835 protein-coding genes, 14 tRNA genes, 3 rRNA genes, 29 pseudogenes and 2 riboswitches (2 of these 883 only partly in view) are annotated in these 917,466 nt (G+C 58.4%); of the genes and pseudogenes, 381 read left to right on the forward strand and 500 right to left on the reverse strand.

The genetic code is table 11. The features are described 5' to 3' along the window. The 4 genes from ACA059_RS17750 to ACA059_RS17765 form a co-directional block, all read left to right on the forward strand. Window positions 1–2,197, forward strand: partial view of a 2Fe-2S iron-sulfur cluster-binding protein gene (locus tag ACA059_RS17750; RefSeq protein WP_497630328.1) — the 3' portion only. Its footprint begins 701 nt before the window's first position; the window shows 2,197 of its 2,898 coding nt (coding positions 702–2,898); its start codon lies off the left edge, out of view; the stop codon is at window positions 2,195–2,197. A 3-nt stretch (window positions 2,198–2,200) separates the two neighbouring features. After that, window positions 2,201–2,797 carry a sarcosine oxidase subunit gamma gene (locus ACA059_RS17755; protein ID WP_497630329.1) on the forward strand — a complete coding sequence of 199 codons (597 nt, stop codon included), beginning with the start codon at window positions 2,201–2,203 and terminating at the stop codon, window positions 2,795–2,797. 433 nt (window positions 2,798–3,230) lie between these two features. Further along, a complete protein-coding gene (locus ACA059_RS17760) occupies window positions 3,231–3,440 on the forward strand; it encodes a DUF7693 family protein (protein ID WP_497634693.1) in 210 nt (69 codons plus the stop codon). Window positions 3,441–3,542: 102 nt separating this feature from the next. Continuing rightward, a complete protein-coding gene (locus ACA059_RS17765; protein ID WP_497630330.1) occupies window positions 3,543–4,358 on the forward strand; it encodes a DUF1206 domain-containing protein in 816 nt (271 codons plus the stop codon). Window positions 4,359–4,707: 349 nt separating this feature from the next. Here the strand turns inward: ACA059_RS17765 and ACA059_RS17770 are convergent, their stop codons facing one another. The 6 genes from ACA059_RS17770 to ACA059_RS17795 form a co-directional block, all read right to left on the reverse strand. Beyond that, window positions 4,708–6,114, reverse strand: a complete 1,407-nt coding sequence (locus ACA059_RS17770) for an amidase (protein ID WP_497630331.1) — start codon at window positions 6,112–6,114, stop codon at window positions 4,708–4,710. Window positions 6,115–6,165: 51 nt separating this feature from the next. Continuing rightward, entirely contained in the window at window positions 6,166–7,098 is a 933-nt protein-coding gene (locus ACA059_RS17775) for an NAD(P)-dependent oxidoreductase (protein ID WP_497630332.1), read from the reverse strand. A 176-nt stretch (window positions 7,099–7,274) separates the two neighbouring features. Beyond that, window positions 7,275–7,559: a YciI family protein gene (locus ACA059_RS17780; protein ID WP_497630333.1), complete on the reverse strand. Its 285-nt coding sequence runs from the start codon at window positions 7,557–7,559 to the stop codon at window positions 7,275–7,277. Between the two features lie 191 nt (window positions 7,560–7,750). Continuing rightward, the gene (locus tag ACA059_RS17785; protein ID WP_497630334.1) at window positions 7,751–8,665 is read right to left on the reverse strand and encodes a LysR family transcriptional regulator; all 915 of its coding nucleotides are present in this window, start codon (window positions 8,663–8,665) and stop codon (window positions 7,751–7,753) included. 41 nt (window positions 8,666–8,706) lie between these two features. After that, window positions 8,707–9,636 (reverse strand): LysR family transcriptional regulator, encoded by a 930-nt coding sequence (locus ACA059_RS17790; protein WP_497630335.1) that lies wholly within the window; start codon window positions 9,634–9,636, stop codon window positions 8,707–8,709. 66 nt (window positions 9,637–9,702) lie between these two features. Continuing rightward, window positions 9,703–10,677: a quinone oxidoreductase family protein gene (locus ACA059_RS17795; protein ID WP_497630336.1), complete on the reverse strand. Its 975-nt coding sequence runs from the start codon at window positions 10,675–10,677 to the stop codon at window positions 9,703–9,705. Between ACA059_RS17795 and ACA059_RS17800 the strand changes: the two genes are divergently transcribed. The 3 genes and pseudogenes from ACA059_RS17800 (at window position 10,654) to ACA059_RS17810 (ending at window position 12,272) form a co-directional block, all read left to right on the forward strand. Further along, window positions 10,654–10,878: a hypothetical protein gene (locus tag ACA059_RS17800; protein ID WP_497634754.1), complete on the forward strand. Its 225-nt coding sequence runs from the start codon at window positions 10,654–10,656 to the stop codon at window positions 10,876–10,878. The two genes, ACA059_RS17795 and ACA059_RS17800, sit on opposite strands and share 24 nt — an antisense overlap. A 206-nt stretch (window positions 10,879–11,084) precedes the next feature. After that, window positions 11,085–12,045: pseudogene (locus ACA059_RS17805) on the forward strand (MFS transporter); the annotation flags it as partial. A 98-nt stretch (window positions 12,046–12,143) separates the two neighbouring features. After that, window positions 12,144–12,272, forward strand: coding sequence for a hypothetical protein (locus tag ACA059_RS17810; protein ID WP_497630337.1), 129 nt, complete (start codon window positions 12,144–12,146; stop codon window positions 12,270–12,272). A gap of 100 nt (window positions 12,273–12,372) precedes the next feature. On the opposite strand, the gene ACA059_RS17815 is transcribed toward ACA059_RS17810, so the two are convergent. Both ACA059_RS17815 and ACA059_RS17820 read right to left on the reverse strand, forming a co-directional pair. Beyond that, a complete protein-coding gene (locus tag ACA059_RS17815; RefSeq protein ID WP_497630338.1) occupies window positions 12,373–14,538 on the reverse strand; it encodes a methyl-accepting chemotaxis protein in 2,166 nt (721 codons plus the stop codon). 311 nt (window positions 14,539–14,849) lie between these two features. After that, window positions 14,850–16,253, reverse strand: a complete 1,404-nt coding sequence (locus ACA059_RS17820; RefSeq protein ID WP_497630339.1) for an MFS transporter — start codon at window positions 16,251–16,253, stop codon at window positions 14,850–14,852. Between the two features lie 39 nt (window positions 16,254–16,292). Here ACA059_RS17820 and ACA059_RS17825 point away from each other — a divergent pair. Both ACA059_RS17825 and ACA059_RS17830 read left to right on the forward strand, forming a co-directional pair. Continuing rightward, window positions 16,293–16,524: pseudogene (locus ACA059_RS17825) on the forward strand (Rid family hydrolase); the annotation flags it as partial. A gap of 158 nt (window positions 16,525–16,682) precedes the next feature. Then, window positions 16,683–17,194: pseudogene (locus ACA059_RS17830) on the forward strand (DJ-1/PfpI family protein); the annotation flags it as partial. Window positions 17,195–17,349: 155 nt separating this feature from the next. Here ACA059_RS17830 and ACA059_RS17835 read toward each other — a convergent pair. The 6 genes from ACA059_RS17835 to ACA059_RS17860 all read right to left on the reverse strand — a co-directional run bounded on the left by ACA059_RS17835 (window position 17,350) and on the right by ACA059_RS17860 (window position 21,876). Continuing rightward, window positions 17,350–17,425, reverse strand: a tRNA-Gly gene (locus ACA059_RS17835). Between the two features lie 62 nt (window positions 17,426–17,487). Continuing rightward, complete coding sequence (pgsA, locus tag ACA059_RS17840; protein ID WP_008150904.1) at window positions 17,488–18,048, reverse strand: CDP-diacylglycerol--glycerol-3-phosphate 3-phosphatidyltransferase; 561 nt, start codon at window positions 18,046–18,048, stop codon at window positions 17,488–17,490. 32 nt (window positions 18,049–18,080) lie between these two features. Then, window positions 18,081–19,904, reverse strand: coding sequence for an excinuclease ABC subunit UvrC (gene uvrC, locus ACA059_RS17845; protein ID WP_140682564.1), 1,824 nt, complete (start codon window positions 19,902–19,904; stop codon window positions 18,081–18,083). A gap of 2 nt (window positions 19,905–19,906) precedes the next feature. Continuing rightward, complete coding sequence (gacA, locus tag ACA059_RS17850; RefSeq protein WP_123368181.1) at window positions 19,907–20,548, reverse strand: response regulator transcription factor GacA; 642 nt, start codon at window positions 20,546–20,548, stop codon at window positions 19,907–19,909. Window positions 20,549–20,674: 126 nt separating this feature from the next. Beyond that, window positions 20,675–21,118, reverse strand: coding sequence for a GNAT family N-acetyltransferase (locus ACA059_RS17855; protein WP_497630340.1), 444 nt, complete (start codon window positions 21,116–21,118; stop codon window positions 20,675–20,677). Further along, a complete protein-coding gene (locus tag ACA059_RS17860; protein ID WP_497630341.1) occupies window positions 21,118–21,876 on the reverse strand; it encodes a carbon-nitrogen hydrolase family protein in 759 nt (252 codons plus the stop codon). The genes ACA059_RS17855 and ACA059_RS17860 overlap by 1 nt, the downstream gene beginning before the upstream one ends. Window positions 21,877–22,036: 160 nt before the next feature. On the opposite strand from ACA059_RS17860, the gene ACA059_RS17865 reads away from it, so the two are divergent. The 8 genes from ACA059_RS17865 to ACA059_RS17900 all read left to right on the forward strand — a co-directional run bounded on the left by ACA059_RS17865 (window position 22,037) and on the right by ACA059_RS17900 (window position 30,837). Then, the gene (locus ACA059_RS17865; RefSeq protein WP_497630342.1) at window positions 22,037–22,165 is read left to right on the forward strand and encodes a hypothetical protein; all 129 of its coding nucleotides are present in this window, start codon (window positions 22,037–22,039) and stop codon (window positions 22,163–22,165) included. 336 nt (window positions 22,166–22,501) lie between these two features. Then, a complete protein-coding gene (locus ACA059_RS17870; protein WP_497630343.1) occupies window positions 22,502–23,590 on the forward strand; it encodes a 3-deoxy-7-phosphoheptulonate synthase in 1,089 nt (362 codons plus the stop codon). 288 nt (window positions 23,591–23,878) lie between these two features. Continuing rightward, window positions 23,879–24,760 carry a lipase family alpha/beta hydrolase gene (locus ACA059_RS17875; protein WP_497630344.1) on the forward strand — a complete coding sequence of 294 codons (882 nt, stop codon included), beginning with the start codon at window positions 23,879–23,881 and terminating at the stop codon, window positions 24,758–24,760. A gap of 106 nt (window positions 24,761–24,866) precedes the next feature. After that, window positions 24,867–25,148 carry a peptidylprolyl isomerase gene (locus ACA059_RS17880; protein ID WP_046048458.1) on the forward strand — a complete coding sequence of 94 codons (282 nt, stop codon included), beginning with the start codon at window positions 24,867–24,869 and terminating at the stop codon, window positions 25,146–25,148. Between the two features lie 135 nt (window positions 25,149–25,283). Further along, on the forward strand, window positions 25,284–27,152 hold the full coding sequence (locus ACA059_RS17885; RefSeq protein WP_497630345.1) for an extracellular solute-binding protein: 1,869 nt from the start codon (window positions 25,284–25,286) through the stop codon (window positions 27,150–27,152). Next, entirely contained in the window at window positions 27,152–28,213 is a 1,062-nt protein-coding gene (locus tag ACA059_RS17890; protein WP_497630346.1) for a microcin C ABC transporter permease YejB, read from the forward strand. The genes ACA059_RS17885 and ACA059_RS17890 overlap by 1 nt, the downstream gene beginning before the upstream one ends. Further along, window positions 28,213–29,235 (forward strand): ABC transporter permease, encoded by a 1,023-nt coding sequence (locus tag ACA059_RS17895; RefSeq protein WP_497630347.1) that lies wholly within the window; start codon window positions 28,213–28,215, stop codon window positions 29,233–29,235. Before ACA059_RS17890 ends, ACA059_RS17895 begins: the two co-directional genes overlap by 1 nt. Window positions 29,236–29,262: 27 nt before the next feature. Continuing rightward, on the forward strand, window positions 29,263–30,837 hold the full coding sequence (locus ACA059_RS17900) for an ABC transporter ATP-binding protein (RefSeq protein WP_497630348.1): 1,575 nt from the start codon (window positions 29,263–29,265) through the stop codon (window positions 30,835–30,837). 2 nt (window positions 30,838–30,839) lie between these two features. Here the strand turns inward: ACA059_RS17900 and ACA059_RS17905 are convergent, their stop codons facing one another. The 4 genes from ACA059_RS17905 to ACA059_RS17920 form a co-directional block, all read right to left on the reverse strand. Then, the gene (locus ACA059_RS17905; RefSeq protein WP_497630349.1) at window positions 30,840–32,171 is read right to left on the reverse strand and encodes a hypothetical protein; all 1,332 of its coding nucleotides are present in this window, start codon (window positions 32,169–32,171) and stop codon (window positions 30,840–30,842) included. A gap of 45 nt (window positions 32,172–32,216) precedes the next feature. Beyond that, window positions 32,217–33,497 carry a hypothetical protein gene (locus ACA059_RS17910; protein ID WP_497630350.1) on the reverse strand — a complete coding sequence of 427 codons (1,281 nt, stop codon included), beginning with the start codon at window positions 33,495–33,497 and terminating at the stop codon, window positions 32,217–32,219. A 33-nt stretch (window positions 33,498–33,530) separates the two neighbouring features. Next, entirely contained in the window at window positions 33,531–34,472 is a 942-nt protein-coding gene (locus ACA059_RS17915; RefSeq protein WP_497630351.1) for an immunoglobulin-like domain-containing protein, read from the reverse strand. Between the two features lie 73 nt (window positions 34,473–34,545). Next, window positions 34,546–38,523, reverse strand: coding sequence for an RCC1 domain-containing protein (locus ACA059_RS17920; RefSeq protein ID WP_497630352.1), 3,978 nt, complete (start codon window positions 38,521–38,523; stop codon window positions 34,546–34,548). Window positions 38,524–38,793: 270 nt separating this feature from the next. On the opposite strand from ACA059_RS17920, the gene ACA059_RS17925 reads away from it, so the two are divergent. From ACA059_RS17925 to ACA059_RS17940, 4 genes are all read left to right on the forward strand, one after another. After that, window positions 38,794–40,209 (forward strand): sigma-54 interaction domain-containing protein, encoded by a 1,416-nt coding sequence (locus ACA059_RS17925; protein WP_497630353.1) that lies wholly within the window; start codon window positions 38,794–38,796, stop codon window positions 40,207–40,209. Between the two features lie 286 nt (window positions 40,210–40,495). Next, the gene (locus ACA059_RS17930) at window positions 40,496–41,887 is read left to right on the forward strand and encodes a GntP family permease (RefSeq protein WP_415769559.1); all 1,392 of its coding nucleotides are present in this window, start codon (window positions 40,496–40,498) and stop codon (window positions 41,885–41,887) included. A 7-nt stretch (window positions 41,888–41,894) separates the two neighbouring features. After that, the gene (hbdH, locus tag ACA059_RS17935) at window positions 41,895–42,668 is read left to right on the forward strand and encodes a 3-hydroxybutyrate dehydrogenase (RefSeq protein ID WP_415760407.1); all 774 of its coding nucleotides are present in this window, start codon (window positions 41,895–41,897) and stop codon (window positions 42,666–42,668) included. Window positions 42,669–42,848: 180 nt separating this feature from the next. Next, entirely contained in the window at window positions 42,849–44,804 is a 1,956-nt protein-coding gene (locus ACA059_RS17940; RefSeq protein WP_497630354.1) for an acetoacetate--CoA ligase, read from the forward strand. A gap of 106 nt (window positions 44,805–44,910) precedes the next feature. Here ACA059_RS17940 and ACA059_RS17945 read toward each other — a convergent pair whose 3' ends face one another. Further along, window positions 44,911–46,020 (reverse strand): PilT/PilU family type 4a pilus ATPase, encoded by a 1,110-nt coding sequence (locus ACA059_RS17945; RefSeq protein WP_497630355.1) that lies wholly within the window; start codon window positions 46,018–46,020, stop codon window positions 44,911–44,913. 120 nt (window positions 46,021–46,140) lie between these two features. Between ACA059_RS17945 and ACA059_RS17950 the strand changes: the two genes are divergently transcribed. Together ACA059_RS17950 and ACA059_RS17955 are read left to right on the forward strand one after the other, a co-directional pair. Continuing rightward, on the forward strand, window positions 46,141–48,678 hold the full coding sequence (locus ACA059_RS17950; protein WP_497630356.1) for a hybrid sensor histidine kinase/response regulator: 2,538 nt from the start codon (window positions 46,141–46,143) through the stop codon (window positions 48,676–48,678). Window positions 48,679–48,743: 65 nt separating this feature from the next. After that, the gene (locus ACA059_RS17955; protein ID WP_007898282.1) at window positions 48,744–49,019 is read left to right on the forward strand and encodes a peptidylprolyl isomerase; all 276 of its coding nucleotides are present in this window, start codon (window positions 48,744–48,746) and stop codon (window positions 49,017–49,019) included. A gap of 105 nt (window positions 49,020–49,124) precedes the next feature. On the opposite strand, the gene ACA059_RS17960 is transcribed toward ACA059_RS17955, so the two are convergent. The 8 genes from ACA059_RS17960 to ACA059_RS17995 form a co-directional block, all read right to left on the reverse strand. Next, window positions 49,125–50,060 carry a sugar kinase gene (locus ACA059_RS17960; RefSeq protein ID WP_497630357.1) on the reverse strand — a complete coding sequence of 312 codons (936 nt, stop codon included), beginning with the start codon at window positions 50,058–50,060 and terminating at the stop codon, window positions 49,125–49,127. A 130-nt stretch (window positions 50,061–50,190) separates the two neighbouring features. Further along, a complete protein-coding gene (locus tag ACA059_RS17965; RefSeq protein ID WP_497630358.1) occupies window positions 50,191–51,408 on the reverse strand; it encodes an amino acid deaminase in 1,218 nt (405 codons plus the stop codon). Between the two features lie 39 nt (window positions 51,409–51,447). Next, a complete protein-coding gene (locus ACA059_RS17970; protein WP_497630359.1) occupies window positions 51,448–52,212 on the reverse strand; it encodes an IclR family transcriptional regulator in 765 nt (254 codons plus the stop codon). 132 nt (window positions 52,213–52,344) lie between these two features. Continuing rightward, the gene (locus ACA059_RS17975; RefSeq protein ID WP_403098135.1) at window positions 52,345–52,734 is read right to left on the reverse strand and encodes a RidA family protein; all 390 of its coding nucleotides are present in this window, start codon (window positions 52,732–52,734) and stop codon (window positions 52,345–52,347) included. Between the two features lie 44 nt (window positions 52,735–52,778). Beyond that, window positions 52,779–53,570 carry an amino acid ABC transporter ATP-binding protein gene (locus tag ACA059_RS17980; RefSeq protein WP_497630360.1) on the reverse strand — a complete coding sequence of 264 codons (792 nt, stop codon included), beginning with the start codon at window positions 53,568–53,570 and terminating at the stop codon, window positions 52,779–52,781. Next, window positions 53,567–54,229, reverse strand: a complete 663-nt coding sequence (locus tag ACA059_RS17985; RefSeq protein ID WP_497630361.1) for an amino acid ABC transporter permease — start codon at window positions 54,227–54,229, stop codon at window positions 53,567–53,569. Before ACA059_RS17985 ends, ACA059_RS17980 begins: the two co-directional genes overlap by 4 nt. Before the next feature lie 8 nt (window positions 54,230–54,237). Then, window positions 54,238–54,900 (reverse strand): amino acid ABC transporter permease, encoded by a 663-nt coding sequence (locus ACA059_RS17990; RefSeq protein ID WP_008015908.1) that lies wholly within the window; start codon window positions 54,898–54,900, stop codon window positions 54,238–54,240. A gap of 52 nt (window positions 54,901–54,952) precedes the next feature. Continuing rightward, window positions 54,953–55,801 carry a transporter substrate-binding protein gene (locus ACA059_RS17995; RefSeq protein ID WP_140682619.1) on the reverse strand — a complete coding sequence of 283 codons (849 nt, stop codon included), beginning with the start codon at window positions 55,799–55,801 and terminating at the stop codon, window positions 54,953–54,955. 422 nt (window positions 55,802–56,223) lie between these two features. Here ACA059_RS17995 and ACA059_RS18000 point away from each other — a divergent pair, with 422 nt between their 5' ends. Then, a complete protein-coding gene (locus ACA059_RS18000) occupies window positions 56,224–56,628 on the forward strand; it encodes a hypothetical protein (protein WP_497630362.1) in 405 nt (134 codons plus the stop codon). A 103-nt stretch (window positions 56,629–56,731) separates the two neighbouring features. Further along, entirely contained in the window at window positions 56,732–57,163 is a 432-nt protein-coding gene (locus ACA059_RS18005) for a thioredoxin family protein (RefSeq protein WP_497630363.1), read from the forward strand. A 68-nt stretch (window positions 57,164–57,231) separates the two neighbouring features. Here ACA059_RS18005 and ACA059_RS18010 read toward each other — a convergent pair whose 3' ends face one another. Next, window positions 57,232–58,791 carry a TerC family protein gene (locus tag ACA059_RS18010; RefSeq protein ID WP_497630364.1) on the reverse strand — a complete coding sequence of 520 codons (1,560 nt, stop codon included), beginning with the start codon at window positions 58,789–58,791 and terminating at the stop codon, window positions 57,232–57,234. Window positions 58,792–59,058: 267 nt separating this feature from the next. Then, complete coding sequence (locus ACA059_RS18015) at window positions 59,059–59,925, reverse strand: LysR family transcriptional regulator (RefSeq protein ID WP_497630365.1); 867 nt, start codon at window positions 59,923–59,925, stop codon at window positions 59,059–59,061. A gap of 103 nt (window positions 59,926–60,028) precedes the next feature. Between ACA059_RS18015 and ACA059_RS18020 the strand changes: the two genes are divergently transcribed. Next, a complete protein-coding gene (locus ACA059_RS18020) occupies window positions 60,029–61,579 on the forward strand; it encodes an MFS transporter (RefSeq protein WP_497630366.1) in 1,551 nt (516 codons plus the stop codon). On the opposite strand, the gene ACA059_RS18025 is transcribed toward ACA059_RS18020, so the two are convergent. Continuing rightward, complete coding sequence (locus ACA059_RS18025; protein ID WP_111449822.1) at window positions 61,569–61,973, reverse strand: MerR family transcriptional regulator; 405 nt, start codon at window positions 61,971–61,973, stop codon at window positions 61,569–61,571. The genes ACA059_RS18020 and ACA059_RS18025 overlap by 11 nt on opposite strands. 77 nt (window positions 61,974–62,050) lie before the next feature. On the opposite strand from ACA059_RS18025, the gene ACA059_RS18030 reads away from it, so the two are divergent. Continuing rightward, the gene (locus ACA059_RS18030) at window positions 62,051–63,277 is read left to right on the forward strand and encodes an NADH:flavin oxidoreductase/NADH oxidase family protein (RefSeq protein WP_497630367.1); all 1,227 of its coding nucleotides are present in this window, start codon (window positions 62,051–62,053) and stop codon (window positions 63,275–63,277) included. Between the two features lie 3 nt (window positions 63,278–63,280). Here the strand turns inward: ACA059_RS18030 and ACA059_RS18035 are convergent, their stop codons facing one another. The 5 genes from ACA059_RS18035 to cobW form a co-directional block, all read right to left on the reverse strand. Then, complete coding sequence (locus ACA059_RS18035; protein WP_497630368.1) at window positions 63,281–64,927, reverse strand: phospholipase D-like domain-containing protein; 1,647 nt, start codon at window positions 64,925–64,927, stop codon at window positions 63,281–63,283. A 117-nt stretch (window positions 64,928–65,044) separates the two neighbouring features. Next, window positions 65,045–65,581: a vWA domain-containing protein gene (locus ACA059_RS18040; RefSeq protein ID WP_497630369.1), complete on the reverse strand. Its 537-nt coding sequence runs from the start codon at window positions 65,579–65,581 to the stop codon at window positions 65,045–65,047. Window positions 65,582–65,700: 119 nt separating this feature from the next. Then, window positions 65,701–66,699, reverse strand: a complete 999-nt coding sequence (locus ACA059_RS18045) for a magnesium chelatase ATPase subunit I (protein ID WP_497630370.1) — start codon at window positions 66,697–66,699, stop codon at window positions 65,701–65,703. A gap of 149 nt (window positions 66,700–66,848) precedes the next feature. Continuing rightward, window positions 66,849–70,715: a cobaltochelatase subunit CobN gene (gene cobN / locus ACA059_RS18050; RefSeq protein WP_497630371.1), complete on the reverse strand. Its 3,867-nt coding sequence runs from the start codon at window positions 70,713–70,715 to the stop codon at window positions 66,849–66,851. A gap of 3 nt (window positions 70,716–70,718) precedes the next feature. Then, complete coding sequence (gene cobW / locus ACA059_RS18055) at window positions 70,719–71,780, reverse strand: cobalamin biosynthesis protein CobW (protein WP_046048481.1); 1,062 nt, start codon at window positions 71,778–71,780, stop codon at window positions 70,719–70,721. 100 nt (window positions 71,781–71,880) lie between these two features. Further along, a riboswitch (cobalamin riboswitch) is annotated at window positions 71,881–72,095 on the reverse strand. A 268-nt stretch (window positions 72,096–72,363) separates the two neighbouring features. After that, a riboswitch (cobalamin riboswitch) is annotated at window positions 72,364–72,592 on the forward strand. Window positions 72,593–72,713: 121 nt separating this feature from the next. Here cobW and ACA059_RS18060 point away from each other — a divergent pair. The 4 genes from ACA059_RS18060 (at window position 72,714) to cobM (ending at window position 74,864) form a co-directional block, all read left to right on the forward strand. Beyond that, window positions 72,714–72,905, forward strand: coding sequence for a CbtB domain-containing protein (locus ACA059_RS18060; RefSeq protein WP_497630372.1), 192 nt, complete (start codon window positions 72,714–72,716; stop codon window positions 72,903–72,905). Between the two features lie 11 nt (window positions 72,906–72,916). Continuing rightward, window positions 72,917–73,624, forward strand: a complete 708-nt coding sequence (locus ACA059_RS18065; protein WP_497630373.1) for a CbtA family protein — start codon at window positions 72,917–72,919, stop codon at window positions 73,622–73,624. Next, window positions 73,621–74,034, forward strand: coding sequence for a cobalamin biosynthesis protein (locus ACA059_RS18070; protein ID WP_497630374.1), 414 nt, complete (start codon window positions 73,621–73,623; stop codon window positions 74,032–74,034). Before ACA059_RS18065 ends, ACA059_RS18070 begins: the two co-directional genes overlap by 4 nt. 83 nt (window positions 74,035–74,117) lie before the next feature. Further along, window positions 74,118–74,864, forward strand: a complete 747-nt coding sequence (cobM, locus tag ACA059_RS18075) for a precorrin-4 C(11)-methyltransferase (protein ID WP_497630375.1) — start codon at window positions 74,118–74,120, stop codon at window positions 74,862–74,864. Window positions 74,865–75,112: 248 nt separating this feature from the next. Here cobM and nfuA read toward each other — a convergent pair whose 3' ends face one another. Beyond that, complete coding sequence (gene nfuA / locus ACA059_RS18080; protein WP_008150988.1) at window positions 75,113–75,697, reverse strand: Fe-S biogenesis protein NfuA; 585 nt, start codon at window positions 75,695–75,697, stop codon at window positions 75,113–75,115. A 188-nt stretch (window positions 75,698–75,885) separates the two neighbouring features. Beyond that, window positions 75,886–78,180 (reverse strand): fatty acid cis/trans isomerase, encoded by a 2,295-nt coding sequence (locus ACA059_RS18085; protein ID WP_497630376.1) that lies wholly within the window; start codon window positions 78,178–78,180, stop codon window positions 75,886–75,888. 155 nt (window positions 78,181–78,335) lie between these two features. Between ACA059_RS18085 and metH the strand changes: the two genes are divergently transcribed. Next, window positions 78,336–82,046 (forward strand): methionine synthase, encoded by a 3,711-nt coding sequence (metH, locus tag ACA059_RS18090; RefSeq protein WP_497630377.1) that lies wholly within the window; start codon window positions 78,336–78,338, stop codon window positions 82,044–82,046. Window positions 82,047–82,109: 63 nt separating this feature from the next. Here the strand turns inward: metH and ACA059_RS18095 are convergent, their stop codons facing one another. Then, window positions 82,110–89,171 (reverse strand): NEL-type E3 ubiquitin ligase domain-containing protein, encoded by a 7,062-nt coding sequence (locus ACA059_RS18095; protein WP_497630378.1) that lies wholly within the window; start codon window positions 89,169–89,171, stop codon window positions 82,110–82,112. A gap of 152 nt (window positions 89,172–89,323) precedes the next feature. Between ACA059_RS18095 and ACA059_RS18100 the strand changes: the two genes are divergently transcribed. Next, on the forward strand, window positions 89,324–89,542 hold the full coding sequence (locus ACA059_RS18100; RefSeq protein WP_140682680.1) for a DUF2970 domain-containing protein: 219 nt from the start codon (window positions 89,324–89,326) through the stop codon (window positions 89,540–89,542). Here the strand turns inward: ACA059_RS18100 and ACA059_RS18105 are convergent. Next, window positions 89,539–90,612, reverse strand: a complete 1,074-nt coding sequence (locus ACA059_RS18105; protein WP_497630379.1) for an ABC transporter substrate-binding protein — start codon at window positions 90,610–90,612, stop codon at window positions 89,539–89,541. The two genes, ACA059_RS18100 and ACA059_RS18105, sit on opposite strands and share 4 nt — an antisense overlap. A 524-nt stretch (window positions 90,613–91,136) precedes the next feature. Here ACA059_RS18105 and ACA059_RS18110 point away from each other — a divergent pair. Next, complete coding sequence (locus tag ACA059_RS18110) at window positions 91,137–92,795, forward strand: nitrite/sulfite reductase (protein ID WP_497630380.1); 1,659 nt, start codon at window positions 91,137–91,139, stop codon at window positions 92,793–92,795. Next, a complete protein-coding gene (locus tag ACA059_RS18115; protein ID WP_123495036.1) occupies window positions 92,779–93,273 on the forward strand; it encodes a DUF934 domain-containing protein in 495 nt (164 codons plus the stop codon). Before ACA059_RS18110 ends, ACA059_RS18115 begins: the two co-directional genes overlap by 17 nt. 83 nt (window positions 93,274–93,356) lie before the next feature. Here ACA059_RS18115 and sohB read toward each other — a convergent pair whose 3' ends face one another. After that, a complete protein-coding gene (gene sohB / locus ACA059_RS18120; protein ID WP_497630381.1) occupies window positions 93,357–94,379 on the reverse strand; it encodes a protease SohB in 1,023 nt (340 codons plus the stop codon). A 203-nt stretch (window positions 94,380–94,582) separates the two neighbouring features. On the opposite strand from sohB, the gene ACA059_RS18125 reads away from it, so the two are divergent. The 6 genes from ACA059_RS18125 (at window position 94,583) to ACA059_RS18150 (ending at window position 101,207) form a co-directional block, all read left to right on the forward strand. After that, window positions 94,583–95,293, forward strand: coding sequence for a histidine phosphatase family protein (locus tag ACA059_RS18125; protein WP_497630382.1), 711 nt, complete (start codon window positions 94,583–94,585; stop codon window positions 95,291–95,293). 64 nt (window positions 95,294–95,357) lie between these two features. Further along, window positions 95,358–95,672, forward strand: coding sequence for an SCP2 sterol-binding domain-containing protein (locus ACA059_RS18130; RefSeq protein ID WP_008154977.1), 315 nt, complete (start codon window positions 95,358–95,360; stop codon window positions 95,670–95,672). A gap of 308 nt (window positions 95,673–95,980) precedes the next feature. Next, window positions 95,981–97,828, forward strand: a complete 1,848-nt coding sequence (locus tag ACA059_RS18135) for an amidohydrolase (protein ID WP_497634694.1) — start codon at window positions 95,981–95,983, stop codon at window positions 97,826–97,828. Window positions 97,829–98,003: 175 nt separating this feature from the next. Continuing rightward, window positions 98,004–98,867 carry a LysR family transcriptional regulator gene (locus ACA059_RS18140; RefSeq protein ID WP_134418225.1) on the forward strand — a complete coding sequence of 288 codons (864 nt, stop codon included), beginning with the start codon at window positions 98,004–98,006 and terminating at the stop codon, window positions 98,865–98,867. Between the two features lie 106 nt (window positions 98,868–98,973). Beyond that, window positions 98,974–100,119 (forward strand): SRPBCC family protein, encoded by a 1,146-nt coding sequence (locus ACA059_RS18145; RefSeq protein ID WP_497630383.1) that lies wholly within the window; start codon window positions 98,974–98,976, stop codon window positions 100,117–100,119. Then, the gene (locus ACA059_RS18150; RefSeq protein WP_497630384.1) at window positions 100,116–101,207 is read left to right on the forward strand and encodes an SMP-30/gluconolactonase/LRE family protein; all 1,092 of its coding nucleotides are present in this window, start codon (window positions 100,116–100,118) and stop codon (window positions 101,205–101,207) included. Before ACA059_RS18145 ends, ACA059_RS18150 begins: the two co-directional genes overlap by 4 nt. 161 nt (window positions 101,208–101,368) lie before the next feature. Here ACA059_RS18150 and ACA059_RS18155 read toward each other — a convergent pair whose 3' ends face one another. Together ACA059_RS18155 and ACA059_RS18160 are read right to left on the reverse strand one after the other, a co-directional pair. Continuing rightward, window positions 101,369–101,608 carry a hypothetical protein gene (locus ACA059_RS18155; protein WP_497630385.1) on the reverse strand — a complete coding sequence of 80 codons (240 nt, stop codon included), beginning with the start codon at window positions 101,606–101,608 and terminating at the stop codon, window positions 101,369–101,371. A 110-nt stretch (window positions 101,609–101,718) separates the two neighbouring features. Then, entirely contained in the window at window positions 101,719–101,961 is a 243-nt protein-coding gene (locus tag ACA059_RS18160) for a hypothetical protein (RefSeq protein ID WP_497630386.1), read from the reverse strand. 217 nt (window positions 101,962–102,178) lie between these two features. Here ACA059_RS18160 and ACA059_RS18165 point away from each other — a divergent pair, with 217 nt between their 5' ends. After that, window positions 102,179–102,700 carry a DUF4142 domain-containing protein gene (locus ACA059_RS18165; RefSeq protein WP_497630387.1) on the forward strand — a complete coding sequence of 174 codons (522 nt, stop codon included), beginning with the start codon at window positions 102,179–102,181 and terminating at the stop codon, window positions 102,698–102,700. Window positions 102,701–102,751: 51 nt separating this feature from the next. Here ACA059_RS18165 and ACA059_RS18170 read toward each other — a convergent pair whose 3' ends face one another. Beyond that, entirely contained in the window at window positions 102,752–102,940 is a 189-nt protein-coding gene (locus tag ACA059_RS18170) for a hypothetical protein (protein ID WP_497634755.1), read from the reverse strand. 319 nt (window positions 102,941–103,259) lie between these two features. Here ACA059_RS18170 and ACA059_RS18175 point away from each other — a divergent pair, with 319 nt between their 5' ends. Genes ACA059_RS18175 through ACA059_RS18200 form a run of 6 tightly spaced genes read left to right on the forward strand, consistent with a single transcriptional unit; the run spans window position 103,260 to window position 108,687 of the window. Next, a complete protein-coding gene (locus ACA059_RS18175; protein WP_497630388.1) occupies window positions 103,260–104,111 on the forward strand; it encodes an STAS domain-containing protein in 852 nt (283 codons plus the stop codon). A 4-nt stretch (window positions 104,112–104,115) separates the two neighbouring features. Then, entirely contained in the window at window positions 104,116–104,478 is a 363-nt protein-coding gene (locus ACA059_RS18180) for an STAS domain-containing protein (protein ID WP_497630389.1), read from the forward strand. Then, the gene (locus tag ACA059_RS18185) at window positions 104,475–104,879 is read left to right on the forward strand and encodes an anti-sigma regulatory factor (protein ID WP_497630390.1); all 405 of its coding nucleotides are present in this window, start codon (window positions 104,475–104,477) and stop codon (window positions 104,877–104,879) included. The genes ACA059_RS18180 and ACA059_RS18185 overlap by 4 nt, the downstream gene beginning before the upstream one ends. Before the next feature lie 2 nt (window positions 104,880–104,881). After that, window positions 104,882–105,886, forward strand: coding sequence for an ATP-binding protein (locus ACA059_RS18190; RefSeq protein WP_497630391.1), 1,005 nt, complete (start codon window positions 104,882–104,884; stop codon window positions 105,884–105,886). Then, window positions 105,879–106,754 (forward strand): sensor histidine kinase, encoded by an 876-nt coding sequence (locus ACA059_RS18195; RefSeq protein WP_497630392.1) that lies wholly within the window; start codon window positions 105,879–105,881, stop codon window positions 106,752–106,754. Before ACA059_RS18190 ends, ACA059_RS18195 begins: the two co-directional genes overlap by 8 nt. Then, entirely contained in the window at window positions 106,744–108,687 is a 1,944-nt protein-coding gene (locus tag ACA059_RS18200) for a PAS domain-containing hybrid sensor histidine kinase/response regulator (RefSeq protein WP_497630393.1), read from the forward strand. Before ACA059_RS18195 ends, ACA059_RS18200 begins: the two co-directional genes overlap by 11 nt. A 98-nt stretch (window positions 108,688–108,785) precedes the next feature. On the opposite strand, the gene uvrA is transcribed toward ACA059_RS18200, so the two are convergent. The 3 genes from uvrA to ACA059_RS18215 form a co-directional block, all read right to left on the reverse strand. Then, complete coding sequence (gene uvrA, locus ACA059_RS18205) at window positions 108,786–111,416, reverse strand: excinuclease ABC subunit UvrA (protein WP_497630394.1); 2,631 nt, start codon at window positions 111,414–111,416, stop codon at window positions 108,786–108,788. Between the two features lie 150 nt (window positions 111,417–111,566). Continuing rightward, the gene (locus ACA059_RS18210) at window positions 111,567–113,678 is read right to left on the reverse strand and encodes a hybrid sensor histidine kinase/response regulator (RefSeq protein WP_497630395.1); all 2,112 of its coding nucleotides are present in this window, start codon (window positions 113,676–113,678) and stop codon (window positions 111,567–111,569) included. Between the two features lie 297 nt (window positions 113,679–113,975). Beyond that, a complete protein-coding gene (locus ACA059_RS18215; protein ID WP_008154995.1) occupies window positions 113,976–114,665 on the reverse strand; it encodes a GntR family transcriptional regulator in 690 nt (229 codons plus the stop codon). Between the two features lie 140 nt (window positions 114,666–114,805). On the opposite strand from ACA059_RS18215, the gene ACA059_RS18220 reads away from it, so the two are divergent. From ACA059_RS18220 to ACA059_RS18250, 7 genes are all read left to right on the forward strand, one after another. Further along, entirely contained in the window at window positions 114,806–115,891 is a 1,086-nt protein-coding gene (locus ACA059_RS18220) for an ABC transporter ATP-binding protein (RefSeq protein ID WP_497630396.1), read from the forward strand. Window position 115,892: 1 nt separating this feature from the next. After that, a complete protein-coding gene (locus ACA059_RS18225) occupies window positions 115,893–116,810 on the forward strand; it encodes an ABC transporter permease (RefSeq protein WP_497630397.1) in 918 nt (305 codons plus the stop codon). Continuing rightward, window positions 116,807–117,595, forward strand: a complete 789-nt coding sequence (locus ACA059_RS18230; protein ID WP_497630398.1) for an ABC transporter permease — start codon at window positions 116,807–116,809, stop codon at window positions 117,593–117,595. The genes ACA059_RS18225 and ACA059_RS18230 overlap by 4 nt, the downstream gene beginning before the upstream one ends. Before the next feature lie 36 nt (window positions 117,596–117,631). Continuing rightward, complete coding sequence (locus tag ACA059_RS18235; RefSeq protein ID WP_497630399.1) at window positions 117,632–118,684, forward strand: extracellular solute-binding protein; 1,053 nt, start codon at window positions 117,632–117,634, stop codon at window positions 118,682–118,684. 156 nt (window positions 118,685–118,840) lie between these two features. Continuing rightward, the gene (locus tag ACA059_RS18240; RefSeq protein WP_497630400.1) at window positions 118,841–120,037 is read left to right on the forward strand and encodes an amidohydrolase family protein; all 1,197 of its coding nucleotides are present in this window, start codon (window positions 118,841–118,843) and stop codon (window positions 120,035–120,037) included. Then, window positions 120,034–121,521, forward strand: coding sequence for an amidohydrolase family protein (locus ACA059_RS18245; RefSeq protein WP_497630401.1), 1,488 nt, complete (start codon window positions 120,034–120,036; stop codon window positions 121,519–121,521). Before ACA059_RS18240 ends, ACA059_RS18245 begins: the two co-directional genes overlap by 4 nt. A gap of 12 nt (window positions 121,522–121,533) precedes the next feature. Further along, window positions 121,534–122,196: a flavin reductase family protein gene (locus tag ACA059_RS18250; protein WP_497630402.1), complete on the forward strand. Its 663-nt coding sequence runs from the start codon at window positions 121,534–121,536 to the stop codon at window positions 122,194–122,196. A 222-nt stretch (window positions 122,197–122,418) separates the two neighbouring features. Here the strand turns inward: ACA059_RS18250 and ACA059_RS18255 are convergent, their stop codons facing one another. The 14 genes from ACA059_RS18255 to ACA059_RS18320 form a co-directional block, all read right to left on the reverse strand. Continuing rightward, window positions 122,419–125,517, reverse strand: a complete 3,099-nt coding sequence (locus ACA059_RS18255; RefSeq protein ID WP_497630403.1) for an error-prone DNA polymerase — start codon at window positions 125,515–125,517, stop codon at window positions 122,419–122,421. After that, on the reverse strand, window positions 125,493–126,908 hold the full coding sequence (locus tag ACA059_RS18260) for a Y-family DNA polymerase (RefSeq protein ID WP_497630404.1): 1,416 nt from the start codon (window positions 126,906–126,908) through the stop codon (window positions 125,493–125,495). Before ACA059_RS18260 ends, ACA059_RS18255 begins: the two co-directional genes overlap by 25 nt. Window positions 126,909–126,915: 7 nt before the next feature. Further along, complete coding sequence (gene imuA, locus ACA059_RS18265) at window positions 126,916–127,533, reverse strand: translesion DNA synthesis-associated protein ImuA (protein WP_438659054.1); 618 nt, start codon at window positions 127,531–127,533, stop codon at window positions 126,916–126,918. Continuing rightward, a complete protein-coding gene (lexA, locus tag ACA059_RS18270) occupies window positions 127,533–128,150 on the reverse strand; it encodes a transcriptional repressor LexA (protein WP_497630405.1) in 618 nt (205 codons plus the stop codon). The genes imuA and lexA (ACA059_RS18270) overlap by 1 nt, the downstream gene beginning before the upstream one ends. Window positions 128,151–128,310: 160 nt before the next feature. Next, window positions 128,311–128,586 carry a DUF971 domain-containing protein gene (locus ACA059_RS18275; protein ID WP_497630406.1) on the reverse strand — a complete coding sequence of 92 codons (276 nt, stop codon included), beginning with the start codon at window positions 128,584–128,586 and terminating at the stop codon, window positions 128,311–128,313. After that, window positions 128,583–129,545, reverse strand: a complete 963-nt coding sequence (locus tag ACA059_RS18280; protein ID WP_497630407.1) for a HEAT repeat domain-containing protein — start codon at window positions 129,543–129,545, stop codon at window positions 128,583–128,585. The genes ACA059_RS18275 and ACA059_RS18280 overlap by 4 nt, the downstream gene beginning before the upstream one ends. Then, on the reverse strand, window positions 129,542–130,390 hold the full coding sequence (locus ACA059_RS18285) for an ABC transporter ATP-binding protein (protein ID WP_497630408.1): 849 nt from the start codon (window positions 130,388–130,390) through the stop codon (window positions 129,542–129,544). Before ACA059_RS18285 ends, ACA059_RS18280 begins: the two co-directional genes overlap by 4 nt. Continuing rightward, a complete protein-coding gene (locus ACA059_RS18290) occupies window positions 130,390–131,172 on the reverse strand; it encodes an ABC transporter permease (protein WP_497630409.1) in 783 nt (260 codons plus the stop codon). Before ACA059_RS18290 ends, ACA059_RS18285 begins: the two co-directional genes overlap by 1 nt. Before the next feature lie 165 nt (window positions 131,173–131,337). Next, the gene (locus ACA059_RS18295; RefSeq protein ID WP_497630410.1) at window positions 131,338–132,744 is read right to left on the reverse strand and encodes an ABC transporter substrate-binding protein; all 1,407 of its coding nucleotides are present in this window, start codon (window positions 132,742–132,744) and stop codon (window positions 131,338–131,340) included. Window positions 132,745–133,008: 264 nt separating this feature from the next. Continuing rightward, window positions 133,009–133,254, reverse strand: a complete 246-nt coding sequence (locus ACA059_RS18300; RefSeq protein WP_007946457.1) for a 4Fe-4S dicluster domain-containing protein — start codon at window positions 133,252–133,254, stop codon at window positions 133,009–133,011. 26 nt (window positions 133,255–133,280) lie between these two features. Then, window positions 133,281–135,011 (reverse strand): fumarate reductase/succinate dehydrogenase flavoprotein subunit, encoded by a 1,731-nt coding sequence (locus ACA059_RS18305; RefSeq protein ID WP_497630411.1) that lies wholly within the window; start codon window positions 135,009–135,011, stop codon window positions 133,281–133,283. Window positions 135,012–135,022: 11 nt separating this feature from the next. Further along, a complete protein-coding gene (locus ACA059_RS18310; RefSeq protein WP_497630412.1) occupies window positions 135,023–135,775 on the reverse strand; it encodes a GntR family transcriptional regulator in 753 nt (250 codons plus the stop codon). Between the two features lie 277 nt (window positions 135,776–136,052). After that, window positions 136,053–137,018, reverse strand: a complete 966-nt coding sequence (locus tag ACA059_RS18315) for a Gfo/Idh/MocA family protein (protein WP_497630413.1) — start codon at window positions 137,016–137,018, stop codon at window positions 136,053–136,055. A gap of 16 nt (window positions 137,019–137,034) precedes the next feature. Further along, window positions 137,035–137,922, reverse strand: coding sequence for a Dyp-type peroxidase (locus ACA059_RS18320; RefSeq protein WP_497630414.1), 888 nt, complete (start codon window positions 137,920–137,922; stop codon window positions 137,035–137,037). Window positions 137,923–138,107: 185 nt separating this feature from the next. On the opposite strand from ACA059_RS18320, the gene ACA059_RS18325 reads away from it, so the two are divergent. After that, window positions 138,108–139,733 (forward strand): NADP-dependent glyceraldehyde-3-phosphate dehydrogenase, encoded by a 1,626-nt coding sequence (locus tag ACA059_RS18325; RefSeq protein ID WP_497630415.1) that lies wholly within the window; start codon window positions 138,108–138,110, stop codon window positions 139,731–139,733. Between the two features lie 47 nt (window positions 139,734–139,780). Then, window positions 139,781–140,821, forward strand: coding sequence for an FUSC family protein (locus ACA059_RS18330; protein WP_497630416.1), 1,041 nt, complete (start codon window positions 139,781–139,783; stop codon window positions 140,819–140,821). Between the two features lie 14 nt (window positions 140,822–140,835). On the opposite strand, the gene ACA059_RS18335 is transcribed toward ACA059_RS18330, so the two are convergent. Then, window positions 140,836–141,732: a DMT family transporter gene (locus ACA059_RS18335; protein ID WP_497630417.1), complete on the reverse strand. Its 897-nt coding sequence runs from the start codon at window positions 141,730–141,732 to the stop codon at window positions 140,836–140,838. Between the two features lie 135 nt (window positions 141,733–141,867). Here ACA059_RS18335 and ACA059_RS18340 point away from each other — a divergent pair, with 135 nt between their 5' ends. Next, on the forward strand, window positions 141,868–142,305 hold the full coding sequence (locus ACA059_RS18340; protein ID WP_497630418.1) for an Lrp/AsnC family transcriptional regulator: 438 nt from the start codon (window positions 141,868–141,870) through the stop codon (window positions 142,303–142,305). Between the two features lie 65 nt (window positions 142,306–142,370). On the opposite strand, the gene ACA059_RS18345 is transcribed toward ACA059_RS18340, so the two are convergent. After that, window positions 142,371–143,042 carry a Bax inhibitor-1/YccA family protein gene (locus ACA059_RS18345; RefSeq protein ID WP_223432534.1) on the reverse strand — a complete coding sequence of 224 codons (672 nt, stop codon included), beginning with the start codon at window positions 143,040–143,042 and terminating at the stop codon, window positions 142,371–142,373. 123 nt (window positions 143,043–143,165) lie between these two features. On the opposite strand from ACA059_RS18345, the gene ACA059_RS18350 reads away from it, so the two are divergent. The 9 genes from ACA059_RS18350 to ACA059_RS18390 all read left to right on the forward strand — a co-directional run bounded on the left by ACA059_RS18350 (window position 143,166) and on the right by ACA059_RS18390 (window position 153,789). Then, a tRNA-Ser gene (locus ACA059_RS18350) sits at window positions 143,166–143,253 on the forward strand. Window positions 143,254–144,226: 973 nt separating this feature from the next. Then, window positions 144,227–145,510, forward strand: a complete 1,284-nt coding sequence (locus ACA059_RS18355) for an acyl-CoA dehydrogenase family protein (RefSeq protein ID WP_497630419.1) — start codon at window positions 144,227–144,229, stop codon at window positions 145,508–145,510. Window positions 145,511–145,558: 48 nt separating this feature from the next. Further along, window positions 145,559–146,692 carry a saccharopine dehydrogenase family protein gene (locus ACA059_RS18360; RefSeq protein WP_497630420.1) on the forward strand — a complete coding sequence of 378 codons (1,134 nt, stop codon included), beginning with the start codon at window positions 145,559–145,561 and terminating at the stop codon, window positions 146,690–146,692. 19 nt (window positions 146,693–146,711) lie between these two features. Then, window positions 146,712–148,268, forward strand: a complete 1,557-nt coding sequence (locus ACA059_RS18365; protein WP_497630421.1) for an AMP-binding protein — start codon at window positions 146,712–146,714, stop codon at window positions 148,266–148,268. 71 nt (window positions 148,269–148,339) lie between these two features. Further along, entirely contained in the window at window positions 148,340–149,578 is a 1,239-nt protein-coding gene (locus ACA059_RS18370; protein ID WP_497630422.1) for a thiolase family protein, read from the forward strand. Window positions 149,579–149,637: 59 nt separating this feature from the next. Continuing rightward, window positions 149,638–150,432, forward strand: a complete 795-nt coding sequence (locus tag ACA059_RS18375; protein WP_497630423.1) for an SDR family NAD(P)-dependent oxidoreductase — start codon at window positions 149,638–149,640, stop codon at window positions 150,430–150,432. A 13-nt stretch (window positions 150,433–150,445) separates the two neighbouring features. Next, window positions 150,446–150,844 (forward strand): hypothetical protein, encoded by a 399-nt coding sequence (locus tag ACA059_RS18380; RefSeq protein WP_497630424.1) that lies wholly within the window; start codon window positions 150,446–150,448, stop codon window positions 150,842–150,844. A gap of 26 nt (window positions 150,845–150,870) precedes the next feature. Then, window positions 150,871–151,347, forward strand: coding sequence for a 2,4'-dihydroxyacetophenone dioxygenase family protein (locus ACA059_RS18385; RefSeq protein WP_140894319.1), 477 nt, complete (start codon window positions 150,871–150,873; stop codon window positions 151,345–151,347). A 78-nt stretch (window positions 151,348–151,425) separates the two neighbouring features. Further along, entirely contained in the window at window positions 151,426–153,789 is a 2,364-nt protein-coding gene (locus ACA059_RS18390; protein ID WP_497630425.1) for an arylsulfatase, read from the forward strand. Window positions 153,790–153,863: 74 nt separating this feature from the next. Here the strand turns inward: ACA059_RS18390 and ACA059_RS18395 are convergent, their stop codons facing one another. Further along, window positions 153,864–154,415 carry a DUF2889 domain-containing protein gene (locus ACA059_RS18395; protein ID WP_497630426.1) on the reverse strand — a complete coding sequence of 184 codons (552 nt, stop codon included), beginning with the start codon at window positions 154,413–154,415 and terminating at the stop codon, window positions 153,864–153,866. 329 nt (window positions 154,416–154,744) lie between these two features. Here ACA059_RS18395 and ACA059_RS18400 point away from each other — a divergent pair, with 329 nt between their 5' ends. Then, window positions 154,745–156,013 (forward strand): anaerobic sulfatase maturase, encoded by a 1,269-nt coding sequence (locus ACA059_RS18400; protein ID WP_497630427.1) that lies wholly within the window; start codon window positions 154,745–154,747, stop codon window positions 156,011–156,013. A 69-nt stretch (window positions 156,014–156,082) separates the two neighbouring features. Here ACA059_RS18400 and ACA059_RS18405 read toward each other — a convergent pair whose 3' ends face one another. The 11 genes from ACA059_RS18405 to ACA059_RS18455 all read right to left on the reverse strand — a co-directional run bounded on the left by ACA059_RS18405 (window position 156,083) and on the right by ACA059_RS18455 (window position 171,396). Further along, window positions 156,083–157,483: a DUF1254 domain-containing protein gene (locus tag ACA059_RS18405; protein WP_497630428.1), complete on the reverse strand. Its 1,401-nt coding sequence runs from the start codon at window positions 157,481–157,483 to the stop codon at window positions 156,083–156,085. After that, entirely contained in the window at window positions 157,480–157,875 is a 396-nt protein-coding gene (locus ACA059_RS18410) for a cupin domain-containing protein (protein WP_497630429.1), read from the reverse strand. The genes ACA059_RS18405 and ACA059_RS18410 overlap by 4 nt, the downstream gene beginning before the upstream one ends. A 26-nt stretch (window positions 157,876–157,901) precedes the next feature. Beyond that, a complete protein-coding gene (locus ACA059_RS18415; protein ID WP_497630430.1) occupies window positions 157,902–158,384 on the reverse strand; it encodes a hypothetical protein in 483 nt (160 codons plus the stop codon). Window positions 158,385–158,411: 27 nt separating this feature from the next. Then, window positions 158,412–160,847: an efflux RND transporter permease subunit gene (locus ACA059_RS18420; protein WP_497630431.1), complete on the reverse strand. Its 2,436-nt coding sequence runs from the start codon at window positions 160,845–160,847 to the stop codon at window positions 158,412–158,414. 36 nt (window positions 160,848–160,883) lie between these two features. Beyond that, window positions 160,884–161,960, reverse strand: coding sequence for a YCF48-related protein (locus ACA059_RS18425; RefSeq protein WP_497630432.1), 1,077 nt, complete (start codon window positions 161,958–161,960; stop codon window positions 160,884–160,886). 80 nt (window positions 161,961–162,040) lie between these two features. Further along, window positions 162,041–163,402: a DUF1329 domain-containing protein gene (locus tag ACA059_RS18430; RefSeq protein ID WP_497630433.1), complete on the reverse strand. Its 1,362-nt coding sequence runs from the start codon at window positions 163,400–163,402 to the stop codon at window positions 162,041–162,043. Between the two features lie 31 nt (window positions 163,403–163,433). After that, entirely contained in the window at window positions 163,434–165,272 is a 1,839-nt protein-coding gene (locus ACA059_RS18435) for a DUF1302 domain-containing protein (protein WP_201181963.1), read from the reverse strand. A gap of 67 nt (window positions 165,273–165,339) precedes the next feature. Beyond that, complete coding sequence (locus tag ACA059_RS18440) at window positions 165,340–166,503, reverse strand: thiolase C-terminal domain-containing protein (protein ID WP_497630434.1); 1,164 nt, start codon at window positions 166,501–166,503, stop codon at window positions 165,340–165,342. 172 nt (window positions 166,504–166,675) lie between these two features. Further along, entirely contained in the window at window positions 166,676–169,342 is a 2,667-nt protein-coding gene (locus ACA059_RS18445; protein ID WP_497630435.1) for a helix-turn-helix transcriptional regulator, read from the reverse strand. 661 nt (window positions 169,343–170,003) lie between these two features. Next, window positions 170,004–170,312, reverse strand: coding sequence for a hypothetical protein (locus tag ACA059_RS18450; RefSeq protein ID WP_123366410.1), 309 nt, complete (start codon window positions 170,310–170,312; stop codon window positions 170,004–170,006). Between the two features lie 718 nt (window positions 170,313–171,030). Further along, on the reverse strand, window positions 171,031–171,396 hold the full coding sequence (locus tag ACA059_RS18455) for an avidin-fold protein (protein ID WP_497630436.1): 366 nt from the start codon (window positions 171,394–171,396) through the stop codon (window positions 171,031–171,033). A gap of 371 nt (window positions 171,397–171,767) precedes the next feature. Here ACA059_RS18455 and ACA059_RS18460 point away from each other — a divergent pair, with 371 nt between their 5' ends. From ACA059_RS18460 to ACA059_RS18475, 4 genes are all read left to right on the forward strand, one after another. Then, window positions 171,768–172,667: a LysR substrate-binding domain-containing protein gene (locus ACA059_RS18460; protein WP_497630437.1), complete on the forward strand. Its 900-nt coding sequence runs from the start codon at window positions 171,768–171,770 to the stop codon at window positions 172,665–172,667. Between the two features lie 163 nt (window positions 172,668–172,830). Beyond that, window positions 172,831–174,153: an MFS transporter gene (locus tag ACA059_RS18465; protein WP_497630438.1), complete on the forward strand. Its 1,323-nt coding sequence runs from the start codon at window positions 172,831–172,833 to the stop codon at window positions 174,151–174,153. Continuing rightward, entirely contained in the window at window positions 174,153–175,412 is a 1,260-nt protein-coding gene (locus ACA059_RS18470) for a metal-dependent hydrolase family protein (RefSeq protein ID WP_497630439.1), read from the forward strand. Before ACA059_RS18465 ends, ACA059_RS18470 begins: the two co-directional genes overlap by 1 nt. Window positions 175,413–175,511: 99 nt before the next feature. Then, entirely contained in the window at window positions 175,512–176,801 is a 1,290-nt protein-coding gene (locus ACA059_RS18475; RefSeq protein ID WP_497630440.1) for an OprD family porin, read from the forward strand. 881 nt (window positions 176,802–177,682) lie between these two features. On the opposite strand, the gene ACA059_RS18480 is transcribed toward ACA059_RS18475, so the two are convergent. The 3 genes from ACA059_RS18480 to ACA059_RS18490 are packed head-to-tail and all read right to left on the reverse strand — an operon-like array spanning window position 177,683 to window position 183,419. Beyond that, window positions 177,683–179,077 carry an efflux transporter outer membrane subunit gene (locus ACA059_RS18480; protein ID WP_497630441.1) on the reverse strand — a complete coding sequence of 465 codons (1,395 nt, stop codon included), beginning with the start codon at window positions 179,075–179,077 and terminating at the stop codon, window positions 177,683–177,685. Beyond that, a complete protein-coding gene (locus tag ACA059_RS18485) occupies window positions 179,074–182,220 on the reverse strand; it encodes an efflux RND transporter permease subunit (protein WP_497630442.1) in 3,147 nt (1,048 codons plus the stop codon). The genes ACA059_RS18480 and ACA059_RS18485 overlap by 4 nt, the downstream gene beginning before the upstream one ends. Before the next feature lie 2 nt (window positions 182,221–182,222). Continuing rightward, the gene (locus ACA059_RS18490) at window positions 182,223–183,419 is read right to left on the reverse strand and encodes an efflux RND transporter periplasmic adaptor subunit (RefSeq protein ID WP_497630443.1); all 1,197 of its coding nucleotides are present in this window, start codon (window positions 183,417–183,419) and stop codon (window positions 182,223–182,225) included. Between the two features lie 113 nt (window positions 183,420–183,532). Between ACA059_RS18490 and baeS the strand changes: the two genes are divergently transcribed. Next, the gene (baeS, locus tag ACA059_RS18495) at window positions 183,533–184,951 is read left to right on the forward strand and encodes a sensor histidine kinase efflux regulator BaeS (RefSeq protein WP_497630444.1); all 1,419 of its coding nucleotides are present in this window, start codon (window positions 183,533–183,535) and stop codon (window positions 184,949–184,951) included. A 2-nt stretch (window positions 184,952–184,953) separates the two neighbouring features. Beyond that, window positions 184,954–185,637 (forward strand): response regulator, encoded by a 684-nt coding sequence (locus ACA059_RS18500; protein ID WP_497630445.1) that lies wholly within the window; start codon window positions 184,954–184,956, stop codon window positions 185,635–185,637. A gap of 83 nt (window positions 185,638–185,720) precedes the next feature. On the opposite strand, the gene ACA059_RS18505 is transcribed toward ACA059_RS18500, so the two are convergent. The 4 genes from ACA059_RS18505 to ACA059_RS18520 all read right to left on the reverse strand — a co-directional run bounded on the left by ACA059_RS18505 (window position 185,721) and on the right by ACA059_RS18520 (window position 190,446). Further along, window positions 185,721–187,847, reverse strand: coding sequence for a TonB-dependent siderophore receptor (locus ACA059_RS18505; protein WP_497630446.1), 2,127 nt, complete (start codon window positions 187,845–187,847; stop codon window positions 185,721–185,723). A gap of 90 nt (window positions 187,848–187,937) precedes the next feature. Then, a complete protein-coding gene (locus tag ACA059_RS18510) occupies window positions 187,938–188,384 on the reverse strand; it encodes a hypothetical protein (protein ID WP_497630447.1) in 447 nt (148 codons plus the stop codon). Between the two features lie 119 nt (window positions 188,385–188,503). Further along, window positions 188,504–189,766: a HAMP domain-containing sensor histidine kinase gene (locus ACA059_RS18515; protein ID WP_497630448.1), complete on the reverse strand. Its 1,263-nt coding sequence runs from the start codon at window positions 189,764–189,766 to the stop codon at window positions 188,504–188,506. After that, window positions 189,763–190,446, reverse strand: a complete 684-nt coding sequence (locus ACA059_RS18520) for a response regulator (protein ID WP_497630449.1) — start codon at window positions 190,444–190,446, stop codon at window positions 189,763–189,765. Before ACA059_RS18520 ends, ACA059_RS18515 begins: the two co-directional genes overlap by 4 nt. Before the next feature lie 225 nt (window positions 190,447–190,671). Between ACA059_RS18520 and bamA the strand changes: the two genes are divergently transcribed. Beyond that, window positions 190,672–193,038 carry an outer membrane protein assembly factor BamA gene (gene bamA / locus ACA059_RS18525; RefSeq protein ID WP_497630450.1) on the forward strand — a complete coding sequence of 789 codons (2,367 nt, stop codon included), beginning with the start codon at window positions 190,672–190,674 and terminating at the stop codon, window positions 193,036–193,038. A gap of 54 nt (window positions 193,039–193,092) precedes the next feature. Here bamA and ACA059_RS18530 read toward each other — a convergent pair. From ACA059_RS18530 to ACA059_RS18560, 7 genes and pseudogenes are all read right to left on the reverse strand, one after another. Next, window positions 193,093–194,504, reverse strand: a pseudogene (locus ACA059_RS18530) (DASS family sodium-coupled anion symporter); the annotation flags it as partial. 46 nt (window positions 194,505–194,550) lie between these two features. After that, a complete protein-coding gene (locus tag ACA059_RS18535) occupies window positions 194,551–194,988 on the reverse strand; it encodes a heme-binding protein (RefSeq protein ID WP_497630451.1) in 438 nt (145 codons plus the stop codon). A 67-nt stretch (window positions 194,989–195,055) separates the two neighbouring features. Then, the gene (locus ACA059_RS18540; RefSeq protein ID WP_497630452.1) at window positions 195,056–195,838 is read right to left on the reverse strand and encodes an ABC transporter substrate-binding protein; all 783 of its coding nucleotides are present in this window, start codon (window positions 195,836–195,838) and stop codon (window positions 195,056–195,058) included. A gap of 160 nt (window positions 195,839–195,998) precedes the next feature. Continuing rightward, window positions 195,999–196,352, reverse strand: coding sequence for a RidA family protein (locus tag ACA059_RS18545; protein ID WP_462022506.1), 354 nt, complete (start codon window positions 196,350–196,352; stop codon window positions 195,999–196,001). After that, window positions 196,349–197,749, reverse strand: coding sequence for an FAD-dependent oxidoreductase (locus ACA059_RS18550; protein WP_497630453.1), 1,401 nt, complete (start codon window positions 197,747–197,749; stop codon window positions 196,349–196,351). Before ACA059_RS18550 ends, ACA059_RS18545 begins: the two co-directional genes overlap by 4 nt. Next, complete coding sequence (locus tag ACA059_RS18555) at window positions 197,742–198,080, reverse strand: (2Fe-2S)-binding protein (RefSeq protein ID WP_497630454.1); 339 nt, start codon at window positions 198,078–198,080, stop codon at window positions 197,742–197,744. The genes ACA059_RS18550 and ACA059_RS18555 overlap by 8 nt, the downstream gene beginning before the upstream one ends. Then, window positions 198,070–199,194: an NAD(P)/FAD-dependent oxidoreductase gene (locus ACA059_RS18560; RefSeq protein WP_497630455.1), complete on the reverse strand. Its 1,125-nt coding sequence runs from the start codon at window positions 199,192–199,194 to the stop codon at window positions 198,070–198,072. The genes ACA059_RS18555 and ACA059_RS18560 overlap by 11 nt, the downstream gene beginning before the upstream one ends. Before the next feature lie 167 nt (window positions 199,195–199,361). Between ACA059_RS18560 and ACA059_RS18565 the strand changes: the two genes are divergently transcribed. Next, a complete protein-coding gene (locus ACA059_RS18565) occupies window positions 199,362–200,267 on the forward strand; it encodes a LysR substrate-binding domain-containing protein (RefSeq protein ID WP_497630456.1) in 906 nt (301 codons plus the stop codon). Window positions 200,268–200,401: 134 nt separating this feature from the next. On the opposite strand, the gene ACA059_RS18570 is transcribed toward ACA059_RS18565, so the two are convergent. The 3 genes and pseudogenes from ACA059_RS18570 to ACA059_RS18580 all read right to left on the reverse strand — a co-directional run bounded on the left by ACA059_RS18570 (window position 200,402) and on the right by ACA059_RS18580 (window position 202,523). Continuing rightward, window positions 200,402–200,671 carry a hypothetical protein gene (locus ACA059_RS18570; protein ID WP_497630457.1) on the reverse strand — a complete coding sequence of 90 codons (270 nt, stop codon included), beginning with the start codon at window positions 200,669–200,671 and terminating at the stop codon, window positions 200,402–200,404. A 24-nt stretch (window positions 200,672–200,695) separates the two neighbouring features. Beyond that, window positions 200,696–201,595: pseudogene (locus ACA059_RS18575) on the reverse strand (sensor domain-containing diguanylate cyclase); the annotation flags it as partial. A gap of 136 nt (window positions 201,596–201,731) precedes the next feature. Continuing rightward, a complete protein-coding gene (locus ACA059_RS18580; protein WP_497630458.1) occupies window positions 201,732–202,523 on the reverse strand; it encodes a GntR family transcriptional regulator in 792 nt (263 codons plus the stop codon). A gap of 247 nt (window positions 202,524–202,770) precedes the next feature. On the opposite strand from ACA059_RS18580, the gene ACA059_RS18585 reads away from it, so the two are divergent. The 5 genes from ACA059_RS18585 (at window position 202,771) to hisM (ending at window position 206,891) form a co-directional block, all read left to right on the forward strand. Further along, on the forward strand, window positions 202,771–203,784 hold the full coding sequence (locus tag ACA059_RS18585) for an SIS domain-containing protein (protein ID WP_497630459.1): 1,014 nt from the start codon (window positions 202,771–202,773) through the stop codon (window positions 203,782–203,784). 2 nt (window positions 203,785–203,786) lie between these two features. Beyond that, the gene (locus ACA059_RS18590) at window positions 203,787–204,641 is read left to right on the forward strand and encodes a PfkB family carbohydrate kinase (protein ID WP_497630460.1); all 855 of its coding nucleotides are present in this window, start codon (window positions 203,787–203,789) and stop codon (window positions 204,639–204,641) included. A gap of 61 nt (window positions 204,642–204,702) precedes the next feature. Beyond that, window positions 204,703–205,473, forward strand: coding sequence for an ABC transporter substrate-binding protein (locus tag ACA059_RS18595; protein ID WP_497630461.1), 771 nt, complete (start codon window positions 204,703–204,705; stop codon window positions 205,471–205,473). Window positions 205,474–205,497: 24 nt separating this feature from the next. Beyond that, a complete protein-coding gene (locus ACA059_RS18600; protein ID WP_497630462.1) occupies window positions 205,498–206,187 on the forward strand; it encodes an ABC transporter permease in 690 nt (229 codons plus the stop codon). Continuing rightward, on the forward strand, window positions 206,184–206,891 hold the full coding sequence (hisM, locus tag ACA059_RS18605) for a histidine ABC transporter permease HisM (protein WP_497630463.1): 708 nt from the start codon (window positions 206,184–206,186) through the stop codon (window positions 206,889–206,891). The genes ACA059_RS18600 and hisM overlap by 4 nt, the downstream gene beginning before the upstream one ends. Before the next feature lie 48 nt (window positions 206,892–206,939). On the opposite strand, the pseudogene ACA059_RS18610 reads toward hisM, so the two are convergent. The 9 genes and pseudogenes from ACA059_RS18610 to ACA059_RS18650 form a co-directional block, all read right to left on the reverse strand. Then, window positions 206,940–207,143: pseudogene (locus ACA059_RS18610) on the reverse strand (MFS transporter); the annotation flags it as partial. A 980-nt stretch (window positions 207,144–208,123) separates the two neighbouring features. Then, window positions 208,124–208,924: an MFS transporter gene (locus tag ACA059_RS18615; RefSeq protein ID WP_497630464.1), complete on the reverse strand. Its 801-nt coding sequence runs from the start codon at window positions 208,922–208,924 to the stop codon at window positions 208,124–208,126. Between the two features lie 241 nt (window positions 208,925–209,165). Then, the gene (locus tag ACA059_RS18620) at window positions 209,166–210,347 is read right to left on the reverse strand and encodes an MFS transporter (protein ID WP_497630465.1); all 1,182 of its coding nucleotides are present in this window, start codon (window positions 210,345–210,347) and stop codon (window positions 209,166–209,168) included. A gap of 896 nt (window positions 210,348–211,243) precedes the next feature. After that, window positions 211,244–212,188, reverse strand: a complete 945-nt coding sequence (locus ACA059_RS18625) for a LysR family transcriptional regulator (protein WP_497630466.1) — start codon at window positions 212,186–212,188, stop codon at window positions 211,244–211,246. 25 nt (window positions 212,189–212,213) lie between these two features. After that, a complete protein-coding gene (locus ACA059_RS18630) occupies window positions 212,214–214,232 on the reverse strand; it encodes an FUSC family protein (protein ID WP_497630467.1) in 2,019 nt (672 codons plus the stop codon). Between the two features lie 61 nt (window positions 214,233–214,293). After that, window positions 214,294–215,199 (reverse strand): efflux RND transporter periplasmic adaptor subunit, encoded by a 906-nt coding sequence (locus ACA059_RS18635; protein WP_497630468.1) that lies wholly within the window; start codon window positions 215,197–215,199, stop codon window positions 214,294–214,296. 28 nt (window positions 215,200–215,227) lie between these two features. Further along, on the reverse strand, window positions 215,228–215,428 hold the full coding sequence (locus ACA059_RS18640) for a hypothetical protein (protein ID WP_321374973.1): 201 nt from the start codon (window positions 215,426–215,428) through the stop codon (window positions 215,228–215,230). A 359-nt stretch (window positions 215,429–215,787) separates the two neighbouring features. Then, window positions 215,788–216,579, reverse strand: a complete 792-nt coding sequence (locus ACA059_RS18645) for an IclR family transcriptional regulator (RefSeq protein WP_497340876.1) — start codon at window positions 216,577–216,579, stop codon at window positions 215,788–215,790. 77 nt (window positions 216,580–216,656) lie between these two features. After that, a complete protein-coding gene (locus ACA059_RS18650; protein WP_497630469.1) occupies window positions 216,657–217,301 on the reverse strand; it encodes a TetR/AcrR family transcriptional regulator in 645 nt (214 codons plus the stop codon). 144 nt (window positions 217,302–217,445) lie between these two features. On the opposite strand from ACA059_RS18650, the gene ACA059_RS18655 reads away from it, so the two are divergent. From ACA059_RS18655 to ACA059_RS18665, 3 genes are all read left to right on the forward strand, one after another. Continuing rightward, window positions 217,446–218,909 carry an efflux transporter outer membrane subunit gene (locus ACA059_RS18655; protein ID WP_497630470.1) on the forward strand — a complete coding sequence of 488 codons (1,464 nt, stop codon included), beginning with the start codon at window positions 217,446–217,448 and terminating at the stop codon, window positions 218,907–218,909. Between the two features lie 133 nt (window positions 218,910–219,042). Beyond that, on the forward strand, window positions 219,043–219,795 hold the full coding sequence (locus ACA059_RS18660; RefSeq protein ID WP_497630471.1) for an IclR family transcriptional regulator: 753 nt from the start codon (window positions 219,043–219,045) through the stop codon (window positions 219,793–219,795). A 53-nt stretch (window positions 219,796–219,848) separates the two neighbouring features. Beyond that, entirely contained in the window at window positions 219,849–220,127 is a 279-nt protein-coding gene (locus tag ACA059_RS18665) for a LysR family transcriptional regulator (protein ID WP_497630472.1), read from the forward strand. Window positions 220,128–220,214: 87 nt separating this feature from the next. Here ACA059_RS18665 and ACA059_RS18670 read toward each other — a convergent pair whose 3' ends face one another. After that, complete coding sequence (locus ACA059_RS18670) at window positions 220,215–220,979, reverse strand: glucose 1-dehydrogenase (RefSeq protein ID WP_497630473.1); 765 nt, start codon at window positions 220,977–220,979, stop codon at window positions 220,215–220,217. Between the two features lie 285 nt (window positions 220,980–221,264). On the opposite strand from ACA059_RS18670, the gene ACA059_RS18675 reads away from it, so the two are divergent. Continuing rightward, window positions 221,265–222,566 (forward strand): NAD(P)/FAD-dependent oxidoreductase, encoded by a 1,302-nt coding sequence (locus tag ACA059_RS18675; RefSeq protein ID WP_497630474.1) that lies wholly within the window; start codon window positions 221,265–221,267, stop codon window positions 222,564–222,566. A gap of 100 nt (window positions 222,567–222,666) precedes the next feature. Here ACA059_RS18675 and ACA059_RS18680 read toward each other — a convergent pair whose 3' ends face one another. The 10 genes from ACA059_RS18680 to ACA059_RS18725 all read right to left on the reverse strand — a co-directional run bounded on the left by ACA059_RS18680 (window position 222,667) and on the right by ACA059_RS18725 (window position 232,412). Beyond that, entirely contained in the window at window positions 222,667–223,599 is a 933-nt protein-coding gene (locus tag ACA059_RS18680; protein WP_497630475.1) for a LysR family transcriptional regulator, read from the reverse strand. Window positions 223,600–223,708: 109 nt separating this feature from the next. Further along, window positions 223,709–225,631: a flavin-containing monooxygenase gene (locus tag ACA059_RS18685; protein WP_497630476.1), complete on the reverse strand. Its 1,923-nt coding sequence runs from the start codon at window positions 225,629–225,631 to the stop codon at window positions 223,709–223,711. A gap of 52 nt (window positions 225,632–225,683) precedes the next feature. Next, window positions 225,684–226,601, reverse strand: a complete 918-nt coding sequence (locus ACA059_RS18690) for an alpha/beta hydrolase (protein WP_497630477.1) — start codon at window positions 226,599–226,601, stop codon at window positions 225,684–225,686. 15 nt (window positions 226,602–226,616) lie between these two features. Continuing rightward, a complete protein-coding gene (locus ACA059_RS18695) occupies window positions 226,617–226,982 on the reverse strand; it encodes a Rieske (2Fe-2S) protein (RefSeq protein WP_497340892.1) in 366 nt (121 codons plus the stop codon). 3 nt (window positions 226,983–226,985) lie between these two features. Then, window positions 226,986–227,297: a YciI family protein gene (locus tag ACA059_RS18700; protein ID WP_497340894.1), complete on the reverse strand. Its 312-nt coding sequence runs from the start codon at window positions 227,295–227,297 to the stop codon at window positions 226,986–226,988. Next, complete coding sequence (locus ACA059_RS18705; RefSeq protein WP_497630478.1) at window positions 227,294–228,169, reverse strand: dioxygenase family protein; 876 nt, start codon at window positions 228,167–228,169, stop codon at window positions 227,294–227,296. The genes ACA059_RS18700 and ACA059_RS18705 overlap by 4 nt, the downstream gene beginning before the upstream one ends. A gap of 43 nt (window positions 228,170–228,212) precedes the next feature. Then, window positions 228,213–229,280: a maleylacetate reductase gene (locus ACA059_RS18710; protein WP_497340898.1), complete on the reverse strand. Its 1,068-nt coding sequence runs from the start codon at window positions 229,278–229,280 to the stop codon at window positions 228,213–228,215. Window positions 229,281–229,289: 9 nt separating this feature from the next. Beyond that, window positions 229,290–230,753 carry an aldehyde dehydrogenase family protein gene (locus tag ACA059_RS18715; protein ID WP_497630479.1) on the reverse strand — a complete coding sequence of 488 codons (1,464 nt, stop codon included), beginning with the start codon at window positions 230,751–230,753 and terminating at the stop codon, window positions 229,290–229,292. Between the two features lie 91 nt (window positions 230,754–230,844). Continuing rightward, the gene (locus ACA059_RS18720; RefSeq protein ID WP_065836016.1) at window positions 230,845–231,867 is read right to left on the reverse strand and encodes a hydroxyquinol 1,2-dioxygenase; all 1,023 of its coding nucleotides are present in this window, start codon (window positions 231,865–231,867) and stop codon (window positions 230,845–230,847) included. Between the two features lie 47 nt (window positions 231,868–231,914). Next, window positions 231,915–232,412 (reverse strand): cupin domain-containing protein, encoded by a 498-nt coding sequence (locus ACA059_RS18725; RefSeq protein ID WP_497630480.1) that lies wholly within the window; start codon window positions 232,410–232,412, stop codon window positions 231,915–231,917. Between the two features lie 428 nt (window positions 232,413–232,840). Between ACA059_RS18725 and ACA059_RS18730 the strand changes: the two genes are divergently transcribed. Beyond that, window positions 232,841–234,100 carry an outer membrane beta-barrel protein gene (locus ACA059_RS18730; protein WP_497630481.1) on the forward strand — a complete coding sequence of 420 codons (1,260 nt, stop codon included), beginning with the start codon at window positions 232,841–232,843 and terminating at the stop codon, window positions 234,098–234,100. Window positions 234,101–234,732: 632 nt separating this feature from the next. Continuing rightward, complete coding sequence (locus ACA059_RS18735) at window positions 234,733–235,137, forward strand: VOC family protein (protein ID WP_497634695.1); 405 nt, start codon at window positions 234,733–234,735, stop codon at window positions 235,135–235,137. A 487-nt stretch (window positions 235,138–235,624) separates the two neighbouring features. On the opposite strand, the pseudogene ACA059_RS18740 reads toward ACA059_RS18735, so the two are convergent. Next, window positions 235,625–236,449 (reverse strand): annotated as a pseudogene (locus ACA059_RS18740) (LysR substrate-binding domain-containing protein); the annotation flags it as partial. Between ACA059_RS18740 and traD the strand changes: the two are divergent. Together traD and ACA059_RS18750 are read left to right on the forward strand one after the other, a co-directional pair. Next, window positions 236,448–238,034 (forward strand): annotated as a pseudogene (gene traD / locus ACA059_RS18745) (type IV conjugative transfer system coupling protein TraD); the annotation flags it as partial. The pseudogenes ACA059_RS18740 and traD sit on opposite strands and share 2 nt — an antisense overlap. A gap of 90 nt (window positions 238,035–238,124) precedes the next feature. After that, window positions 238,125–238,857 (forward strand): annotated as a pseudogene (locus tag ACA059_RS18750) (TIGR03747 family integrating conjugative element membrane protein). 315 nt (window positions 238,858–239,172) lie between these two features. Here ACA059_RS18750 and ACA059_RS18755 read toward each other — a convergent pair. The 12 genes from ACA059_RS18755 to nac all read right to left on the reverse strand — a co-directional run bounded on the left by ACA059_RS18755 (window position 239,173) and on the right by nac (window position 248,945). Beyond that, window positions 239,173–240,006 (reverse strand): ABC transporter substrate-binding protein, encoded by an 834-nt coding sequence (locus ACA059_RS18755; RefSeq protein ID WP_497630482.1) that lies wholly within the window; start codon window positions 240,004–240,006, stop codon window positions 239,173–239,175. Between the two features lie 56 nt (window positions 240,007–240,062). Next, the gene (locus tag ACA059_RS18760) at window positions 240,063–240,791 is read right to left on the reverse strand and encodes an amino acid ABC transporter ATP-binding protein (RefSeq protein ID WP_497634696.1); all 729 of its coding nucleotides are present in this window, start codon (window positions 240,789–240,791) and stop codon (window positions 240,063–240,065) included. A 22-nt stretch (window positions 240,792–240,813) separates the two neighbouring features. Then, the gene (locus tag ACA059_RS18765) at window positions 240,814–241,557 is read right to left on the reverse strand and encodes an amino acid ABC transporter permease (RefSeq protein ID WP_497630483.1); all 744 of its coding nucleotides are present in this window, start codon (window positions 241,555–241,557) and stop codon (window positions 240,814–240,816) included. Between the two features lie 6 nt (window positions 241,558–241,563). Next, entirely contained in the window at window positions 241,564–242,265 is a 702-nt protein-coding gene (locus ACA059_RS18770) for an amino acid ABC transporter permease (RefSeq protein ID WP_497630484.1), read from the reverse strand. Window positions 242,266–242,390: 125 nt separating this feature from the next. After that, window positions 242,391–243,143, reverse strand: coding sequence for an SDR family oxidoreductase (locus tag ACA059_RS18775; protein ID WP_497630485.1), 753 nt, complete (start codon window positions 243,141–243,143; stop codon window positions 242,391–242,393). Window positions 243,144–243,275: 132 nt separating this feature from the next. Further along, a complete protein-coding gene (locus tag ACA059_RS18780; RefSeq protein WP_497630486.1) occupies window positions 243,276–244,043 on the reverse strand; it encodes a LamB/YcsF family protein in 768 nt (255 codons plus the stop codon). A 16-nt stretch (window positions 244,044–244,059) separates the two neighbouring features. Next, complete coding sequence (locus tag ACA059_RS18785; RefSeq protein WP_497630487.1) at window positions 244,060–244,464, reverse strand: acetyl-CoA carboxylase biotin carboxyl carrier protein; 405 nt, start codon at window positions 244,462–244,464, stop codon at window positions 244,060–244,062. 12 nt (window positions 244,465–244,476) lie between these two features. Further along, complete coding sequence (locus ACA059_RS18790; RefSeq protein WP_497630488.1) at window positions 244,477–245,448, reverse strand: 5-oxoprolinase subunit C family protein; 972 nt, start codon at window positions 245,446–245,448, stop codon at window positions 244,477–244,479. Then, the gene (pxpB, locus tag ACA059_RS18795; protein WP_497630489.1) at window positions 245,445–246,116 is read right to left on the reverse strand and encodes a 5-oxoprolinase subunit PxpB; all 672 of its coding nucleotides are present in this window, start codon (window positions 246,114–246,116) and stop codon (window positions 245,445–245,447) included. Before pxpB ends, ACA059_RS18790 begins: the two co-directional genes overlap by 4 nt. Beyond that, window positions 246,113–247,465 carry an acetyl-CoA carboxylase biotin carboxylase subunit gene (accC, locus tag ACA059_RS18800; RefSeq protein ID WP_497630490.1) on the reverse strand — a complete coding sequence of 451 codons (1,353 nt, stop codon included), beginning with the start codon at window positions 247,463–247,465 and terminating at the stop codon, window positions 246,113–246,115. Before accC ends, pxpB begins: the two co-directional genes overlap by 4 nt. Before the next feature lie 31 nt (window positions 247,466–247,496). Then, complete coding sequence (locus tag ACA059_RS18805) at window positions 247,497–247,925, reverse strand: acetyl-CoA carboxylase biotin carboxyl carrier protein (RefSeq protein ID WP_497630491.1); 429 nt, start codon at window positions 247,923–247,925, stop codon at window positions 247,497–247,499. Window positions 247,926–248,039: 114 nt separating this feature from the next. Next, entirely contained in the window at window positions 248,040–248,945 is a 906-nt protein-coding gene (gene nac, locus ACA059_RS18810) for a nitrogen assimilation transcriptional regulator NAC (RefSeq protein WP_201187216.1), read from the reverse strand. A 389-nt stretch (window positions 248,946–249,334) separates the two neighbouring features. Between nac and ACA059_RS18815 the strand changes: the two genes are divergently transcribed. From ACA059_RS18815 to ACA059_RS18825, 3 genes are all read left to right on the forward strand, one after another. Further along, window positions 249,335–250,543 (forward strand): aspartate transaminase, encoded by a 1,209-nt coding sequence (locus tag ACA059_RS18815; protein WP_201187214.1) that lies wholly within the window; start codon window positions 249,335–249,337, stop codon window positions 250,541–250,543. 9 nt (window positions 250,544–250,552) lie between these two features. Further along, complete coding sequence (locus ACA059_RS18820; RefSeq protein ID WP_497630492.1) at window positions 250,553–252,097, forward strand: MFS transporter; 1,545 nt, start codon at window positions 250,553–250,555, stop codon at window positions 252,095–252,097. Between the two features lie 63 nt (window positions 252,098–252,160). Then, entirely contained in the window at window positions 252,161–253,492 is a 1,332-nt protein-coding gene (locus ACA059_RS18825) for an OprD family porin (RefSeq protein ID WP_497630493.1), read from the forward strand. 128 nt (window positions 253,493–253,620) lie between these two features. Here ACA059_RS18825 and ACA059_RS18830 read toward each other — a convergent pair whose 3' ends face one another. Further along, window positions 253,621–254,310, reverse strand: coding sequence for an SGNH/GDSL hydrolase family protein (locus tag ACA059_RS18830; protein WP_497630494.1), 690 nt, complete (start codon window positions 254,308–254,310; stop codon window positions 253,621–253,623). A 425-nt stretch (window positions 254,311–254,735) separates the two neighbouring features. Here ACA059_RS18830 and ACA059_RS18835 point away from each other — a divergent pair. Further along, window positions 254,736–256,177: pseudogene (locus tag ACA059_RS18835) on the forward strand (tyrosine-type recombinase/integrase). 325 nt (window positions 256,178–256,502) lie between these two features. Here ACA059_RS18835 and ACA059_RS18840 read toward each other — a convergent pair. Next, a complete protein-coding gene (locus ACA059_RS18840; protein WP_497630495.1) occupies window positions 256,503–257,594 on the reverse strand; it encodes an NADH:flavin oxidoreductase/NADH oxidase in 1,092 nt (363 codons plus the stop codon). A gap of 59 nt (window positions 257,595–257,653) precedes the next feature. Between ACA059_RS18840 and ACA059_RS18845 the strand changes: the two genes are divergently transcribed. The 6 genes from ACA059_RS18845 (at window position 257,654) to ACA059_RS18870 (ending at window position 263,886) form a co-directional block, all read left to right on the forward strand. Further along, window positions 257,654–257,989 (forward strand): ArsR/SmtB family transcription factor, encoded by a 336-nt coding sequence (locus tag ACA059_RS18845; RefSeq protein WP_248691463.1) that lies wholly within the window; start codon window positions 257,654–257,656, stop codon window positions 257,987–257,989. 153 nt (window positions 257,990–258,142) lie between these two features. Then, entirely contained in the window at window positions 258,143–258,751 is a 609-nt protein-coding gene (locus tag ACA059_RS18850; protein ID WP_497630496.1) for an alpha-ketoglutarate-dependent dioxygenase AlkB family protein, read from the forward strand. 159 nt (window positions 258,752–258,910) lie between these two features. Next, complete coding sequence (locus ACA059_RS18855) at window positions 258,911–259,531, forward strand: TetR/AcrR family transcriptional regulator (RefSeq protein WP_454866860.1); 621 nt, start codon at window positions 258,911–258,913, stop codon at window positions 259,529–259,531. A gap of 127 nt (window positions 259,532–259,658) precedes the next feature. Continuing rightward, on the forward strand, window positions 259,659–261,167 hold the full coding sequence (locus tag ACA059_RS18860) for an efflux transporter outer membrane subunit (RefSeq protein ID WP_497630497.1): 1,509 nt from the start codon (window positions 259,659–259,661) through the stop codon (window positions 261,165–261,167). Beyond that, window positions 261,164–262,354 (forward strand): HlyD family secretion protein, encoded by a 1,191-nt coding sequence (locus ACA059_RS18865; protein WP_497630498.1) that lies wholly within the window; start codon window positions 261,164–261,166, stop codon window positions 262,352–262,354. The genes ACA059_RS18860 and ACA059_RS18865 overlap by 4 nt, the downstream gene beginning before the upstream one ends. 11 nt (window positions 262,355–262,365) lie before the next feature. Next, complete coding sequence (locus ACA059_RS18870; protein WP_497630499.1) at window positions 262,366–263,886, forward strand: MFS transporter; 1,521 nt, start codon at window positions 262,366–262,368, stop codon at window positions 263,884–263,886. 26 nt (window positions 263,887–263,912) lie between these two features. Here ACA059_RS18870 and ACA059_RS18875 read toward each other — a convergent pair whose 3' ends face one another. The 6 genes from ACA059_RS18875 to salA form a co-directional block, all read right to left on the reverse strand. After that, a complete protein-coding gene (locus ACA059_RS18875) occupies window positions 263,913–264,467 on the reverse strand; it encodes a cytochrome b (protein WP_497340928.1) in 555 nt (184 codons plus the stop codon). A gap of 165 nt (window positions 264,468–264,632) precedes the next feature. Beyond that, entirely contained in the window at window positions 264,633–265,556 is a 924-nt protein-coding gene (locus ACA059_RS18880; RefSeq protein ID WP_497630500.1) for a SphA family protein, read from the reverse strand. Between the two features lie 118 nt (window positions 265,557–265,674). Continuing rightward, window positions 265,675–267,126 carry an aldehyde dehydrogenase gene (locus ACA059_RS18885; protein WP_497630501.1) on the reverse strand — a complete coding sequence of 484 codons (1,452 nt, stop codon included), beginning with the start codon at window positions 267,124–267,126 and terminating at the stop codon, window positions 265,675–265,677. 28 nt (window positions 267,127–267,154) lie between these two features. After that, window positions 267,155–268,303, reverse strand: a complete 1,149-nt coding sequence (locus ACA059_RS18890) for an NAD(P)-dependent alcohol dehydrogenase (protein ID WP_497630502.1) — start codon at window positions 268,301–268,303, stop codon at window positions 267,155–267,157. A 45-nt stretch (window positions 268,304–268,348) separates the two neighbouring features. Beyond that, window positions 268,349–269,287, reverse strand: a complete 939-nt coding sequence (gene catA, locus ACA059_RS18895) for a catechol 1,2-dioxygenase (protein ID WP_497630503.1) — start codon at window positions 269,285–269,287, stop codon at window positions 268,349–268,351. Window positions 269,288–269,359: 72 nt separating this feature from the next. After that, window positions 269,360–270,643, reverse strand: coding sequence for a salicylate 1-monooxygenase (gene salA / locus ACA059_RS18900; RefSeq protein WP_497630504.1), 1,284 nt, complete (start codon window positions 270,641–270,643; stop codon window positions 269,360–269,362). Between the two features lie 146 nt (window positions 270,644–270,789). Here salA and ACA059_RS18905 point away from each other — a divergent pair, with 146 nt between their 5' ends. Continuing rightward, the gene (locus ACA059_RS18905) at window positions 270,790–271,689 is read left to right on the forward strand and encodes a LysR family transcriptional regulator (RefSeq protein ID WP_134101548.1); all 900 of its coding nucleotides are present in this window, start codon (window positions 270,790–270,792) and stop codon (window positions 271,687–271,689) included. A gap of 53 nt (window positions 271,690–271,742) precedes the next feature. Here ACA059_RS18905 and ACA059_RS18910 read toward each other — a convergent pair whose 3' ends face one another. Next, a complete protein-coding gene (locus ACA059_RS18910; protein ID WP_497630505.1) occupies window positions 271,743–272,645 on the reverse strand; it encodes a LysR family transcriptional regulator in 903 nt (300 codons plus the stop codon). A gap of 151 nt (window positions 272,646–272,796) precedes the next feature. Between ACA059_RS18910 and ACA059_RS18915 the strand changes: the two genes are divergently transcribed. The 5 genes from ACA059_RS18915 to ACA059_RS18935 all read left to right on the forward strand — a co-directional run bounded on the left by ACA059_RS18915 (window position 272,797) and on the right by ACA059_RS18935 (window position 276,611). Then, window positions 272,797–272,994 carry a tautomerase family protein gene (locus tag ACA059_RS18915; RefSeq protein ID WP_166675881.1) on the forward strand — a complete coding sequence of 66 codons (198 nt, stop codon included), beginning with the start codon at window positions 272,797–272,799 and terminating at the stop codon, window positions 272,992–272,994. A gap of 85 nt (window positions 272,995–273,079) precedes the next feature. Next, window positions 273,080–273,433, forward strand: a complete 354-nt coding sequence (locus ACA059_RS18920; RefSeq protein ID WP_497630506.1) for a putative quinol monooxygenase — start codon at window positions 273,080–273,082, stop codon at window positions 273,431–273,433. 72 nt (window positions 273,434–273,505) lie between these two features. Next, complete coding sequence (locus tag ACA059_RS18925) at window positions 273,506–274,120, forward strand: nitroreductase family protein (RefSeq protein WP_497630507.1); 615 nt, start codon at window positions 273,506–273,508, stop codon at window positions 274,118–274,120. Window positions 274,121–274,211: 91 nt separating this feature from the next. Further along, window positions 274,212–275,579, forward strand: a complete 1,368-nt coding sequence (locus ACA059_RS18930; RefSeq protein WP_497630508.1) for an MFS transporter — start codon at window positions 274,212–274,214, stop codon at window positions 275,577–275,579. A gap of 78 nt (window positions 275,580–275,657) precedes the next feature. Then, window positions 275,658–276,611 carry an alpha/beta fold hydrolase gene (locus tag ACA059_RS18935; protein ID WP_497630509.1) on the forward strand — a complete coding sequence of 318 codons (954 nt, stop codon included), beginning with the start codon at window positions 275,658–275,660 and terminating at the stop codon, window positions 276,609–276,611. Window positions 276,612–276,638: 27 nt separating this feature from the next. Here ACA059_RS18935 and ACA059_RS18940 read toward each other — a convergent pair whose 3' ends face one another. Then, window positions 276,639–277,538, reverse strand: coding sequence for a LysR family transcriptional regulator (locus ACA059_RS18940; RefSeq protein ID WP_497630510.1), 900 nt, complete (start codon window positions 277,536–277,538; stop codon window positions 276,639–276,641). Window positions 277,539–277,647: 109 nt separating this feature from the next. On the opposite strand from ACA059_RS18940, the gene ACA059_RS18945 reads away from it, so the two are divergent. Genes ACA059_RS18945 through ACA059_RS18960 form a run of 4 tightly spaced genes read left to right on the forward strand, consistent with a single transcriptional unit; the run spans window position 277,648 to window position 280,224 of the window. After that, window positions 277,648–278,277 (forward strand): NADPH-dependent F420 reductase, encoded by a 630-nt coding sequence (locus tag ACA059_RS18945; protein WP_497630511.1) that lies wholly within the window; start codon window positions 277,648–277,650, stop codon window positions 278,275–278,277. Window positions 278,278–278,297: 20 nt separating this feature from the next. Then, window positions 278,298–279,140, forward strand: coding sequence for a DODA-type extradiol aromatic ring-opening family dioxygenase (locus ACA059_RS18950; RefSeq protein WP_497630512.1), 843 nt, complete (start codon window positions 278,298–278,300; stop codon window positions 279,138–279,140). After that, entirely contained in the window at window positions 279,133–279,804 is a 672-nt protein-coding gene (locus ACA059_RS18955) for an alpha/beta hydrolase (RefSeq protein ID WP_497630513.1), read from the forward strand. The genes ACA059_RS18950 and ACA059_RS18955 overlap by 8 nt, the downstream gene beginning before the upstream one ends. Before the next feature lie 18 nt (window positions 279,805–279,822). Further along, complete coding sequence (locus ACA059_RS18960; protein ID WP_497630514.1) at window positions 279,823–280,224, forward strand: DoxX family protein; 402 nt, start codon at window positions 279,823–279,825, stop codon at window positions 280,222–280,224. Between the two features lie 81 nt (window positions 280,225–280,305). Here ACA059_RS18960 and ACA059_RS18965 read toward each other — a convergent pair whose 3' ends face one another. Further along, window positions 280,306–281,187, reverse strand: coding sequence for a LysR family transcriptional regulator (locus ACA059_RS18965; protein ID WP_497630515.1), 882 nt, complete (start codon window positions 281,185–281,187; stop codon window positions 280,306–280,308). Window positions 281,188–281,345: 158 nt separating this feature from the next. Here ACA059_RS18965 and ACA059_RS18970 point away from each other — a divergent pair, with 158 nt between their 5' ends. The 5 genes from ACA059_RS18970 (at window position 281,346) to ACA059_RS18990 (ending at window position 285,464) form a co-directional block, all read left to right on the forward strand. Further along, window positions 281,346–282,362 carry an LLM class oxidoreductase gene (locus ACA059_RS18970; protein ID WP_497630516.1) on the forward strand — a complete coding sequence of 339 codons (1,017 nt, stop codon included), beginning with the start codon at window positions 281,346–281,348 and terminating at the stop codon, window positions 282,360–282,362. Next, window positions 282,359–283,159 (forward strand): sugar phosphate isomerase/epimerase family protein, encoded by an 801-nt coding sequence (locus tag ACA059_RS18975; RefSeq protein WP_497630517.1) that lies wholly within the window; start codon window positions 282,359–282,361, stop codon window positions 283,157–283,159. The genes ACA059_RS18970 and ACA059_RS18975 overlap by 4 nt, the downstream gene beginning before the upstream one ends. Before the next feature lie 15 nt (window positions 283,160–283,174). Then, window positions 283,175–283,981: a sugar phosphate isomerase/epimerase family protein gene (locus tag ACA059_RS18980; RefSeq protein WP_454866839.1), complete on the forward strand. Its 807-nt coding sequence runs from the start codon at window positions 283,175–283,177 to the stop codon at window positions 283,979–283,981. Between the two features lie 44 nt (window positions 283,982–284,025). Then, window positions 284,026–285,009, forward strand: coding sequence for an LLM class flavin-dependent oxidoreductase (locus tag ACA059_RS18985; protein ID WP_497630518.1), 984 nt, complete (start codon window positions 284,026–284,028; stop codon window positions 285,007–285,009). Between the two features lie 86 nt (window positions 285,010–285,095). After that, window positions 285,096–285,464 carry an ArsR/SmtB family transcription factor gene (locus tag ACA059_RS18990; protein ID WP_497630519.1) on the forward strand — a complete coding sequence of 123 codons (369 nt, stop codon included), beginning with the start codon at window positions 285,096–285,098 and terminating at the stop codon, window positions 285,462–285,464. A gap of 251 nt (window positions 285,465–285,715) precedes the next feature. Here the strand turns inward: ACA059_RS18990 and ACA059_RS18995 are convergent, their stop codons facing one another. The 6 genes from ACA059_RS18995 to ACA059_RS19020 form a co-directional block, all read right to left on the reverse strand. Next, window positions 285,716–286,840 (reverse strand): glycerol dehydrogenase, encoded by a 1,125-nt coding sequence (locus tag ACA059_RS18995; protein ID WP_497630520.1) that lies wholly within the window; start codon window positions 286,838–286,840, stop codon window positions 285,716–285,718. 75 nt (window positions 286,841–286,915) lie between these two features. Continuing rightward, a complete protein-coding gene (locus ACA059_RS19000) occupies window positions 286,916–287,698 on the reverse strand; it encodes a (S)-acetoin forming diacetyl reductase (protein WP_497630521.1) in 783 nt (260 codons plus the stop codon). Window positions 287,699–287,769: 71 nt separating this feature from the next. Beyond that, window positions 287,770–289,101 (reverse strand): carbohydrate porin, encoded by a 1,332-nt coding sequence (locus tag ACA059_RS19005; RefSeq protein WP_497630522.1) that lies wholly within the window; start codon window positions 289,099–289,101, stop codon window positions 287,770–287,772. A 117-nt stretch (window positions 289,102–289,218) separates the two neighbouring features. Continuing rightward, the gene (gene gabD, locus ACA059_RS19010; RefSeq protein ID WP_497630523.1) at window positions 289,219–290,667 is read right to left on the reverse strand and encodes an NADP-dependent succinate-semialdehyde dehydrogenase; all 1,449 of its coding nucleotides are present in this window, start codon (window positions 290,665–290,667) and stop codon (window positions 289,219–289,221) included. Continuing rightward, on the reverse strand, window positions 290,664–292,343 hold the full coding sequence (locus ACA059_RS19015) for a flavin-containing monooxygenase (protein WP_497630524.1): 1,680 nt from the start codon (window positions 292,341–292,343) through the stop codon (window positions 290,664–290,666). Before ACA059_RS19015 ends, gabD begins: the two co-directional genes overlap by 4 nt. A 141-nt stretch (window positions 292,344–292,484) precedes the next feature. Then, a complete protein-coding gene (locus ACA059_RS19020) occupies window positions 292,485–293,285 on the reverse strand; it encodes an SDR family NAD(P)-dependent oxidoreductase (protein ID WP_497630525.1) in 801 nt (266 codons plus the stop codon). A 313-nt stretch (window positions 293,286–293,598) separates the two neighbouring features. Here ACA059_RS19020 and ACA059_RS19025 point away from each other — a divergent pair, with 313 nt between their 5' ends. Further along, entirely contained in the window at window positions 293,599–295,467 is a 1,869-nt protein-coding gene (locus tag ACA059_RS19025; RefSeq protein ID WP_497630527.1) for a sigma-54-dependent Fis family transcriptional regulator, read from the forward strand. Window positions 295,468–295,505: 38 nt separating this feature from the next. Here ACA059_RS19025 and ACA059_RS19030 read toward each other — a convergent pair whose 3' ends face one another. Genes ACA059_RS19030 through ACA059_RS19055 form a run of 6 tightly spaced genes read right to left on the reverse strand, consistent with a single transcriptional unit; the run spans window position 295,506 to window position 302,069 of the window. Then, window positions 295,506–296,435 carry an electron transfer flavoprotein subunit alpha/FixB family protein gene (locus tag ACA059_RS19030; RefSeq protein WP_497630528.1) on the reverse strand — a complete coding sequence of 310 codons (930 nt, stop codon included), beginning with the start codon at window positions 296,433–296,435 and terminating at the stop codon, window positions 295,506–295,508. A 15-nt stretch (window positions 296,436–296,450) separates the two neighbouring features. After that, the gene (locus tag ACA059_RS19035; protein ID WP_497630529.1) at window positions 296,451–297,200 is read right to left on the reverse strand and encodes an electron transfer flavoprotein subunit beta/FixA family protein; all 750 of its coding nucleotides are present in this window, start codon (window positions 297,198–297,200) and stop codon (window positions 296,451–296,453) included. A gap of 60 nt (window positions 297,201–297,260) precedes the next feature. Beyond that, window positions 297,261–298,499, reverse strand: a complete 1,239-nt coding sequence (locus ACA059_RS19040; RefSeq protein ID WP_497630530.1) for a CaiB/BaiF CoA transferase family protein — start codon at window positions 298,497–298,499, stop codon at window positions 297,261–297,263. A 24-nt stretch (window positions 298,500–298,523) separates the two neighbouring features. Continuing rightward, window positions 298,524–299,726 carry a 3-oxoadipyl-CoA thiolase gene (locus tag ACA059_RS19045; protein WP_497630531.1) on the reverse strand — a complete coding sequence of 401 codons (1,203 nt, stop codon included), beginning with the start codon at window positions 299,724–299,726 and terminating at the stop codon, window positions 298,524–298,526. Window positions 299,727–299,750: 24 nt separating this feature from the next. After that, a complete protein-coding gene (locus ACA059_RS19050; RefSeq protein WP_497630533.1) occupies window positions 299,751–301,280 on the reverse strand; it encodes a 3-hydroxyacyl-CoA dehydrogenase in 1,530 nt (509 codons plus the stop codon). A 3-nt stretch (window positions 301,281–301,283) separates the two neighbouring features. After that, on the reverse strand, window positions 301,284–302,069 hold the full coding sequence (locus ACA059_RS19055) for an enoyl-CoA hydratase (RefSeq protein WP_497630534.1): 786 nt from the start codon (window positions 302,067–302,069) through the stop codon (window positions 301,284–301,286). 237 nt (window positions 302,070–302,306) lie between these two features. Here ACA059_RS19055 and ACA059_RS19060 point away from each other — a divergent pair, with 237 nt between their 5' ends. The 4 genes from ACA059_RS19060 (at window position 302,307) to ACA059_RS19075 (ending at window position 307,098) form a co-directional block, all read left to right on the forward strand. Then, window positions 302,307–303,173: an IclR family transcriptional regulator gene (locus ACA059_RS19060; RefSeq protein ID WP_497630535.1), complete on the forward strand. Its 867-nt coding sequence runs from the start codon at window positions 302,307–302,309 to the stop codon at window positions 303,171–303,173. Window positions 303,174–303,232: 59 nt separating this feature from the next. Beyond that, the gene (locus tag ACA059_RS19065; RefSeq protein ID WP_497630536.1) at window positions 303,233–304,387 is read left to right on the forward strand and encodes an acyl-CoA dehydrogenase family protein; all 1,155 of its coding nucleotides are present in this window, start codon (window positions 303,233–303,235) and stop codon (window positions 304,385–304,387) included. 64 nt (window positions 304,388–304,451) lie between these two features. After that, window positions 304,452–305,726, forward strand: a complete 1,275-nt coding sequence (locus ACA059_RS19070) for an MFS transporter (RefSeq protein ID WP_497630538.1) — start codon at window positions 304,452–304,454, stop codon at window positions 305,724–305,726. Window positions 305,727–306,066: 340 nt separating this feature from the next. Then, complete coding sequence (locus ACA059_RS19075) at window positions 306,067–307,098, forward strand: IS110 family RNA-guided transposase (RefSeq protein ID WP_497630539.1); 1,032 nt, start codon at window positions 306,067–306,069, stop codon at window positions 307,096–307,098. Between the two features lie 402 nt (window positions 307,099–307,500). Here the strand turns inward: ACA059_RS19075 and ACA059_RS19080 are convergent, their stop codons facing one another. Next, entirely contained in the window at window positions 307,501–308,202 is a 702-nt protein-coding gene (locus ACA059_RS19080; protein WP_497630541.1) for a GntR family transcriptional regulator, read from the reverse strand. 179 nt (window positions 308,203–308,381) lie between these two features. On the opposite strand from ACA059_RS19080, the gene ACA059_RS19085 reads away from it, so the two are divergent. The 8 genes and pseudogenes from ACA059_RS19085 (at window position 308,382) to ACA059_RS19120 (ending at window position 317,406) form a co-directional block, all read left to right on the forward strand. Beyond that, window positions 308,382–309,215 (forward strand): fumarylacetoacetate hydrolase family protein, encoded by an 834-nt coding sequence (locus ACA059_RS19085; RefSeq protein WP_497630542.1) that lies wholly within the window; start codon window positions 308,382–308,384, stop codon window positions 309,213–309,215. A gap of 80 nt (window positions 309,216–309,295) precedes the next feature. Further along, window positions 309,296–310,216 (forward strand): VOC family protein, encoded by a 921-nt coding sequence (locus ACA059_RS19090; RefSeq protein WP_497630543.1) that lies wholly within the window; start codon window positions 309,296–309,298, stop codon window positions 310,214–310,216. Window positions 310,217–310,335: 119 nt separating this feature from the next. Further along, window positions 310,336–311,952, forward strand: coding sequence for a bifunctional 3-(3-hydroxy-phenyl)propionate/3-hydroxycinnamic acid hydroxylase MhpA (mhpA, locus tag ACA059_RS19095; RefSeq protein ID WP_497630544.1), 1,617 nt, complete (start codon window positions 310,336–310,338; stop codon window positions 311,950–311,952). Between the two features lie 68 nt (window positions 311,953–312,020). Next, the gene (locus tag ACA059_RS19100) at window positions 312,021–313,382 is read left to right on the forward strand and encodes an outer membrane beta-barrel protein (protein ID WP_497630546.1); all 1,362 of its coding nucleotides are present in this window, start codon (window positions 312,021–312,023) and stop codon (window positions 313,380–313,382) included. Between the two features lie 60 nt (window positions 313,383–313,442). Further along, window positions 313,443–314,699 carry an MFS transporter gene (locus ACA059_RS19105; RefSeq protein WP_497630547.1) on the forward strand — a complete coding sequence of 419 codons (1,257 nt, stop codon included), beginning with the start codon at window positions 313,443–313,445 and terminating at the stop codon, window positions 314,697–314,699. A 285-nt stretch (window positions 314,700–314,984) separates the two neighbouring features. Then, window positions 314,985–315,740 (forward strand): annotated as a pseudogene (locus ACA059_RS19110) (MCP four helix bundle domain-containing protein); the annotation flags it as partial. After that, window positions 315,732–316,595: a methyl-accepting chemotaxis protein gene (locus ACA059_RS19115; RefSeq protein ID WP_497634697.1), complete on the forward strand. Its 864-nt coding sequence runs from the start codon at window positions 315,732–315,734 to the stop codon at window positions 316,593–316,595. The pseudogene ACA059_RS19110 and the gene ACA059_RS19115, both read left to right, overlap by 9 nt. A gap of 37 nt (window positions 316,596–316,632) precedes the next feature. Then, window positions 316,633–317,406, forward strand: coding sequence for an ABC transporter ATP-binding protein (locus tag ACA059_RS19120; RefSeq protein WP_497630548.1), 774 nt, complete (start codon window positions 316,633–316,635; stop codon window positions 317,404–317,406). A 160-nt stretch (window positions 317,407–317,566) separates the two neighbouring features. On the opposite strand, the gene ACA059_RS19125 is transcribed toward ACA059_RS19120, so the two are convergent. Then, window positions 317,567–318,253, reverse strand: coding sequence for a TetR/AcrR family transcriptional regulator (locus tag ACA059_RS19125; protein WP_497630549.1), 687 nt, complete (start codon window positions 318,251–318,253; stop codon window positions 317,567–317,569). 190 nt (window positions 318,254–318,443) lie between these two features. Between ACA059_RS19125 and ACA059_RS19130 the strand changes: the two genes are divergently transcribed. Further along, window positions 318,444–319,661 carry an acyl-CoA dehydrogenase family protein gene (locus tag ACA059_RS19130; protein WP_497630550.1) on the forward strand — a complete coding sequence of 406 codons (1,218 nt, stop codon included), beginning with the start codon at window positions 318,444–318,446 and terminating at the stop codon, window positions 319,659–319,661. Between the two features lie 61 nt (window positions 319,662–319,722). Further along, complete coding sequence (locus tag ACA059_RS19135) at window positions 319,723–320,205, forward strand: flavin reductase family protein (protein WP_497630552.1); 483 nt, start codon at window positions 319,723–319,725, stop codon at window positions 320,203–320,205. 36 nt (window positions 320,206–320,241) lie between these two features. Here ACA059_RS19135 and ACA059_RS19140 read toward each other — a convergent pair whose 3' ends face one another. The 3 genes from ACA059_RS19140 to ACA059_RS19150 all read right to left on the reverse strand — a co-directional run bounded on the left by ACA059_RS19140 (window position 320,242) and on the right by ACA059_RS19150 (window position 322,059). After that, window positions 320,242–320,844: a RidA family protein gene (locus ACA059_RS19140; protein WP_497630553.1), complete on the reverse strand. Its 603-nt coding sequence runs from the start codon at window positions 320,842–320,844 to the stop codon at window positions 320,242–320,244. Window positions 320,845–320,989: 145 nt separating this feature from the next. Next, the gene (locus ACA059_RS19145; RefSeq protein ID WP_497630554.1) at window positions 320,990–321,229 is read right to left on the reverse strand and encodes an Arm DNA-binding domain-containing protein; all 240 of its coding nucleotides are present in this window, start codon (window positions 321,227–321,229) and stop codon (window positions 320,990–320,992) included. 428 nt (window positions 321,230–321,657) lie between these two features. Continuing rightward, entirely contained in the window at window positions 321,658–322,059 is a 402-nt protein-coding gene (locus ACA059_RS19150; protein ID WP_497630556.1) for a YfeK family protein, read from the reverse strand. A 533-nt stretch (window positions 322,060–322,592) separates the two neighbouring features. Between ACA059_RS19150 and ACA059_RS19155 the strand changes: the two genes are divergently transcribed. Then, a complete protein-coding gene (locus tag ACA059_RS19155; protein ID WP_497630557.1) occupies window positions 322,593–322,796 on the forward strand; it encodes a hypothetical protein in 204 nt (67 codons plus the stop codon). 131 nt (window positions 322,797–322,927) lie between these two features. Continuing rightward, window positions 322,928–323,641, forward strand: coding sequence for a metallophosphoesterase (locus tag ACA059_RS19160; protein WP_497630558.1), 714 nt, complete (start codon window positions 322,928–322,930; stop codon window positions 323,639–323,641). A 99-nt stretch (window positions 323,642–323,740) separates the two neighbouring features. On the opposite strand, the gene ACA059_RS19165 is transcribed toward ACA059_RS19160, so the two are convergent. Next, window positions 323,741–323,938, reverse strand: a complete 198-nt coding sequence (locus tag ACA059_RS19165) for a YbdD/YjiX family protein (protein ID WP_007900300.1) — start codon at window positions 323,936–323,938, stop codon at window positions 323,741–323,743. Between the two features lie 14 nt (window positions 323,939–323,952). Continuing rightward, window positions 323,953–326,010, reverse strand: a complete 2,058-nt coding sequence (locus tag ACA059_RS19170; RefSeq protein ID WP_497630559.1) for a carbon starvation CstA family protein — start codon at window positions 326,008–326,010, stop codon at window positions 323,953–323,955. Window positions 326,011–326,757: 747 nt separating this feature from the next. Here ACA059_RS19170 and ACA059_RS19175 point away from each other — a divergent pair. From ACA059_RS19175 to ACA059_RS19220, 10 genes are all read left to right on the forward strand, one after another. Then, the gene (locus ACA059_RS19175; RefSeq protein WP_497630560.1) at window positions 326,758–328,125 is read left to right on the forward strand and encodes a cache domain-containing protein; all 1,368 of its coding nucleotides are present in this window, start codon (window positions 326,758–326,760) and stop codon (window positions 328,123–328,125) included. Between the two features lie 33 nt (window positions 328,126–328,158). Beyond that, window positions 328,159–328,791: a response regulator gene (locus ACA059_RS19180; protein WP_033057767.1), complete on the forward strand. Its 633-nt coding sequence runs from the start codon at window positions 328,159–328,161 to the stop codon at window positions 328,789–328,791. A gap of 188 nt (window positions 328,792–328,979) precedes the next feature. After that, window positions 328,980–329,570, forward strand: coding sequence for an amino acid synthesis family protein (locus tag ACA059_RS19185; protein WP_003182108.1), 591 nt, complete (start codon window positions 328,980–328,982; stop codon window positions 329,568–329,570). 43 nt (window positions 329,571–329,613) lie between these two features. Then, window positions 329,614–330,447 carry an alpha/beta fold hydrolase gene (locus tag ACA059_RS19190; RefSeq protein WP_497630561.1) on the forward strand — a complete coding sequence of 278 codons (834 nt, stop codon included), beginning with the start codon at window positions 329,614–329,616 and terminating at the stop codon, window positions 330,445–330,447. After that, window positions 330,444–331,925, forward strand: a complete 1,482-nt coding sequence (locus ACA059_RS19195) for an aldehyde dehydrogenase (protein ID WP_033057762.1) — start codon at window positions 330,444–330,446, stop codon at window positions 331,923–331,925. Before ACA059_RS19190 ends, ACA059_RS19195 begins: the two co-directional genes overlap by 4 nt. Before the next feature lie 12 nt (window positions 331,926–331,937). After that, window positions 331,938–332,423 carry a flavin reductase family protein gene (locus tag ACA059_RS19200; protein WP_497630562.1) on the forward strand — a complete coding sequence of 162 codons (486 nt, stop codon included), beginning with the start codon at window positions 331,938–331,940 and terminating at the stop codon, window positions 332,421–332,423. A 152-nt stretch (window positions 332,424–332,575) separates the two neighbouring features. After that, window positions 332,576–334,051 carry an NAD-dependent succinate-semialdehyde dehydrogenase gene (locus ACA059_RS19205; protein ID WP_497630563.1) on the forward strand — a complete coding sequence of 492 codons (1,476 nt, stop codon included), beginning with the start codon at window positions 332,576–332,578 and terminating at the stop codon, window positions 334,049–334,051. Then, window positions 334,048–334,437 carry a carboxymuconolactone decarboxylase family protein gene (locus tag ACA059_RS19210; protein WP_046049783.1) on the forward strand — a complete coding sequence of 130 codons (390 nt, stop codon included), beginning with the start codon at window positions 334,048–334,050 and terminating at the stop codon, window positions 334,435–334,437. Before ACA059_RS19205 ends, ACA059_RS19210 begins: the two co-directional genes overlap by 4 nt. Before the next feature lie 88 nt (window positions 334,438–334,525). Next, entirely contained in the window at window positions 334,526–335,278 is a 753-nt protein-coding gene (locus ACA059_RS19215) for a GntR family transcriptional regulator (RefSeq protein WP_497630565.1), read from the forward strand. A 2-nt stretch (window positions 335,279–335,280) separates the two neighbouring features. Further along, a complete protein-coding gene (locus tag ACA059_RS19220) occupies window positions 335,281–335,844 on the forward strand; it encodes an NUDIX hydrolase (protein ID WP_095152785.1) in 564 nt (187 codons plus the stop codon). Window positions 335,845–335,850: 6 nt separating this feature from the next. On the opposite strand, the gene ACA059_RS19225 is transcribed toward ACA059_RS19220, so the two are convergent. Further along, the gene (locus ACA059_RS19225; protein ID WP_033057753.1) at window positions 335,851–336,144 is read right to left on the reverse strand and encodes a DUF1330 domain-containing protein; all 294 of its coding nucleotides are present in this window, start codon (window positions 336,142–336,144) and stop codon (window positions 335,851–335,853) included. Between the two features lie 71 nt (window positions 336,145–336,215). Between ACA059_RS19225 and ribBA the strand changes: the two genes are divergently transcribed. The 6 genes and pseudogenes from ribBA (at window position 336,216) to ACA059_RS19255 (ending at window position 341,638) form a co-directional block, all read left to right on the forward strand. After that, window positions 336,216–337,325 (forward strand): bifunctional 3,4-dihydroxy-2-butanone-4-phosphate synthase/GTP cyclohydrolase II, encoded by a 1,110-nt coding sequence (ribBA, locus tag ACA059_RS19230; protein ID WP_497630566.1) that lies wholly within the window; start codon window positions 336,216–336,218, stop codon window positions 337,323–337,325. 14 nt (window positions 337,326–337,339) lie between these two features. Further along, a pseudogene (locus ACA059_RS19235) lies at window positions 337,340–337,435 on the forward strand (N-acetyltransferase); the annotation flags it as partial. 248 nt (window positions 337,436–337,683) lie between these two features. Continuing rightward, complete coding sequence (locus ACA059_RS19240) at window positions 337,684–338,709, forward strand: ABC transporter substrate-binding protein (protein WP_497630567.1); 1,026 nt, start codon at window positions 337,684–337,686, stop codon at window positions 338,707–338,709. Further along, window positions 338,706–339,650 carry an ABC transporter permease gene (locus ACA059_RS19245; RefSeq protein WP_497634698.1) on the forward strand — a complete coding sequence of 315 codons (945 nt, stop codon included), beginning with the start codon at window positions 338,706–338,708 and terminating at the stop codon, window positions 339,648–339,650. Before ACA059_RS19240 ends, ACA059_RS19245 begins: the two co-directional genes overlap by 4 nt. A gap of 6 nt (window positions 339,651–339,656) precedes the next feature. Beyond that, complete coding sequence (locus ACA059_RS19250; RefSeq protein ID WP_454247707.1) at window positions 339,657–340,466, forward strand: ABC transporter permease; 810 nt, start codon at window positions 339,657–339,659, stop codon at window positions 340,464–340,466. A 17-nt stretch (window positions 340,467–340,483) separates the two neighbouring features. Beyond that, window positions 340,484–341,638, forward strand: coding sequence for an ABC transporter ATP-binding protein (locus tag ACA059_RS19255; protein ID WP_497630568.1), 1,155 nt, complete (start codon window positions 340,484–340,486; stop codon window positions 341,636–341,638). Window positions 341,639–342,470: 832 nt separating this feature from the next. On the opposite strand, the gene ACA059_RS19260 is transcribed toward ACA059_RS19255, so the two are convergent. Continuing rightward, window positions 342,471–343,877 carry a purine-cytosine permease family protein gene (locus ACA059_RS19260; protein WP_497630569.1) on the reverse strand — a complete coding sequence of 469 codons (1,407 nt, stop codon included), beginning with the start codon at window positions 343,875–343,877 and terminating at the stop codon, window positions 342,471–342,473. A 325-nt stretch (window positions 343,878–344,202) separates the two neighbouring features. On the opposite strand from ACA059_RS19260, the gene ACA059_RS19265 reads away from it, so the two are divergent. From ACA059_RS19265 to ACA059_RS19285, 5 genes are all read left to right on the forward strand, one after another. Next, window positions 344,203–344,688 (forward strand): flavin reductase family protein, encoded by a 486-nt coding sequence (locus tag ACA059_RS19265; RefSeq protein ID WP_056740501.1) that lies wholly within the window; start codon window positions 344,203–344,205, stop codon window positions 344,686–344,688. Between the two features lie 165 nt (window positions 344,689–344,853). Further along, complete coding sequence (locus tag ACA059_RS19270) at window positions 344,854–345,897, forward strand: LLM class flavin-dependent oxidoreductase (protein WP_056740497.1); 1,044 nt, start codon at window positions 344,854–344,856, stop codon at window positions 345,895–345,897. 63 nt (window positions 345,898–345,960) lie between these two features. Then, entirely contained in the window at window positions 345,961–346,113 is a 153-nt protein-coding gene (locus ACA059_RS19275) for a hypothetical protein (RefSeq protein ID WP_497630571.1), read from the forward strand. Between the two features lie 91 nt (window positions 346,114–346,204). After that, window positions 346,205–346,882 (forward strand): cysteine hydrolase family protein, encoded by a 678-nt coding sequence (locus ACA059_RS19280; RefSeq protein ID WP_497630572.1) that lies wholly within the window; start codon window positions 346,205–346,207, stop codon window positions 346,880–346,882. Between the two features lie 5 nt (window positions 346,883–346,887). Continuing rightward, window positions 346,888–348,252, forward strand: coding sequence for a purine-cytosine permease family protein (locus ACA059_RS19285; RefSeq protein WP_497630574.1), 1,365 nt, complete (start codon window positions 346,888–346,890; stop codon window positions 348,250–348,252). Between the two features lie 262 nt (window positions 348,253–348,514). Here ACA059_RS19285 and ACA059_RS19290 read toward each other — a convergent pair whose 3' ends face one another. The 3 genes from ACA059_RS19290 to ACA059_RS19300 are packed head-to-tail and all read right to left on the reverse strand — an operon-like array spanning window position 348,515 to window position 351,755. Then, window positions 348,515–349,861 (reverse strand): glutamine synthetase family protein, encoded by a 1,347-nt coding sequence (locus tag ACA059_RS19290; RefSeq protein ID WP_140894581.1) that lies wholly within the window; start codon window positions 349,859–349,861, stop codon window positions 348,515–348,517. Between the two features lie 24 nt (window positions 349,862–349,885). Then, a complete protein-coding gene (locus tag ACA059_RS19295; protein WP_497630575.1) occupies window positions 349,886–350,440 on the reverse strand; it encodes a helix-turn-helix domain-containing protein in 555 nt (184 codons plus the stop codon). A 25-nt stretch (window positions 350,441–350,465) separates the two neighbouring features. Beyond that, window positions 350,466–351,755, reverse strand: coding sequence for an NAD(P)/FAD-dependent oxidoreductase (locus ACA059_RS19300; RefSeq protein WP_497630576.1), 1,290 nt, complete (start codon window positions 351,753–351,755; stop codon window positions 350,466–350,468). A gap of 9 nt (window positions 351,756–351,764) precedes the next feature. Here ACA059_RS19300 and ACA059_RS19305 point away from each other — a divergent pair, with 9 nt between their 5' ends. Next, on the forward strand, window positions 351,765–351,878 hold the full coding sequence (locus tag ACA059_RS19305) for a hypothetical protein (protein ID WP_497630577.1): 114 nt from the start codon (window positions 351,765–351,767) through the stop codon (window positions 351,876–351,878). Window positions 351,879–351,913: 35 nt separating this feature from the next. On the opposite strand, the gene ACA059_RS19310 is transcribed toward ACA059_RS19305, so the two are convergent. After that, the gene (locus ACA059_RS19310) at window positions 351,914–353,116 is read right to left on the reverse strand and encodes an NAD(P)/FAD-dependent oxidoreductase (protein ID WP_497630578.1); all 1,203 of its coding nucleotides are present in this window, start codon (window positions 353,114–353,116) and stop codon (window positions 351,914–351,916) included. 293 nt (window positions 353,117–353,409) lie between these two features. Between ACA059_RS19310 and ACA059_RS19315 the strand changes: the two genes are divergently transcribed. Then, window positions 353,410–353,979: an RrF2 family transcriptional regulator gene (locus tag ACA059_RS19315; protein ID WP_497630579.1), complete on the forward strand. Its 570-nt coding sequence runs from the start codon at window positions 353,410–353,412 to the stop codon at window positions 353,977–353,979. A gap of 3 nt (window positions 353,980–353,982) precedes the next feature. On the opposite strand, the gene ACA059_RS19320 is transcribed toward ACA059_RS19315, so the two are convergent. After that, window positions 353,983–354,318 carry a hypothetical protein gene (locus ACA059_RS19320; RefSeq protein WP_497630580.1) on the reverse strand — a complete coding sequence of 112 codons (336 nt, stop codon included), beginning with the start codon at window positions 354,316–354,318 and terminating at the stop codon, window positions 353,983–353,985. A 70-nt stretch (window positions 354,319–354,388) separates the two neighbouring features. Then, window positions 354,389–354,607 carry a hypothetical protein gene (locus ACA059_RS19325; RefSeq protein WP_129443501.1) on the reverse strand — a complete coding sequence of 73 codons (219 nt, stop codon included), beginning with the start codon at window positions 354,605–354,607 and terminating at the stop codon, window positions 354,389–354,391. Between the two features lie 170 nt (window positions 354,608–354,777). Here ACA059_RS19325 and ACA059_RS19330 point away from each other — a divergent pair, with 170 nt between their 5' ends. Together ACA059_RS19330 and osmE are read left to right on the forward strand one after the other, a co-directional pair. Beyond that, the gene (locus tag ACA059_RS19330; protein WP_095129729.1) at window positions 354,778–355,017 is read left to right on the forward strand and encodes a hypothetical protein; all 240 of its coding nucleotides are present in this window, start codon (window positions 354,778–354,780) and stop codon (window positions 355,015–355,017) included. 13 nt (window positions 355,018–355,030) lie between these two features. Next, complete coding sequence (osmE, locus tag ACA059_RS19335) at window positions 355,031–355,384, forward strand: osmotically-inducible lipoprotein OsmE (protein WP_497630581.1); 354 nt, start codon at window positions 355,031–355,033, stop codon at window positions 355,382–355,384. A gap of 57 nt (window positions 355,385–355,441) precedes the next feature. Here the strand turns inward: osmE and ACA059_RS19340 are convergent, their stop codons facing one another. Next, entirely contained in the window at window positions 355,442–355,645 is a 204-nt protein-coding gene (locus ACA059_RS19340) for a DUF2188 domain-containing protein (protein ID WP_497630582.1), read from the reverse strand. A 211-nt stretch (window positions 355,646–355,856) separates the two neighbouring features. Here ACA059_RS19340 and ACA059_RS19345 point away from each other — a divergent pair, with 211 nt between their 5' ends. Next, window positions 355,857–356,219: an NUDIX hydrolase gene (locus ACA059_RS19345; RefSeq protein ID WP_497630583.1), complete on the forward strand. Its 363-nt coding sequence runs from the start codon at window positions 355,857–355,859 to the stop codon at window positions 356,217–356,219. 5 nt (window positions 356,220–356,224) lie between these two features. On the opposite strand, the gene ACA059_RS19350 is transcribed toward ACA059_RS19345, so the two are convergent. The 8 genes from ACA059_RS19350 to ACA059_RS19385 all read right to left on the reverse strand — a co-directional run bounded on the left by ACA059_RS19350 (window position 356,225) and on the right by ACA059_RS19385 (window position 363,928). Next, on the reverse strand, window positions 356,225–356,998 hold the full coding sequence (locus tag ACA059_RS19350; protein ID WP_497630584.1) for a 1,6-dihydroxycyclohexa-2,4-diene-1-carboxylate dehydrogenase: 774 nt from the start codon (window positions 356,996–356,998) through the stop codon (window positions 356,225–356,227). Between the two features lie 139 nt (window positions 356,999–357,137). Next, window positions 357,138–358,151 carry a benzoate 1,2-dioxygenase electron transfer component BenC gene (benC, locus tag ACA059_RS19355; RefSeq protein WP_497630585.1) on the reverse strand — a complete coding sequence of 338 codons (1,014 nt, stop codon included), beginning with the start codon at window positions 358,149–358,151 and terminating at the stop codon, window positions 357,138–357,140. 10 nt (window positions 358,152–358,161) lie between these two features. Next, a complete protein-coding gene (benB, locus tag ACA059_RS19360) occupies window positions 358,162–358,650 on the reverse strand; it encodes a benzoate 1,2-dioxygenase small subunit (RefSeq protein ID WP_497266193.1) in 489 nt (162 codons plus the stop codon). Beyond that, the gene (benA, locus tag ACA059_RS19365) at window positions 358,647–360,011 is read right to left on the reverse strand and encodes a benzoate 1,2-dioxygenase large subunit (RefSeq protein WP_497630586.1); all 1,365 of its coding nucleotides are present in this window, start codon (window positions 360,009–360,011) and stop codon (window positions 358,647–358,649) included. Before benA ends, benB begins: the two co-directional genes overlap by 4 nt. Window positions 360,012–360,310: 299 nt before the next feature. Next, window positions 360,311–361,270 (reverse strand): AraC family transcriptional regulator, encoded by a 960-nt coding sequence (locus ACA059_RS19370; RefSeq protein WP_415769638.1) that lies wholly within the window; start codon window positions 361,268–361,270, stop codon window positions 360,311–360,313. A 223-nt stretch (window positions 361,271–361,493) separates the two neighbouring features. Beyond that, entirely contained in the window at window positions 361,494–362,423 is a 930-nt protein-coding gene (gene catA, locus ACA059_RS19375; protein WP_497630588.1) for a catechol 1,2-dioxygenase, read from the reverse strand. A gap of 55 nt (window positions 362,424–362,478) precedes the next feature. Beyond that, on the reverse strand, window positions 362,479–362,769 hold the full coding sequence (gene catC, locus ACA059_RS19380) for a muconolactone Delta-isomerase (protein ID WP_497630589.1): 291 nt from the start codon (window positions 362,767–362,769) through the stop codon (window positions 362,479–362,481). Window positions 362,770–362,779: 10 nt separating this feature from the next. Further along, window positions 362,780–363,928, reverse strand: coding sequence for a muconate cycloisomerase family protein (locus tag ACA059_RS19385; protein WP_497630590.1), 1,149 nt, complete (start codon window positions 363,926–363,928; stop codon window positions 362,780–362,782). 127 nt (window positions 363,929–364,055) lie between these two features. Between ACA059_RS19385 and ACA059_RS19390 the strand changes: the two genes are divergently transcribed. Beyond that, a complete protein-coding gene (locus ACA059_RS19390) occupies window positions 364,056–364,940 on the forward strand; it encodes a LysR family transcriptional regulator (protein WP_497630591.1) in 885 nt (294 codons plus the stop codon). 105 nt (window positions 364,941–365,045) lie between these two features. Here the strand turns inward: ACA059_RS19390 and ACA059_RS19395 are convergent, their stop codons facing one another. Together ACA059_RS19395 and ACA059_RS19400 are read right to left on the reverse strand one after the other, a co-directional pair. Further along, complete coding sequence (locus ACA059_RS19395) at window positions 365,046–365,945, reverse strand: polysaccharide deacetylase family protein (protein WP_497630592.1); 900 nt, start codon at window positions 365,943–365,945, stop codon at window positions 365,046–365,048. Window positions 365,946–366,044: 99 nt separating this feature from the next. Next, window positions 366,045–366,992, reverse strand: coding sequence for an ABC transporter substrate-binding protein (locus ACA059_RS19400; RefSeq protein WP_497630593.1), 948 nt, complete (start codon window positions 366,990–366,992; stop codon window positions 366,045–366,047). 296 nt (window positions 366,993–367,288) lie between these two features. Between ACA059_RS19400 and ACA059_RS19405 the strand changes: the two genes are divergently transcribed. The 6 genes from ACA059_RS19405 (at window position 367,289) to ACA059_RS19430 (ending at window position 371,592) form a co-directional block, all read left to right on the forward strand. Beyond that, on the forward strand, window positions 367,289–368,275 hold the full coding sequence (locus ACA059_RS19405) for an aliphatic sulfonate ABC transporter substrate-binding protein (protein ID WP_497630594.1): 987 nt from the start codon (window positions 367,289–367,291) through the stop codon (window positions 368,273–368,275). Window positions 368,276–368,423: 148 nt separating this feature from the next. Next, window positions 368,424–369,272, forward strand: a complete 849-nt coding sequence (locus tag ACA059_RS19410; RefSeq protein ID WP_497630595.1) for an ABC transporter permease — start codon at window positions 368,424–368,426, stop codon at window positions 369,270–369,272. Between the two features lie 3 nt (window positions 369,273–369,275). Further along, complete coding sequence (locus ACA059_RS19415) at window positions 369,276–369,989, forward strand: ABC transporter ATP-binding protein (RefSeq protein ID WP_497630596.1); 714 nt, start codon at window positions 369,276–369,278, stop codon at window positions 369,987–369,989. 65 nt (window positions 369,990–370,054) lie between these two features. Further along, complete coding sequence (locus tag ACA059_RS19420) at window positions 370,055–370,735, forward strand: SOS response-associated peptidase (protein WP_497630597.1); 681 nt, start codon at window positions 370,055–370,057, stop codon at window positions 370,733–370,735. A 265-nt stretch (window positions 370,736–371,000) separates the two neighbouring features. Beyond that, window positions 371,001–371,273: a hypothetical protein gene (locus ACA059_RS19425; RefSeq protein ID WP_497630598.1), complete on the forward strand. Its 273-nt coding sequence runs from the start codon at window positions 371,001–371,003 to the stop codon at window positions 371,271–371,273. A gap of 91 nt (window positions 371,274–371,364) precedes the next feature. After that, window positions 371,365–371,592, forward strand: a complete 228-nt coding sequence (locus tag ACA059_RS19430) for a DUF6555 family protein (RefSeq protein ID WP_497630599.1) — start codon at window positions 371,365–371,367, stop codon at window positions 371,590–371,592. Window positions 371,593–371,654: 62 nt separating this feature from the next. On the opposite strand, the gene ACA059_RS19435 is transcribed toward ACA059_RS19430, so the two are convergent. The 3 genes from ACA059_RS19435 to ACA059_RS19445 are packed head-to-tail and all read right to left on the reverse strand — an operon-like array spanning window position 371,655 to window position 372,886. Continuing rightward, window positions 371,655–371,816, reverse strand: coding sequence for a hypothetical protein (locus ACA059_RS19435; protein ID WP_497630600.1), 162 nt, complete (start codon window positions 371,814–371,816; stop codon window positions 371,655–371,657). Between the two features lie 60 nt (window positions 371,817–371,876). After that, window positions 371,877–372,188 carry an AzlD domain-containing protein gene (locus tag ACA059_RS19440; RefSeq protein WP_165934021.1) on the reverse strand — a complete coding sequence of 104 codons (312 nt, stop codon included), beginning with the start codon at window positions 372,186–372,188 and terminating at the stop codon, window positions 371,877–371,879. Beyond that, complete coding sequence (locus ACA059_RS19445) at window positions 372,188–372,886, reverse strand: AzlC family ABC transporter permease (protein ID WP_129443464.1); 699 nt, start codon at window positions 372,884–372,886, stop codon at window positions 372,188–372,190. Before ACA059_RS19445 ends, ACA059_RS19440 begins: the two co-directional genes overlap by 1 nt. A gap of 418 nt (window positions 372,887–373,304) precedes the next feature. On the opposite strand from ACA059_RS19445, the gene dapA reads away from it, so the two are divergent. The 3 genes from dapA (at window position 373,305) to ACA059_RS19460 (ending at window position 375,661) form a co-directional block, all read left to right on the forward strand. Beyond that, window positions 373,305–374,180, forward strand: coding sequence for a 4-hydroxy-tetrahydrodipicolinate synthase (gene dapA, locus ACA059_RS19450; protein ID WP_497630601.1), 876 nt, complete (start codon window positions 373,305–373,307; stop codon window positions 374,178–374,180). A gap of 60 nt (window positions 374,181–374,240) precedes the next feature. After that, window positions 374,241–374,615 carry a DUF2784 domain-containing protein gene (locus ACA059_RS19455; protein WP_497630602.1) on the forward strand — a complete coding sequence of 125 codons (375 nt, stop codon included), beginning with the start codon at window positions 374,241–374,243 and terminating at the stop codon, window positions 374,613–374,615. 128 nt (window positions 374,616–374,743) lie between these two features. Continuing rightward, window positions 374,744–375,661 carry a LysR family transcriptional regulator gene (locus tag ACA059_RS19460; RefSeq protein ID WP_497630603.1) on the forward strand — a complete coding sequence of 306 codons (918 nt, stop codon included), beginning with the start codon at window positions 374,744–374,746 and terminating at the stop codon, window positions 375,659–375,661. A 2-nt stretch (window positions 375,662–375,663) separates the two neighbouring features. Here ACA059_RS19460 and ACA059_RS19465 read toward each other — a convergent pair whose 3' ends face one another. The 6 genes from ACA059_RS19465 to ACA059_RS19490 form a co-directional block, all read right to left on the reverse strand. Next, window positions 375,664–377,241: a sensor domain-containing diguanylate cyclase gene (locus ACA059_RS19465; protein ID WP_497630604.1), complete on the reverse strand. Its 1,578-nt coding sequence runs from the start codon at window positions 377,239–377,241 to the stop codon at window positions 375,664–375,666. A 177-nt stretch (window positions 377,242–377,418) separates the two neighbouring features. Beyond that, window positions 377,419–378,186 carry an ABC transporter ATP-binding protein gene (locus tag ACA059_RS19470; protein WP_497630605.1) on the reverse strand — a complete coding sequence of 256 codons (768 nt, stop codon included), beginning with the start codon at window positions 378,184–378,186 and terminating at the stop codon, window positions 377,419–377,421. 21 nt (window positions 378,187–378,207) lie between these two features. Next, window positions 378,208–378,921 (reverse strand): ABC transporter permease, encoded by a 714-nt coding sequence (locus ACA059_RS19475; protein WP_497630606.1) that lies wholly within the window; start codon window positions 378,919–378,921, stop codon window positions 378,208–378,210. Continuing rightward, window positions 378,918–379,607, reverse strand: coding sequence for an ABC transporter permease (locus ACA059_RS19480; RefSeq protein ID WP_123367973.1), 690 nt, complete (start codon window positions 379,605–379,607; stop codon window positions 378,918–378,920). Before ACA059_RS19480 ends, ACA059_RS19475 begins: the two co-directional genes overlap by 4 nt. Window positions 379,608–379,701: 94 nt before the next feature. Then, window positions 379,702–380,490: an ABC transporter substrate-binding protein gene (locus ACA059_RS19485; RefSeq protein ID WP_497630607.1), complete on the reverse strand. Its 789-nt coding sequence runs from the start codon at window positions 380,488–380,490 to the stop codon at window positions 379,702–379,704. Between the two features lie 39 nt (window positions 380,491–380,529). Continuing rightward, on the reverse strand, window positions 380,530–381,699 hold the full coding sequence (locus ACA059_RS19490; RefSeq protein ID WP_497630608.1) for a M20 aminoacylase family protein: 1,170 nt from the start codon (window positions 381,697–381,699) through the stop codon (window positions 380,530–380,532). Window positions 381,700–381,784: 85 nt separating this feature from the next. Here ACA059_RS19490 and ACA059_RS19495 point away from each other — a divergent pair, with 85 nt between their 5' ends. Beyond that, on the forward strand, window positions 381,785–382,774 hold the full coding sequence (locus ACA059_RS19495; protein WP_185752768.1) for a LysR family transcriptional regulator: 990 nt from the start codon (window positions 381,785–381,787) through the stop codon (window positions 382,772–382,774). Between the two features lie 96 nt (window positions 382,775–382,870). Here ACA059_RS19495 and ACA059_RS19500 read toward each other — a convergent pair whose 3' ends face one another. Next, window positions 382,871–383,398: a DUF3087 domain-containing protein gene (locus ACA059_RS19500; protein WP_497630609.1), complete on the reverse strand. Its 528-nt coding sequence runs from the start codon at window positions 383,396–383,398 to the stop codon at window positions 382,871–382,873. 211 nt (window positions 383,399–383,609) lie between these two features. Here ACA059_RS19500 and ppnN point away from each other — a divergent pair, with 211 nt between their 5' ends. Then, window positions 383,610–384,983 (forward strand): nucleotide 5'-monophosphate nucleosidase PpnN, encoded by a 1,374-nt coding sequence (gene ppnN, locus ACA059_RS19505; protein ID WP_008151729.1) that lies wholly within the window; start codon window positions 383,610–383,612, stop codon window positions 384,981–384,983. Between the two features lie 116 nt (window positions 384,984–385,099). On the opposite strand, the gene ACA059_RS19510 is transcribed toward ppnN, so the two are convergent. After that, window positions 385,100–386,161, reverse strand: coding sequence for an alpha/beta fold hydrolase (locus tag ACA059_RS19510; protein WP_497630610.1), 1,062 nt, complete (start codon window positions 386,159–386,161; stop codon window positions 385,100–385,102). 117 nt (window positions 386,162–386,278) lie between these two features. After that, on the reverse strand, window positions 386,279–386,542 hold the full coding sequence (locus tag ACA059_RS19515; protein ID WP_497630611.1) for a DUF2790 domain-containing protein: 264 nt from the start codon (window positions 386,540–386,542) through the stop codon (window positions 386,279–386,281). Between the two features lie 184 nt (window positions 386,543–386,726). Here ACA059_RS19515 and ACA059_RS19520 point away from each other — a divergent pair, with 184 nt between their 5' ends. The 4 genes from ACA059_RS19520 to ACA059_RS19535 all read left to right on the forward strand — a co-directional run bounded on the left by ACA059_RS19520 (window position 386,727) and on the right by ACA059_RS19535 (window position 389,317). Beyond that, window positions 386,727–387,467, forward strand: a complete 741-nt coding sequence (locus ACA059_RS19520; protein WP_347804727.1) for a response regulator — start codon at window positions 386,727–386,729, stop codon at window positions 387,465–387,467. 197 nt (window positions 387,468–387,664) lie between these two features. Beyond that, on the forward strand, window positions 387,665–387,967 hold the full coding sequence (locus ACA059_RS19525) for a phage infection protein (RefSeq protein ID WP_415769667.1): 303 nt from the start codon (window positions 387,665–387,667) through the stop codon (window positions 387,965–387,967). Window positions 387,968–388,253: 286 nt separating this feature from the next. Then, on the forward strand, window positions 388,254–388,985 hold the full coding sequence (locus ACA059_RS19530; protein ID WP_497630612.1) for a substrate-binding periplasmic protein: 732 nt from the start codon (window positions 388,254–388,256) through the stop codon (window positions 388,983–388,985). A 107-nt stretch (window positions 388,986–389,092) separates the two neighbouring features. Further along, the gene (locus tag ACA059_RS19535) at window positions 389,093–389,317 is read left to right on the forward strand and encodes a hypothetical protein (RefSeq protein ID WP_497630613.1); all 225 of its coding nucleotides are present in this window, start codon (window positions 389,093–389,095) and stop codon (window positions 389,315–389,317) included. 177 nt (window positions 389,318–389,494) lie between these two features. On the opposite strand, the gene ACA059_RS19540 is transcribed toward ACA059_RS19535, so the two are convergent. The 8 genes and pseudogenes from ACA059_RS19540 to ACA059_RS19575 form a co-directional block, all read right to left on the reverse strand. After that, window positions 389,495–390,934 (reverse strand): FAD/NAD(P)-binding protein, encoded by a 1,440-nt coding sequence (locus tag ACA059_RS19540; protein ID WP_497630614.1) that lies wholly within the window; start codon window positions 390,932–390,934, stop codon window positions 389,495–389,497. Between the two features lie 23 nt (window positions 390,935–390,957). After that, window positions 390,958–391,044: pseudogene (locus tag ACA059_RS19545) on the reverse strand (ABC transporter ATP-binding protein); the annotation flags it as partial. A 27-nt stretch (window positions 391,045–391,071) separates the two neighbouring features. Beyond that, entirely contained in the window at window positions 391,072–391,977 is a 906-nt protein-coding gene (locus tag ACA059_RS19550; protein ID WP_497630615.1) for an AMP-binding protein, read from the reverse strand. Window positions 391,978–392,168: 191 nt separating this feature from the next. Continuing rightward, complete coding sequence (locus ACA059_RS19555) at window positions 392,169–393,572, reverse strand: LLM class flavin-dependent oxidoreductase (protein ID WP_497630616.1); 1,404 nt, start codon at window positions 393,570–393,572, stop codon at window positions 392,169–392,171. After that, a complete protein-coding gene (locus ACA059_RS19560) occupies window positions 393,572–394,009 on the reverse strand; it encodes an acyl-CoA dehydrogenase (RefSeq protein WP_497630617.1) in 438 nt (145 codons plus the stop codon). Before ACA059_RS19560 ends, ACA059_RS19555 begins: the two co-directional genes overlap by 1 nt. A gap of 10 nt (window positions 394,010–394,019) precedes the next feature. Continuing rightward, complete coding sequence (locus tag ACA059_RS19565; protein WP_497630618.1) at window positions 394,020–395,222, reverse strand: SfnB family sulfur acquisition oxidoreductase; 1,203 nt, start codon at window positions 395,220–395,222, stop codon at window positions 394,020–394,022. Between the two features lie 301 nt (window positions 395,223–395,523). Then, window positions 395,524–395,874 (reverse strand): hypothetical protein, encoded by a 351-nt coding sequence (locus tag ACA059_RS19570; RefSeq protein ID WP_497630619.1) that lies wholly within the window; start codon window positions 395,872–395,874, stop codon window positions 395,524–395,526. 156 nt (window positions 395,875–396,030) lie between these two features. Then, a complete protein-coding gene (locus tag ACA059_RS19575) occupies window positions 396,031–396,594 on the reverse strand; it encodes a helix-turn-helix domain-containing protein (protein WP_497630620.1) in 564 nt (187 codons plus the stop codon). Here ACA059_RS19575 and ACA059_RS19580 point away from each other — a divergent pair. After that, window positions 396,589–397,626: a DMT family transporter gene (locus ACA059_RS19580; protein ID WP_497630621.1), complete on the forward strand. Its 1,038-nt coding sequence runs from the start codon at window positions 396,589–396,591 to the stop codon at window positions 397,624–397,626. The two genes, ACA059_RS19575 and ACA059_RS19580, sit on opposite strands and share 6 nt — an antisense overlap. Window positions 397,627–397,681: 55 nt before the next feature. Here the strand turns inward: ACA059_RS19580 and ACA059_RS19585 are convergent, their stop codons facing one another. The 3 genes from ACA059_RS19585 to ACA059_RS19595 all read right to left on the reverse strand — a co-directional run bounded on the left by ACA059_RS19585 (window position 397,682) and on the right by ACA059_RS19595 (window position 399,337). Next, the gene (locus ACA059_RS19585) at window positions 397,682–398,041 is read right to left on the reverse strand and encodes a hypothetical protein (RefSeq protein WP_497630622.1); all 360 of its coding nucleotides are present in this window, start codon (window positions 398,039–398,041) and stop codon (window positions 397,682–397,684) included. Between the two features lie 91 nt (window positions 398,042–398,132). Next, on the reverse strand, window positions 398,133–398,831 hold the full coding sequence (locus ACA059_RS19590) for a hypothetical protein (RefSeq protein ID WP_497630623.1): 699 nt from the start codon (window positions 398,829–398,831) through the stop codon (window positions 398,133–398,135). Then, window positions 398,831–399,337 carry a PAAR domain-containing protein gene (locus tag ACA059_RS19595; RefSeq protein WP_134417153.1) on the reverse strand — a complete coding sequence of 169 codons (507 nt, stop codon included), beginning with the start codon at window positions 399,335–399,337 and terminating at the stop codon, window positions 398,831–398,833. Before ACA059_RS19595 ends, ACA059_RS19590 begins: the two co-directional genes overlap by 1 nt. 12 nt (window positions 399,338–399,349) lie before the next feature. On the opposite strand from ACA059_RS19595, the gene ACA059_RS19600 reads away from it, so the two are divergent. The 8 genes from ACA059_RS19600 to ACA059_RS19635 all read left to right on the forward strand — a co-directional run bounded on the left by ACA059_RS19600 (window position 399,350) and on the right by ACA059_RS19635 (window position 406,257). Further along, on the forward strand, window positions 399,350–399,703 hold the full coding sequence (locus ACA059_RS19600) for a DUF3077 domain-containing protein (RefSeq protein WP_497630624.1): 354 nt from the start codon (window positions 399,350–399,352) through the stop codon (window positions 399,701–399,703). After that, window positions 399,684–399,938, forward strand: a complete 255-nt coding sequence (locus tag ACA059_RS19605; RefSeq protein WP_497630625.1) for a short-chain dehydrogenase — start codon at window positions 399,684–399,686, stop codon at window positions 399,936–399,938. Before ACA059_RS19600 ends, ACA059_RS19605 begins: the two co-directional genes overlap by 20 nt. 258 nt (window positions 399,939–400,196) lie before the next feature. Then, window positions 400,197–403,115, forward strand: coding sequence for a monovalent cation/H+ antiporter subunit A (locus tag ACA059_RS19610; protein ID WP_497630626.1), 2,919 nt, complete (start codon window positions 400,197–400,199; stop codon window positions 403,113–403,115). Next, the gene (locus ACA059_RS19615; RefSeq protein WP_007986256.1) at window positions 403,115–403,459 is read left to right on the forward strand and encodes a Na+/H+ antiporter subunit C; all 345 of its coding nucleotides are present in this window, start codon (window positions 403,115–403,117) and stop codon (window positions 403,457–403,459) included. Before ACA059_RS19610 ends, ACA059_RS19615 begins: the two co-directional genes overlap by 1 nt. Then, window positions 403,456–405,138 carry a monovalent cation/H+ antiporter subunit D gene (locus ACA059_RS19620; protein ID WP_497630627.1) on the forward strand — a complete coding sequence of 561 codons (1,683 nt, stop codon included), beginning with the start codon at window positions 403,456–403,458 and terminating at the stop codon, window positions 405,136–405,138. Before ACA059_RS19615 ends, ACA059_RS19620 begins: the two co-directional genes overlap by 4 nt. Beyond that, window positions 405,135–405,623 carry a Na+/H+ antiporter subunit E gene (locus ACA059_RS19625; protein ID WP_403139653.1) on the forward strand — a complete coding sequence of 163 codons (489 nt, stop codon included), beginning with the start codon at window positions 405,135–405,137 and terminating at the stop codon, window positions 405,621–405,623. Before ACA059_RS19620 ends, ACA059_RS19625 begins: the two co-directional genes overlap by 4 nt. Continuing rightward, on the forward strand, window positions 405,620–405,898 hold the full coding sequence (locus ACA059_RS19630; protein ID WP_008151692.1) for a K+/H+ antiporter subunit F: 279 nt from the start codon (window positions 405,620–405,622) through the stop codon (window positions 405,896–405,898). The genes ACA059_RS19625 and ACA059_RS19630 overlap by 4 nt, the downstream gene beginning before the upstream one ends. Next, window positions 405,895–406,257 carry a Na+/H+ antiporter subunit G gene (locus ACA059_RS19635; protein WP_347804738.1) on the forward strand — a complete coding sequence of 121 codons (363 nt, stop codon included), beginning with the start codon at window positions 405,895–405,897 and terminating at the stop codon, window positions 406,255–406,257. The genes ACA059_RS19630 and ACA059_RS19635 overlap by 4 nt, the downstream gene beginning before the upstream one ends. Before the next feature lie 119 nt (window positions 406,258–406,376). Here the strand turns inward: ACA059_RS19635 and ACA059_RS19640 are convergent, their stop codons facing one another. After that, window positions 406,377–406,814, reverse strand: a complete 438-nt coding sequence (locus tag ACA059_RS19640) for a DUF3995 domain-containing protein (protein ID WP_497630628.1) — start codon at window positions 406,812–406,814, stop codon at window positions 406,377–406,379. 95 nt (window positions 406,815–406,909) lie between these two features. Between ACA059_RS19640 and ACA059_RS19645 the strand changes: the two genes are divergently transcribed. Then, a complete protein-coding gene (locus ACA059_RS19645) occupies window positions 406,910–407,296 on the forward strand; it encodes a DUF2946 domain-containing protein (RefSeq protein WP_129443417.1) in 387 nt (128 codons plus the stop codon). An 89-nt stretch (window positions 407,297–407,385) separates the two neighbouring features. Beyond that, a complete protein-coding gene (locus tag ACA059_RS19650) occupies window positions 407,386–409,518 on the forward strand; it encodes a TonB-dependent receptor (protein ID WP_497630629.1) in 2,133 nt (710 codons plus the stop codon). A 119-nt stretch (window positions 409,519–409,637) separates the two neighbouring features. Here the strand turns inward: ACA059_RS19650 and ACA059_RS19655 are convergent, their stop codons facing one another. The 3 genes from ACA059_RS19655 to ACA059_RS19665 all read right to left on the reverse strand — a co-directional run bounded on the left by ACA059_RS19655 (window position 409,638) and on the right by ACA059_RS19665 (window position 411,446). Next, a complete protein-coding gene (locus ACA059_RS19655) occupies window positions 409,638–410,654 on the reverse strand; it encodes an ABC transporter substrate-binding protein (protein WP_497630630.1) in 1,017 nt (338 codons plus the stop codon). 118 nt (window positions 410,655–410,772) lie between these two features. After that, window positions 410,773–410,976, reverse strand: a complete 204-nt coding sequence (locus ACA059_RS19660) for a hypothetical protein (protein ID WP_497630631.1) — start codon at window positions 410,974–410,976, stop codon at window positions 410,773–410,775. Then, window positions 410,976–411,446 carry a hypothetical protein gene (locus tag ACA059_RS19665; protein ID WP_054052821.1) on the reverse strand — a complete coding sequence of 157 codons (471 nt, stop codon included), beginning with the start codon at window positions 411,444–411,446 and terminating at the stop codon, window positions 410,976–410,978. Before ACA059_RS19665 ends, ACA059_RS19660 begins: the two co-directional genes overlap by 1 nt. A 414-nt stretch (window positions 411,447–411,860) precedes the next feature. On the opposite strand from ACA059_RS19665, the gene ACA059_RS19670 reads away from it, so the two are divergent. Together ACA059_RS19670 and ACA059_RS19675 are read left to right on the forward strand one after the other, a co-directional pair. After that, a complete protein-coding gene (locus ACA059_RS19670) occupies window positions 411,861–412,109 on the forward strand; it encodes a hypothetical protein (protein ID WP_497634699.1) in 249 nt (82 codons plus the stop codon). A 157-nt stretch (window positions 412,110–412,266) separates the two neighbouring features. After that, window positions 412,267–412,497, forward strand: a complete 231-nt coding sequence (locus ACA059_RS19675) for a hypothetical protein (protein ID WP_497630632.1) — start codon at window positions 412,267–412,269, stop codon at window positions 412,495–412,497. 172 nt (window positions 412,498–412,669) lie between these two features. Here the strand turns inward: ACA059_RS19675 and ACA059_RS19680 are convergent, their stop codons facing one another. Beyond that, entirely contained in the window at window positions 412,670–413,248 is a 579-nt protein-coding gene (locus ACA059_RS19680; RefSeq protein ID WP_095133450.1) for a hypothetical protein, read from the reverse strand. After that, entirely contained in the window at window positions 413,241–413,873 is a 633-nt protein-coding gene (locus tag ACA059_RS19685; protein WP_497630633.1) for a hypothetical protein, read from the reverse strand. Before ACA059_RS19685 ends, ACA059_RS19680 begins: the two co-directional genes overlap by 8 nt. A 341-nt stretch (window positions 413,874–414,214) precedes the next feature. Here ACA059_RS19685 and ACA059_RS19690 point away from each other — a divergent pair, with 341 nt between their 5' ends. Next, window positions 414,215–414,454: a DUF2789 domain-containing protein gene (locus ACA059_RS19690; protein ID WP_033057641.1), complete on the forward strand. Its 240-nt coding sequence runs from the start codon at window positions 414,215–414,217 to the stop codon at window positions 414,452–414,454. A 202-nt stretch (window positions 414,455–414,656) separates the two neighbouring features. Here the strand turns inward: ACA059_RS19690 and ACA059_RS19695 are convergent, their stop codons facing one another. The 14 genes from ACA059_RS19695 to ACA059_RS19760 form a co-directional block, all read right to left on the reverse strand. After that, on the reverse strand, window positions 414,657–416,261 hold the full coding sequence (locus ACA059_RS19695; protein ID WP_497630634.1) for a methyl-accepting chemotaxis protein: 1,605 nt from the start codon (window positions 416,259–416,261) through the stop codon (window positions 414,657–414,659). A gap of 201 nt (window positions 416,262–416,462) precedes the next feature. Next, window positions 416,463–416,867 carry a TraR/DksA family transcriptional regulator gene (locus ACA059_RS19700; protein ID WP_007907888.1) on the reverse strand — a complete coding sequence of 135 codons (405 nt, stop codon included), beginning with the start codon at window positions 416,865–416,867 and terminating at the stop codon, window positions 416,463–416,465. A gap of 329 nt (window positions 416,868–417,196) precedes the next feature. After that, on the reverse strand, window positions 417,197–418,219 hold the full coding sequence (locus tag ACA059_RS19705; protein WP_008153855.1) for an ABC transporter permease: 1,023 nt from the start codon (window positions 418,217–418,219) through the stop codon (window positions 417,197–417,199). Between the two features lie 208 nt (window positions 418,220–418,427). After that, entirely contained in the window at window positions 418,428–419,993 is a 1,566-nt protein-coding gene (locus ACA059_RS19710) for a sugar ABC transporter ATP-binding protein (RefSeq protein ID WP_283188239.1), read from the reverse strand. Between the two features lie 70 nt (window positions 419,994–420,063). Next, on the reverse strand, window positions 420,064–420,990 hold the full coding sequence (locus ACA059_RS19715; protein ID WP_497630635.1) for a sugar ABC transporter substrate-binding protein: 927 nt from the start codon (window positions 420,988–420,990) through the stop codon (window positions 420,064–420,066). A 156-nt stretch (window positions 420,991–421,146) separates the two neighbouring features. Further along, window positions 421,147–422,199, reverse strand: a complete 1,053-nt coding sequence (locus tag ACA059_RS19720; RefSeq protein WP_497630636.1) for a Gfo/Idh/MocA family protein — start codon at window positions 422,197–422,199, stop codon at window positions 421,147–421,149. 139 nt (window positions 422,200–422,338) lie between these two features. Next, entirely contained in the window at window positions 422,339–423,199 is an 861-nt protein-coding gene (locus ACA059_RS19725; RefSeq protein WP_140894555.1) for a sugar phosphate isomerase/epimerase family protein, read from the reverse strand. A gap of 146 nt (window positions 423,200–423,345) precedes the next feature. Continuing rightward, entirely contained in the window at window positions 423,346–424,371 is a 1,026-nt protein-coding gene (iolG, locus tag ACA059_RS19730) for a bifunctional inositol 2-dehydrogenase/D-chiro-inositol 1-dehydrogenase (protein WP_497630637.1), read from the reverse strand. A gap of 43 nt (window positions 424,372–424,414) precedes the next feature. Beyond that, window positions 424,415–426,346: a 3D-(3,5/4)-trihydroxycyclohexane-1,2-dione acylhydrolase (decyclizing) gene (gene iolD, locus ACA059_RS19735; RefSeq protein ID WP_497630638.1), complete on the reverse strand. Its 1,932-nt coding sequence runs from the start codon at window positions 426,344–426,346 to the stop codon at window positions 424,415–424,417. A gap of 128 nt (window positions 426,347–426,474) precedes the next feature. Further along, a complete protein-coding gene (locus ACA059_RS19740) occupies window positions 426,475–427,296 on the reverse strand; it encodes a TIM barrel protein (RefSeq protein ID WP_497630639.1) in 822 nt (273 codons plus the stop codon). Between the two features lie 25 nt (window positions 427,297–427,321). Beyond that, entirely contained in the window at window positions 427,322–428,824 is a 1,503-nt protein-coding gene (locus ACA059_RS19745) for a CoA-acylating methylmalonate-semialdehyde dehydrogenase (protein WP_497630640.1), read from the reverse strand. 44 nt (window positions 428,825–428,868) lie between these two features. Beyond that, window positions 428,869–429,711, reverse strand: a complete 843-nt coding sequence (gene iolB, locus ACA059_RS19750) for a 5-deoxy-glucuronate isomerase (protein WP_497630641.1) — start codon at window positions 429,709–429,711, stop codon at window positions 428,869–428,871. Beyond that, on the reverse strand, window positions 429,711–430,601 hold the full coding sequence (gene iolE / locus ACA059_RS19755; RefSeq protein WP_497630642.1) for a myo-inosose-2 dehydratase: 891 nt from the start codon (window positions 430,599–430,601) through the stop codon (window positions 429,711–429,713). The genes iolB and iolE overlap by 1 nt, the downstream gene beginning before the upstream one ends. A gap of 167 nt (window positions 430,602–430,768) precedes the next feature. Beyond that, the gene (locus ACA059_RS19760) at window positions 430,769–432,706 is read right to left on the reverse strand and encodes a bifunctional 5-dehydro-2-deoxygluconokinase/5-dehydro-2-deoxyphosphogluconate aldolase (RefSeq protein ID WP_497630643.1); all 1,938 of its coding nucleotides are present in this window, start codon (window positions 432,704–432,706) and stop codon (window positions 430,769–430,771) included. Between the two features lie 311 nt (window positions 432,707–433,017). Between ACA059_RS19760 and ACA059_RS19765 the strand changes: the two genes are divergently transcribed. Both ACA059_RS19765 and ACA059_RS19770 read left to right on the forward strand, forming a co-directional pair. Next, complete coding sequence (locus tag ACA059_RS19765; RefSeq protein WP_497630644.1) at window positions 433,018–433,938, forward strand: MurR/RpiR family transcriptional regulator; 921 nt, start codon at window positions 433,018–433,020, stop codon at window positions 433,936–433,938. Window positions 433,939–434,015: 77 nt separating this feature from the next. Next, window positions 434,016–434,627, forward strand: a complete 612-nt coding sequence (locus ACA059_RS19770; RefSeq protein ID WP_497630645.1) for a glutathione S-transferase — start codon at window positions 434,016–434,018, stop codon at window positions 434,625–434,627. 251 nt (window positions 434,628–434,878) lie between these two features. Here the strand turns inward: ACA059_RS19770 and ACA059_RS19775 are convergent, their stop codons facing one another. Next, the gene (locus ACA059_RS19775; protein ID WP_497630646.1) at window positions 434,879–435,817 is read right to left on the reverse strand and encodes a hypothetical protein; all 939 of its coding nucleotides are present in this window, start codon (window positions 435,815–435,817) and stop codon (window positions 434,879–434,881) included. Between the two features lie 376 nt (window positions 435,818–436,193). Between ACA059_RS19775 and ACA059_RS19780 the strand changes: the two genes are divergently transcribed. Beyond that, the gene (locus tag ACA059_RS19780; protein WP_223433656.1) at window positions 436,194–436,877 is read left to right on the forward strand and encodes a response regulator transcription factor; all 684 of its coding nucleotides are present in this window, start codon (window positions 436,194–436,196) and stop codon (window positions 436,875–436,877) included. After that, window positions 436,855–438,249, forward strand: a complete 1,395-nt coding sequence (locus ACA059_RS19785; protein WP_497630647.1) for a sensor histidine kinase — start codon at window positions 436,855–436,857, stop codon at window positions 438,247–438,249. Before ACA059_RS19780 ends, ACA059_RS19785 begins: the two co-directional genes overlap by 23 nt. A 166-nt stretch (window positions 438,250–438,415) precedes the next feature. On the opposite strand, the gene ACA059_RS19790 is transcribed toward ACA059_RS19785, so the two are convergent. The 3 genes from ACA059_RS19790 to ACA059_RS19800 all read right to left on the reverse strand — a co-directional run bounded on the left by ACA059_RS19790 (window position 438,416) and on the right by ACA059_RS19800 (window position 441,479). After that, window positions 438,416–439,168 (reverse strand): HvfC family RiPP maturation protein, encoded by a 753-nt coding sequence (locus ACA059_RS19790; protein WP_497630648.1) that lies wholly within the window; start codon window positions 439,166–439,168, stop codon window positions 438,416–438,418. After that, window positions 439,161–440,000 carry an HvfB family MNIO-type RiPP peptide maturase gene (locus tag ACA059_RS19795; protein WP_497630649.1) on the reverse strand — a complete coding sequence of 280 codons (840 nt, stop codon included), beginning with the start codon at window positions 439,998–440,000 and terminating at the stop codon, window positions 439,161–439,163. The genes ACA059_RS19790 and ACA059_RS19795 overlap by 8 nt, the downstream gene beginning before the upstream one ends. A 144-nt stretch (window positions 440,001–440,144) precedes the next feature. Beyond that, the gene (locus ACA059_RS19800) at window positions 440,145–441,479 is read right to left on the reverse strand and encodes an acetamidase/formamidase family protein (protein ID WP_497630650.1); all 1,335 of its coding nucleotides are present in this window, start codon (window positions 441,477–441,479) and stop codon (window positions 440,145–440,147) included. 425 nt (window positions 441,480–441,904) lie between these two features. On the opposite strand from ACA059_RS19800, the gene ACA059_RS19805 reads away from it, so the two are divergent. Together ACA059_RS19805 and ACA059_RS19810 are read left to right on the forward strand one after the other, a co-directional pair. Further along, on the forward strand, window positions 441,905–442,951 hold the full coding sequence (locus tag ACA059_RS19805; protein WP_497630651.1) for a class I SAM-dependent methyltransferase: 1,047 nt from the start codon (window positions 441,905–441,907) through the stop codon (window positions 442,949–442,951). 147 nt (window positions 442,952–443,098) lie between these two features. Then, complete coding sequence (locus tag ACA059_RS19810) at window positions 443,099–443,941, forward strand: NAD-dependent protein deacetylase (protein ID WP_497630652.1); 843 nt, start codon at window positions 443,099–443,101, stop codon at window positions 443,939–443,941. Between the two features lie 124 nt (window positions 443,942–444,065). Here ACA059_RS19810 and ACA059_RS19815 read toward each other — a convergent pair whose 3' ends face one another. Beyond that, on the reverse strand, window positions 444,066–444,968 hold the full coding sequence (locus ACA059_RS19815) for a LysR family transcriptional regulator (RefSeq protein ID WP_415764500.1): 903 nt from the start codon (window positions 444,966–444,968) through the stop codon (window positions 444,066–444,068). A gap of 209 nt (window positions 444,969–445,177) precedes the next feature. Here ACA059_RS19815 and ACA059_RS19820 point away from each other — a divergent pair, with 209 nt between their 5' ends. The 3 genes from ACA059_RS19820 to ACA059_RS19830 are packed head-to-tail and all read left to right on the forward strand — an operon-like array spanning window position 445,178 to window position 447,771. Continuing rightward, window positions 445,178–445,876, forward strand: coding sequence for a CoA transferase subunit A (locus tag ACA059_RS19820; RefSeq protein ID WP_074875602.1), 699 nt, complete (start codon window positions 445,178–445,180; stop codon window positions 445,874–445,876). Window positions 445,877–445,912: 36 nt separating this feature from the next. After that, entirely contained in the window at window positions 445,913–446,578 is a 666-nt protein-coding gene (locus tag ACA059_RS19825; RefSeq protein ID WP_282382231.1) for a CoA transferase subunit B, read from the forward strand. A gap of 11 nt (window positions 446,579–446,589) precedes the next feature. Continuing rightward, entirely contained in the window at window positions 446,590–447,771 is a 1,182-nt protein-coding gene (locus ACA059_RS19830) for an acetyl-CoA C-acetyltransferase (protein WP_497630653.1), read from the forward strand. 294 nt (window positions 447,772–448,065) lie between these two features. Here ACA059_RS19830 and ACA059_RS19835 read toward each other — a convergent pair whose 3' ends face one another. Next, a complete protein-coding gene (locus ACA059_RS19835) occupies window positions 448,066–448,668 on the reverse strand; it encodes an NADPH-dependent F420 reductase (protein ID WP_497630654.1) in 603 nt (200 codons plus the stop codon). Window positions 448,669–448,779: 111 nt separating this feature from the next. Here ACA059_RS19835 and ACA059_RS19840 point away from each other — a divergent pair, with 111 nt between their 5' ends. Then, window positions 448,780–449,676 carry a LysR family transcriptional regulator gene (locus ACA059_RS19840; RefSeq protein WP_497630655.1) on the forward strand — a complete coding sequence of 299 codons (897 nt, stop codon included), beginning with the start codon at window positions 448,780–448,782 and terminating at the stop codon, window positions 449,674–449,676. Window positions 449,677–449,763: 87 nt separating this feature from the next. Here the strand turns inward: ACA059_RS19840 and ACA059_RS19845 are convergent, their stop codons facing one another. Further along, the gene (locus ACA059_RS19845; protein ID WP_497630656.1) at window positions 449,764–451,083 is read right to left on the reverse strand and encodes an Nramp family divalent metal transporter; all 1,320 of its coding nucleotides are present in this window, start codon (window positions 451,081–451,083) and stop codon (window positions 449,764–449,766) included. Window positions 451,084–451,142: 59 nt separating this feature from the next. Between ACA059_RS19845 and ACA059_RS19850 the strand changes: the two genes are divergently transcribed. Together ACA059_RS19850 and ACA059_RS19855 are read left to right on the forward strand one after the other, a co-directional pair. Then, window positions 451,143–451,274, forward strand: coding sequence for a hypothetical protein (locus tag ACA059_RS19850; RefSeq protein WP_497630657.1), 132 nt, complete (start codon window positions 451,143–451,145; stop codon window positions 451,272–451,274). A gap of 107 nt (window positions 451,275–451,381) precedes the next feature. Continuing rightward, window positions 451,382–452,179, forward strand: a complete 798-nt coding sequence (locus tag ACA059_RS19855; RefSeq protein WP_497630658.1) for a hypothetical protein — start codon at window positions 451,382–451,384, stop codon at window positions 452,177–452,179. 84 nt (window positions 452,180–452,263) lie between these two features. Here the strand turns inward: ACA059_RS19855 and ACA059_RS19860 are convergent, their stop codons facing one another. Beyond that, window positions 452,264–452,533: a hypothetical protein gene (locus tag ACA059_RS19860; RefSeq protein ID WP_348130995.1), complete on the reverse strand. Its 270-nt coding sequence runs from the start codon at window positions 452,531–452,533 to the stop codon at window positions 452,264–452,266. Window positions 452,534–452,705: 172 nt separating this feature from the next. On the opposite strand from ACA059_RS19860, the gene yddG reads away from it, so the two are divergent. The 3 genes from yddG to ACA059_RS19875 all read left to right on the forward strand — a co-directional run bounded on the left by yddG (window position 452,706) and on the right by ACA059_RS19875 (window position 455,218). Further along, window positions 452,706–453,638 (forward strand): aromatic amino acid exporter YddG, encoded by a 933-nt coding sequence (gene yddG / locus ACA059_RS19865; RefSeq protein WP_497630659.1) that lies wholly within the window; start codon window positions 452,706–452,708, stop codon window positions 453,636–453,638. Window positions 453,639–453,722: 84 nt separating this feature from the next. Next, complete coding sequence (locus ACA059_RS19870) at window positions 453,723–454,394, forward strand: glutathione S-transferase family protein (RefSeq protein WP_497630660.1); 672 nt, start codon at window positions 453,723–453,725, stop codon at window positions 454,392–454,394. 236 nt (window positions 454,395–454,630) lie between these two features. Continuing rightward, the gene (locus tag ACA059_RS19875) at window positions 454,631–455,218 is read left to right on the forward strand and encodes a DcrB/PsbP domain-containing protein (protein ID WP_497630661.1); all 588 of its coding nucleotides are present in this window, start codon (window positions 454,631–454,633) and stop codon (window positions 455,216–455,218) included. Window positions 455,219–455,221: 3 nt separating this feature from the next. On the opposite strand, the gene ACA059_RS19880 is transcribed toward ACA059_RS19875, so the two are convergent. From ACA059_RS19880 to ACA059_RS19890, 3 genes are all read right to left on the reverse strand, one after another. Then, a complete protein-coding gene (locus ACA059_RS19880; RefSeq protein ID WP_497630662.1) occupies window positions 455,222–455,938 on the reverse strand; it encodes an alpha/beta hydrolase in 717 nt (238 codons plus the stop codon). Between the two features lie 182 nt (window positions 455,939–456,120). Continuing rightward, window positions 456,121–457,233 (reverse strand): succinylglutamate desuccinylase/aspartoacylase family protein, encoded by a 1,113-nt coding sequence (locus ACA059_RS19885; RefSeq protein WP_497630663.1) that lies wholly within the window; start codon window positions 457,231–457,233, stop codon window positions 456,121–456,123. A gap of 215 nt (window positions 457,234–457,448) precedes the next feature. Continuing rightward, window positions 457,449–458,228, reverse strand: a complete 780-nt coding sequence (locus tag ACA059_RS19890) for an ABC transporter substrate-binding protein (protein ID WP_056746669.1) — start codon at window positions 458,226–458,228, stop codon at window positions 457,449–457,451. A gap of 246 nt (window positions 458,229–458,474) precedes the next feature. Between ACA059_RS19890 and ACA059_RS19895 the strand changes: the two genes are divergently transcribed. Next, the gene (locus tag ACA059_RS19895) at window positions 458,475–459,107 is read left to right on the forward strand and encodes a type 1 glutamine amidotransferase (protein WP_497630664.1); all 633 of its coding nucleotides are present in this window, start codon (window positions 458,475–458,477) and stop codon (window positions 459,105–459,107) included. A 109-nt stretch (window positions 459,108–459,216) separates the two neighbouring features. On the opposite strand, the gene ACA059_RS19900 is transcribed toward ACA059_RS19895, so the two are convergent. After that, complete coding sequence (locus ACA059_RS19900) at window positions 459,217–459,651, reverse strand: rhodanese-like domain-containing protein (RefSeq protein WP_201182113.1); 435 nt, start codon at window positions 459,649–459,651, stop codon at window positions 459,217–459,219. Window positions 459,652–459,752: 101 nt separating this feature from the next. On the opposite strand from ACA059_RS19900, the gene ftrA reads away from it, so the two are divergent. After that, window positions 459,753–460,727, forward strand: a complete 975-nt coding sequence (ftrA, locus tag ACA059_RS19905) for a transcriptional regulator FtrA (RefSeq protein ID WP_497630665.1) — start codon at window positions 459,753–459,755, stop codon at window positions 460,725–460,727. A gap of 137 nt (window positions 460,728–460,864) precedes the next feature. On the opposite strand, the gene cobF is transcribed toward ftrA, so the two are convergent. Together cobF and ACA059_RS19915 are read right to left on the reverse strand one after the other, a co-directional pair. Next, the gene (gene cobF, locus ACA059_RS19910) at window positions 460,865–461,620 is read right to left on the reverse strand and encodes a precorrin-6A synthase (deacetylating) (RefSeq protein ID WP_497630666.1); all 756 of its coding nucleotides are present in this window, start codon (window positions 461,618–461,620) and stop codon (window positions 460,865–460,867) included. Further along, entirely contained in the window at window positions 461,620–462,192 is a 573-nt protein-coding gene (locus ACA059_RS19915; protein ID WP_497630667.1) for a histidine phosphatase family protein, read from the reverse strand. Before ACA059_RS19915 ends, cobF begins: the two co-directional genes overlap by 1 nt. A 341-nt stretch (window positions 462,193–462,533) precedes the next feature. Here ACA059_RS19915 and ACA059_RS19920 point away from each other — a divergent pair, with 341 nt between their 5' ends. The 8 genes from ACA059_RS19920 to ACA059_RS19955 all read left to right on the forward strand — a co-directional run bounded on the left by ACA059_RS19920 (window position 462,534) and on the right by ACA059_RS19955 (window position 470,738). Continuing rightward, window positions 462,534–463,388 carry a MurR/RpiR family transcriptional regulator gene (locus ACA059_RS19920; protein ID WP_497630668.1) on the forward strand — a complete coding sequence of 285 codons (855 nt, stop codon included), beginning with the start codon at window positions 462,534–462,536 and terminating at the stop codon, window positions 463,386–463,388. A 2-nt stretch (window positions 463,389–463,390) separates the two neighbouring features. Beyond that, entirely contained in the window at window positions 463,391–464,035 is a 645-nt protein-coding gene (locus tag ACA059_RS19925; protein ID WP_497630669.1) for a cysteine hydrolase family protein, read from the forward strand. After that, window positions 464,032–465,363 carry a glutamine synthetase family protein gene (locus tag ACA059_RS19930; protein WP_497630670.1) on the forward strand — a complete coding sequence of 444 codons (1,332 nt, stop codon included), beginning with the start codon at window positions 464,032–464,034 and terminating at the stop codon, window positions 465,361–465,363. Before ACA059_RS19925 ends, ACA059_RS19930 begins: the two co-directional genes overlap by 4 nt. After that, window positions 465,347–466,099 carry an N-formylglutamate amidohydrolase gene (locus ACA059_RS19935; protein WP_497630671.1) on the forward strand — a complete coding sequence of 251 codons (753 nt, stop codon included), beginning with the start codon at window positions 465,347–465,349 and terminating at the stop codon, window positions 466,097–466,099. The genes ACA059_RS19930 and ACA059_RS19935 overlap by 17 nt, the downstream gene beginning before the upstream one ends. Window positions 466,100–466,156: 57 nt before the next feature. Next, on the forward strand, window positions 466,157–467,506 hold the full coding sequence (locus tag ACA059_RS19940) for an APC family permease (protein ID WP_415760139.1): 1,350 nt from the start codon (window positions 466,157–466,159) through the stop codon (window positions 467,504–467,506). A gap of 119 nt (window positions 467,507–467,625) precedes the next feature. Further along, entirely contained in the window at window positions 467,626–468,642 is a 1,017-nt protein-coding gene (locus ACA059_RS19945) for an arginine N-succinyltransferase (RefSeq protein ID WP_497630672.1), read from the forward strand. A 61-nt stretch (window positions 468,643–468,703) separates the two neighbouring features. Beyond that, entirely contained in the window at window positions 468,704–469,738 is a 1,035-nt protein-coding gene (astA, locus tag ACA059_RS19950) for an arginine N-succinyltransferase (RefSeq protein ID WP_497630673.1), read from the forward strand. Between the two features lie 130 nt (window positions 469,739–469,868). Next, on the forward strand, window positions 469,869–470,738 hold the full coding sequence (locus ACA059_RS19955; RefSeq protein ID WP_497630674.1) for an isocitrate lyase/PEP mutase family protein: 870 nt from the start codon (window positions 469,869–469,871) through the stop codon (window positions 470,736–470,738). Between the two features lie 98 nt (window positions 470,739–470,836). Here ACA059_RS19955 and ACA059_RS19960 read toward each other — a convergent pair whose 3' ends face one another. From ACA059_RS19960 to ACA059_RS19970, 3 genes are all read right to left on the reverse strand, one after another. After that, entirely contained in the window at window positions 470,837–471,139 is a 303-nt protein-coding gene (locus tag ACA059_RS19960; protein ID WP_497630675.1) for a hypothetical protein, read from the reverse strand. A 577-nt stretch (window positions 471,140–471,716) separates the two neighbouring features. Further along, window positions 471,717–472,967: a M20/M25/M40 family metallo-hydrolase gene (locus ACA059_RS19965; protein ID WP_497630676.1), complete on the reverse strand. Its 1,251-nt coding sequence runs from the start codon at window positions 472,965–472,967 to the stop codon at window positions 471,717–471,719. 91 nt (window positions 472,968–473,058) lie between these two features. Beyond that, window positions 473,059–474,132 (reverse strand): diguanylate cyclase, encoded by a 1,074-nt coding sequence (locus tag ACA059_RS19970; RefSeq protein ID WP_497630677.1) that lies wholly within the window; start codon window positions 474,130–474,132, stop codon window positions 473,059–473,061. Between the two features lie 193 nt (window positions 474,133–474,325). Between ACA059_RS19970 and ACA059_RS19975 the strand changes: the two genes are divergently transcribed. The 3 genes from ACA059_RS19975 (at window position 474,326) to hglS (ending at window position 478,383) form a co-directional block, all read left to right on the forward strand. Continuing rightward, window positions 474,326–475,780 carry a flavin-containing monooxygenase gene (locus ACA059_RS19975; protein WP_497630678.1) on the forward strand — a complete coding sequence of 485 codons (1,455 nt, stop codon included), beginning with the start codon at window positions 474,326–474,328 and terminating at the stop codon, window positions 475,778–475,780. A gap of 22 nt (window positions 475,781–475,802) precedes the next feature. Beyond that, window positions 475,803–476,744 carry an alpha/beta fold hydrolase gene (locus ACA059_RS19980; protein ID WP_056746639.1) on the forward strand — a complete coding sequence of 314 codons (942 nt, stop codon included), beginning with the start codon at window positions 475,803–475,805 and terminating at the stop codon, window positions 476,742–476,744. A 259-nt stretch (window positions 476,745–477,003) separates the two neighbouring features. Continuing rightward, window positions 477,004–478,383: a 2-oxoadipate dioxygenase/decarboxylase HglS gene (gene hglS / locus ACA059_RS19985; RefSeq protein ID WP_497630679.1), complete on the forward strand. Its 1,380-nt coding sequence runs from the start codon at window positions 477,004–477,006 to the stop codon at window positions 478,381–478,383. An 87-nt stretch (window positions 478,384–478,470) separates the two neighbouring features. Here hglS and ACA059_RS19990 read toward each other — a convergent pair whose 3' ends face one another. Then, window positions 478,471–479,148, reverse strand: a complete 678-nt coding sequence (locus ACA059_RS19990) for a type 1 glutamine amidotransferase domain-containing protein (protein WP_134104120.1) — start codon at window positions 479,146–479,148, stop codon at window positions 478,471–478,473. A 444-nt stretch (window positions 479,149–479,592) separates the two neighbouring features. On the opposite strand from ACA059_RS19990, the gene ACA059_RS19995 reads away from it, so the two are divergent. The 11 genes from ACA059_RS19995 (at window position 479,593) to ACA059_RS20045 (ending at window position 493,951) form a co-directional block, all read left to right on the forward strand. Further along, window positions 479,593–480,108 carry an Hcp family type VI secretion system effector gene (locus tag ACA059_RS19995; protein WP_054051032.1) on the forward strand — a complete coding sequence of 172 codons (516 nt, stop codon included), beginning with the start codon at window positions 479,593–479,595 and terminating at the stop codon, window positions 480,106–480,108. Between the two features lie 132 nt (window positions 480,109–480,240). Further along, window positions 480,241–482,283: a type VI secretion system Vgr family protein gene (locus tag ACA059_RS20000; protein ID WP_497630680.1), complete on the forward strand. Its 2,043-nt coding sequence runs from the start codon at window positions 480,241–480,243 to the stop codon at window positions 482,281–482,283. After that, on the forward strand, window positions 482,276–483,154 hold the full coding sequence (locus tag ACA059_RS20005) for a DUF4123 domain-containing protein (protein ID WP_497630681.1): 879 nt from the start codon (window positions 482,276–482,278) through the stop codon (window positions 483,152–483,154). Before ACA059_RS20000 ends, ACA059_RS20005 begins: the two co-directional genes overlap by 8 nt. 174 nt (window positions 483,155–483,328) lie before the next feature. After that, window positions 483,329–486,769, forward strand: coding sequence for a toxin VasX (locus ACA059_RS20010; protein ID WP_497630682.1), 3,441 nt, complete (start codon window positions 483,329–483,331; stop codon window positions 486,767–486,769). Continuing rightward, window positions 486,762–487,814 carry a DUF6708 domain-containing protein gene (locus tag ACA059_RS20015; RefSeq protein ID WP_497630683.1) on the forward strand — a complete coding sequence of 351 codons (1,053 nt, stop codon included), beginning with the start codon at window positions 486,762–486,764 and terminating at the stop codon, window positions 487,812–487,814. The genes ACA059_RS20010 and ACA059_RS20015 overlap by 8 nt, the downstream gene beginning before the upstream one ends. A 135-nt stretch (window positions 487,815–487,949) precedes the next feature. Further along, window positions 487,950–488,879: a DUF6708 domain-containing protein gene (locus ACA059_RS20020; RefSeq protein WP_497630684.1), complete on the forward strand. Its 930-nt coding sequence runs from the start codon at window positions 487,950–487,952 to the stop codon at window positions 488,877–488,879. 27 nt (window positions 488,880–488,906) lie between these two features. Beyond that, a complete protein-coding gene (locus ACA059_RS20025) occupies window positions 488,907–489,617 on the forward strand; it encodes a hypothetical protein (RefSeq protein ID WP_497630685.1) in 711 nt (236 codons plus the stop codon). Window positions 489,618–489,781: 164 nt separating this feature from the next. Next, window positions 489,782–490,828 carry a DUF6708 domain-containing protein gene (locus ACA059_RS20030; protein WP_497630686.1) on the forward strand — a complete coding sequence of 349 codons (1,047 nt, stop codon included), beginning with the start codon at window positions 489,782–489,784 and terminating at the stop codon, window positions 490,826–490,828. A gap of 13 nt (window positions 490,829–490,841) precedes the next feature. Then, window positions 490,842–491,891 carry a DUF6708 domain-containing protein gene (locus ACA059_RS20035; RefSeq protein WP_497630687.1) on the forward strand — a complete coding sequence of 350 codons (1,050 nt, stop codon included), beginning with the start codon at window positions 490,842–490,844 and terminating at the stop codon, window positions 491,889–491,891. A 27-nt stretch (window positions 491,892–491,918) separates the two neighbouring features. After that, complete coding sequence (locus ACA059_RS20040; RefSeq protein WP_497630688.1) at window positions 491,919–492,977, forward strand: DUF6708 domain-containing protein; 1,059 nt, start codon at window positions 491,919–491,921, stop codon at window positions 492,975–492,977. Between the two features lie 20 nt (window positions 492,978–492,997). After that, window positions 492,998–493,951: a hypothetical protein gene (locus ACA059_RS20045; protein ID WP_497630689.1), complete on the forward strand. Its 954-nt coding sequence runs from the start codon at window positions 492,998–493,000 to the stop codon at window positions 493,949–493,951. Window positions 493,952–494,056: 105 nt separating this feature from the next. Here the strand turns inward: ACA059_RS20045 and ACA059_RS20050 are convergent, their stop codons facing one another. The 8 genes from ACA059_RS20050 to ACA059_RS20085 all read right to left on the reverse strand — a co-directional run bounded on the left by ACA059_RS20050 (window position 494,057) and on the right by ACA059_RS20085 (window position 501,561). Then, window positions 494,057–494,869, reverse strand: a complete 813-nt coding sequence (locus ACA059_RS20050; RefSeq protein ID WP_497634700.1) for a VanW family protein — start codon at window positions 494,867–494,869, stop codon at window positions 494,057–494,059. Window positions 494,870–495,222: 353 nt separating this feature from the next. Further along, window positions 495,223–495,801 carry a hypothetical protein gene (locus tag ACA059_RS20055; protein WP_497630690.1) on the reverse strand — a complete coding sequence of 193 codons (579 nt, stop codon included), beginning with the start codon at window positions 495,799–495,801 and terminating at the stop codon, window positions 495,223–495,225. An 86-nt stretch (window positions 495,802–495,887) separates the two neighbouring features. Next, window positions 495,888–496,055: a hypothetical protein gene (locus ACA059_RS20060; RefSeq protein WP_170206238.1), complete on the reverse strand. Its 168-nt coding sequence runs from the start codon at window positions 496,053–496,055 to the stop codon at window positions 495,888–495,890. A gap of 11 nt (window positions 496,056–496,066) precedes the next feature. Next, window positions 496,067–496,309: a hypothetical protein gene (locus ACA059_RS20065; RefSeq protein WP_497630691.1), complete on the reverse strand. Its 243-nt coding sequence runs from the start codon at window positions 496,307–496,309 to the stop codon at window positions 496,067–496,069. Window positions 496,310–496,371: 62 nt separating this feature from the next. Beyond that, the gene (locus ACA059_RS20070) at window positions 496,372–497,436 is read right to left on the reverse strand and encodes a lipocalin-like domain-containing protein (protein ID WP_497630692.1); all 1,065 of its coding nucleotides are present in this window, start codon (window positions 497,434–497,436) and stop codon (window positions 496,372–496,374) included. Then, window positions 497,426–499,897: an ABC transporter permease gene (locus ACA059_RS20075; protein ID WP_497634701.1), complete on the reverse strand. Its 2,472-nt coding sequence runs from the start codon at window positions 499,895–499,897 to the stop codon at window positions 497,426–497,428. Before ACA059_RS20075 ends, ACA059_RS20070 begins: the two co-directional genes overlap by 11 nt. Window position 499,898: 1 nt before the next feature. After that, window positions 499,899–500,567, reverse strand: coding sequence for an ABC transporter ATP-binding protein (locus ACA059_RS20080; protein ID WP_497630693.1), 669 nt, complete (start codon window positions 500,565–500,567; stop codon window positions 499,899–499,901). A gap of 187 nt (window positions 500,568–500,754) precedes the next feature. After that, on the reverse strand, window positions 500,755–501,561 hold the full coding sequence (locus ACA059_RS20085; protein ID WP_497630694.1) for a class I SAM-dependent methyltransferase: 807 nt from the start codon (window positions 501,559–501,561) through the stop codon (window positions 500,755–500,757). A 180-nt stretch (window positions 501,562–501,741) separates the two neighbouring features. Here ACA059_RS20085 and ACA059_RS20090 point away from each other — a divergent pair, with 180 nt between their 5' ends. Next, a complete protein-coding gene (locus ACA059_RS20090) occupies window positions 501,742–502,128 on the forward strand; it encodes a hypothetical protein (protein WP_497630695.1) in 387 nt (128 codons plus the stop codon). Window positions 502,129–502,131: 3 nt separating this feature from the next. Here the strand turns inward: ACA059_RS20090 and ACA059_RS20095 are convergent, their stop codons facing one another. The 5 genes from ACA059_RS20095 to ACA059_RS20115 all read right to left on the reverse strand — a co-directional run bounded on the left by ACA059_RS20095 (window position 502,132) and on the right by ACA059_RS20115 (window position 510,607). Next, window positions 502,132–503,562, reverse strand: a complete 1,431-nt coding sequence (locus ACA059_RS20095) for a sigma-54-dependent transcriptional regulator (protein ID WP_497630696.1) — start codon at window positions 503,560–503,562, stop codon at window positions 502,132–502,134. Continuing rightward, window positions 503,531–505,024 (reverse strand): sensor histidine kinase, encoded by a 1,494-nt coding sequence (locus ACA059_RS20100; protein WP_497630697.1) that lies wholly within the window; start codon window positions 505,022–505,024, stop codon window positions 503,531–503,533. Before ACA059_RS20100 ends, ACA059_RS20095 begins: the two co-directional genes overlap by 32 nt. 103 nt (window positions 505,025–505,127) lie before the next feature. Then, window positions 505,128–506,150 carry an SCO family protein gene (locus ACA059_RS20105; RefSeq protein ID WP_497630698.1) on the reverse strand — a complete coding sequence of 341 codons (1,023 nt, stop codon included), beginning with the start codon at window positions 506,148–506,150 and terminating at the stop codon, window positions 505,128–505,130. 17 nt (window positions 506,151–506,167) lie between these two features. Then, window positions 506,168–508,975, reverse strand: coding sequence for a multicopper oxidase domain-containing protein (locus ACA059_RS20110; RefSeq protein WP_497630699.1), 2,808 nt, complete (start codon window positions 508,973–508,975; stop codon window positions 506,168–506,170). A gap of 183 nt (window positions 508,976–509,158) precedes the next feature. Next, entirely contained in the window at window positions 509,159–510,607 is a 1,449-nt protein-coding gene (locus ACA059_RS20115) for a sensor histidine kinase (protein ID WP_497630700.1), read from the reverse strand. Window positions 510,608–510,886: 279 nt separating this feature from the next. Between ACA059_RS20115 and ACA059_RS20120 the strand changes: the two genes are divergently transcribed. Genes ACA059_RS20120 through ACA059_RS20135 form a run of 4 tightly spaced genes read left to right on the forward strand, consistent with a single transcriptional unit; the run spans window position 510,887 to window position 516,444 of the window. Then, window positions 510,887–512,233: a hypothetical protein gene (locus ACA059_RS20120; protein WP_497630701.1), complete on the forward strand. Its 1,347-nt coding sequence runs from the start codon at window positions 510,887–510,889 to the stop codon at window positions 512,231–512,233. A gap of 35 nt (window positions 512,234–512,268) precedes the next feature. After that, window positions 512,269–514,515: an Ig-like domain-containing protein gene (locus ACA059_RS20125; RefSeq protein ID WP_497630702.1), complete on the forward strand. Its 2,247-nt coding sequence runs from the start codon at window positions 512,269–512,271 to the stop codon at window positions 514,513–514,515. A 60-nt stretch (window positions 514,516–514,575) separates the two neighbouring features. After that, complete coding sequence (locus ACA059_RS20130) at window positions 514,576–515,037, forward strand: curlin (RefSeq protein WP_497630703.1); 462 nt, start codon at window positions 514,576–514,578, stop codon at window positions 515,035–515,037. Window positions 515,038–515,064: 27 nt separating this feature from the next. Then, complete coding sequence (locus tag ACA059_RS20135; RefSeq protein WP_497630704.1) at window positions 515,065–516,444, forward strand: curlin; 1,380 nt, start codon at window positions 515,065–515,067, stop codon at window positions 516,442–516,444. Window positions 516,445–516,719: 275 nt separating this feature from the next. On the opposite strand, the gene ACA059_RS20140 is transcribed toward ACA059_RS20135, so the two are convergent. The 21 genes from ACA059_RS20140 to ACA059_RS20240 form a co-directional block, all read right to left on the reverse strand. Further along, window positions 516,720–517,076, reverse strand: coding sequence for a DUF6124 family protein (locus ACA059_RS20140; RefSeq protein WP_497630705.1), 357 nt, complete (start codon window positions 517,074–517,076; stop codon window positions 516,720–516,722). Window positions 517,077–518,051: 975 nt separating this feature from the next. After that, entirely contained in the window at window positions 518,052–518,918 is an 867-nt protein-coding gene (locus ACA059_RS20145; protein WP_123367321.1) for a CsgG/HfaB family protein, read from the reverse strand. Between the two features lie 31 nt (window positions 518,919–518,949). Next, a complete protein-coding gene (locus ACA059_RS20150; protein ID WP_497266644.1) occupies window positions 518,950–519,384 on the reverse strand; it encodes a curli assembly protein CsgF in 435 nt (144 codons plus the stop codon). Continuing rightward, window positions 519,381–519,773: a curli production assembly/transport protein CsgE gene (csgE, locus tag ACA059_RS20155; protein ID WP_123367323.1), complete on the reverse strand. Its 393-nt coding sequence runs from the start codon at window positions 519,771–519,773 to the stop codon at window positions 519,381–519,383. Before csgE ends, ACA059_RS20150 begins: the two co-directional genes overlap by 4 nt. Beyond that, complete coding sequence (locus ACA059_RS20160; RefSeq protein ID WP_497630706.1) at window positions 519,770–520,315, reverse strand: type II secretion system protein; 546 nt, start codon at window positions 520,313–520,315, stop codon at window positions 519,770–519,772. The genes csgE and ACA059_RS20160 overlap by 4 nt, the downstream gene beginning before the upstream one ends. Further along, on the reverse strand, window positions 520,290–520,664 hold the full coding sequence (locus tag ACA059_RS20165) for a type II secretion system protein (RefSeq protein ID WP_497630707.1): 375 nt from the start codon (window positions 520,662–520,664) through the stop codon (window positions 520,290–520,292). Before ACA059_RS20165 ends, ACA059_RS20160 begins: the two co-directional genes overlap by 26 nt. 4 nt (window positions 520,665–520,668) lie before the next feature. Further along, on the reverse strand, window positions 520,669–521,142 hold the full coding sequence (locus tag ACA059_RS20170; protein ID WP_497630708.1) for a type II secretion system protein: 474 nt from the start codon (window positions 521,140–521,142) through the stop codon (window positions 520,669–520,671). Window positions 521,143–521,144: 2 nt separating this feature from the next. After that, window positions 521,145–522,974, reverse strand: coding sequence for a secretin GspD/PilQ domain-containing protein (locus ACA059_RS20175; protein ID WP_497630709.1), 1,830 nt, complete (start codon window positions 522,972–522,974; stop codon window positions 521,145–521,147). Then, window positions 522,971–523,489: a hypothetical protein gene (locus ACA059_RS20180; protein WP_497630710.1), complete on the reverse strand. Its 519-nt coding sequence runs from the start codon at window positions 523,487–523,489 to the stop codon at window positions 522,971–522,973. Before ACA059_RS20180 ends, ACA059_RS20175 begins: the two co-directional genes overlap by 4 nt. After that, a complete protein-coding gene (locus ACA059_RS20185) occupies window positions 523,489–524,037 on the reverse strand; it encodes a GspMb/PilO family protein (protein WP_129443230.1) in 549 nt (182 codons plus the stop codon). Before ACA059_RS20185 ends, ACA059_RS20180 begins: the two co-directional genes overlap by 1 nt. After that, the gene (locus ACA059_RS20190) at window positions 524,024–524,569 is read right to left on the reverse strand and encodes a PilN domain-containing protein (protein ID WP_497630711.1); all 546 of its coding nucleotides are present in this window, start codon (window positions 524,567–524,569) and stop codon (window positions 524,024–524,026) included. The genes ACA059_RS20185 and ACA059_RS20190 overlap by 14 nt, the downstream gene beginning before the upstream one ends. Before the next feature lies 1 nt (window position 524,570). After that, a complete protein-coding gene (locus ACA059_RS20195) occupies window positions 524,571–525,374 on the reverse strand; it encodes a hypothetical protein (RefSeq protein ID WP_497630712.1) in 804 nt (267 codons plus the stop codon). Continuing rightward, complete coding sequence (locus ACA059_RS20200) at window positions 525,355–527,061, reverse strand: GspE/PulE family protein (RefSeq protein WP_497630713.1); 1,707 nt, start codon at window positions 527,059–527,061, stop codon at window positions 525,355–525,357. The genes ACA059_RS20195 and ACA059_RS20200 overlap by 20 nt, the downstream gene beginning before the upstream one ends. Window positions 527,062–527,145: 84 nt before the next feature. Further along, a complete protein-coding gene (locus ACA059_RS20205; RefSeq protein WP_497630714.1) occupies window positions 527,146–527,679 on the reverse strand; it encodes a response regulator in 534 nt (177 codons plus the stop codon). Between the two features lie 222 nt (window positions 527,680–527,901). Further along, the gene (locus ACA059_RS20210) at window positions 527,902–528,855 is read right to left on the reverse strand and encodes a peptidylprolyl isomerase (RefSeq protein ID WP_497630715.1); all 954 of its coding nucleotides are present in this window, start codon (window positions 528,853–528,855) and stop codon (window positions 527,902–527,904) included. 15 nt (window positions 528,856–528,870) lie between these two features. Next, window positions 528,871–530,421, reverse strand: a complete 1,551-nt coding sequence (locus tag ACA059_RS20215; protein ID WP_497630716.1) for a cytochrome c/ABC transporter substrate-binding protein — start codon at window positions 530,419–530,421, stop codon at window positions 528,871–528,873. Window positions 530,422–530,430: 9 nt separating this feature from the next. Next, window positions 530,431–531,057 carry an SCO family protein gene (locus ACA059_RS20220; RefSeq protein ID WP_497630717.1) on the reverse strand — a complete coding sequence of 209 codons (627 nt, stop codon included), beginning with the start codon at window positions 531,055–531,057 and terminating at the stop codon, window positions 530,431–530,433. Then, a complete protein-coding gene (locus tag ACA059_RS20225) occupies window positions 531,054–531,710 on the reverse strand; it encodes an SCO family protein (RefSeq protein WP_497630718.1) in 657 nt (218 codons plus the stop codon). The genes ACA059_RS20220 and ACA059_RS20225 overlap by 4 nt, the downstream gene beginning before the upstream one ends. Before the next feature lie 13 nt (window positions 531,711–531,723). Further along, window positions 531,724–533,676, reverse strand: coding sequence for a YncE family protein (locus tag ACA059_RS20230; RefSeq protein ID WP_497630719.1), 1,953 nt, complete (start codon window positions 533,674–533,676; stop codon window positions 531,724–531,726). Window positions 533,677–533,916: 240 nt separating this feature from the next. After that, window positions 533,917–539,754: a manganese-oxidizing multicopper oxidase MnxG gene (mnxG, locus tag ACA059_RS20235; RefSeq protein ID WP_497630720.1), complete on the reverse strand. Its 5,838-nt coding sequence runs from the start codon at window positions 539,752–539,754 to the stop codon at window positions 533,917–533,919. 208 nt (window positions 539,755–539,962) lie between these two features. After that, window positions 539,963–540,571 (reverse strand): lytic transglycosylase domain-containing protein, encoded by a 609-nt coding sequence (locus ACA059_RS20240; RefSeq protein WP_497630721.1) that lies wholly within the window; start codon window positions 540,569–540,571, stop codon window positions 539,963–539,965. Between the two features lie 195 nt (window positions 540,572–540,766). Between ACA059_RS20240 and gspG the strand changes: the two genes are divergently transcribed. The 3 genes from gspG to ACA059_RS20255 all read left to right on the forward strand — a co-directional run bounded on the left by gspG (window position 540,767) and on the right by ACA059_RS20255 (window position 543,219). Further along, on the forward strand, window positions 540,767–541,201 hold the full coding sequence (gspG, locus tag ACA059_RS20245) for a type II secretion system major pseudopilin GspG (protein ID WP_497630722.1): 435 nt from the start codon (window positions 540,767–540,769) through the stop codon (window positions 541,199–541,201). 12 nt (window positions 541,202–541,213) lie between these two features. Next, window positions 541,214–542,401: a type II secretion system F family protein gene (locus ACA059_RS20250; RefSeq protein WP_497630723.1), complete on the forward strand. Its 1,188-nt coding sequence runs from the start codon at window positions 541,214–541,216 to the stop codon at window positions 542,399–542,401. Window positions 542,402–542,547: 146 nt separating this feature from the next. Next, complete coding sequence (locus ACA059_RS20255; protein ID WP_497630724.1) at window positions 542,548–543,219, forward strand: hypothetical protein; 672 nt, start codon at window positions 542,548–542,550, stop codon at window positions 543,217–543,219. A 77-nt stretch (window positions 543,220–543,296) separates the two neighbouring features. On the opposite strand, the gene ACA059_RS20260 is transcribed toward ACA059_RS20255, so the two are convergent. Next, a complete protein-coding gene (locus tag ACA059_RS20260; protein WP_497630725.1) occupies window positions 543,297–544,193 on the reverse strand; it encodes a LysR family transcriptional regulator in 897 nt (298 codons plus the stop codon). Between the two features lie 159 nt (window positions 544,194–544,352). Between ACA059_RS20260 and ACA059_RS20265 the strand changes: the two genes are divergently transcribed. Both ACA059_RS20265 and ACA059_RS20270 read left to right on the forward strand, forming a co-directional pair. Beyond that, window positions 544,353–545,372 carry an alpha/beta hydrolase gene (locus ACA059_RS20265; RefSeq protein ID WP_497630726.1) on the forward strand — a complete coding sequence of 340 codons (1,020 nt, stop codon included), beginning with the start codon at window positions 544,353–544,355 and terminating at the stop codon, window positions 545,370–545,372. Window positions 545,373–545,489: 117 nt separating this feature from the next. Next, the gene (locus ACA059_RS20270) at window positions 545,490–546,923 is read left to right on the forward strand and encodes a mechanosensitive ion channel domain-containing protein (RefSeq protein WP_497630727.1); all 1,434 of its coding nucleotides are present in this window, start codon (window positions 545,490–545,492) and stop codon (window positions 546,921–546,923) included. A gap of 176 nt (window positions 546,924–547,099) precedes the next feature. Here the strand turns inward: ACA059_RS20270 and ycaC are convergent, their stop codons facing one another. The 6 genes from ycaC to ACA059_RS20300 form a co-directional block, all read right to left on the reverse strand. Further along, on the reverse strand, window positions 547,100–547,726 hold the full coding sequence (gene ycaC / locus ACA059_RS20275; protein WP_497630728.1) for an isochorismate family cysteine hydrolase YcaC: 627 nt from the start codon (window positions 547,724–547,726) through the stop codon (window positions 547,100–547,102). 68 nt (window positions 547,727–547,794) lie between these two features. Beyond that, window positions 547,795–549,633 carry an amidohydrolase gene (locus tag ACA059_RS20280; RefSeq protein WP_497630729.1) on the reverse strand — a complete coding sequence of 613 codons (1,839 nt, stop codon included), beginning with the start codon at window positions 549,631–549,633 and terminating at the stop codon, window positions 547,795–547,797. Beyond that, a complete protein-coding gene (locus ACA059_RS20285; RefSeq protein WP_497630730.1) occupies window positions 549,630–550,223 on the reverse strand; it encodes an antibiotic biosynthesis monooxygenase in 594 nt (197 codons plus the stop codon). Before ACA059_RS20285 ends, ACA059_RS20280 begins: the two co-directional genes overlap by 4 nt. Beyond that, complete coding sequence (locus tag ACA059_RS20290; RefSeq protein WP_497630731.1) at window positions 550,216–550,632, reverse strand: DoxX family protein; 417 nt, start codon at window positions 550,630–550,632, stop codon at window positions 550,216–550,218. The genes ACA059_RS20285 and ACA059_RS20290 overlap by 8 nt, the downstream gene beginning before the upstream one ends. Before the next feature lie 633 nt (window positions 550,633–551,265). Continuing rightward, complete coding sequence (locus tag ACA059_RS20295) at window positions 551,266–552,186, reverse strand: LysR family transcriptional regulator (protein ID WP_497630732.1); 921 nt, start codon at window positions 552,184–552,186, stop codon at window positions 551,266–551,268. A 34-nt stretch (window positions 552,187–552,220) separates the two neighbouring features. Continuing rightward, window positions 552,221–553,207 carry an MBL fold metallo-hydrolase gene (locus ACA059_RS20300; RefSeq protein ID WP_497630733.1) on the reverse strand — a complete coding sequence of 329 codons (987 nt, stop codon included), beginning with the start codon at window positions 553,205–553,207 and terminating at the stop codon, window positions 552,221–552,223. A gap of 208 nt (window positions 553,208–553,415) precedes the next feature. Here ACA059_RS20300 and ACA059_RS20305 point away from each other — a divergent pair, with 208 nt between their 5' ends. Further along, complete coding sequence (locus tag ACA059_RS20305; RefSeq protein ID WP_497630734.1) at window positions 553,416–553,832, forward strand: helix-turn-helix domain-containing protein; 417 nt, start codon at window positions 553,416–553,418, stop codon at window positions 553,830–553,832. Window positions 553,833–553,873: 41 nt separating this feature from the next. On the opposite strand, the gene ACA059_RS20310 is transcribed toward ACA059_RS20305, so the two are convergent. Beyond that, window positions 553,874–554,698 carry an alpha/beta fold hydrolase gene (locus tag ACA059_RS20310; protein WP_497630735.1) on the reverse strand — a complete coding sequence of 275 codons (825 nt, stop codon included), beginning with the start codon at window positions 554,696–554,698 and terminating at the stop codon, window positions 553,874–553,876. Window positions 554,699–554,729: 31 nt separating this feature from the next. Next, window positions 554,730–555,305: a flavodoxin family protein gene (locus ACA059_RS20315; protein ID WP_497630736.1), complete on the reverse strand. Its 576-nt coding sequence runs from the start codon at window positions 555,303–555,305 to the stop codon at window positions 554,730–554,732. 481 nt (window positions 555,306–555,786) lie between these two features. Between ACA059_RS20315 and ACA059_RS20320 the strand changes: the two genes are divergently transcribed. Next, window positions 555,787–558,591 carry an ATP-binding protein gene (locus tag ACA059_RS20320; RefSeq protein WP_497630737.1) on the forward strand — a complete coding sequence of 935 codons (2,805 nt, stop codon included), beginning with the start codon at window positions 555,787–555,789 and terminating at the stop codon, window positions 558,589–558,591. Here ACA059_RS20320 and ACA059_RS20325 read toward each other — a convergent pair. After that, on the reverse strand, window positions 558,556–560,040 hold the full coding sequence (locus ACA059_RS20325) for an ATP-binding protein (protein ID WP_497630738.1): 1,485 nt from the start codon (window positions 560,038–560,040) through the stop codon (window positions 558,556–558,558). The two genes, ACA059_RS20320 and ACA059_RS20325, sit on opposite strands and share 36 nt — an antisense overlap. A gap of 185 nt (window positions 560,041–560,225) precedes the next feature. Then, the gene (locus tag ACA059_RS20330) at window positions 560,226–561,176 is read right to left on the reverse strand and encodes a GlxA family transcriptional regulator (RefSeq protein WP_497630739.1); all 951 of its coding nucleotides are present in this window, start codon (window positions 561,174–561,176) and stop codon (window positions 560,226–560,228) included. Window positions 561,177–561,522: 346 nt separating this feature from the next. Here ACA059_RS20330 and ACA059_RS20335 point away from each other — a divergent pair, with 346 nt between their 5' ends. Beyond that, window positions 561,523–562,245, forward strand: coding sequence for a pirin family protein (locus ACA059_RS20335; protein WP_497630740.1), 723 nt, complete (start codon window positions 561,523–561,525; stop codon window positions 562,243–562,245). Window positions 562,246–562,345: 100 nt separating this feature from the next. Here ACA059_RS20335 and ACA059_RS20340 read toward each other — a convergent pair whose 3' ends face one another. Continuing rightward, entirely contained in the window at window positions 562,346–563,221 is an 876-nt protein-coding gene (locus tag ACA059_RS20340; RefSeq protein ID WP_497630741.1) for a LysR family transcriptional regulator, read from the reverse strand. A gap of 113 nt (window positions 563,222–563,334) precedes the next feature. On the opposite strand from ACA059_RS20340, the gene ACA059_RS20345 reads away from it, so the two are divergent. Continuing rightward, window positions 563,335–564,549: a YbfB/YjiJ family MFS transporter gene (locus ACA059_RS20345; RefSeq protein ID WP_497630742.1), complete on the forward strand. Its 1,215-nt coding sequence runs from the start codon at window positions 563,335–563,337 to the stop codon at window positions 564,547–564,549. A gap of 151 nt (window positions 564,550–564,700) precedes the next feature. Next, window positions 564,701–565,699, forward strand: coding sequence for an NAD(P)H-quinone oxidoreductase (locus tag ACA059_RS20350; protein WP_497630743.1), 999 nt, complete (start codon window positions 564,701–564,703; stop codon window positions 565,697–565,699). Here ACA059_RS20350 and deoC read toward each other — a convergent pair whose 3' ends face one another. Further along, window positions 565,700–566,383, reverse strand: coding sequence for a deoxyribose-phosphate aldolase (gene deoC / locus ACA059_RS20355; protein ID WP_497630744.1), 684 nt, complete (start codon window positions 566,381–566,383; stop codon window positions 565,700–565,702). A gap of 121 nt (window positions 566,384–566,504) precedes the next feature. Here deoC and deoR point away from each other — a divergent pair, with 121 nt between their 5' ends. After that, window positions 566,505–567,275 (forward strand): DNA-binding transcriptional repressor DeoR, encoded by a 771-nt coding sequence (deoR, locus tag ACA059_RS20360; protein WP_497630745.1) that lies wholly within the window; start codon window positions 566,505–566,507, stop codon window positions 567,273–567,275. Here the strand turns inward: deoR and ACA059_RS20365 are convergent. Genes ACA059_RS20365 through rbsK (ACA059_RS20375) form a run of 3 tightly spaced genes read right to left on the reverse strand, consistent with a single transcriptional unit; the run spans window position 567,268 to window position 570,636 of the window. Continuing rightward, window positions 567,268–568,326, reverse strand: coding sequence for an aldose 1-epimerase family protein (locus ACA059_RS20365; RefSeq protein WP_497630746.1), 1,059 nt, complete (start codon window positions 568,324–568,326; stop codon window positions 567,268–567,270). The two genes, deoR and ACA059_RS20365, sit on opposite strands and share 8 nt — an antisense overlap. Beyond that, window positions 568,323–569,654, reverse strand: coding sequence for an L-fucose:H+ symporter permease (gene fucP / locus ACA059_RS20370; RefSeq protein ID WP_497630747.1), 1,332 nt, complete (start codon window positions 569,652–569,654; stop codon window positions 568,323–568,325). Before fucP ends, ACA059_RS20365 begins: the two co-directional genes overlap by 4 nt. Before the next feature lie 55 nt (window positions 569,655–569,709). Further along, the gene (rbsK, locus tag ACA059_RS20375; protein ID WP_497630748.1) at window positions 569,710–570,636 is read right to left on the reverse strand and encodes a ribokinase; all 927 of its coding nucleotides are present in this window, start codon (window positions 570,634–570,636) and stop codon (window positions 569,710–569,712) included. Window positions 570,637–571,190: 554 nt separating this feature from the next. On the opposite strand from rbsK (ACA059_RS20375), the gene ACA059_RS20380 reads away from it, so the two are divergent. After that, complete coding sequence (locus ACA059_RS20380; RefSeq protein WP_497630749.1) at window positions 571,191–572,147, forward strand: alpha/beta hydrolase; 957 nt, start codon at window positions 571,191–571,193, stop codon at window positions 572,145–572,147. Between the two features lie 3 nt (window positions 572,148–572,150). Here the strand turns inward: ACA059_RS20380 and ACA059_RS20385 are convergent, their stop codons facing one another. After that, entirely contained in the window at window positions 572,151–573,965 is a 1,815-nt protein-coding gene (locus ACA059_RS20385) for an ABC transporter ATP-binding protein (protein WP_497630750.1), read from the reverse strand. Further along, window positions 573,962–574,981, reverse strand: coding sequence for an AraC family transcriptional regulator (locus tag ACA059_RS20390; protein WP_497630751.1), 1,020 nt, complete (start codon window positions 574,979–574,981; stop codon window positions 573,962–573,964). Before ACA059_RS20390 ends, ACA059_RS20385 begins: the two co-directional genes overlap by 4 nt. Before the next feature lie 165 nt (window positions 574,982–575,146). Between ACA059_RS20390 and ACA059_RS20395 the strand changes: the two genes are divergently transcribed. From ACA059_RS20395 to ACA059_RS20410, 4 genes are all read left to right on the forward strand, one after another. Beyond that, entirely contained in the window at window positions 575,147–575,998 is an 852-nt protein-coding gene (locus ACA059_RS20395) for a 3-hydroxybutyryl-CoA dehydrogenase (RefSeq protein WP_497630752.1), read from the forward strand. Continuing rightward, entirely contained in the window at window positions 575,985–576,587 is a 603-nt protein-coding gene (locus ACA059_RS20400; protein ID WP_497630753.1) for a TetR/AcrR family transcriptional regulator, read from the forward strand. The genes ACA059_RS20395 and ACA059_RS20400 overlap by 14 nt, the downstream gene beginning before the upstream one ends. 199 nt (window positions 576,588–576,786) lie before the next feature. Further along, window positions 576,787–577,200 (forward strand): VOC family protein, encoded by a 414-nt coding sequence (locus tag ACA059_RS20405; RefSeq protein ID WP_497630754.1) that lies wholly within the window; start codon window positions 576,787–576,789, stop codon window positions 577,198–577,200. 127 nt (window positions 577,201–577,327) lie between these two features. Beyond that, window positions 577,328–577,756: a YajG family lipoprotein gene (locus tag ACA059_RS20410; protein WP_497630755.1), complete on the forward strand. Its 429-nt coding sequence runs from the start codon at window positions 577,328–577,330 to the stop codon at window positions 577,754–577,756. A 73-nt stretch (window positions 577,757–577,829) separates the two neighbouring features. Here the strand turns inward: ACA059_RS20410 and rrf are convergent. The 17 genes from rrf to ACA059_RS20495 all read right to left on the reverse strand — a co-directional run bounded on the left by rrf (window position 577,830) and on the right by ACA059_RS20495 (window position 596,137). Then, window positions 577,830–577,945: ribosomal RNA gene (gene rrf, locus ACA059_RS20415) — 5S ribosomal RNA — on the reverse strand. A gap of 157 nt (window positions 577,946–578,102) precedes the next feature. After that, a 23S ribosomal RNA gene (locus ACA059_RS20420) occupies window positions 578,103–580,994 on the reverse strand. 249 nt (window positions 580,995–581,243) lie between these two features. Further along, window positions 581,244–581,319: transfer RNA gene (locus ACA059_RS20425), tRNA-Ala, on the reverse strand. 27 nt (window positions 581,320–581,346) lie between these two features. Further along, window positions 581,347–581,423, reverse strand: a tRNA-Ile gene (locus ACA059_RS20430). An 82-nt stretch (window positions 581,424–581,505) separates the two neighbouring features. Beyond that, window positions 581,506–583,044: ribosomal RNA gene (locus ACA059_RS20435) — 16S ribosomal RNA — on the reverse strand. Together the 16S, 23S and 5S rRNA genes with 2 tRNA genes alongside form the textbook arrangement of a ribosomal RNA operon. Before the next feature lie 731 nt (window positions 583,045–583,775). Continuing rightward, a complete protein-coding gene (locus ACA059_RS20440) occupies window positions 583,776–584,651 on the reverse strand; it encodes an SDR family oxidoreductase (RefSeq protein ID WP_497630756.1) in 876 nt (291 codons plus the stop codon). Window positions 584,652–584,677: 26 nt separating this feature from the next. Continuing rightward, complete coding sequence (locus tag ACA059_RS20445; RefSeq protein WP_497630757.1) at window positions 584,678–585,826, reverse strand: acetyl-CoA C-acetyltransferase; 1,149 nt, start codon at window positions 585,824–585,826, stop codon at window positions 584,678–584,680. Between the two features lie 42 nt (window positions 585,827–585,868). Further along, window positions 585,869–586,924, reverse strand: a complete 1,056-nt coding sequence (locus ACA059_RS20450) for an acyl-CoA dehydrogenase family protein (protein ID WP_497630758.1) — start codon at window positions 586,922–586,924, stop codon at window positions 585,869–585,871. A 10-nt stretch (window positions 586,925–586,934) separates the two neighbouring features. Further along, window positions 586,935–588,101: an acyl-CoA dehydrogenase family protein gene (locus tag ACA059_RS20455; protein WP_497634702.1), complete on the reverse strand. Its 1,167-nt coding sequence runs from the start codon at window positions 588,099–588,101 to the stop codon at window positions 586,935–586,937. Window positions 588,102–588,111: 10 nt separating this feature from the next. Next, window positions 588,112–588,867, reverse strand: coding sequence for an enoyl-CoA hydratase family protein (locus ACA059_RS20460; RefSeq protein ID WP_046049769.1), 756 nt, complete (start codon window positions 588,865–588,867; stop codon window positions 588,112–588,114). Between the two features lie 11 nt (window positions 588,868–588,878). Then, window positions 588,879–589,946 carry an NAD(P)H-dependent flavin oxidoreductase gene (locus ACA059_RS20465; protein ID WP_497630759.1) on the reverse strand — a complete coding sequence of 356 codons (1,068 nt, stop codon included), beginning with the start codon at window positions 589,944–589,946 and terminating at the stop codon, window positions 588,879–588,881. 2 nt (window positions 589,947–589,948) lie between these two features. Beyond that, the gene (locus ACA059_RS20470) at window positions 589,949–590,821 is read right to left on the reverse strand and encodes an enoyl-CoA hydratase (RefSeq protein WP_497630760.1); all 873 of its coding nucleotides are present in this window, start codon (window positions 590,819–590,821) and stop codon (window positions 589,949–589,951) included. A 25-nt stretch (window positions 590,822–590,846) separates the two neighbouring features. Beyond that, complete coding sequence (locus ACA059_RS20475) at window positions 590,847–591,635, reverse strand: CoA-transferase subunit beta (RefSeq protein ID WP_497630761.1); 789 nt, start codon at window positions 591,633–591,635, stop codon at window positions 590,847–590,849. 12 nt (window positions 591,636–591,647) lie between these two features. Then, window positions 591,648–592,529 carry a CoA transferase subunit A gene (locus ACA059_RS20480; RefSeq protein ID WP_497630762.1) on the reverse strand — a complete coding sequence of 294 codons (882 nt, stop codon included), beginning with the start codon at window positions 592,527–592,529 and terminating at the stop codon, window positions 591,648–591,650. A gap of 11 nt (window positions 592,530–592,540) precedes the next feature. Next, window positions 592,541–593,437, reverse strand: a complete 897-nt coding sequence (locus ACA059_RS20485; protein ID WP_497630763.1) for a VOC family protein — start codon at window positions 593,435–593,437, stop codon at window positions 592,541–592,543. A gap of 271 nt (window positions 593,438–593,708) precedes the next feature. Next, complete coding sequence (locus tag ACA059_RS20490; RefSeq protein ID WP_497630764.1) at window positions 593,709–594,830, reverse strand: LLM class flavin-dependent oxidoreductase; 1,122 nt, start codon at window positions 594,828–594,830, stop codon at window positions 593,709–593,711. A 122-nt stretch (window positions 594,831–594,952) separates the two neighbouring features. Then, entirely contained in the window at window positions 594,953–596,137 is a 1,185-nt protein-coding gene (locus tag ACA059_RS20495) for an acyl-CoA dehydrogenase family protein (RefSeq protein WP_497630765.1), read from the reverse strand. Between the two features lie 801 nt (window positions 596,138–596,938). On the opposite strand from ACA059_RS20495, the gene ACA059_RS20500 reads away from it, so the two are divergent. The 6 genes from ACA059_RS20500 to ACA059_RS20525 all read left to right on the forward strand — a co-directional run bounded on the left by ACA059_RS20500 (window position 596,939) and on the right by ACA059_RS20525 (window position 603,481). After that, complete coding sequence (locus ACA059_RS20500) at window positions 596,939–597,454, forward strand: flavin reductase family protein (protein WP_046049829.1); 516 nt, start codon at window positions 596,939–596,941, stop codon at window positions 597,452–597,454. A gap of 11 nt (window positions 597,455–597,465) precedes the next feature. Further along, entirely contained in the window at window positions 597,466–599,145 is a 1,680-nt protein-coding gene (locus tag ACA059_RS20505) for an FAD-binding protein (protein WP_497630766.1), read from the forward strand. Continuing rightward, on the forward strand, window positions 599,133–599,888 hold the full coding sequence (locus tag ACA059_RS20510) for a glucose 1-dehydrogenase (RefSeq protein ID WP_497630767.1): 756 nt from the start codon (window positions 599,133–599,135) through the stop codon (window positions 599,886–599,888). Before ACA059_RS20505 ends, ACA059_RS20510 begins: the two co-directional genes overlap by 13 nt. 13 nt (window positions 599,889–599,901) lie before the next feature. After that, entirely contained in the window at window positions 599,902–600,984 is a 1,083-nt protein-coding gene (locus tag ACA059_RS20515) for a 2Fe-2S iron-sulfur cluster-binding protein (protein WP_497630768.1), read from the forward strand. A 99-nt stretch (window positions 600,985–601,083) separates the two neighbouring features. Next, window positions 601,084–601,830, forward strand: a complete 747-nt coding sequence (locus tag ACA059_RS20520) for an SDR family NAD(P)-dependent oxidoreductase (protein WP_497630769.1) — start codon at window positions 601,084–601,086, stop codon at window positions 601,828–601,830. A 70-nt stretch (window positions 601,831–601,900) separates the two neighbouring features. Next, window positions 601,901–603,481, forward strand: coding sequence for a FadD3 family acyl-CoA ligase (locus ACA059_RS20525; RefSeq protein WP_497630770.1), 1,581 nt, complete (start codon window positions 601,901–601,903; stop codon window positions 603,479–603,481). Window positions 603,482–603,607: 126 nt separating this feature from the next. Here the strand turns inward: ACA059_RS20525 and ACA059_RS20530 are convergent, their stop codons facing one another. Continuing rightward, window positions 603,608–604,486, reverse strand: coding sequence for an SDR family NAD(P)-dependent oxidoreductase (locus tag ACA059_RS20530; protein WP_497630771.1), 879 nt, complete (start codon window positions 604,484–604,486; stop codon window positions 603,608–603,610). Beyond that, a complete protein-coding gene (locus tag ACA059_RS20535; RefSeq protein ID WP_497630772.1) occupies window positions 604,483–606,225 on the reverse strand; it encodes an FAD-dependent oxidoreductase in 1,743 nt (580 codons plus the stop codon). The genes ACA059_RS20530 and ACA059_RS20535 overlap by 4 nt, the downstream gene beginning before the upstream one ends. A 381-nt stretch (window positions 606,226–606,606) precedes the next feature. Between ACA059_RS20535 and ACA059_RS20540 the strand changes: the two genes are divergently transcribed. The 3 genes from ACA059_RS20540 (at window position 606,607) to ACA059_RS20550 (ending at window position 610,643) form a co-directional block, all read left to right on the forward strand. Then, window positions 606,607–608,184 (forward strand): DUF1302 domain-containing protein, encoded by a 1,578-nt coding sequence (locus ACA059_RS20540; RefSeq protein ID WP_497630773.1) that lies wholly within the window; start codon window positions 606,607–606,609, stop codon window positions 608,182–608,184. A gap of 23 nt (window positions 608,185–608,207) precedes the next feature. Beyond that, window positions 608,208–609,587 carry a DUF1329 domain-containing protein gene (locus ACA059_RS20545; RefSeq protein WP_497630774.1) on the forward strand — a complete coding sequence of 460 codons (1,380 nt, stop codon included), beginning with the start codon at window positions 608,208–608,210 and terminating at the stop codon, window positions 609,585–609,587. 78 nt (window positions 609,588–609,665) lie between these two features. Next, window positions 609,666–610,643, forward strand: a complete 978-nt coding sequence (locus tag ACA059_RS20550; RefSeq protein WP_497630775.1) for a 5'/3'-nucleotidase SurE — start codon at window positions 609,666–609,668, stop codon at window positions 610,641–610,643. A gap of 47 nt (window positions 610,644–610,690) precedes the next feature. Here ACA059_RS20550 and ACA059_RS20555 read toward each other — a convergent pair whose 3' ends face one another. From ACA059_RS20555 to ACA059_RS20565, 3 genes are all read right to left on the reverse strand, one after another. Next, window positions 610,691–611,149, reverse strand: a complete 459-nt coding sequence (locus ACA059_RS20555; RefSeq protein ID WP_497630776.1) for an REP-associated tyrosine transposase — start codon at window positions 611,147–611,149, stop codon at window positions 610,691–610,693. A gap of 237 nt (window positions 611,150–611,386) precedes the next feature. After that, complete coding sequence (lipP1, locus tag ACA059_RS20560; RefSeq protein ID WP_497630777.1) at window positions 611,387–612,331, reverse strand: LipP1 family hormone-sensitive lipase; 945 nt, start codon at window positions 612,329–612,331, stop codon at window positions 611,387–611,389. After that, window positions 612,318–613,157, reverse strand: coding sequence for an SDR family NAD(P)-dependent oxidoreductase (locus ACA059_RS20565; RefSeq protein ID WP_497630778.1), 840 nt, complete (start codon window positions 613,155–613,157; stop codon window positions 612,318–612,320). Before ACA059_RS20565 ends, lipP1 begins: the two co-directional genes overlap by 14 nt. A gap of 145 nt (window positions 613,158–613,302) precedes the next feature. Here ACA059_RS20565 and ACA059_RS20570 point away from each other — a divergent pair, with 145 nt between their 5' ends. The 4 genes from ACA059_RS20570 (at window position 613,303) to ACA059_RS20585 (ending at window position 616,772) form a co-directional block, all read left to right on the forward strand. Then, window positions 613,303–614,346 carry a 3-ketosteroid-9-alpha-monooxygenase, oxygenase component gene (locus ACA059_RS20570; protein WP_497630779.1) on the forward strand — a complete coding sequence of 348 codons (1,044 nt, stop codon included), beginning with the start codon at window positions 613,303–613,305 and terminating at the stop codon, window positions 614,344–614,346. A 135-nt stretch (window positions 614,347–614,481) separates the two neighbouring features. Then, window positions 614,482–615,612, forward strand: coding sequence for a helix-turn-helix transcriptional regulator (locus ACA059_RS20575; RefSeq protein WP_497630780.1), 1,131 nt, complete (start codon window positions 614,482–614,484; stop codon window positions 615,610–615,612). 87 nt (window positions 615,613–615,699) lie between these two features. Beyond that, on the forward strand, window positions 615,700–616,248 hold the full coding sequence (gene nudE / locus ACA059_RS20580) for an ADP compounds hydrolase NudE (RefSeq protein WP_497630781.1): 549 nt from the start codon (window positions 615,700–615,702) through the stop codon (window positions 616,246–616,248). Between the two features lie 356 nt (window positions 616,249–616,604). After that, window positions 616,605–616,772 carry a hypothetical protein gene (locus tag ACA059_RS20585; protein ID WP_497630782.1) on the forward strand — a complete coding sequence of 56 codons (168 nt, stop codon included), beginning with the start codon at window positions 616,605–616,607 and terminating at the stop codon, window positions 616,770–616,772. A gap of 54 nt (window positions 616,773–616,826) precedes the next feature. Here the strand turns inward: ACA059_RS20585 and dmpG are convergent, their stop codons facing one another. The 4 genes from dmpG to ACA059_RS20605 are packed head-to-tail and all read right to left on the reverse strand — an operon-like array spanning window position 616,827 to window position 620,432. Further along, window positions 616,827–617,861 (reverse strand): 4-hydroxy-2-oxovalerate aldolase, encoded by a 1,035-nt coding sequence (gene dmpG / locus ACA059_RS20590; RefSeq protein ID WP_461997767.1) that lies wholly within the window; start codon window positions 617,859–617,861, stop codon window positions 616,827–616,829. A gap of 13 nt (window positions 617,862–617,874) precedes the next feature. Beyond that, window positions 617,875–618,783: an acetaldehyde dehydrogenase (acetylating) gene (locus ACA059_RS20595; protein WP_095128530.1), complete on the reverse strand. Its 909-nt coding sequence runs from the start codon at window positions 618,781–618,783 to the stop codon at window positions 617,875–617,877. 18 nt (window positions 618,784–618,801) lie between these two features. Continuing rightward, window positions 618,802–619,593: a fumarylacetoacetate hydrolase family protein gene (locus tag ACA059_RS20600; RefSeq protein WP_497630783.1), complete on the reverse strand. Its 792-nt coding sequence runs from the start codon at window positions 619,591–619,593 to the stop codon at window positions 618,802–618,804. Continuing rightward, complete coding sequence (locus tag ACA059_RS20605) at window positions 619,590–620,432, reverse strand: alpha/beta fold hydrolase (RefSeq protein WP_497630784.1); 843 nt, start codon at window positions 620,430–620,432, stop codon at window positions 619,590–619,592. The genes ACA059_RS20600 and ACA059_RS20605 overlap by 4 nt, the downstream gene beginning before the upstream one ends. A gap of 163 nt (window positions 620,433–620,595) precedes the next feature. Between ACA059_RS20605 and ACA059_RS20610 the strand changes: the two genes are divergently transcribed. Then, window positions 620,596–621,366 carry an SDR family oxidoreductase gene (locus ACA059_RS20610; RefSeq protein ID WP_497630785.1) on the forward strand — a complete coding sequence of 257 codons (771 nt, stop codon included), beginning with the start codon at window positions 620,596–620,598 and terminating at the stop codon, window positions 621,364–621,366. Window positions 621,367–621,489: 123 nt separating this feature from the next. After that, window positions 621,490–621,987, forward strand: a complete 498-nt coding sequence (locus tag ACA059_RS20615; RefSeq protein ID WP_497630786.1) for an SRPBCC family protein — start codon at window positions 621,490–621,492, stop codon at window positions 621,985–621,987. A gap of 108 nt (window positions 621,988–622,095) precedes the next feature. Here the strand turns inward: ACA059_RS20615 and ACA059_RS20620 are convergent, their stop codons facing one another. From ACA059_RS20620 to ACA059_RS20700, 17 genes are all read right to left on the reverse strand, one after another. Further along, window positions 622,096–622,479: a steroid Delta-isomerase gene (locus ACA059_RS20620; RefSeq protein WP_497630787.1), complete on the reverse strand. Its 384-nt coding sequence runs from the start codon at window positions 622,477–622,479 to the stop codon at window positions 622,096–622,098. Next, window positions 622,480–623,682, reverse strand: a complete 1,203-nt coding sequence (locus ACA059_RS20625) for an acetyl-CoA C-acyltransferase (protein WP_497630788.1) — start codon at window positions 623,680–623,682, stop codon at window positions 622,480–622,482. A gap of 31 nt (window positions 623,683–623,713) precedes the next feature. Then, window positions 623,714–624,172 carry a MaoC family dehydratase gene (locus tag ACA059_RS20630; protein WP_497630789.1) on the reverse strand — a complete coding sequence of 153 codons (459 nt, stop codon included), beginning with the start codon at window positions 624,170–624,172 and terminating at the stop codon, window positions 623,714–623,716. Between the two features lie 2 nt (window positions 624,173–624,174). Next, complete coding sequence (locus ACA059_RS20635; RefSeq protein ID WP_497630790.1) at window positions 624,175–624,957, reverse strand: SDR family oxidoreductase; 783 nt, start codon at window positions 624,955–624,957, stop codon at window positions 624,175–624,177. Between the two features lie 14 nt (window positions 624,958–624,971). Next, entirely contained in the window at window positions 624,972–626,165 is a 1,194-nt protein-coding gene (locus ACA059_RS20640) for an acyl-CoA dehydrogenase family protein (RefSeq protein ID WP_497630791.1), read from the reverse strand. After that, window positions 626,162–627,334 carry an acyl-CoA dehydrogenase family protein gene (locus tag ACA059_RS20645; RefSeq protein ID WP_497630792.1) on the reverse strand — a complete coding sequence of 391 codons (1,173 nt, stop codon included), beginning with the start codon at window positions 627,332–627,334 and terminating at the stop codon, window positions 626,162–626,164. The genes ACA059_RS20640 and ACA059_RS20645 overlap by 4 nt, the downstream gene beginning before the upstream one ends. A gap of 100 nt (window positions 627,335–627,434) precedes the next feature. Beyond that, window positions 627,435–628,934: an aldehyde dehydrogenase family protein gene (locus ACA059_RS20650; RefSeq protein WP_497630793.1), complete on the reverse strand. Its 1,500-nt coding sequence runs from the start codon at window positions 628,932–628,934 to the stop codon at window positions 627,435–627,437. Then, window positions 628,927–629,892, reverse strand: coding sequence for an NTP transferase domain-containing protein (locus ACA059_RS20655; protein WP_497630794.1), 966 nt, complete (start codon window positions 629,890–629,892; stop codon window positions 628,927–628,929). The genes ACA059_RS20650 and ACA059_RS20655 overlap by 8 nt, the downstream gene beginning before the upstream one ends. 25 nt (window positions 629,893–629,917) lie before the next feature. Beyond that, window positions 629,918–631,426, reverse strand: a complete 1,509-nt coding sequence (locus tag ACA059_RS20660) for an aldehyde dehydrogenase family protein (RefSeq protein WP_497630795.1) — start codon at window positions 631,424–631,426, stop codon at window positions 629,918–629,920. Next, window positions 631,413–632,480 (reverse strand): aminoglycoside phosphotransferase family protein, encoded by a 1,068-nt coding sequence (locus ACA059_RS20665; protein WP_497630796.1) that lies wholly within the window; start codon window positions 632,478–632,480, stop codon window positions 631,413–631,415. Before ACA059_RS20665 ends, ACA059_RS20660 begins: the two co-directional genes overlap by 14 nt. A gap of 5 nt (window positions 632,481–632,485) precedes the next feature. Next, window positions 632,486–632,830, reverse strand: coding sequence for a cupin domain-containing protein (locus ACA059_RS20670; protein ID WP_008145703.1), 345 nt, complete (start codon window positions 632,828–632,830; stop codon window positions 632,486–632,488). A 28-nt stretch (window positions 632,831–632,858) separates the two neighbouring features. Then, window positions 632,859–633,227, reverse strand: coding sequence for a cupin domain-containing protein (locus tag ACA059_RS20675; protein WP_497630797.1), 369 nt, complete (start codon window positions 633,225–633,227; stop codon window positions 632,859–632,861). Then, window positions 633,220–634,503 (reverse strand): nucleotide disphospho-sugar-binding domain-containing protein, encoded by a 1,284-nt coding sequence (locus tag ACA059_RS20680; protein WP_497630798.1) that lies wholly within the window; start codon window positions 634,501–634,503, stop codon window positions 633,220–633,222. The genes ACA059_RS20675 and ACA059_RS20680 overlap by 8 nt, the downstream gene beginning before the upstream one ends. Before the next feature lie 34 nt (window positions 634,504–634,537). Next, on the reverse strand, window positions 634,538–635,617 hold the full coding sequence (locus ACA059_RS20685) for an ABC transporter ATP-binding protein (RefSeq protein ID WP_497630799.1): 1,080 nt from the start codon (window positions 635,615–635,617) through the stop codon (window positions 634,538–634,540). After that, the gene (locus ACA059_RS20690) at window positions 635,610–636,416 is read right to left on the reverse strand and encodes an ABC transporter permease (RefSeq protein ID WP_497630800.1); all 807 of its coding nucleotides are present in this window, start codon (window positions 636,414–636,416) and stop codon (window positions 635,610–635,612) included. The genes ACA059_RS20685 and ACA059_RS20690 overlap by 8 nt, the downstream gene beginning before the upstream one ends. After that, window positions 636,413–637,273 (reverse strand): ABC transporter permease, encoded by an 861-nt coding sequence (locus ACA059_RS20695; RefSeq protein ID WP_497630801.1) that lies wholly within the window; start codon window positions 637,271–637,273, stop codon window positions 636,413–636,415. The genes ACA059_RS20690 and ACA059_RS20695 overlap by 4 nt, the downstream gene beginning before the upstream one ends. 81 nt (window positions 637,274–637,354) lie before the next feature. Next, on the reverse strand, window positions 637,355–638,329 hold the full coding sequence (locus ACA059_RS20700; protein WP_497630802.1) for a polyamine ABC transporter substrate-binding protein: 975 nt from the start codon (window positions 638,327–638,329) through the stop codon (window positions 637,355–637,357). A 275-nt stretch (window positions 638,330–638,604) separates the two neighbouring features. On the opposite strand from ACA059_RS20700, the gene ACA059_RS20705 reads away from it, so the two are divergent. Further along, a complete protein-coding gene (locus ACA059_RS20705) occupies window positions 638,605–639,537 on the forward strand; it encodes a GntR family transcriptional regulator (protein ID WP_497630803.1) in 933 nt (310 codons plus the stop codon). Window positions 639,538–639,633: 96 nt separating this feature from the next. Further along, window positions 639,634–640,917 (forward strand): nucleotide disphospho-sugar-binding domain-containing protein, encoded by a 1,284-nt coding sequence (locus ACA059_RS20710; RefSeq protein WP_497630804.1) that lies wholly within the window; start codon window positions 639,634–639,636, stop codon window positions 640,915–640,917. On the opposite strand, the gene ACA059_RS20715 is transcribed toward ACA059_RS20710, so the two are convergent. Beyond that, window positions 640,895–641,287 (reverse strand): cupin domain-containing protein, encoded by a 393-nt coding sequence (locus ACA059_RS20715; RefSeq protein WP_497630805.1) that lies wholly within the window; start codon window positions 641,285–641,287, stop codon window positions 640,895–640,897. The two genes, ACA059_RS20710 and ACA059_RS20715, sit on opposite strands and share 23 nt — an antisense overlap. An 18-nt stretch (window positions 641,288–641,305) precedes the next feature. Continuing rightward, window positions 641,306–642,703, reverse strand: a complete 1,398-nt coding sequence (locus ACA059_RS20720; protein ID WP_497630806.1) for an NAD(P)/FAD-dependent oxidoreductase — start codon at window positions 642,701–642,703, stop codon at window positions 641,306–641,308. A 146-nt stretch (window positions 642,704–642,849) separates the two neighbouring features. Here ACA059_RS20720 and ACA059_RS20725 point away from each other — a divergent pair, with 146 nt between their 5' ends. The 3 genes from ACA059_RS20725 (at window position 642,850) to ACA059_RS20735 (ending at window position 644,816) form a co-directional block, all read left to right on the forward strand. Then, entirely contained in the window at window positions 642,850–643,680 is an 831-nt protein-coding gene (locus ACA059_RS20725) for a helix-turn-helix domain-containing protein (protein ID WP_497630807.1), read from the forward strand. An 81-nt stretch (window positions 643,681–643,761) separates the two neighbouring features. Continuing rightward, window positions 643,762–644,298: an AAA family ATPase gene (locus ACA059_RS20730; protein WP_497630808.1), complete on the forward strand. Its 537-nt coding sequence runs from the start codon at window positions 643,762–643,764 to the stop codon at window positions 644,296–644,298. A gap of 233 nt (window positions 644,299–644,531) precedes the next feature. Further along, the gene (locus ACA059_RS20735) at window positions 644,532–644,816 is read left to right on the forward strand and encodes a hypothetical protein (RefSeq protein WP_497630809.1); all 285 of its coding nucleotides are present in this window, start codon (window positions 644,532–644,534) and stop codon (window positions 644,814–644,816) included. 156 nt (window positions 644,817–644,972) lie between these two features. Here the strand turns inward: ACA059_RS20735 and ACA059_RS20740 are convergent, their stop codons facing one another. Beyond that, window positions 644,973–645,536, reverse strand: coding sequence for a TetR/AcrR family transcriptional regulator (locus ACA059_RS20740; RefSeq protein ID WP_497630810.1), 564 nt, complete (start codon window positions 645,534–645,536; stop codon window positions 644,973–644,975). Window positions 645,537–645,686: 150 nt separating this feature from the next. Between ACA059_RS20740 and ACA059_RS20745 the strand changes: the two genes are divergently transcribed. After that, window positions 645,687–646,388 carry a glutathione S-transferase gene (locus ACA059_RS20745; RefSeq protein ID WP_497630811.1) on the forward strand — a complete coding sequence of 234 codons (702 nt, stop codon included), beginning with the start codon at window positions 645,687–645,689 and terminating at the stop codon, window positions 646,386–646,388. 228 nt (window positions 646,389–646,616) lie between these two features. On the opposite strand, the gene ACA059_RS20750 is transcribed toward ACA059_RS20745, so the two are convergent. Next, on the reverse strand, window positions 646,617–646,832 hold the full coding sequence (locus tag ACA059_RS20750) for a hypothetical protein (protein WP_033061728.1): 216 nt from the start codon (window positions 646,830–646,832) through the stop codon (window positions 646,617–646,619). A 368-nt stretch (window positions 646,833–647,200) separates the two neighbouring features. Further along, on the reverse strand, window positions 647,201–647,890 hold the full coding sequence (locus tag ACA059_RS20755) for an SGNH/GDSL hydrolase family protein (RefSeq protein WP_497630812.1): 690 nt from the start codon (window positions 647,888–647,890) through the stop codon (window positions 647,201–647,203). Window positions 647,891–648,017: 127 nt separating this feature from the next. On the opposite strand from ACA059_RS20755, the pseudogene ACA059_RS20760 reads away from it, so the two are divergent. Next, window positions 648,018–648,146: pseudogene (locus ACA059_RS20760) on the forward strand (integrase); the annotation flags it as partial. Between the two features lie 75 nt (window positions 648,147–648,221). On the opposite strand, the gene ACA059_RS20765 reads toward ACA059_RS20760, so the two are convergent. The 9 genes from ACA059_RS20765 to thrS form a co-directional block, all read right to left on the reverse strand. Further along, a tRNA-Pro gene (locus ACA059_RS20765) sits at window positions 648,222–648,298 on the reverse strand. A gap of 89 nt (window positions 648,299–648,387) precedes the next feature. After that, window positions 648,388–648,744: a MerR family transcriptional regulator gene (locus tag ACA059_RS20770; protein WP_003179985.1), complete on the reverse strand. Its 357-nt coding sequence runs from the start codon at window positions 648,742–648,744 to the stop codon at window positions 648,388–648,390. Further along, window positions 648,725–649,027, reverse strand: a complete 303-nt coding sequence (gene ihfA, locus ACA059_RS20775) for an integration host factor subunit alpha (protein ID WP_002553164.1) — start codon at window positions 649,025–649,027, stop codon at window positions 648,725–648,727. The genes ACA059_RS20770 and ihfA overlap by 20 nt, the downstream gene beginning before the upstream one ends. Window positions 649,028–649,030: 3 nt before the next feature. Further along, the gene (gene pheT, locus ACA059_RS20780) at window positions 649,031–651,412 is read right to left on the reverse strand and encodes a phenylalanine--tRNA ligase subunit beta (RefSeq protein WP_497630813.1); all 2,382 of its coding nucleotides are present in this window, start codon (window positions 651,410–651,412) and stop codon (window positions 649,031–649,033) included. A 26-nt stretch (window positions 651,413–651,438) separates the two neighbouring features. Continuing rightward, on the reverse strand, window positions 651,439–652,455 hold the full coding sequence (gene pheS / locus ACA059_RS20785; protein ID WP_007905876.1) for a phenylalanine--tRNA ligase subunit alpha: 1,017 nt from the start codon (window positions 652,453–652,455) through the stop codon (window positions 651,439–651,441). Between the two features lie 109 nt (window positions 652,456–652,564). Next, complete coding sequence (rplT, locus tag ACA059_RS20790) at window positions 652,565–652,921, reverse strand: 50S ribosomal protein L20 (RefSeq protein ID WP_007905879.1); 357 nt, start codon at window positions 652,919–652,921, stop codon at window positions 652,565–652,567. A gap of 27 nt (window positions 652,922–652,948) precedes the next feature. Then, entirely contained in the window at window positions 652,949–653,143 is a 195-nt protein-coding gene (gene rpmI / locus ACA059_RS20795; protein ID WP_008145659.1) for a 50S ribosomal protein L35, read from the reverse strand. Window positions 653,144–653,203: 60 nt separating this feature from the next. Beyond that, window positions 653,204–653,755, reverse strand: coding sequence for a translation initiation factor IF-3 (infC, locus tag ACA059_RS20800; protein ID WP_176469887.1), 552 nt, complete (start codon window positions 653,753–653,755; stop codon window positions 653,204–653,206). Then, a complete protein-coding gene (gene thrS, locus ACA059_RS20805; protein WP_497630814.1) occupies window positions 653,755–655,677 on the reverse strand; it encodes a threonine--tRNA ligase in 1,923 nt (640 codons plus the stop codon). The genes infC and thrS overlap by 1 nt, the downstream gene beginning before the upstream one ends. A 374-nt stretch (window positions 655,678–656,051) precedes the next feature. Between thrS and ACA059_RS20810 the strand changes: the two genes are divergently transcribed. Both ACA059_RS20810 and ACA059_RS20815 read left to right on the forward strand, forming a co-directional pair. Next, window positions 656,052–656,354 carry a hypothetical protein gene (locus tag ACA059_RS20810; RefSeq protein WP_497630815.1) on the forward strand — a complete coding sequence of 101 codons (303 nt, stop codon included), beginning with the start codon at window positions 656,052–656,054 and terminating at the stop codon, window positions 656,352–656,354. Between the two features lie 292 nt (window positions 656,355–656,646). Beyond that, window positions 656,647–656,859 carry a cold-shock protein gene (locus tag ACA059_RS20815; protein WP_007905882.1) on the forward strand — a complete coding sequence of 71 codons (213 nt, stop codon included), beginning with the start codon at window positions 656,647–656,649 and terminating at the stop codon, window positions 656,857–656,859. Between the two features lie 72 nt (window positions 656,860–656,931). Here the strand turns inward: ACA059_RS20815 and ACA059_RS20820 are convergent, their stop codons facing one another. Together ACA059_RS20820 and ACA059_RS20825 are read right to left on the reverse strand one after the other, a co-directional pair. Then, a complete protein-coding gene (locus ACA059_RS20820) occupies window positions 656,932–657,252 on the reverse strand; it encodes an I78 family peptidase inhibitor (protein WP_415759996.1) in 321 nt (106 codons plus the stop codon). A gap of 165 nt (window positions 657,253–657,417) precedes the next feature. Further along, window positions 657,418–657,723: a hypothetical protein gene (locus ACA059_RS20825; RefSeq protein WP_497630816.1), complete on the reverse strand. Its 306-nt coding sequence runs from the start codon at window positions 657,721–657,723 to the stop codon at window positions 657,418–657,420. A gap of 132 nt (window positions 657,724–657,855) precedes the next feature. Here ACA059_RS20825 and ACA059_RS20830 point away from each other — a divergent pair, with 132 nt between their 5' ends. After that, entirely contained in the window at window positions 657,856–658,062 is a 207-nt protein-coding gene (locus tag ACA059_RS20830) for a hypothetical protein (RefSeq protein ID WP_282483146.1), read from the forward strand. Window positions 658,063–658,100: 38 nt separating this feature from the next. On the opposite strand, the gene ACA059_RS20835 is transcribed toward ACA059_RS20830, so the two are convergent. From ACA059_RS20835 to ACA059_RS20870, 8 genes are all read right to left on the reverse strand, one after another. Beyond that, entirely contained in the window at window positions 658,101–659,129 is a 1,029-nt protein-coding gene (locus ACA059_RS20835; RefSeq protein WP_095128565.1) for a nucleoside hydrolase, read from the reverse strand. 43 nt (window positions 659,130–659,172) lie between these two features. Beyond that, complete coding sequence (gene rbsD / locus ACA059_RS20840; protein WP_497630817.1) at window positions 659,173–659,577, reverse strand: D-ribose pyranase; 405 nt, start codon at window positions 659,575–659,577, stop codon at window positions 659,173–659,175. After that, window positions 659,574–660,491, reverse strand: coding sequence for a ribokinase (gene rbsK, locus ACA059_RS20845; protein ID WP_497630818.1), 918 nt, complete (start codon window positions 660,489–660,491; stop codon window positions 659,574–659,576). The genes rbsD and rbsK (ACA059_RS20845) overlap by 4 nt, the downstream gene beginning before the upstream one ends. Window positions 660,492–660,547: 56 nt before the next feature. Continuing rightward, entirely contained in the window at window positions 660,548–661,567 is a 1,020-nt protein-coding gene (locus ACA059_RS20850; protein WP_497630819.1) for a LacI family DNA-binding transcriptional regulator, read from the reverse strand. A gap of 3 nt (window positions 661,568–661,570) precedes the next feature. Then, on the reverse strand, window positions 661,571–662,548 hold the full coding sequence (locus tag ACA059_RS20855; protein ID WP_008145645.1) for an ABC transporter permease: 978 nt from the start codon (window positions 662,546–662,548) through the stop codon (window positions 661,571–661,573). Further along, window positions 662,545–664,098: a sugar ABC transporter ATP-binding protein gene (locus ACA059_RS20860; protein WP_046047710.1), complete on the reverse strand. Its 1,554-nt coding sequence runs from the start codon at window positions 664,096–664,098 to the stop codon at window positions 662,545–662,547. Before ACA059_RS20860 ends, ACA059_RS20855 begins: the two co-directional genes overlap by 4 nt. Window positions 664,099–664,154: 56 nt before the next feature. Next, window positions 664,155–665,111, reverse strand: coding sequence for a sugar ABC transporter substrate-binding protein (locus ACA059_RS20865; protein WP_497630820.1), 957 nt, complete (start codon window positions 665,109–665,111; stop codon window positions 664,155–664,157). A 196-nt stretch (window positions 665,112–665,307) separates the two neighbouring features. Then, window positions 665,308–665,769 carry a hypothetical protein gene (locus tag ACA059_RS20870; RefSeq protein ID WP_095128570.1) on the reverse strand — a complete coding sequence of 154 codons (462 nt, stop codon included), beginning with the start codon at window positions 665,767–665,769 and terminating at the stop codon, window positions 665,308–665,310. Between the two features lie 349 nt (window positions 665,770–666,118). Between ACA059_RS20870 and ACA059_RS20875 the strand changes: the two genes are divergently transcribed. The 3 genes from ACA059_RS20875 (at window position 666,119) to ACA059_RS20885 (ending at window position 668,368) form a co-directional block, all read left to right on the forward strand. Beyond that, the gene (locus ACA059_RS20875) at window positions 666,119–667,207 is read left to right on the forward strand and encodes an asparaginase (RefSeq protein ID WP_046047713.1); all 1,089 of its coding nucleotides are present in this window, start codon (window positions 666,119–666,121) and stop codon (window positions 667,205–667,207) included. 176 nt (window positions 667,208–667,383) lie between these two features. Beyond that, on the forward strand, window positions 667,384–667,674 hold the full coding sequence (locus ACA059_RS20880) for a DUF1654 domain-containing protein (RefSeq protein WP_497630821.1): 291 nt from the start codon (window positions 667,384–667,386) through the stop codon (window positions 667,672–667,674). A 4-nt stretch (window positions 667,675–667,678) separates the two neighbouring features. Continuing rightward, the gene (locus ACA059_RS20885) at window positions 667,679–668,368 is read left to right on the forward strand and encodes an endonuclease (protein ID WP_497630822.1); all 690 of its coding nucleotides are present in this window, start codon (window positions 667,679–667,681) and stop codon (window positions 668,366–668,368) included. A 56-nt stretch (window positions 668,369–668,424) separates the two neighbouring features. Here the strand turns inward: ACA059_RS20885 and ACA059_RS20890 are convergent, their stop codons facing one another. Then, window positions 668,425–669,336, reverse strand: a complete 912-nt coding sequence (locus ACA059_RS20890; RefSeq protein ID WP_497630823.1) for a siderophore-interacting protein — start codon at window positions 669,334–669,336, stop codon at window positions 668,425–668,427. A gap of 102 nt (window positions 669,337–669,438) precedes the next feature. Next, the gene (locus ACA059_RS20895; RefSeq protein WP_497630824.1) at window positions 669,439–669,804 is read right to left on the reverse strand and encodes an SPOR domain-containing protein; all 366 of its coding nucleotides are present in this window, start codon (window positions 669,802–669,804) and stop codon (window positions 669,439–669,441) included. Window positions 669,805–670,054: 250 nt separating this feature from the next. Here ACA059_RS20895 and csrA point away from each other — a divergent pair, with 250 nt between their 5' ends. Then, on the forward strand, window positions 670,055–670,249 hold the full coding sequence (gene csrA / locus ACA059_RS20900) for a carbon storage regulator CsrA (protein WP_007938114.1): 195 nt from the start codon (window positions 670,055–670,057) through the stop codon (window positions 670,247–670,249). A 180-nt stretch (window positions 670,250–670,429) separates the two neighbouring features. Here csrA and ACA059_RS20905 read toward each other — a convergent pair whose 3' ends face one another. After that, a complete protein-coding gene (locus ACA059_RS20905) occupies window positions 670,430–670,885 on the reverse strand; it encodes a DUF2214 family protein (protein WP_497630825.1) in 456 nt (151 codons plus the stop codon). Between the two features lie 172 nt (window positions 670,886–671,057). On the opposite strand from ACA059_RS20905, the gene ACA059_RS20910 reads away from it, so the two are divergent. After that, window positions 671,058–671,270 (forward strand): hypothetical protein, encoded by a 213-nt coding sequence (locus ACA059_RS20910; RefSeq protein ID WP_033061943.1) that lies wholly within the window; start codon window positions 671,058–671,060, stop codon window positions 671,268–671,270. Window positions 671,271–671,528: 258 nt separating this feature from the next. Further along, window positions 671,529–672,236: an alpha/beta fold hydrolase gene (locus tag ACA059_RS20915; RefSeq protein ID WP_497630826.1), complete on the forward strand. Its 708-nt coding sequence runs from the start codon at window positions 671,529–671,531 to the stop codon at window positions 672,234–672,236. Between the two features lie 102 nt (window positions 672,237–672,338). On the opposite strand, the gene ACA059_RS20920 is transcribed toward ACA059_RS20915, so the two are convergent. Both ACA059_RS20920 and ACA059_RS20925 read right to left on the reverse strand, forming a co-directional pair. Continuing rightward, window positions 672,339–672,533 carry a hypothetical protein gene (locus ACA059_RS20920; protein ID WP_129443068.1) on the reverse strand — a complete coding sequence of 65 codons (195 nt, stop codon included), beginning with the start codon at window positions 672,531–672,533 and terminating at the stop codon, window positions 672,339–672,341. 81 nt (window positions 672,534–672,614) lie between these two features. After that, window positions 672,615–672,857, reverse strand: a complete 243-nt coding sequence (locus ACA059_RS20925) for a hypothetical protein (protein ID WP_497630827.1) — start codon at window positions 672,855–672,857, stop codon at window positions 672,615–672,617. A 260-nt stretch (window positions 672,858–673,117) separates the two neighbouring features. Here ACA059_RS20925 and ACA059_RS20930 point away from each other — a divergent pair, with 260 nt between their 5' ends. Beyond that, window positions 673,118–673,429 carry a hypothetical protein gene (locus tag ACA059_RS20930; RefSeq protein WP_497630828.1) on the forward strand — a complete coding sequence of 104 codons (312 nt, stop codon included), beginning with the start codon at window positions 673,118–673,120 and terminating at the stop codon, window positions 673,427–673,429. On the opposite strand, the gene ACA059_RS20935 is transcribed toward ACA059_RS20930, so the two are convergent. Then, the gene (locus tag ACA059_RS20935) at window positions 673,426–673,644 is read right to left on the reverse strand and encodes a hypothetical protein (protein ID WP_497630829.1); all 219 of its coding nucleotides are present in this window, start codon (window positions 673,642–673,644) and stop codon (window positions 673,426–673,428) included. The genes ACA059_RS20930 and ACA059_RS20935 overlap by 4 nt on opposite strands. A 101-nt stretch (window positions 673,645–673,745) precedes the next feature. Between ACA059_RS20935 and ACA059_RS20940 the strand changes: the two genes are divergently transcribed. The 3 genes and pseudogenes from ACA059_RS20940 to ACA059_RS20950 form a co-directional block, all read left to right on the forward strand. After that, window positions 673,746–674,135 carry a hypothetical protein gene (locus ACA059_RS20940; protein ID WP_497630830.1) on the forward strand — a complete coding sequence of 130 codons (390 nt, stop codon included), beginning with the start codon at window positions 673,746–673,748 and terminating at the stop codon, window positions 674,133–674,135. Between the two features lie 313 nt (window positions 674,136–674,448). Continuing rightward, window positions 674,449–674,610 (forward strand): hypothetical protein, encoded by a 162-nt coding sequence (locus ACA059_RS20945; RefSeq protein ID WP_497630831.1) that lies wholly within the window; start codon window positions 674,449–674,451, stop codon window positions 674,608–674,610. A 59-nt stretch (window positions 674,611–674,669) separates the two neighbouring features. Next, a pseudogene (locus ACA059_RS20950) lies at window positions 674,670–674,774 on the forward strand (site-specific DNA-methyltransferase); the annotation flags it as partial. A 32-nt stretch (window positions 674,775–674,806) separates the two neighbouring features. Here the strand turns inward: ACA059_RS20950 and ACA059_RS20955 are convergent. Both ACA059_RS20955 and ACA059_RS20960 read right to left on the reverse strand, forming a co-directional pair. Continuing rightward, complete coding sequence (locus ACA059_RS20955; protein ID WP_056744446.1) at window positions 674,807–675,061, reverse strand: hypothetical protein; 255 nt, start codon at window positions 675,059–675,061, stop codon at window positions 674,807–674,809. A gap of 255 nt (window positions 675,062–675,316) precedes the next feature. After that, window positions 675,317–675,607: a hypothetical protein gene (locus ACA059_RS20960; protein ID WP_497630832.1), complete on the reverse strand. Its 291-nt coding sequence runs from the start codon at window positions 675,605–675,607 to the stop codon at window positions 675,317–675,319. A gap of 86 nt (window positions 675,608–675,693) precedes the next feature. On the opposite strand from ACA059_RS20960, the gene ACA059_RS20965 reads away from it, so the two are divergent. Together ACA059_RS20965 and ACA059_RS20970 are read left to right on the forward strand one after the other, a co-directional pair. Beyond that, window positions 675,694–676,053, forward strand: coding sequence for a DUF7768 domain-containing protein (locus ACA059_RS20965; protein ID WP_497630833.1), 360 nt, complete (start codon window positions 675,694–675,696; stop codon window positions 676,051–676,053). Between the two features lie 80 nt (window positions 676,054–676,133). Then, complete coding sequence (locus tag ACA059_RS20970; RefSeq protein ID WP_497630834.1) at window positions 676,134–676,922, forward strand: tyrosine-type recombinase/integrase; 789 nt, start codon at window positions 676,134–676,136, stop codon at window positions 676,920–676,922. Window positions 676,923–677,001: 79 nt separating this feature from the next. Here ACA059_RS20970 and ACA059_RS20975 read toward each other — a convergent pair. Then, window positions 677,002–678,274: pseudogene (locus ACA059_RS20975) on the reverse strand (IS3 family transposase). Between the two features lie 121 nt (window positions 678,275–678,395). Continuing rightward, window positions 678,396–678,472 (reverse strand) — tRNA-Val (locus ACA059_RS20980). Window positions 678,473–678,655: 183 nt separating this feature from the next. Here ACA059_RS20980 and ACA059_RS20985 point away from each other — a divergent pair. Beyond that, window positions 678,656–679,939 carry an NAD(P)/FAD-dependent oxidoreductase gene (locus tag ACA059_RS20985; protein WP_347802679.1) on the forward strand — a complete coding sequence of 428 codons (1,284 nt, stop codon included), beginning with the start codon at window positions 678,656–678,658 and terminating at the stop codon, window positions 679,937–679,939. 48 nt (window positions 679,940–679,987) lie between these two features. Here the strand turns inward: ACA059_RS20985 and ACA059_RS20990 are convergent, their stop codons facing one another. From ACA059_RS20990 to leuC, 35 genes are all read right to left on the reverse strand, one after another. Then, window positions 679,988–680,632, reverse strand: coding sequence for an RraA family protein (locus ACA059_RS20990; RefSeq protein WP_497634703.1), 645 nt, complete (start codon window positions 680,630–680,632; stop codon window positions 679,988–679,990). Then, complete coding sequence (locus ACA059_RS20995) at window positions 680,623–681,405, reverse strand: IucA/IucC family C-terminal-domain containing protein (protein WP_497630835.1); 783 nt, start codon at window positions 681,403–681,405, stop codon at window positions 680,623–680,625. The genes ACA059_RS20990 and ACA059_RS20995 overlap by 10 nt, the downstream gene beginning before the upstream one ends. Next, window positions 681,402–682,193, reverse strand: coding sequence for an ABC transporter ATP-binding protein (locus ACA059_RS21000; RefSeq protein WP_056744436.1), 792 nt, complete (start codon window positions 682,191–682,193; stop codon window positions 681,402–681,404). Before ACA059_RS21000 ends, ACA059_RS20995 begins: the two co-directional genes overlap by 4 nt. Window positions 682,194–682,205: 12 nt before the next feature. Then, entirely contained in the window at window positions 682,206–683,237 is a 1,032-nt protein-coding gene (locus ACA059_RS21005; protein WP_497630836.1) for a FecCD family ABC transporter permease, read from the reverse strand. Then, window positions 683,230–684,219, reverse strand: coding sequence for a FecCD family ABC transporter permease (locus ACA059_RS21010; RefSeq protein ID WP_497630837.1), 990 nt, complete (start codon window positions 684,217–684,219; stop codon window positions 683,230–683,232). The genes ACA059_RS21005 and ACA059_RS21010 overlap by 8 nt, the downstream gene beginning before the upstream one ends. Continuing rightward, a complete protein-coding gene (locus ACA059_RS21015) occupies window positions 684,216–685,136 on the reverse strand; it encodes an ABC transporter substrate-binding protein (protein WP_497630838.1) in 921 nt (306 codons plus the stop codon). The genes ACA059_RS21010 and ACA059_RS21015 overlap by 4 nt, the downstream gene beginning before the upstream one ends. Continuing rightward, the gene (locus ACA059_RS21020; protein WP_497630839.1) at window positions 685,129–686,970 is read right to left on the reverse strand and encodes an IucA/IucC family protein; all 1,842 of its coding nucleotides are present in this window, start codon (window positions 686,968–686,970) and stop codon (window positions 685,129–685,131) included. Before ACA059_RS21020 ends, ACA059_RS21015 begins: the two co-directional genes overlap by 8 nt. A 4-nt stretch (window positions 686,971–686,974) precedes the next feature. After that, window positions 686,975–687,748 (reverse strand): HpcH/HpaI aldolase family protein, encoded by a 774-nt coding sequence (locus tag ACA059_RS21025; RefSeq protein ID WP_497630840.1) that lies wholly within the window; start codon window positions 687,746–687,748, stop codon window positions 686,975–686,977. Next, the gene (locus ACA059_RS21030; RefSeq protein WP_497630841.1) at window positions 687,742–689,613 is read right to left on the reverse strand and encodes an IucA/IucC family protein; all 1,872 of its coding nucleotides are present in this window, start codon (window positions 689,611–689,613) and stop codon (window positions 687,742–687,744) included. The genes ACA059_RS21025 and ACA059_RS21030 overlap by 7 nt, the downstream gene beginning before the upstream one ends. 19 nt (window positions 689,614–689,632) lie before the next feature. Further along, window positions 689,633–691,060, reverse strand: coding sequence for a DHA2 family efflux MFS transporter permease subunit (locus ACA059_RS21035; protein ID WP_497634704.1), 1,428 nt, complete (start codon window positions 691,058–691,060; stop codon window positions 689,633–689,635). Next, window positions 691,057–692,268, reverse strand: a complete 1,212-nt coding sequence (locus tag ACA059_RS21040) for a type III PLP-dependent enzyme (protein ID WP_497630842.1) — start codon at window positions 692,266–692,268, stop codon at window positions 691,057–691,059. The genes ACA059_RS21035 and ACA059_RS21040 overlap by 4 nt, the downstream gene beginning before the upstream one ends. Next, a complete protein-coding gene (locus ACA059_RS21045; protein WP_497630843.1) occupies window positions 692,261–694,045 on the reverse strand; it encodes an IucA/IucC family protein in 1,785 nt (594 codons plus the stop codon). The genes ACA059_RS21040 and ACA059_RS21045 overlap by 8 nt, the downstream gene beginning before the upstream one ends. Window positions 694,046–694,258: 213 nt before the next feature. After that, on the reverse strand, window positions 694,259–695,635 hold the full coding sequence (locus tag ACA059_RS21050) for a diaminobutyrate--2-oxoglutarate transaminase (protein WP_497634705.1): 1,377 nt from the start codon (window positions 695,633–695,635) through the stop codon (window positions 694,259–694,261). A gap of 355 nt (window positions 695,636–695,990) precedes the next feature. Continuing rightward, window positions 695,991–698,414 (reverse strand): TonB-dependent siderophore receptor, encoded by a 2,424-nt coding sequence (locus ACA059_RS21055; RefSeq protein ID WP_497630844.1) that lies wholly within the window; start codon window positions 698,412–698,414, stop codon window positions 695,991–695,993. A gap of 67 nt (window positions 698,415–698,481) precedes the next feature. Then, window positions 698,482–699,432 carry a FecR domain-containing protein gene (locus tag ACA059_RS21060; RefSeq protein WP_497630845.1) on the reverse strand — a complete coding sequence of 317 codons (951 nt, stop codon included), beginning with the start codon at window positions 699,430–699,432 and terminating at the stop codon, window positions 698,482–698,484. Beyond that, window positions 699,429–699,938 (reverse strand): sigma-70 family RNA polymerase sigma factor, encoded by a 510-nt coding sequence (locus tag ACA059_RS21065; RefSeq protein ID WP_497630846.1) that lies wholly within the window; start codon window positions 699,936–699,938, stop codon window positions 699,429–699,431. Before ACA059_RS21065 ends, ACA059_RS21060 begins: the two co-directional genes overlap by 4 nt. A gap of 380 nt (window positions 699,939–700,318) precedes the next feature. Further along, a tRNA-Asp gene (locus ACA059_RS21070) sits at window positions 700,319–700,395 on the reverse strand. Window positions 700,396–700,488: 93 nt separating this feature from the next. After that, window positions 700,489–700,565: transfer RNA gene (locus ACA059_RS21075), tRNA-Asp, on the reverse strand. Window positions 700,566–700,620: 55 nt separating this feature from the next. Beyond that, window positions 700,621–700,696: transfer RNA gene (locus ACA059_RS21080), tRNA-Val, on the reverse strand. 159 nt (window positions 700,697–700,855) lie between these two features. After that, window positions 700,856–701,632 (reverse strand): SDR family oxidoreductase, encoded by a 777-nt coding sequence (locus ACA059_RS21085; protein WP_415770108.1) that lies wholly within the window; start codon window positions 701,630–701,632, stop codon window positions 700,856–700,858. Continuing rightward, the gene (locus ACA059_RS21090) at window positions 701,629–702,840 is read right to left on the reverse strand and encodes an O-succinylhomoserine sulfhydrylase (protein WP_149630907.1); all 1,212 of its coding nucleotides are present in this window, start codon (window positions 702,838–702,840) and stop codon (window positions 701,629–701,631) included. Before ACA059_RS21090 ends, ACA059_RS21085 begins: the two co-directional genes overlap by 4 nt. Before the next feature lie 64 nt (window positions 702,841–702,904). Beyond that, window positions 702,905–704,410 carry an amidophosphoribosyltransferase gene (gene purF, locus ACA059_RS21095; RefSeq protein ID WP_010456022.1) on the reverse strand — a complete coding sequence of 502 codons (1,506 nt, stop codon included), beginning with the start codon at window positions 704,408–704,410 and terminating at the stop codon, window positions 702,905–702,907. Between the two features lie 41 nt (window positions 704,411–704,451). Next, a complete protein-coding gene (locus ACA059_RS21100) occupies window positions 704,452–705,012 on the reverse strand; it encodes a CvpA family protein (RefSeq protein WP_074875247.1) in 561 nt (186 codons plus the stop codon). 287 nt (window positions 705,013–705,299) lie between these two features. Then, entirely contained in the window at window positions 705,300–705,971 is a 672-nt protein-coding gene (locus tag ACA059_RS21105) for an SPOR domain-containing protein (protein WP_497630847.1), read from the reverse strand. Beyond that, window positions 705,955–707,262 (reverse strand): bifunctional tetrahydrofolate synthase/dihydrofolate synthase, encoded by a 1,308-nt coding sequence (folC, locus tag ACA059_RS21110; protein WP_497630848.1) that lies wholly within the window; start codon window positions 707,260–707,262, stop codon window positions 705,955–705,957. The genes ACA059_RS21105 and folC overlap by 17 nt, the downstream gene beginning before the upstream one ends. Then, the gene (gene accD / locus ACA059_RS21115) at window positions 707,259–708,179 is read right to left on the reverse strand and encodes an acetyl-CoA carboxylase, carboxyltransferase subunit beta (RefSeq protein WP_033061847.1); all 921 of its coding nucleotides are present in this window, start codon (window positions 708,177–708,179) and stop codon (window positions 707,259–707,261) included. The genes folC and accD overlap by 4 nt, the downstream gene beginning before the upstream one ends. Before the next feature lie 182 nt (window positions 708,180–708,361). Beyond that, window positions 708,362–708,982, reverse strand: coding sequence for a phosphoribosylanthranilate isomerase (locus tag ACA059_RS21120; protein ID WP_497630849.1), 621 nt, complete (start codon window positions 708,980–708,982; stop codon window positions 708,362–708,364). A gap of 63 nt (window positions 708,983–709,045) precedes the next feature. Continuing rightward, a complete protein-coding gene (gene truA, locus ACA059_RS21125) occupies window positions 709,046–709,870 on the reverse strand; it encodes a tRNA pseudouridine(38-40) synthase TruA (protein WP_046047735.1) in 825 nt (274 codons plus the stop codon). 189 nt (window positions 709,871–710,059) lie between these two features. Continuing rightward, entirely contained in the window at window positions 710,060–712,909 is a 2,850-nt protein-coding gene (locus tag ACA059_RS21130) for a FimV/HubP family polar landmark protein (protein ID WP_497630850.1), read from the reverse strand. 207 nt (window positions 712,910–713,116) lie between these two features. Continuing rightward, window positions 713,117–714,127 (reverse strand): aspartate-semialdehyde dehydrogenase, encoded by a 1,011-nt coding sequence (locus ACA059_RS21135; RefSeq protein ID WP_497630851.1) that lies wholly within the window; start codon window positions 714,125–714,127, stop codon window positions 713,117–713,119. Window positions 714,128–714,354: 227 nt separating this feature from the next. Then, a complete protein-coding gene (asd, locus tag ACA059_RS21140) occupies window positions 714,355–715,467 on the reverse strand; it encodes an aspartate-semialdehyde dehydrogenase (RefSeq protein ID WP_033061853.1) in 1,113 nt (370 codons plus the stop codon). A gap of 69 nt (window positions 715,468–715,536) precedes the next feature. Next, the gene (gene leuB / locus ACA059_RS21145; RefSeq protein ID WP_046047738.1) at window positions 715,537–716,619 is read right to left on the reverse strand and encodes a 3-isopropylmalate dehydrogenase; all 1,083 of its coding nucleotides are present in this window, start codon (window positions 716,617–716,619) and stop codon (window positions 715,537–715,539) included. A gap of 51 nt (window positions 716,620–716,670) precedes the next feature. Then, entirely contained in the window at window positions 716,671–717,438 is a 768-nt protein-coding gene (locus ACA059_RS21150) for a class I SAM-dependent methyltransferase (RefSeq protein ID WP_497630852.1), read from the reverse strand. A gap of 122 nt (window positions 717,439–717,560) precedes the next feature. Continuing rightward, a complete protein-coding gene (gene leuD / locus ACA059_RS21155) occupies window positions 717,561–718,205 on the reverse strand; it encodes a 3-isopropylmalate dehydratase small subunit (RefSeq protein WP_497630853.1) in 645 nt (214 codons plus the stop codon). Between the two features lie 10 nt (window positions 718,206–718,215). Then, the gene (gene leuC / locus ACA059_RS21160) at window positions 718,216–719,634 is read right to left on the reverse strand and encodes a 3-isopropylmalate dehydratase large subunit (protein WP_008151269.1); all 1,419 of its coding nucleotides are present in this window, start codon (window positions 719,632–719,634) and stop codon (window positions 718,216–718,218) included. Window positions 719,635–719,787: 153 nt separating this feature from the next. On the opposite strand from leuC, the gene ACA059_RS21165 reads away from it, so the two are divergent. Together ACA059_RS21165 and ACA059_RS21170 are read left to right on the forward strand one after the other, a co-directional pair. Continuing rightward, window positions 719,788–720,678, forward strand: coding sequence for a LysR family transcriptional regulator (locus ACA059_RS21165; RefSeq protein ID WP_497630854.1), 891 nt, complete (start codon window positions 719,788–719,790; stop codon window positions 720,676–720,678). 65 nt (window positions 720,679–720,743) lie between these two features. Beyond that, complete coding sequence (locus ACA059_RS21170; protein WP_497630855.1) at window positions 720,744–724,022, forward strand: EAL domain-containing protein; 3,279 nt, start codon at window positions 720,744–720,746, stop codon at window positions 724,020–724,022. 265 nt (window positions 724,023–724,287) lie between these two features. Here ACA059_RS21170 and ACA059_RS21175 read toward each other — a convergent pair whose 3' ends face one another. The 10 genes from ACA059_RS21175 to gltX all read right to left on the reverse strand — a co-directional run bounded on the left by ACA059_RS21175 (window position 724,288) and on the right by gltX (window position 730,330). Next, window positions 724,288–724,737, reverse strand: coding sequence for an Hsp20 family protein (locus ACA059_RS21175; RefSeq protein WP_497630856.1), 450 nt, complete (start codon window positions 724,735–724,737; stop codon window positions 724,288–724,290). Between the two features lie 121 nt (window positions 724,738–724,858). Then, complete coding sequence (locus tag ACA059_RS21180) at window positions 724,859–725,818, reverse strand: tRNA dihydrouridine synthase (RefSeq protein WP_095128599.1); 960 nt, start codon at window positions 725,816–725,818, stop codon at window positions 724,859–724,861. Window positions 725,819–725,976: 158 nt separating this feature from the next. Further along, the gene (locus tag ACA059_RS21185) at window positions 725,977–726,414 is read right to left on the reverse strand and encodes an acyl-CoA thioesterase (protein WP_046047743.1); all 438 of its coding nucleotides are present in this window, start codon (window positions 726,412–726,414) and stop codon (window positions 725,977–725,979) included. A gap of 48 nt (window positions 726,415–726,462) precedes the next feature. Next, entirely contained in the window at window positions 726,463–727,296 is an 834-nt protein-coding gene (locus ACA059_RS21190; RefSeq protein ID WP_497630857.1) for an alpha/beta fold hydrolase, read from the reverse strand. A gap of 31 nt (window positions 727,297–727,327) precedes the next feature. Further along, window positions 727,328–727,867, reverse strand: coding sequence for a TetR/AcrR family transcriptional regulator (locus ACA059_RS21195; RefSeq protein ID WP_008151286.1), 540 nt, complete (start codon window positions 727,865–727,867; stop codon window positions 727,328–727,330). Between the two features lie 183 nt (window positions 727,868–728,050). Beyond that, window positions 728,051–728,126 (reverse strand) — tRNA-Glu (locus ACA059_RS21200). 80 nt (window positions 728,127–728,206) lie between these two features. Continuing rightward, window positions 728,207–728,282, reverse strand: a tRNA-Ala gene (locus tag ACA059_RS21205). Window positions 728,283–728,335: 53 nt separating this feature from the next. Then, window positions 728,336–728,411, reverse strand: a tRNA-Glu gene (locus tag ACA059_RS21210). 79 nt (window positions 728,412–728,490) lie between these two features. Then, a tRNA-Ala gene (locus tag ACA059_RS21215) sits at window positions 728,491–728,566 on the reverse strand. 282 nt (window positions 728,567–728,848) lie between these two features. After that, on the reverse strand, window positions 728,849–730,330 hold the full coding sequence (gltX, locus tag ACA059_RS21220) for a glutamate--tRNA ligase (RefSeq protein ID WP_140679650.1): 1,482 nt from the start codon (window positions 730,328–730,330) through the stop codon (window positions 728,849–728,851). Window positions 730,331–730,549: 219 nt separating this feature from the next. Between gltX and ACA059_RS21225 the strand changes: the two genes are divergently transcribed. Then, window positions 730,550–731,599, forward strand: coding sequence for an HlyD family secretion protein (locus tag ACA059_RS21225; protein WP_497630858.1), 1,050 nt, complete (start codon window positions 730,550–730,552; stop codon window positions 731,597–731,599). Continuing rightward, complete coding sequence (locus ACA059_RS21230) at window positions 731,589–733,139, forward strand: MDR family MFS transporter (protein WP_033061865.1); 1,551 nt, start codon at window positions 731,589–731,591, stop codon at window positions 733,137–733,139. Before ACA059_RS21225 ends, ACA059_RS21230 begins: the two co-directional genes overlap by 11 nt. Window positions 733,140–733,255: 116 nt before the next feature. Here ACA059_RS21230 and uvrB read toward each other — a convergent pair whose 3' ends face one another. Beyond that, on the reverse strand, window positions 733,256–735,271 hold the full coding sequence (uvrB, locus tag ACA059_RS21235; protein WP_497630859.1) for an excinuclease ABC subunit UvrB: 2,016 nt from the start codon (window positions 735,269–735,271) through the stop codon (window positions 733,256–733,258). Between the two features lie 337 nt (window positions 735,272–735,608). Between uvrB and ACA059_RS21240 the strand changes: the two genes are divergently transcribed. Further along, the gene (locus ACA059_RS21240; protein ID WP_497630860.1) at window positions 735,609–736,805 is read left to right on the forward strand and encodes an amino acid aminotransferase; all 1,197 of its coding nucleotides are present in this window, start codon (window positions 735,609–735,611) and stop codon (window positions 736,803–736,805) included. Window positions 736,806–737,040: 235 nt separating this feature from the next. Beyond that, on the forward strand, window positions 737,041–737,241 hold the full coding sequence (locus ACA059_RS21245) for a hypothetical protein (RefSeq protein ID WP_497630861.1): 201 nt from the start codon (window positions 737,041–737,043) through the stop codon (window positions 737,239–737,241). On the opposite strand, the gene ACA059_RS21250 is transcribed toward ACA059_RS21245, so the two are convergent. Further along, window positions 737,238–737,468 carry a hypothetical protein gene (locus ACA059_RS21250; RefSeq protein WP_033061947.1) on the reverse strand — a complete coding sequence of 77 codons (231 nt, stop codon included), beginning with the start codon at window positions 737,466–737,468 and terminating at the stop codon, window positions 737,238–737,240. The genes ACA059_RS21245 and ACA059_RS21250 overlap by 4 nt on opposite strands. Window positions 737,469–737,695: 227 nt before the next feature. On the opposite strand from ACA059_RS21250, the gene ACA059_RS21255 reads away from it, so the two are divergent. The 3 genes from ACA059_RS21255 to ACA059_RS21265 all read left to right on the forward strand — a co-directional run bounded on the left by ACA059_RS21255 (window position 737,696) and on the right by ACA059_RS21265 (window position 740,605). Next, a tRNA-Asn gene (locus tag ACA059_RS21255) sits at window positions 737,696–737,771 on the forward strand. 479 nt (window positions 737,772–738,250) lie between these two features. Further along, complete coding sequence (locus ACA059_RS21260; RefSeq protein ID WP_497630862.1) at window positions 738,251–740,422, forward strand: TonB-dependent siderophore receptor; 2,172 nt, start codon at window positions 738,251–738,253, stop codon at window positions 740,420–740,422. Window positions 740,423–740,452: 30 nt separating this feature from the next. Next, window positions 740,453–740,605, forward strand: coding sequence for a hypothetical protein (locus ACA059_RS21265; RefSeq protein WP_497630863.1), 153 nt, complete (start codon window positions 740,453–740,455; stop codon window positions 740,603–740,605). A 45-nt stretch (window positions 740,606–740,650) separates the two neighbouring features. Here ACA059_RS21265 and ACA059_RS21270 read toward each other — a convergent pair whose 3' ends face one another. The 3 genes from ACA059_RS21270 to ACA059_RS21280 all read right to left on the reverse strand — a co-directional run bounded on the left by ACA059_RS21270 (window position 740,651) and on the right by ACA059_RS21280 (window position 743,325). Further along, window positions 740,651–741,232 (reverse strand): hypothetical protein, encoded by a 582-nt coding sequence (locus ACA059_RS21270; protein WP_497630864.1) that lies wholly within the window; start codon window positions 741,230–741,232, stop codon window positions 740,651–740,653. Window positions 741,233–741,413: 181 nt separating this feature from the next. Then, entirely contained in the window at window positions 741,414–742,931 is a 1,518-nt protein-coding gene (locus ACA059_RS21275) for a nucleobase:cation symporter-2 family protein (protein WP_497630865.1), read from the reverse strand. Window positions 742,932–743,142: 211 nt separating this feature from the next. After that, window positions 743,143–743,325: a hypothetical protein gene (locus tag ACA059_RS21280; protein WP_497630866.1), complete on the reverse strand. Its 183-nt coding sequence runs from the start codon at window positions 743,323–743,325 to the stop codon at window positions 743,143–743,145. On the opposite strand from ACA059_RS21280, the gene ACA059_RS21285 reads away from it, so the two are divergent. Together ACA059_RS21285 and ACA059_RS21290 are read left to right on the forward strand one after the other, a co-directional pair. Then, window positions 743,324–743,575 (forward strand): hypothetical protein, encoded by a 252-nt coding sequence (locus ACA059_RS21285; RefSeq protein WP_497630867.1) that lies wholly within the window; start codon window positions 743,324–743,326, stop codon window positions 743,573–743,575. The genes ACA059_RS21280 and ACA059_RS21285 overlap by 2 nt on opposite strands. A gap of 134 nt (window positions 743,576–743,709) precedes the next feature. Beyond that, complete coding sequence (locus tag ACA059_RS21290; RefSeq protein ID WP_497630868.1) at window positions 743,710–744,189, forward strand: hypothetical protein; 480 nt, start codon at window positions 743,710–743,712, stop codon at window positions 744,187–744,189. Between the two features lie 21 nt (window positions 744,190–744,210). Here the strand turns inward: ACA059_RS21290 and ACA059_RS21295 are convergent, their stop codons facing one another. The 3 genes from ACA059_RS21295 to ACA059_RS21305 form a co-directional block, all read right to left on the reverse strand. Continuing rightward, the gene (locus ACA059_RS21295; protein ID WP_497630869.1) at window positions 744,211–745,038 is read right to left on the reverse strand and encodes an arylamine N-acetyltransferase family protein; all 828 of its coding nucleotides are present in this window, start codon (window positions 745,036–745,038) and stop codon (window positions 744,211–744,213) included. A gap of 112 nt (window positions 745,039–745,150) precedes the next feature. Continuing rightward, on the reverse strand, window positions 745,151–745,945 hold the full coding sequence (locus ACA059_RS21300; protein WP_497630870.1) for an exodeoxyribonuclease III: 795 nt from the start codon (window positions 745,943–745,945) through the stop codon (window positions 745,151–745,153). Window positions 745,946–746,044: 99 nt separating this feature from the next. Next, entirely contained in the window at window positions 746,045–748,615 is a 2,571-nt protein-coding gene (locus ACA059_RS21305) for a bifunctional diguanylate cyclase/phosphodiesterase (RefSeq protein WP_497630871.1), read from the reverse strand. On the opposite strand from ACA059_RS21305, the gene ACA059_RS21310 reads away from it, so the two are divergent. From ACA059_RS21310 to ACA059_RS21325, 4 genes are all read left to right on the forward strand, one after another. After that, entirely contained in the window at window positions 748,614–748,853 is a 240-nt protein-coding gene (locus tag ACA059_RS21310) for a hypothetical protein (protein ID WP_497630872.1), read from the forward strand. The genes ACA059_RS21305 and ACA059_RS21310 overlap by 2 nt on opposite strands. Continuing rightward, window positions 748,853–749,425 (forward strand): GNAT family N-acetyltransferase, encoded by a 573-nt coding sequence (locus ACA059_RS21315; RefSeq protein ID WP_497630873.1) that lies wholly within the window; start codon window positions 748,853–748,855, stop codon window positions 749,423–749,425. Before ACA059_RS21310 ends, ACA059_RS21315 begins: the two co-directional genes overlap by 1 nt. Window positions 749,426–749,495: 70 nt before the next feature. After that, on the forward strand, window positions 749,496–749,978 hold the full coding sequence (locus tag ACA059_RS21320; protein WP_497630874.1) for an HIT family protein: 483 nt from the start codon (window positions 749,496–749,498) through the stop codon (window positions 749,976–749,978). 91 nt (window positions 749,979–750,069) lie between these two features. Continuing rightward, window positions 750,070–750,384, forward strand: coding sequence for a hypothetical protein (locus ACA059_RS21325; protein ID WP_497630875.1), 315 nt, complete (start codon window positions 750,070–750,072; stop codon window positions 750,382–750,384). Window positions 750,385–750,454: 70 nt separating this feature from the next. On the opposite strand, the pseudogene ACA059_RS21330 reads toward ACA059_RS21325, so the two are convergent. The 3 genes and pseudogenes from ACA059_RS21330 to ACA059_RS21340 all read right to left on the reverse strand — a co-directional run. After that, a pseudogene (locus ACA059_RS21330) lies at window positions 750,455–751,428 on the reverse strand (DUF1254 domain-containing protein); the annotation flags it as partial. 143 nt (window positions 751,429–751,571) lie between these two features. Continuing rightward, on the reverse strand, window positions 751,572–753,143 hold the full coding sequence (locus ACA059_RS21335; protein WP_497630876.1) for a sensor domain-containing diguanylate cyclase: 1,572 nt from the start codon (window positions 753,141–753,143) through the stop codon (window positions 751,572–751,574). Between the two features lie 65 nt (window positions 753,144–753,208). Continuing rightward, window positions 753,209–753,737, reverse strand: a pseudogene (locus tag ACA059_RS21340) (aldolase); the annotation flags it as partial. Here ACA059_RS21340 and ACA059_RS21345 point away from each other — a divergent pair. Beyond that, a pseudogene (locus ACA059_RS21345) lies at window positions 753,721–753,915 on the forward strand (LysR substrate-binding domain-containing protein); the annotation flags it as partial. The pseudogenes ACA059_RS21340 and ACA059_RS21345 sit on opposite strands and share 17 nt — an antisense overlap. A 41-nt stretch (window positions 753,916–753,956) precedes the next feature. Here ACA059_RS21345 and ACA059_RS21350 read toward each other — a convergent pair. The 3 genes from ACA059_RS21350 to ACA059_RS21360 all read right to left on the reverse strand — a co-directional run bounded on the left by ACA059_RS21350 (window position 753,957) and on the right by ACA059_RS21360 (window position 757,263). Continuing rightward, on the reverse strand, window positions 753,957–754,352 hold the full coding sequence (locus ACA059_RS21350; RefSeq protein ID WP_497630877.1) for a hypothetical protein: 396 nt from the start codon (window positions 754,350–754,352) through the stop codon (window positions 753,957–753,959). Window positions 754,353–754,518: 166 nt separating this feature from the next. Further along, window positions 754,519–755,310, reverse strand: a complete 792-nt coding sequence (locus ACA059_RS21355) for a WaaZ-like lipopolysaccharide core biosynthesis protein (protein WP_497630878.1) — start codon at window positions 755,308–755,310, stop codon at window positions 754,519–754,521. A 195-nt stretch (window positions 755,311–755,505) separates the two neighbouring features. After that, the gene (locus tag ACA059_RS21360; RefSeq protein ID WP_497630879.1) at window positions 755,506–757,263 is read right to left on the reverse strand and encodes a L,D-transpeptidase family protein; all 1,758 of its coding nucleotides are present in this window, start codon (window positions 757,261–757,263) and stop codon (window positions 755,506–755,508) included. 80 nt (window positions 757,264–757,343) lie between these two features. Here ACA059_RS21360 and ACA059_RS21365 point away from each other — a divergent pair, with 80 nt between their 5' ends. The 3 genes from ACA059_RS21365 (at window position 757,344) to ACA059_RS21375 (ending at window position 759,600) form a co-directional block, all read left to right on the forward strand. Beyond that, window positions 757,344–758,048, forward strand: coding sequence for a murein L,D-transpeptidase catalytic domain family protein (locus tag ACA059_RS21365; RefSeq protein WP_497630880.1), 705 nt, complete (start codon window positions 757,344–757,346; stop codon window positions 758,046–758,048). 211 nt (window positions 758,049–758,259) lie between these two features. Beyond that, window positions 758,260–758,604 (forward strand): DUF7079 family protein, encoded by a 345-nt coding sequence (locus ACA059_RS21370; RefSeq protein WP_497630881.1) that lies wholly within the window; start codon window positions 758,260–758,262, stop codon window positions 758,602–758,604. Window positions 758,605–758,814: 210 nt separating this feature from the next. Then, window positions 758,815–759,600 (forward strand): transporter substrate-binding domain-containing protein, encoded by a 786-nt coding sequence (locus ACA059_RS21375; protein ID WP_497630882.1) that lies wholly within the window; start codon window positions 758,815–758,817, stop codon window positions 759,598–759,600. Between the two features lie 120 nt (window positions 759,601–759,720). Here ACA059_RS21375 and ACA059_RS21380 read toward each other — a convergent pair whose 3' ends face one another. Next, complete coding sequence (locus tag ACA059_RS21380) at window positions 759,721–759,939, reverse strand: hypothetical protein (protein ID WP_497630883.1); 219 nt, start codon at window positions 759,937–759,939, stop codon at window positions 759,721–759,723. Between the two features lie 473 nt (window positions 759,940–760,412). Here ACA059_RS21380 and ACA059_RS21385 point away from each other — a divergent pair, with 473 nt between their 5' ends. Together ACA059_RS21385 and ACA059_RS21390 are read left to right on the forward strand one after the other, a co-directional pair. Next, a complete protein-coding gene (locus ACA059_RS21385; protein ID WP_150655358.1) occupies window positions 760,413–760,682 on the forward strand; it encodes a short-chain dehydrogenase in 270 nt (89 codons plus the stop codon). A gap of 598 nt (window positions 760,683–761,280) precedes the next feature. After that, window positions 761,281–762,156, forward strand: coding sequence for a hypothetical protein (locus ACA059_RS21390; protein ID WP_497630884.1), 876 nt, complete (start codon window positions 761,281–761,283; stop codon window positions 762,154–762,156). 781 nt (window positions 762,157–762,937) lie between these two features. Here ACA059_RS21390 and ACA059_RS21395 read toward each other — a convergent pair. After that, window positions 762,938–763,336, reverse strand: coding sequence for a hypothetical protein (locus ACA059_RS21395; RefSeq protein WP_497630885.1), 399 nt, complete (start codon window positions 763,334–763,336; stop codon window positions 762,938–762,940). Then, a complete protein-coding gene (locus tag ACA059_RS21400) occupies window positions 763,317–764,459 on the reverse strand; it encodes a polymorphic toxin type 44 domain-containing protein (protein WP_497630886.1) in 1,143 nt (380 codons plus the stop codon). Before ACA059_RS21400 ends, ACA059_RS21395 begins: the two co-directional genes overlap by 20 nt. A 724-nt stretch (window positions 764,460–765,183) precedes the next feature. Between ACA059_RS21400 and ACA059_RS21405 the strand changes: the two genes are divergently transcribed. The 4 genes from ACA059_RS21405 to ACA059_RS21420 all read left to right on the forward strand — a co-directional run bounded on the left by ACA059_RS21405 (window position 765,184) and on the right by ACA059_RS21420 (window position 770,505). Continuing rightward, a complete protein-coding gene (locus tag ACA059_RS21405) occupies window positions 765,184–767,049 on the forward strand; it encodes a DUF7380 domain-containing protein (RefSeq protein WP_497630887.1) in 1,866 nt (621 codons plus the stop codon). A gap of 363 nt (window positions 767,050–767,412) precedes the next feature. After that, window positions 767,413–767,700, forward strand: coding sequence for a plasmid mobilization protein (locus ACA059_RS21410; RefSeq protein ID WP_497630888.1), 288 nt, complete (start codon window positions 767,413–767,415; stop codon window positions 767,698–767,700). Further along, window positions 767,697–768,839: a relaxase/mobilization nuclease domain-containing protein gene (locus ACA059_RS21415; protein WP_497630889.1), complete on the forward strand. Its 1,143-nt coding sequence runs from the start codon at window positions 767,697–767,699 to the stop codon at window positions 768,837–768,839. Before ACA059_RS21410 ends, ACA059_RS21415 begins: the two co-directional genes overlap by 4 nt. 1,369 nt (window positions 768,840–770,208) lie before the next feature. Then, window positions 770,209–770,505, forward strand: a complete 297-nt coding sequence (locus tag ACA059_RS21420; RefSeq protein WP_497630890.1) for a DUF7693 family protein — start codon at window positions 770,209–770,211, stop codon at window positions 770,503–770,505. 90 nt (window positions 770,506–770,595) lie between these two features. Here ACA059_RS21420 and ACA059_RS21425 read toward each other — a convergent pair whose 3' ends face one another. The 4 genes from ACA059_RS21425 to ACA059_RS21440 form a co-directional block, all read right to left on the reverse strand. After that, window positions 770,596–771,204, reverse strand: coding sequence for a hypothetical protein (locus tag ACA059_RS21425; RefSeq protein WP_497630891.1), 609 nt, complete (start codon window positions 771,202–771,204; stop codon window positions 770,596–770,598). 400 nt (window positions 771,205–771,604) lie between these two features. Next, a complete protein-coding gene (locus ACA059_RS21430; RefSeq protein ID WP_497630892.1) occupies window positions 771,605–772,177 on the reverse strand; it encodes a hypothetical protein in 573 nt (190 codons plus the stop codon). A gap of 598 nt (window positions 772,178–772,775) precedes the next feature. After that, window positions 772,776–773,036, reverse strand: coding sequence for an antitoxin Xre/MbcA/ParS toxin-binding domain-containing protein (locus ACA059_RS21435; protein WP_497630893.1), 261 nt, complete (start codon window positions 773,034–773,036; stop codon window positions 772,776–772,778). 240 nt (window positions 773,037–773,276) lie between these two features. Further along, window positions 773,277–773,543, reverse strand: coding sequence for an AbrB/MazE/SpoVT family DNA-binding domain-containing protein (locus ACA059_RS21440; protein ID WP_497630894.1), 267 nt, complete (start codon window positions 773,541–773,543; stop codon window positions 773,277–773,279). A gap of 148 nt (window positions 773,544–773,691) precedes the next feature. Here ACA059_RS21440 and ACA059_RS21445 point away from each other — a divergent pair, with 148 nt between their 5' ends. From ACA059_RS21445 to ACA059_RS21460, 4 genes are all read left to right on the forward strand, one after another. After that, a complete protein-coding gene (locus tag ACA059_RS21445; RefSeq protein WP_497630895.1) occupies window positions 773,692–775,509 on the forward strand; it encodes a hypothetical protein in 1,818 nt (605 codons plus the stop codon). Between the two features lie 410 nt (window positions 775,510–775,919). After that, window positions 775,920–777,551, forward strand: a complete 1,632-nt coding sequence (locus ACA059_RS21450) for a HamA C-terminal domain-containing protein (RefSeq protein WP_497630896.1) — start codon at window positions 775,920–775,922, stop codon at window positions 777,549–777,551. Window positions 777,552–777,652: 101 nt separating this feature from the next. Further along, complete coding sequence (locus ACA059_RS21455; protein WP_497630897.1) at window positions 777,653–779,794, forward strand: DEAD/DEAH box helicase; 2,142 nt, start codon at window positions 777,653–777,655, stop codon at window positions 779,792–779,794. Between the two features lie 88 nt (window positions 779,795–779,882). Beyond that, entirely contained in the window at window positions 779,883–780,218 is a 336-nt protein-coding gene (locus ACA059_RS21460) for a hypothetical protein (RefSeq protein WP_497630898.1), read from the forward strand. 308 nt (window positions 780,219–780,526) lie between these two features. Here the strand turns inward: ACA059_RS21460 and ACA059_RS21465 are convergent, their stop codons facing one another. After that, entirely contained in the window at window positions 780,527–780,742 is a 216-nt protein-coding gene (locus ACA059_RS21465; RefSeq protein WP_497630899.1) for a hypothetical protein, read from the reverse strand. A 600-nt stretch (window positions 780,743–781,342) separates the two neighbouring features. Between ACA059_RS21465 and ACA059_RS21470 the strand changes: the two genes are divergently transcribed. Both ACA059_RS21470 and ACA059_RS21475 read left to right on the forward strand, forming a co-directional pair. Continuing rightward, window positions 781,343–781,513 (forward strand): hypothetical protein, encoded by a 171-nt coding sequence (locus tag ACA059_RS21470; protein WP_497630900.1) that lies wholly within the window; start codon window positions 781,343–781,345, stop codon window positions 781,511–781,513. Between the two features lie 56 nt (window positions 781,514–781,569). Next, window positions 781,570–783,801: a hypothetical protein gene (locus ACA059_RS21475; protein ID WP_497630901.1), complete on the forward strand. Its 2,232-nt coding sequence runs from the start codon at window positions 781,570–781,572 to the stop codon at window positions 783,799–783,801. A 112-nt stretch (window positions 783,802–783,913) separates the two neighbouring features. Here ACA059_RS21475 and ACA059_RS21480 read toward each other — a convergent pair whose 3' ends face one another. Both ACA059_RS21480 and ACA059_RS21485 read right to left on the reverse strand, forming a co-directional pair. Further along, window positions 783,914–785,584: a UvrD-helicase domain-containing protein gene (locus ACA059_RS21480; RefSeq protein ID WP_497630902.1), complete on the reverse strand. Its 1,671-nt coding sequence runs from the start codon at window positions 785,582–785,584 to the stop codon at window positions 783,914–783,916. After that, on the reverse strand, window positions 785,581–787,536 hold the full coding sequence (locus ACA059_RS21485; RefSeq protein ID WP_497630903.1) for an ATP-dependent nuclease: 1,956 nt from the start codon (window positions 787,534–787,536) through the stop codon (window positions 785,581–785,583). Before ACA059_RS21485 ends, ACA059_RS21480 begins: the two co-directional genes overlap by 4 nt. A gap of 1,087 nt (window positions 787,537–788,623) precedes the next feature. Between ACA059_RS21485 and ACA059_RS21490 the strand changes: the two genes are divergently transcribed. Beyond that, on the forward strand, window positions 788,624–788,833 hold the full coding sequence (locus ACA059_RS21490) for a hypothetical protein (protein ID WP_497630904.1): 210 nt from the start codon (window positions 788,624–788,626) through the stop codon (window positions 788,831–788,833). Window positions 788,834–789,004: 171 nt separating this feature from the next. After that, window positions 789,005–789,724 (forward strand): hypothetical protein, encoded by a 720-nt coding sequence (locus ACA059_RS21495; protein ID WP_497630905.1) that lies wholly within the window; start codon window positions 789,005–789,007, stop codon window positions 789,722–789,724. Window positions 789,725–789,754: 30 nt separating this feature from the next. On the opposite strand, the pseudogene ACA059_RS21500 reads toward ACA059_RS21495, so the two are convergent. Further along, window positions 789,755–790,150: pseudogene (locus ACA059_RS21500) on the reverse strand (GGDEF domain-containing protein); the annotation flags it as partial. 147 nt (window positions 790,151–790,297) lie between these two features. On the opposite strand from ACA059_RS21500, the gene ACA059_RS21505 reads away from it, so the two are divergent. Both ACA059_RS21505 and ACA059_RS21510 read left to right on the forward strand, forming a co-directional pair. Continuing rightward, complete coding sequence (locus ACA059_RS21505; protein ID WP_497630907.1) at window positions 790,298–791,113, forward strand: DUF1206 domain-containing protein; 816 nt, start codon at window positions 790,298–790,300, stop codon at window positions 791,111–791,113. A 200-nt stretch (window positions 791,114–791,313) separates the two neighbouring features. After that, the gene (locus tag ACA059_RS21510; protein ID WP_497630908.1) at window positions 791,314–791,595 is read left to right on the forward strand and encodes a hypothetical protein; all 282 of its coding nucleotides are present in this window, start codon (window positions 791,314–791,316) and stop codon (window positions 791,593–791,595) included. A gap of 89 nt (window positions 791,596–791,684) precedes the next feature. Here ACA059_RS21510 and ACA059_RS21515 read toward each other — a convergent pair whose 3' ends face one another. Then, a complete protein-coding gene (locus ACA059_RS21515) occupies window positions 791,685–792,113 on the reverse strand; it encodes an HhH-GDP family DNA glycosylase (protein WP_497630910.1) in 429 nt (142 codons plus the stop codon). 182 nt (window positions 792,114–792,295) lie between these two features. After that, entirely contained in the window at window positions 792,296–792,730 is a 435-nt protein-coding gene (locus ACA059_RS21520) for a hypothetical protein (protein ID WP_497630911.1), read from the reverse strand. A 135-nt stretch (window positions 792,731–792,865) separates the two neighbouring features. On the opposite strand from ACA059_RS21520, the gene ACA059_RS21525 reads away from it, so the two are divergent. Further along, on the forward strand, window positions 792,866–793,399 hold the full coding sequence (locus tag ACA059_RS21525; protein ID WP_497630912.1) for an SH3 domain-containing protein: 534 nt from the start codon (window positions 792,866–792,868) through the stop codon (window positions 793,397–793,399). 49 nt (window positions 793,400–793,448) lie between these two features. Here the strand turns inward: ACA059_RS21525 and ACA059_RS21530 are convergent, their stop codons facing one another. Then, window positions 793,449–794,273 (reverse strand): alpha/beta fold hydrolase, encoded by an 825-nt coding sequence (locus ACA059_RS21530; protein WP_497630913.1) that lies wholly within the window; start codon window positions 794,271–794,273, stop codon window positions 793,449–793,451. Between the two features lie 459 nt (window positions 794,274–794,732). Between ACA059_RS21530 and ACA059_RS21535 the strand changes: the two genes are divergently transcribed. From ACA059_RS21535 to ACA059_RS21550, 4 genes are all read left to right on the forward strand, one after another. Then, entirely contained in the window at window positions 794,733–794,945 is a 213-nt protein-coding gene (locus tag ACA059_RS21535) for a hypothetical protein (RefSeq protein WP_497634706.1), read from the forward strand. A 190-nt stretch (window positions 794,946–795,135) separates the two neighbouring features. Further along, the gene (locus tag ACA059_RS21540; protein WP_497630914.1) at window positions 795,136–795,996 is read left to right on the forward strand and encodes an alpha/beta fold hydrolase; all 861 of its coding nucleotides are present in this window, start codon (window positions 795,136–795,138) and stop codon (window positions 795,994–795,996) included. A 412-nt stretch (window positions 795,997–796,408) separates the two neighbouring features. After that, window positions 796,409–796,591 (forward strand): DUF2934 domain-containing protein, encoded by a 183-nt coding sequence (locus ACA059_RS21545; protein ID WP_497630915.1) that lies wholly within the window; start codon window positions 796,409–796,411, stop codon window positions 796,589–796,591. Window positions 796,592–796,978: 387 nt separating this feature from the next. Then, entirely contained in the window at window positions 796,979–797,389 is a 411-nt protein-coding gene (locus tag ACA059_RS21550; RefSeq protein WP_497630916.1) for a response regulator, read from the forward strand. A gap of 55 nt (window positions 797,390–797,444) precedes the next feature. On the opposite strand, the gene ACA059_RS21555 is transcribed toward ACA059_RS21550, so the two are convergent. After that, complete coding sequence (locus ACA059_RS21555) at window positions 797,445–797,684, reverse strand: DUF1652 domain-containing protein (protein ID WP_497630917.1); 240 nt, start codon at window positions 797,682–797,684, stop codon at window positions 797,445–797,447. 175 nt (window positions 797,685–797,859) lie between these two features. Between ACA059_RS21555 and ACA059_RS21560 the strand changes: the two genes are divergently transcribed. Then, a complete protein-coding gene (locus ACA059_RS21560; protein ID WP_497630918.1) occupies window positions 797,860–798,069 on the forward strand; it encodes a hypothetical protein in 210 nt (69 codons plus the stop codon). Window positions 798,070–798,150: 81 nt separating this feature from the next. Here ACA059_RS21560 and ACA059_RS21565 read toward each other — a convergent pair whose 3' ends face one another. Further along, window positions 798,151–799,179, reverse strand: a complete 1,029-nt coding sequence (locus ACA059_RS21565; protein ID WP_497630919.1) for a chemotaxis protein CheB — start codon at window positions 799,177–799,179, stop codon at window positions 798,151–798,153. Between the two features lie 565 nt (window positions 799,180–799,744). Between ACA059_RS21565 and ACA059_RS21570 the strand changes: the two genes are divergently transcribed. From ACA059_RS21570 to ACA059_RS21580, 3 genes are all read left to right on the forward strand, one after another. Further along, entirely contained in the window at window positions 799,745–799,993 is a 249-nt protein-coding gene (locus tag ACA059_RS21570) for a hypothetical protein (RefSeq protein WP_497630920.1), read from the forward strand. Between the two features lie 375 nt (window positions 799,994–800,368). Next, window positions 800,369–800,815 carry a GNAT family N-acetyltransferase gene (locus ACA059_RS21575; protein WP_497630921.1) on the forward strand — a complete coding sequence of 149 codons (447 nt, stop codon included), beginning with the start codon at window positions 800,369–800,371 and terminating at the stop codon, window positions 800,813–800,815. 528 nt (window positions 800,816–801,343) lie between these two features. Next, entirely contained in the window at window positions 801,344–801,787 is a 444-nt protein-coding gene (locus ACA059_RS21580; protein WP_201181788.1) for a PRC-barrel domain-containing protein, read from the forward strand. Window positions 801,788–802,076: 289 nt separating this feature from the next. Here ACA059_RS21580 and ACA059_RS21585 read toward each other — a convergent pair whose 3' ends face one another. Further along, complete coding sequence (locus tag ACA059_RS21585; protein WP_497630922.1) at window positions 802,077–802,388, reverse strand: hypothetical protein; 312 nt, start codon at window positions 802,386–802,388, stop codon at window positions 802,077–802,079. Between the two features lie 358 nt (window positions 802,389–802,746). Here ACA059_RS21585 and ACA059_RS21590 point away from each other — a divergent pair, with 358 nt between their 5' ends. Further along, window positions 802,747–804,075 carry an SDR family oxidoreductase gene (locus tag ACA059_RS21590; protein WP_497630923.1) on the forward strand — a complete coding sequence of 443 codons (1,329 nt, stop codon included), beginning with the start codon at window positions 802,747–802,749 and terminating at the stop codon, window positions 804,073–804,075. 104 nt (window positions 804,076–804,179) lie between these two features. Here the strand turns inward: ACA059_RS21590 and ACA059_RS21595 are convergent, their stop codons facing one another. Both ACA059_RS21595 and ACA059_RS21600 read right to left on the reverse strand, forming a co-directional pair. After that, on the reverse strand, window positions 804,180–805,973 hold the full coding sequence (locus ACA059_RS21595) for a thiamine pyrophosphate-requiring protein (protein WP_497630924.1): 1,794 nt from the start codon (window positions 805,971–805,973) through the stop codon (window positions 804,180–804,182). Then, window positions 805,942–806,283 carry a hypothetical protein gene (locus ACA059_RS21600; RefSeq protein WP_497630925.1) on the reverse strand — a complete coding sequence of 114 codons (342 nt, stop codon included), beginning with the start codon at window positions 806,281–806,283 and terminating at the stop codon, window positions 805,942–805,944. The genes ACA059_RS21595 and ACA059_RS21600 overlap by 32 nt, the downstream gene beginning before the upstream one ends. 334 nt (window positions 806,284–806,617) lie before the next feature. Between ACA059_RS21600 and ACA059_RS21605 the strand changes: the two genes are divergently transcribed. Beyond that, window positions 806,618–806,893 (forward strand): DUF1652 domain-containing protein, encoded by a 276-nt coding sequence (locus ACA059_RS21605; RefSeq protein ID WP_497630926.1) that lies wholly within the window; start codon window positions 806,618–806,620, stop codon window positions 806,891–806,893. A gap of 590 nt (window positions 806,894–807,483) precedes the next feature. Here the strand turns inward: ACA059_RS21605 and ACA059_RS21610 are convergent. The 9 genes and pseudogenes from ACA059_RS21610 to ACA059_RS21650 form a co-directional block, all read right to left on the reverse strand. Further along, entirely contained in the window at window positions 807,484–808,515 is a 1,032-nt protein-coding gene (locus ACA059_RS21610; RefSeq protein ID WP_497630927.1) for a sensor histidine kinase, read from the reverse strand. Continuing rightward, on the reverse strand, window positions 808,512–809,999 hold the full coding sequence (locus ACA059_RS21615; RefSeq protein WP_497630928.1) for an ATPase domain-containing protein: 1,488 nt from the start codon (window positions 809,997–809,999) through the stop codon (window positions 808,512–808,514). Before ACA059_RS21615 ends, ACA059_RS21610 begins: the two co-directional genes overlap by 4 nt. Beyond that, entirely contained in the window at window positions 809,996–810,430 is a 435-nt protein-coding gene (locus ACA059_RS21620; RefSeq protein WP_497630929.1) for a hypothetical protein, read from the reverse strand. The genes ACA059_RS21615 and ACA059_RS21620 overlap by 4 nt, the downstream gene beginning before the upstream one ends. 155 nt (window positions 810,431–810,585) lie before the next feature. Beyond that, window positions 810,586–811,122: a hypothetical protein gene (locus tag ACA059_RS21625; RefSeq protein WP_497630930.1), complete on the reverse strand. Its 537-nt coding sequence runs from the start codon at window positions 811,120–811,122 to the stop codon at window positions 810,586–810,588. 187 nt (window positions 811,123–811,309) lie between these two features. Next, window positions 811,310–811,447, reverse strand: a pseudogene (locus ACA059_RS21630) (transcriptional regulator); the annotation flags it as partial. 172 nt (window positions 811,448–811,619) lie between these two features. Continuing rightward, window positions 811,620–811,814, reverse strand: a complete 195-nt coding sequence (locus tag ACA059_RS21635) for a hypothetical protein (RefSeq protein WP_497630931.1) — start codon at window positions 811,812–811,814, stop codon at window positions 811,620–811,622. A 109-nt stretch (window positions 811,815–811,923) separates the two neighbouring features. After that, window positions 811,924–812,040: pseudogene (locus tag ACA059_RS21640) on the reverse strand (transposase); the annotation flags it as partial. A gap of 375 nt (window positions 812,041–812,415) precedes the next feature. Further along, window positions 812,416–813,111: a VIT1/CCC1 transporter family protein gene (locus tag ACA059_RS21645; RefSeq protein ID WP_497630932.1), complete on the reverse strand. Its 696-nt coding sequence runs from the start codon at window positions 813,109–813,111 to the stop codon at window positions 812,416–812,418. A 120-nt stretch (window positions 813,112–813,231) separates the two neighbouring features. Beyond that, entirely contained in the window at window positions 813,232–814,014 is a 783-nt protein-coding gene (locus ACA059_RS21650) for a GAF domain-containing protein (protein WP_497630933.1), read from the reverse strand. Between the two features lie 511 nt (window positions 814,015–814,525). Between ACA059_RS21650 and ACA059_RS21655 the strand changes: the two genes are divergently transcribed. From ACA059_RS21655 to ACA059_RS21665, 3 genes are all read left to right on the forward strand, one after another. Next, a complete protein-coding gene (locus ACA059_RS21655) occupies window positions 814,526–815,218 on the forward strand; it encodes a DUF421 domain-containing protein (protein WP_497266493.1) in 693 nt (230 codons plus the stop codon). A 68-nt stretch (window positions 815,219–815,286) separates the two neighbouring features. Next, window positions 815,287–815,535 carry a DUF4062 domain-containing protein gene (locus ACA059_RS21660; RefSeq protein ID WP_497630934.1) on the forward strand — a complete coding sequence of 83 codons (249 nt, stop codon included), beginning with the start codon at window positions 815,287–815,289 and terminating at the stop codon, window positions 815,533–815,535. A gap of 20 nt (window positions 815,536–815,555) precedes the next feature. Then, the gene (locus tag ACA059_RS21665) at window positions 815,556–816,050 is read left to right on the forward strand and encodes an MFS transporter (protein ID WP_497630935.1); all 495 of its coding nucleotides are present in this window, start codon (window positions 815,556–815,558) and stop codon (window positions 816,048–816,050) included. 14 nt (window positions 816,051–816,064) lie between these two features. Here the strand turns inward: ACA059_RS21665 and ACA059_RS21670 are convergent, their stop codons facing one another. Next, entirely contained in the window at window positions 816,065–817,093 is a 1,029-nt protein-coding gene (locus ACA059_RS21670; RefSeq protein WP_497630936.1) for a GlxA family transcriptional regulator, read from the reverse strand. Window positions 817,094–817,328: 235 nt separating this feature from the next. Here ACA059_RS21670 and ACA059_RS21675 point away from each other — a divergent pair, with 235 nt between their 5' ends. Both ACA059_RS21675 and ACA059_RS21680 read left to right on the forward strand, forming a co-directional pair. Further along, the gene (locus ACA059_RS21675) at window positions 817,329–818,219 is read left to right on the forward strand and encodes an MBL fold metallo-hydrolase (RefSeq protein WP_497630937.1); all 891 of its coding nucleotides are present in this window, start codon (window positions 817,329–817,331) and stop codon (window positions 818,217–818,219) included. A gap of 166 nt (window positions 818,220–818,385) precedes the next feature. Next, the gene (locus ACA059_RS21680) at window positions 818,386–818,931 is read left to right on the forward strand and encodes a cysteine hydrolase family protein (protein ID WP_415767597.1); all 546 of its coding nucleotides are present in this window, start codon (window positions 818,386–818,388) and stop codon (window positions 818,929–818,931) included. Window positions 818,932–819,286: 355 nt separating this feature from the next. Here ACA059_RS21680 and ACA059_RS21685 read toward each other — a convergent pair whose 3' ends face one another. From ACA059_RS21685 to ACA059_RS21695, 3 genes are all read right to left on the reverse strand, one after another. Beyond that, window positions 819,287–819,715, reverse strand: a complete 429-nt coding sequence (locus tag ACA059_RS21685; RefSeq protein WP_497630939.1) for a cyclodeaminase/cyclohydrolase family protein — start codon at window positions 819,713–819,715, stop codon at window positions 819,287–819,289. A gap of 103 nt (window positions 819,716–819,818) precedes the next feature. Further along, complete coding sequence (locus ACA059_RS21690) at window positions 819,819–819,983, reverse strand: general stress protein (protein ID WP_129444056.1); 165 nt, start codon at window positions 819,981–819,983, stop codon at window positions 819,819–819,821. A 140-nt stretch (window positions 819,984–820,123) separates the two neighbouring features. Next, window positions 820,124–820,426: a hypothetical protein gene (locus ACA059_RS21695; RefSeq protein WP_497630940.1), complete on the reverse strand. Its 303-nt coding sequence runs from the start codon at window positions 820,424–820,426 to the stop codon at window positions 820,124–820,126. 229 nt (window positions 820,427–820,655) lie between these two features. On the opposite strand from ACA059_RS21695, the gene ACA059_RS21700 reads away from it, so the two are divergent. Beyond that, complete coding sequence (locus ACA059_RS21700) at window positions 820,656–821,633, forward strand: ribonuclease Z (protein ID WP_497630941.1); 978 nt, start codon at window positions 820,656–820,658, stop codon at window positions 821,631–821,633. 831 nt (window positions 821,634–822,464) lie between these two features. Here ACA059_RS21700 and ACA059_RS21705 read toward each other — a convergent pair. Continuing rightward, the gene (locus tag ACA059_RS21705; protein ID WP_497630943.1) at window positions 822,465–822,830 is read right to left on the reverse strand and encodes a histone-like nucleoid-structuring protein, MvaT/MvaU family; all 366 of its coding nucleotides are present in this window, start codon (window positions 822,828–822,830) and stop codon (window positions 822,465–822,467) included. A 1,130-nt stretch (window positions 822,831–823,960) separates the two neighbouring features. On the opposite strand from ACA059_RS21705, the gene rimA reads away from it, so the two are divergent. From rimA to ACA059_RS21720, 3 genes are all read left to right on the forward strand, one after another. Continuing rightward, a complete protein-coding gene (gene rimA / locus ACA059_RS21710) occupies window positions 823,961–824,734 on the forward strand; it encodes a S6 modification regulatory phosphodiesterase RimA (protein WP_497630945.1) in 774 nt (257 codons plus the stop codon). A gap of 230 nt (window positions 824,735–824,964) precedes the next feature. Continuing rightward, a complete protein-coding gene (locus ACA059_RS21715) occupies window positions 824,965–825,324 on the forward strand; it encodes a hypothetical protein (protein WP_497630947.1) in 360 nt (119 codons plus the stop codon). Between the two features lie 2 nt (window positions 825,325–825,326). Continuing rightward, window positions 825,327–826,619 carry a sensor domain-containing diguanylate cyclase gene (locus ACA059_RS21720; RefSeq protein WP_497630948.1) on the forward strand — a complete coding sequence of 431 codons (1,293 nt, stop codon included), beginning with the start codon at window positions 825,327–825,329 and terminating at the stop codon, window positions 826,617–826,619. Between the two features lie 504 nt (window positions 826,620–827,123). On the opposite strand, the pseudogene ACA059_RS21725 reads toward ACA059_RS21720, so the two are convergent. Continuing rightward, window positions 827,124–828,073, reverse strand: a pseudogene (locus ACA059_RS21725) (MFS transporter). A 218-nt stretch (window positions 828,074–828,291) separates the two neighbouring features. Here ACA059_RS21725 and ACA059_RS21730 point away from each other — a divergent pair. Beyond that, window positions 828,292–828,597 (forward strand): hypothetical protein, encoded by a 306-nt coding sequence (locus tag ACA059_RS21730; RefSeq protein WP_497630949.1) that lies wholly within the window; start codon window positions 828,292–828,294, stop codon window positions 828,595–828,597. A 208-nt stretch (window positions 828,598–828,805) separates the two neighbouring features. Here the strand turns inward: ACA059_RS21730 and ACA059_RS21735 are convergent, their stop codons facing one another. Then, entirely contained in the window at window positions 828,806–829,042 is a 237-nt protein-coding gene (locus ACA059_RS21735; protein WP_497630951.1) for a hypothetical protein, read from the reverse strand. 183 nt (window positions 829,043–829,225) lie between these two features. Here ACA059_RS21735 and ACA059_RS21740 point away from each other — a divergent pair. Together ACA059_RS21740 and ACA059_RS21745 are read left to right on the forward strand one after the other, a co-directional pair. Further along, a pseudogene (locus ACA059_RS21740) lies at window positions 829,226–829,519 on the forward strand (short chain dehydrogenase); the annotation flags it as partial. Window positions 829,520–829,777: 258 nt separating this feature from the next. Further along, complete coding sequence (locus ACA059_RS21745) at window positions 829,778–830,098, forward strand: hypothetical protein (protein WP_497630952.1); 321 nt, start codon at window positions 829,778–829,780, stop codon at window positions 830,096–830,098. Window positions 830,099–830,181: 83 nt separating this feature from the next. On the opposite strand, the pseudogene ACA059_RS21750 reads toward ACA059_RS21745, so the two are convergent. The 4 genes and pseudogenes from ACA059_RS21750 to ACA059_RS21765 all read right to left on the reverse strand — a co-directional run. Continuing rightward, window positions 830,182–830,376: pseudogene (locus tag ACA059_RS21750) on the reverse strand (histone-like nucleoid-structuring protein, MvaT/MvaU family); the annotation flags it as partial. 50 nt (window positions 830,377–830,426) lie between these two features. Further along, a pseudogene (locus ACA059_RS21755) lies at window positions 830,427–830,792 on the reverse strand (restriction endonuclease); the annotation flags it as partial. 61 nt (window positions 830,793–830,853) lie between these two features. Beyond that, window positions 830,854–831,006, reverse strand: a pseudogene (locus ACA059_RS21760) (amidohydrolase family protein); the annotation flags it as partial. Further along, window positions 830,952–832,190 (reverse strand): LysR family transcriptional regulator, encoded by a 1,239-nt coding sequence (locus tag ACA059_RS21765; protein ID WP_497630953.1) that lies wholly within the window; start codon window positions 832,188–832,190, stop codon window positions 830,952–830,954. The pseudogene ACA059_RS21760 and the gene ACA059_RS21765, both read right to left, overlap by 55 nt. 155 nt (window positions 832,191–832,345) lie before the next feature. On the opposite strand from ACA059_RS21765, the gene galB reads away from it, so the two are divergent. The 8 genes from galB to ACA059_RS21805 all read left to right on the forward strand — a co-directional run bounded on the left by galB (window position 832,346) and on the right by ACA059_RS21805 (window position 840,388). Continuing rightward, window positions 832,346–833,080, forward strand: coding sequence for a 4-oxalmesaconate hydratase (gene galB, locus ACA059_RS21770; RefSeq protein WP_201181830.1), 735 nt, complete (start codon window positions 832,346–832,348; stop codon window positions 833,078–833,080). Further along, complete coding sequence (locus tag ACA059_RS21775) at window positions 833,077–833,793, forward strand: 4-carboxy-4-hydroxy-2-oxoadipate aldolase/oxaloacetate decarboxylase (RefSeq protein ID WP_497630954.1); 717 nt, start codon at window positions 833,077–833,079, stop codon at window positions 833,791–833,793. Before galB ends, ACA059_RS21775 begins: the two co-directional genes overlap by 4 nt. 5 nt (window positions 833,794–833,798) lie before the next feature. Further along, complete coding sequence (locus ACA059_RS21780) at window positions 833,799–834,887, forward strand: 4-oxalomesaconate tautomerase (protein WP_497630955.1); 1,089 nt, start codon at window positions 833,799–833,801, stop codon at window positions 834,885–834,887. After that, window positions 834,887–835,810, forward strand: a complete 924-nt coding sequence (locus ACA059_RS21785) for an NAD(P)-dependent oxidoreductase (protein ID WP_497630956.1) — start codon at window positions 834,887–834,889, stop codon at window positions 835,808–835,810. The genes ACA059_RS21780 and ACA059_RS21785 overlap by 1 nt, the downstream gene beginning before the upstream one ends. Before the next feature lie 26 nt (window positions 835,811–835,836). Next, entirely contained in the window at window positions 835,837–836,721 is an 885-nt protein-coding gene (locus tag ACA059_RS21790; RefSeq protein WP_201181833.1) for a LysR family transcriptional regulator, read from the forward strand. Window positions 836,722–836,834: 113 nt separating this feature from the next. Continuing rightward, window positions 836,835–837,698, forward strand: a complete 864-nt coding sequence (locus ACA059_RS21795; protein ID WP_497630957.1) for an amidohydrolase family protein — start codon at window positions 836,835–836,837, stop codon at window positions 837,696–837,698. A gap of 54 nt (window positions 837,699–837,752) precedes the next feature. Next, the gene (locus ACA059_RS21800) at window positions 837,753–839,066 is read left to right on the forward strand and encodes a dicarboxylate/amino acid:cation symporter (RefSeq protein WP_497634707.1); all 1,314 of its coding nucleotides are present in this window, start codon (window positions 837,753–837,755) and stop codon (window positions 839,064–839,066) included. A 92-nt stretch (window positions 839,067–839,158) separates the two neighbouring features. Beyond that, window positions 839,159–840,388, forward strand: coding sequence for an OprD family porin (locus ACA059_RS21805; protein WP_497630958.1), 1,230 nt, complete (start codon window positions 839,159–839,161; stop codon window positions 840,386–840,388). A gap of 213 nt (window positions 840,389–840,601) precedes the next feature. On the opposite strand, the gene ACA059_RS21810 is transcribed toward ACA059_RS21805, so the two are convergent. After that, on the reverse strand, window positions 840,602–840,967 hold the full coding sequence (locus ACA059_RS21810; RefSeq protein ID WP_497630959.1) for a histone-like nucleoid-structuring protein, MvaT/MvaU family: 366 nt from the start codon (window positions 840,965–840,967) through the stop codon (window positions 840,602–840,604). 455 nt (window positions 840,968–841,422) lie between these two features. On the opposite strand from ACA059_RS21810, the gene ACA059_RS21815 reads away from it, so the two are divergent. The 3 genes and pseudogenes from ACA059_RS21815 (at window position 841,423) to phaZ (ending at window position 843,370) form a co-directional block, all read left to right on the forward strand. Next, on the forward strand, window positions 841,423–841,770 hold the full coding sequence (locus tag ACA059_RS21815) for a hypothetical protein (protein WP_497630960.1): 348 nt from the start codon (window positions 841,423–841,425) through the stop codon (window positions 841,768–841,770). Window positions 841,771–842,110: 340 nt separating this feature from the next. Continuing rightward, a pseudogene (locus ACA059_RS21820) lies at window positions 842,111–842,484 on the forward strand (manganese catalase family protein); the annotation flags it as partial. 79 nt (window positions 842,485–842,563) lie between these two features. After that, window positions 842,564–843,370: a poly(3-hydroxyalkanoate) depolymerase gene (gene phaZ / locus ACA059_RS21825; protein ID WP_497630961.1), complete on the forward strand. Its 807-nt coding sequence runs from the start codon at window positions 842,564–842,566 to the stop codon at window positions 843,368–843,370. Between the two features lie 184 nt (window positions 843,371–843,554). On the opposite strand, the pseudogene ACA059_RS21830 reads toward phaZ, so the two are convergent. The 6 genes and pseudogenes from ACA059_RS21830 to ACA059_RS21855 all read right to left on the reverse strand — a co-directional run. Further along, a pseudogene (locus ACA059_RS21830) lies at window positions 843,555–843,755 on the reverse strand (S24 family peptidase); the annotation flags it as partial. A gap of 136 nt (window positions 843,756–843,891) precedes the next feature. After that, a complete protein-coding gene (locus ACA059_RS21835; protein WP_497630962.1) occupies window positions 843,892–844,620 on the reverse strand; it encodes a metallophosphoesterase family protein in 729 nt (242 codons plus the stop codon). A 362-nt stretch (window positions 844,621–844,982) separates the two neighbouring features. Continuing rightward, entirely contained in the window at window positions 844,983–845,198 is a 216-nt protein-coding gene (locus ACA059_RS21840; protein WP_497630963.1) for a hypothetical protein, read from the reverse strand. A gap of 24 nt (window positions 845,199–845,222) precedes the next feature. Then, a complete protein-coding gene (locus ACA059_RS21845) occupies window positions 845,223–845,705 on the reverse strand; it encodes a 3'-5' exonuclease family protein (RefSeq protein ID WP_497630964.1) in 483 nt (160 codons plus the stop codon). Window positions 845,706–846,469: 764 nt separating this feature from the next. Next, window positions 846,470–846,934, reverse strand: coding sequence for a hypothetical protein (locus tag ACA059_RS21850; RefSeq protein ID WP_497630965.1), 465 nt, complete (start codon window positions 846,932–846,934; stop codon window positions 846,470–846,472). Between the two features lie 38 nt (window positions 846,935–846,972). Continuing rightward, on the reverse strand, window positions 846,973–847,437 hold the full coding sequence (locus ACA059_RS21855; RefSeq protein ID WP_497630966.1) for a DUF6957 family protein: 465 nt from the start codon (window positions 847,435–847,437) through the stop codon (window positions 846,973–846,975). Window positions 847,438–848,387: 950 nt separating this feature from the next. Between ACA059_RS21855 and ACA059_RS21860 the strand changes: the two genes are divergently transcribed. After that, on the forward strand, window positions 848,388–848,597 hold the full coding sequence (locus tag ACA059_RS21860; protein WP_497630967.1) for a hypothetical protein: 210 nt from the start codon (window positions 848,388–848,390) through the stop codon (window positions 848,595–848,597). Then, entirely contained in the window at window positions 848,594–848,836 is a 243-nt protein-coding gene (locus ACA059_RS21865; protein ID WP_497630968.1) for a hypothetical protein, read from the forward strand. The genes ACA059_RS21860 and ACA059_RS21865 overlap by 4 nt, the downstream gene beginning before the upstream one ends. A gap of 25 nt (window positions 848,837–848,861) precedes the next feature. Here the strand turns inward: ACA059_RS21865 and ACA059_RS21870 are convergent, their stop codons facing one another. Next, window positions 848,862–849,995, reverse strand: coding sequence for a tyrosine-type recombinase/integrase (locus tag ACA059_RS21870; RefSeq protein ID WP_497630969.1), 1,134 nt, complete (start codon window positions 849,993–849,995; stop codon window positions 848,862–848,864). A gap of 154 nt (window positions 849,996–850,149) precedes the next feature. Here ACA059_RS21870 and dusA point away from each other — a divergent pair, with 154 nt between their 5' ends. Next, on the forward strand, window positions 850,150–851,115 hold the full coding sequence (dusA, locus tag ACA059_RS21875) for a tRNA dihydrouridine(20/20a) synthase DusA (RefSeq protein WP_497630970.1): 966 nt from the start codon (window positions 850,150–850,152) through the stop codon (window positions 851,113–851,115). 178 nt (window positions 851,116–851,293) lie between these two features. Further along, window positions 851,294–852,220: a transaldolase gene (tal, locus tag ACA059_RS21880; RefSeq protein WP_129442948.1), complete on the forward strand. Its 927-nt coding sequence runs from the start codon at window positions 851,294–851,296 to the stop codon at window positions 852,218–852,220. Window positions 852,221–852,293: 73 nt separating this feature from the next. Here the strand turns inward: tal and rssC are convergent, their stop codons facing one another. The 3 genes from rssC to ACA059_RS21895 form a co-directional block, all read right to left on the reverse strand. Next, a complete protein-coding gene (gene rssC / locus ACA059_RS21885) occupies window positions 852,294–852,776 on the reverse strand; it encodes an anti-sigma factor antagonist RssC (RefSeq protein ID WP_007935262.1) in 483 nt (160 codons plus the stop codon). Further along, the gene (gene rssB / locus ACA059_RS21890) at window positions 852,776–853,957 is read right to left on the reverse strand and encodes a two-component system response regulator RssB (RefSeq protein WP_010456296.1); all 1,182 of its coding nucleotides are present in this window, start codon (window positions 853,955–853,957) and stop codon (window positions 852,776–852,778) included. The genes rssC and rssB overlap by 1 nt, the downstream gene beginning before the upstream one ends. A 352-nt stretch (window positions 853,958–854,309) precedes the next feature. After that, window positions 854,310–854,999, reverse strand: a complete 690-nt coding sequence (locus ACA059_RS21895) for an MlaA family lipoprotein (RefSeq protein WP_497630971.1) — start codon at window positions 854,997–854,999, stop codon at window positions 854,310–854,312. A gap of 200 nt (window positions 855,000–855,199) precedes the next feature. Here ACA059_RS21895 and pcrP point away from each other — a divergent pair, with 200 nt between their 5' ends. Together pcrP and ACA059_RS21905 are read left to right on the forward strand one after the other, a co-directional pair. Continuing rightward, window positions 855,200–855,820: an HAD superfamily inactivated hydrolase PcrP gene (pcrP, locus tag ACA059_RS21900; RefSeq protein ID WP_497630972.1), complete on the forward strand. Its 621-nt coding sequence runs from the start codon at window positions 855,200–855,202 to the stop codon at window positions 855,818–855,820. 110 nt (window positions 855,821–855,930) lie between these two features. Beyond that, window positions 855,931–856,194 carry a DUF4404 family protein gene (locus ACA059_RS21905; RefSeq protein ID WP_008151367.1) on the forward strand — a complete coding sequence of 88 codons (264 nt, stop codon included), beginning with the start codon at window positions 855,931–855,933 and terminating at the stop codon, window positions 856,192–856,194. Window positions 856,195–856,366: 172 nt separating this feature from the next. Here ACA059_RS21905 and queF read toward each other — a convergent pair whose 3' ends face one another. Further along, complete coding sequence (gene queF / locus ACA059_RS21910; RefSeq protein ID WP_497630973.1) at window positions 856,367–857,197, reverse strand: NADPH-dependent 7-cyano-7-deazaguanine reductase QueF; 831 nt, start codon at window positions 857,195–857,197, stop codon at window positions 856,367–856,369. A gap of 61 nt (window positions 857,198–857,258) precedes the next feature. After that, window positions 857,259–857,780, reverse strand: a complete 522-nt coding sequence (gene copI / locus ACA059_RS21915) for a copper-resistant cuproprotein CopI (RefSeq protein WP_497630974.1) — start codon at window positions 857,778–857,780, stop codon at window positions 857,259–857,261. A 155-nt stretch (window positions 857,781–857,935) separates the two neighbouring features. Between copI and ACA059_RS21920 the strand changes: the two genes are divergently transcribed. Both ACA059_RS21920 and ACA059_RS21925 read left to right on the forward strand, forming a co-directional pair. Next, complete coding sequence (locus tag ACA059_RS21920) at window positions 857,936–858,616, forward strand: heavy metal response regulator transcription factor (protein ID WP_497630975.1); 681 nt, start codon at window positions 857,936–857,938, stop codon at window positions 858,614–858,616. Next, window positions 858,616–859,965, forward strand: coding sequence for a heavy metal sensor histidine kinase (locus tag ACA059_RS21925; protein ID WP_497630976.1), 1,350 nt, complete (start codon window positions 858,616–858,618; stop codon window positions 859,963–859,965). Before ACA059_RS21920 ends, ACA059_RS21925 begins: the two co-directional genes overlap by 1 nt. Before the next feature lie 106 nt (window positions 859,966–860,071). Here ACA059_RS21925 and ACA059_RS21930 read toward each other — a convergent pair whose 3' ends face one another. The 3 genes from ACA059_RS21930 to ACA059_RS21940 all read right to left on the reverse strand — a co-directional run bounded on the left by ACA059_RS21930 (window position 860,072) and on the right by ACA059_RS21940 (window position 863,322). After that, window positions 860,072–861,316: a lipoprotein-releasing ABC transporter permease subunit gene (locus ACA059_RS21930; protein WP_497630978.1), complete on the reverse strand. Its 1,245-nt coding sequence runs from the start codon at window positions 861,314–861,316 to the stop codon at window positions 860,072–860,074. Between the two features lie 64 nt (window positions 861,317–861,380). Then, window positions 861,381–862,064 carry a lipoprotein-releasing ABC transporter ATP-binding protein LolD gene (lolD, locus tag ACA059_RS21935; RefSeq protein WP_170206211.1) on the reverse strand — a complete coding sequence of 228 codons (684 nt, stop codon included), beginning with the start codon at window positions 862,062–862,064 and terminating at the stop codon, window positions 861,381–861,383. 7 nt (window positions 862,065–862,071) lie between these two features. Further along, on the reverse strand, window positions 862,072–863,322 hold the full coding sequence (locus tag ACA059_RS21940; RefSeq protein WP_008151382.1) for a lipoprotein-releasing ABC transporter permease subunit: 1,251 nt from the start codon (window positions 863,320–863,322) through the stop codon (window positions 862,072–862,074). A gap of 94 nt (window positions 863,323–863,416) precedes the next feature. Between ACA059_RS21940 and ACA059_RS21945 the strand changes: the two genes are divergently transcribed. Next, a complete protein-coding gene (locus ACA059_RS21945) occupies window positions 863,417–863,998 on the forward strand; it encodes a PilZ domain-containing protein (protein ID WP_497630979.1) in 582 nt (193 codons plus the stop codon). A 14-nt stretch (window positions 863,999–864,012) separates the two neighbouring features. Then, window positions 864,013–864,735 carry a glycerophosphodiester phosphodiesterase gene (locus tag ACA059_RS21950; protein WP_497630980.1) on the forward strand — a complete coding sequence of 241 codons (723 nt, stop codon included), beginning with the start codon at window positions 864,013–864,015 and terminating at the stop codon, window positions 864,733–864,735. 42 nt (window positions 864,736–864,777) lie between these two features. Here the strand turns inward: ACA059_RS21950 and sthA are convergent, their stop codons facing one another. Both sthA and ACA059_RS21960 read right to left on the reverse strand, forming a co-directional pair. Beyond that, window positions 864,778–866,172 (reverse strand): Si-specific NAD(P)(+) transhydrogenase, encoded by a 1,395-nt coding sequence (sthA, locus tag ACA059_RS21955; RefSeq protein WP_497630981.1) that lies wholly within the window; start codon window positions 866,170–866,172, stop codon window positions 864,778–864,780. A 207-nt stretch (window positions 866,173–866,379) separates the two neighbouring features. After that, window positions 866,380–867,429 (reverse strand): FAD:protein FMN transferase, encoded by a 1,050-nt coding sequence (locus tag ACA059_RS21960; RefSeq protein WP_497630982.1) that lies wholly within the window; start codon window positions 867,427–867,429, stop codon window positions 866,380–866,382. Between the two features lie 205 nt (window positions 867,430–867,634). Between ACA059_RS21960 and ACA059_RS21965 the strand changes: the two genes are divergently transcribed. Further along, the gene (locus ACA059_RS21965; protein WP_497630983.1) at window positions 867,635–868,933 is read left to right on the forward strand and encodes an MFS transporter; all 1,299 of its coding nucleotides are present in this window, start codon (window positions 867,635–867,637) and stop codon (window positions 868,931–868,933) included. A gap of 113 nt (window positions 868,934–869,046) precedes the next feature. Here ACA059_RS21965 and ACA059_RS21970 read toward each other — a convergent pair whose 3' ends face one another. The 5 genes from ACA059_RS21970 to ACA059_RS21990 all read right to left on the reverse strand — a co-directional run bounded on the left by ACA059_RS21970 (window position 869,047) and on the right by ACA059_RS21990 (window position 877,085). Then, window positions 869,047–870,486 carry an efflux transporter outer membrane subunit gene (locus ACA059_RS21970; RefSeq protein ID WP_497630984.1) on the reverse strand — a complete coding sequence of 480 codons (1,440 nt, stop codon included), beginning with the start codon at window positions 870,484–870,486 and terminating at the stop codon, window positions 869,047–869,049. A 9-nt stretch (window positions 870,487–870,495) separates the two neighbouring features. Continuing rightward, a complete protein-coding gene (locus ACA059_RS21975; RefSeq protein WP_497630985.1) occupies window positions 870,496–872,646 on the reverse strand; it encodes a glycosyltransferase family 2 protein in 2,151 nt (716 codons plus the stop codon). Window position 872,647: 1 nt separating this feature from the next. Further along, window positions 872,648–873,832, reverse strand: a complete 1,185-nt coding sequence (locus ACA059_RS21980; protein WP_497630986.1) for a hypothetical protein — start codon at window positions 873,830–873,832, stop codon at window positions 872,648–872,650. Between the two features lie 56 nt (window positions 873,833–873,888). After that, entirely contained in the window at window positions 873,889–875,094 is a 1,206-nt protein-coding gene (locus ACA059_RS21985; RefSeq protein ID WP_497630987.1) for an HlyD family secretion protein, read from the reverse strand. Window positions 875,095–875,621: 527 nt separating this feature from the next. Then, the gene (locus tag ACA059_RS21990; protein WP_458509372.1) at window positions 875,622–877,085 is read right to left on the reverse strand and encodes a glyceraldehyde-3-phosphate dehydrogenase; all 1,464 of its coding nucleotides are present in this window, start codon (window positions 877,083–877,085) and stop codon (window positions 875,622–875,624) included. 363 nt (window positions 877,086–877,448) lie between these two features. Between ACA059_RS21990 and mfd the strand changes: the two genes are divergently transcribed. Genes mfd through ACA059_RS22005 form a run of 3 tightly spaced genes read left to right on the forward strand, consistent with a single transcriptional unit; the run spans window position 877,449 to window position 884,188 of the window. Beyond that, window positions 877,449–880,898, forward strand: a complete 3,450-nt coding sequence (gene mfd, locus ACA059_RS21995) for a transcription-repair coupling factor (protein WP_497630989.1) — start codon at window positions 877,449–877,451, stop codon at window positions 880,896–880,898. Window positions 880,899–880,908: 10 nt separating this feature from the next. Beyond that, window positions 880,909–881,487 (forward strand): CsiV family protein, encoded by a 579-nt coding sequence (locus ACA059_RS22000; protein WP_497630991.1) that lies wholly within the window; start codon window positions 880,909–880,911, stop codon window positions 881,485–881,487. 10 nt (window positions 881,488–881,497) lie between these two features. Then, a complete protein-coding gene (locus ACA059_RS22005; RefSeq protein WP_497630992.1) occupies window positions 881,498–884,188 on the forward strand; it encodes a DEAD/DEAH box helicase in 2,691 nt (896 codons plus the stop codon). Between the two features lie 143 nt (window positions 884,189–884,331). Here the strand turns inward: ACA059_RS22005 and ACA059_RS22010 are convergent, their stop codons facing one another. The 3 genes from ACA059_RS22010 to ACA059_RS22020 all read right to left on the reverse strand — a co-directional run bounded on the left by ACA059_RS22010 (window position 884,332) and on the right by ACA059_RS22020 (window position 886,958). Continuing rightward, a complete protein-coding gene (locus tag ACA059_RS22010) occupies window positions 884,332–885,069 on the reverse strand; it encodes an S-methyl-5'-thioinosine phosphorylase (RefSeq protein WP_497630993.1) in 738 nt (245 codons plus the stop codon). A 12-nt stretch (window positions 885,070–885,081) separates the two neighbouring features. Further along, window positions 885,082–886,080, reverse strand: coding sequence for a beta-N-acetylhexosaminidase (gene nagZ / locus ACA059_RS22015; protein ID WP_497634708.1), 999 nt, complete (start codon window positions 886,078–886,080; stop codon window positions 885,082–885,084). A 170-nt stretch (window positions 886,081–886,250) separates the two neighbouring features. After that, a complete protein-coding gene (locus ACA059_RS22020; protein ID WP_497630995.1) occupies window positions 886,251–886,958 on the reverse strand; it encodes a TetR/AcrR family transcriptional regulator in 708 nt (235 codons plus the stop codon). Window positions 886,959–887,187: 229 nt separating this feature from the next. Here ACA059_RS22020 and lexA (ACA059_RS22025) point away from each other — a divergent pair, with 229 nt between their 5' ends. Then, window positions 887,188–887,796: a transcriptional repressor LexA gene (gene lexA, locus ACA059_RS22025; RefSeq protein WP_007933171.1), complete on the forward strand. Its 609-nt coding sequence runs from the start codon at window positions 887,188–887,190 to the stop codon at window positions 887,794–887,796. 10 nt (window positions 887,797–887,806) lie between these two features. Beyond that, a complete protein-coding gene (sulA, locus tag ACA059_RS22030) occupies window positions 887,807–888,280 on the forward strand; it encodes an SOS-induced cell division inhibitor SulA (protein ID WP_497630996.1) in 474 nt (157 codons plus the stop codon). Between the two features lie 93 nt (window positions 888,281–888,373). Here the strand turns inward: sulA and ACA059_RS22035 are convergent, their stop codons facing one another. The 7 genes from ACA059_RS22035 to ACA059_RS22065 form a co-directional block, all read right to left on the reverse strand. Continuing rightward, the gene (locus ACA059_RS22035) at window positions 888,374–888,607 is read right to left on the reverse strand and encodes a hypothetical protein (RefSeq protein WP_010456352.1); all 234 of its coding nucleotides are present in this window, start codon (window positions 888,605–888,607) and stop codon (window positions 888,374–888,376) included. Window positions 888,608–888,746: 139 nt separating this feature from the next. Then, a complete protein-coding gene (locus tag ACA059_RS22040; RefSeq protein WP_497630997.1) occupies window positions 888,747–889,271 on the reverse strand; it encodes a DUF6586 family protein in 525 nt (174 codons plus the stop codon). 141 nt (window positions 889,272–889,412) lie between these two features. Beyond that, on the reverse strand, window positions 889,413–892,046 hold the full coding sequence (gene topA, locus ACA059_RS22045) for a type I DNA topoisomerase (RefSeq protein ID WP_497630998.1): 2,634 nt from the start codon (window positions 892,044–892,046) through the stop codon (window positions 889,413–889,415). A 114-nt stretch (window positions 892,047–892,160) separates the two neighbouring features. Next, entirely contained in the window at window positions 892,161–892,397 is a 237-nt protein-coding gene (locus ACA059_RS22050; protein WP_046047845.1) for a DUF1653 domain-containing protein, read from the reverse strand. 99 nt (window positions 892,398–892,496) lie between these two features. Continuing rightward, a complete protein-coding gene (fadA, locus tag ACA059_RS22055) occupies window positions 892,497–893,672 on the reverse strand; it encodes an acetyl-CoA C-acyltransferase FadA (RefSeq protein ID WP_007944141.1) in 1,176 nt (391 codons plus the stop codon). Window positions 893,673–893,701: 29 nt separating this feature from the next. Further along, window positions 893,702–895,849: a fatty acid oxidation complex subunit alpha FadB gene (fadB, locus tag ACA059_RS22060; RefSeq protein WP_497630999.1), complete on the reverse strand. Its 2,148-nt coding sequence runs from the start codon at window positions 895,847–895,849 to the stop codon at window positions 893,702–893,704. A 540-nt stretch (window positions 895,850–896,389) separates the two neighbouring features. Next, window positions 896,390–896,827 (reverse strand): hypothetical protein, encoded by a 438-nt coding sequence (locus ACA059_RS22065; RefSeq protein ID WP_497631000.1) that lies wholly within the window; start codon window positions 896,825–896,827, stop codon window positions 896,390–896,392. A gap of 104 nt (window positions 896,828–896,931) precedes the next feature. Here ACA059_RS22065 and ACA059_RS22070 point away from each other — a divergent pair, with 104 nt between their 5' ends. Further along, entirely contained in the window at window positions 896,932–897,369 is a 438-nt protein-coding gene (locus tag ACA059_RS22070; RefSeq protein ID WP_008151425.1) for a universal stress protein, read from the forward strand. 66 nt (window positions 897,370–897,435) lie between these two features. Here ACA059_RS22070 and ACA059_RS22075 read toward each other — a convergent pair whose 3' ends face one another. Beyond that, window positions 897,436–899,355: an ATP-binding cassette domain-containing protein gene (locus ACA059_RS22075; RefSeq protein WP_497631002.1), complete on the reverse strand. Its 1,920-nt coding sequence runs from the start codon at window positions 899,353–899,355 to the stop codon at window positions 897,436–897,438. Between the two features lie 213 nt (window positions 899,356–899,568). Here ACA059_RS22075 and ACA059_RS22080 point away from each other — a divergent pair, with 213 nt between their 5' ends. Beyond that, on the forward strand, window positions 899,569–901,497 hold the full coding sequence (locus ACA059_RS22080) for a transglycosylase SLT domain-containing protein (protein ID WP_497631003.1): 1,929 nt from the start codon (window positions 899,569–899,571) through the stop codon (window positions 901,495–901,497). A 129-nt stretch (window positions 901,498–901,626) separates the two neighbouring features. Here the strand turns inward: ACA059_RS22080 and ACA059_RS22085 are convergent, their stop codons facing one another. Further along, a complete protein-coding gene (locus tag ACA059_RS22085; protein WP_497631005.1) occupies window positions 901,627–903,414 on the reverse strand; it encodes an ABC transporter transmembrane domain-containing protein in 1,788 nt (595 codons plus the stop codon). Window positions 903,415–903,674: 260 nt separating this feature from the next. On the opposite strand from ACA059_RS22085, the gene ACA059_RS22090 reads away from it, so the two are divergent. Beyond that, entirely contained in the window at window positions 903,675–903,854 is a 180-nt protein-coding gene (locus ACA059_RS22090) for a PA1571 family protein (protein WP_033061931.1), read from the forward strand. Window positions 903,855–904,040: 186 nt separating this feature from the next. Here the strand turns inward: ACA059_RS22090 and pdxB are convergent, their stop codons facing one another. After that, window positions 904,041–905,183 carry a 4-phosphoerythronate dehydrogenase PdxB gene (gene pdxB, locus ACA059_RS22095; protein WP_497631006.1) on the reverse strand — a complete coding sequence of 381 codons (1,143 nt, stop codon included), beginning with the start codon at window positions 905,181–905,183 and terminating at the stop codon, window positions 904,041–904,043. A gap of 267 nt (window positions 905,184–905,450) precedes the next feature. Here pdxB and ACA059_RS22100 point away from each other — a divergent pair, with 267 nt between their 5' ends. Then, window positions 905,451–906,860 carry an MATE family efflux transporter gene (locus ACA059_RS22100; RefSeq protein WP_497631007.1) on the forward strand — a complete coding sequence of 470 codons (1,410 nt, stop codon included), beginning with the start codon at window positions 905,451–905,453 and terminating at the stop codon, window positions 906,858–906,860. Here ACA059_RS22100 and tusA read toward each other — a convergent pair. Both tusA and rlmM read right to left on the reverse strand, forming a co-directional pair. After that, entirely contained in the window at window positions 906,857–907,108 is a 252-nt protein-coding gene (gene tusA, locus ACA059_RS22105) for a sulfurtransferase TusA (protein ID WP_007907805.1), read from the reverse strand. The genes ACA059_RS22100 and tusA overlap by 4 nt on opposite strands. A 207-nt stretch (window positions 907,109–907,315) precedes the next feature. Further along, window positions 907,316–908,389, reverse strand: a complete 1,074-nt coding sequence (gene rlmM, locus ACA059_RS22110; protein ID WP_129442892.1) for a 23S rRNA (cytidine(2498)-2'-O)-methyltransferase RlmM — start codon at window positions 908,387–908,389, stop codon at window positions 907,316–907,318. 222 nt (window positions 908,390–908,611) lie between these two features. Between rlmM and acnA the strand changes: the two genes are divergently transcribed. From acnA to ACA059_RS22125, 3 genes are all read left to right on the forward strand, one after another. After that, entirely contained in the window at window positions 908,612–911,353 is a 2,742-nt protein-coding gene (acnA, locus tag ACA059_RS22115) for an aconitate hydratase AcnA (RefSeq protein ID WP_497631010.1), read from the forward strand. A gap of 243 nt (window positions 911,354–911,596) precedes the next feature. Beyond that, the gene (locus ACA059_RS22120; RefSeq protein ID WP_497634709.1) at window positions 911,597–912,388 is read left to right on the forward strand and encodes a CPBP family intramembrane glutamic endopeptidase; all 792 of its coding nucleotides are present in this window, start codon (window positions 911,597–911,599) and stop codon (window positions 912,386–912,388) included. Between the two features lie 103 nt (window positions 912,389–912,491). Then, on the forward strand, window positions 912,492–914,057 hold the full coding sequence (locus tag ACA059_RS22125) for a methyl-accepting chemotaxis protein (protein WP_497631011.1): 1,566 nt from the start codon (window positions 912,492–912,494) through the stop codon (window positions 914,055–914,057). 96 nt (window positions 914,058–914,153) lie between these two features. Here ACA059_RS22125 and ACA059_RS22130 read toward each other — a convergent pair whose 3' ends face one another. Beyond that, the gene (locus ACA059_RS22130; RefSeq protein WP_497631013.1) at window positions 914,154–914,828 is read right to left on the reverse strand and encodes an alpha/beta family hydrolase; all 675 of its coding nucleotides are present in this window, start codon (window positions 914,826–914,828) and stop codon (window positions 914,154–914,156) included. Window positions 914,829–914,937: 109 nt separating this feature from the next. Between ACA059_RS22130 and ccoN the strand changes: the two genes are divergently transcribed. The 4 genes in view from ccoN to ccoP are tightly spaced (at most 21 nt apart) and all read left to right on the forward strand, a layout consistent with a single transcriptional unit that may run on beyond the window. Continuing rightward, on the forward strand, window positions 914,938–916,362 hold the full coding sequence (gene ccoN, locus ACA059_RS22135) for a cytochrome-c oxidase, cbb3-type subunit I (RefSeq protein WP_403138573.1): 1,425 nt from the start codon (window positions 914,938–914,940) through the stop codon (window positions 916,360–916,362). A 10-nt stretch (window positions 916,363–916,372) separates the two neighbouring features. Continuing rightward, window positions 916,373–916,981, forward strand: a complete 609-nt coding sequence (ccoO, locus tag ACA059_RS22140; protein WP_497631014.1) for a cytochrome-c oxidase, cbb3-type subunit II — start codon at window positions 916,373–916,375, stop codon at window positions 916,979–916,981. Window positions 916,982–917,002: 21 nt separating this feature from the next. Next, on the forward strand, window positions 917,003–917,203 hold the full coding sequence (locus ACA059_RS22145; protein WP_283190897.1) for a cbb3-type cytochrome oxidase subunit 3: 201 nt from the start codon (window positions 917,003–917,005) through the stop codon (window positions 917,201–917,203). Continuing rightward, window positions 917,200–917,466: the 5' end (the start) of a cytochrome-c oxidase, cbb3-type subunit III gene (ccoP, locus tag ACA059_RS22150; protein WP_497631015.1), read on the forward strand. 687 nt of this gene lie beyond the right edge of the window; only the first 267 of its 954 coding nucleotides appear in the window; it begins with the start codon at window positions 917,200–917,202; the stop codon falls past the right edge of the window. The genes ACA059_RS22145 and ccoP overlap by 4 nt, the downstream gene beginning before the upstream one ends.

A 917,466-nucleotide genomic window follows, 5' to 3' on the forward strand; every position in this document is an offset into this window, starting at 1 on the left:
GACCGAAGCCACTTGCAACGCCTGGTTCACCGACAACTACCTGCCGGTGATTCAGGGCAAACGCATGTACAAGGTCCGCGCCCGCCAGTGCCTGGTGTGCAGCGGGGCCTTCGATCAACCGGTGATCTTTCGCAACAACGACCTACCGGGCGTGATGCTGACCAGCGCCGCGCAACGACTGATGAAACTGTATGCGGTCAAACCCGGTAAACGCGCCGTGGTGCTGACAGGCAACGATGACGGTTACCTCGCCGCGCTGGATCTGCATGACCAGGGCGTGGAGGTCGTCGCTGTGGTGGACCTGCGCCATGGTCCTTCGGACGAATCCTTGCTGCGCGCACTGGCGCAACGCAAGATCTACCATCAGAGCAACAGCACCGTCTATGAAGCCCGGCACGAGAAAGGCATGCGCCATATCAACGGCGTCGACGTGCGCAAGATCACCGCACAAGGCCAGGTCGCCGAGAGCGGGCAACACCTGCATTGCGATTTACTGTGCATGTCCGCCGGTTACATGCCGGTCTATCAACTGCTGTGCCAGGCCGGCGGCAAACTGGCCTACGACGATCAGCGTGCCGAGTTCACTCTCAGCGGCCTGCCAAAGAATCTGAATGTCGCCGGCTCGGTCAACGGTCGTCACCAGCTGGATAACGTGATTGCCGATGGTGTGAATGCCGGTGCCGAAGCCGCCCTCGCGCTGGGTCTGACAGTCGGCACGCAACGCGCGCCATTCAGCGGCGAGGCTCGGGTCAACTTTAATTGGCCAATCTTCCCGCACCCCAAAGGCAAGGACTTCGTCGACTTCGACGAAGACCTGCAAGTCGCCGATATCGTCAACGCCACCCGGATCGGCTATCGCGACGTGCAACTGGTCAAGCGCTACTCCACCGTCGGCATGGGCCCGTCTCAAGGTCGTCACTCGGCGCTGCCGACCGCGCGGTTGGTGGCCTGGGCCACTCAACGCAACATCAGTGAAACAGGTGTGACCACCGCGCGGCCGCCGTTTGTGGCCGAGAAGCTGGCGCATGTCGCCGGCCGCGCGTTCGATCCCTACCGACAAACGCCGATGCATGCCCGACACCTGCAAGCCGGGGCGAAAATGATGCCCGCCGGAATCTGGCAACGCCCGGCCTATTACGGCAACACCAAGGATCGCGAGGCGTGCATGCAGGCAGAGGCCCTGCATGTGCGCAACAAGGTCGGCCTGATCGATGTCTCGACCCTGGGCGGTCTGGACGTGCGCGGCCCGGACGCCGCCGAGTTGCTCAATCGGATGTACACGTTCGCTTTTCTCAAGCAGCCGATCGGCCGCTCCCGTTATGCGCTGATGACCAATGAGCACGGCGTGGTAATCGACGACGGCGTCTGTGCGCGGTTTGCCGAAAACCATTTCTACGTCACTGCCACCACCAGCGGTGTCGACCGGATCTATCAGCAAATGCTTAAGTGGAACGCGCAATGGCGGCTGGACGTGGACGTCGCCAACGTCACCGCGGCCATTTGCGCGGTGAACCTTGCCGGGCCGGATTCGCGCAAGGTGCTGGAACAGGTCTGCACCGACCTCGATCTGAGTGCCGAAGCCTTCCCTTATCTGGGCGTGCGTCAGGGCACGGTCGCAGGCATCAGGGCGCGGCTGCTGCGGGTAGGTTTTGTCGGTGAACTGGGGTATGAAATCCACGTCCCGGCGCGCCACGGGCTGGCGCTCTGGGATGCGCTGATGAAGGCCGGAAAGGCCCAGGACATCCGCCCCTTCGGCGTCGAAACACAGCGCCTGCTGCGTCTGGAAAAAGGCCATGTGATCATCAGTCAGGACACCGACGGCATGACCCACCCGGCGGAAATCGACATGGGCTGGGCAGTCAGTCGCACCAAGCCGTTCTTCGTCGGTCGGCGCTCGGTAGACATCCTCGAAGCCCAGCCACTGAAACGCAAACTGGTGGGTTTCAGCCTGCCCAAAGGCAGCCTGCAACCGCTGGAAGGCCATCTGGTGCTTAACGGCCCGGACATCAGCGGCAACGTCACCTCCTGCGAGTATTCCACCACCCTTGGCAAGATCATCGGCCTGGCCTACGCCGGCATCGACCAGAGCACGCCAGGGCAACGGATTCCGATCCGCGTCGAAGGCGGCATCGTGGTCGAGGCCGAGGTGGTGCAGTTGCCCTTCTTCGATCCCGACAACCAACGCCAGGAGCTTTGAGTCATGACCAGTCTGAGAGAACAACACAGCATCGCCCGGCAAACCCTAACGCCGTTGCCGGGGTGCTGCCTGGCGGACCTGACCGACCTTCCGCGAGTCGGTTTTCGTGGCGCCCACAGTGCCGAGTACCTGCGCAGCCGCGGCTTCGTCCTGCCGGATGCGCCCAACCGTGCGGTGATTCAAGCCGACGGCAGCCAGGTGGCGCGGTTGTCGCAGACCGAATACCTGCTGCTCGGCAGCCCAGAGGATCAAGGCCAACGAATGGCGGTTGAAGAGGCCCGCTGGGAACTCGGTCATCACGCCAACTATTTGCTGCCTCGTCAGGACAGTCATGCCTGTTTTCAGCTGACGGGAGATCATCTGAGCGAAGTGTTGGCCAAGCTCTGCGGGGTTGATCTGAGCCCGCAGGCGTTCGGCCCGGGAGCGGTGGCCCAGACGTCGGCGGCACGCATTAATGTGATCGTGATCAATTCCGGCACCGCGCAGCAGGCGAGCTTGCACATCCTTTGTGACCGGGCATCGCAGGAGTATTTTCGGGGGGCGTTGGAGGATGCAATGCAGGAGTATTCAGGTCTGGCTACGGCTGTGACAACGCGCTGACTCTGCCGCCCGACTGGTCATGCATGCTGAGACGAAATTCCGTTCCAAGCATGCATGGGCAGATGCCGACAGTGACGACAATGCCGCTTGTAAATGTCACGCACAAAAAAACGCCACTCATTGAGTGGCGTTTTTTGTGAATCCTGGAGCGGGAAACGAGACTGGAACCCACGCTCTTTCTCCTTTTTCTTCTATGAGCAATGCCTTCGATGTACTGGATGATGTACATTTTTTTTAGAGATTGGGAAGTGGTCACTTTTTACAAATTGCTTTCGCAACTGTCTACACGAATAAAGAAGTCAGAGCGTTCCAACAATTTGGAAAAGACAATCAACTCTGTCTGCCTGCCCCAAGCCTCGCCGTCTAATCGCAGTCTATGTTGCTCGGCGTATGATCGATAAAGTCGAGCCCTGCAAAGGGTCAATGACGTGAGATCTATCACAACCTCATGCCTGTTGAGACTGATAGCTGGCATCTCACGCTTTTCAATGATTGCGACAATCTGGACTACGGCGAGGACTCCAGCTCGCCTGACGGTCGTGTCGGGCCTCTTGAAACGTGGCAGCGATATGGCACTGATCCAGTCGAGCTGTTGGGTGGCTGGGAACGAGCACAGCTTGGGCGCCTGCTGAATGAGCTTTGATACCGCAATTGAAATCCCGGACTGATCAAGCCCGACCTTTAATCGAACCCCTACCGACTTCGATAGGTCTGTTTCTGTATTACTTCTCGGGATTTCCATCCAATGTCCGCACAAAACAGCCTTGTCGTACTCGCACGTGGCGGATATGCCGCTCGGGGCGTTCTTTATCTGATCATTGGGATCTTCGCTCTGCTGGCAGCACTGGATTCGACAAAATCGAAGGACAGTCACAGGAGCCTCGAGGCATTGTTAAGCCAGCCATTCGGGCATGTTCTAGTCGGGCTAGTGGTGGCTGGTCTGCTCGCCTTCGCCGGTTGGCGAGTGTTGCAGGCAACGCGCGATGTTGATCATCACGGTAAGAAATTCAAGGGATTGATTATTCGTGCAGGTTTGTTGGCGGGAGGCGTAGTCAACGGCGCGCTGGCGTTTTTTGCGTTGGGCCTACTGATCAGCAGCCTCAAAAGCTCAGACAATTCCGGAAGTGGACAAACGAAGGATATGCTGGCGCATCTACTGTCTTGGGAACACTCAAATTTATTGGTGTACCTCGTCGCAATCGTCCCACTCGGCGTAGGCATTGCTCACATCATCAAGGGATGGAAGGCGTCGTTCGAAAAGTACTTTGAAGCCGACGAAGACGTTATGCGGTACGTCCGCCCGGTGTCTCAGATCGGTCTTATAGCCCGTGGAGTCGTTTTCATAGAGATAGCCCTGCTACTGACAATTAGCGGTTCCAGTTATCAAACCGTGAATCCACCTGGCATGAAGGAAGCCCTCGATGCTCTCCAGAATTTGCCGGCAGGTGGTTTGATTTTGGTGGTGATGGCCCTGGGGCTGATCGCATTTTCGGTCTACAGCTTTTCAGAAGCCTTTTGGCGCAAGATAAACATGGATGTGCCTGGAGTATCGAGAGCATAGTCGCGCAGCGAGGATATTTATGGCTGTCCTTCCACGCCCGTGACAACGTGAGGACCATCTGAACATCCGTCTTGGGCGGATAGCACAGCATCCAAAGGAGCAGAAGACATGTCGATATACATTATCTGCGGGCTGACGATCGAAGAGTGGGATCCTCTCTTTGGCATGCTGGTTGATCAATCCAGCGGGCAATCGCCGGCGGAGTAGGCATCGCCTCTCCGCTGCTTGGCAAAAGCGTCAACGCTACGAAGTCAGGGCGGCGCCCCCTGCTCCCTACCACTTGCGCACGAACCTCGGAATACTAAAGCACCTCCTAGGTGCAGCGCTCGCCATGACGATGACTCCCCTTCTAAATGTCCGGGTGAAGGTCGCGAACCGGACTGACCGTTTCCAGCAACGACGCGAGGTGCAGTATCGTGGATTCAGCCAACCATTTAGACACCAACTGCACTCCGATCGGCAGTCCATCCCGACTGGTGCCGAATCTGATCGACAGAGCCGGAAGGCCCGTCACGTTGAACGGCACGGTAGCGCCCTGGATCTGCACCGCAGACACTGACTTGCCGTTGATGACGATCTCCGACAGCCCATGCGCGTGTGCGGGGATAGGCAGTACGGGGCAGAGCAAAGCATCGTAGCTCTGGAAATACTCCGCGAAGCCATCTCGCAGTCGATCCGTTGCTTGCTCCGCCTGGAGAAAGTCGGCCATGGACGTATCCTGCGTCGCAAGCATGCCCTTGGATATCTTGAACATCTCGTTTTCGTGGCCGGCAGTCGCTTCCCTGAAAGCGGGTTTCATTTCCATCACGTGCAGGGCATTGAACACCTCGAGAGCATTGTCCCGCTCGAGTGCCGGAATTCGTACAGGTTCCACAATGACGCCGGCACCGTGAAGCGCTTCGGCCGCCGCCTGCACGGTCACCGCAACCTCGGCATCGATAGGCCCAAAGCCAGGTTCGACCAGCCAGCCAACACGAAGCGGCCGATCGGGATTGGCCCCCACCCCGGCATCGAACCCGAGTGGGCTCGTGGAGAAGCTGTCCAGACCATCCGGACCCGCGAGCACCGAATAGGCCAACGCGATATCGCGAACGCTGCGCGCCATCGGACCGACATGCCAAAAGCGACGTGGCGCCCGCGACCATACGCCTGTCATCGGTATGCGTCCGTGTGTGGCCTTCAAGCCGATGATGCCCGTCTGCGCGGCCGGGCCACGTATGGAGATGGCGAGATCGCTGCCCAGACCGAACGGCGAAAAACCTGCCGCAATGGTCGCCGACTCCCCACCGCTCGACCCACCGGGGGTGCGATCGAGATTCCATGGGTTGTTTGACCTTCCGGTCAGCAGGTTGTCGGTTTCGGTCGAGTAGGAAAATTCCGGAAGGTTGGTTTTCGCAAGCAGGATTGCACCGGCGTTCTTCAAGCGCGCGATGCTTGTTGCGTCAGTATTGGGGACGCGGCCCCTGAAGATCGGCGAGCCGCGTTGAGTTAGCACCGATGCGCTATCGATCGAATCCTTCGCCGTGAAGGGCACCCCATACAGAGGGCCGAGCTGACCACCCGCCATGATCGCTGCTTCCGCCACCCTCGCGGCTTCGAGCGCGCCATCCGCGACCGTGACGATCGCGTTGATCTTAGGGTTGACGGCTTCGATGCGATCGAGGTGCGCTTGCACGACCTCAACCGGTGAGACTTGACGGGTACGGATCAGTTCAGCCAGCTTGGTTGCGTCAAAATAGATGATGTCAGCATTCATTGCACACCTCTGCTTGTCTTCCAGTTGGTAGAAAAAGTGCTCCTCCCCGGTTTACGCAGTCGCCTTCACTTTACGCCCGGTCTCCCCTAAAGACTCTTCATATTGCCGCTCCAGCGATAACACCAGTGAAGTGGCATCCAGATCTGCCCCGCCGTTGTCGATATGGTTCTTCAACAACGCGTAGGCGGCCTCGGCAGTGGCCATCGTAGTACCCACCTCACGGCCGGCGTCCATCGCCAGGGTCAGGTCCTTAGCCAGCAGCCAGGTTTTGAAACCGGCCTTGTAACCCTTGGATGCAGGGGAAGCAGGCACGACGCCAGCGCCCGGGTTCCAGACACGGAAGGTCCAGTTATCAGCGGTTGAGCGTGTGGCAATTTCAAAGAACTCTTTCAGATCCAGTCCCAGGCGCATTGCGAGTGCAGTGGCTTCGCAGTTGACCGCGACGCACACGCCCATGATCAGATTGTTGACGACTTTTGCCGCCTGCCCTGCTTCCGGGCCGCCGGCATGAGCGACATAGCCGGCCATTGGCTGCAGAAGCTCTTTCACTCGTAGTACGTGCGCAGGCTCGCAGCCGATCATGAAGGTCAAGGTGCCATCGATCGCGCCCTCGGTACCGCCGGATACCGGAGCTTCAGCGAAGGCAACACCTGCCTTTTTCGCCACAGCGTGGATGGCCCTGGCGTAATCGATGCCGATGGTCGAGCAGTCGATAACCACCGTATTAGGTCCGACATGGGTAAAAACACCGTCCGGCCCCGTCAGTACCTCTACATCAGCACCGGTCGGAAGCATGGTGAAAACCGCGTCAACACCTAGACAGGCTTCTGCAAGGGTCTTGCATACTTGAACACCATTTTCAGAAGCCAGCTGGCGGGCATCGGCATCGATATCAACACCGCGGACGGTGTAGCCGGCGTTCATCATATGTTTCGACATGGGAATACCCATGAACCCAAGACCCACCCAAGCGATAGTCGTCATTATTATTCTCCATTGCTCAATTTTGAGGTTTTTCTAATACTGCGAGAAAATGCATACATCATTAATCAGTGTTTCTTTTGCTTGTAATGGCATGGCTAATCTTATTGATGATCAACCTGCAGAAACAGACCAAAAAGTGCCCGACCGCTGTGCAAATTTAACCAATGCCAGTAACGCTAGCGCCGATCAATGGCCATGACATAGGGATTGATGAAAACGTTCTTCCATATCGCATTGATAGCAAAAGGATCGTTACGCTGAAATTCACGAACTTCACCTATGGACTCAGCTTCGACCAACAGCATGCTACCGATGCGTGCCTGACCATCTGCGTCCAGGAAAGGCCCTGCCATTACGATATTGGCAGTTGCCTCTTTTAAATAGGCCCGATGGGCATCGTAGTATTGATCACGTTTATTGGGTGTTTCAGGGTTATCTTGGCAATAGACAACATAGAACATCACAGCACCTCTTACTTATTGTTATGGCGAACTGAGCGAGAATGTAGTGCAAGAACGCGCGACCTATTGATACACATGCCAAAGTTCTTTGACGACATCACAGGAACTACTCTAGCCATGCATGCTTGGAGGTACAATGCAAAATATGCTCAGCTGCTGTGCAAAAATAGGCAGCGAGAGAGAAAAAGAAACTAACTTATTGAAGCAATAAACATTTCCCGATTGCTATCGACTTGCTCGGCAATAAACCGTGCAACCTCTCTCACATGCGCCGCTCTGCGATGGTCCTCGTGTACATGCATGTAAAAAGATCGATTGAAAAAGACCTCCTCGGGCAAAACCGGGACCAGGGAAGGAAAAGTAGCTGCGATATAGGCTGGAATAATGCCTAACGTATGCCCACCGAGGATGGCGTGCACTTGAGTTAAAAGCGCGGTGCTCCTAAGTTGCGAGACAATTTTGACGCCTGTGCCCTCGGCGAAATTCAGTTCGGGTGCGAACAGCAATTCCTCTACATAACCTACGAATGGATGCTTCTTCAGGTCGGTTTTTTTCAGAATCGGCGCAGCTTTCTCCAAGTACTCTCTAGAGGCGTAAATCTGCAATCGGTAGTCTGTCAGACGTCTGGATGCGACACGCATGTGCTCCGCACCTGCCAACCCTATGCCGATATCCGCCTCCCGTTTCGACAGACTGAACACCCTGGCCGCTGCAAAAATTTCCACCTCAAGCTTGGGGTGGCGTTCCATCAATTGATGCATTCGCGGAGCGAGAAACACACTGCCAAAACCATCTGGTGCGCCAATACGAACAACGCCCGAAATCTGCCCTGGATCGCTTTCCTTGCTCTTGTAGGCCATCAATACACTTTCAATGCTTTCGACGGTGGCCAGCACTCGTTCACCTGCCGGCGTGAGCTCATAGCCCACGTTGCTCTTATGGAAGAGCCGGCTTTTCAAGCCTTCCTCAAGTGAATGAATGTGACGAGCAACTGTCGTGTGCTCGGTACCCAGACGCTCGGCGGCTGCGGAGAGCGTTCCTGAACGCGCCACGGCCAGAAAATATCGATAGTCATCCCAGTTTTCGTTGTTGTTTTTTTTGGTCACTCGGGCGTTCCTTTCGAGACTATTAGCATTTGTTTGCGGGTCTACACTGCCACTCTTTCCCAAGGTGCCCCTTGTGAGAAATACAACTCCATCCAGTTTTTGAACGCGGTGGTTTTGGCAGGGCTGAACTTGGAAGAGGGGCGCACAAGATAAATCCCGGCATTCACGTCCAGCGTCCACTCCGGTAGCACCCTGACCAGGCGCCCCGCGGCGAGATCATGCGACATCAGCCAATCCCCGCCGGCTATGACTCCGATCCCCAGTCGTGCAGCACAAAGCAGCGCTTCATTGTCATTGCTTTTCAGACTGCTATTGGTGACCACCGCTTCGGTCGAACCTCGCTTGGTCAGACGCCATTGCGGATAAGAGGAAAACCCGGTGAACCCAAGGCAATTGTGCACCTCGAGATCTTTAGGTTTTAGAGGCACTCCTCGTTGCGCGAGGTATGAAGGCGAAGCACACAAAATGCGCCGGTGATCACACAGCTTCCTGGCCAGTAACCTGCTGTCGGGAAGCTCACCAATACGAATGGCGACGTCAAATCCCTCGGCGACGATGTCCACGAAGCGATCGCTGAATTCCATTTCAATTGAAATGTCTGGGTAGGCAACCATGAACTCCGCGATCAATGGGCTTAACCACATACGCCCCATCGCACCCGGAAGCGAGACACGCAAGGTGCCATTGAGCTCCTCTGCACCGAGCGCGGCTTCGTGCTCGGCTTCGATGAACAGTTTCGTGGCAAAGCGCAGCTTTTCCACGAACCGGGTGCCGACCTCAGTCAACCGCACATGCCTTGTCGTTCGCTCGACCAGGCGCACCCCCAGACGCGATTCCAGTGCGGATATACGCTTGGAAAGCACTGAGGGATGCCGCTGCAAAACCTTGCCCGCCGCAGCAAATGAGCCCTGCTCTGCCAATGCTAACAGCGCACCGATTTCATCGGCTTGTCGACTATCAATTGGGTCCATGCTGTAGGGTAATCCTGCCTTGGCAATCTGTTATGACTCTCAATTATCCAAGGACAGCAAGTCGCCTCACGGAGTCAGAACAATAGCGCCTTGGCTACGCCCACCTTCAAGGTCAGCGTGAGCCTTGCTGACATCCGCCAGAGAATAACGTCCCCAGACATTGGGTTTGATAATGCCTTTGGAAACGGCATCGAGAACGTCTTTGGCACGGTCCTGATACTCGCTCACATCAGCAGTGTGGGCAACAATCGAAGGCCGGGTCAGAAACAACGACCCTTTGGCATTGAGCGTACTGATTTCAATGGCAGGAGGCGCGCCACTGGTCATGCCGAAGGACACGAGTAATCCCCGTGGCTTGAGACTGTTCAGTGACGCTTCAAAAGACACACGACCGATCGGGTCATAAACCACATCCGCTTTCTTGCCTTGGGTCACTTGCAAGACCTGCTCGGCGAACGTTTGTGCATCGAAGATGAACACCTCATCACAGCCGGCATTTTTCGCACGGCCGACACTGGACTCTTTCGAGACGACGCCAATGACGAACGCCCCCAAGTGTTTTGCCCAAGGCACCATGATCTGCCCTACCGCACCAGACGCGCCGTAGATCACAACAATCGAGCCGGCAGCAACAGGATAGGTGGACTTGAGCAGGTACTGGGCAGTGATGCCTTTGAAAAGTACAGCGGCGGCATCCTCAAAGCTCAGCGAGTCTGGAATTTTGACCACCCGGTTGGCCGGATATATCCGCCCGCTGGCGTAAGCACCCAGCGGCCCGGTGGCGTACGCCACTCGATCACTGATCGCAAGACCTGACACATCCGGGCCTATTGCGCCAATGGTGCCGGCCCCTTCCAGTCCCAGGCCATTCGGCAAGGGAACCTTCACATCGCCTTTACGCTGACTGACATCCAGCGGATTAACGCCAATGGCAGCTTGCTCGATCCAGACCTCGCCAGCACCCGGTACTGGCTGTTTGGTGGATTGGACTTTCATGACGTCGGGAGCACCTGGCTCATGGATTCTGACAACGGTGACCATTTAGATTCCTCTCTCGCGCTTGCGGATGGATCACCAACAATAGTCCTGCATGAACGCCAGGAACAAGGGCCTATCGTGCAGCTAACTCGTGCACCAAATGCAGCAATGAGCTTTGTATTGATTGTTCAAAAAAGGTGGATCCAGTGTGCGTTTTTTCGCGATCTCTGGTTTTTCTGCGGTGCGATTTTGCACAACCGTTGAGCGCTTTCTGCACTGTCCCCTCCTGCATTGCGTTACTAGAATCGAGTTGACCGACCTATCCAACAACACAGGAAGTTTTCGACAACACACTGCACGGGGCAACCCAGACGTGAGTGCTGCGATCGAGATTGCGAGGCTGTTCACCCGCAACCGGCAGTGGAAAAAAAACAACAATAATCATTGCGCCCTTAGGGGCGTCTGAATACATCGAGAAACAATCGATCATCCTGGCGCCCTCAAAAGCCAGTGAAGAACGCAAAATCATTTTCGCGTCGTCCCTCGGCACCATCTTTGAGTGGTACGACTTTTTTTTGTATGGCGCTTTGGCGGCGATTATCGGCAAGCAGTTTTGTTGCCGGTGTTAACGACACCACCGCCTTCATCTTTGCCTTGATGACCTTTGCCGCCGGGTTTGTTGTCCGTCCTTTCGGAGCGCTGCTTTTCGGCCGTCTCGGCGACATGATTGGCCGCAAATATACGTTTCTGATGACAATCGTTCTGATGGGGATGTCGACGTTTCTGGTCGGGCTATTACCTAACTACGCCAGTTGGGGCATTGCCGCACCGATCCTACTAGTCTCGCTACGTATGCTTCAGGGGCTGGCACTGGGGGGCGAGTACGGTGCTGCTGCCACCTATGTTGCGGAGCATGCTCCCAAGGGTAAGCGCGGCCTGCATACCGGCTGGATTCAATCCACTGCCACCATCGGTCTGCTTCTGTACCTGCTGGTGATCCTGGCCTGCCGGTACATCAGCGGTGACCAGTTCGAGACCTGGGGTTGGCGCCTGCCGTTCCTGGTGTCCATCATCATGGTCGCTGTGTCGACCTGGATTCGTCTGAGCATGCATGAGTCGCCTTCATTCGTGAAAATGAAAGCAGAAGGCAAAACCAGCAAATCACCGATCCGTGAATCCTTTGGTAATTGGTGGAACCTGAAAATCGTCCTGACTTCATTGTTTAGTATCAACGCCGGACAGGCAGTGACGTGGTACACCGCGCAATTCTATGTGCTGTTCTTTTTGACGCAGTTCCTGAAAATGGATCCGGCACAAGCGAACACCTTACTCATAATCAGCGTAGTGATTGGCTCGCCTTTCTACATCCTGTTTGGCGCTCTGTCGGACAAGATTGGTCGCAAGCCCATCCTGATGGTTGGCCTGCTGCTTCCCAATTAATGTCGCCTAAAGGACATCCCGATGTTAGAGGTCAGAGTTCCTCGGGCGTTTAGAGCTCACCTATCCCGGCATAAGGACCCAGCGGGTGTATGGCAAACATTGAATCGACCATGCTCCTGCAGACACATTTCCAATCTTTGCGGCAGCCGATTGCCGCCGGTCTGACGGTCCGCGATAGATCGATTTCGGCCAGTCTTGAACTGGCAGAAATCGGTTGAATCCACAGTCCGAAAGCAGTCAAGCAGTCAAGCAGTCGAAAGGGAATGTCGAAACGGCTAACCGCCGCATCTGAGCTAGATATGTCCCCCTCGTACAGATTCACGCGGCCGCACCTCGTTCGTTGTTGCTACTCACCTCAAACTGCCCCACTAATTTTTGCAGCTTGTTGGCATTGAGCCTCACGGTTTCCGCACTGCTTTGCAGCACCACCACCGTCAGGCGCATTTCTGTAGAGGATTGGTCGACCTTCTTGATCGTCTTGCCGTAGTCGAGGCTTCGCTTATTGAGTTGCTGAATGATCGCAAACATACTTTCCACGGCTTGATGCAACTGCACGTTTTCTGACGATGCATCTTCGGCCAGGCGCAGGCTGTTATCGACGTCTTTGACACCCTCCTCCATGAAGCTGACGGCTTTTTGCGTTTCATTCTGCAGGCCTTCGACCATCTGGCGAATGTCGTCGGCAGCGCGTGACGTGCGTGAGGCGAGACTACGGACCTCATCGGCGACCACCGCAAAACCTCGCCCATGTTCACCCGCGCGTGCGGCTTCAATGGCGGCATTGAGTGCCAGTAGATTGGTTTGATTGGTGATGCCGCTGATCAGGCCGGTGATGTTGCCGATCTGGGTCATCCGACTGTCGAGCAACTGCACGCTCGAAGAAGAACGCTCGACCACATTCCGAATAGACTGCGTGCCTGCCTGCACGGCGAGAAATTGCTCGCGGGCACGCGTGACCACGTCATCCATTGCCTGCTTCATTTGTTCAGCACTGGCGGAAGCTTGCTGGATCTCGCCCAATTGATCTTCGACGATAATCATCATGCGATGCACCGCTTCGGCCACCTCAACAGAAGTGACACCAGCTGCCTGGCTGCGACCCAGCATCATCTGATTGGTGGTACCGACGTTGCGACTGGCCTTCACCACTTGCCCGACAACCGAGTCCAGGTGGTCGATGAAACTATTGATCCAACGCCCCATGTCACCGGTCTCATCATTGGCCATTCGCGTGGTATCCAGACGCTGACGAAGGTTGCCCTCGCCCTCGGCGATGGTCCTGATCACACTCGTCATCTCGTTCAACCTGGCCGCAAGACGTTTGGGCCCCAACAGGCTGAACAGGACAGTGGCACACACCATGCTCGAGACTTCGATGGTATCAATCAGGTTCTGCGCTAGACCGCTGTAATGCTGGACCATGAAATTGCAGGCAAAGAGGCCCGTCATGGTCGCGAGATAAGGCTTCATCAAACCGTAGCTAAGTGAGCGCCGGCGGTATACCTCCTCCAGATCGGCCTCACACATCATGCCCCAGCGGTCAGGTGACCCCGGCAATTGGAAAGTAACGCCCTTGCCGACGACCGGAATGTGCCGGTAGTCCGAGTAACCGGGATAGGTCACGAACAAGTTGGAGCCCGTGCGGATGGTTTCGCGCACACCCGGGTGCAGTTGCTGTGTCGCCGGATCGGTAAAGCGCAATTCCAGTTCGGTGTGTCGTTGGATCTGCACCGTCTTCCAGGACGTATGTACGCCGCTTTTCAGATTTTCACCGTGGGTGAATGTGCCGTCTTCGAAACGTGAGCGTGACAATGCGGTTCCCGGCGCAATAGCGGGATCAAAGCGTGATTGCGCCATGAATAAATAGTTGTCACCCGACTCGGCAAAAATGTGCCCGGCCTCGCGCTGAATAAGGTCGCCCAACACATCGTTTGGTACGCGACCGCAGAGACAGCCAAGGACTTTTCCATCGGCCTTCAAGGGCTGATAAAACATCAACGTGACTTCATCGTGGAAGCGCGAAGACGATGGACCGATTCGCAAGGTCAGTGGATCGCTGTAAGGGCCATGAAGAAACGGCGCCTTCAATCCTTCTGCCAATGCACGAGTGTTCTCAAGCTGATTTTTACCGCGATCTTTCCAGGTCGAGACGATGACGGTGCCACGGGCATCAACAACAAACAACTCCGAAAAATCTTCAGCCTGACTGAGCTTGTCCATCAGCGAAGTGCTGTCGAGATGAGCGAAATCACGGCCGAGGTTTTCCGCCAGTTCCGCCAGGTGTTCCCACTGCTCACGCGTCCAGTTGTGCAGCAACTGCGCTCGCGTTTCAGCGATTGCTTCGAATGTTTGTTCGATCACCGGGTAAGCCGATTGATTGAGTCGGCAGGACCAGTTCATCGCAATTTTTCCGGTTTTGCCGAACCAGGGTAACCAGTGCTTCTCGCTGGAGGACAACTGCATGGAATTATTTGATAGCGACATTCACTTCCCCAACTACGACATTCCGATGGGAAATCAATAGCAAATACCAGGCCACTTCGTAAGCACGCTAACCATTGTTAAGGTGAAGTGGAATTATCGAGATGGATTTTACTGTCTGCTAGGGCGCTGGGTTGCAGAACGCGAACAGCCGATGCTTCAACTCCGTGCACCCACTGCGACACGCTCCAAAAAGAGCCGTTTTCAGACAGCATCACAGCCTACCGAAGTTATGCATTTCGACAGTTTCGCCATTCCCCACCGACTTTTCCTTCAACTAATCGCTGAGCGCCAAGCACTTTGGCAGGCATTTGCTAACCCTTGGCTCGCTTACGCTGCAACACCGACTCACCTGCCTGTGGTGGCAGTCGCAGGTTGTCCAGCAGTGCGATTGCCGCTATTACCGCCACACACAGGAACGTCAGCTGGAAGTCGACAGTCTGGGCGGGGCCTGTAGTGCCATGGATGTTCATCGCGAGACGAAGCAACAACGCGCCGATGGCAACCCCCATCGCCATGCTCAATTGGAAGAACATGCTGAACAGGGTTGAAGCGTCGCTCATCTGCTCCTTGGGAATTTCGGCAAAGGCCAGTGTGTTGAACACCGTGAACTGCATGGAGCGTGACAAGCCACCGACGAACAGGATGAACACAATCAGCGCCGGACTCATGTGCTCATCCAACAACGCACATGTCGCGATCGCCAGGACGCCAAGGATGCCGTTGACCATCAGCACCGGACGGAATCCCCAGCGCTGCATCACCCATGTGGTGAAGGGTTTCATGGCCAGATTGCCGGCAAATACCGCCAGTACCAGCAGCCCCGCATCAAACGCAGAAAGTCCGAAGGCTAGCTGAAACATCAGCGGCAGGAGAAACGGCAAGGTGCTGATAGCAATCCGGAAAATCGACCCACCGCACAGGCAGACGCTAAAGGTACGAACGTCTGTTACACCCAGCGCCAATAATGGTTGCGCATGACGACGCATATGTCGCCAGGCAAAGACACCGAGAACCACTCCGGTACCACTCAGCGCCAGCCCCTGCAACAAATCGGCACGGTTTTGCCCGAGCATCTCTACGCCGTACAACAAGGCAGCGCTAGCGAAGCCGACCAGCAAAAAGCCACTGAAATCGAAAGTCCTGGAACTGACTTCGTCCTGTTTGGGAACCAGGACCCATGCGGCAATCAGGGCCAGCACGCCCAAAGGCAGATTGAGGTAGAAAATCCACGGCCAGGAAGCGTGGGTGACGATGAAACCGCCCACGGGAGGCCCGAGTACCGGAGCGACCAGACCGGGCCAGGTGATGAATGATATCGCCCGTACCAGGTCTTTCTTCTCGGTGGTGCGAAGCACCGCCAAACGCCCCACCGGTACCATCATCGCTCCGCTGATACCCTGCAACACACGTGCAGCGACAAAGATTTCCAGGCTGTCACTCAACCCGCACATCAACGAAGACAGGCTGAACAGCACGATTGCCGAACTGAACACCAGGCGTGAACCCAAGCGATCAGCCAACCAGCCACTGATGGGGATGAACACCGCAACTGCGAGCATGTAGGCGCTCATACCAATGTTCAGGTCCACCGCCGCGACGCCAAACGTCTTGGCCATGTCTGGCAACGCGGTAGCGATCACTGTGGCATCGAGGTTCTCCATAAAGAACGTGACGGCTACCAACAGAGCAATCCATGTTGAACGGCGTTGAGACATCGGTCAGTCCTGTTCGACTTTGTCGTAGCTCGACACTGTAACCTGGGCAGCGTGCTGAACGCTGGAGGCTGCAGCTTCGAGGATGTGGTCGACATGACCACTTATCACGTAGGTATGTCGCAGCATATGGCGTTGTTTCGCGAGGTAAAGAATCGCATGTTTCCCCGAAGACCTGTGCGCCTGGACTTGCATAGGTGTCAGCGAATTGGCTCACCCGGGACTTCTGGTGGAAATCAAGTGCGTAGCGGTGAGGCGAACCTGTAATGAGTGAAGCATCTCCTTCACCATCGACATGACTCGAAGCCTTCTCTGTTGCTGCCACCTTGCGGAAAGCCATAAACCCGCGCTCTGGAGCAATGAACAAACTGACCATCAACAAAACCTGCCAGCGCCTTGATGATGACAACTGAAAATCATCTATGTGGGTGATCGCCGATCATCAGCCTCGCGCACGTCGAACAGATCGGCTACGAGCGTTTCGATGCTGTCTACATACCCGGCGGCCATGTACCGATGCAGGATCTACTGCACAGCGCCGAAGCGGGAAACTGCTGAATAATTTACATGAACACGGCAAGACAACCGCCCTCGTTTGCCATGGAACGATTGCCCTGCTGTCGACGCTGTCCGATCCGGTTGCTTTCACCCGGCGACCCGAAACCGGCGGCGAGGCTTCGGCACAAGACTGGACATACGCCGGCTACAAATTCATGGTCATCAGCAATCAGGAAGAAGAACTGGCCAAGGGATTATTGAATGGCGGGGCGATGAAGTTCTATCCGCAAACGGTCTTTGAAAAAGCCGGAGGCGTATACAGCAGCAACACCGCACCGTGGAGCCCGAATGTCGTCATCGACCGCGAACTGGTGACCGGTCAAAACCCGGGTTCAGCGCTGGACGTGGGCAAGGCCATACTCGAACGCCTCAAAGCGAAAGGCTGATCGATTCAACGTCCCGTTTCGGTCGGTTGCCAATAATGGTTTTCAGTCGAATTCACTGGAATGAAAAAAGAGGCCGAAGCCTCTCTTTTCAACGCTTAACGTAAATATCGCGCACAAAAAAACGCCACTCATTGAGTGGCGTTTTTTATGAATCTTGGAGCGGGAAACGAGACTCGAACTCGCGACCCCGACCTTGGCAAGGTCGTGCTCTACCAACTGAGCTATTCCCGCGTCTTGGTGAGGCGCATTCTATAGAATCCAGATGCCCCGTCAACCCCTTGATTCAAAAAAGTTTATTTCTTTTCTACATCGGTCTTCAGATGCGGCCAGGCAGCCCGCAAATACTGGACCATGGACCACAACGTCAGGCCCGCGGATATCAGCAGCAAGGCGTAACCCAGCAGCACCCAGAACGTGAAATCCGACGGATTGGCCAGCAGGATCACCAGCGCCAGCATTTGCGCGGCGGTCTTCCATTTGCCCAGGTTCGACACCGCGACGTGAGCGCGGGCGCCGAGTTCGGCCATCCATTCGCGAAGTGCCGAGACGACAATCTCGCGACCGATGATCACGGCGGCCGGCAGCGTGAGCCAAAGGTTGCCATGTTCTTGCACCAGCAATACCAGCGCAACAGCGACCATCAGCTTGTCAGCCACGGGATCGAGGAAAGCCCCGAACGGTGTGCTTTGTTCCAGTCGGCGGGCCAGATACCCATCCAGCCAGTCTGTGGCGGCGGCAAATGCGAACACCGAGGCGGATGCCAGGTAGCTCCATTGATACGGCAGGTAGAACAGTAAAATGAAGATCGGAATGAGCAGGACGCGTAGTACGGTAATCAGATTAGGGATATTCATCGGCACAACTGGCTACGAGGTGAGGGGGCATTCTACTCGCTGTGCAGATTGGCATAAATCAACTCTGCGAGCTTTTTACTGATCCCGGGTGCTTTGGCGATCTCTTCGATGCTGGCACGAGACAGCTCCTGCAATCCACCAAAATGTTTCAACAAATCGCGGCGACGGGTCGGTCCGACACCTGCAACGCCCTCCAGTGTAGACGTGCGGCGAGTTTTCCCACGACGGGCGCGGTGCCCGGTAATCGCGAAACGGTGAGCTTCGTCGCGTATCTGCTGGATCAAATGCAGCGCGGGGGAATCACCACGCAAGGTGAATTCGTGGGCAGCATCGTTCAGGTACAGGGTTTCGAAACCGGCCTTGCGCGTGGCGCCCTTGGCTACGCCCAGCAGAATCAGATCAGGCACGGCCAATTCATTGAGCACGTCGCGGGCCATGGACAGCTGCCCCTTGCCACCGTCCACCAGCAAAATGTCCGGTAGCTTGCCCTCCCCGTCCTTCAGTTTGCTGAAGCGTCGGGTCAGAGCCTGATGCATCGCGGCGTAGTCATCGCCCGGGGTGACGCCTTCAATGTTGTAGCGACGGTAGTCGGACTTGATCGGACCTTCGGGGCCGAACACCACGCAGGATGCCACGGTCGCTTCGCCGCTGGAGTGACTGATGTCGTAACACTCCAGGCGCTGTGGCGGTTCGTCCAGGTTCAGCACTTCTGCCAGCGCATCGAATCGCGCAGCAACGTGTTGACGATTGGCCAGGCGCGCTCCCAGCGCCTGCTCGGCATTGGTGACCGCCAACTGTTGCCAGCGTGCTCGCGTACCACGAACCCGATGACTGATGGTCAATTCGCGACCGCGCAGTTCATCGATGGCCGCGATCAGTGTCGGGAAGTCTTCGTGAACCACGTTGACGATCAGTTCGCTCGGCAAGTCGCGCTCGGGACTGCTGATGAAGTACTGGCCGAGAAACGCCGCCATGACTTCAGAAACGTCCTCTTCAATACCCACCTGCGGAAAGAAGTTCTTGCTCCCCAGCACCCGCCCGCCGCGCACACTGATCAAATGAACGCAGGCTCCACCCGGATTGACAAACGCTGCGATCACGTCGATATCGCCCGTCCCGCCTTCCATGCTTTGCTGGTCCTGGACCCGGCGCAGTAATGAGATCTGATCCCGCAACTCGGCTGCACGCTCGAATTCGAGGTTGATCGCCGCCTCTTCCATTCCTGCGGACAACTCGTCCGTCAACGCATTGCTGCGCCCCTCAAGGAACATCACCGAGTGTCGTACGTCTTCGGCATACACCTCGGGCTCCACCAGCCCGACACAGGGCGCCTTGCAGCGTTTGATCTGGTACTGCAGGCAAGGGCGCGTGCGGTTTTTGTAATAGCTGTCTTCGCACTGACGAACAAAAAACGTCTTCTGCAGCAGGCTCAGGCTTTCGCGAATCGCGCCGGCGCTGGGATAAGGGCCGAAATATTTGCCCTTGGCCTTTTTTGCACCGCGATGGATGCTCAAGCGTGGAAACTGACCATCCGAGAGAAAGACGTAGGGGTAGGATTTATCGTCGCGCAGCAGGATGTTGTAGGGCGGACGCCACTCCTTGATCAGCGTCTGTTCAAGCAACAAGGCTTCGGTTTCATTGGCCGTAATCGTCGTTTCGACCTGAGCGATACGCGCAACAAGCGCCGCGGTCTTGGGCGCGAGACCGGATTTTCGGAAGTAACTCGACAGACGATTCTTGAGGTTCTTCGCCTTGCCGACGTAGAGCAGGCGTGCCTCGCTGTCGAACATGCGATACACACCGGGACGCCCACTGACCGTCGACAGAAAGGCGCTTGGATCGAAGACTTCAGTCATTTTCAGAGGCTGGCATCGACCATGCCGTGACGAACCGCCAACAGCGTCAACTCGACATCGCTGCTGATCGAAAGCTTTTCGAAAATGCGGTAACGGTAAGTGTTCACGGTTTTTGGCGACAGACACAGTTTGTCGGAAATGATCTGGACCTTCTGACAGCCGACAATCATCAGCGCGATCTGGATTTCCCGCTCCGACAAGGTGTCGAAAGGCGAATCATTGGTCGGCTGGAAGGACTTGATCGCCAGTTGCTGTGCAATTTGCGGGCTGATATAGCGCTGCCCGGCAAACACCAGGCGGATGGCCTGGACCATTTCCGGCAATCCGGCGCCCTTGGTCAGATAGCCCGCGGCCCCTGCCTGCAACAACCGAGTCGGAAACGGATCCTCTTCGCACACGGTGACCGCGACGACTTTGATATCCGGATGACTGCGCAATAATTTGCGTGTGGCTTCAAGACCGCCGATGCCAGGCATCTTGACGTCCATCAGTACCACATCGGGTTTCAACTCACGCGCCTTGAGCAGGGATTCTTCGCCTGACTCAGCCTGGCCGACTACTTGCAGGCCATCGATGTCAGCCAGCATTCGTGTAATGCCTGTACGAACGAGATCATGATCATCGACTACTAGCACCCTAATCAAGCAGACACCTCGCGATATGGTCTTATTGGGTTGCCGACACCTTAGCAAAAAGCGACTGGCAGACCTAGCGGCAAGCGTCATATAAAAAGTTTCAATACATCTTGAAAGGCTTGTCGTATGCGTGTTTCAGCCAGGCGAGGCATCGATATCGCGCTGCATTCTCAGGAAACACTCGTCCGTGCCGACCACCTTCAGCCCCTTTCTCTCATACAACGCTTGCGCGGGATTATTTTCAAAAACCGTCAAACGCAATGCCGGACGCCGTTCCTTGCACGCCATGGCGAATACCTGATCAATCGTCCAGGAACCGGCGCCCTGTCCTCGAAACGCTTCGATGACGTGCAACTCGCGAATGTACAGGGCTTTGGCATCACGACTCAGACTGACGTAGCCCACCAATGCCTCACCGCGCACAATCAACCAGTTCTCGCGCCCTGCCCAGCCCACATCGAAACCTTCGTCCTGCCACAGCAGATCGTGCTGAATGTAATAGTGCAGCATGTTTTCGCGAGTCAGTTCACGAGCGAAGTCGAGGTCCCGGAGCGTCGCCGGACGTAATTCAAATGCCATCAAGCCTCCGCGACAGCCACTATTTTCCCCTTCCAGCCATCAGTATCGCGGCGAGCCACGACCATCAGGTTGCCTGTACCCGGTGCGGCCGCAATCAGCGAGCCGTCCGAGGCCCAGATCGCACTGCGTCCCGCCGACTCCCAGCCACCCGTTGCACCACCATGGTTGGCCATCAGAACCGCCATCGAATGCGTGCGGGCGTAGCCTTGCAACAACGCGGTGTCCGGGGCGTAGCCGTTTTCGGTGATCAGTACGCCTGCCGCATAGAGATCGGCGCCTTGCTGCGCCGCCGCGGCGGCATGACTGGCGTGAGAGAAATCCGCACACACCGCCAACGCGACCGTATCGGCCCCTATGGTCAGGGTCGAACCGCCGGTTCCCGGTGCAAATGCCACTTCCTCGCCTGGATGCAGATGTTGCTTGCTGTAGATCTCGAGCGATCCATCAGCGCCCAACACCAGCGCCCCGATCAATACGGGCGAATCCTCCGACAGCTGAATCGGCATCCCGACGACTGTCGTCACACCGACTTCCTGCGCGAAATCCCGTAGCGGTTGCAGAGCCTCGGTGTCTGGCGCAATGGCCAATTCAGCCGCAAGTCCACGCTCGTACCCGGTCAGCGATAGCTCCGGGAACACCAGCAACTGCACGCCCTGCTCAGCGGCAAGTTGCATGAAGCGCTGATGCCACACCATGTTTGCGGCAAGGTCTCCGGCGATGGAGATCGATTGAGCAGCGGCGATGATCAGTGGCGTCATGCTTCGTCCTTGTGACGTTGTACGTAAGCGGAACACAAAGTGTGTCACAACCGGCAACGCACTCAAGCGATAGAAAATGCCGTCGGTGATCGATAGCATTTTCTGATTGAATCCACGTACCGGCCTCGAGTAAGCTCGGTGCACTCATCGGAGACAAATCATGTTCAACGCCCTCTCACAGCTTCGTACCGCCAGCGCCCTGCGCTCGGTGGCGGCTGCCCGGGTGAATGACGCTTGTGCTCCGGTCAGCTTTTATTTTGGGTATTGGTTTAGCCACTGGCGCGCCTGATACCCACACGGCGCCCACTTTAAACGGGTCGCCACCAGAGAATTCTCAACCCCCGGTCGGCTTCCCGACCGGGGGTTTTGTTTTTTCAGCCCCGCACATTTTTAGCGACACACCAGACAACCAGAGGATTCAACAATGAACTACGACACTTATTACCGTTACGACAGTTTTACCGCCTGGCGATTTAGCAGCCTCCGCTCGGGACAGCCTGCCGCCTCCGATCGGTCACCCACAGGTGGCAAGCACACACACGCAGCCAATCCGGCCAATTGTCGAACACCCCAGTAGGGCCGAGCGCGCGGGAACGAACCCGCCGCCAGCCCAGGAAGCCCGAATATGAACTCGTCCGTCTCTGCTCTGCCGCTATCCACGTTGAGCCCTGCCAATGAAGCGCTGACCCTGCGTCTGCCCAGTTCATTGCAACTCAAACAGCAATTGCCACTCAGCAACGTCCTGAGCCAGCAAGTCGCCGCCCACCGCCAGGCGGTTCGCGCGATCCTCAACGGTGAAGACTCCCGTCTGCTGGTCATCGTCGGTCCCTGCTCGATTCACGATCCTCAGGCCGCCCTCGAATACGCCGGCAACCTCGCCCGCCTCGCCGCCGAGGTCAGCGATGAAATGCTGCTGGTGATGCGCGCCTACGTCGAAAAACCCCGCACCACGGTCGGCTGGAAAGGCCTGGCCTACGATCCCCACCTCGATGGCAGCGATGACATGGCCGGCGGCTTGACGCTGTCCCGCGAGTTGATGCGCGAAATGCTCCGCCTGGGACTGCCGATTGCCACCGAACTGCTGCAACCGATGGCTGCCGGCTACTTCGACGATCTGCTGAGCTGGGTCGCCATTGGCGCTCGCACCACCGAGTCGCAGATCCACCGTGAAATGGCCAGCGGCCTGAGCATGCCGGTCGGCTTCAAGAACGGCACCGATGGTGGTGTCGGTGTGGCCAGCGACGCCATGCGCTCTGCCGCCCATCCGCATCGCCATTTCGGTGTCGACAGCCAGGGTCATCCGGCAATCATTCAAACGCCGGGCAATCCCGACACCCACCTGGTGCTGCGTGGCGGACACCTTGGGCCGAACTACGACCGCGACAGCGTCGCCCGGGTGAACAGCGATTTGACCAAACTGAAGATCCCGACCCGGATCATGGTCGACTGCAGCCATGCCAACAGCGGCAAAGACCCATTGCGTCAGCCAGTGGTGTTTAACGATGTGCTTGAACAGCGCCTGCAAGGTGATCGTTCACTGATCGGCATGATGATCGAGAGTCACCTGTTCGAAGGCTGCCAACCGCTGAGCCCGTCCATGCGTTACGGCGTGTCAGTCACGGACGGCTGCCTTGGCTGGAGCGGGACGGAATCATTGTTGCGCCAAGCCGCCGACCAGCTCAGAGCGCAGAACAGCGATCAACAATCGGCGTGAGGCACACCGGCTTCCAGTCCTCCCATCGAGGACTGGACGTCGGAATCGAGACACGATTAACAGGCAAAGGGTGTTCCCGAAGTAGGCCATCGCAGTAAAACGCCCTGTTACAGATAAAAAGATGTCCAAATATTCCGACCAAGACCTCATGTACTTTCGAACCTTCGTACATTTTCTATTCCGTTTTCATCAGGTTACAGCGGCTTTTTCATACAACGCCGAACAGCGGGTGTGCTTTAGAGTGAGCCCATCAACACACCTCTGAACGACTGCGAAAAAGGAAAGAACATGCTACGGAATGCAACTACTCAGTATCCGATCCTGCTGGTCCACGGGCTCTTCGGCTTCGATCGCATCGGCAAGGTCGAACTCTTTCATGACGTCAAGCAGGCCCTCAGGAGTGCAGGCGCAAGAGTGTTTATCCCGCACTTGTCGGCTACCCATAGCAATGAAGTTCGAGGCGACCAACTTCTGGCGCAGATCGAACGAGTACTGGAAGGAACCGGTGCAAACAAAGTCAACCTGATCGGCCACAGCCAAGGCGCACTCGCTGCACGCTACGCGGCAGCAACAGCGCCGGAGGCAATCGCATCGGTGACTTCCGTCAGCGGACCGAATCACGGATCGGAACTGGCCGACTTCTTGCGCAAGGCGCTCACGCCCGGGCGCTTGCCGGAACATGTCGCCGCGACGGTTGCAACGTTGTTTGCAGACTTTCTATCGTTGCTCAGCGGCCACCGTCACCTGCCGCAGAACGCCATCGCCGCACTGAATGCCCTGACCACCGAAGGCGTAGGCGCGTTCAACGACAAGTACCCCCAGGGTTTGCCGAAAACCTGGGGTGGCAAGGGTCGCGAACTGGTCGACGGCGTACGTTATTACTCATGGAGCGGCACCCTGCAGGGCGACCTCCTCGACAAAGGGCTTGATGCACTGAGTCCGCTGCACGGGTTTCTCCGTGCCTTTTCCCGATACTTCACCACCGAACCCGAGCAGAACGACGGCCTGGTTGGCCGCTACAGCTCCCATTTGGGAAAAGTCATCCGGTCCGACTATCCGTTGGATCATCTGGACAGCCTCAGCCAGACCGCCAGTCCGTTGCGCAAGGGCATCGACCCGATTGCCCTGTATGTGCAGCATGCGGAGCGCCTGAGAAATGCCGGTCTATAAAGGAATGCCCGCGATCTGTGCGGACTGGAGGGAACTTTGAGAAGAAATAGACCACTGAATCCGGTAGGCTCCGCACTTTACTGAACATTGAAAGGAGTATTTCACCATGGCTAAAGCCACTGCCCGTCACATCCTCGTTGCCAGCGAAGCCAAGTGCAACGAATTGAAAGCCCAAATCGAAGGCGGCGCTGATTTCGCCGAAGTCGCCAAAGCCAACTCCACTTGCCCTTCCAGCCGCCAGGGCGGTGATCTGGGTTCGTTCGGTCCAGGCCAGATGGTCAAGGAATTCGACGCCGTGGTCTTCAGCGCACCGATCAACGTGGTGCAAGGCCCGGTCAAGACCCAGTTCGGTTACCACCTGCTGGAAGTGACCAGCCGTCAGGACTGATCAACCCTTGAGTTTTCTGCACAACGGCCCACCTTTTGGTGGGCCGTTGTGTTTGGGATACGTGATACGGGTGGCGAGGGACGCGCCGCTAGCGTACAAATTGTGGTTATTGACCACCCGGCTCTAAGGCTGACAATGCGACTGGCTTTCCCTACTTTGTTGTTCACTGCCGTGACCCTGTTGCTGGACGTCACCGGTGTGAATGCTGCACCGCAGCATGCGTTGACCGTGTACGGTGAACCGGCGAAGTATCCTGCCGGCTTTAGTCATTTTGCCTACACAAACCCGCAAGCCCCCAAGGGTGGCACGATGCGCCGCTCGGCCGTCGAAATCGGTCATTTTGATCATATGTTGCCCTACATCGATAAAGGCATTGGTGTCACACAGATCGACGGCCTGCTTTACTCGCCCCTCGCCCAGCGCTCGCTGGACGAGCCTTACACCGTGTACGGCCTGGTGGCGCAGCAGATGGAGCGCTCGGACGACGGTTTGTTCCTGCGCTTTTACCTGAACCCCAAGGCCCGTTTCGCGGATGGCAAACCGATCACGGCCGAAGACGTGCGCTACACCTTCAACCTGTTGATGACCCAGGGTAGCCTGCGTTATCGCACCCAATTTGCCGACGTCAAAGGCGTCGAAGTGGAATCACCTCTGACGGTTCGGTTCGACTTGAAAAGCAATGAAAACCGTACCCTGCCCCTCGATATCGCGACCCTGCCGGTGTTTCCCGAGCATTGGTGGAAGACTCGCGACTTCGCCAATGGTGGCGGTTATGAGCCACCTTTGGGCAGTGGCCCCTACCGAGTGAGCAAAGTCGACTCCGGTCGCAGCATCACCTTCACGCGCAATGCCGATTGGTGGGGCAAGGATCTACCGGTCAGCCGCGGTCTCTACAACTTCGATCTTTTCAGCATCGAGTACTTCGGCGATACCGACGTCGCCCGCCAGGTCCTGCGCGGCGGTGCCTACGACTACAACCGAGAATTCTCCGCCACCGCTTACTCCATCGGCTACGACAGCCCGGCCCTGAGTGACGGGCGCCTGCAAAAGGCGCACCTGGCAACGCAAGCGCCCCAAACGGCTCAGGGCTTTGTGTTCAACCTGCAAAACCCGCTGTTCCAGGACCGTCGAGTGCGTCAGGCACTGGCCATGCTTTGGGATTTCGAGTGGAGCAATCGGCAGATGATGCGCAACCTGTACATCCGCCAGCAAAGCTTCTTTTCCAACACAGACCTCGCCGCCCGACAACTGCCGGACGCCGGCGAACTGGCGATTCTCGAACCGCTGCGCGGGCAGATCCCCGACGAAGTTTTCACCCAGGTTTTCCAAGCACCGAAAACCGATGGCAGTGGCGTGATACGCGACAAACAGTTGCAGGCACTCGATTTGCTCGAACAGGCCGGCTGGAAACCTGATGGCGATCAACTGGTCAATGCCGAAGGCAAGTCATTGAGTTTCACTTTCCTGGTCAGCCAGAACGGCATGGACCGATTGCTGCTGCCTTATAAGCGCACCCTGAAACAGATCGGCATCGACCTGAACATCCGCCGCATCGACTCGTCCCAATACGTGAATCGCCTGATGAGCCGCGATTACGACATGATCGTCACCGGCTACCCGGTCACGACTTCGCCCGGGGGTGAACTGCTCAATTACTTCGGCTCGGTCTCGTCCAACGACCCCGGGGCCAACAACTACATGGTGTTGAAAAATCCGGCGGTCGACACACTGATCTCCGGGCTGGTTCGCGCCACCACCCAACCCGAAATGTTGCACTACGCTCACGCGCTGGACCGGGTGCTGCAATGGAACTACTACTGGATTCCCAACTATTACCCGCCGGGCAGCTCGACCGTGTGGTGGAATCGTTTCGGCAGGCCCAACGAGCAAGCGAGCAATGACGAAGCCATCGAGAGCTGGTGGGAAATCAGCACCACGCCGCTGACCAACCAGCAGATGACCGCTGAGCAAATCAGCCGTGGCAAACCCGGAGGGCCGCACTGATGTGGGCTTACATACTGCGGCGTCTGCTGCTGATCATTCCGACGCTGGTGATCATTCTTCTGGTCAACTTCATCATCGTCCAGGCCGCTCCGGGCGGCCCGGTGGAACAAGCCATCGCGCACTTGCAAGGCATTGGCGGCGCGAGTGTCGGCGGCGGTTCCGGCGAACGCATGTCCGGCACCTCCCGATCCAGTCGCGGCCTCGACCCGCAACTGATCAAGGACATCGAAAAGCAATACGGCTTCGACAAACCAGCGCACGAACGCCTGTGGCTGATGCTCACCAGTTATGCGCGCCTGGACTTCGGCAAGAGCTTTTTCCGCGGCGCGACCGTCACCGACCTGATCCTGGAAAAAATGCCGGTGACCATATCCCTTGGGCTCTGGGCGACGCTGATCACCTACCTGGTGTCGATTCCCTTGGGCATCCGCAAGGCCGTGCACCACGGCAGCCATTTCGATATCTGGAGCAGCACCGCGATCGTCATCGGCTACGCCATGCCGGCGTTCCTGTTCGCGATGTTCCTGATCGTGGTCTTCGCCGGCGGTACCTCGCTGAACTGGTTCCCGGTGCGCGGGCTGGTCTCGGACAACTTCGAATCGCTGTCGACCGTGGGCAAAATCGCCGATTACTTCTGGCACCTGGTATTGCCGGTGACAGCGCTGGTGATTGGCGGGTTCGCCACACTGACCATTCTGACCAAGAACTCCTTCCTCAATGAAATCACGCGCCAGTACGTGGTCACCGCCCGCGCCAAGGGTCTGAGCGAACGCCGAGTGCTCTACGGTCACGTGTTTCGCAATGCCATGTTGCTGGTGGTTTCGGGGATTCCCCAGGCGTTCATCAGCGTATTTTTCGCCGGCTCCCTGTTGATCGAAGTGATCTTCTCCCTCGACGGACTGGGTCGCATGAGTTACGAAGCCGCGGTTTCACGGGACTATCCGGTGGTATTCGGTTCGCTGTTCATCTTCACGCTGTTCGGTCTCTTGATAAAACTCGTCGGCGACCTCTGCTACACCCTCGTGGACCCGCGCATCGACTTCGCATCGAGGAACGCCTGATGTTCAAGCTCTCGCCGTTAGGTCGTCGTCGTTTCGAGCGGTTCAAGAAAAACCGTCGTGGCTGGTGGTCGCTGTGGCTGTTTGTCGGCCTGTTCCTCTTGACCCTCGGTGGCGAGCTGATCGCCAACGACAAACCGCTGATCGTCAGCTACCAGGGGTCCCTCTACTTCCCGGCCCTGAAGCGTCATACCGAGCAGGAATTTGGCGGGCAACTGCCGTTCCAGGCGGACTACCGCAGTGACTATGTACAGAAACTGATTCACCAGGACGGTGGCTGGATACTGTTCCCGCCCATCCCCTTCAGCGACGACACGCCGAACTATGACCTGAACCAACCCGCGCCTAGTCCTCCGACGAAGGTCAACTGGCTGGGTACCGACGACCAGGCGCGGGACGTGTTGGCCCGAGTGATTTTCGGTGCGCGGGTGTCAATCCTGTTTGCCTTGATGCTGACCTTTGTCAGCGCACTGATCGGCATCGCTGCCGGCGCCCTGCAAGGCTACTACGGCGGCTGGGTCGACCTGATCGGTCAACGGTTGCTGGAGGTTTGGTCGGGGCTGCCGGTGCTGTACCTGCTGATCATCCTGTCGGGTTTCGTCGAGCCTAATTTCTGGTGGCTGCTGGGGATCATGGCGCTGTTTTCCTGGCTGGCCCTGGTGGACGTGGTGCGCGCCGAGTTTCTGCGCGGACGCAACCTGGAATACGTCAAAGCCGCCCGGGCGTTGGGCCTGACCGACCGTAAAGTCATCGTCCGGCATATTCTGCCCAACGCGATGAACGCGACGCTGAGCTACCTGCCGTTCATTCTGACCGGGGCAATCTCGACCCTCACAGCGCTGGATTTCCTTGGTTTCGGCATGCCCGCTGGCAGTGCATCGCTGGGCGAGTTGATCGGTCAAGGCAAGCAGAACCTGCAAGCGCCGTGGCTGGGGCTGACGGCGTTTTTCACCCTGGCTTTGATTCTTTCTTTACTGGTGTTTATCGGGGAGGCGTTACGTGACGCTTTCGATCCACGATCTTGATCCTTGGCCATGACGCGGACTGTTGATATGAGTAACAACCTGATCGAAATCCGTGACCTCAGCGTGGCCTTCAGTGGCCAGACCGTGGTGCGCAATCTGTGCCTGGACATCCGCCCCGGCGAATGCCTGGCGCTGGTGGGCGAGTCGGGCTGCGGCAAGTCGGTGACCGCTCACTCGATCCTGCAACTGCTGCCCGAGACCGGCACACACACCACGGGCAGTATTCGCTATCGCGGCAAGGAACTGGTGGGCGCCGAGGCCAAGGTTTTGCGCGAGTTGCGCGGCAACCGCATCGCGATGATCTTCCAGGAGCCCATGACCTCGCTCAACCCATTGCACAGCATCGAAAAACAGATCGGCGAAACCCTGCTGTTGCATAAGGGGCTGGCCGGTAAAGCGGCGCAAGCGCGGATACTCGAGTTGCTGCATCTGGTCGGCATTCAGAAACCCAAAGAGCGGCTCAAGGCCTATCCCCATCAACTGTCCGGCGGCCAGCGGCAACGGGTGATGATCGCCATGGCCCTGGCCTGCGAACCGGAATTGCTGATCGCCGACGAGCCGACCACAGCGCTGGACGTGACAGTGCAGCGCAAGATCCTGCTGCTGCTCAAATCCCTGCAACAGCGTCTCGGCATGTCGCTGCTGCTGATCAGCCACGACCTCAATCTGGTGCGCAGCATTGCCCAACGAGTCTGCGTGATGAAGGCCGGGGAAATCGTCGAGCAGGCACCTTGCGAGACGCTGTTTACCGAACCGAAACATCCTTACAGCTGCGTGTTGCTGAACGCGGAACCGGAAGGTGAAGCACTGCCCCGGGACGAGCGCGAGAACGTGCTGGAAGTGGACAATCTGCGCGTTCAGTTTGCCCTCGGTGGCGGGCTGTTTCAGCGCAAGACCTACCTGAAGGCCGTGGACGGCATCAGCCTCAACATTCAACGCGGCAAGACGCTGGGCATTGTGGGCGAATCCGGCTCCGGCAAGTCGACGCTGGGTCAGGCGATCCTGCGCTTGCTCGACTCCGAAGGCAGCATTCGCTTTCAAGGTGAAGCGCTGGACGGCCTGACGCAAAAACAGCTGCGGCCGTGGCGCAAGAAAATGCAGGTGGTGTTCCAGGACCCGTTCGGCAGCCTCAGCCCGCGAATGTCCGTGGCGCAGATCATCAGTGAAGGCCTTGAGGTGCATAGCCAGTTGACCGCTGACGAATGCAAAGCCGAAGTGATTCGGGCATTGGTGGAAGTCGGACTTGATCCGCAAAGCCGTCATCGCTACCCGCACGAATTTTCCGGCGGCCAACGCCAACGCATCGCCATCGCCCGGGCGCTGGTGCTGAAACCGGCGCTGATCCTGCTGGACGAACCGACCTCGGCGCTGGATCGCACGGTGCAAAAACAAGTGGTCGCCCTGCTCCGCCAGCTTCAGGAAAAACATGGCCTGACCTACCTGTTCATCAGCCACGACCTGGCAGTGGTGCGTGCCCTGGCTCATGACATGATCGTGATCAAGGACGGCAAAGTGGTGGAAAGCGGTGCCAGCCACGATGTCTTCGATTCGCCGCAGCATCCGTATACCAAGGAGCTGTTGGCGGCGGCGCATCCACGGTAGTTCTACTGCACGCCTTGCTCCTGAGGGTTGAAGGCGAACACTTGCCCAGCGGCGGCACCGAGGGTTGCTCGCAGGATCGGTATATAGCGACCCGTCACCTGAAAATAGTCCTTCTGATCATACTGAGCGCCAATCAGACCACCTCCCGGAACAAGCGCCTGCACGTTCCAGAAGAAGGCTTCAATGGGCAGTTGCGTCGGATTATTCTGCGGCCACGCAGCGACCATGAATTCATTCCAGCCGTAAAAGTCACCGCGATTCTGGCGCACGTCGATACTCAGTTGGAACTGCTGTGGATCCAGATCAAATGCACACGAACCGTTGACGCGAGCACCGTACCTAGCCACCCACGCCTGGACACTTGTCACCCCCAACTCACTGCAAAGTCCGCCGTGCGTCCTGCAAACATCTGCACTGCCACCGGTGCCGGCGTCATAGGGGTAGGCACAGCGTAAACGCATGGGATTTCCGGTTGGAGCAGCCTGCTCACGAATGACAAACCCCTGGGATTTGTAGAATCTGCTTACACCGGCGTCGGCTCGTAGATAGCTGAACGATGCACCATTGCCGCGTACCGATCCCGGACTCGGATTCCACGAATGAAACGCCGTCGACTGATCCGTCGTCCGGATCAGTACACCATTGCAATAATACGCCGCACGCCCATCCCGACAGACCGGCGCTGTATCGGCATACCGCGCATTCAATCGCGCAGCTACTTGATAACCGACATACAGTTGGTCTGCCTGGTTGAACCCGAACAGGGTTTGTTGCACATCATCACGCTGCAGTCGCAGGATCGGTAGCCACTCTCCCGTGGCCTGAAAGTAGGCCAATTGGTCTTTTTGAGCTGCGCGAAGCGTACCTGTGACACCCAAGTTGTAGAACAGCGCCTTCAACGGTATTCGAGTCGGTGTCGCATCATCCCAATTCTTGACCAATGCTTGCGCATCCGAGGCTGCGGCGTTGATCTCAAGTTCTTTGCCTATGCCAATGGCCGTGAACACATCCTCCAGCACAAATCCGTTGGGCAGACCTGTCTCGACCGAAACCCGATCCAGCCGCAAGTAATCAAATCGCTCCACACCAGAGGAGACGGCCTCGGCACTGAGTTTCCAGAAGGCTACGCTCGCTGGATTCTGCGAACGACGAACCAGCACTCCGCTACAAAAGTACACGGGTGTGGCACCAGCACAGACATCAGATGTCAGCCGATAACGGGCATTGAGCAGTTGTGCGACTTCCGGCCCGGTGACCGCCCACGCACTCTGAGCAGTGAACAGAATCATTAACAGCCAGGCGAAGCGCATTGCGATCCCTTGTCTGAAACTCATGACGGTCCCTCCTTGGAAATACTCGTTGAGGATGATGCTCCGGGCCTACGGCACACCCTGATCCGAAGGCTCGTACGAAAAAGGAATGCCATTGGCCGCATTGAGCGCGACACGGACAACCGGGACCGTGCGAGTCGTTTGTTGATAGAAATCACGCTGGATGAACTGGGCGTCCTGCAGGCCCGCAGTGCCGGCCACCACAAAAACCGCTTCGAGCGGCAACTGCCCAGGAATGTTCTGCGGCCAGGCGGCGATGATGATTTCGTTCCAGGCCGGATTGCGGTTACGCACGTCGATGCTCAACTGAACCTGTGGGGGTGTGACGTTGAAGGCACACGTGCCGCCCTGCGCTCGATAGGCGGCCACCGTGGTCACACCGAGCACGTCGCAATAGGTGCGGCAGCTGTTGGGAATCCCGCTGGTACCGGCATTGGTGGGGTAAATGCAACGCAATGCGGCGTCATAGGGCGTCGGTGCCGACGACTCCTTGAAGATCAATCCCTGATTACCGGCGATCTGCACCATCCCGACATCAGCTCTTGCCCAAGAAAACGACACCCCATTGCGGCCTACCGAGTTGGGGCTGGGATTCCAGGCATGAAACTGCGTCGACGCGGCCGTACCGCGAATCAACACACCGTTGCAGTAAAAGGCTGCACGCCCATCTCGACACGTAACGGCAGTATCGCGATACCGCGCGTTCAAGCGGGCTGCCACTTGATAGCCCGCATACAGTTGATCCTGCTGGTTAAAGCCGAAAACCTGTTGACTTGCGTCTCTGAGGTCCAGGCGTAGGATGGGCAACCACGTACCCGTCGACTGAAAATAATCACGTTGATCGCGCTGTGCCGCCAGCAAGCCTGTGGGCCAGCCACGGTCGTAAAACAACCCCTCGACCGGCAACGATTGTGGCGCCTGCTCGCTCCAGTTTCTGATCAGCACTTCCGCGCTCAAGTCCGGCTGCGAGACCTCCAGTGTTTTACCCAGCCCCAGCGCCGTAAATTTATCGGTGAACACATAGCCGTTTTGCAACAAGGATGGATCCCGAGCGATGTCTTTGCGCAGATAGGCAAATCGCTCGAACCCGGCACCAATCGCTTCGGAGCTGAGCATCCAGAACGGACGTCCCGGACTTGTTTGTGAACCCCGCACCATCACGCCACTGCAGTGGTAGGGATCGGTGTCGCCCGAACACCTTGGGTTGTCGATTGCATAACGACTGTTAAGGATCTGCGCGACTTCCGGGCCGGTGACGGCCCAGGCCAACCCGCCAAATTGCAGGCAAAGCAATAGCGTGCTGTTGACCAGCAGACGATAAACGTTCATGGAATCCCTCCCGGAGCTACGCCTGGCGCAAACTCAACTCATCGAAACACCCAATACCTGATGAAACTCACTCAGGTCGGCGGAGGTGGGATTAGGGTCCAGTGGGTCGTTCACCGGTTTGTCCAGATCGACGATCCAGGCGGTATTGGCGCCGTTGGTTTCACCGGTCCAGAACGGATAAGGCAAACGTCCGAAGTAATCAGTCAGCGAACCGGCATTGGCGCTGTAAATGTTCAGCAACTGTCGCAGTTGAGCCAAGGAAGGCGGTTGCAACCCGGCAACCGAACAGGCATCGCGCATACCCGTCCAGTTGGCGGTAGCCGTCAGGAAATGCAACTGACCAATGCCTCTGACATTCAGCTGATATTTTTTGGTCTGACCCACGCTATCGGTAGCGCTGATCAGGCAAGTACCATTGCCAGTGGCCGTAACTTCTGCCTGCTGATCCACCACCCTGGCAACCTTGGCATCGCTGGTGCTGTAGTGATATGGGCCTACGCCCCATATCGCCTCCCGGGTAAACCGGCTGAAGGCCGGCGGATCCACGGGCGGCTTGCCGGTCATCACCACGTAATTGGAGGTACTCAGATCCAGCGTGTGCTCGCCTTCAAAACCGGCCTTGATTTCCAGGTGCAGCTCCTGGGACGTGTGCAGCCGTTGATGACCGAACCAGACCTCGTATCTCACCCCTATGAAGCCGCCCAGGTATTGCGCAAACACGCTCGAGTCGACAAGGAAGAAAGGCGGGTTGGCATCTTGATTCGCCCTGATTTTGATCTTGTCGATCAGCTTTTGCGGGGCACCCTGCGGGGTGATGTACAGATGAATTTCATCGTTGGACTTCATCCCGGCATACACGCGCAGGCGCACGGCTGTTCTCGGTTCCAGCGCCTGCGGATCGAGGGTGCCATCAAGTACACCGTCAACTGTCGGTTCGGGAAGCGTTGCCAGAACACCAGTGTTTTCTTCGAGCATTTCAGTCACCTCAGAGTCGATCAGACACTCGGCGCCCTCACGAGGCGTCGAGTGTCGAGCAGTTCGAATGGTTTTATTGAGACTCGGCTGTCTCGTTCGCTTCGACGCTTGCTGCATCCATTGCCGTAGCAGTGCCGTCGATATAGGAGACGAAGCCGTTAAGGCCGGCAGCGCCACCGATGCCGGTCGCTTGCCCCCACGTGACCACGCGCTTGTCGGATGTCAGCGCGATGAACCCGTGCGAGTTGGTGTAAATGGCGACGACGTTGACCAGTTGCGCGGCGACCGGTGAGGTATCACCGCCGAGCGTTGCGTTGCCCCACGCAAAGACACGTCCGTCAGCACATAGCACCGCAAATGCATGAGAGGTTCCGACTACCTGGATGGCGTTGGTGAGCGCAGCGATCTGCGCTGGCACGACACCCGCTGGCGCTGTTCCCCAGGCAGCCACGCGATTGTTTTCAGTGATTCCTGCGAACGCATGCCAAGTGGAGGCAACATCGACAAAACGCAGCGCGGCGATTCCGGGAAAGGCATTGAGATTGCCCCCGTAGCCGGCCTCACCCCAGGCAACGACATTCTTTGCGCTGGTGAGTGCCACAAAGGCACGGGCATTGGCGCAGCAAAGCCTTTGGATATCGGTGCGGTTGGCGATTTCGGCAGGAAGCGTGCCGCCGAAGCCTGCAACGCCGAACGCGAACAGCCGTTTCGTCTGGGTGATACCCGCGAATGCCTGATAGGAACAGATGATTCGCTCTACGTTGTTGACGCCAGGAACCGGACTGGCCACAACGCCATAGCCCCAAGCTGTGATGCTGCCATCCATCCGCTCGGCACAGAACGCCAGGCCACCGTTGAACACACGCTTGATATTACTCAGTCCGCCCGCGGGCAGCGTGCCACCGTACGATGCATTGCCCCAGCACCGCACCTCACCGGTAGTGGTCAGCCCGGCAAATGCGTAACTGTTGCTGGCGAGGGTTTTGAATCCGTTAGGGTTGACCGCGCCCATATCGCCGCCACTGCCCGCTTCGCCGAACGGCAGCGCAACACCCTCTCTGCTAAGTGCTACAAACGCACCGCCGGAACAAAAAACGCCCTGCAAATTCTCCAGGATCAGATACACCGGAGGAATGTTGCCACCGTAGGAGGCATTGCCGAATCCGGCGAGATCACGTCCACCCAAGCCGCCCCCGCCTGACACTCGAGCGTCGCGCAGCACGACAACTGCTGCGGCGCCGCTGACGTTGGCGTCTACGCCGTTGCCACACACATTGACTGGATTGAGGGTCACTTGCTCGGTGGAGGAGCGTACTTGTAGTGACCGGGAAGAGGCGGTATCGATGAATTGGGTGCCGGCAATCCAGGCGGCATCGCCAACATATCGCCACTCCGACAACATCGGCTGGAGGGTTTGGGCATTCAATGCCCACATCAGGCACGGCGCACTGGAGGAACGATAGGTATTGGAGTTATGCCGTGCCCCCATGACCTTCAATTTGCCGGAGCCAATCACGCGACGAACATCGAAGTTCTTGAAACCTGATGATTCATCCGCGCCGCCCGCCTTGCGCTTGATGGTGTAACCCAGCGTAAAACTTGCGCCATTTTGCCGTTCGATGAAAGAGCGCGGAATTTTCATGATCAGCTCCCGCCCTTCATCAGTCTTGAAAACCGTCCTGATGATTGCGGGTGCACCGCTGGGCATCAGCGTAACAACGTCACCTTCCTTGAGTTGCGCGGTAATCCCGATCCGGGCATTGGCCCCATCGGCAGGCACGTCGTCAGGGTTGATCTGATCGCGGTTGGGGCCCGTCGCTTCGCTGATCGCAGGCAGTGGCAGTACCGCGCGCTGCACGCTCAATACCAGCACATCGGAAGGCTGCTCGCCCCCGGCGTCGCGCTCCACCGAATAAGACACCCGGATACCCAGGTCCTGATTGGCCAGCACATACTTTTGAGGGACCTGATGGGTGAAGAGCTTTCCTTCACCATTGAACGAAATGGACTCCTCCCACTGATAGTCTCCGTCCTGTGCGTCGCCATCCCACTTCAATTTGATGTAATCGCCAAATTTGAGGTCGGCGTCATCAATGACTACCGACGCCCCTTTGCTGGCCGTGTCCCCCGGATTCAGAACACCTGCATCATTGGCCTCCAATACCTTCGGTACAGGCAATGGCTGCTTCGCACTCGCGCCAATCGCCACTAACTTATTGGCCCCGAAGCGCTCCGTGCCGGATCCATTGGTAGGTTCGACCGAGTAACCGATCGTCAGTTTGTAACCCACGTTTGCCTTGAGGAAGTCCAGGGGCAGGTAAAACGACACCGGGATATCGAGATCGCGATCATCGATGTCGATGGAGTCGTCGTAGCGCTGTGAATCCAGCGGATTATCCGACTGATACCACAGGTAAACGGTGTGACCCTTCATGTCCTTGAACGGTAGAACTTGAACCTCCGCGTCCGAGAAGGGAGGCAGTTGTTCGGGATCCAGTACCCCGTCCACCTCATCCACCACGATGGCAGCCTGCAAGTCGGGCCTGGGCTCGCCGACCCGTACCGAGTAGCGCAAGGATTCGGCCGCCAGTGGATCGTCCTTGCTGGTGCCTACCTTGTAATACACCTCGAGCGGCCCGCCGTTGATCTTCGACACGTATGCCGCGGACAGCGGGAACGTCATGTCGCGGGTGGCCTGCGAACTGCTGATACGCCGTCCGCTATCGAACAGGTGCACTACTCCACCCGGCGCAGTTCCCATGGCGTAAAAGTGCAACCAGGCTTGCGCGACTATCCCGGCATGGGGTGAAACGATGCCGGTCGCAGCTTTGGCAGGATCGACCACAACACCATTGATCGGAAGGATTTTCGGTGCCGGCAGGTTCACTGCGCTGCCCTTTAGCCAGACGGTGGTTCGGCTCGAGCATCGGGTATCGCCCGTGCTTTTTTTGGTCAGTTCATAGCGGAAATAAATGTGCTCTCTGGCCAACTGCACAACCGTGACGTTGGGCATGAAAAAGCGCACGGTGCTGTTGATCTGGGTAACGGGTTTGGACTCGGTGAACACCACAGTCTCAATGCCACTCTTGATGCTGGAGACCGACAGCTTGACAGTATCTCCCAGGTCGAAGGTAACCGGGCGCGTGACCACGTCCACCTGAATATTCTTGCTGCCCAGCGTGGCGAGGTCATAAAACAATTCGCCTGTATCCGGATCGACTTGCACCGCATCCAGAATCACCGGACGCAACAGATCCGGAGTCACCTCGGCATACACCGAAATACGCAATGACCAGTCACTGGCAAGGTTATGCACTTGATCGCGTGGGCGATAAATAAAGATGTGATCGCCGTTACCGGCTTTCATGATGACTTCCGGCGGTATTTTGCCCCGGATTTCCTTGCCAACATGCTCGGGCAGCACGGTGATGTAAAAGAAGACCCCACCGTAACTCACGCTAATTACGTCAAATTGACGCATGTTCAGATAAGCAGGAATGGCGAATTGCACCCCTTCAGCCGACTCCGCCAGTTCTCTGGTGATTCCCCCGGCAGGCACATTGAGCAACTTTAGCGCCAGCAACCGGTAGTGCCCGGGACGATCCGGCTCCGGATCTGTGCCGCCAGGCATCAAAAAACGGACGAAAACTTCAAGCGGTGTGGAGTCCCCAACGTTCTGGCTGTTGCGCATCACCTCATACCGGAAAAACTGGAAGCCCTGTTTGAGTCGGTGCCCCGGCAAGAACACGTGGGAGGTTTTATTTTCCTGACCCGCCGCCAGATTGAATGACAGCAATGCGATCGGATCCAGACTGGAGTAAATGCGGATGATGTCTCCCTCTGTAGCCCCCAGATACGGCAGTACATCAACCAGTAAGCCCTCGGCATTGGAGGTGCACATGCTGCGGTTGACGCCAACCCGATTCTCGTTGGGCGTTCCGTCAGCATCATGGATTTCCGGAATCTGGCCCGGAATGTAAATAGGCGACAGCGCCAGAACTTTCGCGCTTTGCACTGAAAGCGATTCCGGCAACAACTCTTCCGTGGTCATTTGCAGTCTCCCGTCTCAAGTAAGGCGCTCACATGAGCAACAACCAAGCGCCGGATGAGCGCATTGAGAGCCTGTAGCGACGTAGGCGCAACTGTCATAAATAACAGGTCAACGGGTGTTTCCGACGAACGGTGTAGCCCTCCTGCTTCCAAGTGCGGAATGAAAAAACACTGAAATGGTATCCAGGGAGCCCTCCCCGGCATAATGCCACCCACGCCAACAGGCTCATTGCGCGCATGCCGGCGAGCCCACTCATTCTGGAAATGCGCCATGAACACCACCGAAAGCCTCAAGGACTACCAGCGCGTTCGTTTGCTGGCGATCCGTTCGTTGTTCGAGATCATCGAGCAGTCCAGCGAAGGCACGGTGATTGTCGACCGCGACGCCAACATCGTCTGGATGAACGAGCGCTATGCCCGACGCTTCGGCCTGGAATCGGCGGAAGTGGCGATCGGCAAGGCCTGCGAAAGTGTGATCCCCGGCAGTCTGTTGCGCGAGGTGGTGCGCACCGGTCGGCCGATCCTGCTCGATATGCAGGACACCCCCAAAGAACCACTGGTGGTGATGCGCCTGCCGATTCATGACGACGCCGGCGTGGTGATCGGTGCCATCGGGTTTGCGCTGTTCGACGAATTGCGCAGCCTCTCGCCGATGCTCAAGCGCTACATGAGCATGCAGGAAGAACTGGCGTCCACCCGTTCGCTGTTGCGAGCACGGCAGACCAAGTACAACTTCGCCCACTTCATCGGCACCAGCGCCGCCAGCCTCGAAGTCAAGCGCCGCGCCCGACGCAGTGCCAGCGCGGAATCCCCGGTTTTGCTGCTCGGTGAAACCGGCACCGGCAAAGAGCTGCTGGCTCAGGCGATCCACGGCGCTTCGCCGCGCGCGCACAAAGCCTTTGTCAGCATCAACAGCGCGGCGATTCCCGAATCGTTGCTGGAAGCGGAATTCTTCGGCACCGCGCCCGGCGCATTTACCGGTGCTGATCGCAAGGGCCGTGCCGGCAAGTTGCAGATCGCCCAGGGCGGCACACTGTTTCTCGATGAAATCGGCGACATGCCGTTGCCACTGCAAAGCAAACTGCTGCGGGTACTGCAGGAGAAAGAATTCGAGCCGGTGGGTTCCAACGAAGTGATCCAGAGCGATGTGCGGGTGATTGCCGCGACCTCCACGGATCTGGAAGCCGCGATCAAACGCGGCGAATTTCGCGCCGATCTGTATTACCGCCTCAACGTGCTGCCGATCCAGGTCCCGCCCCTGCGTGATCGACTCGATGACCTGCCAGCCCTCAGTGAAGCGATTCTGGAGGAGCTGCGCAGTCAGCACGAATTGAACCGTGAGGCCCTGGACTTGCTGGGTCAGCACGCCTGGCCGGGGAATATTCGTGAACTGCGCAACGTACTCGAACGCGCCGCACTGCTCAGTGATGACTTGATGCTGAATGCCGCGGATATCCGCGCTGCGATTGGTACGTTCACACCGGTTGAGCGCGTGGCGCCTGTAACGATTGAGCCGGTTGCGCATGAGACTTTCAGTGAGGCTCGGGAGCGGTTTGATCGACAGTTGATTGAAAGCACCCTTGCGCAATGTAGCGGGAAGGTTGTTGAAGCGGCGGCGCAGTTGGGGCTGGGGCGGTCGACCTTGTACAAGAAAATGGTGGCTCTGGGGATTGCGGAGTCTCTATAAAGAGACATGAATCTTCACTTGTAGACAGAGCATCGCGAGCAAGCTCGCTCCCACAGTTGACCGCGTCGCGCAGAAGAATGCGGTCAAATGTGGGAGCGAGCTTGCTCGCGATGAGGACGGCATGACCCAAACAAGTCTCAACCTAGAGACACCCGACTAAAACCCAACTCAAATAATCTGCATATATCCTTATATTTCAATAGCTTGCGTGTCTGGCACGAAACTCGCTAAAGCCTTCTCCCACAACAGATCCACCCTAAAAAAATAACAATCCAGGAGACACACCATGAGTGTGATCATTGCCTTGGCAGCTCTCACGCTGCTAATGCTCGCGGCTTACCGTGGCTACAGCGTTATCCTCTTTGCCCCGATTGCCGCCCTCGGCGCCGTTCTGCTCACCGACCCTTCCGCCGTCGCCCCCGCCTTCACCGGGGTGTTCATGGAGAAAATGGTCGGCTTCATCAAACTGTATTTCCCGGTGTTCCTGCTCGGTGCGGTGTTCGGCAAGCTGATCGAGCTGTCGGGCTTTTCGCGCTCCATCGTCGCAGCGGCGATTCGCCTGCTCGGCACGAGTCAGGCAATGCTGGTGATCGTGCTGGTCTGCGCCCTGCTGACTTACGGCGGCGTGTCGCTGTTCGTGGTGGTGTTCGCGGTCTACCCGTTTGCCGCTGAAATGTTCCGCCAGAGCAATATTCCCAAGCGTCTCATCCCGGCGACCATCGCCCTCGGCGCCTTCTCGTTCACCATGGACGCCCTGCCCGGCACCCCGCAAATCCAGAACATCATCCCCAGCACCTTCTTCAACACCACCGCTTGGGCCGCGCCTTGGCTGGGCTTGATCGGCGCGATCTTCGTGGTCTGCGCCGGCATGCTGTTTCTGCAGCGCCAGCGCAACAAGGCTCAGCGCGCCGGTGAGGGTTATGGCACCGAACTGCGCAACGAACCGGAAACCGCTGCCGACATCAAACTGCCAAACCCATGGATTGCACTGTCGCCGCTGCTGGCGGTGGGCATCATGAACCTGCTGTTTACCCAGTGGATTCCACAGTGGTACGGCAAGACGCACAGCCTCGCGCTGCCGGGCATGGCCGCGCCGGTGACCACCGACATCGCCAAACTCACGGCGATCTGGGCCGTTCAAGCTGCGTTGCTGGTCGGCATCATCATGGTGCTGGTATTCGGCTTCCAGGCGATTCGCGGCAAACTCGCCGAGGGCAGTCGAAGTGCGGTCAGCGGTTCGTTGCTGGCGGCGATGAACACCGCATCGGAGTACGGCTTTGGTGCGGTGATCGCCTCCTTGCCGGGCTTCCTGGTATTGGCCGACTGGCTCAAGAGCATCCCCAATCCGCTGGTCAACGAAGCGATAACCGTAACCCTGCTGGCCGGCATCACCGGTTCTGCGTCGGGCGGTATGAGCATTGCGCTGGCGGCCATGGCCAATGACTTCATCGCAGCGGCCCACGCCGCCAACATCCCGCTGGAAGTGCTGCACCGAGTGGCCGCGATGGCCAGTGGCGGCATGGACACCCTGCCGCACAACGGCGCGGTGATTACTTTGCTGGCGGTCACCGGCCTGACTCACCGCGAAGCCTACAAAGACATTTTCTGTATTACGCTGATCAAGACCCTGGCGGTTTTTGTGGTGATCGGTACTTTCTACGCCACTGGCATTGTGTGAGGTATTCATGACGACTCTTTCGGGCAAGACTGCACTGGTCACCGGTTCCACCAGCGGTATCGGCCTGGGCATCGCCCTCAGCCTGGCCAAGGCTGGCGCCAATCTGATCCTCAACGGTTTCGGTGATGCGTCTAAAGTGATTGCCGAGGTCGAGCAATTCGGCGGCAAGGTCGGCCATCACCCGGCTGACGTGAGCAACCCTGAGCAGATCGCCGACATGATCGCCTACGCCGAGCGTGAGTTCGGCGGCGTGGACATCCTGGTCAACAACGCCGGTATTCAGCATGTGGCGCCGGTGGAAGACTTCCCCGTAGAGCGCTGGGATTCGATCATTGCGATCAACCTGTCGTCGGTGTTCCACAGCACCCGTTTGAGTTTGCCGGGCATGCGCGCCAAGGGCTGGGGCCGGATCATCAACATCGCCTCGGTGCACGGTCAGGTCGGCTCGGTGGGCAAAGCTGCATACGTGGCCGCCAAGCATGGGGTGATCGGTTTGACCAAGGTGGTCGGGCTGGAAACGGCGACCACCAACGTCACCTGTAACGCCATCTGCCCGGGCTGGGTGCTGACGCCATTGGTGCAGAAGCAGATTGATGATCGCATCGCCAAAGGGATCGACCCGCAACAGGCGCAACATGATTTGCTGGCCGAGAAGCAGCCTTCCCTGGAGTTTGTGACGCCGCCACAATTGGGCGAACTGGTGCTGTTTTTGTGCAGTGAGGCCGGTAGCCAGGTGCGTGGCGCGGCGTGGAATATCGATGGTGGGTGGTTGGCGCAGTAACCACCAGCAGACACCTGTGGCGAGGGGGCTTGTCGGATCGCCGCACCGCCCCGTTGGGCGGCGAAGCCGTCCTGAAAATAGTAGCGTCAACCATTTTACGACTGCTGCGCAGCCGAACGGGGGCAAGCCCCCTCGCCACAAAAGCCAGTGTGCGTACACATAAGAAAGAAGAGGCAAGCCATGTCCGAGTTCCTGTGGCAACCCAGCGCCAAGCGCATCGGCAAGACCCGCATGGAGGCCTTTCGGCGCTTCATCAATCAGCGACACAACCTCCACGTCGACGACTACCCTGCCCTGCATCAATGGTCCATCGATCAGCGTGAAGCGTTCTGGCAGGCCATCGTCGATTTTTTCGACATCCGTTTCCACGATCAACCGGACGCGGTGCTCGTTGAGGGCGCGCAAATGCCCAGCGCCCAATGGTTTCCCGGCGCCACCCTGAACTTCGCCGAACACCTGATGCGCCGTCGCGACGATGCCGTGGCAGTTGTGGCCATCGGTGAAAACGGCCAGCGTGAACACCTGACCTGGGCAGAACTGGCCGAGCATGTCGCCGGGTTTCAGAACAGCTTGAAAGCCGCCGGTGTCGGCCTTGGTGACCGCGTCGCGGCGTGCATGCCCAATACCTGGCAAACCCTCGTGGCGATGCTCGGCACCACCAGTTTGGGGGCGATCTGGTCCTGCTCCTCACCGGACTTCGGCACCCAGGGCGTAATCGATCGCTTCGGCCAGATCGAACCGAAAGTGCTGATCACCTGCGCCGGTTACCGCTATGCCGGCAAGGACATCGACCAGACCGCCAAGGTCAATGAAATCCTCGAACGCTTGCCGTCCTTGCAGCAGTTGATTGTCGTGCCTTACGCCCGACCACAAGCGCACATCGAACATTTCCACACCCGGGCCAACGTGACGCTCTGGGATGATTTCTACGACATTGGTGGCGAGCCGGATTTCGTCCCCGTGCCCTTCGCTCATCCGCTGTACATCCTCTATTCCAGCGGCACCACCGGCGTGCCGAAATGCATCATTCACAGCACCGGCGGAGTGTTGCTGCAACACGTCAAGGAACACGGATTGCATTGCGATCTCGGCCCCGGCGACCGTTTGTTCTACTACACCACGTGCGGCTGGATGATGTGGAACTGGCTGGTCTCGGCGCTGGCCGTGGACAGCGCGGTGGTGTTGTACGACGGCTCGCCGTTTCATCCCGATCCCGAGCGCCTGATCGACCTGATCGACGACGAACGCATCAGTGTCTTCGGCACCAGCCCCAAGTACCTCGCGACCCTGGAAAGCAGCGGCATCAAACCTCGCGAAAGTCATGACCTGAGCAGCCTCAAAACCCTGCTGTGCACCGGTTCCGCGTTGTCGCCCCAGAGTTATGACTACGTCTACCGCGACCTCAAGCCTGACCTTTGCCTGGCCTCGATGTCCGGCGGCACCGACATCGTTTCGTGTTTTGTGAACAGCAATCCGCTGCAACCGGTACGCCGTGGCGAGATACAAGGCAAAAGCCTGGGCATGGCGGTGGAAGTCTGGAACGACGACGGCCAGCCGGTGATCGGCGAAAAAGGTGAGCTGGTGTGCACCCGGCACTTCCCGGCAATCCCCATCGGGTTCTGGAATGACCCTCAACAGGAAAAGCTTCGCGCCTCGTATTTCAGTCAGTTCCCCGGTGTCTGGGCCCAAGGCGATTACGCAGAACAATTGCCCCATGGCGCGATGATGATCCACGGACGCTCCGACGCCGTGCTCAACCCCGGCGGCGTGCGAATCGGTACCGCGGAAATCTACCGTCAGGTGGAGAAAGTCCCGCAGGTGCTGGACAGCGTGGCCATTGGTCAGCAATGGCAGGATGACGTTCGGGTGGTGCTGTTCGTAAGGTTACGCGAGGGTGTCGAACTGGACGAAATGCTGCAACAACAGATCCGCCAGGTCATCCGCGCCAACACCACACCGCGGCATGTGCCGGCGAAGATTGTCGCGGTGACCGATATACCGCGCACCATCAGCGGCAAGGTTGTCGAGTTGGCCGTGAGAAATGTGGTGCATGGCCAGAAGGTGAAGAACACCGATGCGCTGGCCAATCCCGAAGCTCTTGAGCAATTCCGCGACCGCCCCGAGCTCCTTGACTGAACCACGCCCCCTGTAGGAGCTGCCGAAGGCTGCGATCCTTTGATCTTGATCTTAAAAACAAGGTCAAAAGATCGCAGCCTTCGGCAGTTCCTACAGGGGATCTGTGTCAGTCCATCAGGCCCCATTCGCCGGGCGGTGTATGGGGGCCTGGTGACGCTTCGGCATGCAGCTTCAGCCGCAAGCGCAAATTGTTCACCGAATCCGCATGCTTCAACGCTTCCTCCTCATTGATCGCTCCCTCGACGACCAACGCGTAAAGCGCTCCGTCGAACGTCTGCATCCCCAGTTCCACAGACTTCTCCATGATTCCCTTGAGCTCGGACAACTCATTGCGCCGAATCAGGTCCCCGACGGTTGGCGTCCCGAGCATCACTTCCACCGCCGCCCGTCGCTGACCGTCACGGGTACGCACCAGGCGCTGGGAAACGAACGCCTTGAGGTTGTTGCCCAGATCATGAAGCAGCTGCGTCCGGCGTTCTTCGGGGAAGAAATTGATAATCCGGTCCAGCGCCTGATGGGCGTTGTGGGCATGCAGGGTGGAAATAACCAGATGACCGGTATCGGCAAACGCCAGTGCATGCTCCATCGTCTCGCGGTCACGGATTTCGCCGATCAGCACCACGTCCGGTGCCTGGCGCAGGGTATTTTTCAATGCGGCGTGAAAACTGCGGGTATCGACGCCGACCTCGCGCTGGTTGATGATCGATTTTTTGTGCCGATGGATGTACTCGACCGGGTCTTCGATGGTGATGATGTGGCCACTGCTGTGGCGATTGCGGTAGTCGATCAACGCTGCTAGCGAAGTTGACTTGCCCGAGTCGGTAGCGCCGACGAACAGCATCAGTCCTTGTTTGAGCATCACCGTCTCGAGGAGCACCGGCGGCAGTTTGAGGTCTTCGAAACGCGGAATGTCGAGTTTGATGTTGCGCGCAACGATTGACACATCGTTGCGTTGTTTGAAGATATTCACTCGAAAGCGCCCGACACCTGTCAAAGAGATGGCCAGGTTCATCTCCAGCTCCCGGTCGAACTCCAGACGCTGTTCGGCGTCCATGATGGACGCGGCGATGGCCGCGACTTCTCCCGGCTTGAACGGCTGATCGGCCAAGGGTTTGAGCACACCCTCGAACCGTGCGCTGGGTGGCGCACCGGTAGACAGATAAAGATCGGAGCCATTCTGGCTGGCCAGGAGCCTTAACAGTGCATCGATTTCCATGGCAAAAAGCACCCGCGAAGCATTCAATGAATAAAAATGACCCAAATTGGGTCATCCAGCGTCTACTGCGGTACAAGGATAGTTGACACCGCCACACCGACTTAAATGCAGGACATCTTGATGAACGCATCACCGACCGGCAGCGATGCCCAGGCCTTGATTGCCCGGCTGGACTGGAGACGCAGCCCGCTGGGCGCTGCCAGTACCTGGCCGCAAAGCCTGCGAACCGCCGTGGATATCGTGATTCATTCGCCGATGCCCATGCTGTTGCTGTGGGGCCCGCAGCTCACACAGATCTACAACGACGGCTTCGCCCTGTTGGCCGGCAGCAAGCATCCACACGCATTCGGACAGCCGACGCACCTGATCTGGCCAGAGTTAAAGGAATTTACCGACCCTATTTACAGCGCCGTCCTACAAGGACAGGTGCGGACCTACAGCGAACAGCGCTTCACCTTGCATCGCGATGGCCATGATTCCGACTTCTGGCTGGACCTGACCTACAGCCCCATCCGCGATGAAAGCGCCCAGGTCGCCGGGATTCTGGTCACCGCCATCGAAACCAACGAACGCCGACGCATCGCCCTCGAGCTCGAACAGCGTTCGGCCGCCAGCCTCAAGGCCCAGCACGAAACCGAGGAGCGTCTGCAACTGGCCCTCGCGGCCACCGACACCGTCGGTACCTGGGACTGGGACATAAACGAAGACCGCTTCATTGCCGACACCCACTTCGCCCAGTTACACGGTATCGACCCGCTGCTCGCCAATCAGTTGCCCATCAGCGCCTACCTTCAGGGGGTGCACCCGGAAGACCGCGCCATGGTCGCCCGCAGCATCAAGCACTCCATCACCCACGGCACCGAGTACGCCGAGGAATATCGCCTGCTGCAAGCCGATGGTCAGCTGCGCTGGGTGTTTGCCCGGGGTCGTTGCTACAAGGACCACCATGGCCGGCCGATCCGCTTCCTCGGCGCGGCCCTGGACCTGACCGAACGTAAACACACAGAACAAGCCTTGCGCCAAAGTCAGACCGAGCTGCAACTGATCATCAACGCCATGCCGATCCTGATCAGCTACGTGGACCGCGAGGAACGCTTTCGCCTGAACAATGCGGCCTACCTCGACTGGTACGGGCTGACGCCTCAGGAGCTCTTTGGCAAAACCATCCGTGAAGTACTCGGTGAAGAAGCCTATGCCTTGCGCGCCGAACACATCGCCCAGGCGCTGTCCGGCAAGCCTTGTTGTTTCAGCATCCGCACCCCGCACCGTGACGGCAGCATCCGCCATGCCCTGATGAACTACTTGCCGCGCCACGGCGCGGATGGCGCGGTCAATGGTTTCTACATCTTTGTGATTGACGAAACCGAGCGCAAACAGACCGAAGAAGCCCTGCGCAATCTCAACGAAACCCTTGAGGAACGAGTCGCCGCCCGCACCCAACAATTGGCTGAAGCCAACCAGCGGCTGCAGAACGAGATGTTCGAACGCGAGCGCGCCGAAGAGGCGTTGCGCCATGCACAGAAGATGGAAGCGGTCGGCCAGCTCACCGGCGGCATCGCCCATGACTTCAACAATATGCTCACCGGGATCATCGGCAGCCTCGATTTGATGCAGCGCTACATCGCCGACGGGCGCGCCGCCGAGGTGGGCCGTTTCACCGAGGCGGCAGTGTCCTCGGCCAACCGCGCCGCCGCCCTGACCCATCGCCTGCTGGCGTTTTCCCGGCGTCAGTCACTGGACCGCAAACCGCTGAACGCCAATGATCTGATCCATTCTCTGGAAGATCTGCTCAGCCGGACCAAGGGCGACCACATCGAGCTCAAACTGCAACTGGCCGATGACGTCTGGCCGGTCAGCACCGACGTCAGCCAGCTGGAAAACGCCCTGCTCAATCTGGTGATCAACGCCCGGGACGCCATGCCCGATGGCGGCGAGTTGCGGATCGAAACCGCCAACGTTTATCTCGACAGCAGTGACATCAACACCCTGGAACCGGTCAAGGCCGGGGATTATCTGATGATTGCCGTCAGTGACAACGGTACCGGCATGACACCCTCGGTGCTGGCCAAGGCTTTCGACCCGTTCTTCACCACCAAACCCATCGGCCAGGGCACCGGTCTTGGGCTGTCGATGATCTATGGTTTTGCCCAGCAGTCGGGCGGTCATGTCAGCCTGTTCAGCTTGCCGGGCCAGGGCACCAGCGTTCGTCTGTACCTGCCGCGGCTGCACGCCGCAGAGCCTGAAAACATCCTGATGCCGGTCACCAGTGAGGCGCCGGCCGCGATCGCCGGTGAAACCGTAGTGTTGGTGGAGGACGACCCGGCGGTGCGCATGCTGGTGCTCGACCTGCTCAACGAGCTGGGTTATCACGCCCATGAAGCCGAAGACGCGAAGACCGCCCTGCCCCTGCTGGAGTCCGACCTGCGGGTCGATTTGCTGGTCACCGATGTCGGGCTGCCGGGGATGAACGGTCGGCAACTGGCGGAGATTGCGCGCCAGCACCGCCCCGAGCTCAAGGTGCTGTTCATGACCGGTTACGCGGAAAAAGCCGCCGAACGCCAGGGCTTCCTGGAGGAAGGCATGGACATGGTGGCCAAGCCCTTTTCCATTGACCTGTTGGCCAACAAGATTCGCGCGATGATCGGTCAACCGGACTGAGTTAAGGCATAATCGCGCGCCCCACGCTGGCACCACATAGCCACCACCGTTGCAAGGTACTGCAAATGAAAGCTCAAGCCCGCCATATTCTGGTGAAAACCTCGGAAGAAGCCGAACAGCTCAAACAACGCATCGCCAAGGGTGAAGCCTTCGATGTGCTGGCCAAGAAATATTCCACCTGCCCGTCCGGCAAGCGCGGCGGCGACCTGGGTGAAGTGCGGCCCGGGCAGATGGTTGGAGTGATCGATGCGGTGATTTTCAAAAAACCGTTGCGGGTTGTGCACGGACCGATCAAGAGCAAGTTCGGGTATCACCTGGTGCAGGTGTTTTACCGGGATTAATGGATCATTGTAGGAGCTGCCGAAGGCTGCGATCTTTTGATCTTGATTTAAAAGAGCAAGATCAAAAGATCGCAGCCTTCGGCAGCTCCTACAGGGGATTGCATTTCAGTCTTTGGGAATCAGAGCTCCCGGCACTTGAATCACCCGACTCGCCAACCGATGCCCCGCTTCAGCAGCCTCCACCGGGCTGCCTCCTTTCAGGCGACTGGCCAAATACGCCGCGCTAAATGAATCCCCCGCCGCCGTGGTGTCCACCACCCGCTCGACCACCTGCGCCGGCACTTCAAACGACTCCCCATCACAACGAATCAGACACGCCTCGGCGCCACGCTTGAGTACCACTTCAGGCGTGCCAATCTGCTCGTAAGTGGCAAATACCGCCGCGCAATCGGAAAAATGAAACAACGCCTGCTCGTCGTCGACGGTCAGCAACGCCAGGTCGACATAGGGCAGAACGCTACTATAGGCCGCCCGTGCGTCCTCGATCGACGCCCATAAACGTGGCCGGTAGTTGTTGTCGAACACGATCCGCGCATCCCGCTGCCGGGCTTCGATCAGGGTTTCCAGCAACTTCTCCCGACCTTGCACGCCGAGCACCGCCAGGGTGATGCCACTGAAATACAGCACATCGTAATCCGGTAGCGCCGCCAGGATCGGCGCGGCGGCCGGGGTGGTGAAACAATCGCGGACTGCCGCCTCGTTGCGCCAATAGAGAAAACGCCGTTCGCCGGCGGCGTCAGTCTGGATGCAATACAAGCCGGGCAGTCGGCCGGGCAAGCGCTGGACCATACCGAGCCCGATGTTTTCGTCGGCCCAGCTCTGGCACATGGCATCGCTGAAACTGTCGTCACCCAGGGCGGTGACGTAGTCCACCGTGCCGCCCTCGCCCAACTCCCGGGACAGGTAGACCGCCGTGTTCAAGGTATCGCCACCGAAACTCTGTTGCAGGCTGCCGTCGGCGCGTTGCTGCAACTCGATCATGCATTCGCCGATCAGGGCGATGCGCGGGGTGTTGGGGCCGAGGGTGCTGATGGTGTTCATTGTTGTGGGCTCTCTGGTGTTTCTGTGTTGTCTGGACGGCCGTCATCGCGAGCAAGCTCGCTCCCACAATGGAATGCGTTCCCCTGTGGGAGCGAGCTTGCTCGCGATGGCCGCGCCTCGGTCTCAGGCCTTAGAAACAGGTTTCCATGGTTTCGATGACATTCAGCTGCTCATCCACCAGACACCCGGTGCGCCACTTGTCGAACGTCAGGCACGGGTGCGAAGTACCAAAGGAAATAATGTCCCCCACCCGCAACTCAACCCCCGGCGCCACGGTCATGAACGCATGCTGGTCCATCACCGCCGTCACCTTGCAGGCGCTGACGTCGTCGCCCGTCGCCGGCACCACGCCCGCCTTGTAACGCAACAGCGGCACCGGCAACCCGGCGTCGTAGGCCACGTCGCGTTTACCCAGGGCGATCACCGCAAAGCCCGGTTCCGGCAACGACTGCACGTGAGCCCAGACTTCCAGCGCCGGGCGCAGGCCCTCGTGCAGGTCGCTGCGGCGGTCGAGCACGCAGCATTGCGCTTCTTTATAGATGCCATGGTCGTGAGCTACGTAGCTGCCGGGACGCAGCACACTGAGGAAACGCCCGCCGGCGTTCTGCGCTTCGAAGGATTCCGCGATCAGGTCATACCAGGCCGAACCCGACGCAGTGATGATCGGCCTGGGAATGGCGAACGCGCCGCTGTCCTGCAATTGCACGGCCAGGCGCACCAAAGAATCAGCGAACGCACGGATGCCGCTCACCGCGTGATCGCCGTGAATCACCCCTTCGTAACCTTCGATCCCGGTCAGCGCCAGGGCCGGTTGTGCAGCAATGGCTTTGGCCAGCGCGACCACTTCGTCTTCCGTGCGGCAACCGCAACGACCGCCGACCACGCCGTACTCGATCATCACGTTCAAGCGCACACCGCGGGAGGCGAAATACGCTCCGAGGTCAGCGACGTTGTCCGGGTGATCGACCATGCAATGGAAATCGAAGGCCGGATCGGCCAGCAGATCGGCGATCAGCGCCATGTTCGGCGTCCCCACCAATTGGTTGGCCATCAACACCCGATGCACGCCATGGGCGTAAGCCGCGCGGGTTTGCGTGGCGCTGGCCAGGGTAATGCCCCAGGCACCGGCGTCCAGTTGGCGGCGAAACAGTGCCGGGGTCATGCTGGTTTTGCCGTGGGGGGCGAGTTCGGCACCGCTGTTGCTGACAAAGGTCTGCATCCAGCGAATGTTGTGTTCCAGCGCTTCGCGGTGCAGCACCAGCGCAGGCAGGCTGACGTCGCGCACCAGATTGGCGCCTGTGTGGGCGAAGCCCTTTTCCACGGTGGCAGTATTTTTGGCAGAAAACATGGTCGAACTCCTCACATTCGCGGCCGCAGGCAGCCGCTGTTATTCGTTGATGCGACGGGCCAGGCTGTTGGCGCTGTCGATCAGCACCCGGCGGTAGTCGTTGTAATTGTTCTTGGCATCGGCCCGTGGGGCGACGATGCACAGGGTCGCAATAGCCACACCGTTCGGGTCTTTCACCGGGGCGGCAAAGCAATGGGTAAAGGTGTCCGCAACGCTATCGAAAGAGAAGAAGCCATCGATATCGGCCTGACGGATTTCACCGAGAAACTGTTCAAGCGGCAAGCGTTCACCCCCGGGCAGGATGAAGTCATCGTGATCAATCAGGTCGACGATTTCCTGGTCGCTCAAGTGCGCCAGCAGCAGGCGTCCGGAAGCGGTCCAGGGAATTGGCGCGTTCTCGCCGATGTCCGAGGAAATGCGGAAATGCCGCTCGCCCTCTTTCATCAAGGCCACGGTGTATTTTCGTCCGTTGAGCAGGCACATCTGCGCGGTTTCGCGGGTCTGGCTGACGATCTCCTGCAACGCGTGATCGGCCTCGCGGGTCAGGTCGAAATGGCGTAAATGCGCTTGCCCGAGGAAGTACAGCTGACGGCCGAGGTAGACGTGACCGTCCTTGCCCACGGCCTCCAGAATCCGTCGCTCCAGCAGGGAGGCAACCAATTCGTAGACCGTGGATTTCGGGCTGCCGATGCCGCTGGCGATTTCGTTCGGGCGCAGGGGCTTGCCGACTTCCTTGAGGAAATCGAGGATATCGAACGCCCGGTCCAGACCGCGAGCCCGGCGCTTGATGGTGTCTTCGGTCATGTCAGTATGCTCATTCAATGTTGCCCTGTAGGAGCTGCCGCAGGCTGCGATCTTTTGATCCAGCTCTTCTGGTACCTACAAAAACGCCAGAAGATCGCAGCCTTCGGCAGCTCCTACAAGAGCCACCGCGGTTCAGGCCTTTTTCTTGTAAGCGATGCAGTCGATCTCGACCTTGCAATCGACCATCATGTTCGCCTGCACACAGGCCCGGGCCGGTGCGTGTTCGCTTTTGAAGTATTCGGAAAACACCTTGTTGAAACTCCAGAAATCCCGCGGGTCTTCCAGCCACACACCGGCGCGCACCACATCTTCCAGGCCGTAACCGGCCTCTTCGAGAATCGCGATCAGGTTCTTCATGGTCTGGTGAGTCTGTTCGACGATACCACCCACAATGATTTCGCCATCCAGCGCCGGTACTTGCCCGGACACATGCAGCCAGCCATCGGCTTCAACGGCGCGGGCGAAAGGACGGGGCTGGCCGCCACCGGCGGTGCTGCCGGTGCCGTAACGAGTAATGCTCATGAGTGTTTCTCCTGATTGAAAAGTGAAAATGCTTCTGAAAAAAATCAGAAACGCGTGTTCTTGAGAAATTCCGCCAGACGCGGTGATTGCGGGCGTTCGAACAGTTCCTTGGGTGGCCCCTGCTCTTCGATCCGCCCCTGATTCATGAAGACGATCTTGTCCGAGACTTCAAACGCAAAACGCATTTCGTGGGTCACCAGCAGCATGGTCATGCCGTCCTCGGCCAAGCCTTTGATCACACTCAGCACTTCGCCCACCAGTTCCGGATCGAGGGCCGAAGTGACTTCGTCGAACAGCATCAGGCTCGGGTTCATCGCAATCGCCCGGGCAATCGCCACACGCTGCTGCTGACCGCCGGACAACTGACCGGGGAAGTGATCGCGCCGTTCCAGCAAGCCGACCCGTTCCAGCCATTTTTCCGCCAGGGCCACCGCTTCATCCTTGTGCAGCTTTTTGACTTTGAGCAAACCGAGGGTGACGTTCTGCAACGCCGTGAGGTGCGGAAACAGGTTGAACTGCTGGAACGCCATGCCGGTCATGGCCCGATGCCGAGCGATGACTTTTTCCGGGTGTCGCACGCGCTTGCCGTTGACCTCGTCATAACCGATGGACTCGCCATCGAGCATGATCTGCCCGCCCTGGAATTCTTCGAGCATGTTCACGCAACGCAGCAGCGTGGTCTTGCCCGAGCCGCTGGAACCGATCAGCGTGACGACGTTGCCGCGCTGCATCGTCAGGTCGACGCCCTTGAGCACTTCGAGCTGGCCGTATTGTTTGTGCAGGCCGCGGATGTCCAGCAGCGCCTGATCCTGTGTCGAAACTTGAGGTTGAGTCATGGCAAGGCCACCCGCTTTTCAATGTGCCGGCCGAGTAATTCGATGGCGTAGTTGATGACGAAAAACAGAAATCCGGCGAACAGGTAGAACTCGAGGGTCATGAAGGTTCGAGCGATGATCTGCTGTGTGCTGAGCAACAACTCAGCCACACCGATCACCGACAACAGCGTCGAAGCCTTGACGATCTCTGTGGACGAGTTGACCCAGGTCGGCAAGATCTGCCGCAACGCCTGAGGCAACAACACGTAACCGAGGGATTGATAAAACGTCAGCCCGATGGCCTTGCTCGCTTCCATCTGACCACTGGGCAGTGCTTGCAACGCGCCGCGCACGATCTCGGCGACGTGGGAGCCGCAAAACAGCGTCAGCCCCAACGCACCAGCCTGAAAGGCACTGATCTGCCAGCCCAGCGCCGGCGCCATATAGAAGCAGGCGAGCACCAAAACAAACACCGGCGTGCCGCGAACAATGTCGACGTAAAACCGAAACGGCGCGCGCATCCAGAACTTGCCGTAGGTCAGCACCAGACCCGCGACGATGCCGACCATCGTGCCCAACAAAATCGCCAGGGCCGAGACCTGCACGCTGGTCATAAAGCCTTGCCACAGGACTTCCCGTGCCACCCATAACTCATGTAACCAACTGGGGGATTCGTACATGTGGCCTCCTATCGGCGAATCGCCAGACGCTGCTCGAGGTAGCGCAGCATCATGGCAATGAGGTAACAGGCCGCCACATAGAGCGCTGTGGTCACCAGCCAGGTTTCAATCACCCGGTAGCTCTCGACATTGATCTTGCGCGCGTAATAGGTCAGCTCCGGTACGGCAATCGCCGCGGCCAACGAGGTGTCCTTGAACAGCGAGATGAAGTTGTTCGACAGGGCCGGCAGCACATTGCGCAGCATCACCGGCACGGTGACGTACGCCTTGACCTGCCACTCGCCCAATCCAATCGCCAACCCGGCTTCGCGCTGCCCCTTGGGAATGCTCAACAACCCGCCGCGGAACACTTCGGTCAGGTACGCCCCGGCATACAGCGACAGCGTGATGATGAACGACGGGATCTTGTCCAGACGGATCCCCAGGCTCGGCAGGGCGAAGTAGATCAACAGAATCAACACCAGAATCGGCGTGTTGCGGATCACCGTCACATACACCGATGCCAGCACCCGCAACGCGCGGTGCTTCGACAACAAAGCAAACGCCATCATCAGGCCGATCACGCAGCCGATGGCGATCGACACCAGCGCCAGTTCGAGGCCCAGACCGAGCCCCGCCAGCAAGGTGTCGAAATCGCGCCACACGGCGGCAAAATTCAACTGATAGTTCATGGTCAGCGGTACCTTGAACGGAGCGATTTATGACCGCCCCGCTCTCACGGGATCATTTGAATTCGACGGGAAAACCGATGGCTGGCGTCGGGAGATCGACACCGAACCACTGCTTGAAGGAGGCCGCATAGGTCGGGAATTCAACACCGGTCATGGCTTCATGCAATGTGGTGTTGACGAAGTTCAGCCAGTCCTGATCGCCGCGCTTGACCGCGCACGCGTAGGTTTGCGGGCTCCAGGCATAAGCCGGGCTGCGATAGCGCCCCTGGTTCTGCACCATCAGGTATTTCACCGACGACTGATCGGTGGCCGCGGCGTCGGCACGGCCGGAGTTCACCGCCTGATACATCAGGTCCACGCTGTCGTACTGATCGACCTTGGCCTTGGGCAAGGCCTGATGCACCAGTTCTTCGGCGTACACGTTCTGCAGCACCGCCACGGTCACGCTGTCGCCGGCGGCTTTCAGGTCTTCGATTTCCTTGTACTTGCTGTTGGCCGGCAACAGCAGGCCGACACCTTCGCGGTAGTACGGCAGCGTGAATGCCACTTGCTGGGCGCGGCTGGCGGTCACGGTGATGAACTGGCAACTCATGTCGACCTTGTCGGTCAGCAGGTTAGGAATCCGCGCATCGGACGACTGCACCACGAATTCGACTTTGCTCGGGTCGTTGAACAATCCCTTGGCCACCATCCGCGCGATATCGATATCAAAACCCTGCAACTTGCCATCCGCTCCCTGGAAGTGCCACGGCGCATTGGTACTGCCCGTGCCCACAATCAGTTTCCCGCGGGCCAGCACGCTATCGAGCTTGCTGTCCGCCGCCTGGGCCACGCCCATGACAGCAGCCGAAGCCGCGAGAACAAAAACACACGCTTTAAACAAGGAAGGTCGGCGATGCATGGCAAGCACTCCAGGGTGATGTTTATTCCGCTATACCGGATATTGGTATGTAACAACGGAATAGACAGCAGAAAGTGTGCCACAGGATTGACGGAAAATCCTGGGTTATGAAAATCCAATTGATTCAGTTGGTTAGAAAAACGGCTTGGATTATCTCGCACGCCTCTTGGCATGCGTTCGCTACCGAACGCAACCCATTGGGAAGTAACGCCACATTCAAGTGCATCTGTGTTCAATCCGTGCGCCCAGCGCCGGATACAGACGCCGCGAGGCCCTTGACTGCAAGTGACCGCTCATCGGATTTACTGCCTCACCTGTCAGAACTGACAGTTGTGGAATGCCTATTCGAATTGCCTAATTACTCAGCACCTCAATGCGGTGCAAACCACTAAAAACGAACGAATCAGAAAAGGATTTTTGCAATGGCCAATTTGATTAAGAACGGTGACTTTTCTCAGCAAGGCAACGAGTGGATGGCGACCGATCCAGATAACGTGCGCTATGTAACCGGTCATTGCATTATCGCTGCCCCGGATTCAATCAGTCAGGACGTCCCCACCGGTCTCGGCGCCGGCGGAGAGTTCATGCTGTCCGCAAGAATGAAAACTCTCCCCGGTTCTGCTGCTCGGATTCAAGTGCAGCCGCTTCCCACAGGCGAGCCGGTTTACCTTGCCATCGGTGGCGATACAGACTGGACCGTATTATCCAAAAAATTCAAAGTCCAGATCTCAACGATCAAGTTCAAAGTCACGCTGGAAGCTAATGATGGTGAGTCCGGCACTTTGGGCTCTTATTTCGGCGATGTGACGCTATCGAAGCTTCTCTAGTACACCGCTGAGGCCTGACACGCGAGTTATCGCATGGCGAAGACTCGCGTTTTGTTTCGCCTGAACACGCCGCCGATGTATTCCGAGAGGAAGGAGTTTTTCAATGAACTCGACAGCCCCCCACTCAACATTATCCCCCACCTACCGCAAGGCCCTGAAAACCTGGCGGCCGGTGATCCTGTATTTCGGCAATGAACACTGCCCGGCCTGTGATTGGGCGGAACCGGTCTTTCGCCAGGTTGCCGAGCGATACCGTCATCATGCGAACATTTTTGTGTTGAACACCTCCGAATCACCCCGCCACCCGGACGTCACCGGCACACCCACCGTACTGTTTTACAAGGATGGGAAGCTGCTGAAGAAGCTCAAGGGAATCGGCACTGAGCAAACCCTGCAGGAAGACTTCGCCAGGCACATTGGCAAGGTGAAACCCAGATACGCGGTTCACAAACCAAGCCATGACCTGGCGTGGTTGCATCAAACCCTGCGGACCCTGTGCACCGTGCCTCGGGCACGTCAGGTGGGCAGGGCTTGAGTTGTCTGTCGCCGGATAGAGCGCTTTCGCGAGCAAGCCCGCGAAGGCCCCTCAAACCCGGCGCAATATCACCCGCCGATACGCGCCAGCAACACGCGTGTCACCCGCCGCTCTTCAATCGCCACCACGGTCATCCGCCAGCCTTCCCACTCATGGCTGTCACCGATCATCGGCAGGCGATCCAGCAAGCTCACCACCAGCCCGGCCAGGGTCTGATAGTCGTCGGTGGGCTCTGCCGCAAACCCGGTCCGCTGTCGCACGCGCGCCAGGTTCAACGCGCCGCTGACCATGAATCCACCCTTCTCCTCGACCACATCCGGGCCCTCGATTTCGCTGGCGTCAGGCAACTCGCCGGCGATCGATTCGAGAATGTCGGTCATGGTCAACACACCGACGAAGTCACCGAATTCATTGACCACAAATGCAATGTGCGTCGAGGCTTTGCGCATCTGCTCCAGGGCATTGAGGATCGAGTAACTGTCCAGCAAGTTGATGGTCTTGCGCGCCAAATGCTCAAGACCGGGCGAGTTGCCGGCCAGGTATTCCTTGAGCAATTCCTTCTTGTGCACGAAGCCCAGCGGCTCATCCACTGCGCCATCACGAATCAGCGGCAGGCGCGAATAGGACGAATGCATCAAGCGTGTACGAATGGCGTCGGCATCGTCGGACAGATCGATGTAGTCGACGTCAGCGCGCACGGTCATCAAGGTGCGGATCGGCCGCTCGGCGAGTTGCAGCACACCGCTGATCATCACTCGCTCACGACGGTCGAACAGTTCTGCGCTCGGTGCTTCACCGTTGTCCAGCATGTCGGCAATCTCCTCGCCGACCTCCTCTACGGCCAGCTTGCGGCCACCGAGCAAACGCATGACGGCGTGGGCCGTGCGCTCACGCATCGGTCGCAGACCCTGCAAGGATTTTTTGCGGCGAGCCCGGGCGATCTGGTTGAAAATCTCGATCAGGATCGAGAAGCCGATGGCCGCGTACAGGTAACCCTTCGGAATGTGGAAACCCAGACCTTCAGCGGTCAGCGCAAAGCCGATCATCATCAGGAAGCCCAGACACAACATGATCACCGTCGGGTGTTCGTTGACGAAACGGGTCAGCGGCTTGCTGGCGACGATCATCAGGCCGATGGAAATAATCACCGCGATCATCATCACTGCCAGTTCATCGACCATGCCCACAGCGGTAATCACCGCATCCAGAGAGAACACCGCATCGAGCACCACGATCTGCGCCACGATCGGCCAGAACAACGCGTAAGCCGCGTTTGACGAGCGCTGGCCAATATGGCCCTCGAGCCGCTCGTGCAATTCCATGGTGGCTTTGAACAACAGGAACACACCACCGAACAGCATGATCAGGTCGCGGCCGGAGAAGCTCTTGTCGAACACCTCGACCAGCGGCTGAGTCAGCGTCACCAGCCACGAAATACTCGCCAGCAGGCCCAGGCGCATCAGCAACGCCAGGGACAAACCGATGATCCGCGCACGGTCGCGCTGCTCGGGCGGCAGTTTGTCGGCGAGGATTGCGATAAACACCAGGTTGTCGATGCCCAGCACCAGCTCCAGCACAATCAACGTCAACAGGCCCAGCCACGCGGTGGGGTCAGCTATCCATTCCATAAAAACGTCTCGATCTCTTCAGTGAATTCAGAATGCCGGGCACGGCAAGGCGCGGCGCGGAGGCCGTGGAACTGCAATGTCAAAGGTATTCAGAAGTCGAAAGACCGGGTGTTTCGCGTGCATCAAGACCGCGCAGTAGCGCGAGGAGAAAGGATAACCGGGAGGCTCCGAGAGGGTGTTCATGTACGTCCTGAAAGGAAAAAGGCCTTGGAGCGTACAGGCGAAAGCAACATTTCCTACAGTGGGAAATCATTACAAAATCTGTAATCAGCGATTTTTGACCTGCTCGATATACCTCGCCACCGCCGGAGATTTTTCGAATCGCCGATAGATCAGCGACAACCAGGAGCTCGCCTCACACCCAATGATCGGCCGGTACAAGACATCCGGCAGACTGACATGCCCGACCACCGATTCTGGCACCACCGCCACGCCCTGCCCCAACGACACCAACGCAATGACCGCCACCAGCCCACCCGGTTGCGCCCCCAGTTTCGGTGCAAATCCGCCCTCGGCGGCGACTTGCAAGGTGCCGCTGATTTGTTCCGGTAGGATGAAAGTTTCGTTCTGCAAATGTTCCGGACCAATCTCTGGCAAACGGGACAACCAGGACTCGGTCGGTACCGCCAGCACAAAACCTTCTGCGTCGAGGCGAATAGCTTCCAGGCCTTCAGGCAGGGTCATGGGCGAGCGGACATAGCCAATATCGAAACGCCCCTCGACCACCATCACCGGCAATGACGCCATGGGACTTTCCCGTACGTTCAGGCTGACGTCAGGACACTCGCGGCTGAAGGCTTGCACCTGTTTCTGCAGCAAGCCCGAATACACCGCCGAAGCCACGTAACCCAGTTCGATATGGCCAATATCCCCGCGCCCGGCACGCTGGGCGTTGTACTGAGCGTATTCGAATTGCCGCACCGTCGCCTCGGCCTCGATCACCAGCGCGGCGCCCGCCTCAGTCAGGCTGACTTCACGTGTTTGGCGCACGAACAATCGCGTGCCGAGTTCGTTCTCCATGTCCTGGATCTGTCGAGTCAAGGTCGGCGGTGCGATACCGAGTTGTTCGGCGGCGCGGGTGAAGTTGCCTTGCCGGGCAACGGCGAGGAAATAGCGAAAATGGCGAATATCCATCGGTGCATTAGCTCAAAGGTAATGAAGTGACAAGGCACGCCTAACAAGGGAAGCGTCAACAGACGATAAGCTGCACTGACTTTCACAGTAGAGAAACGTTGCTATGCCCGTCAAACCCAAGGTGAGCCCGCGCCTGACATTACTCACAGCCTCAGGCGTTTGCTCGCTGATTGTTCTCGACACCAACATCGTCGCCGTGACGCTGCCCACGATCGCCCGGGACCTGGGCGCAAACTTTGCCGACATCGAATGGGTAGTCAGCGCTTACATGCTGGCCTTCGCCGCGTTGCTGTTGCCAGCTGGAAACATCGCCGATCGCTTCGGCCGGCAGAAAACCTTGCTCTGCGGGTTGGCCATTTTCATCCTCGCGTCCATCGGTTGCGGTGCCGCGCCCAATGCGGTGTTCCTCGACATCGCACGAGCGATCAAGGGTGTCGGCGCGGCCTTGCTGCTGACCTCGGCCCTCGCCTCCATCGGCCACACCTTTCACGATGAAGTGGAACGGGCAAAGGCCTGGGCGTTCTGGGGCGCGTGCATGGGGGTGGCGATGACCGCCGCGCCGACAGTCGGCGGGCTGATCACCGAATACATGGGTTGGCGCTGGATTTTCTACCTTAACCTGCCCGTCGGAGTGTTCCTGATGGTGATGGTCTGGCGCGCGGTGCCGGAGTCCCGCGACACTCAGTCCGCACGCCTCGATCCCTGGGGCAGCCTGGCGTTCAGTGCGAGTTTGCTGTGCCTGATCTGGGGCCTGATCGAGGCGAACCGGATCGGCTGGAACAACCCGCTGACTTACGCTCGGCTCATTAGCGGCGCTCTGTTGCTGGGGCTGTTCGTGGTGATTGAACGGATGCAGCGGCGGCCGATGGTCGACCTGCAACTGTTCAAGCATCCGCGTTTCATCGGCGCGCTATTGGGCATGTTTGCCTACGCCGGTTGCGCCCAGGTGATGATGACCCTGCTGCCGTTCTACCTGCAAAACGGCCTGGGTTTCTCGGCCATCGCTTCAGGTCTGGGGATGCTGCCGTTTGCCCTGACCATGCTGATTTGCCCGCGTATCGGCGTACGTCTGGCGCGTCGATTTGCCCCCGCCACATTGATGGCCGCCGGTTTGACCCTGGTCGGCAGCGGCAATCTGCTCAGTGCCTGGGCGGTCAGCAGCGGAGGTTACCTGCCCTTCGCCCTGGCGATTGCCGTGACGGGCGCCGGTGCCGGGCTGCTCAACGGCGATACGCAAAAGAACATCATGGCCTGCGTGCCACGGGAGCGCACCGGCATGGCCTCAGGCATGAGCACCACCATGCGTTTCAGCGCCATCGTGCTGGCCATCGGCGTGTTCGGTGCGTTGCTGTCCAGTCATACCGAGCTGTTGTTGCGTACGAGCCTGACGGCACAGGGTGCGCAATGGCTCGGCCAAACCCAGGGCATCGCCTCGCGGGTGGTGGCCGGTGACATGACGGCGGCGATGGGACTGTTGCCGGAAACCGCACGCACCGTGGTTGAACCGTTGGCCCGGCAAGCCTTCGTCGGCGGCTTCAGTCTGCTGTTGTGGGTCGCGGGGCTGTTGGCATTACTGGGTGCGCTGGTGGTGGGCACGCTGATGCGCAATCCGATCCCCGCCCCCTCGACTGCAGCCCTCGGCGCTAAGGCTTGAACGACGCCAATACCCGCTGGGCATTCGCTTCGCAGCCCATGCCCTCGGGCCGCGTCTGAATGTTGTCGATCACCTCCAACAGCTGCGCCTTGCTCTGCGCCAAGTGCAGCTGCATCTCTTCGATCTGTTCGACTTTGCGCGTAAGACCCGCCAGCAATTCGTCTTGCTTGAACTCACCGGTCGCGCTGTCCGGTAACAACTGTTTCAACTCTTCCAGGCTGAACCCGGCCTGCTGGGCGCAAAGGATGATCTTCAGGGTTTGCAACGCTTGGTCGGGGTAATGCCGGTAACCGTTGGCCCGGCGCTCCACCTGCCGAATCAAACCCTGAGCCTCGTAAAACCGAATGCGCGACGCGTTCAACCCGCTTAACTGCGCCAATTCACCAATCTTCATCACGGCCTCATTTGCCTGCTTGACATTAAAGTTAACTTTAAGCTTAGCCTCTGCTCTTCACTGATGAGGAGTCAAGCATGTCGCCCTTCCAAGCGTTGAATTTGCCCAACGGCCAGACCATCGGCAACCGCATCGCCAAAGCCGCGATGGAAGAGAACCTCGCTGACAGCGGGCAGGCACCTGCAGAGGCGTTGTTCCGGCTGTATCAGGCGTGGGCCGAAGGCGAAGCCGGACTGTTGCTGACCGGCAACGTGATGATCGACCGCCGCGCCATGACCGGCCCCGGTGGTGTGGTGCTGGAAGATGAACGGCACCTTGAACGCTTTCGCCAGTGGGCCAGCATCGGTCGGGCCGGTGGCGCGCAGTTCTGGATGCAGCTCAATCATCCTGGCCGTCAAACCATGGCCAACCTCGGCCAGCAAGCATTGGCGCCTTCGGCGGTGGCACTGGACCTGGGCGCGTTCTCGAAGATGTTCGCCGAACCCAAACCCATGAGCGAGCACGACATCGAAGACGTCATCCAACGCTTCGCCACCAGCGCCGCCCTGGCGGAAAAGGCCGGTTTCACCGGGGTACAGATTCATGCCGCGCACGGTTATCTGATCAGCCAATTCCTCTCGCCCTTGACCAACCGCCGAACCGACCGCTGGGGCGGCTCTCTGGAAAATCGCGCGCGCTTGTTGTTGGCAGTGGTCAGCGCCGTGCGCAAGGCCGTGTCGCCGACATTTTGCGTGGCGGTGAAGCTCAACTCGGCGGATTTCCAGCGCGGCGGTTTCGATGCCGACGATGCCCGGCAAGTCATTCAGTGGCTCAACGATCAATCGATCGATCTGCTGGAACTCTCCGGCGGCAGCTACGAAGCCCCGGCCATGCAAGGCGAGGCCCGGGATGGCCGAACCCTGGCGCGTGAAGCGTATTTTCTGGAAATGGCCGGTGAGCTGGCCAGCGTGGCGAACATGCCGGTGATGGTGACCGGCGGGATTCGACGCCTGGCGATCGTCGAACAGGTGCTCGACAGCGGCATCGCCATGGCCGGGATCGGCACGGCGCTGGCGCTCGAACCTCAACTGGTCAAACGCTGGCGCGAAGGCCAGAACAGTCACCCGCAACTGCCGCCGATTCGCTGGAAGCGCAAACCCCTGGCGGCACTGGCGAGCATGGCCGTCGTGAAGTTCCAGCTCAATCGCCTGAGCCGTGGGCGCAAGACCCGTCCCGACGTTTCGGCGCTATGGGCGTTAATTCTCGACCGCGTGTACATCGCCAAACGTACTCGCCAGTATCGGCAGGCGATGAATAGGTCATAGCGCTTATCGCCCCGAGAAGCGCACTCTCGACAGCATCCGCAAATCCCCCGCGCGATAGTAATCATCGGTCCAGCTGTCATCCGCCGCCAACGGATGGACCTGCTTGAGCGCGAGTTTCCTGGCGAAGTAGCGAAAGCGGTAATGCTCGTAGAACCGCAGCAGTTCCAGACCATAACGATCCGCCAGATCGGTATCACCGCGAATGATCAGGTAGTTCTCGTCATTGCCATTGCTGGCCGCGGCACTGAGGTTATGGCTGCCGCTGATGATCGTCGGCGCATCGCTGGTGAAGTCCGTGACCACGGCTTTGGTGTGCACCAGCAGGTTGCCCTTCTGACCTTTCATGTTCTCTCTGAGCCAGCCTTCCAGCCCGGTGTTGAGCAGCGCGGTGGCGGCGAATTCGGCGGTGCGGTCGGCGTGAAAACCGGTGATACGGCTGGCTGTGTTTTGCAGGCCGTAACGCAAAATGTCGTCGTGGGGCAAGCCGAGCAAGGCGTTCAGGATGTCGTCGGGCAAGGCGAACGCGGTGACGAACAGCACGTCTTTTTTCGCCGCGTTGATGATCTCGACAAACGCTTGCAGATCCCCTTTGCCCGAGCGTGGTGAGAAACCGGCGAACGTCGGCTGCAGCGAATCCATCGGGTTGTTTTGCGTGAGCCAGTTTCGGGTGGCACCGACATCCGCAGGGTTAGCCCAGACCTGCTCGAAAGTGTGCAGATAGCTGGCGCTGACGCGTGTGTCGTCCAGCACATGCACCACGTTGGCCTGGCGGTAAACGCCGTTGGGCGTGAAATTGGTGCTGCCGCAAAGCACCGCTTCGGGTTGACGCTGCCCCGCTGCGTCTAGTCGGCTCAGCACCATGAACTTGTTGTGGAAGATGTTATGGGTAACCCGCCCGCGCTTGTTCTCTGCCGGGATTTTTTCCAGGCTGGCCTCGTTCATGGTGGTGTCCTCATCGCCCGGTTGAGCGTGATACAGGACTCGAACGTTTACCCCACGCTCGAACGCGGCATTGACCGCATCGACAACGGCCTGCAATTCATACTCGTAGATGGCAATGTCCAGCGCCCACTGGCCATCCACCGCACGCTCGATAAACCCCAACAAACGCCCGAGCAAACCGTTTTCCAGCCACTGCCGCGGGACATCCGGCCAGGCTTCGATGGGCAGGTTCTTGTTGGCGCTGATCAGCGCGTCGAGCTCGGGAAACTTGCGCTGGAACGCCTGGCTGGCGGCCACTGCGCGATTGAAGATCACGCTTTGGTTATTCGGCTGACCATTGTCGGAGGTGACCGTCACTTCCAGGTATTCACCCAGTTGCGGCGCATCAACGCTGCCGTAGGCCAGGTGGATTCGGTAATGGATCGTCATCCCCGGATTGACCGCGTAATCGGCCCAGCGAAATTTCTGCAACGGTGCGATATCGCTTGGGGTGGCGTGAAACTGGGGAAACGTATGCACCTTGCCGGGAAAGGTCAGGCTGTTGAACAGGAACAGCCAGGGCTTGGGGCCTTGCTGTTTTTCGATGGCGAAACCCAAGAGGCCTTTGCGGCGGTGTTCGGCCAGGTCCATGGCCAATAGCACGCCATTGGTGCCGGCGTAGGCTTTGACGCGGAAATCATCCTGATGGTTGACGGCTAGAACGCGCATGACTCACTCCTGTGAAGATCAAAAGATCGTCCGAACGCGGCCCGAACCTTCGGCAGCTCCTACAGGTGTACGCCATTCATTGTAGGAGCTGCCGCAGGCTGCGATCTTTTCGCTGCGCTACCTATCATCGATATGTCGATATTCGGCCTGCAACTCGGTAGCCATCACCTTAGCCCGCCCCAGCCGAATCGGCCCGCGTTCGATGTCGATCAGCAGCCCCGGACAATCAAGCACCGGCACCCCCGACCACTCCTTCAGCCGGCCATCGGTGACCAACAACATTCGCTGCTGTTCCGCCGGAAAGCGTTTTTGCCGAGCCGTCAGCCAACGCCCCGCCTCACCCAGCGCCGCCAGTAACGGTGTGCCACCGCCCGCTCCCAGCCCATCAAGCCAGTTGCGCAAACCCGCGGAGGCTTTCAACCCTTGCACCTGCCACTTCGGCACATGACCACTGGCAGTGAGCAACGCCAAGCGTGCACGCTGGCGATAGGCATCGTCGAACAGTTGCGCCAGCAAGCCCTTGGCATCGCTCAACGCCTGATGGCGACGAGTCGACGCCGAGGCGTCGACGATCACCAGCCACAGTTCGTGGGGCGAGCGGGTGCGCAGGTGAAACAAGACATCATCACGCCGACGCGGGCGGCCGTTCAGCAAGGTGCCGGGCCAATTGATCGAGCCGCTGCGCGCCGCGTGACGTTTACCCTGTTTGCCGTTATCCAGTCGTCCGGCGCGGGGCCTGGCATTCGCCCCCGCGTCAGATCGAGGGCGAATGCCTAGGGCTTTTTTGGCCAGCTCGGCACTTCACGGCGTGCGCCGACCGGGAGCGCCTGAGCGGGCATTTCACCCCATTGGCCCTGGCCTTCGCTCGGGTTGGAATGTTGCGTAGAGGGAGGCTGACTTTGTTGCGGCACCGGTGGCGATGGCTCACGGCGGCGATGGCGCAAGGCAAACTCGGCGACGGCGTCGATGTCTTCCTCGGCGATGGCGCTCGCCCCACGCCACGCCGCGTGGGCACGCGCCGCGCGCAACCAGACCAGGTCGGCACGCAAGCCATCGACGCCGGCGGCAAAGCAGCGCTCAGTAATCTGCGCCAGTGCATGATCGTCGAGCGGGATGCTGGCCAGCGCGCTGCGCGCCTTCTGGCAACGCTCGCGCAGAGACTGCTGTTGGCTTTCCCATTCGGCGCAGAAGCGGTGGGGATCACTGTCGAAATCCAGCCTTCGCCGGATGATCTGGCCGCGCTCGGTCGGTGCTGTGTGGCCACTGAGTGCGACGTTCAGGCCAAAGCGGTCGAGCAATTGCGGACGCAGCTCACCCTCTTCCGGGTTCATGGTGCCAATCAGCACGAACTTCGCCGAATGCCGATGGGAAATACCGTCGCGTTCGATCAGGTTGGTGCCGCTGGCGGCCACATCCAGCAGCAGGTCCACCAGGTGATCGGGCAGCAGATTGACTTCATCAACGTAGAGCACGCCGCCGTCAGCCTTGGCCAGTACACCGGGGGAAAACTGTGCGCGACCCTCGCTCAGGGCGGCGTCCAGGTCGAGGGTGCCGACCAGCCGTTCTTCGGTGGCACCAAGCGGCAAGGTGACGAATTGGCCGCTGGCGAGCAAGTCCGCCAGGCCTCGGGCGAGGGTCGACTTGGCCATGCCGCGGGGGCCTTCGATGAGTACGCCGCCGATTTTCGAGTCGATGGCGGTCAGGTAGAGGGCGAGTTTGAGATCGTCGGCGCCGACCACGGCGGAGAGGGGGAAATGGGGGGTGTCGGTCATCTTCAATACTCGGTCATGGTCGGTAACAGGCACACCTTGTACCTGTGGGAGCGTGGCTTGCCCGCGAAGGCGTCCGGTCAGTCAATATCAATGTTGAATGTGAGGGCCTCTTCGCGGGCAAGCCACGCTCCCACAGGTTTTGCGGCGCATTAGCTGTCTTCTTCTATATCCAGCAACAAATTCTCCAGCGCTTCGCGATACTCGCCCGGCTCCTTCCACATCCCCCGCTGCTGCGCTTCCAGCATCCGCTCGGTCATGTCGCGCAACGCATGCGGATTATGCTCACGAACAAAATCCCGGGTCGCCGGATCCAGCAAATACGCATCCGCCAGTAACGCGTACTGGTGGTCGTCGATCAACTGCGTTGTAGCGTCGAAGGCAAACAGGTTATCCATCGTCGCTGCCAGTTCAAACGCGCCTTTATAGCCGTGGCGCTTCACGCCGTCGATCCACTTCGGATTGGCTGCCCGTGAGCGAATCACCCGGTTCAGCTCTTCCTTCAACGTGCGGATCTTCGGCAAGTCCGGCTGACTGTGATCGCCATGGTAACTGGCCGCCGCTTCGCCACTGAGGCTTTCCACGGCCGCGAGCATGCCGCCCTGGAACTGGTAATAGTCGTTGGAATCGAGCAAGTCGTGTTCACGGTTGTCCTGGTTTTGCAGCACGGCTTGCACCTGGCTCAGGCGCCGGGCGAACTGCTCTCGCGCCGCGGTGCCTTCGTCAGAACCGCCGTAAGCGTAGCCGCCCCAGTTCAGATAAACCTCGGCCAGGTCGTCGCGGCTTTGCCACAGACGACCGTCGATGGCGCCCTGCACGCCCGCGCCGTAAGCACCGGGTTTGGCGCCAAAAATTCGCCAACCGGCCTGACGCTTGGCCGCGTCTTCATCCAGCCCCGATTGCATCAATGCTTCGCGCTCGGCACGCACTTTGGCGGCCAAGGGATTGAGGTCGTCCGGCTCGTCGAGGGCGGCGACCGCTTGCACGGCGGCGTCGAACAGACGGATCAAATTGGCAAAGGCATCGCGGAAGAATCCAGAGACGCGCAACGTCACGTCCACGCGCGGACGGTCCAGCAGACTCAGTGGCAGAATTTCGAAGTCGTCGACCCGCTGACTGCCCGTGGCCCAGACCGGGCGCACACCCATCAGCGCCATGGCTTGAGCGATGTCGTCGCCGCCGGTACGCATGGTCGCGGTGCCCCACACCGACAGACCGAGCTGACGCAGGTGATCGCCGTGGTCTTGCAGGTGTCGTTCAAGAATCAGGTTGGCCGACTGGAAACCGATGCGCCACGCGGTGGTGGTCGGCAGGTTACGCACGTCCACCGAGTAGAAGTTGCGCCCGGTCGGCAGCACGTCGAGCCGACCGCGACTCGGCGCACCGCTGGGGCCGGCCGGCACGAAGCGGCCGCTGAGGGCATCGAGCAGACCGCGCATTTCCGCCGGGCCGCAGGCGTCCAGCCGTGGCGCGACGACTTCACGCAGGCTGTCGATGATGGCGCGGACGTCAGACCAGGTGGCCACCTGTGGGAGCGAGCTTGCTCGCGATAGCGGTGGGTCAGTCATATCGATGTTAGCTGTCACACCGCTATCGCGAGCAAGCTCGCTCCCACAGGGGACGGGTTTGGCTTGAGGTTGGTGTAGCGTCTGCGAGATCAGTTGAGTGGCGAACAGTTCCAGACGTTCGCGGGCATCACCCGCTGTGCGCCAGACTTCATCGGTGAGGGATAGCAGTTCGATCGGACGCGGCCCGATCCAAGGCTCAGCAAGCGCACAATCCAGCGGATCGAAGCCCAACGTGAATGCCTTGGCCAAGGCCCGCAGCAGACTCGATTGCGCACCACGCCCATCGCCACGCGGAATGCGCAACAACGCCAACAACGTGTCGATGCGCAAGCGCCCGGTCGGCGACTCGCCAAACACATGCAGACCGTCGCGGATCTGCGACTCTTTCAAGTCGCACAAATAGGTGTCCAGACGCGGCAACCAGATCGCCGCATCGGCATCACTGTCGAGTTTTTCGTCCAGTTGCAGTTCGCGGTCGATGTGCGTCTCGCGCACCAGTTGCAGGATGTCGCGCTGCAATTCCCGGGCTCGGCGCGGATCGAGCAATTGCGCTTCGTAATACTCATCGGCGAGTAATTCGAGGTTGCGCAACGGACCGTAGGTTTCGGCGCGGGTCAGCGGCGGCATCAGGTGATCGATGATCACCGCCTGCGTACGGCGCTTGGCCTGGGCGCCCTCGCCCGGATCGTTGACGATGAACGGATAGATGTTCGGCAACGGACCGAGCAGCGCATCCGGCCAGCAATGCTCAGACAGCCCGACGCCTTTGCCCGGCAACCATTCGAGGTTGCCGTGCTTGCCGACGTGGATCACACCGTGGGCGCCATAGGTGTTGCGCAACCAGAAATAGAACGCCAGGTAACCGTGAGGCGGCACCAGGTCCGGGTCGTGATACACCGCGCTTGGATCAACCTGATAACCGCGCGCCGGTTGGATGCCGACGAAGGTCAGGCCAAAGCGCAGCCCGGCGATCATCATTCGTCCGCCACGGAACATCGGATCGCTTTCGGGCGAGCCCCAGCGTTCCAGTACGGCGTGGCGGTTGGATTCGGGCAAGGCGTTGAACATCAGGTTGTAGTCGTCCAGCGCGAGGCTTTGCTGACACGGACGCTGGTTGAGGGTGTCGAGGTCGTTGCTGACGCCACCGAGTAATTGCTGGATCAACGCGGTGCCGCTATCAGGCAACTCGGCCGGCAGCGGATAACCTTCTTTATGCAGCGCACGCAGGATGTTCAGCGCCGCGGCCGGAGTGTCGAGGCCGACACCATTGCCGATGCGACCGTCGCGGGTCGGGTAGTTGGCGAGGATCAGGGCGATGCGTTTTTCAGCGTTGGGCACTCGCGCCAGATCAATCCAGCGCCGCGCCAGTTCGGCGACAAAATCCATGCGCTCCGGTTGTGGCCGATAGCAGACCACATCGGATTGACTGCGCTCGCTGCGCCAGGCCAGGTCTTTGAAGCTGATCGGTCGGCTGATGATCCGCCCATCCAGTTCCGGCAGCGCGATGTGCATCGCCAGATCACGCGGACCGAGGCCTTGTTCGCTGGCGCGCCAACCGGGTTCGTTGTCCTGGGCGCAAATCGCCTGAATCACCGGGATGTTGCGGCGAAACGGCCGCAAATGCGGCGCTTCAGGGCTGGATTGTGCGAAACCAGTGGTGTTGAGAATTACGCCGGCCTCGACTTCGTCCAACAGGTCCTCGACCACCGTCAGGCAACCGGGCTCTTTCAAACTGGCCAGCGCAATCGGCAACGGGTTCAACCCCGCGGCCTGCAAACGCTGGCAGAAAATATCGATGAAACCGGTGTTCGCCGCCTGCAAATGCGAGCGGTAAAACAGCACCGCTGCCACCGGTTGATCGGCCTGCCAGTCGGCTTGCCAATCCTTCAGTTCAGCGGGGCTTTTTTGCGGGTGGTAAATCGCCGTGCGTGGCAGGGTTTGCGGCTCGGCCCAGGCGTAGTCGCGGTCCAGCCAACGATTGGCGAGGCAGCGAAAAAAATCCAGGGCATTGCCCATGCCGCCCTGACGCAGAAACTGCCAGAGCCGATCGCGGTCTTCCGCGCCCACCGTGCTCAGCTCGCTGAGTTCCGGGTCCGGGCGGTCATCGCCGGGCACCAGAATCAGCTGCACGCCGCGCTGTGACAACTCCACCAGACGCTCGACGCCGTAACGCCAATAGGCGATGCCACCGTGGAGCGATATCAGAATCACCTTGGCATGGCGCAGCACTTCGTCGACATACAAGTCGACCGACGCGTGATTCTGCACCTGCATCGGATTGGCCAGGCGCACACTCGGGTAATCGTCGGGCAACTGCTGCGCCGCTTCGGCGAGCAGCGCGAGGCTTGAGTCGCCGCTGCAGAGGATCACCAGTTCGGCGGGGGTTTGTCCAAGGTCGGCAATGTTGTCATCCGACACGAAACCGCCGGGCTGGGTCCTGAGCAGGTGCATGGCTTAAACGCTGAGCGCAGCGCGCAATTGCGCTTCAAGCAGAGTGGCGTCCAGCTCCTGACCGATCAATACCAGGCGCGTGGTACGCGCTTCGTCGGCGCCCCACTGACGGTCGAAGTGCTTGTCGAAACGTGTGCCCACGCCCTGGATCAGCAAGCGCATCGGCTTGTTCGGAATCGCCGCGAAACCTTTGACGCGAAGGATGCCGTGCTGGACCACCAGTTGAGTCAACGCGTCCAGCAGCAGGCTTTCGTCGGCTTGCGGCAGTTCGATGGAGATGGAGTCGAAGGCATCGTGGTCGTGATCGTCTTCGCCTTCATGGTGGTGATCGTGATGGCTGTGACGGCTGTCGATGTGTTCTTCAGAGCCGGCGCCGAGGCCGATCAGCACGTCCAGTGGCACGCGACCGCTGCTGGCTTCGATGACTTTCACCGCTGGCGGCAGTTCTTCTGCGACTTCAAGGCGTACACGGGCCAGGTCTTCAGGGCTGATCAGGTCGGCCTTGTTGAGGATCACCAGGTCGGCACTGGCCAGTTGGTCGGCGAACAGTTCGTGCAGCGGCGATTCGTGGTCCAGGTTCGGGTCGAGTTTGCGCTGGGCATCGACCTGGTCCGGGAAAGCCGCGAAGGTGCCGGCGGCGACCGCTGGGCTGTCGACCACGGTGATGACCGCGTCAACGGTGCAGGCGCTACGGATTTCCGGCCACTGGAAGGCTTGCACCAGCGGTTTTGGCAGGGCCAGGCCCGAGGTTTCGATGAGGATGTGGTCGAGGTCGCCGCGACGGGCGACCAATTCGCGCATCACCGGAAAGAACTCTTCTTGAACGGTGCAGCACAGGCAGCCGTTGGCCAGTTCGTAGACGCGGCCGTTGGCTTCTTCTTCAGTGCAACCTATGGAGCACTGTTTGAGGATTTCGCCGTCGATGCCCAGCTCGCCGAACTCGTTGACGATCACCGCAATGCGGCGGCCCTGAGCGTTGTCGAGCATGTGCCGCAGCAACGTGGTTTTGCCCGAGCCGAGGAAGCCGGTAACGATGGTGACGGGGAGTTTGGCCAGTGTTTTCATCGGATGCCCTTTGGCAAGGTGGCGGGCATACGGGACGACAATCGCTGCGACGGATGCGCGCGCGGAAGAGTTCGCCACCGGATCACCCCGCCCGGTTGTAGTGAGAATCTGTGTCGAGGCAGGTCTCCTGGCTGACGGTGTGCCAGGCTTGTGGGCCTGGCATTCGCTGCGCCTTCCCGCGAACCCGTTGCACAGGGTTTGCAGTGGCGTGGCAGCGAACATCACCGTTCACAGTTGCGGGGGCAGCCGCGGCATCGACCGCGTTCCCTTCTTAGCTTCGGCAAACGCCGAAGAACCTCGAAAGCGCAAGGCTACGCATCGTGTGGGGGCGGGTCAATGTCCGCAAGTTGATTGCGATACCTGTGGTGAGGGGGCTTGCCTGTGGCGAGGGGATTTATCCCCGTCCGGCGGCGAAGCCGTCGTAGATTCTGACAACTCGGTGTGGCTGAAAGAATGCAGGGGCCGCTTCGCAGCCCAACGGGGATAAATCCCCTCGCCACAATAATCCCCTCACCACAGGTATCCACCTAGGTATCGAGATGAGAACCCATGCCAATTGACGCCCAACCCCCGCCCATGCTCTCCTACACGCCTTGTTACGGGTGCCCTTCACAGGGTGAAACGGGAAACCGGTGAATCATGTGCTTTACTCTAAAGTCATGTCAGTCCGGTGCTGCCCCCGCAACGGTAAGCGAGCGAAGCGTCAGATCCACTGTGCCAGCAGTTCGGCATGGGAAGGTGATGCTTGCAGGTCAAGGCGAAAGCCAGCGCCCCTCGTGAGCCCGGAGACCGGCCCGCAACACAAAGTGACCATTACGATCACTGAATAACAAACCCGCGGTGGGCGGGCGCTGTTTGAACCTCTGCGTGCCCGACTCGCAGGGGTCTTCCATGCGCTCTATATCACCCGCTGACAGACCAGAGGGAAGCGCCATGTCGATCATCAGCAGCACCGGCCACACGACAGCCAGCACCACCAATACCCTGACTCAACGCCTGACCGCCGCCGTGTGCGCGTCGATCCTTGGCGCATGCCTTGTGTATTTCGCCGGTTTCTCGCACATCGAAGCGGTGCACAACGCCGCTCACGATACCCGCCACAGCTCTGCATTCCCGTGTCATTGAGACCTGCCGACATGATCAAGCGTATCGCGCAAACCGCAGGTTTCACCGGGCTGCTGGCCGCCCTTTTGCTGACCCTGCTACAAAGTTTCTGGGTGGCTCCGCTGATTTTGCAGGCCGAGACTTACGAAAAATCCGAGCCGGCTGCTGTTGAAGTCCACGAACACGCCGCGGGTGCTGTCGCCGCTCACACCCACGACGCCGAAGCCTGGGAACCGGAAGATGGCTGGCAGCGCGTGCTGTCCACTACCGGCGGCAACCTGGTGGTAGCGGTCGGTTTCGCGCTGATGCTGGCCGGTCTTTACACCTTGCGCGCACCGACCAAAACCTCCCAAGGCCTGCTTTGGGGCCTGGCCGGTTACGCGACGTTCGTGCTGGCACCGACCCTCGGTCTGCCGCCTGAGCTGCCGGGCACTGCCGCCGCTGATTTGGCGCAACGGCAGATGTGGTGGATAGGCACGGCTGCCTCCACCGCGGTCGGCATCGCATTGATCGTGTTCAGCCGTCACTGGCTGATGAAAGTGCTCGGCGTGGCAATTCTGGCCGTTCCTCACGTGATCGGCGCACCACAACCGGAAGTCCACTCGATGCTGGCTCCGGAAGCCCTGGAAGCTCAGTTCAAAATCGCTTCGCAGCTGACCAACGTGGCATTCTGGCTGGCCCTGGGCCTGATCAGTGCCTGGTTGTTCCGCCGCAAAAGCGATGGTCAATACCACGCATGACTGATGTCAGCGCAGCGCCGACTTTAGTGGTCGGCCTGGGCTGCCAGCGCGGCTGCCCCGTCAGCACGCTGCGGGCGCTGCTCGATCAGGCGTTACAGGCTCATAAAATCGAACTTCACCAGATCAAGGCCCTGGCCAGCATCGACCTGAAGCGCGAAGAACCGGGCTTGATCGAATTAGCCGAACAACTCGCACTCCCACTGATGTACTTCAGCAGCGAACAACTGGCCGGCTATCAACCGCAACTCAGCCATCGCTCGGACATCGCGTTCGAACGCACCGGCTGCTACGGCGTCGCGGAAAGTGCCGCCCTGGCCCTGGCTGAACACCTGGCCCAGGCACCGGCAAAATTACTGATTTCACGACAAAAATATGCCCAGGCCACCTTGGCATTGGCCGGCGCCGCCTAAAATCCCCGATAATCCCCGTCTTTGATCATGAGCAATCTTCATCTGAAGCCTTGCCCAGCCCCTTTTTCTCACAGGAACCGACGATGACTGTCTACTTCATTGGCGCAGGTCCCGGCGACCCGGAACTGATCACCGTCAAAGGCCAACGGCTGATTCGCAGCTGCCCGGTGATCATCTATGCCGGCTCCCTGGTGCCCGCCGCCGTACTGGAAGGCCATCGCGCCGAACAGGTGGTCAACAGCGCCGAACTGCACCTGGAACAGATCATCGAACTGTTCAAGACTGCCCATGCCAAGGGCCAGGACGTGGCCCGGGTGCACTCCGGCGATCCGAGTCTTTATGGCGCGATTGGCGAGCAGATTCGCTACCTGCGCGAACTCGACATCCCGTTTGAAATCATTCCCGGCGTCACGGCCACGGCGGCCTGCGCGGCACTGTTGGGTGCGGAACTGACGTTACCGGACGTGTCGCAAAGCGTGATCCTGACCCGCTATGCCGACAAAACCGCGATGCCCGCCGGCGAAGAGCTTGGCAGCCTGGCGCAGCACGGGGCGACCATGGCGATTCATCTGGGGGTCAATCATCTGGAGAAGATCTTGGCCGAATTGCTGCCGCATTACGGCGCGGATTGCCCGATCGCGGTGATTCACCGGGCGAGCTGGCCGGATCAGGATTGGGTGGTGGGGACGTTGGCGGATATTGCCGAGAAGGTTGAAGCCAAGGGGTTTCGGCGCACGGCGTTGATTTTGGTGGGCCGGGTTTTGGGCAGTGATCACTTCAGTGAGTCGTCGCTGTATCGCGCCGGGCATGCGCATCTCTTCCGACCCTGAGCCAAGCACAACCCTGTGGTGAAGGGATTTACCTGTGGCGAGGGGATTTATCCCCGTTGGGCCGCGAAGCGGACCCTCTGCATTCTTTCAGGCATACCCAGCAAGCAGGTTTAGCGACGGCTTCGCCGCCGAACGGGGATAAATCCCCTCGCCACAGGTAAATCCCTTCACTCACTGGTTATCTATCACCCATAAAAAAACGACGCTCACGGGGCGCCGTTTTTTTATGTCTGCAGCGAACACCTTACTTAGTAGTAGGCGTTTTCTTTCTGCGTGTGGTCGGTGACGTCACGAACGCCCTTGAGCTCGGGAATGCGCTCGAGCAACGTGCGCTCGATGCCTTCGCGAAGGGTGACGTCTGCCTGGCCGCAGCCCTGGCAACCGCCGCCGAACTTCAGCACGGCGATGCCGTCTTCGACCACATCGATCAGGCTGACCTGACCGCCGTGGCTGGCCAGCCCCGGGTTGATCTCGGTTTGCAGGTAATAGTTGATACGCTCGTTGACCGGACTGTCGGCGCTGACCATCGGTACTTTGGCGTTTGGCGCCTTGATGGTGAGCTGGCCGCCCATACGGTCTGTGGCGTAGTCGACTACCGCATCGTCCAGGAAAGCTTCGCTGAACGAGTCGATGTAAGCGGTGAAGCTTTTGAGCCCCAGCGCCGTGTCTTCAGGTTTTTCTTCGCCCGGCTTGCAATAAGCAATGCAGGTTTCGGCGTACTGGGTGCCAGGCTGGGTGATAAAGACGCGGATGCCGATGCCTGGGGTGTTCTGCTTGGAGAGCAGATCAGCCAGATAATCGTGGGCGGCGTCGGTAATGGTAATAGCGGTCATGGAAACTCCTCGCAGGCTTGGGCGCAGTTTACGCCAATCATCGCGCCGTACAAAGTCCTAGTATTTTTGTCGGGAAAGAACGGTTATAGCCATCTTCGCCGGTTCACCGTCAATCCAGTCTTTAAGCCACCGATAGCCGCAACTTCCCACCCATTCAAATCCGACACCACCCCATCATCAAAGGTCGATCAAAGATTCTCGTACCGGTTCATGTCCAGCACGCCCTCTTCCGCCGGATCGGTCTCGTGGACGTACCGGCTCAGGTCATGGAAGTAGAACCAGAACTGCGGATGGCTGCGGCGAATCCCCCAGCGCTCGACGATTCTCTCGAAGCGATTGGCGTCCTTGGCGTTTTCCATCTCGTCCACGAACTCAGGCACTTGCTCGGCCGGAATGTTGAACATGAAGTTCGGATAGCTGCTGAGCACGCCCGGATAAATAGTCAATGTGTCGAGCCCCGGCTGATACCGCAGGGATTCACCGAGCAGGAACGCGACGTTACTGTGCGCGCGATTGCGCAGCAGGCTGTAGACCTCGCGCTTGCCGCTCGGGGTTTCGATGCGCAGCAGGGTGGCCTCAGGCAATTGATCAATAACCTTAAGCCCGGCCGCCGGACGTGAAGTCAGACGACTCAAGGCTTGCTCGGCGCTCTGCAAGACCGGGTCGATGTTCGGCCGTGAGCAATAAGCGCCGTCACAACGGTTGATCGGATCAGGCTTGGCGTTGAGGTCGCCGTAACGGGCCAGCAACTGCAGGGCGAAATCGCGTTTTGGGTCTTTTTCGTCCAGTACCAGCGCCGTCTCTTTGTCGTTATCGATGGCCTCGTAATCCAGCCACATCTTGAATTTGCCGCTGCTCTGGTACCAATCGTCGAGGTAATCGTCCCGCGAATCGGCCGGCATCAGACGCAAGAAATTCTGCTCGGCGCCGTTGCGGATCAGGTCGAAATACAGCCGGGTTTGCGCCTGATGGGAGACATTGCCGAACACGTCGAAGTTGACTGCCAACTGGTAGTACGTGCGCTCCAGCAGCGGGAAGTCGAACAGCCACATGGTTTTCGGCACGTCACCGATCAGGCCTTTGTTCACCGAGGCACTGTCAAAATGCCGGAAGATCGTCAGCAAGGCGTTATCGTTACCGGCCCATAAGGTCGACCAGCTCGGCGCCGGCGCATCGGCGTAACTGTCACGGCGCAGCGCCTCGTACTCGTTACGCTTGTCGCGGTAGTCATGCCACAGACTCAGGACGCTGCCGACATCGTCGTTCTGCCCCGGCATCGCCAGCAATGGCGTGGCCTGGCCGCGATACTTCGGATCGATGATGTAGAGGTCGTGCTCAGGCGCCTGGAACATTGCCCAAAAGTTATCGCGGATCACGTCGGTGGCGATCTGCCCACGGCACACCGGGCCGCGAATGAAGGTACGGACGAAGTATTCGGCGTTGTCGAGCATGAATTGATAACGCGCCTGGGCCGGGATCGCCTCGAACGTGGTGAACGGATTGGCCCGACGCTCCGGTCCATAGCCCGGCAAGGCGTCGACCTGCCATTTGCCGTTATAGAAGAGGCTTTTGACCCGAGCCATCTTCGCCGCGCTCAGCGGGTAAGTGATATGGGTCTTCTGCACAATCACGCCTTGCACCGGCCACAAGCGGTAATACACCTGAGTGCCCGGATCGTCATTCGGGCGGCGTGTGTTGATCAGATCGATCGGCTGGCCGGTCGGCGTGCGCGAACGTACCCATTGAAAAAAATGCCCCGGCTCGCCGTCCTTGAAATAGAGATGAGCGAGAAACCAATGCTCGAACAACCAGCGCCCCACCAGGCTTTGTCGTGCGCCCGGTGCATTGAGCAGGTTTTCCCACTGCACCACCTGCAACGCTTCTTTGGCGCTCGGCACAAGGCCTTGCTCATCAATCGGCGCGCCGGACGCCAGCCAGCGTTGCAGCGTCTGGTACTGCTGATCGGTCAGGCCGGTGACCGCCAGTGGCATGCCCTCTTTGGGATGTGATTTGGCGTAGCCGTCGAACTCGGCCGGCAGGGCGCACATGTTTTCCCGGTTCAGACCAAGGACGATGTCCTGCGGCAACCTGGCATTGGGTTGCAAGGGGGTTTTGTGGCCCAACTCAAGCATCCGCGCCATCAACGCGGCCTGACTGCCCTGAGCGTCGAGTACCGAATAGAAGTCCTTTTGCTGCCAGGCGCGTTTACCGAAGGCGTCATAAAACAGCCGGGTCGGCACGGCAGCCTGGCGTCGTTCGCCGTCGTAGACCGGGATCTTGGTCGCGCCACGAGCCGCCCCTTCGCCACTGCCCAGGTTGAGCTGACAGGCGGCGTCATAGCAGGCATGGCAGGCCACACACTTTTCGGTGAAGATCGGTTGAATGTCGCGGCTGTAAGAAATGGCAGAGGAAATGGCCGGATCCTGCGCGGCGGCGCCCCAGCTTAAAAACAGCAAAACCATGCTGATGACGCGATAAGACATATCCCTGGTCCCGATCATGAAAAAACGCCGCGATTCTACCGGTCTGACCCCTGCACCAACATGAGCGATATTCATGCAAAACCGGGACATGCTCTAAAACCGCACAGGTTTGCTATTATCCCGCCCCTTCGTCATGGTCTTTCCGAGTAGTCCCAATGTCCGATCGCAGTGTTCGCCTTCAAGCCCTCAAGCACGCCCTCAAAGAGCGCATCCTGATTCTCGATGGCGGCATGGGCACGATGATCCAGAGCTACAAGCTCGAGGAACAGGATTACCGGGGCAAACGCTTCGCCGACTGGCCTAGCGATGTGAAAGGTAACAACGACCTCTTGGTGCTGACGCGCCCGGATGTGATCGGATCGATCGAGAAAGCCTACCTGGATGCCGGCGCCGACATTCTGGAGACCAACACCTTCAACGCCACCCAGGTTTCCCTGGCTGACTACGGCATGCAAGGCCTGGCGTACGAGTTAAACGTAGAAGGCGCTCGGCTGGCGCGCAAGGTGGCCGATGCCAAGACCCTGGAAACCCCGGACAAGCCGCGTTTCGTCGCTGGCGTGATCGGGCCGACCAGCCGCACCTGCTCGCTGTCGCCGGACGTGAACAACCCCGGTTACCGCAACGTGACCTTCGATGAACTGGTGGAAAACTACACCGAGGCCACCAAAGGCCTGATCGAAGGCGGCGCCGACCTGATCCTGATCGAAACCATTTTCGACACCCTGAACGCCAAAGCGGCGATCTTCGCCGTGCAAGGGGTGTTCGAGGAGTTGGGCATCGAATTGCCGATCATGATTTCCGGCACCATCACCGACGCCTCCGGCCGCACGCTCTCCGGCCAGACCACCGAAGCCTTCTGGAACTCCGTGGCTCACGCCAAACCGATCTCGGTCGGCCTGAACTGCGCCCTCGGCGCCAGTGAGTTGCGCCCCTACCTGGAAGAGCTGTCGAACAAGGCCGGCACCCACGTGTCGGCGCACCCGAATGCCGGCCTGCCGAACGAATTCGGCGAGTACGACGAGCTGCCGTCGGAAACCGCCAAGGTCATCGAAGAGTTCGCCCAAAGCGGCTTCCTCAACATCGTCGGCGGTTGCTGCGGCACCACGCCGGGCCACATCGAAGCCATCGCCAACGCCGTGGCCGGCTATGCGCCGCGTGAAATTCCGGACATTCCAAAGGCCTGCCGCCTGTCGGGCCTGGAGCCGTTCACCATCGATCGCAACTCGTTGTTCATCAACGTCGGCGAGCGGACCAACATCACCGGTTCCGCCAAGTTCGCCCGCCTGATCCGTGAAGACAACTACACCGAAGCCCTGGAAGTCGCCCTGCAACAGGTCGAAGCCGGCGCCCAGGTGATCGACATCAACATGGACGAAGGGATGCTCGACTCGAAGAAGGCCATGGTGACCTTCCTCAACCTGATTGCCGGTGAGCCGGACATCTCCCGCGTACCGATCATGATCGACTCTTCAAAATGGGAAGTGATCGAAGCCGGCCTCAAGTGCATCCAGGGCAAGGGCATCGTCAACTCCATCAGCATGAAGGAAGGCGTCGAGCAGTTCATTCATCACGCCAAACTGTGCAAACGCTACGGTGCCGCAGTCGTCGTGATGGCCTTCGACGAAGCCGGTCAGGCCGACACCGAAGCGCGCAAAAAAGAAATCTGCAAACGCTCCTACGACATTCTGGTCAACGAAGTCGGCTTCCCGCCGGAAGACATCATCTTCGACCCGAACATCTTCGCCATCGCCACCGGCATCGAAGAACACAACAATTACGCTGTGGACTTCATCAACGCCTGTGCCTACATCCGTGACGAACTGCCGTATGCGCTGACCTCCGGTGGCGTGTCCAACGTGTCGTTCTCGTTCCGTGGCAACAACCCGGTGCGCGAGGCGATTCACTCGGTGTTCCTGCTGTATGCGATCCGCAACGGCCTGACCATGGGTATCGTCAACGCCGGCCAGCTGGAGATCTACGACCAGATCCCGGCCGAACTGCGTGACGCCGTGGAAGACGTAGTGCTCAACCGCACCCCGGAAGGCACTGACGCCCTCCTCGCCATTGCCGACAAGTACAAGGGTGACGGCAGCGTCAAGGAAGCCGAGACCGAAGAATGGCGCGGCTGGCCCGTCAACAAGCGACTGGAGCATGCGCTGGTCAAAGGCATCACCACGCACATTGTTGAAGATACCGAAGAATCCCGTCAGTCGTTCGCCCGCCCGATCGAAGTGATCGAAGGCCCGCTGATGTCCGGCATGAACATCGTCGGCGACCTGTTCGGCGCCGGCAAAATGTTCCTGCCACAAGTGGTGAAATCTGCCCGCGTGATGAAGCAGGCCGTGGCCCACTTGATCCCGTTCATCGAACTGGAAAAAGGCGACAAACCGGAAGCCAAGGGCAAGATCCTCATGGCGACGGTAAAAGGCGACGTGCACGACATCGGCAAGAACATCGTTGGCGTGGTGCTGGGCTGTAACGGCTACGACATCGTCGACCTCGGCGTAATGGTGCCGGCAGAGAAAATCCTGCAAGTGGCCAAGGAGCAGAAGTGCGACATCATCGGCCTGTCCGGGCTGATCACCCCTTCGCTGGATGAAATGGTCCACGTCGCCCGCGAGATGCAGCGTCAGGACTTCCATCTGCCGCTGATGATCGGTGGCGCGACCACCTCGAAAGCGCACACGGCGGTGAAGATCGAGCCGAAATACAACAACGATGCAGTGATCTACGTGACCGACGCTTCCCGCGCCGTGGGCGTGGCGACGCAGTTGCTGTCCAAGGAATTGAAGCCGGCGTTCATCGAGAAGACTCGCCTGGAATACATCGAAGTCCGCGAGCGCACCGCCAACCGCAGCGCCCGCACCGAACGCCTGAGCTACCCGGCGGCCATCGCCAAGAAGCCACAGTTCGACTGGAGCACTTACGAGCCGGTCAAACCGACGTTTACCGGTGCCAAGGTGCTGGACAACATCGACCTGAAAGTCCTGGCCGAATACATCGACTGGACGCCGTTCTTTATCTCCTGGGACCTGGCCGGCAAATACCCGCGCATTCTGCAGGACGAAGTGGTCGGAGAAGCCGCCACCGCACTGTTCGCCGATGCCCAGGAAATGCTCGCCAAGCTGATCGACGAAAAACTCATCAGCGCCCGTGCGGTGTTCGGCTTCTGGCCGGCCAACCAGGTGCGTGAGGATGACATTGAAGTCTATGGCGATGACGGCAAGCCGATTGCCAAGCTGCATCACCTGCGTCAGCAGATCATCAAGACCGACGGCAAGCCGAACTTCTCCCTGGCCGACTTCGTTGCACCAAAGGACAGCGAAGTGACCGACTACGTGGGTGGTTTCATCACCACCGCCGGTATCGGTGCCGAAGAAGTGGCCAAGGCCTATCAGGATGCCGGCGACGATTACAACTCGATCATGGTCAAGGCCCTGGCCGACCGCTTGGCCGAGGCGTGCGCCGAGTGGCTGCACCAGCAAGTCCGTAAAGACTACTGGGGTTACGCCAAGGACGAGACGCTCGACAACGAGGCGCTGATCAAAGAGCAATACACCGGTATCCGCCCTGCCCCAGGCTACCCGGCCTGCCCGGATCACACCGAGAAATCCACACTGTTCAAGCTGCTGGACCCTGAGGCCTCGGAAATGAAAGCCGGCCGCAGCGGCGTGTTCCTTACCGAGCACTACGCCATGTTCCCGGCGGCAGCGGTCAGCGGTTGGTACTTCGCTCACCCGCAAGCGCAGTATTTTGCCGTGGGCAAGATCGACAAGGATCAGGTGCAGAGCTACACATCGCGCAAGGGTCAGGAATTGAGCGTGACCGAGCGGTGGTTGGCGCCGAACCTGGGTTACGACAACTGACGGTGGTCCCGGGAGTCGACTGGTGCGACTCCCGGGGTTCTTATGAAAGCTGCAGGGTTAACGTTACAGCCCCACCAGCGTCCGTTCTTTTTCAGACAATTCGCGCACCAACTTTCCTTGCTCAAAGAGAAGGTCTGCCTCTATCGCCTGCATGGCGGTTTTATACTGCTCCTGCGCGCCTTCGCCGTAATTTGGATACGCCTCGTCTACATCATGCTCTCTGCCTGCGAAACCCTCTCGCACCTGGGCGAACCGTTCAGGGTATTTGTCCTTCAAATAGTCGCTCCAGTACTTGCGGCCGACCAAATCATCAATAAATGCCGATGATTGTTCTGCCGCGATCACTTCAGCATGGGCCGCATCCAGCATGGCAGACGAAACGTTGCCGCTAAAGCGCATGCCTCTTGGTTGCCCCGGCAACTCAAGTCGCTCGGCAAGGCCAATACGATAGGCTAACCGCACTTCCGCCGGGTCAATTGAACGGCGCTGTGCCTGGCGCTGGACAATGTCGCGGTTAGCGATTTCCTCGACTTTCCCAAGGCGAAACAGGTTCCTGCCAAGTCTGAACAAGACGTTGCCTTGTTGGCCTGGGGAAATTGTCTTCGCGGTCTCAAATTCGAAAGCCTTAACTTCTATATCGCTGAACAACAGGATTTGACCATCAACGCAGGTTGCGCCAGACCTCGCCATTTCGAATATCGTATCCCTCAGACCTGCGTCGCTATCGGCCACCCTCAGTACGGTATGGACCCGCCGCACAAGATCAGAACGTCCCGTCAGAAAGTCTGACGTACCTTCCATTCTGGTCAGCAGATTGAAGAAGAACTGACTGTTTTGCACTTGCTCGAAGTCATTCCATATCCGTATCAATTCCTCTGAGTCGGCTGCTGACGGAGCGATCCATCGCTCACGGGCGTCGGTACCTGTCACCTCATCCATATCCACTTCTACGTCACTTGCGATCGAGTCATCGCTATCGCTGTCGCTACTGCTCTCAAACCGCTCCAGCGCCTCGTCAATCTCTCCTGCCCTCCATCCCATTATCTCCTCGCCTTCCAGCACCTGATCACGCAGCATTAGCAGGCTCTCGCCATCCAGGGTTTCGTTGCTGGCCAGATTCGTGCCCGCACGCAATACCCTGTGCTCGTCGGCCATCAGGGCCCGCGGAATGGACTCGATCATGTTGTCGCGCAAATCCAGTGCGCTGAGCGAGGGGAGCTGAAGCGCTCCCTGCGGCCAGACGATCAGGCGATTGCCACTCAGATCGAGGGCCTGCAAAGCGGTAAGAGGGCTGACATCCAGCGACTCAAGCCAGTTTTCCGCCAGGTTCAATGACTCCAGGTTGCTCAATCCTGCAAGCTGACGTTGGAGTTGAGGCGCATCGGAAAAACGGTTATTGACTGCCGAAAGTCGCTTGAGGCTGTTCAATGAGGTCACTGACTCTGGCAAGGCATACATTGCGTTGGCATTCAGCGCCAGGGTATGAACATGAGTAAACGCGCCGAGGAAATCGCTTAACCCCTCGTCTCTCAGATACACGTTGTTCAGGTTCAACGCACCGACATGAGCGAAGTCGCCGGGTAGAGCCGGGAGATTGCCCAAGGGGTTATCGGACAGATCAAGGATGTAACCTCCCGATGCGCTCTCCACGGCCTGCGCCCCGCGGAGGTTCTGCCTCCAGCACGCCATTATCCGGTCAGCCGCCTGACGACGCTCGGTGGCTGCAATCCACACAGGAGGAGAAGATTCACCCATCTGCTGTGGTGGGGTTTCGATCCATGTGTTCAGGGTCTTCGTCAATGCCTGATGTTGTCTGTCCCATTTGGCCAATTGCTCATACAGGGGGCCAGCGCCGCCATGGCGTAACGTCAGTTCATCAATCATCTGTATCGCCTCGGCGCCTGGCAGATCCGGGTCAAGCCTTCGCAAGCGGGCTTGCGGGGTCAAGCGTGTCAGGTCATAGCCAGGGACAACGGGCAGCGGCAATAACAAGTCCGGATTTTGCGCGACCAGAACCGGAAAGTACTCTGGTTCACCCATGGTAAAGCCCACCTGCAAGTAGGCTCTGGAGATACCCATGGGGGTTTCGGAAGAAGTACTCGCCAGCAAATCGGTGCGGGCCTTGGCCGTCAACCGACAGCCAATCATATCGATCCTTAAAGCGTCATGGCCGGTCAGGGCAGCCTCAGGAATCGTCGTGATCGCGCTGTTGTTCAACTCGAGCCTGCCGAGGCCGGACAAGTCCAACGCACCTTTTGGCCAGTCTTTAATGGCGGTATGACCCACACGCAGGGTCTTCAAGCGGGTCATGGCGCTGACATCCAGCGAATCGAGCCGGTTATAGCGCAAGTCCAGGCTTTCAAGGGCAGACAACCGGTTCAAGCGTTGTTGCATACTCGGGGTCATTGTCAGGTGATTTCGGCTCAGCTCCAGATCAGTGAGTTTTCCGAGGTTGCCCAATGCCGACGGAAGATCCTGCAGTTGATTGCCACTCAGATCCAACCCGCGAATGTCAGTGAAGCCGCTCAAAAAACGACTGAAATCCTCGGATGAGGCCACCACACCCGACATTTGCAGGGTTTGCACATGGGCAAAATTCGTTGCTGACAGCGCTGGCAGTTCAGGCAGATCGCCCAGCGCCCAGCCGGACAAATCAAGATTCGATGAAATGATTTGTCGCGGCATGGCAGGCCCTGGCCGCACCGTTGAAGGTCCGGCCTGAGGTTGCGAAGACTGTGCCTCCTCCGTACCGCCATAGCGTTTACGCAGACCATCACGCCAGCACTCACGGATTCGCCGGGCAACGGATTCTCGTTCCCGAATGTTGACTTGCCGGCCATTGGCTCTTGCTGTTCGCTGCTGCCATGCCTCCAGTTGCTGTCGCAATGCCTGTCCGTCCTGACGCAGTGCATTGATCCGTGCCAGCAACGCCCGTCCTGCCAACCCCTCAGCCTTCATTCGCCCAAGGGCAATCTTCGAAAGCTCGTCGCTTGTCTCCAGGGCGCTCTGTAGCGCGCCTTGGCAATAACGATCCAGCATTTGCCCGGTATCCAGCAAATGCGCAGGATTGTCGTGCACATACTCGTATGCCTTCACGAAGTCCTCAGTGCTCAGCCTGGCCCAGTTGAGTTTCATGCCAGGCCATAGTGATTCATGACCGGATAGCCATTGAGGGGGAAGTGTCTTGACGCTTGAGTGAGTAAGATCCAGCGACCTGAGCTGCGGCAATTGCAGAGCGCCCTTCGGCCAGACCTCTGTCGTTCCGTACACACTCAACGAATGCAGTTGAGTCAGGCGACTGACATCCAGCTCGCCCGCCATGCCGATCACGGCCAATCGTTGCAGTTGTGGCATCGCGTCTATCACCGATTGGGCAGCTTCGGAGAATTCCGGACCCAGCGGCCCTGCCATCCGCAGTTCACGAATACTCGGCAGTGCCTTTAGCCTCTCAGCCAGTTGAACCCTATCGACGCCACCCTGGATCCCCAACCATAGCGACCGGACGTTGGGGAACTGGCGCACAAAGGCTTCCGGTGTCTGACTCAATACTCCACCAACGCTCATATTCAGAGCACTTACGTGAGGAAAGTTGCCGGCCAGTTCCGGCAGGCTGTCTGCAGCGCCCAAGTCCAGATAAACACCGCTGTAGCCATCATAAATACCCCTCTTCTGCCAGACGTCTTTAATGTTTTGTGCGACTTGATGGCGGACCGTATTCGGGCCGCCGCTACGTACCCATTGTTCGAGCTGCGCCGTCAGTGCCTCGTATTCCCGGCCCCGCATGTTCAGAAGATTGGCGATCTGCGTTTCGGTCATGCCATCCTGCGCAAGCTGGATGACCATCGATTCCGCCAACTCATCGGAGAAGTTCGGATAGACATCCCGCAACCTGGAGACCAACGAGGAATTCACCGTTGCTCCGGCACCTCGCCCGCTCAATGGGTAGCCGACCCTGCCGTCGGCCAGTCGCACCGGCGGACGGAATCGTGGCGTGGTGGCGTTGGGCACGAGGGTTTCCATCATCTGATCACGGTGGCCCATGGCGTAGGTGGTCAATGTCTTTTGTAACTTGGCACCCTGCGTCACATTGGACATGCCCAACTGAGTGCGCACGTCGTCCGGCAACGCATGTATGACCGAAGAGAAAAAGTTGTCGCCTTCTTTCGGCACGCTGTTCAACGAGTTTTTTTGCTGGTCGAAGGCCTGGAACTGGTTGGCTTGATGATGTTGATAGCCGTCCTTGACCAGGTATTTGACTTGCTCGGCCGTCTCGCTACCGATGCTGTCGAGCAGTTTTCCGCCGCAATCGCCCTGACGAACTTCCAGGCGCAGGTTTTTCGGCCAGCCGGGGAGTTTTTCCAGGCTGTGCAGCGCCAGGCGCTGGCTGTCGGATGACGCCATGCTCTCCAGCTGCAATCCGGCCAATGCCTCGTTCAGCCGAGTCACCCGGGCGCGCGCACGCCCCTTGAGCAACAGACTGGTGGGGAGTCGGCCGGTTTGTTTGATGTGCAACCACTCCTTGGCTGTGGCATTGGCCAGGACTTCTTGCGCCGCGTCCGTCGATAGACTGGGGAAAGTACCTTGCAGCGCCTGAGTTTCACGCGTTGTTGCCTTGGAGTCCTGGCTGAGTTTGTCGAACAATGAGGTTTTATTGCCCGAAAGCCGGGCGCCAAGCTGTTGTCGAAAAACCGCTTCACGCTCTGCCTCGACCCGCGCACCTTCGCCCCCCAGCAAGCGAACGATTTCTTGCTCATCCAGCGCCGCAAGCACTCGTTCGGGCAATTTCCCGGCAGACACATCCTCACGGGAAATCTTGATGTTCGGCTTCACGGGTGTCGACGCCTCACCGTAGCGGGACGAAGCACCGCTCAGGCTTGCATTGTCGAACACGTCGATCACCCGCCCCTGCGGCCAACGCGGCATATTGATCACTTGCGGCAAGACGTCGTTGTAGCGGCTGTCCGGCACCGGCTGATCGAGACGAATCTGTTCAATCATGTCATTGAGCTGACGGTCGATTTGAAACTGCCGCAACGTGTCGGATAACGCTGATGGCAAGCGCAGGTTTTCCGTATGGATCTTGCGCAGCACGCCGTCGTTAACGCCGCTGATATCGGCGATTTTCTCCAGCGTCGCCGCGTCAATACCGTCGGTGACCGGGCCAAGACGTCGTAACAAGGTGGCACGATCCCATTCCAGCGGGCGCTCGAAACGATGGCGCCACGCGCCCTCCCCGTTGTGTTCAAGAAGGGGGGAGTAAGCGTTCGGGTCCGTCGGGTGTTTGAGACGCCATTTGTTCAGCTTTGGGTCGAAGGTTTTTTCGTAGACGTTATCGTCGAGCCTGATATAGGTCTTGCCGTCCACTTCATACTGTCCAAGCTTGTTGGGCTTGAGCCCCGCTGGCAAGACCCTGTCGCTCAGGTAAGGCGTCAAACCAGGCCGCCACAACTGTTCGCTGCCAAACGGCAATTTGACCTTGACCAGGCCATCGACGATGGGTGTAGACAGCACTTTCGGCGCTTTACTGGCAACCGCACCTACAGCCGCCATGAATGCGACGTTCACGGCCACCGACTTCAAATAACTCCAGGCCTGATCCGTGTCCCCGATGCTCCAGGCTTCTACCCCGTGATAAATGTCTGTGGTCAGTTGCACAGCCATCACGGCCATCATTACTTCGCCCAGGCCAGGCACAAAAAATGCGGCCACATTGAGTATGTTCAGTCCCCACTCGGCATAGCGGGCGAGTCGTTCATACCAGGCGTCATGATCGACCTTGGCCGTCGGTACCGCCAGTTGCTCGGCAGTCTCCTTCAGGCGCGTCTGGTGCCGCGTGTACAGCTCGCCGAACAGCTCCGTGTCAAAAAATTCTTCACTGATATCAAGAGCCGGCTCGTCCCGGTAAACATTTTCGTAGATTCCGTCTATGTGCCCCAAGAGGGTCTGTTTACGGTAAGGGAAATCCGGGTTCCATTTGAGTGTTTGCAGAGCAGTCTTGATCTTGCCGAGGAACTTGCCCGCATCACCGTGGGGGATGAGCCTGAGGAAAGAGCGCTGGTAATTCACATCACGCAGTCTGTAGCTCAGGTCATTTTCAAAGGACTTGAGCGAGGCATATTCCATGACCGGCGCCACCGGATCACCCGGAATACAGACGATGATCCGCGAGTCCTGGTAACCCAGTACGTCAAACAGGTTTACCCCGGGATTGGTCCAGCTGAAGTTGACCTTTTTACCTTTGCGCCGGCTCGCGCCAATGACAAACAGCTCACTGACAGGCGACCCCAGCACATGCAACTGACTGAAAGTGACGCGTTCACCGTCCAGTGTTGCCGATTTGTCGCCGTTGAGCACGGCCAGCAATGTGCTGTAGGCCGATGGCGTGATCAGCGATTTGAGGTGGGCGATATGGGCATGCACCCGCAGACTGTCCTTCCACGCGCCGACCGTTTGGGTGCGCACGGTGGCCGCCCTGTCCGCGGCGTCAAACATCGCCGTCAGGTGTTCCTGATACTGCTTGCCGATATCCAGTTCACGGCATAGCGAGGCGAAATCGGCGGGTTTTATCGGTAGCTTCTTGATCCTGTAGCGCGTTGAAGGGCCCTTTTGCGGATAGTCCCAACCGTAAAGTCCTCCTTGAGTTTCCAGAGAGGCAGCCTGTTTACCTCGTTCAGCAATGACGTCACGTTCATCAAACGCCTGGTCTTCTTCAAAATTGCGCAGTGCCAGTTGCAGCAGTGTCTGGTGGGTGATCAGCGAGCCTGCAAAGGGCTCGTAGAGCCAGGTCTGCGCAACATCAACTTTCAACCCGAACTTTTTTTGCAACGCCGCTTCGAGCAACGGTTGCGCGAATTCGGTGACCCCTTTGAGCCCGGTGAGTGTTTTGGCCAGGGTTTCGTTGGAGGTTCGACTGCGCTTCTGGTCGTCCCGTACAGTTTGTCGTTGGTCGCTGAAGGCCTTCTGAAACCAGTCCGGCATGGCATTTTCGGCCAAGCCTCCCGGTGTTCTCGCCCGATCCAGAGCCCGGATGTTTGCCGGGGTCAGGTGGCGTATCCGATCATGCAGCTTTTTTTTGATGAAATGGTTGTGAAGGCCCTTTTCCTGGGCCGATGGGATTCCACTCATGTAGCAATACCTGATGCTGTCAAATGAAGCACCAGTCAATCAGCAGGTTTGTCGTCCAGGGCGGTACATATTTATACCGGGTAGCGCCGGGGGCGATCTTCTTTCGGTGGGTTGTCTATGCTTGTCTTACTCAAACGGGAGACGAGGGGTTTATGGACGATCCAGCCGACAAAAAGCCGCCCACTTTCTGGCAGATGCTGCACAGTGTCATGGCGGCAGCGTTCGGGGTGCAGAGCGGGAAGAACCGGGCCCGGGACTTCACTCACGGCAAGCCCAGCCATTTCGTGATTCTGGGGATTTTGTTCACCGCGGTGTTCGCATTGACGCTGTATGGCATCGTGCAACTGGTGGTGCATCTGGCCGGGGTTTAGCGCATCAAGGTTTGCAAGCTGAACGGATAGCGATACGACGTCGACCGGCCCTTGGCTGAAAGACGGCGGAAGTTCACACCGTAATCCGGTGATTCCCCCATGGCCAGCAATCGCCTGGCCTGTGCCTTGTCGATCAGTTGCAGCAACGGGATTTGCCGGTCTCGGCCGCCGTAATGGCTGAGATCCACGCCCTGTTCAAGATCATGCAACTCCACCAGCGCCCAGCCGCCCAACGTGAAGTGCCCGCCCAACAGCACGCTGATGCGTCCGTCGACCGTCGCCTGTAACGCCGCCGGCGAGGTGTTGACCGCACTGAACAACGCATCCTTGCCGGGTATCCCACCCGTCTCCGAATACGCCTGTATGGCGCCAAACGCCATTTCGTCATTGGCTGACCACACCAGCGAGACCTTCGGGTAACGCCGGAACAACAGTTTGGCCTGTTCATACGCCCGCTCCCGGGCCCAGCCGCTGTAAACCAGCTGACGCAAGCGCACTTCCGGGTGTTCGGCCAAGGCCCGCATCATGCCTTGCTCGCGCAGTTGTGCCGAAGGGGTGATCTTCAGACCGGAAAACGCCAGCAACTCGATGACCTGACCGGGCGCGGCAGGAGGATGCTGGCGAATCAGTTCCTTGAGCATCAGGTAGCCACCCTCCTCGTCGTTGGGCACCAGGCTGCCCAAACGCTCAGGGCGCTCGCCCAGCAAGCTGATTTGATTGGCCGTCAGCGAAGCGTTGACCATGAACAGCTTCACCCCGCTGCCCTGGGCCAGGCGAATAATCTGCGGAGCGACGTATTGTTCGTTGGCGAACACCAGATAGTCCGGACGGTCGGGGCCTTGCAGCGCCTGACGGGCTTGCGCCAGCGTGAGCTCCGGCATGCGCCGGGAATAGAGAATTCGCAGATCAATGCCCAGATCCGTGGCTGCCGCGTGCATGAATTGCGAATAGCTGATCCAGAAGGCTTCGTCAGTCTTGCCGGGACTCAGGAACAGCACTGATTCCGCGCGCGCACCGGGTCCGTAAACCGCGCCGCACATCAGCAGGAATGAGTAGAAAAACTTCAACATTGATCGTCCGAGCCCCCCGGCAATTCGCCGCGCATTATAGCCAGCGAAGTCCCGGAAAACGGCGTTTATTCGGGCAATTGTCCGACAATCGTCGGAATAGGGCCCGGACGGAGTCGGTTATTGATGGCTGACCCAAAATACCGCGGTGCCCACGACCAGGATGATCAGGAACAGAATGGCCCAAGCATCGACCGTGCTATCGGGTTTTGACGTTTTGGTAGGGTTGCTCATTGCATCGCCTCTTGTCGGTTTTATCGGTGATTGCATAAAGACTCGAGCACAGTAAAGACGACGATTGCCCGCACCACAAATAAGGGTTTAGTAATAACGGTTCTCGTTAGTCGTTTTGGTTCTTTACATATACTCAAACATCACTTTTGCGCATAACTGCAAACTGGTATCTTGCCCCGGCTCCGTTGGGAGTGCGCGGCCGTGCGCGCAGAATTGCCGAGGCAGTATCGAGACTTCAGCAAGCCAAAAACGCAGCTGGATCCGACCGGCCCAAGCCTGAGAACAGGACTTATATGTACGTATACGACGAGTACGATCAGCGGATCATCGAGGACCGCGTCAAGCAGTTCCGTGATCAGACCCGACGCTATCTGGCAGGCGAGCTGAGCGAAGAAGAATTCCGCCCTCTGCGCCTGCAAAATGGCCTTTACATTCAGCGCTTCGCGCCGATGTTGCGGGTGGCGGTGCCTTACGGCCAACTGACTTCGCGCCAGACGCGAATGATGGCCAGGATTGCCCGTGACTTCGACAAGGGCTATGCCCACATCAGCACCCGGCAGAACGTACAGTTCAACTGGCCGGCGCTGGAAGACATCCCGGACATCCTTGCCGAACTGGCGACCGTGCAGATGCACGCGATCCAGACCAGCGGCAACTGCTTGCGCAACGTCACCACCGACCAGTTCGCCGGTGTCGCTGCCGACGAGCTGATCGATCCGCGCCCGTGGTGCGAGATCGTCCGCCAATGGACCACGTTCCACCCTGAATTCGCTTACTTGCCGCGCAAGTTCAAGATCGCCATCAACGGTTCGACTTCCGACCGTGCGGCCATCGAAGTCCATGACATCGGCCTTGAGCCGGTGCACAACGCCGCTGGCGAGCTGGGCTTCCGTGTGCTGGTGGGTGGTGGTCTCGGCCGTACCCCGGTGGTGGGCGCATTCATCAATGAATTCCTGCCGTGGCAAGACCTGTTGAGCTACCTCGACGCCATCCTGCGGGTCTACAACCGCTACGGCCGCCGTGACAACAAGTACAAGGCGCGGATCAAGATTCTGGTCAAGGCCTTGACCCCTGAAGTCTTCGCACAAAAAGTCGATGCGGAAATGGAGCACCTTCGCGGTGGCCAGACCACGCTGACCGAAGCCGAAGTGCATCGCGTCGCCAAACACTTCGTTGATCCGGAGTACAAGGCTCTGGACAACCAGACCCTGGCGTTGACCGAACTCGATAAAGAACACCCGGGCTTCGCGCGCTGGCGCACCCGCAATACCCTGGCTCACAAAAAGCCGGGTTATGTGGCCGTGACCCTGTCCCTGAAGCCGACCGGTGTTGCACCGGGCGACATCACCGACAAGCAGCTCGATGCCGTTGCCGACCTGGCCGATCGTTACAGCTTCGGTCAGCTGCGCACCTCCCACGAGCAGAACATCATTCTGGCCGACGTTGAACAAAGTCAGTTGTTCGCGATGTGGGGCGAGTTGCGCGAGCAGGGCTTCGCCACGCCGAACATCGGCTTGCTGACCGACATCATCTGCTGCCCGGGCGGCGACTTCTGCTCCCTGGCCAATGCCAAGTCGATCCCGATCGCCGAGTCGATCCAGCGTCGCTTCGAAGACCTGGATTACCTGTTCGATATCGGCGAACTGGACCTGAACATCTCCGGCTGCATGAACGCCTGTGGTCACCACCACGTCGGCCACATCGGCATCCTCGGGGTGGACAAAAAAGGCGAAGAGTTCTATCAGGTTTCCCTGGGTGGCAGCGGCAGTCGCAATGCCAGCCTTGGCAAAATCCTCGGCCCGTCCTTTGCCCAGGATGCCATGCCTGACGTGATCGAAAAGCTGATCGACGTGTACATCGAACAACGTACCGAAGACGAGCGTTTCATCGACACCTATCAGCGTATTGGCATTGACCTCTTCAAGGAGCGCGTCTATGCAGCGAATAATTAAGAACAACGAAGTCGTCGACGAAACCTGGCACTTGCTGCCCAAGGACTTCAACATCGACGAGATCAGCAACTGCGACGACCTCATCGTCCCGTTGCAGCTGTGGCGCGAACACAGCCGTATGCTCAAGGCTCGCGATGGCGGCCTGGGTGTTTGGCTGGATGCCGATGAAGAAGCCGAGGAAATCGGTGAGGACGTGGAGAACTTCCAAGTCATCGCCTTGAATTTCCCGGCCTTCACCGATGGTCGCAACTACTCCAACGCCCGCCTGCTGCGTGACCGTTATGGTTTCAAAGGCGAGCTGCGAGCGATTGGCGATGTGTTGCGTGACCAGCTGTTCTATCTGCATCGCTGCGGCTTCGACGCATTTGCCATTCGTGCCGATAAAGACCCGTATGAAGCCCTGGAAGGTCTCAAGGACTTCTCGGTGACCTATCAGGCCGCTACCGACGAACCGCTGCCGCTGTTCCGTCGCCGCTAAGTACGCGTACAACAAAAAGCCCTGAATCGGAAATCCGGTTCAGGGCTTTTTTGTGTCCGGCGTAAACGATTCCGCGACGGTGCTTACCAGAAGCGTTGCTGGGTCAACCGGCTCCACCAGTTCAGCAGCACACGATCTACCGAGCCGCTGGCCGCCATGCCGATGCGTTCCTGCAGGCTTTTGCGTTCGGCGTAGTGCAAGTGGTACAGCTCGGACTTCTTGGCGCGCTCGGCGAGGTATTCATCGCTGGTCTTGAGTTCGTCCACCAGTTGCTTGTCCAGCGCCGCGACGCCGAGCCAGATTTCGCCGGTGGCCACTTCGTCGATGGCCAGTTGCGGGCGATAGCGGGAAACGAAGTTCTTGAACAACTGGTGAGTGATGTCCAGGTCTTCCTGGAACTTCTCGCGGCCCTTCTCGGTGTTTTCGCCAAACACCGTCAGGGTACGCTTGTACTCGCCCGCGGTCAGCACTTCGAAGTCGATGTCGTGCTTTTTCAGCAGGCGGTTGATGTTAGGCAATTGCGCCACGACGCCAATCGAGCCGAGAATCGCGAACGGCGCGCTGATGATCTTCTCGCCGATGCACGCCATCATGTAGCCGCCACTGGCCGCGACCTTGTCGATGCACACGGTCAACGGCACACCGGCATCACGGATACGCGCCAGTTGCGAGGACGCCAGGCCGTAGCTGTGAACCATTCCACCGCCGCTTTCGAGACGCAACACCACTTCATCCTTGGGCGTGGCGAGGGTCAGCAACGCGGTGATTTCATGGCGCAGGCTTTCAGTCGCCGATGCCTTGATGTCGCCATCGAAATCCAGCACGAACACCCGTGGCTTGGCCTCGGTTTTCTTCTTTTGCTTTTTCTCGGTTTTAGCTTCGACCTTGCGCAAGGCCTTGAGCTGGTCCTTGTCAAGCAAGGTTTGCTCCAGGCGTTCGCGCAGCCCTTTGTAGAAATCATTGAGTTTGCTGACTTGCAACTGGCCGACCGACTTGCGCCGACCTTTGCTGCGCAATGCCGCGAAACTGGCCAGGACCACCAGAATGGCGATCACCAGTGTCACGGTCTTAGCCAGAAAAACTGCGTACTCGGCAAAAAACTCCACAGGGACTCCTTTAATACGATGCGCTGCAAAAACGCGCGCGGGATACCTCCAGCATACCCATGCACCGCCCCGGCGGCCAGCCGTGAAACCTCTGGCAACAGCCCTGTAACGGGCATTTCAAACAAGCGTATGTTTTTTCATTGACAGCTCACCCTCATCCTCATAACCTCGCCGAACCTTCAACGTACCGGGATGACGCGGACGTGGGCAGTATCTATTTGATTCGACATGGCCAGGCCTCCTTTGGTGCAGACGACTATGACGTCCTGTCGCCGACCGGTATTCGCCAGGCAGAAGTCCTCGGCCAGCACCTCGCCGAACTGGGTATCAGCTTCGATCGCTGCCTCTCGGGTGACCTGCGCCGCCAGCAGCACACGGCCAACAGCGCACTGGAACAGTTCGCTGCGGCAGGCCTGCCGGTTCCCGTCCTGGAAATCGATTCCGCTTTCAATGAGTTCGACGCCGACGCGGTGATCCGCGCGCTGCTGCCGGCCATGTTACCGGACGAACCCGAAGCGCTGCACATCCTGCGCAATGCCGCGCAAAACCGCGGCGAATTCCAGCGAATTTTCGCCTTGATTATCGAACGCTGGCTCGCCGGCACCTATGACACACCGGGCCTGGAAAGCTGGCTGCGGTTTGTCGAACGGGTGCAGGCCGGTCTTCAGCGAATCCTTGAAAGCGCCGACAACACCCAGAAAATCGCCGTGTTCACCTCCGGCGGCACTATCACGGCCCTGCTCCATCTCATTACGCAAATGCCTGCCAGGCAGGCGTTTGAACTGAACTGGCAAATCGTCAACACCTCGCTCAACCTGCTGAAGTTTCGCGGTCGCGAGGTGGCTCTGTCTTCTTTCAACAGTCATGCGCACCTGCAACTGTTGAAGACCCCGGAACTCATCACGTTTCGCTGAGTCCGGACTATTGTGACCCTGGCTGTATTCACCCAGCTCTAATTACCCAAGAAAGGATCGAACCATGACCTCCGTAGCTGATGCCGTACAAGCAATGAAAGCCAAGTTCAACCCAGCCGCTGCTGCCGGTCTGGACCTGGTATTCGGTTTCCGCATCGACGATACCAAGAACTTCTCGCTGATCGTCAAGGACAGCACCTGCGAGCTCCAAGAAGGCGAAAACCCGGACGCCCAGGTGACTCTGGTCATGGACGGCGAAACCCTGGAAGGCATCGTCAGCGGCGAAACCGACGGCATGCAAGCCTTCATGGGCGGCAAACTGCGCGCTGAAGGCGACATGATGCTGGCCATGAAACTGTCCGAGCTGTTCCCGGCCTAAACGCGCCGCTCCCGTTCTTCGGGAGCACGCCTGGCTGCAAACGAATCCCGCCCCTCGAGGCGGGATTCGTCGTTTTTCGCCAGCGGAAAACGGCTACCTATGGATTTGCCGTCTATATTCCTTCTGGCCGCATGCGTCAGACATCGGCTGTTTGCCCTCGCTTTTTTTATCAAGAGCCTTTGCGCGGAGCACTGCCCATGAGCCCACCTGACGACCACGACGGATTTAACCGCCGACGTGTACTGCAAGGCCTTTCGGCAGGCGCCGTCGGTGCCTGGATCAGCCCGCTAATCGCAGGGAGTAAAACCATGCCCGACGCCCCCGCCGACCTCATCCTGTACAACGGACGCCTGCACACCGTCGACCGCAAAAAACCTCAAGCCAGCGCCGTCGCGATCAAGGACGGACGCTTCGTGGTCGTCGGCAGCGATGCCCAGGCCATGGCCCTGCAAGGCACCGGCACACAAATTATCGACCTGCACGGTCGCACGGTGATTCCCGGTCTCAACGACTCGCACCTGCACCTGATCCGTGGTGGCCTCAACTACAACCTCGAATTGCGCTGGGAAGGCGTCCCCTCACTGGTCGATGCGTTGCGCATGCTCAAGGATCAGGCGGACCGCACGCCCACGCCGCAATGGGTGCGGGTGGTCGGTGGCTGGAACGAGTTCCAATTCGCCGAAAAACGCCTGCCGACGATTGATGAATTGAACAAGGCCGCGCCAGACACCCCGGTATTCGTCCTGCACCTCTACGACCGTGCCCTGCTCAACCGCGCGGCATTGAAAGTGGTCGGGTATACCCGTGACACGCCGAACCCGCCGGGTGGCGAAATCCAGCGCGATGCCAATGGCGATCCGACGGGCATGCTGATCGCCCGCCCCAACGCGATGATTCTCTACTCGACCCTGGCCAAGGGGCCGAAACTGCCGCTGGAATACCAAGTCAACTCCACCCGCCAATTCATGCGTGAACTCAATCGCCTGGGTGTCACCAGCGCCATCGATGCCGGCGGCGGTTATCAGAATTATCCGGACGACTATCAAGTCATCCAGCAACTGGCCAAAGACCAGCAGCTCACGGTGCGTATCGCCTACAACCTGTTCACGCAGAAACCCAAGGAAGAGCTGACCGACTTCAAGAACTGGACCAGCACCTCCCACTACGGTCAGGGCGATGACTTTCTACGGCACAACGGTGCCGGGGAAATGCTGGTGTTCTCGGCGGCAGACTTCGAGGACTTTCTCGAACCCCGCCCAGACCTGCCGCAAACCATGGAGCAGGAACTGGAGCCGGTGGTCCGCCATCTGGTGGAACAGCGCTGGCCGTTCCGTTTGCACGCCACGTACAACGAATCCATCAGCCGCATGCTCGATGTGTTCGAGAAGGTTAATCGCGACATTCCATTCGACGGTTTGCCGTGGTTCTTCGACCACGCGGAAACCATCACCCCGCAGAACATCGAACGGGTCAAAGCTTTGGGTGGTGGCATCGCGATCCAGGACCGCATGGCATTTCAGGGCGAATACTTCGTCGACCGTTACGGCGCCAAGGCTGCCGAAGCCACGCCGCCCATTGCTCGTATGCTGGCCGAAGGCATTCCGGTCGGCGCCGGCACCGATGCCACGCGTGTCTCCAGCTACAACCCCTGGACTTCGCTGTACTGGCTGGTCAGCGGTCGCACCGTCGGTGGTCTGGCGCTGTACCCGCAAGGTTTGAGCCGCGATACCGCGCTGGAACTCTTCACCCACGGCAGCGCCTGGTTTTCCTCCGAGCAAGGCAAGAAAGGCCAGATCAAGGTCGGGCAACTGGCGGACCTGATTGCGCTGTCGGCGGACTATTTCCACATCGAGGATGAAGCCGTCAAATGGATCGAATCGGTCCTGACCATCGTCGACGGCAAGATCGTCTACGGCAGCGTCGAGTTTGAAAAACTCGGGCCGCCTCCCGTCCCCGTGGTGCCTGAATGGTCGCCCGTTGCCAAAGTACCGGGCCATTGGAAACCCCTGGCGCCGCTGACGGCGCAAGTTCATCAATGTGTCGGGGCTTGCGCGGTGCATGCGCATAGCCATGAACGGGCGCGGCTGTCCTCGGCGCCGGTCAGCGATTTCGCCGGTTTCTGGGGGGCCTTTGGTTGTTCGTGTTTTGCGTTTTGAAATGAGCCGCTAAAAGATCGCAGCCTGCGGCAGCTCCTACAGGGGTGTATGCAATATCTCGTGTAGGAGCTGCCGCAGGCTGCGATCTTTTGATCTCTGTTTACCCAACTGGCTGTGAGCTATCAGTTGCTGGCATACGCTCTTACAATGGCGCACCTCCTGTACCGGCCGCCCCATGGACATCGATCTCGCCCGCACCTTTCTGGAAATCGTCCGCCACGGCAGCCTTGCCGCAGCCGCCGAAAAACTCCACGTCACCCAGACCGCGATCACCGCGCGCGTGCAGAAACTCGAGAGTCAACTGGGCAGCACCCTGTTCGTGCGCAATCGCGCCGGTGCGCGTCTGACGCCGAACGGTGAAGCCTTCGTGGTCTACGCTAATCAACTGGTCGAAACCTGGGAAGCGGCGCGGCGGGACTTGCCGTTGCCCGAGGGTTACCGCGACGTGTTGCACATCGGTGGCGAGGTCAGTCTGTGCAACCCGCTGATGCTCAGCTGGGCTGGCGCGCTGCGCGAGAAGATCCCAAGCCACGCCCTGCGCATGGAAATTCGTGACGGTGAAAACCTGCTGCGCCAACTGGAACTGGGGGTTCTGGATGCGGCGCTGGTCTACCAGCCCGAGTATTGGCCGCGCCTGCAAGTCGAACAGGTGCTGGAAGAAAAACTGGTCCTCATCCGCCTGGCCGCACGACCCGATCCCTACGTGTACATCGACTGGGGCCCGGACTTCCGCCGCCAGCACGATGCGGCCCTGCCGGAAAAAGCCAAAGCCGCGCTGAGCTTTAACCTCGGCCCACTGGGCTTGCAGTACATTCTGGAAAACGGCGGCAGTGGCTACTTCCGCACTCGGGTGGTCCAGAGTTATCTGCAAAGCGGTGTGCTGGAGCAAGTGCCCAAAGCCCCCGAATTCAGCTACCCGACCTATCTGGTTTACTCCCGCGACCGCGACTCGGCGACCCTGCAACAAGCCTTCGACCTGCTGCGCGAAGTGATCAACTCCGACGATGACTGGTCGCAACGCTGGAACCCGCTGACCTGAATCCGGTTTGCACCGGACCCTGGCGGTTGCGCCCTAAAGGTTGGGCCAGCCAAAACGCCGGGATCGTCTAATCTGCTGGAGATAACAATAAACACAGGTGATTGCAGTGAGGCAGACCACCGAAGCATTCCGCGCCCGCTACCGCGCTGCTATTCATCCCCTCTACAACCCATGGCTGCACGGCGCTTTTGTGCTGCTGTTCGGGGTGCTGGCCATCGGTGGATTCTGGGGCACCGTGCACCAGGTACAGCCACTGGAATGGCTGGCGATGCCGTTGACGTTGTTGTTCTTCAACTTCGGCGTGTACATGGTCCATCGGCACTTGGGGCATCATAAAAAAAACTTCGCGCGGATGTTCTACGCACGCCATGCCGGCGACCATCACAGCTTTTTCGCCCCCGGTCACATGACTTTCGACACTGCCCGGGACTGGCGGGTGATTCTGTTTCCAGCCTGGCTGATCGTGTTGCACACGGTTGTCATCACCCTGCCCCTCTGGTGGCTGCTTGAGCAGTTCGATGCCAACGTCGCCGGGATGTTCGGCGGATGCCTGGTCCTCGGTTACCTGACCTATGAAGTGTTCCACGCCTGCGAGCACCTCCCCCCCGAGAACCCCGTCACACGTTTGCCGTGGATCCGCCAGATGCGCCGCCTGCATGAACTGCATCACCGTCGTGAGCTGATGCAGGACCGCAATTTCAATATCGTTTTTCCGCTGATGGACTACCTGTTCGGCACCCTCTATTGGGAACCGGAGCCAACGGACCTGCACCCGACGAGAACGACCATGACCCGCATGCAGCATCAGATCGACATTGCCGGACACCCGATTGACGTGCTCGCCTATGCCAGCACCGTGACCCGTTGGCCGGAGTGGCATCCCTCGTCCCTCAAGGTCGATGGCCAGAGCGGTCCGCTGCATGCCGGGGGGCGGTTTGAGGAAGACATCAAGGCGGGCGGCCGTGAGGGACACTTGCGCTGGGAGGTTAACGAATACCTGCCAGGACGCCGCTGGAGTGCCTGGGCCCATGGCGATCACGGGTTGTCTTTAGTGGTGACTTACGAGTGTGAGGCCCGGGGCGATGGCACACACTTTGTCCGCACCCTGGAATATCAGTTCAGCGGCCTGGCGATGCGCATTGCCAATCGACTGCTGCTCAAGCGCCGCATCGATCGTGAGTCGGCAGTGTCGATGCTGGCATTGCGCGAGATGGCGCAAAAACAATTGGCCCCGGCAGGAGTCAACGCGTGAGTCGAACCGTCAAGTTTCGCCATGTGGTGTTGCTGGTGATCGTTGCCATCGGCGCCCTTCTGCTGCTGATGCCCACCAAGGTTCAACCGGTGGCCTGGACACCGCCACCGGCGCCTTCCCTCACCAGCGGCATCTACGCCGACAATCAGCGCCTCAAAGGCGTGGAGCGCGTCGGCGCCGCGGATATCGACGGACCGGAAGCGTTGCTGCTGGAGGAAGACGTCCTCATCACGGGTTTGCGTGACGGCCGATTGATCCGTACCAGCCTCGACGGCAAGGTCACCAAGGTCCTGGCCGATACGGGCGGCAGACCCTTGGGCCTGGCCCGTCATCCCAACGGTCTGCTGGTGATTGCCGACGGGGTCAAGGGCTTGCTGTCACTGGATGCCCAGGGCCGATTGATTCCATTGACCACGGCGGCCAACGGCGTGCCCTTCGGCTTCACCGACGACGTGGCGATCGACAAGTCCGGGCACTACGCCTATTTCAGTGATGCCTCCAGTCGCTTTGGCTACGGCAGTGACGGCGAAGCGATCATCGAGCACGGCGGCGATGGCCGCTTGCTGCGTTATGACTTCCAGACCGGCAAAACCGCGGTCCTGCTGGATAAGCTGGAATTCGCCAACGGCGTGACGCTGGGACCGGACGATGCCTTTGTGTTGGTCAACGAAACGGGCGCCTATCGCATCAGTCGTTACTGGTTGAGCGGGCCGAAAGCCGGCACCCACGATCTATTCATCGACAACTTGCCAGGGTTGCCGGACAACCTCGCGTTCAATGGCCGCGACCGCTTCTGGGTGGCGCTCTATGCACCGCGCAACGCACTGCTCGATGCCACCGCGCCGCATCCATTCGTACGCAAAATGATCGTGCGAGCGATGACTGTCCTGCCTAAACCGGTGGAGAAACGCGCCTTCGCGCTGGGCCTGGATCTGGACGGCAAAGTGATCGCCAACTTGCAGGACGGTAGCCGCGACAACTACTCGCCAATCACTACCGTTCGCGAGTATGGAGATTGGTTGTATTTCGGGTCGTTGAAGGCCAAACACATGGCGCGATTGCCACTCAGTACGGCGTTACACAAGTAAGCTCAATAATGTAGCAGCTGGCGAAGCCTGCGTTCGGCTGCGAAGCAGTCGTGAAATCAGTTCACGCGGTGTGTCAGGAAGGTCGCGTGCTCAAGTTTACGACTGCTTCGCAGCCGAACGCAGGCTTCGCCAGCTGCTACAGAAGCGTCGGCGGCCTCGATTCAACGCGGATCCACCTCACCATCGCGCACCGCATTATCCGTTTCCTCAAGCACCCTTTCCGGGTCCATGGCGGTGGTTTCATCCTCGTCCAGCGGGCGCGCGCCTTCATTGTCGGGCAGTTCGTCGATGCCCGGCTCGTCTTCTGGATTGACGGCAGTGCGGCCTGGACTCAGGGGTTCGGGATGTGTCGGGATGGGGTCGTAGCCACCCTGCTCTTCGCTGGGGAATTTTGGATTCATGGGGCACCTCGCATGGAGCCGTAAATTTGGACTCTATTCATTCGAGGTGCCGGTATTTATCGCCGTTCCAATTTTTCAGTCACCGATCGTCGGTGACCAGACAGGGCGCGTCAGGACGGCGTCTGGAGTCGATCAACGATCTTTTGCTTAACCTCCACGCGCTTCGCCTTGAGTTTCTTTAATGCGTCATCGCTGGGCGCATCCGATTTGGCGGTTTCGGCCTTTACGACCTCGGCGTCCGCCTGCGAATACTTGTTGATCAGTGAATCCAGTAACGGATCCTTGGTGCGTTTTTGCTGGATATCTTCCTTTGAAAGTTTGAGATCCTGATAAAGGTCGTGTGGCACCGGCATGGAACACCTCCGTTTGTTGATCGGAGGCAAACGCGATCAATAGCGTTCACCAACTATCAGAATGGCCTCGGTTAGCCGGTTCTGTCGACCGCCTATCAGACCAGCGGTGCCCGTTCGTCGCCCTGCCGCAAACGCAATAAAACCTTTGTCCGCTCGTCGACCTCCACACGTTAACGATCAATCGATCGCCCATGAAAACCTGTGTGGAGAATAACCAATGGACGGATTTACCCTGCGCCACCTCACGTTGGCCGTTGCCTTGAGCACCAGCATGGGCACGGCGTTCGCTGCCACTTCCAATGACTTCGTCGACAGCGCGGCCGCGGGCGGCATCGCGGAAATCGAAACGAGCCGATTGGCCCTGGAAAAAAGCTCATCGGCGGACATCAAGGCATTCGCCAACATGATGATCACCGACCATTCCAAGGCCAACGATGAACTGGCGGCGCTGGCGAAAAAGAATGACATCGAGGTGCCGGACAGCACGACGCTGGTCAAACAGGCGAAAGAGAAAATCCTCGACTTGCGCGATGAATCCTTCGACGCGGCCTATGCCAACAATCAGGTGAAGGCTCACGAAGACACCATCGAGCTGTTCAAGAAAGAAGCCAACACCGTGACGGACGACAAAGTCAAAGGCGCCACGGACCTGAAAGGTTTCGCGCAAAAAATGCTGCCGGCGCTGGAGAAGCATCTGGATATGGCGAAAAAGCTCCAGGCTGTTCATCCAAGCAAATAACCCTCCCACAAAAAGGCCGCATCGTTTGATGCGGCCGTTTTCAATACCTGCCTAGCCGCCATCGGTGTCGATATCGGCATCGGTGTCATCCCCAGGTTTGGGCCGGTCGGGATGCGGTTTGAAACCCGGACTGAACTCATTGTCGTTATCGGTGTGGAGTTGCTTCTGGTCGACCGCTTTGTCTGCGCTTTCCGGTTCGGCGGTTTTCGCGTCTTCCTCAAGACCAGTGTCATCTTTCATAAGTACCTCATTCATCACTGCACGTGCGCGGCTGAAACAGTCGGGCCTTGATGATTCGAAGCCGCCCGGCAAGCAACGTTCCATCGAATGGATCGCCGACCTGTAGGAGCTGCCGAAGGCTGCGATCTTTTGGCGGTTTCGGGGATTGCCGAAGATCAAAGTCAAAAGATCGCAGCCTTCGGCAGCTCCTACTAGAGTCCATGTGCACCGGATCAAAAAATCCTGCCGGAGCGAACAACTATCTCATTCGGCAAATGTCACTGATTTTACGCCGGTCAATATTCGGGAAATCGGCGAACACTTCCAGGAGTCAAGGCACATGGCGGCATTGCAAACCAGCACACTCGATGCGATGAAAAAAAACCAAACGCAACTGTTGGCCGAATGGACCAACAGCCTCGAAGCCAGTGGTGCCGCGCGCAACCTTAAAGAGCAGGATCTGCATCAGCAGACGTCGGAGTTCCTGCAACTGATCGTCTCGGGCCTTGAACGAGGGAACGGCCAGAACGTTGCGGCACCGGGCTGGGACGAGATTCGCCAGTTCCTCGAAAAACTCTCCCATAGCCGCGCCCTGCTTGGCCAGGACTCGCACCAGACCGCCAGCTTCATCTTCGCGCTCAAAGGCCCGCTGTTTGCGCTCCTGCAGAATCACTACCAGGACAATCCGGCGCTGTTGGCCGAACAGCTCTGGGAAGTCTCCGAACTGCTCGATGCCCTGGGCATGCACACCATCCGCACCTTTCAGAAGTCCCGCGAAGCGGTGATCAAGCGCCAGCAGGAAGAACTGCTGGAACTGTCGACCCCGGTGGTCAAGCTCTGGGACGGCGTGCTGGCGCTGCCGATGATTGGCACCCTCGACTCACAACGGACTCAGGTGGTGATGGAATCGCTGTTGCAGCGAATCGTCGACACCGGTTCGGAAATCGCCATTATCGACATTACCGGCGTGCCGACTGTCGATACTTTGGTGGCTCAGCACCTGCTCAAAACGGTGACCGCCATTCGCCTGATGGGCGCCGATTGCATTATCAGCGGTGTGCGGCCGCAGATTGCCCAGACCATCGTGCATCTGGGGCTGGACCTGCAAGGCGTGGTCACCAAGGCCAACCTGGCCGATGCCCTGAAACTGGCCCTGACCCGGCTGGGGCTGACTGTCAGCAAGGCGGACTGAGCCGATGGAGCGCATTCCGATTTTGCAAATGGGCGATTTCCTGCTGGTGACCATCCAGGTCGACATGCATGACCAGTTGGCCCTGACCCTTCAGGACGACCTGTCCGAGCGCATCTGCAAGACGTCGGCCCGCGGGGTGCTGATCGATATCTCCGCCCTGGACATGGTCGACTCGTTCATCGGCCGGATGATCGGCACCATCTCCGGGCTGTCGAAAATCATGGATGCCCAGACCGTACTGGTCGGCATGCAACCCGCCGTTGCAATCACCCTGGTTGAGCTTGGCCTGACCCTGCCCGGCGTCAGTACCGCGCTGAATGTCGAACGCGGTATGAAACTGTTACAGGAACGAGTACGCGAGCAATGACCGTGCGCAGCAGCGGCACTCACCCGATTCACATCGAGCAGGACGTGGTGCTGGCTCGGCAGATCGCGCGCAAGCTGGCCACCGAGTGCGGCATGCGCCTGATCGACCTGACCAAACTGGTGACGGCGGTCAGTGAGCTGGCGCGCAACACCATGGTCTATGGCGGCGGTGGCGACATGGACTGGCAAATCCTCGACGACAACGCACGCACCGGTTTGCGCCTGACCTTCCGCGATGAAGGGCCGGGCATTGCCGACGTCAAATTGGCGATGACCGACGGCTGGACCTCCGGCAACGGCCTGGGGCTGGGCCTGACCGGTGCCAAGCGGCTGGTGGAAGAGTTCGAACTCGAGACCGCGCCAGGCAAAGGCACTCGCGTCACGATCACCCGATGGACATGAACATGAACATGGGGGGATCAGTCACGCAAGTGCTGCCGATCGAAGACAGCAGCCAAGTCGGCCATGCACGGCGCACCGCGCAAAAACTCGCAGAAGAACATGGCTTCGACGCCACCGATGCCGGGCGTGTGGCGCTGGTGGCTACCGAGCTTGCCAGCAACATTCTCAAGCACGCCACTCGCGGAGAACTGCACCTTCGGATCTTGCCCCGAGCGTCAGGCGCGGGGATTGAAATGCTCGCCGTGGACCGCGCCCAAGGCTTTGATTTACAGGCATGCCTGACCGACGGGTTTTCCACCGGCGGCACCCAGGGCATCGGACTTGGAGCCGTGTCGCGCCAGACTGAAGTGTTCGACGTCTATGCCGACTCGCGGGGTGCCGTGCTGTTGACGCGGTTATATCCACGCAGCGACAAGGCCCCGGACCGGCGAGTCGGCATCAGCCAGCATTCGTTGCACGACGATCCTGCCTGCGGCGATGTCTGGCACCTGGCATTTGACGGGCCACAGATCAGCGCCTTGGTGATCGACGGCCTGGGGCATGGCGAAGAAGCCGAACGTGCCGCCCGCGCCGGTGAGAAGACTTTCGCCCTGTCGCCCTTCGCCTCACCCATGCTGTTGCTTGAGGACATTCATCACGCCATGACCGGCACCCGCGGGGGTGCGCTGGCCATCGCGCAGTTCGACGGTGACCACGTGAAATTCGTCGGAATCGGCAACATTGGTGCCTGCCTGATCGCGCCCGACAAATCCCGCGGCCTGGCCTCCCACCCCGGCATCGTCGGCGGGCAATATCGAAAGGCGCAACCCTTTGACTATGCTCAAGTGAACGGACACTTGTTGATCATGTACAGCGACGGCCTGCAGTCCCGTTGGAACCTGCAAGATTACCCCGGCCTGGTGCACCGCCATCCCGCCGTGATTGCCGCCATTCTGCACCGCGATTTCTGCCGTGGACGGGACGATGTCACGGTGTTGGTCATTGCTCTGGAGGCAGTCCATGGCTGAGTCACCCATGAGTCAGATTGACGAGCAAGCTGCGCTGGTCGCGCAGTTACAGGCCGAAGCCATTGCCTTGCGCGAAGAACTCGATGAGACCAACCAGGGTGTTTTGGCGCTGTACGCCGAGCTCGATACCCAGGCCGAACAGCTGCGCCAAGCTTCGGACCTCAAAAGCCGTTTTCTGTCGTACATGAGCCATGAATTCCGCACGCCATTGGGCTCGATTCTGAGCATCACCGGCCTGCTGACCGATGAGCTCGACGGGCCCTTGAGCCCCGAGCAGCACAAGCAGGTGGCCTTCGTCAGCGTTGCCGCGCGCGAGTTGAGCGACATGGTCGACGACTTGCTGGACCTGGCGAAAATCGAAGCCGGGCGCATCACCATTTCACCCGCCTGGTTCGACATGTTCGACCTGTTTGCCGCCCTGCGTGGCATGTTTCGACCGATTGTCGACGCCAGCGCCGTGGACCTGATTTTCGAAGAACCGGTGGGCCTGCCCAAGCTGTACACCGATGACAAGAAACTCGCGCAGATCCTGCGCAACTTCATTTCCAACTCGTTGAAGTTCACCACCCGCGGGGAGGTCCGGGTCTCGGCCCGGCTGGAGGGCCGCGACCATGTGCGCTTCGCCGTCAGCGACACCGGAATAGGTATCGCCCCGCAACTACATGGCGCATTGTTCGAGGACTTCTCTCAAGTCGACTCACCGTTGCAAAAACGCCTTCGCGGCACCGGGCTCGGACTGTCCTTGTGCAAACGCTTCGCGCAGTTGCTGGGTGGCGAAGTCGGGGTTCAGAGCACGCCGGGCACAGGCTCGACCTTTTTCGTGATCATCCCGCTGGCCATCGCCATGGAGCCCGTCGATGAAGCGTGACATCCGTTTGCTGATCGTCGACGACAACGTCGCCACGCGCTACGCCCTGCGCCGGCGCCTGGAACGCCACGGCTATGAAGTGCTCGAAGCCGGCACCGGCACCGAGGGCCTGGAGCTGATCGACAGCGTGACGATCGACGCGCTGATCCTCGACGTCAATCTGCCGGACATGAGTGGCTTCGACATCGTGCGCAAACTGCGCGCCGAATCCGCCACCGCCCTGCTACCGGTGATTCACGTCTCGGCGGCCTCGATCCAGACCGGCGACATCATTACCGGCCTGGACGCGGGTGCCGATGCCTACCTGATCCACCCGGTGGATCCGGATGTACTGCTCGCGACCTTGCGCACCTTGCTGCGGGTGCGCGAAACCGAAAATGCCCTGCGTGAAAGCGAGGCGCGGTTTCGGGAAATCTTTGTCAATGTCTCGGCGCCCATCGCGGTGCTGGACGCCGAGTTGAAGGTGCACGAATGCAACCATGCCTTCGCGCAGCTGATTCAGAACAACCTGAACCCGGACACCCTGCGCGAGTGCTTTGCCGAGGATCAGGACGTCGTCATCGAGGAACTGCGTCTGCGTCTGGCCTATGGCGAGCGCTGGAAAGGCACCCTGAGCATGCGGGTCCGCGGCGTGACTCGTGAAACCGAGTGGCAGATTTCGCCGTACCGCACGCCGGAACTGAGCCTGGTGTTTGTCGAGGATGTCACTGAACACCGTCACCGCGAACGCTCGCACCTGGCCCGGCTTGACGACGCCACCACCCAGTTGGCCAAAGAAGTCGCCGAGCGAGCGCGAACCGAAGCTCAACTGCTGCAAGTGCAGAAAATGGATGCACTGGGCAAGCTGACCGGGGGCATCGCCCACGACTTCAATAACTTGCTGACCGGCATCATCACCAGCCTGGAACTGATCCAGAAACGAATCGCCGCCTCACGCACGGACAAGGTTCAGTTTTACGCCGAAGCCGCCTTGAACTCGGCCATGAGTGCTGCTTCCCTGACCCATCGCCTGCTCGCCTTCGCGCGCCAACAGCCACTCGATACCCGGCCCGTGGACATCAACGAACACGTGCGCTCCCTTGAAGAATTGCTGGTGCGCACCATCGGCGAGCGCATCGCGCTGAAACTCGAATTGACCTCTAAAGCCGCCATCGCCCTGGTCGACCCCATTCAGCTTGAAAGCGCGATGCTCAACCTGGTGATCAACGCTCGCGATGCCTTGCCCCAGGGCGGCAACATTTGGGTCAGCACCTATGCCGCCTACTCCCATGGTGACCCCAATCTGGCCGATGGTGCGTATGTCGCGTTGTCTGTGCGCGATGACGGTACCGGTATCGAACACAGCGTGATCGACAAGGTGTTCGACCCGTTTTTCACCACCAAGCCGCTGGGCCAGGGCACCGGGCTGGGGTTGTCGACCATCTACGGTTTCGCCCGGCAATCGGGTGGCGATGCACACATCCGCAGCGTCGCCCGGCGCGGCACCGAAGTCACCATCATGCTGCCGGCCAGCTCCGACCCCACCGCCGGCGAAGCCGAGTCAGCCACCGTCGATCATCAGGGTGCCGGCGAACATGTGTTGATCGTCGAGGACACGCCGTCGGTGCGAATGTTCGTGGCCGAAGTGTTGGTGGATGCCGGGTACCGTTGCACGCAGGTGGGCGACATCGAAGGTGCCCTCGAGCGCCTGCAAAACGATGAGTCCATCGACCTGCTGCTGACGGACGTCGGACTGCCGCGCATGAGCGGCCGCGAGCTGGCCGATGTGGCACGGGGCTGGCGCGAAAAGCTGCCGATCCTGTTCATGACCGGTTACGCCGAAACCGCGATCAACCGTCAGGTGTTCCTCGGCGATGGCATGGAAATGCTGATCAAGCCGTTCCAGATCAATGAACTGCTGGACAAGGTTCGACGCACGCTCGACAGCGCCTGAAGATCAAAGATCGCAGCCTTCGGCAGCTCCTACACGGGTTCCGCGTACACCTGTAGGAGCTGCCGAAGGTTCGGGCCGCGTTCGGACGATCTTTTGATTTACCCGAGAGTTCTGGCCAAAAACGGCGCCGTCCGGCTCTTTTTACTCTTGGCGACCTTCTGCGGTGTGCCTGCAATAACAATCTTCCCGCCCTGATCTCCCGCCCCCGGGCCGATGTCGATCACCCAGTCACTCTGCGCCACCACGCGCATTTCATGTTCGACGACGATCACCGTATGCCCCGCCGTCACTAGCGTATTCAACTGTTCGAGCAAGCGATCGACATCCCTTGGGTGCAAACCGGTGGTGGGCTCGTCGAGCACATACAGCGTGGCCCCGCGCTGGTTGCGTTGCAGTTCGGTGGCCAGTTTGATCCGCTGGGCTTCGCCGCCCGACAGCTCGGTCGCCGGCTGGCCGAGGCGCAAGTAGCCCAGGCCGATATCGCGCAGCACCTCCAGCGAGCGGCGAATACCCGGTTGTTCGGCAAACACCGTGACCGCCTCGTCCACCGTCAGTTGCAGCACCTGGGCGATGTTCAACCCTTGCCAGATGATTGCCAGCGTCTCGGGGTTGTAGCGCGCGCCGTGGCAGGTCGAGCACGGTGCATAGACGCTGGGCATGAACAGCAACTCGACGCTGACAAAGCCTTCACCTTCGCACGTCGAGCAACGGCCCTTGGCAACGTTGAAGGAAAACTGGCCCGCGTCGTATCCCTCGGTCTGCGCCTCGGGTGTGGCGGCGTACAGTTTGCGCACGTTGTCGAACAGCCCGGTGTAGGTCGCCAGGTTCGAACGCGGCGTGCGGCCGATGGGTTTCTGATCGACTTGCACCAGGCGCTTGATCGATTCCAGCCCCGCCGTGACCTGACCGCCGCTCATTTGCGGTGCATCGTCCTCAAGGCTCAACCCTTCTGAATCGCTGTCACTGGCTGCGCGCCCGAGATGCGCGCCCACCAGTTCCAGCAACGCCTGACTGACCAGGCTTGATTTACCGGAACCGGAGACGCCGGTCACCGCGGTAAAACAGCCCAGCGGGAATTCGACGCTGAGGTTGTTCAGGTTATTGCGGGTGATGCCTTCCAGCCGCAGCCAATCGGTCGCCTTGCGGCTGGCTTGGGGCTGAGCGACCTGCTCGGCGAACAGATAAGCGCGCGTCTGCGAGTTCGTCACCTGCGCCAACCCTGGCGGCGGTCCGCTGTACAGGACTTGGCCGCCATGCTCGCCGGCCGCCGGGCCCACGTCGATCAGCCAGTCGGCGCGACGCATGGTTTCCAGATCATGCTCGACCACGAACAAGGTGTTGCCAGCAGCCTTCAGACGTTGCAGCGCTTCGAACAATGCTTCGCCATCCGCCGGGTGCAATCCGGCCGACGGTTCATCCAGCACGTAGATCACGCCGAACAACTGCGAACCCAATTGCGTCGCCAGGCGCAGACGCTGCAACTCGCCGGACGACAGCGTCGGCGTGCTGCGTTCCAGCGCCAGGTAACCGAGCCCCAGGTCGGTCAACGTGCTGACCCGTTCCAACAAGTCCTGAGCGATCCGCTGCGCGGCCAGGCGTTTCTCCACTGACAGGTTCGGTGTGTGGCGTACATCCGGCGCGTTAGCGTGACCACTGGCACCGTGGGCCACTCGTTGCTCGCGGGCCTCGCGGGTCTGGTCGTGCGTCAATACCTCACCCGCCTCCTCGGCCTGTTCGAGGTAGCTGTGAGCGGCCACAGGTTTCAAGACTTCGGCCACTTGCAGCAACGGCATCTGCGACAGTTCGCCGATGTCGTAACCGGCAAAGGTCACCGACAACGCCTCGCGCTTGAGCCGTTTGCCGTCGCACAACGGGCACGGGCTGCCGAGCATGAACTGCGAGACGCGCTTCTTCATCAACGCGCTTTGGGAATGGCTGAAGGTGTGCAGGATGTAGCGCCGGGCGCCGGTGAACGTGCCTTGGTAACTCGGTTCCATTTTGCGTTTGAGCGCGACTCTGGTTTCTTCGGGGGTGAGCCCGGCATACACCGGCACCGTGGGTGTTTCTTCGGTGAAGAGAATCCAGTCGCGCAGTTTTTTCGGCAGATCACGCCAGGGTTTGTCGACGTCGTAACCCATGGTCACCAGGATGTCGCGCAGGTTCTGTCCCTGCCAAGCGGTGGGCCAGGAGGCGACCGCCCGCTGGCGAATGGTCAGGCTCGGGTCCGGGACCATCAACGCTTCGGTGACTTCATACACCCGCCCCAACCCATGACATTCGGCGCACGCGCCCTGGGGCGTGTTGGGCGAAAAATCTTCGGCATACAGCATTGGCTGCCCCGGCGGATAACTGCCGGCCCGGGAGTACAGCATGCGGATCAGGCTCGACAACGTCGTCACGCTGCCCACCGAAGAACGAGTGCTCGGCGTACCTCGTTGTTGTTGCAAGGCCACCGCTGGCGGCAAGCCTTCGATGGAGTCGACGTCCGGCACGCCGACCTGATCGATCAGACGCCGCGCATAAGGCGCCACGGATTCGAAATAGCGGCGTTGCGCTTCGGCATAGAGGGTCGAGAACGCCAGCGACGATTTCCCCGAACCGGACACGCCAGTGAACACCACCAGGGCATCCCGGGGGATGTCGACATCGACGTTTTTGAGATTATGTTCCCGGGCGCCGCGCACCCTGACTATGCCGGAAGGAGGATTGGAGGTGCGCTTGGATGTCATGAGCGGCCTTAAAGGAATGATGTGGATGAACGCAATACAAATGTAGGAGCTGCCGCAGGCTGCGATCTTTTGATCTTGATCCTGGCAATGTCAAGACCGCCATAAGATCAAAAGATCGCAGCCTGCGGCAGCTCCTACAGGGGTCTGTGTTCAGCCATTGAGGACAGTGCGCACCATTTGGGTGAGCGCCTCGGGACCATAAGGTTTGCTCAGCAAATAAGTATCAGGGCTGAGCTGGTGATTGCGCGAAATAATGTCACGGGTGTGGCCCGAGGTGAACAGCACGGCCACCGGCGGCGTCTGCACCTTGGCCCAGGCGGCCAGGTCCGAGCTTTTGATCAGGCCGGGCATGACCACGTCGGTGAAAATCAGGTCGACCACGGCGCCCTCCAGCAGCATCTGCATCGCGACGTCACCGTTGGCCGCCGTCAGCACTTGATAACCTTCTTCGCTCAGCAACTCTACCGCTGAGCTGCGCACCGCCTCGTTGTCCTCGACCACCAGAATGGTTTCGTGTCCGCCTCGCTGTTGCGGGTCATGACGTGTCGTTTCGTTGAGCATCGGGCGCAGGCTGCGAGGGAAATACAGCTGCACCCGAGTGCCCTGCCCGACCACGCTGGAAATCTCGATATGCCCGCCACTCTGCTTGACGAAACCGAACACCATGCTCAGGCCCAGCCCCGTGCCCTGGCCATCGGCCTTGGTGGTAAAAAACGGTTCGAAAGCCTGTGCAAGTACCTGCGGCGACATGCCGATACCCCTGTCAGCCACCGCTACGCAGACATAGTCGCCGGCGACGATGCCCTTGCCTGCACAAAACTTGCTATCAAGGGCAATGTTCTCGGCGCTCAGGTCAATGGTCCCCTCGCCGTTCATGGCGTCACGGGCATTGATCGCCAGATTGAGGACGGCGTTTTCCAGTTGATTGCGGTCCACGTAGACGAGCCAAAGGGCTTCAGTCGCGGTGACATTGATCTGGATGGTTTCCCCCAGCGCCCGCTGCAACAATTCCCCGAGCCCATCGAAGACCTGGCGCAGGTCGCAGACCGCTGGCGACAAGGGCTGACGACGGGCGAACGCAAGTAGTTGCGAAGACAGTTTGGCGCCACGTTCGACCGCGGCAATCGAAGCACTGACCCGGCGCTGCACATTGGCGTTGTCCGGTTCATGCCGCGCCAGCAAGTGCAGGTTACCGGCGATCACCTGCAACAGGTTATTGAAGTCATGGGCCACGCCGCCGGTGAGACCGCCGATGGCTTCGAGTTTCTGCGATTGACGCAGTTGTTCTTCAGCGGCCAGCCGCGCTTCGACTTCGTCGGCAACCCGTTGCTCCAGGTTGCGGGTGAACTTGAGCAGGGATTCTTCGGCGGTCTTGCGTTCGTGGATGTCGATCAACACCCCGGGGAAACGGAACGGTTCGCCCTGCTCATTGAACTCGCAGCCACCACTCGCCTGCACCCACAGATAACTGCCATCCGGACGCAGGACCCGATACTCGGCGTTAAAGGGTTCGCCGGTTTCCACTGATTGATTGATCTGCTCCTGCACCCAGCTGCGGTCATCGGGATGGATCCGTGCTTCGGCGATGTCCGTTGGCAGGTCGGCCAGGTTTTGCTCCGGCGGGTAGGAAAAGGTGCGGGCGAAACGCTCGTCACCGGAGAGCGCATTGCCCTTGATGTCCCAGACGAACGAGCCGAGCAAAGCCCCGGCATTGAGCGCCAGGCGCACTCGTTCGTTATCGGCGTGATAGGCGTCCTCGGCGGCCTGACGACGGCGTTCGGAAATCACATGCTCGGTGGTTTCGACCACCATCGCCATGACCCCGGCCGGTTTCCCGTCATCATCAGCCACCGGGCTGTAATAGAGGTCCAGCCAGACGTCTTCGGGTATCCCGTCGCGCAGCAACTCCAGGACTTTGTTGCGATAGGACAAGGTGCCGCCGGCCAGGCAGGTATCGACCACATGCCGATTGAAGTCGGCGACTTCCGGCCAACCCAGCTCCACCGGGGAGCCCAACAGGTAAGGATGGCGGCCACCGGCAAACGTCGAGTACGCATCGTTATAGATCATGTAACCCGGTCGACCCCACAGCATCACCATCGGCAGTGGCGACGCGAGCATCAACTGCACCGCGCTGCACAGGCTTCTGGGCCAGGTGTCCATGTTCCCAAGCTCAGTCAGGCTCCAGTCGAACGCGCGGATGCGCCCGGCCATTTCACCGTTCCAGCCTGCACACCCATGGCTATCGTCTAGAAACTGCATCGACTGACTCTATATCCCTGTAGATGACTGGCTTAAGGGATCACAACGCCATGAGGACGGTGCGTGCCCGTTTGTTTCGAGCATCGCGGTCGCCAATGGTTTCATAGAGGTTAGCTGATTCGCTAAACCTCTGTGACAGCGGGGCTTTTGTGGCGAGGGAGCATGCTCCCGTTGGGGTACGAAGCATCTACCCTGTAGGAGCTGCCGCAGGCTGCGATCTTTTGACTTTGCTTTTTTAAGGCAAGATCAAAAGATCGCAGCCTGCGGCAGCTCCTACAAGGGAATCGGCGCAGAACACTAAACCTCGATCAGGTGCTTGAGCGGGTGGTAGCCGGTTTTCAGCGTGGCGGCGACGTCGAGAATGGCCTTCTCGATGCCATTCAAATGCATGCAGGTCAGTTCGATCGCGGCGCTCTGGTTGCCGGCTTCGATGTACTCGATCAGCCGCAGGTGTTCATCGTCGCGGCAAGCTTCGTGACTGTCGTCATCCAGCGCGGCGGCGTACAGCGAGGCGCGGGAAATCAGCTTGCGGAACCAGTCCAGCAACACCGGGTTGTTCAGGCTTTGCGCGAGCTTGATGTGGAACTCGCCGAGCAAATGAATCAGCCTTTCATGGTCGCCACTGCGGTGCGCTTCATCCTCCAGTAACAGGTGATCACGCAGGTCCTGGGTCACGGCAGTATCACGACGACGACAGAGCTCAGTGACGATGCCGATCTCGATCAGGCGCCTCGTTTCAAACAGCGAGCGGATCTCCTCATCACTGGGCAACGACACCGACGCCCCTTTGTTGGGCTCGGTGGTGACCAGGCCATCGGCCTCCAACTGTTTGAGCGCGGCACGAACCGACGTCCGGCTGACATTAAAAAGTTCGGCCAATGACGCTTCGCCGAGCTTCATCCCGGGACGCAATGAACGTTTGCTGATCGCCTCGTAAACCCCTTGGTAGACGCGGTCGACCGTGGTCTCGAGTTTTTTCTCGGTCATCTGAACACTCCTTTAGCGCTAAGCAACCAGCCCCTGCCGACGATCAGCCCTTTCAAAAGGGGGTTGCACGAGCAGATTAATCCGGTTATTTCTAGATTGCATCCAGATATTGCATACAATAATTAGAGGAATGCACCAATATGGGTCATCCAACAGCGATTGAAGTGCGTAACGTCTCCAAGCGGTATTCCGACGATCCGGGGCTGGCTCCAGCCCTCGACAACGTTTCAGTCGACATTGCCGACAACGAATTCTTCACCCTGCTCGGCCCTTCCGGCTGCGGCAAGACCACCCTGCTGCGCACCATCGCCGGCTTCGAACAGGTCAGCGAGGGCGAGATTCGTCTGGCGGGCGAACCGGTCAATGATTTGCCACCGTTCAAGCGCCGGGTCAACACCGTATTCCAGAGCTACGCGCTGTTTCCGCACATGAGCGTCGCGCAGAATATCGCCTTCGGCCTCGAGATGCAGGGTCTTGATCGCAAGCTCATCCCGCAACGGGTCGATGAAATGCTGTCGCTGGTGCAAATGCAACACCTGGCCCAGCGCAAACCGGCCGAGTTGTCCGGCGGCCAGCAGCAGCGCGTGGCCCTGGCCCGGGCCTTGGCGCCGAAACCCAAAGTGCTGTTGCTTGACGAACCGCTGTCGGCGCTGGACTTGAAGCTGCGCAAGGAAATGCAGGTCGAACTCAAGCGCGTACAGAAGGAAGCCGGGATCACCTTCATTTTCGTCACCCACGATCAGGAAGAAGCACTGACCCTGTCCGACCGTATCGCCGTGATGTCGGCCGGCAAGATCCTGCAAATCGGCACACCGAACGATATCTACGAACGGCCGCAGCACCAATTCGTTGCGCAGTTCATCGGCGACATCAACTTCCTCCCCGGCCACCTCAAGCGCGGCCAGCAGAACGAAAAACTGTTCGTGCCGAGCGGCATGCCGGTGGAGATCCCTTGCCCGGCTCAAGGCTTCGACGGCACCAAAGTGCAACTGGCGTTCCGCCCGGAACGCTCGCAATTGGTCGACCCGGCGCAACCGCATCACCTGCGTGGCGTGATTGAAGCGGTGTTGTATGTCGGCACCGCGACCCTTTACCAGTGCCGGTTGAACAACGACATCAAGGTCATGTTGCGCGAGAACAACGAAGGCCTGAACCGCGGCCGGGTGGTCGGCGATCGCGTTGCGGTCAACCTGCCGCCCCACGCCTGCCTGTTGATGGAGGCCTGAGATGAGCGTCAGCAGCACTTCTCCCGCCCTCAACCGCGCGCTGTTGCTCAGCCCGGTGGTTCTGACTTTGCTGGCGCTGATCGCCATTCCGCTCGGTATCATGGGCTACATCAGCCTGTTGCCGCGCAACGTGTATGGCGGCGTCGACTGGCAGGCCAATTGGCAATTGCAAAGCTACGTGCAGCTGTTTTTCCAGGAAGGTTTCGACGGTGAACTGGAGCTGAACTGGGTCTACGCCCAGGCGCTGTTGCGCTCGGTGTTCCAGGCCGGTGGCACCACGTTGCTGTGTTTCCTGTTCGGCTTCCCGGTGGCCTTGTGGATGTCGAGCCTGACACCGCAGCGGCGCAACCTCATGGTGTTGCTGATCACCATTCCGTTCTGGACCAACCTGCTGATTCGCAACTACGCCTGGCTAATCATCCTGCGCGAGCATGGCTGGGTTGCGCAGAGCCTCAACGCGCTGTTCCCCCAGGCCGGTGGCATCACCCTGCTCTACAACGACTTCGCGGTCAGCGTCGGGCTGGTCTACAGCTTCCTGCCGTTCATGATTTTGCCGATCTATTCGACCCTGGAAAAACTCGACTGGCGTCTGGTGGAAGCGGCTTACGACCTCGGCGCCAATCGCTGGCACGCGCTGAAGCGGATCATCCTGCCGCTGTCGATGCCCGGCGTGATTGCCGGTGCATTGCTGGTGTTTGTGCCGAGTCTCGGTGCCTTCATCACCCCGGCGATTCTCGGCGGCGGCAAGACGCTGATGATCGGCAACCTGATTCAGCAACAGTTCGGCACCGCGCGTAACTGGCCGCTGGGCAGTTCTCTGTCGTTCCTGTTGCTGGGGATTCTGCTGCTGTCCCTGGTGCTTTACGCCCTCTACAGCCGCAGCGCCGCCAAAACTCTACGTCGGGGAGCCACCGCATGATCGCCCTGCACCTGAAAAAACTGCCGATGACCCGCGAAGTCAGCCTGCTGATCCTGGCCTATCTGTACGTGCCGATATTCGTGCTGATCGCCTACAGCTTCAACGCCAACCGTTCGGCCACGGTGTGGACCGAGTTCTCCTTTGCCTGGTACGGAAGGATTCTGGCCAACCCGTCGATCCAGACCGCCGCGCTGAACTCGATCATCGTCGCCGGCATCGCCACGGTCTGCGCCACGGCCATTGCCTTGCTCGCTGCATTGGCGACTTACCGGCCGTTCTATGGACAGAAGATGGTCGAGGGCGGGATCAACCTGCCGCTGATCCTGCCGGAGATCGTCACCGCCGTCGCCACGCTGCTGCTGTTCATGGCCCTGGGGATCAAGCTCGGTTTGCTGACGGTGATCGTCGCGCACATTGGCTTCTGCATTCCTTTCGCCTACCTGCCGATCCGTGCGCGGCTCAATGACCTGGACAAGAGCTTGCTGGAGGCGGCGAACGATTTGTACGCCAACCCGTGGCAAGTGTTTCGTCGAGTGACGCTGCCGCTGCTGTGGCCGGCGGTGTTGTCTGGTTCGGTGTTGGCGTTCGTGGTCAGCCTCGACGATTTCATCATGACCTTCTTCGTTGCCGGCCCCGGTTCGACGACGTTGCCGGTGTACATCTTCTCGGCGATCAAGTCCGGCGTAACGCCAGAAATCAACGCGATCTCGACCCTGATGCTGGTGATTTCCATCGTGCTGGTGGTGCTGGCCTTCTGGCTGGGACAGCGCGGCAAAAAACTATGAGCCCTTTCCTTCGCGGTACTTTCGGAGCGTAAAACAATGATCTTGAAAAGCATGCGTTACGGCGTCGCCGGTCTGGCCCTCAGTTGCTTCAGCGTTTTCACCGCGCAGGCCGCCGAACCCAAGGAATTGTTCTTCTACAACTGGACCGATTACTACCCGGTTGAATTGCTGGCCAAGTTCGAAAAGGAGACCGGGATCAAGGTCACCATGGACGGCTACGACAGTAACGAAACCCTGCTGGCCAAGTTGCAGGCCGGCGGCGCGGCGTATGACGTGATCGTGCCGTCGCAATCGATCATGCGCACGTTGATCAACCAGAACCTGCTGCTGCAAATCGACGCGTCGACCCTGCCCAACTTCCAGTACGTCAAACCGGCCTTCCGCGACCCGGGTTTCGACCCGGGCCGCAAGTTCTCCGCCCCGTACCTCTGGGGCACCACCGGGTTTTCCTATGACAGCGCGCGGGTGCCCGGCGGCAAACTCGATGACTCTTGGAAAGAGTTCTTCGAACCGCGCAAGGAACTCGAAGGCCAACTCGCCGCGCTCGACACCTCCAGCAGTGTGATCAACGCGGCCAGCCATTACCTGAACGTCGACGAATGCAGCGAAAACCCGCAGGACGCCAAGCGCATTCTGGAGCTGCTGCAAAAACAGAAACCGCACTTGAAGATGTACAGCTCGGACAACACCGTCGACCGCATGGCCTCCGGTGAAGTGATCATGATGCAGAACTGGAACGGCTCCACCGCCCGCGCCACGTTGCAAAAAAGGACCATCAAGTACGTGTACCCGCGCGAAGGCCTGGCCATGTTCCAGGACAACTTCGCCGTACCGAAAAGCGCCCCGCACCCTGGCAACGCGAAGATCTTTATCGACTGGATGATGAAGCCGGAAAACGCCGCCGCCGTGTCCAACGCCATCGCCTACGACAACGGTATCCAGAGCGACAAGCTGATCGACGCCAAATGGCGGGTGATGGACGCGATCAACATGCCCGATGAGTTCGCCTCGCGCCTGCGCCCGGAGAAAGAGTGCAGCAACAAGGCGCGTGAGCTGCAGGACCGGATCTGGTCGAAGCTCAAGGGTTGATTGGCTGGCTTTAAACCGAGGCGCGGCTATCGCGAGCAAGCTCGCTCCCACAGGGTTTGTGTTGGAACAAAGATAGTTTTCCAACCGAGAACCCTGTGGGAGCCGAGCTTGCTCGCGATGAGGCCCGCCCAAACACCACAAAATTTGAGGCTTGATATGACCCAACCCCGCTGGCTGCGCAACGTGCGGCCCTACGGTTCAACCGCCGAAGACCTGCTGATCGAAAACGGCCTGTTCAAAGATCGACGCCCCGCCTCCACCGCTCCATTGACCACCACCGACATCGACGGCCTAAACCAGCTCCTCACCCCTGCCCTGGTGGAAAGCCACGTTCACCTGGACAAAACCCTCTGGGGTGAACCCTGGCGCCCGAACAGCGCCGGCCCGACGCTCAAGGACTACATCGCCAACGAGCGCCGCGTGCTGCGTGAAGTCCAGGCACCGATTGCCCAACGCGCCGGCGCCCTGCTGGAAAACTGCATCGCCCGTGGCTCGCTGACGATGCGTTGTCACGTCGACATCGACCCGGAATTCGGCCTGCGCCACGTCGAGGCCATGCAACAGCTGCGCGAAAGCTACCGCGACCTGATCGATCTGCAACTGGTGGTGTTCCCGCAAACCGGCCTGATCAGCTGCCCTGGCACCGCCGAACTGATGCGCGAAGCCATGGCCCTGGGCGTGGAAAATGTCGGCGGCCTCGACCCGTGCGGCATCGACAACAACCCCATCGCCCAGCTCGACTTCGTCTTTAAGCTGGCCTGTGAATTCGAGCGTGGCGTCGACATTCACCTGCACGACAAGGGCGAACTGGGCCTGTGGCAGATCGCGCTGATCGCCGACTACACCGAGCGCTTCGGGTGTCAGGGTCGGGTGATGATCAGTCATGCGTACTGCCTGGGTATGTTGCCGTGGAGCCAGGTCAAACCGGTGGCCGAGCGTTTGGCGGCGCTGGGCATTTCACTGATGAGTTCGGCGCCGGCCGATTGTGCGGTGCCGCCGTTCCTCGCACTACGCGAGGCCGGGGTGAATGTCTGCCTGGGTTCGGACGGCATTCGCGATGCCTGGTCGCCCATGGGCAACGGCGACATGCTGGAACGGGCGATGCTGCTGGCCTTTCGTTTCGACTTGAACAAAGACGATGAACTGGCGGCGGCGTTCGAAGCCGCGACGGTGAATGGCGCTCGGGCGTTGGGTTGTGAAGGTTATGGGGTGGAGATCGGTGCGCCAGCGAACTTTTTGCTGATGCCGGTACAGACGCTGGGTGAGGCGGTGGTGTCGCGACCGGTGCGGCAGGTTTATCGCGGCGGTGAGTTGATCGCCACAGCTGGCAAACTTTTGGACAGTCGCTTGTGAAGCGCATTGGCCTCAAGGGCAGCTGCGTCGTTGGTTTCGACGGCACGCAACACGTGCTGTGGCGCGACGGCGAAGTGGTGTTCGAAGGTTCGCGCATCGTGTTTGTCGGGCGTGACTATCCGGGGCCGGTGGATCAGTGGATTGATTACGGCAACGCGTTGATCGGTCCGGGCTTCATCGATCTGGATGCGCTCGGGGATCTTGATTCGACGGTGCTGACGCTGGACAACGGAGATGAGCGCGACATGGGCCGGATGTGGTCCGAGGACTACCTGGCAAGCGGTCCGCGAGAGAGTTACAGCCCCGATGAAGAAGTCTTCAAATACCGCTACGCCTTCACTCAACTGATCCGCAACGGCATCACCACCGCCATGCCGATCACCTCGATGTATTACCGCGAGTGGGCCGAGACTTACGACGAGTTTTCTGCAGTGGCCGGTGTGGCTGCCGAGTTGGGGCTGCGGACTTACCTCGGCCCCTGCTACATGAGCGGCATGAGTTACTGGCGCGCCGATGGAAGCCTCGGGCATCACTGGGATGAAGCGCGAGGCATAGCCGGGCTCGATGCGGCTGTGCGGTTTTTCCATGATTTCGACGGTGCTCATGGGGGTTTGATTCGCGGCGCGCTGCTGCCGGACCGTATCCAGACGTGCACTCCGGAGCTGCTGCAACGTACTGCCGCGCTGAGTCGGGAACTGAACGCGCCGATGCGTTTGCATTGCTGCCAGGGGCTCGGTGAGGTGGCGATGGTCGAGCAACTGCGCGGCGTGTCACCCCTGACCTGGTTGCAGCAACTGGACCTGCTGACCCCGCGCAGTCTGCTGCCCCACGGCCTCTACACCTCAGGCGATGATGATCTGCAACGCGTGGTGGATGGCGGCGCGAGTCTGGTGCATTGCCCGGTGGTGTTTGCCCGTGACGGCGAGGCGCTGAACACCTTCGGTCGTTATCGCGCCAAGGGGATCAACTTCGCCTTGGGCACCGACACCTGGCCGGCGGATTTGCTGGAAAACATGCGCCAGGGTCTGAACATCGCGCGATTGATGGAGGGCGGTGCCTCATTGACCAGCACGCTGGACTTTTACAACGCGGCCACGCTCGGCGGCGCCAAGGCCTTGGGCCGCGACGATCTGGGCCGCTTGGCACCGGGCGCCAAGGCCGACATCACGGTGTTCAGCCTTCGCGGCCTGCATTTGGGGCCCCTGTTCGACCCACTGAAAAACCTGGTATTGGCCGGGCGCGGTGACGACTGCATCGCCAGCTACATCGACGGCCGCTGCGTGATGCAGGACGGTCAGGTTCAAGGCGTCGACTACCCCGCCCTGCAACGCCAGGCCCAACAACAATTCGAAAAACTGATGCGCAGCCACAGCGACCGGGCCTTTGGCCAACCGGACTGGAAAGGCCTGTTCAAACCGGCCATCCCGTTCGCTGACGACTACAGCGCACACGCGCCGCTGAGCGCGATTGATCCACTTCTTTAGAGAATTCTGCCCATGCAAAGCTTCGACTTCAGCCAATTGAGCCCGCGAGACAAATACAAGATTCTGATCGGCAGCGTGGTGCCACGGCCGATTGCCCTGGTCACCACCATCGACGGCGAAGGCCGGATCAACGCCGCGCCCTTCAGCTTCTTCAACGCCCTCTCGGCCGACCCGCCGATCCTCGCGTTGGGCGTGGAAAACTACGGCGACCAAAGCCCCAAGGACACCACGCGCAATATCCAGCTCAACCAGGAATTCACCGTAAACATCGTCAGCGATGCCCTGGTGGAAGCCATGAACGTCTGCGCCGTGCCGTTCGCCCCCGGTTTCGACGAGCTGACGGCCGCCGGCCTCACTGCCATTCCCGGCACCACGGTCAAATGCCCACGAATCGGCGAAGCCCCGGTGGCATTGGAGTGTCGGCGGATGATGGCGCTGTCCATCGGGCAGTCCCGGGAGATTATCTTTGGCGAAGTGTTGATGGCGCATGTGCGGGATGAATTGATCGACCCGAAAACCCTGTATATCGATCAGCTCGGGCTCGATGCGATTGGCCGGATGGGTGGGCATGGGTATGCGCGCACGCGGGATTATTTCGATTTGCCGACACGGTCGTTGCAGGCGTGGACGGAGGCGCCGGGGGGTGGCGAAAGGTTTTGGCCTGTCACCAAGTAATCAGCTGCCACCTATAACCTGTGGCAAGTGAGTTTTTGTGGCGAGGGGATTTATCCCCGTTGGGCTGCGCAGCAGCCCCAAAACCAGCTACCGCAATAGTTTCAGAAAAACTGCATTCACCGGTTTTTACGACGGCTTCGCCGCCGAACGGGGCGGTGCGACGTTTCGCTAAATCCCCTCGCCACAAAAATCCCCTCACCACATGAGCTCCCTCGCCACAGGTCAACGGAAATCCCGGCTGCGTACGCTGATGCCGTCGAGCAATGGGCTCAGGTCACTCAACCGTCCGGCAATCAAATGCCGCACTTCGCCTTCCTTTTCCCAGCGCCCGTCGACCTTGAGCAATTGCGAGCCGACCAACACCTGGCGCTGCCGGTCGGCCAGGTCGCGCCAGACAATGACGTTGACGTTGCCGAACTCATCTTCAAGGGTGACAAAGGTCACGCCACTGGCGGTGCCCGGGCGTTGTCGACCGGTCACCAGCCCGGCGACGCTGACCGGTCGTCCATGCTCGACCTCCAGCAGTTCCTTCGAACTGCGGCAGCGCCGGGCTTTCAATTCACCCCGCAACAACGCCAGCGGATGCGGACCGAGGGTGGTGCCGACGCTGTTGTAATCGGCTAGCAGGTCCTCGCCGACGGTGGGTTTGGGCAACGACACCGCGCCCTCCTCCTGACTTGGCTGACCGGCAAACAAGCCGAGCTGTTTTTGCACCCCCGCCACTTCCCAGCGCGCCCGATGACGGTCGCCGGCCAGTCCACGCAGCGCACCGGCATCGGCCAGTTGCTCCTGGGCGCGGGCATCGAGTCGCGCCCGTTCGCCGAGGTCGGCAATGTCGATAAACGCCCCCTTCGGCCGTGCGGCTTCGATGCGCCGGGCATCGTCCTCGCGAAAGCCCTTGATCATCCGCAATCCCATGCGAATCGCCGGTTGGGCACCGGTGATCGGTTCGAGGCTGCAATCCCAATCGCTGGCGCGCACGTCCACCGGGCGAATCTGCAAATGATGCCGGCGCGCGTCCTGCAGAATCTGGTCCGGGCTGTAGAAACCCATGGGCCAGCTATTGATCAGCGCACAGGCGAAGGCCGCCGGCTCGTGGCATTTCAACCAGCAACTGGCGTAGGTCAGCAAGGCGAAACTGGCGGCGTGGGACTCGGGAAAACCATAACTGCCGAAGCCTTTGATCTGCTCGAAGATCTGCGCGGCAAACTCGGCCGTGTAGCCGTTTTTCTTCATCCCGGCGGCCAGGCGATCCTTGTGCGGTTCCAGTCCGCCGTGACGTTTCCAGGCAGCCATGGAGCGGCGCAACTGATCAGCCTCGCCGGGGCTGTAGTCGGCGGCGACAATCGCAATCTGCATCACCTGTTCCTGGAACAGCGGCACGCCCAGCGTGCGCTTGAGCACGACTTCCAGTGCCGGCGACGGATAGATCTCCGGTTCTTCCTTGTTTCGGCGTCGCAGGTACGGATGCACCATCCCGCCCTGAATCGGCCCCGGACGGACGATCGCCACCTCGATCACCAGGTCATAGAAGGTCCGGGGTTTGAGCCTCGGCAGCATCGACATCTGCGCCCGGGACTCGATCTGAAACACGCCAATGGTGTCCGCACGGCCGATCATGTCGTAGGTTTGCGAGTCTTCGGACGGGATCGTCGCCAGACTCAGGTCCCGATGGCGATGACGGCGCAACAGATCGAAACAGCGGCGGATCGCACTGAGCATGCCCAACGCCAGGATATCCACCTTGAGCAGCCCGACGGCATCGAGGTCGTCCTTGTCCCACTGGATGATGGTGCGCTCGGCCATGGCGGCGTTTTCCACCGGGACCAGGCTGTCCAGAGGCTGCTCGGAAATCACGAAACCGCCGGGGTGCTGGGACAGGTGTCGGGGAAAACCGATCAGCTGCCCCGTCAGGCTCAGCACCCGGTGCAGCACCGGGCTCTCGGGATCGAACCCGCCTTCAAGCAGGCGCTCCACGGGCGGTGTTTCATCACTCCAGTGGCCACAGCAATCGGCCAGGGCGTTGATCTGATCCGGCGGCAAACCCAAGGCCTTGGCCACATCACGCACCGCGCCGGCCGCGTGATAGGTGCTGACCACCGCCGTCAACGCTGCGCGGGTCCGGCCATAACGCTGGAACACGTACTGCAGGACTTCTTCGCGGCGTTCGTGTTCGAAATCGACGTCGATGTCCGGCGGTTCGTTGCGCTCTTTGGAGAGAAAGCGCTCGAACAACAGCGTGGTGCGATCCGGATCGATTTCCGTGATGCCCAAGGCAAAGCACACCGCCGAGTTGGCCGCCGAACCACGGCCCTGACACAGGATTTTTTGCTCACGGGCGAAACGCACAATGTCGTGAACCGTCAGGAAATAGCTTTCGTAGCCCAGCTCGGCGATCAGCTCCAGTTCCTTGTCGATCTGCGTCAGCACCTGGGCCTGCGGGCCTTTTGGCCAGCGCCACGCGATGCCCTCTTCGGTCAGATGCCGCAGCCAGGACGTGGCTGTCTGGCCTTCTGGTACCAACTCCCGGGGATACTGATAACGCAACTGCCCGAGATCAAAAGTGCAGCGCCGGGCGATGGTCAGCGTTTCGTCGAGCAGTGTTTGCGGATAGATCGATTGCAGAGCCTCGAGACTGCGCACATGCCGCTCGCCATTGGGATGAAGACGCAACCCGGCCTCCGCCACCGGCAGGTGATGACGGATCGCGGTCATGGTGTCCTGCAAGGCGCGCCGCCCACGGGCGTGCATGTGCACATCACCGCTGGCCACTGCCGGGATTCGCAGCTCCCTCGCCAAGGCCAGCAGCGCGCCCAGTCGCCGGGTATCGTCCTGGCCGCGATGCAGCTGGACGGTCAGCCACAGGCAATCGACGAAGGTCTGTTTCAGCCAGTGGCCCTGTTCGAAGTCATCGACGGCGTCCGGCACCCATAACGCCAACAGCCCCGGCAAGGGCTCACTGAAGTCTTCCCGCAGCACTTGATACTGGCCTTTCTGCGTGCGGCGCCGCGCTCGGGTAATCAGTCGACACAGGGTCTGGTAACCCTCGAGGTTTTCCACCAGCAACACCAGTTTCGGACCGTTCTCGATGCGCACTTCGCTGCCGATAATCAGCGGTAGCTCCACGGATTTGGCCGCTTGCCAGGCGCGGACGATACCGGCCAGGGTGCATTCATCGGTGATCGCCAAGGCCTGATAGCCCTGTTTTTTCGCCCGCTGAAAGAGCTCGAGGGCACTGGAAGCACCGCGCTGAAAACTGAAGTTCGACAGGCAGTGCAGCTCGGCATAGTCGACGCTCATGCGAACCAGCCTTGCAGCCACAACGGGCCGTCCTCACCGACCGCGCGATAGGCCCAGCCCTGCTGGCCGGTACGGGTTTCGATCAGGAAGTAATCGCGGCGCACATCGGCGCCGTCCCACCAACCGGACTCGATGCGTTCCGGCCCCATCAGGATGCGCGTCGAACCTTCGTGCACCGCCAGCGGCTCAGTCAGCAGCCAACCCGGACGTTGCACCGCAGGCAGCCCTGCACAGCGCTGACTGTCGGCACTGGCCTGCCACGCGCATTCCGGCCGGTGATCGCCCTGGAACCGCAAGCCCTGCACCGCGTCATCCCCCAACCGCGCGCGCAAGCGTTCGCGCAGTTGCTCCCAGGGCAAGGACTGCTGCGGGCGATCGTCGAACAGCTCCTGATACTGGGGAACGAAGGCCGGCAAGTCTTCGGCGCGCAGGCGAAAACCGCGCACCGGGGCCTCGACCTGGACGTGCTCCAATCGGCCCCGGGCCAGTTCAAAGAGCATCGCCGGATCACGTTCGGCGCTGAGCAGGCCGACCTTGATGACGGTGTCCGGCAACCCGGCGTGTTCCAGGTGCAGGTCGAAACGCTGCACGCCGCTGTCCCGACCGCAAAGAAACGCCGACAGGTCGCCGGTCAGTCGGCGTAACGGAAACAGCAGCGCCTGATGGGACTGCACGTCGAAGTTGAGCTCGATGCGCACATCGAACCGGTCCGGCGGCAAGTAGAACGCCAGCGCCAGCCGCCGTAACCCGAGCAAGGCGTCCAGATGCTTGAGCACCTGGGCCTCGAAACGCCGGGCCAGACTATGGCGAGGCAACGCCTGAACCTGACTCAAGGTGCGCAACCCCATGCGCGACAACGCGGTGGCAACGCTGGTTTCCAGCCCGATCCGGTCGATGGGCAGCTGCCCAAGATGATGTTGCAAGGCTTGGTCGTCGGGCACCACCAGACCGTCATAAGCGTTGGCCAGCACCCGTGCGGCCACCGGGTTGGGCGCGGCAACAATCCGATGGCGAAACCCCAACTCGCCGAGTTCGGTCCGCAACCTCGCCTCGAATTGCGGCCAGGCGCCGAACAATCCCAGGCTGGACTCGATTTCAAACACCACCGCACGCGGGTAATGCACGCTGACTTGTGAACTGAATCGATAAGCCCAGGCGGCCAGAAACTGCTGCCAGTGCTCGATCTCGGCCGCGTCGTATTCAGCCGTGACAAACCCTTTGCTCAAGGCCTGGGCGGCGGTCATCGACTGGCCCGGACGCAAGCCCAGCGCCCGGGCCGAAGCATTAACCGCTTGCAACACCCGACGCTGGGCCGGTCCGGTCAGCAGCGCCAGCGGCTCATCAGGATCGGCGCGCTGACGCAGTACCGCGTCCAGCGCCAATTGCGGGAAGAGAATACAGACCCAGCGCATGGCAACCTCAATGTCCCACAGGGAAGGCAATCGGTGTCGAACGCGCCAACCCACCCCGGCACTTGAGCACGCGCAATTGCGCAGGCCTGGCATCGATGGCGATGCGCAGCGCTGCTGGCGAAGGGTTGATCGCCTCATTGATCGAGCGGTAGGCAAACGCCAGGGTCGAGCCGGTTTCCGCCGCCACCTGCAAGCGCCGCAACGCCCGGTCATCGGCCTTGTGCGGCCAGCACAGCACTGCGCCGCAACTGCCCGAACGCAGGCATTGTTCCGCTGCCCACAAGGCATCGCGCTCGCTGGCCTGGATGATCGACAACTGACGCAGATCGACCCCGGCGTTCTGCCAGGCCTGGGGATAGGGCACGTAAGGCGGCGCCACCAGCACGATGCGCTCGCCCGCAGCCGACAACCGCGCCAGCGCCGGCCACACCAGTTGCAGCTCACCGACACCCTGCCCGGCCAAAAGGATTTCGGTCAGCGCCGCTTCCGGCCAACCACCCGTAGGCAACGCCGCATCCAGCGCGGCATGCCCGGTGGGTTGCGGGCTGACGGCCGGTGGCGCAGGCCGGCCCTTCCAGACCTGGCCGCCATTGAACAGCGTATCCAGCGCAACGACGGCGCCCATCACCCTTGCCTCACCAGACCGCAGAACACCCCTTCGATGGCCAGGTCCTGATTGGCTTCGACGATGATCGGCTGGTAGGCCGGATTGCGTGGCAGCAATCGGACAATCTCACCGACCCGCTCGAAACGTTTGATGGTGACTTCGCCGTCGAGCCGTGCGACGACGATCTGGCCGTTGACCGCCTCGGGATTGCGGTGCACGCCCACCAGGTCGCCGTCGAGAATGCCATCCTCGATCATCGAGTCGCCCTGGACCCGCAGCATGTAATCCGGCACCCGCGAGAAGATCGACGGGTCGAGCAGCAAGCGGCTGTGAACCTCGGCATCGGCACCGATCGGCGCACCCGCCGCCACCCGCCCAAGTACCGGAATGTCCAGCAACTCGGGCCGCGCCGGTTGCCCGAGCAAACGAATGCCCCGGGCCTGATGCGCATTGACCTCGATAAAACCGGCCTCGGTCAGCGCCAGCACATGCTTGCGCGCCACGCTACGGGAGGCGAAACCGAACGCCTCACTGATTTCAGCGAGGCTCGGGGACTGACCGTGTTCCGCAATTCGATCGCGGATAAAGGTCAGGATGGCGGTACGGCGGGGAGTTAAAGTCGTCATGGAGTACATTTGTACTCTTTTGGCTTTTTTCTGGCAAGGACTTGTAGAAGCTGTGTAGAAGCTGTGTAGGAGCTGACGAGTGAAACGAGGCTGCGATCTTTTGACTTTGCTCTTTAAAAACAACATCAAAAGATCGCAGCCTCGTTTCACTCGACAGCTCCTACAGGTTTCAGGTGAGTCCTGAGAGGTAGGGCCACGGGTAGATCCCGCGCTCATGGCCGTCGCTGAAGATGAGTTGAAGGCCGTAGCCCTGTTGGTTGAGTTCAATCACGCGGATGCGCTCATCGACTTTTACCCTCAACCCTTGCAAACGAAACGCCCGGCACTGCGAACACGGACACTGTCGACGCAACTCGGCATGATCGAGTAACTGCTCGCGACCATCCGGCCAGTTCAACCGCAGCTGCTGTTTACCTTGGGAATTGCCAATCGCCACCGGGTTCATTGCAGCTGACTCAAGGCGATGCGCACGGCTTTGCGCACTTCCGGGTCGCCGTCATCCTGGGCGGCCTGCAAGGGTGCGATGGCGCCTCGGTCGTTCAACTCTCCGAGCGCCAGGGCGGCTTCCTTGCGCAGATTGCTGATGCGGTGGCCGAGGATTTCGATCAACGCTTCGAGGGCCGGGACGTAACGTAAACGACCGAGGCTGCGGGTGGCGCGCAGGCGGACTTGCCAGTACGCGTCGCTCAAGGCTTCGACCAAGGCAGGGCCTGCGTCGACGTGACCGACCTTGCCCAGCGTGGTGGCGGCTTCTTCGCGGACTTGCCAGGCTGCGTCCTGCAAGGCCTGGCGCAACGCCGGCAGCACGTGGGCGTCGGAGGCCAGGCCAAGGGCACCGGTGGCGGCGCGTCGGACTTCGGTGTCCGGGTCGTCACTGGCCAATCGAGCAAGCGCCGGCAAGGCATCGAGCTGCTTGAGCCAGCCGAGTACGCCGACGGCTTCGCGGCGAACACTGGCGTCTTCGTCGGTCAATGCCTCTAAAGCGGCAGCGGCGGCATCGGGAAAGCGCAACTCGCGTAATGCCCGGAAAGCGGCGATGCGCACGTTGATGTCGGCATGCCCGGTCCACGGCAGAATCACCCTGCCCGCCGCCTCGGTTTTGAGCAGGCTAAGGCTTTGCGCGGCGGCCGCTTGCACGGCCTGGGAAGGATCGGTCAGGGCCAGGCACAGCGCTTCGACCACGGGTTCATCCTCCCAGGCTTCGAGCAATCGTGCGGCTTCGGCGCGGACTTCTTCGGTCGGGTCTTGCGCCAGGCGATTGACCAGCCAAAGCAAACCGTCCGGTTCTTCAAGGTCAGCCAGTTCGATCAGGGCAATTCTGCGCACGCCGGGATCTTCATCCGTCAGGCGCGGTTGCAGGGCGAGAATGTCGTCGTTATCGGTTACATCGAATAGAGAGGTCATAGGGCAAATCGCGGCAGTTTGTTTTCAAGGGGAAGTCCGAGAGGGTTCAGGCGCGGTAACTGCCGACCGTCTTCGTGACGCAGCAACTCGAGGCAATGACGCTTCAAGCGGGAGAACTCGTGGCTCGTGACCAGTTCGGTGGTGTGTGGCCGAGGGAAATCGAGGCGCAGGTCTTCGATGATCCGCCCCGGGCGCGAACTCATGACCAGCAGCCGATCGGCGAGGAACAGCGCTTCATCGATGTCATGGGTGACGAACACCACGGTGGTGCGAATTCGCGTCCAGATGTCCAGCAGCAGCTCCTGCATGTTCAACCGGGTCAGCGCGTCGAGGGCGCCGAAGGGTTCGTCCATCAGCAACAGGCGCGGGCGGTTGATCAGCACCCGGGCGATTTCGACCCGTTGCTGCATGCCGCCGGAAAGCTGATCGGGCCAGCGCTCGGCAAACCCTTCGAGGCCTACCAGGGCAAGAATTTCGTCGGCAGCCTGGTGGCGCTCGGCTTTGCCGATGCCGCGCATTTTCAGGCCGAAAGCGACGTTGTCGCGCACGGTGCGCCAAGGGAACAGCGTGTGGTGCTGGAACACCATGCCGCGCTGCGGCGATGGGCCCGAGACCGGCGCACCATCGACTTTCAGGGTGCCGGTTCGCGGTTGCAGGTGACCGGCCAACGCACCGAGCAAGGTCGATTTGCCGCAACCGGATGGCCCGAGAATGCACACGAATTGCCCCGGCTCGATCTGGCAATCCAGGCCTTGCACAGCCTCGAAGGCTTGCTTGTGTTCGCCGAGGACGATGGACAGTTGGCGGATGTCGATCCGCCCTTCAGGGGTTTGCATCACGCTCATCAGGCTTTTCCTCGTGGTCGGTGCCAAGGCGTGAACAACCCGCCCAGACGTTTGATCAGCAGGCTGCTGCCCATCCCCAGTACGCCGATCAGCAACATGCCGACCACGATGTCGGCGTAGTTCTGGATGGTGTAGGACTCCCAGGTGTAATAGCCGATGCCGTATTGGCCGGAGATCATTTCGGCGGTCACCAGGCAGAACCATGAGGTGCCCATGCCGATCGCGAGGCCGGTGATGATGCTCGGCGCGGCGCCCGGCAGGATCACCTCCAGCAGAATCGCCCGGCGCCCTGCCCCGAGGCTTTTCGCCGAGGCAATCAGCCGTGGGTCGACGCCTTCGACGCCGTGCACGGTGTTGAGCAAAATCGGGAACAGCGCGCCGGTAAAGGTGATGAAGACCATCGACAGCTCTGACGAGGGAAACATCAGGATCGCCAGCGGAATCCAGGCCACGGCGGGGATCGGGCGCAGGACTTCCAGCGGTGGCAGCAACAGGTCTTCAACCCATTTCGAGCGACCGATGGCCAGGCCCAAAGCGATGCCGATGATCAGCGCCGCGAGGTAACCGGCGAAGACCCGGCTGAGGCTGCTACCGAGGTGTTGCGCGAGCTTGCCGGAGTCGCCGAGGCCGAGGGCGGCTTCGATGACCGCCAGAGGTGTAGGGACGTTGGCGAAGGTGACCAGGCCGAGGTTCCAGTGATGACTGGCGGCGAGTTGCCAGAATAGGAGGCAGAGCAGCAGTGAAGCGGCTCGGGGGATCCAGCGTGAAAATAATCGAGACATGCATAACTTCCAATGGCGAACACATCACCTGTAGGAGCTGCCGAAGGCTGCGATCTTTTAGCGGCTTCAAAGCCACCGAAGAGCAAGATCAAAAGATCGCAGCCTTCGGCAGCTCCTACATTGACCGCGTTTCAATCGCGAGCCATCGGGCCATGGTCATCTGGTTTAGCGGACGGCGACGGCCTGGGTGGTAGCGTCGGTGAAGTCGAAGACTTTTCCGCCCTGTGCCGTGGCGAACTGTTGGGCCTGGCCTTTGAGCAGAAACGCGCTGAGGCGCCCTTTCGCATCACTGGCAAACCACGCCTGATCCGCCAGCAACTTGATCCCGCTGTCACTCGCCTGGGCATACACCGCGCGGATGTTTTTGCCTTCCTGTTTCAGGCTGGCCAACGCGGTGAACGCCGACTCTGCCGAGGCGTACTGCCGAACCTTCGGCTCGCCACGTACCCAGATCTCCGCCACATGGCTGAAATCGGTGATGGCTTTGCCGCTCGACGCATCCACCGCCTTGAGCGGCGTCTGTCCGTAGTTGGCCAGTTGCGCGGTGTAATCCAGGTTCGAGGCCTTGAACGCAGCGCGGATGTATTGGTCGTCGATGAAGGTATTGAGGTCCAACCCGCGGTCAGCCTTCTTCAACAACTTGAGGGTATCGATGGCGGTCCCGACGGCCTGACGGTATTCCGGCTTCCAGCTCAGGTCGCGGGTTTGCACGCCCAACGGACCGTGGAACAGGTAATTGACCTCGGCATCGACGCCAGTGACCTTGGCGATCAACTCGCTGTATTTCTCCGGCTCAGCTGCGAGCAACTGATTGGCTTCGATGCTCGCGCGCAGGTAAGCCACGACGATTTCCGGGTACTTGTTCGCATAGGCCTGATCCACCAGCGCACCGTGGAAGGTCGGCGCATTGGCCTGGGCGCCGTCATAAATCTTGCGAGCGAAACCGCGGCTGGGGAACAGTTCGGCGAACGGCACGAAGTCGGCGTGGGCATCAATCTTCCCGGCCTGCAAGGCCGAGCCGGCGACTTCCGGCGGCTGGGCGATGATGTTCACGTCTTTCAGCGGGTCCCAGCCTTGGGCAGCCACGGCCCGCAGCAACATGCCATGGGCCGTCGAGGCGAACGGCACGGAAATGGTCTTGCCCTTGAGCTCCGCCAGCGACTGCACGCTCGATGCGCTAGGCACCACAATGCCGTTGCCACTGCCCTTGATGCTGCCCGACAGCACGCTGATAAACAGGCTGTGCTTGCCCGCGGTTTCGAACGCCACACCGTTGAACGAACCGGGGAAATCGGCCATGGCGCCGAAGTCGAGTTTGCCGGCGACCATCTCGTTGGTCAGGGGCGCGCCGCTGGTGAAGTTCTTCCACTCCACCTCGTACTTGGCGTCTTTGTAGGGGCCGTCGTGGGGTAGGTATTTGTCCAGCAGGCCCAGTTCGCGAATCAACAGACCGCCAGCGGCGCAGTTGATCGTGGTGTCCTGGGTGCCGATGGCAATGCGGATGGTTTCGGCCGACGCCGACAAGGTGAATGAAGCCAGTACCAGACCGGCTAATGCTGCACGCAATAACATGGTGAATCCCCTCGAATCATTTTTAGGATATTCGTCTCCGCCACGATCAGGGCGCGGTGGGAAACGAGGGGTGTTTTGAAGCAAGCGTCCGGGGGTTGCCGGATGGCTTTTTTGTTGTCAGGGCCGGCCTCATCGTCGGAACGCCGCCCGGAGCAAGCTCGCTCCCACAGGTTTCGTGGTGTAGGCAGGATTTGCGGCTGGCTTCGATCCACTGTGGGAGCGAGCTTGCTCCGGGCGGCGTTCCGACGATAGCGTCCGTTCAGATCAGCGCAACAGATACGGGATTTCAACTTTCACCGCCCCGGTCGGGCAGTCCTTTTCACACGGCATGCAGTACCAGCATTCGTCGAACGCCATGTAGGCCTTTTGCGTGGCCGGGTTGATCGCCAGCAGGTCCATCGGGCACACATCGACACACACGGTGCAGCCCTTGTGGGCGATGCAAAGGTCCTCATCGACCGTGACGGGCGCGTTGGAGCGGAAGAAGATTTCCTGGGGTTGATAGGCCATTTTCGCGGTCTCTCTTTTTGTGAGGCTCAGGCAGCAAAGGCACCGACCCGCAGCCGGTCGTAGGCCTGCATTTCATCGGCGTCCAGCGGGATGATGTAAGGCTCGACCGCTTTCTTGAAACTGGTCATCTGACCGTCGTCGCCCTTTTTCAGGTGGCAATGGCAAAACCAGTCGCTGTCGTTGCGTTGCGGGTGGTCGACCCGATAGTGGTAAAGCCCCCAGCGACTTTCGGCGCGGAACAGCGAAGCGCGGGCGGCCATTTCGGCGCAGTCGCGAATCATGCTGACTTCCATGGCGCGCATCAGTTCGTGGGCGTTGTGCGCCTTGATCTGATCGAGATCGCGCTGGATATCGCTGAAGCGTTGCAGGCCGATTTGCATCTTTTTGGTCACTTTCGGCGGTTGCAGGTAGTCGTTCACAAAACGTCGCAGCTTGTACTCCACTTGCGCTGGCGGCAGGCCGTGTTCGCGGTCCAGCGGTGCGTAGACCCGGGCCTTTTCCGTTTCAATTTGCTTGGCATCGACCGTCGAAAACTCGCGACCGGTGACAAAATCCGCCGCGTTGGCGCCGGCAAACCAGCCGTAGGTGAACGCGCCGAGCATGTAGTTATGTGGCACCGCCGCCATGTCACCCGCCGAGTACAAACCCTTGACCGAGGTCTCGGCCTTCTCGTTGACCCACACGCCGGAGGCCGAGTGACCGCTGCAAAAGCCGATCTCGGAGATGTGCATCTCGACCATTTGCGTGCGGTAATCAGTGCCGCGATTGGCGTGGAACTGGCCGCGACTCGGGCGTTCGTTGCTGTGCAGGATCTCTTCGATGTTCTGGATGGTTTCCTCGGCCAAGTGATCGAGTTTGAGGAACACCGGGCCGTTGCCGCTTTCGAGTTCCTGATGGAACTCCCACATCATCTGGCCGCTCCAGTAATCGCACTCGATGAAGCGTTCGCCCTTGTTGTTCGCGGTGTAGCCCCCCAACGGGCCGGTGACGTAGGCGCAGGCCGGGCCGTTGTAATCCTTGATCAGCGGGTTGATCTGGAAGCACTCGAGGTTCGAAAGTTCAGCCCCGGCGTGATAGGCCATGGCATAACCGTCGCCGGCATTGGTGGGGTTTTCGTAGGTGCCCATCAGGTAACCCGAGGACGGCAAACCGAGACGCCCGGCGGCGCCGCAGCAGAGGATTACGGCTTTGGCCTTGATCACGTGGAAGTCGGCGGTGCGGCAATCGAAGCCCATCACGCCGTTGACCGCGCCCTCTTCGTCCGTCAGCAAGCGTGTGCAGACCAGCCGATTGGTGATGCTCACCCGTGCCCGTTTCAACTGGCGATACAGGACTTTTTTGATGTCGTGCCCTTCCGGCATCGGCAGCACATAGGCGCCCATGTGGTGGACCTTTTTCACCGCGTAGTCGCCGGTCTCGTCCTTCTCGAACTTCACGCCCCAGCGATCCAGCTGCTCGATGGTTTCGAAGCTGTGGGTCGCGTAGGCATACACCGCCGCCTGATTGACGATGCCGTCGTTGGCGATGGTGATTTCCTTGGTGTATTGCTCCGGCGTCGAGTGACCGGGAATGATCGCGTTGTTCAGGCCGTCCATGCCCATGCTGATTGCGCCGCTGCGTTTGACGTTGGCCTTGTCGATCAGCAGCACGCGCAAATCGCGGTTGCGCTCCTTGGCCTTGATCGCCGCCATCGGTCCTGCGGTGCCGCCGCCGATCACGACGATGTCGTATTCCTGTTCGAGCGTCTTTCTAGTCATTGAGCCGTGAGTCATGCCTGCGCCCCTTTTTGCCGGTCAATCCGCAGACGGTACTGGAAGGCATCGCCGCGGTAGTAAAGGTGTTCAAAGTCCACGGGTTGGCCGTTGGCGTCGTGGGTCAGACGCTCGATGCGCATGATCGGCGAGCCGGGCTCGACGTTCAGCGCCTGGGTCAGGTCGCTGTCGGCCAGCACCGCGTCGATGGCCAGATCCGCGTGACCGAGGGCCAGGCCGCAGTCGTTTTCCAGGATCAGGAAAATGTCGCGAGTGACCAGATCGGCCTTCTCCAGGCGCTCGCCGATGGCCTTGGGCAGGTAGGTGATCTCCAGGGAAATCGGCTCGCGGTTGATCAGCCGCACCCGTTTGATCTGCGCCACGGTTTCGCCTTCGGCGACTTGCAAGCGCTCGGCAACGAGTTTGTCGGCGGGAATGAATTTGAAGCTGCGCAGGCGGTTGATCACCTCATAGCCGCGACCGGTCATGGACTCGGCGAGGCCTTGCAGGGTGCTGACGTTCTGGAAGGTTTTCGGCTTGGCGACGAAGGTGCCCTTGCCGTGGATCTTGAAGATCAGCCCTTCTTTCTGCAGATCCCCCAAGGCTTGGCGCACGGTGATGCGGCTGACTTTGAACAGCGCGCCGAGTTCGCTTTCGGAAGGCATCTGGCTGTCTTGCGGGTATTCGCCGTCGAGGATGCGGGCGCGAAGCACATCTCGCAGTTGGGTGTGCAGCGGAACGCTGCTCAGGGATAGAACGTTATCGGTCATGGAAGATCACTTGTCATAACGAGTTATGACGTGATCTTAAAGTTCTAATGGCGGGCGTGAGAAATACTGTTTGAGCATAAGGTTAGATTCACCAAACGACCGCGGACCTTGTAGCAGCTGCGTTGTGGCGAGGGGATTTATCCCCGTTCGGCGGCGAAGCCGTCGTGAAACCTGAGCATGAGGTTTTCCTGAAACACCGCGTTGCCGGATCTCACGACTGCTTCGCAGCCGAACGGGGATAAATCCCCTCGCCACAACGCAGCTGCTACAAACTACGTCAGCGCTTGAGGATCTGATCCATCACCCAGTCGGTTTTCAATGCCTGTTCGGCCACCGCCGGATGCTGCGCTTCACCCCGAATGTGCGCGTTCATGCCCAGCACGTGATGCCACTGGATGTGCTCGTGATTGTCGATGCGCAGGCTGAGGGTTTCATCGGCTTCAAGCTGAACCGGATGCTCATCGAATACGGAAAAGCTGATCCGGCCTTTGCTGCCAATCAGTTCGACCCGATCTTCACGTCGGTCCGCGACGAAATTCCAGCAGCCCATACCCATGGCGCCCGAAGCAAAACGCCAACTGGCGCTGACGGCATCCTCGGCGGCATACAAACCGGCTTGTCGAGCCGTAAACCCGGCGACTTCGACGATGTCGCCCAGCAGGTACTGGAACAGGTCGAAGCCATGACTGGCCAGGTCGGCGAAATAACCACCGCCAGCAATTGTCGGGTCGGTGCGCCAGTTATCTGTACCGCCAAGATCGGTCGGAGATGGCGCCTTGGTCAGGATCCAGGTCAAGTGCCGAACCTCGCCGATCCGCCCTTCCTCCAGCCATTGCCGCACCTGCTGAAAGCGCGGCAGAGAACGTCGGTAGTAGGAAACAAACAGGTGCAGCCCGGCATCGATAAAGACCTTCTGCATCTCCCGACTTTGCCCGGCATTCAACGACATGGGTTTTTCGACGCAGCAATGTTTGCCAGCGGCGGCCACCCTCAAGGCGTAAGCGTGATGGCTGTCAGGTGGCGTGGCGATGTATACCGCGTCGACCTCGGGATCATTGATCAACGCTTCCACGTCGGTGTAGACCCGAGCGATGCCGTGGCGCGCGGCGTAATCCGTCACCGCGTCCAGACGCCGGCCCATCACCGCCACCAGCGCCGAGCCGGGTGCCTTGTAGAAGGCCGGCCCGCTCTTGCGTTCAGCGACGCTGCCACAACCGATCATGCCCCAGCGCACCACGTTCATACTCACTCCTTGATGTTTAGCCGATGCGCAGAGCGCGCAGGTCCAGATGACCGTTCTTGAGCGGCGGGCACCAGTAGTAGCCGCCAGTGATCGGCCGGCTGATGCGGTACAAACCGTCGGTGATGCCATCTTCCAGACCGCTCATGCGGCGCAGTTGGGCTTCGAAGGCATCGAGGGAGAAACCGAAAGCCAGGAACATCAGGCCAGCGCGGTCGCCTTCGATCCAGGGCATGGAACGGCGCACCACGAAGGCCTCGGGGGCGAAGCTTTCCTGGGCGGTGCGTTTGACGTGAGCGGAGATCGGCGCGTCGTCGATCTCTTCGTTGTCGCTCAAACGACGGCCCATGATGTTGTCCTTCTCATGGGACGGCATCGCGTGGAAGCCCTTCAGGTCGTGCTGCCACTGCTGGATCGCGGCGAAACTGCCGCCGACCATTCCGTCAGCGCCGTCACCCACCAGCGCAGCGGCGACGGCGGCTTCGTCGTGAGGATTTTCGGTGCCGTCTTCGTAACCGGTCAGATCGTGGCCGGTGAGGTGGCGGAAGGTTTCGTTCATCTGCACCAGGCGCAGGGCCGGGGCCAGCGCCGCTTCGATGGCGTTACTGCGGTTGAGCAATTCGCCACGGTCGACACCGTGCAACCAGCACCAGAGCGCGTGCTGGGTCGACGGGTTGTCGACGCCGACACCGGTCAACGCTGGAAAGACGCGCAGGCCTTCGATTTGCCCCTTGAGGGCCTTGACCAGGGATTTACCGAAACCGACCACTGCCGACTTCCCGTCCACCAGCCCTTTAAGATTCTCCAGCGCGGCCGGCAAGGCTGCGGCGGATTCGAGTGCGAAGAACATATGACGGGCTTGAGGCGGAACTGGGGTGGCGAGAATGCCCGGCTGGTAGTAACTCATATGAACTCCTTTAGAAAGAGCGCGAAGTTTAACCGCAGCATCGGCCATTGTGTGTTCTCAGGTCAAAAGATCGCGGGATCATGAGATCGGCACTTAAAAAGTCGTGCCAATAAGGCGTATAACCTTTGAAGTGAATCTGAACGGCAAGCCGCCAGCGCATGACTTACATCACATGGAGTAGCGACATGACCACAGCACATATCCTTGGCAACCTGTTTCCCGACTCCACCGACATCCCGGAAAAATACCGACTCGACGGCCAGACCGAGCAGCGTGAATACCTGGTCGACGGCGAGCTGAAAACCTGGTCCGGGCCCCTCGCCCAGGTCCGCAGCCCGGTGTACCTGACCGGCGAAAATGGCGATGAACAAGTGATCCTCGGCAGCACGCCACTGCTCGATGCCGACACCGCATTGACCGCCCTCGACGCCGCCGTCCGCGCCTATGACCGGGGCCAGGGCCTGTGGCCGACGATGCGGGTGGCTGAACGCATCCAGCACGTCGAAGCCTTCCTGGGGCGCATGCGTGAACAGCGCGAAGCCGTGGTCAAGTTGCTGATGTGGGAAATCGGCAAAAACCTCAAGGACTCGGAGAAAGAGTTCGACCGCACCTGCGATTACATCGTCGACACCATCAACGCGCTCAAGGAGCTCGACCGCCGCTCCAGCCGCTTCGAACTGGAACAGGACACCCTCGGCCAGATCCGCCGCGTACCGCTGGGCGTGGCGTTGTGCATGGGACCTTACAACTACCCGCTGAACGAAACCTTCACCACGTTGATTCCGGCGCTGATCATGGGCAACACCGTGGTGTTCAAACCGGCCAAGCTCGGCGTGCTACTGATTCGTCCGTTGCTGGAAGCGTTCCGCGACAGCTTCCCGGCCGGGGTGATCAACGTGATCTACGGCAGCGGCCGCGAGACCGTCAGCGCGCTGATGGCCAGCGGCAAGATCGACATCTTCGCGTTTATCGGCACCAACAAAGCCGCCAGCGACCTGAAAAAACTCCATCCAAAACCGCACCGCTTGCGTGCGGCGTTGGGTCTGGATGCGAAAAACCCCGGCATCGTGCTGCCCGAGGTAGATCTGGACAACGCGGTCAGCGAAGCGCTCACCGGTTCCTTGTCCTTCAATGGTCAGCGCTGTACCGCGTTGAAAATCCTCTTCGTCCATGAAGACGTGGTCGAGGCGTTCATCGAGAAATTCAACGCCAAACTCGCCAGCCTCAAACCCGGCATGCCGTGGGACAGCGGCGTGGCGCTGACGCCGTTGCCGGAAGCGAGCAAAGTCGATTACCTGCACTCGCTGGTGGCGGATGCCGTGAGCAAAGGCGCCACCGTGGTCAATCCCAACGGCGGTGAAGCCCGCGCTTCGTTCTTCTACCCGGCCGTGCTGTACCCGGTGACGCCGCAGATGCGCGTCTATCAGGAAGAACAGTTCGGCCCGGTCGTGCCGATCGTGCCTTACCGGCATCTGGACACGGTGATCGATTACGTCCTGGAATCGGACTTCGGCCAGCAGCTGAGTATCTTCGGCACCAACCCGGTGGCGGTCGGCCGGCTGGTGGACACCTTCGCCAACCAGGTCGGCCGGATCAACCTCAACGCCCAGTGCCAGCGCGGCCCGGACACCTTCCCGTTCAACGGCCGCAAGAACTCCGCCGAAGGCACGCTGTCGGTGCATGATGCGCTGCGGGTGTTTTCGATCCGGACACTGGTGGCGACCAAGTTCCAGGAAACCAACAAAGAACTCATCAGCGAGATCATCAGCGGACGCAGTTCGAGCTTCCTGACCACCGATTACATCTTCTGAGGAGACCGAGCCTGAGTACATTCAGAGACAGCCGACTACCACCGCTAATGCGCCGACTGCTGCGTCCGTTGCTGGACCCGTATCGGCGCTATCGCCACGCCAGGGTGATCCACGCGGTGCGTGTGTCGCTGGGGTTGCTGGCAACGATCCTGCTGACCACCGGCATCAATCTGCCCCACGGTGAGTGGGCGTCGGTGACGATGCTGGTGGTGATCGGCGGCTTGCAGCATCACGGCAACATCGGCAAAAAAGCCGCCGAGCGCGCCATCGGCACCTTGATCGGAGCCGGCGTCGGCTTGCTGCTGGTGGCGCAACAGGCGTGGCTGGGGATGCCGTGGCTGACCTATTTCGCGATGGCCGTGGTTTGCGGGTTCTTCTCGTACCACGCCATCGGCAAGGGCGGTTACACCGCGTTGCTCTCGGCGATTACCGTGTTTATCGTCGCGGGGCATGGCGACAATCCGATCACCGACGGGTTGTGGCGAGGGGTGGACATCCTGATCGGTATCGCCCTGGCCCTGGCGTTTTCTTTCGCCCTGCCTCTCTACGCGGTTTATTCCTGGCGCTACAACCTGGCCGATGCCTTACGCGACTGCGCGACGATCTACGGGCGCATCATCAATGGCCAATCGGTCACCGATGACGAACACCATAAACTTGTGGGCCGCCTGAACACGGTGATGGTGCAACTGCGCTCGTTGATGCCGTCGGTGTCCAAGGAAGTACGGATCTCCATGACCGAACTCGATGCCATTCAGCGGCACTTGCGGATGTGCGTCAGCACCCTGGAAATCCTCGGCAACACCCGACCGGATGCCAGTGACCCGAACGCCATGGCCCATCTGCAATCGGCCTTGAAAGCCGAACATCGATTGATTCGGGTGCAACTGATCGGTATGGCCCGGGCGCTGAAATCCGGTGCGTCCCAGCGGCTTAGTCGGCCCGTCGAACTGCCGTCGGATTCAAGCCTGACCGCACCGGTTTACAGTCCTCTGGACGGCTACCGGTTATTGGTCCGGCAATTAGCCGCCAACATCGGCGAGATGCGCCAGCGCTTGGCCAAGACGGCACCGCGCTGGAACATCTGACGTTTCTTTACGGCTTACTGCGTCGTCACCGTCCGACGAAATTTCAGGCTCCAACCCTGTTGCATGCCGGCAGCGGCCAACAGAATCGCGGCAACACCGATCCATTGCAGCGGTTCCAGGCGATGGCCGAAGGCAAACCAGTCAACGAAAATCGCCGCAATCGGGTAGATGAAGGACAGCGCGCCGGTCAGTGCCGTCGGCAGTTTTTGGATCGCGCCGTAGAGCAACACGTACATCACGCCGGTGTGGACAATGCCCAGGGTGACCAGACTGGCCCACGCGCTCGGTGCTTGCGGCAGCGCCGAATAGTGCGCGAATGGTGCGAGTAACAACACGCCGGTGAGAACCTGAATCAACGCGATCAGATGCGGCGGTGTACCGGTCATGCGTTTGATGATCAACGCGGCAATCGCGTAAAGGAATGCCGCCCCCAGCGCCAGAGCGATGCCCACCAGATAATCATTACCGCTCCCGCCCTGCCCACCATGAGCGCTGACAATTGCCAGCATCCCGAGAAACGAAATGCCCAGCCAGAACAGTTTCTGCAGGGTGATTTTCTCGTTGAGGAATAACGCAGCCAGCCCCACCAACATGAACGGCTGAACGTTGTACACCGCAGTGCCGATGGCAATCGAGGCACGGGAGTAGGAAGCAAACAACAGCACCCAGTTGCCGACAATCGCCACGCCGCTGAGCACGGCCAGCAAGAACGTGGTGCGGGTCAGAATGCCGGGGCGCAGGAAGCCGAATGCCGCGCAGATCAGCAACAACGTGCCGGCGCCGAACACGCAACGCCAGAACACTACGTCCAGCACCGGTTGCCCGGACACCAGCACGAACCAGCCGATGGTCCCGGAAATCAGCATGGCGGCGGTCATTTCGAATGACCCATGACGTATTGTTTTGTCCATCATCAGACTCCTGTGTTTGAGCCCAAAGTATGCCAATCCGCCGGGGGGCTTCTCCAGCGCAAAAAGCAGGCTAAACTCGAAATCTGCCTTTTTTATAAAGGCGGTTTGAATTAATTGCCTAATAGGGGTTTCGCCATGACCGACGATATCGACCAAATGCTGATTACGGCATTGATGGAAGATTCACGCCGCTCGCTCAAGGCTCTGGCGCAGATCAGCGGCCTGTCTTCGCCCAGCGTCGCCGAGCGTTTGCGCCGCCTCGAAGAGCGTGGCGTGCTCAAGGGTTACACCGTCGAGATCGACCCCAAATGCTTTGGCTATCAACTACAAGCCATCGTCCGTATTCGTCCGCTGCCAGGCCAGTTGCAGGAAGTGGAACGGCAGATCCAGGCCATTCCCGAATTTACCGAGTGCGACAAAGTCACCGGCGACGACTGTTTCATCGCACGCCTGCATGTGCGTTCGATGGAACAACTGGACACCCTGCTCGACCGCCTCAACACCCACGCCGAAACCAACACTGCAATCGTCAAGAAAACCCCGGTCAAGCGCCGCTTGCCACCGATGGAATGAGTTCTCACTCAAATCGCAGGCAAGAAAAAACCCGCCGAAGCGGGTTTTTTCCTCAAGGCTGACGATTAGTCATCGCGGCTCATGATGCCGAACAGCTGCAACAAGCTGATGAACAGGTTGTAGATCGATACATACAGGCTGATGGTCGCCATGATGTAGTTGCGCTCGCCGCCATGAATGATGGCGCTGGTCTGGAACAGAATGCAGACCGAGGAGAACAGCACGAAACCTGCGCTAATCGCCAGTTGCAGACCGCTGATCTGGAAGAACAGGCTCGCCAGCGTCGCACCCAGCAGCACGAAGAAGCCTGCGGTGATGAAACCACCCAGGAAGCTCATGTCCTTGCGGGTAATCAGCACGTAAGCCGACAGACCGCCGAACACCAGCGCAGTCATCGCGAAGGCCGAACTGACCACCTCGGCGCCGCCCTGCATGCCCAGGTAACGGTTGAGGATCGGGCCGAGCAGGAACCCCATGAAACCGGTCAGGGCAAATGCCGACACCAGGCCCCAGGCCGAATCACGGAGTTTGTTGGTGAGGAAGAAAAGGCCGTAGAAACCGATCAGCACCACGAAAATGTTCGGGTAGCCGACACGCATCTGCTGAGCGACAAACGCCATCACGCCGCTGAATGCGAGGGTGAGAGCGAGTAAGCCGTAAGTGTTGCGCAGGACGCGGCTAACCTCTAGCTGCTCAGCCTGCACGCTGTTATTAACTGCGTAATCCTGTTCGCGCATGGCGACACTCCTGTTGGTTTGAAACGTTCAGTCGCAAAGATCATAACAGACGCTCTGTAACAAGCTACGTAGAGAGTTTGACAGTGTGTTTCATTCAGGTATTATGGCGCCCGCAACGCAAACGGAGGTGTGGCCGAGTGGTTTAAGGCAACGGTCTTGAAAACCGTCGACTGTAACAGGTCCATGAGTTCGAATCCCATCGCCTCCGCCATATTTGTACCGACAAAGCCCTGATTATTCAGGGCTTTGTCGTTTCTGGGGTTTGGTGGTTCGAAGCCCCGTCGAATCAGTCGTTTCCGCATCTTTTGGGCTATTTCCGCAACTCCCCCTGAAATTTCTGGCAATCATTCACCTCGATCATCCCACTCCCCCGGCGCCCTGCCGAACTGAAACCCATCTATCCCATTCAAGTTTCACCCCTGTTGCGCTGCGATCTCCCTCGGATAAATCGCGATGCCAAATTCAGACCTGCTCCCCTGCTGTACAAGATCCACGAAAATCAACTCGCCCTCGGAAAACACTAAACTACGAAACGCCCGCTGAAAGATTTAGCCAATCTGTTGTATCGACCGGCTGAATCCACTGCCAAAAGCGGTCTTTGCAGTTTCAATAGCTACCCTGCTTACAGATCGTCGTAGGAATAACCAGCAGATTAGATCGACGCTATAGCGACTCAGAGTGAGCTCGCCCACCAGCCACATCAGGGACGAGTTCATTGGGCTGCGCCTAGCAGACAAAACAATCCTTCCACACCTCGTGATCCTGAGCTTGTTTGCAGGACGAGAGTGTAGGTCAACCCCACTCCCCCCTGCTGCTCCCCCCTCTCCAATGGGGGGGTTTCAAAAGTCAAATCACGTCATTTTCCTACCCGGCAGACGTATCCCCAAGGAATCGCAGCCGTGCGAAGTTCAACGTCCCGGATGACGCAGGAATCTCCAACACGACGCACAAACAGGTAGGCGAGATGAAAACAATAATAATGCTCTCAGTCATTTTATCGCTGGCGACAATCCCCCTCCTCGCGCAAGTGCTCAACGAACTTTGGATAAAACCAGGGCAGCTCATTACGAGTGAATGCCAGTCGAGCCGTTACATCTGCTTCAGGCCTGAGGTGAGTTTTGCTTCTCTGCGCTGAAGCGCTCAACACATGGCCACATGAGCTGTAGATCGCGAGGAAAGACCCAATGATCAAATTACACGATAGCTTGAAACTACCCAATGTTGGACTGACCGGTTTTGAAACACCGCTTAGCGAAGTCGAGCGCGCCATTCAACAGAGCGTGCATCAGTTCGCCAAAAACGTACTGCGCCCCATCGGCCAGGAGCTCGACAAAATGAGCGCCGCCGATGTTTGCGCGCCAGGCTCACCCTTTTGGACGGTTTATCAGGAAGCCGCGAAACTGGGGCTTGATCCCGATTTCTTTTCTCAATTCGAACCCGATGTCGCTATTCGTCTTGAGTCGTTGATTGGCGAAGAAATGGGCTGGGGTGACGCCGGCCTGGGCATTTCGTTGGCCGCGGCCAGCTTCCCCTTGCAGATGGCCATGGCCGTCGGCAACCAGGAACTGGTGGAGCTGTGCACCGGCAAGATTGGCTGCTGGATGATCACTCATCCGGACAAGGGCAGCGACATCATGGTGTACGACATGAAGCGCGAATGGCCGAAGGATCAGACCGGCAACAAGGGCAATCTCTGCGCAAAAGTCGGCAACGACGACATCGTCATCAATGGGCAGTGCTCAGCCTGGGTTTCCAACGGTGCGGTGGCTCAAGTCGCGCTGGCTTATATCGCTGCCGACTATGGCAATGGTTACTTCGATGCCGACGGTCGGCCCCATGGCCTGGGGGTGATTATCCCGCTCGATCTGCCAGGCGTTTCACGCGGAAAACCACTGGACAAGATCGGCCAGCGATCATTGCCCCAAGGCGAGGTTTATTTCGACAACGTGAAGGTGCCACGGCGCTTTGCGATCGCCCTGCAAGATGAGTACTACGGCAATCAATCATCTGCCTGGTCCTACGCTGGCACGCATATGTCGCAGGTGTTCACCGGTGTCGCGCGTTCAGCCTTTGAACTGGCGCTTCAGTACTGCCATGAGCGCAAGCAAGGTGGCCAGTTGCTGATTGACCATCAACTGACCCGCTATCGCCTGGGCGACATGATGCGCCGTGTCGAGTTGGCACGGGGTGTCGCGCGTCGTTCGCTGGCCTATGCCCGCCTCTCACCGCATACCCATCCCTACGCCACCGCTTCGGCCAAGGTCACCGTCACTGAAGAGTGCATGAAGGTCGTCAGCGAAGCCCTGCAGTTGTTCGGCGGCGCGGGCACTTCCCGTGAATACCCGATTGAAAAACTCTTCCGAGACGCCCGTTCGGCGCTGATCGAGGACGGTGAGAACTACATCATCACCACGCGCGTTGGCTTGTTGTGCCAACAGCTTTATGCCGAAGGCTGGTCACAGAACTGACCCCGGCAGCCCATCCAGCAACACTCTAAAAACAAGAGATCACACGAAATGGCTAAATACCCTGTAGTTGTTTATGGCGCCAGCGGCTACACCGGCATGCTGACAATGGACTGGTTGATTGACCAAAACATTCCGTTCACCGCCGTTGCTCGCAATGCCGCGCGTACCCAGGAAATGATGGCGCAACGTGTGGTGCGCCTTGAGTCGGCCACCTACGAGATCATTGAAGCGGACCACAACGTCGAGGCACTGACCCAGGCCTTCAAAGGCGCCAAAGTCGTCTGCAACACCGTCGGGCCGTTCGTTAAATTCGGTCTGACTGCCGTTGAAGCAGCGCTTAAGGCGGGTTGCCATCACCTCGATACCACCGGCGAACAAGAATACATGCGCAACGTGCGTGATCAGTTCGGCGAGCTGTATGCCCAGGCCGGCCTGGTGGTTTCACCCTCGCTGTCCTACATGTACACCTACGCGGAAATCGCCGCCGAACTGACCCTGGAACACCCAGGTATCGACGCGTTGGAAACCTCGACCCTGTGCCGCGGCCCTCGTGGCGGCGCCGCCGGTGTCACCGTTGGCTCGACTGCATCGATCTTCGAACTGCTCCGCGCCGAACAATGTTACCTATGGGAAAAGAAGCTCGTACCGCACCCGATGGGCACCTCCTTCAACATCGCGTCACCTGACTTCCTGAGCCCGGTCTTCGCTTTGCCATGGGGCGGTACATCGTTGCCGGTGTATTTCGAAAATGATCCACGGGTACGTTCCTGCGTGTCCTGCGTCGGTTTCTACGACAACAACGTCATGCAGATGGTGCATGCCGTGGGCCAGAAGTGGGAATCGGAATACAAATACCTGTCACCGGAGCAGCAGGACGCCATCATCCATCAAATGGTCCAGTCGACCACTCCAGTGATGCCGCCGCGTGAGCGCACCACCATCACGCGCATGGTCGATACCGCCATCGGCCGCGGTCAACTCTCCTCCGTGCGTGCCACCGTTCATGGCACCACCGCTTACATCGCCACCGGTGCCCTGCAGGTTGCCGCAGCCATCAAGCTGATCGACGGTGAAACCAACAAGGTCGGCTTCGCTTCCGGCTCCAAAGCCTTTGGTCATCGCTACCTGCTGGGCTTCCTCGAAGAACGTGGTCTGGCTCGCGCCAGCGTTACCCAGCTCTGACCCGGGCACAGGAACTCAAATGGCTATTATCGATTTTTATGACCGCGGCTGGCGCATTGATCCGGCCGCCATCGCCTACATCCAGGGCGAGCGTGTTTTTACCTTTAATGAAATCGGCGAGCTGTCCTGCCGTATCGCCAACGCGCTGCTGGCACTGGATCTGCCGAAAGAAACCAAAGGCGCGATCTGGGCCGGCAATGATGTGACGGCCTGGGCCTGCACTCTGGGACTGTGGCGCGCGAACATGACTTGGATTCCGGTCAACGGGCGCAATGCGGTTCAGGAAAACACCGACATTCTCGACGCGTTCGATTGTGACGTGATGTTCTACCAGCACGACTTCGCGTCGGTGATGGCCGACATTCGCCCTGCATTGCCGAAGATCAAACACTGGATCTGCATCGACGCCACCGACGGCGATACGCCGTCGCTTGAAACCTGGACGGCGGGTCAGCCCTCGACGCGGCCGGAAGTCGCCTATGACATGGACGACGTGGTCATGCTCTCGCCCACTGGAGGCACCACCGGCAAGCCGAAAGGCGTGATGAATACGCACCGCAGTGCGCAAACATTCATTGCTCATTTTATGTTGGCTTGTGCTTATCGCGACGGGCTTAAGCCGGTGAACATGGCCGCCGCGCCAATGACCCACACCGCAGGGCTGCTGGCGGTTCCCTGCACGGCGCAAGGTGGCACGGTGGTCGTCCTCCCGAAGCCTGATCCGGCGCTGATGCTGGCATCCATTTCGCAACATAAGGTCAGCGAATTTTTCCTGCCACCGACGGTGATTTACAAACTGCTGGAAATCCCCGGCATAGAAACTGTCGACCTGTCTTCGGTCAGATTCCTACTGTACGGCGCTGCACCGATGTCCGTCGAGAAGCTGAAAAAAGCCATCGCCGTCTTCGGTCCGATCATGGCTGGCGGCTACGGCCAGACCGAGGCCCCCGCCAGCATTTCGTACCTGCGTCCCGACGAGCATCTGGTTAACGGAGAACTCGCCAGTGACAGTCGCCTGTCCTCGGTCGGGCGGCCTAATCCGCTGATCCGGGTCGAAGTGATGAACGATGCCGGGCAGATTCTTGCCCGCGGTGAAACCGGTGAAATCTGCGTGCAGGGCGACCTGGTCATGAAGGGTTACTACAAACAGCCGCAAGTGACCGCCCAAACCATTGTCGGCGACTGGTTGCACACCGGCGACATCGGTCATATCGACGACGAAGGCTACCTGCACCTGACCGATCGCAAGAAGGACATGATCATCACCGGCGGCTTCAACGTGTATCCCAGCGAAGTCGAGCAAGTGCTGTGGAGCCATCCGGCGGTCCAGGACTGTGCAGTCATCGGTGTGCCCGACGAAAAATGGGGCGAAGCGGTCAAGGCTGTGGTGGAACTCAACCCCGGTCAGAGCGCCACGTCGCAAGAACTCATTGATCTGTGCAAGTCCCGACTGGGAAGTGTCATGGCGCCCAAGTCAGTGGATTTCATCGACAGCCTGCCGCGCAGTCCTGTGGGCAAAGTGCTGAAGAAAGATCTGCGCGCGCGCTATTGGGATGGCCAGCAACGCCAGATCTGAACCGGCGACCATTCACTCGAACAATCGCAGTGCGGTGCCGCGTTCACGCGGCGCCATATCAGGAGAGTTTCATGAGCACCATTTACATCGCCGGCATTGCGATGACGGTCTTTGGTCGTCATCTGGAACGCAGCCTCGACGACCTCGCGGGTGAAGCGCTGGAAGGCGCTCTGAAAGATGCCAATTGCAGCCGCAAGGATCTGGGCGTCGCCTTTTATGCCGGCATGACCAACGGCCCGTTACAAGGGCAGATTTCGATTCCCGGCCAAGTGGTGTTCAGCAAAATCGGCATTGAGGGCATACCGGTCTACAACGTTGAAAATGCCTGCGCATCGGGCAGCTCAGCGTTCAACCTCGCCGTGCAAAGCCTTCAGGCTGGCACGACTGATGTCGCGCTGGCCTTGGGCGCAGAAAAAATGAACATCCCCGACAAACTGAAGGCGTTCCAGATTTTCGAAGGGGGCTGGGACGTTTCGCGTGTCGAGGAAAACTATCAAAACCTGGTGAAAATGGGTGAAGGCGTCGAAATCCCCGAGGGTTCGGAGTCGGACAAACCGTACAGCAGGTTCATGGCGATCTATGCCGCCATGTGCCGCTACCACATGAAAACCTACGGCACCACGCAGCGGCAGATCGCTGCAGTCTCGGCGAAGAATCACACCCACTCGGTGCACAACCCGTTTTCGCAGTTTCGCAAGCCGTTCACCATCGACGAAATTCTCGCCGCACCACCCATCACCTATCCGATCACGTTGCCGATGTGCGCCCCGCTTTCAGACGGTGCCGCAGCGGCGATCCTGTGCACCGAGGAAGGCCTCAAACGCATCGGCGCCGACCGCAATCGCTGCATCAAGGTGTCGGCCAGCGTGATTCGCAGTTTCAGCCATCGCCGCCTCGATCAACCTGAGCTGAACATCGCACGCCTGGCGGCTGATCACGCTTACGACATCGCAGGCCTGGGGCCGGAGGACATCGATGTCGCCGAAGTCCATGACGCCTCGGCGATGGGTGAAATCATCCAGGTCGAAAATCTGCGACTGGTCGAGCTTGGCATGGGCGGCCCTGCCGCCGAACGCGGCGACTTCACGCTCGGTGGGCGAATCCCGGTCAACACCTCAGGCGGTCTCGAATCCAAAGGTCATCCACTCGGCGCCACCGGGATTGGCCAGCTCTGTGAGCTGGTCACGCAGTTGCGTGGTGAGGCCGGCAAGCGTCAGGTGGAAGGTGCCCGTCATGCCATTCAGGAAAACGGTGGTGGGTTGCAGGGCATCGAAGAAGCTGCCGTTGCCATTCACATCTTGAGCAAATAAGTACCTCGCCTTGCGACTGACCAAGGCGAGCGGCACATCAAAACAAGAAGGATAAAGACATGTTCAAAAACAAAGTGGTGGTCATTACCGGCGCGGGTTCCGGTATTGGCCGGGAACTGGCGATTCAAATGGCCGAAGCCGGCGCGCGCCTGGCGCTGTCCGACATCAATCGCGTCGGGCTGGACGAAACCTTGAAGCGGCTGCCCGCCAGCAGCCAGGTTAAGGGTTACCTGTTGGACGTGGCGTCGTGGGAGGCATTTCAAGCCCACGCCGATGAGGTCAAACGGGATTTCGGCACCGCACATTTTGTCATCAACAACGCGGGGGCGACCGTCATCGGCACGGTTGCCAACACTTCGATTGAAGAGTTCGAGTGGCAACTGGGTATCAACCTGTGGGGCGTACTGTATGGCACCAAGGCGTTCCTGCCGATGATGCTCGAGCAGCGCGAAGGCTGCGTCGTCAACATCTCCAGTATTTTCGGGTTGCTGGGGTATCCGATGCAAAGCGCCTACAACATGTCGAAATTCGCCATTCGTGGCCTGACCGAATGTCTGTGGTCGGAACTGGATAAAACCGGTGTCCGTGCGGTGTGTGTTCATCCCGGTGGCATCAAGACCAACATCGAAAAGTCTGGTCGGCGTTGCAAGGCTGCCGGCCTGGAAGAAAGCAAATTCGTCGCCCAGGCTGCCGCCATGCTGCAGACCCCGGCTGACGAGTGTGCCGCCGACATCATCAAGGGCCTGCGCAAAGGCTCCAAACGCATCATGACCGGGCACAAGTCGAGCACTGTGTTCTGGTTGAGCCGGCTGTTTCCCAACCGTTATCCGACGCTGCTCAAACTGCTGGGTTAAGGGAAGCCACACCATGCAAAACACTTATACCAACGCGCTGTTCAAGTCCGCCGCTTTTTTCAACGTACTTGCAGGTCTGCCCTTTCTGGTAGCCATGCGTCCGGCCGCCGACTTGATGGGGCTGGAAGTCACCCCGACATCTGCCTTGTTCATGCAAATCACCATGGCCCTGGTGGTCATGTTTGGCTGGGCCTACTGGATGATCAGCCGCGATCCGGTTCGTTATCGCCCCTACATTGTGCTCGGGGTGCTCCTGAAGGTCCTGGTGGTCGCGGTTATTTGTGGCCACTGGCTGGCGGGCAGCATTCCCTGGCCGCTGCCGGTATTGGCATCGGGCGACATTCTTTTTGCCTGGCTGTTCTGGCGCTATTTGAGCAGCACTCGGTACGCCGTGGTTACTCGCTTTCAGTGAATCCAACCAACAAGAGAACAACAAGTATGTTTTACGAAAACATCGATACCAGCGCCATCAATGACGAAGACCTGCCGTGGGTACCGTTCGCGCCCTACAGCGATGAGGTGTTCATCAAATACCTGAGATGCGACCCCATTCGCGGCGAGACCATCACCCTGCTCAAGGCCCCGGCGGGCACCGTGCTCCCCAAGCATCATCACTCCGGCACCGTGATCGTCTACACCATCAAGGGCGGCTGGAAATACCTGGAACACGACTGGATTTCAAAGCAAGGCGGCGTGGTGTTCGAAACCGCAGGTACCAGCCATACCCCGATCGCGCTGCCTGAATATGGCGATGAAATCATCACCCTGAACATCACCCAGGGTGACCTGTTGTATTTCGACGAGAACGACAATCTCTTCGCAATCGAGAACTGGAAGTCCAGCGTGCAACGCTATCTGGATTTCTGTCAGGCCAATGACATCGAGCCCAAAGACATCACCAGCTTCTCCGTCTGAGATCTGGCGCATCGCAGTAGCCCGGCAAACGTCCGGGCTGCTGCGCTGACCACCAAAACGCTTTCGAATGGAGGCCCCATGCCCCAGAAACTCCACTTTTGCGGACGTTTCACCCTGAAACTCTGCGCCCTGCTGGCCAGCTCGGTCACTGTCGCACAAGAGTCACTGCCCTTCCCGCCCACGCCTACGGCCAGTGACGCCAAACCGACGTTGCAAGAATCCAAACACCAAAAACGTCAGCAGCAATCGCACCTGCCGGCTGACGCGCCAAACATCCTGGTCATCATGCTCGATGACGTCGGCTTCGCGCAGTCAGATACTGTCGGCGGCGCCATACACACGCCGACCCTGAGCCGGGTCGCCGACAGCGGCGTGCGCTACAACGCCTTCCATACCGCCGCGATCAGCTCCGCCACACGCGCCGCGTTGTTGACCGGGCGCAACCACCATCGAGTCGGCAATGGCGTCATCGCCGAATTGGCGACCGATTGGGATGGCTACACCGGCAAAATCCCGAAAAGCTCGGCGACCATGGCCGAGGTGCTCAAACAATATGGCTACAGCTCGGCGGCGTTCGGCAAATGGCATAACACCCCGCCCATGGACACCACGGCAGCCGGTCCTTTCGATACCTGGCCAACCGCCTATGGCTTCGAGCACTTCTACGGTTTTCTGGCGGGCGAAACATCCCAGTACGAACCGCGCCTGTACCGCGACACCACGCCGATCGAACCGGCGCGAGACCCGAAATATCACCTCAGCGAAGACCTGGCGAATCAGGCCGTGAACTGGCTGCAGGACCAACAGACCTACGCGCCGAACAAACCGTTTTTCCTCTACTGGACCCCCGGCGCCGTACACGGCCCGCACCAAGTGAACGCGCAGTGGGCGGACAAGTACAAGGGCAAGTTCGACGGTGGCTGGGACGTCTATCGCGAGCAGACGTTTGCTCGCCAGAAAGCCATGGGTTTCATTCCTCAGGACGCGGTACAGACCCCGCGCCCAGCGGAGCTGCCTGCATGGGATAGTTTGTCGGCCGAACAGAAGCAGTACCAGGCCCGTTTGATGGAGGTGTATGCCGGTTTCCTGGAACATGCCGACACCCAGGCTGGCAAAATTCTTGACGAGCTGGAACGCGAAGGTAAACACGACAACACCTTGATCTTCTATGTGCAGAGCGACATCGGCGCGTCTGCCGAGGGGATGGAGGGTACGATCAACGAATTGCTGGCCCAGAACGGTATTCCGGTGCCCAAGGAGCAACAGCTCAAAATTCTCAACGAGATGTATGGCGGCTTGTCTGCGCTCGGTGGTCCCAAACTTGAAAACATGTACAACGCCGCCTGGGCCTGGGCAGGCTCGGGGCCATTTGTAGGCACCAAACTGGTCGCCGGCTACTTTGGCGGCACCCGCACGCCGCTGGCCGTATCCTGGCCGAAGCAGATCAAGGCAGATGCCAAGGTTCGCGGACAATTCCACCATGTCAACGACATCGCCCCGACCGTTTACGACGTGCTGTCCATCACGCCTCCGGAAGAGGTCAACGGTATCGCTCAGGACCCAATAGACGGCGTCAGCATGCGTTACACCTTTAACGATGCTCAGGTAAAGTCGAAGAAGCCTGCGCAATACTTCGAAGTATTCGGCAGCCGTGGCGTCTACAAGGATGGCTGGATGGCCTCGGTGTTCGGCCCGCGCAAACCCTGGGTGCAAGGTTTTGCCCAGTTTACGGGCTGGGACCCGGCGAAGGATCAATGGTCGCTTTACAACCTGCAGAACGACTACTCGCAAGCGAAGGACCTGGCCGCCAGCAATCCAGAAAAACTGGCGGAGCTAAAGGCTGAGTTCGATGTCCAGGCCAAGGCTAACCACGTCTATCCTATCGGCGCGGGCCTTTATCCCTTCCTCAATCCAGCCGCACGGATCTCGACCACTGAGCACGAATGGCATTTCAGTGACCGCATCCAGCGCTTTCCTGAGTTCGCCGCGCCCAACCTGCGCAGCCAGAACAACACGGTCGTGGTAGACGCCGAGATACCGGCCAATGCCACCGGAGTGCTGTATGCACTGGGCGGTATTGGCGGCGGGGTCAGTTTGTACATGGATGATGGTTTCCTGGTCTACGAGTACAACGCGCTGGCCGTCTCCCGAACGAAGCTACGCTCGGCCGAACGAGTACCCGCCGGCAAAGTCAGTATCGAAGTGCTCACCGCCATGTCGTCAGCCAAATCCGGCGCACCGGCCAATCTGAGCGTGCGTCTCGACGGGCAGGAAGTCGCCAGTGGCGTAACGTCCTTTACCCCGCCACTGACGTTCACGGCCAGCGAGACCTTCGACGTGGCTGAAGACCTGGGATCACCCGTCACCCTCGATTACTTCGACCGTGCACCGTTCGCCTTCAACGGCAAGGTCAATGATGTACACGTGACCTACCTGCCTTGATCGTGATATCCCAAGAAAGCCCGCCCCGTGCGGGCTTTCTTGTTTCTGAGGTGATGGGGAAATTGCGTGACAACCTATTTTCCCAGCAACACCGCGATGGGACTGTCTTCGCGCAAGGCGTGACAGGTATTGAGCAGTCTACCGGTGACGCGTTGGTAAGCCTCCGTATCGGCAGCGTTGCGTGGCGCAACCATGGCGCGCCCCATAGGGATGGTCTGAAACGCCGTGGTGGCGATGGGCAGCAGCAGTTCTGTCAGATGCACGCAGCCACCAATCCCGCCGAACAGCTCCTTGATCCGCCGAGAAAAGCCCACACCAATGCGTTCCCCCAACAGTTTGTTGTAAGCCGGTACAGCGCCACGACACTCGCTGGTAGGCACCTGGGCCATGTCGACCTGCACTTCGCGCACAATAAAGTCATCATCCAGGGTCAAGCGGATGAACATGCCGTGATAGGTCTGCCCCGTCGCCAGCTCGCGCCCTTCAGCCAGGGTTACCGGATGAGTCTTGCTATCGGCCAGTCGCCCTTCGATATCCCACAGGCCATCTGTCCGCAGATAACCCAGGCACTGGACCTCACGCTGGTGAATCAGTCGGCGCCCCTTTTCATCTACATCGGTGGTCATGTTTCACTCCTGTTAGTGAAGAACGCAGGTTGCGCCGGCTGCACCATTTCCTGCCTTTAACAGAAACCCATGGCCCGACGAAACAGGTCCACGCAAGGCGGCCTCAGCCGCCAAAAAGCAGGTCGCTCTGGAATACATGCTGCATCACTTCATTGATGCAGGCCCCACCCGAGCAAGGGAGGGTGCAGCACTTTTCTGAACCTCTAACTACCGACAAACACCACGATTGCCCCCCAGCCATGGGGGGCGGCTAAGAAGCATTCTTCCCCTAGCCTCTGGCGTTGGAACCGCAGCGATCTGCTAAGCGGTGCGCAAGCGGCTTGCCAACCATGCCTACCCAAGAAACTTCGGCCCAGGGCCTGCACCTCATGGCCAAGCCTGTCGGGCCAATTTGCAACCTTGATTGCAGCTACTGCTTTTACCTGGAAAAAGAGCAGCTCTACCCGCCACGGGAGCGCTTCAGCATGAGCGACGATGTGCTGCGCCTGTATGTGCAGCGCTATATCGCCGCCCAACACACACCCGAAGTCGAATTCACCTGGCAAGGGGGCGAGCCGACGCTGCTGGGTCTGGATTTTTTCCAGCGTGCGATCGCTTACCAACGTCAGTTCGCCGGTGACAAGATCATTCGCAACACCCTGCAAACCAATGGCACCTTACTCAGTGATGACTGGTGTGCGTTCCTCGCCCGCGAACATTTCATGGTCGGTATCAGCCTCGATGGCCCCCGCCACGTCCATGATCTGTATCGGCCCGACAAACGCGGCCGCTCCAGTTTCGACGACGTCATGCGCGGTATCGGGCTGCTCAAGCGATACAACGTCGACTTCAATGTGCTGGTCACTGTCGCCCGTGAGGTGGCCCGTTACCCCTTGGAGATCTATCGTTTTCTCAAGGCGGAAGGGGTTCGGCATATCCAGTTCAATCCGGTAGTGGAACGCCAGCCCGACTCGGCGCAAGTCAGTCAGGGCCTGCATTTTGCCGTGCCGCCGGAATTGCGCCTGCATGCATTACCGGAGCCCGCAGTCGTCACGGAACAAAGTGTCGAGCCCGGGGCCTATGGCGACTTTCTGATTGCCATTTTTGATGAGTGGGTACGCCACGACGTCGGCGAAGTTCATGTCATGAACTTCGAATGGGCGCTGGCCTCGTGGTGCCAGCTCCCACCCTCGGTGTGCCTGTTCAGTCCGCGTTGCGGCAAGGCCGCGATCGTCGAGCATGACGGCAGTGTGTACTCCTGCGACCACTTCATGTACCCGGATTACCGCTTGGGCAATATCCAGACCGATGATCCCGCCACCCTACTCGCCTCCCCCGCCCAACAGGCCTTTGGGGCGGCCAAGGAAGAGACCCTGCCGGCCATGTGCCTGGAATGCGACTACCGTTTCGCCTGCCATGGCGAGTGCCCGAAGAACCGCTTCATGACGGCGCCCAACGGCGAACCCGGCCTGAACTACCTGTGCCCGAGCTACAAGAAATACTTCCGCCATTTGACGCCTTATATGAACGCTATGGCCCAGTTAGTCAGCCACAAGCAACCGGCATCACTGATCATGCAGGCCTTCGACGGTCCACTGATCGTGCCTCTGGGCAAATAACAGAACACACAAAAACAAATAGCCCGGCACGCCATGCGCTGCCGGGCTTCTTTTTTCTTAGCTGCCGGATTAATTCACATGTTCCAACGCAGGTGCAGTCCATTGACCTGACAACGCCAACTCTTTTGGCCAATACAAACGCATGTACATGGCAAACGGCCCCTCTGGCGCAGGCACCCAGTTGGCCTCCTGGTCCTTGCCTGGGGATTCGTGCTGGATCAACAACGTCACGCCACCGTCCGCATCGCGCTTGAGCTGGGGCAGCATCGGCGAGTTGATCAGGTAACGATTCAAAGGATTGTCGACCAGCCAGCTCCCCGGCAGTTCATACATTGTCAGCGACCAGAACGCATTGACGGGTGGTAGCTGATCAGGCGCGAAGCGCAGGCTGTAACGCTTGCTTCCATCGAGTTTCTGCTTGTCGGCATCGACACGGTAGAACGGATACATCGCCTCTTGCCTGGAGGCGCCATAGATACCAATCGTCCCGAGCATGCGGTTCAGGTAGTTGTTCTTCATGGCCTCGCGCGAACCGAGAATATCGCCCGATGTCAGCGTTCCCTCATTCAGCTGCTTGACGCCACCGGCAAAGGCATCCCAGGCATCGGCCATGCCTTGTTCGATGGCGGTTTTCATCTCAGGGCTGAGTTTGGCTGGGTCGAAGTCTTTTCCGGCGCCGATACCAATCTTGGCAAAGCGAGCCATCAGTTCTTTTTCAGAAGGATCGGTTGGGCAAAACTGCAGCAGAAAGTTCAGCGTACTGAACAACTGCAGGGAGTTTTTTTGCGCCTCACGACTGAGTGGCTTGACGAAATCAATGGGTGGCGCGGCTTTCACCGGGACGCGTCCCAGGAACGCCGAAAGTGTCTGCACGGTGTAGCCGGCCTGAACCTTCTTTACGTCCTCGATATCGCCTGGACTGAACAATTGCGTGCGATAGATGGCGAGCGTCAGGTCTGTTTCAGCACGAAAGACCTTTTTAATGCCTTTGGGTGTATCACCTTTCCAGTTCGGCCCGACAATCAGGAAACTACCGCCCTCATTGCCGGTGGTGCGGCTGCCGATATAGTCGGAATTGAAGGTGTAGATATCAGTGAGCTGGACACTGAAGTAGCGCCCTTTCTCGATGGTGGGCATCGTGAGGACGACGGGTTCAGCACGCAGATCAAGGCCCGCCCATGAATACGGCGTATCAGAGTTGGGCGTCTGGACGGCCTTGTCAGCGGGGGTATAGACGCGAGGCGTGTTGTGAATCTGGTTCCAGGGACCTTTGTACTCTGGATTCTGTTGATCCACGAAATACCCATGTTGAATGCGGTAGTTGTCTACCATTGGGTAGCCGTAGATGTAGGCTTCCTTGGCGATGGCCCGTGCTTCTTCAGGGCTCACACCCGCTTGGGCCTGGACTGTCGGAAGGCCCACCAGAAATGCTGCTGCGCACGCTATAACTTTCAGCCGGGTACGAGTCATTGATGTGCCCCCTTCTTATCGATATCCGTGGTTGCCGAGAAGAAGCTCTTGCGCGCCGTTGCTGACTTTACATGCCAGATAACGGTTGCTCCTTTGCTGATAAACCAGCTACGGCCATCGCCACCTTTATAGGTAACGCTATTGCCGGATTCATCGGTGATTTCAAGTTCACCCTCAATGAGCGTTGCCAGTTCGCTAAATGGATAAGTAAAACTGAAGCTGCCTTTCGTTACTTCGAATAAGCCCATGGTCAATGGCGAATCTCCGCCGCCGAAGTCCACACGGGCATACAGTTTTATTTCGCAGCCAGACAACGTTTTTGCGCCTAAGTCCTCAGGTGAACCGATGTAAACGAGCTCATCATTTTTATTTGAAGGTGAGTAGGTAATCATGGAAGGTCCTTTGTTCTATTTATTCTTCAAGGTTTGGGCAAGGGAAAGCGCAACTCCCCGATCATTTCATCCAGAGACCCTTCTGATTGACCTTCGCTTTCCATGGCCAGCCATTTCAGGATCGCGGACTCGTGGCGGACCATGGATTCGGCGACATCGCGGTCTTCTTCAGGGCAAATGCGGGCTATTTCTTCAAAGCGCGACAGGAACGCTTCCACTGCGGGCTTGATGACAGCGGAAAATTCCTGAAGGTTATGGGTCGCCTGATACGCGCTGACGATGGACTCGATATCACCTTGATCGATGTTCTCGCTCAGGGATATGCCGTATTTCACCAAGAACGGACGCAGGCGCGCCTTTGTTTCGGTTTCCAGTTGAAGCAACGTGCCAAAGTGGTATTCGTCGCGTTTGCTTTTTGCCAACTTGATAAGTTCTAGCGCAAGTTTTTCACCAAAAATTTCGCTCTCATACAATTCTCTGACCCACGCCGGATTAGCCACGTTATTCATCTTGTTTTCTCCTCTTTTGGCTTTGCTTTAATGCGTACGTCTAAGCAGGAAGTGCGACAGCGCCGGAATCAACACCAACGCACCGATCATGTTCCAGATGAACATGAACGTGAGCAGAATGCCCATGTCGGCCTGGAACTTGATCGGCGACCAGGCCCAGGTGATCACACCTGCCGCCAGGGTGATGCCCACCAGTGCCACCACTTTCCCGGTAAACGCGACGGAGTTTTTGTACGCCTCGGTCAACGACAGACCGGCGCGTTGCTGGGCCAGTTGCACGCTGAGCAGGTACAGCGCGTAGTCCACGCCAATCCCCACACCGAGGGCGATCACCGGCAAGGTGGCAACCTTGACGCCCATCCCCAGCCAGACCATCAACGCTTCGCAGAGAATCGAGGTCAGCATCAACGGCACCACCGCCACGATCACCGCGCGCCAACTGCGGAAGGTGATGAAACACAGCACGATCACCGCGCCATACACGTAGAACAGCATGGTGCGGTTGGCCTCGCGCACAACGATGTTGGTCGCGGCCTCAATCCCGGCGCTGCCGGCCGCGAGCATGAACTGACGATCGTCGTTGCTGTGTTCCCGAGCGAACTGATCCGCCACCTTCACCACGTGATCGAGCGTCTCGGCCTTGTGATCCGACAGATACGCAATCACCGGCATCATCGAGCAGTCATTGTCGAACAGCTCCGGGTTGTTCACCGAGGCCTGTTGCGCGCCGTAGTTCAGCACGTTCTGGTTGCGCGCAATGGTCAGCCACTTCGGGTTGCCTTCGTAGGAACCGGCGGTGATCTGCCGCACGGCATTGACCAGCGACACGGTGGTTTGTACGCCGGGTTGTTGCTGCAACAACCAGCCCAGGCGATCGGCTTCCACCAGGGTTTCGTATTTCAGGCAGCCTTCGCTGGCGGTTTTGACCATGACCGCGAACTGGTCGCTGGATAGCGAGTAGTTGTCGGTGATGTAGGCGTTATCACGGTTGTAACGCGAGTCCGCACGCAGCTCCGGTGCCCCGGGGTCGAGATCGCCGATCTTCAAATGTGTACTGACCACGAAGCCACCCACCGCCAGCAGCCCGGCAACCACCACCGCCACCGTCGCCCAGCGACGTTCGGTAAAGCGGTCGAGCAGGCTCCAGAGATTGCCCAGCCCCTTGCCTTTCAATTCCAGGCTTTCCTGACGCAGGGTCCGCGCCGCAGCCTTGGGACTGACGCCGCAGTAGGACAGCAACACCGGCAGCAGCACCAGATTGGTGAAGATCAATACCGCTACACCAATGCTCGCGGTGACCGCCAAATCCTGGATCACCGGAATGTCGATCAGCATCAGCACCGCAAAACCCACGGCATCGGCCAGCAACGCCGTGAGCCCGGCGAGGAACAAACGGCGGAAGGTGTAGCGCGCGGCGATCAACTGGTGAGTACCACGCCCGACGTCCTGCATGATCCCGTTCATTTTCTGTGCGCCGTGGGACACGCCGATGGCGAACACCAGAAACGGCACCAGAATCGAAAACGGGTCGAGCGCGTAGCCAAACAACGTGACCAGCCCGAGTTGCCAGGCCACGGCGATGACCGAGCACAAAATGACTAACGCGGTACTGCGAACGCAACGGGTGAACAAGTAAATAATGGCAGTGGCAATCAGCGCTGCGGCGCCGAAGTACATCATGATCAGCATCAATCCATCGATCAGGTCGCCCACCAGTTTGGCGAAGCCAATGACGCGGATTTTGATCGGGCCTTTGCCCTCCTCGCCTGCCTTATGTACCACTGCGCTGTCGGCAAACTCGAATTTGTCGCGCAACTGCTCTTCGAGCATGCGCGAGAAATGGTGATAGTCGATCGCCTGGCCCGTGACCGGGTCTTTCTCCAGCAGCGGCACAAAGATCATGCTCGACTTGAAGTTGTTGCCGACCAGGCTGCCGATGATGCCGGAGCGGGCGATGTTCAGCCGCAGTTGCTCGACGCCGCTGGCCGAGCCGTCATAGGAATCCGGCATGACCGGGCCGCCTCGGAAGCCCTCCTCCGTAACCTCGGTCCAGCGCACGGCCGGCGTCCAGAGCGACTTCATCCAGGCCCGATCCACGCCCGGCGTCAGGAACAGCGCGTCATTGACCTGCTTGAGTACCTCAAGGTATTTCGGGTCGTAGATATCGCCTTCAGTATTTTCAACGACCACCCGAACCGTATTGCCCAAACCTCGCAATGACTGGCGGTTTTCAAGGTAATTTTTGATGTACGGCTGGCTCTGCGGAATCATCTTTTCGAAGCTGGCGTTGAGCGTCAGCCGGGTGGCCGCGAAATAGCTCAGCAGCACGGTCACGATCAGGCAGGTCAGCACCACCAGCAGGCGGTTATTGAAGATCAGGCGTTCCAGAAAGTTGCCGGAGCGTGCATCGAAGCCCTTGAGCTCTCGGATCACCGGCATCGTATCGAGGTTGTAGTTACCCATGAGAAGGCTCGTCTCTTTTTATTATGTGAAGTGGGCTTATTCGAAGGGCAACTGACGCAACCCCTGGGCACCCGCGACCACCAGCGAACCCGGCCCGGCAGCCAGTGCTGCAGCAACCGGGGCCGGTCGGTTTTGTGATTGCTGGGTAAAGCTTGCGCCGTCATCAACGCTGACCAGTACATGGCCGGCCTGGCTGACCAGGATGATTCGGCCGTCTGGCGTGACGGTACCGGCAGTGATGCTCAGAGATAAGCCCGGTTCGACCTTGTTCCAGTTCGCACCGTCATCGACGCTGCGGTACACGTTGCCGCGTAGACCAAACACAATCACGACGCCCGGCTTGCCGGTGATGCCGAAATAGCTGCCGCTGTAGGGTGTCGGGACGCTGACGAAGCGTTGCGGGGCCGGGTCCAGTTTCAACACCAGACCTTGCTCGCCGACAATGAACAGATCATTGCCGATCGCGCGTATGCCATAGAAATTAAGCGCTCCCGGATTGTCGGTACGGTCCATCAACGGAACCCAGTTCCGGCCGCCGTCTTCGGTGCGGAATATCAGGTTGAACGCGCCGACGATGTAGCCGACCTTTTCATCAGCGAACCATACATCCAGAAAGGGTTTGTCAGCCCCTTCATCAATCATTCGTTGGGCTTCACCCACTAACAAAGCACTCGCGGTGTCATCCGGCTGTTGCGCCTGCTGGCGCTGATAGTGTTTGAGCATGACTTGCCCGACCTGACGGCCATCGAACTGACGGCTCCAGGTTTCGCCGCTGTCGTCGCTGTGCAGCACAACGCCGTCGTGACCGACGGCCCAGCCCTGCGTCGGGCTCGGGAACTGCACGGCCACCAGATCCGAGCTGACCGGCACTTGCGCCTGATGCCAGTGAATCCCAGCATCGTCGGAATAAAAAATATGGCCTCGCTGGCCCACGGCGATCAGTCGCTGACCCGCACTGGCCAGACCGGTGAACATGCCCTGAAGGGCCTTTTCACTCTGAATCGCCGGGCTCGACAGGGTGTCGACAAACTCCGCAGCGATGACGTGACGGGTGAACGGCATAGCCAGTGCCACGACCAGTGCAGAGAGCACGGCCCATCGGAATGTATTCATGACGTTTACTCGGGCAAAAAAAGCCGCCGAACAGTGCGAGAAACACTGCCGGCGACAAAAAAACACCTGGGTATGGCGGCTTAGCGAATGCCTGTACCAGCCAATGACTCAGGTGCCCACTGCGCTTTCGAAAGCGGGTCGATGTACTTGACGCCGCCATACGGGCCATAGACGCCGGTGATGTTGTAGCTACCGGAAACGAAGTCATAAATCATGTGGTTGTCCGAGTTCGGCGCCTGCACGTCATAGCTGTAAGCCAGGTGTGCAAAGGATCCGCGGTACAGCTTTCCGCTGGCGTCGTATTCATCGGAAGCCAGCGCGATCCAGCTATCCTCGTCGAGGTAGAAGGTGCGCTTGCTGTAGATGTGGCGCTTGCCCGGTTTCAACGTGGCTTCCACCACCCATACGCGGTGCAACTCCCAGCGCATCAGGTCAGGGTTGACGTGGTTCGGCGTGGTGATGTCGGCCGCTTCCTTGTGATAGTTCAGCTTGTAGGTGTTGTAAGGAATGACCATTTCCTTCTTGCCGACCAGTTTGAAGTCGTAGCGATCCATTGCGCCGTTGAACACCCAGGCATCGTCATAGGTTGAAGCGCCGGCAGAACCTGGGTTTGGCGTGTCATAAGCGATGTCAGGTGCAAGTTTGATCCGGCGCTGACCGGGCAGATATTGCCAGCCCCGACGCTCCATTTTCAGCGGATTGACCGCATCCTGTACCAAGATGGCTTCACCGGCGCGTCGGGCCGGGGCCTGGTAATAGAGTTTGGTCTTGAAGAACAGATCGGTCTCTTTCGCCGGCTCCGTACGTTTCGGATCGTAGAGCGGGTATTCGAGATAAGCGTTACCGGTCGTGGCCAGAATCGCCTTGCCGGACCCGTCGACGTTCCAGGAATCGTATTTGAAATTGGTGGCGTACCCCTGATACCGCAGCAGGTGGTTCCACATGGCTTCATTGCCGTCTTTGGGGATCGGGAACGGCACGCCCGGCAGCGCGTTCTCCAGCGCTACACCGCCCTCCAGGGTCTTGGTGCCGACCGCGTTTTTCGCGGTGTTATCCAGCAACCGCTGCGGCAGCGCAACGCTGCGATGGGTAGGGAACACATCGACCCTGAATGTCGGGTAACGCTTGAGCAACTCTTGAGTGGTGGCGGTCAGTTTGCCGGCGAAATCGTTGGCATTCTTGCCCGTAATCACGGCGCGTGGTTTGTCGCTTTCGAAAGGATCGGGGCGAAAGGAACTGCCGGCCTGGAAAGAGGCCGGGTTGCTGGTCAGTCCACCTGAGTAGGCAGGAATGCTGCCATCAGCGTTGCCGGCCTTTTCGGCGCCGACGGCAGTCAGACTGGTACCAAGCTTCGCGGCTTCGTCCTGGGACACCGCCGCATGGGCAGTCCCTGTGATTGCCAACACCAAGGTGCTGGCCAGTATGGATTTGGCAAATTTCATCGATTGTCTCCTGTGATGAGGCACGCTTCGGTCAGAAGGTCGTTTTAAAAGTGAGGGTGACCATGCCGCGATCGCTGAGCTGAGCGAAGGTGCCGGCAAAAGCGGTCGGTTGGCCGGGGGTGCAGTTGTATTGGCCATTGGCGCCCGGCGCGGCACCTTGTCCTTGCACGCCACCGGCCGTCGCGGCGCCCGCCGCATTGCAGGTGTCGATCCCGCCGAAGTTGTCCACGTACTTCAGGTCAAAGCGGTACTGGTTGTGAACATCCATGCCGACGCCGACCGAGTAGTTGCCTGCGCCTTCGTTACCACCCAACTGCACCGCGGAATCGCCTTTGAGGCCGACGTTGTAGGTGAGCGGCATGTACATATCGATGCCGGGGAACACCTGGTACCAGGTCGGGTTGAAGTTGATGCCCAGGACGTAGTTGTCCTTGCTGACCTTGTCGGTGCCGCGGTACCAGCTCTCACCCTTGAACAGCTGTTCGTTTTCAGTCACATCCAGCCAGCGGCTGTAAGCGAGCTCAACCAACAGGGACGAGCTGTCCCACACAGGCGTTGCACCGAAGGTGGTCAAGCCGTTGAGCACCGCATGCACGGTGTTGCCTCGGGCTACTGCGTTGTCACCGTCAAAACTGCTGATGAATCCTGGCAAACCGGCCGCACCCGCCGCCGGGCTGACGGTTGCCGGTACGCTGGCCAATGCCATGTTGTGGCGGTAGTTGACGTCGAGGCCGACGCTGACCCCTTCGATGTTCTTCGACAGGCTGATGCCGTAGATATCGATGTCATCGACATAGAACTGGTTGTAGCTGCCGGCATTCCCGGAGATCAGTTGTGCGGGCCCGACAGCCGTTGGCCGCAACACAACGTTGGGCAGAATGTCGGAGGTTTTGCGGTAGTAGAAACCCAGCGTGCCTTGCAGCCACTCCGGGCTCCACTTGGCCATCAAACCAAAGTCGCCGAGCTTGTCCGGGGTGTAGGTATGCCCATTGGAAAGCCGCAGGAACTGGTTGGCGCCCAGTGGCCCGGGGGTACCGAAGAACGGATTCTGCCCGCCAATCAGCGACAGGTTGTGCCCGCCACTCTGGATGCCGTCGTTGAACCCCAGGTAGGTGCCCGACTCCGGTAGACGTGCGGCATCCCAATCCAGGAAGTATTGCGCGCCGACGGTCAGTTCCGGGTTGAGCGTGAAACTGGTGGACAACTGATTGCGCGGAATGAACAGCTCTTTGGCTTCTGTTCCCGGCACCGCCAAAAACTTGGAAAGATCGAGACCGGACTGCCCGTAACTGTTGCCATGGGCAAAGGCCAGGAGGCTCTCACCCCAGTAGAGGGTGTGCTTGCCTGCCTTGCCACTGAGCAGCGATTCATCACCGACTTCCGTACTGCCAAAGACGAAGGCATCGAGAATTTCGGAAGAAGGACCGTTGTAGTAACGATCGGCGTAACCACTCAGGTGCCGAGAATCCGGTCGACCGTTGTTGAGTTGGTTGGTCGACGCATTGTCACTGCCGACATCGTCGTAGGCATGGTCGTACCAGGTGTTGGCGCTGACGCGAAAGCCGGCCTTCTGCTTGTAAACCACATCCAGCTCGGACAGTACATCCACGCGCTGAGAGACCGGACTGCCAGAAGAGAAGTTGCGATCTCCGTCATTGTTGTTCCAGGAATTAGCCAACTTACTGTTGGCGGCTTCCACACGCTGGGCGTAGTTGAGCTTCACCGTGTTGTCGAAGCGAACCGACAGGTCTTCGTTCCCCGTGTCAATTTCCAGTGCCTGTGCCGGTGTGATGCCCAGGCCCGCCAGGATGGCTGAAGTCAGCAATCCCATGCGGAGGTTTGCATGGCAGATCTTATTGTTTTTGTTCATCTAACTTGCCACCTGCTCTATGGTTTACGAAATGTCATCTGTTGCATGCAGTTCACTGAGCCTCCTCTCAGGTGCGCTGCAAAAGGGTGATCGACACAGCCCGTCCCAGGGCGGTGCTGTGCTGAAGCGCCGTACGGGCTCCCGGAATTTGCCTGCCCTGGGCCATGCCGCGCAGTTGCCAGACCAGCTCGACCAGTTGCGCCAATCCGGTGGCACCCGGGGCGTGCCCACGTCCGAGCAAACCGCCTGACGGGCAGATCGCGTTCGCCTGGCCTTTCAATCGGTGACCGAGTTGCACAAAGCGCTCGATCTCGTCCTCCTGGCAAAAACCCAGGGCAGCGCTGTTGACCATGAAGTCACCGACGCTCTGGTCATGCAGCTCAACCACATCGATGTCTTCTGCGCCCAACCCGGCCAGTTGATAGGCCTGCTGCGCTACTCGCCGTGTGGTCGCTCGTCCCAGCACATCGAGCACACAGCCGCCCTCCTGTTCCGAGGTGCTGTCACTGCCACGGGCACTGGCCAGTACCGTGACGCCAGCCCGGGCGCCGAAACGCAGGGCAAAGGCCGGTGAGCAGATCAGCACCGCCGCCGCACCGCTGGCCGGCGGGGACAAGTAAGGCGGCAGCCAGCCATCGCGATCCGGACGGCGATTCAATAAGGCGTTGGGATTGACCGAGGCCTGGGCCCACGCCCGGTTGAGCACCTGATCGAAGCTGCTCTCGGAGACACCCATACGGGTCAATAACCAACTGGTTTGCGCCGCAAAAAGTGCGGCCGGCTGCTGTCGGCGCTCGAGGAAGACAACCGGATCCCTGGCGCGCAGGTCCCTTGCGAAGTCATCGCGAACGGGATCCTTCAGTCCAAAAAACTCACGATTGGAAATCCGTGCGGGCATGCACTCGACACCCACGACCAATACACACTCGGCCTCACCGCAAATCACGCTATGACGGGCCAGCTGAAAGGCGCTGCTGGCAGCTGCGCACCCATCGCTGAGACTGAAGACCGGGACGCCCGAATAACCAATCCGGGACAACATCTGCTCTGCGACACCGGCGTCACCGTGTACGCACGAGGTAAACACCTGGTCCACCAAGTCGTAGTCGATTCGCGCATCATCCAGTGCCGAACGGATGGCCTGACCTGCCAATGCGGCATGGCTGTCGCAACTCCCCAACGGGATGAACGGTGTCATACCGGCCCCGGCGATCAGCACTTTCTCAGCCATAACCCTTGCTCCTCGCCGTCCGATATGCAGCGGCAGCTCTTCTTGGGTCCAGACTATTGCGTGCCCATAGCCGTCACCCCCCCATCGTCAGGGGGTATTGGAATCAGGATGGGGGAGTCGAGGAATGATCCGGGCGGATCAGGATTGGCATACAGCGCGGGGTGGTCGGGAATCAGCTCGCCGTTTCGAGAATGCCCAGCATGTATGCTCGAGCGACGACATGCTTGCGGGTACCGGCCTGGAATTTTCCAAACAGGTTTTTCAGGTGCCACTTCACCGTTTCCTCGCCGACATTCAAGGCCAGGGCGATTTGTTTGTTCGACAGATTGCGCGCCAGCAATTGCAGCACCTCACGCTCCTTGGGGGTCAACAGTCGACTGGGCGAAACGCTTGACGTCGCCGACTCCACTCGCGAAACAGGGGCAACCAGAAGCGAAGAGCCTTTCGGCACGAGCGTTTGGTGCTGAAGCTTTTGCACCCATTTGACGAGATCGGGATGCGTGTCCTGCACGACTCGCTGCAATTCATACTCCTGCGCCAGGCTGACGGCCTCCAATAAACAGGCAGTGCCATCTTCTCCCAACGCGTCGAGTGCCAACGCCCGGAGCAGCTTGATCTGGACAATTTCCCGACCGCGCCGCAAGTGCTCGGCGGTCTGGTTCACGCTTCCCAGTGCCAGCAACAACGCCGGCCAATCTTTTTTCACCAACAACACATAGCTGTTGGCCAACCCAACCAGCAGGGCCAGCTCCGGCCCCAGCAAACCTTGATTTTCACGGGCAATGAGTGGAACGACATCGTCCAGCCGTCGCCATAACGCGTTGCAGGTATCGATCCGCCCCTGCAACGCGTGCAGACGAATCTGCTCGCCCAGCGAAGCAATGCAGAACCGAGGGATACTTCGCTCTTCACCGAGGGAGAATAAAGCCTCCAGAATGTCCTGCCCTCGATGCCCCTGCCCTTTTAGCTCGGCCAGACGCGCGGCCGTGAGAAAGCCGAGCACAATTGCGTGCGGCGAAGCTAGGCGTTCCACCATATCCAGTCTGTTCGCCATTACAGTGCCGGCTTCTTGAAGCTCTCCTCGCTCCAACAATACGGTGGCGAGACTGCAGGCCAACATGACGGTCATCGGGCTGCGACGACCAATGTCCCGTTCCGCGCGCAACAGGCTGTCGCGCAACGCGGCCTCTGCCGGCACCATTCGCCCTTCGGACAGGTACGTCAGACCGACCACCCATTCACCAAAGCCGCGAATGGCATCCAGTCCCGGCGTCCAAGCGTAATGCGGTGCACGCTGAAAGATACGCCGGGCTTTTTCCGGCTGCCCCTGAAACAAGGCCAGCCGCGCAATCTGATTGGCCACAATGGCTTGCAACTTGATTGAGAACGAAGGCAGCCGATCGACCCAAGGCGTGATGAGCGCCAGCGATTCGTCCGGACGGTCGGCAAAGTAAGCAGCGGCAGTGGCAATGGCCGCGGCTTCGCAGCGTGTGGCCTCATCGGCAGACGGGTGCTGCTCAATGCTGGCAATCAATTGCGCCGCTTCAGCCTGACGCTCACCCATGGCCAACGCCCAGGCCGCGGCTAGACATATACCCGGACGAGATAAAACATCCGCAGGCTCAAGCTCCTTGATCCATTCCAGTACTCGACTGAACTGCCCCCGTAACATGACATCGTAGAGGCAGGCTTCGATCATGATGAAGGCAGGCTTTGAAAGGCCGGCTAACAGGTATTGCCGGGCAGCCTGTTCCAGAAAGCCGCTTTGCTCCAGCCACATCGCCGCCCGTTCGTGAAATCCCTGACGCTGTTCCAGGGGCAGACTGGCAAAACGACCATGAAGAAACTCGCGCGCCAACGGATGAAAACGTACCCAGTCACTGTCGACACCCTCGACGAAAATTGGCGTCGAAACACACAACACCTTGAGCAGTCCATCCGCCCGAGGGTTATCCGTAAGTGCCATGCACAGAGAAGGTTGAACCGTCTCCAGAAACGCAATGCTTACAAGAAACTGAACCTGTTCATCCGGCAGATGAGCAATGAGACTGTCGACGAAATAGCGCTGGATATCACCGGAACAAGTCGACAGTTCTTCAATGGCAGCACGCAAGCTCTGGCTTTTTTCCATCGCGGAAATCGCCAACTGCAAGCCCAGTGGCCAACCCTCGGTGATCTCATGCAGGCGTACACAGAGATCGGTATCGATCAGCGCACCAAAACGGGAGTTGAGTATTCCAACGGTTTCTTCTACCGCCAGACGCAGTGCGGGTGTGGTGATCGTGGCGTAACGGCCGCTCGCCATGAGATCAGCCACTTGCAGATTCAAGCGTCCGCGAGAGGCCATCATGATGCGCAAATTAGCCGGGGCGTTGTGCAACAGATAGGTCAACGAATGACGGACGGTGACTTCGAGCAGGGTGTCTGCTTCATCCAGTATCAGCACGGTTTCGCTGCCCAGGTCAGCCACTTCCGCCAACCATTGAGTCAGCCCTTCCAGTTCGTCGCTTCCCTTTCCAGGAATGCGTTCGGCAGAGCGCGCGAAAGATGAACGTCCACTGCCAATGGCCATGGCGGCTGCCAATCCGTTGACAAAACGCTCAGCATCATCGTGAGCATCGAGTGTGAGCCAGGCCACCACCGCCCCAAGAGACAGGCATTCGCGGCGCCATTGAGTCAACAGGAAGGTTTTGCCGAAGCCCGCCGGAGCCTGGACAGCGATGACGACCTTTTCCGCGAGTTCCGGGGAGTCAATGCACAGGCGACTACGAACCTGCGCAGTTTTCTGGCTGCGCGGTGGTGTCGTTTTGAGAATTAACTCAGGCTCTATGGGATCCATTTTTGAGGACCTCGTTGCAAATCGATAGCTGTCGAAGCCTGGGAGTCGGCGGTGTCTGTTCTATACCTTAGGATGAGCCACGTCGACTCACCAGGACGCACAGCGTGATAAGTCCCTCCGGGCATTCAAAACCTGTTCAGCAAGACCTGCAACTGTGTGTGTCCAGTATCGCAACCTGTACTTGCGTCGCTAAATCGATTGACTGTCAATTGGCATTCTCTCAGATCACCACACGCTTCCCCCCCCATTCACGGGGGGGTAAACTAATTCATTATCAATCTAAAAAAGTATCAAAGACCTTCAAAAGTCGAGCTTTAGCTAGGAATTATGAGATAGCCGCCTTTCAGGACTGGCGGCTATCGGCCAAAAGCAGGCATTAGACGCGTGTACGAACCCAGCGGCTATTCACTGCTCTAAATCCCGCTGTCTGCCGAAGACGTTCACGGCGCCGACGCCCTATTGCATCGGTCTCGCTGATCCCGTCTCGCACCACTCCGAAAGCATGTGAGGTCAGGGTGCGGGGGCTGCCGGTGTTGATTCCGTACGTCGCACTATCCGGCCATCGACGTCCAGGCCTTCCCAAGGGCTGCCCTGGCTACAGGTAAACTCGAGGCGTAAAAAAGCCCGCGTTGAGCGGGCATCGGAAATCATCCGAACTAATTCAGGCACCTGATTCAGGGTCACTCGCAGGCATACCGCGAGCTTCCTTATCGTTTTCGTCCTGATCGTCCATCTGTGGGTCGGCGTCAGGGTTATCGACTCGACCGCTCTGTCCAGCTTCTGGATGCTCACTCGACACCGAGTTATTTGCATCCACGTCAGTCATGTCTTCGTCGACAGGAGCCTCGTCATCTGGAGGCAGCGGAACTTCGGGCTCGTCCCTCTTGGGGTCATGGCCGGTTTCGTTGTCCGTCGTGCGCGTTTCGGGCTGCTGTGATTTGTTGCCAGGTGCGTTCTCGTCAATGTCCATGCTGAACCTCCGTACTGATGCGCGGGATGTCCGTGCTTGAACATGAGAAACGGCAAAGCGTTACAAGTGCAGCGCAGTGGACGAACGGAGAAGAAAAACCCGGCTCACTAGCCGGGCTTTCTCTCCTATCTCCTATCGTCTGAAAGCGGTGTCTGTTCATCCGCCTCTGGGGTAGTCCTCTCACCAGGATCCTTCCAGTCTTCTGGACGATCATCGCTTGGATTTTTCAACGGATCGTATTTGTTCGGATCGTCTGGATCTAGCGTCGGCTCATCTGAACCTGGCTCAGGCTTGGATGGAACAGAACCTTGTGTTTGGTTTTGAAAACTCGAATCGGTAGACATACCCACCTCACCAATGAGGTCCAGCTTTTCTGGGCCGTAATAGTTTGAATTTGGCAGGTGAAAAGTGTGCGACTGAGCAGATGAGCGGGCAGCAAAAAGCCCAGCGGGCGGCTGGGCTTTTGGAGTTGCACGGACTTGCCCCCCATCTGCATCACAACTGACCAGTCATTTGCAGCCGACTTGACCAGCGCACGTGGGAATGACGACCGGCAGAGAACGGCCAGAAGCGGACACTCAAAGCTGAAGTCCCGACGGTCTATCCTTTCATCTTAACGATTGTGGTTCACTGGCCGCACGAGCGCGGATGAGCAGTCCATGGACCGCTCCTCGCAGCCAGTCGATGAGTGTCTGCCAATGTAATTAAAACCGTTGAGCTACTCGACAAGCTCGACGTAATTAGACTCGCCACTTCCAGTCGCACCGGACAACCAACCCCAAACGAAGTGAAGAGTCGTGCGCCCAGTTGGATCAGCCCCCACCGTGCCGCGCGACCAACCAGCAAGAAGCTCACCATCCGAAGTTAAACAGTGGTAGAGAAGTTCAATGGTATCGGGGCCTGTGACGCGACCAACCTGGTTTCCTATACGGATCCGTCCGCCTTTGTAGCGGCTGGTAATTGCACCGTCCTCAACAAAGTAATGAAATATCGTGCCAGCACCTGATAGACCTTTGGTGTTGTTCGCTACAGTGAATCGGCGATTGTTCAAACGCTCGTTGATTAGGGAAAAAGCGTTTTCCATAAGTGTTGTGTCCTTCCAGTGAGAAATCCATTCCTGTCTACGCCCACCTTAAACCAGGCTGCGTAGAGTGTTCCATCTGAAAGTCCGCTAAGGGTCGTTTTCTGCCTCTCGCGACGGGCAGAAAACGACCCATACCTGCCCTTCGTGTAGAGCAGCTATCGGCCAATAATGGACCTTCGAAGCGTCCGCATCTTGGGAGTGATCTCACATTTCCAATCCAAAATCGCGGTAGTTCAATTCAACGATGCATGGGATTTAGAGTTCGTAAAAGTTACAGCGCCAGTACGTCCGTAAGCTTGTAGCATTGGCTTACGCTTCGACCTCTGTGGCCCCATCGAAGCCTCCATCCTGCGATACATCTCGGACGTACCATGCGTATAGAACCTCTTCCCCCGCTGCAAAACCTAATCGCATTCGAAGCCACCGTACGACACGGCAGCTTCACTCGCGCCGCGGCCGAGCTTCATCTGACACAAAGCGCGATAAGTCGGCAAGTTGCGCAACTGGAGGAGTTTCTTGGTCGTGCGCTGTTTCGGCGAGAGCACAAGCGTATTCATTTGACCGTGGCAGGTCAGATTTATGCTGAGGAGGTGCTCCGAGTACTGACGCATTGCGCAGAAGCAACAGCACAGGTCATTACCCACACCGGAGAGCAGGAGTTGACCTTGGCCAGCTCAAGTGGTGTGGCTGCTTTGTGGCTCGGGCCTTTACTGGGTCGTTACTCTGATGAATTCCCCTCAGTGGAGATTCGGTTACGTGTTGTAGACGGTCTGGATTCACTTGTTCGTGCCGAATTCGACTTGGCTCTGTATTTCCTGCGCAAGCCATCACCGCCAGGGTTCGACAGCCGGTTACTGTTCGTCGAATCCGTGGGGGCCTATTGCTCGCCGGATTTTCTCAAGGGCGAAGTACTGGAACCGGAGCAGTTGACTGAGCACCGTTTGTTGATGCTGGAAGACGGGCAGCGCCAATGGCTTTCCTGGGCTGACTGGTTTAGTTACTACGGTGTTGATGCGTCGCTGATCCGCCAGCGCATGAGCGTCAACCACTATCCGGTATTGGTGGATTTGGCCATTGCCGGACATGGGATCGTATTAGGCTGGCGCCCGATGATCGACCGTCATCTGCGCTCCGGCGCGCTGGTTCCTGCGTGCAACGTGCATGCGGGTGCAGCCGGTGGCGGTTATTACCTGCTCAATCCCCAGGGACAGGTTCCCAGCCGCGCTGCGCGCGCGTTCGAGAAGTGGATGATGAGCACAATTGCAACTTAGCCCTTAACGTTTGCATGCGCCTGGCGCATGCAAACCTGCGTAATAAGCGTTTTCCGTCTTTTGAGGCTCCCTTTATTCTCAATCAAAGGGCACGAGACTCGATTGATCCACACCTATATCGACTCTCCTCCAATACTGCAGGGTCAATCCCTGCGCGTGATGCATGCAGGAGCCATTCGTGAACACTATAAAAATAAACACATCGACTACACACAACAAACAGGCGCGTCGCGCCATTGTTGCCACCGTAATCGGCAACGGTCTGGAGTGGTTTGACTTCACCGTTTACAGTTTTTTTTCGGTCATTATCGCTAAGGTATTCTTCCCCACCGATAACGAACTCACTTCTTACCTGATTGCCCTGGCCACATTCGGCGTCGGATTTTTCATGCGCCCTGTTGGCGGCATTGTCATCGGTGTTTACGGTGACAAGCACGGGCGCAAAGCCGCCTTGTCTCTGACCATCCTGCTGATGGCTCTCGGCACACTGATCATCGCGATAACCCCCAGCTATGCGCAGATTGGCCTCATGGCCCCCATAATGATCGTGTTGGCGCGATTACTACAGGGCTTTTCTGCCGGTGGCGAGATGGGGAGTGCCACGGCCTTCTTGATCGAGCATGCACCCGCCGGCCGCAAGGCATACTACTCCAGCTGGATTCAGGCGAGCATCGGTGTCGCGGTGCTGCTCGGCTCTGCGCTGGGCGCAGCGCTGTCGAGCTACCTGACGCAGGCACAACTGGAAAGTTGGGGTTGGCGCGTACCGTTTATCATTGGCACCTTGATCGGTCCAATCGGGTTCTACATCCGCAGCCGGATTGAGGAAACTCCCGCCTACAACGAATCCAAGCCTGTCGATTCTCCTCTGCGTGAGGTATTGCGCACGTACCCGCGCCAGACCTTGATCAGCTTTTCGCTCGTGGTGCTTTGGACTGTCTGTACCTACGCCATTCTGTTTTACATTCCGTCGTACTCCACACGAGTGCTGCAGCTGCCTTCCTGGATGGGGTTTTGTGCCGGAATGATGGGAGGCGCAGTGTTGATTATCGTCACTCCGATCGTCGGCGCGCTGGCAGACCGGTATGGCCGTCGTCCGTGGCTGCTGTGGTCGGCCTTGGCCATCTTCGTCACGGTGTATCCGATGTTTGTCTACATCAACCAGATGCCTGGGCTGATTTCGTTACTGGTGTTCGAGTTAGTACTCGGCGTGCTAATCGCCGGTTACATCGGTTCGATACTCGCAGCCTTCGGAGAATTGCTTCCGACCCACGTGCTTTCAACAGGACTTTCGGTGGCATACAACGTCGCAGTGACGATCTTTGGCGGCTTTGCGACCTTCACCATCACCTGGCTGATCGCCCATACGGGCTCAAATGTCTCACCGGCCTTCTACATCATGTTTGCGGCGCTCATCAGCAGTATCGGCGCGATGCTATACCGCGACCATGAGCCTGCATTGCGCTCTACCCTGACGGGAGCTTACTAGTGAATACTCATACTTCTAACCGCTTGATTCTGCGCAACGGCCAACTACTCGACTTGCAGCAAGGCCGATTGATTGCCGGCCAGGAAGTGCTGATCGAGGGCGATCGGATTATCGCTGTACGCCCCCAAAGCAGGGTGCCCGAGGCTGGCGTACAAACCTATGACCTGAACGGCAAGACCCTCATGCCTGGCATGATCGATTGTCACGTACATGTGCTGGCGTCCAACGCTAATCTGGGCCTCAATGCACTACAACCGAATGCCATCATCATGTACCGAGCCCTGCCGATTCTCGAGGCGATGCTTGGCCGAGGCTTCACCACCGTGCGTGATGCCGGAGGCGCCGATTGGGCACTTGCCCGCTCAATCGAGCTTGGACTGGTTCCCGGGCCGCGGATTTTCGCTTCAGGCAAGGCGCTATCGCAGACGGGTGGTCACGGCGACATGCGCGCTCGGGGCTCGTTACTGCTTAACGAACCCTGCTCGTGCTGCTTCCGGGCCGGAGCCATCGCACGGATTGTGGACGGTGTCGACAACGTCCGCCTGGCTGTTCGCGAAGAGCTTCAGCAAGGGGCCAGCCAGATCAAGATCATGGCGTCTGGCGGCGTGGCTTCTCCCACGGACCCCATCGCCAATACGCAATACAGTGAGGCAGAAATCCGCGCAATCGTCGATGAAGCTGAAGCCGCCAACACCTATGTAATGGCTCATGCCTACACTCCCCGTGCGATTCGACGCGCCATTGAATGCGGCGTACGGACCATCGAACACGGCAATCTGGTTGACGCTGACACCGCCCGCCTGATGGCGGAGCGAAACGCCTTCGCAGTACCGACTCAAGTCACTTACGAAATGCTGGCGGAGCACGGTGCACGCTTCGGATTGGCGCAAGAGTCTGTCGCCAAGATCGAAGAAGTGCGCCTGGCCGGGCGCAATGCTTTGCGGCTTTTCGCCGAAGCGAACGTGCCGATGGGTTATGGCTCCGACTTGCTGGGTGAGATGCATGAGTACCAAACGCATGAACTGAAAATACGCGCCGAAATCCTGGGCAATCTTGCCGCCTTGCGAAGCGCCACAACCGTGGCTGCACAGATATTACAACGCGAAGGGGAACTGGGCTGTATCGCCCCAGGAGCGCTGGCCGACTTGCTGGTAGTCAACGGCAATCCGCTTACGGATATCGATTGCCTGATCGGTCAGGGTGAAAACCTGGTGATGATTATCCAGGACGGCAGTATTAAGAAAAACACACTTACGTAGTAGTTGCGAACCTGGGGGCTCCCCCCATGCAACGGATGCCAACAATATCGCAGCCATTGTGAGCTGCTACAGAACTCAGTGCATTCAGGAAATCAGTTAATGAAAAAGCAACTACAGAGTTTTGCTTTGGGTACGGCTGTGCTCGGCTCATTGTTGGGAACTGCGAATGGCGCCGGTTTCATTGAGGACAGCAAGGCAACTCTCGACCTGAGAAACTTTTATTACAACAGCGACACCCGTGATACACATAAGGCTACCGTCGATGAATGGGGGCAGGCATTCGTACTCAACGTAAAGTCTGGCTTCACAGCAGGCACCATTGGCCTGGGGCTGGATGTCATTGGCACCTATGCAGTCAAGCTCGATGCTTCCGGCCCTGGCGCTCTCTTTCCCCGTAAACAAGATGGCGAAGCGGTCGACGACTTCAGCCGTGGGGGCTTAACCGGCAAACTGCTCTTTGCCAAAACCGAAGCTCGTGTCGGAACGCTTCTACCGTCTTTGCCAGTGATCACCGCCAACGATGGCCGGCTTATGCCGCAGCTCTTTGAAGGCGCCATGGTTACATCAAAGGATATTGACAACCTTACCCTTACGGCCGGGCAGATCGAGCATGCTACCGGCCGGATGTCTAGTGATAGCACCGGCCTCGCAGTCGCAGGCGGTACACGCCAGAGCAATAAATTCCGCTTTGTCGGAGGGAACTACACCCCATTCGACAACGTGTTGCTACAGTACTATTTCGCCAATCTGGAAGACTATTACAACCAAAACTTCCTCGGCGCCATGCACAACCTGAAATTTGACAGTGGGCAGTCACTCAAAACCGATTTGCGCTGGTTCAGGACACGTGGCGATGGGGCGAACGCCATGGGTACTCCCGGTTACAGAACTTCGGGCTTCACAAAGAACGGCGACGGGGAGATTGACAACAATACCTGGAGTTCGATGTTTACCTATGGCGTGGGCGGCCATGCTTTTAGCCTCGGCTATCAGGAGGTCTCGGACAACAGCAACTTTGTCCAACTCAACCAAGGCAGTTTGGTTGATAAGGACGCGGGCGGCACTTCGCTGTACTTGATTACCGACCGCATGACGGCAAGCTTCAATTATGCGGGTGAACGCACGGTCCTGGGCCAGTACGGCTATGACTTCGCATCACTCGGCATGCCAGGCCTGACCGCCAACCTCGCGTACCTCAAGGGTGATCAAATCAAACAGATACGCGGTGCCGAAGAATGGGAGCGTGACTTTATTGTCGGTTATGTCGTGCAAAGTGGGGGGTTCAAAGGCGTTGGTGTTGCGTGGCGCAACTCCAGTTTGCGCAGCGACATAGGAGGCGATGTCGACCAAAACCGGATGACGGTAAGCTATTCCCTACCTCTTTGGTAAACATCGGTCGGCACGCTCAACTATTGACTTAAATCTATAGCGAACCAGTCATGCCTGTGGGTCGATTTATTCGTAGTCTTCAGGTGCAGTTCCACTTTGCTGACAGCTTCCCTTCAACCGTTACCAGCATCGGTGAAGGTGGGACGGTCTATCTATATTGGGTCGATTGCCGCCCTTCGCGATAGACCGCTTTTGGCCGTTTCCTGCCTGTCACGACTGACCAGGTTGGCTGCAAAATCCCACTTCAGATGGAAGTCGCTTTCCATCAAGCGCAGTCTCTCGATTGCAGCTATGAAACTTAGGGCGATCATGAGCCACCCAGAACGCCAAATAACCGGCCAAATTCGTTTCCGCAAATAAGTTCCCACCCCTTGATTTCAAAGGCCTCCAGAGCATTAATGAATACTGCCTAGCGGAAACGAATATAACTTAAGCTATTGAAATATAACGATTAATCTTTGGACTTGAAAACCGTCGACTGTAACAGGTCCATGAGTTCGAATCCCATCGCCTCCGCCATCTTTATACGACAAAGCCCTGATTATTCAGGGCTTTGTCGTTTCTGGCTTTTGGAAATACCTACCAGCCCACACTTCAGCCCACACCCTGGATGAAGCATTGATTTTCGACCAGTGGCTAGTTTTTCGAATGCTCTCTTGCCGCTACACTCTCCTGAAGTACCCATTAAGACTCAGCTCCTGCAGGAAGCGCCGAGACAAAAGTAACTATCTTGATCTCGTCCTCAGCAAGCCAAAAAAATTACGTACAAACGAAAACGCCGCTCAAATGAGCGGCGTTTTTGCGTATGGAGCGGGAAACGACAGTGCCGCACCAAGACTCCGAGAAATGCCCGACTCTTTTACCATGGTTAACATCGACGGTTAATTCCAGCCGCCACCCAATACTTTGTACAAGCTCACCCGATTGCTCTGTTCGGCCAGACGCAGGGTGATCAGGTCCTGCTGTGCGCTGTACAGCGAACGCTGGGCGTCCAGGGCTTCGAGATAGCTTTGCGAGCCGCCGCGGTAAAGCGCGTCGGCCAGTTCGAAGCTTTTGCGGCTGGCGTCGGTCAGCGCTTGCTGCGCCGCCAGGCGTTGATCCAGGGTGCTACGCACCGCCAACGCGTCAGCCACTTCCTTGAAGGCTGTCTGCAAGGTTTGTTGATAGGTCTGCACCTGTATTTCGTGCTCGACCTTGGCCGCGTCCAGCGTTGCACGGTTACTGCCGGCATCGAAGATCGGCAGGCTGACGCTCGGGGCAAACGTCCAGGCGCCGCTGCCGGATTTGAACAGACCGGACAACGCCGAACTCGCGGAACCGGCATTGGCCGTCAGGGTGATGCTTGGAAAGAACGCCGCGCGGGCCGCACCGATGTCGATATTGGCCGACTTGAGCGTATGTTCGGCGGCCAGGACATCCGGGCGGCGCTGCAACAGGCTGGACGGAAGTTCAGACGGCACCTGAACCAGCAGCGCAGCCGATTGCAGGCTCGCGCCCGGTAGCAGCTCATCGGGAACGTCGCTGCCGACCAGCAGGCGCAAGGCATTGCGGTCCTGGAGAATCTGGCTTTCATAGACCGCCGCGTCGCCCCGCGCCGACTCCACGGTGGTTTGCGCCTGCGCCAGAGCCAGGCCGGAAGAACCGCCCAACGCGTGACTGCGCTGGGTCAATTCGTAGGTCGCCTGCTGACTGCGCAGGGTCTCCTGAGCCAGCTGTAACAGTTCGTTGTCCGCCGCCAGAGTCAGCCAGGCCGTGGCCACTTCGGCCACCAGGCTGATCTGCGTGCTGCGCCGGGTTTCGGTCAGTGCCAGATAGGCTTCCAGCGCTTCGTCCTGGAGGTTCTGTACCCGCCCGAACACATCCAGCTCATAACTGCTCAACCCCAGTTGCGTGCTGTAGTCATGACTGGTGGCCGTCGTGCCACTGCTGGACAACGAACCGGGCGTACGGCTGTGAGTGCCGCTGACGCCGGCATCGATGGAGGGCAAGGCCGCTGCTCGCTGGATGCGGTATTGAGCCTGAGCCTTTTCAATGTTCAGACTGGCCAGGCGCAGGTCGCGATTGTTGGTCAGGGCCAGGGACTGCAAGCGTGCCAGGCGACTGTCGGTGAAAAACTGCTGCCACTCGATGTCGGCTGCCACCAGCCCCTTGGGCGTGCTGGCTGCCGGCAGCCATTGCTCGGCGACGGGCGCTTCAGGACGCTCATACTGAGGCGCCAGATTGACACAGCCGCCGAGGGCCAGAACGGCCAGCAGTGGCCAGTGAAACTTGATCATGCGTCACCTGTCTGGACGGATTGGGCGGAGGTCGAAGCCATGGAAACGCGGCCAAAACGGCGGCGGATCTGCACGAAGAACAGCGGTACAAAGAAGATCCCCAGCACCGTGGCGCTGAACATGCCACCCAGCACGCCAGTGCCGATGGCCTGGCGCCCGGCCGAGCCGGCACCGGAACTCAACGCCAGTGGCAGCACGCCGAACATGAACGCCAGGGACGTCATGAGAATGGGCCGCAGGCGTTGGCGCACGGCGATGAGCGTCGCCTCCCGCAAGCTGTTGCCTTGTTCTTGCAGATGCTTGGCGAACTCAACGATCAGAATCGCGTTCTTGGCCGCCAGTCCCACGGTGGTCAACAACCCCACCTGGAAGTACACGTCATTGCTCAAGCCCGTGAATCGGGTCGCCAATACCGCGCCGACCACACCCAATGGCACCACCAGCATCACCGAGAATGGCACCGACCAACTCTCGTAAAGAGCGGCCAGGCAGAGGAACACGAACAGCACCGAGATCCCGTACAACAGCGGGGCCTGGGAACCGGACAGGCGCAGCTGATACGACTGCCCGGTCCACTCGTAACCGATGCCTTCCGGCAATGGCTTGATGATCGCTTCCACCGCGTCCATCGCCACTCCGGAACTCACGCCCGGCGCCGGATCGCCAACGACCTCCAAAGAAGCGCTGCCGTTATAGCGTTCCAGCAACGGCGAGCCATAACTCCACGAGCTGCTGGCGAAGGAGGAAAACGGCACCATCTCATCGTTGCTGTTGCGCACAAACCAATGATCCAGATCCGCTGCCTGCATGCGCGCCGACGCCTGGCCCTGAACGTAAACCTTCTTGACCCGGCCCTGATTGAGAAAATCGTTGACGTAACTCCCGCCCAGGGCGGTGGACAAGGTGGCGTTGATATCGCTGGTGCTCAGGCTCAAGGCGCCGGCCTTGCGATCGTCGATACTGACCTTGAGCTGCGGCGTATCGTCCAGACCATTGCTGCGCACACCCAATAGGCGCGGATCTTTTTGCGCCAACGCAATGAACTGCTCCCGCGCCGCCACCAGGGCGTCGTGGCCCAGGCCACCGAGATCCTTGAGCTGCAGGTCAAAACCGGAACTCTGCCCCAGGCCGCGCACGGCCGGTGGTTGCATGACAAACACATTGGCATCGCCGATGCTCGCCAGCGCCTGGGTCGCCCGCTGGGCGAGGGACGCCGCATCCTGCCCTGCCCCCAACCGCTCGCTCCAGTCCTTGAGCCGGATAAAGGCGCGGGCGGTGTTCTGACTGTTACCGCCCATGCCCAGGCCGGTGATGCTGATCAGCGCCTCGACTTCCGGTTGTTCGAGCATGTAGCTCTCGAACTGCTTCATCACCGCTTGAGTGCGACTGTCCGTGGCGCCCACCGGCAACTGCACCTGAGCCATGAGAATCCCCTGGTCTTCGTCCGGCAGGAACGAGGTCGGCAGGCTGGCGTAACCCGCCGCCATGGCCAGCACCACCAACCCATACACCAGCAGACTGCGGCGCCCACGCTGCAAAATACCGCCCACCAGCCCTTTATAGGCCTCGGCGCCGTGCTCGAAGGTGCGGTTGAACCAGCCGAAGAACCCGCCTTGAGGACCATGGCCCTGGGCATCGGACGGCTTGAGCAAGGTCGCGCACAACGCCGGCGTCAGCGTCATCGCCACCAGCACCGAGAGCACCATGGCCGAGACGATGGTCACCGAAAACTGCCGGTAGATGATCCCCGTGGAGCCACCAAAAAACGCCATGGGAATAAACACTGCGCTCAGCACCAGGGCGATGCCGATCAGCGCGCTGGTGATTTCATCCATCGACTGGCGCGTGGCGGCCAGGGCGGACAGCCCCTGCTCGCCCATCACCCGCTCGACGTTCTCCACCACCACGATCGCGTCGTCCACCAACAAGCCGATCGCCAGCACCATGGCGAACATGGTCAGGGTGTTAATCGAGTAGCCGAACAGCGCCAGCACGCCGAACGTGCCCAACAGCACCACCGGCACAGTGATCGCCGGAATCAGCGTGGCCCGCAGGTTTTGCAGGAACAGGAACATGATCAGCACCACCAGCACAATGGCCTCGCCCAAGGACTTGACCACCTCTTCGATGGACAGGCTGACAAAGGGCGTGGTGTCGTAGGCAATGACGTTTTTCAGCTGCATTTCCGTCGGGTAAAACGGCTCCAGTTCCTTGAGTTTGGCCTTCACCGCTTCGCCAACTTTCAGGGCATTGGCGCCCGCAGCGAGCTGTACGCCCATGGCGGCAGCGGGCTTGCCGTTGAGGGCCGAGTTCACGTCATAGCTTTCACTGCCCAGCTCAATCGTCGCGACATCGCCGAGCAAGACCACAGCACCGTCACTTGAAGACTTGACCACGACATTGCGAAATTCTTCCGCGGTTTGCAGCTTGCTGCGGGCACTGATCGTGGCGTTCAACTGCTGCCCCTTCACCGCCGGCAACGCACCGAGCTGGCCGGCGGAGACTTCAGTGTTTTGCGCCTCCAGGGCGCTGCTGATGTCCGAGGGCATCAGCGCATATTTTTCCAGCAGGGCCGGATCCAGCCAGATGCGCATGGCATAGCCTGAGCCCAATGTCTGCACATCGCCGACACCGTCGATACGGCTGATGGAATCGAGCAAGGTGCTGGAAATGTAGTCACCGATCTGGGTGCCGGTGACACTCGGGTTGTCGGAGGCCAGGGCGGCAATCATCAGGAAGTCCGAGCCGCCCTTGGTCACGGTCAGGCCTTCGCTTTGCACCGACTGCGGCAGTCTCGACTCGACTTGTTGCAGCTTGTTCTGCACCTGCATCTGCGCCACGTCGGGATCGGTCCCGGCGTCGAACGTCAGGTTGATACTGGCGCTGCCCGCCGAACTGCTGGAGGCGGACATATAGGTCAGGTTGTCCAGACCAGTCATCTGCTGCTCGATCACCTGAGTCACCGAATCTTCCACGGTCTTGGCCGAGGCACCGGTGTAGGTGGCGGATATCCGCACCGTCGGCGGCGCGATGTCCGGGTACTGTTCCAGGGGCAGCTGGCTGATCGATAACGCGCCGGCGAGCATGATGACGATGGCGATGACCCAGGCAAAAATCGGTCGATCAATGAAGAAGCGCGCCATGCTCAACCCTCCTGCGCAATGGCAGTCGGGGCGGCGTGCAGCGTCCGCCCCCGAGTGTTGGTGTTTTGCGCCAACACCGCGGTGCCGACGCGGACTTTCTGTCCGCCTTCCACGATCACCTGATCACCCGCCTTCAGGCCTGCGGTGACCCACCACTGGTTGCCCACGGCGCGGTCGATGGTCAGCACGCGCTGCTCGACCTTGCCGTTGACCACCAGCAACACCGAGGTCACGCCGCTGGCGCTGCGGCTCACGGCCTGTTGTGGAATCAGAATCGCCTGATCATTCCAGGCCTGCTCCAGCACCGCCCGCACATACATACCCGGCAGCAGCAGATGCTCCGGGTTGTCGAACTCGGCACGCAGGGTCACGGTGCCGGTGCCTTGGTTGACACTGACCCCGCTGAATTTCAAGCGACCTTCGTGGTTATAGGTACTGCCGTCGTCGAGTTTGAGGCTGATCCGCGCTTCGCCCTCACCGTTGCCTTGCAATGCACCGCTGGCCAGATCGCGCTTGAGGCGCAGCAGTTCAGTGGTCGATTGCGTGACGTCAACGTAAATCGGGTCCAACTGCTGCACCGTGGTCAGTGCGCTGTCCTGATTGGCCACGACGAGCGCGCCGGGGGTGACGGTCGAGGTTTCAATGCGCCCGCCGACGGGCGAGCTGATGCGGGTATACGCCAGGTTGATGCGCGCTGTATCCACACCGGCCTGCGCTACTTGCAGTTCAGCCTCGGCGGTCAGCAGGCTGGCCTGAGCGTCCTCGTTATCCTGCTGGCTAATGGCATCAATCTTCGCCAATTCGACATTGCGTTTGGCGGTGGCCTGGGCTGACTTCAGGGTGGCGCGGGCCTTGGCCACGGTCGCCTGCGCTTCAGCCAATGCTGCCTTATAAGGGGCCGCATCCAGCTGATACAGCGCCTGTCCAGCCTTGACCTCGGCACCTTCGACAAACAAGCGCTGCTGGACAATACCGCCGACCTGCGGACGGATCTCGGCGACCATGAATGCCTGGGTGCGCCCAGCCAGCTCAGTGGTCAGCGCCTGACTCTGCGGTTGCACAGTGATCACCGAAACCTTGGGTGCGACAGCGACAGGCGCGGACTCGCCGGCGGAGCACCCGCTCAATACGAATAGAACGAACAACGAAAGAATAACGGCGGCGGTTACCAGGGATTTGGCGAAAAGTTTGGTCGACATATCTGCCTCTGCAAGACGGGGTGGCTTGAGCCATGCGCCATACTGCGAGGCAAATGTGCAGGAAAATTGAAGATTGCCCGCCGAGCTTGAATCTTCGTCGCGTCAGGGCCTAAATGACCGGGCCATTCACCGACCTGCCCGAGCCCATGAAACTGAGTATCTCCACCAAACTGTTTGTTGCGGTCCTGACCAGCGTGCTGTTTGTCATCCTGAGCATGGGCCTGGCCACCAGTTGGAGTTTTGGCCGGGGGTTTCTCGGCTACCTCAATGAACAGGCCCTGGAGCGCATGGCCCCGGTTCTGCCGCGCCTGGCCAGTGCCTACGAGCGTGAGGGCAGCTGGGAGTTCCTGCGTCACCAGCCGGATCGCTGGTTCGAGATCATGCGGCCGGAGCCTAAGGATGACGATGTGTTCCACGAGCTGAGGATTCCATCACCCTCTGATCTGACGGGCGCGTTGTTCCGTATAGCCTTGCTGGATCAGCAAAAAAAACGAGTGACCGGTTACCCAGCGATTGGTGATGACGCCTTGCTGCGCCCGATCGAAGTGGCCGGCAAAACCGTCGGCTGGCTGGCAGTCACCCCGTTTCAGAGCGTGACGGAAGCAGGGGGCGAACGGTTTCAGCATTATCAATGGCGTGCCAGTCTGGCGATGGGTGTGGTTTCGTTGTTGCTGGCAATGCTGATCGCCTGGTGGATCGCCCGCACCCTGCTCGACCCGGTCAAACGGGTCGCCGCTGCGACTCACCGACTGGCCGCCGGGGAGTACAGCAATCGAGTGACCGTGTCGTCCAACGACGAAGTAGGCCAACTGGCTCGCGACTTCAACCAGCTTGCGTACACGCTGGAACGCAACGAGCAGATGCGTCGGGAATTCATGGCTGATGTCTCCCACGAACTGCGCACCCCGCTGTCGGTATTGCGCGGTGAACTGGAGGCCATCGAGGACGGCGTGCGCACCCTCGATCAGACCTCGATGAAGTCGCTACAGGGCGAAGTCGGCATGCTGAGCAAACTGGTGGACGACCTGTACGAGCTATCCCTGGCGGACGTCGGCGCACTGAACTATCGCAAGAGCGAATGCGTGCTCAACGAGCTGCTAGAAAGCAGCGCGGCCATGTTTCAAGAACGCTGCAACGCTGCGCAGCTGCGTCTGGAGCTGGATCTGCCGGCGCAACCGCTGCGGTTGGAAGCCGATCCCAAGCGCCTGCAACAACTGTTCGGCAACCTGCTGGAAAACGCTGTGCGTTATACCGATCCGGGCGGTGTACTGCGCATCAGCGCTGCCATCGAGGGCGACGACGTGCGCATCGAATTCCTCGATTCCGGCCCCGGCGTTGAAGCGCAACAATTGCCCCGGCTGTTTGAGCGTTTCTACCGCGGCGAAGCCTCACGCAATCGCGCCAGTGGCGGGGCCGGCCTCGGATTGGCAATCTGTCATAGCATCGCCCTGGCCCACGGCGGCAGCCTGACGGCCGACCACTCTCCCTTGGGTGGCCTCTGGCTGACCCTGCGCCTGCCACGGAATGCCTGAACATGGTCAACGACACTCCGATTCTCATCGTCGAAGATGAACCCAAACTGGCCGCGTTGATGCGCGACTACCTGACCGTTGCCGGTTACCCGACCCAGTGTCTGGACAACGGGTTGGACGTGGTGCCGGCGGTACGTGCCTGCGAGCCGCGACTGATCCTTCTCGACCTGATGCTGCCCGGACGGGATGGCCTGCAAGTGTGCAAAGAACTGCGCAGCTTTAGTGCGGTGCCCATCATCATGATCACCGCCCGAGTCGAGGAAGTGGATCGCCTGCTCGGACTGGACCTGGGCGCCGACGACTACATCTGCAAACCTTTCAGCCCCCGTGAAGTGGTCGCCAGGGTCAAAGCCATTCTGCGGCGCAGCCCGCAACTTTTGACGTCTGCGGCACGGCGTCTGCAGATTGACGAAGAGCGGTATCAGGCCTCCCTCGACGGTATCGCACTGGACTTGACGCCCCTGGAACTGCGTCTGCTCCACACCCTCGCCCGCTCTCCGGGACGGGTATTTTCACGGGATCAACTGCTCGACAAGATCTACTCCGATCACCGGGTGGTCACCGATCGCACGGTCGACAGCCATATCCGTAATCTGCGGCGCAAGCTCGAACAGGCCTGCCCGGGGGAGAGTCCCATCGAGTCGTTGTATGGTGTGGGTTATCGGTTTCAGCTCGCCGACGACTGATGCATCGTCACGGTTGAAGATGATCGCCGCCCCGTTCCGCCGGCTACACGGGCAGAACGGGGCAGTTCGTCAAAGCGGTGTGATCAGAATGTCACACTGGCGCTCAGGCGTGCCGTGCGCGGCTCGCCGACATTGACCGCCAGTTGGCCGCCGGTGGAGGACGGGTAGTACTGTTTGTCGAACAGGTTATCGACGTTGAACTGCAGCGTGGTCTTGTACCCGAACATCGGCGACTCCCAACGTACGAAGGCATCGGCCACGGTGTAGCTGCTCAGCCAGAAATCGTTGGCGTTGTTGGCGGCGCGCTCGCCGACGTAACGTGCACCGGCGCCTGCATGCCAGGCCCCGAATTCCGTCGGGATGTTCAGGTGATGCGTCAGGTACAGGCTCGCGGTGTGCTTCGGCGCATCGGCGAGGCGGTGACCTTCGTCATCCGGATCGTCGAGGATTTCCGTGTGGGTGTAAGCGTAGGTGCCGATCAGGTCCCAGCGCTCGGCCACACGCCCGGTGACGTCCAGCTCCAAGCCCTGGGAACCGACCTTGCCCGCAGCCTCCGAGAGGCTGACACCATCGACCGTCGAGGTAGTTACGACGTTCTTCTTGACGATGTCGAACAGCGCAAGGTTGATGTTCAACCCTGGCAGCGGATCGTACTTAGCGCCGACCTCGTAGCTGCGACCCTCCTCCGGATCGAAGGTGTGGCCGGCATCGTCGACCTCGGTATTGGGTTTGAACGAATGACTGTAGTTACCGTACAGCGACAGGGTATCGGTGGCCTTGTAGACCAGGCCCAGGAACGGCACGAAGGCATCACCGTTATCGTCGCGATTGACGGTGTAGCTGCTGCCGCGGCCCTGATCGCTGTACTGATCGTAATGCTGCTGGCGACCACCCAGGACCAGAATCCAGCGGTCGTCGAGGTGCCAGTTGTCCTTGAAGTACACGGAGCTGGAGGTCAACTGATTGCTCAGGTCGCTTTGGGTGGCGCTGACGATGCTGGGCTCGGCCAAACGACCATAAACCGGCGACGTGATGTTGAAGCCCGATTGCGCGGTATTACGGTAGGTTTTTCCGCGGAATTGGTCGGACGCTTCGGTGTCCGCGCCGACCAGCAGGTCATGGCGCTGGCCGAACAGCTCCTGCTGGCCGATGAAGTCCCAGCTGGCGTAGCGGGTCTCATCGTCGTAATGGGCGCCGTTGGCCGCACGTCGCAGATTGTTGCCGGTCAACGAACTCGGCTGGGCAATCGAGAGGCTGTAGCGGTCGTTGTTCCAGCCGTAGGTGACCCGGGTTTTCCATTCGTCACTGAGCTGATACTCGAAACGCGCGGTGGCCACTTCACGGGTACCGACACTTTTCGCCCAGCGTTCGTCGAGGCGCTTGTCGTAGTCGATGTCGGCCGGATGGCTGTTGGTGAACACGGTGCCACGGTCAAAGGGATTGGAGTATTCGTTGTATTCGTAGCTCAGCGTCAGGCTGGCGCGGTCGCCGGTCCAGCTCAGCGACGGCGCGACCAGAGTGCTCTCGTTCACACCGTAGTTGCGCCAGTAATCCTCATGGCCACGTTCAGCGATCAGGCGATAGGCCAGACCCGTGTCCCCCAAAGGACCGGTGGTGTCCAGGGCCATGGTCCCGCCGCCTTCGCTATAGGCCGAGCCGCTCAGGGTCGTGCTTTGGGTATATTCGGGCTTCTTGCTGATCACGTTGATCAACCCGCCGGGTTCCAGCGCGCCATACAACAACGACGCAGGCCCTTTGAGCACTTCGATACGATCCGTCGTGGCGCTGAAGTTGTGCCCCAGATTGGAACGTACGCCATCGCGCAGGATCGAGCCGTCGTCATTGGTGCCGAAACCACGCTTGACCAGCGAATCCCGCGAGTTGCCCAAGGTATTGCCCTGACTGACACCGCTGACAAACTTCATGGCGTCGTCCAGCGAGCGCACCTGATAGTCGGCCAGGGTTTGCTGGGTGACCACATTAATCGATTGCGCCTCTTCCTTGATCGGCACATCACTTTTACTCGCCGTGCTGGCTTGGGACGTGGTGTAGCTCGCGTCCTGGCTGATACGACTCGCCTGAATATCAGTGGCCGGCAGCACGACAGGTTCCTGTGCCCACAGAGGGGTGGTAAACATGACGCAGGACAGGGTCGGCAACGCGCGTTTCAGAAAGACCTTGCGACGGGCAAAGGACGGGGGATGGCTCAAGACTTCGCACTCGATGAGTTAATGGCAATGATTCTCATTGTATTGTGCGATGTATTATCAGTAAACACCCTCGCGGCCATTAGCGCGGTATTAATCTGCCGCATAGATGATGGTTTGTGCACTGTTGGACGCAGCAGGTTGGCGGGTGAAGTAGGTGTCGCCTTCATCCGTCTGGATCTCGTAGTCGACCTTGCTGGCGACACGACCCGATGCACAGGCATGCTTGATGATTTTCAGTACCCGCTGAAACTTCACGCTCTGGGTACCGTTCTGGGCAGGACCGGTGAGCACATTGACCGTTTGAAACCAGCCTTCATTTTTCTTGCTCGACACGAGGGTGCCGGTCAACGCCTCGAAACGCTCCAGACGGGTAAAGCCCCAGAGTGTCTGTTCCTCGACCGCTTTGCCCTGGGTCGCAGAGCCGGTAAACACAAACAGGTTGATGGCCGGATTGTCTTCGCAAAAGAAGTCGTAAGGCACCAGCCCGTCGACCATTTTCTTGCCGGAAACGAATCCCTTTTTATGAACCAGAAACATGACCACCTCGACTCAATGACTTCAGCAAAACATCAGCAAACGCTGAGTAAGTTTGAGCGGGGAAGTCTACTGAGGCGGTGCGTACAGGGCCGTCAAGCCAATGTAATTTCGTGTAAAGATCAGGCCAGGCCAGGCAGGTTGATTTCCACGGTCAGCCCACCGGACGGTTCATTACACGCCATGATCGACCCGCCGTGCATTTCCACGGCTCTGGCGGCGATCGCCAGGCCCAGTCCGAAACCGGCACAGGCCTCGTTCATACCGCGCTCGAACGGGTGAAAAATGCTCTGCAGCCGCTCGTTTTCAACGCCCTGCCCCTGATCGGTGATCCACACCCTCAGGCAGCTTGCGTCGGGATTGACCTCAGCCGATACAACAACCGTTGTCGCGGGTCGGGTATGGCGCACCGCGTTGCGAATGACGTTCTCGAAACACCGATACAGCAACTCGCCACTGACACGACTGACAAAGGCCGGGCACGCCTGCAGGCTGACCCGGCAACCTTTCATTCCCGCCTCGAATTGAGCGTCCTCGACGATCACCGCCAGTAATTCGATGATGTCGAGTGGCTCGCGGTCGATACTCTCGGGCCGGCCCTGCATACGCGCCAGGGTCAACAACGCCTCGATCAGCGTATCCATCCGCACCGACTCGCGTTGGATGCGCTCCACCATTTCCTGGCGAGCCGGTTCTTGCTGCAACAGCCCGATGGCCGCTTGCATGCGCGTCAACGGTGAACGCAGTTCGTGAGAGATGTCGTGCAACAGGTGTTGCTGGGCCTCCACCAGCAGTTTCAGCTGGTTGGCCATTCGGTCGCAGTCCTCGGCCAGATCGACGATTTCATCACGGCGCCTACCCATCATCGGCTTGACCCGGGTTTCGAAACGCCCCTTGGCCACGTCGCTCATCGCTCGCCTAAGATAGGCCAACGGCCACGCCAGGTAATACGCCATATAGCCGCTGAACAGCGCACTCATCACCGTGCCGATGATCAGCGGAATCGAACGTCCCGGCCCTTGCCCACCTTCTTTGCCAAGGGGATGTGAGGATCTGAGCGACAGGGTTAAACCGTCCTTGCTGATGACCGATCGTTCAAAGGCCGGCCGCGGGACCGGCGACCCTGCCAGCAGTTGACCGGCACTGTCATAGACACCAATGGCTTCGTCACCGGGGTGCCGCCACACCGCCAGGAACTGCCTTCCCGACTCGACGCCGAACTGTCGCAGCAGTTGCTCTTCGCTGGTCAGGATGGCCTCCAGATGAGGATCGCCAGGCCCGAAACTGCCCAGTACCAGAATGCCCAACCCGACCAAAAACGTCAGGCTGGTGGCGAGCCAAAACGCCAGGAACAGCTTCCAGAACAGCCGGCTGGGTTTCATCATTCGGCGATCAACAGGTAACCGAGGCCACGCACGCTCTGAATCCAGGCCTTGGCGTCGGGGCGCGGCCCCAGCTTCTGACGAATGCTGCTGATGTGCACGTCGATACGCCGGTCGTAGCGGGTCAAGGGACAGCCCAAGGCATTGAGCGACAGATCTTGTTTGCTCACCACCTGCCCGGCACAGCGGGCCAGCTCTTCGAGCAAGCTGAACTCGGTACTGGTCACCCCCAACTCACGACCCTGCCAGAGGGCCTGTCGCTTGCCGGGCCACAACACCAGCGGGCCCGTCCTGATCACTTCCGTGGTCGGCTGATCCACCGGCTGCACCCTGCGCATGATCGCCCGCAAACGCGCCACCAGTTCACCCGGCGAACTGGGCTTGGGCACATAGTCATCGGCGCCCAGTTCCAGGCCGGTGATCTTGTCGATGTTATCGCCACGGGCCGTGAGCAACACCACCGGCACCTGGCTGACGGCGCGAATGCGCCTGAGCACTTCGATACCCGACAGCCGCGGCAGCATCACGTCCAGCACCACAATGCTGTATCGACCGGAAAGCGCATGAACTTCACCCTCCTCCCCCGTATGCACCGCAGTCGCCTCGAAGCCTTCACGCTCCAGGTATTGGCTGAGCATTCCAGTCAGTTCCTGGTCATCGTCGACTAGCAATACGGAGATCATGGGAAGCTCTTGAGTGGGGATCGGCCCATTATCGTCCGTGCACCGCACACCGTCATTGCCTTACGCCAACCTTTACCTAACTTGACACTTGGTTAACCGCACCAAACGCACCGAGCTTTTATGCTTCACCTCCACCAGCCTGCCCGCTCAGCGGTACCTCGTCCTGTTTTGAGATATCCGCGCCCGCCTACGCTGCTTGTCGATGTGTTCTGGAAAAAGATCTTGATGAATTTTTCGCGTCTGCTCTGCTCGGTTGCCCTCCTGCTAAATGCCACACTTGCGCACGCCCAAGGCTTCAAAATCTCCGATATTCGCATCAACGGCCTGCAACGGGTCTCCGCCGGCAGCGTGTTCGGTGCATTGCCATTGAACGTCGGTGATGAGGCGGATGATCAACGCCTGGTGGAGTCCACCCGCGAGCTGTTCAAAACAGGATTCTTTCAGGATATTCAGCTAGGCCGCGACGGTGATGTCCTGATCATCACCGTCGTCGAGCGCCCATCGGTCGCCAGTATCGAGATCGAGGGCAACAAGGCGATCTCCACGGAGGATCTGATGAAGGGCCTCAAGCAGTCAGGTCTGGCCGAAGGTGAGATCTTCCAGCGCGCCACCCTCGAAGGCGTGCGTAACGAACTGCAGCGCCAATACGTTGCTCAGGGACGCTACTCGGCATCGGTCGACGCCGAGGTGATTTCAAAACCGCGCAACCGCGTGGGCCTGAAAATCAACATAGATGAAGGCACGGTCGCGGCGATCCAGCACATCAACGTGGTAGGCAATACCGTCTTCACCGAAGAACAATTGACCGATCAATTCACCCTCAAGACCAGCAACTGGCTGTCGTTCTTCAAGAACGACGACAAGTACGCCCGTGAAAAACTGTCCGGCGACCTGGAACGTCTGCGCTCCTATTACCTGGATCGCGGTTACATCAACATGGACATCACATCGACCCAGGTGTCGATTACGCCGGACAAGAAACACGTGTTCATCTCCGTCAACATCAGCGAAGGCCATAAGTACACGGTTCGTGACATCAAGTTCAGCGGCGACCTGAAAGTCCCTGAAGACCAGATCAAGTCCCTGCTGCTGGTCCAGAAAGGCCAGGTGTTCTCGCGCAAGCTGATGACCACCACGTCCGACCTGATCACCCGCCGCCTGGGCAACGAGGGTTACACCTTCGCCAACGTCAACGGCGTGCCTCAGGCTCACGATGAAGACCAGACGGTCGATATCACTTTCGCGGTCGATCCGGGCAAGCGAGCCTACGTGAACCGCATCAACTTTCGCGGCAACACCAAGACCGACGACAAGGTACTGCGCCGCGAGATGCGTCAGATGGAAGGTGGCTGGGCGTCGACCTACCTGATCGACCAATCCAAGACTCGTCTTGAACGTCTGGGCTTCTTCAAGGAAGCCAACGTCGAAACGCCGGCGGTGGCGGGTGTCGATGACCAGGTTGACGTGAACTACGGCGTTGAAGAACAGGCGTCCGGTTCGATCACCGCCAGCGTCGGCTTCTCACAAAGCGCCGGTCTGATCCTCGGGGGTTCGATCACCCAGAACAACTTCCTGGGGACCGGCAACTACGCCAGCGTGGGTCTTACCCGCTCGGAATACCAAAGCAAGTACAACTTTGGTTTCACCAATCCCTACTTCACGCCGGACGGAGTGAGCCTGGGCTACAGCGTGTTCTACAGCACGACCGATTACACCGACTACTACGATGACGGCGTTTCGTACTACGCCATCAACAGCTATGGCGCCGGCACCACGTTCGGCTACCCGATCAATGAAACTTCACGGTTGAGTTTTGGCCTGACCGCGCAACATGACAGTATCGAACCAGGCACCTACAGCGCCGATGAGATCTACGACTTTATCGAACGCGAGGGCAAGGAGTTCACCAACTTCAAGGCCAACCTCGGCTGGTCGGAATCGACCCTGAACCGCGGCGTGCTGGCCACCCGCGGGCATTCACAAAACCTGAACCTGATGGTGACGGTGCCCGGCAGTGACCTGAGCTTCTACAAGATCGATTACACCGGGCAGACCTTCCTGCCGGTCAGCGAATCCACCTCGCTGCGGTTCCATACCAAACTCGGCTATGGCAACAGCTACGGCTCAACCGACGGCCTGCCGTTCTATGAAAACTACACCGCCGGTGGCGAGGGTTCGGTACGCGGCTTTGAAAGCGGCACCCTCGGCCCGCGCAACACCCCGGCCACCGGCACGTATGCCAGTGCCGGGCAGACGTATTACTCAGATCGGGACACCGACGCCCTGGGCGGCAACATCCTCATCACCGGTGGCGTGGAATATTTGTTCCCGATGCCCTTCATCAAGGACAACAAATCCCTGCGTACCTCGGTGTTCTGGGACGTCGGCAGCGTCTACTCAAACAAGTGTTACCTGAGCACCACCCAGGCTTGCGACGGTGTCGACCTCAACCAGATGGCCAGTTCTGTGGGTGTTGGTGTCACCTGGTATAGCCCGCTAGGCCCCTTGAGCGCCAACCTGGCCTTTCCGGTTCGAACGCCCGATGACGCCGACACGCAAGTGTTCCAATTTTCCATGGGGCAGACGTTTTGACCCAGCGAACGCAACCATGAGCAGGTGCGCCTCAAGAGGAGCGATTGAAGCGTTTCACAGCCACCCCAGCCACGCCCAGTACGTACTGGCAAACACCAACAGCAATCCATAACCGATCAGCGTAATCACCACACCAACCCGAGCGAACTGTTTGGGATTGAAGGTATCCGTACCCAGGCACACCATATTCTGCGGCGCATTGATGGGCAGTATGAAGCCGAAGCTGACGACAAACCCAAGGAGCATGGTAACGCCCAGTCGACTGAAATCCCCGGGTAGGGTTTGCAGAACGGCCATCAGAATCGGAAGCAATGCCGAGGTCAGCGCGGTAGCGCTGGCAAAGCCCAAGTGGATCAGGATAAGGAAGGCACTGAGGACGGCAAACACGCCCAGCGTGCCGAGCTTGTCCAGCCCCGTATGCCCGACAACCTGGACACCCAACCATTGCCCGGCCTGGGTGGTCAACAGCGCGGTGCCCAGGCTGATGCCGACCCCAAAGACAATCACGGTGCCCCACGGAATGCGTGCTTGAACGTCTTTCCAGATCATTACACCGAAACGGGGCAGCAACAACAGAACCAGCCCGGCATACGTCGTCGAGGTCGTATCGAAAGCATGCAACTTGCCTTCAGTTGCCCACCCTAAAAGAAGCAGGCCAGAGACGCCCGCCAAGCGCTTCTGCGCTCCCGTCATTGGCCCCAACTCAGCCAGGCTAGCCATGATGGCGGCCTTGCCGCCGGGCACAGTGTCGGTTTCGGGGGGCAACATTTTCAGTACAATGACAATCAAGACAATCGACATGATGATCGCCCATGGCGCACCGGCGATAAACCAGTCGATCCATGACACGCGCTGGCCGAGCATCTTGTCCATGAAGCCCACCGTCAGCAAGTTCTGGGCGGCGGCCGTCTGAATGCCGACGTTCCAGATGCTCGTTCCCTGCGCCACGATGATCATGATGCCCGCAGCAATATTGGAGCGTTTGGCGACGCCGAATGCGGCGATCACGCCCATCATGATCGGCACCACGCAAGCACTTCGCGCCGTTGCGCTAGGCACTACCAGGCTCAGCAACACGATGACAACCATAGCGCCCAGCAGTATCCGCCGAGTGCTGCCGCCTACTTTCGCCAGCGTCACCAGCGCGATACGCCGATCCAGCCCGGTGTGTGTGTCATCGCGGCGGCGATAAACAGCGCACCGACCACCAGCGCCAGGGCCGGATTGGAAAAGCCGCTGAGCGCCATCGTTATCCCGGCCGACGAGCCATACGTCAGCGAAGGGTTCTGAAGCGTCGGTGCGGTACCGATCAGAATGGCCATCAGCGACGTAATCATGATCGCGCTGGCTTCGTAAGACACCGCTTCGGTGACCCAGACGGTCACCGCGAATACGAGAATGGACAGCATCCGTTGCCCGGCAACGGGTAAATCCCCAGGTAACGGCAGGATCAAGACGACCACCAACGGCACGCGATGCGCTTGAGCCAGGTCAAGGTTGCAGATCAGCGCCTCATGTGTGAATTCCAGTGGTGTCGACTGCAGGACGCAACAGGGCGTCGACCGCCAACCCGGCCAGTACGGCATCCTGTTCAGCCTTGACGCCTGACACACCTACTGCGCCTATGCAGTGGCCTTCGTGCCAAATGGCGACGCCTCCTTCGAGCATGCCTTGCAGGTTCGGCGCACTTAGAAATGCCTGACGTCCGCCATTGATCATGTCTTCGTAGACCTTGCTATCGCGACGACCAAGCGCCGCTGTACGCGCTTTTTCCGTGGCGATGTAACCCGCAATCGGCGCCGTATGATCCAGGCGCAACAGACCCAGCGGATGACCGCCGTCATCGACGACGCAAATCGCCACGGGCCAGTTGCGGCGATGGGCCAGGTCTTTTGCCGCCGACAGTATTTGCGAAACGTTTTGCTCGCTCAGTAACGCCTTGGTTTGCATCTTTACTCCGATCAATGAAGAGAACGGCCGCATGCTCAAGCATGCGTGCCGAAAGAACGCCCGGTCGTTACTCGCCGTAGATATCGAAGTCGAAGTACTTCTGGCGAATCTTGTCGTAGGTGCCGTTGGCACGAATCGTCGCCAGCGCCTGATTGAAACGACCGGCCAGTGGATCGCTCTTGCGCACCGCAATACCGATTCCGGTGCCGAAGAATTGCTCTTCGGTAAAACTCGGGCCGACGAACTCATAGTCGTGTCCTTCCGGGCGCTTCAACAGGCTTTCATCGATCACCACCGAACTGGCCATGGTGGCATCGAGGCGCCCACCCAGCAGGTCGAGGAATATTTCGTTCTGCGAGCCGTAGCGCACCACTTCGGCACCGGCCGGGGCGAATTTCTCGGTGACGTAGCGATCGAAGTTGGTCGCACGCTGCACGCCGATCCGCTTGCCTTTGAGCTGCGCCGGAATGTCGCTGACGCCGCTGCCCTTCTTGAACACCAGGCGCGCCGGAATACGGTAATAGCGATTGCTGAAATCGACCGATTTCATCCGCTCCGGGGTCATGGACATCGAAGAAATCACCGCATCGACTTTCTTCACCTTGAGCGCGGGAATCAGTCCGTCGAACTCTTGTTCCTGCCACACGCACTGGACTTTCATCTCGGCGCACAGTGCCTGGCCGATGTCGTAGTCAAAACCCACGATCTGGTTGTCCGGGGTTTTCGAAGCGAACGGAGGGTAAGCCGCTTCGATGCCCAGACGCAGAGGTTGCTCCGCCGCGTGCAGGTTGGCGCCAAACACTAGCAGCGAGATGAGGCCGACTTTCAATACCGTGTTTTTTACGTTCATTCATAGCTCCAGATGCGGTGTTGTTTATGTCGGGCGCTCCGCGAAAGAAGACGTCCGTTATGGCAGCAGCAATGTGAACAAGCCGAGATGGCGGCTCTGTCGGCCGACTACTCTGTGGTTGTGCAAGGATTCATCCCGCACACCAGTTACAACGGAGGACTCAGACGGCGGCGGTGACAATCAACTCCAGCAGAATCTGCGGGTCATCGAACATCACTTGAGCGGTGGCGCGTGCAGGCGTTTGCCCGGCGTCGACCCAGGCGCTCCAGGTTTCATTCATGCCGGTGAAATCGGCGCCCATGTCTTTCATCCAGATCTGCACGCTGAGCAGACGGCTCTTGTCACTACCAGAGACCTCCAGCAGTTCGTCGACCCGTTGCAGCACCTGGCGCGTCTGACCGCGAATATCCTGGCTGCAATCGGCGGCGACGATGCCGCTGAGCCAGGCCACGCCGTTATGCACGACGCTGCGGCTCAAGCGGGGGTTGCTTTCGATGCGTTGAATACGGCTCATAAGTGCTCCTGGGTGTGAGGTGTCTCAGTGGACAATTGGGCAAGGGTGATGGGTTTGAGCGGCGACCGGATGCGGTAGTAGCCGACCTCTGTCGCAGATACCTGGCGATGCTCGGCAATGATTTCGGTGACGCTCAAACCACACAGGCGCCCCTGGCAAGGCCCCATGCCGCAGCGACCGAACGCCTTGGTCTGATTGGGCCCCAAACAACCGAGCTCAACGTGCTGGCGAATCGCACCGGCGCTGACGTCTTCGCAACGGCAGACAATCACCTCGTCGGCGGGAATGCGGTTTTGCTGTTGCGGGCGGTATAACGCATCGATCAGTGGCCGCGCCGCACGCTGGCGACGCAGGAGCTTTCGATAAGGGGCGGCGAGTTGTTGCAAACGTTGCGCATCAACTTTTCCCGACCTGGCGGCAATCGCCAGCCCGGCCAGGCGGCCTTCGAGCAGCGCCACTTGCGCGCCGCCGATAGCGCCACCGTCACCGGCGATATAAATGCCCGGCAGACTGGTTTCACCCTGGCTGTCGCGACGCGTGATCCAGCACAGTTGCTGTTCGCTCCAGTCATGTTCGAGGCGTAGCGACCAACTGATCTGGGTGTTGGGCACCACGCCTTGATGCAGCAAAATCAGCGACGCGGGAATGGTCCAGCGCCGACCGCCACTGTCGAAACTCAGGGCGCTGGCGTGTGCCAGACCTTCGACACGCAAATCACGGGCATCGCGAAAATGCTTGACCCCGGCGCGTTTCAATTCGACCAGCAGTTGCAGGCCCTTGAGCAAGTCACGCCAGCCGCGCAAGGCGCCCGGAACTTTGCGCCAGGCTCGCAGCAGATCGCCCTGGCCACTGGTGTCCACCAGCGCTTCGATCGCGATACCAGCCCGCAGGTATTGCACCGCCAGCAGGTACAACAAGGGTCCACAGCCGGCCAATACCACCGGCCCGACCGGCACCATCGCGGCGCTTTTGAGCAGTATCTGCCCGGCTCCGGCGGTCATGACACCGGGCAAGGTCCAGCCCGGAATGGGCATCGGACGTTCGAACGCACCGGTGGCGATCAACAGATGATGCCCTTGCAGGATTTCAGCGCGGCCATCGATCAGGTAATGCACCTGACTCTGTGGTGTCACCTGCCAGATGGCTGCGTTGGCCAGGTAACGGGCCCCGCACTGGAGAAACTGTGCGACAAGCCCCGAGCCCGCCGTGTAGTCATCGCCCAATACGCTGCGGCTGCGCGCATCGGCCTGCAGGATATTGCGATAGATTTGCCCACCGGGGCTGCCCTGTTCATCCAACACGACAACCGAAAGCCCGTATCGCGTGGCCTCCAGGGCCGCGCTCATTCCCGCAGGACCGGCGCCAATCACAATCAGGTCGACCGTTTGATTATTCATCAGCACCCACCTCGCGGTGGTCGCAGGCCAGAAACTCGCGAGCACCGCGCTGCCTGAGAACACGCATGCCCGCACGAACCGGCAGCAGGCACGCCTGACAATTGGCTTGCCCGTCCACCTCGACCAGGCATTCGAAGCACACACCCATCATGCAATAGGGCGCGCCGGGCCTGCCGCTGACAGCACTTTCGCGGGTATGAGTGATGCCGCTGACCAGCAACGCGGCAGCCAGCGAAACCCCGTCAGGCACCGTTAATGACGCGCCTTCGAATTCAATCTGCACGGTTCTTTGCGCCGTGCCCAAGGCCCGAAACAGGCTGTCAGCCGGCATGGCGCACCTCACGTTTGAGACTGAAACGCCGCAGACTGAAAGGCCCCACGGCCGGATCGTCGAACTCACCGCCAATCCATGGCGCCAGGCGCAAGGCGTGGATCGCCGCCAGCGTCACGCCGCTGTGGCAACTGACCACTACCGCTCCGGGGCAGCTCTGCGACGCTTCATAGATTGGAAAACCGTCGGCGCTCAGCACCCGCAGCGCGCCCCAGGCCCGAACCAGCCTTACCTGCCCCAACTGTGGGAAACACTGCACGGCACGTCGGGCAATGCTGGCCATCACTTCGCTGCCGGTACCGTCGTCGAAACCCACCGACTCATGGGAGTCACCCAACTGCACCGTGCCTTCGTCGGTCTGACGTACGTACGTGGTGGGGTAATGCAGAAAAGGCTTGAGTCGCTCGGTGACCAGGATCTGCCCACGATTGGGACTCACCGGCACGTCGATGCCCAACGCCGCGCCCAGCTCGCGATTGCCGAGTCCGGCGGCCAGTACGACCTGCCCGGCGAACCAGCGCTGTTCACCGGCGCGCAATTCGAAGCCTGAGGCGCGCTGGCCAATGGCGCTGACCCGGTGGCCATTGATGATCTTGACCCCACGCATCCGGCAGGCGGCGTACAGGGCGCGCAACAGTTTCAACGGATTGACGTGACCGTCCATGGGCGAGTAGCAGCCGCCCACTACGGTCGGCCCCACGCCAGGCAAGCGGGTTCGCAGTTGTGCCGAATCCAGCAGCTCGAACGGATAATCACCGTCCATGGCTTCGCGCAGCCAGAGCAGTCGGCGGCTCTCTTCCGCCATCTCATCGTCACTCAAACACAACTGGAATCCGCCAGGCTGGCGCAGATGGATGTCGATGCCGGTGTCGGCCTGCAAAGCGGCGGCGAACCGCGGCCACAGCGCCACCGATTCGCGAGTCCATTGTGCGTAGGGACTCATTCCATAGCCCTTGCCCTGAACCCACAACAGGCCGAAGTTGCCACGCGCAGCCCGAAAGGCGTCGTCCCCCTCGTCCAGGACGCTGACCTTGCGACCGAGCATGGCCAGTCCATAGGCAATCGACAGCCCCACCAAACCACCGCCGACGATAACTACATCAGTTTTTTGCATGAGTTGCGTATTCGCTCTCTCGGCACTGAAAAATCACTCTCAGCACTGGCCCTACCACTGGATAATCTCGATAGAGAAGATCCTAGAGAGCTGACAGCAGCTTGAAAAATGCTTTATTTTGGCAAGCCCATGTCTTTTCGTTATGGGTTTCTTGAAGGAATAGCGCCATGAACCTCCGTCAGCTGGAAGCCTTTCGCGCCGTGATTCTGGGCCAGACCGTAACCCGTGCCGCCGAGATGCTGCACATTTCGCAACCGGCTGCGACGCGACTGATTGCCAGCCTTGAGGAGGACATCGGGTTCAGCTTGTTCGACAGGATCAAAGGCCGGCTTCAGCCCACTCCCGAAGCCATGACGCTGTATCAGGAAGTGCAACGCTCACTGCTCGGGGTCGAACGCATTGCCCGAACGGCGCAAGACATCCGCAGCTTGAAACGCGGCTCACTGCACATCGCCTGCGCACCGGCCATGGGCCTGTCATTCCTGCCGCGAGCCATCGCCGCCTTCATGGCCGGGCATGATCAAGTGCAGGTATCGCTGGTGGTGCATTCATCGCGGGAGATCGTGGATCTGGTGGTCGGTCAACGCTGCGATCTGGGCATCATCGTACTGCCCAACACCTACCCCAGCCCACGCGCAGAAAAACTGCTGGCCACCCGCATGCTATGCGCACTGCCGGCAAATCATCGCTTACAGGACAAGGCCACAATCCGGCCGGAAGACTTGCAGGGCGAGGCGTTTATTTCCTATCCACAATCCATCGGTTCGCGCCAACACATCGACGCAATATTTGCCGCTCATGGGGTCGAGCGTGAACTGCGTCTGGAGACCCAGCTGTCGCTGCCAATGTGCGCGTTCGTCGAACAAGGCCTGGGGGTAGCACTGGTCGATGCCATCAGCACCGTCGAGTACCGAGGCAACGGCATCGTGTTCAGAGCGTTCGAACCGGCGATCGAAATGGACTTCAGCATGCTGTTGCCGGTTCAAGGACCGGCATCGAAACTGCAAATCAGCTTTCTCGAACACATGCAGCAATTCATCGCTCGGGAAGTTCCAGCGGAGTATCGGTTTTAGATGCTCATCAGTCGCACAAGAGTCAGCAGGTATAAACCTTTTCCACAATCAACTAACAAAAAAAACGCCACTCATAGAGTGGCGTTTTTTGTGAAATCCAGATTATTCAAACGAAAACATAGCGACCGCAGGGCTTATCGTTGACCACCGCCGCCGCCAGGCCCGCCATGCTGACCACCACCACCACCACCACCACCACCACCTGGAGGCATGAATAACCAACAGCCCGACAATGACGACAACAGAGCAACCACCATCGCTGCTTTTGCTACACGATTCAGCTTCATTACATAACTCTCTTTTTCAGCAACAAAAAAACACTTGCCGCTTATGACAGTGTAATTATTGATTTCATCAATTTTTCGTGTAGCTGAATGGTAGTCATTGTGTTGAAAACGACACATCAAATCCCTTAACCATTGTAGTGCTCAACTACTCCTGTGCACGGCATTAAGTTCTGTCTCCGCCTGTGCCGGTGCAGCGCTCACTCGATTTCTACCCTGAGACTTTGCCAGGTACAGCGCACGGTCAGCCCGATTGATCAAGGCCTTCTCATCATGATCGCTATCGTAGGAGACACAAGTCGCCAGCCCAAGACTGACAGTGACGATCCCGAAAGGGCTGGAAAGGTGCTGAAGTCGCTCAGCAACAATACCGCCGAGAATGGCTTCAGCAACTGAACGGGCACCTGATTCGTCCGTATTCGGCATCACCACAACGATTTCTTCACCGCCATAGCGCGCCGTCATGTCACCTGGACGACGCACACAGCGCTTGATGGACTGACTGATGATACGTAGGCATTCGTCCCCGGCGAGATGCCCATAGTGATCGTTGTAACGTTTGAAAAAATCTACATCGACCAAGATCAGCGACAAAGGACTTCCAAGTCGCTTGGCACGCTTGAACTCAGCATCCAGAAACTGATCGAAATGGCGTCGATTGGCCAGACCGGTGAGCTTGTCCTCGCTGGCGAGAATCTCTAGCGACTGGTTAAGTTGGATCAACGCAGCCTGTGCCGTGCGCAGTTTTCCCTCGGCCCGAATACGACGACTGATATGGGAAATCAACCTGCGGCCCAGAGTGACCAAAAGCCCCAACAGCACCACGACCACAGCGGCCGATTGTTTTGTCTGGCTCCACCACGCTTGCATCGCCTCGGTCTGGCCTACCGCTACAGTCGTCACCAAGGGATATTGATCACTTCGCCTGAACGCATAGATACGGTGCACACCATCGACTTTTGAAGCGAAGGTCACGGTTCCTGACGACGTGGTAAGCAGATGCTCAGAAAATATCGGAGCACGTGACAGGTCACGACCGATGTCCTGCGCATTAAAGCAGATACACACACCAGGGCGGTCAGCAAAGTGGCCAATCGAAGATCGCGTTTTAAGAGAGTATTGAGGTTGTTGGATACACATTCGTCTAAAGCTTGCGCAGTATAAACGCAGTCGAACCGCGCTAATGACTGGAATGAAAGCTATTGACCCGACTGTCTGCCAATTTGAACACCACACGCTGCGGGTGGTTGATCGACACCAGATACTCCACCGGCTGGCCTTGGGTGTCGAAAATCACGCCCCGATAAACCAGCGCCGCCGTGCCGGGTTCGACTTCCAGCAGCCTCGCCTCCTGGTCATTCATCGTGGCAATGCTTAACGTCCCCTCGTCGCTTTCTATTTCGATCTGATACCGCGCCAACAACAAGGCATACAACGAGGCCCCCTCGATCAGATCCCCCGCCACCAGTTCCGGCACGCGGGCAGCAGGAATGTAGCTGGTCTCGATGCAGAACGGCTTTTGGTCCACTGTGCGCAGGCGTCGAATTGTCAGCAACGCATCCCCGTCCTCGATTTTCAGCAATTTGGCGACACGAGCACTGGCCTGGGTTTGTTCGAAGTAGAGCAATTTGCTGCCGGGCCTGGCCCCGGTCTGCTCAACCACTTCAGCGATGCCTTTACGCGCCACGGTATTGAGTGGCCGCTCGACACCCGGAGCGGTGACGAAGGTTCCGCGATTGCCTCGGCGTTCGAGAATCCCGCGATCGATCAGTGTTTGCAGAGCCTTTCGCAAGGTCATCCGGCTGATCCCCAGGTGTTCGGCCAGATCCCTTTCCGCCGGGATACGCTCAGTCGGCCCAAACTCCGGACGTTCCAGCATTTCAAGCAGCGCCTGGACGGCCTGCCAGGCAACCTGCTTGCGTTGGGGCGCGGGAAACGCCAAGTCGGAGGGTTTTGCACTGGTCACTTTCATGGTCTACGTCCTGAATTTTTTTTTGGCGATCCATTGCGACTGTCAAAACCCAAAACCGACGCAAACACGGCAACTTAGCAATGACAATGCATACCCGGCTCGGGAAAACCCTGGAAACCGCCTAATCGGCCCATTAGACCACGGGGAAAAAGCCTTGTAATGGTATTTTTCATGGTATAGCTTTTGGTCTAAATGGTGGTCATGAACAGCAACATGAACCGCCGCAACAAGGCACCCAGGAGTCCACATGGCGATCCAGTTCAACCGGGAAGGCTTCATCACTTCCTTGCAGCAATCCGTTCAAATCGTCGACGACGCTCAGCAGTTTGGCCAAGAGCTGGCAACGCGGATTGACCGCATCTATTTCGTCAGCTGCGGTGCCCCCAACCGCATCATGCTCGGCCTGCAGTACTGGCTTGAGCGCTACAGCCATTCACTGGAAGTCCGTCGTTATTTCCCGGCCGATTTCATGAACATCGATCCGCCGCGCCTGGATGAGCGCACCCTGGTTGTCCTCGCGTCCAAGTCCGGAACGACCCAGGAAACCATCGCCGCTGCACGCTTCCTGAAAGGCAAACCATGTCTCACAGTGGGCGTGACACAGACCGCCGATCTGCCGCTTGCCCAAGCCGTTCAACATTGCTTCCTGCTGGGCCGCACGGACGAGGCTTACTTCGGCTGCTTCATGATCCTCCAGGCGCTGATCGGCGGTATTTTGGCCAAGCGCGAAGGCTGGCCACTGCTGGACAAGCTCACTCGTTCTCTCAAAGCGCTGCCGCAAGCGCTGGCCGATGCGGCGATCAACAACGACCAACGGGCGACCGAAGAGGCGCGCCTCTATAAAGGTGATCGCGTCATGTACTTCCTCGCGTCGGGTCCGATGTTCACCACCGCCTATGTGTTCGGCGTCTGCGTGGTGATGGAAAGCCAATGGCTGCATTGCCTGCCGGTGGAGGCCGCGGAGTTTTTCCATGGCCCGTTCGAAGCCATCGATGCCTCCACCCCGCTGTTTCTGCTGGTCGGCGAAGACCCTAGTCGCGCGCAGATGGAACGGGTCGTGAGCTTCTGCCAGCGGTATACCGAACGCGTCATGGTCTATGACTCCAAGGACTTCCCGATGGTCGGGATCGACCCGGAAATCCGTGCGATTGTTGCGCCCTACATCGTCGGCATCGCCGCTGAACGCATCGCCGCCCATCTGGCGGTCTGGCACCAGCAACCGCTGACGACTCGCCGCTACATGTGGAAAACGGAGTACTGAGCATGGCCAGCCTGATCGCGGTCGGCGACAACACGATGGATGTGTACCTGGACCGGAACATCGAGTACCCAGGCGGGAATGCGCTCAACGTTGCGGTATTCGCTTCCCGGCTGGGCACTCGCAGCGCCTACCTGGGCTGCGTAGGTGACGATCAGTATGGCCAGCGCCTGCTCGACTGCCTGCAAAAAGAAGAAGTCGATGCTTCCCGTTGCCGAACGCTGCCGGGCGCCAACGGTTGGGCGTGTGTCGACAGCATCAATGGCGAACGCGTGTTTCTCGGCAGCGATCCGGGTGTTTGTCGACAACTGCGACTCAATGCCGAGGATTTGGCCTACATCACCAAGTTCCCGCTGGTACACAGCAGCCTGTACAGCGGCCTCGAAAACCAACTGGCGCAGATTCGCCATGCCAGCGGCTGCCTGTCCTTCGACTTCTCGGACAACTGGGTCGAGTTCGATTGGCGGGCCCTGATCAAGCATGTCGATATCGCTTTTTTCTCGGCGGCCGACCTGTCTTCGAGAGAAGCGTATGAACTGGCGCATTCGATGCGAGCCATGGGCCCGGCGATCGTGGTCATCACTCGCGGCGCGCTGGGCGCCCTCGCGGTTGATGCGCAGGGCATCCATGAACAGCCCAGTCTGCCCTGCACGGTTGTCGACAGCATGGGCGCCGGTGACGGCTTTATCGCCGCGTTTCTGCTGGCGCGGCAAGCCCGACACAGCCTCGCGGAGTGCCTCTTGCACGGCGTCGATTATGCCGCCCGGGTGTGTGGCTGGCCTGGTGGTTTCGGCCATGGTCAAGCCCTGGACGCCGAACGTTCCGAGCAATTGAAACAAGCCTTGAACACTCAAGAATGATACGCGCTGCCCCGGGCCAATGCCGGGGCTGTTCAACCAACCTGTCGTGGATACCTTGTCGATGAAAAAATGTCTGATCGGTTTGATGCTCGTGGCCAGCCCGCTGATGACCTGGGGCGCCAGCGAAGAGCTGCGCTTCGGGGTCGACCCCACCTATCCACCCTTTGAGTCCAAGCGCCCGGATGGTTCGCTGACAGGTTTCGATATCGAGTTGGGTGAAAGCCTGTGCACCGAGTTGAAACGTCGTTGCGTCTGGGTAGAAAACGCCTTCGACGGGATGGTCTCGGCCCTTAAAGGCAAGAAGTTCGACGGCATCCTGTCCGCCCTGTCGATCACCGAAGAACGCAAAACCGAAATCGCCTTTTCCAACACCCTGTATGACACCCCGGCACGCCTGGTGGCACCCGAGGGCAGTCCCTTGCAACCGACGGCCGAATCCTTGCGCGGCAAGCGCATCGGTGTGCAGCAAGGCAGCGTGTTCGAAGTCTATGCCAAGCGGATGTGGGGCTTGAAAGGCGTGGAGGTGGTGCCTTATCAAAGCAGTGACTTGACCTACTCGGACTTGATCAACGGTCGGCTGGATGCAGCGTTCGACGATGCCATCGCGGTCTCCGAAGGCCTGCTCAAGAAGCCTATGGGCAAAGGCTTCGGCTATGCCGGTGAAGTCGTCAAATCCCCAGAAATCTTCGGGCCAGGAACCGGGATCGGCTTGCGCAAAAGCGATTCCGCGCTGACCGGCGATATCAATCAGGCGCTAGAGCGTATCCACCAAAATGGCACCTATGAGCGCATCGCCAAAAAATACTTCGACTTCGACATCTCGCCTAAATAAACCATCATCGCGGAGCCTGGAACCATGTTGCTTGAGGGTTACGGCCATCTCATTTTTCAGGGTGCGTGGTTGACCGTGCAGGTGGCCACTTGGGCTGCCTGCGTGGCCATCGCACTTGGCCTGCTGGGGGCGTTGGCGAAACTCTCGCCACTGGCGCCGCTACGGCTGATCGCAACGGTCTATACCACGCTGGTGCGCAGTGTCCCGGACCTGGTCTTGATGCTGCTCATTTACTACAGCGCGCAAATCGGGCTGAACCAGGTGGCGGAAGCGTTCGGCCAGGAATCTTTCCAGTTGAACCCTTACGGCACTGCAATCGGTACGCTGGGATTCATCTACGGTGCCTACTGCGCCGAGACCTTTCGCGGTGCTTTCCAGGCCATCCCGTTCGGGCAACTGGAAGCGGCTCGAGCCTATGGCATGAGCCACTGGCAAGTACTGCGGCGTATCCGCTTCCCGCAGATGATGCGTTTCGCATTGCCCGGCATCGGCAATATCTGGCAAGTGCTGTTGAAAAGTGCCGGCCTGATTTCGCTGCTGGGCCTCAATGACATGGTTCAGGTCGCCAAACAGGCGGGCAACGCGACCTCAAGGCAGATGTTTTTCTACCTGGTGATTGCCGCGATATTTTTTGCCTTTGCGATCCTTTCAAGTCTGGCGCTCAAACACCTTGAGCGGCGCTACAGCGTCGAACCGCAACGGAGAGCGTCATGATCGAGATACTGAAAGAGTTCGGGCCGAATTTCCTGTGGTCCGACGGTTACCGCTGGAGCGGTCTGTCCGTCACGTTATGGCTGTTGGTGACGTCCGCCGTCATCGGTCTGTGCGCGGCGATACCGCTGGCATTGATTCGCACCTACGGCAGTCAGTGGCTCGCAGTGCCCATTCGGCTCTACACCCTGGTGTTTTGCGGCACACCGCTGTTCGTGCAACTGCTGATCATCTACAGCGGACTGGCCAGTTTGAGCCTCATCAGAGAATCATCGAGCCTGTGGTGGTTCTTTCGTGACGGCATGCATTGCGTCATTCTGGCGCTGGCCTTGAACACGTGCGCTTACACCATTGAAATTCTTGCCGGCGTACTGCGTACCACCCCACGCGGCGAGATCGAGGCGGCGCTGGCCTTGGGCATGACCCGCAGCCAACTGTTCGTTCACGTACTGATCCCGAGCATGCTGCGTCGAGCACTCCCCGCTTACAGTAACGAAGTGATTTTTGTCCTCCATGCCACGGCCATTGCCTTTACCGCAACCGTTCCCGACATCCTGAAAATCGCAGCAGATGTTAACGCGGCCACCTTCAAGACCTTTCAGGCCTATGGGATTGCCGCCCTGCTCTACATGCTGGTGGCGTGTGCGCTGGTGGGCGTATTCCGACTGGCTGAGCGACGGTTGCTGGCCTATCAGCGCTTAAGCTGACAGACACCGTCTTGCAATAAGCCAACAAATATCACACGCGAAAAAGCCCAACAAAGAAACGAACCGCGTCGCAGGCAGCCGCGAAACCAGCGCGCCAAACAAAGGAATCATCAGCAGCATCACCAAAAAAGTCGCGCTGAAAAGCCACTGCAATTTGTCTGCGCCGTCCTTCAGGCCTAATGCATCATGCAGCGGGCGCACCAGGTAGTAGCTGGCCAGCACACAGAAATGGAACGCGAAACCCAGTAACATCGCAACTCTTTCGGAAGGTAAGATGTTCGCCCACTAGAGCGTCATCGCTCGGGGCCTTCGGTCATGGGCAAACGGCTAGCGATAGCCATGGAAGAAGCTCCTGTGCGAGTCATGTGGGTAGCTTCTGACTCATGCCGAACGGAGCCTTGCGATCAGGCTTCGGCAGTTCGAGCAGATCTTGGGGCGGATTAATCTCTTCCGAAAGAAGAGTTAATAGGGGTTCTTTCTTTGTATAAAGAAGGCAAGTTTCCGTTCTGGTCTCACTCGCCTCCGGTCTCAGTGAGACGTTTTGGACTGATCTTGACCGGCTTAGGCTTGTTTTGGAGTGCAAGGCCGAGGGGATGAGCCAGAAGATGACTTCCGAAAAGCTTGGAATATCAAAACAAACAGTACACGATCTCTGGAAGCGCGACATCAGCTTAGCCCCGAAGTCACGACCAACACTCACTATGCAACGTAGATGCGTGATGGTGGAATTCCACTTAGAGAAGTTGAATTCGGCGGTCTCTCATTTGGACTATTACACAAAGCTAGACCATGATCGCGCAAGACAGGTCGGCAAGTGGACGTACCAACATCCGGCACCTAAAATGTCACACGACTTCTTCATCAAATAAGAAAGATGGATGCGAAGTTCATCAGGTTTGAATAAGTACGAAATTTCAGCGCACCGTCCACCGTTCGTATTCGCTATTTTGGGGACACCAGGTCACAATCAACATTCACCATAACAAGATAAAACATTACTCACCCAACTCCATTGGATTCGCTGATACGTTGTTCGTTGTACTCAAACCGATCATAAGGCTAGCCTCTCTGTGATGCGCCAAACCGGCAAAAATATCGACCGACATCAATAAATGAAGTTTGATGAATGAAGATATCGACCTATATCACTACCACGCTTTTTACCGCTATTGCCGCCTCTCCGTCTGTATATGCCGCTGATGTTGATCAGGCGGAACTAATGAACGCTGCGGTCAGCCTTGACCATAGCTACGATTCAAATTACGCAGCAAAAAATCCCGATACCATGGCATCTCTGTACGCAACCGATGGCGTACTTGTGTCTCCTTCGGGGCCAGTAAGAAAACGACGGTTTGCAACGCCATAAACATCGATACTTGCCAGGCGATGCCACTGCGCCACACGCTGCTGCGTCCAACCGGAGCCACCAAAGCGCTGACCCCACGAGCGTTTTGTGTATGGGGCCACCAACAAGCGACAGCGACCAGTGTGAGGGCAGACCAAATGCCCAACGACACTTTCCATGCGTAATCCGTGAGCTCGGACAGCGGCGCGGCCAGCCCGCGTGCCAGTGCTGCCATCAGCGCCATTGTTGCTGCATACAAACCAACGCATAAGGCCGTATGGCTGGGAAAGTCACGTTTGACTAGCGGCACCACGAGGACGTTAGCCACCGCTATACCACTGCCGATCATCAGCGTGCCGAGCCACAGCTCACTGAACAATCCTGTCGACCTGACAAGGCATCCGATCGCAATCAGGCCCAAGGCACCAAACAGCGAATGCTCTAGGCCCAGGCGCCGCGTTAACCAAGGAGCCAAAGGGGAGGCACACGCAAAAATCAGTAAAGGAAGCGCATTCAGCAGCCCTGCGGCCGCAGGACTTAATCCGAAGTAGTCCTGCACCTGAGACAACACTGGGCCAAGCGACGTAATGGGGGCACGCAAATTAGCCGCGATGAGCAGGATGCCCATGAGCAAGGACGACGTGAATAGAGACTTTTCGACCTGGATAGTCGAGGAGGTAATAGGCATTTTTAACCACGCACAGCATAGGGATGGAGATATCCCAAGTGTGCGTTGGTTGCCGTTAACGCTTACGCAGAGCGCCAAAGCGCAATGTCTGCCGGCAGGGTAACAAACCCGTGAGCAACATTTCAATCTATGGCTCCCTCCATGCATCCACGGCGCCGGGGCTGACTCAGTGGAAGCGCCGGCATACCCGATGCTCTTGAGCACCACTGCTAGCAGAATCGGAAGCAGAAAAAGCACTGAGTCATTCGGCCGCGAGATCCTCAGTGGCAACTGGCTCCGTGCTCAAGCACATCCTGGTGACCCATGCACAAATGACGAAGCCGGCGGCTAAGAATCCGACGTACTGAAGGCCGATGTGATCGATCAACAGCCCTCCAGCCGAAGTACCAAGCATGATCCCAAGGTTGATCGCGCTGACGTTTACGGAGCCGATGAACTGAGCATTAGCCCCTGCCCTTCGCAGCACGTCAATGCCTGTCAACAGGCTGGCACCTGCATGACAGCAGCCGATGGCGGCCACTACCAAAGGTACCAACCATACTGATTCGCCCAAGAGCGAGATCGCAGCTAGGCTGACAGCCAGCACTAACAACAGCGTCTTGAACATGCCATCCAGTTGATCAGGAACCCGCTTGGACAGGAGCAAGTTGCCAACAATGTCCGAAACGCCGTACAGGGCTAACATGAGCGTGACCGGCGTACCTGCCAGCCCCGTATACCTCGCGAGGAATGTTGCGAGGTAACTGAAGACCGCCATGATCCCTGCAAACATAAATAGGTAGCTCAGCAGAGCCAAGGCAATATCTCTCGTCCAGACGCTTCGGAGCCGCTGAGCGAGGCTGCGATGATTCACAGGTGTGTCAGTTTGAGGCGGGTGTATCCATCGAATAACGGCAAGCAACGCCAACGCACTTAACGCGGCCATCATCCCCATAGCAATTTCCCAGTCCCACGTGTCGCTAACTAGCTTGCCGAGCGGTACGCCCAATACTGAAGCAATTGAAATGCCGATAAGCACACGAGATATGGCAAAGCTCTTATGCGCCGTTGAGGACATCGCTGAGGCGGCCAGGGCAGCATTAGTCCAGAAAATCGCCACGCCTATGCCGCCCAGCGCTCGGCCCATCATCAGCAACGAGAAATTATCAGTGAGCGCGCTGATGGTGTTCCCACAAAAGAGCGCCACGCACCCGCTCATCAGCAGGGTGCGCAGGCTAACCTTATGCGTAAAAGCCGCGATGACCGGAGCACCAATTCCCATCCCCAAGGCAAATGCAGTAACGAGCCAGCCTGCTTGACCCACGGAGATTTGCAGACCCGAAGCGATCTCAGGCAGCAGGCCCGCCGCTATGAACTCGGAGGACAGCATCACGAATGCTGTGAATGTCAGGATGTATACTTTCGGGTTGAGCGAGTCAGCCATAAAACCTTATTTCCGTTGATATATGTCCCGCCGACCATTCCAAGCCTTTGTCTATCTGCGGCTGAGCGATCGGCGAAACGATGTTGACCAACCAGCACGACCCGCAGTTCATGTGCTGCCATTAATCCCGAACAGTCCCGATGTGTTGAGGCCGACGTAGAATTGACCCACATGCCGAGATATCACTGACCCAGTCTGACTTCTTGCGAACCGTCGCATGTGCTGGACTTACGCCGATTGGAGGTGGGTTAGTCTTGCCTCGGCATGTAGGTCAATTCGGCGTCAGCATCTACATGTACTCATCACTCACTGCTGTAAATGACGTCGTCTGAACGACACTTGAACATCTCCTTCTAGCGAGGTTGATGCATGTGAAGGAGGACAATCTCACGTGAAGCACACTTTGGACTAAAAAATGATGCCCATTTGACGGCGAGTCCCCCGTAGACCACAAACGAACTTCAGCCGCCCTCAAATCGGGAGATACCTTCGCTTTTTTTCGGCCATCATCTCGAGCCGTATGGCGATCAGCACTATGATGGCATAGGTGTGGGTCAATCAATTGGACGAGATCATCAGTTCAACCGCGTCGATCTCACGCATCGGTTTCGCGCTTTTCAACGTTTGGAATACACCCAGGCTGATCATCTGGCCTGCGCTCTAGCCATATAAATCGATGATCCTTCGATCGGTTTTATTGATTAGTTCACTGCGGTAATCGGTGTATCGGCCGCGGGTTCTGACAGTGCTGGTAAAAAATACCAATGTCTAGGTCGTCTGTACCACTTTCTAGCGTCAGGTGGCGCACGTACATTGCGGCCCCTTAAAAACTTCGACGTATGCTGCTGTTTCGGTAATCGCTCGTGGTTAGCTACCAAGTAAAATGCAAACGGCGTTTAGCCAGTCCGCCTAACCCGATCGCCTTGTAGACGCTCTTCTTCATGGGCACGCTTGGCAAACAGTTCCCCAACCCAGTCTGTGAAAGCCCGAACAATCATCGATGAGCGATTACCTTTAGGGTAGACCGCCGAGACGGGAACACTGGGTTCATTGAACTGCTCCAGCACCGAAACCAGACGTCCGGCGCGCAAATGCTCCTGCACTAAGTAACTGGCGACTCGAATCAATCCGAGGCTTTTAAGGCCGCAGGTCACGTATGCCGAAGTCTCGTTAACAGAAATCGTGTTATTCATGCGGATGTTGACTGACTCGCCATTGGAGATAAAAACCCAGTCGATATTCTTGCCTGACTGCGGATGGAAATAACCGACGGCTTGATGGGTCGCGAGGTCAGTCAATTGTCGGGGCGTACCGTATTTTTGAAGATACTCGGGGGTGGCGCAGGTTATCCACTCAAATGAAGCAACGCGTCGCGCGATCAAGGTCTGGGAGTCCTGCGGGACGCCGGTACGGATGGCACAATCGATATTGTCCTGAATAAGATCGACCACCCGATCATCCAGGCCGATCGTCAGTTGGATCTGCGGATAAAGCTCGATGAACTCGTTAATCGCCGGCAAGATCAACTGGCTGGCCAGCGCATGGGAAATATCGACCCGCAGTTTTCCCCGCGGCGCCTGGGTAGTGCCTGGCAGGGTTTTCTCCGCCAGTTCCACATCGACTAAAATCCGCTTGCAGTGGTCATAGTAGTGGAGACCGTCGGGAGTCAGACTCAGTCTGCGGGTAGTGCGATTGAGCAAGGCTACCCCTAGATGAGTTTCCAATTGCTGGACCTGGCGCGATATTGTCGGCGTCGCCACACCCATCACCAGCGACGCTTTGCCGAAGCCGGCTTGTTCAACTACATGGGCGAACGCTTGCATAGCCTGAAACCGATCCATATCCACTACCTCACTGATTGCAGCGTTAAACGTGCGGAGTAAACACACGGCGGGTGAGTCGATCCATGGACAGCAAGTAACCTGATAGTTGCGCGCGATCCGGATCATCAATCAGACCTGACGATGTGCGAGCCGTACTGTCGATCTCGGTTACCAGCGAATGCTCATTCTGGCTGGTGTCGTTTCGGTAATTGGCCAGCAGTTCGGCGCGCCATTGCGGTAGCGCTCTGGTGCCAGACGGTGAGAGGTTGGTCGCCTCGACAAATGCGCTGACATGCCGGACCTGACTCATCAGAAAGATCACCCGCCCAGCCTGCTCGATCAACTGGTGCTTCTTCTCAGGGGCTTCATAAATCGAGATATAGACCATCTTGTCGATAACCAGCCCGACTCGATCGGCCAGGGCTATCGACGAAGTTCGTTCTACCGAATTATCGGAGAGGAAGCGATCAAGGTCATGTTCAAACACTTCACTGACCCGAGCCGGGTTTTTCAGGACCCGTTTTCTGGGCAGGCAGATGTAGAGCAGTGCCAAAAGGATGGTACCCAGGCCCATGCTCAGCGAGCGCTCGATTGCAAAACCGATGTCAACCGATGGCACGTTTTCTGGCAGCAGGAACACCATGAACGAGATATTGAAGCCCAGGCTGTAGGCGAAGCTCGACAGACTGGACAAGCCCATGAAGCCAAAGAACAGCACTAGGCCACTGGTCAGCAACAGCAGTTCGACGGCGCTCGGAGCTTGAGCCAACACACTCATGACCACCATCCCCACAGGAATGGCGACAAAGAAACCGATGGCGATGTTCTTGAGGATTAGCTCCGGGTGTGGAAGCTTGCCCAGCATGATGCTGAACACGATCGGAACGACACACATCAAAAAGCCGTAGGTCCAATCGGTCGCGTACCAGAACACGAACCCGAGCAGAAACAGCACTGCCGATCGCGCCCCGGTAATCAGGCAGTTCGACAACTGCCGGTGACGACGAACACTGACCCCTTTGACGCTGACTTTCTCAGCCTTCATCAAGCTCGCATAAAGCTGGGCAAAACCGCTGAGGTGTTGGGCCAGATCAGCGATCTTGCCCAACAACATGCTCAGTTCGCCATCTTCATGGGCGACCTGTTCGCTGCGCTCGCGGGCGTCCGCCATAAAACTTTGCAGTCGATACAGATCGCCCCCCGCCGGTATCGCCTGGTGGGCCAAGACGTCAACCAGGTGCTCCAGTTCATTGAGCTCAACCGCCATATGCTGTTGATACACCGGAGTGAGTTGCGCCAGTGCATACGAGTCAGTGGTGACCTCGATCGCCAGTTTGTTCATTTCCCGGGCAACCTGCGCCCCCCTTCTACCCCATGCACCCTCGAACTCGCAATGGTCAGCCAGGTCCGCGTGTTCGATGATGCCGCTGAATACCGCCGAGAGTCGTGCCCGGAACTGCTCAGGGTCCGATCCGAACTGCGTATTGAGGGCAAACACCGATTTGAACAGGCGCCCGGAAGCCAGGCGCAACAAGTCCGAGGTGAACGTTGGCCAGATGCAGGCGCTGACAAAAGATGCCCATACAATCCCAGCGATAATAGTGCCGATCCGATCAACGAAAATTTCGTAAATCTCTTCGCTGGTGGGCCCTAGCGTCACCGTCACCATGACCATGATACAAACGGTTACCGCGAAGATCGCACACAGAAAAGTGAAGTTGGCATCGCGTGTATGATAGGAAAGTGCGGAGGCTATGAATATAACGATGGCAACCGACAGAGCTGCCATGAGCGGACTTTGTCCGAAAAAGTTCATAAGCACCACACCGACGATACCACCCAGCAGCGTACTGAAACATTGAAACAGACACTTTTTCAGTACTTGTGCGTGGTCAGGCGCAAAAAACGAAATCATCCCAGTGATCATGGCCCATACCGGGTGTTCAAAGTTCATCAACAAGGCAATGAACAGCGCACCCAGGACCGAAATACTGATTTTGATACCTGTCTTGACGGCGATTTTGTTGCCTAACAGGTATGAATCCAGCGCTGTAGGAGCCATGAAATTTGCCTCAACTTTGCACGTAGGTGCTGCACTTGCTATCTAAAAATCGCGCCGTAGCCTACAACAACGATTTCACATTTTCGCTGAAAGCATGAACGACCGAGCGCTGGTCACGCTGATCGCCAGCCGGCACAACGATTTTCAGCGTGGCCGACATGCCAGAGCTCAAATTGACACCTTCAGGTACCTGATCGATTTTGATGTTGACGGGAATTCGCTGGGCCAGGCGCACCCAGGCGAAGGTCGCCTCGACACTTGGAAGCATCTGATTGCCCGGAGTGCTGTTACTGTTGGAGATACCGCTGTCGATTGATTCCACATGACCTTCGAGCTTCAAGGTCCCGGCCATCAGCCATATTTCGACCTTGTCGCCGATCTTGATACCGGGGATTTTGGTCTCTTCGAAATAGCCGGTGACGTAGTAACTGTCGTCTTTGACCAAGGCCAGGCGATTCACACCACGATTAACGTAGTCGCCTTTTTCCAGTTCAAGATTGATGATCTTGCCCGAGGCTGGCGAGGTATAAGTGGTTCGCGCCAAGTCAATCTTCGCGCTGTTCAGGACGGCGACTGATTGTTTGTAGCTGGCTTGCTTTTCCATCATGTCCAGGCGCGATGTATCGACCTCTTCACGACTCACGGCATCGGCACTCATTTGTGTCCGGCGTTTATAGACGTTGGTCGCCCGATCCCAGCTCACCTTGGCACTGTCCGATTGTGCCTGCGCCAGATCGACGGCGACTTGATAGCGTGCGTGATCCACAGTGAACAGGACATCGCCCGTTTTAACTTCACGGGAGTTCTGCGCATGCAACTCATCAATCCAACCCGATACATCGGGAGCGATATTAACGACATCGGCCCGGACCCTGCCGTCGCGCGTCCAGGGCGTGTACATGTAGCTGTCCCAGATGTAAACCAGAACTACGACAATGGCGCCAATCAGCACCAGTGTCATGGCCATATTTGCGACTCTTTTCATTTTTCGTCTCTCAGAAAGTAATTCGTACCAGGCCGGCGAGGATCAACATGAACAGCAGCATGCCCAGCAAACTTTCATTGCGTTGCATTGAATAGGGAATGATCCGATCCACAACTCGGCTGGTCACAACAGTCACGGCGGCAGCAATCAGCACCATCATGAATATCGGGCTGACCAGCAATCCCTGAAAACTCACTTCGTGCAGCGGCATAACAGGCGATCCTCTGGTTAAAGGCTAGATACGCAAAACTCGATCATCCGACTGCCAGCCATCTCCTGCGCAGGATGGGCCAGGGCGGACAACAACCGGGGCAAATGAGTCAGCAAAAGGATGACCACAAGCAATCTCGCATTACGATACAGTATCCCGCCATACGAGACAACTCGGTAGCTTTCTAATTTTTGATTTCTGTCCGGTTCTCGCATGGATCAACAAAACGCAGACACAGAAATGCTGCGACCGGCCCAGTCAGGGCCGACGCATCAGGGGTTTGGAATCAGGGGGAATGCCGACACCGGAAGTGCCGCAATAAGCAGTAAAACTGCTAACGCCGCGCCGCCTAACAGAACTTAGCGACTTGCCACAGCGCCCTTGGACATGCGACCGATCTTCTTCTCGATCTCGCGCTTGCAGTCCATCAGCGCCGCTTTGTACGTATCACCATTACGCCCGGCACGGATGCTCGGGGCGATGATGCTGATGGAGTAATTTCCGAGGTAAGTCTCCAGCGCCACGGCAAAGGTGCAGACGCCTTCAATGTGTTCCTGATCATCCACCGCGACGGCAGACTGACGAACGTCTTGCAGTTGGGTAATGAGCTGGGCGCGGGTCAGTGTGTGCTCGGTCAACTCCTGAAGCTTCTTCGGAAGAATTGCTTGCAATGCATCGTCGGAAAACGCAGCCAGCATTATTTTTCCGGCTGCGGTGGCATAGGCGGGAGCCTCGATGCCCACCGAGAAGACAACCCGCAACTCGCGCTCGACAATGATGCAATCGACGACGTTGACCTTGGCGCCCGCCAGCGTCGCCAGGCACACCGACTCGCGAACCTGCGCCGACAAGGAGTTCAGATATTCCCTGACACTGGAGATGATGTCGGCCTGGGTCTGGTGAATAAGCTGCCCGAATGCATGACCCAGGCGAAAACCACCGGATGGGCCGATCGACTCGACCAGGTGCTCTTCCTCTAGCGCAACGATAATACGGTGCACCGTGGATCGCGGCAATTTGACGATGTTGGCAATCGCCGAAAGACTCAGCCCGCCAGAGTTGTTCCCAAGCGCACGTAAAATGGCGGCGGCTCGGGCGATGACCTGGATGCTGGGTTGCTTGCTCTCGACCAGGTCGCTTGGATCAGACATGGAATCACTCCAGAAAAAAAAACATTACATCCCTAACGGCGACAGCTCGCAAATTTATCGCTGCCGATTTCGGTCTGTCAGGCAAGGACGTCGCCGCCACTGACCAGTTCCTGCAGCGTATGAACGAACGGCCCCGTCAGAGTCTCGGTGGAATCGGGACTGTGTAGTGACTCGATGACAAGGCCGGTTATGGACAAGGCCATCAGATGAGTCAGCGCATTTAACTGGACCGCTGTGCGCTGTGTCGACATGCCGTCCAAAGCGGTCAAGAGCAACGTCAGTTGGGTCCGCAGGTTATGCTGCGCAACGCGCCAACGGACCACCACCGGACATTCCAGTGCGCCGATTTCGCCATCCTTCAACAAGATGGTGCAGAAGTCTCGGTGGTGTTGGACGTTGAGCGTGTCATTCAGTGCGCGAGCGAAATGCTCGAAACCTGGCGTCGGATCATCCGAGTTCACGAAGAACCCCTCCAGGGGCAATACCGAGGCGTTCATGATCGACAGCAGCAGATCCCCCTTCCCCTTGAAATGCCAGTAAACCGCACCTCGACTTAGACCTGCACATTTCGCGATGTCATCAAGCGTCGAATAGGCGTAACCGTACTTGGCGAACATCCGTGTACCCGCCGCCATCAACCTGATACGCGTCTGTTCTGACTCTTCAACCGTTTTTCTCGCCATGACAATTGTTACCTGATCCTGTGGACCGGTGGATGTCATTCAGCCCTCCACACACCTCGGCATCGCAAAAACCGAGCATTGTAGATGGGCCGCATTATGGTACACTTTCTCGCATTGCGGTACAGATCAAGTTCCTTGCTTACAAGCTGGCAGTCCACACCCTCAAAAAATCAGGTAAGAACCATGAAGTTGAAAGCACTTATTGTTGCGATTCTGCTGGGCGCCAGCCTGCAGGGTTGCAGCTTGATCCCCGTCTACCACCGGCCCGAAGCGCCGGTGGATCAGAGCTGGCCTCAAGGTCCGGGTTATAAAGCCTCATCAGTGGGTGCGGCCAACAGCGCCAAATCCATCGCTGACTTGCATTGGCAGCAATTTTTTCGCGACCCGGCCATGCGCCAGTTGATCGGGTTGGCCTTGACTAACAACCGGGATCTGCGCCAGGCGGCCTTAAATGTCGATGCTTACCGAGCGCTGTATCGCATTCAGCGCTCCGAGTTGTCACCAACCGTTGACGTCAATGGTTCAGGCAGCAAACAACACCTTCCAGCAGATCGGGCGATTTCCGGGAAGAACGGGACCTATGGCGACTACGAGCTCAATGTCGGCGTCGCGTCCTACGAGCTGGACGTGTTTGGACGTATCCAGAGCCTGGACGAGAGCGCCCTGCAGACTTACCTATCGACCGAAGAAGCCCAGCACAGCGTTCAGGTGGGCCTGGTGGCCAGTGTCGCCAGCGCTTACCTGACCTGGCGAACAGACCAGCAGCTGCTGCAGATCGCGCAATCGACAATGGACACCTACATCCATGGGCTCAACGTGATGCAGTCCGCCCGCTCTGCCGGCACGACCTCTGACCTGAGCGTGCGTCAGGCACGCACTCTTGTGGACACCGCACGCACCAAGACCCTGTCCTACACTCGCCGGGTCGCCCATGACATGAACACCTTGGCGCTGTTAGTCGGCACCCACATACCCGGCAATCTGCCTGACGACGGCGATTGGACGCAGCGGATGATCGCATCCATTCCGGCCGGTTTGCCTGCGGACATACTGCGGCAACGGCCTGATGTCAGAGCAGCGGAGCGCGACTTGATCGCCGCAAATGCCAACATCGGTGCAGCGCGGGCAGCGTTCTACCCCTTCATCACCTTGACGGCGAATGCCGGCGTGGCCACTGCACAGCTGTCCCATTTGTTCGCCGGAGGCCAGGGTCAATGGACGTTCATCCCCCAGATCAATATCCCGATCTTCAATGGGGGGCGTTTGAAGGCGAACCTGAGTTATGCAGAAATCCAGAAAGATATCCGTGTGGCTGCCTACGAGAAGAGCATCCAGGTCGCCTTCAGTGAAGTCGCCGACGGCCTGGCCTCAGCGGGAGTCTACGACGAGCAACTGCAAGCGCACCGCGATCTGGTGCAAGACAACAGCGCGTACCTGGATCTGGCACTTAATCGCTTCCAGCACGGCGTCGATAACTTCCTACCCGTCCTGGACGCCCAGCGCAATCTTTTTGCGGCGCGCGAAGAACTCGCTTCCAACCGCTTGTTGCAGCTTCAAAGTCAGGTCCAGCTCTACCGCACCCTGGGAGGCGGCTGGGACGACACGCAACTTGCCAGTGCCAGGCATTCAGATTCCCATCTCGAATAGCCGAATGAGAACGTTGATATGACGGAGGGATGCCTAGGTTTTCGAGACAGGATGGCATTGGTTACCGGTGGCAGCACCGGCGTTGGCCGAGTGACCCACATAGTGTGCGATTGATGCCCTGACGAGAAGTGATATGGGAATTGAATTGGTTGAAAGAAACAGCATCCAGGTTTTCTCCAGAGCCGCCCGAATACTGCGTTGCTTGGAGAGTGAGCCTGAAGGATTGAGCCTTGGCGTTATCGCCACTCGCAGTAATCTGCCCCGCTCGACCGTGCAACGGCTGGTCGACGCGCTGGCCGTCGAGCAACTGTTGGATATCGGCAAGAACGGTGTGCGTCTGGGCTCTGCATTGATGCGACTGGCTTCCCACAGCCACTTCGACGTGACCTACAGCGCCCGGGCACCTTTGGAACGGCTGGCGCAACACACCGGCGAAACTTCAGCACTGGTTTATTCCAGCGGCATTGAGTTGATCATGTTGCACGCCGTGGTCTCCAGTCAGGAGTTACGAGTAGCTCCCATGGTTGGCAGTTTTCTCTGTGTGTACGGCACTGCCGCCGGAAAGATTTGCCTGTCCAAGATGAGCGACGAGCAGGTGACCAGCCTGCTGGGTGGCGTAACGGAGCCACTTACCTCGGATACATTAAGCTTGCCGGCGCTGCTCGATGACCTGCGCCATATACGTCAGCAAGGGATTGCCTTCGATCACGAGGAGCATCGTCAGGGGATCGGCTCGATCGCAATAGGCGTCGAGACCACCCAGGGCTTTTATTCCATAACCGTGGTCGGCCCGTCGTGGCGAATTCGCGATCAGCGGGAGCCGATCATCCTGGCGCTTAAAGAATGTCAGCTCAGTCTTAATGCCTCATCTTGCTCGACCGATTGACCGATAGATTCAGCAGATACCCGATAGCCCAAACTATGCCCACGCTGACACCCATGAAAATCAATCTCCGGATTTTTGCCGAAATCGACCTCAATCTGATGGTCGTCTTTATGGTTATTTACGATGAGCGAAATGTCTCCCGCGCGGCGTTCAAGCTTGGCGTCGGCCAGCCGGCGGTGAGTGGCTCGCTGGCGCGGTTGCGTGCGCGTTTTGGCGATCCGTTGTTCGAGCGAATGGGTAGCGGTATGGAACCGACTTCCAAAGCGCACGACATCGCTCGTAAGCTAGCGCCTGCAATCAGAACGATCGAGGCGATCCTGGGGCAGCGCTGAAAGTTGCACTCAGCGCAATGGCCGCCAGGCGGCCATGCTCTTGATGCCTGGAAACAGTCAGCCAGTCAGACGGTAAGTGATGATCTATCAGTGACTGGTCTGGCCGCCATCGATGATGAAAACCTGGCCTGTAGCAAAAGAGGCCATTGGAGAGCACAAGTAAAGAACGGTGCTCGCCAGTTCTTCCGGTTTGCCAGGACGTCCCATCAGCGGCCCGGCTAACACCGCGTCGCGCATATCGGGGTCTGCTAACCAGCGCTGGGTCATGGGCGTCTCGACCAAGCCGGGAGCCAGTGCGTTGACCCGGATCCCTGACTTGGCGTAGTCGACCGCTGCAGCTTTGGTCAGACCGATAACGGCGTGTTTCGCGGCGACATAAGGCGCCATTCCAGGATCGGCAATAACGCCAGCGACCGATGCGGTATTGACGATGACACCACCGCCCGCCTTCAACATATGTCTGATCTGATATTTCAGGCACAGGAACACGCCCTTGACGTCTACCGCCATCACGCGGTCGTACATTTCCTCATCCTGTTCTGCCAAGGGCAATGTCGGCGGTAAGATCCCGGCATTATTGAACGCGCAGTGCAGACCGCCATAGGTCTCCACTGTGGTGTCCACCAGCGCTCGGACTTGGGCGGCATCGGCGACGTTGGTCTTGACGTACAACCCCTCACCACCGGCGGCCTTGATCAACTCAATAGTCTTTTGACCTTCCTCGCTAACATCGCCAACAACCACTTTCGCGCCCCGTTTGGCGAACGCCAATGCTGTAGCACGGCCGATACCAGTACTCCCACCCGTGATCAAGATGACCTGACCGGTAAAATCAAGCAGCTCATCGTTCATGTTCGTTCAACCTCTCATTCGTTAGCGATTCAGTTGAGATGCGCTCTTCACATTTTGGGGGTTCCCGGTCCCCATTTCGGCGTCGCAGACTCAGCGCCGAAAGACATTTGTATCACTATGCAGTCCACTGTACCACAATGCGAAACATGCTTTGCAAGCTAAAATCTGCCCGTGTCTGGCCGCAGCTGCATCGCGCACCGATTAATTTTTCTCGCCAGCAATGGTGTCAAGCCTGGCTCCGCTGTTGCCGTCACCGGTTTTTTCTTTAGGCAGGAGATTGAACGCATGCCAGTCAACATTGTTGTTGTGGGAGGGGGGGCCGGCGGCCTCGAGCTCGCTACGGGTTTGGGACAGCGTCTGGGACGCAAGGGCAAAGCACGGATCACGCTGGTTGATGCCAATGCGACACGCATCTGGAAGCCACTGCTGCATGAGGTCGCCGCAGGTTCCATGAGCACCTCGGAAAACGAGGTCAATTATGTGGCCCAGGCAAAGTGGAACGATTTCGAATTTCAAGTGGGTCGGCTGTGTGCAATCGACCGGGAACAACGGCTGATTCACCTGGCGCCTTTGCTCGACGACAGCTCAGAAATTGTCATCGCGCAGCGAAGCTTGTCTTACGACTACCTGGTCATCGCGATAGGCAGCAAAACCAACGATTTCGGTACACAAGGCGCGGAAGAGCACTGCCTGTTTCTCGACACTACCGAACAGGCGGAGCGCTTTCACCGTCAATTGCTCAATCATTACCTAGGAGCGCATGCGAACGCCTGCACCGGCGCGCATCAAAAAATCACGGTCGGGATCGTGGGGGCTGGAGCGACAGGTGTCGAACTGGCCGCAGAGCTGCGAAACTCGGCTTTGGAGTTATCGGCTTATGGGCTGCACGGCATCAAGCCCGAGGACATGCATATCACCATCCTGGAAGCAGGCCCAAAGGTTCTTCCGGCACTGCCGGACCGAATTGGCGGTGCGGTGCAGAAGGCACTTGCCAAGCTCAATGTTGATGTTCTCACAAGCGCCGCTGTCAAAGAGGTGACTGCAGAAGGGTTCAAGACCCACGACGGCACCCTCATCCCTGCCACGCTAAAAGTATGGGCTGCAGGCATCTGCGCGCCGGCGTTCCTCAAAGATCTGGGTGGTCTGGAAACGAATCGGATAAATCAGCTAGTGGTTCGACCCACGCTCCAGACAACATTTGATGAGCGCATCTACGCATTAGGTGACTGTGCAGCATGCTCGCTGGGAGAGGGCTTGGGCAATGTTCCACCACGAGCACAGTCAGCACACCAACAAGCGTCGCTTCTGGTCAAAAGCTTTGCTGCTCAAATCAAGGGCAGCGGACCTCTTACGTATAGTTATAAAGATTATGGATCACTCGTATCACTGTCCCATTTCACCGCTGTGGGTAACTTGATAGGGGCCGTGATGGGCAGCGTCAAGGTGGAAGGATGGCTGGCCAAGTGCTTTTACGTCTCGCTGTACCGGATGCATCAGGTCGCTCTGTTCGGGTTGGTTCGCACGGGCTTGCGCGTGCTGGGTGATCGCATAGGCAGCAGTACCAAAACTCGTCTAAAGCTTCACTAACTGACGCGAACCTGACCTCGGAACACGGATACGCCGGTTCCGGGGTAGCCAAGCCAACACAGCATTTTTTTTCGCCAGGGCAGCGAACCATCCTTCGCTGTCAGTGGCTCAGGATCCCGCGATCCAGCAATGCCTGGTCCCACTCCGGCACATCACCGATGCGCTCGATCAGAAAGTCGATCAATGTCCGCACCTTGAGGGCTCGACGTTGGGTTTCGGGATACACTGCGGCGAAATCAAAAGATGACAAATGATAGTCGGTAAGAATCGGCACCAGTCGCCCGGCGAGTAGCTCGCTGCTGGCAATGAGCGTCGGCAAGCAAGTGATACCGGCCCCGGCCAGGGCATAGTCACGCAACAGATGGACCGAACTGGAACGCACCTGACCGTGCAAGGTCAGATCGATACACTCCTCGCCCCGGGTGAATTGCCAGCGATTGCGTGACGGGTAGCCTCCGTAAAGGGCAATGTGGTGATCCTTGAGCTGCTGGGGATGCTCGGGAGCATCATGTTCGCGCAAATACGCGGGCGACGCACAGAACAGCCGATGCACGTTGAACAGCTTGCGCACCACCAGACGCTCGGCCAGCGGCGGGAACATCTGGAAGGCAATGTCGAAGCCTTCTTCGATCGGATCGACCACGCGGTCATTGACCACCACATCGAACTCGATCTCGGGATACATAGCGGTGAACTCTGCCAGCATCGGGCCCAGGTGGTCGATCGCGAACCCTTGCAGTACCTGGACGCGTAACTGACCCGTAAGGTTGGAGCGCTGATTGCGCATCTTCTCGGTCAGGCCATGAAAACCGGCAACCATGTCGGCGCATTCTTGAAAATAAGCTTCACCAATGTCCGAGAGTCGAACGTGGCGAGTGCTGCGGTGAAAAAGCGGCGAATTGATGAACGTCTCAAGCTGTTGCACACGATTAGTAATCACTGAGCGGGTCACGCCCAGCTGCTCCGCCGCCTTGGAGAAACTACCGGTCTGCGCCACGTGCACGAACGCCTCAGTGATGAGTAGACGATCCATGACCTCCCCTTTTTTTTTGTAATGATTGGCTGGAATTCATTTTAGGTGAGTCCGGCACAGCCTGCCGTTGCATAGTAAGGCTGTGCCTGTGATCCCGCCAGCGAGGCGATCAGGAAAGGTGGTAATCGGTCGGCTCGACTTCATGAGTCCGGCGCCAGAACTCTACGGCGTTGAACGGGAAGTTCTGGGTGACCCGTCCTTTGCTGTTCTTGTACCAACTGTTGACCTTGGAGAAGCCCCAGGCGCGCAAGCCATTGGCCTGGTCGACCCTCTGGTTGTAGCTCTCGAACACCTGCGGCTTGATCTCCATGCTCTGGTGCCCGCCTTCCAGCAACAACCGCACGGCATCGACGATGTAGGTTGCGGTGAACTCGGAGAACTGGATGATGGTGCTGTACACCACCAGCCCGGTGTTGGGGCCGTACATGCAGAACATGTTGGGGAAGCCCGGCACGGTCATGCCCATGTAGGCGCGAGCGTCATCATCCTTCCAGAGCTCGTGCAGGGCCAGGCCGTTGCGCCCGGTGATGTTGATCGGCATAAGAAACTTGGAGGCATGAAAGCCGGTGCCGTAGACGATCAGATCGAACTCGTGTTCAGTGCCGTCGACACAGCAGATGCCCTTGGGCGTGATCGCCTCGATAGGCTGGCGAATCATGCTGACGTTGTCGCGCTTCAGCGTCGAGATCCAGGTGCCGTTGTCACGGATGATGCGCTTGCCGCCGACGGGAGAATCCGGAATCAGCACATCGCGCAGGTCCGGCCGGTCAGCGAACTGCGGCTCCATCCAGGCACTGATATCACGGCGCAATTGATCGTTGCGCGCCGATACCGCGACTTCGGTCGGTGGGTAATTGACATCGACCACGACATCCTCAAGAAAGCCAACGCTCTGCGGCATGACCATGGCCGCCCGGTACCACAGGCTATAGTTGGGCAGATTGGCGAGCAGCCATTTGCAACTGTCGGAGATTTTCTCGTGCAGATCGGGCGTGGGTAGCAGCCAGTTGGTGGTGCGCGCGAAGACCTTGAGATCGGCGGCGGTCTTGGCCAATTGCGGGATGAACTGGGCAGCACTCGCCCCCGTGCCGATCACCGCAACGCGCTTACCGCTCCAGTCGACATTGTGGTCCCACTGCGCCGAGTGGAATGCCGGGCCCTGGAACGTCTCTTTGCCAGGAATGGCCGGGATCATCGGCCGATTAAGTTGCCCGACGGCGAACACCACCACGTTGCTGTCGACGCGGGTCTGCCCGGCGCTGTTGCGGCAGAGCATTTTCCAACGCTGGCTGTCTTCGTCCCAATGGGCATCGGTGACTTCGGTGTTGAACTGAATATGCTCATACAGTCCTTTCTCCCGCGCCACCGCCTGCATGTAGCCGAACACCTGCGGGCCTGGGGCGAAACAATCGTCCCAGGTGCTGCGGGCAAAGGAGAAGCTGTAGAAGAAACTGTTGATGTCGATGCGGCAACCCGGGTAGGTATTTTCGCGCCAGGTACCGCCGACATCGCCGCCTTTCTCATAGACAACAAAAGGCACACCGGCCTGCTTAAAGCGCAACGCCGCGATCATGCCGCTCTCGCCCGCGCCGATGATCACCACCTTAAAGTCACGGCCGGCGGCCACATGTTCTTTATGCCAGCGAGGGGCGCGAGGGTCTTCTTCGGCCGTCACCAGTTCCTCGGCGACCAGCGGCAGATAGGGCTCGATGACAGGACCCATTAGCCAGGTCCCGATGGCGTGCAACTGGTCGCTGGTCGGCCGCGCTGGCACGGGCATCTCACTGTCGCGAAAGGCCATTAGTCTGTGCAAGCAAAATTCTCGCACCTCGGCTTCGACCTCGCCGCTCATCCCGCTTCCAGCAACGCCCATGGCAACGAGAGGCTTCCAATCCGGCTTGAGCACATCGAGGTCGCCGGTCAGGTGCGCGACGGTCATCAGCAAGGTCGGAATATCGGCCCCCTGCAGGTGGCCACGCAGGGTTTCTTCATCACAGTCAAGGGAAGCCAAAGTAGTGTTATAGGCGCTCATGGGTAAACCTCTTGTTCTTGTTGTAGGGGATCATTGATCGGTCGTACGGGGTTTAAACGGCCTGCAACCAGGGATCGATCTGGTCACTCAGCCAATCCAGCGCCTCGCGGCTGGCACGCAGGAAAGGCATGGTCACAAAGCCGTGCATCTGCCCGTTGAAACAGCGTTCACTCACAACGATGCCGGCCTGCGCCAGACGGTTGGCGTAAGCTTGGCCTTCGTCGCGCAGCACATCGAATTCCGCGGTCAGCACCACCGCCGGTGGCACGCCACGCAAGCTCTTAGCCGCCAACGGTGATGCCGAAACCTGCTGGCGCTCGTTGGCATCCGGCAGGTAGTGATCCCAGAACCAGCGCATGTCCTCACGGGTCAGCAGTAGTTGCCGTTGCGGGTCGAGATAACCTGGCCCATCGAGATCAGCCTGGGTCGCCGGATAGATCAACACCTGCAAGGCCCAGTGCAACTCGCCTCGCTGGGCAGCACGCTGAGCGAACACGGCCGCCAGATTGCCGCCGGCACTGTCGCCCGCGACGATCAGAGTGCCGTTGGCCGAGCCAGTGAGCTGCTCGCGACGGTCCATCAGCCACTGTGCGGCGCGCTCGACGTCATCGAGGGCGGCTGGAAAAGGAAACTCCGGGGCCAGGCGGTAATCAACGAGGACCACGGTGCAGTCGGTACGGTGCGCCAGCTGGCGAGCGAAGTGGTCGAAGTCGTCGAGCCCACCCACGACCCAGCCCCCGCCATGCAGATAGAGGATTGCGCCGCGTACCGAGGCGCTGGGCGTCAATACACGCAGGCGCGCCCCACCCAATTGCACCTCCTCGACGCTGAGCATGATCGGCCCCACGGCCTCCGGGCGCAGGCTCGCCATGACTTCACGAGCCTCGTAGGGGTTCATCAAATGAAACGGTTTCAGGCCGCTCTCGGCCAATTGCTCAAGCAATCGGGCAGACTCGACATCAAGCGTCATAGCGTTGCTCTCCTGTCATGGGTGCACCTGCTCGGGTGCGTTGTGAACCTCGGCCAACCACAGCAACCCGTCCTGCTCGTACACCGGGACACTGTCCAGGTTCGCGCCTTCGCAAGGGCCATCGATGCAGCGGCCATCTTCGAAACGAAACATCGCCCCGTGGTGCGCGCACATCAGCAGTCGCGTCTGGTAGGTGCTGAACGACCCCGGTTGATAGTCCAAGGGGATGGAAAAATGCGGGCAGCGGTTGCGGTAGACCCACACCTGCGTACCCCGCCGCACCGCGATCAAGGCAGTGGCTTGGCCTCGCAGCGTCGCCTCAAGCCCGAGTGCTCCGCCATCGGGCACCTGATCGAGGGCGCACAGCCAAATATCTGCCATGGCTCACGCTCCCATTTGGGGATTACCCAGGCCCCAGCACCAGGGCCGGATCTCGACGCGCTCGAACAGCCCGGCCCGGGCATAGGGATCGTCGGCAAAAAAAGCCTCGGCCTCGCTCAAGCTGCCGGCCTCCACCACCAGCAAGGTGCCATTCATGGCGCCTTCGCAGCCGTTCAACGTCGGCCCGCCCAAGCGCACCACCACGCGATGCGGGTGGGGCTCGCGCAGATACTCGCGATGCAAGGGGCGGATCTCGCTGCGCAAAGGCTCGCGGCCGAGCTTGTCGGTGGCGAAGATGGCAAAGAAATAGTTCATGCCATGGCCTCCAGGACGAAGTCGAAGGTCGCGATGTGGAAATCCGTACCGATATCGAACTGCTCGGCCAGGGGATCACTGGCGGACCGTGGTTCGTACACGACCCGCAGCGAATCCTTGACCCCAAACACTGCGTCCGAATCGATATAGGGATCGTCGTCGTTGAACAAATGGGTCACCAGTCGGCGATGGCCCCTCGCATCCAGCATGAAATGCAGATGCGCCGGGCGCCACGGATGGCGGCCGCTGGCCTTCAGCAGGTCGCCAACAGGGCCGTCGGTAGGGATTGGATAACTCACTGGCACCACGCTACGAATCGCATAGCGCCCCTGTTCATCGGCGTGGTAACGACCGCGCAGGTTGCCGTGCGGCTGCGCGACATCCTGACCCGAGTACTGACCGTTTTCCGCGGTCTGCCACACATCCAGGGTGGCCCCCGGCAAAGGGTTGCCAGAGGCATCGCGCACGTAACCGGTGATCAGCGAGGCGCTGCCAGGAATCAGCGCCATGTTTTCGCCGTATTCCCGTTCAGGCATACCGGCCATGTAGAACGGCCCAAACACCGTGCTCTGCGTCGCCTCCACGCCACTGCGGTGCTCGATGGCGTCGACCAGCATGGACAAACCCAGCACATCCGAGAGCAGGATGAATTCCTGACGAACCACGTCATCACACTTCTGCCCGGTGGCCGTGAGGAACTGGATCGCCTGCAACCACTCGACCTCGCTGAGCTCGACTTCACTGGCAAACTGGTGGAGATGCCCCACCAGTTTCTGCAGCAAAAAGCGTAGGCGTGCATCGGGTGTGTGCGCAAAGCTGTTGATGGCGCGGGCGGTAATCTCGCGCTCGGAAGACAAGTCGAGGTTATTCATCTTGTTATTCTCGTATGGCAATCGTTGGAAAGCGGCACCACCCTCAGGCCGGTGCTTGCCCCTTCAGCGCCCGGGTCAGCAGTGCCTCAATGGCATCCTGTTCGAACGGGCGCGGGTTGTAGTAAGGGCTGGCGCAGGCAATGCGCGCGGCTTCGGCCGGGCCTTGCTCGGGGAAGCCGATCTCGGCCAACGCCAGGGGAATGCCAAGGCGACGGTTCAACTCGTACAACAATGGCCCCACTTCATCGGCGTGCTCACCACCCAGCGCTCGTGCAGCGCGGCGCAACGGCTCGGCCGCTGCACTGCGGTTGTAATGCGCCGCATGGGGCAGGACGATGGCGTGGGCCTGGGCGTGTGGCAGGTTGAAGGTACCGCCGAGGGTGTGGCACAGCTTGTGGTGGATCGCCATGCCCACCGAACCCAGGCAGATACCGGCCAGCCATGCGCCTTGCAACGCCTGGCCACGGGCCTCGACGTTTTGTGGGTCGTCGACGATTTTCGGCAGTGCCTGCGCCAAGGCGCGAATCGATTCTTCGGCCATCAACGAGATCACCGGGTTGGCGTCCTCGGCGTACAGGGCTTCGATCGCATGGGCCATTGCGTTCATGCCCGAACAGGCCGACATACCCACTGGCAGAGTCAGCGTCAGCTCCGGGTCGTAGATCACGGTCTTGGGCAGGACCCGTGGATCGCGACCGGTTTTCTTCAGGCGGTTTTCGGTCAGGCCATAGATCGGGGTCATCTCCGATCCAGCGTAAGTGGTTGGGACCGCCAGGATCGGCAAACCGCTGTCCATGGCAATCGCCTTGCCCAGGCCGATGGTCGAACCACCGCCTACGGCCACGCAGCAATCCGCTTCGCGGCGCACGGCCTCCTCGCGGGCCGCTTGCGCTGTTTCCAGCGGCACGTGCATCACCGCGTGGGGATAGACGCCGGCGCTGCGATCACCCAGTAACCTTGCGACCTGCTCGCCCAGTTCCTGTTGCTCCGGGGTGGTCAGGATCAGCGCGCGACGGGCGCCCAGGCGCTGGATTTCGTCACTGAGGCAGGCCAGTTTACCGGCACCGAAAATCACTCGGGTCGGCGTGCCTTGATAGATGAATGCGTTCATGAGGTCGCCTCAGCGCGGGTAGTGGGGAAGGATTTTGGCATCGACGTTTACCCATACCGAGCGAGCCTCGGTGTAGTCGTGAATGGCCTCGAAGCCCATCTCCCGGCCATAACCGGATTGACCCAGACCGCCGAACGGGCTGCCGGGGCTGACACGCTTGTAGCAGTTGATCCAGCACATGCCGACGTTGATCTTTTCCGCCACACGATGGGCGCGCTGCAGGTCACGGGTCCACAGACCACTGCCCAATCCGTAGGCCGTTCCGTTGGCTATCTCCAGCGCCTCTTCCTCGGTGGAAAACCGCAGCACGGTTACGAAGGGGCCGAACACCTCTTCCTGGGCCACACGGTCACTTGGCTTGGCTTCAACGATGGTCGGCTCGATATAAAAACCCGAGGCCAACGCGGGATCGCTCGGCGCCTTGCCTCCGGTGAGGACGCGGCCGCCCTGCTGGCGGGCGATGTCGACGAACGACAGCACGCGGTCGCGGTGCAACGCAGAGGTCAGTGGGCCCATTTCGGTATACGGGTCCAGGGGATCGCCCAGGCGGATGGACCGGGCCAAGGTGACAAAGCGCTCAAGAAACTCATCGGCGATGCTGTCTTGCAACAACAACCGCGAACCTGCGATGCAGGCTTGGCCCTGATTGTGGAAGATCGCCCAGGCCGCGCCGTTGACGGCGGCGTCGAGGTTGGCATCTTCGAAGACGATGTTGGCCCCCTTGCCGCCCAGCTCCAGTTGCACGCGTTTCAGGTTGCCCTGGGAAGCTTCGACGATGCGCCGCCCGGTGGCGGTAGAACCGGTGAAGGCGATCTTGCCGACATCGGGGTGTTCGGCCAGGCGTTGCCCGGCGGTATGGCCGTAGCCTGGGACGATGTTGACCACGCCGTCCGGGAAGCCTACTTCTTTCATCAGCTCAGCGATGCGCAGCGTCGACAGCGGCGTCAGCTCTGACGGCTTGAGCACCACGGTATTACCTGCAGCCAGCGCCGGGCCCATCTTCCAGCTGGTGAACATCAGTGGAAAATTCCACGGCACGATCTGACCCACGACGCCGATTGGCTTGCGCTGCACGTAGTTGAGAAAGCCGGCATCCACCGGAATAACCTTGCCTTCGATCTTGTCGGCGATACCGCCGAAATAGCGGAAACAGGCGGCGGTGCGCGGTACGTCGAGGATCCGTGAATCACGTATGGGATGGCCGGTATCCAACGACTCCAGGTGCGCCAGCTCATCGCTGCAAGCCTCAATGCGATCGGCCAGCTTCATCAGCAACCGCCCCCGCTCAGCGCCCGGCGTGGCCGCCCAGCCTGGGAATGCGCGCTTGGCTGCGGCCACGGCGAGATCGACGTCCTCGGCCTGCGCCGCGGCAATGCGTGTGATCAGCTCGCCGTTGGTAGGGTTGATGACATCGATCTCGCCGCCTTCAAGGGCGGGGACGAACTGGCCATCGATGAACAATTGGTTTTGCATGAGCAAAGACTCCCTGCAGTGCCTGGATAGGCACTGTGAAATGCACTGGTATAAGGATGCCGGCCCAGCCTGAATCGCTGGGCCGCGACAATCAAAACTCGACGGGGTATGGCTTGAGTTCGCCGCTTTCGTAACGCTGAGGCAGGTTGGGGGTAGCGTTTTCCCAGACCAGCAGCATCGAGCGTTTGGTCGAGTAGCCTTGGTGGCGAATGTCGGCGGGCATCGCGCAGATATCGCCGGCGCGCATGGTGATCCGCGCACGGGGATTGCCATCGTCCTTGTCGCCGATATCCCAGACGATCTCGTCGCTGAGCTGCAGGAACCACTCGATCCGGTCATTGCCATGCACAATCGGCAGGACGAACTCTTCGGTGGTCGGGCAGAACAGACTGGTGCGGCACACAGAGGTCACCGAAGGGTTCCAGCTAACGTCGGAGCGCGACAGGTACTTGAACAGGCTGAAGGCATGTAGCTGCCCTTCGAAGCCCTCGGCGGCGTGTACTTCGGGCTCGTCCTGGGCCACATCGGCAAAATGGCGGTTGACCGGCAGGTCGTCGCGCAACGGCGAATCCCCTTCCAAACCTGGCATACGCCGAGTGGCAACGCGGAAACGCTCGATTGCCTCGATGTTGTCGCCGTGTTTGCGGCCAAACGCCGTACCGGTTTCGGAAGGTGCGGCAAACGGGTCAAAGCCGGCGTTGGTCCAGTCGCGCAGGATCGCCTTGAAGGTGGCCATGATCTGCGGCGTTTCGAACTGCTCGGTGTAGTCGACACCGGCGGCTTTTAAGACACCATTGAAGGTGCCCGCGTACATATCGACCTTGCCGTACAGGTTGCGAGTACCAAAGACGTGGTCGAAGTTTACCCAGCCGTAGAAAAAGCCCCACGCCACGTCACGCATGACGGCGCGCAGGAAAGCGTCCGCCGGGATCAGGTGCGAGCGGCGCTCACCCTTGGCCGGCCATTCGATACGGGCGAAGTATTCGTCGCGCGAGAGCTTAAAGGCACCTAGCGTATAAGCCTTGTAGCCGGTGATAGGGTGGGCGGCGCTGGCGTCCACCAGGTTGTCAAACGACAGTGCGTTCTCGGTTTCAACTGCTTCGAGCATAGCCATGATTGGCTCCTGTTATTTTTGGAGTGATGTCGAGGTCAGAACACGGATTATTTCAGGCAGATGTCAGTCCACTTCTCGACGCTGAGCGCGCCCTGCACGGTTTGCAGCAGCAGCACACAGGGGGCGCTGGCTTCGAAGCGATAAGCGCAGCCGGCAGGCAGCAGTGCTTGGTGGCCGCGCTTGAGCAGCACGTAGCCCATTGGCCGACCTTTCGGCAGTTCGCCAGCAAGCTGGGTGCCCTCGCCTTGGGCGGTTGCCGCGTCGAGCTTGAGGAAGTCGACGCGTACGCTACCGTCGACCGAGATAACGAACTCGTCGTGGGCACAGGTGAACCAGGGGGAAGTGCCTTCAGCGCGCAGCGTTTCGATCACATAGCCGAGATTGAGACCCACGACGACTTTCTCGTAGGGTGCCGATTGTGCGGCGACTTCGAAGATATTGGAGAAGGCGTAGTGGCTTTTTTTGCCGGTCACCAGCTCGATAGAACCCTTGGTGTAGTGCGCCAGCGAGCCGAAAACTGTTTCGAATGCAGGTTGAGTACTCATCGTCTTAGCCCTGTTATTTTTGTGTTTGAGTGGCTCAACGTTAAGGCGCCCCCCCCGCCCTAACAAGGCCATTATGGGCGAAATGACTGTTCGCGAAACGCGAACAGCGGTCCGACACCAACCAAGCGCTCGGGCGCCGAAGTAGACGAGTTGTTCGTTTTCGGCGAATTATCTATTCGCCCAGATTGCACTTGTTGTGCGGGGGCCGTGAATTTACCGTCTAGGCACTCGACTATAAGAACAACAGGGCCAAGCCATGAGTAACTCCCCCGCCTTTTAGACGATCTTCGGGTCGCGCACGCAATACCCCCTGGACAAACAATAACAATAAGGTAATTGCTCTAATGCGTATTCCTATCGCTTCGCTGTGCGCAATGTTTTCGTGCACCCTGTGCGCGGCGCCTCCCTCCCAGTCGGGAGAAGGTGACTTGGCAACCTGGCTGATACCTGAGTTGAAAAGAGACACCGGCATTCGCATTTATGGCGTCGTTGATGCGGGGTTTTCACGCAACAATACATCGACCCGTAGTGAGCGCCACGGCGGCCTGACCAACTTGCCCGTGGCGGGATACGCCGACGAAAAGTTTCAATTGTCCTTTTTCAACCTGTTTATCGAAAAGCCTCTTAATACCAGCTATGTTCCGCGCGCTACGCCACTACCGGGACCGCAGCCTACCGAGGCGTCATTCGGTTTCACTTTCGGGTTGCTCTATGGTCGCGACGGTCAATTTGCGCGAACCACGGGCTGGGATGAGCACTGGGGGGTGAATGAGCCGGGCGCATCAGACTCGGCCAAAGCTCAGCGAAGCCGGCAAAACTTCTACGCGTTTCCTGACTTGTTTGGCACGGCCTATCTGCCTGTTGGCACTGGGATCAGCGTTATGGCCGGGATCTTCGGACCGGGGGTAGGCTACGAGATCCCACCGAACATCCGCATTGCGCGCAACGCTTTTGCTACCAAAACTTATGCATTTGTAACCGAGCCAGCGACCGTCAGCGGTGTCGTGCTGGGTACGAGGCTAATCAGTACCGAATCAAGTCTGCTTGGCGGCGAGCTAGGCATTGTGCAGGGCTGGAATAACCTGAGGGACAATAACGACAGCAAATCGGTGCTAGGCGCAATACGTTGGCGCAGAGCCGATATGCAAGGCTGGATCGATTATGAATTTCTAATTGGTGACGAGCAGAATAAATCCATCGATGATATTCAAGCACCGACGTCGCGTTTGATTTCATCCAATGGCCAACTCAAGCAGCAACATTCATTGAATGGCTGGTTCGCGCTTGACCAGCATTGGTCAATCGGCGCCGAGGCGGTGTATGGACGCCAAAGTGGCGACGGCAAAATTGATACTGTCGACATCGTGACAGGCCCGCGGTTCTCAGGCGCTCAATGGTGGGGCGTGAACAGTTCTCTGAGTTATCAATATCGCAAGGACCTTATCTTCTCGGCGAGGGCAGAGCATTTCGCGGATCCCGACGGCTTCGCACTGTTCCCGGTGTCTACAGCTCACGGTGCATTCAACGCGCTGACCTTGGGCTTTCGCTATGAAGCAACGCGTAATCTATCGTTACGCCCTGAGATCCGATATGACTGGTTTACCGGCAGCAATGATGACAAACCTTTTGGCAATGGCAGAGACCGCAAGCAGGCTACCGCGACGGTGCAAGTGCTCTATTATTTCTGAACATAGCCATCCAGACCTATTTTGCGCTAGCCCGACAAATAGTGGCCAGGCTATCGGACCAGGTCGCAGTTGCTTTGCGTTCGCCGCATCAAGACACCGACTCCAAGTCGCGTAAGGCTTGCTGCCACTCCCCTGCTCGCTTCTATTGATCCTAGGAGCCTGTCGGACTTAGAAAAATCAGGCGACGCTACATGCTTTCCAGGCAAGTCACAGAAACTTGATGCCTTGGAACTCACGTAGCGATCAATTTTATGGTTGTTTTTTTGCTCATTCTCAGGGTTTCCGCGGAAAGTCCGACAGGTTCCCTAGAAGCTCTTAGCGCTGTGCTAAAGGCAAATGTACGTGACCAATTCAGGATAACGCCGCTCAATGGCGGCCACGATCACGCGCTGTCATCAGGATTTTGCAACTCCTCGACGAACGCGAGCAGATAATCAAAGGTAAAGCCGATGGCATCCGGCGATCAACGTCCGCATTAAGAACATACCTTGGCACGACCACCAGCAACTCTATCTCTTCGACCTCACAGAGGGACCACGCCCACTTGACCGGCCGCTATCGGCTAATTCTGTTGAAAAAATCGGCCTTGGTTTCCACGGCAGAAAAGTACGCATCAGAGATTGAAATCCTGAATCTTCGCAGAGGCTTGCTCGGAAAATGTCACTCGCCTCTCGTCGTTTTATCACTCCATTTTTGACCTCGACCGCATTGAGGACGAAGAGCACGTGCGCTGCAACACCGACATCGCCCATGGTTACAGCGCGGAAGTAGATTTCGTGACTGATGCCGCAGTCGAGTTCCACTTGGCGACCAAGGACATCGACCTGAGCTTCCGCATGAAGCAAGCCATCAATCCTCTGCACAGCGGTCACTTCTGCTTTCGGACGGACGATATTGAAGGCTTCAAGAAACGCCTCGAAGAGCTGAACATTCCGTATGCGGATTACGGGGTTCGGGCCAAGGCGAATTGGTACCAGATCTTCTTGCAAGACCCGGATGGCAACATCATCGAAGTGCATCAGCCAATAACCAAATAAACGATACTAGCGGCTATCAGAAAGCCCGTCGTACCCCTTCACATTCTTAATGTTTGGGGCATCGCGGGCTTCTTTGTTGGTGCCACACACTCGGTCGTCTTGACCCCGATAAGCAAAGGGGAGAAGAGATGGAAGCGAAAGCTTGCCAAGCGTTGCAAGACAAGAGATCGTCGGAAACGACTCGAACGCCTAGTGCTTCGGTTGTATCGCAGTCACCTAACGAACGATGAGGTAACGTTTAAGTATGCCCAGCCATTGACCGGCTTTTTGAGGGTGTAATTAGTTTTGTGTAAAAGGTCAGTTGGCAGGAGATCGCCGACCCCAAGGAAATTCAACGACCGAGCAAAAACCCAAGCAGTCGGATATGGGTTCGTACCGATGTAAACCCAGCATAACTTTCAAACTCCCAGAGGCATCCATGTAAGCTTTATTGGAGCCCCCCGCGCCACTCACGTATTGGGACAGCTTAGAGTAATTCGCTTCAAGTTCAGTCAACTAGGTCTTTCTCCAACTCAGCAATCAGAAAATCCCTGAACGCAGAAACCGCCACCGGTAAATTGCGTCCAGCCATGCTTTGCAGTTCGATGCGTCGCGCCTGCATGCCTTCATCAAGGATGGGCAAGCATTGCAACGCCTTGTCCGCCACCTGTTTGTGCAAGGTCACTTCACTGGCCAGGCTGATGACTCCCTCTTCGCATACGAAGCTGTAGAGCGCGGAAACGTAATTAGTGGTCAACACCGGGTCGAACAACAACCCCTGTACACCGCAACAGATGTCGAACAATTGCCGTATTGTGGTGTCGGCCTTGGGTAACGCAATGGGCCAGGGTTGCAACTCGGCGAGGCTGACCGCTTCACGCCCGGCTAAGGGATGAGAATTGGAGACCACGGCAAAAATGGCCCCGCTCAGGAAATGCTCGACCTTGACTTCCTTTTGCGGCGTCAGGCTGAAGGTCATCGCTAGATCGGCCTCGCCAGAACGAGCCTTCTCGGTCGCTTCAGCGGGCGCACAGACCTCTAGAGTGAAATGAATGCCCTGATACTGACGCCTGAACGCACTAATGTTTCTGGGCATGTATTCCAGTGCAAAACCTTCCGAGCAGGCGATATGCACATAACCTCGTTGCAGACCATGCAGCTCGGTAATTTCCAGCACTACCTGCTCGGCCTCAAGCTGCGACTTCCGCGCATAAGCCGCCAGTCGCGCCCCCGCCTCGCTGAGCACCATGCCTCGGGCACGACGCTCAAACAGGCCGGTATTGAGGGCCAACTCAAGCTTGGAAATTTGTCGGCTCACCGCTGACGCCGCCGAGCCCAATGAAACGGAAGTCAGTCTGCCGCTGGGCGAACGGGTCGGACACACCCTGGTGCTAGGCACTACTCGTGTCGGCAAGACGCGACTCGCCGAGGTGTACATCACTCAGGACATTCATCGCATCGAACATGAGGTGGTCATCGTCTTCGATCCGAAGGGCGATGCTGACTTGCTCAAACGGATGTACGTCGAAGCCAAACGGGCCGGTCGGGAGAAGGAGTTTTATGTCTTCCATCTGGGCTGGCCAGAAATCTCGGCTCGCTACAACGCCGTGGGACGTTTCGGGCGTATCTCGGAAGTGGCGTCACGCATCGCCGGGCAACTCAGTGGAGAAGGTAACTCTGCGGCCTTTCGCGAGTTCGCCTGGCGTTTCGTCAATATTATCGCCCGCGCACTGATCGAGCTGGGCCGACGTCCGGACTACCTGCAGATCCAGCGACATGTGGTCAACATCGACGCACTGTTCATCGAGTACGCCCAGCATTTTTTTGCCAAGACCGACCCGAAGGCCTGGGAGGTGATTGTCCAGTTTGAAGGCAAGCTCACCGAGAAGAACATTCCCCGACATATGATCGGGCGCGAAAAGCGTGTCGTGGCCATCGAGCAGTACCTGGCGGTGAAACGGGTATTTGATCCGGTAATGGACGGACTGCGTTCGGCGGTGCGATATGACCGGACCTACTTCGACAAAATCGTTGCCTCACTACTGCCGCTGTTGGAGAAGCTCACCACCGGCAAGACCGCCCAGTTACTGGCCCCCAACTACACCGATTTAGATGACCCGCGGCCAATCTTCGACTGGATGCAGATCATCCGAAAACGTGGCATCGTCTATGTCGGCCTGGATGCACTGACCGACGCCGAGGTGGCCGCCGCCGTGGGCAACTCCATGTTCGCGGATTTGGTCTCGGTCGCCGGACACCTCTACAAACACGGAATCGACCACGGCCTGCCCCAATCGGGTAACAACAGTAACAAGTTGCCGATCAACCTCCACGCCGATGAGTTCAACGAGTTGATGGGGGATGAATTCATCCCACTGATCAATAAGGGTGGCGGTGCAGGCATCCAGGTGACGGCCTACACCCAAACCCTCAGCGATATCGAAGCACGTATCGGCAACCGCGCCAAAGCCGGCCAGGTTATTGGCAACTTCAACACTCTGCAGATGCTGCGGGTGCGCGAAACCGCCACCGCTGAACTGCTCACCCGGCAGTTGCCCAAGGTCAATGTGCTGACCAAAACCCTGGTGTCGGGTGCCACCGACACCTCCGATCCGGAGGCGAAGACAGACTTCACCTCGTCCTCACAGGACCGTGTCAGCAGCACCAGCGTGCCGCTGATCGAGCCTGCTCACATTGTCAATTTGCCCAAGGGGCAAATGTTCTCCTTCCAGGCCGGTGGGCAGCTCTGGAAAGTCCGTATGCCTTTACCTAAACCCTCGAACGACGATGCCATGCCAAAGGACCTGCAGGAGCTCGCTCAGCGAATGCGGGCGGCCTACAACACGCAGGCGGGGCAGTGGTGGAGCGCAAGCGGTGGCGGCCCAACAACAAACTTCGATCTGGATCAGGTGGGGTAGCCCGCCCCTGCCACAGGTTTCGATTCAGCAGAAAACTATCCAGAAGGCGTCGTGACGCCATCAACACTGCAGCGCGCAATGGAGTGAACGATGGCGACTTCCGTCCAGAACACGCCGCGACAACCGATCCAGCGCCCGGGGTTGATCATCTCGGCGATCAGCCTGGTACTGCGCATCATCGGATTGCTGATTGCCTCGTTGTTGTTCTCGATCCTCACCGAGTTCGTCGGACTGCTACTGTTCTGGGGCGATCAGGGTTCGCGACACAGCCAGGCCATGTTAAATAGCGAATTGGGATGGCTCAGCGAGCACTTCAAAGCTTCACTCATCCTCCAACAACCCGGGCAAACGATCGTTCAAGTACTGGATTCTCTAAATCAGTGGCTGCTGGTCAAGACTGGATTTGCGGATTTTGCCCGGCAGGCGCGGGTGTCGAGCCAGGGCAACGGCTTCTGGAGTTTGACCAATCAGCTATACGTGAGCATTGAGGATTTCGTGCTGGCTGCAGTGTATGTGACCTTTACCTTCGTGGTGCGCCTGACCATTCTAGTCCTGGCAACACCACTATTTTTATTGGCCACGCTCACCGGTTTTGTCGATGGTTTGATGCGCCGCGCGCCTGCGTAAGTTTGGCGCTGGGCGGGAAAGCAGCTTTGTTTATCACCGCGTCAAGCGAGCAGTGGCGCCACTGTTATTCGTGCCCTGGATCATTTACTTGTCTCTCCCCTTTTCGTTTAACCCTATGGCTGTGTTTTTGCCTTACGCCATGCAACTTGGAGTGACAATGGCGATCACCGCAGCAACATTCAAAAAATATCTTTGACGGCTTCTAGTCGGCGTTCCAACGTATCGGTACTACACATTTTTTTAAAAGCGAGCCGGGATTTGCTTGGCCATCTCTGCGCTCGAATAAAAGCTATGCCGATCACGAATCGTTGAGCTTAATCAGAGGAAGATTTTCGATGGCTAATGGAGGGGTATAAAAAAACCGGAACCCTTATCAGATTCCGGCCTTCCCCGATGCGCAGGGATTAGTCAAATATTCTAGCTAGACAACATAGCGGACATTCATCGGGATTGATTTTTCAACTGGACAACACATCGCTCCAGAAGATCTCCGCGCAACAACTCACCAAGCTCAAGGCAAGGGATCGAACTTCAAGTCGTTGAGGCTCTGCACTTTGTCCTCACGCACCATTTTGTAGGCGGTATTCGGGCCGATCCAGCGGTCCCAGATCGCATCGATCTCCCCGGCTTTCTCCATCGACGCCAGCGATTCGTTGACCTTGGCCAGAAAGGCCGGCTCATCCCGGCGCATGCCCGCGCCAATCGGCTCCAGTGCCATCGGCTCCTTGGCGAGCGCCAGTTCGACACCACTTTCCTTGGCCTGACCGACCAGTTTCAACGCGGTCATGGTGTTGGTCACCAGGCCCACGACCTTGTTTTGCTGCAAGGCCATGTAGGCCGAGCCGGTGTCCTGGAACGTCACCGGCGTGGCCCCGGCGATACGGATCGACTGCTCGGAGGTCGAGCCTTTGGTGGAGCTGATGCGCTTGTCCTTGAAGAAACTTTTCGGCTGATCGGCGTTGACCGCGCGCACCACCAGGGTTTCCTTGGCGATGTAGTACGGGTCGCTGAACTGGATCTGTTCGGCGCGGGTCTTGGTGTAGGCCAGGTTGGCGAAGATCACGTCGACGCGACCCATTTTTACCTCAGGAATCCGCGCTTCGACCGACAGTGGTTTGAGTTCCAGTTCAACGCCCATGGTCTTGGCCAGGGCCTTGCACAAATCGACGTCCATGCCCACCAGTTCGCGGGTTTTCGGATCAGGCGCCGAGAACGGTGGCACGTCGGCGTACACACCGCAGCTCAACGATTTCTTGGCCATGATGTCGCTCAATTGATCGGCTTGCGCGACCGCAACAGCCAAAGGACCTAACGCCAGCGTGACAAACAGATGCTTCATACGCATGGAAAAACTCCGGAGATGGGAAAGTCGGATGGCAGAGAGAGCAAAACCGCTGCGGCTTAATGAGCGCGCAGGTCGGCGATAAAACGTTGCGCGCGCGGGTGCGCGGGCTGATTAAAGAAACTCTCGGGCGTGCTCTTTTCCAGAATCTGACCCGCGTCCATAAACCAAATGGTGTCAGCGACTTCACGGGCAAAATTCATCTCGTGAGTCACGCACATCATGGTCATGCCATCCTTGGCCAAGCCTTTCATCACACTCAGCACTTCGCCGACCATTTCCGGGTCGAGCGCACTGGTGGGTTCATCGAACAACATCACCGGCGGCTCCATCGCCAGCGCCCGGGCGATCGCCACCCGCTGTTGCTGGCCGCCGGACAACTGCGCCGGATAAGCGCCAGCCTTGTGCGCCAGGCCAACCCGATCCAGTAACTGCATGGCTTGCTGCTTGGCGGCTGAGCCTTTCAGGTTGCGGATCTTGCTTGGCGCCAGGGTGATGTTCTCCAGCACCGACAGGTGCGGAAACAGGTTGAAGCTCTGGAACACAAAACCCACGCGGCTGCGCAATCGATTGATGTGCGCGTCGGTGCCGTGCACGTCCTGGCCGTCGAACAGGATCTGGCCTTTCTGGATGTCTTCCAGGCGATTGACCGTGCGGATCAACGTCGACTTGCCGGAACCGGACGGGCCGCACAACACCACCACTTCACCGGGTTTCACCTCGGCGGTGATGTCGGTCAATGCGTGATACTCGCCGTACCATTTGTTGATGTTCGAAAACATGATCATTGGATGCATGGCGCAACCCTCTTCAATTATCAATGGCCAGCAAGGGGTCGGCAGCCACGGCCGGACCGCCGTTGCCCAGACGCTTGCGAGCGATACGGCGCTCCACCCAGCCGGCCAGATGGGTCAGGCCAAAACAGAGCAGGTAGTAGATGATCGCCAGGATAAAAAACACCTGAAACGGCTTGGTCAGCAGCTGGTTATTGACCTGGTTGGCAGCGAAAGTCACTTCCTGGACGTTGATCACATAGCCCAGCGAGGTTTCCTTGATGATCGAGATGAACTGGCTGATCAGGCTGGGCAGCGCGTTGTAGAGTGCTTGCGGCAAGATCACCCAGATCGTCGTGCGCAGGTAACCGAGGCCCAGTGCGCGGGACGCTTCGTACTGACCCGGCGGTAACGCCTGGATACCGCCGCGAATGATTTCGCACAGGTAGGCGCTCTGGTAGATCACCAATGTGCAGAGCATGGTGACAAACCCGGTGATGTTATGGCCGATCAGCAACGGCACCAGGAAGTAGGTCCAGAAAATCACCATCAGCAGCGGAATACCCCGCAGCACATAGACCCACACCGTGGCCACCCACCGCAGGCCTCTCCAAGGCGAAACCCGCGCCAGCGCCAGCAGCAAACCGAACGGGAAGGCCAGCAACAGCGCCAGCGCTGCCAGAATCAAGGTGCTGGCCAAGCCGCCCAGCGGACCATGCGGATACTGACCGATCAGAAAGAGGGTCCAGTTGTGCTGCACAATCGAGAAGATATCGAACATCGTCGTCTACCTCGCCAGCGCTTTGTTGAAGCGTCGCGCCAGCAGCGCGCCGAGCCCCATCAACAGCAGTGAAAAGATCAGGTAGAACACCGTGGCAACCAGATAGGATTCGAAGGTGCGGAAGGTGTAGTTCTCGACCTCACGGGTGGCGTAAGTCAGCTCGACCACACCAATGGCCATGGCCAGACTGGTGTTCTTGAACAACAGCACCGTGTGATTGATCAGCGATGGCAGGCAATTGCGCACGCCTTGCGGCAGGATCACGTAGCGCATCGAGCGCACATAACCCAACCCAAGCGCCCGGGACGCTTCAGTCTGCCCCGCCGGAATGGCGCGCAGGCCACTGCGGATGTCTTCACAGAAATACGCGGCTTGGCACAACCCCAGGGCAATCACCGAGAACAGGTATTCGGTGCTGTAGTTCGCCAGCCACAGCTGAGTGGATTCGCTCAACAACGTCGGCACACCGAAGTACCAAAGCATCAACTGCACCAGTGTTGGCACGTTGCGGTGGTAGGACACGTAACCGGCCACTAACCGGTCGGCCAGTTTGTTGCCGGTCAGGCGCACAGTCACCAGCAACAGCGCGAGGGCCATCGCGAGCAGCCAGGCGAACAGCGCGAGCTGTAGCGTTATTTCGATGCCCTTGACGATCAGCTCGGCATATTCGCCTTGCAGAACCGCGGCCAAATCGAAGTCATGCTTCATGGTCAATCCCTATGGGCATTGGGCTAAGGGCAGAAATAAACAAAGTCGCCAGGCTCAGCCGTGGCGCAAGTATCGCGATGACGGATTGTTCCGTTCTTATGCAGCGCGTATTGCGAAGAGAAAACTCAGCCCTGGTAATCCTGCGGGCGGGCGGTGGAGAGACCGCCGGGCACTTGCAAAGTAGGGGTAATTTCCATGTGTCCGACGTTGACCGAAATCGGCGCGGCGATGGCAAACGCAATGGCGTCGGCGATGTCCTTGGCCTGCGGCAGTTCGAAACCTTCAACGAAGCGCTTGTAGGTCTCTTCGGAGTCGCCGTGGACGTGAGCGAAGATGTCGGTGGCCACGCGTCCCGGACAGATCTCGGTGACCCGAACCCGCTTGCCGAAGGCGTCGATGCGCAACTGCCGCGACAACATGCTCACGGCGGCTTTGGTCGCGTGGTAGGTGGAGTTGCCGCCGAAGTTGTACGCCGCGGCAATCGAACTGATGTTGATGATATGGCCGCAGTCGCGCTCAACCATCCCCGGCAACGCCAGGCGCGCCAGGTGCAAGACCGCCCGCAGGTTGACGTCGATCAGCAAGTCGATGCCTTCAGCGTCAGCCTTGAGTATCGAGCCGGGTTTATCGACACCGGCGTTGTTCACCAGGATGTCGAACTGCTGGGTGTCAAACAGGCGCGTCAGCCCGGCCAGGTCGGTGACATCGATGGCATGCGCGATGCAACCGGTTTTGGCGGCCAGTTCTTCAAGCTTGTCAGCGCTGCGGGCCAAGGCATGTACCTGCACGCCTTCCTGACACAGACGCTCGACGACAGCGGCGCCAATCCCGGAAGAGGCGCCGGTCACCAGCGCGGTTTTGTAATCTGAAAATGGCATGTATCTGTCCTCGTGTTACGTGTGCGGATCACTCGGGTGATCGCGATGACTTCGACTCTATCCAGCCCTGAAGCCGTGGACCAAGACGGAATGACTGTGTGGCAATAAGCCCTGCTTATGACCGTGCAACCGTTACGCCAACAGCTGCGAAATCGGCGTGATACAACCGCCCGCCAGCTCGATTTCTCGACGGATGGTGCGGGCCAGCTCCACGGCGCCAGGTGTGTCGCCGTGCAACAGGATCGAATGCGCCGGCACTGCGAGCTGCTTGCCGTTGAGGCTGGTCACGGTGCCCTCCTCCAGCAACTGCCGGACCCGTTGCAACACCGCTGCCGGTTCCTTGATCACCGAACCCGGCACCTTGCGCGGCACCAGCAAGCAGTCATCGTCGTAGGCGCGGTCGGCGAGAAACGTCGTGGCGACCCGCAAGCCACATTTTTCAGCGGCGTTTTCGATGGCCCGACTGCTCGATGAACTGATAATCAGCGTCGGATCGAAGGCCGCCACCGCACACACCAAGGGCTCAGCCAGCGCAGAATCGGCCGCGACCATGTTGCCCAGCGCGCCGTGAAAGCTCATGTGCGTCATGCGGTGACCATTGACGGCCGCCATCCCGGCCAGCGCGCCAAGCTGATAAACCACATAGGTCGCCAACTCCTTGAGCTCGATGTTCATCTGCCGTCGACCGAAGCCCATCAAGTCGGGAAACCCCACATGGGCGCCCACATCGATGCCACCGGCCTTGGCCAGGCGCACGGTGTTGTCCATGATCAGCGGATCACCAGCATGGAAACCGCACGCCACGTTTGCGGATGAAATAAGGCTCATCAACGCGTCATCTTCGCCCATGCGCCAAGGGCCGAAACCCTCGCCCAGATCAGCGTTTAAATCGATCCTCATCACTTGCCCTCGCTCGTCATGCTGCATCCAGACGCATGAACGTTTCGCCATAACCCACTGTTGTGCCACAAGGCACCAGCACCGCCGCCACCCGTCCAGATTTCTGGCTGCGGACCGGCAACAGCAGATCGCCGACTTGCAGCAACGCCACCAGTTGCCCTTGCTCCACTTGGCTGCCGACCGACGCCAGCACCTCGCTCTGTTGCGGGTGCGTCAGCAGCAATCGACCCAGGTTTGGAATCTTCAGTAGCTGTTCTTCCGGCGCCTTCAAAGCCTCTGGCGCCACCATCTGAACCGGCGAGGAGACCTCGTCGACACTGCGCTTGAGCACCAGATGCAGCCCCGGACGGCTGATTTCGGCTCCAGCCAGGTGGGTCTCCTTGAGCCAAAGCGCCAACTGGCGGATTTCCTGATTTGTCATGTTCGAATGTCCTTAACGCAAGGCCAGCCCGTGAAGGTCGACCAGGCGGCTGACCTCCGCGAGATAGCGCTGATTGTCTTCCAGGGCCGCGACGGCTTCGGCGTAGCTGCACTCGATAAACCGCACCTTGCTGCCAATCGGCGCCTGCCCCAGGCGCCACAGGTCGGCCTCGATCACCGTGCCGAATTTCGGATATCCACCACTGGGTTGTGCGTCGCGCATCTGGATGATCGGCTGGCCGCCGTGTGGCACCTGGATCACACCGGGAACGATGCCGTGGGAGCGGACTTCCATCGGCGCCTTGGGCAAGATCGGCGTGCCTTCGAGCCGGTAGCCGTAACGGTTGCTCTGGGTCGTGACCTTCCAATCGCCGGCCCAGAATGCCGCACGGGATTCTGCCAGAAAGCACTCGTACTCAGCCGCTGGGAGTACGCGCATCGCCGGCAGGCCATCGCGTTGCAAGGGCAACGCCTGGCTCGGCGACACGACACCGAAATCAATGGGCAACACACTCACGCCTGGACGCAGTGCCGAAATCCGGTCGCCCTGCTGCAAGGCTCGACCCTGCAAACCACCGAACTCACCGCGTAATTGCGTGCTACGCGAACCGAGCACCGACGGCACGTCGACACCACCGGCCAGGCACAGGTAAGCGCGACTGCCCGAGGTCGGATAGCCGAGGCTCAGCACCTGACCTTCCCGAGCCTGCGCCACCCAGAACGGCAACAATGGCTGACCGTCCAGGGTCGCTTCACAAGCCGCACCGGTGAAGGCGAACGCACAGTCTTGCGAAAACCGTACTTCGAACGGGAACAACGGAATCTCGATCGCCGCCGCGTCCTCGGGATTGCCCAACAACAGGTTACCCAGCGCCAGCGCCAAATGGTCCATCGCGCCGGAGGTTCCGACGCCGTAACCGAGGCTGCCAAAGCGGCCAAAGTCCTGCACGGTGGCCAGGGCGGTGGCCGATAAAATCTCGATCATCGAATGATCCTCTCGATGCGCAAGCGCAACATATCGCCCGGCCGAAGCATGGCCGGAGGGTTTTGGGTCGGGTCAAAAAAGGACATTTCGGTGCGGCCGATGGTGTTCCAGCCGCTGGGGCCAGCCGAGGCGGAAACGCCGGTCTGTACCCCGCCAATCGATACCGAGCCCGCAGCAATACTGATCACCGGCACTTGGCGCCGTGGTGTGGCCAGCCGCGAATCCATGCCGCCGAGGTAGCAATAGCCGGGATGGCTGCCCAAGGCGTAGACCGGGTACAACGGCTCGCAATGCAGGTTGGCAATGGTCTCGATGTCGAGCCCGGTGTGCACCACCACATCATTCATGTGCGGGCCGAACTCGCCGCCGTAGACCACTGGCAATTCAACGATGCGCCCTTCAAGTGGTAGCGGCTGACTGTTTTCCCACGCTTCAAGCAAGCGCTCACACAGACCATTCAGGTCACGCGGCGGCTTGATAAAGGTCAGCATCAGGTTGTTCATGCCGGGAACCGCTTCGTGGATCTCGGCCCATTCGCCGGCCTGCAAAGCCAGGCTCCAAATGCGTTGTTGCGGCGCCAGATCGAGCTCGCCGGGGGCTTCGAATAATAGAGCGGTCGAGCCGAGCAGGCTGATGTGCGGACGCAGCGATACAGAAGCAATACTCATGTCGGACTCCGTTGCTGCAACCAGCGCTCCAGGTGATGAATGTCCACGCCACCGGCGCAGAACGCCGGATCGTCGAGAATGTCGCGGTGCAAGGGGATATTGGTCGAGATGCCTTCCACGACCAGCTCACTCAGGGCCAGGCGCATACGGGCCATGGCCTCATCGCGAGTGGCGCCGTGGGTGATGACCTTGGCCACCATCGAGTCGTAGTACGGCGGCACCCGGTAACCGGTGGTGACATGGGAGTCGACCCGCACACCAAAGCCACCGGGGACTTCCCAACGCTGAATCAGCCCCGGTGTCGGCATGAATGTAATCGGGTCTTCGGCGTTGATCCGGCATTCCAGCGAGTGGCCGTTGAGCTGCACGTCTTGCTGACGCAGTTCCAGTACTTCGCCCCGGGCCATGCGCAATTGCTGCTGGACGATATCGATGCCGGTGGTCATCTCCGTCACGGGGTGTTCGACTTGCAGCCGGGTGTTCATCTCAATGAAGAAGAACTCACCGTCCTCGTACAGAAACTCGAAAGTACCGACGCCGCGATAGCCGATCTGCCGGCAAGCGGCGGCGCAGCGTTCGCCGACTTTGGCGATCAGCTCAGGATCAATCCCAGGTGCCGGCGCTTCTTCGAGGACTTTCTGGTGCCGCCGCTGCAAGGAGCAATCGCGGCAACCGAGCCAGATCGCGTGGCCATGGGCATCGCACAACACCTGAATTTCCACATGCCGTGGATGGCCGAGAAACTTCTCGATGTAGAGTTCTGGATTACCGAAGGCCAGGCGTGCTTCTTCACGGGTCAGGGCGATGGCGTCAAGCAACTCACCCTCTTCTCTCACCACGCGCATGCCGCGCCCGCCGCCGCCACCGGCAGCCTTGACGATCACCGGGTAACCGATTTCACGGGCAATCGCCTGGATGCTGGCATCGTCGGTAGGCATCACCGAGTCCGGCCCCGGCACGCACGGCACGCCGGCTTCGCGCATTGCCCGTTTGGCCGCGACCTTGTCACCCATGGTACGAATGCACGCGGCACTCGGCCCGATGAAGGTCAGCCCGGCGTTTTCTATACGTTCGGCAAACCCGGCGTTCTCTGACAAAAAGCCATAACCCGGATGGATAGCCTGGGCGCCACTGACCTTGGCGGCGAACAACAACGCAGCCTGGTTCAGATAACTCTGGCTGGGGGACGCCGGCCCGATGCACAGGGCTTGGTCAGCGTTTTGCACGTACTGCGCGTGGCGATCAGCCTCGGAATGCACGACCACGGTCTGTATCCCCAGGCCATGGCAGGCACGCTGAATGCGCAGGGCGATTTCGCCACGATTGGCGATCAGCACTTTGTCGAACATTGAATTCACCTGAAAGAGGAAAGGCTTGGGATCAGCAGAGACGGAACAGCGACTGACCGGCTTCGACTTCGACGCCACTCTGGGCAAGAATCGCGGTGATCCGGCCAGCGGTTTTGGCCTTGACCGGGTGGAACATTTTCATCGCCTCGAGGACCGCCAGGGTCTGCCCGGCTTCAACCTGATCGCCGACCGCAACAAACGGTGCTTCCCCGGCTGCCGGCGTCAGATGCAGTACGCCGTAAAGGCTTGCCTTGATGTCGGAGGCCGCTACCGATGGGGTAACGATCTTGGCTGATTCCACGGTCGGTATCGGCGAATGATCAGCCGCCAACTCGGTTGCCACGACCTTCCCGGCCTGCTTGAAAAGGCGAATCGTACTGTCGCCTTCGGTCAGACTCAGTTCGAGCAGATCGGATTCGACGAGCAAATCGATCAACCCCTTGATACGTTCTGAATCCATGCGTGGGCCCCTGCCTGTCGAGCGTGTCTGAGTGGATGGGGTCAATGTAGCGAGCCCTTCCACCGACGACCAAGACGCTTTGGCTTTGGGGTGATAAGCCGTCCTTATGACCGCTCAGATCAGGCTGCCGCGCATCTCCGCGACCAGTTCCAGCAGGATCGCCTTGACCGCCTGGGCCGGCACCGACAGCGGCAGGTGCCCGGACAAACACAGCGCCAGTGGCGCTTCGATTTCAGGCTCGACAATGCGGCACATGTGCACCGAGGTGGCGGCGACCATCACCCGTGCCGAGGACTCAGGCAGGATGGTCGAGCCGAAATGCTCGGCGACGGCAGCGGTCAGGGTGATCGACGATTCGATTTCCGCCACCACTCGCGCGCTCATGCCGATGCGCTGGAAGGCTTCATCCGCCAGCCGCCGCATGACGTTGTAGGGACGCGGCAGGAGCATGTCCATGTCCGCCAGCTCGGCCAGAGGAATCTCGTCGAGCGCGCTGACAGCCGGATCGGCGCTGACCAGGTAAAGGTTCTCGCGCAGCAGCGAAACGAAGCTCAAGCCATGGACTTCGCGCCCGCCATACAGCACCGCCATGTCCATCCGACCGTTCATGATCAACTCGCTCAAGGTGGTGCCGAAGTTTTCATTGAGGTACAGCAGAATGCCCGGATGACGCTCGCGCACCCGGCGCAACAGCGGCAACGAAAGCGTCGACGCAGCGGTGCCCGGTGCCAGGCCGACCGACACCTGCCCGGACAAGGCATGCCCCGTGGCATTGATGTCGCTTTGAGCCTGTTCACACTGGCGCAAAATGATTTGCGCATGGCCGTAGAGCACCTTGCCCGCTTCGGTCGGGGTGACGCCGCGTTTGGTCCGAATCAGCAGTTGCTGTTGCAGCTCCGCTTCCAGCGTCGCCAGTTGTTGACTGAGCGCAGGTTGCGCGACATGCAGCACATCGGCGGCCTGGGTCATGCTGCCGATATCGACGAGTTTCACGAAATACTTCAAACGGCGCAGGTTCACGGTGGCGATGCTCTTGCTTGAAAAAGGGAGACAACCCACAGGCTTTAGCAAGAGCCAGGCCAGCAGTCCCGGAACCTGTAGGAGTGAGGCTTGCCCGCGAAGAACGATGACGCGTAATACCTGAAAAACCGCGGTGCATTCTTCGCGGACAAGCCTCGCTCCTACAAGTTTTGCGTTTCAACCATAAGCCTTTGCTATGGCTGGATCGGGGCGATCTTGCTCAACACCCGCCACGGGCATACAGGCTTGAGCGCACCACCTTGGTGCAAGCCGTGTTCAGTTCCAGCCATAAGCGATTCCTATCCGACCAGAACGATCTCGTCTTATGGCGGTGCGAGCAGCGACTCGTACTGTAGGGCCTCGTCAATGTCATCAACGAGGAACGACACGTGACCGCCTCCCGCATCGCCGCCCGTGTGCAACGTATCAAGCCGTCCCCAAGCAGCGCCGCTTCTGACCGTGCGAACGAACTTCGCCGGCAGGGCAAATCCATTATCAATCTGGTGGTCGGCGAGCCGGACTTCGATACCCCACTGCACATTCGGCAAGCGGCCGGTGCTGCCATCGAACGTGGCGAAACCCGTTACACACAAAATGCCGGCACCCCGGAACTGCGCAAGGCGATTGCCGACAAGTTGGCTCGGGAAAACGGCCTGACTTACGGCGCGAATCAGATTCTGGTCACCAGCGGCGCGAAGAGTGCAATTTTCAATGCCTTCGCCGCGACCCTGGGCGCTGGCGATGAAGTGTTGATTCCGGCGCCGTACTGGGTGTCTTACCCGGACATGGTGCTGGCCTGCGAAGGTGAACCCGTCACCCTCGCCTGCCCGGAAGAACACGCCTTCAAACTGACCCCGGATCAACTGCGCAGTGCGATTACCGAACGCACTCGGTGGCTGCTGCTCAACTCGCCGAGCAACCCGACCGGCGCCAGTTACAGCGCTGCCGAACTGCGCGCCTTGGCCGATGTGCTGCTCGACCATCCGCAGGTGTTGCTGATGACCGACGACATCTACGAGCACATCCGCTATGAAGGTCTGGAAAACCCGCACATCCTCGCCATCGAACCGGCGTTGACCGAGCGCACCGTCGTGGTCAACGGCGTGTCCAAGACTTACGCCATGACTGGCTGGCGCATCGGCTATGCCGCCGGCCCGGCTGATTTGATCGGCGCGATGGCAACCCTGCAATCGCAATCGACCAGCAATGCCTGCTCGGTCAGTCAGGCCGCAGCGGTTGAAGCGCTCAACGGCGACCAGACTTTCGTCAAGGACAGTGTGGTGGTTTACCAGCAACGCCGTGATCGTTGCCTGGACCTGCTCAACGCCATCGACGGTCTGAGTTGCCGCAAACCCGATGGCGCGTTCTATCTCTATGTGAACTGCTCGGGGCTGCTCGGTAAAACCACAGTTCAAGGCAAGCAGTTGAACACCGATTACGACGTGGTCATGTACCTGCTGGAAAGCCAGGGTGTGGCCGTGGTCGCCGGGACCGCGTATGGATTGGCGCCGTTCTTCCGGATGTCGATCGCCACCGACATCAAGACCCTCGACGAAGGGTGTTCGCGGATTGCCGCTGCCGTTTCGGCGCTGGGCTGAGGACCAACAATGACCGCGGCCACCCACCCTCCTTTGAGCTTCAAGCAGGCCTTGCTGGCAATGCTTGGCATCTCGCTGGTGCTGATGCTTTCGGCGCTCGATCAGACCGTGATCGGCAATGCCTTGCCGAGCATCGTCGCCGAGTTCAAGGGGTTTGAACTCTACGCCTGGGTGGCCACGGGGTACATGCTGGCGTCGATTGTCACCATTCCGATCTTCGGCCGACTGGGGGATTACTACGGGCGCAAACCCTTCGTCATCGCCGCCACCGTGATCTTCACCCTGGCGTCGCTGGCCTGCGCCGTGGCCAACGACATGCTGTGGCTGGTGATCGGCCGCGCCTTGCAGGGTGTCGGCGGCGGCATGTTGATCGGCACCGCGTTCGCCTGCATCCCGGAACTGTTTCCCGACACCCGCCAACGCTTGCGCTGGCAAATGTTGCTAAGTGCCTTGTTCAGCGTGGTCAACGCCATCGGGCCTGGGCTGGGCGGCTATCTGACCGGGGCCTACGGTTGGCGTTCGGTGTTCTACATCAATCTGCCGCTGGGTTGCCTGGCATTGTTTTTTGCCTGGCGCTATCTGCCCTATTACCGTCCGCAGCAACGGGCAAAAATCAGCCTCGACTGGCCCGGCGCATTACTGATTGCCCTGGCGCTGGGCAGCCTGCAGTTGTTCGTCGAATGGTTGGGCCATTCCAGTCTGATAGTGAGCACGGTGCTGGGACTGAGCTGCGTCGCGGCGACCGTTGCCCTATGGCACTGGGAACGGCGCTGCCGACACGCGCTGCTGCCAGCGGCGTTACTCGGATTACCGAGCATGCGCCTGTTGTTTCTGCTGTCGATGGCCGCCGGGGCGATCATGTTTTCGTTGTTGTTCTATCTGCCGCTGTTACTGCAAGGCAGCTATGGCTACTCGCCGCAAGATGCCGGCCTGCTGATTACACCACTGGCGTTGAGCATCACCCTGGGCGCCATCGTTAACAGTCGCATCGTCACCCGCTTGCGCAATCCAAACCTGTTGCCGCTGTGTGGTTTTGTCGCGCTGTTGCTGGCCTGCCTTGGGCTGGCCATTGCTGGACGCAGTGCCTCGTTTAATGCGCTACTCGGCTTGATCCTGCTGGCGGGGCTTGGCCTGGGCTTCATCCTGCTGAACCTGACGGTCTTCACCCAGACCCTGGCCGAGCGTCAGTTCCTGGGGATCGCCACCGCGCTGACCCAATCGCTGCGCTTGGTCGGTGGTTTGCTGGGAACGGCGGGAATGGGGGTGTTGGTCAACCTGCTGTACAGCGCCAACCTGCAACGACTGTTCATTGCCCAAGGGCACCTCGGGGAATTGGCCTTGTACGCCGACCCACAGGTCCTTTTGCGCCCCGACGCCGCCCTGCTCGAACACCCGCAATGGCTGAACCTGGCCCGTGATGCACTGGCCCAATCGGTGGGCGTCGGCCTGCTGCTGTGCACCGGCCTCGGCGTGTTGGCGTTGTTCATCCTGTACCGCTTGCCGCCCGTGAAACTGAACGTTTCACCGGCCATCGTCGCTCCTGAAAAAGAATAAAAACTTCTACTGCCGCTTTTGACTGCCTCTCACAACATTCGACAACTCATGGGGATGACTCCGATGGAGCTTTTCAATCGCGCACCTAAAGTAGTGGCCGGCATTTGCGGCCTGATTATCGCTCAACAGGGTTACGCCGCCGGTCTGGTGGAAGACAGCAAGCTCAGTGTGCTGGCCCGTAACTTTTTCAGTAATGCCGACAACCGCAGCGGCGCCGCCGACCCCAATTACACTCAGGAATGGGGCCAGGGTTTCATCGCCAACTTTCAGTCAGGCTTTACTCAGGGCACCGTCGGTTTCGGCGTGGATGCGATTGGCATGTTCGGGGTGCGGCTGGACTCTGGCAAAGGTCGGCACTACAACCCTGAAAGCAAGGCCTTCAACGGCAATATCTTCCCGACCGACAGTGATGGGCGTGCCGTGGATGAGTTCGGCAGCCTGGGCCTGACGGCCAAGGCGAAGTTCTCCAACACCGAACTGAAATACGGCACGCTGGTGCCGATGTTGCCGGTGGTGATGTCCACCGACCGCATGCTGCAACAGACTTTCAATGGCGGGCAGATTCAGTCCAAAGACCTGGAGAATTTCACTTTCACCGTGGGCCAGTTGGAGCACGTCAAAGGTCGCGGCTCAAGTAACCAGATGGGCATGTCGATTCCCGGCGCGAACAACGCGCAGACCGGCGAGTTCGTGAACAAGTTCTACTACGGCGGCGTGGATTACAAAGCGACTAAAGACCTGACGTTGCAGTACTACTACGGCAACCTGCAGGACTTCTACAAACAGAACTTCCTCGGTCTCAAATACGATTGGCAGGTCGGCCCCGGCATCCTGCGTACCGACTTGCGCCACTTCGACAACCGCTCCGATGGCGCCAACGGCCATGACCCGGCGTTCTACACCTTCGGTTACTACGGCAACGGTGTCACCAAGGGCAAGGTCGACAGTCGTCTGGATAGCGCGCAATTCACCTACCTGCTGAACGGCCACACCTTCGCCGCCGGCCTGCAACAAGTCAGTGGCGACAGCGATGCGGTCTGGTTGAACCAGGGTGACGGCTCCACCGCCTATTTCATGACGGAGTCGATGATCGGCAAGTTCCAGCGCGCCGGGGAAACCACGTGGCAAGTTCGCTACGGCTATGACTTCGCGAGGGTTGGGGTTCCAGGCTTGAGTTTCATGGGCATGTACGAAAGCGGCTCGAACATCCGCACCCCCAGTGGCGACAAAAGCGAGTGGGAGCGCAACCTGACCGTGAGCTATGTCATACAGGAAGGTCCGCTGAAGGACTTGAGCATCGCCCTGCGCCACGCCTCACTGCGCACCGAAGTGTCCACGCAACGGGACAGCGACGAGCACCGAGTGATCATCAGTTACCCGCTGAACATTCTGTAAAAGTCGACACACTGGGTGATGCGCATCGTCATCCAGTGTGCTCTGGCGCTACGGGTCCCACTGCCGCTTTCCTCCAGGTCTACAGGCGAAAAAAACCCGCCGAAGCGAGCTTTTCATCAATGCTCAGGTCAATTTGGCGAGGCGCCACTCAAATTTTCAATCAATGACGGGGTCACCACTGTGCGATATCCATCAGCATTTGGGTGCAATCCATCCGCAACATACTGATTAAACAGGTCGGGATTTGATTTCAAGACCGCCTCCCACCTTGGATAATTGTCGATCAGACGAAGTCCCCTGGTTTTTGCGACATCCCGGTACATCTGGAAGTAATCCCTTAACTTCGGTCTCTCCACTCCAGAGCCTCCGATCACTGGATTCGTCACCATTAAAATGATCTCCGTCGATGACTTGGCAGCCTTGATCCGGTCAATCATTAGCTCGAGGTTTTTCCGCGCTTGCTCGACAGTGGTTTGGTTGGGAAGGAAAGCGTCGTTGATCGCGAACTCGATAAACACCGTGTCCGGGCTTTTGGAGATAACTCGACTTTCGAGATTTTCAACCCCCCACCCCGACCACATCGAACCCTTGCCACTATTGATAACCGTGGCACGTCCAGGGTAACGCTGATTCAGATCATCCCCAAGCTGCTGCACCCAGGCGCCAAAGGCCGTCAAGCTCGTACCATAAGCTACGACGGTCTGCGCCTTGCCAGCATCAAGGTTTGAATAGAGATCGCTTTCCTGACCAGCAAAGCTGGCCGCGCTTGACGAAAGTAACATTCCAGCAAACAGAGCCTTGGCCCACAAACCATTCATTCAACCGTCCCGATCTTTTCACAGGTGGCAAGGATGAACTTGTGAGCTTGAGGCGTCCAACAGATTCAGGCGGGTGGCATTGGTTCTGCCCCCTAAGGTACGGGCGAGGATGTCTCGGTCATTGTCTGGAAATCACCGGGCAGTTTTGCGCGGGTTTTGCGCAAGCCTGAAACGAGAAAGGGGATCAAGCCGCTAAGTGCTTGATCCTCCCTACGAAATATGGTCGGGACGGAGTGATTCGAACACTCGACCCCTAGCACCCCATCTCCTTTTTCATACTTCTTGAAAGCTTCCAAAATTTTACTCTGGATTTTTCTAAGCTAGTATTTACTTGAGCTCCAGCGGTGTTTTTCGCTACGAGAGTCCAGTAACGTCCATCAAGAGCCGACGTTTTTGTGGGGGTAAAAGTAGGGGTAGTCCATCTTATGGCCAAAATCACCATCAAGAACTGGAGTCGCTGACCGCCAATGACGCCGGCCGGATCCTCAGGGAGGATGGCAATCTCGCCGGTCGAATTTCCCTGCGTAAGGTCGGCGTGTCAGTCAGCTTTTTCTATCGGTATCGGTGGGGAGAGCAGAACAAAGAGTACGCCTGCGGGTCCTGGCCGCGCAAATCCCTGACGGACATCCGCAAGGCACGCAACCAGGCCCGAGCGCTCATCGATGAGCAGATCAATCCCAACGAGCAAAAGAAAACCGCCAAGGCACAGGCGCATGCCGCGACGAATGCAGCAGCCGAACAGGTAAGGACGACGAAGGTGCAAACATTGACCGTCCAGGATCTGGCCAAGGCCTGGCTGTTGGATGGCGTGGCGCGCAAAGACGGCAATGCCGAGTTGCAGCGCCGCTTTAACAAGGATCTTTACCCGGCGCTCGGCAAAACATCGGTGAGCAGTGTTTCCGAGCACGATGTTCGGGCATTGATCCGGGCGGTCGTCAGCCGCGGCACTCATCGGCAAGCCATCAGTTTCTTCGCCGACCTCACCCAGATGTTCAACTGGGCCAGAAAGCGCCAACCCTGGCGGGCCTTATTGGTTGAGGGCGATCCAACTGAGTTGGTCGACATCACCCCACTGATCCCTGCCGACTACGAGGCAGAAAGAAGCCGGACTCTTTCGCCCGCGGAACTCTTGGAACTGCACCAGCGTTTCCAGCAAATGACCGCCGATTACAACGCCCTCCCCGCTGGTCAAAAGTACGAGGGCATTCGTCCATTAAAGAAGGAGACTCAACTCGCGCTCTGGATTAGCTTGGGCACCTTATGCCGCATTGGCGAGTTGCTGCAGGCCGAATGGAAAAATGTCGATCTGGACCGGCAAACGTGGTTCCTCCCCAGTGGAAATGTCAAAGGCACCCGGGGCAAGAAGCAGGACCACCATGTTTTCCTCTCACCCTTCGCCCTGCATTTCTTTCAGGAACTCAAGACCCTGACGGGTGACTCTCAGTGGTGCTTTCCCAACAAGCAGGATGATGAGCATGTGGACGTGAAAGTGGTGAGCAAACAGGTCGGCGATCGCCAAGCCCGATTCAAAAACCGCAAGGCCCTCTCAAGGCGGCGTCATGACGATACCCTGGTGCTTGCCGACGGCCAGAACGGTGACTGGACACCACATGACCTGCGCCGTACCGGCGCGACAATGATGCAGGCCTTGGGGGTCGGCTTGGATGTCATAGATCGCTGCCAAAATCATGTGCTGGCTGGCTCCCGGGTGAGACGCCACTATCTGCATCACGATTATGTCAAAGAGAAGAAGCTCGCCTGGAACCTGTTGGGCGATCGACTCAGTGCTGTCTTGTCCTCAACCTACGAGCATTCACCTGCCGAGTCGATGATGTCCTTTCCAGCATACTTAATTACAGAAACGTGAGAACCCTTATTGTCTGCGCCCCCCCTAAAAAAGGTGCAACTTCTGTAGGAACGCAGATAAAAAAATATCGACTTTAATCGTCCTTCAGCGATGCCCAACAAATCACGCACACACGAAATAGCCGCTCAAATGAGTGGCGTTTTTTTGCGTATGCCCATGGGACGGGAAGCGAGACTCGCGTAGAGGGTCTTACTCGATGAAATCCAGAGGGAGTCTTTTTTCCTAATCGGTAAGACTTGATTTCGGGGGGCGGAACAAGGACCCAAAAAACTACCCTTTGGGGACAGCATCAAACTGCCGATGCCGCCCCACGCGCCGTTACACCTTAACGATAGCGCTCAAGCCAATGAGCGTAGGGTGCAGGCAATGCCCAGGACGCCTTGTCGACCCCCAGTTCTTTAGCCGCAAAGTACGCCCAGTGTGGATCGGCCAGATGCGCACGTCCTACTGACACCAGATCGAGTTGCCCTGCCTGCAACGCTCCTTCGGCCAGTTGCGGCGTACCAAAGCCCCAGGCCGACGTCACTGGCAAACCGGCTTCGCGACGCACGCGCTCGGCGATTGGTCCCATGAACGCCGGACCCCAGGGGATATTGACGTCGGGCGTGGTGAAGCCAACGCTGACGCTCAGCAAGTCCAACCCACCGGCCTTGAAACGACGGGCAAGCTCGATGGATTCGCTCAGGGTCTGCTCATCACGTCCGTCATATTCGATCACGCCGAAACGCGCGGTTAGCGGCAGGTTTTCTGGCCAGACTTCGCGAACCGCGGCGAGGGTTTCCAGCAGGAAACGGCTACGGTTATCGAAGCTGCCGCCGTAGGCATCAGTACGTTGGTTGGAATGTTCGGAGAAAAAACTCTGGCCCAGGTAACCGTGAGCGAAATGCAGTTCGATCCATTCAAAACCTGCGTCACGGGCACGTCGGGCGGCATCGACGAAGTTCTGGCGAACACGGGCGATGTCTTCCTGGGTCATGGCGCGCGGCACGTTCGGCAGATGAGCGCCGAAAGCGATGGCCGATGGTGCGATGGTTTGCCAAGAGCGAGCGTCGGAAGCGGGGATATGGTCGTCGCCTTCCCACGGGCGATTAGCGCTGGCCTTACGACCGGCATGGGCAATCTGGATACCGGGTACGGAGCCTGCGGCCTTGATAGCTTGCACCATAGGGACAAAGGCTTGCGCATGCTCATCACTCCAGATCCCCGCGCAACCTGGCGTGATACGGCCTTCAGGCGCGACAGCGGTAGCCTCGACAACCAGCAAGCCAGCGCCGCCGCGGGCCAAACTTGCGAGGTGGACGTGATGCCAGTCGTTGACGATGCCGTCGTTAGCCATGTACTGGCACATCGGCGGGATGGCGATCCGGTTGCGCAACGTAACGTCTTTCAGTTTGAAGGGTTCGAACAATGCAGACATGGGAGAGCTCCAGGAAACGAAGAGACAATTTCATTCGATTGTTCGATGTTAATCGAACTATGGTAATGAGCGATAGCCCTGTTATTATTCGAGTCATGCGAGCCTTCAAACACCCAAATACCGAAGACCTGATTCTCGAACGCGTGCTGTACGCTTTGAGTGACCCTGTTCGCCTGGAAATCGTTCGTTGCCTCGCAGGGGTTCTCGAGGCCAGTTGCGGCGAACTGGACGGGGGACGTCCGAAATCCAGCATGTCTCATCACTTTCGGGTATTACGGGATGCAGGGCTTGTACACACCCGTAGCGTGGGAACTACGCATATGAATTCGTTGCGTGCCGACGTGCTTGGCTGTCGGTTCCCCGGATTGCTCGAGACCATTCTTTCTCAGCACTAAGCCAGACCTCCGGCAAATGCCGCCACAGGAAGCAACCCGACGATTGCAGCGGACGGCGGTGAAGCTTATTCCTTGCCCATTAAATTGATGCCCGGTCCGCCGTACGCTCTCTCAGCCACTCTGTAAATTTCTTGATCGTCGAATGGACGCCCCATGCAAGCAGACCTATTTCTGGCTCGACCCGAGGATCTAAATCTGCTTCCTTCCGATGGTGTCGTGAACGATTTCGGCATTGTCCTGAGCATGATAGCAGCCGATGTTATTTTCTCACGCCTGATATCAGAGATTGCCTGGCTGGCCGATACCGCGCTCATCAATGGCAACGTCATCGAAACCAGGCGCCAAGTGGCGTGGTATGCAGACACCCCATCGCGCTACATCCATTCCGGTGTCCTGAGACAATCGTTGCCATGGGATGTCGAAATCCTCAACTCGCTCAGAGCCCAGGTTGAGCGCTTCACCGCAACGACGTTCAACTCGTACTTGCTCAATCGTTATGAGGATGGCACCCAAGGAATGGGATGGCACAGCGACAGTGAGGCTACGGGTGAGCACGCTGTGATCGCGTCATTGAGTCTGGGGGGAACTCGAAAGTTTGCCTTCAAACACAAGAGCTCCGGTGAGCGTAGGGAAATGGCTTTGCACCATGGACAACTGATCGTGATGCGAGGGGATACGCAACAATATTGGCTTCATGCACTGACGAAAACCAACGCTGTGGTCTCCCCGCGTATCAGCCTGACGTTCAGACGGTTCCCGTAGTCTGCACGTTTTCAACTCATCGTCGCGCCCCACCGGCAAGCAGCCCCTCAGACCATCAGCTAGCTGCGTTGCCTTGGAAAAACGCTATTGTATAAACACTGCCAGTTTCTATAGAATCCGCAAAGCAGTAACCAGCCGATTTCGAGCATCGCCAAGCCCATGACCCAAAAGCCCACCAAGTCCACGCCTGCCAAACCCCGCAGCCGCTCCTCGATTGGCGCGGTTCGCAGCCCGCAAAGCACCGAGGCCATCCTGGAAGCGGCCGCCGCTATTCTTGAAGAGCAAGGGTATCGGGCGTTTACCATGGATGCGCTGGTCGAGCGTGCCGGGTCAAGCAAGCCGACCATCTATCGCTGGTGGCGCAGCAAAGGCGCTTTGTTGAGAGATGTTTACGAGCGCACCGCGTTGACTTTCGTCACCTCCCCCGACACCGGCAATCTGGAACAGGATTTGATTGTGCATTTGCGCTCGCTTTGGACTTGGTGGCAGTCGTCTAGCGCCGGGGAAACCCTCCGCAGTTTCTTCATTGAAATTCAGATGGATTCAAAGGCCATTGCCGAATTCCGAGAGGAGTTTCTACCGCGTCGCGAACGTACTTTGCGCAAGATATTCGCCAGAGCAGTGAGCGCAGGAGAAATTGTCGACGGTCCTGCCGTGGAGGTCGCCGTCTCGATGCTCACAGGCATGTCCTGGCTGCATCTGATCACCGCGAACCTGGAAAACCTGGATGACATCGACAATTCAGTCGCGGTGATCGTCAAGGGCCTTAGAATTCAATAGTCGTCAGAAGGTCCAGTTCTTTTTTTTGCCCATAACGACACTAACAGTGTTTATTGACTAAATCGCACTCACAACCCGTCACTTTTTCATTTCTGCCCGCCAATCCTTACGCCAGAGAATACCGTTCATGAACAGTCGAAAAAATGAGGAGTTTACGGACGTGCGATCCAGACGCTCCTTTGCCGCCCAAGCGTCAGCCGCTGTCTTGCTGATCCTGCTTGCCGGTTGCTCTTTCAGCGACTTGAAGCCGCAGTCCAGAATGCTCTCACCCGAGGATGCCGGTGAAACCTTGGCCGATAGCGGCATCACGTTATCGCCTGCCGCTTGGCCAACCGAAACCTGGTGGACCAGTTTCAACGATCCGCAGCTCAACACTTTGGTTGAAGAGGCGCTCGCGGATAGTCCGACACTGCGCTCCGCCGCCGCTCGCGTGCGCCAGGCCGGCGCCCTGGAGGCCGTCGAAAGCGCCTCACTGTTGCCACGTATTGACGCAGCAGCAAGCACCACCCGCGAACGCTTCAGTGCTAACGGCACTACGCCTGCGCCTGTCAAAGGCACCTGGCAAAATGTCGACCAAGCGACGCTGAATGTTGGGTACGAACTGGATTTCTGGGGTAAAAATCATTCTGCCGTTGAAGCCGCCGTGGGACGTCGACATGCGCTTGAGGTCGACAGCCACGCGGCTGCGCTGATGCTATCGACGTCCATCGTGCAAACCTATATCGCCTTGCAGGACACTTATGAGCAACTTGATGTTGCTCAGGCGTTACTGGACCAGCAAGTCCACATTGAAAAGCTGACACAGCAACGCTTTACCGCCGAATTGGGCACGCAAATTGATATCAAGCAATCCCAAGCCTCGCTGCCCGCCAGCCGGGCCAACATTGCCGCCCACAAAGAAGTGATTGAGCTGAACCAGAACAAGCTCGCCTCTTTACTGGGCAAGGGACCTGACCGTGGACGTTCGATCGCACGCCCGCACATGCAGGCAAGCAACACCGTCGCGCTTCCCAGCCAGATTCCTGCCGAACTGGTCGGGCACCGTCCCGATGTAGTCGCTCAACGCTGGCGCGTAGAGGCATCGGGGCATGAGATTGATGTGGCCAAAGCCCGGTTTTACCCAAACGTGAACCTCACGTCCTTTATTGGCCTGCAAAGCCTTGCGTTCGACACCTTCAACGATCACAGCAGCAGAATTTTGGGCTTTTCGCCGGCGATCAGCCTGCCGATTTTCGAGGGTGGACGCTTGCGCGGCAATTTGGATGCTCAGGATGCGGCTTACGACCTCGCCGTTGAAAACTACAACCAGACCGTCATCGACGCGCTACGTGACATCGCCGATCAACTGTCTTCGTTGCGTTGGTTAAAAGAAAGACTGGCCCAACAACTCGAGGCGGTCAACACAGCCCAGGCCGCGTCCGATCTGGTCAACCTGCGCTATGGAGCGGGGCTGGCCACGTACCTGCAAGTGCTGGCCACCGAGAACGCGACACTGACCCAAAAAAGTCAATTGGTCGCGTTGCAATCCCGTGCGCTTTCTCTGCAAGCCAACTTGAGCCGGGCGCTGGGCGGTGGCTATCGCCCCGAGTTCTCCAGCAACCCCCCTGCACTCCCAACCGTAGCTGATAAATCATGACCACCCAAACGTCCTCCCCCGTCGATCCTGCTCAACCCAAAGCCTCCTATCTCCCTCAGTTGCTGCTGATCCTGGGCATTGTGCTGTTAATGGCGACCTTGGGCATCTGGTACCTGTTGGGACTGGATACCGAATCTACCGACGATGCCTATGTGGACGGCAACATCGTTCAGGTGACCTCTCAGGTCAGCGGCACCGTGACGGTGATCAGTGGTGACAACACCGACCATGTCGACGCCCATTCGCCGCTGGTCACGCTCAATGCTGTGGACGCCGAAATCCAATTCGAGCGCGCTAAATCCAACCTTGCCCGCGCCGTGCGCCAAGCTCGCACCCAGTATTACCAGGTGCAACAACTGGAGGCTGAAGTCAGCCAACGACAAAACGACGTAAACAAGGCCCAGGATGATGTACGCCGACGCAGTCAGCTTGCCGCCAGCGGCGCTGTTTCGCGCGAAGAGATCAGCCATGCCGAAGAGGTGCTTAAAAACGCCTTGGCGGGCCTGGACGGTACCCGGCATGCACTGGCGGTTCGCCTGGCCATGGTCGATAACACGACTCTACGTACCCACCCCGATGTGCTGGTGGCTGCCGCCAATTTGCGCGATGCCTGTATTTCTTTGCATCGAAGCCAAATCTACTCGCCGGTTACCGGTGTAATCACCAAACGCAGTGTGCAGGTTGGTCAGCGAATCAATCCAGGCGTGGCCCTGATGTCGGTGGTGCCAATCGACCAGGTGTGGGTGAACGCCAACTTCAAGGAATCGCAGATCCAGGATTTGCGCATAGGCCAACCAGTGGTTCTGCGTGCCGATGCCTACAGCCGCAAGGTGATATTTCACGGTTCCATCGTAGGTCTGGATGCTGGCACCGGAAGCGCGTTTTCGTTGATGCCGGCACAGAACGCAACAGGTAACTGGATCAAGGTGACCCAGCGCGTGCCTGTGCGAATCGCCCTGCAACCGCAGGAAGTCGCCGACAACCCGCTGCGTCTCGGCCTATCCATGCGTGTGTCCGTTGACACCACCGACACCAGCGGGCAGGTGCTTAACAAGAAGACACCCGCGCAACCGGCCTACAGCACCAATATTTTTGAAAACGAGCTTAAGGACGCCAATGACGTTGTGGAGCAAGTGATCAGCGCCAACGATGACCGTGGCCAATATGCCAAGCATCTGAAACCTTGACGGGGTCTTTCATGTACCGGAAAAACGCCGCCTTGTTGATCACCGTAGGGCTGCTATGCGCATTGGAGTATCTACAGGCCGGCATGATCGCCTTTGCCTCGGCCCCCATCCGCGGTGAGATCGACGCCAGCCCTGAAGAGTTCACGCTGATTGCGGCGCTCTATGCGTGTATCGCCGTGGTGGTTATCTCAAAACAACGCTGGTTGGTGGAACGGCTCGGCTGGCGCAACTTCATGCTGGGCTCCATCAGCATTTACGTGTTGGGGGCCTTCGTGTGCGGCGTCAGCAGTGACCTCACTACCTTCACCGCCGGCCGCGTGGTCATGGCGCTGGGAGGCGCATCGTTCATGACCTCAGCGCGCCTGATGGTCAACCTGCTCCCGCCGGGACCCGGGCGATTCGTCGGGGTAAAAGTATTCGCCACTGGGCTGGCCATTGGCACGGCAGCGGCGCCCTTTCTTTCATCACTGGTAGTCGTCGAGGACACATGGCACGCGATCTTCTGGCTACTGATTGTCGGTGCGTTGGTAGCGGCCGTTCTCTGCACACGTTTTTTACCCAACATACCTATTCACGAGGATGACCGGACGCCCTCCAGCCCGGCTAACATCCTGTTGTTATCCCTCAGCACTTTCTTCCTGCTGTATGTGCTTCAGCGCTCCTACTACGATTTTTACAACGAGATGTTCATCCTCCTCACCTTCGCGCTGCTCGCCGCCTTGGGCGTGTACATCTTCTTCCACGCCGAACACGGTAAAGAGGCGCCCTTCCTTAAGGTCAAGGACTTGATGCAGTCTCGTTACATCCTCGGAGTTGCGTTGTTCTGCTTCACCTACATTGTGCTGGGCAGTAACAACTACATCTTGCCGTATTTCCTGCAAACGGCACTGGGTTACTCCTGGGACACCATCGGTACGTTCCAGGCCTTCGGCTTGGCTGGTGCGCTGTTGACATGGATTGTCATGGCTATCGTCATTCCAAAGTATCCAGCTCCGAAGAAGTTCTTCGTCGCGGGCTTCAGTGCCCTGATCTGCTTTGGCGTGTTGTTGTCATCCCTGACCCCCGACGCCAATATGTGGTCAAACATCCTGCCTGCACTGGTGCTTAACGGCTGTTTCGTGATGCTTGTACTCGCCACGGCGGCCATGCAGACTTTTCGCGATGTGACACACCATGACACGCTGTTCGCCCACGCCTATCAGATCAAAAGTATGCTGGCGCAGATTGCCATGGCACTTGGCACAACCGTTGCCACCTTGTTCCTGCAATGGCGCACCACTCTGCAATACAACAATCTCAACGGGCATTTCAGTTCAGGCGATCCGCTCTATCTGGAACAGACTCAACTGCTGGCTCAGGCACTCACACCTGCCGTAGGTGCGGGCCCAGCCAGTCAGATTTCGGTATCGACACTTGCCCAATCCCTGCACCAACAATCAACCCTGGTCGCAAGCATGGAGTACTTCTGGGCTGTCATCATAGTCGCCAGTATTGCACTGGTCGTTTCCATGATGCAGAAGACCTTCAAGTGAGGTCTGCGGTGCGAACGCCTTGACGCTCAGCCCCTCGACTTGGGCAGCATTCCATTCAGAATGTCGTCCTTATCGACAAAATGGTGCTTGAGCGCCACCAGCGCATGCCCGCCGACAAGCGCGCCGCAAAACCACGCGATCCAGGTATGGACGAGTTTGGCTAAATCATAGAGATCGGGATTGGGCGCAACCAATGGCGGCAATATGAACAGGCCGGCGACGAGAATGGGTTTGTCGGCCACCGAACTCCAGTACCAGCCCGACAGTGGTAAAGCCATCAGTGCAAGCGCATACAGAAGAATATGTCCCAGCGCTGCACCACGCCTCATCAGTGGGTTCATGCTCACCGGAAAGGCTGGCGGGCGCTTTAACAAACGCCAGAAGACTCGCACCACAACCAGAAAAAGCAAAGTGCTGGCCGTAGCCTTATGCAGAAAGGTCAGCTCATGATGTGGATTGAGTTCGTCACGCCAATGGGTGGCCAGAATGCCCACACCCCAACTGCCGAGCCATATCAGGGCCATGCCCCAGTGCAACCACTTGGCAGTGCCGGTGTAGCCGTCGGTTTTTGATACCGTCATCGATTTATCCCTGCTTTCAAAGTACCTGATGCGTTTCGCCAGATGCACGCGCAACGCGATCCTATAGGGCTTTCCAGCAGGGATAAACGCCGCGAAAATCGCTGCTGTGTAGAGAAAATCTCTACTGTTTAGCCAACGGCAATGGGGCCGATGCGCGAACCATCGCTAAAGGGGAACGGTCAGTTTGACCCAGTAAGCCTCCCCTTCCGGACGATTGCGCACCTCGCTCTCCTTCTGCCACTTTGCGGTCACGAACCAGCCAGCAGCACTGGCGTACTTGATCGAAGGGCCGATGGCAAACGCGCGCCCCTTGTTGTCCTCAACGCGGTCACCGTCTTGATGATCGTCGGTGGTCTGGCGGTAGACGTAACCGCCTACCCCAACCACCCAGCCATTGCCGAAGCCCCAACCCAGGGAGTAGTCGGCATGCAACTCCTGGCCAGAGCGATAGTCAGTAGCGGCATTGCGCAGATTGAAGTCATACATCATCTTGATGTCGGCGTTCACCCCCGCAGGATCGACATACGAAAACGCCGCGATGGGTTCAAACGCCCAGTAGTTGCGGCCAATATTGGCCAGGTCACCGCGATCGTAACGCCCGGTTGGGGCGAAGACGTCAACTGCATAAATCGCGTGAAATTTTTCGCTGTAGTGATACCCCAGAGCCGGACCAAAGATGATGTCCCCAAGCCCCGTTTTGTTTTGATGCTGGCCGTTGACCTCCACCCTTAGATCAACCAATGGAACGTTGACGTGAAATGCCAGCGCCCCGTCGAGAATTTTTTGCTCCGTGACCCAAATCAGCCTTGGCGCAATCACATCTGCACTCAAATGAAAGTCGTCAACCGCCCGCTGCCCTCGATTATCGAGAAGACGATCAGCGCGATAACTTTCAGCAAAAATTTGCCCATAAAAACCAGGCGGCGGCATGGCGCCGGTCATGTAGTTTTCCGCCCCCATAGGGTACGACGACCCTCCTCCTTCGGTGGCTTGCACCGCGGGCAAAAAAATTGCCAACGCGGATCCAGCCATCGCACAAGGAACATTTCTAAGGAGGCTTACAGCTGCATAGGTATTTTTATTATTCATTGTCGCAACCATGGATTTGTTGAAGATACACAGGCACCGCTTACCGCAACACAAGGTGTCGTCGTGAAGTAAAGAGTGTCGGTAACCGACTCCTAGAGCCGGTCACCGTGGCCTGACGTCAGAATGGATAAGGTTGGTCGGAGGGCTCGACCGTGACCCACTTCACTTCGGTGAACTCTTCGATAACGGCGCTGCCGTCGAACCGGCCATAGCCACTGTTCTTCATGCCGCCGTAGGGTGCCTGAGGCTCGTTTTGCACCGTGGCACCGTTGATATGCACGCAACCGGCATCCAGCCGGCTGGCCAGGTCCAGGGCAAGGCTGACATTGCGACTGAAAATCGCCGATGAGAGGCCGAACGCTGTGTCGTTAGCGACTTCCAGCGCCTGCTCGGCACCTTTGACACGCACCACCGTGGTGACCGGGCCGAAAGTTTCCTCATCGTAGATCTCCATTGCCGAGGACACACGGTCCACCAGCGTCGGCGCCATTTGCGCCTGCTCCGCCAGCCCGCCGGCAACAATAGTCGCGCCCTTGCCGATGGCATCGTCGAGCAACTGGTTGATGCGCTGCACCGAGCCCTGGGAAATCATCGGGCCCACAACGCTGGCCGGGTTGGTCACCGGACTACCCTGCTCAAGACCACGGATACGCTGCGCAAACTTCGCAACGAACTCGTCCGCCACGGCTTCGTCGACGACAAACCGTTCGGTCGACATGCAAATTTGCCCCTGGTACAGAAAGGCGCCAAACACTGCGGCATTGACTGCGCCATCCAGGTCGGCATCATCGAGCACGATAAACGGCGCCTTGCCGCCCAGTTCCAACAGGCAGCGCTTGAGGTGTTTCGCACTGGTCTGGGCAATCATCCGGCCGACTTTGGTCGAACCGGTGAAATTCACTCGGCGAACCGTATCGTGGGCAATCAGCACTTCCGTCACGGCGCCGGCATCTTCGGGCGCAGAGATGATGAAGTTCAACACGCCGGACGGAAAGCCCGCTTCATAGAAGGCCTGCGCCAGCAGCTCATGAGTGCGCGGGCTATTTTCCGAGCCTTTGAAAATAACGGTATTGCCACACGCCAATGGGTAAGCGATCGACCGAGCGCCAAGGATGACCGGACCGTTCCACGGCGCGATGCTCAATACCGTGCCGGCGGGTTGGCGCAGTGTTACCGATAAGGTGCCGGGCTTGTCGGTGGCAAGGGTTTCACCCTTGATTTGCGTTGTGAGTGCGGCGGCTTCACGGAGCAGGTTGGCCGAAGCCCCCACATTGAACTGTGACCACAGCTGCGAAGCACCGATCTCTTCTGCCATGACTCTGCAGAAAAGCTCCATCTTGCTTTCCAGGACGTCGGCTGCCGCCAGCAGCAGACGACGGCGCTCGGTAGGGCCGACCTTCGACCATGTTTTGAACGCCTGCTGCGAAGAAGCCGCAACACGCCGGGCATCTTCGACGCTGCACGCGGCGCCAGTGGTGACGACCTTGCCGCTGACAGGGTCGATCCGCTGATAGGTTTTACCATCCGAGGCATCTTGCGGGATATTGTCGATTACGAGCTGAACATTCATCTTGGGGTCCTTAAATGAGCCTGAACAATCACGACAAGTCGGTCTGGGCCGGCATGCGTAGAATTGGTTTGATCGTGATACCGCTTTCGCTGTCGGCCATCGCTTCATTGACCTGGTCAAACGCGTAGAACCGGCACAGCTTGTCAAACGGGAAGCGGCCTTGCAGGTGCAGGTCTACGAGGATGGGAATGAAGGCGTTAGCGACCACGTCGCCTTGGACAATGCCCATGATTCGCTTGCCGGGGATCATCACGTCGTTGATGTTGAACGCCACCTCCGTGCCCATCTTCGTCGCCCCTACAATCCCGCACGTGCCCAGCGTGGTGAGCGCATCGATCGCTTGACGCAACACTTCCGCCCGCCCAGAGCATTCCAGGCTGTAGTTCACGCCGCCGCCAGTGATCTCGCGGATGCGCTGAACCGGGTCCTCTTCCCGGCTATTGATCACGTGGGTAGCACCCACTTCGAGGGCCAGGCTCAAGCGACTCGGCGTGACGTCGACGGCGATAATGGTGGTCGCACCGGCAACCTTGGCTGCCATCACCGCGGCCAGGCCCACTGCGCCAGCACCGAAGGCGGCGAAGCTGGCCCCAGCCTCTACCTGCAAGGCCTTGAGTACCGAACCCGCGCCCGTCTGAATGCCGCATCCCAGCGGGCCGAGCAGTTCGAGTGGAGCCTGTTTGGAGACTTTCACGACATTGCGCTCGTTCGCGACGACGTAGGTCGAAAAGGAGGATTGGCCAAAAAAATGGTCATGTATCGGTGCATCGGTCGCACAGCTGCAGGTGCACGTACTGCCGTCGAGGCGCCCGCCGCCGAAGTTCAGCGGGTGCATATGCGAGCAATGCGCGGGGTGTCCTGTTTCGCAGGGTAGGCACAAGCCACAGGACATGTAGGTCATGACCACATGATCGCCAGGAGCGATGGTCGTTACCGCAGCGCCCACCGCCTCCACCACGCCCGCACCTTCGTGGCCCAAAATGATTGGCAACGGCGTTGGAAAGAGCTGATCGCGAACGACCATATCGGTGTGGCAAACACCTGTCGCCACGACACGCACTCGGACCTCGTCGGCACGTGGAACAGCCAGCTCTGCGCGCTCGATCTGGAGCTTGCCACCGGCTTCACGCAACACGGCGACTTTTACTTCGATGGGTGAGAGAGTGCTTTGGGACATGCTTTTATCCTCTTTAATAAGTTTTTCTGGGTATGCAGCTTTGACTTACGCCTCTTGAAGAGCACGCGGGCGATTGCTCCGTTGCTCCGCCTCAAGGTTGGCTGCCGGGCGCAGCTGAAAATCGAATTTCATTTGTGCAAAACGTCCTGGCACTTGATGGGCCGCAGCCAAGGCTTGGTCATCGATGAATTGCACCTCACCGATCAATCCATCCCGCGTGGCGTAAGCGAAGTCATCCCAGAGGTAGGCGTCGTTGGATAGGTTGATCTGCGTGGTCAAATGTTCGTAGTCCGGGGCGGATACGAAAAAGTGGATATGCGCCGGACGCTGGCCATGCCTGCCCAATTGGTTAAGGCACTCCTGGGTCGGGCCCTGAGGGTTACAGCCGTAGCCCGACGGCACGATACTTCTGGCGCGATAACGCCCTTCGGCGTCGGTCACAATGCGACGACGCAGATTGAATTCGGATTGGCTTTTATCGAAGTGGGAATAGTTGCCCTGGCTGTCGGCTTGCCACAGGTCTACCAGGGCACCAGCGATCGGCTGCCCTTGCAAATCCAGGATCTGGCCCTCGACAAACATAGGCGTCGCGACATCATCTTCGGCACCATCATCCATACGGGCATAGCCCTGACTGAGCGGCGCGCCGGCTACATACAAAGGCCCTTCAATCGTGCGCGGTGTTCCTCCGGTGCGCCCGGCTTCGGCTTGCTTGGCATCGTTGAGCAGATCGAGAAAGTGCTCAACGCCCAGGCCTGCCGCCAGCAGGCCGGCCTCGTTGCTTTTGCCGAGTCGATTGATGTATTCGACACCGGCCCAGAACTCACCATCACTGATCTCCAGTTCTTCAATGAGCCTGGCGGTCTCTTGCAGAATACGTAACACGATTTGTTTATTGCGCGGGTTACCCGCCGCGTTCTTCAGCCCTGCTGCGTCCTGGAAAAACTCAAGCATTGGGGGGGTATGGGAAATGCTGATAGCCATAGAGGTTTCACCTATTTTTATTGTGGGTGTAGCGCGCCAGCCGCTGGGAACTGGCGCATTGCAGGAACGCAATCAGACGGCCTCTGACCACCCGAGCCGGGTGCGAGCCTCTACCAGGTCCGATTGCATGTCGTGGTTCCACAGCCAGTCGAAACGACTGGCCAGAGTTGTCGACAGAAGGGGTTCTTGGTCTTCGACCTGACGGTCTCGAAACTCGTAGAGTTCGCCAGCTTCCCAGGACGTTCGCTGCACGCGGCAGGCGCGAGGTCTGCGGATAGCGTCGTACACCTCAAGCACGCTTTGGGCGTCACTTTGAAGCACTCGCGGGTCTCCCAGCAGGCGTGCGAGCAACCAGGCATCTTCCAGCCCTTGCCCCGCACCGGCACCTTGATGGGGGAGCATGGCGTGGGCAGCGTCACCGATCAGCCCTACGCGGCCATGGGTATAACCTGCAAGCTCTTCCAGTTCGTGAAGTGCCCAGAGGGTAGGTTCGGGAATGCACTCGAGCAGCACGCGAACGGCATCCCCCCACTCGGAGAACGCTTTCAGCATCTGGGCCTGGCTGGTGCTTTTGACCCAAGGTGTGTCTTGCGGCCATACCGGGTTGGGGTCGGTGCGATCAGAAACGAATGCAACCACGTTGATCAATCGGCCCTGCTTGACCGGAAAAGTGAGGATGTGGGCGTCGAGTCCCAGGTACATTTGCGGGACGTTGATCAGGTGCTCATCAACACCCGCAGTGCGATAGGCGGCGCGCAGTTGCTCGCTGTCGATCATTCCGCGATAGGCGCAGGTTCCGCTGAATCGGGGCGCGACCAAAGGCTGGCCCAGCCCCTGAAGCACATAGTCGCGAATAGAGGATTTGATACCGTCTGCGGCGATCAGAAGGTCGCACTGATAGTCCGTGCCATCAGTGAACTGCACGCTGACCCTGTCCCCCGTCTCATGGACGCCAACCGCACGTTTGTCGAAGCAGGCGATGCCTTCTGGCAATTGCGTTGCCAAGGCGTCGAGGAAATCTGCGCGGTGAACGGAGGACTGACCGACGCCTTGGGCAACGCTGGCACCGAGATAACCGGCATCGACGCCTCGACGCCATTCAAACCAGATGTCTTGCCACGGTTGCGGGGTGCGGTCAGCGATGAGTTCGTAGGGTTTGCCGATACCCAGCCCTTCGATGGCCCGGACGGCGTTCGCACCAAAGGACACACCTGCGCCGACCTCGCCGAAGGCGGGAGCAGCTTCAAATAATTTCACATCCAGATGCTGATGACGGCAAAGATCCAGTGCCAAGGCGACGCCAGCGATACCGCCGCCGACGATGCCCACTTGCAAGACAGAGTGAGGGCTACTCATGGGGGAAACCTTATGTGTTGTTTTTGGAATAGCCCGATCATGACTATTCACAAACCATTGATAAATGCCCTCAACCCCATACAAACTATCACCAACCTGAATACTCATTCACTTTCAAGAGCCGCCCAAGGCCGAGAAAATTTGCGATGAACCTGCGTGAACTTGATCTGAATCTGCTGGTGATCTTTCACCAATTGCTGGTGGATCGAAGTGTTTCAGCTGCGGCCGAGAGCCTTGGGCTGACCCAACCCGCCGTCAGCAATGCGCTCAAGCGTTTACGGAACACGTTCAATGACGAATTGTTTGTGCGCACCCATCAGGGGATGCAGCCGACGCCCTATGCCGCGCAACTGGCCGAGCCAGTCTCCCAGGCAATCAACCTGCTGCACGGCGCGATCAATCGCCATGACGAGTTCGATCCATCGACCAGCCAGAAGCGCTTTGTCGTGGCGATGACCGACATCGGGGAGATTTATTTTGTGCCACGGTTGATCGACGCCTTGCTCAAACAGGCCCCCGGAATATCGGTCACCACATTGCGCAGCAATACCGAACTTTCCGAGAAAATGGCCAATGGCGAGGTGGATCTGGCCGTGGGATTGCTGCCGGATCTGCAAGCGGGCTTCTACCAGAGGCGCCTGTTCCACCATCGCTACGTCTGTTTATGCCGAAAGGACCACCCGCTCACTGAACAGCCCATGACACGGGAGCGCTTTTGCGAGTTCGGGCATGTCAGGATCATCGCCGCCAGCACGGGGCATGGAGAGATCGATACGCATATGCAGCGGGCCGGTCTACAACGAGACATTCGACTGGAGGTTCCACACTTTGTCGCGGTCGGTCATATCCTGCAGAACACAGACCTGATCGCCACGGTACCTGAGCGTTTCGCCAACAGCTGCGCCGGCCCCTTCGGACTGACGAGCCTGCCGTTGCCTTTACCGCTGCCCGAGATCGCCATCAACTTGTTCTGGCACGGTAAATACAATCGGGACCCGGCCAACAAATGGTTCCGGCAACTGATGTTTGATCTGTTCAGCGATTGAGCGATGAAGGCTGATAGTGCGCAACGATGGAATTCACCTGGCATCAGCCCGCATCACTGCCAATGCTCACAAAGCTTGACCAGTTCATCCACCACGTACCTCACCTTCGGGCGCAGATGGGACACCTTTGGCCAGACGGCATGCACATCGACAGCTTCTGGTTCATACACTTGCAGAACCTCCACCAGCCTGCCCGCTTCGATATCATCCTGGAACAGGCTGCGTGGCATCTGGCACAAGCCCGTGCCAGCGACTGCCGCGAGAATCATGGCTTCCCCGTCGCCAATCTGATGGGTCGAGGGTGGCGCGTATCGTACGGTCTGCCCTGCCTGCATGACCCGCCACGACAGCGGCTGGCCGCGTCGATGCCCGACAATGCAACGGTGATGGCTCAGGTCTTCCAGGGTCTGCGGAACACCAAAGCGTGTCAGGTAGTCGGGCGAGGCACAAATGGCCCAGCGTTGTCGGGTCAGCCGCCGCGCCACCAGACCGCTGGTGTCCTGTAGCTCCCCGAAGCGGACCAACAAATCGATCCCCTCCTCGAAGGGATCAACTAGGTGGTCGGAAAACGTCAAGTTCAGTTGCAAAGCCGGGTACTTGTTGGCGATCTCAAACAGCAATGGGGCGACGACCCGACGACCGAATGCCACAGGTATGTCTACCCGCAGACGTCCGGAAGGCTCGCCAGCGCCGGGCCCCAATCCACTCTCTGCAGCACCAATTTCCTCAAGGGCGGCAGAGCACGCCACGAAATAGGCCTCACCATCCGCGGTCAGGGAAATGCGGCGAGTAGTGCGATGAAACAACTGGGTGCCCAAGCGTTCTTCCAGGCGAGCAATGGCTTTGCCCACGGCGGATTTTGACAGGCCCAGACGCTCGGCGGCCTGGGTGAAGCTGGTCGAGCGCGCGGCCACGACGAACGTGATGACGCCCTGAAACGAATCGATAGGAACCATGCCTGCTCGCCGATTGTAGAGTTTTAGTCTACCCAGATTATAGCTTGAGGCCGTTTATCGCCAGCACACTCAACAGTAGGATGGGCTCTAGAAAGACAACGGTGCACATCACGCACCTCTCTCCAGATCAATGCCCCAAGAGGACACCATCATGCCCGTCGTACGTGTGAGCTGGTTCGAAGGTAAAGAACACGCACAAAAAGCCGCTGTTGCCGCAGACATCACCGAAAGCATCGTTAAACACACTGGTACAGATGCCAACTATATCTACGTCATTTTTGAAGACGTTGCGCCTTCGGATTGGGCTGGCGCCGGCAAACTATTCGGGGACGCGCCCGAGAAATCCTGACCCCCATCAGCACCGAATACATCGGCTTGACCAGCGATGCATTCTCAACAGGCTTCTTATGAAGCCTCTGACGGAAGAGCTATCCATGCACCCACATGTCTCCTGCCTGTTCTCCCTCGCTGTAAAACCCGAAGAGTTTCCAGAGTTCAAGGCGCTGATCGCGAACATCGTGGCAGCCACCCGCGCCGAGCTTGGCACGCTGGTTTACGAATACAGCGCCAACGAAGACAACAACACCGTTCACATCCTTGAACGCTATAACGCCGATGCCGTTGTCAGTCACGTAGACACCACCTTCGCACCGTTCGGCAAGCGTTTCCTCGAACTGTGCACCGTTACCAGTCTGGTGGTCTACGGCACACCGGATGCAGAAATCCGCAAACGTCTTGACCCGTTCGGGGCGGTGTATATGACCCCTTTCGACGGCTTCAGCCGCTAAGTTCTATGACGGCGCAGGCTCGACGGTAACAACCGGGACTGCACGCATCCCCTTTCCCGCACAGAGATCACCATGTCTGTTATTGCTGAAGTAATTAAGTCCCGAATTTCCGCCAACAGCTACGACACTGAACGTCAGTTGACGGATCAACAGATCGCCGAGCTGATCGAACTGGCAACGCACGCTCCCTCTGCCTTCAACCTTCAAAACTGGAGGTTCCTGGCGGTACGCAGCACCGAAGCAAAGGCGCGATTGCTGCCATTGGCCTTCGGTCAACAAAAGGTCATGGATTCAGCCGTGACCTTTATTGTCTGTGGCACCCTCAATCCCCATGAAACCCTGCCATCAGCCCTGAAGCCGACGCTGGATGCAGGGATCATTGATCAGGCGATCTACGACATGTGGGTTGGCGCCGCTCAAGGCATGTACCAGGACAACCCGCAGTTACAACGCGACGAAGCGATCCGCTCAGGCTCTCTGGCGGCCATGACCCTGATGCTGGCCGCCAAAGGACAAGGCCTTGTTTCGACACCCATGATCGGGTTCGACCAGTCGGCAGTGGCACAAGCATTCGGTCTTTCCGCTACGGAGATTCCGGTGATGTTGATCACCGTTGGCTACCCTGGCTCGGCTAACTGGCCGCAAAAGCCCCGTAAAGCTGTCAACGAAGTTCTGCAGTTCGTGTAAGCAGTGCTGCCGGCGATAGCCAGGTACAACCTGGCTTCGCTGGCTGTTGCTGATCGACTCGCAACTACCACATGCCAGGGGCTGTGAACCATTGATTGCTGAATCCAAATCACACTCTTCGTTACGCGCGATTCTGACCGCTGCCTGTTTAGGGTTTCTTGTCGTTCAACTTGACGTCAGCGTCGTAAACGTCGGCCTTGGCGCACTCAAAAATGCGTTCGGCACCGACCTCACGGGCTTGCAGTGGGTCATTAACAGTTACGCGCTGCCTTTTTCTGCGTTGCTCATCCTGGGAGGCGCATGGGGTGACAAATGGGGAGCAAAATCCGTCTTTGCAGCGGGTTTCGCTCTCTTTACCCTTGCCTCTATCGGTTGTGGTCTCGCCGACAGCATGACCATGCTGATCACGATGCGGGGCGTGCAGGGCATCGGCGCAGCCTTCCTGATACCGACATCACTTACTCTGATTCGCGTGTCATTTCATGACCCCGATGCACGTCGTGCCGCTGTTGCGCTCTGGGGCGCCTGTGGGGGTATCGCATTGGCAGCCGGACCCGTGATCGGCGGCCTGATGATCGAGTACTTCGGCTGGCGAAGCGTATTTCTGCTGAATATTCCGATCGGCCTGCTGGCTGTCGGGCTGATCCTGCGTTACGCCCCCGCCTCCCCTCGGGTTGATAAGCACGTCGATATTCCAGGGCAAATCAGTATTGCGATTTTCCTGGCGTCACTGACCTATGGCTTGACCGAATCCAGTGCCAAAGGTTGGGTAAGCGAAACACTCACCGCGATTGCAATTGCCGCGATTAGTGCGGCGGCATTTGTTCTGATCGAGCGTCGGGTAACGCATCCGATGCTGCCCGCTCACCTGTCGAAAAACAAAGTGCTGGGGAGCATGGCGCTCGCAGGCGCTGCGATCAATCTGACGTTTTATGGAACGGTCTTCGTTTTCAGTATTTACTTTCAAACCTTCCTGCACTACGACGCATTCAAAACGGGGTTGTCGTTTATCCCGCTGACGGCGGTGCTGACACTTTCTACGATGCTCTCGTCAAGGTTCGCCAAGCGGTTCAGAGCCACTCGTATTATCACGACGGGTTTCACGGTTCAGATCGTCGGATTCATCGCGCTTTCGCAAACCACTTCCAATAGCTCGCTCTGGTTGCTCAATGGTGCGTTGATGCTGGTGGGAATTGGCAGCGCCATGTCAGTACCGTTCATTACCAACTCGATGCTGTCCTCGGTCACACAGCATGACGCGGGCATCGCCTCCGGCCTGATGGCCTCCGCCAGGCAACTGGGCGGTGTAATTGGCGTCGCTGTCTTCGGCACGATGATCGCCCATTCGGATAAGGCCGCTTTTTCCGCTGGACTATCCACCGCGATGCTGTTTTCAGCGCTGGTCTTGGCGGTGTGCATCGCCGTAAACCTGTACGCAGCCTCCGCTCGGCGTCAATAAATGGCGGTATGGATGAGGCCCCGCCTTCTCACGCCCTGAATCAACTGCGCCATTTCTTCAACTGAATGGGATTGCACTTTGAAATACCCACTGAACTATCAATCGCTTCTCTCGCTGCTCGGCGAAGACTTTCACTTCCCCCATGAAATTCCCGGCCAACCGGTTCGGGTTTCTGACTTTGAAGGCCTGAAACTCAACAGCTTTGTCACCAGCGACCAGGTCAATCTCGCCTATTGGGAGGCCGGTGAAGGCAAACCGCTGATTTTCATCCCGGGGTGGTCAGCTAACGGTGCGCTGTACTTTCACCTCATGCACATCCTCAGCAAGCATTATCGTGTGTACGTGCTGGATGCGAGGAACCAGGGTCTGTCCGAGAAGGTCGCCTTTGGCAATCGGATTTCCCGTTATGCCATGGACGTGAAAGAGTTTGCCGATCACCTGGGTGTCTCCCAAGCCGATTACTGTGGTTGGTCGATGGGCGCGTCGATCCTGTGGGCCTGCATCGACCTGTTCGGTACACAAGGCATACGCTCGCTGAGCATCATCGACCAGGCACCATCGGTGTATTGTCACGCAGACTGGACGGAGCAGGAGCGACTGCAAGCCGGGGCGTTCACCACGTCTCCAGAGCGCATGATTGCGTCCTATGCCACTGGGGCGCCCACCAACCAACTGATCAGCGCGACTCGGGTTCTGGACCGCGCCATGGCCCTGGATTCGCCCTACTTTCACAACGTCATCAGCTTGGCACAGCGCGTCGCCAAGGATGACATGGCGTTCCTGGAATGCGTGCTGTTCGATCACGTCACTAATGATTGGCGGGATGTCATCCAAACGAAGATTGATGTGCCAACCGCCATTTTCACCGGCGAATACAGCGACTGGCTGGACAGCCAACGCTGGATGAATTCGGTGGTCGCAGGCTCCGTGCTGCATATGTACACCAAGGCCGAACAGGGCGACCACTTCCTGGCATTGAAGAACCCGGAAAAGTTTGCCAGCGACCTGCGGGGCTTCCTGGATAACTGCTGAGTCAGACGATGCCCGGCGAAATGCCCGCTATTGCTCCCATCGAGGGTGGGCAAATCGCTCGGCCAGAAAATTGATCAGCACCCGAACCTTGGTCGCCAGATGCTTGCGCGTGGGGTAGACCACGTAGATGCCCAGTTCGACCGACTGGTACTCAGGCAGAATCTCCACCAGGTCCCCCGCCCGCAAATCCTCGGCCACCATAAAGCTGGGCTGCAAGGCAATACCACCTCCCGCCAAGGCAATACTGCGGCAGGTATCGCCATTGTTGCAGCGAACAATGGAACGGGTACGCACACTTTCGCTGCCGTCAGGGCCCTGGAACTGCCATTCATTGCCGCTGGCAAAGTTGGTATAGGCAACCACCCCGTGCTGTGCCAGGTCGGCCAGGGTGCGCATCTGAGGATGGTTCGCCAAATAGCCGGGCGAGGCACACAGGCACATCCGCGTGCCCGCCAGACGACGTCCGACCAGCGAAGAGTTTTCCATGCGGGCAATGCGAACAGCCGCATCGAACCCCTCCTCCACCAGGTCAACCAGTCGGTCGTTCAAGCTGATGTCCAACTCGATATTGGGGTAGGCCTTCATGAAGTCGCCCCATAGCGGCGCCAAGTGCAGCACTCCGAAACTGACCGGTGCATTCACCCGCAACACGCCACTGGGTTCCGGCGCGGTGGACGATACGGCGTCCTCGGCCTGATCCATAAGCGCCAGGACTTCACGCGCCTGGTGGTAAAACTGGCGCCCCTCCTCCGTCAATGAAAGCCGTCGGGTCGTGCGGTGCAGAAGCCGCGCACCGAGTCGTTCTTCCAGGCCGCTCACATAGCGCGAGATGGCCGCCTTGGACATCTCTAACGGTTCGGCCGCGCCTACAAAACTGCCTTTATCGACGACGGTGCAGAAGACCTGCATCTCCAAAGCTCTGTCCATCATTGTCTCACTAAGTGGAACTGTTAATCACATTCAGCCTTATTTATCTCATTTTCACCACCTATAAACTGAGCCCATCGAAACGCACATCAGCGCAAATGAGGTCGCTATGAAAATTACAGTAGTGGGTACCGGCAACATGGGTTCGGCGTTCGCAAAACAGCTGTCCAGCGCCGGCCATATCGTTCGTATCACGGGCCGCGACATCGACAAGGCCAAAGCCCTCGCCGCTCAGTTTGACAATGTCAGCGCCTATTCGGCGGCAGAGGCACTGGGTGATAGCGACGTCGTTGTCGTTGCAACCGCCTACGAAGATGCCGCCAAAGCCCTGCAAAGCCTGGGCGATCTGACGGGCAAAGTGGTTATCGACATCACCAACCCACTGAGTGCCGACTACATGTCGCTGACCATCGGTCACGTGACAAGCGCTGGCGAAGAAATTGCCAAAGCAGTGCCTCAAGCCCATGTCGTTAAAGCGTTCAACACCCTGTTCGCCCAAGTGCTTGCCGACGGCCCAACATTCTCGGAAAACCAGCGTGGCAGCGTGTTCGTCGCCAGTGACAGTGAGCGGGCCAAGCAGACCGCGATTGCCCTGGCACACAGCCTGGGCTGGAAGACAGTGGACGCTGGTCGACTGATCAACGCCCGTTACCTGGAACCATTGGCAGGTCTGAATATCTATCTCGGCTACGGCGCCGGCCTGGGCACCTCCATCGCACCGGTCTGGCTTAACAAGTAATCACTTCGGAGCACTTCACCATGAACACTTCGTTTCCCCTGTTGTTTGTGTCTCATGGTGCTCCAATGTTTGCCATCGAGCCTGGCCTGGCGGGTCAACGTCTGGCTGAGCTCGGTCGCGAACTGCCGCGACCTGATGCCATCGTCATCCTTTCACCGCACTGGATGACTCGTGGCGAAGTCAGCGTTACGGCGAGCACCGCCCCTGAAACCATTCACGACTTCGGTGGATTTCCCGACGCCTTGTACCAGTTGCGCTACCCCGCACCGGGCGCTCCGGCCCTGGCCGCCCATATCGTGGATCTGCTGCAGAATGCGGGATGGAAGTCCCGGCTCGATCATCAACGGGGACTCGATCATGGCGCCTGGGTGCCTCTGCTGTATCTGGCTCCCGAGGCAGACATACCCGTCGTACAGGTATCGATGCCTGCCGGCCTCGATACCCACCAGGCCTGGAAATTGGGCCAAGCCCTCAAGCCACTGCGGGATATGAAGGTGCTGATCGTGGCTTCCGGAAGCCTGACCCATAACTTGTATGAGTTTCGGGGGGCGGCCACCCACGGCGCCGACTACGTGAAAGCGTTTGCAGCCTGGACAGCCCAAACCCTGCAGGCGGGCAATACCGATTTCTTGCTGGACTATAAGCAGCACGCACCTTCGGCCGAACGTGCCCACCCGACGGATGAGCATTTTTTACCGCTGCTCATCGCCCTCGGCGCGGCCGGTGAACACTACGAGACTCGAGTTCTGGAAGGGGGCGTGAGCTACGGGGTACTGGCGATGGACAGCTATCTATTTTCCTCAAACAACCCTGTTGGATTCGACTCAATTCAACCTAGCCAAGGCGTTACAGATCATGCGTGACACCTCTTTTTCCGAAGCCGCTCGCGAGCCGCAAACGGGCCTGTTTTTCCGCAAGGGTTGCAGTACATCGGCGCCCAAGGGCCGCCTGCTTCTGTTGCATGGCGTCGGTTCAAATGAAGCGAATCTCGCGTCATTGGCCGCGTCCCTGCCCGAGGAACTGGAAGTCATTCTACTCCGCGGCCCGCTGCAGGTTGGCCCACAAGGCTTCGCCTGGTACCAGGTGAACTTCACCAGCAACGGCCCCTCGTTCAATCAAGAACAGGCAGAGTCCAGCCGGCAACTGTTGCACCACTTCATCGAAGCGCTGCCCAAGTTGCCGACCGTGATCGCCGGCTTCAGCCAGGGCGGCATCATGAGCGCGAGCCTCGGGGTCACCGAGCCGGAGCTGATTGCCGGTTTCGCAATATTGAGCGGCCGGATGCTGCGCGAACTTGACCCTCGGATTGCTTCGGCCGATCGACTCAAGTCCGTCAGGGCTTTCATCGCCCATGGCCACCAGGACAATGTTCTACCCGTGGCGTGGGCGAAAGAAGCGGACGAATGGCTGAGTCGAATCGGCGTCGCCCACGAAATGCATCTCTACGACATGGCCCACGAGATCGTCGCTGAAGAACTGGCGGATTTCTCGCAATGGCTGACCAACACGCTGTCACTCTCCAAGTAAATAAAAAGGAACTGCACCATGATCGACACACGTACCGCACCATACGCTGCCTTCGTTATGCGCCTGGCACTGGGCATTATGTTTATTGCCCACGGGCTGACCAAAGTCTTTGTCTTCACCCCGGCAGGCACTGCGGGCTTCTTTGAGTCCATCGGCTTCCCGGGCTTCCTGGCCTACCCGGTCATGGCCTATGAAGTGATCGGCGGTTTGATGCTGGTGCTGGGAGTTTATTCGCGCTGGGTAGCCGCTCTGGCAGTGGTTCAGCTGTTCGTGGCCGCGACTGTCCACTTCGGCAATGGCTGGAGCTTCACCAACGCCAATGGCGGCTGGGAATACCCGATTTACCTGAGCGTCACCGCACTGGTCGTAGCCTTACTGGGCGACGGCGTCTTTGCGGCAAAGGCCTCCAACAAAGCGTAAGTCATCGCGGACTCCAAACCTGCCGACGCTGCGGAAATTTCCGGAGCATCGGCAGTTTGCGCTCGGGTCAACCGTACCGCCTCACGTCAGACGCGATGTCATAAAGCTTACAAAGGCCTTTATCTTGGGTAACGGATGACGACTCGATGGCCAGAGAATGCTGAAGGTACGGTGGTCGCGAACGTAGCGATCCAATACAGGCACCAATCGTCCGTCTGCAATGGCGTCCTCGACAAAAAAGTCAGGGAGACACGCTATTCCTTGCCCCGCCTCAGCCATTGCTAACAACGGTTCAATCGCGTTGGCGGTAGCCGATTGTCCCGGCTCAACACCGTCCTGTCCCTTTTTTGACACCAAAGGCCAAGGGTCGAGTTTACCGCTGGTGGGGTATCGGTAACGCAGGCATGAATGGCTGGACAGTTCCGATGGCCGTGAAGGAACACCCCGTAGTGAAAGATAGTGTGGAGACGCGACCAGGCGATGACTGTAGCCATTGAGCTTGCGCATCATCAGGCGCGAGTCTTCAACTTCACCTATGCGCATCACGGCATCAAAACCCTCCTCGATGACATTGACCAACCGATCGCTGAACTCCAGCTCCAACTCCACTTCCGGATACGCCTGCTGAAACGCAATCAAGTGAGGCATCAACCTCATGCCCAGTTGTGGCAAACCGAGGCGCAACTTCCCCTGGGGCTTGCCGGCAGCCTGGGTGAGCTCCCGTTTGGCAACCTCGTACTCCGCAAAAATTCGATGGCAGCGTTCCAGAAAAAGGCTGCCCTCGGACGTCAGGGTTATGGCGCGCGTGGATCGGTGAAACAGCCTTACACCAAGCTCTTCCTCCAGCCGCGCAACCGCCTTACCAATGGCCGATGAAGACACGCCGGTTCTGCGCCCAGCTTCGGTAAAGCTGCGCGTTTGCGCGGCATGCACGAACGCGCTGAGCGCTCCAAAATGATCCATGACCACCCCTGCCTATTTGAGCGTTTTATTCGCAAATGTTCGGAACTTCATCCTGTTTTTCTTTTACATCATACAACCTATAGTCACTGCCATTGTGACTTCACCCCGCTATATCGCACTGCGAAGTCACCGTCATCTGACTACACGAGAGCCCTCGAATGACTTCGATGCCTTCCACCTACGAACTTGCGCCTGAGCTTAAACAGCACCCTGGCTACGCACGCGTTTTCCAACCCGGCCATTTGACCTTCGGCTTTATCGCGCCGTTGGAAAGCTATCCTAATAGCCCAGGCCCGACTCTGCAGGATCACGCACAGCTGGCCCAGCGGGTTGACGAAGCGGGCTTTTCCGCGATTTGGCTACGGGACGTGCCGTTTTACGATCCGAACTTCGGTGACGTGGGGCAAATCCTTGATCCGCTGGTCTATGCCGGCTTCCTCGCTGCCGTGACCAAGCAGATTGCCATCGGCACCGCCGGCATCGTCCTCCCCTTGCGCGATCCATTGATCGTTGCCAAGCAGGCTGCGAGCATCGATCAGTTGCTTGGAGGACGTTTTATTCTGGGCCTGGCCACGGGTGATCGACCGGTGGAATACCCCGCCTTCGGACTCGACTTCGGCAACCGTGCCGAGCGGTTCCGTGACGCGCTGGCAATCATTCGCGCCACGACGGAAACACACTGGGCCGTGCACCCGTCGCGGTTTTATGGCCAGTTGAATGGAGAGATCGACCTCGTTCCCAAACCGGTAGGCTCACGCATGCCGACCATTATCGTTGGCCAGGCCGGCCAGTCGCTGGAGTGGATTGGAGAAAATACGGACGGCATTCTTTCCTACATCTCCAATCCGGCCCTGATTCCGCAAATCATCGAACGTTGGCGTGCCGCCTGTGGCGCCAACGTCTACAAACCCTATGGCTACGGCACCCTGTTTGACCTGGACCGTGATCCAAACCATCCCGTCCAAGCGGGCCGCGTGCTGCGTGCTGGGCGAAATGCGCTGATTGATCATTGGAAACGCCAACAGGATCAGGGCGTCGGTCACGTTGCCCTGCACTTCAAACCTCAGCGACGCCACGCCTCGGATGTCATCGACGAGCTAGGCGAATACCTCTTGCCGCACTTTCCAAGTGCGTCGTTACCCATCGAACCAGTGCCAGCGCAGGCCTACTCATGAATCGTCCACTGCATCATATGGATTTCATTTTCCAGACAACCCTGGGGACCTATCCCTTGGCAGCGCAGTGCGAGATGCTCGCCGAACTCGGCTACCAGGGGCTGACGATGTCCGCCTGGAGCAAAGACCTGAAGTCGATCGCCCGGGTTAAACCCACCTGGGGCCTGGATGTTGGCGCGGTCTACCTGATCTATCGCAAGGGCCTGGAATCGTTTGTGACCAACATATTCGAGACCATCGAGGGCTGCGACACAATCGAACTGGCCCTTCATTCCGGCGACGAAGTCACGAACTTTGACCGCCGAATGATCGAGCGCCTGCTGCCGATCTGCGAGCGCCGTGGCCTGGAGATCAGCCTGTATCCGCACGCACGCTACGGCATGCAGACGACCACCGAGGCGGTGGCGCTATGCAGAGAGTTCAACCATCCGCGCCTCAACATCGTGTTCAACGGATATCACTGGTACGCGACTGAGGAACATGCTCTGGAGCAGCGCCTTGACGCAGTTTGGCCATGGCTGAAACAAGTGAACATTGCCGGCACTCGGCGATCCCCCCTTGGATGGGGCGGCCTGGCAACCATCGAACCGCTTGATGAGGGTGAAATGGACAACTTCGTGCTGTTGGGCGCCCTGGAGCGTCGGGGCTTTGCCGGACGTTTTGGCGTCCTCGGCTGGGAAAGCATGGGCGGCGACGTTTACGGCAACTTGCGCCGCTCGGTCACTGCGTTCCGTTCCATGGAGCAACGGTTGATCGCCCACCCTGAATGGGCCGTCCTGACGGACTTGCCTCACTGAGCCAGGAGATAAATCATGGCTCATCGCATCCATGCACTCGATTCCTTCTTCTACTCGTCGATGGGCGTATACGCCTTTCAGACACAGTGCGAAATGTTGGCCGAGCTCGGCTACGACGGCATGACTGTCGCCGCCTGGGGTGGCACACCCCTGACCGACCTCAGGCTGCTGCCCAGCGTCAGGGAAAAACATGGTCTGCACATCGAGGGGCTTTACCTGGTGTTGCATGAAGGGCGCAACGACGCCCTGATACGGCGCATCGTCGAGACCGTCGAGGGTGTAGAGCTTATCGAGTTGGCGATACAGACCTCAGTCAATGACAGTCAAGCCATTCTGCGGTTTATCGAGTCGCTGTTGCCGATTGCCGAACGACGCGGATTACGGATTGCGCTGTATCCACATCTACACCATGTCACCCAGACCACCGCGCAGGTGGTGCAGATTTGCGAGCACTTTGCTCACCCTCGCCTGGGGGCCTCGTTCAATGGCTATCACTGGTACGCGAGCCAGGAAGGCGAACTTGAACAGCGCCTCGCTGCGATGAAACCCTGGCTCATGCAAGTGGTGACTTCTGGCAGCGCACTTTCGCAACTCGGCTGGGGCGGTGCGGCCACCATGGAGCCGGTCGACCGCGGAGAGCTCGACAATTTTGCTTTGATCGCAGCGCTGAACCGCGTCGGTTACACGGGCAGTATTGGCGTACTTGGCTGGGATTATGGTGGTGATATCTACCTCAAACTCCAGCGATGCCTGGCAACGCTTCGCGATATCGATCGACGCCTGGAACGTTATCCGCACTGGTCGGACTTCCCATTGAAGTAACGCATCGCTGCCTCACGAACCTAATTTGAAAAATGGAGCCTGTGATGACAGCCCTCTCTGTACTTGACCTCATGATGATCGGCGAAGAAAAAACCTTCGCCCACACGCTAGAAGACGCAGTCTCTCTGGCGCGAAACGTGGAAGCTCACGGCTACAAGCGCTACTGGATCGCCGAGCACCACGACCTGCCAGGGATCGCATCTTCGGCTACAACCCTGCTCATTCAGCATCTGGCTGCGGCAACGAGCACCCTGCGAGTGGGCTCTGGCGGCATCATGATCCCCAACCACTCACCTCTGTTGGTGGCGGAGCAGTTCGGGACATTGGACACCTTGTTTCCAGGCCGCATCGATTTAGGCATTGGCAGAGCACCTGGATCCGCTGGACCGGCTATCCGCGCCATACGCGGCGATGCCTCCGAGCGAGACTTCACGCAAGACATCCAACAATTGACCGACTATCTAGCGGACGATGGAAATCAGCCGGTTCGCGCGATCCCTGGAAAACATGACGTTCCACTATGGCTATTGGGTTCAAGCATGAACAGTGCTGATCTCGCCGCGAAACTGGGGCTGCCCTACGCATTCGCTTCACATTTCGCACCTCGATTTTTGATGGAAGCCATTACGCATTACCGCGCCACATTCCGGCCGTCAGCAGTGCTGGAGAGTCCTTATGTCATCGCAGGCGCAAATGTTTTTGCTGCCCCGACTCGAGCCGAAGCCGACTACCTGGCGAGCTCACACCGTCAGTGGGTCAGCAACTTGTACACGGGCAAAGCAGGCGCTCTGCCGCGTCCGGAAGAGGGCTTTATGGAACGGCTGTCCAACTATGATCGGCAGAATTTGGCTGAAGCCATGTCGTGCACTGCAATTGGCAACAAAGACGATATAGGACGTTGGCTGCGCCAGTTCATCGCGACCACGGAGGTGGACGAGGTGATAATCGATGCGAGGATTTACGACCCTGACGCACGCTGCCGCTCCTATCAACTCGCCGCCGAATCCATTTCCGACCTGCTCGACTGATACCAACGGGAACGGTGTTGCTGTGGTCCCTCTTTCGCTGACCTCGACACGAGGCCAGCGAAGGCTATGAACCCGAGGTATCCGATATGCTCGATACAGATCAAAAATCGACGTCCACCTCGCCCCACTTCGACGCGACCATGCGCGCGATTGCACACCCAGTGAGACGAAAAATCCTCGAGTGGCTCAAGGCGCCGACTCTGCATTTCCCCCCGCAACCATGCGGTTTTGAGTTCGGGGTGAGCGTTGGCCAGATCACACAACGTTGCGGCCTGTCCCAATCGACAGTCTCCCAACACTTGACGGTGCTCAAAGGGGTGGCATTGGTCGATGTACACAAAACCGGCCCTTTTCATTTCTTGAAGCGTAACGAGACGGCTATTCAGCACCTCACTGGCTGCCTGAGTGATTTGCTGGAAAACAGACGCTTACCGGCCATCCACGAGGCGAAGTAGAAAGGCAGGGCAAACAGCGCCCTTTCACCATCGGTTGTTCATTAGAAACAAATTGATGGAAGTCCCCAAACAGAATGGTCGTGTTTGTTTCTTCGGCATACCAAGTTGAGGGGCGTAGTTCAGCCCAAATAATACTGATAACTGTCAGGCCTCACCTTAGCACCAGGCGCCGTCAATCAATTTGAACGATTGACGGCGCCTGACCGATTGAGCGCTATTGGCTCCCGATTAACCGGTTCCCAATCAATACACTAGTGCAGAGATTTTTTCTTTTTAAACGCATGCAACAGTGCGTCAGCCGCCACGATCGCGTCATACACCAAGTCAGGCGTCACCGTAAAAGGCATGTTGTGAATCGTGTCGTTTTTGTCGCATGCCAGTTCGGCGACCTTTCTCCACTCCGCTTCCTTAAAGCTTTTGAGCCCTAAATCCTCAAGCGTCAACGGGAGACCGACGGAGATCGCAATATCAACAACCTCTTCAATCTCCTCCATCGGTGCGGCCTCCATCACTAATTGAGTGAACAAGCCGAAAACCACCTTTTCACCATGCTGTGCTCCGTGTAGATCATGCACTATGGTCATTCCGTTATGGATCGCATGCGCCGCAGCACAGCCACCCGATTCAGCTCCGACAGCTGACATATAAATGGTGGCTTCAATGGCGTTCTCCAATGCAGCAGTGATGACTTTCTTCTCCACCGCAAAAGCCGCCTGCGCTGAATACTTCTTGATGGTTGCATAGCACGTTTGGGCAATAGCAAAACCGATCAACGTAGGCTTGAGCATTTTTCCGTCATTGCCCAGGATCAGGTTGTCGCGTTGCGCAGCAAAGCACGCTCTCGCCTCAAAATAAGTTGCCAGACCATCACCCACACCGGCCGCAAAAAACCTGGGCGGTTGTTCCGCCAAAATGCGCGTATCCGCTAAAACAACGTCCGGATTCTTTGATAAAAACAGGTAGCGATTAAACGTATCGTCGTCATTGTAAATCACTGAAATTGCGGTACAGGGCGCATCCGTCGAAGCCAATGTGGGCAGAATTAATACTGGTTTTTCCAGGAAATGTGCTGCTGCCTTGGCGGTATCCAATGTTTTTCCGCCACCGATACCGACAATATAGTCAGCCTCACGCGCGGCTTGGACATGCTTGTTGATTTCGCTGTCGGAACACTGCCCACCGAACACGGCCAACTCAGCACGCTGTTCATGCTTGAATCCTGGCATCGCTTTTTCATGAACCCGGCCCACAATAAATTGATCGCAGATCAGATAGGCATTGGCCCCATAGGCTTTACCATGCATCGATAAATCAACCAGCGCATCAGCCTGAACCAGAAACTTGGCCGGCGATGCAATGCCTTTAGTAATAGTCATCTCAATCCCTCACGTCGCATGCGCGAAAACGCTCAACACGCATAAACTTGAACGTTCTCCAGCGCTGATGACGAATCAGTTAAATACCATCCCGCCATCAATAATGACCGCCTGACCTGTCATGTAGTCAGAGTCAGGACCGGACAAGAACGAAACGCAGGCTGCCACATCCTCAGGCTGGGAAAGCCGCTTCAAGGTGATGTGTTGTGCAAACTGTTCCATCCCCCATTCAATACTCTGGTTGGCATTGTCCGCCACATCCTGGGCAACCTTGCGCATCATGGGAGTGTTTACAATGCCTGGGCAATATGCGTTCACCGTAATACCGAGATGGGCCAACTCACGGGCCGCTGTTTGCGTAATGCCCCGCACTGCGAACTTGGTCCCCCCATAAACAGCCAGGTCGGGGTTGCCGATATGACCTGCCTGAGAGGAAGCGCTGATGATTTTCCCGCCATGCCCCAGCGCTTTAAACGCCTTTACCGCGGCCTGTATGCCCCAGAGAACACCACCTACGTTGATATCGAACGTTCTCCTGTAGATCTCTGGCGTAATCGCTTCAATGGGAGCAATAGGCGCGATACCCGCATTATTAATGACCGCATGTAGATCACCCAAGCCATCCACCGCTGCCTGCACGGCCTTGAAAACATCCTCGCGATCAGCCACATCAACCTTTATGGCCAGAGCTTTACCCCCCTCTTTTTTGATTCTTTCAGCCACGTGACTGGCTGTTTCAATGTTCATATCAGCACAGGCTACGGCAAAGCCATCTGCCGCCAATCGCAACACGATGGCTTCACCGATCCCTTGACCTGCACCGGTTACAAAAGCGACTTTTCCTAAAGATTTGCTCATTTCAGTTTTCCTTCTCAATCGTGACGGAGAATTAGATAGCGACTACTGACTGCTCACGTACGTGCCTACGCTCAAAAACTCGCCTGAAGTTTCAGACCGGCAACCCAAGCGTTGTCCACCTCGTAGACACCGCCTGGATTACGCACGTACTGCACGTTCGGGCGTACGGTCAGCCAGTCGGTAACGTGTACGCCGTAGTTGAGTTCGATGTTGTATTCACTGTGCTGCACAGGGACATAGAGCGGGTCGTCGTAGTCGGTGATGCCCGTACTGTCATTGATCAGGCGCTGCCGTTTGGTCACGTCGTCGTTGACCTTCAGGCGCGCGACACCCAGCCCGATGTCATCCTTGGGCCGGGCATCAAAAGGGCCTTTGTAGACCGCACCAATGTTCTGGAAACTCTCGATGCCGCTGGTAGCCTTGTCATGAACGGTCAGGCTGGCAAAGACGCTCAGGCCGCGCGAGGCATCGCCGTGATGAGTGGTCAATTGCTGCTGGCCCATGATCCACGCACCATGCTTGCTGCTGCGTGATTTGGGGGCTTGGCCAGTCAGCGCCTGCGGAGCACCGTTGACATCGTCATATACGTCATTGGCGCTGGCACTGCTGTGGTAGTAACCCAGACGGTATTCACCCGGTAACGCTTCCTTGCCCAATGTTGGCTTCCAGACAACCTCCACCGGCACCAGCGCACCTTTAGTACCACTGCCGCTGAGTTTGAAGCCATTGCCGGTGCTGAGATTCGACGGGTTCTGCTCGTACACCCCGACCTGCAGCGCCCACTGCTCGTCGAGGTTGTAGCGAACGCGCAAGCCCCACTGGCTGACGGGGCCGCTATACCAGACATCCCCAGCCACGTTGCCGATGGGCGCACTGCAGAACGACAGGCTCTGGAAGTCGCACGGAAAACTGGCAAAGTCTTCATTGACACCCAAGCGACCCAGTTTGAGATCCAGGGCGCTGTCGAAAAACTTCTGGCGATACCACATCTGGGTCAGGCGCCAGGTTTGCCCCCTGCCCCACACTTCCTGCACCGAGCTGAGCTGCGGGGCGCGCGGGTCAGAGATGCGTTCGTTGGAAAGGTTATTGCCATTGCGCTCCGTCACCAGCAGCTGGAACTCGGCGTCGTCCCAGCCCAGCAGCTTCTGCAGGTCCAGGTGTGTGCCGAGCGCCCACTGCGCTGTATAGCGTGCGGTACGATCATGGTTGTAGCCACCGTGGACATTGGTGGCTGCTTCGCCGACGTAACCGACGATCACGTCAACGCCCTGCTCCAGCAGTTCGCTGCGTACCCCTCCCCAATCACCCGTTCCCCATTGCGATGAAGGGTCAGCGGCGGACGCAGGTACGGCGATGCACGACAGTAACCCAAGCCCCAGCGGCAGTTTCCAAGCGATGTTCATGTCGATTTTTCCTATTGTTTTTATGTTTTACGACACAGCGTTAACCGGACCGCAGGGCAATGCCCTGACGGCCATGAAGCAAACGATCAATTGAAAAGTGGACAGTGATGGATCAGCTCAGATGCCGGCCAGACACAGGTATTTGATCTCGAGGTAATCCTCAAGCCCGTACTTGGACCCTTCACGGCCGACACCCGACGCCTTGACCCCACCAAACGGCGCGGCCTCGGAACTGATGATGCCGGTGTTGACCCCGACGATGCCGTACTCCAGAGCCTCCCCCACTCGAAACACGCGACTCAGGTTGGCGGTATAGAAATACGCCGCCAGGCCGAACTCGGTGTCGTTGGCTTTGGCGATGACTTCGGCGTCATCAAAGAAGCGGAACACCGGCGCCAGGGGGCCGAAGGTTTCTTCCTTGGCGACCCGGGCGTTGTCAGGTACGTCCACCAGGATGGTGGGTTCGAAGAAATTCTCACCCTGGGCATGCGCGCCACCCCCCTGAACAACCTTGGCGCCCTTGGCCAGCGCATCCTCGATATGCTCGCGCACCTTGGCAACGGCCTTACCGTCGATCAGCGGCCCGAGGGTGACGCCGTCGGTAAAGCCATCGCCCACCTTCAGGGCACCGACCGCCGAAGCCAGTTTGTCGACGAACGCGTCGTACACCTTGTCGTGCACGTAAAGCCGGTTGGCGCACACGCAAGTCTGCCCGGCGTTACGGAATTTTGAGGCCAGCGCACCGTCCACGGCGGCATCGAGATCGGCATCCTCGAAGACGATAAACGGCGCGTTGCCACCCAGTTCCAGGGAGACCTTTTTGATGTCGTGGGCGCATTTCTCCATGATCTGGCGCCCGATCTCGGTGGACCCGGTAAAGGAAATCTTGCGCACCGCCGGGTTGCTGGTCAGCTCTTCGGCAATCTCCGCCGCTGCGCCCGTGACCACCGACAACACGCCCTTGGGAATGCCCGCCTGCTCAGCCAAATAGACCAATGCCAGTGCCGAGAACGGCGTCTGCGAGGCCGGTTTGATCACCATGGTGCAGCCAGCGGCCAAGGCCGGGCCGGCTTTGCGGGTGATCATTGCACTGGGGAAGTTCCAGGGCGTAATAGCGGCACAAACACCCACCGGTTGTTTGATCACCAACAGGCGCTTGTCGGTCGCGCCGGGGATCAGATCCCCGTAGACACGCTTGGCCTCCTCCGCGTACCACTCGATGTACGACGCACCAAAGACAATTTCGCCCAATGCCTCAGGCAAAGGCTTGCCCTGCTCCAGCGTCATGATGTGGGCCAGGTCGTGCTGGTTGTCGATGATCAGCTCGTACCAGCGGCGCAGCGCATTGGCCCGGGCCTTGGCAGAAAGCTCACGCCAGGCGGGCAACGCACGCTCGGAGGCTTCGATTGCACGGCGTGTTTCTGCCTTACCCATGCGCGGGACCTGGCCGATGGTCGTCCCGGTCGACGGGTTGACCACGGTGATCGTGGCTTCGTTGTCGGCAGCCAGCCAATCACCGTCGATAAACGCTTGATGACGCATCAGTTGGGGGTTGTTCAACTTCATTGCAGGTTCTCCGTTACGCGGCGCGACTTCGCCCCATCAACACTCACGGCCTTGAATTTGAAGCCCCGGTAGTCGTCGTTCCTGACGGCTGCCAACTGTTCGCTGAACGCGCCCAAGCCACCCATGTAGAAATAAACCTTGTTGCTCTTGCCGGGGATATTGGCGCCGAAGATCCACGAGTCGGTCTTGGCGAACAGCGTCTGGTCGGCAATGTCCTGGCAGGTCTTGCCCCATTCGTGCTCGCTTTGCGCCGACGGCTCCACGCAAGCCAGCTCGTTCTGCTCCATAAAGTCGATCAGCTCGGACACCCACTCCACTTCGGTTTCAATGGTCGGTGGAAGATTGGTAAAGGGACCGTTGGGCCCCAGGATCATGAACATATTGGGAAACTTGGCGGTGGCGACCGACAGGTAGCTCGACGGGCCGTCAGCCCAGTGATCCTTCATCGAGACGTTGTCGCGCCCGCGAATATCGATACGCTTGTAGTTGCCGTCCACGGCATCGAAACCGGTGGCGAACACCAGTACATCCAGCTCGTGTTCGACCCCGTCCGCCGTGCGAATGCCCTTGGCGGTGATTTCTTCAATCGGGTTGGCCTTGACGTCCACCAGCGACACATTGGGGCGATTGAAGGTGGCGTAGTAGCCGCTGTCGCACAACGGTCGCTTGGCGTAGAGATCGCGGGGCATCAACTTGCGTGCGGTTTCCGGGTCCTTGACGATTTCAGCGATTTTCTCGCGGACGAAGTTCTGGGCCTCGACGTTGGCTTCTTCGCTGGTGGCGATATCGTTGAAGGTCTGGAACATGTAGCGGAAACCGCCACCTCCGTCCCAGGCGCGCTGGAAGATGGCTTTTCGTTCGGCAGCGTCCACGCTCATGGTGGGGACGTCGCTCTCCGGGAAGCCGAACGCTAGCCGCGAGGAACGCACTTCCTTCCAGATGGCATCATAGTTGCGCTTGATGTCGTCGACGTATTCGCGACTGACCGGGCCGTTGCCCACCGGCACGGTGTACTGCGCGGAACGCTGGAACACCGTGAGGTGGCCGACGGTCGGCGCGATCGCGGTGATGACTTGGCAGCCCGTGGACCCGGTGCCTATCACTCCCACCCGCTTGCCTTCTAGTACCGCATCGGCCGGCCAGTTGGCGGTGTGGTACATGTGCCCCTTGAATTGGTCCAAGCCGTTGATCTTCGGCACGTTCGTCGCGGACAGCAGGCCCAGCGCAGTCACCAGGTACTTGGCGCTGTATTGATGGCCATCGTCAGCCGTCACCAGCCAGCGGCCGCTCTGCTCGTCGAACACCGCGGCGGTGATCCCGGTTTCCAACTGGATATCACGACGCAAGTCATGTCGATCTACCGCATGGTTAAGGTAGGACAGAATCTGCGGCTGGGTCAGGTAGCGCGTGGTGATATCCCACTGCTGGCAAAGCTCGCGGTCCCAGGAGAAGCAGTAGACGAACGTTTCACTGTCGGATAGCGCACCGGGGTAACGGTTCCAGAACCAAGTGCCGCCAATTCCGCCGGCTTTGTCGAAGGCGCGAACTTTCAAACCCAGTTCATCGCGCAACTTCTTGAGCATGTAAATGCCGCCGAAACCTGCGCCAATCACAATGGCGTCGTAGTGGATGATGTCGGTGCCAACAGAACGTTTGGCCAGAACTGTAGTTGTCATTGTGTTCTCCTATTTCGATCAGTTCGCTCGCCGACTTGAACAAAGTGACAGGCAAGCCGTATCCGTTTCCCTGAGCCGGGCGCCCAGGAAAAGTCATCGTCAATGTGTGCGTAGCGGGCCAAGACCGGCCCGTGGGTTTAACTAAAGCGAGAAGCCGCCGTCGACGGCGATAGCCTGGCCGGTGACATGGGGTGCGCAGGCCAGGTAAACCGCAAGTTGGCCCATGTCATCCACGGTTTGCGCTTCACCCTGAGGCAGCAGGCTGGACTGATGCCGCTCCCAGGACTGCACTTCGGATTCGCCAGGCTGGGCCCAGCGCGCGGAAAGCCCCTCGTCACCGCGCCACATGCCTGTGCCGACCACGCCCGGGCAGAGGGCATTGACGGTGATACCTTCGCGGGCAACTTCCTTGGCGAAGGCATTGGTAAAACCGATCACCGCGAACTTGGAGGCGCTGTAGTGAGAGAGATCCGGGAAGCCGACTTTGCCGGCAATTGAAGCCAGGTTGATGATGCGGCCGAAGTTATGCTCGCGCATCAGCTTGAGCTCAGCCTGACAGCACAGGAATACACCGCGCGCGTTGATATTCATGATGCGGTCCCACTCGCTGACAGCCAGTTCGTCAACCCGGCCGAGGCTTACCACGCCAGCATTGTTGACGGCCACATCAAGACGGCCAAATTGCTCCCTGACCTGCTCGATCAGGCTGGCGACGCTCTCGGGTTTGCTGACGTCAACGTGCAGGGCCACGGCCCTGCGACCCAAGGCCCGTACGAGGGCGGCAGCCTCTTCGGCGATACCCAAGTCATAATCAGCGAGCACCAGGTCTGCACCTGCCTGGGCCAGGCTCAGCGCAATGCCCTGACCAATCCCACGGCCCGCACCCGTCACCAGGGCGACCTTGCCATTCAGGGAGAAATTCACAGCGTTGAATTCGCTCATGTAGTGCCTCTGTCATTATTGTTGTTGAGATACGACCGTTCGGCGCGGCCTGCTGAGACTGACAGAGCAAGTCGAATGCCAACACCGAAATAAATGGCTGTAAAGCCCGGAATAGACGATTCGAGAGAACAATCGCAGTCCACGACACCACCGCCACAGCAAGACATAACCGCTCGTGTCTGCCGTGGGACGTTGCGAATACTGAGCGGTTATGTCTCACCGGCACCGGCTGACGGAATCAGCTTGAAGGGATCGGCCAAGCCGCCTTTAATGGCCATCAACAGAAAAATAAGATCCAACCCTCGGAGGTACCATGTCCTCTGGTTTTTCGAAGACTCATGTGGAACACGTGAGTCGCGTGTTGCGCACTGCCCAGAATGCCCCGACCCTGCCGGTGCCGAATGCCATCCTCGATTCCTGGCGCCGCTCGGCACAGCACTACAAGCTCGACCCGGGTTCGTTACAGGGCCCGAGGGTTCTGGAGGCACACCAGATCAATGAGCACCGCCAGCGTGTCGACGATTTCCTGCACCTGGCCGGTGATGAGATGTCGCGGCTGCATAGCCGCGTACGAGACGCCGACTACTGTGTGATGCTCACCGATACGCTGGGTTGCACCGTCGACTATCGGATCGAATCGACCCTGCGCGGCGAGTACCGCCGTTCCGGCATGGATGTCGGCACCTGCTGGTCGGAAAAGGAAGAAGGTACGACCGCTGTCAGCGCGGTGTTGATCGACAAACTGCCGGTCACCGTGCACAAGCATGATCATTTCCGCGCGGCGTTTATTGGCAATACCTGCTCGGCGGCGCCGATATTTTCACCCAACGGCGAGATCCTGGCGGTATTGGACGTCTCTTCAGTGCGCGCACCGGACGACCGACGCAGCCAGCATCTGATCCGGCAGATGGTTATCCAAAGTGCCATCGACCTTGAAAATGCCTACTTCATGTACAGCACCCAAGACCTGTGGGTGTTACGCGCCCATCCCCTGCCCGGATACGTCGACAGCCAGCCTCAGTGCCTGTTCGCCTGGGACCGTGATGGCCGCATCGTAGCGCTCAACCCTGCCGCGCGACGCCTGCTGTTGCAGCGCTGTGGCCGGATCCCCACACATGTCGACGAAGCCTTCGCCTCAGCGCAACTGCCTGCCGCCGGGGATGACAACATCCACTACCTGCCGACGATGGGCCTGCATGTACGCCTCAAGGTGCCGCGCCGGCCCATCAGTGCGCCCGCAGCCAGCACACTGGCGTCAGCCGTCGACCCTAAGGTCGCCCAAGCGCTGGAGCTGGCGGTGCGCGTCAAGGATCGCGGGCTGCCTGTGCTGATTCATGGTGAGACCGGAGCCGGCAAGGAGCACTTTGCTCTGCAACTGCACGCCGCCAGTAAACGCCGCGACAAGGCCTTCGTGGCGATCAACTGTGCGGCGATACCCGAGAGCTTGATTGAGAGCGAGCTGTTCGGCTATGCCGCCGGTGCCTTCACCGGCGCCTCCAGCAAAGGCATGCTCGGTCTGTTGCAGCAGGCGGACGGCGGCACCCTGTTCCTGGATGAAATCGGCGACATGCCGCTGTCCTTGCAAACGCGCCTGCTGCGGGTGTTAAGCGAGGGTGAGGTAGCGCCATTGGGTGCAGCGCGCGCGCAGTCGATCGACATCCAGATCATCTGCGCCAGCCACCGCGATATCGCCACTCTGGTTGAAACCGGGCACTTCCGCGAGGACCTGTTCTTCCGCTTGAGCGGCGCGCGCTTCGATATCCCGCCGCTGCGCGAGCGTAAGGACAAGCTGGCGCTGATCACTAAACTGCTGGAAGAAGAATGCGCACGCTCGGGGGAACGCTTGGAGTTAAGCGAAGCGGCACTGGAAATGCTGCTGAATTACAGCTGGCCCGGCAATATGCGGCAATTGCACCACGTGCTGCGCTACGCCTGTGCTATATGCAAAAGCCAGGTGATTGGGGTGGAGGATCTACCGGTGACACTGAGCGTGAGTGCACCTGCGAAAGGTTTGAACACTGTCTCTGGGAGTCCAGAGCGCCAAGCCTTGATTGATACGCTGGTGCGCAATCGCTGGAAGCCGCTGTTGGCCGCGCAGGAGCTGGGGATATCCCGTGCAACGCTGTATCGCAAGGTCAACCTGCACGGCATCAAGATGCCGGGCAAAGGCTCATACGACTGAGACTCGCCAGGCGCCGCGTACCGGCGCCTGGTTCATCCTTAAAGGGCTTGCTGAAGCGCTGGCACTGCTTCGAACAAGTCCGCCACCAGGCCGTAATCGGCCACCTGGAAGATCGGCGCTTCTTCGTCCTTGTTGATCGCAACGATCACTTTGGAGTCTTTCATGCCGGCCAGGTGCTGGATCGCGCCGGAGATACCGACGGCGATGTACAGCTGTGGAGCAACGATCTTGCCGGTCTGACCGACCTGCATATCGTTGGGTACGAAACCTGCGTCGACCGCGGCGCGGGAAGCACCGACGGCAGCGCCCAGCTTGTCAGCCAGGGCGTACAGGTGTTTGAAGTTGTCGCCGTTCTGCATGCCGCGGCCGCCGGAAACGACGATCTTGGCAGCGGTCAGTTCCGGACGATCGGACTTGGCCAGTTCTTCGCCGACGAAGCTGGAAATACCAGCATCGTGAGCAGCTGCAACGGCTTCAACAGCCGCCGAACCACCTTCAGCAGCGACCGGGTCGAAACCGGTAGCACGCACGGTGATGACTTTGACCGCAGCGTTCGACTGAACGGTTGCGATGGCGTTACCGGCGTAGATCGGGCGCTTGAAGGTATCAGCGCTTTCGACCGAGATGATCTCGGAGATCTGGTCAACGTCCAGCTGAGCGGCAACGCGCGGCAGGATGTTTTTGCCGTTGGAAGTCGCGGCAGCCAGGATGTGGCTGTAGCCCTTGCCCAACTCGGCCACCAGCGGCGCAACGTTTTCCGGCAGTTGGTGAGTGTAGGCGGCGTTATCGGCCACCAGCACTTTAGCCACGCCAGCGATTTTCGCAGCGGCTTCAGCCACGGCGCCAGCGCCCTGACCTGCAACCAGAACGTGGATGTCACCACCGATTTTAACGGCGGCAGCCACGGTGTTCAGCGTGGCCGGGGCCAGCACTTTGTTGTCGTGTTCTGCTATAACCAAGATAGTCATTTCTGGCTCCTTAACTCAAAGCACCTTCGCTTCGTTTTTCAGTTTCTCGACCAGTTCAGCCACCGACTTGACCTTGATACCCGCGCTGCGTGCAGCTGGCGCTTCGACTTTCACGGTCTTGTTGGTGGAGGCGGTGGAAACGCCCAAAGCGTCCGGAGTCAGCACTTCAAGAGGCTTCTTCTTGGCTTTCATGATGTTTGGCAGGGACGCGTAGCGCGGCTCGTTCAAACGCAGGTCGGTGGTGACGATAGCCGGCAGTTTCAGGGAAACCGTCTGCGCGCCGCCGTCGACTTCGCGAGTCACGGCAACCGTGTCGCCGCTGATTTCGACTTTGGAGGCGAACGTACCCTGACCGTAGCCGCTCAATGCCGCGAGCATCTGACCAGTCTGGTTGTTGTCGCTGTCGATGGCTTGTTTGCCAAGGATCACCAGCTGAGGCTGTTCCTTGTCGACAACAGCCTTGAGCAGCTTGGCAACGGCGAGCGACGTCAGGTCTTCAGCGGATTCGACGAGGATGGCGCGGTCGGCACCCAGAGCTAGCGCGGTGCGCAGTTGCTCTTGAGCGGTGGACGGGCCGATGGAGACGACGACGATTTCAGTCGCAACACCTTTCTCTTTCAGGCGTACGGCTTCTTCCACTGCGATTTCGCAGAACGGGTTCATCGACATCTTCACGTTGGCGAGGTCGACGCCGGAATTGTCCGCCTTGACGCGAACCTTGACGTTGTAGTCGACCACTCGTTTGATAGCTACGAGGACTTTCATGGATAACTCCATTACAAAATAGTGAACCCGGCTCACCCTCGGCGGGCCGGGCAAAGCAGATCAGCGCGCGCCCAACTGCTCAATGACACCGCTGGCCTTCAACTGCGCCAGACGCTCGTCATCCAACCCCAACTGACGTTTGAGCACTTCATCCGTATGCTCGCCGAGCATCGGCGCCGGTCGCAGGTATTCCACCGGCGTGCCGGACAGCTTGATCGGGCTCCCAACGGTCACGAAATCGGCCTTCAGCGGATGGGGAATCGTCACCAGCATATTGCGCGCCTTGACCTGAGGCTCATCCAACGCCTGTGCGATGGTGTTGATCGCCCCTATCGGCACGCCCCGGGGATGGATACGGTCGATCCACGCCTGCGCACAGCCCTCAAGGAAGTGCCGCGACAAGATCTCGATAATCGTCTCGCGATTGGCAACGCGGTCGGCGTTACGCATGAAGCGCGGGTCTTGAGACAGATGCGCCAGGCCGATAGCTTCACACAGAGCGACGAATTGCGAGTCATTGCCGCAAGCGATGATGAAGTCCTGGTCGCTGGCGCGAAACACCTGATACGGCACTATGTTGGCGTGGGCATTGCCGTAACGGCCGGGTGGTTTGCCCGAGGCTAGGTAGTTCTGGCTCTGGTTGCACAAGGTGGCGACCTGCACATCCAGCAGCGCCATATCGATGTGCTGACCCACGCCGGTCTTTTCCCGGCTGAGCAACGCCGCCTGGATCGCGACCGTGGAATAAAGCCCGGTCATCAGATCGGAAAACGCCACGCCGACCTTTTGCGGCCCGCCACCGGGCAGGTCATCGCGCTCGCCGGTGATGCTCATCAGCCCGCCGATGCCCTGCACGATAAAGTCGTAGCCCGGCTCAGCAGCGCGCGGGCCGGTCTGCCCAAAGCCGGTGACGGAGCAGTACACCAGTCGCGGGTTCAGTTGCGCCAGCGAGGCGTAATCCAACCCATACTTGGCCAGGGAGCCGGCCTTGTAGTTTTCGATCAGCACATCGCAATCGGTCGCCAACGCACGCACCAGTTCCTGCCCTTCCGGGCTGGCCAGGTTCAGTGCCACCGATAACTTGCCGCGATTGGTCGACTGATAATAAGAGGCCTCGGAGGTCAACTCATCGCTCTGGCCCTTCATCCAGGGCGGGCCCCAGCCACGAGTGTCGTCGCCCGCGCCCGGCCGTTCGACCTTGATCACTTCGGCGCCCAGGTCGGCCAGTGTTTGCCCGCACCAGGGGCCGGCAAGCACACGGCTCAAGTCGAGCACGCGGTATCCAGTCAAAGCACCCATGTCATTTCACCTTTGCTTGAGCGTTTACACACGCTCGATAACCATCGCCAGCCCTTGGCCGACACCGATACACAGACTGACCACGGCGTAACGTTTGCCGCATTCCCGCAATGCTCGTGCGGTGCTCAGCGCCAAGCGAGCACCCGAGGCACCCAGCGGGTGGCCGACCGCGATCGCTCCGCCGTTGGGGTTGACCCGAGGGTCGTCTAACGCCAGGCCAAGCCCCTTGAGGCAGCCCAGTACCTGGCTGGCAAACGCTTCGTTGATTTCGATGATATCCATGTCCGCCAGCGTCAGCCCGGCGCGGGCCAGGGCCTTGTTGATCGCCTCCACCGGGCCGACACCCATGATGCGCGGAGCCACACCCGCAGCGGCACTCGACAGGATACGCACCATAGGCACCAACCCGTGGCGCTCACCCGCATCAGCCGTACCGATCAGCAGTGCTGCGGCCCCATCGTTGACACCTGACGCATTGCCGGCGGTGACCACGCCCCCTTCGTGCAAGGGGCGCAGACGAGTAAGTGCGGCAAGGTCAGATTGCGGGCGGGGGTGTTCGTCTTGCTCCACCAGATGGGGCGGCGTCCTGCGGCCGGTGGGCACGCTGACGCCGAGCAGTTCTTCGTTGAAGAAACCACGTGTGCGCGCGGCTTCGTAATTGGCTTGGGAGCGTGCGGCGAACACATCGGCCTGGGCCCGCTCGATGCCGTACTCCTGGGCCACGTTGTCGCCGGTCTGAGGCATGCTGTCATTGCCGAACTCGGCAACAATCCTGGGGTTGGGAAAGCGTGCGCCGATGGTGCTGTCGTACATCGTAAAGTCGCGGCTGTAGGCCGTTTCGGCTTTGGCCATGACGAAGGGCGCGCGCGACATGCTCTCCACTCCGCCGGCAACAAACAGTTCACCTTCCTTACAGGTCACCGCGCGTGCGGCATCGATTACCGCGGCCAGCCCGCTGGCACACAACCGATTGACCGTCTGCCCCGGAACCGTCACCGGCAAACCGGCGAGCAGTGCGACGTGGCGCGCGATATTACGGCTGTCTTCGCCGGCCTGATTGGTATTGCCGAGAATCACATCCTCAATGGCGTCACCAGGGATGGCATGTCGCGCAAGCAGTTCTCGAATCACATGAGCAGCAAGATCATCGGGTCGAACGGGTGCGAGTGCACCGCCGTGGCGACCGAAAGGAGTACGTAATCCTGCGAAGATGTAGGCGTCGAGCATGGAAGTATCCTGAGGATAGAAAGGTCAGGTTAGTGTCGGTTCGGCGTGGCACAGCGATAGGCCGATGGTCGCGCGTCGACGCAGCCAAGGGCCCGGCCGGTAACGCGGATCCCCCGTCAATTCGCTCATGCGCTCAAGGATGGTCAGCAGGCGTTTGCTGCCGACACTGTCGCCCCAGGCCAACGGTCCCTGCGGATACCCCAGCCCCCGACGCACACCCTCATCGAGGTCTTCGACGCTGGCGATGCGCTGCTGGACGATATCGCCGGCCAGGTTGACGATCATGGCGAGTACGCGCTGGGCGACGAAGCCGACACTGTCGTTGATCACGCTGACCCCCACACCGTCGCGAGCGAGCAATGCATGTGCGGCATTGCGCATGTCGACCCGGGTTGCCGGGTTCACCATCAGCGTGCGGTAGCGAGCGCAGTCGAGCAGCGGGTCGATGCATACCGTGCGCGCCGGGTCGGTGGCGAAGCGTTCCGCAGCGCTGGTGGCATCCAGGCCATAGGGTGCCAGCAAGCAGAGTGCTTCGCTGGATGGCGTGGCGCCCTGCTCCACTTGCGCGCCCAACTGCTCCAGCAAAGCAATCAGGTTGAAACGATCAACCTCGTTCTCAGTACCCAGCCAAACCGGCGGTAGCGCGTCCACAACCGGCACTGCCTGCGCCTGGGGCGCATCAATCATTTGGCCATTGGCGTATCGGTAAAAGCCACGCCCGACCTTGCGACCGACGTACCCTGCCTCAAGCATCTGCCGAGTCAACGCTGCCGGGCGATATCGAGGCTCTTGGTAAAACTGGTTGTAGATCGACTCGATCACCGGGTGCGAGACATCCAGGGCAGTAAGGTCGAACAGCTCCAGCGGCCCCATGCGAAAGCCAAGACCTTCGCGCAGGATACGGTCGATTTCGGCGGGCTCAGTCACACCTTCCTTGAGGATTTGCAGCGCCTCGGTGCTGTAGGCTCGTCCCGCATGGTTGATGATGAAACCTGGCGTGTCCTTGGCTCGAATACCACGATGGCCCATGCGCGATGCCAACGCCTGCAAGCGATCACCCACTTGCGGATCACTGGCAAGACCGTCGATGACTTCCACGACTTTCATCAATGGCACCGGATTGAAGAAATGGAACCCCGCGACTCGCTCAGGACGCCGACATTCCCGGGCGATGCTAGTCACAGACAGCGACGAGGTATTGGTTGCCAGAATGCAATCGTCACCAACCACCGCTTCAAGCTGTGCGAGCAAAGCCTGCTTGGCATCGAGGCGCTCAATAATGGCTTCGATGACCAGGTCGACGTCCTTGAGTTCGGTCAGCGCAGTCGCTACCCGCAGGCGATCGAGTATGGTCTGTGCGTCTGCACCGAGGATCTTGCCCTTGCTCACCAGCTTGTCCAGCGTCTGTTCAAGGTTATCGCGAGCGGTCCGGGCAGCGCCTTCGCGGTTATCAAACAGCAGGACCTGAATACCGGCCTGGGCGGCAATCTGGGCTATGCCGGTGCCCATGATGCCAGCCCCCACAACCGCCATATGATTGATCTCGCGTGTCATGAATCATTCTCCCGAGAAGGTGGCTTTGCGTTTTTCAAGGAAGGCACTGGCACCCTCTTTCTGATCCCTGGAATCGAACAGCAGCTGAAACGCCTTGCGCTCCAACGCCAGGGCGCTATCCAGTGGCAAGTCGGCACCGAGCAACATCACTTCCTTGATCTGCGCGACAGCCAGCGGTGGCAAGGCGGCTATTTGAGCAGCCAGCTCAAGGGCTCGCGGCACCGTGCGCTCGTCACTCACCACCTCGCTGACCATGCCCATGGCCAGCGCTTCGGGGGCCGGGACCAGACAGCCTGTCAGTGCGATACGCATCGCCTGGAATTTGCCGACGGCGCGAATCAACCGTTGGGTGCCACCGGCGCCCGGCATCAGGCCAAGCTTGACCTCAGGCTGCCCGAAGCGTGCCGATTGCCCTGCAACGATGATGTCGCAGTGCATCGCCAATTCGCAGCCGCCTCCCAGGGCGAAACCATTTACCGCTGCGATCACAGGTTTAGGGCAACGAGCGATGGCCTCCCACAAGTACTCTGTGTGGCGACGATACATTTCAATGGGGCTGGCTTCGGCGAACTCGCGGATGTCGGCACCGGCGACAAAGCACTGTTCACCACCGGTGAGGACGATCGCACGCACCCGTTCATTGCCAGCCAGAGAGCGAAAGATGTCTGCCAACTGTTCGCGCACTGCGCCGTTGAGCGCGTTCTTGACCTCAGGACGCTGGATCCGTACGACGGCGACGGCGTCATCGCGGATTTGCAGATCCACTACAGCTTTAAGCTGGGAGTCCATACCTACCTCTTATTTTTGTTTCGCTATACGAAACTGAATACCGTAATTACGATCAATCATAGATACGCTTTTAAATTTCTGTAAACAGGAAAACCAATAAATCTAATTTATCCATTAATTTACAATGAGTTACTAAGAATAAATAAATAGATTGGTTTTTTTTTGAGCCCCTAATACAATTTCGCCAGACGAAACTGTATTTTATTTTCTTGCATTTCTCGAAAGTGAGGTTCTACCATGGGTCGCAACAAGGCAGATCACCCGGCCGCCGACAAAACGAAAGGAGCGGATGAAATCGGCTTGCTGAAGATGGGTATGCTCGACCCCGCCAGCGCGCTGAGCGAAGACGAAAGCAGTGGCCAGTTCGTAACGGCGTTGGCACGCGGTCTTGAGCTGATGAGGTGTTTCACGCCACGCGACAACGTGCTCGGCAATCAGGACCTGGCGCGAATGACCGGGCTGCCCAAACCGACCGTGACGCGTCTGACCAATACGTTGATGCGCCTGGGCTGCCTCAAGCGTGAAGTGCATTCAGGCAAGTATCAGTTGGACGTAGGTGTGTTGGGTTTCGGTTACGCCATGTTGTCGAATCTGGCGATTCGCACGGTGGCTCACCCCTTGATGGAGGAATTGGCCAATCACGCCCAGGCGGCCGTCGCCATGGCCGCCCGCGATCGTCTTCAGATGGTTTACCTGGATGTGGTTCAGGGCCAGGGCAACATGACCATGCGTCGGCAGATCGGCAGTTACTTGCCGTTGGCGCAGAGTTCGGTGGGCCGGGCGTGCCTTGCTGCGATGCCGGAAACCGAGCGGGAGTTTCTGCTCGATCACATTCGCCAGCGCGAATCGGAGCAATGGCCAGCCATCCGCAAGGGACTGGACAAAGCGTTCAGGGATTTCGCCGACTACGGCTTCTGCCTGTCGATCGGTGAGTGGCATCGCGACGTCAACTCCGTTGCAGTGCCATTGCTGCACCCGCAGTACGGGTTACTGACCTTCAACTGCGGTGGACCGAGCTTTCAGCTACCCCGTGAACAGCTCGTGGACGATATCGGGCCTCGCCTGATCAACATGGTCAATAACATTGGCGCCGCTGCTCGCTGACGCAACGGAGTAACGGCGCCCTAAAAAAAACGGCTCGCTTGCGAGCCTTAGGAGCGCACATGATCCGTGATACCGAAACCCTGCAGATTCTGTTGGATTCCCTTCGTCAGTTCGTCAGCGAAGTGCTGATTCCTCGTGAAAACGAGGTGGCTGACACAGACGCCATCCCTCAGGACATCGTCGAGCAGATGCGGGAAATGGGCCTGTTTGGCCTGACGCTTCCGGAAGAGTTTGGCGGTTTGGGCGTCACGATGGAGGAAGAGGTGAATATCGCCTTCGAGCTGGGTCGCACTTCACCGGCCTTTCGCTCCTACATCGGTACCAACAACGGGATCGGCTCCATCGGCATCCTCCTGGACGGCACTGAAGAACAGAAGCATCACTACCTGCCCAAGCTGGCCAGCGGCGAGCTACTCAGTTCTTTCTGCTTGACTGAGCCAGACGCTGGCTCAGACGCCGCCTCGCTCAAAACCCACGCCGTGCGCGACGGCGACAGCTACATTCTCAATGGCACCAAGCGCTTCATCACCAATGCCCCGCACGCCGGGATCTATACGGTGATGGCGCGAACCAATCCCGAGATCAAAGGCGCCGCCGGCATCAGCGCGTTTATTGTCGAGCGCGGCACACCCGGTGTTTCACTGGGCAAACCCGACCACAAAATGGGCCACAAGGGTGCTCACACCTGCGACGTCATATTCGAGAATGCGCGGGTCCCGGCCAGTCAACTGATCGGCGGTGTCGAAGGTGTAGGCTTCAAGACCGCGATGAAAGTACTCGACAAGGGTCGCCTGCATATTGCGGCTTTGAGTGTCGGCGCCGCTGAGCGGATGCTCGACGATGCCTTGCGCTACGCAATGGAGCGCAAACAGTTCGGCAAACCGATCGCCGAGTTCCAACTGATCCAGGCCATGCTCGCTGACAGCAAGGCTGAAATCTATGCAAGTCGCTGCATGGTGCTGGATGCCGCACGCAAGCGTGACGACGGACGCAACGTCAGCACTGAAGCCTCCTGCGCCAAGATGTTCTCCACTGAAATGTGCGGACGGGTCGCCGACCGCTGCGTGCAGGTTCATGGTGGTGCCGGTTATGTGAGCGAATACGCCATCGAGCGCTTCTATCGGGATGTTCGCCTGTTCCGCATTTACGAAGGCACTACCCAGATCCAGCAGATAGTCATCGCCCGAAACATGATCCGCGACGCTCAAAGCTGAGGCCACGGGCTTTCAATTTCCGGTTCAAGTGCCCTCCCCCAATAAATACAAAAAAGGTAACACCATGGACGCTGCAGCTCAGGCGAGTGTGACTACGCACGCCAAAACCAGTACCTGGGTGCTGGTATTCATCTTCTGCTTTCTTGGATTATTGATCGACGGTGCCGATCTGATGCTGCTTTCCTACAGCCTCAGCAGCCTGAAGGCCGAGTTCGGCCTGAGCAACGTAGAAGCCGGCAGTCTGGGTAGCTTCACCCTGGCCGGGATGGCCATTGGTGGTATCTACGGTGGCTGGGCCTGTGATCGTTTCGGTCGGGTGAAAACCGTGGTCTGGAGTATCGTACTGTTTTCCGTCGGCACCGCTGTGCTAGGCATGACGCATAGCTATTGGCAGTTCGCGATCACCCGATTCGTGGCATCACTCGGGATCGGCGCACTGTACGTGGCTTGCAATACGTTGATGTCCGAATACGTACCCACCCGCTACCGAACTACGGTACTCGGCACACTGCAAGCAGGCTGGTCAGTGGGATACATCGTGGCGACGCTGCTGGCTGGTTGGATACTGCCGAGCCATGGCTGGCGCTGGCTTTTCTACATCGCGATTATCCCGGTGATCCTGGCCGTGGTGATGCAACGTTTCGTGCCGGAGCCACAAGCCTGGATCAACGCTCAGGCCGAGCGCGCCAAGAAAAAAATCACGGACGTCCAAAAGCCATTCTCCGAAAAGCGCGAAAGCATGTACAAGCTGATCTTCAGTGATCCGCAAGCTAGCCGGATGTTTATCTTCTGGGCTCTGACTGCCGGCTTTCTACAGTTCGGTTACTACGGCGTGAACAACTGGATGCCGACGTACCTGGAAAGTGAACTGGGCATGAATCTCAAATCCATGACCGGCTATATGGTTGGCACCTACACGGCCATGATCCTCGGCAAAATTCTTGCTGGCCTCGCGGCTGATCGTATAGGGCGTCGTACCGTGTTCGCCTTTGGCGCGTTGGGGACCGCGGTATTCCTGCCGGTGATCGTGCTGTTCCAAAGCCAGGAAAACATACTCTGGATGCTGGTGGTGTTCGGCTTTTTGTACGGTATTCCTTACGGTGTGAACGCCACGTACATGACCGAAAGCTTCGAGGCTAAATTTCGCGGATCCGCCGTAGGCGGTGCCTACAATATCGGGCGTCTGGGTGCAGCGGTTGCTCCGGCCGCTATCGGGTTCCTTGCCTCTCATGGCTCGATCGGTGTGGGTTTTCTGGTCATGGGCGCGGCTTACTTCATCTGTGGTGTGATTCCGGCGCTGTTTATCAGGGACAAGCAGTTCGATCCGCAGAAACAATAGAATCGGTAACTCAGCAATTCAGCAGCAGTCTGTCGGAGCTCCTTATCCAACTGACCGCTGCTATTGAACATGCTCAAGAAACGTCAACTTTTTGTTCAAATCTGTTTGAACCGTCATATTCCCCGCAACAAACTTCGACCATTTAGCCCGGATCTTTCTGGCATTTTCGAAAACTATCTTTCCAGCGCGCTTTGGCTAGGGTGAAAAAATACGCCTTGAGGAAGCCTGTCGCGACCGACAGCATCAGCCAAAAGCAATGGATGGACTCCTCCTCACATCGGCATCTTGAGTGCCAGACTGAAGGTGCGAACCACAGTCAACAGTGAGAAGGAGTCCACACATGAAGCTTATGCGCATTGGGGTCGACTTGGCCAAGAACGTGTTTCAGATTCACGGCGTGGATCGTCATGAGCAACCAGTCTGGCGGCAACGTTTACCTCGTGACCGCTGGCTTCAAACGGTGCTGGAGAAGATCGAGCCCGGCTGTGAGATCGGCATGGAAAGTTGTGGCGGTGCGCACCATTGGGCGCGGCAGCTACAGGCACGCGGATTTCGGGTGAGGTTGATCGCGCCTCAGTTCGTCAAACCGTACGTCAAGAGCAACAAGAACGATGCCAACGATGCCGAGGCGATCTGTGAGGCAATGAGCCGCCCCAGCATGCGCTTCGTCGCCGTCAAGACCATCGAACAACAGGATATCCAGGCGACGCATCGCATCCGGGCCGGCTTAATCGAACGGCGGACGGCCAAAGCCAATCAGATTCGTGGGCTGGTCGCCGAGTACGGTCTCATTGCACCGAAGGAATTACTGATGCTGCGTCGCGCAATACCGTGCTGGCTAGAAGATGCGGATAACGGTTTGACGGCACGCTTTCGTCGTCTGCTGGATGGCTTGTGGGACGACCTGCGTGCGCTGGATGAGCGTGTAGGCGAACTCGATAGCGAGATATCTGCGATCGCGGCAAGTGAGCCAATGGCCGTCCGTTTGCAACAGCTACGCGGGGTCGGCCCAATGAGTGCCACCGCGCTCGTCGTCGTTCTCGGTGATGCCCGTCAGTTTGCCAATGGCCGACAGTTTGCCGCCTCGCTGGGACTGACACCGAGGCAACACAGTTCTGGTGGTAAGGATCGATTGCTCGGTATCAGCAAGCGCGGTGATGCGTATCTGCGAACATTGATGGTGCATGGCGCGCGCTCGGCGCTACGCACAGCCAAATCCAAAGAGGATCGACTCAGCCAGTGGGCCGTTCGTTTAGCCGAGCGATCGCATCCCAATGTGGCCGCTATTGCGCTGGCCAACAAAACTGCACGCATGGCTTGGGCGATGCTGCGTCACGGCACTGATTACCAACCGAATCAGGCAGCGGCCTGATCTATTTACCCGACGTGTTCTACGAGAGAAACAACTCTTAACCACGATTGCGAAGCAACCTGAACGATGGCAAACCGGTCGAACCGGCGTCGGCAAAACCATCGAATGTCCAAGTGCGAAAAGCACGAAAAAGCGATCGGGAGCCGGCGCGCGAATAGCCCATCATGGCCCTGCATCGAAACGATGCCGTATTAAGAGGCCGAATATACGTGTGCAGTCGGCACGGGCGCCAAAGCAACGGGGCTTGCAATGAGTAAGAGTCCATATACGGACGTTCGGAGCCAGTCCCCTTCCGCCAAAAGCGGTCACTCACAAATGATCAATGTCTGTCATTCAGTTTTATCTGCGTAACCTGCGGCACACCAGGCTTCGCAACGAAACTTGATAGAGAGAACGTCATCGCTATCCCAGCAGTGCGTGCTTGAGCACCGAGTCCGTCGTGGTCTGATAGTGACTGGACAGCAATTCGCAAGCCTTGTCGATGTCTTTGGCCAGCGCAGCATCCATCAACTGGCGGTGTTCGTTGGGCACATCACGTGCGCTGCTGTCGGCATAGTGCATCGACAAAAAACGATAGCGCGCTGTCTGGTCTCGCAGTGATGAGCACAGCCGCAGTAATGTCGGTGAATTGCAGCTGGAGATAAGCGCCTGATGGAATATTTCGTGAGCGTTTTCCCACTCGGGTTTTAGCAGCCGCTCTGGGCCTTCGACAATGGTCAGACGGTCTAGGCGATGGTGAGCGGCAAGAACACGACTCTCCCACTCCACATCACCCTGACGAATCGAATCAGCAAGCGCCTTGCATTCAATGTGCAATCGCGCAGCGGTGATGTCGGCAATTTCTGCTGCAGAGATACGGCCGACACTGAAACCTTTCTGATCGGCTGCTGATACGAAGCCACTGCTGGCCAGGCGCGACAATGCTTCACGCAGCGGAATCACGCCAACGTCGTAGGAGTCGGCCAGCTCCTTTAGGCGCAGACGACTGCCTGGAGCCAATTGGCCATTGATTATGTCCTGGCGAATCCGGGCTTCCAGCTGCGAAGCCATGGTGCGCTTTTCGGTGGGCTCGGCCGATTGCCAGTTGATCAAAGGGGAATTCAAGGTCGACTCCATTTTTCGCTTGTCTGCGCGAATCATACACAGAATGAATAATTTCTCACATTATCTTAAATATATATTTTTTTGTTGACGGTATATTTTTTTGGCTCTAGCTTTGTAAACACGCAGTCGGTACTGCCCTTCACCACCGGCGCCCATCAAATCAACAAGAGAAACCTGCCATGCGCTACGTCCGCTTCCTCAATCAAGGTCAACCTGTCCTGGGTGTCGTTACTGCCGACGGCGTACGCGTACTAGGAACCGAAACGCTTGAGTCGTTGTTGGCGCGAGGTGTCGATCTGACCACTCATGCCCAAGGTGCCAATGGCGCTATCGTCGAAATCGCCGAAGACGCTTACCTGCCATTGATGGAGCGTCCGACCAAAATCGTTTGCGTGGGCCTGAACTACGCCGATCACACCAAAGAGTCCCCTTACGCTCAACCGACCTACCCCACCCTGTTCCCTCGCTGGAACTCCAGCCTGACAGCCCATAACAAACCGCTGATTCGTCCGCGCATCTCCGACACCCTCGACTACGAAGGTGAAATGGCTGTGGTTCTGAAAAGCGGCGGCCGTCATATCCGCAAGGAAGACGCACTCGATCACGTCGCCGGTTATGCGCTGTTCAACGAAGGCTCGGTACGCGATTACCAATTCATCTCGCCGCAGTGGACCGTTGGCAAAAACTTCGATGACACGGGTGCATTCGGGCCGGTGCTAGTGACTGCCGATGAGTTGCCAGCGGGTGGCAAAGGCTTGTTGCTTGAGACACGCGTCAACGGCAAGGTTGTACAATCGGCCAACACCAAAGACATGCTATTCGACGTCGCCACCATCATCTCTACGCTGAGTGAAGCGGTCACTCTCGAAGCAGGCGACGTGATTGTCAGCGGCACCCCGGCTGGCGTTGGTTTTGGCATGAATCCCAAGGTTTATCTGAAAGCAGGCGATGTGGTCGAAGTATCGATCGAGGGCATTGGCAAATTGGTCAACCCTGTCGTCGACGAAGTCTGATCATAGACGCAGCTTCAAACTCGGCGCAGGGCCGACCTCGCCCTGCGCCCCACAACAAGAATAATTAAATGGAGGCAATCATGAGCGTGTCCCATGGTGTGCATTCAATCGATCATTACGCGCTGAACGTCCCCTCTCTGGACGAAGCCTGCCAGTTCTTCGGAAGCTTCGGCCTCGACGTTCTCCGTGAACAGAACCAGCTTCTCTTGCGAGCAGCTGACGGCCATGTCTGGGCAAAAATTTTCCCTGCGGCCTCCAAGTCCCTCGCCTATCTGAGTTTCAACTGCTACGAGCAGGATTACGCAGGTTTGCGCCAGCAGATCGAAACAGCGGGCGGGCTGATCGAAGATCGTCCCGAAGCCGGAATCTGGTTTCGCGACCCGGACGGCAACCTGTTGCACGTGAAGATCGGCGAAAAAACCATGCCCGATCAAAAGTCCGACCACCACAACAGCATCACCCCGTCCAACAGCCGCGGCGCTACGACCCGCGACGCCATGGCGCAGGTCCGCCCTCGCCGCTTGTCCCACGTCCTGTTGTTTACCCCCGATGTGCTGGGTGCGCTGCACTTTTACCAACAGGCCCTGGGCTTGAAGCTCTCCGACAAGTCGATGGACATTATTGCCTTCAGTCACGCCGCCCACGGTTGCGACCATCATCTGGTGGCATTCGCAAAAAGCAGTGCCAAGGGCTGGCACCACGCGGCGTGGGAAGTCGACAGCATTGACGAAGTTGGCGCGGGCGCTTCGCAAATGGCAGCGGCGGGACACGTGAAAGGCTGGGGCACGGGCCGTCATTGCCTGGGTTCTAACTACTTTCATTACGTGCAGGATCCGTGGGGCTCGTTTTGCGAATACTCGGCAGACATGGACTACATCTCCGAAGGCAGCGAATGGCCTGCCGGCGACTACCCCCCGGAAAACTCACTGTACCTGTGGGGCCCGGACGTGCCGGACAACTTCATTTTCAACACTGAAGCGGATACCCCGGCGCCTGCCTGAGTCGCCTGCCGCTTATTGTTTAAAAAAACTGGAATTCCTGCATTGCGCAAGCCTCCCTGGTTCGCGCAACAGGCCCGGCCATGTCCGGAAATCATCGCGAAGTACACGAGGCACAGATCATGAACCAGCACACTACAGTCGATGTCGCCATTGCCGGTTACGGCCCCGTGGGCCAGACCCTGGCCATTCTATTGGGCCAAATGGGTTATTCAGTCGCCGTCTTCGAACGCTGGCCAGCGCTTTACCCGCTCCCACGGGCAGTATTTTACGATCATGAGATTCGCCGCATTTTCCTCTCCATGGGCCTTGGCGAAGAACTGGCGAAAATCTCCCAGCCGTCGGCACGCTACCAGTGGTTCAACGCTGACTGGAAAGTCCTGGTAGAGATCGATTGGTCGGCTGAATCCATCAGTGACGGGCCGTTCGGCTACTTGTTCAATCAGCCATCGCTGGAAGCCGCCCTTGATCGCAAAGCCAAAAGCATCGGCAACGTGCAGGTCCACCAGGGCTGGGAGGCGACTGCGCTCAAACAGGACGCCGATGGCTGCGACATGGTCCTCAATCGGGTCATTCGCGAAGACGGTAAGTTTTCACTCGGTGAAGAGCAGCAAAGTGTACGGGCTCGTTATGTGATCGGTGCCGACGGCGCCAACAGCTTCGTGCGCCAGTCGCTGGGAATTGAATGGCAGGATCTGGGCTTCCAGGAAGACTGGCTGGTGGTCGATTTGCAACCCAAACCCGGCGTGCAACTGGATGTACCGGACATCGGCCAATGGTGCAACCCCGAACGACCGACCACCATGGTCCCTGGCGGCCCTGGTTATCGCCGTTGGGAGTTCATGCGCCTGCCCCATGAAACTATCGAAGACCTGCAAAATACCGACAAGGTCTGGTCGCTGCTGTCGCGTTGGGTGACGCCGGACACCGCTGACCTGGTGCGTCACGCGGTCTATCAGTTCCGCTCGCGCATTGCCTCGAACTGGCACAGCGGTCGGGTGATGCTGGCTGGCGACGCGGCCCACGTAATGCCACCGTTCATGGGTCAAGGCATGTGCTCAGGTATCCGGGATGCCTGGAACCTGTCCTGGCGTCTCGATTTACTGTTGCGCGGTTTGGCTAACGACACCCTGCTGGATAGCTACACACTTGAGCGCAAACCGCAGATCCGTGCCGTGATTGAAGCATCCATGGCAATGGGTAAAGTCGTTTGCGTATCGGACCCAGTGAAGGCCGCCGAGCGTGATGCAGCCTATTTGAGCGGCAACGTTGCACCACTGCCGCCGTTCCCGGGTTTAACCGATGGTCTATTGCAGAAGGATGGCCAATTGCGCGGCATTCTTGGGGTACACGGCTCGATCGAAATCGGTGGCAAGGTCAGCCGCTATGACGAAGTTATTGGACGCGGTTTCCACCTGCTTGTCCGAGGAGACCAGGATCCCCTGGCATCGCTCTCGCCTGAGCAGCAGGGCTTCATCCATGACTATGACCTGAAAGTCGTTCGACTCGCAGAAACGGCTGATAACAGTAAAGGCATCTATCGCGACGTCTCTGGAAAATACCTGCGATTCATGGCCGAGGCGGGACTCAAAGCCCTCATCGTGCGCCCCGACTACTACTGCTATGGCGGAGTTGCAGAGCTGTCTGCACTGCCCAAATTGCTCAACTCCCTGCGTGAGCAACTGCAAAAAAGCAGCAAACCTCACGTCGAAAACGGTGGAAAGGCCTGTCACGCCTGACACGATTTATCGGTGGCATGGATGCCCGCTCCCTTTAAAACTCTGACAACAAAAACAAGAGACAGATAATGATCAACATCAAGGTGAAAACGCTTGGTGCGGTTCTGGCCGCCTTCGCAACGCTCAACACACACGCATCCGAGGCCCCTGAAACGGGTGAAGGTACGCTGTTTCGTAGCGTGTTTGGAGACACTCTGGAAAAGGATTATGGGATTCAGGTCTCAGGCCTTTTTGACGCCGCTTACTCTCGCAATAATCGGTCGACGCATGATCAGCGTCAGGACGGTTTGAGCAATCTCCCGGTGGTTGGTTTCGCAGACGAGGGGCTGGAATGGGGTAGCTTGCATCTGTTCGTCGACAAGTCACTGAAGGGCACCATGGTGCCACGCATCACGCCGTTGCCAGGTCCTGCGCCGAGCGAAGCCTCCTTCGGTTTCACCTTCGAAATGAACTACGGGCGTAATGCCCAGTTCGCCCGCACCACGGGTTGGGACATGCACTGGGACGTCAACTCACCGGGCGACAACGATCTGGCCAAAGCCCAGCGCGACAAGCAGAAATTCCTTGCCATCCCCAACATCGCCGCCACCGCCTACCTGCCTTACGGCCCTGGAATAACTGCCATGGCCGGGGTATTCGGCCCTGCCTTGGGCTACGAAATCCCGCCCAACATTCGTGCCGCGCGTAACCCGTTTGCCAGCAAGACTTACGCCTTCGTTAGCGAGCCGGGAACCGTAAGTGGCGTGCTTCTCGGCACGCGATTGTACAACGGTGAATCGTCGATCCTTGGCGCCGAATTGGGCGTCGTCCAGGGTTGGAACAACCTGCGCGATAACAACGACCAGAAGTCGATGATGGGGGCCTTGCGTTGGCGTACTGCGGACATGCAGACCTGGGTGGACTATGAGTTCATCCTGGGCGATGAACAGAACGACAGCTTCAGCGATGTGCAGGCTCCAACGTCGCGCCTGGTGTCGCCAGAAGGTCAGTTCAAACAACAACACTCGCTCAACGGCTGGCATCGCTTCGACTCGAACTGGTCGATGGGCGCCGAAGTGGTCTACGGCCACCAGGACGGTGACGGCAAAGCCAGCACCGTCGACATCATCAACGGCCCCGGTTTCGATGGCGCGCATTGGTGGGGCGCCAACGCCGTGCTCACTTACCAGCAGCGACCGGACCTTTCCTACTCGGTACGTGCCGAGCATTTCGCCGACCCTGACGGTTTCATCCTGCTGCCCGCCTCCATCGCCCGCGGCAACTTCAACGCCGTCACCGCCGGCCTGCGTTACGACCTGAACAAGTACATCTCGCTGCGTCCCGAAGTGCGTTACGACGTGTTCGACGGCAATGCCGACGATCACCCGTTCGGCGCCGGGCGCGATCGCACGCAACTGACCGGACTGGTCGAAGCGCTGGTTTATTTCTAAGCACCCTGGCAGCCGGTTGGCGATGCGGCTGCCCTCCTCAACTCTATCCGAGTAACAACCATGAACAACAATAAGCATGCGTGGGATGTTCGCTACGAGTTCAAAGCGGTGGCCTTGCTGGCACTGGGTTTCGGCCTGGTGGGCCTGGACCGGTTCATCATCCTGCCGCTGTTCCCGGTAATGATGAAAGACCTCGGCCTGGACTATCAGGACCTCGGTAATGTGACCGCCGTCCTGGGCCTGGCCTGGGGGATTTCTTCGATTTTCATGGGCCGACTGTCCGATCGAATCGGGCGGCGCAAGGTGCTGATCCCGGCGGTGCTGGTGTTCTCGCTGCTCGCGGGGCTGTCCGGCCTGGCCACCGGTATCGGCGGGTTGATGCTGATCCGCGCGATCATGGGCATATCTGAAGGCGCCTTCACCCCAACAGCCCTGGCGGCCACGGCAGAGTCATCGCATCCTCGCCGGCGCGGGATGAACATCGGCATTCAGCAGGCGTTTTTCCCGATCCTCGGCTTGGGTCTCGCGCCCATTCTCGCCACACAGCTGTTACTCGTCGTGCCTTCGTGGCGCTGGGTGTTCGTCATCGTTTCGCTGCCGGGTTTCTTGCTGGCATTGGCGATGTACCGTTACTTGCGGGAAACGCGCGCAGCCACTCCGAAAAAAGCCGAAGCCAGTGCCGCAGTGGATCACCCGAGCTGGCTGGATGCACTGCGCTATCGCAACGTGCTGCTGAACATCGTCGGCATGTTCTGCATGCTGACCTGCCTGTTCGTGATCAGCGTGATGATGCCTAACTACTTGATGGACTATTTGCACCTGGAAGTACAGCAGATGGGCTTCGTCATGTCGGCCATTGGCCTGGGTGGTTTTCTCGGGCAATTGATCATGCCTGCTGTGTCAGACCGCATCGGCCGTAAACCGGTGGTGCTCATTTCGTTCGTCGCCACCGGCGTATTTCTTTGGTTGCTGATGGGCACTGGTGCCGAGCCGGTCAAGTTGTTCGCGCTACTGTTTCTGACGATTTTCTTCAACTTCAGCATGATCTGCATGACGGTCGGGCCACTTACCAGTGAATCGGTGCCGGCCGCGCTGACGTCGACCGCTACCGGGTTGGTGGTGGGCATTGGTGAGATTTTTGGCGGCGGTGTCGCGCCGGCTATCGCGGGTTATATCGCACAGCATCACGGGATCGAAAACACGATGTATCTGGCACTCGGCGCGGTGGTGGTCGGGTTGCTGGTCGCGACCTGTTTACGTGAAACCGCACCCGCCAGAGTGGCCGAGCCTAGGGTCGAAGGCATCGACAGCGTTTAACAAAATTCACTCTCCACCCGGGGAGCGACAGGAGGTCGGAATGGGATTGTTTGTTCAAGAACAGCTCTCCCGCGCCACGCACACGATGAGCGTGCCAGCGTCAGGCGCCACGATCGCCCGGCGCTGATTTATCCCTTAAGCGTTTCATCGAAGCAAGGCGCCGGCCACAAGCCGGCGCCATCTCATCTGATGTTCGCTAAGACAGCGGCAAAAAAAACAAAGCGTCCATCAATGCGCACGCTGCGCCCCCCTTCTTTGAGGACAAATCCGTTGTTTTTCAGAAAAATGAAGTTGGCACCGCGCTCAATTTTCGGCTTTGGCTTGATTGGCTTGGTCGTCCTGCTGCTTGGCCTATTCTCATTGAGTATGGTCAAGCAAATGAGCGTGCAGTCCGAAGCCATCAGAGAGGTCTGGGTCCCCGCAATCATCCGGCTTGCAGCGTTGAACACAACGGAGGATCGAGCCGGAATAATGACCTTCAGGATGGTTGTTCTACAGGATCCCGTTGCCTTGGCCGCCAATCAGACTGCGTTGAAGCAAGTACTCGAAAGCGTTCGACAGCAGCAAGATGATTTTGCCGCGCACCTGCACGAAAAGTCGGAGCAGCAAATCTTCGAACGCTACTTGGTCGCCTCGAAAGCGTTCCGGCATGAACAGCTTGAAGTGATCCGACTGGCAGCAGCGGGTCTACAGCAGCCAGCTACAGAAATACTCAACGGGCCTATCGATAAATTTGCCATGGAGCTGGGTGCAAGCTCGGGTCAACTGCTGGATTTTTATCTGACGCATTATCACCAGGCAGCTGAAAACGAACAGCAGACACGTGATCGAGTCGTGACCGGGGTCATTGCGGCAATGGCACTGGCCGCCCTGCTGACGGTACTGTTGGCGACGCTCTACACCAGAAGTATTAACCAGCCTCTGCTCGACGCTCTTAAGGTAGCGGAGAACATTGCGCAAGGTGATTTGACCTCTTCAATCGACGATACGGGGAACGATGAGCCAGCTTTATTGCTTCGAGCATTGAAGGCCATGCAGGGCAATCTTCACGACACCGTTCTGCGTATAACGGACTCTTCTACACTACTGGCCTCGTCCTCGCAGCAGTTTCATTCAGTGATAGCGACCGCTACGAGCGGGCTTCAGGAACAGAACAGGGAAATCGAGCAAGCCGCCACGGCCGTGAATGAAATGACTGCTGCAGTCGATGAAGTGGCGAGAAACGCATCGGCAACGGCACAGGCTTCACGAACCACGGATGTCGCGGCACAAACCGGTAAAGCCCGCGTTGTCGAGACACTTGAGTCGCTCTCGGTATTAGCAGAGCGCATTTCGATTACCGCTGATCGCGTAGAGGCACTTGCAAGCAGCGTGTCCGGCATTAACCGGGTGCTTGAAGTGATACGGTCAATTGCCGAGCAGACTAACCTCCTGGCGCTTAACGCCGCCATTGAAGCCGCCCGGGCCGGCGAAGCGGGTCGAGGTTTCGCTGTCGTCGCCGAGGAAGTGCGGGCATTGGCATTCAGGACGCAACAATCGACGGGCGAGATCGAGGAGATGGTCAGCGAGTTACGCAGCGTGGCGACGCACACGCTGTCCTCCATGCAATTGAGCACGGATCGTGTCCACTCAACCTTAGGCCTTGCTCAAGAAGCGGATTCGGCATTGCAACAGGTGACCGTTGCTGTCGAGTCCATCAGTCAAATGAACATCGTCATCGCCAGTGCGTCGGAGCAGCAAGCCCAAGTCTCTCGAGAAATTGACCGGAGCTTGATCAGCATTCGTGATCTGTCGGTGCAAACCTCGGCGGGCGCTATACAGATTCATTCGACCAGCGAAGAACTGTCGCTCCTGGCCACGGGCCTGCGCGGGCACATCAACCGGTTTCGCCTCTAGCTCGGGCGTTCAGCATTCTTTGCGCAAGGTTTTATACATGATCGAATTCCACCAAATCACCGCGTACCAGCAACAGACACGGGTTCTCAATCGGTTGTCGTTGAATATTGAGCCGCACGAGCGCGTGGCAATCCTGGGCCCCAACGGCGCGGGAAAAAGCACCCTGCTTAAACTGATCAACCGGGAGTTGTATCCCGTTGCGCAGGAAGGCAGCTACCTGAAGCTTTTTGACAGCGAAACCATTCATCTTTGGCAGCTGCGGGACAGGATCGGCTTTGTTTCGCACGACCTGCAAGAGAACTACACGCCCTATACCACGGCATTAGAGGTTGTCGTTTCTGGGTTTTTCGGTGCCATTGGCCGTCATGAACACCTTCAACCGACGAATATCCAGGTCGATCAGGCGCGGGGAATGATGGCCAGGCTTGGGATTGCACAGGCTGAAGCCTGCATGTTCCAACGCCTCTCAACCGGCCAGAAACGGCGCCTCCTGCTGGCCCGAGCGCTTGTTCATCATCCCGAGGCGTTGATTTTCGATGAGCCCGCCAATGGCTTGGACATGGGCGCCAGCCTGGCGATGCTGACGCTGTTGCGTAGCTTTTGCAGTGAGGGCCGATCATTGATCATCACCACTCACCACGTTGACGAGATCATTCCCGAAATCGACCGCGTGGTGCTGATCAACCGAGGACAAATTATTGCTGACGGCCCAAAACCCGACATTCTGACGAGTAAAAACTTGTCGGAGCTGTATCAGACCAGGCTACAAATCACCGAGAACAACGGTTGGTATCGCTGCTGGCACGATTGAGGTTGCCGTTCAAATCAAGGCTACCGCTACGCCGTTGAACATTCCCTGATTCCACGATCGCTGCGCTGCGCCACCCTCCCGGCGTTCATGTTTCGCTTTGATGGGGGAATCGCCGCCAGATCATGCAGGCAACACGATCTCCATAGCCAAGCGATCGAAGTCAAGGCGCATTAGTGTGGGGGCTCGCCGGGTCACCCGCAGCCGATGCCACTCCCGCCTGCAGGTAGACCTTGGAAAACGCCACGGCCTCCTGCGCCTGGGCGTTCGCCACACCGAAACCGCGCAGCACCATCAAAATGACCGCGTCGATGTAGACCTCCGGGTCGTCCACTTTGCGCTGGGTCATGCTACGGACCCCTTCCAGCGTCGCGCCGATCAGCGCATCGACGCCTGCCTGCATCGAGGGCAGTTCAAGCAAGCCCGCGACTCGCCCCGCCTCCAGGTCGGCGAATACGTACTCCAGCAGGATCGACTCGTGCTGCACTAACTCGGCCCTCAGGAAAAATGCCGCCCAGCGACGGTCGGTATGCGCACGAAGCAGAAAAAGCCGCATCGCCGTGCTGATGCGCTCCAACGGATGAGTCAGCACGTCGTACACGGGCAGGATGTGCAGGGTCATGCCGTCGGTGGCTTCCTGGCCTATGGCAGCCAATGCCTCCTCCAGTGAAGCAAAGTGTTTGTAGAACGCTCCTCGGGAAATCTGCGCCACCCGGGCAACATCCTCGATGCTCACCGAAACCTTTGCAGGGTCGGCCAGCAAGTCCATGGTCGCCGAGAGTATTCGGGCGCGCATCGCATCACGTTTGCGCCGAGCGGTCACGGTTCGGTGATCCTGCGGTGCGTCCATGTCCTCTCTCACTGTGGCCGGATTTTCCATTTGCGTTATGCCTTTTTGCATCAAATCGCCCACTCGCCTAGATGAATATATATCTTGACGGTAAAAATATATTTTAATTAGTATCGAATTCGTCACCGTGACGGATTCGTCACTATTGTGTCACATGCTCATCCAAATAATCCCAATAACAGGAAAAGCCATGAATTCCGTCCTCCACAATGCGGTTGTCGACGCCCACATCGATAGCAGCGATCTTATTGCCCGCGCCAGCGGTTTGGTCGAGACCTTGCGCTCGCGTACCCGTGAAGTCGATGAGCTGGCCCGTCTGCCCGAAAACACTGTGGCCGACCTCGACGCCATCGGCGCCTTCGACCTGATGATTCCACGCCAGCATGGCGGCCTGCAAACCAGCGTCAGAACCTACATGGAAGTGGTCAGCGAAATCGGCCGTGGAGATGCCTCGGCCGGCTGGGCCTGCGCGCTGATCAATATTTGTAACTGGATGGTCGCAACCCTATATCCCAAAGCAGTCAGCGACCCCATCTTCGCCAGCGGCGGCAAGGTGCGCAGCAGCGGTGTGCTGTCGCCACGCAAAGCCAAGGTCAAGCGCCAGGCAGGCGGTATCCTCATCGAAGAAGGCCTGTGGGGATTCAACAGCGGCGTGTACCACGCACAGTGGGACCTGCTGGGGATTCCGATCGTCAACGAAGCAGGTGAAACCGTGGACCAGGGGCTGGCACTCATCCCGATCCAGGACATCACCCTGTTGCACGATTGGGACACCATGGCACTGCGCGGTAGCGGCAGTACCTCGGTGTCGGTAAAAAATCTGTTTGTACCCGATGAGCGCATCGCTTCGGTATCCAAAGCCATCGTCGGCGATTACGCGTCCACACACCTGCAAGGTGAAGCGCTTTATCGTGGCGCGTTCATCCCGCTGCTGGCCATCATCCTGGTGTTTCCGGCCCTGGGCATCGCCAAGGCAGCACTGGAAACTTTTCTCGCCAAACTGCCCGGCCGCGGCATTCAGTACACCTGGTACAGCCAACAGGACGAGGCTGCAGTGACCCACCTGCAGGTCGGTGAGGCCTCGGCCAAGTTCGATGCTGCACGGCTGGTGGTGGAGCGCTGCGTGGACGAAATCGACACCTGTGCCGCTCGCGGTTCGGCGATGGACCGACAAACCCGCGCGCGCATCCGCCGCGACACTGGTTATGCCAGCCAGTTGATCTGGGAAGGCGTCGACCTGCTGGCCACAGCCAGCGGCGGTTCGCTGGCGGGTACTTCCAACCCGTTCAACCGCCTGTGGCGCGACGCCAGAGTGGCCAATCTGCACGGTGTGGTGTGCACCTCCACCAACCTGGAACTGTTTGGACGAATCCTGTGTGGCAAAGAGGCCAATACACCTCTGGTGTAAATGCACGATTCAGGCAGCGGCCACGCGCACTGGCCGCTCGGCAAACGAATGGAGAATGACAATGAATAATGCACACAATGACGCTGCCAAGTTTCGCCGCGTGATGGGTCGCTTTGCCACGGGTGTAACAGTGGTGACCTACGAACGGGAAAACCAACCGGCGGGTATGACGGCCAATGCGTTCCTGTCGGTGTCACTGGAGCCGCAACTGATCCTGGTGTCGATCAAGAACGAGTCACGCTTTTGCAACCACATCAAGCAAGGCGACTGTTACGGCGTGAACTTTTTGACCGAACAACAGGAGCACCTTAGCGGCCACTTCGCCGGGCGTACCGTGGAGGGATTGGACGTGGCCATGAACGAGGTTCAGGGCGTGCCAATCATCGAGGGCAGTCTGGCCCACATTGTTGCTCGGGTGGTCCAGATCCATGCGGCTGGCGACCACCAACTGTACATCGCTGAGGTGGTCGAACTCGTCGAAGCAGAACAGGCGCGGCCGCTACTATTCTTCTCCGGCCAATACGGCAAGTTGAACGCGGCGTGAGGCCGGGAGGGTCGACGGTGAGCCCGCTTCATTGACTCAGCCAACGGGAAATACTTCAACCTGACGTGCAAGGACCTGACTCGGCGGCAGATGCCATCCATCTGCTGTCGTTGCCGCTCCAAAAACCGGTATCGACGATGTGAAATGGCGTGAATCCGTAGCGCTGGATTGGTCGGAGGTTGCAAGCATCTGGTAGGCCCGCTCAGCAATGAAATTGCAGTTGGGCAACGTCGGCCATTGATCAATGTCGGTTACATAGACACGCACTTGCACCAAGCTGAATTTATCGACCCCTGCCCGGGCAAGACAGTGCTCAAGGTTGCTCAGAACCTGTCGGCTTTGTTCCTCAAAACTCTTGTCAGCCAATGCCCGGCCCACAGAATCAATAGGAAGGCGTAGTCGTTCTGAGCTGGCCAGCAGAAAATGCAGCGGAGTGTTTTGCCTTCCTGCGAGATCTGCTGCGATGATCCGCATCGACTCAATCTGGCTCGCGACTGAGCCCATGGACATGCGGGCAGGCGCTGAAACCGCGCTCGCGCGAGTTGTCTCGGTATTGGGTGCGGCGAAGCCGTGATATTGAAGAATAAAGTCTGTCGCGAACCACACCCTGGAAGCACTGATACTAATGAGATCAACCAACCAACAACTTTTTGGAAAGTCTGTCGTTGGGACCAGAAGGCAACATTCTCTAAATACTTCTGCGAAAAAAGTCTGTCATTCAGGCGACAAAGGACTCACGTGGATTGGTGCAGGGACGTGCTAATCAACCATCCTTTGCAGTAATTCACGATGACCGATTGGGTCGAACGCCCCCTTCATGGAGGGGGCATTGACCACACACAGACTCTAGCGAGGAGCTGCGCTGGGTTGCGTCTCGGCTCTTGCCGGCAATCTTGTAGCGAAAGATCCAACTGGCGCCACCGGAACGGCCGACTTTCAAATAGAGGCCGTCGCCATCATTGGTCATTCCAGCCAACCCGGCCCTGATTATTTTCTCTACGGTTTTTGTCGTCAGTGATGCCATCAGTCACCTCCTGTTTAAAAGGATAATGACTCAATCTAGATGAGTCTCAGCCCATACTCCAGCCAATACCTTGGCCCCTGGCTTTCCGTAGGCGCATGCAGAACACAAAAGACAAAAATCTTCATAACTGACTGTTTTTTAAGTTGTTTTACGCACCAAATAGAACTTCAATGGACGTCAATGAACATCAAAATGACAGACATCGCCTCCGCCATATTTGTACCGACAAAGCCCTGATTAGTCAGGGCTTTGTCGTTTTTGGGGTTTGGTGGAATCATCGTCTTTCGGCATGTCTTCCATCACTATTATGGAAAGCGTTCTGTAATTCAGTCCGTTTCACCCCCGCTCCGGCGTCGACCACGACTTTCGAATCCCCGAAACGAAAAAGCCCAGCAGTTGCGCTGGGCTTTCTCGTTTCGGGAGTAGGCTCAATGGTGCTGGCGTTGGCTCTGTAGCTCCGTCTTCAGCCAGGTGCTCGTCGGCTGGACACCTGTTGAGCAACGCACTTCATAGGCTTTGCCATTCATGCTGCTTTTAGTGGCAGCGAGGTCGATGAAGTCTTCTGCGCTGCTCACCAAGTTCTTGCCTTCGAGATAATTCAGCTTCTTTTCAAGATGTGCCCGAGCCTGGGGTCCAGGGTATTCACTGCCGTTGCGCACGAACTTACACTCACTGCGCTCCACAAAGTCCAGCAAGCCCTTTATTTCCTGGTTTGCCTGTGGCGAGGTTTGAGCCTGTGCACCGCCCGCCACTGCAAAAAGGCCGATAGAAGCCGTGATCAACCATTGGCGGAAAATGGGTCGAGTCACTGCCACTTTCAAAATCCACATGATACTTCCTTGTCCTAAAAGGGGTGACTGTAGCGCGGCATCGCCCGAGCAACCAGCAGAACACTGGGCGATATTGTTCGTTCGAAAGGATCAACCTGTGGAAGAGAAAGGGGATCAATGAGCCCAATGCCTTGTGCGCGAGCAGTTGGCCAAAGTCGCAGTTACTTGTCCCTGTATCGGCATCAGACTCATTGATCGTTGCCCAGCTCAATGTTGGGCGATTTCCATCTAACCGAATGGAGATGCATTGGCGCGTCAATAGCAGCCATGCACTATTTTTTTAACAAAACAACTTCTGCACGTCTAATCACCTTTTTCCCCGGCCTTATAGGCTCAGGAAATATCCCCTGAAAAGCCAGCCACCACCATTCGTCGCATCAGAAGCGCTGCGAGATTTTTTTGACTAATCCTGGCTTAAGGTTTGCAAAAGACGCTCGCAGCAGCCCCAGAACGACGTAATTCTGACGCGGCAGCACTTTAATTAACGCTTAGGACGCCAGCGATGCGCTTGGTCAGTCACCGGGAGATGTAACGTGTCAACTCTCAATGAAATCGCAGCGAACCACGCGAGAATGGCTAAGGCTCTTGTCGAAGAGTCGACCGGGCTGAGTGAGCGCCAAACCCAGATAGTGGAGAGTTTCGAAGTTCCATCCATGGATGCGCAACACATGCCTCTGCACCTTATCGCCGGTGTGCAGGACAACCATTTCGGGCAAGCAACGGCCTACTTGCTCTGACAGTGTTTGATCCGGGCAGCCTGTCGGGCAGGCGGTAAAGGTCTGCCTGCCGACGCGGTAAGGTCGAGTACCACTTCTTGGCCTAAACTCAACTGACTAGCCCGTTGGGGAGCTGCCGGAGTGGCATTCCCATGCTCGAAACTTCAGAGATGTCGCGTGTTAAGCGCTTCGCCGCAAACGTTGCCGGCCGAGATTTCGCGGTCGGTGATATTCATGGCCATTTCACTCGGTTGCAGGACGCTCTGGATGCAGCCGGGTTCAACCGCTTGGTAGATCGCCTGTTCAGTGTTGGCGATCTGATTGACCGTGGGCCCGAGTGCCCTGATGCGCTCGATTGGCTGGACAAGGCATGGTTCCACCCGGTGCGAGGCAACCATGACGACTACGTGGTGTACTTCGATACCTGCGACGTCGACAGCTGGATCGACAACGGCGGCTCATGGTTCGTGGGCCTGTCGCTGTTTGAGAAGCAAGCATTCGCGGCGCAGTTCGCCAAGCTCCCTATCGCGATCGAAGTCGAAACGGCACACGGCCTGATCGGCATCGTGCACGCCGATTGTCCATTTCCATCATGGCAGCAATTGCGAAAGGAACTGGAGTCGCCGGAAAGCAACAGGCGTCTGCAGGAGCTGCAGCACTACTGCATGTGGTCACGAAGGCGGATCGATCAGCAGGAGACGCATGGCATTGAAGGCCTGCGCGCAATGGTCGTAGGGCATACGCCGCTTTATATGCCCGTCAGCCTGGGCAATGTGATTCACATCGACACGGGTGGCTGGAGGCCGGACCGTGGTTATTTCACCCTGCTGGATCTCGAAACGCTCGAAACCATCCCCGCAAGCTGACTCAACACGGATCGGCCAACACCATTCACTCAAAAAAAACCCGGCCTCATCAGCCGGGTTCTTTATTAGCTATTCAGGTGGCATCACTGCCACCCACCATCAACAGCACTTCGGCCCAGCCTTGCTTCCGTAACGAGCTTCCTGGCGTTCCCGAAAGAACACCTCATAACTCATCACCGGCTTGTCCGGGTGCTTGGTTTGCATGTGCTCGACGTAGGTGTCGTAGTCGGGCATTCCGACCATCAGGCGCGCAGCCTGACCGAGGTATTTACCGAGGCGACTCAGGTCATTGAACATGCTGCAATCCTCGATCAAGCGTCCGGCAGTGCCTGGAATGGTGCTTCTTTATCCGTACGTTCTTTGGTGCCCCAGGCGGAGATACCGACCTTGAGTGCAAAGAACAGGATGCTGAAGACCACCAGCAAGAACAGCGCGGTCAGCGTTGCGTTGGTGTAGGCGTTGTAGATCACGTGCTGCATCTGGTCGATGCTCTTGGCCGGCGCGAGGATCTGACCGTTGGCCAGGGCATCGCTGTACTTCTTGGCCAGGGCCAGGAAACCGATCGCCGGGTTGGCATCGAACAGCTTGATGAAACCGGCGGTGGTGGTGCAGATCAGCAACCACACGGCGGGCAGCATGGTGACCCAGACGTAGCGCTGGCGTTTCATTTTGATCAGCACTACGGTCGCCAACATTAGCGCGATACCGGCCAGCATCTGGTTGGAGATACCGAACAACGGCCACAAGGTGTTGATGCCACCCAGCGGATCGATCACGCCCTGGTACAGCAGATAACCCCACATCGCCACACAACCGGCGGTCGCAATCAGGTTGGCGGTCCAGGATTCAGTGCGTTTCAGCGCTGGCACGAAGGAACCGAGCAAGTCCTGCAGCATGAAACGTCCGGCACGGGTACCGGCATCGACTGCCGTCAGGATGAACAGCGCTTCGAACAGGATCGCGAAGTGGTACCAGAACGCCATGGTGTTTTCACCCGGCAGAAGATGGTGCAGGATCTGCGCGATACCGACTGCCAGGGTCGGCGCACCGCCGGCACGGGCCAGGATGGTGGTTTCACCGATGTCCTTGGCTACCGCTTGCAGCGCTTCCGGGGTAATCGCAAAGCCCCAGCTACTGACGGTCTGAGCCACCGAAACAGCATCGGAGCCGACAAGCGCCGCCGGGCTGTTCATGGCGAAGTACACGCCTGGTTCGATCACCGACGCAGCAACCATTGCCATGATGGCCACGAAGGATTCCATCAGCATGCCGCCGTAACCGATGTAACGGGCATGGCCTTCGCTGGCCAACAACTTCGGCGTGGTACCGGAAGCAATCAGCGCGTGGAAACCGGAAACCGCGCCACAGGCGATGGTGATGAACAGGAACGGGAACAGACCGCCCTTCCATACCGGCCCGGTACCGTCGACGAACTGGGTCAGTGCCGGCATTTTCAGGTCGGGCATGGTGATCAGAATGCCGATCGCCAAGGCCACGATGGTGCCGATCTTCAGGAAGGTCGACAGGTAGTCCCGCGGCGCCAGAATCAGCCACACCGGCAATACCGCGGCGACGAAACCGTAACCGATCAGCATCCAGGTGATCTGGATCCCGGTGAAGGTAAAGGCCTTGGCCCAGACCGGATCAGCGGCAATCTGCCCGCCCAGCCAAATTGAACCGAGCAGCAACAACACGCCGACCACGGAGATTTCACCGATGCGACCCGGGCGGATGTAGCGCATGTAGATGCCCATGAACATCGCGATCGGGATGGTCGCCATCACCGTGAAAATGCCCCACGGGCTTTCGGCCAAGGCTTTTACAACGATCAGCGCCAGCACCGCTAGGATGATGATCATGATCAGGAAGCAGCCAAACAGCGCGATGGTCCCGGGGATGCGGCCCATTTCTTCACGGACCATGTCGCCCAGGGAACGACCGTTGCGGCGGGTGGACATGAACAGGACCATGAAGTCCTGAACGGCACCGGCCAGCACCACGCCGGCAATCAGCCACAGCGTACCGGGCAGGTAACCCATCTGCGCCGCCAGGACCGGACCGACCAGCGGCCCCGCGCCAGCGATGGCCGCGAAGTGGTGACCGAAGAGTACGTGTTTGTTGGTCGGCACGTAGTCCAGACCGTCATTGTTAACGACAGCGGGCGTGGCACGATTGGGGTCGAGTTGCATCACTTTGGTAGCGATGAACAGGCTGTAGTAGCGGTATGCGACGAGATAGATAGCGACTGCTGCGACTACGATCCAGAGGGCATTGATCGCTTCACCGCGGCGCAGGGCCACGACACTTAGCGCAAACGCTCCCAGGACAGCCACGGCAAACCAGGCGAGGTGTTTAGCCAGACGGGGCATAGCGTGTCTCCTGCCGACAGCCAGTGGACTGCGGCGGTAATTTTTATAATTGTGTCCGCTGTGCGGAGCTGGCCCAATATCCCCGCATGCCGTCTACAAATAAATCCGCGTTACTACGTACGTCGCGCCTACGTAGTTCTACGTAGATGACGCCGCTCCCACAGGGGAATGGTGTACACCTGCGAGTAATTGGTTGGCTGTCAGCCCGCCTTCGCGAGCAGGCTCGCTCCCACAAGGGATCGGATACGCCTTTCGCCCCTCACCACTCAACAGGCCGAGCGTTAGCTCGCCTGCAGCTTTTGATCTGGATCCACCCGCCCCTTCGGGAGGCTGAGTGGAGGTGTTCATCCGGGGAGTGGCGCGCAGCGCCGTTCGACGCAGTCGAACACGCTGCATGTAGGTCGTCGCGAAGCAGACCGGAGGGCAGTGTCCCCGGATGGATACCGGAGCGAAGGAACGCCGAGCCTAGGTGAGGGGCCGGACGCTGGGGCGAGACTTTTTGGTACTTTTGAGGCGTTTGTCAAAAGTGACTCGCCGTAAGGGCGAAACCCTAAGCGGCCGTTACCGCAGAAATGGATATGTACTCAGCCAACAACAGCCTGGTCGGCCCTAAGGCCGCCATCGCAGCGATGCGGCGACCCGGCAAGCCAGCCACAGGTCATTCCGTCCAGCACCGCTACTGGACGCGCGTATCTTTGGCATATGATGCCGGGCCTTCGCCTTCCCTCGGTCCGGACAGGAGCAGAGATGCAGCTCAAACACAAAATCGTCGCGCTCGGGATTCTGCCGCTGGTGTTGGCCATCGCCGTCATCTGCGCGCTGGTGATCTCCATGAACCGGCAATTGGGTGAACAACAGGCGCAACTGATCGAAGACAGCATTCTGGCCAGCAAGCGCGCAGAACTTAAGAACTACGTCGAAATGGCGCAAAGCCTGATCGAGCCGCTGTACGACGACGGCCACGGTGATGAGCACGCACAGCAACAAGTGCTGGAAGAACTGCGCAAGCTCAGCTTTGGCATCAATGGCTACTTCTTCGTCTACGACCACGAAGGTCGCAGCCTGATGCACGCGCGCCAGTCGGAGCTGGTGGGCAAATACCTGTGGGACATGAAGGACCCTCACGGTTTGCCCGTGATCCAGGCGTTGCTCAAAAGTGCGCAATCGGGCGAAGGTTTTCAGCGCTACGCCTGGAACAAACCCTCTTCCGGCCAAGTGACGGACAAGCTCGCCTATGTGGTGATGCTGGATCGTTGGGGCTGGATGCTCGGCACAGGCATCTACCTTGAAGACGTTGAGCGCGCGACCCAGCAGGCGCGTGACGAAGTGGCCCAGGGCATCCGTAAAACCATGCTGGCGATTGCCGCGGTGGCCCTCGTGGCGGTGCTGTTTGTCTTCGCCAGCGGCATGACGCTGAACGTCAGCGAGCATCGTCTGGCCGACAAAAAACTTCAGCGCCTGACTCAGCGTATCGTCAGCTTGCAAGAGGAAGAGCGCTCACGGGTTTCCCGTGAACTGCACGACGGCATCAGCCAGCTACTGGTCTCCATCAAGTTTCAGTTCGAACTGGCCAGCCATCTGCTCGAGAATGGGCAAGCACACGACAAGGGTTTGAGTACGCTGAGAGACGCCACGGAACGCCTGGGGGAAGCGATTGGCGAGGTTCGCAGCCTCTCCCACGACCTGCGTTCCTCGCTGCTCGACACCCTGGGCCTGCCGGCGGCGATCGGTCAACTCGCCGCAGAATTCGAGCAACGCAGCGGCCTGGTGGTGACTTTTAACGACAACGAATTCGACTGTCACTTGGTCGATGGGGCAGCGGTCTCGCTGTTTCGCATCGTGCAAGAAGGCCTGACTAATATTGAACGACACGCCCAGGCTAAAAACGTCTCCATTACCCTGCACGGGTCCGAAGATTCCGTACGGTTGACGGTGGTCGATGACGGTATCGGTTTCAACGTCGCCCAGGTCGAACGTCGTCATGCAGGCATTGGCCTGCGTAATATCCGTGAGCGTGTCGAGCATTTTGGTGGACGATTCGACCTGATCTCGATGCCGGGACGAAGTGAGCTGGACGTTCTGCTGCCGATGAAAGTGCCCGGCGCAAAACGCTGACTGGCCCCACAACAACATGAGTGAATGCCCGCGATGAACCTGCCCTACCCGATCCGCGTCGCCCTGGTCGACGATCACGCCCTGGTCCGCGACGGGATCAAAGCGCTGCTGGCGGTCATGGCCCCCCTGGAAGTGGTGGGCGAAGCCGAGAGTGGCGCGGATGCCATTGAAATGGTCGGGCGCTGCCAGCCGGACCTGTTGCTGGTCGACATCAGCCTGCGGGACATGAACGGGCTCGAGCTGACACGGGTGTTGCGCAGCCAGTACCCCTCGCTCAAGGTGCTGGTGCTCAGCATGTACGACAATAATGAATACGTGAGTGAGTCCGTTCGCGCGGGGGCCAGCGGCTATGTACTGAAGAATTCACCGTCGCGGGAAATCATCGCGGCGATCGAAGCCATCGCCAGTGGCGGCACGTTCTACAGCGCCGAGATCGCCCAGCGGCTCATCGCCGATAAAAATACCGACAACGAGCTGACACCGCGCGAGAGCCAGGTGTTGTACAAGATGGCTCAAGGGCTGAACAACAAGGAGATGGCCCGCGAACTGGACATCAGCGTCCGGACGGTAGAAACCCATCGCTTGAGCATCCGTCGCAAACTCAACATCGACAAACCGGCGGCCCTGGTCAAATACGCGATCGATCACGGGATCATCTCGCGGTAGCAGGCATTAATACTCAATGGAAAACCCGGCCTTATCAGCCGGTTTTTTTTGGTTTTTTATTGGCAACAGCCATTCCCTCCTCCCTTTTCACCACCGTCCGACCAGAAACTCATTTCAGGGACTTGCGCTACCGGTATTATGGTATACCATCAGACGCACAGACACTCTTACCCTACACGGAGCAGCTCATGAGTTTCGAAATCCGCAAGATCGTCAGCTATGTCGAAGAAACCTTTATCGAAGGCGGCAAGGCCACCGATAAGCCAGTGACCATGGTCGGGCTGGCCGTCGTGATGAAAAACCCCTGGCTGGGTCGCGGCTTTGTCGAAGACCTGAAACCAGAAATTCGCGCCAACTGCTCCGACCTCGGTGCACTGATGGTCGAGCGCCTGGTCGGCATCATCGGCGGTGCCGAGAAGATCGAGGCTTATGGCAAGGCTGCTGTCGTGGGCGCCGACGGTGAAATCGAACACGCCTCCGCCGTCATCCACACCCTGCGCTTTGGCAACCATTACCGCGAAGCGGTCAAGGCCAAGAGCTACCTGAGCTTCACCAACAAGCGCGGCGGCCCCGGCACTTCGATCCAGATTCCGATGATGCACAAGGACGACGAAGGCCTGCGTTCGCACTACATCACTCTGGAAATGCAAATCGAAGATGCACCGCGTGCCGACGAAATCGTGGTGGTGCTGGGTTGCGCCGATGGCGGCCGCCTGCACCCACGCATCGGCAACCGTTATATCGATCTGGAAGAGCTGGCCGCTGAAAACGCCCAGTAATCAAGGTCGGTAAGAACAACAAAAAGGCATGCAGGAGCGCTCCATGATTCGGCTCACCGCTGAACTCACCCCGGCTGGCACCAGTTACCTGGCGACCGGCCAAGGCCAGCCCGTGGTATTGATCCACGGCGTGGGCCTGAACAAAGAAATGTGGGGCGGCCAGGTCGTTGGCCTGTCCACTCAATACCGTGTGATTGCCTACGACATGCTGGGCCATGGCGCCAGCCCGCGCCCGGAAAGCGGCACCCCCCTGCTCGGCTATGCCGACCAGTTGCTGGAGCTGCTCGATCACCTGCAATTGCCCCAGGCGACGGTGATCGGTTTTTCCATGGGCGGGCTGGTGGCGCGGGCATTTGCCTTGCATTACCCGCAACGCCTGCAAGGCCTGGTGGTGCTCAACAGCGTATTCAATCGCAGCCCCGAACAGCGTGCTGGGGTCATCGCCCGCACCGCTCAAGCGGCCGAGCACGGACCGGATGCCAACGCCGAGGCCGCCCTGTCGCGCTGGTTCAGCCGTGAATATCAGGCGGCCAACCCGGCGCAGATTGCCGCTCTGCGTCAGACCCTGGCAGGTAATGACCCGCAGGGTTACCTGACCACTTATGAGCTGTTCGCGACCCAGGACATGTATCGCGCCGAAGACCTGTCCAGCATTCAGGTGCCGACGCTGGTCGCCACCGGCGAACTCGATCCTGGCTCGACGCCGCAAATGGCCGAGCAATTGGCCGCACGCATTCCCGGCGCGACAGTTGCCGTGCTCGCCGAGCAGCGGCATATGATGCCCGTAGAATCACCGCGTCTGGTCAACCAGCTGCTGCTGGAGTTTCTCGACACGACGCACTCCCGACAAAACCAAATAAAGGGGATCGTTGCATGACACTCGCACGCTTCCAGATGTGCATCGGCGGTGAATGGGTCGATGCCCTGTCCGGCAAGACCTTTGAAAGCCTGAACCCGGCCTTGGCCCAAGCCTGGGCCGAACTGCCCGATGCCGACGAAGCCGACGTCGAACGCGCTGTACAAGCGGCGCAGACGGCTTTCGACAGCCCGGCCTGGCGTGGTCTGACCGCCACCGCCCGGGGCAAACTGCTGCGGCGTCTGGGCGATCTGATCGCTGAAAACAAGGAGCACCTGGCGCAGCTGGAAAGCCGTGACAACGGCAAGCTGATCCGCGAAACCCGTGGTCAGGTCAGCTACTTGCCGGAGTTCTTCCACTACACCGCGGGCCTGGCCGACAAACTCGAAGGCGGCACCCTACCCCTCGACAAGCCGGACCTGTTTGCCTACACCGTGCACGAAGCCATGGGCGTGGTCGCCGCGATCATTCCCTGGAACAGCCCTCTTTATCTGACCGCGATCAAACTCGCCCCGGCTCTGGCGGCGGGCAACACCATCGTGATCAAACCGTCGGAGCACGCTTCGGCAACCATTCTTGAACTGGCCCGTTTGGCGCTGGAAGCCGGCATCCCGCCAGGCGTGGTCAACGTCGTTACCGGTTACGGCCCAAGCACTGGCGCAGCCCTCACCCGCCATCCGCTGATCCGCAAAATCGCCTTCACCGGTGGTGCCGCGACGGCGCGGCATGTGGTGCGCAGCAGCGCCGAGAACTTCGCCAAGCTGTCGCTGGAACTGGGCGGCAAATCGCCGAATATTATCTTCGCCGACGCCGACCTCGACAGCGCGATCAACGGCGCGATTGCCGGGATCTACGCGGCCTCCGGTCAGAGTTGCGTCTCCGGCTCACGGCTGCTGGTGCAGGACGAAATCTACGATGAGTTCGTCGATCGTTTGGTCGAACGCGCCAAACGCATCCGCATCGGTAACCCGCAGGAAGACAGCAGCGAAATGGGCCCGATGGCCACCGCGCAGCAACTGGCCGTGGTCGAAGGGTTGGTCGCCGATGCCATCGCCGAAGGTGCGCGCCTGCGCCTGGGCGGCAAGCGTCCGCAGAATCTGGGCGATGGCTGGTTCTACGAGCCGACCTTGTTCGAGTGTGATCGCAACTCGATGAAGATCATGCAGGAAGAGGTCTTCGGTCCGGTGGCCTCGGTGATTCGTTTCAAGGATGAAGCCGAAGCGCTGGCGATTGCCAACGACTCGCAGTTCGGCCTCGCCGCCGGCATCTGGACCCGTGATCTGGGCAGGGCTCATCGCCTGGCCCGGGATGTGCGCTCCGGGATCATCTGGGTCAACACCTACCGCGCCGTGTCGGCCATGGCGCCGATCGGCGGCTTCAAGAACAGCGGCTATGGACGCGAGAGCGGCATCGATTCGGTGCTGGCCTACACCGAGCTGAAAACGGTGTGGATCAACCTCTCCCAGGCACCGATGCCTGACCCCTTCGTGATGCGCTAGGAGATTGACGAAATGATCGAACCCGGCATTTACAAAGACGTCATGAGCTCGTTCCCCTCCGGGGTCACGGTGGTCACCACCCTGGACCCGGACGGCGGCATCGTCGGCATTACTGCCAGCGCTTTCAGTGCGCTGTCAATTGATCCGGCACTGGTGCTGTTCTGCCCCAACTATGCCTCCGACACGTACCCGATCCTGCGCGACAGCAAGCAGTTCGCGATTCACTTGCTGTCCGCCGCCCAGACCGCCGAAGCCTATGCGTTTGCCGGTAAAGGCAAGGACAAGGCCAATGGCATCGACTGGCACTTGAGCGCGCTGGGCAATCCGCTGCTGGGCAACGCCACGGCAATCATCGAGTGCGAACTGTGGCGCGAATACGACGGCGGTGACCACGCGATCATCGTCGGCGCGGTGAAGAACCTGATTCTGCCCGAGCAACCGGTGACGCCGATGATCTATCACAAAGGCAAGCTGGGTCCCCTGCCCACCCTGGCCTGATAGTCGTGCACAAAACCCTGTGGGAGCGAGCTTGCTCGCGAAAGCGGTAGGTCAGTCGACATTGATTGTGAATATCAGTCCGCATTCGCGAGCAAGCTCGCTGCCACAGGTACCGCATTCGGCGCAAAATTTTTACATTCCCAGGAGCCGGCATGAACCCAGCAGCCTCGCAACTGTTCCGTCAGCAGGCCTATATCGACGGCCAATGGCTGGATGCCCCGGAAGGCGCCTGTCAGGACATCTTCAACCCGGCCACCGGCGAGTTGATCGGCCGGGTGCCGAACCTGGGCGCCGAGCACGCCCGTCAGGCCATCGCCGCCGCCAACAAGGCCTGGCCGGCCTGGCGTGCGCTGACCGCTAAAGAACGCAGCCAGACGCTGAAACGCTGGCACGCGCTGATGATTGAAAATGCCGATGCGCTGGCAGAAATCCTCACCCTCGAACAAGGCAAGCCACTGGCCGAAGCCAAGGGTGAAATCCTCTACGCCGCGAGCTTCATCGAGTGGTTCGCCGAAGAAGCCAAGCGCATCTACGGCGACACCATTCCCAGCCACAAAGGCGATGCGCGCATCGTAGTCAGCAAAGAGCCAATCGGCGTCGTAGCAGCCATCACGCCGTGGAATTTCCCGGCGGCGATGATCACCCGCAAGGCCGGCCCGGCACTGGCGGCGGGTTGCCCGTGCATTGTTAAACCGGCACCGGAAACGCCGTTCTCGGCATTGGCCATGGCCGCGCTGGCTGAACAGGCCGGCATTCCGCCGGGCATTTTTAACGTGATCACCGGCGACGCCGTGGCCATCGGTGGCGAGCTGACCGCCAGCCCGCTGGTGCGCAAGCTGTCGTTCACCGGTTCCACCGCCATCGGCAAACTGTTGATGGCCCAGTGCGCGCCGACGCTGAAAAAAGTCTCGCTGGAACTGGGGGGCAATGCACCCTTCATCGTGTTTGACGACGCCAACCTGGAGCGTGCCGTCGAGGGTGCGCTGATTGCCAAATTCCGCAACGCCGGGCAGACCTGCGTGTGCGTCAATCGCTTCCTGGTGCAGGACGGCATACACGACGCCTTCGTCGCTCGCCTGGCCGAGCGGGTCAAGCAACTGCACGTCGGCAGCGGCTTCGACACCGGCGTGAATCAAGGCCCGCTGATCAACGATCGCGCCGTGGCCAAAGTCGAAGACCACGTTCAGGACGCGCTCGCTCAGGGTGCCCAACTGCTCTGCGGCGGCGAACGTCATGCCCTCGGACACGGATTCTTCCAGCCGACGGTGCTGGCCGGCGTGACCTCTTCGATGAAAGTCGCCCAAGACGAAACCTTTGGTCCGCTGGCAGCCGTGTTCCACTTCGAGACTGAAGCCGAGGCGATCCACATGGCCAACGACACCGAATTCGGCCTCGCCGCCTATTGCTACACCCGCGATCTCGGTCGCGCGTGGCGCATGAGCGAAGCGCTGGAGTACGGCATGGTCGGGATTAACGAAGGGCTGATATCCACTGAAGTCGCGCCCTTTGGTGGCATCAAATCCTCGGGCCTGGGCCGTGAAGGTTCCAAGTACGGCATCGAGGATTATCTGGAACTCAAATACACCCTGATGGGCGGATTGGAAGACTTCGGGAGCACACCGCGATGAGCAATGAGAAATATGAACAGGGGCTGAAAATCCGCACCCAGGTACTGGGCGAAGCCTACGTGAAACGCTCCATCGAGAACGCCGACGACTTCACCCGGCCACTGCAGGAAATGGTCACCGAGTACTGCTGGGGCCACGTCTGGGGCCGTGAGGGTTTGTCGCTTAAAGAGCGCAGCATGATAAACTTGGCCATGATTTCGGCCCTCAATCGGCCTCACGAACTCAAGCTGCATGTACGCGGCGCCTTGCGTAACGGACTGACTCGTGAACAAATACGCGAAATTCTGCTTCAGGTCGGTATTTATTGCGGTGTCCCCGCTGCCGTAGACAGTTTCCGGCTCGCCCGTGAAGCCTTCGCCGAAGCCGATGCCGAGGCCTCCAGTTAACCCTTGGCTGTTTGATCTGACCGAGCACGGAGATTCTTGTGATCGAAGTGCTCTTTTTGCATGGACAGCCACACTCAGAGCGGACCCCATGAAACGCCTGCCACTCGACGACAGCTTCAAGGTCAATCGCAACCCCGTTACCCTGCGCGAAATCGTGCTGGATAAACTGCGAAGCGCCATCATGAACTTCCAGCTCCTGCCGGGAGACCGTCTGGTCGAGCGCGATCTGTGCGATCGCCTGGGCGTCAGCCGCACGTCCGTACGCGAAGCCTTGCGTCACCTGGAATCCGAAGGCCTGGTGGAATTCGCCGACGCCAAGGGCCCACGGGTCGCGATCATTACCCTCTCTGACGCCGGTGATATCTACGAGCTGCGTTGCGTGCTCGAAGGCCTGATCGTCCAGCTGTTCACCCTGCGCGCCAAAGCCAAAGACATCAAGGCCCTGGAAAAAGCCCTCGAGGAAAACCGCAAGGCCCTCAAGGACGGCGAGCTGCAACAGGTGATCGATTCGGTTCAGGGCTTCTACGATGTGCTGCTAGAAGGTTCCGGCAACCATGTCGCGGCCACTCAGCTGCGTCAGTTGCAGGCACGGATCAGCTACCTGCGGGCGACTTCGGTGTCCCAGGAAAACCGTCGTGGTGCGAGTAATCAGGAAATGGAACGGATGGTGGAGGCGATCAAGAGTGGCGACCCCCTCGCCGCCCACCAAGCTTGCGTCGACCACGTGCGCGCCGCCGCGACTGTCGCTCTCGATTACCTCAAGCGCAAACAGGAAGAAACCGGGGCGATCCCGGCAATCACCCTGCCCATCGCACTTAAAGAACCGCGCATAGGTCGCTAAAGATGTTCAGCCCGAGCTTTTGCCCAAAGTGCGGCGGCAGTGACCTCAGTCACCAGCTGCCGCCGGGCGATACGCACGAACGCCTGATGTGCCGCGGTTGCGGCTACATCCATTACGTCAATCCGAAAATCATTGCCGGCTGCATCATCGAGCAGGACGGCAAGTATTTGCTGTGTCAACGCGCCATCCCGCCGCGTCCTGGTACCTGGACGCTGCCGGCGGGCTTCATGGAAGGCGGCGAGACCACCGAACAGGCAGCGCTGCGCGAAGTCTGGGAAGAGAGCGGCGTGCGCGCGGAAATTCTCTCGCCCTACTCGATCTTCAGCGTGCCGAAGATCAGCGAGGTGTACATCATCTTCCGCGCCATCGCGCTGGAGATCACCGGCCAGTACGGGCCGGAAACCCTCGACTACAAATTCTTCGCACCCGAGGACATCCCTTGGGACAGCATCTACTACCCGGCAATCCGGCAGATCCTCGAACGCTATATCGAGGAACGCCAGGCTGGGGTTTACGGCATCTACATCGGCAACGACGATACCGGCAAGATCCACTTCATTCGCTGACATCCCTCAGGGCGCCACGCCCTCGACAATAATGATCTGAGCCCGGGCCACGCCCTCACGGTGCCGTTTCGCCTCCTGATATTCCTCCGACTGGTAGCAGGCCAGCGCCTGTTCGTACGAGTCGAATTCAATAACCACGTTGCGCTGCGGCGTGGGCCCGCCTTCCAGCGCTTCGCTGCGCCCGCCCCGGGCCAACATCCGGCCGCCATACAACGCAAAGGCCGCCGGCGCCCGCTGGGTGTATTGGCTGTATTGATCAGGGTCGGTGACATCTACATGAGCAATCCAGTACGCCTTCATAGTGACCTCTCGGTTTATTTTGTATTATGGTATACCACAAAATATTTCCACCAAACACTGAGAATCCCAACATGGCCTTCAACAGCATCGAAGAAATCATCGAAGACTATCGACAAGGCAAGATGGTGCTCCTGGTCGATGACGAGGATCGGGAAAACGAAGGCGACTTGCTGCTGGCCGCCGATTGCTGCACGGCCGAGGCCGTCAGTTTCATGGCCCGGGAAGCTCGCGGCCTGATCTGCTTGACCCTGACCGACGACCACTGCCAACGCCTCGGGCTGGAGCAGATGGTGCCGAGCAATGGCAGCGTATTCAGCACCGCGTTCACCGTGTCTATCGAGGCCGCCGTCGGCGTAACCACCGGCATCTCCGCCGCCGACCGGGCGCGTACCGTGGCAGCCGCGGTCGCCGTTAATGCCGGGCCCACCGACCTTGTGCAACCCGGCCACATCTTCCCCTTGCGCGCCAAGGAAGGCGGCGTGCTGACCCGCGCCGGTCACACTGAAGCCGGTTGCGACCTGGCACGCCTGGCCGGCTTCACCCCGGCCTCTGTGATCGTCGAAGTGATGAACGATGACGGCACCATGGCCCGCCGCCCGGACCTGGAAGTGTTCGCGCGCAAGCACGGGATCAAAATCGGCACCATCGCCGACCTGATCCACTATCGCCTCAGCACCGAACACACCGTGGTACGGATCGGTGAACGTGAACTGCCCACGGTGCATGGCACTTTCCGGCTGATCACTTTTGAAGACCGCATCGAAGGCGGCGTCCACATGGCAATGGTCATGGGCAAGTTGCACCGGGACGAACCGACGCTGGTGCGCGTGCATGTGATCGATCCGCTGCGCGATCTGGTCGGCGCCGAATACAGCGGACCGTCCAACTGGACGTTGTGGGCAGCGCTGCAGCGAGTCGCCGAGGAAGGTCGCGGCGTGGTGGTGGTGCTCGCCAATCATGAGTCGTCGCAAGCGCTGCTGGAGCGTGTGCCGCAGCTGACCCAGCCGCCACGGCAGTTCAGCCGTTCGCAGTCGCACATCTATTCTGAAGTCGGTACCGGGGCGCAGATTCTGCAGGATCTTGGCGTGGGCAAGCTGCGTCATCTTGGCCCGCCGCTGAAATACGCGGGTTTGACCGGCTACGACCTGGAAGTGGTGGAGAGCATCCCGTTCACCCAGTGATCCCGAAGCATTCCCTGTGGCGAGGGAGCTTGCTCCCGCTGGGTTGCGAAGCGGCCCCAAAAAATGGGACTGCTGCGCACTCCAGCGGGAGCAAGCTCCCTCGCCACAGATATGCGTTCAACCAGACAGTAAAAAAGCACTTTTGGCTGATAGCCGGTAAGGCAAAGTGCTTGCACAAAGTTTGGAATACCATAATATGATATTCCATAGACCGAACGCTTCAGCCAAGTGCGCCCGACAGGGAAAGCACCAATAACAGCCCTTGGCACGGTCGCCTTTAGAGGCCAGATGGACCTACTGCTCCCGATAGGCGGGCACTACAAAGCCCGCTCAAAACACAACAAATGAGGGCGTGAAAATGGTGTTGAACAAACGTGCAACCGCAGTACTGTTCGCGGGTTTACTGGCCACAGCCAGTCACGTGGCAATGGCGGCCGAAAGTGTCAACTTCGTCAGCTGGGGCGGTAGCACCCAGGATGCGCAAAAGCAGGCCTGGGCCGATCCGTTCAGCAAAGCCAGCGGCATCACCGTGGTCCAGGATGGCCCCACCGACTACGGCAAACTCAAAGCCATGGTCGAAAGCGGCAATGTGCAGTGGGACGTGGTCGATGTCGAAGCCGATTTCGCCCTGCGCGCCGCCGCCGAAGGCCTCCTCGAACCCCTCGATTTCACGGTCATTCAGCGCGATAAAATCGACCCGCGGTTTGTCTCTGATCACGGCGTTGGCTCGTTCTTCTTCTCCTTCGTTCTCGGCTACAACGAAGGCAAGCTCGGCGCCAGCAAACCTCAGGACTGGTCCGCACTGTTCGACACCAAGACCTATCCCGGCAAACGTGCCCTTTACAAATGGCCAAGCCCTGGCGTGCTTGAGTTGGCATTGCTGGCTGATGGCGTAGCCGCCGACAAGCTCTACCCGCTGGACCTGGATCGCGCCTTCAAGAAACTCGACACCATCAAGAAAGACATCGTCTGGTGGGGCGGCGGTGCCCAGTCGCAACAGTTGCTAGCCTCTGGCGAAGTCAGCATGGGGCAGTTCTGGAATGGCCGGATCCACGCCCTGCAAGAAGACGGCGCACCGGTAGGCGTGAGCTGGAAACAGAACCTGGTCATGGCTGACATTCTGGTCGTGCCCAAAGGGACAAAAAACAAGGCCGCGGCCATGAAGTTCCTGGCCAATGCCAGCAGCGCCAAAGGACAAGCTGACTTCTCCAACCTGACCGCCTATGCGCCGGTCAACGTCGACAGCGTGGCTCGCCTGGATTCGGTGCTGGCCCCTAACCTGCCGACTGCCTACGCTAAGGATCAAATCACTCTTGATTTCGCGTACTGGGCCAAAAACGGTCCGGCCATCGCGACACGGTGGAACGAATGGCTGGTCAAATGAAAATGACGGCAACCGCGTCCCGCCAACCCCCGCAGACCGGGAGCGCCACTGGCGCTGCCGGCTCGGCACTCGGCAAGGCGGCTGCGATGAACCAATCCCCTTCACGGGCACAGCGCTGGCGTGGCGCAAGTAACCTGATCCCCGCCCTGCTGTTCCTCGGTTTGTTTTTTCTGGCGCCGTTGATTGGGCTGCTACTGCGCGGCGTGCTGGAACCGGTGCCGGGTCTGGGCAACTACGAGCAGCTGTTCGCCAACTCGGCGTATGCGCGGGTCTTACTCAACACCTTCTCAGTGGCCGGACTGGTGACATTGTTCAGCCTGCTGCTGGGCTTTCCACTCGCGTGGGCCATTACCCTGGTGCCCCGTGGCTGGGGTCGCTGGATCCTCAACATCGTGCTGTTGTCGATGTGGACCAGCCTCCTCGCCCGGACCTATTCCTGGCTGGTGCTGTTGCAAGCCTCCGGGGTGATCAACAAGGCATTGATGGCGATGGGCATCATCGATCAGCCGCTGGAGATGGTGCACAACCTCACTGGCGTGGTGATCGGCATGAGCTACATCATGATCCCGTTCGTCGTGCTGCCGCTGCAAGCGACCATGCAGGCCATCGACCCGATGATCCTGCAAGCCGGCTCGATCTGCGGCGCGAGCCCCTGGACCAACTTCTTCCGGGTATTCCTGCCGCTGTGCCGGCCGGGGCTGTTCTCAGGTGGCCTGATGGTGTTCGTGATGTCGCTCGGTTACTACGTCACCCCGGCGTTGCTGGGCGGTGCGCAGAACATGATGCTGCCCGAGTTCATCATTCAGCAGGTGCAGTCGTTCCTCAACTGGGGCCTCGCCAGCGCCGGCGCTGCGTTGCTGATCGTCATTACGCTGGTGTTGTTCTACTTCTACCTGAAGCTCCAGCCGGAATCCCCGGTTGGCGCCAGCAACGCGAGGTAAGCCGTCATGCTCCTGACCCCCAATGCCATGAGCCGGCGCATGCGCTTCGGCCTGTACTTCACGACCGGATTGATCGCGCTGTTCCTGTTGCTGCCGATCGTGTTCATCGTGCTGTTGTCCTTCGGTTCCTCCCAGTGGCTGGTGTTCCCGCCGCCGGGCTGGACACTGAAATGGTACGGCCAGTTCTTCTCCAACGCCGACTGGATGAACGCGGCCGTGGCCAGCCTCAAAGTCGCGGTACTGACCACGTTCTTCGCCGTGGCGTTGGGCCTGCCGACCGCTTTTGCGCTGGTACGTGGACGCTTCCCGGGACGGGAAATGCTCTACGGCCTGTTCACCCTGCCGATGATCGTGCCGCTGGTGATCATTGCGGTGGCGGTGTACGCGCTGTTCCTGAAACTGGGCTACACCGGGACGATGTTCGCTTTCGTAGTCAGCCACGTCATTGTTGCGTTGCCGTTCACCATCATTTCGATCATCAACTCGCTGAAGCTGTTCGATCAGTCGATCGAGGATGCCGCGGTGATCTGTGGCGCCTCGCGCCTGCAAGCGGTGTTCAAGGTGACCTTTCCGGCGATTCGTCCGGGCATGGTGGCCGGCGCCCTGTTCGCGTTCCTGGTGTCCTGGGATGAAGTGGTGCTGAGCGTGATGATGGCCAGCCCGACCCTGCAAACCCTTCCCGTGAAAATGTGGACCACCCTGCGCCAGGACCTGACGCCCGTGATCGCCGTCGCCTCGACGCTGCTGATCGGCCTCTCGGTATTGGTCATGGTCATCGCCGCCGCCCTTCGCCGGCGAAACCCAATCAGCGCCTGAGCGCCCAGGAGTACGACATGAGTGCAGTGATCAAAGATTCCGCGCATCAGAACGACCAACCGTTGGTTAGCCTGCGCAACCTGAACAAGTACTACGGTGATTTTGCCGCCGTGGACGACATCTCGCTGGACATCAAGGATGGCGAATTCCTCACGTTCCTCGGCTCCAGCGGCTCGGGTAAAAGTACAACGCTGTCGATGCTCGCCGGCTTCGAAACCCCGAGCAGCGGCGAGATCCTGGTCAAAGGCCAATCGCTGGTCAACGTGCCGCCGCACAAGCGTGACATCGGCATGGTGTTCCAGCGTTATTCGCTGTTCCCGCACCTGTCGGTACGCGACAACATCGCATTCCCATTGGCCATTCGCAAACTGGCCACTGCCGAACGCGAGCGCCGGGTCGATGCGATGCTCAAACTGGTGCAGCTGGAACAGTTCGCCCATCGCCGCCCTTCGCAACTGTCCGGCGGCCAGCAGCAACGTGTGGCGATTGCTCGGGCGCTGGTTTATGAACCACGCATCCTGCTGATGGACGAACCGCTCGGTGCGCTGGACAAGAAACTGCGTGAAGACTTGCAGGATGAACTGCGCCAGCTGCATCGGCGCTTGGGCATCACCATTGTCTACGTGACCCACGACCAAGAAGAAGCCATGCGCTTGTCGCAGCGCATCGCGATTTTCAGTCACGGCAAGATCGTCGGTTTGGGCAGCGGTTTCGACCTGTACCAGAACCCGCCGAATGCGTTTGTCGCTTCGTTTCTCGGCAACTCAAACTTCCTCAAACTCAAGGCTCAGGGCAACGCGGTGGCTTCGTTTGAAGGGCAATCGTTGTCGATTCGACTGACCGCAGGATTGCAAACCGATCAGGATGTGCTGCTGATGGTGCGTCCGGAAAAAGCCTTGGCATTGAGCGTTGAGCAAGCGACTCAGGAACCGCTGGCGGCAGGCTGGAATGAAGTGTCGGCGATTGTCGGTGAGGTGCTGTTCCTGGGTGAAAGCCAGACCTGCACGGTGATGACTTCGGGCGGCACCTCGATGACCGTCAAGGCGCTCTCCGCTGCCGGCATGCCGCTGAAGACTGGCGACCCGGTGCGCGTGCGCTGGGCCACTGCGGATGCTTGCGTTTATACCGAATGGGCTGAGAGTGATCTGAACAAGGCTGCTGGGGCTCATTGATTTGGCGCCGGTCCATGCCAGTGGGCCGTGATTCATCTGTCACCCTCGGGTCGCTGCAACGTCGGGTTGTGGCGGCCTTTTTTTTTGCTTTTTGGGTTGGGGGCATATCCATTGTTTTGGTAACGGCGGCTTATGGTTTCGCTTTTACAGCGAGTCACTTTCGAAAAGCCTGCGCGGCCCGGCGGAAAGTAACCAAAGCGCTTCTGCCCCTAATGAGATGGTCAGCCCGGCGAGAACCTCGGCATGCCCTCGCTCCGGTCCTGCTCCGTGGGCCCGCCGCCATCGGCCATCCATGGCCGGGGGCGGCTAACCCGGCATCCATGCCGGGTTGCCCACTACGCATAACCTCCACTCGGCCTCTCGAGGGGGCGGTGCATCAAGATCAAAAGCACGGCGGCCTGCCGGCCGGCCTGGCGTCAAGTGAACGCATTTCCCTGTAGGAGCTGTCGAGCGAAGCGAGGCTGCGATCTTTTGATCTTGCCGTTGCTTTGCTTTGGCTTCAGATCTGCCGCCCCTTTCCCAGAGGCCGAACGCAGGCGTTGCGCAGGGGGCACCGCGGCAAGGATGCCGCGGTAGCCGCCCCCGGCCATGGATGGCCGATGGCGGCGGGCCCCCGGAGCAATGCCGGAGTGAGGGCATGCCGAGCCTAGGCGAGGCACCGAATGGAGGGGCAAAGCCTTTTGCTTACTTTTCGGCGTTTGGAAAAGTGAGTCGCTGTAAAAGTGAAACCGCCAGCAGCCGTTACCGAAGAAACGGATATACACACACCCTAGCGCAAAAAAAAAATGCCCGGCAGAGGCCGGGCATTCCAGACGCGAACTCAAGTCGGGCGCTAGTGTGTGTAACCCAGTTTCGCTGCCTTGCTCTCTTGCGCCTGCCCACGCGTTGCCAGGCAGTAATAGAGCGGGCAAGTCACCACCAACCCCACCAGCCACGACAGATCAGCCCCTTCCACCAGATTGGCATACGGCCCGACATACAACGACGTATTGGCAAACGGCAGCTGCACGATGATCCCGATGAAATACGCAACAATCGCATGCAGGTTGAAACGCCCGTAAATCCCGCCGTCCGCACGGAAGATCGAGGCGATATCGTAATGGCCACGCTTGATCAGATAGAAATCAATCAGGTTGATCGACGCCCAAGGCACCAACACCAGCAGCAACGCCAAAATCAACCCGATGAACTGCGAGATGAAATCCGCCGAAGCGCCCAATGCAACGAAGCAGCAACCCGCCAGCACGACACTCGACAACACCACGCGCACCTTGATGCTGGGCGTCCACTGGCTGGCGAACGTCTGGATCGAGGTGATGATCGACAGCACCGCGCCATACAGATTCAAGGCGTTGTGGCTGATGATGTTGAGCAGAAACAGCACCATCAGGATCGGCCCCAGCCAGCCGGTGGACTGCTTCACTGCAGCCATCGCTTCGGTGCCTTCCGGAGTGGCCAACACCGCCACCGCGCCGAAAGTGAACGACAGAATGGTGCCCAGGGTCGCGCCCAGATACGTGGCGAAAAACGGACGGGCAATCCCGATATCCGCCGGCAGGTAACGTGAGTAGTCCGACACATAAGGTGAGAAGCTGATCTGCCAGATGATCCCCAGCGACACCGTTGCCAGCCAGCCCGACAGGTTGAATCCGCCGCGGGTGAAGAAGTCCACCGGCAGGTCATGGGCGAAGATGTAAAGGAAACCGGCAAGCAAGGCACTGCCCATGACCCAGGTCCCGATGCGATTGAGGGTGTGAATGAAGCGGTAACCGATCACCCCGATCGCGGTGGCGCTCAAGGCGCCGATGAGGATGCTCGCCGGCACCGGAACCGAAGGCGCAATGCCGACAATGGATTTGCCGGCCAGCACGATGTTGGAGATGAAAAAACCGATGTAGATGATTGCCGCGAAAAACACGATCAGCAGCGCACCATAGCGACCGAACTGGCCGCGGCTCTGCACCATCTGCGGAATCCCCATGCGCGGACCTTGAGCCGACGCGAGGGCAATCACCAGGCCGCCGACCATATGCCCGAGCGCAATCGCCAGCAGCCCCCAGAACAGGTCGAGGTGGAACACTTGAACCACCATGGCGCCGGTCACGATGGGCAGCGGCGCGATGTTGGTGCTGAACCATAATGTGAACAGGTCGCGGGCCTTCCCGTGGCGTTCCGTGAGTGGGACGTAATCGACCGTGTGATTCTCGATCAGGGGGTCTTGCCGGGACATCTGGGACATATGCATGAACTCTAGTTTGTCTGATCTTATAGTTGTACGAAGCCAAACCGGGGGAGCTCTTTGGCTGCCCCTCAGATGCGAGCCATATTATGGTATTCCAACTTTTTAACAAGGCTGCTCCGGTCTTTTAGAACCCATTTGATCCGCAATTGCACCGCAAAAATTCGCTCCCCACCTAGCTCAAAGCCCCGTAAACATTGACTTAAAGACCGAAGGCATACGTTTATCGGGTCGAAAAAAAAGCCCTTGCAAACTATGTATTACGGTATACCATCAGACCTACAAACACATAAAAACCCGCATTACACCGCCAGAGGACCGTCCCATGATCGATGCCGCCATCTACAAACAAGTGATGGGTTCGTTTCCTTCCGGGGTGACTGTGATCACCACGCTGGATGACGACGGCCAAATCGTCGGCCTGACCGCCAGCGCCTTCAGCTCGCTGTCCATGGACCCGGCCCTGGTGCTGTTCTGCCCCAACTACAGCTCCGATTCCTATCCAGTACTGATCAAGAACAAACGCTTTGCCATTCACGTCCTGTCCGGCGGCCAGCAGAGCGAAGCCTATGCTTTCGCGCGCAAAGGCAAAGACAAGGCGCAAGGCATCGAATGGACCTTGAGCGAGCTGGGTAACCCGATCCTGGCTAACGCCACGGCGGTGATCGAATGCGAGCTGTGGCGCGAATACGAAGGGGGCGACCACGCGATCATGGTCGGCGCGGTGAAGAACCTGATCGTGCCCCAGCAGAACGCCGGGCCACTGGTGTATTGCCACGGCAAGATGGGCGCCCTGCCCGTCCTTGCCTGATTCGAAAGCAAAGATCGCAGCCTTCGGCAGCTCCTACAGGTGTACGCCGCTAGAATGTAGGAGCTGCCGCAGGCTGCGATCTTTTGATCTTTTCAAGATAAACATTTTGCAAATATGTCGTGTTATGGCATACCAACAAAACAACAAAGATCCGAGGTAAGCGTCATGAAGTTTTCCCTGTTCGTGCACATGGAACGTTGGGACGAAAGTGTCAGCCACCGTCAGCTGTTCGAAGACTTGACCGAACTGACCCTGATGGCCGAAGCCGGCGGTTTCAGCACCGTCTGGATTGGCGAACACCACGCCATGGAATACACCATCTCGCCGAGCCCGATGCCGCTGTTGGCCTACCTGGCCGCCAAGACCACCACGATTCACCTCGGCGCCGGCACCATCATTGCGCCGTTCTGGCACCCGTTGCGGGTCGCCGGCGAATGCGCACTGCTGGACGTGATCAGTAACGGTCGCATGGAAGTCGGTCTGGCCCGTGGCGCGTATCAAGTAGAATTCGACCGCATGGCCGGCGGCATGCCCGCCTCCTCCGGCGGTCAAGCGCTGCGCGAGATGGTTCCGGTGGTGCGCGCCTTGTGGCAAGGCGATTACGCCCACGATGGCGATATCTGGAAATTCCCGACCTCCACCAGCGTGCCGAAGCCGATCCAGAAGCCTAACCCGCCGATGTGGATCGCCGCCCGCGACCCGGACTCACACAACTTCGCCGTGGCCAACGGCTGCAACGTCATGGTCACGCCGTTGATGAAAGGCGACGAAGAAGTCCTCGACCTGAAGAACAAGTTTCAGGCCGCGCTGGATAACAACCCGGACGTGCCACGCCCGCAACTGATGGTGCTGCGGCACACCCACGTCCACGCGACGGATGATCCCGAAGGCTGGAAAGTCGGGGCCAAGGCGATCTCCAGGTTCTATCGCACCTTTGATGCCTGGTTCGGCAACAAGGAAGTGCCGGTCAACGGCTTCCTGGCACCGAGCCCGGAAGAGAAGTTCGCCGAGCGCCCGGAGTTCAAACTGGAGAGCCTGCACAAGACCGCCATGATCGGCACCCCGGAAGAAATCATCCCGCGCATCAAGTACTACCAGGAACTGGGGGTCGACGAGTTCAGCTTCTGGTGCGATAACAGCCTGCCCCACGCGGAGAAGAAAAAATCCCTGGAGCTGTTTATCAAACACGTGGTGCCGGCGTTCCGCTGAGTCCGCTGCCCTGCCCCTCGGACGCGAAGCCGGGGGGCTGATTGACGTGTAGGGTCGATTCCAATGATCAATGATCGCCACCCATCACTCGCCCTTCCCTCCGGCGCCGAGCAGGCTTACCTGCGCGGCGAATGGACCGCTTCGCACCTCCATTTCAAGCGCCTGCGCGCCAGCGTTACCGCCAAGCAGAACGGTTTCTGGCAAATAGTTCACTGAGCCCACCCGAACTGGAATTCACGCACCCATGTCTCGTCATCACGAGGCGTGCCCGGTGCTTTGTGCTTCGGCCCATGATCAGGTTTGCTCGATGAACAATAAAAACGCGCTGTTGATCATCGACATACAGCAGGAGGACGGTTTCGTCCTGGAACACTTCGACACCGTGGTGGCCAACACCGCCGCCCTGCTCGAGACCGCCCGCCGTCAGCGGGTGCCTGTCATCTATACCCGCCACATCAATCAGGCCGACGGCAGTGATTTGCCGCGTGGCGAACCGCGAGCAGCCGACGGCGGCCCGAGCTGTTATCGCGCTGGCACCCGGCAAGTGGAAATCATCGAACGTCTGGCGCCGCAGCCTGATGAAATCATTGTGGACAAGGGTCGTTACAGCGCCTTCCACCGCACAGACCTGGACGCCCGACTCAAGGTGCTCGGGGTCGATACCCTGATCGTCTGCGGCGTGTTGACCGATGTCTGCGTACTCAGCACGGTGTTCGATGCGTTCGCCCTGGGTTATCACATTCGGCTGGTCAGCGACGCCTGCACCACGACCACACTGGCGGGACACTACTCGGCGCTGTTGATCATGGCCAACTGGGTCTACGCCCTGGAGATCCTGACCTGCGCCGAATGCCTGCGAGCCCTGGAAAACCGCGAGTATCTAAGCCTGATCCCCGAGCGCCCGGACCTGTTCGCCCACCAGCCGCATGAGCTGGAAAGCACCATCGCCCGTTTGCAAACCCACCTCGCCCGGACTCAGGAGTAATCGCCATGCAAGTGGAAAAAAGAAGCATCGATTTCATCCCTGAAACCGAACGCCATGGCCAACCGGGCTCGCTGTTTTTCATCTGGTTCGGCGCCAACATGAACATCACGACCATTGCGTCCGGTGTGTTGCCGGTGGTGATGGGGCTCAATCTGTTCTGGAGCGCACTGGCGATCATCATCGGCTCGCTGCTGGGGGCGATTTTCATGGCCTCCCATTCTGCGCAGGGGCCGAAACTCGGCATCCCGCAAATGATCCAGAGCCGGGCGCAATTCGGCGTGCTGGGGGCGGTGTTGCCGCTGCTGTTCGTGATGCTGATCTACCTGGGATTTTTCGTCAGCAACACCTTGCTCGCCGCCCAGGCATTGGAGTCCGTCAGCCCGTTGCCGGCCACCGGTAATATCTACCTGATCGGGGCGCTGTGCTTTGTCGTCGCGCTCTATGGTTATCGCCTGATCCATCGCTTGCAGAAACTGCTGTCGATCCTTTCGCTGCTGGTGTTTATCGGCGCAACCGTGTTGGCGCTCCAACTGCCGATTCCGGCAGAGCAATGGTTGCCGACGGGCTTCTCACCGTCGAAGTTTCTGGTGGCGGTGAGCATTGCCGTGACCTGGCAACTGTCCTATGCGCCGTATGTGGCCGACTACTCGCGTTACCTGCCGAGCAGCACGCCAACCGCAAAGGTGTTCTGGTACAGCTACGCCGGCACGGTCAGCGGCGGTGCCTGGATGATGATTCTCGGGGCGATCCTCAGCGTCGGCATCACCGACTTTTCCAGCAACGTCGGCAGCCATGTCGCCGGGCTGTTTGGGAGCGGCGCGCTGCTGCTGTTCGCCTTCATCGTCTATGGCCAGGTGTCGATCAATGTGTTCAACCTGTACGGCGCCTTCATGTCGACCATTACCGTGATCGAACCTTTTGCCCGGCTTAAGGTGACGCCTCGGGTACGCGGCCTGTTCATGCTGGTGATCAGCCTGGTGGCCACGGCCTTGTGCACCATCAGTCAGGACGACTTCATCAACTTCTTCCTCAACTTCATTTTCTTCATGAGCTACTTCCTGATCCCATGGACGGCGATCAATCTGGTGGACTACTACTGCCTGCGCAAAGGCCAGTACCGGATCGATGACATCTTCGACAGGGACGGGATCTACGGGCGCATCAACTGGATCGCCTGCGGCAGTTTCGTGCTGGCGATCGCCCTGGAAATCCCCTTCATGAACACCACGTTGTATGTCGGCCCGGCGGCCAACGCCCTGGATGGCGTAGACCTGGCCTGGGTCGTCGGGTTGCTGGTGCCCGCCCTGAGCTACTACTGGCTGATGAAGCTCGCCAAGCGTGCTCCGCTGGTGGGTCAAGCGTTGCGGTAAATCGCTGAGAAGCACAACGCCGGTCACGGTCGGCGTTGTGTTGCTCGAATCAACAAAGCCGAATTTCAGGCAAAAAAAATCCCAGGCAGCTGATGGACGCCTGGGACTCAAAATGCATAAACCGTGGTGGTGAACGCGGGGCGAATATTACTTAATATTTCTGCCTGTAACAAGATATTTTGATTCACTATCCAGTTACTAAAACTTCTAACCCATTAAATATCCACACATTTTTTATGGACGAGCGACGACAAGGACTGATCTAGAGGTACCAGCGATACTCCCGCGCACTGATGTCCTGCAGGAATGCCAAATGGTCCTGGCGCTTGTTTTCGCAGTAGACATCTACAAACTCAGCCCCCAAACCCTCGCGCAGCTGCACGTTGTTTTGCATCGAACGCACGGCCTCCAGCATCTCTAGAGGGAAGTCGATTCCGCTGCCACGATCTTCGTTGAGGGATGCAATCGGTTCACGACCCACTTCCAGCCCTTGCTCCAGCCCGACCAGAATCGCCGCCAACACGAGATAAGGATTGGCATCCGCGCCCGCCAGGCGATGTTCGATGCGCAGGTTCTTAGCGTCCGACTCAGGCACCCGCAGGCAGGCGTCACGATCTTCAAAGCCCCAACTGGCGCGCGTCGCGACATTCACCGTGCCGCTCAAGCGACGCATTGCGTTGTGATTCGGTGCAAAGATCGGCATGCAATGCGGCAGCAATTCAAGGCAACCGGCCACCGCATGGCGCAGCGCCTGCTGATCGTTAGCCGCCAACAGGTTGGTTCCCGCCTCGTCGTAAAGGCTCACATGCACATGCATGCCGCTTCCGGGGTGCTGCAAGTAGGGTTTTGCCATGAAGCTGGCGCGGTGGTTGTGCTTGAGGGCCACTCCCCGTGTGCTGCGGCAGAACAGGGCCGCCCAGTCGGCCGCACGCAGGCCGTCGTCAAGGTGACCGAAATTGATCTCGAACTGGCCCGGGCCCAACTCCGCAGTGATCACCGTGGCATCGATGCCTTGCGCCCGCGCCGTCTCGACCATGTCATCGAGTACCGGTGAAAATCTCGACAGCCGTTCGATGTGCATATTTGGCTGATCATCGGCATCGTCGGTCAGCTGATCGCGAGGGAACTGTGGCAAGCCGTCACGAAGCTGGCGATCGAACAGATAGAACTCCAGTTCGAACGCGACGACAGGAAATATCCCTTTTCGGCCAAGACGCTCGAGCACCTGCGCCAACACTTCACGCGGCTCGAAAACGATAGGCTTTTCAGTACCGCTTGAGGTAATCAGCATCTGCCCCAACAGTTGTTTTTCCCAGCTCACTGGCTTGAGCGTACCGGGCACCAGGCGGCGGGGAGCATCCGGGTCGCCGTCGTTGAAACAGTAGTCGCCGATTTTGAACAGACCACCCTGCGTGCCCAGCAACACACAGTTTTGCGGCAGCTTGAGCGCGCTGCCGGCGGCGACCTTCTCAAGCATTTCTATCGGGTAGCGTTTACCGTAAAAATGCCCGGGGATATCCAGGGAAATCAGGTCAACGTAACGCACCTGCGGGAAGCGCTGGCGAAACGCGCGAACCTCAGCAACCAGATCAGAGCAGACAGCATCCATCGTTAGTGTTCCTTGTTGTTTTTATCAGGTGTAAACCCAAAGCACCCGGGCGAGCTGATCCGAGAGGTTGCCGTAGCGACAATGTGTGTGACTGGCCAGCTGAAAACTGTCGCCGGTGCGCAATATCACCGGCTTATCGTCATCCAGCCACAGCGTCAGTTCCCCCTCGAGGACATAGCCACCCTGCTCCGAGCTGTCGTTCATGTGCCGATCACCACTGCTGGCGCCGGGCTCCAGTTGGCTTTCAAGCATTGAAAAGGACGCCCTCATCTTCGGAGAGACGAGGATGTCGGTAATCCCGTCGGCGTAATACAGCGTGCGTCGCTCATCCGGGCGGGTCACCCAAGGCAATGCCATGGGCTTGGGCAAGCTGTAGAAATAGGTGGTCGGCACGCCGAGTGTTTCGCTGATGGCGGTCAAGTCCGCCACCGTGGGACGTGACAACCCCCGCTCGACTTGCGAGAGAAACCCGACCGAACGACCGATTTTGTCCGCCAGGTCTTTCAGCGTGCATTTTTTGTGTTTGCGCAGGTCCTGGATCAGGATCGCGAGCGCCGAGATTTCTTCTTGCATGTCCATCTAAAGGCTTCCAGAAATTGATGCTTCAAATACTGTCGCGCAGCCGATACCAGGCCTTGCCGATGGCTTCCAGCGGTGCTGCCAAATACTGTCCACCGGGAAAACTGCCGTTGATCAAACCCTGATACAACGCCAGCTCATCCGGCTGGCCAAGTATCGCGTCGGACACGGCACGCGCCCCGGCCAAAGTCGGCAGCACGCCATGTCCTGAGTAACCCTGTAGCCAGTAGAGATCGCCACGTCCACCGATGTCAGGCGTGCGCTTGAGGGTCAGATCAATGTGTCCTCCCCAGGCAAAGTCCAGTTCGACGCCCTTGAGCTGGGGAAACACGCGCTCCAGATAGGGCCGTGTCGCAGCGGCGATGTCCTTCGGCATGCCGCCCAAATAGGTGCAACCACCACCGAACAGCAGGCGGTTGTCCGGCGTACGACGGAAATAATCGAGGACAAACTGGTTGTCGGTGACGCACACATTGCCGGGTAGCAACGCGGTCGCCTGCTGCTCTGAAAGTGGCGCGGTGGCCACCTGGTAAGTGCCAACCGGTAACACGCAACTCGACAGCTTCGGATCAAGCCGATCAAGGTAGGCGTTGCACGCCAGCACCAGCACGTCGGCGCGAATGCGACCGCGCTCAGTGGTGACTACGTACTGACCGCCCTCTTCGCGATAACTCAGCGCCTTGCTCTGTTCATGAATGTGTCCACCGGCCTGTTCAATCGCAGCGGCCAGGCCGAGCGCCAGTTTCAGCGGATTCAAATGCCCGCCTTCAGGATCAAACAGGCCTGCCTGGTAACGCTCACTGGCGACCCAATCAGGTAACGCTTCGCGCGCAATGAACTGCAAACCATCGTGGCCCCACTTGTGGCTGGCCTCGTGTTGCCATTCTGTCAGCAGACTCACCCGACGCGGCATCACCGACGTCCAGAGGTGGCCGGGCCGATAGTCACAATCAAAACCATGGCGCGCGGGCAAATCTCGCAACTCCCGTGCAGCCCAGCGCATGCTGTCCCATAACCGGCGCGCGCGCTCATAACCCAGCGCCGCCTCCAGCGGCGGCATGTCACACGACCAACCAAGAATGGCCTGACCACCATTGCGCCCCGACGCGGCCCAGGCCACCCGACTGGCTTCCAGCAACGTCACGCGCTTGCCGGCCAGGGCCAGACGCAACGCCGTATGCAATCCACTGAAGCCGGCCCCGATGATCAACACTTCGGTGTCCTGCTCGCCCTCCAACGCGGCTCGATCGAACAGACGATCGGCGCAGGTGTGGGCGTAATAGCTGGCGACGTGCTGGGTAGATTGCTGAAACATGCAGGCCTCGTGAATTTTTATACTTATATTTTCATGAAAAAGTACACGCTAAATTTCACGACCGCAACCGTTCAAGGCGCAAAAAAATCCCGCCCAAGAGAACCCGGGCGGGACTTTTTCTAAGCAGGCAGCGTTTTCGAAGCAACGCTGCCGACGTTTCAGGCGACAGGAATCATCGGATCCGCTGAAGCCAGCGCAGTGACGCGATCAGCCGCGGGCGGGTAGATCCACATCGTGTTGATCTGGGTCTTCAGCGCCTTGGCTTCCTCCTTGATCAACTTCACCTGGCGGTCCCAACCCTCGGTGTAGACCGCGCCCCAGGCGCCCAGATCCAGACAGGTCACGTATTTAGGCTGGCTGTACGGGGTCGGGTCCACGCCCAGGATCTGCGCGGCCACGTTGTTACCGGCATGACGACCCAGCGAGATGGCGTGCTGACAGGTCATCAATGCGAAGTTGCCGATGTCATCGCTGGCAGCGTAGGCCACGTCGCCGGTGGCGAAGATGTCTTCCTGGCCAATGACTTTCAAGTGAGCGTCGACGTGCAGACGGCCCAAGTGATCGCGTTCGGCCGGAATCTGCTCGGTCAACGAACTGGCGCGCACACCGGTGGTCCAGACGACGGTTTTGGCATCGATGCGCTGACCATCGGCCAAGGTCACGCCGTTTTCATCGACGGCGACCACCGACGATTTCAAGCGCCATTTCACGCCCGTTTCAATACTGGCTTCAGCGATCGACACGGCGATCTCGGCGCCCATGGACCCGCCAACTTTCTCGCCACGATCAACGATGATCACTTCGATGTCGGCACGGTCACCCAGGATGGCACGCAGACGCGCAGGCATTTCAGTCGCGGTTTCAATCCCGGTAAAGCCACCGCCGGCCACCACTACGGTGTTGCGAGCTTTGCTTTCTGACAGGTTGACCAGGGACTTGAGGTGATTTTCCAGGCGTACGGCCTGTTCGATCTGGTCGACGTCGAAGGCGTGTTCCGCCACGCCAGGCGTGTTCGGCAGTGCCAGACGGCTGCCGGTCGCCAGAACGAGTTTGTCGTAGCTGCACACTTGCTGGTTGCCGGACGCATCAAGGTAGCCGACACACTTTTGCTCAACGTCGATGGTTTCGGCAGAGCCCTTGATGAAATGGACGCCGACCGCATCGAACAGTTCGCCGATCGGTGCGGCCAGTTGGTGAGCATTTGGCTCGTAGAAGCGCGGACGGACTCGCAGCTCGGCCTGAGGGGCCAGAACGGTCACTTCAACGTCGTTGTGACCATGAATGTCGAACAGACGCGTGGCGCTCAAAGCCGTCCACATGCCACCGAAACCTGCGCCGATAACCAAGATGTGCTGTTTCATTTTTAACTCCGGGGGAGAAGACCCAGTGATGAATTCGTTAAAGGTCACGCTCTTCGGTAGCGACTGCGTACACTGCTGACCTTACAACGGCGACTATATTGATCCTAGTTACTAGGCACAAAACGAAATTACTGATGGTTAGTATCGAAAAGTTTGATTTGTCCAGAAAAGGACCAACAACCACCAAATATGCTGCTCATCGATAGAAAACAGACAATGAATACGGGATTGGATGCGTTGCCTTGCTAGCTTGCCGCTGTTAACATTTACGACTACTTCAGTCGGAGATTGATATGTCTCTTTACAGCGCAGGCGTTGAGTACGGCATTCATTGCCTGATTTTTTTGGTGGGCAATTGCGGCGACACCCGCGAGGCGAGCGTGCGTGACCTTGCCGAGCTGCAAGGCGTACCTCAGGACTATCTGGCAAAAATTTTCACCAAACTGGCCAAGGCAAAACTGGTGGTCGCCACTGAAGGCGTGCGCGGCGGGTTCAAGCTGGCCCGGCCTTCTGACGAAATCAGCATTCTGGATATCGTCAATGCCATCGACGGCCAGAAGCTCATCTTCGATTGCCGGGAGATTCGGGGGCGTTGCGCCTTGTTCGAAGGTTCCGCGCCGGCGTGGGCGCTGGCGGGTCAGTGCTCGGTGCATGCCGCCATGATGACCGCGCAGAAACGCATGGAAGACGCCCTCGCCCAGCAGACCATTCTTGATCTCGCCAGAAAAGTCGGACGAAAAGCGCCGGCGCAATTCAATGCTCAGGTGGAAAACTGGATGAACGATCGTCGGGAAAAGAAAATCAGTGTGAGTACTCAGGCAAGCGACGACCCGATCATCCAGGTGACCGATATCACCGACTAAACCTTAGAGACAATCACGCACTGCCTGACGCAACGCCCCTGATTTCGCCCAAGGCGGCCCCTGATAAAGCGATACGTGACTGCCATCCTTCGATTTCACGATATCCACGATCTCGTCGGCCGTGATGATGCTCGGCGCGGTGACTCTGTAGCCATTGGAAATCGCCGATTGGGTCGTGTTGGGTATCTCCTTCTGCCACGCCGGCAGAACGCACGCGGCATAGTCTTTTGGCGCCTTGTCGCTGTACTTGCTGACATTGGGCTCACCTGGCACCAGGGACGCGGGCAACGAACAGCCCGCCAGCAACGCCAACCCTACTCCCCCAATCAATTTGCGCATGACGCTTCCTTAACCCGAAAAAAGGGAATGTAGCGTGCCGCTGTCCAGACATCCATCCGTTGTACTGAACTCAGCAAGGGGCGTTGTGATCACCGGGATCCGGATACGACCGCTCGTTCAGATAAGTCATCCATCTTTCATACGCTTCATGCTGCCATTGAGTGACCCGCTCCCATTCCGGGCCGCTCAACTGATGTGCAGAAATCAGTTTCATCATTTCCGTGGTGGCCGCGTCCAGATCAACCATCAGCTCATGGGCATGAAATCTAAAGTCATCAGTCGCCGTCATTTGAAGTTGCCTCGCCCTAGCAAAAATTCACTACCTCACTACGACATCAGATCTGCGGATTCGCGCTCATTTTCCCGACAAAAGGCTGCACCAACGGTCCAGACGAACAAAACGTCCTGACCCGGGAAATGGGACTAAAATTTCGTAGCGGAGATTGGCAGGAGGTCATCATGTGGCTTAACGAATCTGAAAACGAACTTCGGCGTGACCTGCAAGGTGTTGCGTCGGATTTGAGATGGTCAGCGGTAGAGCTTTTGCGCATCGCAGAGCAGCTGCGCCTGGCCGGCAATGATGTGGATGCGCAAGCAACCCTGAAGCTGTGCGAGTTGTTTCAGGGAGATGAAGAACGACTGAAGGGTTATGCCGAGGAAGTGAAAGCCAAGATCATCACTCGAACGAAAGCTCAATAGCTGGAGCACTGCCATGCACAAGCCTCTATGCGCGCTGGTCGTTGTATTGGCCGCGACGGGTGGCTGCAGCACCGAATCGCGTGTCTATCGTGATCAACCGCTGGTCGCAAAGGTCGAGACCGGCATGAGCAAGGATCAAGTCCAGCAGATTGGCGGCCAGCCTTTATCCATAACGGATCGCACCGTTGAGCCTGGCACTTGCTTTGACTACAAGCTGACGCAGGCCGGCCATCAGCAAACGTACAACGTCAGTTTCGATGGCAGGGGCAAGGTCGACCATAAAAGTTTCATGACCTGCGCGGAATGGAGTCACGCGCAGCAAAAAGCCCGAGAGCCCTCCCGCAGCACCGGTGGCGGCGGTTATTAGCCCAGGACCTCAGCGCCCAGCAAAGAAAAGCCCCGGCGAACCGGGGCTGCAAGCACACTATTTATCTGATTTCTGGCTGCGTGCAGGCCGACTTGCCCTGGCCTTGTAGCCGGGAAGAGCGGCCGCATAGGCCAATGCTTCCTCTCTACTGCCAAAGGCTCCAAGCCGGTCACCTTTGGTGCACACCCGCCATGGGCCGTTGTTCACGCTGAGTACGTCATAACCGTTCATGTGCATTTTGGTCAGCATCGGAACGCTCATAGTCACCTCCATTTCGGCAGTGATGATCCTGGATTCACTTGAATACCTTACACCCGACCTTCCATGAAGTGCCAACCAGACGTCGCGCCAGGATTTCGGCGTCTGGCTGCACTTTCAACCTCGTCCATCACTCCAACCATTGAGACAGACGCCTCGGCTCGAATATTGCATTTTTATGACTGATTTATGACAAACGGCAATCAGGTAACACATGAAAGTACGCGCGACTGTCATTTGCGAGCAGGACCGGCACATTCTCCTGGTGCGCAAGCCAAGGAGTCGCTGGATGCTGCCCGGCGGAAAGGTTGAGCGTGGTGAAGCCATTGCCGACGCCGCCACGCGAGAGCTTCAGGAAGAGACAGGGCTTGGGGTCGACGGGTTGCTGTATCTGATGGAGTTGCAAACGGGCAGCACCCGACACCATGTGTACGAGGCCTCAGTGGCGAACGCGGATGAGGCCCGCCCGCAAAACGAAATTTACGATTGCATCTGGTATCCGCTGGACGCAGTACACAACCTGAACACCAGCGACGCCACGCTCAGAATCATCAAAGCGTTTCAGCGTCGCTTGTAAGTTGCTCAGCCCTGGTCGCCGCCACCGACCGGCATGATCATGCCGGTGATATAGGACGCTTCGTCGCTGGCCAGAAACAGAATAGCGCTTGCCTGTTCATCCAGCGTGCCATAGCGCTTCATCAAACTGCTGTCGAGCGTCTGGTCGACAATCTGCTGATACCAGACCTTCTCTTGCTCGCTCTGATCGGCGCTGTTGCGCGGAATGACCCGCGGCGGCGCTTCGGTGCCACCGGGCGCGGTGGCATTGACCCGAATCCCGCGACCGGCGGTTTCGAAGGCCAGGCAAGCGGTCAGCGCGTTGACCCCACCCTTCGCCGCACCGTACGGCACGCGATTGACACTGCGTGTGGCGATGGACGAAACGTTGACGATGGCACCACTCGCCTGTTCAAGCATGAACGGCAACGCGGCATGACAGCACCACAGCGTCGGGAACAGCGAACGGCGCACTTCAGCCTCGATCTGCGACGCTTCGTAATGCTCAAAAGGCTTGGTCCAGATCGTCCCGCCCACATTATTGACCAGCACATCCAGACGCCCGAAACGCTCGACGGCGGTTTGCATGACGCGGCTGCATTCGCTGTATTGCTCAAGATCGGCGGTCAGCGCCAGCACCTGGCTGCCCTGCCCCAATTGCTGCTGAACCTCGAACACCAGCTCGGAGCGATCGACCAGAATCAACCGCGCACCTTCCGCCGCCATGCGCTCGGCAACGCGCCGACCGATGCCTTGGGCAGCGCCGGTGATCAGCGCGACTTTTTCGTGAAATCTGTTCATACCCACCTCGTGTTTGCGCCACCCCCTCCGTAGGAGCTGTCGAGTGAAACGAGGCTGCAATCTTTTGATGTCGCCCTTGTAAAGATCGCAGCCTCGTTTCACTCGACAGCTCCTACAGGGACAATGCCGCAGAGAATACTTACGCCGCGCTGGCGGCAAATTTCTCGTAGTAAAAGTTTGTCGGCGCGATGCCTTTTTCACGGATGAACTGGCTGACGGCCTCGACCATCGGCGGCGGGCCGCACAGGTAGACATCGACGTCGCCTTCGTTCAAATGCTGCGGCTCGATGTGCTGGGTCACGTAGCCCTTGAGGGGGTGCTGACTGTCCGGGTTGGCGACGCAGGCACTGAAGCTGAAGTTCGGGATTCGTGTGGCAAAGGCTTCGAGTCGATCGAGTTCCACCAGATCGAAATCGTTGGTCACGCCGTAGATCAAATGCAGCGGATGCTCACTGCCCTGTTCGGCGATTTTTTCCAGCATCGCCGTGAACGGTGCCAGCCCCGTACCGCCGGCCAGCAGCAACAACGGACGGCGAATGTCGCGCAGGTAGAAACTGCCCAACGGCCCGGCCAGGCTCATGCTGTCGCCGGCCTTGGCCATACCGGTGAGGAAGCTGCTCATCAAGCCGCCGGGCACGTTGCGGATCAGGAAACTGACCTCGCCGTCGCGCTGCAACGAGCTGAACGAATAGGCGCGGGTCTGCTCGCTGCCGGGAATCCCGAGGTTCACGTATTGCCCCGGCAGGAACGCCAGTTTGCTCAGGGCTTCGCCCTTGATCGACAGCGCGATGGTGCTGTCGGACAACTGGCGCACGGCGCTGATGGTCGCGTCATAGCTGGCCTGACGGGTGCGGCACACCTCGGATGAGGTCGGCACGCGCACCACGCAATCGCTCTGGGCGCGCATCTGGCAGGTCAGGACGAAACCTTGCTCGGCTTCTTCCGCGCTGAGGGCGTCTTCGATGTACTCCTCGCCCAAATCATAACGGCCGGCCTCGGCGAAACACTTGCAAGTGCCGCAGGCGCCGTCGCGGCAATCCAGCGGAATATTGATGCCCTGGCGATACGCAGCATCGGCCACGGTTTCGCCGACATTGGCGTCGATGAATCGAGTGACGCCGTCTTCAAAATTGAATGCGATGGAATGAGTCATGACCGCTGCCTCACAGGTGGTAGACATCGATGACCTGGCGAACGTAGTCGTTCTTCAGGATCACTTTCTTGGCCTTGATCAGCGGGTTTTCACCGCGCACATCGAGGGTGTAGAAACTGCTGCCGAAATAGCTGTCGACGGTCTTGTAGCGAAAGCTCAGGGTGTGCCAGTTGAAGCGCACTTTGCACAGCCCGTCGGCTTGTTCGAGCAACTCGATATTGCTGATGTTGTGCGAGGTGCGGGTGTCCGGAATGCTCGCGCTGGAGCGCTCGGTCTTGATGCGGAAGACGCGGTCTTCCAGACCGGTGCGGTTGCCGTACCAGATCAGCGAGATTTCCCGCTGAGGGTCTTCGGTCAACTCGTCGTTGTCGTCCCAGGACGGCATCCAGAACGTCGCGTCCGGGGCGTATAACTCCAGCCATTCGTCCCACTGCCGGTCGTCGAGGTAGCGTGCTTCGCGGTAGAGAAAATCACGCACGGCGTCATAGGTGATGGTCATTGCACGGCCTCCACAGGAATCAGTTCGGACTGCTCGGCGGCCAAGGCCTTGAGCATGGTCTGCTGCCAATACTTGTGTTGCAGCACGAACAGGCCTTCGTCTTCGGTGCGCACACCGCTGAGCAGCGGATGCAGGTCGATTTCCTTGGCCGCGTCATCAGCGCCTTCGATCCAGTGTTCGGCGCCACGGGACATGTCGTTCCAGGCGGTCACGCTGCCCTGATAACTGGTCTGACAGGAACGGAACTCTTCCAGGTCGTCCGGGGTGGCCATGCCGCTGACGTTGAAGAAGTCTTCGTACTGGCGAATCCGGCTCGAACGGGCGTGGTCGCTTTCGCCTTTGGGGGCGATGCAGTAAATGGTGATTTCCGTGCGGTTGACCGAGATCGGCCGGGCGATGCGGATCTGCGAACTGAACTGGTCCATCAGGTACACGTTCGGGTACAGGCACAGGTTGCGCGAGTTCTCGATCATCCAGTCGGCGCGGCCCTTGCCGAAATCTTGAGCCAGTTCATCGCGACGCTCGTACAGCGGACGATCTTCTGGGTTGGACCAACGGGTCCAGAGCAACATGTGGCCCTTGTCGAAGGAATAGAAACCGCCGCCCTGCTTGGCCCAACTGCCGGCACTCATGGTTGGATTGCAATCGCCGGCCTCGCGCTGCTTGCGCTGGTTCTGGGTGGCCGCGTAGTTCCAGTGCACGGAGCTGACGTGATAGCCGTCAGCGCCGTTTTCGGCGGTGAGTTTCCAGTTGCCTTCGTAGATGTAGCTGGAGGAACCGCGCAGCACTTCCAGGCCATCGGCGGACTGGTCGACGATCATGTCGATGATCTTTGCCGACTCGCCCAGGTGTTCAACCAATGGCACGACATCGGCCTTGAGGCTGCCAAACAGGAAGCCGCGATAAGACTCGAAACGCGCGACTTTGGTCAGGTCGTGGGAGCCTTCGCAGTTGAAACTCGCCGGGTAGCCCGCTTCGGCCGGATCCTTGACCTTGAGCAGCTTGCCGGAGTTGTTGAAGGTCCAGCCGTGGAATGGGCAGGTGTACGAACTCTTGTTGCCGGACTTGTGCCGGCACAGCGTCGCGCCACGATGGCTGCAGGCGTTGAGGAACGCATTGAGCTCACCGTCCTTGTTGCGCGCGATGAAGATCGACTGGCGCCCCATGGTGGTGGTGTAGAAATCGTTTTTGTTGGGGATCTGGCTTTCGTGGGCCAGGTACAGCCAGTTGCCTTCGAAGATGTGCTGCATCTCGAGATCGAACAGCCGCGGGTCAGTGAACATCTCGCGCTTGCAGCGATAGATGCCCTGTTCTTTGTCATCTTCGAGCAGGGAGTGAAGGTATTCGGGTCGCAGGGACATGGCCGCCGCCTCCATTGTTTTTATTCAGGCAGGGCCATGCTAGGACAGGGGGAAGTGGCGGACTATCCGCTGGGTGCAGACCTGTATCCGTTTACTGCAAACGGCCCACTACCTGTAGCAGCTGCCGAGCCCGCGAGGCTGTGGCGAGGGGATTTATCCCCGTTCGGCGGCGAAGCCGTCGTAATCCATTGGACGCGGTGTGGCTGGAAAAACAGGGGCCGCTTCGCAGCCCAACGGGGATAAATCCCCTCGCCACAGCCTCGTGGGCTCGGCAGCTGCTACAGGTGCTTTGCGGTGTTTCAGTGGCGGCGTTTGAGGGTGTCCGACGGTAATTCGCCGAACTGTTTGCGGTAGCTGTCGGAGAATCGTCCCAGGTGCAGGAAGCCGTAATCCATCGCCACTTCCGTGACGTTGCGCACGTTGCAGGTCGGGTCGCTCAGGCAGGCGTTGATGCGCTCAAGGCGTTTTTGCCGGATGTAGTTTTTCGGCGTGGTGCCGGCATTGCGTTCAAACAATCCGTACAACGAGCGCAGACTCATCCGCGCCTGGCGCGCCAGTTCTTCACTGTCGATGTCCTGTTTGAGGTGGCCTGCGATGTAGTCGGCAATCACCTCGAACGTGGCCGTCTGTGAGCCGAGACTGATCCGGCTGACGTTGGTCTTCATCAGGCTGAGCATCTTGCTGACGATGATCTGTGCGTAGTGCTCCTGCACCTTGGGAATCTGCTCGGTGGCCTCGGCTTCCTGGCAAATCATCGCCAACAAACCGACAAAGCCTTCCAGTTCATCGAGCTGATAACGGTTCTCCAGAAACCGCACGCCCTGCCCCGGATACCGCCAGCGCTGCTCATCGCACACGGACTCCAGCAACGTGGTGGGGACTTTGAGGATGAATTTTTCGCAATCGTCGGAATACGTCAGGTCCACCGGATCATCGGGATTGATCAGCAGCAACTCGCCGGGTGCGAAGTAGTGTTCCTGGCCGTGGCCGCGCCACAGGCAGTTGCCACGCAGCAGCACTTGCAGGTGATAGATGCTTTCCAGCGCGCCGGAGGTGACCCGTACGCTGCCGCCATAGCTGATGCGGCACAGGTCGAGGCTGGCAAACTTGCGATGATTGAGGCTGGCCAGCGGTCGCCCGGCCCGGGGCATCAGAATGCAATGATTACCGACATGCTGATTGACGTACCCCGACACCGCGTAAGGGTCGGCGTGGTCGAATACAGTGCTGCGCTGACTCAACAGTTGCGCTTGCATCATCGGGTCACTCTCATTGTTGTTATAGGTTGCGTCGGGGCATTCTAGAACAGTGCGCGCAACGGTGTGTCAGTAGGCCGACGTGCTGCCAGTCGGTTAACCGAAACCCGTGTGGGAGCGGGCTTGCTCGCGACGGCGGTGTGTCAGTCAGTGTTGATGCTGAAGCTGATGACCCCTTCGCGAGCAAGCCCGCTCCCACAAGGTCGGGTTCGATCACATCGCGCTGTCAGTCCTCGAGTGCGCGGACCCGCTCGTGGCGTTGCTGCTCGTCGGGTTGCGCGGAGGTCTGCAAGGTGAAATCGAAGTCGATTTCGGCAAAGCGACCGCCCACACCATGGGCCGCCGCACGCTGTTGATCGTCACTGAAGGTGATTTTGGCAATCAGCTCGTCACGGGTGGCATAGGCGAAATCGTCGTGCAGGTATTGATCGCCATCGAGGTTGATCTGGGTGGTCAGGTGACGATGATCCGGCGCGGAGATGAAGAAGTGAATGTGTGCCGGCCGTTGACCATGACGGCCCAGTTGATCGAGCAGTTGCTGGGTCGGACCGTCCGGCGGGCAGCCATAGCCCGACGGCACGATGCTGCGGAAGCGATAACGACCTTCGGCATCGGTGACGATACGACGACGCAGGTTGAACTCCGATTGAGTGGTATCGAAGTAGGAGTAAGTGCCGCCGGTGTTGGCGTGCCAGACATCCACCACCGCACCGGCCAACGGTTCGCCGACGGTGTTCTTGACCTGGCCCTGCATGAACAGCACCACACCCGGATCGACGCCGTCATCCAGTCGCGCTTCGCCTTCCGACAGCGGCGCACCCGCCACGTACAGCGGGCCTTCGATGGTCCGCGGTGTGCCGCCGGCCTTGCCGGCCTGCTCGTCTTCAGCGTCCATCAGCAGGTCGAGATAATGTTCGAGACCGAGCCCGGCCACCACCAACCCGGCCTCTTGACGCGCACCCAGCACGTTGAGGTAGTTGACGGCTTTCCAGAACTCTTCCGGCGTCACGGCCAGGTCTTCGATGATGTTCACCGAATCACGCAGGATGCGGTAGACCAGGGCCTTGACCCGCGGGTCGCCGGCGTCATTGAGCAGACCGCTGGCCTCTTCGAGAAACTTCTGGACACTGGCAGTGTGGGAAATCTTGACGTTCATTTTGGTGGGTTCCTCATCTTGTAATTATTAGCGTAGCGAACTGAACAGGCTGGGTTCAGCGGTCATCCTCGCGGATGGAAGAAGGATGCCGGCACATCGCGTCGACCTCGATCGCCATGTACGGAAACAGCGGCAATTGCATGAGCAGGTCGTGCAGTTCCTGAACGCTGTCGACGTCGAAAACGCTGTAATTGGCATAGTGCCCGGCGATGCGCCACAAGTGACGCCACTTGCCTTGCTCTTGCAGGCGCTGGGCCAGGGCTTTCTCGTCGGTCTTTAACTTGTTGGCCGTTTCCGGATTCATGTCGACCGGTAGATTCACGGTCATTTTTACGTGGAACAGCATAGTGCTCTCCTCAGGCTTGATGAATGGCAGTCGACGTTTTGTCACGACGGAAGAACGCCAGACGTTCTTCATCGAGGCTCAGGCCCAGCCCCGGTGTTTTCGGCACGTGCAGCTCAAAATCGCGATAGACCAGCGGCTCGCTGAGAATGTCTTCAGTCAGCAGCAGCGGGCCGAACAGCTCGGTATCCCACGCCAGCTTGTTCAGCGTGACAAAGGCATGGGCCGAGGCCAGTGTGCCGATGCCACCTTCGAGCATGGTGCCGCCATACAGGCCGATACCGGCGGCTTCGGCGATGGCCGCGGTTCGCAGCACGGCGCGCGGGCCGCCGTTCTTGGCGATCTTCAAGGCAAACACTGACGCCGCGCCTTCTCGGGCCAGATTGAACGCATCTTCCACGCATTCGATGGATTCATCGGCCATGATCGGCGCCGGGCTCATGGCATTCAGGCGCGCCATGCCGGCGCGGTTGTTGCGTGAGATCGGCTGTTCGATCAGGTCGATACCGTTGGTCCCGAGGATGCGGCAAGCGCGCAACGCGACCGCTTCATCCCAGGCCTGATTGACATCGACCCGCACGCTGGCGCGGTCGCCCAGGGCTTTCTTGATTGCAATAACGTGGGCCAGGTCGCGATTGACCTCACCGGCACCGATTTTCAGTTTGAAAATCCGGTGGCGGCGCAGGTCGAGCATTTTTTCCGCTTCGGCGATGTCCTTGTCGGTGTCACCACTGGCCAGGGTCCACGCCACTGGCAGTGCATCGCGAACGCGGCCGCCCAGCAACTCGCTGACCGGCAGCCCAAGGCGTTTGCCCTGAACGTCGAGCAAGGCGGTTTCGATACCTGATTTAGCGAAGGTGTTGCCACGGATGCTGCGCTCCAGGCGCAACATCGCGGCATTCACGTTGGCGCTGTCCTGGCCCAGCAACAGCGGCGCGAAGTGTCGGTCGATGTTGGTCTTGATGCTGTCAGGGCTTTCGTTGCCATAGGCCAGGCCACCGATGGTGGTCGACTCGCCAATGCCTTCGATGCCGTCGGCGCAGCGCACGCGAATGATCACCAGGGTCTGGTTCTGCATGGTGTGCATCGCCAGCTTGTGCGGGCGGATGGTCGGCAGATCGACGATGATCGTCTCGATCGATTCAATGGCAGTTGCAAGCATGTCGATACCCATCAGGTTCTTAAAGTTCTGGAACCGATTCTGGTACGGCTTTTTTCGGGAAGCCAATATAGAATTGGTCTAACTTGATACCTTTAAGGTATGCAACCGACTTGCGACTGGAGGCCCCATGGAACTGCGTCACCTGCGGTATTTTCAGGTGTTGGCTCAAACCCTCAATTTCACCCGTGCTGCCGAGCTTTTGCACATCGCCCAACCACCGCTGAGCCGGCAGATGCAGCAACTGGAGGACGAGCTCGGGGTGTTGTTACTGAAACGCGGACGGCCGCTAAAGCTGACCGATGCAGGGCGGTTTTTCCATGAGCACTCCACCGCCCTGCTCGAGCAACTGGGCAAGGTGTGCGACAACACGCGACGGATCGGTCTGGGCGAAAAGACATGGCTGGGCATCGGTTTCGCACCGTCGACGCTCTATGGCGTGCTGCCGGAACTGATTCGCCGTTTGCGCAGCGGCGAGCCCCTGGAGCTTGAACTGGGGCTTTCGGAAATGACCACGCTGCAGCAAGTGCAGGCGCTCAAGGCCGGGCGCATCGACATTGGTTTCGGGCGAATCCGCATCGACGACCCGGCGATCATCCAGACTGTTTTGACTGAAGACCGACTGGTCGCCGCCCTGCCCGCCGGCCATCCATTACTGGCGGGGCCGATCAGCCTTCGCGAACTGGCGAAAGAACCCTTCGTTCTGTACCCCGGCAACCCACGCCCCAGCTACGCCGACCATGTGATCGCGTTATTCGAATCCTATGGCGTGAGCATCCACGTGGCGCAATGGACCAACGAGCTGCAAACAGCCATCGGTCTGGTGGGAGCGGGAATCGGCGTCACCCTGGTGCCGGCCTCGGTGCAATTGCTGCACCGCGACGACATCGGTTTCACGCCGCTGCTGGAAGACAACGCGACCTCGCCGATCATTCTCAGCAGGCGTGTGGGCGACGTATCGCCGGGATTGAATCACTGCTTGCAGATGATTGATGAACTGCAGCCACGGAACTAAAGCCGTAATGCAACTGTAGGAGCTGGCGAAGCCTGCGATCTTTTGATCTTGTTTTTAAAAAGCAAAATCAAAAGATCGCAGGCTTCGCCAGCTCCTACATTGCGTTCAATGGGAATTCCGATCCCAGAACCAGTTCCAGATCCCCGGCAATTTGACCGGCACTGAACTGTCCTTGACGGTACGCGCCATGGCGGCCCGTTGCAGCGCTGCCGTGTCGTCGTAAAACGGCTTTTCTGCGGTTTTCACACCGGTAGCCTGTGCGCTGTCGAGCAGGATTTGCAGGTATTCGCGAATATGCCGGGCGGTGTAGCGATTGAGGTCGTGGAAGGTCACCACCACCGGAATCACCCCATCTACCACCGGTAACTCGCCAAGGGCGATGCGTTCGCGCACTTCGGACATTGTGCGCAAGAAGTGGGCCCGCCGTCGGGGGCTGGCGTTGAAGCCCCAAATCTTGCCGTCATTGGCGCTCAGGTCGGTCAGCAGCACATGCAGGCCGTGTTGCTGATAGGCCGCGAAAGTGCGCTTGTCGTAGTTCCAGAATGGCGGGCGCACCAGGGTCGGTGGCGCACCGGTGATCGCAGCGATGTCGGTGCTGCCGTTGCTCAGCGACTGCTCCAGTTCTTCTGGACTCAGGGAACGGTGATTGGTGTGCGAGTGGGTCGCCGTGTGGAAGCCCAGAATCTGCCCATCTGCGTGTTCGCGGCGCATGACCTCGCGACCGATTTCACTGTTGCCGGCACGTGGCGCACGGGTCTGCACGAAGAACACTGCTTTGAGGTTCGGTTGCACCGGGTTCGTGGCCAGGCTGTCGAGAATCGTCATCGTCGGATTCCAGAAACTCGATGCGCTGGGACCGTCGTCGAAGGTCAGCAGAAAACGGATCGGTGGTTGCGCGCTCAGACGCTGTTCGGTCTGCGGCGTCATTTCGATGGGAGAAGCGATGCAGCCAACCAGCCCTGTGGCGATGATGAGTGCAGATAGAACCTTGAACAGCTGTTTCATGTTTTGCCCATTTATCCTTCGTCGGCCCGCAGGTCGCTGCAGGCCGAGGTTGGATAAGGGTACACAGTGTTTGGTTCCAGTGCTGCCCGGCATCGTGGGTTACTGGGCAAACGCCTGCTGAAACGAGCTGTCGATAATCGGTGCAGTCGCCAACGCAGCCGGCAGCGCTTTTACCTTGAACAGGAAGTCCGCCGTGCTTTGCAGATCCTTGGCGGCCTGCGCATCCACCGGGCCGACGGTCATGTGGGCCTGACGCAACCAATGACGCGAGACGTTCTGGTCAAGGTTGGCTTTCTTCGCCCAGAGATCAGCGTACTCGTCGGTGTGGTTGTCGACCCAGGCCCGGGCCTTTTTCAGGCGCACCAGAAAGTCGGCAATGGCTTCGCGTTTGCTGTCGATCGAAGGCGTCGACGCGGCGATGGCGCTGAGGCCGGGCATCAGGTTCTTGGCGGTGAGGATCGGCCGGGCGCCGGAGAACAGAATCTGCTGGGAGATGTAGGGTTCCCAGACCGGGAACGCGTCGATGCTGCCCTGAGGCAACGCGGCGGCGGCATCGATCGGCATCAGTTTGATGAAGTCGACATAGTCTTCCGGCAGATCGGCTTTTTCCAGGGCGCGCAGGGTCAGTTGCTGGCTCCAGGCACCGGGCCAGTAAGCGACTTTCTTACCCTTCAGGTCGGCGATGGTTTTGACCGGCGAATCCTTGGGCACCAGCAAGGCGATGGTGTCGGGGTTCTGCCGCGACACGCCGATCAGTTTCACCGGCGCCTGCTTGGCGGCGAGGAACAGAAAACCCGAATCGCCGAGAAAACCCAGATCCAGCGCGCCGGTATTCAGCGCTTCGGCCAGCGGTGCGGCGGCCTGGAAGTGCTTCCAGTCGACGGTATACGGCGCATCTTTCAGTACGCCCGACGCCTCCACCGAAGCCCGAACGTTGTAGTAGTTCTGATCACCGACGTGCAGGACGACGGGCTCGGCGGCGTAAGCCAGTGGTGCGGCGAACAGTGCGCTGGTCAGCAGACTGCGCATGAAACGGGACAGGTTCATCAGGGGCTCCTAGAGGGTTATTGCGATAGACCATAACGCTCTTACAACAAGCTCATTAAATTCGATTAATGCATAAGCTCATGACCCGCAGCGAACAGTGTTTGCCCAGCAACAGCAACTAAACAGACTGTTTTCCCTTGAACATTTGTCTGCCGCTGCTTCAGCGCCAAGGCCTTGAAAACACTCGTCACGTAAAACATGGCACAGAGCCTGCAATATTCCTTTTACGCAGGAAGAATTTATAAAAAATGATTTTTTGGAAATAAGAACCTCGCCGCCTTGCCCGGAGCTGTCCCATGAAAACCACCTTCCGTTTCCCCCACGTCAGGTCTCTGCTCAGCGCCTGCGCCCTTGCACTGAGCCTGCAACCGATTGCCCAGGCCGCTGAAGCGCCACCGGCCGAAGTGCATCTGGATTACGCCTATTACTCGCCGGTGAGCCTGGTGCTCAAACACTTCGGCTTTCTGGAGAAAGCCCTGCCACAAACCAAGGTCAGCTGGGTGCTGAGCCAGGGCAGCAACCGCTCGCTGGAATACCTCAACAGCGGCGGCGTCGACTTCGCCTCCTCCGCCAGCCTCGCCGCCGTGCTGAGCCGCGCCAATGGCAGCCCGATCAAATCGGTTTACGTCTACAGCCGCGCCGAATGGACGGCGTTGGTGGTGCGCAAGGATTCGCCGTACAAGACCGTGGCCGATCTGAAAGGAAAAAAAATCGCCGCCACCAAGGGCACCGATCCGTACCTGTTTACCCTGCGCAGCCTGCAACAGGCAGGCCTGAGCAAAGACGATGTGGAACTGGTGCATTTGCAGCACCCGGATGGTCGCACCGCGCTGGAAAAAGGTGACGTCGACGCCTGGGCCGGACTCGATCCGCACATGGCCGCGAGCCAGGTTCAGGCCGGTTCGCGGCTGCTCTATCGCAACACCCAGTTCAACAGCTACGGGGTGGTCAGCGTCACCGACAGCTATGCCAAAGAACACCCACACACCATCGACACCGTACTGAATGCCTACGAGCAAGCTCGCGAGTGGGCGGTAAAAAATCCCGAGGAACTGGCGAAGTTACTCGCGACCGAATCCGGTCTACCGCTGGAAGTGGCCAAGCTGCAATTGTCGCGCACCGACCTGAGCAGCCCGCAATTGACCGCCAAGGACGTGATCGCCTCCAAGGCTGCCGCACCGATTCTGGTTTCCGAAGAACTGGTTCGTCGTGGGGTGAATGTCGATCAAGTGATCGACCAACTGATCGACACCGGCTTCAAAGAAACCGTGGCTCGTCGGTAAAAGCAAAAGATCGCAGCCTGCGGCAGCTCCTACAAGGAAACGCATATCCCCATGTAGGAGCTGCCGCAGGCTGCGATCTTTTGATCTTGCTTCAAATCAGCGCTGTAAACCGCGCCTGTCGCGGATTCGTCGTGACCGGAGAAACCCCATGACCAGCAAAAGCAAAGACCTGCCCGCCAGCCTGACATTGCCTGCGCCGCACCGGGCCAGCGCCTCCCTGAACAACGCCTGGCGACTGCGCCTCAAAGGTTTGGCCCTACCGGTGCTGATCATCCTGCTGCTGGAATTCGTCGTGCGTATCGGCTGGTTGCCGTCTTACCAAATGCCGGCCCCCAGCGAGATCGCGCTGACCTTGAGAGACCTCGCCGAAGGTGCGCTGTGGAAGCACATCAGCGCCAGCCTGTTGCGGGTGCTGCTGGGTTTCGCCATCGGCGCTGGTCTGGCCCTGGTGTTCGCCGCGTGGGTCGGTTTGAGCCGTGAAGCCGAAGCCTGGCTGGAGCCGACGTTCGCCGGCCTGCGCTCGATCCCGAGCCTGGCCTGGGTGCCGCTGTTGCTGCTGTGGCTGGGCATCGACGAGACCTCGAAAATCGTCCTGATCGCCATCGGTGCCTTCTTCCCGGTGTACCTCAACGGCGTCGCGGCGATCCGCGACATCGACCGCAAACTGGTGGAAGTCGGGCAGATGTACGGTTTCAGCCGGCCCCGACTGGTGCGGCGAGTTCTGCTGCCCGCCGCCCTTCCCGGCCTGTTCACCGGCTTGCGCAGCGGCATGAGCCTGGCCTGGATGTTTCTGGTGGCCGCCGAACTGATCGCCGCGACCAAAGGCCTGGGGTATCTGCTTAGCGACGGTCGCGAGACTTCACGCCCGGACATCGTGCTGGCGGCAATCATCGTGCTGGCGCTGCTGGGCAAACTCAGCGACGGCATCCTCGCCGGCCTGGAGAAGCGCTTCCTCGCCTGGCGCGACACCTTCAACGGCCAAAGCGCAGAGGATTGAGCCATGACCGAACACCTGCTGGACATTCGCGTCGAGCGCAAAACCTTCGCCGCCACCACCGTGCTCAAGAACATCCATTTGCAATTGCAACCCCGGGAAGCCATCAGCCTGCTGGGGCCCAGCGGCTGCGGGAAAAGCACGTTGCTGCGGATCATCGCCGGCCTGGAAAAGGACTTTGAGGGCGAAGTGCTCAGCAGCGCCGGGGAAGTCGCTTTTGTGTTCCAGGAGCCGCGACTGATGCCATGGCTGACGGTCGAACAGAACATCGGTTTCAGCGCCGACAACCATTACGACAAAGTCTGGGTCGCGCAACTGATCGACGAAGTCGGCCTCGGCGGTTTTGCTCAAGCCCTGCCCAAAGCGCTGTCGGGCGGCATGGCGCAGCGGGTGGCGATCGCTCGCGGCCTCTACTCGCGACCGCACGTGCTGTTGCTCGACGAACCCTTCAGCGCGGTGGACGCCTTCACCCGCATGAAATTGCAGGACTTGCTGCTGCAACTGGCCGAACGTCACGCCATCGCCCTGCTGCTGGTGACCCACGACGTAGATGAAGCGCTGTACCTCAGTGATCGGGTGCTGGTGATGGACAATCGTCCCAGCAGCATTCGTCAGGAGCTGGCGGTGCAACTGGCCCATCCCCGTGACCGGCGCGACCCGCTGCTCGCTCGCCTCAAGGCCTTGTCGTTGACCGAGTTGCAGCGCGCCCATGTGATCTGAGCAACTAAGCTGAAAGCTCCAGCCAAAACGCTTCAATCAGAGCTCTTCAACCGGAGTATCAGCCGATGTGCGGACGCCTGTCGCAGTACCGAGGCATTCATGACTTTGTCGCGGTGCTGAGCATCCCCGACGCGTTGATCAACCACGTCGGTGATGAACCGCTAGCCCGCTACAACGCTGCGCCCACCACGCAACTCGCCCTTCTGCACCTGGAGAGCAACGGCCTGCACGCCGATTTTCAGCGTTGGGGATGGCGGCCGCACTGGGCGAAAGATCGGGCGGCACCGATCAATGCACGGGTCGAAAAAGTCGCCCACGGCCCGTTCTTCCGGGCGATCTGGCCGCACCGCGCGATTGTGCCGATCGACAACTGGTTCGAATGGGTCGACGCCGGGGATTCGACGAGGCAACCGTGGCTGATCCGCCGACGGGACCGGGCACCGATTTTCTGCGCGGCGATCGGACAGTTTCCCGGCGTGGGGGGTGAGCCGCGGGCCGACGACGGTTTTGTGATCATCACGGCCGACAGTGCGGGCGGCATGCTCGATATTCATGACCGGCGCCCCGTGGTGTTGTCTGCGCCGCTGGCGCGGGAATGGCTTGACCCGGCCACCCCCAAAGAACGCGCGGAGCAGATGGCGCTGTTGCAGGGCGAAATCAGCGAGGTTTTCGAGTGGTACAAGGTGGACACAGCGGTGGGCAATTCAAGAAATCAAGGCGCGGCACTGATTGATGAAACACCCTGAACTATCAATTCCGACATAAAAGCAGGCATAAGTAACAGTTGTATATACATATTAAACAATTGATCGTTACACCTGTTGTTTCACCGAAGATACACATACCTATTGTTTGGCGATTAAACCTGTCAACCGCCTGTCTGACACTTCGATACATTTAGAATAACAATGGATAGCATGCGCGCCGCGTTTCCCTCGGCACTCCTCTGTTGACCAAAGAGTCAATAAACCCAGGAAATCCCTACAACAACAAGCCTTGCAGAGAATTAAATTGCGCGACGATTTTACAATTAATCAAGTCGGTGGCCTGGTGTGTGTTTATCTTTCGAAAACAGAACACTGCCCGCTCGACTGTTTTATCGGGCAATACATAAAGACCCGCAACCTGGGTTCAATTCCCAACATTAGCAACCTCCTTCGTTCAACCCTCGACAGCTATCCGGGCAGACCTCCGGTCAGGGTCAACGAGCTGAACGCCTGGATCGACAAAACCTTGGGTTATCGGGCCTCCCACCCCGATTTTCTGCAGCTGGAAGACGCTTGAAACGACACTCAATGCCCACTCAGCCGAAGAAGTGAACGAACACGGCATCAAACCGCTCTCAATAACAGAGGCTCGGCCCAAGGAGGAATATATGAGCACACTCGTCCCCTATGCCGTGCACTACATGTTCGACGGTGTTCGTCGGCACTTTTTCAAACTGGCCGAACAGTTTTCGGATGTCGAGGCGATACATTCCGCCTCCGCCCATGCTTATCCCGACTCTGGTCTGCAAATCGCCGCACACGCCAATCTCGAAACCGCACGCGTCAAAGCGCTGCAATTGGGCATTACGCACATTCGCTGGAACGAAGCGATCTGAATTAAATAATCGCCAAAAGAAAAGCCCCGCTTGATAGCGGGCTTTTGGTATGTGCAACTCGGTCAAGGTTTCAGCGGACGCTCCTGGTCGCGATCTGACAGCTCTTTACCGTCGTCGGGGTGCTTCCAGTCCGGCGTCGAACGCCGCTGCCGCTTAAGCTCCTCTTCCGTGGGTTCATCATCCGCCTCTTCATCCGGATCCGGACGCTTTGGATCATTTGCCATGCTCACCTCTCTTCCTGTAGGGGTCCCCTATAAGCGTAGAACAGTTTCGGCGGGAACGACTTAGAGCCACCAACGCAGCAAAAAGAAGAACCCCATGCTCAACAACATGCTGAGCAAGGTATTGCGGGTGTAAAGCACCAGCCCCACCGCCACCAGCGAGCTGATCAGATACGGGTTATCCCACTGCAGATTCAGCTGCTTGTCCGGCATGAACACGATCGGCCCACAGATCGCCGTCAGCATGCCCGGCACCGCAAAACCCAGGAACTGCCGCGCATTGCTGCTCAAGCGCACGGGCAGCCGCGGCTCCAGAAACACATAGCGGTTGAGGAACACCAATAGCCCCATGCCGACAATAACCGCCCAGACCATCATGTGCGTCCACCGTAGAATTTGTTGCAGATAAAGCCTGCGGTCATGCCCGCCAACCCCGACAGCACCAGCGCCGAGCCCCATTGCCAGTAGCTGAACAGCACCGAGCAGAACAACGACACCGCCACGCATACCACGGTCGGCACGTTTCGCACCACCGGGGTGATCAAGGCGATAAACGTCGCCGCGATGGAGAAGTCCAGCCCCAGGTGTTCCAGCCCCGGAATGCTGCTGCCGAGCACGATGCCGGCCAGGGTGAAGAGGTTCCAGGCGATGTAAAACGTCAGGCCGACACCCAGGGCGTACCAGCGGTTGAACTGTTGTTTGTCATGCGCACTGGTCAGGGCGAACAGCTCGTCGGTGAGCAAAAAGCCCAACCCCACACGCCAGCGACCCGGCAACGGCGAAATCACCGAACGCAGGCTCATGCCGTACAGCAAATGCTGGGAGGTCAGCAGCAGCGTGGTCAGCAGAATCGAAAAGATTCCGGCACCGCCCTTGAGCATGCCGATCGCCACCAGTTGCGCGGCACCGGCGAATACGATGCTCGACAACCCCTGGCCTTGCAGGGGCGTGAGATTGGCCTCGATGGCCATCGAGCCGGCCAGCAGTCCCCAGGGCGCGGTGGCCAGGGACAACGGCATGATCGCCGCAGCGCCGCGAAGAAAGGCACTGCGCGGCATGAGTGAATTGGACATAACGCTCTACAACCAGGGAAAGTCTTCAGACTGTGCCAGCAGTCGCGGCCGAAGGCTTGAACAATCTTGCGCACTTGGTCCGCGGCCAAGCAAAACGGCAGAATGCGTGCGGAGCTCGCTGATTTTCGCGATTGACAAAAATCGCGCCGGCTTTTAAAACTGAACGCCTCATTCAGGGTGTAAGCAAGTATGTCCACAACCTTCAACCTCAACACTGTCGTCATTGGCTTGAATGCCAAGGCGCAAGGTTGCGTTGCGCACGCCCTCAAATCGAAGAAACAGTCGCTCATGTGACCGGGGCGCGCTGTCCCGTCAGATGAGCTGACAGGACATTGAGCGCGACGGACACCCTCCCCTTGCTTACTGCCTTCTACGCTTCTGACGGTGACGAAATCGGTCAACCTTCAGGAGTACGTGCATGTCATCGTTTCAAGGTATCTGGGTCCCTCTCGTTACACCGTTTCGCAACGGTGCGATCGATTTCGTCGGCTTGCGCCGGCTGGTCAATCATCTGCTGGAAAAAGGTGTCGATGGCGTTGTGGTCTGCGGTACCACGGCGGAAGCGGCGGCACTGAGCAAACACGAGCAACTGGCGGTGCTCGATGCGGTACTGGCGCAGGTGCCGGCGGAACGGGTGGTCATGGGCCTGGCCGGCAACAATATGACCGAGCTGCTGCAATTTCAGAGCGAAATCCTGAAACGCCCGCTGGCCGGTTTACTGGTACCGCCGCCGTATTACATCCGTCCGTCTCAGGCTGGCCTCGAAGCGTTTTACAAAACTGTCGCCGATGCCTCCAGCGTTCCGCTCATTCTTTACGACATCCCTTACCGCACCGGCGTGGCGTTCGAGCAGGCAACCCTGCTCAACATCGTCGCCCATGAGCGAATCGTCGCGATCAAGGATTGCGGCGGCAATCAGGCCAACACCCTGGCGCTGCTAGGCAGTGGCAAGGTCGACGTGCTGTGCGGCGAAGATAACCAGATCTTCAGCGCCTTGTGTCTGGGCGCCAAAGGCGCCATTGCCGCTTCGGCGCATGTTCATCCGGAGCTGTTCGTGGCGTTGTATCAACAGATCCGCGACAACCGGTTAGCGGCTGGTCGAGCGACATTCTTCCAACTGCTGCCGCTGATTCACAGCCTGTTCATCGAGCCCAATCCCGCCCCGGTGAAAACCGCCCTGGCCCTTGAAGGCTTGATCGACGACGAACTGCGCGCGCCGATGCAACGCAGCAGCGAAACCATGGCGGTGCGTCTGAAGGAAGTGCTGGCGGCGTTGAACAGCAACAATCGATAGAGCGCGAGCAACCCGCCCGAGTACCATGGAGCCATTCGCATAACGCGTCAGGGAGTCGACATGCTTTACCGAATCGCCGCCGACGGGCTGGTCCTGTTTCATCTGTTGTTCATTCTGTTCGTGCTGTTCGGCGGGCTGCTGGTGCTCAAATGGCGTCCGCTGATCTGGTGGCACCTGCCCGCGGCTGTGTGGGGCGTGTCGGTGGAAGTCTTCCACCTGACCTGCCCGCTGACGCAGTGGGAAAACCTCATGCGCGACGCGGCCGGGCAAACCGGTTATAGCGGCGGTTTCATCGAACATTACGTGTGGCCGGTCATCTACCCGGCGGGCCTGACACCGGCAATTCAGCTGGGACTGGGCAGCGTGGTGCTGGCGATCAACGTGCTGGTCTACCTTCGGTTGATCAGGCTGTGGAAGTTACGTCGGGCAACCTGACACCAAGATCAAAAGATCGCAGCCTGCGGCAGCTCCTACACTGCGATATGCGTTTCCCGTAGGAGCTGCCGCAGGTTCGGGCTGCGTTCAGACGATCTTTTGATCTTGTCCGTGCAAGGATTCCGCCCATGCTATCGATTGAAGATCTCACCTTGCTCGAAGCCATCCGCGAAACCGGCAGCCTGTCCCGGGCCGCGGCCCACTTGGGCAAGGCGCCCTCGACGGTGTCCTACGCGGCGCGGCAACTGGAGGAACGCTTTGACGCCTTGCTGTTCGACCGTCGTCGCTACCGCTTGCAGCTGACCCCGGCGGGTGAGTTGCTGGTGAACGAGGCGGCGCGACTGATGCAAGACGTCTCGCGGCTGACCCAGCGGGTGCAGCAAGTGGCCAATGGCTGGGAGAGCCGGCTATGGATCGTCACCGATGAGTTGCTCGAATTCGAAGCGTTGATCCCGGTGATTCACGAGTTCGATGCGCTGGAGTCCGGCGTGCCGTTGCGCATCACTCAGGAAGTCCTCAAAGGTGTTTGGGAAGCCCTGCGTGAAGGCCGCGCGGACCTGATCATCGGCGCCACCAACGAACCACCGGCGATCCCCTCCTTGCGCTGGATGCAACTGGGGGAAATGGAATGGGTGTTCGCGGTTTCGCCCAAGCACCCGCTGGCCAAGGCCCAAGAGCCGATTTCACGCGCCATGGTTGCGCAGCACCGGGCGATTGTCGTGGCCGACTCGTCCAGAGCGACCGAGGGCAGTACTTACGGCGTCTCCGGCGGCCAACCGGTGCTCGCCGTGCCGACCATGCGCGCCAAAATCCTCGCCCAGTGCGACGGGCTGGGCGTGGGTTGGTTACCGAAGCATCGGGTCGGCTCGTTACTGAAAAACGGCACGCTGGTTGAAAAACAGATGGCCGATCCGCGTGAGCCGAATATCTTGTATGCCGGCTGGCGTGGCGATCACGACGGCCGCGCCCTGGGCTGGTGGCTGGAAAAACTCAAGCAATCGTACCTGTCCACCAAGCTGGTTCAGGGCAGTGACCGGTTTGTTTGAATTCAGTTGGCAATGACGCTCATGTTCCGGCCGCTGGCCTTGGCCACGTAAAGCGCCTTGTCGGCGGCCCCCACCAGGTCGTTGGGCTGGGCTTGTGACGCCGGATCGTAAGCGGCGACCCCCAGGCTGACCGTCACCGTGCCTTCAGCCCCTTCACTGTGTTGGATGCCGGCCTGCTGAACCGCGCGGCGGATTTTTTCCGCCACCATAAACGCCCCCACATAGTCGGTCCCGGGCAGTACCACCGCAAACTCTTCGCCGCCATAGCGGGCAGCCAGGTCGCCGGGGCGCTTGATGTTGTCCCTGATGATCGTGCTGATGTTGCGTAAACACTCATCGCCGGCCACATGGCCGTAAAGATCATTGAAGCTCTTGAAGTGATCGACATCGATCATCAGCAGCGCGAGGTGGGTCTGGTTGCGCCTGGCGCGGCCCATTTCGGCAAGGATGAACAGATCGAACTGACGTCGGTTGGACAGCCCGGTCAGCGCGTCCTCCAGCGCCAGCAACTCAAGACTGCGGTTGACCTCGATCAGTTTTTCCTGCGCATCCAGCAATACGCCCTGCACATGATTCTGCTGCTTCATCAGGCGAATGAGGCGATAACCGAGGACGCCCAGAAACCCCAGGAACAACGAGACGATCCCCGCACTCAGCAGTACCTCCTTACGCCAGGCGGCCAGGACTTCATCTTTATTCAGCGCCGCAAAGATGATCAGCGGATAACCGTCGACCCTGCGAAAACCGACCACACGCTCGACGCCATCCACATAGGAGGGGACCGTTGCCGTGCCCGAATTGCCCTTGGGCAATAGCTGCGTAAACAGCGGCCCCTTGGCGACGCTGATGCCGACTTCAGTTTCTTTGAACGGTCGGCGAACGACGATGGTGGCGTCGTCGGCGATCAGATTGATCACGCCGTTACGGCCCATGTCGATGCTGTCGTAGAGCGTAAGGAAGTGGCTGAGATAGAGGCTTGCCAGCGCCACGCCGGCAAAGCTGCCATCCGGATGATTGATCCGGCGGGAAACCGTCATGACCCATTCACCGCTCGAACGGCTCTTGATCGACGGGCCGATGTGAGGCCCACGATCGGGATGATCACGATGGAAAATGAAATATTCGCGGTCGGAATTGTTGGCATTGGGCAGGACGGCGCCGTTGGAATTGGCAATCCAGCGCCCATCCTCGTCATAGATAAACAAGCCATGGATCTGACTCAGTTCACTGCGCTGGGCACTGAGCAAACGCTCCAATCGGGGTACCCGGGCCTGGTCGATACCGTCGTTTTCGAGGCGATCCACCAAGGTAAACAGCAGCGTATCGGCCTGCTTGATCGACGCCTGTGCTTGCGAGGCCAGGGTCTGGGCAAGGTTGGACATCGCCACTTCTTTGTCGTGCAGATGGTACTGGCGCGAGTTCCAGGCTTCCCAAATCACGATAGCCGTCATGGACAGGCACACCGCGACCAGCAGAATCACCGCAGAGCGGACCTTGAGCGTTACCCCGGCTTGCTCGGCGACCCAAGGCACGCCATGGCGGGATTGTTCAATTCGATTGTTAACGGACGGATGACCCATGACGCTCCCTGAATCCTGATCACAGGGCGAATCTTCCCGTTCGCCCTTTTTATGACCCCTGACGGGTATGAGCCGCCTGGTGCCAGGCGACTATGCCTCATCAAACACCCGATAGGTGAATTGCGCGAGAACTAATCTCACTTCCGTCTCGCCAGGGCTACGATTCAGTGTTTGTCGTTACTTGAGACTTCCCGCCAAAAACTGCTGCAACCGCTCGCTCCGGGGCTGGTCCAGCACGGTATTCGGTGCTCCCTGTTCTTCCACCCGGCCCTGGTGCAAAAACATGACGTGGTTCGACACCTGCCGGGCAAACGCCATCTCATGGGTGACCACCACCATCGTCCGCCCCTCTTCTGCCAGCTGCTGCATGACCTTGAGCACCTCGCCCACCAGTTCGGGGTCCAGGGCGGAGGTCGGTTCGTCGAACAGCATCACTTGCGGCTCCATGGCTAGCGCACGCGCAATGGCGACGCGCTGTTGCTGGCCGCCGGATAGCTGGACCGGATACTGCATCTCGACCTTTGCCGGCAAACCTACCTTGGCGAGGTAATGCCGCGCCCTCTCCAGAGCCTCCGCCCGACTGACACCCAGCACGCTCATCGGGCACTCGATGATGTTTTCCAGCACCGTCATGTGGCTCCACAGATTGAAGTGCTGGAACACCATCGACAGCTTGCTGCGCATGACCTGCAACTGCGCGGGATCGACCGCACACAAATCACCTCTTGAATTCTTGCGGGTGAGCAGCTCTTCGGCATTGACGATGATGCGCCCGGCTGACGGTTGTTCGAGATGGTTGATACAGCGCAAGAAGGTACTTTTCCCCGACCCCGAAGAGCCGATGATGCTGATCACGTCACCCGCCCTGGCCTTGACTGAAACACCCTTCAATACCTCATGGCTGCCGTAGTTCTTATGCACATCTTCAACGATCAATTTATACATTCGAGCATGTCCAGTTAGGGGTCAGTGCGTCCGCGGTTTGAGGTAGCCCAGCCAATGCAGTTCGCCGCGACGAAACAGCCAGATCAGGAAAAACGCGCTGGCGGCATACAGCACCCCGGCGATCCCGAACGCGGCAAAGGATGCATAGGTCGCCGAGTTGACGTCCCGGGCAATCTTCAGCAAATCAGGGACTGTGGCGGTAAATGCCACCGAGGTGGAATGCAGCATCAGAATCACTTCATTGCTGAAAAACGGCAGGGCCCGACGCAACGCCGACGGCAAAACGATCCGGCGATAGAGGGTGAACCGGCTCATGCCGTAGGCGCTGGCGGCCTCGATTTCGCTATGGGGAGTCGCCCGGGTGGAACCGGCGAAAATTTCGGTCATGTAGGCGCAGGTATTGAGCGCGAACGCCAGCACCGTGCAGTTGAACCCGTCACGGAAAAACGCGTTGAGAAAGTCCTGGGATCGAACCACATGCAAGCTGTACACCCCGGTGTAGAAAAACAGCAGCTGGATGTACAACGGGGTGCCGCGAAACACGTAGGTGTAGCACCAGACCGGCAGATGGATCAGCGGGTTGCGGCTGACGCGGGCAATCGACAACGGCACCGCGAGCAGGAAGCCCGTCACCACCGAAAGAATGAGCAGCCACAAGGTCACTGCCAACCCGGACAAGTGTGGCCCGTCACTCCACAGATACGCCTGCCAATAGTTTTCGAGAATGCCGGTCATAGCGCAGCCTTCCTGACACCCACCGAATAGCGGTGTTCAAGCCACATCAAGACAACGTTGGACACCGTGGTGATGGCGAGGTAGATCAGGCCGCCGACCAGCGTGAAATAGAAGAACTGCAGGGAGCCCTTGCCCGCATCTTGCGTGGCTTTGATGACATCGGTCAGGCCGATGATCGATACCAGCGCGGTCGACTTGATCAACACCTGCCAGTTATTGCCAATACCCGGCAGTGCGTGACGGAGCATTTGCGGGAACAGGATTTTGCGAAAGGTTTTGCCACGGGTCATGCCGTAGGCCCTTGCCGCTTCGATCTGGCCAGCCGGGACCGCCTGGAAGGCGCCGCGAAACGTCTCGGTAAAGTAAGCCCCGTAAATGAAAGCCAGGGTGATGACGCCGGCCAGAAACGGGTCGATGTCGATCTGAGCGATGCCCAGCCAATCAGTCATCCGGTTGAGCAGCATTTGCAGGCTGAAGAACAGCAACAGCATGATCACCAGGTCCGGCATGCTGCGAATCACCGTCGTATAACCGGTGGCCAGCGCTCGCAACAAACGGTTGGAGGACAACTTGGAACTGGCGCCGAGCAGCCCGGCCAGGACCGCGATCAACAATGACCATAACGCCAGTTTGATAGTGGCCAGGGTGCCCAGCAGGATCTGCGGGCCAAAGCCTTCCAGAAGCATTTCACTCTCCTTGTTCTTATTAGGTCGAGGTGAAGGGGGGGATGCTGCGATGGAGCGGCCAGGCGACCGCTCTGTTTCAAAGGTCGAAGGGGCGTTACTTCGCGCCGTAGACGTCGAAATCGAAGTACTTTTTATTGATCCGCGCGTACGTGCCATTGGCGAGAATCGTCGCCAGGGCTTTGTTCAAGTCTTCGCGTAACTCGACATCGCTCTTGCGCAAACCGAAGCCGTCACCGACGCCGAAAAAGGCTGGGTCATCCAGAGTCGCGCCGGCAAATTCATAGTCCTTGCCCTGCGCGGTGTTGAGGAAGCCGTAGCTGGCTTGAATGGCCCCTTGCAGCGAGGCATCGAGCCGGCCGACCACCAGATCCGCATACACCTGGTCCTGATTTTGATAGGAGAGCACATCGATGCCCTTCGCCCCCCAGACGGCTTTGGCATACGCCTCCTGCGTCGAACCCTGCTCCACACCAATGCGTTTGCCCTTGAGCGACTCGAGGGTGGGCAGCAGGCCCGATCCACGCTTGACGACCAACCGGGCCGGCGCATTGGAGACCTTGTCGGTGAAGGCAATCTGCTCCAGACGCTTGGGCGTCACGGTCATCGACGACGCCACCGCGTCGAACTTGCGCGCCAGCAGCGCCGGGATCATGCCGTCCCAGCTGCTTTCCACCCAAATGCAGCGGGCCTTCAACTCGGCACACAGCGCCTCGGCGATGTCGACCCCGAAGCCGGTCAGCGTGCCATCCTGGTTTTTGTATTCCAGCGGTGGATATGTGGGGTCGACCCCCAGTTTCAGGACATTGCCAGACCAGTCAGCCGCGCCGGCCAGACCCGTGGCCGTCAACAACACCAGTGAAACAGCCGCAATCATCTTGTTCATTATTTTTATTCCTCTCAGGCCCAACGAAAATACGGCGACTCAACCCAGAAAACGTTCGACCAACTTGACCCAGTAACTCGCACCGATCGGCAGGCAAGCATCATTGAAGTCGTAGCCGGGATTGTGCAGCAGACACCCGCTATCGCCCTCGCCGTTGCCGATCACCAGGTAACTGCCGGGGCATTTTTCCAGGACAAAGGCAAAGTCCTCACTCGCGGTGAAGGGCCGCAAATCGTCGATCAGTTGCCCTTCTCCCAACCATTCGCGCGCAACTTCTCGGGCAAACGCGGTGGGCTCAGGATGGTTAATCAACACCGGATGACAATGCTGATAATCGATGTGGGCCCGGGCGCCAAAACTGGCTGCCTGACCGTTGACCAATTCGGTAATTCTGACTTCGAGCAAGTGGCGAATCTCGGGCGTCAGTGCGCGCACACTCAGGCTCATCTCGGCGCTGGACGGAATGACGTTCGAAGCGCTTCCAGCATGAAGGGAGCCCACCGTGATGATCGCCATTTCCTGCGGATTGACGTTGCGCGAGACGATGCTTTGCAGGGCGATCACGATCGAGGAGCAGACCAGCACCGGATCGACCGCCTTGTGCGGCACCGCGCCATGACCACCGTTGCCGATGATTTTGATGTTCACCGTGTCGGCAGACGCCATGAACGGGCCGCTGTAGAACCCCAGATGCCCGACGGGATAACCCGGTACGTTGTGCATGGCGAAGATCGCATCACACGGGAACCGTTCGAGCAGGCCCTCCTCCAGCATTTTCCGGGCACCGCCCAGGCCTTCTTCGGCCGGCTGAAAAATCAGGCTCACAGTGCCGTTGAACGCCCGGGTCTGCGCCAGGTGTTTAGCGGCTGCGAGCAGTGTTGCCGTATGGCCGTCGTGGCCACAGGCATGCATGACGCCGTCGATCCGGCTGGCATAGGGCAAACCGGTGGTTTCCTGAATCGGCAATGCATCCATGTCGGCGCGCAAACCAATGGACCGCCCCTCGCCATTTTTCAGGGTGGCGACGACGCCGGTCTTGCCCACGCGAGGGGTGACCTCAAAGCCCCATTGCGTCAAACACGCGGCAACCCGCTCACTGGTGGCGAATTCTTCAAAGCCCAACTCGGGGTGCGCGTGGAGGCTGTGGCGCAACGCGATCATTTCCTCTTGGATGGCTGCAATACCCGGCAAGACTGGGTTGGCGATCATTGTTGTATTCCTTCGATAAGACCTGAGCGGTTGCTGAGTCGGATCTTAGGGAACGGGCTCTGGGCTGGGGAGGCCCAGTTTGGTTATGATGACAACCCTAGGTTGTCACCAGGGTGAGCAGATGAAACTCCATCAATTACAAGCACTGATTGCCAGCGCCGAAACCGGCAGCATCCGCGCCGCCGCGCGTTCGCTGGACATCTCCCAGGCCGCCGTGACCAAAGCGCTGCGCGAACTGGAAACCAGCCAGCAGTTACCGCTGTTCACCCGAACCCCCAGCGGCCTGAATTTCACGGAATACGGAAAAGTACTGCTGACCCACGCCCGGCTCGTGATCAAGCAACTCGAGCATGCGCAAACCGAGCTCGATCACATGCGTGGCAAAGCCCAGGGGCGTCTGTGTGTCGGGGTCACGCCCTGGATCGCCCTGACCTTCTTGCCCGAGGTGGTTCTGGCGTTTCGCGAGCGAATGCCGGAAATCCGCCTGGAGCTGTACGAAAGCCTGATGGCCGTGGCCCAGCCGTTGTTGCGTGATGGCAGCATGGATTTTGCGATTGGTCAGCTGCACCCGGCGCAATCGACCCAAGAGTTTGCCTGCGAAACCTTGCTCGATTACCAGACGTCGGTGCTGGTCCGTCAGGGTCATGCTCGGCAGGACGCTCGGTCAATCCATGAGTTACTGGAGCAGAACTGGACGCTGAACTACGCGCCGGACGGACACGATGGGTTGATGCAGGCGCTGTTCTGGAAACACGGTGCGCAGATCGATGAGAACCGAATCGTTCGGGCCCATTCGCTGGCCATCCTGCAGATGATGGTCGAGCGGGCCGACATGTGTACCTGGGGACCGTCCATCGTGAGCGTTGCCCCGCCCTTCCTCGGCCGGGTGGTTGCCCTGGAGCTGGCCGAGCAGTTCGAACCCCGGCAGTTGAGCATCGTGACCCGCCGCAATGGCTCGCTGAGCAATGCAGCGCTGTGCTTTACCGATTGCCTGTTGCAGGTCATTCGGCGCCATGCGCGCTCGGCCAAAAAGGAAGACAGAGAACTCTTTGAAACCCTGCGTCTAAGGGTTTAAGCGCCGTGACACGATCCATGTAGCAGCTGGCGAAGCTGCTACAAGGTATGCGTTGCGGCTGAAATGGTTTAACTGATCGGCATTAGATCCAATGCTTTACCGTGGCGTCTGCTTCACGGCCTCGATCCAGGCGGGATTCAATTGCGTCTGATCAGTCTCGATGCCCAGCGCTTCCATCCGCGCCTTGTGCTGATCCATCTCGCGGGTCAATTGGCTGTGATCAATGGAGTTGCCGTCCAACTCGTGCATCTGACTCAACCCCAGATGGTAGAAACGCAGCAGCTTCATGGCCGTCGGATCCTCCTTCTCCACCGCCGCCGTCACCTGATGCATGACGTTGGTGATGCTCATCAGGCTGCGCTTGAGCTGCCAGCCATAGACCGCCGGGGCCATCCATGGCTGGGTCCAGAACGCGCCCCGCATCAACGCTGCCATCAGCAGCACCGCCACGAACACGCCGCCGACGTTAAATCGCAGATTGTCGCCACCGGGTTCGCCGAACAGCGCCACCGCCGTGGTGGACAACACCATCGCCAGGGCCAGGAAAATCAAGGCTATGATTATCGTGCTGCGTCGCGTCTGGCTTCGATAGCGTTCGGGGTTCTGCGGCTGGATTTCGAACATCGCGACGGGGTTCCTTGAGGGCATGGGTAAAAAGGCTGCGGGGCATTATCGCCTCTGCAGGGGATTTAGCTATGCTGAGGCTCCTTTTCATCTTTTCATCGTCAAACGGGGAAATGGCGATACAGCGCAGTTCGTGCCATCTTCTTTCATGGAACCATACTATTCGGATGCCATTTGCCTGTATGAATGGCATCGTTTTAAGGATCATTGAATGACCCAACGACAAGTAATCAACGCCTCGGTCAGCCCAAAAGGCAGTCTGGAAACCCTTTCTCAACGTGAAGTACAGCAACTGAGCGAAGCCGGATCCGGCAGCACCTACACCTTATTCCGCCAGTGCGCCCTGGCCATCCTCAATACCGGCGCCCATGTCGATAATGCAAAAACCATCCTCGAAGCCTACAAGGACTTCGAAATCCGCATTCACCAGCAGGACCGCGGCGTACGCCTGGAACTGCTGAACGCCCCGGCCGACGCCTTCGTTGATGGCGAAATGATCGCCAGCACCCGGGAAATGCTCTTCAGCGCCCTGCGCGACATCGTCTACACCGAAAACGAACTCGACGCCCAGCGCATCGACCTGAGCACCTCCCAGGGCATCAGCGACTACGTGTTCCACCTGCTGCGCAACGCCCGCACCCTGCGCCCCGGCGTCGAGCCGAAGATCGTGGTGTGCTGGGGCGGCCACTCGATCAACACCGAAGAATACAAATACACCAAGAAAGTCGGCCACGAACTGGGCCTGCGCAGCCTCGACATCTGCACCGGTTGCGGTCCTGGCGTGATGAAAGGCCCGATGAAAGGCGCGACCATCGCCCACGCCAAACAGCGTATCCACGGCGGCCGCTACCTCGGTTTGACCGAGCCGGGCATCATCGCTGCCGAAGCGCCGAACCCGATCGTCAACGAACTGGTGATCCTGCCGGACATCGAAAAACGTCTGGAAGCCTTCGTCCGCGTTGGCCACGGCATCATCATTTTCCCGGGCGGCGCCGGCACGGCCGAAGAGTTCCTGTACCTGCTCGGCATCCTGATGCACCCGGACAACGCCGGCCTGCCCTTCCCCGTGGTCCTGACCGGACCGAAACATGCCGCGCCGTATCTGGAGCAACTGGATGCGTTTGTCGGCGCCACCTTGGGTGAAGCTGCGAAGCAACACTACGAGATCATCATCGACGACCCGGCTGAAGTCGCGCGTCAAATGACTCAAGGTCTAAAAGCGGTCAAACAGTTCCGCCGCGAGCGCAATGACGCGTTCCATTTCAACTGGCTGCTGAAGATCGACGAAGGCTTCCAGCGTCCGTTCGATCCAACCCACGAAAACATGGCCAATCTGAAACTGAGCCGCAACCTGCCGGCCCACGAACTGGCCGCCAACCTGCGCCGCGCGTTCTCCGGCATCGTCGCCGGCAACGTCAAGGACAAGGGCATCCGCCTGATCGAAGAGCACGGGCCGTACCAGATCCGTGGCGACGCGGCGGTGATGCAACCGCTGGATCAACTGCTAAAGGCCTTCGTCGCCCAGCACCGGATGAAACTGCCAGGTGGCGCGGCGTATGTGCCGTGTTATCAAGTGGTTGCGTAGCAGGCACCATCAAACAACCCTGTGGGAGCGAGCCTGCTCGCGATAGCTATGTGTCATTCAACCATGATGTTGACTGACACACCGCCATTCGCGAGCAGGCTCGCTCCCACAGTGGTTTATAGGTGATCCGCATCAATGATCGCCTTGGCAAAGGCCTGCGGATCTTCCTGCGGCAAGTTGTGGCCGATGCCGCCGTTGATGAGTCGGTACTCATATTTGCCGGTGAAGCGCTTGGCATAATCCTCGGCAGCCGGATGTGGCGCCCCGTTGGCATCACCTTCCATGGTGATGGTCGGCACCGTAATGACCGGGGCCTTGGCCAGCCGCTGCTCCAGCGCTTCATATTGAGGTTCGCCCTGAATCATGCCCAGCCGCCAGCGATAGTTGAAGATGGTGATAGCGACGTGGTCAGGGTTTTCCAGGGCGGCAGCACTGCGGTCGAAGGTGGCGTCGTCGAAGTTCCATTTCGGCGATGCCAGCTCCCAGATCAACTTGGCGAAGTCGTGGCGATTTTTTTCGTAACCGGCCTGGCCGCGTTCGGTAGCGAAGTAGAACTGGTACCACCATTGCAGCTCGGCCTTGGGCGGCAACGGATTCTTGCCGGCGGCCTGATTGCCGATGAGGTAGCCGCTCACCGAGACCAGCGCCTCCACCCGCTCCGGCCAGAGCGCCGAAACGATGTCCGCCGAGCGCGCGCCCCAGTCGTAGCCACCGAGCACCGCCTTCTTGATCTTGAGCGCATCCATAAAGTCGATGACGTCACTGGCCAACGCGGCGGGCTGGCCGTTGCGAACAGTCTTGTCGGACAGGAAATGCGTGTCGCCGTAGCCCCGAGCATACGGGATCAGCACCCGGTAACCCTTGGCCGCCAACAAGGGCGCCACTTCGCTATAGCTGTGAATGTCGTAGGGCCAACCGTGCAGAAGAATCACCACCGGACCATCGGCGGGGCCGACTTCGGCGTAAGACACATTCAGCAACCCGGCGTTGACATGCTTCAGCGGGCCGAACGAGTCCGCCTTGAGGGTGCCAGCGCTGGCCACCACTGGCTCTGGCGTCGCGGTTTGCGCATGGGCAGCACCAAGGGCACCTAACTGCATCAGCGCGAAAGCGAGGACCGATGGGCCAAAGAAACGACGACGTGAGTCGTTTTTTTTGCTCAACACATTCATCTTCATGGTGATTTCCCTGGAAGTCATTGACCGGGTGTTTTGGACGACGAGAGTCAGCCATCGCGGCTTGGTGAGCAGACTGCGCGTTCGTCGTTTTCGACAGCGATGAGCGTAGTGGAAAGATCAGCCGCCCTGATTGCCGCACTCTACGAATTTGCTGTAATCGAGGACTTTCTGCGTGCCGCTGGAATCGAGGTAGCTCAGGCGGGCATCGACAATGCCGCAATTGCCGCCGCCGTTGTCGACGATGGAAACCACTTTCTTGATATCCAGGTGGGTGCCGTGAGAAGTTGTCTGCGACGGCGCTTGAACATCGGCATGGGCCGAAAAGGCTGCAACGTTCAGGACCGCGAAGAAGCTGGCGGCAATCAGTTTGTTCCAGTTCATGGTGATTTCCTCAGGGTTGCAATGGGCATTGGTTGTGAGGCAAGTCGTCTTGTCTCGATGGAACCCATTTAATCGGCCCGAGGTATCTGCCATGTGTCGTAGAACCGGAATTAATAAGGCGTAAGGTGTCTCCGGGGGCGCGAGATACAGTGCGATACAAAGCGAATAACAAGAGGCTTGAGCGATGGAACATGTGAACCACATCCTGATCGTCGACGACGACCGGGAGATTCGCGAGTTGGTCGGCAATTACCTGAAAAAGAACGGCCTGCGCACCACCGTCGTCGCCGATGGCCGGCAGATGCGCAGCTTTCTGGAAACCAATCAGGTGGACCTGATCGTCCTGGACATCATGATGCCCGGCGATGACGGCTTGCTGCTGTGCCGCGAATTGCGCTCGGGCAAACACAAAGCCACGCCGATCCTGATGCTCACCGCACGCAACGACGAAACCGATCGCATTCTCGGCCTGGAAATGGGCGCCGACGACTACCTGACCAAACCCTTTGCCGCCCGCGAACTGCTGGCGCGGATCAACGCCGTGTTGCGCCGCACTCGGATGCTGCCGCCCAACCTGCTGATCACCGAAAGCGGCCGGCTGCTGGGCTTCGGCCGCTGGCGCCTGGACACCACCGCCCGGCACTTGCTCGACGAAGACGGCACGATGGTGGCCCTCAGTGGCGCCGAATACCGTCTGCTGCGGGTGTTCCTCGATCACCCGCAACGGGTGCTCAGCCGTGACCAGTTGCTCAACCTGACCCAGGGTCGCGACGCCGACCTGTTCGACCGCTCGATTGATTTGCTGGTGAGCCGTCTGCGCCAACGATTGATGGATGACTCACGGGACTCGACCTACATCAAAACCGTGCGCAGCGAAGGCTACGTGTTCTCCTACCCGGTGGAATTGCTTGGCGCAGAATCATGAAGCTCTCCCCCAGCAGAACCTGAGTAGACTTTTTCATAGGGTTTTGTATCCGTCTGTATAAGAACCCGCGACAGATACGCAGACACCGATTTCGGCTTGTCCGAGCACACATCACCGATACACCCGAGCGTTTAACTGTGATCACCGGATAGCAGCAGCTACCGACCCACTCAAACTAAACGCACGGAGAATCACCCATGTTCAACTTCTCGAAAGTCTCGTCCCTGGCACTCGGTCTGGCACTGGTTAGTGGTCTCGGCCTGTCGAGCCTGGCGTCGGCCCACACCGGCAATGCTGCGTCCCCTGGCCAGGTTCAACAACTGCTGGTGGAAGGCGGCTCCGATCGTCTGATCGAGAATCGCGTGGCCGAAGGCGGTGCCGACCGTCTGCAAGAACTGCGCGAACGTGTGGCATCGGTCAGCCCGAGCAACGCCCTGCGCGGTGGTGTGGTCGTGGCGGAAAACCGCGCTGAGTTCGGCTCGAAATATCAGCGGTACTGATCGAGATCTACACAGCGGCAGAGATCAAATGTGGGAGCGAGCTTGCTCCGGGCGGCGTTCCGACGATGAGGGACTGTCAGTCAGCATCATTGTTGAATGACACACCGCCATCGCGAGCAAGCTCGCTCCCACATTTGACTGTGTTCCGTCAGACAAAAGCAATCTGCATCCACCCATGCATGACACCCATAAGTCCTGAAATCAGACGCAATAGTCCGACAATTTCTCGGGACAGTTGTACCTCGCCCGTACTAAGATTTGCGCTTCATTTCATCAAGGACGATTCATGAAGCGCATTGCCGGTTGCCTGTTGTTTTTCCTGACCTTTACGGCGCTCGCGGCTGATCTGAACCTGCTCACCGACAACCATCCGCCCCTGCATTTTCAACAAGGTAACCAACTGGTGGGGTTTGGCGTGGACGTGGTGCAGGCACTGGCCGAACGCACCGGCGACCAGGTGCACTTGCAACAAGTCCCTTTGCTGCGCGCCCTGCACGTCGCCACGACCGAGCCTGCCACCGGGGTGTTTACCGTGTTACGCACCGCCGAGCGCGAGGGCCAGTACCAGTGGGTCGGACCGCTGATGGACGTGGAAACGGCGCTGTATTCCGCGAACACCCAGCAACCGGTGCGCAGTTTGCAGGACGTCAGCAGCCTGGGCCGTATCGCCGTCCCGCGAAAATGGCTGGCTTACGACTACTTGCGCAAGCAGGGTCTGAGCAATCTGTACGGCGTGGAAACGCCCGAACAAATGATGCGTCTGGCACGTCTGGGCCGCATCGAGTTTGTGGTGGCCGACACCCTCTCCATCGCCACCCTCGCCCGGGAAGAAGGCTTGGCGCCCAGCCAGTTGCACTATCAGATGCCGCTGATGAAGCAAGGCACCTACATCGCGTTTTCCCCGCAGACCGATGCGAGCCAGGTCGCGCGTTGGCAACAGGCGCTGGACGAGATGAACCGCGATGGGCGCCTGGAACAACTCAAGCAGCGCTGGCTCAGCGACAACCCACCCCGCTGACGATGGATCAACGCTCTCGATAACAACTATGCGTCAGGGTGTTTTTTCATCGCGATGCTCCAGCACTACAGTGGCCACATCTTCTCCCCACGCTCTGGAGCACCATCATGAAAAGCATCATCGGTCTTGGATTCGCCCTTTCGGTTCTTGGCGCTACCTCCGCCATCGCCGCCCCTCACGCCACCTCGCAAGTCGTTGCAGTGGCCAAAGTCAGCCAACCGGCCACACTGAACGTGAACACCGTCGGCGTTGATCACAAAGACAGCCAGGCGAGCACACTCTACGTCGCTGAAAACCGCCCTGAGTTCGGGTCGAAGTATCAGCGTTATTGATCAACGGCCCGTGGCGAGGGGATTTAGCGAAACGTCGCACCGCCCCGTTGGGCTGCGAAGCGGCCCCTATTTTTCCAGCCACACCGCGTCCAATGGAATACGACGGCTTCGCCGCCGAACGGGGCGGTGCGACGTTTCGCTAAATCCCCTCACCACACCTCGCAGGCTCGGCAGCTGCTACAGGGGCGACGTTGTTGCCAGGCGAGCGGCGAGCGCCTTGGCCTGACTCGCCACGTCAGTCACTGCGGTGCTTTCCCACCACATGCCGCGCAACGGTGGGCCCATGGCGAACAGACGGCTGGCGGCGTGTTCATCGGCATCCAGCACCGCACCGTCGAGTGCCGCTGCAATCCCCAGCGCCAACGGCCCCGGCCGGACAAGTCCGCGCGCCAGCAGTTGCTGTGGCAGCGGTCGAGCGACCCGTCGCCAGTCGTATTCGATGCCGCTGGAATTGATCAACGCCGCGCCGCTGACAACGGTAGTTTCTGATTCACCCCGACGGCGGATGCGGATACTGACTTCACCGCCCGAGGAAGGCTCCAACCCTTTGAACGACGCGGCCTGAATCCGCAACCGCCCTTCCTTGTGCAGCCGCGCCACCAGTTCGGCACTCAACGGCGGCGAGCGGTGGTGATGACTTTCCCACCACGGCCGCACATGCCGCACGAACTGCCTACGCTGCACGTCTGTCGCCTGATTCCACAAGCGGCCGATATGCGCTCGCACGGTGTCGAGCGGCGCCTGCCAGTCAATGCCTTGAGCGATGGCGTCCCGGCAATGCCGACGCAGTTCGCGCACCAGCTGTCGCGGAGTGCGAATGCTCCGATCCTCGGCAAGAAAATCCACCCAGACCGGAGGTTGCCGACGCACATGAGGCAGCAAGCCATGCCGGGAAAACACTTCGATCGGCCCGCGATGCCCGGCCTGTTCCAGCGACACCACGGCATCGACCATGGTCAGGCCCGAACCGATGATCAGCACGGTCGACTGCGGATCGAGTTGTTGCATGGCGGTGACATCCCACGGATCAAGCGCAGCGGCGTTCAAGCCGCTGGACTCGGTCTGTGGCGTGCGTGCGGCGGGAAACATCCCGGTCGCCAGTACGGCATAAGCGCCCTGCAAGTGTTGCCCGTCACTCAACGTCAGCAACACAGAATCGTCCCGGGTTTGCAGGTCAACCACCTCGCCCCGCACATGCTCGACCGTTGACCCGTTCAACGCCCCCACCGCTTGCGCTTCCGCTAGGCGCTGCTGCACGTACAGGCCGAAAATCCCCCGGGGCGGGAACAATTCGCTGACCGGCACATGTTGCTCGTCAGACTCCGGCCAGCCGCCGGCCACGATGTACTCGGTCAGCCATTGGGTCAGGTCATCAGCGTTGTCCGGGTCGACGCTCATCCGCGCCGCATTGCCGTTGAGCGTATGGCCCAATTCGACCGCGCTGTACGCCTCGCCCCGTCCCAGTTCGGCGCGGGGTTCGATCACCAGCACCTGGCGTTTGCCCGGCAGGCGCAGCAACTGCGCCGCCAGCATTGCGCCGCTGAGGCCGCCGCCGACGATCAGGATGTCCGCGTGGCGGATGGCGTCGGTGGCCTGTCCGCTTTGGGTTTCAGTCATGGCGTTCTCACTGATCAATGTTTCATCTCGAAAATCTCCTGGACGATAATAGGCGTCAAACCCACGGAAGGTTCATCAAGCAGTACCAAAGTAGGACAGAGAAATACCGCTGACGTGCAAGATGGAATCGGTCGAGCTCATGCGATGTCCCGTTTGAATTCGGATAGCCAGGCAGGCGCAGGTTGCGCGTCGTGGGCGCGCGTGGCTTGCCAGATGAAATGCAGGTTTTGAAGGCCCAGCAGTCGGCGAACGCGGTTTTTAATCAGGCGTTGCAGGCCTTTTTCCGGGTGGGCGATGGCCCAGTCGCAGAGGCGTCGGCGCCAGGTGCCTTGGGGGGCGAGACGTCTGTCGATTTCGGCGGCCAGCAGTTGCAGGCGCTCGGCCGATAACAGCAATCCCGAGGGTGCCACTTCACGACGGTCACGGCTGGCACTGCCGGGGCTTTCCGGGAAGGCCAGGGCGTGGCCGCTGGTTAGCCAGTGTTCGAGCAAAACGCTGAGGCCGGCCTGCCATTGGGTGCCCTCTTCGCTCCACAATGGCTTGCCTTGTGCCCAGCGGTTCAGGCGTTGCGGGGGTTCAACCGGGCCAAGTAGATCAGCGAAGTTCAACAGCGATTGGCCTTCGTTAAGCCAGAGTTGTCGGGGCTGTCGGTCCTGGACGAACGCGTGAGTGGGACGGCTGCGCCATAGATTTTTGCGCAGTGATTCGGGGTCGAGGTTGTCCGGCAAGGTCAGCAGCTCACCGCCGATGTGTAGCGCCGCCAGGGCCAGCAGCAATAGATTCGGCTCGAACGCACCGCTCACCGCCAGACGCGATTCTTTTGTGAATCCTTGCTGACTCAAGCCGTCGGCCAAACGCTCGACATCGCGCAAGGCATCGATCCAGCGCCAGACGAACCACTGGCCATGGCGTTTGTGCCGCAAGGCCGGTTGCAAGGGGCTGACCTGAGCCCAGTGACGCAATTGCTCCAGAGCCTTGGGCACTTCGACCCGCCACTCGGTGGTGTCCGCGATTGGTGGACGTTTGAGTTCGTGCACGCTCATGGGTTGACCTCCTGTTCCTGGGCAAAAGCGCGCGGTGGTCCGCCGGGCTGAAATCTGTAAAACACCACCGTCCCCTGTGGGAGCGAGCTTGCTCGCGATGGCGGTCTATTAGGCGACATCGATGTTGGATGTGCTGACCTCATCGCGAGCAAGCTCGCTCCCACAGGGGATTTGTGTGGTGTTCGAGTCTTCTATGCGGACGCCACTTTCTTCTCTTGCTGTTGAAACGCTGCCAAGTCCCGATAACCGCTCCCCGGATGAACGTCGGGCAGTTGCGGCCCGTCCCCAAACAACTTCTCGCGCAAGGTCCCCGGTGCGTATTCGGTTTTGTAGACCCCACGTTTCTGCAGCTCCGGCACCAGCAATTCCACGGCGTCGATGAAGGTTTCGTGAGTCAATGCATAGGCCAGGTTAAAGCCGTCCACATCAGTCTCCTCGACCCACTCCTGCAACAAGTCGGCGACGGTCTCCGGGCTGCCGACAAACAACGGACCAAAACCGCCAATGCCCACCCAGTCGGCCAGTTCGTTAGGCGTCCAGACCTTGTTCGGGTCCGCCGTGGAGAACGCCTCCACCGCCGATTGAATCGCGTTGGTGTGCACGTGTTTGAGCGGTTCATCCGGTTTGAACTGGCTGAAATCGATCCCGGTCCAGCCAGAGATCAACGCCATCGCGCCTTCATAACTGACCCAGGTTTTGTATTCCTCGAACTTGGCTTTGGCCTTGGCGTCGGTCTCGCCGAGGATCACGGTTTGCAGGTTAAAGATCAGAATCTTCGACGGATCGCGCCCGGCCTCGGCAGCACGACGACGGATGTCGGCAACGGTTTTCTTCAGCAGCACTTTCGACGGCGCAGCGACGAACACGCACTCGGCATGCTCGGCGGCAAACTGTTTGCCGCGACTGGATGCGCCAGCCTGATAGAGAACCGGCGTGCGTTGCGGCGAGGGTTCGCAAAGATGAATGCCCGGCACCTGGAAGTGTTTACCGATGTGCTGGATTTCGTGGATTTTGCTTGGGTCGCTGAAGATCCGCCGCTCGCGATCCCGGAGGATGGCGCCCTCTTCCCAACTGCCTTCCCAGAGTTTGTAGCAAACCTCCAGGTACTCTTCGGCGAAGTCGTAACGGGCGTCGTGTTCGGTCTGGTTCTTCTGGCCGAGGTTCTTCGCACCGCTTTCCAGATAAGAGGTGACGATGTTCCAGCCGGCACGGCCCTTGGTCAGGTGATCGAGCGTCGACAGGCGTCGGGCGAACGGATACGGGTGTTCGAAGGACAGCGAGGCGGTCAGGCCGAAACCCAAATGCTCGGTGACCAGCGCCATGGGCGGAATCAATTGCAGCGGATCGTTGACCGGCACCTGCGCCGCCTGACGGATCGCCGCGTCACCATTGCCGTTGTAAACGTCGTAGATGCCCAGCACATCGGCAATGAACAAACCGTCGAACTTGCCGCGTTCGAGGATTTTCGCCAGATCGGTCCAGTACTCCAGATCCTTGTATTGCCACGAGCGATCCCGAGGATGCGCCCACAGACCCGGCGACTGGTGACCGACGCAGTTCATGTCAAAGGCGTTGAGACGAATTTCGCGGCCCATCAAACAGCACTCCTAAAGCTTGGGGGGTGGATGCCGTTGAGGCGGAAATTGCCGATGAGGTGGAGTTTCCGGTGCAACGGGTCATGCAGCGATCCAGGCAACACGGTGCGTTGGCCGGTGAGTTCGAATTCGGCGTTGCTGACAGCATTTAAAGCGTCCGCGCTGGCCAGGTGCGACTCGGCGATGGCGACGCTGATTTCCGTGTCGTCATCAACGCTGTTCAGAAAGTCTTCGGCGCGTTCGAGCAGCGCGGCGGCGACTTCAATGCGGATGTGCAAATCGCCGAAGCGGCTGATGACGTAAGGATCATCCGTGGGTTGGGCCTGCTGGCGGACGAAACGCAACGTCGCATCAAGCAAGCTGCGAGCGTTGTGCAAATCATGCTGACTTTTGGCCAGGGGCTGCCCGGCAACAATCGGTTGAGTCAAAGCGTTCATGGTGGGCTCCTCAGTTCCAGGCGTGGCGCGCAGGCTTCACGCCGTTGAGCAGGTAGTTGCCGATCAGGTGGTATTTCCAGCGTGCCGGATCGTGCAGGGTGTGCGTCCGGGCGTTGCGCCAGTGGCGGTCCAGGTTGTATTTGCCGAGCACCGAGCGAGTGCCGGCCAGTTCGAAGAGTTTGCTGCTGGCAAGCAAGGCGATCTCGGTGGACAGCACTTTGGCCTGGGCGACCACCACCGAAGCACGGGCCACCGTTTCTTCGTTGGGGTTGAGCAAGGCATGGTCGATTGCGCGGCCGGCCTTTTTGAGGATCGCTTCGGTGCCGTGGACCCGCCATTCGAGGTCGCCGATCGCAGCGATACTGAACGGGTCCTGCCAGCCGTGATCCTGTCCGCTGTCGATCCAGGGCCGGGCTTCGCGGGCGTAGCGTTTGGTTTCTTCCAGGGCGCCGACGGCAATGCCGGTGTCTACGGCCGCCTGAATGATTTGTGAAATCGGGCCGTCGGCCGTGGGTTCGTCAAAGGCCTTGTGGGCTGGGATCACAGCACTGAGCGGGACCTTCACCGCGTTCAGGGTGACACCGCCGCTGGCCGTGGTGCGCTGGCCGAAACCGTCCCAGCTGTCGATGACGGTCAAGCCGGGAGTGTCACGCTCGATGAAGGCGATGTAGGCTTTGTTCTCTTCATTGACCGCCACCGCTGGCACGATGTGCGCGAACAAGGCGCCGGTGCAGTAGAACTTTTCGCCGTCGATCTGCGCGGTGTCTTTATCGAAACGGATACGGGTTTCAAAGGCACCGGCATTTTTGCTTTTGGATTCGGAGAAGGCGTTGCCGAAACGGTAACCCTGCAGGACTTTGCCGAAGTAGTAACGCTTCTGCTCTTCGGTGGCGGTTTGCAGCAGGATGTCGAGCACGCCGAGGTGGTTTTGCGGGATTTGACCCAAGGACGAATCGGCAGCGGAAATGATCTTGATCACGTCGCTGACGGTCACGTAGGAAACGCCGGCGCCGCCGTAGGCCTTGGGAACGGTGATGCCCCAGAGGCCGCTGGCGGAGAACTCGTCGAGCTCGGCAACCGGCAAGCGTCGCTCGCGATCCCGCACGCTGGCTTCGATGGCAAAGCGTGCCGCAAGCTTGTGGGCGACGGCAATCGCCTCGGCGTCCGAGCGGATGACGTGGGCGGTGCGAGGGGGTTGGGCAGAGGCTGTCATAGGCCGACTCCGGGGTTTCGGGTGAGTACCCAGAGCCTATTGCAGAAGTCATGCCTGAAAAGGAGTTACACAATTTCAACAGGTTACCGAACTATCTTGAGAGGTTTCACCTACAGAAAAACAACAAACTGTTTGTTAGCTGTTGGTAGGCGGACAGTAGTGCCTGGCAATATCCAATCAACGAAAAAGCCGATCCAGATGACTCAATAGCAAATCGAAATTCGCCGGACAGAACCTGTCATCAAACTCACTGTTATGTGCTGGATCGGCGAAGGGTGCAGCCAATCGCCCGAGGGGACGATCAGTCTTTCAGTTCATAACTCGTCTCTGGTGAATTAAACCTGTCCTCACCTTGCCGCAACCAATAACTGGCAACTGCTACGTTCCCTTCGGAAAAAATAAAGTCTCGCACGTTAAAATCCAGTGGTTTGCCCAGGTGAACCTCGGTAAGTACCAGTTCCTCAGTCCATGTACTGTAAGTCTTCAGCCAAATAGATAGTATGTCGCCAACCTTGGCCTGTGAAATGGCCGGCACCTGGAACGTACCTCCATTTTTTACCGCTTCTCTGTAAATAACCGACCCTTCTGCCTGAAGGATTTTGGGCGCCAACAATTCCGAATTAATGCGGATCTCTTTCAGTTCATAAGCCATCTCTCAACTCTCCTTAGTTCGAGCTAGAAGATCATCGCCACACACGGCAACAATCATTGCAGCACCTGACAGTGCTGCATCGATTTGGCCTTCGCGTCAGGTAATTGTCTACTGTCAGAAATAACAGGTATGGACTCATATCGGATGAACGGTAGGTCAGATCACCACATTACGCACAAACCGCGCCGCCACTGGCCCATCGTTGCGATAGGCGTGGGGTTGATTGCTGGCGAACATATAGAACTCACCGGCAGCGATTTCCTGTGGCGTGTCACCCAGCATCAGCGTCAGGCAACCTTCAAACACATAAATCTGTTCACTCCACCCCTCAGCATCCGGTTGCGACGGATAAACTTCCCCCGGTTGCAGGCACCACTCCCATTGTTCCACCTCACGGGTGGCGGTGGCTTTGGACAGTAAAACGGCTTTGCTGCCAGGAATCTTCCCGGCCCAGGCCACTTCGTTGATGCGACTCGGGTCGCGTGCGTCCCGGGCCTGGATCAGGTCGCTGAATGCGACGTCCAGCGCTTCGGCCACGCGGTCGAGGGTGGTCAGGCTGACGTTCTTCTCGCCGGCCTCGATGGCCACCAGCATCCGGCGGCTGACCCCGGACTTTTCGGCCAGCGCGATCTGACTCATGTCCGCGGCGTGGCGCAAGCGTCGAACGTTTTGGCTGACGTGCTGAAGGACCGAAGCCCGCTGCGTGGAATCTTTGTGCACTATATTGCTCACTTGGTGGGGTTGGGCAGTATACTGCGCAACATTCGGCGCATTGTGCGTCCCCCTCAGGTAGCGCGCAAGGTCATGACGTCGGTGAATACCCCTCACACTTCCTCCCGTTTCTCGCGGTTCAGCAAGGCCGAGTGCGTGCTGGTGCTGATCACCATGGTCTGGGGCGGCACCTTCTTGCTGGTGCAGCATGCAATGACCGTCAGCGGGCCGATGTTCTTCGTCGGTCTGCGCTTTGCCGCAGCGGCGATCATTGTTGCGCTGTTTTCCTGGCGTCATCTGCGGGAGCTGACGCTGTTCGAACTCAAGGCTGGGGCCTTTATCGGCGTGGCGATCATGCTTGGCTATGGGTTGCAGACCGTCGGGTTGCAGAGCATTCCCAGCAGTCAGTCGGCGTTTATTACCGCGTTGTACGTGCCCTTCGTGCCGTTGCTGCAATGGCTGGTGCTGGGGCGGCGTCCGGGGTTGATGCCGAGCATCGGGATCATGTTGGCATTTACCGGGTTGATGTTGCTGTCGGGGCCGGCCGGTGCTTCTTTCAATTTCAGCCCTGGTGAAATCGCGACGTTGATCAGCGCCGTGGCGATTGCGGCGGAGATCATTCTGATCAGTACCTATGCAGGCCAGGTCGATGTGCGACGGGTGACGGTGGTGCAATTGGCGGTCACCTCGGTGCTGGCGTTTTTGATGGTGGTGCCGACTCAGGAAAGGATTCCGGACTTCTCCTGGCTGCTGTTATGCAGCGCGCTGGGATTGGGCGCGGCCAGTGCGGCGATTCAAGTGGCGATGAACTGGGCGCAGAAGAGTGTTTCGCCGACCCGGGCGACGTTGATTTATGCCGGTGAGCCGGTGTGGGCCGGGATTGTCGGGCGGATCGCGGGTGAGCGGTTGCCGGCGATTGCGCTGGTCGGTGCGGGGTTGATTGTGGCGGCGGTGATTGTGAGTGAGTTGAAGACCAAGGGTAAAGATCGCGAGACAATTGAGGAGGAGTTGGAAAGCGAGCCCGTCGACTCAAATAAATGAGCATCACAACCGACGTTCAAGCTTCCAACTTTCCAGGCTCAGTCTGATCCCCCGCTTACTCTGGTAATGACCGGATAATATCGGCGAGATCATCTCTGGTGAAGCCGTTAGACTTAATGGCCGCGGCCACATCTTCCTTGGAAAGCGGGAAGCGCTTGAAGATTTCCTTCAGCGTATCGGCATCGATATTTGACATCCAAAGCGGATCGATAAACGAGCCTCCATATTCCGGCTTCATCGGCACTTCTTCGTGTGCTATTGCACCCTTATGATTCAAGTAAACGACATAACGGTCATGCCCTTCAGGAAAGCTCTTGTCATGATAAAGTGTGGTGCCGAGAGGCAGCACATAATAGTTTTCATCGCCATTCGGCCCCTCAATAAGCAACGGCTCTTTAGTCTTAATCATTTTCATATCGTGCGACCTCGTAACGTTATTAATCACAACAAATGCCAAAACGACCGCATTGATCAAAATCAACCCGGCTAGCCAAAAAGGAAACTTGTTATTTGTAAACATTCTTTTTGTCATAACGTGCCTCGGTATTCCCTTCGAGCATAGCCTGCAAGTCTGCGGGCATAAAAATGCCGTCCTGAGTCCATTTCTGCGTGCGGGCCGCCTGCCTCTCTGTCCAGGAAAGCCCTCTCATCTCTCGATACTCGGCAGGGTTCTGCACGATCGCCTTGCCTGAAACCTTGGCTCCATCAATTGTCACCGTCGTGCAATTGTTGGTGGTTGGATGATAATTCGCTGGTAAAACGTAACGTGTCGCGGTAGCTGTCTTTTTTCTTAGCTCTTTTTTCTGCGCCACGACCCCATCAAAGTGAGCAATCACCGCTTCAGCCTTAGTATTTTCCAAAAAGTAGACAAAACCGGTCGTTGTCCGCCCGAGGCTGTTTTCTCCAGCAATGTAAGCCTTGAAAGAGGTCCAGACATTTAATACACCCTCGCCTTCACTATCAAAGGTTCCCCAGGTTTTTCCATATCGTCCGAAATCGTACGTAATGTCTTTGCTACCCACGACAACATGAAGCGCCGCGTGCCCAAAAAGGTGCTCTTCCTTGTCACGAGTGTAAGGACCGCCAACCAGTAATTCCATGTAGGCACCGGAAACCACCAACTGATTAGTTTTGGTCGTTTTGCCTGGTGCCCCTACAGTTTTTGCCGTCTGCGTCGTACCCGACGCCTTAGTAGAATCAACCATTAAAGATGTTCCGTATCTTCAAGTTTTGGAAACTTTATGCTGCAGCTTCCTCTGGGGACATTTGGCACATGAACAAATCCATTTTCATCGAGAACGCCGGTGATCACCGCGCCATCTGGCAGTGTCAATTCATACGACTCGTTGGGAATCGGCTCTTCTCTGTCATTGAGCAATTGAAATTCGACGAAAGTCTTTTCCTGCAAAAGCTTGCGGAAAATATTACTGACACCGCTGGCCCCAGCATCGCCGACAAATGTATCCGGAGAACCTGCTGTGATTGTGGCGCCGCAAGCCGTTAACGATCCGACATGTGCCACATCTTTACCGAGTCCAAAAACGTGTGGGGCACCCGTTGTTATTGGATTACTGCCGTGAATGGGACAGGAATAGATGTCTCCCACCAAGGCTATCGGGAGAGTGTTAACAAAAATAGGGCTTGAGCCGGTCGTGATGTTTCCGCCGTGACTTCCAGGGTCTCCAAGTCGCGCAACTGGCTTTCCTGCCATGATTTCTCTCCTTTGAACATCAAGAATCGCGAATGGTACATGATCCGCACAATGGATTTTGCGTTGTTGTCAGTCCCGGAACATACCTACACCACCCCCTTCACCCGCTGCGACCACCACCTCTTCGCCGTACAACCCGACATTCCGTTACTCGACGCCCTCGAATACGCCGCGGTCTACCTCAGCTGCGCCGAAGCCCTCAAGCCCCCACCGCCACCCGCCATGAACACAAAGCTTCATTACGCTGGGCCAGCCAGCAAATGCTTGGTACTGCGCGCTCGTTGGTTCAAGCATCCATTGACGGGATGCACGCGACCCAAGCTGGAGGTGACGCATGAACCCGCGCATGCCGATAACCAACATTGACTGCGACATCCCGGTGTTGCTGATCGCCACTCAAGCCCCGCTGGATGTGTTGCACAGCAACGCGGCCACACGGTTTCTGGCCGTGACGCAGATGATGGAAAGTCTGGCCAGTCTTGATATCACTCAAGCCAAGGGGGCCGATGTGCAGCAACTCGCGCATGCGGCGGCAATGTTGCAGCGTGATGGGTGTGATTTGATGGATGTGCTGGGACGGCAAATTCGGGCGCAGGTCTGACGATAGCGGTTTGATCGCCAAGTTCTATGGTGGCTGTCAGGGCCTCATCGCGGGCAGGCCCGCTCTCACAGGGTTCAACGTTTCCTTGTGGGAGCGGGCTTGCCCGCGATGGCGTCCGAGAGACCAAACCTATCTCTTGGAAACAATGTGAATCAGGTTTTTTCCGTCTACTTTGTAGGATTCTGCGACAGCTTGGCGTTTGGTGATCCGGGAGCTGGCACGTATGATGCTTCACAAACTTCCGCAGATTAGAAGCCTATGTCCCTGATAGTTCTACTGCTTCTGCCTTTTATCGGCAGCTGTCTGGCAGCCTTGCTGCCGCACAACGCGCGAAATACCGAATCTTTGTTGGCTGGCCTGGTTGCCTTGATAGGCACTGTTCAGGTCGCCCTCTTGTACCCGCAAATCGCCGATGGCGGCGTGATCCGCGAAGAGTTTTTCTGGTTGCCCAGCCTGGGCCTGAACTTCGTCCTGCGCATGGACGGTTTCGCCTGGCTATTCTCGATGCTGGTGCTGGGCATCGGCACGCTGGTTTCGTTGTACGCCCGCTACTACATGTCGCCGGACGATCCGGTGCCGCGGTTCTTCGCGTTTTTCCTGGCGTTCATGGGCGCCATGCTCGGGCTGGTGATCTCCGGCAACCTGATCCAGATCGTGTTTTTCTGGGAGCTGACCAGCGTCTTTTCATTCCTGTTGATCGGTTACTGGCACCACCGCGCCGATGCGCGACGCGGCGCTTATATGGCGCTGATGGTCACCGGCGCAGGCGGATTGTGTTTGCTGGCGGGGGTCATGCTGCTCGGCCATGTAGTCGGCAGCTATGACCTGGACAAGGTCCTGGCCGCCGGCGATCTGATTCGCGCGCACGCCCTCTACCCTATTCTGCTCCCCCTGATCCTGATCGGCGCACTGAGCAAAAGCGCACAATTCCCCTTCCACTTCTGGCTGCCCCATGCCATGGCGGCGCCAACACCGGTTTCGGCGTATCTGCACTCGGCGACCATGGTCAAGGCCGGGGTGTTTCTCCTCGCACGACTGTGGCCGTCGCTGTCCGGCAGTGAAGAATGGTTCTACATCGTCAGCGGCGCTGGCGCCTGCACCCTGTTGCTCGGCGCGTACTGCGCAATGTTCCAGAACGACCTCAAGGGTTTGCTGGCCTACTCGACCATCAGTCACCTGGGCCTGATCACTCTGCTGCTGGGCCTGAACAGTCCGCTGGCCGCTGTGGCCGCGGTGTTTCACATTCTCAACCACGCTACGTTCAAGGCTTCGCTGTTCATGGCCGCAGGGATCATCGACCACGAAAGCGGCACCCGGGACATTCGCAAGCTCAGCGGCTTGATCAAGCTGATCCCGTTCACCGCCACCCTGGCCATGGTCGCCAGCGCTTCCATGGCCGGTGTGCCGCTGCTCAACGGCTTCCTCTCCAAAGAGATGTTCTTCGCCGAAACCGTGTTCATCAATGCCACGGCCTGGATCGAGATGACGCTGCCCATCGTCGCGACCATCGCCGGTACCTTCAGCGTCGCCTACTCGCTGCGCTTTACCGTCGACGTGTTCTTCGGCCCGACCGCCACCGACTTGCCGCACACCCCACACGAGCCGCCACGCTGGATGCGCGCGCCGGTGGAGTTGTTGGTGTTCGCCTGCCTGGTCGTGGGGATTTTCCCGGCGCAAGTGGTCGGCCCGTTGCTGGCAGCTGCTGCCCTGCCGGTGGTGGGCGGCACCTTGCCTGAATACAGCCTGGCGATCTGGCACGGCTGGAACGCGCCAATGATCATGAGCCTGATCGCCATGTCCTGCGGCATCGTGCTTTATCTGCTGTTGCGCAATCAGCTCAAACACGGGCGTTTCAAGTACCCGCCGATCATTGGCCGGTTCAACGGCAAGCGCCTGTTCGAACGCAGCCTGGTGATCATGATGCGCCTGGCCCGTCGTCTCGAACGGCGGATCAGCACCAAGCGCCTGCAAACCCAATTGTTCCTGGTGGTGCTCGCGGCCGTGTTGGCCGGGTTGATCCCGATGCTCCATAGCAGCCTGAGCTGGGGCGACCGGCCGAAGATTCCGGGCTCGATCGTCTTCGTGACCCTCTGGCTGCTGGCGATTGCCTGTGCCCTCGGCGCGGCATGGCAGGCCAAGTATCACCGGCTCGCGGCCCTGACCATGGTCAGCGTCTGCGGCCTGATGACCTGCGTCACGTTTGTCTGGTTCTCGGCGCCGGACCTGGCGCTGACGCAATTGGCGGTGGAAGTGGTGACCACGGTGTTGATCCTCCTCGGTCTGCGCTGGCTACCGCGACGGATCGAAGAGGTGTCGCCGCTGCCGAGCACACTGCGCAAGGCACGCATCCGCCGTATCCGCGACTTGCTGTTGTCGACCGTGGTCGGCGGCGGCATGGCGCTGCTGGCCTACGCGATGTTGACGCGCCAGACGCCGAACTACATTTCTTCGTTCTACCTCAGCCGCGCCCTGCCCGAGGGCGGCGGCAGCAACGTGGTCAACGTGATGCTGGTGGACTTCCGCGGCTTCGACACCCTCGGTGAAATCACCGTGCTGGTGGCCGTGGCCCTGACCGTGTTCGCCCTGCTCCGACGCTTCCGACCTCCGAAAGAAAGCCTGCAATTGCCAGCCCAGCAGCGTTTGCTGGCACCGGACGTGGTCACTGATCTGGTCAACCCGCGTCATGCCAGCGACACCGCGCTCGGCTTCATGATGGTGCCGGCGGTGCTGGTTCGCCTGCTGTTGCCGATCGCCTTTGTGGTGTCGGTCTACCTGTTCATGCGCGGCCACAATCAGCCGGGCGGCGGTTTTGTCGCGGGTCTGGTGATGTCGGTGGCGTTCATCCTGCAATACATGGTCGCCGGCACCCAGTGGGTCGAAGCGCAAATGAGCCTGCGACCGCTGCGCTGGATGGGCACCGGGCTGCTGTTCGCCACGGTCACCGGGCTGGGTGCGATGGCGGTCGGGTATCCGTTCCTGACCACCCACACCTGGCATTTCGAATTGCCGGTGCTGGGCGACATTCACATCGCCAGTGCGCTGTTCTTCGACATTGGCGTGTACGCCGTGGTGGTGGGTTCGACCCTGTTGATCCTCACCGCCCTCGCTCACCAATCGGTACGGGGTCACAAAACCGCTGCCCTGCCTCGATCCGTCGCCACGCAAGGAACCGTCTGATGGAAGAAGTCATCGCAATCGCCATCGGCGTGCTCGCCGCGTCCGGGGTCTGGCTGATCCTGCGGCCACGGACGTTTCAAGTGGTGATGGGACTGTGTCTGCTGTCCTACGGCGTCAACCTGTTCATCTTCAGCATGGGCAGCCTGTTTATCGGCAAGGAGCCGATCATCAAGGACGGCGTGCCGCAGGACCTGCTGCACTACACCGACCCGCTGCCGCAAGCGCTGGTGTTGACCGCGATCGTGATCAGCTTCGCCATGACCGCGTTGTTTCTGGTGGTGCTGCTGGCTTCCCGGGGCCTGACCGGTACCGACCATGTGGATGGCCGGGAGCCTAAAGAATGAATCTGATGCCGCACCTGATCGCTGCACCGATTCTGCTGCCGCTGCTGACCGCCGCCGTGATGCTGATGCTGGGCGAGAAACACCGTCCGCTGAAGGCCAAGATCAACCTGTTTTCCAGCCTGGTGGGGTTGGGTATTGCCGTGCTGTTGCTGCAATGGACTCAGGAGACGGGTGTCCCCGGCTCCATCGGCGTGTACCTGCCGGGCAACTGGCAGGTGCCGTTCGGTATCGTGCTGGTGGTCGATCGACTGTCGGCGCTGATGCTGGTGCTGACCGGAATCATCGGCGTCAGCGCCCTGCTGTTCGCCATGGCCCGTTGGGACGGCGCCGGTTCGAGTTTCCACGCGCTGTTCCAGATCCAGATGATGGGCCTGTATGGCGCATTCCTGACGGCAGACCTGTTCAACCTGTTTGTGTTTTTTGAAGTGTTGCTGGCGGCCTCTTACGGCCTGATGCTCCACGGTTCGGGCCGGGCGCGGGTGTCGTCGGGGCTGCATTACATCTCGATCAACCTGCTGGCCTCGTCGCTGTTTCTGATTGGCGCGGCGTTGATCTACGGCGTCACCGGCACCCTGAACATGGCCGACCTGGCGCTGAAAATCCCGCTGGTGCCGGAAGCCGATCGCGGCCTGCTGCATGCCGGCGCGGGGATTCTGGCCGTGGCGTTCCTGGCCAAGGCCGGGATGTGGCCGCTGAACTTCTGGCTGGTGCCGGCGTATTCCGCGGCGAGCGCGCCGGTAGCGGCGATGTTCGCGATCATGACCAAGGTCGGCGTCTACACCTTGCTGCGTCTGTGGACCTTGCTGTTTTCCGGCCAGGCCGGCGCCTCGGCGTACTTTGGCGGCGACTGGCTGATCTACGGCGGCATGGCGACCATCGTCTGCGCTGCGGTGGCGATCCTCGCCGCACAACGACTGGAGCGCCTGGCCAGCCTGAGCATTCTGGTGTCGGCCGGGATTCTGCTGTCGGCCATCGGTTTCGCCCAGCCGAACCTGATCGGCGCGGCACTGTTCTACTTGGTCAGCTCGACCCTCGCGTTGAGCGCGTTGTTCCTGTTGGCCGAGTTGATCGAGCGTTCGCGTTCGGCCAATGAAATGCCGTTGTTCGATGACGGCGATCTGCCGCGACCGATGGAATCCTTGCAGCCGCCCAAAGGCATCAACCTCGATGACGAGCAGAAAGCCGTGGTCGGCCAGGTGATTCCCTGGACCATGGCGTTCCTCGGGTTGAGCTTCATTGCCTGCTCACTGCTGATCATCGGCATGCCGCCGCTCTCAGGATTCGTTGGCAAACTCGGCTTGCTCAGCGCTCTGCTCAATCCGTTGGGCCTGGGCAATGGCAGCGATGAGCCGATCTCAAACGCAGCGTGGGGCTTGCTGGCGTTGCTGATCCTCTCCGGGCTGGCGTCGTTGATCGCGTTCTCGCGCTTGGGCATCCAGCGCTTCTGGACACCCGAGGAGCGGCCATCGCCGTTGCTGCGACGTTTCGAATGCGTGCCGATCATTGCACTGCTGGGCTTGAGCATTGCGCTGACCTTCAAGGCCGAACCGCTGCTGCGCTATACCCAGGCGGCCGCCCAAGCCTTGAACAACCCGCAGCAATACGTGATGGCGGTGCTCGGCACCCGTGCGATTCCAAGCCCGGAAGCCAAAGCCGCAGTAGCGGAGGTCACACCATGAAGCGTCTGTTTCCTGCTCCCTGGTTGTCGCTGGCGCTGTGGTTGCTGTGGCTGGTGCTGAACCTGTCGATGAGCCCCGGCAATCTGCTGCTGGGCGCGGTGCTGGGGTTTTGCGCGCCGCTGATGATGCGCAAGCTGCGACCGCTGCCGATCCGCATTCGTCGGCCGGGCGTGATTGTGCGTTTGTTCTTTCTTGTCGGTCGCGACGTGGTGGTGTCTAACCTCGCCGTGGCCTGGGGCGTGCTCAACGCCGGTCGCCGTCCACCGCGTTCGCGCTTCATCAAGGTGCCGCTGGACTTGCGTGACGCCAATGGCCTGGCCGCGTTGTCGATGATCTGCACGGTGGTTCCCGGCACCGTATGGTCGGAACTGGCGCTGGACCGCAGCATTTTGTTGCTGCACGTCTTCGATCTGGATGACGAAGCGCTGTTCATCCAGCACTTCAAGGCGACCTACGAGCGCCCCTTGATGGAGATCTTCGAATGAGCGCCTTGCTGTCGAACGCAATCCTGTTGAGCCTGTTCATCTTTTCCTTGGCGATGATTCTGACCCTGATCCGGCTGTTCAAGGGGCCGTCGGCCCAGGACCGGGTTCTGGCGCTGGATTACCTGTACATCATCGCGATGCTGATGATGCTGGCGCTGGGTATTCGTTATGCCAGTGACACTTACTTTGAGGCGGCGCTGCTGATTGCGCTGTTCGGTTTCGTAGGCTCGTTTGCCCTGGCGAAATTCCTCCTGCGTGGCGAGGTGATCGAATGAGCGCTGAACTGTCTCTGTGGGTTGAAATTCCGGTGGCGATCCTGCTGGTGCTCAGCAGTCTGTTTGCACTGATTGGCGCCGTGGGTCTGGTGCGGATGAAGGATTACTTCCAGCGCATGCACCCGCCGGCGCTGGCATCGACCTTGGGTGCCTGGTGCGTGGCGTTGGCCTCGATCATTTACTTTTCGGCACTCAAGTCCGGGCCGGTGCTGCATGCCTGGCTGATTCCGATTCTGTTGTCGATAACGGTGCCGGTGACCACGTTGCTGCTGGCGCGGGCGGCGCTGTTTCGCAAGCGCATGGCGGGGGATGATGTGCCGGCTGAGGTGAGCAGTCGGCGTACGGAAAGCGGGAGTTAAACGCGAAAAAAGATCGCAGCCTCGTTTCACTCGACAGCTCCTACAGGGGAATGCATAACCCATGTAGGAGCTGTCGAGTGAAACGAGGCTGCGATCTTTTGATCTTGCATTACCTCAGATCAAATCCAGGCGACTGCCAACAACCCGGCCCCCAACACCACACACAACGGCGAATAAGCCCAGGTGTCGAGCCGGGCAAACTTCGAATCCTTCACCTGCTTGAAGAACCCTATCAAATTCGAATCGCCAATCGCCCTGGCGAACATCAGCATCGCAATGGCGCTGATCACCCATTGCAGCGACCAGTGATGCACCGTCGGCAGATACAGGCCGACCCGCAAGCACACCAGCATCGCAATCAGCAGCAATCCGACCGCCACCAGCAACGTGGCAAAGCCTGAAGGCTTGAAGGCCGGCCTGGGTTCCCCGCCGCCCTCTGCGGACACTCGCGGGACCGCCGCCTCGCTACCCAACTTGCCACCCGCCGCCCAATACAGGTGGATCAGGCTGATCAACAGGAAGATGGCAGCCATCCATTGCGCGATCAATAGGCTCATGTTCAGTGTTCCAGCGTGAAATGTCGCAGCAGAATGAACTTCCTTGAACGATTTTGTAAGGGTATTCGTCATCAGCGATGATAAAGTGCCGCTCCATGAAACTCGCCCGAACTGATCGCACATTGATGGCCTGGATGCTTTATTGCTGCGTCCTGTTCAACGTGTTCGCCTGCAGTATCGGTCACGGGCAAATGGTCGGGATGCAGCTCAACGGCATCGGCGGCCAGTTCTGTACCGTCGACCCGGCCAGTCAGCTGCCGGCCTCGTCGAACACCTCCGAAGACAAACTGCCGACCCTGTCCAAGGCCTTCGGCTGCCCGTTGTGCTCCACCGGCGGTATGGGCCCGGCGCTCAACTCCAGCCTGACCCTGGCGATCCTCCCGCAGCAACACAGTCCGCCCTTGGCCGTCGTCGCCAACGCTGACCTCCCTGCCCGCTTCACCTGGCCCTCGGCCAATCCTCGCGCTCCGCCTGTCGCCTGAATTTCTTCGCCTTTTCCGATCAGCCCACTTCGCCAACGCGTAGCGTTCGCCTGTGCGCTGTTTCCTAGTCAAGCATTCAGGATTCATCGATGAAACGCATTCCTTTACTGGCAAGCCTGTTCGGCTGCCTGTCTGTAAACGCCTGGGCGCAATCCACAATCGACCTCGCGCCCATCACCATTGATGGCGAAGCGGCGTCTGAGCCCGGGCTGAGTCTGGATCAGTCCAGCGGCATGGCGTCGCGGCTTGGCCTGAGCGTGCGCGAAACCCCCGCCTCGGTAGCCGTGGCCAACCGCAACGACATCGAGCGCCACGGCGCGCAGAACTTCCAGGACGCCGCCAACACCCTACCGGGCGTCAACGCCAGCGCACCGCCGGGTTTCGGCGGGTTCGTCTCCTATCGCGGTTTCACCAGCAGCCAGATCACCCAGATGTTCAACGGCATCAATGTTTCCGGCGGCCTCGCCCGGCCGGTAGATGCCTGGATCTATGATCGCGTGGAGCTGGTCGGCGGCCCGTCATCGCTGATCAACGGTGCTGGCTCGGTGGGCGGTTCGCTGAACTACGTGACCAAACTGGCCACCCGTGAAGAGCAAGCCATCGAAGGCCGGGTCAGCTACGGCAGCTACGACACCACCGAGACCGCATTCGGCCTCAACCACGCCCTGAGCGATGCCAGCGCGGACGTGCAGCACTACGCGCGGCTCGACGTCAGCCACAACACCGGCAACGGCTACATCGACCGCCAGGAGCGTGATGCGTGGAGCGTGGCGTTCTCGCTGCTCAGCGACCTGACGCCCAACCTGTCCCACACCCTGGCCCTGGAATATCAGGATGAACACGAAGACAGCCCTTACTGGGGCACGCCGGTGCTCAACCCCAAGGCCGGCGAATTGAAGATCGACAAGCACAACCGATTCAACAACTACAACGTCGAGGACGGCCGCTACGAGCAGCGCACGATTTGGGTGCGCTCGATCATCGACTACCGGATCAACGACAGCACCAGCCTGCACAACACCCTTTACCACCTCGACAGCCAGCGCGATTACCGCAACCTGGAAACCTACCAGTACAACGCCGACAACAGTGCGGTGAATCGCTCCACGGCGTATCAGGTCCGCCATCAGGGCGAGCAGAACGGCAACCAGTTCGAACTGCGTCACGACAACACGTTGTTCGGGCTGGACACGACCTGGTCCGGCGGCTTCGAGTACAAGGTCAACCAGACCACCAACTCGCCGCTGAACGTCAAAGGTGCCAGCACCGTCGACCCGAATCACTTTCAGCCGGGTCACTTCTATGACATCCCGGGCACCCGACCGGGTTTTGTCAGCGACAAGACCAACGAAGTCACCACCAAAGCCCTGTTCGCCGAGAACCGTTTGGCCGTCACCGACAAACTCGCGCTGCTGACTGGCCTACGTTACGACGACATCGACCTGGACGTGACCAACCACCGAGTCGTGACCGCCAGCAATCCCCGGCACCTCAAGCGCAGCTGGGAGCCGGTGACCGGTCGGGTCGGCCTGACTTACCAGTTCATCCCCGAAGCCAACGTCTACGTGCAATACAGCACCGCCGCCGAACAGCCCAACGGCACGCAAGACTTCGACGTGTCCACCGGCAAGCAATGGGAAGTCGGCAGTAAATTCGACTATCTGGACGGCCGCGGCTCGGCGACAGTGGCGGTTTACACGATCGAGCGAAAGGACTTCGCAGTCACCGATCCGCTGGATCCGACCGGCAGCATTCCAGTGGGTCAGCAGACGTCCAAAGGGATCGAACTGGCCAGTTCGTTGCGGATCACTGACAAGCTGTTGGCCGAAGGCAACTTCGCCTGGGTCGATGCGCAGTACGACGAATTCAACGAGAAGAATGCGGCGGGTGTCGTGGTTTCACGCAAAGGCAACACACCGACCAACGTGCCGGACCGGGTCGGCAATCTGTGGCTGACCTATGACTTCACGCCGCAATGGCAGGGCGGTGTCGATGCGCGGTATGTGGCCTCGGTGTTTGCCGACAGCGCCAACACCCTGACCGTGCCGTCGTACACGCTCTTCGGAACGTTCCTCAGCTACAAGGTCGATCAACACACCACCGTCACCGGCCGGGTGCGCAACCTGACCAATGAGGTGTATGCCGAGTTCGCGCATGTATCACCGGCGTATTACCTTGGTACGCCGCGCACCTTCGAGTTGGCGGTGCAGACCAGGTTTTAATCCTCGATCTACCGGATGTACCCGCTTCATGTAGGAGCTGGCGAAGCCTGCGATCTTTTGATCTTGTTGTTAAAAACAAAGTCAAAAGATCGCAGCCTGCGGCAGCTCCTACAGGTCGGTCACTTCAACTCGGCAGAGACTTTATCCGCTACATCCTTGGGCACCCAGGCCTGCCACACGTCCGGGTGCGCCTTCATGAACGCCTGCGCCGCCTGCCGTGGCGGGGTGTGTTTTTCGCTCATCTCGGCCAGCGCCCTGTTCAATGGATCGATTGGCAAGTCGACCTTGCTGAAGAACTCGGCAATCTGCGGATACTGTTTCTGGAATGGCGTGGACACGCCAATGGACAGCTTCGAGGGCAGTGAGCGAGTCGGTTTCGGATTCGGGTGGTCGGCGTCGGTCAGGGTTTTCCAGGCATCGGCGTCGAACGGCGGCTCTTCGAGCTGAACCAGTTTGAAGCGGCCAAGCAACGGAGTTGGTGACCAGTAATAGAACAGCACCGGTTTGCCGCGCCGAATTGAAGAACTGATTTCCGCATCCAGCGCTGCGCCGGAACCGCTGCGGAAATTCACATAGCTGTCGTCCAGCCCATACGCCTTGAGTTTCTGTTTGTTGACCACTTCCGACGTCCAGCCGATCGGGCTGTTGAGGAAGCGCCCCTTGCCCGGGGCTTCCGGATCTCTGAACACGTCCTTGTATTTCGGCAGGTCGCTGACACTGCGCAGGCCCGGCGCCAGCGGCTTGATGCCTTTCGCCGGGTCGCCCTTGATCACATACTCGGGCACCCACCAACCCTCGGTGGCGCCCTTGACCGTATCGCCGAGACTCGCGACTTTGCCTTCGGCCTCAGCCTTGACCCAGACCGGACTGCGACCGGCCCACTCTTCGCCAATGACCTGAATGTCATTGTTGGCCAGTGCGGTCTCTAGCGTGATGGTTGTCCCCGGCAAGGTGTCGGTCGGCAGCCCGTAGCCCTTCTCGACGATGATCCGCAGGATATCGGTGATCAGGCTGCCGCTTTCCCAGTTCAGATCGGCGAAGTGGATCGGCGCCTGGGCAGCGAACACCGGAACGGGTGAAGCCAACAATCCGAAAGTGGCCAGGGTAGCGGCCAGCAACCGTCGAAATCCGTTCATGCTTTTGCACCTCGTGCTGTTCACAGCAATAGCAGGATGGCCTGGCAGAAGACCGCAAAGCCTCTGAATACTCAGTCAACTGACTGTAGTAGAGGTTCCTGCTTTCGAGGGAGGTCAATCAGTTTTCGGGAGGTTCCTGCAAGCGCGCCAACGCTCTTCGTACCATGCTGGCGTATTCCGCCGGACGCAACGTATAGATCTGTGACGCCACCCAACCCAGCCATGCACCTTGCAAAACAGCCTTCTGGTCGAACAGCCGCTGGGCTTCGGCTTGCGCACTGACCTGGTTCTGTTCGTGGAAGTCGGCGCGGGTCAGGGTCATTATTCGCTGGCCTTGAAGGTGACCAGTTCCCCTTTGCGCCACTTGGCAGCCTTGGCGGTCACGGCTTTCAGGGTTTTGGTCAGGCCTTCCTGCAACTGTTGGTGAGCGGCGAACACCATCACCACGCTATGACCTTCCTTGAACACGATCCCGTGACCATCAGCGGTGGTGACGAACGCGTAATCACCCAGGCCGTAAACCGTCAGTTTGATTTCGCGGAACTTGATGTCCAGCTTGCCGCCTTCGCGACTGGGTAATACAGAGGCGCTGAAATGATCGCCGACCTTGAGTTTAAGCCCTGGTTTGTCATCAACCACCAGCGCTTCTTCGGTATCGATCTCGGCAATGTAAATGCCTTCAGCGTTCTGTTCGGTGACGTAAACGAAACGTGACTGGAACTGTTTAACCAGCTTTGCGCGCAAATCACCCAGCACGAACAAAGCATGCATATCGAGATTACTTACTGCCAAGGAAACATCCCCACATCTGAAAATGATGCTGCACGCAGGAAAGCAGCGCACAGCAGAAAAAAGCGGCAATGCCGAAGGTGTCGCAAAAAAGGCCCGGGTTGAAATCCTGAAACGAGCAGAGGGCTCATCCATCGCGAGGCTTGAGAAGACTACTGGAACAACACTCACGTCGTCTTGCCTGGCGTTCGTCAGAGGTTGAAGGAAAAAGCCCTTCCGACGGCCAGAAAAACGGGACTACCAACTTTAGGGAAAAAGCTCTTTAAAAAAAGCACTTTTCCGACATATCGCCAGCAAAAAATTGATTTAGATGAACATCGATCGCCAAACACTGACGGTGATTCTAGAGCAGCGATGCTCATCGAGACTACCCAAAACCACGTACACACGTCGGTAAAACAACGAAAAGGACTTCATATGTGCACGCTGACACATTTTGCTCACCCTCAGGCGCCCAATACGAACAGCTCGAGGACACTGCCCCCAGGGATGTTTCAATCGCATGAATACTACCCTGAAGAGCTCGCCCGGCCACGCTTTCGGGTCATTCTGGCCGGCAATGCCTTTTTTCATATCAAGGAAATTTCCACCGGCCGCGTCAGAGGTTTCCGCGGCAATCATAACGAAGCCTGCGCCCTTGCCCGCTCGCTCGAGTTACACGGTTGACGGTCACGCCACGTTCATTTCCATAGACGCTTCGTCATGCCGGCGACTTAACTCAGCCGCCGGCATGCAACTACTGCCATACTGCCCGACCAATGAAACCCGTCCCCAGGGTGGGCGGCGTTCAAAACAACAGAATATTTCAAGGGAAGGCTGCTACGTGACGGAATTTGATATCGGTGAATTTTTTATCCGGGGCGAAGCCAGAGAAGTCGAAGGCGAATTCCAGGCAGTCATTATCATGCGCGCCAAACCACCGCTGACCACCGTGACGTATCACCAGGTGGAGAAGGATCGCTGGTTCAAGACCTCGGACGTCGCCGCCATCGCTGCGCAGGAAGCCGCCAAGGAGCTGAAGCTTGCGGTCGATGAAGGTGCATTGAAAGCCTGAGATGGGGGTGGACGAGTCCGGGAACCGGCACTGAACAGCGCGATTTTCATGACCACCAGCGCGCTGCATCAGGCTAAAACCTGCCTCGCCGGCAAGGTCGGCACCTCGGCCCGGGAGATGCCTGCGGCGTGCCAACCTTGCACAGGCTGCACGCCGTCATTTCAACTACCAATCAGATCAGCTTGCGCTTGACCGCTTCATCCAGCGTGCTTTGGGTCAGGTGCTTGAGCAGCACGTCCCCTCGTTCATTGAACGGCAACCCGACAATCAGCAGGATCTGCAGCCAGGTGCGAGTGCTCTCCTGTTTGACGATTTTACCCAGCACGTTGCCTTCCTGATCCTTGAACACCGTTTCCAGCGTGAAGGTATTGCTGAACGTCGTCGGGATCACGAAAAACGTGAACCCCGTCAGCCAGGCACTGGCGATATTGCCCTGCTCGTTATTGGTCAAGGTACTCGTGACGTACAGGTTCGAGTCGACTTTGTCGGTGGTCACGTTTTTGAACTGTCCGGACTCCTTGAAGGTTTCCAGCATGTTCTTTTCCACCAGCGCCGCATTGCCCACGCCACCCGACAGTTCGCCGTTGAACTGCTGCTGAGTGGTCACGTGCAGATAAGCACTGGGCTTGTCTTGTCTGGCCTGGGCCGGTGGCCACTGGTCCACCGGTGGCAAATCATGTTGGGAGTAGGAAATGCAGCCGGTCAGGGTGCTGCTGACCAACACCAGCAAAACCAAAAGGTACTTATTCATGTGCTGCCAATTCCTTTGACGGTGTACGCAGTTGAGGGGTGGCGCCGGCCAACAATTGAGCAATCAGTTCACGCAGCTGGGTACCGCCCAGTCGGGGATTGAGGTAATCGGCGTTCCACAGGCCGACATTCTTGTCGAGCTTGACCTGCTCGACCGACCTGGCCAGTTGCTTGCCCTGACGGTCTTCGATGATCAGCTCGCCCGCGAGGTCGTATTTATCGACGTAAATCGGACCGTCGACCCAGATCCAGAGGGTCAAGGTCACCAGCGCGCCGGGAATGTAAGCCGGGTGCATCGTGCGTTTGCCTGCCAGCGAAGTCAGGTTGAACTTGAGCACCACGTCGTCCTCACCCGCCTTGGCCGGGAACACCACGATTCGCTTGAAGTAATCGCTTTTGTCGACATAGGTGCTGATCTGCTCGGTCAACTGCCGGCTGCCGGCGACACGCACCTTATCGTCCAGCTCGGGGGCGGAAATCACCACGTCGCTGATCTCGGCACTGCGATCAAGGGTGGATGGCGCGGGGCTCAAGGGCTCGCCGATGGGACCCAGCGGAGTGAAAGACACACAACCAGTCAACGACAGGCCTAGCGCGATGGCCATCAGATAAACAAGACGCTTCACTGCATACATCCTTTTCATGCGGGATCGGGGATGCGTCGGCTCGAAAGAAAATCGTGCAAGGGATGGGCAATTCAGCACTGAAAGGCGGTAAACCTGGGGAGCGAGTGTCGCCTACATCCTTGTTCGAACTCTTTGAATGGCGGCTCAGTGACGCCAAAAACGCGACGGCATCGTAATCGTTGAAACCGCGACAGGCAATAGCCTAGTGCCATCATGGTGGCGAATCCGCAGAAAGCTGCTAAACCCCTATCGAACTCTCGGCGCGCGGTTCCCTCAGATGCAATGACACAGCACTGCCGATTGCGCTCTCGATGCAACTGAGCAACCTCAAGGAGATGAACATGGATTCACCCACACATGACTTGAAAGGCTTGTTCGACCAACTCGGTCTGGACTCCAGCGAGAAGGCCATCGACGATTTCATTGCCAGCCATTCACCCCTGGCCGACGACAAGAAACTCATCGATGCCGAGTTCTGGACCCCGCAGCAAGCAGGCTTCCTGAAAGAACAATTGCGTGAAGACGCGGATTGGGCGCGGGTGGTCGACGACCTGAACCTGCGCATGCATCAGATCCACTAGCCCAAATATCTTGAGTCAACGAAAAACCTGTGACGAGGGGACTTGCCTGTGGCGAGGGGATTTATCCCCGTTGGGTCGCGAAGCGGCCCCCAGCATCCGTTCAGACATACTGAATTATCCGGACTGACGACTGCTGCGCAGCCGAACGGGGCGGTGCGACGTTTCGCTAAATCCCCTCGCCACACAAGTCAGCATCACGCGTCTAGCGAGGATTCTCGGGTTTATAGCCCAATCGCAGACCACCCCAATGCCGGCCCTTGAGCATGATCGGCACCGAGAGGTCGTGCATCAGCTCACCGGTGTCGCGGGTGTAGGTTTGCAGCAGTACGGCCTGCTGGTGACTGCCGCAGCGGATCCCGGTGCGGTCTGCGAATTTGCGTTTGGTGCGGTTCTGCAAGGTATCGACCTGCGCATCACCGGTCAGTGGTTGGCTGAAGACCTTGTTGTGGGTCGGCACATAGCCCTGCTGCGTACAGGCGATGGCGAACACCAGGCCTTCATGACGCGGCAACATGGGTTCCTGGATCGCCGGCAAGACCTGATCGGCGTAGCGATCGAAGCGGGTCTGGTATTTGGCCGGGCTGGTGTTGGGAATGGTTTGGTAATTGCGGTCAAACAGATCATCGAGGCTCACGCGACCCTCGTCGATATCCGCTTCAAAGCGCGCCGCAATCTGACTTGCGCCTTCGCGGGCCAGGTCATAAATCCGTTGGTGGTAGTCATCCAGCCCGACTTCGGCAAGGCGTTCGCTGATGGTTTCGGCCTGACCTTCCATTTGCACGGCGGCCTGGGCCAGGCGCTGGGTCTGTTGATCACTGATCGCCAGATCGCTGCGCATCTGTTCGATGGCGTGAAACAGGCTATCGAGTTGTTCGCGGTTGGTGTCGGCGCCCCTGGCGATTTCCCCGACCTGGCTTTCGACGCCGGCAGCCAGACGTGCAATGTTCTCCAAGTGCTGACCGGTGTGCTCGACCTGCTCGACACCGGTGTCGAGGTCGCTGGACAGTTGACGGATCTGCTCCACCACTTGCGCGGTGCGTTGCTGAATATCAGCGACCATTTCCCCGACTTCGCCAGTGGCCGTCGCGGTGCGCGCGGCCAGACCGCGAACCTCATCGGCCACCACCGCAAATCCGCGACCATGCTCGCCGGCCCGCGCCGCCTCGATAGCCGCGTTCAATGCCAGAAGATTGGTCTGGCTGGCGATGGACTGGATCACCAGGGTGACCCGCTGGATATCATCACTGCGCAGGCTCAGGGCTTCGATCAGTTCACGGCTGTTGCTGGCGCGCTGACTGAGTTGATGCATACGGGCGATGGACTCCATCAGCTCCGTACGTCCTGCCGCGCTGCTCTGATGAGCCTCGCTTGCCGCACTGAGCGCTTCCCGGCTGAGTGTCGAGGTGGCTTGTTCGGTCGCGATCATCACTTCGGCGTTGCTGACAATCTGCGCCGCGGCACCGAGCTGCGATTGCAGTTTGTCGGCCAGTTGCTTGACCGAAAAGGCCACACCGGCGGCAGACAACGCGTTATGACTGGTAGTGTAGGAAAGATCACGAGTCAACTCGGCAATCGCGCCGGCGCTGTCGACGGGGGTTGCCTCAGTGATGGCGCGCGAGCGCAAGCGAGGTAGCCAGATCACCAGCACGGCCAATGGCAGGACAAGGTAAAGCGACCAGCCGCCCAGCGTCATGCCGCACAACAACAGCATCAGGGCGATGCTTTGCAGAGTCGGCGTCAGCCAAAGGTTTTTCGGCAAAAGTACGGGTGCAGACACTGCTGCAACCACAGATCCGTCACGCGTCATCTTCGTCACCCCACGAATAATTCTAATTGTTGTATCGGCATTTAACGCCACTACAAGGCCATTATCTATGGTCCATTAGTAGTGGGCATTGCAGCAGATCAATAGAAGTGCGCGGGTTTTTCGCAGACGAAAAAAAGCATCGCGGGCAAGCCTTGCTCCTGATAGGAGTGAGGCTTGCCCGCGATGCGGGGCGTTACGAAATCAGGCCTGACGCTGGTGCTTGTCGATCTGTTCGTGACGCTCTTGAGCTTCGATGCAGTACTTGGTGGTCGGGCTGATCAGCAGGCGCTTCAGGCCAATGGCCTCGCCGCTGTCGTCGCACCAGCCAAAGCTGTCTTCCTTGATGCGTTCCAGAGCCTGTTCCAACTGAGGCAGCATGCGTTGATCGCGATCGATCGCGTTCACCAGCCAGGTGCGCTCTTCTTCAACGGAAGCAGCGTCGGCCGGATCGGCCGGGGTGTCCAGGCTTTCGATGGCGATGCGGTTCTGTTCGATGCGCTCATGGGTTTCGACTTTCATGTTCTGCAACAGCTCAGAGAAAAAAGCATGTTGCTCGGCATTCATGTAGTCATCCGCCGGCATGGCCAGCAACTTGTCCTTTGTCATTGATATCTCTATAAAAAAACGTGCATTAAGGCGAATTAGGGAGCGTTCCGGCGGACCTGGGTTGGCCATCGGAAAGGCGCCGTTTAATTCCAAGCGCCACCCGGCACTCAATTTACGAGGGGCGGCAGTCTAAGGCCGACTTGAGGCCTCAGCAACTGAAAAGACAGCGAATTTGTCCGACAAAGCCCTGAAAGTGCTCTACGGCAGTCTTTGCGATGGTTATCGGAGTGCGTTTATAGCAAGAAATTCAATCGAGCGGCTGTATATAGAAGACAAATGGTTGCGCCACGCGTGGTCAGGCGTGGCGCATTGGCTGCTTTATCTGAGGCTCAGCGCTTGAGTTTGCGCTTGTTGCGGTACTGATCGATGACCACTGCCACCACGATGATCAGGCCTTTGATGATGTCCTGAATGTAGGCATCGACGCCGACGAAGGTGAAACCGCTGGCCATGACCCCGAGGATCAGTGCGCCGATGACCGTGCCGGTGATGCGCCCTACTCCGCCCGCCAGGCTGGTGCCGCCGATCACGGCCGCGGCAATCGCGTCCAGCTCATAAGACATGCCCATCCCGGCCTGCCCGGTCGCGGCCCGTGCTGACGCCACCACACCCGCCAGGCCTGCCAGCAACCCGGCGATGCTGTAGACGATCACCAGATGCCGCTTGACGTTGATCCCCGAGGTACGCGCTGCCTGCATGTTGCCGCCGATGGCGTAGGTGTACTTGCCGTACTTGGTGTAACGCAGGGCGATATGAAAGATCACCGCGACCACCAGGAAAATGATCACCGGCATCGCGCCGTGTCCGATGGCCGTGTAGGAATCCGAAAGCATGCTCACCGGTTGGCCTTCGGTGTAGTAACGCGCGAGGCCGCGAGCCGAGACCATCATGCCGAGGGTGGCAATGAACGGCGGGATACCGGTGATGGCAATGATGCTGCCGTTGATCGCCCCCGCCAGCAGCCCTACCCCGAGCCCGGCGATCACCGGAATCCACACCGGCAAGTCAGTCAGCGACGGGAACACCGCCCGAGCGAAATCCGACGTCTGGGCCAGACTGGCAGCGATCATCGCCGACAGCGCCAGCACCGAGCCGGAAGACAGGTCGATACCCGTGGTGATGATGACCTGGGTCACGCCGATCGCCAGCAGACCGATGATCGACACCTGCAGAATCATCAGCACCAGACGCTGGGAGTTCATCAGGAAGCTCTGGTCACGCACGATCCAGCCAAACACTTCAAAGACCAGGCCGATGCCAATCAGCACCAGGAAAATACTCAACTCGGTCGGAAAGCGCCGGCGACTCTTGACCGGTGCCGTTGCTGGCTTGTTTTCCAGTATCGCGTTCATAACCCACCCTTTAATAGAAATCTGTGTGGCGAGGGAGCTTGCCTGTGGTGAGGGAGCTTGTTCGTGGCGAGGGGATTGAGCGAAACGTCGCACCGCCCCGTTGGACTGCGCAGCAGTCCCATTCTTTTGGGGCCGCTTCGCAGCCCAACGGGGATAAATCCCCTCGCCACAGAGTCCCTACTCACCACAGAACTGTGTTCACCCTTGCTTAGTGAACCGCGGACATGCCCGAGGCCAATTGCATCACTCGTTCCTGGGTCGCTTCGCTGCGGTCGAGGGTGCCCATCAGGTCGCCCTCGTGCATGACCATCACCCGGTCGCTCATGCCGAGCACTTCCGGCAGTTCCGAGGAAATCATGATCACCGCCATGCCTTCGCTGGCGAGGTAGGAGATGAGCCGGTAGATCTCGGCCTTGGCGCCGACATCGATACCGCGGGTCGGCTCGTCGAGAATCAGGATCCGTGGATTGGTCATCAGCCAGCGCGCCAACAATGCCTTCTGCTGATTACCGCCGGACAAGGTGTCGATGCACTGCTCCAGCGACGGGGTTTTGACCCGCAGCTTCTTGCACATGTCTTCGCACAAGGCGCGCAGGGCTTTTTGCTGGATGAAACCGTGGCCGGCGTAATGCGGCAACACCGCCATTTCCATGTTCTCCAGCACCGACAGGCACGGGAACAGGCCGCTGAGCTTGCGATCTTCGGTCAGTAACGCGAAGCCCTTCTCAATCGCCATGTGCGGATCGCTGATGCGCACCACTTCGCCGTCGAGACGAATCTCGCCACCGTCGCTCGGGGTGATGCCGAAAATCGCTTCGGCGACGTTGGTCCGTCCCGAGCCCATCAACCCGGCGATGCCGAGGATTTCGCCGGCGTGCAGGTCAAAGGAAACATCCTTGAAAATGCCGTCCAGTTTAAGGTCGCGCACCGACAGCAGCAGATCGCCGATCGGCTTTTCACGCACCGGGAACAACTGGCTTAGCTCGCGGCCGACCATCATCGAAATCAGGCTGTCGCCGTCCATGCTGTCGGCCCGTTGCAATCCGATGTAGGCGCCGTCACGGAACACTGCCACTTCATCGGCGATGCTGAACACTTCGTTCATTTTGTGGGTGATGTAGATGATGCCTTTGCCCTGACTCTTGAGGTCGGCAATGATCGAGAACAGATGCGCAACTTCCTTGTCGGTAATGGCCGAGGTCGGCTCATCCATGATCAGGATGTCGGAATCGTAGGACACCGCTTTGGCGATCTCGACCATCTGCCGTTCGGCGATGCTCAGGTTGCCGACCTGCTCTTCCGGATCGAGGTTGATCCGCAAGCGTTCCAGCAGTTTCGCCGTGCAGCGATGCATTTCCCGGTGGTCGATCATGTGGAAACCGTTGAGCTGCTCACGGCCGATCCAGATGTTCTCGGCGATGCTCATGTGCGGCATCAGGTTGAGTTCCTGGTGGATCATCGCGATTCCGGCCTGGAGCGCAGCCAATGGCGTTTCGAAAACCACCGGTTTGCCTCTCAGGCGCAGTTCACCGGCGTCCGGCTGATAGATGCCGGCAATGATTTTCATCAGGGTGGATTTGCCCGCGCCGTTTTCGCCCATCAGGGCCAGCACGGAACCGGGGCGTACCCGAAGCTGCACATCGGACAAGGCCACCACACCGGGAAATCCCTTGCTGACGTTGATGATCTCCAGCAGGTACGGCTCATCGACAGGTGTTGCAGCTGGCTGGATACCCACCAACGGGGTGCTCGAAGCAGTCGCTGAAGCGAACATGATCAGGTACTCCATCAGCAAGGTCGCGGTCGCAACCTTGCGTATTTATTGTTGTTATTGAACCGACGGGCTATTTGAACGTGTCGACGTTTTGCGGGGTGATCAAGCGGTATGGCACCCACACGGCCTGTTCAACCGGCTCGTTCTTGGCCATTTTCACGGCGGTGTCGATGGAGCCGTCGGCCTGACCCTTGGCGTCCTGGAACACCGAGACGGCCAGGGAGCCCTTCTTCACCGCGTTCAAACCGTCGGGCGTACCGTCGACACCGGCGATCAGCACGCTACCCTTTTCGACGCCGGCTTGTTGCAGGGCCATGGCCGCGCCAATCGCCATCTCGTCGTTGTTGGACACGATCGCGTCGAACTTGCGGCCTTGGGTCAGCCAGTCGTTGACCAGGGTCATGCCCTTGTCCCGCGACCAGATGCCGGTCTGCTCTTGCTCGATCTTGATGTTCGGGTATTTGGCCAGAACGTCTTTGACGCCCTTGGTGCGGTTGGTGGTGGAGTTGTTCGCGAGGTCGCCCAGCAGAATCACGATGTCACCCTTGCCGCCCATTTTGTCGGCCAGGTACTGCATCTGCATTTCACCGGCCTCCAGATCGTTGGAGGCGACAGTGACGACGCCTTTGGGCAGCTTCAGGTCATCGGGGCGGCGGTTGACGTAGACCAGCGGGATGCCGGCCTTGACGGCGGCTTCAGTGATTTTCCGGGTGGCGGCGGTATCCACCGGGTTGACCACGATGGCATCGACCTTCTGGCTGATGAAGCTTTCGACCTGGCTCAACTGCTTGACCACGTCGCTGCGGGCGTCTTCGAATTGCAGCTGCACGCCCTCGGGATAGGACTTGGCTTTCTTGTCCATGGATTCGCGCAGGTAGGTCAGCCAGGTGTCATCGAATTGGGACATGCTGACGCCGATCTTCATATCGGCGAGCGCCGCGCCACTGGCGAACATCAGGGACAAGGCAAGTGAGGCGAAGCGGATCTTGGTCTTCATGAAAAGTCTTTCTCCACATTCTTGTTGGTTTTATGGATGAGGCGTGACGATTTCAGTAAGCAGGCAAGCGGGAAAAGGGTTGAAACAGGTTGCGAGGCAGGTCGCTGGAAATGACTCTATTGGAATATAATTTCTATATCAACTCATTTTAGAATTTTATTCTGATTTTATTCCATGGCTTTCGAACGGGCTCAATTCCACCACTTGATGCCGCTCGGCGCTCAGTCGCGCAGCGTCTAGTACGCGGGTGGTCGCCAGTGCATCACGGGCATCCACAGGCAGTGGGCCACCGCTCTGCAACGCGGCTTGCAGCTGTAAATAGAACTGATTCCAGCAACCGCGTTCGGAGGGAACCCGCTCGCGCACCTCACCCTGTTCGAACCAACCCCAGCGGCGATGCTCTTCAACACCCCAGCGCTCACCTTCGGATTTTGGCGAGAGCCCGGCGAGTGCCGATGCTTCTTGCCCATCCAGGCCATCGACGCTGTAACAACCTTGGGTGCCGGTCACCCGAAAGCGCGGGCCGGGGGTGTTTTGCAGGCAACTGCCGCCCAGGTGGGAGGTGACGCCGCTGGCGTGGGTCAGGGCCATAAAGAAGCCGTTGTCGAAGACCTGGCCTTTTTCCAGGTAATCCAGTTCGGCGTAGACCCGTGTCACCGGGCCGAACAACAGCAACGCCTGATCCACCAGATGGCTACCGAGATCGCGCAGGAAGCCACCACCACTGCCATTGTTCACCGCCTGCGGTGAGTAACGCTCGATCCGCGATTCGAAACGGGTGACCTGGCCCAACGCACCGGACTCGATGAGTTTGCGCACGGTCAGGAAATCCGAGTCCCAGCGACGGTTCTGGTAGACGCTGAGCCGCACGCCCTGGCGCTCGGCCATGGTGATCAGGGTTTGCGCTTGCTGCGCTTCAGCGGCGAACGGTTTGTCGCTGACCACCGCCACACCGTGTTCGATGCCATCGAGCACCAGTGCCGGACGGCCCTTGAGCGGCGTGGACACCACCAGCACATCGATCCCGGCCTCCACCAGTTGGCCGATGCTGTCGAACGCTGGCACCCCTGGGTGCTCGGCCGCCAGCAATTGTCGGCGTTCCGGTGAACGGGTGACCACACCCACGAACGTCGCCGCCGGCAAACTGCTGATCAGCGGAGCATGGAAAAACCGGCCGCCATGGCCGTAACCGACAAGTCCGATACGCATGAATCAACTCCTTCTTATTGTTATGACGATCGAAACGGTCCTGTAGGAGCTGACGAGTGAAACGAGGCTGCGATCTTTTGATCTTGAAAGATCGCAGCCTCGTTTCACTCGTCAGCTCCTACAGGGGTTTGTGGTGTCGTCAGTGGCAGAGTTCGCTTTTGACCCGTTCAAGCATCATCCGGTTGGATTCATCCGGCCGGTCTTCCCAGGCAAATACCGAGACCGTGGCGATGCCGTCGAACTGGATCTCGCGCAGGGTACCGAAAAACGCGTCCCAATCGACTTCACCCTGACCGATGTCCAGATGCTGGTGCACGGTGGCGACGACACCCGGCGGGTTGACGATGTAGCGCAACCCGGAAGAAGCCTTGTGGTTGTAGGTGTCGGCGATGATCAGGTGGCTCAGCTTCGACCCGGCATACTTGAGCATCGAGGCGATATCGCCTTTGCCGTCGTCATAGAAGAAGGTATGCGGCGCCGCGTAAAGGTAGTTGATCCACTCGCGATCCAGACCGCGAATGATGTCCACCGATTCGTTGTTACGCTCGCAGAAGTCATAAGGATGAGCCTGAATATCAAGCTTGATACCTTCGCGTTCGAACTCCGGGATCAGCTCGTCCATGGAGCGCATGAACTGGTTCTCGCACACCAGCGGGTTGTCTGACTGGCCGGTGAACTCGGTGTTGACCAGCTCGCAGTCCATCTCCACGGCAATCTGGATCGCCCGTTTCCAGTTGCGTACGGCGGCAACACGCAGGCCTTCGTCGGCAGCGGCCCAGTGGTACATCGGTAATAAGGAAGAGAGCTTGACCCCGGTGTCGCTCAGGGCTTTGCGAAATTCCTTGATCCGCGCCTTGTCGACCCGCGGAGCTTTGTAGAACGGCAGGAAATCTTCCCGGGGCGAGAGTTCGATGTGTTCGTAACCGAGCTCGGCGACCTTATCGACCATCTTGCCCAGGGACAGGGTGCGGTACATGTAGGGGTCTAGTGCGATGCGCATGTTTTTGTTCTCCTTCACCCAAATTCGACACCGCCCCCCTGTAGGAGCTGTCGAGTGAAACGAGGCTGCGATCTTTTGATTTTTAAGATCAAGATCAAAAGATCGCAGCCTCGTTTCACTCGGCAGCTCCTACAGGGGATCGGGGGTTAGCCGTAGAAGTGTGGGCGGTCTGGCAGACCGACTTTTACGATCGCCCCACTGTTTTGTGCTTCGATGCACGCGTCTGCTGCGACGGCAGCGGCGAAACCATCCCACGCCGAAGGCCCACCGACCTGCCCGGCCCGCACACCATCGATGAACGCCTGCAACTCGACGTCGTACGCGGCAATAAACCGATCCTTCCAATCCATCAAAATCGCGTTGGACAACTTGGCCCCGCTGCGCAACTGAACCTGCGACGGTTCCGGCAGTTTGGCGATGCCGGTCTCCCCCACCACTTCGCACTGGATGTCGTAGCCGTATTGGCAGTTAACGAACACTTCCACGTCGATGCGCGTGCCCTTGGCGGTTTCCAGCAGCACGATCTGCGGGTCTCTCAAATGCGCGAGGGCCTTGCTGCTCTTGCGCGGGAACACCACTTGCACCGACACGTAATCGTCGTCGAGCAACCAGCGCAACACATCCAGCTCATGGATCAGCGTGTCGGTGATCGCCATGTCGGTCTTGTAGTTTTCACCCACGCTCGGGTTGCGGTGCGCGCAGTGCAACATCAATGGCTCACCAATCTGACCGCTGTCGATCACGGCTTTCAGTGCCCGATAACCTTCATCATACGGACGCATAAAGCCGACCTGGACCAAGCGCTTGCCGTGGGCCACTTCGGCCTCGACGATTTTGCGGCAGCCTTCAGCGGTGACCGCCAGCGGCTTCTCGCAGAACACCGGTTTACCCGCGGCAATCGCCGCCAGCACGAACTCTTCGTGGCTCGGGCCCCAGGAGGTGACGAGGATCGCTTCGACCTCCGGCGCCTTGATCAGCGCATGACCGTCGGGATAGACCTCGGCGGTCAGCTTCAGGTCGGAAACGACCTTCGCGGCGTGCTGCAAGTTGATGTCGGTCACAGCAACTACCTGGCTATTGAGCAGGGTCTGGCTGCAACGACGGATATGGTCCTGGCCGATGGCCCCGGTGCCGATGACGCCGATCCGCAGTGAATTAGAGAGCAATGACATGAAGATTCTCCTGTGAGAACTTTGTTGTTGGTATCAGGGGCAATCAGTACTGACGGGCCTTGGCCAGTCGTTCATTCAGGGTTTTGGCCACCGCATCGGTACGCGCGCTGGTGGAGACTTGCGCCACGCCGACCCGCCACCACGACAGGTATTTGTGAATCATGGTTTTGGGCAGGACCTTGATGTCGATCAACGTCGACACGGTCTGCAATCGCGCATCGGCCAATGCGGCGTTCAGTTCTTCGACCGTGTTCACCTTGTAGGTCTTGCAGCCATAAGCCGCCGCGCTCATAGCGAAATCCACCGGCACGAACCCGCCGTCGAGCTTGCCGGTTTCCGGGTTGCGGAACCGGAACTCGGTACCGAAGCTGTCCATGCCGTGTTCCATCTGCAGGTTGTTGATGCAACCGAAGGTCATGTTGTCGAGCAACACCACGTTGATCTTGCGTCGCTCCTGAATCGAGGTCGCCAGCTCCGAGTGCAGCATCATGTAGGAGCCGTCACCGACCAGCGCGTAGACCTCGCGATCCGGCTCGGCGAGTTTCACGCCCAGTGCGGCGTTGACCTCGTAACCCATGCAGGAATAGCCGTACTCGACGTGATAGGTGTTCACCCCCTTGCTGCGCCAACTGCGCTGCAAGTCACCGGGCAGGCTGCCGGCGGCGGCGACGATCACGGCGTCATCGGCGAGGGTTTCATTGAGCACGCCGAGCACACGGCTCTGGGTCAGGCAGGAACCGGTCAGCTCGATGAATTCGCGCAGCACCGCCGGGTCCATGTGGTCGTTGATTTCCGGGATGAAGTCTTTGCTCTGGTATTCGACCTGATAGATGCGGTCGACTTCCTCGTCCAGTTGCGCCTTGGCTTGACGCGGTTGATCACCCCACGCAGAACGGTAATCGCCCAAGGCTTCAGCCAGGGCTTGCAGCCCGACTTTGGCATCCGCCAACAGTTGCACGCCGTCGAGCTTCAAGGCATCGCAGGGACTGATGTTGAGGTTGAGAAATTGCACGTCAGGATGCTGGAACAGGGATTTCGACGCGGTGGTGAAATCGCTGTAGCGGGTGCCGACACCGATGATCAGGTCCGCATCCCTGGCCAACAGATTCGCCGCCAGACAGCCCGTTTCACCGATCCCGCCAACGTTCAGCGGGTGGCTGGACACCACCGCACTCTTGCCGGCCTGGGTTTCGGCGAAGGGAATATCGAAGCGCTCGGCAAATGCCTGCAAGGCGGCATTGGCGCCGGAATATCTGACCCCGCCGCCGCAAATGATCAGCGGCTTGCGCTTGCCTTTGAACAGCGCCAGCGCATCACCGAGCATCGCTTCGGTCGCCGGACGACGCTCAATGCGGTGCACGCGTTTTTGCAGGAAGTAATCGGGGTAGTCGTAGGCCTCGGCTTGCACATCTTGCGGCAAGGCCAGGGTCACCGCGCCGGTTTCGGCAGGGTCTGTGAGCACGCGCATGGCGTGGATCGCCGCCGTCATGAGTTGCTCGGGACGGTTGATGCGGTCCCAGTATTTGCTCACGGCCTTGAACGCATCGTTGGTGCTGATGCTCAGGTCGTGGAACTGCTCGATCTGTTGCAGCACCGGGTCCGGCTGGCGGCAGGCGTAAACATCGCCGGGCAACAGCAGCAAGGGAATGCGATTGGCAGTCGCCGTCGCGGCGGCGGTCAACATGTTCGCCGCGCCTGGGCCTACCGATGAGGAGCAGGCGTAGATCTTGCGCCGCAGGTGTTGCTTGGCGAAACCGATGGCCGCGTGGGCCATGCCTTGCTCGTTGCGCCCCTGATGGACGATCAGGTCGCCACTGTCCTGCTCCAAGGCCTGGCCCAGGCCCAGTACGTTGCCGTGGCCGAAAATGGTAAAGATCCCGGCGACGAATTTGCTTTGAACCCCATCGACCTCGATGTACTGGTTATCGAGGAATTTCACCAGGGCCTGGGCCATGGTCAGTCTTGTTGTGGTCATAACCGCACCTTTCAAATACACATCCGATCCCTGTAGGAGCTGCCGAAAGCTGCGATCTTTTGATCTTGATCTTTAAAATCAAAAGATCGCAGCCTCGTTTCACTCGACAGCTCCTACAGGGGGAGGTGTCAGGCCAAAGATTTTTGCAGGTGATCCATGCTCGCGCTGATCGCCTGCTGGATATCCGCCAGGCCATGGACGCTGTCGGCAAACGGTTCGAACGACAGGTAGCCGCTGTAGCCGCTGCTGAGCAAGGTGTCGATTTGCGCCGCGTTGCCAAGGATGTCGCCCTCGCCCACCAGCACCCGATGCCCGTCGCGAATGGTCGCCAACGGTGCCTCGGCATCTTCGACACCGGAGATGTGCACCAGCCCGGTCAGCTCGGGGAAGAACTCATGCTCGCTGGCCAGGTGATGGTGAAAGGTGTCGTGAACCAGACGGAACACATCCAGCCCACCGATGGCCTTGATCGCGTCCACCGCCGTACGTTTACGGCGCAGCGAGCACTCTTCGAAACCCAGCGGCTCGATGAAACCGAGAATGCCGTGTTCACGCAGGATCGGCGCCAGTTCAGTCAACGCGGTGCGCAAACCCGAAGCGCGTTCGGCTTCGTTACGCGGGTCGGCACTGTCGTTGAGCGGGCACATGACCAACCCTTGAGCGCCGCAATCACGGGCATAAGCGGCCAGCTTCAAGGCGTGCGCATGGCGCTCGTCATTCCACACATCAAACGGATACAGCGCGTTGATCGACAGCACGGTGATGCCTTTAGCGGCACACAACTCACGGACGCGCTCGGGTGCGGTGCCGTCTTCGATCTCGACGCCTTTAAGGTCGTTGCGAATTTCGATGGCGTCGGCCTTGAGGGTCACCGCCAGCTCGATGAACGCGGGCAGGGACAAACGTGGGGCGACCATACGGTTCAGGGCGAAACGCAGGGGTTTGCTCATTATTGTTGTTCTCCGCACAGGTGAATTAGTTGGCCGTCGGCATGCTGAATTCAGGGCCGTTGGCAATGCTGTCAGGCCAGCGCTGCATCACGCTTTTGTAACGGCTGTAGAAGCGGATACCTTCTTCGCCGTAAGCGTGGTGATCGCCGAACAGCGAGCGTTTCCAGCCGCCGAAGGAGTGCCAGGCCATGGGCACCGGAATCGGCACGTTGATGCCGACCATGCCCACCTTGATCGTGCGGGCGAAGGCTCGGGCGATGCCGCCGTCGCGGGTGAAACAGGACACGCCGTTGCCGAACTCGTGGGCGTTGATCAACGCGACGGCGCTGGCGAAATCCGGTACACGAACAATGCCCAGTACCGGGCCGAAAATTTCCTGTTGGTAGATGCTCATCTCGGTCGTGACGTTATCGAACAGTGTCGCGCCGACGAAGAAGCCGTTTTCGGCGCCCGGCACCTTGAAGTGGCGGCCATCGACAATCAGCTGCGCGCCCTGAGCCACGCCTTCGTCGATGAAACCTTCGACTTTGGCCTTGTGCTCGGCGGTCACCAGCGGCCCCATGTCGCTGTCGCCCTTCAGGCCGTTGCCGACTTTCAGTTGATCGATACGCGGCAGCAGTTTGGCAATCAGTTGGTCACCGACATCGCCCACCGCCACGGCAATCGAAATCGCCATGCAGCGCTCGCCGGCCGAGCCGTAAGCGGCACCGATCAGGGCATCCGCCGCTTGATCCAGATCCGCGTCGGGCATGACGATCATGTGATTCTTCGCCCCGCCCAGCGCCTGCACGCGCTTGCCGCGGGAGGTGGCTTGCTGGTGGATGTACTCGGCAATCGGCGTCGAGCCGACAAAGGAAATCGCCTCGATGTCCGGGTGTTGCAGCAACGCGTCGACGGCAGTCTTGTCACCCTGAACCACGTTGAACACACCGTCCGGCAACCCGGCTTCGCTCAACAGACGGGCCATCAGCACACTGGCGGACGGGTCGCGCTCGGACGGCTTGAGGATGAAGCAGTTACCGGTGATCAGCGCCAGCGGAATCATCCACAGCGGCACCATCACCGGGAAGTTGAACGGCGTGACGCCGGCACACACGCCCAGCGGCTGACGCAGGTTCCAGTTGTCGATGCCGCCGCCGATGTTGTCGCTGAACTCGGTTTTCAGCAGGTTCGGCGCGCCGCAGGCGTACTCGACGATTTCGATGCCACGGGTGACTTCGCCCTTGGCGTCCGAAAAGACCTTGCCGTGTTCGCGGCTGATGATTTCTGCCAGCTCATCGTGATGTTGGTCGAGCAATTCCTTGAACTTGAACATCACCCGCGAACGGCGCAGGGACGATTGTTCGGACCAGGCCGGAAAGGCTTTCAGGGCCGAGGCGACGGCTTCGTCGACGGTCTTCTGGCTGGCCAGCCCAACGCGCGCCTGGACGCTGCCGGTGGCCGGGTTGAAGACGTTGCTGAACCGTTCGCTGCTGCTGTCTTGCACTTGACCGTGGATGTAATGGCCGATGACCGGGGCGTCGCTCATTGATCGTGTTCTCCGTGCAGAGGTTGGAATTCAGGCTTTTTAGTTCAAAGATCGAGCAGCCAACTGTGCTGCGGATCGTTATGGAACTGCCAGACACGTTTCGGGCCGGCCATCACGTTCAGGTAATACGACTCGTAGCCGTACGGCACGCTGACCGGGTGATAGCCCTTGGGCACAACCACGAGGTCGCTGTTTTCCACCGCCATGGCCTGATCGATGCTGCGATCGTCGGTGTACACCCGCTGGAACACGAAGCCCTGGGGCGGGTTGATCTGGTGGTAATAGGTTTCTTCGAGAAAGCTTTGGTGTGGCAAATCGTCGGTGTCGTGTTTGTGCGGCGGGTAGCTCGACGAGTGACCCGACGGCGTACGCACTTCCACCACGAGCAGCGAATGGGCCGGTTCGGTGTCCGGCAGAATGTCGCAGACGTAACGGGTGTTGGCGCCTTTGCCGCGCACGCTGCGCTTCATGCTGTCGGGTTTGATCAGCCGTGGGCTGTAGGAGCTGCCGAAGGCTGCGATCTTTTCGCTTTTAGCTTCAGTAGTGAATCCAGGCGCAGAGCACACAGCGATTTGCACATCGCTGAGCGCGACCACTTGCGCCTGACTGCCGGGTGGCAAGTACGCGGCGAAGGGTGATTTTTCTTCGAACACCGACTGACGATCACCAATGTTGTCCCAGTCGAACGCGCCCTGCCCCGGCGCTTCACCCTTGATGCTGACTCGACCGCTGAGCAGCACCAGGCACAGTTCTTTATCACCGGCCGACACCGGCAGGGTTTCGCCCAGACTCAGGCGGTAGGCGGCGAAGCCGACGTATTCCAGCTCACCTTTGCCCAGCTCGACCATGGTCCGGCCACGGGCATTACTTTTGACCAGCAGGCTCATCATTTAGTCCTCTCGTCGAGCAGCGTGCGCAGGGTGTCGTAGCCTTTTTTGGCATAGACGTAGCTCGGCGCCACCGCTGGGTCCTGCTCGGCTTCGACCACCAGCCAGCCGTGGTAATCGGCAGCCAGCAGCACGTCGAGCAAGGCGCCGAAATCGATATCGCCATCGCCGGGCACGGTGAACGTGCCGTTGATGATGCAGTCCGGGAAGCTCCACAGGTTGTTGCGTGCCAGTTGCACCACCGGTTTGCGCACGTCCTTGAAATGCACGTGGCAGATGCGTTCGATGTGTTTGCGCAGCACCTGCAACGGTTCGCCACCGCCCATGTAGCAATGGCCCGAATCGAACAGCAGGCCGACTTCACTGCCGGTTAACGCCATCAGCTTGTCGATGTCCGCCGGGGATTCGACGTAGGCGCCCATATGGTGGTGATAGGCCAGGCGCACGCCTTGGGACAAGGTGAAGCGCGCCAGTTCGGTGAGCTTGTCGGCGTATTCCTGCCAGGCTTGTTCAGTATGGAAACGCGGGCGCTCAACCAGCGGAATGCGTTGGCCTTGAATGGAGTCGGCGACTTCACCGTACACCAGCACCTTGGCGCCGTTCTTCGCCAACAGCTCGACATGGCTGCCGATGGCATCGATTTCTTCGGCCACCGAGCGGCGGGCCAGACGGCTGGAATACCAGCCGGACACCAGGGCCAAGTCATAGGGACGCAGTACATCGCCGACACCCTTGGCGTCTTTGGGGAATTTGCCGTTGAGTTCGAAACCTTCGTAGCCGATTTCCTTGCCTTCGCTCAGGGCGGTGCTCAGCGGCGTCTCGCCACCGAGGGATGGCAGGTCGTCGTTGCTCCAGGAAATCGGGTTGATGCCAATTCGAATAGCGGGCATGGCTGCACCTTTTATTGTTGTACCTAACCGTTGAATACGGCACTGAACCCTGTGGGAGCGAGCTTGCTCGCGATGGCGGTGTGTCAGGCGACATTGATGTTGAATGTGCCGCCGTCATCGCGAGCAAGCTCGCTCCCACAGGTTCAGTGTTCACACATTGAAAATGTTCAGCTCCGGGCCGTGCGCCAGGCATCGATCAGTTCAACGAACGTGCCCTGCACCTGGCGGATCAGCGTTTCGTCATCGATTTCACCGGCCATCCACGCGCGGCTCGGTTCCTGGAAAATCGTTCGACCGACTGCAAACCCGCGGCAAGTCTGGCTCTGGCTGGCCTGTTGAAACCCTTCGGCCAGTGCTTTAGCCGGCGCATTCAGCCCCAGCAACACCACGCCTCGGCAGTACGGATCACGCTCCTGAATCAGCTCGTCGAGTTGTTTCCACTCCTCGGCGCTTTGCGCTTCGATCTTCCACCACGCCGGGAAAATGCCCAGGTTGTAGAGGCGTTTCAGCGCGCGATACAACACGTCCGGATGGGTCGATGGATGATCCTTGGGCGGAATGATTTCCAGCAGCAGCTCATGACCGCTGACCTGGGATGCCTGGTACAAACCCTTGATCTGCGCTTCCTGTTCAAGTCGCAGCAGCGGCTCGTCGTCGGGGTGAAATTGCACCAGGCACTTGATGATTTGTTCCTGCGGCCAGGCGATCAGGTTGCTGCCGATGGAGCGCCCATGTTCAAAGGCCAATGGCCGCGAACCCTGCACTTCCACCGGACGCGCCACCCACCAGCCGCGACCGGTGGCGGCGTTCAGCGAGTCCTGGCCGAAGCGTTGATCGGCCAACAGCCCGACATCGGCCTCGATGCCCTGCTCGCGCAAATCGGCTTCGACCCGTTCCACAGCCTTGATAAACAGTTGCTTGAGTTCGCCGATGGCGTTCAGGTCGCGACCGCCCTTGTGCGCCAGTTCCACCAGTTGCCCGCGGTGGTCGAAGGCAAAAATGAACAGTTGCTTCCACTGCTTGCGCGGCACGCTGACCTGATGCAGACGCTGCAACACCGCGTCCTGATCCGGCCGGGTAATCGGCACCGGGCTGTTGAATAGATAGTCGAGTTCGGCGCGGGTCGGCATGGCCGGTGCGCAGGCATGCCGCGACACCACCAGACCGCCACAGGCATTGGCCAACTGGCAGCAGCGCTCATCGCTCGCATCCTCCAGCCAACCGGCGAGGAAGCCCGACATGAAGGCATCGCCGGCCCCCAACACATTCAACACTTCCACCCGAACGCCGGGATAAAGGGCGCCGTCTTCAAGACGTGCCGGGATCACCCCGTGAATCACCGTGCAACCTTGCGGGCCGAGTTTGACCACCAGGGTCGCCGCGCTCAGGCGCCGCACATTGCGCAGTGCAGTGAGCAAATCCTCGGAGCCGCCGGCAATCAAAAACTCTTCTTCAGTGCCGACGATCAGGTCGAAACGCGGGAGGATTTTCTGCACATGCTGGCTGACGTTCTGGTCGGCGACGAAACGGGTTTCGCCGTCGGCCTTGCCGGCCAGGCCCCAGAGCACCGGGCGATAGTCGATGTCCAGCACCCGTTTGACGTTGTGCTTCTCGGCGTAATCCAGCGCCTGGATGCTCGCCTTGTAGACGCCGTCGGTGGAGAAATGGGTGCCGGTGATCAGCAGCGCTTTGCTGGAGGCAATGAAAGATTCGCTGATGTCTTCAGCCCGCAGTGCCATGTCGGCGCAGTTTTCGCGGTAGAAGACCAAAGGAAAGGTTTCGCGATCCTTGAGGCCCAGCAGGACCATGGCGGTCAGGCGTTCCGGATCGACCTTGATGCCGCTGACGTCGCAACCCTCGCGGGTCAGGGATTCCACGAGGAAGCGGCCCATGTGGTCGTCCCCTACCCGGCTCAGCATCGCCGATTTCAGGCCCAGCCGAGCGGTGCCGAAGGCGATGTTTGCGGACGATCCACCGAGGTATTTGGCGAAGCTTGAAACATCTTCCAACCGCGCCCCGACTTGCTGCGCATAGAGGTCGACGCCAAGGCGCCCCAGGCAAATCAGATCCAATTGACGCCCACTGGCAAAACGAGTCTGGCCCATGTTGGCTCCTGTTATTTTTATCAGCCTGCGTTCGGGGCGATGGTCGCGCCGAACACGCTTGGTGGATGCAGACTAAAACGTCCGGGGCCGAACAATCAATAATTATTCTAAATATTTTTTACGTGGAATATTTTTTCCAATAAACGTTGGTACAGGCGTTCCAGTGGCAGTGCATCGTTTCAGCACACCTCGTACTGACCGCAAGCTCAAGATTTTATTCCGGCCTACCCTGTAGACTGCGCACAGCCAACCTATTGTCAGGGGATGACGCTCTCTGTCGTCCCTATAAGAACAAGCCAGAAGGATTCCTTATGACCCGCACCGATCAGCCGGCGACGACCGAGAGCACGCCCGACAGCGATCTCGCCAGCCCCCCGATCAATGCCGAGCGTCTGCTGCAGCTGATCACCCACGAATACGAAAGCCTGCCGCGCCAGCTCAAACGCATCGCCAGTTACATGAGCCAGCAGAGCGACCGGATCATGGTCGACCGCATCAGCGACATCGCCCGCGAGTGCGAAGTGCACCCGTCGGCCATCGTGCGGTTTTCCCAGCGCTTCGGCTTCAGCGGCTTTAGCGAAATGCAGGCGCTGTTCCGCGAGGCCTACACCCACAAGACCACGCCGGTTCAGAACTACCAGCAGCGCATTCGCAGCATGATCGCCAACAAGTCGCAGAAGGCCAGCGGCGGGGACCTGGCGCGCGAGTGCATCAATGCGACCCTGTCAGGCATCGAACGGCTGGGGCTGGAACTCGATGATCAGGCCTTCGACAAGGCCGTCGACCTGGTGGTGAATGCCGACAACATTTACGTGGTCGGGGTGCGCCGTTCGTTCGCGGTGGCCGATTACCTGGTCTACAACCTGCAACACACCAACAAGCGCATCCATCTGGTCTCGGGGCTAGGCGGCAGCTACCGCGAGCAGATGCGCAGCGTGCGCGCCAATGACCTGGTAATCGCCATCAGCTTCACGCCCTACGGCAAGGAAACCCAGCACTGCCTGCGCATCGCCCAGCACCATCAGGCCAAAACCCTGATCATCACCGACAGCAACCTCTCGCCTCTGGCCAAGCGCGCCAGCACCGTGCTGCTGGTCAACGAGGGCAGTTCGTTTGCGTTCCGCTCGTTGAGTGCGACGCTGTGCCTGTGCCAGGCCCTGTTTATCGCCGTGGCGTATCGGCTGGAATTGAAGGTCGATGAGATTCACGAACAGGTCGGCTTCGAAGATTAGCGCCCACGCCGTTTGCAGCTCGCTGAAGCTAAACTAAGGTTGTCCATCCCGAAATGGACATCTGAAGGAGCGGTTCAATGAAGCTGATCGGCATGCTGGATTCACCCTACGTGCGGCGCGTCGCCATCTCCGCCAAACGCCTTGGCATCCCGCTGGAACACCAGTCGGTTTCGGTGTTTCGGCATTTCGAGCAATTCCAGCAGATCAACCCGGTGGTCAAGGCGCCCACCCTGGTGCTGGACGACGGTGAGGTGTTGATCGACTCGACGTTGATCCTCGACTACCTCGAAGCCTTGGCCGGTCCTGGCAACAGCCTGATGCCCGACGATATCGATCAACGCCTGCGCTCATTGCGCCTGATCGGCCTGGGGCTGGCGGCGTGCGAAAAGTCCGTGCAGCTCTACTACGAACGCAACCTGCGGCCAGCGGAGATTCAGTTTGAACCGTGGGTGGAACGGGTCGAAGGGCAACTGGCGGCAGCTTATTCGGCGCTGGAGCGGGAGCTGGAAATGCAGCCGCTGAAGACTGACGGCACGATTGCTCAAGACGGGATTACGTTGGCAGTGGCGTGGAGTTTCACCAATCTGGTGGTGCCGGATCAGGTGGATGTGAATCGGTTTCCACAGATCAGTGCGTTTACGGCGTATGCCGAAGGGCTTGAGGATTTTGTCAGTACGCCGATCGAATGATGGTTAAAGATCGCAGGCTGCGCCAGCTCCTACTGGGATCCGCATACATCCGTAGGAGCTGGCGCAGCCTGCGATCTTTTGATCTTGGTTTCACCCCCAAAAACGCAAAACGCCGCTTCTACCCAAGGCAGAAGCGGCAGAGGCAAGTGCCCCAGCGTAAGTCAGTGCATGAACAGGGCGATCAGGATGATGATCGGGATCGGTACGCCGAGAAAGAACAGCAGTAGTGAGCGCATGGTAGTTCTCCTGGGTTAGCGAACAGGCGGTGAAGTGGTGGTCACGTAAGCGTCGGATTCCAGATACACCACGGCATCCCGACGACGGCCGCCAAAGGTTGCCGCGAGGCTGGCGAAAAACGCACCGATCAGCAGCGCAATGAACATCCACAGCGAAGTCCAGGCAGCGACTTTGGCGGCGGTGTCGGCGGCTTGTTGGGCGGCGAGTTTGGCGTCGGCCACGGCTTTTTGCGTGCGGGCATACACTTCATCAACGCGACGTTCCGCGTCCGCTTGAGTGAGGTTGGTCCGTTGGGCAACCAGTTGCGCCAGGTAGGTGCGGTCTTCGGCAGCCAGTTGACCGTTGTTGCTCAGGCTACGCACGAAGATGCGCGTCACGGTGCCACGAACGGCGTCATCACTGACCGCCGCCGGACGATCATCGCGGAACAGGCTGTCGACGAAGTAACCGTACTGGTCACTGTCAGTGTTGCCGACAGCCGTGCCGGCGGCTTGAGTCGCGGCACTCGCAGCACCGCCAACCACGCTCGCCCCGGCCTGCACGCCACCGCTGACAATGCTGCTGACCGAGCCGACCACCAGCGTCGCCGTCACCAGCGTTGCCACGCACCAGGCCAGAAAGCCATGGGCAGTGTCACGGAAGTAGACCTCATCACCGTGCATGTACGCCCACTTCACCCGCAAACGACCGGCGATGTAACCGCCAAGCCCGGACGCCACGATTTGCGTAGCGGCCAGCCAGACAATCGTTGAAATGCCCAGGCCCTTGGCGCTCACCCCTTCATTGGCCCACGGCGACACCGCCGAAAAACCCAGGCCAAAGCCGAGCAACACGAGAATCAGCGACAACGCCGCCGCCGCAGCGGCCCCCGCGAAGATCGCGCCCCAGGACACGCCAGAGAGCGTGCTCGTTTCTTCGAAGGGAGGATAGAGACCATCAGAGGATCTATTCATTGTTATATCGCTCCAGGCAGGAAAGATGGTGTTACAACTCTTCAATGGAGGAATTGCAGTCACCGTGCCAGTCGCCAACTTTGAATTAATCTCGGGATTTCAGTGATTTAGAAAGTTTGAACTTCCAATGGCCATGCAAATTGCAAGGAACTGTCTGTAGCGGCGGGTTTTATGCATTGACCGAGAGCGGTGTTTTCAATGGAAAAATCAAAAGATCGCAGCCTGCGGCGGCTCCTACATTTAGTACGCGATCGAATGTAGGAGCTGCCGCAGGCTGCGATCTTTTCGTTTCACATGAAGTTTTATTTAGAAAGCCTGCCATCATTTCTTGGCAAAATGCCGCTCAACGTTGAGTACTCCAAATCAGGCCCGCCCTATGACCCGCATCTTGACCATCGAAGACGACGCCGTGACCGCCCGGGAAATCGTCGCCGAATTGAGCAGCCACGGCCTCGACGTGGATTGGGTCGACAACGGCCGCGAAGGTCTGGCGCGCGCAGTCAGCGGCAACTACGACTTGATCACCCTCGACCGCATGCTGCCCGAGCTCGATGGTCTGGCGATTGTCACCACGCTGCGGACCATGGGCGTGGCCACGCCGATCCTGATGATCAGCGCCCTCTCCGACGTCGATGAGCGTGTGCGCGGCTTGCGCGCGGGCGGTGACGATTACCTGACCAAACCGTTTGCCACCGATGAAATGGCCGCCCGGGTCGAAGTCCTGCTGCGCCGGCAGAACACCGTCACCGCCCAGGCCACCACGTTGCGGGTAGCGGATCTGGAGCTGAACCTGATCAGCCATGAAGCCAGCCGCGACGGCCATTTGCTGACTCTGCTGCCGACCGAGTACAAGTTGCTGGAATTCCTGATGCGCAACACCGGGCAGATTCTGTCGCGGATGATGATTTTCGAAGAGGTCTGGGGTTACCACTTCGACCCCGGCACCAACCTGATCGACGTGCACATCGGCCGGCTGCGCAAAAAGATCGACCCGCCAGGCAATGTCCCACTGATTCGGACCGTGCGAGGCTCGGGTTATGTCATTGCTGAACCCCTCTAACGGCTGGCGCTCTTCCAGCAGCCGTTTGCTGGCGCTCTACAGTTCGCTGTTCGTGATCTGGAGCGGGATTCTCATGGGGGTCATGTACTACGATGTTTCCGCTTACCTGGATAACCTGGCCAAACACTCGCTGATGCAACGTCAGCATCTGTTTTCGCGCTTTCAAGGCGAACAACTGATGGACGCCCTCGCCGTCAGCATGACCTTCGACATTCGCGGCATCGACGCCTATGGCCTGTTCGATGGTCAGCATCGCTACCTCAATGGCGCCCTGCGGCACATTCCCGAAGGCCTGCCGCTGGACGGCAAGATTCACATGCTCAGCGACTGCGCCGATTCCGACGACCCAACCCTGCCCGCCGACAGCTGCGACGCGGTGGCGACCCAGACCAAGGACGGCCGCTGGCTGATCCTGGTGCGGGACAACGGTTCGTTGTTCGCCGTCACCCGGATCATCCTCCACGCGTTGTTCTGGGGCGTGACCCTGACGATCCTGCCGGGCATCGTCGGTTGGCATCTGTTGCGCCGCCGGCCTCTGCGGCGAATACGCGGGATTCAGGCCAGCGCCGAAGCCATCGTCGCCGGCGACCTGACCCGGCGTCTGCCACTGTCCAATCGCCGCGATGAGCTGGACATGCTCGCCGCCATCGTCAACGCCATGCTCGAACGTATTGAACGCTTGATGAACGAGGTCAAGGGCGTCTGCGACAACATTGCCCACGACCTGCGCACGCCGCTGACGCGCCTGCGGGCGCAGCTGTACCGGATTCAGCAACAGGCTGATGAGGGTTCGACGCTGGCGGTGCAACTGGACTCGGTGCTCGGCGAAGCGGACACCTTGATGGCGCGCTTTCGAGGGTTGCTGCGGATTTCCGAGCTGGAAGATCGTCAGCGCCGCTCGGGTTTTGTGCAGCTGGATCCGGTGCCGTTGCTGCAAGAGCTGCACGACTTTTATCTGCCGTTGGCGGAAGAAGGCGAACTGGTTTTTCAACTGCAACTGCCGGAGTCGTTGCCTTCGCTGAACGGTGATCGAGCGTTGTTGTTTGAGGCGGTGGCGAATTTGCTGAGCAATTCGATCAAATTTACGCCGCAGGGTGGCGAGGTGATTTTGCGGGGGGTCAATGAGAGTGGGCGTACGCGGATTGAGGTTCTCGATTCCGGGCCTGGTATTGCGGAGGCAGAGCGAGAGGCGGTGTTCCAGCGTTTCTATCGTGCCGATGGCGGCAACCAGAAAAGCGGGTTTGGGTTGGGGCTGTCGATCGTAGCGGCGATTGTGAGCTTGCATGGGTTTGCGCTTGAGGTGGGCACCAGTGAACTCGGCGGTGCGCGGTTAGTGCTGGATTGCCAGCAAAGCTTGATTTCCCAGACCTGACGCTTACTCAAGAACAGCGTGGATCCTTGTGGGAGCGAGCTTGCTCGCGATGGCGATGGCGATGGCGATGGCGATGTGTCAGGCGACATCATTTTCGCCTGATAGACCACTATCGTCGGAACGCCGCCCGGACCAAGCTCGCTCCCACAGGGGATTGGTGGTGTTTTCAGTAGCCCACCACTCCTTCTTCATGCATCTGCCGCAACAACACCGCCCCACTTTCCATAAACTCCGGCGACCCAGCCATCCCCGCCTCCACCGCCAATCCTTCCAGCTGCTCACGCCCGTCCAGTTGAGGAAATTCCTCAATCCGCTGCAACAAGCGCCAAGCCAACGGGCTCAGTGCAGAAAACTTCACACTCCAGTCCTCAGCCCGACGCACCAACAGCAACGTCGGCTGAACCGGCGCCATCTGCGGTTGATAATCCGGCCCCACCAACTGCACCGGCCAGGCATACGCCAACGGCCAGGCCAGTGGCGAAACCAGCAACGGTCGGTCCAGCAACAACCCGGCATCGCTCAGTGGCAACGGCTCAGCCTCGGACTGCTGCAACGCCATCTCGATCCACTCGTAATGCGCCAGTTCCACCATGAACGGCGGCCACGACCCTTCGGTCAACGCTTGCGGTTCCGAGGCCAGGAACTCGACAAACTCCTTGGCGATCTCGCCGAATTTCGGCGTGTGCGCGCGGTAGTCGCGCAGGAAAATCCGTACCAGTGAACGCCAGTGCTCATCACCGAGAATCTTGATCAGCACCGGAAAAGTCCCGTTGAGCAACGACGACAGGTTCGCGAAAATCAGGTCGCGGTAAACCTGCGCCCGTGTCACGTCCATCCCGGCCGGTGGTGCGCAATGATCGGGATCGCGCAGGTAAAGGCCCAGGGTGTTTTGCTGCTGAAACAGGCTCGGCTTATCCACGGTTCACCCCCTCGGTTTGCAGGCGGCGAATGGTCTGTAACTCGGCCACCAGTTCGGAAAATGCCGGAAAGTTGAAATCCCGCTCCAGCAGCGTCGGCTGCGCGCCGAATCGGGCGTAAGCCTCAGCCAGCAACGACCAGACCACCGGTTTGACCGAAGCGCCGTGGGTGTCGATTTTCAACGTGTCGGACTCATCGAAGTGCCCAGCCACGTGCATGGCCACCACCCGGCCCGAATCGATGCCGGCCAGAAAGGTCTGCGGATCGAAACCGTGATTGATCGAGTTGACGTACACATTGTTGACGTCCAGCAGCAGGTCGCAATCGGCTTCGCGCAGCACAGCGTTGGTGAAGGTCAGCTCGTCCATGTCTTGCTGTGGCGCGGCGTAGTAGGAGACGTTTTCCACCGCCAGGCGCCGACCAAGAATGTCCTGAGCCTGGCGAATTCGCGCGGCGACGTGGTGCACCGCTTCTTCGGTAAAGGGCAGCGGCAGCAGGTCATAAAGGTGACCGTCATCGCTGCAGTAGCTCAAGTGTTCGCTGTACAGCGGCACGTTGTAGTGATCGAGAAAAACCCGGACCTCCTGCAGAAACCCGACGTCCAGCGGTGCCGGGCCGCCCAAAGACAGCGACAAGCCATGACAGGACAACGGATAGCGCTCGGCCAGGGCACGTAGCGCATGACCATGAGCGCCACCGATGCCGATCCAGTTTTCCGGCGCGACTTCCAGAAAATCGAAATCGCCCACGCGCGCTGCTTGAAGGTCTTTCATTAAACCGCGACGCAAGCCGAGCCCGACGGTCGCCTTCGCTGGGAGGGTGGGAGTTTGCATGATCTCGATCTCAATGATTGCCAGAACGGAATCACAGTTAACCGAAACGGTGTATCGGGTCTGTGTTCCGTTCCGGCAGAAAATCGCAGCGGTTGTATCGCCAGCGGGTCTGTACACCCTGTGGTACAGACCCGCCGCTGCGCGTTACGCCAGGTCGTACTTCTCGCGCACCAGATGGCCAATGCCGATGCGATCCAGCACGTTCATCGGGCACAGGAACGTCACGCGGACGGTGCCCGGCAAGCGGCTGATGTCGATCGAACCGGTGATGGTCGCGCGGTTGAGCACTTCGTCGTATGGCAGGCCCGTGACCGAGGCGGCGCGTTTCAAGCCGTTCTCTACCGCGACGTTGAGGTTCTCGCCGCTGCCGATAAAGGTGATCGGCCCGCTCTGCTCGATGTCGTGCTGACCCCAGCGCTCGCCCAGCTCACGGACTTTCTGCCGCTGCTCGGCATTCATCGGCCGGGCCATGGGCGGCAAGTCGTCAAGGTTTTGCAGCAGGATCGGCCCTTCCAGCGTCAGGTTTTTCACCACCTCCACCACCACTTCGGTTTCCCCGGAGCAATCGGTGGCATGCCCGGCGATCTCGCCGTTGCCCTGCTGGGCGTGCATGTCGCCCATGTACACACCGGCGCCTGGCACCTTGACCGGGCAGATCAACACGCAGCCCTCGCGGATCGAGTTGGTGTCCATGTGACCGTCAGTCTTGGCCGCGTGCAGTTCTTCGCGGGTCATGCCGAAACGGTGCGGCGCGCCGATCAGGTATTGGCCGAAATCGGCGCAGTTATGGGAGTCGGGCAAATCACGGGACGGCGTGGTGCCGATGTTGCCGAGGAACGGGCGCATGTGCGCCGCGACGCCGGGGATGTCGGCGCGCGCCAGCGACAGGATCGAATGTTGCGCGGCGAACTCCGGCAGCGCCGACATCTCGGCTGCGTTACCGGCCAGTTGATTGGCGACGTCCTGATTGACGGTCAGGCTGACCTGATTCTGCGCATCGAACACGATCACGTAGCCGTGGCTGAAGCGAAACGCGCTGACTTCGGCGCCACAGGTGTTACAGCGAATCGCGTCCTCGCCGATGCCTTCGACATGGCTCGCCGGATGTTCGGTACCGCACTTGCCACAGAATTTGGAGACGAACGGATCGCCGTGGTAGCGACCTTCAACGAAGCTCATCACCCCGGACGAAGTGGCCAGCGAGGTGACGCGCATGCTTTTGATCTTGATCGCCACCGCGTCGCCGATTTCCGCACCGGCAATGGCCACCGGTTGCGTCACTTCGTGGCCACCCTCGAAGGCCGGCGTGATCATCGGCCCCCAGCAGCCCGGTGGTGTGCCGGTGATCAGGGTGCCGCCGTCGGCCAGTGGCCCGAGCATCGGCTGGCTTGGGCCGATGATGCCGCTGGTGTAATGGTCGACGCGCAGGCGATTGACGGGTGCAGATTTCAGGTCGGTTTCAGGCAGGAGCGTGGTCATTGTTGTCCCCTTCACGGTGTATAGGGTGCCAAATGGCCTACGCAGTTCATCGCAGGTTTGTATCTCGCCTGTGTTCGGCAGTGCCCCTGAATTAGCGGGCACTGTATCGAGAGGCCGGTTAGATACAGTGCAATACACAACACAAATCCCTGTGGGAGCGAGCTTGCTCGCGATAGCGGTGGGTCAGGCAACATCATTGTCGACTGCAAGTCCGCTATCGCGAGCAAGCTCGCTCCCACAGGGGCCAGTGTCAGTCAAGGAAATGAGCTTTCGTCGCTCCAGGCAGCGGTGCACAGACCCCGGACTAAACTTAGTGCACGCAGGGCGTGCTTATCGTCCTGTTCATTCCCACGACCACCGTCCAGAGGTGAACGCCTCGAAAAACAAGGCCTCTGGACTGTGATCCTGCTGAAGGAGCACACGTGATGGACGAGGCCAGACTCAATGATTTCATGGGCAAACTGGTGAACGACATGGGCGGCGCGGCGATGCTCGCCAACGTCATCCTCGGCGAAGAGCTCGGACTGTACCGGGCCATGGCCGACAGTCAGCCAGTCACCCCTGAAGCCCTCGCTGACAAAACCGGCTGCAATACCCGCCTGCTGCGCGAATGGCTCAGCGCCCACGCCGCTTCCGGTTACATGGAACACCGCGACGGCCAGTTCCGCCTGCCCGAAGAGCAGGCCCTGGCGTTGGCGATCGAAGACTCACCGGTCTATATCGCGGGTGGCGTCGGGGTGGTTGCATCGTTTTTCCATGACAAGGACAAACTGGTCAACGCCATGCGCGGCGACGGTGCCCTCGCCTGGGGCGATCACCATCCGTGCATGTTCAGCGGCACGGAGCGGTTCTTCCGGCCAGGTTATAAAGCGCACCTGGTCGCCGAATGGCTACCGGCGCTCGAAGGCGTGGTCGCCAAACTGGAGACTGGCGCCAAGGTGGCGGATATCGGCTGCGGCCACGGCGCCTCCACCGTGATCATGGCCCAGTCGTTTCCAGATTCGCGGTTCGTCGGTTTCGACTACCACGCGCCCTCCGTGACCGTCGCCACCCAGCGTGCTGAAGCCGGTGGCGTGTCCGGGCGTGCGCGGTTCTTCCAGGGCACGGCAAAAAGCTTCCCCGGCAACGACTATGACCTGGTCTGCTACTTCGACTGCCTGCACGACATGGGCGATCCGGTGGGCGCGGCGCGGCACGCTTATGACGCGCTAAAACCGGACGGCACGGTGCTGCTGGTAGAACCGTTCGCCAACGACTCGCTCGACGACAACGTCACCCCGGTTGGCCGCTTGTTCTACGCCGCCTCGACCTTCATCTGCACCCCGAACTCGCTGTCCCAGGAGGTCGGCCTCGGACTCGGTGCCCAGGCTGGCGAGGCGCGGCTGCGCAAGGTCTTCACCGAGGCGGGGTTCAAGACGTTCCGGCGGGCTACGGAAACACCGTTCAACTTGATTCTGGAGGCGCGTAAATAATTATTGCTGACCGCTGACCGGTGACTGCTTACTGTAGGAGCTGCCGCAGGCTGCGATCTTTTGATCTTCAGCGATTTGAGCATCGTCAAATCAAGATCAAAAGATCGCCGCCTTCGGCAGCTCCTACCGGCCCTCCGGAGTGTTGAAATGCTCGACAACCTCATCCGCGAACAACTCGACCGCCTTCAGCAGTTAATGACCGACCAGTCGTTTGTGGTCCTGACCGGCGCCGGCATCAGCACTCCGTCGGGCATTCCGGACTACCGCGACAACCAGGGCGTGCGGCGGGGGCGGCAACCGATGATGTATCAGGAGTTTCTCTCTGCCCCCGAATCCCGGCGACGCTATTGGGCGCGGGCGATGCTCGGTTGGCCGCGAGTGCGCCAGGCCCAGCCGAATGTGGCCCACGAGGCCTTGGCCAGTTTGCAAAGTTCGCAGCAGATCAGCGGGCTGATCACACAAAACGTCGACACCCTGCACGACCAGGCCGGCAGCCATGACGTCATCGAACTCCACGGCAGCCTGCACCGGGTGTTGTGCCTGGACTGCGGGCAGCGCAGCGAACGGGATTCGATCCAGCAATTGATGGAAGCGCAGAATCCGTATCTGGCCGGGGTGGATGCGGTGCAAGCCCCGGATGGCGACACGCTGCTGGATGCGGCGTTTGAGGCGCGGTTTCAGGTGCCGCATTGCCCGCACTGCGCGGGTGAGCGGATGAAGCCCGACGTGGTGTTTTTTGGCGAGAATGTGGCGCAGGTGACAGCGGCCAAAGCGATGGCTGCGGTCGAAAAGGCTGCGGGGTTGCTGGTGGTCGGGTCTTCGTTGATGGCGTATTCGGCGTTTCGGTTATGCCGGGCGGTGGCGGATCAGGGGAAGCCATTGATTGCGATTAATTTGGGGAAGACTCGGGCGGATGACATCCTTGATTTGAAAATAGAGGCGTCGTGCGAACAGCTTTTGCCCCTACTGACGCAACACTTGAGCACTTAAAAACTGAAGAAACCGAACCCCTGTGGGAGCGAGCTTGCTCGCGATGAGGTCGGCACATTCAACATTAATGTCGCCTGACACGACGCCATCGCGAGCAAGCTCGCTCCCACATTGGATCTGTGTTTCATCGCGCAGAAAGGCGCTGGCTCAGGTTTTCTTCTTTGAGGATGTCGAACAACGCCTGAGCCGCAGCCGACAGTTCCACCCCAGGCTTGGTCAACACCCCAATCGCCCGCTCCACCACCGGATCGCGCAAGGTAATGCACCGCGCCCCGAGTTCCAGCATCTGCCCGACACACAACGCCGGCACCGCACTCACCCCCAACCCGCTCGCCACCATCCGCCCAACCGTCGCCAACTGATGGCTTTCAAACTCCACCGGCAATTTCATCCCGCGAGCCTGCAAGTGTTCTTCCAGCATCACCCGCACCGTGGACGGTCGCTGCAAGGTGATGAACGGTTCCTTGAGCAAGGTCTGCCAATCGATGTCTTCCCGTTCGGCAAAAGGAGAATCCTTCGGCACAACGGCCACAAACCGGTCCATGTACAACGGCGTGAATGCCAGCGACGAACTCTGAGTCGGCTCAAACGCCACCCCCAGCTCAACCTGCCGGTCACGCACCATCTCCAGCACCTGCTCGTTGATCACGTCATTCACCGTGACGTTGACCTTGGGATAGCGCGCGCGGAAGGTTTTCAGGATCGGCGGCAGCAGGTTGCCGGCAAACGACGGCATTGCCGCCAGCGTCACGCGACCGCGCTGGAGGGTGAAGCGTTGGCGCAGCTCATCCTCGGCATTGTCCCAGTCAGCGATCAGGCGACGCGCCAGTGGCACCAGCGATTCTCCTTCCGCCGTCAGCGCGACATTGCGCGTGTTGCGGGTGAACAGGCGCCCGCCCAGCCCTTCCTCCAGTGCCTTGATGGTCAGGCTCAGCGCCGATTGCGACAGGTGCAACCGCTCGCACGCCACGGCAAAACTCAAACTCTGGGCCACGGCCAGGAATGCGCGGATCTGCTTGACTGTCATGTGCGAGATGCTCCAGTAATCAGGAGCACGGCTTGCCCGCGATGGCTTCCTTGAAATCGCCATCGCGAGCAAGCTCGCTCCCACAGGATTGATTGGTGAGTTTTATCTATCAATCAACCTTAAAAATCAACTTAACAAATGAATACTGCGGCGAGACACTCCATCCCATACGGCTAGCCAGCCGCCCACAAAGAATAAAAGAGGTGCATATGGCAGGTTTCGACAAGCGCGTGAGTTCCTACGAGGAAGCCCTTGCAGGTCTTGAAGATGGCATGACCGTGATCGCCGGCGGCTTCGGTCTGTGCGGGATCCCGGAAAACCTCATCGCCGAGATCAAGCGCAAAGGCACACGTGACCTCACCGTGGTTTCCAACAACTGCGGCGTCGACGGTTTCGGCCTCGGCGTGTTGCTGGAAGACCGGCAGATCCGCAAGGTGGTGGCCTCCTACGTCGGCGAGAACAAAATGTTCGAGGAGCAACTGCTCAGCGGCGCTATCGAAGTGGTCCTGACCCCTCAAGGCACCCTCGCCGAAAAAATGCGCGCAGGCGGTGCCGGCATCCCGGCGTTCTTCACCGCCACCGGCGTCGGCACTCCCGTTGCCGACGGCAAGGAAGTTCGCGAGTTCCATGGCCGCAAGTACCTGATGGAAGAATCCATCACCGGTGACTTCGCCATCGTCAAAGGCTGGAAAGCCGACCATTTCGGCAACGTCATCTATCGCCACACCGCCCAGAACTTCAATCCGCTGGCCGCCACCGCGGGCAAGATCACGGTGGTCGAAGTCGAAGAAATCGTCGAGCCCGGCGAGCTGGACCCGGCGCAGATCCACACCCCTGGCATCTACGTCGACCGGGTCATTTGCGGCACGTTCGAGAAGCGCATCGAACAGCGCACCGTGCGTAAGTGATCCCCTGCCCCCGGACCGAATGAAGGAATAACAACAATGGCACTTTCCCGCGAACAAATGGCTCAACGCGTCGCCCGCGAAATGCAGGACGGCTTTTACGTGAACCTGGGCATCGGCATTCCGACCCTGGTCGCCAACTACATTCCTGAAGGCATGGAAGTCATGCTGCAGTCGGAAAACGGCCTGCTGGGCATGGGTCCCTTTCCTACTGAAGAAACCATCGATGCCGACATGATCAACGCCGGCAAACAAACCGTGACCGCGCGTATCGGCGCGTCGATCTTTTCCTCGGCCGAGTCCTTCGCGATGATCCGCGGTGGTCATGTCGACCTGACTGTACTCGGTGCGTTTGAAGTGGACGTGGAAGGCAACATCGCCTCCTGGATGATCCCCGGCAAGCTGGTCAAGGGCATGGGCGGCGCGATGGACCTGGTGGCCGGTGCAGACAACATCATCGTCATCATGACCCACGCGTCCAAGGACGGTGAGTCCAAGCTCCTGTCCAAATGCAGCCTGCCGCTGACCGGCGCCGGGTGCATCAAGCGTGTGCTGACCGACCTCGCCTACCTGGAAATCCAGGACGGCGCATTCATTCTCAAGGAACGCGCACCGGGCGTCAGCGTCGAGGAGATTGTCGCCAAGACCGCCGGTAAACTGATCGTGCCGGATCACGTTCCGGAAATGCAGTTCGCTGCCCAGTGAGGAATCATTCCATGCAAGAAGTCGTCATTGTCGCCGCCACCCGTACCGCCATCGGCAGTTTCCAGGGTGCCCTGGCCAACGTGTCCGCGGTTGACCTCGGTGCTGCGGTAATCCGTCAGTTGCTGGCGCAAACCGGTCTGGACGTTGCTGAAGTCGATGAAATGATCATGGGCCAGGTGTTGACCGCCGGCGCCGGGCAAAACCCTGCGCGTCAGTCCGCGATCAAGGCCGGCCTGCCGTTCACCGTGCCGGCGATGACCCTGAACAAGGTCTGCGGTTCGGGTCTCAAGGCCCTGCACCTGGCCACCCAGGCGATTCGCTGCGGCGATGCCGACGTGATCATTGCCGGCGGCCAGGAAAACATGAGCCTGTCCAACTACGTCATGCCCGGTGCCCGCACCGGTCTGCGCATGGGGCACGCGCAAATCGTCGACACCATGATCAGCGACGGCCTGTGGGATGCGTTCAACGATTACCACATGGGCATCACCGCCGAGAACCTGGCCGAGAAGTACAGCCTGACTCGCGAACAGCAAGACGCCTTCGCCGCAGCCTCGCAGCAGAAAGCCACGGCCGCCATCGAAGCCGGGCGTTTTGCCGATGAGATCACGCCGATCCTGATTCCTCAGCGCAAGGGCGATCCGCTGTCCTTCGCCACCGATGAACAACCACGCGCCGGCACCACCGCCGAAGCGCTGGGCAAACTGAAACCGGCCTTCAAGAAGGACGGTTCGGTGACCGCCGGTAACGCCTCATCCCTGAACGACGGTGCTGCCGCCGTAATCCTGATGAGCGCCGAAAAAGCCAAGGCCCTCGGCCTGCCTGTGCTGGCGAAAATCGCGGCTTACGCCAACGCGGGTGTAGATCCGGCGATCATGGGCATCGGCCCGGTCAGCGCGACTCGTCGTTGCCTGGACAAGGCCGGTTGGTCCATCGACCAACTGGACCTGATCGAAGCCAACGAAGCCTTCGCTGCACAATCTCTGGCGGTGGCCAAGGACCTGGAATGGGACCTGAACAAGGTCAACGTCAACGGCGGCGCTATCGCCCTGGGTCACCCGATCGGTGCGTCGGGTTGCCGAGTGTTGGTGACCTTGCTGCACGAAATGATCAAGCGTGACGCCAAGAAAGGCCTCGCCACCCTGTGCATCGGTGGTGGTCAGGGCGTGGCACTGGCGATCGAACGGGCGTAAAGCGTTCAACAGACGGCGCGGGGACCCACGAATATCCGTTCGCCGTCTGGTAACACACCCGGTGATTCAGAGTTAAATCTGAGCTGCTTTTGTGGCGAGGGGGCTTGTCGGAACGCCGCACCGCCCCGTTGGGTTGCGCAGCAGCCCCCAAAATCTCGGCAACTGTCGAAGACTTTTGGGAGCGCTTCGCACTCCAACGGGGCGGTGCGGCGTTCCGACAAGCCCCCTCGCCACAATGAGTCAACATTCAGGCTTGCCTCAGCTGACTGGCACCGGGTTCTTTTTGTCTGGCCGTCAGGCGAATTTCACCAGATTCAGCACTGGCAGCGGACCGCCTGGAAACTGCACCAGCCGCGCCCCGACGCTCAATTCCCCAAGATCAATCCCGAAGAAGCCCAGCTGTTCGATCAGCGCCGCCACTTGAGCTTTCGCATCGGCATCATCACCCGAGAGAAACAGCACCCGTCGCCCACCCTCCGCTGCCGGATCGCTTTCCAGAAAACGCGCCTGAAGGTGATTGAACGCCTTCACCACCCGCGCACCGGGCACCCATTCGGCAAACACTTCGCTGGACATTCGCCCCTGCAAATCCACCGCCTTGAACGACGGCGCCTCGATTGAGTTGTTGGCGTCGATGACAATCCGCCCGCCAAAATCCGGCAGGCCGGCGAGCGCGGTCGGCAACTTCGACCAGTTGACCGCGACCAACACGATAGCTTGTGCGGCGGCCTCCTCGCGGGTTCCGGCACGCGCCGTTGGCCCGAGTTCTGACACCAGCGAGGCCAGGCTTTGCGGGCCACGGCTGTTGGCGATAACCACTTCAATGCCTTGACGCGACAGTGCTCTGGCAAAGGCTGCGCCGATTGCGCCGGCGCCGATGATTCCGATGGTGCTCATGGTTGTTCACTCCGAGGGTTGTCGTTGGAGTGAATACTGCGCTTGCCATTAACGCTTGATTAGCGGGTAATGCGTTGAATGATTTCCAAGCATGACTAGCAGGTGCCTGCCATGGAAACCCTCGCCAACCTCGAATCCTTCGTCCGTAGCGCCGATACCGGCAGTTTTTCCGCCGCCGCACGGGTGCTCGCGCTGACCCCTGCCGCAGTCAGCCGCAACGTGGCGATGCTCGAACGCAACATCGGCGTGCGGCTGTTCCAGCGCTCGACCCGCAAGCTGTCCCTGACCGAAGCCGGGGAACGCTTTCTGACGAGCATCGGCGGCAATCTGGAAGCGTTACAAACAGCAATCAGCGCGGTGAGCAGTGACCAAGGCGAGCCGGCGGGCGTGCTCAAAGTCAGTCTGGCGCCGACGTTTGGCATCGGTCATGTCTTGCCGCTGCTGCCGGCGTTCCTGGCGCGCTACCCGTTGATTCGCCCGGAATGGCACTTCGAAAACCGCCCTGTGGATTTGATTGCGGAGGGATATGACGCGGCCATTGGCGGCGGCTTCAAGTTGACGCCCGGGGTGGTGTCGAGGACGTTGGCGGCGGCGCATGTGGTGGCGGTCGCTTCACCCGCCTACCTCGCAGGACGCAGCCTGCCCGAGAGTCCGGTAGACCTGTCCGGACATACCGGCATTGTGATGCGCGGCACCCGCACCGGGCGGATTCGCCAATGGCTGATGCACGATGGCGCGGGCAACGAAGCACCGGCCAATCTGAACGAACACATTGTGCTCAATGATCCGGCCGCCATGCGCGAAGCGGCGATACTCGGCCTGGGCGTGACACTGCTGGTGCTGCCGGATGTGCTGGCGAATATCCAGCGTGGCGAATTGGTGCGCCTGCTGCCCGACTGGCACGCCGACGCGGGGCCGATTTCGCTGTATTACCCGAGCCGGACGTTGATGCCGGCCAAGACCCGGGTGTTCATCGACTTTGTGGTTGAGGCGTTTGAACGGGGTTGAAGATCAAAAGATCGCAGCCTGCGGCAGCTCCTACAGGAGTACGCATTCCCATGTAGGAGCTGCCGCAGGCTGCGATCTTTTAAAGATTCACACCAAAAACTGCAGAATCAACCAGCTATTCGCCCCGCTGATCACCACAAACAACCCCCACGCCAGCACCCTTGTCGGCCACCGATTCACAAACGTCCCCATGAGCCTGTGATCGTTGGTCATGCGAATCAGCGGATACAACGCAAACGGCAATTGCAGGCTCAACACCACCTGACTCAACACCAGCAGCTTACCGATCGCGTCGTCGCCCATCATCCAGACGCCAATGAACGCCGGGATCAGCGCCAGCCCGCGCGTGAGCAATCGCCGTTGCCAGCAAGGAATCCGCAGGGTCAGGAAACCCTCCATGATCACTTGCCCGGCGATGGTCCCGGTGAAGGTCGAGCTCTGACCCGAAGCCAGCAACGCGACGCCAAACAACACGCTGGCCAGCGCCCCGCCCACCAACGGGTCGAGCAAGTGATAAGCGTCCTGGATGTCGACCACGTCGGTATGCCCGGTCTTGTGGAACGCCGCCGCGGCGAGGATCAGGATGGCTGCGTTGACCAGCAACGCCAGAGCCAGGGAGCCAATGGTGTCGATGCGCGCCAGTTTCACCGCGTCCTGCTTGCTGGCCAGGTCCTTGCCGATCATCCGGGTCTGCACGATGGAGGTGTGCAGGTACAAGTTATGCGGCATCACCGTGGCCCCGAGAATACCGATGGCCAGGTACAGCGGCGCGGCATCGCCGATGGTGGACAGTGACGGCGTGAAACCCCGGGCAACGTCCGGCCAGTAGGGTTTGATCAACAACAATTCAACGAAGAAACACACACCGATGGTGCCCACCAGCACCAGCATGATCGCTTCGAGTCGGCGAAAGCCACGGTTTTGCAGGGCCAGCACCAGCAAGGTGTCGAACGCCGTGAGCGCGATGCCGAAGGTCAGCGAACAGCCCAGCAGCAAGTGGAACGCCAAGGCACAGCCGAGCACTTCGGCCAGGTCAGTGGCGATGATCGAGATTTCCGCCAACACCCACTGGATCCTAGCGGTGCGCGTGCTGTAGCGCTCCCGGGACAACTGCGCCAGATCACGCCCGGTGGCAATGCCCAGGCGCGAACACAAACACTGCACCACCATCCCCGCCAGACTCGCCAGCAGCACCACGAACAACAAGCTGTAACCAAACCGCGAGCCGGCTTCGATAGCGGTCGCCCAGTTGCCCGGGTCCATGTAGCCGATGGAAACCAGCAAGCCAGGACCGGCAAAGCGCAGCATCCGGTTGAAGAACGAAGCGCGGGGATCGACGGCAACGCTGCCGGCCACTTCCGGCGGACAGAATGGCGCCGTGGCAGTTTTGGGCAAACTGAATTTCACACAAACATTCCGAAACAGGTTGAAGCGGGCAGCTTAGACGTTCACTCCTTCGGCTGTACATGCAAAACCCCGTAGGAGCTGCCGCAGGCTGCGATCTTTTGATCTTGATCTTCGGCGAAGCTGAAATTGCTGAAAATCAAAAGATCGCAGCCTGCGGCAGCTCCTACATGGACCGCATCGTGGTCACCTGAGTCAGCATTGAAGCCCTGATATTTGTATACAAAATCACGACATCTATAGAGCAATCACTCCCGCGCAATGCTAACGTTGCCGCCTCACTCAGGTCGGAGGTGCGTGCGTGCTGATACTCAAACTGCTGGTCATCCCAGGATTTCTCTTGCTGATTTCCCTGGCCGGTAAACGCTGGGGACCGAGTGTCGCCGGTTGGCTGTCGGGGCTGCCGGTGGTGGTCGGGCCGATTCTGTTATTTCTCGCCATCGAACAAGGCCAGGTGTTCGCCGCTCAATCTGCGACGGCAGCACTGTCCGCAATGTTCGCGATGATTGCCTTTTGCGTGACCTACGCTCAGGTTGCACAACGCGCGGGGTGGCCGTGGGCGCTGATGATTTCGCTGTTGGTCTGGGCCACTGCGGCCGTTGTGCTGTCGTTGATTCCCCCATCCCTGGTGTTCTCGGTGATCGCCGCCGCGACCGCTCTGCTGGCGGCGCCGTATCTGTTTCCCTCGGTACAGCCGATCGTGTCGGGCCCGGCGCCGAAGTCCGACAAATTGCTGTTACGCATGATTGCCGGCGCGCTGCTCACCCTCGCGGTCACGTTGTTGGCCAGTACCGTTGGTGAACGCTGGAGCGGCCTGCTCGCGGTGTTCCCGGTGCTGGGCAGCGTGATGGCGGTGTTCTCCCAGCAAACCCGCGGGCCGGCGTTTACCGCTGCGTTGTTGCGGGCCACCGCGACCGGGATGTATTCGTTTGCGGCGTTTTGCCTGGTGTTGGCGTTGGCCTTGCCGAGGTTTGGCTGGTGGGGATTTGGGATGGGGGCGGGGGTTTCGTTGGGGATGTTGCTGGTGACTAAGAGACTGGTCATGGGTTCAAAAGACGGTTCGACCGTATCAAAGAACTTGCAGAAGGCAGACACGTAACAACAATTCCCGAACACTCAAGAAACGCCCGAAGAAACCTCGGGCGCTATTGCAACGTGCAGAAGTCACCGATGAACTGTGTGCTTACAAATACACCGGAGGCGATGCCGACGCGTTAGGTGGAGCACCCAGTTTATCGTTGCAAACAACAATCTCGCGTACGTTCTTTGGAAGACTCGATACGACAATTTTGTAAGGATAAGGCCCGCGATTTTCATAGCTGTCGATATCCCCTCTTCCCAACTCCTCCCATTTGGTTCCGTTCTTATAGTAAGCCACCGCCTTGCCGTAGCTATTGGTCTTACCCTCAATTATCAAGCTCAATGCTGCACTTATTACATTTTCATTCGCCATTGTTTAATCTCCGGTTTCTGTTCGTAAGCGGACAAGTTACGGAGCCAGTATTCTCTGAGCCTTAAATTATGCCTACCTGTCAGAAATTACAGTTCAGACGAATGGTATCCCTGGCAAACACTGCTACGCTTGAGGCACGATGAAACTCGTCCTTGCCCATGGAGAGGCGCACGTGACCGACTCAAACCAGGTATCCCACGCCAGTAAAGCCCCTCACTCCGCCACCGCCGTTGGTGTCATCGCGATATTTCTCTGGTCCTCGCTGGCATTACTGACCACCCTCACCGAAGGCATTCCACCGTTTGAACTGCTGGCGCTGGGTTTCGGCGCTGCGTTCGCGGCGAGCCTGGTGATTCTGGGCCGACGCGGGATCGCCGGGTTCACCAGTTGGCGCCAGCCCTGGGCTGTATGGGCGACCGGGTTCGTCGGAATTTTCGTTTATCACGCGTTGTACTTTTTCGCGCTAAAAGCCGCCCCGGCGGCCGAAGCCAGTCTGATCAACTACCTTTGGCCGCTGTTGCTCGTGTTGCTGTCGACGTTCTCGGCCGGAGAAAAGCTGCACAAGCGGCAATTGCTCGGCGCACTGCTGGGCCTGGCCGGCACGGCTTTCATCATGCAGCAGCGCGCTCCGAATGCTGATGCCGCGATGCCCATCGCCGGTTATCTCGCGGCGTTCGGTTGTGCACTGATCTGGTCGACTTACTCGGTGATCAACCGCCGGTTCAGCGAAGTACCGAGCAGCATCATTGGCGGCATTTGCGGCCTGGTCGCCGTGGCCGGACTGGTCTGTCACCTGGCATTCGAAACCACGGTACAGCCCGACTTCAGCCAATGGACCGCGATTGTCGTCCTCGGGCTTGGACCGGTAGGCCTGGCGTTTTTTGCCTGGGACCACGCCACCAAACACGGCAGCCTCGCGACGCTGGGGGCGCTGTCCTACCTGGCGCCGTTGATTTCCACGTTGTTGCTGATCACCGTCGGGCGCAGCCATGCCAGCCCGATTCTGATCGTCCCCGCGCTGCTGATTATCGCCGGTGCAGTGATCGCCACGTCGCGATCAACCGCTAAAGTGCCGATAACACGTTCGATAGTTTCGAACGAGTAAAGCAAAAAGCTCGCACGTCATTCGAACGTGTTTACTTCAACATCAGCCTCAGTTCAAAACCAACCACTGACTGAGGCCTACACCATGAAGTTCTTTTTCCACCCTTCGCCCAACCCGATGAAAGTCGCCCTGCTGCTTGAAGAACTGCAAACGCCCTACGAATTGATCGGCGTCGACACCTTCAAGGGCGAGCAACACCTGCCGACCTTTTTGGCGATCAACCCGAACGCCAAAGTACCAGCCCTGGTCGATGGCGACGCGACCGTCTTCGACTCCCAGGCGATCCTGCTGCACCTGGCGCAGAAGCATCAGCGCTTCCTGCCGACCTCCGTGACCGGGCAAGCCGAGCTGCTGTCATGGCTGATGTTCATCGCGACGGGCCTGTCGCCATTTTCCGGCCAGGCGGTGCACTTCCTGCACCACGCACCGGAAGACCTGGCGTATGCGAAAAACCGCTACCTCAAGGAAGTCGAACGCCACTACCGCGTGCTCGACCAGCGCCTGGCCGACCATCAGTACCTGGCCGGCGACACCTACAGCATCGCCGACATGGCACTCTGGGGTTGGGCCAATTACGCGCCGTACATCCTCGGCGAGAACGGTCTGGCGGCGTACCCGAACGTCAAGCGCCTGTTCGATGAAATCAGCGCCCGTCCGGCCGCCCAACGTGCCCACGGTCTTAAAGAGAAACTGGTGCTGAAGGCGGAGTTCGACGAAGAAACCCGTCGCAACCTGTTCCCGCAGAACCAGGCGTAACACCGTTGCTCCTGTAGCAGCTGCCGAGCCTGCGAGGCTGCGTTCGGCTGCGCAGCAGTCGTGAGATCAGACTATGCAGTGTTTCAGGGAGACCGCACATACAGGTTTCACGACTGCTGCGCAGCCGAACGCAGCCTCGCAGGCTCGTCAGCTGCTACAGGGTGGGTGAGGGCTGCTAGAAAGTGAATTCCATGGGATGATCGCCCTCAAAGCGCGATCATCCCTGGAGTTTCTGAATGTCATTGTTGAGTAAAAAAACCGTTGTCCTGTTGCTGACGGCGGTTGCCAGTCTGGGAGCGCTGAATGCGCAGGCCGCCAAGGCTACTGCCAGCGATACCGCGCCCGCACAGAAAGTCTCGATGCTCGGCGGCAAATTCAAGTTCACCCTGCCTAAAGGCTTCGTTGCCAACCCGTTGCCTGCCGGCGACGCGGCCACCGGCACCGCCGGGGCAACGGGCACCATGTACACCAATCAGGCGACTAAAACCGTAGTGATCGCCGCTGAAAACACTATCCCCGGCGGCCTCAACGTCAAAGACAACGACGGTCAGTTCCTCGACTCCGCGGCGTCCGACTTCGCCACCGAACAAGCCACGGCGCTGCCGGACTTCACCAAGCTCAGCGAAAAAAGCCTGACTCAGAAAGGCACTGGCCTGGGGCTGCGGCAGATCGACAGCACCGCCACCCAGGGCGGCGGCAAAACCCTCGACACCACAGTGATGGCCGCGTCCAACACGCGCATGGCGATCGTTCAGGTAATTTCCCGCCTCAGTGACAATGCTGGCCACGAGACGCTGGTCAAGCAGATCGTCACCGGCAAGTGAGCATCAGGGATTGAGACGCTGCAACCAGGCGCTCAAGTCCTGCATTTCGGCAGCACTGATGCTGTGACCGACGCCAGGGTAGGCATGAAATTCAGGCTTGAGTGACAGGCTCTGTAACAGGCTGTCGGCGTCTGTGCCGTCAATGTACGGAAGGCGTTTATCCGCAGTGCCATGTCCGATGAAAATCGCCAGCTTCTGGCGCTTTTCATCCGGTTTCAGTTCGGACTGGAGCACCGGCAGAATCCGTCCGCTCAACGCCGCGATCCCACCCACCGCCTCGGGATGACGCAGAGCCACCTCGTAGGACATGATCGCGCCCTGGCTGAAACCCACCAGAAACACCTTGTTCGGTTCGGTGTGATATTTCTTCGCCGCTTGTGCGACGAAATCCTGCAGCACCTGGCCACTGGTCTTCAGATCATCGGTCTCACCGTCGTAGGCAGCGTTACCCTTCTCGCGAAACCACTTGAAACTACCCTCCTCCATCACTATCGGTGCGCGTACCGACAGATAGTTGTATGACGCGGGCAGTTCATCCTTGATGTCGAACAGGTCCTCCTCGTTACTGCCAAAACCGTGGAGGAAAATCACCAGGGGCTGATTGCGCGATTCGGGGTTGGCCTGCTCCAGGTACTTGAGCGGCAGATCGGTTTGCAGCGGGGTTTGAGCGTGGACGGCGGCGGACGCCAGGAGTGTCAGCAGAGCGAGAACCTTCAACATAAACCTTCCTTCACAAGTGCAGGATTCGGGGCAGAGCCTAACACTGTGAAGCTTGCCGGGGGATTATGGGTGTTGCTGATGCCGCCATCGCGAGCAAGCTCGCTCCCACAGGGGAATGCATTTCAAATGTGGGAGCGAGCTTGCTCGCGATGAGGCCCTAAGACGCTACGAAGATCCCTCGGTTAATCGTTGATGAGTTTCCCAACCCGAATCGGCTCACGTCCGGCGACCTTCGCCTGCCAGGTGCCCGGCTGGGTATAGCGCCCGCGATCGATGGCAAACAACACGCCACTGGTCCCGGCGCAAACAGTCGTGACCCGATCATTCAGCGGATCAACCACTTCAAACAGCGCATCCCCCTTCTCCACCCACTCACCGGAATCGCGCAAGAAACTGACGACCCCATGATGCGGCGCGAACAGGTATTGGGTGCCTTCGAACGGCATGCCTTCACAACATTCGCTCGGGGCCGCAGGCCAAGTACCTGTGATGAAACCCTGCTCGGCGAGGAACCCGAGAATCGCCTCGCAATTGGCTTGAGCCTGATCGACTCGCGTATCACCCATGCTGCCCAGCTCCAGCGTCGTCGCCAGGTTGGCCGGCGGGATCGCGGCCTCAGGGAAAGCCCTTGCCAGACGTAACCACGGCGTTGAACACGACTCATCGAATGAGCTGCCGCCGGATTCTTCACAGAGCAACGCCACCCCAGCCTTCAAACGCGCCGCCAGGGATTGCCACTGCGGCCAGTGTTGCGGCAAGGCATACAGATGAATCGCCGCGTCGAAATCACAATGCAGATCGAGGGTGATATCGGCCTCACAGGCGTGGCGCAGCAGCAAGCGGTGCATGGCTTCAAGCTGCGAGCCCGGTGCCGGCAAATCGTCGAGTACCTGGCCCATGGTCTGGCGTATCAGCGCAATGTTGGCAGCCGCATCACTGCCCAAGCGATCACCGATCAACTCAGCCACCGGTGCGCTGAGTTCGACGAAGGAGCGGTTGAAGTTCTTGCCGCTGCCCAGCTCGAAGCGGCCCATGTGGCTGCCTTGCAGGTGTTGATCGAGGCCGATGGGATTGGCCACCGGAACCAGTTCGATCACGCCCTGCAACTGACCTTGGGCTTCGAGTTCGGTCAGACGCTTCTTCAGTTCCCACGCCGTGCGCATGCCCGGCAGTTCATCAGCGTGCAGGCTGGCCTGGATGTAGACCTTGCGAGTGCCCGCGCCATAACGAAACACGCTGAGGGTGCGTTCGGTGCCCAGGTGGCTCCAGGGCAGTGAATGGTCGATGCGTTGCATGTGGGGCTCCTGTAGCTACCGGTGCTCAGGATCACTGAGCGTAGGAGCTGCCGAAGGCTGCGATCTTTTGATCTTGTTCTTCGGCGGCAGTGAAGCCGCCGAAAATCAAAAGATCGCAGCCTTCGGCAGCTCCTACATGGGATGTATGTCGCAGGATAAATCACATAAAAAAGTGACAACCGCATCAACGGTTGCCACTTTTTTGAAAGGCGTGATTACTGGCCGTAAACGTCAAAGTCGAAGTACTTGTCTTGCACTTGCTTGTACTTGCCGTTGGCGCGGATTTCGGTGATGGCGGTGTTGAATTTCTCTGCCAGGGCGGTATCGCCCTTGCGCACAGCAATACCGGCGCCGCCGCCGAAGTACTTGGCGTCTTCGTAGGTCGGGCCCACGAAAGCGAAGCCTTTACCGGCGTCGGTTTTCAGGAAACCGTCATCCAGGTTGACCGAGTCGGCCAGCATCGCGTCAAGACGACCGGCGACCATGTCCAGGTTGGCTTCCTGCTGGGAGCCGTAACGAACCAGATTGATACCGGCCGGCACCAGCACTTCAGTGGCGAAGCGGTCGTGGGTACTGGCGCGCAGCACACCGACTTTCTTGCCTTTGAGTTCGGTCAGCGGGTCTTTGATGTCGGTGCCTTCCTTCATCACGAAGCGCGCCGGGGTGTGGTAGTACTTGATGGTGAAGTCGACGTTCTTTTTGCGATCGTCGGTGATGGTCATGGACGACAGGATCGCGTCGATTTTCTTGACCTTCAGCGCCGGGATCAGGCCGTCGAACTCTTGCTCGACCCAGGTGCACTTCACTTTCATCTGCTCGCACAGCGCGTCGCCGATGTCCACGTCGAAACCGGTGAGTTTGCCGTCAGGGGTTTTCATCGAGAATGGCGGGTAACCGGCTTCGATACCGAGGCGGATCGGCTTGGCGTCTTCGGCCACAGCCGTCAGGGACAACATCGACAGTGCCAGGGCACCGAACATCACTAGCTTCTTCATTTATAACTCCTGTGTGCGGAGGCTTTTATTGGCAGCTTTCGATTGGCTTTCGGTTGGTGAAGACCGAAGTGGCCGGCAGTCTAGAGCGGCTCAAGGAGGGTCAATTGTGTTTAAGCGACAAATACTTATATAAAAGTGGCCGACGGATTCGAGTCCCTTGAAGCGTGCTCCAAGCCGGTGCAAAGACTGTAGGACAAGCCCTTTTTTCAGACAAAACCTACAAGCAAAAACTACAAGAGAACCCATATGCGCACGTTGAACTTGATCCAGCACCACCCCGCCGAAGGTCCCGGCGCCATTGCCACGTGGGCTGCGTCCCGAGGTTTGACCTTGAATGTGTTTCGCGCCGACCTCGGCCAGTTGCCGCCAGTGAGTACGGCACCCGTGATCCTGTTGGGCGGGCCTTGCGAGTCCAACGGCGGGCCAGCGTGGCTGGAGGCTGAACGCCAGTGGTTGGCGGGCAGTCTGGATCAAGGCGCGGCGGTGTTTGCGATTTGTCTGGGAGCGCAGTTGCTGGCGTTGAGTCTGGGCGGGAATGTGCGGCGGATGGATCGAACCGAAACCGGTTGGACGCCCGTGACCTTTGTCGATGGCCAGACGTTACAAGTGCTGGAATGGCACGAAGACGCCATCGACCTGCCGCCAAACGCGCAGTTGCTGGCCCGCAGTGATCAGTGCGAGCAGCAGATGTATCGCGTCGGGTCGACGCGGGTGGGTTTGCAGTTTCATCCGGAGTGGACGGCTGAATCGGTGGCAACGCTCAATGCGCACTTTGCCGACGAGTCACCGCTGCCCCGGGGTCAACAGGACAGCGCCGCCTATGCAACCGTGTTCGAGTGGTTGCAGGCGACGCTGGATGAGTGGTGGGCATCCGTATAGAGCAAGATCAACAGATCGCAGCCTCGTTTCACTCGACAGCTCCTACGGGCGATCGCGTAGACCTGTAGGAGCTGTCGAGTGAAACGAAGCTGCGATCTTTTCGACTACATCAACATTCGCAACTGATCACGGTGCTGGCAGGCCGTTGCACCGCCACACTCAACTCAAACCCTTCATCCAGCCACCCGGTCACCCCGCCGATCATTTCCTTGACCGGGTAACCCAGCGCCGCCAGTTTCACGGCAGCCTTGTTGGCACCGTTGCAGTGGGGCCCGGCGCAATACACCACGAACACGCTGGTTTTCGGGTAGGCCGCCAGACCTTCAGCGCTCAACAGTCGCCCCGGAATATTGATCGCCCCCGGCACATGGCCACGCTCGAACGCGAGCGGGCCGCGCACGTCTACCAGGACAAAATCCACTTCGCCGGCCTGTTGGCTGCCGTGGACGTCAGAACAGTCGGTTTCGAAGGTCAGACGGTCGCTGAAATGCATCAGGGCGATGGCAGATGGGGCGGCGGGAATCTCGCGGACCAGGCTGGTCATGGGCTGTACTCCAAAGTCTCGGTGGGTGTGAGAAGACTTTATCCACCTGACGCTTGCGGCTACAGTGGCGCACAAGACACTCACCGGGAACTTTCCGCCAAATGCAGCCCACCCCTGGATTGGTCGCGATTCTGGCCTACGACGGCCTCTGTACATTCGAGTTCGGCATCGCCGTGGAGATCTTCGGCCTGGCACGTCCGGAGTTCGACTTCCCTTGGTACGAGCACCGGATCGCCGCCGTGGATCAAGGCCCGATGCGCGCCATGGGTGGCATTCAGGTACTGGCCGATGGCGGCATGGAGCTGCTCGAGGACGCCCGGACCATCATCATTCCCGGCTGGCGTGATCGCAGCGCCCCGGTGCCTGAGGCATTGATCGCGGCCCTGCGCCAGGCCCATGCGCGGGGTGCGCGGCTGCTGTCGATCTGCTCGGGCGTGTTCGTGCTGGCGGCCACCGGTTTGCTCGACGGTCGCGGCGCCACCACGCACTGGCGCTACACCGCTGAGCTGGCCGAGCGTTTTCCGAACATTCTGGTGGACCCGGACGTGCTCTATGTCGATTCAGGTCAGCTAATCACTTCGGCCGGCAGCGCTGCCGGTATCGATGCCTGCCTGCACTTGGTGGCGCGGGACTTTGGTACTCAGGTGGCCAATTCGGTGGCGCGACGGCTGGTGATGTCGCCGCAACGCACTGGCGGCCAGGCGCAGTTCATTCCGACACCGGTCAGTCCTACGCCGCGTAGCGATTTGTCGCGCGTCATGCAGTGGGCACGCGAGCGTTTGCACGAACCGCTAGAGGTGCGCGAGTTGGCGAGTGAGGCGGCCATGAGCGAACGGACGTTTCTGCGCCGCTTCACTGAAGCCACCGGCATGCCACCCAAGGCGTGGTTACAGCATGAGCGCCTGGGCCGGGCCCGCGAGCTGCTTGAGAGCACGAATCAGAACACCGACCAGATTGCCCAACACTGCGGTTATCGCTCGGTGGAGAGTTTTCGGGTGGCGTTTCGCAGCGTGATCGGCGTGCCGCCGTCGGTGTATCGGGAGCGGTTTGGGCGGGAGGTTAAAGCAATAAGTTGAGCTGTGTTTGAGGGCCTCATCGTCGGATCGCCGCCCGGAGCAAGCTCGCTCCCACAGTTGACCGAGTTGTCTGGACGGCCGCGGTCTATGTGGGAGCGAGCTTGCTCGCGAAGGCGTCAGCCCAGACACCGATGCACTCAAGGCTTGCGCAACAGATACGTATCCATAATCCACCCATTCTCCAACCGAGCCGCCTTGCGCACCCGCTCGATCTCATCCGCCACATCCTTGAGCTTGCCGCTGATCAGAATTTCATCCGGCGTCCCCAGGTAGGCCCCCCAGTAAATCTCTGTCTCCTGATCCGCCACTTGATGGTAGGAATCCTCCGCATCCAGCATCACCACCAGGCTGTCGGCATCACTCACCTGCCCCGCCGCCAGCCGTCGACCCGTGGTGATTTCAATCGAGCGGCCAATGCGGTTCAGCGGCACCTTATGCTGCGCCGCCAGCGCCTGAACACTGGTGATACCGGGGATCACGTCGAACTCGAAGACGCACCGGCCCGAGGCCAGAATCGCCTGCAAGATCCGGATCGTGCTGTCGTACAACGCCGGATCGCCCCACACCAGAAAACCGGCGCACTGGTCATCAGTCATTTCCTCGCTGATCAACCGTTCGAAGGTCTGCTGCTTGGCCAGGTTCAGGTCTTCCACGCTGGCCTTGTAGTCCACATCACCGCGTTCGCGCTCCGGGCTGTGGGCTTCAACGAAGCGGTAGTCGCGATCGGTGATGTAGCGCTCGCAGATCTCGCGGCGCAGGTCGATCAGTTTGTCTTTGCTCTGGCCCTTGTCCATGAGGAAAAACACGTCGACGAGGTTCAGCGCTTTCACGGCTTGCATCGTGATGTAGTCGGGATTGCCAGCACCGATGCCGATGACCAGAAGTTTTTTCATCAATGTGCTCCCTCAGGGTCAGTGTCCAGCAAGCGTAAGCGCCAGCGGCCGTTGAACCGCAACTCGATGGCCGACAGCGGTTCAACGTCGATCAGGTTGAACGCTGCACCTTGCAGCACTTGCGTCAGCGCGGCGCGCATGACAAACGGATGGGTGATGGCAACGATGTGTCCCGGTGTGGCCTCCAGCGTTTTCAGCCAAGCGGCCACCCGCTCACCGAGTTGAACCACCGACTCGCCACCATGGGACGCCGAATTCGGGTCATCGAGCCAGATCTGTAATGCTTGGGCTGAGGATTTTTGCAGATCGTCGATCCGTACGCCTTTCCAGAGCCCGAAATCGCAATCCCTCAATGCCTCGACAATCTCCACGTCGCTGCCAAACAGCTCGGCGGTTTGCCGGGTTCGCAGTTCAGGTCCACACACCAGTCGCGGCGTCCCCTTGAACTGAGCACGACGTGATCCCCTTGCCGATTGCCAATCCATTTCTATTGGCTCATTCGTAGGAAAACACGCCAATTTTTGTGCGACGGTTCGAGCGTGGCACATCAAAGTCAAACGGGTTGCCTGCACGAAGGATCACTCTGTTGATGGAATGGAAAACGGCAACACGCCGCAAACAATTACCCAATTGTGCCGCAAGAAGCGCGATCCAGGGCGTTTCGTTTGATCCAGCAAACACAGGCTCTAACTCACACACACCTAAAAAATTCGTCGATATCCGACACCACTATGGGCGACGGCCTACAAGCTCAGTCGACTTCCATGTAGCCCACGGCCCACGGGGTTTTCGCCCTATTTTGGGGCTTTAAAAAACCATTGAAAAATTCACTAGACATGTTGAGTCCGCTACATAAATACTGTTTTAGCAATTTATGAAATGAAACCGACATATCCATCCAGCAGGAGCCCGGATGCCTTCTCTCAGAGACCTGATCACCGATCCCGGCCTGGAACTAACGCCGTCGGAACGCAAAGTCATCCGTGCCTTGCTGGACCAGTACCCGCGTAACGGACTGGGCCCGATGTCACGTTTGGCCGAACATGCCGGTGTCAGCGATCCCACCATCGTGCGACTGGTCAAAAAACTGGGTTTCAGCGGTTATGCCGATTTCCAGGATGCCCTGCTCAGCGACATGGACCACCGCCTCCGCTCCCCCAGCGCCCTGTTGCAGCCTCGCTCTCATCTTCAGAAAGGCGACGCCTGGAGCCAATATCTGGCGCACAGCCATCGAGCGCTGGTGGACACCCATGCGCTGACCCAACCCGAAGATGTGCGGATTCTGGTGGAATGGCTGCTCGACACCCGCCATCAGGTGCATTGCTTCGGCGGGCGCTTCAGCAGTTTCCTCGCCAGTTATTTACTCAATCACCTGCGCTTGCTGCGTCCGGGCTGTTTCGCCCTGGAAGACAATGCGCAACTGCCCGACCGATTGTTCGACGTGCAGCGTCAGGACGTGGTGCTGGTGTTCGACTATCGCCGCTACCAGTCACAGGCCCTGCGGGTGGCCAATGCGGCGAAAAGTCGATATGCACGCGTGGTGTTGTTCACCGACATCTATGCTTCACCGTTGCGGGAAATGGCCGACCTGATTATCAGTGCGCCGGTGGAATCGGTATCGGCCTTCGACACCCTGGTTCCGGCGCTGGCCCAGGTCGAGGCGTTGATTGCCTGTCTGACCCTGCGCAGTCCGGATCTGGCCGATCGCCTGGAAGGCATCGACGCCCTGCGGACCGACTTCGACACCCACCTGCTGGAGGATAAATAAGGATGTTCACGCTCCCCCACCACTCACCTCGGGATTTGCCATTCGTCACCGATCACACCGCGCTGTTGCTGGTGGACATGCAACGCGCCTGGCTTGAGCCGCAGTTCGACCCGCACCTCAACGGACCGGACGCCGAGTACTTCCTGACCCGCACCCACATGCAGGTGGTGCCCAATCAACGCCGGCTGCTCAGCGCCTTTCGCAGCGCCCGGCAAAACGTGCTGCACACGATCATCGAAAGCCTCACCGCCGATGGCCGCGACCGCTCGCTGGACCACAAGCTCTCGGACATGCACTTGCCCAAGGGCAGCCCGCAAGCGCGGATCATCGACGACCTGACCCCGGCAGAAAACGAAATCGTGCTGCCCAAGACCTCGTCCGGGGTCTTCAACTCCACCAACATCGACTACGTGCTGCGCAACCTCGAGACGCGGCACCTGATCATCGCCGGCATCGTCACCGACCAGTGCGTGGACATGGCCGTGCGTGACGCCGCGGACCGCGGTTATCTGGTGACGCTGGTGGAAGATGCCTGCGCGACTTACACACCCGCGCGTCATCAGGCCTGCCTGAATGCAATCAAGGGTTACTGCTGGATCACCGACACCCAGACTGTGCTCGGCCGGTTGCAGGAGATGCAGCCATGAGCGAGCGCCTGTTGCCACTGCCCATGACCACCCTCGTCACCACCGACCTGATCGGCGTGACACGCGGGCGCTCCTTTCCCACGGACGAACTCGAGCACTATCAAAGGACCGGTTGTGGTTGGGTGCCGGCCAACAGCGCCCTTACCCCGCAAGACATCATCGCCTACGCCAACCCGTGGGGTGCCTATGGCGATTTGCGGCTGATGCCCGATCCGGCCAGCCGAGTGACGGTCAGTAACGGCCCGGATGCCAACGCGCCGGCGCTGGATTTTGTTCACAGTGACATTCGCGAAACCGATGGCCGCCCGTGGGGTGCCTGCCCGCGTACGGTGTTGCGTAACGAGGTAGAGCGTTATCGCGCCGAGTTGGGCTTGCAGGTCAATGCGGCGTTCGAGCATGAATTCAACTTGAACACCGGCGACGTTGAACACCTGGCGTTCTCTCTGCAAGCCCAGCGTCAGGGTGCCGAGTTTGGCGGTTGGCTGCTCAGCGCCCTGCGTGCCGGTGGCGTCGAGCCGGAAATGTTCCTGCCCGAGTACGGAAAGCATCAATACGAAATCACCTGTCGCCCGACCCTGGGTGTGGCCGCTGCCGACCGCGCAGTGAACGTTCGTGAAATCACCCGCGAGATCGCCCGGCAAATGGGCCTCGATTTGAGCTTCGCGCCCAAGGTCTCGGAGCATGCGGTGTGCAACGGCGTGCACCTGCACGTCAGCCTGCTCGACCTGGCCGGCCAACCGGCGATGTACGACGCCGGCACCACCAATGGCTTGTCGACCCTCGGCCAACACTGGGCCGCCGGCATCCTGCATCACCTGCCGGCACTCTGTGCGTTTACCGCGCCGACGCCGGTGTCTTACGAGCGTTTGCAGCCTCATCACTGGAGCGCGTCCTACGCGTGCCTCGGCCAACGCAACCGCGAAGCGGCGCTGCGAATCTGCCCGACAATAAGCCTGGGCGGCAAATCGGTGGCGTCGCAATACAACCTTGAATTTCGCGCCATGGACGCCACGTCCTCGCCGCACCTGGCCATGGCCACGCTGCTGATTGCCGGTCGGCTGGGCATCGAGCAACGCCTGGCCTTGAACGCAATCACCGATGAAGTCCCCGACTCCCTGAACGAAGAGCAACGCCAGGCGCGCGGCATCGTCGCCCTGCCCGCGTCCCTTGCCCAGGCCCTGGACTGCCTGCGCAACAGCGAAGCACTGATTGAAGCCCTGCCGAGCGCGTTGCTGGACACCTACTTCGCCCTTAAAACCGAGGAACTGACGCTGACGGAACAGCTGTCGCCCGCCGAACGCTGTGAGCACTATGCGCGCCTGTACTGAATCTGCTGAGCTCGGTCTATACACCGAGCCCGCGTACACCCTGAGCCGGGAAGACTCCGGCCACCCGTTGATTCTGGTCTGTGAGCACGCCAGCCGTTTTATTCCGGCCGGGTTAAATGACCTGGGCCTGAGTCACGAGGCGGCCCGCGAGCACATCGCCTGGGACATCGGCGCCCTGGCGCTGGCCGAGGGCTTGTCCCGAGCATTGGGCGCAACCTTGTTGGCGGCCAATTATTCGCGACTGTTGGTCGACCTCAACCGACCGCGCCAAGCCCCGGACAGCATTCCGGCGCAGAGCGAGATTTATCAGGTGCCGGGCAACCGGGATCTGGACGAAACCACCCGCGAGTACCGTCGGCAATCCCTGTTCGAGCCGTTTCACTCGCGTCTGACAGACTTGATCGACGAACGTGTCGCTCAAGGCCGGCCGGTGCGGGTGGTGGGGATTCACAGCTTCACGCCGGTCTATCACGGCCAGCCCCGCGTGCTTGAAGTTGGCGTGTTGTATAGAGAGGCCAAGGAATATGCCCAGCGTTTGATCGATGGCTTGAGTCAGCACCCATTGAAGGTTGCCGGTAATGAGCCGTACAAAATCAACCCGCTGGGCGACATGACCGTGCCGGTCCACGGCGATGCACGCGGCCTGGAATCGGTGTTGATCGAGGTGCGCAACGACCTGCTGCGCACGCCTGAAGACGTCAATCGCTTTACCGAATACCTGGCGCCACTGTTGTAAAGCAATCGCCACACACTCGCAGCTTGTAGCTGCTTACATATCAAGGAGAACCGCTTCATGGAAATAGAAGAATTCGGCTACAAGCAAGAGTTGAAACGCAGCCTGTCGCTGACCGACCTGGTGGTGTACGGGATGATCTTCATGATCCCCATCGCACCGTTTGGTGTTTATGGCTACGTCAACGCCGAGGCACCGGGGCTGGTTCCGCTGGCCTACATCATCGGCATGGTGGCGATGCTCTTCACTGCCCTGAGTTACGGCAGCATGGCTCGGGCCTTTCCGATTGCCGGTTCGGTTTATTCCTACGCGCAACGGGGCCTGAACCAGCACGTAGGGTTTATCGCCGGTTGGCTGATGCTCCTCGATTACTTGCTGATTCCGCCGCTGCTGTATGTGTACGCGGCGATGGCCCTGAATCATTTGTACCCGGACATTCCGAAGGTCGGTTTCATCCTGGCCTTCCTGGTCAGCGCGACGTTCGTCAACTTGCGGGGCATCACCTTCACCGCGCGAATGAACATCGTCTTTCTGCTGGCGCAACTGGTGGTGCTGGGGATCTTCCTGTTTTACGCCTGGAACGCGCTGCACAGTGGCGGCGGTAACGGTCAGCTGACACTGGCGCCGTTGTACAACCCCGAGACGTTCAACTTCGCCCTGCTGATGCAAGCGGTGTCGATTGCGGTGCTGTCGTTCCTCGGTTTCGATGCGATTTCCACCCTCGCCGAAGAGATCAAGGGGGATCCGGGCCGCAGCGTCGGCAAGGCCGCGCTGATCACGCTGGTGGTCATGGGTGTGATCTTCGTCGTGCAGACCTGGATTGCGACAGACCTGGCGGCCGGCATGGGTTTCAAATCGGCTGACACGGCTTTTTATGAAATCGCTGAACTCGCGGCCGGCAGCTGGCTGGCAACCCTGACCGCCGTGGCGACGGCGCTGGCCTGGGGTGTGGCGGTGGCAATTACCTCTCAAGCAGCGGTGTCTCGTCTGCTGTTCGGCATGGCCCGGGACGGCAAGCTGCCAAAGGTACTGGCCAAGGTTCATCCCAAACACAACACGCCGTATGTGAGCATCTACCTGGTGGCCGTACTGTCGCTGGTGATCTGCTACTTGTTCATCAACTCGGTGGACACCCTCACCTCACTGGTGAACTTCGGCGCACTGAGCGGTTTCATGTTGCTGCACCTGACGGTCATCAACTACTACTGGCGTCGGCAGAAATCCGGCCAGGTGATCCGTCACCTGATCTGTCCGGTGATCGGCTTCATCATCGTCGCGGCCATCATGTACAACATGGGCGTCGATGCACAGAAACTCGGTCTGATCTGGATTGCCCTGGGCCTGGTCTACCTGTTTGTACTCAACAAACTGGGCACCCGTGCGGTCCTACCCGACCCAAGCAACGGCTGACAAGAAAAAGAGCGGCGTCTGACAAAAGTTCAGGCAACCGCCGATTTAACGCGTGGAAACCGACAGTGATAGTCAGGTTCGGTGCCAACCGCCGAACCCTTTGATACAGGAGTGCATCCATGCTGGTCTTACGCCCAGTCGAGTTAACCGACCTGCCCCAGTTGCAGCAACTGGCGCGCGACAGTCTGGTAGGCGTCACGTCTTTGCCGGACGACACCGAATGCCTGCGCGAGAAGATTCTCGACTCCTGCGCCTCATTCGAAAAAGACGTTGAGGGTCATGGCCCGGAGAACTATTTCTTCGTGCTGGAAGATCTGACCCGAGAGCGTTTGGTGGGCTGCTCGGAGATCCTTGCCACCGCCGGTTTCAGCGAGCCGTTCTACAGCCTGCGCAACCGGCATTTCACCAGCGCCTCGCGGGAGCTGAACATCGAGCACGGCGTGCCCGCGTTGTCGTTGTGCCACGACCTCAGCGGCCATACCTTGCTGCGGGGTTTTCATATTGACGCAGCGCTGGTGCGTACACGGTTCTCTGAACTGCTGTCCCGGGCACGGCTGTTGTTCATCGCCGCCCACTCGCAGCGCTTTGGCGAAGCCGTCATCACCGAGATCGTCGGCTTCAGCAGCGATGAAGGGCAATCGCCGTTCTGGGATGCGGTGGGCAAGCATTTCTTCGACCTGCCCTACGCCGAGGCCGAGCGACTTTGCGGCCTGGAAAGCCGAACCTTCCTCGCCGAACTGATGCCGCAATACCCGATCTACGTGCCGATGCTGCCCCAGGCGGCGCAGGACTGCATCGGCCGCATCCACCCCGATGGCCAGGAGGCCTTCGATATCCTCGAGCGCGAAGGCTTCGAAACCAACAGCTACATCGACCTGTTCGACGGCGGTCCGACGTTGTATGCGCGCACTCCCGGCATCCGCTCCATCGCCCAGAGCCAGACCGGCACGGCGAAACCGGACTCGCCGATCGATGCCCGTGGCAGCTATCTGGTGAGCAACGATTCGCTGACGGACTATCGCGCCATCGTCGCCGATCTGGATTACCAGGCCGGACAACCTGTGAAGTTGAGCGCCGAGATGTGCGCCGCCCTGAACGTGACCGAAGGCAGCCCGATCCGGCTGATCGCCCTGTGAGCATCACCCGGCCCCGCGCCCAACGACAGCGCCCGAGCGGGCGTGCAGAAGGAGTTGCATCATGATTGTCCGCCCGGTTCACGTCACCGACCTGCCCGCCTTGCTGAACCTGGTGCACCAGGCTGGTCCCGGCTTCACCACCCTGCCAGCCAACGAGGAGCGCCTGACCCACCGGGTGCGCTGGGCCCAACGAACCTTCGCCGAACAGGTCGAACGCGCTGATGCCGATTACCTCTTCGTGCTCGAAGACGACGATCAGCAACTGGTGGGCGTCAGTGCCCTGGTGGGCGCCGTGGGCCTGCGCGAGCCCTGGTACAACTACCGGGTCGGGCTCACGGTCAGTTCGTCACCGGACCTGGGCATCCGACGACAGATTCCGACGTTGTTCCTGAACAATGAAATGACCGGCCAATCGGAGATTTGCTCGCTGTTTCTGCGACCCGATCAACGCCAGGGCAATAACGGTCGATTGCTGTCGTTGGGGCGTTTGTTGTTTGTGGCCGAGTTTCCGCACCTGTTCGGCGACAAACTCATCGCCGAACTGCGTGGCAGCGCCGACGAACATGGCTGTTCACCATTCTGGGACAGCTTGGGCCGGCACTTCTTCAAGATGGATTTCAGCCACGCCGATCACTTGTCGGGGCTGGGCAGCAAGTCGTTCATCGCTGAACTGATGCCACGCCAACCGCTCTACACTTGCCTGCTCACGGAACAGGCCCAGGCCGTGATCGGCAAGGCGCACCCGAACACCGAACCGGCGTTGAAAATCCTCACCGCCGAAGGGTTTGCCCATAAGGGTTACATCGACATCTTCGACGCCGGCCCGGTGATCGAAGCCCCTGTCTCGAACATCCGCACCGTGCGCGACAGCCAACCGCTGGTGCTGGCCATCGGTACGCCCGACGAGCAGGCCCCGGTGTGGCTGATCCACAACCGTCGCCTGGAAAACTGCCGCATCACCGCTGCCCAGGCCAGGCAAGTGGGCAACAGCCTGATCGTCGACCGCCTCACCGCTAAACGCCTGCAACTGCAACCCGGCAACTCGGTACGCGCCGTGCCGCTGCTCAATCAACAGCAGCAGTCAGTGGCGGCGTGACCGACGGTGGCCCATCCGCCTTTGCAAAATCGTCATCATCCTTCCCCTGCTCGCGTGATAGCCTTTTGTTCCTTCGGCGTTGACACTTTTGCTCAAGCCCTTCCATTCCCATTGCAGTGGTGGAACTCATATGTCCAGGCTCTCTCATCAAGATTTACGCCGTAACTTTCGCGAGCTGTTCGCTTCCAACACCTGCTATCACACGGCGTCGGTCTTCGACCCGATGTCGGCCCGCATTGCCGCTGACCTGGGTTTTGAAGTGGGGATCCTGGGCGGTTCAGTCGCGTCGTTGCAGGTACTGGGTGCGCCTGACTTCGCCCTGATCACCCTCAGCGAGTTTGCCGAGCAGGCCACTCGCATTGGCCGTGTCGCCCAATTGCCGGTCATCGCCGACGCCGACCACGGCTACGGCAACGCGCTCAACGTCATGCGCACCATCGTCGAACTTGAGCGTGCCGGCATCGCCGCCCTGACCATCGAAGACACGCTTCTGCCCGCCCAGTTCGGCCGCAAGTCCACCGACCTGATCGGTGTAGCGGAAGGTGTCGGCAAGATTCGTGCGGCGCTGGAAGCCCGGGTCGACTCGGAAATGGCAATCATCGCCCGCACCAATGCCGGGATTCTGCCGGTGCAGGAAGTCATCAGCCGTACCAAGCAGTATCAGAGCGCCGGCGCGGACGGGATTTGCATGGTGGGCGTGCGGGACTTCGACCACCTCGAACAAATCGCCGAACACCTGAGCGTGCCGCTGATGCTGGTCACCTACGGCAACCCGTTGCTGCGCGACGATAAACGCCTGGCCGAACTGGGCGTGCGGGTCACCATCGATGGTCACGGCGCCTACTTCGCCGCGATCAAGGCCACGTATGACAGCCTGCGGGAACAACGGCAGATCTTTACTCAGGCGTCGGACCTGAGCGCGACCGAGTTGACTCACACCTATACGCAGCCTGAGGAATACATCCGTTGGGCGGAAGAGTTTATGAGCGTCAAGGAATAACCGATACCACCGAAAAGATCGCAGCCTGCGGCAGCTCCTACAGGGTGTACGCCATCTCAATGTAGGAGCTGCCGCAGGCTGCGATCTTTTGATCTTCCCTACATCGCGCTTTTGAACTCCACCTCCCGCTGCAACGCCCGCGCCTGAACCACATCCAGCATCGCGCAGCCTTCGCGCATCAACAGATGAACCGCCCGGGTAACGCGCGTCAGGTCGCAATCGGAAATGTCTTTGAGGTTCAGGCTGGACAAGGTGTCCGCCAGATCGCGAACCACGGTGAAGCGATGCGCAGCGCAAGCGGCGATGTCGCTGAGTTCTTTGTGGGTGTTGATGAAGAGCACCGGGGTTTCGGCGTCGTAGGTGTCGATGGGGAGGTAACGGGGCATGACTTGGTCGAACATGGGTGTAACTCCAAATAGAGCAACCACCGTTCGCGGCCAAGCGAATTAGGTGGCAGCTGTGTGCGGGTTGGCCGACCGGCACACCCATACGTCCGGCACACCCGAGGGTGTCCCGCGCACAGCTGCCATAACACGATGTTCAGACATAAAAAGGTCTAAACAATGACGCTGATGCGTTTGGGGTGACCGACCGGCCAAGGTCGTTCGCGGTGTTTTCCGCGAGCCCGAACTATAGGGGTCGATGCCGAAACGCGGCAACAGGGTACGTCGTAGGAAACGTCTTGGAAAGTTGTGGGGTGGTTTTGACGGCGGTGTCCGGCTAGAGAAACACCCCTCACCCTAACCCTCTCCCCAGAGGGTAGAGGGGACCGACCGAGATGTTTTGGCTATTTGCTGCGACCTGACAGATCGAGTTGAACGCACAATCGTCGCTTTGCAAACCTGAGCATCACTAGGTCGTTCACGTCGCCGAATCCTTCAAGAACCCCACGGTCAGCCCCCTGACCCCCTCTGGGGAGAGGGTTAGGGTGAGGGGTGGATTCACCTGACCCACCACCACCCCCAAACCGCACGCAATTCAGCGAGCCTTAGCCAACTCCATAATCATCCGCGACAACAGATAAATCCGCGGCGCCACGCTCTCTACCTCCGCATATTCCTCCGGCGTATGAATATTCCCGCCAACAATCCCGAACCCATCCAGCGTCGGCGTACCCACACCCGCTGACAGGCTGGCATCCGCCGCCCCACCGCTGCCTTCTTCCGTCAACTTGCGGCCAATTTCACCGTAAATCCCCTGAGCCATCGCCATCAACCGATCCGATTCCGGCGTTTGCGGCATCGGCGGCAATCCGCGCTGAAGTGTGGTGGTGACTTCGGTGTCAGCAATCAGCTTGTCTTTCGAAACCCGCGCCAGGTCCTTCTCGATCCGGTCAAACTCTTCCGGCACCGCTGCCCGTACGTCTGCCTTGGCGGTGGCTTGATCCGGAATCACGTTGGTGCGGTCGCCGGCCTTGAGCACGGTGAAGTTGATGGTGGTTTTCTTCTCCGCGTCGCCCAGTTTGCCGAGCTGCAAAATCTGGTGCGCCGCTTCCATGGCGGCGTTGCGTCCCAGCTCCGGCGCGACACCGGCATGAGCCGCCTTGCCCTTGACCTCGACCACGGCGGTGGCACTGCCTTTGCGCCACACCACCAGGCCATCCGCCGGGCGGCCCGGTTCGAGGTTGAGGGTGACGTCGTGGGCCTTGGCGGTTTTCTTGATCAGGTCGGTGGCGATGTCCGAGCCGGTTTCTTCGCTGGCGTCGAGCAGGAAGGTGATTTGCGCGTAGTCCTTGAAGTCGAGATTTTTCAGGACTTTCAGCGCATAGATCCCGGCAACGATGCCGCCCTTGTCGTCCATCACGCCCGGCCCGTAGGCGCGGCCGTCCTTGATGTGGAACGGACGCTCGGCGGCCGAACCTTCCTTGAAGACGGTGTCCATGTGCGCCATCAGCAGGATTTTTGCCTTGCCGGTGCCTTTGAGGGTCGCGATCACATGGCTGCTTTTGTCCGGGGTATTGGGCACAAGCTCGATGGTCGCGCCGAGTTTTTTCAGTTCGTCGATGGCGATGTCGCTGACTTTGGTCAGGCCCGGTTCATAGCCGGAACCGGTATCGATGTTCACCAAACGTTCCAGTAACTTCAGGGCTTCGCCCTTGTACTGTTCGGAATCGGCGAGGACTTGCTTGTGTGGTTCGGCGGAAACGGCGGGAGCGAAAGCGCCGAGGGCGAGGGCGAGGGTCAGGCCAAGACTGGAGGCCAGCAGGGAGCGAGTGAGTTTGAACGTCATGAATCGATCCTTGTTTCGTGTCGGGGGTGAAAAGCACCCTACCTGACTACGGCGCAAGGCTCTAGACCGAATGCGACACCTGCGAAACGGTTCACACCGAATCAAGTAATTCGTGACGCGGTTCGCCATCGCAACAACAGATGACGCGGTTGCGACCGGTGGCTTTGGCTTCGTAGAGCGCCTGGTCGGCGTCGTTGAGCCACAGGGTTGCGTCGGTGTGTGCCGGGTTGAAGGCGGCCAGGCCGATGCTCAGGCTGACTTTCAGCGCCGGGCTCTGCTCATAACCCAAGGTGGCGAAGCGATCACGCAGGGCATCCATCGCGGCCGCAGCGCTCGTGAGGGGAAGGTCCGGGAGGATCACGCAGAACTCGTCGCCACCGTAACGCCCGGCAACATCCGCCGCACGCAGGTTCTGCTTGAGCATTTTGCTCAACTGGCGCAGCACGATGTCCCCGGCAACGTGGCCGTAGGTGTCGTTGATGGATTTGAAATGGTCGATGTCGATCAGCGCAATCGCCCCGCCCTGCTGCTGACGTTTGCAACGCTGGAATTCGATCTCCAGTTGATCCTTCCAGGCGCCGTGGTTCAGCAGGCCGGTGAGGCTGTCGGTGCGGCTCAGGGCCAACAATTCACGCTTTTGTCGGCCGAGGGTGTAGGCCTGGCGGAAGCAGATCCAGCCCAATGCCAGCGGATACAAACACATCAAGGGCAAACAGGCATACATCTGCAGTTGGCTGGTTTGCGGGATAAAGGCGGGGGAGAAAATCAGCAGTCCGACGCCCATCCCGAGAATCTGCGCCACGGTTCCCGCCAACAGGAAACGCAAACCGCCAATGGCCACATTGTTCATCGCCATCATGGCCAGGGTCGTCGCGCCGGGCAGTGGATTGAAGTGCATGGCAGCGACCCAAAAGCCGCCGAGAAAGGCGTCCACCAGCAGGTTGCGGTGTTCGGCGTGATAAGGCACTTGCGCGCGGCGCGCCCATTGATAAGCCAGGTGCGGCCAGAGTACGGAGTTGAGCAGCATCGCCACCCAGACCCACGGTGCAGGGTTGAGCGGATACATCGCCGCGCTCACGAGCAGCAGCCCCAAAGCCAAACCCAGGGTTCGCGATGTATAGAGCCTCCTGGCCAGTGAAAGTCCTTTTCCTCCCGTTTTTCCCATAGAGGCCTCTGCTCCACTGAACGGAACCTGAAAACACAAGGGTTTCAGGTGTGGTGAGAGTCTATCAGGGCAACGGCAAATAGCCATCACCGGCTGGCGGGCTGAATACCGAGGCATAGCCATGAGGCGAGCGCTCAATGATTGGCTATACATGAAAGGAGGGTTCGATCAATAACGATAAAAAAGGAGGCCCATGCAGACCTTTCAAGTGTTGATCATCGGCAGCGGTTTTGGCGGCCAGTGCGCCGCGATCAATTTGCTCAAGGCAGGCATCGGCGATTTCCGCCTGCTGGAACGACGGGACTTTTTCGGCGGCACCTGGTGCCAAAACACCTACCCCGGTGCCGCGGTCGACGTGCCCTCGCCGCTCTATTCGCTGTCCTTCGCGCCCTACCGCTGGACGCAAATGTTCGCCGAGCAGGCCGAACTGCACCACTACACCCAGTACGTGGTGGAGCACTTCGGCCTGCGAGACAAGGTGGAACTGCAGGCCAATGTCGAGCGCATCGAATGGGACGACGACGGCAAACGTTGGGCGGTGCACACCACCAACAAAGGCACGTTCCATGCGCAATTCCTGATCAACGCCACCGGGCCGCTGAGCCAACCCGTGGTCCCCCACTTCGAGGGCCAGGAGCGGTTTCAGGGCAAGACTTTTCACACCAACAACTGGGATCACGCCTACGATTACCGGCACAAACGCGTGGCCATCGTTGGCAGCGGCGCCAGCGCGGCCCAGGTGATTCCGGCGATTGCCCCGGACGTCGAGCATTTGCATGTGTTCCAGCGCACGCCCCACTGGGTATTGCCTCGGGCCGACCGCGCCTTTGGACCTTTCCAGCGTTGGTTGCTGGGGCTCAAACCGGCCTACAAACTGTTGCGCTGGATGATCTACTGGCTGTTCGAAACCCGAGTGATTGCCTTCAAGTATTCGAAACCAGCGATCCGCTTGGTCCAGCAACACGCCCTGCGCTTCCTCAAACGGCAAGTGCCCGACCCTGAACTGAGGCGAAAACTGACGCCCGACTACGTCATCGGCTGCAAACGGGTGATCATCTCAAGCACCCTGTACCCGGCGCTGGGTCGCCGTAACGTGAGCCTGCACAGCCGTGAGCAAGGCATCGCCGCCATCGATGAAACCGGCATCGTCACCCAGGACGGCCAACACATCGACCTGGACCTGATCGTCTGGTCCACCGGTTACGACGCCACCGACGGGGTGATTTCCTACCCGGTCACCGGCAAAAACGGCACACAACTCAAAGATTTCTGGGCCCAGTATCCGCGGGCCTATCTCGGCACCAGCCTGCCGGACTTCCCCAACCTGTTTATCGTCACCGGCCCCAACACGGGCATCGGCCACACCTCGGCGCTGTTCATCATCGAGTCTCAGATGAACTACATTCTCGATTGCATCCGCACGTTAAAAGAACAGGGTTTGCGCAGCATCGAAGTACGCCCCGAAGCAGAACGTACCTACACTGAAATGATCCACCGGGAGATGGAACGCACGGTATGGAAGTCCGGGGGCTGCCACAGTTGGTATCAAAGCAAGAGCGGTCATGTGATTGCGATGTTTCCGGGGTTCAGTTTCAGCTATCACCGGCTGACCAGGACGCTGAAACCCGCCGATCACATTCTGTCCTGATCACGTAAAAGGAAGATGCCTGATGCTTTTGTTGGTTGTCGCAATTGCAGTTTTCGTGGCCTGGAGCTGGTTGAGTTACCCGGCCATCGGTCATTGGCTCTATGACTTGAACATGTCGATAGAGGCCAAGCTGTATGGACTGCACAAAATTGTCGTGCCGATCGCCGAAATGACCGTCTCGACCTGGCAAGGCGGGCCGTACGAAGCGTCCAGCAGCGTGCTGATGCTCCACGGCTACAGCGCCGACAAAAATATCTGGCTGCGCTTTGCCCGGCACTTTGTCGGCAACTATCGGGTGATCATCCCCGACATCGCCGGCCATGGCGAAACCGGCTTCAAGGCGGGCGGCGGCTACGACATTCCGTTGCAGGCCAAGCGGATGATCCAGTTGCTCGATGTCTGCGGCGTCGAGAAAGTCCATGTGATCGGCAACTCGATGGGCGGTTACATGGCAGCGTGGCTGGCGGCCACGTACCCGGATCGCATTGTTTCGGTGGCCCTGATCGACCCCGCGGGTGTCACCGCCCCCGAAGCCAGCGACCTGGAGCGGCATTTGGCCAAGGGTCACAACCCGTTCCTGATTCATTCACGGGAAGAATTCCAGCGCTTCTACGCCATGACCATGGCCGAACCGCCGTGGGTACCCAAGGTGGTGCTGGACGCCATCGCGCAACGCTATGAACAGCAATGCGAGGAGCTGGAAGAAATATTCAGGGACTTGCGCGCCAGCCCGCCGATGGAGCCGAAACTGCCCGACATCAAGTGCCAGGCGCTGTTGCTGTGGGGACACAAGGACCGCTTGATCGATGTCAGCAGCGTGGCGATCTGGAGCAAAGGCATCGCCGATCTGCGAGTGGAAGTCTGGGACCACACCGGCCATATGCCGATGGTGGAACAACCGACGAACACGGCGCGGCTGTATCGGGAATTTTTGGCATCGCTGCGCTCGGAACTTCCTGTGTAGCAGCAGCCTTGTGGCGAGAGGATTTATCCCCGTTCGGCGGCGAAGCCGTCGTAATCCATTGGGCGCGGTGTGGCTGGAGAAACAGGGGCCGCTTCGCAGCCCAACGGGGATAAATCCCCTCACCACAGTTCGCAGGCTTGGCAGCTGCAACATGCAGTCCTTTGCAGAATGAAGTCCGTAAGATTCTTCGTTTGTCGGCGCCGCACAAGGCTGCGATCTTTTCCCGCATCCTTTACGTCACCGCACCAGGAAGTTTTTTATGAGTCACCCGAACTTCGTCAGCCCTGATCTGATCCGTCAACGCTTCTCCAAAGCGATGTCCGACATGTACCGCGAAGAAGTGCCGCTGTACGGCGCGCTGATGGAACTGGTGGAACAGACCAACCGTCACGTGCTGGACAGCGATCCACAGATCACCCGGCAGTTGAACAGCACCGGTGAAATCCAGCGCCTGGACCTGGAGCGGCATGGCGCGATCCGTGTTGGCACCGCCGATGAACTGGCCACCCTCGCCCGGTTGTTTGCGGTGATGGGCATGCAACCGGTGGGTTATTACGACCTGACCCCGGCCGGCGTACCGGTGCACTCCACGGCTTTTCGCGCGGTGCATGAGGCGGCGTTGCAGGTCAGCCCGTTCCGGGTATTCACCTCCCTGCTGCGCCTGGAACTGATCGAAGACCTGGAACTGCGAGCGTTTGCCCAGTCGGTGCTGGATAAGCGTTCGATCTTCACGCCCACCGCACTGACCCTCATCGATCGCGCCGAAACCCAGGGCGGCCTCAACGAACAGGAGGCCCATAACTTCGTCGAGCAAGCGCTGGAAACGTTCCGCTGGCATCACACCGCCACCGTGACCGCGGAGCAGTACCGCAAACTCAGCGCCCAGCATCGCCTGATCGCCGACGTGGTGGCGTTCACTGGCCCGCATATCAACCACCTGACGCCGCGCACCCTGGACATCGACATCGTCCAGGCGCAAATGCCTGCCCACGGCATCACGCCCAAAGCGGTGATCGAAGGCCCGCCCCGCCGTCAGTGCCCGATCCTGCTGCGCCAGACCAGTTTCAAGGCCCTGGACGAGCCTGTCGCCTTCACCGATCAAGCGGAGAATCGTGGCAGCCACAGCGCCCGTTTCGGCGAAATCGAGCAACGCGGCGCGGCGCTCACCCCCAAGGGGCGTGCGCTTTACGACCGCTTGCTCAACGCTGCGCGTGATGAATTGAAAGACTTCCCCAATGAGGCCAATGCCGCACGTTACAACGCGCTGATGGCGCAGCACTTTGCAGAATTCCCTGACACCGTTGAGGGCATGCGCCAACAGGAACTGGCGTACTTTCGCTACTTCGTCACGGAAAAAGGTTTGGGGGCCGATGAGCTGAAATCGTGGTCGCTGGAGGACCTGCTCAGCGGCGGGTATTTGCGGGTTGAACCGTTGGTGTACGAAGACTTTCTGCCGGTTAGCGCTGCGGGGATTTTTCAGTCAAACCTGGGGGATGCGGCGCAAACCCACTATGGCGTGCAGTCGAACCGGCAGGTGTTCGAGAAGGCGCTGGGGCGATCGACGATTGATGAGTTGGCTTTGTATGCCGAGACGCAGCGGCGCTCGATCGAGGAATGTTTCGCCGCTATTACGCGATGAAACGTTGAAAAGATCGCAGCCTGCGGCAGCTCTTACATGGGAACGCGAACTCCTGTAGGAGCTGCCGCAGGCTGCGATCTTTTGATCTTATTTCAGCTTCGCCAACAACGCCTCAGCGGCAGCCTCGGACGATGCCGGATTCTGACCGGTAATCAGCAATCCATCAGTGAGCACATAACTCGCCCAGTCAGCCCCCTTGGAATAGACACCACCCTTCTCCTTAAGCATGTCCTCCACCAAAAACGGCACAACCTTCGTCAGTTGCACAGCCTCTTCCTCAGTGTTGGTAAACCCCGTCACGCGTTTGCCTTTGACCAGTGGCTGGCCGTCCGCGCCCTTGACGTGACGCAACACACCCGGTGCGTGGCAGACGGCCGCGACCGGTTTGCCTGCCTGGTAAAACGCCTCGATCAGAGCGATCGAAATTTTGTCTTCGGCCAAATCCCACAGCGGGCCATGGCCGCCCGGATAGAAAATCGCGTCGTAATCTTCAGCTCTCGCGCTGCTCAGCAGAGCGGTAGACGCCAATGCGGACTGGGCGGCAGAGTCTTTGCGAAAGCGCTCGGTGGCCGCGGTTTGCGCGTCCGGCTCGTCGCTTTTTGGGTCCAGCGGTGGTTGACCACCCTTGGGTGAGGCCAGGGTCAACTGAGCGCCGGCGTCCTTGAAGGCGAAATACGGTGCGGCGAATTCCTCCAGCCAAAAGCCGGTTTTCTTACCCGTGTCACCCAATTGATCGTGTGACGTTAGAACCATCAGGATTTTCATGTCGTTCTCCTTGAGTTCGCAGATGTTCATTCATCTCGGCGCTGAGTTTGACCTCCAGGCTGCAGCATTCGTTGCACCTGTCACCCTAGCGGTTCTGCTACCGGTTTTCGGCAAATCAGACGATGGGGCACCAAATGATGGCCAACCGCCTTGATGCGCAAGAAGTTGCGCACTCAACGCTGCGAAAGCCCTTCCCGGATGGCTGATCGCCCGGCCTGTCAGGCGCCCCAGCCAAGTGCGCAAGAAGTTGCGCAGTACTGCGCAACTTCTTGCGCACATTCACAGGTGATCGCTGCCGAACATCCTCCTCGAGCGCTGAAAACCCTCTCAACCACCTGATTTATATAGCCTTTACCGTTTCTGGCACGGACCTTGATAACAGTCAGGCACCCACCGGGCGATACCGCCTCCCGGGCACCCTAACTTTTAGCAAGGAGCACATCCATGGCTACACCAGCGTACATGTCCGTCACTGGCGAAAAACAAGGTCTGATCACTGCCGGCGCATTCACCGCCGACTCGGTTGGCAACACCTACCAGGAAGGTCACGAAGACCAGGTCATGGTTCAGGCTTTCAGCCACGACGTGATCATCCCGCGTGACCCGCAGTCCGGCCAACCGACCGGTCAGCGCGTCCACAAGCCAGTCGTGATCACCAAGGTGTACGACAAGGCTTCGCCACTGCTGCAGGCGGCTCTGACCTCCGGCGAGCGCATGAGCGAAATCGTTATCCAGTGGTACCGCACCTCGGCTCAAGGTACCCAAGAGCACTACTACACCACCAAACTGGAAGACGCGATTATCGTCGCCATCAACAACAAAATGCACAACTGCCAGGACCCGTCGAACTCGCACTTCACTCACCTGGAAGAAGTGCAATTCACCTACCGCAAAATCACCTGGACCCACGAAGTATCCGGTACTTCGGGCTCCGATGACTGGCGTCAGCCGGTCGCCTAACTCAGGCCGACCGTCTCAAGCATCGGCCAGCTCTGCTGGTCGATGTTGTTTTCGCCCTTCCAGAATTTTCGCGTCCGCAAGCTCCCTGCACGGGTGCCGGCGAGCGCCGCTGCACTGCACGAGGAACAAGGGATGTTCGCGCCGGCCAATCAAACTCACTTTGCCCTGACCATCGAAGGTCTTTCCAGCGACTTCCAGGTTTTCTCCCTGCAAGGTCGGGAAGCCATCAGCCAGCCTTTTGTGTTTGAGGTGGAGCTGGTCAGTGAACAGCCGTCCCTGGACCTCGAGACCCTGTTGCACAAACCGGCCTTCTTGCAGCTCTCGCCTGACGGCAGCGGCATCCATGGCCAGATCTACCGCGCCGCCCAGGGTGATTCCGGCAAACGCCTGACCCGGTACGCGGTGACCCTGCGCCCGCAACTGTCTTACCTGGCGCACCGCATCAACCAACGCATCTTCCAGAACCTCACCGTGCCGAAAATCATCGGCAGCGTCCTCGAAGAGCACGGCATCCAAAGCAATGCCTATGAATTCAAAGTCGGGGCGATTTATCCGGAGCGCATTTACTGCGTTCAGTACGATGAATCGGACCTGCAGTTCGTTCAGCGTCTGTGCGAGGAAGAAGGTATCCACTACCACTTTCAGCACAGCGCCACCGCCCACAAGCTAGTGTTCGGCGATGACCAGACGGTGTTCCCGAAACTCGCCCCCGTGGCCTACCAGCAAGACTCCGGCATGGTCGCCAACGACCCGGTGATCAAGCGCTTCGACCTGCGTCTGGAAACCCGCACCAGCCGCACCACCCGCCGCGACTACGACTTCGAAAAACCGCGCCTGACCCTGGAAAGCGAGAACCGCGGCGACGCCCTGCCCGACCTCGAAGACTACGACTACCCCGGCCGCTTCATCGACCGCGAACGTGGCAAGCACCTGGCCAAACGCGCCCTCGAACGTCACCGCAGCGACTTCCAGCTCGCCGAAGGCAAAAGCGATCAGCCGATACTGGTGAGCGGCCACTTCCTGGCCCTGACCCAACACCCGAAAGCCAAATGGAACGACCTGTGGCTGCTCACCGAAATCCTCCACGAAGGCAAACAGCCGCAAGTGCTGGAAGAGTCGGTCACCAGCGACACCACCAAACTGAAAGACGATTTCCACCAGGGCTACCGCAACCGTTTCCAGGCCACCCCGTGGGACGTGCCGAATCGCCCACCGCTGACCCAGAAAAAGCCGCGCATCCTCGGCAGCCAAAGCGCCGTGGTCACCGGGCCAAAAGGTGAAGAAATCCACTGCGACCAATACGGTCGCGTCAAAGTGCAATTCCACTGGGACCGCGAAGGCCAGGCCGACGACAAGACCAGCTGCTGGCTGCGCGTCTCCTCCGCCTGGGCCGGCGCCCACTACGGCGGCATCGCCATCCCGCGCATCGGCATGGAAGTGCTCGTCACCTTCCTCGAAGGCGACCCCGACCAACCGCTGATCAGCGGCTGCCTGTACCACAAGGAAAACGTCGTCCCGTACGACCTGCCGGCGAACAAAACCCGCAGCACCTTCAAAACCCTGAGCTCACCGGGCGGCGGCGGTTACAACGAACTGCGCATCGAAGACAAAAAGGGCCAGGAACAAATCTTCCTGCACGCCCAGCGCGACTGGGACGAAAACGTCGAACACGACCAGAAAATCCGCGTCGGCAACGAACGCCACGATACGGTTGAGAAGAACAGCTACACGGAGTTCAAGGCTGAAGAGCACCACACGGTTTATGCCGACCGGAAGGTGGAGACGCAGGCGAATGATCATTTGACGGTGGGGGTTAACCAGCACGTCAAGATTGGGACTGGGCAATTTATTGAGGCAGGGCAAGAGATTCACCTGAGCAGCGGCATGAAAGTCGTGCTCGAAGCCGGCAGCGAGTTGACCCTTATTGGTGGGGGCAGCTTCATCAAGATCGACGCCGGCGGCGTGACCTTGAGTGGGCCGGTGATCAACATGAACTCCGGTGGCGGGCCGGGCAGCGGGACGGGGGCGGCGCCATTGTTGCCGGGGCCGTTGAAGCAGGCGGATGCCGACAAGGCCGGGCAATTGTTGGTGCCGGCACAGCGGCAAGCGCTGATGCAAAAGAAGCCAATCTGCGCGATCTGCGAGAAGGCAAAACTGGAGGCGCAAAATGCTTAAATCCGAGTGGCCGCTGGAAAATGGGTTGCCTCAAGGCCTGCCGTGGAATGGCACCGTCGGTTTGCTTCTGGATGGCGTCAGCGTAGAGAAACTGCCCCAACACCTTTATCAATGGTCAGATAATCCGGTTTTCGAGCCACTCTACCTCGGCACGCAGTGGGCTGAGTTGGGCGACGTCTCACCGTGCATTGTCCAGATAAACACCCAGAACAACCCCATTCTCGCGAAGTTTCTGGCTGAGCCCCGCCAGGAGTGGGGCTACCTGGTGTTCAGCGATCAACCCTGGGCACAAATGGTCGACCACTTCCGCTGGCTGACCAGCGTCATGCACCCTCAGGGTGAAGAAGTCCTGCTGCGCGTCGCCGACCCTGCCGTGGCCCACGCATTGCTCAGCCACGCCGAGAGCATCAAGGACCCTACCCTGTTCGGCCCGTGCTCGCAGATCGTCACCGCCGACGCGGCGCTGGGCTGCTGGCACATCAACCAGCGACCGGGCAAAGCTCCCGAGCCCAACCACAGCAAACGCTACCGCTTGAGCGACGAACAACTCAGCCAACTGGACGAAGTGAATTTCCGCAGCATCGTCCTGCGCCTCGACCAACACATGCACGAATACTTCCCGTCCTATCAGGCGCAGTCGACCCCACTGCAACGCTGGGAACACCTGCACGCACTGGCATCGACCTCCTACGATCGCGGCTTCAACACCGAACTCGACATCACCCTCTACGCCAACATTCACGGGTTCCTCGGTGACCGAGCGCTGGAGGAGCATCCGGACCTGGATGCAATACTGAAGACCCCTTCGGAACAAACGCCGGCGCAGCGACTCGAACGGGTCGCTGATATGGCCCAGGAACGGGCCACATGACCGGATTGAGAGCGCTCCAATGAGCATCACTCTTTGCCTAACAGGCAGCTTTTTGTGAGACTGCGCCGCGCGTTGGCAAAACCCGCCGGTAGCCGTACTCACGTCATCACCAAGAATTGAGCAAGCGGGCGAGCCGAGCCGCCCTTGCTACCCGATGCTGGAAAGGAATTCCGAATGAGCCAGACAGGTAAGAATCCAAACGCAGTCGACTTGCCCCGCACCGATGGCAAGTGCGCCACGGGCGGTTGCCCGCAGATGAAGCAGAAGCTTCAACTGATTCCCCTGCGCTATGGTCTTGTCGAACGGCTCGACCCTTCTGCTGAAATCTCGCTACCTTACAAAACCGTCTCTCGCCCACTGGGTATTCGCCTGCTGCGTGATGGCTGGCTCTACGTCATCGACAACACGACTGGCTATCTGCACGAATACGAAGTCAAAAACGGCGTCGTCACCAAGTGCATCTGGAAAGGCAAAGAAGCCACTCAAGACAAGCGCATGGGATCCGCAGGCGAAAACGCCCTGATCTTCACCCGTGGCAGCGCCCTGCACATCGCCTATGCCGAAGTCCAATGGACCGCCGCCAAGTGCTCGCAAATGCTCAAATCGAGCAAAGAGCGCGACCTGTTCATGCAGAAGGTGAACCTCGCCAAAGGCGACGTGGAGAAAGGTGGACCGCACCTGCTGACGGACAAGCAGGCTGAAAAATGGATCGCAGAGGTTGCGGAGAAACCTGCAACACAAGCCCCCCCCGCGGGTGCACACCCTGAAGAGAGCAAGGACTACGTCTGGGAAGACCAGACGGGACTATTCAAGGCGACGCAACTCGGAACTATTAAGAAGCCGTTGCTGGCTGCTTATGAGAAAGATCACTTCTATCTGGTGTTCAAGGACAGCATTGGGGTGATGCGGGATCTTGCCGAGCACCAGGACAAAGTAGTTGGCTGGATCGATGAATGGGTGGTCAAGGAAAAGAACGACCTCAGGTATTCAATCGGTAACTACATCGAAACGCTGATGGTGGTCAGTGAAAAGTCCGCGCGACAGTCTGGTACCAGCGATGCCTTGTTTGAAAAAACCACGCCCGAGCAACGGCAAAAAATCTATGACTACGTCAATTCACGCAACGAGTATGACGGGGCCAGGACCAGCACTACCGATCTGCCGCAAAGAGTAAGTCGTGTCCGGGTTCCCAGCCCTAAGGTCGGCGCCGCTTACAAGGTAATGAATACCAAAAAGCAGGAAATGATCGATTCCCTCGGCAAGAATCTTTACAACGATCTTGAAGATGACATCGAGGTGCTGGAAGACAAAAGCCATGCCGCAGTGCAAGGCAAGGGCTTGGGTGCTCGTGGCATCCACGACCTCGTGCGATACGGAGAAATGAACAAGTATCTGGAAACCGAGCGCTCCCATCTGAAGCGCTGGACCGCACGCCTCAACCGCATTACCGACGACCGTGTTGAGTTGTTTACCAAGAGCGAATACCACATGAGTGCGTGGTATTTCGATGCGGATGTGCCTGATCAGTTGATGTCAGCGTTGGTTACTGAGCAAAACTGTGTTCGGGATATTTGTCGCACTGAAGTAAGTATGAAGTTTGTTGGTGAGTATTTCCATGGTGCACCTTATTTCAGCATGCCTGGTTTTGCTAGCCGGCTCGATGAGGCGTTCCTACTAAAAAAAGCAGGAGACCTTGGTAAATGGCTAGACGACGCCAACAATCTCAACGGTGGACTTACTGATGCGCAAACAAGGCTGAACGAAGTTGGCACTCTGATGGGGCGTCACTGGACAGTGAATCTCAATCCTAGCGCTCTCGACATTAGCCATGCGGTTAATGCTGCCTACTCTCCTGCCATTGCACTACGCTTGCAAAATTGGTTATCTGAGATCCAAAACAATCTCAATGGCCCCGAGTTGAAGGCACACCTAGATAAAATCTCGACGCATAGTAACCGAGCACATCGTTTGGGAGCCCTCTATGCATTGAAACATGGCGGCGCGACTTTGAAAGTCTCCAGTGTTCAGGACAGAGAGATCTTTCTGGGGCGCTTAGACAACCTCGGAAAATTGCTTATTACCGAGGAAAAAACCCTCAACGACCGCGATCACGCGCGAAAAGAAAGCAAGCGTCGTGTGGCGAGTACTGACGAGCAAGGTAAAACAAAAAAGGCCAACGCAAAGACGGAAGAAGTCGAGTTAAATCGACAACTCCTTACAGTGCGTAAAGAGCGCGCAACTATCACAGCCAAAATTCAAGAGAGCCTTACAGCAACCAATACCCTAAGCTCGGGCTTTATAGGAGTGCAGTTAAAGATCGACGCTGCTCAACAAAGCCTGCTCAACAATGAAATCCAGCGATTAAAAATCGGGGCACTCCGAAGCTATGGCGAGCCTGGTGGCACGACAATATTAACAAGCAGTTTCGTGCCAATGGCCGCTTTTCTTTTTCAAGCTTGGAATTTTAGAGAAGCGTTGGATGCGTGGGGCAAAGTATCGGGAAATACAACATTAAAGGACAACATTGTGTTCTTTGGTGCATTTACAGGTGTCGTTTCTGCCGCACTATCGGTGTATCAAAACTCCTATATCGCATTAGTGGACAAAGGCTTTAAAGCAACAGTGGCCAGTACCGGTGGCAAAGGCGGCGCACTGTTCATGGTGAAGCTTGGAAAACTAGGTTTGGGTCTTGGGGCGGTCATAGCTCCCTTAGGGCTTCTGAGTTCAATTGGAACTACTTTGGATAACTGGAACAAGTGGACCGACGCATTGCTAACCGGTACTGCCGGAGAAAAAGCTGGTGCGTTGTTGGCTCTTACGGGAGATGTAGGCAACACAAGCGTCATGGGAATCGCTACCGCCAAATCGCTCCGAGACGTTGGTTCTGTTGGCCGAATTTACATGACTACGCCAAGAGCTGATCGAGTCGTGGCGGTTGGACGCGCATGGGGGACGAAAGGAGTTCGCTTCCTAAGCTTTTCCTCCCGGCTAACTCCATGGTCTCTTGGATTTACGGCCCTACAATTGGGTGGTGAAGCGCTTTACAACTATTTCAACCTTGATGATCAACAACGATGGATGCAAGGTTCCTGCTGGGGAATAGAGAATAAACAGTGGGATATGGCTAAACATGCTCAAGGTCTGGCGGAAGTTAACTTACGCCCCATCATTACAGATGCAGGCATCGTAAAACGTAAACTCGATGGAAATGGAATACGAACGTTTGGAATTACCTTTCCGGGCATCTCATTGGAAAAACTGAGTGAAACCCCAATCAGATTTCAAGCCGAGTTATCCGCCCAACTCACCTTCCCGGCGAAGGATGTAGGGGAGTTGATACGCGACGGATTACAACTTGCAAATAGTGATCCATTACTACTTAAGTTAGAGATACCTGAAGATTGGTGTGGAGAGCAGTCGGAATTGAGATTGCGCTTGAGTGTTCAACCAGACATAGCTGAAAAACCGCTAAAAGCAGATGACGGCTTTCTCTATTACCCGATATCACTACGCTTCTCGGGAACCAATAAACCACTTACAGGTGAGCCTTCGGTCAGAATTGGTCGAGCTAATTTAAAATGGACCGACATTAAGGCGGAGACTCTACATGCCTGATAAAAAGTATGATCGGCTACCTCATGCGGGTGACTTTGAAAGAGAGTCAGGCACCGAGGTAGTGTACTTATCACCAAAACCGGTACCCACGGGTATGCCTGCTTATAGCGCACGTCAATTACATCGCAACGCCAATAGAACTTTTCTGGATTTCGCTATCGGCCAAGGTAATTTTGAGTTTATGGTGCGAACCGGCATCGGCTCAATAATGCTAATCGTGACATTATTATTCTTTTTCTCGGGATTTGCGTCTTGGATTAGAAGATATGAAGAACCTTTCCTTTATGCTTGGTTGAAATTTTTCTTCAACCCCGTGCTGTGGTCGATTATCGGAGCAATCTCTCTAACATACATTTATTTTTTCTTTCAGGCAGCTCGCCAAGTATCTATTCACCCACCCATCCGTTTCAATCGAGAGCGTCGCGAAGTTGTATTTATTCTAAAAAAAGGCGACAAACCGCGCTTTGTACCTTGGGAGGATGTCATTGTTTGCGTATCTGTTGGAAAGCTCATTACTCAATATTCAGTCATGCCTGAATTTAAACTACTGATTGGTTTAAGAGATGCCAACACAGGTGATGTGCTGTGGTCTGTGATCCCCAGTAGCAACTTGAGTCTTGCCGTTTCTGAGTGGGAGGCAATTCGTGTCTACATGGAGGAAGGAATGGTTTCCTTACCACCAGATCAATCAGATGAGCTTGAGGAAGGTACTGTCGATTTTTTCCATCTATGCCGTCGCAGCTACCGTGCGGATCACTCCTTCGTACGTTACGCCTGGGGCTTTTTGACGATCCAGTTTTTCAGCGGTTGGACGTTGCCCTGCCACATCTCTGGCTGGGTAAACAATCGGCCTAAAGCAGGGTTCCCAAAAGAAGTCCTCGACTGGTCAAAACCTCTACCCGCCGACCAACATGCTATGCCGAGTGAAGAACTGCTCAAAGAAAGCGCCGAGATCCGGAAGGCCTTCACCAAAGGTCAGAATCTGTTGGATTACTTTAAGGTGAAATTTGCCGAACCGAACCAAGAGACTGAGGCCACCACCTGATGAGCCGTTTTGTTGAAGCATAATTACGATCGACTACCTCATGCCGGAGACTTTGAGAAAGAGTCCGGCACTGAGGTTGTCTATATATCGCCAAAACCACTCCCCACAGGTATACCTGCATTCAGTAGGCGCCAATTGCATCGTGACGCCAATGACGTTTATCTCGACTTCGCCCTCACTCGAGGAGCCTTCGCATTCATGGCAAGAGGAGCCATTGGCTCGGTAGCTTGCATGCTGGTCTTCTTTTTCTGTGCCTCTATTCTTGGCGCGTGGCTACGCACCCATCACCAACCTTTTTTGATTGGTTTCAGTAATCTTTTCATGAGCTCAGTGGTCTGGGGGTTTCTTGGTTTTCTAACCATCATGTACCTCTGCATTTTTTACTACGCAGCGCGCCAAGTCAGCGCTCACCCTCCAGTTCGTTTCAATCGCCAGCGTCGGGAAGTCGTGTATGTACCGTACAGAGGTGCGAAACCTCGGTATGTCGCTTGGGAAAGTGTGATCGCATGCGTCTCTGCAGGCAGGCTTATCACTCAATACGCTGTCATGCCCGAATTCAAACTGATGATGGGATTACGCGATGCCAGCAGCGGGGATGTACTTTGGGTCACTGTGCCCAGCGGGGGCCTGAATGAGGCTGTCTCCGAATGGGAAGCCATACGCGCCTACATGGAAGAAGGCCCTTCAGCACTCCCAACGCCTCAACCTGAGGAGTTTGAAGAGGGTACTGTCGCTTACTTCCACATGTGCCGTAAGGGATATCGCTCAGATCACTCCTTTTTTCGTTACGTCCTTGGCTTCTTGATAATTCAATTCTTCAGCGGTTGGACGTTACCGTGCTACATCTCCGGCTGGGTCAATAACCGCACTAAGGCTGGCTTTCCCAAAGAAGTCCAAGACTGGTCAAAACCTCTTCCCGCCGACCAACATGCCATGCCTAGTGAAGAACTGCGTAAGGAAAGCGCCGAAATCAGGAAGGCCTTAGCCAAAGGCAAGAACCTGCTGGATTATTTCAAGCTGAAATTTGCCGAACCGGATAAAGAGCCTGCAGTGAACGCGTCCTAGGCCGAACCCACTTTATGGTTATCCAGCATGACACCTACCTCTGTGCAGTACGACGAGTTCGATATACAACAGCAGCGCCCTATCGTTGGTGAAACTCGTCGTTTTGCCACTGGAGAGGCTCTATTTTTGTCGCCACTGCCGGTGCCCACCGGGCAAATCCCCATGGATTTTGGCGGAAGCTTTGTTGAGGTGAATGACACATTCCTTGACGTAGGTAGTAGTAATTTCGGCAAGGCTTTTCAAGCTAGGGCAATGATTGGGCTCGGTATGATGTTCATTTTTTCATGCCTGATTATTCTGCCTTTGCTTGCAGGATCTACTACCTGGGGAAACCCATTTTCCGAGTCCTTTTGGGACAGAGCAGCAGGCATGCTCAATTTCGGTGTGACCTTTAGTATTTGGGGAGGAGGAATAGCTGCGCTCCTGGGTACTTACGTTATCTTGAGCACTACCAGAGCGAAGTCGCGCACCCGTCCTATTCGATTCAACCGCCAACGTCGTGAAGTCTGTTTCTTCCCCGAAGGTTCTGACGTCCCCGTCATTCAACCATGGGAAGAGACAGTATCTTGGCTTTCAATCAGTACAGGTGTTACTGGAGTAGGAGTAACAAGCGCCTATACCTTTGGTATGACGTTCGACGATTCCAAAGCTGACGTAGTGCATTTTGTGAGACAAGGCGTGATGACTCCTGCTCATGGCTTGGGTAAGTGGGAAGCCATACGTGTCTATACCGACTGAGCAGTGGGCCAAGCCGAGCGCTGCTCTGAAAGAGCAAAGCATGAAGATCGAAAAAGCCTTTGCTCAAGGACAGGATTTCAGTGCGTACTTTAACGCCAACCTAAACGAAACCAAGGCAGAAGAATCAACAAATGATTGAATGGAACTGATCAGCCGTGTCCACGATGCGTGAATACAGTCGACTACCCCGTGCGGGAGACTTTGAAAACGGATCCGGCGTAGAGACTGTTTACCTATCACCCACCCCAGTCCCTACAGGTATGCCGCCATTCAGTGCCCGCCAATTACATAAAGATACCAACGACGTTTATCTAGACTTCGCTGTCGGGCGTGCAAATTTCGAGTTCATGGCTCGTGCAGGCATCGGCTCGGTAATGTTCATCACCCTCTTCTTCCTTTTTGTATCCGGTTTTGGTTCGTGGCTGAGAAGAGACGTGCAGCCTTTTTGGACTAGTTGGATAGATTTTTTTACAAACGCCTTCGTCCAAGGATTCATCTGGTGTCTTACCACCGTTTACGTTTGTATTTTTTGTTATGCCGTCCGTCAGATCACTATTCACCCTCCTATCCGCTTTAACCGACAACGCCGTGAGGTTGTGTTCGTACCTAAAAAAGGTGCCGCACCACGCTATATTCCTTGGGAGGAGGCAATCGCATGTGTATCCGCTGGCCGGCTCATTACTCAATATGCGGTGATGCCCGAATATAAGCTAATGATCGGTTTGCGTGATAGTGCCAGCGGCGATGTCTTGTGGTCCGTAGTGCCAAGCGGCAGTCTGAGTCTGGCCGTATCCGAATGGGAGGCGATCCGCGTGTACATGGAGGAGGGAAGTTTCGCGCTGCCATCTGATGAAACGGAAGAGTTTGAAGAAGGCAGCGTTCCCTTTTTCCACCTGTGTCGACGTAGCTACCGCACGGATCACTCACTTCTACGCTACGTCGGGGGCTTTCTGGTCATTCAATTTTTCAGCGGCTGGACTTTGCCGTGCTACATCTCTGGCTGGGTCAACAACCGCCCCAAAGCCGCCTTCCCTAAAGAAGTCCTAGAGTGGTCAAAACCTCTCCCCGTCGAGCAACACGTTATGCCAAGCGAAGCGTTGCTCGAGGAGAGCTCTGAAATCCGGAAGGCCTTTGCCAAAGGGCAAAACCTGCTGGATTACTTCAAGGTGAAATTTGCAGAACCAATTCAAGAACCCGAGTCCACCACCTGACGAGTCCTGTCCCTTGAAGAATAAATACGATCGGTTGCCTAAGGCAGGCGATATCGAGAGAGAACCGGGTACTGAGACAGTCTATTTATCACCAAAGCCGGTACCTACCGGGGTGCTGCCTTTCAGTGCGCGCCAGCTGCACCGCTATGCCAATGAAGTTTTCTTAGACTTTGCCATTTCTCGAGGAAGTTTTGAGTTTATGGCCCGAGCAGGAATTGGGGCGGTGATGTTCCTGTTGATTTTTCTTTTTTTTACAACGGGGTTTGGCTCTTGGCTAAGGAAAGATGTAGAGCCGTTTTGGAGCAGTTGGCTGGATTTCTTTACAAGCATTGCGGTTTGGGGCTTTGTGGGAGCGCTTGGCACTCTTTACCTTTGCGTATTCTTCTTTGCAATTCGCCAACCCAGCAATCAACCTCCCATACGCTTCAATCGCCAACGTCGGGAAGTTGTTTTTGTTCCCAAGAAAGGAATGTCCCCTCGTTATGTGCCGTGGGAAGAAGTTATCGCGAGCGTTTCAGTTAGCAAGCTGATCATTCAATATGCTGTAATCCCCGAGTTTAAACTAATGATCGGACTTCGCGACAAAAATGGCGATGTGCTTTGGGTCAGTGTTCCAAGTGGAAATTTGAACCAAGCCATAGCTGAGTGGGAGGCCATACGTGTCTATATGGAGGAAGGGCCTCAAGCGTTACCCATGGGGCAATCAGATGAATTCGAAGCAGGCTCAGTCGCGTATTTCCATATGTGTAGACAAGGATACCGTTCTCATCATTCATTCCTACGGTATATCTGGGGATTTTTGATCATTCAGTTTTTCAGTGGCTGGACGATACCTTGTTACATCGCAGCCTGGATCAATAACCGCCCCAAAGCCGCGTTCACTAAAGAAGTACTGGAATGGTCAAGACCTCTCCCCCTCGAGCAACACGCTATGCCGAGCGAAGCGTTGCTCAAGGAGAGCGCCGTAATCCGGAAGGCCTTCGCCAAAGGCCAGAACCTGCTGGATTACTTCAAGGTGAAATTTGCCGAACCGGATAAAGAGCCTGCAGTGGACGCGTCCTAGGCCTAACACATTTCATGGTTATCCTGCATGACACCCAAATCTACGCAGTACGACGAGCTCGATATTCAAAAGCAGCGCCCTGTCGCTGGGGAAACTCGTCGTTTTCCCACAGGCGAAGCATTGTTCCTCTCTCCATTGCCGGTTCCTACCGGACAGATTCCAATGGATCTAGGGGGTAGCTTCATCGAGGTCAATGATTCCTATCTCGATGTAGGTTGCAGTAACTTTGGCAAGGCATTTCAGGCAAGAGCGATGATCGGCCTTTGTATGGGTTTTATAATTGCCTGTCTATTAGTTTTACCGACGATCATGGGCTTTTCGACCTTCAACAATCCATTTGGGCGTGATTTCTCTTGGTATTTCAGCGCGTTCTTTGAGTCGGGTTTATATATTTCAGGATGGGGAGGAACAGCGTTCGCAGCCCTTGGTTTGTACGTCGTTATAAGCACGACAAGAAAAAAATCTCAAACCCGTCCTATACGCTTCAACAGGCAACGCCGTGAGGTCTGTTTTTTCGCGGACGGGTCTGATGAGCCTGTGATTCAGCCATGGGAAGGGATGGTGTCCTGGCTCTCGGTCAGCACTGGTGTTACCGGTGTAGGCGTCATGAGCACTTATACATTCGGCATGGCTTTCAACGACCTGAAAGCCGATACCGTGCACTTTATAAACCAAGGTGTAATGACCCCAACTCATGGCTTGGGTAAGTGGGAAGCAATCCGCGTCTACATGGAAAAGGGACCGCAATACTGCCCAGATAAAGCACCTTACGAGGGTCGCCATACTTTCGATCAAGAGCAGGCAGATATGCTAGAGGAGTACCAACACAACGAGCGTTCCGCTTTCGGGGTTGGCTGGTGGTATGTGTCCCACGTAATAACCTGGTGGCGTTTTCCGTACTGGGTAGCAGAATGGGACCATCGTTTCAGCATGAAAGCCTTGCCCGATTCGATTGCAGACTGGTCAAAACCGCTGCCACCGGAACAATGGGCCAAACCGAGCGCCGCGTTGAAAGAGCAAAGTATCGAGATCGAGAAAGCCTTCGTTCAGGGACAAAGTTTCATTGAGTACTTCACCGTCAACTAACACCCATTAGCGGAACAGTCATGAATTCCCTCAAACTTTACTTGCTCACATTGACCTTGTTGCTGAGCGGCTGCAAAGAAGACTTCGCCACCTTGCACTTCCCGGACACGGTGCGCTCGGATCCTGCTTCCGGGCCTCAATACACCGATACCCTGGTCCATGAAAAATACAAAAAACTGATTTTCGACGCCGTTTCAGCGCGTGGTATTGATCCCGACGCGGTGGTGCTGGAGCGAGTTAAAGATCAAGACAAGTTGATCCTGCTCCGCTTGGCCGATAGTTCGCTCAGCGACGATGAACGCAACACGCTACGCGCGGTATTTGATGAGGTCATCCAGGCTCGCAAGGCCAGTTCGCGAAAACTAAGTCTCGATCTCGCCGAGGAAAAGGGTGACGCACCTGAGCGGGAGCAGGCCAGAACCATTGATTTCATTCTCGATATACAACCGAAAATAGAGCTCACCAGCAAGTTGGCAAGCATTTGGGGCGATGGCTTTCAAAAGATGGCGAGCGCTTTCAAATATGGCATTGGGGACGAAGTTAAATGCCAGTTGTCCGCCAATCTTTTACCCAACCCTGCCTTACGAATCACGGCTTATGAACCGAATTTGAAGACCCGTGAAAACGCGTTCGTGACGCTACTGACCACCAACGAACGCCCCGCCAAGGTGAGCGCTCACTGGCGCTTTCAAGATCCAGCGCTGATGAACGCGATTCACAGCGGACTGGTCAACGTTTCACCCTCGACGTCTATTACCACTCCCGATAATCGCAGAACGTGGATGGTGGTCGACCAGATAGCACTTGAATTTGGCTCTATCGGACAACAGACGATACATCCGGGCCAACTTGGTCGCACAGACCAAAGCGGGATGGAGGCATTATGTGCCAAGAAAGGCGAAGCGCTTGGACGACCGTTTTCATTCTATTTAGGGGACAGCCTGGATCGTTTGAGCCATGTCGAATACTTATGATCTGCGCAGATCTCAAGCCGATGCCTCTATAACAATGGCGCGTTTCTGCACGGCTTTGCGCTAAATAAAAAACGGGCGATCCAATGATCGCCCGTTTTATGCATTTCAAGTCAGCAGACTTTCCTCAACCTCATACTTAACCACCACCCGATTTTTATAAAGCTGCTCACTCTTCAACACCTGACTCTCCTGCCCCTTGCTCCTGACCTCCCGCCATATCTCGTTCTCGCGAAAAACCCGGCCACCGTCTCGCACAAACCGATGCCCAAGTTGATAAACGTGATACCGAAACTCTCTCACCTGATCGCATAACAACTCCCCTTCCAACTGTTGCTCGGCGACATTGAGCTTCAACTGAAAATGGCGATCGGTCGGGTTATGCAGCACCAGGTCAATGTAGTTGTAAAAGATCGCAGCCCCGGAGCCGAATGGCAGTACCCGCCCTTCATCAGGAAAGGGATCGAAGCTGTGGTTCGACCGTTCAACCACGATCAGTGGCGAGTGAATCGCCATCCAGTGAATCAGGTTGCTCAGTTGGCAGATCCCGCCACCGATGCCGCTGCGTGCTTCACCAAATGACAGTTCCATGCCTTCGACATAACCGCGTTTGCGGGTGGGCCGACCCACGAGGCGGCAGAATGAAAAATACTCGCCAGGGCCGATGACGACGCCGTCCATCGAAGCGACAGCCAGTTTCAGGTTGATGACTTTGTTGTGTTGCAGGGCAAGATCGGAGTTGCCGAGTTTGCGGATCAGTTTGGAGGTGTGCTTGAGGTAGCGAAATGGCAATCGGGAGACGGTGTTCAGCGAAACAGCGTATTGCTTGCGAGAGAAACGCCAGGCCAATTGCCGGAACAGTCTTTTTTGCCACACTCGGAGCCAGTAGAGCGCCGGGTGGTAGAGGGAGAGTGGTTTCATCCGTGTCAGAACGGCGGCAGCCGTTTCTTCCTTGATCTGCAAAATGCCGCGCATCTTAACGTATTGCTGCAGGTGAACCGCACTTCGAGAAGGTGTTCGCCCAGTGTAATGGCCTGGCAATCCATGCACCGGTAAAGAGCCCTGACACTGGGCGAACGGGAAGTATTTTAATTGAAGTTTTCGAATATGTCCGCGTATATGAACATGAAATTTATCGAAACAACTTTGATTAAATGTCGGCCCAAATACTATTTTACAGACCGCCAAAACTCACCAGTTAGACCATTAAAACTGATTGTTCTTATACAAAAAGTTGTACAAGAACAATCAATGTATAGAGTTAATACTCAACTTCAGTGCTTGCTGGTCACTGTCAATATGTCGGTATAGGTCACAACGACACTCTGTCCAACTTTCAGATCTTTCAATTTCGCTTGAACTTCGGGTCTTACGACGTCAACGGTCTTCGACTGGCCGGCGGGGTTTTCGAAGGTTACCTGGTTTTTCTTCACGTCGATTTTGGTGATTTTCAGTTGGACCTGCACCTGACGGTAGGCTTCGCCGCCCGGGTTATCGCTGCCGGGAGCTGCGCGGACTTCGCCAGCGCGTTCGACGCTGCCTGGCAGGCCTTTGTCGACATCGGTGTCGAGGTAGGCGGCGACAGCGCTGGTAACCTTGACATCGACTTGGTCGCCGACTTTCAAGTTGCCGAGGTTTTTGGCCTTGTCGGTCAATTGCACATGGACCTGACGACCTTCCGGCCCCTCCAGGACGACCTGGTGATTGGCAGCATCGACCGAGACAACTTTGGTGGTGATCTGATCCGCCTCCACAACGGCAGACAGCGGGATGTCCGCAGCCATGGCGCTAAGGCTGGCGGCAGACAGCAGCGTTGCGAGGGTGATGGCTTTGGTCAGTGCGTGAAGTTTCATAAGCGTACATTCCCTGTGAATTGGAGGCAGCAACGAGCGCTGAACCACCGTCCAGCGCCCTCTGCGCAGATGAGCATAGACGCTGATCAGGGAGTTTTCGCAGTTTCTTGTGCGGTGGATTCACCGCTGTCTGTGCCCTTGCCGCTTTCCTTGCGTCGGGTCGGGTCGGTCGGGCGCAGGGCGTCGTTGTCGCGCTCGACTTCCCCGGGTGGCCGCGGTTCGTCAGGGTGCTCAGTGGGGGTCGTTGGTTTCATGTGGGTTCTCCTCAGGCTTCGGGATCGTCAACCTCCTGGGCGACGTTAACGGCAGGCGAATCTTTATGGGATTGATCGGCCTTGGCCTTCAAGGCTTGCCACTGTTCCAGGTCAATGGCGCCCTGCCCCAGCAAGTCGTCGGCCACTCGTAGCAGTTCGGTGTAATGGGCGTCGGGGGATTGTTGCCAGTAGGCCTTGTCTTCAAACAGGCGCTGCCACGAATCAAGGTCAGGCGGTTTTAGGTCTTCACTCATGGCGGTCTCCGGTGAACGGGCTTCTAGAATTAGGAGGCCATCGCTCTGCCGAGAGTTCCGACTTAATACCCGGTCATTTCCAGATAACCCTGCCCACTATGGCTGCCGCTCAATTGCACTGGCCCTTCCCAATAGGGAATGCGCAAAGCCATCCACGCATTGGGGTTGAGCGCGCTGATCGTGATGTCGAGGTGTTTGTCGGGGATTTTGATCGACCAGCGCACCGGCATCGAACGTCCGGCGACTTTGGCGGTGTCTTGCGGTGTGAGGCTGATGTCGGCTGCGTGCAGTAACTGCGTCTGGCCTTGAGCGTCGATCCAGGTGCCGGTGAGGTATGGCGCGCCGTCCTTCTGCCGCATGCGGTAGAGCATCACCTGTTCGCCACTGTCCAGGTGCAGGGAAAACCAGTCCCAGCCCGTCTGGTTGGCGGTCAGGGGCTGGCTGCTCCATTCCCGGTCGAGCCAGGCCGGGCCGTTGACTTGATACGTTTTGCCGTCGATTTCCAGCGTGCCGCTGGCCTGGAAAAACGGCTGACTGTAGTAGTACGACGCCTGCCCTTGTTCGGACTTCTGACTGAAGCCTTTGTCGCCCTGAAGCACCAAGGGACGTGTGGAGGTCAGCCGCAGTTGATAGCCAAACTCCTTGTCCCGGGCGCTGAGTTGAAGATCCGCCATGGGGTCGGAACCCTGACTGCTGAAACGCCAATCATCGATCCACGCGTTGAACGGCGTGAGGCTCACACCAGCCTGGCCAACGCCACCACGGGCGTAACGCTCGGCGGCGTGATGCACTGTCGCCGATGTCACCGCCGCGTGGCCAAGCCAGATAATTTGATTACCCCAGCCCGCTACTTCGGGCGTCGCTTTCAAGGCGCTGCGAAACAATGTCCATTGCGCGCCGAACTCGCGCCCCTGATCGTCCTTGAGGTTGGCGGTGACGTACCACCATTCGATGCGAAAACCGTCATGAGGACCGTGATCCGCCGGAAAGCTGAACACCCGATCGGGCACCACCGGGGTAAACGCGGCGGCCTGATGACCCAGCCCCGCGAAGCCTTTCTCAACAGGCGCCGAGTTATCGCACCCGCTCAATAACGCCAACAGCAACACACCGACCTTAATCTTCATGAGCAAACGTCCTCAGCAGATCCGCCGGTTGCGTGCGGTACAGCGAGTACAGCGGCCACGCCGACGCCAACAAAGTCGCCAACAGCGCCAGCCCCATCAACTGCAACAGCTGCAGCGGAAACACCCGCAGCGGCAAGCGCCAGCCGAAGGCCTGGACGTTGATCACCGTGTCCAGGCACCACGCCAACGCGATCCCCAACGGCAACGCCAGCACCAGGGTCAGCACCGCCAACAACCAGGTCTGCCCGAGATTGAGCAGCATCAATTGCCGACGAGTCACGCCGAGCGCCCACAGAGGGGCGAGTTGCCCGAGGCGGCTCTGACTTTGGGTCAACAGGCTGATGAACAGCGCCACGCCCGCCACACAGAGGGTCAGGCTGTTGAGTGCGGCGGTCGCGGCAAAGGTGCGTTCGAAGACTTGCGTGGACCACCCCTTGAGCCGGGCCTGGTCGACGATGCGGCTGTCCTCCAGCACGAAGCGGGTTTGCAGCGCGGTCTGGAAGGCAGGGATCAACGTCGGGTCGATGCGCAGGTTGAAACGGCTAGGTGTCAGCTGCGGCCAGCCGCGCAGCAGATGGTTGACGTTGACCAGAATGTGGCCCTTGGGATTGCCGTAGTCGGCGTAGATGCCGACGATCCGTGGCGACCATGTGCCGTTGGGTGTGGGAATCGTCAAGTGATCGCCAAGGCGCACCTTCAGCCGACGGGCCAGTTGTTCGCTGAGCATCAGTGCGTCGTCCTTGGCCAATCGGTCCCACGGGTTGTCACCCAAGGCTTCCAATAGCGGCCAATGCTGGCGATACGTCGGGTGATCGATCACGCCGAAGACTTCCGCCGGCCATCCTTGCAACTGGATCGACACTTGCCAGTTGGGCAGCACCGCCGTGAGTCCGGGTTGCTGCTTGAGCCAGGTTTGCAGCTCTCTGGCCTGGGCCGGATTTCGCGGATTAACGTACAGTTCGGCGGTCAGGCGTTGTTCGAGCCAATCGCTGAAGGTCTGACGAAAACCGGCCGTCATGCTGCCCGCTCCAATGTTCGCCGCCAGTGCCAACAACAGCGCCATCAGCGCCAGGCTCAGGGCCGGCAGTTGCTGACGGCAGTCGGCGAGAAACCATTGGCCGAGCACCGAGCGACTGCGATGCAGCACCCGGTTCAACACCCAGTTGAGCACCACCGGCAACGCCAGTGCCGCGCCGATTAACAGTGCCGCCATCAGCACGAAGCCACTGCTCAGGCTGTCGCCAAAGATCAACGCCAGCAGTGCGATCACCGCAGCGATCACGGCAACCCAACCCTGACGCCGCAACCAGCGCGCGTGAGCCTGATGCCAGGCTTGCGGGTCGGCCAGGGCCAGCAAAGGCAGGCGCGCGGCCCGCAACAAACTGTTGGCCCCCGCCAACAACGCGCCCAATAGACTCAGGCCGACGCCGCTGAGCCACCACCACGGACTGAGGCTCAACTGCCCCACCACTTCGGCGCCGTACAACCCGCGCAGACTCGCGGCGACATCCGGCAACAGCAAGCTGGCCAGCAGGTAGCCGCTGGCGACTCCGACCAGTCCGCCGATCAACGCCAGACCGCCCAGTTCAACCGCCAGACAGGCAATCAACATCCGTGCACTGACACCGCAGGCGCGCAGGGTTCTGAGCAAGCCACGGCGTTGTTCCAGCGCCAGCCCGATCGCGGCGTGGACGATGAACAGGCCGACCACAAATGACAGAAAACCCAGCGCATCGAGGTTCAGGTGAAAGCTTTCGGTCAGGCGCGACAAATTGTTCTCTTCGCCGCTGGTCTTGAGCTGCAGTTGACCCTTGAATTGATCAGGCAGGTGCGCGGTGAAATCCTTCGGCAGCAGCAAGCGTGACAGCTGATCCGGAAGGCCGAGAATCTGCTGGGCGAAGCCGATGTCCACCAACAACACACCGGGGGCCATATCGGGTTGGGCATGCAGCGGCGGCAATGCCTGACCACTCACACTCACCGGGCGTTCGCCCTCGCGCAGACCCAGTGCCTGCATCGTCTGCGGCGAAATCCAGGTACTGCCCGGCGGACTGAAAAACTCGACAATCTGCTCAATCGGCAACGCCTGCCCGGCCACAGAGGAACCGGCGGGCAGCGACACCGGCTCGATCCCCATCAACTGCAAGCGCTGGTCGTCATGACCCTTGAGCGTCACCCGACCTTGCAGGACCGGCGACACCGGCCAACCCAAACGGCGCAGGTCGACAAACACGTGTTGGGAGAAGGTTGCGCCATTGGGTGAACTGAGGCTGGCCTGGGGTTCGCCGCCGATCAACTGACTGGCCCGGGCATAGCTTTCGCGCGCCTGGCTGTTCAGCGCCTGCACGCCGGTCAGCAAGCTGGTGGCGAGCCAGAGCCCGGTCAGCACACTGAAAAACTGCACCGGATGCTGTCGCCAATGACTGAGCAGCGCCCGCAGCGTCTCGCGAAAGACCCGCACCTCAGCGCTCGTCCGCGCCAGCCAGACGACCACCGTGGAGCACCACTTTTTCGGCCAGCCGCGCGGCAACTCGAGGGCTGTGGGTGACCATCAACAAGGTGGTGGGGCTGTCGTCGAGCAACTCCAGCAACAACTTCAAGACCTCATCGCTGGTGGCTTCATCGAGGCTGCCGGTGGGTTCGTCGGCCAGCAGCAGTTTTGGCTGTGAGGCCAGGGCACGGCCCAGCGCGACCCGTTGCTGCTGGCCGCCGGACAGTTGTTCCGGATAACGCTGCAACAAATCACCCAGGCCCAGACGTTGCACCAGGTGCGCCTGCCAGCGCGGATCATGGCGCCCCGCCAGTCGCGCCTGAAATGCCAGATTGTCCTCCACGCGCAAACTGCCGATCAGGTTGAACTGCTGAAACACCAAGCCGATTTCGGTCCGCCGCCAGTTCGCCAGTTGCCCTTCGCTCATCTGCTCCAGCCGATGTTCGCCGCTGCGAATGCTGCCGCGATCGACCTTGTCCAGCCCGGCAATCAGGTGCAGCAAGGTGCTCTTGCCACTGCCCGACTCCCCCATCAACGCCAGGCTGCTGCCGGGTTTCAATGTCAGGTCGACACCTTGCAGAACCACTAAAGGACCCTGGGGAGTGGCGTAGCTTTTGAAGACGCCTTGGACCGAAAGCATGGGGAAAACCGTTCGATGTGCGTGGAGCAAGGATAGCGGACGGCAGCGGCACCGCGTTATCGTTCATCGTCGGAACGCCGCCCGGAGCAAGCTCGCTCCCACAGTAGATTTTCGTCGTACACACAATCTGTGTCTCATGGAGATCAAATGTGGGAGCGAGCCTGCTCGCGATGCAGGCGACGCGGCTTTAGGTCTTCACTGCCACCCACGTAAAACACAACGGCAACTGCGCCGTTTGCTGCTCGTACCGATCATAGAGTTCCTCGCGGTTGGAATGCGGGTACTCCTTGAAGTGGCTGATCTGCAATCCGGCGTCGATGGCGCCGGTGAAGATTGCGCCCAGGGTGTGGACGAACCAGTAGGACGAAGCCGCCTGCTGGTCGACTTTGCCTTCGTAGACGATCGGTTGGTCCTGCACGAAAGGTTCGCTGCGAAAGTACGAGCTGTCCGGTCGATACGGATCGGCTGACTCGGGGTCGAACATTTCGAGGAAGGGATGGGTTTCGTACACCACCAGGCTGCCACCGGGCTTGAGGGTTTGCGCGACATGGCGGAAGAATTCGCCGATGTCCGGCATCCAGTTCAACACACCGATGGTGATCAGGGCCACGTCGAAGCGGCCATGAAGTTCAGTCGGCAGGTGATGGATGTCTGCCTCGATGAACTCAGGCGCATGAGGCGAGCGTGATGCCAGTTCCCGCGCCTGATCGAGGAAGGCCTCGGACTGGTCGACACCCACGACGCTGCGGGCACCCAGTGCAAACATCGACAGGCTTTCGCGGCCGTTGTTGCAGCCCAGTTGCACCACGTCTTTGCCGTCGACACCCACTTGTTCCAGCAAACCTCGGAGGGTGTCGTCCATGCAGCAAAAATCCCTACAACCAACCGCCGTCAAACGGGCCTGCCATTCGGGGGTGTCTTTGTGGTGTCGGGCGGAGTCATTCCAGGCATCGCGGTTGCTGGCGATGGCTTTTTCTTTTGTCGGCATTTCCATTGCGCGCTCCAGACTGGGGTCTTGATTGACCGGCACGAGTCTAGATCAGCGTTTTGAAAACTCCCATGTAGTCTTTGTTCAAATCTTGTAATCCGGGCATCGCGAACGCGTTCCCCGTACGGCAGCTATAGTTAATGGCCTTGGGGAAATGCGGAAAAAACCGTTTTCACAGGTGCTGCCATGAAAAAAACCGATCCAAGGCTACTGTTCGCCCTCTGCCTGATCACCACAACTGGCGCTCACGCAGACGACAGCCTGACACCCACTAGCGATTACAGCAGTGAGTTCAACTATTACGGAGCCGACCAACCCTTCGCTCACCCCGTGCCACCGTCACTGAGCACGGTGCCGCCAGGGTCGTACATCCCGACAGCGCCTCAGGACTTCATCCCCATTTCGAGCCAGCATGAATTCTACGACTCAAGATTGCCGACGGTAGCGGATGCCACGGTTCGAGTGTTCATCCGCTCCTACGATCAGCAACGCGGTGTCTACGTGAACGAAGAGGTCCTCGACCCTACGTGCCTGCTCGCGTGCCTCAGCCGTCAGGCGCCAGTGATGCAATAAGGCCTACCACTGGCGTTTTTCCGGGCGCGCGAGACCGAGTTTTTCGATCCGGTAACGCAGCATGTCGCGGCTCAGGCCCAACAGCCGTGCGGACTTGGTGACGTTCCAGTCGGTCTTGTCGAGCATCTTGCGCACCATGTCGCGCTCCACTTCCGGCAGGTTCATGGATTCGGTGCCGTTGTAGACCGGACGCGGCTCGAAGTGTTGCGGCTCTTGCTGGAACAACAGCGGCTCATCCACCAGGCTCAGGCACACGTTCAATTGATGGGCGGCGATGGTGTCGCTCTGGGCCAGCAACACGGTTTGCTCAAGCATGTTGCGCAACTCGCGCACGTTGCCCGGCCAGCTGTAGCTGAGCAGCAATTCTTCAGCCTGATCGCTGAAATACAGGTTCGGTTTGCCATAGCGTTTGCCGTGGATCGCCAGGAAGTGTCGAGCCAGCAGCAGGATGTCCGCGCCACGGGCATACAGGCGCGGCACCTTGATCGAGATGATCCGCAAACGGAAGAACAGATCGCGGCGGAACTTGCCCTGCTGGACCATTTGTTCAAGGTTGCAGTTGGTGGCGCTGATCACCCGCAAATCGACTTTGCGCTCCTTCACCGAGCCGACCCGGCGGATCGTCCGGTCCTCCAGCAGCTTCAGCAGCTTGGCTTGCAGCAACAGGTCCATCTCGCCGACTTCATCGAGAAACAAGGTCCCGCCATCGGCCGCTTCCACCAACCCGACGCGGCGGTCCTTGGCGTCGGTGAAGGCGCCTTTCTCGTGGCCGAACAGCTCCGACTCCACCAGGTTGGAAGGAATCGAGGCGCAGTTGAATTCAATGAACGGACCTTTGCTGCGCGGGCCGTCGAAGTGCAACGCACGGGCCACCAGTTCCTTGCCGGTGCCGGTCTCGCCTTCCACCAACACCGGTGGCAGATCGGTATTGGCCATGCGCCGCTCGGCGTCGATTAACTGGCCAATGGTGCTTTTCAGGTACTGCATCGGTGCCGATTCGCCGATCAATGCCTGCACCCCTGACTTCTGCGCTTCACGCTCCTGATAGAACGATAGTGTGCGTTCCATTCGGTCGGTGGCCAGGGCCTTGTCCAGCAGCAGCTTGAGCTCCGGCAGCGCCACCGGTTTGGTGACGTAATGGAAAGCGCCCTCTTTCATCGCCACCACGGCGTCTTCGACGTTACCGTAGCCGGTCATCATGATCACTTTCAGATCCGGCGCGCTGATGCGCAGCTTCTGGATCAGGTCGTGACCGCTCATGCCCGGCAGCGAGTTATCGGTCAGCACCACGTCCGGGACGAAAGTGCCCAATTGCTCTAGCGCGTCCTCAGCCGAGTGGCAGACCGTCACCTCGAAGTCCTTGCGCTCCAGGTAGGTCTGAATATTCTCGGCGAGAAGTTCATCATCCTCGACCAGCAGAATGCTGTGCTCCATATTCCCCTCCCGTTGCCACTTTAAAATTGAGACAGACGCGGGTTCCTTCCTGCTCTCGGCTGGTCAATTCGACCGAGCCTTCGAAACGCTCCATTATTCTTTTGACCAGGGCCAGGCCCACGCCCAACCCTCCTTGTTTGGTGGTGAAAAACGGCTTGAAGGCCATTTGTTCCTGCTGTGTGGTCATGCCCTTGCCGGTATCGCTCAGGGTCATGCGCACGAGTCCGGGGTGCGGCGTTTCGATATCGATACTCAGCACGCCGCCCTTGGGCATGGCTTCCAGGGCATTGGCAAACAGGCTATTAAGAATTTGCGTGAGCAACACCTGTTGGCTGACGACCGGCGGACAACTCTGAGGGGGGAAACGCACGTCGATGCTGGAGCGTTTAATCAGCGCGTCAAACGCACTCAACGTGTCGTCGATGACCAGCACCAGGTCTACCGTTTCGTAGTCGTCGTTCATGGGTCGCAATGACACCAGCAACTCCCGAACCCAGCGCGACATGCGGTCGACCTGGCTGATGATGTCGCCGATGTTCTTCTGCGCGTTCTGACTGGCGATTTCCTGAGCCAGTTCGGCACTGGAACGAATGTTGGCCAACGGATTGCGCAAGCTGTGGGCCACCGCCGAGGACATTTCCCCCAGCGCGACAAAGGTCTCGTTGCTGATCAGTTGTTTCTGCTGGCTCTGCAACAGCACTGCCGCACGCCGCACAATCCAGAACAGCCCGAGGTAGATGGCCAAGCCGCCGAGCAGGGTTGCCAGCCAGATCGACTTGAAGCCGCGCTGGATGCGTTCCACCAGGTCCACGGGTTCCTTGTAGATCTCCACCATGGCGATCACTTTGCTCTTGTCGGCATTGAACATCGGGATGTAGTTCTCGATGAACAGGTGTTCAGGCTCACGCAGCAGCCTCTGCTCGGGGCGCTCCTCATCGACTTCGTGGTAGCTGGTGGACACCGGTTCCTTCATTTCGAACGATTCGTCCAGCTCTTCGTCATCTTCGATGCGCACGCCGATCAGCTCCGGGTTGGTCGACCAGACCACGGTGCGATCCAGGGCATACACCGTGGCCAACAGAATGTCCGGCAGATGCTCTACATGATCGAGAAACTCGGTGCGCGAAGCCGCGCGGGAGGCTGGGTTCACGTCGGGATAGGCGTTGTCCTGACGCGGGTCGAGCATTTCGCCCATGGTTCTGTTCGTGGTAATCGAAGCATGGCGAATTTCGGCATCACCAATGGCCTGGATGAACTGCGCGGTCAGCATCGAATCGCGCTCGATACTCTCCTCGACCACGAAGCGCGTGGAAATGTAGCCCAACCCTAGCGCCACGACGGCGATGATGAAAAAGCTGCCCAAGGAAAACCAGCGCAGCAGATTGAACTGTCCTCGCCAGCCCTTGCTTTCTGCTGCCGACATAGCCGGCGCAGGTATTTTTTGTTGTCCTGGTATCTGCATAGGACCTTCCCGGATGCCTTGCATCAAGCCTTTTCAGCCGTGTTTCGGATCAGTGTAGGTGGCATTGATCGAGACTGACGGCCCCACTGATAGTATTTAGCCGCTATTGCGTTTGCGCCGCCTGTAGCGGTTGCTGACGATCGGTTTCTTCCTGCAAAAAACCCACGATGGACTGCGCCGCGTTCTCATCCAGGCGCAGGTTGGGCATGGGAATTTTGTCGAAACGCTCAAACAGCTCCAGCGCGATCGGGTCTTTTTCCGCCAGCATGCGGTCCGGCTCGCGAATCCAGCGATTAAGCCAGGCCGGATCACGCAGGCGAGTGACGCCGATCAGGTCCGGGCCGATGCTGCGCATGCCGATGCCCTGCCCGTCCATCGGACCGAGGCTGTGGCACGACGCACAACGGGTGCGAAACAGTTCTTCGCCGTTGCTCGGCGGGCGAATCTCGGGCGCATTCGCGTAGTTTTCTTCAACGCTGGGCTGCTTCCAGTTTTGCAGCGTGTTGGCCAACTGATCGGCCAGAATCCACGGATTTTCGAAAGGTGAAGCTTTCATCCAGCGGCCCGTGGTCTGGTTGCCGACAATCAGGCTCAGGTTGTGGTCCTTGCTGCGGCCGTTGTCGACGCCTTCGATAAACAGCCCGAGTTTTTTCCGCAGATCGGTGACGTCGGCAAATTCCCCGGTGAGAAACTTCCAGCCCGGCCCGACCTTGAAGCGTTGTGCGTAGGCCTTGAGCACATCGGGTGTATCACTTAAGGGGTCGATGCTGATGGAGTAGAAAAAAATGTCCTGGCCGACCCGGTCCCCCAGCAAATTCTGCACCTGACGCAGGCGCGCGGTTTCCAGCGGGCAGGAGTCGCTGCACGAAGTGAATATGAAATTGATCACCACCACCTTGTCCTTGATCAAATCATCGAAGAAACGCACCTGCCGACCGTCCTGATCGGTCAGCAAGGTGTTGGGGAAGTAATCACCGCCCCAGGGCGTCGCCGACTCCGTCGGCGACGCTGACACCGACGGAGCAGCGTCATGTGCCACCAGCACCCAACTGGCCAGCAGGCAGGTGATCAATACCAAAATCAGGTGCATGCCCAGGGCGCGGGAGCGCGGCGTATGCATTTTCATGTCGGCTCCCTCGCGGCTCATGGTTTGACCACCACTTTGGGGCCGGAGCCGTCGCCAGTGCGGAAGGTTGGCAGCGCGGCGGAGTTCACGTAACGCACACCATCCCAACTTGGCAGCGGTGTCGGCATCAGCTGGAATTGCCCGGGTTTCTCAATGTCCCAGCGCAGCAACATCGAGTTGTCCTCATGCTGAGTGTTGTGACAGTGCTCCATGTACGTCCCGGCGAACTCGCGGAAGCTGATCGCCATCTCTACGTTGTCCAGGCCGTCCTTTTCCGGGCCGATGCGGTACACGTCCTTGCGTGCCCATTTTTCCCATTCCGGTGGCGCCTTGCCGCCGCGGCTGAGGATGATCCCCTCCTCGAAGTGCACATGCACCGGGTGGCTCCAGCCCTCGCCGCCGAGCTTGATGTTCCAGACTTCCAGGGTGCCGAAACCGACGACACCGGCATCGGTGGGGCCACTGGCCAGTTGGGTCGCGGTGTTTAAGCGACGTGGGTCCATGCTGAAGCCGAACCCGCCATCGGTCTTGACCGTCCACGGTGCTTCATCGGTGCCATCGGAACGGCCGAAGGTGAAGGTGCGGTGACGGGCTTTGGCCAGCAGCGCCTTGTCGGCGGCGTTGTCGCGATGGATCTTCAACGGGATCATCACCAGGCCTTCAGCCTTGCCCGGTTTGGCCGGTTCATAAGCGGCCGGGTCCATGGCCAGGTCCTGACCGGTGTAAGCCTTGACGTTGAGTTGCAACACCTTGCCTACCGCCGGATCACCGTCCTCCCACTTCGGCCCCTTGCTGGTTTGCTTGATGATCGCCTTGTATTTCTCGGACAGCACGTCAGCCAGGGAGGCGGGTTCTTCCGGGCCCTTGCCGTCTTCGTGCACCAGCAGGTTGACGAAGAACAGCTTGTCGCCCGGTTTGATCCCGTTTTTCGAGAAGTTGACGATGATGTCGAAACGCTCGGCGATGCCTATGGTTGGCAGGATCGCGTTGTGGTTCTGTTTATCGCCGTCGGCATCCAGGTCCATGCTGCCGTCGAACGGCACGCTGTGTTCCATGATGTTGCCGTCGTTGGCAATCATGTGGAACGGCACGCGGGCATACGACACTCCCGACCCGGCAGGCCCTTTGAACTCGCCGCTGGTGCCCTTGATCTCGCGCACCAGCGCCAGTTTGAAGTAGCGCGACACTGAGCCATTGAGCATGCGGAACCGATAGCTGCGGGCGCGCACATCCAGGGTCGGCTTCCACTGCCAGTTGACCAGCACCTGATCACCGAGGAAGCCGTCGGTATTGAACGGGTTGAACCACAGTTGACCGTTTTTATCCCACGCCTTGTCGGCAAACAGCAGGTTGACGTCGTAGTCGCGGTTACCCCAGGGCAAGGCGCTGCCACTGGGAAGACGCAGGTTGACGCCGTCATTCACCGATTCATTGCCGCGGTCCAGGGCGCTGTAGTAGTTCATCATCGCCGCGTTGCCCTTGTAGACGTTCTGCGCGGTGAAATCGAGCATGTGGTCGTGGAACCAGTGGGTGCTCATGGTTTCGCGCCAGTCGCCACGGATCTTGATCGTGCCGTTGTTGCAGGTCTTGCGGCTGGGGGTGAGGTCATTGGTCCACAGGGTTTCGCCCGGCGCGCACGGAAACGCTGCACGCGGGTCTGTAGCCGTGGTGTTGATGCTGTCGTAGCCGGCCAGCTGGATCGGCCAGCGATAATCATAGAATTGCCCGGGGAAGAAAAACGCGTTGGCATAGCCGTCGCTTTCCGCCGGTACGTGACCGTTGTGTTCGTGGGTGGTGATGGTGTGCAAACCGAACCCCATGTTCGCCGAGGGGTCGATCGGCAAGCCGTTGTAATGGCGCATCAACACGGGTTGCCCGTAACGCACCATGAGCAATTTGGGCGGCAAGGTGCCGTCGAAGGTCCACACCGAGTTGTGATTCTGTATCGGCATTTTCGGGTGGAAACGCGGATCGACGCCCTTGGCGGTGCCATCGGTCGCCGGTACGCCAGCCACGTTGTGATAGAGGCCGCCTGGGCCAAACTCGCCCAAGGCATAACCGTGCATCTGACGACTGTCACGCGAACCGGTATTCAACCGTGCGCCGGTTTGCACGGTCTTGTAGGCCATCTGCGGGTAAAACTCGTTCCAGCGCTGGTGCGACCAGCCTTTTCCTGGCGGACGGCCTTCCGCCGACGAGCCAATACGGCGGTTGAGGAAAAATTCGATCTGCTTCTGCCAAGGGTTGCGGTCGACCACGTTGGAATACTGGCTGGGGAACGGCGTCAGGCCGGGTTGACGCATGAAAGCGTCGAGCGCCGCACTCGGCGGGGCGCTACGAGCGGCGCTGGTGGGATCTTGTTGCGGCATCGGGCCAATGGCGGCCGGTGGAAACGGCAACGGCGCCGCCGGGGTGGTGGGGTCGAGTTTTTCCGGACCGAATTCTTCGAACAGCACCAGTTGCTGAGTGAACGGCAGAGCACCGTACAGCGGACTGGGTTTTCCATTGGTGGGGTAATTGAAACTGGTCTGCACCGCTGGCGGCAGGATGTTTTCCTGGCGCGTGGTGGCTTTGCTGCCTTTGACGCCACCCGGCAAATCGAAGGAGTCCACGTTAGCCGGGGGCATGGTCAAAATGGCGTTCAAGGCTCCTGCTTTGTCAGCCGGTTCGTCGTAATACGCCGAGGGGTCGGACGGTTCTGGCTGTCGCTCGTCATCGATGGGGCTGGCACGTAGAGTCGCTGTGCCCAGCGTCATAGACAGAAGGACGCTTACACGCGTCAGGAGGCCGAACCATTTGAAGGGGTACCGCGCGTTTCTGTCCATTACCAGCCGCCTCGAAGTTGTGAAGGGGTAATGGGGCTTCTGCAAGGACCTCGCCAAATTTGTAACGACTTTTTACGAAAGCATTAAGACCTACAAAACAATGGCTTATCAACATCAATTTGCCATGACCGGGGAAACGACTGGGGAATGACACCCGCTAACGGGGAAAGTTCACACCCGTTTTCAGGGGACCAATTTGAACGACAGACGGACACTCGTGCCCTCGCCTTCACGGCTGTCCAGGGTCACCGCACCGCCAAACCGCTCCATGATCCGCTTGACCAGCACCAGCCCGACACCGAGCCCGCCTTGCTTGGTGGTGAAAAACGGCCGGAAGGCCATGCTGCGCTGTTCTTCGTTCATGCCTTTGCCGGTGTCGCTCACCACCACGCTGAGGCCACGGGATTCGGTCGGCTCCAATGTGATGGTTAACGTGCCGCTCTTGTCCATGGCTTCCAGTGCATTGGCCAGCAAACTGTTGAGGATCTGCGTCAACTGCACCTGCTGGCTCAGGACCATGGGCGTCAGCTTCGGGTCGAACACCACGTGCACCGAGGCTTTGGCGATTTGATGCTCGAAGGCCATCAGACTGTCATGCAGCGCCGCCACCAGATTTACCGGCTCGGCCTCGTCGTTGAGCGGGCGCAAGGATTGCAGCAGCTCCCTCACCCACTTCGACATGCGATCCACCTGACCGATGATGTCATTGATGTTCTTGTGGGCCGGGCCGCTGTCGAATTCCAGCGCCAGTTCGGCGCTTGAACGGATGGTCGCCAGCGGATTACGCAAACTGTGGGCCACCGCCGACGACATCTCTCCAAGGGCGACGAAGGTTTCATTGGTGATCAGTTGCTTTTGTTGCGCCGCCAGCAAAATGGCCGCCCGGCGCACGATCCAGTACAGCCCCAGATAAATCAGCCCGCCGCCCAGCGCGGTCGCCAGCCAGATCAGCACCAGACCGCGCTCCATGCGGCTGATCAGGTCCTTGGGTTCCTTGTAGATCTCGACCATCGCCGTGACGTTCTTGCCGTCGGCATCGAACAGCGGAATGTAGTTCTCGATGAAGATGTATTCCGGGGGCGTCACGAACTTCTGCTCCATGCGGTTCTTGTCCACATCGTGATAGCTGGCCGACACAGGAATTCTGGAAGCAAAGGCTTGCTCCAGGTCCGCGTCGGAGTGGATCCTGGTGCCCATCAATGCCGGGTTGGTCGACCAGATCACCATGCGGTCGGGGGCATAGATGTTGGCCAGGATCACGTCCGGCAGGTGCGCGATATGGTCGAGGAACTCGCCCCGGGCATTGGCACGGGCCAACGGGTCGACGTCGGGAAATTCCTTGTCTTTGCGCGGATCGAGCAGCTCGCCCATGGTCCGCACGTTAGGGATCGACACATGACGCACCTCGGCCGAGGCAATCGCCTGAATGAACTGGGACGTCAACAACGCATCGCGCTGCACGCTTTCGGTAATTACAAATCGCGTGGACACCGACCCCAACGCCACCGCCACCGTGCCAATCACCGCCAGGCTGATGAGCGAAAACCAGCGCAATAAATTGAACGGCTGCTTGCGCGAGCTCAGGCGAATATCACCCCCCTCGGCTTGGAGTGTTTGAGTAGGCATGTCCATGGACGTGTTCCCGACGATTCCCCTATAGGTTTATAGCCCACTAATGGCCGTTTGCCCGATGTTGGGCCTCGTTCCCCCACTTCCTCCTTATGCCCATCTACCCCCAATGCTGGGGACAGTGGCCCGTTCCCAAAAACCGCGCTCCGATGCCGTTTGTGAGTGATACGCCCGTGACTCGGGCCTCTACCGGCCGTTTTCGCCGGTTGGTATGGAAGTTGCCGAAGCCCTTTCAACTGACCCGTCTCCATGGGGCAGGCATTCCGATAGAGGGCTTAACTCATGCACCCTTTACTGTCCAAAACCGCGGCCGCCCTGGTCGTTAGTGCTCTGGCCCAAGGCGTCGCCCAGGCCGCGCTGTTTGCCGTCGACCCCGGCCCCTATGTGCCAGCCAACGGCGGGTTCGCCGCTTGGTATCAGGACACTCACGGTCGAACCCTCGATCTTTGCCTGTCCAAGGCTGTCAGCTCCAGGGTTGCCAGTGCACCCGGTGCGCCGGCCTACATGTGCCTGTTGAATCCGACCCCCGGCGTTTTCGACGACACGCAGCCCGTCGTTTTCCCGAGCAACTTTCCCGATGAGGCGTTCTGGTTCACCGGCGACGGCTCAATCGTCGATGCCGCACGGGGCATCGACCTGACCTATGTCAGCGCCGTGGAAGCAGCTTTCGCCGCTGAAGAACCGGTAGAAGGCGACCAGGTCAGCTTTGGCCGCATCCGCATTCGGGTGGACGTGCCCACCGCCGGTGTCTACACCATCACCCACCCCTACGGCGTCGACATATTTGACGTTCCCGCAGGCGGACGCCGCGCAATCAACATGACCCGGGACATCGGTATCGGCACGCCGAAAACCTACGACGGCGCGCTCAAAAGTGACATCGGCCCGTTCCTGCGCAGCGTCAACGGCCCCTACACCGAAACCAACCCGGTCAGCGGGTCGGCCGAGAAATTCGTTGGCGATCCGAATCTGGAAGAAGCCTTCACCGGCAGCCCTTTCAATACCAACTACATCCGCATCGAAGGGCCTAACGGTCTGGACTTGCGCACGACGGTCATGGCCATTTCCGGCAAGTTGGCGACCGTGGTCCGGCCCACCCCGATGATCACCAGCCGCAGCACTTACTCGCGTAAGGCCGGTGAAAGCGCACCGGTGGCGCAGCAGGATGTGTTCGTCATGGCCCCACCGCCACCGGCCACCGTGACCCTGGACAGCAACAGCCCGGTGCTGAACCTGACCGAGGCTGATACCTCCGGCAAATGGTACGCCCAGTCCGCTACCAACCCGACGTTGCCGAGCAACCTGGTGTTGACCGCCGACAACCACCTGGCCATTCCCAGCAGCACGCCAACCACCCTGTCGATGCCACTGACGGACCTGGTGGTGATCCAGACCGCCCAGTACAGCTTGAGCACCGCGCAAATCACGGTTGTGGCTTCGACCAGCGATGAAACCTCGCCGCCGGTACTCACCGCCACCACCGGCACCGGTGTCGCCATCGGCGCCCTGAGTGGCGATGGCGCAGTGAAATCCCTGGCGACCGGCATTTCGCCGATTCCACCGGCCAAGGTTCGAGTGACGTCATCCAATGGCGGCAGCGACACCGAAGAAGTGGTCATCGTGCAATGAACGCACATATGCCCAGATCCTCATCAGGAGGCATCATGAACAAATTGCCACGCCTGGCGCTCAACGCCCTGGGACTGACTCTATCGCTCTCCGGCAGTGTTTTCGCGCAACTCGCTGCCGTCGACCCCGGCCCCTACACCTTTGCCACCGGGAAATTCCCGATGTGGTATCAGGACAGCAATCTGCTGTCGCTGGAACTGTGCCAGTCGCGGGCTACCAGCACGCGGTCGCCTGGCGCACCTGGCGCGCCCTCCTACATGTGCATCCTGAATCCGGAACCTGGGGTTTTCGACGACACCCAGCCGATGGTGTTTCCGGATAACTGGCCACCGGAAGCGTTCTGGTACCTCGCCGAGACCACCATCAATGATGTCGGAGGCTATGGCGTGGATGCCTACGTGGCCGGGATCGAAGCGGCATTCACTGCGGAAAACCCTGTCGACGGCGATCAGGCAAGCTTCGCGCGGATTCGTCTGCGGGTGAACGTGCCTGTCGCCGGGACCTACACCATCACCCACCCGTACGGTGTGGAAACGGTCAACGTCACCACGCCGGGCCGTCGGGCGATCAACATCACCCGCGACATCGGCATCGGCGTACCGGGCAACTTCTCGGGTGCCCTCAACGGGCAGGTCGGTCCATTCCTGCGCAGCGTCAACGGGCCATACACCGAGGTGAACCCGGACACCGGTTCCATCGAGACTTACGTCGGCGATCCGAACCTCACCGAAGCGGTCACCGGCAGCCCGTTCAATAACAACTTCCTGCGTGTGCAGGGGCCTGCCGGGACCATCCAGACCACCCTCTTTACCGTGTCCGGCAAAGTCCTCGACAACCGTGCGCAAACCCCGGTGGAAATTGGCCGCGCCACTTACCGCCGCACCTCTACAGGTCCGGGCACCAGCAGTACCCGGGTAGAAGTGTTTGGCAAATCGACTAACGGTTCGAGCCTGTGCTTCCGCGAAACCGTGGCCCTTGTGCCCGGACCACCGCAGACGCCATGCCTGACCAACATGCTCGGCGACAACAACGGCCAATTCTTCGGCCATCGCCTGACGGGTTCCACCGTGCCTCCGGTCGTGGTTGTCACCGCCACCAACCCAGCCGGCACTACCCGTCCGACAGCGGTGTCGAGCAAGCTCACCGACCTGGTGAAAATCCAGACCGCTCGCTACACCTGGAGCAATCACAGCCTGCTGATCGAGGCCACCTCCACTGACGAAGTGGCGGTGCCAGACATGGTCGTGCAGGGTTACGGACGTCTGTCGAAATCCGGCACCCTGCAACGCCTGACCGTCGCCGATCTGCCGCAGCCACCCGCCTCCGTCACGGTCAAATCCGCCGCGGGCGGCAGCGATACCGAGCTCGTCGTGGTCGTCGGTACTGCACCGAACACCGGAGAGAACCAGGCGCCACTGTCCGTGGCCGACACCGGCAGCACCAGCTTCGGCGTGCCGGTCACCCTCAACCTGCTGGCCAACGACAGCGACCCGGACGGCAACACGCCGCTGAGCATCACCGCGCTGACCCAACCGGCCGCAGGCCAGGGCACCGTGGCGTTGAGCGGCACGACAGCGGTGGTCTACACCCCACCCGCCGTGGTCACTGTGCCGTTAACCACGACCTTCACCTACAAGGCTCAAGACGTCAAAGGCCTGGCCTCGACCGCTGCGGCGACCGTGACCATCACCGTTGCGCCTAACCGGCCACCGGTGGCGGTTGCCGACAGTATCGCGACCCTGGGCGTGGCGGTTCCGATCAACGTGTTGGCCAACGACACCGATCCGGAAGGCAACGTGCCTTTGGCTGTCGCCAGCCTGACCCAACCTGCAGCCGGCCGTGGCACGGTCAGCAGCAACGGCACGGTGATCACTTACACCCCACCGGCCACGGTCACGACGGCCTTCACGACGACCTTCACCTACATCGCCCGGGACAGCTTCGGCGCCCTGTCGACACCGGCCACGGTCACCGTGCAAGTCTCGCCAAGGCCTGCTGCGGAAACCTTCACCGTGACCACGGCTACGGTGTCGCCTCGCTCCAACAACCGCTTCACCTGGGACTTTGCAGGGACTTCATCGGTGGTCACCGGCAACACCATCACCATCCAGGTTTCCACCCCGACCGGGCTGGCAACCCTGGGCACCACCACGGTACCGGTGACCGGTCGCTGGAGGCTGACGGTGAACAACACCACTGCGGTGATTCCATCGGCGAACCCGACAGCCACCATCACCTCGTCCCAAGGCACCGTGCGCACGGTGTCCGTGATCTCCAACTGAGTCCTCGCCCCATCAACTGCAGTGGTTGATGGGGCAAGTCTCCTGGCAAAGGACAACGCCATGAAAACGCCGACCGCCGCCCTGCTCTGCCTGCTTCTGCTCTGCAGCAGCGCAGGCACGCGCGCCGACGATTTGATGGAGAACGATGACCTGGGTCCCGGTGGCGACCTGGGGGAGTTACCACCACCGATTGGCCAGCAAGCACTGATCGATCAGAACGGCCAGGCCAACGTTGCGCTGTTGCAACAGAACGGCCAGTCGCTGCTCGGTCGCATCGTCCAGTCGGGCAGTAATCAGGAAGCCTACATCCTGCAACAAGGCAGCGACCTGATGGCAATGATCACTCAGCAAGGTTCCGGCAACGCCGCCTCGATCACCCAGACCGGCAGCCACAACCGCGCGCAGATTTCCCAGAACGGCAACAACAACGACGCCAGCATCGATCAGGCCGGCACGGGGCTTTCAAGCGCCGTGACCCAGTCCGGAAACGGCATGAGCGTTTCGGTCAAACAATACCGCTAAAGCACTGCACCACTTGGAGGTTTCATCATGTTCAAACTGACGCCCCTCACCGCCGCCATCCTGGTCCTTGTCAGTGCCCAGGCGATGGCCGACGACAGCGTTTCCACCCAGGATCAAGTCGGTACCGCCAACATCGCCGACGTGAAACAGACCGCGGCCCCGTTCAGTACCGCCACCCAACAACAACTCGGCGAGGGCAACGATGCCGCAGCGGTGCAAGACAACGCCACCGGCACCATCGCCCAGGATCAACTCGGCGACTTCAACGCCGGTTACGCCGAGCAACTGTTCGAAAACGGCAGCACCATCAACCAGCAACAGGTCGGCAGCACCAACACCAGCCATGCCAGCCAGTCGATCGGCATGGGCGGCAACGAAGCACTGCAACAACAGCTAGGCACCGGCAACTTCTCGTTCATTTATCAGGACACTCAGGAAGCCACCCAAGGTCAAACCTTCCAGTTTGGTGACAGCAACGAGGCCAATATCGAACAGATCCAACTGGGCACTGCCAACAACGCAGTGATCATCCAGTACGGCACCGCCAACTACGCCACCGCCGAACAAATCGCCCACATGGGTGGCCAGATCAATCTCAACCAGGCGGGCGAAGGCAACTACGTCTATGGCGACCAGCGCGATGGCATCGGTGGCACCGTGACCATTAACCAGTTCGGCGACTTCAACGGCGCCGAAGTCTGGCAAGGCGGGCAAACCGCCAGCGAGGCCACCATCAACCAGTACGGGCAAACCAACGAAACCGTGGTCGACCAGAGCTTCGGCGAAAACAACGTCGCCCAGGTTCTGCAAGTCGGTGACCTCAACGCGATCTACGCTGACCAGTTCGAATCCGTCGGCTCGACCCTGGCGCTGTACCAACAAGGCACCAACAACGTGCACTTCACCTACCAGAATGGCGACAGCCATGTGCTGAACGCCACCTCCGTGGGTAGCGACAACAAGGTCTACGCCAGCGACTGGAAAGGCCCGGATAAGGGTGGTCAGTTCGGCAGCAACCAACGTGCAACCGTCAACCAGAACGGCACCAACAACACCGCCAACTTCACCCAGAACGGCATCGGCCACACCATGACCACCAACCAGACCGGTACCGGCAACAAAACCACGGTCAAACAGGCTGAAAACTACAACGAGCTGTACTTCGACCAGAACGGCAGCGACAACATCCTCATCGCCGACCAGCGCGGCACCACCAACCTGGCCCAGGGCAGCACCGACGGCATCGGCAACACCACCGAGTTCACCCAGTCCGGCACCATGAACGTGGCCTACGTCACTCAGGGCGGCACCGGCAACATTGCCAGTGTCACTCAGAGTGGCATGACCCAGACTGCGACAGTGCAGCAGTTGGGTACTGACAACAAGGCGACTGTGCTGCAGCAATAATCGCAAGGCGTAAAAAAACCGCGACCCTGGGTGGGGGGGCGCGGTTTTTTTGGGTTTGTGAACACGATCCTGTAGGAGCATGGCTTGCCCGCGAAGAACGATAACCCGGTCAAACTGCCGAACGACGAACTGTGGCGAGGGAGCTTGCTCCCGCTCGGCTGCGAAGCGGCCCCAAACTCGGCAAACACATTTCTGCTGACACACCGCATTCGCCGGTATTACGACGGCTTCGCCGCCGAGCGGGAGCAAGCTCCCTCGCCACAATGGTTCAGCGGTTAGTCCTGCGGATCGATGTTATCCAGCGCCCGATTTACCGCCAGGTCGGCCAGCATGATGACCTGCTGGATGCCCAATAACATGCTGCGCTGTGGCCCCTCCACAAACACCGCGAAATCACTGGCCATGACACTCGCCGAAGCCAGCGACTCACAGGCGTGGGCCAACAGGCTTTCGGTGTCGATGTCCGGGGCGATGACGAACATCGTCCTCGGCTTGCGTTCGGGTGTGTCTTTGTGGGGATTGAGGTAATGGTCGAGGGCGCGGTCGGCGGCTTCGTGGAGTTTTTTTGAATCGGGTGACGCGTAGGGGGAAACGGTGTCGGTTTCTGGGGGATTGGGTGTGGGTTTGAACATCGGGAAGCTCCGTTATACCTGATGGAACCACCAGCACCTGTCGCTAAACAAGTAAGGGTGGCGGCTGTACGCAGGTTAGCGAACCGAGAGGTATAAGACCCGGCAGACCCGAGGGTCTCCCGCGCACAGCCACCATATCGAAACTGCGGACATAACATCGCCTGCAATAAAGACGGGTGCATTGTTGCACTTATACCTGGTCGGGTCGCTAAACCCGATCGCTGAATTGGCAGCGATGGGAAACGATAAAGACCAGGGTCAAGGCGCACAAGCCGGCGGATTCTGGCGTAGTTGTAGGCAACGGCGCAAGGCGGTGTAGCTTTCAGGAAGTAACGTTAAACGCTCTTAAACATCCCCCTCAAATCAGTACATATCCCCTGTGGGAGCGGCGGTGCGACGATTCGACTTGCTCGCGAAAGCGGAGTGTCAGCCAACATCAATGCTGAATGGCACACCGCCTTCGCGAGCAAGTCGAATCGTCGCACCGCCGCTCCCACATTTTCACCGCGTACACCCGCCGCCCTCCACCACTCAACAGGCCGAGCGTTAGCTCGCCTGCAGCTTTTGATTTTGATCTGCCCGCCCCTTCGGGAGGCTGAGTGGAGGTGTTCATCTGGGGGGCAGGCGCGCAGCGCCGTTCGACGAAGTCGAACACATCGAGAGGAGGTCGAAGCGAAGCCGACCGGAGGCGATGCCCCCAGATGGGCACCGGAGCGAAGGAACGCCGAGCCTAGGCGAGGGGCCGGACGCTGGGGCGAAGCCTTTTGGTTCCTTTTTGGCGTTTGAAAAAGGGACTCGCTGTAAGAGCGAAACCGTAAGTGGCCGTTACCGCAGGAATGGATATGTACACCTGAAAGAAATAGGTCGGCTTTCAGGCCGCCTAGGTCGAGATCAAAAGATCGCAGCCTTCGTCAGCTCCTACAAAGGGATCGGGTACATCAACAAAAACCAGGTCGGCCCGAAGGCCGCCTCGGTTCACTCTTGCTCGCCTTCAGGAACAACCTTGTTCTGAGTCAAATAGCGGTCAAGCGTCGCATTGTTGTCAGGCGAAGAATTATCCCCGGCCACCTGCCACAACCGCCGCTCAATCCCCTGAGCCAAAAGGTGCCCAACAGCCGACTCGATCGCCGACAACACACACAACTGCGCCGGCTCGTTCGTGGTGTAGCCAACCTCGGCTTCGAGCAACTTCTTGAACTCGATAAACTTGAACACCCCCGCACTGCGCCCGACAGAGTAAATCGTCTTGCTGGTCATCACATTGGCCAACACCTGCCCACTACGAACATCCACCGCGCGAAGGTTCACCGACACCTGATCCACCCGATACTCCCGGGAAATATCGATCCCCAGATACCGCGCCCCTTCCCCGCCGCTACGCACGTTGGTGTCATAGGCAATAATCCCGCCCTCAAGCATCAAATTGGCCGCCTGCAACGGTGGCAACTCACCCTGGATATTCACCGGCGTATTGGGCTTTTTCTGCGAGGCGCGAATGATCTTGCGCTCGGTCAACAGGTTCTGCAGCCCTTCACGCTCCAGCACCACAAACCAGCCACTGGCCTGCAAGGCATCCATCAACATGCTCGCCGCGCCCTGGGTCACGCTAGTGGAAAAGGAACTGGCCGGGGTCGGTTTGTACTGCCCGGTCTGATCCCGGAAGCCATACACCACCGCCATCAACCGGCCCTTGGGCCGAGGCATGTTCAGCAAGTCGTAATAGGTCGACGCCCGAGGTGTCAGGGTCGGTGATTCGGTGTCCTGCTCGGCCCCCATCGGCTCGCGCAAACTGCACCCTTGTAATGCCGCCAACATCAGCCCTAGCGCTATTATTTTTTTCATGTCCTTAACTCCCCATCGACCCAAATCCCCGTCAAGGGGCCAGGCCATTCACCTGGATTTCGGAAACTTCACCGGTCGCTCGGTCCGTCACTTCAATAGTCAGTGCACCGGAGTCGTCGATGACGTTCACAACAAAAGCGTCGGTAGTCAGGCTCCCGGCATTGCCCGCGGAGATGTTGTCCATCAACTGCCCTAGCAGCCGTGATTGCAGCTGACTGGTGAAACGCTCCAGGGCCGACGTGCCGGCCGCGCTGGTACGGTTCTTCAAGTCAGGGTCGTCGTAATCGTTCTGCGCCTGGGCGTTATTGAGCAACCAGGTCCCGTTCAACGGGTTGCCGCCGAACGACGGGTTGACGGGCGTGTAGACCAGTTCCGTGGCGTGGACCAGCCCGCAGCTGCCTGCCCCTGTAAACCAGAGACCTAATAACCACATGCCTCTGCGTTTCGAGAAAGTTCCAGTGTTCATAGTTCGTCCCTCTCAAGGTCGGTGGTGTCCTGCAACAAGGTTTCCAGCCTGCGCTGGACGATCTGCACGCGGACCAGATCGGCAGCCTCATAGGCCTCGTCCTTCAACTCCACGGTGTTCGGCGGCAGGAAGCGCCGGTAAACCAATCGTTGCTGATATTCCACGGTCACCAGGCTGCCCCAGCGTGCCGAAGGTCGTTCACGCACCACCAGGTTGAAGTCCATCGGACTGGTGGCACGCAGGCGTTCACTGAACGAGTAGTAAAAGTCGTGGCCGATGTGCGAGATCGTGTCGTCGACGATAAAACCCATCATTTCGTCTTCTTCGGCAGCCGACACGAAGGACGTCATCAGCATCAGGACCAGGGCCGGTAGCCAGTGTCTGTTCATGGCATCACCGCCCCAACACCCGAGTCGTTTTTGGATTGGCCTTTGGGCGCCGACGCGCCATCGAGGAAGGCCTTCTCGGCCACGAACTGCCAGTCCTTGTAGCTCGCCATGCCGGTGAAGTCCGACCATTGACTGGGGAAATCCGCCTGCTTGAGCGGCGTGTCCGTGGAAGGGCTGCTGAGGCCGGTGATGCGCCCGTCGAACCCGCGCATCAACGTCCATTCGCCGCCACCAATCGGGTCCGGGTACAGGTTGCGCAAGTGGTGTTTGGGCGACGGAAAACGTTCGTCCTGCAACAGGTCCGCCAGCTCCTTCGGGTACTGGGCCAGGCCAGGTGAACTGCGGTAATAACTGCGCAATGCCTGAGCGTATTGAGTGCCGACCCAGAGCAACTGGCGTTCACGATCACGGCGCGACGCGGTGGACCACAACTCGCCAGCGCTGGCCAGGCCCATGCCCATCAACATGATCAGAAACAGCACGCCCAGGTAAGTGAAACCGGCCTCGTTCGAGGGCTTACCACTCGGAGTACAGGCTGCCATCACGCGCCCTCCCTGTGGCTCCGCTTTTGATATCGGCGACCCCGCCCGGGACGCCGTCAGGCGGCGCCACCAGCACCCAGAGGTCTTTGCGTTCAGCGATCGGGTCTATCGGCGGGTTGCGCAGGTAACGCTGCTCGACCAGCTGTTCGATGGAGTCGGGATAACGCCCGGTGTCGCCGTAGTAGTGATCCAGTGCTTCGCGCATGGCCGACAGACTCTGGCGCAGCGTGGTCTCTTTCGAGACCTCGAGGCTGTTGAAATAGCGTGGCAAGGCGATGGTCATCAGGGTGGCGATGATTGCCATTACCACCATCAGTTCCAGCAGGGTAAAACCCTTTTCCCGACGCATAATCTCACCACTCCCGGTAGGCGATGCCGTTGAGACCCTTGCCGCGCGCCTTGGAGTAAACGTCAAAAACGTCTTCGCCTTCGCGCGGGTTTTGAGCCGTACTGTCGTAGGAGCGCACGCCCCAGCCTCCTTCGTCGTCACGCTTGACCGGCGCCAGCGGGTCATGGGGTACGCGCCGTAAAAAGAAGAACTTGGTGCCCTTGGCGCTACGCACATCGCGCACACCCTCCACCAACACTTGCAGGTTCGGCGGGTAGCCGCTGCTGTTCAGGGATTTCTCGATGTAGCCGGCGTCGAACGCACGTTTGTAGGCGTCGATGGCATCGCGAATCTGATACAGCGCCGTGCGCAGTTCCTGCTCCTTGCCCCGGCGCACCACGGTCTCGGTCAGCGGCGCAGCCATGCCGGCCAGCAGGCCGATCAGGGCCAGCGTCACAACGACTTCGATCAAGGTAAAACCGCGTTGCGAGGCGTTCATGATCAAGGCTTCTCGACGACAACGTGGGTGGAAGCAACCGGAGCGCTCAGGGCCTCTGTGCGAATCGCCGAGTCCATCCCACGATCCGGTGCCTGAATGTGCATGCTGGTTTCGGTACCGGTGGTGAACTCCATGTCCGACGGGCTCTGGTACGGCAGGTTGCGCACGATCCGCGGCGTGATCGACAGCACCAACTCCGACTTGCCGACGGTGTCCTTGTTACTACCGAACAAGCGGCCAAGACCTGGAATGTCGCCAAGGCCGGGGATTTTGTTGCCGGTGGCGCCGTGGTCGTTGCGCATCAGGCCGGCGAGGATCTGGGTTTCGCCGTCATGCAGACGCAGGGTGGTCTGGGCGTTGCGGGTGTCGACCTGAACCGGAATCGTGCCTTGGCGGGTCGGTTCCAGCGGCGTGGCGTTACTCACTTCCAGGGCGATTTTGATCGCCACTTCGTTGTTCAGGTGCACGGTCGGCTGTACTTCAAGTTTAAGACCGACATCGAGGTAGGTGACGCTTTCGGTGATCACCGGCCCTTGAGTCGAAGGCACCGAGGTGGCGCTGATGATCGGCACGCGCTGACCAATGTGGATGCGCGCCTGTTCGCGGTTGCTGACGCGAATCACCGGGCTGGCCAGGGTGTTGATGTCGTTGTCCTGGGCGTTGATCTTGGCCTGCGGCGACGGCGAGATGGAGATCCGGCTGGAGTTGATGCCTTTGAGTTGATCGAGCAAGGTCACGGCCGAGCCGTCGCTGTTGACCACACCGAAGGTGTTCGGCCATTGCAGGCCAAGGTCGAGAATCCGCTGAGTGGCGACTTCCATCACCTCCACTTCCAGCACCACTTCAGGGTTGGACTGGTCCTGCGATTGCAGGAGTTTTTCAGCCATGCGGATCGCGTCTTCGGAGTCGCGCATGGTCAGGGTATTGAGGCGTTCGTCGACGAACACGTCGCGGGTCTTTAGCATGGTTTTGATCATGTTCAGCGCGGTGTTGGCATCGATGCTGGTCAGGTAGAAGGTGCGCATCACCAGCTCCTGGTAATCCTTGAGCTTCTGCGGCGAGTCCGGGTAGATCAGCAAGGTGTTTTCATTCACCACTTTCTGGTGCAGCTGGTTCTGTTGCAGCAGCAGTTCCACCGCGTCTTCGATGCGCACGTCACGTACGAAGATGGTGGCTTTCATGTCCGGGCGCAGGTCCTTGTCGAAGATGAAGTTCAAACCGGCGACCTGCGACAGCACTTCGAAGATGGTTTTCAGGTTGGCTTCGCGAAATTCCAGGGTTACCGGCCGATCGAGACGGGTCCGCAGTTGTGGATACGGAACCACGTTGCGGCTTTGCACCAGGCGGACGTTACTTTGCAGCTCCAGCGCCCCTTCATTCTTCGGGTCCAGTTCGAGGATCTGTTTCACCTGGCGGTCGGCACCGTAGATGTCACCGCGACGCAGGTCACCACGGGCCAGTTCGAGTTTTTCATCCAGGCTGCGCATGTGATCGAGCTGACGCAGCAAGTCCTGGGCACGGCGGTTATTCGGTTCGATGGTCAACACCCGGCTGTAAGCCTGGCGGGCAGAAGCGAAATCACGCTGGGCGCGATCCATGTCGCCCTGGGTCAACAGCGCCGTCACTGCACGAGCACGGCCGCTGTTCAAGGCCAGGTGCAGCTCGGTGTCGCGAGGGTTTTCCTTCAGCCCTTCCTCGATGCGGGTCAGGCCGGCTTCGTACTGTCCCGACTCCATCAGGTCGGTTGCCTCTTGCTTGGCAACCTGAGCCGAACTGCACGCGGCCAGTCCTGCACAAAGGCAAAGGTTCATCAGTAAACGGGATCTGTTCATTGCGTGCTCCCCACAGACAAAGTCTGAGACAAATGCAGAGGCAGGTAGACAAAGCTGAGTTCCACATCGGAAATCCCCTCGATCCGCCAGGTTTCGTCGATCACATCCCCCTTGCGTACGACGTATATTTTTTCGCCGTTCTGCAAAAACACTTGCAGGTCGGAACGGTCATTCAGCTTGCCAATGAACTGGAAAGGCATCGGTGGTGCCGTGGGGACTTGCACCACCGGGGTCAGGTTGACGGGTTGTTCGGTGACGGTGGCGAGCTGCGGCGCAACCTTCCAGCTACGGGCGGCGAACAGGTCGCCAGCCGGGCTCAAATCCTTGACCACCGCCGGAGTTTTACCCGCGGACGCGGCGGGCAGCGCACCGCGGACTTTGCTGTTGGTCGGGGTGGCCACGGCGGCCACCGACGCATCCCCGTCCTCTGACGACGTGAAGTATTCAGGCAACCAGGTCAGCGCCGCCGCCACACCGAAGAACGCCACCCAACCCACTACGCGTTTGGTATTCATCATGACCTCGACAGGTAAAGGGTCATGCGGATCCGCCCGGTCAGGTCGGTGTCGGCTATTTTTTTACGCTGGAACTCCACGTCCTCCACCACCACCGCCGGTAACTGGCCGAGCAAGGCGTGCAGGAAGCGCCGCAGTTGCGGGTAGCTGCCGCGCACTGGCAACAAAATCTGATAACGGGCCAGGTGAGTCTTGGGGTCGATGCCCAGGGAATATTCGCCACGGGCCAGGGTGATGTGCTCCTGAGCCGCCAGTGCGTAAATCTTGTCGATGGCCACGGTGGCCTGCGGCTGGGACGGCAACTTGCTGCGAAAATCGTCGAGCTGACGTTGCGGCACCACCGGCGCGGCAACACTGCCGTCTTCGACTTTGGCCAGGTACTCGCCGGCTTCGCGCGTCTGCTGGCTGAGCGTTTGCAGCGACTGCCAGTCCGGCATCAGGCCCACCAGGCCATACACCAGCGCCAGCAGCAACATCGCCAGCCCTGCCAGGCCGGGAATGCCCAAGCCTTGCAGGTATTCGTGGACGATCAATCTAGGGATTTGCATCGCCGATCTCCCAGCTAGCCGACAGGTTGAATTGCACCGGGTGTTCCGGCATGTTCGCGACGATTTCGTGGCTGAGCAGCGACACATCGGACAGCTCGTCGCTGGCTTCGAGGCTGCGGTGGAAGTCGAGCATGGCTTCCAGATCCCGCGCTTCGGCGCTGATTCGCACCTGACCTTTGCGGGCATCCGGGGTCAGGGTCAGCAAGGCAATGTCGTCCCGGGGCATGGCTTCGAGCATGGCGAACAGACGCTCCCATGGCCGGCGCAATTGCTGGGACACCTTGCGCATCTCGGCCAGGTTGTGCGCCTGTTCGCGGGTTTCGGCCGGGGTCAGGCTGACCTTGCCGCCCGTGTCGCCGGTGAGTACGCGCTGAGTGGTTTGCAAATGGCCTTGCTGTTGCGCAGCCTGTTCACTGACGTGCTGCTGAACCAAGAAGCAGGTCAGCGTCAGCACCACGCCACCGACCAGCAGGCTCCAGCCCAAAGGGCCCGAGCGACGGCGCGGCTGGAAGTCGAGCATCAGGGCGCGCATATCAGGCCACCGCCCGGGACATGACGTACAAACCATCGCGTACGGATGTCCGGTGTTCTTCGAGGGTGCGCAGGTGCACGCCGGGTACGTCAGGGTGCGAGTCAATGCGTGCTGGGGCATGCAGATAAACGCTCAGAGGCCGTTCGCTGGTGGACGCCAGTAATTGGCTTTCACGACCGATCAACGCGGTCAGCGCGACGTCGCTGTCGCTGCTGCCGACCGAACGTACCGCCGCCCAGCGCCCTTCCCGGGCCAGCAGCAACACACTGCGCACCGGTTCGGCGACGACGAACAGGAAGTCGCCGGCGTCGAAGCTTTTATCGAAATGATTGAACGCCGCCATCAGGTACGGTTGCACCGAGCGCAGGCGCAGGCCACGACCCGTGACCAGCGTGCGCAGATGCGTCAGCAAGTCCTGCGGCAGCGCGGTGGCGACCCGGTCGTAACCCGCCGGCTCAGCCGACAACACCATGCTCCAGGGTTGCGTCGGTACGCCGTAAAGGTCTTCGAAACACAGTTGGGCAAACCCGAGCAATTCGGCAGGGCTGCTGATCTGTTCGCTCCAGGGCACCAGACAGAAGCGGCTGAAGTGCCCGGAGATCACCACACTCAATTCGGCACCGGGACGGGTGTGTTCGCCCAGCAGACGGTCCAGGGTTTCCAGCGCCACGGCCCAGGCATGGAAGCCTTCGTCGATAAAACCGACGCTGCCCAGCCACAGGGTTTCACTGCCACGGCGCTGGCCCAGACCGACACCACTGGCGCCGAGCACGGCGACAAAACGATCACGAGATAAAAGTGACACGATTGATCTCCTCGAGCGTGGTCCGCCCTTCTGCAACCAGCTCCAGTGCCGACTCGCGCAACAGGCGCAAACCACGGCTGCAAGCCAGGGCCTTGATTTTCGAAATGGGTTGGCGCTCGACGATCATTTGCCGCAGCTCGTCGTCGAGGTGCAGCAGTTCGGCAATCGCCGTACGCCCGCGGTAACCGGTGCCCCGGCAATGGCCGCAGCCCTTGCCGTGGACGAAGTGGTAGTGATCGACCTGTTGCGGATCGAGGCCCGAGAGGCGCAATTCTTCATCGGTCGGGTAAGCCGGCGTGCTGCAACTGGCGCAGACCAGTCGGATCAGCCGTTGGGCCAGCACCGCATTGAGGGCGGAAACGAGGCTGTAAGGGTCGATTTCCATCTGGGTAAACCGCCCGATCACGTCGAACACGTTGTTGGCGTGAATGGTGGTGAACACCAGGTGCCCGGTGAGTGCCGATTGCACGGCGATCTGGGCGGTGTCGGGGTCGCGAATTTCACCGACCATGATCTTGTCCGGGTCATGGCGCAGGATCGAGCGCAAACCACGGGCGAAGGTCAGGCCTTTCTTTTCGTTGACCGGGATTTGCAGCACGCCCGGCAGTTGGTATTCCACTGGGTCTTCAATGGTGATGATCTTTTCAACGCCGTGGTTGATCTCGGTGATCATCGCGTACAGCGTGGTGGTTTTGCCGCTACCGGTGGGGCCGGTCACCAGCACCATGCCGTAAGGTTCGGCCGCCAGCCGACGCAGATGGCGCAGGGTTTCGTCTTCGAAGCCCAGGGCTTGCAACTGCACGCCGCAGACCTTGTCGGCCAGGTCCTGTTTGTCGAGGACCCGCAGCACCGCGTCTTCGCCGAAAATGCTCGGCATGATCGACACCCGAAAGTCGATCTGCCGGCCGCTGATGCCGATCTTGAAGCGACCGTCCTGGGGCACGCGTTTTTCGCCGATGTCCAGTTCGGCCATGACCTTGACCCGGGAGATCACTTGCTCGGCGAATTCGCTGCCCTGGATTTTGCTGATGTTGTTCAGCACGCCATCGATCCGGTACTTGATCACCAGACCGCTGCCGGTGGTGCCCAGATGGATATCGCTGGCGTGCATTTTCAGCGCGTCGTAGAGGGTCGAGTTGACCAGTTTGACGACGACGCTGGCGTCTTCGCTGATGCTGGTCAGGGACAGGCTTTGCAGGGTATCGATTTCGACATTGGCGTCGGCCTGGGCGTTGAGCGATTCCACCGCGTGGAAGCTCTCTTCGTGGCGGGCCAGGTAGGCTTTCAGGTCGTCGGCATGCACCAGGTACAGCGGTGCGCCGTGCAGGCAATCATCAATCCAGGCCAGGCGTGAGGTATCAAAGGGGTCGGCAAACACACCGATGACCGCATCGTCGTGACGTAGCAGGATGAATTCGCGTTTGAGGCATTGGGCCAGGGTGACCCGGTCGAACACCGGGGTGGCTTGAAACAGGGCGTCGGTGTCGAGCACCGGATAATGCAGGGTAGCGCCCAGGCACTGGATGAAGGGCATCGGGGCCAGTTCGCACACCACCCCGAGGGCTTCCAGTACCCGCTCGCCAGAACTGGCGGCCAGTGAACGTGCCTGGGCCAGTTGCTCACTGGAAAATCGAGACGGTACACAGTCCAACAGCGCCGGTTCGACGACAAGGGATAGACGGTCCATGGCATGCTCTCCAACGCCGGGGGCTTTGAGCCCTGTCGACGCGGCAGGCCATTGCGGCGGATGCCGGAACGTCTTGTCGCGCCACTACTCCCCGGTGAGCAATTGTTCGTCGTCTGGTGCCATGGAGGTCGATAGACTCTGTCGACGTTCTGCCAGCACCCAACTGCCGTCGTACAACTGCAGCGGGAAACTCTCGGTCCTGCTCTGGCGTCGTTCGACAAAACCTTGCGAATGGCTCATGCCTGCTTTGGGTTCGCGCTCCATCCCCAGAAGGTCGCAGACTGCTCGGGCCAATTCCGCCAATGGAAACGGTTTGAACAGGATATGGCTGACTCCCAGTTGCCGGGCCCGCTCACAGACTTCAGCGGTTGGGTGCCCGGTAATCAGCACAAAATGACACTTCCTGTTCTGGCGGACAGCATCGAGCACCTCAAAGCCTTCCATGTCGGGCAAGCGGTAATCGAACACCATCACATCGGGTGCAAACTGTTCGGCTTCACCGATACCCGTCACACCGTCACGTGCAATCCGGACGTCGAGCTCTTGCGCCTGAAGGTAATCCTTGAGGTTTTCGGCAAGGAGCTGTTCGTCTTCGACAACCAGTACTTTGTTTAACAAGGTCGACTCCTTGAAACCGCAGGTCCGATGTTCCAGCCCTGGGAGTACGCGCCTTCACTGAGGCTAACGCACACTTCATGCCAGGCTGAGCGCCGGTTTTTTTACCGTTGCACGTCTTTGATTTTCATGAAAAAACCATTTCGTCCAGAAACTCCATCCCCCAAAGGCGGGGAAGCACTCGGATGTACCTTGAAGCTATTCCCCACTGTTGGGGGGGAACCTTCAATCATCGTCAACCCGTTCGATTCGATTGCTTGATCGCAGTTGCGCGAGAACCTGTAGACGAGCCTGAGCTTGTTGCTGTCGGGCAAGGTAAGCCCTGACCATTTCAAGCCCTTGCACCTCTGAGACATCGGTCGCCTCCAAGTGGTTCTGCAGGTAGATCAAATGCCAGCCCAGCGGTGTACGCACCGGTGTACTGACAGCCCCCGGTGCCAGAGCGAAGGCTGCTGTTTCGAATTCAGGCATCATCCGCCCACGAGGAAAATAGCCCAGATCTCCGCCTTCGCTAGCGGAAGCGTCTTCGGAACCGGCCCGGGCCACGCTGGCAAAATCCTCACCCTGACTGATTTTCACTCGCAGCTCCTCTAAGCGTAGCTTGGCTGCTTCAACTGTGGCGGCATCCGCGCCTTGAGGCACTTTGATCAGGATGTGCCGTGCCTGGATTTGTTCCGGCCGGTTCATCTCGGCGCGATGCTCCTCATAGAACGCACGGACCTGCTTTTCGTCAGGCCCGGTAACCTGGGTGAGGTTGGCAAACACTTGCTGGGCCGCGAGCTCTCGGCGGGTGTACTCGGTATACGCGGCCTCGTCGAAACCGGCGTCTTCCAGGCGCCGGGCGAACACTTCAGCCCCGCCCATGGCCTGCCGGGCCTGATCGATCTGGCTTTGCACCACCGCGTCACTGACCACCACCCCGCGCTTGACGGCCTCCTGCCACAGCAATTCTTTGTCAATCAAGGCTGTCAGTGCCGCCTGACGCAATTGTTTGTAGGCCTTGGGGTTGCGGATGCTGCCCAGCGCCCGGCCCTGGTCCTCCAGGTATTCGGCGAAATAGCGCTCCAGGCGGTACTCGGAAATTTCCTCGCCATTGACCCGCGCGGCGGCCGGGCCATTGCTGCAGAACGCCACGGGAACCCACAGCGTGAGCAGGAGCAACAAAGACTTGAGCGGCATGATCGAGACCTCCAGTCAGGGTGTAGCGGCAATGGGTTTATAGGGAGCGACCAGATAAAAGCGCTGGCCGGGCAAGTCCACGGTGACGATATGCGCGCCACGCAAGCCCAGGCGGCGACCCGGACCGAAGCTGATCAGCGGGGTCAGCCCGGTATCGAAGTCATGCAGGCCTTCCAGCGCACTGATGAGTTTCTCGCGGCTGGCGTCGCGCCCGGCCTGTTTCATGCCTTCGCTGAGCAGCAACATCGAACTGAAGGCGCCGACTTGCAGCACCGCATGCTGGCCGCCGAGCCCCTGGCGTTCGCGCAGTTGGGTCAGGGCCAGGCGTCCGGCCAGCGTCCAGTCACTGGGCACGAACGGATAAGCCAGAAACACCCGCCGGGAAAAATCACTGGGCACCTGCAACAGATCACCCGCCACCTGGTTCGACGCAGCGAACAGATAAGGCACCTGCCCCGCCGCCTGCAAGCGCTCGGCGAGGCGACTGAAACCGCCGCCGCTGCCCAGGTAAAACACCGAACGCGAGCCCAGTGGCAGTTCGTCTTGCGCCGAGTCGTAGACTTTCAGACTGACCTTTTCCCAGGCGTGATCTTGCAAGTACTGGCCGAGGCTCTGCGCCGCAAACCGTTGACTGGGCTCGTCCGGGTAGGTGATCAACGTCGGTCCCTGAAGCACCCGCAAATTGTCGGTGGCGTAATCGGCCAGGGCGATCAGTTGCTCGCGCAAACCCGGCAGCGGTTCGAAAATCTGCCGACTGGCCTGCGCCGTGCCCAGCAATGACAGCGGTCCGATCAGCGGAATGCCGGCCCGTTCCAGGCGTGCGGCCAGGTCCGAGTCCAGTGCCGGTGCCAGCGGCGCGATCAGGGCGAACACCTGTTCCTGCTCGATCAATTGATCCAGTGCCTGCTCGGCACTGGCGCGGTCCGGGCCCGGATCGACAATGGTCAGGCGTAACTGCCGGCCATGAATCCCGCCCGCTTCGTTGATTCGCGCCACGCTGCCCTGGAGCACCGCTGCCACCGTGGCCCCCTCCTCGCTCAATGGCCCCTGGCTTGGCAACAAGGTGCCCAGGTGCAGACTGTCGGGGGTCAGGCCGGGGTCGCGGTCATCGGCCACGCGTTTGAGGTAGGCCGTGAGGTTGCGCTGATCATTCATCGACAGGACGAAGCGCGGCATCGCCGGGTCGAGCCGATTGTTGCCCGGATCACGCCCTTCCTGGATGGCACGCGCCAACGTGCCTTCGGTATACGCCGGATAATTACGGCCATTGATTTGCTGCTGGCCGTAGGTGCTGGTGAGCCGCGACCAGCTGAGATCCGGCGGTCGCACCCCGCCTTCGGGCCGCCCGAGGCCATCGGCGCCGTGGCAGTTGGCGCACGGCAGGCTGGTGGCCGGCAACAGCATGCCCGCCGCCCCGACCCGCGCCATGATCGGCTCGCCACTGCCGGAGACACCCTCGCGATACAGCCGTTTACCGGCGCTTTCGCTGGGGCTCAGCGGCAACGCTTCGGCGGCGAAATGGAGGCCGCCGAGCAGTAGCAGGCTGAGGATGAGTGAGGTTTTCATGGCGCAGGCTCAACGGCCGGCCACGGGCATTGTCAGCAATTGCAACCGCTGGGCAATGGCGGCGGCCGGGGCATCGGGACGGATTTTGCTCCAGCGTTTGTTGGCCACGTCACCCACGATCAGTTGGGTTGAATGCTGCTCGGGGGTCGGCACGATCTGGCCGATGCGGCCCAGTACAAGGTCCATCTGTGCCTTGTCGCCGGTAAGAAAAAGCCAGTGGGGGCCATCGACGCCCTGCTTCAAGGTGTAAGCCTTGAGTACCGCCGGGGTGTCCCGCAGCGGATCACTGGTAAGGGAGATAAAAGTGATGCCGTCAGCCTTGTCGCCCAGCAACTCACGCACTTCCTTGAGCTTGCGGGTGATCAGCGGGCAGGCATCGTTGCAGCTGGTGAAAATCACGTTCAACAGCACCACGCGGTTCTGCAGCGCGTCGCTGTAGAAACGCAGGGTCTCGCCGTTCTGGTCCTGCAACGGCGTGTCGGTGAACCAGGTTTTCGCATCGCGCGTACCGCTGGCTGGCGGTGCGGCAACGGCGGCCACTGCGGGGGCCGGCTCTTCGTGCCCTTCGTGGGCGGACGCCAGCGAACTGAACAGGCAAAAGCAAACCGTCAGGGTGATCCAGTCGAGGGCTCTCATGGCTGCTGCTCCATAGCGATGGCGGTGTGCTTGGCGTGGGCGTTGCGCTGACCGCTGAGTTTCTCCACTTCACGGGCCAGCACCGTCGGGTCGGTGAAGCCGTAATAGCGGGTCCAGTGGCGGCTGTTGCCGTCACCCACCAGAATCAGTGGCTGATGGCTTTTGAAGTCCCCGCTGAAGGTGCCCAGTCCCTTGAGGGTTTCGTTGATCGACTGCGAGCTGCCGGTCAGCCAGCTCCAGCCCGGGCCTTTCTGGAAGTTCCGGGCGTAGTCGTTGAGGCGTTTGGCGTCATCGCGCTGCGGGTCGATGCTGATCGACACCAGTTGCACCTCGCCGCCGACCCTGGCACCCAGCTGTTTTTGCACCTTGCCCATGATTGACGACACCACCGGGCAAACCGTGGTGCAACTGGTGTAGATGAAGCTCATGACCACAATCTTGTTGGTCACCAGGTCTTTTTCCAGGCGCACCGGTTTGCCGTTCTGGTCCACCAGCGCCACGTCGGCGAACTTGACCTGAGCGCTCTCCGAACGGGCGCTTTTGGCCGGCATTTCGTGACCGGCGTGTTCATCCGCCGAGTGGGCCAGGGCCTGGCCGATACCGGCGGCCAACAGGCAGAACGTCAGCAGTCCACGGTGTGCGAATCGGTTCATGTCGAAACTCCTTTTAGTGGGCATCGCCGGGCAGGACCCGAACGCTGGCAAAAGTCTTGTCGTCGAAACTCGCGCCCAGCGACGCTGCGCGTACGTGCAGGTACCAGGCGCCGTTCTGGTCGAGGGTCACCGGGGCTTCATAAACGCCGTCGCCCACTTCCAGCGCGGCGACTTGCTGGACCCGGGACGTCGGGGCCAGGAAGTAGCGCACCTGAACGTCCTTGACCCCGCTGCGCTGTGCCTTCTGCTTGCCCTGAACGATGCGAAAACGCACCACGTAAGGACTGCCGAGGGCGGCCGTGGATTTGTCGAGCATGAATTCCACCTTCGGCACACCCGGGTGCTGAGCGAGGGTTTTATCCGGCTCAACCAAGGCCGTGAAGCAATGGATGATGTTCGGCTGGTTCAGCAGAAAGGCCACGTCGAAGCGTCCGGCGGCGGGCAGTTTGATCCGGGCGCTGTACAGCCCCGGCTCGACTTCGCGCAGGCTGCGGTCGATGACCATCGCCGCCCGCGCCACTTGTCCGCGATTGGGGTAGCCGGACATTGGCGCGTTCATGCCTTCGGCGTAGAAATAGGTGGTGTTGTCCACCGGGTTGACCACAAACACCGCGTTGTCATCCCGCGACACCGCCAGGCTCGATGCCAGCGGCAGGTCACCAGCCAGCCGTGGCGCCTGAGGCCCGGCTTCGAAGCCCTGGCTGATCGGCGTGCGGCCTTCACCCAAGGACGCCAGATTGATCATCGTGACCTTGGCCGAGGCCAGTCCGCGAATGTAGGCGTAGGCCTTGGTGAACACCACTTGATAGGGTTCGGCGGACACGTCCAGTTCATGGATCAACGAATCGGTGGCCGCGTCGATCACCGAGGCCTGGTTCTCCAGGGTGTTGAGCACGATGCCGAAACGACCGTCAGCGCTAAAACCCATCGGGCCCAGGCCCTGTTTCATCTTGATCACCCGTCGTACTGTGAGGCTGGCAGTGTCGACCACGGTCACCGTGCCGTCCTTGCCATCGGCGACATACACCGCCTGGGACAGTGGCGAGTACGCCACGGACAACGGGTGCGAACCGGTCTTCAGTTGTTTGCTGATGGTCAGGCTGGCGATGTCGATAATGCTCAGCGTCCCGTCATCGCGGTTAGTAACGAAGGCAAAACGACTGTCCTTGCTGAAGGCGATTTCGTGATGCCCGGCACCGGTGGCCAGGTGTTTGAGCGTCTTGAGGCTGCGCGTGTCGATCACCGTCACCCCGGACTCTTCGGACGGCTTCGCGTTGTTGCCGACCCACAGCAGACGCTCATCCGGTTGTAATGCCAGGCGTACCGGGTTGCTGCCGGCGGCGACCGAGTCGATCAACTTGAATTGCTCGCTGTCGATCACCGCAATTTCATCGGCGGTCGGCATTGAGACGAACACCCGCTTGTTGTCACGGGGCGTCACCCAATCCATCGGCGGTTGCTTGATATCAATCCGCGCCATCGTGCTGGTGATTCCTCCCACCGACACCGACGGATCGACCACCGAGACGCTGGCATCGCGATTCATCACCAGCAGGTAGTAGCTGTTCATATCGAGCAACGGCCGCGCGCCGATGCTCGATTTCAGAAACACCCCGACCCGGGATTTACAGCTGCGTTCGCGGCCCTGGGCCTGGTCGGCGGCGACGGCTTCCGGATCGAGCCAGGCACCGGGGGAGACACCCGACAAGGGTTGACCCGAAGCGCTGTCAGTGACCCGAAAGCGCACGTCGGCGAACTCGCCCTCGCGCAGCACGCCGTCCTGCGCCAGCGGCCGCACCTCGAGCGCCACCGACACCCCGTCGCGCTCAAGCGTCTGGCCGCTCCAGGTGTCCGGCAGCGCGACCTCGCTCAGCGTGGCCGGAGGCGTCGTGCGCCACACACCCAGCCAGATCAGCGCCAACCCCACAACCAGCGCACAACCGGCAATTTTGATGGTCCTGTTCATATCGTTTCTCCCCTTCAGATCCCTGCTGTCGCACCGCCCCCCTGTAGGAGCGAGCCTCTGTGGCGAGGGGATTTATCCCCGTTCGGCTGCGAAGCAGTCGCAAACCCGGTGGATGCGTTCTATCTGACGCACCGCGATTACAGAATTTGGGGCCGCTACGCGACCCAACGGGGATAAATCCCCTCACCACAAAGGTTCACTCCCACAGGGGTGGTGCCATCCACCACCCCATCCCGACTCCTACGGGGCCGGAGCCGGTTCAGGTTCGTTGGTCACCCGCAGCAATCCCCAAAGCCCGGCGGTGTTGCCGTAGGCGCCGTAGTCGCGGAACAGGTAGTCGCCCGGTATCGCGTTGCTGCCCCCGGCACTCGGGTGCATGAAGCTGAAGTGCGCCGCCGGCAGAATGCTTTCGTGGGCGCCGATGTACATCGACATCGGGTTGTAGCCGAACCGCACCGAGCCCACCCCTGGCGTACTCATCGGATAGCCACCGGTATCGCTCTTCTCCGACTGGAACGGGTTGACCGACCAGACGTGACCATCCAGTTGGAAGGTCGTGCCGCGACTGCCACCGGTGGGCAACATGATGTGCGTGCGGAACGGTTGCCCCGGTTTCACATAGAGCACCGGCGTCTGCGGATCGCCTCCCACCAGCGCATTGCTGTAAGCCATGTGCGCGTTGGGCACGTCGCCATAACCATGGCCATCGGCGTGACCGAACGGCGCGTCCGGCGCCAGCCCGAAGCGGTACCACAGTGGCTCGGCCCGGTAGTTGATGGCCATGCTCGAGTTGTCCTGTGGATCGGTCGGCACGCCCAGGCCTTCCGCGGCAATGCCCTCCACCGGCCGGCCGTTGGCCCAGCGAATGTTCAGGGCTTTCTGCCAGACCATCGCAAAGTCGCGGTAGGTGGTCTGCCCAGGTGCGGTGACGGTCGCTGTCACTTTGCGGGTATCGTCGACCCAGGTTGCGCCGACCGGCAGGATGCTCATCGCACCGCCAAGGCCTTTTTGTCCCTGCTTGATGACGTCCGCCGGGGTGAAGTTCAACCCGCCAAACTCCACCGCCGTGGCGTTGATGTTGTCGACACTGCGGCCCAGTTGCGTAATCGGCTTGCCTTCACGCTCCAGGTGCCCGGCGTAGTACTGATAGGTACGCGTCGGGTACGCGCCGACAGTGCCGACACGCGGCGGCACGGTCTGGATCGGGTTGGCGCCGACGTTGGTGCCGTCGGATTTGGTGATGTCATACGCCAGCAGTTGCGCGTGCAGGCCAACATGGCTGGACGGCCGCATCAGGTTGTTGCTGAAGGTGGTCGCGCCCAGGCCATTGTTGCGATCACGTTTGACCATGCCTTGCATCACCGCCGTCTGAGTCAGGTCCGGCATGACGATGGGCAGACGGTTTTCCAGCGTGATGTTGATGCAATCACCGGCCGCCGCACGCAGCACCAGCGGTTCGACTGGCACACCGGGTTTGAGCTTGCCGGTGATCGGATCGAGATCGCCCTTGCGCACATAAAGGATCGCCGTCGGGTCATGCAGCGGCCCGCTTTGCCCGCCGATGGTGAAGGTCTCACCGTCTTCAGGATCGGTCACGGTGACCTGTGGAATGCTCACGGTCCGCGAGTTGAACACCAGGGTGCCGCCCGCCGGATTCAATGGCCCGCCGACATGCTGACCCATCCCTGCCGGATCACCGATGGACAGGTTCAACGGATTGCGCAGGATGTCGTTGGCCAGCGCCGCGACCACTTCATAGTTGCGTTGTGGTGTCGGCCGGGTGCCGATGCCATTGGGGTTGGCGCCGATCCGTGGGCAGATGCCATCGAACGCCACGGTGTTGCGCATACCGGCCGGTTTCGCGTTGTTCGGCAGCGCGAACAGGTCGCTGCGTTGGGCCGTGTAGTTGCGCATCACGCCCCAGATCCCGCTCCAGTAACCTTCAATCGACGCGTCCATCGAGTACAGGTAATCCCCGGTGGTCGCCGCCGAACTGGAGATCATCGAGACCGGCGCATTGAAGCCCATCTGCTCGGAGATCCCGATCATTTGCGACGAGCGCCAGCCGGAGTTGGAGCTGTTGCCGAAACCGGAACCGCTTTGCAACCACTTCACGCCGTGCAGGGTCACGTTGTGCTCTTCTTCGTGACCACCGGCATGCACCCGCAGCCGCACGTTGTCACCGGTGTAGGTGCGCAGCATTGGCGTGAACGGGTCGCCCGGTTCGGCGCCGCCACGGTTGATGTGTGGCGGGAACAGCGTGGTGCCGCCGGTTGGGCCGGTGGCTGCAGTCACCAGGTTCGGCGCCAGGTTCATCGCCGGGATGGCGCGATCGGTACGACTTTGCATGGCGTACGCCAGGTCGCCGCCGAGGCCGTCGGCCTGCATGCCACGCTTACCGTCCGGGCCGACCTTGTTCGGGTCGTACACCCGCAGGGCCAGCGGTTCGTTGCGGTAATTGACCACGAACATGCCAGGGTCATCGACCGAGATGGCTTGTGGGCATGGCCGGCTTGGGCAACCAGGCACTTGCCCGCCTTGCACTTCGACTACCCCCTCCAGCAGGGTGCTGGCGTTATTGCGCACCGGCGGGTTGATCGCGTAGCGGAAGCTGTCAGCGGTGGCCGGGAAGGCTTGCGGATTAGGCACACCATTCGGGCCGGCGCCGACGTACACACCGGCTTCATAGGCGTGTTGGAAGTCGCTGTATTCGAGGAAGAACTCACGGAAGCTGTCGTTCTTGCCGTCGCCGTCCAGGTCGCCGGTGGACACCACCGCTTGCCACGAGGTTGGCCCGCCGTCCTGCCGCGCACCGCTGTACAACGGCTCGCCGGTTTCGGCGTGGAACCAGGTCGAACCGGCCGGTTCTGCCAACACGGTGGCGTACAGACCAATCTGCTGGTGAGTCGATGGGCCCAAGTGGTCGTGGGTGAAAATGGTCCCCAGGCCACGGTCGATGCCTTTGGCGTTCACCACCGGATCGACAAACCAGCGCTGCATTGCCGTGCGCGCCCCGACCCAGTCAGCCCGGCCGTATTGGCCGAAGAATGGGTGAGCCTTGGCGTTCGGGCAGGCCGGCGTGCCGTCACGAGGATCGGTGCCTTGGCACTGATTAAACTCGCGAATGGCGTGGATGCGTTCTTGCACTGCACCGGGGGAAAGCACGCCGTCTTCATAGTTCCAGCCGTTGGCCGAACCGTCGGCAGACACCAGGTCCCATTTCGGCAGGTGAATGTGCTGGCCGATTACATCAGTCGGCGTGCGCACCTGATAGTCGTCCATTTCATAGGTGGCCGGCACCAGGTTGGTTTGCTGGTACTGCACGCAGTCAAAGGTGTTCATGCGCATCACCAAAGGCTCTGGCGGACGCTGCTTGTTGATCACCGGCCAGGCGTCTTCCCACAGCGCGAGAATGCGCGCTTGCGGGAAGTGGTAACCGACCTTGTTGTAGACCGCATCGAACTGAATGTTCGCGGCTTTATAGACCCGTGGACGGTCGGCGGTGAAGGTCGAGGAACCGGTGTAGGACATGCCGTCGATCCGTTCGCCACTGGTAAATTCGCCGGTGCCGGCGCTGCTGGTCAGACGTTTTTGCCGATCATCCATGCACGGTTCGTAATACGGTGCACCCGCGATCGGCAAGGCGCCGTTGGTGCGGAAGTTGCGCGCGACGATTTGATTACCGGGTAGCACGGCGAAGCTCGGGTGGTCTTTTTTGGCGTGGAACGCCATGGCCGCCTGTTCGACTTCGGTGCCCTCTTCCGGCATGTAAATCGGCTTGGCGCGTGTCACTTCCTTGGAGAAATCCAGGGACGTGGTAATGGTGCGCGCCTGGCCACCGGAGGAGAAACCGTCCAGAGAATGGCGTCCCAGGCCGCCGTCCCAGCCACCGGACTGAGCCGGGTCGAGATTGGCCCATAAGGCGTTGCCGCTGGTTTTCAAGGCCTGCGCCTTGGCAGCGTCGAGCATGTCCAGCGGTGGGGTCGGTGGGCGTTGGCCGACCGAGCTTTCCATGCCGCCGATCCAGAACGGATAGCCAGGGTTTTTCAGGCTACCGTCGGCATTGCGGTTGGCTTCACTGCGATCCACCAGGGCCAGGGAACCGATGGCCTGAGCGCCGCCGTTACCGCTGAGTTGTTCGTCGTCATCCTCCTCTTCATCGTCATCGTCGTCATCGCCACCGGCCACCAGGTTTTCGCCGATTTTCGGCACGACCGCGACTTTGCCCGGCATCGGTGCCATGGCTTTGCCGGGCAGCGGCACGACGGCTGGAATCGGTGTACCGGCAACGATCTCGCCATCGGGCAAGGCCCGGGCGCCTGCCGCCGGTTTACCGCTGCGCAATGCATAAGGTTCGCTGTGATACCCGTCGGCACCCTGTTGGGACACCTCGAGTTTGGTGCCCTCTTCGAATACGTCATGCACCCGCCACATGCTCCACATGCCTTGGGCAAAGTGCGGATAGAAGTGGCAGTGATAGATCGCATCGCCGGCTACGCGGTTGCGGTTGCCCGAACCACCGTTGGCGATTTCGTAGGTGTAACCGGCGCCTGGACCGATGCCTTGGGCGTCCACATAGTCGGAGTTGTCGTCGTTCGGGTTGAACAACCATTGATGGCCGTGCAAGTGGAAGATGTGCTGCTCGTGGCCGTTGTGCGTGTTGCGGAATTTGATGAAGTCACCGATGTAGCTGTGGTTGACGTTGGAGGGCTCGGACGGGTACAGCGCCATGGTCGCCTTGACTCCGATCTGATCGGCGCGGGGGACTTGACCGGGAAGAATGCCTTCCAGACCGGCGTTGGCCGGTACATCCACCAACATCGCCACGTCGCCGACGGTGTGCGAGCTGAGGAAGAATTCTTCATAAGCGCAGGACAGGCAGTCGTGCATCGGCCCGACGCCCAAACGGTTGGCGACCACTTCGGCGCCCATGCCGCCGGAGCCATAGTTGATCATGAACGAGTCGCGGGTCGGCTCCAGCACGTGGGCCATCACCGGGTCTGCAAAGTAGGCAGGGAACGCCTGGGTCGCGGCGGTTTCATCCTGGAACTGCGAGGCGAAATCGCGGAACGGTTCCAGACGATTCGGGATCGCCGGGTTGCGTTTGCCAATGGCTTCCAACGGATAGGTCGACGGCGGGAAGCTGCCGTCGGCGTTGCTGCCCATCACAATCGCGTCGCTTTCGCTGGAAATGATTTCATTGCCGTCGACCATGTTAATGATCGGCCGGCCGGCCTTGCCTTCACGGATCCACGGTTCACGCTGCGGGTAGCGCGCCTGGTAATCGACAATCGGTTGACCGGCCGGGGTGCGGCCGACGCTGGCCAGGCGCATTTCTTCTTCGGTCACGGTGTTGCGATAGGTGCGGCCGCCCTTGGGCACCACCACCACTTGGCCGAACAGTCCGTTGGCTACGTTGCCCGCATCCCCTTCACCACCGAAAGTCGCGCCGCGGCTGCTGGCGGCAAACGCCCCTTCGCGCTCGGCGTACAGGGTGTAGGAGCGGGTGGCACCGGGGGGAATCAAGGTATTGGCGTTGCGCCCGGTATAGGACGCAATATCGTCGATGCTGTTGACCGCTTGCATGCCGTTGACCTGGAAGCCGACGTGGCGGTCGGTGACCTGTTCATCGACCTTGAATTCGTCTTCGTTGCCGATGGCGACTTCGCCCTCAATCTCACCCTCTTCCTCCTCCCCGTTTTCGTGGCTGCCGGGGTTGGCCTGGTAGGCGAGCAAGTTCTGCAGGTTGATGGTCAGGCAATCACCGGCAGCGACACGCAGCACCAGCGGACGCGGACGCTTGTCGGGCCGCAGCGAGACTTTGCCCGGCACCGCCGCCCCGCCCTGGGCCAGGGACATCTCGTGGTCATCGACCACATCGCGGCGCAGGGCGAACATCATGCCGTTGACGTTTTGCGCGCCGAGGCGGTTGAACATCAGCGGCTGATCCAAGGCCACGACGTTGGCCACCAGATTGCGCTCGCAGCGCACGGCCGCTTCGGCCAGCTCGATGCCCAGCATCGATGCCACCAACAGCAGCAGATTCAACAAGGACGGGGCGTAGGGTATGCCGGTCATGATCACGGGCCTCGCTGTGGGGTGCTCACAGGGAATACTTCTCGACTAATCCCCTTGAGCAAACCGCATGCCATAAATAATTTAGTTGTTTTTCAATTACTTACAAAAAATACTTAATAACTCGGGGGATATTCCCCCACTTATTCCCCACTTTTCGGCCGGGGCCACCATGCCCCACTATTGGGGGAACGTGCCCCACGGTTGCCGATCACAGCGGTGCATCCGCGGCCAGGCCCTGCAAGCGTCGGTATTGGCGCAAGACACTGGGCACGTAACGCTGGGTTTCGGCGAACGGCGGGATCACCCCGCCACGGCTGAGCACCGCTTGCGGCCCGGCGTTGTAGGCCGCCACGGCGAGGCTGATGTCGTTATCGAACAGGGTCATCAGGCGCTTGAGGTATTTGGCGCCACCCTGAATGTTGGCTTTCGGGTCGTAGACATTCTTCACCCCCAACTCCCGGGCGGTGTCTGGCATCAATTGCATCAACCCTCCCGCGCCCTTGGGTGACCGGGCACCGGAGTCGTAGGCGGACTCGGCCTGGATCACCGCATGCAACAGCGCCGCCGGTAACTGATTGGCCGTGGCAGCCGCCGAAACCAGCTCGGCATAGGGCTGCCGGGCAATCATCTGGGGTTGTTGATCCATGCTGACCCGGGCGGATTCTGACTCGTGAATCACCCGTTCATAGGTGCGGCCGGGACGGTGGACATTGGACAGAACGTAGCTGCCCTTGGTGTCCACGGAAACGAACACATCGGCCTGTACGACGCCGGTCAACACGAGCAGACCGAGCAGTCCTGTGGTGAGTGTTTTCATTTTTTTGCCTCCCCTGCCCGGCCCCGAAAAATGGGGCTAATGCCCCAATGGCCGGTAGTAAACAAGCCATACGCAAGCACTGTGCCGAATGCGCGAAGGCCCGTAATTCAGGGGCTGCAGAAGATTGTCCGGGCATGTGCATGGCAATTGCATAAGCCTTCACGGCGACCCTTCTGCCGACTGTGTGAGGTCATCATGAATCAGCGTTTGCGTTCCACCCCGCGTGCTCAAAGCGGGTTCACCCTGCTCGAACTGTTGGTGGTGTTGGTGGTGCTGGGGCTGTTGGCCGGCATCGTCGCGCCGAAGTATTTCGCCCAACTGGGCCGCTCCGAAGTGAAGGTGGCCAAGGCGCAAATAGAAGGCCTGGGCAAAGCACTGGACCTGTACCGTCTGGAGGTCGGTCATTACCCATCGACCGAACAGGGTTTGCAGGCGCTGGTCAACGCGCCCAGCGATGAAACCAAATGGACCGGCCCTTACTTGCAGAAAAAACTCCCGCAGGATCCGTGGGGCCGTAACTACACCTATCGCTACCCCGGCGAAAACGGCGAATACGACTTGTTGTCCATGGGCAAGGACGGACAACCCGGCGGCGAAGGCGAAAACGCCGAAGTCACCAGTTGGCAATGACGGGAGGCGATCATGCGTTTTCATCTCAAAGCCGTTGGCAAGGGCGGCGTCGTCTCGATGACCGTCGAGGCGCTCGGCCACAGCGAAGCCCGGCGCATCGTCGAAGACCAGGGCTACCGGGTGATCAGCCTGTACGCCGAGCGTCACTGGCGTGCGTTGCGCGTCAGGCAGCGCGAAACCTTCAACCTGGTGCTGTTCAGCCAGGAACTGACCACGTTGCTTAATGCGGGCCTGCCGTTGATCGATGCGCTGGAAAGCCTGGCGGAAAAAGAGAACGCGCCCCAGGCCCGCAAGACCTTGAGCGAACTGGTACGCCTGCTTTATGAAGGCAAATCGTTCTCCCAGGCACTGGGCCAGTTGTCGGCGGTTTTCCCTCCGCTCTACGTTGCACTGGTGCAGTCCAGCGAAAAGACCGGCGCCGTGGGCGATGCCCTGGGCCGCTATGTCAGCTATCGCCAGCGCATGGACGAGGTTCGGCAAAAAATCGTCAGCGCTTCGATCTACCCCATGCTGTTGCTGGTGGTGGGTGGTGGCGTGGTGTTGTTTCTGATGGGCTACGTGGTGCCGCGCTTCAGCCTGGTGTTCGAAGGGCTGGGCTCGAACCTGCCGTGGTTGTCGCAGATCCTGATGAGCAGCGGGATGTTCCTCCACGCCCATCAGGGTGAATTCTTCGGCACACTGGCGGCAAGCATCGTCGCCCTCACCTTCCTTCAGCGCCAACCGGCCTTTCGTCGGGGCCTGGACCGCGTGATTGAAAAACTCCCGGCGGTCCATCAACGCATCTTCATGTACGAACTGACTCGCTTCTACCGCTCGCTAGGGATTCTGCTGCAAGGCGGCATTCCCCTCGTCACCGCCATGGGCATGGTTCGCGGCCTGCTCACCGTCGCCTCCCGCGCGCGCCTTGACCAGGCCTGCGAACGGGTGCGCGAGGGTCAGTCGCTGTCGACCGCCCTGGAACTCAATCATCTGGTGACCCCGGTGTCCCTGCGCTTGCTGCGCGCTGGCGAACAGTCCGGCAACCTGGGGCAAATGATGGAGCGCAGCGCCGACTTCTACGACGAAGAAATCAGCCGCTGGATCGAATGGTTCGTGCGGCTTTTCGAACCCTTGCTCATGACCTTCATCGGCCTGCTGATCGGGGTGATCGTGATCCTGATGTACATCCCGATTTTCGAGCTGGCCTCGAGTATTCACTGAGCCCTGGAACAGGGTCGAGATGGACGTTTCAGAACTCATTGACGTGACAACTGAATAAAACCGTACGGTGAGGTGTTTACCCACTGAATCAGGCAGCAAGTTGCATTCATCAACGTTCCAAGCTGAATAAGAAGACGGAGAACGATATGCACATGAAAAAGCTTTTGCTCGCAGTGGCTATTGGCGCAGTTCTGTCGGCATCCACCGTTCTGATACCGGACAGCCTGTCCGGTATGTCGAGTGCTCAAGCCAAAGACGGAGGCAGTGGCGGTAGTGGAGGCGGCGGTGGTGGCAATGGTGGCGGCGGCAGTGGTGGCGGCGGCGGTGGCGGTGGCGGTGGCGGCGGCAATGGTGGTGGCGGCGGCGGCAATGGTGGCAATGGTGGCGGTGGTGGAAGCGGTGGCGGCGGCAATGGCGGCGGTCACGGTGGAAGTGGCAGTGGCGGCAACAGTGGCAATGGCGGCAATAGCGGCAATAGCGGCAATAGCGGCAGCGGTCACAGTGGCAGCGACCATGGCTCGGGCCATTCCGGCAACTCGGCCTCATCCTCATCCGGGCGCAGTGGCACTCACGCCGAACCTGGGGATGATCACGGCGTTCATAACGCGGGCGAAGTCGGCCACAATCGCGGGGTTCATCACGCCGGTGAAATCGGCGACAACCACGGTGTACATCGCGCCGGTGAACCGGGCGACGATCACGGCGTACATCGCGCGGGCGAAGTGGGCGATGACCACGGCGTACATGTCGGCGGTGAACCGGGTGACGACCATGGTGTGCATGTTGGTGGCGAGCCAGGCGATGACAAAAAGTCCTGACAAACACTGAGCAAAGGGACACCACACATCTCTGTGGGAGCCGGGCTTGCCCGGCTCCCACTGGGGCCGTGTGAAACCTATAGCCCACCCTCAGCCTGATCCAGCCGCTCACGCAAAAATTCGATCAACGCCTGCACCGGCCGCGAACTCTGACGGTGCTGCGGATACACCGCCGATAACGTCAGCGGCTGCGGACGAAACTCATCCAGCACCGGCACCAGCCGACCATCCTTCAGCGCCGAGCCGACAATGAACGTCGGCAAGTACGTAACCCCCATCCCGGCCACCGCCGCATCCTTAAGCAACTCCCCGTTGTTGACCCGCATCCTGCCCGTGACGTTGACGGTCAGCGGCTTACCCTGTCCTTCAAAACGCCATTGCACCTGACGCCCGTGGCCGTATGGCAGGCAGTCATGGCTGTGCAAGTCTTCGGGTTTGAGCGGCGTGCCGCGCTCCGCCAGGTAAGCCGGGCTGGCGCAGTACACCCGCTGGATGGAGGCGATGCGTCGGGCGATCAGTGTCGAATCTTCCAGAATGCCGATGCGCAACGCCAGGTCGTACCCCTCACTGAGCAAGTCCACCGGCCGATCGCTCAAGTCCACTTCCACCGTGACATCCCGATAGCGCTGCAAAAACAACGGCAGCAGACAACCCAAATGCGCCACCGCAAACGACAACGGCGCGCTCACACGAATGGTGCCGCGAGGCTCGGTGGTCTGGCCGGCGATGCCCTGCTCCACTTGCTCGACTTCGCCCAGCAGGCGTAACGCTGATTCGTAATAACTCTGGCCCAGCGGCGTCACGTCCAGCCGTCGCGTGGAGCGATTGAGCAAGCGCACGCCCAGACGCTCTTCGAGCTGCATCAGGCGGCGACTGACGAATTGCTTGGACAGGCCCAATTGATCGGCCGCCGAGGTGAAGCTGCCGGAGTCCATGACCTGGCAAAAAATACGCATATCTTCGAACGGGTTCATTGTCACGCCCTGGTTGACAGTCAAACACCTTATAGCCGCTTTTTCCCTTGGCATCACCCTATTAATCTGTGTCCACGGTGTTGCTGAGGCCTGAACCACAGCGCCAGCAGCAACCTGACCTTAGGTCATCAACGTCTAACTAATTAAAAGGATTTACCCATGAACATCGTCAAAAAATCCCTGACCGCTTCCCTCCTCGCCCTCTCCATCGGCAACGCATTCGCCGCTGGCAGCCCGGGTGTCGAACACAACACCCAGGCCTTCCTCGAAGCCCTCGCCGCCGGGGGTGGCAAGCCGCTTGAGCAACTGAGCCCGAAGGACGCCCGTGCGGTACTGACCGGTGCGCAAAATTCGGTGAAGGTTGATCTGTCGGGCGTGGACGTCAGCGACCATGCGATCAAAGTCGATGGGCAAACCATCAACCTGAAAATCATCCGTCCGGCCAAGGTCAAAGGTGAATTGCCGGTGTTCATGTTCTTCCACGGTGGCGGCTGGGTGTTGGGCGATTACCCGACTCACCAGCGTCTGATCCACGACCTAGTGGTCGGCTCCGGCGCCGTCGCGGTGTATGTCGATTACACGCCGTCGCCGGAAGCGCACTACCCGACCGCCATCAACCTGGCCTACGCCGCGACCCGTTGGGTGGCCGAGCATGGCAAGGACATCGGCGTCGATGGCAAACGCCTGGCGGTGGCCGGCAACAGTGTCGGCGGCAACATGGCGGCGGTCGTGGCGCTGATGGCCAAGGAACAGAAAACCCCGGCGCTGCGCTTCCAGTTGTTGATGTGGCCGGTGACCAATGCGCAGTTCGACACCGGCTCGTACCAGCAATTTGCCGAAGGCCACTTTCTGACCAAGGGCATGATGAACTGGTTCTGGGACAGCTACACCACCGACCAGGCCGAGCGCGCGCAGATCCACGCTTCGCCGTTGCAAGCCAGCGCCGAACAGCTCAAAGGCTTGCCCGCCGCCCTGGTACAAACTGCCGAGTTCGATGTGTTGCGTGACGAAGGCGAAGCCTATGCCCGTCACCTCGACGCGGCCGGTGTGCCGGTCACGGCGGTGCGTTACAACGGCATGATTCACGACTTCGGCCTGCTCAACCCGCTGAGCCAGATTCCGCAAGTGAAGGCGGCGGTTCGCCAGGCGGCATTGGAACTCAAGACTCACTTGAACTGAGTTAGACGCAAAAGATCGCAGCCTTCGGCAGCTCCTACATGGGAATGCGTTCTCCTGTAGGAGCTGCCGAAGGCTGCGATCTTTTTTGCCCCCCAACAATTTCGCTGGAGTTCCCCCATGTCCTTTGTCCTCGCACATCTGCTGTCCTGGAGTGCCCTGCTGCTGCTGATCGACGCCGTGCTCTGGCACCTCGCGCTGTTCAAGCATCGCGTCACACGGGTTGGCGTGCGCCTGGCACTGTTCGTAATGTTCAGCGCTCTCGTGATCAATGCCGGCGTAAGCCCGTTGGAGGCGCCGCTGATTGCCGAGGATCGCGTAGCGCAATTGGGCGCCACGGCGCTGGGGATTCTCTGGTGGCTGTACGCCGCACGGGTGCTCACCGAAGTCATCGGCCTGGTGCTGATGCGTCGCATCGGCCACAGCGGTCGGTTGTTGCAGGACGTCATCGGCGCGCTGGTGTTTCTGATCGCCACCGTCGCGGCGGCCGGTTATGTGCTGGAACTGCCGGTGAAAGGATTGCTGGCAACCTCCGGCGTGGTGGCAATCGTCGTCGGCCTGGCGTTGCAAAGCACCTTGAGCGACGTGTTTTCCGGGATCGTGCTCAACACCACCAAGCCGTATCAGGTAGATGACTGGATCATGATCGATGGCGTCGAAGGCAAAGTGCTCGACATCGACTGGCGCGCCACCCACCTGTTGACCAGCGCTGGCAGTACCGCCGTGGTGCCGAACTCGGTGGCGGCCAAGGCTAAAATCGTCAACCTCAGTCGGCCGAACAACATGCACGGCGTGTCGATCAGCATTCAAGTGCCCAACCACATTCGTCCGCGTCGGGTGCTGGATGCACTGGAGCGCACGCTTCAGGGCAGCAGCAGTTTGCTGCTCAACCCGGCGCCGAAAGCGGTGCTCAAAGAGGCTGGCGAAAACATGTCCGAGTACGTGGCCAGCGGCTTCATCGCCGAGCTCGGCAAGAAAAGCGAAGTGCGCAATCAACTGTTCGACCTGGCGCATCGACACCTCGAAGCGGCGGGAATCTCCCGGCAGCCCGATGGCGTCATCGAACCGACAACCCGCGCGCGGGCGTTGCTGGATGAAGTGAAGATCTTCCGTTCCCTGAGCGAAGATGAGCGCGATCAAATGGCCCAGTCGATGGTTGCGCAGCAGTACGCGGCAGGCCAGGTGGTATTGGAATTGGGCGAAGTGCCGAACAGCCTGATGGTGATCGCCACGGGTGTGGTCAGCGCCACCGTGCCCGATGGCACCGGGCAAACCGAAGCGGGGCGCATGGGGCCGAGTGAGGTGATGGGTGAACAAAGCATCCTCACTGACACGCCGTCCCAGGCCACCTTCATTGCATTGACCTCCTGCATCATTTACCGGATCGACAAATCCCTGACCCGTCATTGCATGGAACAACGTGTTGAAGTGGGTCGGGCGTTGAACAAGCTGCAGGCAGTGCGGCAGCAGAACAGTCGGTTGGCGTTGGCCAATCCGGTACCCATCAAGAAAAGCGGATTCCTGAGCTGGCTGCAGAAACGCCAACAGGCCTAGTTTTTTGTGGCGAGGGAGCTTGCTCCCGCTTGAGTGCGCAGCGCTCACACAATTGGGGCTGCTTCGCAGCCCAGCGGGAGCAAGCTCCCTCGCCACAAAAACCTCACCACAGAATGGTGTTATGCCAGACAAAAAAATGCCCGCACAGTCGCGGGCATTTTTATGGGCGGTGGGGCTTACCTCGACGTCAGCACCGAGTAGCTGTTCATCAAGTTGCGATAGTTCGGAATGCGCGGCGACAGCAGGTTCGCCAGGCCTTCCATGTCGTTGCGCCAGTCGCCCTGCAGCTCGCACGCCACCGAGAACCAGTTCACCAGTTGCGCACCGGCCGCCGACATGCGTGCCCAGGCAGCCTGTTGCACGGTTTCGTTGAAGGTGCCTGAGGCGTCAGTCACCACAAACACTTCAAAGCCTTCCGCCAGTGCCGACAGCGTCGGGAACGTTACGCAAACGTCGGTCACCACACCGGCGATGATCAATTGCTTACGACCCGTGGCTTTAACGGCTTTGACGAAGTCTTCGTTGTCCCAGGCATTGATCTGGCCTGGACGCGGGATGTACGGCGCGTCCGGGAACAGTTCCTTCAACTCGGGCACGATCGGGCCGTTCGGGCCGTTTTCGAAACTGGTGGTGAGGATGGTCGGCAGTTTGAAGAACTTGGCCAAGTCCGCGAGGGCCAGCACGTTGTTCTTGAATTCGTTGGGCGAGAAATCCTGAACCAGCGAAATCAAACCGGTCTGGTGGTCGACCAACAGGACAACGGCATCGTCTTTGTTCAGGCGTTTGTACGGAACGTTGCTCATGTGAAACTCCTCGATGGATGGGTATAACGTTAGGCGCCGACGCGGTGCATCGGCGCTGGTTGTGATCGTCAGAACGCGAAGCACGAGCAGCCAAACGCGCCCCAGAAACCCGCGAAATCGCTGACCGGCGCGTTCGACAAACGCGCCTTTTCATGGCTGTGGGAATGCACGCCGCACGGCCCGCTGCAATGGTGAACCTGCGCTTGCATCGGCGAGGTCGGACGCCAATGACCCGGCACCTTGACCACCGGCGACCAGTCCGGCAGCACCGGCACGCTGGCCGGCCCGAGTTTTTCGAAGTCACCGGCGGCGTACACCACCTTGCCGCCGACCACGGTCAACACCGACTCGATCCACTTAATCGCTTCTTCCTCGACGCTGAAAAAATCCGCGCTCAGGGCCGCGACGTCAGCCAGTTGGCCGACCTTGATCATGCCTTTCTTGCCCTGCTCGGAAGAGAACCAGGCGCTACCGTGGGTGAACAGCTCCAGTGCGGTTTGACGAGACAAGCCCTCGGCATGCAGTTCCAGACCACCGACCGTGCGGCCGCTGACCATCCAGTACAGCGAAGTCCAGGGGTTGTAGCTGGACACTCGCGTGGCATCGGTGCCGGCGCCGACCGGTACACCTTCGGCCAACATGCGCTTGATCGGCGGCGTGGCTTCGGCGGCTTTGGCGCCATAACGCTCGACAAAATATTCGCCCTGAAACGCCATGCGGTCCTGAATCGCAATACCACCACCCAGCGCCCTCACCCGCTCGATGTTTTGCGGGGTGATGGTTTCAGCGTGATCGAAAAACCACGGCAAACCGTTGAACGGAATGTCGCGGTTGACCTTCTCGAACACGTCGAGCATGCGGCTGATGGATTCGTTGTAGGTGGCGTGCAAACGGAACGGCCAGCGCTGCTCGACGAGATGGCGGACCACCGGTTCCAGCTCGTCCTCCATGGTTTGCGGCAAGTCCGGACGCGGCTCAAGGAAGTCCTCGAAATCCGCCGCCGAGAACACCAGCATTTCCCCGGCGCCGTTGTGCCGCAGGTAATCGTCGCCCTGATGCAGGGTCACGCTGCTGGTCCAATTCTTGAAGTCAGTCAGCTCTTCTTTCGGCTTCTGGGTGAACAGGTTGTAGGCGATACGAATGGTCAGCTGCTGGTCCTTGGCCAACTGCTCGATCACTTGGTAATCGTCCGGATAATTCTGAAAACCGCCGCCGGCATCGATGGCGCTGGTCAGGCCAAGACGGTTGAGTTCGCGCATGAATTGGCGGGTCGAGTTGACCTGATACTCCAGCGGCAACTTCGGCCCCTTGGCCAGCGTCGAGTACAAAATCATCGCGTTGGGCCGTGCGACCAGCATGCCAGTCGGCTCACCGTTGGCATCGCGCACAATCTCGCCACCTGGCGGATTCGGCGTGTTGCGGGTGTAACCGGCCACGCGCAACGCGGCGCGGTTGAGCAAGGCGCGGTCGTACAAATGCAGGACAAACACCGGCGTGTCCGGCGCCGCCTGATTGAGTTCTTCGAGGGTCGGCATGCGCTTTTCGGCGAACTGGAATTCGTTCCAGCCACCGACCACGCGCACCCATTGCGGCGTGGGCGTGCGATCGGCCTGGTCCTTGAGCATGCGCAAGGCATCGACCACGGACGGCACACCTTCCCAACGCAGTTCGAGGTTGTAGTTCAGACCGCCCCGGATCAGGTGCAAGTGCGAGTCGTTGAGGCCGGGAATGACGCAACGGCCCTTGAGGTCGATGACCTGCGTACCCGAACCGCGCAGCGCCATGGCTTCAGCGTCGGTGCCGACCGCAACGAAGCGACCGTCGCTGATCGCCACCGCACTGGCGCGCGGATTTTCACGGTCAACGGTATGAAATTGGCCATTGAATAAAATCAGATCGGCGTTCATCGCGTTTCCTTGGACGGAGTGGAGTGGGACAGCCAGGGCGCGAACAGACGCGTCGCCCTCGGCATGAACAGGTACACCACCGAGACGACGATGGTCAGCGTGATCAGGAACGTCGCGACCACGTAATTGGACAGGATGGCGTTGAGTTGCAGCAGCGGCCCCCAGATCAGTGGCACCAGCAAAGTGTGCGGCAGAATCACCAACAACGTCACCACGGCCTGCTTCCAGCGCGGCGGTGGCGGCGAAGCGGCGTCGGCTTGCGGCGCGAACCAGAACTCATTGACCGGATTGACCTCGGTCTGGTCGCCGTCAGCGAGCATCGGTGTGGCTTCGTTGACCAGTGCCAGGCGCTGCGGCGAATCGAGCCAGCGTTGCATCGCGTCGGTGGTGCAAAAGCGCAGCACGCAGGTGTACATGTCCAGGCCGGCGTTTTTACCGCGTATCACGTCCACACCCAAGTGCCCTTCTTGCTGCCCGGCGATGCTGACAATGTTGCGCAACCAGGCTTCGTAGGGCACTTCAAAACCAGCCTTGACCCGGTGCTTGATGACCAGGGTCACGACTTCCTCGAAACGATTGGATTCAGGCATAACGCAAAGCTCCGGCGAATCGGACATTGAGCGCCAGCCGACCTGGCCCGGCGATAAGAATGCTGGTGAACAGAATCAACAGCAGCCAACCGAACTGCCCCTCATCGAGGCTCCATTGCGGATGCACAATCAGCAGCGCGACCAACAGCAAACACAGAATCGGCAGACACGCCAGACGCACCAGCACCCCAGCAATGATCAGCAACGGGCACAGCACCTCGGCAAAAACCGCCAGCATCAGCGTGACGTTCGCGCCCACGTGAAAAGGGTCTTCGATGACTTGCAGTTGAGCGCTGTAGTTAAGCAGCTTCGGCAAACCGTGCACCCACAGCAGAAACAATCCGCCACTGACCCGCAAAAACAGCAGTCCGATGTCCTGGGCCCGTTCATCCCATCGCGAAATATTCATGGGCTACCTGCACAAATGAAAAACCACCGGCTTCATGCGCCGGGATTTGGTTTGATAGTGCCGGGACGGGAGCGGGGGAAATTGGATGTGTGTGCTCTTTTTTGATGAGCCCGGCGGTACGATCCACTGCTCCAGTGGAATGATGTGCCGCCATCGCAGGCAAGCCAGCTCCCACAATTAATCCGCGACCCCCCCGCTTCTCACCACTCAACAGGCCGAGCGTTAGCTCGCCTGCAGCACTTGATCTTGCTCTGCCCGCCCCTTCGGGAGGCCGAGTGGAGGCGTTCATCTGGGGGGTAGGCGCGCAGCGCCGTTCGACGAAGTCGAACACATCGAGAGGAGGTTGAAGCGAAGCCAACCGGAGGCGATGCCCCCAGATGAATGCCGGAGCGAGGGAACGCCGAGCCTAGGCGAGGGGCCGGACGCTGGGGCGAAGACTTTTGGTTACTTTTTGTCGTTTGAAAAAGTGACTCGCTGTAAAAGCGAAACCATTAGCGGCCGTTACCGCAGGAATGGATATGTACACCCGAGAGAAATAGGTCGGCTACCAGGCCGCTATCGCAGGCAAGCCAGCTCCCACATTTTGAACGGTGTACATAAAAGGGAACTTGGTCGGCCCGAAGGCCGCCACGTTCAAGCCGAGATCGGCAAAGGCCTCGACATGAAATCGCTGATCCGAGACCGCAACCACCGCTCCGCCGGATCATTGTCATGCACCCCGCTCCACGCCATCGACAACTGCGCCGCATCGATAGGAAACGGCGGATCCTCAGCCCGCAACGCACACCCTTCAACCAGCGCGCAGGCGGCATAATCGGGAACAGTGGCAATCATTTCAGTGCCGGCAAGCAACGCGCGCAAACCGCTGAACTGCGGCACACCCAATACCACGCGGCGGCTGCGGCCGACCTTCGCCAGATCCAGATCAATGTTGCCGCTAAAGTCGCCGGAGAACGACACCATGGCATGCGGTCGTTCGCAGTACTCGTCGAGCGTCAGCGTCCCCGATCGTTTGTCCCCGCGCAGCACTTTGCAGGGGATGTCCCGCAACTTCTTGCACTTGGCATTCGCGGGCAAATCCGTTGTGTAGCTCACCCCCACGGAAATTTCTCCCGAGGCCAGCAATGCCGGCATCAGCAGATAGTTGGCGCGACGCACCACCACAACGATCCCCGGTGCCTCTTCCTGCAGTTTCCGCAACAACGGCGGAAACAAACCGAACTCCGCGTCGTCCGACAAACCAATGCGAAACACATCGCAACTGGTGGTCGGATCGAATTCCTTGGCTCGACTGACCGCCCCGGAAATCACATCCATCGCCGGTTGCAGCTCCTTGAGAATCGCCAGCGCCCGCCCCGTCGGCTCCATGCCGCGGCCATTGCGCAGCAACAACGGATCGTCGAACAGATCCCGTAACCGCCCCAGCGCCGCACTCACCGCCGGCTGCCCCATGAACAGTTTTTCGGCTACACGGGTCAGGTTCTTTTCGAACATCAACGCTTCGAAAATCACTAGCAGGTTCATGTCGACGCGACGCAGATCGTTACGGTTCATAGGCACGATTTCCTTGTGTGTTCAGCCGGGGACTTTACTCGATCAGCGGTACTTTGGCCGCACGTTTGTAAGGTCCGTATTCCACCGGCACCCACTGGAAGTGCTTGCCCTCTGCCGCGATGTGGCCAATGCCCGGAAACGGCAAGTGCGCCGCCGTCACCCAGGTCTTGCTCGCCGCCGCAGAGCTGAACACCTTGGCGCGGCTCTTGATTGCCTGCTGGCTGTTGACGTCAAAGCCGATCGACACTTCCGGATGTTCGAACTGCACGGCGAGGTTATGCACCAGATCGCCCATGAACAGAATGCTCTGGCCTTGCGAGGTAAAGCGGTAAGTGGTGCTACCCGGCGTGTGCCCGGTTTCCAGCTCGGCATCGACCACGCCTGGCACGGGTGACTGACCGGCGGCGAAGGTCTTGAAACGCCCTGCGGCCACATACGGAGCGGTGGAGTCCTGGGCGATTTTGAAATACGGCTTGGCACCCTCGGGCACCTTGGCGAGGGCCTGCGGATCGAGCCAGTAATCGGCCTCTGCCTTCGCAGCAAAGACCGTGGCGTTGGCGAAAACCGGTTTTTTCTCGCCGTCGATCAATCCGCAGACGTGGTCCAGATGCAGGTGGGTCAACAGGATCGTGTCAACTTGCGCTGGCTCATAACCGGCGGCTTTCATGTTGTCCGAGAGCATGCCGGCCGTTTCGCCAATGCACTGGCCTGCGCCGGTATCCACCAGGATCAGTTGCTTGCCGGTGTTGATCAGAAAGGCGTTGAACGCGGTTTGCACCCCCGGCGTTTCAATCGAGCGACGGGCCAGCAGCGCGCGGATCTGACTCTGGGTCAGGCCTTTGAGCAGTTTCGGCGACAAGTCGTTGTAGCCATCGAACAACGCCGTCACCTCAAAGTCGCCCACCGCCAGGCGGAAGTACCCCGGCACTTGTGTGCCGACCTGTGCCGGTGCCTGAGCCGAGGAAATACCGGACGCCAGCGCGACCGCGAGCCCCAGCGCGCAAACCAGAGAATGTTTCATGCCATCACCCTTGATCGAGTCAGAAAAGCGGCGATGTAAAACGCCGCCCGATGACGTCGATTGTGCACGGGGCGCGGCCATGGAAATTGCAGCAATGTGCTGAGTTAGCGCTGTTGTCCCCCCTGAGCACGGACGGAATTAACAACGTTTAACTCGCCTGCCAGAGCCCTGCGGCCAAGAATGAAGCTCACCGATACGGACATTTGTCATGGCCCATTCTCAGCAAAACGTCGCCCGCGCGACTGTCACTGACGCGCGAAAGAAAACCACCGGCGGCCTGACCCCGTGGCGCGAAAGCCTGGCCAAGAAACTGATCCTCGAACGCCTTGGTGAAACCGTTGAAGTGACCGAACTGGCCCGCGCCTGCGCCCTTTCGCGCAGTCATTTCTCCCGCGCGTTCAAGTGCAGCACCGGGCTCTCGCCTCAGGACTGGATTCGCCATCAACGCATCGCCCGGGCCAAGCAGTTGATCCAGAGCACCGACCTGACGCTGACACAAATCAGCCTCGAATGCGGCTTCTGTGATCAGGCACATTTCTGCCACATCTTCACCCGCAGCGAAGGCATCAATCCGTTTGCGTGGCGTTGTCGAACAGTACGTCCCCACTCTCGCATGACCTTGTAGGCGCGAAAACCGGCGCGGACCTACGCCCGCGCCGGGGTACATCAACCCTTGAGGAACGCCAGCAGATCAGCGTTGAGCTGATCCTTGTGGGTATCAGTCAAGCCATGGGGCGCGCCGGGGTAGACCTTCAGCTGTGAACCTTTCACCAGTTTTGCCGAGGCAATACCCGCCGCTTCGATCGGCACCACCTGGTCCGCGTCGCCATGCACCACCAGCGTCGGGATGTCGAACTTCTTAAGGTCTTCGGTGAAGTCGGTTTCGGAGAACGCCTTGATGCAGTCATAAGCGTTCTTGTGGCCGGCCGCCATGCCTTGCATCCAGAACCAGTCGATCATGCCCTGGGACGGCTTGGCGTCCGGTTTGTTGAAGCCGAAAAACGGACCGCTGGCGAGGTCGATATACAGTTGCGAACGGTCAGCCAAGGAAGCCTGGCGAATGCCGTCGAACACGTCGATCGGCAGACCGCCGGGGTTGGCTTCGGTCTTGAGCATCAGCGGCGGCACCGAAGAAATCAGCCCGGCCTTGGCCACGCGCCCGGTACCGTGACGTCCGATGTAGCGCGCCACTTCGCCGCCGCCGGTGGAGAAGCCGAACAGCACGGCGTCTTTGAGGTCCAGCAACTCGATCAACTGCGCCAGGTCATCGGCGTAGGTGTCCATGTCATTGCCGGACCACGGCTGGCTGGAGCGGCCATGACCGCGGCGGTCGTGGGCGATCACCCGGTAGCCTTTGGAGGCAAGGAAGATCATCTGCGATTCCCAGCTATCAGCGTTCAAAGGCCAGCCGTGGCTGAAGACGATGGGCTGACCGGTGCCCCAGTCCTTGTAGTAAATCTCGGTGCCATCTCGGGTCGTGAACGTACTCATGCGATGTCTCCTTAGCGAGTGTTGGGGTGAGTCAAACCGGTGAATGGGCCATGCGCTCGGCCAGGCGCGCTACCCGTTCGCCCAGATGAGCGGCGGTGCAGCGGTCTTCGGGAGGGGGTGCGAGGTCCGGGGACTGTTCGACATTCGACTGGGCCATGGCGCCGAGCGAACTGCCCAGGCGATTCATTTGCCCATCGAACGCTCCCGTGCTGGAGCGCGCCGGCAAAAGGTCGAGACCGACCCAGATCATCGAATGCTGCGCGGCGAACACCGCCATCTGCAGCAAGGTGTTGAGTTTATCGCCGCACAGGCAGCCGGAGTTGGTGAAACCGGCGGCCAGTTTGTCGCGCCACGGCTGGGCGAGGTAGAACGCTGCCGTCGCTTCCATGAAACCTTTGAAGGGTGCCGACGCGCTGCCCATGTAGGTCGGCGCGCCGAAGATGATGGCGTCGGCGCTGTGTAATCGCTCCCAGTGCTGGTCCACTTCGTCGACCGGAATCAGCAGGCAGGTGCTGCCCAAGTGCCGTTCCACACCCTGGGCCACGGCTTCGGCCATGACCCGGGTATGCCCGTAGCCACTGTGATAGACCACCACCACGTTGCTCATTGCGGTGTCCTCATGACAATTAATCCCTTTGTTACACGGCAGCCCCCCTGTGGGAGCGAGCCTGTGTGGCGAGGGGATTTATCCCCGTTCGGCTGCGAAGCAGTCGCAAACCCGGTGAATACGGCTTTTTCTGAAACACCGTAATCACAGATTCAGGGCCGCTTCGCGACCCAACGGGGATAAATCCCCTCACCACAGCTCGCTCCCACAAGACCGGTGGACGTTGAAGATGCAGAGTTTTGGGCGTAGACCAGACGCAGGACGAGTTAAACGTTGTTAATTTTCATTGGCGCGCCAAAAGCCTCAACACCTGCTTTGCTACGGTTGCACCCAATAAACACGGCACCTGCCAGTGCCGAAGGGTACAGGCCGTCGCAGCGAACACCCGGCAGTTCAGCCGAACCCTCGTTGCTTTGACGGAAAAACCTGAGGAATATGCTCGAAAACCGCGTACTAGACGGATGCAAGCAGGAGCGACACGTTGACCCTTTCCCCCGATCAGGCCATCCATTTCGGCCCTTACCGGATCTATCCCGGACAACGTCTGGTGCTGGAGGCCGACCAGCCCCTGCGCCTGGGCCGGCGCGCCATGGACATTCTGTTGATGCTGTTGGAGCACGCCGGAAACGTGGTCAGCAAACAGCAACTGATCGCCGGGGTCTGGCCCAAAAGCGTCGTCGAAGACATCAACCTGCGTGTACACATGGCAGCGCTGCGTAAAGCCCTCGGCGACGGTCAGGCCGGCCAGCGCTATATCGTCACCGTCGCCCAGCGCGGTTACAGTTTTGTCGCGCCGTTCTCGCTGGAACAGATCGAGCAACATCCCGAGGCCGAAGGGCCGGGGCCGAGCGCCCATAACCTGCCTATCCGTCGAACGCGAATGATCGGTCGTCAATCGCTGGTCGACAACCTGGTCACGCAACTGTCACGCCAGCGCTTCATCACCCTCGTCGGTCCCGGCGGCATCGGCAAGACCACCGTGGCGTTGCGCGTCGCCGAACTGTTGATCGGTCGCTATCGGGACGGCATTCGCCTGTTGGACCTTGCCCCGATCAACGACCAGTCGATGATCACCGCGCATCTGGCCACGCTGCTGGATTTGTCCCTGCACGACGCCGAACCGATGACCAGCCTTGCAGCGTTCTTGCGCGAACGGCAGATGCTGCTGGTGATCGACAACTGCGAGCACCTGATCGACGCCGTCGCACTGCTTTGCGAAAGCATCCTGCGCGCCGCGCCACACGTGCACATCCTGGCCACCAGCCGCGAGAGCCTGCGGGCCGAAGGCGAATTCGTTCAGCGTCTTGAATCGCTCGATTGCCCGCCACCCATCGCTGTGCTGGACCGCGCTCAGGCGTTGACCTTTTCCGCGCTGCAACTGTTCGTCGAGCGGGCCATGGCCAGCCATGACAGTTTCGAGCTGAGCGATGACGAACTGCCGCTATTGATTGAAATCTGCCACCGTCTGGACGGCATTCCGCTGGCCATTGAGCTGGCGGCGGCGCAAGTCGGCAACTTTGGCCTGAGCAGTTTGCTGACGCAGCTGCAAGGCAGTTTTCGCCTGCTCACCCAGGGCTGTCAGTCGACGCTGGGCCGACACCAGACTCTGCGCGCGACACTCGATTGGAGTTTCGAACTGCTGAACGCCTGCGAGCAAACCTGCCTGCGCCGACTGGGTGTGTTCAGGGGCGGCTTCACGCTGGAGTCGGCAGCGGCGGTAATCGTCGGCGAACACATCGAGCCCGGCGCGGTGTTCGGCTCGATCAAGCAACTGGTGGCCAAGTCGTTGCTGAACGTGGAAGTGGGCGACGAAGAAGTGTTCTACCGCTTGCTCGACACCACCCGCAGCTATGCCCTGGAAAAACTCGACCAGGCCGCCGATTTGCAGGAAACGCGAGAGCGCCACGCCGAACGCTGCCTGGCCTTGATGCATCAGGCCCAGGCTGACTGGGAGCTTATTTCCACTGGCTTGTGGATCGAACGTTACGCTCGCGGTCTGGAAGACATTCGCTCGGCCCTCGACTGGGGCTTGAACGCTCAAGGTCCGCAGGCACTGGCGATCCGGTTGGCCGCGACGTCGACGCCACTCTGGCAGGAACTGTCGCTGCTCAAGGAACACGGCGTTTACGTACGCAAAGCGCTGGCATTGCTTGAGGCGACGCCCGAGCCCTGCCCTCATCTGAAAATGGCCCTCAAGCTCGCACTCGGCAGCTCTTGCTACCACACCCAGGGCGGCACGGCCGAAACCATCGCAGCGTTCGTCAGCGCCAGAACCCTGGCCAGGCACAACAACGACGTGGCCGGTCAGCTGCGGGCGGTGTCCGGGTACATGGCGGTCAACCTCAGTTGCGGCCATTATCAAATGGCGCTGGAGCAGAGCCAGCTGTTCGACCGCTTGGGTGCGCAGGGTGACGCCGTGCTGTCGCTGAGCACGCACCGCTTACGCGTACTGGCCCTGCACTTTGCCGGGAATCAGGGACTGGCCCGGGTGAACGCCGAACAGGTCATCCAGCGCATGGCCCAGAGCGGGCACCTCAACCGCTTCACCCACGGTTTTGGCGTGCAATACGATCAGAGCGTGGCCGCCCTGACTATTCTGGCGCGCATCCTCTGGCTGCAAGGTCAACCGGAACAAGCCTGGCGCACGGCCCGTCAGGCACTGGACATCGCGATCCAGATCAACCATGGCACCTCCATTTGCTACACCCTGGCGTTGGCCGGCTGCCTGATCGCCCACTACAACGGCGACAACCAAACCGCCCGCAAACTTTTACGGCTGCTGCTGGAGCAAGCGCAGAAACACTCGGTGCTGTTGTTCTACTCGTGGGCGCAACACTATGCGCAGGTGATTGACCGTGATGAGGCGCCATTGCCCGATCAACCGGGGGCGGGATTGATCCGGGAAATCATGGTCACGCTGGACAGCGGTTTTGTCGATGACGCCTTGCTGCAGCGGGCCGATACCGGAGCTGCGGGATGGAGCACGGCGGAAATTCTGCGGGCCAAGGCGGATGCGCTGTTGACGGAAGATTGCCCGCTGCAAACCAGTGCGGCCGAGGCGGTGCTGATCCGGGCGTTGAATGTGGCCAGGCATCAGGGCGCCCTGGCCTGGGAACTGCGCAGCGCCACCTCACTGGCGCAACTTTGGCAGCGCCAGGGATTGCATCAGCAAGCCCATGAACTGCTGACGCCGATCTACAACCGGTTCACCGAAGGTTTTGCCACACCGGACTTGAGCAGAGTCCGTCGGTTACTCGACGAGCTCCATGGGCAACTGCACGCCTGAGACCCAACGCGCGCGGCTGATGTAATGCGCGTAGCGCATCTCGAACGTACGCAGATGGCCGCTGTGCTCGAGCTTTTCCAGGGCATAGGTGCGCGTGGTGTTGAGAAAGCGATAACGGTTTATGCCGTTGACCTGATCCATCGAGAGCAACGACTTGGCCACCAATCGCTTCACCAGCGCCGCCAGTTGATTGGGCTGGAGCCTCTCGCAACTGCTCACGCCAATCGCGGCATCGAGGGTGAAGGACATTTTGAACACCGAGAGGCGCTGCAACACGGTTTGTTCCTGCCCGTTCAACCGTTCATAGCTCCAGTCCAGCGCGGCCTTGAGGGTCTGATGTCGAGCCACGGCCGTGCGGCGGCCTTGGGTCAGCAACTGAAAACAGTTATCCAGCTGAGCTTGCAAACCAACCAACGCCAGCGCATCGATCTGCGCCGCTGCCAGTTCAATGGCCAATGGCAAACCGTCGAGCCGCCGACAGATTTCACGCACGGCTTTGAGGTCTTGTTCGCGCAGGGCGAACCCTTGTTGACGGGTTCGGGCACGACTGACGAACAGTTGCACCGCCGAATACCCCATGGCTTCAGCGACACTGTGCAACGCCGACACGGGCGGCACCACCAGAGCCGGCAGACGCTGGACCGTTTCCCCCGCCGCCAGTAGCGGTTCGCGACTGGTGACGAGGATCGACAGCCGAGGCGCCGACATCAACAAGTCCTCGACCAATGTCCGGCAGCGATCCAGCAGGTGTTCGCAGTTGTCGAGCACCAGCAAGGTGTGCCGCTCGGCCAGCTCGTCCGGGGTGGTTCCGGTCTCAAGTTCCAGGGTTTGGGTCAGGTGATCGGCCACTTGCGCCGGGTCGTCAATGGCCGAGAAATCCACCAGCCACACGCCGTCCTCATAGTGCTGCAACAGCAACTCCGCGACGCGCAACGCCACGGTGGTCTTGCCGATCCCGCCTGGGCCGACCAGAGTCATGAGCCGCCGCACCGGTAGCTGCCGAACCAGACTGCCGACAATCGAATCTCGACCGGTCACAGGTGTAAGCCGTGCCGGCAGGTTGTGTTGATGTTTTTGCACCGTCTCGATCGACACCTGCATGCCCGCAAGCACAGGCTCCACCGGGGCGATAAAACTGTAGCCGCGCTGGGGAATGTTGACGATGTAGCGCTGGCCGTTCTGCCCGTCGCCAAGGGCCCGACGCAGGGCCGCGATGTGCACGCGAAGGTTGATTTCTTCGACCACGGACGTCGGCCAGACGTGGGCAATCAACTCGTCCTTACTGACCACATTGCCGGCGTGCTCGACCAGCACCTGGAGGATATCCAGTGCCCGACCGCCCATGCGCAGCGGCCGATCGCCGTCCAGGATCAGCCGTTGCCGCTGGTGGAACGCGTAGGGGCCGAATCGCAGCACCGTGTCGCTGTTTAAATCTCTGAGGCTGTTCATGCACGTTCGCGTGCTGAAAACCTGGCCCGGCTCACAGTGCGGCAATATCCTTCGCACCCGCCATTCAGGCTCCCGCACCTCCATTGCAATGAGTTCCCCGGTATCTTGGCAGGCCTCGGTGACGGTACAACTGCCACGGTGGGAGCGTCACGGCCATTGCGGTGCGCACAACGGACAAGAACGCTCTAGCTGAACTGTTCGCGGTATTGAGTCGGGGTCAAACCGAGCTTTTCGCCGAACAGAAAACGCATGTGCCGCACGCTGCCAAAGCCACTCTTGAAGGCCACGGTCTTGAGCGGCAAGTCGCTGGTTTCCAGCAGGTTCCTGGCGCAATCGATGCGCGCGCTTTGCAGAAACTCCATGGGTGTCATGTTCACTTCCCGGGCAAATATTCGGGCGAAATGCCGCGTACTCATGTTCGCCAGGCTCGCCATGCGTTCAATGCTGAAGGCTTCATCGAGATGTTCGAGCACATGGTTCTGCACGCGGGTGATCGGCGTTTCATGCGGTGCGACAATGGCCATCAACGGGCTGAACTGCGCCTGACCGCCCTGGCGCTTCATGACCACCAGCAACACCTTGGCCACGTCCTGGGCGACTTTTTTGCCGTGGTCTGCGGTGACCACCGACAGTGCCAGGTCGATGCCGGCGGTGACGCCGCCGGAGGTGATGAGGTTGCGGTCCTGAACGTAAATCTGATCGGTCTCCACCGTCGCCTTGGGAAAGCCTTTGATCAGCCGCTCGGTGTAATGCCAGTGCGTGGTGACGCGATAGCCGTCCAGCAGACCGGCATGCCCCAGCACAAAAGCGCCGGTGCAGATCGAGCCGTAGCGCCCGGCGCGACTGACAGCGGCTTTGAGCCAACACAGCAACGGTGAATGTTTTTCGTTGTAGGCCCCCGGACCGCCCGGCACCAGCAACAGGTCATACGCTTGATCCGCCTGATCGATGTGCAGATCGGTCTGCACGCTGACGCCGTTGGAGGCACGCAATACGCCATGCTCGGTGCCGATGGTCGACAGCTCATAACGATCATCCGGTGCCAGATACCGATTGGCGATGGAAAACACTTCCATGGGACCGGCCATGTCGAGCAGCAGAAAGTCGGGGAACAACACCATAGCCACGGTTTTCATGGGTTCAAAATCACTGAAGTCAAAAGAAAGTCCATCTGCCAGATACCCGACCCCTGTGGGAGCGAGCTTGCTCGCGATAGCGGTCTTACAGTCACCATTAATGTTGAATGTGAGACCGCTATCGCGAGCAAGCTCGCTCCCACAGGGTTTGGCGCCCGGCATAAAGGATGCTGTGCATTATGGCCAAATGTGGCGTCAGCGTCGGAGAAGAATACGTGATCGAGTGCCGATTACTGTCAACTTGAACGAGACAGTATTTCAATTTCCATCTACTTATTGCACCAGCCAGTAACCATTAACCTTCTCCTCACTCGGACGAATCAACGTCCCCACAGGAGATTTCATCATGCTGACCCTTCGCAAAGCCTCCGATCGCGGTGCCGCCAATCACGGTTGGTTGAAGTCGTTCCACACCTTTTCCTTCGCCAACTACCGCAACCCGAAAGAGCAGGGTTTTTCCGACCTGCTAGTGATCAACGATGACCGCGTGGCGGCCGGTAAAGGCTTCGGCCAGCACCCGCACCGCGACATGGAGATTTTCTCCTACGTGCTTGAAGGTGCACTGGAACACAAGGACACCTTGGGCACCGGTTCGGTGATCCGCCCCGGTGACGTGCAGTTGATGAGCGCCGGCAGCGGTGTGGCGCACAGCGAATACAACCATTCGGCCACGCGGCCGGTGCACTTTCTGCAAATCTGGATTGTGCCGGAGGTCAGCGGCGCCAAACCGCGTTATCAGCAAGAGCACTTCAGCACCCAGAAAAAACGCGGGCGCCTGCAACTGATCATCTCCCCCGAGGGCACCAAGGGTTCACTTAAGGTGCGTCAGGATGCACGGGTGTATGCCGCGCTGATCGACGGCAAGGAAAGCGCCACCCTGGAACTGGCCGCGAACCGCTACGCCTATGTGCATGTGGCCCGTGGCAGTGTCGAACTCAACGGCGTGCAGTTGCAGGAAGGCGACGGTGTGCGGGTTCGTGATGAACAGCTGCTGACTTTGGACAACGGCGTTGATGCCGAGGTGCTGGTATTCGACTTGCGGCCGCAAGAACTGCCGGAAATGCCATAAAGATCTAGAGATCGCAGCCTCGTTTCACTCGACAGCTCCTACAGGTGTACGCAAATCCCTGTAGGAGCTGTCGAGTGAAACGAGGCTGCGATCTTTAGCGTTACTCCCCAGTGCCAGAAAACACGGCGACAATTTCATCAATCACGACACGGACTCTCGCGGTATGCCGCAAGTCTGCGTGGGTCACCAGCCACACGTCATACGGCACCGGCCGTGTGCGCTCCGGCCACAGCCTGACCAGCCCGTCCCTCTCCCCCATGTACACCGGAATTTCCCCCAGCCCGATCCCCGCGGCAATGGATCGGCGCACCAGCAAACTAGAACTCAGGCTGGCAACAATCCGCCCACGCCCCAGCGGTTCCGAAACCAGCGTCATGTCTTTGTGGCCTTGCAGATACGGCTGATACACCACCAGATCATGCCCCTCAAACGCAGAGCCCGGCTCCGGCACACTGTGGGCGTCCACATAGTCTTGAGACGCAAACAGGCCCACCGGCCAGCGCGCGATACGTCGGGCGATCAGGTCCGGATTGTCCGGCCGGGTATTGCGCACGGCGATGTCGGCTTCGCGTTTCGCCAGGCTGAGAATCTGCGTGGAGGCGTCCAGTTGCACTCGCACGTCGGGGTGCCGTTCATGCAAGTGAGCAATCGCCGGGATCAGGAAGTCGATGGCCAGGGAGTCGGTGGTGCTAACCCGTACGAGCCCGGTCAGTCGGTCGTCGAGCCCTTGAATCCGGCGCTCCAGCTCGAGCGCTGAATGCTCCATTTTTTCCACAGCCGTTAGAGCCGCCTCACCCACTGCTGTCAGCGCATAGCCTTCAGAGGTTCGCAGAAACAGCGTCGCACTCAATGATTTTTCCAGCGCCGTAATCCGTCGGCCGACCGTGGCCTGGTCGACCCCCAACACCCGCGCCGCGCCTCTGAGCGTCGATTCTCGGCACACCGCCAGAAACATCCGTGCGTCATCCCAATTCATAAGGCTCCCCTGCGATGCATATTCGCATCACAATAGCGCAAAATCGCTGCGCAATTGCATCAACATTTCGGGGTAGGCTGCAGGCCAGAGTTAAACCTCACAGGACATTTTTTATGCACAGCACATCGCCCACCCCGCGCAGCGCGATCTGGCTGCCTATCTTCGCCGGACTCTGCGCCAGCCTGGTCAGCATTGGTTTGGCGCGGTTTGCCTACACGCCGTTGATTCCATCGTTGATCCAGGCGCACTGGTTTTCGGCCAGCGACGTGGTTTACCTCGGCGCCGCCAACCTAGTGGGTTACCTGATCGGTGCGCTGATCGGCCGGCCAATGGCCAGCCGCACGTCGAACAAAACGGCGTTGCGCCTGATGATGTTTGCCGTGACCTTGTCGTTTTTCGCCTGTGGTTTCCCGTTGTCGGTGAGCTGGTTCTTTGGCTGGCGGCTGCTGTCGGGCGTTGCCGGCGGCGCGATCATGGTGCTGGTGGCCGCGACGGTGTTGCCCCATGTGCCGGCGGCTCGCAGAGGTTTGGCCAGCGGTGCGATTTTCCTGGGCATTGGCCTGGGCATTGCCGGCTCGGGGACGATTGTTCCGCCGCTGCTGAGCCTTGGCTTGCAGCAAACCTGGTTTGGCCTGGGCCTTCTGTCACTGATTCTGACCGCCGCGAGTTGGTTCGGCTGGCCCAAAGAGACCCACCATCAAGCCGTTGAAGTGTCGATCGAAAAAACCACAACGCCGACCGATCCAGGCGTTTACCTGTTGTTCGCCCAATACGCATTCATGGCCGCCGGGCTCGTGCCGGCTATGGTGTTTTTGGTGGATTACGTGGCCCGCGGGCTCGGAGCCGGGCCGCATGTCGGCGCACTGATTTGGGTGATGTACGGACTTGGCGCGATCATCGGGCCGGTAAGTTACGGCTTTCTGGCCGATCAATTGGGCGCGAAGCTGGGCATTCGGCTGGTGCTGGTGGTGCAGGCGATTGCCGTGGGACTGTTGTCGATCTCCAGTTCTTTCGCAGCGCTGGCCTTGTTGGCGGTGATCCTCGGCTCGTTTCCACCGGGCATCGTCCCGCTGGCGCTGGCACGGGTTCATGAACTGATCCCACAGCATCATCAGCAGCAAATTGCCTGGAGTTGCGCGACGGTTTCGTTTGCCACGTTTCAGGCGATTGCAGGGTTTGCGTATTCGGCGTTGTTCAATGCCAGTGGCGGCGATCACGCGTTGTTGTTTGTCATTGCGGCCGGCGCCATTGTGGTTGCACTGTTGCTGGAACAGGCCATGCGGTTGCTGAATAGGTCCTGTGGGAGCGGCTTGCTCGCGAAGACGTAGGCAGATCCAGCATCAATGTGACTGACACACCGCTATCGTCGGATCGCCGCCCGGAGCAAGCTCGCTCCCACAAGGGATCGTGGATTGGACTGAATCATTCGTTCACTCATGCGATCCCATTTACAGATGACTTTTACAACAGGACGCCGACATGAATCTGCCCCAAACCATGACCCTCATTGAAATCACCGAACCCGGTGGTCCGGAGGTTTTAAAGCCGCGCCAGGAACCGGTCCCGACCGCAGGTGCAGGCGAAGTGCTGATTCGCGTCCACGCTGCCGGGGTCAATCGCCCCGACGTGATTCAACGCGCCGGCAAGTACCCGATGAAACCCGGCATGAGTCCGATTCCCGGTCTGGAAGTGGCCGGTGAAGTGGTAGCCATCGGCGCAGGCGTCAGCGAATTCATCGTCGGCGATAACGTCTGTGCACTGACCAACGGCGGCGGTTACGCACAATATTGCGTTGCACCGGCCAGCCAGACGTTGCCGATTCCTGAAGGGATGGATTGGGTGCACGCCGCGGCGGTGCCAGAAACTTTCTTCACGGTGTGGGCCAATCTGTTCGACATGGGCGGCGCCAGCAAAGGCCAGCGCGCATTAATTCACGGTGGCACCAGTGGCATCGGCACCACCGCGCTGATGTTGTGTCGCGAGTTTGGCATCAAGGCATTCGCCACGGCGGGCAGTGAGGAGAAGTGTGCGGCGATCCGCACGTTGGGGGCCGAGGCGATCAACTATCGCGATCAGGACTTCGTCCAGGTCATCCAGGAAAAAACTGCCGGCAACGGCGTCAATGTCATCCTCGACATCATGGGTGGCTCGTACCTGAATCCGAATATCGCGGCGTTGGGCATGGACGGTCGGCTGGTGATGCTGGGCTTTCTCGGTGGCGCCCATGCCAAAGATGTCGACCTGCTGGCGATCATGGGCAAACGCGCGACGATCACTGGCTCACTGATGCGCTCGCGCACCCGCGAAGAAAAAGCCTCGATCGCCGAACAGTTGCGCGAGTACGTCTGGCCCGTACTCGCCGCCGGGCGTTGCCTGCCGATGATCGACAAGGTCTATCCCTATACCCACGCGGCACAGGCTCATGCACGGATGGAAGGGGGTGATCACATTGGCAAGATCGTCTTGCGTGTGGACTGATCAGTACCCCTCACCTGCCGCCAGCGCGCCGCTGATGATAGCGATGCCCGAACTGGTGCCCAGTCGGGTGGCGCCGGCCTCGATCATCGCCAGCGCGGTCGGGTAATCGCGTACGCCACCGGAAGCCTTGACCCCGATGACCGCGCCGACGGTGCGGCGCATCAGGACGACATCTTCCACGGTGGCGCCGCTGCGACTGAAGCCGGTCGATGTTTTGACGAAAGCGACATTCAGCTCACGGCAAATCTCGCAGGCCTTCACTTTTTCGGCGTCGGTGAGCAGGCAGTTTTCCAGAATGACTTTCAGCGGCACACTGCCGCAGACCTGTTTGACCTGGGCGATATCGTCGCGCACCTGATCGAACAAACCGTCCTTCAACCCGCCGATGTTCAACACCATGTCGACTTCCCCGGCACCGGCGGCAATCGCCCGCTCGGCTTCAAAGGCTTTGGTCTCACTCAGACCGGCACCCAGCGGGAAGCCGATCACAGCGCAGATATTGACGCTTTGCCCAGCAAGGCACTGAGCCGCATGAGGGACCTGCCCCGAGTTCACGCACACCGAATAGAAGCCGTGTTGCACGGCTTCGCGGCACAACGTTGCGATTTGCTCGCGGGAAGCATCGGGCGCCAGCAAGGTATGATCGATGTACTGCGCCAACGCTTGGGGTTCGAGGTGTGCCATCGCAAAAACTCCTGTTTGTATATTCAAATGCCCCTGCGCCACAATCGAGGGTGATTCGCGCAAAAACGTTACAAATCTAACAAATAATGTTACTTAAATAACACCAACAATCAACCCCGGAATGCCTGTGGACAGTAAAAAAGCCGAGCGTCTCAAGCTGATTCAACAAGCCCTGCAAGACCAGAGCGCCATTCATCTGCGCGAGATGGCGGCGCTGCTGGACGTGTCCGAGATGACCCTGCGCCGCGACCTCAGCAAGTACACCGACCACCTGCGGCTGCTCGGTGGCTACATCACGAAAATTCACGACGGCAACGAACCCGGCGATTACCGCGTGGCCGAACAGGACACCCGCCACGTCGAAGAAAAGCGTCGCATCGGCAAACTCGCCGCCGGGTTTATCCAGCCGGGTGACACGGTGTTCTTCGACTGCGGCACCACCACGCCTTTCGTGGTCGATTTCATCCCCGACGAGCTCGAATTCACGGCGGTGTGCAACTCCCTGAACGTGCTGCTCAAACTTTCGCAAAAACCTAACTGCCACATCGTTATGTGCGGCGGCACGTTCCACCGCAAGAACCAGGTGTTCGAGAATCAGACCGAAACCGGCATCCTCGACAGCGTGCGCCTGACCTGGGCCTTTGTTTCCGCTGCCGGCATCAGCCAGGACTTCGGTGTGACCTGCTTCAACTTCAATGAAGTGGAAGTCAAACAGAAGGTCCTGCGTCAGGCGCAACAGCGGCTGCTGCTGGCCGACCACAGCAAGTTCGACACGGTGCGTACCGCGCACTTCGCCAACCTTGAGGATTTTCAGTTCGTGGTCAGCGACAAGAAAATCCCCAAGGCCTACCGCGACGCCATCAGCGCCAGCGGCGCGCAGTTGATCATCTGATCAGAGCCTGTTGTTCCGCTGCACTGAGGTAACCGGTGGTGACGCTGAAATCAGCCGTCGCCCCCGCTGCCAGTGAACGCACATGGCCCTTGGCGGACTCGGCGCGATAGCCTTCCGGCTCGCACGTGGCTGGCAGCACGAACGCCGCCACGTGTTGATCGGCGTTGTGCAAAATCCAACGCGCGGCATGCTCGAACTGGTCGGGACGGTAGCGCGTGTAGAACGCCGCACCGTCCGGATGGCTCAGAAGAAAATGCGCATGGCCGCTGTCATCCGCCCGCACGCCGTCGAAGAAAAACACGATCTCGGGATCGTAGAGCTCGGGTCGACCAAGGCACCGGAACTGTTCAGGCGCAGACGCCAACTCATCCATGTAACGGCTCCAGGCCGGTGTCGGTTTCACATGGGCCGGCACGCTCATGCGCAGGCGCACACGTTCGAACCCCAAGGGCTCGATGAAACGTGCGCCTTCGACATAGGCGTAATTCATATGCGCCATGTACATCAGGTCCATCGGTTTGCCCGCGAGATTGGTCACCTGCATGGCGATGTCGAACAGCCCTGAGTCAGCACGTAAAGTCACGCTCGGGCTGGCCCGATATCGGTCACCAAAACCCTGCACGTATTCGTACTCGCCACCCAATCGCAGGTATTGACCGACGCTGTCCTCACCGACCTCCAGCCAGGCGCGATCCATCGCAGCGCAGGGCATCTCGCCGTGCAACGGATGATCGTCCTCGGGACTCGGGCAACCGTTGCGCAACAGACCGCTGTGAAACATGAAACAGCCGTAGGTGCCGATCACCGTCGGGCTGGGTTTGGGCTGGCTGAACAGGTTGCGCATGGTCAGGTCGCAACCGTCGAACATGGCGGACCAGATCATCTGGCCCTGATACGGAAGCACTACGAGACTGCCCCGATTGTTGGCCAATTCCACGGCCAGCACACCACTGGGATAGACCCAAGCGTTGACCGTGAACGCCTCGGATTCCAGCAAAGTTTTTCGAGCCTCGCCAAACAGCGACGGATAGAGATTGATCCGCGTGCTCATGAAGCCACCACCGCGCCCACCGGTGCCCGTTCGCTGTCGGAATGACGCAGGCAACGCACCGCGTACATCACGATCACGATGAAGCACAGCAGCGGCACGCTATAGGCCAGTTGCATGTTGCCGCCGCTGTAGTCAGACAGCAGCCCCTGGAAGATCGGAATCACCCCGCCACCGACAATGCTCATCACCAGCAGCGAACCGCCGACGCCAGTGTCTTCGCCCAGACCGTCAATGGTTAAGCCGTAGATGGTCGGCCAGCACGGACCGAGGAACACGCTCACGCCGACGGCTGCGTATACCGCGGTGATGTTCGGCACCAGAATCGTGTAGGCCAGCAACACGATGCACAGCACGCCGTACACCGCCAACACCTTGGCCGGGTGCAGTTTGCGCATCAGCACGTTGGCGATCAGTTTGCCGACAAAGTACGCGGCAAACGTTGTCAGCAGGAACCACGAGGCACTGCGCTCGTTCATACCGCCTAACTGCATTGCCAAGCGGATGGTGAAACTCCAGACACCGACCTGAGCCCCCACGTACAGAAACTGCGCCAACACACCAAAGGTGAAGCGCTTGTGGCGCCACAGCCGCGACAGGCTCTGCCCGAGGCTGGAAGTTTTCTTGCTGCTCGGTTGATTGCCTTTGCACGCGGGAAACCGAGTAATGGCGATCAGGATGAACATCAACACCAGCACCGCGATCATCCATTTGTACGGCAGCAACGTGGACTGGATCATCTGCAGCTGCTGAATCGCCGCGTCCGAGGCGCTCATTTGCGTGAGTTGCTCGCGAGTGGCGTCAGTGTCCTTGAACATCACAAAGCTGCCGACATACACCCCGGCCATCGCTCCGAACGGGTGGAAGGTTTGCGAAATATTCAGGCGACGGGTACCGGTTTCACGCGGGCCCATCAACGTCGAATAGGTGTTACAGGCCGTCTCAAGGAACGACAGCCCCGCCGCGATTACGAACAGCGCCAGCAGGAACATCCCGTACTTGGCGGTCGACGCCGCCGGGAAGAACAGCAGGCAACCGAACATGTACAACATCAGGCCGATCAGGATGGTGGTCTTGTAGCTGAAACGGCGGACCACCAGCGCGGCCGGAATCGCCACGAAGAAATAACCCAGATAAAACGCCGACTGCACGAACGCGGTCTGGAAATCACTGAGCAGAAAGGCCTTCTTGAAATGCGCGATGAGCACGTCGTTCATGCTCGCGGCCGCCGCCCATAACGCGAAGATGCTGCACAGCAAAATGAAGGCGAACCAGGGCGTGCGGTTCAGGTAGAAACCATCGGGCGTCTGTTGGAGCGGAGGCTTTGTCATTGTTGTTCTCCGTGGTGAGCTTCTGGGATGGTGGAGCAGTTGAATCACCTCAACGTCAGGCGTCGAGGCTGCGCTGGAATTCAGCGAATGCGTGGGCGTCCGGGTAGGACGTCTGAGTGCCCAGGCCTGTGACTGAGCAGGCGGAATACGCCACGGCCTGGGTCATGGCGGCGCGGATATCGCGATCGCGACTCCAGTGATGAATGAAGCAACCGATGAAGGCGTCTCCTGCTCCGGTGGTGTCGCGCGCGGCAACCGACAGGCCGGGAATCTGAAACTCGCCCTCCTCGCCGACGTACAGCGCGCCTTGCTGGCCGAGGGTCACGATGACGTGGCGGATGCCGCTGGCGACCAATGTCTGGGCGGCTTTATGGGCCGACTCCGGCGAGTCCACGGTCTGGCCCGTAATCAAGGCCAGCTCGGACTCGTTGGGCACCAGGAAATCCAGTTGCGCCAGGTGTTCACGACTCAGGCCTGACAAGGCCGGCGCCGGGTTGAGCAGCACCGGAATGTTGTGTGCGCGGCCGAACTCGATGGCGTAGTAAACGGTGTCGACGTTGATTTCGAGCTGCAGAACGATCAGCGAGCACTCGCGCAACGCCTGCGCGGCCGCGTCGATATCCGCACGGAGGAGATGATCGTTGGCGCCTTTGATGATGAGGATGCTGTTGTGGGAGTCGGCCTGAACGAAGATCGGCGCCACACCGCTGGACACGCCGGGCACGCGCTGAACGTAACGGGTGTCGATGCCAAAGCGCTGGAAGTTGGCCAAGGTGTTGTCGGCAAACAGGTCATCGCCGACCTTGGTGAGTATCAACACATCAGCCCCAAGCTTGGCGGCGGCAACCGCCTGATTGGCTCCCTTGCCGCCACAACCGAGAGCAAACCCCGGCGCCTCAAGCGTCTCGCCCTGGGCCGGCATGCGATCGATGTAGGTGATCAGGTCCACCATGTTGCTGCCGATGACTGCGATCTTGCTCATTGCTATCCCACCTTGATACGGCTTGCCAGACTGACGCTGGCGCTGTTGTTTTGTTATTTAAATAACATTCTATGTGATTATTCAATCTTTTTTGTTGAGTGGGCGCTGAAGCAAAGACGAGTGGCTTTGCGCACGGCTTTGAAGATGTGTGGGCAGAAATGGCCTCATCGCGAGCAAGCTCGCTCCCACAGGAGTACACGGTCCACTGTGGGAGCGAGCTTGCTCGCGATGAGGCCCTGAGCAGCACCGCCGAACCGGAACGGAGTGATATCATTACGACACCACGCGTAGTGGCTATCACGGAGGATCCATGAAAAAACTATCTCTGCTTACCCTGCTCGTTATTCTTTGCACCAGCCCACTGATGGCCCAGGCATGCCCTAAAGGCACGCACCCCGTCGGCGGCACCGGCTCGCACCATAAGGGTGGTAGTTGCCAGTAAGTCATCGCCCGGCACTGCGCCGGGCCATTCATACGACTGTCGAATTTATCCCCACCTTTCCTCATGCTTCTGTTAAAACCGGAGCTTTCCTTTTCATCCTCCGGACCTCTGCATGTTTTCGAATTTGATGAGCCGCCTGGGCCGACGCTGGCTGCCGCTACTGTGCATGGCCGTGCTGATCGTCGGCTTGCCGGTGAGCTGCGGCGTGCTCAAGTACACCGAGCGTGAGTTGCTGTTTCGCATCGAGCCGGGCAACGCTGGTTGGTATCGCGGCCTGCCACAGGACGTTCAGGAATTCGACATCAAGCCTGCCAGCTTCAAGGCCGGGCAAAACCTGCATGCCTGGTGGTGGCCGGCTGCGCGTCGCGATGCGCCGTCGATCCTCTACCTGCATGGCGTGCGCTGGAACCTGACGGGCCAGGCGTTCCGCATCGAGCAATTGCGCGCGATGGGTTATTCGGTGCTGGCCATCGACTACCGCGGGTTTGGCCAGAGCAAGGGTGACCTGCCCTCGGAAGCCAGTGTTTACGAAGACGCCCGAGCCGCCTGGGAGCGCTTCACCAAGATGCAACCGGACGCCAACAAGCGCCTGATCTACGGCCACTCACTGGGCGGCGCGGTGGCCATCGACCTGGCGGCAGATCTGGCCGCACAGGCGAAAAAGGACCATGGCGTGGTGCCGGTGCGCGGTCTGGTAATTGAGTCCACCTTCACCTCGCTGGGCGATGCCGTGGCGCAAGTGGCCGACAGCAACCTGCCAGTGAAATGGTTGCCGGTGCGCTGGCTGCTGTCGCAGAAATTCGATTCCATCGACAAGATCGTCGACATCAACATGCCGTTGCTGGTGGTCCATGGCCTGGCCGACCCGTTCATGCCATCGCGATTCAGCCAGCAGTTGTTCAATGCCGCCAACGAACCCAAGCGGCTGTTGTTGGTGCCCGGCGGCACGCACAACAACAGCATGAGCCTGGGCGGTACCCAGTATCGCCAGGCACTCGACGGCTTGATGAAAACAAAACCAACACAAATGGCCGGGCCGACGGTAACTCGGGTTTCTTGGGAGTCTTGAGGTCTATCGGTAACCGCGGGCCTGCAAATCAAACAACTGCGCATAGCGCCCGCCCGCGGCCACCAGACTGTCGTGATCGCCCCGCTCAAGGATCGCGCCCTGGTCCAGCACGATGATGTGGTCCGCATTGCGCACACTGGAAAACCGGTGAGAGATCAGCAACGTCATCCGGCCTTCGCTGTGCTCACTGAAATGCTCGAACACCGCTGCTTCCGCCGCAGGGTCGAGTGCCGAGGTTGGCTCATCCAGAATCAGGATATCGGCGTTGCGCCGCATGTAGGCGCGCGACAACGCGATCTTCTGCCATTGCCCACCGGACAGCTCCTGGCCCCCGGCGAACCACCGCCCCAATTGCGTGGCATACCCTCGATCCAGTCCCTCGATGAAGGGCGCGGCCATGCCTTCGGCGGCGGCCTCCTGCCAGCGCAGTTCATCGTTGAACGCCAGCGTGTCACCGACGCCGATGTTCTCGCCGACGGAAAATTGGTAGCGGATGTAGTCCTGAAAAATCACCCCAATGCGCCGCCGCAGCGTGTCTTCTTCCCACGCTTGCAGATCGCTGCCGTCCAGCAGGATTCGGCCCTGATCAGGACGGTACAGCCGCGTCAGTAATTTGATCAGCGTGGTCTTGCCCGAACCGTTCTCCCCCACCAACGCCACACTGTGCCCGGGCACAAGGTGAAGATCGATGCCTTCCAGCGCGGCGCGACTGGCACCCGGATAACGGAAACCGACGTTCTCGAAACGCAGGCCATCGCCGGGGACCGCGCCCACGGTGAGGTTGCCGGTATCCGCCACAACAGGCTCGGCCAGGTATTCATAGAGACTGGAGAGGTAAAGGCCATCTTCGTAGAGACCGCTGATGGCACTCAGGCTGCTGCTTACTGCCGTCTGTCCCTGCTTGAACAGCACCAGGTACATGGTCATCTGCCCGAGGCTGATGTTGCCATGCACGGTATCGACCACCACCCAGGCATACGCCAGATAAAATGCGCCGGTGCCCAGTAGACCGAGGACAAATCCCCAGCCATCCCGACGTAATGTCAGGCGCCGGTCTTCGGCATAGAGACGCGCGAACGTCTCGCGATAACGCTTCAACAGCAGCGGCGCGAAACCGAACAGTTTGACCTCTTTGATGTAGCCCTCGTGGGAGAGCAGCGTCTCGATGTAAGTCTGCTGCCGACTCTCCGGCGCGCGGCGAGTGAACAGTCTGAACGCATCACCGGAAAAATGCGCTTCGGCAAAGAATACAGGTAGTGCACCGACCACCAGCAGCACCAGCGCCCAAGGCGAAAAATGCACCAGTAACACACCGAAGCTGATCAACACGATCAGATTCTGAATCAGCCCCAACGACTTCATCACCAGCGCCAACGGCCGGGTCGAAGCCTCGCGGCGCACCCGAACCAGCTTGTCGTAGAACTCCGAATTCTCGAACTGCACCAACGATAACGTCTGGGCCTTCTCCAGGATCATTGTGTTGACCTTTTGCCCCAACTGCACCCGCAACAGCGATTGCTGGACCGACAGCGCTCGCTGAGCCCCGGACAGCAACGCGAGCACGCCCGCTTCAAACAGCACATAACGCACGACCGGCCACAACGGCGCACTGCCCTGTTGTGCGTGCAACTGCATGGCGGTGACCACCGCATCGACAATACGCTGGCCCAACCAGGCGGCCAGTGCCGGGAGTACACCGGCGATCAGCGTCGCCAGCACCAAGCCCAGGAACAGTCCGCGAGACGTTGCCCAGACCAGCAGCAAGGCGCGTCTCGCCTGGTCGAGTAACGAGGTGAAACGATCGAGAACAGGGTTCACTCCGTGAGCTCCCCCTGATACCTCGCCCGATACCGTCCCGGACTTTCCCCCGTCCACTTCTTGAACGCCCGATGGAACGCACTCGGTTCCTGAAAGCCAAGCTGCTCGGCAATGTCACTGATGCTCGCTCGGCTCTGGCGCAGCTGTTCGAAGGCAACGCCACGCCGCACCTCGTCCTTGATCTCCTGATACGAACACCCTTCCCGTTCGAGTTTACGGCGAAAGGTGCTGGGGCTCAGGTGCTGTTCCAGGGCGAAGGCCTGCAAGGTCGGCCATTGGCTGTAATGGCTGCTACGCAAGCGCTGGTGGACCTGCGACGCCAGACCGTGCTGATTGCGAAAACGGATCACCAGCCATTGCGGCGCGGTGCGCAAAAACACTTTCAGTGAGGCCAGATCCTGAACCACCGGCAGACGCAGGTAGTGGCTGGCGAATTCGATTTCAGTACGCTCTGCACCAAAGGTCAGGTTTGGTCCCCAGAGCAAACGGTCATCACTGAGTGACACTCGCTCATGTCGAAAGTGTGCGCGATCGATAGGGATGCGCCGCCCACCCAGCCAGCACAGCAAACTGATCATCAACACCAGAAACGTCTCCTCGCCCAAACGGCTGACGTCGCTATTTGGCGAGTGGTTCTGCAAGCTGATCACCGCACGTTTGCCGCGCACCGTCAGCGTGCCGCGAAAGTCGTGGAGGAACAGCGCGAAATTGACCAGGCACTGGCGCATCGCTTTGTGCAGGTCAGGTTCCTGAATCAATGCCCGGCAGATCAGGGCGAAACTGCCCGGCAGCATGCCATGGGAGTCGAGCCCGAAGAATTCATCGTTGAGCTCGCGGATCTGGATCAGCCACAACGCGGCAAACGCGCTCGCCGGCACGCGCGCGGTGGGCTGCTCTATCAACGCCGGGTCGATGCCCGCCTGTTCCAGCGCAGCCCTCAGACGATGCGGATCCTCCCCCAGCCCATGGATCATTGCCTGCACGAAGTAGGCGGAAACCGAGTCCTTTTCCCGCATGTGAACGCTTCTCTCCCCATCACCCGAATGGCAAAAAACACCAGTGCCGTTGAACAGTTTCGGCATAGGACAACCGCCCTGCCGGCTCTAGACTCGCGGCCAATAGTACGCCTTCGGCCACTACGGCGGCCAAGGTATCGCGGGGTTTGATCGGAAGGACAAAGCATGAATCTGCAAAACATTGGCGTGATCGGCGCTGGCACCATGGGCAATGGCATCGCGCAAGTCTGCGCCTTGGCCGGTTTTAACGTGACCTTGCTCGACATCTCCGAGACCGCCCTGCAAAAAGCCATCGCAACCGTAGGCAAAAACCTCGATCGGCAGGTTGCCAAGGAAACGCTGACGCAAGAGCAAAAGCTCGCCGCCCTCGACAAGATCTGCACCAGCACCGATTACAGCAGCCTGCAGAACGTGCAACTGGTGATCGAAGCCGCGACCGAAAACCTCGAGCTGAAACTGCGCGTGCTGCAACAGATCGCCGCGCAGGTCAGCGACGATTGCGTGATTGCCTCCAACACGTCTTCGCTGTCCATCACCCAACTCGCTGCCAGCGTGAGCCAGCCTGAGCGCTTCATCGGTCTGCACTTCTTCAACCCGGTGCCGGTGATGGGCCTGATCGAGGTGATTCGCGGTTTGCAAACCAGCGACGCCACCCACGCCCTGGCGCTGGACATGGCGACCACTCTCGGTAAAACCGCGATCACCGCGGGCAACCGTCCGGGGTTCGTGGTCAACCGGATTTTGGTGCCGATGATCAACGAAGCGATCCTGGTGTTTCAGGAAGGCCTGGCCAGCGCCGAAGACATTGACGCCGGCATGCGCCTGGGCTGCAATCAGCCGATCGGGCCGTTGGCGTTGGCGGACCTGATCGGCCTGGACACCGTGCTGGCGATCCTCGAAGCCTTCTACGACGGCTTCAACGATAGCAAGTACCGTCCTGCTCCACTGCTCAAGGAAATGGTCGCCGCCGGTTACCTGGGGCGCAAAACGGGGCGTGGCTTCCATGCCTATGCCTGAGCGTTGCTCGCGCTTTGCCGAGTACCGGGACAAGGTGCTGGAGCTGTTCGCCTGCAAAGGTTTCGGACAGGTCGGCATGCGTGAGCTCGCGACCTGCCTGGGGCTCGCTCCCGGCTCGTTGTATCACCATTACCCCAGCAAACAGCACTTGCTGCTCGACCTGATCGAAGAGTTCTACGAAGAGCTGTTGGCAACCTTGGGGCGGATCGAGCAAAAGGCGCCGGCAAAACGTGACAAGCTCCATGCCCTTATCCGAGCGCATTTGAACCTGCATCAGGAGATGCCCTGGCATTTTCGTCTGGCAGAGCGTGACAGCGGCTGCCTGAATGAAGAGCAACAGGAACGGGTTCGGCAGTTGCGCGAGCAATACGAGCGCAAGTTGCTGCTGATGCTCGGGGTCCGATCGCGGTTCAGTGAACAAGGCTTATTGGCCGCCGGGCATGCGATCGCCAACTTACTCAACAGCGCGCCCAATTGGCTGGCGCAGCATACGCTGAGTGAAGCGGAGCGAGATGAGCTGCTGGAAAACCTGGTCAGCGGTGCCATCGAGCGTTTGCTGCGCCCTTCGGTTCCACGCGCAGTAGCTTGAGGACCCAGGATGATATCCCCGTGACCGTGGATCGACACCTAGGCGCCGGAAGCCATAAGCCACGTCGCTTCAATAGAAAAAACATCTAAACAATTCCCGCCAATCACGACATCTAACGCTTTGCTAATGGGAGCCCAATCAATGCGGAGCCTGAGGTGAATTCCGCCTCTCTTCGCCTCTTCGTAACCGGGAGCAAAGCATGAAAATCAATCCCTATCTGATCTTCAACGGCGATTGCAAAGCCGCCTTCACCTTCTATGCCCAAAGTTTGCGAGGCCAGATCGAAGTCATGATGACCTTCGGCGAAAGCCCCGCGCGCGAACACTTTCCGGCGGACTACCACAACCTGATCATCCACACCCGCCTGCTGGTGGGCGATCAGGTGATCATGGGCTCGGACACAACACCTGATCGCCCTACTGACGAAATGAGCGGCTGTTCGGTTTCACTGAATGTCGACAGCATTGCGGAGGCTGAACGGGTGTTTTCTGCGTTGTCGGACGGCGGCAAGGTTGAAATGCCACTGGAAACCACGTTCTGGGCGACTCGCTTCGGCATGTTGGTTGATCGGTTTGGTGTGTCGTGGATGGTGAATTGCGAAAAGGATCAGTGAAACTCACTTTCTCAAGGCATGAAAAAAGCCCAACCTGAAAAGGTTGGGCTTCTGGCAACTGCCGAACTGTCTGCTACCGTCAACACGCTACCTCGTACAGCAGCGGATTGTTCGGAGGAACCCCACTATGCCTTCCCATGACGTGCCTTGGTCCACTCGTTTCAAACTGTCACTGCTGGCTGGAGGGCTCACCGCCACTCTGCTCGCACTGAGTGGGTGCGCCACCGTCGACGCCCAGACCACTGCCTATGTGGGCGTGGAGCATCCCGCGCCGACGCTCGCGAGCGAGGTCGTGGTGCTGCGCACCGAGCCTCTTCGCCCTCACGTCCGATTGGGTGAGGTGCTCATTGATGCCAGCGTCGAGCCTGCTCCTCCCATCACTCAGGTAGAAGAAAAACTACGCGAAGAGTCCGCCAAGCTCGGCGGCGATGCCGTGGTGGTGGTCTACGACCATATTCAACCGGTGGGCGCCTATGTCAACGGTCCCCTGTGGGCTCGCGACGTAAAAACCATCGAAGGTCGGAAACTCAAAGGGATTGTGATCAAGTACCGGTAATGTCCGTTCGCACTTTCCTTCAGGCAAAACAAAACCCCTACCTGCATACGCAGATAGGGGTTTCGGAATTTAATCTTGACGATGACCTACTCTCACATGGGGAAACCCCACACTACCATCGGCGATGCATCGTTTCACTGCTGAGTTCGGGATGGGATCAGGTGGTTCCAATGCTCTATGGTCGTCAAGAAATTCGGTAGCCAGGTCGTTCTCCTTACGGATCACGCTCCAGCGAATGGGTATGCGATAGTTTGGTGTTTTGTGAGTATCTCGAACTTTCGGTTCGTTTCGTCTTCACACACCGCAATCTGGCCTCTTTCGAGTTCACAAATTGCTTGGGTGTTATATGGTCAAGCCTCACGGGCAATTAGTATTGGTTAGCTCAACGCCTCACAGCGCTTACACACCCAACCTATCAACGTCGTAGTCTTCGACGGCCCTTCAGGGGACTCAAGGTCCCAGTGAGATCTCATCTTGAGGCTAGTTTCCCGCTTAGATGCTTTCAGCGGTTATCTATTCCGAACATAGCTACCCGGCAATGCCACTGGCGTGACAACCGGAACACCAGAGGTTCGTCCACTCCGGTCCTCTCGTACTAGGAGCAGCCCCTCTCAAATCTCAAACGTCCACGGCAGATAGGGACCGAACTGTCTCACGACGTTCTAAACCCAGCTCGCGTACCACTTTAAATGGCGAACAGCCATACCCTTGGGACCGGCTTCAGCCCCAGGATGTGATGAGCCGACATCGAGGTGCCAAACACCGCCGTCGATATGAACTCTTGGGCGGTATCAGCCTGTTATCCCCGGAGTACCTTTTATCCGTTGAGCGATGGCCCTTCCATACAGAACCACCGGATCACTAAGACCTACTTTCGTACCTGCTCGACGTGTCTGTCTCGCAGTCAAGCGCGCTTTTGCCTTTATACTCTACGACCGATTTCCGACCGGTCTGAGCGCACCTTCGTACTCCTCCGTTACTCTTTAGGAGGAGACCGCCCCAGTCAAACTACCCACCATACACTGTCCTCGATCCGGATAACGGACCTGAGTTAGAACCTCAAAGTTGCCAGGGTGGTATTTCAAGGTTGGCTCCACGCGAACTGGCGTCCACGCTTCAAAGCCTCCCACCTATCCTACACAAGCAAATTCAAAGTCCAGTGCAAAGCTATAGTAAAGGTTCACGGGGTCTTTCCGTCTAGCCGCGGATACACTGCATCTTCACAGCGATTTCAATTTCACTGAGTCTCGGGTGGAGACAGCGCCGCCATCGTTACGCCATTCGTGCAGGTCGGAACTTACCCGACAAGGAATTTCGCTACCTTAGGACCGTTATAGTTACGGCCGCCGTTTACCGGGGCTTCGATCAAGAGCTTCGCGTTAGCTAACCCCATCAATTAACCTTCCGGCACCGGGCAGGCGTCACACCCTATACGTCCACTTTCGTGTTTGCAGAGTGCTGTGTTTTTAATAAACAGTCGCAGCGGCCTGGTATCTTCGACCGGCATGGGCTTACGCAGTAAATGCTTCACCCTCACCGGCGCACCTTCTCCCGAAGTTACGGTGCCATTTTGCCTAGTTCCTTCACCCGAGTTCTCTCAAGCGCCTTGGTATTCTCTACCCAACCACCTGTGTCGGTTTGGGGTACGGTTCCTGGTTACCTGAAGCTTAGAAGCTTTTCTTGGAAGCATGGCATCAACCACTTCGTCACCCAAAGGGTAACTCGTCATCAGCTCTCGGCCTTAGAATCCCGGATTTACCTAAGATTCCAGCCTACCACCTTAAACTTGGACAACCAACGCCAAGCTGGCCTAGCCTTCTCCGTCCCTCCATCGCAATAACCAGAAGTACAGGAATATTAACCTGTTTTCCATCGACTACGCTTTTCAGCCTCGCCTTAGGGACCGACTAACCCTGCGTCGATTAACGTTGCGCAGGAAACCTTGGTCTTTCGGCGTGGGTGTTTTTCACACCCATTGTCGTTACTCATGTCAGCATTCGCACTTCTGATACCTCCAGCAAGCTTCTCAACTCACCTTCACAGGCTTACAGAACGCTCCTCTACCGCATCACCTAAGTGATACCCGTAGCTTCGGTGTATGGTTTGAGCCCCGTTACATCTTCCGCGCAGGCCGACTCGACTAGTGAGCTATTACGCTTTCTTTAAAGGGTGGCTGCTTCTAAGCCAACCTCCTAGCTGTCTAAGCCTTCCCACATCGTTTCCCACTTAACCATAACTTTGGGACCTTAGCTGACGGTCTGGGTTGTTTCCCTTTTCACGACGGACGTTAGCACCCGCCGTGTGTCTCCCATGCTCGGCACTTGTAGGTATTCGGAGTTTGCATCGGTTTGGTAAGTCGGGATGACCCCCTAGCCGAAACAGTGCTCTACCCCCTACAGTGATACATGAGGCGCTACCTAAATAGCTTTCGAGGAGAACCAGCTATCTCCGAGCTTGATTAGCCTTTCACTCCGATCCACAGGTCATCCGCTAACTTTTCAACGGTAGTCGGTTCGGTCCTCCAGTTAGTGTTACCCAACCTTCAACCTGCCCATGGATAGATCGCCCGGTTTCGGGTCTATTCCCAGCGACTAGACGCCCTATTAAGACTCGCTTTCGCTACGCCTCCCCTATTCGGTTAAGCTCGCCACTGAAAATAAGTCGCTGACCCATTATACAAAAGGTACGCAGTCACCCAACAAAGTGGGCTCCCACTGCTTGTACGCATACGGTTTCAGGATCTATTTCACTCCCCTCTCCGGGGTTCTTTTCGCCTTTCCCTCACGGTACTAGTTCACTATCGGTCAGTCAGTAGTATTTAGCCTTGGAGGATGGTCCCCCCATATTCAGACAAAGTTTCTCGTGCTCCGTCCTACTCGATTTCATGACTAAGAGATTTTCGCGTACAGGGCTATCACCCACTATGGCCGTACTTTCCAGAACGTTCCGCTAATCTCAAAGCCACTTAAGGGCTAGTCCCCGTTCGCTCGCCACTACTAAGGGAATCTCGGTTGATTTCTTTTCCTCAGGGTACTTAGATGTTTCAGTTCCCCTGGTTCGCCTCTTAAGCCTATGTATTCAGCTTAAGATAACCATCTTATGATGGCTGGGTTCCCCCATTCAGACATCTCCGGATCAAAGTCTGTTTGCCGACTCCCCGAAGCTTTTCGCAGGCTACCACGTCTTTCATCGCCTCTGACTGCCAAGGCATCCACCGTATGCGCTTCTTCACTTGACCATATAACCCCAAGCAATCTGGTTATACTGTGAAGACGACATTCGCCGAAAATTCGATGCTTGCTCATAAAGAGCAACTCACAAATTTTACCTTAGCCTGATCCGTTACCAGTGAAAGTAACGTTCAGTCTATCTTTCTATCACATACCCAAATTTTTAAAGAACGATCTAGCCAAAGACTAGAAATCAACATTCACCATCACCAGGATGGAATGCTCATTTCTAAGCTTTCAACAACAGAAGCAGTTAGTGGTGGAGCCAAACGGGATCGAACCGTTGACCTCCTGCGTGCAAGGCAGGCGCTCTCCCAGCTGAGCTATGGCCCCGTATTTCTACAGGTTCCCACACAAAATTGGTGGGTCTGGGCAGATTCGAACTGCCGACCTCACCCTTATCAGGGGTGCGCTCTAACCAACTGAGCTACAGACCCAATTTCGGGCTGCTTCTTATCGTCTTCTTCAATGAATCAAGCAATTCGTGTGGGAGCTTATGGAGCAGCTGATGTCGTCGATTAAGGAGGTGATCCAGCCGCAGGTTCCCCTACGGCTACCTTGTTACGACTTCACCCCAGTCATGAATCACACCGTGGTAACCGTCCTCCCGAAGGTTAGACTAGCTACTTCTGGTGCAACCCACTCCCATGGTGTGACGGGCGGTGTGTACAAGGCCCGGGAACGTATTCACCGCGACATTCTGATTCGCGATTACTAGCGATTCCGACTTCACGCAGTCGAGTTGCAGACTGCGATCCGGACTACGATCGGTTTTCTGGGATTAGCTCCACCTCGCGGCTTGGCAACCCTCTGTACCGACCATTGTAGCACGTGTGTAGCCCAGGCCGTAAGGGCCATGATGACTTGACGTCATCCCCACCTTCCTCCGGTTTGTCACCGGCAGTCTCCTTAGAGTGCCCACCATTACGTGCTGGTAACTAAGGACAAGGGTTGCGCTCGTTACGGGACTTAACCCAACATCTCACGACACGAGCTGACGACAGCCATGCAGCACCTGTCTCAATGTTCCCGAAGGCACCAATCCATCTCTGGAAAGTTCATTGGATGTCAAGGCCTGGTAAGGTTCTTCGCGTTGCTTCGAATTAAACCACATGCTCCACCGCTTGTGCGGGCCCCCGTCAATTCATTTGAGTTTTAACCTTGCGGCCGTACTCCCCAGGCGGTCAACTTAATGCGTTAGCTGCGCCACTAAGAGCTCAAGGCTCCCAACGGCTAGTTGACATCGTTTACGGCGTGGACTACCAGGGTATCTAATCCTGTTTGCTCCCCACGCTTTCGCACCTCAGTGTCAGTATCAGTCCAGGTGGTCGCCTTCGCCACTGGTGTTCCTTCCTATATCTACGCATTTCACCGCTACACAGGAAATTCCACCACCCTCTACCATACTCTAGCTTGTCAGTTTTGAATGCAGTTCCCAGGTTGAGCCCGGGGATTTCACATCCAACTTAACAAACCACCTACGCGCGCTTTACGCCCAGTAATTCCGATTAACGCTTGCACCCTCTGTATTACCGCGGCTGCTGGCACAGAGTTAGCCGGTGCTTATTCTGTCGGTAACGTCAAAACACTTACGTATTAGGTAAATGCCCTTCCTCCCAACTTAAAGTGCTTTACAATCCGAAGACCTTCTTCACACACGCGGCATGGCTGGATCAGGCTTTCGCCCATTGTCCAATATTCCCCACTGCTGCCTCCCGTAGGAGTCTGGACCGTGTCTCAGTTCCAGTGTGACTGATCATCCTCTCAGACCAGTTACGGATCGTCGCCTTGGTGAGCCATTACCTCACCAACTAGCTAATCCGACCTAGGCTCATCTGATAGCGCAAGGCCCGAAGGTCCCCTGCTTTCTCCCGTAGGACGTATGCGGTATTAGCGTCCGTTTCCGAGCGTTATCCCCCACTACCAGGCAGATTCCTAGGCATTACTCACCCGTCCGCCGCTCGCCACCAGGTACAAGTACCCGTGCTGCCGCTCGACTTGCATGTGTTAGGCCTGCCGCCAGCGTTCAATCTGAGCCATGATCAAACTCTTCAGTTCAAACATCTTTGGGTTTTTAAGAAACCCTAAACTTGGCTCAGCAATCGTTGGTTACATCTTTGATTTCTCGCGGAGTAACTTGTGATGCTGATAATCTTGTTGACTATCAGTCTGACTCCACAAGCACCCACACGAATTGCTTGATTCAGTTGTTAAAGAGCGGTTGGTTAAGATCTTTCGTCTCAACCGAGGCGCGCATTCTACAGCAGCCTCTGTTGCTGTCAAGCGGTTATTTTTCGAAGTTTTCAAAGTTTCCTTTGCAACTTCAACCACTTGTGCTTCCGATCTCTCGTTAGCGGGAGGCGAATTCTACAGCGTTACTCGCTGCTGTCAACACCTCTTTTACACCGCTTTCGACCGAGAAGATCGAATCGTTAAAAGAGCCAAACAACCCCGCTCTTTCAACTCCTTCTGGGCTTCGATGACCTGAAGCAACTCGCTGTCGAAAACTGCGTAACTCATTGTTTACCAAGGAGTTTTCCGTTTCGACTGCGCCGGAAGTGGGGCAAATTATAGACTTCCAGAATCTGCCGTCAACCCTTAATTGCGCTTTTCTATCAAACACTTGCAGAACGCCGGAAAACAGCCCGTTTCTTCTCTATATAGAAGAGCAAACGAATCCTTCTATATAGAGGGATTGGCAATCCCGAAGTCCTTGGATAGTTTTGCGCAGCTCCAAAACGAGAAACAGGACCAAGCACCAAGTGCTTGATCCCCTTAGGGCGGCCCAATCAGCTGCCGTACACTTTCGCCGCGGGCACCGCCCGGGCCATCAATTGCTCTACCGCCTGACCCACCTCGCCCACCGCCCAACACCCTTGCCTGTCCAGTTCCGGACCTCTACGCCAGCCTTCAGCAATCGACAACTTGCCGCCCTCGACTTCGAACATCTGCCCGTTGACCGCACTGGACGCTTGCGAGCCGAGCCAGACCACCAGCGGCGCAACGTTTTCCGGAGCGAAGTAGTCGAAGCCTTCTTCGGGTTTTTTCATGGTATCGGCGAACACTTGCTCGGTCATACCGGTGCGCGCGGCCGGGGCCAGGGCGTTGATGGTTATGCCATAGCGACCCAGTTCGGCCGCCTGCACCAGCGTTAACGCAGCGATACCGGCCTTGGCAGCGGCATAGTTGGACTGACCGATGGAGCCCTGCAAACCGGCCCCGGAACTGGTATTGATGATCCGCGCACTCAGCTGCGCACCTCCCTTGGCCTGCTCGCGCCAGTAACGCGCGGCGTGGCTGGCGATACAGAAGTGGCCTTTGAGGTGCACGGCCACCACCGCATCCCAGTCGGCTTCGGTGAGACTGGCGAACATGCGGTCGCGACAGATGCCGGCGTTGTTGACCACCACGTCCAGGCCGCCGAAGGTTTCGATGGCCTGGCGCACGATCAACGCCGCATCGTCGTAACGGGTGATGTCGTTGCTGTTGGCCACGGCGCTTCCACCCTGCCCAAGAATTTCGCCGACCACGGCCAGCGCCGCTTCACGATTGATATCGTTGACCACCACTTTGGCGCCCTCGGCGGCGAAGGCCAGCGCGTAGGCCCGGCCCAGACCACCGCCGGCACCGGTGATGATCACTACGCGGTTCTCACAGATTTTCATGTTCCTGCTCCCTTCAAATACATCGCTTACAAGCGTTCGATAATCGTCACATTGGCCTGGCCGCCGCCTTCGCACATGGTCTGCAAGCCGAAGCGTCCCCCGCTGCGCTCCAGTTCATGCAACAACGTGCACATCAACCGGGTGCCGGTGGCGCCCAGCGGATGGCCGAGGGCAATCGCCCCGCCGTTAACGTTGGTCTGTTCGTGGGGATAACCCGTCTCCTTGAGCCAGGCCATGGCCACCGAGGCGAAGGCTTCGTTGATCTCCACCCGGTCGATGTCTTCAAGCTTCATTCCGGCTCGCTTGAGTGCATAAGCGGTGGCCGGGATGGGTGCGGTGAGCATCCAGATCGGGTCTTCGGCACGCACGCTGAGGTGGTGGATACGCGCGCGCGGTGTCAGTCCGTAGCGTTTGAGTGCTGTTTCAGAAACGATCAGCATCGCGCTGGCCGCGTCGCAGGTCTGGCTGGACACTGCTGCGGTCACCCGGTCGCAGCCAAACAGAACGTCCAGTTCGGCCATTTTCGCCAGGCTGGTCTGGCGCGGCGTTTCGTCGTGCACGACTCCGGCCAGTGGCACGATTTCCCGGTTGAACCGCCCTTGCTCGATGGCCCGCAATGCCCGCTGATGAGACTCCAGTGAATAGGCTTCCAGTTGTTCGCGGGACAGCCCCCACTTCTCGGCAATCATTTGCGCCGAACGGAATTGAGTCGGCGGTTGTGCACCATAGCGCCGGACCCAACCTTCAGAGCCGCTGAACGGATCACTGAAGCCCAGCGGTTCGGCAGCGATCATGGCTGAGGAAATAGGAATCTGGGTCATGGTTTGCACGCCGCCGGCGACGACCACATCCTGGGTGCCGCTCATCACCGCTTGGGCGGCAAAGTGCACCGCTTGCTGGGACGAACCGCACTGGCGATCGATGGTGGTGCCGGGTACCGCCTGCGACAGGCCGGCAGCCAGCCAACAGGTGCGGGCAATGTCCCCGGCCAGCGGACCGATGGTGTCGACACAGCCGAAGATCACGTCGTCGTAATCGTCATCGGGGATGTCGTTGCGCTCGACCAGCGCACGCAAGACGTGGGCGCCCAGATCAGCTGCGTGAATCTGGCTCAAACCACCCTTGCGTCGCCCGGTGGGCGTGCGCAGGGCGTCGACAATATAGGCTTCAGGCATGGTGTACCTCGGGGTAAATGTTGACGTCAGGCACCGTCGCCGTCAGAAAGTTTTTCCAGCACCCAGTGCTGGATTGCCGTCGAACAAGGCCGCGCGGATCCGCCCTTTATGATGGCCGCGGTCACCCCAGACCTTGTCCAGCGCCCAGGCGCGCTTCATGAACAAGTGCAGGTCGACTTCCCAGGTGTACCCCATGGCGCCATGGGCCTGAATGGTGTTTTTCGCGGCGAGCATGGCGGCTTCCGAAGTTGCCAATTTGGCATGGGACACCAGCACTTCCTGTCCCGGTTGCTGCTCGGCCAGTGCATAGGCGGCGCGATACAGCGGCCCTTTGGCGAACTCGATCTGCACCGCGACGTTGGCCATCAAATGCTTGACCGCCTGGAACGAACCCACCGGTTTGCCGAACTGTTTGCGCTCAAAGGTGTAATCCACCGCGAGATCGACCATGCGCTTGGCCAGCCCCAGCATTTGCGCAGCACAGCCCAGCGCGCCACGATTAAACGCGGCAGCCCACAAGCGTCGGCCCTGTTCGCCAGCGGCCACGCAGGTGGCGGACGTTGGCGTCCAGTCGACCTGAAACAGCTGACGACTGGGATCGACCGACACATTGCGGGTCAGGCGCACCGCGCCAGGTTCGACCGCATGCACCTCATCACCATGAGCCAGCAACAGCAAATCGGCGACATGAGCATCGCTGACCAGCGGGTTGCCCGGTTCGGCAATCGCCAACCGTGCGTGGCCTTCGGCGACACGCGCCAACCAGTGTTGTTTGAGCGCCGCGTGGCTTTCATCAAGGGCGGCGAGCAACGGTACGCCGATCAGCATCGTCTCCACCAGCGGCTCGGGCAGACCGGCATAACCACATTCCTGAGCGAGCAGAATGAAGTCCAATTCATTCATACCCATCCCGTCTTGCTCTTCGGGAACGGTCAGCGCAGTCAGGCCTAACTCCACCAATTGGGCCCAGAGCTGATCGCTGCGCCCGCTATCGCAAAGCCACAGTTCGCGAATGCGCTCCGGGGTGACCTCGTTGATCAGAAAACTCCTGACGTTGTCCTGGAACAGCAACTGGTCGCGGCTGAAACTAAAGTCCATGGTCTATTCCTCAGGCACGCGGCATGCCGAGCATGCGTTCGGCAATGATGTTGCGCTGGATCTCGTTGGTGCCGGCATAGATCGGTCCGGCCTGGGCAAACAGAAAACCTTCCAGCCAATGGCCGACATCGCCCGCAGCAGGTGCTTCGGGCAGCAGCTCGCCACGCAAGCCGAGAATGCTCATGGCGGTGTCGTGCATGCGCTGATCGAGTTCCGACCAGAAGATTTTGTTGGTCGAAGACTCCGGCCCGATCTTGCCGCCCTGCACCAGTTTCGAGGCGGTCATGTAGGTGCTCAGGGTGTAAGCCTCGGCGTCCAGCCAGGCGCGCATCACCGACTCACCAATGGCCGGGTCACGGTCAGCCTGCTCGCGGTTGGCCAGGTACAGCTGCACCAGTCGCCGCGCGGTTTCCTGAAATCGTGCGGGTGAACGCAGCAGCAAACCACGCTCGAACCCGGCGGTGGACATCGCCACATGCCAACCCATGCCCTCGCCGCCCAGCGCGTTTTCCACCGGAACCTTGACGTCGTCGAAGAAAATCTCGGCGAACCCGGGCAAGCCATTGAGCTGAGGAATCGGCCGTACCGTGATCCCCAGGCTGTCGAGCGGCAGCAGAATAAAAGTCAGGCCCTGATGGCGCTGCGAATGAGGGTCGGTGCGGAAAATGCCGAATACCCAGTCAGCCCACACTGCGCGAGTCGACCAGGTTTTCTGGCCGTTGATCACGTAATGGTCGCCCACCCGTTCGGCCTTCGAGCGGATCGCCGCCATGTCGGAGCCGGCGCCTGGCTCGGACCAGGCCTGGGCCCAGATGTCTTCGCCAGTGGCCATACGCGGCAAAAAGCGCGCTTTCTGTTCGTCGCTGCCATATTCCATCAGCGTCGGGCCGAGCAGGAAGATGCCGTTCTGGTTAACCCGTGCAGGCGCGCCAGAGCGGTAGTACTCCTCCTCGAAGATCAACCACTCGATCAAGTCGCAACCGCGCCCGCCGAGATCGATCGGCCAGGTGACCATGCCCCAGCGACCGTCGTTAAGCCGGTTTTCCCAGGCACGGTGCTCGGCAAAGCCTTGCTCGGTGTCGAATGATTGCAGCGGTTCGCGGGGTACATTGGCCGTCAGCCAGGCCCGCGCCTCGGCGCGAAAGGCCTGCTGGGCCGGGGTGTATGTCAGGTCCATGAGAGTGCCTTCAGCCGTTGAAGTGGGCATCGCGCTTCTCGACGAACGAGTCGCGTGCTTCCTGTGAGTCCAGTGAGCGATAGGCCTCGAGCGTGAAGCCCTGCTCCCAGCGATATTTGTCTTCCAGATTGCCGTCTTCGATACCGCTCAGCGCTTCTTTGGCGAGGCTGATCATGGCCGGGCTCTTGGCGGCGATGGTGCGGGCGATCTGCAACGCGGCCTCACGCAAGTCCTCGCGCTTGACCACACGCTCTACCGCACCCAGGCGCCAGGCCTCGGCGGCGTCGATCATCTCGCCGGTGAAGTACATGTGACGGACCTTCTGCACCGGGAACAGCCGCTGCAAATGCGCGCCGCCGCCCATGGCACCGCGATCGACCTCGGGCACGCCGAAGCTGGCGCACTCGGAGGCCACCAGAATGTCGGCCGCGCCGCAGATGCCGATGCCGCCGCCGAGAACGAAGCCGTGTACGGCGACGATGACCGGTTTCGGATTGCGGTGGATCGCCTTGAAGCTGTCGTAGTTGCCTTTGTTCACCGCCACGATCAGGTTGCCGTCGGCGGCCAGTTCCTTGATGTCGACCCCGGCACAGAAACCGCGCCCTTCGGCGCGAATCACGATCACCCGCACGCTGGCGTCGCGACCGAGGCCTTCGATCTCGCTGGCAATATCGGCCCAGCCCTGACAATTGAAGGCGTTGACCGGTGGCTGGTTGAACACCAGTTCGGCAATGCCGTTATCGATACTGACGCTAAATGGTTTCATGCCTTTCCCCTTCACGACACACGGCGGCACAGCTCGCCCAGACGCGCTTCGGCGTCACGGACGATCTGTTCAATCAATTGGGCGCAGCTGGGCAAGCTGTCGATGGACGCGGCGATCTGTCCGGCGGGCAGTACACCTTCGGCGGGCAACCCGTCGACCATGGCTTTCTGAATCACCATCGGCGCGTTGGCGGCCATGATGCTTTGCGCGGCCGTCAGCTCACCGCTGCCGCGCATTTTCAAAACACTGCCGAGCAGTTGCGTCAGGCTCATGCCACTGTGGCGGCGGTACGCCAGGCCACTCTGGAATGCCAACAACAAACGTTTGAAACCACCACTCGCTTCAAGCTGGTTGAGCAATTCGTTGCGAATCATCCGTTGCGGCATACCGTCGATGGCGCGACTGATGATGATCGCCGCCGGGTCCTTGACCGCGAGGTAACGCGACAGGGTCGCCTGCGGCACCGGACTGTCGGCGCACATCAGAAAGCGCGTGCCCATGGCGATGCCTTCGGCGCCGTAGGCCAGGGCCGAGACCAGGCCTTTACCATCCTTGAAACCACCGGCGGCGACCACGGGCACCGAGACCGCGTTGACGACTTGATCGAGCAGCAACGAAGTCGGCACCGACCCGGTATGCCCGCCGCCTTCACCGCCTTGTACGGTGACCGCATCGGCACCCATTTCCACGGCTTTTTGCGCGTGCTTCAGGGCTCCAACGGTGGGGATGCACACCACGCCGGCGTCCTTCAGACGGCTGATCATTTGCTTGCCGGGCGAGCGGCTGTAGCTGACCGCCCTGACGTTGTGGCACAGCACCAGTTCGACGATCTCCGCGGCGTTGGCCTGGTACATATGAAAATTGACCCCGAAAGGCTGATCGGTCAGACGCCGGGTTTCGAGGATCGCTGCCTCCATCCGCTGAGGCTCGATGGTCGCCCCGGCGAGAAAACCGAAGCCGCCGGCATTGCCCGTGGCCGCCACCAGTTTCGGGTCGGCAACCCAGCCCATCGCGGTCTGGATGATCGGGTAGCGACAGCCGAGTAATTCGGTCAGACGGGTATTCAAAGAGATCGCCATGCTCACGCCCCGCCCGAGGTGCGTTGCGAACGGGCCATGGCCTTGGCGTCATATCCGCCGAGTCGGTCACCCGAAACCAGTTCATTGTGCGCATGGGCGAAGTGATGCAGACCAAACACCATGTCCATGGTCGCGCGCTTGCCCATCAGGTCTTCGGCGTTGTTGACTGCCTGCTTGCTCAGTTGCAGACCGAGACGCGGCATCTGCGCGATGCGTCCGGCGATGTCGAGGGTTTGCTGTTCCAGTTCATCGCGGGCAACCACCCGATTAAGCATGCCCATCTGGTAGGCGCGCGCCGCCGGCATGCGCTCGCCGAGGAACAGAAACTCCTTGGCGATTCGCGAGTTCAGCTCATGCACATGGGCGAAGTACTCGACCCCGGGAATGCCCATTCGCACCACCGGATCTGCGAAGTACGAATCCTCGCTGGCGACGATCAGGTCGCAGACCCAGGCCAGCATCAGCCCGCCCGCGATGCAGGCGCCGTGGACCATAGCGATGGTCGGCTTGGGCATTTCGCGCCAGCGGCGGCACATGCCCAGATAGACTTCCTGCTCTCGGGCGTAGAGAAACTCGCCGCCCGGCTTGTTCACATGGTCGTACCACAGGCTGGCGCGGTCGAAGGTCTGATCGACGTCGCGCCCCGGCGTGCCGATGTCATGCCCGGCGGAGAAATGCTTGCCGGCACCACGCAGCACGATGACTTTCACCTCATCGTCATCGCAGGCCCGGCGAAACGCCGCGTCCAGCGCATAGGTCATCTGCGAGTTCTGCGCGTTGTGGTACTCGGGGCGATTCATGGTGACCAGGGCCACCACGCCACGCACTTCGTAAAGCACCACGTCGGCCGGGTTGTTATCGTTATATTCAGCCATCACTTTTCTCCAAAACCGGGGGCGCTCAGCGTTGGCCTGGCGGGTTGTCTTTGAGCTGGCTGGCGCGCAGGTTGTGCGGGTCCAGGCGCTGGATCAGCTGCAATTGCTCGACGCTCGGTGCAGCCGTGGTCGGGCAGTCTTGTGGCACATGCAGAGCAAACCCGGTGTTGTCCTGAACCTCAGCCACCGTCACGCCGGGGTGCAGCGAGCGAATCCGCATCTGCCATTGCGGCCCCTGGAAATCCAGGACGCAGAGGTCGGTGATAATCAGGCGGATATCGATCTCGTCCAGCGACCAGCCACGTGCCAGGCGCGCCGGGTTGTAACCGACCGAGGCGACCATATCGACCTCGCCTTCGACGAACACCCGACGGTTGTGGCTGGGCACGCAAAAGGAGTTGGCGTGGCTGATGGAGTTGCCGGGAAAACCGCGCACGCCGAGCATTTGCGCCTTGGGCTTGGCGTAGTCACCGATGCACGAAATGTTCGCCTGGCCGAAGCGGTCGATCTGGGTCGGGCCGACCAGCGCATGACGCTTGCCGCCCCAGACGTTATCGAAAATCCGCGAAAAACCCATCCAGCTGTCGCGCTTGGGCTGGTAGCCGTTGCGCGCGCCGAGCGGCACCGGCTCGGCGACCATGTAGGCTTCAGAATCGGTCATCAGCAGCTGCGGATTGCTGCTGAGCATCGCCAGCGATGCGGCCACACGCGGGATCACCCCGATGCCGCTGGCCAACACTTCGCCGTCTTCGCGCCAAGTCTCGGAGGCCGCACAAATCATCAGTTCAGCAAGGCTGTAAGTGGTAGTGCTCATCGCAAGGCTCCCTCAGAAAATTGGCAACGGCAGTTGGCGGATCGCAGCCAGGCCGCCGACCTTGTCCAGATACTGTTCGTGGGTGCAGTCGACGTAGTTGCGGACATAGTCCTGCCAGCCATCGACGGCCTGCGCCGAAGCGTTGTAAGCCTTGAAGTGCGCCACGTCGAAACCGTACAGCGGCGCGCAGGAAGACGGATGCGCGCCGCCCGGCACGTGGGCCACGGCGGTGGTCAGGTTGCGTTCCCAGAACACCTGGTGCGCGTGCCCGGCATCGGCATGGAAATACTCGCTGTCCACCAGTTCATCGCAGGTCACGTAGCTGCGGGTCGCGGCACGTACGAACAGGTCGTCCATGTAGTGATCGGGGCCGCTGATCTGGCACACCCCGCGCGCATCGGCACGGTCGACGTGAATCAGCGCCACATCGAGTTTGAGCGCCGGCATCGCGACCCAGTCCTTGCCGTCGGCATAGGGCGAGGCAATCAATTTGATCTGCCGGTTGTGCCGCAGCACATCGGTGCCCAGGCCAACTGCCGTCGGAATAAATGGCACATTCATCGCTGCGGCCCGCAGACCGAGCAGGAGCATGCCTTCGTCGATTTCCATCACCTCCAGCGCCGCCTCTTGGCGTGCCTTGCGGAAGTACGGTTCCAGTGGAATGAAATCCAGGGAAACAAAGGCGAACACCAGCTTCTTGATCTTGCCGGCCGCGCAGAGCATGCCAACATCCGCACCACCGTAGGCGACCACGGTGAGGTCTTTGAGGCCCGAGCGCAGAATCTCCCGCACCAACGCCATGGGTTTGCGCCGCGGCCCCCAGCCACCGATGCCAATGGTCATGCCGTCACGCAGTTGGCCGACCATCTCGGCCGTGGTCATTCGCTTGTCCATCGTCATCGTCCTCATTGGCGACCGACACTGAAGTCGTGGCCCCAGTGGCTGACCACGGTGCTTTCAAAAGGTGTGTGGCGATCCCAATCCACCACAAGGCCATCGCAGCCGTATTCCAGGTCAAACCCGGACGGCGTCTTGATGTAGAAGGAAATCATCTGATCGTTGGTGTGCTGGCCCAGGGTGGCCGACAGTTTCACGCCGTTTGCCTGTACGCGATCGAGGGCGCGGCCGACTTCGTCCAGCGCGTTGACCTCGACCATCATGTGCACGCAACCGTGGGGCATCGGGCACTCGAAAATCGCCAGCGAATGGTGTCGGCCGTTATTGCAGTGCAGGAAGTGGATGCGCTTTTGCGGCTCGTCCGGGTCCGGGGTGAAGCGGACTTTCATCAGGTCGGACAGACCGAAACCGAGCACTTGCTCGTAGAAGTCCCGGCAACGCTCGAAGCTCGGTGCCGGCAGTACCACGTGGCCCATGCCCAATTCGTTGGTGACGAAACCCTTGACCCCGACCGGCGAGACGAAGCGTGCGAAGTCCTGCAGAGGTCCCCAGAACAGTTCGTGGCGATTGCCATCCGGGTCGCTGAAGTGCACCAGTTCCTGGACCTTGCGAACCTCGGCCTGGGCCACGGTGCCGCGAATGACTTGTACATCGGCTTGTTCCAGAACGCTGACAGCGTGTTCAAGCGCCGCTTTGCCAGGCACTTCCCAGCCGCACGCACCGAAGCCGTTCTCAGTACTTTTCTCCACCAGAATGCGGTAATGGCGTTCGTCCATTTTCAGGTACAGACGCTCATCGTCATCGCTGCCGGCCACCATCATGCCCAGCACCTGGCTTGCGTACTGACGCCATTGCGCCAGGTCGCTGGATAACAGGGTGACGTAACCCAGACCACGGATATCCATGGATGCACTCCTCGTTTTTCAGGCCGAGCCGCCCATCGGCGGCTGCCGGGGGAGACTTTATGTAGGGCTATTCAAACGGGTTTGCGCGGGGGCAACATCGTCCAATGGGACTAGCGGAAATGACGGGGGGGAGCGCATAAAAAACTGTGGGAGCGAGCTTGCTCGCGATAGGGCCATACCAGTCAACATTGATGTTGAATGGAAGAGCGCTATCGCGAGCAAGCTCGCTCCCACAGGGGGCGCGTGGTGTTCACGCCTTTTGTGTCGGGTCTCAGCCCTTACGGAAATGCGGGATCACTTTCTCGCCAATGTTGCGCAAGGTCTCCAGTTGCGCCCATTGCGGCACGGTGCCCATCTGGCAGATGAACAGGATTTCGTCGGCACCCGCATCGATCAACCGTTGCACGTAACCGATGCAATCCTCGACGGTGCCGTAGGCGTGGTTGGGGTTCATCATCGCCATGGTCGGGTCGGAGAAATCGACGCTGACTTCTTCCGAGGCGAAGCGCGACTTGATCACGCTCTGGCCGTTGCCATCGACGAAGGTGTCGTCCTTCCACTTCTCCGGGTCCGGGCGCTCTCCACCGCCGTACCAGTAACCCAACGATTCCATGAAGTAGCGCTGGCCACGAATGCCGATGCGGCGCGCCTCTTCGTTGTTTTCCAACACGATGGCCGGGCATAGGGCTGCGATGTGCCGGTTGGGACGGAAGCCCACTTGTTTCTTCTCATCGCGATTGTCCCAGGCTTCATGGTAGACCTCGACTTTCTTGGCGATTTCTTCCGGGCCACCGAAGCCCAGCACCAGGGCGCCCATGCCGCGACCGCCGGCGTTTTTCAGCGACTCGGTGTTGGTGCAGGCCAGGTACATCGGCGGGTGCGGGTCTTGATAAGGCTTGGGATGAATCGGTCGTTTGGGGATCTGCACAAAGTCGCCGTTGTGTTCGATTTCGTCCTGCACGAACATTTTCGGGATCAGGTACATCATTTCGTCGATCTGCGGCTGCAACGTGGCCAGGTCGTAACCGAAGGTACCGGCCTCCTGCTGGGTGCCGCCCTTGCCTACGCCAAAATGCACCCGGCCTTTGGACAACAGGTCGAGGGTCGCGATGCGTTCCGCGACTTTTACCGGGTGGTTCATCGCCGGTGGCAGGCAGACCACGCCGTGGCCGATGCCGATGCGTTCGGTTTTGCCGGCGACGAAGGCCAGCATGGTTTCCGGCGCGGACATGTGCGAGTAGTTGCTCAGCGCCGTGTGCTCCACGCACCAGAAGGTGTCGAAGCCGAGCTTGTCGGCCAGCACAGCCTGCTCGACGGTGTCTTCGAAAATCCGGCGGTCGCCTTCACGGCTGGAATCCACCGTCTGGGCTTCGTAAATCAGTGAAAATTTCATGGTTGATCCTTGTATTTATTGGATGCGCAGTCGGCGCCTGAGACCTACGCCTTGTGCCCATGCTCGGGCATCAAAGGGGCGCTCGAATCACGCAAACGGACTAGCCGACTCAAAGCGAAAAGTCAGAGAAAAAAGTCGTTGCTGTCCTGGCCCATGCTGACCCCGCCGAGGTTCCAGGCGTACTTGGCCGGGTTGTTCGCGACGTGGGCTCGGCCGGTGTGAATGTCGCGGAACGCCCGGTTGATCGTGTGGCTGCGGAAGATGGTCGAGGCGCCGCTGTTGAACATCAGGTCGGCAACCGCTTTGGCGCACTTGTCGGCCACCAGCGCCGAGTCGTAACGCATCTTCACCCGCTCGGGCATGCTCAATGGCTCTGCGCTTTGGGCCCGTTGCATCATCAGAGCGAAGTTGCGCAGCAGGACGGTTTTGCACTCGTCGACGCAGACCATGGCGTTGGCCAGCGAGGATTGCGCGGCTGGGTCCTGGACCATTTTGCGACCGTCGTTGACCCCGACCCGCGCGCGGTTGTGCTCGACAAACTGATCCACCGCGCCCTGCAGGGCACCAATGGCCGAGGACGACACCGCCCGCACAAAAATCTGCCCGAATGGCAGGCGGAACAGCGGCGCGGTGTTCACTGCGTTACCCGGACTGTCCTGCATGAAACCGTCGAACGCCCGATGAGTGCGGTACTCCGGAACAAAGGCGTTCTCCACCAGGATGTCGTGGGAGCCGGTGGCTTCCAGGCCCATGACATTCCAGTTGTCGAGAACCTGGTAGTCGCTGCGCGGCACCAGGAAAGTCCGGTAATCCGGCGCCCCGCCCGCCTCCTCCGGTGGCACCAACGCCCCGAGGAACACCCAGTCGCAATGCTTGCTGCCGGAAGAAAACCCCCAGCGCCCGCTCAGCTTGAAACCACCCTCGACCCGCTCGACCTTGCCCACCGGCATATAGGAAGAAGAGATCAGCACACTGGAGTCGGCGCCCCAGACATCCTGTGCCGCACGGTCATCGAACAGCGCCAGTTGCCAGTTATGGATCGCCACCACACCCAGCACCCAGGCCGAGGACATGCAGCCTTCGGCGAGGGTCATCTGCACCTCGAAGAAGTCCTTGGGCTCCAGCTCGTAGCCTTCCCAGCGAGACGGCTGAAGGATGCGAAAGAACCCGGCGTCGTGGAAATCCTTCAGCGTTTCTTCAGGCAGCTGGCCGGCTTGCGCGGCGTTCAGGGCGCGTTCACGCAAGATCGGCACCAGCTCGCGGGCACGTTGGCTCAGACGCTGGCGAATCAGGTCTTGGTTGAGCATTTTTATTGTTCTCCTCTGTTCACCCCATCCGCCGGGGCGCGCGTGCAGCGGGGCGGATGCAGCACCAGTGGTGCTCGCCTCCACAGCGGCATTCAAGCAATGCGTGCGGCGGTGGGCATCCCTCAAACGGACCATGTGCTTAGGAGAAGAGTGAAAGATTGCGGTCTCCGGTGACTCCTGCTGGCGTTGAGTCAAGCTTGGGAGACTGGTTGGTGATAGGCCGCCATCGCGAGCAGGCTCGCTCCCACAGGGGATTGGTGGGCATCTGCAAGAGATTGGTCGGCTGACAGGCCGCCTTCGCAGGCAAGCCAGCTCCCACAATGAAGCGGCGTACACCTTTCGCTCCTCACCACTCATCAGGCCGAGCGTTAGCTCGCCTGCAGCTTGTGATCTTGATCCACCCGCCCCTTCGGGAGGCTGAGTGGAGGTGTTCATCCGGGGAGTGGCGCGCAGCGCCGTTCGACGCAGTCGAACACGCTGCATGTAGGTCGTCGCGAAGCAGACCGGAGGGCAGTGTCCCCGGATGGATACCGGAACGAAGGAACGCCGAGCCTAAGCGAGGGGCCGGACGCTTGGGGCGAGCGTTTTTTTGCTTACTTTTTTTAGGCGTTTGTAAAAAAAGTGAGTCGCCGTAAGGGCGAAACCGCCAGCCGCCATCACCGAAGAAATGGATATGTACTCAACCAACAAGAACCTGGTCGGCCCAAAGGCCGCCAAGGCCTAGTCCCCTCGGACGATGTTACGGCGGGGCGTCAGAGCAAGAATCCATCGCACTCCATGCACAACGAAAGGGCTAGTGCGATGAACGACATCAATTTGAAAGCCGACATGCTCCAGGCCATGCGCCGCCTGGCCAAGTCAGTCACCATAATCAGCACCAGTAACGGCTCCGAGCGCTTCGCCATGGCCGCCACGGCAGTCGACTCCCTCAGTACCGAACCACCCTCGCTACTCATCTGCATCAACAAAACCGCCTCCCCCCATGCCGCACTGGCGACCGGCGCAGACTTCTGCGTCAACATCCTCGGCGTCGAACAACAAGACCTGGCACACCTGTGCAGCGGCGCAATCAAAGGCGAAGCACGATTCGACCGAGGCAACTGGCTGACCAGTGCCGGTGGCATTCCCTATCTGGGAGACGCCCAATCGGCAATCCTCTGCCGGCAGGACGGCCACTTCAGCTACGGCACCCACACCGTCTTCATCGGGCGCATCCTGCAAATCCACACCAGCGAAGCGATCACCCCGCTGGTCTACCTCGACGGCACCTACACCACCACCGCGAAACCCGTACCCTCCTTCGCTGTCGCCGGCTGAGGCCTGAAACAATGGACAGCCTGAACGGGTTGTCGGCGTTGCGAGTGAGCAGCGCCGACCAGCTGCAATGGGATGATCGCTGCGATCTACTGGTCGTCGGTTTTGGCGGCGCCGGCGCCTGTGCCGCCATCGAAGCGGCCAGTCGCGGATTGGCGGTGCTGGCACTGGACCGCTTTGAAGGTGGCGGCGCCACCGCGCTCAGTGGCGGAGTGGTGTATGCCGGTGGCGGCACGCCGTATCAGCGCCAGGCCGGCTATGAAGACAGCAGCGAAGCGATGTTCAACTACCTGCGCCAGGAAGTCGGCGAGGCTGTCAGCAGCCAAACTTTGCGGGACTTCTGCGAAGGCAGTTGTGAACAACTGGCGTGGCTTGAGCGTCAGGGTGTCGCGTTCGAATCCAGCGTGCCGCCGCATAAAACTTCTTACCCGAGCGATCAGTACTACCTTTATTACTCCGGCAACGAAGCCGTGCCAGCCTATGCCGCCATTGCCAAACCGGCACCTCGCGGTCACCGCACCAAAGGCCCCGGCATGTCCGGCGCCAGCCTGTTCGCCCCGCTCAAGGCCAGCGCCTTGCGTCACGGTGCGCGCCTGCGCAGCCAGTGCGAAGTGCGGCGGCTGGTGCTCGACACCAGCGATCACGTGTTGGGGGTCGAAGCCTGGCACCTGCCGCCCGGTAGTCGCGCAGCCCGTCAACATGCCCGGCTTTCGCGCTGGGCCAGCGCCATCCACATGTACGCCCCTACATTGGCCGACCGTTTGCGCGCTCGCTTGCAACGCATCGAACAAACCAGTGCCGAACGCCAGCTGATTCGCGCCGAACAGGGTGTGTTGCTGAGCAGCGGCGGTTTTATCTTCAATCGCGGGTGGGTCCGCCAGCATGCGCCGCAGTATCTGGCCGGTTTGCCGCTGGGGACCACCGGCTGTAACGGCAGCGGAATCGCCCTGGGCCAGAGTGCCGGTGGCTGCGTGGCGCGGATGGACAAGGTCAGCGCCTGGCGTTTTATCAATCCACCACTGGCCTGGGCCCGAGGGCTGATCGTCAATGCTCGGGGTCAGCGTTACGCCAACGAAGAAATCTACGGTGCGACCCTCGGCCACGCGATGGTCGAAGAGCAGGACGGCCGCGCGATTCTGATTCTCAACCGGGCGCTGGTGCGCGAAGCGTTGCGTCAGGTCGGACCGGGCAAGGTCTGGCAATTCCAGCGCCTGCCGGTGCTGCTCAATTTGCTGTTCAACGCCCGGCGCAGCAACAGCTTGACGAAGCTGGCCAAGCGTTGCGGATTGCCCGTCGAGGCCCTGCGACAGAGCGTGGAAACCTATAGCCGCGCCGCGCGTGGCGAAGTCGTTGATACGTTCGGCAAGTCGCAAGCCATGCTCGCCGACATGGACCAGGGGCCGTGGTACGCCCTCGATCTGTCCTTCGCCAGTCGCCTGTTTCCCTGCCCGGTCATCACTCTTGGCGGGCTGAAAGTCTGCGAGCTCAGCGGTCAGGTGCTGGACCACGCCGGTCAGCCGATCCGGGGTCTTTACAGCGCCGGCCGCAATGCCGTCGGGGTCGCTTCCAACCTTTATGTCTCCGGCCTGTCGCTGGCCGATTGCATCTATTCCGGTCGCCGGGCCGCTGCCCATCTGGCCGATCAAGTCGCACTTCAAACCACACGCTCAGGAGAACAACAATGCAACGTGTAGAAGGCAAAGTCTGCATCATCACCGGCGCCGCCAGCGGCATCGGTCGCGAAGACGCCCTGCTGCTGGCCCGTGAAGGCGCCAAGGTCGTGCTGACCGATCTCAACGAAGAAGCCGGACGCCAGGTCGCCGCAGAAATCGGCAGCAATGCGCTGTTCATTCGCCACGACATTGCCAGCGAAAGCGACTGGCAACAGGTGATCAAAACCACCCTGGAACACTTTGGGCGCCTCGACGTGCTGGTCAACAACGCTGCGATTCTGGCCTTGGGCAGCATCGAAGACACCACGCTTGAACTGTGGCAGAAGGTGCAGAAAATCAATGGAGACGGTTACTTTCTCGGCTGCAAATACGCGATCCAGGCCATGAAGGAAACCGGCGGCGGCTCGATCATCAATATGTCGTCGGTGGCGGCGCTGGGCGCGATGCCGATGTTCTGTGCCTACTCGGCCTCCAAGGGCGCAGTGGCGGCAATGACTCGCTCGATTGCCTTGCACTGCAAGCAACAGGGCTACCGCATTCGCTGCAACAGCGTGCACCCGGATGGAGTCAACACGCCGATGACCCAGGCCTTGACCGGCGGCCAACCGATCCCTCAGGAAGCCCTCGACCAAGACCCGATGAACCGCATGTGCGCCCCTGGGGACATTGCCAATGTGGTGCTGTTCCTCGCCACTGACGAGTCACGTTTCGTCAACGGTGCCGAGATCCGCGTCGACAACGCCCAATTGATCAGCGGGCTCTGAGGCCGAGGTGAACATGGGCACGCAACAGCAGAACCTGACACCGGCCGAATCAGCGACGGAAAGCTACTCATTGCAAGTGTGCGCGGTGATCGACGAGACCGTCGACGCGCGCTCGCTGGTGCTGGATATACCGCCGCCACTGCGTGAGCGTTTTCGTTACAAACCGGGCCAGTTCCTGAGTTTTCGCGTGCCTTGCGCCGGCAAACTGTTGACCCGCTGTTACTCCATGGCCAGCTCGCCGCTGTCGGATGCGCTGCCCAAGGTCACGGTCAAACGGGTCGAGGGCGGCCGCGTGTCGAACTGGATGAACGAGGTACAGGTCGGTGACTGGCTGGAGGTGTTGCCGCCGGCGGGGCATTTCTGCCTGAACGAGGAGCAATCGGTTGATAGACCGCTGGTGCTGTTCGGTGGAGGATCGGGCATCACTCCGGTGTTTTCCATACTCAAATCGACGCTGCGCAGCAGCCAGCGGCCGATCAAGTTGATCTACGCCAACCGTGATGAAGCCTCGGTGATTTTCAAGGATGAGTTGTGTCAGTTGATCAAGGCGCATCCTGATCAACTGCACGTGGTGCACGTCCTCGACTCGGTTCAGGGTTTCCTGACCGACGCCCAGGTGCGTCATCTGCTGCGCGGTTCGGCTGGCGGTGACTACTTTATCTGCGGACCGGGGCCGTTCATGGACACCGTGGAGCGGACGTTGCTGGGTCTGGGCGAAGCCGCCGAACGTATCCATGTCGAGCGCTTTGTCTCGCCTCCGGATCCCGACGTACTACTCGCGGAAGAAACCCTGGCTCGGGCCGCGGCCCTCGGATCGCAGTGCGAGGCGCTGATTGTCGAGCTCGATGGTCAACCGCACGAGATTGCCTGCCGACCCGGCGACACCCTGCTGCAAAGCTGCAAAGCGGCAGGCCTGGACGTGCCCTCTTCTTGCGAAGAAGGTTTTTGCGGGGCCTGCATGTGCGTCGTCCAGGAAGGTGAGATCCAGCTGGCACGCAACGATGTGCTCAGCCCCAAAGAATTGGCCGAAGGCTGGACGCTGGCCTGCCAGAGCCGTCCAACCGGCGCCCGGGTACGGTTGAAATTCCCGGATTGAACGTCCGTCAGCCATAGTCTCAACGGACGATCACCTTGGCCGGGTCTGCGGTTAGACTCGGCCACAGCATTAGCCCACAACAATAAAAGAGGTGCAGTTATGGCTCGTTTGCAGAACAAGGTCGCGGTGGTTACCGGCGGCGCTTCAGGGATCGGTCTGGCCTGTGTGCGCCGCTTCGCCGCTGAAGGCGCGCAAGTGGTGGGGCTGGACATCGGCACCGCACCGGCGGATTTCCCTGGCCTGTTCATGACCCTCGATGTGCGCGATGAAGCGCAGGTCCAACAGGTCATGCAAGAAGTCATCGGCCACTTCGGGCGCATCGACGTACTGGTCAACGCGGCCGGCGTCGCCGACCAGGGCAGCGTGACCCAGACCACCACCGCCAACTGGCAACGGGTGATGGACATCAACCTGACGGGCAGCATGCTCACCAGCAAATACGCGCTGGAATCGATGGTGTCCCGACGCAGCGGTTCGATCATCAATGTCGGCTCGATCTTCGGCCTGCAAGGCTGCGACGGCAACGTTGCTTATAACGTCTCCAAGGGCGGCATCAACCAGCTGACCCGCTCGATGGCCATTGATTACGGCTACGCCAATATCCGCGTCAACGGCTTGTGCCCCGGCCTGATCGAAACGCCGATGACCAGCATGGTCCGCGAGCAGGAAGCCTTCCATGCGTTCTTCGCCTCGCAGCACATGCTCAATCGCTCCGGGCAACCGGAAGAAGTGGCCAACGTCGCGCTGTTCCTGGCTTCAGACGAAGCGTCCTTTGTCAGCGGCCAGATGATCGCCGTGGACGGTGGTTTCTCCGCCGGTCGCCGCTTCGCCCCGCCCGCCGCGTAACTTCTATCCGGCCGGGCACCCTGCCCGGCCTCTTCCCTTTTCGCACTTGTCCTCTAGCCGAGGAGGCCCCATGCCGCCTGTCGCACACGCACTGACCATCGCCCAACTGTTCGCCAACGCTGCCCAGGCCTACGGCGACCGCCCGGCCATCGAGGATGACGGGCGCTCGATCAGCTACCGAGAACTCGACCAACTGCGCCGCCAAGCGGCTCGTGCGTTACTGGCGCTGAACGTTCAAACCGGGGATCGGGTGGCGATCTGGGCGCCTAATATGTGGGAATGGATCGTGGCCGCTGGCGCGCTACAAAGTGTCGGCGCTGCACTGGTGCCCCTCAACACCCGCATGAAGGGCAGCGAGGCTGGTTACATCCTTCGCGAAAGCGGTGCCTGCATGCTGTTTGCCATCGGTGAATTTCTGGGTGCCAATTACCCGCGCATGCTGGCGTCTGAAGAGCTGCCGGCGCTGCGCCAGATCGTCACCTTGCGCAGCGGCGGGTCAAGCACGCTGGGGTGGCAAGATTTTCTCGATCTGGCGGCCGACGTGTCGCAATTGGCGCTGCAAACCCGCGAACGCAGCGTTGGCCCACAAGCGCTGTCCGACCTGCTGTTCACTTCGGGCACCACCGGCAAGCCCAAAGGCGTGATGACCAACCATGGACAAAACCTGCGGGTGATACGCGACTGGAGCGAGGTGGTGGGTTTGCGTGAGGGCGATCGCTACCTGATCGTCAATCCGTTCTTCCATTCCTTCGGTTACAAGGCCGGTTGGCTGGCGGCGCTGATGCGCGGCTGCACCATCGTGCCGCAGCAGGTGTTCGATGTGCAGGCGGTGCTTGAATGCGTCGAGCGCGAACGGATCACCGTGCTACCCGGCCCGCCGACGCTCTATCAGTCATTGCTTGCCCATCCGCAACGCAGCGAATTTGACCTGACGTCATTGCGGGTAGCGGTGACCGGTGCCGCGGCGATTCCGGTGGAGATGATCCGGCGCATGCGTGACGAACTGGGGTTTGCCACCATCGTCACCGCCTACGGTCTTACCGAAGTCTGCGGTTTTGCGACGATCTGCCGTCCTGGTGATTCGCCGGAATTGGTGGCCAACACTAGCGGCCGGGCCATGCCTGGTGTGGAAATCCGCTGCGTTGGCAACACGGGCCGCAGCCAACCGGCCAACGTCCCCGGCGAGGTTCAGGTGCGCGGCTACAACCTGATGCAGGGTTATTTCAATGATCCGCAGGCCAGCCAGGAAGTCCTCGATGCCGACGGCTGGCTGCACACCGGGGACATCGGCGTGCTCGACGAACAGGGTTACCTGCGCATCACTGACCGCCTCAAGGACATGTTCATCACTGGAGGTTTCAATGTGTACCCGGCGGAGATCGAACACTGTTTGCTGACCTACCCAGGCGTGGCCCAGGTCGCGGTGATCGGCATCCCCGATGAACGTCTTGGTGAAGTGGCGATGGCCTTCCTGCTGCCGGCGCCGGGCATAGAGATCGAGCAGGCCCGATTCCTCGCCTGGTGCCGCGAGCAGATGGCCAACTACAAAGTCCCGCGCCGGGTGCGGGTGCTTGAGAGCATGCCGCTCAACGCGGCGGGCAAAGTGACCAAGAATGTGTTGCGCGAGTGGGCTTTGCAGGCAGTCAGTTAACCCTTGGTGCCTGCAAAAGATCGCAGCCTTCGGCAGCTCCTACATGGGATTGCGTTCCCCTGTAGGAGCTGCCGAAGGCTGCGATCTTTTGACCTTGATCCTGTGTTTTACCTGCCTGATACAGATTCAGACCACCCGTGCCGGATGCTGCTGGCGCGGGTCGCCGAGCATGGCGCGGTGGGAAGGTGGCTGGCGGCCGCCGGCTTCGCTGATGCCGTAACCGGCGGCTATTTCGGCGGTGATTAATGTCTGCCCGGAGAACGTCATCAACTGCGGGTCATTGAGCAATGCGTGAATCACCCGGCCATTGAATTGCGGGGTTTCGGCATCTGCCAGAAAGGCCTTGTATTGCTCGCCATGTTGCTCGCCGGCTATCCGGGTGCGTTCGGTCAGTTGTGGGCCGAGCCATAGCGATAATGCCGCCACGCCTCGCCCCTCGAAGTCGATGGCCATGTCGGCCGCCAACTTGTCGCAACCCGCTTTTTGCGCGCCGTACGCAGGGCCATGCATGTAACACCCGGCACCGAATGACGAGGTAAAACAGATCAGCCCTCGACCGCTGCGCAGCAACAACGGCGCGGCGTGATAACTGGCGATATAAGCCGAACGCAGACCCACGTCGAGGATCCGCACCAGGTCCAGCGGTTTCTCCCAGAAAGGTCCCGGTTCAATCAACTGGTCATGAATGAACGCGGCATTGTTCACCAGCAAATCCAGTTGACCGCATTCGCTTTCAACGCGAGCGAACAGTGCCTGAACCTGGGTGTCATCTGCATGATCGCAGACCACCGCAATGCCACGTCCACCGGCAGCGGTAATCGCAACCGCGGTGTCTTCCAGCGAGCCGCGCAACGCATGGCCGTATAAGTTCGACCCCCCGTGCTCCGGCGCGCGTCCGGTGACGAACACCGTCATGCCCGCTGCGCCAAGGGCCAGGGCGATGCCCTGACCGACCCCACGACTGGCGCCCGTCACGACGGCAACTTGTTTAAGTGGCTGATTCATTCGACGCTCCTGAACAGGCTTTTGGCCGAGCTGGTCTCGCTCTGACACTTGATGTGATTGGCCGCCACGTAACCGAAGGTCATTGCCGGGCCGATGGTCGAACCGGCACCCGGGTACGTGCGCCCCATCATCGAAGCGGCGCTGTTGCCGATGGCATACAAACCGTTGATGGGTTGCCCGTCCTCATGCAACACGCGGGCGTGAACATCGGTCAGCAAACCACCCTTGGTGCCGATATCCCCGGCATCAATGCGCACGGCGTAGAACGGACCTTTGAGCAACGGCGCCAGGCAAGGATTGGGCTGCACATTCGGATCACCGTAGTAGCGATCGAACAGCGATTCACCTTTATGGAAATCTGCGTCGACACCCTGCACAGCCATGCCATTGAAACGCTGCACCGTACGGACCAGACCGGCACCGTCGACGCCGATTTTTTCTGCCAGCGCCTGCAAACTCGCAGCCTTGTAAAAGTACTCGCGCAGATGCTCGGGCAGCTGCCAATCGCGCTGGGCGTAACCTGGTAGTAACGCGCCGCAGGGGTACTTGCGGCGGAATTCGGCGTCGAACACCATCCAGCACGGCACACTCACCGCGCCTTCGCGATTGTTGGCGTACATCGCGTAAACGATATCGGTATAGGGCGCGGCTTCGTTGACGAAGCGCTCGCCGGCAGAGTTGACCAGCACGCAGCCCGGCAAGGTCCGCTCGACGAACAGTGCTCGCTGCTTTTCTTCGCCCTGGACGTGGGTGGTCGGCGCCCACCAGCTATGGTCCATCAGCGCAGTGCGAGCACCGATGGCCTGGCCGGCGCGAATGCCGTCACCGGTATTGTGCGGCGGTGTGGCACTCCAGTTGGCCTGGGTCGGCTGTGGCAGATACTGCGTACGCATCGCCTGATTACGCTCGAAACCACCGGCTGCAATGATCACGCCGTAGCGTGCCTTGACGTTGAGTAACTGCCCGTCGCGACAGACGCGAGCGCCGCCAACCCGATCACCAACGAGCAGCAGTTCTTCCAGTGCACAGTTCAGCCAAAGGGACTTGCCGCGATCCTGCAACGAACAGCGCAAGGCGCCGATCAAGGCATTGCCAAGGGTCAGGAAGCGGTCGCGGCGTGACAACCGTCGCCCCTCGCGGTCACGCCAGTAACGCCACATCACCCGCAGCGTCAGTCGCAACCAGCCAGGGCCACGGCACAGCAGCACCTGTGCCTCTTTCATGGTCATCGCCATGCGTCCCATCATCAGGGTTCCGGGGGATGGCGCACGCATGCGCAGAAACTCTTCACCCAGTTCGGCGGCGTCAAACGGTTGCGGGTCCATGGAGCGATAGCCAGGTTTTCCGCCTTCAACTTCCGGGTAGTAATCGGCATAGCGAGGCTGCGCCTCGAAACGCACGCGGGTCTGTTGCTCAAGGTATTCGACCATCTCGCGGCCGTGTTCGACATAGGCTTCGATACGCCCGTCATCGATCTCCCCATGGGTCACCGCACGGATGTAGGCGATCGCTTCTTCCGCTGAATCACTGCCGCCCAGGGCTTTGATCCGGTGGTTGTCCGGTATCCAGATGCCGCCGCCGGACACCGCCGAGGTGCCGCCGTATTCGGCGCTCTTCTCGATCAATAGCGCATTGAGCCCCAGATCGTGGGCACGCAGCGCCGCAGTCATTCCCCCCGCTCCGGAGCCAATCACCAGTACATCGCAGCACTCATCCCATTTGATCCCGGCAGTTTTCATGCGATCACCCTTGCTCAGCGCCCATCAGGCAAAAACCGCCGCCGCCAGATCTTCGCCCGGTGCAGTCGGTCTCGGGATTGTTCGCCGCGTGCCCTGAACGGTCATCGTCCGATGGGACTAAGCGCAGACTGCAGCCCCCTGATCCCCTGTAGGAGCTGTCGAGTGCAACGAGGCTGCGATCTTTTAAAAGGCCAGATCAAAAGATCGCAGCCTCGTTGCACTCGACAGCTCCTACAAGGATCCGGCGTTGCCAGCCCTGTGCAAATCGCTTAGTCCGCTTGGACGATGTTGCGCCCCAAAGCTGACTCCATAGTCGCCCACAGCACCAATCACCCCCCTGAAATGCAGGTCGGGCAGGTCTGACCTGGGCATGAGGACGACATGATAAAAACAATAATCGCCCCACAATCGCTGCACCCTCGCGTACAGCTGGCCATGCTCTTGCTGGCTGGTGGACTGGGCAGCCAAGCCAGCGCCATGAGTTTCCAGCCGAACGAGGATTTGAGCGTCGACTGGGATACCACACTGACTTACAGCCTGGCCTGGCGGACCGAGTCTCGCGATCACAAGCTGACGGCCAATGCCAACGGCAACGATGGCGACAACGCGTTCGACAAAGGCAGCCTGATCAACAACCGCAGCGGTTTTCTCACCGAGGCCAACATCAAATGGCGTGAGGACTACGGCGTGTTCCTGCGTGGGACGGGCTTCTACGACAACGTTTACGATCAGGGCAACGACAACGACACAGGTACCTCGAACTGCTTCGCCGGCGGTCATTGCAACCGTCCCGACCGGTTCTCCCAGGACACCATCGATCAACACCGCAATGAACTGCGCATGCTCGATTACTACGCGTATGGCACTTGGGACATCGGTGGCCACAACTTCAACGCACGGCTCGGCAATCAGGTGGTGAGCTGGGGTGAAAGTCTGTTCTACCCCGGCATTTCCGCCGCCCAGAGCCCCGTGGATGCGACCAAGTCGACCACTCCGGGGGTTGAGGTCAAGGAAATCCTGCTGCCCGTCGGCCAATTGTTTACCCAGTTCAGCCTGACCGACAGCCTCGACCTGCAGGCCTACTACCAATACAAATGGGAAAAGACCGAGCTGTTCGGCGTGGGTAGCTACTTTTCCACCACCGACTTCATCGACGAGGGTGGCTTCAACGACGCCACCGGTTTCCTGACGCGTCTGGGTGACGACAAGCCGAGTGACAGCGGCCAATACGGTGTGGCCCTGACCTATGCGGCAGAGTCGCTGAACAACACCGAGTTCGGCCTCTACTACTCGCGCTACCACGACAAGACCCCGTCGCTGGATTTCCAGACCGACCTGGGGCACTACCGTGTGCGCTACTTCGACAACATCGACCTGTTCGGCGCGAGTTTCTCCACGGTGCTGGGCAGCGTGAGCTGGGCCGGTGAAGTCAGCTACCGCGACGGTCAGCCAGTGATGGTCGACAACGGTTTCTCAAGCCCAGTGCGCGGCAAAACCATGCAGGCGCAGACGTCGATGATCTACGTGCTCGGCCCGACTTCATGGGCCGACAACACCACTCTCACCGGTGAGCTGGTCTACAACACCGTGCTCAGCAACGACAAGTCGGAACCTGTGACATTCGCCCCTGGATTCTCGCAGCCGGGCACCGACAGTCTGGTCTATGACCGCGACGCCTTCGGTTACACGGTGCAGGCGAACTTCGATTACAACAACGTGTTCAGCGGCTGGGACATGTCGGTGCCCGTCACCTACAGCACCGCAGCCCAGCATGACAGCGCACTGGTGGGCTCGATCAACTCAGGCCAGGGCGACGACCGCGCGAGCATCGGCAGCTCGTGGCGCTATCTGGGCAACTTCACCGTCGAGGCCCGTTACAACGCCTACCTGGGCAACGCCAACAACGCCCCGTTGGCCGACCGCGACAACGTCGCGCTCAACTTCAAATACCGGTTCTGAATCCCCTGATGGAGGAGCACAGCATGTCTAGATTTACCCACACATTGTTGGGCACGGCGTTGGCCGTCAGCCTGCTAAGCAGCGGCCTGGTTCAGGCCAAAATCAGCAATGAAGAAGCCGCACGCCTGGGTCAGGACCTGACCCCGATGGGTGCCGAGAAAGCGGGCAACGCCGACGGCAGCATCCCGGCCTGGACCGGCAAATGGCGCGGCCTGCCGCCGCAGCTCAAATACGCTGGCCCCGGCACGCCGTACCCGGACCCGTACGCGGCGGAAAAGCCGCTGTTCGTGATCAACGCGCAGAACATGGACAAGTACGCCGACAATCTTACCGATGGCCAAAAAGCGTTGCTTAAACGCTACCCCGCGACCTTCAACATTCCGGTGTACCCGAGCCATCGCGACTTCCGTTTCGATCAGCGCCTGGAAGACCTGGTCAAGAAAAACGCGGTCAGTGCCGAACTGGCCAACGACAACAACGACACGCAAAACGCCTGGGGCGCCTCGCCGTTCCCGATTCCAAAGAACGGTAGCGAGTTGATGTTCAACCATACGCTGGCCGGACGCGCCAACACCGAAGAGGCCAACTACGGTCAGGCCGTGGTGTACTCCAACAAGGAACGTGTGCTCGAAGAGGTCAATTACAAGATCTTCTCGATCTGGTCCAGCCCGGATAAAACCCTGGAGAGCGCCAACGGCATTCTCACCAACTTCCTGATCACCACCCTGGAGCCGGTGCGCAAGAAAGGCGAGATTGTCGTCGGTCACGAGTTCATCAACCCGACCGCCTCCCCTCGCCAGGCCTGGCAGTACAGCCCGGGGCAACGTCGGGTACGTCGCGCGCCAACCGTAGGCTATGACTCACCGAGCGGCGCCGGCGGCTTCCGGGTGTATGACGAAGACCGTTTGTTCAACGGTGCGCCGGATCGCTACAACTGGACCATCGTCGGCAAGAAAGAAATCTACATCCCGTATCACAACTACAAGATCGACGAACCAGGTGTGACCACCGACCAGATTCTGGCCACCACCGGCCACATCGATCCGCAATACATGCGCTATGAAAAGCACCGCGTCTGGGTCTTGCAGGCAACACTTAAAGAAGGCGCCCGGCATGTATACGCCAAGCGTGTGTTGTACCTGGACGAGGATTCCTGGGCCGCGACCCTGGCCGACAACTACGACAGCCGCGGCGAGCTTTGGCGCACCAACATGCAGACCTCGATCTACGCCTACGAGCTGCAGCGCTACCACGCTCGCCTCGGGATCTACCATGACCTGATCGCCGGTTCGTATCTGGTTGACCGGATGTTGATCGATCAAAAGCCCGCCAAGCTAAACGCCACCGCCTTCACTGAAGACGAATTCACCCCCGGCAACCTGCGCAAACTCGGCACTCGTTAAGCCCTCTGCGCCCTGACCGATTTACTCGGTCGGGGCGTTGTGCTTTTTTGAACTCGCTCATTTCACGGAAAACTCCCCATGAATAAATTGCTCACTGGCGTCATCGCCATGGCCAGCGTCAGCCTGTCGATGCAGGCCAATGCCCTGAACATCCTGCTGACCAACGACGACGGTTGTCGAGCGCCCGGCATCGATGCGATGTACCGCGCGCTGACGGCCGCCGGGCATCAGGTGACCCTCGTTGGTCCGTTGAACGACAGCAGTGGCATCAGCGCGGCCAGCGTGGTCGTGCCCGGGCAGGCATTGGCAGTGACCGAGTTGGCGCCAGGCAAATTTTGCGTCGGCCCACCCGAGGGCTACACCCCGCCCCCGGGGAAGACTTCCGCCATCGGCACCCCGGTGGATGCAGTCAATGTTGGCCTGGACGTGCTGCTCAAAGACAATCCGCCAGATCTGGTGGTGTCGGGCAGTAATTTTGGCGAAAACGTCGGCCCGTTGACGCAAATGTCCGGCACCTTGAACGCAGCGATCCGCGCAATGTTCAAGGGAGTTCCGGCGGTGGCGGTGTCGACGGCCATCGACATGGACCTGATCATCCGCGACCAACAGGCCGGCTACCGCAAAACCCTCGGCGCCATGGACGACACTGCCCGGTTTGCGGTGAAGGTTATCGAGCAGGCGAGTCTCGCGGGTGCTCACGCCAAACAGGCCTGCGAAAAAAACAACCCCGGCTGCGAATTGAATGTGCTCGGTTTGCCGGGTGTCAGCGGGTTGAATATCAATTACCCGGCGCTGGCAGCCAGTGACGTCAAAGGCGTGAGTTTTGCCCCGATCGGCAATTGGGACCGGGTGAACTTCACCTCCCAGCGCGGCACCGACGGCGTGGTTCACGTCAACCTGGTGGCCCCGCCGACACCGACGGCCGCCCAGCAACAGGCCGATGCGTATCAGTTGTGGCAAGGGCATGCGGTAATCACCGTGATCGACGGAAACATGAGTGCACCCGGTGCGGTGCAGGATCAGGCGAAGGCAATATTGCGAGACGTTAAACCTTGAGACAGCGCAAAACCTGTGGGAGCGAGCTTGCTCGCGATGATTTCTGATCAAACCCAAATCGCATCCCACAGCGGATACTCGCCCAGCTTCTCTACCAACCCTGCCCGCAATGGGTTCGCAACGACATAACGGGCAAGTTTTACCAAGTCCTCATCTCGCCGCAGCGCCCGATCGTGATAACCCTGTTGCCAAAGGCTGCCTCTACGACCGGTGGACATGTTCACGGAACGCGTACTCAATGATTTGGTTTTTTGCATCAGTCCACTCAGTGAGCACTGCTGCAATTCGATCAACCAATGAAAATGATCGGGCATGACAACCCAGGCCAAAGAGTTCGCCCAGCCTCGTTCCTGGGCACTTCGAAATTGGTCAACGACCAACCTGCCCAAGCCGAAATCCTTGAAAACGGGTTCTCGGCCAAGTGTGTTGGTGGTCAGCAGATAAATCCTGTTGGGTTCGGGATAGCGGCCGATGCGTAGACGATGTGAAGCGGGTAAGTCAGGCATTCCTTTGCCTCTCTCATGCTGATGTCATGAGAATGCTAGACCCGTAAATGCCAGAGGGTGAGGCAGACTTTGAGCTAAATGTGTCTGATAGATAGCCATCGCGAGCAAGCTCGCTCCCACAGTTTGATCTTCAGTGAACACCAAACATGCGGACGACAGAAATCCCCTGTGGGAGCGAGCTTGCTCGCGATGACGGCGCCACTTTCAACATTAATGTTGACTGACAGTCTGCCATCGTCAGGACGCCGTGTTCTCTCCAGATAGCGCTCTGCGCAGGTCGGCCGCGGCATCGGACAAGGCTTGTGCAGCGCGCTCGACAAACGGCGCCATGCTGATAAACCCGTGAATCATGCCCTCGCAGCGCTGCACGCGCACTGACACGCCGGCTTCCCGCAGACGCAAGGCAAACGCCTCGCCCTCATCCCGCAAAGGATCAAACTCGGCGCTGATCAGGGTGGTCGGCGGCAAGTCCGCCAACCGGTCGGCGCGCAACGGCGAGGCTAAGGGATCATCCCCCTGATCGGCATCCTGCAGGTACTGCTGCCAAAACCAGTACATCATCGCACCGGTGAGGAAATAGCCCTCGGCAAAATCCTCGTAAGACTGACTGTCGCAGCGTGCATCGGTGACCGGGTAAAACAGACACTGATAACTGATTTTCGGCCCCTGACGTTGCGCCGCCAGCCGACTCACGGCGAGCGCCAGGTTGCCCCCGGCACTGTCCCCGATCAAGGCCAGCCGGTTGCCATCGACGCCCAGTTCAGACGCATGCTCGACCAGCCAGCATGTAGCCGCATAACAATCGAGCGGTGCCGCCGGGAATTTGTTTTCCGGCGCCAGTCGGTAGGCGACCGACACCACCACCGCCTCCGTCAAACTGGCGAGTGAACGGCAGAGGTTGTCATGGGTGTCGAGGTTGCCCATGACAAAACCGCCTCCGTGGAAAAACACCAGCAGCGGCAGGTTGTCCTGTTCCAGTGGCCGATACAGCCGCGCATCCAGCTCGCCCGCCGCGCCGGCGACCCGCAAGTTACGCACTTCGATCATCGGATCGCCGGGGATGGCGGGCAGCAGGTTGTCGGAAAACTGCCGATATTGCTTGGCATCGAGCTGGCTGAAATCGGGCTCCGGCAGGTCGCGAAATTGCTGGAGCACTGCGGCGATCTGCTTATCGAGCGGCATGGGCATCTCCCCCTACATCGGTCATTTGAAACTGCGGATTGGTTTCTTCCAGGATGCTTTGCACACGTCGCTCCAGCGCCGGTTTGAAACCTTTGTGAGGGAAGACCCAGAAGCGTTTTTCAGCGATGGCGGCGAACACCTGCTCCGCCAGCTCGCTCGGCGTCATGCCTTGGCGGATGCTGCTATCGAGCAATTGACTGAATGACGAACCGGCCGCATCCACCACTTGATTCGAGGCCATGATTTCACTGGCCACCGGCCCTGGGCACACTACCGAGACCGATACCGGCACACCGAGCATGCTCAATTCGTAATGCAGGGTTTCCGAGAGTGCGACCACTGCCTGCTTGGTCACGTTGTAAGGCGCCATCAACGGGCTGCTGAGCAAGCCCGCGAGGGACGCCGTGTTGATCACATGGGCTGCCCGCCCCTGGCGCAAAAACAGCGGCACGAAACTGCGAATGCCATTGATCACACCGCTGAGGTTGACGTCGAGCATCCGCTGCCATTGCTGCGCAGTGATTTCCCAGCTGTAGCCGGTCTGCATCACTCCGGCGTTGTTGAACAGCAGATCAACCCCGCCAAAGTGATCGAGGGCGATATCGCGCAAGCGCTCGACTTGCGCCAGATCGCCAACATCCGTGACGCAAGCAATCGCCTGTGCACCGCCCGTCTGTAGTTCATTGCACAGTGCTTGCAACCCCGGCCTATCGAGATCGGCCAGCACCAGGCGCATCCCCAGCCTTGCCGCATGCTCGGCCAAACCCCGGCCAATACCACTGGCAGCCCCGGTAATCACCGCAACCGGCCCTTGTTCATTGCTCATCGCCAACTCCTGCACTGGGTCCAATGGCGTCAGTAGAGCGGGCGGGCGTAAACCGGCCATCGTCCATTCAGACGATGCCCGCTTCTACAGGGGCGGCAGAATCCGTAACAGGCGCCAAACCCGTGAATCCTGGGAGAATAATAAGATGAGTACCTTGCACCGCATCGAAGCCAAACTGCTGGAAGACCGCTACGCCCGTGGCTGGCACTGTCTGGGTCTGGCCGCCCAATACCGCGACGGCAAAGCCCATCGCCTGGAGGTGTTCGGCACCCGGCTGGTGGCCTTTCAGGGCGATGACGGCGAGCTGCATATTCTGGATGGCTATTGCCCGCACATGGGCGCCGACCTCAGTACCGGTTGCGTTGAAGGCAACTCGATTCGCTGCCCGTTCCACGCCTGGCGCTGGGGTGCCGATGGTGTCTGCGATGACATTCCTTACGCCAAACGCATTCCGCCACGGGCCCGGCTCAAAAGCTGGCCACTCATGGAAGAAAACCAGCTGCTGTTCGTCTGGAATGACCCGGAAGGCAACCCGCCGCTCCCTGAGCAACGCATCCCGCGCATTGACGCTTGCTTCAGTGACGAGTGGGCCGCGTGGGAAGTCGCCGAACTGCAGATCGGCACCAACTGCCGCGAATTGATCGACAACATCGCCGATATGGCGCACTTCGGTACGGTGCATGGCGCCCCCGTCGAGGAATTCAGTAACGCCTTCGAAGGTCACCTGGCTACCCAGATCATGAGCGCCCGCAGTGAGCGCTTGTCCGGCGACAGCGCCTTGAGCACCGTGGCCACCTACTTCGGCCCGGCCTATCAGATCACCGAAATGACCGGCGCGATGAACGGCCAGCCGATCCATTCGATCCTGCTCAACTGCCATGTGCCGATCGACCTCGACAGCTTCACCCTGCGCTACGGCGTGCTGGTGAAAAAGATTCCGGGGCTGAGCGAAGAGCAGAATCAGGCGATGGCCAAGGCCTATGTGCAGCAGGCCCAGGAAGCCTTCTACGAAGACGTGACGATCTGGCACAGCAAGACCCGCGTCGACAACCCGTTGCTGTGTGACGGCGATGGCCCGGTCTATCAGTTGCGCCGCTGGTACGAGCAGTTCTACACCGACGTCGCGGCGCTCTCGGCCGACGTGCTGGAGCAAAAACGGTTCGTCGTGCGCGCCAGCGAACGGGCCTGAACACAGCGGCCTGTCGCGCTCCCTGCGCCTGATCGGCAGCCGCCCGTCAGGCCTTGAGCCCGAGCGTTGCAAGGAGTCGATATCGGCGCTTATTCTCGGCCACCGCCAACGCTAATAATAAGAACGGTTTTCCCTATGCAGCAGAGCCTCAGCCTCGATACGTTCAGTGATTTGATCGGTAACCTCTATCAGGGACCGCTGGAAACCATTCCCTGGGCGACCTTTCTCAACCAGCTCAACGTGTACCTGGAAAGCAAGTACGTGACCTTCATCCTGCGTCCGCCCAGCGCGCATGTGGATGGCTTGATGGTCAACACCACCGGTACGTCGACCGAGGCGACCGCGTCGTATAACAAACACTTTTTCACCCTCGACCCGTTTGTCGACCTGCCGAACCGCCAGGTGGTGACCCTCGCCGAGTTCGTGTCCAACGACGATTGGCAGCACTCGGAGTTCTACAAGAATTTCCTCGAACCGGTGGATGTGTTCCACATTCTCGGCGCCGACATCAACACCGGCGACGGCGCCCAGTGCCGTATCCGCATCAGTCGCGGACGCGATGACAAGGCCTTCGGCAACGAAGAGAAAGCCTTGCTGACGCATTTCATCCCGCACCTGGAACGCTCGATCAAGATCCACATGCAGCTCAATCGCATCGAAGCCGAGCGCAACCTCTACGCCGGCGCGGTGAATCAATTGGCGGTCGGTACGATCATCCTCGACGAGGCTGGCAAAGTGCTGCAAACCAACCAGGTCGCCGATCGGCTGATCCAGGAAAAGGACGGCATCAAACTGGTCAACGACGGCCTGCAAGTCGGCACCGCGCGAGACACTCAAGAGTTCCGGCGCCTGGTGAAGCAATCGCTGCTCTCGCAAAAAAGCAGCAACCCGTCGGTGGTCGAAGCCCTGCGCGTGCAACGACCGTCCGGGCGAGCGGACCTGGGGATCATCGTGCGCTCGGTGCCGTTGTCGGACTGGAGCGAAGGCAAACAATGCCCCACCGTGGTGATTTTCATCAGCGACCCGGAGCAACAGTCCACCGCGCCACAGGAGATCGTCCGCGCGCTGTTCGACTTCACCCCGGCCGAAACCCAACTGGCCATGTTGTTGGCCAACGGCTTGACCCTCGACGAAGCCTCCGAGGAACTGGGCATCAGCCGCAACACCTCGCGGGCACACCTGCGGTCAACCTTCTCCAAGACCGGCGTGACCCGCCAGACCATGCTCGTGCGGCTAATCCTGCGCAGCGTGGCGACTCTCGGTTAGCGTTCAACCTCCGCCCTCGTCCGCTCGGACGATGGCGGCCATCCCGGCATGGCGCACAGTGGTTTTATCCCAACCAGGGGCCTGACCATGCGCAACTGTCCGACCATCCTCAAGACTGAATTGCTGGCTGAAAGCGGCTATTTTCAGATCGAAGCTTTGCACCTGCAATTCAGCAACGGCCAGCAGCGGGTTTATGAACGGCTGCGCGGCACCGGTTATCGCTCGGTGATGCTGGTGGCGATGCCCGATCCGCTGCATGTGTTGCTGGTGCGTGAATATGCGGTCGGTGTCGAAAAAACCGTGCTCGGCCTGCCCAAGGGCGGCGCGGAACCTGATGAAGACTATCTGCAAGCGGCGCAACGCGAACTCTGCGAAGAAGTCGGGATGCGCGCTGCACGCCTCAGTGAACTGGGCGAACTGACCCTGGCACCGGGTCACCTGTGCCATCGCTACCGGGTGGTGCTGGCCGAACAGTTGAGTCCCTACCCACTGGTCGGCGACGAACCCGAACCGCTGGAATGCCTGCGCGTGCCGCTGGCGCAGATCCCCGACCTGGTAGCCCGCGGCGAACTCAATGAAGCGCGGGCCATTGCTGCACTGTTCATGGCCATGGGGGCCATCGCTCGGCGGGGTTGACCCCAACCCCAGACAACACACAAACCTGTGGGCGCGAGCTTGCTCCGGGCGGCGTTCCGACGATGGCGTCGGCACAATCAATATTGATGTCGGCTGACACACCGCCTTCGCGAGCAGGCTCGCTCCCACAGGGGATTCGGGGCGCACACAAATCCCAGACAACACACAAAAACCTGTGGGAGCGAGCCTGCTCGCGAAGAGGCCGGCACATTTAACATCGATGTCGCCTGACACACCGCCATCGCGAGCAAGCTCGCTCCCACAGGGGGCCGGTGTAGTCCATTCGGACGAAGCCAGACCCCCGCGATCCGCAATACCGTGCCTCTACAACAATAAAACCCGTGTCGAGGCTCGCTATGCGAAAAGCCACCTGTGCCCTGTTCATCATCGTCTGCGCCGGCAGCACCGCCAGCCTGTGTCAGCGCTTCAAGAATGAAGCCTACCGACCGACCACGGCGTTCATCAGTTGCTCGGCCAGTGCCATCAATTGCTATCCCCCGCTGGTGCGCAATCTGCTCCCATAAAAAAACCACCGGGCCTGCAAGCAAGGCCGGTGGCTTTTTTGTGCTGTCGCCAGATCAGGTTGGCAAGACACCCCGCGAACGGGACAGGGTCAGCGCCAGGTCTTCGATCATGTCTTCCTGACCGCCGACGGTGCCGCGTCGACCCAATTCCACCAGCAGCTCACGTGCGGCAATGCCGTATTTTTGCTCGGCACGTTTGGCGAACAACAGGAACGAACTGTAGACCCCGGCATAACCCAGGGTCAGCGCATCGCGGTCGAGGCGGATCGGCTGGTCCATCATCGGTACTACCAGGTCCTCGGCAACGTCCATGATCCGGTACAGGTCGATGCCACTGTTGACGCCCATCCGTTCAAGCACCGCGACAAACACTTCGAGCGGCGTATTACCCGCCCCCGCGCCCAGCCCCGCCACTGAACCGTCGATACGTGCGGCGCCCGCCTCGATTGCGGCAAGGGAATTGGCAATCGCCATGCCCATGTTGTGGTGACCGTGAAAACCGACTTCGGTCCCGGCACTCAGCCCAGCTCGCAATGCAGCGATTTTCTCAGTGACTTCATCAGGCAGCATGTAGCCAGCCGAGTCAGTGCAGTAAATGCAGTTGGCCCCATAACTCTCCATCAACCGCGCCTGCTCCAGCAGTTTTTCCGCGCTGACCCTGTGCGCCATCATCAGAAAGCCGACGGTATCCAGGCCCATCTTCGCTGACATGCCGATGTGTTGGCCGGAAACGTCCGCCTCGGTGCAGTGGGTGGCCACACGAATGGTCGACACCCCGTGTTCATGGGCCATTCTCAAATGATCGAGGGTGCCGATACCCGGCAACAACAGCGCCGAGACCTTGGCCTGTTTCATACGCGGGATCACCGCCGCGAAGTACTCCTCGTCGCTGTGGGCGGGGAAACCGTAGTTCAGCGACGCACCGCCCAGGCCATCGCCGTGGGTGATTTCGATCAGCGGCACGCCGGCCGCATCGAGACCGGTCGCTACCGAGATCATCTGTTCCAGGCTGATTTGATGCTGTTTGGCATGCATGCCGTCGCGCAGGCTCATGTCGTGCAGACGGACGCTCTTACCTTGCAAATTCATGGCAATTCTCCACTCAACGGACGGGCAGTTGCAGGGTGCCCTTGTGGGCTTCTTCGGCGAACATCTCGGCGGTACGCAGCCCCGCAGCGGTCATGATGTCGAGGTTGCCGGCGGACTTTGGCAGGAAGTCGCCGAGGCCTTCGACTTCGATGAAAATCGACACCTTGTGCCCATCGAACACCGGGCCATTGATCAGCTTGTAGCCGGGAACATAGCGCTGCACTTCCTTGACCATCTGCAACACCGAGGTGCGAATGGCGTCCTGATTCGGTTCGTCATCCGTCAGGCAGTGGATGGTGTCGCGCATCATCAGCGGTGGCTCGGCCGGGTTGATGACGATGATTGCCTTGCCGCGTCGGGCGCCGCCGATCTTCTCCACCGCACCGGCCGTGGTGCGGGTGAATTCGTCGATGTTCTGGCGAGTGCCCGGGCCGACCGAACCGGAGGACACGGTGGCGACGATCTCGCCGTAACTCACCGACTGGACCCGCGACACTGCCGCGACCATCGGAATGGTCGCCTGGCCACCGCACGTCACCATGTTGACGTTCATCGCCAACGTCGCCGCATGCTCCTTGAGATTGACCGGCGGCACGCAGAACGGGCCGATGGCCGCTGGCGTGAGGTCGATCATGATTACCCCGAGCTCGTTGAGCTTGCGGCTGTTTTCCGCGTGTACATAGGCCGACGTGGCATCGAAGGCGATGCGAATATCATCGTCGAGTACATGGGGCAGCAGCCCGTCGACACCCTCGGCCGTGGTTTTCACGCCCAATTCACGGGCGCGTTTAAGGCCCTCGGATTGGGGGTCGACGCCGACCATCCAGACCGGCTCGATCCATTCCGATCGATACATTTTCATCAGCAGGTCAGTGCCGATATTGCCCGGGCCGATAATGGCCGCTCTGAGTTTCTTGCTCATCCGGTTAAACCCCACAGGTCAGGCGCAAAAGGACACCTGGGCACTGCCCAGGCCATCGATGGTCAGAGAAAAAAGGTCGCCCGCACGCGCAGGCTCCAGCGGCACCAAAGAGCCGGAGAGGATGATTTCCCCGGCCTTGAACGGAATACCGAAGGCGCCGAGGGTATTGGCCAGCCAGGCCACGGCTGTCAGCGGATTGCCCTGCACCGCCGAACCCAGCCCCTCGCTGAGGAGTTCACCGTTCTTGAACACACGCATGCGCAAGTTGGGCAAATCAAGTGTCCGTGGATCGACCTGAACATCACCCAGCACGAACACACCGCAAGAGGCGTTGTCGGCGACGGTGTCTTGTATGCGGATCCGCCAGTCATGAATCCGTGAGTCGACTATCTCGAAGCAAGGCGTCACATACTCAGTCGCTTCCAGCACGTCGGCTTCGGTCACACCGGGGCCGATCAGATCGTGCTTGAGCTTGAAGGCAATCTCGCCCTCGGCGCGCGGCTGGATCAGCTTGTTCGCGGTGAGGGAGATTTGCGCGTCATTGGCGAATGACATCTGCCGGGTGATGAAGCCGAAATCCGGCTGATGCACGTTGAGCATTTGCTGGACCGCCGCCGACGTTACGCCGATTTTCTTGCCGACAATCCGGTCACCGGCGGCCACTCGGCGTTCGATGCTGTAGAGAGAAATATGGTAGGCGTCTTCGATGCTGATCGATGGCCAGCGCTCGGTCAGCGGCGCCAGGGTGGTGCCGCTCAGCAACGCCTGATAGAGCTCTTCGCCGTATTGATGGCGCAGTTGTTCACTCATGAGCGAGCCTCCTCAAAGAACGCCAGGCACTCGCGGTTGAACAGTTCACGGCGCTCGACCATCACCCAATGCCCGCATTCGCTGAGCAGTACAAAGCGAATGTTCTGGCAGTGTTGCATCATCGTTTGCGCGCCAGACACCGGGCAGAATTTGTCGTTCATGCCCCAGAAACCGAGGATCGGACACTGCAACTCGCCGAGGCGCGAGGTCATGTTCGGCACTTGCATGGTCGACAACACGCAGACCGGCTGCTGCTGCACCACGGCGACCCGCTCATTGACCGTTTCGTCGCTGATCAAGGACTCATCGAACAGTTGCAGCGCCAGCAGCCGGCGCATTCCGCCCGCATCGTGCAGTTCACCCTTGGCGAAGGCCGCCCCCATTTTCTGGATGCCTTCCATCTGCAAGTAATACTGTTCTTTTTCCATCAGGCCGCCGGGCGCCATCAGCACCAGCCGGCTGACCCGCTGCGGTTGGTCGAGGGCCAGTTTGATCGCGATCGCACCGCCCAGAGAATTGCCGACCAGCACGCATTGCTGGATATCCAGGGCATCGAGCAAACTGCTCAGGGCAGCAACAAAGAAGTCCAGGGTGTAGAGAGTGTCGGGTTTATCCGATGCGCCATAACCGGGCAGGTCCGGGACGATGGTCCGGTAGCCTGCCGCGACAAACACCGGGTAGTTCTGCTTGAAGTTGCTGTGACCGCTGGCGCCCGGCCCGCTGCCGTGAATGAAAATCACCGGCTCGCCGGTGCCGATGTCCTGCCCGCCGATATCCAAGTAGTGCAGCTGCAAACCTTCCGGCAGCGTAACGAAGTGCCCTTGCGCTGATGCGCTCATAAGGTGTCCTCCCGGCCTGTTGTTGTCGCCGGATTATTCCCAGCGCCCGGGCAAACAACATCGTCCGACAGGACTACGCCGCCCTAGTCTTTTCGGACGTTGGCTGCCGGGTGCTACGGACCTAGCATCGGCAGCATTCCCGAGCGACAGAACGAGGCACCTCATGCTTGATCCGATGGACTTTCGCGGCAAAGTAGTACTGGTCACCGGCGGTGGCAAGGGTGTCGGTCGCGGCATCAGTCAGCGTTTTCTCGACTGTGGTGCCGACGTGGTGATCTGCGGTCGCGAAACACCGGACACCCTGCCTGCCAGCGCTGGACGCGAGGCGCTGTTTCTGCCCTGCGACCTGCGGGATGTCGAGCAGTCCGGGCGGTTGATCGACAGTATCGTCGAGCGTTTCGGTCGCCTCGATGTAGTGGTCAACAATGCCGGCGGTTCACCGAATGCCGACGCGGCCAGTGCCTCGCCGCGTTTTAGCGAAGCGATCATCCGCCTTAACTTGTTGGCGCCGCTGAATCTCTGTCAGCAGGCCAATCAGGTGATGCAGGCGCAGGCCGACGGTGGCGCAATCATCAACATCTGCAGCGTCAGCGCGACCCGCCCCTCGCCCGGTACTGCCGCTTATGGCGCGGCCAAGGCCGGGCTGCTGAACCTGACCGCTTCGCTGGCCGTGGAATGGGCGCCCAAGGTGCGGGTCAACGCTGTGACGGCCGGGTTGATTCTCACCGAGCAGGCGGCCATGCATTATGGCGATCAGGAGGGCATTGACCGGGTGGCAGCGACCATCCCGCTGCAACGCCTGGCGGCTCCGGAAGACATCGGCGATACCTGTCTGTACCTGGCATCAACGCTGGCAAGTTATGTCAGCGGCGCGGCTATCACCGTACACGGCGGTGGCGAACGCCCGGCATTTCTCAATGCAGCACACTCCTGAAAAGATCGCAGCCTGCGGCAGCTCCTACATTGACTGTGCACACCCGGATGTACACGGAACCTGTAGGAGCTGCCGCAGGCTGCGATCTTTTGGCCATCTCACTAAAACAAGAGGAATCCCTACATGCCTGCGATAGCCAGCCACAGTGTTTTGCTGGATCTCAGCCCATCCGCCGCCTGGGCCAAACTGCGCGACCTGAGCCTCGCCCCTCATTACGTAACGGGGTTGACCGGTTGCCAGTTTCATCCCGGCGCACATGAAGGGGTTGGCGCCAGTCGCCGGGTGTTCCGCAAAGGGGGTCAGTGGCTGGATGAGAGCGTGGTGCAATGGCAGGAAGGTGTCGGTTTCGTGCTGATCCTGCACAAGGCCAGCGGCGGTGCGCCCTTCCCGTTCCGCGAGGCCAGCTTCAGTTATGCCTTGCAGGCCGAGGGTGAGGCGACACGCATCACCACCCAAATGAACTACAGCCTGCGCGGTGGCAGGCTGATGGAAATGCTGCTGGCCAAGGCGTTCAACAACGTCGTGCGCGAAATCGCCGAGAATCTCAAGGCCTATTACGAAACCGGGAAAACCCAGAATGAGGGATATTCCCAAGCCCTCAGGTATAACCGGTCACTGTAGGAGCTGCCGAAGGCTGCGATCTTGGCGGTGTCTGCGCCACCGACAAGATCAAGATCAAGATCAAGATCAAAAGATCGCAGGCTGCGCCAGCTCCTACAGGGAATCGTCTCAGGGCTGCGGGCCCATGTTGACCTCGCTCCAATAGGCCTTCATCGAGCGGATCTTGCCGTCGGCATCGAACTCCATCACGTCAATCACATGAAGCGAACACGGTTGCCCGGCCCATTCCATATCAACCCGAAACGGCATCGCCCCACAACCGTTGAGCGTCGCCCGAACCGGGCCGGTCAGGACCGCCGAGACTTTGCTCGCGCCCAGCCCTTCACGGTAGAAACGTTCTATATCGACGATCCCCTGCAACGGCAGTTGACCGACCGGGTCTTCGACCACTGCATCCTCGCTGTAAAGCGCGACGATCCCGTCGATGTCACCGGCGTCCACCAATTCCACATAACGCGCCATGGTCGCTTGAATCTGTTGTGCACTGACCATTCAAACCACCTCGAACAGTGCGGCGGCACCCATGCCGCCGCCGATGCACATACTCACCACCACGTAACGCAAACCGCGGCGCTGCCCCTCGACCAACGCGTGACCGACCATCCGCGCACCGGACATACCGAAAGGATGGCCCACGGAAATTGCACCACCGTTGACGTTCATGTGTTCAGCGGGAATGCCCAGGGTGTCGCGGCAATACAGCACCTGACAGGCAAACGCCTCGTTCAACTCCCAAAGGCCAATGTGGTCCACGGTCAGGCCATGGCGCTTGAGCAGTTTCGGGATGGCGTAGACCGGGCCGATGCCCATCTCGTCGGAGTTGCAGCCAGCGACCGCCATCCCGCGATAAATCCCCAGCGGTTCCAGGCCACGCTTCTCGGCCAATTTGGCACTCATCAACACCGAGGCCGAAGCACCATCGGAGAGTTGCGAGGCGTTGCCGGCCGTGATGAAGCGGCCCTTTTCACTCCACTGACCGCCCGGCCACACCGGCTCCAGCGCACTCAGGCTTTCGCGTGTGGTGTCGATGCGGTTGCACTCGTCGCGCAGCAAGGTGACGGATTCATAGCGGGTTTCGCCACTGGCCTTGTCGAAGATCGCCTTGCGGCTGGTCAGCGGCGCGAGTTCACGGTCGAACAATCCATTACTCTGGGCCAGCGCGGTACGCACCTGGCTCTGATAGCTGTATTCGTCCTGTTCCTCGCGGGGAATGCCGTAGCGTGCGGAGACGATCTCGCCGGTTTCGATCATGGGGATATAAGCGTGCGGATCCAGCTCAATCACCGAGCCTGACTGATTGCGGTACAGGTTCTTGTGCTTGTTCTGCACCAGCGAAATCGACTCCAGGCCACCGCACACGGCGATGTCGATTTCATCGCACATGATCCCTTTGGCGGCCATGGCAATGCTCATCAGCCCCGATGAACACTGGCGCTCAACCGCCATCCCGGCGACCGAGGTCGGCAAGCCGCCGGCAATCGCGCACAGACGCCCCAGGTTATAAGACTGCGTGCCCTGCTGCGCCGCCGCGCCGATGATCACATCGTCCACTTCGCCCGGCTCGATGCCGGCGCGACGCACGGCTTCGCGCACCACATGGCCGCCGAGCTGCGGGGCGTCGGTGTCATTGAATGCACCGCGAAAGGCTTTGCCGATCGGGGTACGGGCGGTCGAAACGATGACGGCTTCTTTCATGCTGGATTCCTCGAATGTTCTGCTAAAGGTTTCACGCGGGGTAGTAACGGCTGATGGTGTCGACCACACAGCCGGGACGTTCCTCGCCGTCAATTTCAACGCTGACGCGAATGGTCGCCTGAACGCCGCCCTTGACCTCCTCGACCGCCATCAATTGCGCACTGCCGCGCACCCGTGAGCCAACACGCACCACTGTGGGAAAGCGCACCCGCTCGCAGCCATAATTGACCCCCATGGCAATGCCGCGCACCTCGACGATCTGCGGTAAAAACAGATTGACCAACGCCAGGCTCAGATAGCCATGGGCGATGCAGGCACCGAAGGGACCGCTGGCTGCCTTGAGCGGATCGACGTGAATCCACTGGTGATCACCGGTCGCCTCGGCGAACAGGTCAATGCGCTTCTGCGCAAGAACCAGCCAGTCGCTGACGCCCAGCACCTCTCCCACGGCATCGTGCAAGGCGAGGGGCGTGTCGAAAACACGTGGCATGTTCAAGCCCTCTGACTGGACACCGACAACACTTCGCCGGTCATGTAGGAACTGTAGTCGCTGGCCAGAAACATCATCACGTTGGCCACTTCCCAGACCTCGGCGGCACGACCAAACGCTTCGTTGGCGGCGAGTTGATCAAGCACCGCCTGAGGGGCGGACTTACGCAGGAAATCGTGCAACGCAATGCTCGGGCTCACCGCGTTGATGCGGATCCCGTAGTCGGCGGCCTCGACCGCGGCGCAACGGGTCAACGCCATGACCCCGGCCTTGGCGGCGGCGTAGTGCGACTGCTCTTTCTGCGCCCGCCAGCCCAGCACCGAAGCGTTGTTGACGATGACCCCGGCACGCCGCTCGATCATCTTCGGCAACATCGCACGGGTCATGCGCATGGTGCCGGTGAGCGTCACATCGAGGACCCGGTTCCACTCCTCATCCGTCATGTCTACCAGCAGCCGTGAACCACCAAGACCGGCGTTGTTGATCAGCACATCGACGCCCTGCAGATCGCGCTCGGCGCAGGCAATCAGTTGTTGAACCTGAGCTTCGTCAGCGACATTGCAGACCTGACCGAAGACCTGTTGCAGACCGGTCGTTTCGCGGATTTTCGATACCGCTTCCGCCAGCCGGCCTTCATGGATATCGCTGATCATCAAGGCGCGGCAACCCTCCTCGGCGGCACGCACCGCGGCGGAAAAACCGATACCGGCCCCGGCCGCGGCCGTGATCAGCACCGACTTGTCACGCAGCAGGCCGTGACCTGCAACATATTGAGGAACAGACATGGAAAACTCCTTGGTCAGGTGCGCAGTCGCGGTTCTTTGGGCATTCCCAGGGCGCGCTCGGCGATGATGTTGCGCTGGATCTCGTTGCTGCCGCCGTAGAGGGTGTCGGCGCGACTGAACAGGTACAGCGATTGCAAACGGGTGAGTTGGTAAGGCGCGGCCTCCAGCAATTCCGCTTCGGCACCGAGCACGTCCATCGCCAACTTGCCGAGGCTGGCGTGCCAGGTGGACCAGAACAGTTTGTAGATGGTCGCTTCCTTGCGTAGCGAACCGTCCTGCGCCCCGGACAGCATGCGCAGCGAGTTGTAGCGCATGATCCGCAGCCCGCCCCAGGCTTCGGCCAGGCGCTGGCGCAGGATCGGGTCACGCGCGGCGCCATTGGCCCGGGCGATGGCGATGATTTCGTTCAGTTCATTGTGAAATTGCATCTGCTGGCCGAGGGTCGATACCCCGCGCTCGAAACCGAGCAACGCCATCGCGATCTTCCAGCCCTCGCCCGGCGCGCCGACGATATTCGCGGCATCGGTTCGGGCGCTGTCGAAGAACACTTCGTTGAACTCGGAGGTGCCGGTCAATTGCTCGATCGGGCGCACGCTAATCCCGGCCTGGGCCATGGGCACCAACAGGAAGGACAAACCGCGATGACCGACGCTGCCTGGCTCGGTGCGGGCGATCACAAAACACCAGTCCGACTCGTGGGCCAGGGAGGTCCAGACTTTTTGTCCGTTGATCACCCAGGTGCCGCTGGCTTCATCAAGCACCGCGCGGGTCTTGACGTTGGCCAGGTCGGACCCGGCCCCCGGTTCGGAATAGCCCTGGCACCAGAAGGACGTGCCGTTGACGATGCCCGGCAGAAAGCGCTGTTGCTGCTCGGCAGTGCCGAACGCGGCAATGGTCGGTCCGGCCAGCCCTTCGCCGATATGCCCCATGCGTCCCGGGCCGCCAGCGCGGGCGTATTCTTCGTGGAAAATCACTTGCTGGCTGATCGACAGACCACGCCCACCGTGCTCCGGCGCCCAGCCCACACACGTCCAGCCGCCCTCTGCCAGTTTGCGTTCCCAGGCTTTGCGTTCCTCGGGAAACATATGTTCGTCACCCGGGCCACCCCGAAAACGCAGGGGCTCGAATTCACCGCACAGGTTCACGCTCAACCAGTCGGCTACTTCCTGACGGAAGCGCTCGTCCTGTTCGCTGAAACTGATTTTCATGGCTGCTCTCCAAGAATCACTGCCGCAATCCGCTCGCGATGCCAGGCAGGTAGCCCGAGAAAGCTTTCGCTGGCGCGGGCGCGTTTGAAGTAGAGGTGCGGGTCGTATTCCCAGGTGAAACCAACGCCGCCATGCAACTGGATCGACTCGGACGCGCAGTGGAAATAGGTTTCAGAGCAGTGCGCCTTGGCCAGCGCCGCCGCCAGCGGCAGCTCGGCGGCCACCCGCGGATCGCCTTCAGGATCGAGGACTTCCTGGGCCACGCAGGCCGCGTAGTAGCTGGCCGAACGTGCACATTCGACCTGCAGCATCATGTCGGCGGCACGGTGTTTGAGCGCCTGAAAACTGGCGATGGGTCGACCGAACTGCTGGCGTTCCTGCATATAGGCAACGCTCAGGTCGAGTACCTGCTGCGCGCCACCGGTCTGTTCGGCAGCCAGGCCGATGCAAGCCAGTTGCAGCACTCGCTCCAGCTGCGGCCAGCCCGCGCCGAACTCACCGAGCAGGCAGTCAACGCTGAGGGACAGCCCCTTGAGCTGAACCCGTGCCTGACGACGGGTCTGGTCCATGGTCGGCAACATTTGACGCTCGATCCCTGCCTGGTCCGCGTTCACGGCGAACAGGCTGATGCCCGCCTCGCCGGTCGATCCGGGAACCCGTGCGGCGATGATCAAGAGCTCAGCGCTGTGCCCATCGAGCACATGATTGAGGGTTCCATCCAGCACAAAACCCTCGCCCTCGGTCACCACCGTGGCCTGAACATCCTTGGCCGCCCAGCCGTTGGCGCTGCTGAAGGCCAACGTAGCGGTGAGGCTGCCGTCGGCGATCAAGGGCAGCCAGCGTTGTTTTTGTTGTTCGTTGGCGGCCAGCAACAGCGCTGGCGTGGCCATGCAGGCGGTGGCGAAGAACGGCGAACACAGCAAGCGCCGGCCCATCTGTTCCAGCAAAATCGACAGTTCGACAAAGCCCAGTCCCAGGCCGCCGTACGCTTCGGGAATATGAATCGCCGGCCAGTACATTTCGCGGCACAGGCGCTGCCAGAGCGCCTCGTCAAAACCTCGCTCGCTGACCATCGCCGCTCGCACGGCGGCAGAATCCGAGACATCGGCGAGAAAGCCCTCGGCCGATGCGCGGATCATTTCCTGTTCGTCGCTGAATGCAAACTCCATCGCGGCGCCTTCTGCTCGTTAGGCGGGGCACGCATGAAGCGACACCCCTCTGGCCTTCGAGTTTGGTACCAGGGGAACGCGAGAGAATCGTCAGGGCTGCCTAGTCTGAATGGGCGATGCCGAGGCCCAAATACCAGCCCCAGGCCCCGCCGTTGTATCGGGTGATTTGCTTGGTTTCGAGGTAGTTGTTGTAGCCCCACTCACCCAGCTCGCGGCCAATACCGCTCTGTTTGTAGCCGCCCCAAGGCGCTTCCACGAAAGTCGGTTGCGAGCAGTTGACCCAGACGATCCCGGCGCGAAAGCGTCGGGCGACCCGTTCGCAGCGTGAAATATCACGCGACATGACAGCCGCTGCCAGGCCGAAGGGCGAGTCATTGGCCAGGCGTATCGCTTCGGCTTCCGTATCGAATGCACGCAGGCACACCACCGGGCCGAAAATCTCCTCGCGCCACACCGAACTCTGTTCCGGCACATCGGCGAAAATCGCCGGGGTCAGGTAGTAACCCTTCTGTAGATGGACCGGACGTGTGCCGCCCGACACCAGTCGTGCGCCCTCTTGCTGACCGGCCGCAATCGCTTCAAGGACTTTGTCCAGTTGCCCTTGGCTGACCAGCGGCCCGAGTTTCACACCGTCGGTAAAGCCTTGGCCGATCTGGATCTGCTCGGTGGCAGCGATCAAACGCTCCAGCAGCGCCGGGTATAGCGCGCGCTCCACCAATACGCGCGAAGTAGCCGAACAGACCTGGCCCTGGTTCCAGAAAATCCCGAACAGAATCCATTCCACCGCCGCGTCGAGGTCACTGTCGGCGAAGATCACGAAGGGCGATTTACCGCCCAGCTCCAGACTGATGTTTTTGATCTCGGCCGCTGCTGCTTGCATGATCTTGCGCCCGGTCGGCACGCTACCGGTGAAGGCGATCTTGTCCACGTCAGGGTGTTCGGCCAGCGGTGCGCCAGCCTCACGTCCCAGTCCGGTGACGACATTCAATACCCCGGCCGGCAAGCCTGCCTGATCGGCAATGCCCGCCAGTTCAAGGGCGGTCAGCGGTGTGAGTTCCGACGGTTTGAGCACCACGGTGCAGCCAGCTGCCAGTGCTGGAGCGACTTTCCACGACGCCATCAGCATCGGGAAATTCCACGGAATAATCGCCGCAACCACGCCCACCGGCTCCTTGATCACCGACGAACTGAAGCGTTCATCCGTCAAACCGATCGACTGCTCGCTGTGTTGATCCGAACCTTCGGCTAGGCCTGCATAGAAGTCGAAACAACCAGCCGTGTCGGCGATGTCCCACAGCGCTTCCGGCAGCGGCTTGCCGTTGTCGCGTACTTCGATGGCGGCCAATTCGTCCTGACGCGTCCGGATGCCATCGGCGATTCGCCGCAGTACGTGTGCCCGCTGCGCGCCTGTCCAGCGCGGCCAGTCACCTTCGTCGAATGCCGTGCGCGCGGCGGCGACAGCCAGGTCGATATCTTCCGACGTGGCGGCAGCGACCTGCGCCAGAACCGATTCATCGCTCGGGTCGAATGTCTCGAAAACTCCACCCTGTACCGGCGCGATCCATTCGCCGCCGATGTACAGCCGTTGATAATCACGCATGGCAAACTCCTTCATTCCGCGGCTGCTCCAGCCGAATATTTTCCAGACGACTGAACGCGTCGACCCGCACCCCGCTGCCCACGCTCACGCCCGGCCCAAACACCACGCAAGGTTCGATGCATACGTCCTTGGCCAGCTGTGTATCAGCACTGAAGAACACCGTATCCGCCGCCATCAGGCTGACGCCCGACTGCATGACGGCTTGGCGTCGACGCTGCTGGAAAAGCTGTTCGGCAGCATGCAATTGCTCGCGATCATTCACCCCGAGCACGTCGTCTTCATCGACCTCCACCGCCGTCACTTGCAGCCCGGCGCTGTTGGCCACGGCCACCGCGTCGGTGAGGTAATACTCGCCCTGTGCGTTCTGGTTGCCGATCCGGTCCAGCAGCCAGAGGCACGTGTCAGCGCGCAAGCCCATGACGCCGCCATTGCAGAAGCCGACTTCCAACTCTTGCGCGCTGGCGTCCTTGGCTTCGCGGATCGCCAGCAAGCGACCCTCTTCCACCAGCAGGCGCCCATAAGGCCCGGGGTTTTCAGTGTGAAACCCGGCAACCGCAACCGCTGCACCGTCGATCAGCGTCTGACGGAGCTGCAACAACGTCTGCGGACTGATCAACGGTGAATCGCCAAACAGCACCAGTACGCAGCCCTGCTCATGGGCTTGTAACGCGGCGCGAGCGGCGAGCAACGCGTGCGCCGTGCCCAATTGTTCGTGCTGGGTAAACAGCTGCGCAGTGGGCGCAGCCCGTTGCAAGTAATCGGCCACCGGCCGACTGCCAGCCCCCAGCACCACCGCCACTTGCTCGATGCCCGCCGCCTCGACCGCCGCCAGCACATGGCCGAGCAGCGGTCGATTACCCACCGGGTGCATGACTTTCGGCAGCTGCGAACGCATGCGAGTGCCCTGCCCGGCCGCGAGAATCACCGCCAGGGTTGACCAGGAAATGTTGTCGCTCATTGCGATCCTCCCGAGTACCGCGGCGTTAAACCTGATCGCGATAGAACACGTCGTCGGCATACGGATACCACCAGTCCTGAATCTTCGGCTGGTGATCGATGATGACCATTTTCGAGCGACGGAACGCTTCAAGGCCCTGACGCCCGAGTTCGCGTCCCAGGCCTGACATCTTCCAGCCACCAAACGGCAGCGCGTCGTTGTCGATCAGTGGGTTGTTAACCCAGACCATCCCGGCTTCGAGACGCTCGGCAGCCTCCATAGCTTCGGCAAGATCGGTTGTGAACAGTGATGCGCCGAGACCGAACGGCGAGTCATTGGCCAGACGCACCGCTTCGTCGAAATCGCTGACACGGCAAATCGCCGCGACGGGGCCGAAACACTCTTCCTGGAGAATCGCCATGTCGCGGGTCACTCCGGTGAGAATGGTCGGTTCGTAGAACCAGCCCACCGTGTGCTGTGGTGGAACCCGTCCGCCGCAAACCAGCGTCGCGCCCTTGGCCACGGCATCGTCGACCAGGCGCATGACCTTGCTGCGTGCAGCCTCACTGACCATCGGCCCGATTTCCGTGCGCTCCAGACCATGGCCAATGCGCAAGGCGCGGGTACGTTCGGCGAACTTCTCGACGAACTCATCGTGGATCTCATCGACCACGTAGAAACGTTCTGCCGAGGTGCAAATCTGCCCGCTCAGGTGGAACGCAGCGGTCACCGCTCCCGCCGCCGCGACGTCCAGTGGCGCGTGTTTTGAGATGATCAGCGGGTCGCTGCCACCGGCCTCGATGACGCACGGTTTCATCTGTTCTGCACACGCCACCGCCACCGCTTTGCCCGCCGCGACGCTGCCGGTAAAAGCCACGGCGTGAGTCCCGGTCGACTTCACCAGCAGCTGTGCAGTCACCGCATCGCCCGGCACGCAAGACACCAGCCCCGGCAACAGCGAGGTGAAATGCTCCATGAACTTGAGCGTGCAAAGGGTTGTGGCTTCGGCCGGTTTGACGATGCAGGCGTTACCCGCCGCCAGCGATGCGGCGACCGTCCAGCACATCAACAGGATCGGAAAGTTGAACGGCATGATGTGCACGCTGACGCCATACGGCTCATAACGCACATGCTGGAACGAGCCGATCTGCGTGGTGCCGGCGACCTTGCCCGCATCGTCCCGCGCCATTTCCGCGTAGTAGCGAAAGATCGGCGCGCAGTTCGCCAATTCGCCCATGGCTTCTGGAAACGGCTTGCCCATTTCCAGGGTCATCAACCGCGCGACTTCGCGGTTGCACGCGACGTTCTGTTCGATGGCATTGGCCAACTGATGCAAACGCGCGGCACGGCTTTTGGCGTCGATCAATCGCCATTGTTTTTGCGCGGTGGTAGCGGCATCGACGGCGGCTTGCACGTCGGCTTCGCCGCACAGGCCGACCTGCCCGACAGGTTGCAGCGTCGCCGGGTCAAGCACTTCGCGGGCGCGGACATTCGTCAGGGGCAGGTACTCGGCGTTGATGAAACGCAGAGCAGTGTCAGTGTTAAACGTGGCCATGGGATGATCCTTGAACCAATCGATAAGGGGTTTCGCGCAACGTCGCCAAGGTCGCGGGCGATAGATCCTCGCGCCAACCCGGTACGTGCCGGTTGAGCCAATCGCGCAGCGGAGCAAAGGCCTCAGCGTCCAGCGCTCGAACAAACAAACCGAGGGTGCGTGGCAGATGCGCCAGGTAACCGTGCTTGCCGTCGCGGCCCGCCAGGCGCACAAAAATCCCCAGCACCTTGGCGTGACGCTGGGCGGCCAGCCGCCGGTAATCCTCGAGAAAACGCGGCGCATTGAGCTCCGGACGTTGCATCAGGTAGTGCGTCAGCAGCGCCACGCGCAATGCTTCGGGCACGTCGCGGCGAGCGTCTTCGAGCAACGACATCAAGTCGTACGCCGCCGCACCGATCAGTGCGTCCTGAAAATCCAGCAGTCCGCAGGCGGCGACGCCTTCGCGGCCTCCCAGCAACATCAGGTTGTCGACGTGAAAGTCGCGCAACACCAGCGCTTCGCGACGTTGCGCGACATCGCCGCAAGCCTCGGCGAACAGCGTCAGAAACGAATCACGCAGGCCCAGCGCTGTGTCCTTGCCAATCAGCAGCGGGATGTACCAGTCGATCAGCAGCGCACACTCGTCATTCAGTTGTCGGGCATCGTAGGGCGCCATTTCTGCCCCCGGCGGCGCGCGATGCAACGCCACCAGCGTATCGACGGCCAAGCGATACAGTGCCGTTTCGGGATGCCCTGCCGCCAGCAATCGGGTGTAGGTGTCGTGGCCGAAATCTTCGACCAGCGCTAAACCCGCCTCTTCGTCAACCTGCACCAGGGCCGGCGCGGAAAGCCCCAGCCCGTGCAAGTGACGGGCAACCTGCACAAAAGGACCGATCGGCTCGCTGTGCGGTGGAGAGTCCATCAGCAGCAAACCTTCGCCGCTCAAGCGAAAATAGCGCCGGGTCGAGGCATCCGCCGGCAATGCGATCAGCTGCGCCTCGGCGAAGCCGGCACGCGCCAGAAAGGCTGCGCGCTGGTCGTCACGAGTTGGCGATAACGCATGTGTTTCAGTCATGGCATTCACCGGATCATGTAGACCTTTTTCACCGTCTCATGGACGGTGCATACGCCTTTCCAGTCCTTGCGGAAAAAGGCGGCCGTGTCGGGTTTGATCTCGATCACTTCACCGGACTCATGGACGTAAGTGCAGCGGCCTTCGAGGAAATGGCAGAACTCGTCGCTGGTGACATGGCAAAACCATTTACCCGGCGTGCAGATCCACACACCGCACTCGGACTGGCCTTCGGGGCCTTTGTGCAGCACCACGCCAGAGACATGGGATTGACCTTCGAGCATGGTCGGGATCACCCCCCAATCCTTGACGTCAGTGATGCTCAGCGGGTCGTACAGAAACGGGGTCGTCATTGTTGCTCTCCAAAAAAAAACTTCAGGTTCAAGCCAGCATGTAAACGTTGCGCAGGGTTTCCCGGACGTGGCATTCGCCGGTCCAGCCGGCCGGGAACAACACCAGGGTGTTGGGACGAACTTCGATCACTTCACCGTCGTCATTGCGGTAAGTGGCATTGCCTGCGATGAAATGGCACAGCTCGTCACGGGGAATCGACAGCCGCCAGCGACCGGGCGTGCAGACCCAAAGCCCGGTTTCCGGACTGTTATTCGGGCCTTTGAACAACAGCCGGCCGCTGGAGTGCGAGACGCCTTCAACGGCGTCGCTCTGCACGCCCCAGTCCACCAGATCGGTGCGACTGCTGACGGCTTCGAGGTACGGCGTAAAACCCGCCGTGGTGTTTTGCTCAGGCATTGTTAAGCACCTTGTCGAGAATGGCGGCCGCGTCCGCTGGCCCTTTGCGTGATTGCATTTGCACGCTGGTGTGCTGCAAACGTTGGCGCATCGCCTCGTCGTTGAGGCAGGCGGCGAGTTTTTCCGCCAACTGCGCTTCGCTCCAGTCGTAGCGATCGAGCTTGAAACCGTGACCGCTTTCTTCGGCGCGCATGGCGTTGTCGTGACCGTCCCAGACGTACGACATGACAATCGCCGGTTTGCCGAAGAACAGGCACTCGGTAAAGCTGTTGTTGCCGCCGTGGTGGATCACCGCATCGACCTGGGCAATCACCGACGGCTGCGGGAACCAGTTGGAGATCAGCACGTTGTCCGGCAGGTCCGGGTATTCATCGAGGTGCTCACCAACATTGAACAGTGCGCGGTAAGGCAACTTGCCCACCGTCGCAATCAGGCGCTTGAGCAAATCGACATCGCCGGAACCGAGGCTGCCAAAACTGACGTAGAGCAATGGCTTGTCGTTGTTGGCGCGAAACTGTGGAATCTCGTACGTCGTATCGTGACGCACGCACCCTTGCAGGTAGTGGAAGCGCTCGGCCGGCAACGGATGACGACGCTCGAACTTGACCGCGTCCGGGTACAGCAACAGGTTCATGTAAGGCGAGGCTTCGAAGAATGTGCCGAGCGGATACGGCTGCTCACCATGGGCTTGCAGGAACTGATTGAAGTCTTCGTGAATCGGCCCGATCACGTCTTCAAAACGCTGCCGAAACTGTGCGTGACCGGCCTTGTCGTCGATGCTCATGCCTGACAGGTGCGGCGGGATATCCGGGTCTTCGATTTCGTTTTCCGAGCAGGAAATGATCCGCACCCAGGGCTTGCCGTATTGCTTGATCGCCGGGAACAGGATCACGTTGTCGACGCAGATCAAGTCCGGTTTGACCTTGTCCAGCACCGCCGGCAGATCCTTCTGCGCCCACTTCGCGGTGTCGACGATGGCGGCCCAGCATTCCTTTACGTAGTTGTCGATTTGATCGAGTGGGGATTTGCGGAAGTTGGGAATGTGGCCGTTGATGAAATCGACCCAGTAACGGGCCATTTCTTCGGCGGGCATGGGCGCCGACATGTTGACCATGTGTTCTTCGAAACCATACCCGGCATACACGCCACTCATGCCGGGGTCGGTGAGGAATACAGCTTTGTGGCCGAGGGCTTCGCACGCCTGGGCGATACCGACTGAGTTCAGCGCCGGGCCATAAGCGGCTTCCGGAAAGAAGGCGATCACTTTCTGTTTCATCGAGCGGTACTCCTGCCTGGTCTTTTTTTATTGTTCAGCGCGTCAGAACACGGGCGTGGCGAGCCTGCCAGCCGAGCCGGACGCTCATACCGATAGCAAAATGAGCAAATTCGAATTGCGAGGATGGCACCCGGACGATCAAGGCTTTGTCGCTGAGTGCCGTTTGCACATGCACGTTGGTGTCGAGGCCGTGGTAGGCGATTTCGACGATGTTGCCGGTCACCCGATTGGCACAATCGTCGCCCTCCTCCGCCAGCACCTGTAAACGTTCCGGGCGAACGACGACGGCAACCTTTTGCCCCGGAATCAACGGTGCGTCGGTCTCGACGGCCAGCTCCTGGCCGTTGACGCGCACCGAGTGTTCACCCGAACGCACGCCTTCAAACAGGTTGCTGACGCCAATGAAGTTGGCAACAAAACGGCTGTTGGGATTTTCGTAGAGTTCGGTCGGGCTGCCGCACTGACAGACCTTGCCGCCATCGAGCACGGCCATGCGATCCGACATCACCAACGCTTCTTCCTGATCGTGGGTGACGATGATGAAAGTGATGCCGCTCTCGAGTTGCAGGCGTTTGAGTTCGAGCTGCATTTTTTCCCGAAGCTTTTTGTCGAGTGCGCCCAACGGCTCATCGAGCAGCAACACCCGCGGCCGTTTAACCAGCGCCCGCGCCAGTGCGACACGCTGACGTTGACCACCGGAGAGCTGATCCGGTTTTCGGTCCGCCAGCTCACCGAGCTGCGCGGTGCTCAGCACTTCATCGACCCGACGACGGATCTCCGCCTCCGGCAGACGTTCCATCTCCAGCCCGTAAGCAATGTTCTTGCGCACGGTCATGTTGGGAAACAGCGCGTAAGACTGGAACATCAGGTTCAACGGACGCTTGTTGGCCGGCAGCGGCGAGATGTCTTTGCCATCCAGGTAAATGCAACCGGCGCTGGGCGTTTCGAAACCGGCGAGCATGCGCAACAGCGTGGTCTTGCCGCAGCCGGACGGACCCAGCAGCGCAAAGAACTCGTTCTCGCGGATGTTCAGCGACACCTCGTCGACCGCCAGACCGTTGCCATACGACTTGCTGACCTTGTCCAGGATCAGTACCGCAGATGAATTATTCATGGGTGCGAGGAGCCTTGTTGAGACGCTGTGAAGCCAGCATCGCGGTGATGCTGACCAGCATCACCAGCGTCGCCAGAGCGTTGATTTCCGGGGTGACGCCAAATCGGATCATGGCGTAGATCTGCATCGGCAACGTGGTGGAAGCCTGGCCGGAACCGGAGTTGAAAAAGGCGATGATGAATTCGTCCACCGACAACGTGAACGAGAGCAATCCACCCGCCAGCACGCCGGGGAAAATTGCTGGCAACAGCACCCGGCGAAAGGTGGTGAACCAGCTCGCCCCCAGGTCGATCGAGGCCTCGAGAATCGAATAGTCGAAGTGTTTGAGCCGCGTGCGCACCACAGCGCAAACGAAAGCAATGTTGAACACGGCGTGGCTGATGATGATCGAGTGCAGGCCCAGCCCAACCTTGAGCAGGTTGAAAAAGCTCAGCAGCGCAATCGCCAGGACGATGTCGGGAATGATCATCGGCGCCATCAACAAGGTGTCGACGACTTGTCCCTTGTCGTTGCCCTTGCGGCGCAACTCGATGCCCAGCGCCAGGAACGTCCCGAGCACGCAGGCAATGAATGTCGCCGACAGCGCGACGATCAAGGTGTTGAGGGCCGCCGACAAAATGGCCGAGTTATGCGCCAGCGCCACGTACCACTTCAGCGATACGCCGCCCCAGGCCGTGGGTAATCCGGACTTGTTGAACGACAGCAGGATCAACACCAGGATCGGCACATAAAGGAAGGCATACACCAATCCCAGATGCGTACTGAGCACGGTGCCACCCACCGAACGAGACTGGCTCATGCGCGGCCCCCTTCTGCACGTCGGGCAACCAATGCCTGAACGAACAACAGAATCAGCATGATCGCGATCAGGAAGAAACTCAGCGCTGCACCGAACGGCCAGTCCCGCGCCGTCAGGAATTGCGAGTAGATCAGGTTGCCGACCATCTGCACCTGCTTGCCGCCTAACAGGTCGGCGGTAATGAAGTTGCCGATGCTCAGGACGAAGACAAACACGGCACCGGCCGCAACCCCGGGAACGCTAAGCGGCAGGATGATCCGTCGAAAAGTCATCCAGCCCGAGGCACCCAGGTCTTTCGACGCATCCCAGAGCTCGTTGTTGATGCGTGACAGCGAAGAGAAAATCGCCAGGATCACAAACGGGATGTAGTTGTAGACCAGCCCCAGCACCACCGACGCTTCGGTGTACAGCAAGCTGATCGGTTCGCCGCTGTAGCCGAACATCTGCAGCATTCGGTTGATCAAGCCTTCGCGATTCAGCAGGACGATCCAGGCATAGGTGCGGATCAGGTAGTTGCTCCAGAACGGCAGCATCACCAGAAACAGGAACACCGCTTGCCGGCGCCGCGGAGCACGCGCAATGGCGTAGGCAGCCGGGTAGCCGATCAGCACGGCAAACACCGTCGCCAGACCGGCGATCTTTGCCGATTTGAGCAAGATGCCCAGGTACAGCGGATCGAACGCGCGCTGGTAGTTTTCCCAGGTAAACAGCCAGTCGATACCGCCATAAGCCCCGCGCTCGACGAAGCTGTAGACCAGCACCAGCAGGCACGGAATCACCAAAAAGGTCAGCAGCCAGCTAAAGCCGGGCGCAAGAAGCCAGGCCGACAGACGCCTGTCAGCATGCAGAGCACTCATTACCCATATCCTCCCGCCCCGGAACGGAGGCGGCGTGCGAGCGTGGCGAGGCATGCGGGGCATGCCTCGGATCGATACAAACTAGTTCTGTGCCGCCATGATTTCGGTGACGGCCCGGGTGTAGGCCTTTTGCGTCGTGCCACCCAGATCGCGCAACTGTTCCATCTTCAACAGCTCGCTCGGGGCGATCGTCAAGTTGGGGTATTGCTTGAGCAGGTCAGCGGACAAACCAGCCATTGCGGCCTGGTTGGGGATTTTGTAGAGGATGTTTTCAGCCACCCAGACGTGGTTTTCCCTGGCGAGCATGAAGTTGACGAACTTGAACGCCTCCTCCTGATGCTTCGAGCTTTTCAGCACGACCATGGTGTCCACCCAAAGGTCGGAACCTTCCTTGGGCACGACAAACTTGATGGCCGCATTGGCTTGGGTGCCGTAGTTGCACCAGCCATCCCACGCGTGCGCCATCATCGATTCGCCGGACGCGAGCTTGGAGTAGAAGGTGGTGTCGTCGAAGGCGAGGATGCGCTTCTTGGTAGCGATCAACTGATCGCGGACGGCGGCGATCTGTTTGGGATCGTTGTCGTTGACCGACCAGCCCTTGGCCAGGAACCCGGCGCCGAGCATCCAGCGGTCGGTGGCGAGCATCGTCACTTTGCCTTTGAGCGCATCGCTCGGGTTGAGCAGTTCGTTCCAGCTCACCGGCGCTGGCGTGACCTTGTCGGAGCGGTAGCAAATCCCGGTTGTGCCCCAGGTGTACGGCACCGAGAAATGGTTGCCCGGGTCGTATTCCAGCTTGGTGGCTTCGGGATAGAGGTTTTTAAGATTGGGGACTTTGACGGGATCGATGTCTGCCAGCAGACCTTGCTTGTGCAGGACTTCGGCGAAGGGAGAGGAGACAAACACAACGTCATAGCCTTCACCGCCAGACGCCATCAGCTTGCCCATGATTTCTTCGTTGGTCGCGTGCAACGCCTTGTCGACGTCAACGCCGCTGGCCGCTTTGAACTTGTCCAGCGCATCCGGGGCCATGTAGCCGTCCCAGATCGAAATCACCATGTCTTTTGCACTTGCAGCCTGTGAAGCGATCGCCAGGGAGACGCTCAATCCCAGACACATAAGGCCTTTCAGCTTTCTCATAATACTCACCCGACGATTGATTATTTTTGTGTTCGAAGGCAGTACGGCGTAAAGAGAAACGATTGCATGTGTTTTTTTTTAGAAATTAGGACCAGCACGACTCGATGTCAACGGTTTTTTTTGCGCCTGACGGTTTTGCGATGCATGGCATAAGATGAGCACCGGAGTCGATGCGACCAAAAGAGATCAGACGCTTGAGCACAACACCCGAGAAAAAACCTCGTACCAATCACCTGGAACTCGCCCGCCGGATTCTGGAGCACACCCAGGAAACCGGGCGGGTGGCCGGCGATCCGGTCGCCGAGCAAGCGCTGGCGCGAACATTCCAGGTGTCACGCACACTGATTCGTGGCGCACTTAAAGTGCTGCTGGAAGAAAACCTGCTGAGTCATGAGGCCGGCAAAGGCTATCGACTGATCGCACCGCCGACCGGCCAGGCGTTCAATGCCGCATTGCCACAAGCCGAGGAAGAAGAGCTGGCGACCTCGGTGCTGCGCGACCGCATGGCCGGACGCCTCGGGGACAGCATCAGCATCAGCGAATTGATGCGTCGTTACGACATCGGCCGGCCAGCCGCTCAAAAAGCCCTGCAACAACTGAGTGAAAGCCAGGCCATCGAGCGCGGCCCTGGCCAGTCCTGGCTGTTTCGCCCGTCGCTGAATAGCCTCGCGGCCCTCGAAGAAAGCCTCAAATTCCGCTTGATCCTGGAGCCGGAAGCTCTGCTCAGCCCCAACTTCAACGCCGACCCACAACGCTTGGCGTTACTGCGAAGCGCTATGCAAAACTTGCTCTCGAGCCCTGTAGAGCATTTCGATATCCAGCAATTTCGCGAACTGGACATCAGCTTCCACGAACTGCTTGGCCAGAGCTGCGGCAATCGTTTTATCGGTGACGCCCTGCTCCAGCACCAAAGCCTGCGGCGCCTGCCGAACCTGCTGCCGACAGTCAGCGTGCACCGCCTCCAGGAAGCCCTGCGCGAACATCTGCAAATCATCGCGCACATCGAGCGCGGACAGCTGGAGATCGCCGCCGATCTGCTGCGACTGCACCTGCGCCTGAGCGCCGCCCAGCGCCCGCAAACTGCCAACCGCGGCATCCCGCAGGGCCAGTTGTTCGGACGTCGCTGAACAGCTCAAAAAACATGGTGATTTTTTTTATAAAATAAGACAGCATCCAGTCATCTTCAGGCACGGCGGGCTGTACCCGCCTCGGACGTCCTCGCCATGCACACACAAAAACTTATCGCCTTGTTTCCGGAAGCCAGTTTCGGCGCGGCCTTGAACTGCATTGGTATCGCCCAATCGCTGCGTGAGCTGGGAGCAAAACCGGTCTTCATCTGCCATGAACATTTTCAGGGACTCTTCGCCGAATACGGCTTCGACGAGTACCCGATTCCGCAAGCCAGTCCATTGTCGGCAGCGGAACACCAGCATTACTGGGAACGCTTTATCGAGCGCAACATTCCCTACTTCGACCAGACTCCGCTGGCACAGATCGATAGCTATGTGGCGCCGGCCTGGGAAGCCATTATCGACACCGCGATTGAAGCGGAAAAACCGCTGCAACAGTTGCTCGGGCGCCTTAAGCCGGACGTCATCGTCCTCGACAACGTGGTCATGTTCCCCGCCATCGCCAACGCGGGATGCCCGTGGGTACGGATGGTCTCCTGCGCTGAAACCGAACTGCCGGATGCCGCCGTGCCGCCCTATTTGTCAGGCTGTCTGGCGGACGACGCGGATGCCCGCGAACGTTTTACCGAGCATTATCAGAAGGCCGTAGCACCGGCCCATGAACGCTTTTCGCAGTTCCTCGCGAGCAACGGTACGTCACTCTGCCCACCTGGCCAGTTCCTCAACGATTCACCATGGCTCAACCTGTTGCTGTCGCCGACGCCGGTGCGTTATGAACGCCAGTCGCCGCTGGACCCGCAGCGCTATGTGTACCTCGACGGTTGCGTACGCCGCGAGGCGCCTTACATCGTTCCCGACTTCCCACGGCACAACGACGCGCCGCTGATCTACATCAGTTTCGGCAGCCTCGGTGCCGCCGACACCGACATGATGAAGCGCCTGATCGGGACCATCGAAACCCTGCCCTATCGCTTTCTCATCAACGTTGGCGCCTATCGGGACATGTACACCACCGTCCCGGACAACGTGTATCTGGACAGCTGGTTTCCACAGCCGGCCGTGCTCAAGGAGTGCCAGTTGTTCATCCACCACGGTGGCAACAACAGTTTCTGCGAAGCGCTGTACTTCGGCTTGCCCTCATTGATCATTCCTTACTGCTGGGACGGTCACGACAATGCCGTACGCGCCGAGGAAGTCGGCGTCGGCCGTTACTTGCCGCGTTTTGCCGATCCACTGTCCGCGCTCCCCGCCGCCCTTGAACAACTGCTGGCCGATCAGTCGATGAAACAGCGTCTCGAAGCGTTCAGCGAAAGTATGCAGGCGACTCGCGGCACTGACATTGCGGCGCGAGCGATCATGGCGTTGCCTGACGCCTAGCGGTTTCGACGCCACCCCTGAGGATCATGAACACCTTGCGCACCGGCGTCAGGTTTTCCCAGGTGCCTTTGAAGCCCGCGGCGACCACAAACGTGGCGCCGGCCTTGAACTCCTGGCTAACGCCATTGCTGTCGGTCAGACGAACGTGTCCTTCAAGCAAATGACAGAGTTCGTCGTAGTCGCATTCACATCGCTCGAGGTGCTCCGGCGCTTCCCAGATACCTCCGACAGCTTTTTTCTCCGGCGCCACAAAGTGCCGCCAGCTACGACTGCGATACGGGGTGTCGACCACTTCGGGATCGCTGGTTTCCAACTCGACGATGGGCAAATCAGGGTTGGCAAAATCGATGATGTGATCAGGTTTACTCATGGTCATTCTCACTCCAGTTCAAGAATCAAAACCGATACCCAGCGCATCAAACCCTTTGAGCAGCCAGTCGCGGTGCCCGGTAAGGTCTTCGCGGGCCAGTGAGCGCTGCGCCAGCGACACGCCCACATAACGCAGGGGCTCGGGTGGAAACGGAAAAGGGGCTGTCGAGGTCATTGCCAGTTTCGTGCGCTCGGTCGATTTACCCTCGAGCAAATCAAGCATGGTCAGCGCCGCGAAACGACTGGCGGACACGCCCTGCCCCGTGAACCCTTGGGCATACGCAATGCGGCCGTTGGACGATGTTCCGCAGAACAGGGTGGTGCGTGCGGAGGTATCGATGATGCCGCCCCAGGCATGGCTGAACGTGACGTCCGCCAACGCCGGGAAAGCCGATTGAAATTGCCGAGCCAATGTCGCAAAGCTTTCCGGACGTTGCGTCAACGCCTCATCGCGCCGGCTCCCGAAGTGATAAATGGCGTCGTAACCGCCCCAGAGAATGCGGTTGTCTTCGGTTTTGCGCAGGTAATGAAACTGGTTGCCACTGTCGGCAATCCCGTAGCGGCCGACCCAACCGATTGCGCGCAGTTGAGCATCGTCGAGCGGCTGAGTCGCTAATGCGTAGTCATAAATGGGAATGACCTTGGACTTCAGCGACCCCAGCAACGGTGGCGCGATGTTGGTGCCGAGTGCGACTTTGACCGCTTTGACAGAGCCCAGCCCGGTTTCCAGTACCTGATGATTGCGATCTTGATGCAGTGTGGTCACCGGCGAATGCTCGAAAAGCTGCACACCTTGCGCAAGGCACACGCGTCGCAGTTCCGCGACCATCTTCACCGGGTTTAGCAACGCATAATTGGGCTCAAAAACGCCCGCGACATAGGCCGGGGAGTCGAGGTGTGACTTGAGCCTCGCGCCATCCAGAAATTCGCAGGCGATGCCAAAGCGCTCGTAGTTACGCTGCATCGACCTTAGCCCTTCAACCTGCCAGGGCTGACTCGCGACATTCAATTTTCCGGAGCGCTCAAACGCTACGTCCATGCCATAGCGCTGCAGATCTTCCTCAAATGCCACCAGGTTTTCCCTGCCCAGTCGCACCAGTTGCTCTGCTTCCTTGGGCCAACGTTTCAGCGCATTGGAAACACCGTGGGAAATACTCGGCGCACAGAACCCGCCATTGCGCCCACTCGCCTCGCCACCGCACTGCCCGGCTTCAAGCACAACGATGGTTGCTTCAGGCCAGCGCTGACACGCCATCAACGCAGTCCATAGCCCGACAAATCCGCCGCCCACAATCGCAATATCACACGTCACTTCACCCGTGAGCCTCGGCGCGGCGGTCGCAGGCGTTCGGGTTTCCTGCCAGACAGGATAAGGCCGAGCGTCCGCCAAGGACTGGTTCGTGATGTGACGTGTCATGCGCTCATGCTCCGTAAAATTCTTGGGCTGACGCTAAAGCAATAACCGACGCTTTCACAGGCACAACGGGCAAGCAAACATCGCAGCGGACACGGGCGGAAAAGTACGGCTTCTGGAATACTCTGGGCTTTGCCCTGATCTGCACCATGGAGCTCGTCGTGGAAGTACCTGATTTACCCACCACCCCAACCTTCCTGGCGGATCCTTCGAGCACACAGACTCATGAAGTTGCGGTGCGTTATCACGAGGCATGGAAGCGGCGCGACCTGGACGCCGTGATGGCGCTCTATCACCCGGCTATCGAGTACAACGATTTTTTCCAGAACCGGACCATCGAGCACGCGCAATTGCGCGACTATCTCGCGGCAAGCATGCCGGTGGGATCAGAAGAGTTTCAGGTATACACCGATCGCTTGCGCATCGATGGCGACACCGCGTTCTTGCAGTACCGGGTGACGCTCAATGGCAGCGAGGGTCTTGTTTCATTCCGCACTGTTGAAGCGCTGTCGGTACAGGACGGGCTGATCATTAAAGTCAACGAACACGCGATGCTGGTCAGCCACGCCCCAACGTTAACCCGCCCGGCCTATAGCACTGAGGCAGTTAGTCGTTTGGGATTATCAGCCCGCCAGGTCGGGGCGCTTGCCAATGATTTGCAGCAGTACTTCGAACAGACCAAGCCCTACCTCGATCCACGGCTGGATCTGTCTCATGTCGCAGCATCGACTGGCTACACACGCAACCAGATCTCGTTCTTTCTCAATCAGGTTCGGGGGCAAACGTTTTATACGCTGCTCAATCAGCTGCGCCTGGATGAAGCCCTTTCACGCTTGAATGCGCAACGCCACGCCTCGCGCATTGACGAGATTGCCAGCGCCTCAGGCTTTAACTCGCTGTCCACGTTCTACCGTTGCTTCAAGCAAAAAACAGGGTGTTCGCCGAAGGCTTATTTGCAGCAACTGTCTCGTCCTGAATAAGGCTTACATCCATCCATAAGCCTTTAACTGGCCATCCAAAACCTGCACAATCGCCGGCTTTTTTCGCGACAGGAAGTCCTCATGCAACGGATTGTAATTCTGGGCAATGCCGGTAGCGGCAAGTCCACCCTCGCCCGCGCCCTCGGCAAGCGATTGAATCTGCCCGTGGTGCACCTGGACACGCTGTTCTGGGAGCCCGGCTGGGTCGAACCCGACGCTGAGCAGTTCCGCACACGGGTCCGCGAAGCGGTCGCACCGGATGCCTGGATTTGTGAAGGCAACTATGCGCGGCGAACCTTCGACCTTCGCCTGCCCCGTACCGACCTGATCATCTGGCTCGATACGTCGCGGCTCACCTGCTTCACCCGGGTGATCATGCGCAGCGTAATGAACCGCCCTCGCCCTGACCTTGCAGCAGGCTGTACCGAGAAGCTCGACCGGGCGTTCCTGACCTTCCTGAACTTCGTGTGGAATTTCGATCGTGGCTATCGTCCAGGTATCGAGGCAGTGCGCCTGGCCATAGGCCCGCAAATTTCTACGGTGCACTTGCGCGGTACCCGGCAGATTGCCGCATTTCTCGATAGCTTGCCCGCAACGCCTGGAATCTGCCTTGAATAGATGGAGGGTGACTTTCGCCTTCCCGGCTGTCGATCCGAGCAGGCCCAGCAAGGGTTGTGAGAGAAAACCCTCGGGTTCGCGAAGAAGTCTGTTTGACGCACAAAGAAAAGTCAGGTTTCGATGTGGCATTTTTACGACTACATTTATCCGTCAGAACTACCTCTGCATCCATAGACAAGCAGCTAGCGGCACGAGTGCTTACGAATACATGCTCCCCACTTCGAGGATCAGACATGCATCCATCCTTTCTGCAGCGCATCGATGAGCTCGGCGCCCTGCTCGTCCACTCCAATGCAGCACGCATCGATTTCTTCCGGCGCACTAATCGACTGAAGTCGCGCCGCGGTGTTCGCTTCCAGGTGGTGACCATGCAGCTCGGCATCTTCCAGGTCATCGAGCGATACACTGGCAAGACTTGGGCCTACCGTTTCAGCTACCAAGAGGCCATGGATTTCGCCATCCAACTCGAGGAAAAGTCCAACCGTCGGAAGGGAGTTGCGCGGTGTTCGGCGAGCTGATGCCGCATCCGTGAGACGCGGTGATCGCCGATTCTGACTGACGAACTGTTTCTAGAACGTTTTCACACGGCCTGGGGCGAAAGCAGCCATTCGTGACGTACTGCTTTCACCCCTTCGGTCAGGCTGGAAACGGCCCACCATGACGCGTTAAGCCAGTTATGTCGGAAGGAGTCCCGCCTCTTGATAGCTCTGAACCAGTTCGTCGAATAAACCGATATCGAAGCGCGTTCGGGCAATCAATTGAGCACCAGCAACGGCGGTGTAAATGGCGCGGGCACGTCGCCCGCACACTTCAATGCTTCCCAGGCCGATATCAGAGAGTACTTTCGTCAGCCACGCCACATTGATGTCTGCAAACGCCAGCACTTCACTCTTCACCTCCTCGGGCAGGTCCTGGTATTCCGCAGCCATGAAGCTGGACAAACACAGCCTGTTGCCGTCTTCCAGGGATGTTCGAAAGATGCTCGGGTACGCCTGCAGGCAGCGAATCGGATCGGGGTTTTCACCGCGCAGGGCTTCCAGAACACTGGCAGTGTCCTCCCGGTATCGTCTGGCTACTGCGGCGCCGAGGTCGGCCTTGCTCGAGAAATGGTAATAGATGCTTGCGTTCTTGATCCCCACCGCATCAGCAATGCTTCGGAAATTGATCCCACTGTAGCCGTGGGTTTGAGCGGCCCCTTTGGCGGCTTCCAATATGGCTTCCCGGGCATTTTCGCTCACGTTTTCATTCCTCGATTCTTTGATTGGCGTGGTCATCTGGCGCGATGTTACTCGCATATCTCACAACCTGCCAATTGGTAGGTAGTTGTTGACAGCACAGAAACAAGCGCCCACTCTCTACCTACCACTTGACAGGCAGGTAAAGAAATCATGACTTTTCAGCAGCAACACTCCGACGCGTCGAAACTCCCAATGATGAAAATTTACGACTGGTACAACGGGCCCTACCCGGCGCGGGTCCGAATCGCGTTAGCAGAGAAAGGCCTGCTGTCCCGGATCGAGTTTGTACCGGTCAATCTATGGACAGGCGAGCACAAGAAACCAGCGTTTCTAGCCATCAACTACTCCGGAACACTTCCCGTCCTGGAGTTGGCCGACGGTACGCTCATCGCGGAGTGCACCGCTATCACTCAGTACCTGGATGTTCTGGATGACAGCCCTGTGCTCACCGGTAAAACGCCCACTGAGAAAGGCATCATCCATATGATGACCAAGCGTGCGGAAATTGAATTTCTGGACGCTGTCAGCGCGTACTTCCATCACGCAACGCCGGGGCTTGGGCCGGACGTCGAGCTTTCTCAGAACCCTGAATGGGGTGAGCGGATGCGGGATAAGGCCGTAAGGGGGATGCACTATTTCAACAGCGTCCTGAAAAATCAGCCTTTTGTGGCGGGCAATGCATTTTCGATGGCCGACATTGCGGTACTGGGCGGCATGATTTTCGCCTCGCTGGTGAAACTGCCTATACCTGATGAATGTGAAGCATTGCGTGCATGGCATGCCAGAATGAACGAGCGATCAAGCGTCCAGGAATGGCGCGCCATGGTGAAACAAGGCGAGCCAAAAAACTGAGAAAAAATGCATCTGGGTATGACTCACTCGCCTGCGGCAGCTATCGGCTGTGGATTCAACCAGTCGATGCAACTTCCTGAAGTACCGGCGCGACCTAGTGCGCCGGTCACTTCCACCACCGCTAATTCACTTTTTTATTGAAACAATCGTCGCTCTGCCACCTTCGAAAGGGTATGCCTCATACACATTCTGGCCACTTTAGGCCTTTCAATGAGTCCATGGCAGTCTTCAATGAAGAGTCACAACCCTGCGGCTTTCGCCAATCCTGATCCGGTCCAGTGCCCTGTTTAGAGAATCCAAGGCGTCAAGGAGGGCTTTCGCCTCGATCTCTCGACCATCTCCCCAAAGGCGTTCAGCCATTCTGTTCAGGGCTTGGATGGCGTGCTCAATTTCATGAGCAGTAGCCGTCGCTGCTACTTTACTTTCCGTCTTTTTCTTCGGCATTCAGTAACCCTTCTGCAGGGCATTGCTCTGTCTTTCAATTGTTAGCGCGAATACATCGCCCACCGGAACAAGTGCTGCTCTGAGGCTCGGTGAAGCTGTTGTGTCCGAGCCCAGGACTAGGCGCGCCCTTCACGCCCATACATCTTGCTAACGACACGGAATTTATCACCATTGAATCGCCACTACGAGCAGCTACGAGTGGTTTCATCCTCTCTGGAATTAGCAAATATCAATTTAGCAATTTGTACTACTGGGTGATGCGCATCGTCATCCAGTGTGCTCTTGCGATACGGGTCACACTGCTGTTTTTCTCCAGGTCTCCTGGCGAAAAAAAACCCGCCGAAGCGGGTTTTTCATCGATGTTCAGGTCAATTTGGCGAGGCGGCACTCAAATTTTCAATCAATGACGGGGTCACCACTGCGCGATATCCATCAGCATTTGGGTGCAATCCATCCGGAACATACTGATTAAACAGGTCGGGATTTGATTTAAAGACCGCCTCCCACCTTGGATAATTGTCGATCAGACGAAGTCCCCTGGCTTTTGCGACATCCCGGTACATCTGGAAGTAATCCCTTAACTTCGGTCTCTGCACTCCAGAGTCTCCAATCACTGGATTCGTCACCATTAAAATGATCTCCGTCGATGACTTGGCTGCCTTGAGCCGGTCAATCATTAGCTCGAGGTTTTTCCGCGCTTGTTCGACAGTGGTTTTGTTGGGAAGGAAAGCGTCGTTGATCGCGAATTCGATAAACACCGTGTCCGGGCTTTTGGAGATAACTCGACTTTCGAGATTTTCAACCCCCCACCCCGACCACATAGAACCCTTGCCACTATTGATAACCGTGGCACGTCCAGGGTAACGCTGATTCAGATCATCCCCAAGCTGCTGCACCCAGGCGCCAAAGGCCGTCAAGCTCGTACCATAAGCTACGACGGTCTGCGCCTTGCCAGCATCAAGGTTTGAATAGAGATCGCTTTCCTGACCAGCAAAGCTGGCCGCGCTTAACGAAAGTAACATTCCAGCAAACAGAGCCTTGGCCCACAAACCATTCATTCAACTGTCCCGATCTTTTCACAGGTGGCAAGGATGAACCTGTGAGCTTGAGGCGTCCAACAGATTTAGGATCGGGTGGCATTGGTTCTCACCCCGTAAGGTGCCGGCGAGGATGTCTGGGTCATTGTCCGGAAAGGATGGGCAGAAAATTGCAGGACATGCGAACGAAGGCATGGCCAAAAACTACCAGCGGGACCAGGAAATCGTCTGCTCCGAGGCGAATCCTGACCCGAATATCAGCGAAATCACCGGGTAGTTTTGCGCGGGTTTGCGCAAACCTGAAATGAGAAAGGGATCAAGCCCGTTAAGTACTTGATCCCCTTACGAAATATGGTCGGGACGGAGTGATTCGAACACTCGACCCCTAGCACCCCATGCTAGTGCGCTACCGGACTGCGCTACGCCCCGACTAGGCGTTAAACCCGTTCCCCTTCTCGAAGAACGCTCAAGAATATATCGCAAGCTTTTGAAAACTGGAAGTATTTAAAAGCAGGAATTTATTTCTTGAGTACCACCAGAACATCCTCCAGCTCGGCGATCATCTGGCGGATCATTTGCTTGTATTGGGTCGTGTCGTCTTTGGCTTCATCGCCGGACAAACGCAAGCGTGCGCCGCCGATGGTGAACCCCTGATCGTAAAGAAGCGCGCGGATCTGCCGGATCATCAGCACGTCTTGTCGCTGATAATACCGGCGGTTTCCGCGCCGTTTGACGGGGTTGAGTTGAGGAAACTCCTGCTCCCAGTAACGCAGCACGTGTGGTTTTACCGCACACAGCTCGCTGACTTCACCAATGGTGAAGTAGCGTTTGCCTGGGATGACGGGTAGCTCGTCGTTATGACTTGGTTCCAGCATAAGCCTCAACTCGGGCCTTCAACTTCTGCCCTGGACGAAAGGTGACCACACGGCGAGCCGTGATCGGGATTTCTTCACCCGTTTTCGGATTGCGGCCAGGCCGCTGGCGTTTGTCCCGAAGGTCGAAATTTCCGAAACCGGACAATTTGACTTGTTCGTTGTCTTCAAGAGCGTGCCTGATTTCCTCAAAAAACAGTTCAACCAATTCCTTGGCTTCCCGTTTATTCAGGCCCAGCTCTTCATACAGACGTTCCGCCATCTCAGCTTTCGTCAGAGCCCCCATACGTCACTTCCTTAACGTGGCGTTCAACCTTTGTTCGAGCGAGGTGAGGATGTTTTGCGTCGTGGTATTCACCTCATCGTCATTAAGAGTGCGCGATGGATGCTGCCAGGTCAAGCCGACTGCAAGGCTTTTTCTATCAGGATCAATGCCTTTACCCTGATACACGTCAAATAGCCTGAGGTCTGTCAGCCATTCGCCTGCATTTTCACGGATTACGTCCAGCACAGCATTGGCCGCAACGTCCGTGGCCGCAATCAGGGCCAGATCACGACGCACTTCAGGAAAGCGCGATAACTCCTGGAATTTAGGCATTTTGCCCAACGCCACTTCGGCCAAAACCAGCTCGAATACGAAGACTGGACGGTCAAGACCGAGAGTTTTCGACAATTCAGGGTGGATAGCACCGACGAAACCGACCAAGCGACCTTCACGTTCGATGCGCGCGGTTTGACCCGGGTGCAACGCAGGGTGTTTGCCCGGTACGAAAGTGAATGAATCCAATGCACCGGCGAAGCCCAGCACCGCTTCCACGTCGGCTTTGACGTCGAAGAAGTCCACCACATCGCGACCTTGTGCCCAGCCTTCCGGCAGACGACTACCGCAAACAACTCCCGCCAGCATCGGCTCTTGCTTCAAGCCATCCAACTGACCAACGAAACGCAGACCGCTTTCGAACAGACGCACGCGATCCTGTTGACGGTTCAGGTTGTGCTGGAGCGCCTTCACCAGACCCGGCCACAAAGACGAGCGCATGGCGGCCATGTCGTTCGAAATCGGGTTGGCCAACAACAGCGGTTCGACACCTGGATTAAACAGCTCAAACTGTTTCGGATCGATGAAGCTGTAGGTGATCGCTTCCTGATAGCCACGGGCCACCAGCAGACGACGCAGCTCAGGCAGATCGCTACGCGCTTCAGCCTTGGCCTGCGGCGCCAGACGAGCTTGCGGGTAGCGAACCGGCAGACGGTTGTAACCGTACAGACGGGCGAGCTCTTCGATCAGATCGACTTCCAGGCTAATGTCGAAGCGATGGCTTGGCACTTCAACGCGCCACTGCCCTGCCCCATCGGCAGAAATCTTCAGACCCAAGCCGCTGAGCAGTCGCTCGACTTCAGCCGAATCCATTTCCATACCCAGCATCTGAGTGATGCGTTGCGCACGCAGAGTAACTGGCGCAATCGACGGCAGGTGCTGCTCGCTGACGGTTTCAATGATCGGGCCAGCTTCGCCGCCAGTGACTTCCAGCAGCAGGCCGGTGGCGCGCTCCATCGCTTCACGAGCCAACTGCCAGTCCACGCCACGCTCGTAGCGGTGCGAGGCGTCGGTGTGCAGGCCATAGGAACGGGCCTTGCCAGCGACAGCAATCTGATCGAAAAACGCGCTTTCCAGGAAAATATCACGAGTGGTCGTGGTGTTGACGCCACTGTGCTCGCCACCCATGACGCCGGCGATGGCCAGGGCGCGGGTGTGGTCGGCAATTACCAGCGTATCGCTACGCAGGCTGACTTCCTGACCGTCGAGCAGTACCAGCTTCTCACCCTCTTCGGCCATACGTACGCGGATGCCGCCATTGATTTCGGCGAGATCGAACGCATGCAGCGGTTGACCCAGCTCCAGCATCACGTAGTTGGTGATGTCGACGGCAGCGTCGATGCTGCGCACGTCGCCACGACGCAAGCGCTCGACCATCCACAGCGGCGTCGGCCTGGACAAGTCAACGTTACGGATCACACGACCCAGGTAACGCGGGCAAGCGGCTGGCGCCAGCACTTCGATCGAACGCACTTCGTCGTGCACGGCTGGCACGACAGCGACCACCGGACGGGTGACTTCGGCGGCGTACAGCGCGCCCACTTCACGGGCCAGACCGGCCAGGGACAGGCAGTCGCCGCGGTTCGGGGTCAGGTCGACCTCGATGCTGGCGTCGTCCAGGCTCAGGTACTCGCGAATGTCCTGACCCACCGGCGCATCAGCCGGCAATTCCATCAGGCCATCGTTGCCTTCGCCGACTTGCAGCTCGGCTTGCGAGCACAGCATGCCGTTGGATTCAACGCCACGCAGCTTGGCTTTCTTGATTTTGAAGTCGCCCGGCAGTTCGGCACCGATCATGGCGAACGGGATCTTCAGGCCCGGGCGCACGTTTGGCGCACCGCAAACGACCTGGAAGGTCTCCGAGCCATTGCTGACCTGGCAAACGCGCAGCTTGTCGGCGTCCGGGTGCTGCTCGGTGCTCAGCACCTCGCCCACCACCACACCGGTGAATTCGCCGGCGGCCAACGTAACGCTATCGACCTCAAGACCGGCCATCGACAGACGAGCAACCAGCTCGTCGCGACTTACCTGCGGGCTTACCCAGCCACGCAGCCATTGTTCACTGAATTTCATCCTGCTCTCCTAAGAATTCGTTACGACTAGCGAAATTGCGCGAGGAACCGCAAGTCGTTGTCGAAGAACAGACGCAAGTCGTTTACGCCGTAACGCAGCATGGCCAGACGCTCAACGCCCATACCGAAGGCAAAGCCCGAAAACTCTTCCGGGTCGATCCCGGACATGCGCAGCACATTCGGGTGAACCATGCCGCAGCCCATCACTTCCAGCCAGCCAGTCTGCTTGCAGACACGGCAGCCTTTACCGCTGCACATCACGCATTCCATGTCGACTTCGGCGGATGGCTCGGTGAACGGGAAGTAGGAAGGGCGGAAACGCACGGCCAGTTCTTTTTCGAAGAACACGCGCAGGAACTCTTCGATGGTCCCTTTCAGGTCGGCGAAGTTGATATCGCGGTCGACCAGCAGGCCTTCGACCTGGTGGAACATCGGGGAGTGGGTGATATCGGAGTCGCTACGGTACACACGGCCTGGGCAGACGATGCGGATCGGCGGCTGTTTCGATTCCATGGTGCGGACCTGTACCGGCGAGGTATGGGTGCGCAGCAACATGTTGGCATTGAAATAGAAGGTGTCATGCATCGACCGGGCCGGGTGATGGCCTGGGATGTTGAGTGCTTCGAAGTTGTGATAGTCGTCTTCGACTTCAGGGCCTTCGGCAATGCCGTAGCCGATGTGAGTGAAGAACTGTTCGATACGTTCCAGAGTGCGAGTAACCGGATGCAGACCACCCGAGGTCTGGCCACGGCCAGGCAGGGTCACGTCAATGGACTCGGCGGACAGTTTGGCGGCCAGGTCGGCCTCTTCAAACAGTGCCTTGCGCGCATTGAGAACCTCTGTGACACGCTCCTTGGCAACGTTGATCAGGGCGCCGACTTGCGGACGCTCTTCTGCCGGCAAATTCCCCAGGGTCTTCATCACCTGAGTCAATTCGCCCTTTTTGCCAAGGTAGTGAACCCGGATTTGCTCCAGGGCATTGATATCTTCAGCGCTTTGCACAGCCTCTAGAGCTTGAGAGACGAGCGCATCCAGGTTTTCCATGTACAGACTCCAGATACAAAATAGGGGAAGAGCTTGAAGGCTCTTCCCCTATTTATGACGTTTAACACCTGACCCCACAGAGGTGAGGCCGGGTGACTGTCGGGGGTACTTAAGCCAAGGTGGCTTTAGCTTTCTCGACAATCGCAGCAAACGCCGCTTTTTCGTTCACTGCCAGATCAGCCAGAACCTTACGGTCGATCTCGATGGACGCTTTTTTCAGGCCGGCGATGAAACGGCTGTAGGACAGACCGTTGATACGTGCACCAGCGTTGATACGAGCGATCCACAGAGCGCGGAACTGACGTTTTTTCTGACGACGGTCACGGTAGGCGTATTGGCCTGCCTTGATTACCGCTTGCTTGGCAACACGGAATACGCGCGAGCGAGCGCCGTAGTAGCCTTTAGCAAGTTTCAGAATTTTTTTGTGACGTTTACGGGCAATGACGCCACGCTTTACACGAGCCATGAGTTACTTCCTCTATTCTTGACTAAATTAACGAAGGCGCAGCATGCGCTCGACTTTTGCCACGTCACACGGTGCCAGCAAGCTGCTACCGCGCAGTTGACGCTTACGCTTGGTCGACATTTTAGTCAGGATGTGGCTCTTGAAAGCGTGCTTGTGCTTGATACCGTTAGCAGTTTTCAGAAACCGCTTAGCAGCACCACTTTTAGTTTTCATTTTTGGCATGTTCGGATACTCCGCATTCAGTTGATAAACATAATCAGAAGGCCTGCCGTGCCCTATTGATTACTTCTTCTTTTTCGGGGCGATGACCATGATCAGTTGGCGTCCTTCCATCTTAGGATGCTGTTCGACCGAACCGTACTCGAGCAAGTCACCTTCAACTCGCTTGAGGAGTTCCATCCCCAGCTCCTGGTGGGCCATCTCACGGCCGCGGAATCGCAAGGATACCTTGGCCCTGTCCCCATCACTCAGGAAACGTACCAGGTTGCGCAGTTTTACCTGGTAATCCCCTTCCTCCGTCCCTGGACGAAACTTGATTTCTTTAACCTGAATCTGCTTCTGGTTTTTCTTGGCCGCGGCAACCTGCTTCTTCTTTTCGAAGATCGATTTGCCGTAGTCCATCAGTTTGCAAACAGGGGGTACTGCATCGGCGGAAATTTCCACCAGATCCAGTTTGGCCTCTTCAGCCTTAAGAAGCGCGTCTTCAATTGACACAATCCCAAGCTGTTCACCTTCAGCCCCAATTAACCGAACCTCGCGTGCCGAGATATTCTCGTTGATCGGGGCCTTCGGTGCAGCTCGTTTATCTTGTCTCATTTCACGCTTAATAGTAATTACTCCGAATCTGGGCGACCACGCCGGGAAACCGCTTGAGCGAGGAACTCGGCGAACTGGGCGACGGGCATCGAGCCCAGGTCAGCACCTTCACGAGTACGCACAGCGACAGTCTGCATCTCGACTTCCCGATCTCCGATAACCAAGAGATAAGGAACCTTGAGCAAAGTATGCTCGCGGATTTTAAAGCCGATCTTTTCATTTCTCAAGTCAGACTTGGCACGAAATCCGCTTTCGTTGAGAGTTTTTTCAACCTCAGCGGCGAAATCAGCCTGTTTATCAGTGATATTCATGATCACTGCCTGGGTCGGAGCCAGCCACGCGGGGAATGCACCCTCGTAGTGCTCGATCAGGATTCCGACGAAACGTTCGAAGGAGCCAAGGATCGCCCGGTGCAACATAACCGGGTGCTTGCGACTGTTGTCTTCAGAGACGTATTCGGCTCCCAGACGGACAGGCAGGTTAAAATCGAGCTGAAGGGTACCACACTGCCAGACGCGGCCAAGGCAATCTTTCAGCGAGAACTCGATCTTCGGACCGTAGAACGCACCCTCGCCCGGCTGCAGATCGTACGGCAGGCCAGCGCTATCAAGGGCTGCAGCCAGGGCCGCCTCGGCGCGATCCCACAGCTCGTCGGAACCGACGCGTTTTTCCGGACGAGTGGACAGCTTCATCTCGACGTCTTTGAAACCGAAGTCGGCATAAACGTCCATGGTCAGCTTGATGAACGCAGCGGATTCGGCCTGCATCTGCTCTTCAGTACAGAAGATGTGGGCGTCGTCCTGAGTGAACGCCCGCACACGCATGATGCCGTGCAGCGCACCCGATGGCTCATTACGATGGCAAGCACCGAATTCGGCCAAACGCATTGGCAACTCACGGTAGCTTTTCAGGCCTTGGTTGAACACTTGCACGTGGCAAGGGCAGTTCATCGGCTTGATGGCGTAGTCGCGGTTTTCCGACTGCGTGGTGAACATGTTGTCGGCGTAGTTGGCCCAATGCCCGGATTTCTCCCACAGGCTGCGGTCAACGACCTGCGGAGTTTTGATCTCCAGGTAACCGTTGTCGCGCTGAACCTTGCGCATGTATTGCTCGAGCACCTGGTACAGAGTCCAACCGTTCGGGTGCCAGAACACCATGCCCGGCGACTCTTCCTGGGTGTGGAACAGGCCCAGACGCTTGCCGATCTTGCGGTGATCGCGCTTCTCAGCTTCTTCGATGCGCTGGATGTAAGCCGCCAGCTGCTTTTTGTCTGCCCACGCCGTACCGTAAACGCGCTGCAATTGCTCGTTCTTGGCATCGCCACGCCAGTAGGCGCCGGACAACTTGGTCAGCTTGAAGGATTTCAGGAAGCGCGTGTTCGGCACGTGCGGACCGCGGCACATGTCGACGTATTCTTCGTGATAATACAGGCCCATGGCCTGTTCGTTCGGCATGTCTTCGACCAGGCGCAGTTTGTAGTCTTCGCCGCGGGCCTTGAACACTTCGATCACTTCGGCGCGCGGAGTGACTTTCTTGATCACGTCGTAATCTTTTTCGATCAGCTGCTGCATGCGCTGTTCGATGGCGGCCATGTCGTCCGGAGTGAAAGGACGCTCGAAGGCGATGTCGTAATAGAAGCCTTCGTCGATGACCGGACCGATGACCATCTTGGCCGTCGGGTATAGCTGCTTGACCGCATGGCCAACCAGGTGGGCACAAGAGTGGCGAATGATCTCCAGCCCCTCTTCATCCTTTGGCGTAATGATTTGCAGCGTAACGTCGCTGCCGATGATGTCGCTGGCGTCGACCAGCTTGCCATCGACCTTGCCGGCCACGGTGGCTTTGGCCAGACCTGCACCAATGGATGCGGCGACCTCGGCTACGGATACCGGGTGATCGAATGAACGTTGACTGCCGTCGGGAAGAGTAATAGTTGGCATGGCGCCTCCTCTCCTAGTGGTGACCCCTACCAAAGGTCACGTGGGTTGGGATGAGCCAGTACAAGATCCGATCCAGGCCATTCAATGACGAACGCCTGCCTTACAGCGGCAGGAGCCTTGCGGCCAACCGGAAAACCGAACCAGAGTGACTGGGATTCAAATCAGGGTTATTCGCACATTTGCCGCTACCGGGACTGAAGGTCATCCGGAGCCTGCAAACGCCCGAGCCAGGCATGCTAGCACAGATGAACGGTCGTCGATGCACCGAGGCTTTGTCTTGGGGCAAATCGGGCAATTTTATGCCAGAGTGCTGAACTAGAACCCTGCTTTACCCCTCAGATAACAAGACATTGACCCACAAGGAGCATCCCAGCATGCATCTGAAACGTTTATTCGCAGTAGTCGCCCCCATCGTTTTGCTGCTGCCACTGGCCGCCCATGCCGATTGGCCGAAGGGCGAACGCGAGAAATACATGGCTCAGTGCACAGAGGCGGCCACTCCGCAGATCGGTGCTGCAGCAGCGAAGGCTCACTGTGCTTGCGGCGCCGATGCCATCAAATCGTACCCTGCCAAAGACATCCAGTCCTTGATGGACAACACCGCCAGTGACGCCCTGAAACAAAAAGCACTGACTCAAATTGGCGCCTGCAAAGCCGATAACAAGGCGAAAAAATAAGCCCGACTGAGCGCTTTTCTAGCCTGCAACGACAGCAAAAAGCCTCTGAAAACCGCTTTTTCGTACAATTTATTCAGGTTTTACAGGTTTTTTTATTGTCTTTACTTTTGGCTGAAAGCCTTTTAAAACGGGGCTTGCAGCCAAACAAAGCAGCAAACGGAACGCGACTGCAGGGCAAACAGCACGTCCGGGGGGCTCCCAAAGCGAACATTTCGACTATGATACCCCGGTGTGCCCAGTTGGCCTGAGCAGCACAGCACTACTGAAAATATATGTTTCTTGGAGATACACCATGTCTAATCGCCAAACCGGCACCGTTAAATGGTTCAACGATGAAAAAGGCTTCGGCTTCATCACTCCTCAAGGTGGCGGTGACGACCTGTTCGTACACTTCAAAGCTATCGAAAGCGACGGTTTCAAAAGCCTGAAAGAAGGCCAGACCGTTTCCTTCGTGGCTGAGAAAGGCCAAAAGGGTATGCAAGCTGCACAAGTCCGCGCTGAGTAATTTTCAGCCGCACTAAAAAAACCCCGTCCACGTGACGGGGTTTTTTATGGGCGAAACAAAAGCCCGAAGCGATCAGCCGCAGTTGACGCGGGTGACGACCCGATTGGCATCGGTATTCAGGTTCAGGCGATCGGAGCGGTACTCCAGGGTCACCATGTCGGTGGGCAAGAGGAACCGTGCATTCTGTGCGCCTGCGCGAGTACGCGCCTGCTCCAGCAGTTCAGGCGAAGCCTTTTTGCCAATGGTGAATTCGGCAGCCTTTGCCTCACAACGGCTGTGACCCGTGTCAGTCGTCGTGACAGGATCTGTTGTCGACTCGGTGGAGGGAGTGCTGCAACCGGCCAGCATGGCAACGGCCAACAAAGTACCCAATGACGCGAGCTTCCAAGGCATGAAGCCTCCTTTTTTCAATAGTTAAGCTGAGATCGTGCGACCGCCAATCTGGCGTTTGGTTTCACAGGAAGTGCTAGCACCCTGCCCTCTATTCGGACACGCGGCGAGTTTGCCTGAGCATCGCCCGCCGTTTACCACTCAATCGTGACTGAATATGAACAGCGTTCAATAGACGTCAATGTAGTCGAACGGCGGATTCGGCCAGTTCTCTTTCAGCGCATTGAAAATCTGCATGACCCAGACCTCGTCACTGGCCGCGACCAATCCCACATAACCGGAACCCTTGGCCCACGTCTCCAGACGAAACAACAGCCCGCTGATATCAGTGCCGCCCACAAGGCCTGACGAAATGTAGGCGATGCCGCCCTTGGTGACTCGCAATTGAGTGTGCTCATCGTCGCTGGCAGAGGCCAGCAGCTGACGCACCGCCTCAAGGGTCAAGCCGTCAGGAGTGTTCAAATCGATCTGCACAGCACAGTCCTTGAAAAATCGTCAAAGACCAAGTGTCGCATAGCCCTCCCCTCATGCCTAAGTCGGAGTGCCAAAAGCCGCGCAAAATGGTTAACTCGACACACAGACTTTCCCGACTTCACGAGCGCCATCATGACCACCGTAAGCATCGACGCCGACATCAAAGCCAAGTGGCCACAGGGCCACAGCTCTTACAGCCCGGGCAGCCCGGAAGAGTTGGCAATCATTGGTATCGATCTATTGGTCAAGGAGCTGGGGACGCAAGCCGCCCAGACATTCATCGCACAGATATTCGAGAAGTACCCCACCGACTATATGGGCCTGATAGATAGCGAGTGAAAGTAAAACCCGCAGGCTGGCACCTACGGGTCTATGGCTTACTTCAGACGAGCCAGACGCTCGGTCAGCAGGTCAAAGAAGCCCTGGGCGTCGCCGCTTTCTACCCAGAAAGCGTTCTTCGGCGCTTTCAGGCCGTCATACCAGTCGACGATGGTTTGCCCGAACGTCGGGCCTTCGCGGCTATCAACCACCACATTGACCGAGCGACCGGTGAACAACTCAGGCTTGAGCAGGTAGGCGATGACCGTCGCGTCATGCACCGGGCCACCCGGAATGCCGTAGTGCTCCATGTCGCCTTTGACGTATTCATTGAGAATATCGCCCACCAGCTTGCTGGCATTGTTGTTGATCGCTGCGATCTGCTTAAGACGCGCCTCACTGGTGAGGATCTTGTGGGTCACGTCCAGCGGCAGGTAGGTCAGCTTCACGCCACTTTTCAATACCACTTCCGCAGCCTGTGGGTCGGCGAACAGGTTGAACTCAGCCACCGGGGTAATGTTGCCACCGTTGAAGTGCGCCCCGCCCATGATCACCACCTCCTTGATGCCCTGAACGATTTCAGGCTCCTGGATCAGCGCCAGGGCCAGGTTGGTCTGTGGACCGAGCATGGCGATGGTGATGCTGTGGGGCTTGGCGGCTTTCAAGGTGTCGATCAGGTAGTTGACCGCATTGCCCTGGGCCAGGCCTTTTTTCGGCTCATGTACGGTGACACCCGACAGGCCTTCCTTGCCATGGATGTTCTCGGCATAGATCGGCGTGCGCATCAGCGGCTTCGGAGCGCCCGCATAGACCGGCACCTCCTCGCGCCCTGCCCACTCGCGGGCCAGCCGCGCATTCCGCGAAGTCTTGTCCAGACGCACATTGCCGGCGACGGTGGTCAACGCACGAATGTTCAGCTCTTGCGGCGACGCCAGGGCAAACAGCAGAGCAACCACGTCGTCGGCACCCGGGTCGGTGTCGATGATCAAGTCGATCTTTTCCGCCGCCTGGGCGCTTGTTGCGGTAATCAGGGACAAAAGCAGCAGACTCCGGAGCAGGTGGTGCAGTTTCTGAGCATAGCGGTGCATAGCGCACTCCTTGTGCGTGGGACAGCAGAAAGACAACAGCGAGTTAGAACGTAACCCCTGCCACCAACACGATGTTGCAGTACGGCTGACATTCGCCTGTACGAACAATCGCCCGTGCCTGTCGGCTGAGGACTTTGAATTGGTCATGACTGAGCAGCTCACGCCGACCCAGCGCACCTTCGGCATTCAGCTCATCAAGCGCCGCCAACGCCGAAGGCTTTTTGTCCAGGATCTCCTGGGCCAATACATGGCTCTCGACCTGCATTTCGCTGAGCACAACCTTCAACGTGCTGACGAAGTCCGGGATACCGTGGGTCAGGGCCAGGTCGATCAGTTCAACACCTGGCGGCACCGGTAGACCTGCGTCGCCGATCACCACCTTGTCGCCATGGCCCAGGGATGCGATCAGCCGCGACAACGCGACGTTGAGCAAAGGTGTCTTTTTCATGGTGCTTTAAAGGCCTGTACGTCGGATAAGGTGGGAATCGAGGGTTGCGCGCCAGCACGGGTCACCGACAGCGCCGCGGCAACCTGGCCGAAACGGATCGCGTCGGCTTCGCTTTTGCCGGCCGCCAGCGCGGCGGCGAAACCACCGACGAATGTGTCGCCAGCCGCCGTGGTATCGACAGCCTTCACCTTCGGCGCAGGGAAATGCTCGAAGCCTTTGCCGTTGGCAAACAGCGAACCTTGAGCACCGAGGGTGATGATGACCTTGCCGGCACCCATGGCGATCAACCGGGAAGCAGCGGTTTCGGCAGATGCCAGAGAATCCACTGGCAAACCACTCAGCGCCGAGGCCTCGCTTTCGTTGGGAATCAGATAATCGATGGACGCGTACCAGTCCGCCGGCAGTGGGCGGCTGGCCGGCGCCGGGTTGAGGATCACGGTCTTACCCAACTCACGGCCGCGCTTGAGCGCATGACCGACAGTGGCATCCGGAACTTCCAGCTGACAGATGATCACGTCCGCCGCCTGCAATACTGCGTCGAAACGATCAATAACCTCTGGAGTCAGCGCACCGTTGGCACCGGCAACGATCACGATTGCGTTCTGGCTGTTGTCATCGACCACGATCAACGCTACGCCGCTGGAATCGTCGACGGTGCTGACCGCTTGGCAATCGATCTGCTCGGCCAACAGGGCCCCGCGCAACTCTTCGCCGTAGGCATCGCTGCCCACGCAACCGACCATCGACACCTGTGCCCCCAGTCTCGCCGCTGCAACTGCCTGATTCGCGCCCTTGCCACCGGAAACCGTGGCAAACGACTCGCCGATCAGCGTTTCACCGCCACGGGGCAGCCGTGGCGCCCGGGTGACCAGGTCCATGTTCAGGCTGCCTATAACCACTACTTTTGCTGGCATACGTCACTACTCATCAATTCTGTTTCAGCGGTGCTTTGATTTAGCGGCTTTCTATTTCAACGGAACTGGGCGAACACGCCGGCCAGCGGCGCAGTCGACTCCCGCAGGACAATACTGGGCGTCACGATCCGTTGATCGGTGGCCATATCCGGCGTGGCGATTCTTCTTAAAAGCACTTCGGCCGCCATCTCGCCGAGTTGCAGGATCGACTGCCCCACGGTGGTCAGCGCCGGGTACACATAGCGGCTCATCTGAATATCGTCGAAGCCGATCACCGACAGCTCCGTCGGCACGCGAATATTGCGCTCGGCCGCCGCTCGCAGCACACCGATGCCAATCATGTCGTTACCGGCGAAGATCGCGCTCGGCGGGTTCTTTTCCAGCAGTATCGCGGCGGAGTTGTAGCCGCCGGTGCTGGTGAAGTCGCTTTCCAGCATGCGCTCGCGGGATACTTCGACACCCGCCTCTTGCAGGGCACGGCAATAACCGGCCAGACGCATCTGCGCCACGCTGGTACTCGCCGGGCCGCCAATGGTGGCGATGTCCCGGTGACCCAATTCCAGAAGGTGGCGGGTCGCCAGATAGGCGCCGTATTCGTGATCGATCCGCACCAGGTCGGCATTCACACCTTCCAGTCCACGGTCGACGATCACCATCGGCGTACGCACGCCTGCAAGGCCCTCCGCCAGCCCCGCGTCACCGCCAGCCGAAGCGACGATCAGCCCGTCGATGCGTTTTTCCAGCAGTACGCGCAGGTAGCTGCGCTGCTTGTCCGGGTTGTCATCGGAGTTACAGAGAATCACGCAGTAGCCATTACGCTCGCAGTAATCCTCGATACCGCGCGCCAGTTCGGCGAAGTACGGGTTGAGGCTGTTGGGCACCAGCAGACCGATGGTCGCCGTAGTTTTGGCTTTTAGAGACCGGGCCACGGCACTGGGCACGTAGTCGAGAGTTTTGATTGCTGCCTCAACCTTGACCCGCACCTCTTCGCTCACCGGCCGGGTCTTGTTCACTACGTGGGAAACCGTGGTGTAGGAAATTCCCGCGAGCGCTGCCACATCCTTGATTGTTGCCATGACTCAGGTCCGCCGGCTTGCGCGCTGACTGCGATAAGTATCAAGCACCACCGCCACCACGATCACCGCGCCGGTGATGATGCGTTTGGTGGGCTCAGTCGCGCCGATCTGCGCGAGACCGGCCGCCAATACAGAAATGATCAGAACCCCGAAGAACGTACTGATGACCGAACCGCGGCCACCCATCAAACTGGTGCCGCCGATCACGACCGCGGCGATCACTTGCAACTCCAGGCCGGAGCCGGCATTCGGATCAGCCGCTTCCAGGCGAGAAATCTGAAACAGCGCTGCGATACCGGCCAGCAGTCCCATCAGACTGAATACCAGAATCTTGTAGGGTTTCGGATTGATCCCTGCCAGACGCACCGCCTCTTCGTTGGTGCCGATGCCGATCAGGTAACGACCGAACACGGTACGCGTCAGCACTGCCTGGGCAATGAAGATGATCAGCAAGGCAATGATGAACGACGGCGAGATGCCGAAGGCGATCGGGTTGGACAACCAGGCGAAGGCATCACCGATGTAGGCCGTGCGCGATCCAGTCATCTGATACGCCACACCGCGAGCCATTTCCAGCACGCCGAGGGACACGATGAACGACGGAATCCGCCACGCCACAGTGATCGAACCGGTGATGGTGCCAGCCAATGCTGCCGCCGCCATTCCGAGCAGCGCCGCAGGCAACACGCTCCAGCCCCAACCGAGAATTGCCACGCTGACCGTTGACGCCGCGAGCGCGAGTACCGAGCCCACCGACAGGTCGATACCGCCGATGATCAACACGAACGTCATGCCGACCGCCAGCACCATCAAGTCCGGAATCTGGTTGGCCAGGGTGCTGAAGGTGTCATAGGACAGGAAATGGCTGCTCAGAACCGAGAACAGCGCAACCATTGCCAGCAAGGCACCGGCCAGTCCCAGATAGGTACCGAGGCCGTAAAAGTTGCCACTACGTTTGCCGGCAGTCACTGCAGTATTCATGCGAGATCCCTAGGCGCTGCTTCGTTGAGCAACGCATCACGTTTTTGGTAGCCGGCGAACGCGGCGGCAAGCAAGTCATCCTGGGTCCAGCTGTCACGCTCAAAGGTGTCGATCAGACGTCCCGCCGAAAGCACGCCGATGCGGTCGCAGATCAACATCAGCTCACGCAGGTCGCTGGACACCACCACGAGCGCTTTGCCTTGACGGGTCAGCTCGCCCAGCAAGGCATAAATGTCAAACTTGGCGCCGACGTCGATGCCACGCGTTGGCTCGTCAAACAGCATCACCGAGCAATCACGCTCAAGCCACCGGCCGATCACGACTTTCTGCTGGTTGCCGCCGGACAGTTCCGAAACCAGTTGTGTCGGGCTGGAGCTGCGGATGCGCATGGCGTCTATCTGACGCTGGGCCAGCGCCATCTCGTCACCATTGTTGACGAAGCCACCGCTGGAAATCACCGGCATGTTGCCCAAGGCAATATTCGCGCTGATCGATTGGGTCAGCAGCAGGCCTTCGCCCTTGCGGTCCTCGGTGATCAGCGCGATGCCATGACCGACCGCGTCAGCCGGTGAGCGGATACTGACGACTTGTGCTGGCGAACCGAGCGCAACCGTGCCGCTGTCCGCTGTATCAGCACCGAAGATCAAGCGCAGCAACTCGGTGCGCCCTGCCCCGATCAAGCCGGAAATCCCGTAGATCTCGCCGGCGCGCACTTCGAAGGACACGTCGCGAACCTTGTCGGAACGGGTCAGCCCTTTGACCGTCAAGGCTGGAGCGCCGATCTTGCGCGGGCCCATGTCGATGTGTTCGCCGAGTTCACGACCGACCATCAGCGTCACCAGTTGCTCGCTGTTGTAATTGGCCATCGGCTCGACGCAAACCAGGTTGCCATCGCGCAGTACCGCAATACGCTGGGCGACCCGCGCCAGTTCTTCGAGACGGTGCGAGATATAGATGATCGACACGCCGCGAGCTTGCAGACGAGTGATCTGCTCGAACAGCATCTCGACTTCACGATTCGTCAACATCGCGGTCGGTTCGTCGAGGATCAGCACGTGGCAATCGCCGATCAGGTTGCGGGCGATCTCCACCATTTGCTGGTGACCGATGCCCAATTCGCCCACCAGCGTGTCCGGGTCAATCGCGTCGAGGCCGACCTGGGCCATGGCTTCGATCGCTGCCTTGCGCAATTGCCTGCGACTGATCCAGCCGCCCTTGCTGGGCAGGTTGTCGAGAAACAGGTTTTCCGCCACCGACAGGGTCGGCAACAGATTGAGTTCTTGCATCACCATGCGGATGCCGAGGTCTTCGGCCTGAGTGCGGCTTGCGGGGCGGTAATCCTGCCCCTGGAATTGCATGTGGCCGGTGGTCGGTGTGACCAGCCCGCCGATGATCTTCGACAGCGTGCTTTTTCCCGCGCCGTTTTCGCCGGTCAGCGCCAGCACTTCACCGCGCATTAGCGTCAGGTCGATGCCGGCCAGGACCGGTTGGGCGTAGGTCTTACCGATACCGCTGACCGAGAGGACAGCGTTCGGGGCGGAAACTGACATAAAAACTCTCCATGTGCTCGCCCGGACGGGCGAGCACCGTTGTGTCGCCAGAAGGACTACTTGGTGACCAGCTCTACCGGAGTTTCGATCACGCCATTGCTGCCGCTGTCGACTTTCTCACCTTTGATGATCTTCAGCGCAGTCTCGATGCCAAACACGGCTTGCCTGGCTGCAAACTGGTCAGCCGTAGCCAGAACGCGGCCATCCTTGAGCATTGGCTTGATGGCGTTGATGTTGTCGTAACCGACCACTTGCACCTTGCCGGCCTTGCCCGCTGCACGCACGGCGGATACTGCGCCGACGGCCATGCTGTCGTTGCCGGCCAGCAGGGCTTTGACTTGCGGGTATTCGCTGAGGATCGAGGCAGCAACCTTGTTGCCTTTGTCGATTTCCCAGTCACCGGACTGCAAAGAGACGACCTTGATCTGCGCCGCTTCCATCGCATCCTTGAAGCCTGCGGTTCTTTGCTGTGCGTTGGTGGTGGTTGAAACGCCTTCGATGATGCCGACTTCGTCTCCGGCCTTCAGTTGCTTGGCCAGGTACTCACCCACCAGACGCGCGCCTTTGCGGTTATCCGGGCCTACGAACGGTACGGTGATGTTTTTGCTTTTGACCACAGCCGGGTCCAGTTGGTTGTCGATGTTGATCACGGTGATACCGGCATCGATGGCTTTCTTGATCACAGGAACCATGGCCTTGGAGTCAGCCGGCGCGATGACCAGCGCATTGACCTTGGCCAGAATCATTTGCTCGACGATGCGTGTCTGGCCAGCTGTGTCGGTTTCGTCTTTGATGCCGTTGGAGATCAGCTCGAAATCGCCGGAGTGGTCTTTCTGATAGGCCTTGGCGCCGTCTTCCATGGTCAGGAAGAATTCATTGGCCAGGGATTTCATGACCAGCGCGACCTTGGGTTTTTCAGGCGTCTCGGCGAAGGCCGAAGAGACAGGTAACGCGACGGATGCGGCAGCCAGCATAGCGACAGCGAGAAGACGTCCAGCGAATGGCAGCTTCATGGGTTCACTCCGATCTTATGATTATTGTGAGCAACGCTTGCGCTGGCGTAGGCTTCATTGCGCTCACGGATGGATAACCACCGGGAGCACCGCGCAAACGTTTGCGGAGACCGAACTATGCGAACCCTGCCGACATTTGTCAACGAGCAGAAACGACCATTTATTTGAACTGACTGGCAAAAGCCGGGCATTCAAGTCATGCCGTGGTGTTGACCACCGTTCCGGTGCTGGAACCCTTGGCCAATTCCTTGACCAGGGCCGCGGACACTTCCAGCAACGCACCATTGGTGTCGGCAATCTGTCCTTGAATTGCCATGACCACAGTGGCCTTGGCTTCCGGTGTCGGATAAGACGCCGCCTGAGCTGCGGCTAATTGTTGCTGTTGCTCGCGCAGTTGCTGTTGTAGCTCTTGCATGCGTTTGAGCAGGACTTTCACCGCCACACTCTGGTTGCTCTCGTCTGGGGTTTCGGTCTGCGCGCCCGCGCTTTTATCCAATCCCAAAGGGCCAGTCTTGACTTGGTTGCCGTCGCCTTCTTTCGTGCCCAGCGTCTTGTCGGCAGCCTCTGCGGTGGCGTCGTTCAACGCTTGGATCGTAGCGGCGGACTTACCACCAATGGTGACGCCTGCGGCGTTTGGGATACCAATGGATAACGACATGTGAACTCCTGAGTAGAAAGATCCTTTAAAGGAACATCGACCGAAGCGCGGGTTTCTTTAGCACTGATTCGCAATCTTGCAAGGCGATTTGCTCTACAGAGGTCGTAGTACTTTTCGGAGAGCCGAACACAAACGCTCAACGCGTTCGGAAACCCGGACAACAGATTGTGTAATCATTCTGGCGACTAAAATAAATACTGATATAAATCATCAAGTTAAAAGTTTTCCTCATTCAAAGTGCGACTGGTACAGATCCTGCTCATCTCATTCACCCCACGCGTTCAGATCCGCTTGGGGCGCATCTAGATGAACCTGCATCAGCACCGTCTCACTACTAGAGAGAAAAATAATGACATCTGCTTTCAAGACCTTCGTTCCGGGCGCTTTGGCCCTCTTGCTGCTCCTGCCTACTGCCCTTCAGGCAAAAGAAGTCGAAACCCAACAGAAACTGGCGAACGTGGTGATCCTGGCCACCGGCGGCACCATTGCCGGCGCGGGCGCCAGCGCCGCCAATAGCGCGACCTATCAAGCGGCAAAGGTCGGCATCGAACAATTGATCGCCGGGGTTCCGGAACTCAGCCAGCTGGCTAACGTTCGTGGCGAACAGGTCATGCAGATCGCGTCCGAAAGCATCACCAACGACAACCTGCTGCAACTGGGTCGTCGCGTGGCTGAACTGGCCGACAGCAAAGACGTCGACGGCATCGTTATCACCCACGGCACCGACACCCTGGAAGAAACTGCCTACTTCCTGAACCTGGTGGAAAAAACCGACAAGCCAATCATCGTTGTCGGCTCCATGCGCCCAGGTACCGCAATGTCGGCCGATGGCATGCTGAACCTGTACAACGCAGTGGCCGTGGCCAGCAGCAAAGAGGCACGCGGCAAAGGCGTATTGGTGACCATGAACGATGAAATCCAGTCAGGTCGCGACGTCAGCAAAATGATCAACATCAAGACCGAGGCGTTTAAAAGTGCCTGGGGTCCACTGGGCATGGTGGTCGAAGGTAAATCCTACTGGTTCCGTCTGCCGGCCAAGCGTCACACCATGGACTCGGAATTCGACATCAAAACCATCAAGAGCCTGCCTGACGTCGAAATCGCCTATTCCTACGGCAATGTCAGCGATACCGCCTACAAAGCGTTGGCTCAATCTGGCGCCAAAGCCATCATTCACGCCGGTACCGGCAATGGCTCAGTCTCGTCCCGTGTAGTCCCATCGCTGCAAGCCCTGCGCAAGGACGGCGTGCAAATCATTCGCTCGTCCCACGTCAACGCCGGCGGTTTCGTACTGCGTAACGCCGAACAGCCAGACGACAAATACGACTGGGTGGTAGCGCATGACCTGAACCCGCAAAAGGCTCGCATCCTGGCCATGGTCGCACTGACCAAGACCAACGACAGCAAAGAGCTGCAACGGATGTTCTGGGAATACTGATTCGCCCTCGCCCTCGCCCGACCGGTTCCGGTCGGGCACTTCTTTCACCACTCGCCAACCCAGGCGAGTGGCTCACACCCCCGTCCGATATTTCGATAAAAATTTTCCCTTCGTCCTACACCAAACGGAAAAAATTGATGTCAGAGGATTTTCTTGAATTTTAAGCAGTTGCGAAAATGCTTACAGTTAAATACTGTATGCACGTACAGCTTAATAAGGATAATTCCGTGGCCACCACTCCTGCCTCTCCTGACTCCTATGAACGCATGGGTATGCGCGTTCAAAAAATCATCAATTCCCCCACCGCCCAAAAAGCCAAAGCAGCCTTGATCTTCCGTCTACCGGACGAACCTGTGGATGAGTGGGAACAATTGCTCGAAGAAATCGACGAGAACGACAACGTCACCCTCGCCTATCGCGACGATGGCGGGGTGCAGATTTTTTGGGTTGTTCCGAAGGAAGATTGAGTCAATGAGTGTCCGCTGGTTTGCTTTGCTGTTTTTGTTCGTCACCGTCGGTGCCCAGGCTGGCGCCCCACGCACCTTCAACGAAGCCAAGAAAGTTGCCTGGAAGCTCTACGCACCGCAATCCACAGAGTTCTATTGCGGGTGCAAATACACCGGCAACAAGGTCAACCTCGCAGCCTGCGGTTATGTACCGCGCAAAAATGCCAAGCGCGCTTCCCGCATCGAGTGGGAGCACATTGTTCCGGCCTGGCAGATCGGCCATCAGCGTCAGTGCTGGCAAGAAGGTGGGCGCAAGAACTGCACGCGTTACGATCCGACCTACCAGAAGGCCGAAGCCGACCTGCACAACCTGGTGCCGAGCATTGGTGAAGTGAATGGCGATCGCAGCAACTTCAGTTTCGGCTGGTTGCCGGTGCAGTCGGGCCAATATGGCTCGTGCCTGACTCAGGTCGACTTCAAGGCGAAGAAGGTCATGCCCCGCCCGTCCATACGCGGCATGATCGCCCGAACGTATTTCTACATGAGCAAGCAGTACGGTCTGCGCCTGTCGAAACAGGATCGGCAACTGTACGAAGCCTGGAACAAAACCTATCCGGTAGAGGCCTGGGAACGACAGCGCAACCAAAGCGTGGCGTGCGTCATGGGACGCGGCAACGAGTTTGTCGGCCCGGTCGACATGAAAGCCTGCGGTTAAGCGCTCGCTGAAAACACAAAGGCCTCGGGTATAACACCCGAGGCCTTTGTTCGTTTCTACCCGCCCACTTTGTTGTAGCGCCAGTAGCCCATCAGGTTGAGTGACTCCTTGGCAATGCCACATTCCTTGATCAAGTATTTGCGCAGACTCATCACTGCAACCGTTTCTCCGGCGATCCAGCCGTAGAAGCCATCATGGGCAGACTCGGACGTTTCCCAGAGCATGTCTTCGTCAACATCGACTTCCGCCCGTTCCACCGTTTCGAATGCTTTCGAAGCGGATGACGGCAGAATGGCCCGACGGACCGCGTCGACCATCAGCGAACCCGCTCCAGTCGCGGTGGCGCGATCTCGAATCAGCCACTCCACCGAAAGTCCGGGCCAGTCAGGAACCGGCAACGCATCGTCCACGCTGTCTACTTCAAAAAACGCCTGGGTTATTGGTGATACGGCAAGCGCTGCCAGCTCATCCAGAATGCCGAGCGCCGCGGGCAAGGCCGTGTCATCGGCGACCAGTAACAGATGTTTGAGCTGTTGAGGCGGCTTCCATTCGAAACCACCCGCGTCTTGTGCCGAAAACTGGCGATCAGGTGCGACGATCTGGATCGGCTCACCCGCCGCTGCATGAATTGCCCAACGGGATGCGGGTCCGGTTTCGCCGTGCAACACGAAGTCGATGTCCACTTCGCCCTGCTCGGCACGAAAATGTCGGATGGTGTAAGTGCGCATTGCCGGGCGCTGGGCAACCGGCATCGAGCGGTAACGTGCATACCAGCCATCGCCATGAGCGAGCCTGGCAGGCGAACCGTCCATGGCCGGAAAGAACAGCTTCACGCGCTGGTCGGGTGCCCAGGTCGCCATTTCGGTAACCATCGGACCGGCCAGAGTGACGCGCATCAAATGAGGACTCAGCGCCTTTTTGTGCCGCAGGACTGCGTCGAATATTTTGTAAGGGGTGGCGGAGGCCATGGGGGGAACTCCTACTGGAAATCGACAGTGACTACGTCTAGAAACGAGTCAATGTGGATCCCCTTTAAGGCGTTCCGTCGAAAGCATCCTGAAAAAGGACTACTACTGGGCCACTGGATGGTCGACAACCAACAATTCGATGTTCTGTTTCTTCGCCCGGGTGAGCGACGCGCGCACTTCTGTCTGTTTGGCCTCGGCCTCGGCTTTCGAACTGAATGGCCCGAGCAGAATCCGGGTCTTTCCATTTTCCTTGACGATATTGGAAACAAAACTGTGCTCAATCAGCCAGCCGCTCAAATCGCTGACTGCCTGAGGTGTTTCGCCTCGAACTTCGAGATCCCATTGTGGCGCGGATACCACCGAAGGTGCAGCCGCAGCTGCCGATTGCGGCTTTTGTGCCTCAACACTCTTGCCCTCACCGCATCCCGCTAGCGCCAGTACCGCGATTACCAAGACCATTTTGCGCACAACGCTTCCCTCATAATGCTTAAAGCGGCGATTTTAGCATCCATGAATACTTCCCGAGTGCCGCAAAATGGGCTCAAAACAACGAGAATGATGGTTACGGCCTCTGTATAGTTACGCCTTGGGAATTAATGCAGCATCTGCGCGTCAGAAAGAGGCACCCAAACCGTGAGACTTCGCACTAATCTATACATACCACCGACCTCTGCACTGTCCGAATCAGGTGCCCTACAAAGCAATCAAGGAGAAGACCATGCTGATACTCACCCGCAAAGTCGGTGAAAGCATAAATATTGGTGATGACATTACGATCACCATTCTGGGCGTTAGCGGCCAGCAAGTCAGAATTGGCATCAATGCCCCGAAAGACGTTGCGGTTCATCGCGAAGAAATCTATCAGCGCATTCAGGCTGGCCTCACCGCTCCAGACAAACCGCAGACTCCCTGAATCCTGTTGCAGTCAGTAGCCAGCCCGTTCGTTACAGCGCAATGGCTGGCTAAAGATTCATGCTCGGCATTTTGCTGAGCACTCGCCTCCTCCCCCCATTCCCTGAAGCCGATGCTACCGGCTTCGGCCACGCCGTGGCTGTCAGATTATTCGCTTTAACCCCGACGAATCACGCCGTTATTAGCCGAAGGTCACACCGCGCGCCATGCCGGTGGCCGCAATCACCATCAACATCAACAACAGCGCTTCGATATGGCTGATGCGTGCAAACAGCCTGGCTCGGCCTTGGTCAATCGAAACACCCCTGCCCAAGGCGATCCGCCACTTGATCAAGGTGATCATGGGTGCCACTTCAAGCAGCAGAATGATCACGAACAGCGTCATCTTCAGATGGAACAACGGCTGATGAAGGTAATAGTCGGTGCCTTTTTCGTACCCACCGAAGGCCCTCATCAAACCTGTGATCAGCAAAATACCCGCACAGATGCCCCATACGTTATCGGCAACCAGCACGCTGCGAACCTGCGCCGTACCGACGGCCAGGCGGCTTAACGCCGTCCCTCGGGAGAGCACCGCCCAGAGGCCCAAGGCAACAGCCAAGAGGTGGATCGCCGCAAGAAACCAGTGAGACAGCATAGGGATGCTCCTGACAGGGATAAGGAAATGGGCTTGTCAGTAGTAGTCCAAAATCTGGAAATCTGCCTGCAGGCCATGACATGACTGGCGAACAGCCAGCTATCTCCCTATCATGCCGCCCACTGACCCTTGCGTAAGGAGTCAGAGGATAAACATTCAAAAGGGAATAGACGTGAAAGAGTTCGTAATTGGCGTAAACAACGTAGTTCTGTACGTCGCACTGGCCGTTATCTGGATCGCCGCAGTGGTCATGATCTTCGTTCAGGGCTTCTGGTCCGGGGCAGGCGTTTTCATTACCGGCACCCTGACGTGGTGCATCATCTCCGGCTTCTGGTTTGTACAGTCGGCGACTTATGAAGAACTGAAGAAGTTGAACGCCAGGTAAGATTGGTTTTAGTTGGTTGGACCTACCACGCAGGTCCGACATTGTTGAGATGAACCACATCAGTAGTGATTCATGCTCTTCATGCAACATTTGTAACGAGGGGGCAATCCCCTCGTTACAGTGCCTGGCGACTACTCCAGGCTTGTGGTTATCCAGTACGCGATTGACCGCTAACTCACCCATCATGATCACCTGTTACAGCACCAGTATCATCTTGCGCTGCGGGCCTTCCATTACCGCTCACCAAGGACGGAAGACATGAATCGATCAACTCCCACACTGGTTCTACTACCTGGAATGGACGGAACAGGTGAATTGTTCGCAGCCTTTGCATCCATCATGGAGCGCGAATTCGATACGCTAATCATCACCTATCCCCCCAATATTCCGCTGAGCTACACAGCGCTGGAGTCACTCGTCCGAGAGTCGCTGCCAACCGACCGCCCATTCGTGCTGCTGGGTGAATCCTTCTCGGGACCGATCGCTATTTCTCTGAGCGCCAGGCAACTCCCCCAGCAGGTGGGACTCGTGCTATGCAGCACATTCGCACGCAACCCAAGACCGATATTCAGTTACTTCAGTTTTTTGTTAGGCGCACTGCCGTTCAGCTTTGCACCTGTCGGATGGATCAGCAATGTATTGCTCGGCCAATTGTCCACGAGTGCCTTGCGCGCAGCTCTACGTCAGGTCATCACTCAAGTGAGCCCTTCGGTCATGCGTTCACGACTACGATCGGTTCTTGCCGTTGACGTATCCGCCAAGCTCGCCCAAGTCAGCGTACCGACTATTTACCTTCGCGCTACACATGATTCGGTGGTTCCCGGGGCAGCGTCTGCGCTGGTCTCTTCAATGAACCGTGATACACGAATCATTGAAATCGAAGCACCGCACTGCCTGCTTCAGGTTGCGCCTGAAGAGGCGGCCGGACACATCCGGGAGTTTTTGAAAACGCTGGAAGGCACTTGAGGTTTTCGATGCTAACGGCGATCAAACCCGCACACCTGCCCTGCCGCTGCACCGATGCCGAGATCCAGATGTGAAGAGCCCAGCGCGATGGCTCGGCTCTGGTTATTTTCTGTTTTCCATCATCTTGTCGGCGAGAGCTTTGGCCCTTTCAATCAACAGGTTCTGCCTGTCTTCATGAGTAGCCCCTCCTACGACCGGTGCCGTCAAATTGCTTTCCGCAATCAACGCAGCGCAGAAGTATTGATCCCAAACAGCTCTGTCCACAGATACCTGCTTGTTCATTTGGTCGGCGATCATATGCGGCTCCTTTTTTGATGAGGTAGCACCGCTATCTTACGCCTGAATCACTGGCACCCGTGCCGCTGAAGACAAGCGCATTCAGTCGTCTCTATCGTCACGATCACGACCATGATTGCGCTCATACCCCTGATCATTGTCACGACGATCATATCTGCGGTCATACCCTCGATCATCGTCATAACCTCGGTCGTATCCACGACGGTAATCATGACCTCGATCACGATCTCGACCGTACCTTTCTCCGTCGTCCCAGTGAGGCCCACAGCCTCCCAGCAGAAGAGAGCCTGAAATGGCCATGAACATTATTACTGCACGCTTCATTTGAACGTCCTGAATGCAAAGGTCAGCGATATGACCGTGAGGCCGCTCAATGATTCACAGGTCAGATACAGCAAGCCAAATCCAAAGCCTGAATTAACAACGTGCTGATCGGCAAGGAGGCACCAGTAAGCGCGGTTCGCTTCATCGCCCGGGAAAACGGCTTCAAGTTCACATCATGAAGCGCCTCAGCAACCAGGTGCGCCAGCGCCGACGACAGACATGGCTCGATATACCGGCCCACGGAATTGAAGAGGCAGGCCATGGCCAAGAGCAATGCGGAACGGTCAGCGAAGTCCGCGACAAAGAAGAAGAGCCGCGGCGAGGAAGAAATCAGGCTGCATTGCATGGCCGGAACCCGCCAAGCACTGGCTGAGCTGATGGCCTGGAGCGGCATAGAGGAACAGGGCGAGGCGATCACGCTGATGATTCACCATCTGCATGCGATGGGGCCTCAAAAGTGCCTGCCGATGCTGGATCCGCCGCGCCACGAAATCACGATTAGCGAAAATGTGTCGCGGAAGTTGGAGCTGGCCTATCGGCGGGAAGAGTTGCGAATAGGCCGAGATGATTAAAGCGCTCCTGAGTCGATCAGGCCGATGACCCGCTCTTTGATGTTCAGCCTGGCCATTTCTTCGGATATCCACGGGCCTTCAACGTTGTGAAGTACCTCGTCTGACCCTGGCTTCATGATCAGAAACTTTGAAATTCTGCCATTGGTTAAATATGGGACAGCATTGAATGTAAGGCCCTTGTGCTGGACCACCGCGACATCGTCTATCGAACTCATCTGCGACTCCTTGATCCGGCTCCATGCCGGGCCAAACACAAATACCCCACTTCAACGAATCACGCCAGCCGGCGAGGCAGGCGCCTGTCTGGAGATACCCCATGAGCACATTTGCAGTGTTTGGCATGACCCGCCCTGTCGCCTTCGCCGAAGCCAAGAAGCGCATCAAAGGGACCCGCAAGAATCTTCAGGCGCCAGGCGGCGTTGAGCAAATCCCACTGGCTGAATGGCTGGTCTTGGTCGAGAAGAAGACCGAGCAAATAATGGGGGGGGGTACGGTGCGCCAGCTCTCCCCGCTGTTTGATGCGCCTCAGTACGCCGAGCAGTTCATTGAGCTGGCCCGTAAGACGCTTCAATGCCGCGATATGCGGATCAGGTCAAAGGCAGTTCTGACCGACGCCAAGGGCAAGCCGATCATCAACCCTAAAACGAAGGCGCCAAAGGTCGGCTTTGCGGAATGGCCACCCAAACAGGAAAGCCAAGCAGCCTGACCCACCCTCACCCACTTGCGCTGAACGTCCTGGCAGGATTTCTGCCGCGCGGAGGGAATAAATCAACCCATTTGAACGTTTCACTGATCCCGCGGGTCAACACGTACCTACTGGCCAGGCGGATTTCTAACGCTGAATTGCACGTCATCCACGACGGGTACCTGTTCTTGGTCACTCAGGCGGAAATCATCGCCCTCATCATCATGTCGTTCTGTCCGGCATCGCGCACGTCGAAGAGTCGCTTTCTGAGTACGCTGACTCGAACGACCTTTGCGCTATCCAACCACCCGGCTCCAAGCCCGAGGGTCCCATCATGAAATACCAAGTCGTCGATCGCTCTATCAATGGCACCGCGAAGTTCGCCGTCGATACCGAGTGTGGAAAGAACGTGGATTCATTCTCGACCATCAAGGAGGCTCGGGACCATGCGGCATGGCTAGAATCCGAATATGAGCGGATCAGCGAGACTCTCTAGCCGCCGCCCGAAGGAATAAACACCTGGCTGAGAATCACCTATGACTCTTTTTCGCCAGGCTCAATCCGGACTATGCCGCAATGGCAGAGCGCCGGGCCGCTGCGGCCTGGCTCGACGGCGCGGCACAGATGGACGTTTTTCACGACTCTGCGCCAGCCGCCTGACCCACCCTAACCTATTGCGCTGAGTACTGTTCTCAAGCCGAAAGATCAGGCCCAAGAGTCAAATCGATGTCTAGCCTCGCCAATGCTTTACCGCGGGCTAACGCCTCATTGAAGCTGTTGTACTTGGCATTTTCACGGATTGCTTCAACCTGCCTTTCTTTTATCTCAACAGCGATTCTAAGTCCTGTTGGCACAGAATCGCTGTCGCTATCCCATTCGAAATCAATCTTCGCTTTAACGCCTCGATGTTCATAGACAACTGGGTACGGCCTATCCACTAACACCATTTCGCTCTCCTTGATCCGGCTCCATGCCGGGCCGAACACAAATACCCCACTTCAACGAATCACGCCAGCCGGCGAGGATCCCCTATGAATATTTACCGGCACACGTTCGCAGCCACCTGCCCAAACGACGGGGACTTGATCATTTATCGACTCGAAATACGCAGTCTCCGCATGATCTGGATCGAGCACATCAAGGCGGTCACCGTCGTTCGCTGGATCGGAATGCGGATTCTTCGGCAGCTGGAATGAACAGCCTTAAAATCTTGGTAAATCTGTGACCTCCCTATCCTGTCCACCACGCTCCGCGCGGACCGAACCACGGCCGTCAGGCAGGATCAGGCCACCAGAAACCTTGCCGCCATTTTCACCAATGAACGACAAATCGAATGAATCGCCTTGAGTAATTAAGCCCAGCAACTCCGGGATTGAAAATACTCTCTCTGAGCCAATAACCGCCCTGGTTAAACCGTTCGTTTCAAAACCTCTCAACGCTTGGATGTCACCACCCTCGCTGATCCGAACCGCATTTACGCAGTAAAGGGCCATCTCGCACCTCCATTGGCTGATCGCTCAACTGTAGCTGATCCCTCACCACCCTCCACCGCCCGGGCATGACCCGGCTAGGACGCCCCATGCCCACAGAAAACAAAATCCCGGTGATCTACGTGGCCGGGCCATACCGAGCTGCGACCCGCGAACTGATCGCCGAAAACATCGCGGTGGCCAGATCGGTGGCGGTCAGTACTGCTCGCCTTGGCTGGTTCCCTATCTGCCCGCATACGAACACCGCGCACTCCGACGATGACCTGCCTGATCAGGACCAGTTCTTCCTCGATGGCACCCTGGCGCTGATGGAGCGCTGCGATGCGGTGGTGCTGATCAATGGATGGCGATACAGCCAGGGAACACTGGGCGAGATTCCGCAACGCTCACTGGCGAGCGTGCCCCGACCTTTACCTATCTTCTTGAACGATTCGAAAAGGAGTGGCTGACCGGGCGCGGCTACGCAGACAGAACACTCAAAGAGATCAGATTCAAACTTGCTCGGTACAAGGAGGACTTGGGCAGCAGGATGGTGGGTCAGCTTGATGTGCTCACAATCGCCGAGTATCTGGACGGTTTCGAGAACAACGCCTACACCAAGCATCGAGGGCTGCTGGTCCAAGTGTTCGCGTTCGCGGTGGCCAAGGGCCTGTGCGATCGCAACTCCGCCGAACTGACCCTGGTCAAGAAGGAAGCCGAGAAGAAGCGCCAGCGACACACGGTCGAAGGGCTTAACAAGATTTTGGAATACGTGGGGACGCCGATCTGGCTCAAGCGAGCCATACGTTTGGGTCTGCTGAGTCTTCAGCGGCGGGAAGATATCGTGATGTGGCCGAAAACGGCTGTGGACCTCGAGCAGAACACCATAAAGGTTTCGCCCGGGAAGACGCAGAACTACGGAAAGCCGGTGCACTTGGAGATTGTCATGGGCCAGGCGCTGCGGGAGGTGGTCATGGAGTGCGTGCGCTCGCCGGTCGTCTGTCCGTACCTGATCCACTACTCACCAAAAGCGCGTAAGCGTGCACAGCTTGACGCGAAGCTACACTGGAATGCAGTTACGCCAGACTACCTGACTAAGTCCTTCGCCCAAGCGCGAGACGATTCGAAGGCTTACGAAGAGTTGCCCGCAGGTGAGCGCCCCACCTTTCACGAGATCCGCGCACTCGGCGCCTGGCTATACGAGCAGCAAGGTTTTGCACAGGAGTACATACAGGGGCTGATAGGTCATGCCGACGTGAAGATGACTGAGCATTACCAGGCGGGCCACGGCGATAATGCAGTGGTTTACATGAAGGTGAAAGCCGATTTGACGCTTTGACGGTGGTTCGTTTTTCCAAATCGTTTCCAACGTTTTTCCAAACGGCACTGTCTAGTCCTGAAATAGGTTTACACCTGTTTCACCCTAACGCCCGATGCACCGCATCGGGCGTTTTGTATTTCAAAGACAGGTGCGGTCGCTCGCCGTTATAGATCGATATCGATTCACTCACCATCTTCTTCGCTTGCAGCAAATCCTGCGGCCTCTGGAGCATAAGCTCTGTCTTTAATATCCCGTTGACCCGCTCTGCCAAGGCATTTTGGTAGCAGTCATAGCCATCCGTCATTGAACATCGAATGCCGTATTTCGCGTGCAACGCTTGGTACACGTCATTGAACATCGAATGCCGTATTTCGCGTGCAACGCTTGGTACATCCCCGAGCAATATTGGATACCTCTATCTGAGTGATGCACCAACGGCTGCTCTGTCCGACGGTGCTTTACCGCCCGGCGCAGCGCGTGTGCTACCGACTCGGTGTGAAGGCTTTCATGGACGTGATAGCCCACGATCTTGCGCGAAAAAGCATCCGTTACAAGGCTCAGATAGGCCACACCTTCCTGAGTTGGCAAATAGGTGATGTCAGCCACCCAGACTTGTTCCGGGCCGCTTGGTACAACCTGATCAGGACCTGGCTTGAGCAGGTTCGGGTGGCGGTGAAAGCGATGATGACTATTGGTCGTCTTGTGATAAGACCGCTTGCGAGCTACCAATAAACGTCTTTCCCGCAGAATCGAAAACAGCCGATCTCGACCCACTTGCAGTTCAAGTTGAGGCTGGCAATGCAGCAAGTAATGCAGCTTTCGGGTGCCCAAACGCGGCTGCCGCTGACGTTTTTGCTGAACGAAATCGGCAACCTTCTGATCCAGCCCCAGACGAGCAGCGTAGGCGCGATTGCGTTTGTAGTAAGCCTGTCGGCTTATCCCCATGAACTGGCAAGCCCTGCTGATGCTCAGGTTTTTGATTCGTTTTTGCGCGAGGACTTGCCGGGACGCTTTTTTACGACAGAGAGACCGTAGTCATTCTTCAAGACATCCACGACCGCCTCGAAAAACTGCGCTTTCTGATTGGACAGAGCTAACTGCTCTTCTAGCTCTTTGATGCGTTGCTCTGGCGTTAATGGTCGGTTTTTGTCGGGCATAGACCCCATCCTCGGCGAGCCAATGTATGTGCCTGGGCTCCAATCCTGCCGACCGTGCTTGCGTAACCACGTCAGAACGGTCGTTTTGCCTTGAATCCCGTAGCGCTCCTGAGCCTCTTTATAACTCAGCTCGCCTTTTTCGACCTGATCGACGACCGACAATTTAAAGGTCAGCGTGTAGTCTCGCTGACTACGCCTTTTTGCTGATTCCATTACGCCCTCCTGAAAAACAGATCAGAAGGTGTAAACCTTATTCAGGACGGGACACAGACAACAAAAAAGGGCCCACCTTTCGGTGAGCCCTTCTAGACCGCCCAGCAGAGCGGATTTTGTTTGGTAGGCGCGATTGGACTCGAACCAACGACCCCCACCATGTCAAGGTGGTGCTCTAACCAACTGAGCTACGTGCCTGCTGTGAGGCGGCATTCTACGGAATTCCGGAGGGGTGTCAACACCTTTTTTCGAGCTAACCCTATGAATATGCAAAATATTTAATTTTGCGGCTGCAAAGAAGATTTTGCGGTGGCTGGCGGTCGATTTTTATCTCGGGTAGGATCGATGCACTCGTAAAATATATTAAACAGAGGCTGCAGGATGGCGAACACTCCCTACCCGGAATCCTATTACGCCGCATCGGCCAATGCGGTTCCGCCGCGCCCGGCCTTGCAGGATGACGTGGAGACTGATGTCTGTGTGATCGGTGCCGGTTACACCGGTCTGTCCTCTGCCCTGTTTCTGCTGGAAAACGGTTTCCGGGTCACGGTGCTTGAAGCGGCGAAGGTAGGTTTTGGTGCGTCGGGGCGTAACGGTGGCCAGATCGTTAACAGTTATAGCCGCGACATCGATGTGATCGAGCGCAGTGTCGGTCCCAAGCAGGCTCAGTTGCTGGGGCAGATGGCGTTCGAAGGTGGGCGGATCATTCGTGAGCGGGTCGCCAAATATAATATCCAGTGCGACTTGAAGGACGGTGGCGTATTCGCCGCCATTACCGCCAAGCAGATGGGTCATCTGGAATCCCAGAAGCGTCTGTGGGAGCGGTTCGGTCACACGCAGCTTGAACTGATGGATCAGCGTCGCATCCGTGAAGTGGTCGCTTGCGATCAGTACATCGGCGGCATGCTCGACATGAGCGGCGGGCACATTCATCCGCTGAACCTGGTGTTAGGCGAAGCGGCAGCTGTGGAGTCGTTGGGCGGAACTATTTATGAGCAATCGCCCGCGGTGCGCATCGAGCGCGGCGCGAGTCCGGTGGTGCATACGCCTCAGGGCAAAGTCAGGGCCAAGTTCATCATCGTTGCGGGCAATGCGTATCTTGGCAATCTGGTGCCTGAACTGGCCGCCAAATCGATGCCCTGCGGGACTCAGGTGATCACCACGGAACCTCTAGGCGACGCATTGGCCAAGAGCCTGTTGCCGCAGGATTATTGCGTCGAGGACTGCAACTACCTGCTCGACTACTACCGTTTGACCGGCGACAAGCGCCTGGTCTTCGGCGGTGGCGTGGTGTATGGCGCGCGGGATCCGGCGAACATCGAGGCGATTATTCGGCCGAAGATGCTCAAGGCCTTCCCGCAGCTCAAGGACGTGAAGATCGATTACGCCTGGACCGGCAATTTCCTGCTGACCTTGTCGCGTCTTCCTCAGGTCGGACGCCTGGGCGACAACATCTACTATTCCCAGGGCTGCAGCGGCCATGGCGTGACCTATACGCACCTGGCGGGCAAGGTGCTGGCCGAAGCGTTGCGTGGCCAGGCCGAGCGTTTCGACGCGTTTGCCGACCTGCCCCACTACCCGTTCCCCGGCGGACAACTGCTGCGTACACCGTTCGCTGCGTTGGGCGCCTGGTATTACGGATTGCGAGACAAATTCGGCTTCTGACCGAAAGATGCAAAAAAAGGGGCAACTGCACAGTTGCCCCTTTTCATTTCAGCTCGGGAAGTCAGCCCCTTCGCTGATGAGCCTCTGCAAGAATCCGTCCCTGCGCTGCTGGTCCATTTCCTCTTTGACCAAGAGCTCGGGAAGCAGCTCGGCCGCACGCTGGGCATCGAGGATAAAGACACCGTCATCATCACCAATGGCCAGGCTCCCCGGCTGCACCTGAACCTCGCCCACATTGATCGACTGATTGACTTCCCCGCGGGCACCAATGCCACGAGTCGTGTACGCACTGACGTCCCGGCAAAAGATCGGCAACCCATGGCGACGTAATGCGCTGACATCCGTGACCGCACCCGACACCACCACCCCGGCCAACCCTTTGATCAGACCGGCCAGGGTGCGCAGTTCGCCCCAACAACCACACTCCTCGTCGTCCACACATTCGATCACCAGCACGTCGCCCGGCTCACTCAGCAACAGCGCTTCACGCAAAATGCTGCCATCCGGCGGGAAGACTTTAACGGTGACGACATTGCCGATCATGCGGATGTTGTTGAACAGCGGCTTGATCCCCCGCAGGAATCCCCGATCGGAAAAATGGCCGATGGTTGACGAAGGGATCGACCGGTAGGCGTTGAGTAACTCCGGGGTGACGAGCTGCTGGCGTGGGTTGATTTGATCACTCATCGGCATTTCCCCGGACGCAGCAGTGGACAGGTCGAACAATATTCAGCGGGCTCAGTAGCCAGGTAGTAGAAGCAGCACGTTCGCCGAAAGCGAATGCTGCGCTGCCCCTCGTCGACCAGTGTCGGCGGTCGGCGAAAATGGCTCAGCGGGTTGTAATCGAGGCCGAACAGCGCAGGTTCTGCCTGAGTCAGCAACCACCTGAAGTCCGCTTCATAGCGCTCGCGCACCGACGGCTCATCGATTTTTGCCATGCGTTTTTCATACAACGAGTACACGCGTACGGCGGTGTTTTCCCACAAGATGCGCCGTGAAACGCCACTCACACGGTTGAAGGTTTGCCACAGCGGCTTCAACAGCCCGGCAAACAGTGACTGCACCAGGGTTTCCCGCCAGGCCTCGCGCTCACCTGCCCCGTACGTCAGCGGCAGGGAATGAGCCAGCGGCATCGAAGACGTCCACAGCCCGTCATCATGGCCGTACTCGATCACCGTGTTGTCCAGCGACAGCAGCAGCCCTTTGTCGTACACCGACATGGCGTACAAACAGGCGCCGGTGGCCAGGAACGACAGGCGCTTGCCCAGCAGCGAGGCGGTGATCGCCCGCGACGGTGAGCCAATGACCGGGCTCAATGCATCCAGCAAACGCTCGCACACATCTTCCTGCAACAGGTCACGCGCCATCAGAGAGCGTAATGGGTCGCGCTCGGCGCAGTCCTTCAACCGCAACCCACCGCCCAACACGTTCCACTCTTGTGCGGTGAAGTGGTGAGCCAGACTCATTGCGGCAATTCCCGACCAAACGGGATGCACATCGGCGTACCAAAGAACGGATCAGGAATAATCCGGCAGTTGAGGTCGAACACGGTTTTGACCAGCGCCTGTGTCAAGACGTCCTCAGGCCGGCCCTGGGCAAATGCCGTACGGTCATGCACCGCGACCATATGATCGGCATAACGGCAGGCCAGGTTGAGATCGTGAAGCACCATGATGATGGTTTTGTTCTCGAGCCGGTTGAGGTCGCGCAGCAGGTCCAGCACTTCAATCTGGTGAGCCAGGTCGAGGAAGGTCGTCGGCTCGTCCAGCAGCACAATGCCGGTGTCTTGGGCCAGGGTCATGGCGATCCACGCACGCTGACGCTGCCCACCGGACAAGGCGTCCACCGGCCGATCCGCCAGCGCCTGCAGACTGGTCTGCGTCAGCGCGCGATTGACCATGGTTTCATCCTCGGCCGACCACTGTTGCATCCAGCTCTGATAAGGGTATCGGCCCAGGGCCACGAGCTGGCGAACGGTAATGCCCTCCGGCGCCGTCGGTGTCTGGGGCAGGATGGCCAACTCACGCGCCACCGCCGCCGTGGATTTTTGCTGGATATCCACGCCGTTGAGAATCACCGAGCCCTGCTGCGGTTTCAGCAACCGGGCAAAGGATTTGAGCAAGGTACTTTTACCGCAGCCGTTACTGCCAATCAGCACCGAGATCTTGCCCTTGGGCAGTTGCATGTCCAGCGCGTCAATAATCACCTGGCGCTGATAACTCAGGGTCAGGCCGCGACTTGCAATCGACGTCATACGTTGAATTCCTTAATGACGCTGTTTAATCAGTAAATAGAGAAAAAAGGGTGTGCCCAGCACCGCGACAAAGATCCCGGCCGGTAGATCCAGGGGCAAAAACAGCGTGCGCCCGACCAGGTCCGCCAGCATCACCAGATTTGCGCCAATCAGGGCTGCCATCACGGCCTGCCCAGCGAAACCAGGGGCCACCAGGCGTTTGGCAATGTGCGGCGCAATCAGCCCGACAAACGCGATCGCCCCACCCCAGGCAATGGCCGCACCGGCCAACGCCACACTCACCAGCAACAAACCGGCCCGCAGCCATTGCACGCGCACGCCGATGCCCTGGGCCAGGTTGTCATCCAACTGTTGCACCATCACCTGACGGGCCAGCAGCACCAGCAGCGGACAAATGCCCAACAACCAGCTCGCAAGTGCCAGCGGTTCGGGCCAACTGGCGCCGTACACGCTGCCAGTCAGCCAAACATAGGCAGACAAGGTGGTGGTCAGCGGACTGAACACCAGAATGAAGGTGGTCGCGGCCGTCAACATCGCCGAGACGCCCACGCCGATCAGCACCAGTCGCAGCGGTGAGGCCCCCTGTTTCCAGGCCAGCAGATAAATGGCCAGTGTCGCCAAAGCCGCACCGAGCATCGCGGCCAGGGGCAGAAACTGTTGGCCCAGCGTCGCGGACAAGAACGACAGATAAAGTACAGCGGCGGCGCTGGCACCGCTGGTGATGCCCAGCAGGTCGGGCGAAGCCAGCGGGTTGCGGATGATGCTTTGCAGGATCAGCCCCGACACCGACAACGCAGCCCCCACCAGCGCCGCCAGCACAATGCGTGGAAAACGCAGTTGCTCGACGATCAACGTCAGGCTGGCGTCCTGACTGGAAAACAGGATTCGCATCACCTCGAGGGGCGAGAGGATGACTTTCCCCAGCGATAACGAGCCGAGCATCACCAGCACCGTCAGCACCAGCGCCGCCGCCAACCGCCACCACGTGGAGAGGTTGACCCGCCGGGAATACCCGCCCCGGCGCCACGTCACCACCCTATCCATAACGACCTCCACGTCGGGCCAACATGATGAAAAACGGTGCGCCGAACAGCGCCGTCATGACCCCCACCGGTACTTCCTGCGGCAGGATCACAACCCGCGACAGCGTATCCGCCAACAGCAGCAGAATGGCGCCGAGCAGCGCACAACCGGGCAGCAACCAGCGATGGTCGATGGACAACCCCTTGCGCACCATGTGCGGCACCAGAAGACCGATGAAACCAATGCTGCCGGCCAACGCCACCGCGCTGCCCGCGAGACAGATCACCAGCACGCTCATCAGCAGCCGGATCAGGCCGGTTCTCTGCCCCAGACCTGTGGCAATTTCTTCCCCGGCGTTCAGCACGTTGACCTGCCCGGCCAGCAACAGCGCCCCTGACAACCCGAGCACTCCACACAGCAACAATGGCGCAGCGGTCGACAGGCTGCGTTCCGTCAGTGAACCGGCCATCCAGAACAGCACCGTGTCCAGGCCATCCTGGTTCACCACCAGCAGCGCCTGGCTGAAGGCAGAGAACAACGCGGCGATCGCCGCGCCCGCCAGCACGATGCGCAGCGGACTGAGACTGCCTTGCCCCATGTTGCCGATCAGCCACACCAGACATCCCGCCACGCCAGCGCCAATGAACGCAGACCATAGCCAGGCATCCGGGGATGACAGCGAGAAAATCGAGGAAAACAGGATGATAAAAAAGGTCGCACCGGCATTGATCCCGAACAACCCGGGTGATGCCAATGGATTGCGCGTCAGTGCCTGCATCAGGGCGCCCGCGACCGCCAGACTGGCGCCTACGGAAATCGCCATCAGGGTGCGCGACAGGCGCGTGGTGGTTACCAGTACATGACTGATACTCAGCGGGTCGGGATCGACAAATGCCGCGGCAATCTGCGGCAGTGGAATCCAGGTAGCACCGACCGCCAGGCTCAACACGCAGCACAGCAGCAACACGACACCCGCGCTGCACAGTTTTACTCCCGGGCTCATGAGGCCACCTGCGCGGCGGCCACGCGGGCCACGTCGTCGAGCATCAGGTTGGCCCCCAACATACCGCCCGACAGGCTCCACGCGACGCCATCGACCTGCCACACCTGCCCTTGCTGCGGGGCACGCATCTGCTTCCACAGCGGGTGCTGCACCAGGCTCTCGTAGTTATGCTGCACTGCCGCGTTCTGCGCGCGCAGGAAGACAAAAAAGATGTCGGCATTCACCACCGCAAGGCTTTCCTTGCTGGTGAGTTTGATCGATACCCCGCTCGCCTCCCGGCTGGCGTCACTCCAGTTGAATCCCAGTTCGGTGAGCACCGAGCCCGGAAAACTCGCCGGCAAGTAACTGCGGATGTGGTCTTCGCGGATGTCCAGAATCGACACCGTGGGTGGCCAGCGTCCGGCAAATGTCTGCTGCAGTTGCTCGCACAGTTGTGCCACGCGTTGCTGCCATCGGTTCAGAATCTCGTCGGCCCTTTGTTGCTGGTGTAAGGCGGCGCCCATCAGTGCCAGGGTTTTCTTGAATTCAAACACTTCCTCCAGCATCAGCACCGGGGCGATCTGCTTGAGTAACGGTGCAATGCGTTCATGGCGAAAGCGCGAGGCAACGATCAAGTCCGGTTTCAGCAGTGCGATGTCTTCAAGGCTGGGCTGGGTTTCCAGCCCGACATGGGGCACAGCGCCCAGTGCCGCACGCAAATACCGATAGGTCGGTTTTTCGCTCCAGGAATCAACCACGCCACACGGGGTCACGCCCAACACCACGGCGCAGTCGGTGGCGCCCTGAAACAGGGTGACCACCCGCAACGGCGCGGCGCCGGTTTCGGCCCACGCCGGCGCGGAAAACCTGAGAGCGAGCGCCCCCAGGGACAGGCGCAACAGCGTGCGCCTGGAGGGATCTCGTCGCAGTTCAGGCATTACGATCGAGCCTGTGAAACGGGTTGACCACCTGGCCTTTGCCAAACGGCATGCTGCCAGGGCCGCCCGCGCGTTCGATCATCGGGGTGAGCAGCAATTTCTGCGGCCAATGTGGCGCTTCGAACATCTGGTGCTTGATCATGATCCGCGCCTCGGCGTCAAACTCGATGGTGTCGATCAACTCGTTGAGCACTTCGCCCATCGCCGTCCACAACTGGGTCGCCGGCAATGCGTAGACCTCAGCCAGCGTATCGATGATGGCGCGGAGGTTGACCTGAATACCCAGGGTCTGCAACCAGAACAGCAGGTCTTCAGGGCGATCGTGGTACAGCGTGTTGGCGTGCCCCTTCTTCAGCCGGTAAGCCGGGTCGGCCAGGCCGTTGCGTTCCAGCCACGGCACGAAGATGCGCAACGAATCGTGATCGCGCAACAGCAAGCCCTGGGCGTAACCGGCCTTCCACACCAGCACCGCGTTCTGCCCGTGAATTTCACCGAGCATGCCGATGCGGAACATCCGCAGGTTGATATCGAAGAAGCTGTGGCACAACTCGCGGAACAGCGTCATAACCGACGCGGCATTGGCTGGCAGTTGGCGGTAGCTCATCCAGTCATCGAAGAAGTGCTGGTTGCTGCCCGGCAGCGGTGTGCCCAATGCCGCCATGGGCACCAGTCGGCAGTCCGGGTCTTCGAGCACCGCGGGTGGATAGCCGCGAACCATGGCCGACAGGTGACGCGGCGCTTCGTCGAACAGCGTGGCGTCTGGCGGCATGAACGCCCACCATTTGGTTTCGTCGCACAAGTGCAGCGACTGCTGCAGCGTTTGATCTTTACTCAGTGCCTGGCGCAGCAGCGCCTCGCTCAAGCCGCCGTTGATCATTTTTACTGCGGGCAGATAACGCGAAGCGCCCAGCGAATAAATCGCCATCGGCAACTTGAGGTAATCGGCACTGTTGAAGCACGGGGTCATCGAGCGCAACGACGAGGTGGCGAAGAAATCACCGTCGGTGAAGTCCAGTCGATGGCAATCCCCCTTGGCGAACGCGTCGTCGAGTTGCGCTTCCAGCACGTGTTCGAACTGCCACGGGTGCACCGGCAGCGCAATGTGGCTCTGGGCAATGCCCCGCTGCTGCAGCTCTTGATGCAAGTTGGCCTGCAACAGTGGCGGCAACAGGTATTGAGCGGGATAACTCTGCGCCAGGTCCGTCACACCGTCGCCGCATTGCAGCAACGTGCGGTCGACCGCGACCCAATTGAGCGCCACCGGACGGGCAAATTCCGCCTGATACTGCTGATATTCGGTTTCGCTCAAACCCTGCTTGGCCTTGGCCAGCGGATGGTAGGGACGATCACGCAACGAGGCCCACTGTTCCATCGTCAGGAAAAAGTCCGCGTTGCTCTTTTCCAGCAAGCGTTCGCTGTCGACCCGATGGGCCAGGGACAACTCGGTTTGCCGAACGCTGGTGCGCAGCACGTCGAGGAACAGCGCAAAGCCCTTTTCATTGTCCTGGTAGCGATCAGTCATTCCGGCCAACACCTGGGTCATGAAGGCTTCGGGGGACAGCTCCGTCAGTTGCTCATTCTGCCGAGCCCAAACCGGCGTACCCGGTACTTTTTCCCATTGCTGAGTGATACCGGGACGCAGGGCCACAAAAATCGAACCCTGTGGCTCGTTGTGCCATTCCCAAATGCGCTGTTCGGCTCTCAATCCGGTAAACGGCTGGTCGGCTGCGGGCGCCACCAGGTTCAGCGGCTCGGTACCGAAAAAATGTTCGGCCAGCAAACAATCGACCAAATCCTGCATCACCCTGTCGGCGGCCATTGCGGTGAAGTTCATCCGATTATTTTCCTTCTGCTGAAGTGGCGGCCAATTTGGCCTGGAGGGCACGAAAAGCGATGCCACGCTCGTCACCCAAAACAAAACTTTTTACGCCGCGAGCCAACCATCGTTCGTGGTCGCCCGGCTGACGTGGAATCGCGCAATACGGCACGCCCGCGGCACTCGCCGCTTGCCAGCTGGAGAGCAGCGCTTGCTGCACCTCGGGCCGGTCGATCTGCCAGGGCATGCCCATCGATTGAGACAAGTCGGCGGCCCCTTCGAGGATCATGTCGAGGCCGGGCACGGCGGCAATTTCTGCCGCCCGACGCACCCCTTCGGCACTTTCGATCATCGCCACGACCATGATTTGCTCGTTGGCAAGCGCGACGTACTCCGCCAGGCTGTGTTTGCCAAAGGCACCGGGGCGACCGGCATTCAGGCTGCGGGTGCCCTGCGGGTGGTATTTGCAAGCTCGAATGCTTTCGGCCAAGGGCTCGGAGCCTTCGATCATCGGCAAGACAATGCCCTGGGCGCCGCCATCGAGCAGGCGCAGCAGGGTTTTCGGGTTGAGGTCGGCCACCCGCACCAGCGGGGTCATCGCGTAACTCTCGGCGGTGCGGATCATGTTCTCCACGGTCTCGGGATTGATCAGCACGTGTTCCATATCGATGATCACAAAATCGAAACCCGCCTCCGCAATCAGTTCGATGGCCGCAGGCGACGGAATCGAGCTGATCAGGCCGTAGACCGGCTCACCTGTTCTGAGCTTCTGCTTGAGCAGATTGGTCCTCAGCATGATTGCGGCCGGAACGCGTGCAGCGGATTCGGCACCGATTTGAAACGACGTTCACCGTCGCCCAGCAGGCGGCGCTTGGTCAGCTCTTCCACTTCATAGAACGGCGCGAAGACATCAAACGCTGCATAACGCGGACGGTGTTGCGGATGTTCGGCCTGGTAAGCAGTGATGACCTCGGCAGTCATCTGCCAGAACAAGGCTTCTTCCAGTTGGTAGTGCTGATGCAGGAAGATCGCCATCTCGGCCAGGGCGATGAAAAAGAATGAGTCACAGGAAAAATCCCGGACCGCATCCAGGTCGTCGGTGAGGATGAACGAGTTGCGGTTGAGCTTGGCGTGGCTGGCGGGCAGCGGCACCAGAGTCGGGCACAGATCGGGGCGCCCCAGGTGTTGCGGTGAATAGCGCACGCCGTCATGGAAGTCTTTCAGGGCAATACGTTGCGGCCAGCCCTGCTTCACGATCAGGACGATGTTCTGCCCATGAGATTCCATGCCGATGCCTTCGGCGTACAGCATGTGAATGATCGGCGACACTGCCACCTGCAACAGTTGACGGGTCCAGGCGTGCAGGCCGTATTGAGCGATCCACGCATCGATGAACGGGGTTTGTGTACCGCTGCCGTAGCGGTTGTCCACGGAACTCAAGCCATTGAACGGCACCGCTTGCTCGTCGTCTTGCAGGTACTGGTGAATGCTCTCGCGCCACAGGGTGCCCATCGTGCCGTAGGCTTGGGACATTCGCGTGGCGGGCAGGTGATCGTAGTCAAAGCTGACGCCGACCACTTCGCCGAGAATCACAAAACCTAGATCACGGGCGGTGCTGTCGCTGCCGATCAACTGCTGCAACCAGTCGGTGATGATCGGGCCGTTCATCACCGTGTGCCGGGCCAGAATTCGCGTGCTGGAAGTATTGGTCATGCTCAGCGCGAGCTTGACGTAAGGCCGCCGTTTTTCAGTGACGTTGGCCAGGGTGCGGATCGATTGCTGCGCCTGATAACGGTCATCCGTGGTGCCCAGATGGATCACTTCACCGCTGACCAGCTCCGGGTAGAACACCGGAACGATGATGTTTTCCCACTGCCACGGGTGCACCGGCATCAGCCAGTAATCGCCCACCGCCTTGCCTTGGTCGGTGAGGCTCTCAGCCAGTTGCTGCCAGCGTTGAAGTCCGAATTCCTGCTGGATAAATCCGTCGTAATCCAGGTGCTGCGAGATGTTCATCGCCCCGCAGGTTTTCGCCACTGCCAGCCAGACGATGGCGATGGGCGCGGCAAATTCAGGCCCGTAACGGGCGTTGTCCTTGAGCGAGAAACCGATGCGCGATTTGTAGCAAGGGTGATAGCTGTGGGCATCCATGAAGTGCTGTTCCAGCGCATCGACATCCAGTTGATGGCTTGGCTTGGCTGCTTGATAACCCTGACTGCGCGATTGCAGATCCTTGAGCAGGGTCTGCTCCAGTTCATGGGTGAAGCGTGGCAGGTGCGGGCTGTCCTGAAGTTCGCTCAGCAGCTCCGCCAATGCTTGATGAAGATGCGGCCGACTGCGTGCGCCCAACGCATCTACGCGCTCGAGACTGGCGTAGTCGAGGCGGATCAGCTCGAAGCTTTCGCTGAGCAATCCGCTGCAGTGGTACTCCACCGGTTGTTGCTGCGCATCGACGCCGCTGACGACAAAACGGTACTGGCCGCCATCGAGGGGCGAATGGCGATACGGCAGGACGTTTTCATACAGCAGCGTTTGCAGCAGCTGGCCCACCACGCGCTGTTCCACTTGCTGATAGTGGCGGGGATCGGCCGTCGCCAGCCAGACGCCTGGCGCTGAATCCGCAGCCTGAGGTGTTGCCTGTGAAGAAGTCGCCATAGTCATAACCTTGTCCGTGAAAGAATTAACGGTGTTCGAGGGCCGAGGGCAGTGCCTCGGCCGGCTCGTCGGATGCGTGAACGGGAAAACGCCAGGCACAGGGCAATGCCAGCAGGATGAGGATGCCAGTGGCCATGAAGACCTCGCTGATCGCCCCCGAGCTGGCCATCGAAACCACCCCGCCCCCGGCCTCGGCAGTGAGGCGGAATTCCAGCCAAAGCGAGGCAATCACGATGGCCAGTGACGAGACGAGACGACGGGAAATGTTGTTCATCGCCGCGCCTTGGGTGACCATCGGTTCAGGCAGCGCATCAAGCCCGGCGGTGGTGATGGGGATGTAGGACAGGCCCAGCCCGGCGCCGCGGACCATCATCAGAAAAAACACCACACCGATTGAAGCGCCAGCCCCCAGCACGCCCAATCCCAACGTGGCGCCCCCGGTCAGCAGCAGCCCCCAGAGCACTACGCCACGCGGGCCGTGCCGGTCCAGCCACTTGCCGCCGAGATGCCCGAACAGGCTGGCGAACATCGCCGTGCACAGCAGCGACAGGCCGGTCCAGATAGCGCTGTAGCCCATCACCACTTGCACCAGCAGCGGCAGCAGGACCAGGCATTCGAACATGCCGACCGACTGCACCACGGCGATGATCACGCTCAAGCGATAACCGCGCAGGGCAAAGATGCGCAGGTTTAGCAGCGGCGAAGTCCGGTTCAGTTCCAGTCGTACAAACGCGACCAGACACAGAATGGCCGCCAGCAGCATGCCAAGGTTGAAGGGATCAGTGAGGGCTTCGGCATGGCGCAGACGGCCAACGGCGATCATCAGCAGGCCGATGCCCGTCGCGATCAGCAAGTAACCCGCCAGGTCGAAAGGTTTGCGTTCCGATACTTCGGAAGCCGGCAGCACGCCGACGCCAAGGATCAGCGCCAGCAGGCCAATCGGCACATTCATCAGGAACAGCGAGCGCCAACTGAACCACTCCAGCATCAGGCTGCCGCATAACGGCCCCAATGCCGGCGCCAGCATGACCGCCGCACCCCACAGGCCGGTGACCCTGCCCCGCTCGCCCTTGGCGTACACCGAAAAAATGATCGCCAGCGATAGCGGAATCATCAGCCCGCTGGCGATGCCTTGCACCACGCGTGCGGTAATCACCAGCGCGATGGAATTGGCCAACGCCCCCAGCAGCGAACCGCAAACAAACAACGCCACGCCCCACAAATACAGGGATTTGCGCCCCACCCGCTGGCTGAGAAAACTGGTGAGGGGCATGGTCATGCCCATGCTCACCATGAACGCCGCCACAATCCAGGTGGCCAACAGCGGACCGATATCAAAGGCCTCCATGAACGCCGGCAACGCCGGATTCAGCGAGCTGTTGTTCAGGCTGACCGTCAGCGTGCCCAACAGCACATTGACCACCACCAACCAGCGCGGCACGGCAAACGTCAATCCCACGGTGCGACTCCGGCTTCTTGCACAAACACCTGCGGCGGTCGCGGATGACAGAGAAAATCAGCGTGGGAGATGTTGTAGCCATAGGCACCCGCCAGCGGCAGCACCAGCATGTCGCCGATCTCCACACCGGTGAGCGGGCAATCGCGGCTCAGCACATCCTTGGGCGTACAGAGCTGCCCAACGACGGTCCAATCCTGTTGTGGCGCCGTTGACGTTATGCGATGCCGGGGCAGCTGAATGATCGGGTGATCATGTCCCTGGGCAACCGGCAAACGGAACTGATGAGTGCCACCCCGACAGACCAGGAAGTGCTTGCCGTGACTGGTTTTCCTGTCCAGCACTTCAATGGCGTAGTAGCCGCAGAAGGCGCTGATGAAACGACCGGGTTCAAAGCGCACGATAGGCGCATCGGCACACGCTGCAAGGCTCTGCCCCAAATGCGTACACAAGCGCTGCCAGTCGAATTGCTGCGGCCCGAGGTAATTGACCCCGATGCCACCGCCCACATTGAGGTGAGTGATCGCCGCGGGATCGGCCGACAACGCCTTCCATTGCGGCCAGCGCTGCAGGTACAGATCGAGCAATTGTTCATGGCGTTCCACCAGCGACTGATGGGACATCGCATGCACATGGAAACCCTTGAGCCGCAAGTGGCTGGCGTTGTCAACCCAGCTGACCGCCTGAGCCAGTTCCGACTCATCGATCCCGAACGGTGTGGCCGTGCCGGCCATCGCCAGTTTGCTGGAGAGCGGCGACGGCAGTTCGGGGTTGATCCGCAGCAATACGTCTTGTACGCGCCCCGCTTCCAGTGCCAGCCGTTGCAGACGGACGATTTCATTCAGGCTTTCGATGTGAATCGCTTCGACCTGGTGTTGCAGCGCCGAACGCAGATCGGAGTCCAGTTTGCCAGGGCCGGAGAAGATGAACGGCTGGCGCGTCGGGCAGGCCTGGAGGCGATCGATCTCGCCGCCGGAGGAAATCTCGAAGCCGTGCACCAACGGCGCGACGGCGGCCAGGATTTGCGGTTCGCTGTTGGCCTTGATCGCGTAGTAAAGCTCTACGCCTTCTGGCAGCGCCGCCATCACCTGCGTCACATGCTGTTTCAGCGCGTCCAGGTCATAGATGAACAGCGCCAGCGGATCTTCGTGTTGCGCGCGGGCTTCGTCGATAGCGGCCAATACCGCTGCGGGCAGCTTATCCATGCTTGGCCTCCTTGCCCCACGGGGAGACCAGACTGACGTAGCTGGCCTGGCGATCAGCCTTGGCGGCCAGGCGGACTTTAAGGTTGGTTTTGCAGGCAATCGGCTGACCGGCGATCAGTGCGTCCAACTCCGGCGCAGCGCGGGTCAATTCGGCGCGGATGCTGATCAATTGCTGCTCCACCCGTTGCCACATCAGTGGCGCCAGGTGCGGACGCTCCCAACTCAGGGCCAACACAGCCTCGGACAAGTTGTTGACGAACAGGCAATAGACGATGCGATTCCAGCCTTGCTGGCGGGAATAGAGCAGCGACTCACGCACCCGTGGGTGAACGTCTGCGTCGATCCGGGAAGCACCCAGTTCGTCGGTCAGTTTGACCCCTTCGAAATCCCGCAGCAGCAAGCGTTGTGGACGACCGTTGTCATGCACCAGCACGCTGTTCTGCAGGTGCGGCTCCATGACGATGCCGTGGTTGAAGAACAGCGCCAGTACCGGCCGTAAAAGCAGCGCCTGATAGTCGTTGAACCAGCTCAACAGCGTTTGATCGTCGATGTCATTGCCGTTGAACCGGCTCAGGAACTCATGCACCAACGGCGGCAAATGCAGGCCACGAGCGAACAACGTACCGGCCATGATGCTGCAGTCGGTGCCGGTGTCGAGGCAGAAGTTCTCCCGCAGGATCGCCCCGGTTTGTTCGCGGAACCAGTGGTTATCGGCTTCGCTGGCCTGTTGCGGCGCCCAGCTCAGATTGCCCGGCTCGGCCACCACCGAGAGCCCGCCAAGGGTTTCGGGCCGGGTCAGTTGGAGGTTACGAAAGACTCGGTCGATCATCAGTGCGCTTTCCAGTTCGTACCAGGCGTTTTTCCTGACGCAGTTGGTGATGCGCACGTTCAGCGAGCCCTTGATGAAGAACTCATGGCCCTCGATGTACCAGGTTCGGATGGACGCCGTGGGGTTGGCCATCAGCCCTGTGGCACCAAGATCGACGATGGCCGCGGATTTCAACAAACGCTGAACCCGACCATCCTGCATGAACAGCTGGGCCTGTACCGGATGCATGCAAATAACCGCGTGCCCTGGCCGCGCCTGCGCTTGATCGGCAAAACCGGCCAGCACTTGGGCTTTGCTCAGGCCGTTGGCCCCGACGTTCAATCCTTCCAGCGGCACCTCGAACAAGTGCAACGGCGTGCGGGCCTGGAATTCCGGGGCATAGGTTTCCTGGGCCAGATGAGCTGGCCACAGCCGCGCCTTGGGTGCCGGGTGGTTTGGATGACCGAACCACAAACCCTGCTCGCTGGCGAGGTAACCGCTGAGCGGTGCCGGGTGCTGACCGTCCATGTTGTGGCCGACGATGGCCGCGGTCAGCAACTGGCTTTGCAACACCTGATCCAGCAATTCATCGTTGCTGGCGCGGGTCATGTGTTCGCACGCCGCGAGCAACTGCTCGACGAACTCGGCAAACCTCAGGCACGACCAGTCGCCCTCGCCACGCCGGGCATAAACGTCCGACAGGTAACGGTGACTGCCCAGACCATCACGGCGGTCCACCATCACAAAGAACTGCTGCTGGTTGGGCAGGTTGATGGTCAGGGGAATGCCCTTCCATTCCAGACCCTCGAGGTAACTGCCCGGGGCGATACCTTGCATCTGCGTCGGCCAACTGTAACTGAGGCAGTTTTCCGGCAAGGCGAACTCTTTGATCAAACAATTAAGCAACGCGCGCGTCGTCGCCAACTCACTGACCATATTCGATAAAACACTGCGATCTGGATGATTCATGGGTGCTCCACAGTAGCCCGCGAGGCCACTGGACACGTTATATGGCGAAAAAATTAGTTGCTGATCGACCTGTTTAACAGCCGACGAAACCCCACGTAACGACATCACTTCACTGAACCTTTTTTAAACAATCAGACGACCATCAAAGTTACTTGCAGTACCGTCATCAAACTGCAATTCGGCGGACTGCTAACGCAACTTCGATTGATTCATTCAAGGGCGCAACTGCAATAACGCTGCAGCCATCGCGTTATCAAAACGCTGGATAACTTGCTGGCATTGTTCATCGTCGATAATCAATGGCGGCAACAAGCGGATGACATTGCCCTTACGCCCGCCGCGTTCCAGCAACAGGCCTTGTTTGAAGCACTGTTGCTGGATGGCCACGGCCAGCGCCGGGTCCATCGGGAAATGCCCGTGGCGATCAGCCGGCTGGCGCTCGTCGACAATCTCGATGCCCAGCATCAGGCCGCGACCGCGCACCTGGCCGAGGGCCGGATAATGCGCCTGCAACTCGACCAGTCGGTCCTTGAGCCACTGGCCACGGCGCTCGGCCTGGGCGGCAAGGTTTTGCTGTTGCAGCACCTGCAACGTGGCCAGCCCGGCGGCCATGGCCATCTGGTTGCCGCGGAAGGTCCCGGCGTGATTGCCTGGCTCCCAGGCGTCGAATTCACGACGGATGCCCAGCACCGCCATGGGCAAACCGCCACCGACCGCTTTGGACATCACGATCAGATCCGGCTCGATGTCGGCGTGTTCGAAGGCGAACATCTTGCCGGTGCGGGCGAAACCGGTCTGCACTTCGTCGAGGATCAGCAGGATGCCGTGCTTGCGCGTCACTTCGCGGACCGCCCGCAGCCAGCTCGCCGGGGCACAGTTGACCCCGCCTTCACCCTGCACCGCTTCAAGGATCACCGCCGCCGGCAGTGACACGCCGCTTTCGACGTCTTCGATGAACTGGGTGAAATAGTGGGTCAAGGCCTCGACCCCGGCCTCACCGCCAATGCCCAGCGGGCAACGGTATTCGTGGGGGTACGGCATGAACTGCACCCCGGGCATCAGGCTGGCGATGGCATTTTTCGGCGCGGTGTTGCCGGTCAGGGCCAAGGCGCCGTGGGTCATGCCATGGTAAGCCCCGGAGAAACTGATGATGTTGTTGCGCCCGGTGTAGGTCTTGGCCAGCTTCAGCGCGGCCTCCACCGCATCCGCCCCGGACGGCCCGCAAAATTGCAGGCAGTAATCACGGCCCTGGTTCGGCAACAGGCTGAGCAAGGTTTCGCTAAAGGCGTCCTTGACCGCGGTGGTCAGGTCCAGGGTGTGCATCGGCAGGCCTGAGGCGAGGAAGCTGTCGAGGCTGGCCATGATGGCCGGATGATTGTGCCCCAGGGCCAAAGTGCCGGCGCCGGCCAGGCAGTCGAGGTAACTATTGCCCTCGACGTCGGTCACCCAGAGCCCGTGTGCCTTGGCGATGGCCAGCGGCAACTTGCGTGGATAACTGCGCACATTAGATTCGAACTTGCTTTGTCGAGCCAGATAGTCGGCATTGGTTTTTTGCAAAGGATTAGAGTGCAATACGCCATCATTCAACATCGCTTCACCCTCGTTAAATTCGATATGCAACCTATTCTCATTAACAAGTTGTTGCAACTAATTCTTACAACCAATTTTGGAATTTACATATAGCGATTTTAACTATTTTAAAAATAATCACACACGCAAAAAACCAAGTTAATAAACCTGGTATAAACTCCGGAAGTGCCATGATCTAGCCATGATCTTGTAATGCAGATGACAACTTCAGTATAGGCTACCGACAGATAGCGACTTATACGAAAGTGTCTTGATCGTTTATTAACTGAGGGTGTGCATATGTCCTTCCTCTATACGAATCAGGTCATGGCCCAACGATGGCGCCCCGGTCCCTGGGGCGCATGACAGGGGTGAATCAGAAGTCGACGGTCGCCGAAAGGAGGTAAGTACGCGGGGTCGACAGCGTCAAGCCAGGCTCACTGTCATCCGAGGCCCCGGCCGAACTCCAGTAGCGCTTGTCCGCCACGTTCTCGACATTGGCACGCAGGGTGATGTTCTTTTCCTCGACCTTGAACGCGTAGCGTGCGCCCACGTCGAAACGCTCCCAGGAGTCGATTTCCTTGTTGTTGGACTGGTCCAGGTACTGCGAGCTGGAGTAAATGCCGCGGCTGGTCAAGGTCAGGCCCTGTACAGTCGGCACGTCCCACTCGGCGCCCAGGTTGACGTTGTATTTCGGCGTGGCCGGCGCTCGGTTGCCGTCGAAGGTGCCATTAGTGGTGTTGCTCAACTCGCTGTCGATGTACATGACACCGCCGAGCAGACGGAAACCATCGAGCGGTTCACCGAACACACTCAGCTCCACACCCGTGTTCTCACGCTTGCCGTTCGGGCCGAAGACGCGCGTCGTGGCGTTGGTCTCGTAGGCCGGTTGCTTGATCCGGAACACAGCTGCGGTGACGGCGAACGCACCGGCGTCATACTTGGCGCCGACCTCGACCTGGCGGCTGATGAACGGCGGGAAGATCTCGTCCTCGTTCACCGAGGTCGACGGTGCGATCTTGCCCTGGCTCAGGCCTTCCATGTAGTTGGCATATAGCGACAGCTTGTCGGTCGCCTTGAACAGAATGCCGCCCGACGGCGAAACCTTTTCCTCGTCGTAGCCGGTGTCGCCTCTGACGTTATCGGTCCAGTCGTCAACCTTCACGCGCTGCCAGCGGGCGCCGAGGGTCAGCAGCAGCCGGTCATCGAAGAAACCCAGGGTGTCGGACAACGCCACACCGGTGGAACGGTTTTCGGTATAGACCTCCGAATCCTGTCGCGTGGGCCTGACCGGCGTTGGTGTTACCACGGGGTTATAGATGTTGCTGTTGGCCGCGGCATACCGGGCGCCGCCGTTTTCAAAGTCCATGTAGTAATAGCTGGCAGCCAGGTTGACTTCATGGCTTACCGGGCCGGTATGGAACCAGTTGCGCACTCCCGCTGTGGCCGTCCGGACATTTTCGTCACGGGTGAAGTCACGCGGTTGAACGCTGAAATTGCCGGCGTCGTTGGTGACCGAAACGGCATGACGGAGGAAGTCATGATTGCTTTTGCGCGCGCCCACGCCGCCGTACAGCATGACGGAATCGTTGACATCGTATTCAGCGTTCACCGTGCCGAACGTGTCGTTGGTACTCGCCTTGCTCCAGGGCTGCGCATAGTTGCGGCGCACATCGCTGGCATGCGGAACCTGCGCGTTAGGGCCAACCTGTACGCGCTCCTGCGGTGCGTCGGTATCACGTTCGGTGCGCCCGATGTCCGTCGAGAGTCGCAGGCGTTCACCGCGAAAATCCAGGCCCAGCACGGCCATTTCGCGGTCGACATTCTGGTGATCCCATTCGGTGTCGCCGGACTGTTTCACGCCATTGAAACGAAGACCGAACTTGTTGTCTTCACCAAAGCGCCGGCCGACATCCACGGCACCGCCGACCTGGCTGTCGGAAGCGTAACTGCCGGTGAATGAAGTGATGGGCTTGTCGGTCGCGCGCTTGGGCACCACGTTGATCCCGCCACCCACGCTGCCCCGCGGCGAGATGCCGTTGATGAGCTGGCTTGGGCCTTTGAGGACGTCGACGCGGTCGGCCATCTCCATGTCGATCGTATAGGTCGGCAGGACGCCGTAGAGGCCGTTGTAGGAAACATCACTGTTGAACAGGCTCAACCCTCGAATGGTGAACTGCTCATAGCGCCCACCCGCCGGGTTGGTGGCGCGAACCGAAGGATCGTTGGCGATCAGGTCGCCCAAGGTACGCGCCTGCTGGTTTTTGACCACCTCACTGGTGTAGGTGGTCATGCTGAACGGCGTTTCCATAAAGTCTTTCGAGCCCAGCAAGCCTTGCGAACCACGGCGCGCGACCTGGCCGCCGGCATACGGATCGCCGTCCACCGGGTCAATGGCACCGAGAATCGAGGTGGCGCCCAGTTGCAGGCTGCTGCCTTCTGGCGCCGGCGTCAGGATGTACGCCTCTTCGCCCACCGGCTGCAGTTGCAGACCGGAACCCTGCAACAGTCGGGCAAAGCCCTCCTCGACCGCGTATTCGCCGGAAAGTCCAGGGCTGGTGCGACTGCCCACCAGTGCCGGGTCCACTGACAGATTGACCCCGGCCAGCCCGGCAAAACGGGTCAGCGCTGCGCTGAGGCTTCCTGCCGGCACCTGGTAACTGCGTCGAGGCGCGTCTTCGGCCCAACCGGCAGTGATGAACAACGGACAGGCACTCAGACTCAGCAACAGACTCAAGTGCAACAACGGGCGCAGCCTGGAAGAACCCAGACGCGTACTGCAGGGCATCACTACGGGCATTGAGAATCTCTCTGATTTCGTTTCACTTGCCTTGAATGACAAGCGAAGCGAAAAAAGGGGACACACCTCAAACACTATTTTTGCGCGGCAGCAACGTAACCCAGTAGCGGGTTCGCTTATGCACCTCCAGCGGCAAGCTGGCCGCCAGCAACGTCAGGATGCGATCGGTGTCTTCCAGACGGAAACTGCCGGTGACGCGCAGGGATTCCAGTTCCGGCTCCCAGCGCAACAATCCCGGGCGATAGGTGCTGAGTTCGCGCAGAAAATCGCCCAGGGGCTGGTTCTGTGCCATCAACACGCCGTCGCGCCAGCCTGGAGCAAGCACATCGAAAGGCTCTACGCCGCCCGCGCCCATCGCCTGAAGGCTGACTTGCTGGCCTGCGCGCAATGAAAAGACCGGTCCGCGCAGAGGCTGCAACTGCACCGCGCCTTTAAGCACTGACACCTTGCACCCCGTCTGCCCCTGACGAACGCACACTTCGCTCTGACTGACGACCACTTGCCCGAAGTGCGTCTGGATCGTCAGCGGCGATGTGCCGGGCACATTCAGCGCTATTTCGCCTTCCACGAGTGTCAGTCGCCGATTCTTCAGGTCGATATCGACGGCACTCGCGGTGTTCAATTGCAGCGAGCTGCCATCCGCCAACTGGACTTTTTTGCCCTCACCGGTCGCGGTTCGCAGATCAGCGCGCCAGACATCCAGAGGTAGCTGCCGGCTGATCAGCCAGGCCGTCGGCACCAGCGCCACCGCCCCCACGGCGCGTTTGAGCACCGTGCGCCGACTCGTCTGCGGCCGATCCAGACTGGCCATGGCCAGTGCCGACGGCAGGTCGGCAAAGCGTTGGCGCAAGAGCTGGGCTTTCTGCCAGGCCTGTTCGTGACTGGGATGGCTGTCACGCCAGTGCTGCAGATTGGCACGATCGCGTTCGTTGGCGGCGCCTGATTCCATGAGCGCCAGCCATTGAGCCGCAGCCCGCACAACTTGCCGGGCTTCAGCCGAAGGTGCCGAACCGATCACAATTCCACCAACAGGCAATGTTCATAGGCTTGCGCCATGTAGCGCTTGATCGTCCGCTCCGAGACTTGCAGGCGTTCAGCAATCTCGTGATAACCCAAACCCTCCAACTGGCTCCAGAGAAACGCTCGTCGCACCGCGGTCGGCATTCCATCGAGCAATTCATCCAGGGCTTGCAGGGTTTCCAGCAGCAACCAACGTTGCTCGGGAGACGGCACGCAGTCCTCAGGCAGCAGCGTCAGCGCACTGAGGTAGGCCTGCTCCAGGCTGCGGCGCTTATAGAAGTTGGTCAGCAGCCGCTTGCCGACTGTCGCCAGATAGGCGCGGGGTTCTTGCAGGTCGGCGATGTGCTGGGAGCTGGCGAGTAAACGCACGAACGTATCCTGGCTCAAGTCCGCCGCATCATGGCCATTGCTCATGCGTCGTCTCAACCAGCTTTCGAGCCAGCCACGATGGTCGCGGTACAGGTCGTGGAAGGTTTGCGCCGCCGGCATCGCTGCATCACTCATCTAAAGGAACCCTGCGCGAAGAAATATTTTAAATGCGACTCATTCTAATTAGTGTTGATACTTCAAACCAAGCGCTTTATGCGTTTTGCCCCCAGGGAAAACTTGAATACGTGAATGAAAGACAGTTGTTTCTGCCACACAGGCACCGGTTAATCAGGGCTGAGCGTTATTGAGGGAAATCGTCGAGAGGAGTAAGAATTCGACACACGGCCGCATTTGGCCGGCAGATGTGAATACCCATGGTTGCGGGGACAAGGAGAAAAGCCAAATCGCAGGCACAAAAAACCCCGGTCTTTCGACCAGGGTCTTTGCTATCGACTCGAAGCAGCCAACGGCTTTCTTCGTAGCTCCAAGGCGTTCAGTGGGCCTTGAGGCAGATATGGCGCAGCGGACGGGACTCGAACCCGCGACCCCCGGCGTGACAGGCCGGTATTCTAACCGACTGAACTACCGCTGCGTATCGCTTTGGACTTGCGTCCAAGTAACTCGTCTGACTGAAAGCTTCGAGGCTTTCAATCTCGAACCAGAATAAATTCTGACTCGGAAAATATGGCGCAGCGGACGGGACTCGAACCCGCGACCCCCGGCGTGACAGGCCGGTATTCTAACCGACTGAACTACCGCTGCGCGTCGGTGGAGGCTTTTAAAAGCTTCCATCTTGCTTTCGCAAGACTCTCGGAAGTGGTGGGTGATGACGGGATCGAACCGCCGACATTCTGCTTGTAAGGCAGACGCTCTCCCAGCTGAGCTAATCACCCGTTTGCATCTCCGAGGCCGCGAAATTTACGCAGGTACCGAAGCTAAGTCAATACCCCGCTTGAAGTTTTTCTGAAAAAGACAAAATCATGTCATTTCCCGCAGCGCTGCCCAAGGCCGCCTGCAACCTCAAGCCGCCGCTCTCGCGGCTCCTGCTCGAATTACTCGCTGTAAATCATCTTCTTGGTCATGCCGCCATCGACCACGAACTCCTGGCCCGTGACGAAACCGGCGTTCTTCGACAACAGCCAGGCGACCATCGCCGCCACGTCCTCGACCGTCCCTACCCTGCCCGCCGGATGCTGGGCATGGTCGGCATCGGTCAGCGGTTCGGCACGACGCGCGGAGGGATCTCGCGCATCGATCCAGCCCGGACTGACCGCATTGACGCGAATTTCCGGCCCGAGGCTGATCGCCAAGGCATGAGTCAGGGCCAGCAGGCCGCCCTTGCTCGCCGCATAAGCCTCGGTGTCGGGTTCCGACTGCCCGGCGCGGGTCGAGGCCAGGTTGACGATCGCGCCGCTGTGAGCACGCAGGTACGGCGCACAGTGCTTGGCCAACAGCATCGGCCCACTGAGATTCACCGCCAGCACCCGATTCCAGTACGCCAGATCAAGGCTTTCAAGGGTGATGTTGTGCGGATCGGCAACCGCCGCGTTGCACACCAGCGCATCCAGACGCCCGAACTGCCCCAGCACCTCGGCGACGCCCAACGCCACCTGCCCTTCGTTCGAGACGTCCATGGCGATGAACCAGGCGTTGTCGCCGAGCACCTTCGCCACTTTCGAACCTCGCACCCGATCAAGATCAGTCAGCACCACCTGCCAGCCTTCGCTGATCAGCCAGGCCGAGATCCCCAGACCAATGCCCCGCGCAGCACCCGTGACCAGTGCAACGCGGCCGTTGGTGCCAGTGCTTGGCGTGGACAACTCGATCACAAGGCAGCCAACCCGCGCGCCAGATCGGCTTGCAGGTCTGCCACGTCTTCCAGACCGACCGCGATGCGGATCAGGCTGTCACGAATACCCGCTGCTTCACGCTCTTGCGGCGCCAGACGGCCGTGAGAGGTGGTGCTTGGGTGCGTAATGGTGGTTTTGCTGTCACCAAGGTTGGCGGTGATGGAAATCAGACGAGTCGCATCGATAAAGCGCCAGGCGCCCTCTTTGCCGCCCTTGACTTCAAAACTCACGACCGCACCGAAGCCCTTCTGCTGACGCAGGGCCAATTCGTGCTGCGGATGGCTTTTGAGACCGGCGTAATGGACTTTTTCGATGCCTTCCTGCTGCTCCAGCCACTCGGCCAGTTGCTGAGCGTTGGCGCAATGCGCCTTCATCCGCAGACTCAGGGTTTCCAGGCCCTTGAGGAAGATCCAGGCGTTGAACGGGCTCAGGGTCGGCCCGGCAGTGCGCAGGAAACCGACGACTTCTTTCATCTGCTCGCTGCGACCGGCCACAACACCGCCCATGCAACGGCCCTGGCCGTCGATGAACTTGGTCGCCGAGTGCACGACGATGTCCGCGCCCATCTTCAGCGGTTGCTGTAACGCCGGGGTGCAGAAGCAGTTGTCGACCACCAGCATCGCGCCTTTGGCATGAGCGACTTTCGACAGCTCGGCGATGTCCACCAGTTCAGCCAGCGGGTTGGATGGCGATTCGACGAACAGCAATTTAGTGTTGGCCTTGATCGCCGCATCCCAGCCGGACAAGTCCGCCAGAGGCACGTAATCGACTTCAATGCCAAAGCGTTTGAAGTACTTCTCGAACAGACTGATGGTCGAACCGAATACGCTGCGCGATACCAGCACGTGATCCCCAGCGCTGCACAGGCTCATCACCACCGCCATGATCGCGGCCATGCCGGTCGCCGTGGCCACGGCTTGCTCGGCGCTTTCCAGCGCGGCAATGCGCTCTTCGAACGCACGCACGGTCGGATTGGTGTAGCGCGAGTAAACGTTGCCCGGCACTTCACCGGCAAAGCGTGCCGCCGCATCAGCAGCGGTACGGAATACGTAGCTGGAAGTGAAGAACATCGGATCACCGTGCTCGCCTTCCGGCGTGCGGTGCTGACCGGCGCGTACGGCCAGGGTGTCGAACGCTACGCCTTCGAGGTCGCTGTCCAGCCGACCGGCATCCCAATCCTGACTCATGCTGTCACTCCTTGCCTTGCTCTTCTAGTAGATACAAAACCGGCCCCTCAGGGCCGGTAGTTACTCAGTTGTTATACAGATCAATGATCGCACTGACTGCCTGCGTCTTGACCTTGGAGGCATCGTTACGTGCCTGCTCGATCTTGTTCAGGTAAGCCTCGTCGACGTCGCCGGTGACGTACTGGCCGTCGAACACCGCGCAATCGAACTTCTCGATCTTGATCTTGCCGCCACCGACTGCTTCGATCAAGTCAGGCAGGTCCTGATAGATCAACCAGTCAGCGCCGATCAGATCAGCCACGTCCTGGGTCGAACGGTTGTGCGCGATCAACTCGTGAGCGCTCGGCATGTCGATACCGTAGACGTTCGGGTAACGAACGGCCGGTGCCGCGGAGCAGAAGTAGACGTTTTTGGCGCCGGCTTCGCGGGCCATCTGGATGATCTGCTTGCAGGTGGTGCCGCGAACGATGGAGTCGTCCACCAGCATCACGTTCTTGCCGCGGAATTCCAGCTCGATGGCATTGAGCTTCTGGCGTACGGATTTTTTCCGTGCAGCCTGGCCTGGCATGATGAAGGTCCGGCCGATGTAGCGGTTCTTCACGAAGCCTTCGCGGAACTTGACGCCCAAGTGGTTCGCCAACTCCAGGGCCGCGGTACGGCTGGTGTCCGGGATCGGGATGACCACGTCGATGTCGTGTTCTGGACGCTCGCGCAGGATCTTCTCGGCGAGTTTCTCGCCCATGCGCAGGCGTGCTTTGTAGACCGAAACGCCGTCGATGATCGAGTCCGGACGCGCCAGGTAGACGTGTTCGAAGATGCACGGGGTCAGGGACGGGTTGGTCGCACACTGACGGGTGTGCAGCTTGCCGTCTTCAGTGATGTAGACCGCTTCGCCCGGTGCCAGGTCGCGAATCAGGGTGAAACCGAGCACGTCCAGGGAAACGCTTTCGGAGGCGATCATGTACTCGACGCCTTCGTCGGTGTGACGCTGACCGAAGACGATCGGGCGGATGCCGTGCGGATCGCGGAAACCGACGATGCCGTAACCGGTCACCATCGCCACGACCGCGTAACCACCGACGCAACGGTTATGCACGTCAGTAACAGCGGCGAACACATCTTCTTCGGTTGGCTGCAACTTGCCGCGCTGGGCCAGTTCGTGAGCGAACACGTTGAGCAGCACTTCCGAATCGGAGTTGGTGTTGACGTGGCGCAGGTCAGATTCGTAAATCTCCTTGGCCAGCTGTTCAACGTTGGTCAGGTTACCGTTGTGCGCCAGGGTGATGCCGTAAGGCGAGTTGACGTAAAACGGTTGGGCTTCGGCCGAAGTCGAACTGCCCGCGGTCGGGTAACGCACATGGCCAATACCCATGTGGCCGACCAGGCGCTGCATGTGACGTTGATGAAACACGTCACGCACCAGGCCATTGTCCTTGCGCAGGAATAACCGGCCATCATGGCTGGTCACGATACCGGCAGCGTCCTGGCCGCGGTGCTGGAGGACGGTTAGCGCGTCATACAGCGCCTGATTGACGTTCGACTTACCGACGATACCGACGATGCCACACATGCGACGCAACCCCTACTTAATGGATCTGAACTGAACACAACTCACTGAGGCGTTTTGGCCATCGGCAAGAGGTGCTCCTTGAACGGTATCTCAGCGGGTACGCTGATACCACTGGCAAGCCACTGACTGCTCCACCCGAGAATCAGGTTTTTGGACCAATCTGCAACCAATAGAAATTTTGGCACGAGCTGTGACTCTTGCCACCACCCGTCCTGCTGTACCGGCCCCAGGCTCAACAGCCCGACCGCCACGACCACCAGCAACACGCCACGCGCAGCGCCGAAGGCCATGCCGAGGAATCGATCGGTCCCGGATAGCCCGGTGACGCGAACCAATTCGCCGATAAGATAATTGATCATCGCGCCTACGATTAACGTGGCGACAAACATGATGGCACAGCCCGTGATCACACGGGCCGACGGCGTTTGGATGTATCCGGCGAGGTACTCGGACAATGAACCACCGAACATCCAGGCGACGACTCCTGCGATGATCCAGGTCACCAGCGATAGTGCTTCTTTGACGAAGCCGCGGCTCAGACTGATCAATGCGGAGATGGCGACGATTGCAACGATCGCCCAGTCAACCCAGGTAAATGGCACAGTGCAGCCTACAGACGGATAAGGCGGCGCATTTTAGCAGAGCCCATGCTTATCGGTAAGCTGCGATTGTCAGTGCATTTCAAATCGAGGCGATAGTTTTAGCCCCTATCGAAGCTGCGCTCGCCCCTGTAGCAGCTGGCGAAGCCTGCGTTCGGCTGCACAGCAGCCGTAAAATCAGGCCATTCGGTCTATCCGGCACACTGTACAAGCAGGGTTTACGGCTGCTGCGCAGCCGGACGCAGCCTCGCGGGCTCGGCAGCTGCTACATAGAGCCGATTGACGAATCGTTAGCCACGCTCAGGCTGGAAACGCACCACAAAACCCTTGAGGTTCTGCTGGCGGCTCAACAAGTCACGCAGACGATCAGCTTCTGCCCGCTCGATCAGCGGCCCGACAAACACCCGATTCTTGCCGTCGGCAGTACGAATGTAGGCGTTGTAGCCCTGGCTGCGCAGGGATTTCTGCAGGCTTTCTGCACTTGCACGGCTCGACAGGCTGGCCAGTTGCACCGACCAACTGACCGACAGGCCATTGGCATCGACGCGGCTTTGAGTCGTGTCCGGCTTGCCCGGTGCAGCCGTGATGGGCTGGCTAGGTGCAACCGTTGGTTTGTTGACCGGCGCAGGTGCTGGCGTCGGAGGTGGCGCGATCGGTTTGGCGGCAGGCGCAGGCGCCACCGGTACACTCGGGGCAATCGCTGCCGACGGCGCTTCTTGCTGAGCGATTTCATCATCACTCGGCACAGGCTCCTGAGGCAGCGCTTGCGGCTCAGGCACCACCACCGGCTCGACCTGAACTTGCGGCACCGCAGGCGCTTGCGGCGCAGCCGGTGCTTCAACCGTCACTTGACGCTGCTCATCCTGACGGGAAAACAGCATCGGCAGGAAAATCACCGCCAGCGCCACCAGAACCAGGGCGCCAACCATGCGCTGTTTGTATGCTTTATCCAGCAATGCCATTTGCCGCTTCCTCCGTGGAGCGCCGGGCCAGCCATTCGAGGGCCTCGGCGACACAATAAAATGATCCGAACAACAGAATCTCGTCGTCGCTCGTCGCCAGCGCGCACTGCCCTTCCAGGGCGGCGGCCACGCTGCCATAGGACGCTACCGAGGCGCCAAGGTTCTGCAACGCCGCGTGCAAATCGGCAACCGGGCGTGCTCGCGGTGAATCCAGCGGAGCGACGGCCCAATGCTGGACACTAGCATTCAATTCGCCGACAACACCATCCAGATCCTTGTCCGCCAGCAGTCCGAACACCGCCAGACGCTTGCCGGCCGGTGGTCGGCTGGCCAGACGGCGAGCCAGATACTCTGCCGCATGGGGGTTATGCCCCACGTCCAGCAACAGGTTCAGGCGCTTGCCCTGCCAGTCGAACTGACGGTGATCGAGGCGACCGACCACACGCGTTGCTTCCAGCGCTTCAATAATCTGCCCATTTTCCCAAGGCAAACCGAGCAGCAGGTAAGCCTGCAACGCCAGCGCGGCGTTTTCCATCGGCAGATCGAGCAACGGCAGATCATGCAGCTCGACCACTCGCCCTTGAGCGTCAAGACCGCGCCATTGCCAGTTGTGATCGGTGATGCCGAGATCGAAATCGCGCCCACGCAGGAAAAACGGGCAATTGAGCTCGCGAGCTTTATCCAGCAGAGGCTGCGGAGGATTCAGATCGCCACAGAGCGCAGGCGCGCCCTGGCGGAAGATGCCGGCCTTTTCGAACGCTACGGATTCACGGGTATCACCCAGATAGTCCGCGTGATCGACACCGATGCTGGTGACCAGCGCCATATCGGCATCGACCACGTTGACCGTATCCAGACGCCCGCCCAGCCCGACTTCCAGCACCACCGCATCGAGACTGGCGTGTTGAAACAGCCAGAACGCCGCCAGGGTGCCCATTTCGAAGTACGTCAGCGAAGTGTCACCACGGCCTGCCTCGACCGCGGCAAAGGCTTCGCACAGCTCGGCGTCAGTGGCTTCGACGCCATTGACCTGCACCCGCTCGTTGTAACGCAGCAGGTGCGGAGAATTGTAGACACCGACGTTCAGGCCCTGCGCCCGCAGCAACGAAGCCACGAATGCGCAGGTAGAACCTTTGCCGTTGGTGCCGGTGACCGTGATCACCCGAGGCGCCGGCTTGCCCAGTCCCATGCGGGACGCTACCTGTTGCGAGCGCTCCAGGCCCATGTCGATGGCCGAAGGGTGCAACTGCTCAAGGTAGGCGAGCCACTCGCCAAGGGTACGTTCGATCATATGTTGGCGGGTACCGGTGGAACCACGATTGGCTCGATTGGCGCGGCGACGAATTTCGGCGTCGGCAGGCCCATCATTTGTGCCAGCAGATTGCCCAGACGCGGACGCAGTTCCTGACGGTGGATGATCATGTCGATCGCACCGTGCTCCAGCAGGAACTCACTGCGCTGGAAACCTTCCGGCAGTTTTTCACGCACGGTCTGCTCGATCACGCGCGGACCGGCGAAGCCGATCAGGGCTTTCGGCTCACCGACAATCACGTCGCCAAGCATCGCCAGACTGGCGGAAACACCGCCGTAGACCGGGTCGGTCAGTACGGAGATGAACGGAATGCCTTCTTCACGCAGACGCGCCAGCACCGCAGAGGTCTTGGCCATTTGCATCAGAGAGATCAGGGCTTCCTGCATCCGCGCACCGCCGGAAGCGGCGAAGCAGATCATCGGGCAACGGTTTTCCAGCGCGTAGTTGGCGGCGCGAACAAAACGCTCACCAACGATGGCGCCCATCGAACCACCCATGAAGGAGAATTCGAAGGCAGAGACCACCACCGGCATGCCCAGCAGGGAGCCGCTCATGGAGATCAGTGCGTCTTTTTCGCCGGTCTGCTTCTGCGCAGCGGTCAGGCGATCCTTGTACTTCTTGCCGTCGCGGAACTTCAGACGGTCAACCGGCTCCAGGTCCGCGCCCAGTTCGGCACGGCCTTCAGCGTCGAGGAAGATATCGATGCGGGCGCGCGCGCCGATACGCATGTGGTGGTTGCACTTGGGGCAAACGTCCAGGGTCTTTTCCAGCTCCGGACGATACAGCACAGCCTCGCAAGACGGGCATTTGTGCCACAGACCTTCAGGCACCGAGCTCTTCTTGACCTCGGAACGCATGATCGAAGGGATCAGTTTGTCTACTAACCAGTTGCTCATGCTTTCTTTCTCCAGTACCGGCGGCCCGAACGCTCTGGTTCGCAGCCCCGCGTATGCCCTTGAGCTAAATTCATGTGTGTGGCGATGATCGATGGGTTGCCGGGTCAGTGAAGCGTGACCTGCGTACACCCCAAAAACCCTCAGCCATGCCTGTGGACGGCGGCAGTGTGCCAGCCGTCACATCAACGTCCTACAACCGCTTTAATGAATGCCTGAATCTTTGCGTGATCCTTGATGCCCTTGCTCGCCTCCACCCCGCCGCTGACGTCCACGGCATAAGGCCGAACCCTTGCAATCGCCTCGGCGACGTTGTCCGGCGTCAAGCCACCCGCCAGGATGATCGGTTTGCTCAAGCCTTGCGGTATCAGAGACCAGTCAAACGCTTCACCGGTTCCGCCGGGTACGCCTTCAACGTAGGCGTCGAGCAGGATACCGCTGGCGCCTGGAAACGCATCGCATGCGGCGGCGATATCGTCACCGGCCTTGACCCGCAGCGCCTTGATGTACGGACGATTCCATTCTTCGCAGTCGGCCGCGGTTTCGTCGCCATGGAACTGCAACAGGTCCAGCGGCACGGCGTCGAGGATTTCCCCCAACTCGCAGCGGCTGGCGTTGACGAACAACCCTACGGTAGTCACGAACGGTGGCAGCGCCTTGATGATCGAGCGCGCCTGCTGAAACGTCACGGCTCGGGGGCTTTTGGCGTAGAACACAAATCCGATCGCATCAGCCCCGGCCTCAACCGCCGCCAACGCATCTTCTATGCGGGTAATCCCACAAATCTTGCTGCGAACGGCCGACATGTCGATAGAACCCCAAGGTAAATCCGAGAAAGTCCCGGATGGTAACAAAAGCGTTCGAGGGCGTCAGCCGTCAAGTTCCGAGAAGCCGGTCAGGAAGTGCGGCCCGATGTAACGCTCGGGCAATTCGAACTCGTCGCGGTACTCGACCTGCACCAGGTAGAGGCCGTACGGATGCGCCGTCACCCCACCGGAACGGCGAATGCGGCTCTCCAGCACCTCTTTCATCCACTCCACCGGACGCTCGCCGGCACCGATGGTCATCAGCACGCCAGCAATGTTGCGCACCATGTGGTGCAGGAAGGCGCTGGCGCGGATGTCCAGCACGATCATCTTGCCGTGGCGCGTGACGCGCAGGTGATGCAATTCCTTGATCGGCGACTTGGCCTGACACTGACCGGCACGGAAAGCGCTGAAGTCGTGGGTGCCGACCAGGTACTGCGCCGCCTCGGCCATGCGCTCGACGTCCAGCGGACGGTGGTTCCAGGTGATTTCTTCGTTCAGGTGCGCCGGGCGGATCTGATCGTTGTAGATCACGTAGCGATAGCGCCGGGCAATGGCCTTGAACCGCGCATGAAAATGCGCCGGCATGACCTTGGCCCAGCTGACACTGACGTCGTGAGGCAAATTGATATTGGCGCCCATGACCCAGGCTTTCATCGAACGCTCGACCTGGGTATCGAAATGCACCACCTGACCGCACGCATGCACGCCGGCATCCGTACGCCCGGCGCAGAGCAGCGACACGGGTGAATCGGCGACTTTGGACAAGGCCTTTTCGAGCGTTTCCTGCACGGTGAGTACGCCGGAAGCCTGGCGCTGCCAGCCGCGATAGCGCGAGCCTTTGTATTCAACGCCCAACGCGATCCGGAAAAAGCCGTCGGCCACCATTTCGGCGGCCGGATTATCTATATTTGCCAAGGAGTGACAGCCTGCTGATGTACGCAAAGGCGGGCATTATAAGGCCGCCGGACCGGGACGCCAGAGGCGTGTGTGTTTTGTACACTGCCCGGCGCCCAGGACAGAAACAAAAACGGCAGCCTCAATGGGCTGCCGTTTTGTTTACGCCTTACCGATCAATCAAGCCAGACGCGAAAGCATCTCCTTGGCTTCGCTCTTCTGACCGTCGTCACCCTCGGTCACCACCTCGTTGAGGATGTCCCGGGCGCCGTCGGCGTCGCCCATGTCGATGTAGGCCTGGGCCAGATCGAGTTTGGTCGCGACTTCGTCAGTGCCGGAAAGGAAATCGAATTCCGGCTCGTCAGCTGCGGAGGCCATGGCGTCTTCCGCCGTGAAGCTCGGCTCGCCAAGACTCTGGGACAGACGATCCAGTTCGGCGTTGACGTCATCCAGTTCGGCGGCAAACGCATCCGGAGCGTCTGGCGCGTCCATTTCGGACGCCAGCGACAGGTCGAAATCGGCTGGCAGCTCCAGATCGTCCAGCGCAACCTCGGGAACAGCCGGCGCTTCAGCGGCAGGTAAATCCAGGTCCTTGACGCCGTCATCCAGGCTCAACAGGAAGTCGTCTTCGGCCAGGGTCGCCGGCGAGGCATCCCCACCAAGATCCATATCCAGGTCGAAGTCCGACAGGTCATCGAGGTTTTCCTTGATGTCGGTCTGCTGCTGCAACACCGACTCGAAGCTCAGGTCGTCGTCCAGCGGGAACTCGTCCAGCTCAGCCGCAGACACCGGTTCTGGTTCTGGTTCTGGTGCAACTACTGCCGGAGAGGCAGTTTCCAGATCATCCAGGCTCAAATCGAAGGCACTGTCGAGGTCATCGGACGCTGCTTCTGCTTCTGGTTCTGGTGCAACCACCGCCGGAGAGGCCGCTTCCAGATCATCCAGGCTCAAATCGAACGCACTGTCGAAGTCATCGGGCTCTGCCTCCGCTTCTGCCTCTGGTGCAACCACTGCCGGGGCGGCAGATTCCAGATCATCCAGGCTCAAATCGAAGGCATTGTCGAAGTCATCGGGCACTGCCGGTGCCGGCGCGTCAGGCTCGTCCAGCAGCAGATCCTTGACGTATTGCGCGTCCAGTTCGGCAGCGATCGCAGCGGCTGCGATACCACCGGCTGCCGCAATGACCATGGCCGGGAAGCGGCTCTTGAGTTTTTCGACCTGAGCAAAGTTGTCACCATTGGCCACCAATTGGCGTTCCTGGGCAACGAATGCATCGCGGTCGCCTTGCTGACCGTAGACTTCCATCAGCTTGAGGCGCAGGTCACTGCGTTGCGGCTCTTGCTTGATTCCGTCTTCCAGCAAGGCAGCCGCCTGATTCAGACGACCGGCAGCGATGTGCGACTGTGCCTTGTTCAATACGTCGTCATCGCGCTCGCCAGCAGGCGAAACCAATGGCGCAGCGATCGGCGGCGTTACCACAATCGGAGCAATCACCGGAGCCGGCGCGGGTGCAGGGGCTGGTGCAGGCGGTGGCGTTGGGGTTGGCGCGGTAGCGAGCTTCACGCTCGGCGGCGGCACTTCCAGGTCTTCGAAGATGCCTTTTGGCAAGTCGAGTTCAGCGGAGAACGCCTGCTCCTCGGCCAAATCACGGGCCATGCGCAAATGCTTCTCGGCTTCTTGCTGGGCTTTGCGACGACGCGCCAGCAACAGCAGCAGGAACAGCACCACCACGGCACCGCCACCTGCCAGACCCAGCAGCCACGGATTGGTCAGCAGTTCTTTGAATTGCTGATCGTCGGATGCTGCCGGCGTCGGCTCGACAGGCTGCTCGACCGGCGCTGGAGTGGCCTCGGGCGCAGCAGCCTCAGGTGCAGTCGGAGCCGCGTCCGCAGGCGTTGTTGCCGCAGGGTTGTCCGCCAGTTCGGCTGACATTGCCGGAGCGGTCGCACCTGGTGCCGGCGCACCCGCCGCGCCTTCAGCCTGCAACTTGGCCAATTGATTGTTCTTCAGTTCGATCAGGCGTTGCAGCTTCTCCAGCTGACTTTGCAGATCGGTCATGCGGCTTTTCAGTTCGGCATTGTCACGACGGGTCGTGTCGAGGCTTTCCTGGGTCACGGCCAGCTTGTTGCTCAAATTCTTGGCATCACCGGCGGCGCCTTTGCCACCGGCCTTGCCGGACTCGGCAGAGACCAGGCTCAGCTTGTCTGTCGCCGTTTGCGACGAAGGGCCTTCACCGCGAGCGCGCTTGGTGGCATCGAGCTGCTGCTGCCCGGTCCCGGACTTCGCCACGTAACGACGACCCTGACGCCACGCGGTGTTCTGCGCAGAGACTTCGGCAATGGCTTTCGGTTGCGGCAGGCTGGTGGTCTGCGTCTGATCCGGCAGACGCAGCACCTGACCGGCTTTCAACCGGTTGATGTTGCCGTCGATAAAGGCATCCGGATTCAACGCCTGGATGGCCAGCATCGTTTGCTGGACCGAGCCGCCATTGCGCGCCTTCGCAGCGATTTCCCACAGGGTATCGCGCGGCGCGGTGGTGTATTGGGTTGGATTGGTGGCACCGGTCACCGGTGCGGTGACGGTTTGTGTCGGTGCAGGCTGCGCAGCCGCTTCAGCGGTTTGCGGCGAGAATTTGGACGGATCGAGCAGCACGCTGTAATCGCGCAGCAGGCGACCGTTTGGCCACATCACCTGAACCAGGAATTTCACCATGGGTTCGGAGAGTGGTTTGCTGGACGTCACACGCAGGATGCTTTTGCCGCTGGCGTTGAGCACCGGGGTAAAGGTCAGGTCATTGAGAAACGCCTGGCGGTCGACACCGGCCTTGGCGAAATCTTCGGGCGAAGCCAGGCTCGGCACCAATTCGGCAGCGGTGAGGTCCTTGACGTCGAGCAACTCGATTTCTGCCACCAGGGGCTGGTTCAGCGTCGACTTCAGGGTCAATTCCCCGAGCCCGAGGGCATGCGCCATACCGGAGGACAGCGCCGAGGCGGCCGCTATTGCTAACACCAGTTTGCGAACTTGAACCATAGCCTCATCCTTTGTTTGAACATTCCTCGGCCAGCGAGAAGGTATTGATAGTCGCTGCCGTAAGGCATTGCGCGCGGCGGCGAAGAGTCGTCGCGCGCGATCATTTCATTCATGCCACGCAAAGCCCCGGAGGGAGCCCGCCGTCAGCAGTCCGGCCAAGCATACCGCCCGGCTGGATTCATTCGACAAATTGTTGCCAAGTATCTTTTACAGTAGGTCTTTTATCAACAATTCAGCCACCTGCACAGCATTGAGCGCTGCGCCTTTGCGTACGTTATCTGACGTCAGCCACAAATTTAGTTCCGACAGGTCGTCGATCCCGCTGCGAACCCGACCAACGTAGACCACGTCCTGCCCTACCGCATCGCCTACCGGCGTCGGGTAATCGCCGGCTTCCACCAACTCGATACCGGGCGCGTCTTCCAGGGCGGCGTTGACTTTTACCAGGTCGATGTCGCTCGATGACTGCAAGGTCACGTTAAAGCTATCGCCAAAAAACACCGGGGCTTGAATGCAAGTGACGGAAATCTTTAATAAAGGCAGCGCCATGACCTGACGCAGCTCGCGTACCAGGCGTTTTTCCAGCAGCGTGTGACCCTGATCATCAGGCTTGCCCACTTGCGCCAGCAAGTTGAAGGCCATCTGCCGATCGAAGAAGGTCGGCTCCAGCGGACGCACATTGAGCAGCTCAGCCGTTTGCCGTGCCAGTTCGGTGACGGCTTCGCGGCCCTGGGCGGAGACGGCCAGGCTGGCGGTCAAATTGATGCGTTGCAGGTCGAGCAAGCCGAGCAACGGCGCCAGCACTACCGCCAGTGTGGTGGCCGAAGGGCTTGGACTGCTGACCTGGAACGGCTTTTTCAAACCGGCCAGCACCTGCGCGTTGGCTTCAGGCACGACTTGTGGCGCCTGATCAGCCGGCAAGGCGCCGGACAAGTCGATCAGCGAGCAACCGGCGGCCGTGGCACGCGAAGCGAAACTCAGGGTTACCGCCGGGCCGGCAGCGAAGAACACCAGCTGGACTTTACTGAAGTCGAACTCATCGACTTCCCGCACCCGCACGTTCTTGCCGCGAAACGGCACCGAATGCCCGGCCGATTCGCTGCTGGCGAGCAGGTGCAGATTGCCGACAGGGAAGTCGCGCTCTTCGAGAATCTGCACGAGCGTTTCGCCGACAGTACCGGTGGCGCCGATCACGGCGATATCAAAGGACTGGCTCATGGTTCTACCTCTGGCGAAACGGGGGGAGCGGCACTTTACCGGGTGGTTGGCAGTTCGGCAATTTAGAGCAAAAGATCGCAGCCTTCGGCAGCTCCTACAGGATCGGGTTTGCACGCGGCCAATGTAGGAGCTGCCGAAGGCTGCGATCTTTTTGCAGGCGACGAACATACCAAAAGAAAAAACCCGCACCTCTTTCAAGGCACGGGTTCGTTCATTGCTTCAATCGATCAACGCTCAAGCAGGATCCGCAGCATGCGACGCAGCGGTTCGGCCGCGCCCCACAGCAGTTGGTCGCCGACGGTGAACGCGCCGACGTACTGCGTGCCCATGTTCAGCTTGCGCAGACGGCCAACCGGTACGTTCAGGGTGCCGGTGACTTTCGTCGGGCTCAGTTCCTGAATGCTGGCTTCGCGGCTGTTCGGCACCAGTTTGACCCAAGGGTTGTGCTGGCTGATCAGCCCTTCGATGTCGGCGATCGGCACGTCTTTGTTCAGTTTGATGGTCAGCGCCTGGCTGTGGCAGCGCATGGCGCCGATGCGCACGCAGATACCATCGACCGGGATCGGGCTCTTGAAGCGACCAAGGATCTTGTTGGTCTCGGCCTGGGCCTTCCACTCTTCGCGGCTCTGACCGTTTGGCAGTTCCTTGTCGATCCACGGGATCAGGCTGCCGGCCAGCGGTACGCCGAAGTTTTCGGTCGGGTACGCGTCGCTGCGCATGGCTTCGGCCACACGGCGGTCGATGTCGAGGATGGCGCTGGCCGGGTCGGCCAGTTGATCGGCGACAGCGGCGTGGGTCGCGCCCATTTGCTTGATCAGTTCGCGCATGTTCTGCGCGCCGGCACCGGAGGCCGCCTGATAGGTCATGGCGCTCATCCACTCCACCAGACCGGCTTCAAACAGACCGCCCAGTCCCATCAGCATCAGGCTGACGGTGCAGTTGCCGCCGATGTAGTTCTTAGTGCCCGCGTCGAGCTGCTGGTCGATGACCTTGCGGTTCACCGGGTCCAGCACGATCACCGCGTCATCCTGCATGCGCAGGCTGGAAGCGGCGTCAATCCAGTAACCCTGCCAGCCGGCTTCGCGCAGTTTCGGGAAAACTTCGCTGGTGTAGTCGCCACCCTGGCAGGTCAGAATCACGTCGAGGGTTTTCAGCTCATCAATGCTGTAAGCGTCCTTGAGCGGAGCAATGTCCTTGCCCACGGACGGGCCTTGGCCACCGACATTGGAAGTGGTGAAAAACACCGGCTCAATAAGATCGAAATCCTGCTCTTCCAGCATCCGCTGCATGAGCACGGAACCGACCATACCGCGCCAACCGATCAGACCTACACGTTTCATCGCAACTACACCTTCTTTAAAAAGTGGGCCGCTGCTTTCAAGAGTGAAAGTTGCAGCGGGCCCGAGAGATTACAGATTCCGCAGCGCGGCGACTACTGCGTCGCCCATTTCCTGCGTACCGACTTTAGTGCAACCGGCCGACCAGATGTCGCCAGTACGCAGGCCCTGGTCCAATACCAGACTGACGGCCTTCTCGATCGCATCGGCCGCATCCTGCAGATTGAAGCTGTAACGCAGCATCATCGACACCGACAGAATGGTCGCCAACGGGTTGGCAATGCCTTTGCCAGCGATGTCCGGCGCCGAACCGTGGCACGGCTCGTACATGCCTTTGTTGTTGGTATCCAGGGACGCCGACGGCAGCATGCCGATGGAACCGGTAAGCATCGACGCTTGGTCGGAAAGAATGTCGCCGAACAGGTTGTCAGTGACGATCACGTCGAATTGCTTCGGTGCGCGCACCAGCTGCATGGCGGCGTTGTCGACGTACATGTGGCTCAGTTCGACTTCAGGGTAATCCTTGGCCACTTGCTCGACGATTTCACGCCACAGTTGGCTGGAGGCCAGTACGTTGGCCTTGTCCACCGAGCACAGCTTCTTGCCGCGCACCATGGCCATGTCGAAACCGACGCGGGCGATACGGCGGATTTCGCTTTCGCTGTACGGCAGCGTGTCGTAAGCCTGACGCTCGCCGTTTTCCAGGGTGCGGGTACCGCGTGGCGCGCCGAAGTAGATACCGCCGGTCAGTTCACGGACGATCAGGATGTCCAGGCCAGCCACGATTTCAGGCTTCAGGCTCGAAGCCTCGGCCAGTTGCGGGTACAGGATCGCCGGACGCAGGTTGCCGAACAGGCCCAGTTGCGCACGAATTTTCAGCAGGCCGCGCTCAGGGCGGATGTCACGCTCGATGGTGTCCCATTTCGGGCCGCCCACGGCGCCCAACAGTACCGCGTCGGCCGCGCGTGCACGGTCCAGGGTTTCGTCAGCCAGCGGCACGCCGTGCTTGTCGATGGCGGCGCCACCGATCACGTCATGGCTCAGCTCGAAGCCCAGGCTGTACTTGTCGTTCGCCAGCTCCAGCACCTTGACCGCTTCGGCCATGATTTCCGGGCCAATACCGTCACCTGGGAGAATCAGAATCTGCTTGCTCATGCTTTCCTCATGTCATCAGTCGGTGCGCCCTTGGGCACACCCGGAAAAATTCTATCGTTCAGCCATCAGCACCAGCACATCGGTACTGAACGAACCATCGGCCTCAATCTCAAAATATTCGCGTACTTCATTACCCATCGATTGCTGCAACTCGAGGATTGCCGCGCGCATCACCTCTGGTGTGCGCATGCGCTCAACCCAGGAGGTGTACTCCAGTCGCAGCCGTTGACGGGTGGTGCTACGGGTATGCAACCCCGCTTCGCTGACCTGACGCAACCACTCGCCGGCGGAATAATCGCGCACATGGCTGGTGTCGCGCAGCACTTCGACACTTTGCAGGTAAGTGTCGAACAACGGACTGCCCGGTGACAACACGTCGACGAACGCAGCCACGCCGCCCGGTTTCAGCACCCGGCGAACCTCTCGCAGGGCCAGGCCGAGATCGCTCCAATGGTGCGCCGAATAACGGCTGAAGACGAAATCGAATTCGCCATCGGCGAATGGCAAGTGCTCGGCGGCGCCCAGCACGGTGGACACGTTGGTCAGACCGCGATCGACGGCGGCACCAGCTACCACGTCGAGCATCTGCTGCGACAGGTCGTACGCCACCACTTCTTTCACCAGCGAGGCCACGTGAAAACTCACGTGACCCGCGCCGCAGCCCAGGTCCAGCACTCGAGCATCGCCCTGCCCTGCCAGTTCGGCCTGTAGCAGCGCGAATTCGGTGCCTTGAGCGTGAACGGCGCTGCTCAGATAGGCCGAGGCCTGTTCACCGAATTGCTTTTGTACGACTTGGCTGTGCTGGGCGTTGCTGGTCATGGTGATATCCATATGTGTTGTCGGGTTTGAAGATCAAAAGATCGCAGCCTGCGGCAGCTCCTACAGAGATCGGCGTAGGAGCTGCCGAAGGCTGCGATCTTTTTAACGGTCACCTCAAAACATCAAACGTCGCGAAACAACCACGGCTGGCTCGTACGGTGTTTGGCTTCAAACGCCGCAATCGCTTCGTGGTCCTGCAAGGTCAGGCCGATGTCGTCCAGGCCGTTGACCAGGCAATGCTTGCGGAACTCGTCAAGTTCGAAGCTGTAGACCTTGCCATCAGGCCGGGTGACGGTCTGGGCTTGCAGGTCGACCGTCAACTCGTAACCCGGATTGGCTTCAACCTGCTGGAACAGCTCATCCACTTCAGCGTCGCTCAAGATGATCGGCAGCAAGCCGTTCTTGAAGCTGTTGTTGTAGAAAATGTCGGCGTAGCTCGGCGCAATGATGCTGCGAAAACCGTACTCTTCCAGCGCCCACGGCGCGTGTTCGCGGCTGGAGCCGCAACCGAAGTTCTCGCGGGCCAGCAGCACGCTGGCGCCTTGATAACGCTCGGCGTTGAGGACGAAGTCTTTGTTCAGCGGACGCTTGGAGTTGTCCTGGTAGGCATAACCCACGTCCAGGTAGCGCCATTCGTCGAACAGGTTCGGACCAAAACCGGTGCGCTTGATCGATTTCAAGAACTGCTTCGGAATGATCTGGTCGGTGTCGACGTTGGCACGGTCCAATGGCGCGACCAAACCGGTGTGTTGGGTAAAAGCTCTCATGTGCGGTTCCTCAGATCAGTTCGCGAACGTCGATGAAACGACCGTGGACGGCAGCCGCCGCGGCCATGGCCGGGCTGACCAGGTGCGTACGGCCACCGGCGCCCTGACGCCCTTCGAAGTTGCGGTTGGAGGTCGAGGCGCAATGTTCGCCCGACTCCAAACGGTCCGGGTTCATCGCCAGGCACATCGAGCAACCCGGTTCACGCCACTCGAAACCGGCTTCGAGGAAAATCTTGTCCAGGCCTTCGGCCTCGGCTTGTGCCTTCACCAGGCCCGAACCCGGCACCACGATGGCTTGCTTGATGGTCGAAGCCACTTTGCGGCCCTTGGCGATCACCGCCGCAGCGCGCAGGTCTTCGATTCGCGAGTTGGTGCAGGAACCAATGAATACGCGGTCCAGCTGAATATCGGTGATCGCCTGATTGGCGCTCAAACCCATGTATTTCAAGGCGCGTTCGATGGAACCGCGTTTGACCAGGTCCATTTCCTTCGCCGGGTCCGGCACGTTCTGATCAACCGCCAAGACCATCTCGGGCGAAGTGCCCCAGCTGACTTGCGGCTTGATCTGGGTGGCGTCGAGCTCGACGACGGTGTCAAACACCGCATCGGCGTCGGAAACCAGGTCTTTCCAGGCTTCGACCGCCATGTCCCATTCCGCGCCTTTCGGGGCAAATGGACGGCCCTTGACGTAAGCCACGGTTTTTTCGTCGGCAGCCACCAGGCCAACACGCGCGCCGGCTTCAATGGACATGTTGCAGATGGTCATGCGGCCTTCGACGGACAAATCGCGAATGGCGCTGCCGGCGAACTCGATGGCGTGGCCGTTACCGCCGGCGGTGCCGATCTTGCCGATGACGGCGAGCACGATGTCCTTGGCGGTCACGCCGAACGGCAACTTGCCCTCGACCGACACCAGCATGTTTTTCATTTTCTTGGCGACCAGGCATTGCGTGGCGAACACGTGCTCGACCTCGGAAGTCCCGATGCCGTGGGCCAATGCGCCAAACGCGCCGTGGGTCGAGGTGTGCGAGTCGCCGCAGACCACGGTCATGCCCGGCAAGGTGGCACCCTGCTCCGGACCGATCACGTGAACGATGCCCTGACGCACGTCATTCATTTTGAATTCAGTGATGCCATATTCGTCGCAGTAGTCATCGAGGGTCTGAACCTGCAGGCGCGAGACCTGATCGGTAATCGCTTCAATGCCGCCCTTGCGATCCGGCGTGGTCGGCACGTTGTGATCCGGGGTGGCGATGATCGAGTCGACGCGCCAAGGCTTGCGCCCGGCCAGACGCAGGCCTTCGAAAGCTTGGGGCGAAGTCACTTCATGGATGATGTGGCGGTCGATATAGATCAGCGACGACCCATCGTCGCGCCGTTTCACTTCATGGGAATCCCAAAGCTTGTCGTAAAGCGTTTTGCCGGCCATCAGACGGTCCTCATCAGCTTGCTTCTATTTTCTATGCCTTGGGTCGTGCACGGTTCAATAACCCCTTGGCTTGTGAGGTCGATCCTAGGGGGTTACATTAAATAACTCAAATTCATATTTTTTATGCTTTGGATAACCAACTGGAATACCGCAATGGACCTCGCCAACCTCAATGCTTTTATCGCGATTGCCGAGACCGGTAGTTTCTCCGGCGCTGGTGAACGGCTGCACTTGACGCAACCGGCCATCAGCAAACGCATAGCCGGACTGGAGCAGCAATTGAAGGTGCGCCTGTTCGATCGACTGGGCCGTGAAGTCAGCCTGACCGAGGCCGGACGCGCCTTGCTGCCGCGGGCCTATCAGATTCTGAATGTGCTGGATGACACCCGCCGCGCCCTGACCAACCTGACCGGCGAAGTGACCGGCCGCCTGACCCTGGCCACCAGTCACCACATTGGCCTGCACCGCTTGCCCCCCTTATTAAGGGAGTTCACCCGACGTTACCCGCAAGTGGCGTTGGATATTCAGTTCCTCGACTCGGAAGTGGCCTACGAAGAAATCCTCCATGGCCGCGCTGAACTGGCGGTCATCACCCTGGCGCCGGAGCCCCACGCACTGGTCAAGGCCACGCCGGTGTGGGACGACCCGCTGGACTTCGTGGTCGCCCCGGAGCACTCGCTGATCAGCCACGGCCCGGTCAGCCTGGCGGACATTGCCCTGCACCCGGCGGTATTCCCCGGCGGCAACACCTTTACTCACCACATCGTCCGGCGCCTGTTCGAAGCCCAAGGCCTGACGCCGAACATCGCCATGAGCACGAATTATCTGGAAACCATCAAAATGATGGTCTCGATCGGCCTGGCCTGGAGCGTGTTGCCGCGCACCATGCTTGATGATCAGGTTGCGCGAATACCTTTACCAGGCATACAACTCACTCGCCAGCTAGGCTATATCCTGCACACAGAACGGACGCTGTCGAATGCGGCACGGGCCTTCATGGCCTTGCTGGATGCACAAATCGATCTGCCAAGGACTCTCGGCTAAGCTGTGCTACTTCTATAGAGCCTCGAGTCACTGAACCTGACACCCTACTCAGCCAAGGCTTGCCAATGCCGAAATCTGTTGACCGTGTTCCGCCGATGCCGCGTATACAAGCGCTTGACCCAAAACGGTCCGAGCAGAGCTGGGAAAGCGCCCCACAATTGCTGGCCGCCCTCAACGGTGCACGTTTGGGCGCCTGGTATTGGGACATCGAACGTGGGCAGATCAGCTGGTCGCGGGGTACCCAGGCGCTGTTCGGCTTCGATCCCCGGCAACCGCTGCCGGCGGATCTGGAATACCTCGACTTGCTGCCGCCAGAGGATCGGGCGAAAACCATTCGCGCCTTCGACGCGGTGATCGCCGGCGCCCCGCTGGAACAGGCGATGCATCACCGCATCCGCTGGCCCGACGGCAGCCTGCACTGGCTGGAGATCAACGGCAGTCTGCTGCCGGACAAACACGGCCGGCCACGCATGATTGGCGTCATCCGTGAAATCACCCACCAGCGCCAGCGCGAACAGGCGTTGAGCAGCTCGGAAAAACGCTTCGCCACGCTGTTCCACCTGTGTCCGAACATGGTCCTGCTGACTCGCCAAGAAGACGGCCTGATCAGCGAAGCCAACCAGTATTTCGAAAGCCTGTTTGGCTGGCCAGTACAGGACGCTATCGGTCGCACCACCCTGGAACTGGGCCTCTGGGTGCATCCGGAGCAACGGGCGCAACTCGTCGCAGCCACCAAGGCCAAGGGCGAACTGGTCAGCATGGAGGTGCAATTTCGTGCCAGCAACGGCCAGATCCACGACGGCATCCTCAGCGCGCAAAAGGTCGAGCTCGAAGGCCAGCCTTATCTGCTGAGTACGTTCCTTGACACCACCGAACGCAAAGCCGCCGAACATGCCCTGAAAGACAGCCAGGAGCGCCTCGATCTGGCGCTGGATTCAGCTCAACTTGGCACCTGGGACTGGCACATTCCCAGTGGCATGCTGTACGGCTCGGCACGCGCCGCCCAGCTGCACGGGCTGGAAGCCATACCTTTCCATGAATCCTTCGACGAGTTTTTCGAAGGCGTGCCCGGCGAAGAGCGCGACACCATGCGTGATGCCTATCGCAGCCTGCGAGAAGGCCCTGCCGGCAATTATCAACTGACCTACCGCGTGCAACTACCGGACGGCAGCTCGCGCTACCTGGAAAGCCGCGCCCGACTCTATCGCGATGAAAACGGTGTCCCGCTGCGCATGGCCGGCACGCTGCTCGACATCACCGATCAGGTGGAGCGGGAGCAACTGCTGGTGGCGTCCGAAGAGAAGTTCGCCACCCTGTTCCAGGTCAGCCCGGACCCGATTTGCGTGACCCGTCAGGACACCGGTCAATTCATCGAGATCAACTCCAGCTTCACCCAGACCTTCGGCTGGAGCGCCGCCGACGTGATTGGCCGCAGCGCCGACGAAATCGGCCTATGGGACGCTTCGGCGCAAAGCCTGCGACGGATCGAGCAGGTCATCCGCGAACAAGGCTTGAACAACGTGGCGATCCTGGTTCAGCACAAAGACGGGCAAGCCCTGACCTGCGTGATTTCCAGCCGACAGATCAGCGTCGGCGAGCAGCCGTGCATTGTCACCAACCTGCGCGATATCACTCAGCAGCAACGCTCGGAAGCCGCCCTCAAGGCCAGCGAAGAGAAGTTCGCCAAGGCCTTCCACTCCAGCCCCGACGCCATCACCATCACCGAGCGCGACACCGGGCGTTATCTGGAGGTAAACGATGGCTTCTGCCGCCTGACGGGCTACCGCGCCGATGAAGTGGTCGGTCGCACGGTGTATCAGGTCGGCATCTGGGCCGAGGAAAAACAACGTTCGGCGCTGCTCGCCGAACTCCAGATCAAGGGCCGGGTGCATCACCAGGAAATGCTCGGGCGCAATAAACGCGGCGAGCTGCTGACCGTCGAAGTCTCGGTAGAACCGATCACCCTCAACGAAACTGCCTGCCTGCTGCTGACCGCGCGGGACGTCAGCCTGCTGAAAAACGCCGAAGCGCAGATCCGCCACCTGGCCTACCACGACCCGCTGACCAACTTGCCCAACCGCGCCCTGCTGATGGATCGCCTGAGTCAGCAGATTGCCCTGCTCAAGCGCCACAACCTGCGCGGCGCCCTGATGTTTCTCGACCTTGATCACTTCAAGCACATCAATGATTCGCTCGGTCATCCGGTGGGCGATACCGTGCTGAAAATCATCACCGCGCGCCTCGAAGCCAGCGTGCGCATGGAAGACACCGTCGCGCGTTTGGGCGGTGACGAATTCGTGGTGCTGCTCAGCGGGCTCGAAGGCTCGCGCAACGAGGTCAGCGAGCAAGTCCTGCAACTGGCGGACACCTTGCGTGAACTGCTGTCGGAGCCGATGTTCCTCGACGGACAACGCCTGCAAGTCACCCCGAGCATCGGCATCGCGCTGATTCCCGATCACGGTTCGACCCCGACCGACCTGCTCAAACGCGCCGATATCGCCCTCTACCGGGCCAAGGATTCGGGCCGCAACACCACGCAGATGTACCACAACACTATGCAGAAGGCTGCGAGCGAACGCTTGCGCATGGAAACCGACCTGCGCCTGGCCCTTTCCCGGGGTGAATTCCGCGTGCACTACCAGCCTCAGGTCGACGCCCGGAACGACCGCATCGTCGGCGCCGAGGCGCTGGTGCGCTGGAACCATCCGGAACTTGGCGCGCAATCACCCACCGAGTTCATCAAGGTGCTGGAGGACAGCGGGCTGATTCTGGAAGTGGGTACCTGGATCGTCGACGAGGCCTGCAGCGCCTTCAAACAGTTGATCGCCAAAGGCCTGGTCGATCCGCTGGACTTCAGCCTGTGCGTGAACATCAGCCCGCGGCAATTTCGCCAGAACGACTTCGTCGAACGCATCGAACACAGCCTCGCCAGCCACGGTCTGCCCTGCTCGCTGCTGAAACTGGAAATCACCGAAGGCATCGTGATCCAGAACCTGGAGGACACCATCAGCAAAATGTGTCGCCTGAAAAAACTCGGCGTGAGTTTTGCCATGGACGATTTCGGCACCGGTTATTCCTCGCTGACCTACCTCAAGCGTCTGCCGGTCGACACCCTGAAAATCGACCAATCGTTCATCCGCGACGCCACCACCGACCCCAACGACGCCGAGATCATCCGCGCCATCGTTGCCATGGCCCGCAGCCTGGAATTGAAAGTGATTGCCGAAGGGGTAGAGACACCGGAGCAGCTGGAATTTTTGCAGGGGCTGGGCTGCCATTTTTATCAGGGGTATTTGCACAGTCCGCCGCTGCCAGTGGAGGATTTTCAGAAGTTGCTCAAGTGAGCGCGGCGCACCTGCAATTTTTGCAGCTGCCTTGTGGCGAGGGGATTTAGCGAAACGTCGCACCGCCCCGTTCGGCTGCGGAGCAGTCGTAAAACTGTATGTGCGGTCTCCCTGAAACACCGCATCGCCTGATTTCACGACTGCTTCGCAGCCGAACGCAGCCTCGCAGGCTCGGCAGCTGCTACACAGCATGCGCAATGCTTGAAATCATCTGGATGACGGGTACAAAAAAGGGCGCCAGCGGCGCCCTTTTCGTTGCTCTGCCTTAATGCTGCAGAGCCGGTTTTTCAATCCCGTTGTTGATCGGGATGCGTTTGGCTTTCGCCTCTTCCGGAATCACCCGCAACAGGTCGATGCTCAACAAACCGTTGCTCAGGCCGGCGGCCTTGATTTCGATATGGTCCGCCAGACGGAAGGACAGTTTGAAGGCACGCTGCGCGATGCCTTGGTACAGATAAGTGACGGCTTCGCTCGCGTCACGTTTGCCGCCACTGATGGTCAGCACACCTTTTTCCACTTGCAGCTCCAGGTCTTCTTCCTGGAAGCCGGCGGCCGCTACGACGATGCGGTATTGGTCGTCGCCGTGTTTTTCCACGTTGTAGGGTGGGTAGGTGCTGCCTGGCTCGTTGCGCAGGGCGGTTTCGAACAGGTCATTGAAACGGTCGAAACCTACCGAGGAACGGAACAGTGGCGCCATGGAAAATGCAGTACTCATGATTCAAATCTCCTGAAAACATATCAGCAAGTTTTTTTGTCTCCGCGACCCGAATTCGGCATCGCGTAATCCTTAAATAAGGACCGCTGATTGCTTTTCAAGAGATTATTCACAGATTTTTTCAGGCTGCCTCGGACACCTGAAGACCCAGTAAACGCGAGACCTGATCCAGTTCGGTCTCGCGACGCAGCACGGTGAACAGCTCGACCGCTTCGGGATAATTGCGGGTCAGCATCGCCAGCCATTGCTTCAAGCGACCCGGCGATTGCCGTGCCGTCATTTGCGCCTTGGCTTGCAGCCAGAAGTCCTGAATCAGCGGCAGCAGCTCGGCCCAAGTCATCTCTACGACATCCTCACCGGCCCGCGCCATTGCGATTTGCCGTGCCAGGTCCGGGCGCGAAACCAGGCCGCGACCGAGCATGATGTCCTCGACGCCGCTGATTTCACGGCAACGACGCCAGTCTTCGACGCTCCAGATGTCGCCATTGGCGAACACCGGAACCTTGACTACATCCTGCACCCGGGGGATCCATTCCCAATGGGCTGGCGGCTTGTAGCCGTCAGTTTTGGTCCGCGCGTGAACCACGATGTGCGCCGCGCCACCTTCGGCCAGGGCCGTGGCACACACCAGCGCACCGTCGGGGCTGTCGAAACCGAGGCGCATCTTGGCAGTCACCGGAATGTGTGCCGGAACGGCGCGACGGACATGTTCGACGATCTGGTTCAGCAGCTCAGGTTCTTTGAGCAGCACCGCACCGCCACGAGACTTGTTCACAGTCTTGGCCGGGCAGCCGAAGTTCAGGTCGATGACTTCGGAACCCAACTCGCAGGCCAGCGCAGCGTTTTCCGCCAGGCACACCGGATCCGAACCGAGCAGCTGCACCCGCAGCGGCACGCCGGATGCGGTGCGGGCGCCGGTCAGCAGTTCCGGGCCGAACTTGTGGTAATAGGCAGGCGTGAGAAGCTGATCGTTGATCCGAATGAACTCGGTCACGCACCAATCGATACCGCCCACACGGGTCAGCACGTCCCGCAGGATGTTGTCGACCAACCCCTCCATGGGCGCCAAAGCAATTTGCATGAAAAACACACTCAACGAAAAACGTGCGGCAGTTTACAGGTTTTGCTCATGTAGGAGCTGTCGAGTGAAACGAGGCTGCGATCTTTTGATGTTGTCTTTGAAGTGCAAGATCAATAGATCGCAGCCTCGTTTCACTCGACAGCTCCTACAAGGGACAGTCAGGCCGGGAGTTGCAGTGCAGGGCCGTAGCCCTCGATGAATTCCGCTGGCATGCGCTTGGGCTTGCCGGTCGACAGCTCTATGCAAACGAAGGTGGTTTGGGCTCGCAGCAACGTGGTGTTGTCGCTGGGGCGCTTCAACTGGAAGTGTCGGGTCATTTTCAGACGCTGGTCCCAATCGACGATCCAGGTCGCCAATTGCAACTCATCGCCTTCATAGGCGGCCGCCAGGTAATCGATCTCGTGCCGCACCACCGCCATCGCCCGATCCAGTCGACGATATTCGACCAGGTCCAGGCCAAGGCGCTGGGAGTGGCGCCAGGCACAGCGTTCGAGCCAGGTCACGTACACCGCGTTGTTCGCGTGACCCAGCCCATCGATGTCCTCTGCGCCGACTTCCAGATCAATGATAAATGGCGTTGCCCGATCCCAGCCCATGCCCCACTCCCGGTCAGAAAATTTTCACCGGGGCAGTGTAACGGATGCTTAGGCCGATTGGCGCGATTGCAGACTGCGACCGGCGAGCAACGAGAGGACGCCTTCGATCACCCGAGGGTCGGCCAGTACCCGCTGATGACCACCCTCTTGCAGGCGCAACAATCGGCTGTCAAACCAGGCCTCGTTGATCAGCTGCGATTCCTTAACCGGCACGTAGCAATCATCTTCGGCGTGAACGATCAGGCCGGGCATGTCGAGCTGATAGTGCGCGACATCCAGTGCCGCAGCGCGCATGCCGACATCTCTTTCGACCTGACGAATGAACGCCGAGCGGGCTTTCGGCGGCAGCCGTACATAGCGTGCGAAACCGCGCAACACGCCGAGAATCCGCGCAGGGGCAGCGATAGTGACCAGGGTTTCGGTACGCAAGCCCAACTGCACGGCGAGCATGGCACTGGCGCCGCCCATGGAGTGGCCGATGACGGCTTGCAGCGGTGGCAACTCGGCAGCGGCTTCAAGCATGGCTCGGGCAAACAGCACGACGTTCGCTTCGTTGCCCGGCGAGCGACCGTGGGCCGGACCGTCCAGCGCAACCACGGTGTATCCGGCATCGACCAGCGCGGTGATAAGACTGGCAAACTGAGTCGGCCGGCCCTCCCAACCATGCATCAGCAACACCGCGGGACCTTGCCCCCAACGCAGCGCCGAGAGGCCGAAGCGCAGGGTGATTCGCTCGGACTTCGCCAGCAGCGGCAATTCCCAATCACGCGGCGGCAGTTCCCGCGGCGTCATGAATGCCAGTCGCATTTTGCTCGCAACCAGTTTCGGTGCGAACCAGCCCAAGGTGCCATTAACGCCACGAACCCACTTCAACGTGCTCATCGCTCTCACTCCTCAGGCTAGCGCCTTTAGGTCACAGCACCGCAGACTTGGCGGCGCGCAGCAATCGATCGGACAATTCTCCTGGCCCCAATGCGCGAGCCAAAGCCAAACCACCGACCATCAAGGCCATGTCAGCCAAGGCTTTGTCGGTGTCTTCCGGGCTGGCCGCCAACTGCGCGACCATCATTTCCACATGCTCATTCAACGCCACGCGAAACGCGTCCGGCAGGCGCCCCAGCTCACCGACAGAAGCCGGAATCGGGCACGCTGAATCAGAGGAATCACGGTGTTTGCGCGACAGATAAAACGCAGCAACCAACGCGCGACGCTCTTCGCCGGTCAATTCGGCGTCCATGTCGGCGATCAAGCCACGGCGATGACCGAGCAGTTGCTTGAACGCTTCCAGCATCATCGCGTCCTTGCTTTCGAAGTGCGCATAGAAGCCGCCGACGGTCAGGCCGGCCGCGCCCATCACTTCGCCCACGCTCGGTTCGGCCGGGCCGCGCTGAATCAGCGCTGCGCTGGCAGCCTTGAGGATGCGTTCGCGGGTTTGAGCTTTTTTATCGTTCATCGTTGCCTCCGAATATTACGACTAGAATATTATTCTCATAATAATTTTACGCAAGTCGTGGATGTGACCGCTGGTCTGAAGAACAGTTTGAAAGAATTAGGGGATTTGGCCAAACGCCAGACAAACAAAAGGGCCATTCAATAATTGAATGACCCTTATAAAATCCCGCAGAGCGGGTAATCGTGGCGTCCCCTAGGGGACTCGAACCCCTGTTACCGCCGTGAAAGGGCGGTGTCCTAGGCCACTAGACGAAGGGGACGCAAAACCTTCTATACAACTGATCAGTGCTGAGAGCTGATCGATTCAAGGCCGGTGTGGCCAGACCTTGAACTGTAAAATTGGTGGAGCTAAGCGGGATCGAACCGCTGACCTCCTGCATGCCATGCAGGCGCTCTCCCAGCTGAGCTATAGCCCCGGATTTTTCGCCTCGCGGCGGAGCGACATCTTGCAACATCGCTTCTGTAAAACTGGCGTCCCCTAGGGGACTCGAACCCCTGTTACCGCCGTGAAAGGGCGGTGTCCTAGGCCACTAGACGAAGGGGACGCAAACCCTTCTATACAACAGATCAACGCTGAGTGTTGATCGCTTCAAGACCGGTGTGGCCAGACCTTGAAGTGTAAATTGGTGGAGCTAGACGGGATCGAACCGTCGACCTCTTGCATGCCATGCAAGCGCTCTCCCAGCTGAGCTATAGCCCCTCATCGCTGAGGACGGGGCGAATCTTAATGGCGCATCGGAAGGCTGTCAAACTTATTTTTAAAATATTTCAAAGTTTTTTGCCGACATAACAATCACTTACCGCCCTTCCCCGTAAATCCGGGGCGTATCCGTCCCTGTTGCAGCTGCCGCAGGCTGCGTTCGAGTGCGCAGCGCTCGCAATCCGGGCGCCCTGCCCTTTCGGAAAGATTGCGCGGCGGCCATTGGGGCCGCTGCGCAGCCCAACGCAGCCTTAAGCAGCTGCTACAAGGGAACGAAGTGGATCAGGCGATGTTGCCCAAGAGTTTTTCCCACTCCTTGTTTTCCTTCTTCGACACGCCACCGAGCAAGTCGATCGCCTGGCGCAGACGGAAACGGGTCAGGTCCGGACCCAGGATTTCCATCGCATCGAGCACCGACACCGAACTGGCCTGGCCAGTGATCGCGGCAAACATCAGTGGCATGGCGTCACGCAACTTCAGCTCCAGGGATTCGACCACCGCTTGAATCGTTGCAGTGATGCTGTCTTTCTCCCACTGACGCAGGCTTTCCAGCTTCCACAGGATCAACTGCATCAACTGACGCACCTGATCGCCCGACAGCTTTTTGGATTCAAACAGCTTGGCGTCCGGGTTCACACCACCGGCGAAGAAGAAACCGGCCAGCGGTGCGACCTGGCTGAAGGTTTCAACCCGACCCTGCACGTGCGGCGCAATCTTCATCATGTATTCAGGGTTCAGCGCCCAGGTCTGCAAGCGACTGGCGAACTCTTCCACCGGCAGGTCACGCAGCCACTGACCGTTGAGCCACGACAGCTTCTCGATGTCAAAAATCGGCCCGCCGAGGGAGACGCGGCTCAGGTCGAAGTTGTCGACCATTTCCTGCAGCGAGAACTTCTCGCGCTCGTCCGGCATCGACCAGCCCATGCGACCGAGGTAGTTGAGCATCGCTTCCGGCATGAAGCCCATGCGCTCGTAGAACGTCACCGAGGTCGGGTTCTTGCGTTTGGACAGCTTGCTCTTGTCCGGGTTACGCAGCAGCGGCATGTAGCACAGCTCGGGTTGTTCCCAGCCGAAGTACTCGTACAGCAGAATCAGTTTCGGCGCCGACGGCAGCCACTCTTCGCCGCGCAGAACGTGGGTGATGCCCATCAGGTGGTCATCGACGACGTTGGCCAGGAAGTACGTCGGCAGACCGTCGGTCTTCATCAGCACTTGCATGTCCATGCGATCCCACGGGATCTCGACGTCGCCACGCAGCATGTCCGGCACCACGCAAACGCCTTCGCTCGGCACTTTCATGCGGATCACGTGCGGTTCGCCGGCGGCCAGGCGACGATCGACTTCTTCCTTGGACAGCAACAGCGCACGGCCGTCGTAACGCGGGGTTTCGCCGCGGGCCATTTGCTCGGCGCGCATCTGGTCGAGTTCTTCGGCTGTACAGAAGCACGGGAAAGCGTGGCCCATTTCGACCAGTTGCTGGCAGTACTTCTGATAGATGTCACCACGCTCGCTCTGACGGTAAGGACCGTGCGGGCCGCCAACATCCGGGCCTTCGCTCCAATCGATACCCAACCAGCGCAGGGCGTCGAAAATCTGTTGTTCGGACTCGCGGGTCGAACGCAATTGGTCGGTGTCTTCGATCCGCAGGATGAACTCACCACCATGCTGCTTGGCAAAGCAGTAGTTGAACAAAGCGATGTAAGCGGTACCTACGTGGGGATCCCCGGTAGGCGATGGCGCGATGCGAGTGCGGACGGTGGTCATGGCAAGTCTCGAAATGAAGATAAAACAAAGGGCGAATGGTAACAGGCGTTGCCCGCCCGGCTCCAGTGAGCAGGGCATTTAAGCCAAGGTTGCGTCTACAACGGGCTCTAGCCTCGGTGAATGGCCGATTATCAGCCGATGGCATTTACCCATCATTCGCTGTATGCCAGATTCGACCGCTGATAACTTCCTTACAATTTCTCGACTACAGTCTGCCCCATGCCTGCCCAACTCAAGCGTCGCCTGTTTATTTTCCTGTTGATCGTCCTGCTGGTGGCCGGGGGCTTTTTTGCCCAGTGGTTCTTCAAGGGACGGTTTTATGAAAGCACCGACAACGCTTATGTCCAGGGCGAGATCACCCGCGTGTCGAGCCAATTGGGCGCGCGCATTGATCAGGTGCTGGTGCAGGACAACCAGCACGTCGAGAAAGGTCAGCTGCTAATCAAGCTCGAAGGCGATGACTTCCACCTCGCCGTCGACCGCGCCAATGCCGCCCTCGCCACCCGTGAAGCCGAACGCCTGCAAGCCCGAAGCAAACTGACTCAGCAAGCCAGTCTGATCGCCGCCAGCGAGGCGCAAGTCGCGTCCAGCCAGGCGAGTCTCGGTCGTTCGCAAATCGACTTGTCTCGCGCGCAGACCTTGCGCAAACCCGGCTATGTCTCGGAAGAACGGGTGACCACCCTCTCCGCCGACAACCACATCGCCCGCTCGCAAGTGACCAAGGCCCAGGCGGACGCCCAAAGTCAGCGTCAACAAATCAACTCCCTGGCCGCCGAGATCAAACGCCTCGACGCCATGATCGCCAACGCCAAAACCGATCTGGCCCAGGCCGAACTGAACCTGACCCGCAGCGAAATCCATGCACCCATCAGCGGCCTGGTCGGCCAGCGCGCCGCCCGAGAAGGCCAGTACGTGCAGGCAGGTGCTTACCTGATGTCTATCGTTCCGGACCAGGACATCTGGATTCAGGCCAACTTCAAGGAAACCCAGATCGGCCGCATGCAGCCCGGCCAAAAAGCCGAACTGATCTTTGACGCCTACAGCGACATGCCAATCGATGCGCGAGTCGACAGCCTGTTTGCCGCTTCGGGTGCGCAGTTCAGCCTGTTGCCGCCGGACAATGCCACCGGCAACTTCACCAAAGTCGTACAACGGATTCCGGTAAAACTGACCTTCGCCGCGGACAATCCGCTGCAAGGCAAGATTCGTCCGGGTATGTCGGTCACCGCCAAAGTGAACATTAAAGACACGCCTGACGATGGCCGGTGATCAACTGATCCGCCCGGTCGGCGAACCGACCCGGCGGGACTGGATCGCAGTAATGAGCGTGATGCTCGGCGCCTTCATGGCTGTGCTCGACATCCAGATCACCAACTCTTCGCTCAAGGATATTCAGGGCGCGCTGTCGGCCACCCTGGAAGAAGGCTCGTGGATTTCCACCTCGTACCTGGTGGCGGAAATCATCATGATTCCGCTGACGGCGTGGCTGGTGCAGTTGCTCTCGGCGCGGCGGCTCGCGGTGTGGGTATCCCTCGGATTTCTCGCCGCTTCCCTGCTCTGTTCGATGGCGTGGAGCCTGGAGAGCATGATCGTCTTTCGTGCGCTACAGGGTTTCACCGGCGGCGCGCTGATCCCGCTGGCGTTCACCCTTACCCTGATCAAACTCCCCGAACACCACCGCGCCAAAGGCATGGCGATGTTCGCCATGACCGCAACGTTCGCGCCCTCCATCGGCCCGACACTCGGCGGCTGGCTGACCGAGAATTGGGGCTGGGAATACATCTTCTACATCAACATTCCGCCGGGGCTAATCATGATCGCCGGCCTGATGTACGGCCTGGAGAAGAAAGAAGCCCACTGGGAACTGCTGAAAAGCACCGACTACCTGGGCATTCTCACGCTGGGCGTCGGCCTCGGTTGTTTGCAGGTGTTTCTGGAGGAAGGCCATCGCAAGGACTGGCTGGAATCGAGCCTGATCGTGACCCTGGGCAGCATTGCGCTAGTCAGCCTGATCACCTTTGTGATCGTGCAGACGTCCAAGCCCAATCCGCTGATCAACCTCGGCATCCTGCGCAATCGAAACTTCGGTTTATCGAGTATTTCCAGTGTCGGGATGGGTGTCGGACTGTATGGCTCGATCTACCTGTTGCCGCTGTACCTGGCGCAGATCCAGAACTACAACGCCCTGCAAATCGGCGAAGTGATCATGTGGATGGGCGTGCCGCAGCTGTTTCTGATTCCGCTGGTGCCGAAGCTGATGAAGTACGTCTCGCCGAAATGGCTGTGCACGTTGGGTTTCGGGCTATTTGGATTGGCGAGTTTTTCATCGGGGGTGTTGAACCCGGACTTCGCCGGGCCGCAGTTCAATCAAATCCAGATCATTCGCGCACTGGGCCAGCCGCTGATCATGGTGACCATCTCGTTGATCGCCACGGCGTACATCCTGCCGCAGGACGCGGGGTCGGCATCGAGCCTGTTCAACATCTTGCGCAACCTCGGCGGCGCGATTGGCATCGCCCTCCTCGCCACGTTACTGGATGCGCGAACCAAGACTTACTTCGACTATTTGCGTGAAGCGATTGTGCCGACCAACCCGCAGGTGGCCGAACGCATGGCATCGCTGACGGATCGGTTTGGCAGTGAGACGGCCGCGCTGGGCAAGCTCAGTGAGATTGCGCATCAGCAGGCCTCGATCATGGCTTACAACGATGCGTTTCACTTTGTCGGGATTGCGCTGGGGATCAGCATGCTGGCGGTGTTGCTGACCAAGGCATTGCCGGCGGGATTGAAGGCTGGGGAAGCTCACTAAACCGAGGCGCCCCCATCGCGAGCAAGCTCGCTCCCACAAGGTTCAGCGTGATCCCTGTGGGAGCGAGCTTGCTCCGGGCGGCGATCCGACGATAAGGCCCTGTCAGGCACTACACATCAAACGGTGATCAACCGCTCACGCAACTTGCCAATCTCATCGCGCATCTGCGCCGCCGCTTCGAATTCCAGGTCGCGGGCGAGTTGGTACATTTTCTCTTCCAGCGCCTTGATACGCTTGGCGATCTCGCCCGGCGAGCGCAGTTCGGCTTCGTACTTGGCGCTTTCCTCGGCGGCCTTGGCCATGCCTTTGCGCTTCTTGCTGCGCGAACCCGGCACGGTGGCGCCTTCCATGATGTCGGCAACGTCCTTGAACACGCCCTTGGGCGTGATGCCATTGGCCAGGTTGAAGGCAATCTGCTTGTCGCGACGACGCTCGGTTTCGCCGATCGCGCGCTCCATGGAACCGGTGATGCGATCCGCGTAGAGAATCGCCCGACCATTGAGGTTGCGCGCCGCCCGGCCGATGGTCTGGATCAGCGAGCGCTCGGAACGCAGGAAGCCTTCCTTGTCCGCATCGAGGATCGCCACCAGCGAGACTTCCGGCATGTCCAGGCCTTCACGCAGCAGGTTGATCCCCACCAGCACATCAAATGTGCCCAGACGCAGGTCGCGGATGATTTCGACCCGCTCCACCGTGTCGATGTCCGAGTGCAGATAACGCACCCGCACGCCGTGGTCGGCCAGGTAATCGGTCAAGTCTTCAGACATGCGTTTGGTCAGCGTGGTGACCAGCACCCGCTCTTCCAGCGCGACGCGTTTGCCGATCTCCGAAAGCAAATCGTCGACCTGGGTCAATGCCGGGCGGATTTCGATTTGCGGGTCCACCAGGCCAGTAGGACGGACCAGTTGCTCAACCACGCGACCGGCGTGCTCCGCCTCGTAATTGCCCGGTGTGGCCGAGACAAAGATTGTCTGCGGGCTGATGTTTTCGAACTCGTCGAAACGCATCGGCCGGTTATCCAGCGCGGACGGCAGACGGAAACCGTATTCCACCAGCGTCTCTTTACGCGAACGGTCGCCCTTATACATCGCGCCGACTTGCGGCACGCTAACGTGGGACTCGTCGATCACCAGCAAGGCATCGGCCGGCAGGTAATCGAACAAGGTCGGCGGCGCTTCGCCGGACGCACGGCCCGACAGGTAGCGCGAGTAGTTTTCGATGCCGTTGCAGTAACCCAGTTCGAGGATCATCTCCAGGTCAAACCGGGTGCGCTGCTCGAGTCGTTGCGCTTCCACCAGTTTGTTGTTGGTGCGCAGGTAGTCCAGGCGTTCCTGAAGCTCAACCTTGATCCCTTCGATAGCGCCGAGCAGGGTTTCCCGTGGCGTCACGTAGTGGCTTTTCGGATAGAAGGTGAACCGCGGCAGCTGCCGGGTCACTTCGCCGGTCAGCGGATCGAAAGCGGAAATTTTCTCGACTTCGTCGTCAAAGAGCTCAATGCGGATCGCCTCAAAATCGGATTCCGCCGGGTGGATATCGATCACATCGCCGCGGACCCGGAAGGTCGCACGGGCAAAATCCATGTCGTTGCGGGTGTATTGCAAGTCCGCCAAACGGCGCAGCAACGCACGCTGATCGAGCTTATCGCCGCGATCCACGTGCAGCACCATCTTCAAATAGGTTTCCGGACTGCCCAGACCGTAGATGCACGACACCGTGGTGACGATGATCGCGTCTTTGCGCTCCAGCAGTGCCTTGGTCGCGGACAGCCGCATCTGCTCGATGTGATCGTTGATCGAGGCATCTTTCTCGATGAAGGTGTCCGATGACGGCACATACGCTTCGGGCTGGTAATAGTCGTAGTAGGAAACGAAGTATTCGACCGCATTGTTCGGAAAGAACGCCTTGAACTCACCGTACAACTGCGCGGCCAAGGTCTTGTTGGGCGCCAGCACCAGGGTCGGACGCTGAACCTGGGCGATCACATTGGCAATGCTGAAGGTCTTGCCCGAGCCGGTCACACCGAGCAACGTCTGGTGCGCCAGCCCGGCTTCGATACCCTCGACCATCAGGCGGATGGCTTCCGGCTGATCGCCGGCGGGCTCGAAGCGGGTGACTAGCTGGAATTCAGACATGAAAAACCTCTGGGTTCGCGCCTGTCCGGGCGAACCGGGCAGCAACGGGAAAGACCGCAAACGACCGATGTCGCCCGAGGAAAAAACTGGATTGTGCTCAATGTGGAGCCGATTGCCCTCTCTTTCAAGGCAAACGTCCTACATCGGGTAAAACCTTTGACGATGCCAATCGACTAACGGTCGAGAAATAATCGGAAAAACTTACCGTAAAAGCCGAATCGTCTGTCGCCATCAATCGCAGATGGCCTCTATACTAGCTCCCCGTTTGTGCACCGCTCTAGTGCATTCGGCTGGAGCGCGACACGTCCCTCCACTTTCCATTCAGAGCCGCCGCAAAATGAGCCTGTTCTCCGCTGTCGAAATGGCACCACGCGATCCAATCCTGGGCCTCAACGAAGCATTCAACGCCGACACCCGTACCAACAAGGTCAACCTGGGGGTCGGTGTTTACTGCAACGAGGAGGGGCGAATTCCACTCCTGCGCGCCGTTGTCGAAGCCGAGACGATCCGCGTCGCTCAACACGCTTCCCGTGGCTACTTGCCAATCGACGGCATTGCTGCCTACGACCAGGCCGTACAGAAACTGCTGTTTGGCAATGACTCGCCACTGATCGCCGCTGGCCGCGTCATCACCACCCAAGCCGTTGGCGGTACTGGCGCACTGAAAATCGGTGCCGACTTCCTCAAGCAACTGCTGCCGAACGCCGTCGTGGCGATCAGCGACCCGAGCTGGGAAAACCACCGCGCGCTGTTCGAAACAGCCGGTTTCCCGGTGCAGAACTATCGCTACTACGACGCCGCGACCCACGACGTGAACCGTGCTGGCTTGCTGGAAGACTTGAACGCCCTGCCGTCCGGCTCCATCGTTGTCCTGCACGCTTGCTGCCATAACCCGACCGGCGTGGACCTGAGCCCGGCGGACTGGAAAAACGTTTTGGAAGTGGTGAAAGCCAAAGGTCACGTACCGTTCCTCGACATGGCCTACCAGGGCTTTGGCGATGGTATCGACGAAGACGCTGCTGCCGTGCGCCTGTTCGCTGAATCGGGCCTGACCTTCTTCGTCTCCAGCTCGTTCTCCAAATCCTTCTCGTTGTACGGCGAGCGCGTGGGCGCCCTGTCGATCGTCAGCGAATCGAAAGAAGAAAGCGCGCGCGTGCTGTCGCAGGTCAAACGCGTGATCCGCACCAACTACTCCAACCCGCCGACCCACGGTGCAAGCATCGTTGCTGCTGTATTGAACAGCCCGGAGCTGCGTGCTCAGTGGGAAGAAGAACTGGCCGAAATGCGCCTGCGGATTCGCGGCATGCGCATCCAGATGGTCGACCTGCTGGCGAAAAACGCGCCACAGCGTGATTTCAGCTTCGTCGGTCGTCAGCGCGGCATGTTCTCCTACTCCGGCCTGACCGTTGAGCAAGTCACCCGCCTGCGCAGCGAGTTCGGTATCTACGCCCTGGACACCGGCCGCATCTGCGTCGCCGCGTTGAACCAGAGCAACATCGACGTTGTGACCAAGGCCATCGTTGCGGTGATCTGAGTCGTCGAGTGGTAAAAAAACGGGAAGCCCTTGGGCTTCCCGTTTTTTATTTGTCTCAGATAATTCTGAATGCGACGACCGAGAGCTCTAGACTGCACACAGATCTAATGTGGGAGCGAGCTTGCTCGCGATAGCGATATATCTGTCACATTGATACTGAATGTGCCGCCGCCATCGCGAGCAAGCTCGCTCCCACAGGTTTTGTGTACACCCGAGATTTCTGACGAGAGCCCACATGAAAAACGATGACCTACGCGCCGACCGCGATGAGCTGGACCACTTCGTGCCTCGCACCCCGGCCAAACGCAGTAACAACCTGGTGATGCAAGTCGCTTTCGGCGTGTTTCTCGGTGGCCTGGCCTTGTGGCTGGTGCAGCTGGCCGCAACGATGTTGTACGCCAAACTGATGCTCGCCACCGTCACCTTCGGCGGTTAGGCCAGTTCGGTTGCGCGCTGGCTGGCAGCGTCGTCATAGGCAACGTAGAGCGATTCGGCGACCTGGCTTTTGATGGCCTTGGCGCTTTCCAGGCCCAGGACAAAACCTTCGGCCTTGCCACCTGCACGGTTCAATTCGTCAGCGGTGCTGGCCTGAGTGATTGCGTCGAACAGTTTTTCGGCGTGCGGGCCGACGCCTTTGGGCAGGCTGATCTGAGCGATGCTCATGCGAACACCCCGTTGTGACGAGGCGTGATGATTGGGTGATTCATGGCGCGTACCTTTTCGGCGAATGGCCGGCAGCGCGTGTAACCACTTCCGGGCGGCCATGGTAGACCTCTGAGGCGATTCTGGTAACCGCCCACGGTCGATAAACCACCGTCCGTCCCCATGAAACTGCCAAGTGGCTAACAGGTGCTTGACTTCTCTTTTTGAATCAGTAACATACACGCCATTCCGCGATAGCTCAGTTGGTAGAGCAAGTGACTGTTAATCACTGGGTCCCTGGTTCGAGTCCAGGTCGTGGAGCCAGACAAGGTTCCAGAGAAGGCTTCCAAAATCTCTGAACCATCCGAAAAACCCGCCTTCTGGCGGGTTTTTTCGTTTTGGCGTTCCGTCGGATTCCGGTGGGTGCCAGCCGTTTTAAGGGTATGTCCAGTACTGAAATAGGTTTACACCTGTCTCACCCCACCGCCAGAGGCATGCGGTTGAGCGCAGCACTGGCGCCCACAACGGTCGAGGTCGTGCCTGCGCCGCGCATCTTCAACCGCAGCCTAAGCGATTGGCCTTGCCCTGGATTAGGCCCCTATGGTTCAGGTGGGTACTGCGACAGACCCCGATCCTGAGATATCGGTTGATCACGGCAGAATCCCGACTGCCCACCCACTCTTCTCCATCGATCATTAATTTTTTGCGTGCCAAGCTTCTTCGCCGTGACAAATCCTGAGACAATAATTGCTAATGATTCTCATCAGCACCACCTCTATCATTAGTATTCCAGGAATCCACCTATGTCGCGCGCCACCCCGCTGCGTTATCTCAACGCGTCACGTGATCTTTTGGCCATGGCCATTTGCATGGCCACCCTGCCGGCCTTGGCCGATGACAGCAGCGCTGCGCAGGAGACATCCAAGCCGACCGTCATGGAGCTTGGCGCCACCGAAATCACCAGTGCCCAACTGGGCAGCATTACCGAAGGCTCCAACTCCTACACCACTGGCGCAATGTCCACTGCGACCAAGCTGCCGCTGACAATGCGTGAAACACCACAAGCCGTCACAGTTATTACTCGTCAGCGCATGGACGACCAGGCCATGACCAGCATCAACGATGTGGTTAAGTCCACCCCTGGGTTGTTCCTCGACTTTTCCAGTGGCCCCGGCCGGCAGACATACTCGGCGCGCGGTTTCGACATCGACAACCTCATGTATGACGGCATCCCGAGCGGCTATCAAGGCTGGACTGTCGGCGCCCAGCCGAACCTGGCGATGTTCGACCGGGTCGAGATTGTGCGCGGGGCCACCGGCCTGGTGACCGGTGCAGGAAACCCTTCGGCGGCCATCAACCTGATACGCAAGCGGCCACTCGCCGAGCAGAAAGTCACCCTGACCGGAGCCGCCGGCAGCTGGGACGACTACCGTGGCGAGATCGACGCCTCCAGCCCGCTCAACGACAGTGGCACCCTGCGCGGCCGGGTAGTCACTTCTTACCGCGACGCCAACAGCTTCGTAGATAATGCAGAGGAAGATCACGGCCTCTTCTACGCGGTCACCGAAGCAGACCTGAGCGAAGACACCACCCTGACCCTTGGCTTCTCGCACCAGAAGGACAAGACCAATTACTTCTGGGGTGCTTCGATGATCGGCCTTGATGGCCATCATCTGGACCTGCCGCGTTCGTACAACCCCGGTACGGATTGGGAAAACAAGGATCAGGAGATCAACACCATTTTCGCCGAAGTCCATCAGCGGCTAGCCAATGACTGGAAGCTTCAGTTCAACGCCAATTACTCCGAACAGAACGCGCTGTTCACCGGGTCTTACCAATCACGCTGGGTAAACAACACACTGGCCCGGACTGTCTACCAGTCCGCCCATGATGAAAACCAGGCCGGCTTGGACGCCTTTGCCAGTGGTCCCTTCGAGGCGTTCGGGCGTACACATGAACTGGTGGTGGGCGCCAGCAAGCGCATCTACGACATGACCACCCACAACTACGACCCGTACGACACCAACTGGCCGATCAATGCCGGCAAACCGGACTTCGTCCACACTGGCAACGACCGCGAAGTCACCACTCAGGATGGTCTGTACATGACCACCCGCCTGAGCCTGGCCGACCCGCTGAAGCTGATCCTCGGCGGACGCCTGGACTGGTACGACTACGACAACCGTGATGGCGACGGGGACTACAAGGTCACCCGTAACGTCACCCGCTACGCAGGCTTGATCTACGACCTGGATGACCATCACTCGGTTTACGTCAGCTACAGCGACATCTTCACTCCCCAGAGCTCCAAGGACACCTCAGGCACCCCGGTTAAGCCGATCGTCGGCAAGAACTACGAGGTCGGCATCAAGGGCGAATACTTCGACGGTGCGCTGAATGCGAGCCTGGCCCTGTTCCGCGTAGACCAGGAAAACCGCGCAGTGCAAGTGTTCGTGGCGGACTGCCCACAGTCAGCCTGCTATGAGGCCTCCGGCGAGATTCGCAGTCAGGGCATCGACTTCGAACTGCAAGGCGCGTTGACCGAGAACTGGCAGGTCGGCGGCGGCTATACCTATGCCCGTGTACACACCATCAAGGATAATGCCAATCCGCAGAACGTGAACCAGCGCTTCGACACTGACATGCCGGAGCACTTGTTCAAGCTATCCACCAGCTACCGCTTCCAGGGCCCGCTGGAAAAACTGCGCGTCGGCGGCAACGTCTACTGGCAGAGCCGCATGTACAACGACATCGCGCTGCTCGATGGCAGCAACTACCGCCTCAAGCAGGGCGCCTACGCCATTACAGATCTGATGGCCGGCTACCAGGTCAACCAGCACCTGGATCTGCAGCTCAACGCCAACAACATCTTCGACCGCAACTACTACTCGTCCATCTCCAATTCCGTGAGCTATGGTGGCGACACCTACGGCAACCCCCGCAACCTGATGCTGACCGCCAAGTACAGCTTCTAAGTTGCCCAGGCGCAGGGATGCGCCGCGCTGTTGGTGCTTAAGCTGAACGATCCAGCCAATCTGTTGCGTCCACCGGTTGAATCCACAGCCAAAAGCAAACGCTCAGCCGAAGGCATCACTCGCACACTCAAGGAATGGCGAGCTACTCAGGACTTGCCGGGGTTCAAAGTCGAGCAACCGTGAAGTGTCTAGTCCTGAAACACCTGTTTCAGGACTAGACACGATGCCTCAGGGCCAATGCGGATTATCGACGGTCAACTGGGCGACCTTCTTGCGGCTGCGCGAAAAGATAAAGGTGCAGGTGACTGCCCACGGCGGTTGCGTTGCGGCAGCCAGACGCTCCATCTCCACCGGCTTCATGCTCAAGTGACAAACCCCTCGGGTCTCGATGCTCACACCCGGCGCCAACTTATACGGCAGTATCGTTCCTTCACGCAGGCCAACCGGACCGGCACCGAAAACAGCCTTGGCAGCAGTAAGCTGTTCCCGCCCCTTACTGACCTTGAGCAGTACATCCTCCAACAGTTCGTCCGTCTCCCCGGTATTGGTTATCCGGGCATTGAGGGAAAACGTCCACAACGCATTGGTCGTGCCAAACTGCTCGGCATCGGCGGACATCCAGACCTCCAGGACCTTGCACTGTGTCTTGCCCTTGCGCGGTGCCAACAACGCCACTAAAGCTGCTGCCACCCCCAGAACACCGATCACCGCCACGGCATCGCCCACGGACCCGTTGATCGCGCCCATGATCGCCGGAATCATCAAAATCAGCACCACGCCGATGGCGAGGCACAGCAGTATTCGCTTCATGGGCTCATCCGAATGTGGAGTGGCCGGGGTGTTGGATTGTTTCCCTGAACCTTCAGCGTAGTGAATTTCCTGCGACCGGAACGCCCCATGCAAAAAAGGGCAGAGAGGATACGATCCCCCTGCCCTTCTGTTTCTTTGCGGTGACAGCGCTAACCGTCAGCCAGCGTGCTATTCAGCATCATCAGACATGCTCACTGTTTTTGGTGTGAGCCGCTCGATGCTCGTTCGACTCATGAACCGCCTCCACCACCGGAATCTCATTCCCGTCGCAGTCACGCAGTTTTCCTTCGCTGAAATAATCCCCTTCGCGCAACGCTGCCAGATCCTGATAACGCAGAACGCGCTCAGTACCGGCCGCGAACACCGACTGCTGATCGGAGTTACCGGCAGTCAGGTGGTTGAAGGTCAGGTTCAGCACGATCGCCATGATTGCCGAGGAGCTGATGCCCGAGTGGAAGATCGTGGCGAACCAGCTTGGGAAGTGGTCGTAGAAGTTCGGTGCTGCGATGGGGATCATGCCGAAGCCGATGGAGGTGGCGACGATGATCAGGTTGACGTTGTTGCGGTAGTCGACTTTGGACAGCGTACGAATACCGCTGGCCGCCACGGTGCCGAACAGCACGATACCGGCGCCGCCGAGGACAGAAGTCGGTACAGCGGCGATGACGCGGCCCATAAATGGCAGCAAACCGAGGATCACCAGAAACAAACCGCCGGTAGCCACCACGAAGCGGCTCTTGATCCCGGTCACCGCCACCAGTCCGACGTTCTGGGCGAACGCGCTTTGGGTGAAGGAGCCGAAGATCGGCGCGATCATGCTCGACAGCATGTCGGCGCGCAGGCCGTTGCCCAGTCGTTTGGAATCGACCTTGGTGCCGATGATTTCACCCACCGCCAGGATGTCAGCCGAAGTTTCCACCAGGGTCACCATGACCACGATGCACATCGACAGGATCGCGGCGAAATGGAAGGTCGGCATGCCAAAGTGGAACGGCGTCGGGAAGCCGAACATCGGGCCCTGGGTGACGGACGAGAAGTCCGCCATGCCAAGGAACACCGCGATCACCGTACCGATGACCATCGCCAACAGGATCGACAAACGAGAGATGGTCGCGCTACCGATCTTGCTCAACAGCAGAACCAGCACCAGCGTCACCGCCGCCAGACCGATGTTCGCCATGCTGCCGAAGTCCGGGGCATGGCTGTTACCGCCCATGGCCCAGCGTGCAGCGACTGGCATCAGCGTCAGGCCGATGGTGGTGATCACAATGCCCGTGACCAGCGGCGGGAAAAACTTGGTGATTCGCGAGAACACCGGCGTGATCAGCAGGCCGATCAACGACGCGGCAATCACCGCCCCGAGAATCGATTGAAACCCGCCCTCCCCGCCACTGCTGACAATCGCCACCATCGTCGCGACGCCAGAGAACGACACGCCCTGTACCAGCGGCAATTGGCAGCCGAAAAACGGTAAGCCCAGGGTTTGCAGCAATGTCGCCAGCCCCCCTGCAAACAATGAAGCAGCAATCAACAAACCGATGTCCGCCGGCGAGAGCCCGGCCGCCTGGCCGATGATCAAAGGCACCGCGACGATGCCGCCGTACATGGTCAGAACGTGTTGCAGGCCGTAAGCCATATTCGCGCCGATCCCGAGATTTTCATCCTCAGGCCGTTGGTGTGAAACATGGGGCGTTTTCATGGTTGGGGGGTTCCCTGGTTTTTGTTATGCGCACACTGTATGCAAGACTCAGGACAAATGTCTATAGAGTTGTATACAACTAATCAGTCAGATGATGGACACATGGCCATTCCACACCCGAGACTTGCGTCGCACCTTCCCTGATAAACTCTGCCGCTCCGCACCCTGGCGGACAATTACGGACATGGAAGCCGCCACCTTGTATTACCGCTCAGCACTCGAACACCTTGCCCAGATCCTGCCCCTGACCTTTGGCGCGTTTTGCACCGTGGTCGCCGTGCAAGCCCTGGCCATTGCCCTGCCCTATGCCATGGATTCCGCCGACCTGGAGATTGGCTTCTGGGTTGGTGTCGGCGTCTTTGTGCCCTTTTTGGTCGGTGGCGTGGTTCGGCATGGTGCCGCTGCTCGTGGGCTTCACGCCGCTGTACGCCTGGCTCAGCGCCAAGGGTTACGCCAACTGGGTGACTGGCGTGTTGGCTGGGGTGGCGATCGCCGGGCTGGTCTGTCTTCACCCGAAATGGCGGTTGCTGTGGTCGTTCTGGCTGATCGATGGCGCGGCAGTCGGGCTGATCACCCACTGGGCGTGGCGCCGAGTCCAGAAAATCCAACGTGGCGCAAAATCCCGGACGCTGTCACGACCATGAATCCCCTGGAGCGATTCGCCCGTTGGCGGGGCCAGCCCCTTGAAACCAAAACCTCCCGGCAACATGACGTAAGGCAAGACGTGCACTACCTTGATAGAGGTACGCTCTCACTGAGACCACGATAGGAAGTCGACATGAGCAAGGCTGACCAACTCGCCGCGAAACTGAAGCAAACCCAGCAGTCCAGCGCCGACGCGACACTCTGCGCCGATCAGCAGATAGACGGCTGGCCTGCGCAGGTTTACGAGCTGTACCACCTCATCGAAACCTGGCTGGCGCCGCTCAGCGAAGCCGGGCTGAACATCCGGCGAGTGCCGACGCATGTCTTCGAGCGTCACCCTGACGGGGCGACCTACGACTACGCCATCGACCAGTTACTGATTGAAGGCAACCACCACAGCATCACCTTCGACCCCACCGCTCGTTTCACTGAGGATGGTGCCGGGCGGGTCGAGATCCGCCCCCTGGGAAAGGCACTGTTGCGAACCGTGAGCGAACACGGCGAGACACAGTGGTGGCTGCAGGCGATCGATCAATCCGGGCAACAACCGGATGCGATCGCCATGACCGAAGACACTCTGCTTTCGGTGGTGCAGGAGGGGCTGGAGCTGTGAGGCTCAGGGGCGAAGTGTGACTCAGGGTTGTTGAATCAGCCCTTCAATAACCCGGCGCAACGCCGCCTCCCTTGGCACCCGAATGTCGAACTCGCTGCGCAACAACCCCAGCAATTCATCCACATCAGTCACCTGTCGCCGTTCAGTCTCACTGCCGACCCGATGAATCGCAAAACTGCCGTTGTTCAGCGTGCGGCGCCACCCTTCCCCGGTGCGCGCCACCATCAGCTGCCTGGCGAACGACGATTCGGGATGGGTCGAGACGTACCAGTTGCCAACGGCGTAATCGATGTCTTCCTGGCGCTGCAAATCGAAAATGTACATCGCCCGCCATTCGCCGGCGACGTTGGCGCGCAGGGTGTAGCCATCCTCGTGCGGTTCGATGCGATAGGGTTCGTGAGGTGTGAACTGTTCGGCCGGGGTATCGAGCATCAGCGGTGCGGTGGGCACCATGCCGCCGAAGCCGACGTCGGTGATGTAGCGCACGCCGTCCAGCGTTACCACGCTCAAGCGGTGTGTACGGGCGGTCCACGCGCCTTCGGGTTGGCCCATGACCACTCGGCCGGAGATACCGCAGGCATCGAAGCCCAGTGCCTGGAGCAAGGCCAGGAACAGGTTGTTGAGTTCGTAGCAGTAACCGCCGCGACCGTCGTGCAGGACCTTTTGCTCGATTGACGGCAGATCGATGAGCACCGGCTGCCCCGACAACGTGGCGAGGTTTTCGAACGGGAAGACGCCGGTGTGGCGCAGCTGAAGTTGGCGCAGACTTTCCAGGGTCGGCGCCGGAGGCGCGTCGAAGCCCAGGCGCTGCAGGTACAACGCAAGATTGCTCAGGTGTGGCTCGCTCATTGCTCAGTCCTTATGCAGGAGGCCGCGGATTTCTCCGCCGATGGGCGCCATGTATAAGGGATAAAGCGGTTCAACTGACAATTGATTTAGCCAATCGTCACACACTTCAATCTCAACGCCGCTTGCGCGAACTCAACCGAATCCACGTCGGTGCATGATCACTCGCGTGGGGCTCGTTGCGCACCCAGGCATCGACTCCGGCCTCCTGCAGATAAGGGCTGAGCGCCGGGTTAAGCAACAGATGATCGATGCGCAGCCCTGAGTTCTTTTGCCAGTGCTGGCGAAAATAATCCCAGAAGGTATAGAGCCGATCCTCTGGATACAGATGGCGCAAGGAATCGGTCCAGCCCTGGGTCAGCAGGCGCTGATAACACTCGCGGCTTTCAGGTTGCAGCAACGCATCCTTCAGCCAGGATCGCGGGTTGTAGATGTCCAGGTCGGTGGGCACCACGTTGTAGTCACCGGCCAGCACCACGGGATGCTCACTGGCCTGAAGCGTCTGCGCGTAGTGGATCAGCCGTTCGAACCACGCCAGCTTGTAATCGAACTTAGGCCCCGGCTGCGGGTTGCCATTGGGCAAGTACAGGCAGCCCACCAGTATCCCGTGCACGGCAGCCTCCAGATACCGGCTATGGGTGTCGCTGTCATCGCCCGGCAGACCTCGACGACTCTCCAGCGGCTGAGCATCCCGCGCCAGAATCGCCACCCCGTTCCACGAAGACTGACCTTGCCAGATCGCGCCGTAGCCAGCGGCCTCTAGCTCGGCGGCCGGGAATGCACTGTCAACCGACTTGAGCTCCTGCAAACACGCGATGTCCGGCTGCTCTCGCTCAAGCCAGGCCAGCAAGTTGGGCAGTCGGGCGCGCATGCCGTTGACGTTGAATGTCGCGATTTTCAGGTTCTTCATGTTCCAACGCTCGCAACGCAGGGTCGATGTCCAGTTGTGACCGGGGGTGCGTGCCGGCAGTTGCCTCTACGAGCGAGTCAGGCGACTAAAGGCACGCCCCTACACTGGAAACTCGTCATGCGACGCCTTGAGCAATGGCAGCAACGCCTGCTTTTCCATAGGCCGACTCAAGTAGAAACCCTGCACCTCATTGCACTGGTCCGAGACCAGGAAGTCCAGTTGCTCCAGGGTCTCGACGCCCTCTGCCGTCACGGTCAGGCCCATGGCTTTGCCCAGGTTGATGATCGCCTGCACCACGGCGCGATCATTGCCACCGCCGCTCATGGACGAGATGAAACGCTTGTCGATCTTGATCCCGTCGAACGGGTACGTGCGCAAGTAACCCAGGGACGAATAGCCGGTACCGAAGTCGTCCATGTTCAACCGCACGCCCAGCTCCTTGAGCGCATTCATGGTCGCCAACGCGCCCTCCACATCGATGAGCATCACGTTTTCGGTGATTTCCAGCTCCAGACGACTGGCCGGTAAACGGGTCTGAATCAATGCCTCCCTGACGTCCTCCACCACATCGCTGCGGGCAAATTGAACAGGCGACAAATTGACCGACACCATCAACGCACCGGGCCAGGTCAGGGCCGTTTCACAGGCCTCGCGCAACACCCAGCGCCCCAAAGGCACGATCAGGTCAGTCTGCTCGGCCAAAGGGATAAACTCGTCGGGGCTCAGCAGCCCCTGTTCCGGATGCTGCCAGCGCAGCAACGCTTCCACCGAAACCACCTGCTTGCCGCTCATGTTGTAGCGCGGCTGGTAATGCATCACGAACTCGTTGTTCTGGATCGCCCGGCGCAAGTCGTTTTCCAATTGTCGGCGGTGCTGGATCTGATCGTTCATGTGCGGCGCAAAGTAGCACCAGGTCTTCTTGCCGTTGGATTTAGCCTGATACAGCGCAATGTCGGCACACCGGATCAGCTCATTGGGAATGTGCCCCTGACGCCGACTCAAGGCGACACCGATGCTCGCGCCGATGTGCAGCGTGTGATGCTCGTAATGAATCGGCTGCTGCAGGCTCTCGAGCAAACGTTCGCAGAACCGGTCGATTTCGGCGTGGCTGTCCATGCCGTTGAGCACCAGCACAAACTCATCACCACCGAGCCGGGCGACCAGATCTATGTCCCGCGTGCACTCGCGCAATCGGGTGGCCACTTCCAGCAGCACGGCGTCGCCAGCCGGGTGGCCAAGGGAATCGTTGATCGGCTTGAAGTTATCCAGATCGATCATCAACAGCGCCAGCGCCGCCGAATGCCCTTTCTGCGCCAGGGCCTCGTCGAGGAAACGCGCCAGTTTGTTGCGATTCGGCAGCCCCGTCAGGGCATCGTGCAACGACAGATGCTGGATCTGGGCATGGGCGGCGACTTCATCGGTGATGTCGCTGGCCGTTCCGCGATAGCCCAGCACCGCGCCCTTGCGATGGATCGGTCGTGCCGAAACCCGGCAAATACGCTGTTGCCCCGACTGATCGCGATAGGAGCAGCGCAAATGGCTGACGGGCTGTTCTTCATTGAGCTTATGCAGCCACAGCGACAAGGGCAGCGTATCGCAATTGAGCAGTTGCCCAATGTCCTGCCCTATCCATTGCTGATCGGAAAAACCGGTGACGGTGGCGAAACGTCCTGACAGATAAGAGATGCAATGCTTGTCGTCGATTTCCCAGATCCAATCGGAAGCGGCCTCAGCCACGGCACGAAAACGCTCTTCACTGGCCTCCAGCGCCTGGTTCGATAAATCGAGGCTGGTGTAGCTGGCATCCACATGCCCGGACGTGCGTAAGACATACCGGAAGAAATAAGCCGTTAACAACGCCAGCACCAACAGCGCGCCGCCCAATGGCGGCAGCAGCGACCAGAGTAACTGGTGACCCGGTTGCTCAAGTCGGGAAACCAGGCTGTAGCCGGTGCCCGCCAGTGCCACGGCTGGCCTGTCGGGCGAGAGGGCGTTATCAGGCGCCAGGTTTAAATCATGCAAACCGTAATCGGCGCTCAGGACGCTGAGCTTGTCAGGGCTTAATTGGTCGACGAACACCAGCACCGAGGTGCTTTGGGGATCGACCGCCGGCCTTTCGTCATTGGGGACGATCGCGGCAGCCGTCAGCAATGCCGGTTTGCCCTCGAACAGCGTGAACTGGCTGACGGGATCAATGAGATTTTCCTGACTCTGGACTGCCTGTATCAGCGTCGCCATTGATGCCGAAAGATAGGTGGTCGCAGCCTCCTGCACCTGAAGCCCGCGTACCACTGCGTATTTGGTTTGCTGATGATCGACCACGAAGACGCCATCGTAGTGATCGATGCTGAACAAGGTTTTGCCCAGGTTCTGCTCGACGTAAGCCCATTGCACATCGACCTGGCCGTTCAAATGGTCGTAGGCGGTCGTCCAGTTTGCATAACTGGCGACGTAGTTTTTCGAGGCGGTGATGCGGTTTTCCAGCGCACGCTGGGTGTAGAACGTGGTCTTGGCCAGGTCCTGAGCATCCAGCCGCCCGGCTATATTGAACAAGGCCAACAGGGCGATCAGCACCCCCAGAACAAACAGCAAGCCGACGACAAACACCAGGTTGCGAGTGATCGGCGTATGACGGGGAGCGGTGACGGTGGTAACAGCGTTCATATCCATGCACTTGATCCTGTCAATCGACTGCCTGATCGGGATGCGACGTTGGCGATGCTTTTTTACCGGGGCACTGGCCGAACGTTTACTGACCATAGCAGCCATGCTGGGCCCTGGCGCCTGGATAACGCAAGCCATTGCCGCAATTGAAGAACCGTTAACACAACCATTGCCAATCGACGGCCGCTGCCCTGTAATTGCACGGATCGCCCGCGTACCTTTTGATGCCGAGAATGCCTGCTGATGGACACACTGGAAGGTCAACGAATCTGCCTGCGCCCCCTGCAACTGAGTGATGCCGATGCTCTGGTAAATGCTGCGCGGGACGGTGAACTGTGGAACCTGAGCGTCACCGTCGTACCCTCGCCGACCACCGTCGACAGCTACCTCAAGAAAGCCCTCGACGGCCGCGATGTCGGCACTGTGCTGCCCTTCGTCATCGTGCTCAAGGACACCGGCGAGGTCATCGGCTCGACGCGCTTCTGGAAAATCGACCGGCTCAACCGCAAGCTCGAAATCGGCAGCAGCTGGATCTCCGCCCGCTGGCAAAAAACCTTCGTCAACACCGAAGCCAAGTACCTGATGCTGAAGTACGCCTTCGACACGCTGGATTGCGTGCGGGTGCAATTCACCACCGACGAAAACAACCAGAAGTCACGTAACGCGATCCTCAGGCTCGGCGCGCAGCAAGAAGGCATCGTGCGCCACGAACGGATCATGCCGGACGGACGCAAGCGCAACTCGGTGCGGTTCAGCATCATTGATGATGAATGGCCACAGGTGCGGCAGAACCTCGAACAGAAGCTGGCCGAATAACACCTTCGCTGACACCTCGCTTGGTTGCGTCGCCATCGTTTGTTATCGCGCAAGAAAAGGAAGTCATGACATGCCCCTCATCCCCCAACACTTCATCCTCCATGAAACCGAACACTGGATCGTCAACCACCGCCTCAACTCGGCATTGCCGGGTTACGTGATGCTCGGCGCCCGAGCGAACGTCAGCGCGCTCCACGAACTGCCCGAAAGCGCACTCGCCGACCTCGGCCCGCTGCTGGCGAAAACTCAACGGATTGTCGAAACGTTGTTCAAACCCAAACGGCTGTACATCGGTCGCTACGGGCATGTGCCCGGCCATCCGATTCACTTTCATGTCATACCGATCTACGACTGGGTCGAGGATTTGTTCTGGCAGGATGAACGCTACAGAGTGCTAGAGACCTTCTCATCCCCCAACCCGGAAAGCATCACCGATGGTGCCGAGCTGACGCTGTTTGTCTGGCGTGAGTTTTGTGAACGGCCTGATCCGCCGACTGTACCGGGAATGTCAGTAGAAGCAGCCATCAGCCACCTGCGCGAGGCTTTCGCCTGAAACGCACGCCGACCACTCGTCAACCAATCGGCACCAACCGCCCAGCCCTTCACACCAACATCAGGTAACGACTCATCTTTGGAGACGCACCATGATGATCATCAAAATTTCCTCGCTGTTACTGGCTGGAGTGCTGTCCGCCGTGTCCATCGGGACTTTTGCAGCCTCCGGCGATGGCGCTGATGCGACCGGCACCCAATCGGGCTCAACCGGCGGCTCGACAATGGCGCCCAACAACCCAGGCGAACCTTCGGGCGGCCACAACGCTGACGGCGGCAATAGCGGATCGGGCTCTTCCAGCGGTGGCAACGGCGGGAATGGTGGAAACAGTGGCTCTGGCGCGGGGGGTGGCACCGGTGCCGCGGGGGGAGGAACAGGCGGTGCCGGAGGCGGGACAGGCAGCTGAACGCGTAGAGGCAGCCGATGATTGGAGATCGTCGGCTGCTGTCAGTTGGGTGCTACACACCGGGCTTGAACCCATACAAACCCATGGTCAGATTGAACCTACCCTTCGGCCGTTGACCACGCGAGTGAGCGTTGGAACCTTCCACATCTTCAGCGCCTGCGCGTCCTCGGGGACGGTCTGAAGCGCTGCTTTGATTTCAGGGTCCAGCGCATCCAGGTTGAACGATTTTCCGGGTTCGATACCGATACGCTTCATCTGCGCCAGGATCGGTTGATCAGTGGTGTGCGCAGGGTGCACTTTGAGCAATTCGGCGGCGTAGGCGAAATAGTCGGCCACCGACATTGAGTCGACCTGAATCTTTGGCGGGGTCTTCATGTCCACGGCCGGGTCAATGTTCACGCTGACCGGCTCGGGGCTTTTACCCAGCCGAGACAACGGTGTCACGGTGTAGCCAGCCTGGATTTTGTGCACGGCCGCGTAGTCCGCAGCGCCGTCGGTCTTGGTGCGGCCAATGACCCAGACAAAGGGCGTAGGTGCCGGCAGATGGTTCAGTCCGGCAGGCACCGTCCCGGTCCAGCCCGGCGGTGTCACCAGAAACTGCCCCGCTTGGGTGCCCGTGGTGCGCCAGCCCGGTGAGGCGAATACATCGGTCCACATGTCGAGCATCGGCAGCAAGTAAAAACGCCCGGCCGTATCGGGCGCTGCGATCACCAGCGGTTCTTCGGTCAAATCCAGCCAGGCAATGGAATACAAGGTGTCGAAATTCGAGCGCACCACCCCTTTGAAATCGGCAGGTGGATACTGCGGCACGCTGACAAACATATTCATCGGACCTTTACCGAATTCCTTGCCCGGTTCGATGTTGGTGAATTGCTTGCGGGTGATGTCCATGGTCAACAGCGGGTAAAAATAAAGGTAGGCATCCACGCCGATGGCGTGTGCTTCTTCGGCTGTGACTTTCGCTTGAGCGTGGCTCGCGAGCGGAAAGATGGCGCAGGCTGCAACGGTTAGAGCAACGGCTGTCAATGCTTGAGTAATCAACATTTTGACGATCATCCGTGCGGTGGGGAGACCTGCCGGGATCGGCAGCGTTACCGCAACTCTAGACGATCAATTGAAGAGGATCTGACAGGCAGACAGCCGGCTGGCCGGGGTGTTGCGCGGGTGAAACAACATCGAGAGACACCTCAACGATCCGAACGCAGCAGTGCCTCGACACCGCCCTCCATCGACAGCACCGCCGAGCGGTTTCGCCCCGAATGCTTGGCTTGATACAGCGCCGCATCCGCACGTTCGATGAACACTTCCATGCTGTCCCGACCCGTCGGCACAAACGAATAACAACCCAGACTAACCGTCACGAAGCCCGAGGGTGAACCGCTGTGGATGATGTTCTTGTCCATGACGCTGCGGCGGATCTGCTCGGCAATCACCATCGCGCCGTGAATGTCGGTGTCGGGCAGCAATACCGCAAACTCCTCACCGCCGTACCGCACGGCCAAATCGGCTTTTCGATGGCAGCACCCCTTCACCGCCCGCGCCACTTCAGCCAGGCAATGGTCCCCCGCCACGTGGCCGTAAGCGTCGTTGTAGCGCTTGAAGTAATCGATATCGAGCATGATCAGGCTCAGCGAACTCGACTGCCGGGCGCCTCGGCCGAACTCGATGTCCAGCGCTCCCTCGAACAGCCGGCGATTGCCCAGGCCGGTCAGGCTGTCGTGGGTCGCGATCAGCTTCAGCGCTTCCTTTGCCTTGCGCAAATCCGCCTCGACCTGTTCGCCGACACGCACCTGATAAAGGAACATCCAACCGAACAGCCCCACGCCCAACACCACCAGGGCAACGATGACCGAGGAGCGAAATGCCGTGTCGTACCAATCCTGGAGAATCGATTCCCTGGACGAAGCGGCAGACACGACCAGCGGATAAGAGTCGAGCTGACGGTAGCCATACAACCGCACAACACCATCGACCAGCGAGCTGAACATCGCGTTACCGGAAGGCGCGTTGGGCAGCAATTTCTCGAAGATCTCGCTCTTGGCCAGTGATGTGCCAATCAGCGACTCAACAAACGGCCGTCGCGCCAGCAGCGTTCCGTCGGTCAAGCCCAAAAACATCGAACCGTTGTCATCAATGCTGAAGCTTTTGAAGAACTGATCGAAGTACGCCATCTTGATGCCGGCCAACAAGACGCCCTGGAAATTGCCACTCTTGTCGTTCACACGCTTGGATATCGGAATGATCCACTCGCCATTTTTCCGGCTGCGAATCGCCGGCCCGATGTGCGCCAGGGAGGAAACGTTCTGCTGGTGGAATCTGAAATAATCGCGATCCGCCACACCCGGTCCGCGTGGCAGTTCGTCGAAAGAGGTAACGACCCACTGCCCCTTTTGGTCGAACAGAAATATCCCGTGCAATTGATTCAGCGCCTGCACCCGCCGGGCGAATGTTTTCTGCAAGCGTGCCTTTTGGGGCGCGCCGAAACCGTCAGCCTGAATCCAGTCGGCCAGACTGGTCAGCACCAGATCGGCTTGCATAAAGGTGTCTTCGGCCTGCTGCGCCATGGCCCGCGTCAGGTTTGATGACGCCACTTGCGCCAACGCCAGGTCATGCCGGCGCGACTGCTCCAGTTGCAGGTAAAGCAAACCGCACAGACTCAGGCACACGACCGCGATAAACAGCACCGCCGCTTTGCGCAGAGGTAACCGTTTCAACGTGACGCCGGTGGCGTTGAGCGGATCGTGAAGAGGGATTGGCAAAAGCTCGTCCTGTAAGGGTAAGGCATGGGTAACACCCCAAAACCCTTATTTTTTGTGAGCTTAGTCTACGGGGGGGTATGGGGCAAATGTCCTTTGGCTAGCCGCCGCATCGCACTGTGCAAATGCGCCCAAGCACTTTCCGCATCCCCCAGGCGCATTTGCTCATAGGCCCGCGGGGCAATCTCATGGGGCACGGGCTTGAGTTCACGCTGGGTCGCCATCGCCATCAACTGCACTTGAGCGGCACGTTCCAAGTAATACAGATCGTCCCAGGCTTCGGCGATGGATGGCCCGGCGACGATCACCCCGTGGTTCTTCAAAAACAGAATGTCGGCATCGCCCATGACGCTGGCAATCCGGTCGCCTTCAGACTCGTCGAGCGCCAGACCGTTGTAGTCCTCGTCCACCGCCGTACGGCCGTACGGCCGTACGGCCGTAGAATTTCAACGCCGTTTGCCCCAGCCACAACAGCGGCGGGCCTTGCAGCAGGCACAGCGCCGTGGCGTGAGGCATATGCGTGTGAAACGCTACTTTCACCCTCGGCAGCTGTTTGTGCAGTCGAGCGTGGATATAGAACGCAGTCGCTTCTGGTCTGGGCGTGTCGGTGCTGCCCGCTTCGGCGGTATTGCCTGAGCACAGCGTGTGCACCGACCTGCCCGAACTGCCGCCGACCGAGTTGGCGTTGGTCAGCCGAGAGGGCGCGCTGACCGGATTGCAACGAGCGTTGGTGGAGTTTTTGCGGGAGGAGTTAGGAGCTGTAGGGAATCAATAATGGGGGCTCAGCGAGCCCCGAATATTTGACGACCAACCCCATCAAGGTTTGAGCTTCAAATGCCCGTTGACTCTCCCGTTCTTTGGGTCGACAAACCAATACTCATTATTGGCGACCTTCACTTGGCTGCATTCGGTTGGGTACCCTTTTGCTTCGATACAAATAACGCCGTCTTTCAATGTCCACTTTTCTTTTTCGGGCTTGTAAGGCGCCATCTCGAACATCTCTACTCCGTTTGGAGCAAAACTCATTGAGTACGGATGACTGCCTTCTCTGGTGGTGCCATAGAACTTCTTGCCCACTAACGTGCTGGTGATTTGCCCATCATCAAGCGTTACCGCCGATGCCGGCACCGACGGCGGCTCATAATTGCTGGTGGTGACGCAGCCTGCCAGACAGACCATCAGGATCGACGCGCCGAACTTTAATAAAGTCATGCCACACCTTCCTTGTAAGTTCCGGAAGAATGTCCGGATAAATCAAAGCTTAGGCGACGCTTATTTGCAGATCCGACGCAAGTGCCGAACGGTTGACCGTCGATAAATCGCACACACAAAAATGGGCGCCCCGAGGGCGCCCATTTCAATAAAGCCCAAACATCCTTTAGATAATCTTGTCGATCTCATCCAGCGTCACTCGGGGAATGAGTTCGCCCGGAATCCTTGAGGAACTGGACAAGTTGTAGACCTGAAAATCATCATCCACGACGTACTTCGACAAGATCTCGAACGACGGCAGGATTCTCGTATAAAAATGCTGATCAAGCAGGCACGGCGACGCGAACGTGCCGGCCTCTTCGTAAAAACGACTCACAGACTGATTCAAGTCAACGCCTACCAGAAACACCTTGGTAAACCCCACGTGATACGCAATCTGCAAAGCCAGATAAGCCACGGTACGGGCATCAAAAAAACCGCGTTTAAGGTTCTTGCTGAAACCAAGGGTTCTATTGCGACCAGTTCCGAGTTTGCGACTTCTGACGAGTTCTTTATCAGCCCTGAAAACCAGGTCCGTCCAGGAGAGCTTGGGCGCTCGGCCGAGTAAATACAGTTCGCCCTCAGGCGCTACCGTCGTATGCCAGATGTGCTCTTGCCACAGCGCAACCCGCTGACTGATGCGCATCGCCTCTGAAAACAGTTCGGGTTGCTGTCGGGAAAAGCCTTGATCCGTACAGGCATAAAAGAACGGCTTGATACCTGTCCCGGAGAACATGGAAATGGCGCCGTTCATCGTGATCATCGGAACGTCTGCAAACTTTTCCAGCGGAAAATCTTTAGCGGACGCCCCCGAGGCAATGATAAACACGGCACCTTTTTGGATGTTGCGGCACTCATCGAGGTCATGCACATCAAGCATACCTGTGTTGAGTGACGGTTTTTTTTGCGCAACATCCATCTTCAATTTCCTATCCTTTCACATCGATGATCGGTGACATATTTTGCATTGTGATAGTTTTCAACGGGTGAGCCAACCTTTTGGCTTCGCCAACCCCGGAATCTGCGACGGAGCGCAAAGGTTGACGCAGAGCGCTTGCACCGTTGGTGCATCGATGACCTGCCCGTTACATACGGATAGCAAGTCCCGCGTCCTTCACGGCCATTGCCGGTTTTGCCCCGTCGCAACAGCGGAAGTTCCTGCTCGTCGCACATCCAGAACGGGCAGTTCCGAAGGCAGATTCAACCCCCGTAGTACCGCGGAATCGTACCCGTAGACATCGGGTTTGAACATCACTCGACCATCGTTACTCAGGTCCACCGTCCAGTAAGCCAACAGCACCGGCACCTTGACGGGAAGCCTGATGTTTTCGGTCTTGCCGTTCGCCAGTTGAGCCTGTATCCCGGCGCTGTTCCAACGAACCGGGTCGTTGAACAGCAGCTCTACCAACTGCAGCGGGTTCTCCACCCGTATACAGCCTGAACTGGTGGCACGGCGCGATTGCGCAAACAACTCGCGATGCGGCGTGTCGTGGAGGTAAATCGAATAGTCATTGGGAAACCGAATGACCACCTGCCCCAGCGAATTATCCGGCCCGGCATCCTGTCGCAGCGTGATACCGCGCGCGTTATCCCAGTCGACGGTCGACGGATCGAGCACATTACCCTCTCGATCAAGGGCTCTAATACGGTTGGCGGCAAGGTAGCCAGGATCTCTTTGAATCTTGGGCAGCATGTCTTTGATGAGGATGGTCGGTGGCACGGTCCAGGTGGGGTTGAACGTTACGTAAGTAATCTCGGATTGAAACACCGGCGTACTGCGGAACGGCTTACCGACCTGAACCCGGGAACGCCATATCGCCTTACCGTCGCGATAAAGCGCCACCTTGTAACCCGCAATATCAACGATGACAAAAGTGCCCTGAAGTTTGAACAGCAACCAACGCGCACGTTCCATGTTCACCCGAACCTGGTCTATCCGCGCCTCTACGGGCACATTCAACGCAGCCAGTGTCGCGGCCCCCGCAACGCCATCCGCCCCCAGGTATTGCTCGGCTTGATACTTTTTCACCGCCGCGGCGACGCTGTCGTCGTAATCAGTGCGTTGCTTCTTGGATGGGGCCAGATAACCACCCGCCACCAAACGTGCTCGCAACTGCGCAACAGAGGCGTCATCCATGCCTGGCTTCAGCGATTGGCCTTCGGCAATCTTCGGCCAGCCGCCAGCGTCCCGAACCTTGCGCAGTTGGCCCAGGCCCACGCGCAGGCTGCGGTAAACCGCCTCTTGTGGTGGCGCTTCGGCGAAAGCGCGCGCCACGTCATGAGCATCGAGTGCGGCGAACAAGTTATTCATGTCTCCACGAGGATCGGCGCCGACAGGGTCGAAATTCCAATGGATGTCCAGACGCGAAGGGTCAACCTTGCCGCGCCGCAACTGCAGCAGCGCCGTGATAAAGGTCCGGGTGGCCGCGATATCGAACGCCGCCCGTTGCGCCACCGTCGGCTCTGCTGCCTGCATCGACGCTCTGGCGTTCGCCAACTCATCAATATGAAAGTCCGCTGGGTCCAACCCATCGGCCTGGGTCTCGCTCAGGCTTTTCAATAACTGGATGACATCGCTGTCGTTCGCCCAGGCCGAGCGATAACCCCGATGCATGTAAAAATCCATGACCACGCGACTCGGATCCACCCGTTGATGGCCACGGGAAGTGAGCAAGGGTGGAAACGATGAACTCAATGGCTCAAGTGCCGCCTGAATCGTTTGAGCGACGAAATCGTCAGGTGCTGCGCCAGTTCTGCTGATGACTGCAGATACCGCCTCAATCGGCGAATTTTCTGCAATAGCTGCGCCACTGATCAGAAAGCCCATAAAAAATATGCGGCTTATGACGAATAACCTTGTTAATTGCCCCATGGATAATCCTTAATCTCCCGTATTCAACGGCTAGCATCCTGCCCACTGCTAGACTCGAAACATTAATGTGAGACTTACATATGGCGCTAGACCGCTTTGGCTTTCTATTCACGGCCCTGCTGCTGACGTCAGTTTCGGTACCGGCAGCCTACGCCGATTCGCTTGAAGCCGCTCTGCTCAAAGCAGCACCGGGCGCTAACGCCAAAGTCATTGGACTGGCCGTACGCGCCACCCAATGCAGCTTGGCCCAAGGCAAAGCACCTGTCCAAAGACTTGCCGTCATCGACTACTCATTGCCTTCGACCGAACAACGGTTGTGGGTGTTCGATCTGAAGAAACGTAAATTACTGTTCCACGAACTGGTTGCCCACGGTCGCAACAGCGGCGAGAACATGGCGGTCAAGTTCTCCAACCAGAATGAAAGCTTTGCCACCAGCCTCGGTTTGTACCGCACCCAGTCGAGCTATGTCGGACAGAATGGCTATTCCCTGCGCATGGAAGGATTGGAGCCTGGCTTCAATGACAATGCGTTTGAGCGGGCGATCGTTATTCATGGGGCGCCTTATGTCAGTCCGGTGCTTGCCCGAGCGAATGGCCGAATCGGTAGAAGCCTGGGTTGTCCGGCTGTGCGGCCGGCGATTGCGCATAAGTTGATTGATTCGATGAAAGATGGACAGTTGTTGTTTTCTTACTATCCGGATCAACGCTGGTTGAAGTCGTCTTCGTATATCAATTGCGGTGGCGGCACTGTGGCTGATGCGTCGAAGTCCAATAAAAGTTCATAAAAAGGGCGACTGTTTACGGTCGCCCTTCTTCGTAACGCTACGTCCCCTTCATTGAATCCCTATCATGCCTCGAGGTAGCGTCGGCAGACGCATCAGCGGGAAAACCTGCTGCGCCTTCGCCCCTATTTCAGCCGCCACATTCACACGAATAAAGCTCACAATCCGCAGGCGGTAGTGAAGCAGGTAAGACGAGCCAAAAGGAGCTTTGGACTTGACCCCGGAACAGAAAGCGAGCGTACGCATAGCGCTGGCTAAGGCGTTTGTAGACAACCCGGTCGACTACGCCTACATCGCCGAGCAAATTCGGCCATACGACTTAAAATCCGTGGAAGACATCCTTTACACAGAAGTCGCACCGGTCTGTTACTGGAACCTGGAAGTGGCCGTTCCACCCATCTGGACGGGCTTCAAGGATGACTGGCTATTGAGTGAAATCGAAAAAACGTTGAGCGCACGAGCCTCGAGTCGGGTTCGTCGCACCTTCGCGAAACTGAAAATCGCTTGGCTGCGTTATAGCTACGGATATGTCTGGAAGGAAATTCTGGAGTATTTATGAGCTTCAGGTGTTATCCATTGCCCCAACCTATTCCCCCGATGAGTCTCTGAAAAGCGCAACGCCTGACAAAAGAGCAACGAGCGTGGATTATCGACTACTGCAAATACCGGTTGGGAATCGAGACCGATTTGAAAACCCAGGATGATGTTGAGCGGTGCAGCAGAAAGTAAGTACTCTCAGCCCCCACTCCATCATGGAAGCCGGATAACAATGAACAACCTAAAAAGCACACTAATGCTCGGTGGCCTGCTCGCTCTATCGTTTGCCGCTCAGGCCGAGCAATCGCATCTGGACAGCGTCATCCAACAGGGCCAACTGCGCGTGTGCACAACAGGCGACTACAAACCCTATACCGTCAAAGCCGAAGACGGCGAATACTCGGGCATCGACATCGCCATGGCCCGTTCGCTGGCCGACAGCCTCGGCGTCAAGGTCGAGTGGGTGCAGACCACCTGGAAAACCCTGATGCCCGACATGCTCGCGGGCAAATGTGACATCGGCGTCGGCGGCATCTCCGTCACGCTGGAGCGCCAGAAAAAGGCCTTCTTCAGCACCACGCTGGACGTCGACGGCAAAATCCCGCTGGTGCGCTGCGAAGATCAGGCGCTGTACCAGACCGTCGAGCAGATCAACCAGCCTTCGGTTCGTTTGGTCGAACCGGCCGGCGGCACCAACGAAGCCTTTGTTCACGCCTTCCTGCCCAAGGCGCAATTGCGCCTTCACGACAACGTGACCATCTTCCAGGAACTGCTGGACAAGAAGGCTGACGTGATGATCACCGACGCCTCGGAAGCGCTGTATCAGCAGAAACTCAAACCCGGTTTGTGCGCGGTGAACCCGAAGCAATTCATGCAATACGGCGAAAAGGCTTACCTGCTACCGCGTGATGACATGACTTGGAAGTTGTACGTCGATCAGTGGTTGCACCTGGCCAAAGTCACAGGCAACTACCAAAAAGTTCTGGGTCAGTGGATAGCAACACCCGAGCCCAAATAACCGCCGCATACACAACCCCTGTAGCAGCTGGCGAAGCCTGCGTCCGACTGCGCAGCAGTCGCCAACCCAAAGCACACGGCACATCAGGCAAAACGCAAAACGGCGGAAACACTTCCGCCGTTAATCGTCGTGCAGCAACCCCGAACTGTACTCGCCGAAGCTGTTGCCGAGCGCACTGCCATGGAAATTCATCTTATTGGGGTTGTTGGTAGGCCCCGGACCAAAACCGGCAGACGGCAGGGTGGCTTCCGAATATTCGCTATGGGTGCTTGCACCCGAACAGGCGCTCAATAGCAACGCACCGGCGATCAGAGCGATTTTGAAGAGGTTCGAGATCATTTTTCAGTTTCCTGTGGGTTGGAAGCGCAGTGACCATAGGTAGTCATCCTATGCCGCAAGCTCATCAGGAATTATGAAACTTTGCTGGGCGACAGCGTTGGTTCAGGTACTGGTTGCTTGAGGCAAAAAAAGGGTGTTCCCCAGACAAACTGTCAAAAGAGCAACGTCCTACACGACTCTGGGAATTGTCCGTACACTTGCGCATTGCTGTGCTTTTGTCCCGAGGCCTATAGTCCACCCAGCGCCAAAATGGCGTGTCGGGTTTGGCGACTCGAGGCAATTGAACTGAAACCTTCGAGTATTTTCAGAGCGTTTCGGAACGCACTTAGCTGCCTGTTTTATGGTGGCTGTGCGCGGGAGACCTTAGGGTCTGCCGGTTTCTCCATTGCCCGGTTCGCCAACCCGCGTACGGCTACCACCCATTCGTTTGGCGACGACTGAGTTGTAGTTTTCTCAAATTAATGGAGCTTCACATGAAAGAGTTTATGGCTTTAACCAGCAACGCCGACGACCTTCCCTCGCTGTATGTAAACACCACCCAACCGCTGCACTCACTGCTCAGCACCGCACGCTACCGAATTGGCGCGGTAACGCAGATCCTGGAAAACCTCGCGATGCGCGGCGACATCACTACGGATTCGGTGATACTCAGCGACTTCGCAATGCTTTGCTGCATACCCTTGCGCGATGGCTGCGATGTGTTGGATGTCATTGCCAGACGTATGGATGCTGAACCGTCCTGACGTCACAAAGGGGCGCCCTCCTCGGACGCCCCGTTGGCCTATTTCTCTGAATTGTCGACTTCCTTCACTCACACGCTAAAGAACTGTTGCAAGATTCGCCTAAGTCCCGCAAACCCAATCCTGATAGACGCCCAGTGTTCCCAACACCCGTCCCTATCTCCGCCGCCCCGATAATGGATTGGGTCTAGCAGTCCTCCAACACCCCATCCAGTCTGGTTAATCCGCTGCGACTTCTTCGCTTTGTAGCAATTTCTAAGCAAGCTGCAATTGCTGCCTGACAGGGCACTGCCGGTACTTCACCAACGGACCATACGCCAATTGTGCTGGAGTATTTCGGTTGTGAGCCCCAACCTCACGTTTTTTCGGGGTTTCAGCACGCTTTTTGGACGTATGCATAAATACATGATTGGCATTGAATGGCTTAAGGTTTGCCCCATTTTTGCCCCATCCTCGATCAGCGTGCCGCTATAGTTCGCGGTCACGGCAGGCAAGCCTAACGATTGCTAATATAAATTGCTTGAAGGACCGCTATAGGAAACAGCCACTCATAGGTGTCTTTGAGACCGGGGGCTATTCAAACCAACAGAAGGAGTCGATCTTGGGGCCAATCACTTTATTCGATAAGTCTTTTCTGCAGGCGTTAAGCACTGACGAGTCGGTCTGGTTCGACAATTTTTTTTATCCCGTTATTGCGCCCCTATTTTTCATCGAGACCTTGGCAGATTTGGGGAAAACACCAAGGGCTGGAAAGTCTGCTGAGGATGAGGTTGGGATCATTGCCGCAAAAACGCCTCAAATGAGCGGCGGCCCCTGTTACTTTCATCACGACCTCTGCATTCAGGACTTACTTGGCAATCACGTCCCAATGAACGGACAAATACCTCTAGCCAACATGCGTCGAGTCGTACGCGATAATAAGGAGGGAGCCATTGCAGAGATCACGCCTGAAGCCGAAGCATTTCAAAGATGGCAGGACGGCAGGTTCTACGACGTTGAACGTCTTTATGCCCGAGAGTGGCGTCGTCAGGTTGAAAACATAGATCTAACGGTAATTGAGCGCGCCATGAAACAGCTCGGTATCAGCTCAAAAACATGCAAGACACTGGACTCAGCAATCAACCTCGCTGAACAATTCCTCAATGGGTTAACAAAAACCCCCTCCCGCTTCGACGCAGCACTCGAAGTTTTAGATGTTCCGTCTTCCATGCGACGTCATGTAAAAGAGCGCTGGAAGCGCAAACGCAAACCACCGTTGCGAACGTTTGCTCCATATGCGGCTCATGTGCTGCGGGTTGAGTTGTTTTTCAGTATCGCCGTGGGCGCTAACTTGGTAGCGAGCACTCGGGCAAGTCACAAGGTGGATATTGCCTATCTCTACTACCTTCCGTTCTGCACTCTTTTTGTTTCTAGTGACAAGCTGCATCGGCAGTGCGCACCATTATTTATACGGTCGATGTTCGCTTTCTATCGATAGCTGAATCGTCCCGAGCCACATAGCCGCGTTGAAGGGGCTGCTTTTTACCGATAACAGCCTGTCAAAACACTTTATATTGCCCATCACTAGGCTTACTGGAGCAAATATAAATCGCTTGAGGCAAGGGTCATAGTTATTGATGAGCTTGTCGATGAATTATTATCAACCCACAATAGCTGGGACAACTTTTACAACGAGGTCCCTCCGGCAAGGAAATTGCTCAGCTATATTGTGAATGAGGCTGACATTCCGCATGAGCGGAGAGAGAAAATTATTCGAGCCATTCTGATTTGCAGGGTAGGAAATGGCGTTTCATACAACTCAGGAGTGTCTCCCGCTGGAAGACCCGTGTATGATTCATTTATTGAAAAGTTGGGTGACGATAATATTGTGCAAGCGCTGATCGTTTTTTATCGGCCCGAACTACATGTTGTGCTGTCTAATCAATACTGTAAAAAAATGCAGGAGATATTTTGAATAGTATGAGAAAGAACGTGATCAGTGACAAGCTAAAGCAGATCGTAGATTATCTAATTACTAACGCGACCAACCTTGACAAGGTCATGAAGTCCACCGAGTTCAAAACATTGGCGGCAACTCATATTAGTTTTGGTTGAATTTTTATAGGTTGACTCTAGAGAGAAAGAGAGCAACCAAATAACCAAAGGGGATGGATCTATTTTTCTCATAGAAAACAAATCCATCTCCTTTAGTTTCTAAAAGAGGGGCACATCTAAACTGGATATGGCCCTCTTTTTTATTTACCCCCGGACGAGACTTGTTAACCCTTCGGCAATGGCCCACACGGCTCAATGCGGCGATGGTCCGTGCGGCTATCAATCTCACCCTGTGGACCGATGTAAATGTCAGTATTAGGCCATGTCGGTTTGACGCGAATGCAGTGAGATTTGCCTCCGTTGTTCCAGTCAAACTCCATGAAAAACTTCTTATCAGGGAAGATGTGACCTGGACCTCCAGTCACTTCGCCGGGGTAAATTTCGCCCTTGGAGATGTCGTGCTGGACATTCAAAATGTAGCCAAGACGACCCTGGCCTTTCTCGGAAAAGTAGAAATTCACCTGAGGCGTAGCGAAATACCAAAAGATGATGGGCGCCAGGAACAGCATGATAAGCCAGCGCCAGATATGCCGCGGGCGGGATTTACTTACAGATGTGGTCACGGATGCCATCCCCCCAGCTTGAGCGCGGTAGAGCTAACACTTCGTTCATCAACATTTTCGCTGTTATCCCGCCGTTTGGGTGCTGCCTGTAGAGTTTGACGCCGATGCTGATAGACACTCTGTCTCCAATATCATCCCACGCCCGCATCCCCTCGATGTCTGCCGACCGGTGCGGTCCCTGTCTTTTATCCCACTTTTGAATTTTGCGGATGGAGTCCGAGGCGATCTGTTCAACGCCGGCGCCATCCAGCAGAACGCCTTCGGAAAGTCCTCCCGCCATGCCGACATATCCGTAATGTACGTTCGACCAGATGTCATAGAAATAATCAACCTTGCCCTGTTTCTGCCAAGGCCCACCAAACTGTTCTCCTATCGTAACTTTGTGATCCCACGGTCTGTTCTGGCCAACCCGCTCTGCCCAAAGGGCCATCGCGGCGCCCTTGTTCCCCAGTTCCATGGCTTCGAAGTTGGGCGGAGACAGGCGGACATACCAAGCCTTTTGCTGAAGCTTCTTATATTCAGTAGCAGCGTCAAAGCTGTTGAGCTTCTTCATCTTCAACACTGACGGGTGAGTAATGTTGCGGTTCATTTCACCAGCAATGTAACTCGCGACCTCTTCCATTAAGTCAGGGTCTTTGCAAACGACAGGCTCCGTTTTCTTCCCTTCTGCTTTAGGTCCGGGAGGTGGGGTTGCCTGAGCAGCAGGGTCTACCAAAGCATTCGCAGCAGAGGCCTTGTCTGTCAGCTTCGGATCAGCCAGCAGGGTTGCCATGCGTTCTTCATCCACGGAGCCATCAGGGCGGATTGCCCCCATGACGGCAAAGTTGATGATTGATGCACCAGGAGCGGCCCCCATGACAAAACCACCGCCGACATCGCCTGACCCGGTGATGATGGTTCCACCATGGCTGGTAGGGCTACCCAAGTGCGCCATGGGGCGCCCATTCACTTGAATGGAAGGAAACCCTGTAGTGATAACAGCGCCACAGCCACAGGTATCACCAACACGGGCCGAGCCCATGAAGTTAATGTTCGTGTCAGCGCTGGCGGAGGCAATGGGCGTAGTGCCGTGTCCCGGTAATGGGCAGACATGCTTATCGCCCAGTCGTGCAGAAGAGATCATTCGTCGTCCTTGATACATCTTTGAATCCCGGCCTGAGGCTGGGGGCAGCTTCACATTACTGGGAAGTCCAGGTGCTGACTGCAGGGAAACTTCTAAAAGCCACTTTCGATTCCCTGCTCCATGTCATTGATGAGGTGAATGATAACCGCTCTGGTACGGTGCGTTGAATGATGGCAGATCGCTTTCCGCGAATCGGGATCAATGTTGTCCGTTTCTGATGACCCGGCTGGCGCCTCCACTGAAAAATGAGGATTTATTTATTCGTAGCGATCCAGTCGATTTCCTCCCATGCCGTTGCTCAGATCTCCTGAACAATCACAGTAAGCCTCGCCTAAACCCTGCAACCCCCAATCCTGATAAACTCCCCACCTCCCAGCCCCACCCATCTCAGAACCGCCAATGCCCCCAATCACCGCCACACCCGCCCCGCTCTCCCGCCGATTCTCCGTCGCCCCGATGATGGATTGGATCTTATAAGCCGTATTCATTGGCCAAAACCAAGATCGTGTACGAATTATGTTCACCACTTTATACCTCTTGCGCACCTCTCTCGCTATCTATTGAGCAGACTGGTTGGACTTGACAGTGCTCTTTGTGCACCCCAACCCTGGGATTACCGACTGGCACTACCCATAGATCTCCCTGTCTCTCCTACCCTTTGGCACCTAGCCATCATCAAGATTTGGGATAAGCTAAGCCCACCAAAATGGCCGAGAGTGAGCACGTGGCAGACAAGGATCAGGAAGAAAAGCAACCGTTGATGGAGGTGGCGACATTGGATGATTTCGTCCACATCAAACCCGCATCAATACTCGCTATGAGCAATTCGCTGCACTTCCACACGCTTGAGCAAACATTCCAAGAGGCTGCCCAGGCATCTAAGAAAATTGACGATGACGCAGCGGTTAGAGCGTACAGTGTCTTGGCGGTCATCTGCAGCTATCACTTCAATCCCAACCGTGCAGATGCCTTCACACCTCAAATCATCATGGATGGAAGGAGGTCGCTAATACCCAGCGATTACATGGGTCAGCAACAGCAAATTCTTACTGAGATCGCCGGACAGATCGACCATCCGTTGCTTCGAGCACGAGTTGCTGATAGTTGCTGGTACAGCAGCCGAAAGCTTCATAAGATGGCGGAGCTTGCCTCAAGCTCATACTTGGATGCGGTGAAGTCCTTCTTTAATAAAGAACTTCTCTACCAACATGAATCCGACTTTGAAGTACCATCTAAAGTAGTTGATATTATCGAGCGAGCATTCGCTATTTACGCCTCAACTGGCAAGCGAAAAAACATTCCAAACAGCGCCAAAGAAATATTTGTTCTCACATATAAAACAGCTAAAGACAATCTGAACCTAATAGCCTTCCATAGACTTTCGTCTCTCGGCCAGTCTTACGGGCTGTTGGAGTGGGGAGAGATAGCTATTGAAGCTGAGGCAATGGCAACTGCTGCAAAAGATAAGCAATATGCTGAAGCAGTTAAAAGAATTTGGCTTCACGCGGCTCATTCCTACTCTAAACTTGACGACAAAGAAGCCTCAACCAAATGTAAGATCAACGCGGTCGAGCAAACATTAAGAATGCGCGACGCAATCGGATCGGCAATGGCTAAAGCATCGTGGACAAGAGATGCTATTGGTGAGCTTCGCTCGATTGGAGGTATGCAGGAGCGGATAGACGAACTCAAAAAAGAGCTACAGCAATATGAAGATGCGTCACTATCAGAGCTAGGTGAGTTCAGTATACCTATTGATTTGACAGAAGAGCGCCAGGCAACCATTCACAAATTTGAAGAGCTAGAAGTTCACGAAATGCTTTTTCGTTTAGCCTTCAGCTCGCGCCCTCCTGAAAAAATAGCTCTTCACAAGAACTGCCTACAAAAAAAGAACAAATATTTTCTCTCATCAATAATGGGTAAGAGCTACTCTGACGAAAAAGGGAAAGTAATAGCGCAAGCACCATCCGCAAATTTCGCTGATAAGCCATCTGAAGAATGGTTTGATCACGAGAGCCTTACGGAAGTTGGTTTCCATTATCATATTGAAGCCGAGGCGTTTATCAAACCCGCTTGTGTGACCATGTCTAGCTATCAAACTATTGATGAAAGACACTTGGAGCCTATTGTCCAGCACAGTGCTTTTGTGCCACCAGGGCATGAATCAATTTTCGCCCTTGGCTTCGCCCGACTGATTCAGGGCGACATGGTTACTGCAGTACACACATTGATTCCACAACTAGAGAATTCACTAAGATACGTATTGAATAATCGCGGATCTAATACCGCAAAACTTAACACAGACCTTACGCAAGAAGATCAGTCGCTGAGTCAGATGTACTCAAATCGTCAAGAAGAGCTTGAGCAAGCCTTCGGCGCTGACATCACCTACATGATCCACTTGCTTTTCAATTTGAAGGGCGGGCCTATGTTAAGGCATGAGATGGCACATGGAAAACTAACGGCGGGACATTGTTATGACAGCTCCTGCATATACGCATGCTGGCTAATGTTTCATATCACATGCGCCCCCCTCATCAAACACTGGGAGCCACACGTAGCTAGAGCGATTCAAGAAGCAACCCACTAACCGCAAAACCCACTCCCTCCTATTGCGAACTCACAATACGCCACTGAGAGTTCGCACACTTCCATTGCGAAACCACACACACTCTATGCGATTTCTCTCTATGTGCTTGCGATTTCACACTCACGCACTGCGATTTCGCATTAACACTTTGCAGAACATTAAACATACAACAAAGTAATTTATAAAGAACCAACAAATTACTGGCCACCCCCTTTGCTCCATTTGCATAATTAACTTAGAGCTTGTTTATAGCCAGTTGTGTCTATGATAGACGGAACCAACTCCCCTGCAGAGGTTAGTTAAATAAGCCACTCACAGCACTCCGTGTGTTGCGCCAATAACAATAATAAAAGGTGAATCAAAATGAAAACTAAAGAAAGGAAAGAAGGCACTCTTATCATCAGACTTAGTAAGTCTGAGCGGGAGATTATTGAAGCCAAGGTGCAAGAAGCCGGCTACAAGGCCGCTGGCGCTTTCGTGCGCGATTACATAGTCAACTGCAAGCCAAAGACTAAAGTCAGCGCTGACGTCGTGCAGATCGCTCGTGAGTTGATGAATCTAGTGTCAATGATCAATGCCGAAAAACCTGGCTCTGAGCTGTTAGATAAAGTGAAGCACATCGCCAAGATCAACGCTGGAGGTGCAGCATGATTGGTAAAATCTTCCCAAAGTCAGCAGGGTCTTTTAAGAAGCGCATTCGCTACATCTATGGCTGCACTAAACACGACCATGCCATCAGCCAAATCCTGACCGTCGACTCCAACTGCATCGCCACCGACCCACTCCCCGCCTTGCAATCAGGTAGTGAAGACCAGGTATTGGAGATGGTAAACGAGTTTGATCAAGTGGAGATCCTTAGGCGCATGTCCCTGGACTCTGATAAACCAATCAAGCCGGTCTTTCACGCCATGCTCTCGTTACGCCCCGGCGAGTCGTTAACTCAAGATCAGTGGCTCACAGCAGTCAGGAAATACATGGTCGATCAGGGGTTTCCGGAAAACAACAAATACGTCGCTGTAATGCATAGGGACAAGGATCACGAGCACGTCCACATCGTCGCAAACCGCATCTCTCTCGATGAGGGATTCCCAATGGTAAAAGACAGCAATGAGCGCAGTACGAGCATGGACTCAGTTTCTGACATCGAAGACATGTTCGGCCTGCGCAAAGCCCCACGCCCATCAGAAACATGGGGCACCGCGCTCACCCACGCCGAAGTCAAAGCCTCTATCAAGGACAACGATCTACCGATCAAGCACCGAATGATCGCAAAGATTGCCGGCGCCATCGAGCAAGCCAACACCATCAACGGCGACATGTTCGACTTCGTAAGGTTGCTCAGGAAACAGAGGGTATACATACACCTTACGCTTAACGATGCAGGCCAACCCAAAGGCATTACCTATGAGTTTGACAACAAACATATCAGCGGCAGACAACTCAAACGATCACGATTGACATGGCACAAACTAATAACGCAAGAAGGAATATCGTATGCCCCAGAAACCATTTCAGATCTTCAGGACGAAATTGCAAGACGAGATAGAGAAGAACAAGAAAGAACTTACAGAATCTACTTCTACGAGTTCCGGCGCCGAGACACCAGACTCTATATCAAATTCACCGCCCAACAGATCGAAATCAAAAAGATGATCGAGGCCATTCTAAAACTGATCGACTTGGTATTCGGCGATGGCTTTTCTGCAAAAGAATCTAACGTGGATAGGTATTACATCGAGTACACCCCAGGGAAAACACTCGAATTAGACCCCATAAAACATACTATCTGATGTACTTAACGTAGTAGTTTGACAGCAAACTAGCGTCGAACCCCGCATGATGCGGGCAACTACTATTTACCAAAACCATCCATGCTTAATGTCCGAACGACTCCATCTGTGGAAGCATTGTGAACACTCGAACTTGTTAGTCAACTCATAATCACGAGCTGAAACTTGCCTGACCTCATCAAAGCCATGCCTATTGGTTACAATGGTCTCCTTGGAACGTATCTCATAAAGACTACTACTTATACCGGTAGATTTAACTGCTGACTCATGACACTTTGGACATTCTTATTGATTTTCAAATCTCATAAATACCAATCTGGGGAACAATCCACATAGCAGCAAGTGTTAAATCTATTATTAGCTCGAAAAGATCCAGAAGAGCAAGAAGAGCAAGAAGAGCAAGAAGAGCAAGAAGAGCAAGAAGAGCAAGAAACAGTTACCCGAGTCCACTACTACGAATTCAGGCGAAGGAACATAAGCTTTCTCATCAAATTCACCGGCCAACAAATAGAAGTAATGAAGATTGTAGAGTCCATTATGAGGTTTCTGAGCTAATATTCGGTAGTGCATTTACTGCAAAGGAGTCTAGCTACGACACTTACTATGTGGAATACATTCTTGGCAAACTCGAAATAGAACCTATTGAACACAGAATTTCAAGCATTTAGTCTCGATAATTACAGCAAATACGCATAGACAACGATCATGCAGAATCTCCGCATCGGCGGTAGAACAAGCATTACGCGAAAGACTTTCAACTCTTACCTAACATTGATTGGCAGGACGGTGCGGCCAAGGGCTACCACAACCAATGATGCTCGTTTTTTTGCGACGTAAGTCGCGGCTATCTTTTGATTTTAAGAGCACACCGAAATAAATCTCATCTGAGCATTGGCAAGTAACGAATTGAAGGATCTTTGCTTTTTTTTGGTAACAAATAAAAGAGCTCCGTTTATTTTTTTTTAATTCAAGGGCTTGACAAAAAAATTATTTGTTTGTTCGGTTTCGATTGCCTTGGTGCCGCCCCGCTGCTAGCAGGCGCTCTCTGAAAAATTTCGGACGCCCAAAAAAAGCTCACGACATTTTTCTGCTCATCACCGAAGATGCTTCTCACTACATCGAAGCAGTGAGAAAAGGCATGAGATGGTTATGGCGAGACAAGAGATCTCTCTCTGAGCAAGCACGAGAGCGGGCGTTCATCGCTTCGGTTAATGGCTTGAAGACTCTGCAAGTCACGCCGGAAGGTGGCATGTCGATAGATCCCCAAGAAATCCAGGAGCGGGTGATCGCAAGTCGTCATGCTCTGAAGCATTTCGTGCGACGACCTTAACCATCACCTTCCCCCATCAAGGCTTACCAGGTTGCACAAATGCTCACAGTTCGAGAAGTCTACGAAATACTGCGTGATGCTTCGACGGCTACACGCTCTATGCGCCGCATCACCACGGCCAGTTGGAACGAAATTTACTGCGGTCTGATGACCATTGACGTTGACGGCTGGGTGATCACACTCTTTAACGACTGCGGTGACTTGGACTACTGCGACAGTTGCTACAGCCCAGATGGTCGAAAATACGATTTCTCTTCACGCGACGTCTCAGATCCAATTGAGCTCCTGTCTCCTAGCGAACATCGCCAACTAGAGGAGCTGCTTCATCAAATCTGATCCGCCATCTTGATCGCGCTCGACCACACCCCGTAACCAGCAGGTCGAGCCACAATGTCGTAAGGGTTGCTTAACCAGGTTCTCCCCGCATCACCTAGCATTCACACAGATTTCAGACGGGTATAAACCAGCCATCGGCCTGCAGCTTTTGCTTGTTGTCTCTAAGGCGTCCAAGGGTTCACGCCCGATGGCTCCCATCAGAGCGTTAGCAAACCACACGGCGTCGTGCATGCTGAACGAATAGGACATGAAATCGAAAACAAGTGCTACTCCACCGTTATCAATCGTATATACCGCTACCTTTTCAATTTCGCCGCAACCATCCCCCGTTAGATCGACAACATAGACTTGTTCTTTTGTCTCAATGCAGTTGACCCTACCTTCGGCCGAGTAACTCCAGTCCCCAGATATTCTTTTTCGATATGTCCTTTCAAGAATACTCTCACGTTCGGCTGGTGTTGGTACAAATCCTGCGATATTTCCTACAGTAATGAGTACCGCATCGTAAAGACAGCGCGCGAGATTTTCCGCTACTCCGTCGGCAAATCGAATGGGCATGATGTCTAATTGTACATCGACGTATTGATCGCTCTGCCTGGAAACCTGGCACGGGTAAAGCTCGTCATATTCCCGTCCGCGCCAACAAATGAACTCGTGCTCTGCAAAAAATGTTGGTGCTTGCATTTCAGTCTTGCCCACAGAATTCACCGTTTCTTTGTTGATAAAAATAACAACGGATGCTTTGCGGAAAAACTTTAGCAAAAAAGTGAAATATTTTTCTTGGGTTGAATTGATAGCCTTTTATCCGAACGAATGGGATTGTGCGTTCCCCTGGGGACGGCTGTCGTGCACCGAGCCACTCGCCGGAGGCGACGTCTCGGCCCTTCGGGCGTCCATACTCACGCCTGCGCGCTCCGCTTGCCTGCGTACGCCCCAGCATTCTTGGGGGCTGTAACGTAATTTGTGCTTTGTAACGTAAGCAGCGTTACAGAGTACAAAATTACGTTACACATCAGTAGACCCCGAACTGTTCTTCGGCTATGAAATCAACAGCGAATCTTCCGTTTATACAAACGTAGGCGTGATCGCTAGCTAAAAATTAATTATCACCTCTCCATGTGTACTGCCCCAAGCAATCAGCAGCAAGCGACAGATGAAACCACATCCACAGTGCCTGTTGCTCGGTAAACTCCATGGCGAACATACCGAGTCGCATTTCAAGCCTTTCTCCAGTCGCACTTGCGATGGTTATATCGTATCTCGCATTCTCGTCGTGTAGGAGTCCAAGCATTGCCTCTGGTTCAATAAACACGCCAGCAGCAATGTAAAGACAATTTTTCTGATCCCACGACTTCAATAAATTTTGTTTTGACCGTCCAGACTTTCCTGGAACAAATTTGTTGAATACCTTTTCGTACTCGTTCAATGGAGCACCGTCTAGGGAAGAGGAGTGAGATAGTCGGGTTTCCTTCATGGTCGAAAGCACCTCAAAAATGCACCTGGCTACCTCGGCCGCTTGCTTTGCATTGAAAGACTGAGCGAAATCGTCGAGCGTTATCTTGATGATTTCACCATCCATGGTGCCTATCGATATTTCATAGAATTCGTTGAGGTGTTTTACCCTATGAAACTCCTCACTTATTTCATACTTCGGTCTAATAATCACATCCACCTGTAAATTCTCCTGATGATTGAATCTGTGCTCATTATTAGAAACGGATAGAAAGGGAAAAACCTTGAGCTCAACTCGAAAATAAATATAACTTCAGGCGCCGACTAGCCTTTTCTCGTATGCGGGAGAGATCGCGCTTCGTTGCTTATATGCAACGAGCTTTTCACTGCTGTTGGCATACTCGCAATCCACAGCGCGCTTAGGTCTTCCCACGGAAAATCGCGATAGAAAATGGTCGGGCTTTTTTCGCGCTCATCGTCGAAAATGCAGCCACGGATCAAGAAAAGAGGAGCGTGGAATGACGTGGTTAGGTCGATTCATAGGATTCGTTTGTCGCGACAAAAGGTCATGTGCAGAGCAAGCAAGGGATCGCGCGTTCATCGCGGCTCTGAACGACTTGAAGTCTCTTCGAGTGACACCCGACGGCGGCATGTCGATTGACCCAGAGGAAATACGACAGAAAGTGATAGCTAGTCGCCTAGTTCTCAAAAAATTCGTGAGATAAGCGAGAGGGATCCGGCTTTTTTAGCCGAGCCTAAAGGCTCGAAGGAGCGATAGCAGGACAGGATTGCTCGTGCTTCACAGAACTCCTTCCGCATTACACAAGCACTCCCCTCTCCAATCGACCAATGAGATCTAAGACCTCGGTCGTTTCCACCCTCGTCCCCAAGATATCGAACGGACGCCTCGAACCAAGCCCACGAACCTGAGAGCTCATCCGTATTTTTGAGGCGACGGCATCGTTCTCGAACAGGGAAAGCGTCGCTTCGTAAACAGCTATCAATGCCACCACGCGATCGCTTTCAGCGGTGATGAAACGACCTGCTTCTGCCCTAAGCGCAAGCGTTGTGGGCGACATACATATAGCCTTTCAGATATTTGTTCGCGGCATCTACAACAGACTCGCTATCTGATCGAGCAACTCTAAAGGAAGCCCCTGATGCACCAGCTCGTGTAGTTTCGTTTCGAGAGACGGCAATCGCAGTGCTGTCCAGATATCTCCCAGTATTTTGGGGGCGGACTGATACTCAACACTCATGGCTCGGATCCGTGTGCTGGGCGTAATAGCCATCCCCATTTGTAAGCATCTGCAGCAAGCCTAATTAGCAATGGGCGCGGCAACGGCCACATTCATGTCCTCTACGCTCACGGGGATTTTTGGCTTCCGGATCATGCCCTTGAGGCTTTGCACAGAATGAATGGCCGCAACCATCGCGAATTGGCCATCCGAAATTTCAAAGAAATGAACTCGATCTCCTGGCTTCAGGCCGAGCGAATCGCGTACCTGAGCAGGGATTGTGATTCGACCGCGAGATATAAGGGTTGCGGAAGGCATATGGAAACCTACGAGATTAGCTCTATACATAGTAGCTAGGCATTTCACTGAAGAAATGTCGGGGCACCAAATGGACTAAAGCAACCACCGTAGTCATCTAGACGCCATAATGGCAATAGGCTACGGTTCTAGCCATACGGACTCCATATTGCGATCCTGTTTTCGTAGGGACACGGACATGATTGATGAGCTTCAAGCCAGTAAATCTTGCTTTTTCTACCGTCAGAAAGTTTCGATCACAGCAGTTGCGATTACCGCCCTGTTCAGAGCAGTTAGGGGCGCTCAAACGTCCCCTTCGAACAACTTTTTCTCCTACATCCGTCAGCCCCAAGGGGCCGCAATCTGGTCTGCGCTGTGCTTCCAGTTCGATAAGACCCCGGCGTTCCTGCCTGGCGCGGACGAGGTGATCGACCGGGTTACAGGGTATCTACTGATTGTCGAACACCGTGGCCACGTAGCTATCTTCAAGTCCCAGATCGACGTCACTCCGGACTTCTCCAAGCGCCATCTTCAGAGCGTCGGCGCCCAAGACGTCGACCGTGGTCTGACCAGCAAGGATTCAGTATTCGCCCGGGTTCGGCTGCGGCATATGACGCTGTCTCGCTTCGCTTTGAGAAGCAAGACACTCGAGGGAGAGAATCTCCAGAACAACGTGGGCATGGCCTCCTCGGCTCGTTTTGCCCCTCTGGGTTACAGCTTCACTGAGGCGGATGAGCACTTCTCAACTACGCCACGAACCGGCCGGATTTCACTTCGAGCGGATCGTGCTGGCTACCAGGAGTTGGTGGATTACGCCTGCACTATTATTGACCGTCTGCATCCTCGACCCGGAAGGCCTTCGTCTTCTCCATTCTTGGCAGCTTTCGCCCGACCGCTCGAGCTATCGGATCTGACTGCTTTGCCTACCCAATTTGCAGTGGACACAGCCATCCTTGGGCAAGCCATCTTTGACGACAAAGTGATTCGTTTGGTCAGGCGTGATGGTGTTGGCTATCGCGAGCTGGCAAAGGCCGAGGTAGACCCGATATTGGCTGAGCTGACGGACGTGTTGGCGGTTGGTAGAACCGCCACTGGCAAGTTGGTGGTCTCCCAGTTCGCCACAGGCGCCGATGTGGGTGAGATAGCCATCAATAAAACACGAATTGCCCTAAAGCGACTGACGCTGCCGATGCTCTCCAATGTCTTTGTTGAGGACACTCAATTCGCTTTAGGCACGGACGAAAATCGTACCCTGCTGAAGCAGTTCATCGATAAGGAGGACACGTTCATCGTCCTGTTCGACCAGCCTCGTTTTGCCTACTTGGACGGCAGCCTGTACCAGGATGACTCCTTGATCAACGGAGGAACTCAATTCCTTGGCTACTTGTTCGGCAATGCTGAACTTGCAGGTGTCACGGACGAGAAAGGAGCCTTCACGGCTGCGCATCGTACGTTCGATCGAGACTCTACATTCGGCGCAGTATTATCGACGGTTGCTCCAGAAGACGACGTCATGGTGTGCGATGACTTAGGTGAGGAATGGGCTGACTTCATTGGTCTTTGGACAAATCCGACCTCGCCCCGCATCACTTTTTACCACGCGAAGCATGGGCCACTGTCTCTTGGCGCAAGTTCGTTCCACGTGTCTGTCGGCCAGGCGATCAAAAACCTGGGCAACCTCTCGCTTCCCGCTACCGCCATGGGAAAGAAATTTACGCGGTGGGGTCGTGCCTATACCAATAATAAAGTGAGGACTGGTATTTCTCGCACATGCCGAGGAACAGCAGCCCAGTCTCACGCGGCAGTTGAGTTTTGCCGGAACGCTCCACATACAGTCAAACGGGTCGCTATAGTTACCTCATCACTGAGCAGAGCAGCGGTAGAGCAGGAGTTCCGGAACATCCAGGCGGGAAGTACCGCTAACCCTTACTTCGTTCAATTGTACTGGCTGCTCTCTTCCTTCTTTGCCGCTTGCAGCGAGGTTGGTGCTTTTGGGTGCGTGGTCTGCCAGGAATGAATGCCTCAGGATATTCAATCTCTTAGTAAAACGTGCCCAAAGCTGCGCTGGTGATCTCAAGGATTGGTTGAAGCTGACCTGATAAATCGCGTCCCAGCTTGTCGAAACCTGAGAGTGCGATGCCCCGGATTGAGGTCACTGCTTATATGTCCGACTCAGGCGTGGGCAAGTCTAGTGCTGCCCGTTGGTGAGCAATCTGTCAGGGTGACGCGGTCGATTTATAATGCTGAAGGATGCATACGTGTTGTCCAGAAGCTTGCCCAGTGATCCAGAAGTAGGGATAGTCGCGAATTGCCATTAGTGGTAGCGTGAACGGACTTACAGGCACCGCTCCCCTCTCGCCACTCCTGCTGGAGCTCACGCGGTCGTCGTCCGATTTCGAGCAGTAACTCTTGCGATACAGGGATGTCATGGTGCGACTTTCTAGCCCGTCCAACAAAGGTGGGCCTGCGGCAAGGCAAGGCTTCAAGTATCAAGACCACGTAGCCGTTAGCTTCATCTTCAGGATGCTCCGAGATAGCTGTTACTCCCAGGTGGAATGCGAGACAGCGGACGATATAGTCGCTGTGTTCCACCGTTCGGGGGAGCTCATCAACGAGTACATCCAGGTCAAGACCACCGAAGGTGACAATAAATGGAATTGGCAAGAAGTAATCGCGCTCGACGGTATCAAGGCTGATTCTTCGCTACTGCACAAATCACTGAAATGCGACGTGCGCCCAGGCCTTGCCCACTTCCGAATCGTGACCAAGCGCGACGTCGCGAAAATACTTGAAGGCTTCAAAGCAGAGCTGGATAAGCGGGTTCTTCCTGACACCACCACGATCCGAGGCAAGGCACTGCTAAAGGCATTCAAGACGTTCGCCTCCCCGCAAAAACGAGATTTCTCCTACTGGGCGAAAAATTGCGTCTGGCAGGTATACGGTGATGTTGAGGCGCTTGAAGCGGTCAATGTCAAGGCTCTGTCCCAGCTCGCGGAAGGTCTTGGAAACCGGCCCAACTTCACCCAGCTGCAGGCAATTTACGACGAATTCCTGGAGATGGCCGACAAGGCTGCCACGGCCAACGTGAAGACAGCTGCTGCATCAAAAATCATTCTCCGGGAGCCTGCGCTGGCTCACTTGAAGAAGCTTTTGGACGAGGCTGATGACAAGTCAACAGCCACCTCCAAACCTTACAAGAAGCGCCCGGATCCGTTCTTGGTCGAATTTCACGCGAGCACCGAAGAGGGTCTGCTGCATTCATTTTCTGGCTTTGACGTGAAGTATTCGCTGAAAAAATGGCGCCACGAGAACTTTGCGAGACATCTCATAGAATGGCTGCCCGAGTTTTCCCTCAAGGCGAGCGAGATCGTCAACATACTCGCCCACAACGCCGAAGCGATCCTGGCCCGATCAATCAGTGCCTTCAGCGACACTGAGCTCCCGCGCGACAGGCTCATCGCGGAACTTATTCTCCATGCCATCCTGCGCAGCCGCCAAAACAGCGAGCCCGTTGCGTGCAAAGTTTTCTACAAATCCGCCGGCAAGCTTTCGGAGTTTGGTAACGCTCATATCGTTCAAATACCTGGTCAGGATGATCAGTTATGGCTAGGTCTTGCTCGCCTGATCGAACCAAAAGACATGGATGCGACGCTGGAGCAAATCTGCGAAGTCCTTGACGAAACGATCTCAGAAACTGTGCTGTCGGCAGAACGCGAAATCATCATCTCTCTGCGCGAACCCTTACACCACCAGCCAAAAGCAGATGCCTTCAACCAGGCTCTGCATCGCAATTCGCCGGTCGATGACATGCTGAATGTCCTCTGCTTCCCCATCCTGTTGACCTATGACAGTGAAGCGCTCTCGTCAGGTTGGCTCGCTGATTACATAAACAGCCTCAAGACAGAGATCGAGACCCACTTCAGCACGTTTACCACGCAACTGCCGGAGAACATCAAACAGGTGAAGGTGATGGTCTTTCTGGTGCCAATGGAAAGCATTGAACTGCTGACCAAGGCTTTCAACGCTCGCTGCGAAAGGCTGGAAGAGTTACAGGCATGAACTGATACCTGCTCTTCGGTTTGCACAGCAGAAGGTACTAGAGAGTGAGGGTATCCCGTGCGGGTCACCCGGCCTCGGAGATCTCAAGGAATGATGCGGTAATGAATTACGAAACGATCAAGAACAAGCTGGCGAAACTCGGTGATGAGGGTGCATCGACGATCGATGTGCTGCTGGCCATCAACACCGTCGTCAACAGAAGCAACTCTGAGTGGGAAGGCCGCGACCTAGTGATCCGAGCACTCGACAAATTCAAGCTTTTCGACGCAGTCGAACAGTCGTTGCTGCTCAACATGGTACGCGCCGTCGGACTATTCCCCTACATCACGCCCCACCTCAGCACCATGGCGCTTTCTGACCGCTTGGCTTACGAGGCTCACAGGGTTGAAGGTGTAGAACAGGGTATGGTGTTTCATCATCTGCAGGCCCACGTTTTCAGCTTGATCATGCAAGGCCGAAACGTGGTGCTCAGCGCTTCTACAAGCGTCGGAAAGAGCCTCGTAATCGACGCTGTACTGGCACAGCGACTATTCAAAAAGGTAGTCGTGATCGTTCCGACCATTGCGCTGATCGACGAAACCCGTCGTCGCTTGGTCAAGCGCTTCAAGGACTTCAACCTGATCACGCATCCCAGCCAAGAAACAGTGCCTGACACAACCAACGTCTACCTCCTCACACAGGAGCGAGTTATCCAGCGTCCTGACCTTGCTGATGTGGAGTTCTTCGTTCTGGATGAATTCTACAAAATCGACCTGGCGAACGACACGGACGAAAGCACCCGAGCCATTGATCTGAGCTTGGCCTTCCACAAGCTCGCCAAGACTGGTGCTCAGTTCTACATGCTCGGGCCGCACATCCAGAAAATCTCTGGCTTGGATGGTTACGAGTACCACTTCATCCCGTCCGACTACAGCACCGTAGCGGTCGACATCCAGAATTTCAATTTGGGTATGCGCTCGGAGGAACGCAAGGAAAAACTGCTGGAGCTGGTCACGACTCTGGACTCCCCTACCTTGATTTACTGTCAGGCACCACCTAGTGCCAACAGAGTCGCAGAGCATTTGATCCAGGAAGCTGGACTGACCCCAGTGCCGGAGTTACAGGAAATCGCCGCCTGGATCTCCAAGCATTACCACCCAGAATGGAACGTTGCCAAGGCGATCTCACTGGGCATTGGGATTCACCATGGTGGAGTACCCCGCGCACTGCAACAGTACATCGTCAAGCTATTCAACGAGGGAATCATCAAGCGAATCATCTGTACCTCAACGATGATAGAAGGCGTCAACACGTCGGCAGAGAATGTGATCATCTATGACCGCCGACTGAACATCTCGACGTTCGACTACTTCACCTATAAGAACATTTCCGGTCGCGCTGGACGCATGAACAAGTACTTCATTGGCAAGGTATTCATGCTCGAAGCGCCGCCCCTTGAGCAAGGCCTCACAGTCGAATACCCCATCGGCCATCAAGACGAGAGCTCACCGATGGGGCTGCTGATGCAACTGGAAAACGAGTACCTGACGGACATCTCGCGGGGGCGACTCCAGGAAGCGTATGCCAACCCTATTCTGTCACCGGCAACCCTGATCGAAAACCGGCACATTTCTATTGAACGGCAAGTCGAGGTGGCCGAAACCATCATCCGAGACCTGCCCGACAGCCGAAAATTGCTGGGCTGGAAAGGTATTCCTGAGCCCTACCAGCTCAACTACCTGTGTGACCTAGTTTATAGCCTTGAAGGCAATAACCTGATGGACTACTTGATATCGTCCAGTTCGCAGCTGGCCTGGCACATCAATGAACTCCGAAACCAGAAAAACCTGCCCGCTTACCTAAAAGACGCGGTGGCCAATCGGCGCAGCGATGACACCGCGAGCGAAGCCATAAACCTGCGCCTGAAATTTATCAGGAACATGGTGTGCTTCCGATTGCCTCGGGACATCATGGCGGTCAATAAGATTCAAGCCGACGTGTTGGGCAAAAAAGGGATCGAACCGGGTGATTTCAGCTTCTTTGCTGAGCAGCTTGAAAACATGTTCCTCGACCCTCTACTCACTGCCCTAGACGAATACGGGATCCCCACTCAGATCTCGACGCAGATCAAAAGCCTGATCCTACCGTCGGAACACCTGAACGACTTGCTGGCGAAACTCCGGGCATTGGCTCCACGAGTGGAGCGCCTTCAGCTGACCGGCTTTGAAAAGAACTTGATGAGTTGGGCGGTTGCCGAAATGTAGTGGCAGTCCGCGCTGCGTGCTGAACCAACTGCACGGTGAGAGATTCGATTTTTAGCATCGTGCCGGATAACAACTGTGAGGGACGACAATGCCCAACCCACTGGTCATCAAAGGTCAGCATTTTTCATCTCAGATTGAAGCGGAGCGCTTCTTTTATGGTCTGCGCGACAGGAACCTCGCGAGTGGTGGAGATATCATGGGCTCCGCCGAATTCGATCTGCTTGAAGACCTGTACATTAGGTATTGTGAAGCCACTAACTGGAAAATTCCGGGCAATCCTGTAGCTTTTTACGCTCGCAACATCATTCGTGAAAGCGGCCCAAAGGGTGGCACAACGCAGGGAGTCGTCGCCAAATTCAGTGATGGCAGCGAACAGGAGTTTTCCGTTAAAAAAGCAGTCAAGGTGGTGGCAGCTTCATCATGATCTGCTGAGCACTCAGCAGTATTGATGCTTCGCCGACCACGACAAAAAACAAAGCCCCGGAGGTTCGCGGCTCCAGGGCTTCTATTTTCTGCTCCATCCTGGCCAAGACACAACTTGAGTCGTTTTGATATTTCACTACGACTTTGGATAGCGTCAGTGAGAGTTTTGGCCTAGCCACTGAAGATTAAATGCGTCCGCGACGCGCCCGAGATGGGTGGCCTCCACCAGTTTCCTGCTCTACATGAAACAAAATTTTAGCCGGGCCTCACTGGCCCGAAGGAGCGAACATGACGCTCCTTGGAGACCAATTACGCAAACTTTATGGCGCTGCCCTGGATATCGTCACGCGCCACTCGCAAATCAAGGGCGTCTTGGTTGAGCCGGTGAATCATGTTGAGCAATCGTTGACGGAGCACGTCGTCTAGGAGCTGCTCTGCTGCACGCATCACATCAAGCGCCGCGGCCTCATTATTTGTTGCTACGGAGTCGAGCAGCTTGCGCATGCTTCTTGATGGCCGATTCATCTTCACACCCTAGATTTCAGTGATGCGAATCATATGGCTGGAATATTTCATACGTGTTTCATCACGACAAATTCAGGTCTGCTCCGTTCTGCCTTTTCCCAAAGTTCGCCCCAAATACTGGGTGCCGCTTTCTCTAAGGCTAAGAATTACAAATCTGATAAACGAGCCCAAGAAGGCTTGAAATAGCAAAATGCATGGCATCCCTGGTCAAAAATAGCGCCCTGCCCACCTCTCCAATCCAGGTTCTCTATGAAGTTGGTAATGCCATCGTTATGCCAAAATCAAAGAATGCCTCTTCTTACCATAGCTACCACCTCCGATATGCCCCGAGCTGATCGAGTCTGAACCCCAACGATCAACCGTGCTCTCCTTGCAAATTTCGGGGCAGACAGTCCAATTACGCTGAACAACTGACATCCGTCGGGGTCATAGCGATGTGGACAAATGTGAAGGAAGATGATTGACTCACTCAACGGGATCTCTATAATCCCGTAGGCTTTTTCAAGGTGTTTCCCCTGAGACGCCTTTGGCACGCCCGAATCACGCACCAAGACGTGGCAATGGGCTACAACGCAGAGACAGGAAAAGGAGTTGGATGCGATGACGACTGATCGTCTGTTTGACAAGATCCGCAATAGAGTTGGCGAGACCCCAGAGCTGCGTGAAAGTGCGGCCCGCGCGCGTATGAGCGCCCTCAATGAGAAGCTGGAGCGTCAGCTCGCCTCTCAAGCCATGACTCCGGAAGTGCTGGCAAAAGCCTGTAGCCTCTGATCTTTCCTGTTCCATAAAAAGCAGCCTCAGCGGCTGCTTTTTTTTGCGCGATCAAAATGACTCCATACCTCGTTTCCAGTTTTCAGAAGGCCACACTCAGCGCCTTGATACGCGAGTGCTTCGGCTACGACTTCGCTGACATTTTCCTGAAAGATCAGGTCACGTACCTGTTCAATTACCTCCAGGAGCGAGACTGCGTCTCCATGCTGCTGGAGCCTGAGTACATCGATCGCGAGTTCCTGGAAGACTATTCCCGTTACTACGTAAAGCGCTTCGGTAACGACAGCTATGAGTGCGGCCGCATCCACTTCTTCAGCCACGGCATTGACCACGAGCACTTGGATCTGCTGCTCCAAGGGGAGCCGAAGGATGGGCTGACCCCAGAGAAGCTGCAGCAACACTACCTGGGGTTTATGGTGGTCAAACCGTTAAGCCGAACTTTTGTAGGCAAAACGTGCCTGCAACTCACAGGCGACAAGGGTGTGGGTGACGGCACCAAAAAGAAAATCGCCAAGCGTTACGACGTGAACCTTTTCGGTATCAAGCTGCATGTCGACTCGATCGCTTTCCAGGAACAAGACAAGGTCGTGGCCGCGTGTGCGACCACCGCCATTTGGACGGCACTCCATGCGCTCCCTTGGCGGGACGTTAAACACGTTCCCTCCTGCAGTGAAATCACCATCAATGCCCTGAATTTCGTCGACGGCTCGAACAACGGCTTCCCCAACAAAGAGCTCACCAACAAGCAGATTCAGCGCTCCTTGGACGTTGAAGGCCTTCGCTACCACTCGACGCTGCTTCTGGAGCAAACCCTAGAATGGTTCCGGGCCTGCGTGACCTCCTATATCGACAGCGATCTACCCTTGGTGCTGGTAGGTGAAGTGTACTCGGTCGTGTCGCCTGCCCAGACTGAGGCCCAAATGGAGGAACAGACTGACGATGCGGTGCTCACCCTTAAGAGGGTGGGCGGTCACGCGGTCACTGTGCTCGGGTACGATTTCAGGGTCGGCTCGAACCTTCTCTACATTCACGACGATCGGTTGGGGCCTTATGCCCGAGTTGACCTGATAGAACTGAACAACTACGAAACGCTAGGAGAACTACCCAAGCGCCGGACAGGCTGGGCATTAGCATTTCGCCGTACCCCTGACCTAGGCAAGACATGGTTAGATGCCCACGAAATTCTCATCCCAGACGCTTGCATCGTGCCCGCAGAGAAGAAGGCTCGTCTGCCCTTTCAATACGCGCACGGCACAGCTGAAGCGATCGCTGAACAGATTGGTCTTTGGACGGAGCCACTACTGGCCTCTACAGAGAGCCGGCTTGAGCCAGGCCCCTTGAGGTTCAACATCAAGCTGTCCTCGATTGCTGAGGTCAGAGAGCATGTGCGCAAGCACACGCTGGAATACTCGGGTGGTGAAACGCTACAAGTCGAAGTCGATGAAGTGGTTTCCTTTACCGCAACAGAGCTGGAAAGGTGGAAGGAGGATCGCATCCGCATCCTGACCAGTCCCATGGCCAGACTGCAGTGGGAAATCGACTTCTTCTGGGGCAACAAAGAAATTTTCAAGGTGCTTCTGGACGCAACAGACATTCCCTTGGGCAATGCGGTGTCTGGCGTGTATGCAAGCGACCCCCTGTATTCTGAGTTGTTCTTCGGTCTGTTCCGTAAAGCAGAGAACAGCGGTGCCGAGACTGATACAACACATTTCTATGGATCGTTTCGCAAGGCGCTTGAGCTGCGCGAACTCGACTATGTCAGCCACCTCAATCAGGCGTACGGCGCACTCCGCGCGCCACTTAAGCTTGAACCCAGTGAGGTTGATGCGTCGGGCAAGGGTTTGAATGAAACCCTGAAGCATTACTTCGATCCTCAAGAGACGACGCTGGCAGACGTCTTCCCCGGAATTGTCTCAGATCCAGTTATGAAGAACCTGATCTGGGCCATTGGCCGCGATGGCAGCCTGTTCCTTGCGGTGGATATCTCGGAACCGAAGCTGGGCCACCCCAGCATGACTGGCCTCCAGGCAGCTCGGATCGCGGGCGAAATCTGGTGGACAGAAGAAAATGGAAAGGCCATCTGGCATGTCAACTACTCGTCAGGTCGGTACAGCCGTGACTACGCGACACCTGACAAGTACTTGAAAAACGCTGCGCGGAAAATCGCCTCGTTCTTCGAGGACAAAATTGATTTCGTGGCGAAAGGGCTTAGCCGCCCTCCCCTAGTTGAAGAAAGGCTGAGACGGGAGAAGGAAGAACGGGAGGGGAGTGAGTTGGCTCACGGCTAATCACTTCGGTGGGTCGGCCTCAGTCGGCCGACTCCCTCTTCAGGGCGAAAAGCGAATCTCCCAGAAAATAGCGTAGTAGTTGCATCCCCTAGATACCTGGCTACTCATTGAGTCATGCCCCCGCCGTTTGCCATTTCTCGACATACCCAAGAAACTCTCCATGTGGCCTACGAGCGGTACGCCAACTGTTGATGTCAGCAAGCTTGTCTCTCGTCTTAGCTGTCGTGACCACGAGCCGCCTCTTGGCGCGAGAGATGCCCACGAAGAATGTACAGCGGACTTCATGAGTGTCGTTGCCCCAATATGCCTCCTGCTCCACACCTAGCAAGATGACCGAATCAAACTCAAGCCCTTTGCTCTTGTGGACGGTCAAGATCCGGATCGACTGATCATCAGACAGTTGAGAAAGGGCCTTGATCAAGTCGGGCTCCTGCTCCAGTGCCGCATCGATGTGTTTCTTAAGATCGCGGATGATTTCCTTCAAGCGATCACGAGACTCGTAATCATGGGAGAGCCCCGTCAGCAGGCTCACTCCCACCATGGACAGGAACTCTTTCAGCAAACTCCACCTCTGCGCATAGCTCTTGGCGGCAAGATCCTCGGCGGCAGATTTGCGCGCCGCCTTGATGAACCTGTTCCAATCGCTTCGAACGGCGCCACCACGCTCGTCATCATCTGCAGGAATGATCCGCCGCAACAACCTTGTCCAGGCTTTCGGCTCACGCGAACCATAAAGGCATAGAAGAAAGTCCACGACCACCAAGGCAATTGGCTCAGTGGTGATGTCCTGCATCTGATTTTCGTTGCGGTGCGCGATGCCCAGCACATCGAGGGCAGATGTCAAACGGGCGGTATAGGCTTCAGGGTAGCTTCTGACCAACACGGCAATTTCGGAAGGGGCAACGCCTTCGACATTGATCCAAGTATTTATTTGATCTGCAAGGCTGAAGGCCTCGTCTGTGCAATTGTTGAATGCCTGAGGCAGGATTTCGCCGCCCTCCCCGCCCAAGAGTTCGTTGGACATTTCAGAACCAGGATCTAGGACTCTTATGAGCTCGTTCTGCAGCCTGAGAAGCTGGGGTTGCGAGCGAAAGTTGCGGTAGATGTTGAGGTGAGCTGCTGCAAAATCTGCTTCAAACTTTCCGAATACGCCATCGAGCGCGCCGGCCCACCCCATGATTTTCTGCTTCACATCACCAACGGCAGTAACGCGGCGTGCCGTACCAACAAAGATTTTGCTGACCAGCGCGTACTGCTCGTTCGTACAATCCTGGAACTCATCGAGGAACACGTCACTGTAGGTCTGCCTGATGGCTGTCACCGCCATCGGATAGGTGTCCAGTATTTTGAGGGCCAACGGGATGAGTAGGCCGAATTCAGTCTGTACAGGGTGTGCCTTCCCCTTATTCACTACCCGAAAGCCAGCATCCAAGGCATCATCGCCGGTGAGAACAGGGCGAAATCTCTCGATAATCCGCTTGGCGAAGCCATGGAATGTGTAGCTGTCGAAGCGGCTGGCGTATTCGAGCCCGCATCGCCGCCAAACCCGCTCTTTGAGGTTATTGCTCGCATCCACTTTGAAAGCGATTGCCAAAATCCTCTTCGGATAACGACAGGCCCCCGTGGTCAGCAAGAAGTCAGCCCGCTGGGCAAGCAGCTCAGACTTGCCGGCGCCTGGGCCGGCTGTCAACGCCACGCACCGATCGGTCTCCCTAACTGCCGCCTCCGCATTAGGTTCTAAAACAATACCTTCGGACGGCGTCCAATCATCGGGCAAAATCATTCCGACAGACCCGCAACTCTGGCGATCACAAAATCTGCCAAACGCTTCAGTGACGCAGGCATAGCTGCCGCCAGTTCCTCATCTGTAAGCTTGGAAAGCGCTTCGATATGCGACTTGGGCTTGCTGTCGAGCTTGAAGAGCTTGTGGTAGGCGACGAAGTGCTTGCGCTCCTTCAATGAGTATTGAAAACGGTCGTGATGGCTATCGCCAAGCACAGACCTGGTTTGGGCCTGCTTCGGAACAACCAAGCCTTCAGGAGCCAAACCGTAGGCGTGCGGATATGCCTTGAGCATCGAAAAATCCAGATCCATTGGCGCTGAAAAAAATACGCCCATAGGCTCCAGATTGGCTATGCAGGATTTATATTTGGGATTTTTCTCAACCTCTAAGATTCCATGGGTGGGATCATTCCATACGGGCAAGTTCTTGAGTTCATCATCTGTCAGATATAGATCACTTGGACGATGCTTCTTCATCTCCGTCGCGACGTACTTGATCCGGCCCCATCCCCCACCGAAACGCGCTACGTCCAGATCCAGAAGCGTGACATAAGGGATTTTCAGGCCGCTCAAAAGCCTCCAGAAGTGGTTGATGTGACGCCCTCCCAGAGGAGCGATGGTGATAGCCGCTTCGTCGACCAGTAACCCCCTGGCAGCCAACAGTCGTGGCAGCACAATCTCCTCGCTGTCCCCCTCGCCCAAGATCACCAGGCGTGAGAAATAAACCTCCGGATAAGCCTGAACGGCCTCCCTCACGAACTTGTATGCCTCGCCCTTCGTATTGGGTGGCATCTCAATTGTCGTCACCACCGTGCAGCGGGATTCGTCCAACCTCAGATACCTGATGGCAGAAGGGTCAATGCGTCGGAGCATCGAAGGCGCATGAGTCGCAATGAGCGCCTGAGAGTCGGCAAATTTGGAATCGCCTACAAGCGCTTTGAGAGACGATACGATTCGACCCAGGTAGTGGGGCGACAGGCTGTTCTCCGGCTCTTCCAATGCAACGATGGTGAAGACCGCAGGCCGAAGTTTCTCGGCGTCAAAGGAATCATCATCGCCATTGAGTACCGCTCTCCCAACAGCCTGTGAAGACAGAACCAGCGAGAGGTAAAGCATCGATTTCTGACCATCACTGAGCCTTGAGAAATCAACCAACTGCTCGCCATGGCCTGGGGAAAAGGACACTGAAAGATGGCGCAGCAGCGACTCGATTTCGTTGGCCATGAATGTCACGCTGGGTTGCGTGAAAAACTGGCCCTTGTGAAGCTCCTTCCAAGTCTTGGACAGACCTGCGCTGAGGCTGAGCACTGATTCGTTCTCAGTCAGGCTTTGGGAAATATCCGTGGTGAGTTGCTGGATAGTCTCGCGCTGCTCTGACCAGTTCACCGCCCTTAGCAAACGGCCCAGCAAAGCATTCGCACCGTATGCGATGTGATCGGCCGGATCACGACGTGCTGGAAGGTAGTGAACCTGGATGAAGTTTCGTTCATCCCTGGGCACCGGGGAGGTCTCAACCGGATCGTCATTTTCATCTACGTCCAGGACGTAAACGAGGCTTTGCTCAATCTCATCATCAATGCCAATCGACGCGTCCAGGCGGTACCTCACGCGGGGTACACCATCCGCAACATCTAGCCGCATATGCCCAAAGTGAGTGGGAATCGTCGGATGCTCATTCTCGTCGTCACTGAGCTCAGGAAACGTAAACTCAGCCTCAATCCACAGTATCCGCTGGTCTGGAACCTCAGTTTCATCATGTGGAACAGAGAAATCCGACTTACGTAATCGCCGTTGATTAGGGTCAAACGAAAAGAGGCGGCAAAGCGCCTGGAGGGTTGCGGTCTTGCCGGAACCGTTGGGCCCGATCAGAAACGTGAGGTCAGACAGATCAACAGTGATTGGCTCTGCACCAAATGACTGAAAACCACAGATACGAACGAACTGGAGCTTCAAAACAGAATCCTTTCCACGTGGGGCAATCCGCACTGAGAATATACGGATTCATCGTAAGCAGGCGCGAATTTTACTTTGGGATACGACGAGCAGTTGCTCGTAAGGTTAAGACGGTTTGATCGATGAGCCGAGGCCATTGGCCCGAATAAGCGACCTCTCCATTTACGTCACCCCGCAGCTTAGCTATGGGCATGCATTGACTCGTACACAGAATGATTTGAACACAACCAACCCTCCCACCTCCCGCGAAGTCTCTGCCCTCACGCAGAGAATCATTGCGCCCTGTCATAAATTGTCTCAGCTCAGTCCTGCATAATTCTTGAAATCATGGAGTCATACCGGTACTCCTAAAGCACCAGTTTCAGCAGGGAAAGCACCATGCATTCAAGATTCAGGGTCATCGAAACAACCAGAATGGATGATGGCATCAAGCAATATCGGGTTGTAGATCTCGTCGAGGGAGGCTCTGCTAGCAAGCACGGTGTGTTCAAGGCCAGGGTCGAGGCAGAGGCTGTCTGTTCGCTCCTAAATGCCGAGCATCCACGTCAGAGTGGTTTAAGTCGTGCTTCCGCGAGCTCCTGATCCACTCGTTTCGGAAACCGGGCGCCTGATGACTATGCGGGAGTGAATGCCTATAGCGCAGCCACGGATTCCCGTTCCGAAAGGACACTTTGAAGCCGCTCAAGGTTAAGCCGCCGACACTCTCCCTCGGCTTCTTCTCGGGTCTGATAGGTAGTCTTCAGCCGAAGCTTCTCCTCATTGTCATAGAGGTTGAAGCCTATAGGTGCAGTCTGACAGTAGAAGCGCGATCCGTTACGCATTGATCCCGTTTCCGTTGGGATTGCAGGGACAACCACAAATCTCGACATCATTTTCACACCCTCTCCTAGCACCTCCTCACTATTAGCGGCTATGAGCCACTACAGCAAGCAGTCATCAACAGTTTCCGATGACAAGCACAAGCGGCCCAGGAACGGTTCGCAACATCGCAAAAAGCTGATGTGATGTGCTCTGCCCTACTGGAAAGATCCTCAAGTCCTAAAAATTCTCGTGCTGCTACGCTGATCTCTTCCACGGAGGATTCGCGATGCCAAACTCAGACCTGCTCCCTTCCCCGCTATCCAAGATCAATCAAAACCAACTCGCCCCTGAGGCCGCCATCATGGAGCTCACAAATTGGGCTGAGCAACGCGGATCGGGAGACGTCGCCGAGAACGTGCGCGGTGCACTGGAAACTATCAGTAAGAACGAAGAGTTTATCAACATCAGTCTAGCGGTATTCATGACACCGGAGTGATCTGCCCATAGGTCGCTAACTGGCGAGGCATGCGGTCAGCGCAGTCGAATATCGACACCTTGAGGCCGATCTTCAGTATCCACAGCAATCCAACCAGTATCCCCCGCATCGCCTGCACTACCGACCATAAGCTGTAGCAATCCAAGTCCACTGATCTCTCGGAATAAACCTATGCTCAAAAAGCCGCCATTTCACTCACGGATTAAGATTGGCAAGGCAACCGGAAAACTACTATTTCCGCATTTATATCCCGACTATCGTTTCGTTGCTACGACCTCTAGATTTGAGGCCGATTACGTACGGGTTGCTGATCCAAATGAACTGAAAGCGCTAGTTCGAGCTGGCTTCGGAGCTCGCATGTCCAATCCTACTGTAGGAAACGCACCGTCATACATTTCACATCGCAACTTGGTTTTCGATGAGCCCTGCGGATCAACGAATGAGATCGTGACTTTCTTGAAGTATTTTGACGAGCGCGACGCTCTGGATCAACGGGCGGTCTGCAATCGGCGTGTGGAGCAGGTTTTCCTTCGCACCTACTTACTCAACGGTGCCAACACGGGATGCTGTGCACTCTGTGGAAAGTTACTCCCTAAGGAGATACTCATAGCAGCACATATCAAACCCAGGAGTAAGTGCAGTAAACCAGAACGACTGGATTTTGAAAATGTTGCCACACTCATGTGTTCACTTGGTTGTGACAGCTTATTTGAGTATGGTTTTGTGTATGTGGTGACAGGGGAAATAGTAAGAAATCCGCGCAGGAAGCCCGTACCACATATGGAGCAAGCATTAGATCAGCTCGTGGGCAGAAGGGTCACAAAATGGTCTGGAAGCTCTATTTATTACCAATACCACGCCAAAGCATTTGGTTGGAGCGAAACACCTTAAACCATCGTCGTCTAGATCTGCGTTGGTCAGTCAATTCGCGATTACGCTCATATTTCTTCCGCTGGCTTTGGCGACATAGAGTGCCTTGTCAGCGGTGCCGATCAAGTCGTCGGGCGACTCTTGCGACGTGGGGCGGCAGGCGCTGACGCCAAGGCTGACCGTGACAGTACCTTCGGTGTTCTCATTGTGCAGAATTCCAGCTTGCTGAACGGCATGTCGAATTTTCTCTGCCACCAGAAATGCCCCTACATAGTCAGTGCCGGGCAATACCACGGCAAACTCCTCACCGCCATAACGCGCCGCAAGATCACCGGGCCGTTTGATGTTCTCCCGTATAATCGCGCTGATGGTGCGTAGACACTCATCCCCGGTCAAATGGCCGTACTGATCATTGAAGCGCTTGAAGTGATCGACATCGATTATCAGAGTGGTTGGGAGCGCGAGCGGCTTGAGCACTTGCTTACAGAGCTTTGATGCGGCTGCGGAATCCAGCACAGATCAAAATCGACCTTTAATCGAACGCCTCCCGACACGATGGGTCTGCTCCTGTATTACCTCTCGGGAATACATCCAATGTCCGCGCAACACAGCCTTGTCATACTCGCTCGGGGCGGATATGCCGCTCGAGGCGTTCTTTATCTGATCATTGGGATCTTCGCTCTGCTGGCGGCACTAGATTCGACAAAATCGAAGGATAGTCACAGGAGCCTGGAGGCACTGTTAAGCCAGCCATTCGGTTATGTTCTAGTCGGGCTAGTGGTGGCTGGTCTGCTCGCCTTCGCCGCTTGGCGCGTTTTGCAGGCAACGCGTGACGTTGATCATCACGGTAAAAAATTCAAGGGATGGGTGATTCGTGCAAGCTTGTTGGCGGGAGGGGTAGTCAACGGCGCGCTGGCGTTTTTTGCGTTGGGCCTACTGATCAGCGGCCTCAAAAGCTCCGGCAATTCCGGAGGTGGGCAAACCAAGGATTTACTGGCGCATCTTTTATCTTGGGAGCACTCAAATTTATTGGTGTACCTCGTCGCCCTCATCCCAATGGGAGTAGGCATTGCTCACATCATCAAGGGATGGAAGGCCTCGTTCGAGAAATACTTTGAAGCCGACGAAGACGTCATGCGGTATGTACGTCCCGTCTCTCGGTTCGGTCTTATAGCCCGTGGAGTCGTCTTTATTGAGATCGCCCTACTGCTGATAATCAGCGGCTCGAATTACAAAGCCATGAATCCACCGGGCATGAAGGAAGCCCTCGATGCTCTCCAGAATCTGCCGGCCGGAGGTTTGATTTTGATAGTGATGGCCTTGGGGCTGATCGCTTTTTCGGTTTATAGCTTTTCCGAAGCCTTTTGGCGCAAGATAAACATGGATGTGCCTGGGGTATCGGGAGCATAGGGACGCAGTGGCTACCGGACGGAACACCCTAGCATCTGCAATTTGACACGTGAGTCGTGTTGGAAGTAATTAAAGTGTCGCTCCCTCTTTTCGAATCCCAAGGCCAGTGGCTGCCCCCGCAGTCCAAAAAGCTTGGAATTCCACTAACCAGTCACTCCCAGTCAATAACTGGGTACTTCGTTCCTGATAGGAGTAACAAATTGCTGAGTCGCCCCGACAAAAATGCGCTTCGTGCGATGCTGGAATCTCAAGTTCAAGAAAAGCTACAGCACGACCCTGACGCGGTAACAACTTATGCGACCAAACCTGAACCAGATCGGAAGCCATACACCAGCAAGCCAACGGTTCAGGACAAGGCATTCCACAAGGAGCTTGATCAGATGCGTGCGGACGCTGAAGCAGGAGTAATTCATAAGCCGAAACGCGAGCCGGAGGACGGAGGCGTCCCTAGCCTTGCGCTGGATGATTATCCGAATTTATAAAACGTACCGCCGAGAGGCTACCAGGCGTTGGACGGCTTGGTGCCCGCCCGCATTTGTGAGCCCGCACTCATTCGTGGTGGGCGTATTGATCAAACAAGCACCTTTAGCACTTCACGCATAAAAATCTCGACGGTTTTCGAGCCGATCCCATCGAATTCCTTCAATCGTTTTTCGACCTCACGGCCGCCACTCACCTCGAAGATGTTCCCCACCCTTCCCGAGTATTCGTCGTTGATCTTCTTCGCCAAGGCCAGCAATCGAGTGGCTGTGGACTCATCGTAACGAACGTAGTGCGCCTCCCCCAGCATGGCAACGAGTTCACGATGCGTGCAATTGGCCAATTTGCGCGGAGTGTCTCGCTGGTATTTGTGAACAATCACTTTGTAAGCGTTTGCGGCGATTTCAGCTTGTATCCGTTTACCCATCAGAAAACTGGCGACCAACCACCTGAACAGCCCCTCTTCGTTCGCGTCGTCGAGACTGATTTGCAGATCCTTTGCGCTGGTGATTTTTGGCATTAGGCGCCTCTCTACAGACGCGGAACATTGGGTTCAGCGGAGATATGTCTGTCATCCACTCATTCTTTATCTGTTAGGTATTGGGACAGCTTGACCTGCGGCTGTATGCGTTCTGAATTAGCCCGAGCGCACCCGTTGTATGCATAACGGACATACTCATTTTATCCCAGACTTCGAACCACTCAAGGCAGCAGCAGCGCTTCATGGATCTCAATAGAAGGTATCGCACCTCCCACACGCCTGCTATCAAGCCACCCCCTAGTTTTGCTGACATCGAAAATCTGGCCCTGCTCCATCAAGGTCAATATGAGTTCGTCCGAGACTCGGTAGCGCCCGCAGTCCGGACAGTCTCTTTCTTCCCAAGGGCCAGAGCACTGAATGCGCTCAGCAACACCTACGCAGATAAGACAATTCATCGGAATCACCATTTTTATAGTTATACCCGATCTGTCGTGGGCTGCCTGCGATGGCATGCCCACCGATACGCCATTGAGTGCGTTGATCAGGTTGGTGCTTGGTCGACTGAAAAGATCGAAAGAAAGTTCGGAGCGTTGACGCTTTCGGTACAAATAGGTCGTATCTGCTACCCGACCGAATAGAATCTGGTAACGGGCCATGCTCTTACAGAAGCCAAGAAATTAGGATCAGAGCCACTGCGGCATCCCATCTGATCGCAGGAGTAAATCGGCTCAGCTCGACTACCCTTGTCGCTACGGCAGCCCGCGTAATGCGTGCTAGATAGGGGCAAGGATATGCGCAAAAAATCTCAGTCATGGTTTGTCCCTCTTCTGATTCTTGTTGCAGTCCTATGGTTCATGGGCAAGAAAGACACAGCTCGTACACAGGAACAGCCAGCCCCCCAGGCCACACTAAGCGCATTAGCTTCTGTCCCCGCACCGACAATGGCACCCGCCGCAATGCCACCGGTTGATCAGTTTGTGAGTGCGGATAAGTTGAATCTGCGGGATCAGCCGGGGGGGAAGGTTATTTCCACTCTGAAGCGCGGAGACAAGGTTCAGGTCTTCGAAAAGAAAAATGATTGGGTGCGGATCAGCATCGACGGTCAGCCGGCAAAATGGCTTTCATCTAAAAGCCTTTGCAGCGGATCGAATTGTTACGTCGCCTCTGAGCGAAAATCGTCAGTTCAACCTGCGGCGAAGCCAACTCGCAAGCAAATCCCTGACTATGGAACCTCATGCGCCTGTTCTTCAGGCAGTGTCTGCATCGGCCCAAGAGGCGGTCGTTACTGCATTACTTCAGGTGGCAATAAGCGTTACGGTGTTTGAGCAATTTTCTAGCGCCAGGGAGCAGCAATCATAGCGCCCACCTCTCGGATTAGAGCAGTCGTGACCTTAACCTGCCGCTGGCCATTGTCGGCGCCGGCTCTTCATCATCGCGTTGCTGGCTGAGGAATTCGCGTATCAATTCGGCAGTTCGCTTAGCGCTAGTGACCACGAAAAAATGTCCCTCGCCCCTTAGGACGTGCAGTTCGGCACGGCGAATAGTCCGGCGCAGGATATGCGCGTTGTACATCTGCACCAGGGTGTCGTGGTCGCCAGTAAGGATCAGCGTGCGTTGGCGTAGACGGAACAGCCGCAGCAGGCTTGTCCATCCGACCAAGGCAGCGAGCTGGTAGTAGTAGGTTCGCGGATTAACGGAGAGCATGCCTTTCACTACTCCAAAGCGCAGCAGCGTCTGGATTGAATTGCGGGATCCTTCTTGCTTGCGCGGCTTGGGACTTTTGCTTCCACCAAAAAACTCCACGATGTCGGCGGGCTTCATCAAAACCACTGGGCCGGCAGAGGTAGCCGCGAGTATCAGTCGGCGCACAAAACTCGGGTAACGCAGGGCGAATTCCTGCGCCAATGCACCGCCCCAACTCACCCCGAACACATCGACTTGGTCGATTCCCAACTGCTTCAGCATCTGGGCGATCAAGTCGGCATAGCGCGGCAGACGCATCGGCCAGCGAGGGATTTGCGATTTGCCGACTCCTGGCACGTCCAACGTAATGGTCATGTAGTCCCCGAGCTCCTCGCGCAGCGGATCGAAGGTACGGATCAAGCCACCCAAGCCATTAAGCAAGAGCAACGGCGAACCTTGCCCACAGATTGAAACGTTCAACTGCAAGTTTTCAATGGTCACTTTGCGCGTTGTCATGGGTGTCCCCTTGCTTCATGTCGCTGAGATGGCAGCATTGGACGACCACTCTAATCCTTCAAAGCATGGCCTCTATTATGGATTCAGACCTAGCACGACTCCGAACTATCCAGAGTAGTCATGGGTAAAGGAACCCTTATCAGTGCGCGGCGCCTAATGTTTGATCCCTAGAATCTGAGAAAGAAGAAATGCATTTATCCGAGACAGCCCAAGTAATGGAAGCGCTATCAGTCAACGAAGCAAATCTTAAGCTTCATGAAGGATGGTCATTGATATCTGTGGTCGTCACAACCCATCCCAATGGTCAGCTTCACCCCTGCTACATTCTTGGAAAATCGAAAGCGTCACCCAACTATCAGAAGCCCGATTGACTAACGTGGCATCCACATAGCGATACAGCTCAAGGAATTGTGCTGGGAGGATATTTTGGCTTATCTGGATTGGGTTCAATGGCCAGCGATGGCCGTAACCGTTCTCGCCGCATGGCTTATCGGCTCGCAGCGACCAGGACGGCGGATGACCGGGTTTGTGTGCTTCAGTTTGAGCAACGTGTTGTGGGTGATTTGGGGAGTCTATTCAGGGGCGTACGCATTGATCGTTTTGCAGATTTGTCTTTTCCTTATGAACCTTCGGGGCCTCAGGAAAAACTCGAAGGGGAAGGAAAACGAGTAGTGTCATGACTGACGGTGGCCAGCGAAATCGCTTTCCTTGCCGTCCGCTCTCAGTAACAAATCGATAAAAAGTATGAGGTGTGTAGCTAAGGCAAAGCCCCCTAGGAAACGCCCAAAGCCCCCAAGGGACGTGATCCCGTCGCTAGGGTCATTGTGAATTAAGAACAGTGGAAACCGCCAAGGATATTGGGATGTTCGACGACTTTTCTCTTGATACCGTAACACTTCCAGAAGCGACCCTGAGAGTCAGACACGGTGGTAACGGTTCTCCCGTCTTATTGCTCCATGGGCATCCTAGGACGCATGCGACCTGGCATCGCGTTGCTCCACTCTTGGCAAAAAATCATTATGTAGTCTGCCCAGACCTTAGAGGCTTTGGCCAGTCATCGAAGCCTGAGGATACATTCGATCATGCGGGCTCCTCAAAGCGCGCAAAGGCCCGTGACTGCATCGCCCTGATGCGCCTTTTGGGTCATGAGCGATTCGCCGTGATTGGCCATGATCGAGGTAGTTACACCGCCTTTCGCACTGCTATGGATCATCCCGAAGCCATTACACATCTCGGCATATTGGACGGCGTACCGATCCTTGAAGCTCTCGAGCGCTGTGACGCCCAGTTCGCGGCAAAGTGGTGGCACTGGTTTTTCTTCGGTCAACTCGAGAAACCGGAGCAAGCAATCCTGGCCGACCCTGATGGATGGTATGGCGGCTTCCCAGAGGCAATGGGGGTGGAAGCCTACAAAGACTACCAATCAGCTATCCACGACCCGGCGACCGTTCATGGCATGGTCGAGGATTACCGTGCAGGTTTAGGGATCGACCGTGAACACGATGACGCCGACCGCCGCGAGGGCCGTCGGATCGCATGCCCGACCATGATTCTATGGTCGCTACGTGATGATCTTGAGCTTCTATACGGCGATGTCTTGGCAGTTTGGAAACCATGGACGAGAAGGCAGCGTGGTCGAGGTCTCGACTGCGGGCACCACATGGCGGAAGAGGCGCCCAACGAACTCGCGAACGAAATCCTCGCATTCCTTCGCGAAGACTAATATATCGGCTCGCATTAATGGCGCATCCGCGCGAGATCAAGAAGTAGGAAGACCTCTTCCGCTCGTAAAGGGCCACGTTAAACTTGCCGGTTAATGTCTACTATGGTTCGTAATCAACGTACAAATTCTGGCCTTATGTACAGTTACTAATTGAGAATATCGGGCGATATCACGGAGACCAACCATAAAATCTGGCGATATCATTAGTTAACCCGCTTCTCCGACGGAGCGAGCCAGAGTAACGGCGGGCAAGACCGCCCACGTCAGGATGCGCACGTTGAGTAATGCGATCAACTGCGATGGCGAAGCTTGTTATGACGACTACCCTTAACGCTGATAGACGGATCGGGAGGTGACGCTGCTTCTCCCGTTTCGCCCGAAATCACTCAGTGAAAATGGGAGGAATTCGAAGATGGATGAGCAAAAAATTCGAGAAGCTGCATATCAGCTTTGGGAAAAAGATGGGAAGCCGCAAGGACAAGACCTGGAGCATTGGTTTACTGCTGAAAAAGCAGCCGGCGAAGAAGATTTTGACAGTTCAACCGCTGGCTCAACGCAAGGTAGCGAAGCTGACCCATCCCAAGCTGGCTCTTAGATGAAGATCAATCACTGGCAGATACCCATCGATAGCGCGCACCGTCGAATGCGCGCTATCGCCGCGACCGAACACTTACCTCTATGGCCCTTGGCGCTTCAATTACGGAGGCGGCCATCCTGCTCATTCGTATCCTATGCCGGTAATCGAGGAACGATTCCCAACTCGATGACAGGCGGTAGCGTTCATTCCATAGTCAGGCGTATGAGTAGCCAACTGCTCGGTGGAATGGCTAAGCGTTAAATACAGTGGTTGCTGTAAAATGCCGAACCTTTGACCTGAGACATTGAACGAATTGTTTTCAGGGTCGCGCATCTTGAAAATGGACATAGACTCAGAGCCATACTTTGGAGACGTCGGCACTTTGCCCGGCTAAGGAATCGATGAGTGAACGTAAATTGGGAAGGGATTTTGCCAATTCAAGGAGAGATCATCGTCATTGAAGACGACCCGACGTTGCGTTCGCTGATGGCGGATATCGTGGCGGAAATAGGCGCAAAGGCAGTAGCGTTCGAAACTGCTGATGACGCGTTAACCTATCTGCTGGAAGCGCATGATCAGTGCCGGCTGGTAATCGCAGATCATGGTGTTCCGGGACAAATTCAAGGTATCGAATTCATTGAAATGGTCAGTGGGAGATGGCCGTATATCTCTGCAATTCTGACGTCCGGGTATCTGATAGACCCCGCAACGGTACCGCCATCAACCATCTACCTGCACAAGCCTTGGTCATTGGACGACTTGGTAATCGCGGTAGCGTCTCTCCTGCAGCCTGATTACCCCATTCGTAAGATTTGAGTCGTTGTTGGCCTGTTAGCTCTGATGCTCCCAAGTCCACCATTTGCCCTCGGGCTCACGCACAGATCGCTTGGCGCGCCGCCATTTCAATTCTGAGTTCGCCAATCAAATTTGAAATCGCCCGACTGGACGTGAGATCCGATGCCAACACGCCGGGGACAAACAGTTCCACGCGGCCAGAGGAAGGCTCAAACATCTTGATCAATAGCGAACCTTTGGGATTCACGGAGCAGGTGCAGGAGCGAGGTAATAAACCGCTTTCAATGATATGTCGGAGCTCAAGAGAAGAAATCATGGGGTACGTCCGAAGGAAAAATTCCTTCTCAGTCTTGTCTATGAAACCCAGTAGTCAAGGAACGCGCCGGAGTAAATTCACGACCAATTGTTTCCCGTCCACTGGCCTTGAGCTGACGCGGCTGACTATTCATTTTTTATACTGCTAGGCTTGGCGTTTTCATGGAGGAACCTTGATGCCAAATTCAGATTTGCTCCCTTCCCTGCTCTTCAAAATCAATCAAAACCAATTAGCTCTTGAGGCCGCCATCATGGAGCTGACGCTCTGGGTCGAGCAAAGTGGTTCTGCTGAAGTCGCCGGCAACGTTCGCGGTGCTTTAGACACGATTAGCAAAAACGAGGAATTCATCAATATGAGTCTTGCGGTGCTTATGTCACCTGAGTGACCTGGCCAAAACGCAATCAGTGGCGTCGTTCAGTCAATACTGCGCCAAGGATCGCGTGAGTAATGAGACAAGCTGCCGAGCCTATGTATCGTCGTCGTGGCCGAAGAATTTGGGATCAAGCACCAAGGCGCGTAGTGGCTTCAAACGTTTTTCGGCGAGTTCAGCTTGCCGGGAGCATTCAGTGGCGTCTCCGGCAGCGCCAACAGCCATCGCCTGTTCAGCCATTTGGCGCAGCAGCAAGATCCTTTCCTCCACGGCCCTTAATGTGTCCCACAGTCCCGTGTCGATAGCTTCATTGACCTCACAAATGAGCGACTTCACCGAAAACCCGTGGCCAGTATGGCAACGAAATCTGACGATGGAGCCTTCCTCGATTTGCACAAGTACGCCATGACAATCCGGACAGGTGAACTGGGAAATCTTGCCTAATCCCATAACACCGGCTTCGAGACCATTCCCTTTTAAGGAGATGACGTTCTCGGTTACATGACGAGCTCGTACATCGTGTTTTGATTGGCCATCTACAGGGCGGCCTACCGTTTTGGTGAGTGCTGTGGCGAGCACTGCCGCCGAGCCGACAAGGTCGATATCCACATGCTCTATTGCACTGTCGGGCATTGAACTTAGCATGGCTCCGGAAGGATCCTGGACGTAAGCTAATCCACCCCGATCCTTGACCGCCCAAAGCCCAGCAGTGCCGTCGTCCAATGCACCTGAAAGGATGACGCCAATGACCCGGGCGCCGTAGTTAACAGCGGCTGAGCGGAATAGAACATCTACTGCTGGCCGGGCCCGGCACTCCTTCGGCCCACGCGTCAGTCGTATCCCATCTTCAGTAAGCATTAGGTGTCGATCCGCAATGGCGACATAGACCGTGCGAGCTTGAATCTGCTGACCGTCTTGAGCCGCGACGACCCGCATGCTCGTTACCCTTGAAAGAATGCTGTGGAGGACGCTGGGTTCATGGGCAGGAATGTGCAGCACTATCAAAAAGGCAGCGGGTAGATTGGCGGGGAGGCTTTCAAACAAAGCGATTAGCGCCTGAACACCCCCTGCCGAGGTGCCTATGACGACGATGTTTCGCACGCCTGCATCAAGTTCATCTATCACAGTTATCTCCTCACCCTCCCCATTCATTAACTTTAGACAACCAGCGGTGAGGTATTGGTTCGATGGCTAATAGTGAGTGCTATGCGTATCACGAAACGTCGTAACCGAGTTGGTCGCAGCCTCTATTCGGTTTTGACCATCCTAGTCTTCGCTGACTCCTCCAATCTCAGCATGTTCGTACTAGCCCCTAAATCATCACGTTGTGGACTGACGCCCACCAGGCTGGTGTCACTGTTCCATGCTCAATGGCTTTAACCCAGTTTGCCGATCTACAACGCTTTTGCCGTGCTCACCAACCTTGCGAATGGAATCAACATCTTGGTCGATACGTGCGGCCCTAACTCAGTATCCGGAGAGCCCCCCTTGGCTGCGCGCAGCCTTCCGCACCTTGCGCTAAGCATTTCTTTATTCTGGCCTGCCCATCGCCCTGATGGGCAGGCCAGACCTCCGACAAAGCCTATTTCGAGGCATCAAAAAATTTGAACCGCTTTTGGACGCGCTCGCCTAATGATCAGCTTGTGGATATTCACACAGGCATTGTGCCAATACCGGCACACTCCGAGAGGTGGTCAACATGGCTAAAGACGAGAAGAAAAGCAAAGGTGAAGCTTCGAAAGCCAGCAAGGATTTGAAAGACAAAAAGTCTTCACCGGCAAAGAAAGCAGCGGCGGCCTCGGCTCTTTCGAAATCTTCCGATAAGAAAGACAAGAAAAAAGATGCCGAACCAAAGAAATCTGCAAAGAAAGCTGATAGCAAGCCAGAGAAGGCCAAGAAATCAGAGAAGGCAGAAAAGCCGGCGAAAAAGAAAAAGTGACATCTGCTATCTGCTAGGGCTTTACGCCCTAGCTTCCTCAGGCCGTGTTGCCTTCGATAGCTATCAATAGTCGTAAAATTTCAGGCTTGGTCAGTCACGTGTTGGTTGCAACCGGTAGCCTGCGGCCGACGTAAGGAGCTTCACGTTGCAAAGTCACTCACAATCAATTGCCCGGCACCTGATGCTTGGAAATCCACAATTCCTCCTCCATGAACACAGCCGATATTGGATTTCACGGGGTTTACAAGTCTGATAGCACATCCTTTCTTCGACTAACGGCCGCTTCCGGGCCAGAAGCGGTCACTCGCAAACGCTTTGGAGTAACGTGTCGAATTGAACCATCGAAGCTTCATCCCCCTTCACTGAGGATCTCTAATGACAAACCAATCCGCTATTGTCGAGGTGGTTCAAGAAACCGATCCTATGCTGCTCAGATCTTTGAATGACCTTCTCCCGCAGCTTTCCAAAAACGCTCAAGCGATGACAATGGAAGATTTGAAGCAGATTGTGGATTCAGAGTGCTCCGATTTATTGGTAGTGAGAGCAGCAGGTGGAGGAAGCATTTTGGGGTTGCTAACCCTAATTCATTTTCGCATTCCGACAGGCATTCGTGCCTGGATCGAAGACGTCGTAGTAGATGCCAGCACTCGAGGTCAAGGGGTCGGCAAAGCACTCATACAAGCAGCAATAGAAAAAAGCCATGACCTCGGCGCGAGAACTCTGGATTTAACCTCCAATCCAGATCGTGAATCTGCCCATCGTTTATACGAGGGGACAGGATTCTCTGTCCGCACAACAAAGGTCTATCGACATATCAAATGACTACGCACGGCTATCACTCATGCGTGCAAAGCGTCCTGTGAATGGCTTCTGGCCGATTTCTGTCTGTCACGACCGACAGCTTTGAGTCGTTTTCAGCCCTTCACGAAAGGCAGTAATCCGTCAGAAGCAGACATTCGCCTGCCAATTTTATGTCCTGCTCTGGATTTGGCTGGACTTCCCTTTATCCACTATCAATCAAATAAGTTTGGTCACAGCAGCGACCAAAAACTTAATCTTTATATTTATGAAGTTATATTCAAGCCGGAGACATAGTTGCCATAATGGGGGATTGCTTCATCTACGCGTCTACGATATCGCTCTAATTAAAACCCACAATAAAAACAAAAGCACAAAATACGAATAGCACACTAATTAAAAGCTTATTAACTTTTTTTCTTCCCATTTGCCATTCGTCGCCATTCTAGAAAAAAATTCAACTTTTCGAAAGCGGGTGACTCCCACTAATACAGCCATCAAGGCGGTGGGTGCATTTCCTGATTGATTGGCGATTGCTGATAGGAGATAGTAATGAACTACGAAGATCGCGATACCTATGGCATGTACAAAACCAACCTCCTACGAGATACCGGCTCAGAGGAACAGGGGCCTGGCCCCGACCTGATGGGGGCAGACACACTCATTGGAAATGATGTTTATAACCATAATGAAGAAGACTTGGGAGATATTAAAGAAATCATGCTGGATGTTCGCAGCGGTAGAGTGAGTTATGCTGTTCTTTCTTTTGGTGGCTTTCTTAGCATGGGAGAAAAACTGTTTGCGGTACCTTGGAATGCATTGACACTCGATACAGTAAATAAGCGCTTCGTACTAAACGTAGAGAAAGAACGCTTGGAAAATGCACCAGGTTTTGACAAGGACAATTGGCCTAATATGGCCGACGAGTCTTGGGCAACAGAAATCCATTCTTTCTATGGAACCAAACCCTACGATTACGATACTGTTCGGAGATAAAGTATCAACAAAGCTAATGTCCATATCCGAAACGAAGAGTGATGCGCGCCGAGTAAACAATGACATGTTTCATTGGGGTGCCAAACCCTAAGGCGCGCATTGCGGTGAAAAGAGGTTTGTCGAAGCAACAAGGTTTAGGGTGGATTCTGCTGACCGCCCGTCGAATCCAAGGTTAGCCCAGCCGAATCGTACCCGAAAAGCTATTCGTTTGAAGTCCAAAAGCTCCCGCGTCACGCGAGCTTTTTTTGATGCGACATCAAGGCTCATCACGTGACTCTACCGATGTCGGCTAGCGAATGAGACTAATGGCGGTCACACGGATCAGAATTTCTTCCTGTTGAAAACGCCCTTCTAGATCGCGCTTAAAGCTTTGCCACCAAAGCCGATCAACAGCTTCAACCATGACCTCATAGACGATGATGTCGTCCTCTGCTCGCTCGTTATCTTCCTGCAATGAAATACCTTTCGCCGGATTGCGAGTGAAAGCCGTCACTCCTCCGAACTGTTCGGCCAACTGCTCCCGTACACGGCGAAAAAGCTCGACGGGCTGAGGCGTGCCATCGTTCGTGTTGAGCGGCAAAAAAATCTCGATCAGGTGCATTGGATAACCTCGACATCTTAGGAGGTCGTTTCGTGAACAAGGCAGATGCCTGTTCATAGGATCACTTATGTCGCCTCTCGGGTGAATATTTCAATGGTCTTGGAGCCAATCCTTTCGAAAGCGGTAGAGCGATTCTTAAAATCCTGGCGATCGGCACTCGCCTCCACGATATTGCTCGCCCCCCCAAACATATGCGTTTGCGATGTGGTGATCGGTTGACCTCTGCCTTCTCAGTGAGTTTGAAAAACTCATACTCAAATCTCTGAATGGACGCATGGCAGGCCTTTCAGTCATCTCGATGGAACATTGGTGGTAGCCCATCCTCTATCGCAACACCAGCGAACCTGAGGATGTCACCATGATCCACTCACTAACCGGTATGAAACCAGGCGAGCGGTACGCCGTCGAAAGCCTCGAACGCACTCGTCATTTTCCTGGCTTCTTTCTCGATGGAAAGTATTACTTGGGGCCCGAACTGATGACCGCCGTTGGATGGTTGGAAGGTCAGCAATTTTTGTATGACGAACTTGATCCTACAGGTGAACCGGTGTTTCCAGATCGAGTCGCTGGCACCATCGAAGACCTGACGTTGATCCTGACTGACGGTGCACGACTGAAATTAAACAAAATGCGTTACAACGCCCAAGTAGATCTACCGGCACGAGAGGTCAGAAACCGTTCAGATGTGCACCGTAGTGACATAGCCAGGTCGCTTCAGAATAAATTGGTGGTCATCACCGGGGCATCAAGCGGCATAGGTCGTGCGGCGGCGCATGCGTTCGCCAGCGAGGGCGCCCGTCTAGTGCTCGGTGCTCGTGATGAAGTTGCCCTCGCCGAAGTGGTCGAAGAATGTGTTGCACGTGGGGCCACAGCCCTACCAGTACGAACTGATGTGACGAACAGCAAACACATGCGAGCGCTGGCTGATCAAGCCGCTGCTTTTGGTGACGGTCGCATCGATATCTGGATCAACAATGCAGGTGTCGGTGCGGTGGGCAATTTCGAGGAAACACCTCTTGAGGCTCATGAGCAGGTGCTGCAAACGGATTTGCTCGGTTACCTGCGCGGCGCCTATGTGGCCTGGCCTCACTTTAAGGCGCAAAAAAGCGGCATTTTGATCAATACCCTTTCACTCGGGAGTTGGGTCGCACAACCCTATGCAGCAGCTTACTCGGCCAGCAAATACGGCCTGCGCGGCTTGAGCGAAGCGTTACGTGGTGAACTGAATGAATATCCCGATATCCATGTCTGCGACATCTATCCAGCTGTGATGGACACTCCGGGATTTCGTGACGTAGGTAACTTCACTGGTCATGCGCTCAAGCCACCGCCACCCATTTATGATCCGCATCTCGTCGCGCAAGCTATGGTTGCCTGTGCGTTACGTCCAAGGCCGAGTACGACCGTGGGTGGTGCTGCCACGATAGCGCGGCTGGCGCATTTTTTGGTGCCCGGATTTCCCCTACTGTATGGATGGCTGACTCGTATGGGCCTGGAACACGGCCCACAGTCAGCATCGTCATCAGGCAATCTTTTCACACCGCCAGGCGGTCAACGTCGCGTTGAAGGTGGCTGGCGTGCAGCCAAGCAGAGACCTTCGTTGTTATTGGCAGTCGGCGCAACCCTATTACTTGGCGGAGCTCTGTTAGCGCTTAATCGTCGTGGACGGCGGGAGCGTGCACATTAACCAAAGAACCGATGGGTGTTGCAACTCTCGCGTCATTTTATGCTCGCCCGATGTCACCGAACGCAAACACAGCTGCCAGGCATTCCTGACAGCTGGAGCGTTGCTTACTTTTTGGATCCTCCAGGCATTACAGCCCCAAAAATCTGCTTGGCGGTTTGCACAATGACACCAGCTTCATTCGGATCGCCTTGCAGCAAGGTGGAGGCAAATTTCTTCGCCTGTTCCAGTTTGATATGCGGCGGGAGTGGCGGCACATTCGGGTCAGTCTTGAACTCGATCAGCACGGGAGTATCTGAAGCCAATGCTTTTTCCCAAGCATCAGCAACGTCCTCTTCGCGATCTACAAAAATGCCCTTCAGCCCGATGGAAATGGCGAACAGGTGATAAGGAACATCGGGGATGTTCTGCGAGGCTTCGAATTTTGGATCGCCTTCCATAACTCGCTGCTCCCATGTGACCTGATTCAGGTCTTCATTATTGAAAACAGCGCAAATCCATTTTGGGCTTTCCCATTGCCGCCAATATTTGGCGACGGTAATCAACTCAGCCATGTTGTTCATCTGCATCGCACCATCACCCACCAGGGCAATCACGGTGCGTTGTGGGTGAGCGAATTTCGCCGCAATCGCATACGGCACAGCGGCGCCCATGGATGCCAGGCCACCGGAGAGCGAACACATCATGCCGCTCCGGATCTTCAAGTCGCGCGCGAACCAGTTGGCGCACGACCCTGAGTCACTGGTGATAATGGCGTGCTCAGGAAGACGTGGTGAGAGTTCGTAAACCACCCGTTGCGGGTTTATCGGATTAGCCTTGGCCAAGGCGCGTTTTTCCAACGTTTTCTCCCAAGTGGCGTGCCAGCCTTCGACCTTTTTACGCCACTTGCGTGAGGTCTTGTGCTCCAGCAATGGCAGCAGCGCCGCCAGAGTTTCGGCCGCATCGCCCACCAGATTCACCTCCATCGGATAGCGCAAGCTCAGCATGTCCGGTTGAAGATCAATTTGAACCCCGCGCGCCTTGCCTTCTTTAGGCAGAAATTCGGAATAAGGGAAACCTGACCCGATCATCAGCAAGGTGTCGCACTCGGTCATCAACTTGTAGCTGGGCTCGGTACCGAGTAAGCCGATGCTGCCGGTGACCCACGGTAAATCGTCAGGCAGTACCGCTTTACCGAGCAAAGCCTTGGCCGCGCCGGCACCGAGCTTCTCGGCGATTGCAATGACTTGATCGGTCGCAGCCAACGCACCAGCGCCCACCAGGATCGCGACCTTTTCGCCGGCATTCAGTACATCCGCCGCTCGTTGTAGATCCGTCTCATACGGAACGACCCTCGGCTTGCTATAACCAACCCCTGAATGAACGGTACCGTGTTCCCTGCCGGGCGCCTTGTATTCGGCTTCCTGCAAGTCATTGGGTAGGATCAGTGCGGTCACCTTACGCTCGCCAATCGCAGTACGCACTGCCCGGTCAACCAAGTGACGGACTTGCGACGGCGTCGAGGCTTGTTGCACGAACGCACCGGCGACATCCTTGAACATCGACAGCAAATCCAGCTCTTGCTGATAGTGTCCGCCAAGCGCTGCACGCGCTTGCTGACCAACGATGGCCAACACCGGCATATGATCCATTCGCGCATCGTAAAGACCGGTGATCAGATGCGAAGCGCCGGGGCCAGAGGTCGCAATGCATACGCCCAGCTCTCCCGTGAACTTGGCGTGAGCGGAGGCCATGAACGCTGCCATTTCTTCGTGCCGGGCCTGAACGAACTCGATCTTTCCTTGGGCACGACTTAGCGCACCAAAAACCCCGTTGATACCGTCACCCGGATAACCAAAAATCCGCGTTACGCCCCATTGGCTGAGTCGTTCAACCAGAAAATCGCTGACTGTCGTTGTCATTAAGATCCTCGTCTTTCACCGATGTGTAGAGTCGCTGCTGGAACGGCTGTGGCAGCTCAACCAACCTTGTCGTTGTCCTGTTCAGGCGTTTCAATGCCAAGTTCTTCTTCAGGGGCTTCGTGCGGGTAACCTGATAATCCCCGAGCGTCATTGGGCGCTTTGCGATGGTCTGGCGACTTTCCTTTCTTGTCCCAGCCGGTAGTGGCATTCGGGTCTTCATACGACCAGCCGTGCCTAGCACGCAGCCGTCATCATTGGGGTTGCCCAGATCCTCTATGGGTTTGTCCGGGGTCGGGGGATGGGTTTTCATAGATGCCTCCAATGCAAGGTCATGAGACTCTTTGGAGACACGGTCGGCAACAGAGTGCGGCTTAATTGACGAATGGTGATCGCGACTTTCACCACCGATTTCAAGGTCAAATTGACCAGATGAGTCGTCTTGAAAGGTACCGAGCTCAAGCGGGGTAGCCCACGAACCCCAGACCGAAAGGATCTAAAGCATCTGAAGGCGTGGGGTATACACTCATTGGTGAGCCCCTAGCCAATGAATTAGGTTAAGCCCTATCAAGCGCGTATTTCACGACGCTTCCTAAATATCTTTCAGACAAAAGTCCTTTGGCTGGCTCCCGTCGAGACAAGCCTCCATGCTATCTACTTTAGAAATCCGTCACTTAGTAGAACAAAGTTTTCTGCCCACTCGTTGCGAATGCACAGTCGATCCCGGAGCCGCTCTGACGGTGCGATTTTTCCACGACACGTCGAATCAAGAAGTTCTTGTCGTCACCGGTATCTCGTTAGCTCAGCTGAGTAACGGGTATGCCATCGCAAGTCTTGTCGCGGGGCTACGACAGGATCTTGAACTCGTTTCTTCTGCTCCTAGCTATACAGTCAGCCAACCGGTTTCTAGGTTGCAGCGTTGATGATACCTCTGAGATCGATGGCCCATCATTGTAATAATGCATTGTGACGGCAGACATCTTGCCAAGATTAGTCAGGTATCTCAGTCATAGCCAGTGGGTGGTTCCCTAGGAGAATCGTGACTTGGGGCCATCATCCATAGCATTCAAGGCCTGGCCCGGTTGGTCGCACGACCGCTCTGTTTTCGCTCAGTGACCCAGAGGTGATTTCTCCGACTTAAAGGAAATGAGCGATCGGTAGCGATGACTCATTCAGATGAGAATTCCAAGCTGCATACGCGTCCGAATGTTGGGTTACAGCCGCACACCACCTTTCACCGGAAAGCTCGCGAGTTGCGACCAACATCATCATTTGGTTAATAGCTGCATCCAGATCTAAAAGCAGCTCATGAGATTTAAATCTAAAGTCGTCCGCTGCGTTCATGTCGGATCCTGTGCTCAGTGGGTCTGACTCGATGTTACGAGTTGCAGTACCCGCCAAGAATTTTAATTGCGGTTTTTTATGGATCAGCCAGAGCGATGGACAGCAATAATCTTTTCTGGTTAGAGCTGACCTATGTCCCTGGACTTAGATCAATCACTGTCCACCCTTTTTATCCGTTTGAATGAATTACCATTGGTAACGTGACTACGAATTCGCTCCCCTTGCCATCACCCTCGCTCATACCGGTAACTTCGCCGCCGTGCGCCTCAACCAACTCGCGGACTACTGTCAGTCCGATGCCCAAGCCAGAGCCATTGAATCCGACGGCATGCACGTCTTGAACATAGGAGTCGAAAATAAACGGGAGTGCTTTAGCGGAAATGCCGATTCCATTGTCGGAAATGGTTATCTTCAAAACGTCGGACGCTACCGTTACGGATAGTTCGATTCTACCGTGGGTCGGGGTGTATTTAGCCGCATTTGCCAGAAGGTTGTGGAGAATCTGCGCGAGGCGCCCCGGGTCACCATTGACCATCAAGATGCCGTTGGGAAGATGGGCGTTGAAATGCTGCTCTTGTGCGTCCATTAAAGGGCTGCACGCATCAATGGCCTCATGCAGAATTTGAATCATGTCGACATCGCGGCGATTGAGTCGCAACTTACCAGTGCTAGCACGGGAGACGTCCAGCAGATCGTCCACCAGCTGTGACATATGTTGCACTTGGCCTTCGATCAACTCCCGCATCCGAGGCAGCTCGTCGCTAGGCATCCGCACCATACGTTCTGCAATCATACTGATGGGGGTTAATGGGTTACGTAGCTCATGGGCCACCGTCGCCAGTATGCTTTTTTGCTGACTCAGTGCGCGCTCGGCTACAGCCTGAAGGTCTTGAGCGCTGAGCGCGGCTATGACCAGCTGTGCATTAGCCTCACGCAGTTCCTGGTACAAACGTTGCTCTTCCAAGCGTGGGGCGACTATAGCGTCTGACGGCACCAGCAGTTTCGCCGGTACGTGCTGCGGATTAGCCTCAATCACCTGTTCGACCTGCTGACTATCCACCAGCCGGCTGCTGGTGTCGCTCAACTCTTTTTGAAGAGCTGCCAGCACGGCGCGTGCTTCAACGGTTTTCTGGCCAAGCAGGAAGAGTTCGTGAGCGGCATTAGCGATCTCACGCTCATTCTTGCCAGCGACATTACTCATGAGTCGGGCTCAAACATTTTATCTCCTGGGTGTGATACACCTGAAATCCGCTTTGTGGGGCGGCCTCCGAGCAGACCTTCTTGGTCATGGAGCATTTCGCCAATCTGCAAGCCGTTTTCATCGACGCGGTACAAGCGCAGCTCATCGGAGTGGGCGCTAGCCCGAAGCTTGACCACGGCCATGATGCGCAGCAAACGGCTTTGCACTTCAATGTAGCGTTGAACGATGATTGCATCGGTGAGAAACGCGGTGCCGTAAGGACTGAAACGCAGGTCGGTGTAGCGGTCTTCCAGCTCGGAGGTCATCAGCACACTGACCCCGGCACTGGTCAGCGCGGTGACCATGCGCGACAGCGATTCACGGAAGTCTTCGCGGAAGGTCGGCGCCAGCGCCAGTTCGAAGCCCGATAACGAGTCGATCACCACACGGGTGGCTTTCAGGCGAGATATCTCCGCCAACAGCAACTGGACGATTTCGTCGATGGACAAGTCCGGTGCACGACTGTCCACCAAGCCGACCTGACCGTTTTTGATCAACTGAATGAGGGCGGCATTTTGAAAATGATTGGGCCGTTGTTCGAACACCGCGATCACACCGGTTTCGCCGTTGCGTGCGCCTTCTGCGAGGAACGTAGCTGCCAGGATACTTTTGCCCGACCCCGATGGCCCGGCCACTAGCAAGGAATAACCACGGGGCAGGCCGCCACCCAGCATCTCGTCGAGCTGTGGCACGCCCATTTTCAGGCGCTTGATGGGGATCTCCAGCGGCGCTTCAACCGGGTTGAGTGGCGCGGGTGCAAACACCTTGATCCCCGACGTCGCAATGCGGAAGGTGTGCAAGCCCGGTAACGTGGGCTGGCCGCGCATCTTCATGATTTCAATCTTGCGTACCATGGAATTGCGCTGCACGCTCTGACGCAGCCAGATCAAGCCATCGGCCACGGTGAAAATCGGGTTGGTGTCGGTTTCGGTGAAGTATTCGCCAATCAGGAAGGTCGTCGCCTGCCAGGTGGTCATCAACATGCCCAGTTGCTGAACGAACTGCGGCAGGTTGTTGTTGGGGTTGTCCTGCGTCTGGCTGGCCAGCACCACCGAACGAAACGAGTCGACGAACACCAGCGCTGGAGAGTGCGCCTCGACTTCGCTGACGATGCGCCGCAGCACTTCGTCCAGATTCCCGGCCAGAGTGTCATCGGTCAAGTTGATGTAACGAATCGACTGGTTGATCGCATCGCTGTCGAAAAAATCGAATTGTTGCTGATAACGCAGCATCTTCAGCGGCGGCTCGCCCAATACGGTAAAGAACAGCGCCGGGCGCTCGGGCGTCGCCAGGGCGAACATCATCTGATGCGCCAAGGTGGTTTTGCCGCAGCCAGGCGGGCCGGCGATCAGGTTGAACGAAAACTCCGGCAGTCCTCCGCCCAGCACCTCGTCCAGTCCTGGCACACCGGTGGCCAGGCGGTTGATAGTCACTTTGGTGCTCATGGCGAATTTTCCTGCGAAGGGGTGTCGCTCAATAAAGGTTCCCACATACCACGAAGCAAACGTGCGGTGAGCGAGGGCCCGATCAGCGTGGTCAGCAGTGCGTAAAAGGTAGTCAGCAACACTTCACCGAAAAACAGCGCATCGGCGTCGCTTTGCTCAACGATTACGGATTTGAGGGCAATCAGATCCATGCCTGCCTGCACTCTGTCACAGGTGCCGGCCAGTCGCGGATGAGTGGAAACGCACAGATTGAGGCTGCGGCGATAAAGCGCGACAACCCCTTGCTGGCCGATGATGGGCCTGAGGGCTGCGTCCATATCCTGCAAGGTTGAAATAATTGTGTGGGCGGTCTTTGCAAGATCAGCAATGTCACCGACCCGGCGCGCCAGAGAAGCTACGATCTGGCGGCCCTCTTCGCTTTCCCTGGACATGGCTCACTAATTTTTGATGGGCACCTATCGATGGTACACCCTATAACCTGTGATCGAGTTTTCATTTGGGCGCAGAGCTGATGATGTTCGGAGCCTGCTAGGTGGCTGAAGAAAAGTAGTCCCAAACAGCAAGGGTTTACCTCTCTGTTTACGTCTCAAGCACCTGGATTTGTGATTTGGATACAAACCGACCAAATGCCAAGCAATATCCAGAATGTCGCAAAGATCCAAGGTGTGCGCACTGAAAACAGCAACGCCTTTCGATACCCCTTTTGCGTGGACTCTCTTTCACAAAATAAAGGCGACTCGTCATAAGCCAATCCCATTACAGGCTCGCTATGCAATAACTCGCTCTGCTTGAAATGCCAATGGCCGATAATGTCGTATGCCGCACGAATACCGGGGCAAGCATTCAACGAACTTAGCACTCCAAGCAATGTGAGAAACGGTGGTACCACCAGCGTAAACAACTTGCCCCATTCGGGGTTGAGATTGCCCATAGAAGAGGCAAATGCGATGACCAAAAAAGACTGAGATGCCAGAAAGGCGTCAGTACGATTAGCCAAGATGCTGGTTTCGTACTGAATCTCTCTTCGGTAAAAATCCAAGCGCTCCTTTGGCGACCCGAACATCCTGGCATTGTGCTCGTTTAGTGCGGTGTCACTTATTTGTGAAGTCAAAATTCTCGGCACGGTGGGTTCCTCCTCATCAAACATGTGAAGCCGGCTTACCACCCATCTCAACCTGCGAATTGAATTGGATATTTCCCACGTTAGCATTGGTACTCACTAACATCTGTTTTAGCCGGACGTTTATCCGAATTCGTCCGAAACGCCAATAAAAACAGACCTCTCGGGCCGTTTTGTACTCAAACTAAACTTACTTGGAAAGCCGGGACTCGACGGTGTCGGAGCCGTGTTCAGCTTTCCATTCTTTAAGACCACTGTGGTTACCGCCTTTGGTTTCGATGACCTAGCCGGCCTGCAGATTTTTGCAGACTTTTACCCGAGACGCTTGCACAGCATGTCGAAGATGACAACTTTCGCCACTTCGTACTCTTGATGTATTTCTAACGCTTTTGCTAAAAACAAACCTTGCCGATTCATAGGACTCTCCTGCATCAGACAAAAAGCACTGATCGAGATTGACGATCTCAGCTAGTGAGCCCGTCCTTTTCAGAACCTGCAATTTAAATCATTGTGTTAGGCGTATTCATAAAGGCATCCCAGCTTTCATAGGCGTCGTGCTGCCTCTTGCTGGCAAAATCCCAGTCGGGGCCTGCAACGCATTTGGATGTCACCAGCGTCATCATTTCCATCGTAGCGGCGTCGAGCTCTATCAGGAGCTCTTGTGATTTCATCCTAAAATCTTCGATCGATGCCATTAGCTTTGCCTCGGCGCGGAGGTCACCGCCATTGAGAAACAACTGCTCCTCGAGCGGTGGAGTACGAACACGCCAAATAATTCATACCGCCTGATCGCTGGTTCGTTTAGAGGCTATGCGTCGACACGCCAAGACGCGCCGCCCCATCAGCGACAGGCAGCTTCTTTTCGGTCACTTGATTGACCGCTTGGATTTTGAATTCTTCGGGATAACGTGGGTTGCTCATGGCACCTCCTGATTGGCCTCAGTTTAAGGCAAAGAGGTGTCTACGTGTTGACGCCGACGCCAAATTGACCCAAGTGCTGACGCAAAACTGACCCACCTCCAAATCGAAACAAATTCAGCAAAGGAAATGGTTAGCGAGGAATCAGACTGGGTCAGTGGCATCTCGGTAACTAGATCAATTCGGCGTCGGCGCCAACACTGTGGGATTAAAAAGCTAAAGAAAACAGAAGAAAAAACCGGCGGCATCCTATCGGATAAAGGTGTGTGGGGGCAGCGCTGCTTTTCTCTTGCCTTCAAATATATAAACCCTGTTCCATCCTTGTATAAAGGCCCACTCTCACCATCAAGAATTTAATTCTGGAACCCGCTCCGGGTTTTATACTGTGGTTCCCAACAGGGTACCGACTCCTGCTGCCACCGCCATCGAAAGCGCACTCCAAAAAGTCACACGTAAAACCCCATTTTTAATATTCGCCCCGCCGACCTTGGCCGCCAAGCCGCCAAGGATAGCAAGGAAGACCAACGACGCGACGACGATGACTGGGATGAGATGTTCTTGTGGAACTACTACGACCACGAGTAATGGTAGTGCCGCACCTACGGCAAAGCTTAGCGCAGATGCAAGAGCAGCCTGTAATGGCTTTGCACTCATCGCATCGGTAATTCCCAACTCATCTCGGGCATGCGCCCCCAAGGCGTCGTGATCCATTAGTTTAGTCGCGACTTCTTTTGCAAGCGGCGCCTCAAGTCCTCGCTCAACATAAATTCCTGTCAGTTCACGATTCTCGCCCTTCGGATTTTCCTGAATCTCAATTCGCTCCGCCTCTAGGGCAGCCGCTTCCGTGTCGGCTTGGGACTGCACGGAAACGTACTCTCCGGTAGCCATCGACATAGCACCGGCGACGAGAGCAGAGACACCCGCTATAAGGATGCTGTTGTGAGTTGCGTGAGAGGCGGCTACGCCCAGAATCAGACTTGAAGTTGAAACGATTCCGTCATTGGCCCCCAATACGGCAGCGCGCAGCCAACCAATGTTGTCTATTGGGTGTTTCTCTTTATGATGCGCTGCCATTCTGGAATTCTCCGTGTGAAAAATTGCATTAGGTCAGGTCTCTGGCGTCATGAGCACCGTGAGATTCATGTTGATGAACGGAGATCCAATCACCGGCAATGACTGAATCAACCGATTAAATTACAGTTGAACCAGATAGTCAGCACTATCGAGCGTCGTGGCAGCCTTACCGACGTTAATATGCTGATGCACATTTGCTACTGCAAATATTTTGGCAGCCGCTCTTGAAATCTCCTTAGCCGCTTCAGAGTTGCCCAGCTGAGCACTCTGAATGCTCAGCATTGACACAATCAAATGGAGGCTATTCATGACTCGATGGTCAATTTCCTCGGCCATCAAGTGGGAATGATTCAGCGCTGCTTCCTTCTCAGCTATGGATCGCATGGCGGAGAGGCGCAGTTCAAGCTGATCCATTACAACGCTAGCAAGATCCGCCAACGTGTCTATCTGATCTTGGGTAACCGTGCGCGGCTGCGTGTCCAGCACACATAACGTACCGAGATTGAAGCCGTCGTGAGTATGCAGCGGCACACCCAAATAAAATTGAAGACCAAATTCGCCTGCGACAAGGGGATTAGAAAGCGTTCGAGGATCATGCCTAGCGTCTGTTACTAACCAAGGCCCATTCTGTAAGATCGCGGAGGCACAGAGTCCTGGATTGCGGGAAATTTGATTTGCGTCGAGCCCATGATGGGACTTGAACCAGATTCGATCTGTATCGACGATGCTCACGATTGCTATCGGAGTACCGAGAAGGCGCGCTGCTATTGCGGTCACACGATCAAATGCGCCGTCCGGAGGGGAATCAAGAATGGCGTACCTACGAACGACGTTCATGCGAAGGGATTCATCTGGAGTTGTTTCACTGGAGCTAACGGAATGAGGCGTGGTGTTCGCAGTCATTTTTACTCCCGAACGGCTCAAGATCACTGCTTTAGGTCAGAGTTATCCTGATGGAATGCCAGCTCCAGCAGTTCAAACCGTTGCTCCAAGGTCGCACTCGATTGATGGCCTGGATGGCAGCAGAACGATGTATGGCCTCACGTTTGTATAAGCCATGTCAGGCACGCACACAAACCGCTGCAATCAGTGGGGTGGTGGCAATGATCCCGCTGCCCGCAGGTCACGCCCTTACCTACCTACCGGATTGTAAAATCCGTGCCAGGGAAGCGACAAGCACCAACAGGGCAGACTCCGCGCCTGCGCGAGTAAGCCCTCCGGTGAGTAACGGATGGTGCAAACTCGCTCACCATTCTTTGGCGAATCGAGGCTAAGGTTCATGTATTGGAGATTCAAATTCCACGACTAGCCCGTTTTCATCGCCCCCGTGGAGCTACTCAGAGGATGTAACGCTTTAGATGGGCAGGACTCACACAATTCAATGATTATCTAAAAAACCAAAAAAGAGGTGATGATGTCTCCCTTTGATATTCAACGGATGTTGATAGATGAGTTTCCACTAACATTTTTGCTAGAGGTAGGGTTTCGGGCAGCTTTTGCCTTTCTTGCCGTTTTCTTGTTCTTAAAATCAAGTGGCCGACGCGGGATAAGACAGCTCTCACTTTTTGAGTTGGTCGTGATTTTGACGTTGGGCTCCGCTGCCGGAGACGTGTCCTTCTACCATGATGTACCACTGTTGCCCGTTGCAGTCGTTTTCCTCACGCTGTTGCTGCTCTATCGCATGACGGTTTGGGTCATGACCAAAAGCAAGAAATTTGAAGCATGGATTGATGGTCTACCTGTAACCGTCATTCGCAATGGCTTATATGAACTTAAATCCTTAGAGAAGCTGAATATTTCATCGAGCGAAATATTGATGGAGCTTCGACAACGGGGCGTTGAGCACTTAGGCCAAGTAAGATTGGCGCTTATGGAAACAGATGGCGACATCAGTCTTTATTTTTACGATCAAGAAGACCTGCGCCCTGGCTTGTCAGTCCTACCTTTAGAACATCGTGCGGAGTTTATAAAAGTGCCCGCTTCGGGACTTTATTGCTGCGTGAGTTGTGGCTTTGCACAATCTATTCTTGAAGAACACGAAGCACGCTGCTCGCGGTGCGATCATGACATCTGGTCAAAGGCGCTGAGCACCCAACGCTGTAGGTGATGGTTGCTGGAAACAATCCCACCAGGCATCAGTCAAATCCACAGGCGCCAGCATTTTGAGGGGAACAGATGAAGGTATTCATAAGCTCGGTGGTAAGGGGATATGAGCAATTCAGAGCGGCTGCCAAGGACGCCGTAGAAGCTCTGGATATGAAGCCGGTCATGAGCGAGCATTTTGGAGCCCGCACCTATTCTTCCGTGCATGCCTGCCTGACAGAGGTTGATCAGTGCGACGTCTTTGTCCTCATCTTGGGCGCTAACTACGGCTACGAGCCTGAGCCGGGTCTGTCGGTTAGCCTTGGCGATTCCACACTCTAGAATTCGACATTAGCCCCTTCGTGCTGGGCCTTCTGCTGTCCTCCTTTTTATGGCTTTACCTCTTCGCACTCATACCCATGGGAATGCTGGAGGATCGATACGATACTCGGCTGGTCAACGCCTGGGGCATCGGCGTCTGGTCTGTCGCCCCCCTCCTCTCTGCAGCATCAGGGGGTTTCTTCTCCATGCTGATCACTCGTTTGCTGATGGGTGTCGGAGGGTCGACTTCGTACCCCGCCGGGGGACGCGCTCTGCGCGAATGGGTGCCTGCCGGCGAGCGCGGAATGGCGACCTCACTGTTCCATGCCGGTAGCCTGATAGGCCCGGGGATTGCTGCGTTGGGCCCGAGCATTGTCGTCAACAGTTACGAATGGCGTGTTGCCTTCGTCATAACTGCCGCTGTTCGATTCTTATGGCTGGCTGCCTGGCTGATATGGTTCAGGCAACCTGAAGTCGCGCGCTGGTTACATCCGCTTCAGGCGCTGCTCGCTGTCGTTAGGAATCTTGCTGCCTGAGCTAAGAGGCATAATTAAAACTTTAGCTGGGAAGGGGTGGATGGCTCGGCAATGTGCTCACTGCCGCCCGCCTTCGGGCCTGGCCTCATTTCACGGAAAAACATTCGCCGATACTCAGAAGGCGATGTGCCGAGGTGAACGCCGAACTGTTGTCTCAACGACAAAGGCGTTCCGAAACCCGCCTCACCGGCGACACACTCGATAGGTAGGTCGGTCGTTTCGAGCAGCTGTTGTGCTCTGGCGACTCGCTCAGCATTCAACCATTTTGAGACGGTGCTGCCGGTCGCCTCTCTAAAACGCCTGGTGAATGTGCGCCGACTCATTTTCGCCATGTCTGCCAGGACGTCGAGCGATAGATCACTGGCTAGGTTCATTCGGGCCCACGCCAGTACATCAGACAAATGAGTCTCGCTGGATAGCTGCGGCACAGGATGTTCTACGTATTGAGCTTGGCCTCCTTGCCTATGCGGCGGCGTCACCAGCATCTTCGCGGTGCGATTCGCCACATCAGCACCGAGCCGCTGGCGTATCAGATGCAGGCAACAATCGATTGCCGCCACGGTTCCCGCAGAGGTCATGATGTTGCCATCACTGACATAGAGCACCTCGGGCCTGAAACGAACTTCAGGGAAGCGTCGCGCAAACTCGTCTCTGACTGCCCAGTGAGTGGTTGCTTCTTTGCCATCAAGCAGCCCGGCATCTCCGAGCACGAATGCTCCCAAACATAACCCGACTATGAGCTTTCCTTGGACATTAGCGAGCTGTAAGGCTTTCACGAGCTGTGCGGATGCAGCGACCGATTGATCGCCCCACGCTGGAATGACAATTACGTGAGAGGACTCCATCAGTTCCAGGCCATGAGTGACCTCCAAGCCGATGCCTTGGTCGCTACTCACCATACCCGGCGTCTCTGCGCAGTAACTAACCTCGTATCGAGGTTCACCAGGTGCGGATTGAGCCGTCCCCAGCACCACTCCCGGCACAGAGAGATGGAACAGGCTCACGCCGTTGAAAGCTAGAACAGCAACACGTATGGATTGCATCAGGCCGCCTCGGATTTGCCGTGTAATTTCTATCGAACGCATACAGGAATTGTGAGCGATCGTTCACAGTGATGTATTTCAAGGACGGAAGGGAACGTCGCCCCCCTCATCGCATAAATCCAGACCCCGCGTATCGCTTGGCCCGATTATATCGAAATATGTCATTCAGGCCACTGTCAGGCTTAAAAGCATTCGGCAAGAATGGTGTTCTCGATGTATCTACAGGATTAATCACATGAACTTCAGAACGCTTCCGCTTGCCCTCAGCATTGTTTGCGCTGCTGCCGCCACTCCGGCATTTGCGGGCTCAAACGTCACCAACGCGCCGGACGCATCCCATAAAGTGGACTTGCAGCAAGTTCGTAACGCAACGGTGAAAATCACCTACGGCGGCACGACCTTCCTGATCGACCCTATGCTGGCCAAAAAGGGAGCCTACCCAGGGTTTGAAAATACCTACCGGAGCAACCTGCGCAATCCTCTGGTTGATCTGACCGAGTCGCCCGCTGAAGTTATCTCTGGTGTCGACGCAGTCATCGTCACGCATACGCATCTTGACCACTGGGACGATGACGCACAAAAAGCGCTGCCTAAAGACATCCCATTGTTCACGCAGCATGAAGAAGACGCGCAGCTGATTCGCTCCCAAGGCTTCAAGAATGTGCGCGTACTGACTGATGAAGCTGAATTCGGGGGCGTCAAAATCACCAAGACCGGTGGTCAGCATGGCACTGACGAAATGTATGCCGTACCAGCTTTGGCTAAACCTCTGGGCGAAGCCATGGGCGTCGTTTTTCAAGCGCCAGGCTACAAGACCCTCTACCTCGCCGGTGACACTATCTGGCGTAAAGAGGTCGACCAGACCATCGAGAAATATCACCCCGAGGTCATCGTGCTCAATGCTGGGAAAGCAAAAATGACCGGCTACGAGGGTGCGATCATCATGGGCGAGAAGGACGTTCTGCGCGCGTCAAAGGCCGCGAAGAACGCGAAAATCGTCGCCGTGCACATGGACGCAATCAATCACATGTCCCTGACCCGCGAAGAATTGCGCACCTATGTCAAGAAGCAGGGTATCGAGAGTCGCGTAGATATTCCGGAAGATGGCGCTTCGTTGGAGTTTTGATTTAAAGCACCGGGAGCCGCTGTTGAAGGCGGCTCGTGATCACCTATTAGCGACTGGGTTCTCACGAAGAGAAGTGGTTTATTCAACGGCCCGCTTTTACGCAGTCTGTGAGAGGCAGATCAGCCTTCACGAAAAAAACAAATTAGTGACTTAATTGGAGATCGTTATGAAACGAGGCCTTGTAGTAGTTGATCTGCAAAACGAATACCTGCCGACTGGCAAGTTGCCTTTGTCTGGGGTCGAAGCAGCTGTGGCGAATGCTAGCCGAGTGATTAGTCGCGCGCGAGATACAGGCATTCCAGTTTTTCATATACGGCATGAATCCGATAATGAGGGTGCTACGATATTTATCAAGGGATCTAGCGGAGCGGAAATTCAGACCGCTGTAGCTCCTGTTGGTCAAGAACCCGTGATCGTTAAAAAGCACATCAACGCCTTCAGAGACACTGATCTCAAGAAGCAGCTGGATGCTTTCGATGTCCAAGATGTCGTGGTGGTGGGTGCGATGAGCCACATGTGCATCGACGCTGTAGTGCGTGCTGCGGCGGACATGGGTTATCCGGTTACTGTGCTGCATGATGCCTGCGCCACCCTGGATCTCACATTTCGCGGCGTGAACGTGCCTGCCGCTCAAGCACATGCGGCGATGATGGCAGCATTTGAGTTCGGCTACGCCACCGTTAAATCTGTGGACGAGTACCTCTCGGCTTAAACGCGTAACGGTTCAGTTTTTCGGAGCCCGTGCGGGCTCCTTCTAGTTTCTAATGATCAGGCGTTTTGGCTATGTGCTCACGCCAGGAGCGGTTTGTCCTCACGCCAGACGCGAACTAGCGCTTCATCGGCTTTTCGCTGAAGGTCGGAGCGGCTATGTACCAGATCAGTTCTCCTAGCCGACGGTGCGAGCTGATCAACGTCCGAATCGACATTCAGCAATAGCGCCGAGAGGCTTGCGTGCATGGTTAAAACGGCGGCGACCACATCGCAGTGCAAGAATGGCTTCACACAGGGTAAGCCTGTCTCCGCAAGTTCGATGCCTTGAAGGCAGCATCTCGCAGCAGCGAGTGCACCTAAGGTAATTTCCAGTGTTCGCTGCTGACTGTGACCTTGAGAGTCAACTCTGGCTCTTTGATAAAATCACTGAACGTTCGAACATCGTTGTCGGCGTGGGCCTTCATGACGTCAATCAGTTGCTCCACCTCATAGATGGTCTTTTTCCGCTCGTCCTCCAGGTTACAGGCAGCAGATTTTCGAAGCGCCATGAGGAGAAGCGCAAGCCCGAAGCTGGCACAGACGCATGACGTGGCACCGCAGCTTGGTACCGAAGTATCGGCCGCAATTTTGTCTCGAAAAGACTCGAGGCTTGATGACCAAATGCTCATCTTCAGCACTTCCTTCATCTCCGGAGCCCGGCGTAAACTTGGCTCCGTCACCCGCCGGTTCCTCTCCCTGCTGACGTGCTCTTCGTCCGTCCCCTCACCGAAGTCCTGCTCATTCAACTGATCTCGGTAATTCTGTTCTGGTTAGTTGTCTCGCCCTGCTTTATGAGGATCCTGACCTGCTGACATAGGCAGGTCAGCAGGTCAGCAGGTCAGCTGTTTATCACCGTTCTCCGCGCGTCCCGCCATGGCTATGTTGCCCGCCGATTCGAGCTTTCTCGGCCTTGTCAGTTGCGACATTGGCATTAGGCTCGCTTTTGCGCCCCGCCTCTTTGACTTTTTGAGGGTCATCGGAAAAGCCGTGATGCGGTTCTTGTCGTTTGGTCATGGCTGATCTCCTTAAAGCAAAGCAAAAAATAGTTACCTTCATTTGAGGCGGCACCATAAGCCTTCGTCCCGTTGACACGACCAACGGGAATTAGCCGCCGCCATAATGAAAAAAGCCTCTTCAAATGCGACTACTGCGGCTCAATCAACGCGGTCATTATTCTGTTCCGGTGTTTCAATATCCGTTTTCGTTTCACCGTTCGACGGCCGCGTAGGCGGTATCGAGGGTGCCTGATCATTTTCTGAATCACTCGGGTATCCGGGCAAGCCGCGCGCATCTTCCGGAGTCAGAACATTGCCCGAAGAGTCGCTTTCGTGATTCCAGTCTGTCGTCGCATTTGGATCTTCGTCGCGACCGGCAGTGCCCAAAATGCAGCCATCATCATTCGGATGGCTCGAGTCATTTCCTGGCAAATTTTGAGTGCTGGTTGAATGCGGTTTCATAGGGGGCTCCAATGCGGAGTAGTGGGTCTTCTTTGGAGTAACCCAGTGCATCCAAGTGCAGCACAAGGGACAAACGGTGTAGGTATCCTCTTCAGTAACCACCAGAACTGAAGAACACAGAGCCAAATGCCCATTCAGCCTGTCGAAGACGTGAGAGTGGGAAAAAGGATTTGTTTCGGCGCTTCACTCACTGCCTGATTATCAAATCAATTCAATAAAGGGTGGGCCCATGGATCTCGTATTTCTCGGTACTTCAGCGGGCGTTCCCACCCGAAATCGAAATGTGAGCGGTACCGCTTTGCTCGAATCCACAGGCAGAGGTTGGTATCTGATCGATTGTGGTGAAGCCACTCAGCATCAACTATTGCGTACTCCATTGTCATTACACGAGCTTCGAGGATGCTTCATAACGCACGTTCATGGTGATCATTGCTTCGGCCTACCCGGCTTGCTGGCCAGCGCCGCCATGTCGGGACGTCTCGAACCACTACATATAGTGTTGCCGGTTGCCCTACATGCCTGGTTGCGTCTAAGCGTGGCTGTAAGTGAGTCCTACCTAACCTTCGAGCTGCATCTGCATGCGAGCGAAACCTTCGAGGGCTGGCGAAATGGCAATGTTCAAGTCAACACCGTTGTCCTCTCCCACCGAGTCCCATGTCATGGCTATATATTTTCCGAGGCCACCCCTGACCCACGATTGGATGTGCAACGCCTCGAGACAGATGGTGTCCCCCGAGGCCCTCTTTGGGGGGAACTGGCGCATGGACATGATGTTGAGCATGCAGGACAGACATTTCGTTCCAATCATTATTTACGGCCTGCCCGACCAGACCAGCGCATCATCATTTGCGGCGATAACGATTCCCCTGAACTATTGACGGAGGTGGCGCCTGGCACGAGCGTGCTCGTGCACGAGGCGACCTTCACTCAGTCTTTAATCGATCGCACTCGGACGACTTATGGACACAGTAGTGCCGCTGCTGTGGCGCGTTTTGCTGAGTCGACACGCATCCCAAATCTAGTGCTTACCCACTTCAGCGCGCGCTATCAATCCAACCCCAAACTTAGCCCGTCCATTGATGATGTCCGCGAGGAAGCAGCGGCACACTTCACCGGCGAGTTGATCCTGGCGGATGATCTGCAACGTTACCACCTGGGTCGGGACGGTCGCCTGAAGCCTGCCATCGGCCGCTTGTCGCGATGCTGATTACTATTTGTAAATCAGCGCCGCGCTTGCAAATCAAAAATGAGTTGCCGTGCAGTGAAGTGGAGCTCAAGTCTTCCGCCGGTACCCCGACCCCAGCTGAGCCCTGAGCACTTTGTTGAAGCAGTATGGAAGCAAAAAGCTGGTGAAATTCATCGAACGATAGCCGCGTGCTCGTGTTCGTGCTCGCATTCACTGATGAGTCCAACCGAATTACGCTCCAGTCTCGGCACTGAGAAATAGAGCCGCAATCTGCTGTCATAAATTGTCTCAGCTGAACCTTGCGCGGGTATTGAAATCGTCGTGCCTTGGCGGTACTTGTAGGACACCATTCGTTAGCAGGAAGCGCACCATGGGGCCCAGATTCAGAGTGATTGAAACCACCAGACTAGAGGATGGCAACAAGCGATATAGGGTTGTAGATCTGGTTGAGGGAGGCTCAGCGAGCAAACACGGTGTGTTTGAGGTTAGAGCTGAGGCAGAGACTGTTTGCTCGACATTGAACACCGAGCATAAATGGCCGACAGAGATAGGGATGCGTCGTGCCGCACCTGTTAGCTCTCAATGATCTATACGATTATCGAACCTGCTTTCTACTTCTATTACTCTGCACGCAGACAGATGCTTCCGGGCTCCGAGAGATTATTGACTCATTACGTGTGGCCTCGTCCTCTTGGGCGCTGGAAGCCTTTCGGAGACCTCAACATGCTGAAGACGCTTGAAACGAGCCCAGCTACCTCATTCAACACATGCCGAGTCTTGGTGCTCATATAAAGCAATGGAAATCCGCTAACAAAAAGGGCTCTCGAAGGGCCCTTTTGTACTCAAACAAGATTACTTGGTCAGCCAAGACTCGACGGTGTCGGAGCCGTATTTCGCTTTCCATTCCTTCAGCGTTCTGTGGTTGCCACCCTTAGTCTCCACGACTTCGCCAGACTCCGGATTTTTGTAGACCTTCACTTGGCGAGGCTTGCGAGTGCTGCTCTTCGACTCAGCAGTGGGTGCGCGACGACCTGCCTTTGGATCAAGTAGGTTGATGATGTCTTTTAAGCTGAAGCCGTACTTCGCCAATAAGGCACGGAGCTTTGTTTCGAATTCGATTTCAGCCTTCAAGCCCGCGTCACCTTTGAGGGCTTCGAGTGCTTGAAGCTGTTCAGCTAGGTGTTTTTCGAGCTGACGGAACTCTGCGAGCTTGGACATGGGAAATCTCTCCGTGATTGTTATTCTAACGTTACACCAAAAACTCCAATTTGCATGAAGCGAGGTGCGTTTACTTTACTCATTAAGTCGTCTCCATTGCAGAATTAGCACTTGAGCAAACGTCCATTAATAGACATTTGGCGACGAGCGAAGGTTCGTAATATCGCAACAGAACATTGGTGAGATGGCGCCGCATCTGACGCTGGTTTGCGGAACGGAATTGTCAGCGGTGGTGTCGTTTGTATTAGACACCTTGGTGTCGAAATCCCGTTCCGATAAAGAGGTAGTTTTCATGAACAATATCATCTACATCGTTGGGGCAGTGGTGATCGTCCTAGTCATCCTGTCGTTTGTCGGCCTTGTATAGCCCGCCCCAGCTGAACCCATTCTGGTGACGCCGCTAGCGGTTCAGTCCGAGCTAAACCACGGTACTCAGAGGAGTTTCAGACATGTATCCGACGACTCCTGACGGTCGCTACTTTGTGGTCAAAGGGTGGCTGTGGCGATGCACCAATCCATCGCTGAGTGAGGATGTGCGGCAGCGATTGGTCAACCACCTGCTGGCAGCTCGTCGTGAAGTAAAGTCAGCGAAGGTCTCCGGCGATCCTGAGTAGTTAAAGAAGGCAAGGCACCCTCAAAGCGGATCCATTAAATGATTCAAAGAGGTTCGATCTCGAGCAGAGATGCCATTCGTGTCCTAGTAGATGTCGGTTCCCCTGCAATCGTGCGATACGGAATGCTAGTAAGTGGTTTTCAACACCTTGGCGCACCATGATCACCTAGCCCGCTTGGCAAATGAGTCTCCATCGCCCCTCCCTTTGTGTTGCCTGAGCTCTTCCGAATTACAATCCTTGGTTCCCGCCACTTACGCCTTCAGGATTTTTGTGAGATCGGACAACGAGAAGAAACACCAAAATTCGTGCCAACACCCTCCTGAAACCGTCGTCTTATACTTATGGCTAAAAAACACATATTTACCGCGCTGCAAAAAATAATCAGCCAATAGACTGCTACACTTCGATTTTCCAGTGAAAAGCTAAGTAAGGCACCTGAGTGATTTCACTAATCACTCCAATATTCAGGATTAATTAAAAATAATATAAATAACATCCGACTTTTTGGAGTGCGACGTGACCGTTTTCCCGAGCTCATTGACTTCGCCCAGTGGTTGCCAAGGATGCAAAAGCTCCTTAGAACTGGATTTAGGTTTCACCTTCGCTTATCAGCCGATCGTGGACGTACGTGATCAGTCGATTTTTGCACATGAAGCATTGGTACGGGGCCTTAACGGTGAGGGCGCGCTGTCTGTGCTCGAGAAAGTCAACGATCAGAATCGCTATCGATTCGATCAATTGTGTCGCGTGCGGGCTATTTCCACTGCCGCGCAGCTCGGCATGACCGAACACCTATCGATTAACTTTCTACCTAAAGCAGTGTACCGTCCAGAACTGTGCATTCGAAGCACACTGGAAGCTGCACGAATTAATAACTTTCCGCTCGACCGGCTGATTTTCGAGACGGTTGAAAGCGAATATGTTGATAACAATTACCACCTAACCAATATATTATCAAAATACCGAGAGTTCGGATTCAAGACGGCAATTGATGACTTTGGCGCGGGTTATTCAGGGTTGAACCTATTAGCAGATTTTCAGCCGGATTTGATTAAGCTAGATCTTGCGCTAGTGCGCAATATTCATCTTGATTCCGCTCGCCAGGCTATCGTGCGTGGCATCGTTATAATGTGTGCCGATCTAGGTGTAAAAATCATTGCTGAAGGTATAGAACATTCGGAAGAACGGGATTTTCTTACCGACTGCGGAATTTTTCTAATGCAAGGTTTTTGGTTCGCCAAACCTGCATTCAAAGCGATGGCTCTCATCGCTCCAAGCGCTTGGCTATAAGTAAAAACCCCACAAAAAATTATCGATAACATTTAAATAGCTGGCTAATAAATCAGCCGCGACATCACCACTACTGTCTACTTGGCCGATAAGCTCAGAATAATAATTTGCAATTAGTGCTTGTTATATACTGGGTAAGAAAAGGGTGAGCACCCTGTATCAAAAGATGACTGAAGCTAATCCGACAGAATGTGTTCAAATTGATATCGAACTTAGCGAGTGAATAGAAAATGAATCTTACGTTCGAAGAAACATCGATACAATCATTATTGGACGCGCCTGACCAGTTGGATACCCTTAACTTTGGGGTCATTGGCTTTAACGACGCTTCTGAAGTGGTAATCTACAATACTTTTGAAGCTAAAAGTGCGGCCTTGCGACAGGCGCGTGTTTTAGGTAAGAATTTATTTTCGGAAATTGCTCCCTGCTTGAATAACGCTATGGTCGCTCAAAGATTTGAGAATGAACCTGAGTTAGACGTGATCATTTCTTACGTTCTGGCGCTTAGAATGCGGCCAATTCCCGTCAGGTTAAGACTACTTAAAAAAATCAATAACAACACCCGCTTCCTACTGGTTGAATGGGCATAAAAATGAGTAGCATCGAGCAGGACAATGACTCAATCGAGTCAGAGTACGAAGCATTACTTTCATTCATGTATCTATCACCCGTAGGACTGGTAAGAACCAACCCCGGCGGGAAAATTGATATGCTTAATCCCATGGCAACACAATTGTTGATGCCCTTGGTTAAGTCTCTAGGCCTTGAAAACTTATTTGAAACACTTGCTTCCGTTGCGCCTGAATTACGTAACCTTGTGACAAGTTTTAGAGAGTCATGCGGATCAATATGTGTAAACCATAGAATTCACGTGACGTCCGCAGCCGACGGCGGTGTTGTACTGGCATGTACTATTGTAAAGGTCAACGACGATGTTCTGATAACCGTTCTGACTGATATCTCTTGCCAAGTTGCAACTGAAAGGAGGCTTCGGCAGACCGACTCATGGCTTGACGCCATCTATACTATAGTTAACGATTTCGCAGTTCTCGGCTTAACTAAAAAAGGAGAAATTAATAGCTGGAGCCCCTCAGCAGAGCGTCTGACGGGCTACACGGAATCTGAGTCTAGCGGTGAGACGTTGCGCCACTTTTGTAATATTTCCGCTTCGGATGTGCACGTTTTAGATGAACATCTGGCATTCGCACGTGAGGAAGGTTGGCATTCACGAGACTATTATTGCAAACACAAATCAGGACACAATTTTTTTGCTCAAGCAATGATTGCCGTTCTGCGCGAAGAAGATGATGAGTTTTCTGGCTATACCGTGGTGTTTCGAGATATTACCGAGCGAAAGGTTTCGAGTGAGAATCTGGCCGACTTACTAACTAAAGACCACCTCACAGGTGCAATTAACCGAGCTCATTTTTTCAACCTTGCAGAGAAAGAGTTTGTTCGAGCAAATCGATATAGACAGTCAATATCCATACTCATGTTAGACGCAGACCACTTCAAGCTCGTGAATGATAGCTGGGGGCATCCGATCGGTGACGAAGTTCTAAAGTCTATTGTTAAAGTTGCCGAAGGTATTCTCCGACCCGCCGATACTATAGCCAGATTTGGCGGAGAAGAGTTTGTAGTTATGCTGCCAAATACCAATAGACTTGAGTCATCTGTTATTGCAGAGCGGCTCAGGAGTGGCATTGAAAAATCTAGTGTAGATGTTAAGGGGCAGAAAATAAAAATTACAGTTAGCATTGGTTATACTTCGATGAATGAATCGCGATCCACCCTGAAGCAACTATTGAGCTCCGCAGATAGCGCGCTCTACCTGGCAAAGGCCAAGGGTAGAAACTGCATAGTTGATATTGACTCAGCCCCCTAAGCACGAGTATCTGACTTGAGTAAGATTCAGAAATGTATTAGCGAGTCAAAAATCTCGAGTTAAATTTAACTGGTCTCTGGATGAGGTACAAAATCTTGGTGGAGTTTCAGAGATGAATCCAATGACTCTTGCGGTCGCTACTTTGAGGGCAGCTGTGGCGTTGTTGTAAACCATCGTTGCCTACACACGTTCGGCGGTGCCTCGTCGATTAGGCAGCGGAAGCCTCGTGATTCTGAGCAGTTGTCAGTAACAAAGCAAAGGTTCAGAAGGTCAAGGTGGAGCTCGGAGAACGCTGACCTGTTGAACGACGTGAGCTATGACTTCAACTGACTTCAGTACCAATACATCTTATACGGACTGGTATCGCTCATTGAGTACCGCAAACCCTCCTGCGAGTTGACCGCTATCTATGCGGTTTATTGCTCGCCATTACGCAGCATCTGTTGTGCAATATTTGAATTTCTTCTCAAATTCACACACTTCTTCCACGCAACAGCGGCATTGTCATCGTAATGAGGGCAGATCCGATCGCGATACGAACTGTGCGAGCATGGCAGCCACCAGAAGAAATACTCCACTCGCGATGAACGTTGCTTGGTAGCCAACTCCGTCATAAAGCAGCCCACCCAGCGTCGCGCCGAGTGTGATAGCCAACTGAATAACCGCCACCATCAAACCGCCTCCGGTTTCGGCATCACGGGGAAGCGTGCGTGATAGCCATGTGAATCAGCCCACAGGCGCGCACGTCGCAATCAGGCCCATACACCCGACACATCAACGCGGGTCACCAACTCTAGAAACGGACGCAGATAGGTGAATAACGCGAACTGTCCCATAAACAAAAATGCCACTGCGGCCATGCCCAGCTGGACTTTGGCATTTCCTAACAGCCGGAACACATCAAGTGCAGATCCAGACTCATTTTGACCAGGCATTTTCGGCAACGTGAATGCTTGCCAACAGAGCGCCAGAGCTGCGAGCGGAACCACGCAGAAGAATGCACCTCGCCAACCGATCAACCCGCCCATGAAACTGCCAATGGGTGCTGCGACTGCAGTGGCGAGTGCGGTACCGCCCGGGATCAAAGCGATGGCTTTAGGCACGAAACTCTCAGGTGCAATCCGTATCATGACGGCGGTCGACATTGCCCAACTGCCACCAATTGAAATCCCCAAAATGGCTCGGCCAAACATCAGTGTCGAGTAGTTCGGGGCAAAAGCAACGAGCGTGCCTGAGGCAATCATCAAGGCTGTCAGGAAAAGCAAAACGGGCTTTCGGTCGAGTCGGCGAATGACTGAAGAGATGAAAAGACTGGTGATGACCGCGAAGAGGCCAGAAATCGAAATCGCTTGCCCGGCCTGCCCCTCTGTCAGCGCAAGATCGGTCGCAATCGGTGTGAGCAAGCTCACCGGCAGAAACTCCGAAGTCACCAGTGCGAAGGCGCACAGCGACATCGCCAGGACTGCTCCCCATACCTGTCGACTCGCTGCCTAGACGGGTAAGGTGGTGGTGCTCATCTGATTTTCTCCAACACGTAACGCTCCAGCGCCGGCAGAGGCAGGGCCGGCGCCACAGTTGCCTGGTCGCGCAACGATTAAGCTTCACCCTATGCGACGTTGATGAACCCTATCGGTTTTCTTGGATCTTGCTCCTTGCTTCCAATGGACGCACTATGGCTGAACAGATGCAGCAGATAGGGAGTGCCATGTCCGCCTTCAGGAGTATTGCTATGCTCGGACTTGCGGTAATTATCTCGACCGCAGCCTACTCTGCTCATTTTGTGGGGGAGCAGATCGCATATTTTCATCAGAAGCTTTCGCCTCCGGTAGAAGATAAGAATCTCGCGACCGATTGGCCTACCACAGAAGATGCCCTCCCGAAGCTGGAAGACCAACTTACTGGCCACTTGCGGACTGCCTCTCCAGCAACGCTAAATGATTTTTCTACCGAACCAGCTGTGCACCATCCATCACGATAATTTCACATTTGCAGGTGTACGGTTATGACAGCTCCTTTAGTGATTCCCGACCCGTGCCCCCATCGCGGGTCTTTTTTTGTCCAGAAAAAGAGATCAGTTGCAACGACCCTTTTCCAATGAGTGCCCTCCGCACCCTTGCGCTAACGGGCTAGGCCCTATCTGAAAAAGCTGCCTTCGCAAGTGGCACGGCGGGTGTGCTGTCACACAGTCAGCGGGGATCCTGCTGGTTATCCCTTACAGCATTGTCGGTCTCCTCCCGCACCCGGTCAGGATCTAGCCCGGCGTCGTCGTCAAGCGGACGCTCACCTTCGTTATCCGGCAGTTCGTCAATTCCTTCCTCTTTCGTTGGGTCAACTTCAGTGCGGCCAGGACTCAATGGATCAGGTGACGTGAGCATCGGGTCGTCCTCACCCATACCGCCTTGAAGCTTCGGATCGTAATTCATACACACCTCTCAGTACCCTCTATGGTGGGGTATGTAGCTTGGAGAGGGTTTGAATTTCGAGTGCTCGATTTATCGGCTTACCGACCGTCGACATCCTGCCATTCAGCCTTTCAGTCATCTCGATGGAACGTTGCGTTAAGCCCCATCCTCTATCGCAACACCAGCGAATCTGAGGACTTCATCATGATTGACCCAGCAACCGGCATGAAGGTGGGCGAGCGTTACATCGTAGAAAGTCTCGAACGCACACGACATTTCCCTGGATTCTTCCTCGATGGGAAATATTACCTTGGCCCCGAATTGATGACGGCCATAGGTTGGCTGGAAGGAAAGCAGTTTTTTTATGATGAGCTTGATCCCACAGGTGAACCGGTATTTCCAAATCGGCTCGCCGGCACTGTCGAAAATCTCACATTGATTCTCGCGGACGGTGCACGTTTGCCATTGAACGAAATGCCGTACAAAGCAGAGAGGGATCCTACTGACAGTTCAATTAGCCTTAATCCATCGTCTTCAGGAAAGCTATTTCCTCCGTCAAGCGATCAACGCGGAGTCGACGGGGCCTGGCGGTCAGGTAAACATCCATATCCAATACTTCTGGCAGCGGGCGCAGCGCTGATACTGGGGATACTGCTTGGAGTTAAACAAAGTAATCGCCGTCCTTTCCGAAAACTACGGTAGTCATCAATCGTGAATCCTCTGAACCAAAGCCCTTAGGAAGATCGGAGGTGAGGGATGAATCCGGTGACACCTGACGGTCGTTACTTCGTTGTTAAAGGGCAGCTGTGGCGATGTTCCAATCCATCGCTGCAAGAAGATGTGCGGCAGAGTCTCGTAGACGAGCTCATGGCAGCTCGACGAAGGGTCAAGGAAGCTAAGGCGTCGGGCGATACATCGCAGTTGAAGCTGGCTCGGGAAAACGTGCAAAAAGCCAAGGTCTCGCTCGGGGAACGGGGCCCTGTTTGGTGGGCAGATGGAAGTCCAGACTTCAACAGGCGCCAAGTCACCAATTCCCCGTATGCCGAATGGTTCCACTCGCTTCATGAATCGGATTAACTTCCGGTTCAAGGTAGATATCTAATTAACACTGCCGGCTAACAAAAAAGGCCCTCAAGGGCCCTTTTGTACTCAAACAAAAATCACTTGCTCAGCCAAGACTCGACGGTGTCCGAGCCAAATTTGGATTTCCATTCCTTCAGCGTTTTGTGATTGCCACCTTTGGTTTCCACCACTTCGCCGGACACCGGATTTTTGTAGACCTTCACTTGGCGAGGCTTGCGGCAGCCAGTTTTAGACTCGGTGGCTGGAGCACGGCGACCAGCTTGGGCGTCAAGGAGGCTGTCAGCTAAAAGTAGTCATGGGCCACCGGCTTTAATTTGTAGCGCTATACAGGATCAGTTTGTCGCCATTCGGAATACAGCATCCTCTCCACTTCTAGCATCGTGACGGGATAACTTTCTAATAGTTCTCTGAGGCTGTTCTGATCTAGCAGCTCTACCGAATTCAACGCAGCATGTTCATGAGCCTGACGATTAAAGAACTGATTCGTAAAACAAACCTTTTCAAAGACCACGTTGGGGTGACGACGCTTATAGAAGGCCTCACCTGTGACCACGTCCTTAACGGCCTCCCAGCTCAACATGGCGCCGTCTATGCCGCTGGTTTTTGCCTGCACCAACTGCCCCTTCCCTTCCCTTAGGGCCACCATATCCACGCCGTTGTCCTTGCTACCTGGAGTTCGGTAGCACGAGTAGCCGCGCTTAGGCTTGTTGTGCCCGCGTTATGTCGATGGCTCCTTACACCTTTGCCGGTTAGCGGCCAAAAGCGAACCCCAATAACGCTTGAGGCGCGTCTACTAGCAACGACCGCATAAGCTGAGTCGAACACTCCAGCGCTTGAAGCTGCTCCATCATCGTTCCGAAACCAATGCTTCCTTCATGTTGGGTATGGGGCCAATCGCTACCACCTCCCGAATCTTGTCCATCAACGCCTGCGCGGCCGGTGATTGAAGCGCTCCCGTCCTTGAGATAAAACCAATTGGCCGCGTGGTATGGCTAAGGGAAAGCGGCAGCTGAACAAGATCACCGCTGACCATTTCGTACTCCAACTGGTGTGCTGAAACAGCGGCGAGCATGTCTGAGCGCAGCAACACACCGCGCAAAATTGCCAGGTCGCCCGTTTCAATCACGGGGCTGGGTGCGGCGATACCGATGTGGACGAAAAATGCGTCCAGCAGTTGTCGCGCCGGGGAGCCGGCACGAGGCAGGATCCAACGGGCGGCACTCAAGTCTTCATAGACTGGCGTCCGTTTCAACCAAGGGTGGTCGTGGCGTACAAGGATCACCATTTCTTCCTGCAGCAACGGCTCGCTATGCAGGTCGCTGGCGTAGGCCGACGGGCGTAGAGCGCCGAGGACAAAATCCACATCGCCAGCGCGCAGTTCACTAGCCAACAAGTCAAACGGACTTTCATTGGTGACGATTCGTACGTGGGGGTGTTCCAGGGTCAGGCGCACTATGGCTTCAGGCAATATCCCCGTGCGCCCAAGAGGCAAGGCCCCCACGTGCACGACGCCTTGAAGGGAGCCACCCAACGCGGCGATGTCCGCATCGATGTGACGCAATTCGTTCAGGGCTCGGCGTATCCGCACCAACATTGCCAGGCACAGACGAGTCGGCAGCAAGCCGTGGGGGGTGCGTTCAAAAAGGCTACAGCCGCTACCCTGCTCAAGTATTTTGATAGCGGCGCTGATCGCTGGTTGGGACACTCCGAGGGTGTTGGCTGTTGTTTGCATATGGTGGGTTTCGCAGAGCTTGGCGAACGCTTCCAGGCGCCTGGTCTGGAATAAGTAAAGCGGCTCGGCGGCGTGACCCAGCACCTGCCCCAGTAAAGACGGTACGGCGAGCAACTCATCCATGGCCCGCCGCGCCCGAGGCACTGCGCGCTCACCATAATCGGTCAGACGCATACCATTTACGTTGCGCTCAAACAACGAAGCGCCGAGGCGTTTCTCCAAGGCAAGGATGGCGCGAGTCACGACGGGCTGAGCACGGAAAAGCACGGTGGATGCCTTGGATACACTGCCGTATTCGACGACACGAAGGAACGCTCGAATCTGCATCAGATTGGGCAATTCAAGACTGTGCATGTCTACCTGCCGAGTTTTCGAGAAAGGGGTCAGACAGCATGCAGAACTCATCCCGATAAGTAAAACGCATACCTCTTACCGCCGAACGCATTATTCACCATCCACCTCAAATGCGAATGTGGGCTCTATCAAACAGCCGCAAGAAGAGCCCTCCAATGATCAATAAAACAAAAACTGCACTGGTCGTCAGCGCCCACTCTGCCGATTTCGTCTGGCGCGCAGGTGGCGCCATCGCGCTGCACGCCCAACAAGGTCACGCCGTTCACATCGTGTGCCTTTCCTATGGAGAAAGAGGTGAGTCTGCCAAGCTCTGGCGTAAAGGCGAGATGTCTGAAGACAAGGTCAAAACCGCACGTCGCAGCGAGGCTGAAGCCGCAGCCCAGATCCTTGGCGCGAGCGTGGAATTCTTCGACATCGGTGATTACCCGATGCGTGCCGACAAAGAAACGCTGTTCCGCCTGGCCGATGTGTTTCGTCGCGTACAGCCGGAGTTCGTCCTCAGCCACTCGATCAAAGACCCCTACAACTACGATCACCCGTTAGCGATGAACCTGACCCAGGAAGCGCGCATCATCGCCCAAGCTGAGGGCTACAAGCCTGGCGAAAAAATTGTGGGGGCCCCGCCCGTTTACAGCTTCGAACCCCATCAGCCGGAGCAATGCGAATGGCGCCCGGATGTACTGTTGGATATCACCGAGGTCTGGGACAAGAAATACGCTGCCATCCAGTGCATGGCAGGCCAGGAGCATCTCTGGGAATACTACACACGTGTCGCCCTGCAACGCGGCGTGCAGGCTAAGCGCAATGTGGGGATCGCCTCTACCCGTAACATCGTTTACGCCGAGGGCTACCAAAGCATCTTCCCACGGGTGACGGAGAACCTGGCATGAGCACACTGATCGGAAAAACCGGCATTGTCGTGCGCAACATTCCCCGTGCTGATTCGGCGCTGATCGACGAACTGGATCGATTCGGCGTTGCCACCGTGCATGAAGCTCAGGGGCGCAAAGGTCTTTTGGATTCTGCCATTCGCCCCATCCAGCAGAACCAGAGCATCAGCGGAACGGCGGTGACCGTGTTGGTCGCACCGGGCGACAACTGGATGTTTCACGTGGCGGTCGAACAATGCCAACCCGACGATATCCTGGTGGTCGCGACATCGTCGCCCTGCACCGATGGCTACTTCGGCGACTTGCTCGCCACCTCGTTGATGGCCCGAGGGGTACGCGCCCTGATCATTGACGCTGGGGTACGCGATACCCGAACGCTCCGGGACATGGGCTTCAAGGTATGGTCGCGGGCGGTTCATGCCCAAGGCACCGTCAAGGAAACCCTGGGTTCAGTCAACGTGCCCATCATCTGCGCCGGCCAGTTGGTCGAGCCCGGGGACGTCGTAGTGGCTGACGATGACGGCGTGGTCATTGTTCGCCGCGAAGAGTTACCCGGCGTGTTTGAAACCAGCCGAAAACGCGCTCGAATCGAAGAGGAGAAACGCGTGCGCCTGGCTGCTGGCGAGTTGGGCCTGGATATCTACGAGATGCGTCAGAAGCTCATCGATCGGGGCCTGACTTATTACGACAGCCTCACTGACGTGCAAGGATGACTTTCATGCGCCAGACCCGAATTCCGTGTCTTATGATGCGTGGAGGAACATCCAAGGGCGCTTACTTTCTGGCCGACGACCTGCCGCCTGAAGGCAAGCTGCGTGATCAAGTATTACTGGCCGTTATGGGATCACCCGATGCGCGCCAGATAGATGGCATCGGGGGTGCAAACTCGCTGACCAGCAAGGTCGCCATTATCAGTCGTTCAAATCGCCCGGACGCTGATGTCGATTATCTGTTTGCTCAGGTTTCAGTCGAACACGCTCAAGTGGATTACGGCCAGAATTGTGGAAACATCCTCGCAGGTGTCGGCCCCTTTTCAATTGAGCGGGAGCTGATCAGCGCAGACGAATCGCTGACGACCGTGCGGATTTTCATGATGAATACTGGCCAGATCGCCGTGGCTAACGTCCCCACACCAGGTCGCATCGTCGAGTACGCAGGTGATACCCGCATCGATGGCGTTCCTGGCACCAGCGCTCCACTGATTGTCGAGTTCGAAGACATTGCCGGCTCCAGTTGCGGAGCGCTCTTGCCTACCGGAAATGCCATTGACCGCTTCGATGGCATTGAAGTGACGTGTATCGACAATGGAATGCCTGTTGTGCTGATCAGGGCCACTGACGTGGGTTGTACGGGCGATGAACCTCCCGAGCAACTGGACGCCAACATCGAGCTCAAGGCGCTGTTGGAATCGATCCGGCTGCAGGCGGGCCCCTTGATGAATCTGGGGGATGTCCGCGAGCGCACAGTACCGAAAATGTCTCTAATAGCAGCCCCCCGCAATGGAGGCGCAATTTGCAGCCGCACCTTCATTCCTCATCGCTGTCACACATCGATCGGGGTGTTCGGCGCTGTCAGTGTCGCCTCTGCCTGCCAGGTTAAAGGGACAGTCGCGAGCAGTTTGGCCCAAGTGGAAACGGGTGACCGAATGCATCTGTCTGTCGAGCATCCAACCGGGGAGTTTACGGTCGAGCTGCGTTTGATTGACGGTCAGTTAGCCGGTTGCGGGCTGGTGCGCACGGCACGGTTGTTGTTCGAAGGCAACGTGCTCATTCCTGGCGATGTCTGGCAAAACACGGTGAAATCATAATGAGCACTACCTTGTCTCTGATCGGATTCGGCGAAGCAGGTGCCATTCTGGGTCAGGATCTTGCCGCGCTGGACGTGAAGATCTACGCCTATGATCGACTCCTTGAAGACCCCACCAAACGAGCTGCACTGCAGGAACGCGCTCATCAGTGCAACGTTCAACTGTGCGAGAGTGCGGCTCAAGCGATAGCGCTTGGCAAGTGGATCATTTCAGCCGTCACAGCGGATAACGCACTCGAAGTCGCACTGAACGCGGCGCCACTGATGAGGCCTGGCCAACTGTTCATCGACATCAACTCGGTCGCGCCCTCTACCAAGCGCGCGGCAGCTAAAGCGATGCAACAGTATGGCGTTGATTACATCGATGCGGCAGTCATGGCGCCGGTTCCACCGCAACGCTTGAAAACACCCATTCTGTTAGGCGGCCAACACGCTCCCCTGGTTGCTGAACGATTAAGTGGGCTAGGCATGAACGTGCGGGTAGTGGCTGAGGTGATTGGCGTAGCGTCGGCGATAAAGATGTGTCGAAGCATCATGATCAAAGGCCTGGAAGCACTCACCACCGAATGCTTGAGCACCGCTCGCCAATACCATGCTGAGGACGAGGTGCTGGCGTCATTGCACCAGAGTTTTCCGCAGATGGGTTGGGATGGTGCACTCCCCCACTACTTGATCAGTCGCGTGGCAGAGCACGGTCGGCGTCGTTCAGAGGAAATGAAGGAAGTGGCAAAAACCGCTCGCGACGTAGACGTTGTTCCGAACATGAGCCAAGCCATCGTCAACGCTCAGCTAGGGCTCGTCGATGCCATGCTTGATGCCGATATTGATTACCCAAACCTTGAGCCATTCGACTGGTTAAACCTGATCGACACGTTGTATGGCAGTCCAATCGCTCGTGAAAGCGCTATAGAGGAAAAGCGGTAACATAGCCTTTTCCCAGAGTCGCACTCATGGATCTAAAACAGCTCGAATGTTTCGTAAGGGTGGCCGAGTTCGGAAGCTTCACCAAGGCCGCCGCTGTACTGAACATTTCTCAGTCGGTCGTTAGCCGTCAGGTCAGGCAGCTTGAGGTCGAGCTGCAGGAACATCTGCTGTTGCGAAATGGTCGGGGGGTCTTGCTGACCGCTTCTGGGCAACGCTTGTTCGATCATGGCAAAGGCATCTTGCGACAGGTGCAGGTGGCTCGTGAAGATCTGCGCGAACAACGCGATACGTTGTCTGGCAAAGTAGTCGTCGGGCTTCCTCCAAGTATTTCCCGACGTCACACCGTGGCAGTGGTCTCTGCCTTTCGTGAGCGTTTTCCTAACTGCATATTAGGGATCAAGGAAGGTCTGACTCATTCGATGCGCGAGTGGTTGCTGCTGGGTCGCCTGGATTTCGCGCTTCTCTTCAATCCCGGCCACAGCGCACAACTGCAATATGAGCACATTCACTCAGAGCCGTTGATGCTCATCGGTAGCCAGCACTCGAATCTCCCTTCCCAGGTAGCGATGAAAGACTTGGGGCAATACCCGTTAATCACTCCCAGCGAACCTCACTCCATACGCCGTCTCATCGAAAGTGAAGCGTCTCGGCATGAGGTGCAGCTGAACGTTTGCCTGGAGATCGATAGCATCCCTTCGCTATTGGAACTTATCAATCTCGACATGGGATACGGCGTATTGTTTCGCTCGGCCTTGGCCAATAGAGACGGAAAACTGGAAGGCCTGAAAGCGGCGCAGATCGTTGATCCATCTATCCAAACACATTTGTTTATCGCCACATTTGAGCAGCGTCCGCTGTCTCGACTGGCAGAACAGACCATGTCATTAGTTCGTGAGATCTGCATAGACTGAAGAGATGCATGCAAAATTCGCATAACTGCTAGAGCCTGCGTCTGGTTGTTGTAAAGCGTGGAGGCGGCCACCATCGGCTATCGCTTCCGCTAACAACGACTAAAGGACACGAGATGAAAACCTGCCTCGCACCTGACTCCAATCCTACAAAACCAAAGCAATCGCTGCCTGTTGGCGCTTGGGATGCTCACTGCCATGTGTTCGGCCCTGCGGCTAACTTCCCTTATGCCGAAGATCGTAGCTACACCCCACCAGACGCCCCGTTTGAAACATTGCGGGCATTGCACGACCACTTGGGGTTCACTCGCGGTGTGATTGTCCAGGCCAGCTGTCACGGCAGTGACAACCGCGCAATGTTAAATGCTATCGCTCGCAGTGAAGGACGGTATCGAGGCGTAGCAATCGTTGACGGTAGCGAGACCGATGAATACCTTGCCGAGATGGACGCAGGAGGTGTTCGTGGCGTGCGGTTCAACTTCGTTGCACACCTGGGTGGCGCACCAGATCTGGACGTCTTTGATAGCACTGTGGATCGCCTTGCTGACTTGGGATGGCACGTCGTCCTGCACCTAGATGCACAAGACATCCTGACCTATGCCGACAGATTGGCGCGGATCCCCGTGCCTTTCATTATCGATCACATGGGTAGGGTCAAAGCTCAGGATGGCATTGAGCAGCCGTCCTTCCTGGCGTTGCAGCAACTGATGGAAAATCCGCTGGCGTGGGTCAAGGTGTGTGGCGCAGAGCGTGTATCAGTGGGCCGACGACCATTCGATGATGCTGTTCCGTTCGCAGAGCGACTGATTGAGATGGCACCAGATCGCGTCCTGTGGGGCACTGATTGGCCGCACCCAAACATTAGCAAAGACATGCCCAACGACGGCGAGTTGGTGGATCTGATGTTCAATTTCTGTACCGATCCTCTGCTGCGTCAAAAACTGCTAATCGATAACCCGATGAAGCTATACGGACGTTAAGCGCACCAAGCTTTGCTGCACCTCCAAAAATAAGACTTACAGTGAGTGAACGCCATGAACCCCAGTCCTGCATCTGCTCAGGTAGACGTAACCATTCCGAGCAAGGCGAAAACCAAGCCGCCCTTCTATCGCGCGATGTACTTTCAAGTCCTGTTGGGAATTATCGCGGGAGTCGCCGTCGGCCACTTCTGGCCCACCTTTGCTGCCGACCTCAAGCCGTTGGGTGATGCGTTCATCAAGCTGATCAAGATGATCATCGGCCCTGTGGTTTTCTGCACAGTCGTCACCGGCATCGCCGGTATGCGCGATCTGAAAAAGGTGGGTCGAGTCGGTGGGAAAGCACTGCTCTACTTCGAAGTCATTTCGACTGTTTCACTGCTGATTGGCCTTATCGGCGGTCACCTGTTCAATCCAGGTGCGGGCTTCAATGTTGACGTCAATACGCTGGACGCTTCGGCGGTCACCGGGTTCGCCGAGAAGGCTCAGCACATGCACATGGTCGAATTTCTGATGGGGATCATTCCCTCGACGTTTGTGCAGGCCTTTGCCGAAGGTAACGTGCTTTGCATATTGCTGGTCTCCGTGCTTTTCGGATGCGCCTTGTCAGCCATGGGAGAGAAAGGCAAACCGGTTTACGACATGATCGAAGGTCTGTCCGGCGTGTTCTTTCGCATCGTGCACATCATCGCCAAGCTCTCCGCCATCGGTGCATTCGGCGCCATCGCTTTCACCGTCGGTACTTACGGTGTAGGTGCACTCCTGCCGCTGATGAAACTGGTCGGCAGCTTTTATGTCCTGTGTGCATTGTTTGTAATCGTGGTGTTGGGTGGCGTGGCAAAAGTTTGCGGGTTCAGCATCCTGCGCTTTATCTCTTACATCAAAGAGGAGTTGTTGGTCGTACTAGGTACCAGTTCGTCGGAAGTGGTACTGCCTCAGATCATGGAAAAAATGGAACGACTGGGCTGCTCCAAACCCGTCGTTGGGCTGGTTATTCCCACGGGCTATTCCTTCAACCTCGACGGTACCAACATCTATCTGACGATGTCGGTGCTCTTCATCGCTCAAGCGCTGAACATCGACCTATCACTTTCGCAGCAACTCACTTTAGTCATCGTGGCCATGCTCACCTCTAAGGGTGCCAGCGGTGTGTCAGGTGCAGCCTTTGTCATGTTGACCAGTACCTTGATGGTGGTGCCGCTTGTGCCGGTGGCGGGCATGGTATTGATTCTGGGTATCCACCGCTTCATGGGTACAGGACTTGCCATGACTAACCTGGTGGGTAACGGTGTCGCCGCACTGGTTGTCTCCGCGTGGGAAAAGGAACTGGATCGCGACAAGCTCGCCCAGGAACTTGGCACCAAGCCGTAAAGCCTCAGCTCTATCGATCACAACATCTCTAAAAAAGTCCCTGTTCGGTCTAGTACCGAGCAGCGACTCCCTGCGTCAGGAAAATAATAAAAATGAACCGCGCCTTATACGTTGCTTTGCTAACACCTGTATTTTTCTCTATCGACACCTCGATGGCCGATGGCTTTATCGCTGACAGCAAGATTCGCTTGGAAGCTCGAAACTTTTACTACAACGGAGATTTCCGTCAAGGGACTGGAGTATCCAAAAAAGAAGAATGGGCTCAAGGCTTTTTGCTCAACTATGAGTCGGGATACACACCGGGAATCATCGGTTTTGGCGCCGACGCACTCGTGTTCGCGGGTTACAAACTAGATTCGAGCCCAGATCGTTCCGGTAGCGGCCTCCTCCCCAAACGAGCTTCCGGTGAGGCCGCTGATGAATACTCAAAAGCAGGATATGGCGCCAAACTCAAGATATCTCAGACATCACTGCGCTACGGCATGTCATTGCCAAAGGTTCCAGTGCTTCAGTACAACAACAGCCGACTGCTTCCTCAGACGTTCCAAGGCTGGCAGATTAACTCTACCGACGTAGATCGCCTGACCATAAACCTGGCTCAATTCGATAAAACGATCACACCCGACTCTACCGATCTTCAGGACATCTCCCTGGCGGTGAAGGACGGTCGCTACCGTGCAACGGGTGTCGGCGACAACTACCGATATGGCGGCGGGACATACAAGCTGACGCCAGAGCTGAGTGCAACGTACTTCTATGGCGAGCTTGATGACGTGTACCGTCAGCAGTTCGCTGGATTGATACACAACACTCGCCTCGGAAAGGGCACGTTGACCACTGACCTGCGTGCATTCTCAAGTCGTGATGTTGGAGCAGCTAAAGCTGGAGAGGTTGATAACCGCGCATACGCCGCCGCGTTCGGCTACAACATGAATAATGGGCATAGCGTCATGGCGACCTATCAGGTCATGGGCGGCGCCACCGGCTTTCCTTACATCAATAACCCCTACTTACCCAACTACGTTCAATACCACGACTTCGGAAGCGCAGGCGAACGTAGCTGGCAGATGCGGTATGGTTACGACTTCGCAGCCATGGGCATTCCCGGCTTGAGCTTTTTTACCGCGTACATCCATGGAGATGGATTGAAGAAAGTCGGCACCGACAAGGAATGGGAGCGCGATGTGGATGTGAGCTACGCCTTTCAGGGAAGGCTTAAAGGCTTTTCCGTGCGTGTGAGGAACGCAACCTATCGTAGTGACGACGCCAGAGATATTGACGAGACACGCTTGATCGCGAGCTACTTGTTCACATCCTTTTAAACAGCAGTTGAGTGCCGTTGGAAAGAAGTCGGTTTCGATGCGCAATGCGTCCAAAATCGCTTATTGGATCGAGACTAGCCGAGCGACCAACTCATGATGGCGAATGGATTCCCCCCTCATCATCAGATGCATTTGATCCCAGTCCGCGAGCCAAGACATATTTTTCCCGCGAAGAAAAAGGGCCCTCTCGGGCCCTTTGTACTCAAACCAAACTCACTTGGTCAGCCAGGACACTACGGTGTCAGAGCCGTATTTCGCTTTCCACTCTTTCAGCGTTTTGTGGTTGCCGCCTTTGGTTTCCACGACTTCGCCAGATTCTGGATTTTTGTAAACCTTCACCTGACGTGGCTTGCGCGTGCCCGATTGCGACCGGGCAGCTGGAGCGCGACGTCCAGCTTGCGGATCAAGCAAATTGACGACGTCTTTCAAGCTGTAGCCATACTTAGCAAGAAGGGCACGGAGCTTCGTTTCGAATTCAATTTCCTGCTTCAGGCCGGCATCACCCTTGAGTGCTTCCAGTGCTTGGAGCTGCTCGGCGAGGTGTTTTTCGAGCTGGCGGAATTCTGCGAGTTTGGACATGGGAAATCTCTCCGTGATTGTTGACCTAACGTTACACCAAAAACTCCGATTTGCATGAAGTAAGCGTGTTTGCTTTTCTTACTAAGTCGCTTCCGTTGCAGGATTCTCACCTGAACAAACGTCCATCTACCGACATTGGCGACAAGGGAAGGTTCGCAAAATCGCTACAGGACATTGGTGTGATGGCGCCGCTTCTGAAACTGGTTTTTCGGAACGGAACTGAGAGACAAGGTGTCATTTGTATTAGACACGCTTGGTGACGCACATCCAGTTGAGATAGAGAGGCCATTTTATGAACAATATTATCTATATCGTCGGAGCAGTTGTGATCGTCCTAGTTATTCTGTCGTTTGTCGGTCTTGTATAGCCTGCGGGCTGAGACCTGCTGTGGTGGCACCGGAAGTGGTTCAATACGAGCCAAGCCACGGCACATGGAATAACAAGGCGTTTCCGACATGTATCCGACGACACCTGACGGTCGCTACTTTGTAGTCAAAGGACAGCTGTGGCGTTGCACCAACCCATCGTTAAATGGAGATGTGCGAAAGCGTCTTGTCGACGAACTCATGGAAGCGCGACGTGAGGTAAAAGCAGCGAAAGCCTCGGGGGATCCTAGGCAGCTAAAGTTGGCCAGGGCACGCGTTCAAACAGCCAAAGTAGCGCTTGGGGAGCGAGGGCCCGTGTGGTGGAGCGACGGCAGCCCAGACTTCAATAGGTGCCAGGTCGTCAATTCACCTTACGCTCAGTGGTATAGCTCCTTAAACACCATCAGCCCCCCTAAATCCACTCCGTTATCGCGGTGAGGTGAACCGAAACAGTTCCGCTCGCTCGGTGCATTGATGGAATGATATTAACCGCACGAATGAATTAAGCGATTATGTTTGATTTGAGTCGGCAGGATTAACCTCTAAACGTTCGCGATAGCGGTTGAGATCGACGAGCAGGTAAAAGTTTCAATCGATTGAATCAATGTTCGACGACTGACCACAATTCAGCACAATTCACACCGTTAAATACCGTCTGTCGCGAGCGGCAAACTTTATAGAATTTTTGGACGGGCATCACCTTCAGATGACAGTGGACGGCGAATTCAGTCAATCACCAAATGAGTAGCGACCCCTTTTAGGCCTGAGGAGATTCGTCATGTTCCTACATAACAAGCGACTTCAATACACTGTGCGCTTGGCACAACCCAATCCTGGGTTGTCGAACCTTTTACTTGAGCAATATGGTGGAGCCCAGCCGAGTTGGCCGCAGCCACCGAATACTTCACCCATGCATTGGCCGAAGATGATGCGGGAAGGAAGGATTTGCTGATGGACATTGTCATCGAAGAACTCAGTCACCTTGAGATTGTAGGGTCGATCATCGTGTTGCTTAACAAGGGCGCCAAGGGGCGCATGGCAGAAGGTGTGGAAGAAGAGGCCGAGTTGTATCGCGCCATCAACGGGGCTAGTAACGATTCGCACATCACCAGCCTGCTGTATAGGGCCGGCGGCGCCCTCACTAACTCCGCTTGAACCTTTGCTGCGCCACCTGGGTCTTCAATTTAGGTCATAAATTGCTACTAAAATTTGTCTAAGCAGGAGTTTAGGAATGGATATTAAAAAAATACATATCAATGGCCAGACCATCCGTGTAGGTGTACGCACAGGGCTACCAAATACAACTCCCCTTATGATATTCAATGGAATTGGGTCTGGCCTTGAGCTAGTCCTGCCTATTGTTAATTCAATGCACCCTGATCTAGAAGTCATAGCATTTGACGTTCCCGGTGTAGGCGGCTCATCTATGCCAAGTCTTACTTACACTTTCTCTGGCCTTGCTAAAACCGTAACAGAAATCCTTGATTACTTAGGACATGATCAAGTTAACATCATTGGCCTTTCTTGGGGCGGATTCTTAGCGCAACAATTCGCTTTTGATTATCCACAACGGTGTAAGAAGCTTATACTCGCAGCCACATCATGTGGATTGATGTCTATCCTACCAGATTACAAAGTGTTGGGATTGATGGCCAGTCCGCGCCGTTATACCGACCCTGAATATGCCGCTAGCATTGCACCTGCACTTTACGGAGGCAAGTTCCGGTACGACAAGAAGCTGGCATCTTTGCACGCCAAGAAAATGTGTGCAGATAAATCACCTTACGAAGTTACTACTGGTTACAGCTATCAAATGATGGCCATTGCATGCTGGTCTAGCGCTTTCTGGCTAAACCAAATAGTCCAGCCTACGCTAGTGTTGGCAGGGAGCGATGACCCCATCATTCCATTGTATAATATGGAACGATTGTCCGATCAAATTGCTAATGCACAATTGCATGTGTTTGATGACGGACACTTATTTTTTCTTACGGACTTACCCAACGTCGCTCCTATCATTAATGAGTTTTTACTTTGACTCTTTAGGCCTTAAAATCGTTATTCCTAATTACCCGGTAAAGCCTACGCGCAAAATTGTTTATGATGGGCAGTTTCTCATGGCGGCGCACGGGTGTTAAAAACACACTAACCCTTAATGGGTAAAAAATATGAGCGGAATTTCCTTCGACCTATCTCTTTTGGACATGGTTGGTCTTTTGGAAAAAAATACCGGCACCGATCATGCTGTCGCCTTCGATGCGAACGAGGTACATGTGGGGAGCCCGCAAATCCAAGAGCTCGTCCAACGAAACCTTTTGCTCGAGATGATCTGCCGCAGGCGACGGAAAGCCGGCAGGAACGCGGTAGGAATAAAACGGGAGCTGAACGCCGCTGCTGGAAAGCGGCCCAAGGATGGTGACCATAATACAAATCGCCGAAATACTGTATGTTCGTACAGTAAATCGCTGAATCGGGTTTGCGGTCAAACGAAGACTCATCGCAGTCGACAGGGGGTACCAATGTGCGGGCGTGTGAGCATCCTCGCTGAACCGCTGCTTTTCAAAGCTCGATCAAAAAATTCGGATCGAAACCGGTTGTCTGACCGGGGTAGCCACGAGGATTGGAAACGATTCGGCAACCCTGCTTAGGGAAGTCCGCTGCGACATGGGTATGGCCGTGTACCCAAAGATCGGCCTTACCCAAAAGCTCCGGCCAGTCATTCGCGTAGGCTGCGATTAGGTGTTCGGGCAGGTCATCACCCATGTGATCCAACACGGGCGCATGGTGCGTAACTACGACGGTTTTGCCGTGGAAGTACTTGTCCAACTCATCTGAAAGCCAGGAGTAGGCCGCTTTGGATTTAACAACTAGGTCATCCGGGCGGAGGCGGCGGTAACTTGCATCTGTTCTGATCACTTTGAAATCATTCATCCATTCCAAAGCAATACGTTTCCCGGCGACTACATCTCCGGTCGACGAATAATCTGTCCATCCCGTTGTGACCAAAAACCGAGTTTGATCCAGAATCAGCACTTCGTTTTCGAGTACGTGGACATGGAGCGCTGCCGCGTCCTTCATTTTGCGCAGCGTGTGATGAAGGTGCCCACCATAGTACTCGTGATTCCCGCACACGTAGATCACAGGGCACTGAAATACTTCGTTCGCCCACTTCACTCCGCGCGATTTCAGATCAATGTCACCGGCGAGGATGACTACATCAGCATCGCTTGGGGCAGGATCGAATCGAGCAAATTCATTGTGTAGATCTGAATAAATTTGAAGCTTCATTGGATTACCCGCCCTGAGCAGTGCTTTGCGAATTCTTAAACTGATGCATTAGCGGTCTGCTGTTTCATCGGGTCGATGGCTTGCATCCGATCACTTCATTTGCAGTCGTTAGAAGGTGACCAATGGATGTGCTCAATGCATCGTACGCTCAGCCAACGCCCCTCTCCTAAAGTCCCGGTCTGCCCACAAACTTCGCAAGTCGAAATAGACTGTACTTCTGCAGCGGCAACCGCTTCACGGAACAGGCGGAACAACAGGGAAGCTTGCGCAACTCGTTGACGTACCCTGACCTAGGACGACTTTCGACTCCCCCACCTGCAACCTGCAATCGCCTATTCGCGCCAGCGCCTAGCCTTATGCCTTCAATGCTTAGTAGGCTCGGCAGCTCCCCAATCTGGTGGGTTTTCGACGATATCGATCGACATCCTCAATTCAATTTGCATATGCGCAAAAACTGTATCGAGGTTCGGATGGCCTCCTGAATCGCGCAAGGCATTCACCAACCGCAGTAGCTCTCGACCCTGCGCGACCGGCATTTGAACATCGCAGTACACTGTGTCGTCGTCATCCTTGGCCATCACCAATCCTCCACATATGATGGGCTACGAAGCTGATACCAAGCCCTGATAGAGCAATGCAAGTATCCGTGCGTCCAACAGGGCATGATGCGGCAGATCTGGGAGCTCTACATCTTGCAGCGCGTCGGTGCTCACCTTGCTGAATAGCGCGATGAGGTTGGTCGGCCGGTTAATGACATGAGCTGGCCATCGGTGGCCCACATACGCCAAATCGCAGAAAAAATTCCAGTCCCAGTCCGGGGCGTCCGTACATATTTCGAGTATTTCATCGAAGCGCGCGAGGTAGCCGCTCAAGGATGCTTGAGCTTCCACCAAGGTTTGACCGTAAACCGATGGATTGAGCTGTGGGAGTACGTGCTCGATGACAAACGCACTGCAGTCAGTGACGTCATAGGTATCCAGAAGCTCGACGTAGAACTCTTGACCTGACTCAGCCACCAGCGCCAAAGAGACGAGCCTGGCGTCTTTGTTGAGCTGAGAAAACTCGCAGTCCAGAAAGAGCTTCAACCTTGACGCTCATTCATCAGAATCGACTTTCTGTCTCACATCGAACCCATTGAACTCGCCGAGGTGAATATTTCGGCACGGCGTTAATTCTATGTACCGGCGTGCGATTAGGTAATCATGAAAATTAGACAGCAGGGAATATTCGTCCGCAGCCTCAGAGGTCTGACTTTTGTATACCTCAATCGCCTCTAAAAGGTCGAAATCTTGGAGAGCTCTGAATGGGCCGTCGCGATTGTATGACGCAAAGATGCCGTACGATAAGCTAAGCGGCTCTCCTTTTCGAATGAGTAATTCCACCTTCTACCCTCGCAAATTTCGCGGATCATCCGATAGACGCCCCTAGCGGCCAGCAGCCTTTTTGAGCGTCGTTCGTAGTGAGAGCTCGTCTAGTGAAAACTATATTCAGCTCGCCGTAGAAAGTTTCTAAAACTAGCTCTGCCGTTATCTCGCTTGAAAGAGGCGACGATGTATCGGGAATTCTGAGTGGTTAGCACCCAGTACCGCCCTTCCTTTTGCGCTTGACGGATATCGCTGGTGCGCAAAAGGTGTTCGTCTGCATAGCGCCCATGAGGGCCTTGATTAACGTGACCATAAACGACACCCACCGCTGAATTTGCGTGTATGAAAACGTCACTCAAGAAGGCGGTTATGGGCTCATTGTATGAATGCTTACGCGCTCGGATAATCCGCAAAATCTGAAAGTCGGTCAAGCGTTTGGAGTGGAGTTCGAGCTCTGTGTCATTTGGCATCGTCTCAATCTCGATTCAGTAGACTTTTTTGACTTCGACAAGGGATTCGGCACGAAACATTGGATCGTGTACGTCTGCATACACCACACCACTTTCCACTTCTAGCAGGCACACCAGAACGCCGACTTTATCGAAACCAGTCGACAAGCTGACCAGCTTTTCCATGCGCCAACCGTCCGTTTTATTCATCCATGCGGGAGTAACCACTTGGACTTGCGTGAGGACGACATCGGAACCACATTCCTTGAGAACCTGCTCAAATGCAGCTTCGTCACCTGCCATTTGAATGATGGAAGTCATCCGGTCTTCGTTTCTGATTTTTAAATCAATGTGATACCAGTGTGTAGGAAGCAACCGACTGACCTTGAACCAATGTGAATGACCTTCTCCAAACATTCCTTCGTACCCCGCCCGATCAACAATATGTGTTACGAACGTTCCTTCGTCCCCTGCTTGATCTCCAATATCTGTTCCAAACATCTCAGCCTCAGCCCCAGCCAATTCGTGAACCGATTTCACTAGAAAAAAGAAAGAACCGTCTTGAGACTTGCCGCCTTTTCGTGGCCAGGCCCCATCAGCACATAAGTGGTGTTTCTTGTTTCGAACAGAAACCCCTCTTCGAACGAAACCGCGAACATGGAGCGCACCCAATCACCGACGTCAAACCTTCTCTCGCTGTCGAAGACGACGTTCCGGGCATAAACGATGAGAGGTAGCTGGCCTTCGCCGTGAATTTTTTGTAGCTCGTCTTCGGTGACGTCCGCGCGAAAAATCGTCCAATCCTCGACCAAGCAATAGGGCTTGCGTGGATAGAGAGCTTGCACGAGCCCTGTGAGAATCTCGTATGAGCCCATCGATCCATGGCGAGGTTCGCCTGGGCCACTTAATAATTCATCGCATTCGTTTTTATCTGTGCTCACTCTCAAAATCCTCGTCAATGAATCTGATGTGTATGGCGTGCCGCCCCCTGCGACGAGCGTCATCTAACCCTCCAAGACATCAATTACGTCGCTTTCGATGGCCTCCTATACATCACAATAAAGCGTTGCCCAGCCGACTGCGGTACAATCTCGAGGCTCACGACTTTTTACTGGAAACAGCTATAGATGCTGTAGTCCAATGCGCCGTTTAAATAATGAGTTGATTGCATCTATAGATGCAATCAGATGCAATTACTTAATTTAAGCCAATTTTGTTAGCACATCACCCTCTTAGACGGCATTAATAAACCAATACAACTGCGGGCTTCAACCTCAAAAACAAGAGCAAAGCTCTTGCAACAACGCTCACTCCCAACAAAAACGTATATTATTAGCGTACATATTATTTCCACTGACCGAAAACCACTTCACAAAAGTTGTTCTACCCAGTAAAAACAATCGAAATACTAAACTACTTCCGCTCATTTTGGAACGGGAGAAAACGGATGAATAGCATAAATGGAGCTGTCCCTTAATAGAAGGTAGCGCATATTCAGCCCCTAATCGATAGCGACAAATTAACACAACCTCAGAGCCAAGTGTCAAGGGTGAGCGGCGTGATTTTTTCAATCGCCCGACGAAAGAGAGTATGCTCTTAATATACTTAAAGAGAGTATGCTATTAGCATACTCAATATGCTAGCCATCACTCGCTTAAACTAAAGAGCACCCAGCGAGCACTATCCTCGCTACTTTGTCGCGAACTCAAATTTCAAGCGCACATATATATAACCACATATAAACCACCAACTCACTTTAACGGTGTATTTATAGCGTACCCATAACTAACAGTATGCGCAGAAGTTACCGTTAAAAAATTTCCTTTTGCACCTTGATTTTCCCTGAAAAACCATATGTCATGTATTGACAAGCCACGGGTACGACACCGGGTTTCAGTGAACAGATGGTTGGCAGTGCGGGTCAAGACGACTCATGCCAGCTTGAGCAAGCGTCATGCAGAAGGAAATCGTGCAAGAGATGGGTTTTTTGACTGAGGACGACATGACGAGCGTCTTCAAAGTCACGAGGCCCACGCTGGAAAACTGGCGGCGACATTGGATTGGGCCTGTCTATGCCTACGTCGCCAATCAGTTTTTTTATCCGATCAAGGCCGCGGGTGAGCTCTTGACTAGCAGGCTGCGCAACCAGGCGGTTCAGCAATGATTGCGGAGAATTTGCGAAGGAAGATGGCGGATGAAATTAACTGCTTTACAGCCGAAGATTTGAGTGAGTTAGCTATGGTCAAGCTTGAAACGCTTGAACACTGGCGAAAGCATGGGAAAGGCCCGAAGCCGATCCGCTTTGGTAACGCATTTCTTTACTCAAAGCCATCAGTAATTGAGTTTGTTAGCGCTATGTTTGAAGGGCCTGGGGATGATTTTTACAGGCGCTGTATCAGGTAAATGAAGGGGCTAGTTGGCCCCTTTTTTACTTTTCACTTTTGGCCATTAACTCCGCCATCTGCTCCATCAACAGCGTCACCTGCCTATCTCTAAACTTGGCTTCATTTCGCATTTCGTTGAGAGTTGTATAGGCAGTGTGGACATCAGCAGCCTTAATATGAGTGTACCGCTTTAGCGTTTTCCAGTCCTTGTGGCCACTCATTAAGGCCACTTGCGGGACATTGAATCCCATCGCGAAGAAGTCTGAAATAGCCTTATGGCGAATGTCGTGAAAGCGTGTTGGTCTTTTGATCCCCACAGCGTTCCTTGTTCTCGTGTAAGATGCACTCACTGACTTGGGATTGTATTTAAAAATTTTTCCGGAACTCCGTCCACCAACAAACCTTTCGATGATTGCCCAGGCATTTGGTAATAACGGAACGGTTTCATCGTTGTATTCCTTTTCTGTTGGATGCTTCCGTTGTCGGATTATTACGCTCCTTGCTTCGAAGTTCAGGTCTTCTATTTCGAGCCCGCAGATTTCAGCCTGCCTCATAGATGTGTAGAGTGCAAACTCGATGACGGTTGGCATATCAATTTTCTGCCGCGTCATACCGGCGTACGCCCCGATAATGGCATTCAACTCCGCTTTGGTTGGGACGCACTCAACTTCTTTACTTTTAATTTTCAGTTTGTGGTCTTTCTGGATCGATTTTCGAGCTGTGTCCGCTAGTTCTGGATCGATATTTAGATGCCTGTTTTCGGAGCAATGGCGCAGTACGCTGGACAGCATCGACAAATCGCCAGCGATGGTTACTCCCTGAACCCCCTGGCGCTTGCGATCTTCGATGAACTCGGTTAGATGATGTTTCGACAGCTTCTCGATCCGAATCTTTCCAAACCGCTCCTTGAGCGATTTGTAGATGAAAAGGGCGCTTCGTTGTAACACCCGTCCGTTTTGTATGTATTCCAGATAGTCATCGATATAATGAGCCACCGTCGTACCGTCCTGCGCCTCCATTTTTCCGGTCGCACGGATTTCTTCTAGCTGTCGCTCCTTTTCATCTGCAAATTTCTTTGCGAGCTTCTTGGATGTGAAAGTCTCGCTGATCGCCTTGTGCCCCTTGGCCCTGATCAGGACGCGCCAGTTGCCGCTCGGTAGCAATTGAATTGAGGCCATCCGTGTTCACCATATGTTCATTTACCAGTACCCGGAGCATACCCTTTTTGTACTCGGCGTGTACACCAAGTGTACTTTATCGTCGATTTTTGGCTGATTTTGAACACTATTACCAACCAAAAATCCACACAAACCCTTTTAGAATCAACAATTTATGAACAGACGATTTTCTGTAGCACCCATGATGGATTGGACCGATCGCCACTGCCGTTTTTTCCTGCGCCTGCTCTCCAAGCACGCGCTCCTCTACACCGAAATGGTCACCACCGGCGCGCTCCTCAACGGCGATCACGACCGCTTCCTGCGTCACAACGAAGCCGAGCACCCGCTCGCTCTGCAACTCGGCGGCAGTGTGCCGCTGGACCTGGCGATGTGCGCGCGCATGGCGCAGGAGCACGGTTACGACGAGGTGAATCTGAATGTCGGCTGCCCGAGTGATCGGGTGCAGAACAATATGATCGGTGCGTGCCTGATGGGGCATCCGCAGTTGGTGGCTGATTGTGTGAAAGCGATGCGGGATGCGGTGTCGATTCCGGTGACGGTGAAGCACCGGATCGGGATCAACGGGCGGGACAGTTACGAGGAGTTATGTGATTTCGTCGGCACGGTTCGGGATGCCGGGTGCACGAGTTTTACGGTGCATGCGCGGATTGCGATTCTGGAGGGGTTGTCGCCGAAGGAGAACCGCGACATTCCGCCCCTGCGCTATGACGTGGCGGCGCGGTTGAAAACGGATTTTCCGGAGCTGGAGATTATTCTCAACGGCGGGATCAAGACGCTGGAGGCCTGTCATGAGCATTTGCAGACGTTCGACGGTGTGATGCTGGGTCGTGAGGCTTATCACAATCCTTATGTGATGGCCGAGGTGGATCAGCAGCTGTTCGGCAGCACGGCGCCGGTGATCAGTCGGGCCGAGGCGCTGGCGCAGCTGCGGCCTTATATAGCCGCGCACATCGATGCGGGCGGCTCGATGCACCACATCACTCGGCATGTGCTGGGGCTGGGCACCGGGTTTCCGGGGGCGCGCAAGTTTCGGCAGTTGTTGTCGGTGGATATTCACAAGGCTAAAGAGCCTTTGGTGTTGCTGGATCAGGCGGCGGAGTTGCTTGAGGGGCGTTAACGGTCGCTGGGGTTGAACCTGTGGCCTGATTTGGCATCGTATTTACCGATACCGCGCCCCGCCTTTCAAACAGCCGTTTTCCGGTTGTTGCCGCTGGGGCCCTCGATACGTACACGCACCCTTGAGTGGCTGTCAGCGCTCGGGTAATGTCATTAGACCCATAGGACAGAGCACGCCCATGACTTCCAAGCTGGAACAACTCAAACAAATGACCACCGTTGTTGCCGACACCGGCGACTTCGAAGCTATCGCTCGCGTTAAACCCGTGGACGCTACCACCAACCCTTCCCTGCTGCTCAAAGCGGCGGCCATTCCCGGTTATGCCGAGTTGCTGAACGCGTGCGTCAGTGACTGCAAGGGCGATGTCGGCCTGGCCAGTGACCGTTTTGGCGTTGCGGTAGGGCAAGAAATTCTGAAAGTGATCCCAGGCCGTATTTCCACCGAAGTGGATGCGCGCCTGTCGTTCGACACTGACGCCGTATTGAAGCGGGCGCACCGTCTGATCGACCTGTACGACAAGGCCGGCATTGGCCGTGACCGTGTGCTGATCAAGATCGCTTCCACCTGGGAAGGCATCCGCGCTGCCGAAATTCTGGAAAAAGAAGGCATTCAGACCAATCTGACGTTGCTGTTCTCGTTCGCTCAAGCTGCGGCTTGTGCTGACGCAGGCGTATTCCTGATTTCGCCGTTCGTAGGTCGCATCTACGACTGGTACAAGAAGGCCAACGGCAACGACTACACCGGCGCGGATGATCCGGGCGTGCAGTCGGTGACGCGCATCTACAACTACTACAAGGCCAATGACTACAAGACTGTGGTCATGGGCGCGAGCTTCCGTAACCTGAATCAGATCGAGCAACTGGCCGGTTGCGACCGCCTGACCATCAGCCCGGATCTGATTGATAAGCTGGCGGCGGATACTGGCAAGCTGGAGCGCAAATTGGCCCCGGGTCATGCCGGTGAAGCTCGTTTGAACTTGAATGAAGCGCAGTTCCGCTGGTTGTCCAACGAGGATGCGATGGCGACCGAGAAACTGGCTGAAGGTATTCGTCAGTTCGCTCGCGACCAGGAAAAGCTTGAGGCGTTGCTGCAAGCCAAACTCTGATCCAGTAAGAGCAAACGCAAAAAGGGCGAACCCTCACAGGTTCGCCCTTTTTTGTGCGCGGTCGCTTATGGAATCAGTGACGCTCGAGCGCATTCACCAAATCATGGAACGCTTCACGATTGGAGTCGTTCAGGCCCATGAGGATCTTGTGCGCTTCGAGCACTTTGATCCGCACCACTTCTTCGGACTGATCCTGGTCTGGCAGGTCGGTCAGGCACTCAGGGCACGGGATCGGGCGGTCAACGATGTTGAACACTTGCTCGAAGCCCATGGACTGCAGCAGACGGGTGATGTCTTCGTGGGTGGTGACGACGGTCGGCAGCAAGCCGACTTTTTGCCGCGACAGGATCGACAGCTTGGCCAAAAGGCCAAGGGTGGTGCTGTCGATGCTGCGGGTTTCGGTCAGGTCGATCACGATTGCGTTGAAGTTCAACGCCGTGAAGATCCGCTCAATAGTCGCATCCAACGCCGAACACAGGGTCAGGCGAACTTCACCGACGAACTTCAGGACGAAGGTGCCATCCTGCTCGGCGAACTGGATTCTACCGGTACTCATTAAAGATTCCTGCTCAACACCAACAGGGCGATATCATCCGGCATCTCCCCTAGCGTGGCCAATCCAAAAACCTGCCGCAGACCATCCAGGCTGCCGCCCGCTGCCTTGACCCGTTGGGGCAAAGCCGCTTCTTTTTCTTTGAGTGTAGGCTCTGGCAAAAGGTCCAGAATGCCATCGGACATCAGCGTCAGGCTGAACGTCGGCGGCAGCTCCAGTACGTGGTCTTCGTAGGTGGCTTCATTGAAGAGGCCCACCGGCAGACCACGCCCTTCCAGATAACGAACACTGTCTGGCGTGTACAACACAGGCAACGGCAAATGACCGCCGATGCTATAGGTCAACAAACCTGTCTCCTCGTCGATGACTCCACCGACCATTGTGACGTGTTTACCCAGCTTACAACTGATCAGGCCTCGGTTGATATGACCAAGGACCTCTGAAGGCTTGAATTCCGGCAATGTACCGCTGCGCTTGGACTCGAACAGCAAGCGCGTGGTCATGAACTTCAGCAGCACGGTAACGAAGGCTGAAGAGGCGCCATGACCGGAAACGTCCGCCAGGTAGAAGGCTACCCGACGCTCGTCGACCCGAAAGTAGTCGACGAAATCACCCGACAGGTACAGCGACGGGATGATCTGGTGAGCAAACTGGAACTCGTCGATGGTCCAGGGGCTGACCGGCAGCATGTTCATCTGCACCTGGCGACCAGCGTTCTGGTCTTCCTGGAGCAGGTTCAGGCTGGCGGCGAGCTCGCGGTTGGCCTTTTCCAGCTTCTCGCGGTAGCGCTGGTTTTCCAGCAGCAGGCGCGCACGATCCAGGGCCCGGCGCACAGAGTGCTCGAGCACAGCCAGATCTTCGAGAGGCTTGATCAGGTAGTCCGCTGCGCCCAGGCGCAGGGCCTCGACCGCGTCGTTCATCACGCCGGCGCCCGAAACCACAATCACCGGGGTTTGTGGTGACAGCTCGGTGACCTGGCGAATGAGTTCGAGTCCGCCCATCTGCGGCATGCGCAGATCGCAGATGACCAAGTCGGGCTTGTCTTGCTCGAATACCTGAAGACCCTGCTGGCCATTGCTGGCCTGCAAGACGCTGAAACCACTGTCTTCCAAATAGGCGGCGAGGCTCGCGCGCACTACTTCGTCATCATCGATTATCAGCAGCGTGGCACTGGTTTTTGGCATGTGGGCAAACGGCGCCAGAATTAGGTTGGCGTAGCAGGCAGGGGCTTTGTCCCGGCTCTCACTACTGGATTCGCTTTCTAGCCTCTCTACTGCACTGTTTTCGAGCATTTGCCCTACACACAGGTACACCAGAAGTGCCCTTCTAAGGCGCAGACGGTACTCCCATCCGCGGGGCGTTTCAAGCTCACGCCGATGGTCGCTTGACGTCTTTCGATTTCAAATCACCGGGAGTTATAAGAACAGGCAAAACCGTAACGTAATGGAAGGTCCAAACCCATCAGTCAAACCAGCCCGGAAAGCCGAACGAAAGAAGGCGGCCCACTGGCCGCCTTCTTCGTTTTACCGGTCGAGATCAAAAATCGTCTTCGACCTGGCCGTCTTTGACTTTGAATTCGCGGTTCTGCAAGTACGCATTACGGATGAAGATGTACTTGTCGCCGCTGATCAGCTTCTCGCTCGACAGCAGACTGGCGCGGGTGTCGACGATGTTCAGGCCGAAGATCGAGTTACGCACAGGCACGTCGTGGATGTACGGGTACGGGCCGGTGTAGCCGTCGACATACTTGGACGGCGCGTCACGCAAGGTGCTTGGGCCCAGAAGCGGCAGCATCACGTACGGGCCGCTGCCTACGCCCCAATAGCCGAGGGTTTGGCCGAAGTCTTCGTCATTGCGTTGCAGGCCCATTTTGGTGCCGACGTCGATAAAGCCCAGCAGGCCGAACGTGGTGTTGAAGATCAAGCGCGCGGTGTCGACGCCAGCGGCGGCCGGTTTGGCCTGCAAGATATCGTTGGCAAGGTTGGTGACATCACCGACGTTGCGGAACATGTTGTGGATGCCGTCTTCAAGGAACTGCGGCGTCACGAACTGATAGCCCTGGGCCAAAGGCTTCAGCGCATAGGTGTCGAGCACATCGTTGAACTTGTAGATCGGGCGGTTGATGCTTTCCCAAGGGTCGTCTTCCGAGGCTGCCTGGGCAACGAACGGAACCAGCAATACGCTAGCAAACACACAAAGCTGAGCTAGATGATTGCTCCAGCGCATAGAAAAACTCCTTGGATTGTACTGGCGCGGGCGCTTGGCCCAAGCGTTAAGCGGGCTAGTATAAGACGGAAAAGCCGCTTTAGGCAGCACCGCGCAAGGCAGCCCGTGGATCATTCGTGATGATTGTGAGCGATTCACATCAGTGTCACTCAACTGTCACCGTCGCCCCCTAGCCTTGAGGCTATTTCAGGGACGCTGACATGCCGCACGCCGAAACCTTGCCCCACATTGCACCCAGCCTGACCGCCGTACTGTTCGGCCTCAGTGGTTGCCTGGTGGATTTCGGCGCCCGCACGCGCACGCAGGGCAGCCACTCTGCCGCGCACACCGAGGCCACGCCTGGTGCATTGGATAGCTTGCGCAGCTTGCAACATCAGCAGATTCCCTGCGCCTGGCTCGATGAACTCCCCCCTGCCCTCAGCCATTCCCTGGCCGCTGCATTGCCTTCATGGATCAAATCCTCGCAACACCTCGAAACAAACAATCCGTGGCCGGCACCGCACGCATGCTGGGAAGCCTTGATGACGTTGAATGTTGAACGACTGGAGGGTTGCGTGCTGGTCAGCGGCGAACCGCGATTGCTGCAAGCGGGGCTCAATGCCGGATTGTGGACGATTGGGCTGGCGTCCTGCGGCTCACTCTGCGGCCTGGCGCCCAACGAATGGCAGGCGCTGACTCAGCAGGAACGGGAATTCAAACGCGGCAAGGCAACGGTGCAACTGTTCGGTCTGGGTGTGCATTCGGTGATCGATCACCTCGGTGAACTCGACACCTGCCTGGCCGACATCAGCCTGCGCCGGCTCAAGGGCGAAAAGCCCTGATCGAGATCATGCAGGTTGCGCGCGAGTGGATTAATCTAAAGGTCAAGCCATAGACCTTTGGCGTGCTGCTGCGGTCTATGCCAGTGCCTATCGATAAAAGGAAGAACGCCATGCCTGCCCGCGAACTGCAACAACAGCTCAATACTCTGCGCGAGCAACTGGAACAGAATCCACCGCTGACCGAAGCCGAGCGCGAAGACCTGCACGCGCTGATGCAACAGATCGAACTGGAACTGGAGCTCGAAACCAAAACCCAGGACTCCAGCCTCGCCGACAATGTGAACCTGGCCGTCGAACGCTTCGAAATCGAACACCCAACCCTTGCTGGCACCTTGCGCAACATCGTGCAAGCCCTGGCCAATATGGGGATCTGATCCCGCCAGATACAAAAAAGCCCCGCTGGTGATAGCGGGGCTTTTTCATATCCGGGATTTGCAATGCAATCCCCTGTGGGAGCGAGCTTGCTCGCGATGAGGCCAACACATTCAACATTGATGTTGACTGACACTCAGTCATCGCGAGCAAGCTCGCTCCCACATTGGTTCTTTATTGGCGGACCAGCCGGTGGTTTGGCAGTTGAACGGTTTCAGTGCTGCGATACGGGTTGATGTCCAAGCCACCGCGCCGCACATACCGCGCATACACCGTCAATTTCTCCGGTTTCAACAACCGTTGCAGGTCGAGAAAAATCCGCTCCACGCACTGCTCATGAAAGTCCGAGTGCTGACGGAAGCTCACGATGTATTCCAGCAAACTCGCGTGATCCAGCGCCGCGCCACGGTATTCCACCGCCACGCTACCCCAGTCAGGCTGACTGGTGACCGGGCAGTTGGATTTGAGCAAATGACTGTGCACGCTCTCCTCCACGATGCGCGATTGATCGCAACGCAGCAGTTCCGGACGCGGATGCTCATAGTTGCTGACGCTGATATCCAGATCATCAATGCACACGCCCGGCAACGCCACAACGCCTTCAGCTTCGACGTCCTTCAGGCTGCGAATCCGCACACCGACCGGTTTACCGGCAGCGGCCGACAGGTCTTTCGCCAATGTCGCTTCAAGGCTCGCGGTGTCGGCAAACGGTGTCTGGTTCAGGGAGTTGAGGTACAGCTTGAACGACTTCGATTCGATGATATTCGGCGAATCCGCCGGGATAGTGAACTCGCCAATCGCCACCACTGGCTTGCCGGACGGCAACAGCCACGACAGCTCGAAGCAGTTCCAGAAATCCACGCCCTTGTATGGCAGGGTTTCAGCCGTCAGGCCCAGCTCGGCCCATTTCGCGGTGCGCGGGATCGGGAACAGCAAAGACGGCGTGTAGGTGGCGATGTATTCGCTGGATTTGCCCAGCGGCGAGTGTTCGGCTGCGGGATGCATGGCGGAAACCTGACTGAAGAATCAGCGGATTCTACCAGCCTTTGCTCCCGCCTTTGAGTGCTTACTGACTGACAGTCAACTTGCCGACCATGCCGGCCTGGTAATGACCGGGGATGTTGCAGGCAAATTCCAGGTTGGTGGCCTTGGTGAAGGTCCAGGTCAGCTCGGCGGTTTTGCCTGGTTCGACGAGCACACTGTTGGGGTCGTCGTGTTTCATTCCATGCCCCATACCGGCCATGGCGCCGTGGTCCATTTCCTTCATGCCTGTAGGCGTGAGCATGCCGCTCTGCTGCATCTTCATCATTTCCTGCTGATGTATGGCGTGCATTGCCGCGTCACCGAGGTTGAATTCGTGCAACAACTGCCCTTTATTCACCAACACAAAACGAACCGTCTCACCGGCTTTGATATCAATCGCCTTCGGTGTGAACGACATGTCGCCCATGACGACTTCAACGCTGCGAGTCGCCTTGGCCGCCGGGGCCGGCTGGCCGAAGTCGTAGGTATGCGCCGGGGCAGCCCACGCCGGCGAGCTCAGCGCCAGCAAACACGCGACGCGCACCAGTGATTTGCGCAAAAACATAGTCGTACTCCAACAAGATAAGGTTCAGCCTGTGGAAAACTCTAAACTGCTGCGACTGCCCGCAACCTGACAGCCAGATTACAACTTTGTCAGGTTGACCTGTATTAACGCTGCCCACGGTATAAAGCGTTCGTTCCATTTGCCTCGAGTCGCCCATGAAACTGCTGATCGTCGAAGACCAACCGAAAACTGGCCACTACTTGCGCCAAGGCCTGACCGAGGCCGGTTTCAATACTGAACTGGTGGCGGATGGCAGCACCGGCCAGCAACTGGCGCTGACCGGCGATTACGCGTTGTTGATTCTCGATGTGATGCTGCCCGGTCGCGATGGCTGGCAGATTCTGCAAGCGGTGCGCGGTGCCGGCCTCGACACGCCGGTACTGTTTCTGACAGCACGCGACGCGGTGGAGGACAGGGTCCACGGCCTCGAACTGGGTGCCGACGACTACCTGGTAAAGCCTTTCGCCTTCTCCGAACTCCTGGCCCGGGTCCGGAGCCTGTTGCGCCGTGGTAACGCCACACCTCAGGAAACCAGCCTGCAACTGGCGGACTTGTGCCTGGACCTGATCCGCCGCCGGGTCGAACGCAGCGGTCAGCGCATCGACCTGACGGCCAAGGAATTCGCCCTGCTGGAAATGCTCCTGCGCAGGCAAGGCGAAGTCCTGCCCAAGTCGTTGATCGCTTCCCAGGTCTGGGACATGAACTTCGACAGTGACACCAACGTCATCGAAGTGGCGATCCGTCGTTTGCGCCTGAAGATCGACGATGAATTCCCCAACAAGTTAATTCACACCGTGCGTGGCATGGGTTACGTCCTTGAAGAGCGCCCCGCCTGATGCGTCGACTTTCGTTAAGCAGCCGCCTGGCGCTGCTGTTTGCGGCGTGCACCGCCGTGGTGTCGCTGTTTGCCGGGGTGTTGTTCAGCCGGGCCAGTGAAGCGCATTTCGTTGAACTCGATCAACAGTTACTGGACGGCAAGTTGATTGGTCTGCGCCGGGCACTTCATGACATTCAGTCGAGTGAAAGCGAAGTCAAACTGGCCGATGAATTGAGCCGACAGGCTGATCTGTCGCTACGAATCACAGGCAGCGACGGCAAGCGCTGGTATGACAGTTCAACGCGCCTGCCCCAGCAATTACCTACCCAGGCGGGTTTGTCCACGGTGAGCAGCGAAGGTACCGACTACCGCGTCCTCAACGCTCCGTTGTACCTCGACAAACCTGACTCACCGCAGTTGACCTTGCTGCTGGACATCACTCATCACCAGCACTTTCTGCAACGCATGCAGCACCTGATCTGGCTGACAGTCGGTTTGTCGGCATTGGCCACCGCCCTGCTCGGAGCCTGGGCCGCGCGCAGTGGGTTGCGGCCGTTACGGCGCATAAGTGCGGTTGCCAGCGGCGTTTCAGCGCAATCGCTCAATGCACGTCTGCCCGAAGAAAACATGCCGCCAGAACTCGCGGAAATGGCCCACAACTTCAATGCCATGCTCGGACGCCTCGACGACTCTTTTCAGCGGCTCTCGGCCTTCTCCGCCGATATCGCCCATGAATTGCGCACGCCGTTGTCGAACCTGTTGACCCACACCCAGGTCACCCTCACCCGCCCACGCCCCATTGAGGATTACCGAGAAGCACTGCACAGCAATCTCGAAGAACTGCAATGGATGGCGCAACTGGTCAACGACATGTTGTACCTGGCCAAGGCTGACCACGGGTTATTGATGCCCAAGCGCGAACCGCTGGAGCTGGCAGAAGAAGCGGATTTATTGCTGGAGTTTTTTGCGCCGTTGGCGGAGGACGCTCAGGTCAGGTTGAGTCGTGAAGGCAGTGCGCGCATGGAAGGTGATCGCAGCATGTTGCGGCGGGCGCTCTCCAATTTGCTGGACAATGCGTTGCGGTTTACGCCGGTCGAAGGCGAGGTTCGGGTGCGGATTGTTGATCAGCCCAAGGGGTTGAGCCTGATGGTCGAGAACAGCGGCGACGGAATTGACGGGGCGTTGCTGCCGCGTTTATTTGATCGCTTCTACCGGGCTGATCCGGCGCGGCAGGAAGGCAGTAGTGAACATGCGGGATTGGGGTTGGCGATCACTCAGTCAATCATCCGCGCCCATGGCGGGCAGATTCGTTGCGAATCGGATAACGGGTGGACGCGGTTTGTGATTGAGCTGCCCAAGGGAGATTGAGGCCAGCAGGTCTGGCCTCATCGCGAGCAAGCTCGCTCCCACATTGGATCTGAGTTGACTCGGTCAAATGTGGGAACGAGCTTGCTCGTGATAGCGGTGTAACGGCTTACGAATACCGCAACGCGGTAGCCGGCTCGATCTTCGCCGCACGCCATGCCGGGTAAACGGTGGCGAGGAAGCTCAGAATGAACCCGGCGGAGCAGATCAACACCACATCCGCACCCTGCAGTTCGGACGGTAGGTTACTGACGAAGTACACGTCTGAACTGAAGATGTGCTGCCCGCTGACCCGCTCCATCCAGCCCACCAGTTCACTGACGTTCAGCGCCGCAATCACGCCAAGCACACCACCAATCAAAGTACCGACAACTCCGATCACGGTGCCCTGCACCATGAAGATCGCCATGATCTGCCGCGGCGTAGCGCCGATGGTGCGCAGGATCGCGATGTCCGCACCCTTGTCGTTCACCACCATGATCAGGGTTGCGATGATGTTGAACGCCGCCACGGCGACGATCATCAGCAACAGCAGGCCAATCATGGTTTTTTCCATCTTCATCGCACTGAACAGACTGCCCTGTGTGTGAGTCCAGTCATCAGCCTTGTAAGCGGTGCCCAGCCCGCCAGCAATATCGCTGGAAACCTTCGGCGCAGCGTACAAATCCTTTACCGCCAGGCGCACGCTCTGTACCTGATTCGGCGCCCAGTGCTGCATCTGCGCGGCATCGGCCACGTGGATCAGCGCCATCGAACCGTCCAGCTCGGCGCCAACCTTGAACACGCCGACCACGTTCAACCGCTGCATGCGCGGGGTGATGCCGCCCGGTGCAGTGCTGACTTCCGGCACGATCAGGGTGATCTTGTCGCCGACGTTCAAGCGGAAGCGACGTGCCGTGATCTCGCCGATCACCACGCCGAACTCACCCGGCTTCAAGGCATCGAGACGCCCCTGAACAATGTGCTGGGCGACGATAGACACCTTGCCTTCCAGCGCCGGATCAACGCCGCTGACCTGGATCGGCTGCATCGTCCCCTTGTAGGACAGCATGCCTTCCATCTCGGTGAACGGCACGGCAGCCGTCACTTCAGGATTCTTCATGGCCGCAGCAGCGACGGGCTGCCAATCGTCGATCGGATTGACGCCGACGATAGTCGCGTGAGGCACCATGCCGAGGATGCGCGAGCTCATTTCACGCTGGAAACCGTTCATGACCGACAGCACCACGATCATCGCCAGCACGCCCAGGGCGAGACCGATCATCGAGGTCATCGAGATGAAGGAAACGAAGCGATTGCGGCGCTTGGCGCGGGTATAGCGCGCGCCGATAAAGATCGATAACGGTCTGAACATTCGCTGGGCACCGTATAAAAATAAAAGACCCGACGTACTGTTCAGTACGCCGGGTTTCGGCCAATCAGATGGGCGTCAGGTAACCTTCCTGCAAATGCAGGACGCGATCCATCTGGCGAGCCAGGTTCATGTCGTGAGTCACCACCAGGAACGCCGTGCGCATCGAGGTGCTGAGTTCCAGCATCAAATCCTGAATGCCCTGGGCGGTGTGGGAATCGAGGTTGCCGGTCGGCTCGTCGAGCATCACCAGGCCTGGTTTGTTCACCAGGGCGCGGGCGATGGCCACACGCTGACGTTCACCACCGGACAGTTCCGACGGTTTGTGTTCCAGACGATGGCCCAGCCCTACCCGCTCCAGCAACGCCGTCGCACGCTGACGTGCTTCCGGAATCGCAGTTTTACCGATCAGCAACGGCATGCAGACGTTTTCCAGCGCGGTGAACTCAGGCAGCAAGTGGTGGAACTGGTAAACGAAACCCAGCGACCGATTGCGCAGCAAACCGCGAGCCTTTTCGTTCAGCGCCGACAGCTCTTCACCGGCCAGCCAGACACTGCCCTTGGTCGGTGTATCGAGGCCGCCCAGCAGGTTGAGCAAGGTACTTTTGCCCGAGCCCGACGTACCGACAATCGCCACGCGTTCGCCCGGATGCAGCTCGAGTTGCAGACCGGCCAGAACCTCTACCGACTCCGGGCCTTCCTCGTAGGATTTGCCCAGGTTGCGGCAGCTCAAGATTGCTTTATCACTCATGCCCAACTCACTCATAACGTAGCGCCTCCGCAGGCTGGGTGCGCGCGGCACGCCAGGCTGGATACAGGGTGGCGAGGAAACTCAGGACCAACGCGGCGGCGCAGACCATCAACACATCCTGGCTCTGCACTTGCGACGGCAGGTAATCGATGAAGTACACGTCGGCGTTCAGGAACTTGTGCCCGATCAGACCTTCGAGGGCCGAGATCGCGGCGCTGACATTCAGCGCGGCGAAGATCCCGACCACGGCGCCGATCAGCGTCCCGACCACACCAATGACTGTGCCCTGCACCATGAAGATCGCCATGATCGAACCCGGCGTGGCGCCAAGGGTGCGCAGAATCGCGATGTCGCCCTTCTTGTCGTTCACCACCATCACCAGCGTGGAAATGATATTGAACGCGGCAACAGCGACGATCAGCAGCAACAGCAAACCGATCATGGCTTTTTCCATGCGGATCGCCTGATACAGATTGCCGTGGGTGCGCGTCCAGTCGCGGGCATAGAAATGGTCTTCGCCGAGCTGCTGGGCGATGGTCCACGCGACGCGTGGCGCCTGGAACAGATCGTCGAATTTCAGGCGAATGCCTTGGACCTGATCCGGTTTCCAGCGATGCAATTTGGCCAGATCCTGCAGATTGGTGATGCCCAGGTAGCCGTCCAGTTCACCGGCGCCGACATGGAAGATGCCGACCACGGTAAAGCGTTTCATGCGCGGGAACATCCCGGCCGGGGTCACGGTGACTTCCGGTGCCACAAACGTCAGCTTGTCGCCGATCGCCGCCCCCAACTTGGCCGCGGCCTTGTCACCGATGACGATGCCGAAACTGCCCGGCGCCAGGTCATCGAGTTTGCCCTGCTGCATGAAGTTATCAATGATCGAGACCTGCCGTTCCAGCGCAGGGTCGATGGCATTGAGCAGGACTTTGGAGACCTTGCCGTTGTTGGTCAGCAAACCCTGCATCTGGGTAAACGGCGCAACGGCCGTCACCTGCGGGTTCTGCTTGACCTTGGCGGCCAGGCTTTGCCAGTCGCTGATCGGTTCACCGGACTCGATGGTCGCGTGGGGCACCATGCCCAGCACGCGGGTGCGCATCTCATGATCGAAGCCGTTCATGACCGACAACACCACGATCATCACGACCACGCCAAGGGCGAGTCCGATCATCGAGGTCAGGGAAATGAATGACACAAAATGATTGCGGCGCTTTGCACGGGTATAACGCGTGCCAATAAATACGAAGAGAGGTCTGAACATGTCGGGGCTTGTTCGGAGGGAAAAGGAACGTCCTTGTGGCGGGGGTCGATAACCAGCTTTACACTCAGACCACCGCCGCTACCATGGGTTCGCCATGTCGACATTAGATGAAGAAGATCGCCGCGAATACTACCGTATCGAGGACACGATCGCACTGGAAATTCGGCCCCTGTCCGCTCCCGAAGCCGCAGGCCAGGATGTGTTGCAGGATGCTTCCCCACTGTTCAACTTGCTCAGCGAGCTGCACCTGAGCGAATTCGAGTCACAGCACCTGTTGCGCCAGATCAGTGAGCGCGACCGGAACCTCGCCGCGTTCCTGAAATCCCAGAATAAACGCATCGATTTGCTCAGCCAGGTGATCGCAATCACCGTGCTCGGGCAGATCGGCGAGCCGCAGCCGGTGATCATTTCCGAAGGCGGGATCGACTTTCAGCATCCGACGCCCATTGCCGAGGGCGCACACCTGTCGGTCAAACTGGTGCTGATGCCGCAAGCCCTCGGCCTGTTGCTGCGAGCCCGGGTTACCCATTGCGATCGCAAAGGCGACGGCTACGACGTCGGCACCGAGTTCGAATACCCGACCGATGCCCAGCGCCAATTGCTGGCCCGCTACATTTTGCAGAAGCAGGCCCAGGAACGACGTCTGGCCCGCGAACAAAACGAATCAGGCATTTAATTTAAGGAAGAACCGTGACTCTCATCTACGGCCATCGCGGCGCCAAGGGCGAAGCACCGGAAAATACGCTGACCAGTTTTCAGCAATGCCTCAAGCACGGCGTGCGCCGCTGCGAACTGGACCTGCACCTGTCCATGGACGGCGAGTTGATGGTCATCCACGACCCGACGCTCAAGCGCACCACCGACCGTCGCGGCAAAGTCGTCGAGCACACGGCGGCCGAGTTGGTGACCTACGACGCGCGCACTGGCGGCCCGGGCTGGATCAAACCGTGCCCGATTCCAACACTGGAAGAACTGTTCGAGAAATGCGATTTCGAGCACTGGCAACTGGAAGTCAAAAGCGCATCACGCACCCGCGCCGCGACTACCGTGCTGGCGATTCGCGAAATGGCTCAGCGTTTCGACCTGCTCGACAAGGTCACGATCACCTCGAGTTCGCGGGAAGTATTGAAAGCCGCGCTGGACTTCGTGCCGGATGTGTCTCGCGGACTGGTGGCCGAGTACGCCTGGCTCGATCCGTTGAAGGTCGCGCAAAGCTATGGCTGTGAGATTCTGGCGCTGAACTGGACCCTGTGTACGCCGGAACGCCTGCAGAAGGCGCAGCGTCAGGGGCTGCATGTGTCGGTATGGACAGTCAACGAGCCCGCGCTAATGCGCAGACTCGCCGACTTCGGCGTTGACAGCCTGATTACAGACTTTCCCGGTTTGGCCAGCGCCACGCTCGAGAATTGCTGAAATCGGTCTCCCCGGCCGGCTCAGGCCACCGGCCGGAGCCACTCAAAAAAGCCGGTTGAGGCCATCGTACGCCGCTACCCGATAGGCTTCGGCCATGGTCGGGTAGTTGAACGTCGTGTTGACAAAGTACTTCAGCGTGTTCAGTTCGCCCGGCTGGTTCATGATCGCCTGACCGATGTGAACGATCTCCGACGCCTGATAACCGAAGCAGTGAACGCCCAGCACTTCCAGGGTTTCGCGGTGGAACAGAATCTTCAGCATGCCCTGAGGCTCGCCGGCGATCTGTGCACGCGCCATGCTCTTGAAGAACGCCTTGCCCACTTCGTACGGCACCTTGGCCTGAGTCAGCTCCTGCTCGTTCTTGCCGATCGAGCTGATCTCCGGAATGGTGTAGATGCCGGTTGGCACGTCGTTGACGAAGCGCCAGCTCTGGTTGTCAACGATGCTGCCAGCGGCCGAACGACCCTGGTCGTGAGCAGCACTGGCCAGGCTCGGCCAACCAATCACGTCACCGGCGCCGTAGATGTTCGGCTTGCATGTACGGTAGGCCTCGTCGACTTCGATCTGGCCACGGCTGTTGACCTTCACGCCGATGTTTTCCAGACCCAACTGATCGGTGTTGCCGGTACGGCCGTTGCACCAGAGCAAGGCGTCGGCCTTGATCTTCTTGCCGGACTTGAGGTGCAGGATCACGCCGTTGTCCACGCCTTCGACGCGGTCGTAGTCTTCGTTGTGGCGAACCGTGATGTTGTTGTTGCTGAAGTGATAGCTCAGGGCCTGGGAAATTTCCGAGTCGAGGAAGCTCAGCAACTGACCGCGGTTGTCCACCAGTTCAACCAATACACCCAGACCGCTGAAGATCGAGGCGTACTCACAACCGATCACGCCAGCGCCGTAAACGATGAGTTTGCGCGGGGTGTGGCCGAGGCTGAGGATGGTGTCGCTATCGTAGATACGCGGGTGATGGAAATCGATGTCCGCCGGACGATACGGGCGCGAGCCGGTGGCGATGATGATGTGCTTGGCCACCAGTTTTTCGACCACGCCGTTGGCGCAGACCACTTCGATGGTTTGCTCGTCGGCGAAGCTGCCGGTGCCGAAGAACACGTCGACGCGGTTACGGGCGTAGTAGCCGGTGCGCGATGCCACTTGTTTGGAGATGACTTTTTCGGCGCTTTTCAACACGTCCGGGAACGAGAACCAGCGTGGCTCACCAATGGCCCGAAACATCGGGTTGGTGTTGAACTGCATGATCTGCCGGACCGAGTGACGCAGTGCCTTGGACGGGATGGTGCCCAGGTGGGTGCAGTTGCCGCCGACCTGGCGACGGCTATCGACCATCGCCACCTTGCGCCCTGCTTTGGCGGCGTTCATTGCCGCGCCTTCTCCCGCCGGGCCGGAACCCAGCACCACCACGTCGTAGTTGTAGACAGCCATGCATACTCCTCAGAACAGGCCGCGGCGCCCTCGGCACCTGCGGCTAAATCACGCCGATCTGCGGCGTGAAGGAACAATTTGGGGCCAGTGCAGAACCCGGACACAGTCTATATAAGCGTCAACGCCGCGCACATTAACCCTTGGTCGCGTCGTAGGCTAGTTTTGCCTGCACTACAACGCCAGTCTTTGCTGCTTGAATCGCCGTGATCACTCGGTTTTTCCGCCACTCAGGCGTTCAAAAGCCTGCGTGGTTCGTGTGACGAATCCTGTATCGGCACGAATTACAAAGAATGCACCGATGTCATGCGCTTCGGCATAGTCCCAACCCCTTTCGGGACCCAGAATCAGCAACAGCGTCGATAAGCCATCGGCCATCAACGCTGAAGGATGTATCACCGTGACTGACGCCAGGGTGTGTAAGACCGGCGCCCCGGTGCGGGCATCGAAGGTGTGGGAATAACGCCGACCGTCCTGCTCGAAATAGTTGCGGTAGTCGCCGGAAGTGGAAACGCCGTAGCCGTCGACGGCAATGATGCGCTCGGCCACTTGCTGGTCATCACGGGGTTCTTCCAGGGCCACGCGCCACGGTGAGCCGTCGAGTTTCTTGCCGGCGGCCTTGAGTTCACCGGTGGCTTCGGCGAGGTAGTTGCGGATGCCCATTGCTTCGAGTTTTGCGGCAATCGTGTCGACCGCATAACCGGCGGCGATGCTGTTGAAGTCGACCTCGACTGCGGCGTCCTTGCACAGCTGATCGCCGTCAATACGCAGGTGCGCGTGACCGACGCGCTGCCTTACTTCGGCGAGCGCTTCGGCAGTCGGGACTTTTTCCTCACGGCCCTGCGGGCCAAAGCCCCAGAGATTGAGCAGCGGTTCCACGGTCAGGTCGTAGGAACCTTCGCTTTGCGAAGACAGTTGCTCGCCCACACGGATCAATTCGAGCACCGGGCCAGGCATGACCTGACAGCGGCCGGCCGGCAGTGCGTTGAAGCGTTCGATGTCCGAGTCGCTGCGATAGGTCGAGAATTGTCGATCCACCTCGGCGAGGATATTTTCTACTTCGGCCTGCACCGCTTTCGGCCCGGGCGTGGAGGAATGTCTTACGTATTGAATGGAATAACGACTGCCCATGGTCGGGCCGTCGAAGCGTTCCAGGCTGTCGCCGTTGCCACAACCGGACAAAACGCCGGCCAGCACCACAAGTCCACTCCACCGTCCAGTTAACAAATCTTCATCTCCCCTCAAAACCGCGCCCGCCATTATGGGCCTCAGAGCGCATGGGAGCGAGGTCTGCCAGTGCCCGTCAGTAAGACGCAAAACCTGTGGGAGCGAGACCGGCTTGCCGGCGATAGCGGTGTGCCAGCCAACATCAATGCTGATTGACCCCACGCCATCGCCGGCAAGCCGGTCTCGCTCCCACAGGTGCAGCGTTTCAAACAAGACTTACCAGCGTGAGTACCTACAAATGTCTTCCAATACGAGCAAAGGCAAAGCGATTTTTCGCGTTGTCAGCGGTAACTTTCTCGAGATGTTCGACTTTATGGTCTACGGCTTTTACGCCACGGCCATTGCCAAAACCTTCTTCCCTGCCGACAGCGCTTTCGCTTCCCTGATGTTATCGCTGGCCACCTTCGGTGCCGGCTTCCTGATGCGCCCATTGGGGGCGATTTTCCTCGGTGCCTATATCGACCGGCACGGTCGACGCAAAGGGCTGATCATCACCCTCGCGATGATGGCCGCCGGCACGGTCCTGATTGCCTGCGTGCCGGGTTACGCCACGCTGGGCGTTGCGGCGCCGCTGATCGTACTGTTCGGTCGCCTGCTGCAAGGCTTTTCGGCCGGCGTGGAACTGGGCGGTGTGTCGGTCTACCTCGCCGAGATTTCCACCCCGGGTCGCAAAGGTTTCTTTGTCAGTTGGCAGTCCGCCAGTCAGCAAGCGGCGGTCGTGTTCGCCGGCCTGCTCGGCGTGGGTTTGAACCACTGGCTCAGCCCGGAACAAATGGGCGACTGGGGCTGGCGCGTGCCGTTCCTGATCGGCTGCATGATCGTGCCGGTGATCTTCGTGATTCGTCGCTCGCTGGAAGAAACCCCGGAATTCCAGGCGCGTAAACACCGCCCTACCCTGCGGGACGTCGTCCGCTCGATCAGCCAGAACTTTGGCATCGTCATCGCCGGTATGGCGTTGGTGGTGATGACCACCGTGTCGTTCTACCTGATCACCGCTTACACCCCGACCTTCGGCAAAGCCGAACTGCATTTGTCGGACCTGGACGCGCTGCTGGTGACGGTGTGCATTGGTCTGTCGAACTTCTTTTGGCTACCGGTGATGGGGGCGTTTTCCGACAGGATCGGACGCAAACCCTTGCTGCTGGCGGCGACGATTCTGGCGATCCTCACTGCCTACCCGTCTCTTTCATGGCTGGTGGCAAACCCGAGCTTCAGCCACTTGCTGATCGTGGAGTTGTGGCTGTCGTTTCTGTATGGCTCGTATAACGGCGCCATGGTGGTCGCCCTGACCGAGATCATGCCGGTAGAAGTTCGTACGACTGGATTCTCTTTGGCCTACAGCCTGGCAACCGCGACCTTCGGCGGGTTTACGCCGGCGGCGTGTACGTACCTGATTCATGTGCTGGATAACAAGGCTGCACCAGGGATTTGGCTTAGCGGTGCGGCGGTGCTGGGGTTGATTGCGACGTTGGTGTTGTTCCGGGGCAACCGGCATGAACTGCGGACGGCGCAAGCGGCGGTGGTCGGCGGCGCCTGATAAATCGCCTTCGCGAGCAAGCCCGCTCCCACATGTTTCCGTGCCTGGCGACCGGCGCAGATCTAATGTGGGAGCGGGCTTGCTCGCGAAGAGGCCCGCCAGAACACTACAACTTAACGATCCGCCACCTTCAACGACCGACTCCACCCCCCACCCAATGCCTTATACAACGTCACCTGATTAATCTCCCGCGCCAGTTCCAGCTGCGCCCATTTCTGCTGCGCATCGAACAGCGAACGCTGTGCATCCATGGTGGAAAAATAGCTGTCCAGCCCGGACTCGAAGCGCAATCGGGATTGCCGATACGCCTCCTGATAATCCCCTACCAGCTTTTTCTGAAACTCAACCTGCGTGAGCATTTCCTGGCGAGCATTCAAGGCATCGGCCGCCTCGCGAAAAGCGTTCTGCACCGTGGCTTCATAGGCCGCTACTTGACCGTCGAACCGAGCATGACTGGCATCCACCTGAGCCCGCCGCGCTCCCCCATCGATCAACGGCAATGATCCCGCCAGCGCCACCGACCAGAACTCCGCCGGCCCACTGAGCAACCGGGAAAAATCTCCCGTCAGGCTGCCCAGCGCCGAGGTCAGGGAAAAGGTCGGGAAGTACGCACTGCGAGCGGCGCCGATGTCCGCATTGGCGGCACGCAATTGGGCTTCGGCGGACATGATATCGGGCCGGCGTTCAACCAATGACGAGGGTAGACCGGCTGGCACGTCCAGCGTCGCCAACTGTTCCCCCAGCGCGCCGGTTGGCAGCAACCCCTGCGGCACCGGTTGCCCCACCAGCACCCGCAGCGCATTCAGGTTCTGCGCCACTTGCATGCGATAGGTGTTGACCTGCACTGCCGCGGTATTGGTCTGCGCATCCGCTTGGTGGACGTCGATCCGCGCACTGGAGCCAAGGTTGAAACTCTTGCGTAACAACTGCCCATAGCGGTCCTGGGATTGATAGGTGGTCTGGGCGAGGTTGAGTAAATGCTGGTTGGCCTTGAGGCTCAACCAGGTATTGGCAACTTCGCCGATCAGCGCCAGCCGCGCCGTCTGATAATCCGCCTCTGACGCCTCGTAACGCGCACCGGCGGCGTTTCGCTGACTGCGGATGCGCCCGAAAAAATCCAGTTCGTAGGACGTGAAACCGCCCGTTGCCTGAAAGGTGTTCGCGATGCTGCCGGACGTATCACCACCGCCCGGTGTGCGCACCAGGGGTGGCAGTTTGCTGCGCCCGGCGTACGTGTCGATGCCGATCGTAGGAAAAAGTCCCGACCGCGCGCTGTCATAACCGGCCCTCGCCTCTTCGACACTGGCCGCGAACTGCCGCAGGCTGCGGTTATTGCTCAAGGCCAGTTCGATCAACTGGCGCAGTCGGTCATCGACCACGAAGCCACGCCAATCCTTGTCGAACGCCTGTTTGCCGCTGCAACACTCACCGGCGGTGTTGGCCGGCCATTGCTGATCGATCGGCGCGTCGGGTTTCTCGTACGTGGGCTCCAGCGAACAACCGCCGAGCAACACCAAAGACATGAAACATGAAGTGGGTAAGCAACTGTTCATCGCGCGCACCTACAAGCGTTGGCCGAGCAAAGCTCGCAAGGGAGAAAGCAGCACAGTCCACAGACCTGACCTGCCGACACTGATGTGCGGCAGTGGCTGTTTGTGCGAACGAACACTGACCGGCCGCCATCGAGGCAACGGGACGTAAGACGACGCCTTGGCCCGCGCAGGCAAACGCAGCCCCGTGCGTTTTTCACCCAGCAATGAACGGCGCAGCAAAGTGCCGAACGCCAACGCCGGTTCAGCCTTGCTGACCACGTTGATAGTCGCGTCGCTGAACAGCCGCGCAATCAACCGCCGACGCAATGCTTCATCAAGGTCGGCAAACCTCAAGCCCAACTGGTCATCGCCGTGATTGCGCATGACTTCGACGTCGAGCCACCCGAGTTTGTCGATCCATATCTGACCGCAAAGCCCCGGTTTGATCGAAGAGGCGAAGGCGCAGCTCAAGGACACGCCGCTGAGGGAAATATCCACCAGGCGACCGGGAAGGACTTTGCCGCCAAAGCGGAAACCGGTGGGCTTGTCGAAGGGAAAACGCTCTTCGCCATGTAGCCGTGGCCGGTCGACACAGGCCACCAGGGTTGCCAGGTTGTAGACCAGCGCGACAACCGTCCAGCACAGATTGAACAGCATGTTGCCGTCGAACGAGGCGGCAGTGCTGATGGCGATGTAAGCACCGATCTGCGAGAACAGCGTCAGCGCGAAAAAGAATCCGAACAGCTTCCAGTGCACCATCGTGCGCGAACGATCGAGGCCTTTGGCAGTCACTTTGAACGGCCGCCCGAACGGCCGGATCATCGCGCTGACGATGGTAGCAGTGACCGCCAGAGAGGCAACGATCTGCGTGACCTCGGTAAAAACAGGCAAGGTGCGCCGATCCGTGACCCAGGTCCCGTAACCCCAGAACGCAATCAACGCCGGCATCCCAAAGGCGAGGAAGTCGACCGGATTGGCGTAAAAACCGGCGATGCCGAAGTACCAATACAGCACCGGCGAGACCAGCATCATCAAAATGAACGGCTTGGAGAACCAGTGCATCAGGCCATGCACATAGTGCAAGCGGTCATTAAGCGTGTAGCCACTGCCACGCAGCGGACCGTCCTTGAGCAGCGCCACCTGAATGGTGCCCAGGCACCAGCGTCCGCGCTGGTTGATGTATTCGGTCAGGCCCTCGGCAGACAGACCGATCGACAGACGCTCATTCAGCCAGCGCGTGACGTAGCCTTTTTGCAGCAGTCGATACGTGGTGTAGATGTCCTCGCAGACCGAGCCTGTAGGAAAACCGCCGATCTCGGTGATCAAATCGCGCCGCACGACGAAGGACGTACCGACGCAAAACGCCGCATCCCAGCCATCCTTGGCTGGCTGGAACACATCAAAGAACACCCGCTGCTCATCCACCCAGCAGGCAGACGTGCCGAGGTTGTGCTGAATCGGATCGGGGTTGTAATAGAACTGCGGCGTCTGCACCAGACCGACTTTCGGGTCGTCGAACAACCCCAGCGTGCGCATCAGAATCGGTTGCTGCGGGGCGAAGTCGGCGTCGAGCACCAGAATGTATGGTGCATTGCTGCCGGCCGCCGATTGGCGCAAGCCGTTGTTCAGATTGCCAGCCTTGGCGTGTGAGTTGTCGGGGCGCCGCGCGTATTGCACGCCGACCTCAGCGCAGTAATCGCGCAACCAGTCGCGGCGCGTATCGTCGAGCACCCAAAGGGTGAAGTTGGGGTAGTCGATGGCCTGGGCGGCAATGATGGTTTTTTCGAGGATGTCCAAACCTTCGTTATACGTGGCAATAAACACGTCCACCGCTGGCACATTCGCGCCCTGTGCGCGAAGCCGCCGCTCGCCCGCATCAGCATCCTGGGTGTGATCCGAGCGACACAGCATCACGACGATAGAAAACAGCGTGTAACCAATCGCCAGCATCTCGAAGAACAAAAAGGCGTACGCCCAGACCGTGGCAAAGCCTGAATGACTGTCGGGCAACGTGTCGCGAATCCGCCAGGCGGCGTAGTTGACCAGCAACAACGCGGTGATTGCGCCGAAACCGGCACGCGCCGCCCATTGATCCCGATGGGTCAGACAGGTGAACAGAATCACCACCGCCAGCGTCCAGAAATTGATTTGCAGCAGTTGCAGCGAGTCCAGTGCCTGCATGTCAGTCAGCCTCTAGCGAACCGGTGAAGGGATTGACGCCGGTGGCCGCAATCGCCGCCCACGCTGTAGCGCCCAAGTGAGGCAGGTGGTAATAGAAAAAGTCATTGGTGACGGAGTCCGGGCCTATGGCCAGCCCGGTACTGATGCGCGGCGCCGGTGTTGCAAACAGCCAGCCATTGCCGGCCTCTTGGGCCAGCAACACGCTCCACAGCGGGTGCGCCTTGTCACTCAGGCCACTCAAACGCGCGACGGCTGCAGCCTGGGCGGTGCCTTCGGTCCATAAGCCGTCGGGGTCACGGTTGAAACCGTAACCTTCACCGGCGCGGTGAGCGTGGTCGATGAATGCGAAGACCCGACGCCAGTCCTTGGGTGGATCGTGCAAAGCGATCAATGGCCAGATCTGCGCATCCAGACCAGAGCGCACGCGGTCCGAGGTTTGGCCATCCGCTCCGGTACCGATCAGAAAGCGCCCTTCTTCAGCGTCCCACTGGCTGTACACAAACTGCCGGGCAATCCGCGCCTGCCGCGCAGTCCCCTGATCCGGCGCCACATTGTTGAGCGCCGACCACGCCGCCGCCAGATCGACGTTGTGCTCGGTGGATTTCCAGTTTTGCTGGATCTGTTTGGAGAAATAGCCGTAATAACCGCCGCTGAAGCCTGCCGGTGATTGCCCGTCGTAGGTGTTTTGCTGCGACCAGTGCAAGGCTTGTCGCGCAGCCTCAAGGTAAGACGCCTCGCCGCTTTGGCGAAAAGCCTCCAACAAGGCCAACGCTGCCCAGGCCTGATTGCCGGTGGCGCTGCTGACTTGATAGGCGTCCTGATTCCAGGCGTTGCGCTCGGTACTCCAGTAGCCCGGCAACTTCATAGACGGCGCACCGACCGGGCCGGCAGCGTAGGCATTGCGCAGTCGTCCATCCTGATATTCCGGATCGTGGCGCGTGGCGAAGGCCAATGCATCGGCGATCCGCCGCGCCGACTCGGCCTTGCCACAGGCAAACAGCGCAATGCTCGCCAGCGCGTTATCGTAAGTGAACGCTACGCCGCGCAACGCCAGGATAGGCGCAGGCTGGCCATCCAGCGGTGGATAACTGGCCACCAGTACCGGACCTGCCGGCAAGGACGTCACGGCCCGATCCAGCGCCGCACAGGTCATCGCCGCCAATTGCGGCCTCGCTTGCGTGGCCATTGCAGACACTCCGCTGGCAAGCAGCATCAAGCCCAGCATTCCTCGAAAAACGATAGTCATGGCCGCGAGACCTCGGCACTCGCCCACAACCCGGGATTGCAGGTCATGGCGCGCTGGGTGTCAGTCAAATCGGCGGCAAACGTACCGACGACGTACACGGAGTTCTGTTCGGCGTAAGGGAACGGCACGCTGTAGGTGTTGGCGCGAATATCCGAAGCGCTGGACAACAACTGCACCACGCTGGCTTTGAGCGGTTGATCCAGGCCGCGGATTTTCACTGTGAGGACGCTGTCGCGGTCGATCTTGCTGGCCATGCGCTCGGGGAACACCGCAATGACGTAGCTCTGCGCGCAATCAGTGGCGCGCAGCAAAGTCGATCCGGCTTGCACCAGCGTGCCCTGCGGCGCCAACAGCTCCTGGACGGTGCCCGGCGAATACGCCACGACGTCATAACCGGCCATCAACTTGACCCGATTCTGTTCGGTTTCGATCAGCTGGTTGAGGTTGTCGAGTTCCTGTTGATAGGTCGCGCGATTGCGCGCCTGATTCTCCAGGCTGAGTTTCAGCGTAGTCATTTGCGCACTGAGATCAAACATGCGCAGTTGATCGGGATCGAGGTAAACCTGTTTATTGGCGGCACTCACGTCGCCGTCATTGATCCGTAATTGCGAGCGTACCGACTCGGCCGCACCTTGCAATGAAGCCAACTGGGCTTTGGATGAGGCAACCACCGCGCCACTCACCGCCCCTTGAACGAACAACTCGAGATTGCGTTCGACGGTTTCCTGAGCATCCATCAACCGCGCACTGGCGGCACTGCTCTCGGCTTTCAGGGCCCTTTGGGTAAAGAGTTGGCGGGTATGGAATGCCGTTTGGTATTGCTGGCTGGTTTTCTCCAGCGCCTCGTAATACTGCTGATCGTGCTCAGCCTGACTGGCTGAAGAGGACAGCTGTTGCTCAAGGGTCAGGCGCCGGGTTTGCAGGGTCAGCAAGGTTTCCTGATTCGCTCGCGGGTTTTCAACAACGGCGATTTTCTGGCCCTGGACAAACGTCGCGCCGGGTTTGACCTCCAGTGCGCTCACCACACCGTCAATCGGCGTTGTCAGCAGTATCACCGGTGCATTCAAAATCGCCCGTGTGGCTGAGGCCGACACCAACGGCATCAGCAACGTCGATAACAACAGCCAAACAATAAACCCAAGAACTCCCAAACCAACCAAACGGGGTAACAGTGACAATAGCCTTGAGCGTTCTTCAGCCATGTTCAACTCTCCCGATAGACCAACCGCGTAAAAGTCAGGCAATAGCAAGCCGTGACCGCAAGACACTTTTGGCAGGGTGAGCAATGCAAAATAGTTTTCTGGACGGCAACTAAGCCGACGCTGTTTATCTGGATTTATTGTGATGTGAGCAGGAATGAGATTCCTGTCTTTTTGGAGAATTGCTGTACAGCGGAGTCATCGCAAGTGTTACGGGCCCGAGGCAGAGCGGGCGTTGTCATTGGCGACACTATGTTCAGCGCTTTGGAGTGTCAAGCATCCGAAGGAAACAATTAAATGACGTCAAATATGTATCGCGCGAAAGATTGGATCCGTTTTAATTATCCAAAGCCCGACAGCCGACAACTGTTTATTTTTATTAGGAGTTTTTATTTTTTATATTCAAATGAACTTTGTATCGAGTTTTAGATAATTCTTAATTCTCAGCCGGAAAGATTAAAACGATATAAGTGGAACACAAACAAAAACGCCCCGACCAAAGTCGGGGCGTTTTCATGTGCAGCTAACGCTTAGCGCGGGAATGCAGGCGGGTTTACACCGGCCATGTCTTCCATCACGCGAACCACCTGGCAGCTGTAACCGAATTCGTTGTCGTACCAAACGTACAGAACAACGCGGTTGTCTTGGCTGATGGTTGCTTCAGCGTCCACCACGCCTGCGTGGCGCGAGCCAACGAAGTCGGTGGACACCACTTCCTGCGAATTGACGTAATCGATTTGCTTATGCAGATCGGAGTGCAGCGCCATGTAGCGCAGGTACTCGTTCATCTCTTCACGGGTGGCGGCTTTCTCAAGGTTCAGGTTGAGAATGGCCATCGACACGTTAGGCGTCGGAACGCGGATCGCGTTACCGGTCAGTTTGCCGGCCAGTTCAGGCAGTGCCTTGGCAGCAGCGGTGGCAGCACCGGTCTCGGTGATCACCATGTTCAACGCGGCGCTACGGCCACGGCGATCGCCCTTGTGGAAGTTGTCGATCAGGTTCTGGTCGTTGGTGTACGAGTGAACCGTTTCAACGTGACCGTTGATGATGCCGAACTTGTCGTTGACGGCTTTGAGCACCGGCACGATGGCGTTGGTGGTGCAGGAAGCCGCGGAAACGATCTTGTCATCAGCGGTGATTTCACCGTGGTTGATGCCGTGAACGATGTTCTTCAGCTTGCCTTTGCCAGGCGCGGTCAGAACAACGCGATCGATACCCGGGCAAGCCAAGTGCTGGCCCAGACCGTCGGCGTCACGCCATACACCGGTGTTGTCCACCAGCAGCGCGTCTTTGATGCCGTACTGGGTGTAGTCCACTTCAGTCGGGTTTTTCGCGTAGATAACCTGGATCAGGTTGCCGTTGGCGGTGATGGTATTGTTGGCTTCGTCGATGGTGATGGTGCCATCGAACGGACCATGGACCGAGTCACGACGCAGCAGGCTGGCACGTTTGACCAGATCGTTCTCGGCGCCCTTGCGGACAACGATGGCGCGCAGACGCAGGCCGTCGCCACCACCGGTTTTCTCGATCAGGATGCGCGCCAGCAGACGGCCGATACGACCGAAGCCGTACAGAACAACGTCGGTGCCTTTGCGGGCGGAAACATTTTGCTGACCAACGACGTCAGCCAGTTCTTCACGGACGAACTGCTCGGCAGTGCGGCCATTGCCTTCAGTCTTGAACTTGACCGCAAGCTTGCCCAGGTCTACCGAAGCGGCGCCGAGCTTGAGCTCGCTCATTGCTTTGAGCAGCGGGAATGTTTCGTGGACGGACAATTCGCTGTCATCGGACTGACGATGACGAGCAAAGCGGTGAGCTTTGAGAATCGCAATGACTGAACGATTGATCAGGCTGCGGCCATAGATCGAGCTCACCACGTTGTTATTGCGGTAGAGCTGACCGATAAGCGGAATCATCGCTTCTGCGAGTGCTTCACGGTCGATCCATTCACCAAGACACTGGTCGGGCTTCTGAGTCACGGGAACCTTCCACATGTAGGGGCAGAAAAAAGGGGCTACATTATGCCGCCGAGTGCCTCCCGTAGCAATGCGCGCCTGTCGCGCGGCCAGTAACAAAATCCTCTTCAAAAAAATGACGCACGGCTCAAGCCCAATGAAACCGCGGCCTGCAGCGCAGTCATTTTTTGGGAGACAACGCTGTCTTGTCTGTAACCCTCCGTAACACTCGGTCGTTTTGCCACTACATATTCAGTCATTTTTACTAAAAAACGGGCCGATTTTGTCTTTACCACTACATTTCGCCCAACCTGCGTAATAGACACAGTCTGCAACTGACAGGCGGCACCCGGGACCGTTACAATTACCGACTTTGTCGCAACGCTTGGAGCTCAACCTTCCGTGCCCGTTCTGCGTCTACCGCTTCTCCCTGCCGCGGCAGGTAAACAGCACTGGGGCAACCTGCCCGGTGCCGCCCTGAGCCTGGCCATTGCCGAGGCCGCCAGCGCTGCCAAGCGCTTCACCCTGCTGCTGACCGCCGACAGCCAAAGTGCCGAACGGCTGGAACAGGAGCTGAGTTTCTTCGCCCCGGATTTGCCGGTGCTGCATTTCCCGGACTGGGAAACCCTGCCCTACGATCTGTTTTCGCCGCACCAGGACATTATTTCCCAGCGAATCTCCGCGCTGTATCGATTGCCGGAGCTGAGTCATGGCGTTTTGGTCGTGCCGATCACCACGGCCCTGCATCGCCTGGCGCCGACCAAATTCCTGCTCGGCAGCAGCCTGGTGCTGGACATCGGCCAGAAGCTCGATGTCGAGCAAATGCGCACCCGGCTTGAGGCCAGCGGCTATCGCTACGTCGATACCGTCTACGAGCATGGCGAATTTACCGTCCGCGGCTCGCTGATCGATCTGTTCCCGATGGGCAGCAAATTACCTTTCCGCATCGACCTGTTCGACGACGAAATCGAGACCCTTCGTACATTCGATCCGGAAAACCAGCGCTCCATCGACAAGGTTGAAACGGTTCGCCTTCTGCCAGCGAGAGAGTTTCCGCTGCAAAAGGATGCGGTCACCCGCTTCAAGGCGCGCTTCCGTGAGCGTTTCGATGTCGACTTCCGTCGCTGCCCGATCTTCCAGGACTTGAGCAGCGGGATTACACCGGCCGGTATCGAGTACTACCTGCCGCTGTTTTTCGACGAAACCTCCACGCTGTTCGATTACCTGCCGCAGGACACGCAAGTGTTTTCCCTGCCCGGCATCGAGCAGGCGGCGGAAAACTTCTGGAACGACGTGCGCAATCGCTATGAAGAGCGTCGCGTCGATCCGGCCCGTCCTTTGTTGCCGCCGGCTGAACTGTTCCTGCCAGTGGAGGATTGCTTCGCGCGCCTGAAGAACTGGCCGCGCGTAGTCGCCAGTCAACAGGACGTTGAAACCGGCGTTGGCCGCGAGCGCTTCCCCGCTCGGGAGCTGCCGAACCTGGCCATCGAAGCCAAGGCCACCCAACCGTTGGCGGCGCTTGCGGGTTTCCTCGACGAGTTCCCCGGTCGCGTGCTGTTTACCGCCGAGTCCGCGGGCCGTCGTGAAGTGTTGCTGGAATTGCTGGAACGCCTGAAGCTGCGACCGAAAACCGTCGACAGCTGGCCGGACTTTGTCGCGAGCAAGGAGCGCCTGGCGATCACCATCGCGCCACTCGACGAAGGTCTGGTGCTCGACGACCCGGCGCTGGCCCTGGTCGCTGAAAGCCCGTTGTTCGGTCAGCGCGTGATGCAGCGCCGTCGCCGCGAGAAACGCGCCGACGCCAACAACGATGCCGTGATCAAAAACCTTACCGAACTGCGCGAAGGCGCGCCGGTGGTGCATATCGATCACGGCGTCGGTCGCTATCTCGGGCTGACGATTCTGGAAATCGATAGTCAGGCCGCTGAATTCCTGACCCTCGAATACGCCGAAAACGCCAAGCTTTACGTGCCGGTGGCCAACCTGCATCTGATCGCCCGATACACCGGCAGCGACGATGCCCTGGCCCCGCTGCACCGCCTGGGCTCCGAGACCTGGCAGAAAGCCAAACGCAAAGCTGCCGAACAAGTACGCGATGTGGCCGCCGAGTTGCTCGACATCTATGCCCGCCGCGCCGCTCGCGAAGGTTATGCGTTCGCCGACCCGAAAGCCGATTACGCGACCTTCAGCGCCGGCTTCCCGTTCGAAGAAACACCGGACCAGCAAACCACCATCGACGCAGTGCGCACCGACATGCTCGCACCGAAACCGATGGACCGCCTGGTCTGCGGCGACGTCGGTTTCGGCAAGACCGAAGTGGCGATGCGCGCAGCGTTCATCGCGGTACACGGCGGTCGTCAAGTGGCGATTCTGGTGCCGACCACCCTGCTCGCCCAGCAGCATTACAACAGCTTCCGCGACCGCTTCGCCGATTGGCCGGTGAGCGTGGAAGTGATGAGCCGCTTCAAATCGACCAAGGAAGTAAACGCCGCGGTTGCGGATCTGGCCGAAGGCAAGATCGACATCGTCATCGGCACGCACAAGCTGCTGCAGGACGACGTGAAAATCAAAAACCTGGGGTTGGTGATCATCGACGAAGAGCACCGTTTCGGTGTCCGTCAGAAGGAACAGCTCAAGGCCCTGCGCAGTGAAGTCGACATACTCACCCTGACCGCCACGCCGATTCCGCGCACGCTGAACATGGCGGTGTCGGGCATGCGCGACCTGTCGATCATCGCCACGCCGCCGGCCCGTCGCCTGTCGGTACGGACTTTCGTCATGGAGCAGAACAAGAGCACGGTCAAAGAGGCCTTGCTCCGTGAGCTGTTGCGGGGCGGTCAGGTCTATTACCTGCACAACGACGTGAAGACCATCGAGAAATGCGCCGCCGACCTCGCCGAACTGGTGCCGGAAGCACGGATCGGCATCGGCCACGGGCAGATGCGCGAACGCGATCTCGAACAAGTGATGAGCGACTTCTACCACAAGCGCTTCAACGTGCTGATCGCCTCGACCATCATCGAGACCGGCATTGACGTGCCGAGCGCCAACACCATCATCATCGAGCGCGCCGACAAGTTCGGCCTGGCGCAGCTGCACCAGTTGCGCGGCCGGGTCGGTCGCAGTCACCACCAGGCTTACGCTTATTTGCTGACGCCGCCGCGTCAGCAAATCACGCCTGACGCCGAAAAACGTCTGGAAGCGATCGCCAATACCCAGGACCTCGGTGCGGGCTTCGTGCTCGCCACCAACGACCTGGAAATCCGTGGCGCCGGCGAATTGCTCGGCGACGGGCAGAGCGGGCAGATTCAGGCCGTCGGCTTCACGCTGTACATGGAAATGCTCGAGCGCGCGGTGAAGTCGATCCGCAAGGGCGAACAACCGAACCTCGATCAACCGCTCGGCGGTGGCCCGGAAGTCAATCTGCGAGTACCGGCGTTGATTCCCGAGGACTATCTGCCGGACGTACACGCCCGACTGATTCTCTACAAACGCATCGCCTCGGCCACCGACGAGGAAGGCCTCAAAGACTTGCAGGTGGAGATGATTGATCGTTTCGGCCTGCTGCCGGAGCCGACCAAGAACCTGATGCGCATTACCGCGCTGAAATTGCAGGCCGAGCTACTGGGCATCAAGAAACTCGACGGCGGCCCGCAAGGTGGCCGAATCGAGTTCGCGGCGCAAACCCCAGTTGACCCGCTGACGCTGATCAAGCTGATCCAGAGCCAGCCAAAACGTTACAAATTCGAAGGCGCCACGATGTTTAAATTCCAAGTGCCGATGGAGCGCCCGGAAGAGCGCTTTAATACTGTAGAGGCGCTGTTTGAGCACCTCATTCCGAAAACTGCTTGAAGGACGCCGCATGCGCCTGTTTCGCTTACTGACCTTGTTGACAATGTTAATAACAGCGCTGGTCACCCCTACGGCATTTGCCGATGACTTGTATCAGATTGAAATGATTCTGGTCCGCCAAAACGCCGTGCCCGCCATCGTCAGCCGCGCCGCGCCGGAAGACTGGGCTGCCGGAGCTCAGCCCATCAGCCCCGACAGCCTGCGCACACCGAGCCTCAATGGCGAAGTGGAAAAACTCACCGCCAGCAATGAATACACGGTGTTGCTGCACAAGGCCTGGCAACAGAACCTTGGCGAAGAAGCCAGCAAAGTTGCGATCAGCGAGGGCAAAGAACAGTTCGGCCAGTTCCCGATCGAGGGCACGCTGAGCATGAAACTGGGACGGTTCACCGATGTGGATGCAGACTTCTGGGTCAACCAGATCGACGCCAACGGCATGGTCACCGCCAGCGAACGCATGAAGCAGGAAAGCCACACCAAGAACGGCCAGCTGAACTTCCTCGACAACGGCCATCTCGGCCTGCTGATCAAGATCACCTCGCTGACTGCCCCTGCGCCTCGGCCAGTCCCCGATGAAATTCCGGACTGATTGAGTCCTTATGTCAGCGACCCTGAGCAAACCCCTGGCACCTTCCTGGGTCAGCCGATTCAAGGAACAGAGCCTGGAGCGTGGCCGTCGCTACGCTTTGGAGAACCGCGTCAGGATCGTCGAGGCTGGCGACGCCACGATCATTGCCGCCTGCGAGGGCTCTGGCGGTAACGTTTACCGTCAGACCATTCGCCTGCGCGAATCAGCCAAAGCCACATTGCTGATGATTGACGCCACTTGCACCTGCCCGGTCCACAGCAACTGCAAACACTGCGCAGCGGTGCTGCTGAAAGTGCAGGAAACCCTGGCCTACCCAGCCGCCGCGCAAGACGCCGAGCTACTCGAGAAACTTCAAGCCGTACTGGAAAACCGTAGCCCGAAGGCGCCGCAAGTGCTGGTGGATAACGTGCAACCGGTGCCGCGCTTGTGGCTGGCGAGCATCGAGTTCAGCGCCTTCGAACCGCGCAATGGCAAGATGCAGCGTTATATTCAGCATCGCGCGGCGTTGTCTTTCAGCTATCTGGATGAATACGTTTCCGGGCAGAAGAACGCTGACGTCCTGATTCGTCAGGAGACGCAAACGTTACGGATAAAACGCCACCCGGAAGTCGAACAGACCTACAGGGAGCAGCTGCGAATCCTCGGTTTCAAAGTTGCCACCCGGCAAAGCAAGGCCTTGCCGGAAAGCGCCGGCGAACTTTTCGAGATGGTCAACGACAGCGCCTGGCTGACCTTTACCCTCAATGAACTGCCGAAGCTGCGTACCCAGGGCTGGGAGTTGCAGATCGACGAAGACTTCGGTTTCGACCTGACTGCCGTGGACGATTGGTACGCCACCGTCGAACAAGCGCCGGAGCGCGACTGGTTCGATCTGGAACTGGGGATCATCGTCAACGGCGAGCGGCTGAGTCTATTGCCGATCCTGTTGAACCTGATGCGCTCCCACACCGAGATCCTCAACCCGGAACGCCTCGCCCGACGTCGCGACGACGAGTTGATCCTGGTGAACATCCCCAATCGCCCGAACTCCGAGTACGGCCCGTTGCAAGTCGCCCTGCCCTTCGGCCGATTGAAACCGGTGCTGGCGACCCTCGGCGAGTTCTACCTGCAAGGGCCCGGCGAAACGACGCTGCGCCTGAGCAAGGCCGATGCCACGCGACTGAATCCGCTGGAAGACCTGCCGTTGCTTTGGGAGGGCGGCGAGCAAATTCGCACCTTTGCCCAGCGGCTGCGGGACATCAAGGACTTCACTGCGACCGCACCGGAAGGTCTGAACGCGACCTTGCGCCCCTATCAGCTGGAAGGCTTGAGCTGGATGCAGTCGTTGCGGCAATTGGAAGTCGGCGGGATTCTCGCGGACGACATGGGTCTGGGCAAAACCCTACAGACCCTGGCGCACATTCTCAGTGAGAAGAACGCCGGACGCCTCGATCGGCCGTGCATGGTGGTGATGCCCACCAGCCTGATCCCCAACTGGCTGGATGAAGCCGCGCACTTCACACCGCAACTCAAAGTGTTGGCGCTGTACGGCGCCAGTCGCAAAAAGCATTTCGACACGCTGGCCGATTACGACCTGATCCTGACCACCTATGCACTGCTGCCCAAGGACGTCGAACGTCTCGCTACGCAGCCTTTGCACGTGTTGGTTCTGGACGAGGCGCAATACATCAAGAACCCCAACAGCAAGGCCGCCCACGCCGCCCGCGAGTTGAATGCCCGTCAGCGTCTATGCCTGAGCGGCACGCCGCTGGAAAACCACCTGGGTGAACTGTGGTCGCTGTTTCACTTCCTGTTGCCCGGCTGGCTTGGTGATGTGAAAAGCTTCAACCGCGATTACCGCGTGCCAATCGAAAAGCGCGCCAGCGAAGTACGGCTTCAGCACCTCAACGGCCGGATAAAACCGTTCCTGCTGCGTCGAACCAAGGAACAAGTGGCGACCGAGTTGCCGCCGAAAACCGAAATCATCCATTGGGTCGAGCTCAACGAAGCCCAGCGCGACGTGTACGAAACCATGCGCCTGGCGATGGACAAGAAAGTCCGCGACGAGATCACCCGCAAGGGCGTGGCACGCAGCCAGATCATCATTCTTGAGGCGCTGCTGAAGCTGCGTCAGGTGTGCTGCGATTTGCGTCTGGTCAACGATGCCACCCTGCCCGCTCGCGGCAGCACCTCAGGCAAGCTCGACAGCCTGATGGAAATGCTTGAGGAATTGTTCGATGAAGGTCGGCGGATTCTGTTGTTCTCGCAGTTCACTTCAATGCTGTCGTTGATTGAAGATGAGCTGAAAAAACGCGGGGTCGATTATGCGCTGCTGACCGGGCAGACCCGCGACCGGCGCGCACCGGTAAAAGACTTCCAGAGCGGCAAGCGGCAGATCTTCCTGATCAGCCTGAAGGCGGGTGGCGTCGGCCTGAACCTGACCGAAGCCGACACGGTGATTCACTACGATCCGTGGTGGAATCCGGCGACGGAAAATCAGGCGACTGACCGGGCGTATCGCATTGGTCAGGAGAAGCCGGTGTTCGTCTACAAGATGATTGCCAGGGGCACGGTGGAAGAGAAGATTCAGCATCTGCAGAAGGAAAAATCCGACTTGGCGGCTGGCGTGCTGGATGGGCGCAAGACCGGGGACTGGAAGTTGCAGAGTGATGATATTGAAGCCTTGTTTGCGCCGCTGCCGGACAAGTTGGAAAAGCGCTGAGATAGTCGGCGCCTGGTAGATCGCTTTCGCGAGCAAGTCCGCTCCCACACTTGATCTCTTTCGTACACAAGATCTGTGTTCACTGAAAATCTAATGTGGGAGCGGGCTTGCTCGCGAAAGGGTCGACTCGATTTACCGAATGATCAAGCTTTCAACACCCGCACCAACGTCGATTTCACCTTACCCATCCCGTCATGCAGCGCTTGCTCGATTTCGGCCATGGTGATCACCGCCGTCGACTTGCCCGCTGCCGGGTTTACTACCAGCGCCAGACAGGCGTAATCCAGTTCCAGCTCGCGAGCCAATGCCGCCTCCGGCATCCCGGTCATGCCGACGATGTCGCATCCGTCACGTTCCAGTTTCGCGATTTCAGCGGCGGTTTCAAGCCTCGGGCCCTGAGTGCAGGCGTACACGCCATGACTGCTATAGCCAACACCTTCGGCCGCCAGCGCCGCGATCAACTGCTGACGCAATGCCTCGCTGTAGGGGTAGCTGAAGTCAATGTGTGTGACCTGTTCGAGATCATCGGCGAAATAGGTGTGTTCGCGACCACTGGTGTAGTCGATCAGCTGATGCGGCACGCAGAAATGTCCGGTCCCCATCGCGGAATGAATCCCACCCACCGCGTTGACCGCGAGAATCGCTTCGGCGCCAGCCTGTTTCAGCGCCCAGAGGTTGGCGCGGTAGTTCACCTGATGCGGCGGAAAACGGTGAGGATGGCCGTGGCGCGCAAGAAACAGCACTTCCTTGCCGGCGTACTCGCCAATCTGCACTTCAGCCGAAGGCGCGCCGTAAGGGGTGTCCACCGCCAATGACTGACGAATACTCAGACCTTCGAGTTGAGTCAGGCCGGTGCCGCCGATAATCGCGTAAACCGTCATAACGAAAAGTCCTCAATCAATCAGTTGAGCATCTTTGAGCGCGCCGACCGCTGCGAGCCAGCGCGGGTTCTGACGGTATTCGGTGCTGGCGTACGACTGGCCGCGCATCCGCGCAATGCGCTCGGACGGCTTGACCTTCAGACGCTGGGCGGCGCTCAGGGCCAGTTCAGCGGCCGCACGATCGTTGCACACCAGGCCCATGTCGCAACCGGCAGTCAGCGCCGCTTCGATACGGCTGGCAGCATCGCCGACCACGTGGGCGCCTGCCATGGACAGGTCATCGCTGAAGATCACGCCGTCGAATTGCAACTCGCCACGCAGGATGTCCTGCAACCAGCGACGGGAGAAGCCGGCGGGTTGGGAATCGACTTGCGGATAGATAACGTGGGCCGGCATGACCGCAGCCAATTGCTGGCTCAGTCGGGCGAACGGCACCAGGTCATTAGCGCGAATTTCGTCGAGGCTGCGCTCATCAACAGGAATCGCAACGTGGGAATCGGCCTCGGCCCAGCCGTGACCGGGAAAGTGCTTGCCGGTGGCGGCCATGCCGGCGCTGTTCATGCCACGAATGAAGGCTCCCGCCAGCAACGCTGCACGCTCGGGATCACCTTCAAATGAACGGGTGCCGACCACGGCGCTGCGCTGGAAGTCGAGGTCCAGCACCGGAGCGAAGCTCAGATCGAGGCCGACGGCCAGCACTTCAGTCGCCATGATCCAGCCGCACTGCTCGGCGAGGTACTCGGCATTCGGATTGTCAGCGATGGCGCGCATGGCTGGCAGTCGCACGAAGCCCTGACGCAAACGCTGAACCCGGCCGCCCTCCTGGTCGACTGCCAGCAGCAGGTCAGGGCGAATGGCGCGGATGGCGGCGCACAACTCGCGCACCTGGCGCGGGTGTTCGATATTGCGGGCGAAAATAATCAGGCCGCCCACTTCGGGTTGGCGCAACAATTGGCGATCTTCAGCCGTCAGCCAGGTACCGGCGACGTCCACCATCAACGAGCCTTGCAGGCCAGCAGTCATAGAGATTCCTTGATAACGATAAACCCGGCACGCACGAAATCGCCGCCATGGGCTGTGCCCGGCAGGTCGGCGATATCAATGGGGAGCAGGTTCAGAACGAGAGTCGGCATGGGCGGCTAGCTTAGCGGATGTCAGCTGCCGCGCCCACCCGTGTGCGGTTAAACCTTGGCGGCAAGCGGGGTTGATTTGCTGCGCGGACGCAACTGCGCAGTGGCCATGGCCGCGTCGGTCACACCGGTTTCGGCGCGCATGCCCGCTGCCAGGAACGGCACCATCAGACGCATTACTTGCTCAATGGACGTGTTGACGCCGAAGTCGGTCTCGGCAATTGCACGCAGGGCCTTGATACCGGACATGCTGAACGCGGCGGCGCCGAGCATGAAGTGCACACGCCAGAACAGCTCAATCGGCGGAATACGCGGCGCAGCTTCGTTGACCAACATCATGTAGCGGCGGAACACCTTGCCGTACATGTCTTCCAGATAACGCCGCAAGTGCCCTTGGCTCTGACTGAAAGCCAGACCCAGCAAACGCATGAAAATCGACAGATCGTTGCCACTGCGTGGTTGCACCACCAGGGCTTGCTCGACGAGGATTTCCAGCAGCTCTTCAAGCGTCGGCCTGTTCTCCGGCTTGGCCTGACGCCGCTCCAGCTCTTTATCAAGGCTTAAGCAGAACGGCCCGAGAAAGCGCGAGAAAACTGCCTGGATCAGCGCCTTCTTCGAACCGAAGTGATAGTTCACCGCCGCCAGATTGACACCGGCCTTGCTGGTGATCAGACGCAACGAGGTTTCAGCGAAACCTTTTTCCGCGAACAATTGCTCGGCAGCATCAAGAATGCGTTCAACGGTTTCCGACTGGGCCATGGCTACTCCGCCTGACAAACACTTGTTTGAAACATACGTTTCAGCCTGTGTCTTGTCAAGCCTAGCCGTTCGTTTTGGGAATGGTCGGTCAGCTATTTAACCATACAACTCTCAAGCGTGAATCAGCAGGCTGATCGACCGTCTGGCGGTCGGCAAAAAAAGGGGCATTGCCAAGACCGTTTTACTGTATATAATCCCAGTCACTGTATAAAAAGACAGAGCGATCAATATGCTAAAGCTGACGCCACGCCAAGCAGAGATTCTGGCCTTCATCAAACGTTGCCTCGAAGACAACGGCTACCCGCCAACCCGTGCGGAAATCGCTCAGGAACTGGGTTTCAAGTCACCCAATGCGGCGGAAGAACACCTTAAGGCGCTGGCCCGCAAGGGTGCGATCGAGATGACGCCCGGTGCTTCCCGTGGTATTCGCATCCCCGGCTTCGAAGCCAAGGCCGACGAGTCCACCCTGCCGATCATTGGCCGAGTGGCTGCCGGCGCTCCGATCCTCGCCCAGCAGCACATCGAAGAGTCTTGCAACATCAACCCGTCGTTCTTCCATCCTCGCGCCGACTATCTACTTCGGGTTCATGGCATGAGCATGAAGGACGTGGGCATTTTCGACGGTGACCTGCTGGCAGTGCACACCACCCGCGAAGCCCGCAACGGCCAGATCGTAGTCGCTCGGATCGGCGACGAAGTGACCGTCAAGCGTTTCAAGCGCGATGGTAGCAAGGTCTGGTTGATTGCCGAAAACCCTGAATTCGCCCCTATCGAAGTGAACCTGAAAGATCAGGAACTGGTGATCGAAGGCTTAAGTGTCGGCGTCATTCGCCGCTAAAGGAGGCTTTATGCAGTTCCCACACACACCACAGCAAGCCCAACTGCCGTTGTTCGAGGCTTTCATGGTGCAGCCATTGGCGCCGATCCTGAAAGATGTGGTCGAGTCACCCTGGAGCGCCGAGCCCGAAGTCTTTAGTGAGCTGTCGCTGCGTGGTGCAGCCGGGAACTGCCTGAACCTTCTTGCGCCGATTCTCAGGGAGCTGAGTCAGGACCAGGACGCGCGCTGGCTGACGCTGATCGCTCCGCCTGCCAGCCTGACCCAAGCCTGGTTGCGGGACGCCGGACTTAACCGCGAACGCATCCTGCTGCTGCAACCGCGCGGCACTCAGAGCGCTCAGCAGTTGACCTGCGAGGCCTTGCGCCTGGGCCGCAGCCACACGGTGGTCAGTTGGCTCAACCCTCTGAGCACAAATTCACGGCAACAGTTGATCAGCGCAGCCCGTACCGGGGATGCGCAGAGCCTGAATATTCGATTGGGTTAACGTGTAAACAATGCGCGCCATGAATAGCGCGAGGCTTCTCAAAGGATAGAGAAGCCGATCTGTATCGGTATCAGCAAAATGCGACGAGCGGGATCAATGGAGAACTCGCGAACTCTCATCCGTATTGAATTCGCCTTCAACCAAGCGACCCGCCATCTGAACGCCGACGCTCAACATCGCCTTGGCGACTTCCACGTGCTGGCCTTGCAGGAAAGCCTTGGCATCCTCGGAGAAATCCAAAGTAACCAGAGAACCTTCGTCCTCGGCCCTGCGCAGCTCAATTCGGCCGTCTGGTAACTCTACAATTTCTAGAAAGGACGTTGGCATAAAGGTCTGTTCTCCACGAAAGGCGAGGATTATATAGGCATCGGCCAGGCTTCGCTCGGTAACTTGACCAGATGTCATTGCGAAGACATATCTGCTAGCACTCATCCCTGAGCGGACAACCCATCGGGTCATCCTTCCCTCAACACTCGTTCAAACCTTCGCGAAACCGAATCGCCAACCCTTTCAGGTTCTGACGCCAGCTCTCCAGCTCTTCCCGGCCCAGCTCTTGTGGAGCCTCTTCTTCATCCAGGTTAACGGCCAGGATCAGCGGCTGCGTCACGTCACCCTTAGGCTTGTGCGGCGCCCGTGGCGGCTGAAACAGTGCAGCATGGGCTGCCAGCAGTTTGGCCAGCCAGGTTTCCGGATTATTGGCCAACTCGACCATCTCGGCCATTTCCGGAATCGCGATGGCTTCAAGCACTTCGCGAGTCAGCAGCAACTCGGCCCGGGGCGCATTGGCCTGAGGCAAGCGATAGAAACCGGCGATTTCATGGCACAGTCCCAGCAACGCGCCGTACAGGTGAAACAAGGCCGACTCGCGTCCGGCCTGGATCAACGCCAGGGAGTTCATCGCCCGCCCCTCTTCGGCTCTGGCGAGCGCTTCCAGCGACAGGCCGGCGAAGTAAATCTTCTGGTTGGTACGGGTATAGAGTTCGTGGGCCATGACGGCAGCCTCCACAACGAAATAATTGCTTCACGCAGGTCAGACAGTGTCGGGGATCACCCGAGTTCACCGCAAGCACAAAACAAAAAGGCCGCATGAAAACCGGAGGGTTGTCATGCGGCCTTTTCAGTACAGCACCTGTTAAGCCTTAGCGGTCTTCGCCGGGCGCTTGTCTTCAACCGTCCACTTGCCGCCGTCGTAGTACGCCTTCCAGCCAGTCGGCTTACCGTCGACTTCAGTCTGTACGTACTGCTCTTTGGTTTTACGGCTGTAACGGATCACAGCAGGCAGGCCGTCCGGATCTTTCTTCGGTGCTTCGCAGAGGAAGTGGTACTTCGGATCGATCTCATCCTTGTGCGGCACAATTTCCATGACCAGCGGAGCACGCGTCTCGCGGTTTTTCGGGAATTGACTGGCCGCCAGGAACAGGCCGGAAGCACCGTCGCGCAGGATGTAGGTGTCGTTGACCTTTTCGCATTTCAGTTCAGGCATCTTCACCGGATCCATCTTCGGCGGTGCTGCATCACCGCTTTTCAACAGTTTTCGGGTGTTCTTGCACGTCGCATTGGTGCAGCCGAAGAACTTGCCGAAACGGCCGGTCTTCAGCTGCATCTCGCTGCCGCACTTGTCGCATTCCAGGCTCGGACCTTCGTAGCCTTTGATGCGGTAGCTGCCTTCTTCGATTTCGTAGCCGTCGCAATCCGGGTTATTACCGCAGATGTGCAACTTGCGCTTCTCGTCGAGCAGGTATGCGTCCATCGCCGTGCTGCAAATCGGGCAGCGATGCTTGCCACGCAGCACCAGCGATTCCGATTCACCCTCGTCGTCCGCCGCGATTTCGTCGCCCGGCACCAGGTTAACCGTGGCCTTGCAGCGCTCTTTCGGCGGCAGGCTGTAGCCCGAGCAACCAAGGAACACTCCAGTCGATGCGGTACGAATCTGCATCGGACGACCGCACAACACGCACGGAATGTCAGTCATCACCGGTTGGTTGGCGCGCATGCCGCCTTCGGCGCTTTCGGCTACTTCGAGTTTCTTCTTGAAGTCGCCGTAGAACTCGTCGAGTACGTTCTTCCAGTCGCGCTCGCCTTGGGCCACGTCATCGAGGTTCTCTTCCATGCCGGCGGTGAAGCCGTAGTCCATGAGATTGGAGAAGCTCTCGGCCAGACGTTCGGTAACGATGTCGCCCATCTTTTCTGAATAGAAACGACGGTTGTGCAGCGCTACGTAGCCACGATCCTGGATGGTCGAAATGATCGCCGCGTAGGTCGAAGGACGACCGATGCCGCGTTTTTCCATTTCTTTAACCAGGCTCGCTTCCGAGTAACGCGCCGGCGGCTTGGTGAAGTGCTGGGTCGGATCAAGCTTGATCAGCTTCATCGCATCGCCCTGAGCCATGTCCGGCAGCACGTCGTCATCGCCAGGCTTGGCAATTTGCGGCATGACGCGGGTATAACCGTCGAACTTCAGGATGCGGCCCTTGGCACGCAAATCGAAGTCACCGGCACCGACGGTGACAGTGGTCGACAGGTATTGGGCCGGCAGCATCTGGCAAGCGAGGAACTGGCGCCAGATCAGCTCGTAGAGCCGCTCAGCATCACGCTCCATGCCCGACAGCTTGCTTGGCTCGGTATTGGCATCAGACGGACGAATCGCTTCGTGAGCCTCTTGTGCGCCTTCCTTGCTGCTGTAGACGTTCGGGTTTTCCGGCAAGTACTTCTTGCCGAACTCGCCTTCAATATAAGTACGCGCCATCGTCACGGCATCGACCGAGAGGTTGGTGGAGTCGGTACGCATGTAAGTGATGTAGCCGGCTTCGTACAGACGCTGGGCCATCATCATGGTTTTCTTCACGCCGAAGCCCAGGCGATTACTAGCAGCCTGTTGCAGAGTGGACGTGATGAAAGGTGCCGACGGCTTGCTGCTGGTCGGTTTGTCTTCGCGTTTGACGATGCTGTAGCTGGAAGCCTTGAGCTTCTCCAGCGCGGCCATGGCCTGAGCTTCGTTGAGCGGCTTGAAGGCTTCGCCTTTCTCGCGAGCCACGTCAAAGCGCACAGTTGCGCCTTTGGCGGTGCCGAGGTCGGCGTGAACTTCCCAGTACTCTTCCGGGTTGAACGCGCGGATTTCACGCTCACGCTCAACGACTAGCTTCACGGCAACCGATTGCACGCGACCGGCGGACAGGCCACGGGCGACCTTGGCCCACAGCAGTGGCGAAACCATGTAACCCACCACGCGGTCGAGGAAACGACGCGCCTGCTGGGCGTTTACACGGTCGATGTCCAGCTCGCCCGGCTTGGAGAAGGCTTCCTGAATCGCCTTCTTGGTGATTTCGTTGAACACCACACGCTTGTAGCGGCTGTCATCACCGCCGATGGCTTCGCGCAGGTGCCAGGCAATGGCTTCCCCCTCGCGATCCAAGTCGGTTGCGAGATAGATGGTGTCAGCATCCTTGGCGAGCCGGCGCAGCTCTTCGATGACCTTTTCTTTGCCCGGGAGGATCTCGTACTTGGCTTTCCAGCCATGATCGGGATCGACACCCATGCGCGAGACCAGCTGCTTGCGCGCTTTTTCTTTCGGCGTGAGCACCGGACCTTCACCCGCAGCGGCCTTGCCGCGCTTGGCGGCTGGCTCTTTGCTGGCGCTAGCCGAACCGCTGGTGGGCAGGTCTCGGATATGGCCGATACTCGACTTCACCACGTATTGGTTACCCAGATACTTGTTGATGGTCTTGGCCTTAGCCGGGGATTCCACAATGACCAGCGATTTGCCCATGGATCAGAAAATTCCTGAATTCTAGAAGTGAAAGGCGGTTGGCGCCTGACGCGGCACCGCTATATATAGTGGCTACAAGGTGAGGTCAAGCGCAGGCTCTTGCGCGCACTCAGCTTATGGCTTGGAAAAAAGGCTCGGTTCGGCTTGCACCAAAGCAAAGCGTGGCACCTGTTCACCGTCAACCTCGACCGACTCCAGGAACATGCTCAAGGGACGCACCCAAAAGCCGTAATCGCCATACAGGGCTTGGTAAAAGACCACTTCTTCTTCGGTTTCCGAATGCCGCGCAATACTGAATACACGGTACTGCGGACCTTTGTAATGTTGGTAGAGCCCAGGTTGTATCGGCATGGTTTGGCCCTCGCTCAAATCTTTTCAAAATAAAAACAAAAATAAATTCAGAAAAACAAAAACCGGGGCACTTGGCCCCGGCTTCCGTCAACGGAACGCTTAAACGCGTTCGAAGACGGTGGAGATGCCTTGGCCGAGACCAATGCACATGGTGGCTACCCCGAAGGTGCCGCCATTTTGCTTCATCACGTTCAGCAGAGTGCCGGAGATACGCGCACCGGAGCAACCAAATGGGTGACCCAGGGCGATGGCGCCGCCGTGCAGGTTAACCTTCTCGTTCATCTTGTCGAGCACTTTCAAATCTTTCAGCACTGGCAGGGCCTGTGCGGCGAAAGCTTCGTTGAGCTCGAAGAAGTCGATATCGTTAATGCCAAGACCCGCGCGTTTCAGTGCTTTTTGTGTAGCCGGTACTGGACCATAGCCCATGATTGCCGGGTCCACACCTGCCACCGCCATCGAACGAATCACCGCCATAGGCTGGATGCCCAAGTCCTGCGCACGCTGCGCCGACATCACGATCATGCACGAAGCACCATCGGTGATTTGCGACGAAGTACCGGCTGTCACGGTGCCGCCCTTAGGGTTGAACGCTGGCTTCAGAGCCGCCAGGCTTTCCAGGGTAGTTTCCGGACGAATGGTTTCGTCGTAGTCGAACAGTTTCAGGAAACCGTTCTCGTCGTAGCCCTGCATCGGGATGATTTCGTCTTTGAACTTGCCTTCCAGCGTCGCTTTATGAGCAAGCTGGTGGGAGCGCACGCCGAAAGCGTCCTGTTGTTCGCGAGTAATGCCGTGCATTTTACCCAGCATTTCAGCGGTCAAACCCATCATGCCCGAGGCTTTCGCCGCGTACAGGGACATGTGCGGGTTCGGATCGACACCGTGCATCATGCTGACGTGACCCATATGCTCGACGCCGCCAACCACGAACACGTCACCGTTGCCGGTCATGATCGCTTGCGCAGCAGTGTGCAGAGCGCTCATCGACGAACCACACAGACGGCTGACGGTCTGGCCGGCAGCAGTATGCGGGATCTGGGTCATCAGGGACGCCATGCGGGCGATGTTCCAGCCCTGTTCCAGGGTCTGGTTTACACAGCCCCAGATCACGTCTTCGACTTCGTTCGGGTCGACCTTGACGTTGCGCTCCAGCAATTTGCTGATCAGGTGCGCCGACATGTCTTCGGCGCGGGTGTTGCGGTGCATGCCGCCCTTGGAGCGGCCCATCGGAGTACGACCGAAGTCGACAATCACGACGTCTCTAGGATTCAAGCTCATATATTCACTCTCACTCTAGTTGGGGGCGCTTAACCGAAGAACCGCTGGCCGGTTTTGGCCATTTCACGCAGTTTTGCGGTCGGGTGGTACAGCGCGCCCAAATCAGCGTACTGGTCAGCCAGGGCAACGAACTCTGCAACACCGATCGAATCGATGTAGCGCAGCGCACCGCCACGGAATGGAGGGAAACCAATACCGTAGACCAGACCCATGTCGGCTTCGGCAGCGGTTTCGACAATGCCGTCTTCCAGGCAACGCACGGTTTCCAGGCACAGCGGGATCATCATCCAGTTGATGATGTCTTCGTCGGTGACTTCACGCTGTTCGAAGACGATCGGCTTGAGCACTTCCAGTACCGACGGATCGGCGACTTTCTTCTGCTTGCCGCGCTTGTCGGTCTCGTAGGCGTAGAAGCCCTTGCCGTTCTTCTGGCCCAGGCGCTTGGCTTCGTACAGCACGTCGATGGCCGAACGACGGTCGTCTTTCATGCGGTCCGGGAAGCCTTCAGCCATCACGTCACGACCGTGGTGACCGGTGTCGATGCCGACTACGTCCATCAGGTACGCCGGGCCCATTGGCCAGCCGAATTTTTCCATGATCTTGTCGATACGGACAAAGTCCACACCGGCGCTGACCAGTTTGGCGAAACCGCCGAAGTACGGGAACAACACGCGGTTGACCAGGAAGCCCGGGCAGTCGTTGACGACGATCGGGTTCTTGCCCATTTTCTTGGCGTAGGCAACAGTGGTGGCAACTGCCACCTCGCTGGACTTCTCGCCACGGATCACTTCTACCAGCGGCATCATGTGCACCGGGTTGAAGAAGTGCATGCCGACGAAGTTTTCCGGACGCTTGAGGGCTTTGGCCAGCAAGGTGATGGAAATGGTCGAGGTGTTGGACGCGAGGATGGTGTCCTCTTTGACCTTATCTTCGACTTCGGCCAGAACGGCTTGCTTGACCTTGGGGTTCTCGACAACGGCTTCGACGACCAGGTCGACGTGACCGAAATCACCGTAGGACAGGGTCGGACGAATGCCATTGAGCACTTCGGCCATTTTCGCCGGGGTCATGCGACCTTTATCAACGCGGCCCACCAGCAACTTGGCAGCTTCAGCCAGACCTTGCTCGATGCCGTGCTCGTTGATGTCTTTCATCAGGATCGGCGTACCTTTGGAGGCCGACTGATAAGCGATACCGCCACCCATGATGCCGGCACCCAATACGGCAGCCTGCTTCACGTCTTTGGCGATTTCGTCGTAGGCCTTGGCCTTTTTCTTCAGTTCCTGATCGTTCAGGAACAGACCGATCAAGCTCTGCGCGGCAGAGGTCTTGGCCAGTTTGACGAAACCGTTGGCTTCGACTTCCAGCGCCTTGTCGCGACCGAAGTTCGCGGCTTTCTGGATAGTTTTGATCGCTTCGACCGGTGCCGGGTAGTTCGGGCCCGCTTGACCGGCCACGAAACCCTTGGCGGTTTCGAACGACATCATTTGTTCGATGGCGTTGAGCTTGAGCTTTTCGAGCTTCGGCTGACGCTTGGCCTTGTAGTCGAACTCGCCGGAGATGGCGCGTTTGATCAGCTCCAGGGCCGCTTCCTGCAGCTTCTCGGGAGCAACCACTGCGTCGACTGCGCCAACTTTCAGCGCGTCGTCAGGACGGTTTTCCTTGCCGGCGGCAATCCATTCGATGGCGTTGTCGGCACCGATGATGCGCGGCAGGCGCACGGTACCGCCGAAGCCCGGGTAGATGCCCAGCTTGACTTCCGGCAGACCGATCTTGGCCTTGGTGGACATGACGCGGTAGTCCGCCGCCAGGCACATTTCCAGACCGCCACCCAGGGCGATGCCGTTGATCGCGGCAACAGTCGGGACGTTGAGGTCTTCGAAATCGCTGAAAATCTTGTTGGCTTCCAGGTTGCCAGCAACAAGCTCTGCATCAGGCAGCTTGAAGTTTTCGACAAATTCGGTGATGTCGGCGCCGACGATGAACACGTCCTTGCCACTGCTGACGATCACACCCTTGATCGAAGCATCTGCCTTGATGGTGTCTACGGCCTGACGCAGTTCGTTCAGGGTTAGACGGTTGAACTTGTTGACGGACTCACCCTTGAGGTCGAATTTCAATTCGACGATGCCACTTTCAAGAGCCTTAACCGTGATGGCTTTACCTTCGTAAATCATCAACTGATCTCCACGATATGGAAGCTGAACAGTACACGTCGGACGCAGGCGAATGGCTCGGCAAGGACGTTTAACGTCAATGCTACGCCCATCCACCCGGCACACCCGCCAACGCGATAGTCGGGATTCTGTAGGAGCGGTTTGTAATACAAACGCTCAATTCATACGCCCGTTTGATTTGGGTACGTCACCTTCACGGAATTTCCGACAATTGTCAATCGCCCAAAATACGGGTTGAAACGCGACTTTCCGGTCATTTCCGTAATACGAAGCCCTGCAACACGCGGCTGCATGTGAGGCCATTCATAGGATCAATAATTAGAAAAGTCGCCCTAAATCGCTGCAGCCTATGTTTAACAAGCTACGCTGGCGGGACCTTGAGGAAAAAACATGAACGCTTTTGGCGAATGCCCAGCGTAAGATCAGCGCCACACAGAATTACCGGCCTGCCTGGCCAACTCCAGCCCGATGATGATGTCGGGCTTTTTATTGCCTGTCTGCCGGACGTTTCGCGCCATTGCGGCGCGAAATTTCCGCAATTTATGCCAGCGCTTTCAGCACCGCATCAATATCCTGCAAAACCGTCGCTTCGCCCTTCTCGCCCCAATACAACGTGATCATCTGCTTGTCTGCTTCGACCTTGTAAACGTTGTCTGGCAACTTTTCGAAATGAATCAGCAACGCCGGTTCCTCGCAGTCCTCCTGCCACTGATTGACCCACACACCCGGCGCTTTTTGCCAGTAGCTCCAGCACGCCGGCCGATTGCCACGCCGCGGTCGATGGTACTGGGCGCAAGGGCTCGGTGGCTCCTGGCTCAGCCAGTGCGGCCAGTCCTGAGGCGCCAGTTGCATCGCCAATCCGATGCGTCGCGCCTCCATGCGCAGGGCCATGCGGCCGCTCTGGTGGCGCGACGGCCGCAACCATGCCAGCGGACTTAGTACCACCAACATGATTGACACCACTATCCAGACCGTCATATCTCTACTCCCGATTCTTGATGAGCGCATTGAGTCACTTTGAAAACAATGCGCTTGAAACCAGCCATACTTACCAATATTGCAATCCTCAGGAGGAGCACCTCATGCCCTACAACCACATTCTGGTCGCTGTAGATCTAACCGAAGAGTGCGATCCTGTAATCCACCGCGCTCGCGAACTGTCGGTGAGCAACGGGGCGAAATTGTCCCTGGTGCACATTGTCGAGCCAATGGCGATGGCCTTTGGCGGCGACGTGCCCATGGACCTGTCACAACTGCAACAACAGCAGTTCGATCAGGCCAAGGAACGCCTGGACCGACTGATCGTGAAGTATCCGGAACTCTCCAAAGAATACAGCCACCTGACCTACGGCCAGCCACGCCAGGAGATTCACCACCTGGCCAAGGAACAAACCTGCGACCTGATCGTGGTGGGCAGCCATGGCCGACACGGCCTGGCATTGCTGCTGGGTTCGACCGCCAATGACGTGCTGCACGGTGCGCCCTGTGATGTGCTCGCGGTGCGCCTGATCAAAAGCTAAACCACAGCGCCTACAAAAAGCCCGGCGCTCATCACTGAACGCCGGGCTTTTTTATAGCAGGATCAATCAGGCATCCAGCTCGGCCCAGCGCTCGACCATCACGTCGTGCTCAGCCTGCAACTGCTCCAACTGAGCGATCACTGCAGCGGTCTCGGCAGCAGGACGCTGATAGAAACCGGCATCGGCCATTTGCGCCTCAACGGTAGCGATCTGCTGCTCCATGGCTTCGATCTGACCCGGCAACATTTCCAGCTCACGCTGCAACTTGTAGCTGAGCTTCTTCTTCGCCACCGGCGCTTCGACGACAGCAGCGACTGGCGCAGCTTCGGCCGTCACGACAGCGGAGGTCAGGTCGGCCTTGCCGGACTTGCTCTCGGTCACGCCCAGCAGGCGCGGCGAGCCGCCCTGACGCAGCCAGTCCTGATAACCACCGACGTATTCGCGAACCTTGCCTTCACCTTCGAAGACCAGGGTGCTGGTGACCACGTTGTCGAGGAATGCCCGGTCGTGGCTGACCATCAGCACGGTGCCGTTGAAGGTCAGCAAGACCTCTTCCAGCAGCTCGAGGGTTTCGACGTCGAGGTCGTTGGTCGGTTCGTCGAGGACCAGCAGGTTCGCTGGTTTGCTGAACAGTTTCGCCAGCAACAGACGTGCACGCTCACCACCGGACAGCGCCTTCACCGGCGTGCGGGCACGCTGCGGGCTGAACAGGAAATCGCCGAGGTAGCTCAGCACGTGACGGCTCTGACCATCGATATCGATGAAGTCGCGACCTTCTGCGACGTTGTCGATTACGGTCTTTTCCAGGTCCAACTGATGGCGCAACTGGTCGAAGTAGGCCACGTCGATGCGCGTCCCCTCTTCCACCGTGCCGCTGGTTGGCTGCAGACCGCTGAGCATCAGCTTCAGCAGTGTGGTCTTGCCGGTACCGTTGGCGCCCAGCAGACCGATACGGTCGCCGCGCGTCAGGACCATCGAGAAATCCTTGATCAGGAACGGGCCGCCCGGGTGAGCGAAGCTCACGTTGTCGAGGACCATCACCTGCTTGCCGGACTTGTCAGCAGTATCCAGCTGAATGTTGGCTTTGCCTGTGCGCTCACGACGCTCGCTACGCTCTTTGCGCAGGGCTTTCAGGGCACGGACGCGGCCTTCGTTACGGGTGCGACGAGCCTTGATGCCCTGGCGGATCCAGACTTCTTCCTGGGCCAGTTTTTTGTCGAACAGCGCGTTGGCGGTGTCTTCAGCGGCCAGCGAGGCTTCTTTGTGAACGAGGAAGCTGGCGTAGTCGCCGTTCCAGTCGATCAGGCCACCGCGATCCAGTTCGAGAATGCGGGTCGCGAGGTTCTGCAGGAATGAACGGTCGTGCGTGATGAACAGCACGGCGCCCTGGAAATCCTTCAGCGCTTCTTCGAGCCAGGCAATGGCACCGATGTCCAGGTGGTTGGTCGGTTCGTCGAGCAGCAGCAGATCGGGTTCGGAAACCAGAGCCTGAGCCAACAGGACGCGACGACGCCAGCCGCCGGACAATTCGGCGAGGGTCTTGTCGGCCGGCAACTGCAGACGGCTCAACGTGCTGTCGACCAATTGCTGCAAACGCCAGCCGTCACGGGCTTCGAGGTCGTGCTGGACGTGCATCAGTTTGTCCAGGTCGGCGTCGGTGACGATGTTCTGGCTGAGGTGGTGATACTGCGCGAGCAGCTCGCCGACACCGTCCAGGCCTTCGGCCACCACGTCGAACACGGTCCGCTCGTCGGCTACCGGCAATTCTTGCGGCAATTCGCCAATCTTGAGGCCAGGTGCGCGCCAAACGGAGCCTTCATCAGGCTTCTGGTCGCCCTTGACGAGCTTCATCATGCTGGACTTGCCAGTGCCATTGCGGCCGATGATGCACACCCGCTCACCACGGGCGATCTGCCAGGACACCTTGTCCAACAACGGCATAGCGCCGAAAGCAAGGGACACATCGCTGAATTTGAGCAGGGTCATGAGCTTCTCCAAAAACCGGGCGCGCATTCTACCTGACTTGAGGCTTCAGAAGGCCGGCAATTTCACCTTCGCGACACTCTGCATGACAAATGTTGCGAACTGATGCTGACAGGCCGGCAAAGCTTTCGCCCGCTGCTGGCAAAAGGCTAAGCTACAGATAATTCAGCGCGGGCATTGCCCGCGCTTGTCATGATTTCTCTGCCCGGACGTCTCATGCGCAGTCGCCTTTTCAGTCTTTTATCCTGTTTTCTTCTTTCTGCCACTGCCGTTCAAACCGCCCAGGCGGTGGACCTGTCCACCCAGCGCCAGTATTACGATGAAGCCAAGCGTGCCCTCGCCAAGGGGGATACCGGTCCTTATTTCCGTTACAGCCAGGCCCTCAGCGATTACCCGCTGGAGCCGTACCTGGCGTATGACGAACTGACCGCTCGCCTTAAAACCGCGAGCAATGCCGAAATCGAGAAATTCCTCGCCGAGCACGGTGACCTGCCCCAGGCCAACTGGATGAAATTGCGCTGGTTGCGCTGGCTGGCCGAACGTGGCGACTGGGTGACCTTCGTCAAGTACTACGACCCCAAGCTCAATTTCACCGAACTGGACTGCCTGAACGCGCAGTATCAGATCGGGCATAACCAGAAAGCCGAAGGTTACGCCAACGCCAATAAACTCTGGCTGACCGGCAAATCCCAACCCGCCGCGTGCGATGCGCTGTTCGGGCAATGGGCTGCCGAAGGCCAGTTGACCGAGCAGAAACGCTGGGAACGCACCAAGCTTGCCGCCCAGGCACGCAACTATCCTCTGGCCAACAGCCTGGTCAACGGCCTGACCACCCTCGCCCCTCGCGGCCGCTTGCTGGTGGATGTGGCGCAGAAACCCGAGCTGCTCAACCAGCCGTCGCGCTTCACCCCGGCCGATGAACCGATGTCTGACATCGTCAGCCTCGGCCTGCGCCGCTTGGCCAAGCAAGACCCGGACAAGGCCATGGAGCTGCTCGACGGTTACGCCAGCAGCATGCACTTCTCCCGTGATGAGAAAGTGGCCATCGCCCGTGAAATCGGCTTGACCCTCGCCCGCCGCTTCGACCCTCGCGCGCTGGACGTGATGACCAAGTACGACCCGGAACTGCGCGACAACACCGTGTCCGAATGGCGCCTGCGTCTGCTGCTGCGCCTGGCCCGCTGGGACGATGCCTATCAATTGACTCGCCGTTTGCCGCAGGACCTGGCGACCACCAACCGCTGGCGCTATTGGCAGGCCCGCAGTCTGGAACTGGCGCAGCCGCAGAACCCGGAAGCGCAGACGCTGTATAAGGGCCTCGCCCGCGAGCGTGATTTTTACGGTTTCCTCGCGGCGGATCGCTCGCAGTTGCCCTACTCGCTGAACAACAAACCGCTGGTGCTCAGCCAGGCGCTGATCAACAAGGTTCGCAATACCCCAGGCGTGCGTCGGGCGCTTGAGTTTCATGCTCGCGGACAGATCGTCGATGGTCGCCGCGAGTGGTACCACGTCAGCCGCCACTTCAGCCGCGACGAAATGGTCGCCCAGGCGAAACTGGCCTACGACCTGAAATGGTATTTCCCGGCGATCCGCACCATCAGTCAGGCGCAGTACTGGGACGACCTGGACATCCGTTTCCCGATGGCCCACCGCGAAACCCTGGTGCGCGAAGCCAAGGTTCGTGGCCTGCATTCGAGCTGGGTGTTCGCCATCACCCGCCAGGAAAGTGCCTTCATGGACGACGCCCGTTCCGGCGTCGGCGCCAGCGGTCTGATGCAACTGATGCCCGGCACCGCCAAGGAAACCGCGCGCAAGTTCAGCATCCCTCTGGCCTCGCCGCAGCAAGTGCTCGACCCGGACAAGAACATCCAGCTCGGCGCCGCTTACCTGAGCCAGGTCCACAGCCAGTTCAACGGCAACCGCGTCCTCGCCTCCGCCGCCTACAACGCCGGCCCGGGGCGCGTGCGTCAGTGGCTGCGCGGTGCCGACCACCTGAGCTTTGACGTCTGGGTGGAAAGCATTCCGTTCGACGAAACCCGCCAGTACGTGCAAAACGTGCTGTCGTACTCGGTGATCTACGGCCAGAAGCTCAACTCACCGCAACCGCTGGTGGATTGGCATGAACGCTACTTTGACGATCAATAACCGGTAAGGCCGGTTATGTAGGAGCTGTGTAGGAGCTGTCGAGTGAAACGAGGCTGCGATCTTTTGATCTTTTTCGGCACAGTTGAAGACAAGATCAAAAGATCGCAGCCTCGTTTCACTCGACAGCTCCTACAGGTGAAGACCGAGTTCAGCCTTGCCATCGCTAAACTGCAACGCCGCCAACCGCGCATACAGCGCGTTGCTCGCAATCAATTCCTGATGCGTGCCCACCGCTACCAGTTTCCCCTGATCCATCACCGCGATCCGGTCAGCGTTTTTCACCGTGGCCAGCCGGTGGGCGATGACCAGCGTGGTGCGGTTTTTCATCAGGCTCGGCAGGGCTTGCTGGATCAGGTGTTCGCTCTGGGCGTCAAGAGCGCTGGTGGCTTCGTCCAGTAGCAGAATCGGCGCGTCCACCAGCAATGCCCGGGCGATGGCCAGGCGTTGGCGCTGACCGCCAGACAAACCGAGGCCACCGTCGCCAAGATGGGTCTGGTAGCCGCTGGGCATTTGTTCGATGAAGTCATGGGCGTAAGCGATTTTCGCCGCTTCCTGAACCTGGGCCAGGGTTGCCGCCGGGTTGCCGTAGCGGATGTTCTCTTCGATGCTGCCAAAGAACAGCGCAGGGGATTGCGAGACCAGCGCGAAGCAGCGGCGCAGGTCCAACGGATCGAGTTGAGTCAGCGGCACGCCATCGAGCAGGATGTGTCCTTCGGCCGGGTCGTAAAAACGCAGCAGCAAGTCATACACCGTCGACTTGCCGGCACCGGACGGCCCGACCAACGCGAGGGTTTCACCCGCATTGATCGTCAGATTCAAACCATCGACCGCATAGCTTTCGGGACGCGACGGGTAGGAAAAGCGCACGTCTTGCAACACCAGGTCACCCTTCACCCGTTCAGGCAAGGTCACCAGGCCAGTGGTCGGTGGCCGGATGATGTTTTCCGAGCGCAGCAACTCGGCAATCCGCTCGGCGGCGCCGGCGGCACGCTGCAGTTCGCCGATCACTTCGCTCAACGTGCCGAATGCGCTGCCGACGATCAGGCTGTAAAACACAAACGCCGCCAGCTCGCCCGCGGAAATCCGCCCGGCGATGACATCCATTCCGCCGACCCAGAGCATCACTCCGACCGCGCCAAGCACCAGCACGATCACCAGGGTAATCAGCCAGGCCCGCTGGAATATCCGCTTGCGAGCGGTGTTGAAGGCCTCCTCCACCGTTGCGGCAAAGCGCTGCTCGTCCTGGACCTGATGGTTGTAGGCCTGCACGGTTTTGATCTGACCGAGGGTTTCGGAAACATAGCTGCCGATATCGGCAATCCGGTCCTGGCTCAGACGCGACAGGCTACGCACCCGACGGCCGAAGATCAGGATCGGCGCGATCACCAACGGCAACGCGACCACCACGATGCTGGTGAGCTTGGGGTTGGTGATAAACAACAGGACGATCCCGCCGATCACCATCAACAGATTGCGCAAAAACAGCGACAGCGAAGAGCCGATCACCGATTGCAGCAGCGTGGTGTCAGCGGTCAACCGCGACTGGATCTCGGAGCTGCGGTTGTCTTCGTAGAATCCTGGGTGCAGATAAATCAGATGATTGAACACCTGACGACGGATGTCCGCGACAACGCGTTCGCCGATCCATGAGACCAGGTAGAAACGCGCGAAGGTGCCAATCGCCAGCCCGACCACCAGCAACATAAACAAGCCGATGGACTGGTTGAGCAACTGAGGTGACTGGGTCATGAAACCCTGATCCACCAGCAGGCGAATCCCCTGCCCCATGGATAAGGTGATGCCCGCCGTGACGATCAATGCGAGCAAGGCACCGACGGCCGGCCAGCGATAAGGCGCGATGAAACGCAGGGCCAGGCGCATGGCGCGCCGTTGACGGGAAGAGAGGATGGAGATCATTCGATGGCGCAACCAGTAGGGTTTGACGCGATCAAGCCTACACGGGTCGATGGGCTTGAACGCTGTAAATCATAATGAGTCAGGTTAAATATGACCGCAAAGACTAGGTCCTAGACGGTATTGGTCTAAAGTTCGGGTGGCAACGCCGCGTTATTTCTGGTGGACTCATGTTGCCGCCCTGGAAAGATCGCAGGGAGTTGTCATAGCCCGGTCACCTGGCGGTTCTACAGTAAGCACACAACCTGATGAGGAGACAGGCCATGTCCTTGCAAAACAGCAGCGAAGACAAGATTGAAGTGATCCGCACACAGCCAGACCAGTCTCTGGGTTGCTCAATTATCGATAAGGATGGGCGCGAAGTACCGATCACTGAAGGCATGATCCAGGACGCTTGTCGCGAACTGGAAAAGCGATTGGTCAAGCCTGCCGAACAAAAGTGATATAGCCACCGTCTTCTTGACCCGGCCTCTGATGGCCGGGTTTTTTATGGCTGCTGATCCAGAATTGTGGTGCGGCCATTCGCGAGCAGGCTCGCTCCGACAGTGATCTCCAGTGGATATAGCGCCTGTATACGACTGAGATTAAATGTGGGAGCGAGCCTGCTCGCGAAGGGGCCAGCTCGGTCCTCAGACAGCCGAAGCCCCCAACGCCGCCACAATCCTCTGCAACTCAGGCGAATCCCCATCGATCCGCACTGCTAACCCATCAATCTCACGCCGCAGCGGATAATGCTTACGCAGTGAATCGAACGCTGCACGCTGCTCGTTCACATTGCCTACAAGGCTGCGACGGAAATCCGCATCGTCGCGGCGCGGGTCGTACACGCCACGGCACAACATGGCCAGCGACCAGGCCGGATCGCTGTTAGCGTTCAAGGTCACTTGCGACAACCAGGATGCGGGCAGCAAATCGCTCAAGCTGATCTGGGCCGGTTGCCCGAGAAAATCGCAATACGCCTGATAAATTTGCGCGGTGCCACGCTGTCTGCCGTCGAGGCTGTAACCGGCAATGTGCGGCGTCGCCAGCACACAGAGTTCGGCCAGTGCCACATCGACCTCAGGCTCCCCTTCCCAGACATCCAGCACTGCTTGCAGGTCTTCGCGTTGCAGCAGCACCTGGCGCAGCGCGGCGTTGTCCACCACCGGACCACGACTGGCGTTGATCAGCCAAGTGCCGGGTTTGAGCTGGTTCAAACGGTTTTTATCGAACAGATGCCAGGTCAACTGGGCGCCGTGCTTCTTCAACGGTGTGTGCAGACTGATGACATCGCACTGCTCGATGATCTGTTCGAGGCTGACGTAATCGCCACCTTCTGCGGCTTGCCTTGGCGGATCGCAGACCAGCACGTTCCAACCCAGACCTTGCAGAACCTTGACCAATCGGCCGCCCACTTCACCGGCACCGACGATGCCGTAGGTGCGTTGAGTCAGGTCGGCGCCTTCGATTTCGGCCAGGGTCAGCAGACTGCCAAGCACGTAGTCGACCACGCCCCGGGCGTTGCAGCCGGGCGCGCTGGACCAGGTGATGCCGGCCCGCTGAAAGTAATCCAGATCCAGGTGATCCGTGCCGATGGTGCAGGTGCCGACAAAGCGTACCTTGCTGCCTTCGAGCAACGCGCGGTTAACGTTGGTCACCGAGCGCACCAGCAGCACATCGGCCTGTTCGACGGTGGCGCGGTCAATGGAACGTCCCGGCACCCGGCGGATCTCACCGAAACCTTCGAAGAAGGCATCGAGCAGCGGGATATTTTCGTCGGCAACAATCAGCATGGCAGGCTCCTTTGGCGGATCGGCAGTGTAGGCGGAGATGGCACGTCTCGCCTAGCACGCATCCCGGCGTAGGAGCTGCCGCAGGCTGCGATCTTTTGATTTTGTTTTTAAGAGCAAGATCAAAAGATCGCAGCCTGCGGCAGCTCCTACAGGGGGATGGCACGTTGTTAAGAGATTACAAATCCGCAACACAGGACTTTTCCTGACCACTGCGTCAGGGCGTAGAATGCGCCGCCTTGCGCATCAACATCTTTGGACGTTTCGCCCTTGAATTCCGTGACTGACCGCCCCGCCGCTACTTACCTCACCCGCCCCGCCCGGGTTCGCCTGGAGCTGAAAAACCTGCTCGGCCTGGCCTTGCCGATCATGATTGCGCAACTGGCGACCACCGCCATGGGCTTCGTCGATGCGGTAATGGCGGGTCGGGTCGGGCCAAGGGATCTGGCGGCGGTGGCGCTGGGCAATTCGATCTGGGTGCCGGTGTTTCTGTTAATGACCGGCACGCTGCTGGCCACGACCCCGAAAGTCGCCCAGCGTTTTGGCGCCGGCACCCACAGCGAGATCGGGCCGATCGTGCGCCAGGCACTATGGCTGGCATTGGTGGTGGGCTTGATGGCGACCGGCATGTTATTCAGCGCCGAACCGATCTTGCACATCATGAAGGTCGACCCGGAACTGATCGGCCCGTGCATGCAATACCTGCATGGCATCGCCAGCGGTTTGCCCGCTGTCGCGTTCTACCATGTGCTGCGCTGCTTCAGTGACGGCCTGGGGCGTACGCGTCCGGCCATGGTGTTGGGTCTGTGCGGGCTCGCGCTGAACATTCCGCTGAACTACGTCTTCATCTATGGCCACTTCGGTGTGCCAGCCATGGGTGGTGTCGGTTGCGGCTGGGCCACGGCGATCGTGATGTGGGTGATGGCGCTGGGCATGGCCGGGTGGGAGCGCTGGGCGCCGGCGTATCGGTCGAGTGAGTTGTTCAGCCGTTTCGACTGGCCGCAGTGGTCGGTGATCAAACGCCTGCTGGGCATCGGCCTGCCGATCGGCATCGCGGTGTTTGCCGAGTCGAGCATCTTCGCGGTGATTGCGCTGCTGATCGGTAGCCTCGGGGCGACGGTGGTGGCCGGGCACCAGATCGCGCTGAACTTCAGTTCGCTGGTGTTCATGATCCCCTACTCCCTCGGCATGGCCGTGACCGTGCGGGTCGGTCAAGCGCTCGGCCGTCAGGAGCCGCGTGAAGCACGCTTCGCCGCCGGAGTCGGCATGGGCACGGCGCTGGCCTATGCGTGCATTTCCGCGAGCATGATGCTGTTGCTGCGTGAACACATCGCAACGATCTACACGGCTGATCCGACGGTGATTCATGTCGCGGCAATGCTGATTGTGTATTCGGCGCTGTTCCAGTTTTCCGATGCGATCCAGGTGACGGCTGCCGGCGCGTTGCGCGGTTATCAGGACACGCGGGTGACGATGATCCTGACGCTGTTCGCTTACTGGGGGATTGGTTTGCCGGTGGGTTACGCACTGGGCCTGACCGACTGGTTCGGCGCGCCGAGCGGCCCGAGCGGGCTGTGGCAGGGCTTGATCGTGGGCTTGAGTTGCGCGGCGCTGATGCTGTCGATCCGCCTGACGCGCAGTGCACGCAAGCGGATCCGCATCAGTCAGTCGGCGGGTTAAGCGAGTTTCTTGCGGATCCAGTAGAGGTAGGTGCCTGCCTCTTCGTGCTGCGCCACCAGTTCGTGATCGAGAAACACACAGAACTTGGGAATGTCGCGACGGGTCGACGGGTCGGTGGCGATCACCTTGAGCAGGCCGCCGGGCACCAGGTCACGGATGTGCTGGTGCAGCATCATCACCGGTTCCGGGCAGTTGAGGCCGGTGGCGTCGAGGGTGCCGTCTACCGGCGTATCAATCATTTCACTCATGATTCACTCCTGAAACTTGCCGGCATTGTCGCGCATTGCCGGGGCTCTTAACAGATGTCATGACACTGCCGGCCGCAGTCCTGTAGGAGCTGTCGAGTGAAACGAGGCTGCGATCTTTTGATTTTGTTTTTCAAGAGCAAGATCAAAAGATCGCAGCCTCGTTTCACTCGACAGCTCCTACAGCCCTACAGTCCTACAGCCCGTCAACTAGCGGGATTTCGGTTTCTTTACGTCGAGTCGGCGCAAATGGCACGTCACTTCTTCACGGTCGTGGTACAGCTGCTTGCAGCCGATCTCGACCCGAATACCGCGTTCCTTGAACCCGTCGGCAATGCGTTCCAGCAAGCGCTTCACTTCGGCGTAACGCTGTTTCATTGGCAGTTTGAGGTTGACCACCGCTTCGCGGCAATGCCCCTCGCCAATCCATTCTTCCAGCATCGCGGCGTTGCGCGCCGGTTTCTCGACGATGTCGCAGACCATCCAGTCCACCGGTTGCTTGGGCTTGAAGGTGAAACCGTCAGCCATCAAGTGTTGCACCAGCCCCGTGTCCATCAGGCTTTCGGCCATCGGGCCGTTGTCGATCGCGGTCACCAGCATGCCGCGATTGACCAGTTGCCAGGTCCAGCCGCCGGGTGCAGCACCGAGGTCGACGCCAGTCATATCACTGTGCAGACGCTCATCCCACTGATCGCGAGGAATGAAGTGGTGCCACGCCTCTTCCAGTTTCAGCGTCGAACGGCTCGGCGCTTCACGTGGAAACTTCAGTCGCGGAATGCCCATTGGCCACATCGCCGAGTTGTTCGACTCGGCCAGGCCCATGAACACTTCTCGGCCACTTTTGAAGGTCAGCAGCAGGCGCGGCTTGTGGGCATCTTCAACCAGTTTGCCAGCGGCCATCAGCGCCTTGCGCAGGTGGCCTTCGAACTTCTTGCAGAAGTTCGACAGTTCCTTGCCATCGTTGGTGTCGACCATTTCCAGCCACAGGCTGCCGCACAGCGGGAAGTCCGCCATGTGGGCGAGGATCACGCTGATGCGGTCGGTTTCCGGCAGATCGATGAAGATCCCGCGGGCCCACTGGCGCGGGAAGATCAGATCGGCGAAACGCTGGCCACGCATCAGGCGCTCGGCGCCGTCTTCTTCGGTGCAGATGAATTCGGCGCAGGCGCTGGCAGTCTTGGCCTTGGCATAACCGGCCACGTTCAGCCGCGCGGCGTGTTCGGAAATCTCGGAGCAGACTTCGCTTTCGAAGCCCGGCCGGCAATGCATAAAGAGGGTGTTCATTCTTACTCCTGGGCAGATGGCGAGAAATTCAACCACTGCGCGATGCCCAGGCTTGCGTTGAAGCAAAGCCTGTCACGAAAACCGGCGCATGATAGCCGAGTTCGGAACCTTGGACTTGGCCATAGAGTCCAGTTATTAGCCAGCTACTTAAAACAGGGCTAGTTTTAATGCTCTGCCCGTCCCCTCAGTCCGTAGCCGTGCGGACTCAAAGGAGTGATCGTAATGCCGTCCCTTAATAGCCTGAACACCCTTAAAACCCTGCAAGTCGACGACAAGACCTACCATTATTTCAGTCTGCCCGACGCTGCCAAAAGCCTCGGTGATCTCGACAAGCTGCCGATGTCGTTGAAAGTGCTGCTGGAAAACCTGCTGCGCTGGGAAGATGAAAAAACCGTCACCGGCGCCGACCTCAGGGCGATTGCCGCCTGGCTCAAGGAGCGTCGCTCCGACCGTGAAATTCAATACCGTCCCGCGCGGGTATTAATGCAGGACTTTACCGGCGTTCCCGCCGTGGTCGATCTGGCCGCCATGCGTGCCGCGATGGCGAAGGCCGGCGGCGACCCGCAGCGAATCAATCCGCTCTCCCCCGTGGATCTGGTGATCGACCACTCGGTGATGGTCGACAAGTTCGCCAGCAGCAGCGCCTTCGAACAGAACGTCGACATCGAAATGCAGCGCAACGGTGAACGCTATGCGTTCCTGCGCTGGGGCCAAAGTGCCTTCGACAACTTCAGCGTGGTGCCGCCGGGCACCGGGATCTGCCACCAGGTGAATCTGGAGTATTTAGGTCGCACTGTCTGGACCAAGGACGAAGACGGCCGCACGTATGCCTTCCCGGACACCCTGGTCGGCACCGACTCCCACACCACCATGATCAACGGCCTCGGCGTGCTCGGCTGGGGCGTCGGCGGGATCGAAGCGGAAGCGGCGATGCTTGGCCAACCGGTGTCGATGCTGATCCCGGAAGTGATCGGCTTCAAACTCACCGGCAAGCTCAAGGAAGGCATCACCGCCACCGACCTGGTGCTGACCGTCACCCAGATGCTGCGCAAGAAAGGCGTGGTCGGCAAATTCGTCGAGTTCTACGGTGACGGCCTCGCCGATCTGCCGCTGGCCGACCGCGCGACCATCGCCAACATGGCCCCGGAGTACGGCGCCACCTGCGGCTTTTTCCCGGTGGATGACATCACCCTGGACTACCTGCGTTTATCCGGTCGCCCCAGCGCAACCGTGAAACTGGTCGAGGCCTACAGCAAAGCCCAGGGCCTGTGGCGCCTGCCGGGCCAGGAACCGGCGTTCACCGACAGCCTGGCGCTGGACATGGGCAGCGTCGAAGCCAGCCTTGCCGGCCCGAAACGCCCGCAGGACCGGGTTTCGCTGCCGAATGTCGCGCAAGCGTTCAGTGACTTCGTCGACCTGCAATTCAAACCCACCAGCAAGGAAGTCGGTCGTCTCGAAAGTGAAGGCGGCGGTGGCGTCGCGGTGGGCAATGCCGATCTGGCCGGTGAAGCCGACTACGAATACGACGGTCAGACCTATCGATTGAAAAATGGCGCGGTGGTGATCGCGGCGATTACTTCCTGCACCAACACCTCCAACCCGAGCGTGATGATGGCCGCCGGCCTGGTGGCGAAGAAAGCCGTGGAAAAAGGCCTCAAGCGCAAACCGTGGGTCAAAAGCTCGTTGGCCCCAGGCTCGAAAGTGGTCACCGACTACTACAAAGCTGCCGGCCTGACTCAATACCTTGATGAACTGGGTTTTGCTTTGGTCGGCTACGGCTGCACCACCTGTATCGGCAACTCCGGGCCATTGGCTGAGCCGATCGAAAAAGCCATTCAGGCCGCCGACCTCACCGTCGCCTCGGTGCTGTCGGGCAACCGCAACTTCGAAGGCCGCGTGCATCCGCTGGTGAAAACCAACTGGCTGGCCTCCCCTCCGCTGGTCGTCGCCTATGCGCTGGCCGGTACGGTGCGCATCGACATCAGCAGCGAGCCTTTGGGTACCGACAAAGAGGGCAATCTGGTGTATCTGCGGGACATCTGGCCAAGCACCAAAGAGATCGCCGACGCGGTGAACCAGGTCAACACCGCGATGTTCCACAAGGAATACGCCGAAGTGTTTGCCGGCGACGAGCAATGGCAGGCGATTGAAGTGCCGCAAGCGGCGACGTATGTCTGGCAGGACGATTCGACTTACATCCAGCATCCACCGTTCTTCGATGACATCGGCGGGCCGCCGCCGGTGGTCAAGGACGTCGCCGGTGCCAGAGTCCTCGCATTGCTCGGCGATTCGGTAACCACCGATCACATCTCCCCGGCCGGCAACATCAAGGCTGACAGCCCGGCAGGCCATTACTTGCGCGAGAAAGGCGTGGAACCACGGGACTTCAACTCCTACGGCTCGCGACGTGGCAACCACCAAGTGATGATGCGCGGCACCTTCGCCAACATCCGCATTCGCAACGAAATGCTCGGCGGTGAAGAAGGCGGCAATACGATTTACATTCCCACCGGGGAGAGGATGCCGATCTACGACGCGGCGATGCGTTATCAAGCCTCGGGCACGCCGCTGGTGGTGATTGCCGGGCAAGAATACGGCACCGGCTCGAGTCGCGACTGGGCGGCCAAGGGCACCAATCTGCTGGGGGTCAAAGCGGTCATTGCGGAAAGTTTCGAACGGATTCACCGCTCCAACCTGGTGGGCATGGGCGTGTTGCCGTTGCAGTTCAAGCTGGATCAAAACCGCAAGAGCCTGAACCTGACCGGCAAGGAGACACTGGATATTCTGGGTTTGACCGGCGTCGAGCTGACGCCCCGGATGAACCTGACGCTGGTGATCACCCGTGAAAACGGCAACCGCGAGAAAGTCGAGGTGTTGTGCCGGATCGATACCCTGAATGAGGTGGAGTACTTCAAATCGGGGGGGATTTTGCATTACGTGTTGCGGCAGTTGATTGCCTCGTAACAGCCTGCTGACACAGACACCGCCTTCGGGCGGTGTTTTTGTTTGGGCCGCGAGCGCCCTATAATCCCGCGCCTCTATGTAGCAGCTGCCGAAGGCTGCGTTCGGCTGCGTAGCAGTCGTAAACCCTGAATCCACGATGAATCTGAAAGACCGCGGTGCCTGATTTGCGACTGCTTCGCAGCCGAACGCAGCCTTCGGCAGCTGCTACAGGTTATCCGCTGACCAAAAAACCAAGGACTTCACATAATGACTCTGCCATGGATCTACCTGGCCCTTCTTTCTATTGGCTATGGTCTGGCACTGATCTACGGCCAACTTGGTTGGCTGGCCGGCATCTCCGTTGCTTTGCTGTTGGTCGCCGGTTTCGCAGTCCATCAGCAGAAGCTCTCCATCGCGCGCTACCTCGGCCACGGGTTGTTCATTGTCCTGGCCCTGGCACTGGCGATGCACTGGCTCCCCGGTTTCTACAACGGTCGCGCCATCGACCCTCAGCGATTCACCGACGATGCCGTACCGTTTTCCATGTACCTGAATCAGGACAAACCCCTGATCGGGTTCTGGCTTTTGCTGGTCTGCCCGTGGATTGTCGGCCGCCGTTCGCTGCGCCTTTCCATTTATGCCACTGCGATGGCGCTGCCCCTGAGTGCCGTGCTGGCCTTCGGTGGCGCGTTGTTGTTGGGCGTGATCAGTTGGGCATCGAAGTGGCCCGATCAAGCCTGGTTATGGACGCTGAACAACCTGCTGCTGGTGACCCTGGTCGAGGAAGCACTCTTTCGCGGCTACATCCAGGGCGGTCTGACGCGGCGCTTCAAAAACCTGCCCTACGGTGAAAACCTCGCCCTGCTCCTCGCCTCGCTGCTGTTCGGCCTGGTGCATGTGGGTGCCGGCTGGCAATGGGGGTTGCTGGCGAGCCTGGCAGGTGTCGGCTATGGTCTGGCCTACCGTTTTGGTGGCTTGGGTGCGGCCATCGCCACCCATTTCGGCCTGAACCTGCTGCATTTCGCCCTGTTCACTTATCCGATGCTTGCCAGCTGACGCAAGGGTCGTTTTGCGACGCGCCACTGATTACTGAAAAATAATCTCAATAAATGGCTGACGATGCCGACAACCAGTCAAAGCCTTGCGGATTGAAAAAGCCATGCGTAACAACCAGCCTATTACACAACGCGAACGGACCTTCCCGGCTCAGCAACGGTTGATTTCCACCACCGATGCCAAGGGCGTGATCACCTACTGCAACGACGCTTTCGTCGAGATCAGTGGGTATTCTCGTGAAGAGTTGATCCGTGCGCCGCACAACCTGGTCCGTCACCCTGACGTCCCGGCCGCGGTGTTCGCGCACATGTGGGGCACATTGAAACAAGGCTTGCCATGGATGGGCATTGTCAAGAATCGCTGCAAGACCGGTGATCACTATTGGGTTAACGCCTATGTCACACCGGTTTTCGAAGGCAATCAGGTGGTTGGTTACGAATCGGTGCGGGTCAAACCCACCGCCGAGCAGATCCGCCGTGCCGAAGCGCTCTACCAACGCATCAACCAGGGCAAGTCGGCGATTCCTTCATCGGACAAATGGCTGCCGGTGCTGCAGGACTGGCTGCCGTTCATCCTCGTCAGCCAACTGAGCTTCATGATCGGTGCGTCGCTCAATTCCCAATGGGGTTTTGCGTTGGCCGCCGGCCTGTCGGTGCCATTGGGTCTGTTGGGGTTGAGCTGGCAACAACGCGGCCTCAAGCGTCTGCTGCACCTGGCCGGGCAGACGACCTCCGACCCGCTGATCGCGCAGATGTACACCGACAGCCGCGGCGCTCAAGCACGTCTGGAGATGTCGATCCTCAGCCAGGAAGCCCGTCTGAAAACCTGCCTGACCCGTCTGCAGGACACCGCCGAGCATCTGAGCGACCAAGCGAAACAGTCCGACGCCCTGGCGCATAACAGCTCCAACGGTTTGGAACGCCAACGTGTCGAAACCGAGCAAGTGGCCACTGCCGTCAACCAGATGGCCGCCACCACTCAGGAAGTCGCCAGCCACGTACAGCGCACGGCCGATGCGACTCAGGAAGCCAATCGCCTGACCGGTCGCGGCCGCGACATCGCTGGGGAAACCCGCGACGCCATCCAGCGCCTGTCGGTGGTGGTCGGTGAAACCGGGCTGACCGTGACCCAACTGGCCAAGGACAGCGACGAAATCGGCGGCGTGGTCGATGTGATCAAAGGCATCGCCGACCAGACCAACCTGCTGGCACTGAACGCGGCCATCGAAGCGGCGCGCGCCGGTGAAATGGGTCGCGGGTTTGCGGTGGTTGCCGACGAAGTCCGTCAACTGGCGCAACGCACCAGCGAATCCACCGGGCAGATCCACGCCCTGATCGCCAAGCTCCAGCAAACCGCCAGCACGGCGGTGCAAACCATGGAGGCTGGCCATCGCCAGGCCGAAGAAGGTGTAGCGCGAGTTCTGGAAGCGGATCAGGCACTGGTGGGGATCAGCGAAGCGGTGGCCAACATCACCGACATGACCACCCAGATCGCTGCGGCGACCGAAGAGCAAAGCGCTGTCGCCGAAGAAATCAGCCGCAACATCAGCAACATCTCGCACCTGGCGGATCAGACCTCGGAACAGGCGCAACACTCAGCGTTGTTGAGTGAAGAGCTGACGAAGACGGCGAATACCCAGTATTCGTTGGTGGAGCGGTTTAACCGGTAAGATCAACGTCAAAAGATCGCAGGCTGCGCCAGCTCCTACATGGATCGCGTAACCCTGTAGGAGCTGCCGAAGCCTGCGATCTTTTGATCTTGCGTCTCACAGAAATTCGGCAACCTTCTGCGCCGCAACCGCCAGATGCTGTTCATGGGTAAACCCGGAAGCCTTCAACGGTTTCAAATCATGATCCCCCGCGACCAGCCAGAACACCTCGATACTCGGTGCCAACGTGTATGCCTCGACGGCCTCGCGATTGCCCAACGCATCCCGCTCGCCCTGAACGATCAACATCCGCGTCTTGAGCGCGGCCAAATGCTCAACCCGAGGCTTCTCCGGTTTACCGACCGCATAAAACGGATACCCCAGACACACCAACCCATCCGCCCCCAATTCATCCGCCAACAAACTCGCCATCCGCCCGCCCATGGACTTGCCGCCAACGGCCAGACGCCCAGCGACATGGCGTCGCACCTCGGCATACACCTCACGCCAGCACTCGAGCAGTTTCGGCGCCGGGTTCGGTGGACGTTTGCCACCATCGACACGCCGTTGCGCCATGTAGGGAAACTCGAAGCGCAGCACATTGACGCCTTGAGCCGCAAGGCGCGCAGCCATGTCGTTCATCCAGCCGCTGTCCATTGGCGCACCGGCGCCATGAGCTAGGATCAACGTCGCCGATGCCGGCGCTGAGGCGGCATTCCACAACCATCCATGATCCTGCACACACCGCGCCCATTGATCCCCGTCAATACTGGCCTTGTGCTCTTTGTCCATGCTTGCCTCGCTTTTAGTCTGCCTATAACTCCAGGCGAAGGGAGCGTCTGCCGTGCGGCTTACTCGCAAAGGCAGGCCTTCACTTCGGCTGAACCGTGGATGGGGAACCATGAACACTTCTATCAGTACCGCCTACAACTACAAGGTGGTCCGCCAATTCGCCATTATGACGGTGGTGTGGGGCATCGTCGGCATGGGGCTCGGGGTTTTTCTCGCGGCTCAATTGGTATGGCCTGAACTCAACTTCAATCTGCCGTGGACCAGCTTCGGGCGCCTGCGCCCGTTGCACACCAACGCAGTGATCTTCGCTTTCGGCGGTTGCGCCCTGTTCGCCAGTTCGTTCTATTCGGTGCAACGCACCTGCCAGACCCAACTGTTTGCACCAAAAATCGCCGCGTTCTGCTTCTGGGGCTGGCAAGTGGTGATCCTGCTGGCGGCCATCAGCTTGCCGCTGGGTTACACCAGCTCCAAGGAATACGCCGAACTGGAATGGCCGATCGACATCCTGATCACCATCGTCTGGGTCGCCTACGCCGTGGTGTTCTTCGGCACGCTGGCCAAGCGCAAGACCAAGCACATCTACGTCGGCAACTGGTTCTTCGGTGCGTTCATCATCACCGTGGCCATTCTGCACATCGTCAACAACCTTGAGCTGCCGGTGAGCTTCACAAAATCCTACTCGGTGTACGCGGGTGCGACCGATGCCATGGTTCAGTGGTGGTACGGGCACAACGCCGTCGGCTTTTTCCTCACCGCCGGTTTCCTCGGGATGATGTACTACTTCGTGCCGAAACAGGCCGAGCGTCCGGTGTATTCCTATCGCTTGTCGATCGTGCACTTCTGGGCGCTGATCACCCTGTACATCTGGGCCGGTCCGCACCACTTGCACTACACCGCGCTGCCGGACTGGGCACAGTCGCTGGGCATGGTGATGTCGCTGATCCTGCTGGCGCCAAGCTGGGGCGGGATGATCAACGGGATGATGACGCTCTCGGGCGCCTGGCATAAGTTGCGCAGCGACCCGATCCTGCGCTTCCTCGTGGTGTCGCTGGCGTTCTACGGCATGTCGACCTTCGAAGGGCCGATGATGGCCATCAAAACGGTCAACGCCCTCTCCCACTACACCGACTGGACCATCGGCCACGTTCACGCCGGCGCCCTCGGTTGGGTCGCGATGATCTCCATCGGCGCGCTGTACCACATGATCCCGAAAATCTTCGGCCGCACGCAGATGCACAGCATCGGCCTGATCAACGCGCACTTCTGGCTCGCCACCATCGGCACCGTGCTCTACATCGCTTCGATGTGGGTCAACGGCATCGCCCAGGGCCTCATGTGGCGCGCAGTCAATGAAGACGGCACGCTGACCTACTCCTTCGTCGAAACCCTGGTGGCCAGCCACCCAGGCTTCGTCGTGCGCCTGGTAGGCGGTGCGATCTTCTTCAGCGGCATGTTGCTGATGGCCTACAACACCTGGCGCACCGTGCGGGCCTCGCAGCCTGCCGAAGTCGCCGCTGCCGCGCAGATCGCCTGAGGAGGCCGCCATGAAACACGAAACAATCGAGAAAAACGTCGGCCTGCTGATGTTGCTGATGGTGCTGGCCGTGAGCATTGGCGGTCTGACCCAGATCGTCCCGCTGTTCTTCCAGGACGTGACCAATAAACCGGTGGAAGGCATGAAGCCCTACACCGCGCTGCAACTGGAAGGTCGCGACATCTACATCCGCGAAGGCTGCGTCGGTTGCCATTCGCAGATGATACGGCCGTTCCGCGCCGAGACCGAACGCTACGGCCACTACTCGGTGGCCGGTGAAAGTGTCTGGGATCACCCGTTCCTGTGGGGCTCGAAACGTACCGGTCCGGACCTGGCCCGGGTCGGTGGTCGCTACTCCGAAGACTGGCACCGCGCGCACTTGTACAACCCGCGCAACGTGGTGCCGGAATCGAAAATGCCCGGCTATCCGTGGCTGGTGGCCAATCAACTCGACACCAGCCACACCGAAGGCAAGATCAAGGCGATGCGCACCCTCGGCGTGCCATACACCGACGACGACATCGCCGGCTCAGTCGCCTCGCTCAAGGACAAGACCGAAATGGACGCGCTGGTCGCTTACCTGCAAGTGCTCGGCACATCCATCAAGAGCAAGAGGTGAGCCATGGCCATGCCCTTTGAAATCGTAAGCGAAATGAGCAGTGGAATGATCCGCGGCCTGGGCACGGTCGTGGTGTTCGTGGCCTTCGTCGGCCTGACGCTGTGGGTGTTCAACAGTAAGCGCAATCCGGAATTCGCCGAAGCGCGTTTGCTGCCGTTCGCCGATGAACCGCTACCCGATGACGCCACCCAAGAACCTGAAACAAGGAGTACCCGGCCATGACCACCTTCTGGAGTACGTGGATCTGCGTACTGACCATCGGCAGCCTGATCGGCCTGACCTGGCTGCTGATCGGCACCCGCAAGGGCGAAACCAAGGGCAGCGTCGACCAGACCATGGGCCACAGCTTCGACGGCATCGAGGAGTACGACAACCCGCTGCCGCAGTGGTGGTTCATGCTGTTCGCCGGCACGCTGGTGTTTGCCGTTGGCTATCTGGTGCTTTACCCGGGCCTGGGAAACTGGAAAGGCATTCTGCCAGGTTAC

The sequence above is a fragment of the Pseudomonas sp. LBUM1647 genome, from assembly GCF_059716175.1.

Excerpts from the sequence above, each read along its gene's own strand:
- ACA059_RS20880 (WP_497630821.1), top strand. The coding sequence starts at position 667,384 with ATGCTTACAGTTAAATACTGTATGCACGTACAGCTTAATAAGGATAAT.
- ACA059_RS19815 (WP_415764500.1), bottom strand. The coding sequence starts at position 444,968 with ATGACAGTCAAGCAGATCCGCGCATTCCTGGCCGTGGCCCAGAGTTTG.
- ACA059_RS21560 (WP_497630918.1), top strand. The coding sequence starts at position 797,860 with ATGCCAAATTCAGATTTGCTCCCTTCCCTGCTCTTCAAAATCAATCAA.
- lexA (WP_497630405.1), bottom strand. The coding sequence starts at position 128,150 with ATGTACTCCATGACGACTTTAACTCCCCGCCGTACCGCCATCCTGACC.
- ACA059_RS17765 (WP_497630330.1), top strand. The coding sequence starts at position 3,543 with ATGTCCGCACAAAACAGCCTTGTCGTACTCGCACGTGGCGGATATGCC.
- iolD (WP_497630638.1), bottom strand. The coding sequence starts at position 426,346 with ATGACCACAACAAGACTGACCATGGCCCAGGCCCTGGTGAAATTCCTC.
- ACA059_RS19925 (WP_497630669.1), top strand. The coding sequence starts at position 463,391 with ATGTTCACGCTCCCCCACCACTCACCTCGGGATTTGCCATTCGTCACC.
- ACA059_RS19270 (WP_056740497.1), top strand. The coding sequence starts at position 344,854 with ATGAAGTTTTCCCTGTTCGTGCACATGGAACGTTGGGACGAAAGTGTC.
- ACA059_RS18320 (WP_497630414.1), bottom strand. The coding sequence starts at position 137,922 with ATGAGTTACTACCAGCCGGGCATTCTCGCCACCCCAGTTCCGCCTCAA.
- ACA059_RS19720 (WP_497630636.1), bottom strand. The coding sequence starts at position 422,199 with ATGCGTATCGGACTTGTCGGTTACGGCCATGGCGGCCGGTTTTTCCAT.
- ACA059_RS18420 (WP_497630431.1), bottom strand. The coding sequence starts at position 160,847 with ATGGGTAACTACAACCTCGATACGATGCCGGTGATCCGAGAGCTCAAG.
- ACA059_RS19255 (WP_497630568.1), top strand. The coding sequence starts at position 340,484 with ATGAGTGCAGTGATCAAAGATTCCGCGCATCAGAACGACCAACCGTTG.
- ACA059_RS22020 (WP_497630995.1), bottom strand. The coding sequence starts at position 886,958 with ATGGCCCAGTCGGAAACCGTTGAACGCATTCTTGATGCTGCCGAGCAA.
- ACA059_RS18710 (WP_497340898.1), bottom strand. The coding sequence starts at position 229,280 with ATGAACGCATTCATCTATCAAGGCACGCCGACCCGAGTGATTTTCGGT.
- ACA059_RS19565 (WP_497630618.1), bottom strand. The coding sequence starts at position 395,222 with ATGACAGCCTCTGCCCAACCCCCTCGCACCGCCCACGTCATCCGCTCG.
- ACA059_RS18000 (WP_497630362.1), top strand. The coding sequence starts at position 56,224 with ATGGCCAATTTGATTAAGAACGGTGACTTTTCTCAGCAAGGCAACGAG.
- ACA059_RS18450 (WP_123366410.1), bottom strand. The coding sequence starts at position 170,312 with ATGGACATTGACGAGAACGCACCTGGCAACAAATCACAGCAGCCCGAA.
- ACA059_RS21315 (WP_497630873.1), top strand. The coding sequence starts at position 748,853 with ATGGACACACTGGAAGGTCAACGAATCTGCCTGCGCCCCCTGCAACTG.
- ACA059_RS21980 (WP_497630986.1), bottom strand. The coding sequence starts at position 873,832 with ATGGCCACGCAAGCGAGGCCGCAATTGGCGGCGATGACCTGTGCGGCG.
- ACA059_RS20930 (WP_497630828.1), top strand. The coding sequence starts at position 673,118 with ATGGCCAAGAGCAATGCGGAACGGTCAGCGAAGTCCGCGACAAAGAAG.
- ACA059_RS19490 (WP_497630608.1), bottom strand. The coding sequence starts at position 381,699 with ATGATCGCCAACCCAGTCTTGCCGGGTATTGCAGCCATCCAAGAGGAA.
- ACA059_RS21050 (WP_497634705.1), bottom strand. The coding sequence starts at position 695,635 with ATGTTGAATGATGGCGTATTGCACTCTAATCCTTTGCAAAAAACCAAT.
- ACA059_RS18020 (WP_497630366.1), top strand. The coding sequence starts at position 60,029 with ATGCCCGTCAAACCCAAGGTGAGCCCGCGCCTGACATTACTCACAGCC.
- ACA059_RS19310 (WP_497630578.1), bottom strand. The coding sequence starts at position 353,116 with ATGAAACAGCACATCTTGGTTATCGGCGCAGGTTTCGGTGGCATGTGG.
- ACA059_RS18220 (WP_497630396.1), top strand. The coding sequence starts at position 114,806 with ATGGGTCATCCAACAGCGATTGAAGTGCGTAACGTCTCCAAGCGGTAT.
- iolG (WP_497630637.1), bottom strand. The coding sequence starts at position 424,371 with ATGTCATTGCTCTCTAATTCACTGCGGATCGGCGTCATCGGCACCGGG.
- ACA059_RS19650 (WP_497630629.1), top strand. The coding sequence starts at position 407,386 with ATGAAACGCATTCCTTTACTGGCAAGCCTGTTCGGCTGCCTGTCTGTA.
- ACA059_RS18310 (WP_497630412.1), bottom strand. The coding sequence starts at position 135,775 with ATGACCGATAACGTTCTATCCCTGAGCAGCGTTCCGCTGCACACCCAA.
- ACA059_RS19170 (WP_497630559.1), bottom strand. The coding sequence starts at position 326,010 with ATGCCCCGTCTGGCTAAACACCTCGCCTGGTTTGCCGTGGCTGTCCTG.
- ACA059_RS19520 (WP_347804727.1), top strand. The coding sequence starts at position 386,727 with ATGGAACATGTGAACCACATCCTGATCGTCGACGACGACCGGGAGATT.
- ACA059_RS21305 (WP_497630871.1), bottom strand. The coding sequence starts at position 748,615 with ATGGATATGAACGCTGTTACCACCGTCACCGCTCCCCGTCATACGCCG.
- ACA059_RS19455 (WP_497630602.1), top strand. The coding sequence starts at position 374,241 with ATGCTTTACCGAATCGCCGCCGACGGGCTGGTCCTGTTTCATCTGTTG.
- ACA059_RS19765 (WP_497630644.1), top strand. The coding sequence starts at position 433,018 with ATGACCCGCACCGATCAGCCGGCGACGACCGAGAGCACGCCCGACAGC.
- ACA059_RS18025 (WP_111449822.1), bottom strand. The coding sequence starts at position 61,973 with ATGAAGATTGGTGAATTGGCGCAGTTAAGCGGGTTGAACGCGTCGCGC.
- ACA059_RS21985 (WP_497630987.1), bottom strand. The coding sequence starts at position 875,094 with ATGGCTGAAGAACGCTCAAGGCTATTGTCACTGTTACCCCGTTTGGTT.
- ACA059_RS20475 (WP_497630761.1), bottom strand. The coding sequence starts at position 591,635 with ATGAGCACTACCACTTACAGCCTTGCTGAACTGATGATTTGTGCGGCC.
- ACA059_RS19870 (WP_497630660.1), top strand. The coding sequence starts at position 453,723 with ATGAAGTTCTTTTTCCACCCTTCGCCCAACCCGATGAAAGTCGCCCTG.
- ACA059_RS18775 (WP_497630485.1), bottom strand. The coding sequence starts at position 243,143 with ATGCCATTTTCAGATTACAAAACCGCGCTGGTGACCGGCGCCTCTTCC.
- ACA059_RS21720 (WP_497630948.1), top strand. The coding sequence starts at position 825,327 with ATGAGTAGCATCGAGCAGGACAATGACTCAATCGAGTCAGAGTACGAA.
- ACA059_RS17910 (WP_497630350.1), bottom strand. The coding sequence starts at position 33,497 with ATGAACGTTTATCGTCTGCTGGTCAACAGCACGCTATTGCTTTGCCTG.
- bamA (WP_497630450.1), top strand. The coding sequence starts at position 190,672 with ATGAATTTTTCGCGTCTGCTCTGCTCGGTTGCCCTCCTGCTAAATGCC.
- ACA059_RS18790 (WP_497630488.1), bottom strand. The coding sequence starts at position 245,448 with ATGATCGAGATTTTATCGGCCACCGCCCTGGCCACCGTGCAGGACTTT.
- ACA059_RS17810 (WP_497630337.1), top strand. The coding sequence starts at position 12,144 with ATGGCAAACATTGAATCGACCATGCTCCTGCAGACACATTTCCAATCT.
- ACA059_RS18905 (WP_134101548.1), top strand. The coding sequence starts at position 270,790 with ATGAACCTGCGTGAACTTGATCTGAATCTGCTGGTGATCTTTCACCAA.
- ACA059_RS20615 (WP_497630786.1), top strand. The coding sequence starts at position 621,490 with ATGCCTGCGATAGCCAGCCACAGTGTTTTGCTGGATCTCAGCCCATCC.
- ACA059_RS20680 (WP_497630798.1), bottom strand. The coding sequence starts at position 634,503 with ATGAAACAGAAAGTGATCGCCTTCTTTCCGGAAGCCGCTTATGGCCCG.
- ACA059_RS19935 (WP_497630671.1), top strand. The coding sequence starts at position 465,347 with ATGCGCGCCTGTACTGAATCTGCTGAGCTCGGTCTATACACCGAGCCC.
- ACA059_RS21260 (WP_497630862.1), top strand. The coding sequence starts at position 738,251 with ATGTCGCGCGCCACCCCGCTGCGTTATCTCAACGCGTCACGTGATCTT.
- ACA059_RS18390 (WP_497630425.1), top strand. The coding sequence starts at position 151,426 with ATGCCCCAGAAACTCCACTTTTGCGGACGTTTCACCCTGAAACTCTGC.
- ACA059_RS19370 (WP_415769638.1), bottom strand. The coding sequence starts at position 361,270 with ATGATGCAAGCGCAACTGTTGAGTCAGCGCAGCACTGTATTCGACCAC.
- ACA059_RS20025 (WP_497630685.1), top strand. The coding sequence starts at position 488,907 with ATGACACCTACCTCTGTGCAGTACGACGAGTTCGATATACAACAGCAG.
- ACA059_RS21615 (WP_497630928.1), bottom strand. The coding sequence starts at position 809,999 with ATGAGCACCAAAGTGACTATCAACCGCCTGGCCACCGGTGTGCCAGGA.
- ACA059_RS22005 (WP_497630992.1), top strand. The coding sequence starts at position 881,498 with ATGTCAGCGACCCTGAGCAAACCCCTGGCACCTTCCTGGGTCAGCCGA.
- ACA059_RS20830 (WP_282483146.1), top strand. The coding sequence starts at position 657,856 with ATGACCACCGTAAGCATCGACGCCGACATCAAAGCCAAGTGGCCACAG.
- ACA059_RS21575 (WP_497630921.1), top strand. The coding sequence starts at position 800,369 with ATGACAAACCAATCCGCTATTGTCGAGGTGGTTCAAGAAACCGATCCT.
- ACA059_RS19785 (WP_497630647.1), top strand. The coding sequence starts at position 436,855 with ATGTCATTGCTGAACCCCTCTAACGGCTGGCGCTCTTCCAGCAGCCGT.
- ACA059_RS18570 (WP_497630457.1), bottom strand. The coding sequence starts at position 200,671 with ATGTGTCGTTTTCAACACAATGACTACCATTCAGCTACACGAAAAATT.
- ACA059_RS20850 (WP_497630819.1), bottom strand. The coding sequence starts at position 661,567 with ATGGCAACAATCAAGGATGTGGCAGCGCTCGCGGGAATTTCCTACACC.
- ACA059_RS20700 (WP_497630802.1), bottom strand. The coding sequence starts at position 638,329 with ATGGTGATTTCGATCTGGGACGGCTACATGGCCCCGGATGCGCTGGAC.
- ACA059_RS21175 (WP_497630856.1), bottom strand. The coding sequence starts at position 724,737 with ATGAGTACTGCATTTTCCATGGCGCCACTGTTCCGTTCCTCGGTAGGT.
- ACA059_RS18455 (WP_497630436.1), bottom strand. The coding sequence starts at position 171,396 with ATGGAAAACGCTTTTTCCCTAATCAACGAGCGTTTGAACAATCGCCGA.
- ACA059_RS19030 (WP_497630528.1), bottom strand. The coding sequence starts at position 296,435 with ATGACTATCTTGGTTATAGCAGAACACGACAACAAAGTGCTGGCCCCG.
- ACA059_RS21865 (WP_497630968.1), top strand. The coding sequence starts at position 848,594 with ATGATTGCGGAGAATTTGCGAAGGAAGATGGCGGATGAAATTAACTGC.
- ACA059_RS20410 (WP_497630755.1), top strand. The coding sequence starts at position 577,328 with ATGCCTTCCCATGACGTGCCTTGGTCCACTCGTTTCAAACTGTCACTG.
- ACA059_RS19860 (WP_348130995.1), bottom strand. The coding sequence starts at position 452,533 with ATGGCGAATGAAAATGTAATAAGTGCAGCATTGAGCTTGATAATTGAG.
- ACA059_RS19995 (WP_054051032.1), top strand. The coding sequence starts at position 479,593 with ATGGCTACACCAGCGTACATGTCCGTCACTGGCGAAAAACAAGGTCTG.
- metH (WP_497630377.1), top strand. The coding sequence starts at position 78,336 with ATGTCCGATCGCAGTGTTCGCCTTCAAGCCCTCAAGCACGCCCTCAAA.
- ACA059_RS17995 (WP_140682619.1), bottom strand. The coding sequence starts at position 55,801 with ATGCATCGCCGACCTTCCTTGTTTAAAGCGTGTGTTTTTGTTCTCGCG.
- ACA059_RS20750 (WP_033061728.1), bottom strand. The coding sequence starts at position 646,832 with ATGCCGAAGAAAAAGACGGAAAGTAAAGTAGCAGCGACGGCTACTGCT.
- ACA059_RS21135 (WP_497630851.1), bottom strand. The coding sequence starts at position 714,127 with ATGAGCCAGTCCTTTGATATCGCCGTGATCGGCGCCACCGGTACTGTC.
- ACA059_RS18365 (WP_497630421.1), top strand. The coding sequence starts at position 146,712 with ATGGCTATTATCGATTTTTATGACCGCGGCTGGCGCATTGATCCGGCC.
- ACA059_RS22035 (WP_010456352.1), bottom strand. The coding sequence starts at position 888,607 with ATGCCAACGTCCTTTCTAGAAATTGTAGAGTTACCAGACGGCCGAATT.
- ACA059_RS18985 (WP_497630518.1), top strand. The coding sequence starts at position 284,026 with ATGACAGCCCTCTCTGTACTTGACCTCATGATGATCGGCGAAGAAAAA.
- ACA059_RS21580 (WP_201181788.1), top strand. The coding sequence starts at position 801,344 with ATGAACTACGAAGATCGCGATACCTATGGCATGTACAAAACCAACCTC.
- ACA059_RS20745 (WP_497630811.1), top strand. The coding sequence starts at position 645,687 with ATGACTTTTCAGCAGCAACACTCCGACGCGTCGAAACTCCCAATGATG.
- ACA059_RS21520 (WP_497630911.1), bottom strand. The coding sequence starts at position 792,730 with ATGGCCCGTTACCAGATTCTATTCGGTCGGGTAGCAGATACGACCTAT.
- ACA059_RS19000 (WP_497630521.1), bottom strand. The coding sequence starts at position 287,698 with ATGAGCAAATCTTTAGGAAAAGTCGCTTTTGTAACCGGTGCAGGTCAA.
- ACA059_RS18370 (WP_497630422.1), top strand. The coding sequence starts at position 148,340 with ATGAGCACCATTTACATCGCCGGCATTGCGATGACGGTCTTTGGTCGT.
- ftrA (WP_497630665.1), top strand. The coding sequence starts at position 459,753 with ATGCAGCCCACCCCTGGATTGGTCGCGATTCTGGCCTACGACGGCCTC.
- ACA059_RS19435 (WP_497630600.1), bottom strand. The coding sequence starts at position 371,816 with ATGGCAAATGATCCAAAGCGTCCGGATCCGGATGAAGAGGCGGATGAT.
- ACA059_RS19500 (WP_497630609.1), bottom strand. The coding sequence starts at position 383,398 with ATGTTCGAAATCCAGCCGCAGAACCCCGAACGCTATCGAAGCCAGACG.
- ACA059_RS21380 (WP_497630883.1), bottom strand. The coding sequence starts at position 759,939 with ATGATCTCGAACCTCTTCAAAATCGCTCTGATCGCCGGTGCGTTGCTA.
- pdxB (WP_497631006.1), bottom strand. The coding sequence starts at position 905,183 with ATGCTGATTGTTGCCGACGAAAATATCCCGCTGCTCGATGCCTTCTTC.
- ACA059_RS18590 (WP_497630460.1), top strand. The coding sequence starts at position 203,787 with ATGGCCAGCCTGATCGCGGTCGGCGACAACACGATGGATGTGTACCTG.
- purF (WP_010456022.1), bottom strand. The coding sequence starts at position 704,410 with ATGTGTGGCATCGTCGGTATCGTCGGTAAGTCGAACGTCAATCAGGCG.
- ACA059_RS19245 (WP_497634698.1), top strand. The coding sequence starts at position 338,706 with ATGAAAATGACGGCAACCGCGTCCCGCCAACCCCCGCAGACCGGGAGC.
- ACA059_RS21660 (WP_497630934.1), top strand. The coding sequence starts at position 815,287 with ATGAAGGTATTCATAAGCTCGGTGGTAAGGGGATATGAGCAATTCAGA.
- ACA059_RS19480 (WP_123367973.1), bottom strand. The coding sequence starts at position 379,607 with ATGCTTCTGGAAGGCTTTGGCCCGCAGATCCTGCTGGGCACCCTGGCC.
- ACA059_RS21705 (WP_497630943.1), bottom strand. The coding sequence starts at position 822,830 with ATGTCCAAGCTCGCAGAGTTCCGTCAGCTCGAAAAACACCTAGCTGAA.
- ACA059_RS18335 (WP_497630417.1), bottom strand. The coding sequence starts at position 141,732 with ATGGACAAAACAATACGTCATGGGTCATTCGAAATGACCGCCGCCATG.
- rplT (WP_007905879.1), bottom strand. The coding sequence starts at position 652,921 with ATGGCTCGTGTAAAGCGTGGCGTCATTGCCCGTAAACGTCACAAAAAA.
- ACA059_RS21655 (WP_497266493.1), top strand. The coding sequence starts at position 814,526 with ATGTCTCCCTTTGATATTCAACGGATGTTGATAGATGAGTTTCCACTA.
- ACA059_RS18850 (WP_497630496.1), top strand. The coding sequence starts at position 258,143 with ATGCAAGCAGACCTATTTCTGGCTCGACCCGAGGATCTAAATCTGCTT.
- ACA059_RS18705 (WP_497630478.1), bottom strand. The coding sequence starts at position 228,169 with ATGAATAACCTCGACTTGTCTTCCGAGCGCGAGATTACCGCCCGCGCC.
- ACA059_RS19430 (WP_497630599.1), top strand. The coding sequence starts at position 371,365 with ATGAGCACACTCGTCCCCTATGCCGTGCACTACATGTTCGACGGTGTT.
- ACA059_RS18875 (WP_497340928.1), bottom strand. The coding sequence starts at position 264,467 with ATGACGGTATCAAAAACCGACGGCTACACCGGCACTGCCAAGTGGTTG.
- ACA059_RS21420 (WP_497630890.1), top strand. The coding sequence starts at position 770,209 with ATGCTCACAGTTCGAGAAGTCTACGAAATACTGCGTGATGCTTCGACG.
- ACA059_RS21765 (WP_497630953.1), bottom strand. The coding sequence starts at position 832,190 with ATGCACAGTCTTGAATTGCCCAATCTGATGCAGATTCGAGCGTTCCTT.
- catC (WP_497630589.1), bottom strand. The coding sequence starts at position 362,769 with ATGCTGTTCCACGTAAAAATGACCGTGAATCTACCGGTCGACATGAAT.
- ACA059_RS20305 (WP_497630734.1), top strand. The coding sequence starts at position 553,416 with ATGGCCCATTCTCAGCAAAACGTCGCCCGCGCGACTGTCACTGACGCG.
- ACA059_RS18415 (WP_497630430.1), bottom strand. The coding sequence starts at position 158,384 with ATGAATAACGTGGCTAATCCGGCGTGGGTCAGAGAATTGTATGAGAGC.
- ACA059_RS19805 (WP_497630651.1), top strand. The coding sequence starts at position 441,905 with ATGGACGAGGCCAGACTCAATGATTTCATGGGCAAACTGGTGAACGAC.
- ACA059_RS20230 (WP_497630719.1), bottom strand. The coding sequence starts at position 533,676 with ATGAACAGGACCATCAAAATTGCCGGTTGTGCGCTGGTTGTGGGGTTG.
- ACA059_RS19290 (WP_140894581.1), bottom strand. The coding sequence starts at position 349,861 with ATGGATGCTGTCTGCTCTGATCTGGTTGCTGAGGTTCGCGCGTTTCGC.
- ACA059_RS21535 (WP_497634706.1), top strand. The coding sequence starts at position 794,733 with ATGGCCGTAACCGTTCTCGCCGCATGGCTTATCGGCTCGCAGCGACCA.
- ACA059_RS22010 (WP_497630993.1), bottom strand. The coding sequence starts at position 885,069 with ATGACGGTTTACGCGATTATCGGCGGCACCGGCCTGACTCAACTCGAA.
- ACA059_RS18100 (WP_140682680.1), top strand. The coding sequence starts at position 89,324 with ATGGACGATCCAGCCGACAAAAAGCCGCCCACTTTCTGGCAGATGCTG.
- ACA059_RS19135 (WP_497630552.1), top strand. The coding sequence starts at position 319,723 with ATGAATAATGCACACAATGACGCTGCCAAGTTTCGCCGCGTGATGGGT.
- ACA059_RS20400 (WP_497630753.1), top strand. The coding sequence starts at position 575,985 with ATGCCTATGCCTGAGCGTTGCTCGCGCTTTGCCGAGTACCGGGACAAG.
- ACA059_RS18155 (WP_497630385.1), bottom strand. The coding sequence starts at position 101,608 with ATGAATCCAAAATTCCCCAGCGAAGAGCAGGGTGGCTACGACCCCATC.
- ACA059_RS18280 (WP_497630407.1), bottom strand. The coding sequence starts at position 129,545 with ATGACCTCTCTATTCGATGTAACCGATAACGACGACATTCTCGCCCTG.
- ACA059_RS19150 (WP_497630556.1), bottom strand. The coding sequence starts at position 322,059 with ATGTGGATTTTGAAAGTGGCAGTGACTCGACCCATTTTCCGCCAATGG.
- ACA059_RS19145 (WP_497630554.1), bottom strand. The coding sequence starts at position 321,229 with ATGGCATCACTGACGACAAAAACCGTAGAGAAAATAATCAGGGCCGGG.
- ACA059_RS20085 (WP_497630694.1), bottom strand. The coding sequence starts at position 501,561 with ATGGAAATGCCGACAAAAGAAAAAGCCATCGCCAGCAACCGCGATGCC.
- csrA (WP_007938114.1), top strand. The coding sequence starts at position 670,055 with ATGCTGATACTCACCCGCAAAGTCGGTGAAAGCATAAATATTGGTGAT.
- ACA059_RS20470 (WP_497630760.1), bottom strand. The coding sequence starts at position 590,821 with ATGGCTGAATATAACGATAACAACCCGGCCGACGTGGTGCTTTACGAA.
- ACA059_RS19760 (WP_497630643.1), bottom strand. The coding sequence starts at position 432,706 with ATGGGCCAGACTCGTTTTGCCAGTGGGCGTCAATTGGATCTGATTTGC.
- ACA059_RS19850 (WP_497630657.1), top strand. The coding sequence starts at position 451,143 with ATGCAAAACCCCGTAGGAGCTGCCGCAGGCTGCGATCTTTTGATCTTG.
- ACA059_RS19105 (WP_497630547.1), top strand. The coding sequence starts at position 313,443 with ATGAACAACAATAAGCATGCGTGGGATGTTCGCTACGAGTTCAAAGCG.
- ACA059_RS19190 (WP_497630561.1), top strand. The coding sequence starts at position 329,614 with ATGATTCGGCTCACCGCTGAACTCACCCCGGCTGGCACCAGTTACCTG.
- ACA059_RS20635 (WP_497630790.1), bottom strand. The coding sequence starts at position 624,957 with ATGTCTGTTCCTCAATATGTTGCAGGTCACGGCCTGCTGCGTGACAAG.
- ACA059_RS21810 (WP_497630959.1), bottom strand. The coding sequence starts at position 840,967 with ATGTCCAAACTCGCAGAATTCCGCCAGCTCGAAAAACACCTCGCCGAG.
- ACA059_RS17900 (WP_497630348.1), top strand. The coding sequence starts at position 29,263 with ATGAGTAACAACCTGATCGAAATCCGTGACCTCAGCGTGGCCTTCAGT.
- imuA (WP_438659054.1), bottom strand. The coding sequence starts at position 127,533 with ATGGGCGCCGTCGTTGCGCTGGATACGCTGTTCAATGGCGGCCAGGTC.
- ACA059_RS21790 (WP_201181833.1), top strand. The coding sequence starts at position 835,837 with ATGGATCTAAAACAGCTCGAATGTTTCGTAAGGGTGGCCGAGTTCGGA.
- ACA059_RS18105 (WP_497630379.1), bottom strand. The coding sequence starts at position 90,612 with ATGTTGAAGTTTTTCTACTCATTCCTGCTGATGTGCGGCGCGGTTTAC.
- sulA (WP_497630996.1), top strand. The coding sequence starts at position 887,807 with ATGCAGTTCCCACACACACCACAGCAAGCCCAACTGCCGTTGTTCGAG.
- ACA059_RS20050 (WP_497634700.1), bottom strand. The coding sequence starts at position 494,869 with ATGAAACCACTCTCCCTCTACCACCCGGCGCTCTACTGGCTCCGAGTG.
- ACA059_RS19660 (WP_497630631.1), bottom strand. The coding sequence starts at position 410,976 with ATGACCCTGACCCGCGCCGACTTCCACGAACAGAACCAGGTCAGTGCG.
- ACA059_RS21310 (WP_497630872.1), top strand. The coding sequence starts at position 748,614 with ATGCACTTGATCCTGTCAATCGACTGCCTGATCGGGATGCGACGTTGG.
- ACA059_RS21780 (WP_497630955.1), top strand. The coding sequence starts at position 833,799 with ATGCGCCAGACCCGAATTCCGTGTCTTATGATGCGTGGAGGAACATCC.
- ACA059_RS19630 (WP_008151692.1), top strand. The coding sequence starts at position 405,620 with ATGAGCGCCTTGCTGTCGAACGCAATCCTGTTGAGCCTGTTCATCTTT.
- ACA059_RS17985 (WP_497630361.1), bottom strand. The coding sequence starts at position 54,229 with ATGTACGAATCCCCCAGTTGGTTACATGAGTTATGGGTGGCACGGGAA.
- ACA059_RS19265 (WP_056740501.1), top strand. The coding sequence starts at position 344,203 with ATGATCGATGCCGCCATCTACAAACAAGTGATGGGTTCGTTTCCTTCC.
- ACA059_RS19930 (WP_497630670.1), top strand. The coding sequence starts at position 464,032 with ATGAGCGAGCGCCTGTTGCCACTGCCCATGACCACCCTCGTCACCACC.
- ACA059_RS20335 (WP_497630740.1), top strand. The coding sequence starts at position 561,523 with ATGCTGACCCTTCGCAAAGCCTCCGATCGCGGTGCCGCCAATCACGGT.
- ACA059_RS21805 (WP_497630958.1), top strand. The coding sequence starts at position 839,159 with ATGAACCGCGCCTTATACGTTGCTTTGCTAACACCTGTATTTTTCTCT.
- ACA059_RS21480 (WP_497630902.1), bottom strand. The coding sequence starts at position 785,584 with ATGATTTTGCCCGATGATTGGACGCCGTCCGAAGGTATTGTTTTAGAA.
- ACA059_RS19635 (WP_347804738.1), top strand. The coding sequence starts at position 405,895 with ATGAGCGCTGAACTGTCTCTGTGGGTTGAAATTCCGGTGGCGATCCTG.
- ACA059_RS19525 (WP_415769667.1), top strand. The coding sequence starts at position 387,665 with ATGTTCAACTTCTCGAAAGTCTCGTCCCTGGCACTCGGTCTGGCACTG.
- ACA059_RS21130 (WP_497630850.1), bottom strand. The coding sequence starts at position 712,909 with ATGGTTCAAGTTCGCAAACTGGTGTTAGCAATAGCGGCCGCCTCGGCG.
- ACA059_RS20595 (WP_095128530.1), bottom strand. The coding sequence starts at position 618,783 with ATGAGCAAGAAACTCAGAGCGGCCATTATCGGCCCGGGCAATATCGGC.
- ACA059_RS18665 (WP_497630472.1), top strand. The coding sequence starts at position 219,849 with ATGAAAATCAATCTCCGGATTTTTGCCGAAATCGACCTCAATCTGATG.
- ACA059_RS20585 (WP_497630782.1), top strand. The coding sequence starts at position 616,605 with ATGCGAAAAGCCACCTGTGCCCTGTTCATCATCGTCTGCGCCGGCAGC.
- ACA059_RS21645 (WP_497630932.1), bottom strand. The coding sequence starts at position 813,111 with ATGGCAGCGCATCATAAAGAGAAACACCCAATAGACAACATTGGTTGG.
- ACA059_RS18375 (WP_497630423.1), top strand. The coding sequence starts at position 149,638 with ATGTTCAAAAACAAAGTGGTGGTCATTACCGGCGCGGGTTCCGGTATT.
- rssC (WP_007935262.1), bottom strand. The coding sequence starts at position 852,776 with ATGAGTACCGGTAGAATCCAGTTCGCCGAGCAGGATGGCACCTTCGTC.
- ACA059_RS20090 (WP_497630695.1), top strand. The coding sequence starts at position 501,742 with ATGAAAAAAACCGATCCAAGGCTACTGTTCGCCCTCTGCCTGATCACC.
- accC (WP_497630490.1), bottom strand. The coding sequence starts at position 247,465 with ATGTTCGACAAAGTGCTGATCGCCAATCGTGGCGAAATCGCCCTGCGC.
- ACA059_RS18725 (WP_497630480.1), bottom strand. The coding sequence starts at position 232,412 with ATGAGTACTCAACCTGCATTCGAAACAGTTTTCGGCTCGCTGGCGCAC.
- ACA059_RS18595 (WP_497630461.1), top strand. The coding sequence starts at position 204,703 with ATGAAAAAATGTCTGATCGGTTTGATGCTCGTGGCCAGCCCGCTGATG.
- ACA059_RS21450 (WP_497630896.1), top strand. The coding sequence starts at position 775,920 with ATGGTGCGACTTTCTAGCCCGTCCAACAAAGGTGGGCCTGCGGCAAGG.
- ACA059_RS20715 (WP_497630805.1), bottom strand. The coding sequence starts at position 641,287 with ATGAGTAAACCTGATCACATCATCGATTTTGCCAACCCTGATTTGCCC.
- dusA (WP_497630970.1), top strand. The coding sequence starts at position 850,150 with ATGAACAGACGATTTTCTGTAGCACCCATGATGGATTGGACCGATCGC.
- ACA059_RS21400 (WP_497630886.1), bottom strand. The coding sequence starts at position 764,459 with ATGATCTCTTCTGCACGACTGGGCGATAAGCATGTCTGCCCATTACCG.
- ACA059_RS18500 (WP_497630445.1), top strand. The coding sequence starts at position 184,954 with ATGGTCAACGACACTCCGATTCTCATCGTCGAAGATGAACCCAAACTG.
- ACA059_RS19570 (WP_497630619.1), bottom strand. The coding sequence starts at position 395,874 with ATGGCTTATGAACTGAAAGAGATCCGCATTAATTCGGAATTGTTGGCG.
- ACA059_RS19285 (WP_497630574.1), top strand. The coding sequence starts at position 346,888 with ATGCAAGTGGAAAAAAGAAGCATCGATTTCATCCCTGAAACCGAACGC.
- ppnN (WP_008151729.1), top strand. The coding sequence starts at position 383,610 with ATGACCCAACGACAAGTAATCAACGCCTCGGTCAGCCCAAAAGGCAGT.
- ACA059_RS22050 (WP_046047845.1), bottom strand. The coding sequence starts at position 892,397 with ATGCCGATACAACCTGGGCTCTACCAACATTACAAAGGTCCGCAGTAC.
- ACA059_RS19180 (WP_033057767.1), top strand. The coding sequence starts at position 328,159 with ATGAACCTGCCCTACCCGATCCGCGTCGCCCTGGTCGACGATCACGCC.
- ACA059_RS18545 (WP_462022506.1), bottom strand. The coding sequence starts at position 196,352 with ATGAGCCGTATTCAACGCATCGAAAGCAACCCCCGCTTGAGCCGCAGC.
- ACA059_RS18770 (WP_497630484.1), bottom strand. The coding sequence starts at position 242,265 with ATGAAGCATGACTTCGATTTGGCCGCGGTTCTGCAAGGCGAATATGCC.
- ACA059_RS20625 (WP_497630788.1), bottom strand. The coding sequence starts at position 623,682 with ATGAAAGAAGCCGTCATCGTTTCGACCGCCCGTACCCCGATCGGCAAA.
- ACA059_RS18305 (WP_497630411.1), bottom strand. The coding sequence starts at position 135,011 with ATGACTAGAAAGACGCTCGAACAGGAATACGACATCGTCGTGATCGGC.
- fadA (WP_007944141.1), bottom strand. The coding sequence starts at position 893,672 with ATGAGCTTGAATCCTAGAGACGTCGTGATTGTCGACTTCGGTCGTACT.
- ACA059_RS19965 (WP_497630676.1), bottom strand. The coding sequence starts at position 472,967 with ATGACGTTCAAACTCACTCGCTCCCTGCTGGCCTCCAGTCTTGGCCTG.
- ACA059_RS20250 (WP_497630723.1), top strand. The coding sequence starts at position 541,214 with ATGCGTTTTCATCTCAAAGCCGTTGGCAAGGGCGGCGTCGTCTCGATG.
- ACA059_RS18140 (WP_134418225.1), top strand. The coding sequence starts at position 98,004 with ATGGACATCGATCTCGCCCGCACCTTTCTGGAAATCGTCCGCCACGGC.
- ACA059_RS19710 (WP_283188239.1), bottom strand. The coding sequence starts at position 419,993 with ATGTTCGCTTCAGCGACTGCTTCGAGCACCCCGTTGGTGGGTATCCAG.
- ACA059_RS18200 (WP_497630393.1), top strand. The coding sequence starts at position 106,744 with ATGAAGCGTGACATCCGTTTGCTGATCGTCGACGACAACGTCGCCACG.
- ACA059_RS19970 (WP_497630677.1), bottom strand. The coding sequence starts at position 474,132 with ATGGGAAAAACGGGAGGAAAAGGACTTTCACTGGCCAGGAGGCTCTAT.
- ACA059_RS19400 (WP_497630593.1), bottom strand. The coding sequence starts at position 366,992 with ATGAACCTGTCCCGTTTCATGCGCAGTCTGCTGACCAGCGCACTGTTC.
- ACA059_RS18660 (WP_497630471.1), top strand. The coding sequence starts at position 219,043 with ATGGGAATTGAATTGGTTGAAAGAAACAGCATCCAGGTTTTCTCCAGA.
- ACA059_RS19530 (WP_497630612.1), top strand. The coding sequence starts at position 388,254 with ATGAAGCGCATTGCCGGTTGCCTGTTGTTTTTCCTGACCTTTACGGCG.
- ACA059_RS21855 (WP_497630966.1), bottom strand. The coding sequence starts at position 847,437 with ATGACGCTCGTCGCAGGGGGCGGCACGCCATACACATCAGATTCATTG.
- salA (WP_497630504.1), bottom strand. The coding sequence starts at position 270,643 with ATGAGTAGCCCTCACTCTGTCTTGCAAGTGGGCATCGTCGGCGGCGGT.
- ACA059_RS19065 (WP_497630536.1), top strand. The coding sequence starts at position 303,233 with ATGATCCGTGATACCGAAACCCTGCAGATTCTGTTGGATTCCCTTCGT.
- ACA059_RS19990 (WP_134104120.1), bottom strand. The coding sequence starts at position 479,148 with ATGAAAATCCTGATGGTTCTAACGTCACACGATCAATTGGGTGACACG.
- ACA059_RS20915 (WP_497630826.1), top strand. The coding sequence starts at position 671,529 with ATGAATCGATCAACTCCCACACTGGTTCTACTACCTGGAATGGACGGA.
- ACA059_RS21965 (WP_497630983.1), top strand. The coding sequence starts at position 867,635 with ATGTCTTCCAATACGAGCAAAGGCAAAGCGATTTTTCGCGTTGTCAGC.
- ACA059_RS20215 (WP_497630716.1), bottom strand. The coding sequence starts at position 530,421 with ATGAAAACCTCACTCATCCTCAGCCTGCTACTGCTCGGCGGCCTCCAT.
- ACA059_RS18970 (WP_497630516.1), top strand. The coding sequence starts at position 281,346 with ATGACTTCGATGCCTTCCACCTACGAACTTGCGCCTGAGCTTAAACAG.
- ACA059_RS21690 (WP_129444056.1), bottom strand. The coding sequence starts at position 819,983 with ATGACCAAACGACAAGAACCGCATCACGGCTTTTCCGATGACCCTCAA.
- catA (WP_497630503.1), bottom strand. The coding sequence starts at position 269,287 with ATGGCTATCAGCATTTCCCATACCCCCCCAATGCTTGAGTTTTTCCAG.
- ACA059_RS19895 (WP_497630664.1), top strand. The coding sequence starts at position 458,475 with ATGCGCACGTTGAACTTGATCCAGCACCACCCCGCCGAAGGTCCCGGC.
- ACA059_RS18960 (WP_497630514.1), top strand. The coding sequence starts at position 279,823 with ATGATCGACACACGTACCGCACCATACGCTGCCTTCGTTATGCGCCTG.
- ACA059_RS20185 (WP_129443230.1), bottom strand. The coding sequence starts at position 524,037 with ATGCAAATCCCTAGATTGATCGTCCACGAATACCTGCAAGGCTTGGGC.
- ACA059_RS21415 (WP_497630889.1), top strand. The coding sequence starts at position 767,697 with ATGATTGGTAAAATCTTCCCAAAGTCAGCAGGGTCTTTTAAGAAGCGC.
- ACA059_RS17815 (WP_497630338.1), bottom strand. The coding sequence starts at position 14,538 with ATGTCGCTATCAAATAATTCCATGCAGTTGTCCTCCAGCGAGAAGCAC.
- ACA059_RS20480 (WP_497630762.1), bottom strand. The coding sequence starts at position 592,529 with ATGGACAAGCGAATGACCACGGCCGAGATGGTCGGCCAACTGCGTGAC.
- ACA059_RS21835 (WP_497630962.1), bottom strand. The coding sequence starts at position 844,620 with ATGAAGCTTCAAATTTATTCAGATCTACACAATGAATTTGCTCGATTC.
- leuC (WP_008151269.1), bottom strand. The coding sequence starts at position 719,634 with ATGGCCGGCAAAACGCTTTACGACAAGCTTTGGGATTCCCATGAAGTG.
- ACA059_RS21870 (WP_497630969.1), bottom strand. The coding sequence starts at position 849,995 with ATGGCCTCAATTCAATTGCTACCGAGCGGCAACTGGCGCGTCCTGATC.
- ACA059_RS19780 (WP_223433656.1), top strand. The coding sequence starts at position 436,194 with ATGACCCGCATCTTGACCATCGAAGACGACGCCGTGACCGCCCGGGAA.
- ACA059_RS21635 (WP_497630931.1), bottom strand. The coding sequence starts at position 811,814 with ATGGCATCGATCGAAGATTTTAGGATGAAATCACAAGAGCTCCTGATA.
- ACA059_RS20290 (WP_497630731.1), bottom strand. The coding sequence starts at position 550,632 with ATGAATATTTCGCGATGGGATGAACGGGCCCAGGACATCGGACTGCTG.
- ACA059_RS19205 (WP_497630563.1), top strand. The coding sequence starts at position 332,576 with ATGAACCCAGCAGCCTCGCAACTGTTCCGTCAGCAGGCCTATATCGAC.
- ACA059_RS20940 (WP_497630830.1), top strand. The coding sequence starts at position 673,746 with ATGAGCACATTTGCAGTGTTTGGCATGACCCGCCCTGTCGCCTTCGCC.
- ACA059_RS19945 (WP_497630672.1), top strand. The coding sequence starts at position 467,626 with ATGCTGGTCTTACGCCCAGTCGAGTTAACCGACCTGCCCCAGTTGCAG.
- ACA059_RS21940 (WP_008151382.1), bottom strand. The coding sequence starts at position 863,322 with ATGTTCAGACCTCTCTTCGTATTTATTGGCACGCGTTATACCCGTGCA.
- ACA059_RS20640 (WP_497630791.1), bottom strand. The coding sequence starts at position 626,165 with ATGAAAATCAGTTTCAGCGAACAGGACGAGCGCTTCCGTCAGGAAGTA.
- ACA059_RS20240 (WP_497630721.1), bottom strand. The coding sequence starts at position 540,571 with ATGAAAACACTCACCACAGGACTGCTCGGTCTGCTCGTGTTGACCGGC.
- csgE (WP_123367323.1), bottom strand. The coding sequence starts at position 519,773 with ATGAACAGACACTGGCTACCGGCCCTGGTCCTGATGCTGATGACGTCC.
- ACA059_RS18190 (WP_497630391.1), top strand. The coding sequence starts at position 104,882 with ATGAACATGGGGGGATCAGTCACGCAAGTGCTGCCGATCGAAGACAGC.
- ACA059_RS18880 (WP_497630500.1), bottom strand. The coding sequence starts at position 265,556 with ATGAATAATAAAAATACCTATGCAGCTGTAAGCCTCCTTAGAAATGTT.
- ACA059_RS18780 (WP_497630486.1), bottom strand. The coding sequence starts at position 244,043 with ATGAGGATCGATTTAAACGCTGATCTGGGCGAGGGTTTCGGCCCTTGG.
- ACA059_RS21150 (WP_497630852.1), bottom strand. The coding sequence starts at position 717,438 with ATGACCAGCAACGCCCAGCACAGCCAAGTCGTACAAAAGCAATTCGGT.
- ACA059_RS17950 (WP_497630356.1), top strand. The coding sequence starts at position 46,141 with ATGAACGCATCACCGACCGGCAGCGATGCCCAGGCCTTGATTGCCCGG.
- ACA059_RS19440 (WP_165934021.1), bottom strand. The coding sequence starts at position 372,188 with ATGGTCTGGGCGGTTATTGTCGGCATGGGGCTATTGGTGTTCCTCAAC.
- ACA059_RS20465 (WP_497630759.1), bottom strand. The coding sequence starts at position 589,946 with ATGGCGATCTCTTTGAATACCCGTCTGACCGAATTACTCGGCTGTCGC.
- ACA059_RS21590 (WP_497630923.1), top strand. The coding sequence starts at position 802,747 with ATGATCCACTCACTAACCGGTATGAAACCAGGCGAGCGGTACGCCGTC.
- ACA059_RS18715 (WP_497630479.1), bottom strand. The coding sequence starts at position 230,753 with ATGCAAAACCAATTGTTCATCGATGGCCAGTTCGTCCCCGCCCTTGAA.
- ACA059_RS18250 (WP_497630402.1), top strand. The coding sequence starts at position 121,534 with ATGCAAAGCTTCGACTTCAGCCAATTGAGCCCGCGAGACAAATACAAG.
- ACA059_RS21495 (WP_497630905.1), top strand. The coding sequence starts at position 789,005 with ATGCTCAAAAAGCCGCCATTTCACTCACGGATTAAGATTGGCAAGGCA.
- ACA059_RS20005 (WP_497630681.1), top strand. The coding sequence starts at position 482,276 with ATGCTTAAATCCGAGTGGCCGCTGGAAAATGGGTTGCCTCAAGGCCTG.
- ACA059_RS19415 (WP_497630596.1), top strand. The coding sequence starts at position 369,276 with ATGACCGAACACCTGCTGGACATTCGCGTCGAGCGCAAAACCTTCGCC.
- ACA059_RS18065 (WP_497630373.1), top strand. The coding sequence starts at position 72,917 with ATGATCAAGCGTATCGCGCAAACCGCAGGTTTCACCGGGCTGCTGGCC.
- ACA059_RS20115 (WP_497630700.1), bottom strand. The coding sequence starts at position 510,607 with ATGGACATGCCTACTCAAACACTCCAAGCCGAGGGGGGTGATATTCGC.
- ACA059_RS21735 (WP_497630951.1), bottom strand. The coding sequence starts at position 829,042 with ATGAATTACGATCCGAAGCTTCAAGGCGGTATGGGTGAGGACGACCCG.
- ACA059_RS18615 (WP_497630464.1), bottom strand. The coding sequence starts at position 208,924 with ATGCCTATTACCTCCTCGACTATCCAGGTCGAAAAGTCTCTATTCACG.
- ACA059_RS18870 (WP_497630499.1), top strand. The coding sequence starts at position 262,366 with ATGTACCGGAAAAACGCCGCCTTGTTGATCACCGTAGGGCTGCTATGC.
- ACA059_RS21775 (WP_497630954.1), top strand. The coding sequence starts at position 833,077 with ATGAGCACACTGATCGGAAAAACCGGCATTGTCGTGCGCAACATTCCC.
- ACA059_RS20675 (WP_497630797.1), bottom strand. The coding sequence starts at position 633,227 with ATGCCTGAGCAAAACACCACGGCGGGTTTTACGCCGTACCTCGAAGCC.
- ACA059_RS20225 (WP_497630718.1), bottom strand. The coding sequence starts at position 531,710 with ATGAACCGATTCGCACACCGTGGACTGCTGACGTTCTGCCTGTTGGCC.
- ACA059_RS21540 (WP_497630914.1), top strand. The coding sequence starts at position 795,136 with ATGTTCGACGACTTTTCTCTTGATACCGTAACACTTCCAGAAGCGACC.
- ACA059_RS20565 (WP_497630778.1), bottom strand. The coding sequence starts at position 613,157 with ATGAGCAATGAACAAGGGCCGGTTGCGGTGATTACCGGGGCTGCCAGT.
- ACA059_RS19220 (WP_095152785.1), top strand. The coding sequence starts at position 335,281 with ATGTTCAGCCCGAGCTTTTGCCCAAAGTGCGGCGGCAGTGACCTCAGT.
- uvrA (WP_497630394.1), bottom strand. The coding sequence starts at position 111,416 with ATGACATCCAAGCGCACCTCCAATCCTCCTTCCGGCATAGTCAGGGTG.
- accD (WP_033061847.1), bottom strand. The coding sequence starts at position 708,179 with ATGAGCAACTGGTTAGTAGACAAACTGATCCCTTCGATCATGCGTTCC.
- rssB (WP_010456296.1), bottom strand. The coding sequence starts at position 853,957 with ATGCCAAAAACCAGTGCCACGCTGCTGATAATCGATGATGACGAAGTA.
- ACA059_RS21715 (WP_497630947.1), top strand. The coding sequence starts at position 824,965 with ATGAATCTTACGTTCGAAGAAACATCGATACAATCATTATTGGACGCG.
- ACA059_RS21840 (WP_497630963.1), bottom strand. The coding sequence starts at position 845,198 with ATGGCCAAGGATGACGACGACACAGTGTACTGCGATGTTCAAATGCCG.
- ACA059_RS21320 (WP_497630874.1), top strand. The coding sequence starts at position 749,496 with ATGCCCCTCATCCCCCAACACTTCATCCTCCATGAAACCGAACACTGG.
- ccoO (WP_497631014.1), top strand. The coding sequence starts at position 916,373 with ATGAAACACGAAACAATCGAGAAAAACGTCGGCCTGCTGATGTTGCTG.
- ACA059_RS18095 (WP_497630378.1), bottom strand. The coding sequence starts at position 89,171 with ATGAGTGGAATCCCATCGGCCCAGGAAAAGGGCCTTCACAACCATTTC.
- ACA059_RS20855 (WP_008145645.1), bottom strand. The coding sequence starts at position 662,548 with ATGAATACTGCAGTGACTGCCGGCAAACGTAGTGGCAACTTTTACGGC.
- ACA059_RS18625 (WP_497630466.1), bottom strand. The coding sequence starts at position 212,188 with ATGGATCGGTTTCAGGCTATGCAAGCGTTCGCCCATGTAGTTGAACAA.
- ACA059_RS18045 (WP_497630370.1), bottom strand. The coding sequence starts at position 66,699 with ATGACCGACACCCCCCATTTCCCCCTCTCCGCCGTGGTCGGCGCCGAC.
- ACA059_RS20970 (WP_497630834.1), top strand. The coding sequence starts at position 676,134 with ATGGTGGGTCAGCTTGATGTGCTCACAATCGCCGAGTATCTGGACGGT.
- ACA059_RS18890 (WP_497630502.1), bottom strand. The coding sequence starts at position 268,303 with ATGTCCCAAAGCACTCTCTCACCCATCGAAGTAAAAGTCGCCGTGTTG.
- ACA059_RS18640 (WP_321374973.1), bottom strand. The coding sequence starts at position 215,428 with ATGCCGCTGCACGAAGTGAGTTTTCAGGGATTGCTGGTCAGCCCGATA.
- ACA059_RS20340 (WP_497630741.1), bottom strand. The coding sequence starts at position 563,221 with ATGAATTGGGATGACGCACGGATGTTTCTGGCGGTGTGCCGAGAATCG.
- hglS (WP_497630679.1), top strand. The coding sequence starts at position 477,004 with ATGAGTCACCCGAACTTCGTCAGCCCTGATCTGATCCGTCAACGCTTC.
- ACA059_RS20105 (WP_497630698.1), bottom strand. The coding sequence starts at position 506,150 with ATGAAAATGCATACGCCGCGCTCCCGCGCCCTGGGCATGCACCTGATT.
- ACA059_RS20445 (WP_497630757.1), bottom strand. The coding sequence starts at position 585,826 with ATGCCTGAAGCCTATATTGTCGACGCCCTGCGCACGCCCACCGGGCGA.
- ACA059_RS20720 (WP_497630806.1), bottom strand. The coding sequence starts at position 642,703 with ATGACACGTCACATCACGAACCAGTCCTTGGCGGACGCTCGGCCTTAT.
- ACA059_RS18005 (WP_497630363.1), top strand. The coding sequence starts at position 56,732 with ATGAACTCGACAGCCCCCCACTCAACATTATCCCCCACCTACCGCAAG.
- hisM (WP_497630463.1), top strand. The coding sequence starts at position 206,184 with ATGATCGAGATACTGAAAGAGTTCGGGCCGAATTTCCTGTGGTCCGAC.
- ACA059_RS19880 (WP_497630662.1), bottom strand. The coding sequence starts at position 455,938 with ATGTTGAAGGTTCTCGCTCTGCTGACACTCCTGGCGTCCGCCGCCGTC.
- ACA059_RS18435 (WP_201181963.1), bottom strand. The coding sequence starts at position 165,272 with ATGAACAAAAACAATAAGATCTGCCATGCAAACCTCCGCATGGGATTG.
- ACA059_RS17795 (WP_497630336.1), bottom strand. The coding sequence starts at position 10,677 with ATGGTCACCGTTGTCAGAATCCATGAGCCAGGTGCTCCCGACGTCATG.
- ACA059_RS18680 (WP_497630475.1), bottom strand. The coding sequence starts at position 223,599 with ATGGATCGTCTACTCATCACTGAGGCGTTCGTGCACGTGGCGCAGACC.
- ACA059_RS20310 (WP_497630735.1), bottom strand. The coding sequence starts at position 554,698 with ATGAGTACGTTCACGACCCGAGATGGCACCGAGATTTACTACAAGGAC.
- nfuA (WP_008150988.1), bottom strand. The coding sequence starts at position 75,697 with ATGACCGCTATTACCATTACCGACGCCGCCCACGATTATCTGGCTGAT.
- ACA059_RS18675 (WP_497630474.1), top strand. The coding sequence starts at position 221,265 with ATGCCAGTCAACATTGTTGTTGTGGGAGGGGGGGCCGGCGGCCTCGAG.
- ACA059_RS19620 (WP_497630627.1), top strand. The coding sequence starts at position 403,456 with ATGAATCTGATGCCGCACCTGATCGCTGCACCGATTCTGCTGCCGCTG.
- ACA059_RS19835 (WP_497630654.1), bottom strand. The coding sequence starts at position 448,668 with ATGAGCACCATCGGAATCATCGGCGCCGGCGCAATCGGCGCAGCCTTT.
- ACA059_RS22125 (WP_497631011.1), top strand. The coding sequence starts at position 912,492 with ATGCGTAACAACCAGCCTATTACACAACGCGAACGGACCTTCCCGGCT.
- ACA059_RS19830 (WP_497630653.1), top strand. The coding sequence starts at position 446,590 with ATGCAAGAAGTCGTCATTGTCGCCGCCACCCGTACCGCCATCGGCAGT.
- ACA059_RS19240 (WP_497630567.1), top strand. The coding sequence starts at position 337,684 with ATGGTGTTGAACAAACGTGCAACCGCAGTACTGTTCGCGGGTTTACTG.
- ACA059_RS20885 (WP_497630822.1), top strand. The coding sequence starts at position 667,679 with ATGAGTGTCCGCTGGTTTGCTTTGCTGTTTTTGTTCGTCACCGTCGGT.
- ACA059_RS19195 (WP_033057762.1), top strand. The coding sequence starts at position 330,444 with ATGACACTCGCACGCTTCCAGATGTGCATCGGCGGTGAATGGGTCGAT.
- ACA059_RS19680 (WP_095133450.1), bottom strand. The coding sequence starts at position 413,248 with ATGAATAAGTACCTTTTGGTTTTGCTGGTGTTGGTCAGCAGCACCCTG.
- ACA059_RS21455 (WP_497630897.1), top strand. The coding sequence starts at position 777,653 with ATGAATTACGAAACGATCAAGAACAAGCTGGCGAAACTCGGTGATGAG.
- ACA059_RS20755 (WP_497630812.1), bottom strand. The coding sequence starts at position 647,890 with ATGAATGGTTTGTGGGCCAAGGCTCTGTTTGCTGGAATGTTACTTTCG.
- uvrB (WP_497630859.1), bottom strand. The coding sequence starts at position 735,271 with ATGTCTGAATTCCAGCTAGTCACCCGCTTCGAGCCCGCCGGCGATCAG.
- ACA059_RS20905 (WP_497630825.1), bottom strand. The coding sequence starts at position 670,885 with ATGCTGTCTCACTGGTTTCTTGCGGCGATCCACCTCTTGGCTGTTGCC.
- cobF (WP_497630666.1), bottom strand. The coding sequence starts at position 461,620 with ATGAAAAAACTTCTGGTCATCGGCATCGGTGCTGGCAATCCCGACTAC.
- ACA059_RS21475 (WP_497630901.1), top strand. The coding sequence starts at position 781,570 with ATGACTCCATACCTCGTTTCCAGTTTTCAGAAGGCCACACTCAGCGCC.
- ACA059_RS18540 (WP_497630452.1), bottom strand. The coding sequence starts at position 195,838 with ATGAACGTAAAAAACACGGTATTGAAAGTCGGCCTCATCTCGCTGCTA.
- ACA059_RS21250 (WP_033061947.1), bottom strand. The coding sequence starts at position 737,468 with ATGAGCATCGCTCAGATCAGCCTGCCCAAAGGCGTCGGCCCGCACGCC.
- ACA059_RS17970 (WP_497630359.1), bottom strand. The coding sequence starts at position 52,212 with ATGACCGAAGACACCATCAAGCGCCGGGCTCGCGGTCTGGACCGGGCG.
- ACA059_RS19125 (WP_497630549.1), bottom strand. The coding sequence starts at position 318,253 with ATGGACGCACCGCAGGATCACCGAACCGTGACCGCTCGGCGCAAACGT.
- ACA059_RS20030 (WP_497630686.1), top strand. The coding sequence starts at position 489,782 with ATGCGTGAATACAGTCGACTACCCCGTGCGGGAGACTTTGAAAACGGA.
- ACA059_RS20500 (WP_046049829.1), top strand. The coding sequence starts at position 596,939 with ATGAACGACATCAATTTGAAAGCCGACATGCTCCAGGCCATGCGCCGC.
- ACA059_RS20460 (WP_046049769.1), bottom strand. The coding sequence starts at position 588,867 with ATGAAACCATTTAGCGTCAGTATCGATAACGGCATTGCCGAACTGGTG.
- ACA059_RS18210 (WP_497630395.1), bottom strand. The coding sequence starts at position 113,678 with ATGCAGTTTCTAGACGATAGCCATGGGTGTGCAGGCTGGAACGGTGAA.
- ACA059_RS18685 (WP_497630476.1), bottom strand. The coding sequence starts at position 225,631 with ATGAGCGCCTATAACACTACTTTGGCTTCCCTTGACTGTGATGAAGAA.
- ACA059_RS21815 (WP_497630960.1), top strand. The coding sequence starts at position 841,423 with ATGTATCCGACGACACCTGACGGTCGCTACTTTGTAGTCAAAGGACAG.
- ACA059_RS19540 (WP_497630614.1), bottom strand. The coding sequence starts at position 390,934 with ATGACTGAAACCCAAAGCGGACAGGCCACCGACGCCATCCGCCACGCG.
- ACA059_RS21355 (WP_497630878.1), bottom strand. The coding sequence starts at position 755,310 with ATGGATGTTGCGCAAAAAAAACCGTCACTCAACACAGGTATGCTTGAT.
- ACA059_RS20170 (WP_497630708.1), bottom strand. The coding sequence starts at position 521,142 with ATGAACGCCTCGCAACGCGGTTTTACCTTGATCGAAGTCGTTGTGACG.
- ACA059_RS19295 (WP_497630575.1), bottom strand. The coding sequence starts at position 350,440 with ATGGACATGCAAGAAGAAATCTCGGCGCTCGCGATCCTGATCCAGGAC.
- ACA059_RS20650 (WP_497630793.1), bottom strand. The coding sequence starts at position 628,934 with ATGCGTGATTATCAACGGCTGTACATCGGCGGCGAATGGATCGCGCCG.
- ACA059_RS20395 (WP_497630752.1), top strand. The coding sequence starts at position 575,147 with ATGAATCTGCAAAACATTGGCGTGATCGGCGCTGGCACCATGGGCAAT.
- ACA059_RS18230 (WP_497630398.1), top strand. The coding sequence starts at position 116,807 with ATGATCGCCCTGCACCTGAAAAAACTGCCGATGACCCGCGAAGTCAGC.
- ACA059_RS21270 (WP_497630864.1), bottom strand. The coding sequence starts at position 741,232 with ATGAAGCGAATACTGCTGTGCCTCGCCATCGGCGTGGTGCTGATTTTG.
- ACA059_RS21225 (WP_497630858.1), top strand. The coding sequence starts at position 730,550 with ATGCCTGCCCAACTCAAGCGTCGCCTGTTTATTTTCCTGTTGATCGTC.
- gabD (WP_497630523.1), bottom strand. The coding sequence starts at position 290,667 with ATGAAGTTGAACAACCCCCAACTGATGCGTCATCAAGCGTTTATCGAC.
- rbsK (WP_497630818.1), bottom strand. The coding sequence starts at position 660,491 with ATGCCAGCAAAAGTAGTGGTTATAGGCAGCCTGAACATGGACCTGGTC.
- ACA059_RS18400 (WP_497630427.1), top strand. The coding sequence starts at position 154,745 with ATGCCTACCCAAGAAACTTCGGCCCAGGGCCTGCACCTCATGGCCAAG.
- ACA059_RS21490 (WP_497630904.1), top strand. The coding sequence starts at position 788,624 with ATGCCAAACTCAGACCTGCTCCCTTCCCCGCTATCCAAGATCAATCAA.
- ACA059_RS18165 (WP_497630387.1), top strand. The coding sequence starts at position 102,179 with ATGGACGGATTTACCCTGCGCCACCTCACGTTGGCCGTTGCCTTGAGC.
- ACA059_RS20365 (WP_497630746.1), bottom strand. The coding sequence starts at position 568,326 with ATGAGCACGCGGATCAATCTCTATCCGTCGCTGTTTGGCGAGGCTCGA.
- pheS (WP_007905876.1), bottom strand. The coding sequence starts at position 652,455 with ATGGAAAACCTGGATGCGCTCGTCTCTCAAGCTCTAGAGGCTGTGCAA.
- ACA059_RS19465 (WP_497630604.1), bottom strand. The coding sequence starts at position 377,241 with ATGGGTCATCCGTCCGTTAACAATCGAATTGAACAATCCCGCCATGGC.
- ACA059_RS20285 (WP_497630730.1), bottom strand. The coding sequence starts at position 550,223 with ATGCCTGAATCCAATCGTTTCGAGGAAGTCGTGACCCTGGTCATCAAG.
- ycaC (WP_497630728.1), bottom strand. The coding sequence starts at position 547,726 with ATGAGCAACGTTCCGTACAAACGCCTGAACAAAGACGATGCCGTTGTC.
- ACA059_RS20150 (WP_497266644.1), bottom strand. The coding sequence starts at position 519,384 with ATGAACACTGGAACTTTCTCGAAACGCAGAGGCATGTGGTTATTAGGT.
- ACA059_RS21610 (WP_497630927.1), bottom strand. The coding sequence starts at position 808,515 with ATGAGTAATGTCGCTGGCAAGAATGAGCGTGAGATCGCTAATGCCGCT.
- ACA059_RS18550 (WP_497630453.1), bottom strand. The coding sequence starts at position 197,749 with ATGAATAATCAAACGGTCGACCTGATTGTGATTGGCGCCGGTCCTGCG.
- ACA059_RS19085 (WP_497630542.1), top strand. The coding sequence starts at position 308,382 with ATGCGCTACGTCCGCTTCCTCAATCAAGGTCAACCTGTCCTGGGTGTC.
- ACA059_RS18650 (WP_497630469.1), bottom strand. The coding sequence starts at position 217,301 with ATGACATCCACCGGTCCACAGGATCAGGTAACAATTGTCATGGCGAGA.
- ACA059_RS19005 (WP_497630522.1), bottom strand. The coding sequence starts at position 289,101 with ATGAACATCGCTTGGAAACTGCCGCTGGGGCTTGGGTTACTGTCGTGC.
- ACA059_RS20540 (WP_497630773.1), top strand. The coding sequence starts at position 606,607 with ATGATAAAAACAATAATCGCCCCACAATCGCTGCACCCTCGCGTACAG.
- ACA059_RS20645 (WP_497630792.1), bottom strand. The coding sequence starts at position 627,334 with ATGGAGTTTGCATTCAGCGACGAACAGGAAATGATCCGCGCATCGGCC.
- gspG (WP_497630722.1), top strand. The coding sequence starts at position 540,767 with ATGAATCAGCGTTTGCGTTCCACCCCGCGTGCTCAAAGCGGGTTCACC.
- ACA059_RS18395 (WP_497630426.1), bottom strand. The coding sequence starts at position 154,415 with ATGACCACCGATGTAGATGAAAAGGGGCGCCGACTGATTCACCAGCGT.
- ACA059_RS21555 (WP_497630917.1), bottom strand. The coding sequence starts at position 797,684 with ATGATTTCTTCTCTTGAGCTCCGACATATCATTGAAAGCGGTTTATTA.
- ACA059_RS20045 (WP_497630689.1), top strand. The coding sequence starts at position 492,998 with ATGAATTCCCTCAAACTTTACTTGCTCACATTGACCTTGTTGCTGAGC.
- ACA059_RS19055 (WP_497630534.1), bottom strand. The coding sequence starts at position 302,069 with ATGGACTCCCAGCTTAAAGCTGTAGTGGATCTGCAAATCCGCGATGAC.
- ACA059_RS20525 (WP_497630770.1), top strand. The coding sequence starts at position 601,901 with ATGCCGCCTGTCGCACACGCACTGACCATCGCCCAACTGTTCGCCAAC.
- ACA059_RS19550 (WP_497630615.1), bottom strand. The coding sequence starts at position 391,977 with ATGAGCGTGCACGAACTCAAACGTCCACCAATCGCGGACACCACCGAG.
- ACA059_RS20255 (WP_497630724.1), top strand. The coding sequence starts at position 542,548 with ATGCACATGAAAAAGCTTTTGCTCGCAGTGGCTATTGGCGCAGTTCTG.
- ACA059_RS19875 (WP_497630661.1), top strand. The coding sequence starts at position 454,631 with ATGTCATTGTTGAGTAAAAAAACCGTTGTCCTGTTGCTGACGGCGGTT.
- gltX (WP_140679650.1), bottom strand. The coding sequence starts at position 730,330 with ATGACCACCGTCCGCACTCGCATCGCGCCATCGCCTACCGGGGATCCC.
- ACA059_RS19975 (WP_497630678.1), top strand. The coding sequence starts at position 474,326 with ATGCAGACCTTTCAAGTGTTGATCATCGGCAGCGGTTTTGGCGGCCAG.
- ACA059_RS20820 (WP_415759996.1), bottom strand. The coding sequence starts at position 657,252 with ATGCCTTGGAAGCTCGCGTCATTGGGTACTTTGTTGGCCGTTGCCATG.
- fucP (WP_497630747.1), bottom strand. The coding sequence starts at position 569,654 with ATGACAAAGCCTCCGCTCCAACAGACGCCCGATGGTTTCTACCTGAAC.
- ACA059_RS18180 (WP_497630389.1), top strand. The coding sequence starts at position 104,116 with ATGGAGCGCATTCCGATTTTGCAAATGGGCGATTTCCTGCTGGTGACC.
- ACA059_RS17905 (WP_497630349.1), bottom strand. The coding sequence starts at position 32,171 with ATGAGTTTCAGACAAGGGATCGCAATGCGCTTCGCCTGGCTGTTAATG.
- ACA059_RS21010 (WP_497630837.1), bottom strand. The coding sequence starts at position 684,219 with ATGAGCCCGGGAGTAAAACTGTGCAGCGCGGGTGTCGTGTTGCTGCTG.
- ACA059_RS19060 (WP_497630535.1), top strand. The coding sequence starts at position 302,307 with ATGGGTCGCAACAAGGCAGATCACCCGGCCGCCGACAAAACGAAAGGA.
- ACA059_RS22000 (WP_497630991.1), top strand. The coding sequence starts at position 880,909 with ATGCGCCTGTTTCGCTTACTGACCTTGTTGACAATGTTAATAACAGCG.
- ACA059_RS19050 (WP_497630533.1), bottom strand. The coding sequence starts at position 301,280 with ATGACACGCGAGATCAATCATATGGCGGTTGTGGGGGCTGGCATCATG.
- copI (WP_497630974.1), bottom strand. The coding sequence starts at position 857,780 with ATGTTTTTGCGCAAATCACTGGTGCGCGTCGCGTGTTTGCTGGCGCTG.
- ACA059_RS19225 (WP_033057753.1), bottom strand. The coding sequence starts at position 336,144 with ATGAAGGCGTACTGGATTGCTCATGTAGATGTCACCGACCCTGATCAA.
- ACA059_RS20130 (WP_497630703.1), top strand. The coding sequence starts at position 514,576 with ATGAAAACGCCGACCGCCGCCCTGCTCTGCCTGCTTCTGCTCTGCAGC.
- ACA059_RS19320 (WP_497630580.1), bottom strand. The coding sequence starts at position 354,318 with ATGCGCAAATTGATTGGGGGAGTAGGGTTGGCGTTGCTGGCGGGCTGT.
- ACA059_RS21670 (WP_497630936.1), bottom strand. The coding sequence starts at position 817,093 with ATGCAATCCATACGTGTTGCTGTTCTAGCTTTCAACGGCGTGAGCCTG.
- ACA059_RS20555 (WP_497630776.1), bottom strand. The coding sequence starts at position 611,149 with ATGCCTGACTTACCCGCTTCACATCGTCTACGCATCGGCCGCTATCCC.
- ACA059_RS19740 (WP_497630639.1), bottom strand. The coding sequence starts at position 427,296 with ATGAGCAAACCCCTGCGTTTCGCCCTGAACCGTATGGTCGCCCCACGT.
- ACA059_RS21230 (WP_033061865.1), top strand. The coding sequence starts at position 731,589 with ATGGCCGGTGATCAACTGATCCGCCCGGTCGGCGAACCGACCCGGCGG.
- ACA059_RS20865 (WP_497630820.1), bottom strand. The coding sequence starts at position 665,111 with ATGAAGCTGCCATTCGCTGGACGTCTTCTCGCTGTCGCTATGCTGGCT.
- ACA059_RS20125 (WP_497630702.1), top strand. The coding sequence starts at position 512,269 with ATGAACAAATTGCCACGCCTGGCGCTCAACGCCCTGGGACTGACTCTA.
- ACA059_RS21585 (WP_497630922.1), bottom strand. The coding sequence starts at position 802,388 with ATGCACCTGATCGAGATTTTTTTGCCGCTCAACACGAACGATGGCACG.
- ACA059_RS21440 (WP_497630894.1), bottom strand. The coding sequence starts at position 773,543 with ATGTATAGAGCTAATCTCGTAGGTTTCCATATGCCTTCCGCAACCCTT.
- rbsD (WP_497630817.1), bottom strand. The coding sequence starts at position 659,577 with ATGAAAAAGACACCTTTGCTCAACGTCGCGTTGTCGCGGCTGATCGCA.
- ACA059_RS21055 (WP_497630844.1), bottom strand. The coding sequence starts at position 698,414 with ATGCCCGTAGTGATGCCCTGCAGTACGCGTCTGGGTTCTTCCAGGCTG.
- ACA059_RS21795 (WP_497630957.1), top strand. The coding sequence starts at position 836,835 with ATGAAAACCTGCCTCGCACCTGACTCCAATCCTACAAAACCAAAGCAA.
- ACA059_RS21410 (WP_497630888.1), top strand. The coding sequence starts at position 767,413 with ATGAAAACTAAAGAAAGGAAAGAAGGCACTCTTATCATCAGACTTAGT.
- ACA059_RS18135 (WP_497634694.1), top strand. The coding sequence starts at position 95,981 with ATGCCCGACGCCCCCGCCGACCTCATCCTGTACAACGGACGCCTGCAC.
- ACA059_RS19625 (WP_403139653.1), top strand. The coding sequence starts at position 405,135 with ATGAAGCGTCTGTTTCCTGCTCCCTGGTTGTCGCTGGCGCTGTGGTTG.
- ACA059_RS18345 (WP_223432534.1), bottom strand. The coding sequence starts at position 143,042 with ATGCGCGAACAGGATTACGCAGTTAATAACAGCGTGCAGGCTGAGCAG.
- ACA059_RS21005 (WP_497630836.1), bottom strand. The coding sequence starts at position 683,237 with ATGGATAGGGTGGTGACGTGGCGCCGGGGCGGGTATTCCCGGCGGGTC.
- ACA059_RS18115 (WP_123495036.1), top strand. The coding sequence starts at position 92,779 with ATGCAGCGAATAATTAAGAACAACGAAGTCGTCGACGAAACCTGGCAC.
- ACA059_RS19700 (WP_007907888.1), bottom strand. The coding sequence starts at position 416,867 with ATGACAAAGGACAAGTTGCTGGCCATGCCGGCGGATGACTACATGAAT.
- ACA059_RS18990 (WP_497630519.1), top strand. The coding sequence starts at position 285,096 with ATGCTCGATACAGATCAAAAATCGACGTCCACCTCGCCCCACTTCGAC.
- ACA059_RS19955 (WP_497630674.1), top strand. The coding sequence starts at position 469,869 with ATGTCCAGGCTCTCTCATCAAGATTTACGCCGTAACTTTCGCGAGCTG.
- ACA059_RS20730 (WP_497630808.1), top strand. The coding sequence starts at position 643,762 with ATGCAACGGATTGTAATTCTGGGCAATGCCGGTAGCGGCAAGTCCACC.
- ACA059_RS18760 (WP_497634696.1), bottom strand. The coding sequence starts at position 240,791 with ATGATCATGTTTTCGAACATCAACAAATGGTACGGCGAGTATCACGCA.
- ACA059_RS20610 (WP_497630785.1), top strand. The coding sequence starts at position 620,596 with ATGCTTGATCCGATGGACTTTCGCGGCAAAGTAGTACTGGTCACCGGC.
- ACA059_RS19280 (WP_497630572.1), top strand. The coding sequence starts at position 346,205 with ATGAACAATAAAAACGCGCTGTTGATCATCGACATACAGCAGGAGGAC.
- ACA059_RS19690 (WP_033057641.1), top strand. The coding sequence starts at position 414,215 with ATGGATTCACCCACACATGACTTGAAAGGCTTGTTCGACCAACTCGGT.
- ACA059_RS18480 (WP_497630441.1), bottom strand. The coding sequence starts at position 179,077 with ATGATCAAGTTTCACTGGCCACTGCTGGCCGTTCTGGCCCTCGGCGGC.
- ACA059_RS20190 (WP_497630711.1), bottom strand. The coding sequence starts at position 524,569 with ATGCGCGCCCTGATGCTCGACTTCCAGCCGCGCCGTCGCTCGGGCCCT.
- ACA059_RS20345 (WP_497630742.1), top strand. The coding sequence starts at position 563,335 with ATGCACAGCACATCGCCCACCCCGCGCAGCGCGATCTGGCTGCCTATC.
- ACA059_RS19655 (WP_497630630.1), bottom strand. The coding sequence starts at position 410,654 with ATGAACGGATTTCGACGGTTGCTGGCCGCTACCCTGGCCACTTTCGGA.
- iolE (WP_497630642.1), bottom strand. The coding sequence starts at position 430,601 with ATGCCCGCTATTCGAATTGGCATCAACCCGATTTCCTGGAGCAACGAC.
- ACA059_RS20120 (WP_497630701.1), top strand. The coding sequence starts at position 510,887 with ATGCACCCTTTACTGTCCAAAACCGCGGCCGCCCTGGTCGTTAGTGCT.
- ACA059_RS17820 (WP_497630339.1), bottom strand. The coding sequence starts at position 16,253 with ATGTCTCAACGCCGTTCAACATGGATTGCTCTGTTGGTAGCCGTCACG.
- pcrP (WP_497630972.1), top strand. The coding sequence starts at position 855,200 with ATGCCGCACGCCGAAACCTTGCCCCACATTGCACCCAGCCTGACCGCC.
- ACA059_RS18070 (WP_497630374.1), top strand. The coding sequence starts at position 73,621 with ATGACTGATGTCAGCGCAGCGCCGACTTTAGTGGTCGGCCTGGGCTGC.
- ACA059_RS21000 (WP_056744436.1), bottom strand. The coding sequence starts at position 682,193 with ATGACGTCGATTGCAAGTCGCGGCCTGACCCTGAGTTATCAGCGCCAG.
- nudE (WP_497630781.1), top strand. The coding sequence starts at position 615,700 with ATGCGCAACTGTCCGACCATCCTCAAGACTGAATTGCTGGCTGAAAGC.
- truA (WP_046047735.1), bottom strand. The coding sequence starts at position 709,870 with ATGGTGGCCGACGGCTTTTTCCGGATCGCGTTGGGCGTTGAATACAAA.
- ACA059_RS19215 (WP_497630565.1), top strand. The coding sequence starts at position 334,526 with ATGAAACGCCTGCCACTCGACGACAGCTTCAAGGTCAATCGCAACCCC.
- dmpG (WP_461997767.1), bottom strand. The coding sequence starts at position 617,861 with ATGAATTTGCAAGGTAAGAGCGTCCGTCTGCACGACATGAGCCTGCGC.
- ACA059_RS21360 (WP_497630879.1), bottom strand. The coding sequence starts at position 757,263 with ATGGGGCAATTAACAAGGTTATTCGTCATAAGCCGCATATTTTTTATG.
- ACA059_RS18430 (WP_497630433.1), bottom strand. The coding sequence starts at position 163,402 with ATGAAATTTGCCAAATCCATACTGGCCAGCACCTTGGTGTTGGCAATC.
- ACA059_RS21515 (WP_497630910.1), bottom strand. The coding sequence starts at position 792,113 with ATGCCAAAAATCACCAGCGCAAAGGATCTGCAAATCAGTCTCGACGAC.
- ACA059_RS18885 (WP_497630501.1), bottom strand. The coding sequence starts at position 267,126 with ATGAATGTTCAGCTCGTAATCGACAATATCCCGCAAGATGCCTCGGAT.
- ACA059_RS20875 (WP_046047713.1), top strand. The coding sequence starts at position 666,119 with ATGACATCTGCTTTCAAGACCTTCGTTCCGGGCGCTTTGGCCCTCTTG.
- ACA059_RS20210 (WP_497630715.1), bottom strand. The coding sequence starts at position 528,855 with ATGCCGCTCAAGTCTTTGTTGCTCCTGCTCACGCTGTGGGTTCCCGTG.
- ACA059_RS20965 (WP_497630833.1), top strand. The coding sequence starts at position 675,694 with ATGCCCACAGAAAACAAAATCCCGGTGATCTACGTGGCCGGGCCATAC.
- ACA059_RS18465 (WP_497630438.1), top strand. The coding sequence starts at position 172,831 with ATGCAGGAGCCATTCGTGAACACTATAAAAATAAACACATCGACTACA.
- ACA059_RS21595 (WP_497630924.1), bottom strand. The coding sequence starts at position 805,973 with ATGACAACGACAGTCAGCGATTTTCTGGTTGAACGACTCAGCCAATGG.
- osmE (WP_497630581.1), top strand. The coding sequence starts at position 355,031 with ATGCACAAGCCTCTATGCGCGCTGGTCGTTGTATTGGCCGCGACGGGT.
- phaZ (WP_497630961.1), top strand. The coding sequence starts at position 842,564 with ATGGATATTAAAAAAATACATATCAATGGCCAGACCATCCGTGTAGGT.
- ACA059_RS17860 (WP_497630341.1), bottom strand. The coding sequence starts at position 21,876 with ATGACGCCACTGATCATCGCCGCTGCTCAATCGATCTCCATCGCCGGA.
- ACA059_RS18645 (WP_497340876.1), bottom strand. The coding sequence starts at position 216,579 with ATGTCTGATCCAAGCGACCTGGTCGAGAGCAAGCAACCCAGCATCCAG.
- ACA059_RS20515 (WP_497630768.1), top strand. The coding sequence starts at position 599,902 with ATGGGCACGCAACAGCAGAACCTGACACCGGCCGAATCAGCGACGGAA.
- leuB (WP_046047738.1), bottom strand. The coding sequence starts at position 716,619 with ATGAGCAAGCAGATTCTGATTCTCCCAGGTGACGGTATTGGCCCGGAA.
- ACA059_RS22085 (WP_497631005.1), bottom strand. The coding sequence starts at position 903,414 with ATGATCTCCATCCTCTCTTCCCGTCAACGGCGCGCCATGCGCCTGGCC.
- ACA059_RS21745 (WP_497630952.1), top strand. The coding sequence starts at position 829,778 with ATGAATCCGGTGACACCTGACGGTCGTTACTTCGTTGTTAAAGGGCAG.
- ACA059_RS20530 (WP_497630771.1), bottom strand. The coding sequence starts at position 604,486 with ATGAATCAGCCACTTAAACAAGTTGCCGTCGTGACGGGCGCCAGTCGT.
- ACA059_RS20605 (WP_497630784.1), bottom strand. The coding sequence starts at position 620,432 with ATGAGCGCATCAGCGCAAGGGCACTTCGTTACGCTGCCGGAAGGTTTG.
- ACA059_RS19020 (WP_497630525.1), bottom strand. The coding sequence starts at position 293,285 with ATGAGCGAATTCAACGCTGTGAATTTCTCCCTGAATGGCAAGGTCGCC.
- ACA059_RS20325 (WP_497630738.1), bottom strand. The coding sequence starts at position 560,040 with ATGAACAGCCTCAGAGATTTAAACAGCGACACGGTGCTGCGATTCGGC.
- ACA059_RS17775 (WP_497630332.1), bottom strand. The coding sequence starts at position 7,098 with ATGACGACTATCGCTTGGGTGGGTCTTGGGTTCATGGGTATTCCCATG.
- ACA059_RS19775 (WP_497630646.1), bottom strand. The coding sequence starts at position 435,817 with ATGAATAGATCCTCTGATGGTCTCTATCCTCCCTTCGAAGAAACGAGC.
- astA (WP_497630673.1), top strand. The coding sequence starts at position 468,704 with ATGATTGTCCGCCCGGTTCACGTCACCGACCTGCCCGCCTTGCTGAAC.
- ACA059_RS20955 (WP_056744446.1), bottom strand. The coding sequence starts at position 675,061 with ATGGTGTTAGTGGATAGGCCGTACCCAGTTGTCTATGAACATCGAGGC.
- ACA059_RS20665 (WP_497630796.1), bottom strand. The coding sequence starts at position 632,480 with ATGACTGAAACACATGCGTTATCGCCAACTCGTGACGACCAGCGCGCA.
- ACA059_RS20260 (WP_497630725.1), bottom strand. The coding sequence starts at position 544,193 with ATGAACCCGTTCGAAGATATGCGTATTTTTTGCCAGGTCATGGACTCC.
- ACA059_RS18475 (WP_497630440.1), top strand. The coding sequence starts at position 175,512 with ATGAAAAAGCAACTACAGAGTTTTGCTTTGGGTACGGCTGTGCTCGGC.
- ihfA (WP_002553164.1), bottom strand. The coding sequence starts at position 649,027 with ATGGGGGCTCTGACGAAAGCTGAGATGGCGGAACGTCTGTATGAAGAG.
- ACA059_RS21605 (WP_497630926.1), top strand. The coding sequence starts at position 806,618 with ATGCTATCTACTTTAGAAATCCGTCACTTAGTAGAACAAAGTTTTCTG.
- acnA (WP_497631010.1), top strand. The coding sequence starts at position 908,612 with ATGCCGTCCCTTAATAGCCTGAACACCCTTAAAACCCTGCAAGTCGAC.
- deoR (WP_497630745.1), top strand. The coding sequence starts at position 566,505 with ATGCCTGTGGACAGTAAAAAAGCCGAGCGTCTCAAGCTGATTCAACAA.
- ACA059_RS18185 (WP_497630390.1), top strand. The coding sequence starts at position 104,475 with ATGACCGTGCGCAGCAGCGGCACTCACCCGATTCACATCGAGCAGGAC.
- ACA059_RS18355 (WP_497630419.1), top strand. The coding sequence starts at position 144,227 with ATGATCAAATTACACGATAGCTTGAAACTACCCAATGTTGGACTGACC.
- ACA059_RS20620 (WP_497630787.1), bottom strand. The coding sequence starts at position 622,479 with ATGGTCAGTGCACAACAGATTCAAGCGACCATGGCGCGTTATGTGGAA.
- ACA059_RS20165 (WP_497630707.1), bottom strand. The coding sequence starts at position 520,664 with ATGCGTCGGGAAAAGGGTTTTACCCTGCTGGAACTGATGGTGGTAATG.
- ACA059_RS20995 (WP_497630835.1), bottom strand. The coding sequence starts at position 681,405 with ATGAGTCTGGCTCACCACTTCACCGCACAAGAGTGGAACGTGTTGGGC.
- ACA059_RS21470 (WP_497630900.1), top strand. The coding sequence starts at position 781,343 with ATGACGACTGATCGTCTGTTTGACAAGATCCGCAATAGAGTTGGCGAG.
- ACA059_RS20870 (WP_095128570.1), bottom strand. The coding sequence starts at position 665,769 with ATGTCGTTATCCATTGGTATCCCAAACGCCGCAGGCGTCACCATTGGT.
- ACA059_RS19470 (WP_497630605.1), bottom strand. The coding sequence starts at position 378,186 with ATGTATAAATTGATCGTTGAAGATGTGCATAAGAACTACGGCAGCCAT.
- ribBA (WP_497630566.1), top strand. The coding sequence starts at position 336,216 with ATGGCCTTCAACAGCATCGAAGAAATCATCGAAGACTATCGACAAGGC.
- ACA059_RS20065 (WP_497630691.1), bottom strand. The coding sequence starts at position 496,309 with ATGAGTGAAGACCTAAAACCGCCTGACCTTGATTCGTGGCAGCGCCTG.
- ACA059_RS20440 (WP_497630756.1), bottom strand. The coding sequence starts at position 584,651 with ATGAAAATCTGTGAGAACCGCGTAGTGATCATCACCGGTGCCGGCGGT.
- ACA059_RS19485 (WP_497630607.1), bottom strand. The coding sequence starts at position 380,490 with ATGAACAAGATGATTGCGGCTGTTTCACTGGTGTTGTTGACGGCCACG.
- ACA059_RS18175 (WP_497630388.1), top strand. The coding sequence starts at position 103,260 with ATGGCGGCATTGCAAACCAGCACACTCGATGCGATGAAAAAAAACCAA.
- ACA059_RS19920 (WP_497630668.1), top strand. The coding sequence starts at position 462,534 with ATGCCTTCTCTCAGAGACCTGATCACCGATCCCGGCCTGGAACTAACG.
- ACA059_RS21990 (WP_458509372.1), bottom strand. The coding sequence starts at position 877,085 with ATGTGGAAGGTTCCCGTGACTCAGAAGCCCGACCAGTGTCTTGGTGAA.
- ACA059_RS18925 (WP_497630507.1), top strand. The coding sequence starts at position 273,506 with ATGTCTGTTATTGCTGAAGTAATTAAGTCCCGAATTTCCGCCAACAGC.
- ACA059_RS19795 (WP_497630649.1), bottom strand. The coding sequence starts at position 440,000 with ATGCAAACTCCCACCCTCCCAGCGAAGGCGACCGTCGGGCTCGGCTTG.
- ACA059_RS21920 (WP_497630975.1), top strand. The coding sequence starts at position 857,936 with ATGAAACTGCTGATCGTCGAAGACCAACCGAAAACTGGCCACTACTTG.
- ACA059_RS18275 (WP_497630406.1), bottom strand. The coding sequence starts at position 128,586 with ATGAACCCGGTGGCGATTGGCAATTCCCAAGGTAAACAGCAGCTGCGG.
- ACA059_RS19670 (WP_497634699.1), top strand. The coding sequence starts at position 411,861 with ATGTGCACGCTGACACATTTTGCTCACCCTCAGGCGCCCAATACGAAC.
- ACA059_RS20520 (WP_497630769.1), top strand. The coding sequence starts at position 601,084 with ATGGCTCGTTTGCAGAACAAGGTCGCGGTGGTTACCGGCGGCGCTTCA.
- ACA059_RS18940 (WP_497630510.1), bottom strand. The coding sequence starts at position 277,538 with ATGGACAGAGCTTTGGAGATGCAGGTCTTCTGCACCGTCGTCGATAAA.
- uvrC (WP_140682564.1), bottom strand. The coding sequence starts at position 19,904 with ATGACTGAAGTCTTCGATCCAAGCGCCTTTCTGTCGACGGTCAGTGGG.
- rbsK (WP_497630748.1), bottom strand. The coding sequence starts at position 570,636 with ATGAGCAAGATCGCAGTCATCGGCAGCAACATGGTGGACCTGATCACC.
- ACA059_RS18755 (WP_497630482.1), bottom strand. The coding sequence starts at position 240,006 with ATGCGTATGAAGCATCTGTTTGTCACGCTGGCGTTAGGTCCTTTGGCT.
- ACA059_RS20175 (WP_497630709.1), bottom strand. The coding sequence starts at position 522,974 with ATGAACAGATCCCGTTTACTGATGAACCTTTGCCTTTGTGCAGGACTG.
- ACA059_RS20505 (WP_497630766.1), top strand. The coding sequence starts at position 597,466 with ATGGACAGCCTGAACGGGTTGTCGGCGTTGCGAGTGAGCAGCGCCGAC.
- lolD (WP_170206211.1), bottom strand. The coding sequence starts at position 862,064 with ATGAGTGATAAAGCAATCTTGAGCTGCCGCAACCTGGGCAAATCCTAC.
- ACA059_RS17780 (WP_497630333.1), bottom strand. The coding sequence starts at position 7,559 with ATGTTCTATGTTGTCTATTGCCAAGATAACCCTGAAACACCCAATAAA.
- ACA059_RS19535 (WP_497630613.1), top strand. The coding sequence starts at position 389,093 with ATGAAAAGCATCATCGGTCTTGGATTCGCCCTTTCGGTTCTTGGCGCT.
- ACA059_RS20935 (WP_497630829.1), bottom strand. The coding sequence starts at position 673,644 with ATGAGTTCGATAGACGATGTCGCGGTGGTCCAGCACAAGGGCCTTACA.
- ACA059_RS18330 (WP_497630416.1), top strand. The coding sequence starts at position 139,781 with ATGCGCCGACTGCTGCGTCCGTTGCTGGACCCGTATCGGCGCTATCGC.
- ACA059_RS17855 (WP_497630340.1), bottom strand. The coding sequence starts at position 21,118 with ATGGCATTTGAATTACGTCCGGCGACGCTCCGGGACCTCGACTTCGCT.
- ACA059_RS18300 (WP_007946457.1), bottom strand. The coding sequence starts at position 133,254 with ATGGCCTATCAACCCCAGGAAATCTTCTTCCGCTCCAACGCGCCCGTC.
- ACA059_RS21190 (WP_497630857.1), bottom strand. The coding sequence starts at position 727,296 with ATGAGCACGTTGAAGTGGGTTCGTGGCGTTAATGGCACCTTGGGCTGG.
- ACA059_RS18690 (WP_497630477.1), bottom strand. The coding sequence starts at position 226,601 with ATGACGCTTGATGTCGAGTCTGCCCGATTGCTTGAGCAATTGGCCGAG.
- ACA059_RS17965 (WP_497630358.1), bottom strand. The coding sequence starts at position 51,408 with ATGTTTTCTGCCAAAAATACTGCCACCGTGGAAAAGGGCTTCGCCCAC.
- ACA059_RS19555 (WP_497630616.1), bottom strand. The coding sequence starts at position 393,572 with ATGGGCCGCGAAATTCGTCTCAACGCCTTTGACATGAACTGCGTCGGT.
- ACA059_RS20380 (WP_497630749.1), top strand. The coding sequence starts at position 571,191 with ATGTTTTCGAATTTGATGAGCCGCCTGGGCCGACGCTGGCTGCCGCTA.
- ACA059_RS19445 (WP_129443464.1), bottom strand. The coding sequence starts at position 372,886 with ATGTCCAATTCACTCATGCCGCGCAGTGCCTTTCTTCGCGGCGCTGCG.
- ACA059_RS22090 (WP_033061931.1), top strand. The coding sequence starts at position 903,675 with ATGTCCTTGCAAAACAGCAGCGAAGACAAGATTGAAGTGATCCGCACA.
- ACA059_RS21525 (WP_497630912.1), top strand. The coding sequence starts at position 792,866 with ATGCGCAAAAAATCTCAGTCATGGTTTGTCCCTCTTCTGATTCTTGTT.
- ACA059_RS19820 (WP_074875602.1), top strand. The coding sequence starts at position 445,178 with ATGGCAGGTTTCGACAAGCGCGTGAGTTCCTACGAGGAAGCCCTTGCA.
- ACA059_RS18240 (WP_497630400.1), top strand. The coding sequence starts at position 118,841 with ATGACCCAACCCCGCTGGCTGCGCAACGTGCGGCCCTACGGTTCAACC.
- ACA059_RS19330 (WP_095129729.1), top strand. The coding sequence starts at position 354,778 with ATGTGGCTTAACGAATCTGAAAACGAACTTCGGCGTGACCTGCAAGGT.
- ACA059_RS19130 (WP_497630550.1), top strand. The coding sequence starts at position 318,444 with ATGAATTCCGTCCTCCACAATGCGGTTGTCGACGCCCACATCGATAGC.
- ACA059_RS21460 (WP_497630898.1), top strand. The coding sequence starts at position 779,883 with ATGCCCAACCCACTGGTCATCAAAGGTCAGCATTTTTCATCTCAGATT.
- tal (WP_129442948.1), top strand. The coding sequence starts at position 851,294 with ATGACTTCCAAGCTGGAACAACTCAAACAAATGACCACCGTTGTTGCC.
- ACA059_RS21800 (WP_497634707.1), top strand. The coding sequence starts at position 837,753 with ATGAACCCCAGTCCTGCATCTGCTCAGGTAGACGTAACCATTCCGAGC.
- ACA059_RS20265 (WP_497630726.1), top strand. The coding sequence starts at position 544,353 with ATGAACATCGTCAAAAAATCCCTGACCGCTTCCCTCCTCGCCCTCTCC.
- ACA059_RS21435 (WP_497630893.1), bottom strand. The coding sequence starts at position 773,036 with ATGTCGCCCACAACGCTTGCGCTTAGGGCAGAAGCAGGTCGTTTCATC.
- ACA059_RS17755 (WP_497630329.1), top strand. The coding sequence starts at position 2,201 with ATGACCAGTCTGAGAGAACAACACAGCATCGCCCGGCAAACCCTAACG.
- ACA059_RS18865 (WP_497630498.1), top strand. The coding sequence starts at position 261,164 with ATGACCACCCAAACGTCCTCCCCCGTCGATCCTGCTCAACCCAAAGCC.
- ACA059_RS18315 (WP_497630413.1), bottom strand. The coding sequence starts at position 137,018 with ATGAACGTGGTGCGCTGGGGCATGATCGGTTGTGGCAGCGTCGCTGAA.
- rlmM (WP_129442892.1), bottom strand. The coding sequence starts at position 908,389 with ATGAACACCCTCTTTATGCATTGCCGGCCGGGCTTCGAAAGCGAAGTC.
- catA (WP_497630588.1), bottom strand. The coding sequence starts at position 362,423 with ATGAACGTCAAGATTTCCCACACTGCCAGTGTCCAGAAGTTTCTCGAA.
- ACA059_RS18630 (WP_497630467.1), bottom strand. The coding sequence starts at position 214,232 with ATGGCTCCTACAGCGCTGGATTCATACCTGTTAGGCAACAAAATCGCC.
- ACA059_RS19300 (WP_497630576.1), bottom strand. The coding sequence starts at position 351,755 with ATGTTTCAGCAATCTACCCAGCACGTCGCCAGCTATTACGCCCACACC.
- ACA059_RS18765 (WP_497630483.1), bottom strand. The coding sequence starts at position 241,557 with ATGTTCGATATCTTCTCGATTGTGCAGCACAACTGGACCCTCTTTCTG.
- ACA059_RS20390 (WP_497630751.1), bottom strand. The coding sequence starts at position 574,981 with ATGCGGGAAAAGGACTCGGTTTCCGCCTACTTCGTGCAGGCAATGATC.
- ACA059_RS21785 (WP_497630956.1), top strand. The coding sequence starts at position 834,887 with ATGAGCACTACCTTGTCTCTGATCGGATTCGGCGAAGCAGGTGCCATT.
- ACA059_RS20330 (WP_497630739.1), bottom strand. The coding sequence starts at position 561,176 with ATGAAAACCGTGGCTATGGTGTTGTTCCCCGACTTTCTGCTGCTCGAC.
- ACA059_RS19715 (WP_497630635.1), bottom strand. The coding sequence starts at position 420,990 with ATGAAGACCAAGATCCGCTTCGCCTCACTTGCCTTGTCCCTGATGTTC.
- ACA059_RS20810 (WP_497630815.1), top strand. The coding sequence starts at position 656,052 with ATGCATCTGAAACGTTTATTCGCAGTAGTCGCCCCCATCGTTTTGCTG.
- ACA059_RS18485 (WP_497630442.1), bottom strand. The coding sequence starts at position 182,220 with ATGGCGCGCTTCTTCATTGATCGACCGATTTTTGCCTGGGTCATCGCC.
- ACA059_RS20495 (WP_497630765.1), bottom strand. The coding sequence starts at position 596,137 with ATGCTCAACCAAGACCTGATTCGCCAGCGTCTGAGCCAACGTGCCCGC.
- ACA059_RS17880 (WP_046048458.1), top strand. The coding sequence starts at position 24,867 with ATGGCTAAAGCCACTGCCCGTCACATCCTCGTTGCCAGCGAAGCCAAG.
- ACA059_RS20660 (WP_497630795.1), bottom strand. The coding sequence starts at position 631,426 with ATGGCCACGTTTAACACTGACACTGCTCTGCGTTTCATCAACGCCGAG.
- ACA059_RS22130 (WP_497631013.1), bottom strand. The coding sequence starts at position 914,828 with ATGGACAAAGAGCACAAGGCCAGTATTGACGGGGATCAATGGGCGCGG.
- ACA059_RS18560 (WP_497630455.1), bottom strand. The coding sequence starts at position 199,194 with ATGCAAAAAACTGATGTAGTTATCGTCGGCGGTGGTTTGGTGGGGCTG.
- benC (WP_497630585.1), bottom strand. The coding sequence starts at position 358,151 with ATGACTCATTCCATCGCATTCAATTTTGAAGACGGCGTCACTCGATTC.
- ACA059_RS17870 (WP_497630343.1), top strand. The coding sequence starts at position 22,502 with ATGAACTCGTCCGTCTCTGCTCTGCCGCTATCCACGTTGAGCCCTGCC.
- hbdH (WP_415760407.1), top strand. The coding sequence starts at position 41,895 with ATGACGACTCTTTCGGGCAAGACTGCACTGGTCACCGGTTCCACCAGC.
- ACA059_RS17895 (WP_497630347.1), top strand. The coding sequence starts at position 28,213 with ATGTTCAAGCTCTCGCCGTTAGGTCGTCGTCGTTTCGAGCGGTTCAAG.
- ACA059_RS21185 (WP_046047743.1), bottom strand. The coding sequence starts at position 726,414 with ATGGGCTGGGATCGGGCAACGCCATTTATCATTGATCTGGAAGTCGGC.
- ACA059_RS20100 (WP_497630697.1), bottom strand. The coding sequence starts at position 505,024 with ATGCAGATACCAGGACAACAAAAAATACCTGCGCCGGCTATGTCGGCA.
- ACA059_RS19410 (WP_497630595.1), top strand. The coding sequence starts at position 368,424 with ATGACCAGCAAAAGCAAAGACCTGCCCGCCAGCCTGACATTGCCTGCG.
- ACA059_RS20535 (WP_497630772.1), bottom strand. The coding sequence starts at position 606,225 with ATGAAAACTGCCGGGATCAAATGGGATGAGTGCTGCGATGTACTGGTG.
- mhpA (WP_497630544.1), top strand. The coding sequence starts at position 310,336 with ATGAACCAGCACACTACAGTCGATGTCGCCATTGCCGGTTACGGCCCC.
- ACA059_RS20135 (WP_497630704.1), top strand. The coding sequence starts at position 515,065 with ATGTTCAAACTGACGCCCCTCACCGCCGCCATCCTGGTCCTTGTCAGT.
- ACA059_RS21180 (WP_095128599.1), bottom strand. The coding sequence starts at position 725,818 with ATGCAAATTGCTTTGGCGCCCATGGAGGGGTTGGTCGACAACATCCTG.
- ACA059_RS19645 (WP_129443417.1), top strand. The coding sequence starts at position 406,910 with ATGAAACTCGCCCGAACTGATCGCACATTGATGGCCTGGATGCTTTAT.
- ACA059_RS19345 (WP_497630583.1), top strand. The coding sequence starts at position 355,857 with ATGAAAGTACGCGCGACTGTCATTTGCGAGCAGGACCGGCACATTCTC.
- ACA059_RS21675 (WP_497630937.1), top strand. The coding sequence starts at position 817,329 with ATGAACTTCAGAACGCTTCCGCTTGCCCTCAGCATTGTTTGCGCTGCT.
- ACA059_RS19590 (WP_497630623.1), bottom strand. The coding sequence starts at position 398,831 with ATGGTTGATTCTACTAAGGCGTCGGGTACGACGCAGACGGCAAAAACT.
- ACA059_RS19350 (WP_497630584.1), bottom strand. The coding sequence starts at position 356,998 with ATGAACAGATTTCACGAAAAAGTCGCGCTGATCACCGGCGCTGCCCAA.
- ACA059_RS18380 (WP_497630424.1), top strand. The coding sequence starts at position 150,446 with ATGCAAAACACTTATACCAACGCGCTGTTCAAGTCCGCCGCTTTTTTC.
- asd (WP_033061853.1), bottom strand. The coding sequence starts at position 715,467 with ATGAAACGTGTAGGTCTGATCGGTTGGCGCGGTATGGTCGGTTCCGTG.
- ACA059_RS19185 (WP_003182108.1), top strand. The coding sequence starts at position 328,980 with ATGAGTTTCGAAATCCGCAAGATCGTCAGCTATGTCGAAGAAACCTTT.
- ACA059_RS18805 (WP_497630491.1), bottom strand. The coding sequence starts at position 247,925 with ATGGATTCAGAACGTATCAAGGGGTTGATCGATTTGCTCGTCGAATCC.
- ACA059_RS21040 (WP_497630842.1), bottom strand. The coding sequence starts at position 692,268 with ATGGATAAGCTGCCCGCAGCGGTATTGGCCGCTATCGACGAAGCCCGC.
- ACA059_RS19115 (WP_497634697.1), top strand. The coding sequence starts at position 315,732 with ATGCAGGGCAATCTTCACGACACCGTTCTGCGTATAACGGACTCTTCT.
- ACA059_RS20925 (WP_497630827.1), bottom strand. The coding sequence starts at position 672,857 with ATGAAGCGTGCAGTAATAATGTTCATGGCCATTTCAGGCTCTCTTCTG.
- ACA059_RS21295 (WP_497630869.1), bottom strand. The coding sequence starts at position 745,038 with ATGAGCGAGCCACACCTGAGCAATCTTGCGTTGTACCTGCAGCGCCTG.
- pgsA (WP_008150904.1), bottom strand. The coding sequence starts at position 18,048 with ATGAATATCCCTAATCTGATTACCGTACTACGCGTCCTGCTCATTCCG.
- ACA059_RS19610 (WP_497630626.1), top strand. The coding sequence starts at position 400,197 with ATGTCCCTGATAGTTCTACTGCTTCTGCCTTTTATCGGCAGCTGTCTG.
- ACA059_RS17975 (WP_403098135.1), bottom strand. The coding sequence starts at position 52,734 with ATGAGCATTACTCGTTACGGCACCGGCAGCACCGCCGGTGGCGGCCAG.
- topA (WP_497630998.1), bottom strand. The coding sequence starts at position 892,046 with ATGGGCAAATCGCTGGTCATTGTGGAATCCCCGGCTAAGGCCAAGACC.
- ACA059_RS19510 (WP_497630610.1), bottom strand. The coding sequence starts at position 386,161 with ATGAAGATGAATGTGTTGAGCAAAAAAAACGACTCACGTCGTCGTTTC.
- ACA059_RS21945 (WP_497630979.1), top strand. The coding sequence starts at position 863,417 with ATGTCGACATTAGATGAAGAAGATCGCCGCGAATACTACCGTATCGAG.
- ACA059_RS20200 (WP_497630713.1), bottom strand. The coding sequence starts at position 527,061 with ATGGACCGTCTATCCCTTGTCGTCGAACCGGCGCTGTTGGACTGTGTA.
- ACA059_RS20510 (WP_497630767.1), top strand. The coding sequence starts at position 599,133 with ATGCAACGTGTAGAAGGCAAAGTCTGCATCATCACCGGCGCCGCCAGC.
- ACA059_RS17940 (WP_497630354.1), top strand. The coding sequence starts at position 42,849 with ATGTCCGAGTTCCTGTGGCAACCCAGCGCCAAGCGCATCGGCAAGACC.
- ACA059_RS20570 (WP_497630779.1), top strand. The coding sequence starts at position 613,303 with ATGAGTACCTTGCACCGCATCGAAGCCAAACTGCTGGAAGACCGCTAC.
- ACA059_RS18585 (WP_497630459.1), top strand. The coding sequence starts at position 202,771 with ATGGCGATCCAGTTCAACCGGGAAGGCTTCATCACTTCCTTGCAGCAA.
- benA (WP_497630586.1), bottom strand. The coding sequence starts at position 360,011 with ATGTCCCTGCGACCCGAATACCTTCACTCCCTGCTCGAAGATGACAAA.
- ACA059_RS19615 (WP_007986256.1), top strand. The coding sequence starts at position 403,115 with ATGGAAGAAGTCATCGCAATCGCCATCGGCGTGCTCGCCGCGTCCGGG.
- ACA059_RS21600 (WP_497630925.1), bottom strand. The coding sequence starts at position 806,283 with ATGAAAACCCATCCCCCGACCCCGGACAAACCCATAGAGGATCTGGGC.
- pxpB (WP_497630489.1), bottom strand. The coding sequence starts at position 246,116 with ATGAGTATTGCTTCTGTATCGCTGCGTCCGCACATCAGCCTGCTCGGC.
- ACA059_RS20300 (WP_497630733.1), bottom strand. The coding sequence starts at position 553,207 with ATGAAACATTCTCTGGTTTGCGCGCTGGGGCTCGCGGTCGCGCTGGCG.
- ACA059_RS18010 (WP_497630364.1), bottom strand. The coding sequence starts at position 58,791 with ATGGAATGGATAGCTGACCCCACCGCGTGGCTGGGCCTGTTGACGTTG.
- ACA059_RS18440 (WP_497630434.1), bottom strand. The coding sequence starts at position 166,503 with ATGGCTGAGAAAGTGCTGATCGCCGGGGCCGGTATGACACCGTTCATC.
- ACA059_RS18600 (WP_497630462.1), top strand. The coding sequence starts at position 205,498 with ATGTTGCTTGAGGGTTACGGCCATCTCATTTTTCAGGGTGCGTGGTTG.
- ACA059_RS20455 (WP_497634702.1), bottom strand. The coding sequence starts at position 588,101 with ATGGACCTGACATACACCCCGGCCCAGCAGGCCTTTCGCGCCGAGGCG.
- ACA059_RS21930 (WP_497630978.1), bottom strand. The coding sequence starts at position 861,316 with ATGTTCAGACCGTTATCGATCTTTATCGGCGCGCGCTATACCCGCGCC.
- ACA059_RS18015 (WP_497630365.1), bottom strand. The coding sequence starts at position 59,925 with ATGGATATTCGCCATTTTCGCTATTTCCTCGCCGTTGCCCGGCAAGGC.
- ACA059_RS17920 (WP_497630352.1), bottom strand. The coding sequence starts at position 38,523 with ATGACCACGGAAGAGTTGTTGCCGGAATCGCTTTCAGTGCAAAGCGCG.
- ACA059_RS19395 (WP_497630592.1), bottom strand. The coding sequence starts at position 365,945 with ATGAAACAGCTGTTCAAGGTTCTATCTGCACTCATCATCGCCACAGGG.
- ACA059_RS19960 (WP_497630675.1), bottom strand. The coding sequence starts at position 471,139 with ATGTTCGACCAAGTCATGCCCCGTTACCTCCCCATCGACACCTACGAC.
- ACA059_RS18195 (WP_497630392.1), top strand. The coding sequence starts at position 105,879 with ATGGCTGAGTCACCCATGAGTCAGATTGACGAGCAAGCTGCGCTGGTC.
- dapA (WP_497630601.1), top strand. The coding sequence starts at position 373,305 with ATGTCATCGTTTCAAGGTATCTGGGTCCCTCTCGTTACACCGTTTCGC.
- cobW (WP_046048481.1), bottom strand. The coding sequence starts at position 71,780 with ATGAAAACACTGGCCAAACTCCCCGTCACCATCGTTACCGGCTTCCTC.
- sthA (WP_497630981.1), bottom strand. The coding sequence starts at position 866,172 with ATGGCTGTCTACAACTACGACGTGGTGGTGCTGGGTTCCGGCCCGGCG.
- ACA059_RS21375 (WP_497630882.1), top strand. The coding sequence starts at position 758,815 with ATGAACAACCTAAAAAGCACACTAATGCTCGGTGGCCTGCTCGCTCTA.
- ACA059_RS17955 (WP_007898282.1), top strand. The coding sequence starts at position 48,744 with ATGAAAGCTCAAGCCCGCCATATTCTGGTGAAAACCTCGGAAGAAGCC.
- ACA059_RS18965 (WP_497630515.1), bottom strand. The coding sequence starts at position 281,187 with ATGGATCATTTTGGAGCGCTCAGCGCGTTCGTGCATGCCGCGCAAACG.
- ACA059_RS20295 (WP_497630732.1), bottom strand. The coding sequence starts at position 552,186 with ATGAACCGTAACGATCTGCGTCGCGTCGACATGAACCTGCTAGTGATT.
- ACA059_RS21650 (WP_497630933.1), bottom strand. The coding sequence starts at position 814,014 with ATGACTGCGAACACCACGCCTCATTCCGTTAGCTCCAGTGAAACAACT.
- pheT (WP_497630813.1), bottom strand. The coding sequence starts at position 651,412 with ATGAAATTCAGTGAACAATGGCTGCGTGGCTGGGTAAGCCCGCAGGTA.
- ACA059_RS20040 (WP_497630688.1), top strand. The coding sequence starts at position 491,919 with ATGACACCCAAATCTACGCAGTACGACGAGCTCGATATTCAAAAGCAG.
- ACA059_RS19595 (WP_134417153.1), bottom strand. The coding sequence starts at position 399,337 with ATGGCAGGAAAGCCAGTTGCGCGACTTGGAGACCCTGGAAGTCACGGC.
- ACA059_RS19475 (WP_497630606.1), bottom strand. The coding sequence starts at position 378,921 with ATGACCGGCATTCTCGAAAACTATTGGCAGGCGTATCTGTGGAGTGAC.
- ACA059_RS21700 (WP_497630941.1), top strand. The coding sequence starts at position 820,656 with ATGGATCTCGTATTTCTCGGTACTTCAGCGGGCGTTCCCACCCGAAAT.
- ACA059_RS18950 (WP_497630512.1), top strand. The coding sequence starts at position 278,298 with ATGAACACTTCGTTTCCCCTGTTGTTTGTGTCTCATGGTGCTCCAATG.
- ACA059_RS18170 (WP_497634755.1), bottom strand. The coding sequence starts at position 102,940 with ATGAAAGATGACACTGGTCTTGAGGAAGACGCGAAAACCGCCGAACCG.
- ACA059_RS21680 (WP_415767597.1), top strand. The coding sequence starts at position 818,386 with ATGAAACGAGGCCTTGTAGTAGTTGATCTGCAAAACGAATACCTGCCG.
- ACA059_RS18620 (WP_497630465.1), bottom strand. The coding sequence starts at position 210,347 with ATGGCTGACTCGCTCAACCCGAAAGTATACATCCTGACATTCACAGCA.
- ACA059_RS21170 (WP_497630855.1), top strand. The coding sequence starts at position 720,744 with ATGCCGAAATCTGTTGACCGTGTTCCGCCGATGCCGCGTATACAAGCG.
- ACA059_RS18130 (WP_008154977.1), top strand. The coding sequence starts at position 95,358 with ATGACCTCCGTAGCTGATGCCGTACAAGCAATGAAAGCCAAGTTCAAC.
- ACA059_RS20180 (WP_497630710.1), bottom strand. The coding sequence starts at position 523,489 with ATGAATACCAAACGCGTAGTGGGTTGGGTGGCGTTCTTCGGTGTGGCG.
- ACA059_RS18820 (WP_497630492.1), top strand. The coding sequence starts at position 250,553 with ATGACCGCGGCCACCCACCCTCCTTTGAGCTTCAAGCAGGCCTTGCTG.
- ACA059_RS21695 (WP_497630940.1), bottom strand. The coding sequence starts at position 820,426 with ATGAAACCGCATTCAACCAGCACTCAAAATTTGCCAGGAAATGACTCG.
- ACA059_RS19210 (WP_046049783.1), top strand. The coding sequence starts at position 334,048 with ATGAGCAATGAGAAATATGAACAGGGGCTGAAAATCCGCACCCAGGTA.
- ACA059_RS19810 (WP_497630652.1), top strand. The coding sequence starts at position 443,099 with ATGCTCGACAACCTCATCCGCGAACAACTCGACCGCCTTCAGCAGTTA.
- ACA059_RS20060 (WP_170206238.1), bottom strand. The coding sequence starts at position 496,055 with ATGAAACCAACGACCCCCACTGAGCACCCTGACGAACCGCGGCCACCC.
- ACA059_RS20545 (WP_497630774.1), top strand. The coding sequence starts at position 608,208 with ATGTCTAGATTTACCCACACATTGTTGGGCACGGCGTTGGCCGTCAGC.
- galB (WP_201181830.1), top strand. The coding sequence starts at position 832,346 with ATGATCAATAAAACAAAAACTGCACTGGTCGTCAGCGCCCACTCTGCC.
- ACA059_RS20015 (WP_497630683.1), top strand. The coding sequence starts at position 486,762 with ATGCCTGATAAAAAGTATGATCGGCTACCTCATGCGGGTGACTTTGAA.
- ACA059_RS22075 (WP_497631002.1), bottom strand. The coding sequence starts at position 899,355 with ATGACCCTGCTCAAATTCAGCGATGTGTCCCTTGCTTTCGGCGCTATG.
- ACA059_RS19035 (WP_497630529.1), bottom strand. The coding sequence starts at position 297,200 with ATGAAAGTCCTCGTAGCTATCAAACGAGTGGTCGACTACAACGTCAAG.
- ACA059_RS18385 (WP_140894319.1), top strand. The coding sequence starts at position 150,871 with ATGTTTTACGAAAACATCGATACCAGCGCCATCAATGACGAAGACCTG.
- ACA059_RS18720 (WP_065836016.1), bottom strand. The coding sequence starts at position 231,867 with ATGGCTATGCTCGAAGCAGTTGAAACCGAGAACGCACTGTCGTTTGAC.
- deoC (WP_497630744.1), bottom strand. The coding sequence starts at position 566,383 with ATGGCACACCTCGAACCCCAAGCGTTGGCGCAGTACATCGATCATACC.
- ACA059_RS17930 (WP_415769559.1), top strand. The coding sequence starts at position 40,496 with ATGAGTGTGATCATTGCCTTGGCAGCTCTCACGCTGCTAATGCTCGCG.
- ACA059_RS19160 (WP_497630558.1), top strand. The coding sequence starts at position 322,928 with ATGCTCGAAACTTCAGAGATGTCGCGTGTTAAGCGCTTCGCCGCAAAC.
- ACA059_RS17875 (WP_497630344.1), top strand. The coding sequence starts at position 23,879 with ATGCTACGGAATGCAACTACTCAGTATCCGATCCTGCTGGTCCACGGG.
- ACA059_RS18325 (WP_497630415.1), top strand. The coding sequence starts at position 138,108 with ATGACCACAGCACATATCCTTGGCAACCTGTTTCCCGACTCCACCGAC.
- ACA059_RS19840 (WP_497630655.1), top strand. The coding sequence starts at position 448,780 with ATGGAAACCCTCGCCAACCTCGAATCCTTCGTCCGTAGCGCCGATACC.
- ACA059_RS18920 (WP_497630506.1), top strand. The coding sequence starts at position 273,080 with ATGCACCCACATGTCTCCTGCCTGTTCTCCCTCGCTGTAAAACCCGAA.
- ACA059_RS19640 (WP_497630628.1), bottom strand. The coding sequence starts at position 406,814 with ATGAGCCTATTGATCGCGCAATGGATGGCTGCCATCTTCCTGTTGATC.
- ACA059_RS19725 (WP_140894555.1), bottom strand. The coding sequence starts at position 423,199 with ATGCGCATCGCACTAGACCCCTACATGTACCGCACCCTGTCCCTGGGC.
- ACA059_RS19585 (WP_497630622.1), bottom strand. The coding sequence starts at position 398,041 with ATGAAAATGATTAAGACTAAAGAGCCGTTGCTTATTGAGGGGCCGAAT.
- ACA059_RS21300 (WP_497630870.1), bottom strand. The coding sequence starts at position 745,945 with ATGAAGAACCTGAAAATCGCGACATTCAACGTCAACGGCATGCGCGCC.
- ACA059_RS18785 (WP_497630487.1), bottom strand. The coding sequence starts at position 244,464 with ATGACAAATCAGGAAATCCGCCAGTTGGCGCTTTGGCTCAAGGAGACC.
- ACA059_RS17925 (WP_497630353.1), top strand. The coding sequence starts at position 38,794 with ATGAACACCACCGAAAGCCTCAAGGACTACCAGCGCGTTCGTTTGCTG.
- ACA059_RS19260 (WP_497630569.1), bottom strand. The coding sequence starts at position 343,877 with ATGTCCCAGATGTCCCGGCAAGACCCCCTGATCGAGAATCACACGGTC.
- ACA059_RS18445 (WP_497630435.1), bottom strand. The coding sequence starts at position 169,342 with ATGGATCCCATAGAGCCTGAGTTAATTCTCAAAACGACACCACCGCGC.
- ACA059_RS19325 (WP_129443501.1), bottom strand. The coding sequence starts at position 354,607 with ATGACGGCGACTGATGACTTTAGATTTCATGCCCATGAGCTGATGGTT.
- ACA059_RS21365 (WP_497630880.1), top strand. The coding sequence starts at position 757,344 with ATGGCGCTAGACCGCTTTGGCTTTCTATTCACGGCCCTGCTGCTGACG.
- ACA059_RS20490 (WP_497630764.1), bottom strand. The coding sequence starts at position 594,830 with ATGAAATTTTCACTGATTTACGAAGCCCAGACGGTGGATTCCAGCCGT.
- ACA059_RS20095 (WP_497630696.1), bottom strand. The coding sequence starts at position 503,562 with ATGGAGCACAGCATTCTGCTGGTCGAGGATGATGAACTTCTCGCCGAG.
- ACA059_RS18085 (WP_497630376.1), bottom strand. The coding sequence starts at position 78,180 with ATGTCTTATCGCGTCATCAGCATGGTTTTGCTGTTTTTAAGCTGGGGC.
- ACA059_RS21970 (WP_497630984.1), bottom strand. The coding sequence starts at position 870,486 with ATGAACAGTTGCTTACCCACTTCATGTTTCATGTCTTTGGTGTTGCTC.
- ACA059_RS19090 (WP_497630543.1), top strand. The coding sequence starts at position 309,296 with ATGAGCGTGTCCCATGGTGTGCATTCAATCGATCATTACGCGCTGAAC.
- ACA059_RS18035 (WP_497630368.1), bottom strand. The coding sequence starts at position 64,927 with ATGCGCGTTCTAGCCGTCAACCATCAGGATGATTTCCGCGTCAAAGCC.
- ACA059_RS19275 (WP_497630571.1), top strand. The coding sequence starts at position 345,961 with ATGATCAATGATCGCCACCCATCACTCGCCCTTCCCTCCGGCGCCGAG.
- ACA059_RS18855 (WP_454866860.1), top strand. The coding sequence starts at position 258,911 with ATGACCCAAAAGCCCACCAAGTCCACGCCTGCCAAACCCCGCAGCCGC.
- ACA059_RS22065 (WP_497631000.1), bottom strand. The coding sequence starts at position 896,827 with ATGACGGTCTGGATAGTGGTGTCAATCATGTTGGTGGTACTAAGTCCG.
- fadB (WP_497630999.1), bottom strand. The coding sequence starts at position 895,849 with ATGATTTACGAAGGTAAAGCCATCACGGTTAAGGCTCTTGAAAGTGGC.
- ACA059_RS20140 (WP_497630705.1), bottom strand. The coding sequence starts at position 517,076 with ATGTTCAAACCCACACCCAATCCCCCAGAAACCGACACCGTTTCCCCC.
- ACA059_RS20450 (WP_497630758.1), bottom strand. The coding sequence starts at position 586,924 with ATGGACTTTAGTTTCAGCCGCGACCAGTTGCTGTTCCAGGACAACGTC.
- ACA059_RS19800 (WP_497630650.1), bottom strand. The coding sequence starts at position 441,479 with ATGACCACGCTCCTGCCTGAAACCGACCTGAAATCTGCACCCGTCAAT.
- ACA059_RS18830 (WP_497630494.1), bottom strand. The coding sequence starts at position 254,310 with ATGAATGGTTTGTGGGCCAAGGCTCTGTTTGCTGGAATGTTACTTTCG.
- ACA059_RS19900 (WP_201182113.1), bottom strand. The coding sequence starts at position 459,651 with ATGACCAGCCTGGTCCGCGAGATTCCCGCCGCCCCATCTGCCATCGCC.
- ACA059_RS19045 (WP_497630531.1), bottom strand. The coding sequence starts at position 299,726 with ATGCTCGACGCCTACATCTTCGCAGGATTACGTACTCCTTTCGGTCGC.
- rpmI (WP_008145659.1), bottom strand. The coding sequence starts at position 653,143 with ATGCCAAAAATGAAAACTAAAAGTGGTGCTGCTAAGCGGTTTCTGAAA.
- ACA059_RS20220 (WP_497630717.1), bottom strand. The coding sequence starts at position 531,057 with ATGAGAGCCCTCGACTGGATCACCCTGACGGTTTGCTTTTGCCTGTTC.
- ACA059_RS21280 (WP_497630866.1), bottom strand. The coding sequence starts at position 743,325 with ATGCCGAACCACGCCACCGACCAAAAAGGGCACAAAGACGCCGACACC.
- ACA059_RS21065 (WP_497630846.1), bottom strand. The coding sequence starts at position 699,938 with ATGAGTGATGCAGCGATGCCGGCGGCGCAAACCTTCCACGACCTGTAC.
- ACA059_RS19165 (WP_007900300.1), bottom strand. The coding sequence starts at position 323,938 with ATGTTCAATGACCTGAGTCGCCTCGGTAAATACCTCGGTCAGGCTGCG.
- ACA059_RS21860 (WP_497630967.1), top strand. The coding sequence starts at position 848,388 with ATGCAGAAGGAAATCGTGCAAGAGATGGGTTTTTTGACTGAGGACGAC.
- queF (WP_497630973.1), bottom strand. The coding sequence starts at position 857,197 with ATGCATCCCGCAGCCGAACACTCGCCGCTGGGCAAATCCAGCGAATAC.
- cobM (WP_497630375.1), top strand. The coding sequence starts at position 74,118 with ATGACTGTCTACTTCATTGGCGCAGGTCCCGGCGACCCGGAACTGATC.
- ACA059_RS18030 (WP_497630367.1), top strand. The coding sequence starts at position 62,051 with ATGTCGCCCTTCCAAGCGTTGAATTTGCCCAACGGCCAGACCATCGGC.
- ACA059_RS21030 (WP_497630841.1), bottom strand. The coding sequence starts at position 689,613 with ATGACTATGGCGACTTCTTCACAGGCAACACCTCAGGCTGCGGATTCA.
- ACA059_RS18860 (WP_497630497.1), top strand. The coding sequence starts at position 259,659 with ATGAACAGTCGAAAAAATGAGGAGTTTACGGACGTGCGATCCAGACGC.
- ACA059_RS18695 (WP_497340892.1), bottom strand. The coding sequence starts at position 226,982 with ATGGCAGATATTTGGCTGTGCGCCCTCGATCAGGTGCCCGATGGCGGA.
- ACA059_RS21325 (WP_497630875.1), top strand. The coding sequence starts at position 750,070 with ATGATGATCATCAAAATTTCCTCGCTGTTACTGGCTGGAGTGCTGTCC.
- ACA059_RS18635 (WP_497630468.1), bottom strand. The coding sequence starts at position 215,199 with ATGGCCATGACACTGGTGCTGATTGGCGCCATTGTCGTAGTTCTGGTT.
- ACA059_RS21975 (WP_497630985.1), bottom strand. The coding sequence starts at position 872,646 with ATGCAGGCACTGGACTCGCTGCAACTGCTGCAAATCAATTTCTGGACG.
- ACA059_RS21275 (WP_497630865.1), bottom strand. The coding sequence starts at position 742,931 with ATGAAAACGCCCCATGTTTCACACCAACGGCCTGAGGATGAAAATCTC.
- ACA059_RS19315 (WP_497630579.1), top strand. The coding sequence starts at position 353,410 with ATGTCTCTTTACAGCGCAGGCGTTGAGTACGGCATTCATTGCCTGATT.
- ACA059_RS19340 (WP_497630582.1), bottom strand. The coding sequence starts at position 355,645 with ATGAGCGTTCCGATGCTGACCAAAATGCACATGAACGGTTATGACGTA.
- ACA059_RS18945 (WP_497630511.1), top strand. The coding sequence starts at position 277,648 with ATGAAAATTACAGTAGTGGGTACCGGCAACATGGGTTCGGCGTTCGCA.
- ACA059_RS20690 (WP_497630800.1), bottom strand. The coding sequence starts at position 636,416 with ATGAGCCAGTCTCGTTCGGTGGGTGGCACCGTGCTCAGTACGCATCTG.
- lexA (WP_007933171.1), top strand. The coding sequence starts at position 887,188 with ATGCTAAAGCTGACGCCACGCCAAGCAGAGATTCTGGCCTTCATCAAA.
- ACA059_RS20145 (WP_123367321.1), bottom strand. The coding sequence starts at position 518,918 with ATGAAAAAAATAATAGCGCTAGGGCTGATGTTGGCGGCATTACAAGGG.
- ACA059_RS20550 (WP_497630775.1), top strand. The coding sequence starts at position 609,666 with ATGAATAAATTGCTCACTGGCGTCATCGCCATGGCCAGCGTCAGCCTG.
- ACA059_RS18295 (WP_497630410.1), bottom strand. The coding sequence starts at position 132,744 with ATGTTATTGCGTGCAGCATTAGCCGGTCTGGTACTGGCTTCATTCACC.
- ACA059_RS19515 (WP_497630611.1), bottom strand. The coding sequence starts at position 386,542 with ATGAACTGGAACAAACTGATTGCCGCCAGCTTCTTCGCGGTCCTGAAC.
- ACA059_RS18515 (WP_497630448.1), bottom strand. The coding sequence starts at position 189,766 with ATGATGAAACCCAGCCGGCTGTTCTGGAAGCTGTTCCTGGCGTTTTGG.
- ACA059_RS20315 (WP_497630736.1), bottom strand. The coding sequence starts at position 555,305 with ATGAGCAACGTGGTGGTGGTCTATCACAGTGGCTACGGGCATACCCGG.
- ACA059_RS21090 (WP_149630907.1), bottom strand. The coding sequence starts at position 702,840 with ATGAGTCAGGATTGGGATGCCGGTCGGCTGGACAGCGACCTCGAAGGC.
- ACA059_RS18580 (WP_497630458.1), bottom strand. The coding sequence starts at position 202,523 with ATGAAAGTGACCAGTGCAAAACCCTCCGACTTGGCGTTTCCCGCGCCC.
- ACA059_RS18535 (WP_497630451.1), bottom strand. The coding sequence starts at position 194,988 with ATGCAAACCAAGGCGTTACTGAGCGAGCAAAACGTTTCGCAAATACTG.
- ACA059_RS18655 (WP_497630470.1), top strand. The coding sequence starts at position 217,446 with ATGAAGTTGAAAGCACTTATTGTTGCGATTCTGCTGGGCGCCAGCCTG.
- ACA059_RS20835 (WP_095128565.1), bottom strand. The coding sequence starts at position 659,129 with ATGCACCGCTATGCTCAGAAACTGCACCACCTGCTCCGGAGTCTGCTG.
- ACA059_RS19385 (WP_497630590.1), bottom strand. The coding sequence starts at position 363,928 with ATGCTTGCAACTGCCATTGAATCGATCGAGACGATCATCGTCGATCTG.
- ACA059_RS19460 (WP_497630603.1), top strand. The coding sequence starts at position 374,744 with ATGCTATCGATTGAAGATCTCACCTTGCTCGAAGCCATCCGCGAAACC.
- ACA059_RS20160 (WP_497630706.1), bottom strand. The coding sequence starts at position 520,315 with ATGGCAGCCTGTACTCCGAGTGGTAAGCCCTCGAACGAGGCCGGTTTC.
- ACA059_RS18840 (WP_497630495.1), bottom strand. The coding sequence starts at position 257,594 with ATGTCTGCATTGTTCGAACCCTTCAAACTGAAAGACGTTACGTTGCGC.
- ACA059_RS20600 (WP_497630783.1), bottom strand. The coding sequence starts at position 619,593 with ATGAGTGAACAACTGCGCCATCAATACGGCGAAGAGCTCTATCAGGCG.
- leuD (WP_497630853.1), bottom strand. The coding sequence starts at position 718,205 with ATGAGAGCTTTTACCCAACACACCGGTTTGGTCGCGCCATTGGACCGT.
- ACA059_RS21240 (WP_497630860.1), top strand. The coding sequence starts at position 735,609 with ATGAGCCTGTTCTCCGCTGTCGAAATGGCACCACGCGATCCAATCCTG.
- baeS (WP_497630444.1), top strand. The coding sequence starts at position 183,533 with ATGACCGGGCCATTCACCGACCTGCCCGAGCCCATGAAACTGAGTATC.
- ACA059_RS17945 (WP_497630355.1), bottom strand. The coding sequence starts at position 46,020 with ATGGAAATCGATGCACTGTTAAGGCTCCTGGCCAGCCAGAATGGCTCC.
- ACA059_RS17980 (WP_497630360.1), bottom strand. The coding sequence starts at position 53,570 with ATGACTCAACCTCAAGTTTCGACACAGGATCAGGCGCTGCTGGACATC.
- ACA059_RS21895 (WP_497630971.1), bottom strand. The coding sequence starts at position 854,999 with ATGCGCTGGAGCAATCATCTAGCTCAGCTTTGTGTGTTTGCTAGCGTA.
- ACA059_RS20630 (WP_497630789.1), bottom strand. The coding sequence starts at position 624,172 with ATGCCACGTGTTTTCGACACGCCCCTCGCCTTGCACGATGCCGTGGGA.
- ACA059_RS20350 (WP_497630743.1), top strand. The coding sequence starts at position 564,701 with ATGAATCTGCCCCAAACCATGACCCTCATTGAAATCACCGAACCCGGT.
- ACA059_RS18910 (WP_497630505.1), bottom strand. The coding sequence starts at position 272,645 with ATGGTTCCTATCGATTCGTTTCAGGGCGTCATCACGTTCGTCGTGGCC.
- ACA059_RS19040 (WP_497630530.1), bottom strand. The coding sequence starts at position 298,499 with ATGGGTGCTTTGACTGGATACCGCGTGCTCGACTTGAGCCGTGTGCTT.
- ACA059_RS19025 (WP_497630527.1), top strand. The coding sequence starts at position 293,599 with ATGTCCTCTGGTTTTTCGAAGACTCATGTGGAACACGTGAGTCGCGTG.
- ACA059_RS19705 (WP_008153855.1), bottom strand. The coding sequence starts at position 418,219 with ATGAACGCGATACTGGAAAACAAGCCAGCAACGGCACCGGTCAAGAGT.
- ACA059_RS20710 (WP_497630804.1), top strand. The coding sequence starts at position 639,634 with ATGCACACACAAAAACTTATCGCCTTGTTTCCGGAAGCCAGTTTCGGC.
- ACA059_RS20990 (WP_497634703.1), bottom strand. The coding sequence starts at position 680,632 with ATGCCGATGAGTGATCAAATCAACCCACGCCAGCAGCTCGTCACCCCG.
- ACA059_RS18700 (WP_497340894.1), bottom strand. The coding sequence starts at position 227,297 with ATGAACTATTTCTTTGCCATCTTCGCCACCGACAAGCTCGGCCGCGAG.
- ACA059_RS20770 (WP_003179985.1), bottom strand. The coding sequence starts at position 648,744 with ATGCTGGAACCAAGTCATAACGACGAGCTACCCGTCATCCCAGGCAAA.
- ACA059_RS18955 (WP_497630513.1), top strand. The coding sequence starts at position 279,133 with ATGCGTGACACCTCTTTTTCCGAAGCCGCTCGCGAGCCGCAAACGGGC.
- ACA059_RS20080 (WP_497630693.1), bottom strand. The coding sequence starts at position 500,567 with ATGCTTTCGGTCCAAGGCGTCTTCAAAAGCTACGCCACTCCCCAGGGT.
- ACA059_RS20670 (WP_008145703.1), bottom strand. The coding sequence starts at position 632,830 with ATGACGACCCCGTTTCTGTACGACCCGCTGAGCATCACTGACGTCAAG.
- ACA059_RS21120 (WP_497630849.1), bottom strand. The coding sequence starts at position 708,982 with ATGTCGGCCGTTCGCAGCAAGATTTGTGGGATTACCCGCATAGAAGAT.
- ACA059_RS18520 (WP_497630449.1), bottom strand. The coding sequence starts at position 190,446 with ATGATCTCCGTATTGCTAGTCGACGATGACCAGGAACTGACTGGAATG.
- ACA059_RS21530 (WP_497630913.1), bottom strand. The coding sequence starts at position 794,273 with ATGACAACGCGCAAAGTGACCATTGAAAACTTGCAGTTGAACGTTTCA.
- ACA059_RS21925 (WP_497630976.1), top strand. The coding sequence starts at position 858,616 with ATGCGTCGACTTTCGTTAAGCAGCCGCCTGGCGCTGCTGTTTGCGGCG.
- ACA059_RS20055 (WP_497630690.1), bottom strand. The coding sequence starts at position 495,801 with ATGAAACTTCACGCACTGACCAAAGCCATCACCCTCGCAACGCTGCTG.
- ACA059_RS21290 (WP_497630868.1), top strand. The coding sequence starts at position 743,710 with ATGAGCAAGGCTGACCAACTCGCCGCGAAACTGAAGCAAACCCAGCAG.
- ACA059_RS21445 (WP_497630895.1), top strand. The coding sequence starts at position 773,692 with ATGATTGATGAGCTTCAAGCCAGTAAATCTTGCTTTTTCTACCGTCAG.
- folC (WP_497630848.1), bottom strand. The coding sequence starts at position 707,262 with ATGATCGAACGTACCCTTGGCGAGTGGCTCGCCTACCTTGAGCAGTTG.
- ACA059_RS19100 (WP_497630546.1), top strand. The coding sequence starts at position 312,021 with ATGATCAACATCAAGGTGAAAACGCTTGGTGCGGTTCTGGCCGCCTTC.
- ACA059_RS19405 (WP_497630594.1), top strand. The coding sequence starts at position 367,289 with ATGAAAACCACCTTCCGTTTCCCCCACGTCAGGTCTCTGCTCAGCGCC.
- ACA059_RS19745 (WP_497630640.1), bottom strand. The coding sequence starts at position 428,824 with ATGAGCGACGCCCCGGTCATCGGCCATTACATCCACGGTCAAGTGCAA.
- ACA059_RS20725 (WP_497630807.1), top strand. The coding sequence starts at position 642,850 with ATGGAGCTCGTCGTGGAAGTACCTGATTTACCCACCACCCCAACCTTC.
- ACA059_RS19390 (WP_497630591.1), top strand. The coding sequence starts at position 364,056 with ATGGAACTGCGTCACCTGCGGTATTTTCAGGTGTTGGCTCAAACCCTC.
- ACA059_RS19695 (WP_497630634.1), bottom strand. The coding sequence starts at position 416,261 with ATGACGCGTGACGGATCTGTGGTTGCAGCAGTGTCTGCACCCGTACTT.
- ACA059_RS17800 (WP_497634754.1), top strand. The coding sequence starts at position 10,654 with ATGGATTCTGACAACGGTGACCATTTAGATTCCTCTCTCGCGCTTGCG.
- ACA059_RS21020 (WP_497630839.1), bottom strand. The coding sequence starts at position 686,970 with ATGAACTTCACCGCAATGGCCGCCGACAGGGTGATGCAGGATTTGGTC.
- ACA059_RS18110 (WP_497630380.1), top strand. The coding sequence starts at position 91,137 with ATGTACGTATACGACGAGTACGATCAGCGGATCATCGAGGACCGCGTC.
- ACA059_RS21505 (WP_497630907.1), top strand. The coding sequence starts at position 790,298 with ATGTCCGCGCAACACAGCCTTGTCATACTCGCTCGGGGCGGATATGCC.
- ACA059_RS18555 (WP_497630454.1), bottom strand. The coding sequence starts at position 198,080 with ATGCCGGCTGACAGCCTGTTTCGGGCCTTGGGCACGGCGCAAAGAACC.
- ACA059_RS17770 (WP_497630331.1), bottom strand. The coding sequence starts at position 6,114 with ATGAATGCTGACATCATCTATTTTGACGCAACCAAGCTGGCTGAACTG.
- ACA059_RS18360 (WP_497630420.1), top strand. The coding sequence starts at position 145,559 with ATGGCTAAATACCCTGTAGTTGTTTATGGCGCCAGCGGCTACACCGGC.
- ACA059_RS21620 (WP_497630929.1), bottom strand. The coding sequence starts at position 810,430 with ATGTCCAGGGAAAGCGAAGAGGGCCGCCAGATCGTAGCTTCTCTGGCG.
- ACA059_RS19495 (WP_185752768.1), top strand. The coding sequence starts at position 381,785 with ATGATGACAACCCTAGGTTGTCACCAGGGTGAGCAGATGAAACTCCAT.
- ACA059_RS18160 (WP_497630386.1), bottom strand. The coding sequence starts at position 101,961 with ATGCCGGTGCCACACGACCTTTATCAGGATCTCAAACTTTCAAAGGAA.
- mnxG (WP_497630720.1), bottom strand. The coding sequence starts at position 539,754 with ATGACCGGCATACCCTACGCCCCGTCCTTGTTGAATCTGCTGCTGTTG.
- ACA059_RS21350 (WP_497630877.1), bottom strand. The coding sequence starts at position 754,352 with ATGACTTTATTAAAGTTCGGCGCGTCGATCCTGATGGTCTGTCTGGCA.
- ACA059_RS20815 (WP_007905882.1), top strand. The coding sequence starts at position 656,647 with ATGTCTAATCGCCAAACCGGCACCGTTAAATGGTTCAACGATGAAAAA.
- ACA059_RS21960 (WP_497630982.1), bottom strand. The coding sequence starts at position 867,429 with ATGGCGGGCGCGGTTTTGAGGGGAGATGAAGATTTGTTAACTGGACGG.
- ACA059_RS21850 (WP_497630965.1), bottom strand. The coding sequence starts at position 846,934 with ATGTTTGGAACAGATATTGGAGATCAAGCAGGGGACGAAGGAACGTTC.
- ACA059_RS21105 (WP_497630847.1), bottom strand. The coding sequence starts at position 705,971 with ATGGCATTGCTGGATAAAGCATACAAACAGCGCATGGTTGGCGCCCTG.
- ACA059_RS19120 (WP_497630548.1), top strand. The coding sequence starts at position 316,633 with ATGATCGAATTCCACCAAATCACCGCGTACCAGCAACAGACACGGGTT.
- ACA059_RS20860 (WP_046047710.1), bottom strand. The coding sequence starts at position 664,098 with ATGTCAGTTTCCGCCCCGAACGCTGTCCTCTCGGTCAGCGGTATCGGT.
- ACA059_RS18490 (WP_497630443.1), bottom strand. The coding sequence starts at position 183,419 with ATGTCGACCAAACTTTTCGCCAAATCCCTGGTAACCGCCGCCGTTATT.
- ACA059_RS17890 (WP_497630346.1), top strand. The coding sequence starts at position 27,152 with ATGTGGGCTTACATACTGCGGCGTCTGCTGCTGATCATTCCGACGCTG.
- ACA059_RS18460 (WP_497630437.1), top strand. The coding sequence starts at position 171,768 with ATGCGTATAGAACCTCTTCCCCCGCTGCAAAACCTAATCGCATTCGAA.
- ACA059_RS21465 (WP_497630899.1), bottom strand. The coding sequence starts at position 780,742 with ATGAATCGGCCATCAAGAAGCATGCGCAAGCTGCTCGACTCCGTAGCA.
- ACA059_RS18215 (WP_008154995.1), bottom strand. The coding sequence starts at position 114,665 with ATGACCGAGAAAAAACTCGAGACCACGGTCGACCGCGTCTACCAAGGG.
- ACA059_RS18425 (WP_497630432.1), bottom strand. The coding sequence starts at position 161,960 with ATGAATACATTCCGATGGGCCGTGCTCTCTGCACTGGTCGTGGCACTG.
- ACA059_RS18260 (WP_497630404.1), bottom strand. The coding sequence starts at position 126,908 with ATGCGCTGGGTCTGTATTCTCTTCCCGCAATTGGCGCTGGACGCGGTA.
- ACA059_RS18845 (WP_248691463.1), top strand. The coding sequence starts at position 257,654 with ATGGTAATGAGCGATAGCCCTGTTATTATTCGAGTCATGCGAGCCTTC.
- ACA059_RS21730 (WP_497630949.1), top strand. The coding sequence starts at position 828,292 with ATGGCTGAACAGATGCAGCAGATAGGGAGTGCCATGTCCGCCTTCAGG.
- ACA059_RS19250 (WP_454247707.1), top strand. The coding sequence starts at position 339,657 with ATGCTCCTGACCCCCAATGCCATGAGCCGGCGCATGCGCTTCGGCCTG.
- ACA059_RS20920 (WP_129443068.1), bottom strand. The coding sequence starts at position 672,533 with ATGATCGCCGACCAAATGAACAAGCAGGTATCTGTGGACAGAGCTGTT.
- ACA059_RS20695 (WP_497630801.1), bottom strand. The coding sequence starts at position 637,273 with ATGAGTGCTCTGCATGCTGACAGGCGTCTGTCGGCCTGGCTTCTTGCG.
- ACA059_RS20405 (WP_497630754.1), top strand. The coding sequence starts at position 576,787 with ATGAAAATCAATCCCTATCTGATCTTCAACGGCGATTGCAAAGCCGCC.
- ACA059_RS21165 (WP_497630854.1), top strand. The coding sequence starts at position 719,788 with ATGGACCTCGCCAACCTCAATGCTTTTATCGCGATTGCCGAGACCGGT.
- ACA059_RS21025 (WP_497630840.1), bottom strand. The coding sequence starts at position 687,748 with ATGCTGAGGACCAATCTGCTCAAGCAGAAGCTCAGAACAGGTGAGCCG.
- ACA059_RS19825 (WP_282382231.1), top strand. The coding sequence starts at position 445,913 with ATGGCACTTTCCCGCGAACAAATGGCTCAACGCGTCGCCCGCGAAATG.
- ACA059_RS18340 (WP_497630418.1), top strand. The coding sequence starts at position 141,868 with ATGACCGACGATATCGACCAAATGCTGATTACGGCATTGATGGAAGAT.
- ACA059_RS21905 (WP_008151367.1), top strand. The coding sequence starts at position 855,931 with ATGCCTGCCCGCGAACTGCAACAACAGCTCAATACTCTGCGCGAGCAA.
- ACA059_RS19885 (WP_497630663.1), bottom strand. The coding sequence starts at position 457,233 with ATGCAACGCATCGACCATTCACTGCCCTGGAGCCACCTGGGCACCGAA.
- iolB (WP_497630641.1), bottom strand. The coding sequence starts at position 429,711 with ATGAGCCTGCTGGTCAAAAGTAATGCCCGTGGCCGGACCATGGTCGAG.
- ACA059_RS20485 (WP_497630763.1), bottom strand. The coding sequence starts at position 593,437 with ATGGATATCCGTGGTCTGGGTTACGTCACCCTGTTATCCAGCGACCTG.
- ACA059_RS18290 (WP_497630409.1), bottom strand. The coding sequence starts at position 131,172 with ATGTCTCGATTATTTTCACGCTGGATCCCCCGAGCCGCTTCACTGCTG.
- ACA059_RS22040 (WP_497630997.1), bottom strand. The coding sequence starts at position 889,271 with ATGGCCCACGAACTCTATACCCGTACCAACCAGAAGATTTACTTCGCC.
- ACA059_RS18995 (WP_497630520.1), bottom strand. The coding sequence starts at position 286,840 with ATGACTATTACTAAAGGCATTGCATCGCCGGCCAAGTTTCTGGTTCAG.
- ACA059_RS20070 (WP_497630692.1), bottom strand. The coding sequence starts at position 497,436 with ATGAAGATTAAGGTCGGTGTGTTGCTGTTGGCGTTATTGAGCGGGTGC.
- ACA059_RS20685 (WP_497630799.1), bottom strand. The coding sequence starts at position 635,617 with ATGAATAATTCATCTGCGGTACTGATCCTGGACAAGGTCAGCAAGTCG.
- thrS (WP_497630814.1), bottom strand. The coding sequence starts at position 655,677 with ATGCCAACTATTACTCTTCCCGACGGCAGTCAACGTTCATTCGATCAC.
- ACA059_RS18405 (WP_497630428.1), bottom strand. The coding sequence starts at position 157,483 with ATGACTCGTACCCGGCTGAAAGTTATAGCGTGCGCAGCAGCATTTCTG.
- ACA059_RS20960 (WP_497630832.1), bottom strand. The coding sequence starts at position 675,607 with ATGGCCCTTTACTGCGTAAATGCGGTTCGGATCAGCGAGGGTGGTGAC.
- ACA059_RS20270 (WP_497630727.1), top strand. The coding sequence starts at position 545,490 with ATGTCCTTTGTCCTCGCACATCTGCTGTCCTGGAGTGCCCTGCTGCTG.
- ACA059_RS17790 (WP_497630335.1), bottom strand. The coding sequence starts at position 9,636 with ATGGACCCAATTGATAGTCGACAAGCCGATGAAATCGGTGCGCTGTTA.
- ACA059_RS20575 (WP_497630780.1), top strand. The coding sequence starts at position 614,482 with ATGCAGCAGAGCCTCAGCCTCGATACGTTCAGTGATTTGATCGGTAAC.
- cobN (WP_497630371.1), bottom strand. The coding sequence starts at position 70,715 with ATGCACCTGCTCAGGACCCAGCCCGGCGGTTTCGTGTCGGATGACAAC.
- ACA059_RS20000 (WP_497630680.1), top strand. The coding sequence starts at position 480,241 with ATGTTCGCGCCGGCCAATCAAACTCACTTTGCCCTGACCATCGAAGGT.
- ACA059_RS19200 (WP_497630562.1), top strand. The coding sequence starts at position 331,938 with ATGATCGAACCCGGCATTTACAAAGACGTCATGAGCTCGTTCCCCTCC.
- ACA059_RS20890 (WP_497630823.1), bottom strand. The coding sequence starts at position 669,336 with ATGGCCTCCGCCACCCCTTACAAAATATTCGACGCAGTCCTGCGGCAC.
- ACA059_RS18670 (WP_497630473.1), bottom strand. The coding sequence starts at position 220,979 with ATGAACGATGAGCTGCTTGATTTTACCGGTCAGGTCATCTTGATCACG.
- ACA059_RS19980 (WP_056746639.1), top strand. The coding sequence starts at position 475,803 with ATGCTTTTGTTGGTTGTCGCAATTGCAGTTTTCGTGGCCTGGAGCTGG.
- ACA059_RS19175 (WP_497630560.1), top strand. The coding sequence starts at position 326,758 with ATGCAGCTCAAACACAAAATCGTCGCGCTCGGGATTCTGCCGCTGGTG.
- ACA059_RS21015 (WP_497630838.1), bottom strand. The coding sequence starts at position 685,136 with ATGCCTGAACTGCGACGAGATCCCTCCAGGCGCACGCTGTTGCGCCTG.
- ACA059_RS18410 (WP_497630429.1), bottom strand. The coding sequence starts at position 157,875 with ATGATTACCTACTCACCTTCAAATAAAAATGATGAGCTCGTTTACATC.
- ACA059_RS18510 (WP_497630447.1), bottom strand. The coding sequence starts at position 188,384 with ATGTTTCTGGTTCATAAAAAGGGATTCGTTTCCGGCAAGAAAATGGTC.
- ACA059_RS20280 (WP_497630729.1), bottom strand. The coding sequence starts at position 549,633 with ATGAACGCCGATCTGATTTTATTCAATGGCCAATTTCATACCGTTGAC.
- ACA059_RS17915 (WP_497630351.1), bottom strand. The coding sequence starts at position 34,472 with ATGCTCGAAGAAAACACTGGTGTTCTGGCAACGCTTCCCGAACCGACA.
- ACA059_RS20735 (WP_497630809.1), top strand. The coding sequence starts at position 644,532 with ATGCATCCATCCTTTCTGCAGCGCATCGATGAGCTCGGCGCCCTGCTC.
- ccoN (WP_403138573.1), top strand. The coding sequence starts at position 914,938 with ATGAACACTTCTATCAGTACCGCCTACAACTACAAGGTGGTCCGCCAA.
- ACA059_RS19605 (WP_497630625.1), top strand. The coding sequence starts at position 399,684 with ATGCCGATAACCAACATTGACTGCGACATCCCGGTGTTGCTGATCGCC.
- ACA059_RS19015 (WP_497630524.1), bottom strand. The coding sequence starts at position 292,343 with ATGACAACTACAGTTCTGGCCAAACGTTCTGTTGGCACCGACATCATC.
- ACA059_RS20945 (WP_497630831.1), top strand. The coding sequence starts at position 674,449 with ATGAAATACCAAGTCGTCGATCGCTCTATCAATGGCACCGCGAAGTTC.
- ACA059_RS20010 (WP_497630682.1), top strand. The coding sequence starts at position 483,329 with ATGAGCCAGACAGGTAAGAATCCAAACGCAGTCGACTTGCCCCGCACC.
- ACA059_RS21285 (WP_497630867.1), top strand. The coding sequence starts at position 743,324 with ATGGTGCCGCTGCTCGTGGGCTTCACGCCGCTGTACGCCTGGCTCAGC.
- ACA059_RS19070 (WP_497630538.1), top strand. The coding sequence starts at position 304,452 with ATGGACGCTGCAGCTCAGGCGAGTGTGACTACGCACGCCAAAACCAGT.
- ACA059_RS19075 (WP_497630539.1), top strand. The coding sequence starts at position 306,067 with ATGAAGCTTATGCGCATTGGGGTCGACTTGGCCAAGAACGTGTTTCAG.
- ACA059_RS20110 (WP_497630699.1), bottom strand. The coding sequence starts at position 508,975 with ATGGACAGAAACGCGCGGTACCCCTTCAAATGGTTCGGCCTCCTGACG.
- ACA059_RS18975 (WP_497630517.1), top strand. The coding sequence starts at position 282,359 with ATGAATCGTCCACTGCATCATATGGATTTCATTTTCCAGACAACCCTG.
- ACA059_RS18225 (WP_497630397.1), top strand. The coding sequence starts at position 115,893 with ATGAGCGTCAGCAGCACTTCTCCCGCCCTCAACCGCGCGCTGTTGCTC.
- ACA059_RS20985 (WP_347802679.1), top strand. The coding sequence starts at position 678,656 with ATGGCGAACACTCCCTACCCGGAATCCTATTACGCCGCATCGGCCAAT.
- ACA059_RS21245 (WP_497630861.1), top strand. The coding sequence starts at position 737,041 with ATGAAAAACGATGACCTACGCGCCGACCGCGATGAGCTGGACCACTTC.
- ACA059_RS17885 (WP_497630345.1), top strand. The coding sequence starts at position 25,284 with ATGCGACTGGCTTTCCCTACTTTGTTGTTCACTGCCGTGACCCTGTTG.
- ACA059_RS21195 (WP_008151286.1), bottom strand. The coding sequence starts at position 727,867 with ATGAACGATAAAAAAGCTCAAACCCGCGAACGCATCCTCAAGGCTGCC.
- ACA059_RS18565 (WP_497630456.1), top strand. The coding sequence starts at position 199,362 with ATGAACCTCCGTCAGCTGGAAGCCTTTCGCGCCGTGATTCTGGGCCAG.
- ACA059_RS19940 (WP_415760139.1), top strand. The coding sequence starts at position 466,157 with ATGGAAATAGAAGAATTCGGCTACAAGCAAGAGTTGAAACGCAGCCTG.
- ACA059_RS19890 (WP_056746669.1), bottom strand. The coding sequence starts at position 458,228 with ATGAAGAAGCTAGTGATGTTCGGTGCCCTGGCACTGTCGATGTTGTCC.
- benB (WP_497266193.1), bottom strand. The coding sequence starts at position 358,650 with ATGACCATCACCTATGACGCCGTGCGTGATTTTCTCTACCGCGAAGCA.
- ACA059_RS18235 (WP_497630399.1), top strand. The coding sequence starts at position 117,632 with ATGATCTTGAAAAGCATGCGTTACGGCGTCGCCGGTCTGGCCCTCAGT.
- ACA059_RS18980 (WP_454866839.1), top strand. The coding sequence starts at position 283,175 with ATGGCTCATCGCATCCATGCACTCGATTCCTTCTTCTACTCGTCGATG.
- ACA059_RS18825 (WP_497630493.1), top strand. The coding sequence starts at position 252,161 with ATGGAGCTTTTCAATCGCGCACCTAAAGTAGTGGCCGGCATTTGCGGC.
- ACA059_RS22070 (WP_008151425.1), top strand. The coding sequence starts at position 896,932 with ATGCCCTACAACCACATTCTGGTCGCTGTAGATCTAACCGAAGAGTGC.
- tusA (WP_007907805.1), bottom strand. The coding sequence starts at position 907,108 with ATGAGTGAAATGATTGATACGCCGGTAGACGGCACCCTCGACGCCACC.
- ACA059_RS19420 (WP_497630597.1), top strand. The coding sequence starts at position 370,055 with ATGTGCGGACGCCTGTCGCAGTACCGAGGCATTCATGACTTTGTCGCG.
- ACA059_RS18915 (WP_166675881.1), top strand. The coding sequence starts at position 272,797 with ATGCCCGTCGTACGTGTGAGCTGGTTCGAAGGTAAAGAACACGCACAA.
- ACA059_RS21045 (WP_497630843.1), bottom strand. The coding sequence starts at position 694,045 with ATGAATCATCCAGATCGCAGTGTTTTATCGAATATGGTCAGTGAGTTG.
- ACA059_RS22080 (WP_497631003.1), top strand. The coding sequence starts at position 899,569 with ATGCGCAGTCGCCTTTTCAGTCTTTTATCCTGTTTTCTTCTTTCTGCC.
- ACA059_RS17990 (WP_008015908.1), bottom strand. The coding sequence starts at position 54,900 with ATGAACTATCAGTTGAATTTTGCCGCCGTGTGGCGCGATTTCGACACC.
- ACA059_RS19560 (WP_497630617.1), bottom strand. The coding sequence starts at position 394,009 with ATGAACGCTTTGACTCAACCGATTGTTGCCGGGCAGCCCCTGGCCAAA.
- ACA059_RS19770 (WP_497630645.1), top strand. The coding sequence starts at position 434,016 with ATGAAGCTGATCGGCATGCTGGATTCACCCTACGTGCGGCGCGTCGCC.
- ACA059_RS17960 (WP_497630357.1), bottom strand. The coding sequence starts at position 50,060 with ATGAACACCATCAGCACCCTCGGCCCCAACACCCCGCGCATCGCCCTG.
- ACA059_RS21545 (WP_497630915.1), top strand. The coding sequence starts at position 796,409 with ATGGATGAGCAAAAAATTCGAGAAGCTGCATATCAGCTTTGGGAAAAA.
- lipP1 (WP_497630777.1), bottom strand. The coding sequence starts at position 612,331 with ATGCCGCTCGATAAGCAGATCGCCGCAGTGCTCCAGCAATTTCGCGAC.
- ACA059_RS21385 (WP_150655358.1), top strand. The coding sequence starts at position 760,413 with ATGAAAGAGTTTATGGCTTTAACCAGCAACGCCGACGACCTTCCCTCG.
- ACA059_RS20655 (WP_497630794.1), bottom strand. The coding sequence starts at position 629,892 with ATGAGCGACAACATTTCCTGGTCAACCCTGGCGGTGATTCTCGCGGCC.
- ACA059_RS17865 (WP_497630342.1), top strand. The coding sequence starts at position 22,037 with ATGTTCAACGCCCTCTCACAGCTTCGTACCGCCAGCGCCCTGCGCTCG.
- ACA059_RS18060 (WP_497630372.1), top strand. The coding sequence starts at position 72,714 with ATGTCGATCATCAGCAGCACCGGCCACACGACAGCCAGCACCACCAAT.
- ACA059_RS18285 (WP_497630408.1), bottom strand. The coding sequence starts at position 130,390 with ATGAGCGTGATGCAAACCCCTGAAGGGCGGATCGACATCCGCCAACTG.